This is a genomic window from Gemmata obscuriglobus, from assembly GCF_008065095.1.
GTDB lineage: Bacteria > Planctomycetota > Planctomycetia > Gemmatales > Gemmataceae > Gemmata > Gemmata obscuriglobus.
Genome location: NZ_CP042911.1, coordinates 5861608 through 6784353, shown reverse-complemented (window position 1 = coordinate 6784353; position 922746 = coordinate 5861608). Strand labels below are relative to the sequence as shown.

737 protein-coding genes, 7 tRNA genes, 4 rRNA genes, 1 other RNA gene, 14 pseudogenes and 1 CRISPR repeat array (2 of these 764 cut by a window edge) are annotated in these 922746 nt (G+C 67.1%); of the genes and pseudogenes, 369 read left to right on the top strand and 394 right to left on the bottom strand.

Annotated features, from left to right (window positions below; genetic code table 11):
- From GobsT_RS28230 to GobsT_RS28215, 4 genes are all read left to right on the top strand, one after another.
- Positions 1 to 470, top strand: partial view of a DUF2891 domain-containing protein gene (locus tag GobsT_RS28230; protein ID WP_050790322.1) — the 3' portion only. It extends 607 nt beyond the left edge of the window; 470 of the gene's 1077 nt are visible here — the last part of the coding sequence; its start codon lies off the left edge, out of view; its stop codon occupies positions 468 to 470.
- 157 nt (positions 471 to 627) lie between these two features.
- On the top strand, positions 628 to 5715 hold the full coding sequence (locus tag GobsT_RS28225) for a PAS domain S-box protein (RefSeq protein ID WP_010044463.1): 5088 nt from the start codon (positions 628 to 630) through the stop codon (positions 5713 to 5715).
- Positions 5716 to 5734: 19 nt separating this feature from the next.
- Positions 5735 to 7636: an ATP-binding response regulator gene (locus GobsT_RS28220; protein WP_109570809.1), complete on the top strand. Its 1902-nt coding sequence runs from the start codon at positions 5735 to 5737 to the stop codon at positions 7634 to 7636.
- Between the two features lie 315 nt (positions 7637 to 7951).
- Positions 7952 to 10843 (top strand): serine/threonine-protein kinase, encoded by a 2892-nt coding sequence (locus GobsT_RS28215; RefSeq protein WP_010050701.1) that lies wholly within the window; start codon positions 7952 to 7954, stop codon positions 10841 to 10843.
- Positions 10844 to 10933: 90 nt separating this feature from the next.
- Here GobsT_RS28215 and GobsT_RS28210 read toward each other — a convergent pair whose 3' ends face one another.
- Positions 10934 to 11188, bottom strand: a complete 255-nt coding sequence (locus tag GobsT_RS28210) for a hypothetical protein (protein WP_010048876.1) — start codon at positions 11186 to 11188, stop codon at positions 10934 to 10936.
- 366 nt (positions 11189 to 11554) lie between these two features.
- On the opposite strand from GobsT_RS28210, the gene GobsT_RS28205 reads away from it, so the two are divergent.
- The 4 genes from GobsT_RS28205 to GobsT_RS28190 all read left to right on the top strand — a co-directional run bounded on the left by GobsT_RS28205 (position 11555) and on the right by GobsT_RS28190 (position 16751).
- Positions 11555 to 12490, top strand: a complete 936-nt coding sequence (locus tag GobsT_RS28205; protein ID WP_010048878.1) for a hypothetical protein — start codon at positions 11555 to 11557, stop codon at positions 12488 to 12490.
- A gap of 22 nt (positions 12491 to 12512) precedes the next feature.
- Positions 12513 to 13379 (top strand): hypothetical protein, encoded by an 867-nt coding sequence (locus GobsT_RS28200; protein WP_010048880.1) that lies wholly within the window; start codon positions 12513 to 12515, stop codon positions 13377 to 13379.
- Between the two features lie 436 nt (positions 13380 to 13815).
- A complete protein-coding gene (locus tag GobsT_RS28195; RefSeq protein WP_010048882.1) occupies positions 13816 to 14199 on the top strand; it encodes a response regulator in 384 nt (127 codons plus the stop codon).
- 1109 nt (positions 14200 to 15308) lie between these two features.
- Positions 15309 to 16751, top strand: coding sequence for an IS66-like element ISGob4 family transposase (locus GobsT_RS28190; RefSeq protein ID WP_029600604.1), 1443 nt, complete (start codon positions 15309 to 15311; stop codon positions 16749 to 16751).
- A gap of 12 nt (positions 16752 to 16763) precedes the next feature.
- On the opposite strand, the gene GobsT_RS28185 is transcribed toward GobsT_RS28190, so the two are convergent.
- The 7 genes from GobsT_RS28185 to proC form a co-directional block, all read right to left on the bottom strand.
- Complete coding sequence (locus GobsT_RS28185) at positions 16764 to 17108, bottom strand: hypothetical protein (RefSeq protein ID WP_148087902.1); 345 nt, start codon at positions 17106 to 17108, stop codon at positions 16764 to 16766.
- A gap of 139 nt (positions 17109 to 17247) precedes the next feature.
- Complete coding sequence (locus GobsT_RS28180) at positions 17248 to 17649, bottom strand: hypothetical protein (protein WP_148087901.1); 402 nt, start codon at positions 17647 to 17649, stop codon at positions 17248 to 17250.
- A 377-nt stretch (positions 17650 to 18026) separates the two neighbouring features.
- Positions 18027 to 18467: a hypothetical protein gene (locus tag GobsT_RS28175; protein WP_010048892.1), complete on the bottom strand. Its 441-nt coding sequence runs from the start codon at positions 18465 to 18467 to the stop codon at positions 18027 to 18029.
- A gap of 391 nt (positions 18468 to 18858) precedes the next feature.
- Complete coding sequence (locus GobsT_RS28170; RefSeq protein WP_010048894.1) at positions 18859 to 19272, bottom strand: hypothetical protein; 414 nt, start codon at positions 19270 to 19272, stop codon at positions 18859 to 18861.
- Positions 19273 to 19305: 33 nt separating this feature from the next.
- Positions 19306 to 19548, bottom strand: a complete 243-nt coding sequence (locus tag GobsT_RS28165) for a hypothetical protein (RefSeq protein ID WP_010048896.1) — start codon at positions 19546 to 19548, stop codon at positions 19306 to 19308.
- 227 nt (positions 19549 to 19775) lie between these two features.
- Positions 19776 to 21320 carry a glutamine-hydrolyzing GMP synthase gene (guaA, locus tag GobsT_RS28160; RefSeq protein ID WP_010052924.1) on the bottom strand — a complete coding sequence of 515 codons (1545 nt, stop codon included), beginning with the start codon at positions 21318 to 21320 and terminating at the stop codon, positions 19776 to 19778.
- 113 nt (positions 21321 to 21433) lie between these two features.
- A complete protein-coding gene (gene proC, locus GobsT_RS28155) occupies positions 21434 to 22264 on the bottom strand; it encodes a pyrroline-5-carboxylate reductase (protein WP_010052438.1) in 831 nt (276 codons plus the stop codon).
- Between the two features lie 173 nt (positions 22265 to 22437).
- On the opposite strand from proC, the gene GobsT_RS28150 reads away from it, so the two are divergent.
- Together GobsT_RS28150 and GobsT_RS28145 are read left to right on the top strand one after the other, a co-directional pair.
- Positions 22438 to 23847 (top strand): MFS transporter, encoded by a 1410-nt coding sequence (locus GobsT_RS28150; protein WP_010052435.1) that lies wholly within the window; start codon positions 22438 to 22440, stop codon positions 23845 to 23847.
- 36 nt (positions 23848 to 23883) lie between these two features.
- Positions 23884 to 24138, top strand: coding sequence for a hypothetical protein (locus GobsT_RS28145; RefSeq protein WP_109570810.1), 255 nt, complete (start codon positions 23884 to 23886; stop codon positions 24136 to 24138).
- Positions 24139 to 24242: 104 nt separating this feature from the next.
- Here GobsT_RS28145 and GobsT_RS28140 read toward each other — a convergent pair whose 3' ends face one another.
- The 7 genes from GobsT_RS28140 to GobsT_RS28110 all read right to left on the bottom strand — a co-directional run bounded on the left by GobsT_RS28140 (position 24243) and on the right by GobsT_RS28110 (position 29097).
- Positions 24243 to 25355: a hypothetical protein gene (locus GobsT_RS28140; protein WP_109570811.1), complete on the bottom strand. Its 1113-nt coding sequence runs from the start codon at positions 25353 to 25355 to the stop codon at positions 24243 to 24245.
- A 449-nt stretch (positions 25356 to 25804) separates the two neighbouring features.
- The gene (locus tag GobsT_RS28135) at positions 25805 to 26119 is read right to left on the bottom strand and encodes a P-II family nitrogen regulator (RefSeq protein WP_010052221.1); all 315 of its coding nucleotides are present in this window, start codon (positions 26117 to 26119) and stop codon (positions 25805 to 25807) included.
- Positions 26120 to 26136: 17 nt separating this feature from the next.
- Positions 26137 to 26484 carry a hypothetical protein gene (locus tag GobsT_RS28130; RefSeq protein WP_010052225.1) on the bottom strand — a complete coding sequence of 116 codons (348 nt, stop codon included), beginning with the start codon at positions 26482 to 26484 and terminating at the stop codon, positions 26137 to 26139.
- A 24-nt stretch (positions 26485 to 26508) separates the two neighbouring features.
- Entirely contained in the window at positions 26509 to 27105 is a 597-nt protein-coding gene (locus tag GobsT_RS28125) for a hypothetical protein (protein WP_029601347.1), read from the bottom strand.
- 3 nt (positions 27106 to 27108) lie between these two features.
- On the bottom strand, positions 27109 to 27348 hold the full coding sequence (locus GobsT_RS28120; protein ID WP_010052226.1) for a DUF350 domain-containing protein: 240 nt from the start codon (positions 27346 to 27348) through the stop codon (positions 27109 to 27111).
- Between the two features lie 167 nt (positions 27349 to 27515).
- Positions 27516 to 28601: a DUF1559 domain-containing protein gene (locus tag GobsT_RS28115; RefSeq protein ID WP_010052132.1), complete on the bottom strand. Its 1086-nt coding sequence runs from the start codon at positions 28599 to 28601 to the stop codon at positions 27516 to 27518.
- 46 nt (positions 28602 to 28647) lie between these two features.
- Positions 28648 to 29097, bottom strand: a complete 450-nt coding sequence (locus GobsT_RS28110) for a hypothetical protein (RefSeq protein WP_148087900.1) — start codon at positions 29095 to 29097, stop codon at positions 28648 to 28650.
- Positions 29098 to 29337: 240 nt separating this feature from the next.
- Between GobsT_RS28110 and GobsT_RS28105 the strand changes: the two genes are divergently transcribed.
- The 5 genes from GobsT_RS28105 (at position 29338) to GobsT_RS39025 (ending at position 34687) form a co-directional block, all read left to right on the top strand.
- Positions 29338 to 30282, top strand: a complete 945-nt coding sequence (locus GobsT_RS28105; RefSeq protein WP_010052126.1) for a DUF1559 domain-containing protein — start codon at positions 29338 to 29340, stop codon at positions 30280 to 30282.
- A gap of 41 nt (positions 30283 to 30323) precedes the next feature.
- On the top strand, positions 30324 to 30755 hold the full coding sequence (locus GobsT_RS28100) for a carboxypeptidase regulatory-like domain-containing protein (RefSeq protein WP_109570812.1): 432 nt from the start codon (positions 30324 to 30326) through the stop codon (positions 30753 to 30755).
- Positions 30756 to 31481: 726 nt separating this feature from the next.
- Entirely contained in the window at positions 31482 to 32954 is a 1473-nt protein-coding gene (rho, locus tag GobsT_RS28095; RefSeq protein WP_010051500.1) for a transcription termination factor Rho, read from the top strand.
- 86 nt (positions 32955 to 33040) lie between these two features.
- Positions 33041 to 33721, top strand: a complete 681-nt coding sequence (locus tag GobsT_RS40035) for a hypothetical protein (RefSeq protein ID WP_010051506.1) — start codon at positions 33041 to 33043, stop codon at positions 33719 to 33721.
- 48 nt (positions 33722 to 33769) lie between these two features.
- The gene (locus GobsT_RS39025) at positions 33770 to 34687 is read left to right on the top strand and encodes a hypothetical protein (RefSeq protein ID WP_197905231.1); all 918 of its coding nucleotides are present in this window, start codon (positions 33770 to 33772) and stop codon (positions 34685 to 34687) included.
- Between the two features lie 116 nt (positions 34688 to 34803).
- Here GobsT_RS39025 and GobsT_RS28080 read toward each other — a convergent pair whose 3' ends face one another.
- Positions 34804 to 37020 carry a calcium-binding protein gene (locus tag GobsT_RS28080; RefSeq protein WP_010051599.1) on the bottom strand — a complete coding sequence of 739 codons (2217 nt, stop codon included), beginning with the start codon at positions 37018 to 37020 and terminating at the stop codon, positions 34804 to 34806.
- Between the two features lie 917 nt (positions 37021 to 37937).
- Between GobsT_RS28080 and GobsT_RS28075 the strand changes: the two genes are divergently transcribed.
- The gene (locus tag GobsT_RS28075) at positions 37938 to 38600 is read left to right on the top strand and encodes an NAD(P)H-hydrate epimerase (protein ID WP_109570814.1); all 663 of its coding nucleotides are present in this window, start codon (positions 37938 to 37940) and stop codon (positions 38598 to 38600) included.
- 104 nt (positions 38601 to 38704) lie between these two features.
- Here GobsT_RS28075 and GobsT_RS28070 read toward each other — a convergent pair whose 3' ends face one another.
- The 7 genes from GobsT_RS28070 to GobsT_RS28040 form a co-directional block, all read right to left on the bottom strand.
- The gene (locus GobsT_RS28070) at positions 38705 to 40042 is read right to left on the bottom strand and encodes a reverse transcriptase family protein (RefSeq protein WP_050790335.1); all 1338 of its coding nucleotides are present in this window, start codon (positions 40040 to 40042) and stop codon (positions 38705 to 38707) included.
- Between the two features lie 195 nt (positions 40043 to 40237).
- Positions 40238 to 42097 carry an SWIM zinc finger family protein gene (locus GobsT_RS28065; RefSeq protein ID WP_010045827.1) on the bottom strand — a complete coding sequence of 620 codons (1860 nt, stop codon included), beginning with the start codon at positions 42095 to 42097 and terminating at the stop codon, positions 40238 to 40240.
- A 153-nt stretch (positions 42098 to 42250) separates the two neighbouring features.
- Complete coding sequence (locus GobsT_RS28060) at positions 42251 to 49192, bottom strand: HEAT repeat domain-containing protein (protein WP_010045832.1); 6942 nt, start codon at positions 49190 to 49192, stop codon at positions 42251 to 42253.
- A 63-nt stretch (positions 49193 to 49255) separates the two neighbouring features.
- Positions 49256 to 49918, bottom strand: coding sequence for a hypothetical protein (locus tag GobsT_RS28055; RefSeq protein ID WP_010045833.1), 663 nt, complete (start codon positions 49916 to 49918; stop codon positions 49256 to 49258).
- Positions 49915 to 53211: a BRCT domain-containing protein gene (locus tag GobsT_RS28050; RefSeq protein WP_010045835.1), complete on the bottom strand. Its 3297-nt coding sequence runs from the start codon at positions 53209 to 53211 to the stop codon at positions 49915 to 49917. Before GobsT_RS28050 ends, GobsT_RS28055 begins: the two co-directional genes overlap by 4 nt.
- A gap of 486 nt (positions 53212 to 53697) precedes the next feature.
- The gene (locus GobsT_RS28045) at positions 53698 to 54654 is read right to left on the bottom strand and encodes a 3-methyladenine DNA glycosylase (protein ID WP_148087898.1); all 957 of its coding nucleotides are present in this window, start codon (positions 54652 to 54654) and stop codon (positions 53698 to 53700) included.
- A 244-nt stretch (positions 54655 to 54898) separates the two neighbouring features.
- Complete coding sequence (locus tag GobsT_RS28040; RefSeq protein WP_010045240.1) at positions 54899 to 57211, bottom strand: methyl-accepting chemotaxis protein; 2313 nt, start codon at positions 57209 to 57211, stop codon at positions 54899 to 54901.
- A gap of 753 nt (positions 57212 to 57964) precedes the next feature.
- Between GobsT_RS28040 and GobsT_RS40810 the strand changes: the two genes are divergently transcribed.
- The 7 genes from GobsT_RS40810 (at position 57965) to cheB (ending at position 67459) form a co-directional block, all read left to right on the top strand.
- The gene (locus GobsT_RS40810; protein WP_010045243.1) at positions 57965 to 59125 is read left to right on the top strand and encodes a SpoIIE family protein phosphatase; all 1161 of its coding nucleotides are present in this window, start codon (positions 57965 to 57967) and stop codon (positions 59123 to 59125) included.
- A gap of 130 nt (positions 59126 to 59255) precedes the next feature.
- On the top strand, positions 59256 to 60914 hold the full coding sequence (locus tag GobsT_RS28030) for a methyl-accepting chemotaxis protein (protein ID WP_109570815.1): 1659 nt from the start codon (positions 59256 to 59258) through the stop codon (positions 60912 to 60914).
- Positions 60915 to 60995: 81 nt separating this feature from the next.
- Entirely contained in the window at positions 60996 to 61457 is a 462-nt protein-coding gene (locus GobsT_RS28025) for a chemotaxis protein CheW (RefSeq protein WP_109570816.1), read from the top strand.
- On the top strand, positions 61454 to 62647 hold the full coding sequence (locus GobsT_RS28020) for a CheR family methyltransferase (protein ID WP_010045252.1): 1194 nt from the start codon (positions 61454 to 61456) through the stop codon (positions 62645 to 62647). The genes GobsT_RS28025 and GobsT_RS28020 overlap by 4 nt, the downstream gene beginning before the upstream one ends.
- A complete protein-coding gene (locus tag GobsT_RS28015; protein WP_010045254.1) occupies positions 62644 to 63306 on the top strand; it encodes a chemotaxis protein CheW in 663 nt (220 codons plus the stop codon). The genes GobsT_RS28020 and GobsT_RS28015 overlap by 4 nt, the downstream gene beginning before the upstream one ends.
- Positions 63303 to 66236 (top strand): hybrid sensor histidine kinase/response regulator, encoded by a 2934-nt coding sequence (locus GobsT_RS28010; protein ID WP_010045257.1) that lies wholly within the window; start codon positions 63303 to 63305, stop codon positions 66234 to 66236. Before GobsT_RS28015 ends, GobsT_RS28010 begins: the two co-directional genes overlap by 4 nt.
- A 161-nt stretch (positions 66237 to 66397) precedes the next feature.
- Positions 66398 to 67459: a chemotaxis-specific protein-glutamate methyltransferase CheB gene (cheB, locus tag GobsT_RS28005; protein ID WP_010045262.1), complete on the top strand. Its 1062-nt coding sequence runs from the start codon at positions 66398 to 66400 to the stop codon at positions 67457 to 67459.
- Between the two features lie 325 nt (positions 67460 to 67784).
- Here cheB and metK read toward each other — a convergent pair whose 3' ends face one another.
- A complete protein-coding gene (gene metK / locus GobsT_RS28000) occupies positions 67785 to 69098 on the bottom strand; it encodes a methionine adenosyltransferase (protein ID WP_010045264.1) in 1314 nt (437 codons plus the stop codon).
- 142 nt (positions 69099 to 69240) lie between these two features.
- On the opposite strand from metK, the gene GobsT_RS27995 reads away from it, so the two are divergent.
- A complete protein-coding gene (locus GobsT_RS27995) occupies positions 69241 to 70197 on the top strand; it encodes a DUF1559 domain-containing protein (protein ID WP_109571453.1) in 957 nt (318 codons plus the stop codon).
- 155 nt (positions 70198 to 70352) lie between these two features.
- Here GobsT_RS27995 and GobsT_RS27990 read toward each other — a convergent pair whose 3' ends face one another.
- From GobsT_RS27990 to GobsT_RS27980, 3 genes are all read right to left on the bottom strand, one after another.
- Positions 70353 to 70979 (bottom strand): TIGR03000 domain-containing protein, encoded by a 627-nt coding sequence (locus tag GobsT_RS27990; protein ID WP_029601307.1) that lies wholly within the window; start codon positions 70977 to 70979, stop codon positions 70353 to 70355.
- Between the two features lie 490 nt (positions 70980 to 71469).
- Complete coding sequence (locus tag GobsT_RS27985) at positions 71470 to 72450, bottom strand: ADP-ribosylglycohydrolase family protein (RefSeq protein ID WP_010050593.1); 981 nt, start codon at positions 72448 to 72450, stop codon at positions 71470 to 71472.
- Between the two features lie 164 nt (positions 72451 to 72614).
- Complete coding sequence (locus GobsT_RS27980; protein WP_010050596.1) at positions 72615 to 74099, bottom strand: HEAT repeat domain-containing protein; 1485 nt, start codon at positions 74097 to 74099, stop codon at positions 72615 to 72617.
- Positions 74100 to 74448: 349 nt separating this feature from the next.
- On the opposite strand from GobsT_RS27980, the gene GobsT_RS27975 reads away from it, so the two are divergent.
- Complete coding sequence (locus GobsT_RS27975; RefSeq protein ID WP_010050599.1) at positions 74449 to 75357, top strand: large ribosomal subunit protein uL3; 909 nt, start codon at positions 74449 to 74451, stop codon at positions 75355 to 75357.
- Positions 75358 to 75440: 83 nt separating this feature from the next.
- Here GobsT_RS27975 and GobsT_RS27970 read toward each other — a convergent pair whose 3' ends face one another.
- On the bottom strand, positions 75441 to 75830 hold the full coding sequence (locus GobsT_RS27970; protein ID WP_010051056.1) for a bifunctional nuclease family protein: 390 nt from the start codon (positions 75828 to 75830) through the stop codon (positions 75441 to 75443).
- Positions 75831 to 75947: 117 nt separating this feature from the next.
- Here GobsT_RS27970 and GobsT_RS27965 point away from each other — a divergent pair, with 117 nt between their 5' ends.
- From GobsT_RS27965 to GobsT_RS27935, 7 genes are all read left to right on the top strand, one after another.
- Positions 75948 to 77117, top strand: coding sequence for a PP2C family protein-serine/threonine phosphatase (locus GobsT_RS27965; protein WP_010051057.1), 1170 nt, complete (start codon positions 75948 to 75950; stop codon positions 77115 to 77117).
- Between the two features lie 93 nt (positions 77118 to 77210).
- The gene (locus GobsT_RS27960) at positions 77211 to 77495 is read left to right on the top strand and encodes a type B 50S ribosomal protein L31 (protein WP_010051058.1); all 285 of its coding nucleotides are present in this window, start codon (positions 77211 to 77213) and stop codon (positions 77493 to 77495) included.
- A gap of 162 nt (positions 77496 to 77657) precedes the next feature.
- On the top strand, positions 77658 to 78734 hold the full coding sequence (prfA, locus tag GobsT_RS27955; protein WP_010051059.1) for a peptide chain release factor 1: 1077 nt from the start codon (positions 77658 to 77660) through the stop codon (positions 78732 to 78734).
- Between the two features lie 12 nt (positions 78735 to 78746).
- Positions 78747 to 78938 (top strand): TIGR02996 domain-containing protein, encoded by a 192-nt coding sequence (locus tag GobsT_RS41260; protein ID WP_071529369.1) that lies wholly within the window; start codon positions 78747 to 78749, stop codon positions 78936 to 78938.
- 310 nt (positions 78939 to 79248) lie between these two features.
- Complete coding sequence (locus GobsT_RS27945; RefSeq protein WP_010046629.1) at positions 79249 to 79527, top strand: hypothetical protein; 279 nt, start codon at positions 79249 to 79251, stop codon at positions 79525 to 79527.
- A gap of 96 nt (positions 79528 to 79623) precedes the next feature.
- The gene (locus tag GobsT_RS27940; RefSeq protein ID WP_010046631.1) at positions 79624 to 80343 is read left to right on the top strand and encodes a YHS domain-containing protein; all 720 of its coding nucleotides are present in this window, start codon (positions 79624 to 79626) and stop codon (positions 80341 to 80343) included.
- Positions 80344 to 80498: 155 nt separating this feature from the next.
- On the top strand, positions 80499 to 81965 hold the full coding sequence (locus GobsT_RS27935) for a hypothetical protein (protein ID WP_010046632.1): 1467 nt from the start codon (positions 80499 to 80501) through the stop codon (positions 81963 to 81965).
- 169 nt (positions 81966 to 82134) lie between these two features.
- Here GobsT_RS27935 and GobsT_RS27930 read toward each other — a convergent pair whose 3' ends face one another.
- The 5 genes from GobsT_RS27930 to GobsT_RS27910 form a co-directional block, all read right to left on the bottom strand.
- Entirely contained in the window at positions 82135 to 85191 is a 3057-nt protein-coding gene (locus tag GobsT_RS27930) for a hybrid sensor histidine kinase/response regulator (RefSeq protein WP_010046634.1), read from the bottom strand.
- A gap of 24 nt (positions 85192 to 85215) precedes the next feature.
- Positions 85216 to 85782: a thioredoxin domain-containing protein gene (locus GobsT_RS27925; RefSeq protein WP_033199351.1), complete on the bottom strand. Its 567-nt coding sequence runs from the start codon at positions 85780 to 85782 to the stop codon at positions 85216 to 85218.
- 438 nt (positions 85783 to 86220) lie between these two features.
- Positions 86221 to 87336 carry an FG-GAP repeat domain-containing protein gene (locus tag GobsT_RS27920; RefSeq protein WP_162542127.1) on the bottom strand — a complete coding sequence of 372 codons (1116 nt, stop codon included), beginning with the start codon at positions 87334 to 87336 and terminating at the stop codon, positions 86221 to 86223.
- Positions 87337 to 87823: 487 nt separating this feature from the next.
- Positions 87824 to 89137, bottom strand: coding sequence for a DEAD/DEAH box helicase (locus GobsT_RS27915; RefSeq protein ID WP_010046639.1), 1314 nt, complete (start codon positions 89135 to 89137; stop codon positions 87824 to 87826).
- Between the two features lie 73 nt (positions 89138 to 89210).
- Positions 89211 to 89444, bottom strand: coding sequence for a hypothetical protein (locus GobsT_RS27910; RefSeq protein WP_010046641.1), 234 nt, complete (start codon positions 89442 to 89444; stop codon positions 89211 to 89213).
- Positions 89445 to 89926: 482 nt separating this feature from the next.
- Between GobsT_RS27910 and GobsT_RS38240 the strand changes: the two genes are divergently transcribed.
- Together GobsT_RS38240 and GobsT_RS27900 are read left to right on the top strand one after the other, a co-directional pair.
- A complete protein-coding gene (locus GobsT_RS38240) occupies positions 89927 to 90229 on the top strand; it encodes a TIGR03000 domain-containing protein (protein WP_010046644.1) in 303 nt (100 codons plus the stop codon).
- Positions 90230 to 90409: 180 nt separating this feature from the next.
- On the top strand, positions 90410 to 90733 hold the full coding sequence (locus tag GobsT_RS27900) for a hypothetical protein (RefSeq protein WP_010046648.1): 324 nt from the start codon (positions 90410 to 90412) through the stop codon (positions 90731 to 90733).
- Between the two features lie 6 nt (positions 90734 to 90739).
- On the opposite strand, the gene GobsT_RS27895 is transcribed toward GobsT_RS27900, so the two are convergent.
- Positions 90740 to 91543 (bottom strand): PhzF family phenazine biosynthesis protein, encoded by an 804-nt coding sequence (locus tag GobsT_RS27895; protein WP_109570818.1) that lies wholly within the window; start codon positions 91541 to 91543, stop codon positions 90740 to 90742.
- A 63-nt stretch (positions 91544 to 91606) separates the two neighbouring features.
- On the opposite strand from GobsT_RS27895, the gene GobsT_RS27890 reads away from it, so the two are divergent.
- The 3 genes from GobsT_RS27890 (at position 91607) to GobsT_RS27880 (ending at position 95563) form a co-directional block, all read left to right on the top strand.
- Positions 91607 to 94648, top strand: a complete 3042-nt coding sequence (locus GobsT_RS27890) for a PQQ-dependent sugar dehydrogenase (protein WP_109570819.1) — start codon at positions 91607 to 91609, stop codon at positions 94646 to 94648.
- Positions 94649 to 94795: 147 nt separating this feature from the next.
- Positions 94796 to 95263 (top strand): GNAT family N-acetyltransferase, encoded by a 468-nt coding sequence (locus GobsT_RS27885; protein ID WP_109570820.1) that lies wholly within the window; start codon positions 94796 to 94798, stop codon positions 95261 to 95263.
- 6 nt (positions 95264 to 95269) lie between these two features.
- Positions 95270 to 95563 (top strand): hypothetical protein, encoded by a 294-nt coding sequence (locus tag GobsT_RS27880; RefSeq protein WP_109570821.1) that lies wholly within the window; start codon positions 95270 to 95272, stop codon positions 95561 to 95563.
- Positions 95564 to 95565: 2 nt separating this feature from the next.
- On the opposite strand, the gene GobsT_RS27875 is transcribed toward GobsT_RS27880, so the two are convergent.
- Positions 95566 to 96321, bottom strand: coding sequence for a HisA/HisF-related TIM barrel protein (locus GobsT_RS27875; protein WP_029601379.1), 756 nt, complete (start codon positions 96319 to 96321; stop codon positions 95566 to 95568).
- 216 nt (positions 96322 to 96537) lie between these two features.
- On the opposite strand from GobsT_RS27875, the gene rpsB reads away from it, so the two are divergent.
- From rpsB to GobsT_RS27855, 4 genes are all read left to right on the top strand, one after another.
- Positions 96538 to 97422 carry a 30S ribosomal protein S2 gene (rpsB, locus tag GobsT_RS27870; protein WP_148087896.1) on the top strand — a complete coding sequence of 295 codons (885 nt, stop codon included), beginning with the start codon at positions 96538 to 96540 and terminating at the stop codon, positions 97420 to 97422.
- 130 nt (positions 97423 to 97552) lie between these two features.
- Positions 97553 to 98407: a translation elongation factor Ts gene (gene tsf / locus GobsT_RS27865; protein ID WP_010051069.1), complete on the top strand. Its 855-nt coding sequence runs from the start codon at positions 97553 to 97555 to the stop codon at positions 98405 to 98407.
- Positions 98408 to 98470: 63 nt separating this feature from the next.
- Complete coding sequence (gene rpsT / locus GobsT_RS27860) at positions 98471 to 98752, top strand: 30S ribosomal protein S20 (RefSeq protein WP_010051072.1); 282 nt, start codon at positions 98471 to 98473, stop codon at positions 98750 to 98752.
- 154 nt (positions 98753 to 98906) lie between these two features.
- Positions 98907 to 99167 carry an ADP-ribosylglycohydrolase family protein gene (locus GobsT_RS27855; protein WP_010051075.1) on the top strand — a complete coding sequence of 87 codons (261 nt, stop codon included), beginning with the start codon at positions 98907 to 98909 and terminating at the stop codon, positions 99165 to 99167.
- Positions 99168 to 99258: 91 nt separating this feature from the next.
- Here GobsT_RS27855 and purQ read toward each other — a convergent pair whose 3' ends face one another.
- A complete protein-coding gene (gene purQ / locus GobsT_RS27850) occupies positions 99259 to 100035 on the bottom strand; it encodes a phosphoribosylformylglycinamidine synthase I (protein WP_010051077.1) in 777 nt (258 codons plus the stop codon).
- 564 nt (positions 100036 to 100599) lie between these two features.
- On the opposite strand from purQ, the gene GobsT_RS27845 reads away from it, so the two are divergent.
- From GobsT_RS27845 to GobsT_RS27830, 4 genes are all read left to right on the top strand, one after another.
- Positions 100600 to 102098, top strand: a 16S ribosomal RNA gene (locus GobsT_RS27845).
- 1240 nt (positions 102099 to 103338) lie between these two features.
- Positions 103339 to 106088: ribosomal RNA gene (locus GobsT_RS27840) — 23S ribosomal RNA — on the top strand.
- A gap of 95 nt (positions 106089 to 106183) precedes the next feature.
- Positions 106184 to 106291 (top strand): 5S ribosomal RNA (rrf, locus tag GobsT_RS27835).
- A gap of 315 nt (positions 106292 to 106606) precedes the next feature.
- Positions 106607 to 108105 (top strand): 16S ribosomal RNA (locus GobsT_RS27830).
- The 16S, 23S and 5S rRNA genes sit together here, the layout of an rRNA operon.
- 298 nt (positions 108106 to 108403) lie before the next feature.
- Here the strand turns inward: GobsT_RS27830 and GobsT_RS27825 are convergent.
- The 3 genes from GobsT_RS27825 to GobsT_RS27815 all read right to left on the bottom strand — a co-directional run bounded on the left by GobsT_RS27825 (position 108404) and on the right by GobsT_RS27815 (position 111765).
- Positions 108404 to 109900: a hypothetical protein gene (locus GobsT_RS27825; protein WP_148087895.1), complete on the bottom strand. Its 1497-nt coding sequence runs from the start codon at positions 109898 to 109900 to the stop codon at positions 108404 to 108406.
- An 81-nt stretch (positions 109901 to 109981) separates the two neighbouring features.
- Positions 109982 to 110233 carry a hypothetical protein gene (locus tag GobsT_RS27820; RefSeq protein ID WP_109570825.1) on the bottom strand — a complete coding sequence of 84 codons (252 nt, stop codon included), beginning with the start codon at positions 110231 to 110233 and terminating at the stop codon, positions 109982 to 109984.
- 71 nt (positions 110234 to 110304) lie between these two features.
- A complete protein-coding gene (locus GobsT_RS27815; protein ID WP_109570826.1) occupies positions 110305 to 111765 on the bottom strand; it encodes a hypothetical protein in 1461 nt (486 codons plus the stop codon).
- 331 nt (positions 111766 to 112096) lie between these two features.
- Between GobsT_RS27815 and GobsT_RS27810 the strand changes: the two genes are divergently transcribed.
- Positions 112097 to 113281 carry a M24 family metallopeptidase gene (locus GobsT_RS27810; protein ID WP_010046193.1) on the top strand — a complete coding sequence of 395 codons (1185 nt, stop codon included), beginning with the start codon at positions 112097 to 112099 and terminating at the stop codon, positions 113279 to 113281.
- Here GobsT_RS27810 and rarD read toward each other — a convergent pair.
- The 4 genes from rarD to GobsT_RS27790 form a co-directional block, all read right to left on the bottom strand.
- Positions 113235 to 114218, bottom strand: a complete 984-nt coding sequence (gene rarD / locus GobsT_RS27805; protein WP_010046190.1) for an EamA family transporter RarD — start codon at positions 114216 to 114218, stop codon at positions 113235 to 113237. The genes GobsT_RS27810 and rarD overlap by 47 nt on opposite strands.
- 49 nt (positions 114219 to 114267) lie before the next feature.
- Complete coding sequence (locus tag GobsT_RS27800) at positions 114268 to 115365, bottom strand: aromatic ring-hydroxylating oxygenase subunit alpha (RefSeq protein WP_010046187.1); 1098 nt, start codon at positions 115363 to 115365, stop codon at positions 114268 to 114270.
- Positions 115366 to 115611: 246 nt separating this feature from the next.
- Positions 115612 to 116748, bottom strand: a complete 1137-nt coding sequence (locus GobsT_RS27795) for a C45 family autoproteolytic acyltransferase/hydrolase (protein WP_010046183.1) — start codon at positions 116746 to 116748, stop codon at positions 115612 to 115614.
- Positions 116749 to 116948: 200 nt separating this feature from the next.
- A complete protein-coding gene (locus tag GobsT_RS27790) occupies positions 116949 to 118790 on the bottom strand; it encodes an ABC transporter permease (protein WP_010046180.1) in 1842 nt (613 codons plus the stop codon).
- Between the two features lie 173 nt (positions 118791 to 118963).
- On the opposite strand from GobsT_RS27790, the gene GobsT_RS27785 reads away from it, so the two are divergent.
- Complete coding sequence (locus tag GobsT_RS27785; protein ID WP_010046178.1) at positions 118964 to 120373, top strand: sulfatase-like hydrolase/transferase; 1410 nt, start codon at positions 118964 to 118966, stop codon at positions 120371 to 120373.
- A 164-nt stretch (positions 120374 to 120537) separates the two neighbouring features.
- Here GobsT_RS27785 and GobsT_RS27780 read toward each other — a convergent pair whose 3' ends face one another.
- Positions 120538 to 122406: a DUF4129 domain-containing protein gene (locus GobsT_RS27780; protein ID WP_109570827.1), complete on the bottom strand. Its 1869-nt coding sequence runs from the start codon at positions 122404 to 122406 to the stop codon at positions 120538 to 120540.
- Between the two features lie 253 nt (positions 122407 to 122659).
- Between GobsT_RS27780 and GobsT_RS27775 the strand changes: the two genes are divergently transcribed.
- The 3 genes from GobsT_RS27775 to GobsT_RS27765 all read left to right on the top strand — a co-directional run bounded on the left by GobsT_RS27775 (position 122660) and on the right by GobsT_RS27765 (position 127550).
- Positions 122660 to 125455, top strand: coding sequence for a PSD1 and planctomycete cytochrome C domain-containing protein (locus tag GobsT_RS27775; RefSeq protein WP_109570828.1), 2796 nt, complete (start codon positions 122660 to 122662; stop codon positions 125453 to 125455).
- A gap of 219 nt (positions 125456 to 125674) precedes the next feature.
- A complete protein-coding gene (locus GobsT_RS27770; RefSeq protein WP_010046172.1) occupies positions 125675 to 126517 on the top strand; it encodes a dienelactone hydrolase family protein in 843 nt (280 codons plus the stop codon).
- Positions 126518 to 127067: 550 nt separating this feature from the next.
- Complete coding sequence (locus GobsT_RS27765) at positions 127068 to 127550, top strand: hypothetical protein (RefSeq protein WP_010054011.1); 483 nt, start codon at positions 127068 to 127070, stop codon at positions 127548 to 127550.
- 283 nt (positions 127551 to 127833) lie between these two features.
- On the opposite strand, the gene GobsT_RS27760 is transcribed toward GobsT_RS27765, so the two are convergent.
- A complete protein-coding gene (locus tag GobsT_RS27760) occupies positions 127834 to 129231 on the bottom strand; it encodes an RNA polymerase sigma factor (protein ID WP_010051212.1) in 1398 nt (465 codons plus the stop codon).
- 293 nt (positions 129232 to 129524) lie between these two features.
- Here GobsT_RS27760 and GobsT_RS27755 point away from each other — a divergent pair, with 293 nt between their 5' ends.
- On the top strand, positions 129525 to 130307 hold the full coding sequence (locus GobsT_RS27755) for an ATP-grasp domain-containing protein (RefSeq protein ID WP_029601325.1): 783 nt from the start codon (positions 129525 to 129527) through the stop codon (positions 130305 to 130307).
- Positions 130308 to 130628: 321 nt separating this feature from the next.
- The gene (locus tag GobsT_RS27750) at positions 130629 to 134126 is read left to right on the top strand and encodes a hypothetical protein (RefSeq protein ID WP_109570830.1); all 3498 of its coding nucleotides are present in this window, start codon (positions 130629 to 130631) and stop codon (positions 134124 to 134126) included.
- Between the two features lie 182 nt (positions 134127 to 134308).
- Here GobsT_RS27750 and GobsT_RS27745 read toward each other — a convergent pair whose 3' ends face one another.
- From GobsT_RS27745 to rsfS, 5 genes are all read right to left on the bottom strand, one after another.
- Positions 134309 to 135568, bottom strand: coding sequence for a GTPase (locus tag GobsT_RS27745; protein WP_109570831.1), 1260 nt, complete (start codon positions 135566 to 135568; stop codon positions 134309 to 134311).
- Complete coding sequence (locus GobsT_RS27740; protein ID WP_010053628.1) at positions 135565 to 136326, bottom strand: type III pantothenate kinase; 762 nt, start codon at positions 136324 to 136326, stop codon at positions 135565 to 135567. Before GobsT_RS27740 ends, GobsT_RS27745 begins: the two co-directional genes overlap by 4 nt.
- A complete protein-coding gene (gene obgE, locus GobsT_RS27735; RefSeq protein WP_109570832.1) occupies positions 136323 to 137444 on the bottom strand; it encodes a GTPase ObgE in 1122 nt (373 codons plus the stop codon). Before obgE ends, GobsT_RS27740 begins: the two co-directional genes overlap by 4 nt.
- Positions 137445 to 137907: 463 nt before the next feature.
- The gene (argS, locus tag GobsT_RS27730; protein WP_109570833.1) at positions 137908 to 139731 is read right to left on the bottom strand and encodes an arginine--tRNA ligase; all 1824 of its coding nucleotides are present in this window, start codon (positions 139729 to 139731) and stop codon (positions 137908 to 137910) included.
- A 177-nt stretch (positions 139732 to 139908) separates the two neighbouring features.
- Entirely contained in the window at positions 139909 to 140328 is a 420-nt protein-coding gene (gene rsfS, locus GobsT_RS27725; RefSeq protein ID WP_010050729.1) for a ribosome silencing factor, read from the bottom strand.
- Between the two features lie 435 nt (positions 140329 to 140763).
- On the opposite strand from rsfS, the gene GobsT_RS27720 reads away from it, so the two are divergent.
- The 3 genes from GobsT_RS27720 to GobsT_RS27710 all read left to right on the top strand — a co-directional run bounded on the left by GobsT_RS27720 (position 140764) and on the right by GobsT_RS27710 (position 146442).
- Positions 140764 to 141774, top strand: coding sequence for a phosphoglycerate dehydrogenase (locus GobsT_RS27720; protein WP_029601310.1), 1011 nt, complete (start codon positions 140764 to 140766; stop codon positions 141772 to 141774).
- 74 nt (positions 141775 to 141848) lie between these two features.
- Positions 141849 to 142775: an ABC transporter ATP-binding protein gene (locus GobsT_RS27715; RefSeq protein WP_010050733.1), complete on the top strand. Its 927-nt coding sequence runs from the start codon at positions 141849 to 141851 to the stop codon at positions 142773 to 142775.
- Between the two features lie 817 nt (positions 142776 to 143592).
- A complete protein-coding gene (locus GobsT_RS27710; RefSeq protein ID WP_109570834.1) occupies positions 143593 to 146442 on the top strand; it encodes an ABC transporter permease in 2850 nt (949 codons plus the stop codon).
- 80 nt (positions 146443 to 146522) lie between these two features.
- Here the strand turns inward: GobsT_RS27710 and GobsT_RS27705 are convergent, their stop codons facing one another.
- Positions 146523 to 148154: a hypothetical protein gene (locus GobsT_RS27705; protein WP_010048185.1), complete on the bottom strand. Its 1632-nt coding sequence runs from the start codon at positions 148152 to 148154 to the stop codon at positions 146523 to 146525.
- Positions 148155 to 148232: 78 nt separating this feature from the next.
- Positions 148233 to 149003, bottom strand: a complete 771-nt coding sequence (locus GobsT_RS27700) for a glycosyltransferase family 2 protein (RefSeq protein ID WP_010048186.1) — start codon at positions 149001 to 149003, stop codon at positions 148233 to 148235.
- Positions 149004 to 149156: 153 nt separating this feature from the next.
- Between GobsT_RS27700 and GobsT_RS27695 the strand changes: the two genes are divergently transcribed.
- The 7 genes from GobsT_RS27695 to GobsT_RS40015 all read left to right on the top strand — a co-directional run bounded on the left by GobsT_RS27695 (position 149157) and on the right by GobsT_RS40015 (position 157436).
- Positions 149157 to 150428 carry a sulfotransferase family protein gene (locus GobsT_RS27695; RefSeq protein ID WP_010048187.1) on the top strand — a complete coding sequence of 424 codons (1272 nt, stop codon included), beginning with the start codon at positions 149157 to 149159 and terminating at the stop codon, positions 150426 to 150428.
- A 52-nt stretch (positions 150429 to 150480) separates the two neighbouring features.
- The gene (locus GobsT_RS27690) at positions 150481 to 151422 is read left to right on the top strand and encodes an NAD-dependent epimerase/dehydratase family protein (RefSeq protein WP_010048188.1); all 942 of its coding nucleotides are present in this window, start codon (positions 150481 to 150483) and stop codon (positions 151420 to 151422) included.
- 14 nt (positions 151423 to 151436) lie between these two features.
- The gene (locus GobsT_RS27685; RefSeq protein WP_010048189.1) at positions 151437 to 152408 is read left to right on the top strand and encodes a glycosyltransferase family 2 protein; all 972 of its coding nucleotides are present in this window, start codon (positions 151437 to 151439) and stop codon (positions 152406 to 152408) included.
- A 119-nt stretch (positions 152409 to 152527) separates the two neighbouring features.
- Entirely contained in the window at positions 152528 to 153466 is a 939-nt protein-coding gene (locus tag GobsT_RS27680; protein ID WP_109570835.1) for a glycosyltransferase family 2 protein, read from the top strand.
- A 225-nt stretch (positions 153467 to 153691) separates the two neighbouring features.
- Positions 153692 to 154900 carry a glycosyltransferase gene (locus tag GobsT_RS27675; RefSeq protein WP_148087894.1) on the top strand — a complete coding sequence of 403 codons (1209 nt, stop codon included), beginning with the start codon at positions 153692 to 153694 and terminating at the stop codon, positions 154898 to 154900.
- Positions 154901 to 154908: 8 nt separating this feature from the next.
- On the top strand, positions 154909 to 156054 hold the full coding sequence (gene glf, locus GobsT_RS40020; protein ID WP_010047620.1) for a UDP-galactopyranose mutase: 1146 nt from the start codon (positions 154909 to 154911) through the stop codon (positions 156052 to 156054).
- Between the two features lie 449 nt (positions 156055 to 156503).
- Positions 156504 to 157436: a glycosyltransferase family 2 protein gene (locus GobsT_RS40015; protein ID WP_232068495.1), complete on the top strand. Its 933-nt coding sequence runs from the start codon at positions 156504 to 156506 to the stop codon at positions 157434 to 157436.
- 149 nt (positions 157437 to 157585) lie between these two features.
- Here the strand turns inward: GobsT_RS40015 and GobsT_RS27660 are convergent, their stop codons facing one another.
- The 6 genes from GobsT_RS27660 to GobsT_RS27635 form a co-directional block, all read right to left on the bottom strand.
- The gene (locus GobsT_RS27660) at positions 157586 to 159175 is read right to left on the bottom strand and encodes a B12-binding domain-containing radical SAM protein (RefSeq protein WP_010047624.1); all 1590 of its coding nucleotides are present in this window, start codon (positions 159173 to 159175) and stop codon (positions 157586 to 157588) included.
- 84 nt (positions 159176 to 159259) lie between these two features.
- Positions 159260 to 160459 carry a DegT/DnrJ/EryC1/StrS family aminotransferase gene (locus GobsT_RS27655; protein WP_010047626.1) on the bottom strand — a complete coding sequence of 400 codons (1200 nt, stop codon included), beginning with the start codon at positions 160457 to 160459 and terminating at the stop codon, positions 159260 to 159262.
- Positions 160460 to 160601: 142 nt separating this feature from the next.
- Entirely contained in the window at positions 160602 to 161705 is a 1104-nt protein-coding gene (locus GobsT_RS27650; RefSeq protein WP_050790353.1) for an alpha-ketoacid dehydrogenase subunit beta, read from the bottom strand.
- Positions 161680 to 162645 carry a thiamine pyrophosphate-dependent dehydrogenase E1 component subunit alpha gene (locus GobsT_RS27645; protein WP_109570836.1) on the bottom strand — a complete coding sequence of 322 codons (966 nt, stop codon included), beginning with the start codon at positions 162643 to 162645 and terminating at the stop codon, positions 161680 to 161682. The genes GobsT_RS27650 and GobsT_RS27645 overlap by 26 nt, the downstream gene beginning before the upstream one ends.
- Entirely contained in the window at positions 162626 to 163588 is a 963-nt protein-coding gene (locus GobsT_RS27640; protein WP_109570837.1) for a GDP-L-fucose synthase family protein, read from the bottom strand. Before GobsT_RS27640 ends, GobsT_RS27645 begins: the two co-directional genes overlap by 20 nt.
- A complete protein-coding gene (locus GobsT_RS27635; protein WP_109570838.1) occupies positions 163585 to 164664 on the bottom strand; it encodes a GHMP family kinase ATP-binding protein in 1080 nt (359 codons plus the stop codon). Before GobsT_RS27635 ends, GobsT_RS27640 begins: the two co-directional genes overlap by 4 nt.
- A gap of 242 nt (positions 164665 to 164906) precedes the next feature.
- On the opposite strand from GobsT_RS27635, the gene GobsT_RS27630 reads away from it, so the two are divergent.
- Positions 164907 to 165761: a leucine-rich repeat domain-containing protein gene (locus GobsT_RS27630; RefSeq protein ID WP_162097399.1), complete on the top strand. Its 855-nt coding sequence runs from the start codon at positions 164907 to 164909 to the stop codon at positions 165759 to 165761.
- A gap of 104 nt (positions 165762 to 165865) precedes the next feature.
- Here GobsT_RS27630 and GobsT_RS27625 read toward each other — a convergent pair whose 3' ends face one another.
- From GobsT_RS27625 to GobsT_RS27550, 16 genes are all read right to left on the bottom strand, one after another.
- Positions 165866 to 166261, bottom strand: a complete 396-nt coding sequence (locus GobsT_RS27625; RefSeq protein ID WP_010049548.1) for a peptidase associated/transthyretin-like domain-containing protein — start codon at positions 166259 to 166261, stop codon at positions 165866 to 165868.
- A gap of 13 nt (positions 166262 to 166274) precedes the next feature.
- A complete protein-coding gene (locus GobsT_RS27620) occupies positions 166275 to 167168 on the bottom strand; it encodes a DUF1559 family PulG-like putative transporter (RefSeq protein WP_010049549.1) in 894 nt (297 codons plus the stop codon).
- Positions 167169 to 167307: 139 nt separating this feature from the next.
- Positions 167308 to 169359, bottom strand: coding sequence for a protein kinase domain-containing protein (locus GobsT_RS27615; RefSeq protein WP_109570839.1), 2052 nt, complete (start codon positions 169357 to 169359; stop codon positions 167308 to 167310).
- Positions 169356 to 169937: an RNA polymerase sigma factor gene (locus GobsT_RS27610; protein ID WP_010049557.1), complete on the bottom strand. Its 582-nt coding sequence runs from the start codon at positions 169935 to 169937 to the stop codon at positions 169356 to 169358. Before GobsT_RS27610 ends, GobsT_RS27615 begins: the two co-directional genes overlap by 4 nt.
- 921 nt (positions 169938 to 170858) lie before the next feature.
- Positions 170859 to 171593, bottom strand: coding sequence for an RNA polymerase sigma factor (locus tag GobsT_RS27605; protein WP_010044383.1), 735 nt, complete (start codon positions 171591 to 171593; stop codon positions 170859 to 170861).
- Between the two features lie 141 nt (positions 171594 to 171734).
- Positions 171735 to 176243, bottom strand: coding sequence for a hypothetical protein (locus GobsT_RS27600; protein WP_109570840.1), 4509 nt, complete (start codon positions 176241 to 176243; stop codon positions 171735 to 171737).
- Positions 176240 to 176983: a hypothetical protein gene (locus tag GobsT_RS27595; RefSeq protein WP_010044386.1), complete on the bottom strand. Its 744-nt coding sequence runs from the start codon at positions 176981 to 176983 to the stop codon at positions 176240 to 176242. Before GobsT_RS27595 ends, GobsT_RS27600 begins: the two co-directional genes overlap by 4 nt.
- A 2-nt stretch (positions 176984 to 176985) precedes the next feature.
- A complete protein-coding gene (locus GobsT_RS27590; RefSeq protein WP_010044389.1) occupies positions 176986 to 177825 on the bottom strand; it encodes a vWA domain-containing protein in 840 nt (279 codons plus the stop codon).
- Positions 177826 to 177931: 106 nt separating this feature from the next.
- Complete coding sequence (locus GobsT_RS27585; protein WP_010044391.1) at positions 177932 to 178897, bottom strand: hypothetical protein; 966 nt, start codon at positions 178895 to 178897, stop codon at positions 177932 to 177934.
- A gap of 16 nt (positions 178898 to 178913) precedes the next feature.
- A complete protein-coding gene (locus GobsT_RS27580; protein ID WP_010044393.1) occupies positions 178914 to 181253 on the bottom strand; it encodes a glutamine amidotransferase in 2340 nt (779 codons plus the stop codon).
- Entirely contained in the window at positions 181250 to 185122 is a 3873-nt protein-coding gene (locus GobsT_RS27575; RefSeq protein ID WP_148087892.1) for a DUF4175 family protein, read from the bottom strand. Before GobsT_RS27575 ends, GobsT_RS27580 begins: the two co-directional genes overlap by 4 nt.
- Positions 185119 to 187188, bottom strand: a complete 2070-nt coding sequence (locus GobsT_RS27570) for a BatA domain-containing protein (protein ID WP_010044397.1) — start codon at positions 187186 to 187188, stop codon at positions 185119 to 185121. Before GobsT_RS27570 ends, GobsT_RS27575 begins: the two co-directional genes overlap by 4 nt.
- Positions 187185 to 188162 (bottom strand): DUF58 domain-containing protein, encoded by a 978-nt coding sequence (locus tag GobsT_RS27565; protein ID WP_010044399.1) that lies wholly within the window; start codon positions 188160 to 188162, stop codon positions 187185 to 187187. Before GobsT_RS27565 ends, GobsT_RS27570 begins: the two co-directional genes overlap by 4 nt.
- Positions 188162 to 189124: an AAA family ATPase gene (locus tag GobsT_RS27560; protein WP_417936411.1), complete on the bottom strand. Its 963-nt coding sequence runs from the start codon at positions 189122 to 189124 to the stop codon at positions 188162 to 188164. Before GobsT_RS27560 ends, GobsT_RS27565 begins: the two co-directional genes overlap by 1 nt.
- 215 nt (positions 189125 to 189339) lie before the next feature.
- Complete coding sequence (locus tag GobsT_RS27555) at positions 189340 to 190194, bottom strand: DUF4159 domain-containing protein (RefSeq protein ID WP_010051400.1); 855 nt, start codon at positions 190192 to 190194, stop codon at positions 189340 to 189342.
- A complete protein-coding gene (locus GobsT_RS27550; RefSeq protein WP_010051398.1) occupies positions 190191 to 192782 on the bottom strand; it encodes a tetratricopeptide repeat protein in 2592 nt (863 codons plus the stop codon). Before GobsT_RS27550 ends, GobsT_RS27555 begins: the two co-directional genes overlap by 4 nt.
- 854 nt (positions 192783 to 193636) lie before the next feature.
- Here GobsT_RS27550 and GobsT_RS27545 point away from each other — a divergent pair.
- From GobsT_RS27545 to GobsT_RS27495, 12 genes are all read left to right on the top strand, one after another.
- On the top strand, positions 193637 to 194125 hold the full coding sequence (locus GobsT_RS27545; RefSeq protein WP_148087891.1) for a hypothetical protein: 489 nt from the start codon (positions 193637 to 193639) through the stop codon (positions 194123 to 194125).
- Positions 194126 to 194384: 259 nt separating this feature from the next.
- On the top strand, positions 194385 to 195104 hold the full coding sequence (locus tag GobsT_RS27540) for a dioxygenase family protein (RefSeq protein WP_010050795.1): 720 nt from the start codon (positions 194385 to 194387) through the stop codon (positions 195102 to 195104).
- 115 nt (positions 195105 to 195219) lie between these two features.
- A complete protein-coding gene (locus GobsT_RS27535) occupies positions 195220 to 195960 on the top strand; it encodes a response regulator transcription factor (RefSeq protein ID WP_010050797.1) in 741 nt (246 codons plus the stop codon).
- Positions 195961 to 196023: 63 nt separating this feature from the next.
- Positions 196024 to 198516 (top strand): sensor histidine kinase, encoded by a 2493-nt coding sequence (locus tag GobsT_RS27530; protein WP_109570843.1) that lies wholly within the window; start codon positions 196024 to 196026, stop codon positions 198514 to 198516.
- 297 nt (positions 198517 to 198813) lie between these two features.
- Complete coding sequence (locus tag GobsT_RS27525) at positions 198814 to 199116, top strand: MazG nucleotide pyrophosphohydrolase domain-containing protein (protein ID WP_010051034.1); 303 nt, start codon at positions 198814 to 198816, stop codon at positions 199114 to 199116.
- A gap of 41 nt (positions 199117 to 199157) precedes the next feature.
- On the top strand, positions 199158 to 201512 hold the full coding sequence (locus GobsT_RS27520; protein WP_148087890.1) for a hypothetical protein: 2355 nt from the start codon (positions 199158 to 199160) through the stop codon (positions 201510 to 201512).
- Between the two features lie 47 nt (positions 201513 to 201559).
- Positions 201560 to 201964 (top strand): four helix bundle protein, encoded by a 405-nt coding sequence (locus tag GobsT_RS27515; protein ID WP_010051037.1) that lies wholly within the window; start codon positions 201560 to 201562, stop codon positions 201962 to 201964.
- 54 nt (positions 201965 to 202018) lie between these two features.
- The gene (locus GobsT_RS27510; RefSeq protein ID WP_010051040.1) at positions 202019 to 202960 is read left to right on the top strand and encodes an ABC transporter ATP-binding protein; all 942 of its coding nucleotides are present in this window, start codon (positions 202019 to 202021) and stop codon (positions 202958 to 202960) included.
- A 135-nt stretch (positions 202961 to 203095) separates the two neighbouring features.
- Positions 203096 to 203260 carry a hypothetical protein gene (locus GobsT_RS38235; protein ID WP_162542128.1) on the top strand — a complete coding sequence of 55 codons (165 nt, stop codon included), beginning with the start codon at positions 203096 to 203098 and terminating at the stop codon, positions 203258 to 203260.
- A gap of 197 nt (positions 203261 to 203457) precedes the next feature.
- Positions 203458 to 203700 carry a hypothetical protein gene (locus tag GobsT_RS27505; RefSeq protein WP_010035814.1) on the top strand — a complete coding sequence of 81 codons (243 nt, stop codon included), beginning with the start codon at positions 203458 to 203460 and terminating at the stop codon, positions 203698 to 203700.
- A gap of 46 nt (positions 203701 to 203746) precedes the next feature.
- Complete coding sequence (locus GobsT_RS27500) at positions 203747 to 205849, top strand: G8 domain-containing protein (RefSeq protein WP_010035816.1); 2103 nt, start codon at positions 203747 to 203749, stop codon at positions 205847 to 205849.
- A gap of 82 nt (positions 205850 to 205931) precedes the next feature.
- Complete coding sequence (locus tag GobsT_RS27495) at positions 205932 to 207068, top strand: prenyltransferase/squalene oxidase repeat-containing protein (protein ID WP_010035819.1); 1137 nt, start codon at positions 205932 to 205934, stop codon at positions 207066 to 207068.
- Between the two features lie 188 nt (positions 207069 to 207256).
- On the opposite strand, the pseudogene GobsT_RS41255 reads toward GobsT_RS27495, so the two are convergent.
- A pseudogene (locus GobsT_RS41255) lies at positions 207257 to 208434 on the bottom strand (ISNCY family transposase).
- A gap of 214 nt (positions 208435 to 208648) precedes the next feature.
- Positions 208649 to 208722, bottom strand: a tRNA-Val gene (locus tag GobsT_RS27475).
- A 364-nt stretch (positions 208723 to 209086) separates the two neighbouring features.
- Between GobsT_RS27475 and GobsT_RS27470 the strand changes: the two genes are divergently transcribed.
- On the top strand, positions 209087 to 209293 hold the full coding sequence (locus GobsT_RS27470) for a hypothetical protein (RefSeq protein ID WP_148087889.1): 207 nt from the start codon (positions 209087 to 209089) through the stop codon (positions 209291 to 209293).
- A 1695-nt stretch (positions 209294 to 210988) separates the two neighbouring features.
- On the opposite strand, the gene GobsT_RS27460 is transcribed toward GobsT_RS27470, so the two are convergent.
- The gene (locus tag GobsT_RS27460) at positions 210989 to 211420 is read right to left on the bottom strand and encodes a hypothetical protein (RefSeq protein ID WP_010035844.1); all 432 of its coding nucleotides are present in this window, start codon (positions 211418 to 211420) and stop codon (positions 210989 to 210991) included.
- 955 nt (positions 211421 to 212375) lie between these two features.
- Here GobsT_RS27460 and GobsT_RS27455 point away from each other — a divergent pair.
- The gene (locus GobsT_RS27455) at positions 212376 to 214385 is read left to right on the top strand and encodes an NAD(+) synthase (RefSeq protein WP_109570846.1); all 2010 of its coding nucleotides are present in this window, start codon (positions 212376 to 212378) and stop codon (positions 214383 to 214385) included.
- Positions 214386 to 214468: 83 nt separating this feature from the next.
- On the opposite strand, the gene GobsT_RS27450 is transcribed toward GobsT_RS27455, so the two are convergent.
- Positions 214469 to 214858, bottom strand: coding sequence for a PDZ domain-containing protein (locus GobsT_RS27450; RefSeq protein ID WP_010035850.1), 390 nt, complete (start codon positions 214856 to 214858; stop codon positions 214469 to 214471).
- A gap of 310 nt (positions 214859 to 215168) precedes the next feature.
- On the opposite strand from GobsT_RS27450, the gene GobsT_RS27445 reads away from it, so the two are divergent.
- Positions 215169 to 215615, top strand: coding sequence for an SRPBCC family protein (locus tag GobsT_RS27445; RefSeq protein ID WP_010035852.1), 447 nt, complete (start codon positions 215169 to 215171; stop codon positions 215613 to 215615).
- A 50-nt stretch (positions 215616 to 215665) separates the two neighbouring features.
- On the opposite strand, the gene GobsT_RS27440 is transcribed toward GobsT_RS27445, so the two are convergent.
- Genes GobsT_RS27440 through GobsT_RS27430 form a run of 3 tightly spaced genes read right to left on the bottom strand, consistent with a single transcriptional unit; the run spans position 215666 to position 218406 of the window.
- Complete coding sequence (locus GobsT_RS27440) at positions 215666 to 216268, bottom strand: hypothetical protein (RefSeq protein WP_010035854.1); 603 nt, start codon at positions 216266 to 216268, stop codon at positions 215666 to 215668.
- 12 nt (positions 216269 to 216280) lie between these two features.
- On the bottom strand, positions 216281 to 217456 hold the full coding sequence (locus tag GobsT_RS27435) for an ABC transporter permease (RefSeq protein WP_010035857.1): 1176 nt from the start codon (positions 217454 to 217456) through the stop codon (positions 216281 to 216283).
- A complete protein-coding gene (locus GobsT_RS27430) occupies positions 217453 to 218406 on the bottom strand; it encodes an ABC transporter ATP-binding protein (RefSeq protein WP_148087888.1) in 954 nt (317 codons plus the stop codon). The genes GobsT_RS27435 and GobsT_RS27430 overlap by 4 nt, the downstream gene beginning before the upstream one ends.
- 171 nt (positions 218407 to 218577) lie before the next feature.
- On the opposite strand from GobsT_RS27430, the gene GobsT_RS27425 reads away from it, so the two are divergent.
- Both GobsT_RS27425 and GobsT_RS27420 read left to right on the top strand, forming a co-directional pair.
- On the top strand, positions 218578 to 219300 hold the full coding sequence (locus GobsT_RS27425) for an ISAs1 family transposase (RefSeq protein ID WP_010035860.1): 723 nt from the start codon (positions 218578 to 218580) through the stop codon (positions 219298 to 219300).
- Positions 219281 to 219571: pseudogene (locus GobsT_RS27420) on the top strand (ISAs1 family transposase); the annotation flags it as partial. The gene GobsT_RS27425 and the pseudogene GobsT_RS27420, both read left to right, overlap by 20 nt.
- On the opposite strand, the gene GobsT_RS41250 reads toward GobsT_RS27420, so the two are convergent.
- Positions 219532 to 220056, bottom strand: a complete 525-nt coding sequence (locus tag GobsT_RS41250; RefSeq protein ID WP_238323535.1) for a POTRA domain-containing protein — start codon at positions 220054 to 220056, stop codon at positions 219532 to 219534. The pseudogene GobsT_RS27420 and the gene GobsT_RS41250 overlap by 40 nt on opposite strands.
- Here GobsT_RS41250 and GobsT_RS38230 point away from each other — a divergent pair.
- Positions 219952 to 220377 carry a hypothetical protein gene (locus tag GobsT_RS38230; RefSeq protein ID WP_168217241.1) on the top strand — a complete coding sequence of 142 codons (426 nt, stop codon included), beginning with the start codon at positions 219952 to 219954 and terminating at the stop codon, positions 220375 to 220377. The genes GobsT_RS41250 and GobsT_RS38230 overlap by 105 nt on opposite strands.
- Positions 220378 to 220416: 39 nt before the next feature.
- Here the strand turns inward: GobsT_RS38230 and GobsT_RS27410 are convergent, their stop codons facing one another.
- The 8 genes from GobsT_RS27410 to GobsT_RS27375 form a co-directional block, all read right to left on the bottom strand.
- Complete coding sequence (locus GobsT_RS27410) at positions 220417 to 220806, bottom strand: metallopeptidase family protein (protein WP_197905152.1); 390 nt, start codon at positions 220804 to 220806, stop codon at positions 220417 to 220419.
- A 69-nt stretch (positions 220807 to 220875) separates the two neighbouring features.
- Complete coding sequence (locus GobsT_RS27405) at positions 220876 to 222135, bottom strand: TIGR02996 domain-containing protein (protein ID WP_010035870.1); 1260 nt, start codon at positions 222133 to 222135, stop codon at positions 220876 to 220878.
- Between the two features lie 22 nt (positions 222136 to 222157).
- Entirely contained in the window at positions 222158 to 223426 is a 1269-nt protein-coding gene (locus GobsT_RS27400) for a TIGR02996 domain-containing protein (RefSeq protein ID WP_010035872.1), read from the bottom strand.
- 99 nt (positions 223427 to 223525) lie between these two features.
- Complete coding sequence (locus GobsT_RS27395) at positions 223526 to 224548, bottom strand: S1C family serine protease (protein ID WP_010035874.1); 1023 nt, start codon at positions 224546 to 224548, stop codon at positions 223526 to 223528.
- A gap of 239 nt (positions 224549 to 224787) precedes the next feature.
- Positions 224788 to 225621 (bottom strand): alpha/beta hydrolase family protein, encoded by an 834-nt coding sequence (locus GobsT_RS27390; protein WP_010035876.1) that lies wholly within the window; start codon positions 225619 to 225621, stop codon positions 224788 to 224790.
- Positions 225622 to 225638: 17 nt separating this feature from the next.
- The gene (gene gloA2 / locus GobsT_RS27385; protein ID WP_029600710.1) at positions 225639 to 226028 is read right to left on the bottom strand and encodes an SMU1112c/YaeR family gloxylase I-like metalloprotein; all 390 of its coding nucleotides are present in this window, start codon (positions 226026 to 226028) and stop codon (positions 225639 to 225641) included.
- A 62-nt stretch (positions 226029 to 226090) separates the two neighbouring features.
- Positions 226091 to 227173: a Gfo/Idh/MocA family protein gene (locus GobsT_RS27380; protein ID WP_010035880.1), complete on the bottom strand. Its 1083-nt coding sequence runs from the start codon at positions 227171 to 227173 to the stop codon at positions 226091 to 226093.
- 125 nt (positions 227174 to 227298) lie between these two features.
- On the bottom strand, positions 227299 to 228402 hold the full coding sequence (locus tag GobsT_RS27375) for an alpha/beta hydrolase (RefSeq protein WP_010035881.1): 1104 nt from the start codon (positions 228400 to 228402) through the stop codon (positions 227299 to 227301).
- A gap of 218 nt (positions 228403 to 228620) precedes the next feature.
- On the opposite strand from GobsT_RS27375, the gene GobsT_RS27370 reads away from it, so the two are divergent.
- Positions 228621 to 230087, top strand: coding sequence for a hypothetical protein (locus GobsT_RS27370; RefSeq protein ID WP_010035882.1), 1467 nt, complete (start codon positions 228621 to 228623; stop codon positions 230085 to 230087).
- A gap of 18 nt (positions 230088 to 230105) precedes the next feature.
- Here the strand turns inward: GobsT_RS27370 and GobsT_RS27365 are convergent, their stop codons facing one another.
- Both GobsT_RS27365 and GobsT_RS27360 read right to left on the bottom strand, forming a co-directional pair.
- Entirely contained in the window at positions 230106 to 231350 is a 1245-nt protein-coding gene (locus tag GobsT_RS27365; RefSeq protein ID WP_010035883.1) for a TIGR02996 domain-containing protein, read from the bottom strand.
- Positions 231351 to 231692: 342 nt separating this feature from the next.
- The gene (locus GobsT_RS27360; RefSeq protein ID WP_010035884.1) at positions 231693 to 232961 is read right to left on the bottom strand and encodes a TIGR02996 domain-containing protein; all 1269 of its coding nucleotides are present in this window, start codon (positions 232959 to 232961) and stop codon (positions 231693 to 231695) included.
- Between the two features lie 170 nt (positions 232962 to 233131).
- Here GobsT_RS27360 and GobsT_RS27355 point away from each other — a divergent pair, with 170 nt between their 5' ends.
- On the top strand, positions 233132 to 234370 hold the full coding sequence (locus tag GobsT_RS27355; protein ID WP_010035885.1) for a hemolysin family protein: 1239 nt from the start codon (positions 233132 to 233134) through the stop codon (positions 234368 to 234370).
- A gap of 110 nt (positions 234371 to 234480) precedes the next feature.
- On the opposite strand, the gene GobsT_RS40010 is transcribed toward GobsT_RS27355, so the two are convergent.
- The gene (locus tag GobsT_RS40010; RefSeq protein WP_232068423.1) at positions 234481 to 235230 is read right to left on the bottom strand and encodes a hypothetical protein; all 750 of its coding nucleotides are present in this window, start codon (positions 235228 to 235230) and stop codon (positions 234481 to 234483) included.
- An 803-nt stretch (positions 235231 to 236033) separates the two neighbouring features.
- Between GobsT_RS40010 and GobsT_RS40005 the strand changes: the two genes are divergently transcribed.
- Positions 236034 to 236441, top strand: coding sequence for a hypothetical protein (locus GobsT_RS40005; protein WP_033197879.1), 408 nt, complete (start codon positions 236034 to 236036; stop codon positions 236439 to 236441).
- 70 nt (positions 236442 to 236511) lie between these two features.
- On the opposite strand, the gene GobsT_RS27340 is transcribed toward GobsT_RS40005, so the two are convergent.
- From GobsT_RS27340 to GobsT_RS27330, 3 genes are all read right to left on the bottom strand, one after another.
- A complete protein-coding gene (locus GobsT_RS27340; protein ID WP_010035895.1) occupies positions 236512 to 236946 on the bottom strand; it encodes a GNAT family N-acetyltransferase in 435 nt (144 codons plus the stop codon).
- The gene (locus GobsT_RS27335) at positions 236946 to 238343 is read right to left on the bottom strand and encodes a sulfatase family protein (RefSeq protein ID WP_010035900.1); all 1398 of its coding nucleotides are present in this window, start codon (positions 238341 to 238343) and stop codon (positions 236946 to 236948) included. The genes GobsT_RS27340 and GobsT_RS27335 overlap by 1 nt, the downstream gene beginning before the upstream one ends.
- A 246-nt stretch (positions 238344 to 238589) precedes the next feature.
- Positions 238590 to 239807, bottom strand: a complete 1218-nt coding sequence (locus tag GobsT_RS27330) for a transposase (RefSeq protein ID WP_157506574.1) — start codon at positions 239805 to 239807, stop codon at positions 238590 to 238592.
- 490 nt (positions 239808 to 240297) lie between these two features.
- On the opposite strand from GobsT_RS27330, the gene GobsT_RS27325 reads away from it, so the two are divergent.
- The gene (locus tag GobsT_RS27325; protein WP_010035906.1) at positions 240298 to 241086 is read left to right on the top strand and encodes a fatty acid desaturase CarF family protein; all 789 of its coding nucleotides are present in this window, start codon (positions 240298 to 240300) and stop codon (positions 241084 to 241086) included.
- A 260-nt stretch (positions 241087 to 241346) separates the two neighbouring features.
- Here the strand turns inward: GobsT_RS27325 and GobsT_RS27320 are convergent, their stop codons facing one another.
- The 9 genes from GobsT_RS27320 to GobsT_RS27280 form a co-directional block, all read right to left on the bottom strand.
- Complete coding sequence (locus tag GobsT_RS27320) at positions 241347 to 243068, bottom strand: hypothetical protein (RefSeq protein WP_148087887.1); 1722 nt, start codon at positions 243066 to 243068, stop codon at positions 241347 to 241349.
- A gap of 132 nt (positions 243069 to 243200) precedes the next feature.
- Complete coding sequence (locus GobsT_RS27315; protein ID WP_010035910.1) at positions 243201 to 244757, bottom strand: permease; 1557 nt, start codon at positions 244755 to 244757, stop codon at positions 243201 to 243203.
- A 33-nt stretch (positions 244758 to 244790) separates the two neighbouring features.
- Positions 244791 to 245741, bottom strand: a complete 951-nt coding sequence (locus tag GobsT_RS27310; protein WP_029600711.1) for an AAA family ATPase — start codon at positions 245739 to 245741, stop codon at positions 244791 to 244793.
- Positions 245738 to 248074 (bottom strand): transglutaminase-like domain-containing protein, encoded by a 2337-nt coding sequence (locus GobsT_RS40000; RefSeq protein ID WP_010035913.1) that lies wholly within the window; start codon positions 248072 to 248074, stop codon positions 245738 to 245740. The genes GobsT_RS27310 and GobsT_RS40000 overlap by 4 nt, the downstream gene beginning before the upstream one ends.
- Entirely contained in the window at positions 248064 to 249350 is a 1287-nt protein-coding gene (locus GobsT_RS27300; RefSeq protein ID WP_010035915.1) for a DUF58 domain-containing protein, read from the bottom strand. Before GobsT_RS27300 ends, GobsT_RS40000 begins: the two co-directional genes overlap by 11 nt.
- Positions 249347 to 250597 (bottom strand): zinc metallochaperone GTPase ZigA, encoded by a 1251-nt coding sequence (zigA, locus tag GobsT_RS27295; protein WP_010035917.1) that lies wholly within the window; start codon positions 250595 to 250597, stop codon positions 249347 to 249349. The genes GobsT_RS27300 and zigA overlap by 4 nt, the downstream gene beginning before the upstream one ends.
- Complete coding sequence (locus tag GobsT_RS27290; protein WP_010035920.1) at positions 250594 to 251313, bottom strand: hypothetical protein; 720 nt, start codon at positions 251311 to 251313, stop codon at positions 250594 to 250596. Before GobsT_RS27290 ends, zigA begins: the two co-directional genes overlap by 4 nt.
- Positions 251314 to 251400: 87 nt before the next feature.
- Positions 251401 to 252780 carry a YncE family protein gene (locus GobsT_RS27285; RefSeq protein ID WP_010035922.1) on the bottom strand — a complete coding sequence of 460 codons (1380 nt, stop codon included), beginning with the start codon at positions 252778 to 252780 and terminating at the stop codon, positions 251401 to 251403.
- A gap of 656 nt (positions 252781 to 253436) precedes the next feature.
- Complete coding sequence (locus GobsT_RS27280; protein ID WP_071529244.1) at positions 253437 to 253814, bottom strand: TIGR03066 family protein; 378 nt, start codon at positions 253812 to 253814, stop codon at positions 253437 to 253439.
- 374 nt (positions 253815 to 254188) lie between these two features.
- Here GobsT_RS27280 and GobsT_RS27275 point away from each other — a divergent pair, with 374 nt between their 5' ends.
- On the top strand, positions 254189 to 257062 hold the full coding sequence (locus GobsT_RS27275; protein ID WP_010035926.1) for a S9 family peptidase: 2874 nt from the start codon (positions 254189 to 254191) through the stop codon (positions 257060 to 257062).
- A 173-nt stretch (positions 257063 to 257235) separates the two neighbouring features.
- Here GobsT_RS27275 and GobsT_RS27270 read toward each other — a convergent pair whose 3' ends face one another.
- Positions 257236 to 260478: a S41 family peptidase gene (locus tag GobsT_RS27270; protein WP_010049861.1), complete on the bottom strand. Its 3243-nt coding sequence runs from the start codon at positions 260476 to 260478 to the stop codon at positions 257236 to 257238.
- A gap of 264 nt (positions 260479 to 260742) precedes the next feature.
- Between GobsT_RS27270 and GobsT_RS27265 the strand changes: the two genes are divergently transcribed.
- Together GobsT_RS27265 and GobsT_RS27260 are read left to right on the top strand one after the other, a co-directional pair.
- Positions 260743 to 261537 carry a succinate dehydrogenase cytochrome b subunit gene (locus GobsT_RS27265; protein WP_010049863.1) on the top strand — a complete coding sequence of 265 codons (795 nt, stop codon included), beginning with the start codon at positions 260743 to 260745 and terminating at the stop codon, positions 261535 to 261537.
- An 85-nt stretch (positions 261538 to 261622) separates the two neighbouring features.
- The gene (locus GobsT_RS27260; RefSeq protein ID WP_109570847.1) at positions 261623 to 263539 is read left to right on the top strand and encodes a fumarate reductase/succinate dehydrogenase flavoprotein subunit; all 1917 of its coding nucleotides are present in this window, start codon (positions 261623 to 261625) and stop codon (positions 263537 to 263539) included.
- Between the two features lie 328 nt (positions 263540 to 263867).
- Here the strand turns inward: GobsT_RS27260 and GobsT_RS38225 are convergent, their stop codons facing one another.
- Together GobsT_RS38225 and GobsT_RS27255 are read right to left on the bottom strand one after the other, a co-directional pair.
- On the bottom strand, positions 263868 to 264032 hold the full coding sequence (locus GobsT_RS38225) for a hypothetical protein (RefSeq protein WP_010051270.1): 165 nt from the start codon (positions 264030 to 264032) through the stop codon (positions 263868 to 263870).
- Positions 264033 to 264068: 36 nt separating this feature from the next.
- Positions 264069 to 265049 carry a DUF1559 domain-containing protein gene (locus GobsT_RS27255; protein ID WP_010051268.1) on the bottom strand — a complete coding sequence of 327 codons (981 nt, stop codon included), beginning with the start codon at positions 265047 to 265049 and terminating at the stop codon, positions 264069 to 264071.
- A 603-nt stretch (positions 265050 to 265652) separates the two neighbouring features.
- On the opposite strand from GobsT_RS27255, the gene glgB reads away from it, so the two are divergent.
- The 3 genes from glgB (at position 265653) to GobsT_RS27240 (ending at position 270761) form a co-directional block, all read left to right on the top strand.
- On the top strand, positions 265653 to 267617 hold the full coding sequence (gene glgB, locus GobsT_RS27250) for a 1,4-alpha-glucan branching protein GlgB (RefSeq protein ID WP_109570848.1): 1965 nt from the start codon (positions 265653 to 265655) through the stop codon (positions 267615 to 267617).
- 77 nt (positions 267618 to 267694) lie between these two features.
- Positions 267695 to 268402 (top strand): DUF1559 family PulG-like putative transporter, encoded by a 708-nt coding sequence (locus GobsT_RS27245; protein WP_081471718.1) that lies wholly within the window; start codon positions 267695 to 267697, stop codon positions 268400 to 268402.
- Positions 268403 to 268928: 526 nt separating this feature from the next.
- Complete coding sequence (locus tag GobsT_RS27240; RefSeq protein ID WP_029600998.1) at positions 268929 to 270761, top strand: phosphoenolpyruvate carboxykinase (GTP); 1833 nt, start codon at positions 268929 to 268931, stop codon at positions 270759 to 270761.
- 19 nt (positions 270762 to 270780) lie between these two features.
- Here the strand turns inward: GobsT_RS27240 and GobsT_RS27235 are convergent, their stop codons facing one another.
- Positions 270781 to 271539, bottom strand: coding sequence for a helix-turn-helix domain-containing protein (locus GobsT_RS27235; RefSeq protein ID WP_010042365.1), 759 nt, complete (start codon positions 271537 to 271539; stop codon positions 270781 to 270783).
- Positions 271540 to 271664: 125 nt separating this feature from the next.
- Here GobsT_RS27235 and GobsT_RS27230 point away from each other — a divergent pair, with 125 nt between their 5' ends.
- The 6 genes from GobsT_RS27230 to GobsT_RS27210 all read left to right on the top strand — a co-directional run bounded on the left by GobsT_RS27230 (position 271665) and on the right by GobsT_RS27210 (position 276628).
- Complete coding sequence (locus tag GobsT_RS27230; protein ID WP_010042366.1) at positions 271665 to 272561, top strand: dihydrodipicolinate synthase family protein; 897 nt, start codon at positions 271665 to 271667, stop codon at positions 272559 to 272561.
- A 168-nt stretch (positions 272562 to 272729) separates the two neighbouring features.
- Positions 272730 to 273749, top strand: coding sequence for a DUF1559 domain-containing protein (locus GobsT_RS27225; RefSeq protein WP_157506783.1), 1020 nt, complete (start codon positions 272730 to 272732; stop codon positions 273747 to 273749).
- Between the two features lie 25 nt (positions 273750 to 273774).
- Positions 273775 to 273942, top strand: a complete 168-nt coding sequence (locus GobsT_RS38220) for a hypothetical protein (RefSeq protein WP_010042369.1) — start codon at positions 273775 to 273777, stop codon at positions 273940 to 273942.
- A gap of 159 nt (positions 273943 to 274101) precedes the next feature.
- Positions 274102 to 275037: a DUF1559 family PulG-like putative transporter gene (locus tag GobsT_RS27220; protein WP_010042372.1), complete on the top strand. Its 936-nt coding sequence runs from the start codon at positions 274102 to 274104 to the stop codon at positions 275035 to 275037.
- A gap of 102 nt (positions 275038 to 275139) precedes the next feature.
- Complete coding sequence (locus GobsT_RS27215) at positions 275140 to 275634, top strand: hypothetical protein (RefSeq protein WP_010042374.1); 495 nt, start codon at positions 275140 to 275142, stop codon at positions 275632 to 275634.
- 52 nt (positions 275635 to 275686) lie between these two features.
- Positions 275687 to 276628, top strand: a complete 942-nt coding sequence (locus GobsT_RS27210; RefSeq protein WP_010042375.1) for a proline racemase family protein — start codon at positions 275687 to 275689, stop codon at positions 276626 to 276628.
- Positions 276629 to 276918: 290 nt separating this feature from the next.
- Here GobsT_RS27210 and GobsT_RS27205 read toward each other — a convergent pair whose 3' ends face one another.
- Both GobsT_RS27205 and GobsT_RS27200 read right to left on the bottom strand, forming a co-directional pair.
- On the bottom strand, positions 276919 to 277743 hold the full coding sequence (locus GobsT_RS27205) for a TIGR03000 domain-containing protein (RefSeq protein WP_010042377.1): 825 nt from the start codon (positions 277741 to 277743) through the stop codon (positions 276919 to 276921).
- Positions 277744 to 277854: 111 nt separating this feature from the next.
- Positions 277855 to 279192, bottom strand: a complete 1338-nt coding sequence (locus GobsT_RS27200; protein ID WP_010042379.1) for a threonine synthase — start codon at positions 279190 to 279192, stop codon at positions 277855 to 277857.
- Positions 279193 to 279386: 194 nt separating this feature from the next.
- Between GobsT_RS27200 and GobsT_RS27195 the strand changes: the two genes are divergently transcribed.
- From GobsT_RS27195 to GobsT_RS27170, 6 genes are all read left to right on the top strand, one after another.
- Positions 279387 to 279641, top strand: a complete 255-nt coding sequence (locus tag GobsT_RS27195; protein WP_148087886.1) for a hypothetical protein — start codon at positions 279387 to 279389, stop codon at positions 279639 to 279641.
- A 779-nt stretch (positions 279642 to 280420) separates the two neighbouring features.
- Positions 280421 to 280840, top strand: coding sequence for a hypothetical protein (locus GobsT_RS27190; protein WP_148087885.1), 420 nt, complete (start codon positions 280421 to 280423; stop codon positions 280838 to 280840).
- 274 nt (positions 280841 to 281114) lie between these two features.
- Positions 281115 to 281852 (top strand): TetR/AcrR family transcriptional regulator, encoded by a 738-nt coding sequence (locus GobsT_RS27185; RefSeq protein WP_010042381.1) that lies wholly within the window; start codon positions 281115 to 281117, stop codon positions 281850 to 281852.
- 22 nt (positions 281853 to 281874) lie between these two features.
- Complete coding sequence (locus GobsT_RS27180) at positions 281875 to 283116, top strand: efflux RND transporter periplasmic adaptor subunit (protein WP_029600999.1); 1242 nt, start codon at positions 281875 to 281877, stop codon at positions 283114 to 283116.
- Positions 283113 to 286724, top strand: a complete 3612-nt coding sequence (locus GobsT_RS27175) for an efflux RND transporter permease subunit (protein WP_010042384.1) — start codon at positions 283113 to 283115, stop codon at positions 286722 to 286724. The genes GobsT_RS27180 and GobsT_RS27175 overlap by 4 nt, the downstream gene beginning before the upstream one ends.
- On the top strand, positions 286721 to 287185 hold the full coding sequence (locus GobsT_RS27170; protein WP_010042386.1) for a DoxX family membrane protein: 465 nt from the start codon (positions 286721 to 286723) through the stop codon (positions 287183 to 287185). Before GobsT_RS27175 ends, GobsT_RS27170 begins: the two co-directional genes overlap by 4 nt.
- Positions 287186 to 287424: 239 nt before the next feature.
- On the opposite strand, the gene GobsT_RS27165 is transcribed toward GobsT_RS27170, so the two are convergent.
- From GobsT_RS27165 to GobsT_RS27140, 6 genes are all read right to left on the bottom strand, one after another.
- Positions 287425 to 289953, bottom strand: a complete 2529-nt coding sequence (locus tag GobsT_RS27165; RefSeq protein WP_010042387.1) for an ATP-dependent Clp protease ATP-binding subunit — start codon at positions 289951 to 289953, stop codon at positions 287425 to 287427.
- 519 nt (positions 289954 to 290472) lie between these two features.
- Positions 290473 to 290994, bottom strand: coding sequence for a chemotaxis protein CheX (locus GobsT_RS27160; protein WP_010052959.1), 522 nt, complete (start codon positions 290992 to 290994; stop codon positions 290473 to 290475).
- A 226-nt stretch (positions 290995 to 291220) separates the two neighbouring features.
- Entirely contained in the window at positions 291221 to 291664 is a 444-nt protein-coding gene (locus tag GobsT_RS27155) for a response regulator (RefSeq protein ID WP_010052958.1), read from the bottom strand.
- 139 nt (positions 291665 to 291803) lie between these two features.
- Positions 291804 to 292838 carry a protein-glutamate methylesterase/protein-glutamine glutaminase gene (locus GobsT_RS27150; RefSeq protein ID WP_109571458.1) on the bottom strand — a complete coding sequence of 345 codons (1035 nt, stop codon included), beginning with the start codon at positions 292836 to 292838 and terminating at the stop codon, positions 291804 to 291806.
- A 90-nt stretch (positions 292839 to 292928) separates the two neighbouring features.
- The gene (locus GobsT_RS39020; RefSeq protein ID WP_010046945.1) at positions 292929 to 294467 is read right to left on the bottom strand and encodes a CheR family methyltransferase; all 1539 of its coding nucleotides are present in this window, start codon (positions 294465 to 294467) and stop codon (positions 292929 to 292931) included.
- Between the two features lie 76 nt (positions 294468 to 294543).
- Complete coding sequence (locus GobsT_RS27140; protein ID WP_010046943.1) at positions 294544 to 296541, bottom strand: methyl-accepting chemotaxis protein; 1998 nt, start codon at positions 296539 to 296541, stop codon at positions 294544 to 294546.
- 192 nt (positions 296542 to 296733) lie between these two features.
- On the opposite strand from GobsT_RS27140, the gene GobsT_RS40630 reads away from it, so the two are divergent.
- Complete coding sequence (locus tag GobsT_RS40630) at positions 296734 to 296862, top strand: hypothetical protein (RefSeq protein WP_261340061.1); 129 nt, start codon at positions 296734 to 296736, stop codon at positions 296860 to 296862.
- A 136-nt stretch (positions 296863 to 296998) separates the two neighbouring features.
- Entirely contained in the window at positions 296999 to 298807 is a 1809-nt protein-coding gene (locus tag GobsT_RS27135; RefSeq protein ID WP_010046940.1) for an alginate export family protein, read from the top strand.
- Between the two features lie 114 nt (positions 298808 to 298921).
- Here GobsT_RS27135 and GobsT_RS27130 read toward each other — a convergent pair whose 3' ends face one another.
- The gene (locus tag GobsT_RS27130; RefSeq protein ID WP_010046939.1) at positions 298922 to 301222 is read right to left on the bottom strand and encodes a methyl-accepting chemotaxis protein; all 2301 of its coding nucleotides are present in this window, start codon (positions 301220 to 301222) and stop codon (positions 298922 to 298924) included.
- Positions 301223 to 301279: 57 nt separating this feature from the next.
- On the bottom strand, positions 301280 to 301765 hold the full coding sequence (locus GobsT_RS27125) for a chemotaxis protein CheW (protein ID WP_010046938.1): 486 nt from the start codon (positions 301763 to 301765) through the stop codon (positions 301280 to 301282).
- A 118-nt stretch (positions 301766 to 301883) separates the two neighbouring features.
- Between GobsT_RS27125 and GobsT_RS27120 the strand changes: the two genes are divergently transcribed.
- A complete protein-coding gene (locus GobsT_RS27120; protein ID WP_029601174.1) occupies positions 301884 to 302795 on the top strand; it encodes a transporter in 912 nt (303 codons plus the stop codon).
- 101 nt (positions 302796 to 302896) lie between these two features.
- Here the strand turns inward: GobsT_RS27120 and GobsT_RS27115 are convergent, their stop codons facing one another.
- The 3 genes from GobsT_RS27115 to GobsT_RS27105 are packed head-to-tail and all read right to left on the bottom strand — an operon-like array spanning position 302897 to position 306830.
- The gene (locus GobsT_RS27115) at positions 302897 to 306097 is read right to left on the bottom strand and encodes a chemotaxis protein CheA (RefSeq protein ID WP_109570851.1); all 3201 of its coding nucleotides are present in this window, start codon (positions 306095 to 306097) and stop codon (positions 302897 to 302899) included.
- A gap of 17 nt (positions 306098 to 306114) precedes the next feature.
- Complete coding sequence (locus tag GobsT_RS27110) at positions 306115 to 306480, bottom strand: response regulator (RefSeq protein ID WP_010047413.1); 366 nt, start codon at positions 306478 to 306480, stop codon at positions 306115 to 306117.
- Positions 306481 to 306515: 35 nt separating this feature from the next.
- A complete protein-coding gene (locus GobsT_RS27105; protein WP_010047415.1) occupies positions 306516 to 306830 on the bottom strand; it encodes an STAS domain-containing protein in 315 nt (104 codons plus the stop codon).
- A 253-nt stretch (positions 306831 to 307083) separates the two neighbouring features.
- On the opposite strand from GobsT_RS27105, the gene GobsT_RS27100 reads away from it, so the two are divergent.
- The 4 genes and pseudogenes from GobsT_RS27100 to GobsT_RS40615 all read left to right on the top strand — a co-directional run bounded on the left by GobsT_RS27100 (position 307084) and on the right by GobsT_RS40615 (position 311585).
- The gene (locus GobsT_RS27100) at positions 307084 to 309285 is read left to right on the top strand and encodes a protein kinase domain-containing protein (protein ID WP_010047417.1); all 2202 of its coding nucleotides are present in this window, start codon (positions 307084 to 307086) and stop codon (positions 309283 to 309285) included.
- A 206-nt stretch (positions 309286 to 309491) separates the two neighbouring features.
- The gene (locus GobsT_RS27095) at positions 309492 to 310283 is read left to right on the top strand and encodes a response regulator (protein ID WP_010047420.1); all 792 of its coding nucleotides are present in this window, start codon (positions 309492 to 309494) and stop codon (positions 310281 to 310283) included.
- 129 nt (positions 310284 to 310412) lie between these two features.
- Positions 310413 to 311272: pseudogene (locus tag GobsT_RS40625) on the top strand (ISAzo13-like element transposase-related protein).
- A gap of 26 nt (positions 311273 to 311298) precedes the next feature.
- Positions 311299 to 311585, top strand: a pseudogene (locus tag GobsT_RS40615) (ISAzo13-like element transposase-related protein).
- A 725-nt stretch (positions 311586 to 312310) separates the two neighbouring features.
- Here GobsT_RS40615 and GobsT_RS27080 read toward each other — a convergent pair.
- Both GobsT_RS27080 and GobsT_RS38195 read right to left on the bottom strand, forming a co-directional pair.
- The gene (locus GobsT_RS27080; RefSeq protein WP_109570855.1) at positions 312311 to 313231 is read right to left on the bottom strand and encodes an MBL fold metallo-hydrolase; all 921 of its coding nucleotides are present in this window, start codon (positions 313229 to 313231) and stop codon (positions 312311 to 312313) included.
- A 1434-nt stretch (positions 313232 to 314665) separates the two neighbouring features.
- The gene (locus tag GobsT_RS38195) at positions 314666 to 314839 is read right to left on the bottom strand and encodes a hypothetical protein (RefSeq protein ID WP_157506964.1); all 174 of its coding nucleotides are present in this window, start codon (positions 314837 to 314839) and stop codon (positions 314666 to 314668) included.
- Positions 314840 to 315661: 822 nt separating this feature from the next.
- Here GobsT_RS38195 and GobsT_RS27075 point away from each other — a divergent pair.
- From GobsT_RS27075 to GobsT_RS26990, 18 genes are all read left to right on the top strand, one after another.
- Positions 315662 to 315733 (top strand) — tRNA-Thr (locus GobsT_RS27075).
- A gap of 73 nt (positions 315734 to 315806) precedes the next feature.
- Positions 315807 to 315889: transfer RNA gene (locus GobsT_RS27070), tRNA-Tyr, on the top strand.
- Between the two features lie 80 nt (positions 315890 to 315969).
- Positions 315970 to 316041: transfer RNA gene (locus tag GobsT_RS27065), tRNA-Gly, on the top strand.
- Between the two features lie 137 nt (positions 316042 to 316178).
- A tRNA-Thr gene (locus GobsT_RS27060) sits at positions 316179 to 316251 on the top strand.
- Positions 316252 to 316426: 175 nt separating this feature from the next.
- Entirely contained in the window at positions 316427 to 317731 is a 1305-nt protein-coding gene (tuf, locus tag GobsT_RS27055) for an elongation factor Tu (protein ID WP_010040244.1), read from the top strand.
- A gap of 104 nt (positions 317732 to 317835) precedes the next feature.
- A tRNA-Trp gene (locus tag GobsT_RS27050) sits at positions 317836 to 317907 on the top strand.
- 254 nt (positions 317908 to 318161) lie between these two features.
- A complete protein-coding gene (gene secE / locus GobsT_RS39005; RefSeq protein WP_081471639.1) occupies positions 318162 to 319136 on the top strand; it encodes a preprotein translocase subunit SecE in 975 nt (324 codons plus the stop codon).
- A 38-nt stretch (positions 319137 to 319174) separates the two neighbouring features.
- Positions 319175 to 320068 (top strand): transcription termination/antitermination protein NusG, encoded by an 894-nt coding sequence (nusG, locus tag GobsT_RS27040; RefSeq protein WP_081471640.1) that lies wholly within the window; start codon positions 319175 to 319177, stop codon positions 320066 to 320068.
- A 148-nt stretch (positions 320069 to 320216) separates the two neighbouring features.
- Entirely contained in the window at positions 320217 to 320684 is a 468-nt protein-coding gene (gene rplK, locus GobsT_RS27035) for a 50S ribosomal protein L11 (protein WP_010040250.1), read from the top strand.
- A 183-nt stretch (positions 320685 to 320867) separates the two neighbouring features.
- Positions 320868 to 321737, top strand: coding sequence for a 50S ribosomal protein L1 (gene rplA, locus GobsT_RS27030; protein ID WP_010040252.1), 870 nt, complete (start codon positions 320868 to 320870; stop codon positions 321735 to 321737).
- A 111-nt stretch (positions 321738 to 321848) separates the two neighbouring features.
- Positions 321849 to 322400, top strand: a complete 552-nt coding sequence (gene rplJ, locus GobsT_RS27025) for a 50S ribosomal protein L10 (protein ID WP_010040254.1) — start codon at positions 321849 to 321851, stop codon at positions 322398 to 322400.
- A gap of 121 nt (positions 322401 to 322521) precedes the next feature.
- On the top strand, positions 322522 to 322908 hold the full coding sequence (gene rplL, locus GobsT_RS27020) for a 50S ribosomal protein L7/L12 (RefSeq protein ID WP_010040260.1): 387 nt from the start codon (positions 322522 to 322524) through the stop codon (positions 322906 to 322908).
- 549 nt (positions 322909 to 323457) lie between these two features.
- Positions 323458 to 327222, top strand: coding sequence for a DNA-directed RNA polymerase subunit beta (gene rpoB / locus GobsT_RS27015; protein ID WP_010040263.1), 3765 nt, complete (start codon positions 323458 to 323460; stop codon positions 327220 to 327222).
- A gap of 136 nt (positions 327223 to 327358) precedes the next feature.
- The gene (rpoC, locus tag GobsT_RS27010; RefSeq protein ID WP_010040265.1) at positions 327359 to 331750 is read left to right on the top strand and encodes a DNA-directed RNA polymerase subunit beta'; all 4392 of its coding nucleotides are present in this window, start codon (positions 327359 to 327361) and stop codon (positions 331748 to 331750) included.
- Between the two features lie 156 nt (positions 331751 to 331906).
- Positions 331907 to 332281 (top strand): 30S ribosomal protein S12, encoded by a 375-nt coding sequence (gene rpsL, locus GobsT_RS27005; protein ID WP_010040267.1) that lies wholly within the window; start codon positions 331907 to 331909, stop codon positions 332279 to 332281.
- Between the two features lie 182 nt (positions 332282 to 332463).
- Positions 332464 to 332940 carry a 30S ribosomal protein S7 gene (gene rpsG, locus GobsT_RS27000; RefSeq protein WP_010040269.1) on the top strand — a complete coding sequence of 159 codons (477 nt, stop codon included), beginning with the start codon at positions 332464 to 332466 and terminating at the stop codon, positions 332938 to 332940.
- Positions 332941 to 333109: 169 nt separating this feature from the next.
- A complete protein-coding gene (gene fusA, locus GobsT_RS26995) occupies positions 333110 to 335233 on the top strand; it encodes an elongation factor G (RefSeq protein ID WP_010040270.1) in 2124 nt (707 codons plus the stop codon).
- A gap of 85 nt (positions 335234 to 335318) precedes the next feature.
- Complete coding sequence (locus GobsT_RS26990; RefSeq protein WP_010040271.1) at positions 335319 to 335741, top strand: methylglyoxal synthase; 423 nt, start codon at positions 335319 to 335321, stop codon at positions 335739 to 335741.
- A 33-nt stretch (positions 335742 to 335774) separates the two neighbouring features.
- Here the strand turns inward: GobsT_RS26990 and GobsT_RS26985 are convergent, their stop codons facing one another.
- From GobsT_RS26985 to GobsT_RS26960, 6 genes are all read right to left on the bottom strand, one after another.
- Positions 335775 to 336590: an ABC transporter permease gene (locus GobsT_RS26985; protein WP_010040274.1), complete on the bottom strand. Its 816-nt coding sequence runs from the start codon at positions 336588 to 336590 to the stop codon at positions 335775 to 335777.
- Positions 336587 to 337402: a molybdate ABC transporter substrate-binding protein gene (gene modA / locus GobsT_RS26980; RefSeq protein WP_010040277.1), complete on the bottom strand. Its 816-nt coding sequence runs from the start codon at positions 337400 to 337402 to the stop codon at positions 336587 to 336589. Before modA ends, GobsT_RS26985 begins: the two co-directional genes overlap by 4 nt.
- Positions 337403 to 337499: 97 nt before the next feature.
- On the bottom strand, positions 337500 to 338516 hold the full coding sequence (locus GobsT_RS26975) for a hypothetical protein (RefSeq protein WP_010040278.1): 1017 nt from the start codon (positions 338514 to 338516) through the stop codon (positions 337500 to 337502).
- Positions 338517 to 338532: 16 nt separating this feature from the next.
- Positions 338533 to 338898: a DoxX family protein gene (locus GobsT_RS26970; RefSeq protein ID WP_010040279.1), complete on the bottom strand. Its 366-nt coding sequence runs from the start codon at positions 338896 to 338898 to the stop codon at positions 338533 to 338535.
- A gap of 33 nt (positions 338899 to 338931) precedes the next feature.
- Complete coding sequence (locus GobsT_RS26965; protein ID WP_010040280.1) at positions 338932 to 339765, bottom strand: SPL family radical SAM protein; 834 nt, start codon at positions 339763 to 339765, stop codon at positions 338932 to 338934.
- A gap of 270 nt (positions 339766 to 340035) precedes the next feature.
- A complete protein-coding gene (locus GobsT_RS26960) occupies positions 340036 to 340431 on the bottom strand; it encodes a hypothetical protein (RefSeq protein WP_010040281.1) in 396 nt (131 codons plus the stop codon).
- Positions 340432 to 340870: 439 nt separating this feature from the next.
- Between GobsT_RS26960 and GobsT_RS26955 the strand changes: the two genes are divergently transcribed.
- Together GobsT_RS26955 and ffs are read left to right on the top strand one after the other, a co-directional pair.
- A complete protein-coding gene (locus GobsT_RS26955; RefSeq protein WP_010040283.1) occupies positions 340871 to 342925 on the top strand; it encodes a PrkA family serine protein kinase in 2055 nt (684 codons plus the stop codon).
- Positions 342926 to 343013: 88 nt separating this feature from the next.
- Positions 343014 to 343109: signal recognition particle sRNA small type (gene ffs, locus GobsT_RS26950), an RNA gene on the top strand.
- 1330 nt (positions 343110 to 344439) lie between these two features.
- Here ffs and GobsT_RS26945 read toward each other — a convergent pair.
- Positions 344440 to 344820, bottom strand: a complete 381-nt coding sequence (locus GobsT_RS26945; RefSeq protein WP_010040285.1) for a TIGR03066 family protein — start codon at positions 344818 to 344820, stop codon at positions 344440 to 344442.
- A gap of 400 nt (positions 344821 to 345220) precedes the next feature.
- Between GobsT_RS26945 and GobsT_RS26940 the strand changes: the two genes are divergently transcribed.
- The 7 genes from GobsT_RS26940 to GobsT_RS26910 all read left to right on the top strand — a co-directional run bounded on the left by GobsT_RS26940 (position 345221) and on the right by GobsT_RS26910 (position 354009).
- Positions 345221 to 348559 carry an MFS transporter gene (locus GobsT_RS26940; RefSeq protein ID WP_109570856.1) on the top strand — a complete coding sequence of 1113 codons (3339 nt, stop codon included), beginning with the start codon at positions 345221 to 345223 and terminating at the stop codon, positions 348557 to 348559.
- A 227-nt stretch (positions 348560 to 348786) separates the two neighbouring features.
- Positions 348787 to 349776: an ATP-grasp domain-containing protein gene (locus tag GobsT_RS26935; protein WP_010049334.1), complete on the top strand. Its 990-nt coding sequence runs from the start codon at positions 348787 to 348789 to the stop codon at positions 349774 to 349776.
- Entirely contained in the window at positions 349773 to 350720 is a 948-nt protein-coding gene (gene mch, locus GobsT_RS26930) for a methenyltetrahydromethanopterin cyclohydrolase (protein ID WP_010049337.1), read from the top strand. Before GobsT_RS26935 ends, mch begins: the two co-directional genes overlap by 4 nt.
- The gene (locus GobsT_RS26925; protein WP_010049338.1) at positions 350717 to 351568 is read left to right on the top strand and encodes an ATP-grasp domain-containing protein; all 852 of its coding nucleotides are present in this window, start codon (positions 350717 to 350719) and stop codon (positions 351566 to 351568) included. Before mch ends, GobsT_RS26925 begins: the two co-directional genes overlap by 4 nt.
- Before the next feature lies 1 nt (position 351569).
- A complete protein-coding gene (locus GobsT_RS26920; RefSeq protein WP_010049339.1) occupies positions 351570 to 352445 on the top strand; it encodes a triphosphoribosyl-dephospho-CoA synthase in 876 nt (291 codons plus the stop codon).
- Between the two features lie 2 nt (positions 352446 to 352447).
- Positions 352448 to 352942 (top strand): 6-pyruvoyl trahydropterin synthase family protein, encoded by a 495-nt coding sequence (locus GobsT_RS26915; RefSeq protein ID WP_010049340.1) that lies wholly within the window; start codon positions 352448 to 352450, stop codon positions 352940 to 352942.
- A gap of 179 nt (positions 352943 to 353121) precedes the next feature.
- Positions 353122 to 354009, top strand: coding sequence for a sugar phosphate isomerase/epimerase family protein (locus GobsT_RS26910; protein ID WP_010049341.1), 888 nt, complete (start codon positions 353122 to 353124; stop codon positions 354007 to 354009).
- 138 nt (positions 354010 to 354147) lie between these two features.
- Here GobsT_RS26910 and GobsT_RS26905 read toward each other — a convergent pair whose 3' ends face one another.
- Together GobsT_RS26905 and GobsT_RS26900 are read right to left on the bottom strand one after the other, a co-directional pair.
- On the bottom strand, positions 354148 to 355458 hold the full coding sequence (locus tag GobsT_RS26905; protein WP_010046584.1) for a Gfo/Idh/MocA family protein: 1311 nt from the start codon (positions 355456 to 355458) through the stop codon (positions 354148 to 354150).
- Between the two features lie 122 nt (positions 355459 to 355580).
- A complete protein-coding gene (locus GobsT_RS26900; protein ID WP_010046582.1) occupies positions 355581 to 356711 on the bottom strand; it encodes a formylglycine-generating enzyme family protein in 1131 nt (376 codons plus the stop codon).
- Positions 356712 to 356764: 53 nt separating this feature from the next.
- Here GobsT_RS26900 and GobsT_RS26895 point away from each other — a divergent pair, with 53 nt between their 5' ends.
- Positions 356765 to 357820, top strand: a complete 1056-nt coding sequence (locus GobsT_RS26895) for an FAD:protein FMN transferase (protein WP_010046576.1) — start codon at positions 356765 to 356767, stop codon at positions 357818 to 357820.
- Between the two features lie 492 nt (positions 357821 to 358312).
- Entirely contained in the window at positions 358313 to 359527 is a 1215-nt protein-coding gene (locus GobsT_RS26890; protein ID WP_010046574.1) for a Gfo/Idh/MocA family protein, read from the top strand.
- A 49-nt stretch (positions 359528 to 359576) separates the two neighbouring features.
- Here GobsT_RS26890 and GobsT_RS26885 read toward each other — a convergent pair whose 3' ends face one another.
- Positions 359577 to 360188: an FMN-dependent NADH-azoreductase gene (locus tag GobsT_RS26885; protein WP_010046571.1), complete on the bottom strand. Its 612-nt coding sequence runs from the start codon at positions 360186 to 360188 to the stop codon at positions 359577 to 359579.
- Positions 360189 to 360301: 113 nt separating this feature from the next.
- On the opposite strand from GobsT_RS26885, the gene GobsT_RS26880 reads away from it, so the two are divergent.
- Positions 360302 to 360769, top strand: coding sequence for a winged helix-turn-helix transcriptional regulator (locus GobsT_RS26880; RefSeq protein ID WP_010046570.1), 468 nt, complete (start codon positions 360302 to 360304; stop codon positions 360767 to 360769).
- Positions 360770 to 360814: 45 nt separating this feature from the next.
- Here GobsT_RS26880 and GobsT_RS26875 read toward each other — a convergent pair whose 3' ends face one another.
- On the bottom strand, positions 360815 to 362149 hold the full coding sequence (locus GobsT_RS26875; RefSeq protein WP_010046568.1) for a glutamate--cysteine ligase: 1335 nt from the start codon (positions 362147 to 362149) through the stop codon (positions 360815 to 360817).
- Positions 362150 to 362463: 314 nt separating this feature from the next.
- On the opposite strand from GobsT_RS26875, the pseudogene GobsT_RS26870 reads away from it, so the two are divergent.
- Positions 362464 to 363087: pseudogene (locus tag GobsT_RS26870) on the top strand (DUF1559 family PulG-like putative transporter); the annotation flags it as partial.
- On the opposite strand, the gene GobsT_RS26865 reads toward GobsT_RS26870, so the two are convergent.
- The gene (locus tag GobsT_RS26865) at positions 363084 to 364439 is read right to left on the bottom strand and encodes an enolase C-terminal domain-like protein (RefSeq protein ID WP_010046566.1); all 1356 of its coding nucleotides are present in this window, start codon (positions 364437 to 364439) and stop codon (positions 363084 to 363086) included. The pseudogene GobsT_RS26870 and the gene GobsT_RS26865 sit on opposite strands and share 4 nt — an antisense overlap.
- 103 nt (positions 364440 to 364542) lie before the next feature.
- Here GobsT_RS26865 and GobsT_RS26860 point away from each other — a divergent pair, with 103 nt between their 5' ends.
- On the top strand, positions 364543 to 365292 hold the full coding sequence (locus GobsT_RS26860; protein ID WP_010046565.1) for a class I SAM-dependent methyltransferase: 750 nt from the start codon (positions 364543 to 364545) through the stop codon (positions 365290 to 365292).
- Positions 365293 to 365332: 40 nt separating this feature from the next.
- Here the strand turns inward: GobsT_RS26860 and GobsT_RS26855 are convergent, their stop codons facing one another.
- Positions 365333 to 366100: a PP2C family protein-serine/threonine phosphatase gene (locus tag GobsT_RS26855; protein WP_010046564.1), complete on the bottom strand. Its 768-nt coding sequence runs from the start codon at positions 366098 to 366100 to the stop codon at positions 365333 to 365335.
- Between the two features lie 301 nt (positions 366101 to 366401).
- Between GobsT_RS26855 and GobsT_RS26850 the strand changes: the two genes are divergently transcribed.
- Together GobsT_RS26850 and GobsT_RS26845 are read left to right on the top strand one after the other, a co-directional pair.
- Positions 366402 to 367559 (top strand): glycosyltransferase, encoded by a 1158-nt coding sequence (locus tag GobsT_RS26850; RefSeq protein ID WP_010046563.1) that lies wholly within the window; start codon positions 366402 to 366404, stop codon positions 367557 to 367559.
- A gap of 61 nt (positions 367560 to 367620) precedes the next feature.
- Complete coding sequence (locus GobsT_RS26845) at positions 367621 to 367983, top strand: PilZ domain-containing protein (RefSeq protein WP_148087883.1); 363 nt, start codon at positions 367621 to 367623, stop codon at positions 367981 to 367983.
- Positions 367984 to 368165: 182 nt separating this feature from the next.
- Here GobsT_RS26845 and GobsT_RS26840 read toward each other — a convergent pair whose 3' ends face one another.
- Complete coding sequence (locus tag GobsT_RS26840) at positions 368166 to 369158, bottom strand: C-terminal binding protein (protein ID WP_010052305.1); 993 nt, start codon at positions 369156 to 369158, stop codon at positions 368166 to 368168.
- A 112-nt stretch (positions 369159 to 369270) separates the two neighbouring features.
- On the opposite strand from GobsT_RS26840, the gene nusB reads away from it, so the two are divergent.
- Positions 369271 to 369717, top strand: a complete 447-nt coding sequence (gene nusB, locus GobsT_RS26835) for a transcription antitermination factor NusB (protein ID WP_029601349.1) — start codon at positions 369271 to 369273, stop codon at positions 369715 to 369717.
- 101 nt (positions 369718 to 369818) lie between these two features.
- Here nusB and GobsT_RS26830 read toward each other — a convergent pair whose 3' ends face one another.
- A complete protein-coding gene (locus GobsT_RS26830) occupies positions 369819 to 370148 on the bottom strand; it encodes a YcxB family protein (RefSeq protein WP_010052309.1) in 330 nt (109 codons plus the stop codon).
- Positions 370149 to 370495: 347 nt separating this feature from the next.
- Between GobsT_RS26830 and GobsT_RS26825 the strand changes: the two genes are divergently transcribed.
- The 5 genes from GobsT_RS26825 to GobsT_RS26805 all read left to right on the top strand — a co-directional run bounded on the left by GobsT_RS26825 (position 370496) and on the right by GobsT_RS26805 (position 373959).
- On the top strand, positions 370496 to 371002 hold the full coding sequence (locus GobsT_RS26825; protein ID WP_010052312.1) for a hypothetical protein: 507 nt from the start codon (positions 370496 to 370498) through the stop codon (positions 371000 to 371002).
- 145 nt (positions 371003 to 371147) lie between these two features.
- Positions 371148 to 372032, top strand: a complete 885-nt coding sequence (locus GobsT_RS26820; protein WP_050790388.1) for a PHP domain-containing protein — start codon at positions 371148 to 371150, stop codon at positions 372030 to 372032.
- Between the two features lie 190 nt (positions 372033 to 372222).
- Positions 372223 to 372813, top strand: a complete 591-nt coding sequence (locus tag GobsT_RS26815) for a hypothetical protein (RefSeq protein ID WP_010051176.1) — start codon at positions 372223 to 372225, stop codon at positions 372811 to 372813.
- A gap of 133 nt (positions 372814 to 372946) precedes the next feature.
- Positions 372947 to 373354, top strand: coding sequence for a hypothetical protein (locus GobsT_RS26810; RefSeq protein WP_010051178.1), 408 nt, complete (start codon positions 372947 to 372949; stop codon positions 373352 to 373354).
- 200 nt (positions 373355 to 373554) lie between these two features.
- Positions 373555 to 373959: an FHA domain-containing protein gene (locus GobsT_RS26805; protein WP_010051179.1), complete on the top strand. Its 405-nt coding sequence runs from the start codon at positions 373555 to 373557 to the stop codon at positions 373957 to 373959.
- Positions 373960 to 374039: 80 nt separating this feature from the next.
- Here GobsT_RS26805 and GobsT_RS26800 read toward each other — a convergent pair whose 3' ends face one another.
- A complete protein-coding gene (locus tag GobsT_RS26800; protein ID WP_029601324.1) occupies positions 374040 to 375119 on the bottom strand; it encodes a M24 family metallopeptidase in 1080 nt (359 codons plus the stop codon).
- Positions 375120 to 375215: 96 nt separating this feature from the next.
- A complete protein-coding gene (locus GobsT_RS26795; protein WP_010034791.1) occupies positions 375216 to 375827 on the bottom strand; it encodes a Scramblase family protein in 612 nt (203 codons plus the stop codon).
- 102 nt (positions 375828 to 375929) lie between these two features.
- Between GobsT_RS26795 and ubiE the strand changes: the two genes are divergently transcribed.
- The 5 genes from ubiE (at position 375930) to GobsT_RS26770 (ending at position 381795) form a co-directional block, all read left to right on the top strand.
- Complete coding sequence (ubiE, locus tag GobsT_RS26790; protein ID WP_010034792.1) at positions 375930 to 376673, top strand: bifunctional demethylmenaquinone methyltransferase/2-methoxy-6-polyprenyl-1,4-benzoquinol methylase UbiE; 744 nt, start codon at positions 375930 to 375932, stop codon at positions 376671 to 376673.
- Positions 376674 to 376786: 113 nt separating this feature from the next.
- Positions 376787 to 377812 (top strand): uroporphyrinogen decarboxylase family protein, encoded by a 1026-nt coding sequence (locus GobsT_RS26785; RefSeq protein WP_010034793.1) that lies wholly within the window; start codon positions 376787 to 376789, stop codon positions 377810 to 377812.
- Between the two features lie 97 nt (positions 377813 to 377909).
- On the top strand, positions 377910 to 379469 hold the full coding sequence (locus tag GobsT_RS26780; protein ID WP_109570858.1) for a S1C family serine protease: 1560 nt from the start codon (positions 377910 to 377912) through the stop codon (positions 379467 to 379469).
- Positions 379466 to 380278 carry a sugar phosphate isomerase/epimerase family protein gene (locus GobsT_RS26775; RefSeq protein WP_010034800.1) on the top strand — a complete coding sequence of 271 codons (813 nt, stop codon included), beginning with the start codon at positions 379466 to 379468 and terminating at the stop codon, positions 380276 to 380278. Before GobsT_RS26780 ends, GobsT_RS26775 begins: the two co-directional genes overlap by 4 nt.
- A 122-nt stretch (positions 380279 to 380400) precedes the next feature.
- Positions 380401 to 381795 carry a neutral/alkaline non-lysosomal ceramidase N-terminal domain-containing protein gene (locus GobsT_RS26770; protein ID WP_010034805.1) on the top strand — a complete coding sequence of 465 codons (1395 nt, stop codon included), beginning with the start codon at positions 380401 to 380403 and terminating at the stop codon, positions 381793 to 381795.
- 833 nt (positions 381796 to 382628) lie between these two features.
- On the opposite strand, the gene GobsT_RS26765 is transcribed toward GobsT_RS26770, so the two are convergent.
- The 5 genes from GobsT_RS26765 to GobsT_RS26745 all read right to left on the bottom strand — a co-directional run bounded on the left by GobsT_RS26765 (position 382629) and on the right by GobsT_RS26745 (position 387619).
- Positions 382629 to 382937, bottom strand: coding sequence for a hypothetical protein (locus GobsT_RS26765; protein ID WP_148087882.1), 309 nt, complete (start codon positions 382935 to 382937; stop codon positions 382629 to 382631).
- Between the two features lie 418 nt (positions 382938 to 383355).
- Entirely contained in the window at positions 383356 to 384522 is a 1167-nt protein-coding gene (truD, locus tag GobsT_RS26760) for a tRNA pseudouridine(13) synthase TruD (RefSeq protein ID WP_010034807.1), read from the bottom strand.
- A 41-nt stretch (positions 384523 to 384563) separates the two neighbouring features.
- Positions 384564 to 385391, bottom strand: a complete 828-nt coding sequence (locus tag GobsT_RS26755) for an alpha/beta hydrolase family protein (protein WP_157506535.1) — start codon at positions 385389 to 385391, stop codon at positions 384564 to 384566.
- Positions 385392 to 385551: 160 nt separating this feature from the next.
- Positions 385552 to 386577: a Gfo/Idh/MocA family protein gene (locus GobsT_RS26750; RefSeq protein ID WP_010034810.1), complete on the bottom strand. Its 1026-nt coding sequence runs from the start codon at positions 386575 to 386577 to the stop codon at positions 385552 to 385554.
- 160 nt (positions 386578 to 386737) lie between these two features.
- Positions 386738 to 387619, bottom strand: coding sequence for a LysR family transcriptional regulator (locus tag GobsT_RS26745; protein WP_029600672.1), 882 nt, complete (start codon positions 387617 to 387619; stop codon positions 386738 to 386740).
- Between the two features lie 175 nt (positions 387620 to 387794).
- On the opposite strand from GobsT_RS26745, the gene katG reads away from it, so the two are divergent.
- From katG to GobsT_RS26690, 11 genes are all read left to right on the top strand, one after another.
- On the top strand, positions 387795 to 390185 hold the full coding sequence (gene katG / locus GobsT_RS26740; protein WP_010034814.1) for a catalase/peroxidase HPI: 2391 nt from the start codon (positions 387795 to 387797) through the stop codon (positions 390183 to 390185).
- A 529-nt stretch (positions 390186 to 390714) separates the two neighbouring features.
- A complete protein-coding gene (locus GobsT_RS26735; RefSeq protein ID WP_010034815.1) occupies positions 390715 to 391818 on the top strand; it encodes a DUF444 family protein in 1104 nt (367 codons plus the stop codon).
- A gap of 20 nt (positions 391819 to 391838) precedes the next feature.
- Complete coding sequence (locus tag GobsT_RS26730; protein WP_010034816.1) at positions 391839 to 392186, top strand: hypothetical protein; 348 nt, start codon at positions 391839 to 391841, stop codon at positions 392184 to 392186.
- Between the two features lie 2 nt (positions 392187 to 392188).
- A complete protein-coding gene (locus tag GobsT_RS26725; RefSeq protein WP_010034817.1) occupies positions 392189 to 392482 on the top strand; it encodes a hypothetical protein in 294 nt (97 codons plus the stop codon).
- Between the two features lie 6 nt (positions 392483 to 392488).
- Positions 392489 to 394894 (top strand): transporter substrate-binding protein, encoded by a 2406-nt coding sequence (locus tag GobsT_RS26720; RefSeq protein ID WP_010034818.1) that lies wholly within the window; start codon positions 392489 to 392491, stop codon positions 394892 to 394894.
- A 59-nt stretch (positions 394895 to 394953) separates the two neighbouring features.
- On the top strand, positions 394954 to 396516 hold the full coding sequence (locus tag GobsT_RS26715) for a SpoVR family protein (RefSeq protein WP_010034821.1): 1563 nt from the start codon (positions 394954 to 394956) through the stop codon (positions 396514 to 396516).
- The gene (locus tag GobsT_RS26710; protein WP_010034823.1) at positions 396479 to 396955 is read left to right on the top strand and encodes a hypothetical protein; all 477 of its coding nucleotides are present in this window, start codon (positions 396479 to 396481) and stop codon (positions 396953 to 396955) included. The genes GobsT_RS26715 and GobsT_RS26710 overlap by 38 nt, the downstream gene beginning before the upstream one ends.
- 189 nt (positions 396956 to 397144) lie before the next feature.
- Positions 397145 to 397927 (top strand): dienelactone hydrolase family protein, encoded by a 783-nt coding sequence (locus tag GobsT_RS26705; RefSeq protein WP_010034826.1) that lies wholly within the window; start codon positions 397145 to 397147, stop codon positions 397925 to 397927.
- A gap of 269 nt (positions 397928 to 398196) precedes the next feature.
- A complete protein-coding gene (locus GobsT_RS26700; protein WP_010034829.1) occupies positions 398197 to 401727 on the top strand; it encodes an AsmA family protein in 3531 nt (1176 codons plus the stop codon).
- A 71-nt stretch (positions 401728 to 401798) separates the two neighbouring features.
- Positions 401799 to 403706: a secretin N-terminal domain-containing protein gene (locus GobsT_RS26695; RefSeq protein WP_010034832.1), complete on the top strand. Its 1908-nt coding sequence runs from the start codon at positions 401799 to 401801 to the stop codon at positions 403704 to 403706.
- Between the two features lie 195 nt (positions 403707 to 403901).
- Entirely contained in the window at positions 403902 to 404177 is a 276-nt protein-coding gene (locus tag GobsT_RS26690) for a transposase family protein (protein ID WP_010034836.1), read from the top strand.
- 140 nt (positions 404178 to 404317) lie between these two features.
- On the opposite strand, the gene GobsT_RS26685 is transcribed toward GobsT_RS26690, so the two are convergent.
- On the bottom strand, positions 404318 to 405463 hold the full coding sequence (locus GobsT_RS26685) for an ISAs1-like element ISGob5 family transposase (RefSeq protein WP_010033957.1): 1146 nt from the start codon (positions 405461 to 405463) through the stop codon (positions 404318 to 404320).
- A gap of 134 nt (positions 405464 to 405597) precedes the next feature.
- Here GobsT_RS26685 and GobsT_RS26680 point away from each other — a divergent pair, with 134 nt between their 5' ends.
- The 4 genes from GobsT_RS26680 (at position 405598) to GobsT_RS26670 (ending at position 409947) form a co-directional block, all read left to right on the top strand.
- Complete coding sequence (locus GobsT_RS26680) at positions 405598 to 406368, top strand: ISAs1 family transposase (RefSeq protein WP_081471440.1); 771 nt, start codon at positions 405598 to 405600, stop codon at positions 406366 to 406368.
- A gap of 26 nt (positions 406369 to 406394) precedes the next feature.
- Entirely contained in the window at positions 406395 to 408110 is a 1716-nt protein-coding gene (locus tag GobsT_RS26675) for a WD40 repeat domain-containing protein (RefSeq protein WP_010034845.1), read from the top strand.
- Positions 408011 to 408583, top strand: coding sequence for a hypothetical protein (locus tag GobsT_RS38190; RefSeq protein ID WP_157506538.1), 573 nt, complete (start codon positions 408011 to 408013; stop codon positions 408581 to 408583). Before GobsT_RS26675 ends, GobsT_RS38190 begins: the two co-directional genes overlap by 100 nt.
- A 119-nt stretch (positions 408584 to 408702) precedes the next feature.
- A complete protein-coding gene (locus GobsT_RS26670) occupies positions 408703 to 409947 on the top strand; it encodes a DUF1559 family PulG-like putative transporter (protein WP_330591423.1) in 1245 nt (414 codons plus the stop codon).
- Positions 409948 to 411537: 1590 nt separating this feature from the next.
- Here GobsT_RS26670 and GobsT_RS26665 read toward each other — a convergent pair.
- Together GobsT_RS26665 and GobsT_RS26660 are read right to left on the bottom strand one after the other, a co-directional pair.
- Positions 411538 to 412878, bottom strand: a complete 1341-nt coding sequence (locus tag GobsT_RS26665) for a TIGR03915 family putative DNA repair protein (protein ID WP_109570859.1) — start codon at positions 412876 to 412878, stop codon at positions 411538 to 411540.
- Complete coding sequence (locus GobsT_RS26660) at positions 412875 to 414098, bottom strand: putative DNA modification/repair radical SAM protein (RefSeq protein WP_010034863.1); 1224 nt, start codon at positions 414096 to 414098, stop codon at positions 412875 to 412877. Before GobsT_RS26660 ends, GobsT_RS26665 begins: the two co-directional genes overlap by 4 nt.
- 600 nt (positions 414099 to 414698) lie before the next feature.
- On the opposite strand from GobsT_RS26660, the gene GobsT_RS26655 reads away from it, so the two are divergent.
- Together GobsT_RS26655 and GobsT_RS39000 are read left to right on the top strand one after the other, a co-directional pair.
- Positions 414699 to 415196 (top strand): DUF2924 domain-containing protein, encoded by a 498-nt coding sequence (locus GobsT_RS26655; protein ID WP_010034864.1) that lies wholly within the window; start codon positions 414699 to 414701, stop codon positions 415194 to 415196.
- Positions 415193 to 415660, top strand: a pseudogene (locus GobsT_RS39000) (recombinase family protein); the annotation flags it as partial. The gene GobsT_RS26655 and the pseudogene GobsT_RS39000, both read left to right, overlap by 4 nt.
- On the opposite strand, the gene GobsT_RS38995 reads toward GobsT_RS39000, so the two are convergent.
- Complete coding sequence (locus GobsT_RS38995; RefSeq protein WP_010034866.1) at positions 415552 to 415812, bottom strand: hypothetical protein; 261 nt, start codon at positions 415810 to 415812, stop codon at positions 415552 to 415554. The pseudogene GobsT_RS39000 and the gene GobsT_RS38995 sit on opposite strands and share 109 nt — an antisense overlap.
- Before the next feature lie 129 nt (positions 415813 to 415941).
- Here GobsT_RS38995 and GobsT_RS39980 point away from each other — a divergent pair.
- The 4 genes and pseudogenes from GobsT_RS39980 to GobsT_RS26640 form a co-directional block, all read left to right on the top strand.
- Positions 415942 to 416007, top strand: a pseudogene (locus GobsT_RS39980) (hypothetical protein); the annotation flags it as partial.
- A gap of 153 nt (positions 416008 to 416160) precedes the next feature.
- Complete coding sequence (locus tag GobsT_RS38985) at positions 416161 to 416472, top strand: recombinase zinc ribbon domain-containing protein (RefSeq protein WP_197905150.1); 312 nt, start codon at positions 416161 to 416163, stop codon at positions 416470 to 416472.
- Positions 416473 to 416563: 91 nt separating this feature from the next.
- A complete protein-coding gene (locus tag GobsT_RS26645; RefSeq protein ID WP_010034870.1) occupies positions 416564 to 417172 on the top strand; it encodes a transposase domain-containing protein in 609 nt (202 codons plus the stop codon).
- A gap of 107 nt (positions 417173 to 417279) precedes the next feature.
- Positions 417280 to 418035, top strand: coding sequence for an IS5 family transposase (locus GobsT_RS26640; RefSeq protein ID WP_010034873.1), 756 nt, complete (start codon positions 417280 to 417282; stop codon positions 418033 to 418035).
- A gap of 310 nt (positions 418036 to 418345) precedes the next feature.
- Here GobsT_RS26640 and GobsT_RS26635 read toward each other — a convergent pair whose 3' ends face one another.
- The 9 genes from GobsT_RS26635 to GobsT_RS26595 all read right to left on the bottom strand — a co-directional run bounded on the left by GobsT_RS26635 (position 418346) and on the right by GobsT_RS26595 (position 430052).
- Positions 418346 to 418927, bottom strand: coding sequence for a hypothetical protein (locus GobsT_RS26635; protein WP_010034876.1), 582 nt, complete (start codon positions 418925 to 418927; stop codon positions 418346 to 418348).
- 47 nt (positions 418928 to 418974) lie between these two features.
- Positions 418975 to 419439 (bottom strand): histidine phosphatase family protein, encoded by a 465-nt coding sequence (locus GobsT_RS26630; protein ID WP_010034877.1) that lies wholly within the window; start codon positions 419437 to 419439, stop codon positions 418975 to 418977.
- Positions 419440 to 419465: 26 nt separating this feature from the next.
- Positions 419466 to 419753, bottom strand: coding sequence for a protealysin inhibitor emfourin (locus GobsT_RS26625; protein ID WP_010034879.1), 288 nt, complete (start codon positions 419751 to 419753; stop codon positions 419466 to 419468).
- A 54-nt stretch (positions 419754 to 419807) separates the two neighbouring features.
- Positions 419808 to 421007, bottom strand: coding sequence for a M4 family metallopeptidase (locus GobsT_RS26620; RefSeq protein WP_010034883.1), 1200 nt, complete (start codon positions 421005 to 421007; stop codon positions 419808 to 419810).
- A 50-nt stretch (positions 421008 to 421057) separates the two neighbouring features.
- Positions 421058 to 423202 (bottom strand): ferritin-like domain-containing protein, encoded by a 2145-nt coding sequence (locus GobsT_RS26615; protein ID WP_010034888.1) that lies wholly within the window; start codon positions 423200 to 423202, stop codon positions 421058 to 421060.
- 13 nt (positions 423203 to 423215) lie between these two features.
- Positions 423216 to 423578 (bottom strand): hypothetical protein, encoded by a 363-nt coding sequence (locus GobsT_RS26610; RefSeq protein WP_010034892.1) that lies wholly within the window; start codon positions 423576 to 423578, stop codon positions 423216 to 423218.
- A 112-nt stretch (positions 423579 to 423690) separates the two neighbouring features.
- Entirely contained in the window at positions 423691 to 425370 is a 1680-nt protein-coding gene (locus GobsT_RS26605) for a vanadium-dependent haloperoxidase (protein ID WP_010034893.1), read from the bottom strand.
- Between the two features lie 189 nt (positions 425371 to 425559).
- Entirely contained in the window at positions 425560 to 427437 is a 1878-nt protein-coding gene (locus GobsT_RS26600) for a hypothetical protein (protein WP_010034896.1), read from the bottom strand.
- A 26-nt stretch (positions 427438 to 427463) separates the two neighbouring features.
- Positions 427464 to 430052, bottom strand: coding sequence for a 3-keto-alpha-glucoside-1,2-lyase-like domain-containing protein (locus GobsT_RS26595; RefSeq protein ID WP_010034899.1), 2589 nt, complete (start codon positions 430050 to 430052; stop codon positions 427464 to 427466).
- Positions 430053 to 430320: 268 nt separating this feature from the next.
- Here GobsT_RS26595 and GobsT_RS26590 point away from each other — a divergent pair, with 268 nt between their 5' ends.
- From GobsT_RS26590 to GobsT_RS26565, 6 genes are all read left to right on the top strand, one after another.
- Entirely contained in the window at positions 430321 to 430983 is a 663-nt protein-coding gene (locus tag GobsT_RS26590) for an RNA polymerase sigma factor (RefSeq protein WP_010034901.1), read from the top strand.
- Positions 430984 to 430997: 14 nt separating this feature from the next.
- Entirely contained in the window at positions 430998 to 433109 is a 2112-nt protein-coding gene (locus tag GobsT_RS26585) for a serine/threonine protein kinase (RefSeq protein ID WP_010034902.1), read from the top strand.
- 32 nt (positions 433110 to 433141) lie between these two features.
- A complete protein-coding gene (locus GobsT_RS26580; protein WP_148087881.1) occupies positions 433142 to 433777 on the top strand; it encodes a hypothetical protein in 636 nt (211 codons plus the stop codon).
- A gap of 75 nt (positions 433778 to 433852) precedes the next feature.
- Complete coding sequence (locus GobsT_RS26575; RefSeq protein WP_033197819.1) at positions 433853 to 434857, top strand: DUF1559 domain-containing protein; 1005 nt, start codon at positions 433853 to 433855, stop codon at positions 434855 to 434857.
- Between the two features lie 624 nt (positions 434858 to 435481).
- Positions 435482 to 436816, top strand: a complete 1335-nt coding sequence (locus GobsT_RS26570) for a M10 family metallopeptidase domain-containing protein (protein ID WP_010034904.1) — start codon at positions 435482 to 435484, stop codon at positions 436814 to 436816.
- 1141 nt (positions 436817 to 437957) lie between these two features.
- Positions 437958 to 439838, top strand: coding sequence for a WD40 repeat domain-containing protein (locus GobsT_RS26565; protein WP_157506541.1), 1881 nt, complete (start codon positions 437958 to 437960; stop codon positions 439836 to 439838).
- A gap of 148 nt (positions 439839 to 439986) precedes the next feature.
- On the opposite strand, the gene GobsT_RS26560 is transcribed toward GobsT_RS26565, so the two are convergent.
- Positions 439987 to 441115 (bottom strand): IS3 family transposase gene (locus GobsT_RS26560; RefSeq protein ID WP_417936319.1). Its coding sequence is split into 2 segments (ribosomal slippage): positions 439987 to 440835 and positions 440837 to 441115, totalling 1128 coding nucleotides; the frame shifts between segments, so codons are not numbered across the junction.
- Positions 441116 to 441216: 101 nt separating this feature from the next.
- On the opposite strand from GobsT_RS26560, the gene GobsT_RS26555 reads away from it, so the two are divergent.
- Both GobsT_RS26555 and GobsT_RS26550 read left to right on the top strand, forming a co-directional pair.
- A complete protein-coding gene (locus GobsT_RS26555; protein WP_010034914.1) occupies positions 441217 to 441588 on the top strand; it encodes a hypothetical protein in 372 nt (123 codons plus the stop codon).
- A 318-nt stretch (positions 441589 to 441906) separates the two neighbouring features.
- A pseudogene (locus GobsT_RS26550) lies at positions 441907 to 442782 on the top strand (DUF6444 domain-containing protein); the annotation flags it as partial.
- 119 nt (positions 442783 to 442901) lie between these two features.
- On the opposite strand, the gene GobsT_RS26545 reads toward GobsT_RS26550, so the two are convergent.
- Positions 442902 to 444200 (bottom strand): IS701 family transposase, encoded by a 1299-nt coding sequence (locus GobsT_RS26545; RefSeq protein WP_109570861.1) that lies wholly within the window; start codon positions 444198 to 444200, stop codon positions 442902 to 442904.
- A gap of 60 nt (positions 444201 to 444260) precedes the next feature.
- Here GobsT_RS26545 and GobsT_RS26540 point away from each other — a divergent pair.
- The 4 genes and pseudogenes from GobsT_RS26540 to GobsT_RS40610 form a co-directional block, all read left to right on the top strand.
- A pseudogene (locus tag GobsT_RS26540) lies at positions 444261 to 444797 on the top strand (IS66 family transposase); the annotation flags it as partial.
- 82 nt (positions 444798 to 444879) lie between these two features.
- The gene (locus GobsT_RS26535) at positions 444880 to 445344 is read left to right on the top strand and encodes a lipocalin family protein (protein WP_148087880.1); all 465 of its coding nucleotides are present in this window, start codon (positions 444880 to 444882) and stop codon (positions 445342 to 445344) included.
- 281 nt (positions 445345 to 445625) lie between these two features.
- Entirely contained in the window at positions 445626 to 446102 is a 477-nt protein-coding gene (locus GobsT_RS26530) for a lipocalin-like domain-containing protein (RefSeq protein WP_071529236.1), read from the top strand.
- Positions 446103 to 446870: 768 nt separating this feature from the next.
- A complete protein-coding gene (locus GobsT_RS40610; protein WP_081471447.1) occupies positions 446871 to 447074 on the top strand; it encodes an SdrD B-like domain-containing protein in 204 nt (67 codons plus the stop codon).
- 969 nt (positions 447075 to 448043) lie between these two features.
- On the opposite strand, the gene GobsT_RS26520 is transcribed toward GobsT_RS40610, so the two are convergent.
- The 5 genes from GobsT_RS26520 to GobsT_RS26500 all read right to left on the bottom strand — a co-directional run bounded on the left by GobsT_RS26520 (position 448044) and on the right by GobsT_RS26500 (position 454865).
- A complete protein-coding gene (locus tag GobsT_RS26520) occupies positions 448044 to 448877 on the bottom strand; it encodes a glycosyltransferase family 2 protein (RefSeq protein WP_010051558.1) in 834 nt (277 codons plus the stop codon).
- Positions 448878 to 448966: 89 nt separating this feature from the next.
- Entirely contained in the window at positions 448967 to 449764 is a 798-nt protein-coding gene (locus GobsT_RS26515) for an energy-coupling factor ABC transporter ATP-binding protein (RefSeq protein ID WP_010051560.1), read from the bottom strand.
- Positions 449764 to 450516, bottom strand: coding sequence for a cobalt ECF transporter T component CbiQ (gene cbiQ / locus GobsT_RS26510; RefSeq protein ID WP_010051562.1), 753 nt, complete (start codon positions 450514 to 450516; stop codon positions 449764 to 449766). Before cbiQ ends, GobsT_RS26515 begins: the two co-directional genes overlap by 1 nt.
- Positions 450513 to 450749, bottom strand: coding sequence for a DUF2934 domain-containing protein (locus tag GobsT_RS26505; RefSeq protein ID WP_010051564.1), 237 nt, complete (start codon positions 450747 to 450749; stop codon positions 450513 to 450515). The genes cbiQ and GobsT_RS26505 overlap by 4 nt, the downstream gene beginning before the upstream one ends.
- A 207-nt stretch (positions 450750 to 450956) precedes the next feature.
- A complete protein-coding gene (locus GobsT_RS26500) occupies positions 450957 to 454865 on the bottom strand; it encodes a hypothetical protein (RefSeq protein ID WP_010039057.1) in 3909 nt (1302 codons plus the stop codon).
- Positions 454866 to 454954: 89 nt separating this feature from the next.
- Here GobsT_RS26500 and gluQRS point away from each other — a divergent pair, with 89 nt between their 5' ends.
- On the top strand, positions 454955 to 455902 hold the full coding sequence (gene gluQRS, locus GobsT_RS26495; RefSeq protein WP_029600855.1) for a tRNA glutamyl-Q(34) synthetase GluQRS: 948 nt from the start codon (positions 454955 to 454957) through the stop codon (positions 455900 to 455902).
- Between the two features lie 370 nt (positions 455903 to 456272).
- On the opposite strand, the gene GobsT_RS26490 is transcribed toward gluQRS, so the two are convergent.
- The 3 genes from GobsT_RS26490 to GobsT_RS26480 are packed head-to-tail and all read right to left on the bottom strand — an operon-like array spanning position 456273 to position 459159.
- On the bottom strand, positions 456273 to 457376 hold the full coding sequence (locus GobsT_RS26490) for a type III polyketide synthase (RefSeq protein ID WP_010039061.1): 1104 nt from the start codon (positions 457374 to 457376) through the stop codon (positions 456273 to 456275).
- Positions 457373 to 458464, bottom strand: coding sequence for an NAD(P)/FAD-dependent oxidoreductase (locus GobsT_RS26485; RefSeq protein WP_197905149.1), 1092 nt, complete (start codon positions 458462 to 458464; stop codon positions 457373 to 457375). Before GobsT_RS26485 ends, GobsT_RS26490 begins: the two co-directional genes overlap by 4 nt.
- Positions 458461 to 459159, bottom strand: a complete 699-nt coding sequence (locus GobsT_RS26480; protein WP_010039073.1) for a methyltransferase domain-containing protein — start codon at positions 459157 to 459159, stop codon at positions 458461 to 458463. Before GobsT_RS26480 ends, GobsT_RS26485 begins: the two co-directional genes overlap by 4 nt.
- Before the next feature lie 113 nt (positions 459160 to 459272).
- Between GobsT_RS26480 and maoP the strand changes: the two genes are divergently transcribed.
- Positions 459273 to 459968 carry a DUF413 domain-containing protein gene (gene maoP / locus GobsT_RS26475; RefSeq protein ID WP_033198224.1) on the top strand — a complete coding sequence of 232 codons (696 nt, stop codon included), beginning with the start codon at positions 459273 to 459275 and terminating at the stop codon, positions 459966 to 459968.
- A gap of 585 nt (positions 459969 to 460553) precedes the next feature.
- On the opposite strand, the gene GobsT_RS26470 is transcribed toward maoP, so the two are convergent.
- Together GobsT_RS26470 and glgX are read right to left on the bottom strand one after the other, a co-directional pair.
- The gene (locus GobsT_RS26470; RefSeq protein ID WP_010039078.1) at positions 460554 to 461897 is read right to left on the bottom strand and encodes a trehalase family glycosidase; all 1344 of its coding nucleotides are present in this window, start codon (positions 461895 to 461897) and stop codon (positions 460554 to 460556) included.
- A 9-nt stretch (positions 461898 to 461906) separates the two neighbouring features.
- A complete protein-coding gene (gene glgX, locus GobsT_RS26465; RefSeq protein WP_010039082.1) occupies positions 461907 to 464066 on the bottom strand; it encodes a glycogen debranching protein GlgX in 2160 nt (719 codons plus the stop codon).
- A gap of 180 nt (positions 464067 to 464246) precedes the next feature.
- Between glgX and GobsT_RS26460 the strand changes: the two genes are divergently transcribed.
- The 3 genes from GobsT_RS26460 (at position 464247) to GobsT_RS38185 (ending at position 467153) form a co-directional block, all read left to right on the top strand.
- A complete protein-coding gene (locus tag GobsT_RS26460; RefSeq protein WP_010039086.1) occupies positions 464247 to 464942 on the top strand; it encodes a hypothetical protein in 696 nt (231 codons plus the stop codon).
- Between the two features lie 118 nt (positions 464943 to 465060).
- Positions 465061 to 466578, top strand: coding sequence for an FAD-dependent oxidoreductase (locus GobsT_RS26455; protein ID WP_071529275.1), 1518 nt, complete (start codon positions 465061 to 465063; stop codon positions 466576 to 466578).
- Positions 466579 to 466631: 53 nt separating this feature from the next.
- The gene (locus GobsT_RS38185; RefSeq protein ID WP_157506677.1) at positions 466632 to 467153 is read left to right on the top strand and encodes a hypothetical protein; all 522 of its coding nucleotides are present in this window, start codon (positions 466632 to 466634) and stop codon (positions 467151 to 467153) included.
- A gap of 96 nt (positions 467154 to 467249) precedes the next feature.
- On the opposite strand, the gene GobsT_RS26445 is transcribed toward GobsT_RS38185, so the two are convergent.
- Both GobsT_RS26445 and GobsT_RS26440 read right to left on the bottom strand, forming a co-directional pair.
- Positions 467250 to 468209: a hypothetical protein gene (locus GobsT_RS26445; RefSeq protein ID WP_010039091.1), complete on the bottom strand. Its 960-nt coding sequence runs from the start codon at positions 468207 to 468209 to the stop codon at positions 467250 to 467252.
- 156 nt (positions 468210 to 468365) lie between these two features.
- On the bottom strand, positions 468366 to 470129 hold the full coding sequence (locus tag GobsT_RS26440) for a sigma-70 family RNA polymerase sigma factor (protein ID WP_010039092.1): 1764 nt from the start codon (positions 470127 to 470129) through the stop codon (positions 468366 to 468368).
- A 181-nt stretch (positions 470130 to 470310) separates the two neighbouring features.
- Here GobsT_RS26440 and GobsT_RS26435 point away from each other — a divergent pair, with 181 nt between their 5' ends.
- From GobsT_RS26435 to GobsT_RS26420, 4 genes are read left to right on the top strand one after another with little or no spacing between them, the layout of a single operon-like run.
- Positions 470311 to 473385: a PSD1 and planctomycete cytochrome C domain-containing protein gene (locus tag GobsT_RS26435; protein WP_010039094.1), complete on the top strand. Its 3075-nt coding sequence runs from the start codon at positions 470311 to 470313 to the stop codon at positions 473383 to 473385.
- A gap of 3 nt (positions 473386 to 473388) precedes the next feature.
- Complete coding sequence (locus GobsT_RS26430) at positions 473389 to 473790, top strand: RpnC/YadD family protein (protein WP_050790255.1); 402 nt, start codon at positions 473389 to 473391, stop codon at positions 473788 to 473790.
- A gap of 9 nt (positions 473791 to 473799) precedes the next feature.
- Entirely contained in the window at positions 473800 to 474339 is a 540-nt protein-coding gene (locus GobsT_RS26425) for a hypothetical protein (RefSeq protein WP_050790256.1), read from the top strand.
- Between the two features lie 22 nt (positions 474340 to 474361).
- Positions 474362 to 475810 carry a DUF1501 domain-containing protein gene (locus GobsT_RS26420; protein ID WP_010039095.1) on the top strand — a complete coding sequence of 483 codons (1449 nt, stop codon included), beginning with the start codon at positions 474362 to 474364 and terminating at the stop codon, positions 475808 to 475810.
- A 168-nt stretch (positions 475811 to 475978) separates the two neighbouring features.
- On the opposite strand, the gene GobsT_RS26415 is transcribed toward GobsT_RS26420, so the two are convergent.
- From GobsT_RS26415 to GobsT_RS26390, 7 genes are all read right to left on the bottom strand, one after another.
- Positions 475979 to 477406 carry a hybrid sensor histidine kinase/response regulator gene (locus tag GobsT_RS26415; protein WP_010039100.1) on the bottom strand — a complete coding sequence of 476 codons (1428 nt, stop codon included), beginning with the start codon at positions 477404 to 477406 and terminating at the stop codon, positions 475979 to 475981.
- Positions 477407 to 477509: 103 nt separating this feature from the next.
- On the bottom strand, positions 477510 to 479030 hold the full coding sequence (locus GobsT_RS26410; protein ID WP_010039105.1) for an ATPase domain-containing protein: 1521 nt from the start codon (positions 479028 to 479030) through the stop codon (positions 477510 to 477512).
- Positions 479031 to 479561: 531 nt separating this feature from the next.
- On the bottom strand, positions 479562 to 480353 hold the full coding sequence (locus GobsT_RS26405) for a class I SAM-dependent methyltransferase (protein ID WP_010039107.1): 792 nt from the start codon (positions 480351 to 480353) through the stop codon (positions 479562 to 479564).
- A gap of 60 nt (positions 480354 to 480413) precedes the next feature.
- Positions 480414 to 480629, bottom strand: coding sequence for a hypothetical protein (locus tag GobsT_RS26400; protein ID WP_232068422.1), 216 nt, complete (start codon positions 480627 to 480629; stop codon positions 480414 to 480416).
- A 390-nt stretch (positions 480630 to 481019) separates the two neighbouring features.
- Positions 481020 to 481196 carry a hypothetical protein gene (locus GobsT_RS38180; protein WP_157506680.1) on the bottom strand — a complete coding sequence of 59 codons (177 nt, stop codon included), beginning with the start codon at positions 481194 to 481196 and terminating at the stop codon, positions 481020 to 481022.
- 285 nt (positions 481197 to 481481) lie between these two features.
- Positions 481482 to 481763 carry a hypothetical protein gene (locus GobsT_RS26395; protein WP_010039120.1) on the bottom strand — a complete coding sequence of 94 codons (282 nt, stop codon included), beginning with the start codon at positions 481761 to 481763 and terminating at the stop codon, positions 481482 to 481484.
- Positions 481764 to 481987: 224 nt separating this feature from the next.
- On the bottom strand, positions 481988 to 483334 hold the full coding sequence (locus tag GobsT_RS26390) for an outer membrane beta-barrel protein (protein ID WP_010039122.1): 1347 nt from the start codon (positions 483332 to 483334) through the stop codon (positions 481988 to 481990).
- 490 nt (positions 483335 to 483824) lie between these two features.
- On the opposite strand from GobsT_RS26390, the gene GobsT_RS26380 reads away from it, so the two are divergent.
- Together GobsT_RS26380 and GobsT_RS26375 are read left to right on the top strand one after the other, a co-directional pair.
- Positions 483825 to 486335, top strand: a complete 2511-nt coding sequence (locus GobsT_RS26380; protein WP_109570866.1) for an ammonium transporter — start codon at positions 483825 to 483827, stop codon at positions 486333 to 486335.
- Positions 486336 to 486443: 108 nt separating this feature from the next.
- Positions 486444 to 486797 carry a P-II family nitrogen regulator gene (locus tag GobsT_RS26375; RefSeq protein ID WP_010051757.1) on the top strand — a complete coding sequence of 118 codons (354 nt, stop codon included), beginning with the start codon at positions 486444 to 486446 and terminating at the stop codon, positions 486795 to 486797.
- Between the two features lie 601 nt (positions 486798 to 487398).
- Here the strand turns inward: GobsT_RS26375 and GobsT_RS26370 are convergent.
- The 3 genes from GobsT_RS26370 to GobsT_RS26360 form a co-directional block, all read right to left on the bottom strand.
- Positions 487399 to 488691 (bottom strand): glutamate-5-semialdehyde dehydrogenase, encoded by a 1293-nt coding sequence (locus GobsT_RS26370; RefSeq protein ID WP_010051755.1) that lies wholly within the window; start codon positions 488689 to 488691, stop codon positions 487399 to 487401.
- Between the two features lie 12 nt (positions 488692 to 488703).
- Positions 488704 to 489552 carry a dihydropteroate synthase gene (gene folP, locus GobsT_RS26365; RefSeq protein ID WP_010051753.1) on the bottom strand — a complete coding sequence of 283 codons (849 nt, stop codon included), beginning with the start codon at positions 489550 to 489552 and terminating at the stop codon, positions 488704 to 488706.
- A gap of 117 nt (positions 489553 to 489669) precedes the next feature.
- Positions 489670 to 490245, bottom strand: a complete 576-nt coding sequence (locus GobsT_RS26360) for a glutathione peroxidase (RefSeq protein ID WP_010045174.1) — start codon at positions 490243 to 490245, stop codon at positions 489670 to 489672.
- A gap of 111 nt (positions 490246 to 490356) precedes the next feature.
- On the opposite strand from GobsT_RS26360, the gene GobsT_RS26355 reads away from it, so the two are divergent.
- A complete protein-coding gene (locus GobsT_RS26355) occupies positions 490357 to 490593 on the top strand; it encodes a hypothetical protein (protein WP_010045177.1) in 237 nt (78 codons plus the stop codon).
- A 352-nt stretch (positions 490594 to 490945) separates the two neighbouring features.
- Here the strand turns inward: GobsT_RS26355 and GobsT_RS41245 are convergent, their stop codons facing one another.
- Both GobsT_RS41245 and GobsT_RS26345 read right to left on the bottom strand, forming a co-directional pair.
- Positions 490946 to 491080 (bottom strand): TIGR02996 domain-containing protein, encoded by a 135-nt coding sequence (locus GobsT_RS41245; protein ID WP_157506879.1) that lies wholly within the window; start codon positions 491078 to 491080, stop codon positions 490946 to 490948.
- A gap of 4 nt (positions 491081 to 491084) precedes the next feature.
- The gene (locus GobsT_RS26345; RefSeq protein ID WP_010045179.1) at positions 491085 to 493169 is read right to left on the bottom strand and encodes a transglutaminase domain-containing protein; all 2085 of its coding nucleotides are present in this window, start codon (positions 493167 to 493169) and stop codon (positions 491085 to 491087) included.
- A gap of 487 nt (positions 493170 to 493656) precedes the next feature.
- Here GobsT_RS26345 and GobsT_RS26340 point away from each other — a divergent pair, with 487 nt between their 5' ends.
- On the top strand, positions 493657 to 497274 hold the full coding sequence (locus tag GobsT_RS26340; RefSeq protein ID WP_010045182.1) for an outer membrane protein assembly factor BamB family protein: 3618 nt from the start codon (positions 493657 to 493659) through the stop codon (positions 497272 to 497274).
- Positions 497275 to 497321: 47 nt separating this feature from the next.
- Here GobsT_RS26340 and GobsT_RS26335 read toward each other — a convergent pair whose 3' ends face one another.
- From GobsT_RS26335 to GobsT_RS38980, 15 genes are all read right to left on the bottom strand, one after another.
- A complete protein-coding gene (locus GobsT_RS26335) occupies positions 497322 to 498188 on the bottom strand; it encodes a tetratricopeptide repeat protein (protein WP_010045184.1) in 867 nt (288 codons plus the stop codon).
- A gap of 43 nt (positions 498189 to 498231) precedes the next feature.
- A complete protein-coding gene (locus tag GobsT_RS26330) occupies positions 498232 to 499581 on the bottom strand; it encodes a P-loop NTPase and SpoVK domain-containing protein (RefSeq protein ID WP_010045187.1) in 1350 nt (449 codons plus the stop codon).
- 122 nt (positions 499582 to 499703) lie between these two features.
- The gene (locus tag GobsT_RS26325; protein ID WP_010045188.1) at positions 499704 to 499931 is read right to left on the bottom strand and encodes a hypothetical protein; all 228 of its coding nucleotides are present in this window, start codon (positions 499929 to 499931) and stop codon (positions 499704 to 499706) included.
- 113 nt (positions 499932 to 500044) lie between these two features.
- On the bottom strand, positions 500045 to 500710 hold the full coding sequence (locus GobsT_RS26320; protein WP_010045189.1) for an OmpA family protein: 666 nt from the start codon (positions 500708 to 500710) through the stop codon (positions 500045 to 500047).
- Positions 500711 to 500842: 132 nt separating this feature from the next.
- Positions 500843 to 501802, bottom strand: coding sequence for a type II secretion system F family protein (locus tag GobsT_RS26315; RefSeq protein ID WP_010045190.1), 960 nt, complete (start codon positions 501800 to 501802; stop codon positions 500843 to 500845).
- An 89-nt stretch (positions 501803 to 501891) separates the two neighbouring features.
- Positions 501892 to 502851 carry a type II secretion system F family protein gene (locus GobsT_RS26310; RefSeq protein WP_010045192.1) on the bottom strand — a complete coding sequence of 320 codons (960 nt, stop codon included), beginning with the start codon at positions 502849 to 502851 and terminating at the stop codon, positions 501892 to 501894.
- A gap of 177 nt (positions 502852 to 503028) precedes the next feature.
- Complete coding sequence (locus GobsT_RS26305) at positions 503029 to 504327, bottom strand: TadA family conjugal transfer-associated ATPase (RefSeq protein WP_029601120.1); 1299 nt, start codon at positions 504325 to 504327, stop codon at positions 503029 to 503031.
- Between the two features lie 230 nt (positions 504328 to 504557).
- Positions 504558 to 505778 carry a CpaE/TadZ family protein gene (locus GobsT_RS26300; RefSeq protein ID WP_010045197.1) on the bottom strand — a complete coding sequence of 407 codons (1221 nt, stop codon included), beginning with the start codon at positions 505776 to 505778 and terminating at the stop codon, positions 504558 to 504560.
- A gap of 232 nt (positions 505779 to 506010) precedes the next feature.
- Positions 506011 to 507744: a type II and III secretion system protein family protein gene (locus GobsT_RS26295; protein ID WP_010045842.1), complete on the bottom strand. Its 1734-nt coding sequence runs from the start codon at positions 507742 to 507744 to the stop codon at positions 506011 to 506013.
- A gap of 213 nt (positions 507745 to 507957) precedes the next feature.
- On the bottom strand, positions 507958 to 509286 hold the full coding sequence (gene cpaB, locus GobsT_RS26290) for a Flp pilus assembly protein CpaB (protein WP_010045848.1): 1329 nt from the start codon (positions 509284 to 509286) through the stop codon (positions 507958 to 507960).
- Positions 509287 to 509779: 493 nt separating this feature from the next.
- The gene (locus GobsT_RS26285) at positions 509780 to 510568 is read right to left on the bottom strand and encodes an A24 family peptidase (RefSeq protein ID WP_010045851.1); all 789 of its coding nucleotides are present in this window, start codon (positions 510566 to 510568) and stop codon (positions 509780 to 509782) included.
- Positions 510569 to 510703: 135 nt separating this feature from the next.
- A complete protein-coding gene (locus GobsT_RS26280; RefSeq protein ID WP_010041086.1) occupies positions 510704 to 510904 on the bottom strand; it encodes a Flp family type IVb pilin in 201 nt (66 codons plus the stop codon).
- A gap of 97 nt (positions 510905 to 511001) precedes the next feature.
- Positions 511002 to 511199 (bottom strand): Flp family type IVb pilin, encoded by a 198-nt coding sequence (locus tag GobsT_RS26275; RefSeq protein WP_010045853.1) that lies wholly within the window; start codon positions 511197 to 511199, stop codon positions 511002 to 511004.
- A 335-nt stretch (positions 511200 to 511534) separates the two neighbouring features.
- Entirely contained in the window at positions 511535 to 512512 is a 978-nt protein-coding gene (locus GobsT_RS26270; protein WP_157506907.1) for a phosphotransferase enzyme family protein, read from the bottom strand.
- A 705-nt stretch (positions 512513 to 513217) separates the two neighbouring features.
- On the bottom strand, positions 513218 to 513607 hold the full coding sequence (locus GobsT_RS38980; RefSeq protein ID WP_010045857.1) for a hypothetical protein: 390 nt from the start codon (positions 513605 to 513607) through the stop codon (positions 513218 to 513220).
- Positions 513608 to 513774: 167 nt separating this feature from the next.
- On the opposite strand from GobsT_RS38980, the gene GobsT_RS26255 reads away from it, so the two are divergent.
- Together GobsT_RS26255 and dapA are read left to right on the top strand one after the other, a co-directional pair.
- On the top strand, positions 513775 to 515415 hold the full coding sequence (locus GobsT_RS26255; RefSeq protein ID WP_010045862.1) for a sialate O-acetylesterase: 1641 nt from the start codon (positions 513775 to 513777) through the stop codon (positions 515413 to 515415).
- Between the two features lie 51 nt (positions 515416 to 515466).
- Positions 515467 to 516351 carry a 4-hydroxy-tetrahydrodipicolinate synthase gene (gene dapA, locus GobsT_RS26250; protein ID WP_010045864.1) on the top strand — a complete coding sequence of 295 codons (885 nt, stop codon included), beginning with the start codon at positions 515467 to 515469 and terminating at the stop codon, positions 516349 to 516351.
- Positions 516352 to 516512: 161 nt separating this feature from the next.
- Here the strand turns inward: dapA and hslU are convergent, their stop codons facing one another.
- Together hslU and hslV are read right to left on the bottom strand one after the other, a co-directional pair.
- The gene (gene hslU / locus GobsT_RS26245) at positions 516513 to 517847 is read right to left on the bottom strand and encodes an ATP-dependent protease ATPase subunit HslU (protein WP_010045867.1); all 1335 of its coding nucleotides are present in this window, start codon (positions 517845 to 517847) and stop codon (positions 516513 to 516515) included.
- Positions 517848 to 517880: 33 nt separating this feature from the next.
- Positions 517881 to 518417: an ATP-dependent protease subunit HslV gene (gene hslV / locus GobsT_RS26240; protein ID WP_010045870.1), complete on the bottom strand. Its 537-nt coding sequence runs from the start codon at positions 518415 to 518417 to the stop codon at positions 517881 to 517883.
- Positions 518418 to 518633: 216 nt separating this feature from the next.
- Between hslV and GobsT_RS26235 the strand changes: the two genes are divergently transcribed.
- The 4 genes from GobsT_RS26235 (at position 518634) to hemC (ending at position 521854) form a co-directional block, all read left to right on the top strand.
- The gene (locus GobsT_RS26235) at positions 518634 to 519206 is read left to right on the top strand and encodes a hypothetical protein (RefSeq protein ID WP_010045872.1); all 573 of its coding nucleotides are present in this window, start codon (positions 518634 to 518636) and stop codon (positions 519204 to 519206) included.
- Between the two features lie 57 nt (positions 519207 to 519263).
- Positions 519264 to 520364: a hypothetical protein gene (locus GobsT_RS26230; RefSeq protein WP_148087879.1), complete on the top strand. Its 1101-nt coding sequence runs from the start codon at positions 519264 to 519266 to the stop codon at positions 520362 to 520364.
- A gap of 108 nt (positions 520365 to 520472) precedes the next feature.
- Positions 520473 to 520937, top strand: a complete 465-nt coding sequence (locus tag GobsT_RS26225; RefSeq protein ID WP_010045876.1) for an HIT family protein — start codon at positions 520473 to 520475, stop codon at positions 520935 to 520937.
- Positions 520937 to 521854: a hydroxymethylbilane synthase gene (gene hemC / locus GobsT_RS26220; RefSeq protein WP_109570867.1), complete on the top strand. Its 918-nt coding sequence runs from the start codon at positions 520937 to 520939 to the stop codon at positions 521852 to 521854. Before GobsT_RS26225 ends, hemC begins: the two co-directional genes overlap by 1 nt.
- Before the next feature lie 85 nt (positions 521855 to 521939).
- Here the strand turns inward: hemC and GobsT_RS26215 are convergent, their stop codons facing one another.
- From GobsT_RS26215 to GobsT_RS26205, 3 genes are all read right to left on the bottom strand, one after another.
- Positions 521940 to 523733, bottom strand: a complete 1794-nt coding sequence (locus tag GobsT_RS26215) for a PDZ domain-containing protein (RefSeq protein WP_010037431.1) — start codon at positions 523731 to 523733, stop codon at positions 521940 to 521942.
- Positions 523734 to 523780: 47 nt separating this feature from the next.
- Entirely contained in the window at positions 523781 to 525577 is a 1797-nt protein-coding gene (locus GobsT_RS26210) for a M6 family metalloprotease domain-containing protein (RefSeq protein ID WP_010037435.1), read from the bottom strand.
- Between the two features lie 915 nt (positions 525578 to 526492).
- On the bottom strand, positions 526493 to 528448 hold the full coding sequence (locus GobsT_RS26205; protein WP_010037439.1) for an FG-GAP-like repeat-containing protein: 1956 nt from the start codon (positions 528446 to 528448) through the stop codon (positions 526493 to 526495).
- 331 nt (positions 528449 to 528779) lie between these two features.
- On the opposite strand from GobsT_RS26205, the gene GobsT_RS26200 reads away from it, so the two are divergent.
- Positions 528780 to 529235, top strand: coding sequence for a hypothetical protein (locus tag GobsT_RS26200; protein ID WP_010037441.1), 456 nt, complete (start codon positions 528780 to 528782; stop codon positions 529233 to 529235).
- Positions 529236 to 529259: 24 nt separating this feature from the next.
- Positions 529260 to 530720, top strand: a complete 1461-nt coding sequence (locus GobsT_RS26195) for an ATP-binding cassette domain-containing protein (RefSeq protein ID WP_010037442.1) — start codon at positions 529260 to 529262, stop codon at positions 530718 to 530720.
- A gap of 107 nt (positions 530721 to 530827) precedes the next feature.
- Here GobsT_RS26195 and GobsT_RS26190 read toward each other — a convergent pair whose 3' ends face one another.
- From GobsT_RS26190 to GobsT_RS26170, 5 genes are all read right to left on the bottom strand, one after another.
- Positions 530828 to 531658, bottom strand: coding sequence for a hypothetical protein (locus GobsT_RS26190; protein WP_010037443.1), 831 nt, complete (start codon positions 531656 to 531658; stop codon positions 530828 to 530830).
- 424 nt (positions 531659 to 532082) lie between these two features.
- Positions 532083 to 532661: a hypothetical protein gene (locus tag GobsT_RS26185; protein WP_010037444.1), complete on the bottom strand. Its 579-nt coding sequence runs from the start codon at positions 532659 to 532661 to the stop codon at positions 532083 to 532085.
- Complete coding sequence (locus tag GobsT_RS26180) at positions 532658 to 533071, bottom strand: Minf_1886 family protein (protein ID WP_010037446.1); 414 nt, start codon at positions 533069 to 533071, stop codon at positions 532658 to 532660. The genes GobsT_RS26185 and GobsT_RS26180 overlap by 4 nt, the downstream gene beginning before the upstream one ends.
- A gap of 122 nt (positions 533072 to 533193) precedes the next feature.
- Positions 533194 to 534018, bottom strand: coding sequence for a PSP1 domain-containing protein (locus GobsT_RS26175; protein WP_010037448.1), 825 nt, complete (start codon positions 534016 to 534018; stop codon positions 533194 to 533196).
- Positions 534019 to 534342: 324 nt separating this feature from the next.
- The gene (locus tag GobsT_RS26170; protein ID WP_010037451.1) at positions 534343 to 535338 is read right to left on the bottom strand and encodes a GTPase; all 996 of its coding nucleotides are present in this window, start codon (positions 535336 to 535338) and stop codon (positions 534343 to 534345) included.
- Between the two features lie 109 nt (positions 535339 to 535447).
- On the opposite strand from GobsT_RS26170, the gene GobsT_RS26165 reads away from it, so the two are divergent.
- The 6 genes from GobsT_RS26165 (at position 535448) to GobsT_RS39975 (ending at position 546881) form a co-directional block, all read left to right on the top strand.
- The gene (locus GobsT_RS26165) at positions 535448 to 536269 is read left to right on the top strand and encodes a purine-nucleoside phosphorylase (protein ID WP_010037452.1); all 822 of its coding nucleotides are present in this window, start codon (positions 535448 to 535450) and stop codon (positions 536267 to 536269) included.
- A 111-nt stretch (positions 536270 to 536380) separates the two neighbouring features.
- Positions 536381 to 538876 carry a response regulator gene (locus tag GobsT_RS26160; RefSeq protein ID WP_010037453.1) on the top strand — a complete coding sequence of 832 codons (2496 nt, stop codon included), beginning with the start codon at positions 536381 to 536383 and terminating at the stop codon, positions 538874 to 538876.
- A 92-nt stretch (positions 538877 to 538968) separates the two neighbouring features.
- Positions 538969 to 539754: an ABC transporter permease gene (locus GobsT_RS26155; protein ID WP_010037454.1), complete on the top strand. Its 786-nt coding sequence runs from the start codon at positions 538969 to 538971 to the stop codon at positions 539752 to 539754.
- 194 nt (positions 539755 to 539948) lie between these two features.
- The gene (locus tag GobsT_RS26150; protein ID WP_010037455.1) at positions 539949 to 540827 is read left to right on the top strand and encodes a hypothetical protein; all 879 of its coding nucleotides are present in this window, start codon (positions 539949 to 539951) and stop codon (positions 540825 to 540827) included.
- 174 nt (positions 540828 to 541001) lie between these two features.
- A complete protein-coding gene (locus GobsT_RS26145) occupies positions 541002 to 542870 on the top strand; it encodes a glycosyltransferase family 4 protein (protein WP_010037456.1) in 1869 nt (622 codons plus the stop codon).
- A gap of 156 nt (positions 542871 to 543026) precedes the next feature.
- A complete protein-coding gene (locus GobsT_RS39975; protein WP_010037458.1) occupies positions 543027 to 546881 on the top strand; it encodes a PAS domain-containing protein in 3855 nt (1284 codons plus the stop codon).
- A gap of 198 nt (positions 546882 to 547079) precedes the next feature.
- On the opposite strand, the gene GobsT_RS26125 is transcribed toward GobsT_RS39975, so the two are convergent.
- Both GobsT_RS26125 and GobsT_RS26120 read right to left on the bottom strand, forming a co-directional pair.
- Positions 547080 to 548183, bottom strand: coding sequence for a Gfo/Idh/MocA family protein (locus GobsT_RS26125; protein ID WP_010037460.1), 1104 nt, complete (start codon positions 548181 to 548183; stop codon positions 547080 to 547082).
- A 90-nt stretch (positions 548184 to 548273) separates the two neighbouring features.
- Positions 548274 to 549035: a TraR/DksA family transcriptional regulator gene (locus tag GobsT_RS26120; RefSeq protein WP_010037467.1), complete on the bottom strand. Its 762-nt coding sequence runs from the start codon at positions 549033 to 549035 to the stop codon at positions 548274 to 548276.
- Between the two features lie 334 nt (positions 549036 to 549369).
- On the opposite strand from GobsT_RS26120, the gene GobsT_RS26115 reads away from it, so the two are divergent.
- Positions 549370 to 550434: a DNA topoisomerase IB gene (locus GobsT_RS26115; RefSeq protein ID WP_010037469.1), complete on the top strand. Its 1065-nt coding sequence runs from the start codon at positions 549370 to 549372 to the stop codon at positions 550432 to 550434.
- Positions 550435 to 550479: 45 nt separating this feature from the next.
- Here the strand turns inward: GobsT_RS26115 and GobsT_RS41240 are convergent.
- Together GobsT_RS41240 and GobsT_RS26105 are read right to left on the bottom strand one after the other, a co-directional pair.
- Positions 550480 to 551678, bottom strand: a protein-coding gene (locus tag GobsT_RS41240; RefSeq protein WP_417936410.1) for an ISAzo13 family transposase whose coding sequence is annotated in 2 segments (ribosomal slippage) — positions 550480 to 551219 and positions 551219 to 551678 — 1200 coding nt in all. Because the reading frame shifts where the segments join, the coding sequence is not laid out codon by codon here.
- 152 nt (positions 551679 to 551830) lie between these two features.
- Entirely contained in the window at positions 551831 to 554002 is a 2172-nt protein-coding gene (locus tag GobsT_RS26105) for a S8 family serine peptidase (protein ID WP_010037471.1), read from the bottom strand.
- A 679-nt stretch (positions 554003 to 554681) separates the two neighbouring features.
- Between GobsT_RS26105 and GobsT_RS26100 the strand changes: the two genes are divergently transcribed.
- A complete protein-coding gene (locus GobsT_RS26100; protein ID WP_010037473.1) occupies positions 554682 to 555107 on the top strand; it encodes a hypothetical protein in 426 nt (141 codons plus the stop codon).
- A 600-nt stretch (positions 555108 to 555707) separates the two neighbouring features.
- On the opposite strand, the gene GobsT_RS26095 is transcribed toward GobsT_RS26100, so the two are convergent.
- Together GobsT_RS26095 and GobsT_RS26090 are read right to left on the bottom strand one after the other, a co-directional pair.
- On the bottom strand, positions 555708 to 556157 hold the full coding sequence (locus tag GobsT_RS26095) for a hypothetical protein (RefSeq protein ID WP_010037482.1): 450 nt from the start codon (positions 556155 to 556157) through the stop codon (positions 555708 to 555710).
- A gap of 228 nt (positions 556158 to 556385) precedes the next feature.
- The gene (locus GobsT_RS26090; RefSeq protein ID WP_010037484.1) at positions 556386 to 557660 is read right to left on the bottom strand and encodes a Tm-1-like ATP-binding domain-containing protein; all 1275 of its coding nucleotides are present in this window, start codon (positions 557658 to 557660) and stop codon (positions 556386 to 556388) included.
- A gap of 108 nt (positions 557661 to 557768) precedes the next feature.
- On the opposite strand from GobsT_RS26090, the gene GobsT_RS26085 reads away from it, so the two are divergent.
- From GobsT_RS26085 to GobsT_RS26075, 3 genes are all read left to right on the top strand, one after another.
- Entirely contained in the window at positions 557769 to 558185 is a 417-nt protein-coding gene (locus tag GobsT_RS26085; RefSeq protein WP_010037486.1) for a hypothetical protein, read from the top strand.
- A gap of 60 nt (positions 558186 to 558245) precedes the next feature.
- Entirely contained in the window at positions 558246 to 559073 is an 828-nt protein-coding gene (locus tag GobsT_RS26080; protein WP_033198058.1) for a phosphoenolpyruvate hydrolase family protein, read from the top strand.
- Positions 559074 to 559136: 63 nt separating this feature from the next.
- The gene (locus GobsT_RS26075) at positions 559137 to 559799 is read left to right on the top strand and encodes a hypothetical protein (RefSeq protein ID WP_010037493.1); all 663 of its coding nucleotides are present in this window, start codon (positions 559137 to 559139) and stop codon (positions 559797 to 559799) included.
- 49 nt (positions 559800 to 559848) lie between these two features.
- On the opposite strand, the gene GobsT_RS26070 is transcribed toward GobsT_RS26075, so the two are convergent.
- Together GobsT_RS26070 and GobsT_RS26065 are read right to left on the bottom strand one after the other, a co-directional pair.
- The gene (locus GobsT_RS26070) at positions 559849 to 560595 is read right to left on the bottom strand and encodes a metallophosphoesterase family protein (protein ID WP_010037495.1); all 747 of its coding nucleotides are present in this window, start codon (positions 560593 to 560595) and stop codon (positions 559849 to 559851) included.
- 115 nt (positions 560596 to 560710) lie between these two features.
- Positions 560711 to 561646 (bottom strand): GNAT family N-acetyltransferase, encoded by a 936-nt coding sequence (locus GobsT_RS26065; RefSeq protein WP_148087878.1) that lies wholly within the window; start codon positions 561644 to 561646, stop codon positions 560711 to 560713.
- A gap of 342 nt (positions 561647 to 561988) precedes the next feature.
- Here GobsT_RS26065 and GobsT_RS26060 point away from each other — a divergent pair, with 342 nt between their 5' ends.
- The 3 genes from GobsT_RS26060 to plsY all read left to right on the top strand — a co-directional run bounded on the left by GobsT_RS26060 (position 561989) and on the right by plsY (position 565733).
- A complete protein-coding gene (locus tag GobsT_RS26060; protein WP_148087877.1) occupies positions 561989 to 563470 on the top strand; it encodes a glycosyltransferase family protein in 1482 nt (493 codons plus the stop codon).
- A 124-nt stretch (positions 563471 to 563594) separates the two neighbouring features.
- A complete protein-coding gene (locus GobsT_RS26055) occupies positions 563595 to 564395 on the top strand; it encodes a hypothetical protein (protein WP_109570870.1) in 801 nt (266 codons plus the stop codon).
- A 114-nt stretch (positions 564396 to 564509) separates the two neighbouring features.
- Positions 564510 to 565733 carry a glycerol-3-phosphate 1-O-acyltransferase PlsY gene (plsY, locus tag GobsT_RS26050; protein WP_109570871.1) on the top strand — a complete coding sequence of 408 codons (1224 nt, stop codon included), beginning with the start codon at positions 564510 to 564512 and terminating at the stop codon, positions 565731 to 565733.
- A gap of 8 nt (positions 565734 to 565741) precedes the next feature.
- On the opposite strand, the gene GobsT_RS26045 is transcribed toward plsY, so the two are convergent.
- From GobsT_RS26045 to GobsT_RS26030, 4 genes are all read right to left on the bottom strand, one after another.
- Entirely contained in the window at positions 565742 to 566791 is a 1050-nt protein-coding gene (locus GobsT_RS26045) for an NAD(P)/FAD-dependent oxidoreductase (RefSeq protein WP_010035685.1), read from the bottom strand.
- 5 nt (positions 566792 to 566796) lie between these two features.
- Positions 566797 to 567093, bottom strand: a complete 297-nt coding sequence (locus tag GobsT_RS26040; RefSeq protein ID WP_010035691.1) for an SAM-dependent methyltransferase — start codon at positions 567091 to 567093, stop codon at positions 566797 to 566799.
- A 12-nt stretch (positions 567094 to 567105) separates the two neighbouring features.
- The gene (rnc, locus tag GobsT_RS26035; RefSeq protein WP_050790218.1) at positions 567106 to 567840 is read right to left on the bottom strand and encodes a ribonuclease III; all 735 of its coding nucleotides are present in this window, start codon (positions 567838 to 567840) and stop codon (positions 567106 to 567108) included.
- 638 nt (positions 567841 to 568478) lie between these two features.
- Positions 568479 to 568907: a response regulator gene (locus tag GobsT_RS26030; RefSeq protein WP_010035696.1), complete on the bottom strand. Its 429-nt coding sequence runs from the start codon at positions 568905 to 568907 to the stop codon at positions 568479 to 568481.
- A gap of 213 nt (positions 568908 to 569120) precedes the next feature.
- Between GobsT_RS26030 and GobsT_RS26025 the strand changes: the two genes are divergently transcribed.
- The 4 genes from GobsT_RS26025 to GobsT_RS26010 all read left to right on the top strand — a co-directional run bounded on the left by GobsT_RS26025 (position 569121) and on the right by GobsT_RS26010 (position 575162).
- Positions 569121 to 570179, top strand: coding sequence for an agmatine deiminase family protein (locus GobsT_RS26025; RefSeq protein WP_010035699.1), 1059 nt, complete (start codon positions 569121 to 569123; stop codon positions 570177 to 570179).
- Between the two features lie 165 nt (positions 570180 to 570344).
- Positions 570345 to 573410: a HEAT repeat domain-containing protein gene (locus tag GobsT_RS26020; RefSeq protein WP_010035703.1), complete on the top strand. Its 3066-nt coding sequence runs from the start codon at positions 570345 to 570347 to the stop codon at positions 573408 to 573410.
- A gap of 183 nt (positions 573411 to 573593) precedes the next feature.
- Positions 573594 to 574367, top strand: a complete 774-nt coding sequence (locus GobsT_RS26015) for a lipid-binding SYLF domain-containing protein (RefSeq protein WP_010035704.1) — start codon at positions 573594 to 573596, stop codon at positions 574365 to 574367.
- A 177-nt stretch (positions 574368 to 574544) separates the two neighbouring features.
- Positions 574545 to 575162 carry a lipid-binding SYLF domain-containing protein gene (locus GobsT_RS26010; protein ID WP_010035705.1) on the top strand — a complete coding sequence of 206 codons (618 nt, stop codon included), beginning with the start codon at positions 574545 to 574547 and terminating at the stop codon, positions 575160 to 575162.
- Between the two features lie 42 nt (positions 575163 to 575204).
- Here GobsT_RS26010 and GobsT_RS26005 read toward each other — a convergent pair whose 3' ends face one another.
- Together GobsT_RS26005 and GobsT_RS26000 are read right to left on the bottom strand one after the other, a co-directional pair.
- On the bottom strand, positions 575205 to 576053 hold the full coding sequence (locus tag GobsT_RS26005; protein ID WP_010035708.1) for a hypothetical protein: 849 nt from the start codon (positions 576051 to 576053) through the stop codon (positions 575205 to 575207).
- 170 nt (positions 576054 to 576223) lie between these two features.
- Positions 576224 to 576778, bottom strand: a complete 555-nt coding sequence (locus GobsT_RS26000; RefSeq protein WP_162542129.1) for an RNA polymerase sigma factor — start codon at positions 576776 to 576778, stop codon at positions 576224 to 576226.
- Positions 576779 to 576908: 130 nt separating this feature from the next.
- Here GobsT_RS26000 and GobsT_RS25995 point away from each other — a divergent pair, with 130 nt between their 5' ends.
- Positions 576909 to 577724 (top strand): CE1 family esterase, encoded by an 816-nt coding sequence (locus GobsT_RS25995; protein ID WP_010035712.1) that lies wholly within the window; start codon positions 576909 to 576911, stop codon positions 577722 to 577724.
- Positions 577725 to 578373: 649 nt separating this feature from the next.
- On the opposite strand, the gene GobsT_RS25990 is transcribed toward GobsT_RS25995, so the two are convergent.
- From GobsT_RS25990 to GobsT_RS25975, 4 genes are all read right to left on the bottom strand, one after another.
- On the bottom strand, positions 578374 to 578745 hold the full coding sequence (locus tag GobsT_RS25990) for a DUF2171 domain-containing protein (protein WP_010035717.1): 372 nt from the start codon (positions 578743 to 578745) through the stop codon (positions 578374 to 578376).
- Between the two features lie 98 nt (positions 578746 to 578843).
- Positions 578844 to 580004, bottom strand: a complete 1161-nt coding sequence (locus GobsT_RS25985; protein WP_010035719.1) for a hypothetical protein — start codon at positions 580002 to 580004, stop codon at positions 578844 to 578846.
- Positions 580005 to 580092: 88 nt separating this feature from the next.
- Positions 580093 to 580473, bottom strand: coding sequence for a hypothetical protein (locus tag GobsT_RS25980; protein WP_010035721.1), 381 nt, complete (start codon positions 580471 to 580473; stop codon positions 580093 to 580095).
- A 1105-nt stretch (positions 580474 to 581578) separates the two neighbouring features.
- Positions 581579 to 582673, bottom strand: coding sequence for a WD40 repeat domain-containing protein (locus GobsT_RS25975; RefSeq protein ID WP_010035725.1), 1095 nt, complete (start codon positions 582671 to 582673; stop codon positions 581579 to 581581).
- 574 nt (positions 582674 to 583247) lie between these two features.
- Here GobsT_RS25975 and GobsT_RS25970 point away from each other — a divergent pair.
- From GobsT_RS25970 to GobsT_RS25945, 6 genes are all read left to right on the top strand, one after another.
- The gene (locus tag GobsT_RS25970; RefSeq protein ID WP_010035730.1) at positions 583248 to 583652 is read left to right on the top strand and encodes a hypothetical protein; all 405 of its coding nucleotides are present in this window, start codon (positions 583248 to 583250) and stop codon (positions 583650 to 583652) included.
- Positions 583653 to 583851: 199 nt separating this feature from the next.
- Complete coding sequence (locus GobsT_RS25965) at positions 583852 to 584742, top strand: hypothetical protein (RefSeq protein WP_197905230.1); 891 nt, start codon at positions 583852 to 583854, stop codon at positions 584740 to 584742.
- Between the two features lie 130 nt (positions 584743 to 584872).
- Positions 584873 to 585769 (top strand): type II secretion system protein, encoded by an 897-nt coding sequence (locus tag GobsT_RS25960; protein ID WP_010035740.1) that lies wholly within the window; start codon positions 584873 to 584875, stop codon positions 585767 to 585769.
- 567 nt (positions 585770 to 586336) lie between these two features.
- On the top strand, positions 586337 to 587689 hold the full coding sequence (locus tag GobsT_RS25955) for an HlyD family secretion protein (protein WP_010035742.1): 1353 nt from the start codon (positions 586337 to 586339) through the stop codon (positions 587687 to 587689).
- Positions 587686 to 589269: a DHA2 family efflux MFS transporter permease subunit gene (locus tag GobsT_RS25950; protein WP_010035744.1), complete on the top strand. Its 1584-nt coding sequence runs from the start codon at positions 587686 to 587688 to the stop codon at positions 589267 to 589269. Before GobsT_RS25955 ends, GobsT_RS25950 begins: the two co-directional genes overlap by 4 nt.
- A gap of 61 nt (positions 589270 to 589330) precedes the next feature.
- On the top strand, positions 589331 to 589804 hold the full coding sequence (locus tag GobsT_RS25945) for a hypothetical protein (protein ID WP_010035746.1): 474 nt from the start codon (positions 589331 to 589333) through the stop codon (positions 589802 to 589804).
- 167 nt (positions 589805 to 589971) lie between these two features.
- Here GobsT_RS25945 and GobsT_RS25940 read toward each other — a convergent pair whose 3' ends face one another.
- The 5 genes from GobsT_RS25940 to GobsT_RS25920 all read right to left on the bottom strand — a co-directional run bounded on the left by GobsT_RS25940 (position 589972) and on the right by GobsT_RS25920 (position 596451).
- Entirely contained in the window at positions 589972 to 590238 is a 267-nt protein-coding gene (locus GobsT_RS25940) for a hypothetical protein (protein WP_010035748.1), read from the bottom strand.
- A 222-nt stretch (positions 590239 to 590460) separates the two neighbouring features.
- The gene (locus tag GobsT_RS25935; RefSeq protein ID WP_010035751.1) at positions 590461 to 591120 is read right to left on the bottom strand and encodes a hypothetical protein; all 660 of its coding nucleotides are present in this window, start codon (positions 591118 to 591120) and stop codon (positions 590461 to 590463) included.
- 632 nt (positions 591121 to 591752) lie between these two features.
- Positions 591753 to 592358, bottom strand: a complete 606-nt coding sequence (locus GobsT_RS25930) for a hypothetical protein (protein WP_010035753.1) — start codon at positions 592356 to 592358, stop codon at positions 591753 to 591755.
- 90 nt (positions 592359 to 592448) lie between these two features.
- Positions 592449 to 593912 (bottom strand): IS66-like element ISGob3 family transposase, encoded by a 1464-nt coding sequence (locus GobsT_RS25925; RefSeq protein ID WP_033197688.1) that lies wholly within the window; start codon positions 593910 to 593912, stop codon positions 592449 to 592451.
- A 1504-nt stretch (positions 593913 to 595416) separates the two neighbouring features.
- Complete coding sequence (locus GobsT_RS25920; protein ID WP_010035756.1) at positions 595417 to 596451, bottom strand: zinc-dependent alcohol dehydrogenase; 1035 nt, start codon at positions 596449 to 596451, stop codon at positions 595417 to 595419.
- Between the two features lie 206 nt (positions 596452 to 596657).
- Here GobsT_RS25920 and GobsT_RS25915 point away from each other — a divergent pair, with 206 nt between their 5' ends.
- Together GobsT_RS25915 and GobsT_RS25910 are read left to right on the top strand one after the other, a co-directional pair.
- Positions 596658 to 598409: a CHAD domain-containing protein gene (locus GobsT_RS25915; protein WP_010035757.1), complete on the top strand. Its 1752-nt coding sequence runs from the start codon at positions 596658 to 596660 to the stop codon at positions 598407 to 598409.
- Between the two features lie 75 nt (positions 598410 to 598484).
- Positions 598485 to 599783: a PQQ-binding-like beta-propeller repeat protein gene (locus GobsT_RS25910; protein ID WP_010035759.1), complete on the top strand. Its 1299-nt coding sequence runs from the start codon at positions 598485 to 598487 to the stop codon at positions 599781 to 599783.
- Positions 599784 to 599800: 17 nt separating this feature from the next.
- Here the strand turns inward: GobsT_RS25910 and coaD are convergent, their stop codons facing one another.
- The gene (gene coaD, locus GobsT_RS25905; RefSeq protein ID WP_010035762.1) at positions 599801 to 600304 is read right to left on the bottom strand and encodes a pantetheine-phosphate adenylyltransferase; all 504 of its coding nucleotides are present in this window, start codon (positions 600302 to 600304) and stop codon (positions 599801 to 599803) included.
- A 12-nt stretch (positions 600305 to 600316) separates the two neighbouring features.
- Positions 600317 to 601435, bottom strand: coding sequence for an aminotransferase class V-fold PLP-dependent enzyme (locus GobsT_RS25900; protein WP_010035766.1), 1119 nt, complete (start codon positions 601433 to 601435; stop codon positions 600317 to 600319).
- A gap of 101 nt (positions 601436 to 601536) precedes the next feature.
- On the opposite strand from GobsT_RS25900, the gene GobsT_RS25895 reads away from it, so the two are divergent.
- A complete protein-coding gene (locus tag GobsT_RS25895) occupies positions 601537 to 602310 on the top strand; it encodes a site-2 protease family protein (protein WP_148087876.1) in 774 nt (257 codons plus the stop codon).
- 24 nt (positions 602311 to 602334) lie between these two features.
- Here GobsT_RS25895 and GobsT_RS25890 read toward each other — a convergent pair whose 3' ends face one another.
- The 6 genes from GobsT_RS25890 to GobsT_RS25865 form a co-directional block, all read right to left on the bottom strand.
- Positions 602335 to 603540: a hypothetical protein gene (locus tag GobsT_RS25890; protein ID WP_010035773.1), complete on the bottom strand. Its 1206-nt coding sequence runs from the start codon at positions 603538 to 603540 to the stop codon at positions 602335 to 602337.
- Complete coding sequence (locus GobsT_RS25885; RefSeq protein ID WP_010035775.1) at positions 603494 to 604309, bottom strand: HesA/MoeB/ThiF family protein; 816 nt, start codon at positions 604307 to 604309, stop codon at positions 603494 to 603496. Before GobsT_RS25885 ends, GobsT_RS25890 begins: the two co-directional genes overlap by 47 nt.
- Before the next feature lie 14 nt (positions 604310 to 604323).
- Positions 604324 to 604938, bottom strand: coding sequence for a hypothetical protein (locus tag GobsT_RS25880; RefSeq protein ID WP_010035776.1), 615 nt, complete (start codon positions 604936 to 604938; stop codon positions 604324 to 604326).
- Between the two features lie 72 nt (positions 604939 to 605010).
- A complete protein-coding gene (locus GobsT_RS25875) occupies positions 605011 to 605436 on the bottom strand; it encodes a type II CBASS E2 protein (protein ID WP_010035777.1) in 426 nt (141 codons plus the stop codon).
- A gap of 101 nt (positions 605437 to 605537) precedes the next feature.
- The gene (locus GobsT_RS25870; RefSeq protein WP_010035780.1) at positions 605538 to 605720 is read right to left on the bottom strand and encodes a hypothetical protein; all 183 of its coding nucleotides are present in this window, start codon (positions 605718 to 605720) and stop codon (positions 605538 to 605540) included.
- 252 nt (positions 605721 to 605972) lie between these two features.
- Entirely contained in the window at positions 605973 to 606215 is a 243-nt protein-coding gene (locus GobsT_RS25865; protein ID WP_029600708.1) for a hypothetical protein, read from the bottom strand.
- A 151-nt stretch (positions 606216 to 606366) separates the two neighbouring features.
- Here GobsT_RS25865 and GobsT_RS25860 point away from each other — a divergent pair, with 151 nt between their 5' ends.
- From GobsT_RS25860 to hpnC, 4 genes are read left to right on the top strand one after another with little or no spacing between them, the layout of a single operon-like run.
- Positions 606367 to 607128 (top strand): alpha/beta hydrolase, encoded by a 762-nt coding sequence (locus tag GobsT_RS25860; protein ID WP_010035786.1) that lies wholly within the window; start codon positions 606367 to 606369, stop codon positions 607126 to 607128.
- 5 nt (positions 607129 to 607133) lie between these two features.
- Positions 607134 to 609140 (top strand): WD40 repeat domain-containing protein, encoded by a 2007-nt coding sequence (locus tag GobsT_RS25855; RefSeq protein WP_010035787.1) that lies wholly within the window; start codon positions 607134 to 607136, stop codon positions 609138 to 609140.
- A 28-nt stretch (positions 609141 to 609168) separates the two neighbouring features.
- Entirely contained in the window at positions 609169 to 610488 is a 1320-nt protein-coding gene (locus GobsT_RS25850; protein WP_010035788.1) for a PhoPQ-activated pathogenicity-related family protein, read from the top strand.
- Positions 610488 to 611393 carry a squalene synthase HpnC gene (gene hpnC / locus GobsT_RS25845; RefSeq protein WP_010035789.1) on the top strand — a complete coding sequence of 302 codons (906 nt, stop codon included), beginning with the start codon at positions 610488 to 610490 and terminating at the stop codon, positions 611391 to 611393. The genes GobsT_RS25850 and hpnC overlap by 1 nt, the downstream gene beginning before the upstream one ends.
- A gap of 14 nt (positions 611394 to 611407) precedes the next feature.
- Here hpnC and GobsT_RS25840 read toward each other — a convergent pair whose 3' ends face one another.
- Entirely contained in the window at positions 611408 to 613324 is a 1917-nt protein-coding gene (locus tag GobsT_RS25840; protein ID WP_010035790.1) for an NAD-binding protein, read from the bottom strand.
- 91 nt (positions 613325 to 613415) lie between these two features.
- On the opposite strand from GobsT_RS25840, the gene GobsT_RS25835 reads away from it, so the two are divergent.
- On the top strand, positions 613416 to 613742 hold the full coding sequence (locus GobsT_RS25835) for a (2Fe-2S)-binding protein (RefSeq protein ID WP_010035793.1): 327 nt from the start codon (positions 613416 to 613418) through the stop codon (positions 613740 to 613742).
- A 130-nt stretch (positions 613743 to 613872) separates the two neighbouring features.
- Here GobsT_RS25835 and GobsT_RS25830 read toward each other — a convergent pair whose 3' ends face one another.
- Complete coding sequence (locus GobsT_RS25830) at positions 613873 to 614739, bottom strand: phospholipase C/P1 nuclease family protein (RefSeq protein ID WP_010035795.1); 867 nt, start codon at positions 614737 to 614739, stop codon at positions 613873 to 613875.
- A gap of 285 nt (positions 614740 to 615024) precedes the next feature.
- On the opposite strand from GobsT_RS25830, the gene GobsT_RS25825 reads away from it, so the two are divergent.
- Positions 615025 to 616377, top strand: coding sequence for a hypothetical protein (locus tag GobsT_RS25825; RefSeq protein ID WP_010035798.1), 1353 nt, complete (start codon positions 615025 to 615027; stop codon positions 616375 to 616377).
- A gap of 127 nt (positions 616378 to 616504) precedes the next feature.
- Here the strand turns inward: GobsT_RS25825 and GobsT_RS25820 are convergent, their stop codons facing one another.
- The 4 genes from GobsT_RS25820 to GobsT_RS25805 all read right to left on the bottom strand — a co-directional run bounded on the left by GobsT_RS25820 (position 616505) and on the right by GobsT_RS25805 (position 620329).
- Positions 616505 to 617623: a DUF1573 domain-containing protein gene (locus GobsT_RS25820; RefSeq protein WP_010035804.1), complete on the bottom strand. Its 1119-nt coding sequence runs from the start codon at positions 617621 to 617623 to the stop codon at positions 616505 to 616507.
- Positions 617624 to 617782: 159 nt separating this feature from the next.
- Entirely contained in the window at positions 617783 to 618643 is an 861-nt protein-coding gene (locus GobsT_RS25815; protein ID WP_010035810.1) for a sugar phosphate isomerase/epimerase family protein, read from the bottom strand.
- Positions 618644 to 618887: 244 nt separating this feature from the next.
- Positions 618888 to 619295, bottom strand: a complete 408-nt coding sequence (locus GobsT_RS25810) for a hypothetical protein (RefSeq protein ID WP_010050744.1) — start codon at positions 619293 to 619295, stop codon at positions 618888 to 618890.
- A 32-nt stretch (positions 619296 to 619327) separates the two neighbouring features.
- On the bottom strand, positions 619328 to 620329 hold the full coding sequence (locus GobsT_RS25805; RefSeq protein WP_010050747.1) for a DUF1559 domain-containing protein: 1002 nt from the start codon (positions 620327 to 620329) through the stop codon (positions 619328 to 619330).
- Between the two features lie 198 nt (positions 620330 to 620527).
- Between GobsT_RS25805 and GobsT_RS25800 the strand changes: the two genes are divergently transcribed.
- The 3 genes from GobsT_RS25800 (at position 620528) to GobsT_RS25790 (ending at position 623294) form a co-directional block, all read left to right on the top strand.
- Complete coding sequence (locus GobsT_RS25800) at positions 620528 to 621835, top strand: glycosyltransferase family 4 protein (RefSeq protein WP_010050748.1); 1308 nt, start codon at positions 620528 to 620530, stop codon at positions 621833 to 621835.
- The gene (locus tag GobsT_RS25795; RefSeq protein ID WP_010050750.1) at positions 621832 to 622242 is read left to right on the top strand and encodes an acyl-CoA thioesterase; all 411 of its coding nucleotides are present in this window, start codon (positions 621832 to 621834) and stop codon (positions 622240 to 622242) included. The genes GobsT_RS25800 and GobsT_RS25795 overlap by 4 nt, the downstream gene beginning before the upstream one ends.
- A 101-nt stretch (positions 622243 to 622343) precedes the next feature.
- On the top strand, positions 622344 to 623294 hold the full coding sequence (locus GobsT_RS25790; RefSeq protein WP_010050752.1) for a prenyltransferase/squalene oxidase repeat-containing protein: 951 nt from the start codon (positions 622344 to 622346) through the stop codon (positions 623292 to 623294).
- Positions 623295 to 623344: 50 nt separating this feature from the next.
- Here the strand turns inward: GobsT_RS25790 and GobsT_RS25785 are convergent, their stop codons facing one another.
- From GobsT_RS25785 to GobsT_RS25775, 3 genes are all read right to left on the bottom strand, one after another.
- Positions 623345 to 625750: a phosphoketolase family protein gene (locus tag GobsT_RS25785; protein WP_010048854.1), complete on the bottom strand. Its 2406-nt coding sequence runs from the start codon at positions 625748 to 625750 to the stop codon at positions 623345 to 623347.
- Positions 625720 to 626868 (bottom strand): acetate/propionate family kinase, encoded by a 1149-nt coding sequence (locus tag GobsT_RS25780; protein ID WP_010048855.1) that lies wholly within the window; start codon positions 626866 to 626868, stop codon positions 625720 to 625722. Before GobsT_RS25780 ends, GobsT_RS25785 begins: the two co-directional genes overlap by 31 nt.
- Before the next feature lie 99 nt (positions 626869 to 626967).
- The gene (locus GobsT_RS25775) at positions 626968 to 627645 is read right to left on the bottom strand and encodes a phosphopantothenoylcysteine decarboxylase domain-containing protein (RefSeq protein ID WP_109571469.1); all 678 of its coding nucleotides are present in this window, start codon (positions 627643 to 627645) and stop codon (positions 626968 to 626970) included.
- Between the two features lie 206 nt (positions 627646 to 627851).
- Between GobsT_RS25775 and GobsT_RS25770 the strand changes: the two genes are divergently transcribed.
- The 4 genes from GobsT_RS25770 to GobsT_RS25755 all read left to right on the top strand — a co-directional run bounded on the left by GobsT_RS25770 (position 627852) and on the right by GobsT_RS25755 (position 631987).
- A complete protein-coding gene (locus GobsT_RS25770) occupies positions 627852 to 628517 on the top strand; it encodes a CerR family C-terminal domain-containing protein (protein ID WP_033199780.1) in 666 nt (221 codons plus the stop codon).
- Positions 628518 to 628557: 40 nt separating this feature from the next.
- Positions 628558 to 629715 carry an ABC transporter permease gene (locus GobsT_RS25765; RefSeq protein WP_010048858.1) on the top strand — a complete coding sequence of 386 codons (1158 nt, stop codon included), beginning with the start codon at positions 628558 to 628560 and terminating at the stop codon, positions 629713 to 629715.
- 387 nt (positions 629716 to 630102) lie between these two features.
- Entirely contained in the window at positions 630103 to 630834 is a 732-nt protein-coding gene (locus GobsT_RS25760) for an ABC transporter ATP-binding protein (RefSeq protein ID WP_029601249.1), read from the top strand.
- A 52-nt stretch (positions 630835 to 630886) separates the two neighbouring features.
- Positions 630887 to 631987, top strand: coding sequence for an HlyD family secretion protein (locus GobsT_RS25755; protein ID WP_010048861.1), 1101 nt, complete (start codon positions 630887 to 630889; stop codon positions 631985 to 631987).
- Positions 631988 to 632148: 161 nt separating this feature from the next.
- Here GobsT_RS25755 and GobsT_RS25750 read toward each other — a convergent pair whose 3' ends face one another.
- The 8 genes from GobsT_RS25750 to GobsT_RS25715 form a co-directional block, all read right to left on the bottom strand.
- On the bottom strand, positions 632149 to 635496 hold the full coding sequence (locus GobsT_RS25750; protein ID WP_010041583.1) for a sigma-70 family RNA polymerase sigma factor: 3348 nt from the start codon (positions 635494 to 635496) through the stop codon (positions 632149 to 632151).
- A gap of 90 nt (positions 635497 to 635586) precedes the next feature.
- Entirely contained in the window at positions 635587 to 636033 is a 447-nt protein-coding gene (locus GobsT_RS25745; RefSeq protein ID WP_010041586.1) for a hypothetical protein, read from the bottom strand.
- A gap of 98 nt (positions 636034 to 636131) precedes the next feature.
- Positions 636132 to 637001: a DUF1559 family PulG-like putative transporter gene (locus GobsT_RS25740; protein WP_010041587.1), complete on the bottom strand. Its 870-nt coding sequence runs from the start codon at positions 636999 to 637001 to the stop codon at positions 636132 to 636134.
- A 284-nt stretch (positions 637002 to 637285) separates the two neighbouring features.
- Positions 637286 to 638479 (bottom strand): WD40 repeat domain-containing protein, encoded by a 1194-nt coding sequence (locus GobsT_RS25735; RefSeq protein WP_010041590.1) that lies wholly within the window; start codon positions 638477 to 638479, stop codon positions 637286 to 637288.
- A 13-nt stretch (positions 638480 to 638492) separates the two neighbouring features.
- On the bottom strand, positions 638493 to 639395 hold the full coding sequence (locus GobsT_RS25730) for an FG-GAP repeat domain-containing protein (RefSeq protein ID WP_029600962.1): 903 nt from the start codon (positions 639393 to 639395) through the stop codon (positions 638493 to 638495).
- 24 nt (positions 639396 to 639419) lie between these two features.
- Positions 639420 to 639731, bottom strand: a complete 312-nt coding sequence (locus GobsT_RS25725; RefSeq protein ID WP_010041594.1) for a hypothetical protein — start codon at positions 639729 to 639731, stop codon at positions 639420 to 639422.
- Between the two features lie 11 nt (positions 639732 to 639742).
- Positions 639743 to 642631 carry a sigma-70 family RNA polymerase sigma factor gene (locus tag GobsT_RS25720; RefSeq protein WP_010041595.1) on the bottom strand — a complete coding sequence of 963 codons (2889 nt, stop codon included), beginning with the start codon at positions 642629 to 642631 and terminating at the stop codon, positions 639743 to 639745.
- 235 nt (positions 642632 to 642866) lie between these two features.
- Positions 642867 to 643640, bottom strand: coding sequence for a membrane protein (locus GobsT_RS25715; RefSeq protein WP_010041597.1), 774 nt, complete (start codon positions 643638 to 643640; stop codon positions 642867 to 642869).
- A gap of 380 nt (positions 643641 to 644020) precedes the next feature.
- Here GobsT_RS25715 and GobsT_RS38175 point away from each other — a divergent pair, with 380 nt between their 5' ends.
- From GobsT_RS38175 to GobsT_RS25700, 3 genes are all read left to right on the top strand, one after another.
- Complete coding sequence (locus GobsT_RS38175; protein ID WP_010041602.1) at positions 644021 to 644374, top strand: hypothetical protein; 354 nt, start codon at positions 644021 to 644023, stop codon at positions 644372 to 644374.
- A gap of 118 nt (positions 644375 to 644492) precedes the next feature.
- The gene (locus GobsT_RS25705; protein ID WP_109570873.1) at positions 644493 to 645398 is read left to right on the top strand and encodes a metallophosphoesterase; all 906 of its coding nucleotides are present in this window, start codon (positions 644493 to 644495) and stop codon (positions 645396 to 645398) included.
- 66 nt (positions 645399 to 645464) lie between these two features.
- On the top strand, positions 645465 to 646424 hold the full coding sequence (locus GobsT_RS25700) for an NAD-dependent epimerase/dehydratase family protein (RefSeq protein ID WP_010041605.1): 960 nt from the start codon (positions 645465 to 645467) through the stop codon (positions 646422 to 646424).
- A 65-nt stretch (positions 646425 to 646489) separates the two neighbouring features.
- On the opposite strand, the gene GobsT_RS25695 is transcribed toward GobsT_RS25700, so the two are convergent.
- The 4 genes from GobsT_RS25695 to GobsT_RS25680 form a co-directional block, all read right to left on the bottom strand.
- The gene (locus tag GobsT_RS25695; protein WP_010041606.1) at positions 646490 to 648217 is read right to left on the bottom strand and encodes an EF-hand domain-containing protein; all 1728 of its coding nucleotides are present in this window, start codon (positions 648215 to 648217) and stop codon (positions 646490 to 646492) included.
- 182 nt (positions 648218 to 648399) lie between these two features.
- Entirely contained in the window at positions 648400 to 649719 is a 1320-nt protein-coding gene (locus GobsT_RS25690) for a DUF1501 domain-containing protein (protein ID WP_010041607.1), read from the bottom strand.
- 87 nt (positions 649720 to 649806) lie between these two features.
- Positions 649807 to 651450 (bottom strand): DUF1553 domain-containing protein, encoded by a 1644-nt coding sequence (locus GobsT_RS25685; protein ID WP_010041609.1) that lies wholly within the window; start codon positions 651448 to 651450, stop codon positions 649807 to 649809.
- 219 nt (positions 651451 to 651669) lie between these two features.
- Positions 651670 to 652137 carry a TIGR03067 domain-containing protein gene (locus tag GobsT_RS25680; protein ID WP_010041615.1) on the bottom strand — a complete coding sequence of 156 codons (468 nt, stop codon included), beginning with the start codon at positions 652135 to 652137 and terminating at the stop codon, positions 651670 to 651672.
- A gap of 87 nt (positions 652138 to 652224) precedes the next feature.
- Here GobsT_RS25680 and GobsT_RS25675 point away from each other — a divergent pair.
- Positions 652225 to 653574 (top strand): annotated as a pseudogene (locus GobsT_RS25675) (tetratricopeptide repeat protein); the annotation flags it as partial.
- Between the two features lie 210 nt (positions 653575 to 653784).
- On the opposite strand, the gene GobsT_RS39970 reads toward GobsT_RS25675, so the two are convergent.
- Entirely contained in the window at positions 653785 to 654942 is a 1158-nt protein-coding gene (locus GobsT_RS39970) for a transposase (RefSeq protein ID WP_010033207.1), read from the bottom strand.
- Between the two features lie 143 nt (positions 654943 to 655085).
- On the opposite strand from GobsT_RS39970, the gene GobsT_RS25665 reads away from it, so the two are divergent.
- The 7 genes from GobsT_RS25665 to GobsT_RS25635 all read left to right on the top strand — a co-directional run bounded on the left by GobsT_RS25665 (position 655086) and on the right by GobsT_RS25635 (position 663541).
- Positions 655086 to 656276 (top strand): tetratricopeptide repeat protein, encoded by a 1191-nt coding sequence (locus tag GobsT_RS25665; RefSeq protein WP_148087875.1) that lies wholly within the window; start codon positions 655086 to 655088, stop codon positions 656274 to 656276.
- A 130-nt stretch (positions 656277 to 656406) separates the two neighbouring features.
- Positions 656407 to 657354 carry a sugar phosphate isomerase/epimerase family protein gene (locus GobsT_RS25660; RefSeq protein WP_010041623.1) on the top strand — a complete coding sequence of 316 codons (948 nt, stop codon included), beginning with the start codon at positions 656407 to 656409 and terminating at the stop codon, positions 657352 to 657354.
- Between the two features lie 100 nt (positions 657355 to 657454).
- The gene (locus GobsT_RS25655) at positions 657455 to 657748 is read left to right on the top strand and encodes an FmdB family zinc ribbon protein (RefSeq protein ID WP_010051590.1); all 294 of its coding nucleotides are present in this window, start codon (positions 657455 to 657457) and stop codon (positions 657746 to 657748) included.
- 150 nt (positions 657749 to 657898) lie between these two features.
- On the top strand, positions 657899 to 658318 hold the full coding sequence (gene msrB, locus GobsT_RS25650; protein ID WP_029601336.1) for a peptide-methionine (R)-S-oxide reductase MsrB: 420 nt from the start codon (positions 657899 to 657901) through the stop codon (positions 658316 to 658318).
- Positions 658319 to 658381: 63 nt separating this feature from the next.
- On the top strand, positions 658382 to 660355 hold the full coding sequence (locus tag GobsT_RS25645; protein WP_010051586.1) for a serine/threonine protein kinase: 1974 nt from the start codon (positions 658382 to 658384) through the stop codon (positions 660353 to 660355).
- A gap of 407 nt (positions 660356 to 660762) precedes the next feature.
- Positions 660763 to 662064 carry a glutamate-1-semialdehyde 2,1-aminomutase gene (gene hemL, locus GobsT_RS25640; RefSeq protein WP_010046875.1) on the top strand — a complete coding sequence of 434 codons (1302 nt, stop codon included), beginning with the start codon at positions 660763 to 660765 and terminating at the stop codon, positions 662062 to 662064.
- 103 nt (positions 662065 to 662167) lie between these two features.
- A complete protein-coding gene (locus GobsT_RS25635) occupies positions 662168 to 663541 on the top strand; it encodes an outer membrane protein assembly factor BamB family protein (protein WP_010046878.1) in 1374 nt (457 codons plus the stop codon).
- 270 nt (positions 663542 to 663811) lie between these two features.
- Here the strand turns inward: GobsT_RS25635 and GobsT_RS25630 are convergent, their stop codons facing one another.
- The 4 genes from GobsT_RS25630 to GobsT_RS25615 form a co-directional block, all read right to left on the bottom strand.
- A complete protein-coding gene (locus GobsT_RS25630) occupies positions 663812 to 664621 on the bottom strand; it encodes a 3'(2'),5'-bisphosphate nucleotidase CysQ family protein (protein WP_010046881.1) in 810 nt (269 codons plus the stop codon).
- Positions 664618 to 666846 carry an ABC transporter ATP-binding protein gene (locus tag GobsT_RS25625; protein WP_010046884.1) on the bottom strand — a complete coding sequence of 743 codons (2229 nt, stop codon included), beginning with the start codon at positions 666844 to 666846 and terminating at the stop codon, positions 664618 to 664620. The genes GobsT_RS25630 and GobsT_RS25625 overlap by 4 nt, the downstream gene beginning before the upstream one ends.
- A gap of 237 nt (positions 666847 to 667083) precedes the next feature.
- Positions 667084 to 668364, bottom strand: coding sequence for an ABC transporter permease (locus tag GobsT_RS25620; protein ID WP_010046886.1), 1281 nt, complete (start codon positions 668362 to 668364; stop codon positions 667084 to 667086).
- A gap of 165 nt (positions 668365 to 668529) precedes the next feature.
- Positions 668530 to 669966: a hypothetical protein gene (locus tag GobsT_RS25615; protein ID WP_029601171.1), complete on the bottom strand. Its 1437-nt coding sequence runs from the start codon at positions 669964 to 669966 to the stop codon at positions 668530 to 668532.
- Positions 669967 to 670304: 338 nt separating this feature from the next.
- Between GobsT_RS25615 and GobsT_RS25605 the strand changes: the two genes are divergently transcribed.
- The 4 genes from GobsT_RS25605 (at position 670305) to prmC (ending at position 675647) form a co-directional block, all read left to right on the top strand.
- The gene (locus tag GobsT_RS25605; protein ID WP_029601172.1) at positions 670305 to 671315 is read left to right on the top strand and encodes a hypothetical protein; all 1011 of its coding nucleotides are present in this window, start codon (positions 670305 to 670307) and stop codon (positions 671313 to 671315) included.
- Between the two features lie 295 nt (positions 671316 to 671610).
- Complete coding sequence (thiC, locus tag GobsT_RS25600) at positions 671611 to 672978, top strand: phosphomethylpyrimidine synthase ThiC (protein ID WP_417936345.1); 1368 nt, start codon at positions 671611 to 671613, stop codon at positions 672976 to 672978.
- A gap of 512 nt (positions 672979 to 673490) precedes the next feature.
- A complete protein-coding gene (locus GobsT_RS25595) occupies positions 673491 to 674663 on the top strand; it encodes a hypothetical protein (protein WP_109570876.1) in 1173 nt (390 codons plus the stop codon).
- Positions 674664 to 674771: 108 nt separating this feature from the next.
- Positions 674772 to 675647 carry a peptide chain release factor N(5)-glutamine methyltransferase gene (gene prmC, locus GobsT_RS25590; protein WP_010050436.1) on the top strand — a complete coding sequence of 292 codons (876 nt, stop codon included), beginning with the start codon at positions 674772 to 674774 and terminating at the stop codon, positions 675645 to 675647.
- Positions 675648 to 675699: 52 nt separating this feature from the next.
- Here prmC and hemP read toward each other — a convergent pair whose 3' ends face one another.
- Positions 675700 to 675876: a hemin uptake protein HemP gene (gene hemP / locus GobsT_RS25585; RefSeq protein WP_010050439.1), complete on the bottom strand. Its 177-nt coding sequence runs from the start codon at positions 675874 to 675876 to the stop codon at positions 675700 to 675702.
- A gap of 325 nt (positions 675877 to 676201) precedes the next feature.
- Here hemP and GobsT_RS25580 point away from each other — a divergent pair, with 325 nt between their 5' ends.
- From GobsT_RS25580 to GobsT_RS38965, 5 genes are all read left to right on the top strand, one after another.
- Positions 676202 to 677329 carry a DUF1559 domain-containing protein gene (locus GobsT_RS25580; protein ID WP_010050440.1) on the top strand — a complete coding sequence of 376 codons (1128 nt, stop codon included), beginning with the start codon at positions 676202 to 676204 and terminating at the stop codon, positions 677327 to 677329.
- A gap of 17 nt (positions 677330 to 677346) precedes the next feature.
- Positions 677347 to 678465 (top strand): PepSY domain-containing protein, encoded by a 1119-nt coding sequence (locus GobsT_RS25575; protein WP_010050441.1) that lies wholly within the window; start codon positions 677347 to 677349, stop codon positions 678463 to 678465.
- A gap of 335 nt (positions 678466 to 678800) precedes the next feature.
- A complete protein-coding gene (locus GobsT_RS25570) occupies positions 678801 to 680126 on the top strand; it encodes an outer membrane protein assembly factor BamB family protein (protein ID WP_010052630.1) in 1326 nt (441 codons plus the stop codon).
- Positions 680127 to 680361: 235 nt separating this feature from the next.
- Positions 680362 to 681054 carry a pirin family protein gene (locus GobsT_RS25565; RefSeq protein ID WP_010052632.1) on the top strand — a complete coding sequence of 231 codons (693 nt, stop codon included), beginning with the start codon at positions 680362 to 680364 and terminating at the stop codon, positions 681052 to 681054.
- A gap of 224 nt (positions 681055 to 681278) precedes the next feature.
- Entirely contained in the window at positions 681279 to 682892 is a 1614-nt protein-coding gene (locus GobsT_RS38965) for a TIGR02996 domain-containing protein (RefSeq protein ID WP_010040299.1), read from the top strand.
- Between the two features lie 8 nt (positions 682893 to 682900).
- Here the strand turns inward: GobsT_RS38965 and GobsT_RS25555 are convergent, their stop codons facing one another.
- Entirely contained in the window at positions 682901 to 684193 is a 1293-nt protein-coding gene (locus GobsT_RS25555; protein ID WP_010040302.1) for a beta-ketoacyl-[acyl-carrier-protein] synthase family protein, read from the bottom strand.
- A 429-nt stretch (positions 684194 to 684622) separates the two neighbouring features.
- On the opposite strand from GobsT_RS25555, the gene GobsT_RS25550 reads away from it, so the two are divergent.
- The 5 genes from GobsT_RS25550 (at position 684623) to GobsT_RS39960 (ending at position 690417) form a co-directional block, all read left to right on the top strand.
- A complete protein-coding gene (locus tag GobsT_RS25550; protein ID WP_010040303.1) occupies positions 684623 to 686809 on the top strand; it encodes an NfeD family protein in 2187 nt (728 codons plus the stop codon).
- 121 nt (positions 686810 to 686930) lie between these two features.
- Entirely contained in the window at positions 686931 to 687563 is a 633-nt protein-coding gene (locus GobsT_RS25545) for an NfeD family protein (protein ID WP_010040304.1), read from the top strand.
- 80 nt (positions 687564 to 687643) lie between these two features.
- Complete coding sequence (gene floA, locus GobsT_RS25540; protein WP_010040305.1) at positions 687644 to 688756, top strand: flotillin-like protein FloA; 1113 nt, start codon at positions 687644 to 687646, stop codon at positions 688754 to 688756.
- Between the two features lie 166 nt (positions 688757 to 688922).
- Positions 688923 to 689660 (top strand): hypothetical protein, encoded by a 738-nt coding sequence (locus GobsT_RS25535; protein ID WP_010040307.1) that lies wholly within the window; start codon positions 688923 to 688925, stop codon positions 689658 to 689660.
- 64 nt (positions 689661 to 689724) lie between these two features.
- A complete protein-coding gene (locus GobsT_RS39960; protein WP_010040309.1) occupies positions 689725 to 690417 on the top strand; it encodes a hypothetical protein in 693 nt (230 codons plus the stop codon).
- Between the two features lie 423 nt (positions 690418 to 690840).
- Here the strand turns inward: GobsT_RS39960 and GobsT_RS25525 are convergent, their stop codons facing one another.
- Positions 690841 to 691287, bottom strand: coding sequence for a hypothetical protein (locus GobsT_RS25525; protein ID WP_029600900.1), 447 nt, complete (start codon positions 691285 to 691287; stop codon positions 690841 to 690843).
- Positions 691288 to 691491: 204 nt separating this feature from the next.
- Positions 691492 to 692265, bottom strand: coding sequence for a lipase family alpha/beta hydrolase (locus tag GobsT_RS25520; protein ID WP_010040311.1), 774 nt, complete (start codon positions 692263 to 692265; stop codon positions 691492 to 691494).
- A gap of 226 nt (positions 692266 to 692491) precedes the next feature.
- On the opposite strand from GobsT_RS25520, the gene GobsT_RS25515 reads away from it, so the two are divergent.
- On the top strand, positions 692492 to 693400 hold the full coding sequence (locus GobsT_RS25515) for an NAD(P)-dependent oxidoreductase (protein WP_010040313.1): 909 nt from the start codon (positions 692492 to 692494) through the stop codon (positions 693398 to 693400).
- 63 nt (positions 693401 to 693463) lie between these two features.
- On the top strand, positions 693464 to 694111 hold the full coding sequence (locus GobsT_RS25510) for a hypothetical protein (RefSeq protein ID WP_029600901.1): 648 nt from the start codon (positions 693464 to 693466) through the stop codon (positions 694109 to 694111).
- Positions 694112 to 695395: 1284 nt separating this feature from the next.
- On the opposite strand, the gene GobsT_RS25505 is transcribed toward GobsT_RS25510, so the two are convergent.
- Positions 695396 to 696979: a hypothetical protein gene (locus GobsT_RS25505; protein ID WP_010040320.1), complete on the bottom strand. Its 1584-nt coding sequence runs from the start codon at positions 696977 to 696979 to the stop codon at positions 695396 to 695398.
- Positions 696980 to 697227: 248 nt separating this feature from the next.
- On the opposite strand from GobsT_RS25505, the gene GobsT_RS25500 reads away from it, so the two are divergent.
- From GobsT_RS25500 to GobsT_RS25460, 9 genes are all read left to right on the top strand, one after another.
- Positions 697228 to 697713 carry a hypothetical protein gene (locus GobsT_RS25500; protein ID WP_010040322.1) on the top strand — a complete coding sequence of 162 codons (486 nt, stop codon included), beginning with the start codon at positions 697228 to 697230 and terminating at the stop codon, positions 697711 to 697713.
- A 1188-nt stretch (positions 697714 to 698901) separates the two neighbouring features.
- Complete coding sequence (gene rtcA / locus GobsT_RS38170) at positions 698902 to 699936, top strand: RNA 3'-terminal phosphate cyclase (protein WP_010040324.1); 1035 nt, start codon at positions 698902 to 698904, stop codon at positions 699934 to 699936.
- Between the two features lie 34 nt (positions 699937 to 699970).
- The gene (locus tag GobsT_RS25490) at positions 699971 to 700654 is read left to right on the top strand and encodes a 4Fe-4S single cluster domain-containing protein (protein WP_010040326.1); all 684 of its coding nucleotides are present in this window, start codon (positions 699971 to 699973) and stop codon (positions 700652 to 700654) included.
- The gene (locus GobsT_RS25485; RefSeq protein ID WP_010040327.1) at positions 700651 to 701829 is read left to right on the top strand and encodes a hypothetical protein; all 1179 of its coding nucleotides are present in this window, start codon (positions 700651 to 700653) and stop codon (positions 701827 to 701829) included. Before GobsT_RS25490 ends, GobsT_RS25485 begins: the two co-directional genes overlap by 4 nt.
- 66 nt (positions 701830 to 701895) lie before the next feature.
- A complete protein-coding gene (locus tag GobsT_RS25480; protein WP_010040328.1) occupies positions 701896 to 702468 on the top strand; it encodes a hypothetical protein in 573 nt (190 codons plus the stop codon).
- A gap of 123 nt (positions 702469 to 702591) precedes the next feature.
- Complete coding sequence (locus GobsT_RS25475; protein WP_010040329.1) at positions 702592 to 704838, top strand: AAA family ATPase; 2247 nt, start codon at positions 702592 to 702594, stop codon at positions 704836 to 704838.
- Positions 704839 to 704962: 124 nt separating this feature from the next.
- Positions 704963 to 705220, top strand: coding sequence for a hypothetical protein (locus tag GobsT_RS25470; protein WP_010040331.1), 258 nt, complete (start codon positions 704963 to 704965; stop codon positions 705218 to 705220).
- A 130-nt stretch (positions 705221 to 705350) separates the two neighbouring features.
- Positions 705351 to 708881: a hypothetical protein gene (locus GobsT_RS25465; RefSeq protein ID WP_010040334.1), complete on the top strand. Its 3531-nt coding sequence runs from the start codon at positions 705351 to 705353 to the stop codon at positions 708879 to 708881.
- A gap of 116 nt (positions 708882 to 708997) precedes the next feature.
- Positions 708998 to 712438, top strand: coding sequence for a hypothetical protein (locus tag GobsT_RS25460; RefSeq protein ID WP_109570879.1), 3441 nt, complete (start codon positions 708998 to 709000; stop codon positions 712436 to 712438).
- Between the two features lie 32 nt (positions 712439 to 712470).
- Here the strand turns inward: GobsT_RS25460 and GobsT_RS25455 are convergent, their stop codons facing one another.
- Both GobsT_RS25455 and GobsT_RS25450 read right to left on the bottom strand, forming a co-directional pair.
- Positions 712471 to 713112, bottom strand: a complete 642-nt coding sequence (locus tag GobsT_RS25455) for a hypothetical protein (RefSeq protein WP_148087872.1) — start codon at positions 713110 to 713112, stop codon at positions 712471 to 712473.
- Complete coding sequence (locus GobsT_RS25450; protein ID WP_010045389.1) at positions 713054 to 714007, bottom strand: hypothetical protein; 954 nt, start codon at positions 714005 to 714007, stop codon at positions 713054 to 713056. Before GobsT_RS25450 ends, GobsT_RS25455 begins: the two co-directional genes overlap by 59 nt.
- Before the next feature lie 190 nt (positions 714008 to 714197).
- On the opposite strand from GobsT_RS25450, the gene GobsT_RS25445 reads away from it, so the two are divergent.
- The 9 genes and pseudogenes from GobsT_RS25445 to GobsT_RS25400 all read left to right on the top strand — a co-directional run bounded on the left by GobsT_RS25445 (position 714198) and on the right by GobsT_RS25400 (position 719684).
- Positions 714198 to 714947, top strand: coding sequence for a hypothetical protein (locus tag GobsT_RS25445; protein ID WP_010045392.1), 750 nt, complete (start codon positions 714198 to 714200; stop codon positions 714945 to 714947).
- Positions 714917 to 715120 (top strand): hypothetical protein, encoded by a 204-nt coding sequence (locus tag GobsT_RS25440; RefSeq protein WP_010045394.1) that lies wholly within the window; start codon positions 714917 to 714919, stop codon positions 715118 to 715120. The genes GobsT_RS25445 and GobsT_RS25440 overlap by 31 nt, the downstream gene beginning before the upstream one ends.
- Positions 715121 to 715280: 160 nt before the next feature.
- A complete protein-coding gene (locus GobsT_RS25435; protein WP_010045396.1) occupies positions 715281 to 715676 on the top strand; it encodes an IS5 family transposase in 396 nt (131 codons plus the stop codon).
- Positions 715677 to 715687: 11 nt separating this feature from the next.
- Positions 715688 to 715990, top strand: a complete 303-nt coding sequence (locus GobsT_RS25430; RefSeq protein ID WP_232068419.1) for a transposase — start codon at positions 715688 to 715690, stop codon at positions 715988 to 715990.
- A 54-nt stretch (positions 715991 to 716044) separates the two neighbouring features.
- Positions 716045 to 716149: pseudogene (locus GobsT_RS25425) on the top strand (IS5/IS1182 family transposase); the annotation flags it as partial.
- Positions 716150 to 716515: 366 nt separating this feature from the next.
- Positions 716516 to 717127, top strand: a complete 612-nt coding sequence (locus GobsT_RS25420) for a 3'-5' exonuclease family protein (protein ID WP_010045400.1) — start codon at positions 716516 to 716518, stop codon at positions 717125 to 717127.
- A 69-nt stretch (positions 717128 to 717196) separates the two neighbouring features.
- A complete protein-coding gene (locus GobsT_RS25415; RefSeq protein ID WP_010045402.1) occupies positions 717197 to 717826 on the top strand; it encodes a DNA polymerase in 630 nt (209 codons plus the stop codon).
- Positions 717827 to 718065: 239 nt separating this feature from the next.
- Entirely contained in the window at positions 718066 to 718470 is a 405-nt protein-coding gene (locus GobsT_RS25410; protein WP_010045406.1) for a hypothetical protein, read from the top strand.
- Positions 718471 to 718766: 296 nt separating this feature from the next.
- Positions 718767 to 719684 carry a DEAD/DEAH box helicase gene (locus GobsT_RS25400; protein ID WP_010045411.1) on the top strand — a complete coding sequence of 306 codons (918 nt, stop codon included), beginning with the start codon at positions 718767 to 718769 and terminating at the stop codon, positions 719682 to 719684.
- 48 nt (positions 719685 to 719732) lie between these two features.
- Here the strand turns inward: GobsT_RS25400 and GobsT_RS25395 are convergent, their stop codons facing one another.
- The 3 genes from GobsT_RS25395 to GobsT_RS25385 all read right to left on the bottom strand — a co-directional run bounded on the left by GobsT_RS25395 (position 719733) and on the right by GobsT_RS25385 (position 722482).
- Positions 719733 to 720890: a transposase gene (locus GobsT_RS25395; protein ID WP_010033207.1), complete on the bottom strand. Its 1158-nt coding sequence runs from the start codon at positions 720888 to 720890 to the stop codon at positions 719733 to 719735.
- 85 nt (positions 720891 to 720975) lie between these two features.
- Positions 720976 to 722052, bottom strand: a complete 1077-nt coding sequence (locus GobsT_RS25390) for a hypothetical protein (RefSeq protein WP_010045413.1) — start codon at positions 722050 to 722052, stop codon at positions 720976 to 720978.
- Positions 722053 to 722104: 52 nt separating this feature from the next.
- Positions 722105 to 722482, bottom strand: a complete 378-nt coding sequence (locus tag GobsT_RS25385) for a hypothetical protein (protein ID WP_010045415.1) — start codon at positions 722480 to 722482, stop codon at positions 722105 to 722107.
- Positions 722483 to 722735: 253 nt separating this feature from the next.
- Between GobsT_RS25385 and GobsT_RS25380 the strand changes: the two genes are divergently transcribed.
- The 3 genes from GobsT_RS25380 to GobsT_RS25370 all read left to right on the top strand — a co-directional run bounded on the left by GobsT_RS25380 (position 722736) and on the right by GobsT_RS25370 (position 732291).
- The gene (locus GobsT_RS25380) at positions 722736 to 723293 is read left to right on the top strand and encodes an ECF-type sigma factor (protein WP_029601129.1); all 558 of its coding nucleotides are present in this window, start codon (positions 722736 to 722738) and stop codon (positions 723291 to 723293) included.
- Between the two features lie 99 nt (positions 723294 to 723392).
- Entirely contained in the window at positions 723393 to 726656 is a 3264-nt protein-coding gene (locus tag GobsT_RS25375) for a WD40 repeat domain-containing serine/threonine protein kinase (protein ID WP_010045419.1), read from the top strand.
- Positions 726657 to 726858: 202 nt separating this feature from the next.
- Positions 726859 to 732291: a DUF4214 domain-containing protein gene (locus GobsT_RS25370; protein ID WP_109570880.1), complete on the top strand. Its 5433-nt coding sequence runs from the start codon at positions 726859 to 726861 to the stop codon at positions 732289 to 732291.
- Here the strand turns inward: GobsT_RS25370 and GobsT_RS25365 are convergent.
- Both GobsT_RS25365 and GobsT_RS25360 read right to left on the bottom strand, forming a co-directional pair.
- A complete protein-coding gene (locus tag GobsT_RS25365; protein ID WP_029600602.1) occupies positions 732276 to 732458 on the bottom strand; it encodes a hypothetical protein in 183 nt (60 codons plus the stop codon). The two genes, GobsT_RS25370 and GobsT_RS25365, sit on opposite strands and share 16 nt — an antisense overlap.
- A 141-nt stretch (positions 732459 to 732599) precedes the next feature.
- Positions 732600 to 733316, bottom strand: coding sequence for a transposase (locus tag GobsT_RS25360; protein WP_050790194.1), 717 nt, complete (start codon positions 733314 to 733316; stop codon positions 732600 to 732602).
- 91 nt (positions 733317 to 733407) lie between these two features.
- Here GobsT_RS25360 and GobsT_RS25355 point away from each other — a divergent pair, with 91 nt between their 5' ends.
- Entirely contained in the window at positions 733408 to 734850 is a 1443-nt protein-coding gene (locus tag GobsT_RS25355) for an IS66-like element ISGob4 family transposase (RefSeq protein ID WP_029600604.1), read from the top strand.
- 287 nt (positions 734851 to 735137) lie between these two features.
- Here GobsT_RS25355 and GobsT_RS25350 read toward each other — a convergent pair whose 3' ends face one another.
- Both GobsT_RS25350 and GobsT_RS25345 read right to left on the bottom strand, forming a co-directional pair.
- Positions 735138 to 735320, bottom strand: a complete 183-nt coding sequence (locus GobsT_RS25350) for a hypothetical protein (RefSeq protein ID WP_010033103.1) — start codon at positions 735318 to 735320, stop codon at positions 735138 to 735140.
- A gap of 456 nt (positions 735321 to 735776) precedes the next feature.
- Entirely contained in the window at positions 735777 to 739130 is a 3354-nt protein-coding gene (locus tag GobsT_RS25345) for a caspase family protein (RefSeq protein WP_157506488.1), read from the bottom strand.
- A 363-nt stretch (positions 739131 to 739493) separates the two neighbouring features.
- On the opposite strand from GobsT_RS25345, the gene GobsT_RS38165 reads away from it, so the two are divergent.
- The 10 genes from GobsT_RS38165 to GobsT_RS25300 all read left to right on the top strand — a co-directional run bounded on the left by GobsT_RS38165 (position 739494) and on the right by GobsT_RS25300 (position 749967).
- Positions 739494 to 739703 carry a hypothetical protein gene (locus GobsT_RS38165; RefSeq protein ID WP_010033106.1) on the top strand — a complete coding sequence of 70 codons (210 nt, stop codon included), beginning with the start codon at positions 739494 to 739496 and terminating at the stop codon, positions 739701 to 739703.
- 46 nt (positions 739704 to 739749) lie between these two features.
- A complete protein-coding gene (locus GobsT_RS25335; RefSeq protein ID WP_010033107.1) occupies positions 739750 to 740247 on the top strand; it encodes a DUF2924 domain-containing protein in 498 nt (165 codons plus the stop codon).
- Positions 740244 to 741851 (top strand): recombinase family protein, encoded by a 1608-nt coding sequence (locus GobsT_RS25330; RefSeq protein WP_010033108.1) that lies wholly within the window; start codon positions 740244 to 740246, stop codon positions 741849 to 741851. The genes GobsT_RS25335 and GobsT_RS25330 overlap by 4 nt, the downstream gene beginning before the upstream one ends.
- Positions 741848 to 742267, top strand: coding sequence for a hypothetical protein (locus GobsT_RS25325; RefSeq protein ID WP_010033111.1), 420 nt, complete (start codon positions 741848 to 741850; stop codon positions 742265 to 742267). The genes GobsT_RS25330 and GobsT_RS25325 overlap by 4 nt, the downstream gene beginning before the upstream one ends.
- 366 nt (positions 742268 to 742633) lie before the next feature.
- Positions 742634 to 743800 carry a hypothetical protein gene (locus tag GobsT_RS25320; RefSeq protein WP_010033112.1) on the top strand — a complete coding sequence of 389 codons (1167 nt, stop codon included), beginning with the start codon at positions 742634 to 742636 and terminating at the stop codon, positions 743798 to 743800.
- A 167-nt stretch (positions 743801 to 743967) separates the two neighbouring features.
- The gene (locus GobsT_RS25315) at positions 743968 to 744279 is read left to right on the top strand and encodes a hypothetical protein (RefSeq protein WP_010033113.1); all 312 of its coding nucleotides are present in this window, start codon (positions 743968 to 743970) and stop codon (positions 744277 to 744279) included.
- Between the two features lie 165 nt (positions 744280 to 744444).
- Positions 744445 to 745023 (top strand): hypothetical protein, encoded by a 579-nt coding sequence (locus GobsT_RS25310; protein ID WP_010033116.1) that lies wholly within the window; start codon positions 744445 to 744447, stop codon positions 745021 to 745023.
- Positions 745024 to 745054: 31 nt separating this feature from the next.
- The gene (locus tag GobsT_RS25305) at positions 745055 to 745354 is read left to right on the top strand and encodes a hypothetical protein (protein ID WP_010033119.1); all 300 of its coding nucleotides are present in this window, start codon (positions 745055 to 745057) and stop codon (positions 745352 to 745354) included.
- Positions 745355 to 745435: 81 nt separating this feature from the next.
- Positions 745436 to 745606 carry a hypothetical protein gene (locus tag GobsT_RS38160; protein WP_162542130.1) on the top strand — a complete coding sequence of 57 codons (171 nt, stop codon included), beginning with the start codon at positions 745436 to 745438 and terminating at the stop codon, positions 745604 to 745606.
- Positions 745603 to 749967 carry a DNA polymerase gene (locus GobsT_RS25300; protein ID WP_010033122.1) on the top strand — a complete coding sequence of 1455 codons (4365 nt, stop codon included), beginning with the start codon at positions 745603 to 745605 and terminating at the stop codon, positions 749965 to 749967. The genes GobsT_RS38160 and GobsT_RS25300 overlap by 4 nt, the downstream gene beginning before the upstream one ends.
- A 135-nt stretch (positions 749968 to 750102) precedes the next feature.
- On the opposite strand, the gene GobsT_RS25295 is transcribed toward GobsT_RS25300, so the two are convergent.
- Entirely contained in the window at positions 750103 to 750573 is a 471-nt protein-coding gene (locus GobsT_RS25295) for a winged helix-turn-helix domain-containing protein (RefSeq protein WP_010033124.1), read from the bottom strand.
- Between the two features lie 233 nt (positions 750574 to 750806).
- Here GobsT_RS25295 and GobsT_RS25290 point away from each other — a divergent pair, with 233 nt between their 5' ends.
- The 7 genes from GobsT_RS25290 to GobsT_RS25260 all read left to right on the top strand — a co-directional run bounded on the left by GobsT_RS25290 (position 750807) and on the right by GobsT_RS25260 (position 755155).
- Complete coding sequence (locus tag GobsT_RS25290; protein WP_162097332.1) at positions 750807 to 752840, top strand: DNA methyltransferase; 2034 nt, start codon at positions 750807 to 750809, stop codon at positions 752838 to 752840.
- 42 nt (positions 752841 to 752882) lie between these two features.
- Positions 752883 to 753185, top strand: coding sequence for a hypothetical protein (locus tag GobsT_RS25285; protein WP_010033128.1), 303 nt, complete (start codon positions 752883 to 752885; stop codon positions 753183 to 753185).
- A 248-nt stretch (positions 753186 to 753433) separates the two neighbouring features.
- Positions 753434 to 753826, top strand: a complete 393-nt coding sequence (locus tag GobsT_RS25280; protein WP_010033133.1) for a hypothetical protein — start codon at positions 753434 to 753436, stop codon at positions 753824 to 753826.
- A gap of 9 nt (positions 753827 to 753835) precedes the next feature.
- Complete coding sequence (locus GobsT_RS25275; protein WP_010033135.1) at positions 753836 to 754306, top strand: hypothetical protein; 471 nt, start codon at positions 753836 to 753838, stop codon at positions 754304 to 754306.
- The gene (locus GobsT_RS25270) at positions 754303 to 754629 is read left to right on the top strand and encodes a hypothetical protein (protein WP_010033137.1); all 327 of its coding nucleotides are present in this window, start codon (positions 754303 to 754305) and stop codon (positions 754627 to 754629) included. The genes GobsT_RS25275 and GobsT_RS25270 overlap by 4 nt, the downstream gene beginning before the upstream one ends.
- 20 nt (positions 754630 to 754649) lie before the next feature.
- The gene (locus tag GobsT_RS25265) at positions 754650 to 754844 is read left to right on the top strand and encodes a hypothetical protein (RefSeq protein WP_010033142.1); all 195 of its coding nucleotides are present in this window, start codon (positions 754650 to 754652) and stop codon (positions 754842 to 754844) included.
- Positions 754841 to 755155, top strand: a complete 315-nt coding sequence (locus tag GobsT_RS25260) for a hypothetical protein (protein ID WP_010033147.1) — start codon at positions 754841 to 754843, stop codon at positions 755153 to 755155. The genes GobsT_RS25265 and GobsT_RS25260 overlap by 4 nt, the downstream gene beginning before the upstream one ends.
- Positions 755156 to 755285: 130 nt before the next feature.
- Here GobsT_RS25260 and GobsT_RS25255 read toward each other — a convergent pair whose 3' ends face one another.
- The 9 genes from GobsT_RS25255 to pglW form a co-directional block, all read right to left on the bottom strand.
- The gene (locus GobsT_RS25255; protein ID WP_010033149.1) at positions 755286 to 757388 is read right to left on the bottom strand and encodes a DEAD/DEAH box helicase; all 2103 of its coding nucleotides are present in this window, start codon (positions 757386 to 757388) and stop codon (positions 755286 to 755288) included.
- Positions 757385 to 758698, bottom strand: coding sequence for a BREX system ATP-binding protein BrxD (gene brxD, locus GobsT_RS25250; protein ID WP_010033151.1), 1314 nt, complete (start codon positions 758696 to 758698; stop codon positions 757385 to 757387). The genes GobsT_RS25255 and brxD overlap by 4 nt, the downstream gene beginning before the upstream one ends.
- Positions 758695 to 761379, bottom strand: a complete 2685-nt coding sequence (pglZ, locus tag GobsT_RS25245; RefSeq protein ID WP_010033153.1) for a BREX-2 system phosphatase PglZ — start codon at positions 761377 to 761379, stop codon at positions 758695 to 758697. Before pglZ ends, brxD begins: the two co-directional genes overlap by 4 nt.
- On the bottom strand, positions 761376 to 765077 hold the full coding sequence (locus GobsT_RS25240) for a BREX-2 system ATPase PglY family protein (protein WP_010033155.1): 3702 nt from the start codon (positions 765075 to 765077) through the stop codon (positions 761376 to 761378). The genes pglZ and GobsT_RS25240 overlap by 4 nt, the downstream gene beginning before the upstream one ends.
- A 22-nt stretch (positions 765078 to 765099) precedes the next feature.
- Positions 765100 to 765987, bottom strand: a complete 888-nt coding sequence (locus GobsT_RS25235) for an HNH endonuclease family protein (RefSeq protein WP_010033157.1) — start codon at positions 765985 to 765987, stop codon at positions 765100 to 765102.
- A complete protein-coding gene (locus tag GobsT_RS25230; protein WP_010033165.1) occupies positions 765984 to 767252 on the bottom strand; it encodes an AAA family ATPase in 1269 nt (422 codons plus the stop codon). The genes GobsT_RS25235 and GobsT_RS25230 overlap by 4 nt, the downstream gene beginning before the upstream one ends.
- 26 nt (positions 767253 to 767278) lie before the next feature.
- Positions 767279 to 771082, bottom strand: coding sequence for a BREX-2 system adenine-specific DNA-methyltransferase PglX (gene pglX / locus GobsT_RS25225; protein ID WP_010033166.1), 3804 nt, complete (start codon positions 771080 to 771082; stop codon positions 767279 to 767281).
- A gap of 47 nt (positions 771083 to 771129) precedes the next feature.
- A complete protein-coding gene (locus tag GobsT_RS25220) occupies positions 771130 to 771408 on the bottom strand; it encodes a GxxExxY protein (protein WP_010033168.1) in 279 nt (92 codons plus the stop codon).
- Between the two features lie 142 nt (positions 771409 to 771550).
- Entirely contained in the window at positions 771551 to 775723 is a 4173-nt protein-coding gene (gene pglW / locus GobsT_RS25215) for a BREX system serine/threonine kinase PglW (protein WP_010033169.1), read from the bottom strand.
- A 1245-nt stretch (positions 775724 to 776968) separates the two neighbouring features.
- On the opposite strand from pglW, the gene GobsT_RS25210 reads away from it, so the two are divergent.
- The 5 genes from GobsT_RS25210 to GobsT_RS25190 all read left to right on the top strand — a co-directional run bounded on the left by GobsT_RS25210 (position 776969) and on the right by GobsT_RS25190 (position 785985).
- Positions 776969 to 777643 (top strand): phage tail protein, encoded by a 675-nt coding sequence (locus GobsT_RS25210; protein WP_010033172.1) that lies wholly within the window; start codon positions 776969 to 776971, stop codon positions 777641 to 777643.
- A 45-nt stretch (positions 777644 to 777688) separates the two neighbouring features.
- Positions 777689 to 782314 carry a hypothetical protein gene (locus GobsT_RS25205; RefSeq protein WP_010033173.1) on the top strand — a complete coding sequence of 1542 codons (4626 nt, stop codon included), beginning with the start codon at positions 777689 to 777691 and terminating at the stop codon, positions 782312 to 782314.
- A gap of 115 nt (positions 782315 to 782429) precedes the next feature.
- A complete protein-coding gene (locus GobsT_RS25200; protein ID WP_148087868.1) occupies positions 782430 to 783161 on the top strand; it encodes a phage tail protein in 732 nt (243 codons plus the stop codon).
- Between the two features lie 49 nt (positions 783162 to 783210).
- Positions 783211 to 783894 carry a pesticin C-terminus-like muramidase gene (locus GobsT_RS25195; RefSeq protein WP_010033176.1) on the top strand — a complete coding sequence of 228 codons (684 nt, stop codon included), beginning with the start codon at positions 783211 to 783213 and terminating at the stop codon, positions 783892 to 783894.
- A gap of 189 nt (positions 783895 to 784083) precedes the next feature.
- Positions 784084 to 785985 (top strand): PLAT/LH2 domain-containing protein, encoded by a 1902-nt coding sequence (locus tag GobsT_RS25190; RefSeq protein WP_029600608.1) that lies wholly within the window; start codon positions 784084 to 784086, stop codon positions 785983 to 785985.
- 210 nt (positions 785986 to 786195) lie between these two features.
- On the opposite strand, the gene GobsT_RS25185 is transcribed toward GobsT_RS25190, so the two are convergent.
- The gene (locus GobsT_RS25185; RefSeq protein ID WP_010033185.1) at positions 786196 to 786645 is read right to left on the bottom strand and encodes an integrase core domain-containing protein; all 450 of its coding nucleotides are present in this window, start codon (positions 786643 to 786645) and stop codon (positions 786196 to 786198) included.
- Positions 786646 to 787030: 385 nt separating this feature from the next.
- On the opposite strand from GobsT_RS25185, the gene GobsT_RS25180 reads away from it, so the two are divergent.
- Positions 787031 to 788218, top strand: a complete 1188-nt coding sequence (locus GobsT_RS25180; RefSeq protein WP_010033189.1) for a tyrosine-type recombinase/integrase — start codon at positions 787031 to 787033, stop codon at positions 788216 to 788218.
- Here the strand turns inward: GobsT_RS25180 and GobsT_RS25175 are convergent.
- The 9 genes from GobsT_RS25175 to GobsT_RS38145 all read right to left on the bottom strand — a co-directional run bounded on the left by GobsT_RS25175 (position 788208) and on the right by GobsT_RS38145 (position 791085).
- On the bottom strand, positions 788208 to 788459 hold the full coding sequence (locus GobsT_RS25175) for a MerR family transcriptional regulator (protein WP_010033191.1): 252 nt from the start codon (positions 788457 to 788459) through the stop codon (positions 788208 to 788210). The genes GobsT_RS25180 and GobsT_RS25175 overlap by 11 nt on opposite strands.
- 30 nt (positions 788460 to 788489) lie before the next feature.
- Positions 788490 to 788681: a hypothetical protein gene (locus tag GobsT_RS25170; protein ID WP_010033192.1), complete on the bottom strand. Its 192-nt coding sequence runs from the start codon at positions 788679 to 788681 to the stop codon at positions 788490 to 788492.
- Positions 788682 to 788760: 79 nt separating this feature from the next.
- Complete coding sequence (locus GobsT_RS25165) at positions 788761 to 789090, bottom strand: hypothetical protein (protein ID WP_010033193.1); 330 nt, start codon at positions 789088 to 789090, stop codon at positions 788761 to 788763.
- Positions 789091 to 789235: 145 nt separating this feature from the next.
- Complete coding sequence (locus GobsT_RS25160) at positions 789236 to 789601, bottom strand: hypothetical protein (protein ID WP_010033194.1); 366 nt, start codon at positions 789599 to 789601, stop codon at positions 789236 to 789238.
- Positions 789598 to 789876, bottom strand: a complete 279-nt coding sequence (locus GobsT_RS25155) for a hypothetical protein (RefSeq protein WP_010033195.1) — start codon at positions 789874 to 789876, stop codon at positions 789598 to 789600. Before GobsT_RS25155 ends, GobsT_RS25160 begins: the two co-directional genes overlap by 4 nt.
- Before the next feature lie 148 nt (positions 789877 to 790024).
- On the bottom strand, positions 790025 to 790432 hold the full coding sequence (locus GobsT_RS25150; RefSeq protein WP_010033199.1) for a pentapeptide repeat-containing protein: 408 nt from the start codon (positions 790430 to 790432) through the stop codon (positions 790025 to 790027).
- A gap of 32 nt (positions 790433 to 790464) precedes the next feature.
- On the bottom strand, positions 790465 to 790641 hold the full coding sequence (locus tag GobsT_RS38155; protein ID WP_010033201.1) for a hypothetical protein: 177 nt from the start codon (positions 790639 to 790641) through the stop codon (positions 790465 to 790467).
- A 40-nt stretch (positions 790642 to 790681) separates the two neighbouring features.
- Positions 790682 to 790855 (bottom strand): hypothetical protein, encoded by a 174-nt coding sequence (locus tag GobsT_RS38150; protein WP_010033204.1) that lies wholly within the window; start codon positions 790853 to 790855, stop codon positions 790682 to 790684.
- 53 nt (positions 790856 to 790908) lie between these two features.
- On the bottom strand, positions 790909 to 791085 hold the full coding sequence (locus tag GobsT_RS38145; protein ID WP_010033205.1) for a hypothetical protein: 177 nt from the start codon (positions 791083 to 791085) through the stop codon (positions 790909 to 790911).
- Between the two features lie 99 nt (positions 791086 to 791184).
- Here GobsT_RS38145 and GobsT_RS25145 point away from each other — a divergent pair, with 99 nt between their 5' ends.
- The gene (locus GobsT_RS25145; RefSeq protein WP_010033207.1) at positions 791185 to 792342 is read left to right on the top strand and encodes a transposase; all 1158 of its coding nucleotides are present in this window, start codon (positions 791185 to 791187) and stop codon (positions 792340 to 792342) included.
- Between the two features lie 139 nt (positions 792343 to 792481).
- Here the strand turns inward: GobsT_RS25145 and GobsT_RS25140 are convergent, their stop codons facing one another.
- A complete protein-coding gene (locus GobsT_RS25140; RefSeq protein ID WP_148087867.1) occupies positions 792482 to 792745 on the bottom strand; it encodes a hypothetical protein in 264 nt (87 codons plus the stop codon).
- 14 nt (positions 792746 to 792759) lie between these two features.
- Positions 792760 to 794547 carry a type IV secretory system conjugative DNA transfer family protein gene (locus GobsT_RS25135; RefSeq protein WP_010033213.1) on the bottom strand — a complete coding sequence of 596 codons (1788 nt, stop codon included), beginning with the start codon at positions 794545 to 794547 and terminating at the stop codon, positions 792760 to 792762.
- A 172-nt stretch (positions 794548 to 794719) separates the two neighbouring features.
- On the opposite strand from GobsT_RS25135, the gene GobsT_RS25130 reads away from it, so the two are divergent.
- The gene (locus tag GobsT_RS25130; RefSeq protein WP_029600604.1) at positions 794720 to 796162 is read left to right on the top strand and encodes an IS66-like element ISGob4 family transposase; all 1443 of its coding nucleotides are present in this window, start codon (positions 794720 to 794722) and stop codon (positions 796160 to 796162) included.
- Positions 796163 to 796419: 257 nt separating this feature from the next.
- On the opposite strand, the gene GobsT_RS25125 is transcribed toward GobsT_RS25130, so the two are convergent.
- The 3 genes from GobsT_RS25125 to GobsT_RS25115 all read right to left on the bottom strand — a co-directional run bounded on the left by GobsT_RS25125 (position 796420) and on the right by GobsT_RS25115 (position 798313).
- Complete coding sequence (locus tag GobsT_RS25125; RefSeq protein WP_010033217.1) at positions 796420 to 796608, bottom strand: hypothetical protein; 189 nt, start codon at positions 796606 to 796608, stop codon at positions 796420 to 796422.
- 55 nt (positions 796609 to 796663) lie between these two features.
- Positions 796664 to 797503: a ParB/RepB/Spo0J family partition protein gene (locus tag GobsT_RS25120; RefSeq protein ID WP_157506491.1), complete on the bottom strand. Its 840-nt coding sequence runs from the start codon at positions 797501 to 797503 to the stop codon at positions 796664 to 796666.
- Positions 797504 to 797836: 333 nt separating this feature from the next.
- Complete coding sequence (locus tag GobsT_RS25115) at positions 797837 to 798313, bottom strand: sigma-70 family RNA polymerase sigma factor (RefSeq protein WP_010033223.1); 477 nt, start codon at positions 798311 to 798313, stop codon at positions 797837 to 797839.
- A gap of 519 nt (positions 798314 to 798832) precedes the next feature.
- Between GobsT_RS25115 and GobsT_RS25110 the strand changes: the two genes are divergently transcribed.
- The 4 genes from GobsT_RS25110 (at position 798833) to GobsT_RS25095 (ending at position 805551) form a co-directional block, all read left to right on the top strand.
- Positions 798833 to 799435 (top strand): hypothetical protein, encoded by a 603-nt coding sequence (locus GobsT_RS25110; protein ID WP_148087866.1) that lies wholly within the window; start codon positions 798833 to 798835, stop codon positions 799433 to 799435.
- 87 nt (positions 799436 to 799522) lie between these two features.
- On the top strand, positions 799523 to 800161 hold the full coding sequence (locus GobsT_RS25105) for a class I SAM-dependent methyltransferase (RefSeq protein WP_010033231.1): 639 nt from the start codon (positions 799523 to 799525) through the stop codon (positions 800159 to 800161).
- 63 nt (positions 800162 to 800224) lie between these two features.
- The gene (locus GobsT_RS25100; protein ID WP_010033207.1) at positions 800225 to 801382 is read left to right on the top strand and encodes a transposase; all 1158 of its coding nucleotides are present in this window, start codon (positions 800225 to 800227) and stop codon (positions 801380 to 801382) included.
- On the top strand, positions 801379 to 805551 hold the full coding sequence (locus GobsT_RS25095; protein ID WP_010033234.1) for a DEAD/DEAH box helicase family protein: 4173 nt from the start codon (positions 801379 to 801381) through the stop codon (positions 805549 to 805551). Before GobsT_RS25100 ends, GobsT_RS25095 begins: the two co-directional genes overlap by 4 nt.
- Before the next feature lie 118 nt (positions 805552 to 805669).
- Here the strand turns inward: GobsT_RS25095 and GobsT_RS39955 are convergent.
- Positions 805670 to 806767, bottom strand: a pseudogene (locus GobsT_RS39955) (transposase); the annotation flags it as partial.
- Between the two features lie 117 nt (positions 806768 to 806884).
- Here GobsT_RS39955 and GobsT_RS25085 point away from each other — a divergent pair.
- The 5 genes from GobsT_RS25085 to GobsT_RS25065 all read left to right on the top strand — a co-directional run bounded on the left by GobsT_RS25085 (position 806885) and on the right by GobsT_RS25065 (position 810397).
- Entirely contained in the window at positions 806885 to 807577 is a 693-nt protein-coding gene (locus tag GobsT_RS25085; RefSeq protein ID WP_010033242.1) for a hypothetical protein, read from the top strand.
- Positions 807578 to 807707: 130 nt separating this feature from the next.
- A protein-coding gene (locus GobsT_RS25080) for an IS3 family transposase (protein ID WP_417936319.1) occupies positions 807708 to 808836 on the top strand; the annotation gives its coding sequence in 2 pieces (ribosomal slippage) (positions 807708 to 807986 and positions 807988 to 808836; 1128 coding nt in all).
- 63 nt (positions 808837 to 808899) lie between these two features.
- Positions 808900 to 809115: a hypothetical protein gene (locus GobsT_RS25075; protein WP_197905146.1), complete on the top strand. Its 216-nt coding sequence runs from the start codon at positions 808900 to 808902 to the stop codon at positions 809113 to 809115.
- Positions 809112 to 810101: a DNA polymerase beta superfamily protein gene (locus tag GobsT_RS25070; RefSeq protein ID WP_010033259.1), complete on the top strand. Its 990-nt coding sequence runs from the start codon at positions 809112 to 809114 to the stop codon at positions 810099 to 810101. Before GobsT_RS25075 ends, GobsT_RS25070 begins: the two co-directional genes overlap by 4 nt.
- The gene (locus tag GobsT_RS25065; protein WP_010033261.1) at positions 810098 to 810397 is read left to right on the top strand and encodes a thermonuclease family protein; all 300 of its coding nucleotides are present in this window, start codon (positions 810098 to 810100) and stop codon (positions 810395 to 810397) included. The genes GobsT_RS25070 and GobsT_RS25065 overlap by 4 nt, the downstream gene beginning before the upstream one ends.
- A 1-nt stretch (position 810398) precedes the next feature.
- Here GobsT_RS25065 and GobsT_RS25060 read toward each other — a convergent pair whose 3' ends face one another.
- Positions 810399 to 810593, bottom strand: coding sequence for a hypothetical protein (locus GobsT_RS25060; protein WP_010033270.1), 195 nt, complete (start codon positions 810591 to 810593; stop codon positions 810399 to 810401).
- A gap of 544 nt (positions 810594 to 811137) precedes the next feature.
- Between GobsT_RS25060 and GobsT_RS25055 the strand changes: the two genes are divergently transcribed.
- Positions 811138 to 811210: transfer RNA gene (locus GobsT_RS25055), tRNA-Ile, on the top strand.
- A 74-nt stretch (positions 811211 to 811284) separates the two neighbouring features.
- On the opposite strand, the gene GobsT_RS25050 is transcribed toward GobsT_RS25055, so the two are convergent.
- The 6 genes from GobsT_RS25050 to GobsT_RS25040 all read right to left on the bottom strand — a co-directional run bounded on the left by GobsT_RS25050 (position 811285) and on the right by GobsT_RS25040 (position 814728).
- Positions 811285 to 811674 (bottom strand): hypothetical protein, encoded by a 390-nt coding sequence (locus GobsT_RS25050; RefSeq protein ID WP_010033273.1) that lies wholly within the window; start codon positions 811672 to 811674, stop codon positions 811285 to 811287.
- A gap of 326 nt (positions 811675 to 812000) precedes the next feature.
- Entirely contained in the window at positions 812001 to 812165 is a 165-nt protein-coding gene (locus GobsT_RS38140; protein ID WP_010033275.1) for a hypothetical protein, read from the bottom strand.
- Between the two features lie 300 nt (positions 812166 to 812465).
- Positions 812466 to 812618: a hypothetical protein gene (locus tag GobsT_RS38135; RefSeq protein WP_010033279.1), complete on the bottom strand. Its 153-nt coding sequence runs from the start codon at positions 812616 to 812618 to the stop codon at positions 812466 to 812468.
- Between the two features lie 259 nt (positions 812619 to 812877).
- On the bottom strand, positions 812878 to 813027 hold the full coding sequence (locus GobsT_RS38130) for a hypothetical protein (RefSeq protein WP_010033288.1): 150 nt from the start codon (positions 813025 to 813027) through the stop codon (positions 812878 to 812880).
- Between the two features lie 370 nt (positions 813028 to 813397).
- The gene (locus tag GobsT_RS25045) at positions 813398 to 814444 is read right to left on the bottom strand and encodes a hypothetical protein (protein ID WP_010033289.1); all 1047 of its coding nucleotides are present in this window, start codon (positions 814442 to 814444) and stop codon (positions 813398 to 813400) included.
- Positions 814441 to 814728 carry a hypothetical protein gene (locus tag GobsT_RS25040; RefSeq protein WP_010033290.1) on the bottom strand — a complete coding sequence of 96 codons (288 nt, stop codon included), beginning with the start codon at positions 814726 to 814728 and terminating at the stop codon, positions 814441 to 814443. The genes GobsT_RS25045 and GobsT_RS25040 overlap by 4 nt, the downstream gene beginning before the upstream one ends.
- Positions 814729 to 814865: 137 nt before the next feature.
- Between GobsT_RS25040 and GobsT_RS25035 the strand changes: the two genes are divergently transcribed.
- The gene (locus GobsT_RS25035; RefSeq protein ID WP_010033294.1) at positions 814866 to 815063 is read left to right on the top strand and encodes a carbon storage regulator; all 198 of its coding nucleotides are present in this window, start codon (positions 814866 to 814868) and stop codon (positions 815061 to 815063) included.
- Positions 815064 to 815219: 156 nt separating this feature from the next.
- On the opposite strand, the gene GobsT_RS40605 is transcribed toward GobsT_RS25035, so the two are convergent.
- The 39 genes from GobsT_RS40605 to GobsT_RS24850 all read right to left on the bottom strand — a co-directional run bounded on the left by GobsT_RS40605 (position 815220) and on the right by GobsT_RS24850 (position 844894).
- On the bottom strand, positions 815220 to 815351 hold the full coding sequence (locus GobsT_RS40605) for a hypothetical protein (protein WP_010033297.1): 132 nt from the start codon (positions 815349 to 815351) through the stop codon (positions 815220 to 815222).
- A 4-nt stretch (positions 815352 to 815355) separates the two neighbouring features.
- The gene (locus GobsT_RS25030) at positions 815356 to 815679 is read right to left on the bottom strand and encodes a hypothetical protein (protein WP_010033301.1); all 324 of its coding nucleotides are present in this window, start codon (positions 815677 to 815679) and stop codon (positions 815356 to 815358) included.
- The gene (locus tag GobsT_RS25025; protein ID WP_010033305.1) at positions 815676 to 816173 is read right to left on the bottom strand and encodes a lysozyme; all 498 of its coding nucleotides are present in this window, start codon (positions 816171 to 816173) and stop codon (positions 815676 to 815678) included. The genes GobsT_RS25030 and GobsT_RS25025 overlap by 4 nt, the downstream gene beginning before the upstream one ends.
- Positions 816163 to 816756, bottom strand: coding sequence for a hypothetical protein (locus GobsT_RS25020; protein WP_010033307.1), 594 nt, complete (start codon positions 816754 to 816756; stop codon positions 816163 to 816165). The genes GobsT_RS25025 and GobsT_RS25020 overlap by 11 nt, the downstream gene beginning before the upstream one ends.
- Before the next feature lie 50 nt (positions 816757 to 816806).
- A complete protein-coding gene (locus tag GobsT_RS25015; protein ID WP_010033308.1) occupies positions 816807 to 817910 on the bottom strand; it encodes a hypothetical protein in 1104 nt (367 codons plus the stop codon).
- A 1-nt stretch (position 817911) separates the two neighbouring features.
- A complete protein-coding gene (locus tag GobsT_RS40600; protein ID WP_010033310.1) occupies positions 817912 to 820530 on the bottom strand; it encodes a TipJ family phage tail tip protein in 2619 nt (872 codons plus the stop codon).
- Positions 820530 to 820925 (bottom strand): DUF6950 family protein, encoded by a 396-nt coding sequence (locus GobsT_RS38125; protein WP_010033314.1) that lies wholly within the window; start codon positions 820923 to 820925, stop codon positions 820530 to 820532. The genes GobsT_RS40600 and GobsT_RS38125 overlap by 1 nt, the downstream gene beginning before the upstream one ends.
- Complete coding sequence (locus GobsT_RS25000) at positions 820922 to 821494, bottom strand: hypothetical protein (RefSeq protein WP_010033315.1); 573 nt, start codon at positions 821492 to 821494, stop codon at positions 820922 to 820924. The genes GobsT_RS38125 and GobsT_RS25000 overlap by 4 nt, the downstream gene beginning before the upstream one ends.
- Positions 821494 to 821892, bottom strand: coding sequence for a hypothetical protein (locus tag GobsT_RS24995; RefSeq protein WP_232068417.1), 399 nt, complete (start codon positions 821890 to 821892; stop codon positions 821494 to 821496). Before GobsT_RS24995 ends, GobsT_RS25000 begins: the two co-directional genes overlap by 1 nt.
- 201 nt (positions 821893 to 822093) lie before the next feature.
- Positions 822094 to 823812, bottom strand: a complete 1719-nt coding sequence (locus GobsT_RS24990) for a hypothetical protein (protein ID WP_010033321.1) — start codon at positions 823810 to 823812, stop codon at positions 822094 to 822096.
- Positions 823809 to 823994 (bottom strand): hypothetical protein, encoded by a 186-nt coding sequence (locus GobsT_RS24985; RefSeq protein WP_148087865.1) that lies wholly within the window; start codon positions 823992 to 823994, stop codon positions 823809 to 823811. Before GobsT_RS24985 ends, GobsT_RS24990 begins: the two co-directional genes overlap by 4 nt.
- Entirely contained in the window at positions 823952 to 824425 is a 474-nt protein-coding gene (locus tag GobsT_RS24980) for a hypothetical protein (RefSeq protein WP_010033327.1), read from the bottom strand. The genes GobsT_RS24985 and GobsT_RS24980 overlap by 43 nt, the downstream gene beginning before the upstream one ends.
- On the bottom strand, positions 824422 to 824784 hold the full coding sequence (locus GobsT_RS24975; protein WP_010033329.1) for a hypothetical protein: 363 nt from the start codon (positions 824782 to 824784) through the stop codon (positions 824422 to 824424). Before GobsT_RS24975 ends, GobsT_RS24980 begins: the two co-directional genes overlap by 4 nt.
- Before the next feature lie 14 nt (positions 824785 to 824798).
- The gene (locus tag GobsT_RS24970) at positions 824799 to 825203 is read right to left on the bottom strand and encodes a phage major tail protein, TP901-1 family (protein ID WP_010033331.1); all 405 of its coding nucleotides are present in this window, start codon (positions 825201 to 825203) and stop codon (positions 824799 to 824801) included.
- A gap of 36 nt (positions 825204 to 825239) precedes the next feature.
- Entirely contained in the window at positions 825240 to 825719 is a 480-nt protein-coding gene (locus GobsT_RS24965) for a DUF3168 domain-containing protein (protein WP_010033333.1), read from the bottom strand.
- Entirely contained in the window at positions 825719 to 826177 is a 459-nt protein-coding gene (locus tag GobsT_RS24960) for an HK97-gp10 family putative phage morphogenesis protein (RefSeq protein WP_010033336.1), read from the bottom strand. The genes GobsT_RS24965 and GobsT_RS24960 overlap by 1 nt, the downstream gene beginning before the upstream one ends.
- The gene (locus GobsT_RS38120) at positions 826177 to 826353 is read right to left on the bottom strand and encodes a hypothetical protein (protein WP_010033339.1); all 177 of its coding nucleotides are present in this window, start codon (positions 826351 to 826353) and stop codon (positions 826177 to 826179) included. Before GobsT_RS38120 ends, GobsT_RS24960 begins: the two co-directional genes overlap by 1 nt.
- A gap of 26 nt (positions 826354 to 826379) precedes the next feature.
- On the bottom strand, positions 826380 to 829934 hold the full coding sequence (locus tag GobsT_RS24955; protein ID WP_010033341.1) for a cadherin repeat domain-containing protein: 3555 nt from the start codon (positions 829932 to 829934) through the stop codon (positions 826380 to 826382).
- A 1-nt stretch (position 829935) separates the two neighbouring features.
- Positions 829936 to 830652 carry a hypothetical protein gene (locus GobsT_RS24950; RefSeq protein ID WP_010033343.1) on the bottom strand — a complete coding sequence of 239 codons (717 nt, stop codon included), beginning with the start codon at positions 830650 to 830652 and terminating at the stop codon, positions 829936 to 829938.
- A gap of 13 nt (positions 830653 to 830665) precedes the next feature.
- On the bottom strand, positions 830666 to 832381 hold the full coding sequence (locus GobsT_RS24945) for a hypothetical protein (protein WP_010033345.1): 1716 nt from the start codon (positions 832379 to 832381) through the stop codon (positions 830666 to 830668).
- A gap of 24 nt (positions 832382 to 832405) precedes the next feature.
- Entirely contained in the window at positions 832406 to 834667 is a 2262-nt protein-coding gene (locus GobsT_RS24940; RefSeq protein ID WP_148087864.1) for an SGNH/GDSL hydrolase family protein, read from the bottom strand.
- 36 nt (positions 834668 to 834703) lie between these two features.
- Positions 834704 to 835132 carry a phage tail fiber protein gene (locus GobsT_RS24935; protein WP_010033353.1) on the bottom strand — a complete coding sequence of 143 codons (429 nt, stop codon included), beginning with the start codon at positions 835130 to 835132 and terminating at the stop codon, positions 834704 to 834706.
- 21 nt (positions 835133 to 835153) lie between these two features.
- On the bottom strand, positions 835154 to 835546 hold the full coding sequence (locus GobsT_RS24930; RefSeq protein WP_010033356.1) for a hypothetical protein: 393 nt from the start codon (positions 835544 to 835546) through the stop codon (positions 835154 to 835156).
- Complete coding sequence (locus tag GobsT_RS24925) at positions 835543 to 835893, bottom strand: hypothetical protein (RefSeq protein ID WP_010033359.1); 351 nt, start codon at positions 835891 to 835893, stop codon at positions 835543 to 835545. Before GobsT_RS24925 ends, GobsT_RS24930 begins: the two co-directional genes overlap by 4 nt.
- Positions 835890 to 836222: a phage head closure protein gene (locus tag GobsT_RS24920; RefSeq protein ID WP_010033362.1), complete on the bottom strand. Its 333-nt coding sequence runs from the start codon at positions 836220 to 836222 to the stop codon at positions 835890 to 835892. The genes GobsT_RS24925 and GobsT_RS24920 overlap by 4 nt, the downstream gene beginning before the upstream one ends.
- A complete protein-coding gene (locus GobsT_RS24915) occupies positions 836215 to 836853 on the bottom strand; it encodes a head-tail connector protein (protein ID WP_010033363.1) in 639 nt (212 codons plus the stop codon). The genes GobsT_RS24920 and GobsT_RS24915 overlap by 8 nt, the downstream gene beginning before the upstream one ends.
- 6 nt (positions 836854 to 836859) lie before the next feature.
- Positions 836860 to 837252 (bottom strand): hypothetical protein, encoded by a 393-nt coding sequence (locus GobsT_RS24910; RefSeq protein ID WP_010033366.1) that lies wholly within the window; start codon positions 837250 to 837252, stop codon positions 836860 to 836862.
- Between the two features lie 45 nt (positions 837253 to 837297).
- Entirely contained in the window at positions 837298 to 837747 is a 450-nt protein-coding gene (locus GobsT_RS24905) for a hypothetical protein (protein WP_010033369.1), read from the bottom strand.
- Between the two features lie 62 nt (positions 837748 to 837809).
- Positions 837810 to 839162, bottom strand: coding sequence for a phage major capsid protein (locus GobsT_RS24900; RefSeq protein WP_010033370.1), 1353 nt, complete (start codon positions 839160 to 839162; stop codon positions 837810 to 837812).
- A gap of 10 nt (positions 839163 to 839172) precedes the next feature.
- Complete coding sequence (locus GobsT_RS24895; protein ID WP_010033373.1) at positions 839173 to 839805, bottom strand: HK97 family phage prohead protease; 633 nt, start codon at positions 839803 to 839805, stop codon at positions 839173 to 839175.
- Between the two features lie 16 nt (positions 839806 to 839821).
- Complete coding sequence (locus tag GobsT_RS24890; RefSeq protein ID WP_010033376.1) at positions 839822 to 840037, bottom strand: hypothetical protein; 216 nt, start codon at positions 840035 to 840037, stop codon at positions 839822 to 839824.
- Positions 840034 to 840411: a hypothetical protein gene (locus GobsT_RS24885; protein WP_010033378.1), complete on the bottom strand. Its 378-nt coding sequence runs from the start codon at positions 840409 to 840411 to the stop codon at positions 840034 to 840036. The genes GobsT_RS24890 and GobsT_RS24885 overlap by 4 nt, the downstream gene beginning before the upstream one ends.
- Positions 840408 to 841169: a phage minor head protein gene (locus tag GobsT_RS24880; protein WP_010033381.1), complete on the bottom strand. Its 762-nt coding sequence runs from the start codon at positions 841167 to 841169 to the stop codon at positions 840408 to 840410. Before GobsT_RS24880 ends, GobsT_RS24885 begins: the two co-directional genes overlap by 4 nt.
- Before the next feature lie 29 nt (positions 841170 to 841198).
- Positions 841199 to 842327, bottom strand: a protein-coding gene (locus GobsT_RS24875; protein ID WP_417936319.1) for an IS3 family transposase whose coding sequence is annotated in 2 segments (ribosomal slippage) — positions 841199 to 842047 and positions 842049 to 842327 — 1128 coding nt in all. Because the reading frame shifts where the segments join, the coding sequence is not laid out codon by codon here.
- Between the two features lie 60 nt (positions 842328 to 842387).
- The gene (locus GobsT_RS39945; RefSeq protein ID WP_010033389.1) at positions 842388 to 842618 is read right to left on the bottom strand and encodes a transposase; all 231 of its coding nucleotides are present in this window, start codon (positions 842616 to 842618) and stop codon (positions 842388 to 842390) included.
- Positions 842619 to 842649: 31 nt separating this feature from the next.
- Complete coding sequence (locus tag GobsT_RS24865) at positions 842650 to 843168, bottom strand: reverse transcriptase domain-containing protein (RefSeq protein WP_246862605.1); 519 nt, start codon at positions 843166 to 843168, stop codon at positions 842650 to 842652.
- A 770-nt stretch (positions 843169 to 843938) separates the two neighbouring features.
- Complete coding sequence (locus tag GobsT_RS24860) at positions 843939 to 844322, bottom strand: DUF2171 domain-containing protein (protein WP_010033393.1); 384 nt, start codon at positions 844320 to 844322, stop codon at positions 843939 to 843941.
- 139 nt (positions 844323 to 844461) lie between these two features.
- The gene (locus tag GobsT_RS24855; protein ID WP_010033395.1) at positions 844462 to 844653 is read right to left on the bottom strand and encodes a hypothetical protein; all 192 of its coding nucleotides are present in this window, start codon (positions 844651 to 844653) and stop codon (positions 844462 to 844464) included.
- A gap of 46 nt (positions 844654 to 844699) precedes the next feature.
- A complete protein-coding gene (locus GobsT_RS24850; RefSeq protein WP_010033396.1) occupies positions 844700 to 844894 on the bottom strand; it encodes a hypothetical protein in 195 nt (64 codons plus the stop codon).
- Positions 844895 to 845791: 897 nt separating this feature from the next.
- Here GobsT_RS24850 and GobsT_RS24840 point away from each other — a divergent pair.
- Together GobsT_RS24840 and GobsT_RS24835 are read left to right on the top strand one after the other, a co-directional pair.
- Positions 845792 to 846145: a nuclear transport factor 2 family protein gene (locus GobsT_RS24840; RefSeq protein ID WP_010033397.1), complete on the top strand. Its 354-nt coding sequence runs from the start codon at positions 845792 to 845794 to the stop codon at positions 846143 to 846145.
- Between the two features lie 72 nt (positions 846146 to 846217).
- The gene (locus GobsT_RS24835; protein WP_010033402.1) at positions 846218 to 847009 is read left to right on the top strand and encodes a sterol desaturase family protein; all 792 of its coding nucleotides are present in this window, start codon (positions 846218 to 846220) and stop codon (positions 847007 to 847009) included.
- 133 nt (positions 847010 to 847142) lie between these two features.
- Here the strand turns inward: GobsT_RS24835 and GobsT_RS24830 are convergent, their stop codons facing one another.
- From GobsT_RS24830 to GobsT_RS24810, 5 genes are all read right to left on the bottom strand, one after another.
- Positions 847143 to 848612: a DNA cytosine methyltransferase gene (locus tag GobsT_RS24830; RefSeq protein ID WP_010033406.1), complete on the bottom strand. Its 1470-nt coding sequence runs from the start codon at positions 848610 to 848612 to the stop codon at positions 847143 to 847145.
- Entirely contained in the window at positions 848609 to 848941 is a 333-nt protein-coding gene (locus GobsT_RS24825) for a hypothetical protein (protein WP_010033407.1), read from the bottom strand. The genes GobsT_RS24830 and GobsT_RS24825 overlap by 4 nt, the downstream gene beginning before the upstream one ends.
- Positions 848942 to 849026: 85 nt before the next feature.
- Positions 849027 to 849386: a hypothetical protein gene (locus GobsT_RS24820; RefSeq protein WP_010033408.1), complete on the bottom strand. Its 360-nt coding sequence runs from the start codon at positions 849384 to 849386 to the stop codon at positions 849027 to 849029.
- A gap of 300 nt (positions 849387 to 849686) precedes the next feature.
- Positions 849687 to 850070: a DUF2147 domain-containing protein gene (locus GobsT_RS24815; RefSeq protein ID WP_010033411.1), complete on the bottom strand. Its 384-nt coding sequence runs from the start codon at positions 850068 to 850070 to the stop codon at positions 849687 to 849689.
- A 62-nt stretch (positions 850071 to 850132) separates the two neighbouring features.
- A complete protein-coding gene (locus tag GobsT_RS24810; protein ID WP_010033412.1) occupies positions 850133 to 851209 on the bottom strand; it encodes a sulfite oxidase in 1077 nt (358 codons plus the stop codon).
- A 730-nt stretch (positions 851210 to 851939) separates the two neighbouring features.
- On the opposite strand from GobsT_RS24810, the gene GobsT_RS24805 reads away from it, so the two are divergent.
- From GobsT_RS24805 to GobsT_RS24775, 7 genes and pseudogenes are all read left to right on the top strand, one after another.
- Positions 851940 to 852320: a VOC family protein gene (locus GobsT_RS24805; RefSeq protein WP_010033416.1), complete on the top strand. Its 381-nt coding sequence runs from the start codon at positions 851940 to 851942 to the stop codon at positions 852318 to 852320.
- Positions 852321 to 852323: 3 nt separating this feature from the next.
- A pseudogene (locus GobsT_RS41235) lies at positions 852324 to 852713 on the top strand ((R)-mandelonitrile lyase).
- 187 nt (positions 852714 to 852900) lie between these two features.
- A complete protein-coding gene (locus tag GobsT_RS24795; protein ID WP_010033426.1) occupies positions 852901 to 853578 on the top strand; it encodes an alpha/beta hydrolase family protein in 678 nt (225 codons plus the stop codon).
- 329 nt (positions 853579 to 853907) lie between these two features.
- Positions 853908 to 854429, top strand: a complete 522-nt coding sequence (locus GobsT_RS41230) for an NUMOD4 motif-containing HNH endonuclease (RefSeq protein WP_010033428.1) — start codon at positions 853908 to 853910, stop codon at positions 854427 to 854429.
- A 276-nt stretch (positions 854430 to 854705) separates the two neighbouring features.
- Entirely contained in the window at positions 854706 to 855029 is a 324-nt protein-coding gene (locus tag GobsT_RS24785) for a hypothetical protein (protein ID WP_148087863.1), read from the top strand.
- A 60-nt stretch (positions 855030 to 855089) separates the two neighbouring features.
- A protein-coding gene (locus tag GobsT_RS24780) for an IS3 family transposase (RefSeq protein WP_417936319.1) occupies positions 855090 to 856218 on the top strand; the annotation gives its coding sequence in 2 pieces (ribosomal slippage) (positions 855090 to 855368 and positions 855370 to 856218; 1128 coding nt in all).
- A 172-nt stretch (positions 856219 to 856390) separates the two neighbouring features.
- The gene (locus GobsT_RS24775; protein ID WP_010033437.1) at positions 856391 to 856945 is read left to right on the top strand and encodes a hypothetical protein; all 555 of its coding nucleotides are present in this window, start codon (positions 856391 to 856393) and stop codon (positions 856943 to 856945) included.
- 109 nt (positions 856946 to 857054) lie between these two features.
- Here GobsT_RS24775 and GobsT_RS24770 read toward each other — a convergent pair whose 3' ends face one another.
- A complete protein-coding gene (locus tag GobsT_RS24770; protein WP_148087862.1) occupies positions 857055 to 857816 on the bottom strand; it encodes a hypothetical protein in 762 nt (253 codons plus the stop codon).
- A 396-nt stretch (positions 857817 to 858212) separates the two neighbouring features.
- On the opposite strand from GobsT_RS24770, the gene GobsT_RS24765 reads away from it, so the two are divergent.
- From GobsT_RS24765 to GobsT_RS24740, 6 genes are read left to right on the top strand one after another with little or no spacing between them, the layout of a single operon-like run.
- Positions 858213 to 858476 carry a hypothetical protein gene (locus GobsT_RS24765; RefSeq protein ID WP_197905145.1) on the top strand — a complete coding sequence of 88 codons (264 nt, stop codon included), beginning with the start codon at positions 858213 to 858215 and terminating at the stop codon, positions 858474 to 858476.
- Positions 858473 to 858871: a phage protein gene (locus tag GobsT_RS24760; protein ID WP_010033442.1), complete on the top strand. Its 399-nt coding sequence runs from the start codon at positions 858473 to 858475 to the stop codon at positions 858869 to 858871. Before GobsT_RS24765 ends, GobsT_RS24760 begins: the two co-directional genes overlap by 4 nt.
- Entirely contained in the window at positions 858868 to 859074 is a 207-nt protein-coding gene (locus GobsT_RS24755; protein ID WP_010033444.1) for a hypothetical protein, read from the top strand. Before GobsT_RS24760 ends, GobsT_RS24755 begins: the two co-directional genes overlap by 4 nt.
- Positions 859075 to 859133: 59 nt before the next feature.
- Positions 859134 to 859391, top strand: coding sequence for a hypothetical protein (locus tag GobsT_RS24750; RefSeq protein ID WP_010033446.1), 258 nt, complete (start codon positions 859134 to 859136; stop codon positions 859389 to 859391).
- The gene (locus GobsT_RS24745; RefSeq protein WP_010033448.1) at positions 859384 to 859860 is read left to right on the top strand and encodes a hypothetical protein; all 477 of its coding nucleotides are present in this window, start codon (positions 859384 to 859386) and stop codon (positions 859858 to 859860) included. Before GobsT_RS24750 ends, GobsT_RS24745 begins: the two co-directional genes overlap by 8 nt.
- Before the next feature lie 2 nt (positions 859861 to 859862).
- Positions 859863 to 860333, top strand: coding sequence for a hypothetical protein (locus GobsT_RS24740; RefSeq protein WP_148087861.1), 471 nt, complete (start codon positions 859863 to 859865; stop codon positions 860331 to 860333).
- A gap of 19 nt (positions 860334 to 860352) precedes the next feature.
- On the opposite strand, the gene GobsT_RS24735 is transcribed toward GobsT_RS24740, so the two are convergent.
- Together GobsT_RS24735 and GobsT_RS24730 are read right to left on the bottom strand one after the other, a co-directional pair.
- The gene (locus GobsT_RS24735) at positions 860353 to 861774 is read right to left on the bottom strand and encodes a DNA methyltransferase (protein ID WP_162542131.1); all 1422 of its coding nucleotides are present in this window, start codon (positions 861772 to 861774) and stop codon (positions 860353 to 860355) included.
- 221 nt (positions 861775 to 861995) lie between these two features.
- On the bottom strand, positions 861996 to 862322 hold the full coding sequence (locus GobsT_RS24730) for a hypothetical protein (RefSeq protein WP_010033454.1): 327 nt from the start codon (positions 862320 to 862322) through the stop codon (positions 861996 to 861998).
- Positions 862323 to 862422: 100 nt separating this feature from the next.
- Between GobsT_RS24730 and GobsT_RS24725 the strand changes: the two genes are divergently transcribed.
- Together GobsT_RS24725 and GobsT_RS24720 are read left to right on the top strand one after the other, a co-directional pair.
- Positions 862423 to 864453, top strand: a complete 2031-nt coding sequence (locus GobsT_RS24725; RefSeq protein WP_010033457.1) for a sigma-70 family RNA polymerase sigma factor — start codon at positions 862423 to 862425, stop codon at positions 864451 to 864453.
- A 43-nt stretch (positions 864454 to 864496) separates the two neighbouring features.
- Positions 864497 to 864706: a hypothetical protein gene (locus GobsT_RS24720; RefSeq protein ID WP_010033461.1), complete on the top strand. Its 210-nt coding sequence runs from the start codon at positions 864497 to 864499 to the stop codon at positions 864704 to 864706.
- A 310-nt stretch (positions 864707 to 865016) separates the two neighbouring features.
- Here the strand turns inward: GobsT_RS24720 and GobsT_RS24715 are convergent, their stop codons facing one another.
- Together GobsT_RS24715 and GobsT_RS24710 are read right to left on the bottom strand one after the other, a co-directional pair.
- A complete protein-coding gene (locus GobsT_RS24715) occupies positions 865017 to 865193 on the bottom strand; it encodes a helix-turn-helix domain-containing protein (RefSeq protein ID WP_010033462.1) in 177 nt (58 codons plus the stop codon).
- Positions 865190 to 866341 carry a hypothetical protein gene (locus GobsT_RS24710; protein WP_010033463.1) on the bottom strand — a complete coding sequence of 384 codons (1152 nt, stop codon included), beginning with the start codon at positions 866339 to 866341 and terminating at the stop codon, positions 865190 to 865192. Before GobsT_RS24710 ends, GobsT_RS24715 begins: the two co-directional genes overlap by 4 nt.
- A 258-nt stretch (positions 866342 to 866599) precedes the next feature.
- Here GobsT_RS24710 and GobsT_RS24705 point away from each other — a divergent pair, with 258 nt between their 5' ends.
- Both GobsT_RS24705 and GobsT_RS41225 read left to right on the top strand, forming a co-directional pair.
- Positions 866600 to 867271 carry an NUMOD4 domain-containing protein gene (locus GobsT_RS24705; RefSeq protein WP_010033465.1) on the top strand — a complete coding sequence of 224 codons (672 nt, stop codon included), beginning with the start codon at positions 866600 to 866602 and terminating at the stop codon, positions 867269 to 867271.
- Between the two features lie 353 nt (positions 867272 to 867624).
- Positions 867625 to 867864, top strand: a complete 240-nt coding sequence (locus GobsT_RS41225) for a relaxase domain-containing protein (protein ID WP_071529217.1) — start codon at positions 867625 to 867627, stop codon at positions 867862 to 867864.
- 12 nt (positions 867865 to 867876) lie between these two features.
- Here GobsT_RS41225 and GobsT_RS24695 read toward each other — a convergent pair whose 3' ends face one another.
- The gene (locus GobsT_RS24695; RefSeq protein WP_033197688.1) at positions 867877 to 869340 is read right to left on the bottom strand and encodes an IS66-like element ISGob3 family transposase; all 1464 of its coding nucleotides are present in this window, start codon (positions 869338 to 869340) and stop codon (positions 867877 to 867879) included.
- Between GobsT_RS24695 and mobF the strand changes: the two genes are divergently transcribed.
- Complete coding sequence (gene mobF, locus GobsT_RS24690; RefSeq protein ID WP_081471405.1) at positions 869323 to 872103, top strand: MobF family relaxase; 2781 nt, start codon at positions 869323 to 869325, stop codon at positions 872101 to 872103. The genes GobsT_RS24695 and mobF overlap by 18 nt on opposite strands.
- Positions 872093 to 872509: a hypothetical protein gene (locus GobsT_RS24685; RefSeq protein WP_010033472.1), complete on the top strand. Its 417-nt coding sequence runs from the start codon at positions 872093 to 872095 to the stop codon at positions 872507 to 872509. Before mobF ends, GobsT_RS24685 begins: the two co-directional genes overlap by 11 nt.
- Positions 872510 to 872547: 38 nt before the next feature.
- Here the strand turns inward: GobsT_RS24685 and GobsT_RS24680 are convergent, their stop codons facing one another.
- The 5 genes from GobsT_RS24680 to GobsT_RS24660 form a co-directional block, all read right to left on the bottom strand.
- Complete coding sequence (locus GobsT_RS24680) at positions 872548 to 875457, bottom strand: PAS domain S-box protein (RefSeq protein ID WP_010033474.1); 2910 nt, start codon at positions 875455 to 875457, stop codon at positions 872548 to 872550.
- Positions 875458 to 875913: 456 nt separating this feature from the next.
- Positions 875914 to 876195 (bottom strand): hypothetical protein, encoded by a 282-nt coding sequence (locus GobsT_RS24675; RefSeq protein WP_010033476.1) that lies wholly within the window; start codon positions 876193 to 876195, stop codon positions 875914 to 875916.
- 7 nt (positions 876196 to 876202) lie between these two features.
- Positions 876203 to 877264 carry an RNA ligase (ATP) gene (locus GobsT_RS24670; protein WP_010033477.1) on the bottom strand — a complete coding sequence of 354 codons (1062 nt, stop codon included), beginning with the start codon at positions 877262 to 877264 and terminating at the stop codon, positions 876203 to 876205.
- A 65-nt stretch (positions 877265 to 877329) separates the two neighbouring features.
- A complete protein-coding gene (locus GobsT_RS24665; RefSeq protein WP_148087859.1) occupies positions 877330 to 877551 on the bottom strand; it encodes a hypothetical protein in 222 nt (73 codons plus the stop codon).
- The gene (locus GobsT_RS24660) at positions 877548 to 878078 is read right to left on the bottom strand and encodes a hypothetical protein (RefSeq protein ID WP_148087858.1); all 531 of its coding nucleotides are present in this window, start codon (positions 878076 to 878078) and stop codon (positions 877548 to 877550) included. The genes GobsT_RS24665 and GobsT_RS24660 overlap by 4 nt, the downstream gene beginning before the upstream one ends.
- 66 nt (positions 878079 to 878144) lie before the next feature.
- Here GobsT_RS24660 and GobsT_RS24655 point away from each other — a divergent pair, with 66 nt between their 5' ends.
- Positions 878145 to 878540: a hypothetical protein gene (locus GobsT_RS24655; protein ID WP_010033481.1), complete on the top strand. Its 396-nt coding sequence runs from the start codon at positions 878145 to 878147 to the stop codon at positions 878538 to 878540.
- A gap of 19 nt (positions 878541 to 878559) precedes the next feature.
- On the opposite strand, the gene GobsT_RS24650 is transcribed toward GobsT_RS24655, so the two are convergent.
- The 5 genes from GobsT_RS24650 to GobsT_RS24630 all read right to left on the bottom strand — a co-directional run bounded on the left by GobsT_RS24650 (position 878560) and on the right by GobsT_RS24630 (position 881760).
- Positions 878560 to 878922 (bottom strand): hypothetical protein, encoded by a 363-nt coding sequence (locus GobsT_RS24650; RefSeq protein WP_148087857.1) that lies wholly within the window; start codon positions 878920 to 878922, stop codon positions 878560 to 878562.
- Positions 878919 to 879212 carry a hypothetical protein gene (locus GobsT_RS24645; RefSeq protein ID WP_010033485.1) on the bottom strand — a complete coding sequence of 98 codons (294 nt, stop codon included), beginning with the start codon at positions 879210 to 879212 and terminating at the stop codon, positions 878919 to 878921. Before GobsT_RS24645 ends, GobsT_RS24650 begins: the two co-directional genes overlap by 4 nt.
- Complete coding sequence (locus tag GobsT_RS24640; protein WP_148087856.1) at positions 879209 to 879517, bottom strand: hypothetical protein; 309 nt, start codon at positions 879515 to 879517, stop codon at positions 879209 to 879211. The genes GobsT_RS24645 and GobsT_RS24640 overlap by 4 nt, the downstream gene beginning before the upstream one ends.
- 404 nt (positions 879518 to 879921) lie before the next feature.
- The gene (locus GobsT_RS24635) at positions 879922 to 880353 is read right to left on the bottom strand and encodes a hypothetical protein (RefSeq protein ID WP_010033491.1); all 432 of its coding nucleotides are present in this window, start codon (positions 880351 to 880353) and stop codon (positions 879922 to 879924) included.
- A gap of 249 nt (positions 880354 to 880602) precedes the next feature.
- Positions 880603 to 881760 (bottom strand): transposase, encoded by a 1158-nt coding sequence (locus GobsT_RS24630; RefSeq protein ID WP_010033494.1) that lies wholly within the window; start codon positions 881758 to 881760, stop codon positions 880603 to 880605.
- A gap of 593 nt (positions 881761 to 882353) precedes the next feature.
- On the opposite strand from GobsT_RS24630, the gene GobsT_RS24625 reads away from it, so the two are divergent.
- A protein-coding gene (locus tag GobsT_RS24625; RefSeq protein ID WP_417936319.1) for an IS3 family transposase occupies positions 882354 to 883482 on the top strand; the annotation gives its coding sequence in 2 pieces (ribosomal slippage) (positions 882354 to 882632 and positions 882634 to 883482; 1128 coding nt in all).
- 469 nt (positions 883483 to 883951) lie between these two features.
- Here GobsT_RS24625 and GobsT_RS24615 read toward each other — a convergent pair.
- On the bottom strand, positions 883952 to 884170 hold the full coding sequence (locus tag GobsT_RS24615) for a helix-turn-helix domain-containing protein (RefSeq protein ID WP_010033500.1): 219 nt from the start codon (positions 884168 to 884170) through the stop codon (positions 883952 to 883954).
- A 202-nt stretch (positions 884171 to 884372) separates the two neighbouring features.
- Between GobsT_RS24615 and GobsT_RS24610 the strand changes: the two genes are divergently transcribed.
- Positions 884373 to 884987: a GP88 family protein gene (locus GobsT_RS24610; protein ID WP_010033502.1), complete on the top strand. Its 615-nt coding sequence runs from the start codon at positions 884373 to 884375 to the stop codon at positions 884985 to 884987.
- A gap of 51 nt (positions 884988 to 885038) precedes the next feature.
- Here GobsT_RS24610 and GobsT_RS24605 read toward each other — a convergent pair whose 3' ends face one another.
- The 11 genes from GobsT_RS24605 to GobsT_RS24555 form a co-directional block, all read right to left on the bottom strand.
- Positions 885039 to 885518, bottom strand: a complete 480-nt coding sequence (locus GobsT_RS24605; RefSeq protein WP_010033504.1) for a hypothetical protein — start codon at positions 885516 to 885518, stop codon at positions 885039 to 885041.
- 54 nt (positions 885519 to 885572) lie between these two features.
- Positions 885573 to 886701 (bottom strand): IS3 family transposase gene (locus GobsT_RS24600; RefSeq protein WP_417936319.1). Its coding sequence is split into 2 segments (ribosomal slippage): positions 885573 to 886421 and positions 886423 to 886701, totalling 1128 coding nucleotides; the frame shifts between segments, so codons are not numbered across the junction.
- 60 nt (positions 886702 to 886761) lie between these two features.
- The gene (locus GobsT_RS24595) at positions 886762 to 887487 is read right to left on the bottom strand and encodes a mechanosensitive ion channel family protein (protein WP_010033516.1); all 726 of its coding nucleotides are present in this window, start codon (positions 887485 to 887487) and stop codon (positions 886762 to 886764) included.
- Complete coding sequence (locus GobsT_RS24590) at positions 887484 to 888839, bottom strand: DUF2254 domain-containing protein (protein WP_010033518.1); 1356 nt, start codon at positions 888837 to 888839, stop codon at positions 887484 to 887486. Before GobsT_RS24590 ends, GobsT_RS24595 begins: the two co-directional genes overlap by 4 nt.
- Position 888840: 1 nt before the next feature.
- Positions 888841 to 889785, bottom strand: a complete 945-nt coding sequence (locus tag GobsT_RS24585; RefSeq protein ID WP_010033520.1) for a YihY/virulence factor BrkB family protein — start codon at positions 889783 to 889785, stop codon at positions 888841 to 888843.
- Positions 889786 to 889801: 16 nt separating this feature from the next.
- Positions 889802 to 890440, bottom strand: a complete 639-nt coding sequence (locus tag GobsT_RS24580) for a sll1863 family stress response protein (RefSeq protein ID WP_010033522.1) — start codon at positions 890438 to 890440, stop codon at positions 889802 to 889804.
- A 25-nt stretch (positions 890441 to 890465) separates the two neighbouring features.
- Positions 890466 to 891269: a hypothetical protein gene (locus tag GobsT_RS24575; RefSeq protein WP_010033524.1), complete on the bottom strand. Its 804-nt coding sequence runs from the start codon at positions 891267 to 891269 to the stop codon at positions 890466 to 890468.
- A gap of 63 nt (positions 891270 to 891332) precedes the next feature.
- The gene (locus GobsT_RS24570) at positions 891333 to 891794 is read right to left on the bottom strand and encodes a four-helix bundle copper-binding protein (RefSeq protein WP_010033531.1); all 462 of its coding nucleotides are present in this window, start codon (positions 891792 to 891794) and stop codon (positions 891333 to 891335) included.
- A gap of 79 nt (positions 891795 to 891873) precedes the next feature.
- On the bottom strand, positions 891874 to 892572 hold the full coding sequence (locus GobsT_RS24565; RefSeq protein WP_010033532.1) for a response regulator: 699 nt from the start codon (positions 892570 to 892572) through the stop codon (positions 891874 to 891876).
- A 3-nt stretch (positions 892573 to 892575) separates the two neighbouring features.
- Positions 892576 to 894705, bottom strand: coding sequence for a PAS domain-containing protein (locus tag GobsT_RS24560; RefSeq protein ID WP_010033536.1), 2130 nt, complete (start codon positions 894703 to 894705; stop codon positions 892576 to 892578).
- A 36-nt stretch (positions 894706 to 894741) separates the two neighbouring features.
- Complete coding sequence (locus tag GobsT_RS24555) at positions 894742 to 895161, bottom strand: hypothetical protein (RefSeq protein WP_010033537.1); 420 nt, start codon at positions 895159 to 895161, stop codon at positions 894742 to 894744.
- Between the two features lie 226 nt (positions 895162 to 895387).
- Here GobsT_RS24555 and GobsT_RS24550 point away from each other — a divergent pair, with 226 nt between their 5' ends.
- On the top strand, positions 895388 to 896488 hold the full coding sequence (locus tag GobsT_RS24550) for an AI-2E family transporter (protein ID WP_010033539.1): 1101 nt from the start codon (positions 895388 to 895390) through the stop codon (positions 896486 to 896488).
- A gap of 102 nt (positions 896489 to 896590) precedes the next feature.
- Here the strand turns inward: GobsT_RS24550 and GobsT_RS24545 are convergent, their stop codons facing one another.
- Positions 896591 to 897562 (bottom strand): transposase, encoded by a 972-nt coding sequence (locus tag GobsT_RS24545; protein WP_081471407.1) that lies wholly within the window; start codon positions 897560 to 897562, stop codon positions 896591 to 896593.
- Positions 897563 to 897653: 91 nt separating this feature from the next.
- Positions 897654 to 897956, bottom strand: a pseudogene (locus GobsT_RS41220) (transposase domain-containing protein); the annotation flags it as partial.
- Between the two features lie 168 nt (positions 897957 to 898124).
- Between GobsT_RS41220 and GobsT_RS24535 the strand changes: the two are divergent.
- The gene (locus GobsT_RS24535; RefSeq protein WP_010033545.1) at positions 898125 to 898595 is read left to right on the top strand and encodes a helix-turn-helix domain-containing protein; all 471 of its coding nucleotides are present in this window, start codon (positions 898125 to 898127) and stop codon (positions 898593 to 898595) included.
- Positions 898565 to 899260 carry a transposase gene (locus tag GobsT_RS24530; RefSeq protein ID WP_010033548.1) on the top strand — a complete coding sequence of 232 codons (696 nt, stop codon included), beginning with the start codon at positions 898565 to 898567 and terminating at the stop codon, positions 899258 to 899260. The genes GobsT_RS24535 and GobsT_RS24530 overlap by 31 nt, the downstream gene beginning before the upstream one ends.
- Positions 899261 to 900434: 1174 nt before the next feature.
- Here GobsT_RS24530 and GobsT_RS24525 read toward each other — a convergent pair.
- The 6 genes from GobsT_RS24525 to GobsT_RS38960 form a co-directional block, all read right to left on the bottom strand.
- Positions 900435 to 902228 (bottom strand): DnaB-like helicase C-terminal domain-containing protein, encoded by a 1794-nt coding sequence (locus GobsT_RS24525; RefSeq protein WP_010033550.1) that lies wholly within the window; start codon positions 902226 to 902228, stop codon positions 900435 to 900437.
- A 323-nt stretch (positions 902229 to 902551) separates the two neighbouring features.
- Positions 902552 to 902923, bottom strand: a complete 372-nt coding sequence (locus GobsT_RS24520; RefSeq protein WP_010033553.1) for a helix-turn-helix domain-containing protein — start codon at positions 902921 to 902923, stop codon at positions 902552 to 902554.
- Complete coding sequence (locus tag GobsT_RS24515) at positions 902920 to 903111, bottom strand: hypothetical protein (protein WP_010033555.1); 192 nt, start codon at positions 903109 to 903111, stop codon at positions 902920 to 902922. Before GobsT_RS24515 ends, GobsT_RS24520 begins: the two co-directional genes overlap by 4 nt.
- Before the next feature lie 767 nt (positions 903112 to 903878).
- Positions 903879 to 904175, bottom strand: a complete 297-nt coding sequence (locus tag GobsT_RS39925; protein ID WP_232068416.1) for a tyrosine-type recombinase/integrase — start codon at positions 904173 to 904175, stop codon at positions 903879 to 903881.
- 1612 nt (positions 904176 to 905787) lie between these two features.
- Complete coding sequence (locus tag GobsT_RS24505) at positions 905788 to 906750, bottom strand: ISAzo13 family transposase (protein ID WP_010033557.1); 963 nt, start codon at positions 906748 to 906750, stop codon at positions 905788 to 905790.
- Positions 906747 to 906992 carry a hypothetical protein gene (locus GobsT_RS38960; protein WP_010033559.1) on the bottom strand — a complete coding sequence of 82 codons (246 nt, stop codon included), beginning with the start codon at positions 906990 to 906992 and terminating at the stop codon, positions 906747 to 906749. Before GobsT_RS38960 ends, GobsT_RS24505 begins: the two co-directional genes overlap by 4 nt.
- Before the next feature lie 467 nt (positions 906993 to 907459).
- Here GobsT_RS38960 and cas6 point away from each other — a divergent pair, with 467 nt between their 5' ends.
- The 7 genes from cas6 to cas2 are packed head-to-tail and all read left to right on the top strand — an operon-like array spanning position 907460 to position 915941.
- Positions 907460 to 908227 carry a type I-MYXAN CRISPR-associated protein Cas6/Cmx6 gene (gene cas6, locus GobsT_RS24500; RefSeq protein ID WP_330591410.1) on the top strand — a complete coding sequence of 256 codons (768 nt, stop codon included), beginning with the start codon at positions 907460 to 907462 and terminating at the stop codon, positions 908225 to 908227.
- On the top strand, positions 908224 to 910533 hold the full coding sequence (gene cas3, locus GobsT_RS24495) for a CRISPR-associated helicase Cas3' (RefSeq protein WP_162097333.1): 2310 nt from the start codon (positions 908224 to 908226) through the stop codon (positions 910531 to 910533). Before cas6 ends, cas3 begins: the two co-directional genes overlap by 4 nt.
- A 12-nt stretch (positions 910534 to 910545) precedes the next feature.
- Entirely contained in the window at positions 910546 to 912258 is a 1713-nt protein-coding gene (cmx8, locus tag GobsT_RS24490; protein WP_081471411.1) for a type I-MYXAN CRISPR-associated protein Cmx8, read from the top strand.
- A gap of 21 nt (positions 912259 to 912279) precedes the next feature.
- Positions 912280 to 913194 (top strand): fruiting body developmental protein, encoded by a 915-nt coding sequence (locus tag GobsT_RS24485; RefSeq protein ID WP_010033572.1) that lies wholly within the window; start codon positions 912280 to 912282, stop codon positions 913192 to 913194.
- Positions 913194 to 913955: a type I-MYXAN CRISPR-associated protein Cas5/Cmx5/DevS gene (cas5, locus tag GobsT_RS24480; protein ID WP_071529222.1), complete on the top strand. Its 762-nt coding sequence runs from the start codon at positions 913194 to 913196 to the stop codon at positions 913953 to 913955. The genes GobsT_RS24485 and cas5 overlap by 1 nt, the downstream gene beginning before the upstream one ends.
- A gap of 15 nt (positions 913956 to 913970) precedes the next feature.
- Positions 913971 to 915632 carry a type I-MYXAN CRISPR-associated endonuclease Cas4/Cas1 gene (locus tag GobsT_RS24475; protein WP_010033576.1) on the top strand — a complete coding sequence of 554 codons (1662 nt, stop codon included), beginning with the start codon at positions 913971 to 913973 and terminating at the stop codon, positions 915630 to 915632.
- 9 nt (positions 915633 to 915641) lie between these two features.
- On the top strand, positions 915642 to 915941 hold the full coding sequence (gene cas2 / locus GobsT_RS24470; RefSeq protein ID WP_010033577.1) for a CRISPR-associated endonuclease Cas2: 300 nt from the start codon (positions 915642 to 915644) through the stop codon (positions 915939 to 915941).
- 262 nt (positions 915942 to 916203) lie between these two features.
- A CRISPR array of direct repeats spans positions 916204 to 922746; the repeat unit is 36 nt; unit sequence GTGCAGACTTCAGTGACGCCGTGAGGCGTTGAGCAC; it runs 817 nt beyond the window's last position.

The window sequence follows — 922746 nt, the reverse complement described above, 5'->3', positions numbered from 1 at the left end:
AGAAGCTGCAAGAGCTGATCGAGCGGCGCGCGAAGGATTACTACGCGAAGGACGCCGACGCCCCGGCCCGGTGGGAGCCGGACGGCGCGGACTTCCTCTCGCCCAGCCTGTGCGAGGCGGACCTGATGCGCCGGGTGCTGCGGCCGGCCGAGTTCGCCACGTGGTTCCACGAGTACCTGCCCGGCGCCGCGAAGGGCGAGCCGAAGAACCTGTTCGAGCCGGCGACGGTCACCGACCGCACGGACCCGCAACTGGTCCACCTGGACGGGCTGAACCTGAGCCGCGCGTGGTGCCTGCGCGGGGTGCTGGCCGCGCTGCCGAAGGGCGACCCGGCCCGCGCGGCCCTCGGTGCGAGTGCGGCGAAACACGCGGAGGCAGGGCTGAAGCACATCGCCAGCGGGGACTACGCGGGCGAGCACTGGCTCGCCTCGTTCGCCGTCTGGATGCTATCGTTACCCGTACCCGAATGACGGGTCCGTTTCTGACCCAGTCGTTCCCGGTTCCAGGTCCCAGGTTGGGACCAGCTCGGCGAATCCCCGGCGATTTGCGCCGCCTTGGGTTCCACTCGGGACCTGGAACGTGGAACTTAAAACTACCGGAATCAACCCGGCGCCGGGACCTTTCTGAATGCACACGCGAGCTGCGCGCCGGCCATGGGCCGTTGCGCTGGGGCTGGCGGTCGCCTACGTGGCGACCGCGCGCCTGGGGCTGCTCCTGGCGCTTCCGCCGGACTTCAAGGCCACCGCGGTGTGGCCGCCGTCCGGGCTCGCCCTGGCCGCCGTGCTGCTCACGCGGTTCCGGGCGTGGCCGGGCGTGTGGCTCGGCGCGTTCGCGGCCAACCTGTGGGACGCGTTCTCCCCGAACCGCTCCGGGCCGTTCGCCGCGCACCTCATTTCGTCGGCCGTAATTGCCACCGGCTCCACGCTCCAGGCGCTGGCGGGTGCCGGCCTGATACGCTCCCTCGTCGGCCCGGCGGGCGCGCTGGACCGCGCCCGCGACGCGTTCCGCTTCGTAGCTATTGTCCCCCTCACGTGCCTGATCGGGGCGACCGCCGGCGCGTGCGCCGTCGGCGCGACCGGACCGGGCGGCTGGGCCGTGGCGCCCGCCGTGTGGTGGACGTGGTGGATCGGCGACATTGCCGGCGCGCTGGTCGTGGCCCCGGTGGTGCTCTGCGTCGCGCGGGGCGACCGGCCCCGCCGGCCGTCCGCCGAGGCCGGCGCGCTGTTCGCCCTATTGATCGGCTCGTGCGCCCTGGTGTTCGGCGGGTGGGTGGGGGGCGGGGCGGCGCCGCTGGCGTACCTCAGCCTGCCGCTGCTGGTGTGGGCGGCGGTGCGGTTCGGCCCGCGCGGGGCCACGCTCGCGGTCGTCGTGATCGCCGCGTTCGCGGTGTGGGCCACGGTCCGCGGGACCGGGCCGTTCGTTCACGCCGACTTCCACCAGGCGCTGCTGCTCCTCGACGTGTTCCTGGCCGTCGTGGTCGTCACCTCGCTGGTGCTCAGCGCGGTGCTGCGCGAGCGCGAGGCGGCGGTCGCCGCGCTGCGGGCGAGCGAGGCGAAGTTCCGCCACCTGACCGAAGCGATGCCCCAGATCGTGTGGGCGACGGCGCCCGACGGCGGGACCGCGTACCTGAACCGGCGCTGGACCGAGTACACCGGGCTGACCGGCCTGTCGGACGCGGCGCTGGCCCTCGCGCTGCACCCGGACGACGAGCCGAAAATGCGGGCCGCGTGGGCGACCGCACAGGCGGCCGGCGGCGAGTTCCAGCACGAGTTCCGCCTCCGGGCCGCGACCGGAGCGTACCGGTGGTTTCTGGCGCGGGCGGTCCCCGTCCCCGGGCCGGGCGGGTGGCTCGGCACGTCCACGGACATCGACGATCTGAAGCGGGCGCAGGCCGACCTCGCCCGCCAGCGGGCCGAACTCCAGTTGATCCTCGACACCGTGCCGGCGCTCATCTTCTACAAGGACCGGCGGCACCGGCTGGTGCGGGTCAACAACGAGATGGCCCGCGTGGTGGGGCTGCCGCCGGACGCGCTGCTGGGGCACACCGACTCGGAACTCGGCGCCCCGCACGCGTCCGACTACCGGCGCCAGGAAGAGGAGATCATGCGCGACGGCGGCCCGGCCCGGACCGCGGTCGAGCCGCTGTTCACGTTCACGGGCACCCGGTGGCTCCAGACCACCAAGGTGCCGTACCGGGACGACACCGGGCGGGTGATCGGGCTCCTCGGGCTGTCGGTGGACGTGACCGAGCAAAAACAGGCCGAGGCCGAGGTGCGGCGGCTGAACGAGGAACTGGAACGGCGGGTGGCCGAGCGCACCGCGGTGGCCGAGGCCCGGGCGCGTGAGCTTCAGAGCGCCGTGGACGCCCTGCGCGAGCAGAAGCAACTGCTCGAGACCATTTTGGACAGCTTGGGCGATGCGGTGCTGGTCGCCGACCGGGACGGCCGGGTGCTGCTCCAGAACCGCGCGTTCCAGCGGCTGCACCCGGTCCCGGCGGAACACGTAACGGCCGACGTGGCCCAAAGGTACGGGGTGTACCTGCCCGACGGCGTCACGCCGTGCCCGCTCGACCGGTTGCCCATCGTCCGTGCGGTGCGCGGCGAATCCTGCGACGACGTGGAGCTGGTGATCGTCGACGCGGCCCGCCCGGACGGGGTGCCTGTGAGCGTGACCGGGCGCCCGGTGGTCGGCCCCAACGGGATCGAGGGCGGGGTGATCGTGATCCGGGACGTGAGCGCGGCGCGGCGGTCCGAGGCCGCGCTCCGCGAGAGCGAGGCGCGGTTCCGGGCGATCTTCGACCAGTCGTTCCAGTTCATCGGGCTGATGTCCACCGACGGCACGCTGCTCGAGGCCAACCGGACCGCGCTGGCCGCCGCCGGGCTGTCCGACGCCGACGTGATCGGCAAGCCGTTTTGGGACACCGCGTGGTGGGCGCACGATCCGGAGCAACAGGCCCGGCTCCGGGACGCGGTCGCCCGCGCCGCGGGCGGCGAGACGATCCGGTTCGAGGCCACGCACGCCGCGGCGGACGGCGCCCCGATCCGGGTGGACTTCTCGCTCAAGCCGTTCTGCGACCACACCGGGGCCGTGCGGCTGCTGATCCCCGAGGGGCGCGACATCACCGCGATCCGGCGGGCCGCCGAGGAACTGGCCGCCACCGAGGCGCTGCTCCGCCAGTTCATCAAGCACGCGCCGGCGGCGATCGCCATGCTGGACGCCGGCATGCGGTACGTGCAGGCCAGCGACCGGTGGCTCACCGATTACAAGCTGAGCGACCGGGACATCATCGGGCGGTCCCACTACGACGTGTTCCCGGACGCCCCGGAGCGGTGGAAGGCGGTCCACCGCCGGGTGCTGGCCGGGGCGGTCGAGGCGTGCCCCGAGGAGCCGTTCCCGCGGGCCGACGGGGCCGTAGAGTGGCTCCAGTGGGAGTGCCGCCCGTGGCGCGCCGCCGGCGGCGAGGTCGGCGGCCTTATCATGTTCACTCAGGTCGTCACCGCGCGGGTGCGGGCCGACGAGGCGCTCCGCGAGAGCGAGGCGCGGTTCCGCGGGGCGTTCGACCACGCGCCCATCGGCATCGCGCTGGTGTCCCCCGAGGGCCGGTGGCTCAAGGCGAACCAGGCCCTGTGTCAGATGCTCGGGTACGAACCCGGCGAGTTGCTCGCGACCGACTTCCAGACGATCACCCACCCGGACGACTTGAGCGCCGATGTCGCGCAGGTCGAGCAGGTGCTGAGCGGCGCCCTGGCCGCTTACCAGATGGAGAAGCGGTACATCCACAAGGGCGGGCACACGATCCACGCGCTGCTGGCTGTGTCGCTGGTGCGGGGCGCCCGCGGGGAGCCGCTGTACTTCGTGTCTCAGATCAAAGACATTACCGAGCGGAAGCGGGCCGAGACGGAGCTGCGGGAGCAGGCCGCGTTCATCCAGGGGGTGCTGGACGCGATGCCGGCGCACATCGCGGTACTCGACCGGAGCGGCGAGCTGATCGCCGTGAACCACGCGTGGCGCGCCACCGCCGAGGGCGCGCGGCGGCCGGACGGGCGGGGGCCGCACAGCGGGCTGGGCACCAACTACCTCGACGTGTGCGCGCGCAGCGCCGCGGCCGGCTGCGCCGACGCGGCCGCGGCCGCCGAGCTGATCCGCCAGGTTCTGGACGGGCGGGCCGAGCGGGCCAGTTTCGACTACTCGTGCCACACCCGGGCCGCGCGGCGCTGGTTCCTGATGAACGTCGCCCCGCTGCGGCACGGGCGCGGGGCGGTGGTGGTGTCCCACACCGACGTGACCGACCGGCGGCTCGCCGAGGAGCGGCGCCGGGAGAGCGAGGAGCGGTCCCGCAGCATCCTCGACCACTCGCCCGCGGTCGTGTACCTGAAGGACCTGGACGGGCGGTACCAGTTCGTCAACCGGCGCGGGTGCGAGCTGCTCGGGCTGCCGCCCGAGGCGTGGGTCGGGCGGACCGCCCGCGAGCTGTTCCCCCCGGACCTGGCGGACCGGTTCGAGGCGAGCGACCGGGGCGCCCGCGCGGCGATGCGGGCGCAGGAGGTGGAGGAGCACGCGACCCTCCCGGACGGCCGGGCGGTGACCATGCTAACGATCCAGTTCCCGCTGTTCGGGTCGGACGGGCGGCCGTACGCCATTTGTGGGATCGCCACCGACGTGACCGAGCGGAAGCGGGCCGAGGCCGCCCTGCGCGCCAGCGAGGAGCAGTACCGCACGGTGGTGCAGGCGCTGGCCGAGGGGGTGGTGGTGCAGGACCGCGGCGGCGCGATCGTGGCGTGCAACGACCGCGCCGCCGAGATCCTCGGGCTGACCCGCGAACAGATGGTCGGGCGCACCTCGCGGGACCCGCGGTGGCAAGCGGTCCGCGAGGACGGCTCGCCGTTCCCCGGGGAGGAGCACCCCGCGCTGGCCGTGCTCCGCACCGGGCGGCCGCAGTTCAACACGCTGATGGGCGTTTACACCCCGGCTGGCGCGCCGCGGTGGGTCTCGGTCAACGCGGTCCCGCTGGCCGGCCCGCAGCCGACCGGGGCCGCGGTGGTCACCTCGTTCCACGACGTGACCGCCGTCCGCGAGGCCAACGACCGGCTCCGCGCCTCGGTTCGCGAGAAGGAGGTGATGCTCAAGGAGATCCACCACCGGGTGAAGAACAACCTCCAGATCATCTCCACGCTGCTCGAGCTCCAGTGCGACGGGCTGACCGACCCGGCGGCGGTGGCCGCGTTCCGCGAGAGCCGGGGCCGGGTCCGGTCCATGTCGCTGATCCACGAGCGGCTGTACCGGTCCGAGAACCTCGCGGCCGTCGAGTTCGGGCCGTACCTGCGCGGGCTGGCGGAGGACCTGTTCCGCGCGTACCGGGCCGACGACGAGGCGGTCCGGTTGGAGCTGACCGTGTCCGCGCCGCCGCTCCCGCTGGATCTCGCGATCCCGTGCGGGCTGTTGGTCAACGAACTCGTCTCGAATTGCTTAAAGTACGCGTTCGCGGGGCGGCCGCGTGGTAACATTCAGGTGTCGCTCGTTCGCGCTGGGGCCGGGGCGTTCGTTCTGACAGTCGCCGATGATGGGGTCGGGATGCCCGCCGGGTTCGACATTGAGAACGCGCCCTCGTTCGGGCTCCAGCTCGTGAGCACGCTGGCGGCGCAGCTGCGCGGCGCGGTCGAACTGGGACCCGGCCCCGGAACGCGCGTGACCGTTCAGTTCCCGGCCCGCGGGTAGGCACCGTCAGAGAGCAACCATGTCACCGGCCAGTGTGCTCGTCGTCGAGGACGAGCGGATCATCGCGCTCGGCATCCAGAAGCGGCTCACCAGCATGGGGTACGCGGTGGCCGGGCTGGCCGCGAGCGGCGCCGAAGCGCTGGAGCGGGTGGCGGCGCTGCGCCCCGACCTGGTGCTCATGGACATCCGGCTCGAAGGGGACATGGACGGGATCGAGGCGGCGGCCCGGGTGCGCGGCCAGTTCGACCTGCCGGTGGTGTACCTGACCGCCAACTCGGACCCGGAGACCCTGCGCCGCGCCAAGGTCACCGAGCCGTTCGGGTACGTGCTCAAGCCGTACGAGGACCGGGACCTCCAGACCGCGCTGGAGATGGCCCTGTACAAGCACAAGATGGAGCGCCGGCTGCGCGAGAACGAGCGGTGGCTGGCGGCCACCCTGGGGAGCATCGGGGACGGGGTGATCGCGACCGACGAGGCGGGCCGGGTGCGGTTCATGAACGCGCTCGCCGAGCGGCTCACCGGCTGGCCCGCGGCCGGGGCCGTCGGGCTCCCGGTGGCGGAGGTGTTCCCGGTGGCGGCCGAGCGGACCCGGGAGCCGGTCGCCAACCCGGCGCTGGACGCGCTGAGCACCGGTCGGCCGGCCGCGCTCGCCGAAGGCACGGTCCTGATCCGCCGGGACGGGGCGGCGCTGCCGGTCGACGACAGCGCCGCCCCGATCTGCGGCCCGGACGGTCACGTCTCGGGGGCGGTGTTGGTGTTCCGGGACGCGACCGAGCGCCGCCGGATGGAGGAGCACCTGAGGCAGGCGGCCAAGATGGAGGCCGTGGGCCGGCTCGCGGGCGGGATCGCCCACGACTTCAACAACATCATGACCGTGATCGCGGGGTTCAGCGACCTGATCCTCTCGGACGCCCTGCACCCGGCCGACGCCCGCGCGCACCTGCTGGAGGTGAAGGCCGCGAGCGAGCGGGCCGCGGGCCTGACGCGGCAGATCCTGGCGTTCAGCCGCAAGCAGACCCTGCTCCCGTGCGTCTTGAGCCTGAACACCGTTCTCCGAGACACCGCCGGAATGGTGCGCCGGCTCGTCGGCGCGCACGTCGAGTACGTGACCGAGCCGGACCCGCGCCTGGGGCTGGTCACGGCCGACCCCGCCCAGCTCACGCAGGTGGTGATGAACCTGGCGCTCAACGCCCGTGACGCGATGCCGGCCGGAGGGACGCTTACCGCGCGGACCGCGCCCGTGCGGGTCGGCGGGGCGCCGGGGCCGATTCCGGGGCTACCGCCTGGGGAGTACGCGGTGCTCGAAATGGCGGACACCGGGGAGGGGATGAGCGACGAGGTGCGGGAACGGATCTTTGAGCCGTTTTTCACCACCAAGGGGCCGCAAAGCTCCGGACTCGGCCTTTCGACCGTCTATGGGGTCATCAAGCAGACCGGCGGCGATATTACGGTGGAGAGCGCTCTCGGCCGTGGCACAACGTTTCGCGTGTTCTTGCCGGTGACGGCCCCCACGCCGGAAGCGGCGACTGCGGTCAGCCCGGACCGGGGCACCGAAACGGTGCTGGTCGTCGACGACGATCCCGGCGTGCGCCGGGTGGTCACCCTGTTGCTGTCGCAGAAGGGGTACGCGGTCCTCGACGCCGGGTCCGGTGCCGAAGCGCTCGAACTGCTGGCCGCCGCGAACCGCCCGGTGCATCTGCTCCTCACCGATGTGGTGATGCCCGAGATGAGCGGGGGCGTGCTGGCCGAGCGGGTCCGCGCGCTGCGCCCGGGGGTGCGGGTGCTATTCGTATCGGGGTACTCGGAGGACGCGCTGGTTGAACGGGGCCTGGCACAGGCGACCGCCACTTTACTCGCCAAACCGTTCACGGCTACCGCGCTCACGCGCGCCGTGCGCGAGGCCATTGACCGACCTCTGTAGCCCTGGAACGGCCGCGCGTGTTCGTAATGCGAGGGGTACACTTCTTTCGTGCGAGCTGCGGAATTTTTGCCTCCGGGTGTAGTGCGCAAATACACTCGGGCAATCGACTTTGGATCTGGTAGAAGTTAAGAAGCGCTTTCAACTCTCGTCTGACACCGCGGTACGGAAAACCCCGAAATTTCTTCTTTCTGGAGGCATTTGCGTCCTAGAGCCAGATATCGGTTGAGTTTGTTACAGATTGCACAATCGCTCCAGTCGCCCGGGAGCTGCCGGTTTTTGTGTCGTACACAGAACCGCTACCGTTCAAGGAGCGCCGTGCATCCCACAAGGATCCTTCCGAACGCCGAACCGCGCGGCGAACCCGCGTTCGAGTCCGACGGTACGGATCTGCCGACCGCGCACCTGCCGGCGGCGGCTCCGCCTGTCCTGACGCCCGCCCCGCGCGGTTCGGTGGGGCCGCTCTTCGTTTCGTCGTTCTCGGGTGCGCCGAGCCTGTCCGGGTCCCTGTGGTCCGATTGGGACGATTCGGACCGTGGCGGGTTGTCGGCCGGGGGCCGGCGCCCCCCGCGGGTCGGGGACACGCTGTGCGGGTTCGAGTTGGTCGGCGAACTCGGGCGCGGCGCGTTCGCCCGGGTGTACCTGGCCCGGCAGCAGGCGCTCGCCGGCCGCGAGGTCGCGCTCAAGGTCACCCAGCGCCCGACCCACGAGGCCGAGCGCCTGGCCCGGCTCCAGCACACCAACATCGTGCCCGTGTATTCCGTCCACGCGGATCAGGGCGTTCAGCTCATTTGCATGCCGTTCCTGGGCAAGGTCACTATTGCCGATTTGCTCCGGGCGCACCGTGCGGACCGGTCCTCGCGGGGCGCCGGCCGCAAGACGTCCGGCACCCGGGCCGCGCGAACCACCGTCGGGGACAACCGGGGATCGGGGTCTGACGGGCGGACGGCGGCGCCGCGTTTGCCCGCGTGGACCTGGGCCGCGGACGGCCCGCCGCCCATCGTCGGGGACCCCCGTGCGGTGGTTCATGCCCTCGCACAGCTCGCCGCGGGGCTCAGCCACGCGCACCAGCGGCGCATCCTGCACCTGGACATCAAACCGGCCAACGTGCTGCTCGCGGACACCGGCGAGCCCATGTTGCTCGACTTCAACTTGGCGTTCGACGCCACCCGGCCGGACCGCGATGTGGTCGGCGGGACCATGCCGTATATGGCGCCCGAGCAGCTCCACAACATGCGGACCCGCGGGACCGGTGCGCTCGACGACCGCACCGACCTGTACGGACTGGGCGCGATGGCTTTCGAGATGCTGACGGGCGAGCTGCCGTTCGCGTCGGGCACACGCGGGCCGAAGGTGATCGAGGAGCAGCTCGCCGCGCGGCTCCGGCCGCTGCCCTCGCTCCGCGCGCGCAACCCCGAGGTGAGCCCGGCGGTCGAGGCGATCGTTCACAAGCTGCTCGCGCCCGCCCCGGCGGACCGGTACCAGACCGCCAACGAGCTGTGCGCCGACCTGGACCGGCACCTGAACGACCTGCCGCTCGCCTACGCCCGCGAGTCGTCGGCGGCCGAGCGGTTCGGGAAGTGGCGGCGGCGCAACCCCGGACTGGTGGTGCGCCTGATGGTCGCGTGCCTGATCGGTTTGGCCCTCGGGCTCGGGGGCGCCGTCCACCAGCGGGCCGAAGGCAACGCGCGGGCCGGGGCGGTGGAACAGGCCCGCGCCGCCCGCGCGGCACTCGACGCGGCCCGACTCGACCTCACTTTAGTCGGCGACCCGAGTGCGACCGCCCGGGGGGTAAAACGGACCGAGGAACTGGTCGCGGCTTACGGGTGCGACGTCCCGGAGTGGCAGAGCCGGCCGGGCGTGCGGCGGCTGACGGAGGCCGAACGCGCGACGCTCGCCGGCGACCTCGGCGAGCTGATGTTCCTGCTGGCGCAGGTGAAGTGGTCCGAAACGGACGCCCTGCCGGAATCCGAGCGCCGGCAGCGGGCGGAGGACGCGTGGAAGCTGAACCGTGCCGCCCGCGACTGCTTCGTGCCGGACGAGGTGCCTCCGGCGATCGAGCGGCAGGCCGCGCTGATTGCCCCTCGTGTGGGCGAAGAGGTGCGGACCGCGGATCTGCCCGCGCCGCTGGCGGTGTCCGGCACGCGCGGGGCCTTCCTCGAGGCCGCGTTCGCACTTCGGGTCGGGCGGTACGCGACGGCGGTGCCGTTGCTCGAAGCGCTCGTTGGCGAGCAACCGGCCCACGGGGCGGCCCAGTTCTGTCTTGCGTACAGCCTCCACCAGCAAGGGCACTACGCCCGCGCCCTCGAGCGCTACGACGTGGCCCGGGCGCTGCTCCCCAAGGACCCGCGTCCGCTGTTCGGCCGTGGGCTGATTTACGGGCTGCGGACCAAGCCGGAACTCGCGGAGGCGGAGTTCACCAAAGCGCTGGCGCTCGACCCCGGGCACGCCGAGTCGTACCGGAACCGCGGGCTGGTCCGGTTCCGCCTGGCCAAGCGGGACGAGCCGTTCGCGTCGAAGGCGGCTGCGGTGCGGGCGAAGTTCGAAGAGTCCGTCGCAGATTACACGGCCGCTCTGGACCGCGGCAGTTCGGAGTTCCAGTTGCTCCTGCTGCGCGCCACCTCCCGTCAAGCGTTCGACCCCGCCGGCGCGACAGCCGACCGGACGGCCGCCCAGGCGCTCGAGCCGAAGACGGAGATGGATTACCTCGTCCGCGGCTGGGGGCGGAGAGACGAAGACCCGAAAGGCGCGTTGGCCGATCTGCGCAAGGCCGCGGCGCTGAACCCGCGGTCGGTGGTCGCGCTCCAGAATCAGGCGCACATTCTGGCGGACCGGTTGAAAGACCCGGCGGGCGCGCTGGTGGTGACGAAGCGGGTCGTCGAACTGAGCCCCGATTTCGCACCGGGGCGAGCCGGGCACGCCATCATCCTGGCCCGGCTCGGGCGCCGGACCGACGCTCACAAAGAGATCGAGCAGGCGCGGTTGCTCTCTAATGACGCCGCCGTTCTGTACCAGGCCGCGTGCGTGTACTCCCTGACCTCGGTGGAAGAGCCCGCCGACCGGCTGGAAGCACTCAAACTGTTGCGCCGGGCGATACGGGAGGGGTTCACCGGGCTGAACCAACTCGCCGCCGACCCGGACCTCATCCCGCTCCGCACGCAACCCGAATTCCAGGCCGTTTATTCGGCTGCGGAGAACTTGTTCAGGTAGCGGTTACCTGAACCGAAAGCCCCGCGGCCCGCGACCGGATGCATCCGGTCGCGGGCCGCGGGGCTTTTTTGCGCGCACTGAGCCGGCCACTTACGGCAGGATGTACGGATCGGTCGAGCCCTTGGTGATGCTGTTGACGTCGTCCGGCGGGGTGGTCGGGATCGTGTTGATAATGGTCGTTCCGACCGCGATGCCGATGTCAATGATGGCCGGTGTGGTGGGAGGCGGCGGGGGCGGCGGCTCGGTCGGGGCCGGCCCCGGTAGACCGATCGGGTCGATCGGGGTCGGGCCGCTCGGGTTCTCACGGTTCTCAAGAGCGAACAGGGACAGACGGGCGCGGTTCATGGAAGCCTCGGGTCGGAGGGGGACCAATTCGCGTTTGACGCGATTCGGCTTTCACTGAAAATCAGTCGACACCCGCATTTTGTCGGCCCACCAAACCCTGGTCCAGAGGAATTTGTACTCCTAATCGAGTTTTTAGGATCGCCTTATCCGCTGTGACAGCAAAATTCAGGCCTGAGATAGAATTTGTTTTGTTTTTGCGCGAATAATAAGGTTGGGCCAAGTCACGCCGGTCAAGAATCCGCGCGACCAGACTCAGGCCGGAACGCATTCGACCGAATCTGAAAATGTGACGACCGGTCACGATTTGCTTTCCAGCGGCCGGAAACGATTCTATCCTCTACACCGCTCCGGAACAGGAGGTTCGATGTGCGCGTTCGGAAGGTGATTCTGGCGGCGAGCGCTCTCGCGGTGTCGGCACTCCTGGCCGCCGGCTTGGCGACGCAACTCGGGCAACCGCCGGCCGCGCCGCCAGCGTGGGCCGGCGATTACGACGTGACCGCCGGTCCGCCGGAGATGATTGCCCCGGGCACGGTTGTGGAACAGGGGCCGCCCAAGGGTTGGTCGCACCTCGTCGTCAAGAGCCTTCCGCGGGTCCGCGAAAGCGAGAAGGCCCGCGTGCCCGCGGCGCCGCTCATCGGTCGCGACCTGACCGTGCGCATGGCCGGGTGGATGTTCACCGCGTTCGCCGCGGACGTGACGCGCGAGTCGACCGGCCCGGCCGCTCCGTATCGGCTGCGCGCGATCGGGCTCGGGTTGGGAGCCCAAGGCACGAACGGGGACACCGTGGTCACGTCGGAGACGGCGCTCGGGCACGGGGTCAAGATGGACTGGATCAAACGCCAGGTGCTCGACACCGGGTACAAGATTCAAGGGCAAGCGGTAATCCCGGTCCGCGGCCCGTCCTTTGCTTTGCTCGATACCCCTGTTATCGTTCGGTGCGGCGACCGTAACCGGATGGTTCGATATCGCTACGCGCTGTTGGCGGACACGGGCACGGGGGCACTGGATGTGCTGCTGTGGGTGCTCGGGGCCGAAAGCGGCGAGTGCAGCGATCTAACGCGGGTGGTGCAGCTCGAACCGAACTGCGTTGATCGGGCGGAACTGATACCGGATCCGAAGGAGTTCAGCGGACCGCGCCCCTCGGACCTGTCATTCGCGGTGGACAAGCTGCCGCCGCACCGGTTAGAGATTGTGCTCCCGCCCGAACTGCGCGAGCGGGCGGCCCAGACCCGGTTCGCCCCGGACGAAGCACGCTCGCTCGAAGTTGCTTTGCGGAAGTTGACCGCCGGACATCGCCCCTGAATTCCCAAGGACGATTCACTCCATGCACGCTCTCCTCCTCGCGGCCCTCACCGCGGCGCCCGCCCAACCCCCAACCGACGCGCACGACGGGCAGAACCCGCTGTTCAAGCGGCTGACTGAGACCGGTCTGGACATCGGCGGCGGGGCGACGGCCAAGTTCCCGGCGCCGACGATGGCCGACGGGCTCTCCGGGGCCAAGCAGAAGGAGATCATCAAGGGGCTGATCGGTAACGACTACAGTTACGACGAGTTCGCACGCGACTCGCTGGTGGCGCCGCAACTGCTGCGCATCCGCGACGTCAAGCCGGGGGACCCGAAGGCGCCGGCCCGTGGGGTGGACGTGTGGTTCATCGCCTACGGCGATTTCAAGCGCCTGCAGGACGACAAGTTTTTGGACCGCCTCATGAACGCCGGCAAGAGCAGCGGGGGCGGGAAGGGCGGGCCGCTGAAGCCCGAAGACTTGGCCAAGCGGAAGATCGAGGTCAAGAAGGGCGATGAGAAGCGCGAGGGGTACGGCACGTTCGAGTTCGACTTCTTGGAAAAAGTGCGGCTGACCGGCACCGGGCACGCGGTCTGGAGCCGTAACGCGGACTCGATGGTGGCGGCGGCGGAGATCGACCCGCGGTTCGCGGGCGACAAGGAGTTTCCGAACCAGTGGCGCGCGCTGGGCGGCGACAAGCCGGGGCCGGCGAACCCCTGGGGCGGTGCCGCGATGTACCTGAAGATCACGAAGCTGGCCGAACCGGCCGGGGCCGTGTTCGTTGAGCAGCACGTGATCTTCGCCGAGCCGACTGGGTGGTTCGACGGCGCCAACCTGCTCCGCTCGAAGCTGCCCATCGCGATGCAGCAGAACGTGCGCAACATGCGCCAAGAGTTCAGGAAAAAGTGAGCTTGTGTCGGTCGCGACGGAGGGCCGCAGCCCCGCTCTGAGGCGGGACTGCCCGTGGCGCCTGGCGCTGTTATCAACGGCCAGGGCCCTTTCGACTCGCAACCCCGGCTGGCATTGAGCGGTTGTCGTTTGTCCGGCTGATTATTAACCTGCGTAATCTGCACAATCTGCACGATCGGATTGTGGAGACGAAAAATTGTGTTTTTGAATCTGCTCTGCTCACATCTTTGCCCATGCCGTTGCAATCATTTATTAACGCGGCGACCGAGCGCCAGACCATTTCACTGACTGGGCTGACTTGACGTACCTGTCTTCTGAACGCTGGGGACAGGGCTTCGCTGCGCGGCTGACGCTTGAGACACCCGGCACGTGAGTTGCAATAGGATGCGATCTTCGTCGGAGGATTCCGGCTCAAACTGGCGGCAGGGAGGGGATCATGTTGGCACCGGTGGGCTCGCTCGTGCTCGTCGTGGACGATGACCCCGCGGTGCGTGCGGTCGTTTCACTGATGGTCACGCATTTGGGGCACACGGCTCTCGTGGCCACGTGCGGTGCCGAGGCGGTGGCGCTCGCGGCCGAACGCAACCCGACGGCCGCCTTGCTCGATGTGAGGATGCCCGGGATGGACGGACCGGCGACGTTGGACGCTCTACGGGCGTTCGATCCCGCGATCCAGTGTGCGTTCCTGACCGGTCACCCCGGCGAGTACGCCGAGGGCGAACTGTACGGCCGTGGGGCCGTAGCGGTGCTGGCGAAGCCGGTCACCTTAACCACGCTCGGGGCCGCACTTGATCGGGCACTCTCGCCTGTAACCGTGTGATTCCGTGTGTGGTTGAATGGCGCGGTGACCGGCGCACCGTCCACCGGCGGGCGCAACATCTCAGCCTTGCGGAACGTTAATATTCAACAGGTTCCAGTGATTTTAAGTCCGTGCGGGCTCGGCGCCCGGCCGCGATCCTGGCACACCCGAGTGCTACTCCGCCGGCTGCGCCGGGGGGCCTGTCGAGCCGTGCATGGTCTCAACGTTCGCTTTAGAGTTGTGTATCTGCCGTACCCGAATTCGTACTCAATCAACCCGTTGCGTGATGAACCACCGGCAACGCGCCAACAGTGCCTTCCGCGTCCGTAGCGATGACTTGCTGGACTACACGCGGTCGGCCGGTTGTTCGGATCTCCAAGCCGATTACAGTAGTTTCAAGTTCCAAGTTTCAAGTTGGGAACCGGCTCGGCAAAAGCCCCAGGCTATTCGTGTGCCTTGGCTTTCACGTGGAACGTGGCACCTGGAACTTGAAGCTACTGGATTACGATTCCGAACGTATCGCGGTTGTGTGTAGCCACCCGGGCCGCGCGGCCGGACCCATTTGCGTAAGACAGTGCCGTCAGATCGGGTTCGGTGCGGCCGGTTTCAACATTACGGCGGCGCGAAAGATCGGCCTCGCAACGGGTCAGAACGCAACGAAGGGTGTCACCGCTCCCACGATCATAATCAGTACCCCGACTACGATGGTCGTGTAAGCCGTTCCCTTGGAAGTTTTCCTCTCCTGTCCTGGGGTAGGTTCGCGAAGGCCCTTGGCTCCCTCCCACACTACCGCCCCGCCGGTGAGGAAGATTGCTCCCATCGCGATCCAAGCCATCGAACGCCCTCTGTGCCGAACTTACAACTTACCGGTCACGCACGCCGCACCACGGTCTGAGAACAACCTACGAGCCGCGGTCAGGTGCCGCTGCGGGTTCGGTGTCTGTAGCTTCGGTGTGGGGCCGGAGCAGTCGCATCACGCGGAACACCTCAAGCTCGTCCTGGTCGAGAACCCGGGGGATTCCATCGCGTAAGCGTTCATGGGGGTGCGCCACCCGCTTTTGCCCGTCATTTTAGCCCGTTTGGATACGCGGTTGCCACAAGCGGGCATGTTCCGTAATCGAGCAGACGTCATGACGCCTGTTCCTCAACCGCCGGAACTGCCCGATAACTTACCACCGGCGGTGGTGGCGTATATTCGCGCCTTGGAGGCCACGATCACTGCTCTGGTGGCCGAGGTCGCCGAACTCAAGGCCCGACTCAACCAGAGCTCCACCAACTCGTCGAAGCCGCCCTCGTCCGATCCTCCGCAGGTGAAACTGGCCCCGCCCAAGGCCCCTTCGGGGAAGCGTCGGGGCGGGCAACCGGGGCATCCCAAAGCCGAGCGCACGCTCCTGCCACCCGATGAGATCCGGACCCTCAAGCCGTCCGTGTGCCGGGACTGCTCGCGGTCGCTGGCCGGGGACGATCCGGCTCCGGCCATTCATCAGGTCCACGAGTTGCCCGTTATCAAACCCCACGTGACCGAGTATCGGTGCCACCGGCTCCGGTGCCCCCACTGCGGCACGACCACGGTGCCCGCGGTGCCGTCGGAGGCGCGCACCGGATACGGCCCCCGGGCGCAGGCGGTGGCCGCGCTTCTCACCGGCTCGTGCCGTCTGGGCAAGCGGGGCACGAGCCAACTGTTCGACGATCTGTTCGGCCTGCCCCTGAGCCCGGCCATGGTGTGCAAGCTCCAGCACCGAACCGCCGAGGCGCTGAAGCCGGTGGCCGAACAGGCCCTGGTGTACACCCGCGGGCACCCGGCCAACGTGGACGAGACCGGTTGGAAGCAGGGGCGTCAGCGGGCCTGGCTGTGGGCCGCCGTGACCACGTTCGTGGTGGCGTTCCTGATCCGCCGGACCCGGGGCCGGGCCGCCTTTGATGACCTGCGTGCCGGGTCCACGGCCGTGCATACGACGGACCGGTATCCGGTGTACACGCACCTCGACAAGTACAAGCGTCAACTCTGCTGGGCGCACCTGCGACGCGATTTCCAGGCGATGATCGACCGGGGCGGTTCCGGACAGGCGATCGGCGCGGCTCTGTTGGCGTGTTCGGACGCCCTGTTCGAGAACTGGTATCGGGTCCGGGACGGAACCCTCGCGCGGTCCACATGTCGCTCGACCTACATCCCCGCGTTGCGTCGTCAGGTCGGCACGCACCTGCGGAACGGGGCGGCGTGCGGCTGCGCCAAGACCGCCACGACCTGCGCGGAACTGTTGTCGGTCGAGGCGTCGTTGTGGACGTTCGCGCGTGTCGTCGGCGTGGAACCGACCAACAACGCGGCCGAGCGTGAGGTGCGTCACGCCGTGTGCTGGCGCAAAACCAGCTTCGGGACCGACAGCGAACGCGGGAGCCGGTTCGTGGAACGAATCCTCACGGTGATCGCCTCGTGCCGCCGCCAGAAGCGCAACGTCTTGGCGTTCCTCATCGACGCCGTCACCGCACACCGGACCGGCGCGAAGGCACCGACGCTCGTTCCAGCTGAAGCTCAACAACAGAACGTTGTGAATCCGCTACTCGCCAACTGTTGATACACTGCCGCATCACCCGTGAACGCTTACCCCATCGCTGTCTACGTCGGACGGTGCGTACCCGCCCACGTCCACTCCATACGGCTCGCCCACCGCGGTTGATAACTCGCTCCGGCGGGGGAGAACCTCCTCCAACTGGTGGAGGCCGATGGCGAACATCCGGGTCGACTCGCCGGGACCATCGTGGTTTTTGTCCGAGAACCCCGGCAGCCACGCGACGGCCGTGCGGTACGCTGCCTCCGCGTCGGGGGCCGCGAACAACTGGGCGTCGATACGGTGCCGCCGCTGGGACCGGACCGGCGGGCCGTCCGTGCCGGGGGCGAACCACAGGCCCTCCACCGCCACAACGACTTGCATCACGAACATCCTGTCGCTCACTGGCTGCCCCGAGGTGCCGAACAGTAAGACCACCTGCACCGTCATCACCGGATGGGCGGTGCGTCCCGAATCAGCCGGCGGTGTCAGATGCCGCGCCGGGCACCGCCTCAGCCTCAGACTACCTCTCAGGCGGGGTGAACGACTCCATTAAGTATCGCAGCCCGCCCTCATTGGTCTGTTTGACGCGCCCAACGCCCGGGGCGTACCAGTGCGTATTTGGCCACAGTTTCGCGTCCGAGTCGACGAATTGCATGTGCTCGACGACGGGGAGCGCCTCGAACCGCCCGGCCGCGACCCGGACCAACTCGGGGCGAAGCGCCTTATGCTTGAACCGGATCTCGCTGTCCCCAAACTTCGTCACCGTCTCCCACTGCGCGCCCGGCTTGTGGGGCAACTTGAGCAGGCAGACCGGCGGGTCGAACGTGCTGCCGCCACGTTCCAAGACAAACAGCCCGCGGCTGGACACCAGCATCTTTTCCCCCACACGCCACTGGCCGCCGTCCTCGAACTCGGTCGTCACTACGGTGTCATTGCCTTTCCGTTCAACGTTTCTGACCACCATCTCCCCTGAGTTCCGGGGGCGAACGCCCCTGCAGTCATAAGACCACTTGGTGCCAATTTTTGTTGGATAGTAGGCGGCCGGGCAGTCGGCTTCTTTGGGCACGGGGGTTGCCGAACCTGTTGTAAGCACGAAGGCAAGAGAGAAAACTGCCGTCAGCATCCTTGTCACCACCTATTCTCCTTGCGAGCGCTCATCCGGCTTCTACAGGGCACCGGGTTACAAGTTCACCGGCACCGCCCTCATCGGATGAGCGGTGCGTTCCAAATCAGATGGCGGTGTCGTGTGCGGTCCCGGGTTCGGCTGCCTTTGGTGCTGCGGTTGCGGCCGCACATGGATCACTTGCCAACCACAGCGCGCGGGGCGGGGGCGATCTCAATGCGCTCGAATTCGAGCGTAGTGCCGTCCTCGGTCAGCACCACGCGGCCCGGAGACAAGCGCTCAATCCGCATGGTCAGCACCTTCCCCCGATCTCTGTCCCAAGTAGCCGTGTGGCGGACTTCGGAGTGGAAGACCTCGTATGTCCCTGTGCGCACATCCGGAGAAGCATATGAGAACTCGTTCCGCAGTTCGAGACGGCCGTCGTCACGGAACACATACACCAGGTCGATGCCCACCGGCAAGAAAGACGGCCGAATCGGCGTTTTCGAGAGATCTGGGGAGTAGCCCACCATTTTCCATCGCCCGACCAAGTTGGGGTCGATAGCTGGCCGCGGAACGGGTGCACTCGATAGCGTGGGCGCGAACACTACCATCCAGCCGAGGGCGAAGGTACGCATGTTCCCTCCAGTTCGTCCGAGTCGGGCGAGAGCAAAACCAGCATCGAAGCCCACCACCGCCCGAAGCCCTCGGGTGGCCGAACCAGTGTTTGGTGTGCTAAGGACCGTCCTTGCCGCCTCAAGGCCGGTACAAATCTGCAGATTTGTACCGGCCTTGAGGCAGATCTGCAAGACTACTGTTGTGGCCTCTGCATAGCGTGAAGGTCGCGTGAATGCAGCCAAGCGTTCGTGTGGCCTGATGGGGGGGGCCGTAAGTACGACCGGACCGGAATGGTTTGCCACGCGGGGGGGGCGCGATCTGTTCCGTAAATCTGCGACCGCTGTCTTTCCGAAATGAGCCCGCGGTTGCACACCACGGGCCACTCTTTGATACGTCCCGGCCGGCAGGCGGTTACGCCGCGGGCGCACCGCTCGCCTCCGCGGACTCCCGCGCCTTGCGGGCCTTCCGCGCCTGGATGAACGAGTTCACGCACAATCCGACGAACACCACACACACCAGAATCATCAGTTCGCCGGAGATCGCCGACTTCTTCGTCGGGTCGAACTCGCCGGTTTTGCTGATCTGGCGGACGAGTGGCATGAACCCGCCGAGCGCGCCGAGGAGGCCGATCATCGCCGCGAGGTGCATCACGTGCTTGCGGATCTTGTCGTTGAACGCCAGCGCGCCGCACAGCACGAGCGCGGCACCGAAGAACGCCGGGATCAGCGCCGTTACCGGCGGCGGTTGCACCTCCGAGGTGCCGTAGCCCACGATCCCGACCAGAACCAGCAGCGCGCCGCAAATCATCGTCGGCCAAGCCATCATCGGCGTGTTCCTTGTGGTGAGAGGGGGATAGTTTTAACCGCGTTCCCCGGCGGAGATTAACTGTAGGAGGTCACGTACCAACTGGTCCGGGCCTTCCACGTCCACCAGCCACGCGTCCGCGAACACCGTCACCTCGCCCGCCGGGAACAAGTAGCGGTGCAACCCGATGCCGATGGCTTCGGTGTCCCCCTCCGGTGCGCCGCCCAACTCGTAAATGGCCGCGAGGAGGCGGTCGCGGGTGGCGTAGTCGTCGGACGCGCAGATGTCGGCTCGCACGGCTGGAACGCCTCCACCGTTGTGGCTTTCCAAATACAGGATTCACCGCAGAGAGCACGAGAGGGCGCAGAGAGAAGGCAATAATAGCAAGAGTGAGCTTGAGAAAGCCACGCGCCGCCGAACATCGAAATCGAGTGGGATTGCGATATCGCTTTGCCCCGGTCTTCTCTGCGCCCTCTCGTGCTCTCTGCGGTGAATACGGCCTTACTCCGCGTTCCAAACGCCGATTACTCCCACTCGATCGTGGCGGGCGGCTTGCTGCTGATGTCGTACACCACGCGGTTGATGCCCTTCACCCGGTTGATGATCGCCGTGGCGGTCCGGGCGAGCAGGTCCTCGGGCAGGCGGGACCAGTCCGCGGTCATGAAGTCGTCGGTCTGCACGCACCGCAAGCAGATGGTGCTCTCGTAGGTGCGCCCGTCGCCCATCACGCCGACGCTCTGAACCGGCAGCAGCACCGCGAACGCCTGTGAGGTCTTCCGGTACCAACCGGCCTTGCGCAGCTCTTCCAGGAAGATCGTGTCGGCCTTGCGGATCGTTTGGAGCTTCGGATCGGTCACCTCGCCGAGGCACCGCACCGCGAGCCCCGGCCCGGGGAACGGGTGGCGCCACACCACGTCTTCTGGCAGGCCGAGTTCGGTGCCCAGGTGCCGCACCTCGTCCTTGAACAGGTCGCGCAGCGGCTCGATCAGCTCGAACCCCAGCTCCGCGGGCAGCCCGCCGACGTTGTGGTGCAGCTTGATCGTCGCCGCCGGGCCGTCCGGGGAGCCGCCGCTCTCGATCACGTCGGGGTACAGGGTGCCCTGGGCGAGGAAGTGGGCGTCGGGGATGCTCTTGGCCTCCTCCTTGAACACGTCGATGAACACCTTCCCGATGATCTTGCGCTTCTGCTGCGGGTCGGTGACCCCGGCGAGCGCCGTCAGGAACCGCTCGCCCGCGTCCACCGCGTGCAGGTCGGCCTTGAACCAGTCGCGGAACGTGTGCTTCACCAGCTCCGTTTCGCCCTCTCGCATGAGGCCGTTGTCGACGTAGATGCACGCCACCTGCGGCCCGATGGCCTTCACCAGCAGGGCCGCGCAGACGCTCGAATCGACCCCGCCGGACAGCCCGCAGATGACGCGCTTGTTGCCGACCTTGCGCCGGATCTCGGCGACCGTGTTCTCGATGAACGCGGTCATCTTCCACTGGCCGGAGCAGCCGCACACGTCGCGGAGGAAGTTCGCCAGAATCTGCCCGCCGTGCGGGGTGTGGGCCACCTCCGGGTGGAACTGGAGACCGAAGATGGGGCGCGAGGTGTGCTTCACCGCCGCCAGCGGGCAGGCGTCCGTGGCCGCGAGCGGCACGAAGTCGCCGCTCACGTTCTGCACCTGGTCGCCGTGGCTCATCCACACGATCGACTCGGGCGGGTAGCCTTTGAAGATGGTGTCCGGGTCGGTCACGCTCAGGGTCGCGCGGCCGTACTCGCGGGTGTGGGCCGCGCCGCCCACCTTGCCGCCCAGGAAGTGACACGCGAGCTGCATCCCGTAGCAGATGCCGAGCACCGGGATGCCGAGGTCGAAGACCGCGGGGTCGCAGTGCGGCGCGCCCGGCTCGTACACGCTCGCGGGGCCGCCGGAGAGGATGATCCCTTTCGGGTTCAGCTCCTTCACGCGGGCCGCGGAGATGTCGTGCCGCACCACCTGGCAGAACACGTTCAACTCGCGCACCCGCCGGGCGATCAGTTGCCCGAACTGCGAGCCGAAGTCGAGAATCAGGACCAGTTCGTTTGTCATTTGTGGAACCAGTAACTGCTTCACCGCAGGGGGCACGCGCGGACGCAAGAAAACATGGGCCGTGCTCGGCTTCTGTTTTTTGCCCGCTCACGTGCCCCCTGCGGTGAACTCTTTTATTCCTTCTTCCCCAACTCCCCGGCGCGCCGCGCGGCGGCCTCGACCGCGCCGATGGCCGCGGCGCGGAACGCGGACCGCTCCAACTCGTGGATGCCCGCGATCGTGGTGCCGCCGGGGCTCGCGACGGCGTCCTTGAGCGCGCCCGGGTGCAGGCCGGTTTCGAGCACCATCTTCGCGGCGCCGAGGACCGTTTGGGCCGCGAGCGCCTGGGCCACCGGCCGCGGCAGGCCGGACTTCACGCCGCCGTCGGCCAGGGCCTCGATGAACATGTACACGTAGGCGGGGCCGCTGCCGCTCAGGCCGGTCACGGCGTCGAGCAGGTTTTCGGGCAGGTGGAACGCCTGGCCCACCGCGCCGAACAGCTTCCCGACGAGAGCGGTGTCGGTGTTGTCCGGCTGCGGGTTCCGCGTGGCGTACCCGCTCGCGCTCGCGCCTACCAGGCACGGGGTGTTGGGCATCACGCGGGCCAGCCGCGCGGTGCCGAATTCGGCCGCGAGCGTGTCCAGGGTGACCCCCGCGGCGATCGAGATGACGAAGTGCCGGGGCTCCAGCGCGGGCTTGATCTCGGCCGCGACCGCCGAGACGTTGTGCGGCTTCACGGCCACGACCAGCACGTCGCACTGCGCGGCCACGGCGGCGTTCGACGCGACCGTCTCGATGCCGGTGGCGGCCTGGAACTTCGCGCGCGTCTCGGGGTACGGGTCCGCCGCCCGGCTTCGCGCCGCGTCGAGGAGCCCGGCCTTCGCCCACGCCGCCCCGAGGGCCGTGGCCATCTGGCCGGCGCCGAGGAACCCGATGGACAGCGGGAACAGATCCTCATGCGTCATCGGAACGCGACCCCCGCGGACCCGGCACAAAGGGGAAAAGATTCATCATAGCGACCGCGGCACGTTTGCGGAAATGCTGGCTTCCGGTTCGGCGGCCGTGTAATGTCTCCGGAACTGTCCTCACCACACGCGGGGCGGCCGCCCCCGGCCCGCGCGCCACGTACCGAGCTGCCATGTCCGTTGATTCTTCCGCACCCGCGCCGGTCGCGCCGCGCACCGGCTGGGCCAGCCTCCGGGACCTGACCGGTTACCAGTGGTTCGTGTTCGTCGTGTGCTGCCTCGCGTGGGACCTCGACTGCATGGACCAGCAGCTCTTCGTGCTGGCCCGCGAGCCGGCCCTGTCGGCGCTGATGCACAAGCCGGCGACGTCCCCGGAAGTCGGCTACATAGGGTCGTGGGCCACCGCGGTGTTCCTGATCGGGTGGGGGCTGGGCGGGATCGGGTTCGGGGTGCTCGGTGACCGGCTCGGGCGCGTGAAAACGCTCACCGCGACCATCGGTCTGTACGCCCTCTTCACCGGGCTCAGCGCGCTATCCGTCACCGAATGGGACTTCATGCTCTACCGGCTGCTGACCGGGTTCGGGGTGGGCGGCGCGTTCGCGTCCGCGGTGGTGCTCCTGGCCGAAACCGTGCCGGACAATGCCCGGCCGTACGCGCTGGGGCTGTTCCAGGCGTCGAGCGTGCTCGGGAACTGCACCGCCGCGCTCACCAGCATGTACCTCGGGTCGCTCCAGAAGCAGGGCGCGTTCCCGCCCGACGGGTGGCTCACCCCGTGGCGGGTGATGTTCCTGCTCGGCATCCTGCCGGGCCTTTTGCTCGTCGTGGTGCAGTTCTCGCTGCGGGAGCCGCAGAAGTGGCTCGCCCTGCGGGCCGCGGAAGCGACCGGCGCGCGGCCGTCGCCGTGGCAGCAGTTCACGGGCACGCTCACCGGCATCTTTACCACGGCCCCGTGGAACAAGAGGCTGTTCCTCGCCCTGTTGCTCACCGGGGCCGGGGTGATCGGGCTGTGGGGCATCGGGTTCTTCTCTCCGAAACTCGTCGGGCTCGCGCTGGAGGAAACGCTGAAATCGGAGGGGCTGTCCGGCGACCAGCTCAAGGGCGAAACCGGGCGCTGGCGCGGGATCACGTCGCTGGTGCAGAACGCCGGGTCGTTCCTGGGCATTTTCGCGTTCAGTTGGGTCACGGGCATCTTCGGGCGCCGGCCGACGTTCGCGGTGTTCTTCGTGTTGGCGGCGATTTCAACGGCGGGTACATTCTGGTCTCTGCAAACGCGGTCGGACATCTTCTGGATGATCCCGATCATGGGGTTCTGCCAGCTCGCGCTGTTCGGCGGGTACGCGATCTACCTGCCGGAGCTGTTCCCGACGAAGTTCCGCAGCACCGGCACGAGCTTCTGCTACAACGCGGGCCGGGTGGTGGCGGCCGGCGGGCTGTTCGTGATGGGCGAGCTGCCGAAGATGTTCACCGGCGACACCGCGACCCAGTTCCGGTACGCCTGCGTGACAATGTGCGCGGTGTTCCTCGTCGGGCTGCTGGTGCTGCCGTTCTTGCCCGAGACGAAAGACAAACCGCTGCCGGAGTAGTATGCTTTCGGCGAACCCGAACACGGAGCCAAAGCGATGACCGTACCGGACTGGTTGCAGACGCGCGGCGGGGCGCTGAAGCCCGGGGTGCGAACCGAAACGACGTTCGTGATGCTCGAAGGGAACCCGCAGTACAAGCTCGAGGTGCGGCCCGCCGCGGGCAAGTTCGCGTGCGCGGTGAGCAGCACCGTCAACGGCAAGCGGCTCGACGACGCCGCCGCGACGTACCCCACCGCCGCCGACGCGCTGGCGGGCGGGCTCAATCAGCTCCGCGATAAGCTCGGCTGGTGAGGTTCAAGTCAAAAGGTGAAAGTGAAAAGGCAAAAGGGAAAGGCAAGCGGCCCGATCAGGCTGCCCTTCGCCTTTGCCTTTTCACTTTCACCTTTTGACTTATTTCAGCGTCGGTTCTTCACGAAGAACGAGATCCCGCCCTTCGCCCCGCCGGCGCTGAGGTGGGCCGACTGGTCGAACCCGAAGGCCTTGAGCACGCGGATCACCGTCTCGCCCTCTTGGGCGCTGCCCACCTCGAACAACTGGCGGCCGCTTTCCGTTACCGCCCAGCGGCCGTTGACCTGCTGCGTTTTCAGTGCGCTGGGATCGAGGTTGCGGCCCAGTGCGGCGAGCGCAACGCGCGTCGGGGGCTTACCGTCCACGAGGAAGAACGTGAGCCCCGAGACGCCCCCCAGCTTGCAGAACTCGGTGAACCGCCCGTCCTGGATGGTGCGGACGGCCTCGCGTGCGGCCCACTCCGTCGGCCCGAACCGCCCGAGCACCTCCGGTCCGAACGCCACGACCCACTCGAACCCGTCCTTCCGCGCCTCGACCCGCCGCGGGTCGATCTTGATCATCTCGCCCGTGAACCCCACCCCCGGAACCGGGATGCCGGTGCGCGTCAGGGCTTCGATCTGGCTTTGTACCACCAGCGTGCCGCCCGGAATGGTCTTCACCGGGTCCGCCGAGGCGAACAGGTAGCTCATGGTCGGTTGCGTCGGCGCGCCCACAATGCCGAGCCGGTTGAACCCGTAGTGCTGGATCGCCGCGCCGGCCTGCTCCGCGCCCGCTTTGTCCGTCCCAAAGTTGAGAAGGATGTTGTCGTCGTCGCGGACCACCCACACGCCGCGAACCGGTTCCACGCGGGTCGAACGGAGGTCGATCGGCCGCACGAACTTGGCCGCGCCGGCGCCCGGCCGCGGGGTGCTCGTCCCGCCCGATTGAAGTACTTCTCCCGTGCCGCCCTCCTTGGTTTCCGGCACCACGCCACCGGTGACCGCGGGGCGCCCGTTGGTGAGCCCGTATTCCACCACCGGCTTCACGCCGCCGATGGTGACCCACTCGGTCGGGCGCAGCTCCCGCAGCACGCGGGCGAGATCCTGAGCGTTCGCTTCGCTTTCGCCGGTGTTTCGAAGGACCTTCTGACCGGCCCACACTTCCCACCCGCTTGTCGTGCGTCTCACCGCCACGTCCGTCGCACGGAGGGCGAACTTCTGCTCGGCGTACGGAAGCGGCATCTGCGCCCCGAGTGCCGTCGCCGGACTTGCCGCCGGCTGGTTCCCCTGCCTCTGCGTTGCGCCCGGCTGTGCGCCCGGAAGTGGCGGGAGCCGTCCCGGCATTGGGGAGGCGGTGGGCTGTGCGGGTTGGAGCGACCCCGGTTGCGGTTGTGCGCCTGGCTGAAGCGGGAACCCCTGCGGCGGATACGGGTTCGGGGGCACGTTCGATGCGGGCTGCGATTGCGGGAACGGGTTCGGTATCGGTGTAAGCGGCCGTGTCGGTGACTGTTGTGGGTACGGGTTCGGGATCGGTACGAGTGGTTGCTGCGCCGCAGCAAGGTTCGCGGTCAGGACGGCGCCCAAACCCGTAGCGATCAGCTTCCGCATCGGCCCACTCCGAAAGGCGACGGATTCCGTCTCTTCGGTCTGTATCGGCTGTGCGGGCTGGGGAGGTTGAGTCGAAAATGTGGTCAGAACACGAGCGACTCGGGCCACGCGAGTGGCACGACGAAGACCTTGCCGTCCCCGATGCGGCCGGTCCGCGCGACCTTGGGCACGAGGTCTTTCAGTTGGGCCGCCTGCTCGTCCGTGGCCCAGACGGTGATCTCCACTTTCGGTAAGTACGCGGCGCTGTACTCCGACCCGCGGTACCGGTCGAGGTAGCCCTTCTGGCGCCCGTACCCCTTCGCCTCGCGCACCGCGCACGCCGTCACGCCCAGTTCGGCGATGACCTGGAGCACGGCCTCCGCGCGGAAGGGCTTGACCACAATCGTCAGTTGTTTCATGCGATCACGCAGACGGGTTAGCGCCGGCCCATCGTGAAGTAGATCCACACGCCGAGCAGGACGAACACCGAAACGATGCCGACGAACCCCAGCAGGTTGATGACGATCGCGAGGTTGCGCTTGCGGGTCGGGAGGTGCGCGTGCGGCTTCCGCTCGTCGTACTCGTGCCCGCACTCTTCGCAGATCACCGCCCGGCACACCATCGCCCCGATCGTGCCCAGGTACCACGGCCACGGCCCCGGACGCACGGACCGCGCGCCGCACTCCGGGCAGGGCACGTCCGTGTTGTTGCGCGGCCCGCGGCGGCGCCGGGCCGGGCGGCGCGTTTCGTCGTCGCGGTCGTCGTCATAATCGTCATCGGGCATGGGCACTGTCCTCAACCGGTTCGTTCAACTGCTCGCCGAAGACGCCGACGCGGACCCGGTGCTGCCGAAACCGCCGCGCGTGATCGAGGAACCCGAGGGCGGCTTCGCGCCGGCGACGGAACTCGGTGCCGACGGCGCGGTGTGAACCGGGTGCGATCCGGTGCCACTCGGCGCGCGATACGGTGTCGTTGTACTGGGCGTGCGGTACCCGGAACCGCCGCTCACCCAGGAACTCGAACGAGCCGGGGCGCTGTGGTACACAGTTCCGCCGTGATACACGGGTCCGGTTCGGTACGCCGGGCCGAACACGACGATCGGCGGCACCCACACGCCGTGGTGGTACACCCACAGGTGGCCGTGGCGGTCGCGCGGGATGCCGGGTTCGGGGACGGGCCGCCCTTCGGCATCGAGTACCCGGTTACCCTGCTCGTCCACTTTCCACTGCGGCTGGACCGCGTTACCGCTTTCGTCGTACCAAGTTTCATCGACCGGTTCGTTGGCGTCCGCCGCCGCCTGCTCGTGCGTGTCGTCCTGAGCCCCGCCGCATCCGGAGGCGGTGAGGCACCCGGTGAGCGTCAGCCCGGTGAGCAGCTTCAGGGTGATTGTGCGTGACATTTTCATGGGTTAGCCGCCGATCGCGCGGACCACGATCAGGCTGATCCCGAGCACCACGGCGGCCAGAACCACGCCCACCGCGACGTTCCCCTTCGCCAGTTCTTCCTCGACGTTCAGCTTCGGTGTGATCCACTCGAACACCTTGAACCCGAGTGCCAGCAGCGCGATCCCGAGCAACCCGAACGCGGCTGCGGCTAACAGGGACAGCCCGAAGGTTTCGGGGCTCCAGCTTTCGGCGAGGAGTGTCATCGGGAATCGTGTCGCTCGGGTGCGCGGGGGGGGGGCCGGCCTCACTGTACGCACTGGTTCGCAGGTTTACACGCTCGATTTTTGCGAATCACACGCGATTAACGAAATGCGGCCGGCCCGGGGAACTCATCCCCGGGCCGGCCGCGCTCGTGGCGTGTGGGGCCGCGTTAGTAGTTGCCGATCACTTCGCCGCCGGTGCGGGTGCCGAGCGCGGAGAAGATGCCGGCGTCCAGGCTGTCGCGAAGGAACTTGACGCTCCCGTCGGCGAACAGGAAGTTCGCGCCGCCGCTGTGGCCGCTCCCGGCGCTCAGCTCGTAGGCGGCGAACCCGGCGCTCCCGCCGGCAACGCGGGGGGTGTTGATCTTCACGGCGGTCGAGAACAGGAACTCCGACATGTCGCCCTGGTTGCTGGTGTCCGCGTCGTCGCCGCCGATCGCCCAGTGGTCCTTACGGCCCTGGCCGCTGGCGTTGTTCTCGCGGGTCAGGCCCATGTCCGGGATCGCGAGCCGGTCGGTCAGCACCTCGCCGATGGCGATCGTGTTCGAGGTGCCGTCGGTGATCCCGGTCATGGTCACCCCGCTGGTCATCCCGCCGTAGCTCTGGCCGTCCCGCGTGATCCGCTGGTGGACCTGTTTGGCGATGAAGATCCCGTCGAGGGTGTGGATGTCCTCGGTGCCGCTGTTGGTCGAGCCCCACGGGGTGTTGGCGGTGATGCGGCGGCGGTCGTCGGTGATCACCCCGGACACGCACCCGGAGTAGTTGGCCGGCGCGCGGCGCTGGACGATCCAGTTGTCGCCCGAGATGTCCGGGATGTTGTCGGGCAGGCCCGACGACGGGCAGGTGAACATCTTGAACTTCATCTCGCACGCGCCGATGTTCCGGAGGTCCGGGTTCGAACTGGTGATGTCACCGGGGACCCCGGGCAGCCCTTGCGCCCACTGCCGGTTCGCGAGGCTGTCCTCCTGGAACGTCAGGGCCTTGTAAACGTTGTCCTGCTCCATGTACGGCAGGATGAATGCGGTCCACGCGCTGCCGACGTTGAACTCGATGCCCAGCGGCCACCCCTGCTGGGCGTCGTGGAACGAGTGGCAGGCGAGGCCGAGCTGCTTGAGGTTGTTCTGGCAGCTCATGCGGGCGGCGGCCTCGCGGACCTTCTGGACGGCGGGCAGCAGGAGCCCGATCAGGATCGCGATGATCGCGATCACCACCAACAACTCGATCAGCGTGAACCCGGACCGGCGGCGCGAGGGCATCGGTAACTCCTTAGGAAAATGAGGATGAAACGGGCGATGCGGGCGGTCACTGGGTGGACAGGTCGAAGTTGGCCTCGGCGCCTTCCTTCGAAACCGTGAGCCGTTCGGGCGTGTCGCTCAGCGCCTCGTACTTCGAGGGCAACAGGTTCTTGACACCGCCCGGCACCTCGCTCGGCTTCGTCTCCGGCGGGATCGCTTTACCCTTGCTGTCGACCCACGCGACGAACGTGACCTTGTAGGTGCCGGGGAAGATGCCCTTGGTCCCGTTCGGGTGCTGGATCTCGAACTCGCCCTTGTCGTTCGTCATCCCGAACCCGTACCCGTGCTTGCTCGGGTCGAACCCTTCGACGTCCGGGAACAGACCCACCTTGCAGTGCGGGACCGGCTTCCCGCCCGCCTTGACGACACCTTTGACCGTCACCATCGGCGGCTTCCCGCACCCGGGCACCGCAACAACGGCCGCGGCTACAAGAAATAACGAGACTGCCCAGCGCATGACGCACCTCGCGAAGATGTGGTGTTACGGTACACATCCTACACGAAGATCGCATGAAGCTGCGTTGAAAATGCATTACAGAAAATACCATTGTGATATACAGTTCGCTGCGGTTCTTTGCTCTGCCCGTTTCGCGCGACACCGAAAAAGTTGTGGCGTTCTGGTGACAGTTCTGTTAGGATTTCGGGCGGCTCGGATAATCGTTCCGCATTTCCGACTCGTTTCTCCACGAGGGTCGCCATGTTTTCATTTCGCCAGCGGCGCGGGTTCACGCTGATCGAGTTGTTGGTGGTGATCGCGATCATCGCGATCCTGATCGGGCTCCTGCTGCCCGCCGTCCAGAAGGTGCGCGAGGCCGCCGCGCGGATGTCGTGCTCGAACAACCTGAAGCAACTCGCCCTGGCCGCGCACAGCCACCACGACGCGCTCGGCGGTTTGCCGCCGGGCAGCTTCGGGCCGATGACCGGCGACTACAACTTCCCGTCCGGCTGGGCGGACCCGTCCCTCGGCGCGGCGGTGCCCTGGGGCCACTTCAGTTGGGCCGTGCCGGTGCTGCCGTACGTCGAGGCCGACAACCTGTACAACCGGTTCAACCTGAACGTTCCGGCCTACGCGTCGGCGATCTGGGAGAACGGCGCGAACCGCGGCCCGGCGGGTAACACCGCCAACCAGTTCGCGTGTACCAACGCGCCCAAGGTGTTCCGGTGCCCGTCGGCCCGGCCGGCGGGCAACCCGAACGAGATGAAGGACTACGCGATGAACGCCAGCAGCGGCAGCGACAACTGCTGCGCCGAGCGGATGACCCAGCAGAACGGGATCGGGTGGGTGAACAGCAAGGTGCGGATGACGGAGGTGACCGACGGGACCAGCAACACGTTCCTGTTCTTGGAGAAGGCGGCGTGGGCGAACCAGAGCTGGCTGGACGCCAACCAGGGCGCCAACCACTTCGCCTGGGTCCACCACCCGACGCAGGGGATGGTGACGGCCCGCGAGTACGGCGGCGGCACCCCGTTCCCGCCGAACGCGACCGTTTACAACAACCGGGCGGCCGTCGGCAGCCACACGAACGGGGTGCTGGCCGCGTGGGTGGACGGGCGGGTTGCGCTCGTGAACAACAACATCGATTTCAACGCCTACCAGTGGATGTTCACCCGGGCGGGTGGCGAGGTCCTCCCGAACTACTGATTCGGCGCCGAGTGCCTTACCCTCATAACCGGAGCGGACCCATGGCCACCTTTCTCCGGGCGGCGGCGACCGCCCTTCTGTTCCTTGCGCTCGTCGGTGCCGGCGGCTGTAGCGACGGGCCGAAAATCGTCCCCGTATCGGGAACCGTTACCCGGAACGGGCAACCCGTGCCGCACATGACGGTCAACTTTGAACCGGCGACCGGGCGCCCGAGCTGGGGCGTGTCGGACGAGAGCGGGCGGTTCACGCTGGAGTACGATGCGAGCACCAAGGGGGCCGTCGTTGGTACTCACAAGGTCTGGGTGGCGTGGCGCCCCGCCAGCCCGAAGGAGGAACTTGATGCCGCGAAGGGGCGCGGAAAGAAGCCGGCGGATCTCGTTGCGATTCAGCAGAAGTACGGAGCGGTGGACAAATCACCGCTCCGGGTGGAGGTGACGGAAGCCGTTCAGAACCTGGACATCAAACTGGACTGATACCGAATCCGGTTGAAGAGTGCTTGTGATTGGGAGCGGACTCGGCCGATGGTAGCCGATGCCCGGTGAGGGGGTACTCATCAATCGGATTCGGTACGACCCGCGAGACCCATACAGCCGGTTGCGGCTGCGGGTGATTCGTTTCGGAGCCGTACCGGGCCGGCGCGCTACAAACGCGCCGGCCCGCATCTCCTCACATCCTGCCTTAATGCGACTGGATTTTTTGCGGTACTGAGTCTAGAATCGTATTGACGCGATTCAGGGATGACGTAGACTGCCGGTAAGTTGGAAGCCCGCACTTTCCAGCGTGTCGGGCCGCGATGAGCGGCTCACAACGCATCTTGACTTCCCCACCCATATTTTGGCACTGTGAGTAAAACGCCTGGCACTCGTCCATTTAGCCAAAGAGGCGTACTGCCAAAAAGGTGCGTGGTCGAAGAGGCAAGTGACCGAAAGAGGCGAATCGCTGGGCTTGAACCGCACTCACCGAGTTCCGTGACCTTTCCCGGAGTGCGGCGCCGAACGGCGAGGGAGTTGCTGACAAGTTGTGAAGCGTTTCGCCCCGTGTGGGAAGTCTGTGCGTACCCTCTGACTTGAGTTTCGCCTGAATTCGGGCTCGCCGGGAATTGGTCCCGTGCGGTCCTTTGGTGGCGCTATTGCCACGTCCGACCGGCGGCGGAGAACCGCCCCGAGTCCTGTTCATCCCTTCCGACCGAGGATCGAGCTATGCCCGACGCCAAAGGCGTCGAAGGGTCGCCGCTGCCGCGGCCCTCACTTCGTGCTGCCGCAATCGCCGGCAAGCGCCCCTTCCGGAAACCTGAAGGTCCGCCCCCGGTCGCTTCGGCGCCGCCCGCCGCACCCCCGCCCGCCGAGCGCCCGGAGCGTGAGCGGCCCGAGCGCCCGGAGCGGCCCGAACGTCAGCGCCCCGCGGGCAGCGGGGCGCGCCTCGACGACCTGTACCGGATGCCGATGCCCGAGCTGTTCGCGCTCGCGGAAAAAGAGGGCATCCGCGAACACACCGGGATGAGCCGCGCGCAGCTCATCGTGGGCGTGGTGCGGCGCCAGATCGAGCGTGGCGAGGTGGTCCGCGGGTCCGGCACCCTGGAGGTTCTGCCCGACGGCTACGGGTTCCTCCGCAGCCAGGCGCACAACTACCTCGCCAGCCCCGAAGACATCTACGTCTCCCCCAGCCAGATCCGGCGCATGAGCCTGCGGACCGGGTTGGTGGTCGAAGGGCCGATCCGGCTGCCCATCGAGAACCAGGACAACTTCGCGCTGATGCAGATCGAACTCGTCAACGGGAAGCACCCGGACGAGGGCACCGGCGTCACCAGCTTCGAAGACCTGACCCCGCTGCACCCGAACGAGCGGCTCAAGCTCGAAACGACGCCCGACGACCTGTCGATGCGGATCGTCGACCTCATCACCCCCATCGGCAAGGGCCAGCGCGGGCTGATCGTCGCGCCGCCCCGCACCGGTAAGACCATCCTCCTCTCGAAGATGGCCAACGCCATCCTCAAGAACCACCCCGAGTCGTACGTTTTCGTGCTGCTGGTGGACGAGCGGCCGGAAGAAGTGACCGAGATGCAGCGGCTCGTCCAGAGCCCGAACGCCGAGGTGGTGGCGAGCACGTTCGACGAGCCGCCGGAAGAGCACATCCACGTGTCCGAGATCGTCCTGGAGAAGGCGAAGCGGATGGTGGAAATGCGGCGGGACGTCATCATCCTGCTCGACTCGATCACCCGTCTGGCCCGCGCCCACAACACCGAGGCCCCCGGCGGCGGTAAGCTCCTGTCCGGCGGTCTCGATTCCAACGCGATGCAGAAGCCGAAACGGTTCTTCGGTGCCGCGCGGAACGTCGAGGAGGGCGGCTCGCTGACCATCCTCGCGACCGCCCTCGTGGACACCGGCTCGAAGATGGACGAGGTCATCTTCGAGGAGTTCAAGGGCACAGGTAACAGCGAGCTGCACCTGGACCGCCGGCTCGTCGAGAAGCGCGTGTACCCCGCGATCGACGCGGTGCGCAGCGGGACGCGCAAGGAAGAACTCCTCATGCACCCGGAGGAGTACGAGAAGGTGCGCATCCTGCGCCGCGTGCTGGCCGACATGCACCCGGTGGAAGCGATGGAGATGCTCATCAACAAGTCGAAGAAGACGAAGTCGAACCTGGAGTTCCTGCTCTCGATGAACCTGGGCTGATGGCCGAGGTGAGCGAGTCGCTTCAACGCACCCCCGAGACGCGGTTCGACCGTGACTCGGGGGTGCGCTGCTTTTGAGAACCCGCGATGACCGAAGAAGAATGGTTGGCCTGGCGGCGACCGCTGAGGTTACTCCGTTACCTTCACAAAGCCGCCACACACTCCGATCGGAAGTTTCGCCTGCTCGGTGTGGTGTGCTGTCGTCGGGTCGTGGAGCAGATTTCGGACGTAACGCTCGCGGAGGTGATCGACGGGTGCGAGCAGATTGCCGAAGAGTTGAACGCCGAGGAGTGGGACCCGGTACTGCTTGATCGATTGAGCCTGCTGAGAAAACGATTGCAAGATTCGCACGGCTGTAGAGCCGAAATTGACCGGGAAGAGTATGAATTCACGTTCGCGGTTGAGCAGCTCACGTCATTCCCGATCCATCCCGAGTATTGTCTCGATTCGTGCATGTCGGCTCCGTGCGGTCACGACGATTATGACACCGGCCAAGGCGAGTTGCTCTTTCAGGTTGATTTGCTCCGCGAGATTTTTGGCAACCCGTTTCGGCCGGCCGAGTTCGCGCCTGAGTGGCGTACCTCAACCGCGGTCGCCCTCGCACGCGAGATGTATGACACCCGCGACTTCTCCGCGATGCCGATCCTGGCCGACGCACTTCAGGACGCCGGGTGCGACAACGCCGACATCCTGACCCACTGCCTCGACCCGCAACCGGTTCACGTGCGCGGGTGCTGGGTGGTCGATCTGGTGCTCGGGAAGGGGTAGCGCGTAGCGGCTCAGTTCTGTGGCGAGGACGCAAGGGAAGGTGCTGCAATGCCCGAAGAAGAGAGGTGGCTGACGCGGGCCGGTTTCCACTGGTTCGAGAATGCGCCGCTGTACACCCGCATGTCCGCGCGGCAGATCGCACTCATCACGACCGCGTGGCTCGACCGGTTCGAGCCGTTCTGGGCTGCGCCCATGTCGTTCTCTCCATCAACGCCCGCACTTCTTCGCGACGACCAAGTGCAAGCCGCAATGGACCTCCTCGATCGCTGGGCAGATGGGGTAACCGGACCGCACGATTGGGGTGAGGTGGTGAAGAGCGTCCGCGCGGCCGCGCACTTAGCTCGTATGCGCTACGAGGATTTTGCAGAGTTTAACGAAGTAGTGTTACCTTGGCGTGCCGAGGGCACGACTTCCGCAGCCGAGGCGGTTGAGTTCGTGTGCGAACTGCTGGCGGTGTGTGGAACGCCGGAGCGCAAGCTGGCCGACGCGCTGGCCGCGTTCGGCACCCGCTCCGCGCCGTCGGTCCCGGCGTTTGTGACGACCTACGAGCGCCGTTCACCGTTCATCAGTTCGCCCCAACAGCGGGCGCTGGATCAGTTGGTGTCGGTTCTCCGCGGACTCAGTCAAGTTGCGGCTGACGCCGCCGGCTGGCGGTCGGAGGACCAGAATCACGCGTATGACGCTGAATGCCAAGCCGAATCACATGCCAAGTTGGCACTTATGCACGAGGTGTTTGGCAACCCGTTTCGGCCGGTCGGGTTCGCGCCTGAGTGGCGCATCTCAACCGCAATCGCGCTCGCACGCGAGATGTATGACACCCGCGACTTCTCCGCGATGCCGATCCTGGCCGACGCACTTCAGGACGCGGGCTGCGACAACGCCGACATCCTCGCTCACTGCCGTGACCCGCATCAGGTGCATGTGCGCGGGTGCTGGGTGATCGACTTGGTGTTGGGGTATGAGTAGGCCGGCGGGCGTGGCGCAGGACTTCCGCCCTGCGCCACGCCCGCCGGCCTACTCCAGGGCGGAAAGCCACTGGAGGGTGGGCCTCCACCGGCTTCCAGGTCGGGGCGGGCGGCCGGCTACCGCCGCTCCCCGGTCAGCTCGTTGACGTAGTTCTTGTTCAGTTCGAACCCGAAGTAGGCGGACAGCCCGCCGTCTGAGTAGATCAGGTCCCCGTCGGCCGCCACCGCGACGTCGATGTCGAAGTAGATCTGTCCGAGGGCGTTGAGGATCTGGTAGCCGGGGCTGATGTACTGGCCGCCCCCGTCGAGGATGTCTTTGCCGTCCCCCCCGCCCAGGATGTCCTTGCCGGTTCCGCCGTACAACTCGTCGTCCCCGGCTTCCCCGTACAGGTCGAACCCGTAGGCGTACCCGTCCCCGCTGAGTTGGGCGTAGGCGAGTTGCGTCTCGCCCCCGAGCATGTCGTTGCCGCCCTCGCCGTACAGCTTGTCGTTCCCGTTGCCTCCCTTGATGGTGTCGTCCCCGTCGCCGCCGCGGATCACGTCGTTCCCGTCCTCGCCGATGTCTTCCCAGTAGTAGATCGAGTCGTTGTTGGTGCGGCGGACGTTGACCAGCACGGCCCCCAGGGTGTCGTTGCCGGACCCGCCTTCGATGACATCGTTTCCGGACCCGCCCCGGGCGGTGTCGTTGCCGGACCCGCCCCGCAGAACATCGTCCCCGGGCTCGTCAGCGAACGTGTACTGCCGCCATCCGCCGCTCAGCCCGCCGACGGTGACGACCGCCCCGAGCACGTCGTTCCCGTCACCCCCGTCGAGCACGTCGTTGCCGAACCCGCCGCTGAGGGTGTCATCGTCCCCCTCTCCGAACAGCCGGTCGTTCCCGGCCCCGCCGGTCAGCGTGTCGTTGCCGGCCCCGCCCCGCAGGAGGTCGAACCCTATGCCCCCGCCCAGGGTGTCGTTGCCGGCGTCGCCGAAGAGGGCCGCGTCGCCGGACGTGCCGGCCAGTAGGGTGTCGTTGCCGGCGCCGCCGCGGAACTCGACCGACCCGGTGTAGCCGTTCGCGCTGAACCAGTTGTTCTCGGCCCCGCCGGTCACCGCCACGACCTCCATCTCGGTGATCGGGTCGAACTCCATGAACGCCCCCTGCCAGAAGTACGATCGGACGGCGTCGGCACCGACGTACACGACCGCGTACCGCGCGTTCTCGGCCACTCGGTCGAAGCCGGCCCCGCCGTACAGGCCGTCGTTGCCGGCTCCGCCGGTCAGCGTGTCGTTGCCGGCCCCGCCGTACAGGGCGTCGTTCCCGTCCCCGCCGTCAAGGTTGTCGTTGCCGTCCCCGCCGTACAGGGCGTCGTTGCCGGCCCCACCGTTCAGGATGTCAAAGTTGCCCTCGCCGGAGAGGGTGTCGTTCCCCTCTCCGCCGTTCAGGACATCGCCCCCGCCCGTGCCGCGCAGCCAGTCGGCCCCGGCCCCGCCGTGGAACATGACCGTCCCGGTGTACCCGATCGCGTCAAAGCGGTTGTTCTCGGCCCCGCCCCACAGTTCGACCGTCTCGACGTCGGGGCACCCGACGGTCTCGACGACGCTCCCGAACCCGGTGGCGGTGACCTGCCGGAACACCACCTGGGTGTTCTGCACCTCGGCCCCGGCGGCCCGGGCGGCAATGGACAGCCGGTCCCACCCGGTGCCGCCGGTCAGGGTGTCGGTCCCGGTGCCCGGGTCGAAGGCGTCGTCTCCAGCTCCGCCGGCCAAGAAGTCGTTGCCGGTCCCGCCGATCAACAGGTCGTTGCCGTCCGACCCGGATGCGTAGTCGTTGCCGGCTCCGCAAGTGAGTACATCGTTCCCCTGGCCTCCGTGGATGATGTCGTTGTCCGCCCCACCGTCGATGGCGTCGTTGCCGGCCCCGCCGTTGAGGTAGTCGTCGCCCGCACCGCCCGTCAGGGTGTCGGCCGCCGAACCGCCGCGCAGGTCATCGTTCCCGTTCCCGCCGTCGGCGTAGGCGGGGATGTCCGTCTCGTTGGAGAACGAGTCGTTGCCGTCGAACCCCGCGAACTGGATGTACATCCACGGCACGACCGGCACCGCGGTCGACACCGCCGGGCCGTTACCGGCCCGGGTGGTGACCGTTAGCTGTCCCCCGGACCGGGTGACGGCCACGGCGTCGTCCCCTGCCGTGCCGGTGATGTATAACGCCTCGCCGTAGGGGAAGACGGACACCGACGGCATCACCCGGTCATCCAGGGCTTCGAGCCCCGAACGGAGCGCTGGAACCGGGCGGGGGCGGCCGGTCGATTGGAGCAGACGGGCCGCGAGCTTTTTGAGAGTCCAGGTAGGCATGGGCAACCTCCGAATGGGTGGGCGGCGGGAGGAGTTCGGCGGTCGGGGGCGAGACCTAACACACCGGCCCGCTTTTTCATCGGCTGCTTGGGGGGGGGCGATGATTCGGACCCTGAAGGCCGGGTGCCCCTGGTCAGTGCAACCCGGCACGCGTTGCATACCGCCCTTTGCCGCGGGGACATTCGGCCGGCTCACGAGGCGGGACGTAACTGCTTCCGGCAGTCTGGTGCGGTGGCTCAGGTCGGTCCGTGAGACGGGTCTTACCGCACGACCCGCTACCCCAACAGGCGGCTGCAGGTTCACCCCCGGGTGCTGGGGCCAGAGTGATACGCAAATCCGTTTGAGGGTCTCGTTCCGCGATGGGAGCCCGCGCCCCGCAACCGCTCGTGCCATCTGTATCTGTAGGGGGCGGATGAACGGTGCGCCGGTGGCACGTTGGGTTACGCCATTCGCGTCTTCAGGGCGTCAGGTGTAACGGGCGGTACAGTTCGAGCCCCGAATAGCGGTCGGCGCGACGAGTGGCGGTTCACTCCTCCCGAGTAGCCCTTGAAGCCAATTGGGTACGGCGGGCGGAGCGGTTCCGGTGGCACTCGGGGCGCGGTGTAACGGAGGTTACAGTGGTCGCGACGAGGGCATCGGCTGGACCGTCGCGGGTTGGGAACTGGCGGGGTGCTACCCTTCGAACGCGCCATTCACTTCCCGCGAGCTACCGGTTCGCTACCGTCCCGCTACCCATGAATCACTTGCACAACCCGCAAAGGCGGATAACACGACCGGTCGAAGGGAACCCTGCCGGTGTACGAACGAGAGGTGTAAAATTATTCCAGTCAATTGTTTAGGTGCGAGTAAGGGCGCGGTCACACCCCGTGGTCTCACACTCTGCGAGTTCAACGATTGGTGATATTGAGGTCAATACCATGTTCACACTCTCACGCAGTGAGGTTCGCGAACTCGACCGCCGGGCGATCGAGGAGTTCGGGGTTCCGGGCGTAGTGCTGATGGAGAACGCTGGCCGCGGCGCCGCCGAACTGCTGATGCGCCTGAACCCGGATCGCAAGGCGGTGGTGATCCTGTGCGGACCGGGAAACAACGGCGGCGATGGGTTTGTGATCGCCCGCCACCTCGATAACGCGGGGTGGCCGGTGTGGACGATTGATCACCCCGGAACGACACAACTAACTGGTGATGCGGCCGTGAATCGAAAAATCATCGAGCGCTCGGCTGTACCCATGCTGCCTTGGCTTCCGGAAGTGCTACCCACGCCAGCGGGTTGGCTTATCGATGCCCTTTTCGGTACCGGACTGAACCGCGCACTGGATGAACGCTACACCGACTACTTTCGCATGCTTAATACTTCGGGATATCAGGTCCTCGCGATCGACATTCCCTCCGGGCTCGATTGCGACACCGGCGAACCGCTCGGCCCGGCCGTCCGGGCGACTCACACCGCTACCTTCGTTGCTCCCAAACGCGGGTTCCTCAATCCAAAGTCGAAGGAGTGGACCGGCGAGGTCCACACGATTGACATTGGCGCACCCCGCGCGCTTGTGGATCAGTACAGGAGGAGCAAGCGCGTATGAGGCAAGAGTACGGAATAACCGTCGGTCACTCGGTGTTGTGTCTGAAATCAACGATCTCAGATCGCAGGTTGAATCGGCTGGATTTGGCGTGCGTCGCCCGAACATCACACTACTTGACCTTCCGCCTGGCCCTCGAATCCCTGAATGTCTGCGAGCATCTTGCGACCGAGTTCCGGGTTCGTCATGTGGACGAACGCCGCGTAGCCGGTCAGGCGGGCCAGCGATTCGCCTTCTTGGAGTGGCTTGCCGGTTTTGAGCTTGTGAATCGCCGAGCGGAGCTGGCGCCGCAGCTTGCGGGTCGTGCGCGGCGGGCCGTCGCCGTTCACCACGAGCCCCGTCACGCTTTGCCGCCCGCCCGTTCGGTGAATCCGCGTCTTCTCGGACTTGACCTCGAAACCCTCGGCCTCCACGATTCGTCGGGCGCACCCGAGCATCGAGCCGAGCTTCGGCGGCCCCTTGTGCTCCATCGGGAGGCTAAAGGTCAGGTCGTCGGCGTAGCGGGTGTAGCGCCAGCCGTACCGCTTCGCCAGCCCGGCGAGCCGGCGGTCGAGGCGCAGGCACAGCGCGTTGGTGATCGCCGGGCTGGTGGGGGCGCCTTGCGGCAGGCACCGCGGCCCGAGCGAGACGTAGTAGGTCTTTCCCTCAATGGTCACGATCTCGCGCGGCGCTTCGGTGCAGACCTGGGCCAGCAGCGTGCTGATCCCATTGCGGTAGCCGGCGCGGCGGAACACGCCCCTCACCCGCTTCACGGTGACGGTCGGGAAGAACTCCTTGATGTCCATCTTCAGCAGGATCTTGGGGCTCTCGTGAACCTGCGCGTTGCTGAGGATCGACCGCCCGACCAGGAACCCCTGCGCGGAGCCGTGAACCGGCAACCGTTCGACGATGTGGTGCAAGATCCAGCGCTGCGCGGCCTTCAGGCGCTTCTTCGGCGCCCAGATGGGCCGTTCGGTGCCGTCGCGCTTGGGGATGGTGAACCGGACGTAGTGCAGGGACGTGGCGGCGTCGCGGTGGTACGCCATGCCTTTGAGCTGCGCGACGGTGACGCCGAGCGCCTCGGCGAGCTGCTCGGGTTTGTCGAGCGCGGGGAGTTCGTTCTCGGCCGCCCGCTCCTCGCTGTTGGGCGTGTCCCACTTATCGTCCTTCGGCTCGTCGGTCCAGAACACGCCCTCGCCGAGGTGAACGATGTGATTCGCCTTGTACGCGCCCCACGTCTCCCGCCGGAGCTTGCGGCGCTCCTCCGCCTCCTGCTTGAGCGCCTTCTTGTACGCGTCCTTCTCCCGGTCGGACATCGCGTCGGCGTCGCGCCGGGTGACGAGGAACCCGCGCTCGCGGAGCTGCCCGTCGATGTACGCCTTCATCCCCCCGGCCTGGACGATGAGGCGCCAGAGGGTCTGTGTGTCGGGCGCCGCGGGCGCGGGCACTGGTGTCGGTGTGCTCATGATGACCCAAAAGGCAGTGATTCACCGCAGAGGGCACAGGAAGGCGCAAGAAAGAGTGCTTCACCGCAGAGGGCGCGAGAGGGCGCGGAGAGAAAAGTCGAGAGCGAACGATCGTTCTTCTGCCTTTTATCTCAGTTCTTTCTCTCTGCGCCCTCTCGCGCCCTCTGCGGTGAAACACTCCCGGTTGTGTTCGGCTCATTCCGCGATCGCGTCCAGGTAACCTTTCGCGTCGAGGTCCGCGAGCTTCGCGAAGTACGCCCGCCGGGCGTCCTCTTCCGTGTTGAACCGCATGGTCTGGAGCCGCATGGTCTGGCCGCTCGGCCCCCAGCGGTATTTGATCTTGTCGCGCTCCAGGGAGACCTGGACCACGTTCTCGACCGCGCCGTCGCGCTTGGCGAACGCCCGGGTTTCGAACTTCACCGCGTCGTCGGCCTTCGCCTTCTTCGCTTCCTTCTCGGCGAACGCGAGCCGCAGCGCGATGAGGTGAACGCACGGCCCGCCCTTGATGCCCTGTTTGCGGAACGTCGCGCAGGTGCAGGTCACCTTGCGCACCTGCCCCTCGTCCGCGAGTACCATTTGCGGCCGGTAGTCGCGCTTGTCCTCGACCACGGTGACAGTGCCCGTCAGCTCCAGCCCGATGCCCGCGATGCGGTTCTCGCCGGTGATGCGCACCGCCCGGCCGCGGGCGAGCAGGTCGCGGGCCACCTTCTCGCGCGGGTTGCGGAACTGGAGGCGTTCCAGGTCGAGGGGCTTGGCGGTGAGCGGCCGGTGCCGATACACGCCGCCGGCGATGTCGTACATCAGCTCCCCGTTCTGACACCCCACCTGCACCGCCTCGACCAGCGCCGCGCCTTTCAGACCTGTCGCCTGTGTAAGCTCCTTTGGGGCCGCCTTCCAGTGCGTCGCGAGGTGCGCGACGACCTTCTTCGTCGGTTCGCCGTCCTGGGTTTTGCGCGGCAGCAGCAGGTCGAAGCCGAGCGCGCTCGACCAGTTCGCGGAGGTGAACCCGGTCATGCCGAGGGTGAGCGTGATCTCGCCGCAGCGGAACACCCAGAAGCTCGGCAGCCCGCTCCCGAGCAGGTACACGTCCACGCTCTGGACGAACGGGAGCAACCGCTTGATGGTCATGAGCCGGCGCCGCCCCCACACCCGAACGAGGCGCGCCGCCTTACCGCGGAACACGTCGCCGGTGGTGGTGAACACCGTCTCCCAGGGCTCGGCCACGATGCGCGGCTGCTGGGCGGGGATCAGCTCGAACCGCAGCCCGCGCTTCTTGCCCTTGCGGTCGCCGTTCATCCGCAGGTGGCGCAGGACGTTGTACAGGTCCATCGGCGCGAGCTGCACGTGGTCGAACGGCAGCGTCGCGGCCGACTGCACCTGGAGGAACCCGCGGAGCCACGAGTCCGGCACCTGGATCTTCTTCTCCAGCGTCGCGCCCCGGGTTTCGGGCGCGGGCGCCGCGCCGTCGGGGCCGATCGCGAACTTCGTTTCGCGGTACCCGCGGATCTGCTGGACGCTGGCGTACAGGGCGTCGCTGAAGTCGATGTTGGTGGTGCCGTGGGCGGCCGGGCCGGAGGCGTCGAACGCTTCCGGATTGAACGCGAGGCACGCGTAGGTGCTCTCGTCCTTGCCGAACACCTCGAACGTGATCTGGTCCGGGTGGACGCTCACGACGGGGTCGAGGATCGTCAGGGCCGTTGGGTCGTTCCGCAGCATCCAGGCGAAGTACGCCTGCTGCGCGTGCCACACGCCGAGCGGGGCGGCGTCGCGCTTCAGGCGCAGGTACGCGATGTACTGCGTGCGGTCCTTCGGCGCGTACCGGTAGTCGCTGCCGATGACCCCGTACAGCGCGGAGAGCGCCTCGCGGAACCGCAGCGGGTGCTTGAGCGCGCCTGCGAACCGCACCGGCGGTCGGTCGAGGTTGCCGAACAACTCGACCAGCGCGCCGCTGCCGCTCGTGCTCACGCGACTCGCACCGCCGTAGGTGAGCTGCGCGCCGCTGGAGGGCGGTGGGGCGTCGCTCGGTGCGTCGTCGACCGTCGGTTCGGTGGCCATCACATCACCCACAGGAAGAGTCGTTTGCGGGCCTTTGGGAGCAGTTGGCCGCTCTCGGAAGGCGTCGATGTTCCACTGGCGGGACACGCGGTAACCGCGTTCGTTCCACCACGGTGTGCCGCAGCCTGCGTCGGTTGCCGTTCGTCCCTTTCGCTACCCCCCGCCCTCACCCTTTACGTCGGGCCTTCCGGGCTTCGCCTTCTTCGGCGCCTTCGGCAGCGTGGCGAGCGTGTTGACCGCGCCACGCGCCCGTGCCCGCTTCGACCGCCGCAGCGCCCGCCACGCGGCCTTTCGCAACTCCTTCTCGTCGTCCTTGGCGGTGCCGATCTCGACCAGCACCTGTTCCGCGGGCTCGGTGGCCATTACCCCGAGTCCTTCCACCGCCCCGAAGCGGGCGGCCTCGGGCGCCTTGCGGTCCTTCGCGACCGCCGCGAGCGTGGCCACGTCCTTCTCGGCTACGAACACCGGCAGCGCGACGGGCTGGAGGTGCGCGCTGGCGGCGGCGCTCACCACGTTCGCCCCGTGAACGGCCTTGGCGACAACCAACCGGTTGAAGGCGGGGCGGTCGGAGAGCATCTGCGCGGCGAGCTTCGCCGCACGGCCGGCGTCGAACCGGGCCAGCATCTCCGCGGCGAGCACGCGCACGTCCGCGTCAGGCCCGACCGCCAGTGCGTCGAGCGTGTCGAGCACCGCCGGGGACACCGTGCCGAGCGCGAGGCACCGCACCGCTTCGAGCCGGATGCCGCGGGCGAGCGGGTCGTCGGCACGCGACCGCGCGACGTTGGCGATCGCCTCCGCGGGCACCCCCACGCGCCCCGCTGTGAACAGCAGGCTCTCCACTACTTCGCCGGCGTTGGAAAGCGATCCGCTCTTTGGCTGGTTGCCGGAGCGGCCGTAATTATCGTCATCGTTGTCGTAATAATCGTCGTCGTCATCGCTCGACGACACTGCCGCACCGGGGTTCGCGCGGCGGTCCTGCCACACCTGCCACCACTTCGCGAGGGCGGCGCCGATCGCGTCCTTCGCGTCCGCGTTCGGTGCGCGGCCGAGCAGTCGCGTCGCAAGCCGGACGGTCCCCTCGTCCGCATGGGTCAGCGCGTCGATCGCTTCGCGCACCGGCAGGTCCGGCCGGGTGAGCAGCGCCGATTCCAGTTGCATCTGGATCTGCGGCCCGCAGTTCGGGAACACCGCCATGATGCGGAGCGGGTCGCCCTTTTTGAGCACCGGCTCGAGCGCGCCGCCGTCCTCGCCGGTGTTGATGAAGCTCCCGGCGTTCGGGTTCTGGAGCAGGTTGTAGTTCGGCTCCAGCGAGTCCCGGCCCCACAGCCGGCGCGCCGCCTTGTACGCTTCCGGGGTCAGTTGGTAGTCCGTGACCGTGCGGAGCGTCTTCAGCAGCAGGTCGCGGGTCGCCGGGTCGTCGTTATAGCCCAGTTGCTCCGCCGCCGTGGCGCGGACCCGCGAGAGCCACCACCCGTACCCCTTGGCGTTCACTTTCGCGCGAACGATGTCCCAGCCGCTCGGCGTGTCGAAGTAGCGGAGCCCGACGAGCGCGCGTTGCGCGAGGTCGTTCTGGGCCTTCGCGTGCTTTTCGAGGAGCCGGAACACCGCGTCCGCCTGCGGCGACTTTTTCAGGTGCCCGACGGCCTCGGTCGCGGCCTGCTGGAGCGGGTTCCCGTCCTCGGTGGCGAGCGCGAGCAGCTTGTCGACGCTGCGCGGGTCGCCGAGTTCGCCCAGCGCCTGAACGGCCCGGTTGCGGTGGCCGTGGTCTTCGAGGTACTCGATCCCGGAGAGGAGCACCTGCATCCCCTCGCCGCGCCCGCCCCGGGCGAGCCCCTCGGCGGCCAGGAACTGCGTGACCGGGTTCTTGTGCTTCAGCGCCTTGAGCAGCGGCTCCGGCGCCGCGCCGCGCTTGCGGAACCGCCACCCGTAGGCCTCAACCGCGGCGTCGCGCAGGTCCGCGTTGGGGCTCGCGCACAGCGTCGGGAAGACCGCGTCCACGTCCTTGCCCAGCGACCACCGGACCGGCTCCAGCAGCGTGTTCGTGATGGTGTCGGCGTCGCCGTCGTTGAGCGTCCATTCGAGGAGCCGGGCCAGGATCGCGTCGTGGCGCGGGTGCTGGTCCTTCATCCACGCCGAGCGGTCCTGCGGGTTCTGGTCGTCCGAATCGCCGACCCACTGGTCGTGGCCGCTGACGGTGAGGATCGCGGAGCGAAGGGCGTCGCGCCGGTCCTTACGCTTGTCGAGCATCAGGAACAGCCGGTCCGCGGTGGCCGGCACGCGGAAGCCCGCCGCGGCGCCGATGAGGGCGTCGGCGTCCGCGGTGCCACCCGGGTCGTTCTCGATGCGGTCCAGGAACGCGCCGGCGGCGCGCTTGTCGCCGAGCGTGACCAGCGCGTTGATGATGGCGCGCTGGCGGGCGGCGTCGCTCGCGTCCCTCAAGAACCGCGCGAGGGCGTCGTAAGCCGAAGCGTCCTTCTTGCCGGCCAGCTCGAACGCGGCCGTTTCGCGCGCCTTGCGGTAGCGCGACTCGAGCGCCGCGCGGAGGAACGTCTTCGCGTCCTCCGAATCCTCGTACTGCGCGGAGAGCCATTCGACCGCTTGCAGCCGCATCGGCTCGTGCACCGCGTCGAGCGCCTTCTTCGCGGTGGGGATCTTCCCCTGGCGGTCGCGCAATAGCTTCGCGGCCTCGATCGCGAGGTCGTCGGACCGGGCCAGCATCACCCGCTCAAGAACCGCTTCGCCCTTCTTTGCACTGGTGCCGTCGGTGAGGAGTTCCAGCCCCTTGACGCCCAGATCCGTGTACCCCGCTTCGAGCGCCTCGGCGCCGAGCTGCGCCTTGTCCATCCCGAGGGCCTGGAGGTGCTCGAACGCCTGGGTGCGAACAGGCTGGTTGGGGTCGCCCATCGCCTGGGCCAGAACCGGCTGCGCGGCCCGGCCGTACGCGGCGTCTTTCGACGCGATGGCGAAGATGCGGGCCAGCGCCGTCTGGCGGACTTTCCCGACCGGCTGACCGCCGCCGCTCGCACCCTGCTCGCGGACAAGGCCCACGTACCCGCCGAACGCCAGTTCACGGAGCTGCTCCGGCGTCAGCTTCGACGGCACCGGCACGCCGGCCTTTGTTGCGGCCTCACGCGCGGCCTTGATCTCGGGCGCGAACCGGGCGGCGTGGACGGCCCACGCCGCGTTCCACTCGGCCTGTTCCTTGTTGTCGAACAGCCCGAGCAAGAGGGCCGTTTTCGCCTTCAACTGCGGTTCCGCGAACGCCAGCAGGTTCGCCAGATCGTCCACCACCTCCGGGGCCACCTTCCAGGGGGTGTCCTCGCCGCGGTCGTTCACCTCTGCGATCACGAACGCGCGGAACGCGACCGGGTCGGCGAACACCTCCAGCGCCCGGGCGCCGGTGAGCCGGAACCGGGCGCCCCGTGCCGAGAGGCACTCGACGCACTTTTCGGGCTGCCCGTCGGTGTCCCGGAGTTCGAGCAGGAGCGTGGCGAGCAGCGAGCGGTCGCGGAGCTTCTCGTCCGGGCTGTCGAGGAACACGGTCCCCTGCACCCCGGCCGCCGCGCCCAGCGCCACGGTCGCGGTGAACTGCTCCGCGGGCGTGACCACGCCGCTCCCTTCGGGGGAGCGGATGAGGGGGACGACGGTCGCGTCGCCCAGGTACGCCAGACCGAGCGCCGCCCGGTACTTCACGTGCGGGTCGGTGTGGGACATCGCCGCGCGGAGCGGACCCGCCGTTCCCGCCCGCGAGCACCACGCGAGCGCCGTCGCCGCGGCCTTCCGAATGGGCGGGTGCGGGCTGTCGAGCAGCGCCACCGCGTCCGCCTGAGCGTCCGGGGCGCCGAACTCGGCCAGCCCGCTGAGGGCCAGCACGACCACGATGAGCCAGTCGGGGCCGCGCTCTTTGTGCTCCGGTTCGGCGGCGGTGGCGAGCGCCCGCAGCACGGGCAGGGCCGCCGGGTCGCCGTGCCTCGCGAGGGCCGCCGCGGCGCGCACCCGCACGTCGGCCCGCTCGTTCTGCGTCGCCAGCTTGAGCAGTGCCTTGGCGTCGTCGTCCACAAGCGCGGTTACGGCCGACAGGCGGACGCCCTGGTCGGCGTCGCTGACCGCCTGCAACAGCACCTGCTGCGCCGCCTTCGAGTGCTTCTTGATGAGCCCCTCGACGGCGAGCTTGCGCGCGTCGGAGAAGCGCGACCTGAGCGCCGTTTCGAGGACCGCAATGTCCTTGTTCTTCTTGGTCGCGAACTCGAACGCCTCCTTGCGGAGCGCCGGGTCGGCGTCGTTGAAGAACTCGTGCAGCAGCGGCGCAGCCCACTCTTCCTTGTCCTGCGCCGTCACTTCGGTGAGCGCTTCGCGCCGCACGTCGGGGTGGATCGACTGGAGCGAGAACCGGAGCGTGTCCGCTCCCCCGCCGCCGATCTTGAGGTTCAGGGCCGCCTTGAACGCCTCGCCGCGCACGCCGCGGGCGCTGTCGTTGAGCGCCCGCAACAGCAGGTCCCAGCCCGGCTCGCCGGCCGCCTGCGGCTTCTTCTTCTTGACCGTCTGGATCAGCGTTTCTAGCCCGCGGCGGCGCACGTCTTCGTCGGCGGCCGTCAGCCCCGACTCCGCAACGGAGAGCGGCGCCTGGTCGAAGATCTTCGCCAGTGCGGTGTACGCGGCGTCGCGCACCGACGCCTCGCGGTCGAACAGCAGCGAGCGGAGGCGGTTGACGGCGCGCGGGTCGTCGAGGGCGGCGAGCGCGCGGCACACCTCCACCCGCGCGTTGATGTCCTCTTCGCGGCTCAGTTGAAGGAGCAGCCCGAACGCCCGCGGGTCGCCCAGCACCGCCAGCCCCCGTGCCCCGCGCAGGCACGTGTCGAGCGCACGGCTCGCGGTGGCCTGCAGCAGCGTGTCGTAATCGGCGGGGGTGAGCGTTTCCTTCGCGCCCGGTGGCACCGCGGGCGCCATCTTGTCGCTCTTGTCGCCCTTTTCCTTCTCGGGTTTTTCGATCTCGTTGAGCTGGCGGTGCAACTCGGGGTCGCCGGCGCGTAGCACCGCGGCGAGATCGGGCTTCGACAGCACCGACAGCAGGAACGCCGTCTTGCGGACGCTGCCGTCGTCGTCTTCGAGCCGGCGGCGGACGGCCGACTGGACGGCTGCGTCCTGAAGCAGCCCGCGATCGAACGTCCGCCGCAGCGCGAACTCACGCAGGTCGCCGAACTTCGCCCCGAGCGCGGTGAGGTCCGCGGTGGGGGCCGTCGCGTCGTACACGGTTTCGAGTGCGGCCAGACCGGCCTTCCGCACGTCCCAGGCGGACGCGTCGAGCGTCTCGACGAGGCGCGTCAGCGCCTGATCGTCGGCCTTCGCGAGCGGCTCCAGCGCCTTGACGGCTTCAACGCCGACGTCAACCTGCCCCGTCTTAAGCGCGAGGTCGATCGGGCCGAGGTCTTGCGGCGCGCGCGCGTGCAGGCTCTTGAACGCTTCGAGCCGGACGGCCTTGTCGTTGTGCCCGACCGCGCGCTCCAGGATCTTCACCACGCGCGGGCTGTCGCTCTCGCCGAGCAGTTTGGCGATGTGCTCGCGGACCTTGTGGTCCGGGTCGCGGTTGAGTTGCTCGCCGAGCGCGTCGATGCTGGCCGAGTCCTTCCACTCCGCCAGCACCTTCACGGCCTTCTCGCGGCGCTTGGCGTCGTAGCGGTCGGCCAGTTCGTTCCGCACCCAGTCCGCCGCGCCCGTCACCTTCGCGGTGAGGGCGTCGTCCTCCGGGAACTTGCCGTCTTTATCGAGCTTGATGAGTCGGATGCTGTTGTCGTCGCACGCGACCGCCACGTGCGGCTGGTTGTACACCGTTACCGCCGCGAGCGCCACGACCCGCCCGACGACATCTTTCAGCGTGCTGGGCTTGACCGCGCCGGGGCGCGGCCAGTTCTTGAGGGTTGCGTCGCGGCTGCCGGTTACGAACCGGTCGCCCGGTACGTACACGAGCCCGGTCAGCACGTCCTCGTGCGTGTTCGCGCGGCCCTTGTCTTCCGGTTCCAGGCTGCCACGGGCGAAGGTGGTGAGGAGCTTGTTGTCCGCCCCCGCGGAGAAGAACCGCAGCTCCTCGGGCTCGAACTGAACCACCGTGACCGCGCCGTCGTGGAGCTTCGCGCTTTCGGAGGGCGCGAACTCGTCGCCGCCCTCGCCGTCGAACACCGCGACGACGCCCTTCGTCGTCCCGGCCACTAGCCAGAGCCCCGTCTTATCGACGCTGAGGCACGTCCCGGCGTCGGGCAGTTCGAGCGTCTGCTTCGCGGCCCCGTCCTTGTCGGAGATGATGTCGATCTGCTTGCCGTTCAGCACCGCGATGCGCTTTTTGCCCACGGGGACGATCGCGACGATGTCGTTGGCGAACGGCCCGGCGAGCGGTTTCGGTGCCTTTTTGCCGCCCTCGTACAGCTTGCGATCGGTCCCGCCCACGTAGACGGTGTTCCCGTCAACCGCGAGCGCGGTGCCGCCGCACGGGAGCGGATCGGTCTTCAGGGTGAGGCGGTCCGGGTCTAGCCAGTACAGCGCGGTGGGTAAGCCCTCCGGGTGAACGGTGACGAAGGCCAGCGAATCGCCGACGCCGGACACCGCCCGGATGTCGCCGCGGTACATCTGCGACTTGCCGGGGCTGGACTCCCCCTGTGCGGCCGAGCCGCTCCCGGGCTCGTCGGGGCCGCTGGTGCCTGCGGTGTTGCTGATGCTGCTTTGGTCCGCGTCTTCGTCATCTTCGCTTTCGTCGTCTTCACTCCCTTCGTCTTGTTCGAGCAGCTTCTCAACCGATTCGGTCAGGCGCTCGACCTGTTTGAGGTAATCGGCGAAGACGGTGGCGAAACCGGCGCCCAGCGCGACCGGCGTCACCGGGCCGGTCGCGTCCACCTCACCGGGTTCGGCTTCGCCGACGGCTTCCAGTTCGTCGTTCAGCTCGCTGAAGATCTCGTCGGGGTACTGGTAAACGAGGTCGTCGAGCGCCGAGTGTGCCTCGTCGTAGCGGTCCTCGGTGATCTGCTCTTTCGCTTTCGCGAAGGCGCGGAGCACCGAGAGGAGTGTGCGGAAGCGGTCGCGGAGCGGGTTCCATTTCGCGGACGCCACGTTACTCGCCTCTTCGTGTCGTGGGGTGCTTGAGAGCCAACGGTCCGAGCGCGGGCGCCGGACTCACGCGTCGAAGACGCGGCGCAGTTCGTTCAACATCGGGTTCACTTCGGCCTCCAGCCGGGTGAACACCTCGTCGGCCCCTCCGGGCGGGAGCGGCCCCCCTTCGGCGTCGTCTGCGAACGGGTCGCAGCTTTCGATCTCGTGTGCCAATTCGGGGTCGTAAGCCGTCAGCCGGCTCCCGATCACGAACAGCGATCGCCCGAGCGCGGCGTACCGGTCGTGGTCGAAGTCGTCGTCATCGTCGCCCCACGCGTCCCGGAGCGAAAGCAGCAGCGGGAACAGCGCCCGAACCCGGCCCGCGTACCCGGCCGCCTGCTCCCAGGTGAGCGGTCCCGGAGGCGGCCCCGACTTCTTGGGGCCGGTGAGCTTGCGGAACCGGCGCACGAGCGCGGCGGCTCGTGACTCGAGCAGTTTCAGCTTCGCCCCCGCGGTGCCGGGCTCCAACTTCGGGCTATCCAGGTCGTCTTCCATCACGTTCACCGCGTCGTCGAGTTCGCTGCCGAGCCCGTTGGCGGTGGGCAACTGGCTCGCGACGCGGTACAGCTTGGTGTAACACTTGTCGAGCCGGTTCTCGTCCAGGCCGTCCTCGACGCACAGCGCTCGAATCAGCGGTAGGAGTTCGCGAACGTCCGCGACCAACCGATCAGAGTCTTCGCGGGTCATTCCGAACCTTTCTTGAATTCGGGGTACTTGTGCCGGATGCGGGTCACCGCGACGAGGCACGCGGCGCGCTCGCTCACCCCGCGGGACAGCATGAACTCGTCGAGCAGCGGCAGGATGCCGCCGCCGAACGCCTTGTCTTCCAGCCCCAGGTCGCGCATCACCTCGATCAGGTCGAGCTTCGCGCGCCGCGCCGGCAGCGGCTTCACGCTCACCACCTTGTCGGGCTTCTGCGCGTTCGGGTCGTTAGGGTCCGTGTCCTCTACTGCGTCCCGCGACTTTTCGGGGCGGCCGGGCGGGAGCTCGAACAGGATGCGGCGCAGGAACGCGCTCAGCGTGGGCTTCTCCGCGGGCCACGTTTCGGGCCTGTGGGGGACGCCCTCGCCGCGGTTCGCCGCGGCCTTCTCGGCGTCCTTCTTCGCCTTCGCGCCCACGGTGGGTTTGGGCGGCAGCGGCGGCTTCCAGTCGGGCGTCAGCCCGCGGTCGCGGTACACGGTCCAGAGCGCCCGGATGACGAACGCCCGCACCTTCCGGTCGGGGCTCTCCGACAGGCGGAACAGTTCTTCGGGCACGCGCAGTTTGGGCAAGCGGTTAATCAGCTCCATGCCGAGCGCGCGCGTTTCCTCGTCGTTCGATTCGCAGAACCGGTACACGGCGCTCGGTTCCAGCTTCGCCGGGTCGAGGCGGAAGGGGCGGGTCTGCGGTGTGTCCTCGGCCAGAAGCGACTTCGCGACGAACCGCCGCACGTCCATGAACGGGATGTCGGCCAGCGCGACGAGGTGATCGACGCCCGGGTTCCAGCGCGCGAACTCCCAGCCCGCCAGCTCCAGCGCGAACTCGCGGAGCGGCTTGCGGCTCTCGCTGAACAGCGGGAGCACGCGCTCGAGCGTGAGGAACGACGCCGGAACTTCGGCGCCCGGATCGACGGGCTTGTCGGTGAGCTTCTGCGCGATGTTCGGGTGGTGCTTCCGCAGGTACTCGCGGGCGAACTTCCCGACCGGGGCGTCGGCGGGGCCGGGGGCGACCACCAACTGCCAGAGCCGCTCGCAGCCGCGCGCGACCGCGTCGCCGGACGCCGTCACTTGCTGCCCGCTCAGCATCTGGAGGAACATCGTCTCCGAGATGATGCTGATGTTGGCCCCGTTCGCGTTCAGCTCCTCGGCCTTGATGTACTTTGCGCCCTTCTGACCCTGCCCCAGGAAGGGCGAGCCGGAGTCCCCGACCACCAGGTAATGAAGCTTGGGCGAGACGTTCGCCGCGACGGTACCGTTCGCGCCCTTCACGCGGGCTTCGGCGTCCTTGGCGGTGATGTTCGCGAGGGTGCCCGTGAAGCAGAAACTCGCCTTCCCGAGATCGACCGGGCCGCCCGCGGCGGCCGTCGTTCCGACCGGGGCGGCGCCCGTCGCCGGGGGGGCGTCATGCGGCGCGAACTCTGCGGGCACGAACGTGCGGATCAGCCGGTCGCTGGCGAAGTCGTGATACATCGGCTCGCTGCGGGCCGCCACGCGCAGCAGCCAGTCGAGCCCCAACTCGGGGTTGGCGAACTTGCGCACGTCCGCGAACCAGCGGAGCACGCGCTGCGCCCGTCCTTCGTCGAAGCTCAGCTCTTTCGCCCACTGGCCGTTGGCGGCCTTGAACGCCGCGAGCCACGGCGCCGCGTCCCAGTCGGGAGCGAAGGCGAGGGCCTTGAGGAAGTCGGTCCCGATCGTTTGCGGCTTCAGCTTGCCGCGCTCGAGCCAGTCGTCCACCCCGCCCGACGACGCCGGCAACAGCGCGAGCCAGTGCAACTGGTCCTGCGGCACGGCGTTCAGGTCGAACTTGCCCAGTTGCTCGGTCGCGTACTCCGCGACGCGGTCCGCGATTTCGGAGTTGCCGTCGGGGTCGGCCTTGCGGAGCAGTTGAATGAAGAACGGTGCGCCCAGCACTTTCGGGTCGTGCGTCTTGGGCAGCAGCTTCTTCGCGAACTCGAAGGCGTCGTCGCTGCGCGACAGCAGCCGCCCCTGGAACCACTCGGGGGTGAGCTCGTTCGCGCCGAAGTGCTTGGTGATCGAGTCGGCGGCGAACTTGTGTCCGTGCGGCGTTTCGAGGAGCTGGCCCCAGGCGTCCAGGCCGACGCCCGTGCGCGGGTCCTTCTCGCCGAGGAGGTCCGTCGCGAGTTTGCGCACGTCGTCGTTGTCGTTGTTCGCGAGGCGGATCAGCTCGCCCAGCGGCAGATCGCGGGCGTGGGTGCGGGCGTAGTTCGCCGCGTACTTCCGCGCGTCCGCGGAAGGGGACTCGAACAGCCGCAGCACGGCGTCGTGCAGCCCGAGCGCGCGGAACGCCGACTGCTCGAACTGGGGCACGTTCTGGAGCAGCCACACGATGAAGTCGTGAATCGCGCGGCTCGGCACGGCGACCAGGCGCACCACCCACGCGGGCTCCGTGTCGCGCAGGACCTGCCGGAAGTCCGTCTTTAGGGCGGTGGTGGCGAAGTCGCGCACCGCGTCCGACTTCGCGCGCTCGAGGAGCGAGAACAGCGGCCGGTGCGACCGCTTCCACGTGTCGCCGTAGGCCCGGTGCTTGAGGTTGGTGGGGTCGGCGGTCTTGTCGCGGTAGCCGAACCGGAAGTTCGACCGCCCGTACTTCTTCGAGTCGTGGAACAGGATGTGGTTGAACACCCAGGTGCCGTTGAGCCGGACGTCGTCGGTGTAGTTCACGAGGAACTCGCACGCAACGTCCGGGTAGGTGGCGGGGAGGTGCAGCCCCACGCGGCGCAGGTACCGCCACGCCCGGCGCACGAGGTACGCGACGGTGGCGCCGCTCACCTGCTTGCCGTGAGCGGCGCCGGCGTGGGCCATGTCGAGGCGGGCGGCGACCGCCCCGTACACCTCGGTGTCGTTCTTCGCTTCGGACTCCTTGAAGATTTTCTTCAGCGCCTTCCACGGGCCGTACACGAGCGGCACCCGCGCGACGATCCGCAGCAGGTAGTCGCGCGCCAGCGGGTCGTTCGACTCCCACAACGCCCAGATCACCTCGTGGACCTTGAGCTTGTCCGCGAGGGGCACTTCGGCGTCGGGCGCTTCGAGCGCCTTGAGAGTTTCGACGCGGTAGTGCGCCTGCTCCTCTTTCGATTTCTGCTTGTAGCGCCAGTCGCGGAGGTGTGCGAGGAACTTGTCGAACGTGAGGGCGCCGTCGCGGACCGGGGTTTCGGGCGGCGGAACGGGCTCGTTGCAGAGCTGCTCGATGAGCGTGATGAGCCGCGGGTCGCGCGCGTCCCAGGCCTTGCGCACATCGTCCAGCGTGAGAGTGGCCGCCATACGGAGAGTCCTGCTGAGCGCGGCGGTGTCGGGCGCACCGGTCGTGAGCGAATTTACCCCCGAAGCAGCCCGGCGCGCGTCTACAACCCGACCTGATCCGCGGAGGGCTCACGGCACCGCCGGTAGAGGCCTCCCCAGAAGTGGGGTGGAACCTCGACCGGCGGGGTTGTTCCAGGCCGCCCCACTTCTGGGGAGGCCTCTACCGAAAGCGGTGCTGGAACAGCCTTCCCCGGGACGTGTGACTGGGTAAACGCTCGGGCGACGCAACATCGCCCCGCTCCAGAGGAGCGAGCTAAACGGCGCCGGCCTGCTTCGGAAGTGAGAGAGGTTGTAAACGACTCGTGAGCCGTCCGCAAGCGGGGTAGTTCACATTTTTTCAGCAGCGCGAAGAACGCTACTCCTAGATCACTTCCTGTAGGGGAAGGGAGTCAAAGAGCGTGTGCTGTGCGATTGCAATTTCAGAACGGGCTGAGGTAACACGCGCGTTCACCCCCTCCCTTCAGGGAGGGGGCTGGGGGGGAGGTTGCTTTGGGCCGCCAGCAGCCGCGCGTACACGTCGCGTAATCGCTCACGCACCGGCTGCGCGCGGAGCGAGAGCGCCCGCTGGGCTTCGACGTAGTTCTCGCGGCCGGCGCGGGTCTCGATCGGGACCGGCTCGAAGCCGTAGGCGCGGAGGTCGTAGGGGCTGGCCCGCATGTCGAGTTCGCGCGCCGCCCGCGCCACATCAAATGCGTCGGCGACAACGTCCGACGGGCAGAACGGGATAATCTTGTACGCGAACTTGTACAGGTCCATGTTCGCGTGCAGGCACCCCGGCTGGTCGTGCTCGGTCGTGGTGGCCCGAGACAGCTCCCAGCGGTTGAGTGGGGCCGCCTCCTTTGTGAAGAACCTGAAGGCGTCGTAGTGCGAGCACCGGAGCGGCTGCGCGTCCACGGCGGCGTCGGTTTCGGCACGCGACAGGCGCAGGGGAACATACGGGTGCCGCACGTTCGGGTCGCGGTAGACCATCGCCCACTCGTGCAGCCCGAAGCACGCGAACGATGGCTCGCGCGTCATCACCGCGTTGAGGTATTCTGTGGCCCACTGGAGGTACGAGAGCCGGTGGGCCGGGAACGCTTCCGCGGGCAGCAACAGCCCGCCGTCACGTTCGACGAACTCGTCCCAGGCCACGTCCCCGCGGGTCGCGCCTTCGAGGAACGCGCCGAACCCCGGCGTCCAGCGGAGCAAATGCGCGGGGCGGAACGAGTAATACTCGAAAAGGAAGTCGTAGACCGGGTGCTTTTGCCCGCGGGACATGCGCGCGGTGCGATCTTCGGCCCACGGCGCCACCCGCGCGAGGTAAGCGGTCCGTGCGGCGCGCCAGCCGCTCCCTTCACCCCGCTCCCTGAACGGCAGAGGAGGGGAGGGGTTCTGCTCCGCGCCTGCGGGCCGTACAACTGCCACTGATCCGCTCCGACTCACGACACGCCGAACTGTGCCTTTCTGCTCCCCATCTTACAGGGCAACAAGAAATCTGTTCCGGCAATTGAGGCCGGCGATGCACGATGAAATTTCAACGACGCGCGGGCCAATCACGCTCACGTCGCAACTCCTGGCGAGTGGAGTCGCTTTCCCCCCCCGGCCCCCATCTCAACCGGTCGGCAACGGTCCGAAATGAAGCGCGGCCCGAGCCCGATCGGGTTCGGTATCAGAAGTCCGTGAACCCGTCATTACCCCCGATCGCGTCCAACTCGTGGCCGCCGTTGCCCAGCGCCTTTGCGACCGAAGGCCGCGGCCTGGGGCCGCCGATTTTGCGGGCGGTCCTGGGTGCTGGACGCACCCGTTCGTGCCCGGTGTCGGCGGAGAGCTTGAAGCGGGCGACCAGGTCGCGGAGCTGGGCGGCTTGGTCGGTAAGGGTCTGGGCGGTGGCCGACATCTCCTCGGTCTGGCCCGCGTTTCGCTGGGTGACGCTGTCCATCTGGCTCACCGCCTTGTTCACCTGCTCGATGCCGGTGGCTTGCTCTTTTCCGGCCGCCGCGATCTCGGTCACGATGTCGGTCACCCGCTTGACGCTGGTGACGATCTCGGCCAGCGTGTCGCCCGACTTGTTCACCAACTCGGTGCCTGCGTCCACCTTCTTCACGCTGTCCTGGATCAGGCTCTTGATCTCCTTCGCTGCCGTCGCGGACCGCTGGGCCAAGTTCCGCACCTCGGTGGCGACCACCGCGAACCCGCGCCCCTGCTCGCCAGCGCGAGCGGCCTCGACGGCCGCGTTCAGGGCCAGCAGGTTGGTCTGGAACGCGATCTCGTCGATGGTCGTGATGATGTCCGCGATCCTCTTCGACGACCCGTTGATCTCGGCCATCGCGTTCACCGCGCTCCCGACCACCGCCCCACCTTTCTCCGCGGCTTCTTTGGACCCGCTCGCCAGTTGCCGCGCCTGCTGCGCGCTGTCCGCGTTCTGCTTGACGGTGGCCGTGATCTGCTCCAAGGTGCTGGCCGTTTCCTCGAGGCTGCTGGCCTGCTGCTGGGCGCCCGTGGAGATCTCCTGGCTGGCCGATGACAACTGACCGGCCGCGTCGGCCAGTTGCCCCGACACGTCCCGCACTCCCTCGAGTGCCGTTCGCATCGACACCACGGCCCGGTTCAGCGATTGGGCCATTTTACCAACCGTGTCGGAGCCCAGGTCCGGAACGTCCACCGTGAAGTCGCCCTTGGCCATTGCGTCCGCCGAGGTGACGATCACGTCCACCTTGCGTTGCAACTCGACTGCGTCTTCTTTGACCTTGAGCTCCATTTTTTTGGCGGCGGTGATGTCGTCCGCGAACTTGATTACCTTGTAAGGCTTACCGTTGCGGTCGAGGATCGGGTTGTACGACGCCTGAATCCACACCTCCTTGCCGCCCTTGCCGATTCGTTTAAATTCCCCCGCCACGTACTCGCCGCGGTTCAGCTTGGCCCAGAACTCGCGGTACTCGTGGCTCGCGGCATACGAGGGCTCGGCGAACATGCTGTGGTGCCGCCCCTGGATCTCGGCCATCGCGTACCCGAGGGCGCCAAGGAAGTTCTCGTTGGCCGCAACAATGGTCCCGTCGAGCTTGAACTCGATCACCGCCATCGCCTTACCGACGGCCGCGATCTGACCAACGTAGTCGATGTTTTGCTCCCGCTCCTTGCCGACCGCCTCCCAGTTGACGTGGTCCTGCTTGAGGGCAGCTTGGATTCCGGTCACCGTGTCGTTGAGTGCCACGCCCAGTTGGCCGAACTCGTCCCGTGATGACATCGGAACCGTCTTGGTCAGGTCGCCCGTCGCTACCGACCGGAGGGCGTGCACGGCGGCGCTCAGCGGACCCACGATCAGTCCGCGGAAGAACAGCCCCAGCATCACCGCAGCGATGGCCGCCGCGGCGACGGTAGCGAACACGGTGTTCCGGGCCGACGCGTACTGCTCCTGCGCCGCCTTGTAGTCCTGCTGGGCGACCTCGCTTTGCAGGTCGATCAGGGCGTTCAGCCGTGCGTTCGCCGTCGTCGCGTTCGGGAGAGACGCGATACACAGCTTCTCGGCGCCCTCCAAGTTGCCGGTCCGCAGCGCGGCGAGCACGGCCTCGTGGTCGCGCCGCAACTCATCGAGCCGCAGGCGGAACTCCCCCCAAAGCTGTTTTTCCTTCTCGATCATGGGGCACGACTCGTACTGCTTGGTGCAGCTCACGATCTGCTCCCACGCGTCGCCGGCCGCGCGGATGGCTTGGTGCCGCGCGGCCTCGTCCGTGAGCCGGGCGGCGATGACGGCGTTCCGCTCGTTCCGCTGGACCGCACCCAACGCTCCCCGCATGTTGGTGAGCGCGCGGATCGACGGGATCAGGTTCCCGTTCGCGTTCTCCAGCGCCTTGTTGCTCTGCGACAGGGCCAGGATGCCGCTGTACCCGACGGCCGCGCTCGCGAGTGCGAGAAGCATGAACCCCCCGACGATCCGGGTGCCGATGCTGAGGTTGTTGAACTGGGTCACTAATCGATTGGACATGGGGTCGCCTCCTGAACGTGATGCGGACGCGTGAGATGTGGCGATTGCGCAAGAACGTTCGTGGTGCGTAATGAGATTGTTGCCGGCAGTATGAAGTGAGGCAATAAGAGCAGAACGCGACCGTGAAATAACTCGCTACCAAAAGCATAAAGATTTTATCTGGCAAACGGACTGCTTTATTCGCTTCGCTACCCGAGCCACTTGCCAGTGCGGCTGCCGTTCTTGGCACCGCGAAGCCTGTCCGGAAGTATCCTGACATGCAAATCGATCGAAGGCGCAAGAAGTTTGCCCGGCGGCGCCACTTTTCGTCTTGTTGTAACGCTTGATTCGGGAAGTTAACGAGATATTATTTTCTTTTGATTGATTTGGATTGAATTTGCTTGGGTGATTTGCGGCCTCCCGGCTACCCTGTCGGTGGGAAGAAGTACGAGCCCAGGGAGGTGCAGGACCTCCAACGCGCTTCAAGAAGCCCAACATTCGATCCGGCAAGCCCCGCGCGATTCGAGATGGGATCTTGACCGCACTCGTCTCCAACGACGGCCCACGTGTCGCCGCTCCTCGGCGCGGGTCACACGGTTACCAAACTGGTAAAAACGTCGTGAGGCCTCGCGGAATTGATGTCGGAGATCGACTCGATTACCTCTTTACGTAATGTGGCTCAAGAGCAGCAACCCGTGTTTCGGAATGTCGAAAGCTGGTGTTGAGAAAAACCTTTCGTCGAAAGTTCGGATTCAGCAGGGGTGAAATCGAGCGATGGCCGAACCGCACCCGATCAAAGTGTTGCTCGTGGACGACCAGCCGATGGTCGGCGAGACCGTGCGCCGGATGCTCGCGGACGAGCCGCTCGTCGAGTTCCGGTACTGCCCCGACCCGGCCAACGCCATCGACACCGCCAACGCGTTCAAGCCCACCGTAATCCTGCAAGACCTCGTCATGCCGGACATCGACGGGTTGCAGTTGGTGAAATACTTTCGCGCCAACTCCGGGACCCGCGAGGTTCCGCTGGTGGTCCTGTCGAGCAAGGAAGAGCCCGTCGTGAAGGCGAAGGCGTTCGCGCTGGGTGCCAACGACTACATGGTGAAGCTGCCGGACCGGCTGGAGGTGCTCGCGCGGGTCCGGTACCACTCGCGCGGGTACGTCGCGCTGCTGGAGCGGAACGAAGCTTACCGGGAGCTGGCGGCGACCCAGCGCGAGATGGCCGCGGAGCTGAGCCGCGCCGCCCGGTACGTTCAGTCGCTGCTCCCGCCGCCGCTCTCCTCGGGTCCGGTCCAGATCGCGTGGAAGTTCGTGCCGTCCACGCAACTGGCCGGCGACATGTTCGGCTACCGGTGGATCGACAAGGAGCACCTCGCGCTGTACCTGCTCGACGTGAGCGGGCACGGGGTCGGGTCGGCGCTCCTGGCGGTATCCGCGGGGAACGTACTTTCCGCGAACTCGATTCCGGGCGCCGACCCGCGCGACCCGGGCGCCGTGGTCACCAAACTCAACGACATGTTCCAGATGGACCGCCAGGACGGTAAGTACTTCACCATCTGGTACGGCGTGTACCACGCGGCGAACCGCACGCTCGCATACTGTAACGCCGGGCACCCGCCGGCGCTGCTGCTCTCGGGCGGCACGCTCCACAGCCTCGAAGCCGAGGCGCCTGCGGTCGGGATGATGCCCGAGATGCCTTACGACACCAAGTCCGTGCCGGTCTCGCCGGACGCCCGGCTGCTCGTGTTTAGTGACGGCATCATGGAGATCGAACAGACCGGCGGCGAAATGTGGCCCTGGGCCGACTTCCTGGCACTCATCTCTTCCGAACTCGCTCGCGAGGGGGATCTGATCGGCCGGCACCTCGAGTACGTCCGCGAGCTCGGCGGTCGGGAGGTGCTTGCGGACGATTTCTCGATGATGGATGTGCGTTTCTGACCGGTTATGCCGATCGGGCGCTCGTGGTATAGTGGGCAAAGTCCGTTGATTGGGTGATGCGCCTAGTTCGGTCCCCGTGGCGCAGCTAGGATCGCCCTGCCGGACCCACGCACACCACGGGCTCGCACCCATGATCCGTCTCCGCGACGTCTCGCTGCGCGTGAAGCTCGACGCGCTCCTGTTCGGGTACACCGTGACCGTGTTGCTGGCGCTGGGCCTCACCGGATACCTGCTCCACCGATACCGCGTCGGCGGCGCCGCCTACGAGGAACTGGCGCGGCGCAAGGAACTCATCAACGAGCTGACGCCGCCCCCGCTGCTGATCGGCCGCTGCTTCCTGATGCTCCACGAGATCGAGAACGCGCAGACCGACGAGGAGCGGCGGCGCGCGACGGCCTCGTACCGCGAGTACGAGGCCGAGTACCACAAGCGGCGCGACGAGTGGCTCCGCGAGCCCATCGACCCGGCCGCCCGCAAGGCGCTCGAACCGACCGGGGCCGGGCACAAGTCCGCGGTCGAAGTGTTCCGGCTCGCCAACGAGGAGTATTTCCCCAAGTTGCGCGGCGACGAGAAGGCGCGGAAGGAGGCCGCTGCGGTGCTCATTGGCAAGATCGGGCCGGAGTACCGCCTCCACAGCCAGGCGATGCGCGACGCCGCGACGGCGGTCGACTCTTCGACCCAGGCGGCAGAGGCGGCAATGGCCGGTACGGTCCGCTTCTGGGTGTACATGACGGTCACGCTGAGTACCGCCGCCATACTCACGTTCGGCCTGGTCGGCGGGTACATCGTGCGCAGCGTGGTGGTGTCGGCCCGGGGGCTCAACCAGCGGCTCTGCGAGATGGCGAGCGGGGCCGGGGACCTGACCGCGCGGCTTCCGGTGGACGGCAAGGACGAGATGGCCCAGCTCGCCGGGGGCATCAACGCGGTCATCGAGAAGATCCAGGGCATCGTCGGCAAGGCCCGCGAGTCCAGCTTGCAACTGCTCGCCATCGCCTCGCAGATCGCCTCGACCGCCCGGAACCAGGAGCAGACCGTCAACAACCTGAGTTCCTCGACCACCGAGGTGGCGGCCTCGGTGCGCCAGGTGTCGGCGACGAGCAAGGACCTGGCCGGGACCATGAACGAGGTGAGCCAGACCGCCGCGCACGCGTCTGACCTCGCCACCAAGGGGCGCGACAACACGACCAAGATGGCGACCGAGATGAAGCAGCTCGTGGAGTCCACCCAGTCCGTGTCCACGAAGCTGGGCATGATCCGTGAGAAGGCCGACAGCATCAACGCGGTGGTGACGACTATCACCAAGGTCGCCGACCAGACCAACCTCCTCTCGATCAACGCCGCCATTGAGGCAGAAAAGGCCGGCGAGTACGGGCGCGGGTTCCTTGTGGTGGCGCGCGAGATCCGCCGGCTCGCCGACCAGACGGCCGTCGCGACCCTCGACATCGAGACGATGGTGCGGCACATGCAGGACGCGGTGTCGGCGGGGGTGATGCAGATGGACAAGTTCGCCGACGAGGTGCGGTCCGGCGTGCACCAGGTGACGAAGATCAACCAGATGACGTGGGAGATCATCAACGAGGTGCAGAGTCTCGACCAGCGGTTCCGCTTGGTCAACGAGGGGATGCGGAACCAGACCGCCGGCGCGCAGCAGATCAACGACGCGATGACCCAGATCGCCGAGGCCACACACCGCAGCGCGCAGTCGGTGAAGGAGTTCGAGCGCACCGCCGCGCACCTCCGCAGCTCGGTTGAGACCCTCAACGAAGAGATTGCCCAATTCAAAACGTAGCGGGCGGCCGCGAACCCCAGGGCTCGCGCCGAGCGGTGCGTTTAGACGCGCGTGCACCAACTGCGAGTGAGTACCGAACCCATGCTCGGTCTCGTGTTCCAGGTCGGTCCGGACAAAGTGGCGGTGGACGTGCGCCGCGTGCGCGAGGTGGTGCCGCGCGTTCAGCTCACCGCCGTCCACGGCGCGCCGGCGTGGATCGCGGGCGTGTTCGTGTACCGCGGGCGCGTGGTCCCCGTCGTGGACCTGCACGCCTTGGCGGGTGTGGGCGCGTGCCCGCCGCACCTGAGCAGCCGCATCATCCTGTTCCCGTACCCGCTGGACATCCCCGAGGCGCTGGTGGGGCTGCTCGCCACCCAGGTGGCCGAGATCCGTGAGATCCGGCCCGGGGTCGCGCAACCGATCCCCGGGCCGCCGGGCCGGCCGAGCCTCGGCCCGGCGCTGGCCGACGGGCAAGGTATCCTGCGCCTCCTCGACCCCGATTGGCTGCTCGCGCAGGTGGCGGCCGGGTCCGGTGGGCTGATCGAAGCGGGGTTCGAGCCATGAGCGGTGCCATCGAACGCACGGTCCGCGACCGGCTGGGCATCGACCCTTCGACCCTCGGTACGAGCGCGCTCGACCGCGCCGTTCAGGTGCGAATGACCGCCCGGGGCATCGACGAACTGGCGCTGTATACCGCCCGGCTCCTGACCGAACAGGCCGAGCGGGACGCGCTGGCTGCGGTGCTGAGCGTGTCCGAGACGTGGTTCTTTCGCGGCGGGCGGGCGCTGTTCGACCGGCTCGCGGGGTTCGCGGCGAGCCGCGCGAACCGCTCGGGCGCGAGCGTCCGCGTTCTGAGCGCGCCGTGCAGCACCGGCGAGGAGCCGTACTCGCTCGCCATCGCACTCCTGGAGCAGTTCGGCGGTGCCGACGCATACACCGTCGACGCCATCGACGTGTCCGAACCGAACCTCGCGCGGGCGTCGGCCGGGCGCTACCCGGCGGCGTCGTTCCGCGAGCCCGGGCCGGACGTGCGCCCGCCGTACTTCCGCAAGGTGGGCGACCGGTGGGAGGTGCTGCCGCACATCCGCGCCGCCGTCCGGTTCTTCAGCGCGAACCTCACTGACCCGATCTTCCTCGCCACCGAGCGGCCTTACGACCTGATCGTGTGCCGCAACGTGTTCATCTACTTCACCCCGGAGGCGAAGCAGCGGGCGGTGGCGAACCTGGACCGCCTCCTCGCGCTCAACGGCCGGTTGTGCCTCACGCCCGCGGAAGCGGATCGGCTGCCGGCGGGCCGGTTCAGCCCGGACGGGCCGCCTGAGTTCGGCATCTACCGCCGGGCCGGAAGCCTCAGCGACATCCATGCCACGGTACCGGCCTCTCTGCCTGTGCCGCAACGGCCGCCATCGAAGGCGCCCGCGCCGCCGCTCGCGGTTCCGGCGCCCGGCACGCTCGCCGCGGCCCGGGCGCTGGCCGACGCCGGGCGCCTCGGCGACGCCCGGGCCGTCTGCGAAACGCTCCTTCGCACCGCCCCCGGCGACGCCGACGCGCTCGCGCTGTTGGGCGTGGTGCAACTCGCGACGGGCAACACGGACGCGGCCTACGATGCGTTCGGCAAGGCCCTTTACCTGGACCCCGATCACCGGGAAGCCGTGACCCACATGATCACGCTGTGCGAGCGGCGCGGCCAGACCGCCCGCGCCGACGCCCTCCGCAAGCGGCTAGCGAAGCACCGCCCCGGGGAGGACCAATGACCCCACAGCCCCTCAAGCTGGTCCCGCCGGACGAGCAGTGCTGGAACCGCATCGGGATCCGCGGCGACCGCACCTGTCCCGAACTGCTGAAGGTCACGCACTGCAACAACTGCCCGGTGTTCGCCGTCGCCGGCCGCCGGTTCCTCGACGCCCCCTCGCCGGACGGCTACCTCGCCGAGTGGACCGCGCGGCTCGCGCTCCGCGACGAGGTGCGCGAGGGCGACGAGTCGAGCGTCCTGGTGTTCCGGCTCGGGGACGAGTGGCTCGCGCTGCCGGTGGCCGTACTCGTCGAGGTCACCCGCCCGCGGCCGGTTCACCGCATCCCGCACCGCGGCGGGCTGCTCGCCGGGGTGACGAACATCCGCGGCGAACTGCACCTGTGCGTCCGGATGGACCTCGTCCTCGGCGCCGCCCCGGACGGCGACCCGGACCTGCGGCGGTTCGTGGTGATCCGCCGCGAGTCCGAGACCTGGGTGTTCGCGGCCGACGCGGTGGACCAGGTGCACCGCGTGCTGCTACCGGACCTCACCTCCGCCGCCCCAACGCTGTCCCGGGCGCAGGTGAAACTGACCCGGGGGGTGTTCCCGCACGCGAACCGGTCCGTCGGCATGCTGGACGACGCGCGCCTGTTCCAAACCCTCCGCGAGCGGCTCCGATGAACGGCCTCGACGCGTCCATGTTCGACCTGTTCCGCGACGAGGCGAAGGCGCACGCCGACACACTCGCGACCGGGCTCGTCGCGGTGGAAACGCGCCCGACTGACCCGGTGCTGCTCGACGAGCTGATGCGCGCCGCGCACTCGATCAAAGGCGCGGCCCGGATCGTCGGGATCGACACCGCGGTGCGGCTCGCGCACGTCATGGAGGACGCACTGGTCGCCGCGCAGGGCGGTCGCATCCGGCTCGGCCCGGCCGACATCGACGTCCTCCTCCGCGGGGCCGACGTGCTCGCCGGGCTGGCGGCGCTCGGCCCGAACACCACCGCCGCGTGGGAGGAGGCGAACCGGCCGCTGGTGGACGCACTGGAGCCCGCACTCGTCGCGATTGCACAGGGCGTCCGGCCCGAAACGTTCGCCGAGCCCCCGCGCGAACCCCCGCCCGCCGAACCGGCGAAACCTGTCCCCGCGGCAGCTTCACTGGCGGTGGAGCTTCCCGAGCCGCCGGCCTTTGAGCCGGCCGGCATTCCCGGCGAGCCGTTCGCGCTCCGCACCGACCACTCGATGCTCGACCTGTTCCGGGAAGAGGCCCGTGAACACCTCCGTGTGATTACAAAGGGGCTGCCGCATCTGTCCTCGGACCCGACCGCCACGGAACCGGTGCAGGAAGCGCTCAAGCTGTTGCGCGGGGCCGCCCGGCTGGTCAAATGCGTTCCCGTCGCGGACGCGGCGGCTGCGATGAGTGCGTTCGTCCGGACGGCACGCGAAACGGGGCGCCCGATTCCGGCGCGGGCGATCGAGTGGGCGCAATACACGACGGCGACGCTCGCCGGGGCGCTCGCGACCGACGACGACACCTTCAGCGAGTGGATCGGGTCCGCGGCCCCGGCCCTGGCTACCGCTTCGAACGTATTGACGCGCGCTGCGGAAGCGGACCGGGCGCGAGGGGCCATCGCGGCGTCTGTAGGGCAGGGGCAGAAGAACCCCTCGAAACCGCCAGCCGAACACGGTAGTCAAGCGGCGAGTGAGTCAATCGCTCCGCCGCCGAGTCGAACAAGCGGCATCGGCCCGGGTGGGGAGAGAGCCGACGGCAGTGTGGGTCGAAGCTCTTCGGTCATTGCGGTGCGGGAGCCACGTACCGTTACTTTGTCGCCCCCGCCGCCCCCGCCTGCCCCAGCGCCGCCCGTGGCCGAACCGGTGGTGCGGGTCAGCGCGCAAAGTCTGAACCGGCTGATGGGACTGGCCGGCGAATCGCTCGTGCAGGCGCGGTGGCTCCCGACGTTCTCCACCGCCCTCCTCAAGATGAAGAAGCGCCACGACCTGCTCACCGCGCTGATCGACACGACGTACCACGCCGCGCTCGGCGGGGCGCCCGCGGACCAGGTCGCGGAACTCGTCGCCGATACCCGCCGGCAGTGGCTCACGTGCCGCCAGGAGCTGACCGAGCAGACCGCCTCGTTCGACGACCACGCGGCCCGCGCCGAGGACCTCAACGCGCGGCTGTACCGCGAAGTGATCGTCAGCCGGATGCGCCCGTTCGGCGACGGGCTGCACGGGCTGCCGCGCATGGTCCGCGACATCGCCCGCGCGCTCGGCAAAGAGGCCCGGCTCGTCGTCGTGGGGGAGGGCACCGAGGTCGACCGCGACATCCTGGAGAAGCTCGAGGCGCCGCTCGCCCACCTGATCCGCAACGCCGTCGATCACGGCCTCGAAATGCCGGACCTGCGCCGGGCCGCAGAGAAGCCGGTCGCCGGGACCGTTACCGTCGAGGCCCGGCACCGCGCCGGCATGCTCCTGGTGACCGTGTCCGACAACGGCGCCGGGGTCGACCTGAACCGGCTCCGCGCCAAGATCGTCGAGCGCGGCCTCAACTCCGCCGAGATGGCCGTCAAACTCAGCGACGCCGAGTTGCTCGAGTTTCTGTTCCTGCCCGGGTTCAGCACGGCGGCCGCCGTGACCGAGTTTTCGGGCCGCGGCGTCGGCCTGGACGTTGTACTCGATACGATTCGTAAAGTCGGCGGAAACGTCCGCATCACCACCACACGCGGCAAGGGGACCACTTTCCACCTGCAACTGCCGCTCACGCTGTCGGTGATCCGCGCGGTGGTGGTGGACGTGGCCGGCGAGCCCTACGCGTTCCCGCACACGCGCATCGACCGCCTCATCCGGGTGCGCCGCGACGAAGTCCGCTCGATCGAGCACCGCCAGTTTGTTACAGTGGACGGGCAGAACGTCGGACTGGTGGTGGCGGGGCAACTCCTGGACATGCCCGCGCCGCCGCCCGTCGGGGACGACGTGCCGGTCGTGCTCCTGAGCGACGGCACCGGCACTTACGGGCTGGTCGTGGACGCGTTCCGGGGCGAACAGGATCTGGTGGTGCGCCCGCTCGACCCGCGCCTCGGGAAGGTGCCGAATCTGAGCGCGGCGGCCATCCTCGACGACGGCGCGCCGGTGCTCATCGTAGACGTCGAGGACCTGTTCCGGTCGATGGACCAGTTCATCCAGACCGGGTCGCTGGTGCGGTGCGAGACCCGGCCCGCGGGGGCGGGTCGTAAGAAGCGGGTGCTGGTGGTTGACGACTCCATCACCGTTCGCGAGGTGGAGCGCCAGTTGCTCCTTCACAAGGGGTACGACGTTGCGGTCGCGGTGGACGGCGTGGACGGCTGGAACAAGGTCCGGGCGGAGCGGTGCGACCTCCTGGTGAGTGACATCGACATGCCCCGCATGAACGGGCTACAGTTGGTCCAGGCGGTGCGGGCCGACGACCGGCTGCGCGACCTGCCGGTCATTATCGTTTCGTATAAAGAGCGGGAAGAGGACCGGCTCAAGGGGCTCGAGGTGGGTGCGAACGCGTACCTGACCAAGAGCAGCTTTCACGACAACCGGTTCATTGAGACGGTTGCTGAACTGATCGGCGCGGCGGACGGTCCGTAACCCGCGGGTGTTATTGAACGCCGGAGCCGCGTCCCACTCTGGTGGCCGCACACGCCCGCGGCCGATCCGAATCGCCCGGCTGAGCCCCGTTTGCTGATCGGGCACCTTCTCGCACCCGGAGCGGGTGCGAGGGGAGAGCGGACGAACAAAGGACCAACAGGATGCGCGTTGGGATCGTGAACGACCTGGCCGTGGCCCGCGAGACGCTCCGCCGCGTCGTCACCGCGGTGCCCGGCTACGTCGTCGCGTGGACCGCCGACGACGGTGACGAGGCCGTCTCGAAGACGGCCTGCGACCGCCCCGACGTGGTGCTGATGGATCTGGTAATGCCGCGCCTCAACGGCGTCGAGGCCACGCGCCAGATCATGCAGCGGTCCCCGTGCCCGGTGCTGGTCGTGACGGCCAGCGTGAGTAACCACTTCCCGCTGGTGTTCCAGGCGCTCGGCGCCGGCGCGGTGGACGCGGTGGACACGCCCACCCTCAACCCGAACGGGGCCGTTCAGAACGCTTCCAAACTGGTCGAACGGCTTGCGAAACTGGAAGCCGCCCTCGCCGGGCTGTCCGGGTCGGCGATCATGCCCCTCGCCGGCACCAGTTCGCACCCGGCGGACCTGCCCCCGCTCGTACTGCTCGGGGCCTCGACCGGCGGACCGGAGGCGCTGGCCCACGTGGTCAGCGCGTTCCCGGCGGATTTCGCGGCGGCGGTGCTCATCAGCCAGCACATCGGGGCCGACTTCGCACAAGGGTTGGTTCAGCAGCTCGCCGCGTGGTGTCGGCTCCCGGTTCGGGTTGCTCAGGAGGGCGAACGCGTTCGCGCCGGCACGGTCTATGTGGCGGCCACCGACGATCACCTGGAACTGAGCGCCGACCGGACCCTGCGGTACACACCGAACCCCAAGAGTTCGCCGTACCGGCCGTCGGTGGACGTGCTGTTCACGAGCGCCGTCAACAACGTCTCGCGCCCCGGGGTGGCGGCGCTGCTCACCGGCATGGGGCACGACGGCGCGGCCGGGCTGTTGAAGCTTCGCGCGGCCGGTTGGCACACGGTTGCTCAGGACGAGTCGACGTGCGTGGTGTACGGGATGCCCAAGGCTGCGGCCGAGAAGCGGGCCGCGGTCGAGGTGCTCGCGGTGCAGCACATCGGCGCCACCATCGTCGCCAAGGTGAACGCTCTCAAGCGTCGGTCACATGCCGGCATTTCGGGCACAGATCCGAGCGCGTGACAGGTGCGCCCGGATCGGCGCAGCCTCAACCGAGTTGACTAAGATGCTTGTGACGGCCAAGGCCCAGCCGAACGAGCTAGTGTTTCGACTTACCATTGGGCACGGCAAGTACAAGGTTCTGTAGCTGATGAGTCGATGCGCCGGGCGAGCCGAGCCCGGCGATCTAATACCGAATCCAAGTGAAGAGTATCGGTGATCGGAATCGCACCCGCCGGTGTCAGCCGGCGGGTGTAACCTACCCCCTGGTGAGTGGTTACCCTTCAACCGAATTCGGTATGACACCAGCCGCCGATCGTTCGGTTCGGCTGGTTCCTTTCCCGCGTGGTTACACTCCGGCGGCCTTACGCAGGGCCTCAGCCTTGTCGGTCTTCTCCCACGAGAACTGCGGCAGTTCGCGGCCGAAGTGGCCGTGCCGGGCGCTCTCACGGTAGATCGGCCGGCGCAGATCCAGCGAGCCGATGATGCCCTTCGGCGTCAGCTCGAAGTGCGTGCGGATCAGCTCGATCAGCTTCGTCTCAGGGACCTTCGCGGTGCCGTTGGTGTTGACCCAGATGTTGAGCGGGTCGGGGTACCCGATCGCGTAGGAGAGCTGCACCTCGCACTCGCGCGCCAGCCCGGCCTTCACGATGTTCTTGGCGATGTACCGGCAGATGTACGCGGCGCTGCGGTCCACCTTGGTCGGGTCCTTGCCGCTGAACGCGCCGCCGCCGTGCCGGCCGCGACCGCCGTAGGTGTCCACGATGATCTTGCGGCCGGTCAGCCCGCAGTCGCCGTGCGGGCCGCCCTGGAGGAAGCACCCGGTCGGGTTGATGTGGCAGGCGATGTCGTTCTCACCCAGCGACGGTGCCTTTTGGCCCGGCGGGATCATCACCAACTTGCCCTTGATCAGGTCCTTGCGGTCGGTCTCGAGCGTGGGGCGGATCAACTGGTCGATGATGATCTGCCGGGCGTCGTCGGTGAAGTAGTCCTTGCCGTCCTGGGTGGTCATCACCTCGCGGGTGTGCTGGGTGCTCAGCACCACCGTGTGGATGCGGTGTGGGGTGCCGTCGGTGTTGTACTCGACGGTCACCTGGCTCTTCGCGTCGGGGCGGAGCCACTTCAGCTTCCCGGTCTTGCGCATGTCGGCGTGGTTCGCCACCAGCCGGTGCGCCAGGTCGATGGGCAGCGGCATCAGGGTCGGCGTTTCGTCGCACGCGAACCCGAACATGAGCCCCTGGTCGCCGGCGCCGCCCACGTCCACGCCCTGGCTGATGTGCGGGCTTTGGGCGTGGAGCCGGCAGTCGATCTGGCACGCGTCGGCGGTGAACCCGATCTCCTCGCGCTCGGCCTGATCCTTCGCGACGTACCCGATTTCGGTGATGACGTCGCGCACCAGCGCGTCGACCGCCTGGCGCGTCAGCGGGGCCTTGGTGGTGATCTCGCCCGCGACGACCGCGAGGTCCGTGGTGACGAGCGTTTCGCACGCCACCCGGCTCGCCGGGTCGGTCTTCAAACAGAAGTCGAGGACCGCGTCCGAGATCTGGTCGGCCACCTTATCGGGGTGGCCCATCGACACCGACTCACTCGTGAACAGATAGCGGCTCGTGGACACGGCAATCCTCTCGTGCGGGCGGTCGCGCGGCAGGACGCGCACCGGCATGGACTTCCTATTTGGAAGGATGCGCGTGTTATACGGCAGTTCGAGGGGCGGGGCAATTCGCTTCAACGTGGTGTTCGCTCGCGTCGGGCGCCACTAGAAATCCCGTTTCGCCCGGTCGCATCTGAGTGAGGCTGTTTACGCAATGCATTTCGCGCCTACTCTGCCCCCGACCACCCGCCCCGCGCGCCGAGCGGGGTTCACGCTGATCGAGCTGCTGGTGGTGATCGCGATCATCGCGGTCCTGATCGGGCTTTTGTTGCCGGCCGTCCAAAAGGTGCGCGACGCCGCCGCGCGTATGAGTTGCCAGAACAACCTCAAGCAGATGGCGCTGGCACTGACCAACTACGAGGTGCGGAACGGCAAGTACCCGGGGTCGAACACGTTCGGGCCGTACAACGGGTGGCCGGTGCTGATCCTGCCGGACCTGGAACAGGAGGCCGTGCGCAACACCTACGTGGCGACCGCGAACTGGTACGATGCGGTCAACGAGGTGCCGCGGAACAGCAAGGTAAAAACCTTCCTCTGCCCGAGCGCGAACGGGGCGCGCTCCGGCCGGTCGGCTGCTCCGGGCGGCCCGGCGTCCTACACCGCGGCGGCCTGGGACTACTCGAACGTTGCGGTGGTGGCGCTCGCGCTGCTCACCGACCTCGGCTACCAAGACCCGTCGGCCGTGTGGCGCGGGGTGATGAGTTCACAGGGCTCAACGGTTGCACAGATCACCGACGGGCTGTCGAACACGCTTTTACTCGTGGAAGACGCGAACCGACCCGAATACTGGGTGAAGGGTAAACGGGTGAGCGACCGCGACCCATCGTTTGGCGGCGACGGCACCGCCACCGGCACGCTGGTCGGCGGCACCTGGGCGGACCACGACAAGGGGTTTGGGATCGAAGGCACTTCCGCCGACGGGAACACGTTCGTGGGGCCGTGCGCGATCAACTGCAACAACTCGTTCGAAATTTACGCGTTTCACACCGGCGGGGCGAATGTCGCGATGGCCGACGGAAGTGTCCGGTTCTTGCGCGAAGGGATGGCGATTCGCACGTTGGCCGCCCTCGGCACCCGTGGCGGCGGTGAAGTGGTCCCGGCCGACTTTTGAAGACCAGAAGGGCGATTGGCCACAAAAAGCACAAGAGGCACAAAAGGAAACCAGAGACGAAGACAGAAGCAGTGTTTTGAACGCACTCTTGTGTCTTTGGTCTCTGGTTTCCTTTTGTGCCTCTTGTGCTTTTTTGTGGCCAATCGCCCTTCTGTTTATTTTCCGGCAACAGTGGTGTCGGGCTTCACGGCTGCGACCAACTTCGGGAACGACTCGGTCACGCTCGCGCCGGCCTCCACGATCACCCGCTTCTCTTCCGTAACCGTCTTGCCGTCGACGACAAGTTCGGCCTTCACGTCGTAGAAGAACTTCTGCCCGACCACGAGCGGCGGGGTGTAGAACGTGCGCTCAGTGCCGGTGCCCAGGGCCGGCTGGCCGTCAACGAACAGCTTCGCGTCAGCCGGGAGCACGAACTTCAAATTCGCGCCCATCGTACCGCCGTCGGACGACTTGGGGGCCGCGGGCGGCGGGGCCACCGGGACGGTCATCACCGGCGGGCGGTTCGGGTTGGCGGGGTACGCGCCCCAGACCGCGTTCGGATCGGTGTAGCCGGCCACGACCGGTGCGCCCGGGCCGTAACCCGCGAGGCCGGTGTTATAACCGTGCAGCGTGTACGGCGGCATCCCGATGGGCGGTCCCCACGTCGAGCCGTAGCTGAAGGTGCCCGAGCACCCGGAGCAAGAGCCGTAGCTCGCGACGTACGAGCCGTAGCACGAACCGAAGCAGTTGTAGCCGGAGCACGAGTACCCGCTGCACCCGTGGCACGAGGACCGGAGGCCCAAGAAGGCGCTTCGCGAGACGTGGCCGTGGCAGGAGCCGTGGCACGATGAACGGTAGTAATACGCGCCGGTGCAGGAACCGTGACACCCGACCGGAATTGCACCACAGCAGCCGCTCGCAATCGGAACGGCAACGGCGGGCGCTGGGGGCGGAGTGACGTCGGCTCCCGTCGACATGGCAGTAAGCATCACGATGCTGTACATAAGTTGCAACCTCTACGACCGAAACACGGAGACGCAGAGAGCGCCCCGGATGTTCACGATGGTAGGTTGGTAGCAAAAACTCGTCAAAGGGAAACGGCGCAAACTGGGTGATATAGGCGGATCGGGTCGTCGCTACGATCGGAAGCGTTAAACGCGGGTACCACTTACGTTGTAGACCGAGTACGGCAGCCAGTTTACCTCAGACTCAAACTCGTCTCCACCCGCACATCTTGAAACGTCGTGACCGACCGACGAACATCGTCAAGGGCTCATGCCTGAGACCGGGTGATTAAACCACGAGTTCTTCACGGTCCGCGAGCCAGTCAGTAGGAACGCCGGATTCGCCTACCGCAAGTGCCACAATGCCGCCCACGATCGCACAATTGGTGTCAATGTCGCCACGAGCGCGGATCGTTTGCGCAACGGCCCGCTCGTAGTCGTGCAAGTGCGATGCCGCCACCCACAGGCAAAACGGCACCGTGTCCTGACAGGAGATTTGAGAGCCGTTCCCCAGTGCGCGCACAATAGGCTCCACTGACGTATCAAACGGAACGACCATGAACCCGTGATTCAGGAGCTTCACCACAGGTTCTGTGGAAAAGTCGAACGTGAGGTTGCGCGCCCGCTCGATCCCGGCGCGAACCAGGCTCGGAGGCGTGTGTGCGAGGGCCGTGTCGAACAGTTCGTGGCGGGCGGCCTCGTCTGCGTGGCGGTCCCGGTTCCGCCACGCGACCGCGCCGGCGACGGCCGCGGCGATCGCGCCCGCAACACCTTCCGGATGGAGGTGCGTTACCTCTGCGGACAGCCGCGCCTGCTCCGCGATCACGTCGTAGCCGTCCTCGGCAAAATACCCCGCGAGCGGGCCGATGCGCATCGCGCTCCCGTTGCCGAACGAGCCGCCCGGAAACACGACCTCGGCCGCGGCCCGCCAGGGGAGCCCGTTCCCGATCTGCTGCAAGAGGCGGTGAGCCCCGCCGCCGTACCCGCGCCACGGCTGCGCCTTATACCGCGCCGCGAACCGCTGCGCGAGCCGATCTTGGTCCACCCGGCCGCACTCGTTCAGCACCTCGTAAAGGCTGAGCGCCATGGCGGTGTCGTCGGTGAACGGCCAGGGGCCTCTCGCCGTGGCCCGCGGGTCTTCGAGGACCGCCTCGTAGTTGTGAGCCTGGAAGCACGTCTCACCCAGCGCGTCGCCCACGGAAAGACCCGTGAGGGCCAGCGCGGCGCGTTTCATCCGGTCTGCGTGGTCGGTAGGGAGTTGGTCGCTCATGGTGAGCCCACGGACACACGAAGAGGGGGAGTGGTTCATCTCCGGCGCCGGTCACTGGCGAGCGGAGCCGCGCCGCGCTCGTTGGTCGAAGTGCCGGGTGCGAGCGTGTTGCGGAATCCTTCAGGGCCGGCCGGGCGTCGCGAGCACGGCCGATGCAGGAGGCGCTATGGTAGCGGCACGTTCTCCAGTACGAACGGCACCTCGACGACAACGGGGCGTGGGCCGACCAGCACCAGCTTCGCGGGCGCGCCGACTGCGTTCCGGAACCCCAGGTCGAGGTGCTGAACGAGCACCTGCCCGCCGTCACCCGAATCACTGAAGTCGATGTTGAGGGTTTGATAGGGTGAGACCTTGCCACTCGCGTCGAGCGCCTGCACGGTCATGGACATTCCCGGCCCGCGCGGCGCTTCCGGCCACAACCCGCCCGGGTTCCGCCCCCGGCGCGCGCTCGACGCCCACGGCGACGGGTACTGTATCGCCACCCGCGCGGTGACGACGTTCCCCTTTTCGTTCATCGACAGTACCGTCAGACGCGTCTGCCCCGGTCCATCGAATACACGCCCGACGTGCTTCGTCGGATCGGAGATCGTGATGAGCGGCTGGCTCGGAACGTGAATTTCCCCGACGACGCACCCTTCGAGGCGTTTGATGCTCTTCGCAGTGGGGGTGCCGAGCTTCAGCGGTACCGGCACGACGCGCGGGTTCGGTACCGTGTCCGGTAGGAGCGGCTGACCGGTGCGCGAATCGAACCGGGCGGCCCCGACCGCGGGCATGAAGGCGCCGCCCGCGGCACCGCCCCAGGCCACAACGACTTCGCCACCACCGGACGCCGGTGGCGGGGGCGTCGACCCGCCGGAACCCGGGCGCCCGGCGTCGTCGATGAGCTTATGGACCCGCACCGCGATAACGTCCTGCCAGTTCAAACCGGGTGCGGGGGCGATATCGAAGCACAGCGTCGTTTCTCCGGTCCCGAGCGTCACCCGGTGGCCGGGGAACGTTCGCGGCAGGGCGGTTACGCGCACCGCGGTGTCGCGCCCGCCGGACAATCGCGCGGTCCCGTCCGCAAGGGTGACCGGGACCGCGTCCGCGCTGGGCGGTTGTGGCAGCGACACGTAACCGCGGCGGCCTTGCGGCGGTTTCTGCAACTCGAGTTCGAGCTTGTGTACCTCTTCGAGCCCAGCCGCCGCGCAAAACCGCTCGATCGCTTCCCAAGCCGGCAACTCGTCGGTCTCGCAGGTGACCGTGCGGAGCGGGTTGGCAATGCGACCGGTGTCCAGCACGATTCGGACGCCGGTGCGCGCACTGAGATCGTTGACCGCGGTGCCCAGCGGCGTGGCACGGTACGCCAGGCGCAACTTTTTCGGCGCGAGCATCGCCGTACTTTCGGCGGTCCGCTGGAGCCGGAACAGGACCCCCGCGGCCCGCTGCCGGACCTCCGGGTCGTCGGATTTAAGGGCCTCGCGGAGCAAGGGGATCGCACCCGGGCCGGCTTTGTGAAGTGCAGCCGTGGCGGCCTCGCGCTCGCGAAAGTCGCCGGCCCCGAGCCGCTCGATCAGTTGCGACGCGGTGACGACGGGGGGCGGGTCGGCGGCGGTTGCGATCCCGATGGCCAGCCCGCAGGTCCCGAGCACCGCGAACAACCGCCTCATGTTGTGCCCCTTCGATGATGTGCAAAGGCGATTCAATCGTACCCGCCGGGTCAAGCCGTTCGCAACGGGCTCGTGACCGATTCGTGACGGCGCCGGTGCGCTGCGGCCGTCACCCGACCTTCTCGTCCGTGCCCTCGCGCCCGGAAACATGCCCCACGCACCGCGCCGCGTCCAACGCCCCCCGGCCGCCGCGCCGGCGGCTCACTGGCCGCCGCCGCAGCGACCGCTACAATTTGCACTTCCACGCGCGGGGGTATCCAAACGGCTGATGCGTAACGCACTTGGCGTTGATCGCAGGCCGGCCCCTGGCGAACAGACTGCCCCACGGGGCGGCGAAAGGCGAAGTGCGATGGCTCTCGGACTGATCGGCTACAAGGTGGGCATGACTCAGGTCTTCACCCCCGAAGGGAAGGCCGAGCCGGTGACCGTGCTGCAACTCGGGCCGTGCCCGGTGCTGCAGATCAAGTACCCCAGCGCCGAGGGGGGCGCGGCGAAGGACGGCTACACGGCCATCCAGCTCGGGTTCAAAGACAAGAAGCGGAAGAGCGCGACCCGCCCCGAACAGGGGCACGTCGCCGCGGGGCTGAAGTCGAAGCGGAAAGACGCCCGCCAGAAGGCCGGCGTTGTCCTCCCGCCGAAGGCCGACTGCGAGCCGCAAAAGGTGATCCGCGAGTTCCGGATCGACCTGGGCGGCGCGTTCGTGCAGACCGGCACCATCAAGGCCGGCCCCGCCGAAGCGAGCTTCAAGGTCGAGCGGATCAAGGTGAGCGGTGAGGGCGCGACCCAAAAGCACGAGCTGTACACGGAAGACGTGACTCTCAAGGTCGGTGACAAGCTGACCGTGGATCAGGTCTTCAAGGACGTGCAGGCGGTCGACGTGATCGGCACGACCAAGGGCCGCGGGTACACCGGTGTGATGAAGCGGCACAACTTCGACGGTATGCCAGCCGCGCACGGTGCGAAGAAGGTACACCGCCAGGCCGGTTCGACCGCGTCGCTGGCGAGCAACCGTGGTACCGGCCGCCCGAAGAAGGGCCTGCGGCGCGCGGGCCAGTACGGCAACGAGCGGGTGACGATCCGCAACCTGACGGTCGTGAAAGTCGACGTCGAGAACAACCTGATGTTGATTCGCGGCGGCATCCCGGGCTTCAACGGCGCGGTGGTGATGGTGCGCCCGACGAACAAGGTCGGCCCGGGTTCGCCCAAGGCCAAGACCAAGGCTCGGGTCGCCCCCGCCACGGCCGCCAAGAAGAAGTAACCTCAACCGGGTGAATCCCGGGCTCGAGTTCAGCGGGCGGCGCAGGTGCGCCGCCCGCTACCATTTAACGCTCTGGCACGGAGCTATTCGTCTTCGAGCGCTTCGCCCAGTACATCCTCCGCAACGTAAATCGGCACCCGGTTCGCCACCGCCACCGCGATCGCGTCGCTGGGCCGGCAGTCCACTTTGGTCAACTCGCCGTCCTTGCGGATGCGGAGCTGCGCGTAATACGTGTGCTCCTTCAGGTCGTTGATAACGATATCCTGGATCTCGCCGCCCAGTTGCTCCACCACCGCACTGATCAGGTCGTGCGTCAGCGGGCGCGGGGCCTGAATGCCCTTCACCCGGCGGTCGATGCTGGTCGCCTCGAAAATGCCGATGACGATCGGGAAGTGCCGCTCGCCGTCCACTTCCTTCAGCACGACGATCTGGTGCTCGACCAGCTCACTGATGATGATCCGGCGGAGTTCCATCTGAATAGGCATCGGCGTCCGGGGGCTTCGTGTTGGGTGGCGCGGGCCGCGGGCGGAACGGGACCGACGGAGTTCATACTAAACACCGAACACGAAACACCAAACACCCGAACACCGATGCCGACACCCGCGACCGTCCTCCTGAGCGCCCCCGCCGGCTGGCCCGACGCGATCGAGCTGCGGAAGCTGATCGCCTCCGCGGGGTTCGCGGTCGCCGATCACTCGCTCGGTGCGGCCCCCGCGGTGGACTTCGCCGCCGTGGCGGTCGCGGTGGTCGCGACGGGCGCGCGGGTCGAGGCCGCGGCGGCTCAGACCCGGCGCTGGCGCGCCGAACTCGGCGACATCGTCGTCCCGGTGCTGTGGCTGGCCCCCACGTCGGCGGTCGCCGCCGGCCTTGCCGCCGGAGCCGACGCAGTGCTGACGGACTCGGCCGACGCCGGTACGCTCTTCGCCCAACTCCGGGCGATGGCCCGCACGCAGGCGAACGCGTCGCGCGTCGCGGTCCGCGCCGCGGAGGCGCGGCTGCTCGGGGATCAGTTGAAGAAGGCCCTCACGCAGCTCGATCGCGAACAGGAGATGGCCCGGCGGGTGCAGGCGACCTTCCTGCCGAAATCGTTCCCGCAGGTGTGTGGCGCGCGGTTTCACGTGTGCTACCGGGCGCGGCACCGCACCGGCGGCGACTTCCACGAGGTGCGCCGACTCGACGAGAACCACGTCGGGTTCTTCGTGGGCGAACTGGTCGGCTCCGGCGCCTCGACGGGAGGGCTGTTGGGTGTGTTCGTTCAACAGTCCGCGGTGCTCAAAGAGATCACCGGGCACAGCTACCGTATCGTACCGCCGGAAGAGGTGCTCACGACGGTGAACCGTCAGTTGGTGGGGCTTGGCGCGGACGACGTGCCCCTGGTGGCGATGCTGAGCGGGGTACTGAACGCCAAAACCGGAGCGGTGACGCTGGCGCGAGCGGGATCACCCCCGCCGGTCCACCTTCCGGCGAACGGGTCGGCAACGGTGTGGACCGTGCCGGGGCCGTTCCTAGGTACCGCCGATACGACCTACCAGCCGCTTACTGGGGTGCTGAAACCCGGAGACCGCCTACTAATCGGGACCGACGGGACGCGCCCCGATGGGGCGCCCGGCCCGGGGGCGGCCGACCGGCTGCTGGACGCCGTAACGAGGCACCGCGCCGCGACCGGTTCGGAGTTCGTCGACGCGGTTGCCCGCGAGTTGCTCCAGCACCTTCACCACGCCGACGATTTTACGCTGCTGGGAGTGGAAATGCTGCCGTAATCTCGCGTGACTGAGCGGGCGACGCTGCCTTGTCGCCCCGCCGATGCGTCTCTACGATAACTAGCCTAAACTTGTATTTGTGGAGCAATCGTTATGAAGAAGGGCATTCACCCCAACTACCGGCCGGTCGTGTTCCAGGACGCCGCGGCGGAGTTCGCGTTCCTGTCGCAGTCGTGTGTGCCGACCACCGACACCATCAAGTGGACCGACGGGAACGAGTACCCGCTGTACAAGCTGGAAATCTCCAGCGCCAGCCACCCGTTCTTCACCGGTAAGATGAAGCTGCTCGACACCACCGGGCGGGTCCAGAAGTTCAACGACAAGTACAAGAAGACCGGCTACGGCAAGAAGGACGCGAAGGCCGAAGACAAGAAGTAAGGCACGCCTGCGTCGTTCGGTGTTCGGTTCCAGCGAGGGCGGCTTGTGTCTCACGTTTCGGATCGGCGGGCGGCTTACGACCTCGGACCGCTTTAGCGGCCCCGATACTCGTGCGCCCGTTCCGATCAGACACCCAGCACCCGAACACCAGACACCAAAACGATGTTTCCCACACTCGAACCGCAACTCGCGCGTTACGCCGAACTCGAACAGCAGCTTTACGACCCTGCGATCGCCGGCGACCCCGTCAAAGCCGGCGCCATCGGCAAGGAGCGGGGCGCCCTTGCCAAGATCGTGGAGCCGTACATCGAGTACAAGCGGCTCTGCCGGGCCATCGCAGACGCCGAGGTAATGGCGGCCGACCCCGACCTGAAGGACATGGCCGACGAGGAACTGGCGGACCTGCGCCCGAAGCGAGACGCGCTCCACGCCCGAATCGAAGAGAAGCTCCTGCTCGACCCATCAGAAGACTTTTCCAAACTCATCATTGAAATCCGGGCCGGCACCGGCGGCGACGAAGCCGCACTGTTCGCCGGTAATCTGTACGAAATGTACACCCGGTACGCGCGTGAGAAAGGCTGGAAGATCGAGGAGATCGCCTCCAGCCCCGGTGAAGCCGGTGGGTTCAAGGAAGTCGCGTTCGGCGTCACCGGCGACGACGTGTACCAGCTCCTGCGTTACGAGTCCGGCGGGCACCGCGTCCAGCGCGTGCCGGCCACCGAGACCCAGGGCCGCATTCACACCTCGGCGGCGACGGTCGCGGTGCTCCCCGAGCCCGAAGAGGCGCAGGTCGAGATCAACGAGGCGAACGACATCGAGTGGGAGCGGATGCGGGCCGGCGGGGCCGGCGGGCAGCACGTCAACAAGACCGAGTCGGCGGTGCGCATCTGGTACAAGAAGGGCACCCCCGACGAGATGGAAGTGAAGTGCCAGGACGGCCGCAGCCAGGGCAAGAACTACGAGCAGGCGATGCGTATTCTGCGGTCCCGCCTGTTCGAGCGGCAGCAGGAACGCATCCACCGCGAGCGGGCCAGCATGCGCAAGGAGCAGATCGGCTCCGGCGACCGCAACGCCCGCATCAGAACGTACAACTTCCCGCAGAACCGCTGCACGGACCACCGGATCGAGTTCACCGTCTACAAACTCGACGCGATTATGGCGGGCGCCCTCGACCAGATGATCCAGCCGATGCGCGACCACGTCAAAAAAGAGAAGCTCGCCGCCAACGGAGCGAAGTGACGCGAACCGTTCTTGCGTGAGCGGGCGCTGTCGGACGAAGCGGCGTTCCTGGGCGCGGTCCGCGCTAACCCTGGCGATGATACCGCTTGGTTCGCGTTTGCCGACTGGCTCGACGCTCGCGACGACTCGCAGGGGGGACGTGTGTCTGTGCGCTTTGCAGATCTCGCGCCAATCAGTCTGACACGCAACTGCCGGATGCGCTAGTGCCCGACATCTCGGCGGCCGTCTCTATCCCGCCAGGAGGAAAGCGGCGACACGCTTGCTATTTGCTGTTTGATATCGCACTAAACGGTTCGTTTGTAATTGCCGTCGCCGGCTACTCTGAAGGGCGCGACCTGTTCCGCCCGAAAGCGGCTGCCACCTGTACCGGTTCCGCAGGGGGCGGGCGCCGCACTTTCAAACGCGGCACACAACCTACTGCACCGGGTTGCCGTTCGTGGGCCGAATGAAGTAGCGCCGAACACGCCATGGTGTGTTCGGCGCTACTTCATTCGGCCCACGAACGGTGGTGGTTATGCCCTTCTTCGGTTCTAACAGCGGAACGTACCGGGCCGCGGGCGACGTGAACAGCACCGGGTTCACCGACGGGATCACCGAAACCGTCGTGCGGCGGGAGCGGTTCACAATCGACCCACCGACCCACAGCGGTGGCGGGTTCGCGGACCTGATCGCGGGACCGGTGTTCGCCTCGGTCGTCGAGACCTCCTCCGACGCGTTCGACGAGGCCCCGGACGGCCCCAATGACGCCCTCGCATTCGGGCCTGAAGCCGCGGATGGTATTTTCGTGGGCTAGGGTATCATGGAGTTGTGGAACTGAACCGGCGGCACCGCGTCCAAACTCTGCCCGACCCGCCGCTTACTTCTCCACGAAACCAACAGGAGTTACGCGATGTTCCAGCGGACCGCCGCCCTTGCCGCGCTTGCGGCCGGCATTCTCGCGCTGGCCTCGGCCGCCGGCCTGGCCCAACCGAACAAGAAGGCCAAGCCCGACGACGCGGCGAAGGTCAAAAAGGCGCTGCAAGAGGTTCAGGACTTCGTCGGCACGTGGAACCTCGAAGGCACCCAGAAGGTGGGGGGCAAAACGGACGCCTGGAAGGAAAAGGTGGCCTGGGGGTGGAAGTTCAAGGACGGGGAGGCGTGGATCGCGGTCGAGTTCGCGGAGGGAAAGGGCAAGTACTTCTCCGGCGGCGAACTGCGGTACAACCTGGACAAGAAAAAGTACGTGCTCGCGCTCACCCCGAGCGGCAAGGGAGAGGCCCAGACGTTTGAAGGTGACATCGCCAAGGGCGCGCTGAAAGTGGACCGCAAGGACGCCAAGACCGGCGACGTGTACCGCGTGACGATGAACACTATTGCAGAGGGCGCGCGGTTCGCCATGAAATACGAAAAACAGGACGGCGGAAAAGGGCTTTTCTCGACGGTTCATCAAATGTCAGGGAGCAAGGACGGAGAGTCGTTCGCGGGCGGCGCGAAGAAGCCCGAGTGCATCGTGTCGGGTGGGTCGGCGAACATCCCGGTCACGTACATGGGCAAGACGTACTACGTGTGCTGCTCCGGGTGCCGCGACGAGTTCAACGCCGATCCAGCCAAGTACGTGAAAGGCAAGTAGAGGAGGATCGAGAGTGAGGGGCACGCCCAAATGTCAAACGGCAACTCCTCACTCCTCGCGCAGTCGCGGCCCTTTCCTTCAAGTTCCCCAGCTTCTCTGGTCGATCATGGGGACATGGCGCATCGGATCCCTCCGCGCCACAAGGGAGGTCCACCGTGCGAGCTCGAAACAGCCTCCGCTTCGCCCTCGGTCTGTTGGCCGCGCTCGCGCTGTCTACTGCCGCACGCACCCAGGACGACCCGTTCGGCGGGCTCCGCCCGTACTATTGGCCGCACCGCTCGTTCGGGTTCCCGATCGATCAGGACGCGGTCGCGAAGATGGACCCGAAGCCGACCCACATCCAGCTCTACTACGCGCTCAACCGCGGAACGTTCCAGAAGGGGCCGAAGCTGCCGCTCACCGGGCTCAGCGACATCAACGGCAACAAGAAGGGCATCATCTTCGACGCGCCGCGCGACGGCGACTACGAGTTCGTGGGGCAGTACATCTTCGCGAACGGTGAAGTGAACCCGAAGTTCGACGCCCTTGCCGCCACCATCCGTGTGGTCATCGACACCACGTTCCCGCGGGTCCAACTCGCCCCGCTCGGGAGCGGCGTCGAGTGGCGCGCGACCGACGACAACCTGGACCCGGCCGGTGTCACGCTTGAGTGCAAGTGGCCCACTAGTTCCGAGTGGACCAAAATCGACGCCCCCAACCGGGTGTTCAAGGCGAGCGACAGCTACGCATGGAAGATCCCTCAAGGTAAGTCGCTCGACGTGCGGGTGGTCGCCCGCGACCGGGCCGGACACGAAGGTTCGTCGCCGGTGGTGCGCATCCCGGCCGAGTCCGGCACCATGGTCGGGTTGCCCAAAAGCGGCGGTGGCACGTTCACCGGCACCACACTCCCGCAGCCGCGCATCGACTTCGTCAACCGGCTGGACTTCACCGTCGAGTCCACCGTTCAAAAGATGGGCCGGTCCGGGGTGCAGGCGGCTCACCTGTACGTTCAAAAGGACCAGGGCGACTGGGCGCACGTGGCCCGCTACGAGAAAAAGCTGACGCCGGACAGCAAGGGGCCGCACAAGCTGTCGCTGCCGTACAAGGCCGAGCGTGAGGGCACCTACGGGTTTTACATCATCCCCGAGAGCGGCGCCGGTGCGAAAGCCGATCCGCCCAAGAAGGACGACCCCGCGATGGTGCTGGTGGTCGTGGACACCAAACCGCCCGAGGTTCAGATCACGGCGGTTCAGGTTAAGCCCGGCGGGGTCCGCGGGCCGCTGGTGGAGATCACCTGGACCGTGGTCGACCCGAACCTCATGCCGCAGCCGGTGAGCTTGGAGTGGTCTCTCGATCGTTCCGCGAAGCAGTGGAACGAGATCAAGTACCGGTTGGACAACAACCTCACGGCGACCAGCGGGCGGTACGCGTGGGAGGTGCCGGACGATAAGGTGTGGAAGTTCTACGTCCGCGTGCGCGCCCTGGACAAAGCCGCGAACGAAGGGGAGCGCATCTGGGACAAGGAAGTGGTCGTCGACCTGGAGAAGCCGTCCGCGACGATCGATCGCGTCCGCGGCGGAAGTGAGCCCGAGAAGCCCGCTGCGCCGGAGAAGCTGCCGACAAAATCGGACCAGACGCCGTGATAGTCGGGTCGCAGAGCGGCGGTGCTCCGGCGTCGGGACGACTCGTTCAGTCCATCGCGCGCATCTTGCGGCGATTACGACCTTCCGGCACACTGTAAAGATCCCGTGGCTGAACCGGGCCGACGAGTGCGCGGTGATGGACGTTTCGACACGGTGGCTGGCGCGACCGCTAGCCGGGTGCCAGTTCGGGCGCGGCCGCAAGTGCGGCGGTGAGGCGGCGCACCTCACACGTCAGTCGCTCCAGCGCGACCGGAGCGGTACTCAAATTGCCTGTCGCGCCGATCGCCTCCAGCGCCTGTGCCGTGTCCACCACCGGCTTCGCGCTCAGATACCCAGCCGCCCCCTTGAGACCGTGCGCCGCACGGCGGACCGCCACCGCGTCCCCGCCGCTGACGGCCTCGCGCAACTCCTCAAGGAACCGCTCCGAGTCCGAACGGAAGAGCCCTGCCACCTCGGTGAACAGCTCCTCGTCGCCGGCCAGGCGTTCGACCGCGCCGGCGCGATCGAACGCCGGCTCCGCGGCCCCGGCCGGTATCGCTGGTCCGGGTGTAGCTACGTTTGCAGTCACGGTCGCCGTCGCCGTCGCCCGGTCCAACACCCGGGTCAGCTCGGACCGTTGGACGGGCTTGCTCACGTAATCATCCATGCCCGCGATAAGGCACCGCTCGCGGTCGCCTTTCATGGCGTGCGCGGTCATTGCCACGATGAGCGTGTGGCGCCCGGTTCCCGCCTCGCGCCGGCGGATCACCTGGGTCGCCTCGAATCCGTCCATTTCTGGCATCTGCACGTCCATCAGCACGATGTCGAACGGTTCGCGGCTTAGCGCGTCGACCGCCTGGCGCCCGTCGGCGGTCATGGTGACCGCGTGTCCGAACTTCTCCAGCAGCCGGAGGACGACCCGCTGGTTCACCGGGTTGTCCTCGGCCACCAGCACCCGCAGCCGCGGCCCCTGCGGCGCTGGGCCCCGGCCCGCGGCCTCGCGCGGCGTCCGTGAATCGGCGGGCGAGGCGTTTAGGGCACAGGTGCCGCGGAGCGCCGCCGCGATGGCCCGGCTCAGTTCGGCGCTCTTGACGGGCTTCACCAGGTACGCGGCCACCCCGATCTCGCGGCACCGGGCCGCGTCGCCCTGGCGGTCCGCGGACGTGAGCATGAGCACCGCGGTGCCCGCCAACTCCGAATCGCCCACGATCCGCTCGGCGGTCGAGAACCCGTCCAACCCGGGCATCATCCCGTCGAGCAGCACCAGCGGAAACGGCTTCCCGGTTGCGGCGGCCCAGCGCAGCTCGTCAAGGCCCTCCGGCCCGCTCGCCGAGCACGTCGGCTTCGCGCCCCAGTGGCGCACCGTCTCGGCCAGAACCCGCCGGTTGGTCGCGTTGTCGTCCACAATCAGGATCGGAAAGTCGGTGAGGTCCACGGGCGTTTCGGCCGCGCGGGCGAAGGCCCCTTTGGCCAGTTCCAGGCGCGCGTCGAACGAGAACGTGCTCCCCTTTCCGGACTCGCTCTCGGCCCACAACCGGCCCCCCATGAGCCCCACCAGTCGCTGGCAGATGGTGAGCCCGAGCCCGGTGCCCCCGTACTTGCGGGTGGTGCTCCCGTCCGCCTGGGTGAACGGCTCGAACACCGCCTTCAGCTTTTCACCGGGAATCCCGATCCCCGTGTCCGTGACGCTGAACCGCAGCACCACCGCGTCCCCCGATTCGGGCACCCGCTCGCACCGAACGAGGACCTCGCCGCGGTCGGTGAACTTGATCGCGTTGCCCACCAGGTTGGTCAGAACCTGGCGCAGCCGGTGGGCGTCCCCGAGGAGCACGTCCGGCAAATCGGGGAGCAACTCGCAAGCCAGTTCGAGGCCCTTCGCGTGGGCCCGCCCGGCGAGCGCCTTGAGCGTGTCCCCGACCATGTCCCGGAGCGAGAACGGGAGCGGATCCAGGTCCAGCTTGCCGGCCTCGATCTTGGAGAAGTCGAGGATGTCGTTGATCACCGTCAGCAGCGCGTCGGCGGACGACTTGACCAGCCCTACCGACTCCCGCTGCTCGGGGGTCAGCCGGGTCTCCAGCAGCAGCTCCGTCATCCCCACGATTCCGTTCATGGGGGTGCGAATCTCGTGGCTCATGTTCGCCAGAAACTCGCTCTTCGCGCGGCTCGCCGCCTCCGCCGCCGCGGTCGCCCGCCGGAGCACCTCTTCCCACTCCTTGCGGGCGGTGATGTCGAGGATCTGCGACACCACGTGGTGCGGTCGGCCCGCCGCGTCGCGCACCAGCGACACGTTGACCTGCACCCACACGACCGACCCGGCCTTGTGGACGTACCGCTTCTCGCGCTGGTAGCTGGCGATCTCGCCGGAGATCATCCGGGCCGTAAACGCCGCGTCCGCGGGCCGGTCGTCCGGGTGGGTGACGGCCTCGAACGCGCACTGTAACAGTTGCTCATCGGTGTATCCGACCGTGTCGCACAGGACGCGGTTGACGCGCACGAACCGGCCCTCGGGGGTGAGGATCGCCATCCCGATCGCGGCGCTGTCGAACGCGCTGCGGAACCGCTCTTCCTGCTGCCACAACTCGGCGGTGCGCTCGCGGATCCGCTCCTCGACGGTCGCGTGGGCCGCTTCCAGTTCCGCTTCGCGCTGGGCCGTGCGGGTCAGGTCGCGCTCGCCCCACCAGCACGACGCGCCGAGGAACACGTCCAGGAACACCACCCAGCCGGCGTGTTCGACCCACCGCCAGTCGGCCCCGGCAACGGTTCCGTAGACGGACTCGGGCCACGCGAGCCCGCGCGCGATGTGGTCCAGGGCGGTCACCGCGGACGCCACCAGCAGCACCCGCCAGTCGCGGTACAGGGCCAGGAACGCGAGCGACCCGAACACGTGGAAGTGGGTCTCGATGCGCCCGCCGGTCAGGTGGATCAGGACCCCGGCGGAGAGCATCTGTGCGGCCGCGATCACACACCGGGTGCTGGTCGCTCCCGGGCGCCGCAGCGCCAGAGCTACCGGCAGCGAAACGACCAACCCGCCCAAGGCGACTGCCGCCCAGATGTGTGGGTGCGTGCGGCTGTCGGCCCCGGACCAGGTGCGCGGCGACACCCACACCGCCAGCGCCACCATCGCGAACCATTGGAGCAGCAACAGCACAGCGAACGTGCGGTCCGTGCGCCGGTGGATCGCCCCGCGAGCCAGCGCCGCCAGTTCGACGACGCGCCCGGCCCGGTTCGCTCCTGCTGCGTTCGACATCGCACACCCCACTCAGATCGCGGCTCACGCACCAGGGGTCAAAAGCTCGCACCCGAACACCGGGGCGGTGGAGGCGCCGGTCCCCCCACGCACCCAACTCAGTACCGCCCGTCGGGCCAACCCTTCGCCGGCCCGCCCGCGGCTCGGCGTCAACCCGCCGCTGAACACCACCGCCCCGTTCGGTGCGGTCAGCGTGGCGTGCCCGGACGTTTCGGCGCCGAACAGCCGCGCCTGCACTCCGTCCAGGTCCAGGGCGACACGCGCACCGGGGACACGCGCGGCTTGGTCCCAGAGTTCCCCCCGCGCCCACCCTGAATCGACGCCGTAAGGAACGACGAACAGCATTTGAACGGCGAGGTCCGGTGCGGCACCGGTCACCTGCGTTAGTTCGGCGAGCGTCGCCCGCGAGCACGGGCAGTGCGGGTGAACGAACACGGTCAGTAGCCAGCGGTGCGGTGGAGTATTTTTAGGAGCGGCGGGCGCACCTGCCGCTCCTGGTGTCGTGTCGTACCGCTCCCAAAACCAGAGCCCCGCGCCGATTGCAGACAGCCATACGGCCGTGAGTAGCCACACGCCCTTTTCGCGCGCCATCGCCCGGCTCCTGCGCTCGTGCCCTCGCAAAACGGTAGTTCAGGTGTAGCCGTAGTTCAGCCAAAAACCGCGGCTCGGGGCCGTTCCCGGTGACCGGATGAGGGCCGTTCCAGGCGAAGGATGAAAACACGTGTGTGGCGAGAAGGTGACAACGCTGACAGAACGAAATGGGGTGCCAGTAATTTCAAATTGGCGACAGCCGTGACGAGATCAATTGCACGACTGAACACGCTCCGGTTACCTCCCGCCTGCGTCAGCAGGCGGGGACGCAGAGCCAACAAACTTGAAACGACTGGATTATCGCGTGGCAATCAGGACTGGCGTGATGTACCACTCGGCCGGTGCGCGTATTACCTCAAGTGCTCGCGATTCGATCGGGAGGAAAACCATCCGACCGGGGCGGTCGCCCCGGTCGAACCGTGCCGTCAGAACCCGCGGTTACAGGATTTCTGCTGAGAAATCGCTAAACGGCACCTCGCCCAACGGGGGCGGCTCGCCCGCTACGCCGAACTGCGAGAAGTCGTCCGTGCCGACGAGGCCGTTGTCGGACGGTGCCGCCGTTGCGACGACCGATGCGACGACCGATGCGTAACTGTTGTCGGAAACGACGATCGGCGCAATGTCCGCCGCCGGGTCGCCGGGGAACCCGAGCGCCGCTCCGAAGCTAGTTTCGTCGTTGCCCGCGGACACCCCGTGGAACTGCGGTGCGAGGCTGGAAAAACCGGCCAGGCCGATGAAGTTGCCGCCTTGCCGCGCGACGAAAATGTCGCGCCGGCCGTCCAGGTTCCTGTCCACCACCCGCACCGAAACACCACTCGTTACGGTGGGGGCGTAAGCGACGAAGCTGCCGATCTGTGAGAACCCGGACCCGCTGAACGCTTTGATCGTGCCGCCGGCCGAACCCGGGCCGGTGCCAACGACGATGTCCGCAATGCCGTCGCCGTCCACGTCCCCAGCGTCAACACTGACGGAGCCGTCAAAACCGGGGAACGCGAAGAACCCGGCGTCGTACACGGCTCCGCTCGCGTTGAAGATAGCCGTGCGGCCGTTCACACCCGTCCCGCCGGCGCCGATGAGGATTTCGTCCGTGCCGTCGTTGTTGAAGTCGCCGCCGCTCACGGAGACGTGTCCGAGAAAACCCGGGAACGCGAAGAAACTCGCCAGCACCTGGCCCTGCGCACCGATCGCTTTGACGTGCGCGTTGCTGGCGTCGGCGGATACGAGAACTTCGGCCGCGCCGTCGCCGTTCACGTCGCCGGCGCCGACGCTGACCGCGCCGTTGAAGCCCGGGAACGCCAAATAGCTCTCCAGAGTGGCGCCGGTGGCGCCGTCGAACACCTTCACGTGTCCGTCCGGAATCTGCGCGCCGACGATCACGTCAGACACGCCGTCGCCGTTGACGTCGCCCGTGGCGGCCACGATCGAGCCGCGGTAGCCCGCGAACGGCGTGATCGTCGGCAGTTGGGGTATGGTGGTGGACGCGCTGTAGACGTTGACCGTGGAGTCAGCCGCGCCGTTAAACGTGACGAACGCGAGGCTGTCGGCTGCGGGCACATCCCGCTGTTCCAGATGCTCCAACCTGAGACGCGAACCGGGGCGAGTATTCGATGGCGTGGCGTTCGGCTTGAGACGGAAAATCATCGCACGGGCCCTCCAATGTACAATTGGGAGTGGTGAGGGGGGAGCCTCCGGTGATCGCGTCGCGGTGCAAAAATGGACCGGGCCGCTGGTGCGGGAACAGGGCTCGGCAGGAACACAAAGCGCTCGCGAGCTAGCGCCGTAGGCATTCTGATTGTACGCGATATTTCGGATCGGTTGCGAACAAAAAACTATTCGTGCAGGGGTCGCAATGTGACCCTATATTGTACTGCACAGGAGCTGTAAGTTGTGCGGCGCTCGGCCGATTCGGAACGGTGGCGCGGCCCGCACAACGCTGGCGTGTCGTAGATTCAGCTCAAGTGTGACACCGCCGCGCCCCGAAAGCGACCGCGTGACACGTTCGGGCGAGGTGTGTGGGGACCAATACCCGATCGCCCGGGCGTCACTTTCGCGGACCCGGTCGTGTCGATCCTCCTCCCGACCGTCCCTTCGGCGTGTTACTTCTTTTCGGTTGCGGTTGCCCCTGACCTTGCGGCCGTTTCGGACTTTTCGGCTTGGCACTTTGCGCCGGGCGTGAACCGCCCCCGCCGCGTGGCGGCTTCGCGCCGTTCGGCTGTGGGGGCGGGGCCGCAAGCGTGTAATCGAAGTCCGGGAGGGTGACGCGCGGGAGCCGCTGCCCGACCTGACGTTCGATCCGGGCCAACGAGTCCTCCTCGTCGCGCGAGAACAGGATGAACGCGTCGCCGGTCGCGCCGGCGCGGCCGGTGCGGCCGATCCGGTGGACGTAGTCTTCGGGCACGTCCGGTACGTCCGTGCTGATGACGTGCGTGATGTGGTTCACGTCCAACCCGCGGGCGGCAATGTTGGTCGCCACCATCACCTGGAATTTGCCCTGGCGGAAGCCCTCCATCGCGGCGGTGCGCTGCGACGGGGTACGGTTGCTGTGCAGTTCGGCTACCGTGAAACCGTCCGCGGCCACCTGGCGGGCGATCTTCTTGGCCCCGAACTTGGTCCGCGTGAACACCAGCACCGACGGCATCTCCGTCTCGCGCAGCAGGTGACGGAGCAGGGCGGTTTTGAGGTGCGTGGGAACCGGGTACGCGGCCTGGGTGATGCCCACGGCCGTGGAACTGCGGCGCCCGATCTGAACCACCGCGGGGTTGCGCAGCACCTCGTTGGCGAGCTGGCCGATCACCGGCGGCATCGTTGCGGAGAAGAGCAGCGTGTGCTTCCGCGCCGGCATTCGCGCCATGATCCGTTTCACGTCGGGCAGGAAGCCCATGTCGAACAGGCTGTCGGCCTCGTCGAGGACGAGTGTGGTGGCGCGGTCGAGCTTCGCGACGTTCCGCTGAAGCATGTCGAGCAACCGCCCGGGGGTGGCGACGATGATGTCCACCCCCGCGCGGAAGGCCCGCTCCTGCGGCCCCTCGGGCCGGCCGCCGACCACCAGCGCCGATTGGATCGGCGTGTGCTTCGCGAGGCCCGTACACACGTCCTGAATTTGCTCGGCCAGTTCGCGGGTCGGGGACAGCACCAGGGCGCGCGTTCCGCCGCGCGGCTGGGCGAGCAGCCGGTGCAGGATCGGCAGCAGGAACCCCGCGGTCTTCCCGGTGCCGGTTTGCGCGGTCGCGAGGACGTCGCGGCCTTCAAGGGCCGCCGGGATCGCGCCGGCCTGGACGGGCGTCGGCTCCTGGTACCCGAGGTCCTGGGTGGCGCGGACGATCAGCGGATGAAGACCCAAGGCTTTGAACGGCATCACGGCTCCGAGAACGTCAGGCGGATCGAACGGCCAATATACGCAATGACGGGCGGGGTGAAGCGGGTTTCGATCACTCGGGCCAGTACCACGCCAGCACCAACATGACCAGCACGAGAATTAGAAGGGTCACCGGGAACACCCACAACGGCGGCGGCGGGTGCGGTTTGGCGTCGGCTGTTGCGGCCGGCGGTTCGTCGTCACCGGGGATGCGGTTGCCCAACCCGAACGCGAGCATCACGACCCCGATCAGCCCGAGCGCGACGAACGTCAGGCAGACCGGGAAGCAGGCGAACAGTGGGGACATGGGTGTTTCGGGTGTTGCGCGCGGGACCGGTATCGTGGTACAATATGAACGGCACCCGGCCATGCCGCAGGACGCACCTCCCACCGGGTTCCCGTTGCCGCGTGTGAGGTCTCGTCGTGCTACTCTCTCGTGCCTTTTGGTGCTCCGCTTTGGCCGCTTCGCTCCTCGCGGTTGGACCTGCGTCGGCCGCCCCGCCTCACGGCGGACATCCGGGCGGCGGGCATCCCGGTGGTGCGCCTCACGCGCATGGCGGATACCATACGCATTACGCCGGGCCATACGGATACGGGTATCGTGGCCCTACTGTCGTTCTCGGGTTCGGCTCCGGTTTGGGCTACGGTTACGGCGGTTACGGCGGTTACGGTGGCTACGCATACAACCCCTACGGCTACGGGTTCGGCACGTTTGGCGTACCAGCGATTCCCCGAACATATTCGGTCGGACCGTCGTACCGCGTGCTTCCCGCACCGCCGTTGAATGCTGTGCCCGTTGATCCGGTTCTGGGCGACCCGGCGAACCCTGTGCCGCAACCGCTGCCGGTTCCGGCAACGACGGGCGAAGCGGCGCCCGCGACGATTACGGTCATCGCCTCCGAAGGTGCGACCGTGTCATTTGACGGGATCGACACCAACCAGACCGGGACGCGACACTCGTTTACGACCCGCCCCATTGAGCCGGGGGCTGAAAAGCGGGTCAGCGTTCGTGTCGATGGTCCCGGCGGCCCTGCCACTCTTTCCGTCGGCGTGCGGGCGGGTGAAAAGGCGACCGTGGACATGCGGAAGTGAGTGCGGCACGTTGCGGCAGGTAATCGCCCTCGTCCATCATGAGGGAAGGTACACATGTTCGTTCGGCTTTATTTTCTGTCGCCGCTGACCTTGGCGGCTCTTGTCCCCGTCGTTTCAGCGCAGCCGCCCGGTCACCGCTTCTTCGCCCCGCCGCCGTCGGCTTCGCAGGGATTGGGAAGCATGAGCAACCCGGTTGTACCGCGTCCCCTCGGGTACCACGTCGCGCCTTACGGCGGACTCGGGTACGGGCCGTTCGGCGACCGTACCGGCTACCCCGGGAGCATCTACAACACCTACCGGGGTTCGTATCGGACGCCGACCGTGCTTCCGCCGCTGGTCCTGGAAACTCCGAGCAACGTGCCGTTGCGTGCCGGAAAACTGCCGACCATCGTCGAGTTGTTCCCCGGCACGCCGCAAGTCGTCGCTCCGGTTCCGCGGATGCCGGAACCAGTCCCCCCTGGTCCGGTTGTTCCCGTCGGTGAGGCAAAGGGCGAAGGTAAATGAACCGCGTTACGCCGGCGGGACGAGCAACTCGCCGCGCGTGACCGCGACCGCGCGACCGATCAGTTGCACGCGACCGTTCGTGCGTACCACACGTACCACGCCGCCTCGCTCACTGGCCTGAAAGCCCGTCAAATCTGTCCGATTCAGTTTCCCGCCCCACCACTCTGCCAGGCAGCAATGCGCGGACCCGGTCACCGGGTCTTCGTCGACCCCCACCGCCGGGGCGAAGAACCGCGACACGAAATCGAACGGCGCGTCGTTCGCAGGTGCGGTCACGATCGCCCCACGGCATTCCACTTTTGCGAGCTGCGTGAAGTCGGGGGCCAGCGCCCGCACTTCGGCTGCAGTTGCCAGTTCCACGAGATAGTCGAACTGGTTCCGCGCCACGGCGACCGCTCGCGCACCGAGCGATTCCAGTAACCCCGCGGGCGGGGCGCACGGGGTCGCAGGCTTTGCGGGGAAATCCAGCGCGATTTCCCCGGATGAGAGTCGGCGTGCCTGCAACTCGCCGCTTTTCGTTGTGTGGAACCGTATCACGTCTCGGCCTTCACAGCCTGAGGTCCACAGCACATGGGCGGAGGCCAGCGTCGCGTGCCCGCACAACTCGACTTCGACCTGGGGCGTGAACCACCGTAGCTCGTACTCGGTGCCCTGACGATGCACCAGGAACGCCGTCTCGGACAGGTTCATTTCGCGTGAGACCCGTCGCAGCCATTCGTCCGACGGCCACCCCTTCAGAAGGCACACGGCGGCCGGGTTGCCCGCGAAAGGTGTGTCGGTGAACGCATCGGCTACGGCGAACGGAATCATTGCGAAATCCCTTGTGGGGAAGTGTATACTCGGCCGCGTTGACCAACTCTCCGGAGAGCGACCATGTCTCCCCGCACCTTCGCACGGACGGCGGTTCACGTCACCGGGTTCACTGTCCTCGCCCTGATCGCGCTCGGTTGGCCCACGCGCGCCGCGGACGATAAGGTCGCCCAGCCGAGGGGCGACTCCGCGAAGCGGAAGCCGTGGACCGCGTCGAAGGTTACCGGCAGCCCCGAACCGCCTCCGAAGTTCAGGGCGGTGCGGGCGTTCCCGCAGGTACAAGTCCGCCACCCGGTGTTCTTTGTGCCGTGCCCCGGCACCGACCGCGTCTTCGTCGGCGAGCAAGAAGGCGTCATGTACTCGTTCGCGAACACGCCAGACGCGAAGCGGGAACTGGCCTTCGATTTCGGTAAGGAACTGAAGACGGTCGAGAAGTTGCCCGGTGCCAAGGGTGTGGGTGAATTGTACGGACTGGCGTTCCACCCGGAGTTCGCGAAGAACCGGCACTGCTACGTGTGCTACACGCTGAACCCCAAAACGCCGGCGAAGGACGGGCGGTTCGCGGACGGCTCGCGCGTGTCGCGCTTCAAGGTGACGGACACGAACCCGCCGCGGCTCGACCCCGCGAGCGAGGAAATCGTGCTCACGTTCGTCGGCGGCGGGCACAACGGCGGCGACCTGCACTTCGGTCCGGACGGCTACCTGTACATCTCCACCGGCGACGCCGCGAGCCCGAACCCGCCGGACCCGCTCGGGACCGGCCAGGACTGTTCCGACCTGCTCTCTTCCGTTCTGCGCATCGACATCAACAAGAAGGACGGTGGGAAGAACTACGCGGTTCCCCAAGACAACCCGTTCGTCGGACTGAAGGACGTGCGGCCCGAAATCTGGGCTTTCGGGTTCCGCAACCCGTGGCGCATGAGCTTCGACCGCAAGACCGGTGACCTGTGGGTCGGCGACGTCGGCTGGGAACTGTGGGAGATGGTCCACAAGGTCGAGAAGGGCGGCAACTACGGCTGGAGCATCACGGAGGCGCGCCAGCCGGTGAGGCCCGATCAGAAGATCGGCCCGACGCCGATCCGCGCGCCGGTCATCGAACTTCCGCACACGATCGCGGCGAGCGTGACGGGCGGTTACGTGTACCGCGGGAAGAAGTTCCCCGAACTGGCGGGTGCGTATGTCTTCGGCGACTGGGAGACGCGGCGCGTCTGGGCCGCGCGGTTCGACGGCGGCCGGCTCACGGAAATGCCCGAGATCATGAAGCCGACCGTTCGGCCGTCGGCGTTCGGCCAGGACGCCGACGGAGAGCTTTACATTTGCGACTACGACAGCGGGGCGATTTACACCCTCGAACGCAACACGAGCAACGCCGCCAACACGCAGTTCCCGACCCGGCTGAGTGAAACGGGCGTGTTTGCCGACGTGAAGAAGCTCGAACCCGCCGAAGGGGTGATTCCCTTCTACGTCAACGGTCGCCAGTGGCAGGACGGGGCTACCGCGGACTATCTGCTTGCTCTGCCGGGGCTCTCGACGGTGTCGTTTTTCGAGAAGCCGCGGCCGCTTCCGGGGCAGGTGTTCTGGCACAACTTCGCGATGCGGTTTCCGAAGGACGCCGTGCTCGTGAAGACGCTCACGCTCGACGTGCTGGGCGAAAAGAACCTGGTCGAAACGCGGGCGGAGACGCAACTCCTGCACTTCGACGGGGAGGACTGGCGCGGGTACACCTACGCCTGGCGCGACGACCAGTCCGACGCCGACCTCGTGCCCGCGGAGGGCGGCGAGAAGGTGTTTACGGTCGCGACCGGTGGCAAGACCGAGAAGGGGGCGTGGGCGGCGGTCGGCAAGCGTGAGCAAATGTGGACGTTCCACAGCCGGGCGCAGTGCCTGAGCTGCCACAACGCGTGGTCCGAATACTCGCTGGCGTTCAACATTCGGCAACTCAACCGCGCTCCGCTGTTCGGCGGTGAGAAGGCCACGAACCAACTGGTGCATCTCACTACCGAGGGGTACGCCCACCGCATCGGCGACAACGAGCACGTACTGCCGCCGTTCAGCGCCGCGTCGGTGAAGAAGGAGCCGGCCCTGGTGCCGCTCCAGGCCGACGGCACGCTCGACGCGAAGGCACGCAGCTACCTGCACGTCAACTGCGCGCACTGCCACCGGTTCGGCGGGGGCGGCGGTCAGGTGGTGCTGGAACTGGACGCCGCAAAGCCGCTCCGGGAAACGGGCATCTTCGACGTGCGGCCCCGGCAGGGCGATTTCGGTTTGCCGGACGCGCGCATCGTGGCGCCGGGCGACCCGTACCGCAGCGTGCTGTTTTACCGGATGGCGAAGTTCGGCCGCGGGCGGATGCCGCACCTCGGGTCCGAGTTCCCGCACGCGCACGCGCTCGACCTGGTCGGGAAGTGGATCGCGTCACTTTCGAGCCCGCCGAAGGACTGGACGTTTCCGAACCCGGACCTCACCCGGCCCGAGAAGGCGTATGTGACTTTCGGTGAGGCGTGGCCGTTCGCCCGGGCGCTCGCGCTGGGCAAGATCGATGACAAAATTGCGGACGATCTGCCGCCCCTGGTTGCGAAGCACGGTACGCCGCTCGTGCGCGACCTGTTCGAGGGGCACACGCCCGCGGCTCCCGGCGCGCGAAAGCTGGGGGCGAACCCACGGCCCGCTTCCGTCCTCACGTTGAAAGGCGACCCGCAGAAGGGGGCGGCGCTGTTCGCCAACAAGGAAATGAAGTGCGCGAACTGCCACAAGATCGGGAACACGGGCGGCGCGGTGGGGCCGGATCTGACGACGATCGGTAAGGTTCGCACGCGTTCGGAACTGCTCGACAGCTTGTTGAACCCGTCGGCGAAGGTCGAGCCACAGTTCGCGACGTACAACGTCCGCACGAAGGACGAGAAAACGTACACCGGCGTTCTGGTGAAGCGCGACGAGAAGCAACTGGTTCTTCGCGACGCCGAGAACAAGGAAATCGCGATCGCGGGCGACGAGGTCGAAAGCGTGCGGCCGTCGCGCCTGTCGCTGATGCCCGACGGGCTGCTGAGTGCGCTCACCCCACAGGACGCCGCCGACCTGTTGGAGTACCTTGCGACCCGCAGGTGACGACTTCACTCAGCGGGCTCGCCCTCTTGAACTCGCGCGCGGGCCTCCGCGCCTGTTTCTTCGGGCACGTTGTTCGGTGGACGAACACTCGATATACGCACCGCGGTAGTTCAGTGGGCCGGAGACCCGCGTCCCAGAAAGGTATCCATGATCCGTTCCGCCACTCCCGCCGACTTACCCACGATTGTGAATCTGATCCGTGGGCTCGCCGAGTACGAAAAGCTCGCCCACGCGGTCACACTGAGCGAAGCCGATCTCCACGCGCACCTGTTCGGCCCGCGCCCATACGCCGAGGTGTTACTTGCCGAGGACGCCGGTGCGGTGGTGGGGTTCGCGCTGTTCTTCCACAACTACTCGACGTTCCGCGGCAAACCCGGCATCTACCTGGAAGACCTGTTTGTGGTCCCCGAGGCCCGCGGGCGGGGGCACGGCAAGGCGCTGCTGGTCGCGCTCGCGAAACTGGCCGTCGCGCGCGACTGCGCCCGGGTGGAGTGGTCGGTGCTGAACTGGAACGAGCCGTCGATCCAGTTCTACAAGTCGCTCGGTGCGGTACCGATGCACGAATGGACCGTCTACCGCCTCACCGACGCCGCGCTCACGAAACTGGCGGAGTGAGCACCCATGTCCCCTCCGCCTTTGCTCGACGGCGCACGTGTACTGTGGTGGGCATGGGCCGGGGACGTTCCTTTCGGTCAACTGCCCGGGGCCGAAGGGGATAACCGTTTCGTCTACGGGTTTGCGGTGTGCCGATATGATGGTGGGCGCTGGTACCGGTTCACCTGCAACAAACATTGGGAAGTGGTGCAGGACATGGATCACGACGACGAGGAAGAAGCGAAAGCCGATATCCCGACTCAGTACGATGCCAGCCGCGTTGCGTGGCATCACGTCAGTACTTCCGAAGATGCCCGGTAGAGTTACGCTGTAGGGCTCGGGAGAACCAACGTTCCCTCGTGCAGTGCCGACGCGACCAACACACCCGTCGCGCCGGCTTTGCCCAGACGCTCAACGTCGGACCAGGTACGAACGCCCCCGCCGGCGATCAGATCGAGGTCGGGAAACTCGGCACGAATCACACGGACTAATTCGTCCGTTCCGGCACCGGTTCCCGTGCCGACGCGGGCGAGGTCCAGCACGATGAGCGTGCGCACACCCATATCGACGACGCGGCGGGTCAGGGCCAGGGCGTCGCGGTCACCTGCCAACCCCCACGCGCGCCAGTTTCCGAGTAACTGACCGTTCCGGAGATCGAGCGAAAACGCAACAGGCCGTTGCCGCGGTTCCAGCAGTGCTTCCGCCAGAACTTCGGGCACGCGGCACGTCTCGAAGCCCACCACCGGGCGCAGGTTCTGGTGTGGCGGCCAATCGAGCACGTCCCTCCGTCCCGTGCCGGCGTCCAACCACACGGGGACCGCGCACGCCTCCATCAGGGCTTCGACGGAAGGGGTTACACGGGCAGACCCGGTGATCGCGTCGAGATCCGCAACATACAGCTCGCCTGCTCCCACGCTTCGCAACAGTGCCTGTGCGATGTCCGTCGGGACCGTGCTGGGGGTCAGTGGGGATCGGACGGGGCGATAGTTTTTGCGGTCCCCGCCGACGGCGCGCACGACCACACCGTTCATCACGTCAAGGACGGGAATGAGCCGCGGTCGCTGGGGTGGTTCGGACATCGGTCCCGGGAAAGCGCGGAAGTGGATTGGACGATATTTCTGTGCCAGTTATACTACGAGCTTCCGGGTTGTTCCACGTGGGCTACCGCCACGCGCCCGACCCGAAGCGTACCGCCCCAGAAACCGTGTTGGGGGCGAATCTTTCCTCGGCTTGGGGGATGTGCTCGTCATGCTGAACACTCGCGTGATCGGTGCGAAGTCCTCGAAGGAGTTCCCGTGGCTCTCGTAGACGTGAAAGTGCTGCTCGAAGCGGGCGTCCATTACGGTCACCGGGCCAGCCGGTGGAACCCGAAGATGCGCCCCTACATCTATGGCAAGCGCAACCTGATTCACATCATCGACCTGCGCGAAACCGTGCGCGGGCTGCTCCGCGCCTACCGCTACCTCTCTCAGGTGGTAGGCAAGGGCGGGCTGGTGATGTTCGTCGGCACCAAGCGGCAGGCGAAGGAGATCGTTGAGCGGGAGGCGCAGCGCTGCGGCATGCCTTTCGTCAGCGAGCGCTGGCTGGGCGGCACCCTCACGAACTACCGGACCATCCGCAACCGCCTCAAGCGGCTCCAGGAACTCGAAGCGATGTGGCTCCCGCAAGGGGAGAACCCGAACCGCGTCGACCTGAACTCGCACATCGCCTCCATGATGACGGAAGCGGGCAAGCTCGACCCCGCGCTCGCGCCGGACACGGCCGACATCCTGACGCACTCCAAGAAGATGATCTCGACCTTGAGCCGCGAGCTGCTCAAGATCCGCCGCAACCTGATGGGCATCCGCGACATGATCAAGCCGCCCGACGCGCTGGTCATCGTCGGCCCCAACAAGGAACACATCGCGGTGAAGGAAGCGAAGCGCATGGGGGTCACCACCATCGCGCTGATCGACACCGACTCGGACCCGGACCCCGTCGACCTGCCGATCCCGGGCAACGACGACAGCATCCGCTCGATCGAGGTGGTTCTCGCGAAGCTGGCCGACGCCTGCCTTGAGGGCCGCGCGGCGCTGCCGCCGGAGCAGCAGGGTTTGCCGAAGCGCGCCCCGCAGCCGCCCCGGCAGCAACCCCAACAGCCCCCGACCGACACGAACCCCGCCCCCGCCGGCGCGGTCTGATTCAACCGTTCCGAGTTCCGAGTTGTTCCCCCCGGTTGCGTCCGCCTCGCTGTTTGGGCAGCGGACACTAGCTGGGTTTGTGGATAACTTGGAACTTGGAACACTGACTTTGGAACTTCGGAGATTAGCGATGGCGGCCGTGACCCCGCAGATGGTGAAACAACTCCGCGACCGTACCGACCAGCCGATGGGTCTGTGCAAGCAGGCGCTCGACGAGAGCACCGGCGACATGGAGAAGGCCATCGAGTGGCTGCAAAAGCAGAACTCGAAGATGACCGCCAAGCGGGAAGGCAACGAAACGGCCGAGGGCCGGATCGGCGTGTTCGCGGACAACGCCGCAAAGGTCGCCGCGATCGTCGAGATGCGGTGCGAGAGCGCCCCGTCGGCCAAGAGCGACCAGTTCGTCGCGCTGACCGCCGACCTCGCGAAGGCGGCCGCGGCGACCAAAACCGCCGACGTGGCGTCGCTGCTGGTCGAACCGCTCGGCGGCGGGACCGTGCAGACGCGGATCGAGGCGGTGGTCGGCGTGATCCGCGAGAAGATGGTGTTGCACCGCTTCCAGAAGCTCGACGGCGGCGTGTACGGCGGGTACGTCCACCACGACGGCAGCGTCGGCGTCGTCATCGAGTGCAAGGGCGAGACCGCCAACGACGAACTGCTCCGCGACGTGGCCGCCCACATCGCGGCGCTCAACCCGCCCTACGCCGTCACGAGCGACGTCCCCGCGGACGTGGTCGAGAAGGAAAAGGGGTTGGTCAAGGCCGACATGGACGCCGACCCGAAAAACGCGGGCAAGCCCGCCAACATCCTGGAAAAGATCGCGGAAGGTAAGCTCCGCACCCGGCTGTCGGAAATCGTCCTCAGCGAGCAGCCGATGGCCAACTCCGGCAAGTACCCGAACACCAGCGTGGGCGCCGCGCTGAAGAAGGCCGGTCTGGAACCGGTCCGGTTCGTCCGCTTCAAGGTCGGCGCCGTGGCTCTGTAACCGAGAATCGCCCCGCGCCGGCAACGGCGCGGGGCTTAACCATTCACCAAGGGTTGGGTTTTAATGCCGCACACAGCTAGCGCGTGGAAACGCCTCCGCAAAGCCGAAAAGCGCCGCCGCCAGAACCGGCTCGCCGCGAAGAAGATCAAGACCCAGCGCAAGGAAGTCACCACTGCGCTCGCCGGCACCGACGCCGCAAAAGTCGTGACTGAGGTGAAGAACACCCAGATCATGCTCGATCGCATGGCCGCCAAAGGGTACATTCACAAGAACAAGGCCGCGCGTCTGAAGTCGCGTTTGGTTAAGCGGCAGCGGGCCGCCGCGAGCAAGCCCGCCGCGAAGTAAACGCCCGCGTCACCGCGGTAGCCGTTCAGCCCGCCGTTCGGCGGGCTTTCTGCATTTGCGGTCGCAATGGCTCGCTGCAATCGTTTTTGAGAGCAGTATTCTCATTTCTATCGCGATCCGAGCGAGAACCCGTGCTGATCCGCCGAGACCTGCCATGATCTGGGCCGTCGCGCCACTGCTCGCCGTCGCCTTACTCACAACCGTTGCGGCGATGGCCGGCTCGCTCGTCGGCGCGTTTGCGGGAGCAGGGGCGATTCCGCCGGCCTTACTCGCCAAGCTCGAAAACGGACCGGCGAAGGGAAGGACGCACATCCAGGATTTGGCGGACCGGCTGTACACGCAGTTCGAGCGGATCCGAGGTCGTCTCAACCGCACGTCTGAAGGTGCGGCTGAGAATCAGGAGCCGAGCGACTGACGGCTAATCAGGGTGGGCGGCAGCCAGTCGGCTTTACTACCGCCGGTGCCGCTTGTCGGAAGGGGGGCGATGCGTCGCGACCGTGCTTGGCTCAGTCTTTGAAAAACTCAACCGCGTTACGGAAGATGGCGAGGCCATCACCTTCGGACTTCAGCCCGCGACGCGTCCACTGCGGGTGCTGGGTCGGGAAAAGGTGCCGGTCGGGGTGCGGCATTAGCCCCAAAGCTCGCCCGGTGGTGTCACAAATCCCGGCGATGTCGTCCTGGGCACCGTTCGGGTTGATGGGGTAGCCGCCGCGGATTCCGTGTTGGTCAACGTACCGCAATACCACCTGACCGGATTGCTCTAACCCTTTCGCAATCCATTCTTTCCGACACATAAACCGCCCTTCACCGTGGCCGACGGGTAGGTGAATCTGTTCCACGCCCTTCAGGAAGGGGCACTTCCCCGGTGTGGCCCGGAGGTGAATCCAGCGATCCTCGTAGTGTCCGGAGTCATTATTCGTAAGCGTCGCAATCGGACCTTCTTCCTCGTCCACCGGCATCAGCAGCCCGGCCTTCAGCATCACCTGGAAGCCGTTACAGATACCGAGAATGAGCTTCTCCTGATCGCGGAACTCCCGCATCGCGTCGCTGAGGAAGTGCTGAAGGTACAGAGCTTGAATCTTCCCGGCGCCGACATCGTCGCCGTAAGAGAACCCGCCGGGCAGCACGAGAATCTGGTGGTCGCGAAGGGCCTTCGGGTTCTCGCGGAGGGCGTTCAGATGCAAACGAGTGGAGGGCGCGCCGACCATCTCGAATGCGGTCTGGACCTCGTGATCGCAGTTGGTCCCGGGTGCCCGAAGGATCAGTGCGTGTGGAGTGGCCATGATGAAATGTCCGCGAAGGGGCGCCCTTTATGCTTGACCCGCGCATGTGGCGGGGACAAGATCGTTGTAACGTCTGGGCTCACTTCCATCTAGTGAGCCCGATGGAATGGCCGGTGGCGTGGCAAATCACGCATCGCTGCCGGAAGTGGGGCGGATAGGGCACGACTTCTGAACACGCTAAACCCTTGTCTGCCAAGGGTTCTGGATCACGTTCCCATTTTTTTTGCCCAGCGCGTTGACACCCCCCACCCTGGCTCTTATCATTCCGTTACCACTGCACCGCGGTGGTGAATGAGACGCGAAGACAAGACGAGGCCTGACGGCTGAATTGAGTCTCGCCGATTAGTTTCGATCTTTGACAAGTGGGTGCGTGAGATCTGTTTGAGGTGGGTTAACGCCGTTGAGTGGGTGTTAACTCCATCTCGGATCGAATCACAACGAACGGGCTTCACCGCGAGGTGGGGTGCGTGCGGTGTGGTGCGGTCCAAGACTGAAGTCGACACCGAACAACGGCCGGATTGAACTCGACCAAGTCGCTGCCGGGTGACTGGCAGTGCGAAAATTAACTTGAAGGGTTTGATTCTGGCTCAGAACGAACGTTGGCGGCATGGATTAGGCATGCAAGTCGGGGGAATCCCGCAAGGGGGAACCGGCGTAAGGGGCAGTAAGGCATGGGTACCTACCCGGGGGTTCGGGATAGCCATCAGAGATGGTGGGTAATACCGGATGACCTCGTGAGAGCAAAGATTCATCGCCCCCGGAGGGGCCCATGTGATATTAGCTAGTTGGTGGGGTAACGGCCCACCAAGGCGAAGATGTCTAGCGGGTGTGAGAGCACGACCCGCGCCACTCGCACTGAGACACTGGCGAGACACCTACGGGTGGCTGCAGTCGAGGATCTTCGGCAATGGGGGCAACCCTGACCGAGCGATGCCGCGTGCGCGATGAAGGCCTTCGGGTTGTAAAGCGCTTTAGTGGGGGAGAAAAGCCGAGAGGTGTGATCTATCCCAAAAATAAGCTCGGGCTAAGTTCGTGCCAGCAGCCGCGGTAAGACGAACCGAGCGAACGTTGTTCGGAATCACTGGGCTTAAAGGGCGCGTAGGCGGGCTATCAAGTCTGGGGTGAAATGCCGCGGCTCAACCGCGGAACGGCCTCAGATACTGACGGCCTGGAGGGAGGTAGGGGCATGTGGAACTGTAGGTGGAGCGGTGAAATGCGTTGATATCTACAGGAACTCCGGTGGCGAAAGCGACGTGCTGGACCTCTTCTGACGCTGAGGCGCGAAAGCTAGGGGAGCAAACGGGATTAGATACCCCGGTAGTCCTAGCCCTAAACGATGGGTACTAGATAGTAGACCAGATATGGGTTTACTGTCGAAGTTAAAATGCTAAGTACCCCGCCTGGGGAGTATGGTCGCAAGGCTGAAACTCAAAGAAATTGACGGGGGCTCACACAAGCGGTGGAGCATGTGGCTTAATTCGAGGCTACGCGAAGAACCTTATCCTGGACTTGACATGTGCGAAAGCGCTCGGCAGTAGGACCCGGAAACGGGAACGGACCCCAGCAATGGGGGGACCGAGCACAGGTGCTGCATGGCTGTCGTCAGCTCGTGTCGTGAGATGTCGGGTTAAGTCCCATAACGAGCGAAACCCTTACCTTTAGTTGCGACCCACAAGGGCACTCTAGAGGGACTGCCGGTGTCAAACCGGAGGAAGGCGGGGATGACGTCAAGTCCTCATGGCCTTTATGTCCAGGGCTGCACACGTGCTACAATGGTGTACACAGAGTGAAGCGACTCTGCGAAGAGGAGCCAATCACAGAAATTACACCCCAGTTCAGATCGCAGGCTGCAACTCGCCTGCGTGAAGCCGGAATCGCTAGTAATCGCGGGTCAGCAACACCGCGGTGAATGTGTTCCTGAGCCTTGTACACACCGCCCGTCAAGCCACGAAAGAGAGGGACGTCCGAAGCCACCTTCACCGGTGTCGAAGACGGACTTCTTGATTGGGACTAAGTCGTAACAAGGTAACCGTAGGGGAACCTGCGGTTGGATCACCTCCTTTCTAAGGATACTGACACACAGGTCGTGTGGCTCGAGCACCACCGACCACATATCACCCCGCCTCACACAGAACACACGCACCCACTTGCCAACGATATACCCGCGACCCCGGCGCAGAAATGCACCGGGGTCGCGGCTTTTTGCCGCTTACACTTCTACACTTCCCGCCACTTCCGACGGCTCGCCTGTGGCCTGTGTTTTCTGTGAACCTATGCCTGTCACGCAGCGAGATCGAGGCACCGCTGTGCGAGGCTGCGAATCCGTGCCTGGTTGTGATGCTGGTCCGCAATGGCCTGGATTTCCTCGACTGGTAGCTCCCGCCGCCAGGCCCGGTTCTTGTCCGCGTGGCTCGGGCAGCGGATGGCATTGTCCTCGTGGGTCGATGCTCGATAGGCAACCAAGTCCTTTGCCTCCTGGTTCCAGGTCCATGCTTCGGTCTGAGTCGCGTTCCACTTGCACGGATAGAAACACTGCACGTTCGAGGCGCTTCTCGGGCCTGCTGGTGGTCCGCTCCTGCGACCTGTTTGAGGTCCCAAAAGCACGTTTCCAACGGAAACGGTCGGCTACCAGGGCCGGGATGTCGGCGTGATGCCGGTCCGGTTCCGAGATGGGGCTTGGCGAACGGCTGCCGGGGCCCTATACCTCAATCTTCCCCACGATTGCGGACGCATCGTGCCGCGAAAGTGACGGGCAGACATGCCCGCACGTGTTAGTTATTTGATGTTCGAGACTGGTTCGCGAGTCGGAAAGAAAAGTGATGGGACGGGTTGACGGATGGGGCTCGCGAGCTAAGATGATCGGAGTGACGCAAACGCAACGCGGGTAACGAGTTGCGACGCGAAAAGTTGGTTCGGATCGCTCGACAGGGCGGCCGAATCACTAGGGTTCCGGAAGCGGCTCGCGAGAGCGGCGGACGGGGCTCAACAAGCCGGTAAGACGGCCAGTGGCAGGTGGTGTGACCTCCTGCCGAGACGGTCTTTGACAACGTGGTGAAGCAAGTTAAGTTGCATCTTCGTCGGTGCCGCTTGCGGGTCGTCTGGGTGTGGCGTCGCTCCTTCGGGTGCGGGGTCGGGTCCGGCGGGTTGCGGGTGGCGGCGATCAGTGACAAGACGAGACACGAGCCTTAGAAGTGGTTGAGATAATCGTCACCCGTGGCACATATCGGTGCCACGGGTGACACTAGTGGTGATGCTCGACGAACGGTACCCGCTTGCCGGCGGGTGCGGTGGTCTGGGCAGTGCGGCCAAGCTAGTAAGGGCGTGTGGGGGATGTCTTGGCACCAGGAGGCGAAAGGGCGTGGAAGACTGCGAAAAGTCCGGGGGAGTTGTCAAACGAACTTTGATCCCGGAATACCCGAGCGAACGCAGGGAACTGAAACATCTCAGTACCTGTAGGAGGAGAAAGAAACCTCGATTCCGTCAGTAGCGGCGAGCGAACGCGGAGCAGCCCAAACCGGGGGTAACACCCCGGGGTTGTAGGACCACGTTTAGGATCCATGAGTCCAAGCTGAAGCGTCTGGAATGACGCGCCGCAGGGGGTGAAAGTCCCGTAAGCGACTGGACGAGTGGCCGAGTGGTATCCTGAGTAGGACTCAACACGTGAAAGTGAGTCCGAAGCGGCGGGGTCCATCCCGCAAGGCTAAATACTCCCTGGTGACCGATAGCGTAGAGTAGCGCGAGCGAACGATGGGAAGAACCCCGACAAGGGGAGGACACTGAACCTGAAACCACATGCCTACAAGCGATCGGAGCCCTATGCGTCAGCAGGGTGACGGTGTGCCTTTTGCATAATGATCCGGCGACTTACCGTAACCAGCGAGGTTAAGGGCCTTTGGTCCGGAGCCGAAGCGAAAGCGAGTCTTAAACGGGCGTCAAGTTGGGTGCGGTAGACGCGAAACCACGTGACCTACGCATGGCCAGGATGAAGTGGGGGTACAACCCCATGGAGGACCGAACTCATTTGGGTTGAAAACCGATGGGATGAGCTGTGTGGGGGAGTGAAAGTCTAATCAAACGTGGAGATAGCTCGTTCTCTCCGAAATAACTTTAGGGTTAGCGTTCGGATAGTTGGCCGTGGGGGTAGAGCGACTGATTGCGAACGGGGGCCTACCCGGCTACCCGTCGCAGCCAAACTCCGAATACCGCGGTTCAAGTCCGGGCAGCTAGACGGTGGGGGATAATCTTCATCGTCGAGAGGGGAACAGCCCAGATCGCCCGCTAAGGTCCCAGAGTCGTGCTCAGTGCGAAAGGAAGTTGGGCTCCGGAGACAGCCAGGATGTTGGCTTAGAAGCAGCCACCATTTAAACAACGCGTAATAGCGGACTGGTCGAGGAGCCCTGCGTCGATAATGAACGGGACTCAAGCACGACACCGAAGCGGCGGGTGCAGCGATGCACGGTAGGAGAGCGTTGGGTGTGCGGCGAAGCGGTACGGGCAACGATCCGTGGAGCGCACCCAAGTGATTATGCCGGAATGAGTAGACGATAAAACGGGTGAGAATCCCGTTCGCCGTAAGCCTAAGGGTTCCTGGGGAAGGTAAATCCGCCCAGGGTTAGCCGGTGCCTAAGGCGAGGCCGAAAGGCGTAGCCGATGGGGAGCAGGTTAATACTCCTGCGCTCCTCGCGTAACACGGGACGCCGGTCCGAAGCAGTGTAGGCTAATTAGATTGCCTCAGGGCGCTTATGATCCCGATATCTGCTGAGGGCCGGCCGAGAAAACCGCGCGAGAAACCGTACTAAAACCGACACAGGTAGGCGAGATGAGTATTCTAAGGCGCTCGAGAGAACGCTCGTGAAGGAACTCTGCAAGTTAAACCCGTAACTTCGGGAAAAGGGTTGCCCACGCGAGTGGGCCGCAGTGAAAAGGTTCTGGCGACTGTTTACTAAAAACACAGGTCTGTGCGAAGGCGTAAGCCGCGGTATACAGACTGACGCCTGCCCGGTGCTGGTAAGTTAAGGGAGAGGGTTAGCCGCAAGGCGAAGCTCGCAACCGAAGCTCCAGTAAACGGCGGCCGTAACTATGACGGTCCTAAGGTAGCGAAGTTCCTTGTCGGGTAAGTTCCGACCTGCATGAATGGCGTAACGACCGGAACACTGTCTCCACGAGCGACTCGGTGAAATTGTAGTTGTCGTGAAGATGCGACATACCCGCAGCTAGACGGAAAGACCCCGTGAACCTTAACTGCAGCTTGGTATTGGGTTTAGACCCAGCATGCGTAGCGTAGGTGGGAGGCTATGAGCGGCGCATCTCGGTGCGCCGGGAGCCAACGATGAAACACCACCCTTGCTGTGTTTGAATTCTAACCCGTCGTGTGGAACGACAGGGACCGTGCTAAGTGGGCAGTTTGATTGGGGCGATCTCCTCCTAAACGGTAACGGAGGAGTGCAACGGTACCCTCAGCCCGGTTGGCAATCGGGCATCGAGCGTAAAGGTATAAGGGTGCTTGACTGCGAGCCCGATGGGGCGAGCAGGGACGAAAGTCGGCCTTAGTGATCCGGTGGTCCCGGATGGAAGGGCCATCGCTCAACAGATAAAAGGTACTCCGGGGATAACAGGCTTATCTCCTCTGAGCGTTCATAGCGGCGAGGAGGTTTGGCACCTCGATGTCGGCTCATCACATCCTGGGGGTGGAGAAGCTCCCAAGGGTTCGGCTGTTCGCCGATGAAAGTGGTACGTGAGCTGGGTTTAGACCGTCGTGAGACAGGTCGGTCCCTATCTGCTGTGGGCGGAGGATACTTGCGGGGCTTTCTCCCTAGTACGAGAGGACTGGGAGGGACACACCGCTGATGTTCCAGTTGTGGCGCTAGCCGCACCGCTGGGTAGTCACGTGTGGACGGGATAAACGCTGAAGGCATATAAGCGTGAAACTTCCCCCTAGATCAGGTATCCCGCGCGAGCGAAGGCTCCTCGTAGACCACGAGGTCGATAGGCCGGACGTGTACGCGTGGCAACACGCTCAGCTAACCGGTACTAACAGCCGACCGCTTGGCCGCACTCCCCACTCCACCGCCCGTGTCTCGAACACATGCGACTTGACGCTTCACCACGTTGTACCGATACACCGTCGGGGTAACCCGACACGAACCATGCCGGTGACCATACCCAAACGGAAACACCCGTTCCCATTCCGAACACGGCCGTGAAACGTTTGAGGCCGATGGTAGTGCGTCCAGCGCGAGAGTAGGTATCGCCGGCTACTGTACAATCGATCGACGCCTCTGGACGAGAGGGCCGATCGCCAATACACTCTGATGAGGAGTGGCTTGCTCGACCGGTCAAACGGTTGAGCCGAGTGCTGATCTTTGACAAGTGGGTGCGTGAGATCTGTTTGAGGTGGGTTAACGCCGTTGAGTAGGTGTTAACTCCATCTCGGATCGGATCACAACGAACGAGCTCCGCCGCGAGGTGGGGTGCGTGCGGTGTGATGCGGTCCAAGACTGAAGTCGACACCGAACAACGGCCGGATTGAACTCGACCAAGTCGCTGCCGGGTGACTGGCAGTGCGAAAATTAACTTGAAGGGTTTGATTCTGGCTCAGAACGAACGTTGGCGGCATGGATTAGGCATGCAAGTCGGGGGAATCCCGCAAGGGGGAACCGGCGTAAGGGGCAGTAAGGCATGGGTACCTACCCGGGGGTTCGGGATAGCCATCAGAGATGGTGGGTAATACCGGATGACCTCGTGAGAGCAAAGATTCATCGCCCCCGGAGGGGCCCATGTGATATTAGCTAGTTGGTGGGGTAACGGCCCACCAAGGCGAAGATGTCTAGCGGGTGTGAGAGCACGACCCGCGCCACTCGCACTGAGACACTGGCGAGACACCTACGGGTGGCTGCAGTCGAGGATCTTCGGCAATGGGGGCAACCCTGACCGAGCGATGCCGCGTGCGCGATGAAGGCCTTCGGGTTGTAAAGCGCTTTAGTGGGGGAGAAAAGCCGAGAGGTGTGATCTATCCCAAAAATAAGCTCGGGCTAAGTTCGTGCCAGCAGCCGCGGTAAGACGAACCGAGCGAACGTTGTTCGGAATCACTGGGCTTAAAGGGCGCGTAGGCGGGCTATCAAGTCTGGGGTGAAATGCCGCGGCTCAACCGCGGAACGGCCTCAGATACTGACGGCCTGGAGGGAGGTAGGGGCATGTGGAACTGTAGGTGGAGCGGTGAAATGCGTTGATATCTACAGGAACTCCGGTGGCGAAAGCGACGTGCTGGACCTCTTCTGACGCTGAGGCGCGAAAGCTAGGGGAGCAAACGGGATTAGATACCCCGGTAGTCCTAGCCCTAAACGATGGGTACTAGATAGTAGACCAGATATGGGTTTACTGTCGAAGTTAAAATGCTAAGTACCCCGCCTGGGGAGTATGGTCGCAAGGCTGAAACTCAAAGAAATTGACGGGGGCTCACACAAGCGGTGGAGCATGTGGCTTAATTCGAGGCTACGCGAAGAACCTTATCCTGGACTTGACATGTGCGAAAGCGCTCGGCAGTAGGACCCGGAAACGGGAACGGACCCCAGCAATGGGGGGACCGAGCACAGGTGCTGCATGGCTGTCGTCAGCTCGTGTCGTGAGATGTCGGGTTAAGTCCCATAACGAGCGAAACCCTTACCTTTAGTTGCGACCCACAAGGGCACTCTAGAGGGACTGCCGGTGTCAAACCGGAGGAAGGCGGGGATGACGTCAAGTCCTCATGGCCTTTATGTCCAGGGCTGCACACGTGCTACAATGGTGTACACAGAGTGAAGCGACTCTGCGAAGAGGAGCCAATCACAGAAATTACACCCCAGTTCAGATCGCAGGCTGCAACTCGCCTGCGTGAAGCCGGAATCGCTAGTAATCGCGGGTCAGCAACACCGCGGTGAATGTGTTCCTGAGCCTTGTACACACCGCCCGTCAAGCCACGAAAGAGAGGGACGTCCGAAGCCACCTTCACCGGTGTCGAAGACGGACTTCTTGATTGGGACTAAGTCGTAACAAGGTAACCGTAGGGGAACCTGCGGTTGGATCACCTCCTTTCTAAGGATACTGACACACAGGTCGTGTGGCTCGAGCACCACCGACCACATATCACCCCGCCTCACACAGAACACACGCACCCACTTGCCAACGATATACCCGCGACCCCGGCGCAGAAATGCACCGGGGTCGCGGCTTTTTGCCGCTTACACTTCTACACTTCCCGCCACTTCCGACGGCTCGCCTGTGGCTCAACAGAGCGTGATTTGAAGCCGTTCCGAGTTCTTGCTGTCTAGCCCATAATCTTAAACGATGACACACTCGCATAACGGTCAATGCGGTGAGTGCCAGGATTTCATCAACCGCTCGTAGGTCCGAAATCCACACGTTTGCGGCCCGAACGCCAGCGGAGGAGGCCGGCAACCACTACGGCCGCCAACCCGGCGCCAAACGTTCCCCCCGCCAATCCCCAGCTCAATACATACGTCTGCCTCTTACCCTGCGACACCCACACGAATTGCTCCTCTGGGCCAACCGCAGAGGCGATCGGCTCACGACCCGCATGGAATTCGTCGAAGAGGTGCTCGTCGAAGATCGATGCCCCTTTCGCGATCCGCTTGTTCTCGTACTCCTGGTACGCCCGCTGGTAGCCCTGTCCGTGCGCGAGTTCCGCCTCGAACCGTGTCCGCAGTTGGGCTACCTCGGCGGCCGGTATCGGCGGGGTAACGTTCTGCCACGCCGGGTGGGTGGCGCTTGCAGGTGGGATGTGAATGAGCGTCTGCTCGATATCGGTCTGTCGCTTCCGGCAGTGGGTGAGAAGGAACCCCCGGAGGGACGGATCGGGCCAGTAACGGTCGGCCAGTCGAGACGCCCGTTCATAAGCCGCCCAGGCAATGTGTCGCTGACCCACCCGCAGCATGACTTCGCCGAGAGCGAGCGCGAAGTGCGGGTTGGCTCCGCCGCCCTGTCGCCACATCCCGATGATCCCGAGCACCGGTTCGTCGAAGGGCACGGGCTTGCGGTGTGAGGGTACCGGCACCGTATCCCATCCGTTCTCTGCGCCGACTTTCGTAATGTGTTCGCGAATGCGTCTCAACTCGGTCCACCGGGCGGGATCGGCGTGATCGACACCCGGCTCGAAGAAGCTCTGCATCCCGTACACCGCCTTCCCCTGACTGAACTGCGCGTCGACCGCCCGCCCGTAACCGGTTTGCGTCCAGTTCGCCTCCCGGTTCAGACACTCCTCAATGCTGAGGTCGAGCCGGTTTCCGAGGCAGTCGAACGTGCGCAGCAGTTCGCGGTCGTACATCGCGGCGAGAAGAAATTCGGCAACCGCCATCTGCCACCGCTCGCGCCCGAAGTGGGCTTCCGGGTTGACCTCGACCGATTTGCGGATCAATCCCACCCCCTCGCAAAACTGTTGTCGTGCGGCCGGGACACCGGCCACCGCATCCGCGAAGCTGGCGTGGATCAGGAACGTGCCGAGGTTGGCGTATGACGTGTACAGGTCGCGTCCGGAGAGTCCCCTGGCTTGCTGGCGGGTGAGCTTGTCGCGTGCGACCGCGACCGCTTCGTCCGGTCGCCCGAGTCGTTCCAACCCGACCGCGAGGTCGTCGGCGAGTGGGAACGTGGCCGGGTCGTCCGGGGTCAGTGCAGCGAGACGCTGGCGGGTGTGCCAGTCGCGCGAGCGGTAGTGCTCCCGACCGTGTCGCGGGAACCGCTCGTGAATGACACCGTGGACCATTGCGAACCGCAGCGCCGCCCCGCCGGCGAAGGGGGGAACGTGGTGTGGCAGCGGGGCGCGTTCGGCCAGAGACGCAGGGGGCTTGTAATACGGACCCGCGTGTGAGGCCATTCCGCCCACGCAACCGGCGAACAGCCCGAGGACCGCCGCACCTCCGGTCCAAAGGCTTCGGCGCAAATGACTGACCACGGATCAGCTCCGCGTTCGGGGGTTGGTCAGCACGAGGACGCACGCAGCCACAAGCAAAGCGGCCCCAGTTCCGAACACGAAGCTGGTGCTGGGGCGGTCCGCGGGCTCAGATGAAGGTGTGACGGGTGGCGGGTTGGAACTCCGGTACTGGGACCGGAACTCGCGCTCGTGGGCGGGCAACTCGACATCGTTGAGGCACGCCGACAGTGGCCCGGCGTCGACCGCGAGGGTCAAGCAGGCGAGCAGACGAGACATCAGCGACTCCGGTTGAACGGTATAAGGTCGGGGCGAACCTGATGTCAGTTTCCCGCAGGCGGGAACAGGTGTCAACCGGGCACTCCGTATGCCGTCGCCAGCGCGACTTGGAGGTGCAGGTTGTCCACGTCGTCCAGATGGGAGCACGACACCGACAGCGCGAGATCGGTGGCCGCCCCGAGAGCTGCGATGTGCAGCGCCCACGTTACCGCCGGTGGTTCGGCCAACAGCTTGGTTAACGGGCGGATTTCGTCCGTTGCTTGGAGCGTCGTGAGGTGATCCACCGCCGCCACCCGCAGTTTCTCCGGCCGGTTTCGGTCCGCGGCGATCGACTGTAACCGCTGCACCGCTTCGTTCCGATCCGCATGAGCGACGAACGTGGCGAGTGTTTCAGTCGCGTGGGTACCGACCGTCTGCGGTTGGTGCAGGTGATCCCATGCGAGCGCTGCGATATGTGGGTCCGGTGGTAACCGGCTGAGTTCGTACATCGCTGATTTGCGCACACCAAAATCTGGGTCGCCGGCCAGCGCCAGTAACCCGTCCGTGTCGCCCCACGCGCGGAGCGGCTCTATGCTCCTTTGGCGCACCAGCGGATCGGTATGGTTCAGCATCACCGGGCGCACCTGGCGCCGGGCGTTGGGCGGGTACATCGCCCATGCCTTTCCCCAGAGCACTTCCTCCAACATTTTTGGGGACGTGTCCGGGTCGGCGAGCAATCGGACCAGATCGGACGGAATTGGTGGCTGAGTTTCGCGCGCGAGTTGCGCTGCGAAGGGTTCCGAGGCGAGCGGGGCCAATTCTTCGTCCGTGTATGACAGGAGATCCCAGACGGGTGCGAGCCAACGCCGGACCCGGGCAGACACGCGCGGGCCGTCGTCGCAGACGTACCGCAGACAACCGAGTCGGATCTCGTCCCAGCTCTCACGGGCGGCGTGACGGATCGGCTCGGTGGGGTGGTCGAGCCGGCCGTGTAGACTGCGGATCACATGTCGTGAGGGGTAATACTGCAACGTGAGGAGCGCTTCAACGGCGACACGCTCGACCGGGTCCGCAGCCGCGGTCACCAGTGCCGTTTCGGCCGCGACCGGTTCGTCCCAGAACAGGATTTTCGCCGCGGTCGCACGCACCTCCGGGGCCGAGGCGGCCAGAGCCTCGATTTTCATGTCCACGTCGGCCGGGGCGTCGAAGAAGAAGATCATTCGGTCGAGGGCAGTTGCTCGCAGTGGGTGGGCCGGGTCCCGGGCAACGGCACGCACGATGTCCGGGCAAGCGGCCGCGCCCATCGATCGCAGCGCGTGCCGGTGAAGGACGGCATCGGGAGAGTTCCACCAGCCCCTCAAGGTGTCTTCCGACCAGTCGACGTCGAGATACTCCATGTTCCGCAGGACGTAGCCCGCGGCCTCGCGCACCGTGGCTGTGCGGGCGCGGTCCGTGAGTATTCGTTCCAGGATCGGAACGGCCCGCGGATCAGAAACCGCCACAAGCGCGTTGACCACGTCGGGCCGCTCGTCGTTCGACAGCTCGGGTGCCATTAGCCGGTCAAGGAGCCGGAACGTCTGTCGACGGTCGGCGGACTGTGCGATTGCTGCGAAAGTATCGGTGGGAAGAGTCACGGCGGGCGTTCCTGAACGGTGGGACGGTGGCGCAGTGGCACCGTCGCGATCGGCCACATCTTATCCGAATGCCGCCACGTTCTCGCGGTCAATCGGTGTGCGCGATTTGCAGTCGGATCACACCTCGCCACCTGATGAGAAGACAGCGGCCCCGTTCGAGGCTAAGACAACCCCCCACTCTCTCAGTCCGGAAGGTGCCACCCCGTCGCCGGGGGCGCGAGCCCTCGGCCGTTGCGTGAGGACGTTAATCATGTTCGATTTGTCTGCGGTCCAGGCCGCGATCCGCGAAGCCGGGTTCGATGGCTGGCTGCTGTACGATTTCCGCGGGCTCAACGTGCTCGCCCAGCGAGTCGCCGGTGTCGCGGAGAAGAAGCTCTCGCGGCGGTGGTTCTATTTCGTTCCCGCCACCGGCGAACCGAAGAAGCTGGTTCACGCGATCGAGCCCGCGGCGCTCGATCACCTGCCCGGCGCCGACAAAACGATTTACCGCCGGTGGCAGGAACTTGAAGCCGGCGTCGGCGCGCTCGTAGGCGGGGCGAAGAAGGTGGCGATGGAGTACAGCCCGCGGAACGCGAACCCGTACATCAGCCGTGTCGACGCCGGCACCGTCGAACTCGTGCGCTCGTTCGGCGCTGACGTGCTCGCGTCCGGCGACCTGATCCAGCAGTTCGAGGCGGTGTGGGACGCGGACCAGGAGAAATCGCACTTCGAGGCGGCGAAGCTGTGCCGCGCGGCCTACGACGTTGCGTTCGCGTTCATCGCCGACGAGATCCGCGCGCACGGCAAGGTGATGGAAACGGCCGTTCAGGCCCGGATCATGAAGCACTTCGCCGACAACGGGATGACGACCTACAGCCCGCCGATCGTGGGCGTGGGGCCGCACAGCGGCGACCCGCACTTCGACACCGCGGCGGCCACCGACGCGCCCATCCAGAAGGGTTCGTTCGTGCTGATCGACCTGTGGGCGAAGATGAACCGCCCGCGGGCGGTGTACGCGGACTACACCCGTGTTGTGTACGTGGGGGACACCGTACCCGAGCAGTACGCGAAGGTGTTCGCGGTGGTCGCGGCGGCGCGGGATGCGGGCATTCAAAAGGCGAAGGACGCGTTTGCCGCCGGGACGCCGTTACTGGGCTGGGAGATCGACAACGCGACCCGCGACGTGATCGAGAAGGCCGGGTACGGCGCGAACTACACGCACCGCACCGGTCACAACATTGGGCAGGAGGTCCACGGGAACGGCGCCCACATCGACGGGCTCGAAACCCGCGAGGACCGGCGCATCATCCCCCGCACGTGCTTCAGCATCGAGCCGGGCATTTATTTGCCCGACTTCGGCGTCCGGAGCGAGGTTGACGTGTACATCGACGCCCAGGGGCAGGTCCACGTCACCGGTGGGGAACTGCAGACGGAAGTCCACCGAATCGTGGTGTGAGTGGCCCGACGAGGTCGGAGGCGCCGCGCCGGGCGCGGCGCTTCTGACGCGCCTGCCAGAGCGCGTCGCCGATGAAGATCAGCACCGCCGACCACACACACACGAACGCCGCGACGCGCTCCGGCCCGAGCGTTTCGCCCAGCCAGATCACCGCGATCACCATCTGCACGGTGGGCGACAGGAACTGAATGAAGCTCACCGCCAGCAGCGGCAACCGGCGCAGCGACAGCGTGTAGGTGAGGAGCGGGACAACGGTGACGATGCCGCTGAAGGCGATCAGCGCGTTGAGCCGCCAGTCGGTCGGGGTCATGTGGTTCTGTCCCGTGGCCGACAGGTACAGGAGGAACCCGAGCGACGGCGGGAGCATGAGAATCGTTTCCACCGTCAGCCCGGTCATGCTCTCGACCGCCACCTTCTTGCGCACGAGGCCGTACGCGCCAAAGGTGATCGGCAGGGCCACGGCGATCCAGGTGAAGTTGCCGTTCCAGGCGAACGGAATGGCGACACCGAGCGCCACCAGCACCAGCGCCGGGAACTGCGCCGGCCGCAGCTTTTCTTTCAGGAAGATGGGCGCGAGGGCCGCGTTCACCAGCGGCATCATGTAGTAACCGAGGCTCGCCTCGACGACGCGGTTGGTGACGGTGGCGTAGATGTAGATGAGCCAGTTGAGCGCGAGCAGGCACGCCGAGAGCAGGAGCGTTGAAACGAGCGCCCGGGACCGCAGGACGCGGACCACGTCTTTCCAGCCCGCCAGGGCGAGCGTGAGCAGGGCCATGATGGGAAGCGACCACGCGATGCGGTGGGCCAGGATCTCCCACGCGGGCACGCCGAAGGCGGCCAGCGCGGCGAAGTACAGGGGCACCAGCCCCCACCACAGGTACGCCACCAGCCCGAACATCAGCCCGGACCTAAATTGCGCCCCCGACTCGTCGTTCACGAAAAATGCTCCGTCACTTGAGAACCGCCACGACCCGGCGGGCCGAGCGCTAACCTGCGAACCCCCGGAGCACGCGCCCCAGCTTTGCGTGGAAGTGGTGCCCGCCGTTCTCGCGCTTCACGCTGAACCGGCCGGTCGAGAAGCTGCGGCTATGCAGGTTCCGCTGCACCTCTTCGCACACCCCGATGTCTTCTTGCTGCACCTGCTCGGCGACTTCAACACTTTTGCGCCTGAAGTCATGATCGAGCGAATCGGCGAAATAAAAGTCGAAAACCACCCGGCACCGGTCCGGCCCCAGCGGCAGCACCAGGTTCGTATCCATCACTCCGGCGTAGGCGTTGAGCATGAAGTTCGGGTACAGCCACCAGTACGCCGCGTCGCCGGTGCGGGTCTGCCCCGCGTCGCCTTCCGCCGGCTTGGTCGGGCTGCTTTGTAGTACCGCGTTCCCGTCGCAGGTGGTGCGGTAATTCGTGTAATCGAGCGTCCCCGCGAGGGCCGGGTGGACGGTGTTCACGTGATACCCGCCGTCCAGGTAGTTATCGACGTACACCTTCCAGTTGCACCGAAGGTCGTAGCTCCTGCGGGCGTGCCACTTGAGGTCGCCCAGAGCCGCTCCCGCCGCCCACGAGACCAACGGACCCAGGTACGCGTCGACGGGTTCGCGCGGCGGGGTGAGGTGTACCCACACGAACGGCCCCCACACCGCCACCGCGACCGGCGGCAGGCCGTTGTCCTCGCGGCGGAAGTCCTGAACGCCGTCGAACTCGGGTACCCCCCGAAGCGCCCCGCTGAGGTCGTAGGTCCACCCGTGGTAGCGGCACCGGAGCTTCGTGACGGTGCCGCATTCGTCGGTACACAAACGTGCGGCCCGGTGCCGGCAGACGTTGAAGAACGCCTTCAAATCACCGCTCTCGTTGCGCACCACGAGAACGGGTTCGCCGGCGATGTCGGCCGTCAGGTACTGACCCGGGTTCGCGACTTGATCGGCCCGCCCGACCATCTGCCAGGTGCGGGCGAACACCGCGTCACGCTCCAGCGCGTAAATCTCGGGCGCCGTGTACCACGTGTTCGGAATGGTGCCGGCCCGCTCCAGCGGCCGTTCCGGGTCGAACGCCGTGAGCAGGTCCTGAAGTGTACCGTTCGGCATGGCCCACCTTACGCTCGGAAGTGACCGACCCTCCAACTTCTGTCCGAAGAGACCGAAGCGGATCGAGGGCGCGTGCGGGGCGACCTAACCCCCGCCCCCTTCCCTGAAGGGAAGGGGGTGAACGTGTGAAAAGCCTCCTGCGCAACCGCCTGGCGTAAAGGCACCCGGCGCAAACCCCACGAACCTTGAGGTGGGCCGGGGATTGGTTGCCCCGCACGCGCTCTCCGGTTCCGGTGGAGCTTACCGTTACTTTTCATCGAACAGCTTGCCCAGATCCAGCTTGACCGGCGGAAGCTTACTCGCCGACCCGGGGCCGTAGGCCAGGTGTATCACACGCTCCGACGGCTCGAACACCATGCTCTGGAGCGTGCCTTTACCCTGGTCCACCTTTTGGAGCTGCTCGAATGCGTCCTTCACGCCGAGTTTTGGCGCGTCCTTTTGTTGGAGCAGAGAGAGCTTGTCGTAACGGTCGCATTTGGTCGTCACGCTGAGCTTGTCGGTGCGGAAGTGGTTCGTGCAGCAGCACACCCCGTTCTCGTTCTTGCGCACTTCGAGGTTGTCCGGGGTCAACTCGAACACCGCGCCGCCGTTCTTGTCGCAAATCGTCAGGCAGCAGGAGCTGGTTCGCTTCGAGCCGCGGAGCAGCTTTTCGGCTTCCGCGACAGTCGAGCACTCTTCCAGCACGCGGCGGAAGTTGAGCAGCAGCGGGGTGCCGCTCCAGTTGAACTTCGCGTTGTCCTTGCTGCGGCGCAGGTGGATCTCGTTGATGGTGACGCACAGCCCGGCGTCGTTCATCCCGCTGATGACGCCCGCGATCGGCGTCACCGTGATCGCCGCGAACGCCCGCTTGCCCTCGCCCTTGTAGACCGCCACCAGCGTGTGCTCGGTGATGCCCTTCGTGGGAATCCAGTCGAAGTTCCGGGCGAACAGCGGCGCGCCGGTTGTGCTCCGCTCCTTCTCCACAATGATCGTCGAGCACCCGAGGCCGCTGGTGAGGTCCGCGATCGTGTTGGCGAACAGGAGCAACCCTTCCGGGCGCCCGGAGGCTTTCGCCGCGGCCTCAAGCTCCGTCGCAACGTGCGGAGGGAAGTTCGGCTTGAGCCGCCGCGACATGGCCTCAATGAACCGGTACGTGGCCGTCTGGCCGGAGTCGGCGAGGAACTGCTCGTGGAGCTTGGTGAGGTCCGGTGCGTTGGCGATCGCGAGCTTGCCGAACTGCTCGCCCATCTCGGTAGGTTTGCCCTTCAGAACCAGTACCGGCACTTTGTCAACGTACCGGAGTTCGCCCCCCTTGTGCGTCGCGGCCGGGAACGTCTTGGGTTCGTCGGCCCAGCCCGACGAGCCCAGCGCGAGCACCACCAACACCGGTGCGAACATTTTCATGGCGCTTCGACCTCGAAAGGCAAAGACAGAATGGCCGCAAAGAAGCACAAAAGCTCAAAAAAGAACAGCGGACGCGTAGCCGAATCGAGCGACACCCGTTAGTTCCGTGGTCCGGTCGAACCTTGGTTTCTGCTTGATCGGGGCTGCTTCTCTTTTTTGTGCTTTTTGTGCTTCTTTGCGGCCATTCTGTTTCTGTTGAGTCAGCTCTCGTTGGGCTGGGCGGTGCGGCCCAGCGCCACGTCGAACTCGGTGACCAGGGGGAACAGCATCGCGTACACGGCGAACCCGAACGCGGCTCCCAGCGCCAGGAACGGCACCAGCGGGTCCGCCGATTCTTCCGCACCGGGGCGGCCGCCGATGAGCACGTTGACCACGCAGTAGAACATCGCCAGCGGGCACACGACGCTCGCGAGCGTCAGCGCCGGGGACGGGCGGTCGGCGCTGAGCACGTACAGCAGCCCCCCGATGCCCAGCACCAGGAAGGCGAGGAAGCTGAACCACTGGTTCCCGAAGCTGCCGCCGTTGATAACGATCAGGTAAATGCTGATCAGCGTTCCGGTGGACAGGAAGAACACCGTTCCGAGCGTGTGCCCGATCGCGAGCCGGCTTTGGGTGATGCGCAGCGAGACGTGCAGCCCGAGGGCGGTCGCGAACCCGAACAGCACGATCAGCGCGCCCGCCACCGCCACCAGCGGGCCGAAGTTGGCCGCCAGCACGTCGCCGGGCGGTGTCCCGGCCGGCGTTCGCGCCAGCGCGCCGCGGACCGCGTAGAAGCCCGCGAGGAGCAGCGGCGGGACGATGTACTCTTTGGTGTTGTACAGCACCCCCAGCAGCTTCCCGAACACGAACTCCTTGGGGGACACGTCGGTCACGAGGAGCACGTCGAGCGCGGCGCCGTCGCGCTCGGAGGTGATGGAGGTCACCGCCTGCGCCGCGACGAGGAGCAAGCTCAGCACGGCCACCGGCACCAGCCCGTAGGCGGCGGCGAACGCGGGCCGCCCGCCGGGCCGGTTCAGCTCGTTCACCGCGAAGTACAGGATCAGCGCCAGCACGATCCCGAACGCGAACTTCACCAGCAGCGGCCGGCGCCCGTAAGCCAGGGTGCGGATCTCGCGCCACAGGACCGGGTTGGCCCACACCTGGCGCGCGTCGCCGGGCGCGGCGTGCGCCCGGGCGCGCTTCTCGGCCTCAACGGCCTCGTTCGACTCCGGGTCTTCCGCGGCGCTCGAGCTTTCGCGCTGCATGATCGGCTCGCCGCTCGGGTTCCACTTCCGCAGCCCCCAGATGCCGATGCCGTTGAGGGCGGCACAGAACGCGAGCGTCACCAGCACGAACCCGTAGGCGGGCGCGAGCCCCGCGCCGGTCGTCGGCGGTTCGAGGACGCTGAGCATCGCGACGAACGGGTCGATCCAGGCTTGTATCGTCGGCCAGTCCCAGTCCGCAACGAGCATCGGGCCGACCGTGCCGACGCCCTGCGAAACGCACACGTACAGAACCAGGAAGAGGACCGACAGCGCGAGCGCCTGGTACGTTTTGTCGCGCCACAGCGCCACCAGCCCGCCGAGCGACCCGGCCGCGATCGCCGACGCGAACAGCACCAGCACCGCCTGGAGCACCTGCTCGGGATCGATCCCGCCGAGCAGCAGCAAGAGCGCGAGGACCGGCACGCTCACAAAGAGCAGAATCAGAATGGGCAGCAGCGCGCCGAGCAACTTCCCGAGCACGATTTCGTAGTCCCGCAGGTCCGTGAGGAGCAGGAGCACGAACGTCCGGCGGTCCTTCTCCTGCGAGACCGCGCCGGCGGCCGACAGGGTGGCGAAGAACAGCGTGAGGAACAGTTGGACGAACGCAACGATCTGGAACAGGAGCAGCCCGAAGTTCGCCGTCTCGCCGAGCGTGGCGTCGCGGGCGAACCCGATGGTGGCCTGCCAGGTGGTGACGCCCAGGATGCACAGCAGCCCGACCAGGGCCGCCCGCTGGGGGTAGTGCCCGGACCGCCGCGGCACCGTGACCACTTCGCGCGAAAAGATCGGACCCAGCACGCGGAAACCTCCCACCCCGGTGACACCCTGCTAGCTTATCCTGGCGGGCCGGAGCGAATAGTCCGGTGAACCTTTCCGCCCCTGCTCGGCCTCAAGTCGGAAGTGGAAGCGCCCGGCGCCGCCGGCCGGGCGGCCACCGTTCTGTTCCGACCTGCGTATCTGGGAATCTTCGAATGCGAGTGATCGTTTTCGCGCTCAACGGGCTCCCGGCCGGGTGGCTGGGGGCCTACGGCAACGACTGGGTCGGCACTCCGCACCTGGACCGGTTCGCCGCGGAGGGCGTCACGTTCGACCGGCACATCAGCGATCGCCCCGACCCGGACGCCGCACGCCGGGCGTGGACGGGAAAGCACTTTTCCCCCACCGAAAGCGAGCAAACACGCGGACCGGCGACCGAAACCCCTCTTCTCGTTCTCGGTGAAAGAGCCGGGGAGAGCGGTTCGTCCCCGCGAACCGTTCTCGTGCGCGCGAACCACCCCGACACCGATGCCCCCGACTGGTTCTACGCCGGCTGGCAGGAAGTGTTCGACGCCCGCCCCAAGCCGGACGACGATTCCCCGCTCGAAGAACTGATCCGTTCGCTGCCGGCACTCCTGGAGCGCCTGCGCAACGTTCCCGAGTTCTTGCTCTGGATCGAAACGGACCGCCTGCTCCCCCCGTGGGACGTTCAGCAGGACGTGTTCGAGGCGTACCTGGAGGACATCGAAGAGGAACCCGGACCGAAGTCTCAAACGGCTGATGGCGACGAGCCCGAATCGGACGAGGCGGAAGAGACGGACGAAGTCGAGGAACTCGAATCCGACGAGGCGGACGAGTCTGAAGGGGCTGAAGAGGCCCACGAACCCGAGGAGCCAACCCCGGCCCTTCCGGAGACGGAGGAACCCGAAGAGCCCGTCGAGCCGTTCGCCGACCCGCCGACCGGGCCGTTCGATCGCGCCGACCTCGACCTCTGGGACTGGCTGCACAAGACCTTCGCCGCGGTGGTCACGAAACTCGACGCGGAACTCGGGGCCGTGTTCGAGATCCTGCGCGAGGAGGAGCTGGATCGGTCCGCGGCGTGGCTCATCACGTCCGATTTCGGGCACCCGCTCGGCGAACACGGTCAGGTCGGGTTGTACCGCCCCTGGCTGCACGAGGAACTGGTTCACCTGCCGCTGTTGCTCCGCCTGCCGAACGCCGAACAGGCCGGACGGCGCGTGAGCGGGTTCACGCAGCCGCCGGACCTGTTCCCGACGCTGCTCGAACTTTTCGGTCTCACACCGCCGGCCGGTACACCCGGTCACAGCTTGCTACCGCCGGCGCGAGGGCTGTCGGAGTCGCTGCGCGCGTCCGCAATCACACAGCTCGAACTGGGAGGGGCGGCCGAAATCGCCCTTCGCACGGGTGAATGGTCGCTGATCGTGCCGACGCTCGTGCCGGAGGGCGACCCGCCACGCGAGCCGCAACTGTACGAGAAGCCCGACGACCGTTGGGAGGTGAACGACCTCCGGGTGCGCAACATCGAGCGCGCCGACGAACTTGAAGCGCTGCTGCGGGAGGAGATACAGAAGGCGAAGCAACAACCCCCCGGCGACGCGGGTTGACATTCAGTCGTTTCAAGCTGGTGGCCGTGACGAGATCAACCGCCAGATCGGAACACACCGAGTTACACCCGCCCGCTGACGCAGGCGGGTGGCGCGCAACCAACGAACCGGAAAATCTGGTAGCCGCTACAAGGACGAGCCGCGACCGCCCCGCGGGTCTCGGTTCAAACTTCCACTCCGGCCCCGTGTACCAGACGTTCCCACACGTCTTCCAGTACCGCCAGTGCGTTCTCGGGAATGGGAAGCTCCGAGTAGGCCGTGCGCGTGTACAGGTTCGACAGCTTGGCAAACGCCTCCGCGTGATCGGGAAAGGCTTCTCCGACACGCCGGGCGAACTCCAGCGGCGTTTCCGCCGGGTCGCGGCCGGCGCCGTGATCCCAGGCCCAGGCGTCGAACGCTTCGAACGTGTACGCGATCAGTTCGGCGGCGTCGCGTTCCTCGGACGTGCCGTCGGCGAACGGGTTCGAGTACGCACTGAACGGCGGCGGGCGCTGCGGTCCGAGCGGTTTCGCTTCGCCGACCGCGGCCCCGCCCTCGCGGCGGGCGCGTGCCCCGAACAAACTTTGCCACCACGAGCGGATTCCTTCTAGCCAGCGCCGAGCCCATTCCGTGAACGGAGCGAGGTACTTCAGCACCCCGAAAAACAGTCCGAACACGATCAGAATGGCGACGACCGCAAACACGATCCACTTCACCACGCCCGCAATCTTCGCCAACGTCTCGCCCATCCGCGAATCGGACGGCGAGCCGCTCTTGCGCCCGCCGTCGCTTTTCGCGTCCTCGCCTTCGCGGTCGGGGTCACCGCCCGGCTGGTCGTTCTCGTCGTCCTTACGGCCCTCGTTCTCGCCCCCCTGTCCTTTACCGTTGCCCTTCTGGTCCCCGCCGGACTGATCACCTTTCTTCCCGCTCCCGCCTTTGCCGTCCGAGCCCTTTCCGCCGCTCCCCTTTTCACCTTTTGTTCCGCCCCCGGGCTGTCCGCCCTTCCCGCTCGCGGAGCCGTTTCCGGCCTTGGTCTTGTTGCCGCCGCGTCCGTCGCCTTCGCCGGACGCATCGCCGAGTTGCGCGTTCCGGGACGCGTTCCGCTGCGCCTTGCCGGCACGCTCGATCCCGAACCACGGCACCTCCGAGTGCGGGCGCGGGAGGAACGCGCCGAGCACGAGGAACGCCGCGATCAGGACGCCGCCGAACACGAGCCAGCTCACGGTCATCGGGACCGGCACCGTGGCCTTGCGCTGGCGCAGGTAACGCCGCACCCCGAGCAGGCTGGTCGTGACGAGCAGCCCGAGCGCGCTCCCGATGTAGACCGTCATTTGAAGGAACGTGGCCCGGCGCCGGGCCGCGTCGTCGGGGCCGACGAGCGACTGCCCCAGGGCGAACAGCGGCAGCGCGGCCAGGGCGAAGTACAGCACCCACACGCCGGGTGTGTGCCCCTTCTTGCGCTCGGTTTCGCGGTGCGCCTTGTACCGCTCGATCCAGTCCCACAGCTTCGAGCCGTGTGCCTTTTTCTTTTTGCCCTTCTTTTTGCGGGCGCGAACGGGCTTGGCCGGTTCGGGAGGCCCGTGCGCCCCGTCCGCCGCCGGCGCGGGTTCGTCGGCGTCCAGCCCAGCGGCCGAGAGCAGCCCGCGCCCGCTCGAACTGTCCTTCTCGTCCAGGTGGGTGCAGTCCCGGGTGAGCTTGTGCGCGCTCCACCAGATCAGCACGAGCAGCCCGAGGTTCACGAGCCAGCCCCACGCCCGCAGCCACCCCGCGGGGTACTCGACGTAGGCCAAGAGCGCCAGATACGTCGCGATCGCGAGCCCGGCACCGTACAGCGACGCGCGGGCGGCGTCGTACTGGATGGAGATGCGGGCGACGAGGACCGCGCCGAACACGAAGAAGAACATCGTGTACAGCAGCCGGCCCGAGTACTGCCCGGCGTACAGCACTTCCACGAGGAAGAACACCAGGCTGCCGACCATGAGCATGACCAGCGCCGGGCTCAGCGCGATCACCACGTAATCGACCGCCGACGGTGCCTCGCGTTCGGACGCCATGCGATTCCACCCGCCGTTGAGTCCCGATCCGGAGCCGCGCACCCAGTCGTTTCGAGTTCCAGGTTCCAAGTTCCATGTGAGAACTCACACGAATGGCCTGTGGGCGTTTGTCGAGCCGGTGACCAATTTGGAACCTGAAACGACTGGTGTGCCGCACTGAAGACGCCCCTCGACGGGGGCGGTTTCGCTTGAACCCGCGCGCAGCTTGGCGGACAATGACGTTCCCGCCTCACTCGCCGTCGGATCTTAACTTATGCGAACCGCCGCGCTCGTCGCAGTCGCACTTCTGGCCCCGGTCGCTCGCGCCGCCGAACCGGTCGATAACGAGTTCTTCGAGAAGAAGGTGCGGCCGATCCTGGTCGCGCACTGCACCAGTTGCCACGACGCCAAGAAGCAGAAGGGCGGGTTGCGGCTCGACGCCAAGGCCGAGTTCGCCAAGGGCGGCGACAACGGCGCCGCGGTGAAGCCCGGTGACCCCGCGAAAAGCCTGCTCATTGAGGCGGTCGCTTACGGCGGCGACATCAAGATGCCGCCGAAGGGGAAGCTCTCCGACGCCGACATCGCGACCCTCACGGCGTGGGTGAAGGGCGGCGCGCCATGGCCCGCCGACGGCGGAAGCGCACAGGGAGCGACCGAAAAGTTCGACCCGCACGCCCGCGCCAAAGCTCAGTGGTCCTTCCGTCCGATCCAGCGGCCCCCGGTGCCGACCGTCCAGGGCTCGAAGGCCGAGGTTCGCAACGACATCGACCGGTTCCTGCTCGCGCGGCTCCAAAAGGACGGCCTCTCGTTCGCCCCGCCCGCCGAGAAGCGCGCCCTGCTGCGGCGCGTCACCTTCGACCTGACCGGCCTCCCTCCCACCCCCGAAGAAGTCGACGCGTTCCTGAAGGACGACGGCCCCGGCGCGTTCGAGAAGGTGGTGGACCGGCTGCTCGCGTCGCCGCAATACGGGGTGCGGTGGGCACGCCACTGGCTGGACCTCGTGCGGTACGCCGAGACCCAGGGCCACGAGTTCGACTTCGACATCCCCGACGCGTGGCGGTACCGCGACTACGTGGTCCGGGCGCTCAACGCCGACGTGCCTTACGACACCTTCCTGACGGAACACATCGCAGGAGACCTGCTCCTGCCGCGGTTCTCGAAGGAGGGGCTGAATGACGCGCTCATTGCGACCGGGTTCTGGTGGCTCGGGGAGGCGAAGCACTCGCCGGTCGACTCGCGGGCCGAGTACGCCGACCGCGTCGATAACCAGATCGACGTGTTCGGCAAAACGGTGCTGGGGCTGACCATCGGGTGCGCCCGGTGCCACGACCACAAGTTCGACCCGATCAGCACGAAAGACTATTACGCACTCTTCGGGGTGCTGAGCAGTTCGCGGTACAACCGGACCGACGTGAGCGACCCGGCCCCGACGGTGAAGCTGCTCGACGAACTGAAAGCGGTCCGCGCGAAGCTCGCCCGCGACAACACGCCCCCCGACGGCCCGAACCCGCCGCGGGCGACCGGCTGGCGTGAGAAGAGCCCCGCTTTCGAGGAGTTCGGGGCCGGGTGGCGGGACCGGTGGTTCGCGGACGGGCTCGCGTTCCGCCCGGAGGGCGGCGACGGATTCCCGCACAGCGGTCGCGAGACGCAAAAGCTGACGGGGGCGCTGCGGTCGCCCACGTTCACCATCGACAAGCCGTTCCTCGCGATCCGGGTCGCGGGGCGGAGCGCGCGGGCGCGGGTCATTCTGAACGGCTTGCAGCTCATTCAGAACCCGATTTACGGCGGGCTGGCGCACGGCATCGGTCACGGCGAAGAGCTTCACTGGATGACGTTCGACCTCGGCATGTGGAAGGGGCAACCGGCGTACCTGGAACTGCTCGACGACGGCCCCGGCTTCGTCGCCATTTCGGAAGCCCGCTTCGCCGACACCCCGCCGCCCGTGGAGGGGGGGGCAAAGGTGTATCTGCCCATCGTGCCCGGCGATGGCGGTGACGAAGCGAAGAGGCTCGCGGCCCGCGCGAACGAGATCGAGGCGCAACTGCCCGCCCCCAGACGCGCCCCGACGATGCGCGACGGGAACGGCCTGAACGAGCGCGTGTTCATCCGCGGGAGCCACAAAAGCCCCGGAGCCGAGGCGCCCCGCGGCCCGCTCGAAGCGTTTGCTCTGCCGGCCTTCAAGAGCGCCGGCAGCGGGCGGCTCGAACTGGCCCGCACCCTCACGGACCCGTCGAACCCCCTGGTCACGCGGGTGCTCGTGAACCGGCTGTGGAAGCACCACTTCGGCGAGGGGCTCGTGCGCAGCCCCGACGACTTCGGCGCGCAGGGCCAGCCGCCGACGCACCCCGAACTGCTCGACTGGCTCGCGACCGAACTGGTCGCGCAAAAGTGGAGCCTGAAGGCCGTGCACAAGCTCATGCTGCTCTCCGCGGCGTACCAACAGTCGAGCCGGGCCGTTCCCGAACAGAGCGCGAAGGCCCTCACGGCCGACCCGCAAAACAAGCTGCTGCACCGGCAGAACGTGAAGCGCCTGGAGGCCGAGGCGATCCGCGACGGCATCCTCGCGGTGAGCGGGCGACTGGACCTCCGCACGGACGGCCCGGGCGTGCTGCCGCACCTCACAGAGCACCAAGTGGGGCGCGGGCGGCCGGGGTCCGGGCCGCTCGACGGCGACGGCCGCCGCAGCCTCTACCTCCAGGTGCGCCGGAACTTCCTCAACCCCATGTTCACCGCGTTCGACTACCCCACGCCGTTCACCGCGATCGGCCGGCGCACGGTGTCCAACGTCCCGGCGCAGGCGCTCGTGATGCTGAACAACCCGTTCGTGCTCCAGCAAACGGAGCTGTGGGCCAAACGGGTGCTCGCGCAGCCGAACGCAAAACCCGAGGACCGGGTGCGGGCCATGTACGCCGCCGCGTTCAGCCGCGAGCCGTCGAACGACGAACTCGGCGCCGCGACCGCGTTCGTGGCGGGGCAGTCCAACGAGTACGGGCAGCCGAACCACCCGAAGGCGTGGGCCGACCTCGCGCACGTGCTGTTCAACGCGAAGGAGTTCGTCTTCGTGGAGTGACATCGGCCGCGGCGGGTTTGGTCTCCGAGCCCGGGGCGGCGCGTGTTGATCGCCCGGTCAAGTCCGGACTCGGCCCAGAAACGTAGCGCCCGCGAGATACCGGATCTTCTTCCCCCGGATACGATCCTTCTGAGTGGCCGCTTCAGCAACGCGATTACGAACCGCCGGAGCCCGCTGTCGGGGCGGGGCCGGTTCTCCCAACCGCCAAGGAATCGGAACATGCCGGACGAAATGCCGATCAGCCGCCGCGCGTTCACCGTAACGACGCTCGCCGCCGGGTTCGCCCTTTCAACTCAGCCGGTCGCCGCGGAGACGATCACCACCGACGCCAAGGACCTGACCGCCGGGGAGGTGAAAATCCCGGTCAAAGACGGCACCGTGCCGGCGTACCGGGCCGCACCGAACAAGGGCGGACCGTTCCCGACCGTGCTCGTGGTGCAGGAGATCTTCGGCGTCCACGAGCACATCAAGGACATCTGCCGCCGGTTGGCCAAGCTCGGCTACCTCGCCATCGCTCCCGAACTGTACGCCCGCCAGGGCGACGTGTCGAAGCTGGAGCGGGACGGGATCATGAAGGTGGTCTCGAAGGTGCCCGACAGTCAGGTGATGGGCGACCTCGACGCGACGGTCGCGTGGGCCAAGAAGGACGGCAACGGCGACACGGCCAAGCTGGGCATCACCGGGTTCTGCTGGGGCGGGCGCATCGTGTGGCTCTACGCGGCCCACAGCAAGGAACTCAAGGCCGGGGTCGCGTGGTACGGGCGGCTGACCGCCGCCGGAAAGGCAACCGAACTCCAGCCGAAGTTCCCGATCGATTTGGCGGGCGACCTCGCGGCCCCGGTGCTGGGGCTGTACGGGGAGAAGGACACCGGCATCCCGGTCAAGGACGTGGAGGCGATGCGGGCGGCGCTAAAGAAGGCGAACAAGCCGAGCGAGATCGTGCTGTATCCGGACGCCCCGCACGCGTTCTACGCGGACTACCGCCCGAGCTACAAGAAGGACGCGGCCGAAGACGGGTGGACGCGCCTGCAAGCCTGGTTCAAGAAGAACGGCGTGGCGTGACACCGGCTCCGCACGCGACCGGGTTTTTGTAACGTTTGGGTACGAGCCGTGCCCGCCGGGGAGCGCGCGACGTATCCCGCTCCCTGGCGGTCGCGGCTCGTCGAACTCGCGGCGCAACCACGGCCGCCTGCTTTGGAACTGGTAGCGGAATTGACGGGCTGTTGTGTTGTCGCTCAGTTACGCGTTAGTCTTCGGGTTTATGAAAGCCGATTTTGACAGGATCGACCGGATTCACCGGATAAATGCCGATCCGCCTTTATCCGGTGAATCCGGTCGATCCTGTCAAAAATCTGCTTGGCCTTTCCGTCGCGTGGGGGTGAGACACGCCCTCGTCTCGGGTCCGCAATACCACGCTGTGCGGCTCCCATTCCGATACACATGCTAAGCGAACGGTCGTGGCTTCAAGTTCACGACGTGACGTGCTTTGGAGCTTCTCGGGCACGGACGCCGAGCGGTTGGCCCGTCGAGAAGGGTCCGATGTGGACCTGTTGCGGGCGGCCGGATGAGTACGGACGCGTCGAGTTTCACCTGTTACGAAAGGACCGATGTGATGCGTTACACGAACCTGTTCGGGTTGGGGATTTTGACCGCCGCGCTGGCGCTGACCGGCTGCGAGAACAAGGGCGACCCGACGAAGAGCGGGGACAAAAAGAGCAGCCACGCGGACGACCACGCCCACGGCAAGGGGCCGAACGGCGGGGTGGTGTTCGACCTGGGCAAGTACCACGCCGAGTTCACCGTCGACCACGACAAGAAGCAATGCACCGTGCTGCTACTCGGGGGCGACGAGAAGACCCCGAAGGCCGTCTCCGCGGACGAGTTCATCCTGACCACGAAGGAAACGAAGACCAAGGACGGCAAAGTTGTGCCGCCGATGACCATCAAGCTGGCCCCGCCCGCCGGCGAGGCGAAGGACGGCAAGGCGTCGAAGTTCGTCGGCACCGACCCGGGGCTGGGAAACGTGGCCGACTTCGAGGGGACGGTGGCCGGTGAGATCGCCGGGAAGCCGTCGTCGGGCGAGTTCAAAGAGTAACCGCGCGGAGCCCAACGGCCGCCGGTGTTCCGTCCGGCGGCCGTTGGACGCGTGGCGGAATGAGACCTGAGCTGCGCGGCACGGCGGACCCGAAGCCAAGGCCGATTTTGACAGGATCGACAGGATGAACAGGATAAAGACCAGTCCGCCTTTATCCTGTTCATCCTGTCGATCCTGTCAAAATCGGCCTTCGTGAACACGTAAAACCCGATGCCGTGCCGGCCCACTTCAACTGCTGTCGCACTCCGGCTCTGCGGTTCTTCGTGAGCTTGAAGCGTAGGGGCTACTTCTTCGTGTATTCGGCCTCCAGGTGAGACTTCAACACGTCGGCCGTGTCCTTACCGCTCTTCACATCGCCGAGGGTTGCGGAGCCGCCGTTCACCTTCCACACGAAGGTGAACTCTGTTCCGAGCGGCAGGCGGTCCATGATCTTTTTCTTCGCTTCTTCTATCCCCTCGAACCCGGTCACTTTGGCCTTCACCAGCCCGTCCTTGCCGGGACCGAACTCGCAGACGATCACAACCACCTTGTTTTCGCCGTGCGGAGAGAGGCTCAGAACGCCCTTCTCGGAGAATTCGACCTTTAACTCGCCGTCCTTCTTCACCCACACGCCGGCGGGTGTTTCATCCTTCTTACCTTCACCTGGGGCAGCGGCGATCTGTTCCCCCGGTCCGATCCCGAGCACGTCGTGGACGTGCTCAATGAACCGGTGGAAGTGGTCGAGAAAATCGGCGGGGTTCTTTTGCTCCACTGCCGGTGAACCGTCGGGAGTTTCCGTTGTGCCGGGTGCAGCGGATCGGGCCAGTTTCGTGTGGCGGGCGTGAAGGGCGAACCCGCCGTGCTTCGCCACGCCGCCGACGAGTACAACACCGCACACCAGAACCGCAACGAGTTTGAGCGTTTTCAGCGCCATGACGTTCGACACTCCTTCTGCAAGGGCCGCGACAGCCGGAGGGGCGGTCGCCGGCCCGGTGTTCGATCCGGCTACGAGCTGGACCGTAAACTCGGCCAGCCGCGGCGGCACGGCGCCGGCCGCGGAGGGAGCCGAAATCGCGACCAGCGCCCCGACCGACAGCCCGACGCCGCGCCGCACGAGCCGGTCTGCCAGAAGTGCCCGCCCGCGGGCGAGTCGTGTCCCCAGCGTCTTCGCCGGGCACCCGACTTCGACCGACGCCTGCTGGGCGGTCAGCCCCGTGAGGTCGCACAGCACAACGGCGGTGCGGTACTTGTCCGGCAGCGCGTTCAGTTCGCGGTCGAGCACATCCCGCAGGTCGTCCGGAGCCGTTTCGGGTGCGGCGGTCGGTTGTCGCACGGCCGCCTCGCGCTCCCGGGCCGCGCGGCGCCGGCGGGCGGTTTCGGCGCGGCGCGCGACGTTGTAGGCCACCCCGTACAACCAGCTCCCGACCGCGCCGGCCCGCCGGACGGCGGTGGCGTCGCGGGCGAGCACCAGAAACGTCGCCTGAAAGGCGTCCTCGGCGTCCTGTTCGTGCCGCAGCACGCGCCGGCACACGCCGAGAACGAGCGGCCCGTGCCGGCGCACCAGCGCGGCGAACGCGGACTCGTCGCGCCGCTCCGCGAACCGCCCGATCAGTTCCGCGTCGGGCAGGTCGGCGAGTTTCGCGGCGAGCAGGGCGCGGTTCAACTGCTGGAGCGAGTTGCAGAGCGGTTGCGATACGGCCATGTGGGTCCCCGGGGCTCGGTCTCCACAATGTAGTCCCCGGACACGGGCGCATTCCTTCAACTTTTCGCCCGCCCGCGCGACAACGGCCGGCCTCCCCTCGCCCCGCCAGCGCCAAGGTGTTATGTTCGTCTCGGGCGTTTGTTCGTGCCGGCCGGCCGGGGGGCGTGGCAACGGGCGGATCGAAAGCACTCGTCTTCGCGGCGACAGCCGGCAACGTCGCCGTCGCGGGGACCACGTTCGTGGCGCCACTACCGGCCTCATCGCCGTTCGAATCACCCGCCACCGGTGACCTGATGCACTTCCTGTTTCCCACGGACCCACGCGGCCGGAACGTGCCCGAGGACCTCTTTGAGGAACAGGCGGTCGCGCTCGCGGCGGCCGGGTTCGCGTCCTCGCTCCTCTCGGACGGCGTGCTGCGGAACGGGCGAGGGCTCGAAGGCGTCCCGCCGGCCGCGACCGTGGTCTACCGGGGCTGGATGCTGAACGCCGCGGAGTACGGGCGGCTCGCTGGGGCGATCGAGAGCGCGGGAGGGGTTCCGCTGACCCCACCGAGGGAGTACCTGCTCGCACACCACCTGCCGAACTGGTACCCACTCATCCCCGACCTGACGCCCGAAACCCGGGTGTACCCGGCCGATGCCGACTGGGTGCGCGAGTTGGGCGCGCTCGGGTGGGACGGGTTCTTCGTGAAGGACTATGTCAAGTCGCTCAAGACCTCGGTCGGCTCGCTCGTCCGCGACCCGGCCCGGATCGACCGGGTCGTGGCCGAGATGAAAGCATACCGCGGTGAAATCGAGGGCGGGATTTGCGTGCGCCGCGTCGAGGACTTCGTGGCCGGAACCGAGCGGCGTTACTTCGTGATCAGGGGCCGGCCCTACACGGCCGACCCGTCCGAACCGATCCCGGACGCCGTCCGGACGTGCGCCGAACGTATCCCGAGCCCCTTCTTCTCGGTCGATGTGGTGCAACGGAGCGACGGCGTGAGCCGGGTGGTGGAAGTCGGCGACGGCCAGGTCTCCGATCTCGTTGGTTGGTCGGCGGAGCGGTTCGCGGGGGTGTGGCAGGAGGCCCGCTGAAACCGCGCCAAGCCGTGACCGCGAACGGCGACGTTCAATTCGGCTCGGGCGCCAGTGCCCTTCGACGGTAACCCCGGCCCCTGTTCGCCGGCCCGCGGGGCCGTGGGGCCGCGGGGCCGAACTCGGAAGTCGGGGAACTCGGAGCGGTCGGATTCGACTCGGGCGTGGCCCCGGCGGCCCGGGCGGGTAACATAAGCCTCTCTCCGAACGCCAGGCGCCGGCACCGCCGCCTGGCCCGCGCGGACGTCTCGCACGCGGTCCGGCCAGCCGGTCGTGACCGCACGCGGCGCCCGCGCCCGGAACGTACAGGAGTTCTCGGGGATGAGAGTCGAAGAACTTGGCCGGATCCTCCGCGACATCGACCCGGCCGTCGTCCTCGTCACCGAGCCCGTCCTCGCCCGGGTCGTTCAGAAGGTGACCGGGCGCACCTGGGCGGTCTGGCGGGTGCCCCACAGCCACTGCTTCGTGGTCGACCGGTTCACGCTGTTCAAGCACGTCGAGCCGGACGAGCTCCAACTGCCCTCGGACCACTCGCTGCCCCAGCACGTCATCCTGCTCGAGCGCCCGGCCCCCGAGCTGCTGGCCGGCAGCCGGGACGAGTTGCTCGGCCGGTACTGGCGGCTGCTGTTCCACGCCTGCGTGCACCGGGAGATCGAGCCGCGGCTCGGGGCGCTTACGCCGGACGGGCTCCGCGAGCGGATCGAGGCGATCGGCCCGGCCGCCTTCGAGGAGGTGCGGAACGTTCTGCTGGAGGACCGGCAGCTCGCGCCGGAGGCCGACGACCGGGCGGTGTACTTCGAGTTCGCGGCGTACTTCCTGGAGCTCCGGTTCTTCAACCCCGCTCTGATACCGTCCTCGTTCCCGCGGCTGTCGGCGGCCGAGGCGGCGCAGGTGCTGGACCGCGAGGTGGACGGCGCGGCGCTGTTCCGCCGCACCCGGCCGCCCGGCGCCCCGGACCCGGCCCCGCGGACCGACGACCAGTCGGACGAGTCGCACGACTACTACCACAAGCTCGTCCGGCACGCCCGGCGGGCGGCCGCGACCGGCGACACGGTCGCGGCCGCGGTGCTCCGCACCCGCGCCGCGCGGGTCGCCCCGGCGGTGCTCACGCTCCCGACCCAGGAGGCCGCACGGGCGGACGTTCACGCCCTGGTGGACCGCCTCCGGCGCGCCATCGGGGCGAGCGACGAGGAGGCCGAGAACTGGCGCCGGGTGCTCCCGGCCCTCCTCGATAAGGCCGACCAGGGGGTGCGGCCGGTCGAGGCGTCCATCCTGTACGACCTGCAGCGGGCCTGCCGCGACCACGAGGAGCCGGTGTACGCCCTGGACGCGGCCGAGTGGGTCCTGTCCGTGGGGAAGCGGCCGATCCGCCGGCCGCTCGACAGCGAGCGGTTCGTCCGGGTGCCGGCCCAGTTGCGAACGGCCCTCCACCGGCTCACGGCGGCCCGGCTCAGCGACGCCGACCGGCAGGCCCTCGCGGCCCTGCTGCGCGGGGCCATCGAGCGGGCCGAGCGGCGGCTCCGGGAGCGGTTCCGACCGATCCTGACCGACGCGCTCCACGACGCCGGGCTGCAGCCCGCCAGCCTGCCCGAGCGGGCCGCCCTGGAGAAGGCGGTCGAGGAGCTGCTCGACCGCGTCTCGGCGTCCGGGTTCCTCACCTTCGCCGACGTCCGGGACGCCATCGCCCGCGGCCAGATGAAGCTGCCGGACCTGAGCGGCGGCCCCGAGTACCTGGGCGGCGACCCGCTGCTGCGGCTGGACAAGCGGCTGGCCGCCCTGATGGACGGGGTGTACCGGCGGGGCGAGTCGTACACCCGGCTCCTGGAAGGGCTGACGGCGATCGGGTTCGGCACGCAGGGCGGGCGGTGGGCGGTCACCAACGTCGCGGTCCCGTTCCTGGGCGCCTTCCTGCTGGCCGAGTTCGTCTGGATGCTCGTGTTCGACCGCCGGGCGGCGGTGGCGAAACGGGCGGGGGAGGCCGAGCCGGCGTTCTTCTCGGGCTGGAACGCGGAGTGGTGGTTCCACCTCGCGTGGGTGGCGCTGGGCGGGCTCTTCCTGCTGGCCATCCGGTCGCCGCAGGTCCGGGATACGGTGTCGGCCGTTTTCTGGGCGGGGTACCGGGTCGCGCGGTACGTGTGCTGGGACCTGCCCGCGCGCGTGTGGAGCACCCCGTGGGTGCGGGCGGTCGTGGCCAGCGCGGTGGGGCAGACCGTGCTGAACCTCGGGCTGAAGCCGCTCGCCCTCAGCGGCGTGCTCTGGGCGCTGTTCCGCGAGCAGCTCTGGGACGGCGGCTGGGCGGCCCGGGCGGTCACGCTCGCGGCCACGGTGTTCGTGGTGAACACCCGGCCGGGGCGGGCGGCCGAGCAACTGCTGCTCACGGCCGCCCGCGGCCTCCTGGACGTGCTCGCGTCCGCCCCGGCCGTGCTCGCCTGGATAAACGACCTGTTCCGGGACCTGCTCGACGCGCTCGACTGGGTGCTCACCCGCGCCGAGGACTGGCTCCGGCTCCGCGGCCGCGCCGGCCCGCTCTCGGTCATCGCGCGGGTGATCGCGGGCCTGGTCTGGATGCCGTTCGCGTTCCTGGTGCGGTTCTACGCGGTCGTCCTGATCGAGCCCATGATCAACCCGCTGAAGCTCCCGCTCACGCTGCTGTGCGCGAAGTTCGTGTACCCGCTGCTGCTCCTGTCGCCCCAGATCCTGGTGCGGGACCACAGCTCCCCGCTCGGCTACGGGTCGCCGCTGGTCGCCGCCCTCGCCCCGTACCTGAGCCAGCCGGTGGGGTTCGTGTTCGTGATGGGCACGCTGTGGCTGATGCCGGACGCCCTCACGTACCTGGTCTGGGAGATGCGCGAGAACTGGCGGCTGTTCCGGGCGAACCGGCCGACGACCCTGCGCCCCGTTGCCGTCGGGCCGCACGGGGAGACGGTGAAGGGGCTGCTGCACCGCGGGTTCCACTCCGGCACGCTCCCGCGGCTGTACGCCCGGCTCCGGGCCGGCGAGCGTGAAGCAACTCGGACGGACAACTGGCGGGACGTTCGCGCGCACCGCCAGGCCCTTGAGGAACTGGAGGAGGCGGTCCGCCGGTTCGTCGCCCGGGAACTGGTCGCCGTTCTCAACCCGGGCGCCGGGCGCCACGGGTGGGGCGGCCCGGTGCTCGAAGTCGGGAAGGTCCAACTGGCCACGAACTGCATCCGCGTCGAACTCACCGAGGGGGCGGGGGAGCACGCGTGGCTGGCGTGGGAGGACCGCTCCGGCTGGCTGGTCGCGGGCTGGGACCGGATCGGGTTCCTGGCCGATCTGCCGCCCGGCCCCGCCCGGGAGTTCGAGAACGCACTGGCGTACCTGTACCGCCGCGCCGGCGTCGATTTGGTGCGCGAGCAGGTGCGCGCCGCGCTGCCGCCGGCGGCCCTGTTCGACGTTTCTCCGGTCGGGCTGCTCGTGCAGTACGGGCCGCTCGAGTCAGGGCCGCCGGTGCTCTACGATCTGTTCGAGCCGGGGGACGAGTTGCGGCCGCTCACGCCGGCCGGCCGCCGCCCCGCCGTTGCGCCCGCGCTGGAGGCCCGGCGGGTGATGTTCCGGCGCGTCGAGCTGACGTGGGCGGAGTGGGAGAAGGTGTGGGACGCCCACCCGGATCAACCGGCCGCACCGGGCGCCCCCGTTCGGCCGCCGTTCGGCCCGCGGGACTTCACCCACAACCTCCTGCCGCCGCGCGAAGTCCGCCCTGCCTCCGAGCAAAAGCTGCCGGCGGAGCTGGCGGTGCCGGCTCCGGAGCTCCCGCACGCGGCGTTCGGCCCCGCGAGTGAGCCGCAGGAAACCTGATCTCCGGGTCGGCCGTGATGAGGCGCGTGTCAGCCCGGTGTGTTGTCAGGACGCGGCGATTTTGACAGGATTGACAGGATCAACCGGATGGGGGCGAGATCTGTCAAATTGTTTCAAGTTGGCGACAGCCTTGATGAGATCAATCGCAGGACCGGAACACGTTTGGGTTACACCCGCCTGCGTCAGCAGGCGGGTGGCGCACAACCAACAAACTTGAAACTACTGGATTCGGCTTGCGCGAGGGCTTCGCGCAGCAGCGCCGCCGCCGCGTCCCACGCGCCGCCGGCTGTGCGCTCCGCCGCGGTGCGAACGAGGTCGACGAGTTGCGGCGTGTACGGCACCGCGGCCCCGGCTGCCGGTGGTTGGGGGACGAGCTTCGTGACGAGGTCGTTCGCCAGGTTCTGAACGCCTTCACCGGTTCGCGCCGAGACAAGCGGTAGCGTCCGGGCGATGTCGTTCCGGTTCACCAGTGCGTCGCTCTTGTTGATGACGACGTGGAGGCGGCCGGCCCCGGGCCATTCCAACCGCAACGCGGCCCCGTCCAGCACCCACACGACCAGATCGGCTTCGTCCAAAGCCCGCTTCGCGCGCGCGATGCCCTCGGCTTCTAACCCTTCGGCGTCACGAATGCCGGCGGTGTCGATCAGCTCGACCGGCCAGCCGTCGAACGCGGTCCGCACGCTCACCGTGTCGCGCGTCGTCCCCGCGACATCGGACACCACCGCCCGCTGGTAACCCGCGAGCGCGTTGATGAGCGAACTCTTACCGACGTTGGGCGCCCCGGCGATTACCACCTTCCACGGCTCGATCAAGTGACGCCCGACGGTGTCACCCAGTTCTGCGAGACGGTGTAACGGAAACGCGGCGGCGCGGGGATCGGTTTCGAGCAGCGCCAGAACGCGGCGCACCTCGGCGGCGAACGCGCCGTTGAGCTGATCGAGAATGATGCTCGCGGTACGGAGCGTCGGGGCGAAGGGCAGGGGGGAACCCGTTGGCTGGTCGCAGGAGGGTGGCACAGGGCTTCCGCCCTGTGCTACGCCCGCCGGCCCCTCCGGGGCGGGAAAATCAGGATCGCGGGGCGTTGTCAGTTCAGGATTTTGCACCCCGGAGGGGTCGCCGGACGTTGCACAGGGCGGAAGCCCCGTGCCACCTGCTTCACGCGCCCCGCTCGTAAGAAACTGCTCCACCACCCAGCGCACGACCCGCCGGCCGCCGTGGCAGTGAACCTCGACCGCGTCCGGCGCCGTGATCGCCAGGACCACCTCATCGGCCCCCAGCGTGCCGAACCAGAAGCGGTCAACGTCCGGCGCTTCCGGTAACGGCTTCCCGGCGGGCTTGAAGAGCGCTCGAGCCAGTTCCCACGCGCGCGGGCCGCGCACCTCGACGGTGGCAATGGCCCCGGTGCCGGGAGGGGTCAGAACCGTCACCAACGTGTCGCTCACGTCACCGACTCCGCCGCCAGCCGCACCCCGTCGAGTGTGAGAAGCGGATCGTAAACCGCGCCTTCGAGGTCCGCGGTGAACCCGGCGCCGCGCAGCAGGTCCGCACCGCCGCCGGTGACGAAGAGGACCGGTTTGAGGTCGCTGAGTTGCGACATGTTCCAGACGAGCGTGTCGGCGGCGCCGAAGACCGCGGACTGGATGCCGAGTTCGATCGCCTCGCGGGTGTTGCGCCCCACCGAGCGATCCGGGTCGAAGGGTTGCGGTTCCACCAGGGGGAGCTTGGCGGTGAACTCGTGGAGCGCGTGGGCCATCATCCACGGCCCCGGCAGAATCGCGCCCCCGCGAAACACCCCGGCCGGATCGACGTAATCGACGGTCATCGCCGTACCAACGCCGATCACGATCAGCGGCCACCCGGCGGGGACGCGCACCAGCGCCGCCAGTGCGTTCAGGAGGCGGTCGATGCCCACCCGCTCCCGCTCGGTCACGTCGGTGGGGACGGGAACGTGGGCGTGCGCGATGGCGGCCACGCGATCACCGCGCGACTCGGCCCACCGGGTGAACTGCTGCTGCCACTCGGGCTGAACGCTCGCCACGGCCCAGTTGAGCGATGCGCCCAGTTCCCATTTCGCGATTTGTGCGTGCCACTCGTCGGGCCGGTCGCCGGCGAGCGACATCATCTCCGTCACCTGCCCGCCGGCACACCGGCCCCACTTCAGTCGCGTGTTGCCGATGTCGACGACCACATCCGGCGTCACGGCGTGGCCCCTTCGTCCGCGGGCGGGGTGATGTTGATGACCGCGGTGGTCTGGAAGTCGGTGGTGCGGATGGCGGCTTCGGTCGGGAACTCCAGCGGCTTCTTCCGCGCGGCCTCTTCGGCCTCCGCACGCTTGAGGTCCGCAATCAGCGTCGCCACGCGGCCGACCACCAGTTGCAACCCCTGCCCCGTGACCGCGGAGATCAACATCACCTCGCGCCCCAGGTCGGCGGCGAGCTTGTCCCGCACCTCGTCGGCGCCGGTGAGTTCGGCCTTGCTCACGCACACCACTTCCGGGCGCCCGTCGAGCGGGATCTTGTACTCGCGCAGCTCCTTGCGGATCGCGTGGTAGTTCTGAATCGGGTCCGAGCCGTCAGAAGGGAACGGCTCCACCAGGTGGATCAGCACCCGGTTCCGCTCGACGTGCCGGAGGAACTCGTGCCCCAACCCGACGCCTTGGGCCGCCCCTTCGATCAAGCCCGGCAGGTCGGCGAGTACGAAGCCTGCATCACCGACGGTGACGATCCCGAGGTTGGGCGACTTCGTGGTGAACGGGTACGACGCGATTTCCGGCGTGGCCCGCGTGACGCGCGACAGGAACGTCGATTTGCCCGCGTTCGGGAACCCGACCAGCCCGGCGTCGGCGATGACCTTCAGCTCGAACGACACCCAGCGCTCTTCGCCCTCCTCACCGGGCTCGAACTGCCGGGGGGCGCGGTTGGTGGAGGTCTTGAAGTGGACGTTCCCGCGCCCGCCCCGGCCGCCCTTCGCGACGACGACTTCGTCGCCGGGTTCCACGAGGTCCTTGATCGTGTTGCCGCGCTCGCGGTCGCGCACCAGGGTGCCGGGCGGAACGAGCAGGACGATGTCCTCGGAGTTCTTCCCGGCGCACTTGGAGCCCATGCCGGCTTCGCCGTTCTTGGCCTTCCAGTGCTTTTTCATCGTGAGGCCGGCGAGGTTGTCGGCGTTCGGGTCGGCGCGGACGATCACCGAGCCCCCGTCGCCGCCGTCGCCCCCGTCCGGGCCGCCCATCGGCACGTACTTCTCACGCCGGAACGATGCGGCCCCGCGGCCTCCGTCCCCGCCCTTCACGAACAGTTCCACGCGATCGACGAACATAGCTGTCGGTCCAAAGTCGTATGTCTTGAGTCGTAACGTCGCAAAGTCGAAGGTCGTAAACTCAGCCGAAGTCATTATAGACGTTACGACCTTCGACTTTACGACTTTGGACCCGGTTCACATCTGCTCGACGATACCGCACGGGCCGGTTCGTGTCTTTGTGGCACGCACATTCCTGTGCTTCTGGCGGCTCATACACGTACCCGGTAATACGGCCGCTGGTCTAACGAGCCGCGACCGCCAGGGAGCGGTGCCACGTACCCCGCTCCCTGGCGGTCGCGGCTCGTCAAGAAAAGCGACACCACAGATGGGTTCATGTATCAGCCACCCTGTGAGTCTTGGTTTTGTGGCACAGACATTCTTGTCTGTGCTGGTTCGCGTATCGGAGCAGCACAGACAGGAATGTCTGTGCCACAAAACCAAGGCTCACAGGTGGGACCGCACAATGCCTCACCCGAACGTTCTACATCCGTTCCACGACGCGGATACCGAGCAATTCGAGTGCTTGCTTGATGACCCGGCTCACCAGATCGACCAGCAGTAGCCGACTGGCTTTCAGCTCCGGCGTATCCGCTTTGAGTACCGAGCAGCCTTCGTAGAACACGCTCGTCGCCTTCGCCAAATCCCACAGGTACGCGGTAATCAGGTGCGGCGCATAGTCTGCTGCCGCTGCTTCGACCGCCTCCGGCAAGCGGAGCAAGTGGAGAGCGAGCGCCCGCTCTGCGGCGTGTGGTAACGTCACCGCGGGCGGTGCGGTGCGGAACACGCCCTCGTCAACGCCCCCTTCACGGAAGATGCTACGGCAGCGTGCGTATGCGTACTGCATGTACGCGGCCGTGTTGCCAACCGTCGCAGTCATCTTGTCGAGGTCAAATACGTAGTCCGTCGTGCGGTTCTGGCTCAGGTCGGCGTACTTCACCGCACCGACACCAACGACCTCCGCAATTTCTTGCTTTTCAGAGGCCTCCGCTTCATAGATCTTGTGCCCGAACGAGCGACGCTCCGCGGTATTCGCTTCGTACTTCTGGAGGCTCAGCGCGGCGGCTTCATTAAGCAACTCCATGAGTTCCAACGCGCCACCCTTACGGGTGCCGAATATCTTGCGATCCGCGCCGAGCATGGAACCGAACTGTACGTGCTGGAACTCGATACCATCGACCCCCCAGCGCTTCGCTTGAGCGAACACCGTCTTGAAGTGCAGCGCCTGCGGGGCGCCCACCACGTAAAGCATGGCGTCCGGCTTCCACGTTTCGGCGCGGTACTTGATCGTGGCGAGGTCGGTGGTGGTGTACGTGAAGGCTCCGTCGCGCTTGCGGATGATCGCCGGTGGCTCCTCTTTCTTTTGCTCCTCGGGCGTTTGGGGAACGATGCCTTTCGCGTTCGGGATTACGATCGCGCCTTTACTCTCGACCGCGATGCCTTTTGCGAGCATGTCCGCGACCACACCCGCAAGCATGGGGTTGTAGAAGCTCTCGCCGAGCGCGTGATCGATCTTCACATCAAGGCGCTCGTAGATCGGGCGTAACATCTCCATGCACGCCGGCATGAAGCTCTTCCAGAGCGCGACGTTTTCGGGGTCGTTGGCGTGGAGCTTGGACGTTTCCGCGCGGCACGCCGCCATCACCGGGTTGTCCGCGCCGCCCTCTTCGTCCTCGCCTTCGGCCAGAGCCGCTTGCTTGCGCACGAAGATGTACAGGCGCAGCAGTTCGCGCACCGGGTCGGCGGCGAACGCCGCGTCGTCGCGGTGGTTCTTGTACCCGTACAGCAGGATGCCGAACTGCGTGCCCCAGTCACCGAGGTGGTTGTCCCCGATGACGGTGTGGCCCAGGAACCGCAGGATGCGCACCAGCGCGTCGCCGATGATCGTGCTGCGCAGGTGGCCGACGTGCAGCGGCTTCGCCACGTTCGGGCCGCTCAGGTCGATCACGAACGTCTTCGACTTCGCGGCCGGCGAAACCCCGAGCTTCGGGTCGGTCGCGATTTCCTGTAGGGCTCTGGCGAGGAACTCGGGCTTCAGGCGCAGGTTGATGAACCCCGGCCCCGCGACCGTGGGCGGTTCCAGCAGGTCGTTGGCCGGCAGCGCGGCGACGAGGGCCTTTGCGACCTCCGGCGGCTTCTGGCCCAGTTGCTTGCCCAGCGCCATCGCGCAGTTCGCCTGGTAGTCGCCGTTGTCGGCGTTGGCGGCGGGCTTGATCGCGCCGAGCAGGTCCGGCACCTTCGCGCGGTCCGGCGCGAGTCCCGTGAGGGCCGGCTCGAACAGCGAACGAAGTTGGGTGAGCAGGTTCATGAGGGTGCGTGGTGCCGAACGCGAGACGGTCGGTGGTTTTCGTTTCGCGCTCCGAACCTCGCGTTTCGCGTTCGGAAAAGCGACTGTCGGCCGAACGCCGACGCCCCGATAGAGGCGCGACGCGGCCGACAGGTTCGTTATAGGGACGCTCACAGGAAGTTCCTGCGGGCGGTCACGTTACTCTTCGCGCTCCCAGTCCACCTTCACGGCGTCGGCCCACAGCTCTTCGAGCTTGTAGTAGTCGCGCGTGTCGGTGTCGAACACGTGAACCATCACGTCGCCGTAGTCTTGCACGATCCACTTGCTGGCCTCGTACCCCTCGATCCCGAGCCGGGTGTCGCCCTCGGCCCGCAGCGCGGCGTCGGTCTCTTCGGCCACCGCGTGGATCTGGCGGCGGCTGGTGCCGGTGCTGATGACGAAGTAATCAAAGAGGGGGGTACTGGACCGCATGTCCAGAACGACGATGTCGCGCCCCTTGTTGTCGGCGGCGGTTCGCGCGGCAACACAGGCCCGGTGCAGGGCGCTGCTCAGGGGCTTCGCGGTCGGGGTGGGCACCGTGTCCACCGGGCTCAACGTGCTCAACGTGGCGGTGTTCAAGTGGCCTCCTTCAGGGCATGGTGACGGCCTCCGAAGGGTCGGTTCTCCGCGTGCCAACGGGTGTGAGGTGCACCGTTGTCGTGGCCCTTCCTCCGGGGGATGTTTCGGGTTCGTGCCATGCCGGCTGATATCGGGTGCGGAACTCCCGCACCTCTTGTGTGTAATATTCAGCCGGTTTAAGTCATGGGTCAAGCAAGATGGCCTCGATTCCCCGAATGCGGCGCGTCAGGCGCGCCCCAGCCCGTATTTTCGTTCCCTAACCCGAACGCCCGGAACCCGGTCGCTCGCGCGGCCTGCGAATCCGCCCGCGGCCCGCTTGGCGGTCCTGACACCGGTTCCTAAGGGCGGGTTCGTCATCTTAGATGATTCACGACCGGACACGATTCCGTATTCTGATCGCAAACCTTCTGAGACTTCTCCCGGGTCAGCCCCATCATGAGTCGCCGCGTTCTGGTCGCCCCGGCCCCGCTCCGCGAGATCGAGTTCACCTACGGCCCCATTCTACGCGGAGCGGGCTATGCTATTGAGTATCCCCCTCGCGACCACGTATTCACCGAACAGCAAATGAGCGTGCCGGAGTTGCTGGCGCAACTGCCGGGGTGCGTCGCGTCGCTCGCCGGCAGCGAGCCCTACACCCGCGAGGTCATCGCGAAGGCCGCCGAGGCGGGCCTCAAGGTGATCGCGCGGGCGGGCGTGGGGTACGACGCCGTTGACCTGCAGGCCGCGACGGACCACGGGGTCGCGGTGTGCTACGCGCCGGGCACGAACCAGGAGGCGGTGGCCGAACACGTCTTCCTGCTGATGCTCGCGCTGGCGCGCAAGCTCCGCGAGCAGGACACCGAGATCCGCGCCGGGCTGTGGCCGCGCCGGGCGGTGGGGAACCTGCGTGGCAAGACACTTGGTGTGATCGGGCTGGGGCGCATCGGGAAGGCCGTGGCCCGGCGGGCGATCCCGTTCGACCTGAAGGTGATTGCCACCGAGATCGCCCCCGACCACGCCTTCGCGGCGGCGCACAACGTCACGTTCGTCCCGCTGGAGCAACTGCTGCGCGAGTCGGATGTCGTTACGCTGCACGTGCCCAAGACGCCGCTGACGAAGAACATCATCAACAAGGACACGCTCGCGCTGATGAAGCCGTCGGCGTTCCTGCTGAACACCGCCCGCGGGGGCATCGTTCACGAGAAGGACCTGCACGACGCGCTGGTGGCGAAGACGATCGCCGGGGCGGGGCTCGACGTGTACGAGGTCGAGCCGCCGAAGACGAACCCGCTGTTCGGCCTCGACAGCGTCGTCCTGACCGCCCACACGGCGGGCGTGGACCAGCAGTCGCGCCAGGACATGGCCCGCGTGCCCGCCCAGGCGATCGTGAAGCTGCTCGCCGGGGAGTGGCCCGAGGAGTGGGTTGTCAACGCGCAGGTCAAAGAGAAGTTCTTCGCCCGGTTGTAGTGGCGTGCCGTTGGACGGCGCGGGCGCCGCGCCACGGGACCGGACCCTTCCGCACGACCGGGACAGCGCTGCCAATGTCCGAAGACGTGATTCAGATCGACCGCCTCGTGGTGCGGTATCGGGGGAAGCCCGCCCTTCAGGGGCTGAACCTGCGGGTGCCGCGCGGGTCCGTGTACGCCTTCCTGGGCGACAACGGGGCCGGCAAAACCACCACGATGAAGATCCTCACCGGCCAGGTGCCGCCGGACGCCGGGACGGCCACCATCCTGGGGCTCGACTGCTGGTCGAAGGCGACGGACCTGCGGCACCGGGTCGGGTACATGCCGGAGCGGCCGCGGTTCTACGACTGGATGACGGTCGCGGACATCGGCTGGTTCACCGCCTCGTTCCACCGGCCGGGGTTTCTGGGGCGGTTCCAGACGGCCGCGGAGCGCCTGGGGCTGGACACGTCCAAGCGCCTGAAGGACCTCTCGAAGGGCGGGTACGCGCGGGTCGGGCTGGCGCTGGCGCTGGCGCCCGAGCCCGAGGTGCTGCTGCTCGACGAGCCCACGTCCGGCCTCGACCTGCTGACGCGGCGCGAGTTCCTGGCGAGCCTGGGCGAGCTGGCGGCGGCGGGCCGCACGGTGTTCGTCACCAGCCACTCGATCGCGGAACTGGAGCGGGCCTGCACGCACGTCGGGCTGCTCCGCGACGGCCAGATGATCATGTCCACCACGCTCGAACAGGTGCGCAAGCAGGTGCGCCGGCTGAGCCTGCGGTTCACCGGTTCGCCGCCGGACCCGACCGGCCTCGGGACGCTGCTCGAGCGCTCGGCCACCGGGCGGTTCTGGCAGGTGCTGGTGCGCGACCCCGATCCCGATGCCGTGGCGGCGCTGCGGAACCGGCCGGACGTGACCGACTTCGAGGACCAGCCGGTGGGGCTGGAAGAGCTGTACGCCGCGCTCATGTCGAAGGCCCCGGAGGCCGGCGCGGTGCCGATGGTTCGGAAGGTGGGGGAGTGATGGGTAGAGTGGGGCGAGCATTCGGCCGCTGATACACAACCCTACTGTGGATGTCTGTTCCGACGAGCCGCGACCGCCAGGGAGCGGTTCCACGTATCCCGCTCCCTGGCGGTCGCGGCTCGTCAAACGTGCAGCGCGACTACGACCGCCCGCTTGGTCGGCGTTGATTCCCGTCGCCTGTGTGGTGCCTTGAGTGTGGTCCGCTCGCTCCGCGAGCGGTCGCGAGGCCGCTGTTGAAGCGATCGGTTTTGTTGGCCGCTACGGAACCCGCTCGCGGAGCGAGCGGCCCACACTCAACATCGGAACACGGACCGCTGCCATCTGTTATTAGTGGTGGTTGACTCGCGCGGTGCTGAAAGGGGCTGAAGAGGGCCGAGAGGGCGCCGCCGGAGCCGATGGGGCGCGGACTGGACATTCGCTGCCGTTTGACTGCCGATTCGCTACCCGCTCGCTGGGTGGCAGCTACCCGCGAATCACGTGTTCCAATCACGGGACGCCATCCCGGTAGTTGCCCCGGTCGCGTTCGCCTGACGGGTTGCAAGGTGTTGCGAGAATTAATCTTGTGTCCGATTGGCTCGTGCCGGCAGTACCGCGTGTGGTGACGGAATTTGGCACCGAGGCGTTCCGTTTGGCACTCGCGTGGCGGGCACGGACTTCCGGAAGCTCCGCGCGGGGGAATTAGGGTGGGGAAATACCCGATGTGCCGACGATCCGGCCGACCGCACCTCCGTGAGCGGGGAAGCCCGTTCCCGCTCCGGTCGGATTCCTTGACCCGCACCGGTGCCCGACCGCTGCCGTCCGAAAGCGAGGACGTCCGATGATCCGAGCTGTGATGTGGAAGGAGTTCCGGGAGCAGTGGCTCATCGGGGCCACGCTGGTGGTACTCGGGGGCGGGTTGCTGGCGGCGGCGGCGGTACTCGGCGAGCCGCCCAAGGCCGGCGCCGGACCGCTGGACGTGGTCGGGCTGCTCGGGCTGGGGCGCGTCGCCACCCTCATGCTCGTGGTCACCGCGGGGATGGTGTGCGGGGGCGCGCTGTTCGCCGCCGAGCGCGAGGCCGGGACCATCACCTTTTTGGAAGTGCTCCCGGGCTCCCGGGCGCGGCTGTGGCGCGCCAAGGTGGTCGCCGGGGTCGTACTCGCGCTCGTCCAAACGGTTCTGCTGCTTGCCATCGCGGCGGCCCTCGGGCTGGCGCCGCCGGGGTTCGCCGCGCGGCTCGTGGTGTACGGGCTGCTGGCGTTCGTCTGGGGCACGTTCGGCTCGACGCTCGCGCGCACCACGTTGGGCTCGGTCGGGTTCGCGGTGCCGGCGGCGGTGCTGGCCACGTTCGTCTACCTGATACCGATCAGCCTCGCGTTCGCGCCGCCGGGGGGCGGGCCGCCGCGCCCGGCCGGGTGGCTGGTGTTCGAGGCGCTCATGATCGCGACCCCGCTGGTCCTCTCGGCCCGCTGGTTCACGGCCCCGGACCGGGCGCGGCGGGCCGGAAGCGCGCGCGGGGCGCCCGGGTTCCGCGCGCTGCTGTGGCTCGGCTGGCGCCAGACGCGGCTGCTCGCCGCGGTGCTGTCCGCGTTCGCGCTCGCGTTCGGGTGCGCGCTGCTGGTCCCGGAGGCGCAACCGCTGTTCGTGTGGCCCGGCCTGGCGCTGGCCGCCGGGGCGCTCGCGGGGGTGACCGCGTTCGGCGACGAACAGGTCCACCGGACGGGCGGGTTCTGGGCCGAGGGCCGGCTCCCGGTCGGCCGCGCGTGGGCGGTGAAGGTGGGGCTGCACCTCGCCCTGGTCGCGTGGCTCCTGGCGCTCCTGCTGGCGCCGTCGGTGGTGCGGGCCGTGGCCGAGGGCCAGATGCGGTTCGGGTACGGCCGCGGGCTCGTCGCCGTGGCGCTGCGCGACCGGTTGTTCGACGAACTGGGGCCGCAGTCGTGGAAGTACCTGCTGGTGCCGGCGGTGTACGGGTTCGCGGCGGGGCACGTGTGCGGCCTGGTGTTCCGCAAGCTGGTGGTCGCGTGCGGGGTCGCGGTGGTGGTCGGCGGGTGCCTGGCGGCACTCTGGGGGCCGTCGCTGCTGGCCGGCGGGGTGCGGCACTGGCAGGTGTGGCTCCCGGCGCTCGCGCTGGTCGCGACGGGGCGGCTCGTCGTCCGCCCGTGGACCACGGACCGGCTCCTGGGGCGCGGGCCGCTGGTGCGGCTCGGGGCCGGGACCGGGGCGGCGCTGGCGGCGCTGGTCGCCGGGATCGGGTTCCGGGTGCTGGAGGTGCCGGACCGCCCCGACAGTGAGGACGACCTGGCCTACGTGGCCGCGCTACCGACCTACGACGAGAACGTGGCGGGCCGCGAGTTCCGGTCCGCCGTGGAGCGGTACTCGCGGGCGGTTCAGTACGCCGACACGGGACCCGAGGGGGCTGCCCTGGTGCGCCTGCGGCCCCGCCCCGCGGAGCGGTTAGAAGCGGCGGTGCGGTCGGGCTGGGCCGGGGGCGACCCCGAGTTCACGGCCTGGCTGGACCGGGTGTTCGCGGAGCCCCAACTGCCGGCCGGGGACCGCCCCTGGCACGCGATCGCGGAAGACGCGGCGACGAAGCCGGTCGGGCAGTTCGAGTCGCCCCGGCTGGTGAGCACCACGGCGGCGACCGCCGGGATGCTGGACGGCGCGCGGCGGATGGCGGTGGCGCTGCTGGCGTGGGGGCTGCAGGAACAGGCCGGCGGCACACCGGAGGCGTTCTGGAAGCGGTTCGTCACGGTGGTGGCGCTGGCCCGGAACATGCAAAACGGGGGCGGCGTGCTGCCGCTGACCGCCGGCCAGGACGTCGAGCGGCTGGCACTCGCGGCGGCCGAGCGGTGGCTGGAGCGGTACCCCGGCTGGGCGGACCGGCAAGCGGCGGCGGGCGGCGCGCGGGGGCCGGCCCCGGTACTCCGGGCGGCGATCCTGACCGTCACCGCCGGCGACGCGTCCCCGCTGCTGGACATGCGCCCGCACCACCTCGCCGATCGGTTCGTGCTGCGCGAGCAGATGCGCGCGCCGGTGCAGTGGCTGACGCCCGGACTCACCCCGCCCGGCGGCAACCCGGACCAGGTGGCGGCGGAGGCCGACCTGGTCGGGTTCGCGTGGGCGGTTCCGTGGGAGCGCGAGCGCACCCGGCGGCTCCTCAGCCTCGGGTTCGAGCCCCAGCCGAACGGCCTGTTCGGGGCGAGCCCGGCGCTGCTGGTCGGCCGCCCGGGGGCGCAACTGTTGTTGGTGAGAAACCGGTCGGGCGGGGACCAGACCGAAACGGACCGGGTCCTGCGGGCGACGCGCCGCGCCCTGATCCTGAAGCTCGCGGTCCGCGCGCACATGGATGAGAAGGGACTCGTCCCCGCGGCGCTCGCCGACCTGACGGCCGGGCCAACCCCGTACCTGCGGGCCTTGCCCGACGACCCGTATGCGGACGGGCGGCCGTTCGGGTACCGGGTGTCGAGGGGCGAGGTCTTGCGCGGCCCCCCGCGCAGCACGGGGCCGGGTTCCGGTCCCGGGCCGGGCCGCGGCCCGAGTGAGCAGTCGCTCGAAATCCGGTCCGGCCAAGTGCTGTTGTGGAGCGTCGGCACCGACGGCACCGATCAGGGCGGGACCGTGATCCCGGGCGGGCCGCGGTCCGAGGACATGGTGTTCCTGGTGCCGATGTTCGTTTCCGAGCCGCGGTGACGAGCCGCCACTCGAAGAACTGGCGGCTCGGACGGCAGCGTGCGTGCGCTGACCCCCGGGACGGGGTTTCTCGCGGTTCCCTAACGGGCCGCCTGTGCGGGGGCCGGTTGCGGAACGGCTTTCCCTTCGCGAATGGCGATCCGGTACCGGGGCTGCGGTGCGGACATCCACTCCGCGAACACCAGCCGCGTGATGCGCTCGCCGTGGACCACCGGCACCGGGTCCGACGACGGGTAATCGATCTCGAAGCTGAACCCGGGTTCGTCCTCATGCGCGTCCACGAACTTCTGCACCGCCCGCAGCGCGCGCGTCCACTCGCGCTCTTCCCGGGCCACCATCGTGTTGGCCTGCCAGACCTGTTCGGCCCCCAGAGCGGCCAGCGCCACCAACCCGGCGGCGAGCCCCTTCCGGACGTTGACGGCCCACGCCCCGGTCGCGTGCCACGCGGCCGACGCGGCCAGCAGCGCGAACAGAAGTGCGAAGTACGTGTAGTACGAGTTGCCGCTCAGAATCCACGAGTGCGGCCGCATGTTCATCCGCCCGAGCACGTTCATCGCCGCGTAGACGGCGTACAGCGCCACCGGCAGTGCGCAGATGAGCCGGGCCCGCGACTGCCCCACCCGCCACAGCCCCGCCGCGCCCAGCACCGTACCCGCGAGCAGGGTGGCGTAAGACACCGCGAGCGTCGGCGTGAGAACCCGCAGCCGCGACCCGGTCCACACGGTTTCGAGCACCTGCAACCGCTGCCCGCCGTAGAAGGTCTGGACCAGCGACGGGAAGAACGGCTGCACCGCCGTGAACACACCGTACCGGGCCGAGTGGGTGAGCGTCGCGGGCGTGGCCGCCTCTTTCACGATCGCGGCGTGCAGGTTCTCGGGCTGGTACTGCCCCTGGTGAACGTTCTGGTCGATGTGGTTCGCGAGCTGGTAGCCTATGAGGACGGCCGCGAACGCGGCGAACGTGCCGAACGCCTGGGGCTTCCCGACGCGCGGCGCCGCTTCGGCCGCGAGCACCAGGCCGGCGAGCACCGCGTAGACCTGCCCCAGCTCGTAGGTGAACGCGGACAGCGCGGCCAGCACCCACGCCCCGTACAGCGGCCACTGTACGTCCTTGCCGGCGCGCCCGCGTGCCGCGTAGCGCAGCACGCAACTGATCGAACCGAGCAGGAACAGCAGGAACAGCAGGTAGCCGTGGAGGTGGCCCCAGATGACCAGCTCTTGCACGCACGGGTTGAGCGCGAAGAACGCGACCGTTCCGTACATGAGCCAGTCGGACCCGCTCGTGCCGACTTCTTTCTTCGACTCGGGCGGGCGCACGAGCCCGGCCGTCTGGCGCAGGACCACGAGGAGCAGGACGCAGATGGCGCCGTGGAACCCCACGCCGAGCGCCTGGACGTAGTCGAAGTGGCCGCCCAGCGCCGCCTTTTCGGCCGCGAGCAGTGCGAACAGCACCGGGCGGAACAGGTCGGTGTCGCCCGGGGCCACCAGGCGGGTGCGGTTGTACGAGTAGGTGTGCCGGAACGTGTCGCGGAACGTGTGGTCGTTGACCGTGTCGGCGAGGTAGCACCACTGGTCCGCGCGGGGCGGGTGCCTGAGCGACGGCCCGTAGGCCACCGTCACGAACGCGAACAGCACCGCGAGGAACGCGAGGTCGCGGAACGCCTTCGGTCCGAACGTGTTACACACCCACTCCGCGAACCGCTCCTGGCTCATCTGCCCCGCTCCTTGTTTCGGGCTGTTGGGTCGGGCTGTTCGATCGCTGGCGCTAACGGCGCTGCGCCCGGGGCACCGTCAGCGCCAGCAGAAGACGTCGCGCACGAACTGGAAGTAGTACGCCGCCCCCCACTTCAGGACCTGGAGCTTGCGCTCGCCACCCAAACGCGGCGGCTCGTCGCCCGGGATCTCCGCCACCTTCAGCCCGCGCCGGGCCGCTCGTGCCGAGAGCAGCGGCTCCCAACTGATCCGCGTCCGGAACAGCCACTCGGGGGTGCGGTACCAGCGGTCCTGGTCCAGTTCCAGCTCGCGGACGATTCGCGTCCGGTACGCGCGGTAAATGACCATCGCGTCGGTGTACCGGCCGCCGTGCAGGAGGTTCACGGTGCGCGTGAACAGCCAGTTCCCGAACGCGGTGATGAGGTCGTCGTCGGCGCTTTTCGCGGGCGGTTTGTACCGCGACGCGATGACCATGTCGTACCCCTCGTCGATCTTCGCGATCAGCTCGGGGAGCAGCTCGGGGACGCTGTTGCCGTCCGGGCTGAAGGTGACGATCACGTCCCCGCGCACCTTCGGGAGCACCTCCCGGTAGGCGTGGCGGATGCCGGGCTCGCTCTGGACGTGGACCTCGTAGCCGTTCTCGCGCGCCCACTCGGCCGTGCCGTCGGTCGAGCCGCCGTCCAGGACGATCACCTGATCGACCCACGCCGCCCGGATGCGCGGCATGATCGCCTTCATGCCGACGATCTCGTTGAGCGTCGGCACGACGAGGGTGACCGAGCACGCGCGCCGGACCGCAGGCGCGGTCGGGGCGGCGGTCGGGCGCGGGAGCAGTTCGGTGGTCGCCATCGGTTCGGACCTCGCCCGCATCCGGGGTGCGTTAAGGGCGGCGGTTTATAGGTGCCGCGCGGGGGCGGGTCAACGGCAACCGCCGGGGCGATCTTGTCAGGCGTGCGGGCTGTGGTGTAACGTCCGCGTGCCCGCACCAGGGGACTTACCGGTATGCCGACCGATCCGCACCACCTGTTCCGCTACCGCCGGCCGGATTTCCTGGTGATCTCGCCGCCCAAGACCGGGTCCACGTGGCTTGCGGACAATTTGCGCCGTCACCCCGACCTTTTCGTGCCGGAAGTCAAGGAGGTGAAGTACTTCAGCTCGCTGTACAAGCGCCTCGATTTCGGCTGGTACTGCGACCATTTCGTCCATGCCGGTTCGCGCCGGGCCGGGGAGGCGTCACCGTCCTACGCGGCGCTTCCGCTGGCCCGCATTCGGCAGATCCGGGAACTGCTGCCTCACGTGCGGCTGGTGTTCCTGATGCGGGAGCCGGTGGCCCGGGCGTGGTCCCACGCCAAACACAACCACCGGTACTGCGAGGCCAACTTCGCCGCGAGCGGTCCCGGGTCGGCGACCGACGAGCAGTGGCGGACGAATTTCTCGCACGACTGGCCGCTGGTCGGGGGCGATTACTTGGGGCAGCTCCGACGGTGGTCTGCGGTGTTCCCTCGCGAGCAGATGTTCGTTGGGTTCTACGAGTCGATCGCGTCTCGCCCGGCGGACCTGCTGCGCGCCGTGCTCGCGTTCCTTGGAGCTGACCCGAACGTCGACCTGTCCGGATTTCCTGTCGCCGATCGCATTCTGGAAGGGCCGCCTGGCGTCCTGCCGGACCGGCTCGCGCCCACACTGCGCGGGCTGCTCCGTGCCCGCACGCTCGAACTGGAGGCGCTCCTGCGGGACCGGTTCGAACTGGACGTTCCGCCCGAGTGGCGGGCGGCGCTTACGGCTCCAGCTGACTTGCCGGCCGAGCCGCCCGCCGCGTTCAGCCTCGGCGCGGGAGACGCATACCTCGCCGGCGTGCTCGCCCAGGAGGAAGTGTTCGCGACCGGGTGCCGCTTTGTGCTCACCGATTACCGTGGCCACGACGTGGTGTTCTGCCGCGGCGGGTTGTACGCCGTCGCGCAGCCCGCCGATCCGCGCGCGCTGCTTGATGACGTGGCCCGAGAGAGACTGATCGCCGCCGGCGCGTGCCTCACCGCCCCGACGCTAGCGGAGCTTAAGGAGCGGATCACCGATCGGGTTCTGTCGGATGCGGCCCGACACCGGGGAACGCTGGAGCACGCGTTGGCAGGCGCCCGCGCGGATATAGCCCGCCTCGGCACACAGGTGGCGGAGCTGAACGCGCTCGCGGCGGAACTGGCGGCGGTCGCGCGCCGTCCCTCACTCGCCCGCCGCGTACTGCATCGCGTTCGCCGGGCCGCTCCGGTGAAGTGGGCTTGAATCGCGCGATTTCCTGCGCCTAAACTCTCCCACCCTCCAGGAGAACTCACGGATGAGCGAGCGCGTTTTGGTCACCGGCGGGCTCGGTTACCTCGGCAGCGTGCTGTGCGAGCACCTCCTGAGCGCCGGGTACGCGGTCACCGCACTTGACAACCTCACCTACGGGGCCGGGCAGGGGCTGTTCCACCTGTGCGCGAACCCCGCGTTCGATTTCGTCAAGGGCGACGTGCGCGACGAGGCCACGATGCGGGCCGCGCTGAAGGACGCGGACCACGTCGTTCACCTCGCGGGGATCGTCGGGGCGTCCGCGTGTGACCGCGACCCGGCGCTGACGAAGTCGGTCAACTTCGAGTCGGTGCGGCTCCTGAACAAGCTCCGCAGCCCGAACCAACTGGTGGTGTTCCCGAACACGAACAGCGGCTACGGCGCCACCACCGGCGCGACGCTGTGCACCGAAGACACGCCCCTGGAGCCGATCTCGCTGTACGGCCGCACCAAGTGCGACGCCGAGCGACTGCTGCTCGACAGCCCGAACGCGGTCACGTTCCGGCTCGCCACGGTGTTCGGGATGTCACCCCGGATGCGGCTCGACCTGCTCGTGAACCACTTCGTGTACGCGGCCGTGAAGGACGGGTACATCGTGCTGTTCGAGAAGGACTTCAAGCGGAACTTCGTCCACGTGCGCGACGTCGCCGACGCGTTCATTCACGCGATCCGGAACGGCGCGGCGATGTCGAACCGGCCGTACAACCTGGGCCTGGACTCCGCGAACCTGTCGAAGGAGCAACTCGCGTTCGCGGTGAAGAAGCAGGTGCCGAAGTTCTACATCCACTTCGCCGCGATCGGGGAGGACCCGGACAAGCGGAACTACATCGTCTCCAGTGCCCGGCTCAAGTCCGCGGGGTTCGAGGCGCAGCGCTCGCTCGAGGCCGGCATCGGCGAACTGATCAAAGGCTACCGGATGCTGTCGAAAGGTCCGTTCCAGAACGCCTGAATGGAGCCGCGACAATGAGCGAGCGAACGTCCCGGAAGCGGCGCCGCGGGGGCAACCCCTACGCTGGGCTGATTCACCTGCTGAACCAGCGCTACCACGCCGAGTGGCAGCGCGCGGAGTTGCTCCAGAACGAGCTGACCGGGCGCGAGAACTCGAAGGTCGCGCGGGCGGCGGAGTTCGTCCGGCGGTTCGTGCGCCGGTTCGTACCGCACCCGGCCGTTGTGCCGAAGGTCGTTACCGAACTGGCCGTTCCGTACACGGGGGGGGCACGCGCGGTCCCGGACGCAACGGTCAGCATCATCATCCCGTTCCGCGACCGCCCGGAACTGCTCCGCAACTGCCTGCGGAGCCTGCGGCGCAGCACCTACAAGAAGACCGAGGTGGTGCTGGTCGACAACGGGAGCGAGGACCCGCGTACCGCTCGGTTGCTCGCGGGCATCAGCGCGCAGCGGAACATCAAACTGGTCCGCTGCGACGAGCCGTTCAACTTCTCGCGGCTGTGTAACCTCGGCGTGCGAAAGGCGACCGGCGATCACCTGGTGTTTCTGAACAACGACACTGAAGTCATCACGCGCCGCTGGCTCGAACGGATGCTGGTTCTCGCGGCGGACCCGGCGGTCGGCGCGGTGGGCGCGACACTACTGTACCCGGACCGGACCATTCAGCACGCAGGGCTGTTCCCGCGGAGCGACGGGGCCTGGGTCCATCCGTACCGCGGTGAGCCGGCAGAGGCAGTGGGTGAGAACGGTGAGCTGCGTGTGATGCGGATCGTTCCCGCGGTGACCGCGGCGTGCCTGCTCGTGCGCCGGGACGTGTTCGAGTCGGCGAACGGGTTCGATGAGGACCTGCAAGACTCGCTCAACGACGCCGACCTGTGCCGGCGCCTGGGCGCGGCCGGGCGGGTAACCGTCATCACTCCGCACGCAAAGTTGTTCCACTACGAAGGCCTGAGCCGCGCGTTCAACGTCGACCCGCTGATGGCCTGAGCGAGAAGGGCCGTTGACGAGATAAACGGGATTTATAGGACGCTGAGTTAGGCGATTTTGACGGGATTCTGTCGATCCCGTCAAAATCGCCTGCGGCTGTTTCATCACGAGCACGCGACATGCGACGGTGCCTTTCGTTGATCGTTCCGACGCGCGGACGGCCCGCGAAGTTGCGCCGCATGCTCGACAGCGTGGCGGCGACCGCCTATCACCCCGAGCGGCTCGAAGTCGTTCTTGTGATCGACGCGGACGATCCCGCCAGTGCGGTAACCCACCCGCGGTTGAAGGTGCGGCACGTGGTCGTTCCGCCAGGCCGCACGATGGGCGCGCTCAATAGCGCCGGCTACGAAGCTTCGACCGGCGATTACGTCATGCTGCTGAACGACGACGTGACCGCCCGCACGCCGGGCTGGGACGCTCTCGTTTTTGGCTGCCTGCGGCGGTTCCCGGACCCGTTCGCGCTGGTTCACGTCAACGACACCCTGATGCGCGACAACCTGTGCGTGTTCCCCCTGGTGTCGCGTGCGTTTTGCGAACTGGCCGGGGGCATCTGTCCGCCCTGTTATCACCGCTACCGGATCGACGATCACATTGAGGACGCGTTCAATCTGCTCGCGGTGCTGGGCGAGCGGCGCATCGTGTACCTGCCGGACGTGATCTTCGAGCACGACAACGCGGTGCAGCACCCGGAAGCCGGGGTGGTGTACATGTCCGATCCCGCGGTTCTCGCTCTCGACGCGCCGCTGTTCGACGCACTCCTTCCAGAGCGAAAAGAGCTCGCCCTGCGGCTGCGGGCGGTGATCGAGGGCTGGACAAATTCGACCGCGGAGGGCGAGTGGCGGGCGACGCTCGCCGCGGTCGGGCATTCGTTCGACGTTCGCACGCCGGGGCGGCAAATCGTGATACGCCGACCGTGGTGGCGCCCGGTTCGGGAGAGCCTGGCGGCGCTGACGAGGCTGATCAACTGTGCCCGACGCAAGAACGCGAGCGGGTTCGTGCGGGCCGTCCGGAACCGCCTCGCGCGGCCCGCGTTGACACCCGGTTCGCGGATGGAGTAGGCTCTCACCTCCCCAAGAGTACGGACCCTCAACGTGAGCGCTACCGGTACTGCCGAAATCGCTGGCCCGCGCGGAGAACCGACTGGCGCCGCGGAGCCGTTTCCGGTCGAGTTTCTCGGCTGGCTACCGGTGTTCAAGCGGTTCGGGAATTGTGGCGTACACCCGCAGTTCGCTCATACGCACGCTCCACCCGAAGGGTACGCCTTTCGGAATTCCGCTCCCGGTGTGAATGACGATACGCCACCCGGTCTCTCGGCCCGCATCGGCCGCGCTCTTGTCGCACTCGGGCTATCCATGTGGGTGCTGGCCGAAACCGCCCGCAAGCACGGCTTGCTTCGCACGCTCGCGACCCTCTTCGTGTTCGCGCGCTTCGTGCTGTCGCTGGTCCGCAAAACGGGGCGGGTGCTGCCGTCGGTGCGGTTCGCGCACTCGCGCAACTTCCAGTCGCAGGTGATGACCCCGCGCGCCGCGCTCGCGTTCCTCACGAGTGTGCCGTACACTTACGGTCAGAACCCGTGGGTGATCGAGATCGAAGACCCCTCCACGCTGTTCTTCCCGTTCGTGCAGAACGGCCACACCGCGGCGCTTGATGTGCGGTCGCTCCCGTGCTTTGGCGCGGTGAAGGCGCTCCTCGAAGCCGAGTCCTGCCGCGGCATCGTGACGCACATGCGCTCGACCGCGGAACTGCTCCCGGTCCTGTTCGGCAGCGAGACGATTGCCCGCAAGGTGACCTACGCGTCCCTCGGCGCCGCGCTGCCGGAACGGCCGCAGGCGCACGCCGACGAGGGTGAGGACGCGCCGATCAACCTGCTGTTCACAAACTCGTGGCACCAGTTGAGTGCAGGGTTTTTCTATCGCGGTGGTATCGACGTTCTGGAAGCGTTCGACGTGCTGCGTCGCCGGTACCCGCAACTGCGGCTCACGGTCCGCTCCGCGCTCCCGAAACTCGACGAGCGCCACTACCGCATGGTGGAATCGGGGTGGGTGCGGGTGATCGACCGATTCATGCCCGCGGACGAACTCGCGCGGCTGCAAACCGAGTCGCACATCTTTTTGCTGCCGGCCGCCCGCATTCACATCGTTTCGGTGCTGCAAGCGATGTCATACGGGCAGGCGGTCGTTGTGTCGGACGGCTGGGGCATGTCCGAGTACGTGGAGCACGGGGTGACGGGGCTGGTCGTTCCGGGGCGCGCCGGGAAGGTGTCGTGGGCCGACTCCGAATGTGGCGTGTTGCGCGAGGACTACCGCCCGCTGTTCGCCCCGGACCAGCGGGTGATCGACGGCCTGATCGAATCGGTTTCGCTGCTCGTGGAGCATCGGGCGGTGCGCCGGCGGCTCGGCGCCGCGGCGCGCGAGGCCGTCGCCACGCGGTTCACGCCGGAGCGCTGGAACGCCGGCCTTAAAACGGCCTTTGACAAGGCTCGACGACGTTGAGGTGTGGAATGCTCGACGACGTTGATCTGCTCGTGTGCGGGGCCGGGCCGGTCGGGTGCGTGGTCGCCGAGCGCGCCGCTAGCGTACTCGGGTGGAAGGTGCTCGTCATCGACCGGCGGCCTCACATCGCCGGTAACTGCCACGACTCGCCCGCGACGAACGGCGTTCTGGTCCACAACTACGGCCCGCACTACTTCCGCACCGACGACGAGAACCTGCTGCGGTACCTGTCGCGGTTCGCCGAGTTCGCGCCGGCGAAGTACGAAGTGCGGTCGCTGGTGGGCGACCAACTGTACCCGTTCCCGATCAACCTCGGCACCCTCGAACAGTTTTTCGGCCGGAAGCTCGATGCGGACTCCGCTGAGCAACTCCTCGCGGAGCGCCGTGTGCCGATCGCCGACCCCACGAACTCGGAAGAGTACGTGCTCAGCCGAGTGGGGCGCGAGCTGTACGAAGCGTTTTACCTCCACTACACGCGGAAACAGTGGGGCGTCCACCCGCGCGACCTCGACCCGCAGGTGTGCGGTCGGGTGCCGGTGCGCCTGAACCGGGATGGGCGGTACGTGGGGCACAAGTTCCAGGTGATGCCGGCCGGCGGGTTCACGAAGTTGTTCGCGCGGATGCTGAAGCACCCGAAGATTCGCACGCTTCTGAACTGCGATTTCAGCGAGGTGCGCCATCTGATCCATCCGCGCCGGGCAACGGTCTATTGCGGGCCGGTGGACGCCTACTTCGATAACAGGCTCGGGAAACTGCCGTACCGGTCGTTGAAGTTTGAGTTCGTGCCGCACGCGGTCGCCTGGCGCCAGCCGTGCGTGCAGATCAACTACCCCAACGACTTCACCTACACGCGCTCCGTCGAGATCAAACACGTGACCGGGCAGTGCCACGCCGAGACGGTCGTGAGCTACGAAACGCCGTGCGCCGAAGGAGAGCCGTTCTACCCGGTGCCGCAACGTGCAAGTGCGGAACTGTACGCCCGCTATCGTGCTCTTGCCGAGGCGGAAACGGCGAGCAACCGTGTGTACTTTTGCGGCCGGCTGGCGCAGTACCGATATTTCAACACCGACGAAGTGATTCAGGAGGCGCTCGCGTGCTTTCAGACGATCCGCCGGAGCGCCGGAGCGCCTGCCTCGTTGTCCCCGGCTGCTTGATCCGTCAACACCCCGCTCAGCGCGAACTGACCCGGGCGGGTTGGGACGTGGACGTTTTCGCAGCCGATACGGTGGGGGATCTTCCGCGAGACGCGCAGGTCCGTGAGCATCACGGAAACGGCCCGGCCGAACTCTCGGACCGGGTTCGGTATTGGCTCGAAGCCCGGCACCGTGAGCGGCAGTACGGGCTGATCGCGTTCGTGGGTCAGGGAGGTCTGGGTTTTCGATCGGTGCAGGCGAAGCGGGCCGGACTAGCGTTCGGAGATGTGCCGATCGCCGTGATCCTTGACGGCAACAGCCAGCGGGATCGGGAGGCCGGTCAGCGGTGGCCGTCAGGCTTTGTCGATGTGGAAACGGATTACATTGAACGGTACCAGTTCGAGAACGCCGACGAGCAACATACCCCGGATGCCGAGCTGGTCGAGTTCGTAAAGCGGAATCACTGGGCGATGCGCAATGGTGCGAAGAACACCTCGCCGTTGCCCGCCCCCAATTCAGGAACGTCACAAGAGGCCGCGCCGCTTGTGACGCTCGCCATCGCTCATTACAACTTGGGCGCATATTTCCCCGATACGCTCGCGACGTTGGCCGCTCAGACCTACCCGAACCTCGAGGTCATCGCGATCGACGACGGCTCTACGGATGCCGCATCGATTGAAACGTTTGAGGCGATGCGGACAAAGTACCCGCGGTTTACTTTCCTGCGCCAGCCGAATGCGGGCATCGGTGTGACCCGTAACCGGTGCCTGGAACTCGCCCGGGGCGAGTTCTTTATTCCCGTGGACGCGGACAACCTCGCGACGCCCGAGATGGTGGCGACGTTCGTGCGCGCCATGCAGCGGAACCCCGAACTTGCTGCGATGTCGTCCTACTTCCTGGCGTTCGACGTGCCGGCGCCGGGCTTCGTTCCCGAACAGTTTCTGTACGCCCTTCGACCAACAGGCGGGCCGCACGCGCTCGCCAGCATTCGCAACGTGTACGGCGATGCGAACGCCATTTTCCGCACGCCTGCGCTTCGTGCCGTTGATGGGTACGAGACCGACCGCGGCACCTCATGCGAGGACTGGGAAGCGTTCGTGAAACTGGTCCACGCCGGTCACCGGCTCGGTGTGGTGCCCGCGCACCTGTTCTACTACCGGCACCGGCCGGGAGGCTTCTCGCGCAGCACGAATTGGTTCGCAAACCACCAGCGGGTGCTGCGCCAGTTCGCTCACGCAGGCAATCTGCCGCCGGCGGATGCGCTCGCGGCCTGGACGACACTACTCGGGTTCTATCAAGAACTGGAGCGACGAAAGCAGGCGGTACCGCCGCGACGGCATCGTGCGGCTGATTGGTTGCGCTCGTTGCTGCGGAAGCCGTTCGAGTGGCTGAAGCGGTCGTGAGGAGGACACAGGGCTCCCGCCCTGTGCTACATCCGGCGACCCCTCCGGGGTGCAAAAACAACCGACACGCCGTTGTGCCTGTATTCCGCCCCGGAGGGGCCGGCGGGCTTAGCACAGGGCGGGAGCCCTGTGCTGCGGGGGCGGAACCGTTACCGTTTCGCGAGCTGAAGCAACTCGGCCGGCGTGGTCTGCGCCTCGTCCGGGGGGAGGAGCGTCGGTTCCACGTCCAAGGCGCCCGAGAGCAGGTCGCGTTCGAGCGTGATGGCCGTCATGCGTCGGAGTTCTTCGACCGATTGCGCGCCGAAGCGGCGCTCGACCATCGCGAGGTAGCCCGGGTCGGTGTAGTACTCGGTGAAGGCGGCGTCGCGGAACTTCAGCACCTCGCGCGCCGGCAGGTACCGCGTGGGCAGCGGCAGGCTGTCGCGCGAGTGCTGCGAGTAGCCGGTCCAGCGCCGGGGTAGAGGGATGCCCTTCTGGGTCGCCGTGGCGTACAGCGGCGAGCCCGGGTAGGCCATCGCGGAGTAGAAGTTTGCGAACTCGCACTTCAGGTCGAGCGCCAGATCGAGCGTCGCCCGCATCGTGGCGTGGTCGTCTTCGGGCAACCCGAAGATGTAATTCCCGATCACGCTGATGCCCGCCGACTGGATCTCGCGCACCACCGAATAGACCTGTTCTTGGGAGAACGCTTTGTCCACGTCGGTGCGGACGCGGTCGGCCCCGGCCTCGATCCCGACCGCGAGCCAGTTGAACCCGGCCGCCTTGAGCTTCGGCAGCATCCCGTCCTTGATGGTATCCACCCGGGTGTAGGCCCAGATGTTCAGATCGTAGCCCCGAGCGATGATGCCGTCGCAGATGCCGACGACGTGCCGCTTGTTGAGCACGAACATCTCGTCCGCGATCTTGATGTTCCGCACGCCGTATTTGTTCACCAGCGTGTCGATCTGCCCGAGGACGTGATCGATGCTCCAGAACCGGTAGCTGTTTGGAGGCTGTTTTTGTCCGAGCGGGGCCACCTCACCGTTCTTGAACGGCGCCTGAATGCAGCAGAACGAGCACTGGTAGGGGCAGCCGAGGGTGGTGTAGACGGCGGCGTACGGCTGGCGCTCGTGCCCGCCGAGGCAGTGCCAGTTGTGCGCCCGGTACCGCGGCATCGGGAGCAGGTCCCAGGCGATTCCGGGCAACTCGGTGTCGAGATTCGACAGCAGCGGTGCCGCCGGCCCGCGCCGGACGCGGCCGTTGTCGCGGAAGTACAGCCCGGGCACGGCGCTCACGTCCGGCACCGCCGACTTCAGTGCTTCGACCAGGCCGGCGAGCGTGTGGACCCCTTCGCCCGCGGCGACGAAATCGGCTTCTTCCTCGCGGAGCGTGCGCTCCGGCAGCGCCGCGACGTGTCCGCCGAGCAGCAGAACCGGCTGTTCAGAGCACGCCACCTTTACGGCGGAGCACGCGCGGCTGACCGCGGTCATGATCTGCGTCGAGGCCGATGGCTGGTGCCCGTAGGCCACGACCGCCGTTAGCACCGGGCGCAGGTACGCCACTCGGTCGGCAACTTCGGAGGGCGAAAGGCACTCGGCCTCGGCATCAATGATTTCGACCGACAGCCCCTTCTGGCGACAGAAGTTCGCCATCAGGCCGGCCCACACCGGGTTTTCCACCGCCGCGAGTTCCGTGCCCAGCGACTGGTACACCTGCGTGCGGCTGCTCGGGTTGATCAGAACGAGGTCGAGTCGTGGCGCCATGTTGAGTGTCCGTCGATGGGGCACGGCCGGGCGTAGCACTCACGCCCGGCGCGGTGAACGCCTGCCCCGCCGGGCAGGCGGGGGTTACTTCAGACCGTTCAAGAGGTCGCACAGTTTGAGAATGCTGTCGGCGTCGAGGGTCGGGTAGTTGCCGATGTAGAACCCGTAGAAGTGGACGTGGTCCGCGATCGGGCACTGCTTCCAGGCGTCGTCACCCAGGAGCCGGCGCAGGTACGGCTGGCGCAATTGGTTCCCGCCGCCCGCGGTGCCGCGGCGGAACTCCACATTCGCGCCCCGCAGGGCCGCAACGACGCGCTCGTAAAGACCCTGGTTCGGCTCCTTCAACACGAGAGTGAACGCGTAGTTGCTGCTCCCCTCGGTGTCGAAGTCCGTGCGGTACAGGTCCGGGTCCAGGTTCCGCAGGAACAGCATGAAGTTCGCCGTGCGCTTCTCGTTGTTCGCGTCCAGGCGCGGGAGCTGCGAGCGGCCGATGACGGCGTTCACCTCGGTGCTGCGCACGTTGTACGCCGGGAACGCGAAGATGAAGTCCGGGTTCAGGTCCGGATTCTCTTCGAAGTAGCCGGCCTTGCGGTCGCTGCCGGCGAGCTCGCGCACCATCCCGTGCCCGCGCATCATCCGGACGGCTTCGTACAGGTCCTCGTCGTCCGTACACACCATCCCGCCCTCAATAGTGCTGAGGTGGTGCGCGTAATAGAAGGAGAAGTTCGACGCCCAGCCGAAGCTGCCGAGCTTCTGGTTCCGGAAGGTCGCGCCGTGCGACTCGCACACGTCTTCGATCAGCGGGATGCCCCGGGCCTTCAGTTCTGTGAGGAGCTTATCGGTGAGCCCGTTGTACCCCAGGACGTGCGTGAGGAACACGGCCCGGGTTTGGGGCGTGATCTTCGACAGGATCTGCTCCGTGTCCATGCTGAGCGTGCGCGGGTTGATGTCCGCGAACACCGGCGTGAACCCGCAGTGGAGCACCGCGGAGATGTCCGACACCCAGGTGATCGCGGGGACGATCACCTCGCCGCCGGCGCCGTGCAACTCTTTCAGCGCGGCGATCGTGACGAGGTTCGCGCTCGAGCCCGAGTTCACGAACACGCTGTGCTTCACGCCGAGCCACTGGGACCACTCGGCCTCGAACGCACGGACGTTCTTCGACTGCGTCAGGATCGGGTCTTCCTGTTGCAGCAGCTCGATGACCGCGTTGAGGTCTTCGCGGGCGATGTTGTTCTTCATCAGCGGCCAGTTCAGTTTGGCCGCGGGCTTCGTGCTCGGCATGTGCGTCTTCCGTGGTGTACTGCCGTGTGTGGTCGCGCCGGAGCGCGGGCTTTTGGCCCGCTTCCGCTGTGCGCGGCGATGACGTTGTCCGTGTTACCGGCGCCCGGGCAAAAGCGGGCCGGAGGCCCGCGCTCCGGCAAGATCAGAACGGGCCTTTGAACTCGATGCTCCGCAGGTCCGCGCGCTCGGCCGGGATCCACCCGCACGCGCGACCCTCAACCAGGTCGCGGGCCGCCGCCGCGATCTTCTGGGCGTTCGGGTAGAACGCGTCTTCCAGCACCGGGGTCGTGGGGCACGTGGTCGGCGCGAAGCCCATCCGCTTGAACCGGAACGCGCATTCGCCCTGGAGCTTCTCCGCCACCCGTGACACGATTTCGGCCGCGGCGCCGCAGTTGGTCCACGCGGTATCAACCACCAGAAGCCGGCCCGTCTTCCGCACCGATTCTGCGATGGTGTCGGTGTCCAGCGGGTTGAGCCAGATCGGGTCGATCACTTCGGCCTTCACGCCAACGTCTTCCAGGTACTTCGCGGCCCGGAGCGCCTCGACCTGCATGTACGAGATGCCCACCACGGTCACGTCGTCGCCAGCAACCGCGACGCGCGCCTTGCCCGGTTCGACCGTGTAGGCCTCCGCCGGGACCGGCCCCTTTTGGAAGTGCAGCAACCGGTGTTCGACGTACAGCACGGGGTCGTCGTCGCGGACCGCCGCGGCCAGCGTGCCCTTCGCGTCGTAGGGCGTCGAAGGCGCGACCACCTTGATGCCCGGCACGTGCATGAAGAACGAGTGCAAGCCCTGCGAGTGCTGCGCGCCCTGGCCCCAGCTCTTGCCGATCATCGCCCGCGCGACCATCGGCACATTCACACGCCCGCCGTACATGTAGCGGCTCTTGGCCCCCACGTTCAGCAGTTGGTTCACCGCCAGTAAGAGGAAGTCCATGCGGATGTGGACGTGGATCGGGCGCAGCCCGGCGAGGGCCATGCCGATCGCCGCGCCGGTCATCGCGTCCTCGGACAGCGGCGTGCCGAACACCCGCTCCGCGCCGAACTTTTCCGGCAGCCCGAGCGTGGTGCCCTGGATCGCCTTCGGGTCGTCCACGTCGAGCCCGAACAGCACGACGTTCGGGTCGCGGGCCATTTCCAGTTCGGTGGCCTCGCGCACGGCCTCGACGAAGGACTTCGTTCGCTCGGTCGCGACTTTGGGGGCGACCCGCGGCGCCGTCTTAGCGCCCACAAGCGGCAAACTCATTGCTGTCCTCCGTGAAGATGTCGGTCATGAGTTCGGACGGGTGCGGGAACGGGCTGCTCTCGGCGAACTCGAACGCCGCGGCCACCTCGCGCTCCGCCGCGGCCTCGATCTTCGTTCGCACATCCGCGGGCAATTGGGCCGCGAGCACGCGCACGGGATCGCTCTCGTACCAGCGCTCGCACTCGGCCTGCGACCGGTAACCGAGTTTGAAGTCTTGCCCCGGCCCCACGTGCTCGCGCCAGCGGTACGTGGTGGCTTCGAGGAACTGCGGCCCGGCGCCGGCCCGCAGTTGTGCGACCAGGTCCGCGGCCTTATCGCGGAGGGTAAGGACGTCGTTGCCGTCGAGCCGCTCGGCCGGCATCCCGTAGGCGCGGGCGCGGGCGCAGATGTCCGGCAGCCCCTGACGCTTCGACTGCGCGGTGTGGATCGCGTACCCGTTGTTCTCGCACACGAACAGCACGGGCAGCTTCTTCAGCACCGCGAAGTTGAGCGTTTCGGCGAACACACCCTCTTCCGTGGCGCCATCTCCGAAGAAGCACACCACCACCGCGTCGGAGCGCCGCACTTTCAGCGCGTAAGCGTAGCCGGCGGCGTTGGCGATCGTCGTGCCCACCACCGCGGACGTGCCCATCACCCCGCACTCGGTGTCGATGAGGTGCATCGACCCGCCCTTGCCGCGGGTGCAGCCCGTCACCTTCCCGTACAACTCGGCCACCATCGCGCTCATGTCCCCGCCCTTGGCGAGGTACATGGCGTGCCCGCGGTAGGTGCCGAACACGACATCGTCGGGGCGCAGCACGTCGCACACGCCGACCGACACCGCCTCCTGCCCGATCGACAGGTGGACCGGACTCTTGATCTTGTCGGTCGCGTACACCCGCGCGATCTCTTCCTCGACGCGGCGAATGCGATACAGCGACCTATACAGCCCGGCGTGCATGCGTGCGGCCCTCCGTGGCGCGGTGGTGCAGGAACCAGTGGTACGTCTCGTTCAGTGCGGCCCGGAAGTCCGACTCCGGCCGCCAGCCCATGTCCAGCAGCGGTGCCGAATCGAGCGCCTTCAGCGGGGCGCCGTCCGGCTTGGTCGTGTCGAAAACCAACCGGCCCTTGAAGCCCACAACCTCCGCGACCGCGTGGGCCACGTCGGCAATGCTCAGGTCGGTGCCGCCGCCGAGGTTGATCGGGGCCTCGCCTTCGTAGTTGCGGGCCACGAAGAGGCACGCGCGGGCCAGGTCGCGCGAGTACACGAACTCCCGGCGCGGGGCGCCGGTGCCCCACACCACGAGTTCCGCATCGCCACGCGACTTGGCGTCGTGAGCGCGGCGGAGCAGGGCGGGGATAACGTGCCCGCCCTCGGGCGTGAAGTCGTCGTGCGGGCCGAACGCGTTCGCCGGGAAGCCCGTGACGAATCGGCACCCGTACTCGCGCCGGTACGCGTCGCACAGCTTCCACCCGGCGAACTTCGCGGTCGAGTACGCCTCGCTGGTCGGTTCCATCGGGCCGGTGCCGAGCGACTCGACTTGCAGCGGCTGAGCGGCGTGCTTGGGGTACGCGCACGAACTCGCAAGGTACAGCAGCTTCGCCGTTCCGTGCCGGTGCGCGGACGCCAGCACGTTGAGCGTCGTGAGCAAGTTGTCGCGCATCAGCTCGACCGGCGCGGCGCGGTTCAGCCCGATCCCGCCGGACCGCCCGGCGCACAGGAAGACGCATTCGGGGCGTTCCTGCGCGAAGAACGCGTCGGTCGCCGCTGCGTCGGTCAGGTCCGGTTCGGCTGTGCCCACACCAACAAGGCTCTCAAACCCTTCGGCGCGCAGTAGGGTGGTGAGCGCGTGACCGTACAGTGTGTTCCCGCCGGCCACGAAAACGCGCGTGTGCGGGGTCATGCGGCCTCCGTCGGGTGGAGGGCCGGGCGGGGCAGTTCCTTGAACGTGCGGCGGCGTGACCCGCGGGCGCGGTCGACCGCCTCGTAGTCGGTTCCCGGCTCGTAGAAGATGATCTGGCTGCCGCCGTTCTCGAATTCGAACGGAACGTGAATGCAGCCGTCCAGCGCTTCCAGAACGTCGTTTCGCCGCTCGGGCGGGACGAACAGGAGCAGAAACCCGCCGCCGCCGGCGCCGGTGAGCTTCCCGCCGATCGCGCCGGCTTCAAGGGCGGTGTGGTAGAGTGCGTCCACCTCGGGGTTCGACACCGCGGCGCTCAGGCTCCGCTTCGCGAGCCACGCTTCGTGGAGCAGTTCGCCGAACGCGACGAGGTTCACCCCGCCGGTCAGGATCTCGATCGCCTCGTCCACCATTTCTTTCATGATGCGGAGCTGCCGGCGCCGGGTTTCGAGTCCGGGAACGTAGCTCTGCGCCACGTCCGCCGCGGTCCGCACGATGCCTGTGTACACGAGCATCAGGTGCGACTTTAACTCGGCGATGCGCCCCGCCGGGAGCACCAGCGGTGAGACCTCGATTTCGCCGTCGCTGTGGAACTTGACGTGCTTGAAGCCTCCGTGCGCCGCGACCGTCTGGTCCTGCGAGCCGACCGTTTCGCCCAGAACGTTCTGTTCCAGGTGGATCGCCTCTTTCGCGAGCTGGTGCTTCGTGGGCATCTCGCCCTTGAGCGCGTGCAGGGCGTGGAGCAGGCCCACCGTGAACGCGGAACTCGACCCCATCCCGCTGCGCGCCGGCAGGTCGCCGTCGTGATGGATCTCTACGCCGCGGTCGATGTTCAGGTGCTGGAGCGCCGCCCGGACCACCGGGTGCTCGACCTCGTCGGCCGTCAGACACGTCTCGATCTGCCGGTACACGACCCGGATGCGGTGCTCAAAGAACGGCGGCAGGTACCGGCAGGTGAGGTAACAGTATTTGTCGATGCCGGTGGCGAGGACGGTGCCGCCGTGTTGCCGGTACCACGCGGGGTAGTCGGTGCCGCCGCCGAAGAACGAGATGCGATAAGGGGTCCGGCAGATGATCATTCCGTGATCCTTCGCAGCGCCCCTCGATCCGTGAGGGGCCGTCGTCCCGGTAACCTGCGCCAGTCGTGTCAGTGTTGACGGGGGTAGAGGTTCCCACAACGGCCCTGCCAGTGTCAAGCCCAGCGAGCGGGGGAAAATTGGCTGGGCGCAAATTGTCTCGTAAGTCCAGCTTGGGATAGAATGACGCCGGATGTATCCCTTGAGGAGCGATTATGCCGTGTGTCACGCAGAAGCTGTTGGTCGTGCTGTCGGTTCTCTGTTCGTCTGCACCGGTAGGGGCTGATGGTGCTGAGAGCAAGGCGGTCGCGTTCGTTGAAAAACTTGGAGGTAAAATCACGCGGAATTCGGACGGATCGGTAATAGAACTCTGGTTGGAGGGCACGAAGATTGCCGACGCCGACCTGAAGGAACTGGCCGCTTTTAAGCATCTCGCCGTCCTTTCCCTGTACGACACGCAGGTGTCCGATGCGGGCCTCAAAGAACTAACCTCATCAAAGGGCCTTACAGAGCTTCTCCTAAGCCGCACTAAAGTGACAGACGCTGGACTGAAGGATGTTGCGAAGCTCACACACCTTGAAAAGCTCGCCCTCGACGAGACCGCTGTGACGGACGCGGGCATCGGAGAACTAGTGCCTTTGAAGCGCCTCTCGGAACTATGGTTGATGGGCACAAAAATCACTGACGCCGCATTCAAGAACGTGGCCAAGTTAAAGGGGCTGACGACTCTCCGCTTGGATGGGGCCAAGATCACTGGCGTCGGTTTGAAGCAGGTCGCGGCCATTGACGGCTTTCACAGCCTCTATTTGAGTGGGACAGATATCTCCGAGGCTGGTCTCAAGGAAATTGCAGCGTTCAAGTCGCTGAGGATTCTTCAATTGTCGGAATGCAAAATCACGGACGGCGGTTTAAAAGAGCTCGCCGCGCTTGATAAGCTCACGACGCTTCATCTCGAGAAAACACAGGTGACAGATGCGGGCGTAAAAAGCCTCGCCTCGCTGAAGAAGTTGAAAGTGTTGCATCTGACGTCCACGCAGGTGACGGACGCGGGCGTTAAAACTATTCGCAACGCATTGCCGAAATGCCTTGTGTTCAAGTAGAAATATGGACGAACACGATCTGTAAGTGACCGGACGATACGTAATAACTGCAATATCACGGCTGACCGGTCTAGCACTGGTCAGCCGTGTCCGAGCTCACACCTTTACCGCTTCAACTCCAGGTCGTAGGTCTGGTGGCCGCCGTCGAATGTGAACGCCAGTTCGTTGTCCGGTTTGGCGTACTTCGCGGGTACGGACACCGTTCCCGGTGGCGGCGGCGGAGCTTGAACCCCGGCCGGGGGCGGCGGGACCAGGGCCGTTACCCGGAACCGCAGCGCACCTCGTGGCGGTTTCGTTAGCGCGTACTCCCCGTTCGGACCGGTCAAGGCACTCGCCTCGGTCCGATCGGTTCCGATCGCCACTACCGTTACGTCCTTCGCCGGTTGGCCGCCGATTGTGACCCGACCCGTGAGCTGGTCCACGTCTCCAGTGGACGACCCGCACCCGCCCACCAGTCCGGCACCGATCGCCAGAGCCAGCGCTCGAAAAAGCTGCGTCACGCGCGTTCTCCGGTTAGTTCCAGTCGGCGGGCAGGACCAGGCTGTCGTCCGGCATCACCGCCGTCCAGAAGGTCAGGATGTTGGTGCTGCGGTTCACCCCGCGGACGCTCCCGTCGGCCATGCCGAGCTGCACGGTCGCCGGGTGCGACGAGTTCGCCCCCCACCGCGTGCCCTTGGTCCCGGTCACCCCCGGCTGGATGCTCTGGTCGTTGTACCACCAGTTCGTGGTGGCCCAGTACGACGGGTAGGTGGTCTGGTACATCGCGAACGCGGCCGTGTAGTACTTGTCCTGGCTGTTCCAGCCGTACGGCATGTCGCGACTGCAGGTGTACGGCGTGCCCTCGGTCAGCACCTTCCGCTCGGCGAACGCGACCGTGTTCGACGTGCCGTCCGGGACGTTCCCGATCGAGTAGCGGGGCTGGTCCACGTTGGTGACATCGAACCACGCTTTGGCGGCCAGCAGTTGGGAGTTCACCGCGTACGAGCTGCCCGCCCAGCCGTTCGGCCCGACGCCGGTTCCGGCGGTGTCGTCGGCGGGGCACAGGAACGTCTTGACCACGGCCCCCTTGTTCACGGCCACGTCCCCGGCCGTCGTGTGCGCGCGGTACAGGTTCTCTTGTTCGACATATGGCAGCAGCGCGACCATCGCGCTCGCCTTGTTCGTTCCGCCCGAGGTCAGCGTGATCCGGAGCGGCGGCAACTTGTTGTCGCCGGTACTGCTGGCGTAGTTGTGCAGGGCCAGCGACAGTTGCTTCAGGTTGTTCGAGCAGGTGGTGCGGGCGGCCGCCTCGCGGACCTTCTGAACGGCCGGCAGCAGCAGCCCGATGAGAATGGCGATGATGGCGATGACGACGAGCAGCTCGATCAGCGTGAAGCCGCGCCGCGGCCGTGTGCGTACCCCGACCATGAACACTCCTTTGGGTGGGTGTCGGATGTGGGCGAGTGCGGATGTGGAGAGGAATGAATGGAGGGCCGGTCTGCCCTCGAATGAGAGCTTCGTGTGAAGCCGGCCGGATTGGACACCGCGCGGAACTTTTTCTGCGATTTCACCGAACCGCGGCGTGGCGGCGAAGGAAGTCGGCGGTGGTAAGACGGTTGATCGATTCGAGTTGCGGCATCCGCGCCAGTACGGCCGCGTCACCGCGGGTCGGTCGGAAATCGCAGATCAGTTCCCGCACCTTCGATCCGGCGAGCGGTTCGAGTGTGTCAATCGGACAGCCGTCGCAGCGGAACAGGCGGACCTTGGCAAGTGTCCGCACCGGCGACACGTCTCGCACCCGGCAGTTATTCACCGCCAGAATGCTGATCGGCATCCCTTCCAGCGGCGACAGGTCCGCGACGGCGGTGTCACCGGCTTGCATCACGGTGAGTTGCATCCCGCGGGTCGCTGACAGGTCGGTCAGTGCGGGGTTCTGCCAAATGTTCAAGACGGTGAGCGGGAGGCCGCGAATCGCGGACAGATCCGCCAACCGCCCCAGCCCGGGGGCGCTACCGGTTACTGAGAGGGATTTGAGCCCGGTCAGCGCCCGGAGCGGGCGGATGTCCGACACGTCGTCCGTTTTGATTGCGAACTCTGTCACCATTCCGTTCTCGAACCCGAGCTTGGCCACCTGACCGTCGTACCCCGGGTTGAGTTCACAGAGCTTGTCGATCACCGCGCCCGGCTGGCGGTCGACCGGCAGCGCGGTGACGGCGGCGACCCACTCGTCGTCCGGCGGGCCGGGGCGGGTGAGCGGTCCCGACTCCACCTGCCCGCCGGGCTGACGGAACTTGTTACCCGCCAGACATATGCCCGCGAAGAGCAACACGAAGGCGGCCAGCCCGAAGGCCCATGCGACGCGCCGCAACCGACGGCGTGCGGGGAGGTCACGCCCGGCCGTGCCCCCGCCCTCAGTGGTCAGCGCGAGGAGTTCGGCGGCGACCTGTCGGGCGGTGGCCGGGCGGTCGGCGGGCGCGGGGGACAGGAGCCTGCCGATCAGGTAGGCGAGACCCGGCGGCACGCCCGGGGCGAGGCGCTCGACCGGTTCGGGTGTTGCGTAGCTGCGTTCGTCTGATTCGGTGCGCGGGAACGGCAATCGGCCGGCCACGAGTTCGTACAGCACGACTCCGAGGCTGAACAGGTCGGCCCGGTGATCGACTTCCTGCCCGGCCGCTTGCTCCGGTGGCATGTACGCCGGCGTGCCGAACGCTACCGACGCGCGGTCCCCGATCCCGGCCGGCTGGGCCAGTCCGAAGTCGAGCACTTTGACGCGGGCGACGGCCGGCAGCGGCGCCCGGCCGTCCGGCGGCAGGTCGGCCCACCCGGCCGGCACCTCGAGCCACAGGTTGCCCGGTTTGATGTCGCGGTGAACGACCCCGCGGGCGTGGGCCGCAGCTAACCCCTCGGCGGCTTGGCGACCGAGCCGGGCGGCCCATCCGGCCGGCACCCGCTCGCCGCGCCGCAACCAGTCCGCCAGGCTCTCACCCTCCAGCAGTTCCATGGCCAGGAACGGCACCGGCGTGCCGTCCGGGCCGACCGCCTCGCCGACCTGAAAAACGGTCACCACGTTGTCGTGCTTGAGCGCCGCCACCGCCCGGGCTTCCCGGAGGAACCCGTCCCGGGCGCGGGAGTGGCGGGCGAGCCGCGGGCGGAGGATCTTCACCGCCACCGGCCGGCGCAGCGCCTCGTCCTCGGCCAGATACACCAGTCCCATTCCCCCGCCGCCGAGCAACCGCACCACGCGGTACCCGCTCATCCGCCCCAGGTCCTCTGGGGCGTGCGGCGGATCGAACGGCGGGCACTCGCTCCCGGACCCGGTGGCCGAAGGGTGAAGGTCGAACCCGGCCGGGGTGAACTGGCTGGCCATCTCCTCGATCCGGGCCACCATCGCCCCGACCCGCGGGTCGGTGACGGGGTCCGAAAGGGCACCGGCCAGATCGTCGTCGCCCCGAAGGGCGTCCGTCAGCCGTGTGTCCACGCTCAACCCGTCAATCGTCCGCTGACAGCGGGCGCACCGCTCGACGTGCCGCTCCACGGCGTCGGACCGGGCGTCGTCGAGCCGGCCGCGCAGGAAGGCCTCGAATTCGGCGGCCGGCGGGCACGGGTCGGTCGGGGTCATAACGGGTCGCCGGGTGAATCGGTCATCAGGTCGGCCAGTTCCTTTTGGAGGTGGGCGGTCACCCGCAGCTTGGCTTTGTAGACCGCCGCCACGGTGACCCCCTCCTCGGCCGCCACCTCGGTCACGGGCCGGCCGTCAACAACGTGCTTCCAGAACGACCGCCAGGTGGTCTCATGGAAGTTCCCGCGAAGGGTCGGAACCACGTGCCGGATCAGGTGCGCGCGAAACTCGGCCTCTTCCAGTCCGATGTCAGCGCTGGCCGCCGGCAGTTCGGACGGGTCGCGCCCGGGGTCGATCGGAAGGCTCGCCTTCCGTTTGCGGTCCGCCCACCGCCGGCGGGTGATCGTCCACAGCCAGCCGCGGAACCGCTGCTGCCCGTCGTAGTCGAACCGGGGGATTTGCTGGACCAAAACGGCGAACACGTCCTGCACCAAGTCGACCGCGTCGTCGTGCGCGAGCGCCATCCGCCTGGCCCACCCGTACAGGAGCGGCGAGTACGTCCGGACGAACCGCGCCCACGCGTCTCCGTCTCCGGTCTGGCGGAGACGGGCCAGCAGTGTCACGGACGTGGTGTGCATGACGCTCCCTCAACCCGGTCGCCACATCGGAACGCGACAGACCCGGAGTTACCGGTTGTGTGGACGCGAGTTTCGCGCCTGGGAGGGTTCGGCGGCGCGATCAGATAAATTCCACCCGCTAGGCTAACAGCTCAGGTGAGGCGTGGCTACCCGCCATTGTAGGCCCTCCGGCCGTGGCGGGTGAGAGGGGGCGCCGCACCGTTCGTACCATGAAGTCATTCGATAACACCCCCCGCCGCTTCAATCGAAACCGCTGCTTCATGCCCTGAGCCGAAGCAATCCGCATATTGGGCATGTTCGACCACCTTTTTTCCGCATGCAGTTCGGACGCTTGCATCACGGCACGCGGCCCAACCCCCGTACCGGGGCGTTGCGGCGGGCGATTCGTGGTAGCGACCTGCCAGCGATACGCCAGTCCGACGCCCGCGTGAGCCCCAGCGGATGTCCCGTTGTTGACCCGTCGGTGCCCCCGGTCCGTGGGTTGCAGGGGAGAGGCCGTCGTTTGGCACGTGTTTCGCCTGCGCCTCGCCCCCGGCACCTCCTTGAAGGGAAGGCAACCTACCCCCCGGCCCCCTCCCTGAAGGGAGGGGGGCGCCTGGAGCGCTGGTCCCGGCGCTAAAGGAGCGCGCGACGCTTCGAGTTCGCCCGTGTTTTCCTCCCCTCCCTATGAAAGGGGCTGGAGATGGGGCTTCGCTTCGCGTGTGTGGGCCGCACCGGGACCAGCACTCCAGGCGCCACCCCCTCCCTTCAGGGAGGGGGCCGGGGGGTAGGTTGTCCTCCCTTCAAGACTCCCTGCCCGGTGCGGGTCATTTTGTTGGAGACGACGAGCCACCACATTACAGATGGCACGGGCGGAGTTGCACGCGGTCGCGCCCCGTCTGCGTCTGCGGTTACCGATTCGGCCGGATTGACCATCTGGCGTCAGGCGCTGAAGAAGCGGGTGCGCCAGTCGTCCGGGAGGTGGTCCTCGACGTAGGACCAGAGCCCGAGTTCGTGGAGTTCGGCTTCGACCCCGTCCGCGGTCGGCGGGATCACCCCGCGGGCGGCCTCGGTGAGGATCAACTCGGCCATCAGACACCGCGCGCGGCTCACCTGTTTCCGGAACGCCTCCGCGCCAACCGCGTGCCCGGTGCGCTGGGTCGCGATCGCGGCCAGGCGCGGCGACGGCTCGTGCGGGAACTCGGTGAACACCTTGAGGGCGGTGTAGCAGATGTTCCCGGGGGTGCGTCGCTCGTGCCCCTCCAGCGCCCGCCAAACCCGGTCCAACAGGCAGCTCTGCCACTCGCTCAGCAGCGCGCGGTCCGCCGCGCTGCCGGCGCTGTGCGGGTCGGCGACCTCGCCCAGCTCCGCCGCCGCGGGCTGGCGGCCGGTTCTGCGGAGGTGGGTGATCGCCGCGTTCCGGGCCGCCGCCTTCAGGTAGTCCCGGAACCGACCCTTCCCCGGCCACTTTGCGACGCCCCCGCGCCGCAGCAGCGCGAGCACCAGCTCCTGCATCACCTCGTCGGTCGCCCCCGGGTCTTGCAGGATGGCCCGGAGGTAGCCGCCGACGGCCCGGCCGTACCGGACGAAGAACTTCTCGGCGTCGCCGAGTGTGGCGACGTGCGTTGAGATCTGATCCAGCCGCAACCCGGTGACCTGCTCGTTTGGTTCGGACACGTCGCTTCTCCGTCGGCGGGGCGAATCGGCCGCCGGCACTCACTCCGCTGCGGGGAGGGGCGCGAGTAACAAAACAACATCAGAAAGCCTAAGGCGGATGTGGGCCCCGGTCAACGTGCGCCCGAGCCGTTCACGGGGCCTTCACGGCGGGCCGGGCGAAGCGGCTTTGCCCAAACTGTTGTTCTCGTTGGCCGCCGGCGCGGGCGGCTTGCTTGCGTCCACCTCGAACACGTGGACCGCCCTCGCTTCGGGCACCGTGACCAGCACCGCCCCGTCCCGGCTCAGCGCGAACGGCGCGGCGCTGGTCTGTGCTTGTATCGGCGCGCGCACCAGTACCGCGCCGGTTCGGAGGTCGATCACGTCCACGCTGTCGCGCCTCCGGGCCACGGCCGCGCGGCGGCCGTCGGCCGAGAGCTGAACCGGTGAGGTGAGCCGGTAGTCGGCGCCGAACCGGTGGACGGGCTTGCCGGTGCGCCCGTCCAGCACCACCGGCCCGCGGTTCGGGCCGGACGACCCGCTCCGAACTGTGAACCCGACCAGCGCGCCGTCCGCGGATATGGACGTCACCTGATACCGGGTGCTGTCGGCGTCGGGCGGGCCGGCCCATTCGCCGTCCGCGGCGCCGGACGGGAGCTTGTACCACCGGCACCGTCCGGTCCGTTCGGCCAACAGAACCCGGCGCCCGTCCGCGGTGAAGTGTGCCGTCCCGCCGGCCCAGTCGAGTTGGACCACCGGTTTGCCGGTCGCCAAATCGATCACCCGCATCGGGCCGGGTGCGTTCAGGTTCGCGTGGGTGATGGCGACGTGCGTACCGGTCGGTGACAGCGCCGGCGTGGGCCTCGGCGACCCGCTCTCGGGCGGCAGTGCGGGTACCGGCACCTTCTTGATTTCCCGCCCGGTGGCCGCGTCCAGGATCAACAACTCGCCCATCGTGGTACGCGGCCGGACGCCGACCTGTCCGCCGGTCATGTCGTAGAACTCGGCGACCGCGCGGCCCGTGTCGATTTTGACCGCGGCCCCGGTGCGCAGTTTGAACGCATTCAGGCCGCCGACGGACCCGGCCACGAGCAGCAGGTCCGATTCCGCGTCCGCGTGCAGTCGGACCGCCTGGCCGGTGACCTGTGTGGTGCCGGTCCAGCGCGGCTTCGGTCCCGCGCCGACGGCCGGTGCGGGCGGGTCGTCGGCCGCACCGGCCAGGTCGTACACCACCAGCGGGCCGCGCTTGCTGCCGTCGAAATGGAGCAGCGCCCGGCCGTCCGGCGCCAGTTCGACGTTCGGCGCGCTGTCGGGACCGGTGGCGATCTCGACGCGGCCGACTTCCGACCCGGTGCTCGTGTTCACGACGACCGAGGTGTGCCGCCCCGGCTTGTTCGCCGCCAGCCGCGCCCGCGTGCCGTCCGCGGACAGTTCGCCGATCCCGTAAGCCCCTTCAAACACGGTGCCCAGCGCGCCGGTGGCCGCGTCGAGGGTGAACGCGCCGGGCCGCCCGGCCGCGAACCCGTTGCAGAGCACGGCCCGGCCGTCTTGAGACAGCCGGGCGACGGACACGGCCGCTCCGGCCGGCGCCCCGGCCCCCCCGCCGTACACCCACTCGCTGTCCGGCTCGCCCGACGGCAGCTTGTACCACCGCCCGCGGAGCCGCCGGTCGATCACCAGCACGCGCGACGAGTCCGGGCTGAACGCGAACCCGGTGTGCATCACGTCCCCGTACCACTCGGTCGAGACGACGGTTTTACCGGTCCGCGTGTCGAACACCTGCACCGGCCCCGGGATCTCGTCCGTGCGCTTGGTCTCCGGGTTGAAACGCACCCCGCCCAAACAACCGACCGCGACGAACCGCCCGCCCGGCGAGGGCCGGATCGTGCGGAAGGACGACGCGTACCCGGCGGGGAACTGGGGCAGATTGATCGTGTCCGTTTGGGCGCCGGTTTCCGCGCTGAGGACACGGACGACGTTGGTGCCCTCGTCGAACACGCCGACCCGGCCGCGCGCCAGCGGAACGAAGCTGTACGCGCGAAGGTCGCCGGTGGTCGGGATGATTCGAACCTTGCCGGCCCGCGCGTCGATCAGCGCGAACCACTTGCTCTTGTCCGCGTGAGCCGTTAGCGCCTGCCCGTCCCCGCTGAACCGGGCGAACTGCGGTTGGAAGTTGAGATCGACCTTGAGCCGCTCCCGCCCGGCGGTCGCTTCCGGGGGCAGCGCGCCGGCCGGGGCGAAGTCGTACCGCTGGGCGTACGACCGCCGCTCGCCCGGCACGTGTACCCTCACAACAAAGCCGCGCCCGTCGGGCAGGATGGCGGGGCAGTACGTGGCCCCCGGGCGGGCTTCCAGCTCGGCGACCACCGCCGCCGTGTCGGTGCGCAGCACCGACACGGTCGTTTTCCCCTGGGACGAGCTGGTCACCACCAGCAGCGCGCCGTCGGCGGACAACGACGGGTGCGTGGTGACGTGGGGCTGGGCGATCGACGCGCGGACGCGCCCGGTCCGGCCGTCGAGAATGTGGGCGTCGCCGGTGTGCCCGTGAAGTGACCCGGAGAAGACCAGTACGGACCCGTCGGCGGACACGGCCGACAGCCCGCCCCCTTGCCACTTGTCGGTCGCGATCGGCAGGTCGAACTGTCCGTCGGGCCGGCCGGACGGCAGCTTGAACCACCGGCACGCGCCGGTTCTCTCCACCAGGAGCACCCGGGTTCCGTCCGCGGCGAAGTGCGCCCGGACGGCCGGGCACGGGAGGTCCAAAAGTACCCGCTCGTCGCTGGTGCGCATCAGCTTGAACGAGCCGACGTCGGGCGCCAGGGGCGGCACGCACAGCGCGACGTACTGAGCGCCCGGCGAGACCTGCTCGAAGGTCACGCGTCGCGGCCCGGGGATGTAAGGGAGTTCGGTCGTCTGTCCGGTGCGGGCGTCGACGACCGGGATCGGCGCCAGCGAGTGCTGGGCCGTGACCGCGAACCGCTCGTCGTTGAGCGGCTGGAGCCGATCGAACGAACCGGCCGCGGGGCGCGCCTGGCTCTGCGCGACCCGTTTCCCGGTCGCGGCGTCGAGTACCGCCCCGCGCGAGTCGCCGCCCATCACCCCGGGAAACGCGACCAGCCTGGAATTCAGGGTGCAAACTGGGTACAGCCCGCCCCCGAGATCTTCCGCAGTGGTCCACACCAGCCTGAGCCCGTATCGCCCGCCGGCGGGCGGGTACGGGACGCTGTGCGGTACGGTGAAGGGGATTTCGGGCTCGGGGTCCGTTTGCGGCCCCGCGTGGGGGGCTTTCGGTGCCCCCTGTTCCGCGGCTGTCGGCGGCGCGTCCTTGGGCGGGGTCTGGGCGGTCCCGTCCGGCTTGAACCGGCCCCCGCCGAGTACCACCGCCGCGGCGAGGGCACCGACCAGCACGACCGCCGCAGCACCGATCGCCGCGAACACAATCACTTTTCCGCCGCCGGCCTTTGCCTTCGGATGCGCTTTACTCCCGCGCGTCCTCGGCCGCTCGAAGGTCGAGCGGGTTCTCTTCTGCGGCTCGGGGTCATACTCATGGTCGTGCTCGTCATCGTTCTCGTCATCCTCGTCGTCGTAGTCGTACTCTTCGTCGACGACCGTAAAAGGTGGCTCCTCCGGTACGGGTAGCGGGACGAGTTCGGGTATGGGCTCCGCGCCGGGTTCGGGCGGCAGCGCGACCGGCACCGACAGGGCGATTCCGAGGGCCGCGGCTGCTTCCAGCCGGGTGGGCTCGTCGAGCGGCACCGGCTCCCCCTCGGGGGCGATCCGGTCCAGCCACGGGGTCTGCGGGATCGGCTGGCCGCACGCGATCGCCAGCCGCCCGACCAGCGCCTGAACCGCGGGGTCGTGCAGCCCCCACAGCTCCCGCATTAGCTTCGATTCGGCCGGGTTTTTGTAGTCGTCCTCGGTGAACAGCAGGTTGTCGCCGTTGTCGTACCGCTCCCACAGCGCCGCGCCGCCGACCGCCAGCCCGCGCAGCGCGGCGGCGACCACCAGGTGCGGGAACCGGTCCACGTCCGGCGAGTAGGTGCGGGTGGCGGCCCGGGCCGGGTGCTGGAACGACGGGTGCCCGGACTCGCCGCTCGGGACGTTGGCCAGGGCCGGCACCCACACGCCGTCGTAGTCGATCAGCTTCAGCCCGTAGGCCCCGGCCCGGTTCCCGGGCACCATGAGCACGTTGCCGTGCTGCAGGTCCGCGTGCGCGATCCCGGCCTTGCGCAGCCGCCGGCACAGCTTCGCCCACATCTGGCCCAGCGCGCCGAGCGTCTGCGGCTTCCCGGCCGCCTCGCGGGCCACCTGGTTGAGCAGCAGCCCCTCGACCCACTCCATCATCACGACCGGGCGCCACGCCCCGCCCACCCGGATGCCCTCGGCCAGGAACTTGAACCCGACGTTGAACGGCAGGTTCGCCCGCTCCAGCGCCTCGCTCACCCGGGCGTACCGCTCGGCCAGCCCCGCGACCGGCCGGGTGAAGCACTTCACCGCCCAGTCGCGCCCGCCGGCCCCGCGCACCTGGTACACGTCCGCGAAGTTGCCGGACCGCGGCAGCGGCAGGCCGGCCGCCCCGACCACCGGCTCCCCGTCCCGCAGCTCGGGGTCGGCGAACGCCACCTTCGGGTTCTGGATCGCCTCGTTGAACTCGTGCGACAGGGGCCAGCTCACGCGACCTCCGGGGCTTCGGGCAGTCGGACCGCGATCAGGGACACGTCGTCGTTGTGTGCGTCCTGGATCGCACGGAACCAGCTCAGTACGACATCCGGCGCGCGGGCGGCGAGGGCCGCGCGGGCCGCCGCCAGGCCGACGTCGCGGGCGGCGGGGGCGAGGAGCCGCGCGGCCACCGCGTCGGTGGCGAGGAGGAGCAGGTCCCCGGGCTCGGCGCGGCCGGCGAGCCACTCGGGCTCGGGGCACGCGGGGCCGGTGCTGGGCACCAGCCGGGGCCGGCTCCCGAAGCCGGCCGGCGTGTCGACCGGGAACGCGGCCCGCACCTCGTCGCCGCGGACGTGGAACAGGCAACTGTCGCCCACCGCGACCGCCCGCCACGCCCAGCCGACCGGGTTCTGCGACCGGCGCAGCTCCAGCCCCGCGAGCGTGGCGAACGAGCCCTGCTCCCGCTTCACCGACGCGTACCACGGCACCGGCCCGGCCGGCTCGGGTGCGGCCCAGCTCGCGCGAACCCCGCGCAGCCACTCCGCGAAGTCGGTGGGGCCGGGCGGGCGGGCCAGGAACGCCTCGGCCAGGCGCGCCGCCCACGGGCGCGACTCCCAGCCCTCGCTGGCGCCGTCGGAGACGACGAACCGGAGCCCGTCCGCGGTCCCGCGGGCGGCGTCCTCGTTCTCGTCCTCGCGGTTGCCGCGCTTGGGGGCGGTTACGCAGACCCACTCCGGGGGCCGAATGGCGGGCATGTTCACTTCCCGGAGGGCGTGACGCGGGTGCCGATGTCGAGGAACCGGACGATGGCGGTCGGGTCCGCGTTGAGCACCACCCCCCGCGCGCCCGGCTTCAGGTCGTGGCCCTCGGCCCGCGCCGCCTCCCACAGTTGCGGCGGGAGCACGCTCGACATCCGGAACAGGAGCTTGGAGCACTTGTCGGTGAGGTGCTCTTCCCCGGCCGGGAAGAACTCCGGGGCCACGGGCGTACCGGAAATCAGCAGGTTGAACAGCAGGGCGGTGCCGTCGCTGGTCCCCAGCTTGCGGAGCGCTTTGGCGTGCTCCTGCGGGTTGCCGTCGGAGGGGAGCCCGTCGGTGAGGTTCAGGACGATCGGCGGGTACGCGTCTGGGTACTGCTCGACGAACCCCTTCACCGCCAGCCCGGCCGCGGCCATCGCCTCGCACATCGGGGTTTTGCCCCCCGCCTCGGGGTCGAACCAGACCGGGAACTTGATCTTCTGTTCCAGCACCCCGCCGGCCCCGTCGGGGATGAGCTTGGTGCGCGTCTCGACCCGCAGCGGCTGATCGCCGACCTTGCTGATCGGGGTGAGCACGTTGAAGGGCGCGGTGCCGCCGAGCCCGGCCTTGACGGCGGTGCCGTACCCGATGACGCCGACCCGGAAGTAGTCGCGGACCCCGTCCGCCTTGGCAGAGCGGAGCACCACGTTCTGGAGCAGCCGGTTGACGGCGTCCGCTACGGTTGCCGCTTTGGACGCCCCGCCGGTCCCGACGAACGGGTCGGCCATCGAGCCGGATTGATCGATCAGGAACAGCAGGCAGGCCGGGTTCGTTCGGCTGATCTGGGCGGAGTAGGGCATCGGGCCATCGGTTGTGGGCGCGCGGTTCGATCAGGCCCTCATTTTATAGCCCACCGCCCGGCACTCCAGAGATCACGACTTGAGTTTCCGGCTCGCGCCGTCGCGTTCAGGGCTTCGGCACCGGGACGGGGGACGCCGTGGCGTACAGACGGGCGAGTTCGACCATGAGCTTTTCGACGCGGGCGTAATATTCGTCCTCGCCGATACGACCTTTCTGGTCGCGGAGTCCGGCGAGGGCGAGTTCCAACTCGTCGCGGCGCTTGCGGACCTCCGCCGGGAGCGCCCGCTCGCGCACGCTCGGGATCAGGTGCCACTGGTGGGCGCGGGTGCCGTCAACGGGCGCGCCGTCCTTGGCCCGCTTCACGGCCCGGACGCCCTGGAACCAGTCGGCCGCCGAGCCGAGCTTGTCCCCGTTGTCGTCGAGCAGGGCGTGCTCGGTGGCGAGCCGGCCTTCGCTCCGGTAGAACTCGCGCACCCGGTCGGAGGCGGTCAGGAACGCCTCCAGGAGCGACACCTGGCCGTCCTTGTCGAGGTCCGCGGTCGGGTCCCCGATGGCGTTCGCGATGTGCTCGCCGAACCGGGCGTAGTTCGACTCGCTGCCGCTGCGGGTGGCGGTGACGACGACCCGGTCCGGCCCGGACAGGTGGGTGACGAACGACCCGCTGGCCGATGTGCAGTTCACCACCGCGACCGGCCGCTTCACCGGGCCGAGCCAGTCGGCGAGTTCCCGGGCGGTGACGTCCGGCCCGCGCAGGTTGAACCGCGCCTCGCGGCCGTCGTCGGTGCCGTGGCCGATGAGGACAACCCAGAGCGGGGCCGCGCCGGCGCGCGGGAGCCGGGCCAGGAGCGCCTGAAGCTTGTCCCGGTCCGACTCTTTCGCCTCCGGTTCCCGGCCGATGCACATGAACTCGGAGCCGCCCTTCTGCGCGGCGGCCCCCCACCGGTCGGCCCACTTCTGGAACGCCGCTCCGTACTCCGGCGTTCCCGCCGCCCCGACCACGACCAGCACGTGCGGACGGTCGCCCGGCGCGAGCCCCATTAACACAGCCGTTACAGCGACCAGCACGCTCACGGGTTGCTCCTTCGTATCAGGCCAAGCCGTACCGGCGCCGGAGGCCCCATTCGGCGACCAGACACAGTACGGCGACGAGGAAGTACGCCCCCCGGTGCCACAGCGGGGACACCCAGGCCGCCATGTTCGGCGCCTGGCGGGTCGGCAAACCGGCGACGAACTCTGTTAGTCCGTCGGCGGGGACCGTTTCGCCGCGCGTCCGGCTCGCCACTGTCGCGAGCAGTTCCCGGTTCGGTTCCAGCCGGGCGAACTCGTCCGCCTCGGGCTGCACGCACCAGCCGACCTCGCGGCGGCCGACGGGTGCGCCGTCCGGTCCGGTGACGGTCGCGACCGCCCGGTACGCGCCCGGCTCCCGCGGCACGAACTTCACCCCGTAAACGCCGGCTTCGCGCGCGTCGGACTCGGCGGTCAGCGTGAGTTCTTCCCGGTTCGGTTTCGTCACACGCACCGATACGCCCGCGTTGTCGAGCGGCAGGTACGTGGCGTCCGCTGCCTTGATGGTCAGTTCGACGGCGGGCGACGCCGTGCCGGCCGTCGGCACCGCCCGCACCTCCACCCGACCGGGAACGTCCCCCACCAGCCAGCGCACCGTTTGGCGCCACGAGCGCTCAAAATCGTCCCGCGCCGGGTCGGCCCGCCGCAACCCCCAGCGCCACAGGTCGCCGACCAGCACCGCGGCCGACCGGCCCTTGCCGAACGGTTGCACGACGAGCGCCGGGAGCGTGTTGCCGGACGTGTCGCGGGCGTGGGCCAGTACGGCCGCGCCGGGCTTGGCCGCCCCCGTCGCGTTCAGCGTGTGGAACGGTGGCATGGCGCCGAGCCGGGCGGTTTCCTCGCCCTCCGTGCGCTGCGTCCGCACCCACGGCTGGAGCCACCCCTCGCGGCTCAGCACCAACTGGTGTTCGCCCCCGGTGGGCGGGGCCGCGCCGTCGAGGTAGACCGGGAGGAGGTCGCCGACCGGGGTGCGGTCGTACCGGCCGGACGCGAACGAGTCCGGCCCGCCGAGCATCAGGAACCCGCCCCCGCGCTTGGCGACGAAGTTCCGCAACAGTAACTGTTGATCCGGTGTGAAGAACGCGGCCTCAATGTCGTCGAGGATGACCGCGTGGTAGCGGTACAGGTCCGCGGCGGTTTGCGGGAACCCGCCGCGGAGTTCGACCGCGTCCTGGGTGCCGAGCCGGATCAGCACCGGCTGGTCCCGCCGCTCGGCGGTCTCGGCGTCCGGGTGCTCGAACCCCTGGAACAGCGGGTTGTTCTGCCCGCGGGGCGCGCGGAAGTCGAACTTCGGCTCCCGCCGCGCCACCCGCACCAGGCCGACCAGTTGCACCTCGGGGTCTTCGTCCACCGCGCGCCGCAGGTACTTGAACTCCCAGTTCGGTCGGCCGCACACGTACAGCACCCGGTACGGCCCGCCGCCGCGGTCCACGGTCACGAGCCGGCTGTTGTTCGCCAGCGTCGCCTCGGCGGACGGTGCGCCGGCCGCGAGCGCGGCTTCGGCGGCCAGCCGCGCCTGGATGCGGTAAAACCCGACCCCCGCGCGCTCCGGTCGCAACTGGAACCGGAACGTCAGCGTCTCGTCGGCCCCCGTCGGTGTCGTTTCTTGCCGGGCGACTTCCTTTCCCGCTTCGTCGGTCACGATCGCGACCACGGCCTGCCCGGGGAACCCGTGGGTAGCGATGTCCGCCTGAAGTGCGACCGGCGCGGCCTCGAAGTTGGTTTGGTTGAGCGTCACCCGCCGGACGGCAACGTCCTTCGGGGCGGCGTACTCGGGCGGGAGGACCGGGTACACGGGCGGCAGCGCGGACCAGTCGATGTCCGGGGCGTCGGTGGCGTTGCCGTCGCTGACGAGGATCACGCCGGCGAGGGGGCGGCCCTGGTACCGCTTGGCGACCGCGGCGAGGGCGGTGTGGAGCGAGGTGGCCGTGCCGTCGAACGCGAGGCCGTCGAACCCGTCGGCCGCGCGGAGGTGCGTGTCGAACACGAAGTTCCGCACGTCGAAGTCCTGGCCCAGCCGGTTCCGCCAGCGTGCGTCCGTTTCGAGCAGCGCGCGCACCCGGTCACCCCCGGTGCGCGCGGAGTCGCCGTCCCGGACCCGCAGGCTTTGGCTGTTATCGACGAGCACAACGAACACGTTCGCGCCCGGCTGGGCGCGCGACCCGGTCAGGAGCGGTTCGACCAGGCACAGCGCGAGCGCCGCGACGCCGGCCAACTTGAGGGCCGCCGCCGCAACGGCCACCGACCGGCGGCCGCGCCAGCGGGCGGCGCTCCAAACGATCATGAACGCCCCGACCGCGACCAGAGCCGCGGCCGGGATCAGCCACTGCGGGGACCCGAGTACAACGGACGGTGCCGTCATTTGCCGCTCCCCAGGCGCTCGTAGTACCGCCGCACGCCGTCGGCGAATTCCGGCGGCACCGGGTCGCGGTCGATCGGCACCAGGGCGTTCGGCGACTCGCGGCGGCGCAGCTCCTCGCCCACCCGGTCGCGCAGCTCGTTCAGCGGCTGCGCGACCGTCTTCTGGAACAGGCCCCAGTCGGGCTCCTTGGAGTGCCGCTTGAACTCCTCGCGGGCGGAGCGGACGCGCTCGCGGATCCGCGCCGCCTCGGCGCGCAACTGCGGGTCGTCGATCAGCTCTTCGGTCGCCCGCATCCGGTCGTACCACTCGCGGAAGCCTTCTTCCCGGATCGGCCCGCCGGCCGCCCCGCCCCCCGTTCCGCCGGGTTCGCCCTGCTCACGCCCGCCCAACTGCGGACGGCCGCCGGGCTGGCCGGACGGATCGGTCAGCCGCCGCGGGTTCGGGGTGCCGGGCTGGTTCTGCCCCGGTTGGTTCCCTTGTCCCGGCTGATTCTGTCCCTGTCCCGGTTGCGCCTGCCCCGGCTGTCCTTGGCCGGTTTGGTTCTGCCCCGGTTGGTTCCGACCGGGCGCGTTCCCTTGTCCGGGTTGTCCCTGCTGTCCCTGTCCCGGTTGCCCCTGCCCGGGCTGATTTTGGTCTGGTTGGTTGCCCTGACCGGGCTGGTTGCGCCCCGGCTGCCCCTGCGCGGGTTGCCCCTGTCCGGGCGCGGGTTGGTTCTGCCCCGGTTGGCCCTGGGCCGGTTGCCCCTGTCCGGGCTGATTCTGTCCAGGCTCTTTTCCGGCAGCCGCCGGCTGATTCTGTCCGGGTTGGTTCTGCCCCGGTTGGTTCTGGTTCTGCCCTGGCTGTGGGCGGCCGGTCGCCTGGGCGACTTCGCGGTTCACTTGGTCGGACAAGTCGTTCAGCTCGCGCTGGGCGCGCCGCAGCGCGTCGGTCTGGTCGCCCACGACGGCCTCGGACGCCTTCTCGATCCCCTTGCGGAGCTGTGCGGTGCCCTCGGCCGCTTTGCGCGACGCGTCGGCGGCCTCCGGGAGCCCGCCCGCGGCGAGCCGGCGGGCCAGATCCAGTGAATACCCGACTTTCTGTTCGGCCGCGGTGCGGGCGGTGTTGTACAGCTCCTGCGCCAGTTGCGGCTCCGACTTCTCCGCCTCTTGAACCACCTTCTGCACCCGATCCGTGATCTGGTCGAGCTGCTTCTTCTGCTCCTCCAGCCCCTTTTGCACCTGCTCGCGGTCCGTGCCGGAGTTCAGCCCCGGCTTCGGGCTCTGCTTCAGCTCGTCGAGCTGTTTGGTGAGCTTCTGCTGCTCGTCGTCCAGCTTCCGGGCCTGCTGGCGCAGGTCGCGCATCTCCTCGCCGAACCGGGCGGCCGTTTCGCGGCGGAGTTGCTCGCGCGTGGCGTCGAGCTGCCGCTGCGCCCGCGTGCCCTCGTTGACCGCCTGCCCCAACTGGCCGCGCTCGAGCGCCTCGGACGCCTGCCGGACGGCCTCGCGGCTCTGCTCGACCTGCTCCCGCGCGCCGGCCAGCCGGTCGCGGTTCTGCTCCTGCTCCAACCGCTCCTGAAGCTGGTCGGTGTCGCGGAGCACCTGCTGCTGCTGGTCGCGGAGCTTCTTCAACTGCTGTTGCAGCTCCTCTTTCTGCTTCTGGTCCCGGGCCTGCTCGAGCGCCGATTGCAGCTCCTTCACCCGGTCGGTCAGGTCGGTCTGCCGGCGGGCCAGTTCTTTGAGCCGGTCGGCCAACTCCTGGTTCTCGCGCTGCTCGCGGTCCCGCTGGGCCTGCTGGTTGCGCTGCTCGCGGGCGGCGCTCTGGGTCTCGTACCGCTGCCGCTCGTCGGCCAGGTCGAGTTGCTGGAGCTGCCGCTGGGAGGGGCTGCGGCTGCTGTTCGCCGACGAACCGCTCTGCCGCTGCTGGCGGGAGTTGTTCCGCGTCACGTCGAACTCGCGGGCGCGGAGCTTCAGGAGCGCCTGGTACGCGGCCTGTTCCGACGCCAGCGCGGCGGGCAGCGTCCCGGGGGCGTTCTGGTCCGCCGATTCGCCGAGCCGCTTCTTCGCCTCTTCCATCAACTTGACCGCCCGGCCGAGGTGCTCGGCGGACTCGCCCTGGAGGCGCTCGGACAGCGCGCCGGCCCGATCGATGACCGCCTGCTGCGACTCGCCGAGCAGCTTGACATCCGGGGCGAACTTGTCGGTCGGGGTGATCGAGACCTCGCGGCGGATCAGGCGCCACGTGGCGTTCACGATCTGCTTCTGCATCTCCGCGAGCTGGTCGGCGGCTTCGGCGTTACCGCCTTGTTGACCCTGCTGTTCGCGCTCCTGGCGCTCCCGCTCTTGCTGCTCGGCGGTCTGCTGCTCGCCCTGGCGGAAGATCTCCTCGAAGTGGCGGACCTCCGCGAAGTACATGTCCCCGGAGGTGCGGCGTGGCTTGCCGTCCGGGCCAATGTCCTCGGCCCAGAAGTAGTACGACACCACCTGATCCGGTTGCGCCTTCAGCTTCTCGAAGTCGATCAGGTGTGTGGGCTGCACCCGCTTCGGGGCCGCCTTCCCGGCGCCCTCCCCCAGCACGACCTCTTGGGGAGATTGACCGACCGCCGTGACCGTGAGGCCGTGCCGCACGACCCCGAAATCGTCCCGCAGGTCGGCTTTGAGCGGCAGTTCTTCCAGCGGCGAGACGCGGGCGTCGCGGCCGGGTTGCGGCACCGTCACAACGGGCGGCATGTTTCGGGTCACGTTGATCGTGATGTCGGCCGGCAGCTTGTTGGCGCGGCCGTCGGCGTCCGCGAGTTGCACCTGATACCGCTCGGAAGCGGTCGGGGTCAGGGTGATCTTGTAAACGTGACGCTCGATGTCGTGCGGAATGAGCGGCTGCTCCTGCTTCTGCTTGTCAACGAGTACCGCCCGGGTGACCGCCTTGCTGAGGTGGCAGTACAACGTGATCTCGGTGCCTTCCACCGCGGTGACGTGGCGGACGTCGTCGATCGTCTTCGGCTCCAGGGCGGTATAGTTCGGGAACACCAGACCCGCGTTCACCTTCCGCAGCTCGGGGTGCTCGAACACCTTGACGCGAAAGTCGTCGCTCCGCCCGCCGGTGAACTCGACCCGGTAGGTCAGGTCGGCGGTAACGGAGGGGACGTACGCCGCGAAGGTCGGGTCGTCCAGTTGGCGCTGCATCGCCCGCGGTGCAAGAGCCGGCGTCGCCCCTTCGGTCACGAACGTCACGTCCGCCGGGACCGGCCCGCGGAAACGGGCCGTCACCACCAGCGCCGACCCGCGCTCGATCTCGGTGTGTCCCGGTTCCACTTCGACCTTCGCGCCTGCCCCGAACGTCTCGCCCGCAACCGGTGCTCCGGCGTTGTCACCGGCCGTCGCCGCGGTTCGGAACCCGAGCCACCCCACGACCACCACGAGCCCGGCCAGCGCCAGCCCGTGCGCGACACGCGTGAGCGTTAACCGGCGGGGCGGAACGGCCTCGTCCCAGTCGTGTGCTCGGCTGTGCTCGACGGCCGACTCCAGCACGGTCGCCTGGAGGAAGCTGAACCGCCCGTCCGGTCCCGGGTGCTGGTCGACCGCGGCTAACAGTAGGGCCGACAGGTCCGGGTGCTGCGCCTCGATCCGGCGGGCCACCCAGAGCCGATCGGGCGCCGCCCGGCGCGACGCCGCCCACCACGCCGCCCCGACGACAACGGCCGCGGTCGCGAGTGCGAGCGCCAGAAGCCGGCCCGTTCCCGCGGCGGACCCGTCCGCGGCGAGCCGAGCGCCTGCGGCGAGCCCGAGCAGAGCGAGCACAGCCCAGCACGCGGCGAGCCCGCCGAGCAGTCGGACGCGGCGGAATCGCGCGCCGATGCGGTCCAACACCGCCCAAAGTTCTGTGTTGGCATTCACGGCGTCGCAACCTCCCGCCGGCCCGATCGGGTGCGCCACCCGGCCAGTCCGGTTTCGACGAGTAACACGACAATCGCCACCAGAAGCAGCACCCGCCAGACCGCTTGGTTCCGTTCCAGTTCCGTGTTCTGTTGTTGCCGCTCGGCTTCGGTCCGCCGGCTTTCGGCTTCTCGATTCACCAGCCGACACCCCAACTGTTCCAGTGTTTCCACGGGTACGGTCGCGGTCAAGCTTTCGGTCGGGTCCAGGTTGACGGCAAACGACTGGGGACCGGTCGGGGTGTCGAGGACGTACACGCCGGGCTGGTCGGTGTCCGCGAACGCGTTGGCATCCGCGGACAGGGCGACGGCAGTTCCGTCCGGCTTGTGAACCGTGGTCGCGCCGCTCGCGGCGGACACGGGCACGCGGTCGCCCACCCGGTAGGTAACGCCGGTCGCCGCTCGGCCGCCGCGCAGCTCCAGCAGGGCGGTCATCAACGGGACGAACTTCGACGACCGCGCCAGTTGGCTGTCGGCCGGCTGCCAGCCGCTGGCCAGCACCACGACCCGCCCCTTGCCGTGCGGCTTTTCGAGAACGGCCGGAGCGCCGTCGTCGAAGCGGGCCAGCACACGCGCGCCGGGGAGGTGCTGGTCTGTGAGCCGCCGGTGCTTCCAGAAGTGGACCTTGGTGAAGTCGCTGAACTGCGGGCCGGACAGCGGTGCGAACAGCGGGTGATCGAACGTGATGTCCCGCAGCATCGCGTAGCGGTCCGCCCGCGCCTCCTCGACGGCACTGTCGGACGCTCCTGCCAGTGCCGGTAGTGCGGGCGACGCGGGTGTCAGGACGACCAGCACGACCCCGCCTTCGCGGAGGTAGCGGTCGAGGACCTGAGTGCTTTCGGTGGATGGAGAGCCGGCCAGAACCACGAGCGGCGCGGCACGCACGTCGTCCCACGTCAGCGGGTCGCCGGGCTTGCGGGCGACCACGCGGACGACCCGCTCCGGCGTTTCGCCCCATGCGCGTTCCAGGAAGTACAGCAGACCGGCGGGATCGGAGGCCGCGTCCGCGCCCAGGAACAGCACGGTCAACTCCTGCCGCCGTGCCCCGGCGAAGTACAGCGCGTTGTCGAAGGCGTGCGCGTCGCCGGTGAGTCGGAGCGTCGGCGCCGGGCCGCCCGCGGGCGGGCGCGGGACCTTCACGACCCGGCTTTCGCCCGGCGGAACGTATGCCTCGACGGCAGGCCCGTTCACCCCGTCCCAGACGAGACGGAACTGCTCCTGGTTCGCGCCGGCGGAATTGGTCACGCGCACGCGGAACGGTGCCGCGGTGCCGCCCGGTTCCGGGTCGGGGCGGTCGGTCAGCAGAGCCAGACCGGCGTTACCGCCGTCGCCACTCACCGCGCGCAGGTCCAACGTGACCTCGGCCGGCCATTCGAAACCCGCCAGTTCGATGAGCCGCGCCCCTTGTTGGAGGTCGCTGACCAGCACCACCTTCCCGCGCGCCAGCGCCCCGCCGGCACCGGCTTCGAGGATCGCGCCGGCGCTGTCCACGAGCGCCCGCCCGAGTTCGGTGCCGCCCCAGGTCGGGGTCAGTTGGGTCAACCGGTCCCGGGCGACGGCGACCCGCTGGTGCGGTTCGAGCCGGTCGGCCTCGGCGAACCCCAGAACGGGGCGAACCGTGCGGTCGAACGCGTACACGGCCACGCGGTCGGTCGGCCGGCACTCGGCCAGCGCGGCGTCGGCGCTGGCGACGGCCCGCTTCCACACGTCGCCGCGGCGCATGCTCGCGCTGGTGTCGATCAGCACGACCACGCGGCCCCCCGGCTCGCCGGCGTCGGCCGCGGCGTCCTGGCGGAAGAACGGGCGCATGAACGCCAGCCCGAGCAGGATCAGGGCGGCGGCCCGCAGCAAGAGCAGCAAGAGCTGGTCGAACCGTCGCCGGCTCGCGGGGGGCGGCGGCGACGGGGTCAGGAACATCACCGAGCTGAACGGCACCTCACCCTTCGGCCGCCGGCGGATCAGGTGGAAAATGATTGGGGCGGCGACGGCCAGGAGGCCGAGCGCGTACAGCGGCGCCAGGAAGCTCATCGGCCGCCCCCCCGGTTCTGGGCGCTGCGGGCCGCGGCGCGGCCCCGCCGGGCGCGCGCCCGGAGCAGATCGAACAGCACCAGTTCGAGCGGGCGGTCGGTCGTGAGCTGCTCGAAATCGGCCCCGGCGCTGGTGCATTCTTGCCGCACGTCCGCCGCGTGCGCCGCGAACCGGGCGCGGTACTCGTCGGCCGCCGTTCGCGGGTCGACGAACACCTCACGGCCCGTCTCCGCGTCGCGGAACAGACCCGGCGCGTCGAACCGGAAGTGGACCTCTTGCGGGTCCAGTACGCGGAAGACGATCACGTCGTGCCCGGCGGCGCGCAGGCCGCCGATCGCCGTCCGAACCGCGCTGGCGGGCACGAGCAGGTCGGAGAACAGGACGAACAGCCCGCGCCGGCGGGTGACGGCACCGGCCTCGCCGAGCGGCCCCACCAGGTCGGTGGCGGTGCCGCCGGGGTCGCGGTGGAGCGCCGCGGTGAGGTGCGCGAGCTGGCCCGGGCGGGCGCGGGGCGGGATGTACTCGACGACGCGGTCGGCGAACGTCACCAGCCCGACCGCGTCCCGCTGGCGCGACAGGAAGTAGGCGATCGTGGCGGCCGCGGTGCGGGCGTAGTCCCACTTGGTGACCGTCCCGGACCCGTAGCCCATCGACCGGCTGCCGTCCGCGATCAGGTGGCAGCGGAGGTTCGTTTCGTCCTCGAACTTCTTGATGTAGTAACGGTCCGAGCGGGCGAAGAGGCGCCAGTCGAGGTACCGGGGGTCGTCGCCGGGGGTGTACTGGCGGTACTCGCTGAACTCGGCCGAGAACCCGTGGTACGGGCTGCGGTGCAGCCCCTTCTCGAACCCCTCGACGATCACCCGCGCCCGGAGCTGGAGGCTCTTGATCCGCATCAGGGCCGCGGGGTCGATGAGTGCCGGCCCGCCCGACGGCGGGCGGTTCGCGGCGGTCGGCGTTGGCGCGGGTGCGGGCATCAGCGGGGCGCGTCCTTAACGTGTTCGAGGAGGCGGTCGATCACCGTATCGACGGAGACCCCGTCGGCCGCCGCGCGGTAGCTCAGCAGCACGCGGTGCCGCAGGGTGGGGTGGACCAGCGCGCGGATGTCGGCGGGGGTGGCGTGCGCCCGCCCCTCCAGCAGCGCCCGCGCTTTGGCCCCGAGCACGAGCGACTGGCCCGCCCGCAGCCCGGCCCCCCAGCTCACCCACTGGTTCACGAAGTCCGGCGCGCCGCCCCGGCCGGGCCGCGTGGCGGCGGCCAGCCGCACGGCGTACCGGATCAGGTCGTCCGCCACCGGCACCTTCTTCACCACCTCGTGGAACCGCAGCACGTCGGCCGCGTCGAACAGCGGCTCGATGGGCGCCGGCCGCCGGGAGGTGGTCTGGCGCACCACCGCGACCTCGTCCTCTTCCGGCAGGTAGTCGACCACCACGTTGAAGAGGAACCGGTCGAGCTGGGCCTCGGGCAGCGGGTACGTGCCCTCCATCTCCACCGGGTTCTGCGTGGCGAGCACGAAGAACGGCTCGTCCAGCGGGTAGCGGACCCCGCCGGCCGTCACCTGGTGCTCCTGCATCGCCTCGAGCAGCGCGGCCTGGGTCTTCGGCGGGGTGCGGTTGATCTCGTCGGCCAGGATCACGTTCGCGAAGATCGGCCCCTTCACGAACTGCATCCGCCGGCGCCCGTCGCCGGTGTCCTCCAGGATGTCGGTGCCGGTGATGTCCGCCGGCATCAGGTCCGGGGTGAACTGGATGCGGGCGAACTTCAGTCGGAAGAGCTGCGCGAGCGACCGGACGAGGAGCGTTTTGGCCAGCCCCGGCGCCCCGGTGATCAGGCAGTGCCCGCCCGCGAGCAGCGCGGTGAGCAACTGCTCCGTGGCTTCCTTCTGGCCGATGATCACCTTGCCGAGTTCGCGCTCGATCGCGCCGCGGGCGGCGCGGATCTTCTCGACCGCCTGCTTGTCCTGCTCGAATTCGGTCCCGGCTGCGGTCACGGGCGGTCCTTTCGTTACGCGGTGTGCGAATGGGGGAACCGGTCGGTTGGGTCTGGCCTTGTGGCACAGACATTCCTGCCTGTGCGGGTCCGGCGCTCCAAGCCACACAGACAGGAATGTCTGTGCCACAAAGACAACAGCAATCCACTCCAACCGAGCCGGCATCAGTGGGTCATCGCGTACACGATGACGTTGATGCCGAGCGGGTACGCCTTCTTCTCGGAGAACTCGCGGAAGTACCACGGGTCCTCGCCCTCGCGCTCCCACCCGTCGCCGAGGTCGGTGTTGTGGCCGATGAACGCCATCATCCGCCCCTTGTCGTCGAAGAGCCCCTTGTAGTGGACCGTTTGCGTGTTCCCGCCGTGCCCGCGCTCCCAGGTGATGCCCTCGGCCTTGCCGGCGTAGGCCGCGCCGATGCTCGGGATCTGCGGCTTCTCCTTCAGGTGGTACACGCACCGGAAGATCTCGTGGTCCGCCGGCAGCTCCTGGGGCTCGCGGTCGGGGAACACCCGCTTGATCTCGCGGAGGAAGTTCTCCCACTGGGCGTCGCCCCAGAAGTCGTCGACCATCAGGAAGCCGCCGTTGGTCAGGTACTTCCGCAGCGCGAGGACCTCGTCCTCCGAGAAGACCAGCCCCCCGGGCTCGACGATGTAAATGAACGGGTGGTCGAACAGGCGCGGGTCGGTGAGGCGCAGAACGATCGGGTTCGGGTTCACGCGCAGCGAGGTCAGTTGCTGGAGGCGGAACGACAGGTTGAGTTCGGCGTCGGGCCAGTCGGTCCGCCACCCGCCCCCGCCGCCGCGCCCGAACCCGCGGCGGAGCGAGTCGTACTCGATCCGCACGAACGTGAACACGTCGTTCTTGAAGTTCGGGTCCACTTTCCAGTCGGGCACGCCGGCCCGGTTCGCGGGCAGCTCGCTCTGCGCACGGTACCGGGGCTGGCGCGCCGCGGAAACGAGCCCGCCGGCCACGGACGCGAAGACCACCGCCGCCACAACGAACCGACGCGTTCGGGTCACGGGTTCTTCTCCGGTCGGGGCGGGGCAGGGGACTTCTCGGCGGCAGCGACCAGCTTCAACAGCAGTTCGTGCGCTTCGCGGAACCGCGGGGCCTCTTCGAGCGCCTTCAGCACCTCGCGCCGGGCCGCGTCGCGCTCGCCGCTCTGTTCCAGAAGCACCGCGAGGCGGTATCGCACGCTTGCGGCGTCCGGAACGCCGAACCGGAGCACGGCGCGGTAAGCCGTCGTGGCCTCGTTACGCTCGTTCAGGTGCTCGGCGGCCTGGGCCAGTGCCCGGTGCGGGGTGGGCGTGAGCGGGTTGACGGCCAGCCAGCGGCGGGCGTTTCGGGCGGCGGCCGTCCAGTCGCCCCCGGCGGCACCCAGTTCCGTCAACCGCTGGTGTGCGGCGGTCGCGTCACCGTCCCGTTTGGCCCACTCCTCGAGCGCGGCCCCTTCCTCCTTCGGTCGCGCGGTTTGCCGGTACAGCACGGCGAGCAGCTCGTAAGCGTTGTTCGGTCCGGCGTACTCCGGGTAAAGCGTGCGAAGGGCGTTCAACTCCTTCTCGGCCTCCGCCCATTTCTGCTCCCGCACCAGTCCCCGGCACAGCCGCTGCCGCCCCCAAAAGCTCTGCGGGTGCTTCTGAAGCCAGACCCGCACCGCGGCCGAATCCGCCTCGTCTTTCAGGTCGGGCTCTTCCCAGGTCGCGTCGGGGGCCACTGATTTGGCCCGCGCCCGGGCGAAGTCGGTGAACTCGCTGTCGAGCTTGGCGAGCGGTCGGCCGGTCCGCCGTTCGAGTGCCTCATTTACAGACAGCCCTGCTCCCAGATCGTCCAGCGCCGTCTTGAGGGCATCGAACCCGTACCGGCTCACGAGGAACTCGACGGCCAACGCCGACTCGAAGTAGGCGAACTGAACGTGGAGCGCGCTTTTCGGGCTCAGGAACGCGGAACTCAACCGGCTGAGGGGGATCAGGTCATCGCCCAAGGTCATTTCGCGATACCTCGGGGTCATCCAGCGGCCCCACCCGGGGTTCTCGAGCGACTCCTCGTAAACGGAAATTCCCTCGCTGAGCCAGCGGGGCATCTTGTTGCGGGTCTTGTGGAGAGTAACCGTGTGGCAAAACTCGTGCCACACAATCGCCTCCCAGCTCGACGGAGATTGCCCCTGTGCGGCCGGGCCGTTTACGGTGATGACCGGCCCGAAGCAGACGCCCAGAACGCCCTCCGATCCCGGCATACCGAACGTGCGCACCGCGAAGTCCTGGCCGCGCGGGAAGATCTCGACCGTGATCGTCTTGTCGAGGCGGACGCCGTACTTCTCGCACAACACCTTTTTGGCCCGCTGGAGCACCGCCAGCGCCTGCCGGCCGTACAGGTCGGCTTCTTTCTCCTCCATCCGCAGGACGAACCCGTCGGCGGTGATAGTGCGGAACTTCGAGAGCTGGTCCCGAAGGGCGACAAGGTTGTGTGCGACCACGTTGTAGCCGTCGGCCGCGAACACCTCGGCCGCCAGCTTCCAACCCTCCGTTTCGTCGCCGAGCCGGAGCAGGTCGAGGCACAGTTGCGCCTTGGCCGGCAGGTACTGCTTGTCCTTCTCCAGCGCCTTCCGCTGGTAGGCCGCGCCCTCTTTGAAGCGGTAGTCCTGGGACAGCTTCCGCCCGATGAGGTGCTCCACGTGCGGGTTCCCGGGCCAGCGCGCGAGGGCCTTCTCGCGCGCGGCTTTTTCCCCGGCGGCGTCCTCGCGGAGGTGAGCGACAGCGGCTCGGTACGCCCACGCCCGCGGCTCGCCGGGGTCTGTGGCCAGGACGGCTTTCAGCACGTCCTCCGCGCCGGCGAAATCTTCGGCGTCGATCAGGTGGTCTGCCCGGAAGAGGAGGCTGTCCGCGTGATGGGGGTTGATCGCGAGCGCTTCCGCAATGGCTTTCGTCGCCCGCGCCCGATCGTCCTCGGCGAACGCGCGGGCCAAAAGGTGATGGTACCGGGGATCTTGACCGGCGGCCTCCTTCGGGGCTTTCTGAAGCGTTTCGGCCGCGAGCGCCCGGTCATGTTTCGTCAGCGCCAGTTCGGCCACGGCGAGGTGCGCGTCGAGGTAGGCGGGCGTGTTCTTCACGACCGGGTTGAAGTACCGGTCGAGCACCTCTTTCGCGTCCGCCCCTGTGGACAGGAGGTAACGCCCGAGCGCGACCCGTTCGGCCGGCGTACTCGCGGCGCGGTTATCGATCTGCCGCTGGACGGCAGCCAGGGTCGCGGCGGCTTCTTTCTCCCTTCCGCTTGTGCGGTAGACTTCGTGGGCCAGGAGGTGAAGGACGAGGTCGTCCGGGAACCGCGTCCGAGCGTCTTCAATCGTCTTGCCGGCCGCCGTGTACTCTCCGCGTGCGGTTTCGGCCCGGACTTTGAGCACCCACCACGACGCTGCGTCGGCTCCCTTTGCGATTTCGCCAGCGGCTAGTTTCTGACATTCGGCGTATTTGCCGGTGCGGAACAGCTTCTCCGCTTCACCGAGATCGGCCCCGCGGACGTGCGGGGAACCTACCAACGAAAACGCGACCCCAAAGGCGAACCGAACGAACGGGCCGATGGACCGGCGGCGCGGGTGTGGTGATCCGACCATAGTTGCACCGGCTCTCGCGGACCAGTTGCCAGGCGAGTTCGACGGCCCGAGTCCGCTCGATCTGAAGCCGTTCGGCCGCGCGGGTGCGCAATGAACGGGGATCGCAAGACTGCGGTGGCGACGATCTTACCCGATCGGTTCTGTAAAATCGATGAGTCTGTCGCCGGCTTCACATCTGCGCTAGCGGCGGGGGCACGCACCGCCGATGAACCGGAAACCATAAACGGTCCGGTGGTGCATTCTCGCGAGCTCATGCGCCAAAAATCAGCAGTATGTTAGTGTGTTTTCGTGAGGTCTTGTGCCCTCCCGGTCCCTGACCGACGACGGCGTTCACGCTCCCGTCGGGGCGCATACATGCACGTGCCCGCTGCGGGTGTCGCGTTTTTTGACGAACTGCGAACGCCCGGGAGCGGGGCACGAACGCGCGGCGGGGATGCGAAGACAATTTTTGACAGGATCGACAGGATGAACAGGATTTAAAATCGATCGGTCTTCATCCTGTCGATCCTGTCAAAAATTGTCTTCAGAAGCGTGCGCCCCGCACGTGCTGCAAAAGCCGCCCGTTCTCGCACACGTGACCGGCGGTCGCGGCTCGTCGGAAAGCGACACCCGCGGCGGGCTCATGTATCGGTGGGGCCGTGCTCTCCGCATTTCGGCTGATGGCAGTGGCCCATTTTGTGCGATGGGGCTTGGTGGTGTCCCCAGGTTTGGCTAGTGGCGGTGCCGTGTCAAGTGCTCCGGAACCGCCGTGCGGCTCTGGGTATCACCGCGTGTAAACGATCGCGCGCCCATCGATCTTCTGAGCACGTCCCAACAGCGACCGCTGCCGTCGCTTCCCCCAAGAGAACGTGCGCGTGGCCCCAACCGAACCGAGAGACAGCGGCGCCGTGTTCGCGCTGTCGGACTTTGTCGACCTTCCGGAGTGGTCCGCGGTGGCCGCCGCCGTCCAGCGCCGGCTGTGCGAGCACCCGGGCGCGCGCGTCACCCTGGACTGCGAACGGCTGACCGGTCTCACGCCGGACGTGTTCCTCGCCATCGGCCACTTGCTCCGCTCCGCGCCCGGTCGCGTGCGGCTGCGAAACTGGCCGGCCGCCCTGCGCGATTTGGGCCCCAAACTGGTCACGGCACACGTGCTGGACTGCCTGCTGCTCACGGTTTCGCGGAGCGCCCGCCGGCTCGATCCGGTCGCCCCGGGTGCGGAACTGGAGCGCTCCGTCGGGCACCTGACCGCGAGCGTCGACGCACTCAAGCGGGCGTGGTTCGGTCCGGGCGAGCGGACCGAGGTCGGTGCTCCAGTGCCGGCTCCGGTCGAACCGTCCGTCGGTTCGTTGAGTCGCACGTGAGCCAACGGTCTCAAGCCGTCGCGGTGTCGTACCGCACGCGCCGGGGACAGCGTTTTAACGGGGCGGGCGCGACGGACGACGTTCGTTGCGCCCGCCCTGTCCCATTTCCCGTAACCGGATTTTGGGACTTCCGAGGGGCGGCGAGCGCAGCGCAAGCCGCCGGCGGTCCCCGGGATCAATTCGCCCCGCTTGCGGGAATAGAAGTCGGACGGCACACTGTCGTTTGGTTCGTCCCGCACCCGCCGGAGAGGGCTTCCGAATGTCGATTTCCCGTCGCGAGCTGTTTGTCGGTGGTCTGGCCGCGGCCGGCGCTTCGGCGCTGACCCTACGGGCCGACGCGCTGCCCACGCTGCCGAGCGGCACGCTCAAACACTATCCCGAGTTCCAGGCTCTCGCCGACGCCCCGCTGCCGTTCGTGCCGCCGGCGGCGCTGCCCGGAACCGCGAAGCCCACCGAGGACAACATCCTCGGGCCGTACTTTCGCGAGGGCGCCCCGTACCGTGCAAAAGTGACCCCGCCGCTCGCGAAGGGCGTACCGATGCTGATCCGCGGGCGGGTGTGGGGCTTCGACACCAAGAAGCCGCTGGCGGGCGCGGTGCTCGACATCTGGCAGGCCGACGCCGACGGGCGGTACGACAACGACGACCCGCGGAACCCGCCCGCGAAGGGCGTGTACGTGAACCGGACCCGCGTGCTCACCGACGAAACCGGGTATTACGAGTTCGAGACGGTCCACCCCGGCGCCTACAAAACCGGTCCCGACACCTGGCGCCCGGCGCACATCCACTACCTCGTGCGCAAAACCGGGTACACGAACCTCGTCACCCAACTGTATTTCAAAGGCGACCCGCGCAACGCGGCCGACGAGTTCATCAAGGCGTCGCTGATTATCACCCTCGAGCCGGCGAAAGTGGGCGGCGGCACAATCGAAACGGGCGTGTTCGACGTCGTACTCTCGGCGGCACCGCCGAAGAAGTGAGCCGCCCCGCTGGGCCGAGCCGCCGACCGAAAAGACGAAATCGCGTCAACGAACGGGCGCGATCCTCGTCTCACATTCAGGCCGCGGTTTCTGCCTCTTCCGGGGGACTCGGGTCATGCCCAAAGCGCGCATCGTGGTGGTGGAAGACGAACCGGCCATCCGCCGCGGGGTTTCGGACGCCCTGCGGCTCAGCGGGTACGAGGTCACCGAGGCCGCCGACGGGGCGACGGGGCTCCGCGAGGCCGGCGCCGCGGGCGTTGACCTGGTGCTGCTGGACATCATGCTGCCGAAGCGCGACGGGCTGGAGGTGCTGAGCGAACTCCGCCGCACCAACCCGACGCGCCCGGTGGTCCTGCTCACCGCCCGCGGCAGCGAGGACGATCGCGTTCGCGGGCTCAAAATGGGTGCCGACGATTATGTCGTAAAACCGTTCTCCGCGAAAGAGCTGATCGCCCGCGTGGAGGCGATCCTCCGGCGCACCATGCGGTCCGTCCGCGAGGTGCGCGTCGTGGAACTCGGGAGCGGGATCATTGACCTGCTGCGGCGCGAGGTCCGGTGGGCCGACGGCACCCGGCTCGACCTCTCCGAGACCGAGGCGGCGCTGCTGAAGTACCTGGTGAGCAACCGCGAGCGCGCCGTGTCGCGCGAGGAACTGCTGTCGCGCGTCTGGGGCATCGGCACCGCCGGCCTTGAGACCCGGGCGGTCGACATGCACGTGGCCCGGTTGCGGGCGAAGCTGCGGGACCCCGCCACGGGCGACGACCAGCCCGAGGTGATCGTCACGGTCCGGGCGCACGGGTACATGGCCGGCCCCGCGCTGCTCGTCCCCGCGGACGAGCTACAGGTCGCGAGGTGATGAAGTCGTAACGTCGCGGGCGCGGCAAGGCTCCGCGACGCGACGGCGCTCGGCGGGGTTCCTATGTCACGGCGGTTGCTCGGCCCGGCGGGCGGGCCGATGATGTTCGTCTTGGTCACAGCGCTCGTGTTTGCCGGCCTCGGCTGGCTCACGGTGGTCGCGCTGCGCGTCGAGACCGCCCAGCGCGCGGCCGCCGCCGAAGCCGAGCTCGAGAACAAGCTCCGCGTCGCGCTCTGGCAGCTCGACGGCCGCGTGCTGCTCCAACTCGGCGGCGAGGACGGCCGGCCGTTCCACCATTACAGTTCCGCCGGCCCGACTCCGCTGCTCGGCGCGCAGCTCCCGGACTGGATGAAGTTGCACGTCCAGCTCGACCCCGCGACCGGGTGGGACTCGCCCCAGGTGCTCCCCCCGGACGCCCGCGAGCGGGTCGCTTCGGTCTGGCCCGACCTCCCGCTCCGGAACGACTCCCCCGACCGCGCGCTGGCGCTGAGCGACCTCCGCGCGAAGTACCCCGCCGCCGCGACCTGCGGGCTGCTGGCGGCGCGCGACCGCGCGATTCCGGTCGATTCGCTTCCGTTTGCGGCCCCGCTGTTCACCACCGATTCGTGGCAGCGGTCGGCGGCGTCGGTTGCGACCGGCGCGCCGACGTCCGCCCCGAAGCCGCCCCCGCCACCGGAACGCACCCCGACGACCGCCGCCCCAGACGCCACTGACGCCCGCCGCTTTTTCGGGTGGGAACTGCCGCGGCGCGAGCCGCAGGCCGCGGCCGGCCGCGGCAACAACCTTCCGTCGGCAGCGCCGCGCGAGGGCGCCCCTTCGGCCGCGCAGGCCCCGGCCGGACCTCCGGGCGCAACGGCCGCGGGAGGACCGCAGGCGACAAACACCAGAGGCGCTTCCCGCGTTGCGGACAACGACCGCGGGCGCGACGACTTCTGGAACCGCGCGCAAACCATTCAGCGGGCGACTCAAGAAGCGAAGGGCGCGGGCGCCGACCCGATGTACGGGAAGAACTATCCGGGCGCGCTCCAGAACAACGACGTGCGGAATAGTGACGTTCCCGTTTCGCCGGCTGTGGGCAACGAAAACAGCGAGAAGGGCACTTCGCTCAGTCAGGCGATAGCCGAACTCGACAAGCTCCGCGAGGTACTCGACCAGGCCAAGTTCGCCAAGGACGCCGGCGCGTTGCAGAAGCGACTGGGCGACCGGGCCGGCGGAGGCCCAATTACCGAGCGGCTCGCGGCCCTCCGGATCGAACTGGAGCGGCGCCGGTGCCTGGACGCGGTCGAGGAGCGGTGCCGCGCGGAAGCGGCACGGAACCCGCTGCTCGCGGCGGCGTGGAGCATCGCCGGCGGCGCGAGCTGCGGGCCGCGCGCTTCCGCCCCGGTCGGCGAGGAGCGCCCGGGTCAATCGAACGGTTTCGGCAACGCGCTGACGAACGGTGCGGCCCAAAACTGGCTCGTAGGGCCGCCGGTCGTCAACATTCACCTCGGTTCGATGCGGCCGCAGTGGCTCACCGCGGCGGACGGCACCGAGACGCTCGTGCTGATGCGGGTCGCCAAGCTCGACGGCCGCACCGTCTATCAGGGGGTGGTCCTCGACTGGCCCCGGCTCGGGGCACTTCTCAAGGACGAGGTGAAGGACCAGTTCCCGGGCGCGACGCTCGTGCCGGTGAAGAGCCCGGACGGGGTCCAGCCGGGGCGCGCGATGACCGCGCTCCCGGTTCAACTCGACCCCGGCCCGCAGCCCGAACTTCCGCCCGGGGACTGGACCGCGCTGCGGCTCGGGCTGGCGCTGGCGTGGGCGGCGGCGCTCGTCGCCGTCGCGGCGGTCGGGCTGAGCGGGTGGTCGCTCATCGACCTCGCGGAGCGGCGCATCCGGTTCGTGTCGGCCGTCACGCACGAGCTGCGCACGCCGCTCACGTCGCTGCGACTGTACCTCGACCTGCTCACGAGCGGGATGATTCACGACGAGGCGAAGCGGCAGGAGTACCTCCGCACGCTGGCGGTCGAATCGGAGCGGCTGCACCGCCTGGTCGATAACGTGCTGGACTTCGCGCGGCTCGAAAAGCGCCGGAAGAACGGCGACCTGAAGCCGGTGCGCGCCGCCGAACTGCTCGACCAACTAAAGGAGACCTGGGCCGACCGGGTCGCGGCCGACGGGCGCGAACTCGTGGTGGTCTCCACGCTGCCGCCGGAACTGGAACTCAGCACCGACCCGGTGATGGTGCAGCAGATCGTCGGGAACCTGATCGACAACGCGCGGAAGTACGCGCGGGACGCGGCGGACAAGCGGATCTGGCTGTGGGCGCAGGCGGGCGGGGCGGGCCGTGTCACGTTCGAAGTCGAGGACCGCGGGCCGGGCGTCCCGGCGGGCGAACGGAGGGCGATTTTCAAGCCGTTCCGCCGCGGCGCGGCCGCGGACACGACCGCGGGCGGCGCCGGGCTCGGTCTGGCGCTGGCGAAACAGTGGGCGGAGGTGCTCGGCGGGACCGTTGCGTACCGGCCGGCGGACGGGGCGCCCGGAGCGTGCTTCCGGCTCGAACTGCCTTGTGGGTAGTCCTCAAGCCGTCGGGTCCGAAAGCCAGTCGTTTCAAGTTCCAGGTTCCAAGTCGGAACCCCGCTCGTCACAAGCGCCGGCGATTCGTGTCGCTGGTGACTCCACTTGGAACTTGGAACCTGGAACTTGAAACGACTGGCTTTCGGACCCGACGACTTGAGACTCAGAGCCGCGACATTCGACTCCCCCGCGTAGAACATTCATTTCCCGCCCAGCGTATCACATCTGAGTGCCCGGCTGCCGCATTCTCCGGCCCCCTGTAGAATCTGGTTTGTGACCGACCCAACGCCAACGCCGATGACCCTCGCCGCGGTGCAGGCCCGCATCCGCGACCTGTTCGGCGCGAAGGACGCGCGCCGCGGGATCGAAGGGACGTTCATGTGGTTCATGGAGGAGGTCGGCGAGCTGTCGGCCGCGCTCCGCGACCCCGCCGCCGACCCCGAGAACCTGACGCTCGAGTTCGCCGACGTGCTGGCGTGGCTGGCCACGCTGGCCAACATCGCGGGCGTGGACCTCGACGACGCGGTGCGACGGAAGTACGGGGCCGGGTGCCCGAAGTGCGGTCGGGCGCCGTGCGCGTGCGCCGCCGCCAAGCCGTGAGTCTTGCCCCCGCCGGGGTAAAGAAAGAAGCTGAGACCGACATGCCAACGGCGACTGTGGTGCGTGCCCTCGCGACGCTGCTCGTGTTCCTCCTCGGCGCCGCGACCGCCACCGCCAAAGACGGTGTGAAGATCACCGCCGCCGCGGTCGGGCTCCCCAGCGGCCGCGACGACACGTTTATCGCCAAGTTCGGCGCGTGGGCGCCGGTGTACGTCAATTTCGAGGTGACCGGGGCAGGTTCCGATCCGGCCGAGGTGGTGATCGAGGCGCCCGATCCCGACGAGGTGACCGTGACCTCGGTCGTGCCGGTGGACCTGGCGACCGACCGTGCCGCGATCGGGTACGTCCGCCCCAACGGCCTCGCGAGTGAGGTCACCGTTTGGGTGCGGGCGAAGGGCGGCTCGGCCCTGTCCGAGCCGTTCCGGGTAAAACCGCGGGTGCGCGAATCGCTGCAATACGTGGTGCTCGCGCTGGGAGGCACGGCGCCCAAGTTCGAGCTGCCGCGGCCCGCCGGCGCCACCGATTCGGGACCGCTCCGGGCCGGGCGCGTGGATTTCACGCACATCGCGACCGTCGCCCAACTCCCCGACCGGTGGTACGGGTACGACGGCGCCGACCTGGTGGTGCTCGGTACCGGCGCCGCCGACTTCGTGAAGCAACTCTTCGCGCCGGATGCCACCCCGCAGAACCAGAAGAAGCGCGAGGCGCTCGTCGAATGGGTGCGCCGGGGCGGGCGGGTCGTGACGTCGGTCGGGGCGAACGCGCCGGTCGTGGCGTCGCTCCCGGCGATGGACCCGCTCCTCCCGTTCCGGGTGCGGCCGGAGGCGCCGACCCGCGACGTGTCCGCGGTCGCGCTGGTGTGGCCCGCGGGCGAAAAGAACTCCGCCAGCGGGACGCTCGGCGGGCGCGGCGGCGCGTTCCCGGTCGCGAACCTCGCGGCCCGCCCCGGCAAACCCGCCCGCGTGCTCAGCCCGCCGCCGGTCGCGAACGAAGAGCGGCCCGCGGTCGTCGTGCAGGCGCCGCTCGGGTTGGGCCGCGTGACCCAAGTGGCGTTCGACCTCGACGGCCCGCAGTTCGCGGAGTTCGCCGCCCGGGCCGACTATTGGGACTTCCTGCTGCGGGACGCCGGCGCGAGCCGCGCGTCCAGCGGCGGCGACGGCAAGCCCCGGTCGGCCGGCAGCATGACGGAGGACGAGGACGAGATCGCGGTCGCGGTGCGGGGCCACAACGACGCGTTCGACGGCGTTCCGGTGGTGTCCTTCGGCTGGGTGGCGCTCCTCATTGCGCTGTACATCCTGCTGGTCGGGCCGGTCGAATACTACGTCCTGAAGCGCGTGTTCGGGCGGCTCGAGCTGACCTGGGTCACGTTCCCGATCATCGTGCTGACGGTGAGCGTGCTGGCGTACGTCTCCGCGTCCGCGGTGAAGGGGCGCGACCTGAAGGTGAACAAGCTCGACATCGTGGACGTGGACCCGGCTTCGGACCGCGTGTACGGTTCGACGTGGTTTACGGTGTTCAGCCCCCGCATCGACTCCTACTCGGTCGGGCTGACGCCGGGCGACGGCTGGGCCGCGGAGGAACTCCCCGAGGGAACCGCGGTGGCGGGGTTCGGCGCCCCGCGGGCGGGGCGCGCGAGCCTCACCCGGCGGCGGTACCCCCGGCGCGACGAGGGGCTGGAGGGCGTGCCGATTCAGGTGTGGTCCACGAAGGCGTTCTCCGCGAACTGGTCGGCGAAACTGACCGGCGCGCCCGGGGCGCCCGCGCCGGTGACCTCCAACCTGGTTCACCCGCCCGGGGACCGCTCGCGGGCGATCGGCACGTTCCGCCACGACCTGCCGGTGCCCGAACTGACCGACTGCGTCGCGTTCTACGCGGGGCAGGCGTACCCGCTGCCGGGCGGCGTCATCACGCGCGGCCGCACGGTGCGGCTGGTGATGGTTCAGGGCGAGAGCACGCAGGAGTGGCTCCGCGGTAACGCCAAACTGGAAGAACTGCTCCGGCGGGTGCAGTCGTACGCCGACCGGCCGGGCCAGAAGAACGTGGAGCGACAGTTGCAACAGCAAACGGTGTACACCGGGCCGCTCCCCCTCACCGGGCTGCTGTTCCACGAGGGGGCGCTGCGGAACGACGAGGGCGTGGTGCCGCGGAACGCGTCGCTGCGCCGGCTGGACCAGTCGTGGCGGTTCTCCGAGTACCACGGGCAGCACGTCCGCGACGAGGTCATCGTGGTGGGCCGGGTCGCGACGCCGCCGGGCGCCGCCGAAGAGGTGCTGAGCGGCCCCAACTCGCCGTCGCGGGTGTGGCTGAAGGGGCTGCCGGGGAGCGGCGCCCGCCAGCCGCTGCCGGGCACCGGCCGCCAGGAAACGTGGGTCCGGTTTTACCTGCCTGTTCGGTAGTTCCACGTTCCAGGTTCCACGTTCCAAGTGGAAAGACAGAGGAACCGATGGGCGCAATCACCCGGTTCGAAGATACCGAAGGCTGGAAAAAGGCGCGTGAATTGAACAGGGCCGTTTACCAAGTGACTCGCGGAGAGCCGTTCGCGCGTGACTTCGCCCTTCGAGACCAGATCCGGCGTGCTTCGATCTCGGTCATGTCGAACATTGCCGAGCGCTACGAGCGAGACGGGAACGCTGAATTTCGGCAGTTGTTGTACGTTGCGAAAGGCTCGGCGGGTGAGGTGCGGTCGCAACTTTGTGCCGCGCTCGATGCCGAGTACATCGATGAGATGACGTTCCGGCGAATGACCGCGTTGGCGCGTGACACGACCCGACTGCTGGTGGGTTTGATCCGCTACCTCGAACGTTCAGATCTCGGCGGTCGAAAGTACGCACCGAACGACAGCGAATAGTTCCCCGCGGCCCGCCAACCTGGAACTTGGAACCTGGAACTTGGAACTTTCCCAATGATTGAGTGCCGCGACCTGACCAAGAAGTACGGCGAGCTGTTCGCGGTGGACCGGCTGTCGCTGAAGCTGGAGCCGGGCGACGTGTACGGGTTCATCGGCCCGAACGGGTCCGGCAAGACCACCACCATGCGGATGCTCGCCACGCTGCTCAACCCGAGCTGGGGCGAGGCCACGGTGTGCGGGTACTCGATCTACACCGGGTCCACGGAGATCCGCCGGGCCATCGGGTACATGCCGGACGCGTTCGGCGTGTACGACGACATGAAGGTGACCGAGTACCTGGAGTTCTTCGCGGCCATGTACCGCATCCAGGGCGAGGCGCGCCGGAAGAAGGTGGCGCAGGTTCTGGACTACGTGGACCTGGGGTACAAGCGGGACGCGCTGGTCACGAGCCTCAGCCGCGGGATGACGCAGCGGCTCGGGCTGGCCCGCGTGCTGCTGCACGACCCGCAGGTGCTCCTCCTCGACGAGCCCGCCAGCGGCCTCGACCCGCGGGCGCGGATCGAGATGCGCGAGCTGATCAAGCGGCTCCGGCAGGAGCGCAAGACGATCATGCTGTCGTCGCACATCCTCCCGGAGCTGGCGGAGATCTGTAACACGCTCGGGATCATCGAGCGCGGGAAGCTGATCTTCAACGGCAGCGTGGAGGCGGCCGAGGAGCAGGTCCGCAAGATCCGCGGCGGGCGGGTGTTCCTGGTGTCGGTGGGGGACCGCAACCCCGACGCCGCCAACAAGCTCGGCACCTACAAAGAGGTGTCGTCCGCGGCGGTGGACCCGAAGGCCGGGTTGGTCCGCGTGGCGCTGCGGGCCGGGCTGGACGACGGCAGCTTCATTCCCGAGCGGCTCATCGCCGAGCGGTTCAAGTTGCACAGCTTCCGCGAGGAAGAGATCAACATCGAGCACATCTTCCTGAACATCACGAAGGGCATCACGAGCTGACCCCGTCGGCTCGATACGACGCGGCACGTTCGGGGCCGGCGAACGGGACACGATCCCGTTCGCCGGCCCCGAACGCGTTTATCCGCCTTCGGTGCCGGGGCGCGGCGCGAGGATCGCACCCGCCGAGGCTGGCCGTTGCGCGGCCGGTACGTCGGGGCCGAGAAGGTGATGGTGGTGCGCGGTAACCGCAACGCGCACACGCTCGGGGTGTTCGACGAGGCATTCGATCCGGTCACCACGCCGCCCGGGCGGTGCGGCGGAATGGTCACCGCAAAGCGAACGCGCTGTGACCAGCGGTGATCATTCCGCGCTCGAGCCGGACGCCCACACAGCTCCCCGTATTTTAGTTAATTCAGGCAACGGACTGTCTCAAACAGGTGCGATCGGTTCGGCACACCGCGCGCCTTGTGGCGCGACCGGACGACCTGGCGATCTCCGCCTGCCGTCGGCGCCCGCGGCGCCGACCGCCGGCGCACCGACTGACACCGAGAGCGACCATGAAGCGAACTGGTCCCGCCCGCCGTGGCTTCGTCTCCACCCTGCAGCCCGGCGACGGCCTGCCGCCCGGGGAGTACGCCGTCACCGTCATCTGGCCGACGTATCACCCGGGCGGGGATCAGGAGATCGAAGGCCCGGACCGGCTGAAATGGCGTTACAACGAAGTCCGAAGACCGGCGACGAAGGTCGTCGTCGCAGAGCGGCAGACGGAGCTGCCACCGCTCGAACTGCGGACGCAGTGACGAAACATGTTCCCCGCGGGTGGCCCCTGACCGAGTCGGAGCCCACATGAGTCTGATCGTGCGGTTGCGCTGGACCCGCGTTTCGGCGCCCCTCGCCCTGGTGGCCCTGCTGGCGTCCGCCCTTGTGGGCCGCGCGGCCGACGCGCCGCTGCTCCGGTCGAAACAGTCCGGCCCGTGGTCCGCGAAGGAGACGTGGGACGCCGGGCGGGTCCCCGCGGCCGGTGACCGCGTGGTCGTCCGCGCCGGGCACGCCGTTGCCTACGACGCCGACTCAAAAGACGTGATTCGGCTCGTGCAGGTGGCCGGCACGCTCGAGTTCGCCCGCGACCGTGACACCCGGCTCGAAGTGGGCCTGCTGACCGTTACCTACGGGGAGGAGCCGTCGGAGGAGGGGGGCGACTGCCACGCCGTGCCCGGCCCTCCGAAGCCCGGCGCCCCCCGGCCCGCGCTGCTCGTCGGCACACCCGAGGCCCCGGTCCCGCAGGCGCACACCGCGCTGATCCGCTTGCACCACCTCCCCGGCATGGACAAGGACTCGTGCCCGGCGGTCGTGTGCTGCGGCGGGCGCATGGAGTTTCACGGCGCGCCGCTGTCCCGCACCTGGGTCAAGCTCGCGAAGACCGTTCCGGCCGGCGCGACGTCCGCCGCGCTCGCGGAGCTGCCGGGCGGGTGGCGGGCCGGCGACCGCGTGATCCTGACGGGCACCCGGCAGCCCGGTGGGGCCGGGCGCGGCCCCTTCGAGGACGGGTGCCAGACCGAGGCGCGGGTGCTGACGGGGATCGACGCCCCGGTCGCGGGCGCCGGCGGCCCGAAGGGCACCGCTCGCCTTGATGCCGCGGTGACGTTCGAGCACTACGCGGAAGGGAGCTATTGCGGCGAGATCGCCAACCTGTCGCGCAACGTGGTGGTCGAGTCCGCCGACCCGGCCGGGGCGCGCGGGCACACCATGTACCACCGGCACAGCGCCGGGAGCGTCTCCTACGCCGAGTTCCGGCACCTGGGCAAGAAGGACGTGCTCGGCCGGTACGCGCTGCACTACCACCTGTGCGGCGACACCATGCGGGGCAGCTACGTGCGGGGCGCGTCGGTCTGGGACAGTCACAACCGCTGGGTCACGGTCCACGGCACCCAGTACCTGATCGTCCGCGACGTGGTCGGGTACAAGACGGTCGGGCACGGGTTCTTCCTCGAAGACGGGACCGAGGTTCACAACGTGTTCGACCGGAACCTCGGGGCCGTCGTGTCGCCGGGCCGGCCGCTGCCGCGGCAGGCGCTGCCGTTCGACCAGAACAAGGGGGGCGCGTTCTGGTGGGCCAACTGCCTGAACACGTTCACCAACAACGTGGCCGCCGACTGCGCCGAGTACGGGTTCAAGTTCGAGTGCCGCAAGACGGCGGACTTCGACCCGGTGCTGCCGGTCCGCCAGGCCGACGGGACCGTGAAGAAGCAGGACGTGCGGACCCTGCCGTTCGTGAAGTTCGAGAACAACGAGGCGCACGCGATGCGGTTCTTCGGGCTCAACCTGCGGGGCATCACCCGCCCGGACGGGTTCGGGTCACAGAAGTCCTTCTACGACCTCAACGACCTGCTCAGGGCGGACGCGGCGGGCGCGCACCCGGACGCGCGGCGGCCGTTCTGGGTCAAGAACTTCCGGGTGTGGGAGAGCAACTGGTCGGTCCACGCCGGCACCAGCGGGGTGTTCCTGGACGGGGTGGACGTCTTCCGGGCCGAGTACGGGATCTGGCGGTCGGTGATGGACCGGCACACGTACAAGAACATCTCGTTCAAGGAGATCCGGAACAAGGACCTGCACATGCCGTTCAGCATCGGCGCGCCGGCGGCGGAGGACGAGACGGGCAAGGAGTACTTCCGGGGCATCCCGGGGTTCGTGGACAACATCCCGCCGAGCACGGTCGTCACGTCCGTCGTGCGGAGCGGGGGCAAGGTGCTCGTCCGCGGCGGGACGGCGGACAGCTCGGCGGTGCGGGGGGTGGCGGTCAACGGGAAGGAGGCCCGCGCGACCCGGGACAACTTCGCCGAGTGGGAGGTCGAGCTTGACGCCCCCGCCGGCAAGCTGACCGTGACCGCCGGGGCCACCGACCGGGCCGGGAACGTGGAGAAGACCCCGCACACGGTCACGGTCGATTGAGCCGCGGCCGCGCCGGCTCTCGGCTCCCGAAGCCGGTGCGGCCGACACCGGTCCCATTTCCCCTGACGAGGAGGTCGAACTTATGACGAAGCGTCTGCTCGTGCCCGTGCTCGTGTTCGGCGAGTTCGCCGCCCTGGTCCCGCGCCCGGCGTCCGCCGAACCGGCGGACGACTGGAAGGCGGCGGTGGATAAGGCCACCGCGTACCTGAAGAAGTCGCAGAACGAGGACGGCGGCTGGTCCAAGGGGCCGAACGCGACCGGGGTGACCGGGATCGCGGTGACCGGCCTCCTGCGGTGCGGGGCGTCGCCCGACGACGCGCCGGCCGCCAAGGGCGTGTCGTACATTGAGGGCCTGGTGAACGAGAAGGCCGGGCACATCGCCGGCAAGGGGGACGTCGCGTCCCTGACCAACTACAAGACCAGCATCAACGTCATGGCGCTGACCGCCGCCAACAAGGGCGACAAGTACAAGGCGGTGATCGGGAACGCCACGAAGTACCTGAAAGAGTACCAGTGGGACGAGGCCCGCGGGAAGAAGGGCGACAGCGACTACTACGGCGGCGCCGGGTACGCGGGCGACAAGTCCCGCCCGGACCTGTCCAACACCGCGTTCTTCCTTGAGGCGCTGAGGGCGGCGGGGGTGCCGAAGGACGACCCGGCGTTCAAGAAGGCGCTGGTGTTCGTGAGCCGGTGCCAGAACTTCGACAGCGAGCACAACAAGGCCCCGTGGGCGAAAAAGAACAACGACGGCAGCTTCATCTACACCGGGGCCAACGGCGGCGAGAACCGCCGCGACGACAAGGGCCGGACGACCGACATGGGCGGGTACGGGAGCATGACCTACGCCGGTATCAAGAGCATGATCTACTGCGGGGTGGGCAAGGACGACCCGCGGATGAAGAAGGCGCTGGAGTGGATCGGCGCCAACTACACGCTCGACGCCAACCCGGGCATGCCCGAGGCGAACAGCCAGCGCGGCCTGTACTACTACTACCACACGTTCGCGAAGGCGATGGACGCCCTCGGCGAGGACACGTTCACGGACGCCAAGGGCGTGAAGCACGACTGGCGCGCCGACCTGCTGGCGGCCATCGTCAAGCGGCAGAAGGAGGACGGGAGCTGGGTCAACACCTCCGCCAACTGGATGGAGAGCGACCCGGCGCTCGACACCGGGTACGTGCTCATGGCCCTGAGCTACTGTAAGCCCAAGGCGAAGTGACCGCTCGTTCCGGGGGCAAGCCGGGCCGGCCGCGACACCGTCGGGTGCGGCCGGCCGTACTGTTCGCCGGCGCCGTCGGGTACAGCCGGCCCGGTCTGACCCGCACGTCCCCCGGCCTTACCGTCGGAGCGGTCCTCAATACGGGCACCGCAAGATCAGGGGGCGCCGTTCTCACCGACATCATTTTTCTAGGACGGCAAACCTGACTGGATGAGCTTGTTTTCCAGGGCTTTGAGGTATTCCTCCGGGTTCCGGCGGAACCGCCTTCGTTCGACCCGCCGCCGGCGTCGCCCCCCGATCGGCACGAGCACGCTTCCATTGGTCGCGGTCACCTCCCCCGTCCGCGTCGCCAATGCGGCCACCACCCGCACCGACCCACGAAGCACGGTTCCCGGAGAACCGCCCTTGCGACCACTCGCCCGGCGCTCGTGATACCGGTGCGCGCCGAACAACTGCTCCAGGTCGTTGTTGGTCCCCGGCAGGCCCGCCACGTCGTAGCACACGAACAAGCCCGGCCCGTAACTCCGAGTGACCTTTACGAAGTGAGACACCGCATCTTTCAACGTGCCCGCCGAACGCCGATGCCGCGGCATGGCCCCCAACAAGCCGCCCAGCTTCTTGCGGATCGCCGCACCGGATGTGCCTTCCACACCCAACACGTGGGCCGCCTGATGCAACCACCCGAACGCCACACCGATCGCGGGCCACAACGTGGCGGTCGCTCTCAAGCCCTTCGCGATCGTGCCCTTCAACTGCAGGAGTTCCCTCGGGAGCCCCTTTTTTCCTCGACCCGGTCGAGGCTGTTCCCGATGGCCGACAACCGCGCGTGCAACTTCCGCCCCGACGCCTCCAACGGCGGGCGACCGTCGTCCGTCAACGCGCTCCGCACGGCCGAGCAATACCTCTGGATCACCTCGTCCTCGGCCCCCGTTCGCCCGTCCGCCTGTCGCTCGATCGCCCGGCCCCCGCGCGCCTTCTTCTTGTACTCCTTCTTGGCGTGCCGATGGGCCGCCCGGCCTCGCGCAGGCAGTGGAACTGGCACAAACGGCGGTCATCGGCGGGGGACACGGCGAGCCGTTCGTCGTACCGGTCCAGGAGATTGGTCACGGTCGCTCGGGCACCTGCACGTGGCGCCCCACCAGGTGGGCACGGACCGGTGCTCGGCCTACCGGAACCGCCCGATGAGGGCCACCACGTCGAGCCCGAACTCGTGCCGCGGGAGCGAAAAGGGCCCCTCGGCTTCGGGCCGGTACGGCCGCTTGTGGAACCCGCACTCAACGTGGTGGCACCGGCGGATGGTCCGGTTCAGGCGGGTGATCCCGGCCAGGGTGTGAACGGTCCGCCGGTTGGCGTAGTCGGCAGTCACCGGGTGCCCGCACTCGGGCCACGCCGTCCGGTCGGGCGCCTGGTCGTGGGTGATCGTCGGCTCCGCGGTCTTCGCCTTCTTCATTAGCCGCACTTCAGGCGTTACCCAAAGGCTAACTACGACGACACTTCCGATCCCCTCAGGTTTGCCAGCCGAAAAAAACAAACCGGTCGCAAACCCTTGTTTCGCTTGGGTTTGCGGCCGGTTTGTTGAGTGCGCGTTACTGGACTTGAACCAGTGACCCCCACAATGTCAATGTGGTACTCTAGCCAACTGAGCTAAACGCGCTTTGTTGAAATTAGATAGCATATTGTTGGATAGAAATCCTTTGCTTTGGATTTCCACAAACACAACTAAAAACCATCCGGTCCAAACGCGGCTGGATTCTGAAGAAACTGGCCGCGAACACCGTGGCGTCTGTCGGAGACAATTACCACATTCCTATACTCGATTCTACACCCGTAAGCGAGCCTGACAAGTCTCGGAAACCGAACAAGTCATATCCGAGGGCAAGACGCGGTTTGCAATTGCAAAAGGTATGCGATAGCAAAGAGAATGAAACAGGTCGTTGGTGCGCGTCACAAGTGCAAGGCGGGCCGAGCAATGCCCATCGGTCAAGTTGCCACCTGAGTTTTTGGCGGAGTTGCGAGCGTTGGCGTCGCGCTGGGGAACAATCGCAGCCCAACGAACCGCGGAGGGCGTGGATGCCCAGCAGTTGGACTTCGCGGACATGGAGCGGGTGGCGGCGGCGCTGGTCGAGGGCTTGGCTGTGGTCATGCTCACCGCGCGGGTCCAGTACCGTACCGTCGCCACCGTGCCGCCGTGTCACCAGTGCGGCACGGTGGCGACGGTCGATTAAGAGGATCGACCGCTGACCGTCGACACCGGGCACGTCCTCACCCTCCACGAACCGGTGTGCCACTGCCCCCAATGCCGGCGGGACTTTTCTCCCCCCCGCGTAATGCCCTGCGACTGGACGGCCATAACTATCGCGGTCGCCATGAGGCGGTTGAACTCGGCCGCACAAGCGACCTTCGCGCTTCCGTTGGCCCGGATCAACATCAGGTTGCTCTCAGGTCCAGCGGATCGCCCAGGAGATCGGCAACGAGTTGGCTCGCCAGCGGGATCAGAAGGTGGTCCAACAGCGGCGCCGGGAGTTGCCGGTGCGCGTGGACATGGTACCGGCGGTGGTTGGCCGTCGAGGTTGATGGCGGGCACCTGCGGGGCAGGGACCGGGGGTGTATGAGACCCAGGGCAAAGAACATAAGGTAGCGGCGCTGGTCACTCTCCAGAGCACCCCGTCCCGACAGGATCCGCAACCCGAACCCGGGCCGGCGTTTGACGAACCGCGCCGGGTGCAGCGCCTCAAGCACCAACTCAACGGGTGGGCCGGTGAACCACCGCCAGGCCGAGAAACTTGGGCTGCCGACGCGCGTGCGGCGGAACCACCGCCGCGGCCGGGTCCGGTGCGGTTGGTGCGGACGTGTGTGGCGAGCATGGCCGCGAGCCACCTGTTCGGTCCGATGATGGCAGCCGAAGCTCAGGAGCGGGGCTTCTACCGAGCCCCGCGCAAGGCGTCCGTGAGTGACGGGGCCGCGTGGGCAATGGGCGGCACCGACGCGGACCGTTGGTCGCGGTACCGAACGTGGATGCGGGCCTGCTGGCAGGTGCGGGTGCGCGAGGTGCTGGTGACCCGGGCCTCGTGCCAGGCGCGTGTGGCACCGGTACCCGAGGGTGAGGAGTTGCCCGCGCGGGATCCGCGCCGGGTGGTTGCCGCGGCGCTGAGTTACTTGGGCAACAACCAAGGGCGGATGGACTACCCGCGGTATCGGCGAGCGGGGCTGCCGATCACCAGCCGTCTGGTGGAGTCGCTGGTGGGCGAGTTCAATGCTCGGAGCAACCCGTGGTCGAACGGAAGGCTTCAACCACGGGTTGCGGGCCATCCTGTGGCGTGCCTACGGGATGTTAAACTCCAAGAACTTCCGCCTCTGCGTCCTGGGTCGGTTCGGCGAAAGAAGTGTATAACGTTCATGATAATTGCGGAGAGCCGTTTTTCTTGGACCCGAGGCGGTGCATGTTCGCTTCTCCATGGTGAGGTCCCTGACGTAAGAAATGCGTTGCACGCAACCCCCGATCTGATCAAAGGCGAAGCTTACTGGCACCTCTCCGCCGCGAGTTCGAAGGACGAAGATACGAGCCCGAACATTGTAACCGCCATGCGTCATCCGTCCGGTGGGGCGGTCAGCGCATCGGGCTGACTCTCACGGCTCGGTTGCTTTACTAAGGTGGCCGAGACGCGTTTAACCGGCGCGTAGTGGCTCACATTCGCCCCGGATGGTGCTGACAGGCCGTCGGTCTGCGAATTCGTGGGATGAAATGGTGTGGGGGCGAGTCGTGCGGGTAAGCGGTGGAAGCTGCTGGGAAATGAAACCCGGGCCGCTCTACATCGAGGGGATCATGCAACAATCGCCGGCGCTCGTGGAACGTCGGCAATTGTTGGCAGCGGAATGTTGGGGAGCCACAGAAAGAGTAGCGAACTTAAAACACGGACTCGTTACTTGGACTTCACTGTGAGCTTGAAGTCGCTCGCGACCTCGGGCACATCGGCTTCGCCTTTCGCCTTACCAACCACCTGCACAACGTGATCGACCACTGCCGGCGCGTCCGGCGCGGCCTTGATCGTGACCTTCAGTGAGTTCTTGTCTGCTGGGATCGTCAGATCCTTCGTTTCGACGGTAACGCCCTTCGGTAGGTTCTTCAGCTCGATGGTAACGGGAACACTGAACCCATCCCGGTCCACCGAGACGGTCAGTTCGTCGGCACGATCCTGCGTCACGGTCTGGCTGGACGGCGCCTTCACCGACAGCTTACGAGGCGTGTTCGGCTTGGCAGGGTCCTTCGACGGTGCGGTCGAGGATTCCGTTTTGCCACACCCAACGGCACCCAGCAGCCCGAGGACAACGGCGAGACGTGCGAAGCGGTTCATCAAGGCTCCTTTGGAGAGTGATTGAACCCGCAGGCACACAGCACAGCGGGTCCAGATGTAACGCAATTGTGGTTAGCAACAACCGTTCCAGTTTCCGGCGCTGCGATGGCTTTCTCGCGAAAAGTCAGTTGCCTGAAGCACTGTCGGGTTCAGGTAAAGTGGTTCGTTCCCCCGTAGGTTCGCGCACCGATTGCTGAAACGCTCTTCGTCTTCGGGCTTGATGGAGAGCATTACGAGCAAGGAAACCTCAGCCCCCGGCCTCGTACCTCGTGGCGGCGGAATAATCAGTGGTACGCAGGGGCGGGTTTCCAGCCGCAGGGCCGCCAGAGAGAAATGGCCAACCAAGATGCGGGCTTCCGAGAACAGGATCCGAAGCGGCGCCTCGGCGACTTCACCGGAGTGATTGAGCGCGCCCGCTTGCAACCCCCGCCGAAAAAAGATGGGGGCCGCACGGCGAAAATGCTGACGAACCAAATCCCGAACCCACATCGAGACGTTCGTGGCCGAACGAACCGTAAGCGGTGACGGAAACTGCAAACGCGAAGACGAAGAGATGATGCGGAGTGAGTTAGTTTGGGCGACCGCTGGCGGCGCCAGCACAGCGGTTGTCAACACGAGTAAGGACAAGGGAACTCGACCGGTGAAGACAGAGAACGTTGAACCGGCAAGAGGGGCGGATGCACGCGAATACCTCCCGAAGACGCCGCGAACATTTGTTCGCGTGCTGCATTTGGGCGTGGGCTACGGTGGGCCTGTCGAGTGCTCTGCCCACGCGAAATCTACTGACAGCCTGGGCGTCGATCGCAAGGGTTCTGGGCACAGAGCAAGACAGATGATCCCGAAGATTCAGCGCGGCCGGAGCGCGAGCCCCGGCCGCGTGGCGGACTCGTGCCTACCCCCGGCCGCGGGGTGGTGTGGCACGTCGCGCGGGTGGCGGAGGTGATATAACGTCGCTATGAACACACACGGCTTCCTTCGCGTCGCGGCGGCGTGTCCGGAACTGCGGGTTGCCGACTGCCACTTCAACGCCGACCGCACGCTCGCGCTCATGGCCCGGGCCGAAACGCAGGGCGTGAACCTCCTGGTGTTCCCCGAGTGCGGACTCACCGGTTACACCTGCCACGACCTGTTCCACCTCCAGTCGCTCCAGCGGGCCGCGGAAGAGGCGCTGGCGAAGGTGGTGGAGAAGAGCGGCACCGTGTTCCGCGGGGTCGCGCTCGTGGGGCTCCCGCTGGCCATTGAGGGGCAGCTCTTCAACTGCGCCGCGGTGATCCACGCGGGGAAGGTGCTGGGCATCGTCCCCAAGACGTACCTGCCCAATTACAAGGAGTTCTACGACGCCCGGTACTTCTGCCCGGCCGACAACGCGAACTTCTCGGCGGCCTCGTGCGCCGGCCAGAGCGTCCCGTTCGGCACGAACCTGCTGTTCGACTGCCGCACGATGAACGGGTTCACGCTAGGGGTCGAGATCTGCGAGGACCTGTGGATGCCGGTGGCGCCCAGCTCGCTCCAAGCGGTCATGGGCGCCACCGTGTTCGCCAACCTGTCCGCCAGCAACGAGGTGATCGGCAAGGCGGGGTACCGGCGGCAGCTCGTCAGCGCCCAGTCCGCGAAGTGCATCGGCGGGTACGTGTACGCGTCGTGCGGGGAAGGGGAGTCGACCACCGACACCGTGTTCGGCGGGCACTGCCTGATCGCGGAGAACGGGGCGATCGTCGCGGAGTCCGAGCGGTTCCGTCACGCGCAGCGGCTGCTCGTCGCCGACATCGATGTCGAGCGGCTGCTGCACGACCGGATCCAGACCAACAGCTTCCACGACGCCAACCGGTCCGCGGACCTGAGCCTCGGGAAGTACCGCACGCTGTCGTTCGACCTGGAGCTGAGCGCCCGCGAGCCGACGTTCGTGCGCGCCGTGGACCCGCACCCGTTCGTGCCGTCCGACCCGGCCACCCGCGACGACCGGTGCCGGGAGATCTTCCAGACGCAGGTGGCGGCGCTGGGCCGGCGGCTGTCGCACGTCAACTTCCCGCCGGTGTCCATCGGCGTGTCGGGCGGGCTGGACTCGACGCTGGCGCTCCTGGTCGTGTGCAAGACGATGGACGAGCTCGGGGTGCCCCGCGACCGGGTTCACGCGCTCACGATGCCCGGGTTCGGCACCACGCCCGAGACGCGGGCCAACGCCGACGGGCTCGCCGGGGCGCTCAACATCACCCTGCGCGAGATCGACATCCGCGCGATGTGTCTCGAGCAGATGCGCGCGCTCGGCCACGCGCCGTTCGGCATCAAGTTGGCGGGCGAAACGGTCGAGTCGCTGTCGGACAAGCTGCGCCGGCTCCCGCCGCACAACCGGAGCGACCTGACGTTCGAGAACGTGCAGGCCCGCGTCCGCACGTCGCTGCTGATGAACGCCGGGTTCGTGATCGGCACCGGCGACCTTTCGGAACTGGCGCTCGGGTGGTGCACGTACAACGCCGACCACATGAGCATGTACAACCCGAACGTGAGCATCCCCAAGACGCTCGTGAAGTTCCTGGTGCAGTGGGCGGCGGAGAACGAGTTCGACGGCCCGGCACGGGACACGCTGCTGGCGATCGTGAACACGGCGATACGCCCGGAGCTGCTGCCGTTGGACGAGGGCGGGGCCGCCACGCAACTGACCGAAGCGACGGTCGGGCCGTACGAGCTAGTGGACTTCTTCCTGTACCACTTCCTGCGGTTCGGGGCGGAGCCGCGGAAGATCCTGTTCCTCGCGGGGCACGCGAAGTTCAGCAAGACGTACGAGCCGGACGAGGTGCGTCACTGGCTGAAAGAGTTTCTGCGGCGGTTCTTCGCGAGCCAGTACAAGCGGAGCTGCCTGCCGGACGGCCCGAAGGTGGGGTCGGTGAGCCTGTCGCCGCGGGGCGATTGGCGAATGCCGAGCGACGCCGCGGCCCGCGTGTGGCTCGACGCCGCCGAAGGCAGGTGACCCATCAGGTCGGCCAACGCGACGGTGGTACCTTGTTAATATTGTGACCGCACAACGCAAGTCGGGCGCCACCCAATCGGGTATCAGTTATCGATTTCGATCGGCACCGGTACGCGGTTCTGAATGTCCAGCTCCGGCGGGCGGCACGCGAGCTTTACTTTGCAGACCTTTCGAGTGGTGCCGCGCTGAACCTCGATTTCGACCACCGCCCCCGGGCGGAACGACGTAATGTGCGCGATGACCTGATCGAACGTTTCCGGCTGAAGTGTGCCGACCCGCACGAGTATGTCGCCGCGGCGCAACCCGGCCGCGTCTGCCGGCAGACCGGGTTCGACGCGTTCAACCGTGAGGGTCCCGTTACTGACGGTGATACCCATGTACCCACGAGCCATCGGGTCGGGCCGGAGAGCGGGCGGCACCGGGGCGAGGGTGTGAAACGTTACCATTCCGAGCAGAAACGTGAGCGCGGTCATAGTAGCTCCCTCACGCGTGCGCCACAGCCGCCAAGTGGTGATCGACTACATTCCACTCATGCCCGAAACGGGGGGTGAATGCAAGTGAGAAATTGGGCGCCTCCACGGCCGCAGGCCCGTTCCTCGTTTCACACGGTGTGAGCCGAAGTATTGAACAATAACGACTTATGTTCATTTCGGACGTCAACAGCGCGCCGCGCAAAACAAGGAGACGTCTGGTAAATTGTCGCGGGGCAAAATCGATTGTCCGGTGGTCTCGCATATGATGGTGTAAAGGCCTGAGTTTCTGCCCAACCCTGCGAGCACCGCGATGATTCATTTTGAAGGCGACAAGCGCATCGGGCGGCCGGTCGCGGAGGTCGCAGCCAAACTGTCGGACGCCGGGTTTCTTGCGAACAGCGTACCCGACGCAGAGGTGTCCGAGAACACGCCGGACCGCGCCACAGGTAAGATCAAGCCGAAACTGTCCTTTCTTACCGGCAGCCTGACGCTGCACGCCGAGGTGACCACACGCGTCCCGGGGAAGTCCGTTGCTTACCGCATCGAGACGAAAACGATGGGTGCGAGCAGCACCGTCGAAACGACGCTGGTGTTCGGTGAGGCCGAGGGCGGGACGTTGGTCCACTGGACCGGTGACATTGTGGCCGTGACCGGCTTGCTGAAGATGGTTCCCAAAGGGTTACTTGAAGGCACCGCGAAGAAGGTGATCGAAGACGTGTGGGCAGCGGTCGAAAGCAAGATAACGAGCGGCAGTTAGCGGAGCGGCGGTGGAGACCGCTCTCCACCGCCGCTGGCTACTCCCGCCGTTTACTTCACCGCGTCGTACCGCACCGACTGGATGGTTTGCACGAGCTTGTCCATCGCGTCGAGATCGAGGGTGCCGTTGATCTTCAGCCGCAAGCGGCCCGCGGCGTCGACCACCGCGATATTCGTTTCGCCCGCCGTGACGCCGAACGTGTCCTTCATCTTGTCGGCGAAGTCGAGCCACACCACCGTGTCCGGCGCGCTCTTGACCACACCCTTACGGATCGCCGGACGAACCGCCGTCGGCACCTTTCCGCAGCACGCCACTGGAACCACGATCACGTCCGGCGACGCCACGCCCGGCCGCAACCCGTCGAGCGGCGCCACCGCCGCCGCGCGCGCTTTCGCCGGCGGCTGGCCCTTCGCGTCCGGGTGCCAGCGCACGTGCAGTTGCTCGCCGAGCACGCGGCACGCGTCGTTCCCCTTGCGGTCGCCGAACACGAGAACCACCACGCTGCCGCGCAGGTCCGCGAGATCGGTTTTGCGCTCGAACTGGTCCTCGAGTGCCAACTCGACCTTCGGCGCGGGCGCCGCGGCTGGCGGCTGAGCCCCTAGCGGTAAACCCGCCACCGCCGCGACGAGCGCGGCCCACATCGAGCGCTTCATGCGACCACTCCCTTAAGTTCGGCCCCGACGCAACCCCCGCTCCGCGAGCGTCAACTTCAGCGCCGCGGCCCCGAGCAGCACCAGCGCGAACCCGGCCACCGCGGCCGCGCTTGGGGCCGCCGCCCAGAACCCGCCGCCCTGCCAGGTCACCGCCTCGAACCCCTTCAGTGCCCAGGTGGTCGGCAGCGCCAGCGACAGGTCGCGCGCCCACCCCGGGAGCAAGAACGACGGCACCCACAGCCCGCCCAGCATCGACGCGCCGAGTATCACGAGGATGCTCACGTTCCGCGCGCGGGCCTCGGTTTTGCCGACCGCCGCGACCAACAGGCCGGTGGCCGAGGCCAGGGCGCACGCCGTGAACGCCAGCAGCGCGAACCCGACCGGCGAGCCGATTGTGACCCCGAACGCGAGGTACCCGACCCCGAACGTGCAGAACACCTGGAGCAGCGCGACCAGGGCTGTGGCGAGGGCCTTGCCCGCGATCACGCACGACAGCGGCACAGCGGCCACGCGCACCCGCGTCCACACGCTACGCTGGCGCTCGCGCAGCAGCACGAGCCCGCTTTCCATCCCCCAGAACAGCAAGTACTGAAGAGTCATTCCGCAGAAACTGTGCGCGTAGGAGCTGAACCGTGCCTCCGGGTGCGCCGAAACGCTCCGCGGCTCGACCTTGAACGGCGGTGCGAGCGTGGCGCCTTCCGGTATCACGTCCGCGAACGCCTCGCGCGTGACCCGCTTCATGACCGCTTCGGTGACCACGCCCTCGGCCATCTGCCGCTCGGCGCTCGCGTTCGGGTGGTGGAGCAGGTGCAGTTCGGGGCGCTCGGTCGTCACCCCGGGCTGCCAGTGCTTGAGCTGCTCGAACCCGGCCGGCAGCACCACCGCCACGGCGGCCCGGTCCGTGACGGCCTTTTCGGCCTCTGCGCGTGACACTTCCTTTGCCTCGAGCCGCGGTGAGCTGAGCAGCTCCTGCGCGACCTGGCGGGTAAACGGGCCGGCGTCCTCGACCACCAGCACCACCGGCAGTCTCGCCGGCGCGCCGGTCGCGGGGCGGTTGAAGACGGTGCCGAACGCGGCGGCCAGCACCACCGGCACAACGAAGCACATGAGCGCGGCCCGGCGGTCGGCCCAGAACAGCCGCCAGTCCTTTCGCGCGAGCGCCAGCGTTAGCCCGAACCGAGTTGTCACGCGGCGTCCCCCGCGGCGGTGTGTTCCGGGCGCAGCCTGCGCTCCAGCGCCCCGGCCGGGGTGCGGTACGCTTCCAATTCCAACCCGTCGGCTAAGAGTGTCGCGAGGGCGGCGCCGAGCTGCTCGCCGGTCCCGGCCGAGAGGCGCAGCCGGCGCCCGGTGATTTCGAGTTCGACGCCGGCACCGAGCCGCTGCCGGATCGCCCGCTGAAGGTACTTCGCCGGGCGGGCGCGCAGGTGCCCGTACAGCACCGCCCGCTCCGCGGGGCGCGGACGGAGCAGCTCCGCCGGGGACCCGATCGCAACCAACTTTCCGGCCTCGAGTATCGCCGCCCGGTCGCACCCCGCTTCGGCTTCATCCAGGTGGTGGGTCGTGAGCAGCACGGCGTGGCCGTCGTCGCGGAGCCGGGTCAGATCGGCGAAAAGGGAATCACGGCTGGCCGGGTCGAGCGCGGCGGTCGGTTCGTCGAGCAGCAGCACCGGCGGGTCGTGGAGGAGCGCGGCGGCGAGGTTCAACCGCTGCTTCATCCCGCCCGAGAAGGTCGAAACGCCTTGCCGGGCGCGGTCGGTGAGCTTGACGCGGGCGAGTGCGCGGGCCACGCGGCGCCGCAAGTCGCTCCCGGCGAGCCCGTAGAGCCGGCCGAAGAAAGTCAGGTTCTCGGCGGCCGAGAGTTCTTCGTACAGCGCGGGCTCTTGCGGCACGAGACCCACGCGCCGCGCGAACGCGGCCGGGTCGGCGGTCCGGGCGCGCCCCTCGATACTGACAGCACCGCCCGCGGGGTCGAGAACGCCCGCGGCGACGGCCAGGGTGGTGCTTTTGCCGGACCCGTTCGGCCCGAGCAGCCCGACGATTTCGCCGCGCCGCACGTCGAGCGACACGCCGTCAAGGGCGGTCCGCTCGCCGTAGCGCACGGTCACGTCGGCGAGAGTGAGGGCCACCGGCAGTGGCATCGCGAACCCCGGCACAGGAACTTGGTCGCCGCGGCATAGCCAGGACGCATCCGGGGTGCAAGCCGAACGGCGTCAGCGGCCCGCGGGCGACAGGGCCTTTCCTTATTTCACCTTGCTTACACGAGGGAACGTGGCTATGTGGGGCGCCTTCTCGCAGCCAGGAAGGTACCCATGTCTCCTTGCACCCTGGTCGATGCCCTGGCGGCGGTTCCCGATCCCCGCAGCAAGCACGGCCTTATCCACCCACTCGCCCCCTTCCTCGGACTCGTCGCCCTCGCCATGCTCATGGGGCGCACCAGCCTCAATGGCATCGCTCGCTTCGGGCGACAGCACGGACCCGCCCTCGCCCATGCCCTCGGCTTCCGACGCGGCAAGACCCCGGCCGTTTCCACGCTCTCCCGCACCCTGCGACGCTTCGACGCCGACCAACTGGAGCACGTCCTCTCGTACTGGATCGCCAGCCGCGTCGACCCGGCCGCCTTCACACACATCTCCATCGACGGCAAGACCCTTCGAGGCTCTCGCAACGGCGCGATCCCCGGTCAGCACCTGCTGGCCGCATACGCCCCCACCGTCGGTGCCGTACTCGCCCAGGTCAAGGTCGATGCGAGCACCAACGAGCACAAGGCCGCCTTGACGCTCCTCGGCATTCTGCCGCTGCGAGGGAAGGTCGTGGTCGGCGACGCCATGTTCTGCCAGCGAGACCTGGCCGAGGAGGTGGTCGGGGCCGGCGGCGACTACGTGCTCACGGTGAAGGACAACCAACCCGGATTGGGGATCGACATCCGAGCCGGGTTCGCCTTCGAGACCGCCGCCCGATCGATCGCGGCGGCCACTTCCCCCTGGGGATCGGCCTCCGCCCGCCCCGAGCCGCATCGCCACGACCGTCGATAAGGGTCACGGCCGCATCGAGAAGCGGACGCTGCAAACGACCTCGATTCTGACGTGCTCGCCGACGTGGGCGGGGGTGAAGCAGGGCTTCCAGTTGACGCGTGAGCGGACGGTCCGAGGCCAAACGACGGTCGAAGTGCATTTCGGCATCACGAGCCTGTCGGCCGAGAAGGCGGATGCGGCCACACTCCTGAACCATGTGCGGACGCACTGGCGCATCGAGAACGAACTGCATTACGTGCGTGACGTGACACTGGGCGAGGACGCGTGTCGTGTGCGCATGGGGCACGCACCACAGGTGCTGGCGGCGCTGCGGAACGCCGTGGTGCACCTGTGGCGTGAGGTCAAGGCGGTGAGTTGCCCGGAGGCGATCGAGCGGCTCCAGATGGACCCGGCAATGGCCAAGGGACTTATCGGAGTTACGTAGAGTGAATCAAGGAAAGGCCCTGCCGCGGGCGACGGCCGGGGAAGTTCCGGTCCGGTGAACGGCACCGGCTGCGGCTCACTCACCCGGATGTGAAGGTCCTTCAACTTCGAATCCAGAATACAGGGTTCCACCTCGACCGTAACGTTTTGGAACCCGGCCTTTTGGAGCTTGGCCCGGATCTGTTCCAGTAACCGGTAGTGGAGCACGTCCCCCGGCACGAGTGACAAATGACCCAGGATGACCTTATCGGGCGTGCTGGTGTTTCCTTCGATGAGAATGCGCCCCACGCGGTCCGGCTCGGCGGCTTTCGGAGCGACGCCGAGCTTCTGCATCCGCTCGGTTTGTTGTTGGAGCTTCTTGCGGAGCGCCTCGGTCAGCTCCTTTTCGCGCTTCGCCAGTTCGGTCTGCTGGACGCGGAGCCGTTCGAGTTCGGTGAGCAGGTCGTCAATCGACTTTTCAGTCTGCGGCGGAGGCACGGGCGCTGCCGGCGGCTCAATCTGCGGCGGGGGGGCCGGTCGCGGGGCGACCGGGAACACGATGGTCGGGTACTTCTCCTGAGCAAGTGCGGCTCCGGGTGCGATTGCCAGGGCGATCGATATGAGCAGGATTCGCACGCGCATGGTCCCTCCGTGGAAGCTGGGACCAGAATTTAGTCGTATCGAAGCAAGACGGTCAAGGCCGAACCGGACCGGTCATCCGCCGAACGGGTCGGGGTTGTCGTCGAACCGCTCCAGGTCGCGGTCGGACCAGCCGAAGTGGTGCGCGATCTCGTGGACCACCGTTTTGCGGATCTCGATTTCCAACTCGCGCGGGTCGGGGAAGTCGTCTTCGAGCGGGTTGCGGAAGATGATGATGCGGTTCGGGTTCTCCAGCATCTCGCTGGCGCTGGCCCCTTCCAGCGGCATGAAGTAGCCGTACAGCGAGTCGCCCGCCTCGATCTCCTCGTCGGTGAACCCCGCCTCGCGGAGGAACTCGTCGGACGGATCGTCTTCCACGTCCACGACGACGTTATCGAGGTGCCGCTTGATCTCCTCCGGCAGGGACTCGATCGCGCGGCGCACCACGGCGGCGAACTTCTTCATGCTCATGCCCATACCGTTATGCTCGCGGGCGGGCCGGGCCGCGTCAACGGCGGCTCCGCGTAACGCGGCCTACCAGGGCACCTCGCCGGCCGTGAACACGGCCGCCGCGCCGAACTTCTTCTGAAGTGCCGCCCGGCTCTCGGCCCCTAGGCCGTCGCGGTCGAGGACGAGGGCCGTAAGGTCCGGCGGGACCGGGGCGTTCAGCAAGTGCCTCACCCCGGCGGGTGAGAGCGTGTTGTTCCGCAAATCCGCCTCCACCAACCCGTGCCACCATCGCGCCTGCGTGACGTGCCGCACCCCCTTATCCAGCAGATGGCACGAGTTGAGGTTGATCGCGCGCAAGGCCGGCAGCGCGTGCGACAGCGACAGCAGCCGGCTCGACCGCGGGCTGAGCCGGTTTCCGCTCAGGTCGAGCCGTTTCACGCCCGCCAACCGGTCACTGCGGGCGAACGCTTCCAGCCCCTCACGCGCCCCGAAGCCCGTTAGCGTGAGCTCGCGCACCGCGCCCGGGAGCCGCTCCGCCAGCACTTTCAGCCCGTCCCCGCCGAGCGGCTCGTTGGTGAAGTGCAACCCATCCAGTTCTGACGCGACCGGCCCGGCGAACAACCGCCGCAGGTGCTCCGCGGTGATGCCCATGTTCGAGAACGACAGCCGGGCCAGCGGCCCGCCGGTGTTGAGCGCGTCCACAAGCGCGCTGAGGGACTCGTACCCGGTGTGGAAATGGAGCCCGCGGGCCGTGTGCCCCAGCGGCGAGCGGAACAGGTCTTCGATCACCTCCGGCATCCCGGCCCCGCTCGCCCGGGCGAAGTACAGGTCCGTGATCCCGGCCGCGGCGGGCCGGTCGCGGAGCGCGAACAGGGGCTCGATAGGGCTGGTGGCGAACGCGACCTCGCGGAACCGCGTCACGCATTCCGACGCCGCGATCCGGCGCCAGTCGTCGAGGGTCGTGGGCCAGAACATGAGCCGACCGATCGGCTGCCGGTCGAACAGGGGCTCCACGAGCGTGTCCCAGAGAGCCGGCATGTGTACCCGGACGGACCACCCGAACCCGCGGCGGAACGGCATGTCCCCCCATGCCAGCGCCGACCCTTCGAGCTTCGGGAGGGTGCTGCGGAACGGGGCGCCGCTCACGACGTGCGGGGCGTGCCACCGGCACCGCACCGCGAACGGCTCCCACGGCGGCGTCTGCGCCAGCCGGATCTGATCCCGGATGAACGCCGCGCGGGCCGCCTCGTCGTGCTCTTCGAGGTAATCGGCGAAGACGAGCCGCGGCGTGTCCTCGTCGGGCTGCGCGCAGATCGCGCTCAGGAGTGCGTCGCGGTCAGACATGGCGGCATCTTATGTCCGTGGGTCAGATCCGCACCCGGTCGCCCATCTTCTCTTTGAGCCGTTCCAGCACCTCGGCCGACGCCGGCGAACCGGTCAGGTCCAGCAGCACGAGCGTCCCGAGCAGCGGGGATTCGAGCAGCGCGCGGACGCCCTCGTCGCCGACCATGCAGTACGACAGGTTCAGGTACAGCAGTCCGGCGAAATGCGGCGACCGGAACAGCGCGGCCGAACCGGCGTTGCCGATTGGGTTATACGCGAGGTCCAGCACCCGCAGGTTACTCACCTCGTGGCACGCCGCCAGTTCCGCCGCCAACGCCGAACTCACGTGGTTCCGCCGGTACCCCAGCCGCTCCAGCCGGCTGAGCGTCAGCGAGGTCGAGAGCCACCGGAGCCCTTCCGCGCCGGGCGCCGTCTCGCTCAGGTCCAACTTGCGCAACCGGTCGAGGGGCAGCAGGGCGACGGCCTCGTGCCCCGCCCGCCCGATCGGGTTGACGGCCAGCGCGAGCCGCTCCAGCCCCTCCGCCGCGAACGAGGTGAGCAACCGCTGAAGGTGCGCCCCGGACAGCCCGGACTCGGCGAGCCCCAGCTCGCGGAGCCGCACCGGGTGCGCGACCTGGGCGAAACTGTTGACGAACGCGCCCCCGGCCCACTGCCGGCCGTCCAGGTCGAGGCGCGTGAGCCGCGCCAGGAACTCGGACCGGGTGAGAACCGGGAGCGCCGCGCTCGTTAGCCCGTCGCTCCCGGCGCTGAACCACCCGATCCCGACCGCGTGCGGGGACTCCACCAGCAACTGAAGAGCGGCCGGGCTCAGTTGCGTCTGGCGGATGTGCAGGCCCGCGAGCCGGCCCAGGTGTGGCGAGCGTGCGAGGGCCGCCCAGTGCGCGTCCGGGTTGGCGAACGTGAGCACGCCACCGGGCACCTGCGGCAGCACCCGGTCCGCGTTGGCCAGAAGCTCGCTCGGGCGCAGCCGGACCCACCACGGGAACCCGCGCTTCAGCACCCCGCCGGCGCGCTCCGGGGTCAGCACCTCCGGCGTGTGGGTCACGCGGATCCAAGGCTCCTGCTCGCGCCGCGGCTTCTCGATCAGCTCCCACCGGAGGCGCTCCGGGTCGCACTCGGGGCGCGCGGACATCCCGATGTCGTCGCGAATAAATCGCGCCCGGGCGTGGGCGTCGGCCGGGATCGGGAACGTGCCCGCGTGCTCGTCGAGCCAGTCCGCGAACGCGAGCCGCGGGGTGTCCTCTTCGGGCTGGGCACAGATCGCGCTCAGGAGGGCGGCGCGGTCGGACATCGGGCCTCTCAAAGAGTTTCGGGATCGCCCCGTCGCGGGCCGCAATTGTAGCCGCCCGCGCGGGGCGGCGTCGATCGACGTTTCGTGCCGCCCCGGCGGTTACCCGCGCACCGGGGTGGGGTACTCGCCCGGCACGGCCGTGCGCTCGAGCCGCCGCCCCTCGCGCAGCACCGCCACCTTCGCGGGCATCCCGACCGGCAACTGGGTCAGCGCCCGGTGCAGGTCGTCCACGCTCGCGACGGGCCGGTCGCCGAACCCGATGATGATGTCGTCGATCCACAGCCCCGCGTTCTGGGCCGGGCCGTCCTCTTCGAGCATCAGGATCTCGACGCCGCTCTTCTGCTCCAGGCCGAACTTCGTGCGCAGTTCCGGCGCGACCGGCACCTGCCGGGCGTGCAGCCCGAGGTACCCGCGGATCACCCGCCCGTGCTTCAGCAACTGCGGGAGGATCGTTTTCGCGGTGTTGACCGGCACCGCGAAGCAGATGCCTTGCGCCGGCTGGATCACCGCGGTGTTGATCCCGATCACCCGCCCGTGCGAATCGACGAGCGGCCCGCCGCTGTTGCCGGGGTTCAGCGCCGCGTCGGTTTGGATGACGTTATCGACCAGGTGCCCCGACACGCTCCGGAGCGTGCGGCCGAGCGCGGAAATCACGCCCGCGGTGACGGTGGACTCGAACCCGAGCGGGCTGCCGATCGCCACTGCGAGCTGTCCGACCTTGATCCGGGCCGAATCGCCCAGTTGCGCGAATGGCAGCGCCGTGCCCTCGGCCTGTACCACGGCGAGGTCGGTCCACGGGTCGTTGCCGACCACCCGCCCGGCCATTTCGGTCCCGTCGCTGAGCCGCACCCGCACCTTGTCGTGCCCCTGAACGACGTGGTGGTTGGTGAGGAGGAACCCGTCCGGCGCGAACAGCACGCCGGACCCGCTGCCGCCCCGCTCGCCGCGGCCGACGCGCAGGTTCACCACCGCCGGGCGTAGCTTGTCCGCGACGCCCACAACGGCCCGCGAGAACGCATCGAGCACGTCCTCGGGCTCGGGGGCCGGTTCGCCCTTGGGCCGCTCCGGCGCGCCCGCGTCCTCGCCGCCGTTCGTAACAAAGTGCTGCCAGAACCGAGACATGGTCGTCACCTTTCGTTCGGGTGACCAATTCTACGCTCGCAGGGCAACAGACAGCCGCTCCCCGTTCTCCCTCCCTGAAAGAATGCCGTCGAGAAATGGACCCACGTGGTCACCGTGCGTCGCGCTGTGTCGTTCGGGTACGAGTGCCGCGCACCCTGCGTACCCGAAAGACCGGTCGAACCTCCCGTTCTCGAACATCAGCCTCAGTTCCCGGGCGCGGCCTCAAAACCACGCCCCCGTCACTTCTGAGCGGCCAACGCCTCTGTGAAAAATTTCACGACCGGTGACACGTCTTTCAGCCCGTGCGGGTGGTGGTCCTGGCCCGGTTTCACGACCCGCTCGACCGGCCCGCCGAGCGCCTTGTACCGGTCGTACACCAGTTCCGAGTTCTCGACGTGCGGCACCACGGCGTCCTTGTCTCCGTACACCAGGAGCAGCGGGATTTTGGCCTTCGCCAGCGGGGCCAAGTTGTCCACCGGGTTCAGCTTGTACTTCAGCGCCTCGTCGTCGGTCTTGAAGCCGTAGGCCGCCAGCATCTTTTTCCACTCGGCTTCCGACCCGGGTGACGCTCCGAACCTCTTCAGTTTGCCGCCGGGCCAGCTCTTGAAGTCGCACACCGCGTTGTCCAGGTACACCGCCAGGGTCTTGTCCGGGTGTGTGGCCGCCCAGTTCATGCAGTACAGCCCGCCCCGCGACAGCCCGATGAGCCCGGGCTTCGGGTGCAGTCCGTACTCCTTCACCAGCGCCTCGTGAAACGTTTCCCAGTGCTTAACCGCCTTCGGCGCGCCGAACAGGTCGGGCACCTTCAGGTACGCCAGGTGCCACCCGGCCTTCACGAGCGCCGCGTCGGCGTCGGCGAACGCGCCGAAGAACTCGCCGCGCCACACCCACGGGCGCCCCGGGAGCGGTTTCTCCGGTGTGACCACCGTCGCGTCCAGAGCGCCGACCTTGAAGTCGTGGCGGGCGAACCCCTGCCACTTTGTCGGCGCCCCCGGGAACGGCTTCGGGTCTGCGCCGCGCGCCGGCGCGCCCGTTACGAGAGTGAGAACGAGAACGAACGCAAGGTGGCGCATGAATGACTCCGGGAGAGCTATCGTTCGTACAGTTCGAGCGGAAGCCCGTCGGGATCGGCGAAGAAGGTGAACCGCTTCCCGGTGTACTCGTCCACCCGGATCGGCTCCACGTTCACGCCGTGCGCCCCGAGGTGCGCGACCGCGGCGGCGAGGTCGGCGACGACAAGCGCCAGGTGCCGCAGCCCGCACGCCTCCGGGTAGCTCGGCCGCGGCGGCGGGTTCGGGAAGCTGAACAGCTCAACCTGTGTGCCGTCCGGCAACCGAAGGTCGAGCTTGTACGAGCCGCGCGACGCGCGGAACACCTCCGACACCACCGCCAGCCCGAGCACTTCGGTGTAGAAGTGCTTCGAGCGCGCGTAGTCCGAGCAGATGACCGCGACGTGGTGCGTGCCGAGCAAGATGGCCATGCGGTTCCCGGGTGCGGGGTCGTCTGCGCGCCGGCGGGGCGCGTTGCGGTGCTGGCCGCGCGTCAGCTTTTCGGTGACAGCCCGCACGCCCGGAGGAGCGTCTCCTGCACGGCCAGGTCGTGTTCGGGCGGGAAGTCGTGCGGCTTCTCACCGCGGATCACGCGGGCCATGTCCGCGGCGTCGCCCACGTACCGCGCGTACTTCGGGAACGTCACCTCCTGCGTGCCCTTCTTGTACCCGTCGCGCGCCTGAGACAGCGACACCCGCGCCGCCGGGTTGTCGAGCGGCTGAATGTGGAACGTGCCCTCCGTTCCGCACACGACGAGGTGCCGCCGGTCGCCCCCCTCCACCTCCAGCGCGCTGGACTTCACGCTGGCGATGGCCCGCGGGTAGCTCAGCACCGCTAACATGTTGTCGAGCAGGCCGTCGTCGAGTTTGGCGGCGTGCGTGCGGAACCCGGCGACCTCGTTCGGCCGGCCCAGCACGCCGACGACCAGATCGAGCACGTGACAGCCGAGCTCGAACATCATCCCGCCGGGGTACTCGGCGTGCTCCTTCCGCTGGGCCGGCGGCACCACCTTACTCATCACCGCGTGGACCTCGAACACCTCGCCCAGCCACCCCTTCTTGAGGAACTCGCGGAGCAGCACCACCGCCGGGTTGTAGCGGTACATGTAGCCCATTTGCACCATGAGCTTCTGTTTGGTCGCGGCGTCGAGGGTGCGCTTCAGGTGCGGGAGCGACTCGCCGGCGGGTTTGTCGATGTGGACGTGCATCCCGGCGCGCACGCACGCCTCGGCGTTGTCGAGCAGGTCGCGGATGCGTGTCTCCACCAGCACCGCCTGGAGGCCCGGCGTGGCCAGCAGTTGTTCGCGCGTGAGCCACTTCAACCCGCGGTACGCGGGCGTGTTCTCGGCCCGCTTGCGCAGCGCCTCATCGGGCTCAACGATCCCGACCACCTCGTAGTCCGGTGAGTCGCGGTACACGGACAGCTTGGTGGCGTGCGCGTGGGCGACCCCGATCTGCCCGATCTTGATCGGCTTCGCACCGGCCTTGGGAGCGTCCGCGCGGGCGGCGGCGGTCCCGCCGAGGACGGCCGCGGTGCCGAGGTGCGTCAGTGCGTCGCGTCGGGAGGGTGCTGCCATGATGTTGCTCGCGGGCGCCGGCACGATGCGGCGGGTGGCGTGAAGGCTCGGGCCGGAGCCTGACGGTAGTCGTGGTGCGCGGGGAAGTCAAACTCCTTCCGCACACCACGAGCGGGCGCGCCCGCTCACTTCGACTTGTCCTTCGGAGCGTACCCCTTCCACACCCACTCGATGGCGTGCGGGAGGAACTGCGTCTGGGCATTGCCGACGCTGTGCCCCGCACCGCGACAGAACAGGTACTGGTACTCGTACCCCTTGGCCTTCAGCACCTTGGCCATCCGGTGGTTGGCTTCCACCCAGTCGTGCATATCGTCCCGCATTACGTTCGGGTTGAGCAGGTCCTGGTCGCCGACGGAGATGAACAGCCGGATCGGCTTCTTGGGCTCCTTGGGGATGAGGGTCTCGTGGAACCCCCAGGCCCCGTCCGGGAACTTGGGGTCGAACGGCCACGCCTGGTTCACGAACGTGCCCGAGGTCGTGAGCACGCGGTGGTACAGGTCGGTGCGGAACCAGGCCATGATGAGCGCGGCCGAGCCGCCGGAGCTGTTGCCCATCGCGGCGCGCCCGTCGGGGTCCTTGGTCAGCTTCACCTTGCACCCCTTCTCGACCCGCGGCAGCACTTCGGTCTCGATGTACTCGGCGTAGTCGCCGTTCATGTTGTCGTACTCTTTGCCGCGCTCGTGCCCCTGGGCGTCGCCGCCGCCGTTGGCGACCCAGATGACGACGAGCGGCGGGATCCGCTTCTGGGCGATCAGGTTGTTAAAGGTGTTCAGCAGTTCCGCGCTCGGCTTCCCGCCGGGGCCGTCGTGAATGACCTGGAACGGCATCTCGTCGCCGGCCTTATGTTGTGCGGGGATGTAGACCGTGATCTTGCGCTTGTAGTCGATGGGGTGCGTCTCGACGATCAACGTCTTCGGGTTCTTCGGATCGACCTTCCCGAACTCCTTCCGGGCGATCCCGGGGTTGAACAGCTTGGTCTCCTTGGAATCGATCACGAACTGCTCCACCTTCCCCTCGGGCACGCCCTCGACCCGTTTGCGCTCCGGCGCGGGCACGTACTTCGGCCCGATAACGAAGTTGTCGTAGGCGTCGAGCGGCGGGAGTTCGCCCTCCTTCAACACCTTGAACGGCGGGGCGCCCGGGTCGTCGAACTTGCGCACCGGCGGCGCGGCCGGTGAAGCGGAGCACACGATGACGGTGGCCAACATGGCCATTTGCAGCTTGCGCATGGAGAGTCCTTGTCGTTCGTTCCCTGTTGCAGGCGCGGGATACGCCGTGGCGTCCTATTTACCCGATCTGGTGCGGCGTTGCACCATTTGCCCCTCTAATCTCGAACCACCTGGCAACCACAACCGTCGTCGTTCTTCGCCCCGACCGCCAGCCGCGGTTGCGTCGGCCGCCCCCTCTCGCTATGTTCCCCGGCCGATCACACACGGGGACGGGAAACATGAGCCGGGCGGATCACTGGGCGGCGCCGTGGCTGCTGGGCGCGTGTGCGCTCGCGTTCGCGGCCTTCAGCGCGTGGCCGTTCGCGTCCGGGTGGAACGACGGCAGCCGGCTCGCGTCGGTCGAGTCGCTGATCGAGCGCGGCACGTTCTGCATCGACGACAGCGTGTTCCTGCACCCGCCGGCCGGGCACTTCGACCGCGGCACCCCGCCCTACGACCCCGACAACGCGCTGTTGCGCCGCGGCACCAGCGACAAGCTGCTGATCGACGGCCGGTACTACTCGGACAAGCCCCCGCTGGTGAGCGTTCCGCTCGCGGTCGCTTACCGCGGGCTGATGGCCCTCGGGCTTCCGCACCCGGGCGACCGCCCCGACGTGTTCGCCTGGGTCATCTGCGTGCTCCTGAGCGGGACCGGGTACGCGCTCGCGGTCGGGTGCCTGTGGGTACTCGGAACCCGGGTCGGGCTGTCTCCCGGGTGGCGGCTCGCGTGGCTCGCGGCGTTCGCGTTCGGCACCGTGCTGCCGGCGTACACCCGTTCCGCCAACAACCACATCGCACAACTGGGCGCGGCGGCCGCGGTGTGCGTGCTCCTGTGCCGGATCGCCGACCGCACGGCCGAAGGGCGCAGGGCGTGGCTCGCACTCCTTGGCGCCGGGCTCATCGCCGGGTTCGCGTACAACCTCGACTTCGGCGTCGGCCCGCCGCTGGTCCTCGCGGTTCTGGCGGCGGTCGCGGTGCGCACCCGCCGGGCGCTGCCGGTCGTGGTGTGCGGGCTGGGAGTCGTGCCGTGCGTCGTGGCCGGACACGCCATCAATTTCGCCATCGGCGGCGACTGGCTGAAGCCGCTCAACATGCACCCGGAATACCTCGCGTGGCCCGGCAACCCGTTCGGGACCAACATGACCGGAGTGGTGCACAAGCACTTTTTCGCCCAGTTCCTGTACCTGTTCGACCTGCTGTTCGGCAAAAAGGGCTTCCTGACGCACAACCCGCCGCTGCTGCTGGCGGTCATCGGCGGAGCCCGGGTCTTCCTTCGCCGCGGGGCCGCGATCCCCGATCGCGCGGAACTGCTGGCGCTGTGCGGGTGGTGCGCGGCCGGCTGGCTGGCATACGGCGTCCTCTCGAAGAACCTCGGCGGCGGGTGCGTGTCGATCCGCTGGTTCGTGCCGTTCCTGGTGCCGGGCTTCTGGGCGCTGGCGGTCGTCCTGAAGGCGCGCCCGGAATACCGGCCGGACTTCGCCGCGCTCGCGCTGTGGGGCGCCGGGCTCGCGGTCAGTGCGTGGCTCGTCGGGCCGTGGTGGGTCCGACTGGTTCCCGGTTACTGGGCGGTGTTCGGCGGGTCGTTGCTCACCTGGGCCGTTGTCCGCTGGCGCGCGGCCCGAACCGCACACCCGGATGAGTCCGCCACCGCCGGCGCGGCGAGCGCCCGGCTTTGGGCCGCGGTGCGGGGCCGGTCGCGCGCCTGAGACGCAGCGCGGCCGGCATCAGAGGAACACGCGGTCGCCGAACCGCTTCCGCAGCCGGGCGGTGGCGGTGGCCGTCAGCGTGTTGCCGTACAGGTTCAGGTACAGCAACCCGCCCAGCCGTGCGCTCTGGGTGAGCGCGTCGGCACCGTCATCATCGATTCCCACTTCCGCCAGATCGAGCACCAGCAAGCCGGACAGGTTCTCACCGCCCGCGAGGGCCGCGGCGCCGCGCCCGCCGAGCCGGTTCCCGTCCAGGCCGAGTATTCGCAGGTTCGTGCGGCCGGCCTGGGACAGTCGCTCGGCGGCGGCCGACGGAAGGTTGTTCCCGCCGAGGCCGAGGCTCCGCAACTCGGGAAAGAAGCTCGCCCCGGTCAGCGCATAAACGCCCGCGCCGGTCGGACGGGTGCGGATCAGGTTCAGCGAACGCAGGTTCGGCAGAGTCGCACCCGCGAGCGCCTCCATCCCTTCCGCGCCGAGGTTGTTGTCGCTCAGGTTCAGTTCCTCGACCGTCTCCATCGCGGCTGAGGCCAGTAGCGGGGCCAGCGCCGCATCGGTAACCCGGTTCGAAGACAAATCGAGCTTCTTGAGCCGCGGCGGCTTCGCGAGCCGCGCCAGCGCCCCAACGAGTGACCCGCCGCCCTGCCGGTCCTCGCGCACGCTCAGGGCGGTCAACTGGTCGAACACGCGGCTCCTCACAACCGCCGTTATGGCTGGAGAAGTCGTCAGTTGTGCGCCCAGGTGCAGTTCGGTGAGCCGGTCAAAGTGGTTTGAATCGAGTAACCGTCGCAACGTCGGTCCGCCTGCCCCTTCGACCAGCGACAGTGACCGCAGCCGACCGAGCCACCCGCACGCGGCGAGTTCGGCCATGTCCGCGACCCGCGCCCCCTTTAACTCCAGCGACTCAATGGGGTACTGCGCGAACAGGTCGTCGGCGTGGGCGACGAACGTGGCCCCGTCTCGCGACTGGATGGCCCCGGGTAGTCCGCGGCGGAACGGGTCTCGCGCCCACGACAGCCCCTCGGGCAGCGGCGGCAGTTCTGTGATCCAGCGCCCGCCGTCGGCTTTCTTCTTCTGGTTGTGGTACTTGGCTTGAACCGCTTCCGGTTCGTACTCCGGCACCCGGGCCAGTTCCACGTGCGCGCGGACGAACGCCGCGCGCCGCGAATCGCCCCCCTCCTCGAGCGCGTCCGCGTACACCAACCGCAGCGTGTCGTCGTCGGGGTTCTCGAGAACGGCCCGGTAAAGTGTGTCGCGATCGTTCATTTGCGTTATTTTAGCCGGCGCCGGTCCGCGCGGGGCGTTCGGCGGGAGCAACCCGCCGCACCGCGCGGCTCTGTAATTCCGATGGCAGCGAGCGTGTTACCGGTGCGAATTTCGGCTCGGGGGTGCCGGCCGGTTCGGATGCGCGACCCGGGAACCGGGCCAAAAACGCGCGACACGTGGGTAGCGATTACCCAGCCCGAACCCCCGCTCCGCGGTAGCGAGCGCCCAGCTCCTGTGCCAGCGAACGCCACCACCGACCCAGTCGGCGTCGTCGCAGTGCGTTGGAGATGTGTGCGCCGGTCGACCGCGCCTTTATCGCAGGTGGGGGCGGTTCTGCCGGCGCTACCAGTTGACGCGGTCGCCGAACCGCTCCCGTAGCGCGGCCTGTGCGGCGGCGCCGAAGGGGCGCCCGCTGCGGGTACTGAGGTCCAGCCGCAACAGCCCGCCCAGGTATGGGGATTCGGCCAGCGCCAGCGCCCCGGCGTCGCCGATGTCGGTTTCGCAGAGGTCCAGTTCGAGCAACCCGGCGAGGGCACGCGCCCCGGCCAGATCGGCGGCCCCGGAGTCGCGCACGTGGTTGTTCGATAGGTTCAGTGCCCGCAGCCCGCGGAGCGCAGGGGCGCCCGCGAGCGCCTTCACCGCGTTCGGCCCGAGCGCGTTGTTCGACAGGTCGAGCTGCCGTAGCCCGGCCAGCCCGCCGGCCTCGGTCAGGGCCTTGACCCCGAGCACGCCGGGGCGGGTCCGACTGAGGTTCAGGGTCCGGAGCCCGCGAACGATTCCGCTCGCGGCCAGCGCGGTCAGGCCGTCCGCGGCGAGCGGGTTGTCGCTCAGGTCGAGGTGCTGAAGCTCGCGGACCGCGGGGAGCCCGAAGAGCGCCTCGGCGTCGGCCGCGCCGATCCGGTTGTTCGGCAGCCCGAGCCGCGACAGCGCGCCCGCGCGGCGGGCGCCCCCCAGCGCGTCGACCAGGAGCGCCGCGGGGAACGCGTTGGCGCTCAGTTCGAGGGCGGTGAGCCGGGCGAACAGTGCCGACTCGGCCAGCGCGCCGAGCCCTTCGGGCGCCAGGCTCTCGAACTCGAACCCCAGCTCGGTGATGCCGGCGGCGTGCGGGGACCGCGCGAACTGGGCCACGTCGTCGGCGCCGAACCAGCCGGTGGAGAAGTTGAGCCGGTGCAGCCGGGTCAGGTGCGGCCAGTCCGCCAGGGCGGCGAGGTCGGGGCGGTCGCGCGAGTCGACGCCGAGCGCGCGGATCGGGGCGACCCGGAACAGCGCGTCGCCGGTTTCGAGCAGCGCCGCGAGCGACCGCACCCCCACCTTCCACGGGAACCCGCGGCGGAACTCGAACTGGCGCCACTCGCACCCCGCGGGCAGCCCCTTCGGCAGGGTGTGCGCCATGCACCACCCGGTCAGCGCGTCCGGGTCGCGCTGGCGGGCCGTCACGCACACCGGGTCGTAGGCGGGGAGCCTGGCCAGTTCCACCTGCGTGCGCACGAACGCGGCGCGCCGGTGCTCGCCGTCCTCGTCGAGCAGGTCGGCGAACGCCAGACGGGGGGTGTCCTCGTCCGGGTGCGCGCAGATGGCGCGGTACAGTGCGTCGTGCGAGCTGGTCGTCAAGTGCGGCGGTTCCTCCGGCGGCGCGTTTCGTGAGTAGTTTACGCGGGTCGTGCGGCCCGCGCCTATGCCAGTGGTCGGGGCCGCTCCCGTCCGCGCGCCGGGCTCCGGGTGCTAGAATGAGCGGCGCCCCCCGCTCTGTGCGGGGATTCGCCCGATAAGGAACTGTTCACGTGGCTGCAAGCTCCGCAGAGTCGCTCACACTCCTGGCGACCGACCCCGCCGGGGGCGAACTGAGTACGCCGCTGTTAATTGTCGGACTGGCGGCGATTCCGGTGCTGGTCGCAATCAACGGGTTCTTCGTCGCGGCCGAGTTCGCGCTCGTCGCGGTCCGCAAAACCCGCGTCGAAGAACTTGTGAACCAGGGGAAGGTCGGGGCCGCCGGGCTGCTCGCGGCGGTCAACGACCTGAACCGGAGCGTGGCCGCGTGCCAGCTCGGCATCACGGTGGCCAGCTTGGCCCTCGGGTTCGTCAGCGAGCCGGCGATCCACCGCCTCATCCACCCGCTCATGGCGGACCTGCCCGCCGAGTGGGGCCGGGTGCTCTCGATCGCCCTGACGCTGTCGCTCATCACCTATATGCACGTCGTGTTCGGGGAGCAGATGCCGAAGCTGGCGGCGCTCCAGTCGAGCGAGGCGGTCGGGCTGTGGGTGGCGCGGCCCGTGTACCTGTTCGGCGCGGTCACGGCGCCGCTCATCAAACTGATGAACGGGTCCAGCGCGTGGTTCCTGCGCCGCCTCGGGTACCGGGAGGACGCCGAAGAGGGGGAGGTCCACACGGTCAACGAGCTGCGCCTCCTCGTGGAGGACAGCGAGGAGGCGGGCGAGCTCGACTCCGACGCCGCGGACATGGTGCGGGGCGTGTTCGGGCTGGCCGACAAGGTGGTGCGCGACTGCATGGTGCCGGTCGAGAAGATGGCGGCGCTCGACGTGGCCACCCCGCCCGACAAGGTGCTCGAGATCGTCCGGCTGGGCGCGCACACCCGGCTGCCGGTGTACGAGGGGACGACCGACAAGATCGTCGGCATCGTGAACACCAAGGACCTGTTCTTCCTGTTCAGCACGTCGGGGGTGGTGCTGCTGGAGGACGCGCTGTACCCGGCCACGTTCCTCGACCCCGGCGAGTCGGTCTCGAACGCGTTCCGGCTGTTCCGCAAGTCGCACCGGCCGATGGCGCTGGTGCGCGACGAGGCCGGCAAGGTGCTCGGGCTCATCACGCTCGAAGACGTGCTGGAAGAGATCGTGGGGGACATTGAGGACGAGCACGACGTGCCGGTGCCCAAGCTGAAGCTGGCGCGGCGCCGGGCCGCGGGGCCGGGCGGGAGCGGCCTGGGGCGGTCCGGAATGAACCCGACGCTGAAAGTGCGCCCCGCCGCGCCGCCCGCGACCGGCGAGCGCCCAGCCGGGAGCTAACCGCCGCCCCCTGCCAAGGGCGACCGCGGCGCAGGGGCTGGAGATGCAGCGCGGAGAACGCTGCCGCGGTAACGGGCGCTGATCCGATTCGATCGCCCCGGCGTTCGTTACTACTCCTTGCCCAGCACCAGATCCACCACCCAACACCCGCGCACATGCGTGCACTTCGGATCGCGGCAGTGTTCAAGTACCTCGGGGCTGTCGCACCCGGCGTCCTGAAGGGCATCGGCGAGGATCAGCATCGCGCTGAAATCCCGCGACCCGTACATACCGGAAGCGAGCGCCACGGCACTATCGGAGCGCCAGGAAGGAGAGAAGGAGACAGGGCGGAACGGGTTGCCGAAGATGCACCGCATAAGGTCCGCCTGCCCAGCTCGCTCGTTCAGTCCCGTCACACGCTTGAGATAGTTGCCGATCGCTCCGGCCTGATGATCTGGGAAATCCGAAAGCGAAGCGGCTTCCGCAGCGTGATAAGCCACGAGCTGCGCCCCGCGAACGGCTTCACACGGCCCACCGGTGTAGGTCACCGTGGTGTACGTTGCCGCCTGAGCAGCTTCCCAGTTGCTCTTTCTCATCCCAACGGCCGCGTCGGAGAAACCGGAACCGGGTTCAGACATACCGGCATAAACGCTGTAAGAGGCGTCATTAGCCGCGAGCCGTTGAACATCGTCCCGCTGTCCATCTGCATACCACTCCGCCACGTCAACAGCCATTTGGCACCGCGAGTCCGCAATCAGATACAAAATGCGACGGCAACAACCACAGGCGAACAACCGTAGTTTTCGTGCGCTCGTCGCTTCTGAAAAGGATGCCAGCATCGGTACCGCGTCCATTGCCACCAGCCATTGCTCTTCCGTCATCAACCGCCCTCTGATACGCGAATCGACCGTTGGTGTACGTTTTGGTTGTTGTCTTTGTGGCACAGGCATTCTTCAGTAGTTGCCACGGTGGTTGAGCGGCGCATGAGTTTCCGTGACCATGGGTTGTGCGCCCAACTCATTGAGCGGGGTTTGCCATGCGCCGTTCCCGATGTACCGCCGTCGCGGTGCGGAGCCAACACGCCTGGGCCGGGGGGGGGCCGGCGTGCTGCACCGGACCGACGGTGCGTCGGTGACCCGGGTGCCGGCGGGTCGCGTCGGTTCTGCGGGTGGCCCTCTCGGCGGTCGCCCGGCGGGTCGCGGCCGTGGGCCGGGGATCTGCCGCGGGACCGGGACACACTGTAGCTGCACCTGGCCGCCGGGTTCCGTCGGCACTTCCCGCGGTCGTTCCGGGAGCACCCGATCCCGATCGCCATCGGCACCCACCCGCAGCCGTTCGACGGGGACTACGAGAACACACCCGGAGTGGTCGGGGGCAAGCCCAAGGACGGGGCCAAGTGGTTCTGGGGGTACGCCACGGCGGTGGCCCTGGTGCTCTGTCACCGGCATACCTTGCGGCTCACCGGGATGCGCCCCGGGGACACACCTGACGCCCGGGGAGAGCGGCTCCGGGCCCAGCTCGGGTGGGCCGGGGTGAAGGTCCGGCACGTGCTCCTGGACCGCGGGTTCGACTCGGCCCGGGTGGCCAACGCGTTGGCCCGACGCCCGCTCCGGTTCCTCCTCCCGATGGTGCGGCGCGGGAAGGCGGTGCCGCCGCTGTTCCGGCGCGGCACCCGGGGTGGTTCGTGCACACCATCCGGTGCTGCAAGTGCCGGGCCGATTCGGCCACCGTGCGGGTGGCCGTGGTGCCCGGACCCGACGGCCGGCGGCCACTCGTGTTCGCGTGCTCCGACGGGTTCGACCGGTTGCCCCGGGTGGTGTTAGACTACCGCACCCGGTTCGGGATCGAGACCTCGTATCGGCAGTTGGGCGAGTGCCTGGCCCGTACCACCAGCGACGACCCGGTGTACCGGCTGCTCCTGGTCGGGGTGAGCCTGCTGATCCGCGCGTGGTGGATGACCGAACGTACCGTCACACTCGCCACCACCTGCCGGGACCTCATCATCATCATCTTCACACCCGACACCGCCACCACCACCACCGGACCAATGGCGCAAACCCCAGCAGCGACCGAACTACCGAATACGCCGTAGCCGTGGCAACTACTGAGGAATGTCTGTGCCACAAAAACAGACACGGCCACTCGGACCGTGAATGAGTGGCCTACGCGCTACCGTTTCGCGGCTGTCGCGGGATCGTCCAGCAGGAATCACGCTTCGTCAATCCGACGTGCGGGTAATAGGACTCTGCCTTCGGTGCCGCGAGCAGCACCAGCATCGTGTGCAACCCGGCGGCCTCGTGGGTGTGTCGAATGAGTTCGCGCCCGATCCCGCGCCGCTGGAACGCCTCGTCGACCGCGAGGTCCGACAGGTACGTGCAGTAGGCGAAGTCGGTGATGGCCCGGCTGACGCCAACCAGCAACCCGTTGACCCGGGCGGTCAGGACGAGTTGCGCGTTGGCCAGCATCGCGTGCATCACCTCGCGGTCGTGGACCGGGCGGCGCTCGGCCAGCGAGGAGCGCACCAGAACGTCGATGAACTCATCGACCGACAGACCGGGTTCCGTTTGGTAGCTCACTGCGGTCGGTTCGATGATCATTAGTTTCCTTTCTTGGGCGGCGGGTTCCATTCGGCCCGGAGTGGTTTGGCCACAGTCAACGGCGCCGTGTCGCCGAACCGCTGCTGTTCGGCCCCGAGCCGCGCGAGCAGTTCTTTCATGCGGGCGGCGTGTTCGGGCTTGGCCGACAGGTCGGTCACTTCGTCCGGGTCGGTTTTGAGGTCGAAGAGCTGGGTTCTGTCGACTTGCGGGTAGCGGATCAACTTCCAGCGGTCGTCGCGCACCGCCCGCTGAACATTCTTGTAGCCGAACATGAGGTGCGGTCGTGCGGGGTGGGTCGGATCGGTCAGCACCTGCGAGAACTCGAGCCCCTCGCTGGTTTGCGGGCCGGGCACGCCGCACAACTTCCCGAGGGTGGGCAGCACGTCGAAGAGGTAGCACATCGCGGCCGTTCGCTTGTTCTCGGCGATCCCGGGGCCGGCGAGCACGAGCGGCACGCGCAGCGAGTGTTCGTAACAGTTCTGCTTGCCGATCAGGCCGTGGCTGCCCCGAGCGACGCCCGAATCGGCTGCGAACACGACGATTGTGTTACGGGAGTGGGGGGACCGATCGAGGGCGTCGAGCACGCGGCCTATTTCGGAATCGAGGTACGAAACGTAGCGGTAGTACTCGGCAATCATCTCGCGCACCTTCTCGGGGTCGCGCGGCCACGCGAGCAGGGCCTCGTCCCGGACGCTCATCTCGCCGTTGTTGAACGGGTGCTGAGGTAAGAAGTTGGGCGGCAGTTGGATCTGTTCCACGTCGTACCGAATGGGGAAGTCGTCGGGCACGATGTGCGGGTCGTGGGGCGCGTCGAACGGGACGTAGCAGAAGAACGGCTTCTCGTGCTTGCGGTTCAGGAACTTGATGGCCTCGTCCGCGAACACCGCGCACGCGTGCTTGGGCGCCAGTTTCGGGGCCGCCAGCTTGCTGCCTTCGATGTCCGCGAGCGGCGCCTTCAGCGGGTCCGTCATTCCGCCGGCGAAGATGCCGCGGGCCTCTGGGAAGCAGCGCACAAGCGACTTTTCGCCGTTGTGCCATTTGCCGGTTGCGAACGTGCCGTAACCCGCCTTTGCGAAGGCCTCCGGCCAGGTTTCGTCGCGCAGGAGCTTCTCATCAATGCGGAACAGGCACCGGCCCGATAACAGCATCGCTCGCGACGGCACACACGTCGCCCCGTTCAGCCCGCCCTGCATGTACGCGCGATCGAACGACACACCGCGCTTTACCAACCGGTCGAGATTGGGGGTTCGGATGCGCGTGTTGCCGAGGGCCGAGACCGTGTCCGCACGCTGATCGTCGGCGAACAGGAACAGGACGTTCGGCCCTTTTGTGTCTGCGGCCCGAGCGGTTCCGGTGGCGCAAACGGCGAGCGCGAGCAGCGCGACGGCACAGCGCATGAGCGCATCCGGTGGTCAGGATCGGGTGCGGTGAGAACGCAACTTACCAGCGCGTGTGGGCCTCGTCCAGATGCCGGGTGCCGCTATGATTTCTGAAGTTTCCCGGACATTCCATGTTCCGTGACCGTTACGAACGTCGCGTGTACGCCTGTGATGCCGCCGGCCGGGTTATTTCATCGAAGCGAGTGGGGAAGGGGCGGGCTAAATTGACATCGAAAATGAGACTTCTCGCTGAACGCGACAACTTCATGATGCCGGCTTTCTGGTCTCCACACCCTTCGACTGTGTATCCGGCGTGACCGCGGTTTGTTTTTGGGTCAAGCGTTGTTGGTGCCAGCGATCCAGGGCCAGGACGATGAACCGGACGATGGTCCTTCGCCGACGCCATTTGTACCGCACCTTTTCCAAGTATCGGAGGCGCCGATTGGTGCGCTCCACGTGGTTATTGGTCCGAACCCGTCGAGCGTGGGGGCTGTGCAGGAACGCCATCATCTTGTCGAACTTCTCGGCGCTCAGCAGTTCCAACGCCGAGGACAGGTCGGGATCGGATTGGTACTGTGCGTCTCGGACCAGAGCCGCCCGACGGCACCGCGCTTGATGAGGGCTTTGCTCGGGGTCGAACAGCCGATAGATCCGAAGCGCGAACGCGCGGAGCGCCCGCAGCGCGGGCAGGTAACCGAACATCTGGCTGAGCCAGCGGCGTTGTCGCCCATCCAGATGTTCGGGTCGGGTCACGATCAGGTGCCGATGCTTCCACACGAAGTGCCCTTGCTCCGTCTTGGTCTTCCCGCGGCGTGCCCGGGCCTGTTTCTGGGCCTTGCTCGGCCGGCCCCGACGTCGCTTCCGTCCCCCTTTTCGGGCGAGCGCGCGTCGGAGCCGTCGCAGGGCATCGAAGACATGGGTATTGATGTCCTTGAGGACATGGAACACGCACAGCTGGTGACGGGCGTGGGGCCACAGGTCCGCCAACACGGTGGGGTACAGGTTCGAGCCATCGGTGACGACCACTTGGGGCAAGAACCCGTGGTTCCGCAGGTTGTTCAGGAACCCACGCATATGGGCCTGATCGTTGGCCGAGACCACGGCGAAGGCCACCGGGAAATCGCCGATCGGGTCGGTGGCCAACAGGAGCGTGCGGTGGCCCAAGTGCAGCTCGTCGATGCACAGGGTGCCCGAGAAGTTGTCAAGCGTCCACTGGCGGTACCCGGGCATGTCGGTCTGGCGCACCTTCCAGTCCAGGCAGTCCGAGAGGAACCCGTCGGACAGATCCAGGAGGAAGTCCCGACGCAACGCCTGTTGGAGCCGATGGGCGCTCATGCCGTCCTCGAGGAGTCGGTCGATGACGGCCTCGCGAACGCGGTTGGTGTACTCGGCTCGAGGTTCGATCCCTTCGATCTGAGAGCGGAAGGTCTTGCAACAGGCACAGGTGGCGCGGTATTCTCCAACGGTCAACTCGAGGAACACGATTTCCCCGTAGGCGATGTCCCGAACGCGGCGGGTGTGGGTACCTTTCCGCCGTCCCCGTTCTCCGCACCGGGGGCACGGGAAGGTCTCCGGGGCACAACTCTTCGACACAACGCGCACATGAGCGCGGTCCATGCCGGTGTCCTTGATGGGTTGGTGTGGTAACCCCCAAAAAGGCACCGGCTGGACTCTTTCACAAGATCAATCACCGCAACGCAGTACCCGCTGTCGCGTCCAGCGAGAAGTGTCTCGAAAATCGTTCCGATAAAGTCGTGTCCTGCTGTCCGATCGAACGGCGTTCGTGAAGCGTTCCGTTCGGAATCCCACCGACATAGGCAGGCGGTCAAGAGCGCGGAAGTGGCTAATTTTTCAGGAATATGACGCCACGTCCGGCGGCACGTTGTGGGGAGTACGTACAACGGAGAAGGTGCACACCGGATCGCACTGCCGGTTCGGTGCAGACTCGTGGCACACTGTGAGACAAATTGGAATGAAAATACAGCGAACCCGAGCAGCGGATGTATCGGAGTTCCCGGTACTCCCGAGCGAGGTGTTTTTTGTTCTGGCTGGGATCACGTTGGTGATCGTCAGCTTGGTTCGTTTCGTTAACGCGCCCGGCTTTTGGGACTGGCCGACCCTGGTCCTCATCCCGCTCGGGTTGCTCGGTGCGGACTTCGTTTCCGGCTTCGTACACTGGGCCGGTGACACGTGGGGCACCCCCAAGACACCGGTCGTCGGGTGGCGGTTCGTGCGGCCGTTCCGGTTCCACCACGCCTACCCGCTCGACATGGTCAAGAGTAACTTCTTCACCACGAACGGGGACAACGTGCTCGGCGCTTCGCCGTTCCTGATCGTCCCGCTGTTCTTCCCGACCGAGCCGATCGGCTGGCTGTACGCCGGGGTGTTCGTGTGGGCGATCGGCGCGTTCGCGATGTGGACCAGCCAGTTCCACCTGTGGGCGCACATGAAGCACCCGCCGCGGTTCGCCCGCGTGCTCCAGAGCTGCCGGCTGATCCTCACCAAGGACCACCACCAAAAGCACCACAAGTTGCCGTACCAGGCCAACTACTGCATCACCACCGGCTGGTGCAACCCTTTCCTGACCAACATCTACTTCTTCCCGGCGCTGGAGTGGGTCGTGTCGCGGGTGACCGGCATGACGCCGCGCCCGGACGAGGGCGGCAACGACCCGGCATTTTACGAAAAGCTCAAGGCCGAGGCCGCCGCGAAAGAGGCTGAAGAGGCGGCCTCGGCGAAAACCCAGGACGCGGTATCTTGAGCCGCCACTCAATTTCGTAGGTACCTCCAGCGGCCCGCAGTTGGGGCCGCTGGTTTCCATTTCGGCCCGTATTCGGCGCGATCTTCTTTTCTGACGTGTAGCCGCAACGCCAGCGAGACGCAGCGGACCTATCCGGCACCAACACCCTCCGCCCCAGACTGCCGAGCGGACCCAGGAGGGGGTGCTGTGTTTCGCGGACCCTTTTGTCGGTCGGGCACGCTCCGGAGCGTCTGGCACGTCCGTGAGCGGAAACCGCTGGGTCAGTATGCCGGGCGGGTCACAGGACCCTCGTCGCTCAGTAACGCGTGTAGCGCGGACGAATATAAGACGTGTCGCACGTCGCGCGGCTGGTTATCAACAAGAACCGTGCGTTTCATCAGTCGCACCCCGTGGCTGTAATCCACGTACGTTTCGCCGTGAACGATCGTGAGCAGCTGAATGGCTTTTCCGTCGAGCTTGTGCCACCCGTAAATGGCGACCCGACCGGGCTTCTCGGTCAACCGGTTCGACACCACCACATCTTTCTTGATCCCTGCGGCCAGTTCGCCGAGCTTCCGTCCGCGGCGCTGCTCCTCGATCAACACGTTGTGCTTCAGAAATGTCGACGGCCGTTCGCGATCCTCGGTGAGCGGTTTCGGCTCCAATTTCACTACCGCAGCTCGGTACACTTCGTCGGCGACTTTCCGGGTCGGCACCGCGCACCCGAAAGCGTCTGCAATCCGGGCTGCGGTTTGCGGAGTCATAGGCACACGGACGAAATCGGCGTCGCTGCCTACCGCAAGGTAATCCGGCATGACCTCGAACACCACGGTGTGTTCCTTCCCGCTCGCGTCGCGTGCCTTCGTGGTGATCTTTTGAAACGTGCGTAGAAATTCGGGTACGTTCCCGCGGAGTATTTCTCGCGCGATCACCTCTTCCCGCTCCAGGAGGGGGAGCTTGTCGAGCGATTTAAAGAACGCGGTTCCTCCGGTCGCGTCGGCGGGGCGTTTCGGGATGCCCGGTCCGGGCTGTACCCACGCGGTGAACGTCCGCGGCGCGCCGAACGTGCCCCACTCGGGTTTCACGCCGGGATCGGTCAGGCCGCGCAACAACCCGTTCATTTCGCCCACCAGCGCGGTGTGTAGGATCTTGTTTTTGGGGTTCGCGTGAACCAGTAGCGCGAGCTGACCGCCGAGCGCGGTACAGGTTGTCACGTCTCCGGCTTTGGTCTCTGCGAACGTCACGTCTTTTGCGAACCGCGTGCGCATGCGCTCGGTCGCGCGAAAGGTGCCGCCGTCCGGTCCGATTACCTTCTTCCCATCGAGTTCGATGTTCCGGTCGTCGTATGCGATCACGACGAGCCGACGAGACGTGTCTCCGTTCAGCCACGAGAGCAGTTTTTCGCCGTGCTTATCGGCGTCACTGTAGGAGTAGTTGGCGTCGAGGAATACCATTCGCTCGACCCAATCCGGGATACGATCCGCGTTGTCGAGGAGCCCGAACAGAAAGCTGCCCCCGCCGCTGTGCCCGGCCAGCGACACGCGCGCACTTACGCCGGGAACCCACTGGCGCAGCACATCGACCACTTTGCGAACCCGGTCGGGGCCGTCCTTGTAGCGGCGCTTCCAGGCGGGCCAACTCAGCCCGTCGGCTTCGACGCACACCAGGACGATGTTCTCGCCGGGGCGGACCTCACGGAGCTTCCGCACCTGGGCCGCGACGTGTTGAATATCGAAGTGCCAGTCGAGACCGGGGCCGGTCGCGCAGCCGAACGTTTGCTCAACAGAGTTGCCGTTGGGGGTCGCGTAGATGACCAACTGGGTCGGTTTCTTCGGGTCGAAGTTCGCAGGCGCATTTGCGATCGCGCGAACACCTTCTGTGACCCACTCTTCACGCACCCGTTCTTCAAACCACGCACTCGTGCGAAAGCCCGGTAGCGGGGGCGTGGTTACCGGATCGGCGGCCGGCGCGACGATTGTTGCGGTCAGAAGTACGGGCAGCATCTTGAACCTGCTTTCGTCGCGGGGGCTGCGGTACTTGACCACCTATGTTCTGGGCGGCTCACTGTTCACGGGGTGATCGATCAGTCTACTTGCCAGCGGGCAGAGCGGTAGCCGCCAACTTCGCACCGGCGTTCAATTCGGAGCGAACGCGGTGCGACACGTGCGGTACGCCCGCTCGAGCGCCGGGAGCGCGGATTCGGCTACGGTGGCGTCGTTCGCCAGGAGGGCGTCGCGCACCTCTTCCAGCCGTTCCCGGAGGTCGTCGGCCGATCGCGCCTGCTCGTCGCTCAACCGCAACGTGCGGATGTACACGCCGACCTGCAACTTGCGGGTCAGTAAGTCCCACCGCTCCAGTTGCCGGATCGCCTCGTCCCGTTTGCCGGTCCGGGCCGCGACGACCGCGTCCGCGTGAACGGCCTTCATCTCCTCGAAGCACTGCTCGCGGTCCGGGTAGTACAGGTACGCCCCGACCACACTGAACGCGACTAACCCCAGCAGCGAGACCGCTCCCAGCACCGAGCCGGGCACGTTGGCGTCCCATCGCGTGCGCGCCCGGCTCGGCGGCGGCGCGGTGAGCCACCGCTCCAGTGCCCCCGCCCGGTCGGCGCGTCGCAGCACGACCCCGGCAGCCAGGAGCGCAACGAAGCCGTACACGGCCGGCTGCTCCATCGGCCCGAACTTCTCGGCCAGCTTCGCGCCCGCCTCGGCCGGTCCGCCGGACCCGGAAGGGAAGGGGGCCGAGTAGTCGTCGAACGCGTGCGTGTGGTCCGCCTCCTCTTTCCGGGTGTCGTACAGGACCGGTTCCGTCGCGTATGCGACGGCGAGCACAACGGCTAGGTAGGCGCCGAGCCAGGGGAGCACCCGGCGGCCCCCGAAGTCCGTCAGCAGCCACGTCACGGTCCCGGCGCTGGTTCCGATGCCCAGCGTGAACAGCACGAACGCGGCCCCGATCGAGTTGCCGTGCTCGAACATGAGGCCGATCTTCATCATCCCCGGCAGCGGGGACGAGTACAGCGGTACCGCCAGCGCGGTCATCAGCAGCGGGGACGATTTGTCGGTGTGGTGCATCGTGTGCTGGAGGCTGCCGAACGGGATCGCCGCCGACAGTAGCGCCGAGGCGAGCAGCCCGACCGCGTAGAACACGAGGTCGCGCCCGGCCAGTTCCTTGGCGGCGGTGACCGCCACCGCCGCGACCCGGCGCAGCCCGGCCGCCGGGAGCGGCTCGGCGTCGGCGGTGCGGGCCAGCTCCTCCGCCTCGGTCACGCTCGCGCCGCGGCCGAACACGCGGTCCCACAGGAACCCGGCGCACGTGGCGACGACCAGCGACAGGCCGGCGAACGTGAGGATCACCACCGGCTCGGCGAGGGTCAGTCCGTACAGGAACGAGAGCGGGTTCAGGAGCGGGGCCGCGAGCACGAACGCCAGCACCGTACCGCCCGGCACCCCGGCCCGGCGCATCTCCCGGGCGACCGGGATCACCCCGAGCGCGCACACCGGTAACAGCATCCCGGCGAGCCACCCGCGGAACAGCCCCTTCGCCCCACTGCCGAACAACCGGCGCGTGCCGGCCGGGCCGACCATGCGCCGCAGCACCCCGGCCACAACCACCCCGACCACCAGCGTCAGCGAGGCTTCAACGGCCCCCTGACCCAGGCGCAGGAGGAACCCCCAAAACAGACTCGCGAACATGGCCGGCTCCCTGGTGCGGTAACGTTGAGCGGATCAAACCGGAACGGGGATCGTTTCGACCAACTGCCGGATCACCCGCTCCGTCGCGCCGGTGTCGAGTCCCAGGCGGACCCCCAGCACCGGCCGGGCGACCTCCTGAACGTCGTCCGGGGTAACGAACGGGCGGCCGCGCAGGTACGCCCACGCCTGGGCGACCCGCTGCCAAGTGAGCAGCCCGCGCGGGCTGAGCCCGAGGGAGACGCTCGCGTGCGCGCGGGTGGCCCGGCCCAAATCCACCAGGTACGCTCGCACGTTCGGCTGTACCGCCACCCCGGCCACGCGCGCCTGAAGTGCCGCCAACTCACCGGGTGCGAGTACCCGTTCCGGAGCGGCTTCGTCGGCCGGTGCGCCAATGGCCCCTTCGAGCAGGGCGAGTTCGTCGGCCCGGTCCGGGTACCCGATCGACAGCTTCATTGCGAACCGGTCGAGCTGGGCCTCGGGCAGCGGGTAGGTGCCGTGGTGCTCCACCGGGTTTTGCGTGGCGATCACGAAGAACGTCGGCGACAGCGGGTGGCGCACGTTGTCCACGGTCGCCTGCCGCTCGGCCATCGCCTCCAGCAGCGCGCTCTGGGTGCGGGGCGTGGTCCGGTTGATCTCGTCGGTCAGGAGGACGTCGGCGAACACCGGGCCGGGCTGGAACTCGAACTCGCGGGTCTTCTGGTTGAACACGCTGAACCCGGTGATGTCGCCCGGCAGCAGGTCCGGCGTGCACTGCACCCGGGCGAACGTGCCGCCGACCGCGCCGGCGAGCGCCTTGGCCAGCGTGGTCTTGCCCAGCCCGGGCAGGTCTTCGAGCAGCAGGTGCCCGCGCGCCAGCAGGCCCGCGAGCACGTACTCGGTCACCTCCGGTTTGCCGCGCAACGCGCGGTTCAGAGCGGCCCGTAACCGGTCCACCCGGTCGGGTACGGCTGGAGCGGTCGGGGGTACGTTGCGAAGAGCGGTCACGGTGTTCCTCCGGTCGGCACGGCCCCGGCGGAGCGCCACCGGTAGTAGGTCCAGGTGGCGAGCGCACGGCGACAGGTGGCGAGGGCGTCGGGCGGGGGCGAGCCGTCCGGCGCGTAGGCCGCCTGTTCGGCTAATTGCACGAGGGCCGAAAGTTCGATCCCGGCTCGGCCGCCCCGCGCCCCGCGCAGCCACGCGGCGACCGTTTGCCCGGGGGCACGAGCGGCACCGGCCCACCGGGCGCGGCGCTCCAGCAGGCGGACCGCCCGTGCCACCTGGGCGCGCCACGTCCGCCCCGGGAACAGGAGCCACAGCCGAACTGCGGCGGCGTCGAGGAGCGACCGACGGCGGACCACGACTACCGTGGTAGCGAAGAGGACTGCCGCGACTGCCAAAGCGTTCCGCGCGGCCCATTCGGCGGACGCGGCCAGTGCAGTTCGTACCCGGTCCCACAGCGGTCGGGCCGGCTCCAGCACGGCATAACCGGGCGTCGGTTCGAGCACAAGCCATTGCCCGTCGCGGAGTTGCACCTCGGCCCAGAAGTGCAGGTCGGTTTCGCGCACCGGCGTGTGTGCGGTTTCGGCGTCGTACCCGTCGGGGGCGGCGTAGTACCCGAGGCAGGGGCGGACGGGGTAGTCGAGAGCCCGCAGCAGTAATACTGCTGCGGTAGCGAACAGGTAGTCCGGGCCGTATCGCGCGTCGGTCAGGAACCACAGCACTGGAGCCGGGTGGTCCTTCGGAGCCGCGGCGCCGCGGTCGTGGGTGTAGGCGGTGCGGAGCCGGGTGAGAACTGCTTCGATCTGCGGCCACCCGCGCGGCCGGCCGTCGGTCCACGCGCGGGCGAGTCGCTCGATCTCCGGGCGCAGGGCCAATGGGACCTCGCCGAACCCGGTCGGCACCCCGCCGGTGCCGCTGATTCCGAATGCGGACTCCGGCAGTCGCGCCGGGGCGAGCGTGCGGCTGTCGGTGGCGATCACCACCCCGGGCGGGGTTCGTCGGCGGCCGGCGAGCGCGAGCACGCCCTCGTAATCCCATTCGTAGTAGTCGGGGCGGTCCACCTTGTTGATGCGGAACCGGGTCAGCAGGGCCGGCGTCGGGACGAGGTTGTCCTTCAGGTCGGCGCACTTGAGCCGGTGCCGCTCGTCGGGGCCGTACCAGTCGGCCGAGCCGCGCAGGTGCCCGACCCGCATCCAGTTGTCCGCCTCGGCGTCGATCCGCCGGCCGCTCGGCTGCCGGCCGGTCCGCCACCGGTGCGTCTCCGGGTCGTACTGTTCGAACGCGACCACCCGGATGTGGAGGGGGGTACGGCCCTCGACCTCGAACAGCGCGCGCGCCGACTGACTCTCGGGCGTGCGGTCGCGCGCCGGCCCTTTGCGACCCGTGTCAAAGTCGCGACTGGGGCGCCGGTTGTCGGGCAACTTGCCGTGGAACTGGATCACGTCCATCAGCCCGGCCGCGACCGTTCGCTCTTGCTCCTTCGGGGGCTTGTGGGGCGCGCCGTACATGTCGCTGACGGCGTCGATGAGTGCGTTCTTGTTGTCCTCAATCAGCGTGTCCGTTTCGACCATCCCTGCGGCCCTCGCGTCGGCGCCCGCGACCTCCTCCGGCCCGTCGCCGGTTCCGTACCGCGCGAACGGGTCGGTTTCGCCGGTTCCGCCGGACGTGGGCATCAGTTCGCCGAGCACGGCGGTCGCGCGCTTCGGCCCCGCCGCCAGTGCCGCCGCGCCGCCGGTGACGAGGAGCAGCACTAACAGTCCGGCCCAGGGGAGCCGCGCGCGCTCGGTCACGACCTCGATCGCGACGACCCGCTCCGCGTTCGCCAGCACGCCGCGCAGCCCGGACCAGTACGCCAGTACCAGCCACGCGCTCCCGGCGGCGGCGTACAGCCCCAGGACGGCCAGTACGGCCGGGTGGTTGCTCATCGCCGCGCTGAACAGCATCAGAAACAGGCTCACACCGGTTGCGGCCCGCAAACACAGCAGCCACCCGCCGCACGCGGCCAGCCCGAGGCCGACGTTCCGCAGCCCGCACACCATCTGGAGTTCGAGCGGGTACCCGTCGCCGGTCCACGCGCGTCGCATCGGCTCGACCGCGAACGGCGCGGCGGCCAAAATCAGCACGACCGCGAGTACCCACGGTGGTAGTTTGCGGTGCGGGTCGGCGGGAACGGGGATCGCCCGAGCCAGGGCCGCCGCGAGCGCGACCCAGACCAGCGCCATCCCGATGCTGACGCCGACCGGGCGAACGTCCACCGCCGCCACTTCGACGGCCGCCGCCGCAAGAGCCAGCAGCGCGAACGTGGACCGGCGTAACGGGCGGAGCACTTCAGGAGCCATGTCGCGCCTCCTTCCACCCGCCGCGCAGCCGCGCCGGCGCCTCGTCGGCCGAGTCGATTCGGAGCCACGGTTCCGCCCCGGGGGCGTGGTCGCAGGCGTGCGAGGCGATCGACACCGTGTCGCTGAACCCGCCCGCGGTCAGCACCACCCACCGCTGGCTCTCGGTCACGCACGCCCCGCACGCGGCGTGGGTGTGCGAGCGGTCGGTGGTGACGACCACCTGGAGGCCGTCGCGGAACCCGCGGCACACCGGGCACGCGAGCAGGTCGGCCAGCGGCCCGCCCGCGTCGTTCGGCAGTGCGGCCAGGGCGTCGAGCAGCTTGTGGACCTGGGCGGTCCCGGACGCGGGCGGCAGCTCGAACCCGGTCCAGGTGAGCCCGACCTGTGCGCCGGCTTCGAGCCACCCCTTCGCCAGGCTGGCGGCCACGCGCACGGCCCACTCGCGCGACCCGTTCGTGCCCGCCCCGGCGTGGACCAGTGGGTTCGCGTCCAGAACGATCTGAATCACCGGCCGGGCGTTCGACTGGAGTTCGCACACCACCAACCGGTCGTGCTTGGCCGACTGCCCCCAGTGGATCCGCCGCGGGGAATCGCCCCGGCGGTACGGGCGCACGCCGAGCACGTCCCCCGTGGTGCCGACCCGGACCCGGGACACGTTCCCCTCAACCTGTCGGTCGCCGCTCACCGGTGGCACCGGGCCGACCGGGAACGTCCGGGGCCACACCGCGAGCGGCGCACCGATTTCCAGGCGCCGGGCGTTCTCCCACAGCCCGAACGGGAACCCGGTACACAGCCGGGGTGGTGCGAGCGGGTACACGCCGCGTTGCTCCGGTACGAAGGTCCAGCGGCATGCGGCGGCGCGGCGCCCGGGTGTGCTCGCGACGGCCGCCGCGGGCCGCTCCGCGCCTTCACCGAACCCGTCGCGGACCGTCAGCCCCCACACCGCCCACGGGAGCCGGTTCCGGAGCATCAGCCGCACCCCGATGGTGTCGCCTTCTGCGGCCCGGGGGCGGTCGAAGTCCACTGCGCCGGTCAGCCCGCGCAACGACAGCCACGGCCACAGCACGCCGAGGCCGACCACCGCGACGATCCCGCCGGCCAGTACGAACCCCTGTGCGTGCAGGAAGAGCCCGCACGCGAGCGACACGCCCGCGGCCCCGATCAGCACCCCGAGCGGGTTGTACAGCACCCGCCGCACCTTCGTGCTGAAGCTGGGGAAGAAGTCGTGGCTCGCCAACCTGCGGAGCCGCCCAACGGGGCCGTCAACGGTACTCACGGTGCTACCTCCGTGAACTCCTGCTCTGGAACCGGCCAGGGCGGCAGCGGGTCGGTGATGCGCTCCCACGCGGCCGGTCCGCCCTGCATCTCGGCGTCGGTCATCAGGGCCGCGTCGAGCGCGGCCCGGATCGCGGCTTCGTTGAGCCTGGCCCCGATGAACACCAGCTCCTGCCGGCGGTCCCCGAACTCGCCCTCGAAGTCCGCAAGGACTTCGGCCCGCTCGGCGGGGTCGGTGGGCCACTGGTCGCGGGGCACGTCCGCCCACCACACGCCCTGTGGGGACAGTTCCATCACCCGCCCGGCTTGCGACCACAGAGCGGCCCACTGGGGGCGCGTGACGATCCAGCAGAACCCCTTGGACCGGAGCAACCCGGCCAGCAGCCGCTTGTTGGTCATGAACCGGTACAACCGGTCCGGGTGGAACGGCCGGCGTGCGCGGTACACGAAACTGCTGATGCCGTACTCGGTCGTTTCGGGCAGCTCCTCGCCGCGGGACACCGCCATCCAGCCCGGCGCAGACTCCGCCCGGCCGAAGTCGAACCGCCCGGTGTTCAGTACTTCGGCTAATGGCACCCGACCCCGTACCGACCGGACCAGCTTCGCGGCCGGGTTCAGCGAGCGGAGCGCGGCTTCCAACTCGCCGAGTCGCGCTTCGGGCACCAGGTCGGCTTTGTTCACCACGAGCACATCGGCGAACTCGACTTGATCGACCAGTAACGTCACCACGTCCCGCTCGTCCTCCGGGCCGAGCGCCTGGCCCCGGTCGGACAGGGCGTCTGCGGACCGGTAGTCGTCGAGGAAGTTGGCGGCGTCCACGACGGTGACCATCGTGTCGAGCCGGGCCACGTCCCCGAGCGCGCTGCCGTCCTCGTGCTCGAAGGTGAACGTCTCCGCCACCGGTCGCGGCTCCGAGACGCCGGTGGACTCGATCAGGAGGTAATCGAACCGGCCGTCCCTGGCCAGCCGTGCCACCTCCTTGAGCAGATCCTCGCGGAGCGTGCAGCAGATGCACCCGTTCTGCATTTCGACCAGCTTCTCGTCGGTGCGGGACAGCGCCGCGCCGTCTTTCACGAGTGCCGCGTCGATGTTGATCTCGGACATGTCGTTGACAATGACCGCGACCTTGAGCCCCTCGCGGTTGGTCAGGACGTGGTTGAGTAGCGTCGTCTTGCCGGCGCCGAGAAACCCGGACAGCACGGTGACGGGCAGCCGCTGCACGGCGCGGGGACTGGTGTGAACGCTCATGCGGTCGCGAACCTCGGTGAGGCGCCAGGGGCCGTGCGTACAGCACGCGGGCGGCCGGTGATGCGGAGGGCGGTGAACAACGGTCCCCACGGGCCGCGTGGCGGGGGCGGCGGGTCGGCCAGTCGGATCGATTTCTTGGCCAGGTGCTCCCACTCTCCCGCCATTTGCTTGGCGGGCACCGCGGGGGGCTTGCCGCGTGACGCAAGTGAGGCGTGCCGGTAACCCGAGCCGAAGGTTTCGGCCACCCAGTGCTCGTACCCGGCCGCCCAACCGGTCGCGGCCCGCAACAGCTCACGTGCGGCCGCGCGCTCCCCTCCCGTCACCGGGCGGACGAACGGGCCGAGCCGTTCGGGCGTGTGAACGGGGTGGCGCGGCTCGCCAACGAGCACCGGCTCGAACCCGTACCGCCGGAGGAACACGCCACCCACACCCGGGCGGCAGTACAGCAGCCCGAAGCCCCACAGCCACACCACCCCGTCCCCCGCCACGCGCCCGGTGTACGCGGTCCCGCGCCCGTCGGGCGCGCGGTACCGGCACATGCCCAGCCCGAGGAGGATGTTCCCCTCCGGTCGCGCAACGTCCCGGCCCCAGCACCAGAGTTGCTGGTCGAGGAGGGCCGTCGCCCGGCGGCGCAACTCGGAAGGGGCCGCGATCGCGGGCGCCGCCGGTGGCGGCGGATGTCCGGGCACGCGGCTTCGGCTCGCAACGCGTTCCATCGGCGCTCCTCACCTCAAGGCGTCGGAACTTCGGTTCGGGAATGGCTCGGTGCGTCGTGCGGGAAGGGGCACGGATGAGATCCGTGCTCAGTCGTCGTGGTCCTCGCCGCCGCGGGCGACGACGGCCGTCGGGGTGCCGCCGACGGTGAACGTGGCGGTCACTTCCAGCGTCTTGAGGGACAGGGCCGAAACGGTGCCGTCGCCCGGGTTGGTGAAGAACGCGTACCGGTAATCCGCGTCGAAGGTGATGTCGTGGTGCCCGGAGTGCCCCTCAACGGCGCTCCTGCCGACCTTCAGCACCTTCACCGATCGGGCGTCGGCGCAGTCGCCGTCCCCGTTCGGGTCCAGGGCGATCACCTCTAGCGCGTCGTCCGCGTCGCTGTCCTTCACCCGGTCGTGGAACACCAACGCGTACAGCTTGCCGTCCGCGGCGGTGACGACCTCTGGGGTGACCGCGTGTGTGCCCTTCCGGACCGTGAGGGGGACGAACAGCGGTTTCGGGTCCGTCAGCTTCGCGTTCAGTGCCACAAGGGTCGGGGCATCTTTACCGGTGACGAACAGGACGTGGTCCCCGTGGGTCGCGAACGCGCCGGTGCGACGCGCCTTACCGCCCTCTTTGCCGAGGTCGATCTGCCGCGTCTTCACCTGCTCGGACTTTTGTTTCAGCCCGGGGTCGGCTTCGACCCAGCAGACCCCTTCGGCCGGAGCGAAGAACACCTTACCGGCGCACGCGGTCGCGCCGTGGATGCCGCCGCTGGGCAGGGTGAACGAGTACGCCGGTTCGGATTTCGGCGCGCCGGTAACGGGAGTCACGTCGACGCGGCCCTTGTTCGGCCCGCCGCCGTCGATCCAGCACGAGTACCCGACCTTGTCGTCAACAACCGCCAGCGTGATGTGGTTCCCGCCGCCGACGAGGAACTGCGGTTTGCCCGTGCCGAGCGACCGGGCCTCGTTGGTGGCGTACTGCTCGGGGTCGAGCCGGGTGTACCCGTTGAGCCGGTCGTTGGCGATGAAGAACCGCTCGCCGTACAGGTACACGTGGGCCGGGTTGCCCTGTTTGGCGTCGAGCCGGCTGTCCGCCACTTCGGGTTTCTTCTTGTATTTCCAGTGACCGTGGCCCCCGTGGTCCGCGTACCCCACCCCGGACTGGATCAGCACCCAGCCGCTCTCGAACGCGCCGTCGGCATCGTCCCGCACGCCGACGCACACCAGGCTGCCCGCCTCCCGCATTTGAACCAGCTTTTGCCGCGTGGGGTCGAGCTTCTTGAAGCCGGTGACATCGGCGAGCGCTCCGAGGGCGAGCCTCTGGCCGGGACCGACCGTCACATCCGCCCACTTCAGCGAACACGTCTTCAGGTCCTGAACGAACAGCCGGGTGATCGGCTTCGGGACCGGTTTCTTGTCGTCGCCGGCCGCTCCGGCGGTGCAGAGGATCGCGGCGGTGATGGCTCCGATCGCGTGGCGCACGTGCTGCCCTCTTTTTGGAGCGTGTGAAGCCGAGCCGTCGCCTGCGGGGCGCGGCCGGTCGTTGTGGTTGACGCGGAACGGCGCGAGTGGCCCGGTCTCGCAACAGCGTTCGATGTCGATTGACTTGTATTTACAAAGTATAACTGCGTGCTGCAAGCTGTTTTGCCGCGAATTTGTCACCGCGTGGGCCGGCGGCCCAGGCCGTCCCGCGTTTCACTGTGCGTGTGGATTTGAAGGTGACCCGACCTGCTGATGCGGGCGGTTCGACCGGAGCAACGGTGTGAAGCACCCCGGGGCGCCCGACCCAGTCACGGTTGATGAAGTGCATTGAACCGAACCGGGCGTGCGGCGCGGGGCAGCGTAGCTCCTCGGCGCACGCCCGGTTCGTTCACAAGGTCAACGCGACCCGCGAACACATGCTCCGCGCCAGTGCGTGGTGTAATAGCGATTGGGTCTTCGAGACAGGGTGTTGACCACGAGTGCCACGAGGAGCAGGAGGCCGGACCCGACGAGTACCGGGCACCGGGCGAAGCCGTAACCCGGTTGATGGGCTTTTCGCTCCCGATGGCGCCGAACCGTGCGGTGACTCCGCCGGGTGGGTGAAGGGAACGCGTCGCGTGCGTAACCGCCGGCGCGGTTGTCAGGTCCGATCAGGGTTATTCGTCGTCGTCAACCCGCTCGTATGTGTCCTTCTTGCCTTTCGAGTCCTTGGTCACCAGTTCCTCGTCGTCCAGTGAAACTACGGTCAGCGTCTCCTTCGCTTCCTTGTCGCCGGCCTTGATGGTCAACATCAGCTTGGCTCCTTCCAGCTTGTAGGTGCCGCCGATCTGAATCTCTTTGCCTTTCTTCTCCTTGACCGAGACCTTGAACTTGCCGTCCTTGGTGAACTCCATGACCATCGACGCGCCCGTCTCCTCGTTCTCCATCGTCCACTTGCCGACCAGCAATTTGGCGTCGATCTTCTCGTCCTTGTCGCTGGCCGACAGCCCGAAGGACGCCACCAGAACCACCACAACACCCAAAACGGCTCTCATCACGTCACCTCGGCGTGTTAGTGAACGGCGGACCGGTTCCGCTGAGTGGACCATTGCACGGAAACGGCTTGCGCACAAACGAATGGGTGTGAATCCGAAGGGGGCCTGTGATCGAAGATTGCCCGTCCGCAGTTCTGCGCGTGGAGCGCGCAAGAAGGGTGTTCCGCCGAGCGACCGAATTCCCGGAGCGGCGGACGGGACGTCCGCGGTCCCAGGGAACAACCGCCCGGCCCGGCTTCGACGCGCGACGGGTTGCGGTGTGGGCGGTCTCGTTCGCCCATATTTCCCAGATCCGCAGACTTGCATCGTTGCCGCCGGATCTGAATTGCGGGTAAACTAACGCCCTCCCTCGCTCCACATTCCGGATTCTCAACATGACTAGACGCAACGCGCTCGCTGCGCTGTTTTTGATTGCGCTGGCCCCGCTGGTTGCCGCTCAAGAGCGGGTGACCGGGGCCAACTATCTGCTCGCACAGAAGTTCAGCAAGGAGTTCGTCGCGCAGCACGTGCGCGAGGCGTCGGTCTCGCCGCAGTGGATCGGCAAGACGGACGTGTTCTGGTACTCCGCTCGCACCGCGTCGGGCACCCAGTACTGGAAGGTGGACCCGGGCAAGAAAGAGCGCACCCCGCTGTTCGACCACAGCCGGCTCGCCGCGGCGCTCTCCGAGGCGTCCAAGCAACCGCTCGACGCGGACACCTTCCGCATTGATCGCGTGACCGTCGCGGCGGACGCCAAGAAGCTCAACTTCGTCTTCGGCGAGGGGCGGTACGAGTATGACCTCGAAGCGGGCAAACTCAAGTCGCTCGGGAAGGCGCCGCCTGCGCAGGGCGGCATGTCGCCCGAGGCGATTGAGCGGATGCGCGGCCAGCTCGGCGACGAGCGGGTGAACGAGATGCTCCGCCGGATGCGCGAGGGCGAGACCGACACGGAGAAGAAGGACGACACCAAGAAGGACGATACCAAGAAGGACGATGCGGGCGGGAAGGGGGGCGCGAACCCGGGCGGCCCCGGCTCGTACAAGAACTACTCGCCGGACAAGAAGAAATACGTCTACGCGTACAAGCACAACCTGTACCTGTGCGACGAGGGGCAACCCGAAGACAAGGCCACGCAGCTCAGCACCGACGGCGCCGACGAGTACGGGTTCGGCGGGTTCGGCGGCTTTGGCGGGGGCGGCGGGGGCTTCAACAAGGGCGGTAATGATGGCGCGAAGGGCGCGGCCCCGAGCGACCGCAAGACCCGCGCGAACGTCACCTGGTCAACGGACTCGAAGGCGTTTTACGTCACCCGGACCGACAGCCGCGGGATCAAGGACCTGTACCTCGTGGACTCGATCGCCACCCCCCGCCCGAAGCTCGAACAGTACAAGTACCCGATGCCCGCGGAAGCCGAGATCCGCAAGACCGAGCTGTACTACTGCGACGTCGAGAAGAAGGCGCTCACGAAGGTCAGCCCGAAGTGGCGCGACGAGCGGTACTCCGACATCCGCTGGGGCAAGAGCCCCGGCGAACTGCGGTTCATCCGCCGGGACCGGCTCCGCCGCAACCTGGAGGTGTGCGCGTTCGACGTGTTCAGCGGCCAGTGCAAGTGCATGTTCGGCGAGGGGTTCGAGGCCGCGTACCTCGAAATGCAGTCGCCCCGGTACCTCGAAGAGACCGACGAGTTCATCTGGTGGTCCGAGCGGAGCGGCTGGGGGCACTTCTACCGGTACGGGCGGGACGGCTCGTTCAAGAACGCCATCACCAGCGGCCCGTGGCGCGCCAGCCGCATCGTCGAGGTCGATGCGAAGGCCGGGTTCGTCTACCTGATCGGCAACGCCCGCGAGCCGGGCGAGAACCCGTACTACACGCACCTGTACCGTGTGAAGCTCGACGGCACCGGGCTCACCTGCCTCGACCCGAGCGACCGGATGGGTCAGTCGGTCGAGCGCGGGCTGAACCAGACATCGACGCTGTCGCCGAGCAAGAAGTTTGTCGTCACGAACAGCACCGCGGTGGACCGGGCGCCGTTCGCGGTGGTCCGCGACGACACCGGCAAATCGCTGATGCTGCTGGAAACCACCGACCTGAGCGCGCTCGATAAGGCCGGCTGGAAGATGCCGGAGACCTTCAGCGTGAAGGCCGCGGACGGCACCACGGACCTGTACGGCAACATGTGGAAGCCGTTCGACTTCGACCCGAAGAAGCAGTACCCGGTGATCGCGCACGTGTACCCGGGGCCGCAGACCGAGGGCGTGGTGTACCGGTTCTCGGCGTACAGCACCAACATGCAGCTCGCGCAGCTCGGGTTCGTCGTGATCCAGGTGGGGCACCGCGGCGGCAGCCCGGAGCGGTCGAAGGCGTACCACTCGTTCGGGTACTTCAACCTGCGCGACTACGGGCTGGTGGACAAGAAGGCGGCCATTGAGGCGCTCGCCGCGCGGCACTCCTTCATCGACGTGTCCAAGGTGGGCATTTTCGGGCACTCCGGCGGCGGGTTCATGTCGGCCGCGGCGCTGCTCCAGAAGCCGTACAACGACTTCTTCAAGGTGGCGGTCGCCAGCGCCGGGAACCACGACAACAACATCTACAACGACAACTGGTCGGAGACGTACCACGGCCTCAAAGAGGTGCCCGTGGCCGCCGAGAAGAGTGAAAAGAAGGAGGGCGCGACCGGATCGACCGGCGCCGGCGCCGGGAGCAAGGGCTTCGGCGGGCGCAAGAAGGGGCCGCCCGAAGAGGAGCTGATCGAGGAGGAGCTGATCGAGCTGATGCAGCGGTTCGATCCCGAGGACCAGCGGTCGGTCGAAGAGCTGGAAGCACAGATCACCGCGCTGAAGGCCCGGCTCGCACAACTGCAGCGAGCCGACGCGGCAAAGTCGCAGCTCGCGCTGGCCCCGCCGCCGCGGCTCGCGGGCACCAAGCCGCCGGTGGCGTCGGCCGCCGCGGCGGTCGTGCTGCCGCTCACCAAGTTCGAGATCAAGGTGCCGACGAACGCCGAACTGGCCGACAACCTGAAGGGGCACCTGCTCCTGGTTCACGGCGAGATCGACAACAACGTCCACCCGGCGAACACGATGCGCCTGGTTGATGCGCTGATCAAGGCGAACAAGCGGTTCGACCTGCTCATCATCCCGGGGGCGCGGCACGGGTTCGGTGCGGCCCAGCCGTACTTCAACCAGCGGATGTGGGACTTCTTCGCCGAGCACCTCCTCGGCGACCGCCAGACCGGGGCGGACATCAACATCAAGGACGTGAAGCGAAAGTAGCGGTTCTCACCGCGGAGAGAAGTCAGAAGGGTGTTCACCGCAGAGGGCACGAGAGGGCGCAGAGAAGAGACGAAGGGAGAGAAGACCAACTCTCTTTACTGCCTTCTCTCTGCGCCCTCTCGTGCCCTCTGCGGTGAACACCCTTCTGACTTTACACCCATCGCCAACGACCGTTACCGCTTCGGGTACGCCGGCGGGGCGATCACCTTCGGCGGGTTCTTCTTCAGCTCGGCCAGCAGCACCTCGATCGCCTTGTTCAACTGCTGGTCCTCACCGGCGAACTCTTTGGCCGGGTCGTTATCGACCACGATGTCGGGCGCCACGCCGACGTTCTCCATGACCCACTCCTTACCGCCCAGGTCGTAGCGCGAGAACTCCGGCTTGCTCAGCGACCCGCCGTCGAGGAGCGGCAGCGAGCCGCGGATGCCGACCACCCCGCCCCAGCTCCGCTTCCCGATGAGCGGCCCCAGCTTGTAGTGCCGGAACCGGTACGAGAAGATGTCGCCGTCGGATGCCGAGTACTCGTTCAGCAGGCACGCCAGCGGGCCGACGAAGGTGCCGTTCGGGTCGATGCTCGGCTCGGCGTTGCGGGCGATGCCCACCATCGCGGCCTCGCGCCGCAGGCGCTCGATCAGCATCGGCGACACGTTTCCGCCGCCGTTGCCGCGCACGTCGATCACCAGGGCCTGCTTCTTGAGCTGCGGGTAGTAGTGCTTCGCGAACTCGTTCAGTCCGGTCGCGAGCATGTCCGGGACGTGGAGGTACCCGACCTTGCCGTCGGTCGCGTCGGACACCTTCTTGATGTTCGCCTGCACCCACGCGTAGTAGTACAGGTCGCTCTCGTCGCTCGTCGGGGTGACGACCACCCGGCGCGCGCCCGCGGCGGCCGGCTTCGCCGCGACCGACAGCACCACCGGCTTGCCGGCGGTGTTCACCAGCAGCTCGTTGATGTTCTTCACGCCGTCGGTGGGCTGGCCGTTCACGGCCACGATCCAGTCGCCGACGGCGACGTTCACGCCGACCTCGGTGAGCGGCGAGCGGCGCTTCGAGACCCAGTTCTCGCCCGGAAGCACGCGGGTGATCTGGAAGAACCCGGTCTGCGGGTCGCGCTTGAACTCGGCCCCGAGCAACCCCTGCGGCACCTTCCGCACCTCCGGCAGTTCGCCGCCGCCGATGTAGGCGTGCCCGGCGTTCAGCTCGGCGATCATCTCGCCGATGATGTAGCTCAGGTCGGCCCGGTGGCCGACGTGCTCCACCAGCGGCTCGTACTTCTTGCGCACCGCCGCCCAGTCCACGCCGTGCAGGCCGGGGTCGTAGAAGAAGTCCCGCATCTGCCGCCAGCACTCGGCGTACATCTGCTTCCACTCGGCCTTCTTGTCGAGGAACACCTCCAGCCCGGACAGGTTCAGCGCCTCGCCGATCGCGATCGGGCCTTTCGGCAGGTCGATGACGCCGTACTTCCCGTCCTTCTGGACGAGCATCTTCTTCCCGTCGGCCGAGACCTCGTACCCGCTGACCGGTCCGAGCGCGGTTTCCTTCCGGCTGCCGAGATCGAACACGTACAGCTGGCCCGGGCTGCCGCTGGCGCTGCGCTGGTAGTAGAGCGCGTTCCCGGCGGCGTGCAGGCTGCCGTAGTTGGCCGCCGGACCGGGCAGCGCGACGATGCGCCCGCTCAGGCCGTCCAGATCGACCTTCACCGCGGGGGCGTCCTTCTTCTCATCCTTCTTGTCGTCTTTCTTCGGTTCGGCGGGCTCGTCATCGAGCTTCGGTTTGAGCGGGTTGGGCGTGGCCTTCGCGAGGGCCACGAAGTAGACGCGCTGCATGTCGCGGTACGCGTGGTTCCACTCGGTGCTGCTGTACACCGGGTTGAAGTCGCGCGCGGACACGAAGAACAGGTACTTGCCGTCGGCGCTGAAGGTGGGCGTGTTCGACGCGTACCAGCCGTCGGTCACCGCGGTCGTCTTGGTCGTTTCGAGCGAGTACAGGTACACCTTGGGCATCGTGTCCACCTCCTGGCGGCCGAACGCGACCCACTTCGAGTCCGGCGACCATGTGAAGTCGCGGACCTCCCACGCCTTCGCCTGGTCCACCAGCGTGACCTTCTTTGTTTCCACGTCGACGAACTGGAGCCGGAGCTTCTTGTCGCCCCAGAGGATCTTCTTCGAGTCCGGCGACCACTGGATCTCGTACTTGTAGGTGTCCGCGGCGCTGGTGACCGGCTTGGCGGGCGCGCTGCCGTCGGCCGGGCCGACGTGGATCTCGTCCTCGCCGGTGGCGTCCGAGACGAACGCGACGCTCTTGCCGTCCGGGGACCACTTCGGGTTGCGGTCGTGAGCGCCCGGCGTGCGGGTCAGGTTGCGGGTGACGCCGTCGCCGGCCGGGACGGTGAACACGTCGCCGCGGGCGGCGAAGAGCGCGCGCTTGCCGTCGGGAGAGACCTCGAACGCGGTGACCGACTTGCTCACGTCGGTGAGCGCGCCTCGCGCCCCGGCGCGGTCCTCCAGGATGCGAACGGTGACCTTCTCGGCCTTAGCGGTTTTCGGATCGAATTTGTAAATGTATCCGCCGTTCTCGAAGACAAGCTGGTCCTTGCTGGCCGACGGGAACTTGATGTCGAACTCGGTGAACTCGGTGTGCCGCTCGGTCTTCTTGGTGGCCGGGTCGACGGAGTACAGGTTGTACCGCATGTTCTTGTCGCGGTCCGAGATAAAGTACACCTTGTCCCCGATGAACATGGGGAAGATGTCCTGGCCCGGGTCGTCGGTGAGCTGCTCGGTCTTCTTGGTGGCGAAGTCGTACAGCCACACGTCGTCGGCCATGCCGCCGCGGTACCGCTTCCAGGTGCGGAACTCGCGGAAGATGCGGTTGTACGCGAGCTTCGTGCCATCAGCGGAGTAGCTGGCGAACCCGCCGCGCGGTAGCGGCAACTCTTCCGGCACCCCGCCCTCGACAGGGACCGTGAACAGTTGCCCGACGAAGTCGTTGAACGACCGCATCCGCGACCGGAACAGCACACTCTTCCCGTCCGGGGTCCACCCGATAACGACGTTGTTCGGCCCCATCCGGTCGGACACCTCGTCGCGCCCGAGCGTGGCGGTGTAGGTGAGCCGCTTCGGCTCGCCCCCAACGGCCGGCACCACGAACACCTCGGTGTTGCCGTCGTACTGGCCGGTGAACGCGACCAGCGAGCCGTCCGGGCTGAACCGCGGGAACATCTCGAACCCGGGGTGCGACGTGATCCGCCGCGCGGTGCCGCCGGCCGCGGGCACGGTGTACAGGTCGCCGGCGTAGGTGAAGACGATCTGGTCGCCGTGTACGGCCGGGAAGCGGAGCAGCCGCGCTTCGTCCGGCGCGGCCTGGGCGTGCGCGGCGCCGAGCGCGACCGCCGTTAGTGCTAACAGCAGGAATCGAGGCATAAGGGGTCCCGGTTGAGAGCGAACGTGATGTGCCAATTGTCGTGGCCCGGCGCCGGGCGTCAACACCACCGCCGGCACCGCCCGGTCCGCCGGGCGGGCGGTGCCGCCGCGGGATCCCGGGTCGGTTACGGTTGCGCACGCGGCCGCGCTTGCGGTCAATTTCCCGCCGGCGTTGGGGCGCCAATCGCGCGCTCTTGGGCGATCCGACGCCGGGCACGTAAGATACCTTGAAACGCTCACTCACAACGGCACGCGAGCAGCCAAATGGCCGGTTCGACTTCCACCGTTCGGCACCCCAAGGACAAGAAAGACGGCTCACTCACGGCGGCGAACTCGTTCCTCCGGGCGGTGTTCGACTCCAGCGTCGGCGCCAAGGTGATCGTGGCGCTCAGTGGGCTGGGGCTGACCGGGTTCGCCGTGTTCCACATGATCGGCAACCTGAAGGTGTTCAGCGGGCCGGACGCGATCAACGGCTACGCGTACTTCCTGAAACACGACCTGGGGCTCCTGATCTGGATCGCCCGGGCCGGGCTGCTCGGCATCTTCCTGTTGCACCTCACCCTCGCGATCCGGTTGAGCATGCGGTCGCGGGCCGCGCGGCCGGTGCCGTACCTGTACCCGGGGCGGGTCCAGGCCACCGCGGCCAGCCGCACCATGATCTACAGCGGCGTGGTGGTTGGCCTGTTCATATTGTTCCACCTGGCGCACTACACGTTCGGTGCCGTGTCCGGCGCCGAAGTCGAGCCCGGCAAGGTGGTGAACTACCTCGACCTGAAGGACGCGAAGGGCCGGCACGACGTGTACAGCATGCTGGTGGCGGGGTTCCGCACCCCGTGGCTGAGCGCGCTGTACATCGTGGCCAACCTCGTTCTGTTCGTCCACCTGCTGCACGGCGTCCAGAGCGCGTTCCAGACGCTCGGGCTGAAGAATAATCGGTTCGCCCCCGTGATCTGGTTCGTGGGGTTCGCCGTCGCGGCCCTGATCCTCGCGGGCAACCTGGCGATCGTGATCGGCGTGTGGGAGGGCACCCTCGCCCCGCCTCTGTACAAGGGCGCCTGAGGCGCACCACATTCCGAGCGGCGCCCGTCGTATCCTCACGCACAGCACCCCCGCCGACGCGGTCGGGGCTTGCCGGAGAACCACCATGCAACTCGACGCGAAAGTTCCGGGCGGGCCGACCGCCGAGAAGTGGACCCGGTTCAAGAAGGAACAGCGGCTCATCAACCCGGCCAACAAGGCGAAGTACAACGTCATCGTGGTCGGTACGGGTCTGGCCGGGGCGGCGGCCGCGGCGTCGCTGGCCGAACTCGGCTACAAGGTCCACAGCTTCTGCTTCCAGGACTCGCCCCGCCGGGCGCACTCGATCGCCGCGCAGGGCGGGATCAACGCCGCCAAGAACTACCGCAACGACGGCGACAGCGTGCACCGGCTCTTCTACGACACCGTGAAGGGCGGCGACTTCCGCTCGCGCGAGGCCAACGTCCACCGCCTCGCCGAGGTGTCGGTGAACATCATCGACCAGTGCGTGGCGCAGGGCGTCCCGTTCGCGCGCGAGTACGGCGGGCTGCTCGACACCCGCAGCTTCGGCGGCGCGCAGCTCCAGCGGACGTTCTACTGCCGCGGGCAGACCGGCCAGCAGCTCCTGCTCGGCGCCTACCAGGCGCTGTCGCGGCAGATCGGGCTGGGCGCGGTGAAGATGTACCCGCGGTGCGAGATGCTCGACCTCGTGGTGATCGACGGCCGCGCCCGCGGCATCGTCACCCGGCACCTCGAAACCGGCAAAATCGAATCGTTCTCCGCCGACGCCGTGGTGCTCGCCACCGGCGGCTACGGCAACGTGTTCTACCTGAGCACCAACGCCATCGGCTGCAACGTCACCGCGACGTACCGCGCGTACAAGCGCGGCGCCGCGTTCGCGAACCCGTGCTACACCCAGATCCACCCGACCTGCATCCCGGTGAGCGGCGACCACCAGTCGAAGCTCACGCTGATGAGCGAGTCCCTCCGCAACGACGGCCGCGTGTGGGTGCCGAAGGACCCGGCGGACTGCGGCAAGCACCCGGGCGAGATCCCGGAGGACCGCCGCGACTACTTCCTCGAGCGCAAGTACCCGAGCTACGGGAACCTCGCGCCCCGCGACATCGCGAGCCGGGCCGCCAAGGAGGCGTGCGACGACGGCCGCGGGGTCGGGCCGGGGGCGCGCGGGGTGTACCTCGACTTCGGCGCGGCCATCGCGAAGCAGGGCCGGGACCGGATCCAGGCCAAGTACGGCAACCTGTTCGAGATGTACGAGCGCATCACCGCCGAGAGCGGCTACGAGCGCCCGATGCGCATCTACCCCGCCGTCCACTACACGATGGGCGGGCTGTGGGTGAACTACGAGCTGATGTCCAACGTCCCGGGGCTGTTCGTGGCCGGGGAGGCGAACTTCTCGGACCACGGGGCGAACCGCCTGGGGGCGTCGGCCCTCATGCAGGGTCTCGCGGACGGCTACTTCGTGCTGCCGTACACGCTCACGCACTGGCTCGCGGGCGAGAAGCCCGGCGCCACGCCGCTCGACCACGCCGAGTTCAAGCGGTGCGAGGCGGAAGCGACCGAGCGCATCAAGAAGCTGCTGTCGATCAAGGGGAAGAAGACGCCCAACGAGTTCCACCGCGAGGTGGGCCTCGTGATGTGGGAGAAGGTGGGCATGGCCCGCTCGAAGGCGTCGCTCGAGGCCGCCATCAAGCGGATGCAAGAGCTGCGGTCGGAGTTCTGGGAGAACCTGTCCGTCCCCGGGAGCGAGGCGGACCTGAACACGGCGCTCGAGCGCGCGAACCGCGTGTCGGACTTCCTGGAGTTCGGCGAACTGCTCGCCCGCGACGCCCTGGTGCGCGAGGAGAGCTGCGGCGGTCACTTCCGGGTCGAGCACCAGACCCCGGACGGCGAGGCCAAGCGCGACGACGAGCGGTTCTGCCACGTCGCCGCGTGGGAATACGCCGGGCCGGGCAAGACGCCGATCCGCAACGAAGAGCCGCTCGCGTTCGAGGCCGTCAAACTGGCCGAACGTAGCTACAAGTGAAAATGCGAGCGGCCCGTGGTCGGTGACCACGGGCCGCTCGCGTTTCTCGTCCAGGGCTTTTGCCAACCACTGCAATATTTGGGATCTCGGCCTTCTTTAACACTTCAGCCTCGACACATCCTTTGAGAACCGGATAGGACTCGTCTTCGCGTGTAGCCCCGTGACCGACCCTTGAACTTTTCGATCGCCAGGGCCAACGCGCCTAAATGTGGCCTTTTTTCCAGGACGTTTGCGGCTGAACGCCTTACGTAATCGGTCCGAGATCGGGACCGGAAAGGCGAGAGACGCCGGAAATTGAGCGCGTTGAGACGCGTTGGCCCTGTGCCGATCACTTACCCGGTCCCCCGCGCCCGCCGCGCTCTTTGTCGCCCTGGCCTTTACCCTTGGTCATGATTTCCTTCACCTGCGCGTCGCTCAGCTTCGGCTGTGACGGCTCACTCGCCCCACAGCCGAGAACCAAGACGAGTAAGCCGGCGGTCAGAACCAGTCGCATAAGCTGCCTCTCGTTTTGGGGTGCGTTCGGAACGGATCAGTCCAGCGTGCCGATTTCACTACCCGCGCGGCTGCCGTACGACATCCACGCGTCCTGATCGACCCCGTCCCGCACGAATCGCACGGACCCGTCCGCCATGCACACGTTGGCCCCGCCGGTGTGGTAGCTGCTGGCGGGCACCACAATGGCCCACCAGTCGCCCGGGCGCCAGCACGGCGCGTTCGGGGGCAGCAGGTGGTTGTACCAGGTGCGCCACGGCGACCCCTCGACATACGGGTACCCCTTGTAGCTCCACGCCGGGCTCCAACCGCCGGCGATCGAGGCGGTCTTGTAGTCCCGGGACAGGATTTCGGCGCGGCCCGCCTGGAGCTGAGCCCAGGTGAGCTTCTGGTACGGCTGGGCGGTCGTGGTCTCGAAGCAGTCGCCCCCCTTTTTGCCGCCGCCCCCGCCGGACAGATATCCGGCCGTGACTTCTGCGTAGAGGGCGGTGTTGCTGGTCCCGTCGGTGACGCTCTCGACCGTGCGCCCGGTGTTCATCAGGTCGTCGAACATCCCGTCCTTCCCGCTGCGGTCGTACCAGATGCCGGAGTTGCCGTGGTAGCTGGTGAGCCCCATCGGCTCGGACCCGCCCGGCTTGCCGAGGACCTGCGGGTCCGAGGGGCACATGAGGCACTTGATGCGGTTGCTGGTGGCGGTCACGTTCGCCGCGTCGCCCCACCACGGCTGGTTGTAGTTGTAGATCTTGGCGATGTTGTCCTGCTCGAAGTACGGGAGCAGCCGGCTCAGGTCGTTGTTGCCGTAAGCGATGCCGGTGGCCCAGGCCCCGTCCTGGAACTTGTTGTTGGCGGTTACGAAGTTGTGGGACGCGAGCCCCAACTGCTTCAAGTTGTTGCTGCACGACATCCGGGCCGCCGCATCGCGGACCTTTTGAACGGCGGGCAGCAGGAGCCCGATCAGGATCGCGATGATCGCGATCACGACCAACAGTTCGATCAGTGTAAAGCCGCGACGGCGCATAGTCGCACCTCACCACGAATGAAAGGAACGTGACCCGGAAACCGGGTTGGGGCGAGTGAAGAAGGTGGGCGGAAGGCGGGAGAGAAGGTGGAGAGCGAGACTCCACGAAAGGAGGCTAACCGCTCGGTTCGTTTGCGTCTAGCCCGCAGAAATGAAAATTAATCGATCACCGCACAAACGTGCGGGAGCGACGGTGCTGAAGTTCGGGGCGATTGTGCCGGCTGTACCGAACCCACTTGCGGAATTGATTTAGATGTGTATTCGTTTATTGTTGTGACGCGTGTGAGGTTACTTTACCTTCAACCCGAGATCCGCGCGATCCGATCTGCCGCTGGTCGCGCAGAGCCGTGAAGTGGTTGGCGCTCGCTTCACGAGTCGAATGACCGGCACGCATTCGTTCGCACAGCTCGACTTTGCTGGTTTTGGCGGTTCGTTCGGTCGCCCGCACGGGTGCCGCGGGTGGGGACGAGGGCGTTCCGGCACAATCATTGCTGTGTAACGGACTTCTTTGCGGGGATGCGCGCCCGGTGGGTGGCGAGTCGGCCGCGAATCCGGTACTTCTTCCTTTAATCTCCCGTCACAACACGCGGACCGAGCGAACCTATGAGCCACGCCGACGAGACGCCCAAGTTCCTCCCGTTCGGCTCCGAGCCCGCAACCGCGTCGACGCCGGCCACCGAGTACGAGTGGTTCGGCCCGCAGGACGTGTACCTCTTCAACGAGGGCAGCCACATCCGGCTGTACGAGAAGCTCGGCTCGCACCCCGCCACCGTGAACGGCGTGGCGGGGTATCACTTCGCGGTGTGGGCGCCCAACGCGGACTACGTCAGCGTGATCGGCGACTTCAACGGCTGGAACCGCGGCGCTCACCCGCTCAAGGCGATCGGGTCGTCGGGCGTGTGGGGCGGGTTCGTCGCCGGGGTGAACCGTGGCACCTGCTACAAGTACCACGTCGCCGCGCCGGGGGGCTTCGTGGCCGAGAAGACCGACCCGTTCGCGTTCACCTGCGAGATCCCGCCGAAGGCGGCCGCGGTCACCTGGGACCTGGGCTACCAGTGGAACGACGCGGAGTGGATGGCGAAGCGGAAGGACAAGAGCGGGCACGACAAGCCCGTTAGCATTTACGAGGTGCACCTGGGCTCGTGGATGCGTGAGGCGGACCCGCCGTACCACTCGCTCAACTACCGCGACGTGGCCCCGAAGCTCGCGGAGTACTGCGCGGACATGGGGTTCACGCACGTCGAACTGCTGCCGATCACCGAGCACCCGTTCTTCGCGTCGTGGGGCTATCAGACCACCGGGTACTTCGCGGCCACCAGCCGGTACGGCACCCCGCAGGACCTGATGTTCCTCGTAGACACGCTGCACCGGCACGGCATCGGGGTGATCCTCGACTGGGTGCCGAGCCACTTCGCCACGGACGCGTGGGCGCTGGCGCGGTTCGACGGCACCGCCCTGTACGAGCACGCGGACGCAAAGCAGGGGTTCCACCCGGACTGGGGCAGCTACGTCTTCAACTACAGCCGGCACGAGGTGCGCTCGTTCCTGCTCTCGTCGGCGCTGTTCTGGCTCGACAAGTACCACATCGACGGGCTGCGCGTCGACGCCGTGGCGTCGATGCTGTACCTCGACTACTCGCGCAAGGCGGGCGAGTGGGTGCCCAACCAGTTCGGCGGGCGCGAGAACATCGACGCGGTCAACTTCCTGCGCCGGTTCAACGAGGAGGTGTACCGGCACTTCCCGGACGTGCAGACGTACGCGGAAGAGAGCACCGCGTGGCCGATGGTGTCGCGCCCCACATACGTGGGCGGGCTCGGGTTCGGGTACAAGTGGGACATGGGCTGGATGCACGACACGCTCCGGTACTTTATGCTCGACCCGATCCACCGGCGGCACCACCAGAACGACCTCACGTTCCGGATGCTGTACGCGTACAACGAGAGCTTCGTGATGCCCCTGTCCCACGACGAGGTGGTGCAGGGGAAGGGGCCGCTCTGGGACAAGATGGCCGGCGACGAGTGGCAGAAGTTCGCCGGGATGCGGCTCCTGTTCGCGTACCAGTGGGGCATGACCGGCAAGAAGCTGCTCTTCATGGGCGGCGAGATCGCCCAGCGCCAGGAGTGGCGCCACGACCAGAGCATCGACTGGCACCTGCTCCAGCACGCGCCGCACAAGGGCGTGCAGTCCGTGGTGCGCGACCTGAACAAGCTGTACGCGAGCGAGCCGGCGCTGCACGAACTCGACAACCAGCCGGGCGGGTTCGAGTGGATCGACTGCACCGACTCCGCCAACAGCGTCATCGTCTGCGTGCGGAAGGGACGGGGCGATGACGTGATCGTGCTGGCGTACAACTTCACCCCGGTCCCGCGCCTGGGGTACCGGGTGGGCGTGCCGGGGCCGGGCGCGTGGACCGAGGTGCTGAACACCGACGCCGCGGGGTACGGCGGCAGCAACGTGGGCAACGCCGGCGCGGTGTACGCCGAGTTCTCCCCGATGCACGGGCAGAAGTACTCCGTACTCCTGAACTTGCCGCCCCTGGGCGCAGTATTCTTTAAGGGCAAGCTCTGATCCGGTTGAGGCCCTGACGGCGTGCCGGTGGCACGCCGTCAGGGCCTCGCGCTCCGTTCCCCTCGGAGGTCCTGTCGATGCGCGTGTCACGGCTGCGGGCGCTCGGTCTGGTCGCCCCACTCGGTCTGGTCGCTCTGACGGTCGCGGTTCCCGCGGCGGCCCAGGACGAACCGCCTGCGGTCACGGAAATGGTTCGGTCGCAGAACAACCTCAAACAGATCGCACTGGCCGCTCACAACTTCGAGAGCGCCAACGGCAAGTTGCCGGGTGACATCGTCGACAAGGACGGCAAGCCGTTGTTGAGCTGGCGCGTGGCGATCCTGCCGTACATCGAAGAAGAAGAGGTGTACAAGAAATTCAAGCTGGACGAACCCTGGGACTCGGACACGAACAAGAAGCTGATCGAGAAGCTGCCGAAGGTGTACGCCCCGATCCGGGTCAAGGCGAAGCCCGGCGAGACGTTCTACCAGACGTTCACCGGCAAGGGTGCCCTGCTCGGCGATAAAGGCGGCCTCAAGATTCTGGACATCACTGACGGGACATCGCAGACCGTCATGTTAGTCGAAGCCGGCGACCCGGTGGTCTGGAGCAAACCCGCGGACGTTCCGTTCGACCCCGAGAAGCCGCTCCCCAAGCTCGGCGGGATGTTTGACGGCGCATTTCATGTGGCGCTTTGTGACGGCTCGGTGCGCCGCATTCGGCGGAACTTCGACGCCAACGAGTTCAAGAAGGCGATCACGGTAGCGGGCGGCGAACGCATCGACGACAAGAAACTGTGGAAGTGACCGCGGGCCATGTCGCGGGTTAAATGAGATACCCACCGCCTCTGCCCCTCCGACCGAGTTGTCCCCCGGAACACGCCGGAATTACAACCGCCTGCTGACGCAGGCGGTTGGCGCGCGGTCAAAAGCCCGACCGTCGAAAGTCGTAAAGTCATAATTTCAGTGATAATGTGGTTTGCGACTTTACGACTTGCTGACCGGACGACTTTTGACTCCCAGTCCTTAGACGACCGCACCCAGTAACAGCCCCATCCCGCGCGATGCGCGCAACATCTATCGCCACGTGCTGTTGCGGATCACCCACCTGTTGATGAACGGGGGGCTCGTGGTGCCGCAACCGCGTTTCTCAGACTTGACGGCCCCGCTATTTCCGCTCTGCGCACCTTGACGCCGTAAGCGGCACCTCCGAGATAACCGATTGCGGGTGAGCCCGCGGGGGCCGCGTAAAACGACGCACGGCCGACGCGCGGGCGACACAACGAACGACCGGTGCCGCGCGTCCCGCTGCCGCACCAAGGATACCGAACACATGGCCGGTGGACGTGACCCGTCGGTGGCGCTGAGCACGAACGCGCACCTCCTGCGGTGGGTTGAGAAGATGGCCCGGCTCACCAAGCCGGCCGCGGTCCACTGGGTGGACGGCTCGCAGGAGGAGTACGACGCCCTGTGCGATCGTATGGTTCAGGGCGGCACGTTCATCAAGTTGAACGAGGAACTGTGGCCGGGCTGCTACTACGCCCGGTCCGACCCGGGCGACGTCGCCCGCGTCGAGGACCGCACCTTCATCTGTTCGCTCTCCAAGGAGGCGGCCGGGCCGACCAACAACTGGGAAGACCCGTTCGTGATGAAGCGTCGGCTCAAGCAGTTGTTCGACGGCGCGATGCGGGGGCGGACCATGTACGTGCTGCCGTTCAGCATGGGGCCGGTCGGGTCTCCGCTGTCGCAGATCGGGGTGCAACTCACCGACTCGCCCTACGTGGTGGTGAACACCCGGATCATGGCCCGGATCGGGCTGCCGGTGCTGGCGGAGATCGACAAAGGCGACAAGCGCGTGGTGCCGTGCATGCACACGCTCGGCGCCCCGCTCGCCCCGGGCCAGGCGGACGTGCCCTGGCCCTGTAACCCGGAGAAGTACGTCGTCCACTTCCCCGAGACGCGGCAGATCTGGTCCTTCGGGTCCGGGTACGGCGGCAACGCGCTGCTCGGCAAGAAGTGCTTCGCGCTGCGGATCGCCTCGAACATCGCCCGGGACGAGGGGTGGATGGCCGAGCACATGCTGATCCTCGGCGTCGAAGACCCGAAGGGGGAGAAGACGTACGTCACCGCCGCGTTCCCGTCCGCCTGCGGGAAAACCAACTTCGCCATGCTCATCCCGCCGGTCGGGTTCGAGGGGTGGAAGGTGTGGACCGTGGGCGACGACATCGCGTGGCTCAAGCCGGACGCGGGGGGGCGGCTGCGGGCGATCAACCCCGAGGCCGGGTTCTTCGGGGTGGCCCCGGGCACGTCCGCCAGGACCAACCCGAACGCGATGGCCGCGCTGTCGCGGAACACCATTTTCACCAACGTCGCGCTCACGCCCGAGGGCGGGGTGTGGTGGGAGGGAATGACCGACGAGCCGCCGGCCGAGTGCCTGGACTGGCGCGGGAACCGGTGGACCCCGGCCCTGGCGAAGGAGACGGGCGCGAAGGCCGCCCACCCGAACGCCCGGTTCACCGCCCCGGCGGCCCAGTGCCCGACTATCGACCCGGCGTGGGAGGCCCCCGAGGGGGTGCCGATCAGCGCGATCGTGTTCGGCGGGCGGCGGGCGGCGACGGTCCCGCTCGTGTACCAGGCGTTCAACTGGACCGCCGGGGTGTACATCGGCGCCACCACCGGCTCCGAGACCACCGCCGCGGCCGGCGGCGCGGTGGGGCGGGTGCGCCGCGACCCGATGGCGATGCTGCCGTTCTGCGGGTACCACATGGGGGACTACTTCCGGCACTGGATCCGGATGCAACGGGACCTCTCGGAGACGCCCCGCGTGTTCCACGTCAACTGGTTCCGCAAGGGGGCGGACGGCCGGTTCTTGTGGCCCGGGTTCGGGGACAACATGCGGGTGCTGAAGTGGATCGTGGACCGGGTCCGCGGCCGCGCCATCGGGCGCGAGACCCCGATCGGCTGGAGCCCCCGGTTCGAGGACATCGAGTGGACCGGGCTCAACTTCCCGCGCGAGCAGTTCGACCGGCTCCAAGCGTGCGACCGCACCGCGTGGCGGGCCGAGGTGCTCGGGCACGAGGAGCTGTTCATCGATCTGCACAGCCGGCTGCCGCCGGAAATGGTGTACGAGCGGGAGCTGCTGATCTGCCGGCTCCAGAGCGAGTGAGCTCGCCCCGTCGCGGCGCTCACCCGTCACCGCGCGCCGGGCGGAGCGCCCGGCGGTACTCGCCCGGCGTGAGCCCGGTCGTGCGCCGGAACTGTCGGGTGAACGCACTCTGGTCGGCGTAACCGCACGCCAGACCGACCTCCACCACCGGGCGGTCGGTGTCGCGCAACTGCTCGGCGGCGGTGTCCATGCGCAGCTTGAGCAGGAGCTGACCCGTGGACAGCCGGAACAGCCGGCGCACCCGCTGGTCGAGCTGGTACGCCGAGAGGCCGGCGATCGCCGCCAGCTCCTCGGTCACCAACCGCTGGTCCAGGTGGGTCCGCGCGTGCCGCACGGCCGCGGCCACGCTGCTGTAATCCTCGGCGCTTTCGTCCGGCGGGTGCAGGTCGTGGGACACGCCCACGAGCCCGATGACGGCGTCGCCCGCGCCCCGGAGCGGGAACTTGTCGGTCAGGCACCACCCGGTCACGCCCGTCGGGTACAGGTGCAGCTCGAGCTGGTTGAGCACCGGCTCGCCCGTCGCGAGCAGGTGCGTGTCCTGTTCCCAGAACGAACGCCCGAGCGGAGGCGGGAACGTCTGGGCGGCCGTCTTGCCGATCAGCGTCCGCTTGTCGTGCGTGCCGCACCGCTCGGCCAGCGTGCGGTTCACCACCACGTACTCGGCCCGCTCGTTCTTGACGAAGTACACCACGTCCGCCAAGCAGTCGAACACGTCCTCGGCGGTGAACGGCTCCGCCAACCGCGCGAACAGGCCGGACACGGGACTGGAACTGGTCACCGAAAAACTCCGGAGTTGTGCGCGGAACTCAGTTCTGGGTCGGTACCCGGTCAAGACCGGCACCGGTTCACGGATTATACTTCACCCCATTAACCGTCCCTAAAAATCTGGTTCACGGAAATTTCATGAGCGTTCGCTGGGCCGGCGTATTCCCGGCCGTGACCACCCAGTTCCGCCAGGACCAGTCGCTGGACCTGCGGGCCACCGCCACGCATTTGGAAGCCGTTCTCGCGTCGGGCGTGAGCGGCCTCGTGGTGTGCGGGTCACTCGGGGAGAACCAGGCCCTCGACCCGGACGAAAAGCGGAGCGTGGTGGAGAACGCGGTGCGGGTGGCCGCCGGGCGCGTGCCGGTGATCGCTGGCGTGGCCGAGACCTCGACCGCGGCGGCCGTCCGGTACGCCCGCGATTGTGCGCGGTTCGGCGCGGCCGGGTTCATGGTGATGCCCCCGATGGTGTACAAGCCCGACGCCGACGAGGCGGCCGGCTACTTCCGGGCCGTGGCGGCCGCGACCGACCTGCCGTGGATGCTGTACAACAACCCGCTCGCCTACACGGTAGACGTCACGCCCGAGCGGCTCCTCGGGTACGCGGACATTTCGAACCTGCGGGCGATCAAGGAAAGTTCCGGCGACCCGCGCCGGGTGACCGAGATCCGGCTCGCCCTGGGCGACCGGCTGGCGGTGTTCGCGGGCGTGGACGACCTGATCCTCGAGTCCTCGGTCCTCGGCATCGACGGGTGGGTCGCCGGCTCCGGTATCGCCTTCCCGGCCGAGAACCAGCGGCTGTGGGAGCTGACCCGGGCCGGCCGGTGGGACGAGGCGCGCCAGTTGTACCGGTGGGCCGCGCCCCTCATGAAACTCGACACGCATCCCAAGTTCGTGCAGTACATCAAGCTCATGGTTCAGGAAGCCGGTCTCGGCGCCGAATGGGTCCGCGAGCCCCGGCGCCCGCTGACCGGCGCCGAGCGCGAGCGCGTACTCGGCATCATCCGGAGCGGGCTGAGCAGCCGCCCGGGTGCGTGAGATGACAACCGCTCCCGAGGCCGTGGCCCCGGGAGCGGCCGTTCACACGGTGAACGTTGTTTTCCGGTGGTGCTCGCCCGCCAGCCAAATCGCCTCTCGTTCGCCCGCCTCTCTCGGGAAAATATCTCCGGTGTTGGCGTGTTTATTCCTAGGTTTGGTATGATGCTCATGCGTTCGAGAACTCGCAGTGCTTTCGGGTTTACGCTGATCGAACTGTTGGTGGTGATCGCCATTATTGCCATCCTCATCGGGCTTCTGCTGCCGGCGGTGCAAAAGGTGCGGGAGGCGGCGGCCCGCATGAAGTGTCAGAACAACCTCAAGCAAATGGGCCTGGCCGCCCACAACTACGACAGCACCTACGGCAACCTGCCGCCGGGCACGAACACCGCGAGCGGGATCGGTACGCTGACCTACCTGCTGCCGTTCATCGAGCAGGACAACCTGTACCGCCAGATCCCCGCGGCCCTTCTGATCGTCCCCTCCTCGCTCCCGGCGGACGCCGGTGGCGGCGCGCCGACGATCGCCAGCTTGTGGACCAACGACGCAACGGCCCTGAAGGTCTCGATCAACCGGGTGACGATGTTCGAGTGCCCGTCGGACAACGCATCGGCCAACATGCCGTACTGGATCGCGGCCACTACCGCCATCTGTGTCCCAGGGCCGGGGTACTTCATCAACTACAACTGGACCGGGCTGCCGACGTTCACCGCCGCCGGCGGCAACCCGGGGGTGACCAACTACATGGCCTCGGCCGGCGGGAACGGGCAGTCCGACGGGAACGGCCCGGCGTACGGGTCCACGACCGTTACCTGGCGCTCGATGGCCGGACCGTTCGGGCTCAACACCAAGCAGAAGCTGTCAACCATTGCGGACGGCACGTCTCAAACCATTCTGTTCGGCGAGACGGTCGGGACCGCCGGGAACGAGCGGCTGTCGTGGATGGGCGCGGGCACCTTCACCTTCCTGTTCGGGATCACCGACCCGGGTCCGTCGGGGTGGGAGTCGTTCGGCAGCCGTCACACCGGGGTCGCCCAGTTCGTTTACGGCGACGGGTCGGTCCGCTCGATCCGCAAGATGGGTTCAAGCTGGTACGCCGGCTGGGGCAGCGACGCCTGGAAGAACGCGGTGTACGCCGGCGGCACCTCGGACGGCGTCCCGGTCAACTTCGACGCGATGGGCGGGCAGTAACCCTCTGTCACTCAAGGAGAGTCACATGATCCGCAACGCCGTCAGTCGGCTGGTCTGTCTCGCAACCGTACTCGCGGTGCTGACCGGGTGCGAGCGGGAACCGCTCACGAAGCCGGCTGACCTGAACAACCCGCCCCCGAAACCGGGCGGCCCCGGCGGCCCGCCCCCGAAGCCGGCGGCGGGGGCCAAGTAGTCTGATCGGGCGGCACACCGCCCGACTTCCGACCGGGCGGCACACCGCCCGGTCGGACCGGTTCCGAGTACCGAAAGAACGGCCGAGATTGGTTCCACGTCTCTGACCCAGCGTCTCCAGGGTTGACCCATTTCATTCCTTTCGTCGGAGGAACTTGGTATGGCCGGACCTGTGCGCAAGCCGTCGGGGTTCACGCTGATCGAGTTGCTGGTGGTGATCGCCATTATTGCCATCCTGATCGGGCTACTGCTGCCCGCGGTGCAGAAGGTGCGCGAGGCCGCCGCGCGCCTCCAGTGTACGAACAACCTGAAGCAGATCGGGCTCGGGTGCCACAACCACCACGAGACCGTCGGGGCGCTGCCGAACGGCGGGCTCGGGTACTGGCGGACGGTCAACGGCGCGATCGCCCCGAAGCCGAACGGCAGCGGCGCGGAGTTCGCCCCTGAGGGTAACCCGTACAAGGAGGACCCCACCAACCAGTGGGCCGGGTGGCAGTACCAGGTGCTGCCGTACCTCGAGCAGCAGTCGTTGTGGCAGACCGGCAACCCGACCACCATGTCCCAGACCGCCATCAAGATGTACGGGTGCCCGTCCCGGGGCGGGGCGCGGAAGTTCGTCCGCGGGCTCGACTCGTACTACGTCACCGACTACGTCGGCTCGTATGGCGACGACTCCCAGGCCCACGGAGCGATGGTGGACTACTCGCGCGGCGGGGTGCGGCTCGGCCAAATGACCGACGGCACCTCGAACACCCTGCTGATCGGCGAGAAGTGGGTCCTCTCGACCGCGTACCAAACGGCCCCCTCGGACCCGGACTACTGCTGCGGGCTGGAGTCGCAGGCCACCGGCTTCGGGTGGGCGATTGTGCGGCCCGCCACCCTCAGCCCGTGGAGCGACCGGATGCCCAAGGGGGACGGGTCGTCCGGGTGGGCGTGGTGGTCCGCGGCCCGGTTCGGCTCGGCCCACTCCAGCGGCATCAACGCGGTGCTGTGCGACGGCTCGGTGCGCTCCATCCGGTTCAACGTCGACAGCGCCGTCTTCCTCAACCTCGGGATGCGGGACGACGGGAACGTTCTCGACCTGAACCAGTTGTAAGCGGCGTCCCGTCGCCCCGGACCCACCGGGGCGACGGTGTACCCTGTGTGTCGCCCCGGACCCGCCGGGGCGGCGGTCCGCGTACACTCACCGAGGTCGGTCATGCGTCCCGTGATCCTGTGGTTAGCGTGTTGTGCCCTCGTCGCGGCCGCCGGTTGTGGCTCCGAGCCCCGCCCGGTCGACCCCCGCAACGCGTCGGTCAACGACAAACTGGTGGCGGTGTCCAAGGGCTTCAGCGAGGCGACGGCCGGCCTGGGCCGGCCCCCGAAGACCGACGCCGAACTGCGTCCGTACCTCGAACGCTTCGGCCCGCCCGACGAGGTGCTCCGCTCGCCCAACGACGACCAACCGCTGGTCGTCAACTTCCGGGCGGTCGCGCCGGGCGACGTGGTGGCCTGTGAACGCGCCGGTGCCGGAGGCCGCCGTGCGGCGGTGAACGTCCGCGGCGAGGTGTCGACCATCTCTGAAGCCGATTTCGCCCGGCTGCAGTCCCCCGGCACCGGACCGAAGCCGAAAATGGACCCGCCGACGGAAGGTCACAAGCAGGGCTCGCTGAAGGGTATCATTGATAAAGCCGGCGGCCCCAAACAGCCGTGAGTGCCGCCGCACCGCCGCTGGCGGTCCTTTCCCCCGCGAGCAGGAGCCCACGATGCAGCGCGTTCGTGTGATCGATTCCCACACCGGGGGCGAGCCCACCCGGGTGGTCGTCTCGGGCGGGCCGGACCTGGGCACCGGCCCGCTGGCCGCCCGGTGCGACCTGTTCCGGCGCGAGTTCGACCGGTTCCGGTCCGCGGTGGTGAACGAGCCACGCGGCTCGGACGTGCTGGTCGGCGCGCTGCTGGTCGAACCGCACGAACCCGGGTGCGCGGCCGGGGTCATCTACTTCAACAACGTCGGCCCGCTCGGGATGTGCGGGCATGCCACGATCGGCTTGGCCGTTACACTCGCGCACCTGGGGCGGACGGCGCCCGGGCGGTACCGCGTCGACACGCCCGTCGGCCCGGTCGTCGTTGAGCACCGCGGCGGCCCCACCGTCGGGGTGCTCAACGTCCCCAGCTACCGGCACGCGGCCGGGGTCGTCGTCCCGGTTGAGGGGGTGGGGCCGGTGACCGGTGACGTGGCCTGGGGCGGCAACTGGTTCTTCCTGACGGCGGTTCCGGACGGGCTCCGACTGGACGTCGGTTCGGTCGGCCCGCTCACCGACTACGCGCTGCGGGTCCGCGCCGCCCTCGAACGCGCCGGGGTGACCGGCGCCGGCGGCGCCCCGATCGACCACATCGAACTAATCGGCCCGCCCGCCGACCCGAACAACAACGCGCGCAACTTCGTACTGTGCCCCGGCGGGGCGTACGACCGCTCGCCGTGCGGCACCGGCACGAGCGCCAAGCTCGCGTGCCTCGCGGCGGACGGCAAACTGAAACCCGGGGCCGTGTGGCGCCAGGAGGGCATCCTGGGCGCCGTATTCGAGGGCCGGTACGAACCGGCCGGAAGCGGCATCAGCCCGCACATCACGGGTACAGCGTACTTGACCGCCGAGTCGGACCTGCTGTTCGACCCGGCCGATCCCTTTCGCATGGGGGTACGGGCGTGAGCGGCGGCTCGGCCGTCTTCACACACTCTGGGGGGGGGGGCGTGCCAATGCCTACGACACCACCGGAGGGCCGAGCCATCACCTTTGCTGGTCTAGAGAAAGTGTTTGATTGTAGACGGTCTATAGGGTAATTCGCTCGGGCGGGTGTGGTCTCTACGGTACTCATCGCCGATGTTCAGGAGCGGGTCGGCGGCGGTGACAATCACAGCCGCCGCCAAGGACGGGTTCAAGATCCACACGCGGCAAGTGGCGGAGCGCGTTCGCTTGGTTCGTCCGTCTCGCACTGGCGCCTACTTCTTCTCTTTCACTTCCCAGTAGTGCAGCACGTACTCGTCGCCGTCGGCGCCCCGGACCGTCACCGTCCGGTCCGGCTTCCAGTCGCCGAGTTTGAACCGGTGCGACACAATCCGGGTGCCCGGCTTCAGCAGTTTCTGGAGGACCGGTGCCATTCGTGCGCCCAGGTCGTCGCCGATGTAGATGAGGACCACGCTCGCCTCGGAGGCGATTGCCATGTCCTTTTCGTTGAGGATGTCGCCTTCCTTGATGACGACCTTCTCCGCAACGCCTTCCTCCATTGCCTTCTCTTGGGCCTTCTTGACCATCTTCGGGTCGATGTCGATGCCGATGCCCTTTTTCGCGCCGAGCAGCTTCATGGGGCGGATGAGCATCACGGCGTCGCCACAGCCCGGATCGAAGATGACATCGTTCTTGTTCACCTTCGCCATTTTGGCCATCTCGTCCACGATGTCGTTCGGCGTCGGCACCCACCGCACGACGATCTTGTCGAGCGCCTTGTCTTCCTTCGTCAGATCGAGTGTGGCCGCGTCGCCGGCCTTCACGGTGACTTCTCGGGGGCGGGTGATCTTCGTGTAGTTGTTCGGCTCGATCAGCGCTTCGACCTTGAACTTGTACTCCTTGCCGGACTCGAGCGCCGGGGTGGTGAACGTGAACTTGCCCCCGCTGCCGCTGACCGCGGTGCCGTCCACCTTCAAGATCGTGTCCTTGTACCCCGCGTCCGGGGCCGTGATCGTGATGGTGGCGGTTTTCTTCTCTTGCGCGCACGCCGCGCCGACCGCGACGACCAGCGCGACGAACCCGACGCTTAACCGTTTCATTGGTACGATTCCCCCGACCCAGAAGTGCCGACCTACGCGACACGATAGTGACCGGCGCGGTACAACGCCAGAAAAGAACTCGCGCCACGTGAGGGGCGAGGGGATCGGGCATCAGCCGGCGATCCTGTCCCAGTCGAGCGCGTCCTTGTCGAGGGAGGGGAGGTCGTAGGGCATCGCTTCGAGGTACTTGGGCGCCGCACCGGTGTTGAACACCACCACCCGCTCGTCAGGTTTCACTTCGCCCGCCGCTACCATCCGTTCGAGTGCGTCGAAGCACACCGCCGTTTCGGGGCAGATGCTGATCCCTTCCGCGGAACTGGCGCGCTGCATCCAGCGCGCGATTTCGGACTCGCGACCCAGCACCGCGGTGCCCCCGCTTGCGCGGATGGCATCGAGGATCATGAAGTCGCCGACTGCAACGGGCACCCGCAGCCCGCTGGCTACCGTCCGCGCGTTCGGGAACAGTTCGGCGAACCGTTCGCCCTTCTGGTAGGCCGTCACAATAGGGGCGCATCCCTCCGCCTGGCAGGAGATGAGTCGAGGAAAGCGAATGCCGGATGCGTGTCCGGGAGTCGCTCGCAGCCAGCCGAGTTCCGCGAGTTCGGCGAACGCTTTCCACATCCCGACCAGTCCGGTTCCGCCCCCGGTGGGGTAGAAGATCACGTCCGGTAACTGCCAGCTTCCTGGTGAGGGGGAACCGTTCGCTGGTTCCCTCTGCAACCCCCTCGCTGCCGGTGAGGGGGAACCGCCCGTTGGTTCCCCCTGCAACCCCCTCCCGAACTGCTCAGCCAGCTCCAAACCCATCGTCTTCTTGCCTTCGAGCCGGTACGGCTCCTTAAGCGTTGATAGGTCGAACCAGCCCATACGCTCGGCGCCGTCTTTGACGATCTTGCCGCAATCGTTGATCAACCCGTTCACGCGGAACGCCTTGGCCCCGTAGAGCTGCGCCTCGAACTGGTTCACGGAGGGGGTGTCGTGCGGCATGAACACGAAGCACTCGATCCCCGCACGGGCGGCGTAGGCCGCCGCGGCCCCGCCGGCGTTGCCCGCCGTCGGGAGCGCCACCCGCTTCACGCCCAGCCACTTCGCCATACTGATGGCGGCGGCCATTCCGCGACTTTTGAAGCTGCCGGTCGGCAGTTGCGACTCGTCCTTTACGTACAACTGCGACAGCCCCAACTGCCGACCCAGCCGCGGGCAGTGCAGGAGTGGCGTCATGCCCTCGCCGAGCGTAACGGGCTCGGCGTCCCGCGGCAGCGGGAGCAACTCGCGGTAGCGCCACAGGGAAGGGAGGCGCTTCGCAATCTCGTCCGACGTGACCGCGGCGCGGACCTTGTCGAGGTGGTAACGGACCCAGATCGGCCGGCCGTTGTGCATGTTCGCCAGCGTGCCGAAGGGCAGGGCGGTGCCGTCGATGGCGGCTTCGAGGTGCGAAACGTAATGATTCATGTGTTGAGCGTGGGCCGCGGCGGTTGGCAGACGGACGAAGGGACAAAGCCAGAGCTACGCGGATTGTGGCTTCGTCTCCCGCTCACTTTACGAGCCATTGCGGCGGTGTGAAGAATACTCATCAATTAAGTAGCAATAGCGGCGGCAGAGAGAACGCAGGCTTGGAGGGAATAACCGGGAACGGGCTCGGGCCGGTGGCCGAGTTCCCGCATGACGGGCTGGGGCTCGCTCGCGACGCCGGTCGGCGATTCGTCGCGCATCCTGATGCAGCTCGATCTGAAGAACGTGCTCCGATGGATTTCAGCCAATTTCTACGAGCGGCGATATCGCATAAAGAGGATCGTAATCAGCAAACAATTTCAGCCAGGTCTGCCCCCGTTTGCGTGCAGGATGCGGAAAGCTCCGGAACCCCGCTTGGATTCAGCGACGAACTCGGCTTCGTCCTGTGAGCAGGGGCGCAAATCTCCCGAAGTTTCACCTCCTCAAGTTGAATTAAGACAACCAATTGTGACAACCGTTGGCTGGTGATTGGTCTCCACGCAAACCGCGGCACGGTATCAATTTCACTCCGATACCTACTATCCTATTGACAAAATCATAGCAACGTTGCGACAATTTTGAATGCGACCTTGCTCTGGATACCGTTACTCCAGGCTTCACCGGCACTAAACCTGCGCACTAGTTGACTTGGCTATCGGGGGCGGAAATTTACTTCCGCCCCGATATTTCTTGTCACACCTCTTCAACAGAGCAAACACTATGCTCGCAACCCTGTTCGCGTCCCTCCTTGCCACACTCCCCATTCACGCTGACGGGACTTTGCTGCACAGGTTCGAAAGCCTGCCCGCAGACGCGGAGGTTCACGTGGTCTCGACTTCCGAGCCACGCTTCTGCGGGATCGAAGAGGACGAGATCACCGACTGGCGGGAACTGATCAAGCAGTTGCGTGCCGACAGCGGTCCGGGCGCGTACATCCGCAAGCGATTGCGGAAGGATGCCGATGAGGTGCTAAATGAGGATGCCGAAAAGGGTATGATCGACGGCGTCGATCCCACCGCCGTCCCCAGACGCGTTCGGATGGCACTCTCGAAAGCGCTGGGGCGGGCAATGTGGTTCAAGTCATTTCACGACGAGACGGCGTTCGCCGGCGTCGACTTGCCAAAATCCGTCAAAGAGCTGATCGCACTGGGAGACAGACGCACCATCTACCAAAATGAGCTGCTGAACCGTGAACTACTCGCCGCCGCATTTCCCACCTGCATCGGCCCCCCGGTCGGCCGATTTTCACCGCGTCCGCGTCACAGTCAAAGCGGGCAAACCAGTCGTGCTGATGCTGGCGTCCGCGTACCAGTGCCGCTGGGAGGTAACGGTCGAAAAGGGTGCCGTTCTCGCCGGAGTCGCACTGCTCGGCGGCGGGGCGCAGGAGTTAACCGGCACCGACGCCACGGTCGTGTACGTCGCCGGATACGTACCGAGCGGTGAACAATTGCACAATCGAGCGAGCTACAGTTCCACGCAGAAAGGGAAAAGCTACGAACTGATGGTCGCGGACATGAAGAACATCACCGGTCGCGACTTCACGCGGTTCCAAGGCCATTCTAAGGCCCCCAAGGAACCGATCGTGGTCACTCCGGGCGCCGCCAAATAACAGACGACGCAAGCCGCGCTGCCGGGGATCGTAAAGGCACATCTGAACCGACCCCCGGCGCGCCTGCTTACGGTTGGAGCTGCACTCCTGCTTCTGGTCGCATGTGCACTACATTCTTGTCGGTGGTGGTGCGTTCCCGGCCGATACCGCTCTGCGAGTTGACGGGACTGGACACTATTTCTGGGCCGCCGCTTGAGCGTCGCCAAACCTTCGGGGCACCCCTTGAATCCGTAACAGCTTGACTTTTTGTGACGACTCGTCAATAATTGACTCTATGAAGACGCGAAATCGGCGAGAGCGCGAGTTCCAGCAGCGCGAGGTCGAGTTCCTCGACCTCGCGCGGCGCATGATTGCCGAGGGTGGGTTGGCGAGTTTCAACATGGACCGCTTGGCGGAAGCGACCGAATATTCCAAGGGGACGGTGTACCAGCACTTCAGTTCCAAGGAAGATTTGATCAGTGCGCTCGCGATCCAGAGCCTGGGGCGCCGCGTGGCGTGGTTCGAGCGGGCCGTCCGGTTCGCCGGCACAACGCGCGAGCGCATGCAAGCCATCACCGCGGCGGAGGAGATCTTCGTCACCCTCCAACCCCTGCACTTCCGGTCCGAGTTGCTCATCAAGGTAGACGACTTCTCGCAACGGGCCTCCGAGGAGCGCCGCAACGAAGTTGAGGCTCTCGAGCGCCGCTGTTTCGGCTCGATCCAAACCCTGGTCGAGGAAGCCATACGTCTGGGCGATCTCACGCTTCCGGCGCACCGTTCCGTGGGCGACGTGATCGTAGGGTTTGCGGCCATCCATATCGGCACCTTCACCATCATGAACAGTTTCGCAAGCCTCTACCGTTCTCTCGGGGTGACCGATCCGTTCCGCGCGCTCCGGGATCAGGTCGCCGTTTACCTGGACGGGTTGGGCTGGCGACCACTGTCGAACGAGGCCGATCACGCGACCGCACATCATCGCATCTTCCGGGAAGTGTTCCCGGAAGAATCCCGTCTCGCTGGCCTGGCCGAATAATCGGCTTTTTTTTGGACCAAATATGACGATCCGTCAAAAAATGGCGGCCTGGATAGTGGTCGTCCCTCTGGTGATCGGCGTCGCAGTGTTCGCCCGGAGCACCCTCGTGGCCGTCGCGCAGTCGCGGAAACCGGCCGCCGTGGACCCGCCCCCCATCGCGGTTACAACCGTGCGGCTGAGCCCGGAAACCCTGACCCGGGCGCTCCGGTACAGCGGCACCGTGAAGGAGTGGCAGCGGGTCGAACTGTCGTTCCGGGTCGGTGGCACGGTGGAGGCGTTGCACCGCGTGGAACGTCCCGGCGGCGGTGACCGCGACCTGCACGAGGGCGACCGGTTCCCGGCGGGAACCGTGCTCGCGCGGCTCGACCCGGCCGACTACCAGCGGGACCGGGTGCTCGCCGCCGAGCGGCTCGCGCAGGCGGAGGCGAAGCTGGTGTCCGCGCGGGCCGACGCCGACAGCGCGAGCAAGGAGTTCGACCGCGCGCGCCGGACCCTGGAAGGCGGGGCCGGCTCGCGGGCCGACTTCGATACGGCCAAGTCCAGGGCAGAAACGACCGCGGCGAACGTGAACTCGGCCGCTCGCGAGGTCGATGGCGCGAAGGTGCAACTCGCCCAGGCCGACGCCAACCTCGCCTACTGTGCCCTGCGGATGCCCTACCCCGAGGGCACGATCGCGACCCGGTACGTCGAGGCCAACGAGCGCGTCGCCGCGGGGCAGAAGTCGTTCCAGGTGGTCGACCTGTCGAGCGTGCGGATCGCGTTCGGCGTGTCCGATTCGGTCGTCGGCCGGTTGACGCTCGGCGGCACGGTCGCGGTCACCGCGGACGCGCTGCCGGACGACCGGTTCCGCGGGGTCATCACCAAGATCGCCCCGACCGCGGACGCCCAGACGCGCACGTACCTCGTCGAAGTGCGCGTGGCGGAGCCGCGCGGCCTGCGGCCCGGGATGGTGGCAACCGCGACCATCGGCGAGGACCAAACGGCCACCCTGTTGCCGCTCGTCGCGGTCACGCGCGAGGCGGCCGGTGCGGGGCGGCTGGTGGCTTACAAGGTGGCGCGCGACGGCGACCGGGTCACCGCCCGCGCGTGCCCGGTGGAACTGGACGGCGTGCTCGACGCACGTGCCGCGATCCGCGCCGGCACGCCCGGCGGGTTGCGGCCCGGCGACGAGGTGGTGGTCGCGGGCGCGCCGCGGCTGTTCGAAGGCGCGGTTGTGAAGCCGCTCGGCAACCCGGCCGCGACCGGTTCGGAGGGCACCCGATGACCGCTTCTCAGTTCTTCGTCTACAAGCGCCCGGTCGCGTGGTCCCTGCTCCTCGTCACGATCGCGTGGGGGCTGTACTCGTACAGCCAGATGCCGCAGCGCCAGGACCCCCAAATCCAGATCCGCAGCGGGGTCATTATCACCCCGTACCCGGGCGCGAACCCGACGGACGTCGAGCAACAGGTGACGCGTAAGGTCGAGAAGAAGATGACCGAGAACCCGGCCGTCGAGCGGGTCAACTCGATCAGCCGGCAGGGGCAGTCGGTGGTGTTCGTCACGCTGTTCGACACCACCCGGAACGCGGAGCAGGTGTGGCAGGACCTGGCCGCGAAACTGGACGCGCTGGACGATCTGCCGAGCGTCGGCGGGCCGCCGCTCAGGCCGAAGCTCGATAAGGACTTCGGGGACACGGTCGCGGTGATGCTGACCCTCAGCAGCCCGCCGGTGTCGGACTTCGAGATCGACGAGCGGGCGCGGGTGATCGGCGGGGCGGTGTCCGCCGCCCGGGCGGGCCGCGCCGGCCCGCGCCTCAGCGGCGTGATCGTTCACCCAGCCGGGGTGTCGGCGGAGTTCGTCGAGCGGATGGGGCGGTCGCTGCTGCGGGCGCTGACCGAAGGCGGGGTCGCGACCGACGCCCAGTACGTCGCCGCGCTGGGGGCCGGGGTTCTGGACTTCCAGCTCGCGCCCGGGAGGACGGAGGCGGGCGCCCGCGCGGCCATCGAGGCGTGGGAGCGGGACGCACTCGGGAGCGGGACCGGGCACCCGGACGTGTGGCCCGGGGTGCTCGTCTCCGACCCGGCGCGACTCGGCCCCGCGCTCAAGGAGCGGGTGCGGTCGGTCCCGGGCGGGGTGGCGCGGTACACCTTCAAGCAGATGCGCGAGTACGCCGACCTGATCCAGGACCGGCTGCGGCAGTCGAAGTTCGTGGGCCGCATCGACCAGCTCGGCACCCAGGACGAGGCCGTCTTCCTCTACTACAGCAACCGCCGGCTGACCGAACTGGGGCTCGACCCGTCGGCCATCAACGCGCGGCTCGCGGCGCGGAACATCAACCTGCCCGGCGGCCAGGTCGAGCTGCCGGGCCAGACGCTCGCGGTGAAGCCGTCGGGCGAGTTCAAATCGGAAGCGGACCTCGGCGGCGTGCCGCTCGACGCGCGCCCCGGCTACCCGCTGTACCTGCGCGACGTGGTCGAGGTCGTCCGGGGGTACCAGGACCCGCCCCGGCAGCTCCACTACCGAACCATCAGAGGCGACGAACAACCCGGCCCGCGACGCGCGGTCACGCTCGCGGTGCGGCACATCAAGGGCACGCAGATCGCCGAGTTCGACGCCGACGTGGCGGCGAAACTGGACGCGCTCAAGGCCGAACTGCCCGACGACCTCCGGGTCGAGCGGACCAGCAACGAACCGCTCCAGGTCGAGAAGAAGATCCACCAGTTCGCGGACTGCCTGATCGAAGCCGTTCTGATCGTGGTGGTAGTCGCGCTGGTGTTCATGGAGTGGCGCAGCGCGCTGCTGGTGGCCGCGTCCATCCCCCTCGCGGTCGCGATGACCATCGGCCTGTGCCACCTCGTCGGCATCGACATCCAGCAGATCTCGATCGCCGCGCTGATCATCGCGCTGGGGCTCCTGGTCGACGACCCGGTGGTCGCGAGCGACGCCATCAACCGGGAACTGGCCGAGGGCCGGCCGCGCGACGTGGCCGCGTGGCTCGGGCCGCAGAAGCTGGCCCGCGCCATCCTGTACGCGACCGTCACCAACATCGTCGCGTTCCTACCGCTCCTGCTGATCGGCGGCGGGTCCGGGGAGTTCATCTACTCGCTGCCGGTGGTGGTGACCGCATCGCTCGTCGCCAGCCGCGTCGTGTCGATGACGTTCATGCCGCTGCTGGGCTACTACCTCCTGCGGGGCCAGAAGGGCTTGGCCGGCGCGCACCCGGACGAGCGGGCGGGGTTCGCCGGGCTGTACACCCGGGTCTGCCGGGCGTGCATCGCGCACCGCTGGCTGACGCTGTTCGCGGCCACGGCCGCGCTCGTCACCGGGGTGAGCTTGGTGCCGCTCATCGGGTCGGCGTTCTTCCCGAAGGACCTGCACAACACGTTCACGGTCAACGTGTTCCTGCCCGAGGGCACGTCCATCCGCGACGCCGCGGCCGAGGCCGAGCGGGTGACCCGGCTCGTCGACGCCGAAGCGGGGGACGAGGTGACCGCGTACACGACGTTCGTGGGCCAGGGCGGGCCGCGGTTCTGGCTGTCGGTGGTGCCCGAACAGCCGGCGCCGAACTACGCCCAGATCCTGGTCCACACCCGGGACGCGCACGCGACCGCGGCGCTGGCCGACCGGCTCAAGCTGGTCCTCCCGCCGCACGCGACCGGGCGGCTCACCGTCGAGGTGCTGGAGAGCGGCCCCCCCATCGGCGTGCCGGTTCAGATCCGCGTCTACGGGACGGACATCGCCGAGCTGCGCCGGCTCGGCGCGCAGGTGAAGGGTGTGATGCGGTCGATCCCCGGGACGGACAACATACACGACGACTGGGACCCGGACGCGCTGCAGTTCGGCCTCCGCGTGCGGCCGGACCGCGCCGCGGTGAGCGGGGTGACGAACGAGGACGTGGCGGCCGTCACCCAGGCCGGGCTCTCGGGCACCGCGGCCACGTACCTGCGCGAGCGCGACCGGCTCATCCCGATCGCCCTCCGGCTCCGCCCCGACGAGCGCGCGCGGACCGAAGACCTCGCGAACCTGACCGTGTTCAACAGCCAGAGTGGTTCCAAAGTCCCGCTCGACCAGGTGAGCGAGTTTAAGTTGGAGGCGGTCCCGCCGAAGGTGCTGCGCCGCGACAACGAGCGGTGCATGACCATCAAGTGCGACGCGCTCCCCGGCACGCTCCCCAGCGCGGTCGTGGACGAAGTCGAAAAGAAGTTGAAACCGGTGTCGGCCGAATGGCCCCCGGGCTACCGGTTCGCGGTCGGCGGCGAAAAGGAGGAGCAGGAAAAGGGGTTCAAGTCGATCGCGACGGCCGGGTTGGTGTCCATGCTGGCGATCTACCTGGCGCTGGTGGTGCAGTTCAACAGCCTCACCAAGCCGCTCTTGGTGTACGCGGCGGTGCCGTTCGGGATGGTCGGCGGGCTGATGGGGCTGCTCGCGTTCAACGTGCCGCTCGGGTTCTTCGCGGGGCTGGGCCTGTCCAGTTTGATGGGCGTGATCGTGAGCCACGTCATCGTGCTGTTCGAGTACATCGAGGAGGCGCACGAGAAGGGCGAGCCGGTCCGCGAAGCCGTCGTGGACGCGGGGCTGGCCCGGTTGCGGCCGGTGCTCGTGACGGTTCTGGCCACGGTCGGCGGGCTGATCCCACTGGCACTCAAGGGCGGGCCGCTGTGGGAGCCGCTGTGCTACGTGCAGATCATCGGCCTGCTGGTCGCGACGGGCGTCACCCTGCTGCTCGTCCCGGTGCTGTACGTGGTGTTCGTCGAAGATCTGGGGCTGGTGCGGTGGGACGCCACGGGCACGCACGCGGACGGCCCGCCGCCCCTCGACGAACACGGACTGCCCAAAGAGCCGCCGCACGGCCCTGACCCGGCGACCAACACTCACTCGGAGCAACCGCAATGATGTTCATCGAATCGGCATTTCAGCCCGACCTGCGCTACCGGCGCGGCCCAGTCGCGGTGTGGGGAACGGGGCTGCTCGTCGGCCTGCTGTTCGTGGTCGCGGGGCTGACGAAACTGCTCCCCGGTGTGCGGCCGCAGTTTGACCAGTGGGGGATTCCCGCCTGGGTGCGTCTGCTGGTCGGGGCGGCCGAGTTCGTCGGCGGGGTGCTGTTCTGCCTACCCAGAGCGGGCGCGGCCGGGGCCGGTCTCCTTGGCGTCTTGCTCGCATCCGGTGTTGGCGCGTACTTCGTGCTCCGGCCCGATGAATTGCCCTTTCCGCTCGTTCCGGTCATGCTCTTCGCGCTCGTGGCTCTGGTCACTTGGGGCCGGGCGCGACTCGCGTGGTGGTGCCGGTACGCGGCGGCTCTGGATCGGTTCACGGCCCGCGAGGTTGGTAAGAGCGGCCCGGGGAGGCGGCGATAAGCGCCGATCCCACGCGCCCGACCTTTGGGCCGGTGCTGAACTGTCGCCCGGTCGCCGCGTACCGCGCCTCACGAACCGGGGTAGCTCCGGCAGCACCGGTATTCGTCAGCGTGTACCGGGACCGCCCGCCGAACCGGGACGGGGGCATTGATGCCCCGCTCACGCGACAACCCTTGAAACGAAAAAGGCCCGGCGTCGTGAGACGCCGAGCCTTCACGCTGTCGCTTCCGAGCGGCCGGTCACGGCTGCGCCGCGGCCACCGCCGCGGGGGTGCCGGTCTCGAAGCCCAGCTTCTTCTCGCCGTTCTCCTCAACGATCTTCACCGTCAGCACGTCGGTCCCGTGGAACGTGCCCTTCAGCAGCTCCTCGGCCAGCATGTCTTCGAGGTACTGCTCGATCGCGCGGCGCAGCGGGCGGGCGCCGTACTCGGTGCTGGACCCCTTCTCGATCAGGTAGTCCTTGGCCTCTTCCGTGACGTTCAGCGTGATGCCCTTCTCGGACAGCCGCTTCGCCACCTTCGACAGCTCCATCTCGACGATCTGCTTGAGGTCCTTGTTGGTCAGCTTGCGGAACACGATGATGTCGTCCAGCCGGTTCAGGAACTCCGGCTTGAACTCCTTCTCCATCCGCCCCTTAAGCTTCTTCTGCATCTCCAGGTAGCTCACCTCCGCGTCCCGCTGGAGGTGCTTCGTGAACCCGGACCCCATCACGTTCTGGTCGATGATGACCTCGGCGCCGATGTTCGTGGTCAGGATCAGGATGGTGTTCTTGAAGTCCACCACCCGGCCCACGTTGTCGGTCAGCCGCCCCTCTTCCATGATCTGGAGGAGCATGTTCCACACGTCCGGGTGGGCCTTCTCGATCTCGTCGAGCAGCACCACCGAGTACGGCTTGCGGCGGATCTTCTCGGTGAGCTGGCCGCCCTCCTCGTACCCGATGTAGCCCGGGGGGGCGCCCACGAGCCGGGAAACGTTGTGCTTCTCCATGTACTCGGACATGTCGAGCTGCACGAGGTTGTTCTCGTCGCCGAACATGAACTTCGCGAGCTGCTTCGCGAGCAGCGTCTTGCCGACGCCGGTCGGGCCGGCGAAGATGAAGCTGCCGATCGGGCGCTTCGGGTCCTTCATGCCGGAGCGGCTCTTCCGCACCGCCTTCGCGATGGCGTGGATCGCCTCGTTCTGGCTGATGACGGTGTTGTGCAGCTCGGCCTCCATGTTCAGCAGCCGGCGGGTCTCGTCCTCGCCCACCTTGCGGAGCGGCACGCCGGTCATCTTCGACACGACCTCCGCGATGACTTCCTCGTCGACGACGCCGTCGGTCTCCTTGGCCTTCTCGCGCCACTGCTTGTGCTGCGTCTCTTTTTCCTTGCGCAGCTTCTCGGACTGGTCCCGCAGGCTGGCCGCCCGCTCGAAGTCCTGGTCCATGACCGCGGCTTCTTTTTCCTGGTTCAGCTTCTCGATCTTCTCGTCGAGCTCCTTGAGGTCCGGCGGCCGGGTCATGCCCTTCAGGCGGACCCGCGCGCCGGCCTCGTCGATCACGTCAATGGCCTTGTCCGGCAGGCAGTGGCCGGTAATGTACCGCTCGCTCAGCTCGACGGCGTGCTTGAGCGCGGCGTCGGTGATCTGCACCCGGTGGTGCGCCTCGTACCGGTCGCGGAGCCCTTTGAGGATCTCGATCGTTTCCGCCATCGACGGCGGGTTGACGATGATGGCCTGGAACCGCCGGGCCAGCGCCGCGTCCTTTTCGATGTACTTGCGGTACTCGTCGAGGGTGGTGGCCCCGATGCACTGGATCTCGCCGCGGGCCAGCGCCGGCTTCAGCACGTTGCTGGCGTCGATGGCGCCCTCCGCGCCGCCGGCGCCGACGAGCGTGTGCAGCTCGTCGATGAACAGCATGGTGTTCTTCGCGCGGCGCACCTCGTTCATCACCGCCTTGATGCGCTCCTCGAACTGGCCGCGGTACTTCGTGCCCGCCACCATCATCGCGAGGTCGAGCACCACGATCCGCTTGTCGCGGAGCAGCTCGGGCACGTTCTGGTCGACGACCAGTTGCGCGAGCCCTTCCACAATCGCGGTCTTGCCGACCCCGGCCTCGCCGAGGAGGACGGGGTTGTTCTTCTGGCGGCGGCTCAGGATCTGGATCACGCGCTCGATCTCGGCCTGGCGGCCGATGACGGGATCGAGCTTCCCTTGGCGGGCGAGTTCGGTCAGGTCGCGGCCGAAGCTGTCGAGCGCCGGCGTCTTGGACTTGTTGCGGCCGGCGCGCTCCGACGGGCTACGATCGCCGCCCTCGCGCCCGCTGCTGCCTTCGGATTCGTTCGGCATGTTATGGCCCAACAGGTTCAGAACTTCTTCGCGCACGTCTTCGAGCTTGAGGCCCAGGTTCATCAGAACTTGAGCGGCGACGCCCTCCTGCTCCCTTAAGAGGCCCAGCAGGAGGTGTTCGGTTCCGACGTAGTTGTGGTTCAGGTTCCGGGCTTCTTCGATCGAGTACTCGATGACCTTCTTGGCCCGCGGGGTGTGCGGCAGCCGCCCCATCACCACCTGCTCGCCCCCCGGCCCGTGCTGGACGATCTTCTCGACCTCCAGCCGGATCTTGCGCAGGTCGATGTCCAGGTTCTTGAGCACGTTGGCCGCGACCCCGGAGCCCTCCTTGACGAGACCGAGCAGGATGTGCTCGGTCCCGATGTACTCGTGGTTGAAGCGCTGCGCCTCCTGGTTGGCGAGCTGCATCACTTTCCGGGCACGATCCGTGAATCGTTCGTACATCGACGCCGTCTCCCGCGATTGGGGATGAATCTGTGCTACGGCCGTCCCGCGGCGGCTTCACCCCATCATATGCCGTCCGTGTCGCGGCACCAACCGGGGCAAGGCGTTAGACGTCTGCGGTTCCGGTAGGGGTCGGGCGGGTGGGAGGAGGGCGTCCCGCGTCGGCCGGACGGGTCCGGGGTGAGCCGGACGGATGGGTGACAATCTGCGGAATTCTAGGGCGGCGCGCGCGGCGAATCAAGGCAGGCACGAAAGTGTTACTGCCCGACTACGGCCGCACGCATCGGCTCGCGCGGCCGGCTTCTCCCAGGGTTATCAGGAGCGACAACCGAGTGCGGAAGCCGGCGGCAGTGTGAGGTGCGAAACAGAACCGTGACATTCGCTTCGGGCCGTTCGATTCAGGGCACTGGCGTTCCGACCGGCACGCCATCCGTCCGGCACCTGCGGTTCGGCACCGCTCCGCGATCGTGCTCGGCCGGCGCGCCCGACCGGCCGAGCACGATCGCGGAGCGGCTCAACTCACCCCGGTTGGCGGAAGGTCAGCCCGTCGATTCGGTCGCTCACGAGATCGAACCAGCAGCGCCCGTCTGCCCCATCAAACAGCAGCCGGCTCGGTGCGGTCCCGTGCGGGACCAGGGCGGCCGCGTCCGCACTTCGGATCGACGTGGGGAGCGACATTTGCGCCTTGATCCCCTTGGCGTGGAGGCGCGCGGTGACGTCACCCGCGATCACGTTCACGATCTCGCCCACCAGGTCGCCCATGTCCTGGCTGTCGAACGGGATCTCGAACCCGGCGAACGCCTTGGCGATGGCGACCGCCGACGCCTCGGGCAGCACCACCGCGAACGCCCACGGGGTGTCCCCGAGGAACGAGATGGCGCTCATGATTCCGGCGCCGCCCGACCCTTCATCGCCCGCCGCGTCGGGCACGTGGGTCAGGCCGCACGAAGTCGTGAGGAACGCGGTCGTGGCCTCCCGAACGGCCTGTGTGATGGCCTTCGGGAACGCGTCGGTTGCGGCCGATGATATCACTTCGGGCATGGAGTCGGGTCTCCGGGAGCACCCGGCGGTCCAGGGCCGGGCGGTGGGTAGATGCGGGCAACGCTTCGGCCTTCCGGCGACGGCAAGCAAGAAGGGGCCGCGGCGGTCGCCGGCGCCGGCCGGCAGAAACCCATGCCCGGCGGTTCCAGATCCCCCAAGGCCGCGCCGATGTCCGGTGAGTGTGTTCCGGTGTCGGCGCGTTGCCGCTGCCTTCGGGAGCGGGACACTAGCTCAGCAGGCCCGAAAAGAACCCGCCTTGCTTTTCAGCCGGCGCCCGGCTGCTGAGCACCTTGTTGACGTACTTTTCCAGCTTCACCTTCATGTCTTCCGGGGTGAACGGCTTGCAGATGTACGAGTCGGCGCCGGCCTGGTTCAGCGCCTCTTCGATCTTGGCCATCGTCTGCTCGCTGGTCACCATCACCATCGGGATGTGGAACGCCGTGCCGGTGGCCCGGGCCCGCTTCACGAACTCGACCCCGTTCATGTTCGGCATGTTCCAGTCGACGAAGCACATGTCGATCTTGGTCGGGTCGAACTTGGTCAGCGCGTCGGCCCCGTCCGACGCTTCCGTGAACTCGAACGTCGCCAGCCGCGACATCTTGAGGGCGTTCATCACCATGTTCCGCATGACGCGGGAGTCGTCGACCACCAGGGCACGAATCGTGGACATGTCACCATCCTCCGGGAAGAGCTAACGGGTTCGGTTCCTACACGGGTCGCGAGCGGTGCCGATCGCGGTTAAACCTGACATTCCTGATCGAACGTTGTGGTGCAAATTTGCCCGCCCGCGGGCCGGGCGGGGCCGCGGCTCACGTGATCGCCGCGGCGGTCCGGAGCAGGTGCTCGGGGATGCGGTCGAGCGGGAGCACCTGCGCCGCGCCGCCCAGGGCGATCGCCTCCTTGGGCATCCCGAACACCACGCACGTCGCCTCGTCCTGGGCGATCGTGTGGGCGCCGGCCCGGCGCATGGCGGCCAGCCCGCGCGCCCCGTCGTCGCCCATCCCGGTGAGGATGGCCGCGGCCGCGTTGGTCCCCAGCTCGCGGGCGCACGACTGGAACAGCACGTCCACGGACGGGCGGTGCCGGCTCACGGCCTCGCCGCCGCGCACCCGGGCCACGGTCATCGCCCCGCTCCGGGCGACCTCGAGGTGGAAGTTGCCCGGGGCCAGCAGCACGTGCCCGGGCACCACCCGGTCGCCGTCCCGCGCCTCGGACACGCGGACCGCGCACAGCCGGTCGAGCCGCGCGGCGAACGACTTGGTGAACCCCTCGGGCATGTGGATCACCGCCACGGTGCCCGGGGCGTCGGCCGGGAACGCGCTGAGGACCGACACCAGCGCCTCGCACCCGCCGGTCGAGGCGCCGATCGCGATCACCTTGTGGGTGGTGCGGAACCCGGCGGCGGCCGGGGCGCGGGCCGGCCCCCCGGCCGCCGCCGGCCGGGGGGCGCGGCGCTGCACCCGCGCCCGTGCGGCCGCCTTCACCTTCGAGACCAGCTCCCCGGCCAGGGCCATGGTCCCGCTGGTCATGTCCAGCTTCGGCTTGGTGACGAAGTCCACCGCCCCCAGCTCGAGCGCGCGGAACGTCGTCTCGCACCCCTTCTCGGTGAGCGACGACACCATCACCACCGGCATCGGGCGGTTGCTCATGAGCTTCTCGAGGAACGTCAGCCCGTCCATGCGGGGCATCTCGACGTCGAGCGTGAGGACGTCCGGCTCCACCTGCTTGATCCGGTCCCAGGCCGTGTACGGGTCGGGGGCCGACCCCACCACCTCCATCGTGGGGTCGGTCCGGAGGATGTCGGTCAGCAACTGCCGCATGAGCGCGGAGTCGTCTACGATCATCACTTTCGTGCGTGCCACTTGTGAGCCTCGTGCGTGAGCCTGCGGGGCGGGGGCGCGGCCGCCCCGCGGATACAGGGGTCGGTTCGCGGATCAGAACAGCGTGATGTCGTCGTCCGGCGGCGTCTCGACGCGCTGCTGGATCTGGCGGCCGAAGTCCTTCTCGCGGGCGGTGACGGCGGGCAGCTCGCGGGACGCCAGCGGCTTCGCCTGGGCCTGCCCGGTGTGCGGGTAGAACCGCACCAGCCGCCCGCTGTTGCCGCCCAGCGACTGCCCCACCAGCGGGATCCCCTCGGTCTCGAGGAACTTTAGTACGAACTCGGCGTTCCGCTCGCCGACGTTCATCGTCGGGGCGTCCACGTTGAGCACCTTGCCACCGCCGAACACCTTGGCCCGCAGCCGCGCGCGGTCCCCGCCCTTCTTCATGATTGCGGTGATGAGCAGCTCCATCGCGTACGCGCCGTACCGGGCGTTGGCGCCGTCGTCCGCGCTGCCGCCGGGCAGTGAGAAGTGGTTCATCCCGCCGACCCCGGTTTCGGGGTCCCACAGGCACGCGGCCACGCACGACCCGAGCAGCGTCTTGATGACCGCCGGCCCGCGGGTCGCTTGCACCTCACCCAGGATGATGCTGTGCTCCTCTTCGGGCCGGGCCTTTGCGGCCGCCGGGGCGGGTGCGGCGGGCGCGGCGGGCGCGGCGGGCGCCGGCGGGCGCGGCTCGGCGGGCCGCGCCGCAGCGGGCCGCGGCGCGGCGGCCGAGGTGAGCTTGCGGGCGGGGGCCGAAGGGCCGGCCCCGCCGAACTGGTACACGGTGCCGCCGAGCGGGACGAACGTGTCGCTCAGCCAGTGAATGTTCTCCGAGTGACCCATGAACAAGTATCCGCCCGGCTTCAGCAGCGTGGCGAACCGTTTCAGCAGCCTGTCCTGGGTGTCGCGGTCGAAGTAGATCACCACATTTCGGCAGAAAATGGCGTCGAACGGCCCGCGCACCGGCCAGGTGCCGGCGGTCAGGTTGATTTGGCGGAACGTGAGCACCTCGCGCAGCTCGGGCCGGGCCGCGACCTTGCCGGCGTTGGCCCCGGTGCCGCGCAGGAAGTGCCTGCGGAGCAGCTCCGGGCTGATGCCGGAGGTGCGATCGGAGTCGTACACCCCCCGCTCCGCGTGCGCCAGCACCTGCGTGTCGATGTCGGACGCGAGGATCTTCACGTCCCAGCCCTCTTCCCGCGGGCACGCGTCCCGCGCCGTCATGGCGAGCGTGTACGGCTCCTCGCCGGTGGAACTGGCCGCGCACCAGATCCGCAGCCGCCGCCCGGCCAGCTCCGGGACCACGGTGTCGCGCAGGAAATCGAAGTGGTGCGGCTCGCGGAAGAAGTCGGTTTTGTTCGTGGTCAGGCAGTTGATGAATTGCTGGCGCTCGTCCGACCGATTGCCGTCGCGTACCGCACGCAGGTACTCGCCGTAGGACCGTAACCCCAGCGCGCGGAGCCGCTTGGCGAGCCGCGACGCGACCATGTCGTGCTTCGACGGGCTGAGGCTGATCCCGGTCTCCTGGTACAGGTAGGCGCGGATCCCCTCGAATTCGTCCGAGGTGAGTGGGAAGCCGGCCGCGGTTTGCTTCGGTTCGGGCTGAGGCATGGGCTACTTTCGCTCCGGAGGTACGGAAGAGATGGCGCCGGGCGGTGCTCGCCCGGGGCGGCGGACGGGGTTACCGCTAGAAGTCGGTGAACCCGTCCGAGCGGCCGGACGAGTCGCGTTCGTGGCCGCTGCGGGCGTTGTTTCTCGACTGAGCAACAAGGGCGCGCGGCCGGCTGTTCCTGCCGGCCGGCTGCGATTGAACCGCAGCCGGGTGCCCGTTGTTGCCGAGCTTGAACCGTGCGACGAGGTCGCGGAGCTGGGCCGCCTGGTCGGTCAGGGACTGGGCCGTCGCCGACAGCTCCTCGGTCTGGCCGGCGTTCCGCTGGGTGACGATGTCCATCTGGCTGATGGCCTTGTTCACCTGCTCGATGCCGACCGACTGCTCCTTGCCGGCGGCGGCCATCTCGGTGACGATGTCGGTGACCCGCTTGACGCTGGTCACGATCTCGGCCAGCGTGTCGCCCGACCGGTTCACCAGCTCCGTGCCGGCCCCCACCTTCTTGACGCTGTCCTGGATCAGCCCCTTGATCTCTTTGGCGGCGGTGGCGGACCGCTGGGCCAGGTTGCGGACCTCGGTGGCCACCACCGCGAACCCGCGGCCCTGTTCGCCGGCGCGTGCGGCCTCGACGGCCGCGTTCAGGGCCAGCAGGTTGGTCTGGAACGCGATCTCGTCGATGGTGGTGATGATCTCCGCGATCTTCTTGCTGGACCCGTTGATCTCGCCCATGGCTTCGACGGCCCCGCTCACCACCTGACCGCCGCGCTCGGCGACCTCGCGCGACCCGCCGGCCAGTTGTCGCGCCTGCTGGGCGCTGTCGGCACTGTGCTTGACGTTGGATGTGATCTGTTGCAGGGTGCTGGCGGTCTCCTCCAGGCTGGACGCCTGCTCCTGGGCCCCGATGGAGATTTCGTCGCTGGCGGCCGCCAGTTGGGCCGACGCGTCGGCGAGTTGCTCCGACACCTCCCGCACGCCTTCGAGAGCGGTCCGCACCGACAGCACGGCCTGGTTCAGCGCGTGAGCCATGCGGCCCACATCGTCGGTCCCCAGGTCCGGGGTCGAGGCCGTGAAGTCGCCCGCGGCCAGGGCATCCACCGTCTTGATGATCACGGCCACCTTCTCGCGCAGCAAGGCCGAGGCCGCCATGTCCCGTTCGGCCCGCTGGCGCTCGGCCTCGGCCCGCTCGCGCTCGGCGGCGTTCTCGCGTTCGACGCGCAGCCGCTCGGCCTCGGCCCGCTCGTGGTCGACCCGCAGCCGCTCGGCCTCCGCGTTTTTGGCGGCCACCAGGGCGCCGATGGCCGTGTTCAGCGCCGCCGCCAGGCGCCCGACCTCGTCCCCGGAGCGAACGGTTGCGGTCGAACTGAGGTCGCCGCGCGCGACCGCTTCCAGCACGTGCACGGTGCCCCGCAGCGGGCGCGTGACCGAGACGGACAGGAGCAGCCCGAGCCCGACCGCCGCGACCGTCGCGGTGATCATTACCGCCCACAACTCACGGCGGAGTTCGCCGGCGCGCCGCTCGGACTGGGTCTGGGCCTCCCGCGCCTGTTCTTGTTGTGCCGTGATCATCTCGGTGAGCGTGCCGTTCAGCCGGGAGGCCGAACTCGCCCACTCTTTCATCATCGCGTCTTCGGCGGCGGCGTTTTCTTTCGCCTTGGCGTGGCCGACGATCTTGTCGTGGTCCCTCTGCCAGGCCGCGAGGGCGGTTTCGAACTGCTTGAACAGTTGTTCGTCTTGCGCCGAGCGGGGGAGGGCCGCGTACTCCGTGACCCCGGCGCGGATCGTGGCCCAGCCGTCGATGAACTTCTTGTACGTGTCCTGGCAGCGCTTGTCGTCGTTGCGCAGCAGGGCCAGAATCAGGATGCGCTCGGACCGCTGCACGGCGAGCACCGCCGACCGGATGTTGTCCAGGTGGATGAGCGACGGGATGGTGTCGGTGTTCGCGAGCTTGAGCTGGGCGTTCGTCGTCTCGTTCGCCGTGAGCCCGCGGAGCCCGATGAGGAAGCAGGCCGTCGCAACGAGGAGAAAACCGGCGATCAGCCGCGGGCCGATGTTCACCCGCATGACGAGACCGAGCATGAAAGTTCTCGCTGTATGCGCCGGTGCCCGTGGGCGTGCGTGTCGCCGATGGCATTCGTCCGTGTGAGCCGCCGCGGACGTCAGGTCGAACCGCCGACCCGAGAGCCTCTTACACTCGTATAGCACTCGATTTGGGGCACGAGCTGCACAGAACCCTGTCGGAGCGTGAAAACGGAACTCAAGTCATTTATCGTGAACTTCGAGGAAGAGTTGTTCACCGGACCGCCCCAGCTCGCCGAACTCGCTCAGCCCGCGCCGGCCGCGTTTAACCAAAAAACCGCACAAGTCGAACCTCCCGACCTGACGATTGTACTCCTGTAGCACGTTCTTCGGCTCGCTCCCAAACAGCTCAAAAAAATGCAGGCCAAGGCTTTACATCCTTGGTGAGGGACGATGCACGCGAAGACGCGGTCCGAACACCCGAACCTCAGTTACCCGTCACGTCGGGAGACATGAAATGTTGTGCTCGCCCCAATCACCCGGCCGGTCACGCACGGCGTGGACCGCAGCCGTAGCGCTCGGCAGCGCGCTCGTGCTGCTCAGCCAAGCCGGTGCTCAGCAGCCCACCCGATTCGCCGAGGCGGCGACGCCCCCTCCGCAGCCCACGCGGTCCGCCCGGTTTGCCGAGGCGTCGGCCCGCGCCCAGATGCCACAAGAGCCGCCGGCCGGGGAAGCGGCGGCCGGGACGGAGGCGAGCGCCGCCCTGCAACCGGACGGTACGTCCAAAACGAACCCGTCCGGCACTCCGCCGGCGGCCGGCAAGGCCGGGGACAAGAAGGCCGATGAGAAAAAGGAGGACGACAAGAAGAAGGTGAACTGGGCCAAGGTGCCGCCGATTTTCCCGCGCCACCGCGAGGGCTGGTTCACCATCCGCGAGAAGGGGGGCGGCTACTACACCCTGGTCGACGAGATCCACGGGAACTATTCGGAGAAGGCGCCGCGGTACCAGTTCGGCCCCCGGAGCCTGAACTCGAACCCGTACTACAACTACGACTTCCGCTACCTGGAGGACCCGAAGAACACCGACTACGACTGGTCCGACGCGTACAAGCGCATTCACTTCGGCCCGGACGGGGACTTCCTGTTCTCCACCGGCGGTGAGGTGCGCGACCGGTACATGAACCAGCTCAGCGGCCGCGGCACCGGGACCAACAACTTCTTCAACAACTTCCGGGTCCGCTCGTACGGGGACCTGTGGTACAAGGACCAGTTCCGGGTGTTCGCTGAGTTCATGTACACTGACATCTACGACAACCGGCTCCCGCCGGTTGGCAACGACGGGAGCGGTCCGGAACTGCAGAACGGCTTCGTGGACGCCAAGGTCGGCGACCCCTTCGGCGGCCCGCTCTACGTGCGGGTCGGGCGCCAGGAACTGCTCTACGGCTCGCAGCGGCTGCTCTCCCCGCCCGACTGGGCGAACACGCGCCGCACGTTCCAGGGGGCGAAGGCGTACTGGGCCAACGACCAGTGGAGCCTGGACGCGTTCTGGGTGCAACCCGTCGTCACCAACCTCGACCAGTTCGACTCGGTGAACAACAACCAGAACCTGTTCGGGCTGTGGGGCCAGTACCGCCCGCGGGAGGGCACGTCCTTCGACTTCTACTACTTGGGCCTGGCCCAGGCGAACACGACAACCAATAACGGCGACATCCACACGTTCGGGAGCCGGTACTGTGGTGACGTGGACAAGCACCTGCTCTTCGACTTCGAGGGCGGCGTGCAGTTCGGCGAGCGCGGCACGCGGCACGCGCTGGCCCGGTTCGCCACGGCCGGGCTGGGCTGGCGGTTCGCCGAGGTGCCCTGGGTGCCGCACGTGTGGATCTACTACGACTACGCCTCGGGCGACAAGGACCCTACCGGCCGCTCCGGGAGCAACCGGACCTTCAATCAACTGTTCGGGCAGCGCCACAACTACCTCGGGTATCTCGACCTCGTGGCCCGGCAGAACATCCACGACCTGAACATGCAGATCAGTGCGACCCCAACCAAGTGGCTGAGCGTTATAGCTCAGTACCACGCCTTCTCGCTCGACTCGCGGCGCGACGCCCTGTACATCGCGGACGGCGGGGTGCTGCGGCGGGACGCGACCGGCCGGTCCGGAACCGATGTGGGCGACGAAATCGACTTACTCGCCGACATCAACCTGACGAAGCACACGCAGCTCATGGTGGGGTACTCGAAGTTCTTCGGCGGCACGTTCTGGCGACGCACCGGCAACCCGAATAACGTTCAATTGTTCTACACGCAGTGTAGTTTCAAGTGGTGAACGGACGAGCGATTTGAACGGGGCATGCTCCGGGTTGAGCCCGGAGCGTGCCCTGCTTTGTTGATGGACTCGTGTTGCTGCGTTTGTGTTCGACCTGTCGGCCGGTGATCGAGTTCAAAAATCGGCGAACCCGCTGTCGGCCCCGAGGTCGTCCCGCCCGCGGCCGCTCGCGGCCGGTGCGACGGCGGCACGAGGCTTCGGTCCGGTGTTCTGCTTGGCCGGCTTGCGGGCGGCCGGGCGCGGCGTGGGCGCGTGGCCGTTGTTGCCGAGTTTGAACCGTGCGACGAGGTCGCGGAGCTGGGCCGCCTGGTCGGTCAGGGACTGGGCCGTCGCCGACAGCTCCTCGGTCTGGGAGGCGTTCCGCTGGGTGGCGGTGTCCATCTGGCTGACCGCCTTGTTGACCTGCTCGATGCCGATCGACTGCTCCTTGCCGGCGGCGGCCATCTCGGTGACGATGTCGGTGACCCGCTTGACGCTGGTCACGATCTCGGCCAGGGTGTCGCCCGACTTGTTCACCAGCTCCGTGCCCGTATCCACCTTCTTGACGCTGTCGTTGATCAGGCTTTTGATCTCCTTGGCGGCGGTGGCGGACCGCTGGGCCAGGTTGCGGACCTCGGTGGCCACCACCGCGAACCCGCGCCCCTGTTCGCCCGCCCGGGCCGCCTCGACGGCGGCGTTGAGGGCCAGCAGGTTGGTCTGGAACGCGATCTCGTCGATGGTGGTGATGATCTCCGCGATCTTCTTGCTGGACCCGTTGATCTCGCCCATGGCTTCGACGGCCCCGCTCACCACCTGGCGACCGCGCTCGGCGACCTCGCGCGACCCGCCGGCCAGTTGTCGGGCCTGCTGGGCGTTGTCGGCGTTGCGCTGCACGGTGGCGGTAATTTCTTCAAGACTGCTGGCCGTTTCTTCGAGGCTACTCGCCTGCTCCTGGGCACCGGACGCGATCTCCTCGCTGGCACCGGACAGTTGGGTGGACGCGTCGGCCAGTTGCTCGGACACTTTCCATACGCCCTCCAGAGCGGCCCGCATACTTACGACCGCTTGGTTCAGCGAGTGAGCCATCCGGCCCACGTTGTCGGTGCCCAAGTCCGGGATCGCGACCGTAAAATCGCCCGCCGCCAGGGCGCCCACCCCGATCTGGATCTCCTCCACCTTGCGCTGCAACTCAGTCGCGTCGTCTTTGATTTTCTGTTCCATGAGCTTGGCGGCGGTGATGTCTGCGGCAAACTTGACCACCTTGTACGGCTTCCCGTCGCGCCCGAGGATGGGGTTGTAGGACGCCTGAATCCACACTTCCTTGCCGCCCTTACCAAGCCGCTTGAACTCGCTCGCGATGAACTCGCCGCGGTTCAGTCGCGCCCAGAACTCCCGGTACGCGGAGCTGTTCGCGTCTGCGGGCTCCACGAACATGCTGTGGTGCCGCCCCTGGATCTCCGGCAACCGGTAGCCCAAAGCGCCCAGGAAGTTCTCGTTGGCCGAAACGATGGTGCCGTCGAGTTTGAACTCGATCACCGCCATCGCCTTGCCCACCGCCGCAACTTGGCCCGCGAAGTCGGCGTTCTGCTCTTGCTGTGTCCCTACCGTTTCCCAGCTCACTTTGTCTTGTTTGAGTGCGGTCTGGAGACCGGTAACTGTGGCGTTGAGGGCATTTCCCAGGCGCCCGAACTCGTCCTCCGACGTGACAACCGCCTTGTGGGTGAGGTTACCGCACGCGACCGCCTCCAGCACCCGTACGGTTGCATCGAGTGGCCGCACGATCAGCGCGCGAAAGAAGACGCCGAGTGCCACTGCTACGACGACCGCGATCGCGATGGCAGAGAACATGGCAGTCCGAGAGGACTCGTACTTGGCACGGGCGGCCGTTGCCTCCTGGCCGGCGATCTCGTTCTGCAAGTCGATCAGGGCGTTCAGCGCCGCATTCGCCTGGTTCGTATGTTCCGTGGACGCGAGGCACAACCTCTCGGCTTCGTCGACCCGACCGGCGCTCAGGGCCGCCATCGTGGCCTCGTGGTCCTTGCGGAACTGCTCCAGCCGCGGAAGGAACTCGTTCCAGAGGCGCTTTTCCCGATCCCCCATCGGTAGCGCTTCGTACCGCTTGGTGGCGTTTCGGATAGTGTCCCAGGCGGCCGTCTGGTACGCGCGCGCCCGCTGAATGTTGGCCTCGTTCTTGTTGCGAGTCGCCATGATCAACGTGCGCTCGGTGCGCTGGATCGTAGTGATCCCTTTCCCGCCCATCTCGTTCAGAGCCGTCAGTGAGGGGAGCAGGTTCCCGTTGGTGTTCTCGACGGTGTGGTTCAGGTCGTCAATCGCCCTCAACCCGTAATGCCCGACGCCCGCACTGATAAACGCCAGCAACAGAAACGCCCCCATGAGGCGGGTGCCGATGCCGAGGTTGTTAAAGCTCTTGATCACGAGAGGCTCGCCGTTGGTGGTTCCCGCGCGGGCGGGACGATGAGTGGGACCGTGCGGTCAAGCCGTGAGTGCGGCCCCTCCGGTCGTGGCCCCCACCAGCCGATCGATGTTGAGCAGGGAGACGAGACGCTCGCCGTTGCGGGCGATGCCGGTGAGGAACGTGGTGTCCACTCGGGACCCGAGGTCCGGGGTGGGCACCAGTTCCTTGGCGTCCACGTTGAGCACGTCGGAGACGGCGTCGACGACGAGGCCGACCACTTTGGTGCCGACAGTGACCACGATGATGACGGTGAACCGGGTGTACTCGGCCTGGTCGAGCCCGAACCGGGTGCGCAGGTCGATGATCGGGACGACCGTGCCGCGCAGGTTCATGACCCCCTTGACTTCGGGCGGGGTGTTAGGCAGCGGGGTCACCTTGGAGTACCCCTTAATCTCCTGTACCCGCAGGATCTCGAGCCCGTACTCCTCGTCCGCTAGACAGAACGTCAAGAATTGACCGGTATCGGCCTGTACGGCGGCCGGGTTGTGGTTTTCGTCGCTCACGTGAGGGTCTCCTTTGCTGTTGACGGGGGCCGCGCGGGCACCGTGGGTTCGGGCTACGATGATCTAAATGTTAGGTCACAAAACGCCGATAATCGGTGCGGCCGAACACGAGGTGCCGATGTACCGCGCGTTACTAACTCCCGTCCTGGCGGTGGTTCTGGCGTGCGGGTGCGTCACGCGGAACCACGTCGGCCCGGGTGAGGCACCGCCGAAAGCACTATTCCAGTGGCCCGGTTCCGGGCCGGCGGGTGATTCTGGGTCCGAGGACGATCCCGCACCCGGCGGCCGCTCGGACGCTGAAACCCCGATCACCACCGAGCGCCCGGACTTCACCAACTCCAGCCGCACCGTCGGCCGCGGGCGCGTGCAACTGGAGAGCGGGTACACGTTCACCACCGCCCGTGATCCCGTCACCCGGGTCACCTCTCACTCGTTCCCTGAGGCGCTGCTCCGGGTCGGACTGCTGGCCGATTGGTTCGAGGTCCAGGTCGGCCAAAGCGCCTTGAGTACCCGATCCGCCGGCACCGACGGGGTCGCCCGCGCGACCGGCTTCCAGGACCTCTACCTGGCAACCAAGTTCGCCCTCACGGAGGGCGCCGGCTGGCGCCCGGAAACCGCGGTCACCTTGCAGATGACCGTCCCCACCGGGCGGCGGGAGCTGAGCGGCCGGCACCCGCTGCCGGGGCTACTGTACCTCTACTCGTGGGAGCTGATCCCCGACCTGGTGTCGCTCGGCGGGACCAGCGCCGCGGCCGCCGCCGTGGACGACACCGGGGGCACGTACGCCCAGCTCGCGCAATCGCTGTCGGTGGGGTACACTCTGACCGAGCGGCTCGGGGCGTTCACCGAGTTCTTCGTGCTCGCGCCGGCCGGGGCCGACACCCCGCGGGCCGGTCCCCAGTATTACTTCGACAGCGGGCTCCTGTACCGGGTGACTCCGAATTTCCAGGTCGACGCCCGGTTCGGGTTCGGCCTGAACCGCCGGGCGGGCGACCTCTTCGCCGGTGTCGGGTTCGCGGTGCGGTACTGACCCTCGGACCCGGTGATGGCGTCTCGTCCCGGGCGGGCCGGTCCTTACGGTCGCGGCCCGGTCCGAACGTGACCCCGTCGCGGGTGCGTGTGCGCCGCCGGTCACACCGCGGCCGGGGCCAACATCGGTTCCAGGGCCCCGCCGCCCTGGGCGTGCAACTGGGCCAGCCCGTGGATGTCGAGGATCATCGCCACCCGGCCGTCGCCGAGGATCGTGGCCCCGGCGAGCCCTTCCACCCGGCGGTAGTTGGCGTCCAGGCTCTTCACCACCGCCTGCATCTGGCCCAGCAGCTCGTCCACCAGGATCGCGTGCTTTTTGCCCTGGTCCTCGACCAGCACCACCAGCCCCCGGCCCGGGTCCTCGACCCGCGCGGAGCGGCCGAACAGCTGGTGCAGCCGCAGGAGCGGCACCACCTCGCCGCGGACCGTCACCGCCTCGCCGTGGCCCGCGACCCGGCGCAGGTCCGCGGGGTGCGGGCGGAACGACTCGACCACCGACAGCAGCGGCAGCACGTACACGTCGTCCCCGAGCGCGACCATCAGCCCGTCCATGATGGCCAGCGTGAGCGGCAGCCGGATGGTGAACGTGGTGCCCTTGCCGGCCTGGGTGCGGATCAGGATGTTGCCCTGCAGCGCCTCCACGTTCCGCCGCACCACGTCCATCCCGACCCCGCGGCCGGACACGTCGGTGACGGCCTTGGCGGTCGAGAACCCGGGCTCGAAGATGAGCGCGTAGATCTCGGGGTCCGTGAGCCGCTGGCCTTCGGCAATAATCGCCTTCTCGACCGCTTTCTTCAGGATCCGCTCACGGTCCAGCCCCTTGCCGTCGTCGGTCAGCTCGATGAACACGCTGCCGCCCTGGTGGTACGCGCGGAGCTCGACGTGCCCCTCCCGCGTCTTGCCCACCGTGGTCCGCTCGTCGGGGTCTTCGAGCCCGTGGTCGACGGCGTTGCGGACCATGTGCATGAGCGGGTCGCCGAGCTGGTCCACCACCGTCTTGTCGAGTTCGGTTTCCTCCCCGTGGAGTTCCAGCTCCACCGGCTTGTTCATCTTGCGGGACAGGTCCCGCACCAGCCGGGCCATCTTTTGGAACGTGCCCTGGAGCGGCACCATTCGCAGGGACAGGCTCAGCTCCTGCAGGTCCCGCGAGATCTTCGCCAGTTCGGGCAGGGCCAGCGAGCCCACGCCCGAGCCGTTGGACATCTCGTCGAACTCCTGCTGGGCCATGGACTGCGCGATGACCAGCTCGCCGATGGTGTTGATGAGCTTGTCGAGCCGGTCCTTGTCGACCCGCACCGTTTCCTTCTCGGGGATGCGACGCAGGCCGGCGCCCTCGGCGGCAGGTTCGGCCTTTTCCGCCTTCGGTGCCGGTGCCGGGGCCGGGGCGTGCTCGGCCTTCTCCGCCTTGGGGGCCGGGGCCGGGACGTGCTCGGCCGCCGGTGCCGGCGCGGCCGCAGCAACGGGGGCCGGCGGGGCGACGGACTTGGGTGCGGCCCGGGGCGGGGCTTCGGTCGCGCCACTGGCCGCGACGCGCAGCTCCGCGACCAGCGCCGGGAGGGCCGGGTCCTCTGCGAGCCGCCCGCCTTCGGTGCTCCAGGCGCGGATGAACTGCACCTGGCGCTTCAGCGCGTCGGTGCTGGCGAACACCAGGTCCATCGGCTTGCCCTGGAGCCGCACTTTGCCGTCGCGGGCCAGGTTGAGCAGGTTCTCGGCCTCGTGGGCCACCATCTGCACCGCGGCCAGCCCGAGCATGCTGGACACGCCCTTGATGGTGTGGAACCCGCGGTACACCGCGTTCAGGGCGTTCGCGTTGGTGGGGTCGCCGTCGATGACCAGCAGGTTCCTGTCGGCCGTTTCCAGGTGCTCGGACGCCTCCTGGCAGAAGTCACCGATCATCGGGCCGTTCTCGAGCAGCAGCGACTGCCCGGGGGCGCGGGGCATCTCCACAGGCGGCGGGGGGAGGTCGCAATAGCTGGAGGCGGGGTGCGGCGCGGTCGCCGCCTTGGCGCAGAACTGGAGCGTCTCGGTGCTCAACTGGTCGGGGGTCAGGGCCCCGGTTTCGACCAGGCACTCCCCGATCGGCGGGGCCTGCCGCTCTTGCGCGAGCACGAGCCGCCCCAGGTCGTTCTCGGACAGGTACCCGAGCCGCACCGCGGCGCTCCCGAACCCTTCGTCCGGCCCCATGTGGGCGAGCAGCCCCGTGAGGTTCTCGACGGTCACCAGCCCGGCCTCGACCGCGACGCGCCCGAGGGTCGGGCGCGCCTCGTGCTGTCGGGCGAGCGCGGTGAGCGCTTGCGGTGCGGTAACGGTCCCCCGGTCCACGAGGAAGGTGGCGAACCGGATCGGGTCCGGAATCGGCAGCTTGCGCTCGAACGATGCGACCCAGGTGGCGGCCGGGGTCTTGGGGGCCGCGGGCGGGGCCTTCGGCGGCGGCGGAGCGGGCGGCGCCTGGGGCGGCGCGGCCGAGTCGGCTGGCGACGGGTCGGTGGCACCGACCTGCACGGTCGCCTTTACCAGGGCCGGAGCGAACGCGAACACGTCGCGGATCGCGTCCGCGGGCTGCGCGGTGCTGAGCCGGAGGGTCCACGAGAGGTAGCACCGCTCGGGGTCCAGGTCGGCGAGCGCGGGCAGCCCCTTCGTGTGCACCTCGACCCGCTCGACGGTCCCCAGGGCGCCGACCTCGCGCAGCAGCCCGAGGGGGTCCAGGCCGGACCGCAGCGCCTCGGGGTGCGGGACGACGGTCACCGTGTAGGTGGTCGGTTCGGGGGCCGCGGCCGGCGGCGGAGCGGCCGGCGCCGGAGCGGCCGGTTTGGGGCTCCCGGCCTGCGACCCAGAGGTCGGAGCCGGTTTGGGGGCGCCGGCCTGCGACTGGAGCGCGCCCAGCGCCTGCGGGGCGGCCCACCACGACTTGGAGACCATCGACCCGCCGGCGTCGGTGGTGAGCCGCGCGAGCAGCTCGTCGACGCCCGGGGGGGGCGCCTCGGCGGCGCGGGCGGCCGACACCAGCCGGCCGAGCGTGTCGGTCGCCTCGAGCAACAGGTCCAGCACCCGGCGGGGGATCTTGCCCCCGCCCCGGAACCGCTCCAGGAACCCCTCGAGCCCGTGAGTGAACTTGGCGATGTGCGGGAGCCCGACCGCGTCCGCGCCGCCCTTGACCGAGTGGGCGGCCCGGAACGCGGCGTCCACCGCCGCGGGGTCGTGCGGCCCGGATTCGAGCCGCAGCAGCGCCCCCTCAAGGGCGCTGATGTGCTCGACGGCCTCGTCGAAAAAGGTGCGCAGGTAGCGCTCGGGATCGAGTTGCATGGCGTCCGCCGTTCGTGTCAGGGCATTAACCGCTTAACCACCTGGACCAGCCGCGCCGGGTCGAACGGCTTGGTCACCCAGCCGGTCGCGCCCGCGGCCTTCCCCTGTTCCTTGCGCGACGTTTCGGACTCGGTGGTCAGCACCAGGATCGGGGTGAACCGGAACTCGGGTTTGGCGCGGAGCCGCTCGATCAGCACCAGCCCGCCCATCACCGGCATGTTGAAGTCGGTGATGACCAGGTGCACCGTGCGCCCCGCGACCTTCGCGAGCGCGTCGGACCCGTTGACCCCTTCGAGCACCGCGTACCCGGCGCCGCGAAGCGTGTCGCCCACCATCTGCCGCATGGTGGGGGAGTCGTCCACGATCAGGATGGTCTTGTTCATCGTTCCTCGGTCCCGGATTCTCGGGAAAGGGCCGGTCAGGCGGCGGGCTGTCCGGCCAGTCCGGCCAGCCGTAAGTACTCCGCGATGGGGCCGGGGACGCCGCCGACGACCAACTGCCGGCCCGCCCGACGGACCTCGCGGCTCAGGGACAGTAGCACTTGGATCGCGGCCGTGTCGAGGTGCTCGACCCCCTCGCACCGCACCGCCACGTTGGCGCCGCGGGCGAGTATTTCGCGGGCCGCGGCGTGCAGCGGGTGTGCGTCGGTGACGGTCACCCGGCCGGCGAGCACCAGCCGGGCCCACCCCGGGCGCTCGTCGTCGGTCACGCGAACCGGGGATGCACCGGCCATTCGTCGCTCTCCGCTCGGCAATGCGTCCGGAGGGTTCCAGACGCTCACTCCGCTTATCGAGCGGTTCGGGCCGAATTTGCGGGCTCACCGTATTTCGCGCCCCGGCTGATGATTCCGGCCGCCGCGCGAAATGCTGTGTTCCGGCTGGCGCGGTCGGAGCCGGTTCGGACGCGCACTAGAGTTCAGCGTGCGTCCCGATTTCTCTATAGCACAGCCCCGGCGCACGAAGCGGCGGGGCGCGGAGGTCCGTGGGGTGAACCAGTTGCGCAACGGGACCCGGTCCGGCCCGGCGGACGCGCGCCGGGCGCCGCCGGGGGGACCCCAGCCCACGCCGGTGCTGGATTTGTTGAGCAGCGGCGTTCTGCTCCGCGAGGAGTGGGACGAGTTGCCCGCCGAGGTGCGGGCCGAACTCGCCGCCCAAGCGGACACGAACGCCGCACTGACGGCGCTGATGGGGCGGCACCTGCTGACCCGGTTCCAGGCGGACGCGGTGCGCGCCGGCGACAGCGCCTCGCTGCTGCTGGGGCACTACCGCCTGTTAGAGCCTCTGGGGCGCGGGGGCATGGGGCTGGTGTACCGGGCCGAGCACCGGCACCTGCGGCGCCCGGTGGCGCTCAAAGTGTTGACCGAGCGGCACGCGGGTGACGCCCGGCTCAGCAGCCGCTTCTTCCTGGAGGCCCGGGCCGTGGCCCGGCTGCAGCACCCGAACATCGTGAGCTGCCTGGACGCCGGGCGCGAGGGGCCGCTGCGCCCGGGCGGCCCCGCCCGCGAGTACTACGTGATGGACCTAGTGCCGGGGGCCGACCTGCAGGCCACCGTGGCCGGCGGCGGCCCGCTCCCGGTGCACCGGGCGGCGGACCTGCTCCGCCAGGTCGCCGAGGCGCTGGCCGAGGCGCACCGGCACGGGCTGGTGCACCGGGACATCAAACCGCCCAACATCCTGGTCACCCCGGACTGGAAGGCCAAGGTGCTCGACTTCGGGCTCGCGCGGCACTCGGCCCAGGAGCTGACCGAGCCGGGGGTGCTGATCGGGTCGGTCGGGTACATGGCCCCGGAACAGGTCGAACACCCGAGTCGGGTCGACGGCCGGGCCGACGTGTTCGGGCTGGGCGCCTCGCTGTTCCTGGCCCTCACCGGGCGCGACCCGTTTCCCGCCGGCGGGGACCTCATGGCGATGGTGGCGCGGCGGCTGCACGGGACCGTGCCGCGGGTGCGCGAGCACCGCCCCGAACTGCCGGCCGAGTTGGACGCGCTGGTGGCCAAGCTCATGGACCCGGACCCCGGGCGGCGGTTCCCTTCGGCGGCGGCGGCGGCGGCGGCGCTGCTGCCGTTCGTCAGTTACCGGCCGCCGGCGCGGGCCGGCGCGGCCGGCCCGCCGCGCCCCCGGGTGCTGGTGATCGACGACGACCCCGACGTGCGCGCGTACGTGCGCGCGCTGCTGGGCGACGGGTACGAGTGCGTGGAGGCGGCCGACGGGCGGGACGGGCTGGGGCGGGTCGAAGGTGGGCGGTTCGATCTCCTGGTGGTCGATCAAGAGATGCCGCGGCTGGACGGCTCCAAGTTCATTGCCCGGGTGCAGCAGGTCGCGGCCCCGCCGGTCCCGATGATCCTGTACATGTCGGGCCGGGTGCCCACCGAGTCGCTCGGCGGGTTGCTTCTGGGCGGCGCGGACGACTTCATCCGCAAACCGTTCACCCCGCCCGAGTTCCTCTCTCGCGTGCGGGGGCTGCTGGCCCGCCGCGGCGAACTCGGGCGGCACCACGGCAGCGGCACCGGGAGCCGGCCCCCCGCCGATGTGGCGCCCGATGCGACGGCGTCCACGGCCGTCGCCCTGTTGGCGCAAGGGGCGTGCCGGTTGGCCGAAGAGGTCGGCGCGGTGGACCGCGGGTACCACGCTCGGATCCCTCAGTACGTCCGTGCCCTTGCCGCGGCAGTTCCGCACACGGGCGCGTACGTGCGGCTGTCGCACCCGGTGTTCGTGGACCTGCTGGCCAAGGCCGCACCGGCCCACGACGTTGGCATGCTGTCGGTCCCGCCGGACACGCTGTCCAAACGGGGGCGGCTGGACGAGACCGAGCGGCTGGCGGTGCAAGCGCACCCGACCGTCGGCGGTCACCTGCTTGCCCGGTTGGCCGCGGCGCACCCGGAAGCCGTGGGGGTGGCGGTGGCGGCCGACATTGCGAAGGGGCACCACGAGCGCTGGGACGGTACCGGATATCCGGACGGGCTGCGCGGCGAACAGATCCCACTGGCCGCGCGGCTCGTGGCGTTGGTGTCCGTGTATGACGCGTTGCGGTGCCGCCGGCCGTACCGGCCGGCGCTGAGCCACCCCCGCGCGGTGCGGGTCATCGTAGCCGAGTCCCCGGGGCAGTTCGACCCTGTGCTGGTGTACGCGTTCGGTTCGATCGCCGACCAGTTCGACCGCATCTTTCTGGCTGGCGCAGAGCGCTTGTGAGTGCGCCTGTCACTTCCGGTCCGGAGCGCCCCACGCGGGTCGGCGGACACGGCTTGCGACACCGCGGGAATTGCGCCGCAGGCGCGGGCGGCGATTGGTGGCTCAAAGCCAGATTCACAGCGATCGCTGGGTACGCACGTGGGGCGGCTCACCGGAGCAACTTGTGAGCGGCCTCAGGGGCGCACCGACCCGGCGGTGATCCCACGATGTCCCTGCGCGAGGTCGAGATGAGCGAGTCCCCAGACCCAGCCGGCCTTGCGGAACAGTCGCGCCCCGGTTCGATCCCGCAGGATCCGGCGGAGCGGCTTGCCGGACGGGTACTACTGGCCGCGGACGCGACGGAGACGCAATCAGTGCTGCGGCACATTTTAGAGCGTGCTGGGTTGGAAGTGGAAGCGGTTGAGAACGGCCGCACTGCACTGGAACTGGCGTCCGGTGGTGCGTTCGACGTGATCCTGATGGATATGCAGATGCGCGAGCCGGGCGGGTACGCGGCGGCTCGCGCATTGCGCCGGCGCGGGTACTCAGGGGCGGTCGTGGCACTCGCCGCACACGCGCAGTCGTGTGATGAAGAGAAATGCCTGTCGGCCGGTTGCGACACATATCTGAGCAAGCCAGTAAATCCGGACAAGCTGCTCCAGGTCGTAAGAACTTACCTCTCGCCGGATCGTTGGGGGATGAGTTGCTCCCCGACTTGGTTCGATGTGCCGCCTTCTGTGGGTTATGGGGAGGCCGTTCCGTCGGGTCTGGCCCAGTTGACCGCTGATTACTGCCGGGCGCTGCCTGAGAAGGTACGCGCGATCGGCGAGGCGCTCCGCGAGGGGAACATGCTTCGAGTATCCGAACTTGCCCACCAATTACGTGGGTCGGCCGGCATGTACGGTTTGCCGCACATCTCCGCCGCGGCCGGTTCCGTCGAGGACGCGTGCCGGGCAGGGTGTGGCGCCGCGCAACTGGATGAACTGGTCGGCTACCTGCTGACCGCCGCGCATCGTTGACTCCGGCGGGCCGCGATTAGAAACGGGCACGGAGTAACTTCCCGGAATTGTAGTCTTCGGTTACGCTCCCTCCAGTTCCGGGACCGAGCGGAGTGCGCCACGAGTCCGTACCCAGCCGCCGTGAAGCGAATGATGAAGCGGTTGTACCGCTCTCTCTCCGCGAGAACGACCGACGCCGATACGCGGCGATCGAGGCCACCAAACTCGGGCACGGCGGAACCGAGTACATCGCCACGTTGCTGGGCTGCGATCTCAAGACGATTCGCCAGGGGATTGGTGAACTGGAAGCCGAAGACGAACTCGACACCCCGCGGGTGCGGAAAAGGGGGCGGACGCAAGCAGTTGATCGACCCCAAGCCGGGCGTGTCGGGACCGTTCGCGGAGGTACTCTGGGGCCACACGGTCGATGGCCCCATGAACTCGGACGTGAGGTGGACCAGCCTGTCCCGCAGACAGATCGCGCGGCGGATGAAGGCGCTGGGGGCGTCGGTCAGCCGCCGGACCGTCGGCCCGTTGTTGCGCCGGCACGGGTACCGCCAACGCAAGGCGTTGAAGAGGAAGACGATGGGCCGGCACCTGGACCGCAACGCCCCGTTCGAGACCATCGCCCGGTTGAAGGGCCCGTACCTTGCGGCGGGCCTGCCGGTGTTGAGCATCGACACAAAGAAAAAGGAGTTGCTGGGGGGCTTCTACCGCGATGGTGTGAGCGGCACGCGGAAGACGATCACCACCAACGACCACGAGTTCCCGAGTCAGGGCGGGGGCAAGGTGTCCCGCACGCCTGTACGACGTGGGGGCGCAACGAGGGGTTCGTGCATGTGAACACGAGCCATGACACCAGCGCGTTGGCGTGCGGCGGCCTCGCGGCGTGGTGGGAGCAGCACGGCCGCACTCGGTATCCGGAGGCGAAGAAGGCGTTGGTGTTGTGCAACGGCCGGGGCAGCAATAATGCGCCCCAGTACCTGCTCCAGGAAGACCTTCAGGAGTAGGCGAAGCGACCGGGCTGGAGATTCGGGTGGCCCACGACCCGCCGTACTGCTCGAAGTACAACCCGATCGAACACCGGCTGTTCCCGCACGTGAGCCGGGCCTGTCGCGGGTGGTGTTCCACACCGTGGAGGCGGTTCGCCATTACATGGCGAAGTCCGAGACGACGACCGGGTTGCGGATCTTCGTCGGGCGGTTGAACAAGGCGTACGCGACCGGCCGGAAGTGCGTGACCGGGTTCAAGAAGGCGATGAAGATCGTCTTCGATCCGGTCCTACCCAAGTGGAACTACACCGCACTTCCAGACCCACCATGAAGTCGGGAAGTTATTCCGTGCCCGTTCCGAAGCCGCTGTGGTGGAATGGAAACCTGTGAGGATTTGCCGATGTCCCGCCCCGCCACCCTAACGTTCACGCCCGCCCCTCTCGAAGCTCTCGGCGCGGAGCGTTACGCGCATCCCGATCCACGCGTGCAGCAGCGGATGGAGGTACTGTGGCTCATCAGCCAAGGCGAGACCTAGGCCCGTAGCGGTCAACTGGCGGGCGCCACGAAGGCCACGGTTGCCCGATTCGTCGCCATCTTCCGCCGGCACGGGCTTGCCGGTCTGAAGGTGTTCCATTGGGCCAAGCCCGTCGGCGCGCCGGAGGCGCATTGGGTGGCCTTGGAGGCCGAGTTCCGCGAGCGCCCGCCGCACACCGTTGCCGAGGCGGCCGGGCGCATCAAGACGTGGGCGTGTGGCGGAAGGAGGCGCAGGTGCGCGTGTCCCTCAAAAAAGTCTCTGCCGGGGTGGCGTCGGATGGGGGCCATTGCCATTGCCGTCGCCGGCTCGGCCCGGGTAACGGAGTGCGTTATTCGTGGGAGCCGCGCACTTCGTGCCGTGGTCGTTCTGGTGCGGCGGCTGATGCCTGTGCGGATGTTCGTCGCGCGCAGAATCTACACCGGCCCATAGGAAGTATGCGGGTCGATATCTGTGGTTGGGCGATGTGAGCGAGACGCACGATGGTGTCGGTTTCTGACGAACCTGCTAACCGAGTAAGGTGATCAGTCCCTGCCTGATGTTAGTGCTCCGACCACCGCACCAGCACCGACCGCAAGCAGAACCGCGGCCGGCGGGAATACCGGGGGCGGCACGTAACGCACGCCCCGGATGTCTGCGACTGCCGCGCGCCGCACGTACCGCCCATCGACGGGCACCGCGAGCCGGTCGAAGTCGCGTGCGAGTCGGTCCAACTGCTCACGCAGCTCGCGCCCCCGCATCGGTACGCCGTGCCCGGTCGCAGCAACTTCTGGCTGCAGCGAGGCGAGGGCCCGCACCGACGCCTTAGCGGTTTCCCAGTCGGTGGTGAAGTACGCGGGCGGACCGTGCACGGCTTCTGGCTTGAGTAGGGCGGCGAGAAGTGACTCCTGTTTGGTGGTGACGAACGCGTCGCCGGCAACCAGCGTCCGATCTTCGGCTCGGAACAGCGACACGTGCCCCGGCGTGTGTCCCGGGGTATGGACCCACTGCCAGTCGGGCAGGTGCGGCACCGCCCCGTTGTCAGGTAGGGGGCGGACCCGCGAACTCAGATCGATCCCGCGTCGCGAATACAGTGGTGACACGAACGCCATCGCACCACCGCCCACAGCGGGGTCCGGGGGCGGGTAATCGGACCGGCCGGTGAGGTACGGCAGCTCCAGCGGGTGTGCGTACACTGGCGCGTCCCAGAGCTCTGCGAGGGCTTTGACCGAGCCGACATGGTCGAAGTGTCCATGAGTGAGCACGATTGCCGCCGGCCGAGAGCGCGGGCCGAAGGCCGCCGCCGCCGCCGCGACGATTGCCGCCCGTGAGATCGAGAGGCCGGCGTCGACCAGCACCCACCCGCGGTCGGTAGCGAGCGGAGGGCCGATCAAGTATGCATTCACGATCGACAGCGGCACGCGGAACACGTTTGCCCCGGATTGCATTTCTGAGTGCGTGGCCATTACGCGGACCTGCGGTGTAAGGTGGGACGGGACTCGAGCCGCAAGCATGGTGCCAGACCCAGCACCCAGGCCGCCCGGGCCGGTAACTGCACACATAATGCGGTGCACGTTTCAATTTTCCCACAGAGGGGTTTAGGGCGTGCAAAGAGCTACGGTCCACATCGGCAGCGAAGCCGGCTCGCGGTCGAACCTTGTCAGCGGGCCGTCCAAGAGGGCGGGTCGCTGCAGGGAAAAGAATCATCTGATGCTTCCTCCACAACGTCTTCAATGAGCGTCCCGGCCGGGTGCCGTTCCTCTTTGGCGGCCTGCGCAACGTGGTCGTAAATGCCAGTGCTCACACCGGCTCCGTAGCGCGCCAAGTGAGCCGCTCGCCGTCCTACCCCTGCCGCGTCACGACGGCGGCTGAGGCCGTACCACACCAACGCCGCGCCAGCCACGACGAGTAACGCACCGACGGCAGACGCCAGCGTCCCTTGCTCACGAGCTGTCATGGTTGTTCCTTTCGAACAGCAACGACCCGGTTCAACCAACGGACCTCAGTAGCAACCTCGGAGCCGAAGGTGCGGCCGGCGCACGTCAACGAATCCTTTGGTCGAGTTTTGAGGAAACTCCTGTCACGCGGCCGCAAGGTGTACCGTCACCGGCGTGGGTGTGGTATCAGGTGCGAGACCGTCAAGCCGTTTACGGGTCGCGGCAGGACGAATGTGCTTATGCGAGTGCGTGGGACATGCTGTTCCGATCATCCCCTCTTGTGGGCTGTGACATGCGATCTGGGGAAGACGTGATGTTACACGCGTCAGGCCCCACGATGGCGTCAGAGAAGTCAGCAAACACGGCTCGGGTGGGTAGCCGGGCATTACCCTTGCACTGACAACACGAGGCGTCGATTTGTGTGCCAATCGTATGAGAGCGTTTAAACCATGACAGCCGTAACTCAGCCTTTGCCGGCGCGGACGGTCAAAACACACCTCCCCGCCGGCGCCGCTGGCTCGACGTTTCATCCGCTGGCTACCGCTCTCGGCCTATTCAGCCTGGGGCTCGGACTGGCTGAAGCCTTGGCGCCCGGTACGATGGCCCGAGCGACCGGTGTCCGCTCTCCCGCCTTACTGCGCGCGTACGGGTTGCGCGAAATGATGAGTGGCTTGGGCATCTTGACTAACAAGCGCCCCGCGTTCTGGCTCTGGAGCCGGGTGGGCGGAGACGTAATTGACCTCGCCACTCTCGCCGCTGGATACGTCGAAGCCACATCCGCCGACCGCACAAAGATTCTCGCCTCGACCGCCGCGGTGCTCGGCGTCACAGCGCTCGACGTACTCTGTGCCGTTGAACACTCGTGCATGCACGACCAGCAATAGTTTACTGATGATAGATGTTTGGTTGCGCCTGAATGGGGGCACGGATGTTGCTGGGTGCGGTCCTGGAGCGGTTTATCGCTCACCGACCGATGGCGGTCGCGGCTCGGACGCGTTCGAGTACGCGCTCGACCCGGCGCACCTGGAAGACCTGTTCGTGCGCGTCGCCGGGGGCCGGCACGAGCGCGAACGCCTGTTCTCCCCGTGCGTCGATCGGGTAGCCAACGTGGTGTGCCGAGTGAAGCCCTCGGTCCACGCCGCGCACCCGGCCTCGGTCGGAGCATCTTCATTCGTAGGCCGGTCGAAGCTGGGGCCGAATCGCATTGGAGTGGCGAACCGCTCGGTGCCGAGCGCTCGCTTGAACACGCTGCGGACCTGCTGGATGAAGTTGCGCACGCGGACTGGTCCCCAGTTCCGGGCCAGGTGCTTTCGCAGGTCAGAGAAGTCGTCGGGCCGCAGGTCCGCGATGATACGGCTCTTACCGAATCGCGTGACGATGAGTTCGGCCGTGTCGTGGTAGTGCTCTGTCTACGCTATATTTTCGGGCCGGAAACGCCCCACTTTGCAGGAACTCCCTATGACTGTCACTTCGGCAACCCGAAAATTTAGCTTCGACAGGGCAGTAGTTGCTCCACGTGCGCGGCGAGAGATCGCTGCGGTCGCGTTCGGGTTTCTGGTGGTTCAGGTACGTGCTGCACACGTCCTTGACGGTGACACCCGCTGACAGTTCGCGCGGCTTCCGACCGGAGTGCAGGGCGTGCTTCTGGAGCGCTCCGTCAAGGTCGTCCCATGGGCCGAAATAGTACAGCTTGCCATGGATTTTCTTCGCCCAGCGGCTGATGGTGTGCGGGAAGAGTGGAAATTGCGGGTACGGCTTCTGCGGTTTCTGAGTCTTGCTGGCGAACCCGGGCGCCTTAGAATCGCTCTTAGACATGACGGCCGCCGCGAACGGCAGTTGTGGTAGACCGGCTGAAGAGTGGTAACGATCTGCCCGGCTGTTTCCAAACGACCGAGCGTTAAAAAAACGAAAGTTGCGGACGCGGCCAACCGCCCGTAGTCTCGGAGGTGAGAGGAAAGTGCTCGCGTAGCTCAGTGGTAGAGCAGCGGTTTTGTAAACCGCTGGTCGTGGGTTCAACTCCCTCCGCGAGCTTTCCGTTTAGCGAACGGTTCATACAATCAGGGTGTCGAGGTGTGCTGGAGCTAGGAACGGGGGCAAAATTCACGGGTAGGTGGCAGAGCGGTCAATTGCACCAGACTGTAAATCTGGCCTCTTCGGAGTTCGGGGGTTCGAATCCCTCCCTACCCACTGGTTAGGTGTTGTTGTGACGTGCGCGTGGCGGCGTTGGAGGTTGTGGCGACTCTCGGCGGGCGAATGGGCCGCGATTCGCGGGTGTAGCTCAGCGGTAGAGCTCTTGCCTTCCAAGCAAGATGTCGTGGGTTCAAATCCCATCGCCCGCTCTGGGTTCGAGGTTGTGTTGCCGAAGTGCTGCCGTGTTAGTAAGTTGTCGAGGAAGGAAGAGACTTCAGAAATTGTTGTCTAAGCTGTCTGCCCCCTTCACTTTTTCGCCGAACCTTTTACCCTGTATCTGTGTATCGCTGCTGTAGCTCAGTTGGTAGAGCACCTCCTTGGTAAGGAGGAGGTCATGGGTTCAAGTCCCATCAGCAGCTCTTTCGGACGGCTGCGTCAGCGGCCGCCCACTTTTGTGGGCGGCCGCTGACGCAGAAGGGTTGGTAAAATCGGCAGGGTTGGGGCGGGCGAGTCGCTTCGACGCGGGGCGGCCAGCCGCTGGAGCCGTTTGGGACTCAGGCAAGCACCTACGTTACCGTTGAGGAGTGAGGAGCGATGGCTAAGGGGACATTTGAGCGCACCAAGCCGCACGTCAACGTCGGTACGATCGGTCACATTGACCACGGTAAAACGACGACTACTGCGGCTATCATGGCCCGCAACGCGCACCTCAACAAGCTGAAAGAGTTCAAGACCTACGCGGAAATTGCCAAGGGCGGCATCGTCCGCGACGCCAACAAGACCGTGACGATCGCGGTTTCGCACGTTGAGTACGAGTCGAACGATCGCACGTACAGCGGGCCGGGTGACCTGCCTTACAAGGATCTGCTCGACTACCCGGCGCTCGAGAAGATCGACTTCTCGCAGCCGATCAAGGGGCGTCACTACGCTCACATCGACTGCCCCGGTCATGCTGACTATATCAAGAACATGATCACCGGCGCGGCCCAGATGGACTCCGCCATCCTGGTGGTCGCCGCCGATGACGGTCCGATGCCGCAGACTCGCGAGCACATCCTGCTCGCCAAGCAGGTCGGTGTGCCGAATATCGTCGTTTACCTGAACAAGTGCGACAAGGCGGATCCCGAGCTTATCCCGCTCGTCGTGATGGAGCTTCGCGACCTGCTCAGCAAGTACGACTTCAAGGGTGATGATATCCCCATCATCTTCGGTCGCTCGAAAGAAGCGCTCGAAAACCCGGGCAACGACAGCCTTGACGGGCCGAAGTCGATTGATGCTCTCATGTTTGCGCTCGACACTTACGTGCCGCTCCCGCAGCGTGAAGAGGATAAGCCGTTCCTGATGTCGATCGAAGACGTGTTCTCGATCAAGGGTCGCGGTACCGTGGCGACGGGGCGCGTTGAGCGCGGCACCGCCAAGGTTGGTGATGAAGTCGAGATCATCGGCCTCCGCAAGGACAGTGTCAAGACGGTGCTTACCGGCATCGAAATGTTCCAGAAGACGCTGGATCGGGCTATCGCCGGCGACAACGTTGGGGCGCTCCTTCGTGGTATCGAGCGCGATGGCATCGAGCGCGGTCAGGTGCTCGCGAAGCCCGGTAGCATTACCCCGCACACCAAGTTTGAAGCCAACATTTATGTGCTCTCGAAGGAAGAGGGTGGGCGTCATACCCCGTTCTTCAAGGGGTACAAGCCGCAGTTCTACTTCCGCACCACGGACGTGACCGGCTCGATCACGCTGCCGGCGGATGTTGAAATGTGTATGCCTGGCGACAACGTGAAGATTACCGTCGAGTTGATGGATGGGATGCCGGTCGCGATGGATGAGGGCCTCCGCTTCGCCATCCGCGAAGGCGGCAAGACGGTTGGCTCGGGCGTTGTGACCAAGATTATTGCGTGATTGTTGCCAGGGGTGGGGATCAGAGTCGGTAAGTAGGTGGTGGGCGAGAGTTGTTGAGGTGTGCGTCCACTGACTATTGACGCCTGATTTCCGATCCCTGAGCTACGAGCGTAGCTCAACGGTAGAGCAACGGTTTCCAAAACCGTCGGTTGGGGGTTCAAATCCCTCCGCTCGTGCTGTCGCGGATCGGTTGGCCGTTAGCGGCCGAGTGGGTGCCGTCGCTTGCCAAGCTAGTGCGGCACTGAAGCAGTCGTCGAGTTTCAACCGGCCGCCGAGAAGGGGAAATAAATCCCTTCTCGGCGGCCGGTTGGCTCAATGCGGCAGTTGTGCCGCAACTCGTTTACTTCACGCCGCTTATTGACGCGCCGAAGATGCGCCCCAGGCGCCGGGTCGGCGGTTGCGGTCACGACAGGGATGGAGAGGACGGAGCATGGCGACTGCCGTTGAAACCAGTTCCGCACCCAGCACTCCGGGTCAGTCGTTGAGTCTGCCCGTCGCAAGCTTGCTCGGGGCGATCTATGTCGTCGCCGTGCTGGCTATCGTGCTTTATGTGATCCCACTGTTCTGGTCACAAAGTGTCTCGCCGTCGATCGGCAGTCGGCCGGCAGATTACCTGCTTTGGTTTACTGCCGAGGTGGCGGCGCTGATCGGGCTCAGTTGGGTCGGATTCAAAATTGCCGGCAACCCTCCAAAGGGCACGCACGCCGGCATTTTTCTCGTCATTTCGGCTGTGATTGCCATCTTCTTCGTGGCCCGCGCGTTTGCGATGAATATTGAAGGGCCGCCCGGAATGGCGGTCGCTGGCGTGGTTGCCCTGGCTCTCGCGTTCGGTGCCGTTCGGTTTCTTGCCGGCGTGACCGGAGCGAAGTGGATGGTGATGCTCGAAGAACAGGGGTGGTTCACGACGCACCAGTATAAGCGGTCGCTCGGGGTGAAGGTTCGGCGCCTCACCATACTCGGGGTGCTCATTATCGGCGTGTCCGGTGCGTGGTCGATGTTCACGAACGGACTGGTTGGTGAGCAGCTTGAATTGACCTTGCCGTTCGGTTGGCGTTCGGTGCCGCTGATGCACGGCTTCCTGCTGACGATCGGTGCGAAGGTGGTCGTGCTTGCCCTGCTCGTTGCCGTGACGCTTTGGGTGTCGCTGCGTGCGGTTAATGTGCCGGACTTCGCCGAGTTCCTCATCGCCACCGAGGCGGAGATGAACAAGGTGTCCTGGTCCACTCGCAAGAGGCTCGCGCAGGACACCGTCGTGGTGCTGGTTACGACCTTGCTGATGACCGTGTTTCTGCTCGCGGTCGACCTGTTCTGGGGCTGGCTGTTGAGTCGGCAAACGGTCGGGGTGCTCCCGGCGCGGGCGACGAACGCCGATAAGGGCGCGCAGGTTCAAGAAGCGAAGTGGTGACGCGGGTTCCTGCGAGGCGGCCGGAAGGCCGAAGCAACATGAGTGACAATGTCGCCGCCGATGCTGCTGTAAATGAGTCGCCCGCCGCGGCGTCCAGCCCGGATTTGACTGCCGATGGGTCGGGTGACGCGGAGGTCGCGGCTGCCGAATCTCTGCCCGTGCCGGACGGCTCTCACGTGAGTGAGGAAGCGGCTGAGATCGTAGCCGGCGAGTCTGCAGGGGCTGTAGTCAGCGAAGATCGTGCCGCCGTGTCTGAGGATGTGGAAGGCGAGGTTCCTCCGCATTCGGAAGGGGATGTTGACTCCGCCGAAGAGGTGCCCGAGAACAAAAAGAAGTGGTATGCGATTAAGGTGCAGAGTGGTCGTGAGGACACGATCAAGGCTGCCATTCTGCGCAAGATCGCGATCGAAGGTTTGGAAGACGTGTTCGGCCAGATCATGGTGCCGGTCGAAAAGGTGATCGAGAAGAAAGCGGTCAAGGTCAAAGATAAGAAAACAGGCGAGTATAATACGGTCGAGCGAAAGGTCGAGCGAAAGGTCAAGAAGTTTCAGGGCTACATTTTCGCGGAGCTGGAGTTCAACGACCGGCTCCTGTACCTCATTCGCGAAACCAGCGGGGTCGGCGATTTTCTGAAGCTCCGTCCGCGCCCGAACGATACGCCGGTGCCGGAGCCGATGAGCGATGCTGAAGTGAAGCAGATGCTCGGCGAGAAGGTCGGGCCGGAGAAGGGGCCGACCAAGGTCAAGGTGGACTTTGAGAAGGGTGATCGCGTCCGGATCAAGGAAGGGTCGTTCAAGGACTCCGAAGGTGACGTGAAAGACGTGATCCTGCCGAAGGACCCCACCGACCCGCCCAAGGTTATCGTGACCGTGACGTTCTGGGGCCGGCCTCTTGATGTTGAGTTGGAATACTGGCAGGTGACCAAGGCGTGAGCCTCACGGCGTTTCCCAACACAACTGCCCCTCTTGGTAGCCGTCGTGTTACTGGGAGGGGCAGTTGTGCTGTAAATTCTGTGGCCATGCTGTGGCCTCCGCCTAAGATACACGTTTTGAAAAAGATCAATCCGGCTCAGGTGCAGTAATGGCGAAGCAGGTAACCGCGCAGGTCAAGCTCCAGTGCCCGGGTGGGTCGGCAACGCCCGCCCCGCCGGTCGGTCCCGCGCTCGGTGCGCACGGCGTGAACATCGGCATGTTCGTGAAGCAGTTCAACGACAAGACCAACAAGCCCGAGATGAAGGGCTTGATGTTGCCGGTCGTGATCACGGTCTACTCGGACAAGAGCTTCGAGTTCAAAATCAAGAGCCCGCCCGCGGCCATTCTGCTGAAGCTCGCGGCCAAGATTCCGCACGCGAAGAAGGCCGGCAAGGAAGTGATCCCCGCCGACGCCAAGAAGCAGGGCAAGTACAAGAATCACAGCGTCACCAAGAAGCAAGTGCGGGACATCGCCGCGCAGAAGCAAGCGGACCTGAACGCTCGTGATGTTGATCACGCGATGCGGATCATCGAAGGTACGGCCCGGAGCATGGGGCTGACCGTGGTTGAAGGTTGAGGTTCCGTGCGTTTTTGGTCCGTTAAAAGTGGCTGAAAAACGCGTGCGGGCTTCTTGTCGGCACGCGTTTGGTGTTGTAATTGATATCTTCTCATACCGCCGCAGCTTTTTGGGCACGCGGCGGGAGGGGCTGTAACGGTGGCGATCGCCGCTGTGACCCCCGCTACCGAGAGAAACGAGATTATGGCGAACGAGAACGAACCCGCTGTTGCGGGGGCTGAAGTGGCGCTGGCTGCTCCTGCAACTCCGCCCGCCGACTCGCCGGCGCCCGCCGCGGTCGAAGCGGTTGAGAAGAAGGTTGTTGAGGCCGAGTTGCCGCAGGCCAAGAAGAACAAAAAGCCGGGCGTGGGTCCCCGCCGCGGCAAGAAGCTTCGTAACCACCTGAACAACGTCAAGAAGAAACTCGAAGACGCCGGCTCGATCCCGGTCAAGCAGGCTGTCGCTGAGCTGAAGAAGTTAAAGCGGGCCAAGTTCGACGAAACCGTCGAGTTGCACATCAACCTCGGCATCGACCCGACCCAGTCGGACCAGATGGTTCGTGGCGCAATTCCGCTTCCGCACGGGATCGGTAAGAGTGTTCGCGTCGCGGTGTTCTGCTCGGGTGACGATGTCGCCAAGGCGAAGGCCGCTGGTGCAGATGTCGTTGGCGGGGCGGATCTCGTTGAGAAGGTTCAAAAAGAAAACTTCCTCGAGTTCGACGTGGTGCTCGCGGTGCAGGCCATGATGGGCCAGGTGTCCCGGCTCGGTAAGGTGCTCGGCCCGCGCGGCCTGATGCCCACGCCGAAGGCCGGTACGGTGGTGCCCGCGACCGGCGATCTCGCCCAGGTCGTGCGGGAGTTCAAGGCCGGCAAGGTCGAGTACCGCACCGACAAGACGGGTCAGATCCACGCTGGTGTCGGCAAGTTGAGCTTCGACGAGCAGAAGCTCGTTGAGAACATTACGACCTTCGTTGAGCAGATTCGCTCCGTGAAGCCTTCGGGCGTCAAGGGGAACTTCATCAACGGCGTCGTGCTCTCGGCCACCATGTCGCCGGGCATCCGGTTGTCGATCTAATAATTGGTGTTTCGTGTTTTGTGTCCGGCGCTTTGCTTGCCGCCCTTGTGTGCTGGCGAGCAAGTTCCGGTTGCAAAACACTGAGCACAAGGCGCCAAACACGAGACACCAATGAGCAAGAAGATCAAAGAACTGGAGTTGAACAGCCTCCGCAAGACCTTTCAGGGTGTGCGGGACTTCGTTCTGCTGGAACCGCTGAAGCTGGACTCCGCGGCTGACTATACGCTTCGGAAGAGCCTTCGTGAGAAGAAGGTTCGAGTGAAGATGGTCAAGAACAGCTTCGTGCGGAAGGTGTTCAGCGAGAACGGCATGAAGGTGGAAACGGGCTCCGGCCCGACCCTTCTGTGCTGGGGTGCCGACAGCGCGAAGGCTCTTGGGACCGCAGTGGAGGCTGCTCTCAAGCTGCTCCGTCCGGACTTGAAGGTGCCTGAGAAGGTCAAAGAAAAGACCGGCATCGCTGACGGCGAGATCATGACCCTGGCGCAGCTCGCCAAGGTGCCGACCAAGCAAGAGGCGATTGGCGAGGTTGTCGCCGCCGTCCTTGCGCCGGGGGCCGCTCTGGCCGGTGCTCTCATGGCGCCGGGTGCGGAGCTCGCCGGGATTCTTAAGGCGATCGAAGAGAAGCAGAGCGAAGGGGCTGCGGCCCCTGCTGCTGCTAGCTGAACTCTGTTGGGATTTTAATTGTCTATTTGAGCCCGAGTGTGGCTCGGGCTTTTAACCTGACCAGCTATTACGCACCTAGCCGGATCGCTTCACCCGGCGCATTCACCAAAGGATCGAAGTCATGGCTTCCGTTCAAGAACTCGGCGACGCTCTCGCTGGCCTCACCCTCGTTCAGGCTGTTGAACTCAAGACCTACCTCAAGGATAAGTATCAGATCGAGCCGGCCGCTGGCGCGGTTGCGGTCGCTGCTCCCACGGGTCCCGTTGCTGCGGCCGAAAAGCCGGCTGAAGCGACCGAGTTTAACGTGATCCTGGAGAGCTTCACCGACAAGGTGAAGACGATCAAGGTCGTGCGCGAAATCACCGGCCAGGGCCTCGGCGAAGCCAAGGCGACGGTCGAAGGTGCGCCGAAGTCGATCAAGGAAAGTGTGGACAAGAAGACCGCCGAAGACGTCAAGAAGAAGCTGGAAGAGACCGGTGCGAAGGTCTCCATCAAGCCGGCTGGCTAATTTTGCTCCGAAGATCACCTGGTCGATAGCGACTAGGTGGTCCTGGTGGGATGCAAAAAAAATGCCCAGGTGGGGTGACTTTTCCACCCCGCCTGGGTATTATTGTCGTATGGCGTGTGGTCGCGCCACGCCCTGTTACGGCCGTTACGACCCCTGTTCTCTCTTCACTTGCTATTCGTCGCTTCCGGTGCCGCTCGCGAGCGCGACCGGGGATTGAGATGTGAGTGAGAGGGGCGGTTCCGCGTAGCCAGTGGTGACAATGTACACGACCCACTCGCTCCGATGTGTCGTACCTCTTCGATTCAAAACCATGCCTATGACCGTTGACGTCCCCGCTGCGAACCAGGCGCCTTGTGTGCCGGGTCTGTGTGGGGGAGTCGTGTTCCGCGAGCCGTCCTTCGTCGCGCGCCCTTCGCGTGCGGTTGCGGCGGGAACAGCCTTCTCTACTCTTCAATAACGCTCGTTGCTCACCGACGCAAGCCCCGTTGCCGCATTGGTAACGGCGTGCATGATGCGTCGCGCTCGTGTTTTTCTGGTAAGGAGCGACCGATGCCGATCCCGGCTCAGCGAATCATTGTCCCGACCGTGAACCGCGACTTCGGCCGCTTCGGCGACGCCGTGGAAGTGCCGGACCTCACGGACGTGCAAACCCGGTCCTATGACCGGTTCCTGCAGCTCGACGCGAGCTACGACAAGCGTACACAGACCGGCCTCGAAGGGGTGCTCCAAGAGATCTTCCCGATCGAGAGCTACGACAAGCGGATCAAGCTGGAGTACCTCCGCTACGAGCTGGGCAAGCCGCGCTACGACCCGGACGAGTGCCGCCAGCTCCGCCTCACCTACGGCCGCCCGTTTCGCGTGTGGCTGCGCCTGCGGAAGACCGAGGGCGAGCCCGTCGAGGAAGAGGTCTACCTCGGTGACATGCCGATCATGATCGGCGGCGGCGAATTCATTATTAACGGCGCCGAGCGCGTCGTTGTATCTCAGTTGCACCGGTCGCCGGGGGTGGACTTCGTCGTCACCCGCGAGGCAGACAAGGACCTGCACTCCTGCCGCATCATCCCCGAGCGCGGCTCCTGGATCGAGATCAACGCGACCAAGAAGGACACGCTCGGGGTCCGCATCGACCAGAGCGGCAAGTTCTCCGCCGTCACGCTGCTGCGCGCGATGGACCCGATGTACTCCACCACGGAGAGCATCCTCAAGGAGTTCTTCGGCGAGGTCATCGAGCAGGTGAACGTGTCCGTGGCCGGGTCCCGCCTGAAGCTCGTGGGCGATCCGGAAGCGAATCAGATGCCGTGCATCGCGGTCGAGGACGTGATCGACCCGGAAACGGGCGAGGTCTACCTCGACGCCGGCAAGCCGTTCACGTCGGACAAGTACGACCGCGTCGCGTCGTCAATGATCAAGACCGTTCAGGTGATGGCGTACCCGAAGGACCCGATCATCCTCAACGCGATCCACGAGGACGTGGGGACGGCCGGCGATTCGAAGGACTCGCACGAGGGCGCGCTGCTCAAGATCTACCAGCGCCTCCGCCCCGGCAACCCGCCGCAACTGGAGAAGGCCAAGGAACTCTTCAAGGAGAAGTTCCTGGACCCGAACCGGTACCGGCTGGGCCGCGTCGGGCGGTTCCGCATCAACCGGAAGTTTAATCAGACGGTGGCGGAAACGGAGATGACGCTCCGCAGCGTCGACTTCGTGAACTCGGTGAAGTACCTGCTCGACCTGCGGGCGGGGAAGGGGCACGTCGACGACATCGACCACCTGGGCAACCGGCGCCTGCGCACCATCGACGAACTGGCCGCCGACGAGCTGCGCAAGGGGTTCCTGAAGCTCCGCCGCACCGTGCAGGAGCGGATGGCCATCCGCGACCAGCAGGACATGAACCCGCGCACGCTCATCAACCCGAAGAGCGTGAGCGCGGCGATCGAGTACTTCTTCGGCCGGTCCGAGCTCTCGCAGGTCGTGGACCAGACGAACCCGCTCGCCCAGCTCACGCACGAGCGGCGGCTGTCGGCCCTCGGGCCGGGCGGTCTCAACCGGAAGCGCGCCGGCTTCGAGGTCCGCGACGTCCACATCTCGCACTACGGCCGCATCTGCCCGATCGAGACGCCGGAAGGGACGAACATCGGCCTCATCTCGTCGCTCTCGATCTACTCCGAGATCGACGAGTACGGGTTCCTCATCACCCCGTACAAGAAGGTCTCGAACAAGAACCTGACCGAAGAGGTGGTGCGGCTCCGCGCCGACGAGGAGTCGAACGCGGTGCTGGTGCCGGCGGACACACCGTTCGAAGGTAACAAGATCGCCACCGCGAACGTCAGCGGCCGCCAGAGCGGCGAGCTAATGCTGATCCCGGCGGAGAAGGTCCAGTACATCGACGTGTCGCCGAAACAGATGGTCGGCGTGTCCGCGGGCCTGATCCCGTTCCTCGAGCACGACGACGCGAACCGCGCGCTGATGGGCTCGAACATGCAGCGCCAGGCGGTGCCCCTGCTCATCCCCGAGCCGCCGCTCGTCGGCACCGGGCTCGAGAAGGACGTGGCGAAGCACTCCGGGATGCTGGTCCGCGCCCAGGAAGAGGGCACGGTGGTGTTCGTCGACGCCGAGCGCATTCGGCTCGAAGAGAAGGACAAAATCGTCCGCGAGTACGTGCTCCGCAAGTACCACGGCCTCAACGAGCGCACGTGCCTGAACCAGAAGCCCATCGTGCGGATGGGCCAGAAGGTCAAGAAGGGCGAGATCATCGCGGACGGCGCCGCCACCAAGAACGGCGAACTCGCGCTCGGGCGCAACGTGCTGGTCGCGTTCATGTCCTGGGAGGGGTACAACTTCGAGGACGCGATCATCATCAGCGAGCGGCTGGTGAAGAACGACACGTACACGTCGATCCACATCGAAGAGTTCGACATCGAGATCCGCGAGACGAAGCTCGGCAAGGAGGAGTTCACCCGCGACATCCCGAACGTGTCGCCGAAGGCGCTGGCGAACCTCGACGAGCACGGCGTGGTCCAGATCGGGACGTACGTGCGCCCCGGCGACATCCTCGTGGGGAAAGTGTCGCCCAAGTCGCGGTCGGAGCTGACCCCGGAAGAGAAGCTCCTGCACGCGATCTTCGGGCGGGCCGGCGAGGACGTGAAGAACGACTCGCTCGAGGTGCAGTCGGGCACCGAGGGCATCGTCATCGCGGCGCACCGGTTCAGCCGCCGGGCCCACATGAGCGAGGACGAGAAGAAGCAGATCGACAAGGACCGCAAGGACATCGAGAGCACCTACAACCGGCGCATCGCGGAGCAGTTCCGCGAGTTCGTGAAGGCGCTGGAAGACGTGCTCGACAAGAAGGAGCTGAAGGACCCGAACACCGGCAAGCAGCTCGCCAGCGACAAGGACGACAAGGTCGTCGCCGAGCAGGCGAAGGAGTTCAAGCTCGACAAGCTGGACATCCGCAGCCCGGACAGCCTCAAGAAGGCGCAGAAGATCCACCACCGGCACTGGGAGCGGATCCAGTTCTTCATCGACGAGCAGGAGCGCAAGCTCAACTCGCTTAACCGCGGGGACGAACTGCCGTCGGGCGTGCAGCAGATGGTGAAGGTGTACGTCGCCACCAAGCGCGTCATCTCCGTCGGCGACAAGATGGCCGGCCGGCACGGGAACAAGGGGGTCATCTCGAAGGTGCTGCCCGAGGAGGACATGCCGTTCCTCAAGGACGGCACCCCGGTGGACATCCTGCTGAACCCGCTCGGCGTGCCGTCGCGTATGAACGTGGGCCAGATTCTTGAGACCCACCTCGGGTACGCCGCGGCGAAGCTCGGGTTCAAGGCCGTCACCCCGGTGTTCGACGGGGCGACCGAGGAGGAGATCCGGGACGCCCTCAAGGAGGCCGGCATCCCCGAGACCGGCAAGAGCGTGCTGTACGACGGGCGCACCGGGGACGCATTCGACCAGCCAGTGACGGTCGGGTACATCTACATGCTCAAGCTGCACCACCTCGTCGACGACAAGGTGCACGCCCGCGCCACCGGCCCGTACTCGCTCATCACCCAGCAGCCGCTGGGTGGCAAGGCCCGGTTCGGCGGCCAGCGGTTCGGCGAGATGGAGGTGTGGGCGCTGGAGGCCTACGGCGCCGCGTACATCCTGCAGGAGCTGCTGACGGTGAAGAGCGACGACGTGGAAGGCCGCACCAAGATCTACGAGAGCATGGTCAAGGGCGAGAACACGCTGGAGGCCGGCACCCCCGCCAGCTTCGACGTGCTCACGCACGAGATCCGGGGCCTGGGGCTGAACATGTGCCTCGAGAAGAAGCGGGTGTGAGATTGGTGATTGCTGATTTTTGATCTGAGATTGAAACGCTGTGCCCGCCCCGGCCGCCGGCCGGGGCGCGGCGGCACCGACAATCCGCCGTGAAATCGCCAATCATAAATCGGACCTCTGAAATACAAGGTGAACCATGAGCACCGCCCCTAACAACAAGACTGCCGCCGCCGACGCCTCCGAGGGCACCAGCTACGAGCGGATCAACGACTTCGGGGCGGTGCGCATCTCGCTCGCCAGCCCGCAGGACATCCACTCGTGGTCGCACGGCGAGGTGAAGAAGCCCGAGACCATCAACTACCGCACCTACCGCCCGGAAAAGGACGGGCTGTTCTGCGAGAAGATCTTCGGGCCGGAGAAGGACTGGGAGTGCTCCTGCGGCAAGTACCGCGGGATGAAGTACAAGGGCATGATCTGCGACCGGTGCGGCGTGAAGGTGGCGCACTCGCGCGTCCGCCGCAAGCGCATGGGCCACATCGAGCTGGCCGCGCAGGTGGTCCACATCTGGTTCTTCAAGGCCATGCCGTCCCGCCTGGGCACGCTGCTGGACATGAAGACCACGGCCCTGGAGAAGATCATCTACTTCCAGGACTACGTCGTCATCAACCCGGGCGACCCGGAGGTCACCAAGCTCAAGGAGCGAGAACTCCTCGACGAGGAGAAGTACAAGGAGAAGCGGGCGGAGCTGGGCGACGCGTTCGAAGTGGACATGGGCGCCGAGGCGATCCGCAAACTGCTGGAGAACCTCAACCTCGTGGACCTCTCCAAGGAGCTGCGCGAGCGGCTGAACAAGGAGGTGGCCCGCGGCGAGAAGAAGTCGAAGCAGCGCGAGAAAGAGCTGGTCAAGCGGCTCAAGACGGTCGAGGCGCTGCGCGACAGCAGCAACAAGTGCGAGTGGATGGTGCTGGAGTGCATCCCGGTGATCCCGCCGGACCTGCGCCCGCTCGTGCTGCTCGACAGCGGCAACTTCGCGACCTCCGACCTGAACGACCTGTACCGCCGCATCATCAACCGCAACAACCGGCTCAAGAAGCTGGTCGACCTGAACGCGCCCGAGGTCATCATCCGCAACGAGAAGCGGATGCTCCAGCAGTCCGTCGACGCGCTGTTCGACAACAACCGGTGCAAGCGGCCCGTGCTGGGCAGCAGCAACCGGCCGCTGAAGTCGCTGACGGACATGATCAAGGGCAAGCAGGGGCGGTTCCGCGAGAACCTGCTCGGCAAGCGCGTCGACTACTCGGCGCGGTCCGTGATCGTGGTCGGCCCGGAGCTGAAGCTGCACCAGTGCGGGCTGCCGAAGAAGATCGCGCTGGAGCTGTTCCAGCCGTTCATCATCCGCCGGCTCAAGGAGCTGAACCACGCCGACACGATCAAGTCGGCCAAGAAGATGCTGGAGCGGAAGGACGACGTGGTGTGGGACATCCTCGAGGAGGTGACCCGCAGCCACCCGGTGATGCTGAACCGGGCGCCGACGCTGCACCGGATGGGCATCCAGGCGTTCGAGCCGGTGCTGATCGAGGGCAACGCGATCCGCATCCACCCGCTCGTCTGCAAGGGCTTCAACGCCGACTTCGACGGCGACCAGATGGCCGTCCACCTGCCGCTCTCGATCGAGGCGCAGGTGGAGGCGACGGTGCTGATGATGTCCACCAACAACATCTTCAGCCCCGCGAACGGCAACCCGATCATCACGCCGTCGCAGGACATCGTGATGGGGTGCTACTACCTCACCGCGTCCCGCGGCAACGAGGACGAGGCGGTCGAGGCGGGCGACGGGATGGTGTTCCACAGCCCGGTCGAGCTGTTCCGCGCGCACGCCGAGTCGAAGCTCGGGTACCACGCCAAGATCCGGGTGCGGCTGCCGATCGAGAAGAAGGTGATCTCGGAGATCAAGGACGAGAAGGGCAACCCGCGCGCCGAGGAGCTGCCGCGGAAGGCCAACGGGCTGGTGCGCACCACCGTCGGGCGGGTGATCTTCAACGACATCCTGCACCCGAAGATGGCGTTCTACGACCTGCCGCTGTCCAGCAAGCACCTGAGCCGCATCATCGCGGACTGCTACCAGGTGCTGGGCCGGCGCGAGACCATCGCGCTGCTGGACCGCATGAAAGAGACCGGGTTCCGGCACGCCACCCGCTCGGGCCTGAGCTTCGCCGCCAGCGACCTGCGGACGCCCGAGAACAAGGAGGGCGTGCTCAAGGAGAAGGACAAAGAGGTCGACAAGGTGCGGCGCAACTTCGACCGCGGGATCATCACCGAGACCGAGCGGTACAACAAGGTGATCGACCTGTGGATGGAGGCCCGCGACCTCATCACCAAGCGGATGATGACGGACCTCCGCGACGACCGCCGCAAGGACCAGGTGACCGGGCGGGAGGTGCCGTACCTGAACCCGATCTACCTGATGGCCCACTCGGGCGCCCGCGGCGGCATCGAGCAGATCCGCCAGCTCGCCGGGATGCGCGGGCTGATGGCGAAGCCGAGCGGGGCGATCATCGAGACGCCCATCAAGTCGAACTTCCGCGAGGGGCTGACGGTGCTGGAGTACTTCTCCAGCACCCACGGCGCGCGGAAGGGCCTGGCCGACACCGCGCTCAAGACCGCGGACTCCGGCTACCTCACCCGCAAGCTGGCCGACGTGGCGCAGAACGTGGTCATCACGATGCACGACTGCGGCACCACCCAGGGCATCAGCAAGGGGGTCATGTACAAGGGCGACGAGGTGGACCGCTCGCTGTCGGACGCGATCCGCGGCCGCGTCAGCCGCAGCGAGATCGCCCACCCGACCACCGGCGAGGTGATCCTGGCCGAGAACGAGATGATCACCCCGGGCAAGGCGAAGGAGCTGGAGAAGCTCGGCATCGACAAGATCCTGGTGCGCAGCCCGATGACGTGCCAGGCCCCGCTGGGGGTGTGCCGGCTGTGCTACGGGATGGACCTCGCGACCGGCTCAATCGTCGAGGACGGGATGGCGGTCGGGATCATCGCCGCCCAGTCGATCGGCGAGCCGGGCACCCAGCTCACGATGCGCACGTTCCACATCGGCGGCGCCGCCCAGAGCCGCGGGAACGTGGGCGACAACGAGCACAAGGCCAAGAAGGGCGGGATCGTCCAGCTCGAGCGGATCACGGTGGTCGTCAACGACCAGGGCCAGAGCATCGCGCTGGCGCCGCGCACCGGCGAGGTGCTGATCCTCCGCGGCAAGGACATCGCCGAGCGGTACGGGGTGCCGCACGGGGCCGAACTGCTGGTGGCCGAGGGGCAGGAGGTGCAGCAGGGGACCGGGCTGGTCAAGTGGGACCCGCACTCGGTGCCGCTCATCGCCGAGGACTCCGGCACCGTCCGGTTCAAGGACATCATCGAGGGTAAGACGGTGCGCCGCGAGACCGACCGGGCCACCGGGGTCGAGCGGTTCACCATCATGGAGCACAAGGGCGACCTGCACCCGCAGATCGTGATCGAGACCGGGCGGGGCAAGGACGACCGGGTGTACTACATCCACGAGCGCGCCAACCTCCAGGTCGTCAACGGCCAGAAGGTGTCCGCCGGGGCGCTGCTGGCGAAGACCCCGCGCGAGGTGTCGCAGACCCAGGACATCACCGGCGGCTTGCCGCGCGTGACCGAGCTGTTCGAGGCCCGGCGGCCGCGCAACCCGGCGGTCATGGCCGAGGTGCCGGGCCGGGTCCGCATCGACCCGACCCGGAAGCGCGGCAAGCGGATCATTGAGGTGATCAAGGAGACCGAGGACGGCAAGTCGCTCGGCGAGGCCCGCGAGCACTTGGTGCCGGCCAGCGCCCACATCCGGGTCCACCAGGGCGAGTACGTGACGGAGGGCGACCCGCTGGTCCACGGCCCGCTGGTGCCGCACGATATCCTGAAGATCCGCGGCGAGCAGGAGGTGCAGGAGTACCTGGTCCGCGAGGTGCAGTCGGTGTACCGCTCGCAGCGCGTAGACATCGACGACAAGCACATTGAGATCATCGTCGCGCAGATGCTGCGCAAGGTGAAGGTGACGCTCACCGGCGACACCGGCCTGCTGCCGGGCGTGGTGATGGACAAGTTCGCGTTCCAGGAGGTGAACCGCCGGCTCACCGACGAGTGCGTGCGGGTGGTGAACAAGGGCGACACCGAGCTGGTCGAGGGCAAGGTGTACAGCCGTGAGGCGTTCGAGGAGGAGCGCGCGGCCATCGAGAAGGACAAGAAGAAGAAGCAGCCGACGTTCGTGGTGCCGGAGCCGGCCTCGTGCGAGGTGCAGCTCCTCGGGATCACGAAGGCGGCCGTCCAGTCGGACAGCTTCATCAGCGCCGCGAGCTTCCAGGAGACGACGAAGGTGCTCACCGAGGCGGCCCTCGCCAGTAAGGTGGACTACCTCGTCGGTCTGAAGGAGAACGTGATCCTGGGCCACCTGATCCCGGCCGGGACCGGGTTCAAGACGCACCAGGAGGCCGAGGTGAAGGTCAACGTTCCGGGCGCCGCGGGCCGCGCGGCGCCGGTCGAAGAGGTCGCCCCGGACGTGACCGCCGGCTAATCGAAGTTAGAGGGCTGACGACAGCGGCGTACCCGTGTGCGACCTGTTGTCAGCCCCCGGCTCTCTTTTTCTGAGGGCGCTCTTCCCGGTTCAGGTCGAGCCACTAACATACTATTTCCCGTTCGGCCGGCGCCGACGGTTGAACAGGACTTGCCAATGCCGACGATTAACCAGCTGATCAAAAGCCCCCGGGTCCCGCAGCGCTCCAAGCCCAAGCACCCCGCCATGCAAGGGTGCCCGCAGAAGCGTGGCGTTTGTACCGTCGTGAAGACGATGACCCCGAAGAAGCCGAACTCGGCGCTGCGTAAAGTGGCCCGTGTCCGCTTGTCGAACGGCATCGAGGTGACGGCGTACATCCCGGGCGAAGGCCACAACCTGCAAGAGCACTCGATCGTGCTCGTGCGCGGCGGCCGCGTCCGCGACCTGCCGGGCGTCCGCTACCACATCGTCCGCGGCGTGCTCGACTCCCAGGGGGTCACCGACCGCAAGCAGGCCCGCTCGAAGTACGGGGCGAAGAAGGAAGGCAAGTAAGCCGGTCTCAGGTCTGAAAGTCGTAAGGTCGAAGGTCTTGATGACTAAGGCCTTCCGATTCGACTTCGTGGCTTGCGGCTGACAGAAGACGGCAGGGACACAAACCGGTCGTTGAGTCGACGACAACCTTTCGGTTCACGACTTTACGGCTTTTTGACCTTACGACTTGAGACTGACGAACAATGGGCTCCAAAACTCGCACCGCCAGCTACACGAAGCTCGCTCCGGACACCCGCTACGGGTCCCTCTTCCTGAGCAAGTTCATCAACTGCCTGATGCGCGACGGTAAGAAGTCCGTCGCCACTCGCGTCGTCTACGACGCGCTCGACCAGATCAAGAAGCGCATGCCGGACGCCGACCCGATCCAGGTGTTCACCGAGGCGCTCAACAACATCAAGCCGACGCTGGAAGTGCGGTCCCGGCGCGTCGGTGGTGCGAACTACCAGGTGCCGATGCAGGTGAAGCCGAAGCGGGCCGAGAGCCTCGCGATCCGCTGGATCTTGGCCGCGATCCGCGCCAAGTCCGGCCGGCCGACGTACCTGCGCCTCGCGGAAGAGCTGATGGCGGCCTACCAGCGCCAGGGCGAGGCGATGGCGAAGCGCGAGCAGACCATCAAGATGGCCGAAGCCAACAAGGCGTTCAGCCACTTCGCCTGGTAATTACACGCGATCAACACTCGGTGGTCAGTGACCCGTGCCGAACCCGGCGCCGGTTACTGGCCACTTTCCTTTTGTCCGCCCGTCCGCGCTGGCTCGCCGGCGTTTCGATCCGGAGTGCGGAGCCCGTAAACTGACCCCTGAGACCTGATACCCGACCCCCGGTGCTGCGATGGCCAAAGATAAGGGATTCGACCTGACCCGCGTCCGAAACCTCGGGGTCATCGCGCACATCGACGCGGGCAAAACCACCACCACAGAACACCTGCTGTTCTACGCCGCCGCCAAACACAAACTCGGCGGCGTGGACGAGGGCACGACGGACACCGACTACGACCCCGAAGAGCAGGCCCGCGGGATCACGATTTACTCGGCGTGCGTGCCGTTCGAGTGGGCCGGCCACACGATCAACCTGATCGACACCCCCGGGCACGTGGACTTCACCGCCGAGGTGGAGCGCTCGCTCCGCGTGCTCGACGGCGCGGTGGTGGTGTTCGACGGGCAGAAGGGCGTGGAGGCGCAGTCCGAAACCGTGTGGCGCCAGGCGAACCGGTACGGCGTGCCGCGGCTCGTGTTCGTCAACAAGATGGACGTGGTCGGGGCGAACTTCGCACGCACCCTGGAGTCGGTCAACTCCCGGCTCACCCCGAACCCCGAAGAGCAGGGGCGCCCGGTCCCGATCGTCATTCCCATCGGGAGCGGGGGGCCGGCGGACAGCCGCACGCCGTTCGGCGGGGTGATCGACCTCATCGAGATGAAGGCGAAGTTCTTCGACGCGGGCGATCTGGGCAAAACGGTGCGCGTCGCCGACATTCCCGAAGACAGCCTGCTTGAAGCCCAGGAGTACCGCGAGAAGCTGTTCGACGCGCTCACCGCTCACGACGAGAAGGACCTGATCACCTCGGTCGTGTTGGACGGCAAAGACCCCGATCCCGTGAAGGTGCGGCAACTGGTGCGCGAACAGTGCCTCGCGCGCAAGATTTACCCCGTTCTGGCCGGGAGCGGGCGCGAACACATCGGCATCCAACCGCTGCTCGACGCGGTAACGCTGTACCTGCCGAGCCCGTTCGATCGGCCGCCGGTGACGGGCACCGACCCCAAAGGGAAGAAGGAGCAGAAGCGGAAGCCGGACCCGAAGGAGCCGTTCTGCGGCCTCGTGTTTAAGGCCGCGTGGCACCCGAGCGGCAACCGGTTCTTCGTGCGGGTGTACTCCGGGGTGATGAAGCCCAACATGCGGGCGTTCAATCCTGGCAAGGACGCGAAGGAGAACGTCGCGAAGCTGTTCCACGTGCACGCGGACCCGGCGCGCGGGCTCGAAGAGGTGGAGTCCGGCCCCGCGGGCGACATCGTGTGCGTCGTCGGGCTGAAAGACACCGTGACCGGTGACACGCTCTGCGAGACCTCGCACCCGATCTTGTTGGAAGCGATCACGTTCGCGGAAGCGGTGGTCAGCCAGTCGATCGAGCCCGAGAGCGGCGGGGACAAGGACAAGCTGGCGCTGGCGCTGGAGGTGCTGCAGCTCGAAGACCCGACGTTCAAGGTGCGGGCCGACAAGGACACCGGCCAGACGCTGATGAGCGGGATGGGGACGCTTCATCTGGAGGTGAAGCGGCACCGGCTCGAGCGCGATTTCCGCCTGAAGGTGCGGGCGGGCAAGCCGCGCGTGAGCTACCGCGAGATGCTGAAGGATCCGCGCTCGGTTGACATCAAGGTGGACCGGCTCGGCGACAAGCCCGCGTTCGCGGAGCTGAAGGTGTCGTTCACCAACTTCAAGACCGAGAAGCCGGTGGGCGTGTTCAACGCGGTGCCGGCCGAGAACCCGACGCCGGTCGCGCTCCTGGCGGCCGCCGAGAAGACGCTGGCGGACCTGCTCCAGACCGGCGAAATGGGTTACCCCATGATGAACGCCCAGGCGCGCATCATTGATGCCAAGTTCGACCCGCAGCTCTCGACTGAAGACGCGTTCATTAACGCCGCGGTCCGCGCCTACCGGCAGGCGACCGAGGGGAACGTGCAACTGCTCGAACCGATCATGAAGGTGACGGTGTCGACCCCGCTCTCGTTCGTGGGCAATATCACCGGCGACATGGCGCGGCGGCGGGCACAGATCGAGTCGCAGGACACCGGTTCGGCGGGCGACATGGCGGAAGTGGTCGCGACGGTGCCGCTGTCGGAACTGTTCACGTACGCCAACGAGGTTCGTAGCCTGAGTCAGGGCCGAGCCGCAATGAGTATGGAGCCGCACAGCTACGCGGAGGCGCCGGCGTCGGTGCTGAAGCAACTGTTGGGAGAGTAACGAGCGTTCGACTCCACCGGAGCGAAGCGGCCCCGAGATAAACAATAGCCCCGCGCTCGTCCCGCCCGCTCACGGAGCCAGTCGGATGCCCACGGTAACCGTCCCGGCCCGCAAGCGCATCGCGATCGTTGCGCACGACAACAAGAAGCCCGAACTGCTGACCTGGGTGGCGGCGCGGCGCGACCTGCTCGCCGCGCACGAACTGTTCGGCACCGGCACGACGGGCAAACTCGTGGCCGAGAAACTCGGGCTCCCGGTTCACCGGTTCCTGTCCGGCCCGCTCGGGGGCGACCAGCAAATCGGCGCGTTCATCGCGGAACTGAAGCTCGACGCGCTCATTTTCTTCTGGGACCCGCTGGAAGCGCAGCCGCACGACCCGGACGTGAAGGCGCTCATTCGCGTGGCGGTGGTGTGGAACATTCCCGTTGCGTGCAACGAGGCGACGGCCGACCACTTGCTCACGTCGCCGCTGATGGCGAAAGAGTACGCTCGCACCGTCCCGGTGTGAGGCGGCGGGCGGCCGCTCTGAAGGTCGCTTCTCTCATCCCCCTTGAACACGAAGGCCGAACGCGCGGGTGAGCGCGAGTACGCCGACGGCGACCGCGATCATGAGCAGCGATACCGCAAGGGCGGCTTCCAAGTTCCCCACACTCAGTTCCAGAAACACGCTCGTTGAAAGCACCTCGGTCCGCATCCGGGTGGCCCCGCAGAACACCAGGATGGGGCCGAACTCGCCGAGCGCCCGCGCCCAGGCGAGGGTGAACGCGGTCAGCACCCCGCGCCGGGCTTCGGGGAGCGTAACCCGCCAGAAGGCTTGTGCCCGTCGGCAGCCGAGGGTCAGGGCGATCTGTTCCGCCCGCGGGTCGATCTGATCGAACGTGGTGCGCATCGTGCGCGCCGCGAACGCGGCCGCCACCGCCACCTGTGCCAACACCACCCCCGGCACCGCGTAGGTGACTGCAAAGACGTGCGTTTGGAACCACGCACCCGGCGCGGTCTGGAACAGGATGAGCAGGCTCAGCCCGACGACCAGTGGCGGTAGCAGGATCGGCACATCAAGGAGCAGGTCGACCGCGCCGCGGCCCCAGAACCGGGTGCGCGATAGCAGATAGCCGAGTGGCACCCCGACCCACACCGAAATGATTGCCGCCGCAGAGCAACTCAGGAGGCTCAAGCCCACGGCGCTGCGGATCTGTGGCGACTGGAACGCGCGGCCGATGTCGCCCGTTGAGGTGCGCGCGAGGTCGGCCGCGAGGAGTGCCACAATGATCGCGACGTACGACCCGCCGAGCAACCCGAGCGCGAGGTAGAAGATCCGATCCGAGCGCGGAACCGGATCGGGAAGGGGAGGGCTCACGGGCGAGGCCTCCGCAAACGGGAACTGATTCCGCCCGCCTGTTCTTCGACCTGGAACCCGAACTCGCGGAACCGTACCAGACCGCGATTCGGATCGGTGATGTGGTTCATGAGCGTTCGTGCAACTTCCGGGTCGCGCGACTGCGACAGAAGCGCGACATCGACGCGCCCGGTGGCCGGCGCGAGTTCCGGAAGTGCTAGCACGCGTTGCCCGCGGTAGGCCGGCGCGGCGGCGACCGCGTCCCACACGACCGCGGCGTCGGCGCTTCCGAGGCGGGCGGCGTTGGCGGCCTCTGTGACACTGCCGGTGTCAACCGCACGGGGCGCGAGGGCCGCCCAGCGCCCGGTTTCGGCGAGGTGCTCGCGCGTCAGCTTTCCGACTGCCGCGCCGGGGTTCGGGACTGCGACTTTTACCCCGTCGCGGAGCAGATCGGCCCACTCCGCGAGGTTCTTCGGATTGTCTTTTGTGAGCAGCACGACGGCACGCATGTGCGCGATGCGTGCCGATGCGGTCACAAGCCCGAGTTCGTGCGCCTGGCGAACGTAGCTGTCGTCGGCCGGAATGAAGAGGTCGGCGGGCTTTCCGGGCGCGGGGAGCCGGATTTTTGTGAGGATGTCTTCTGACGGGCCGATGCGCAGTTCGACCCGTCGGCCGGTTTCGCGCTCGTAGTCGGCCGCAATGACTTCGAGCGGCAACCGGCTGGTCGGGGCGGCGTATACGATCAGCGGTTGTGCGGAGGCTTCAGGGATCGGGCGCTCGCGCCACCACAACCCGCCGATCAGCGCAGCGAGGGCGATCAGAGATCCGACCACGATAGAGGTTGTGGAGTTGGTACGCACCGCAGGAACGCTCTACTTCGGTCGCCGGGCCGCGTGACTGTTCCTGGAGGTGTATGAACTTTCGCTGTTTTCAGCGCGCGGCCTGCCGGATGCGGTCGAGCCACGCCGTCACTCGCTCGGGCGGCAGCACTTCAACGACCGTGACTCGCGAGCGCAGCGCGTCGTGAATGTTGGCGAAGAAGTTACTGTCCCACGACCGCGAGCCGAGCACCGGCGGACCGAGAACGATGATCCGTTGGCCGTCGAGTTGTGGGATGTCGCTGGGGCTCCCTTCGATCGGGAGGGCCGCCAGGGCACTGACGGCGTCTCCAGGTGCGAACCACGGGGCGAAATTAAACCGGGCGTGGTCGGTCAGTAATTCCTCGTGCGGGCGCTCGCCGGTGGCGACGGCGACGACTTCGTCGTCGATCGCTTCGCCCGTGAGGTGGCCGCCACCCAGCAGCGCCGCCTGGAGAAGTGTGAACAGGTGCCCGTTGGTGTTCACGGCCTCCAGTACGACCCGAAACCCTTTGCCCTCGTCCGGAACCAGAACGAGCAGTTCGACGCCGTCCACGAAACCGAGGACCTGAGCGACGAAGTCGGCCTCGCGGTGCTCCTTGCGGAGAGACTCCACGCCGGTCACGATGTCCGGGTTCGCCCGTGCGGCCTGTCGGAACGCCGCGCCGCGACACAGCACGGCCATCGTCGCGAGCAGCAGGAACGTCAGCCCGCTCTGGGCTCGGAGGGCGTCCGGATCGGCGTCAAATGTGGCGCTCGCCGCCCGCCGGGCGAGCGCGAGGTGCCGCGGCAGCGCGGCCAGGAGGTGCGGCGCGACGAGCGCCGCGGGAACGCCTTGTTCCACGAGCGAACCGCAGTTCAGCGCGAGCGCGGACACGCGAAACGGGTCACCGCCGCGAAGCAGGGCGGCCATCTCCGGGACGAACGCGTCCCACTCCTCTTTCGTTAGGAGGGATGGAAGGAATCGGACGAGTTGGGGGAAGGGCGGGGCGGAGAAGATTTCTCCGGGCTCCGTTCGGATGTCGTGCGCGGTTGCCGGTCGGTTGACGTATTCGGCAAGCGCGGCGAGTACGGTGGCGCGATCGGGCATTTGGCGACTCCAACAGTTACCGGCGCGTGAACCAGTACGCCCACGCGATAAACAGTGTCTGGAACGGGAGCCGCCCCCACAGCGCCGCCGGGGGAATGTTCGGAAACGCGTCCGGGTTCAGGGCCATGTGGACGTTGGCCGGGAACACCGCGATCAGCAGAGCGATCAGTCCCCACGCCGCGGCGCGTTGAAGGCGGGGGACCAGTAGCCCTGCCCCGCCGAGGATCTCGAACACGCCACTGACCAGCACCAGCTCGTAGTGCCACGGCAGGTACGGCGGCATGATCTTGACGTAAAAGTCTGGGTTGACGAAGTGATTCACCCCGGCCGCGACGAACAGCAGCGCGAGTACCCACTTCGCCACCGGCTTTAGCGCGGGCATCGGACCTCCGTCGCGAGCGGGGCGACACGCAAGTTAATCAAACAACTTTACGGCGGGGACGGCAACCGGTGCCTCGGCCGCGGGCGGCGGGAAAAAGCCGCTTTCGCCCTCGAACACGCGCACGCCGTGCCGGAGGCGGTTCACGAACCGGCGGTAGTCCGCCGGCCCCCAGCCGATTTCCGCGAGCAGCCCGCGCGCGGTCGCGCCAGTGTCCGCACCGAACCGCCCGCCGGCATCGTGGAAGTCCTGGCACACCACCACATCGGGTTTGAAGTCCGCGATGCGCCGCGCGAACGTGTCCACGTTCTCGATGGGCAGGGTCGGGGTCACGCACACGCCGACGCTGACGCCGGCGTCCTTCAGTTGCTGCACCGCGTCCCAGCGGCCCTCCAGTGGCGGCGCCTTCGGCTCGAACTGCTGCCGCACGCGCTCCGAGTCGGTCGGGATCGACACGTTCACGCGGAGCGAGCGGAAGTCCTTCAGCACGTCGATGTCGCGCACGACCAGCGGGCCGCGGGTCTGGATCGTGAGCCGCGGCTGGTGCGGGAGCAGCGCCTCCAGGATGCCGCGCGTCAGCATCAGGCTCCGCTCGGCGGGTTGGTACGGGTCGGTCACGCTCGACAGGTACACCGGTTGTCCGGCCACCTTCGTGGCCTGCTTCTCGGCGAGCGCCGCGGCGTTCTTCTTGGCGGTGATCCACTTCCCCCATTCGTTCGCGGGGCGCCGGTTCTGCGGCAGGAAGGCCGCATAACAGTAAGTACAGCCAAAGGTGCACCCGACATACGGGTTGCAGGTCCACTCGAACCCGCCGCGGCGGATGAACCCGGTCGCGGGCGAAAAAATCGACCTGGACTCGATCAGCTCCATCGCGGGAAACCTCGGTGGTGTTGGGCTCGGAACGCGGCGCGAGCCGCGCCCGGCAAGACGTGTATACCTGTCAACTGAACGGGCGTCAATCAGCGGGGCGGTGGGAATGCGCCGGCGAAGACGTTAGAAACGGTGCGACCGGTAGAGGTTCGCGCCTGGGGACGCAACTGAAGTGGTTCAGGGCGGGTAAAGTGTCGAAGCCCGAGCACACCGCTCGGGCTTCGTGACGCAGACGGGTTGAGCGGACACGATCCGGCTTTCGCGCGATGGTCACATCGGCTTGGGCGGGATCAAGGGGATCGGTCCCTGGTTGCTGGCGGGCGGCAGTGCCGGCGCCGTTCCGGGTACCGCGGGGAGTTCCGGCAGTTTGATGTTCGGCGTTTGGGTCGGGGCGACTACCGGACCCGGGGTGGCGCCGGGAGCCGTTTGCGGCGCGGCGGTCTTCGCGTCCTGCGCGGCTTTATCGACGTGGTTGCCGATCACCGCGCCGACGTTCTTGAAGATCTCCGACGAGTCCGTGCTCACCTTCTTGGTATCAACGTCGGCAGTGATCTGGAGGTTCCCGTCGGTGTTCTTGGAGACGTTCAGCTTGTACCAGCCCATGTACCAGCCGACCCCGCCGAACCCGATCACCACCAACCCGAATAGTGCGAGCAGATTCCGCATGACAGCGCCTCCTTACGTGGACCCGAGAGCCCGGCCATTATTCGCCGGACGTGTCCGGGAGTCTACGTTACCGGATCGATTCGCGCAAGCCGAGTTGCGCGCCGGCCCTTGACTACTTGGATGGGGACACGGCGTCGCGGTAGAATGGGGCGGCAAATTGGGGCCGCCGGCCCGAGTACGGGATTGCGGGGGGGCGGGGGACCGGTTACCCTGGTCTGAGCCGTTCGCCCAGCCTCACGGCTCCGGGCCGCCTTGGTGCGGCCCTTCCCGTTCTCGCCACGGCTCCGCGACCGATCCGGCCGCACCGGGCACAGAAACCGAGCGCGAGCCCCCTTGCTGCGAACCGGGGCGCCGCCGAGCGGTGTCAGCTTTTTGGCGCGGTTCCCGGCGGCGCTTGCGGGCGCCGCCCCCGCCCAGCCCACGGAGGTTAACTTCACCCATGGCCACAGCCACGGCGATTCTGGATACCCTGCGGACCCAGCTCGACACCACCGAGTACAAGAAGTTGCACTGGGAGGGGTCGTTCACCGACTACCTCAACATCGTTCTGGACCACCCGGGCGTTACCCGCACCGCGTACCAGCGGCTGTACGACATGATCCTGTCGCACGGCGCCGAGGACGTGTACGAGAACAAGGACAAGATCCCCCGTTACAAGTTCTTTACCGACTTCGCCAGCCGGCACGGCGACGGCATCTACGGCCTCGACCGCTCGCTCATGCAGCTCGTGAACACGTTCAAGAGCGCCGCACTGGGCTACGGCACCGAGCGCCGGGTGATCCTGCTGCACGGCCCGGTCGGCAGCGCCAAGAGCACCATCGCGCGGCTGCTCAAGCGCGGCCTGGAGGAGTACAGCCGCACCGACGCGGGGCAGCTGTTCAGCTTCTCCTGGAAGAACGCCGACGGCAGCGGGTGGACCAAGGACCCGATGCACGGCGAGCCGCTGCAACTCATCCCCGAGGAGCACCGGGGCCACGTGCTCACGATTCTCAACGACCAGTGCAAGAAACCGCACCAGTACGAGATCAAGATCAAGGGCGACCTCAGCCCGTACTCGCGGTTCGAGTACAAGAACCGGCTCGCCAAGTACGACGGCGACTGGCTCAAGATGCTCGCCAGCGAGATCCGCGTGTACCGGCTGGTGCTCTCGGAGAAGGACCGGATCGGGATCGGCACGTTCCAGCCGAAGGACGAGAAGAACCAGGACAGCACCGAGCTGACCGGGGACATCAACTACCGCAAGATCGCGGAGTACGGCTCGGACTCGGACCCGCGGGCGTTCAACTTCGACGGCGAGCTGAACATCGCCAACCGCGGCATCGTCGAGTTCATTGAGGTGCTGAAGCTGGACGTGGCGTTCCTGTACGACCTGCTCGGGGCGTCCCAGGAGCACAAGATCAAGCCGAAGAAGTTCGCGCAGACCGACATCGACGAGGTGATCCTCGGCCACACCAACGAGCCCGAGTACAAGCGGCTCCAGAACAACGAGTTCATGGAGGCGCTGCGGGACCGGACGGTGAAGATCGACATCCCCTACGTCACCCGCCTGCGGGACGAGGTGAAGATCTACGAGAAGGACTTCAACTCGGACAAGGTGCGCGGCAAACACATCGCCCCGCACACGGTCGAGGTCGCGGCGATGTGGGCGGTGCTGACGCGGCTGAACCCGCCCAAGCACGCCTCGCTGAGTGTGCTCCAGAAGATGAAGCTGTACAACGGCAAGACGCTGCCCGGGTTCACCGAGGACAACGTCATCGAGCTGAAACGGGACGCGCTCCACGAGGGCATGCTCGGCATCAGCCCGCGGTACATTCAGGACAAAATCTCGAACGCGCTGGTGGCGCACCCGACCGAGGACAACATCAACCCCTTCATGGTGATGAAGGAACTGGACGAGGGGCTCCGCAACCACTCGCTCATCAAGGACGAGGACCAGTACCGGCACTACAAGGAACTGCTCTCGGTGGTGCGCGAGGAGTACGAGGACATCGTTAAGAACGAGGTCCAGCGGGCCATCGCGGCGGACGAGGACGCGCTCATCCGCCTGTGCGGCAACTACATGGACAACGTCCGCGCGTACACCCAGCGGGAGAAGGTCCGTAACCGCTACACCGGGAACTACGAGGAGCCGGACGAGCGGCTGATGCGGTCGGTGGAAGAGAAGATCGACATCCCGGAGGGCCGCAAGGACGACTTCCGCCGGGAGATCATGAACTACATCGGCGCCCTGGCCATCGACGGCAAGAAGTTCGACTATAAGACCAACGAGCGGCTGCAAAAGGCCCTCGAACTCAAGCTGTTCGAGGACCAGAAGGACTCGATCAAGCTCAGCTCGCTGGTCTCGAACGTGGTGGACAAGGCGACACAAGAAAAGATCGATGTGGTGAAGTCTCGACTCATTCGCAACTACGGCTATAACGAGTCTAGCGCCACCGACGTGTTGAACTTCGTCGCGAGCATTTTTGCCCGCGGCCAGCCGAAGAATAGAGGCTAAAGTCGAAAGTCGAAGGCAAAGTGTCGGCGAGTTTTGCCTTGGTACTTGTCGCTTTGAGCTTGGAGATACCGCCGCCGGGGTTTGGATGGGTGGGGGCCTGACCGACCTGAAGGTGTGAACCTGGTCAGGGCGGAAGCAGCAGCCATAAGCATTGGAGGGTGCGGCTCAGGGCACCCCCATCCTTCCACTCCCCGGCAGCGCGAATACGCGAGCCCCGGTACCTTCCGCAGAAGGCACCGGGGCTCGTCGCATATCTGAACTCAACTCGGACTTCGCAAACAATCGCGACACACCCGGTTGTTGGCGGATCGAACCGCTTGTGGTACGTCCGGCAGTTGTGTAGCCTGGATCGAGTTGCCGATTGGTGGGGGGGCCAATGTGGTTTGCTGCGCTAATCACGCAGAGCCGGCTATCGGTGGCTCCATCACTCGACCGGATAACGCAGAACTCTGGCGCGGCGAGAGCTGAAACGTGGTGTGGGTTGTCGGCCCGGTTAGCTTGATCTGCGGTGTTACGCCGCGGGTGGTTCGCAGTGCCGATCGCAGGAACGTCAGGCCGTTGCGGACACACAGGTTGTATGCAACGGCCTACGATGCCCTAGGAGGAAAGTAGCCCTACAGCCCACACCGAGGTACACGGGGCGAGCGGTCCGAGTTAGCTTGATCTGCGGTGCTACGCCGCGGGCGGTTTCTGGTTACGACCAGTTCAGCGTGCCGGAGGCACGCCGCCGTCGGGGCATCGATCAGGAATCGACACCCCGGCGCCGGAGGTGACAGGTTGGAAAGTAACCGCCGCTCGCCCTGTGTTGTTTGTGGGAACGGTTCCGCCGTCGCGGAGTTAGCGGTTCCTGCGGCGTTACGCCGCGGACGGTTCTCAGTGCCTGTCAGCGCGATGCCCCTTGTTCCACAGGTGGTCCCCGTCCGGGGTCGCGACGCACGGTGGGAAAGTAGCCCGACGGCGGAACCCGATTAAACTGTCTCGGAGGTTGCGTTCTATTGTTGAAGAGTTAGAGGTTCCTGCGGCGCTACGCCGCGGACGGTTTTCGGTGCCTACCAATTGATGGGGAGAATCTGGCACAGGTTGCCTGTCCGGTTTATCCCCAGGCAAGCCAGAAAGTAGCCCGACGACAGAACGTGCCTCCGCCGGAGATTGCCAAGGGCCATCGGTTCCGCTGCCGGTCCAGTTAGCGAATGCTGCGGCGTTACGCCGCGGACGGTCCGCGATGCCGGTCCGGTGAAGGTTGATTCGGGCACAGGTTGCCGCACGCGTGTAACCTGCACACTATCCGAAAGTAACCCGGCGGCGGAACCGGTTCGCACAGCAGTCTGATTTGAACCGGTTCCGTCACCGCATTTCGCGGTGCTGCGCCGAGTTGTCCCGGCGCCCGCGGCCTTAATGGCACCGGACGGCGGTGGCACGCAAACCCGAGAAATGCGAAGTGACCGGCATCGCAACGGCCGCCGGTCACTCTGAACGTGTTCGCGAGTTGCCAGGGGATCAAGGCGGTATCAGGTTTACTTGTCGTCCTCTTCAACGCGTTTGTAAGTGTCCTTGTTGCCCTTCGGATCCTTGGTCACAAGGTCGTCTTCGTCCAGTTCCAGAACGGTGAGCGTTTCCTTGTGCTCCTTGCCGTCGCCCTCCATTGTCATGGTCAGTTGGTTTCCAGTCAGTTTGTATGTTCCTTTGATCTGGACGTCTTTCTCACCCTTTGCCTTGACCGTTATGGCCAGCTTCCCATCCTTTGCGAAGTTGACGATGAGCTTGGCACCCAGCTCCTTGTTCTCTGTGGTCCACTTGCCGACCAGCTTCTTGGCGTCGATCTTCTCGTCCTTGTCGTCTGCGCGCGTCCACCCGCACAACGCCAGCGCCGCCACGCAACCCAGAACGATTCGCATGAGCCCCTCAGTTAATGTTTTCGAGTCGGCCGACTTGCGACTCTTCCGGAATGACCTTGGCACGTGAACGGGCATGTTGCAACTGCACGGCCGTCAAAAGGCGCCGCCGCCGCTTGGCCCGCCGGCCCGGGTATTAGCGGTAGGCGGCAACGGATGCCTGCACGCCTTGGCGGGGTTATTCCTGTGTGCGCGTCGGGGGAACAAGTCCGGCACCGTTATGCGGGCCAGACCCGGCCCCGATTTCACGGGCCGTGCGCCGGATGTGGCCCGACTTCGGGTTCCGGAACCTCGGCAACTCTCCCGCGTGCTTCTCATGAACACGAAACTACTCGCCCCTTCGCGGGTTCGATACACTTCGAGGAACCTTGCCCGCGCCCCGCCGAACCCGGAGTAGTAACCCGTGCCGCTGCTGTTCGCCGTCACGATGTTCGTGAGCGCGTCACTGCTGTTCATGGTTCAGCCGATGGTCGCCAAGGCGGTGCTGCCCCTGCTGGGCGGCAGCCCGGCGGTGTGGAACGGCTGCATGGTGTTCTTCCAGGCGCTGTTGCTGCTCGGCTACCTCTACGCCGACCGGCTGACACGCCAGAAGGACCACAAGAAGCAGTGGGCCGTTCACTGCGCGGTTCTGGCGCTGCCGGTCGCGGTGTTCGTGCTGGCCGCGCTGTTCAGCGCGAAGCACACGCCCATTGCCGTGGTCGAGGCGCTGGCCCCGTCGGGCGACTCCAGCCCGGTGCTGAGCGTGCTGGCGATCATGACGGTGGCCATCGGGATACCGTTCTTCGTGTGCTCCACCACCGCGACGCTGCTCCAGAAGTGGTTCACGTACACCGGGCACCCGTCGGCCCGTGACCCGTACTTCCTGTACGCCGCGAGCAACTTCGGCAGCCTGATCTCGCTGCTCGGCTACCCGCTCTTCATCGAGCCGAACCTGACCCAGGGCGGGCAGACGTGGGTGTGGGCGGTCGGGTTCGTCGGCCTCGCGGCGCTGATCGTCGCGTGCGGAAAGGCGGCGGTGAACCCGCTCGGGGTGGCCCCGGGCGGAGCGACCGGCGTGAAGGCCGCCCCGGCGCCGATCGAGGCGCCCCCGTCGTGGGGCCGGATGGCGAAGTGGACCGCCCTCGCGTTCGTCCCGAGCAGCCTCATGCTCGGGGTCACCTTCCACATGACCACCGACATCGCCAGCATCCCGCTGCTCTGGGTCGGGCCGCTGGCACTGTACCTGGTCACGTTCATCATCGCGTTCGGCCGGGTGCCGCCGTGGTTCCGGCTGCTGATCGGGAACCTGGCGCCGGTGATGATCCTGCTCCTCGTGTTCTCGATCACGTCGGGCGTGATCGGCAACCGGGTCGGCATCAGCCTTTTGCTGCACCTCGTGACGTTCTTCACGGCGGCGCTCATGTGCCACTACGAACTGGCGCGCGACCGCCCGAGCCCGCAGTACCTGACGACGTACTTCCTCATCATGTCGCTCGGCGGCGTGCTCGGCGGCATCTTCAACTCGCTGGTCGCCCCGCTCGTGTTCGTGCAGGACTACGAGTACAAACTGGTGCTGCTGGTCGCGTGCCTCATGGTGCCGCGGCTGAACTCGTCCGAAGATGGTACTCCGAACCAAAAGCCCATGGACGCCAAAACCGCGCCCGACGTGGGCGCGTCTGCGGCGGCGGCGTCCCCGTTGGCGGCCGCCGGCCGGTGGTTCGTCCGGCTGCTCGACCAGAACCGGCAGGTCGCTCTGGCGCTCGACATCGTGGTGCCGGTGCTGATCGGGCTAGTGTTCTGGCAGATGCTGAAGTTCGGCCAGTTCGAATGGTACAACCGGGCCGTGCGGAGCATCGCGAGCACCCTGTCGCTCGACAGCGCCAGCATGGTCCACAACATCTTCGTGTACGCCGTTCCGGTGATGGTGTGCTTCTTCTTCGTGGACCGGCCGCTCCGGTTCACCCTGTGCGTGGCGGCGATCCTGGGCATCAGCACCTTCCGCGACGAAGCCAGCGACGAGGCGAAGGTGGTTTACACGGAGCGGAGCTTCTTCGGCATCTTGAAGGTGGAGCAGCGCGGGCAGTACACGCGGCTCGTCCACGGGACCACGCTGCACGGGACGCAGATCAACGAGACGTTCCGCCCGCACTGGGCGGACGAGTTCCAGCGGCTCACCGCGCTGAACCCGTGGGACAACGTCGCGGTGTTCGGCACGCAGCTCCGCTTCAACCCGCGCGAAGAGCCGCTGACGTACTACCACCGGAGCGGGCCGGTCGGGGCGATGTTCCAGGAGCTGCGTACCCGCAAGGGCGGCGCCGACGCGAACGCGCCGGTGGCGATGGTCGGGCTCGGCACCGGTAGCGCCTCCTGCTACGTCGGCGCCGGCCAAAAGCTCACGTTCTACGAGATCGACCCGGCGGTGCGGCGGATCGTGGAAACGCCCTGGAAGGTGATGAACGAGAGCGACTTGAAGGAGCGCGGCTCCGCGCCGATCGCCGACCCGGACGTACGCGCCAAGGTGGAAAAACTGGGCGCCCGCATCCTGACCCAGGAGGAGTACGACCGGGCACGCGCGGAACACGAGAAGGGGCTGAAAGCCTGGGAGGCTTACAAAAAGAGCCTGCGGGCCTTCGGAACAGCTCCGCTCGACGACGAGGTGCGCAAGCGACTGGAGCGGCTCGGGCCCATGTACACCCTGCGCACGAAGCAGGACTATGAGACGGCACTGCGGGAGCGCGGCGCCGCCCCGACCGCGGACCCGGACGTGCGAAAGGACGCGGAACGCATGGGCGCCCGCATCTTCACCCCAGAAGAGTACGAAGCGGAGCTGAAAAACCGTCTCCCCGGTAAGGAGCCGATGAAGGACCGCGGGGTCATCGTTTACACCCAGGAGGAGTACGAAGAAGCGGCGCGGACCCGTCCCGCCGGCACCGCCCCCGTCACGCAACACGAGGTGGCGCCCGCGCCGGCGCCCGTCGCGCCGCTGATGGGGCCGTTCACCTACGTGGACGACGCCCGCAAGCGCGGCGCCGACATCGATTTCCGGATGGGCGACGCCCGCCTGAAGCTCAAGGAAGACACCGACCGCAAGTACGCGCTGCTGCTGGTGGACGCGTTCAGCTCGGACTCGATCCCGGTCCACCTGCTGACCAACGAGGCGGTCGCCCTGTACCTCGAACGGCTCACGGACGACGGCATCCTGGCGCTGCACATCTCGAACAAGTTCGTGCAACTGGAGCCGGTGGTCGCGGCCATCGCCGAGCACCACAACCTCGTGGCCCGGGTGTGGAACGATAACGCCGAGGGGCGGCCCGGGAAGACGGCGTCAAGCTGGGTCGCACTGGCCCGCAAACGCGAGCATCTGGGCGACCGAATCGCGTCCGAACTCGGCGACATGATGGGCGAGTACAGTCAGAGCGAGCAACTCATCCGCATCGCTCGGGTGAAGTACCCCGAACTGGGGCCGCTGCTGGACAAGGCGCTCACGAAGCAGCAGGAGACCGTCCTGGACTACCTGGACAAGCGAACCGGCGACGCGCAGGCGCAGCGGTTCGCGGGCCTGATCCGGCGGAACGGGCCGTTCACGACTCTCATGGACGCGCTGCAAGCGGAAACCGGGTACGGGTTCCGGCCGGTCGTGAAGCTGAACGGCGTGGACGCCTGGACCGACGACTACGCGGACGTGATGCGGGTGATGATTATCCCCGAGCTTCAGGCCCTGCGGCGGTTCTTCGGCCTGCCGACCCCGGTGGCGGACCGGTGACCGGTGTTGTTGGCGTTGTCGGTTCGAGCGCGCGGGCGGCGGTTCATTCGCTGGCCCGCGCAGGCGTTTCTACATTCGCCTCGCCGCCTGTCGCCCGCGGAGCCAGGCTTCACAGTCGTTTTATTTGGGCAATTGACCAGTTCGCCGACCGCGACCTGAAGCGGGTCGTTTCCGCGTGCGCCGTCTGCCCGCCGGACGGCTACCCGGACGCGATTCCCGACCTTGCGATGCAATTCCCTCCGGGGCCGGTGCTCTACACCGGAGGTCTGGAGAATTACCCGCACGTTATCGCCCGACTCGCCGAATCGCGCGAGCTGTGGGGGAACCCGCCCGAGGTGTTGGCCCGCGCTCGCGATCCGTTCGAACTGTTCCCGATACTCCAGCGTGCCGGGTTCGAGCCCCCGCGTCTGGTCCCGCGCGGTGAACCGTGCCCGACCGAAGGCCGGTGGCTCCGCAAGCCGTTCGCGTCCGGCGGGGGGATCGGAATCCGCTTCACGGAACCGGGCGAAGCCGCGTCCGACCGGCACTACTTTCAGGAGTGGGTCGAAGGCGTGCCGATGTCCGCGGTGTTCGTGAGCGACCTGAACGAAATGCCGTTTTGGCCGGACGGAACCGAACTGTTCGGCGTCACCCAACAACTCATCGGCGAACCGTGGCTGCACGCCGAGCCGTTCGCGTATTGTGGCAACATTGGCCCGGTCGAACTGCCCCAAAGTGCGGCCCTCTGGATCAACACGCTCGATGCCAACCGGACCATCGGCGTCCGCGGCTGCTGGGGGCTCGACTTCATTCAACGCTCCGATTCCTTGCATCCGGTCGAGGTCAACCCGCGTTATACCGCGGCGATCGAGGTGATCGAATTAGCGACGCGGTCCGCGATCATGCCGACTCACCGCGATTGTTTTTCCTCGAACCCCACCCGCTTTCATTTCGTTGCGCCGCCGCGGGGCTGTGCGCCCGTCGGGAAAGCGATCTACTACGCCCCGCACGCGATCACCTTTCCGAACGCGGGGCCGTGGGACGCGGACCTCGCGGGCGCGTTCGATCCGTGGCGGCTGCCGGGGTTCGCCGACATTCCCGACCCGGGCAGTGCGATCCAACCCGGGTGGCCGGTGCTCACTTTTTTCGCGACGGGAAGCACACCCGCAGACGTGCGCGAGCGGTTAAGATCACGGGCTGCGGAACTCGATCGCCTCTTCGCGGAGCACTCCCTATGACCCTCAACGAGCGCGCGCAACTGCTCGCGGACGAAGTCGAACGCAACGCCGCCCGGCTCCGCGTTCACGTCGCCAAGGTGGCGGGGGCGCGGGTCATCGATTGCGGCGGGGCGGTCAGCGGTAGCCTCGCGGCCGGGCTGCTGATGGCGCGGGTCTGCTTGGGCGACGCGGGCGAAGTCGAGTACGTCCCGTGCCCGATTCCCGAACTCGGCGGGCCGGCGGTCCAGGTCACGACGGACGACCCGGTGCGCGCGTGCCTGGCGTCGCAGTACGCCGGCTGGCAGGTGAAGGTCGGCAAGTTCTACGCGAACGGCTCCGGGCCGATGCGCGCCCTGTCGGCGCGCGAGGAGATCTTCCAGCACATCGCGGGCAAGGAGGAGTCGCCGTTCGCGGTCGGGGTGCTCGAAACCGACCGCCACCCGACCGACGAGGTGGTCGCCAACATCGTCGCGAAACTGCCGCTCGTGGCCGAGCACCTCACGCTGCTGGTGGCCCCGACGCAGAGTCTCGCGGGCACCACGCAGATCGTCGCCCGGTCGGTCGAGACGGCGCTGCACAAGCTCCACGAACTCAAGTTCGACGTGACCCAGGTCGTCAGCGGGTACGGGGTCGCGCCGCTGCCGCCCACCACGCCGGACTTCGTTCAGGCGATGGGCCGCACCAACGACGCGATCCTTTACGGCGCGAAGGTGGTGCTGTGGGTCCGCGCCGACGACGAGGTGCTCGAGCGGATGGGGCCGAAGGTGCCGTCGTCGTCATCGAAGGACCACGGGAAGCCGTTCGCGGATGTGTTTACGCACTACAAAGGCGACTTCTACCAGATCGATCCGCTATTGTTCTCGCCGGCGGAAGTGGAGTTCCGCAACCTGAAGACCGGCCGGTGTCACCAGTTCGGCGGCGTCGAACCCGGCCTTTTGCGGCGGTCCTTCGGGCTGGGCGAATGAACATCGCGATTCTTTCCGGCGGCAGCGGCTGGCACGTGCAGGACCTCGTCCGCGCGGCGGCCGAACTCGGGCACACCGCCGCGCCACTCGACTTCCGCGCGCTCGCGGCAGGCGTGAACGCCGGGTCCGTTCCGCTGTCGGAACACGACGCCCTCCTGGTGCGCACGATGCCCGCCGGGTCGCTGGAACAGGTCGTCTTCCGCATGGACCTGTTGCACGAGTGCGCGGCCCGCGGCATACCGGTACTGAACCCGCCGCGAGCGGTGGAGGTGTGCGTCGATAAGTACCTCACCACCGCGCGGCTCGCGCGGGCGGGGATCGACACGCCTCCGACGGCCGTGTGCCAGCGCAGCGACGACGCGATGACCTACTTCGCGGCGCTCGGCGGTGATGTCGTTCTGAAGCCGCTGTTCGGGTCGGAGGGCCGCGGGATGTGCCGCATTACCGATCCCGAAACCGCGTGGCGCACGTTCCGCGTGCTGGAGCAAACGGGCCAGGTGATTTACCTTCAACAGTTCGTGCGGCACCCGGGGTGGGACCTTCGCGCGTTCGTCTTGGGTGATCGCGTGATCGCGAGTATGCGGCGCACGGCGGGCGCGGACTGGCGCACCAACGTCGCCCAGGGCGGAACCGCCGAGAACGTGACGCTGAGCGAAGCCGAAACCGCTCTCGCGTTGCGGGCCGCCCGGGCGGTCGGTTGCCCGGTCGCGGGCGTGGACCTGCTTCCGGGGCCGAACGGCGAGCTGTTCGTGATCGAAGTGAACGCGGTGCCGGGGTGGAAGGCGCTCGCGTCCGCGTGCGGCGTGGATGTGGCGAAGGAAGTGGTGCGGTTCGTGACCGAGAGGTGACGTGATCGATTTTACAACGGGTGAGTTGGCACAAACGGCTTGCATCTGGGAAGCCTGCGCCCGCAAGGTCGGGAACGTTCATCGGGGCGCCGATTTCGCGAACACGGCCCTTACCGATTTTCTGCTCAGCGGGGCGGTGATCGGGCCAGTTCTTCAACACGCTGGCAACCGGTCCGTCGGAGCTACGGTTTTCGACGCCGTGGAACGCACGCAGGCGGTCGTCGGCCAGAACACGAACCTGGGCATCATCCTCTTGCTCGCTCCGCTCGCCGCGGAATGGAGCGGAATGCGTCCCGGGGTACAGGTTGCCGACATTCTCAAAGGGCTGACGACGGACGATACTCGCCTGGTTTACGAAGCGATCCGGCTTGCGAACCCCGGCGGGCTCGGCGGCGCGCCGGAGCAGGACGTGCGCGAAGAACCTACCGTCACTCTCCTCGAAGCGATGAAACTGGCCGCCGAACGCGACATGATCGCCCGGCAGTACGCCAACGGTTTCGCGGACGTGTTCGATTTCGGCGTACCCACGTTCACGATCGCATTCGCTAAATTTGGTAGCGTTGAAGCGGCGATCGTCGATTCGCAACTGCGCTGGCTCGCGGCCCACCCGGATTCGCTCATCGCGCGGAAGAACGGCGCGGCGGTCACGGAAGACGTTCAGCGCCGGGCGCAGGCGGCGCTCGCGCTCGGCGGCCTCGAAACCTCTGCCGGTCGCGCCGCGGGCGTCGCGCTCGACCGGCACCTGAGGAGCGACGGGAACAGGCTCAACCCCGGCACCACGGCGGACCTCATCACCGCTTGCCTGTTCGTCGCGTTGCGGGAGAATATGGTGACTCCTTCCGCCCCGTTCCGGTGGAACGTCTCCGACTGGTTGTAACCATGCCGACCGAGCGGTTCAAAGTCCGCGTCACGAAAGACCACCTCGTGTTCTGCTGCGGGCACTTTATCAGCTACCGCGGGCACCAGTGCGAGCGGCTCCACGGGCACAACTACCGCTGCGCCGTCGAGGTCGAGGGGCCGCTGCTCCCCGACGACTTCTACGTGTTCGACTTCATCGCGCTCAAGAAGCGGACGAAGGAGATCACCGACGAACTCGACCACCACATGCTGCTGGCGACCAACAACCCGGTCATCAGCGTCGCCCCTACCCCCCAGTGTGTGCAGGTGCGGTACGAGGACCGCGAGTGGCTGTTCCCGCGCGGCGACTGCATCTTACTACCCATCGAAAACACCACGGCGGAACTGATCGCGCGGTACATCGCGGGTCGGTTGTGGGAGTCGCTCAAGACGAACGAGAACTTCACGCCCGAAGTCCTTCGCGTGGAAGTGGAAGAGGCGCCCGGGCAATCCGCAACTGTAGAATGGCGTGCGTGACGGCCAGCACTGGTTCGGGCAGCGGGTCGTTTTTCTCCCAACAGAACTCTTGCGTCCTTTTCGCGCAACCGTAACAATTCGCAGAACCGGCGCGGAGCGCCGGCGCGGCTCCGGAAACTCGCCCGCCGCCGCAACACCGGAACGGACGCCCTCCCTTTTACTCGCCGAGGGCAACTCATATGAACCGTCCGCTCGGGCGCCGCGACTTCCTGCGCACCACCACGGCCGTCGCGGCTGCCGCACTGACCGGCCCGTACCTGTGCGCCACCGAAGTCAAGAAGCCGAAGCTCAAGAAGGCCGTCAAGTACGGGATGGTTCGGCTCGAGGGCGGCACCCACTTGGCGCGTCTGGAACTGGCCAAGCGGTGTGGCTTTCAGGGCGTCGAGATCGACAGCCCCGGCACCAGCGACCTCGACGCCCTGGTGAAGGCGAGCAAGGAAACCGGGGTCGCCATCCACGGCGTGGTCGATTCGGTCCACTGGCGCGACACGCTTTCTCATCCCGACGAGAAGATCCGCGCGAAGGGCCTCGAAGCCCTCCGGGGCGCACTTGAGGACGCCAAAACCGTCGGCGCCGACACGGTGCTCCTCGTCCCCGGTGTGGTGAACAAGGACGTGACTTACCAGCAGTGCTACGAGCGGTCGCAGGCGGAGGTGAAAAAGGTCCTCCCGCTCGCGGAAAAGCTGAAGGTGAAGATCGCGATCGAGGTGGTGTGGAACAACTTCATCACCAAACCCGAGCAACTGATCCAGTACGTTGACGACTTCAAGAGCGAGTACGTCGGCGCGTACTTCGACTGCTCGAACATGATCAAATACGGGGTACCGCCCGCGGACTGGATCCGCAAGCTCGGCAAGCGGATGCTGAAGTTCGACTTCAAGGGGTACAGCAAGTCGAAGGAGTGGGTGGCGATCGGCGAGGGCGACGAGAACTGGCCGGACGTGCTCGCGGCCCTGGGCGAGATCGGCTACGACGGCTGGGCCACGGCCGAGGTGGGCGGCGGGGGCGAAGAGCACCTCAAGAAGATCGCCGCGCAGATGGACAAGGTGCTCGGCCTCGCTCAGTGAGCAAGCAAACAGAAGAGGGTTCACCGCAGAGGGCACGAGAGGGCGCAGAGAAAGCAAAGATCATTTTAACTCTCTTTGTTTTCTCTGCGCCCTCTCGTGCCCTCTGCGGTGAACCCTCTTCTGCCTTCTATCTGCCGCTTAGGCCTTCGGGGGCAGCTTCCACACGCCCGGGACCGGGGCGCGGGTGGCGTCCAGCGGCTTGTCCAGCGCGAGGTCCTTCGGCATCGTGTCTTCCGCCGAGGCCAGGGCGTCGGCCCAGTTCAGTGTGCGGCACGAGTAGGCCGCGTTGCGGCCGAAGATCGCGGTGAACGTCGAGTCGGTCACGTCCTTCAGCTCGTTCAGCGGCCGCCCGGCGCGGATGCTGTTGAGCAGGTCGATGTGCTCTTGCACGTAGGCCGAGATGTCGTCCGAGCCGGACCGCTGCTTGTTGATCTGGTAGACGCCGTCGCGGGTGTAGGTCTGGCCCTTCTCGCCGTACACGGTTTCCGACACGTCGTCGTCGCCCGGGATGTGGCGGCAGTAGCTGGAGAGCCGCAGCCCGCTCTTGTACTCGTACTCCACCGCGAAGTGGTCCCAGATCTGGCCCACGTTCTTCGGGTCGCCCGCCGGCCCGAGAGCGCGGCCGCCGAACCCGACCGCCTTGACCGGGTGGTCGCCGACGATCCAGTTGATCACGTCCAGGTTGTGAACGTGCTGCTCGACGATGTGGTCGCCGCACGCCCACAGGTAGTGGTACCAGTTGCGGAGCTGGTAGGTGCTGTCGGCCATCCCCGCCGGGCGCTCGTGGAACCACGGGCGGCGGCCGTTCCACGAGCAGCGGGCGGCGCGCAGCTCGCCGATCGCCCCGTCCTGGATCTTCTTGACGGTTTCGATGTACCCCTTCTGGTGCCGGCGCTGGGTGCCGGCGACGATCGCGATGTTCTTCTTCTTCGACTCCTCGACCAGCGCGTAGCACTTGCGGGCGCCGGTGGCGTCCACCGCGACCGGCTTCTCGCAGAAGATGTTCTTGCCGGCCCGCACGGCCGCTTCGAGGTGGTAGGGGCGGAACCCCGGCGGGGTCGCCAGGATCACCAGGTTCACGTCGGTCTTGAGGAGCTTCTCGTAGGCGTCGAGGCCGTCGAAGGTGGTGTCCGGGGTGATCTTCACCTGCTTGACGAACCGCCCGTAGTCCTTGCCCTTCTCGTTGGTGAAGGTCTTCACCGCGTTGGTGACCCGGTCCTTGAACGCGTCGGCCACCGCGACGATCTCGAGCTTGGCGGCGTTGCCGTTGATCTTCTCCTCGGCATTAAGGATGTCCTTGACGGCCCCCATGCCGCGCCCGCCGCAGCCGATGAGCCCGACCTTGATCGTGTCGCTCGCGCCGCCGGCGAACGCGCTCGCCAGCCCGCTCACGCTCGCGGCCCCGCCGACAGCGGCGGACGCCTTCAGGAAATCACGACGGTTCGACATGGGACCTCCGGGGAGAGATGTGTTTGGTGCTTAGTGGCTGGTGGTCGGTTGGTACACCAACGGCCCTTGCGAGTGCGGTGCCGAGCACTAAATTCCAAACACGAAACGCGAAACACCGAACGCTACTCCGATTTCTTCACGACCTTGGGCTTCAGCCCCACGAGTTCGGGCTGCTCGCTCTCGGCGAGTACGACGCGGAACCCGATCACGTCCATGCGGGTGAGCCACCAGATGCTCTGCGGCTCCTGCGGGTCCCACTTCATCCAGCTCTTGTCCGACACGCGCCGCGCCGCGCTGCGGCACCGGTCGGCTTTATCGGCCCAGGACCCGCCGCGCACGACGTGCGCCCACTTCTCATCGGTCGGCAGTGTTACCGGACCGAGCGAAAGCGGGTTCTTCGCGAACTTCTCGTAGGCCTTCGGGTCGTGCTGGTCGAGGGTCCACTCCCACACGTTGCCGTACATGTCGTACAGCCCGAACGGGTTCGGCTTCTTGGTCCCGCTTTTGTGGGTCACGCCCGCGGGCTTGTCGTCGGTCGGGGAGGTGTCCTTGAACCAGGCGTAGTCGGCGAGCCCTTTCGGGTCGTTGCCGAAGAAGTACGCGGTGTCGCCCTTACCGCCGCGGGCGGCGTACTCCCATTCCGCCTCGGTGGGCAGTCGGTACGCGCGGCCGGTCTTCTTTTGAAGCCAGTTGCAGTACATCATCGCGGCGTGGTGCGTCATGCACAGCGCGGGGTGCCCGTCGCGCGGGTGCCCGTAGGTCGCGTCCACGAACGCGTTGGTCGGGCGGGTCACCGCGTCCGGCCCGAACTTCTGGGCCTCCAAGTTGTCGGCCTTCAGGAAGTTCTCGTCGTACCAAAAGGTGTCGAACTCGTCCCAGCCGCACTCGAACTTGGCCATCCAGAAGCCGCCGACCTTCACCTTGTGCGCCGGCCCTTCGGTGGCCTCGCGGCCCGCTTCGCCCGCGGGACTGCCCATCGTGAACTCGCCGCCGGGCACCCAGACCATCTCGAACTGCGCCTTCATCTCCTCCTTGTGAGTCTTCGGCGGGTCGGTGTCCGGGTCGTCCACGACCATTTTGAAGCCGCTCGTCTTCTCGACGTAGTTCTTGCCGGCTTCCGGTTTGGCGGCCTTGGGCGTTTCGGCGACTTTATTGGACGGTTTGGGGGCCAGTTTGTCGTCCGCGCTCACCGCGACCGCCAGGAGCGGCAGCGCGGTGCAGAATGCGATGGAGAGGATGTGTCGGGTTGGCATACCTGTTAGATTCCCTACTGGAAGGGCCGCTGTCAACGGGCCGGAGGCGCAAAATGAGCGAGTTCGTCGTCGCGGGCGTGCTGATTCATCTTATGTTCGCGGCTCCGGGTGGCGAAATCAACCCGCCCTCAGGCCCTCGCCTCGTCGCGAACGTGTTGAAGGGCGAGCCGTCGCGCTTCGAGTTCGAGTCGAAGCACATGGGCACGACGTTCCGCATCGTGCTTTACGCCACCGATAAGGCCGTTGCGAAAAAAGCTGCCGACGCGGCCTTTACGCGCGTGGCCCAACTCGACGCGACCATGAGCGACTACAAGAAGGACAGCGAGCTGACGCTCCTGTGTAAGGCATTCGCGACCGACGTGGGCGATCCGGTCGCAGTCGGCGATGACCTCTTTTTCGTGCTCCAGAAGGCCGACGAGTTATCCAAGAAGTCGGACGGGGCGTTCGATGTAACGGTCGGTCCTGTCGTGCAGTTGTGGCGTCTCGCGCGCCGGACCCAACAGTTCCCGGACGCGAAAGAACTGGCCGCTGCCCGCGCGAAGGTGGGATACCAGAAGGTGAAACTGGACACCACAAAGAAGACTGTGCGGCTGACCATCCCGGGAATGCAACTCGACCTCGGGGGCATCGCGAAGGGGTACGCCGCGGACGAGGCGTTGAAGCTGTTGCGCGAGAAATTCGGCATCACGCAAGCACTCGTCGCCGCTTACGGCGACATCACCTGTGGCGATCCCCCGCCCGGGGAGCAGGCGTGGAAGGTGGACATCGCGCCGATCGCGAAGAGCCAGAAGCCGCGCACGCTGAAACTCGCCAACGCCGCGGTCTCGACCTCGGGCGACCTCGAACAGTTCGTGGAGATCGCGGGCGTGCGATACTCGCACGTTCTCGACCCGAAAACCGGGGTCGGGCTTACCGGGCGCCGCAGCGTAACGGTGATCGCTCCCAACGGCATCACGGCCGACAGTATGACGAAGGCCGTTAGCGTGCTGCCACCTGAGCAGGGGCTGAAACTCGTTGACGCAACTCCGGGCGCCGCGACCTCCATCGTGGTCCTCGGTCAGAACAATAAGCCCGTTGTGACCGCGAGCAAACGCTTTCCTGACGAGTAGTCGAAAGTGCTTTTACCAGTTTGGTGTCGCGCTCGCTGTTCCCCATCGAGCGCAAAACACAATTCGGCAACTGAGCTGCACAATTCGCCGGAGGGCAGTGGGGGCTAAAAACGGAATGTAGAGGGTGGCGAGACGGAAATTCCATTACGCCTCATTTTTCTTTCATCTGTATCCCGCGCTTTCATTTTTTGGGGCGAAAATGGAATCAGGTGAAACTATTTGTGTTCCAACCCGTACTAAGTGTGATTAACTCGCTTGCCAGGGAAGTACTGCCGGCCGTTTGCTGGTTGTGGCTATTTGATTCGAACCGTCTTTAGTTGGTTCGCTGCTTCATTCGTGGCCATTGAGCGCATAACCGCAGCGGTTCATTCACCCGTTCAACGGATGGGTCGCCTTCATCCGGCCCCCGCGGCTCGCCCACCGCGGGGGTTTTTCTTTTCCCGCCCGTGATTTCCGTTTATCGTGGCGGCACTTCTCCCTTTGAGGTGCCGTATGTTCATACACCACCGCCGCACATTCCTTTCTTCGTCCGCGCTCGCCACCGGCGCGCTTCTGGTTGAAACGTCCCGGGGCTTTGCAGCCAACGACACGCTCCGGGTCGGTCTGATCGGGGTCGGAGGGCGGTGCAAGCACCTGCTCAAGTCGTTCCCGGCGCTGCCGAATGTCACAATTACCGCAGTATGTGACGTGTTCGCCGACAACCTCGAAGCCGGCAAGAAGCTCGCCGACCCGAAGGCGTTCGCCACCACCAAACACGAGGAACTGCTCGCCCGCAAAGATGTGGACGCGGTGCTGATCGCGGCGCCGGACCACTGGCACGTTCCGCTCACAGTGGACGCGTGCAAGGCCGGGAAAGACGTGTACGTCGAGAAGCCGCTCACGCACGACTTGAGCGAAGGGGCGGCGGTGATCGCGGCCCAGAACGAGCACAAGCGGGTCGTTCAGGTGGGCACCCAGCAGCGGAGCATGACGCACATTCTCGAAGCGTACAAGCTCCTCAAGGCCGGCGTGGTGGGCAAGGTCCACAAGGTTCACTGCACGTGGAACCGCAACGCGAACCGGTTCCAGCGCGGCAAGGAAGCGCTCGACGCGAACAAGGTCGACTGGAAGCGGTTCCTCGGCACCGCGAAGGCCCAAGACTTCGACGCCTACAAGTTCCGCCAGTGGCGCTGGTTCTGGGACTTCGGCGGGGGCATCTTCACCGACCTGATGGTTCACTGGCTCGACGTGGTCCACTGGTTCCTCGACCTCGATCACCCGGCGAGTGCTGCGAGCGTGGGGGACTGGTTTGCCGCGAAAGGCGTGTGGGAAACGCCCGACACGGTTCAGACGCTCCTGCGCTACCCCGACAAGCAGGTGCAGGTCTACTTCGAGGGGACGTTCAGCAACAACCGGAACGGCTCGATGTGCGAGTTCATGGGCACCGAGGGGACGCTGTACCTCGACCGCGGGCGGTACGAGATCATCCCGGACCGCGGTAAGAAACTGCCCGAGGCCAAGTCGCTCGTCCTGGGAACGGGTGAGAAAGGGCTGGACTTCTACGACAAGCCCGACGGCGAGCTGCTGCACCTCACAAACTGGGTCGAGACGATCCGGGACCGGTCGAAGAAAGTGGCGTGCCCGGCGGAAGCCGGTGTCGGTGCCGCCGCCGGTGCGCACCTGGCGAACCAGTCACTGCGCACCGGGCAAGTCGCGGTCTGGAAATAACGCCCCAGCCGTGACCCGTAACGTGTGGGGAGAGCGTACCCGCACGTGGTTACGCGACCTGCAACGCGGCTGCCTCCCGGAGCGCCGTCGGTAGCCCGTGTTCGTCGCCGCCGGATACCTTGGTGCCGTCCGCCCGGACCACTTGCACGTTGGTGAGCCCCAGGAAGGCGAAGAAGGCCCGCAGATGGCTCTCCTGGTGCTCGAACGCCACAGCGGGCGTTCCGGGGCGATAGAAGCCGCCCTGCGAGGAGGCGATGACCAGTCGCTTGCTCCCGAGCAACCCTTCCGGACCGGCGGACGAGTAGCGAAACGTGACCCCGGCAACGGCCAGCGCGTCCAGCCACGTCTTGAGCTGGCTCGGGATGCCGAAGTTGTACATCGGCACCCCCACAACGATGACATCGGCCGCGAGGACTTCGCCCAGCGCCTGGCGCAAAGCGGCCGCCTCGCGGGCGACCTCGGACGGAACCTGATCCGCTGACTTGCCGAGCGTGGCCGCAAGTGAACCGGTGAGTTGCGGGAGCGGGGCGGCGGCCACATCGCGGTAGACCACGTTCGCGTCGCGGTGCGTCTCGCGCAGCCGGGACACGACGGCCGCAGACACCGCCCGGCTGACGGAGTGGGCGCCAAGGATACTGGAATCGACGTGCAGAACGTTCATCGTTCGCTCCAAATGCCGCGACGCCGCCCGACAGGGCGGGGCGTCCGGCTGGTATCACGCAGTGGCCGTGGGCATGATACCGGTGTCGCCGGTCGTCTCAAGAAGGCACAGACATGGAACAGAGTAACACGCGTGTGCCCACCCCCGATCAGGAACTCGCGGAGCTGAAAGGGCACCTGCGGCGGGGCAACCACGCCGAACTGCGTGAGGGGTGCAAAGCGGGAGCCGAGCTGCTGTCGCTGATCGCCGAGAAATGGACCGTGCTGGTTGTTATCGTGCTGTCCGACGGCCCGAAACGCTTCAAAGAACTGCAACGCTCGCTCGCTGGCGTGTCGCAGCGGATGCTGACCCTCACGCTCCGCGGGTTGGAGCGGGACGGGCTCATTTCCCGAACCGTGTTCCCAACCGTGCCGCCGCGCGTGGACTACGCTTTGACCGATCTCGGCGAGTCGCTGCGGGCGCCGATTTTTGCGCTCGGACAGTGGGCACGCGATAACCGCACCCTGATTGAGGCGGCACGTGCGCGGTACGACCGCTCGGCCGAGTCGGCTCCCGCCGGCGATCGGAACGTGAGCGGATGAAGGGAAGGGCGGCGCGTTAAGCGGAGCCGCACCAGAACGTGCGGCTCACGACAGCAGGCCGGTGTACTCGACGGCTCCAAGCAGTTGAGCGACGTCTCCGCCGCGCGGCCACATTTCCCCAGGCGAACGGCCGGCGTCGAGCAGTTCGCGAACGGGTTCGAGGAACGTCACATCCTCGCCCTGGCGCTTGAGGCCGGTGTCCGCGATCGCGGTCACCTCGTGGCACCAGCGGGCGAGCGGGATGCCGCGGTGCTCGGCACGCATCCCCCGGCGCGCAATGGCTTCCGAAAGCGGGCGCAGCTCTTCCGGCGTGAAGTTTCCGGCCAGATCCGTTGCCGCCGCAAGCGCGGCTGCGTCGTACAGCAGCCCCTTCCACACCGCCGGGACGGCGAGGACAAGCGGGGCCGGGGTCGCGTCGGCGCCGCGCACCTCCATGAAGCGCTTCAGCCGCGCCTCGGTGAACACCGTCGAGAGGTGAACGTCCCAGTCGTGCCGCGTCGGGTGCCGGCCGTCGATGCCCTTGTGCAGGAACTCCCGGAACGTGGCGCCCGGCGCGGGCTTCAGGGACTCGCCGTCCGTGAGTAGCAACAGCGGCACGTCGAGAACGAACTGGACCCAGCGGTCGAACGTGATTTCATCCGCGAGCAGGTCCGTGAGCAGCCCGCTGCGGTCGGGGTCCATGTTGTGCCAGATGTGCCCCCGGAACGACACGAACTCCGTCCGCCGCCCCGCGTACAGCGGCGCGTTGGCGAACAGCGCGTTAACCACCGGTCCGAGTTTGAGCGCGACCGCAAGTTTGCGGCCAGCGTCGGCCTCGCTCTTGTAGTCGAAGGTGACCTGCGTGCTCGCGGTCGCCTTCATCATGTGCAGCCCGTGCGGACAGCGGGTCGGCAGGTACTCGGCCATCAGCCGGTGCCGGGGGCGCGGGTTCAGCGGGATGTCCTCCACCGCGCTGAACGGCGTCACCCCCGCCGCGACCCACGCGACCTTCGCCGGGTCGGTCACGGCCCGCAACTCGTGCAGGTGCGTTTCGAACTCGGCCCGCAGTTCGGACAGACGCGCCGTCGGGGCGGTCGAGAGTTCGAGTTGCCCGCCGGGTTCGACGGAAACCGTGGACCGGCCGCGGGTCAGCGTCGTGAGCCGTCCCGCTTCGGTGTGCGGTTCCCAGGCGAAATGCGTGGCGAGGGCGTGGAGCACCCCCTCAATGCCCGCGTCGAAACCAATTTGCTGTCCCGTTCCGCGATCGAGGGCGAACTTCTCGAACTCCGCACCGACGCGCCACGCCGGTGTCGGTTTGGAACCCTCGTGGAAGTACTCAACGAGGTCGCGCTCAGTGACGGGCGTGTCGTCGACGCCGGTCCCTGGCAAATGGGTGCTCATGTTAGGCGTCCGACTCCTGGGGGCCGAGAGGAATGCCCCGCTCGATGGCTTACCAAGTCGATGAACGAACTTCAACCCGCGACGCGCCCTGAACCTTAGCTCCGAATTTGCTTGGAATTTCCACTGACGGGCGCCAGTATGGGGTTCGTTCTCTCCCCATAACTACCGGGGGATCTCCCGTGCTCTCACGGCGCCAGTTCGTCACGCTCTCCGTCGCCGGAACGGTCGGCGCTGGTCTGTGTGCCCTTGGATACGGCATTCAGAGGGTGCGCAACGCCGCGCGAAACATGGCAGACCTTTGAAACCTCAAGCAACTCGGGTTGGCGGTCGCCAACTACGCCGAGACGAACGGGCGCCTGCCGCCGGCCTACGTCGTCGGGCCGGACGGCAAGCCGTGGCACAGTTGGCGCACCCTGATCCTGCCTTACATTGAGCAGGAGCCACTCTTCAAAGCGTATCGGTTTGATGAACCGTGGAACGGTCCGAACAACTGCCTGCTCGCGCCCCGAATGCCGAAGCTTTTCGCGTTTCACGGCACGGAGCCGCTCGGCACAACGACCAACTATCTCGCGGTGGTCGGGCCGGACACGATGTGGCCCGGGGCCAGTGCGCGGAAGTTCGATGAGGTGACCGACGGCGCCAGTTCCACCATCCTGATCGTCGAGAACAACGGCCTGGGCGTTCACTGGATGGAGCCCCGCGATCTCGCGTTCGACACAATGGACTTCCGGCTCGATAGCCCGAACGGCATCAGCAGTTGGTACAAGCACCCGGCGGTCGTGACCGCGGACGACGCGGTTCACCGCCTGTTGAATGACGTGACGCCCGACGCGCTGCGGGCGTCGCTGACCGTCGCCGGCGGTGAGCGTTTGACCGATGCGGAGCGTGGGTGGGAGGTGCTACCCGACGGCCGCGACCGCGAGCGGAAGGAGCCCTAACTCACCGCGCCGAGGCCCACGCCGTTCAGAAGCGCGGTGTTCATGCTGCCGCCGGTGATGGTAAACACGCCCGGGAACTTCGCATCCCAGGCGACGTTCGCTGTGGGGCAGTACTGGCGGCCGTTCGATTCGATCGCGGCCACCCCGGGAATGTGGGCCGCGAGGCCCGCGGAGTGGATCAGCGACGCCCCCACACACGTTAAATCCTGCACGCACCGGAACAGGCCGTACTTTTGCGCCGCAGCGGCGAGCAGCAGCGTTTGCGTTTGACCCTTGCACGCCTTGAACGCGACGCCGGTGTAGCCCATCTCCATCGACAGTTTCAGCGATTCCAGATCGAGCAGCGATTCGTCGATCACCACCGGCTTGAGCTTCGCCGCGGCGTGCATCTTGTTCTCGGGGTGCGCGTTCAGGTCCCGCGCGGTCGGTTGCTCGACGTACTGCACGCGGTCATAGCCGGCCGGGGTGCGCTCCCGGAGCTTCTGAAGGAACTCGATCAGGTATCCGACGTTCTGGCACCGCTCGTTGAAGTCGAGTGAGTACCACCACGTCGTCACGCCCCGCGCGCGTTGCGCGTCTTCGGCGACGGCGTTGATGCGAACGCAGCGCTCCACGTCCCATCCAAGGTCGTCGCCGTTGAGCTTGATCTTGAGGTGCGTGAGGCCGTCCCGCGTGATCCACTCGGCGAGGTGTTCCGGCAACCCGTCGCCGACGGGCTGTGTGACGTCTTCCGGGGTGATCGGGTCGAGCGCGCCGACCAGGTGGTACAGCGGCATTGAAGGCTTCGGCTCGTGCGTGATGAAGTCGTCGAGGTGCAACCCGTTGAACTCCGCGCCGAGGTAGTGGCCCAGGTCGTCGGGCAGGAACTCGCGCGTGTACGTGCGGAAGCAGTTGAGGCCGTGAAGTTTGCCGTAGGCGTCGTGGAGGGCGGCGTCGAACGCCGACGCGACCACTAGAACCGCCAGTTTCGGGACCGGGTCGCTCGGCCGGTGGATGGCGGTGAAGTCGTTACCGGCGAGGAGCAGTTCCGGTTCGAGCTGGTGCGTGATGTCGATCGGGTGTCCGCTCAGCCCGCACAGCCGGTAGCCGTCGGCGATTCGCGACGCGAGGAACCGCATCGCGCCGAGCGTCTGATCGTAGGTGAGCAGGCGCGACGGGTACGCCCACACGTTGCCCAGTGGCATCGACCCGAACCCGGTCGCGGCCTTGCCCGCGGCACTTTCAACGGTCATTCGCACGTTCAGGAGCGTCACGCGGCCGAGCGCCACCCCGCCGAACTTGATCGGCGTGCGGTACCGGAAGTCCTCGTACTCGAAGTACAAGTCGCGGACGCGGATGTCGGTGGTACGCATCGGTGTTCCGTGTTCGGTGGGGCACAGGTGGCGAATGCGGGGTACGAATAATACCACCCCGTGCGTACCACTAACACGAAACACTGCACACGGAATACCGGACATGATTCCCGACTGGCAACTGCCCCCCGGCGTCGATCGCGGGCTGTGGGACTACCTGCACGCCGCCGAGATGGTCGCGACCTACGACGACCAGATGCACACGTCCCCGCTCGCGACCGCGGACGTGGCGTTCTGCGAGCGCGCGTTCCCGGCGCCCGGCCGGCTCCTCGATCTGGGGTGCGGCACCGGGCGGCTGTGCGTTCATTTTGCGCGAAAGGGGTTCGACTGTGTCGGCGTCGATCTGTCGGAGGAGATGCTAGCGAAGGCCCGCGCGAACGCGGCATCGGTGGAGGGGAAGACGGAATGGCTCCGGGCGAACCTCGTGGAGCCGCTCGCGTTCCCGGCTGCTTCGTTCGATTATGCGGCGTGCCTGTTCAGCACCCTTGGAATGGTGCGCGGGACCGAGAACCGGGCGAAGGTTGTCGCTAACGCGTTTCGGGCGCTCAAGCCCGGCGGGGTGTTTGTGCTCCACGCGCACAACCGGTTCTTCCGCGGGCTCGGTTGGAAACGTGTGCTCCGCCAGCGCTGGGGCACGTTGTTCGGAGGCCCGACCGTAGGCGACATCGAGATGTCTCAGGCTTACGGCGGCGCTCCGCTGACGCTGCACCACTTCACCCGAGATGAAGCACAACGGGTGCTGACGGCCGCCGGATTCACCGTGAAGGAAACGGCCTCGTTCGGTATCGACGGCCAACCGGCAGCCGGCGGGAACGTGTACGGTTGGCTGATGCTCGCGGAACGGCCCGTTTGAGGTCCGGTCCGCAAGGAAGCTATTTTACTGCGCTTACGGTTTACGCTTCCGCGACATCGATCACGACGCACGACACGTTGTCGCGGGAGTTCTGATCGAGTGCGAGTTGGCCGAGCCCTTCGGCGCACTGCTGCATGTCGGTCGCGTTGGTGATGTACGCCGCCAGGTCTTCGTCCGACACGACCCCGGTCAGCCCGTCGGTGCAGAGCAAGAGCCGATCGCCGGCTTGCAGTTGCACCACCGCAACGTCCGGCCCCTCGCCCACCTCCTTGCTGCCGAGGTACTTCCAAAGCACGTTGCGGAACCGGTGGTCCTTGGCCTCGGCCGGGCTGATGGTCCGCGCCTCCACCAGCGCCTGCGCCAGCGAGTGGTCGACGGTCAGTTGCGTGATCCGCCGGTTGCGGACCAGGTAGCACCGGCTGTCGCCGACGCCCGCAACGAACAGCTCGTGGTCCTTCCCCTTTTCCTTGCGCCAGACCGCCATCACGACGGTGGTGCCCATGTTCTTCATGTCCTTGTCGAGGGCGCCCATCGCCATGATTTCTTCGTTCGCCTGCACGATGGCGCGGCGGACGGTGCTCTTGACCCCTTCGGGGTTCAGGTGTTGGGTCACGTTCTTGCGCAGCTCGCGGGGGATGATGTCCACCGCCTTGCGGCTCGCGATCTCGCCGGCCGCTTGACCGCCCATCCCGTCCGCGACGATGTTCACGATCAGGTCCGGGAACACCTTCACGTCGACGCAGTCTTCGTTATTTTCGCGGTAGTTGCCCAGCAGGCTGCACTTGCCGATGTTGAGCGTGAACGCCATCTGATTCCCCCGACAAGGCGGCTGAACCGTCTCTGAGAAACGCGCCGGTCGCGTTCGGCCGTGCGAGGCGACCGAACACGCGGCGGGTGTTGCAATTCAGCTTACAACGCAATTTCCCGGCACGCAACGCGGCCGGACCGAATCGAGCAACCGGCTCCGGTACACAACCCGCGAAGTGTGAACCGTTTCCGCCTTTTGCGACACGCCTTCGCGCGGCTCCCGCGGTACGGTAGACTTCCGCCCGCGAGACTCTTTCAAACGCGAACCCGGTCGGCCCGGGACATTTCCGAAGGGAAACGGCATGGACGCCGGGCGACCCGAGCGTGTGGTTCTGGTTCACGACTGGCTCACCGGCACACGGGGCGGTGAGAAGTGCCTCGAACCGCTTTGCCGGCGCTGGCCGGACGCGAGGCTTCTGACCCTGATCCACAAAAAGGGTACGGTGCCGGCCGCGGTGGAAGCCGCGCGCATTCATCCGAGCTTCCTCAACGCCCTGCCGAAGGTGGAGCGGTACTACCGCTACCTGCTCCCACTGATGCCGTTCGCGGCGGGCTGGGGCGTCACCGATGCCGACCTTGTGGTGAGCTTGTCGCACGCGGTGGCGAAGTCGGCAAAGCCTCCCAAGGGCGTCCCGCACGTGTGCTACTGCTTCACCCCGATGCGGTACGCCTGGCACATGAAGGATGCGTACTTCCGCCCGCACGGCTTCATTGGCAAATGGAAGGCCAGAGCCGTGGACACGCTGCTAGGCCGTATCCGCGAGTGGGACCGCCGGACCGCCGACCGGGTAACGCATTTCGTGGCGATCAGCAACACCGTGCGCGACCGCATCCGCGACTGTTACGGCCGCGACGCCGATGTCATCTACCCGCCGGTCGATACGGAGTTTTACACCCCCGCTCCGGTGCCCCGCGAGGACTTCTACCTCGTGGTGTCGGCGCTGGCGCCGTACAAGCGGTTCGATCTGGCGATCGAAGCGTGCGAGAAGCTGGGCAAGAAGCTCGTGGTGATCGGCAGCGGCCAGCACCTCGCGAAGCTCAAAGCGAGCGCCGGGCCGCACGTGCAGTTCCTCGGCTGGCAGCCCGACGAGGTCATCCGCGACCACCTGCGGCGGGCCAAAGCCCTGTTGTTTCCCGGCGAGGAGGACTTCGGGATCGTGCCGCTCGAGGCGCAGGCGTGCGGGTGCCCGGTGATCGGGTTCGCGCGGGGGGGGCTGACAGAAACGGTCCGGCCGCTCGGGGCCGCGGCCGAGCCGACGGGAGTGTTCTTTTCAGAGCAAAACTGCGATTCCGTGTGCGAGGCGGTCGAACGCTTCGATAATTCAAGCGACCATTTCGACCCCCGGGCGGCCCGGCGCCAGGCGGTGCTTTTCCGGAAAGAGCGATTCGAGGCCGAACTGTTCACGTACCTCGACACCGTCCTGTACGGACGGCCTGTGGAACCGCGCAAAGCCGCGTGATCGGCACTGGTCCCCGGCCGGGCGCGGGCGAATAATGTGGGCTACCTCCACGAGACGCACCATGAGCGCCCCAGCACCCGTAGCCGAAGTTCAAACCGCATCCACCGAGCGGCGGGCCGCGCCGCGCCGGCAGCCCGCGATGGGAACGGTGCTGCGGCTCGACGCGCCCGACGGCGGCCCGTCATCGGTCGCCCTCGTGTGGAACATCTCGACGACCGGCATCAGCATGTTGCTCCACGCCCCGCGGCCGGCCGGCAGCGAACTGGCCGGTTACCTGGAACCGATGCTCGACGAGGCGACGCTGCGGGTGCGGATGAAGGTGGTTCACGTGAAACTGCTCGACACCGGCGACTACTTCGTCGGCGCACACTTCGACCGCCCGCTCACGACTGAGGAACTGAAGCCGTTCGTCGCGGACGCGTAGCAGAAGACGAAGACAAAGAGGATTGGCCACAAAAAAGCACAAAGGGCACAAAAGAGAACCAAGAACGAAGACAAGAGAAGTGTTTTTGAACTCACTCTTCTGTCTTCGGTTTTGGTTTCCTTTTGTGCCCTTTGTGCTTTTTTGTGGCCAATCCTCTCGCCGCCTTTTGCGGCCGTTTCTCGCTAGTTCACGATGTTCCGGAGCGGCTCGCCCAGCAGCGCGCGGCGGCACGCCTGTGCGCCCTTCACGCGCATGTCGAGCAGCCCCTCTTCGGAGTAGAAGGCCGAGTGCGGGTTCAGGATCACCCGGTCGTGGCACGGGTCGTTCGGGTCGCGCCAGGCGACCAGCAGCGGGTGGTCCTCGGGAGGCGGCTCGAACGGCAGCACGTCGATCCCGGCGCCGCGGAGCTTCCCGGACCGGATCGCGGCCGGGATCGCGGTCACGTCGACGACCGCGCCGCGGGCGGTGTTCACCAGGTACGCCCCGTCCGGCATCAGGCCGATGGCGCGGGCGTCCACGATGTGCCGCGTCTCGCTCGTCAGCGGGCAGTGGGGACTCAGGACGAAGGACTGCGCGAACAGGTCGTCGAGCTTCTCCACCCGGCGGATGCCGTTGGCCTTGTCGTACCCATCCGGCTTGTACGGGTCGTAGAACGCCACGTCCATACCGAGGGCCTTCGCCCGCAGGGCCGCCGCGGTGCCGATGCACCCGAGCCCGATCACGCCGAACGTGCGCCCGCGCAGCCGGTGCAGCGGGGCCACGTCCATGAACGCCCAGGCGCCGCGCCGCTGCTGCAACCGCACGTTGAAGAAGTTGATGCCGCGGGTGAGGGCGAGCATCAGCCCGATGGCCGAGTCCGCCACCTCCTCGGCGCCGTAGTCCGGCACGTTCCCGACCGGGATGCCCTGCGCCCGCGCCGCCCGGTGGTCCACGTTGTCGAACCCGACCCCGCACCGCACGATCAGCTTGCACTGCTGGAGGCGGGAGATGGTGGCCGCGGTGATGGCGATGTTGTGGTACAGCATCACCGCGTCGGCGCTCTCGATGTGGCCGACGAGGTCGGCCTCGGCGGTCGCGTTGAGCGCGACTACGTCGGCGATATCGCCGAGGATCTCGCGCTCGGGCTGGAGGGCGTCGGCCAGGAAGTCGGCGACCACGACACGAAAGCGGGGCATGATGGACGAGCCTCGAAGAGGGGCCGTAGGGGGAGGATGAATGCGTTCTATATTCGCGCGCGGCGGAAAGCTACTAGCATGTCTGTAGCCCCTAAACTGAGACACCGAGCACATGGCCCGACGTTCCCGCGCCCGAGAAGTGGTTCTGCAACTGCTGTTTCAGTGGGACCAGAACCCGACCAAGGTGCCGCGCAAAGCGATCCAGCAGTTCGCCCGCGACCGACTACTCGGCGACGCGGAAATGAGCACCTACGCGCTGTCGCTCTACGACGGCGTGGCCGGGCGCAAGGACGCGATCGACGAGGCGCTGAAAAGCGCCGCCACGAACTGGCGGCTCACGCGCATGACGCCGGTGGACCGGAACGTGCTGCGGCTCGGCGCCTTCGAACTGCTGTTCGACGCAGCCCCGCAGCCGCTGGAGGTGGTCATCAACGAGGCGATCGAACTGGCGAAGCGGTTCGGCTCCGAGGATTCGCCGGCGTTCGTGAACGGCGTTCTGGACCGTGTCGGCAAGATGCGCGACGAGCGCAAGGCTGGCGCCGGTTCCGGCGCGTCCTGATTTACGACCCGGTTGCGGATGCTTGCTGCTTACTGTTGCGGTCCAAGCTAGAGCCGCTGGGCCACAACGGCCGCCTCTGAATTGAGTTACGCGAGAAGACCTTACAGCCGACAGGTTCCAACCTTCTCAGCTACCAATACTCGGAATTCCTCCCACTGATCGCCGAAGGCGGTCACGGGGAAGAGGTGAAATTGGTTCTGATTGGTGTTCAAGTAAACCTGTCCCGCGAGCTGCCCGACACGGACAACGTGCGACCACGCGCTGAAGGCGGCGCAGGTCTCGCCGGTGGCCTGAATCTCGCCCTCGGTGAACGTGTACTGCCGTTGCTCCCGCAACTCCACCGCGGTGTTCCACCGCCGCACCGCCGCGCGGTACGTACCAACAGCGATAATAACCAGCATGACCGCGATTGTGAACGCGGCGGCAAACACGAAGCCGTACTGGTTTGCGCCGGCCCCCCCGGGGAAACTGCGATGAGCAGTAAACGGTGTACAGGATAACGGCGAGCCAGCTCTCACAGATCAAGAGCACCATGCGGTTAAGGGGAACCGCATGGTGAAACGCACAAATTCGCCTCGGGTTGGCGTGAATGTTACGACGATCGGTGCGTGCGGTTCCGTTTCGGAGGGCATTGCTGATGTCCCAAGATTGTTTGTCACAGCGTTTTTCGATTAAAACTGCGCAACTCGCTTAAAGCACCGGCCACCACAGTGTTCTAGGAACCTAGTCCCGGACTCGGCGCGCCCGCGCCCGCCGGCGAACTGCACGTAGGTGACCTATGGACCCGGCCGCCGGACTCGTTGCTCTGTTGTGTGTGATGGGGGTGATGGTGCCCGTCGCGCTGTGGATCGGGAGCGTGATCCTGCGGGCTGCGATCGGCTTGACCAACAAGGTCGTGGGCGGTTCGACCCCGGACCTCACCTATTACGACGAACCGGAGGGGTATCGGCGGTACCGCCAAGACCCGTCCGAGCTGGCTATCCCGATGCCGTCAACCGGTAAGGCGATGGGGATCTTGCTGGTGGTCGGGTTGGTCGATTTCGTGGTTCGGGCCGCGATCATGATGGCGGCGGCGCTCAACGGCGGGGACGGCAGCATGGCGGCGCTGATCGCTCTCCCGGTCAGTCTGGTGGTTCAAGTCACGATGCTGTCTTCGCTCCTGCCCACCACCCTCGGCCGGGCCGTGGTTGTGCTGGTGTTCCAGTTCGTGATCGTGATGCTGATCGCTGCGGTACTTGGCGCGGCTGTTGTGGCGTTCGCGGTCGGGATGGCCGGGTCGCGGTAGGTACGTTTCGTAGTGTGATTAAGGGTGTAGCGGCCGGGTTCTCGCCGCCGCGTCGGGCGCGCCCGACGCGGCGGCGAGAACCCGGCCGCAGCTTACCGTCCCCTTGTCACCGCCGCTCCTCGCGGCAACAGGCCGATCGAGCACCATGCCGCGCGCGTCCGCTTACACCACTGCCGCGAGCCGGCTCGCGCACCTGGCTGCTCCGGCCCGTGCGGATCTGCATACCCACACGGTCGCAAGTGACGGCGATTACACCCCGTCGCAGGTCGTTGCTCTCGCACGCCAGGCCCGGCTCGCCGCTGTCGCGATCACCGACCACGACACGCTCGCCGGAGTTCCCGAGGCCCAGCACGCGGCCGCCGGAGCGATCGAAGTCGTCCCGGGGGTTGAAATTAGCACGTCGTTCGCCGGCCGGGAACTCCACTTGCTCGGGTACTTCGTGCGCCCCGACCACCCGGAGCTGGGGGCCGCGCTTGCGCGGGTTCGTGAGGGGCGCCGCGAACGCTTTCGCGCCTTGGTCGCTCTGGTCCAGGCGCGCGGGGCGAGCATCCCGGACGACCGCGCCCGGCTCACCGAAACTGCTGCCGACAGCCTCGGCCGGCGCCACGTTGCGGATCTGGTGATCGTAGCGGGAGCGGCGCGGACTCGTAACGAGGCGCTCCAGCGGTTCGTTCATCCCGTCCTCAAACAGGCGCCGCCGAAAGTGCTGCTCCCGATCGAGGAAGCTGTTGCGCTGGTTCACGCGGCCGGCGGGGTTGCATCGCTTGCGCACCCGCCGGAAGGCCTGACCGACGAACAGGTCGTGGCCCTCAAGGGCCACGGGCTCGACGCACTCGAGGCCGTCTACCCGTGGGCGCGCCGCGCTCCCGAAGTGCGGTTCCGCGCGACCGCTGCCGCACACGGTTTGGCGGTGAGCGGTGGGAGCGACTGCCACGGCCCCGACCCTGCGCACCGGCGGGTCGGAGCGTGTGCGATCACGGCCGCCGAGTTCGCCGCGCTGCGCGGCCGTGCGGGATGCGCCGCCCACTGACACAGCGCCCTGTTCCGCAAACCGTTCGGGATGTTCCCGTCGCGCCGCCGCGGGCGCGATTTTCCGCTCCGCGATGGACACTCTTTCGTTGGCGTGGTTCGGGTCCGCGCGGGATGTTTGCTCGTGCCCGCGGCTACGGACGGGGACGGGCCTCGGCCCGCGGCGGGCCGCACCGCAAGGATTCGCGCCGATGAGACGCCTTTCGACCGCCGCCCTGTTGGCGGTGCCGTTGCTGTTCCTGGTTACCCCGCAGACGGGTAGCGCCAACCCGCCCTACAACGGGTTCGGTTGCGGCGACCACTGCCTCGGGATGTTCCGGAAGATCCACCAGCACGGCCCGCTGTTCAACTACGGCCCGTACTACGGCTACTACCCGTTCGCGCCGTACGGTCCCTGGGACCAGTACCTGCGCTACGATCCGAACTTCTACGGCGAGTCGGGAATGTACGGCCGTGGGCCGGGGCCGTTCGGCCGGTACGGACAGCTCCATTTGGGCGGGCACAAGAGCGGGTGCTCGTCGTGCGGGTTTTGGCACGCGTCGTGGTTGCAGGGCGGCTGGTTCAAGGGACACACGTGGCTGTCCGGCAGCCGTCACGGGCACACGGCCCCGGCGTGCTCGTCGTGCGGCGGGGTTGCGAGTGCCGCGCCCGCCCAGCACACCGGTGACGCACTGACCCGCTACTCCGGGTTCGGCTCCGCGGCCCAATCGGCCGTGTTCTACGGCTCGACCCCGACCTTGAACCCGGTGCTCGACCTGATCCCCGTGTCCGGCACGAAGTAACTCCGTACACCTCCGATCGCGTTTGACGCGATCGGTTCACCCCGAGCGCACGGCAAACGTGCGTGAGGGAGGTTAATGTTCGCCCGGTGCTACTCAGGAAGCTGCACGATTCCCCAAGGAAAGGACCTTTGCGATGAAACTGCTCCGTTCGTTCACGATCGCCGCGAGCGTCGCGCTTGCGCTGGCTGCTACCGCGAACCTGGCCCCCGCGGGCGACAAGCCGTGCCACGGCTGCGGCCACACCGGTCTGGCTCGGTTTAGTGGTCTGGGCGGCGGTCTGGGCGGTGTGCCCCCGCGGACGGTGTTCGGCGGTGGCGGCCACAAGAACCTGCCCGTGTTCCAGGCCGCTCCCTGGTACAACTACTGGCCCTACGACGCGCACTTCCTGACCCCGGCCCCGGTTGGTGGCGCGTTCTACGGCCCGCCGGCGACTGGCAACTTCCCGGTGAACCCGTACTTCCCCGCGGCCGGCTACGGCCCGTCGGGCTACGGGTTCGCCCCCGCTGCGCCGGCGCTGCCCCAGGCGATGCCGGGCAAGTAACGCGCTGACCGTTGACCCTCTCACGGCCGCCGCTCGCTCCGGATGTCCGGAGCGAGCGGCGGTTCGTCTTTGTCCAAACGGGAGAACCGCGTGCGGGGACTGGCGTTTGGGCTCGAAGTGATTTAGGATGCATTGGTTCGGGCGCGGTCTTCGCCGTGCATTTGTCCGTATTTCTTAATCATTTCTCAGTGAGACGGGCCATGACGAAGGGCCAGCTCGGTGAACTCGTTCCGGTGGGCGGTGGCGATTCGATTCCGCTCGTCAGTGAGGTCATGACCATCGGTCGGCGCGAATCGTGCGACATCTGCCTGAAATTCCAGAACATTTCCGGCACGCACTGTGAACTGTCCCTCCGCGATGGCGTGTGGTTCCTCCGCGACCTGAACAGCACCAACGGGGTGAAAGTGAACGGGGCTCGCACGCTGCGCGCGCCGCTGCGCCCGGGGACTGAGATCGACATTGCGAAGCACAAGTACGTGATCCAATACGAACTCGGTCCCGACGTGAAACTGGACGACGTGTTCGCGGAAGAGGAGGGGAACGTGTTCGGCCAGTCGCTTCTGGAGAAGGCCGGTCTTCAAAGGCCGAAGAACGATCGGAGGTAGCTCGTTTAGAAGTCGTAAAGTCAAATGGCAGGTGGTTTTGCCTTTCGACTTTACGACTTTCGACCGGGCGACTGTACGACTCAAGAGAGAGCGATCCGGTGGTTGCTGAGTTGTTCGGCGCCTTGTTCCGTCACCAAATAATTGTGCTCGATCCGCAACCCGCCGATTCCGTCGACGTACAGCCCGGGTTCGAGCGTCACTACGTCGCCGGCGATTAGCGTTTCGGTCGAGTGGCGCACGATGAACGGCGGTTCCGGGTGTGAAATGCCCAACCCGTGCCCGCCGTGGGTGGTGAAGAACTCCGCCATCCCCGCCGCCGCGAAAACGGCCCGTATGGCGTCGTACACGTGCTGGCACGTCACGCCGGCCTTCAGTTCCTTTGCTCCGGCCGCGATTGCCGCCAGGCTCAGATCCATCAATCGCTGCTGGTCGGCAGTTGGTTTACAGCCCACGCAGATCGTATTGGTAAAGTCGCTCCGGTACCCCTGGGCGATGACGGAGTAGTCGAGGATGAACAACTCGCCCGCTTCGAGCACGTGCGGGGTGGGCGGGCCGCCGCGCTTCTTGCTTCCGGGCGAGACGGTGAAGTCGCCGTACACGGTCGTGAACTGCCCGAGCGACGCGTATGCCGCTGCGGCAACTCCCGCGTATGCCGCCAGTTCGGTCATGCCGGGTTTAATGTTGGCGAGCCCCCAGGCGTGCCCGGCGTCGGACGCCTTCATGCACGTCTTGAGCAGTTCGACCTCGTCCGGGTCCTTCGCCCGCCGCAGTTCGGAGATGAGCGTAATGACCTGCGGCCCGATTGGGTCGGCGATGCTGTCGTGGATGCGTCCGCCGTTCGCCTCCAGCGCGGGCCGCAGGACCAACCGCCGCGGGGCCAGTTCGGGCTCCTGGCCGGTGTACCACGGGAGCTTTTCGACCGCGTCCGCGTGCGCCTTTGCAACCCCGCCCGGCAGTTTGGCGTCGTGGTAAAGGGTGGCGTGCCCGTCCGGGCGGATCACCAGCAGCCCACCGAAGTCGGCGCTGGAGCTGATCGCGTCCACGTAAAAGTTTGCGAAGTACCGCAGGTGCAGCGGGTCCGCGAGGACGACCGGGTGGGACGGTTTGAGCCGGTCGAGAAATCGCTGCCGTCGCGCCCGGCAACCTTCCGCGGTGAGCATGAGACACCTGTTTTGTAGGGTGGGACAAGGCCCACGGGCCGGGCGAGGACCGCGCGGGGCCTTGTCCCACCCTACAAAACGCGGCCCCGGCCGGCGCTACTCGTCGTCGCTGTCGCCGCCGGCCGCGGCCCCGCCGCCGGTGCTCATGAGCGAGTCGATGGCCACGGCGGCGCCGAGGATCAGCATCTTCGCCTTCGGGTCGTCCTCGAAAGCCGGCTCGATCTGCACCGCGTACGTGTCGGCGGAGGTGAACAGCTCCTTGGCCATCCCGGCCCACTTCTTCGACACCTTGCCCATCTCGGTCTTGCCGTCCGGCTGGAAGAACGTGTACTCGGACTTCAGCATTTTGCCGCGGATATCTGCGACGTGTTTGCCGGCCCCGTCGTACACGTGGAACCCGCCCGCGAGGCTGAACCGCTTGGCCTTGTACAACCCGATCACCGTTCCCTGCGCGTCCAGCACCTCGACCTTCTTGAAAATCGTCCCGCCCCGGCGCACGGTGAACACCAGGGAGTCGTCCGGCTTTTCGCGGAACTCGATCTTCGTGGCGGGCGGCCCGAGTACCATGCCCACGAGCTTCGCCAGCGCCGTGGTCGATTGCTCTGCCGTTCCGACCAGCTTGCCGCTCTCGTCGAGGATCTCGAACGAGGCGCGGGACGAAAGCAGCTTCGCCTTCTGTTTGACGATGAGCGTGTTCAGTTCGAGCACAGGGCGGTCCTCGGGGCGGGAATAGAGTTAACACGCGGGCCGGACACCGGTTGAGGTTATACACCAGCGCACTAGCGGCCACCAGTTATTCGGGACTATTCCGTGCCTTCACAACTGCTCGACAAGCGTGAGGTTCGCATCCGCCGGATGTTCGACCAGATCGCGCACTCCTACGACCTCCTGAACCACCTGCTGAGCCTGAACATTGACCGCGCGTGGCGGAACAAGACGGCGAAGCTCGTTCCGGCCGGGCCGCCGGAGCAGGGGCCGATCCTGGACCTGTGCACGGGCACGGGCGATCTCGCGTTCACCTACGACCGCGTCACGAAGGGCGCCGTGCCGGTGGTCGGCGCGGACTTCTCGCGCGAAATGCTGACGCGGGCGGCGAAAAAGGCCGCCGCGGCGGGCGCCGGCGAGCGGGTGCGGTTCGTGGAGGCGGACGCGCAGGCCTTACCGTTCGCGGACGGCGCCTTTCAGCTCGTGACCAACGCGTTCGGGCTGCGGAACATCACCGACACCGACAAGGGACTGGCGGAAATGGTCCGCGTCACGCGGCCGGGCGGCCGGGTGGCGGTTCTGGAGTTCTCGAAGCCGCGCAACCCGCTCCTGGGTCGGCTTTACAACGCGTACTTCCGGTATTTGCTCCCCTTGCTCGGTCAGTTCATTTCGGGGAGCCGCGAGAACGCGTACCGTTATTTGCCCGCGAGCGTGCTTAAGTTCCCCGACTACGACGCTCTCGCGGAGAAGATGCGGGCCGCCGGGCTCACCGAAGTCCGGTACGAACCGTTCACGTTCGGTGTGGCGACTCTGTATGTTGGTGTGAAGCCGGGTGCGCCCGGCGCCTAGATGCCCTCCCTACCCCTTCTCGCTTTCGGGAGGGGGAAAGACGGAAGACCGCACCTTCCCCATCAACCTTCTTTTTATTGGAAGGGACCGGGCGGGTGGGTCTGTGAGCCACCATGCCCGACGCATTCCACGACAAGCACCTTCTGATCCGTGCGGCCCGCGGCGAGCGGGTCGAGCGCGCCCCCGTGTGGGCCATGCGCCAGGCCGGGCGCTGGGACCCCGAGTTCCGCAAGGTGCGGGCCGGGATGTCGTTCTTCGAGTTCTCCGAGAACGTCGAGGCGTCCACCCGCGCGTCGCTGTGCCCGCGGCGGTTCGGCGTGGACGCGATCATCCTCTTCTACGACATCACCACGCTCCCCGTCGCGATGGGGCTGCCGTTCGAGCTGAAGCCCGGCGCCGGCCCGGTGCCGGACCGCCCGGTCCGCACGCTCGGCGACCTGGACCGGCTCGCGCCGAATCCGGCGCCGGAGACATACGCGCACATTCGCCAGTTGCTGAAGCGCGTCAAGGACGAGTTGCATGGCGACCTGCCGGTGCTGGTGTTCGCGGGCGCGCCGTTCACGGTCGCGACGTACTGCATCGGCACCGGGAAGGACGTCGAAGCAACTCGCGCGTTCGTCGCCGACGCGCCCGCCGTGTGGAACGGGCTCCTGGAGCGCCTCACCGGCGCGACCGTGGGGTTCTTGCGCACGCTGATCGGCGACGGGGCCGACGCGTACCAGCTCTTCGACTCGTGGGCCGGCGCCCTGTCGCCCGCCGAGTACGACGCGTGGGCGCAGCCCCAGCACTCCGAAATCCTGGCGGGCGCGACCGGCGTCCCGCGCATCCTCTTCGTGAAGGAAGGCCCGTACCTGGAGCGCATGTGCGCGACCGGCGCGGATGTCATCAGCCTGGGGAGCGTTCACGACTTGGCCGCGGCGCGGCGCGACCACCCGCACCTCGTGTTCCAGGGCAACGTCGATGAGGAGATCCTTCGCGGCGGCACGCCGGAGCAGGTGGCCGACGCGGTCCGCGCGTGCCGCCGTGCCGGCGGCGGGGCGCGCCACATCCTGAACCTCAACCACGGTGTCGATAAGGACACCCCGGTCGCGAACTTCGAGGCTTACGTGCGCGCGGCGAAGGCACCGGCGGAGGCATGAGTTCCGCACCCGGTGGTGTGCCGATATCCGGGCGCGTCGGGGCTTACGTCGCCTGGCTGCCGCGGGTAAAACAGTGATAACTTTCCGGAGGCGGTTCATGCGATACGCCGCTCTCGCGCTCCCGCTGCTTCTCACCGCGTCGGTCGCGCTGACCGGCCAGGAACCGACGAGCGGCGAACTCCTCCGCGCCGTCGAGCGCCAACTCCAGGCGGCCCACGCCGGCGCCGGGCCGAGCGTCGCGTGTGTGGTGGTGTCGCGCAGCGACCAGTACCCGGCGAAGCCCGGCGGTGACACGCCCGGGCGGCTTGGCGGGTTCGACCCCAAGCAGTACCTGAAAGACAACCCGCAGGCGAAGCCCGCGGTCGCGAACGCGCTCGACCTGTCGGACGTGCGGACCATCTCGGACCACGGGTTCGCGTGCGGGGTGGTCGTCGATGAGAAGGGGCTGATCCTCACCCCCTATCACGTCGTGGACGGCGCCACGAAGGTTTACGTCCACCTGCCCGGGCACGCGGGCTCGTACGCCGACATCCACGCGGCCGACGCCCGCACCGACCTCGCAGTGCTCCGGCTCCTCGACCCGCCCCCGGGGCTGAGGGCCATCAAGTTCGCGGACGTGAAGTTACCCACCGATCGCGCGCGGCCGACGGTCGCGCCCGGCAAACTGGCGGTGCTGATGGCGAACGCCTTCGTGCCGGGCGTCCGGCTCAACCGGCCGAGCGCGGCCCTCGGTAGCGTCACGAACGTCCACTCGTCGCTGAACCTGGCGGGCGGCAAAGAGGTCCAGCGCTCCACCAGCTACTACTACTACGGCCCGCTGCTCGAACACGACGCGAAGCTGAACGCGGGCATCAGCGGGGCGGCGCTGCTCAACCTCGACGGCGAACTGATCGGCTTGACCACCACCGCCCCGGTACTGAGCCAGGGCGAGAAGGCCCCGGACTACGCGCTGCCGATGGACGACCGGCTCCAGCGGATCGTCGCGGTGCTGTGCCGCGGCGAGGAGGTCGAGGCTGGCTACCTCGGCGTCCAGATCCCGAACGGTCCCGACGCCCTACCGAATATGGCCCCGAACGGCGTGGCGATCAGTTGGGTGCTGCCGCTCGGCCCGCTCGCCCTCGCGGGCGTCCGCGACCGCGACACCATCACGCACATCAACGGCGCCCGGATACGCCGGTACGAGGAACTGCTGACCCACATCAGCGGCGCCCTGGCGGGCTCGAAGGTGACGATCACAACCGCCCAGGCCGGGGAGGTGACCGTGACGCTCGGCAAGCTCCAGCACGGGCAGCCGTTCATCGCCTCCGCGCGCCCGGCCGCGGTGTTCGGGCTGCGGGTCGATCACGGGAGTATGTTGGCGCAGCTCGCGCAGAACAACGCCAACCCGCAGATCCTCTCGGAAGGTGTGCCGCCCGGGGTGACGATCCAGGAGGTCGCCGCGGACTCGCCCGCGGCGGCGGCGTTCAAGAAGATCGACGACCAGAAGCTCTCCGACGTTTCGAAGCGGTGGCTCATCACGCACGTGAACGGCGCCGCGGTGGCCACGCCGCGCGAGTTCTACGCCGCCGCGAAGGACCAGAAGTCCGTGAAGCTGACGCTGATCGACCCGACCGAGGCGCGGGCGGCCCGCAAGGCGCGCGAGGTGACCCTCCCATGAAGTACGCGATCTGCAACGAGACGTTCGAGGGCTGGGACCACGCCCGGGTGTGCGCCCGCGTCGCGGAGCTGGGGTACACGGGGCTGGAGGTGGCCCCGTTCACGCTCGCGCCGCTCGTCACCGAGGTGAGCGCCGGCCGCCGCACCGAGTTGCGCAGACACGCGGAAGCCGCCGGTGTCCAGATCATCGGGCTGCACTGGCTGCTCGCTAAAACCGAGGGTTTTCACCTCACCTCATCCGATGCGGCGGTGCGCAAGCGGACCGGCGAGTACCTCGCAGAACTCGCCTACGCCGCAGCCGACCTCGGCGGCGACATCCTCGTACTCGGTTCGCCGTTCCAGCGGAACCTGCCCGACGGGATGAGTCACGCACAAGGCGAGGAGTACGCCCTCGACACGCTCCGGCACTGCCTCCCGGCACTGGAACGCAGCCGGGTGTACCTGTGCCTCGAACCGTTAACGCCGGCAGAAACGAACTTCATGACCAGCGCCGCGCAGGGCGTCGCGCTCGCGAAGCAACTCGCGCACCCGTTCGTGAAGCTGCACCTGGACGTGAAAGCGATGTCGGCCGAGGTGGCGCCGCCGCCGGACGTGATCCGGGCGAACCGCGACTGGATGTACCACTTCCACGCGAACGACCCGAACAAGCGCGGCCCCGGGTTCGGCCCCACCGACTTCAAGCCGATCTTCCAGGCGCTGAAGGACGTAGACTACACCGGTTGGGTGTCGGTGGAGGTGTTCGACTACTCCCCCGATCCCGACACGATCGCGCGGGAGAGCATCCGGTACATGCGCGAGTGCGCCGGCTGAGGCGATTTAAGGATACGGTAGCATCGCGCTGCTATTCGGGGCCTTCCTGCCCAGTCCCGTTGTGCCTTCCGTAGAGGCCCTGTCGCTCCTTGTGCTTGCTCTTCTTCGCACGAGAACTATTCATGCGCTTCGCCTGCACTCTCTCCGCGCTCGCCTTGTTCGTTCTCCCCTGTACCGCCGGTGAGTTCAAAGTTGGGTTCGGCGAGACCGACCTGACGCCGGAAGTCGGTGCGGGGAAGAAGTCCGTGTTCCTCGCCGGCTTCGGACAGAACCGCAAGGCCACGACGGTTCACGACCCGATCATGGCGCGGGCGGTCGTGATGGCCGACGGTGACGAGAAGATCGCGTTCGTTTCGGTCGATGTGGTCGGGCTGTTCCTGCCCAGCGTGGAGCGGGTGCGCGAGAAGCTGACCGGGTTCAAGTACGTGCTGGTGTCCGCCACCCACAACCACGAAGGGCCGGACACGCTCGGCCTCTGGGGCGCGTCGCCGGTTCAGAGCGGCGTCGATCCCGATTACCTCAAGCGGGTCGAAGCCGGGTGCGCGGAGGCCGTCAAGGCCGCGGAGAAAGCGCTCGCCGCCGCAACGGTTAAAATCGGCACGGCCGCCGATCCGGCCCTCATCAACGACAACCGCAAGCCGGTCGTGAAGCACGACGAACTGGTGGTGCTCAAGTTTTTCGAGCCGAAGACGGACAAGCCGCTCGGCGTGCTGGTGCAGTGGAACTGCCACCCCGAAGCGCTCGACTCGCGCAACACCGAGGTCACCGCGGACTTCATCTACTACACGGTGAAGCAACTCCGCGAGACACAGAAGTGCCCCGTGGCGTACTTCACGGGCACCGTCGGCGGGCTGATGACGACGCTCAAGCTGCCGGTGAAAGACGAGAAGGGGAAGGAACTCGCCGACGGCACGTTCGAGAAGTCCGAGCGGTACGGGCGGTTGGTCGGCCAGCTTGCGGAAAAGGCGCTCAAAGAGGCCGTGCCGGTCACGCTCACCCCGTTCGACATTCGCACGCGCGAGTTGCTCGTTCCGGTCGAGAACAACATCTACCGGCTCGCGTGGTCGTTCGGAACGCTGAACCGCACGATGTACGCCTGGGATGGCACGCCGACTCCGAAGAAGTTCGTTCCGACGAAGGAAGTGGGGAAGCCGGTCGCGGTGAAAACGGAAGTCGGTTATCTGAAACTCGGCGAACTGGAGGTCGCGGCGATCCCGGGTGAGATTTATCCCGAGTTAGTGCTGAACAAGGTCGAAAACCCGGCCGACCCCGGTGCGGACTTCCCGAACGCGGCGGTCGAGCCCGCAGTCTACAATCAGTTGAAGGGCAAGCACCGGATGCTGATCGGGCTGGCGAACGACGAACTGGGATACTTCATTCCGAAGCGCCAGTGGGACGAGAACGCCCCGTTCTGCTACGGGTTGAAGAAGGCCCAGTACGGCGAGATGAACAGCGTTGGCCCGGAAGCGGCGCCGGTGATTTGTGGCGCGTTCAAGGAACTCGCGAAGGGGAAGTGACGGAGGGGAAGGGCGGTTTGCTTCCTGCGTCGGAAGGCTCGTGCTTTTGACGAGCCGGAGGCGTGGAACGGAGCGAGTGCGGGCGACAAATACGCACTTTCACGGGTGAACCCGCCCACCGCACCTGCGCACAGAGGCGACTTCTTAACTTCTGTTGACACTCATGGCGTGATCGCTATTTTCTCGTTCCCAAACGAGGTTAGCGAAATGAACTCCCGAAAAGCTCAGATGGGTTTGGCCGCTTTTCTGCTGCTCGCTTGTTCCGGGTGTGCGTCCACGAAAAGGGAGGCGACGGGCAATCGTAGCTGGCTGGGCTACCTTCGATATGGTTCTGAAGACACGCCGGATGAGGCTGCGGCGAATGCGACGATGTGCCGTGAAGTTTGGTTCGGAGAGGGTGCCATGCTCCCTGAATCGCAAGGGCCAGCGAATCTACCCGCTGAGCCGACAACCGCTCCACCCCGCTAACGACGACCATTCGCACATTTATCTCGCCTGAGCACTTCTGATACTCTCGCGGTTTCAGCCGTCGCCATCTTCGTTTTTGCCAACCTCTTCGTACCAGTCTGAGTAATTGCAGTCGTCTGCGTGATCGCAGACATCGCACCGCCCGCATTGCTGACAGGTACTCTCGGCACGCTTGCCGCGCGTAGAGCATTCGGGGCAGTAGCAGCATTCGTTGCAGCAACCGCAGTCGTCGCAAGTAGATGCCTTCTCTTCACAGCGACGGCACACCGCGCCTTCTTCGAGCATGACTAGCCCTCACGTGTCTGCACGTTTATGCTGCTGTGGGTAGACAAGCGATGAGCGAATTTGCCGCGGGGCCTGATCTGTTAGTAGCCTTTATTGAAATGTTTCAATTTGATTGAAAATATTATAGCAATGGCTGGCAGAACTGCACACGACGCAATCGAAAGTAAGATGAAGCAGAACAGTACGCGCACGTCTTCGAAATGCGGAGGCTGTCTCGGCTCCTTTGGACGAGTTCGCATTACCGCAACTATCAGAGGGAGCATTGCGCCGTAGCCCCCCGCCAGTGTTGATAGGTAGATGTTGAGGCCCGTGAAATAGCCAAATGCGGCCCCTAACGCACTGCCCAGCACGGCCATGAGGAATGGCGTCAGCATTTCAAATACGTTCATGCTCACGCACCTCCACGTTTATGTCACTCCGGGGCGTCAAAGTGGCCGCTCAACCCGCAACGACGGCCTCTTCAACACCGTTCACTGCTGTCGGGCGGGCAGACGAAATGCCAACCAGCACACCCACGCTCCTGCTCCTCTGGGCTCAGTACGGTCTCCAAGAGAACCCGGAACGCCTCCCGTTGTTCCAGGCTGAGTTCTTCTAATCGGAAGTCTATTTGTGGATACGGGCTGGCGTGATAGCCGTAGCGAAGGAGGTAATCCCAATCCCCTCGGCTGCGTAGCACCTGCGGAGGCAAGCCAGACGCCGCAAGCAGCTCTGCGTATTGCCCTCGCCACTCATGCCACGCTAGCCGCTCGGTTCGCGAGCGGCGGCCGTCTCGTCGGAATCCCATGACCGACCTCTCGCGTCTGCTCGTCAAGGCGACGTGACCCGCTTCACCAGCATCGTCGCGTAGCTGCCGCGCGGCAGGTCGAAGCTCAGCACGAGCTTCCGCCGGCCCTTGTTCAGTTCGTCGGCGTCGGCGGTGTGGCTCAGGTTCTCCGGTCGCACGCACGCCGGGCGGTCGCCCTTCGAGAAGAACGGCTTCTGCATTCCCTTCACCTTTAACTCCGCGAGCGTGAGGCCCTCGCCCTTTAGCATCTCCTCCACGGTCGGGAGCCACGGCGCGTCCGGTTCGGGCTTCACACGCGCGGATGGGAGTGGCAGCATTAGGGACTCCCATGCGGCGCGGTTCTCGTCGGGTAACCGCACCGGCGCCGGGACGGTGCCGAGCTTCAGTTCCACACTCGTCAGGTTGGCGGGGCCGAGTGTGGTGGTCAGCCACGCGGCCAGCATCTTGTTCCACAGGTAGCTCTGGTACGCCGAGAGGTACAACCCCTGAAGTTCGGGGCGCAGACGTGCGACCGCGCCCTTGAAGTCGGTCGGGTGGGCGGCGAGGTAGCTCACGAGGCTGCGGGCGTGGCCCTTCGGGAGCTTCGCCTGGCACTCAGGCCACTTGCCCCACAGTTCCGTGAGCGTCGCCTTTTCGCGCTTGGCGTCGGCCCGGTCGTGCTCGTAGGGTGCGGCGAGCGCGAGCCACAACGCCCGCTCGAACCGCCCGAACACCATTTCCTTCGCGACGAACTCCTGCTGCTCGCCGACCGAGCCAAATCGCTGGTCGTCGAAGTAGTTCGGCAGCCCGGCGTCGGCGACCTCGCGCAGCGTCGCTTCGGCGCGCGACACTCCGGCGGCGTTCAGCGAGCGGAGGGTGACCGTGAACCGGTTCGCGCGGATTTCCTGCGCGGTGAACGGCTCGACGCACTGCCCGAGGTAGGTGACGGTGACCCGCTCGTGCGTCAGGTTCCGCTTCGGGCCGCGGAAGATGGTGAGGTGCTGCGACGTGACCGCGTGCCGGTCCTTGAGCCCGCCGTAGCTCAGCCGGCGGTGGTCGACCTGCCAGCGGCGCCGGAGCGCGGCCAGCGCGTCGGGGGTGGTCCAGCCGGTCTTGTCGAGCCGGTAAAGGGCGAAGTCGCCGGCCTCGCCGGCGACCACGTCGGTCCGTTCTTCGACCCGGAAGTCCTGGGGTTGCTGCTTGAGCTTCATCCGCTCATTGAAGCACGCGAAGGGGGCTCAGGCGAGGGCATTCAGCGCTTCGTGGCCACCGGAACCGGCGACACCGGGACCGGAGCCGTTGTGGCCACCGCGGGCGGCTTCGCGACCGGGCGTGTGGCCGTCTGGGTGCCGATGGCGCGCGTCGGGCCGGCGCGGTCGGCGAGGAAGTTCCATTCGGGCGGGGTGCCCCGCACGGGCGCCACGGAGTGCGGCTCCGGGGCGTTCGGGTAGCTCCACACGGGCACCTCTTCGATCTCCGGCTCGCAGTGCCGCTCGGCGATGTTCCGCAACAGGTCCGCGACCGCCGCGACGGTCGTCGGGTGCGCCGGGAGGGTGAAGTGCGTGGCGTCCGGGACCATCACCCGGGCCGAGTGCGGGACACGTTCGGTACACATGCCGTTCGTGATGAGGAGCGTGTGAACCCCGCACGGCTCGGGCGCGCAGCCCTTCGGGTCGAGCAGCACGACGGCATCGACCGCCGCGCCCTTTGCGGTTAGGTCGCGGGCGAGCGAGAGCGCGACGCCGGCCCCGTAGTCGTAGCCCAGGAGCACGAACCGCGCGTCGGGGTCGTTCTTGCGGATGCACTCGATCTCGCTCTTCACCCACCACGCGTGATAGAACTCACCGATCCCAACCTTCGCGAACCCGTTCTCGCCGAGTTGCAACCGCAGCGCGTTCAGGCCGGTGTGTGTGGACGGGGTGAGCCCGTGCACCATGAACAGGTGAACGCGGTTCCGGCACGGGGTCGGCAGCTCGCACTGCACCCCGTTTTCGAGCGCCTTCTCATACCCCTTGTGACACGGTAACGTGCAGCCCGCGAGAGCGAGTGCGGTCGCCAGAAGCCCACAGCTGAACCACATTCGCTTGCTCATCGGCGGCCCTCGCGCTTACCAGGCTGGTCCTGCCAACTCAAATCGGCAGAACCCGGCAGACTGCGAGAACCGTTGCAGATTACCAGGTCACATTTCTCGGCAACCAGTAACGGGTGTTCCAGTTGCGAAAGATGGGTGTTATGGGCAGTTAGCTGATGGCTACTGGTTTGCCCGTCTTCACAGATTCGATTTCGCGGTGACACAGCACGAGCGCGTCACGCGCCAGTTGCCCGCTCAGCAGCGCCGGCTCCCGGCCCGACGCGACCCCGCCGACCGCGGTCTGTAGCTCGTCCGTGAACGCCGAGAGCGCGTCGCCCCCGCCGGGGAGCGCGGGGTGCTCGGACTTCCCGTCCGCGGTCAGGAGCGTCAGCGGCACCCCGCCCGAGTCGAACAGCAGCGTCGCCTTCTCCAGGTAGATTTCGTACCCGTGGACGAACGGCCGCCCGGGCATCGACACGGCGCCGCTGGAGCACGTCACCGCGGGGCCGCCGGGGCCGTAGAGGTACGAGGTGGTGAGGTACGAAACCGCGCCGCTTTCGACCGTGCCGGCCGAGAACACGTGCTTCGGGACCCCGCACACCAACCCGATGAAGTGGGTGTCGTGGATGTGCAGATCGACCGCCGGTCCGCCGGTCTTGGCGGCGTCGCCGATGTCCGACGACCAGTCCGGTTTCGCGATCACTCGTTTGAAGTGCGCCGCGACCACCTTTCCGTATTTGCCGTTCGCGATCACATCGGCCGCGTACTTGAACTCGGGGAAGAACGGCAGCACGTGCGCCACCATCAGCAACTTCCCGGCGCTCTTGGCCGCGGCGACCATCGCGTCGGCGTCCTCGGGCGAAAGGGCGATCGCCTTTTCGACCAGCACGTGTTTGCCGGCCTTGAGTGCGGCGAGCGCGAGCGGCGTGTGCTGGTCCGTGACGGTGCAGATGTCGATCAGATCGATTTCGGGGTCCGCGAGGAGTTCGCTCACCTCCGCGTAGGCCTTAACGCCGGTGAGGTCCACCTGGCCGGGTTCGGGGCCGAAATTACCGCGGGTGTTGTGCCAGTCGCCCGCGCGCTTGGCGGCGTCGCGGCTGCAAATCGCGGTCACCTTCGCGCCGGTGAGGCGCTGGCTGGCGAGGAAGTGAATGCGGCCCATGAACCCGATGCCGACAATTCCGATTCGCACCATGTGCGCGTGCCCCCTGGTTTTCTCAGCCCGCGCCTTCGGCCCGCGCTCGCATTGGGAAACGAGCGCGGGCTGCCGCGGCTCCGGGCGTGAGGACGTTCTGGGCCTGTCTTACGAGTTGCTCGCGCTTCCGCCCGGCGCCGGGGGCGCGGGCGGCGCACCTTCAATTCGCCGCTCGTGAGCCGCGGAGGTGCTCGGCGAACTTCCGGACGATCTGGCTGTGGTAGCGGTAGGGGTTCGTAATCATTGCGACGGTTCGCGTGGGCGGCGGTCCGCTGAGCGAGCGGTACACGCGCGCGGGGCTGGTGTCACGCGCCCGGGCCATGTCCGGGATCAGGCTCACGCCGTGCCCCAGAGCGACCAACTCCTGCACCATCGAGAGCTGACTGGTCCGCTCGACCGAAACCGGGTGAAACGAGTGCTGCCGGCAGAACGACACCACGTTGTCCGAAAGGCAGTGCGCCTCGCCCAGCAGCACGAACGGCAGCTCCGCAATGTCCGCCAAGCACACGGCCGGCTTCGCGGCGAGCGGGTGCTCGCGGCCGGTCACCAGTAGCAGTTCCTCTTCAAAGAGCGGTTCGACCTCCACGTACTTCGTGCCGATCGGCAGCGCCCCGATGGCGATGTCGACCTCCCCGTCGGTCACCTTCTTGAGCAGCGCCTCGGTCGTATCCTCGAGTACGATCAACTGGGCCTGCGGGAACAGGCGGTGGAAGGACCGCAGGCACTCCGGCAGAAAATACGGGGCGATCGTCGGGATCGCCGCGACCCGGACCTTGCCGGACCGGCCGTTGTCGGCGATCTCGGCCGTTACATCGTCCAGCATCGTCAGCACGATGCGGGCGCGGTCGAGCAGCAACCGGCCCGCATCGGTGAGCGCCACCTTTCGCGACTGCCGCTCGAAGATGGGCTGGCCGAGTTCCTCTTCCAGACGCGCGACGGATCGGCTCAATGCGGACTGAGACAGCCCGACGAGTTCGGCCGCCCGGGTGAAATTTTCCTGCTCGGCCACTTTCACCAAATGCCGCAGTTGCTCCAGTTCCACGTCGCTCACCCCGCCCGTTAGTCATGCGTTCGACGCATCACATGCATCTGTTCTATGCATTGGAAGCCGCATTTGCCGACCGTTATTATCTCAATCGGGCGGGTGTGCAGCGGTTCGGCGACCGGTTCGGTCCCCCCTGCACGGCCCGCGCCTCTCCCTCAACTGGAGGACCGCGATGACCGACCGCACGCCGTCTCATCTGTACCGCCTGGGAGCGGGACTGGCGGCCCTGGGCTTTTTGGTGTCGGCACCGGCTCAGGCCCAACCCGCTTCCGGGCACGCGCCCGCCGGTCCCGCCGGGGCCAAGTGCCCGGTGACCGGCTTCACCCTGTCCGGGAAACCGCAGCCGGAGGCGAAACCGGAGCCGACCCCGCCGGCCGCCGGGGCCATCCCGTACACGAACCGGGAGTGGTGGCCGAACCAGTTGAACCTCAAGGTCTTGCACCAGAACGCGCCCGCGGGGAACCCGATGGGGCCGGGGTTCAACTACGCCGAGGAGTTCAAGAAGCTCGACCTGGACGCGCTCAAGAAGGACGTGCTCAAGGCGATGCGGACCTCGCAGGACTGGTGGCCGGCCGACTACGGGCACTACGGCCCGTTCTTCATCCGCATGGCGTGGCACAGCGCGGGGACGTACCGCACCGGCGACGGCCGCGGCGGCGCCCGGTACGGCACCCAGCGGTTCGCGCCGCTGAACAGTTGGCCCGACAACGCCAACCTGGACAAGGCGCGCCGGCTGCTGTGGCCGGTGAAGCAGAAGTACGGCAACAAGGTCTCGTGGGCCGACCTGATGGTGTTCGCCGGCACCTGGGCCATTGAGGACATGGGGCTCAAGCCGTTCGGGTTCGCGGGCGGCCGGGAGGACGTGTGGGAGCCGCAGGACGACATCTACTGGGGGCCGGAGGGCAAGTGGCTGGAGGACAAGCGGTACACCGGCGATCGGCAGTTGCAGAAGCCGCTGGCCGCGGTGCAGATGGGCCTGATCTACGTCAACCCCGAAGGCCCGAACGGCAAGCCGGACCCGCTGGCCTCGGCCCGCGACATTCGGGAGACGTTCGGCCGCATGGGCATGAACGACGAAGAGACGGTGGCGCTGATCGCCGGCGGCCACACCTTCGGCAAGGCGCACGGAGCGGCCCCCCCGGATAAGAACGTCGGCCCCGAGCCGGAGGCCGCCCCCCTCGAAGCGCAGGGGCTCGGCTGGCTCAACAAGTACGGCAAGGGCCGCGGCGGCGACACCATCACCAGCGGGCTCGAAGGCGCCTGGACCATGACCCCCACGAAGTGGTCCAACGGCTACTTCGACAACCTGTTCGGGTACGAGTGGGAGCTGACAAAGAGCCCCGCCGGCGCGTTCCAGTGGACCCCCAAGGACCCGGCCGCCAAGGGCCTCGTGCCCGACGCGCACGACAAGACCAAGACGCACGCCCCGATCATGTTCACGACCGACCTGGCGCTCCGGATCGATCCCGCCTACGCGAAGATCTCCAAGCGGTTCCACGAGAACCCGGCCCAGTTCTCCGAGGCGTTCGCGAAGGCGTGGTACAAGCTGACGCACCGCGACATGGGGCCGGTCACCCGCCTGCTCGGGCCGGGCGTGCCGAAGGCGCAGCTCTGGCAGGACCCGGTGCCCGCCGTCGATCACCCGCTGATCGACGAGAAGGACGCGGCCGACCTGAAGTCCAAGATCCTGGCGTCGGGGCTGACCCCGCGCCAGTTGGTGTCCGCCGCGTGGGCGTCGGCCTCCACGTTCCGCGGCACCGACTGCCGCGGCGGCGCGAACGGGGCGCGTGTCCGCCTCGCCCCGCAGAACGGTTGGGCCGTGAACGAGCCGGAGGAGCTGGCCCAGGTGCTCCAGAAGCTCGAACAGGTGCAGAAGGAGTTCAACCAGGCCCTGACGGGCGGCAAAAAGGTGTCGCTGGCGGACGTGATTGTGCTCGGCGGGGGCGCGGGGATCGAGGCCGCGGCGAAGAAGGCCGGCCACGAGGTGCGGGTGCCGTTCAGCCCCGGGCGGACCGACGCGACTCAGGAGACGACCGACGCCGCCGCGTTCGCCGTGCTCGAACCGACCGCGGACGGGTTCCGTAACTACCTCGGCGGCAAGCACGACCGGCCGGCCGAAGAGTTGCTCGTCGATCGGGCGCAGCGGCTCAAGCTGTCCGCCCCAGAGATGACCGTGCTCGTCGGCGGGTTGCGCGTGCTGAACGTCAACACCGGCCGGTCTAAACTGGGCGTGCTGACGAGCCGTCCGGAAGCCCTGTCCAACGACTTCTTCGCCAACCTGCTCGACATGAACACGGAGTGGCGCAAGTCGGCGAAGGACGAGCAGGTGTTCGAAGGGGTGAACCGGAAGACGGGACAGGTCAAGTGGACCGGGAGCCGGGTCGATCTCGTGTTCGGCTCGAACTCGCAGCTCCGGGCCATCGCGGAAGTGTACGCCAGCGACGACGCCCAGAAGAAGTTCGTTGCCGACTTCGTGGCCGCCTGGACCAAGGTGATGAACCTGGACCGCTTCGACCTGGACCCGGCCTACCGCAGCGCCACCAAGCCCGCAGGGGCGCGGTAAAAACGGGTCGTCTTCACACCCGCGAGCACGGTCCCGGCCCGAAGTGGCCGGGACCGGGGATCGCGTCTAAAGTGTCGTTTGAGTAGCGCGTGCGGCCGTGAAGTTAGCGTGAACTGCGGTGTAACGCCGCGGACGGTTCCTGGTGCCGATCAGGTCAAGTCGCCTCCCGGCCGAGTTTCAAAGTTCGAAACTCACGCCGTGAGGCGTGCCGAAGGACGAAAGTAGCTCGGCCGCACGCGCCCTCTCTGGAAGCCAACTGTTTCTGCTTGCCGCGCCTTATCGCATTTCGCACATCGCTTTTGTCAGGTTAGGCTCCGCTCTGGGCGGCGCGGCGTGTGATATCAGCCGTTTTAACCCGTGCGCGGTTCCGGACCGATTGGCCCGGCGGCAGATTTCCTGCCCCGTCGGACACCCTGTTTAGCTTCTCCCCGCCCCGGTTCGTCTGGTACGATTCCTGTACGCGACAGCGCGGAGGCGCAAGCACGCGCCGAAAACCGAGACGCCACCCAACCCCGAGGCACGATTCGCCGTGGGACAGAAAATTGAGCAAGACCTGCAGCGGTTCCGCAAGCTGGTGCGCGGAAAGGTGAAGAGCAACCTGTCCAAGTACATCAGCCGCGGGGAGATGATCGGCAAGAAGGGGAAGGACTTCGTGTCCATCCCGATTCCGTCCATCAACCTGCCGCAGTTCCGCTACGGGCAGAAGAATTCGGGCGGCGTCGGGGTCGGCCCCGGGCAGCCCGGCCAGCCGCTCACGCAGCCGCAGGACGGCGAGGGCGAGCCGCAGGCCGGCGACTCCCCCGGCGGGCACATCCTCGAAGTGGACCTCACGATGGAGGAACTCGCCGAGATCCTGGGGGAGGAGCTGGCGCTGCCGCGCATCGAGCCGCGGGGCAAGGAGAACGTCGTTACCGAGAAGGACAAGTACACCAGCATCCGGAGCGTGGGGCCGGAGTCGCTACGGCACTTCAAGCGGACCTTCAAGCGGGCGCTGCAGCGGCAGATTTCGGCCGGGTCGTACAACCCGCTCGTGCCCACCGTCATCCCGCAGCGCGAGGACAAGCGGTACCGCGCGTGGAAAGAGGTGCCCAAGCCGGACGCCGTCGCGTGCGTGATCTACATGATGGACGTGTCCGGCTCGATGACCGACGAGCAGAAGGAGATCGTCCGCATCGAGTCGTTCTGGATCGACACCTGGATCAAAAAGCACTACCAGGGCGTCGAAACTGTTTACATCATCCACGACGCCGTGGCGCAAGAGGTCGACGAGCACACGTTTTACCACACGCGGGAGAGCGGCGGCACCAAGATCAGCAGCGCCTACGAGCTGTGCAACAAGATCATCGACGCCCGGTTCCCGCCGAGCCAGTGGAACGTGTACGCGTTCCACTTCTCCGACGGCGACAACTGGGGCGACGACGTGCCCAAGTGCAAGGAGCTGCTGGGGAAGACGATGCTGGCGAAGCTGAACCTGTTCGGGTACGGGCAGGTGGAGTCGCCGTACGGGAGCGGCGAGTTCTTCGACCACGTCCACGAGCTGGTCGACGACCACGAGAACGTGGTGACGAGCCGCATCCCGGACCGCGACGCGATCCTGGGCAGCATCAAGGAGTTCCTCAAGACCGGGCGGTAACCCAAGCGGGGGGCGCGGCGATGTTCAAGAGCGTGCAGTACGCTGGGTTCGAAGGCCGTCCGGACCTCAAGGCCGGCGCGGAGCGCGTGGTCGCGGCACTCGGCGCGGTGGTGCGCGACTGGGACAAACAGGTCGCGCTGACTTTTGAAGCGCGCCCGCACCAACCGGCCGGGGTCGAGGTGACGCTGACGCTCGATCTGCCCGCGGCCCGCGGGAGCGGCTCGCTGCTCCTGACGGCCCGTGAGTTTCAAGACCCGGCCACCCTCGAGAGCCGGTGCCGGGCCGTTTGGGCGCGCGCGACGGACGATTACCTCGAGCGCCGCAAGCCGGCGTGGGACGAAATCATCAATCAGCCGGTCGAGGTGTAGCCGTGGCCAAATCGCCCAGCGAACAGATTCGAGATCTGGTTGCGGACCTCAAGGTGCTGGCCGATCGTGACGACAACCGCCGGCGCGAGCTTGAGAAGCTGAGCGCGAAGGTCGAAACGTTGCAGACGGAATTGGCCGCCGAACGGGCGGAGCGGGCCGCGCTCAGGCAGCAGCTTCAGGACCACATCAAGCACGCCGACCTCGTGGACGGGCGCCGCTGGACCCTGATCCTCGCGCTGTTCGGCGCGGCGCTGTCGCTGGCGTCGGGGCTGATCGTCACGCTCGCGAAGAAGTAGAAGCCCATGACCGACCCGGACTCGACCGAGCAGACCTGGCCGCGCGTGCCGTCGAGCGACGTCACCGAGCGCATCCGCTCCCCGTACTCGTTTCTCGGCCCGCCCCAGGCCCCGGACGAGATCGGCCGGTTCGCCGATTACCGCGTGCTCCGGCTGCTCGGGGCCGGCGGGATGGGGCTCGTGTTCGCGGCCGAGGACCTCGGCCTCCGGCGGCCGATCGCGCTCAAGGTGCTCAAGCCCGAGCTGGCCGCCGACCCGGAGAGCCGCGAGCGGTTCCTCCGCGAGGGCCGGGCCGCGGCCGGGATCACCTCCGACTACACCGTCACCGTGCTGCACGTCGGCGAGTCGGCCGGGCTGCCGTTCCTGGTCATGCCGCTGCTGGTGGGCGAGACGCTCCAGGCCCGCATCGAGGGGGCGGACGCCCTCGACCTGCGGACCGCCCTCGTGATCGCCCGCGACACCGCCGCCGGGCTGGCCGCGGCGCACGCGCAGGGGCTCATCCACCGGGACATCAAGCCGGCGAACATCTGGCTCGAACGGACCGACGCGGTCGAGTGCAACCGGGAGACGAAAACCTGCGGGGAGACGTCCGACGCGCTCGGCCGGCCCCCGAAGTGCGCGGTCCGCGCCAAGCTGCTCGACTTCGGGCTGGCCCGCAAGCCCCTGCACGAGACCAGCCTCACCAGCACCGGGTTCATCGTCGGCACGCCCAACTACATGTCCCCCGAGCAGGCCGGCGGGCACGAGGTGGACGCCCGCGGCGACCTGTTCGCGCTCGGGTGCGTGATGTACCTCATGCTCACCGGAGAGCTGCCGTTCAAGGGGCCGTCCGCGATGGCGGTGATGATGGCCCTGGCGAACAAGCACCCGGAGCCGGTGCGGCAGAAGAACCCGGCCGTGCCCCGGGAGGTGTCGGACCTCGTGACCCGGCTGCTCGCCAAGCGCCCCGGGGAGCGGGTGCAGACCGCGACCGAGGTGGTGTGCGACCTCGAAGCGGCGCTCGCCGGGATGTCCGCGTCCGGCCCATCGGTTCCGATGCCGCGGCCGGTGAAGGTGGAGCCCGACACCGCCGTCCCGGGGTCGAGCGAGACGCGGCGGGTCGAACCGGTTCCGCCCGACCGGCGCGGGCGGCGCCAGACGGTCGCGCTGGGGACCGCACTCGCGCTGGCGCTCGCGCTGTCCGCCGTTCTCGGGTGGAAGCTGTTCCGCGCGCCCGCGGCGGGACCCGAGCCGATCGTGATCGGCGTGCTGCACTCGCAGAGCGGCACGATGGCGGTGAGCGAGAACCCGGTCATCGACGCGACCCTGCTCGCCGTGGAAGAGCTGAACGCGGCGGGCGGGGTCAACGGGCGCCCGGTCCGTGCGGTGGTGGTGGACGGCAAATCCGACCCGGACGAGTTCGCGCGCCAGGCCGAGCGGCTGCTGACCGAGGAGAAGTGCGTGGCGGTGTTCGGGTGCTGGACCAGCGCGTCGCGCAAGGCCGTCCGGGCCGTGGTCGAGCGCAACGGCGGGCTGCTGTTCTACCCGGTGCAGTACGAGGGGCTGGAGGAGTCGCCGCGCATCGTGTACCTCGGTCCGGCCCCGAACCAGCAGCTCATCCCCGCGGTCGATTTCGTCATCGACGGGCTCAAGAAGAAGCGGATCGCGCTGGTGGGCTCGGACTACATCTTCCCGCACACCGCGCACCAGATCATCCGCGACCGGATCGGCGAGCGCAACCGAACCGGGGCCGGCGCCGAGGTGGTGGCGGAGGTGTTCCTGCCGCTCGGCTCGACCGACGCCCGAGACGCGCTCGCCCGCGTGCGGCTCGGGAACGCGGACGTGGTCATCAACACCATCAACGGCACCTCGAACGCCGCGTTCTTCCGCGGGCTGCGCGGCCCCGGCCCGCCGGTGCCCACCGTCTCGGTCAGCATCACCGAGAACGAGGTGCGGGGGCTGAACCCCGACGCGCTGGTCGACGACTACCTGGTGGCGAGCTACTTTCAGACGATCGACCGGGCGGAGAGCCGGGCGTTCGTGCGCAAGATCCGCGAGAAGTACGGCCCGGACCGGCCCGCGAGCGACATGATGGCCGCGGCGTACTCCGGCGTTCACCTGTGGGCGCGGGCCGCGGCGGCGGCGAACAGTGTCGAGCCCGCGGAGGTGCTGGCGAAGGTGCGCGGGGCCGAGTTCGACGGCCCCAGGGGGCGCGTGAAGGTCGATCCCGAGAGCCAGCACGCCTGGCTGCCGGTGCGGGTGGGCAAGGTGCGCCCGAACGGGGAGGTGGCGCTCGTCCCCGGCGCCGGGTCGGAGGCGCCGGTGCGCCCGGTGCCGTTCCCGCCCACCCGGACCCGGCACGCGTGGGACCAGTTCCTCCGCCAGCTCGAAATGGACTGGGGCGGCAAGTGGCAGCCGCCGGCCAAACACTGACGCGCCGCGTTCGTGTATGATGGAGCGGGTACGCCGGGCCGGTGTGGGAGGAGTCGGAGATGAACCTGGGCTTTTACAACACGAACCTGCCGTCGCACCTGCGCGTCTTGAAGGACGAGATCGAGGGGTACGCGCGGGGGTTCGGGCTCGACTTCTACGAGACCATCTTCGAGGTCGTGGACGCCGACGACCTGAACGAGATCGCCGCCTACGGCGGGTTCCCGACGCGGTACCCGCACTGGTCGTTCGGGATGCAGTACGAGGAGCTGAAAAAGAGCTACGAGTACGGCCTCTCGAAGATCTACGAGATGGTCATCAACAACGACCCGTGTTACGCCTACCTGATGCGGTGCAACCACACCGTGGATCAGAAGTTGGTGATGGCCCACGTCTACGGCCACTGCGATTTTTTCAAGAACAACGCCTACTTCGCGCACACGTCCCGCAAGATGATGGACGAGGTCGCGAACCACGCCGCCCGCATCCGGCACTTCGTGGAGCGGTTCGGCGAGGACGAGGTCGAGGCGTTCATGGACCGGTGCATGTCCATCGACGATCTGATCGACATCCACTCGGTCGCCATCCGCCGCCGCGACGACCACTCGCGGTACGATTTCACCGCCCCGGCCGACGGGGAGGAGGGGGCCGACCGCGCCGCGCCGCGGTTCAAGGCGAAGCCGTACATGTCGGACTACATCAACCCGCCGGAGGCGCTGCGGACCGACGACGAGGCCAAGAAAACGGCCGCGGCGCAGGCCGCCCGGTTCCCGGAGCGGCCCGAGAAGGACGTGCTTTTGTTCCTCATCGAGCACGCGCCGATGAAGGGCTGGCAGCGCGACCTGCTGAGCATCGTCCGCGACGAGGCTTATTATTTTTATCCTCAAGCTCAAACGAAGATAATTAATGAGGGGTGGGCGAGCTTCTGGCACAGCACCATCATGACGCAGAAGGTGCTGGACCCGTCGGAGGTGATCGATTACGCGGACCACCACTCGGGCACGATGGCGACCAGCTCGCGGCGGCTCAACCCGTACAAGGTCGGCATCGAACTGCTGCGGGACGTCGAGCGGCGCTGGAACATGGGGCAGTTCGGCCCGGAGTGGGAGAACTGCGAGGACATGGACAAGAAGCGCACCTGGGACAAGCAGCTCGGGCTCGGGCGACAGAAGATCTTCGAGGTGCGGAAGATTCACAACGACATCACCTTTATCGACACGTTTCTGACCCCAGAGTTCTGCAAGGAACACAACCTGTTCTCGTTCAACTATCAGGAGCCGACGAAGAACTACGTGATCGAGAGCCGCGAGTTCCAGAAGGTCAAGCAGCGCTTGCTGTTCGGCCTCACGAACTTCGGGAAGCCGTGGATCTACGTGGTGGACGGCAACCACCGCAACCGCGGCGAACTGATGTTGCGGCACGAACATCAGGGTGTAGATTTGAAAGTGGACGAGGCGCGCGACGTGCTGGTCAACATCCAGTACATGTGGTCGCGGCCGGTTCACCTGGAAACGCTCAGCGACGGCCAACCCGTGGTGCTGAGCTTCGACGGTACCGAACACACCTCGCAATTAACCGGAGGATCCGATGACTCTGTCCGAAAAGCTGCTGCCAAAGCTAAGTGAGTGGCGCCCGGCCGGCCCCGGCCGGCACTCGTTCGGCCAGACGTTCGCGGACGAGGGCTGGGGCGTTCAAATGGCCGCCGACAAGACCGACGCGCTGGCCGCCCTGGTGTGGGAACTGGCCCTGGCCCGCACCGGCGATGCGCCCGCGGGGCTGACCCTGCGGGCGTGGGCCGAGCGCACCGCGGCGCGGGCCGTCGGGCTGCTCGAACCGCTCAAGGTGCTGGAAGTGGACGAGGTGCGTGGCGAAGCGGTGCTCCGCAGCGCGGCACCTGCCAAGAAGGGCGAGCAGGTCGCGTATTACGAGGTGAAGCTGTCCGGCACCGCCCGCGCCGAGGTGCGCCGGTTCACCGCCACCCGCACCGCCAGCGGTCGCACGCAGGTGGCCTTCGCCCTCACGCACGAGGTGCTGGCGAAACTTGCCGGCGACATCGCGGGCTGAGCCCCGTTCCGCTGGGGCCGCCGCTGCCCCTCCGCTACCCGTTCGCTGGTCACCGAAAGGGCCTCCGGCTCCCCTGCGGCAGGTGCCAGTGCGACCGGTTCTGCGGCCCGCGCTGGCCGGCAGAGTTCCCTGCCGCGCGGGGCGAGTCGCTACAATACCGGCTCGCCCGACAACTAGGGGGAGCACACGATGCTGCGGAGCGTAACGGCCCTGGCGGCCTTCGTTCTGACCGCGACCGCGTCGCCGGCGGCGGTCGTTACGAAGGTCGTCGAGTACGACTACGAGGGTGTCAAACTCAAGGGGTTCCTCGCTTTCGACGACGCGGTCAAGGAAAAGCGGCCCGGGGTGCTGGTGGTCCACGAGTGGTGGGGGCTGGACGACTACGCGAAGGGGCGCTGCAAGCAACTCGCGGAACTCGGCTACGTCGCGTTCGCGCCCGACATGTACGGCGAGGGCAAGGTGGTGAACCACCCGGACGACTCGGGCAAGATGGCCCGCGCGGTGCGCGCGAACGTGCAGGTGTGGCGCGGCCGCGCGGACGCCGGGCTGAAGCAGCTTCAATCGCAGCCCAACGTGGACGGCGGCAAACTCGCCGCCATCGGGTACTGCTTCGGCGGAAGCACTTGCCTCCAGCTCGCTTACAGCGGGGCCGATCTGAAGGCCGTTGCGACGTTCCACGCCGCGCTCCCGAAGCCGACCGAGGCCGAGGCCAAGGCGATCAAGCCGAAGCTACTGATCTGCCACGGCGAAGCGGACCCCTTGATCTCGCCGCAGGCGATCAAGGACTTCCGCGGCGCGCTCGATGGCGCCGGCACCAAGTACGAGTTCGTGGCCTACAAGGACGTGGTCCACAGCTTCACGGTGCCCGGCGCGGACGCGCACAACATCAAGGGCATGAAGTACGACAAGCATGCCGACGAGGACTCGTGGAAGAAGATGCTCGCACTGTTCAAGGACACGCTCGGTCGTTGATCGCCAGAGCCTGGGATCGAGGTCAGGTGCGCAAGGGGTCGAATCTGTGCCCCCTGTAACCGGATGCGGCCCCGCCGGGCGCCAAGCCTCGATTCGGTTTGGCGCCGGCGGGGCCTGATCTTTGGTCTCGCGACCGTACCGATTGTGCCGCGTGTTCCCGTCTCGCGGTCACGAACGCACTTCTCTAACGCTGGCGCGCCGTGCTAACGTTAGTCGATGGAATGAAACGCGCAGGGTTGCGCCCGCCCAGATTGCAGGAGGCGTATCACATGTCCGCCGGGACCGTTCCCCCACCCGCGCCGCAGCCGGCGGCCAGACGATCGCGCTCCAAGCGGTGGCTGAAGCGGCTGCTCCCGTTGTTCACGCTGCTGATACTGGTGCTGTGGTTCGCGCCGACCATCGTCGCGAAGACGAGCCTTCGTAACACGATCGCGCGGAAGGCGCTCGCCGATGTCAAGGGATCGGTCGAGGTCGGGGGCGCGTCGCTCGGGTGGTTCGCCCCGGTTGAGCTGCGTGACATCAGTATTAGGGATGAGGCCGGGCGCCCGGTCCTGAACGTCGCGAAACTGCGGTCGCAAAAGACCCTCATAAATCTGGCACGCGACCCGAACGCTCCCGGGGCGTTTACGGTCGAGAACCCGACGATCAGTGTGGCGTTCGAAAAGGGGAGCACGAACGTCGAAGGCGCGTTCGCCGAGTACCTGAAAGAGAAGTCGGCTCCTGCCACCGCCCGTATCGCGGTGAATGTGAAAGTGACCGGCGGCACGATCACGCTTCTGGAAGCCGACACGAGCACGAGCGTGGAAGGGATAGAGGGTTCGGTTGACGTGCCCGTGACGGCCGCCGAACCGATCGCGGTGCGATTCACCGCCGCGACCGGTGGGCTAAACGTTGACGCCACGATCGGCGAAACCGGCACCGCGAAGGTGGTGAGTAAAGACCTCAAACTGGATACGTTCGCCCCGCTGCTGAAGCGCGCCGACCCGGCGCTGAAGCTTTCCGGCACGCTGGGAACGGACCTGAAGCTCTCGTGGAAGACGGACGCTCGGGGGCGCCTCGCCCTGGCTGTCGCCGGCACTGCGAACGGGAAGCAGCTCTCGCTCTCCGCGCCGTGGCTCAAGGGAGATGAGCTTCGCTTCGATTCGGTCGAACTGCCGCTCGACGTGGAACTCGTCGGGCGCAATTTACAGGTGCGGTCGCTCGACCTGAAATGCGACACCGGCACGGTTTCCGTGAAAGGTGCGTTCGATCCCGAGCAGGCAGCGGAGAACCTTTTTAACCAGCCCGGCGTGTCGATCGAGGCGGACGTGAACGCCGCCCAACTTCTCGCGAAGCTGCCGAAGCTGTTCAAGCTCAAAGGCGGCATTGAATTGCACGAGGGGCGCCTCGGCGTCAAAATCGCGAGCAAGACTGATCCGGCGGACGGCGGCACCGTTTGGGACGGAAAGGTGAGTACGTCGGCGCTGAAAGCCGCGGCGCCGGGGCCGGACGGAAAGGCGCGGCCGGTGGTGTGGGACGAGCCGCTGAAGGTCGAGTTCGTCGGGCGGTACGCGAGCGGGCGGTTCCCGACGTTCGAGAAGTTCGTGTGCTTCTCGGAGTTCATGTCCGTTAACGCGGCCAGCGACTCCGAAAAGCTCTTGCTGTCCGCCAACGTGTTGCTCGGCCGGCTCGGCACCCGGCTCAAGGATTTCATGGACCTCGACGGCTGGACGATCGACGGGCGGGCGTTCGCGTCGCTCGCGGTGCGCCGGAGCGACGGGGATGCGTTCAGCGCGGAGGTGATCGTTGAACTCACCGACCTCGCGGTCGTCGATCAGAACCGAAAGGGGTGGCGCGAGCCGGCGCTGAAGGCGCAGTTGAACGCCAAGGGTACTCGGCTCGCCGCCGGTCCGGTCGCGCTCGCCGGCGCGTCGGTGAAACTCACCGCCGGCGGTGACCGACTCGAGGTCGATCTCACCGAACCGGTCGCGGATCTCGCCAAGCTGTCGAGCGGGAGCGCGGGTGTGCGTCTTCAGGGGCAGGTGGCGAGCTGGAAGGATCGCGTCGACGTGTTGGTCGGTATGCCGGTGTTTGAGTTCACTGGAACCGTCGATGCGCAGGGTAAGGCCCGTTTTTCGGCTGATCGTGTGACAATGGACCGGCTCCAGGTCACCCTCACCAACCCGAAACTGGAGCGATGGATTGCGCTCGACGAGCCGCGTATGAGTGCGGTTGGAGATCTGGTGTTCACCCGCGCCGACCGCGTCGCGACCATTTCGAACGTGTCGGTCACATCGGATACGCTCCAGGTCACCAAGGGCACGCTCGCCTTTGAGTTACCGACGACAGGCGATCCGGTCATCAGCGGGAACGGACAGAGCACCGTTAACCTGAACCGGCTCGGGCGCACGGTGAAGCTGTACACCGATCCGAACGGGCCGGAGGCGCTCCACGGCACCGGCACCGGGCCGCTCAAGTTCCGCACGGCGGGGAACGTCACGGAGTTCGGCGGCTCTCTCGGGGTAACGGGCTTCGGGTACGGCCCGAAGAACCAGCTCGTCTGGCAAGAGCCGACGCTCCAACTCGAGGCCGAGGGCAAGTACGACAACGGCACGGAGACGCTCGTGCTTGCCGTGGCGAAGGCCGAACGCCCGGGTTTCATACTTAGCACGAATGGGACGTTGGCCAAGGTTACCACTACCGGTGAGGTGAAACTGACCGGCACCCTGCGGTACGATTGGGACAAGTTGAACCCGCTGGTGCGCAAGTTCGTCGGCGACACCTTTACCGCGACCGGCACCGGCTCGCGCGGGTTCGCGCTGTCGGGCCAACTCGAACCGCCCGGCGCGGCGGCCGCCACGCCCCCAGCGCCGAAAGGCCGCCCCGCACCGAAAGGCGGCCCGGCCCCAAAGGCCTCTGTTCCGGGGGCGCTCGCGGGGCTGTCCGGCCAGGGTTCGGCCGGGTGGCACACGCTCAACGCGCTCGGGTTCGATGTCGGTACGGTGGAAGTTGACGCGAAGATGACCAGCGGCGTGGTGAAGATCGAACGCATTCACACCACCCTTGCGGGCGGTAAAGCGTCCCTCGAGCCGACGATCTACCTCGGAACCACGCCCGGCACGGTCACGTTTACGAAAGGCGCGGTCGTCGACCGAGCGAAGATCACGACGGGCTCGCTGGGGCAGGGCGGGGCGCTGAGGTTCGCGCTGCCGGCGTTCTCCGGGGCGGTGCAGGCGGATGGGGAGTTCTCGGCGGCAATCGAGGACAACCTCGTTTCGCTCGCCGACCCGAATCAGACGGCCGCGAAAGGGGTGCTGCTGATCCACCGGGCTACCGTGGGGCTCACACCGGTTGCGGCCCAGGTAGCGAACCTGCTCGGCGCGAAGGACACCGCGATGACCCTCGCCAACGAGACCGCCGTGACGGTGCAGGTCGCCAACGGGCGGGTCCACCACCAGAACTTCACGATGCGGATCTCGGGCACCACGTTCCACACCAGCGGGTCCGTCGGGTTCGACCAGTCGCTCGATCTCGTCGTCGATGTGCCGATGCCCAAGGAGTTCGTGCTGTTGAAAAACAACCCGGTGCTGCAAAAGGCGATCGCCGGGAAGGTGCTGAAGGTGCCGCTGAAGGGCACTTTGACCAAACCCGAACTGGACCCGAAGGCGCTGAACGCGGCGATCGCCGCGCTCGCCCGTGAGGGCGCGAAGGACGCCGGCAAAGATCTGATCGAGAACGAGATCAAGAAACTGTTCCCCGGCGCGGCCGTGCCGTCCCCGAAGGGGGGCGGGTTCCCGTTCCCGTTCGGCAAGAAGCCGTAGAAAGTTCGCCTTGTCGCTTTAACGCGGTGTGCTATCTGCTCCGGGCGGTTCCTGCACCCCCGGAGGTTGGCATGCGGTTTCGGACACTGATTGCAACGATCGCCGTTCTATTCGCGTTGCCCGTGCTGGCGGAAGACCTTCGTCCGCTGGTGCCGCCCCCGGCACCGGTTACGGTCCCTGCAACGCCGGCCGCGGTTGCTGTCAAGCCACAAGTTACGAAGGTTTTTACCGTTGCGGAACTGGTCGGGCCGTCCCTGTCGCCTGAGGGCGAGAAGGCCGCTGTCGCACACCGGTCAAACGCGCAAAAGCTTGTGAAGCTGGTGACGGACATGGTCCGACCGTACTCGTGGGCCGGCGCCGGTGGCACGGGAAAGGTCGAATACTTCGATGTCGGCGCCGCGCTGGTCGTGACGAACACCGCGGACGTGATCACGGAGGTGGGCGACCTGCTCGAGGCCCTGCGGCGGATTAGTGCCATGACCCTGGTGTACGAAGTCCGGTTGGTCCGCGCGCCGGCAAACGTGTTTGAGCGGGCCGGGGTGAAAGCCGCGCGCGACACCGCCCTTACCGACGCGCAACTCCAGGCGGTGCTCGACGCCAGTCAGGCCGACCGCGACGCCAGTGTGACCCCGTTCCCGCGAATCACAGCTGCGGCCAGCGAAACGGCCACCTCGAAGTGCGGCAACACGCAGACGTTCGTGACCGGCCTGGATGTCACGAAGGTGAATGGGGCGTCCGTCTTGGTGCCCCGGCAGACGGCCGTACACCTTGGCGAATCCGTCACGGTGAAAGGCGTTTTGTCGGCCGACCGCAACTACGTTCACGTCGAAGCGGGTGTGTCACGCACGCGACTCGTCGGAAGTGTTGAACTGATTCCGGTAACGACGCAAATCACCCCGGTGTTCGAGGGCGGGGCACAGGGTAAGCCGGTACCGTTCACGCAGTTCGTCCAGGCGCCGGACGTTCGCAAAGAGAGCGTTGAGCGGTCCGCCGTCGTTCCTAAGGGCGGGACGCTTGTGATCGGATCGTGGAAGCAGGCGGCCGAGGGGCGCGGGAAGGACAAGCCGGGACCGGAACTCGAAGTCCTCGCGCTCGCGACCGTTCGCACGTTGTGCGACATCGACGCGTTCCAGAAGCGCCTCACCGCGCCGGGCACGCCGCTGAAGAACAGCGTTCACAAGTTGAGGAGCGTCGCTGCCGCCGATGCGGCGCTGGTGCTCGGTGCGCGGTTCCAGCGGGCTGGGGCCAAGCTGGTCGCTGAACCGGTTTCGAACAGCCTCCTGGTAAGCGGGGACAAAGACACCGTCGAGCAGGTCGGCAAACTGATCGCCGAACTGGATAAGCCGCTGCCGCATACGGTCGTGCAAGCGATGATCGTGGACGTGCCGGACGGGTTCCTGGCCAAGTGCGGTTTGACGACAGAACGCGGCACGTCGGGGTGCGTGCTCACCCCGCGCGAAGCCGAGAGGCTGAACGACTTCCTGCGGGCCGCGAAAGAAAAGGGCGAGTGCGAAGTGTTGTCCCGGCCGCTGGTTCAGGTCGCCGACAATCAGACCGGGTACGTTCAGATCGGGCAAAACTACCCGGTAGCGCTCGCGGGCGGGAAGGTCGAGTCTAAATTTGCCGGCACTGCACTTCGTGTCACCCCGTGCCTCGCATCCGATGGCCAAACCGTGAAACTGACCACGGAAGTGCAGAACGGGAAGGTCATACCAGGTACGGTGATGACCGCGTTCGTTCCCGGAACCACCTTCCCCGTCACCACGCTCATGCCGGCGACGGTGTGCGTACAAGAGGTGCGGGCCAATGTGGCGGTTCCCGCCGGGCACACGGCCGTGGTCGCCGTTCCTGTTGCCGAGCCGGCGGCGGGGGGAGGGGCTCGGAGCGGCTCGCGAACGCAGACGATCGTGGTGCTCACTCCGACCCCCGTCGTTCATGATGTCGGGTCGAATCCAGCCGGTGTAACCGTTCACAGGTGATGCGACTGCCTATCAATAAATAGGCCTCATTCACGATAGGGTTTGGGTGCTCGGCGCACGGCCAACGGGCATAGCTGGGGAAGCTGCGGGAACTTGCGCATCACGGGTCACCGTTCTACACCTTCGGCTGCAGTTCTCGCCATGCTCCCGGAGCGTACATCGGGCGGTGCTGGACTACCCAATGCCCGGTGACACATGGCCGCCAAGCACGTCGCGGTAGAATCGATCGGGTCGTACTTCGGGTGCATGACCGATCCCCGGTATACGCGGAACCGCAAGCACCGGTTTGTGGACATCGTGGTGATTGCGGTGTGCGGGGTGGTGTGCGGGTGCGACGGCCCGACCGCGATCCGCCGGTGGGCCATGGTCCGGGCCGAGTGGCTCCAGGGGTTCCTGGAACTGCCCAACGGGCTCCCGTCCCGGGACTGCATCCGCAACTGGCTCATGGCCCTCCAACCGGACGCGTTCTAGAAGTGCTTCCAGGAGTGGATCGGGGCGGCCCTGGTGACCGAGGGCGGTGGCCCGAACCGGTTGGTGGCCATCGATGGCAAGACGCTCCGCTGGTGCCACGACGCGGCCCAGGGGCTCGGCCCGCTCCAGGGCAAACGCACTCAATCCTCGGGATTTTTCAGTAGTACCTGTTCGAGGTAGGTATTATCCCATCCGGCCTTGAGTCGCCGGTTCTTGATCCCACATTTGGCGTTTGCCTTCTTCAACATCGCCAAGGCGATCTTGCGCACGAGGGCCATATTCTGCGGGCCGTGCCCTTCACGGAGTCGGTGGTCGTCTTCTCGGAACGCGACATCCAGCACCCAATGGCATGAATTCTCGATGCACCAATGAGCCCGGATCCACGTTTGGAACCGCTTGGCCGATGCCTTCCGCGAGCTGATGTAATACCGCACCTCGTCGCTCGTCCTACCGGCGACCGTGCGGCTGCTGACGAGCACCACGACGGACCGCAACCGGGGCCACACATTCCGGTCCCGGATCGACTCCAGGTCGTCGATCACGAAGCAGAACCGCATCTCCTCGCGCCCGTGGCCCGTTCCTTCGTTGAGGTCGGTCGAGCGGCCCGCGTAGCTCGCCTCTAGGGCCCCCTCGGCCAACCGCTGGATGTCCTCGAGCAGCCGCGGCTGGTTGTCCTTGACCGCCAGCAGGTAGTCCCCCTTGGCGGCCACGATCTGCTGGGCGATGTCCTTCTGGGTGCCCATCGCGTCGATGCTCACCAGGGCCCCCGCGAGGTCCAGCCGCTCCAGCAGTTCCGGGATCGCGGTGATCTCGTTGGACTTCTCGTCGGTCTTCACCTGGGCCAACGTGAGGCCCAACTGCTGAGCCCATGCGCTGACGATGTGTGTGGCCTTGCGAGCCCCCGTGCCGGTGACCCGCTTGGACCCCCGCATGGTCTTCCCGTCGATCGGGATGTGGGGCACCCGGAGGCCCTCGGCGGCGTCCGCGACCCACGCCCGGAAGCACCGCCCGAACGCCTCCGGGCGGACCAGCGCGAACACCCGGTTGAGGGTGTCGTGGGACGGAATCCCGTTGCGCAGCGTCAGCCCCAGCCGGTCCCGGAACCAGGACTCCTTGGCCCGCGCGAACTCGGCGATCGACACGAAGTCATCGGCCCCGACGATCGTCCCACAGGTCACGATCATGAGTACATCAATCAAGTCGTGGAAGCACTTCAACTCGACCCGCGGATCCGGGATCTGGGACAGGTACTCGATTAACGGGCGTGGGCCGGGGGCGGCACTCATCGGCAGACTCCGAGGCGGTGAGGGCGCGCCAGAATCATATGGAGGCGGGGCCGCACATGCGCAGGAGGCGAGCGATGGCCGCTCGATCACACGCCTCAAAATTAGCTAGAATCCAGCGATTCCTAGGGGATTGAGTGCGTTTGCCCTGCGGCCCGCTCCACATCGCGAGAGCGTGGGCCACGGAGCACGGGGTCGCGTTGGGCCAAGTGGCGACCGAGGACAAGTCCAACGAGATCACCGCCATTCCCGTGCTGCTCGGGCAGTTGGAGCGGAAGAAGGCCGTGGTGACGATCGACGCGATGGGGTGCCAGAAGGACATTGCCCGGGACATCGTGGCCGGGGGCGGGGATTTCGTCATCGCGGTCAAGGATAACCAGCCCAAGCTGGCCGCCGCAATCGCATCGGTCGTCGAGAAGCATCTGGAGGGCGAACTCCAGGCGCGGCGGCACCGGAACTATCAGACCGATACCCACGGGCACGGGCGCCGGGACGAGCGGTTCCACTGGGTGGCCCAAGTGCCCCCGGGCTTCGCGGCCAAAGGCGAGTGGCCGTGGATTAAAGCGATCGGCACGGCGGTACGAATCACCACACACGCCGACGGAACCCAGAGTGACGAGGTCCGGTACTACATGCTGAGCCGGTTCCTCAGCGGCAAGCGGTTCGGTGAGGTGGTGCGCGGGCACTGGGGCATCGAGTCCATGCACTGGGTGTTGGACGTCACGTTCGGCGAGGACCGGACCCGCACTCGGCAGCGGGTCCTGGCCAACAACTTAAGTTGGGTCCGGCGGTTCGCCATCACGCTGCTGAAGCGCCACCCCGAGAAGGATAGCATCCGGGGAAAGATGATCCGGTGCCTCATGGATACATCGTTCCTCAACGAAGTCCTTACTTTACAAGGCAATTAATACGCGCTGGCCGTGCGGCCGGCGGGATGTTCGAGCTGTGGGCCTGGGAGATCGGGCCGGACGGCCCACAACTCCGGTGGAAGCAAAAGCCGAGGGGGATCGCCTACCGGTCGCTGGCGTTCGCCCCGGACGGGCGGACCGTGGCGTGCGGCGGGGACGACGAGCACGCCATTCACCTGCTCGCGGCGGCCACCGGAGAAACGACCGGCACGCTCGACGGGCGCGGGCACAAGCTGATCTACTCGCACGACGGCCGGAGTCTCGCCTCGTGGGACCGCGCCCGCACGAGCGAAGTGTGCGTGTGGGACGTGGCCGCGGCGGAGAAGCGGCGCGTCTTCTCCTGCGGCCGCGACAGGGCCGCTTGGGTGACCAGCTTCGCGTTCTCGGCCGACGACCGGACCGTCGTCACCGCCGGGCGGGATCGGACCATCCGCCTCTGGGGCCTCGCCACCGGCCGGCCGCGCGTGCTCACGGACGCCGCCAGCAACAACCCGTTCGTCGCGTTCGAGGCGGACGGGGGCGTGCTGATCGAGGCCGGCGACCGCCGGGTCCGGTTCTGGGACCCGGCGACGGGCACGGCGGCCCGGCCGACGGTCGAGGCCCCCGACATGACGCTGAACCTCATCTTCGACGCCTGCCGGGTGTCGGCCGACGGGCGCCGGATCGCGTCGGCCACGCCCACGACGATCGGCGTGTGGGACCTGCGCACGGGCCGGGCGATCGGCCCCACCGGGGCGCCGCCCGGGTACGTGGCCTCGGTCGCGTTCGCCCCGGATGCGCAGACCCTCGGGCTGACCGCGTCGGCCGGCGAGTTCCTGTTCGTGACCCAGTTGTACGACGCCCGAACCGGCCGGCACCGGGGCGAGTTCCAAACGAGCCGGGAAGGCCAAGGCGTCGTCGGGATGTCCGCGCCGATTGCGGTTGCCGCGAAGGGGGAAATCGTGGCGGCGGGGGCGCGTGCCCGCCTCGCACGCGAGTTCGCGATCACCGGGCTCTGCTTCTCGTGGAGGCCGGGAGAACAGGCGCCGGCGGTCGAAACCGTGGTGGCCGGAACGGGCGTCGGCGGCAGCACCGGCCTTTTGCCGAGCCCGGCCCTGTCGCGGGACGGCCGCCTGCTCGCGACGAACCGGGCGGGCGGCGTCGTTGTGGTGGACCGGACGTCCGGGAGCACGGTTGCGACGATCAAAATCGGACCGGTCACGCAGCTCGTCTTCTCGCCCGACGGCGGGTCGATGGCGTGCTGGGAGCCCGGTGCCGAGAGTACGACCGTTTCCGTCTGGGACACACGAACGGGGACGCGGCGCGGCCGTTGGACGGTCGATGCCGGGCGCCACGCACCGGTCGCCCCGCTGGCACTTTCTCCGGGCGGAACGCGGCTGGCGATCGGCTCTCCCGTCTTCAGCCCCGGGAACGACACCGGGTCGGTCAGGGTGTGGAGCGTGGCGACCGGGGAGCGGGTGTGGGAGGCGTCGCTGCCGACCAACCCCGCCTGCGCGGTGGAGTTCTCGGGCGACGGACGGGCCGTGGCCACCGGCGGGGCTGACGGCGTGGTGCGGGTGTGGGAGGCGCAGAGCGGACTGGAGCGGTTCCACCGCGCCGGGGGCCGGTGCTGGTGCTCGCGTTCTCCCCGGACGGCCAGCGGATGGCGTCCGGGGGTGCCGACGCCACGGCCCTCGTTTGGGACGTACGGCCTGACCGGGCGCCGCCGGACGCCACGCCCGGGGCGTATTGGGACGCTCTGACCGGCCGGGACGGTCCCGCCGCCTACGGGGCGGTCCGGGCGCTGGCCAACGACCCGGTGGTCGCCGTTCCGCTGCTCAAAGAGCGCCTCACGGCCCCACCACCGCCGCCCGAGCAGATCAAACGCTGGATCGCGGAACTGGGGGACGAGCGGTTCGCGGTCCGGGAAGCCGCCACACGGACCCTGGCCCACCAGGGCGCGGCGATCGAGCCGTCGCTGCGTGCGGCGCTGCGGGCCGCCCCTCCGGCGGAAGCGGCGACCCGGTTGACGGACCTGCTCCGGGAGCTGGGGCCGCGCTCGGCGCACAACCTGGGGGCCGTTCGGGGCGTCGAGGTGTTGGAGCTGATGGGCACCCCGGCCGCCCTCACGCTCTTGCGAGAGCTCGCCGAAGCGCCGGCCGACACGCTCCTCGGCCAGGAGGCCCGGGCCGCGTGCCGGCGGCTCGCCGAGGTGGGACGAACACCGTTCCCGTGACGCCCCGGACCCGCCTCCGTTCCGGTGCGGCACCATACCGGACGCACGCCGCGGATGGGGTAAAAGGCTCACGCGCTCCGCCGACGAAATAGGCGGGCAAGCAGGCAACGTGTCGGTTGGTGATCGGTTCGACTCGCACTCCCTCTCCCTTTCGATCCGGACGCTCTCCAGAGCGGTGGGCTTCGGCCCGTATTTATTTCCTTCGGGAGGTTGGACCATGTCGATCACTCCGTATCTCACCCCGCCTAACGAGACGGGCCGGGGCGCGCGTTCTCACCGCCCCTCGGCCCCCCGGTGCGATCCTGATCGGCCTGCTCCTCCCCGCCGTCCAAAAGGTGCGTGCGGCCGCGGCCCGCATGAGGTGCGCCAACAGCCTCAAGCAGGTGGCCCTCGGGCTGCACGGCTTCGAGAGCGCCCGGGGCCGGTTCCCGCCGGCGGCGGCCCCTGCCTCCGGTGACAGCTTCCAGACGCCGCAGGGCCGGTACCGCGGCTCGCCGAAGTACGTCAGCAACAACCGGATGGGCCGGTACAACTGGGTGATGGTGACGCTGCCGTACGTCGAGGCGGACGCCTACTACCAGCAGGCCGTGGAGGCCGAGGGCGCGGGCCTCAACAACCCGGTATCGCCGTACTACGCCGGCGGGCGGAGCGGGCTCGCCGCGAGCCTGCCGAAGTTGTTCCTCTGCCCGGCCGAATCGATCGCGGACCCGGTGTACGCGAGGGCCGCACCGTTCGACCCGTCCGGCGCGACCACCTACACCAGCCTGTGCAGCTACGTCATCAACAGCGGCACGTACCTGCACAGCGGCAACCCGGGCGACGACGAGCAGTTCGACGTGCCGGACGACGGCGTGGGGTACTGGAGCTCGACCACCCGGATCACACACATCACCGACGGCACCAGCAACACGCTGCTGCTCGGCGAGCGGGCGTTCACCGACCCGGGCTACGAGATCGTGGCCAAAGCGGTCATCAACGAGCAGCTCGCCGCGATGGGCTACCCGGCCGCGTATTACGACCTACTGTGTGGGCTCTTCGGCGACCGCCTCGAGGCGCTCGGCGCGTGGGACGGTGTCACCCCGAACGACTTCGTGTCGCCGCGCGGGTACGCGGTGTCGGGCACCCCGATCAACTACCGCATCCAGCTCACGCCGGCCCAGCTCGCCAACCCGTCTGGCTCGGACCCGGCCTTCCTCTTGGCGTACGCCCAGCGCCGCCGGGCCTACGGCAGCGGTCACCCGAGCGGCGCGAACTTCGCGTTCGTTGACGGCTCGGTGCGGTTCCTGAACAGCGCCACGCCATTCCAGCTCGTGCGCAACGTGAGCAGCATCGCGGGCGGCGAGGTGATCCCCGGGGACTTCTGACCGCACCCGCACCGCCACCCGCCCGGCCCGCGGCGGCGCCGCACCGGTACACATTCATACATACTTGGTGAACCCATGCTCCGGGTCGACAAGCGGATCGTACTGTTCTGGTTGGCGGCTGCGGCCGTGGGGCTCGCGCCCGGGTGCGGCAGGACCCAAGACGTGGGCCTTGTCGAAGGGCGCGTGACACAGGGCGGGCGCGGGGCGCCCGGCATCGCGGTCATGTTTATCCCGGTCGCACAGGGGGCGCAGCCGGCCGCCCGCTCGACCGGCATTACGGACGAAGACGGCCGCTACACGCTGGCGTCTGACGACGGGCGGGCCGGGGTTGCGGCGGGCACCTACCGCGTGTGCCTGGTCGACACGCGGGCGCTGTCCCGCCCCACGGTCGCGCTCCCGGCCGCGGTCATCAAGCACCTCGGCCCGCCCAAGATGGACCCGTCTAAGACCCAGGCGACCTCGTCGCGTGGCACTCGCGTACAACGACCCGGAGCGGACACCGATCCCGCCGGTCGAAGCCAAGCCGGCTCCTCAAGTGTTCGATTTCGACGTGCCCGTCCCGGCGAAGCCGGCACAGCTGAAGTGATCCGACAACGTGGCTCCCGTTGGATCCGGCCCACACCTCCTGTTACTCGGACACCGCCGCGATTCGGCGGCCGAGTAACAGGAACCACAATGATTAAGGTGGCTGTGCCGCCGCGTGACGAACTTACTACGGCGGCGCGCAAGATACGCATTGAGGCTTACGGCCCGGCCGTCATTGCCCGTGAGTCCTGGTATTCGGCCTGCTTATCTTTCGCGCCGCCGAAATAATGATTGCCTACAGGTGCCAGGATTTGTGGCGCGAGCCGCGGTTGGTCCGCCCCCGCTGCTCGACCTGAATGATAGTTCGACTGTCGGCGGCCAGAACCACACAATAGCAAGCGCGGGTTGCGCGGCCGCCTCTCGCGAGTATGGCCTACAGCCCGTGCCGGCCACACCGCAAACTCTTCCCATACCAATTTTCAGGTACGTCAGGGGCGCTTGTAGTCGCGCGCGTGTTAACTCGCGGGCTATCAGTTTTTCTGACACGATAACCCAACCTGCCAGTTAACAGCCGAGAGCCCGCGAGAGGTTCGAAGAGTGTTCGCCTCGGACACCGAACCGGATCCGAACGAGCGACCGCTCGACCACACACGTCTGCGGCCACTTCTCACGAAATGCTATAATTTCCAGTGTTTCGAAGGGGGCAGGCCCAAAAAGTCTCGCGCGTGGAGAGGCGTGGGAGTTCGAAGAGTGTTGTGCTCGGGGAGTTGAGTCAGCGGGTGCGGAATAACGCACCCCACGAGTTAACGTGCACAGCCGGGAGAGCTCTCTCCCGGTTGATGCTATTTCTGCCACGTTTTTCAGGCACTTTGTCGCCCCTCATCCCCATCGCAAAAGTCTCGGGTTCGACGGAGATAGCTCGGGGTCCGAGCTGAACCCTACCGTTCCAACTCGCACCCCGAACTTCTCGCCCCAAAAGTCTCAAAGACTCTCCCAGAGACGGCCCGACGAGTTAACACTGGGTTCGTCTCGCACCCCGAACGAGATCCGAACCGGTGGGGACGGCTACTCGGGCCCGCGCGCCGCGAGCCGGCGGGCCAGGGCCAAGTGCCGAACCAGCTCCGCCCCCATCTCGGAACCCGTTCCCGCCGGGTCGCGGAGCACGGCCGACGGGTGGTGGGTCGCAATTGCGCGCGCCACCGGTCCCGCAGCCACCGGCTCGCCGCGGCGCTCGGCGAACCGGAACAGCGGGCCGAGCACCGCCCGCGCCGCGTGCGGGCCGAGGCACACGACCACGGCCGGGGCGAGCGCCGCCAGTTCGGCGGTCAGCCACGGCCGGCACGCGCCGGCCCCCCGGTGCGGCTCGCGCGGGGCGGCCGGCGACGGACGCGGCGCCCGCTTGACCGCGTGGGTCCGGTACACCGCGGCCGGGTCGAACCCCGCCTCGGCCAGCGCCCCGGCGAGCAGGTCGTCGGCCGCTCCGCTCGCGCGCGGGTGGTCGCCGACCAGTACCACCCGCGCGCCGCCCGGGCCGACGCCGAACGCCGGCGGCGCGCCCGGCCCGCACCGCCCGCACGCGGTGCAGCTACGCGCCGCGGCGCGCAGGCTGTCGAGGTCGCGGGCCGCGGGCATGAAGGCCGCCGCCGAGCCGGCCCCCTCGGCGTGCGCCACCATCGCCGCGACGCGGTCACCGGCTTCGGACAAGAGGTCGGGGATGATGGCGGCTTCCGGCAGCGTCGCCCAGTGCCGCACCGGCAGCTCCTTCTTCATCGCCGTCAGCTTGATCCGGGCCGGGTTGAACGTGGCCCGGTAGTACGTCTTCCACATGTCTTCGAGCACGTCCGGCGGGGGCGCGGCGCCCGCCGGCACGCCGGGGCCGAAGTGCAACCCCACGCCGTCCCACGTCACCGACTCGTCGGGGGTCAAGATCGACCAGCGCATCTCGGGGAACCGGCGGCGGAAGAACGGGGCGGCCCGCCGCACGATCCGGTGATCCGGCCGGTGCCACGCGACGAAGTGCCCGCCCACCGCGCGGAACCGGACGAACGCGTGCATCTTGTGGACGTCGCGGCGCACCGACTTCTCCGCCCGCAGCAGCCAGCTCACCTCGTCGTCGGTGGCCAGGGCGAGCAGGTGCGGCTCGCCGCGGGTCAGCCGCCACAGCACCCGGTAGAGCCGGTCCCACCGCTGCGCCTCGCGGTGACAGGCGACCGCCTCCGCGAGCGCGACGAACGCCCGCGGCACCTCGGGCGCGGCAGCGGTGGGCGCGGGCGGCAGTTCGCCCGCGGCGAACAGGCCCGGCGCGGTGCCGTCGTCGAAGAGGACGTCGGCCGGGGGCACGGCGGCGACGAGCAGCGCGCGGGCGGCGGCACGCCACGCGGCGAAGTCGGGGGCGGCGACGATCATGCGTCGCCGCCCAGGTCGTCGAACAGGGTCGGCTGCACCGACCGCTTCAGGCCCACGGTGTCGAGCCGCCGCACGGCCGGGTTGTGGTCGCCGGTGAGCACGAACGGGGCCGCGGTCTTCCAGTTCACCCGCAGCTTGCGCAAGTCGGCGGCGGTCAGGGCGTGGTGCCGGCGGATCGCCAGGATGCGGTCCACGTTCCGCACCCCGACGCCGGGCACCCGCAGCAGCAGCTCGCGCGGGGCGGCGTTCACGTCCACCGGGAACCGGTCGCGGTTGGCCAGCGCCCACGCCAGCTTCGGGTCCACGTCGAGCGCCAGGTTCGCGCCGGGGGCCACCACCTCCCTCACCTCGAACCCGTAGAACCGGAGCAGCCAGTCGGCCTGGTACAGGCGGTGCTCGCGCAGCAGCGGCGGGCGCAGGGCGGGCAAGCGGGCGTCGGCGTGCGGGGTCGGGCTGTACGCCGAGTAGTACACCCGCCGCAGCTTCTGCACGCGGTACAGCGCGTCGGCCGTGGCGAGGATCACTCCGTCGGTGGTGGGCGTCGCCCCGACCACCATCTGGGTGCTCTGCCCGGCCGGGGCGAACGCCGGCGCCGTCAGCCCGGCCCGCGCGTCGGCCGCGCGCTCGGCGATGCCGTCGGCCACCACCGCCATGGTGCCGGTGACCTCGGCGTGCGTCTTCTCGGGGGCCAGTTGCCGCAGGTCCTGCTCGGTGGGCAGCTCGATGTTGGCGCTCAGCCGGTCGGCCCAGCGCCCGGCCTCGGCGACCAGTTCGGGCGACGCGCCCGGGATCAGCTTCAGGTGGATATACCCGCCGAACCCGTGGTCCTCCCGCAACCCGCGGGCCACCGCGATCAGTTGCTCCATCGTCCCGTCCACGCTGCCGACGATGCCGCTGCTGAGGAACAGCCCCTCGATGTAGTTGCGGCGGTAGAAGTCGAGCGTCAGGCGGATGACCTCCGCGACGGTAAACCGGGCCCGTGGGGTGTCGCTCGACACCCGGTTGACGCAGAACTTGCAGTCGTACACGCAGTAGTTGGTGAGCAGCAGCTTGAGCAGCGACACGCACCGCCCGTCGGGCGTATAGCTGTGACAGATGCCCATGCCCTCGGTCGAGCCGAGCCGGCGGTCGCGGCGCGTCGTGCTGCTCCCGCTACTGGCGCACGAGGCGTCGTACTTGGCCGCGTCGGCCAGCACCTCGAGCTTGCGGCGGATGTCCATGGGGTACCGTTATGATCGGGCGATCACGAGTGAACACCCTAACAGAACCGCGACACCGGGTCAAACGCAACCGCCGGCAGCCGCTCCCCGTGTCCCGCGTCCCCGCTTCCGGCACGGCGGCCCGCACAACCCCTCCAGTCGCACCCGCACGACCTGACGCTCGGAGCCGGCCCGCGGAGCCACGTCCGAAACGGCCGCTCCGTTGCGCGCTGAGCTGAACACGTCGAACGCGTTCGGTGTACTTAACAGGTAGAGACGTTTCCGCCATCCCGCCATCCCGCCATCCCGCCAGCACACCGGTCGCACCGCGAAGGCCGCTGGGGATTCACCCCCGAGGTGCCCCGATGCCTTCCACCCGCAACCCCGTCACACTCACCCCCGACGAACGCGCCCGCGAGCTGGCTCGGCTCCTGGCCACCGGCCTGGTGCGCCTCGGCTCGGCACTTCTCGTGTCCCAACCGGTGCTCACCGCCGGCACGGCAAGGTCATCAAATTCCGAGACGAATGAGTTTGCGATTTCACCCGAGAAGAGCGTCACTGGGACCGGCGGTTCACGCCGCCGAGAGCCGAGATCGCCAGCTTTTCCGTGGAGGACCCGAGGTGCCGATCGATGTCGCGAAGGAACTGGCCGGGCTGCGGCGGCTGACCCCGAAAGAGTTGCGGGCGCGGTACGCGGAGGTGTTCGGCGAGCCGACCGCGTCGGGCAATCGCACGTGGCTCGTGCGGCGCATCGCGTGGCGGCTCCAGGCCCTGGCCGAGGGCGGGCTCAGCGCCCGCGCGCAAGCCCGGGCGGCCGAGCTGGCCCGGGACGCGGACCTGCGGGTGATCCCGCCCAAGGGGCACGCCGACGAGCCCGCGCCCGGCCCGGTCCGCACCGGCACCGTGCCGACGCACGCGAGTGACCCGCGACCGCCCCCGCCCGGCACGATCCTCACCCGCACGTACAAGGGCACCGACGTTCAGGTCAAGGTCCTGGCCGCCGGGTTCGCGTACGACGGCCGGACGTTCGGCTCGCTCAGCGCGGTCGCCGCGGCGGTCACCGGGAGCCACCTCAAGGGGTTCCACTTCTTCAAGCTCAACAAGCCGGAGGGCACATGAAACGGAACGGCACAGCGACCGCCCCGAAGCTCGCGCCGCGGGCCGCGGTCCAGCTGGTGCGGTGTGCGATCTACACCCGCAAGTCCACCGAGGAGGGGCTCGAGCAGGAGTTCAACTCGCTCGACGCCCAGCGAGAGGCCGGGGAGGCGTTCGTCCGGTCCCAGGCCGGCGAGGGCTGGGCCCTGGTGCGCGAGCGGTACGACGACGGCGGGTACACGGGCGGCAACACGGACCGCCCCGGGCTCCAGAAGCTCATGGCCCACATCGAGGAGGGCCGGGTCGACTGCGTGGTCGTGTACAAGGTCGACCGGCTCAGCCGCTCGCTCCTCGACTTCGCCCAGCTGATGCGCGCATTCTAGCAGCAGCAGGTGGCGTTCGTGTCCGTCACCCAGCAGTTCAACACCGCCACCTCCATGGGCCGGCTGGTGCTTAACATGCTCCTGTCGTTCGCGCAGTTCGAGCGGGAGATCATTTCCGAGCGGACCCGGGACAAGATCGCCGCCACCCGCCGCACGGGCAAGTGGGCCGGCGGGCACCCGGTGCTGGGGTATGACATCGACCCCAACGGGTACAAGCTGGTGGTGAACGTCGCCGAGGTCGAGCGGGTGCGGGCCATCTTTGCCCTGTACCTCGAACACGGCTCCTTGCTCCCGGTGGTCGAGGGCTCGCCGCACGGGGTTGGACCACGAAGCGGTGGGGCACCAAGAAGGGCCCCGAGCGGGGCGGCAAGCCGTTCGACCGCACGAACCAGTACAACCTGCTCACCAACCCGCTGTACACCGGCAAGGTCAAGTACAAGGACGAGGTGCACGACGGGGAGCACCCGGCGGTCGTCGACCCGGGCGTGTTCCACCGGGTGCAGGAGGCGCTGTGGCGCAACGGCCGCACCGGCGGGGCACACGTCCGGAACCAGTTCGGGGCCGTGCTCAAGGGGCTGTTGCGGTGCGCCCCGTGCGGGGCCGCCATGACCCCCACGCACAGCACCAACGGGGCCAAGCGGTACCGGTACTACGCGTGCGTCGCCGGCCAGAAGCGCGGGGTCCGCACGTGCCCGTCCCGGAGCGTGCCGGCCGAGCCCGCCGAGGCGTTCGTGGTGGACAAGATCCGGGCGGTGGGCCGGGACCCGGAGCTGCTCCGCCAGGTGCTGGACCGGGCGCGGGACGCGGGCGCCGCCCGGGCCGCCGAGCTGGAGGCCGAGCGGGCCGGGCTGGAGAAGGACCTGCGGGGCTGGCACGCCGAAGTGCGGAACCTGTCGGTGCAGCTGCGCCCGGGCTAGGGCCAATACCGTTCAACGGGGGGTGTACGAAAGTGGGGCTTTCAAGCAAGCTGGTGTTTACCACAACGCCAGACTTACAAGGAGGCCCCAGATGGAACGTATCTATACCGAACTGAACCAGTTCTCACAATGGCCCTCGTCCCAACGAACGGCGGCACTGAAGCAGTTGCTACCCCGAGAACTGATGGCAGAGGTGGTGACCGAATCGTCGCTCCCGTCGAACTTCTGTTGTCGGCTCCTGAACTGGTTCATGCTCTGGTTCGTAGTCGGAATCGGACTGTTCAGCCGCGACAGCTACCGGCAGGTGTTCAAGTGGCTCAACCCGTTCCGCCCGAAGGGTACACCGGAGCGCTCGACCCTGTGCATGGCACGGGTGCGGCTCGGGGTTGCGCCCGTGCGTCGGCTCCAGGAACGCGTCACCGCGCTGCTGGCAACACGGGCCACGCCGGGCGCGTTCCATCACCAGTACCGACTCATGGGGCTCGACGGGTTCGCGGCCGATCTGGCCGATTCGGCGGCCAACACGCGGGCGTTCGGCCATCCGGGATCGGGACGAGCAACGGGCGCGTTCCCGCAGGCTCGGGTGCTGAGCCTGTGCGAGTTGGGTACCCATGTGCTGTGGCGCAGTCTGATCAAGCCGTGCCGCCGGGGCGAGGTCACGATGGCTCCGGCCCTGTTGCGGCACCTGACTTCTGAGTGACCTGTCCCATGTGTGGCGGTTGGGTGGGTAGAATGGTCCATGCGAACCCAATCCTACCCGAGCGACGTGACCGACGAGCAGTGGGGGCTCATCGAGCCACACATCCCGTGTACCCCGGCGGCCGTCCCCGTACCACCGCCCTGCGGGACGTCACCGACGCGGCCTTCTACGTGCTGCGGACCGGTTGCCAGTGGCGGTACCGGCCCAAGGACTTCCCGCCCAAGTCCACGGTCGGGCGGTACTTCGACGAGTGGCGACACAACGGCACCCGCGACACGATCCATGACCTTCTCCGCAAAAAGGTCCGCACCGCCGAGAGGCCGTACTCGCCCCGGACGACCGCGAGCGTGGATAGCCAGTCGGTGGACACGACCTCCGGCGGCGAGGAGCGGGGCCGGGACAACGCCAAGAACGTGGACGGGCGGAAGCGGCACATCCTCGTGGATTCCATGGGGTTGCTGTTGGCCGTGCTGGTGACGGCCGCGGGCGTCGATGATGCCAAGGCGGCGGCCGAACTGTTCGGCCGGCTGGACGAGCAACCGATGGGGAAGGTGCGCCGGGTGTTCGCCGACCGCAAGTACCACAACTACGCCCTGTACGAGTGGGTCGAGACGAACGCCCGGTGGGAGCTGGTCATCGTCCGCCGCCCGGACGGGGCCAAGGGGTGGGTGAAGTTACCGCGGCGGTGGACGGTGGAGCGGACGTTCGCCTGGCTGGGGACGTGCCGGCGGTTGTCCAAGAACCGGGAGAAGGCGGTGCGGTCGTCGGAGGCGGTCGTCAAGTTGGCCATGATCCACCTGATGCTCAACCGGCTTGAGCCGAAAGGGGTCGACGCCGAGTTTCAATACCACACGGTGGCATAACTCTCACATATGGGACAGTCACTGAGGCCACCACACCGACCCACGACCGGAATTGGGCGGCTCCTCGACCGCGCGGTCCGTGACCCCCGGAACCCGGTGGACGGAAACTGGCGCGGGAGGGACCCGTTCGCGCCGCGAGTGCGATCGATTCGCTCGCGGCCCCGGGTGCCGGCGGCCGGTCCAACCGCCGCGCCCTCCGTTACCAGTAGACGGGGCACCCAGTCACGTTTCTCATTAAGATGTTGATAGATATTAATATTGTTAAGAAAATTATTTAGTATATTGTATCGTGATTTTTGTGTTGTAATCATCAGGCGTCCGTCTCCATTTCAACCTGAACCAACGCGCCCCCGACCAGATACGGGGTGACGTTGATGTTCGACCGGGTAAGGAGGAAGTCGATCAAGCCGCCGGCGTCTTGAAGCGGATCGCCGTCGGCCACCACCGCGCACGACGCGAGGTCGATCGTCACCGCCTGGCCGCGGCTGGGAAACAGACCCAGGTGGGGGCGGCCGATGATGCACTTAAAAGAGGAGAGGCCGAACGTCTTTTGCTTGCCCTCCGCGCCGCGCCGGGGCGGCGGGGTGACGGGCGAATTGGGCCGCACCGTGAAATCGGCCACGGTTAACTTGTCCAGCGGGGTGCCGACCCCGTCGATGACCCCGTCGTAGATCGCTTCGACACCGGCCTTCTTGGCCTGCAGGAGCTGCGCGAACAGCTCGTTGTGGTCTGCCAGCGGGTGTTCGTTGAGCCGCAACTTGTCGGACGTCGGGTCGACGCGCCACTCGTCGGTCGGCCTCAACGGGTCCGGGCTGAGAATCATCCTCATGTAATTTTTAACGCCCACACTGCCGTAAAACGCCAGAATATTGTCTTTAATTACGATGCTCATCTTTTGCTCACTGGATGTTCTGTTGGAACTCGCGGCCCCGCGCCCTCTCAAGGCGACGGAACCGCACCCGGGCGCGGGGCCTGCGCCGCCCCGTACTTGAGGCGCAAGACGCTGGCCCCGGCCCCGATGGTCACAACGAACAGGTCGTCGTGGCCCTCGACGAGCGCCACGGGCGAGGCGGCGCCGAGGCCGGCGATCAGCGCGGGCACGGTGTTGCTGTGGCCGGCGACGAGAATCACGGAGCCGCTGCCGGCGGCCGCGACCTCCGCTGCGAACGCGGCCGGACCGGGGGTGACCGCCGGCGCCACCCCCAGCTCGGCCGCGAGCGGCGCGACGGTCTCCTGGGTGCGGGCCGCGGGGCTGACGTAAATGACCGAAACGCCCGCCGCCCCGACCGCGCGGGCGAGCGCCTGTGCCCGGGCGCGGCCCGCGGCGTTCAGCGGCTGCGCGTCGGGGGCCGGGCCGGCGTGCGCGTCGACGTCCGCGTGCCGCAACAGGATGACGGTCTTCATTGAGCTCTCGACCGGCCGAGGCCGGGTTAGTGTTGCTCCAGCCACGCGAGCAGGGCCGCGAACGCCGGGGTCATGGCGGTATCCGACTGGGTCAGGGCGGTTCGGCCGTCCCCCTCCACGGTGAGCGTGTAGCTCATCGCGTCCCGGGCGCGCCCGGGGCGCTCCCCCGGCGGCGTGCCGGCCGCTACGGCGGCCGCCACCAACCGGGCCAGCTCCTCCGCCAGCGGGGCCGGCAGGGCGTCGGTGTCCACGACCTGCGGCGGGCGGCGGATGCCGGCCGCCAGGCCACCGTGCTTCGCCAACGTCACTTTCATTGCTCGTCCTCCCGGGCGACCGTCGGGCATTGTACCCGCGCCGCGGGGCGCCCGTTACCTCTTCGTCTTGAGCGCCCCGACGTCCTTCACCAGTGCCTTGACCTGGCCGGCCAGGGCGGCGACCTGCTTCGTGAGGTCGGCCAGGGTGTCGCCGGACGCGGCCCCGCCACGCCCGCGCGACCCGCCGGACGCGGCCCCGCTGATCCGGATGCCGACCTCCCGCCACGCGGCGGACACGGCCCGTTGTTCGGCGCTGTCGGTCCCGTACAGCTCGCCCGCCTTGGCGTACGTCGTGTCGGCGAACTCCTGGAACTGGGTGTCCGCGCCGGACGCCCGGAGCGCCTCGTACCAGATGTGCCCGGGGGCCTCCCAGGCGTTGCCGCCGATCCCCACCGCAGTCAGGTAGAACGCCTTGTTCGGGATGCCCGAGTTGATGTGGACCCCGCCCCAGTCTCCGGCCTCGGTGTCGGGCCGCACCTCGAACTTGCTCATGTGGTCGGGCTGGGGGTCCCGGCCAAGGAGGCTGTTGTCGTACGCCGTCCCCGGCGCCTTCAACGACCGCAGCGCGTCGGCGCCGATGCCCGGGGTGAACACCTCGGCCCCGATCAGCCAGTCGGCCGCGTCCGCGGACTGCCCGAGGGACCACTGCTTGACCAGCGACCCGAACACGTCCGAGATCGACTCGTTCAGGGCGCCCGACTGGAAGTGGTACTCCAAACCGGCGGTGAACTCGGTCACCCCGTGCGTCAGCTCGTGCGCGATCACGTCGAGGGAGCTGGTGAAGTCGGTGAACACCACGCCGTCCCCGTCGCCGAACACCATCTCGCGCCCGTCCCAGAACGCGTTATTGTACTGCACGCCGCGGTGGACGTACCCGTCGAGGCGCATCCCGTGCCCGTCGATGGAGTCCCGCTCGAGCACCTCCCTGTAGAAGTCGCGCGTGGTACCTAACCCGTCGAACGCCCGGTTGACGGACTCGTCGGCCGCCGGCGCGCCGTCCTCGGTGCGGGCCAGAACGGCGTTCGGAAGGAAGCTGCCGTTCCGGCAGTCGAAAATGGTTCGCCGGCCGCCGCCCGGGCCGGCGGCGGCGAACGCGACCGCGCCGCGGATCGCGCGCTCGCCGCGCAACCGGGCCGTGGTCAGCAGGGTGCTCAGCGCCGCCTGGCGAATGTCCTTGTCCTTGCTCTCCAAGAGCTTCTCAAGGATGTGCGGCGGGGTGATGCAGTTCAGGCAGCGACGGCACTCACAGAACATGGGGCACCTCGGTGTCAGGGGGCTTTGCGAACTCGCTCACTTCGGACCGTTCAAAGGCTGTTGATCCAACGTTCGACGACCGCGACCTCATCGGCGGTGAACCGGCCGGTCATAACGCCCGCGGTGATCTGGATGAAGAGGCCGCTGCCGCCCGGGTTCTTCGGCGCGACCAGCGGCGTGCCCTCCGCGGGCGGGAGCCCCGCGGCGCCCGTCTGTAGGAACTGGAGAATGTCCGCGTACCGCTCCTGTTCGAACAGGGTGCTCAAGACCTCGCCGCCGGCGGGCACGCCGCCGTGGCGGCCGGGCGACCGCGCCAGCGGGCGCTTCGCCTTGAGCAGCTCGATCATCTGCTCGCGCGGCGTCGGGGCGGTGGGGGCGGCCGCCCCGGGGCAGCCCGCGTCGATCCACTTCTCGATGCGCGCGATCCGGTCGCCCGGAACCGGAGGGGAGCCGACGGGCATACGCGGGAACTCGCTCCCGTCAAACGGCGGCTCGCCCTTCAGCGCCTTCACGAGGGCCGAGCCGGCCCCGTTGCCGACGGCGACGAGGCTGTGGCCGAGAACCTTGTGGGCCACGAACTGGTCGCGCGTCAGCCCGCGCCAGAACGCCCGGTGCGGCGGCCCGACCGCGCCGGCCGGGCCGCCGACCGCCTGGTCGAGGATCTCGACCACCTGGGCGAAACCGATCGTCGCGCTGTCGCCCGCCCCGAACGGGTCGGGGGCCGCGAGCACCGCGCGGATCGTCCGGTTCGCTGCCCGGAGGCGGGCGATCGCTCGGTCGCTCCCGGCGGGACCGGTCAGGTCGGCCAGCTCCCCCTCCGCGGCGTCCAACACGTCGCGGTGGAGCTGCCAGCGGTCGGCGTCCCGGTCCGGGAGGTTCAGTGTGTAGGGCAGCTCGAACGGCGCCCCGGCGACCGGCGGACGGCCCGGCGGGAATGGGGCGCCGCCGCGGCGGGGGAGGCGGGCGAGGACGTTCGACACCTCGCGCAGGGTGGTCTGCATTTCGGTGAACGCCCATCCCAACAGTGCGGCGCGCCGGCGCGCCGCCCGCGGCCGGCCGTCCGGGTCAACGACCGAGCCGTCCGTCAGCAGGTGGTGGAGCAAGAAGTGGAGCAGCATCCGGTAGCGCGTGTTGAACACCTTGGCCCACCGGACCGCCACGCCGTGCGTGACGCGCCCGGCCTCGAGGTCCGGGTCCGGGAACGGCGCGGGGCTCGTGCTCGGGTGGCGCGGGACCGGCACCGCGGGGTGCCAAAGCACCGCCCCGTGGTCCGCGTCCGTTTCCGGAAAGTCCTTGTACATCTGGTAGAACAGGTCGAAGTGCGAGCCTGTCGGATCGCTCCCCGGCCCTTCGCCCTGCTCCGCGATCAGGGAGAGTACGGCACGAACCTTGTTTTTGGTCTCGGACGGCGTGCCCCCGAACCGCGCCAGAATGCGGGCGCGCTTGTTGGCCGGTAGGGCCGTGGCGTCGCTCCCGCCCCATTCCGCCGGGTCCGCCTGGTACCCGTTTGCGGTCTCCGGTCGGAACGCATCCGACGGGACGCGCCCGAGGAGCTCGAGGATGCGGGCGTAAAGCGCGCCGACCCGGTTGATCTCCCCCTGGTGGTTGGCGACCCGCGCGCGGGCCAAAATCTCTGGAAGGAGTGGGTACGCAGCCGGGTCGGGCCGGGCGGGCATTTCGGCGGCCACGTACCGGGCCAGGGACGCCTTGGTCACCGGCTCCAGGGTAAAGGGGAACGGGTAGAACTCGCTGCGGAACGGCATGTCCTCGCGTTCCAGGTTGAGCGGGCCGCCGATCGCCCGGAGCACGTTCTGGACGGTCATCAGGTGGAACATTTCCTCCACCGCGATGTCGAGGAGCGTCCGGTCCCACCCGCCGGGGCCGAACACTTTGGCGTGCGGTTCCGGCTCGAGGTCGCCCCCGTTCGCGCGCAGGCGGGCCGCCGGCTCGCCGAACGAGAACGCGGCGTAGAGGTACTGAACGAGCAGCGCGTGCTCGATCTCGGCCGCGGTGTGAAGGAGGAAGACGGCCTCGTCCCGAGCCGCCAGCGGTTGAGCGGCTTCCGGCCGGGGCTCCGGCGGGGCCGGGCACAACTGCGGCCCCGCCGCTCCCGCCAGGGCGAACGCCGGCGGGGCGGCGACGCGCGCGTTACCCGCGTGCCCGGCCGGTCGCCAGGTGATGAATCCGTGTGGCACCAGAGCGTCCTCTTTATTGGTGTTCCAGTCGGCCGGAGGCGAACTGGTCCTCCGGACAGCCGGCGTCGATCCACCGCTGAATGAACGCGATGTCCGGATCGGGGACGGGGTCGAGTCCCGCGGGCATTCGGCTGAACCGGGCCCCAGGCGGCGGGTTCGGGAGGTCGGCACCGAAAGGCGCCTCCCCCCGCAACGCCTTCACAAGGTTCGACTCCGCCCCGTCCCCCACCGCCACGAGGTCAAGACCTCGGAACCGGAACGTGACGAACTGGTCGCGCGTCCGGTTGCGCCAGAACGCCCCGTGGACCCCGATGTCGACGCCCGGGCCTCCGACGGACTGGTCGAGGATCTGCTGGACGCGCTCGTAACGGGTCATTGTGCCTCCCCCTTGGTTCGTTCGGCTCGGGCCGGCTGGTCGGGAACCGTGATGCGTGACCGCGGGACGGCGTGAGCGCCGCCGTCCCGCGGTCGAACCCGGCGCCGCCGGGTCAGTGCGCGCAGCCCGGCAGCGCGTAGGGCTTGCCGTCCGCGGTCTTCACCCCGCTCTTGTCAACGACCACCCGCGTTCCGTCGTACAGCGTGACGGTGAACGAGTAGTCCTCGTGGTAATCGCGGGCCTGCCGGTGGAGGACGCACAGCGCCACGGTCTGGCCCAGCAGAACCGACTCCCGGTAGTCGCTCCGCCAGTGAACCCCGGCCATGTTCCGCCCGATCGCGATGTTGGCCGCGACCTTGTCCAGCTCCCCGCCGACGGTCAGCCGGTGGGCGTCCGGACCCGTGTACGGGACCAAGGCCGTTCCGTCGTCGTTCGGCACCACCGGGTGGGGGATCGGGTAATCCTCGTCGAAGAAGGCCTTCAGGATGGTGACGCACGCCCCGGCCACCGTCGCGTGCCCGGCCCCGTACGCCGGGTGCGTCGGGCTTCCCTCGGGAAATTGCATGGGGAGCAGGTACGTCCCGTGCCGTGCGAACACCTCGTCGAGCGCGGGCGAGTTGAGGACGTCGTCGTGGACCGGGAAGTCCTGGCGCGCGCCGGTCTTCCGGAAGTGGACCAGCCCCCCGTACGCTTCGGGGCGGAGGCGCCGGTGGACGAACCACTTCTGGAACCAGACGGCCTTCAGCGCGCGGGTGGCCACTTCGCAGACCAAACTGAGGATGTGCGGCCCCCCGAACGTCCCGAACCCGATCTGCGTTTTCGACTGGTTGCCGCTCGGCAGGCAGCTCGGTTGCCCGTAGGGGGCGTTCGCGTAGTACGGGTTCCCCTTGTCCACCGGGGCGTTCATCCCGAGCAGGATCAGGCAGGCGTTTAAGTACGCCTCGTACAGCGCGTCGACGTGGACGTACTGGCCCAGGTCCCGCATGTTCCGGATGTACCGCGGGGTCGGGTCGAACAGATCCGGCGGGGCGGCCGGGCTCCCGTCCTGGACCGCGAGCCAGGTGACCGGGTCCGTTAGGTACTCGTGACCGCCGACAACCGTTCGCTGCCGATGGCTGATCGTGAGCGACCCGTAGGGGACATCGAGGAGGAGGAACTGGGACACGAGCGGGCCGCGGTTCGACCCGGCGGCGCACCCGCGGAACAGCGTCTCGGGGGTCACCTTGCCGCCCACCTTCGGGCCGGTGAACGCGGCGAGCCGGGAGAGATCTGTGAGCGCGGTCGCGATCAGCGGGTGCGTGTCGGTGTCGCCGAACTGGGAGAACGGGACGTCGCGGAGCAGGGACATCCAGTACAGTTCGACGGCCTCGGCGGCGGCCTCGGGGCTGTTGACCTTCGGGGCGGACCGGATGGCCAGTGTCTTCGGGTCCGGACCTTCCAGGTCCGTGGCCAACCCGGCTTGGGGGTTGGTCAGCTTCCGTTTGAGGGCGAGGGGGATGTTGGTAAACGCGTCCGGGGCCGGAGTGGTGGTGCCGACGGCGGCGAGAAAGTAATTATCATAGACTTCCTTGACCACTACCCCGTACTGATCATGTTCCAACCCCTTGTGGTAGTTGCCGAGGTAGGTCGGAAAGTCCTGCTCGTCCCCGTTCGGGCCGGTCGCCGTAACCTGCGACGGGGTGCAGACGGGCGCCTCAGCCTTGACGACCGTATGAGCCGCGCGAGGTTTCGCCGGCTGGACCTGTTGGACTGTCGCCGGACGGGGGTGCTGGTCGACTTGTTCGGGTGGCATGAGAACCCTTTAGCGAGTGACTGAGGGGGCTGGGGAGGGGCGGGTGAGGGCCGCGCCGCATGTCCATCTAGTGCCCGTCGGCCCGGCGGGCACGGCGGGCTACTTGTCTCGGTAAGGACCGGGTGGTCGGCGCCCGGAAGCCGACGCGCGGCGGGCCGTGGGCGCCCGGCCCCGCCGGCGCCGGTCGTGTCAGTGGACGTTCTGGATCGGGACGCGGTTGAGCTGGTAGTAGAGGAAGTACCGCACGAAGTCGCGCAGGAAGTACGCCCGCCGCTCCAGGTCGGCGAACTTCCGCTCGATCACCTTCCCGTCCGGCCCCTTCGCGCCGGCCGGGTCCGGCAAGGCGAACTCCTTCCCGTCGGCCCCCTTGCCGCTCAGGAACGGGGACACTTCGGCCGCCCGGCCCTCGACCCGGGTGAGGGGGAACAGGTGCGTGAACGTCGCGCCGGGCTTATTCACCCGGGGGAACGCCTCGCCCGCGTGGCACCCGCTGCACGTCGCAAGTGACAGCAAGTGCCGGGCCTTGGGGTCTTTGATCCCCGGCGCATCCCAGAAGAAGTCCAACGGGGTGATCGAGGCCCCGTCCACGAACGGCCGACCCGCGGGGAACTGCACGGGCAGCCGGTGGCGCTCGTTCAGGATGGCGTCCAGGTTCGCCGGGACGTTCACGTACTCGGCGAGCCGCTGCCCACCGGTCGGGTTCGCCGCCCCGCCCCGGAGGGCGAGCCGGGGCGTTTGCTTGACCGTGACCTGGTATAGGAACCCGTCGTCGTGGGTGTTGACGACGAACTCGCGGAGCTCCCACAGCGGCCGGGGGAGCCCGTCGATCCGGTCGAGTTCCACCCCCAACTCACTCGCCACGAGGTCCAGTGCGATTTCATTCGTCCGCAGCTGAGCCAGTGCGCTGCGGTTCGGCGGGCACTCCGGGTCTGCCCCGGCCCGAACGAATTCCTCGGTGAGCCGCTCCAGGCGTGCCTTGTACGCGTCCGTCTTCGGGTCGTGGAGCCGCAGCTCGTACCAGCTTTCCGCCCAGTCCTTGACACCCTGCAAGCTTTTCCGCTTGATCCCGTACTCGAAGATGACGGTGAACAGCGCTGGCGGTGCCTTGTCGAGGTCTTTCTCTTTTCGCGTGTCGAGGGCGCAGAACATGAGGCGTGCCTCACCGGCCCCGCCGTCCCCGATCCGGTCGACCCCGAGAACCGCGTTACTGCTCAGGTCGAGGCGGTTGATGATGGCCATCAGCCGGAACGGGGCCTTGGCCAGGTCCAGCGGCTTGCCCGGGCCGCCGCTGGCCTCCTGCCACGGGTCGATGACGAGCGCCCGGATGCCGTCCCGGCGGTTGTCGATCCGGCACCCGTTGACGTTCTGATCCCGCTCCCAGTGCTCAAGCCAGCGGAGCACGAAATCGGACGGCTTGATGCCGGTCGCCTTCTCGTTGGCCATCTCGGTCATCAGGTGACCGAAGGACCAGGCACCGGTGCCCTTGGCCCGCCGGTCGTCAACGACGGCCGGGTCCCGGATCATCAGGCACCGCTCGCTGAGCGTCTGGATGTCCTCCTCGCACAGGACCGGGGAGCCGAGATACGGCGGCAGTTGCGTCTCCCGACCGACCGGCGTTTTGACCGCCCGCCACTGTTTGGCGTCCTTGGGGGCGAGTTTGTGCCGGCTGCGGTCCGAGAAGTCGACGAACTCGCCCACCTTCAGGAGGTCCTCTTCGTAGCGCTTCTGGTCCTGGTACAATTCGTCCGGGCCGATCGACACTCGCTGCGTCGGTTCGCCCGCGGGGACGCCTCTCTCGGGAATTTTGATGTCCTGCGTTACCGACCCTCGGACCAGGCGCTTTTCGGCGCCCGGGAGCCGCACTTCCATCACCGGGCCGCCGGTCGGGCTGCGCTCCTTCAGGGGCGTCACCGCGACCCGCCGGACCGCCGACGGCGCGGCGGCGCCCGGGCTCACGGGCTTGTCGTCCTTCTTCTCGTCTTGACCGTCGATGGCGCCGCCGGCAACCAGGGATGCCGCGACAAAGGATGCAACGGCGGCCCACTGGGCCCGGGATCGGGTCTGCATGCTGGGTCTCCTCGCGGGGACGGACGTTACAGGGTTTTCACCCGGATGTTGCGGAACTGAACGACTTCGGTGTGGCACTGGAGGCCGAGGAACCCGTCCGACCGCTTGCGGGCCGGGTCGGTGTTCGGGGCGTTCGCGGCCCCGGCCGGCAGCGGGTTCTGGAGCGTCCCGCCCGACACGATCTGGCCGTTCAGCCGCACTTCGACGTTCGGCCCCCGAAGGGTGATCTCGAACAGGTTCCAGTACGCGTCCCGACCCGGGACCCGGGAGTTCACCCGCTTGGCCGCCCACGACCGGGCGGGGAACAGTCCGTACACGGCGCCCGTTCGGTGGAGCGGACTTCCGTAAAAGCTGTTCCCCGGATTGGTCGCATCGAAGGCGAACCCGCGCTCGTCGATCTGCACCTCGACCGCCGAGTTGTAGAAGTGGTCCGCGTCGAGTTGGGCCGGCTCGGGCGCCCGTAGAAGCACCCCGGCGTTGGCGGCCCCGTCGAACGTCCGCCACTCCAGCCGAAGGACGAAATCCCGGAACGTTCGCTTCGAGAACCAGAGGACCCCGAGCACGCTGTCAAAGAACGGGCTGCCGACCCCGGCCCCGAGGACCGGCCCGCCGACCTGGACGTCGAAGAACGGCACCTGGCCGTCGAACCGCGGCCCGGCGTACTTCCACCCGTCCGCCGCGAAGTCGCCCTTGTAGAGGGGCTCGAACCCCGCTTCGCCCCCGGCCGGCGGGGGGGCCGGCCGGTGCCGGTCGATGATGGCCCGGGCGGCCTTCCGGGCGAGGGCCAAGCCGGTGGGCACCGGGTTGGCGGACCCGACCGTCGGGAAGATGGCCTGGTCCACGCACGCGGCGTTGGCGACGTGGTGGAACCGGCCGTTGACGTCGGTCACCGACGCGGCCGGGTCGGCACCGAGCCAGAGGGTGCCGGAGTCGTGGAACGTGGTCCCGATCCGGTCCTTGTTCTCGGCGATGAGCTCGACCGGTGCGGCCGGGTCGCGGCTCCCGGCCGCACCGGTCGGCAGCCCGGTCAGCCGCTCGATGAGCGCGAACGCGGCCCCGTCCTGGGCGTCCCGGACCTGCCGGTCGGCCGCCGTCTCGACCAGGTTGGCGAACGCCTTCGGGACGCGCACCTCCCGCCCGCCCTCGACGTACACGTCGTCCCCGGCGCCGCCGAACGGACTGACGTTCATCCAGCTCACCGCGTTGCTCGTGTCGACCGGAGTGGTTTTGTCCCCAAACGTTTCCCCGCACGTGCGGATGCCGACTACGATGCGGGTGCCCAGCCCCTCCTGGGCCTTGAGCATCCGCTCGTACTCCTCGACGCTCGGGACCATTCGATAGAGGAACTCCTCCGGGTTGTTCGAAGCGCCCGGGAATGCGTTGGTGTCCATGTTCGGGGCGGCGTAGAACTGGAAGTGGAACCGCCCGCGGCCCTTCGCGGTGTTCGCCGCGCCCTGGACGTGGAGCGCCGCCGTCTGGAGGTTGGTGCCCAGCACGGTGTCGCCGATCAGCTTCTTCCGGTCGACCTTCCAGATGAAGTTGCTCCGGACGTGGGCCATCAGGTTGCGGCCCATCAGCTCCCCGGTCGGCGACATCTGCCGCGGTCGGGGGAACGAGTTGAGGGCCAGCCGGGTGGAGTTCACGGTGTTCCCGGCCAGAACCACGACCGCGCCGGGCTGCACGTCCAACCGGACCACTCGCGCCCGGCTCCGGTTCTCCGGCTCGGCGAAGTCGCGCAGCGCGGCGACCACCTGCCGGACCGCCCCGCTCTGCGTTTCCAGCCGCAGCACCTCGGCGTTTGGTACCAGGAACAGCCGCCGGGCCGCGTCCCCGCCCTTGTTCTTCGCCCGGCCGATGTCGTCCCGGACCGCCGAGAGCAGCAGGGCCAGGCTGCTGAACTTGTCCATGCTGAACAGGCCGGACCCCGGCGACTGGCCGAGCACGGCGATGGGGGCGTCATCCACGAAGGCCAGGCGCGGGTCGCCGGGGAGCGACTCCCTCACGCGCGCGAGCAGGGCGTCGAGCAGCTTGCCGCTCATGAAGTCGGCCGTCGGCCGCGCCCCGATTTCCCGCTCGACGTACTCGTACCCGTCGGGCCGGCCGGCCTGGAGCAGGTACTCCCGGACCTCGGCCGGCCACTGCGCCAGGTCCTCCTCGGTCAGCCGCGGGGCCCAGCCGCCCCAGAACGGGGACTTGCCGCCGACGCACCGGTGGTGCCGGACGAACAGCCGGCCGGGGTCGATCTTGTCCCCACGCCCCTGCGTCGCCTCGTCGATCAGGTCGCGGGCGGGCAGGTCAAACGCGTCCCCCATCCCGGTCAGGTTCTGGATGTGTTCGGCGAGCAGGAACGGGCCGGACTCCAGCACCAGCACCCGGGGGCGGTCGGCCTCGGGCAGGTCCCCGCCGAACTCGTACAGCTTGGCCGCCAGGTACCCGCCGTACATGCCCGAGCCGACGATCACGACATCGAACGGACGGCCCTGCTGCGCGCTGACGGCCTCGTCCCACGTGTTGCAGAAGAACCGCCCCGGCGCATCGACCGCGAAGGTCGTGCGCTGGATGTCCGGCTCGTTCACGAACGGCTGCCCTGAATCGACGAGCTTGGACACGGCCATGGGGATCACCTGTGAGAAGGGGCACCGCCCGCCAGGGTGCGGCCGCGCGGTAGCCGCGTGGACCTGCGGCGGGGCTGGCCGGTAGGGTGCTCACTTCCCTGAACACGAGGTCTATCACCCGGCCTCCGAATTCCGAACCGTGAAACGGTCCGAGTGGCCTGTGCCCATACGATTCTGCGGTTGCGCAAATTTTTCACTTGCGTTCAAAGCCGCGCGGAGGAAATAATTCAGCCATTCATCCGTCTGATATCCGATTTCAGAGGCAGCCGTGATAGACAGGCGCGTTCGCGTCAGTGGGCAGACGACCTCGTCCACGCTGCTCGCCGGGGTGCGCGCGCGGACCCCCGGCGCGTGGGAGCGGTTCGAGGCGCTGTACCGGCCCCTGGTCCTGTACTGGTGCCAGCAGGACGGCCTGCGGCCTCACGACGCACAGGACGTGTCCCAGGATGTGTTCCTGGCCGCTGACCGGGCGATGGACCGGTTCCGTCACGACCAACCGGGAGACACGCTGCGTGGCTGGCTGCGGATGATCACCCGGAACAAGGCCCATGACCATCGGCGGCGCAACGCCCGCCAGATCCCGGCCGTCGGCGGGAGCGACGCGCAGCGAGAGCTCCTCTCCGTTCCCGAGCGGCCCGAGCGAGGCGGGGGCGCGGATGCTGACGCGGTCGAAGAGCGGATCGTGCTGCGTCAGGCGGTCGAGCTGACCCTGGCCGGGTTCAAGGACCGCACCCGGCAGGCGTTCTGGCGGTACATGATCGACAGGCAGCGGGCGGAAGATGTGGCACAGGAATTGGGTATCCGGGTGCATTCAGTGTACCTCGCGAAGTCCCGAGTGCTCCACCGCCTTCTGGAGGAGTTCGGCGAACTGGTGGACCTGCCCGAGGACGGAGCCCCGCGCCCTGCCACGGGATCAGACGCCGCGGGTTGACTCGGAGGCGCGCGATGTTTTTAGTCGCCACACCCGCTGACCCCGACCGATGCCCCGATCGGGAAACGTTGGCCGCGTTCAGCAGCGGCCGGTTGGCGGAGCCGGACCTGGAGGCGGTCGACCACCACCTCTCGACTTGTGAGGCCTGCCTCGCCGCGCTAGCCGAGATTGAAGGCGCGGCGAAGAACGGGTTCGACGCCTGGTTGCGCGAGAGGCTCGAATCGACGGGCGGCTCGGAGCTGCTCGCTGCGGGCGGGATGATCGCGGGCGGTTCCGACCCGCTGAACGCGGAACCGAAAGATCGGGAGGCGGGCCGGTCATCCGGGGAGATTCGGGTTGGAACGACGTTCGGGCGCTACACACTGCTGGAGGAAATCGGGAGTGGCGGGATGGGAGTGGTGTACCGCGCGGAACGGCGACCGCTGAAACAAGTCGTCGCTTTGAAGACAATCCGGGACATACTCGCCGTGGGGCCGGATGGGCTCACGCGGTTCTGCAACGAGGGTAAAGTCCTGGCGCGGCTGCAGCATCCGAACGTGGTTCAGTTCCACCACTTCGATGACCACAACGGCCGGCCCTATTTCACGATGGAACTGGTGGAGGGGGGGAGCCTGGCGGACAAGCTGAAAGCGGGCGGCTCGCTCGCGCCACTGGATGCGGCCGAGAAGGTCCAAACCCTGGCGGGGGCCGTTGCGTACGCCCACGAGCAAAAAGTTGTGCACCGCGATCTCAAGCCGGCGAACGTACTGATTGGGTCCGACGGCATCATGAAGATTGCTGACTTCGGTCTGGTGAAACTGCTCGACGAGAGCGGGGCCCAACTGACCGAAACCGGCGCGGTGATGGGTACGGCGAGCTACATGGCCCCGGAGCAGGCGGCGGGGCGCACGAGCGAGATTGGCGAGCGGACGGACGTGTACGCGCTCGGTGCGATCTTGTACGAGACGCTCACCGGGGTGCCGCCGTTCATGGCCGACTCGAAAGACGCAATCCTCGCCCTGGTCCGAGAGGGGAACGTGATTCCGCCGTCCCGGCTCCGCAGGCAGATCTCGCCCGACCTGGAGGCCGTTTGTCTGAAGTGCTTGGAGGCGCCCCCCAGTTGGCGGTACCAGTCGGCTCAGGCGCTGGCCGACGACCTCGGCCGGCTGCTCCGGGGCGAATCAACCGAGGCCCGCCCGCTGACGCGCGCCCGGCGCGCAATGCGGTGGGTACGACGGAACGCGCGTCGCGGGTCGGTCGCGGCGGGCGCGGTGGTTCTTACCTTTGGCGGTGCGGTCGGGGGCGCGCTTTACCTGGGCTCGCCCACGGGTGAGCAGCCGCAAGAGGAAGGAACCGACGAGACTCGCAAAGAAATCGAGGCCGAAGTGGCGCGGGCGGCGCCGGGACAGGCGGTCACCCTGATTGGCGAAACAGGCAAGCCGAGGTGGTTCCGGTGGAAAATGGGGCAGACCGCAAGCAGAACGAACACCAAACTGGACGGGTACTTTGAGGTCGAAACGAAATCGGTCGCCCTGCTCGAACTCCTGTCCGATCCGCAAATGAGTCAGTATCGAGTCGCGGCCCGCGTGAAACACACCCGTGATCTTGGCGGCGCGCCCTCGGTGGGGCTTTACGTCGGGCGGTGTGCCCACCCCGGTGGAGGTAGCGACATCCACGTGCTGACCCGGGTCTCCTTCGACGACGTGTCCGCGCCACCCAAAGTGGAGGTCGTCCGACCGAACGGATCGCATCGGACCCTGGTGCCGACGAAACAGGTGACGATGAACCCGGTGTTGCTTTCCGAGCCGGACGTCCCGCCGGCGCTGGACGTGAAAGGGCTCGGGCCGGTGGGGTCGAAATTGGAAGACGAGACACGAGGCGAATGGCACAACATTGAGGTCACCGTCGGCCCCGATGAACTCATCACGGAATGGGACGGCCAGAAGTTCTCGATTGCCGTTCGTGATTGGGATCTGAACTTATCCACCGCCACAGACCTCATCCGAAGGGCCGAACGGCACCGTGACAACCCGTTCGTGCGCGACCTGAGGCCCAACTTCGTGCCCCGCGGTGGATTGGGCCTGTATGTGGTGAGGGCGTCCGCATTCTTCGACCGGGTCACGGTGACGCCGCTTGGCAAGAAGTAGTGAGTAGTTCCAAGTAGTAAGGAGAACCGAGAATGCCGATCGAAGTTAAACATCCGACCGTATGCAACCGAGATGATCGGCCCAACGGAGGGCGTGACAGGCGTGTGCCGGGTTTGTTCATATCGGCCGTACGGATTCGAGACGAACCGGACATCGTCGGCATCGTCGCGACGCTCGATGCGCCGCCCAGGGAGCAGAAGGCAATCCCGGGTACTGCAGCCTGGATGTACACAGATGGCGACGGGAATCGGTACTATTTTACACTGTTTGGTGATGATGAGAGGAGGATTTCAAGCGGTGTCCACACTTTGTACTTGAGTAAAGTCAATGCTCAGAACGGTATTGAGTTGGTTAAGCAGGTCCAGTTTGAGTCCAACGGTCTATGGGGCGAAAAGTTCATTGAATTCGAGTATCCCGCTCCAAATGCCGACATATCGGATGAAAGGGATTACTTCGTGGCCTATGGTCCGCTCTCACACGATGCTGTGTCTGTCTGGCTGGCGGAGGGGGGTAGGACAATTCTTGCTGAATCATTGTTCAGTAGCCTGTCTAATAGCTTCTGGATCGCGGTGTTTCCTTCGCTCGACAGTGGAAGTCATAATTACGTGCTGAATGCATTGGATTCTAATGTAGATACGGCTACGCCGCGAAACATATCGACAATGTGACAATAAATAAATTATTGGGCGCCGAGATGCGTTGAGGGTTGGAGCGATGCTTTTGGTTGCCAAAGGTGCTTGACTATGAGATCCCGTGGCGCGTTCACGCTCATTGAATTACTGGTGGTGATCGCGATCATTGCGGTCCTCATCGGGCTGCTCCTTCCCGCCGTCCAGAAGGTGCGAGGGGCAGCTGCCCGGATCCAGTGTGCCAGCAACTTGGCTCAAATGGGCAAGGCTGCGCACAACTTTACAGCAGCGGTCGGTACGTTCCCAGCCGGGGCCACGGGTCCACCTGCCTACGCCTCCGTTCAACTCCAACTCCTCCAGTACGTCGAACAGGACGCGCGGTTTCAACGGTTTGATTTGCTGCGGAACGTTTTCTCACATCCGGATAATTACACTGGCCGCGTTGGCGATGTGCCGATTTACCTTTGCCCGGCCGATCCATCAAATGGAATGTACGTTGATCAAAACTCACCGTTCGGTGTTACGGCAGGACAGTCCGGACGGAGCAACTACTTTGGCAATGCGGGCGCGCATGGGTGGTGGCAGGACAGTCGCGGAACTGTGATCAAGCCCCCATCGCTCGCGGGGGTGTTCGGGAATGCCTTTCGGATCTCTTTGGCCGGAATCACGGACGGGACGAGCAACACGGTTCTATTCGCCGAAGTTGTACGGGGCGCGAGCCCGGATCACAACCGATTCGACGTGACTCTTGTTCCCCTTCCCGTGTGGGGAGTGGGGAACCCGGCAACGAACCCCAATAACAGAACCCCTTCCGCTTCGCTCGTTTCGTTCTGTAACACGGCCGTGAAAACCGAGAACATCACCGGGTTACAGTTCTATCGCGGCGCCCCGCAGACCGCCCTGTACACGCACACTTTTTTGCCAAACTATACTGGTCGAGATTGCATGATCGAGAGCGCGGACCAATTCCACCTCGCCGCGCGCAGCTACCACAGCGGCGGTGTGAACGTGTGCTTCGCCGACGGCTCCGTGCGGTTCGTCCGGGACTCGATCGCGTTCGAGACTTGGCGTGCGCTTGGCACCCGAAGCGGGGGCGAGGTGGTCGCGAGTGAAGAGTAAGCCTCTCCCCCCCATCTTGTGCCTGACGGAGAACGGGATCGTGCTCGTCCGGCGACGGGTGCGTGGTCGGATCGGTGACGGCTGTAGCCGGCAAATCGCAACCCCAGCCCATGGAAGGGGCTGGGGTTCTGCAGCGAAGGATACGTTACCAACTCGGCCTGAGCCTGAACTCGCGGTCGCTCACCCAGCACCTTTCACGGCTTGCGTCACTGCCCACGAGACCTTCCTTCCTGGGCAGTCGCCTGATTGTCGGCAGGTCATTTCAGCAGGTAAAATGTCTGGCCTTTGAGAGCAGACGAGTCTGTCCAGCACGTAGTCGAGCCCCGCAGGGAAAGCAACTCGTCAACCGTCACCACATTAACCGCCATTTCGGACTTCACACTCGTCCTCGGTGGAAGCCGGGAGGCGAACAAACGGTGATAGACCCCATTGTTAGGTTCAGTGAGGCGAACGCAGACCGTAAATGCGTCAGCGGCTGAGCCGTCGGCGTCTGCGGAATGGCAACTGCGATTTGGCTGATTGCCTAAGCCACCATGTCTGGACGCGGCGTTGCGTCCCTCAATACAGCCTGCCCCATGCGGGGTCGGAGGACCGTGCCTCTCCCATTTCGTAAGGAGTGCCGTGATGAGATGCCAGTATCGTGCCGGGGTCGCGTTCGCCCTGATGGCCTGCGGGGCCGTCGCCGTCGGCGGGGCCGGGGGCGTAACCAAGGACGGTGCAGAAGCGGCCAAAGCCGTCAAGGTCAAGGTGTTCCGCCACAAGTCGGTCTCGCTCACGAACGCCGAGGCCGATGCGGCCCTGGCCAGCATGGGCAACGTCCTCCAGACGAAGGACACGAGCAAGGACGTCACCACGCCCGTCACGTTCGTCCGTGACGGGAGCGTCCAACTGCTCCCGGCAAACGTCGCCGCCGTCATCCAAACGCAGGCCCAGTTGAACGCCCTGTTCAACGCCCCAAGCGGGGTTAAGATCGTCCGCGCCATCAACTTCTGCGGCGGGCCGGGCGGATCGATTATCGGGTGCGCCCCGGTGGGCAGTCCGGTCGTGAACATCGGGGCCGTCCGGTTCACCCCGGCCCTCGAAGGCATCCTGTGGGTCCACGAGTACGGGCACAACTGCGGCCTGAGTCACCGCACGGACGACCCAAATGCGGTCATGTTCCCGAGCATCGGCTCGACCCACCGGGTGGTGAGCTTGCCCGAGTCCAACCGGTACCGCAACGGCCCGGCCGCACTCACCGCCGGGGCTGCTGTGGCCGCAGAGCAACCACTCCCCGATCCGAAGGATGTTAAGGAGTTCGTCCGCAGGCACTACCCCGAGGGCGTCCCGTTCGAGATCGCCGTCAAGCTCCGAGACCAGGACAAGTACAAGGGTGCCGTCGAGACGCTGCTGAAGATGCTCGACGACCCGGCCGAGAAGGAGCACCTTCCGGAGATCGTCACGACCCTGTGCTTCATCGCCGACGAGAAGGCCGTCGAGCCGCTCATTAAGTTCGTCAAGAGCGAGCGGTCTGGGGCGGATGAGTTTCGGGCGAAGAACGCCGTCCTGATCCACCTCGGCGACCTCATTCACAAGTCGAAGAATAAGGTCGCACTGGAGTACCTGCAGGAAATGGCGAGCAAACCGTCCATGGTGAAGAAGGTGGCCGCGCCGCGGGCCGCCGCGGTCATGGCCGCGAACCCCAAGGCGGTGGGGGACGCCGCGGTGATCCCCCCAACGGAGGAGGAACTGACGGCCGAACTGTCGGTGTCCGCGGCACAGGGGCTCGCTCTCGCGGGTTTACAGGAATCCGAAGCGGCCCTCAGTGCACTCAAGGAAAGCGCGACGGCGCTGGCCTCGGTCAAGGAGATCGCGGACGATGCGAAGAAGACGTCTGAGAAGGTCCGCACATTCGGGCAACTGAAGTATTACGCCGATCGGAAGAAGCACGAGCACAACCACGAAGAGAAGAAGCCCTGAACTGCAGACCGCCGGAGCTATCCAATCAGGTCGGGAGCCTCCGGCGGTGCCGGCTCCATCCCAAGCGGACGCACCGCCTTGGACAGGCCGGCGCCTGTCCACCGGCGAACTCTTGGCCGATCGCGGACACGAAATCGTGCAAAGTGTGGGTAGCCAAGAATTGTGTTTTCGGGGTTTCGATAGTGGCTTCTTCAACGGCCTGCTCGGGTAACCCGGCGGCTGAGTGCCGATTCGCGTCGATCCCGTTCATGCTGCCGTATCGGATGGGTTACTGCCGGCCCGGGCCGCGATCCGCTCACGGTGGTCGGCGCGTCCGAGGGGCTGTTCGGCACCACGGCCGCGAACCCGGATGGCACCATCACCTACACGCCTTCTGGTGGCCCCATGAGCCGTAGCGGGATCGAATGCGATAGCATTAAAATTATAAGTATTTTATCATTAATAGTGTCATATTTTCTTTATTATTCCGTGCATGAGCGATGCGGCGTCGCTTGTATTGCCTGCTAAATGACTGCAACTCCCGTGAAGTGAAAACGCTAATTTCACCCAGGTCCTGCAGCTCAATAGACTGGCGTTTTTAAATATCTTGTTGAATGACTCTGCAGGAGAGATTACCATCGTCACGAAAAGCTACGAGGCAATTTAGACGCGGTCGCGCGATATCGATCGTGCATGGTCTCGTGATTGTGCGGCTTTTTGCATTAGGCGGTTGCTCCCCTTAATAGACTCGCGTCAAGGCGCCTTGCGTCTAGTCACGCCGAGATGGTGTGGCCGGACCAAGAAGCCGGTGGGTTTCGGCGGTTCGGCCGCGAGCTACGTCGATTCCGATGCACAACTGCGATTGTTGAACAATAGGCCTCGCGCTGGTGCAATCATGAGCGACCGAGATGGGAACTCGCGTTTCTACGGCCCCTCCGTTGCGGGCCTGTTCTTAACGATTTTCGCTGTTCCTGTATCCGCGAGGGCGGGCGAGCCGCCGCCTAAGGGCGTGCCAGAGCCGCTTCCCAATGGGGCCGTGGCCCGTTTGGGAACGGCTCGGTTTCGCACCGCGCCCTTCTTCGCTCCCGATAGCTTTGCGCCCAATGGCCGGGCGCTGCTGACCAGCCGCGACGCAGCCGGGCTACTGAACCTCGACTCTGGTGTGATCGAGAGGTCGTTCTACTTCGCACGCGAGCCGGTCTACATGTCACCACCGGTGGTGCGTGGCAACCGATTGTTCGTGGTGGACGGTAAAACGCTGCGGGTATTCGACACCAACTCGGGGCGTGAGGTGACGAGTTGGGACGGGTTGCCCGTCATCGATAACGGCGTCCGCATCAGCCCCTTGTCGGTGTCGGCGGACGGGGCCACCGTCGCGTTCGGCTGCGAGAGACCTCAGATGAATGGGGCAAGCGGCCGGGCAATGGTGCTCCGACTCGGTGAGAAGGTGGTGGCTCAGGAATTCGAGGTGGTCCAGCGGGCGTGGGTGTGGGCCGTCATTTCTCCCAACGGAAAGACGCTGGTCACCGGCGGGGCCGAAGGGGTGCGAGACCCGAACTCGGACGCGCCGGCGGCGGTGTGCGGGCAGATTCAGGTCTGGGATGTGGCTACCGGGCGTGAGCGGTACTTGCTCGACACCGGAGAGACGTACGCCGGCACTGTTGTGTTCTTCTCAGATTCGACCCGAGTCGTAGCGGTCGACGGCGACGGCCACGGCGTCATCTGGGATCTGGGCACCAAGAAGAAGGTGTGCTCGCTCGAAACGGTCGTGGGCGCCGCGCGGCCGGTTTCTTGGACCTTCTCCCGGGACGGCAAGTGGGTCGCCAACCTGGAATCCTCTGGCCGAGTGCTGGTGTGGGACGCCGCCACCGGGAAGCACCGGGCGGCGCACGCCCCACCCGAGTTGCCGCCCGCCATCGTCCCTCGCGGTAAACTCTTGGGGGATGCTATCGAATACACGCCCGACGGGCGGTTGACCGGACTCGGAAGGTGGGGCGAAGCGGTGGCCACCTGGGATGCCGAGCAGGGTCGCTTCTTAACACCGGTCTCAGGTTATCCGTCCCTGCCACTGACAATGCGGTTCGCGCCCGATGGAAAATCCCTGTATTTGGCCATGGCCGGCATCGCAAGCCCGCTCAACTGGACGCTGTCCGGTGGCGAGCCGACGGTTGTGTCCATTCGCCCGCGAGACCTGCCTAGCGAGTTTGTAGACGACGGGTTCGTTGAAGCCATTTCCCCGGACTGCCGCACGTTTGTTCTTGGACGAGCGGGCCGTTGGGGCGGTAGTGCCCTGATCTGCGACCTCAAAACGGGACGGGTGCTTCAGAAAACCGAGCCGGTTAACCTGGAGAGGTCCGACGAACGAACCGTTTATTCGCCGACGGGCGAGTTCTTGGTTCGAGGCGGTAGCTATCGTTGGGAGAAGGGGGCACCTCCTACCTATCTTCCTCTTTTCGACGTGAAAACCGGTAAGCAGGTGAAGAGCCCAGAGGTCGAAGTCCCGGAAAGAGCCGTCTGTGGCTTTTCGCCCGACGGCTCCCGGCTAATAGTCATTCAGCCGAACGGTCGAGCACGGCCGCGAGCAGCTAACCCGCTCAAGATCACCACCTGGGATCTGCGAACAAAGGAGAAGCTATCTGAGAATACGGTAGATGGGCTCCAGCCGTGGCCATATGACGGGCTGCACGTGCTGGGGAACGGGTGGACGATTCTTCTATTCCACAATGCGTCGGATGGTGGATACACAGTGAGTGAGTTTGAGGCTGATACTGGTGACCGGGCGGTTAGGGGGGCGATTACTGGCGGGGCCAGTTCGCCAAGCCCGCTCCTGCTTAGCCCTGATCGGCGGAGGATGGCGGTCGGCGGGATGGAGAAGAACGTGCCGGTGATTCGTCTGTATGCGATACCGTCGTATAAGCTCGTTACCACCTTGAGGGGGCACGGGGCGCGAGTTCTTGAAATGGCGTTCAGTGCTGACTCCTCTCTGTTGGCGACGGCTTCAGAGGACACAACCGTCCTTGTCTGGAAAGTTCAGAAGAATTGACGAATCTATGTAGTGTTTCGAATGATTTTACTCTAGCCACTTGGTATCCCCCATGATCCGTTTGGTCAAATTTTCCGGTCTTGAGCAGCTCGAAGATTAAGCTGTACAGTGGACCCCATTGTCTAGACCAAAAAGTTGCTATCCTTCGCTACTGTTTCGTCGGGGCCTTCGTGGCTCCGACGCCATACACCTGAGCCGGGGTGCGGTAGTCCAGGGACTGGTGTAACCGCTCGGTGTTGTAGAACCCGAAGTACGCCCGGAGCCCACTCTCCAGGGCCGGCACCGACTCGTAACCCTTGAGGTACACGTCCTCGTACTTGACGCTCCGCCACAGGCGCTCCACGAACACGTTGTCCAGGCACCGGCCCCGCCCGTCCATGCTCACCGCGACCCCGGCCCGCTCCAATCGCCCGACCCACGCGGCGGCCGTGAACTGGACTCCCTGGTCCGTGTTGAACACCTCCGGCTTGCCCCGGCCCAAGGCCTCCTCCAGCATGTCCTGGCAGAATGACCCGTCCAACGTGTTGGACAGTCGCCAGGCCACCACGTACCGGCTGAACCAGTCCATCGTTGCGGCCAGGTACATGAACCCGGTGGGCATCGGGATGTACGTGATGTCCGTGCTCCACACCTGATGGACCCGGTCGATGGCCACGCCCCGCAACAGGTACGGGTACACCTTGTGCCCGGACCCGACCGACAGCTTGGGCTTGGGGTACAGGGCCTCCAACCCCATGATCCGCAACAGCCGCTGCACCCGCTTGCGGTTCACCTCGTGGCCCTGGGTGCCCAGCCACGCGGCCAGGCGCCGGCTCCCGTAGAACGGGCACGTCGTGTACTGCTCGTCGATCAACCGCATCAGCGTCAGGTTCTCCGCGCTCTCCGGGGTCGGCTCGTAGTACACCGTCGAGCGGTTCAATCCGATCAGCTCGCACTGGCGCCGGACGCTCAGCTCCGGGTGCTCGGCCTCGATCCGGGCACGCTTGGCCTCAGCCGAGGGCGGCCGATTTTTTTTTCACCCAGTCGAGTTCCACCTTGAGGCGGCCGATCTGCTCGTACAACTCGGTCGTCTTGTCTTCCGGGGGGCCGGTGCCCTTCGCCCCCGAGGCGAACACGGCCTCGGCCCCGGTGAGCAACTGCTTCTTCCACCCATGAATCAGGGTCGGGTGGACGCCGTGCTGACTCGCCAGTTCGTTGATGGTCTTGTCGCCCTTGAGGGCCGCCAGCGCGACCTGGGCCTTGAACGCCGCCGAGTGACTCTTCCGCTTGCCCGCCATGGGTTCCCCTTTCCTGGGCCTCCGGTATAGCTTAACCGGCGGTCCAGTTTTCGGGGTCCACTATACTGTTCCGGCGGCGATCGTTGTGAATAGTGACGCCGATGGTCCGTTTCGCGATGATGGAAAGGGAAGGGCTGAAGCTGGGAGGCACGTCCACGGCCCGCGTCGCGCTGACGCACACGCTGACCGTAACGACCACCTTCGACCAGTGGGGAGGCACCCTGGCGGACGGGGCGCGGGTGCTGGGTACCGGCGCCAAGGGCAGTTGGCGGTGCGGCACGATCGCCGCCGCCAGCCTCACGATCGCGCCCGACGCGCAGCTCGAAGTCTGGAACACGGGCCGGCGCATCCTGAGCAGCAGCACGCTGAAGGTCCAGGGCACGCTCTGGTGGAACGGTGGCGATGTCCAAACGGTCGGGGCCTCGGAAGTCCGGGTCCAGGGCGCGGGCCGCTTCAAGATCACCGCAAAGTGACGCTCGCGTGGTGACAGAATTGTCTCCGTGGCCTTGCTCACGCTTTGCTTGCGATCGACAATTGTGAACGGGCGGTTGATTTTTAATTGACTATACGCGGCAAATTGTTTAACGTTGGCGGTGTCGGCCCTTGCTCAATCGTTCAATGAATCAATGTGATGACACTGGACCTACCCTTGGGGAGCTGCCATGAGCGCGCGACGACTGGCTCTGCCGTAACCGTTCACAGGAGACTGGCCCTGCGTTTTTCAGGGCTTTTTGCATGAGGTCCGTGAGTGGTTGCCTCAAGTACCCGTCTTCCGTAATTGAACGGACGCGATGACGCCTGTCCCTCAACCGCCGGAACTCCCGAGCGACCTGCCCCCACAGGTCGTGGCGTATATCCGCATTCTGGAGGCCACGATTGCCGAGCTCACCGCCCAGGTGACCGGGCTCACCACCCGCGTCGCGGAACTCGAGGCCCGTCTCAACCAGAACTCCACCAACTCGTCCAAGCCCCCTTCGTCCGACGCCCCGCACGTGAAACCGGCCCCGCCCAAGCCGCCCTCGGGCAAGCGTCGCGGGGGCCAACCGGGGCACCCCAAGGCGGAACGCACCCTGCTGCCGGCCGATGAGATCCGGGCCCTCCAGCCGACCACGTGCCGGGGCTGTGCGCACCCGTTGACCGGGGACGACCCGCAACCGGCCGTTCATCGGGTCCACGAGATCCCGGTCATCACGCCTCACGTCACCGAGTATCGGTGCCACCGGCTCCGGTGCCCGCACTGCGGCACGACGACCGTGGCGGCGGTGCCGGCCGAGGCGGCGACCGGATATGGGCCCCGGGCTCAGGCGGTGGCCGCGATGCTCACCGGCTCGTGCCGCCTGGGCAAGCGCGGCACGAGCCAATTGTTCGCCGACCTGTTCGCCCTGCCCCTGAGCCCGGCGATGGTGTGCAAGCTCCAGCACCGCACCGCGGAGGCGTTGAAGCCGGTGGCCGCGGGCGCCCTGATCTACGCCCGCGGGCAACCGGCCAACGTGGACGAGACCGGCTGGACCCAAGGGAGCCAGCGGGCCTGGTTGTGGGTGGCCGTGACCACGTTCGTGGTGGCCTTCCTGATCCGCAACACCCGGGGCCGAAGCGCCTTCGAGGACCTGCGAGCGGGCTCGGCGGCCGTCCACACGACCGACCGGTATCCGGTGTACGCGCACCTTTCTAATACTACTCCGTTAGATTTGAATCGGATGTAAGTGCTGTGCCCGGCAGTGGACACAGTCCGGCTGGGCCCACGGGCGGAGCAGGTGTTGCAACGCGCGGCGGACGCCGGGCAAGGTCAGGGGCGGTTCGGCGCCCCCTTTTTTACCCGCTCCGGGCGGGTGCGGTTGGCCCGATCCCGTTCGGCCCCGAGCCGGTCTCTCTCGAGCAACAGGAACCCGTACGCCAACAGGGTCATGGCCGCGTGGTGGTGGAACCCGCGCCACGACCGGCCCTCGAAGTGGTCCAACCCCAACTCCTCCTTCAATTGCTGGTACCCCTGTTCCACCGGCCACCGGCTCTTCCACAGCCGCACCGCCGCGATCCGACTCGTGCCCGCCGGTCGGTTCGAGAATGCGAACTTCAACGGACCATCCTCGCCTTGCTTCTCGACCAACACCCACAACGGCTTCTCGTCCGCACACTCGCCCGTCTTCCACCCGTGGGCCGGCCACACCCGGACCCACGCGAAGTGCTCGGACAACGTCCCCTTCGTGCCCTCGCGCCAGCCCACCCGGTGCCGCCGCGTGCGCGCGGCCAGTTCACTCAAGGTCACGGGTCGGGGACTGTTCGGGGCCAACTGGGGTCGCGTCCGGGGCCGGCCCGGCCCGGATGGGCCGGCCGTGGGCCGATCCCACGTCGGTTGTTCCGTGAACACCACGAAGTCCCCGTTCACGCCGACGATGTACGTCAGCCCACGTTGCTCCAACCCGGCGCGAAACGGACCCGAAACACCGTACCCGGCATCGGCCACGACGAAGCGACCGGGCAAGCCCTCGGCCCGAACCCGGTCCAGCAATTCCAGAGCGATCTCCGGTTTGGTCACGGACCGCCGCTGGTCCTTGGGAATGCCCACCTTGTTGAGTCGCTTGCCGTCCTTGAGCCACGCGTCCGGCAGGTACAGGCGGACGTCCAGAGGGTAGTGACCTTTGGGGCCGACATAGTGGGCGCTGACGGCGACCTGGCAGTTGGCCTTCTTGCCCAACGCCCCGCAGTACTGCCGCTGGACCCCGACGGAGTGCGTCCCCTGTTTGGGGAAGGACACGTCGTCGAAGAGGAAAATGCCTTCGGGGCTGGCGAACGTCGGGGCGAGGTGCGCGCGGTAGCGCCGGAGCACGGCCTTGTCATCCCAAGGGCTTTGGTTGACGAACTGTTGGAGCGCCTGCTCGGGATCCTTCGAGGTGAGCCCCTCGGGCAGCCGCACCCGGTGGGAGAGCGGTTCGATCGATTTGCGCTCCCCATCCAACAGCAACCCTTGGAGGTAGACGCCCGCCCACGCAGCGGGCTTGGCCTGGGGGAACTCATCCGCGAACAGGGCCGCGTACTCACGGAGCCGGTCGAGGACCGCAGGATCGAGAGTAGGAGTATAGGTCTTCATGCAACGTTAGAGGCACGAATCGCTTGAGACGATTCGTGCCTCTAACGGAGTAGTACTAAGCACAAGCGCCAGCTGTGCTGGGCGCACCTGCGTCGCGATTTCCAGGCGATGATCGACCGCGGCGGTTCCGGGATGGCGATCGGTGCGGCTCTGTTGGCGAGTTCGAACGCCCTGTTCGAGCACTGGTATCGGGTTCGGGGCGGAACCCTCGCGCGGTCCACATTCCGATCCAGCTACGTCCCCGAATTGCGTCACCAGGTCGGCGAGCACCTGCGGACCGGGGCCGCGTGCAGCTGCGCCAAGACCGCCGCCACCTGCGGCGACCTGTTGGCCGTCGAGGCGTCGTTGTGGACGTTCGCGCGGGTCGTCGGTGTGGAACCGACCAACAACGCGGCCGAGCGCGAAGTGCGCCACGCGGTGTGCTGGCGCAAGACCAGCTTCGGGACCGACAGCGAACGCGGGAGCCGATTCGTGGAACGCATCTTGACGGTCCTCGCCTCGTGCCGCCGGCAGAACCGCAACGCCTTGGCATTCCTCACCGACGCCATCCGCTCACACCGCAATGGCGAGCCGGCACCGACACTGCTCCCGGCCTAATCCGAATTCCCGCACGGCGTCGGCATATCAATTCGCTGATATGCCGATGTCTCACCTGTGAACGGCTACGGCTCTGCCAGTCGTGGCTGTGACCTTATTTGCATTTAGCTGCTCAGCTCCCCTTGAGGTGCCGCCGAGCGAGGTCGGCGCGCTCGCGGAGAAGGAGACTGCGAGCGGGCTGCCCACCGCGCCGCCGCCGCGAATGAAGAAGACCGTGGCGGAGATGATAATTGGGAAATGGCGAGTGGTTGAGGAAAATGGCCGAAAGATACAAGATGACTGGAATGTATATTTCAAATTTCATGAGAATGTCCTGATTGATATTCATGTTGATTGCAAAAACGGCAGGGTGGCAGATGTCAGTGGATTGTATCTGATCAGCGATACGGTTCTATCAATAACTTCGCCGGTTGATGACGACGGCAACCCGATACGAACTCGCTACATGAATATTGAAGAAATAAACGACAAGGAGATTTTAACTACACTCGGCGTGCGGCGAATTCACAGCCCAAAGAGATGGCGACGTGTCCTGGAAGGGGAGTGAGACAATCGCGAACGTTGTCTTTTTGGAGGAGTAATTGATTTTCCCTTGCTCGCCTGGGCAGTCTTGGCGCCGAGTGCTTCGAGGGGTGAGCTCACGACGCGTTGCCGGCCGGTGCGTAGCGAGTGCCTGCAAATGCAGGCTGCGATGTTCGCGCAAGCCGCCAGCAATCCTGTTGATCGGCAAATTCGTAGAATTTGTTTGCAAGCCGAGATAAAGATAGTTACCATTCACACCTCTCAAGGCAATAGGTGCGCTTGTTTGATTTTCAGGAGTATCTAGTTGTGAAAACGCGACTTCCTGCCCGGCTTGCATCGCTCACATTCTCTCTTATCGTTTTTGTGGCCGATGCTGTTCCGATGATGAGTAGCTGGGGGGCGGTTGTCGCTCAGGATCAGAAACGAGTGGGCGACGGGCGCCCGCTGGCGCCTCCGCCGCGCGAGAAGCCATCGACGCATGAACTGCTTGTTGGTGAGTGGCAGGCTGTCAAAACAAGCAATCCAGCGGTGCCAAAACTTGTAACTGTTACTGTAAGATTCAACAAAAATGGAACATTTGAATTTGAAACAAATGACGCAAAATATGGCATCAGGCAGCAGCAGGGTACATACGAGGTGAGTGGCAAGGTGGTTTCGCTAAAATATACAAATGACAATAAATTTTACAGCTTGCTGGCGGAAGAGATCACTAAAGAGAAGTTGGTTACCGCATCTCGTGTTGACGGGGGTCGCTCAAGGTATGAGTACATCCGAAAGAAATGAGCCTTCCCTCAAGATGCGGTGTGACACACCTCGCGGCCATGTGAGTCACCGGTCAACCCCGCGTCGGGAGTTCGGGCGAACGTCTACAGGGGCTTCATCGCAGGCCGCAAGTCATGAGGTCAAGCAATCGACGTGTACTTTCTGTCGTCAGTCTAGCTGGTGCATATTAGGATGTGCGTACCTTTACCGCATTCATTTTCTACATCTGCCCATCACGGAAACAGTATGGGCACTCGACTTCGACTGCTTGCGTTAGTCGCGACTTGTACTTTCTTGTGCGCTGGGACGTGGTACTTTTTTGGTCAGCGAGAACGCGATAAGGACAAGGACTTTTCACCGCCAGCAGCGAGAGCGACACAGGACTTGCTCGTTGGAACGTGGAAGGCAGTTGCAATCAATAACGTAGACTGCCAGGAGCATACCGACATATCTATCGAGTTTTCGTTGCCCGACAAGCTAATCATTCGCAGCAATACGCTGGGGCGGACGCACGTCATCGTTGGAACCTACAAAGTGTCAGATGCCACCTTGCGACTAACCAGCGGCGGTATCGAAGAGGGCGATGTCGCCAGCACACGAGAGGTTACCATCGAAGCCATCTCCGAGACTGAGCTCGTGACCGTTTTGTGGGGGGGGCGATGGGGCAGAACGAGAGCGAATGGCATTTAAAAAGGCAGCAGACAGATAGCTGTTCAATTTTAGACGCAACAATAGTATCGCTACGTCAACCACTTACAAGAGGCAGCCAAGCCCGGCCTTAGCCCACGCATCACCGCTCGCACCTTCCACCCGTCTGGCGGGTACACGTTCAGCCCCAAGGACCAGGGCGGTAACGACGCCCTCGACAGCGACGCCGACACCACCACCGGGCGCAGCGCCGTGTTCAGCCTTTCGGCCAACCAGCAGTACCTGGACCTGGACGCGGGCATGTGGTGGGCCGGCTCCGGCGGGTCCGGCAGTTCGGGCATTTAACCCGCATTCCAGCGATCTTCGTTCCGTTCGGTATGGCGGGCCGCGCCGGGGCACGTGCTCGGGCGCGGCCCGCCATACCGAACGCCGCGCACATCATCGTCGCTCGTTTCATCCGGGGGCGGCGACCGCACCGGCGGTACGCGCCCACAGGTCGCTCCGTGCCATCTGGCTATTGTGGGAGTTCTCGTGCGCGGATCGGCGGACGCGCGGACCCGGTAGCACGTCCGCCTTCCTGACGAGCCGTGACCGCGCTCCCGGGCGGTCGCGGCTCGTCAACAGAAGCGACGCTGCAGGTGGTTTGCTGTATTCCTGCCGCCGGAACAAGAACACCGCGTGAAGCCGGGAGTAACGGACAGGGGCAGCAACGGGACATCCGCTACCGGCCCGCTGGCAATTCGCTGCCAAACCGCTGGAGCGTTCGCTACCCACGAATCGCGCCCGATTCCACGATCGCGGCGCCCCGAGCGAGTGGGGTCGACCCCATGACAGCCCGGGTTGATTGCCGCAACCGGTTTCCTTTCCAATACTTGTGCCCGATTTTCTCGATGCAGGTATAAGGCGGCAGAGGCCGTTCGGAGTGGTTGCGAGCGGAATGAAAGGTGGAAAAATGCCCGCGATGCCAGTTGCTCCCGATACCGACCCGTGCGAAGAGGCCCGCGGCCCCGAACACGCTCCCGCGTCCGGAACGGTTCACCGAGGCACCCACCGCAGAGGAGGTCGAGGGATGGGTGTTCGCGATCGAACGTCTGTGGGACGACCCGGCATTTTGCGCCGGGCACCGGGCGGCGGCCCTGGACCGCGCCCGAGCCTGGGAGCCGGACCGGGTGTGGAGACGTTCTTCCGAGAAGCCGCCAACGGCACCCCGGATTTGCGCGCGCGGTGAGTGCCGGCGCGGGCGCCGTACCGGTGCGTTACCGTCGTTCGCGCCGGGCCCAAGCACGGCACGAATCAAGGGCCGCGCACGGGGCACTATTTCGGCCGGAACAGGTCGCTCTTCCAGCCGAACTTGTTGAGCCAGAAGCGGCCCACGGCGGTGAGCGTCTGGAGGCCGTACTTCGTGCTGCGACGGAAGTTGATCTGGCTCGCCTCGTCGAAGTAGCGGACGGGAACGGGGATGTCGCCGAGGCGGAACCCGAAGTGGACCGCCTGAACCAGGAACTGCGTGTCGAACACGAAGTCGTTACTGTTCCGCTCGAACGGGATCGTTTCCAACACGTTGCGGCGGTACACCCGGAAGCCCGAATGGAACTCACCCAGGTTCTGCCCTAGGAAGAGGTTCTCGAACGCGGTCAGCCCGCGGTTGCTGACGTACTTCCACCACGGCATCCCGCACTTCAGCGCCTCGGCCCGGCTGCGGACGCGGTTCCCGAGGATCACGTCGCAGATGCCGAGTTCGATCATCCCGACGGCGTGCGGGATCACCCGGGCGTCGTACTGGTAGTCCGGGTGGATCATCACCACCACGTCGGCGCCGTTGTCCAGGCAGTACTTGTAGCACGTTTTCTGGTTGCCGCCGTAGCCCGTGTTCTTCTCGTGGACGATGACCGTCAGCCCCATCTCGCGGGCGATGGCGACGGTGTTGTCCTTGCTCCCGTCGTCCACGAGCAGGATTTCGTCGACGCACCCCGCCGGGAAATCGGCGATCGTGGCCGCGAGCGTCTGTTCCGCGTTGTAGGCGGGCAGCACCGCAATGATCTTGTGCTTGCGCTGCGGCCCGGTTTCGCTCGGCCGCAGGACGCGATCGACGTGAAAGACCTCGTGAACGGGGTTCAGCGGCGGTTCGGCGAGCAGGGTGGAAGGCATGGTGTGGCGCACGGGGTGAATGGCGGAACCGACGGTCCGTTCAATATATGATGCAGAACCGGTCGCCAGATTCCCGAAATCCGGGCCGCTCAGCGGAGCCGGTGGGGCACCTCCAGCCCGTGCCGCTCCATCAGCTCCGGGTCCGCCAGGAGCTTTTCGGCGGGGCCGTCGGCCGCGATCCGGCCGGCGTCCAGCACCAGCACCCGCGGGCAGGTGTCCAGAACGAGGTCGAGGTCGTGGGTGGCGATGAGCTTCGTGCCCGGCAGATCGCGTACCAGCCCGATCAGCTCGCGCCGGCTGCGCGGGTCGAGGAACATGCTCGGCTCGTCGAGCAGCAGCACCGCTGGGCGCATCGCGAGCACACCGGCGAGCGCGGCCCGGCGCTTCTCCCCGCCGGAAAGCTGGAACGGCACCCGCTCACCGGCCCCGGACAGTCCGACCGCGCCGAGCGCGTCCGCCACCCGCGCCCGCACCTCCCCGGGCGGGTGGCCCATGTTTAGCGGGCCGAACGCCACGTCCTCGGCGACTGTGGGGCTGAAAAGCTGGTCGTCGGGGTTCTGGAACACCACCCCGACCACCTCCGGCAGCTTCTTCCGGTGTTCCGGGACCGCGGGGTCGAGCCCGCCGACGGACGCCTGTCCCGGTTTGCCGTTCAGCACGCCGCACAGCCGCAGGAACAGCGTCGTCTTGCCGGCGCCGTTCGGCCCGACGATGGCCACGCACGCCCCGGGCTCCAGATCGAACGAGACGCCTTCGAGTGCCGGGCGGCCGTCCGCGTATCGGTGTGACAGTGCGGACGCGCGGAGCGCGGGGGGCAGAGCGCGGGGAGCCGAGCCGGCGGGGCGTTCGATCGTTTCGGTACGGGTAGCGAGTTCCGCGTTCCGCATTAAGCGCGGTCCCACAGCACAAGGGCGACGGCCGCGGCGACGAGGGCCGCAAAGGAGATGATATCGCTGGCGGTAGTACGAAATCCTAAAAGTGTGTGAAATGTGCCGTCGAACCCGCGGCACCGCATCGCGGCGGCCACGTGGTCGGCGCGATCGGCCCCGCGCACGAGCAGCGCCCCGGTCGCGTGCCCGAGTGTGCGGTAGCCGTGGCGGTCGGCGCTCACGCGGAACCCGCGGGTGCGCATCGCCACCCGCAGCCGGCGCAACTCGTCCGCCAGCAAGAAGGTGTAGCGGTACGCCAGGACCGTGAGCTGAACCAGTAGCCCCGGCATTTTGAGTTTGTGCGCGGCGGCGAGTGTGTGGTGGAGCGGCGCGGTGCCCACCAGGAGAAGTGCGAGGCTGCCGATCGCGAGCCCTCGGCACAGCACCGCGAGCCCGACGAGCAGCCCGCGCTCGGAGACGTGGACCGGGCCGACATCCCAGCCGGCGCCGTCCAGGGTGAACGGCAGAACGAGGAGGAAGGGAAGGGCAGAGGCTGCGAAAACGAGTAACCGGGGGCGGACCCAGGAGCCCGGGAGCCGGGCCAGTGCGAGCAAACCCAACCCCAGCCCCAACGCCGCAGCAGCGGGAGCCAATCGATCGAGCGCGGCGATTGCGGCCACGGTGAGCAGGACGGCGGCGAGCTTCCACCGGCCGTCCCACCGGCTCAGCGGGGATGGGGGGGCCGGGCGGTGGCGGAACGCGAGCGTCATCGGGGCTTTCGCGGCAACGGTTCGGGGGTTGGATGGGCGGCGAACTCGGCCCGCAGTTCGGCCTCGGCCTCCATCCAGTTCTGTACGTCCTGACCGTGCGGGCGTCCCTTTCGGTCCCAGATTTCCGCCGCACGGGCCGCGATCTTGTCGTGGAGGATGTCCATCGGCGCCGGATCGGTCAAGACGGCGGACGCAGCGGACTTGGCGAGCCGTCGCCTGATCCAGTTCAGCATGGGGCCGTCCTCCGGAAGGTGAAAGTCAGTTTAATATGCGTGCGATTCGGCCGGAATTGCAGTGCGGTAGCAGCCTCTCACGGAATCTTCATTTGTCGTCTACCATGCTCAGCAGCCGGGCCGGTACGCGTGCGGGGGCGGTGAGGGGACTTGTTGCCCCTCACCGCCCCCGCACGCGTACCGACAAGATCATGCGCCGAAAACCGATCAGTAGATGCCGCCGTGAATTCGTTCCGGCGTCGGCTCGCTCGGCCGGTCGTCGAACCAGAACCGGCGCCACTCGTTCTGGATCTGGTGGAGGTCACCACTTTCCGACCGGAACAACAGCCCGCTAATATTCGGGTTAAACGTCCCCTTTGTTCTCGATTCTTCCCCCTCGATCACCGGCCGCACCGGCCCGGGTTTGGCTGGCTGGGCCATCGGCGGCACCCACGAATCCTCACCGCCCGACGGCACGACCCGCGCGGGCGGGGCCGACGGGATCTGCTGCGGTGGGAGCAGGTCGCTGTTCGACGACGGGAGCGGTGGGGGGTACGTTGGTCCGATGGCCGGGGGCGCATTTCCTGGCGGCGGTAAGAACCCTCCGGGGGCGCCGAGCGGTTGCCCGAGCGAGGAACCCGGGTTGCCCCCGACCGGCAACCCCGGCGGCGGGCCGTTCGGCACGAACGCTCTCGGCTCCGCCGGCATCTTGGTCGGCTTCGGTTTCGGCAGCTTGTCCCCGGCGGCCTTATACCGTCCGGCCATGTACCCGGCCGGCTGCGCGTCGAGCCGGTCCGACGCCGACGGCATCCGCACGTTCCCGATCACCAGCGAGTCGCCGTAGGTGCGGAACGTCAGCGCCAGCGGCTTGTCTTCGAGCGACTTTTGCAGGTCGCCGAGCATCTCGAAGAACGGCTTCGAGTCGTCGGCCGGGAAGTCGCCCTCGAAGTTCACGTCCACGCTCGTGATGAGCCCCAGCGCGGTGATCCCGTCGCGGGTGAGGTGGTAATCGGCCGTGATGACGAGGCTGGCGGTCGAAACCTTGCCGTCCACCTCTTGCGCGTCGTGGACGGTGAGGGTGAGGTGATCCGGGGTCACCTTCACCACGCACTGCTTACCGGCAATGTCGCGGTACCACGTCCCGACCGGCGCGCCCTTTGGTGCCGCTAGCGGGGCGACCGTGCCCTGTGTGGCGATGCGGTACCACGTCCCGACCTTCGGTGCCGCCAGCGGGGCTAACGTGGCCTGTGTGGCAACGTAGTCGAAGGGAACGGCGTTCTGCGGGCAAGGTTCACACCGTCCGGAGGGCACCGTCACCCCGCGCGCGCCCGTGACTATCTCACCGTTCGGGCCTTCTACGTAAGGGATCGTCGTCGGGCCTTCTATATAACGGTACGATTGGTCGATGGCACCCCCCCCAACTTCACCGGCAACCACCTCGATACCAGGGCGCACGTGACGAGTCGGCCCACTCGGGGGAGTCGTGGAACCAACTGCGGCCTCGGGTACGAACCCGCTCATTTTGGGTTCGGTGGGCTGAGGAATGTTGGCACCATTGGCCTTCTTGAATTGGCCATTGAACACGTCCCCTACAACATCGGCCTCTTTCTTCCCCGCGCTAAGCCCGCACTTCGCGCCCTCCACCGTTAGCCCGATTGAGGTGACGTTTGCGCGGAACGCGAACGGTGCGCCCAGCAGAGTTTGTGTCATCACCTGCAGTTCGCCGCGCAGGTGTGAGACGGTTTTTTCAGCCTTACCGCCCTTCATCTCCACATCAACGCCGGTGACGACGCCGAACACCTGCCCATCCGGCGTGAACGTATAGCGTGCGGTCGTGGCGACCGTGAGGACGTTCCCTTCGACGCTGAGGGTCAGGCGCGTTTGCAACTCGTCGCGCGTGAACGTCATGGCGATCACGGCCCCGTGTGCCGGCACCTCGTGGTACCACGTGCTGAGGATCGAATTCGGAGTACCGAACTGGGCTAAAGTAGCCTGCTTGGCAACGGAGTTGAAACGCTCGACGGCGCACGGATCGATCGCCGTCGCGGGCCGCACCGCGCCTTCGTTCGCCAACTCGCGCGGCAGCGGGGGGACCGGGTCCGGCGGAAAGTACTGAGGGTAAGGTTCATACCGTCCGGAAGGCAGCGTCATCCCGCTTGTGGCCGGGCGCACCACGCCGCTTTGTTGGAGCAGTTGGCCGAACGCCTCCAGCGCCATCTGCTTGGTGCTGTCTTCCGAGACCCCCGGCTGGCGCGCCGGCGCGGGAGGCGGAACAGCCGGAACCGCTTGCGGGCTGTACGGGTCCAGGCCCTTAATCTTCGTCAGGAACGGCGGCCCGAACGACTCGGTGCCGGCGCTTGGCGTAACGGGAGCGGGCCGCGACGTAGCACCACCGGTGGACTCGATCGGCTGAGCTTTCGGTTTGAGATCCGCGTAGTCGTTCGGATTAAAGCCGCAGTCACACTTGCCGGCGGCCTTGGTCTTGATGGCGACCGGCTGCGGCGGAGCCTGCCCGTCCTTCGCGCACTTGAACAGCCCGCCGAACGCCATCTGAAGTTGTTCGTTCTCGTCCGCTTCCAGCTTCAGACCGAACTTGACGCCGCTCACCATCAGTCCGGCGGAAGTGGCTTTGGTCCGACAGGAAAAGGGGGCGTCCACGACCATTTGGGAGATCAACGCCGCTTTGGCCAACTCACCGGCCGGTGACTCCGCTTTCGGGTCGGCTTTGATGCCCACGTCCGCGCCGGTCACGGCCCCGTAGACGAGCCCGTCTGGCGTGAGGGTGTAGTGCGCGGTGACGTTGACCGTCAGGACGTGCCCGTTGAACTGGTGGGCCACGCTCATTTTCAGTTCGTCGTGCGCGAAGGTCAGGGCGGTCACGACCCCGAGCGTCGGCGCTTCGTGGTACCACGTCCCGAGCAGCGGATTCGGTGTGACCTTCGGCAGCGGGCACGGGGGGCACGTCGGCGGCGTCATCACCGCGTCTTCGACGGCCTCAACGGTGCGAATCACGCCGGGCGGCGCCGGTGGAAGCGGCCGGAACGTGGGCACCACTTCGGCCGGAACGGAGGCCGTGGCCGTCTTGTCAGACGTTCTTTCTGACGGAGTTGCGTCCCGCGGGCTGCCGAATAGCCCGGTGACGAAGTTGAACACTTGCCGGGGCTCGGAAGTGGGGCTCGGTGGCGGATGATCGGCGACGGCCTGCGAGAACACCAGTGCGTTTCCGGTCGCTTGCCGGGTCGCCACACGCACGTCGTCGGCCGCTATAAAGTGCGTTCCCGGAGCGGCCTCGCGAACTACACGCACGTACGGGCTCTCCGGTACGTAGGCCCGCGGCAGCAACGGCGCGCAGTACGAGCCGAAGCCGCCCTTCGTGGCCTGACGCAGAGTCTCGTTGGTTGCGCCTGACCACAGCAAGGAGAGCGAGTCGGAATCGGTATTGACTGACCCGCTGAAAATAATCGCCCCGGAGCTCAGGGAGACGTCTCGATCAAGTTGGGGGAGCAGGCACGCGCAGTACGAGCCGAAACCGCCGGTCGTGATTTGCGCGAGGCTTGGAACGACCGGTTGGGTCACCTGCGCGATGTCGTCCAGGGGCGCTGCGGCGGAGAAAACGGTTGTCCCACCCCAGCCGATCGAAAGCCGGGCGCCCCATTTCTGAGCCGCGTCTTCGTGCGGCACCCATTGCTCCCGCTCCGCAATGGCGCCAGCGACCAGACCGCCCACGTGCCGGAACTTGGGCTGGGCGCGTTCGGAGGTTGCGCCGGGCACCGACCCGAACTGCAAACCCCTGGTGGCGCGTGCGTTCGGAACGTTCCCCGGGGCTGGCGTCACTGCCCCCGACAGTCCGTCCTCATGTTTCACCTGAAACTGGCTCGCGCAGTACGAGCCGAAGCCGCCCTTCGTGACCCGCGACAGATCCTTGCAAGCCGGAGTGATTGCCCGTGCTTGAATGAAGAAGCCGTAATTACCGCTCTGGTAAACGCCACTGTCCCCGGCGCGCACGACCGTGCCTTCGCCGTTCGTGGTCCCGCTGTTAAGGGGCGTTTGAAACGGCTCCTGGGCCGCCGCGCCGCCGGCCGCTCCGACGAGCAGCGCGACCGCGAGTGTGAGCGTGGACGTTCTTCGACCCGACATGGACGCCTCCTGGGGGAAGTGGCGAACCGCGCCGGATCATGCCGTTGCGGGACCGAACGCACAACCCCAACGGCGGCTATGATGAGCGCATGTCAACCGCACTCACCGGCCGACTGGCCCCCTCGCCGACCGGCGCGCAGCACGTCGGGAACGCCCGCACGTACCTGGTCGCGTGGCTCGCGGCGCGGGCCGGCGGCGGAACCGTTCGGGTCCGCATCGAGGACATCGACTCGCCGCGGATCAAGCCCGGCGCGGCGGAGCAGGCGCTCGACGACCTCCGCTGGCTCGGGCTCGACTGGGACGGTGAAGTTGTCACCCAGACGACGCGACTCCCGCTCTACGAAGCCGCCCTCGAAACCCTGAAGCAGGCCGAACAGATTTACCCGTGTACCTGCACGCGCAGCGACATCGCGTCGGCGGCCAGCGCCCCACATGCCGGGGAAGAAGTCACCTACCCCGGCACGTGCGCGCACCGTTCTGCGGCGGACGCGGTCGTACTCCAGCGTGACGGCAAACCGTTCGCATGGCGGTTTCGCGTCGCCGACAGCCCGGCGTTCACCGACCTGTTTGCGGGCGAGCAGCAGATCGATTTGAAGCACGCGGGCGGCGATTTCGTGGTGTGGAAAAGCGCCGGCACGCCGGCTTATCAGCTCGCGGTCGTGGTGGACGACGCCGCGATGGGCGTGACGGAAGTGGTGCGCGGCGACGACCTCATCCCGTCCACGCCGCGGCAACTCCTGCTGTATCGCGCGCTGGGGCTGGCCCCGCCGGCGTTCGCGCACGTCCCGCTGGTGGTGGGTGCGGACGGCCGACGGCTCGCCAAGCGCCACGGCGACACGCGGCTCGCGGCGCTGCGTTCCGCCGGCGTTAAACCGGAGGCTCTGCTCGGGTTGCTGGGGTGGTCGTGCGGCTGGCTCGACCGGCCGGAGCCGGTGCGTGCGCGTGATTTAATTGCGCGGTTCCGGCTGGAAACGATCCCGAAGCGCACGTTCGTGTTGACCGCCGATTTGCTGAGCGCGATCGGGTACGCGGGCTGATGCCGAGACCCGTCAGCGTTTTTCAGGCGGATCGTAACGACGTGGTATGCGCGCCTCAAATCTGAAGGCAGTTTTTGACAGGATCGACAGGATAAACAGGATGAAGACAGATCAGTTTTAAATCCTGTTTATCCGCTTAGTGCGTTCCGCCCCAGTGCAGAACATAGGGGGGATGAAGACAGATCAGTTTTAAATCCTGTTTATCCTGTCGATCCTGTCAAAAACGGCCTTCGCCCATCGCGATTAAGCGCCGCATGGCCCTCGCCCTGGGCGGACAACGCCCCCGAGAGGGCTTCATTCCGCGGCGCGGTCTGGAGATTTCAGACGCCGGTAGTGCGTTCTTTCATCCGGTCGATCCGGTCAAACACTGCTACACGAACAGTGCTGCTTCGGCTACCAGCCCGGGGCCGAACCCGAGCGCGACGCAGGGCCGCGGGGCGCCGGCCGCGCGCAGCTTTTCGAGGATGAACAGCACGGTCGGGCTGGACATGTTGCCGTTCGACGCGAACACGCCGAGCGACGGCGCGAGCGCCTCGGCCGACAGCCCCAGGCACTCGCCGACGGCGCTGACGATCTTCGGCCCGCCCGGGTGGACCGCCCAACTCCTGACGTCCGCGAGCGCGAGCCCGTTGTCGGCCAGCCACGCTTCGAGCCACGGCCGCAGGTGCGCCGCAATCTGCCCCGGGACGCGCCGCGACAGGGACATCTCGAACCCGTGATCGCCAACCGTCCAGCCCATGTCGGCGGCCGAGTCCGGGATCAGGCAAGAACCGGACGCGACGAGCGTCAGTGGGAAAGAGCTTCCCCCCACGCTCGCTCCGACCACCGCCGCCGCACCGTCCGCGAAGATCGCGTTCGCAATCAGCTTGTCCGCGGCGCTGCCGTAGTAGTAATGCAGGCTACTCAATTCCACCGCGCACACGAGCACGCGGGCGGCCGGGTCGGCGGTCGCGAACGCGTTCGCCACGCGCAGCCCGTTCAGAGCCCCGTGGCACCCCATGAACCCGACGTGCGTTCGCGCCACCGTCGGCTTCAGCCCCAGCCCGGTCATGAGCGCGAAATCGACGCCCGGCGCGGCGAAGCCAGTACACGACACCGTCAACAGGTGCGTGATCGATTCCGGCGCGAAGCCCGACTCTGCCAGCGCGCGTTGTGACGCCCGCAGCGCGAGCGGGCCGGCCTCGCGGGCGTAGATCGCCATCCGCTGACCCGTGGTCGGTCCGACCCCGTCGTTAGCGGTAGTGGGGAGAAAAGGCGAGTTCGTGTGAGTGGTGCCGTTCAGCACGTCGCGCACCACCGGTCCGCCGATCACCTGGAACCGCTGCGTCACTCCGGAGTTCGCGTAGATCGGGTTGAGCCAGGTGGAGGTGCGCACGTCCGACCCCGCGAGGGCGCGCGCGAGCCCGAGCCCCTGGGCCGCGGTCATCGGGTCGGGCGGGTGCGCGGTGCCGAGGCCGTGAATCGCAAAGCTCATGCGGGTGTACCGTGGGGGCACGGGGCAGGGCGGTTCAGACCGCGAACGACTGGGCGCGACAGAAACGGGAACGCGCACAGCGCACGAACCGCGGTCGCCGTCAGCGCCGGCGACCGCAGCACCCGCGATACGATCCGGCACACGTGCTGTCGGCGACCGACGGCACGCCGGTGCGTGGCTTCCCATTCGCGGACCAGGGAAGGGGACCAATGCAGCACGCCGCGTGCCGCGATGGGAGCGACCGCCGCCGCGGACGCGACCGCCCAGGCCATGCCTTCACCGGTGAACGGCTCCACGTAGCCGGCGGCGTCGCCGATGGCGAACCACCGCTCGCCCGCCAATCGCTCCGGGTGGCGGGTGAGCGCCGGTGTGCCCTTCCACGGGAGTTCCGCTAGCCCGGGCGGGACCGGCCACCCGACCGCGCCCAGCACCGCCTCGGCGGCGGGGCCGAGCCCGCCCTGCGACTTCACGAACGACACATCGAACGCCGCGGCCACGTCCAACCGCCCGTCCTCGACGCGCACCAGCCCGACGTACCCGCCGCTCCCGGTGGCCATGAAAATGGTGCCGGGGGCGAAGAAGCTGGGCGCTGCGTTCGCGGGCACCACCACCCCGGCGCCGATCCGCGCCCCCGGCTCGGGGTGAGCGTCGCTGCCCGTCAGCCCCGAGGCAACGATCGTGACCTTTGTGCCGACGCTCTCGGCCCCGAGATACACTTCGCCCAAGGGGCCGGGTTTCGCGGTAACGCCTTCGCGTAGCCGTGCCCCCGCCTTCTCGGCCTCGCGAATCAGGGCGACATCAAAGGACTCTCGCGACAGCGCCGCCCCGCCGGGCAGTTTCACGACCGCGGCGCGCCGGCCGGCGCCGATGCGCACGTTTCGGAGCGGCACCCCGCGGTCCAGAACGTGCCCCAGTCCGAGCCGCCGGAGCGTGCCGACCGCGGACCCGTTGAGACAGCACCCGCACACTTTCGGCCGCGGGAACTGTGCCTTGTCGACGAGCAGCACGGAGCAGCCCCGCCGGGCCAGCTCGCGCGCCGCGACCGCCCCGGCGGGACCGGCCCCGATGACAACGGCGTCGTGCGTCACCGGCGACTCCATGACAGAAGGAACCGGGCGGGGAACCGGCCCCGCACGGTTGCGCCGCTCAGCCCGGCGCGGCGGGCCAGAGCGAGCGCCTCGGCGGGCGTGAACGCCGACCGCACCGACGCCGGGCCGTCGAACCGCACCACCCGCGACCGGGTCAGCAGGTGGCACGCGAGCCACACACCGCAGTAGTTAAACCGCGAGCGGGCGAGATCGTTCACCAGCACCAGGTGTTCGGCGGCGTTTTCCATGTTCGCCAGTAAGGCGATCGCCTCGTCCCCGCTCAGGTGGTGGAGGAACAGCGAGCACGTCACCACGTCGAAGCCCGTCGGCAGCCGGGCGTGTAACGCATCGTGCTGGAAGAACCGGACGCCGGGTGCCTGTCGGGCGGCTTCGTCGAGTGCCGTGGGGCTGATGTCGCACCCGGCCATTTCGAGCCCCACGCCCGCTCGCTCCGCACGCCGGAGCAGCCCGCGGGGCACGTCGCCGCTCCCGGTCGCCACGTCCAGCACCTTCACCGGTCGCCCGAGCCGGGCGGACAGTTCCGCGATAGCGGGCCACAGCACGCCGGCGCTGTCGCTGGCCCGGTTCAGCCGGCGCAACCCCTCCAGCGCGTGCCGGTGTTCGGCGGGGTCGATGGCGGGATCGTCCATCAGCTCCGGGATGCGGGCGCGGGCGCGGAGGCTGCTCAAAATCACGTGCGGCTCCGTGGGGCAGACGGGGCTTATTGTAGCGCCCGCGGTCGTTGTGGTCGCAAACCCGATGTGCTACGGTGCCCGGCGGAATCGCCGACGTTCACGGGACCGGAACCATGCTGCACCCGGAAGACCACGCCGCGTACCTCGCCCGGCACGACTTCTTCGTCCCGCCGGGGGAGTCGTTCACACCCGCCGAGCGCGAACTGCTCACCAAGTACGGCCGGTGGATGGAGGCACTTGTTTCGGGTGCGATTCGGCCCACCACGACGAGCCAGGAGCAGTTCGTCCTGGTCGCCCGGGGCGAGGGTGAGCCGGCCAGCGACTTCGAGCGGGCGTGGGCCAAGGTGGCGCGGGAGCGGGACGTTGCCGCCCTCGTGTCGGACCGGCTGCACGCGCTCCAGACGGCCCGCGCGAAGTCGCTGTTGCTCGACGCCGAATACCGCGACGCCCGGACCGCCGTGCTGGCCACCATCCGCGACCAACTCGACGAGGTGGACGCCGCGTTCGCGGAGCAAATACAGGCCGCCAGTGCCGAGGCCGCGCAGGCGGAGCAGGAGCTGCGGGAACTGGTGCTCTCGCTCGGCCGGAGCGTCGGCGCGGGAGCGATCAAAGTGACGTACCGCTCCCCGCCAGTGACCTGGGACAGCGACAAGCTCGCGGCTTACGCGGAGGAGCACCCCGAAATACTCGCGTTCCGCAAGACGGGCAAACCGTCGGTCGCCCTGCGCTACAGTGACGGTCTGCCCGCTCGGGGGACCGCGGCGAGCGAACTGAGCCCGCCAGAACCACCCGTGCCATCAGCCGAGTAGCCGGCAAGACTTCGGACCGAGTTTAGGGCGGTTCCGGTCTTCCGTGGGTCTGCTCGCTCCGCGGGCGGTCACGAAACCGTGTGGCAAAGCGAGTTGTGGTGTCCGGAGCGCCGCCCGCTGACTCCGCGGGCTACAAGGATAACCGGAACTGCCCGACAACCGACGGTACGCCGACTGGACATCGAGAGGCGGTTCGCTGCCCGTTCGCTACCGAATCGCTGGGTGATCGCTACCACCGAATCCCGGGTCCCAAGACCCGGGCGCGGTTTCCGGTGCCAACCAAGACCCGTTGCGAGACGCACAAGTAGGGTGCGGTAAGTCATTTGGCGGAAATTACTTGTGATTCGGTCGGCCTGTGCGATCGCGATTTGCGTTTCGGTTGACTACCCGGTTTCAGCGGCTTCGCATGGGTCAACGGAAGCGGCCTTTGGACTGCGAGAACTACCAAACGGCGGAAATGGGGCAGGGGAATACCTGATGTGCCAATTGCTCAACCATCGGCGCGACGCTGAACGGGAACGGGTCATTCCGTTTTGGCAAAAGGTCGGGCGGCGCCGAACGCGCCGCGCAACCCCGCGAACCGGCTCAGGCACTGGCGAGCGAGCGGGCGAAGTCCACGAACACGCCGTTGGTCCACCCGAACCCCTGCACCAGTCCGTACAACCCGTGTTCGGGTTCGGCGTGCGGGTCTGCCACGTTGTACTTCTCTGCCAGCGTGCCGGCTTTCGTGAAAGCGTAGGTGCAGGTGTCGCACCACCGCCGCCGCACCTCGTTCGCCTCGGCCTTGAAGCCGTACCGGTCGAGGCCGGTCGCCGCGAGCCACTGGAGCGGCGCCCATCCGTTCGGGTACGCCCACTGCCGCCCGGGGTGGGAGTCGAGCGCGGTCACCAGACCGCCCGGGAGGAGGAACTGCGGCAGCCACCGCTCGACGATCACCTCCGCCTGGCGCTGCGTCGCGAACCCGGCCCACAGCGGGTAGAACCCGGCCAGGGACGCGCACGGGGACCGGCGCTCGGCCTTCCAGTCGAAGTCGAAGAAGAACCCTTGGCCCTCGTCCCACATCAACTCGTTCATGGTCGCGGCGCGCTCTTCCGCGGCCCGCTGCCAGTAGTCCGCCTCGGTGGCCGCGCCGAGCCGCGCGAACGCCCACGCGAAGTCCACCTCGCGGGCGTACAGGATGCTGTTCAGGCACACCGGCAGGAAGTCCATCCAGCGGCCGGCCTCGGCCCCCGGTTCCGTGCCGTCGCACCGCGTGGAGTGGTCCCACCCGCTCTCGCACGACGCCAGGAAGTGACTGTAGTTGATGTCGTGGTACCGCGACAGGCCGCGGTACTTGCGGCGCTCGTGCGGGTGCTTCTCGCCCAGCCAGCACGTCTCGTGCTCGCGCACCCCGAGCCGGGTCATGTGGCGCAGGTACTCGTCGGCGTCGGCGTCGCCGCGGGCCGCCTTCAGCTCGTGCGCGAGCCGGTACATCTTGGTGAAGAACGGCGGCTGGCTCCGGGAAGTGAAGTAGTACCGCGTCCCGTTCGGGATGAACCCGAACCGCTCCACCAGGGCCGCCATGTTCTCCGCGAGGTCGAACACCAGCCACTCGTGCAGGGTGCCGAGCAACCCCAGCGCGCTGAAGTAGCTGTCCCAGTAGTACATCTCCTGGAACAGCGGGCGCACCGGGTCCACCGACGGCACCACGTACGCCCGCGGCAGCCCGATCAGGGTGCCCTCGTCGTGCGGGTGGAACCGGAACAGCCGGTCCCAGAAGGCCGTGACGTACTGGAGCACCGGCTCGTAGGGGGACGGATGGGCCGCGGCCGTCGGTCCCTCGGACGCGCCCCGGTGCGGCGCGGGCGGTTCGGGCGGTTCGGGCGGGGCGGCCGCCTGCCACGTTGCGGTGATCTGTGTGGGCATGGCCATCAGGTTACCGACTCCCATCGCGGCTCCTTACACCACGCGCCGGGCGGCCCGCAGCAGCGCGGCCACCTCCGCGGTCGGGGGCGCCTGGGGCCGCGTGCGGAGCACCGCCAGCGTGTGGTCCTTTAACTCGTACCGTTCCCCGCCCGCGAGCGTTACAGCCGGGGCACAGTCGTCGGCCGTGTCGAACATCAGTTCCCACACGTGCTCGGGGTTCGTTGCCGGAAGCACGAACCGGACCGTTTTTTGGCTCGCGTTCATGATCACCAGCAGCGTATCGCCGCGGATGGGTTCGCCCCGCTCGTCGACCTCGCGGATGCAATCGCCCGCCAGGCGCATCCCGACGCACTTGTGCGGCTCCTCCCACTCCGCGTCGGTCAGCTCGTGCCCGCTGGGGCGGAACCACGACACGTCCGCGACGCCCGCGCCGCGGATCGCGCGGCCCTGGAAGAACGTCCGCCGCTTGAGAACGGGCTGGTCCCGCCAGATTTGCGCAACCGCCCGCGCGAACCGGAGGAATTCCCGGTCGGCCGCCGCCCAGTCGAGCCAGGTCAGCTCGTTGTCCTGGCAGTACGTGTTGTTGTTGCCCTGCTGCGTGTGGCCCAGCTCGTCGCCCGCCAGCACCATCGGCACGCCCTGGCTGAGCATCAGCGTGGCGAACATGTTGCGGCGCTGCCGGGCGCGCCGGGCGAGCACCTTGGTATCGTCGGTCGGCCCCTCGTGCCCGCAGTTCCAGTTGTGGTTGTCGTTACTACCGTCCCGGTTGTCTTCCCCGTTCGCCCAGTTGCGCTTTTGCTCGTAGCTCACCAGGTCACACAGAGTGAACCCGTCATGACAGGTCACGAAGTTGATGCTCGCGTACGGGCGGCGGCCGGTGCGCTCGTACAGGTCGCCCGAGCCGGTGAGCCGGTGGGCGAGAGTCTTGGTGGGCACGTCCCGGCCGGCCCAGAACGCGCGGGCCGCGTCCCGGTACTCGCCGTTCCACTCGGTCCACCCGACCGGGAAGTTGCCGACCATATACCCGCCCGGGCCGATGTCCCACGGCTCGGCGATCAGCTTCACCCGCGACAGCACCGGGTCCTGGTGGATGATGTCGAAGAACGATCCGAGCTTGTCCACCTCGGCCAGCTCCCGCGCCAGGGTGGGGGCGAGGTCGAACCGGAACCCGTCGACCCGCATCTCCTCGACCCAGTACCGCAGGCTGTCCATGATGAGTTGCAGCACGCGCGGGTGCTGCATGTTCGGACTGTTCCCGCAGGCGGTGAAGTCCATGTAGTAGCGCCGGTCCTCCGGCGAGAGGAAGTAGTAGCTGGAGTTGTCCAGCCCGCGGAACGAGAGCGTCGGCCCCATCTGGTTGCCCTCGGCGGTGTGGTTGTACACCACGTCGAGGATCACCTCGATGCCGGCCGCGTGGAGCGACCGCACCATGCTCTTGAACTCGCGCACCGCGGCGCCCGGGTCGCCCGGGTCGGTGCTGAACCGCGGGTCCGGGGCGAAGAACCCCAGCGTGTTGTACCCCCAGTAGTTCGTGAGCCCCTTTTCCATGAGGTGCCGGTCGTCCACGCGGTAGTGGACCGGCAGCAGTTCGACCGCGGTGACGTTGAGCTGCCGCAGGTGATCGAGCGCGGCCTCGGACGCGATGCCTGCGTAGGTGCCGCGCATGCGGTCCGGCACGCCCGGCATGCGCTGCGTGAACCCCTTGACGTGAAGCTCGTAGATCAGCGTCTCGTGCCAGGGCCGGCCGGGCCGGCGGTCACTGTCCCAGGTGAACGCGCCGTCGACCACCGCGGCCAGCGGCGCGAACGCGGAGCTGTCACGGGCGTCGAGGGTGGTGTCGTCGCGGCCGATGGTGTAGCCGAACAGCGCGTCGTGCCACGTCAGCCCGCGGCCCACGGCCTTTGCGTACGGATCAAAGAGCAGCTTGTGGGGGTTGAACCGCAGCCCTTTTTCGGGCTCGAACGGCCCCGCCGCCCGGAACCCGTAGAGCTGCCCCGGGAGGGCGTCCGGGAGGTAGCAGTGCCACACCTGGTCGGTCCGCTCGCGCAACGGGACGCGGGTCTCAACCAGTCCGGGGCCATCAAACAGACACAAATCGATTTCGGTGGCGTGCTCACTAAACACGGCGAAGTTCACACCCACCCCGTCCCACGTCGCCCCCAGCGGATACGGGCGCCCCGGCCACACACGCATGAACGTCTCCTGGATGTCATGGCGCGGACTCCGCGCCAGCGGCGCCCACCGATAGCGAATTCCGTACCGGGGCGCGAGATTCCGAACTCCGATCCGGCGGCACGCCTCGTGCAAATGAAGAGAGCGGCGCGAATGTCGCGCGACTCACCGTTCCCCACCTTACACGCAGCGAGCAAGCATATGGCAATCGAGCAATTGAAAATGGAAGACGTGACCGGTGTCCGAAGCCGCCTCTCGTGGCCCGCAATTCTGGCCGGGGCCATCTGTGCCGTCGCCACGAACCTGGTGCTCACCCTGTTCTTCGGGGCCATCGGGCTGACCATCGCGGAGGCTGGAGTGCGGGCCAACGCGATCGGCGTCGGGGCGCTCGTCGCGGCCCTCCTGAGCATCATCGTCGCCCTGTTCGTGGGCGGCTGGGTGAGCACCCAACTCACCGCCGGCGAGAACGAGCGCGAGGCGGTGCTGTACGGCATCCTCACCTGGGCGCTGGTGGTCGGCTTCTCGCTCGCGCTGGTGGGAATGGGCGCCCGCGCGGGGTACTTCGCGCTCGTGGGCGGATCGATGGTCGCGGCGCAGAGCCCCGCGGCGCAGAACTGGGAACAGTCGGCCCGCGACGCCGGCGTCTCGCAAGAGCGGATCGACGCGTGGAAGGCCAACATGGACCCGAACAAGGCCCGGGAAGCGGCCGCCGACCCCGCGACGCGCGAGCGGGCCGAGCGCGCTGCCATCGGAGCATCATGGGCCGCACTTGTGGGCGTGATGTTATCGATGGCGGCGGCGATCGGCGGCGCGATGGCCGGGCGCGGGGTGGCGTTCCGGTTGCTGTCGACCGGGCGGGCGATCGCAATCGAACGCCGGGAAGTGGCCGTGTCGTGATTGGGAAGCGTGCGCGTCAGCGGGCGCGGCTGACCCGGCGGTTCCGCTCGTTGGCGTGAGCGGCACATCGGTTGCGTTGTTTTTGCCGCTGTCGCCGCTCACCCTCTCTGCACGAGCCATGACGAACGCTACCAGCTCCGTTTGGTCCCTTGATGACCCCGCCCGCTCGGCCGCACCGCCGGGCGGGAGCCCCCGCTACGATGTGTGCGTCATTGGGGGCGGGATTGCCGGCCTCACAACCGCCTACTTGCTCGCGTCGGCAGGCAAGTCAGTAGCCGTTCTTGAGAGCAAACCTGTTGTCGCTGGGGGTGAGACCGAGTTCACCACCGCCCACCTCGCGTGGGTGATCGACGACCGGTTCACCCGGCTCGCGTCGGTCCGCGGGGACGCCGCCGCACAACTCGCAGCGAAGAGCCATCAGGGCGCGATTACCCTGATCGAGCAGATCGCCCAGCGCGAGAACATTGCGTGCGATTTTCAGCGACTCGACGGGTACTTGTTCCCCGGAGCCGACGGCCCTCAAAAAGTGCGCGAGGAGATGCTCACGCTGACCCGGCTCGGGTTGGCGTTCGAGCGGGTGGACCGCGTGCCGCTCCCCGCCCACGACACCGGGCCGGGGCTTCGGTGTCCCGATAACGGTCAGTTTCACCCGTTGAAGTACCTGAGCGGCCTGGCCCGCGCGATCCGACGCCACGGCGGTACGATTCATACCGACGCCTCGGTGGTTAAGGTTGAAAGCGGCAAGACCTGTGTGGCCCATATGAGGGGCGGGCAGCAGGTGGCGGCCGACGCGATTGTGGTGGCGACGAACACGCCGTTCGATTCGGGCCTGTCGCTGCACTTCAAACTTGCGGCTTACACCACATACGCGGTCGCTCTGGAGGCCCCCGCCGGGACCGTCCCCGCGGCCCTCTTTTGGGACACGGAAGACCCGTACCACTACGTCCGCGGGGCGCGGGGCGCTGACGGAACCGACCTCCTGATCGTGGGCGGTGAGGATCACAAGACCGGGCAGGCCCAAGACCAGCAGCAGCGGTGGGAGCGGCTCGAAGCCTGGACCCGCGCGCGGTTCCCGCAGGCCGGCGCGGTGAAGCACCATTGGTCCGGACAGGTGTTCGAAACGCCCGACGGGTTGGGGCTGATCGGCCGCGCCCCGGGGCTCCGGGACAACCTTTACGTCATCACCGGCGATTCGGGAATGGGGATGACGCACGGCACGTTGGGCGCGCGGCTGGTCGCCGACCTCATCCTGGGGCGAACGAACGAGTTCGCCAGCCTGTACTCGCCGTCGCGGTGGATGCCCGCGGCGCTGAAGACGCTGCTCGAAGAGAACGTGAACCTCGCGGCCCAGTACGCGGACTGGCTCACCGGGGGCGAGGTCGCGTCGGTCGCAAGCGTTCCGCCCGGGCACGGCGCCGTCGTGCGGAAGGGGCTGAGCAAGCACGCGGTCTACAAGGACGAGAAGGGACAGGTGCATGAACTGTCGGCGGTGTGCCCGCACCTCGGCGGCGTCGTGCAATGGAACCCGGGCGAGAAGACGTGGGACTGCCCGTGCCACGGGTCGCGGTTCACCTGCACCGGCGAGGTGCAGCACGGGCCGGCGGTCGAAGGGCTGAAGGTGATCGAGAAGAAATAGCCCCGGCCGTGCGGAAGCGGGCCGGGATTTGGACCCTCAACAAGGAGCACGAGATGAGCAAGAAATCCGACGGCAAGGACCCGGAGAAGTCACTCGACCTACCGCCGTACGGCGCGCGGAACCCGGACCCGCTGACCGATCAGCCCGGGTCGCACCCGATCGAGGCCGGGGTCGGCGCCGCGCTCGGCGGGGCCGCCAGCGGCGCGGCGGTCGGGATGGTGCTCGGTCCCCCCGGGGTGATCGCGGGTGCCGTCGTGGGGGCGGTCGCCGGCGGGCTGGCCGGCAAGGGCGTCGGCGAGTTGATCGACCCGACCACCCAGGACAACTGGATCCGCGAGTGGCTGGACCGGCGCGAGTACGAGAAGCAGGCGAGCGACGAGCACGCCGCGCTGGCGTACCGCTTCGGGCTGCAGTCCGAGTTCGAGCACCCGAACCGGACCTTTGACGAAGTCGAGCCCGCGCTGCGGACCAAGTGGCACGACCGGTACGGCGCGGACGGCCCCGACTGGGACGACGTGAGCGGCTCGGCCCGCGCCGGGTACGAACGGATGCACACGTTCCGCACGCGGGCGTGAGCGAACCGCCGGTATGAACTGGCGACCGAGCCGGTGCTGTGCGCATGGTGCCAGTCAATGGCAGTGTCGTGCAGCTCTGGCTGCGCTCGGTCATAGTCAGGGCAGTTTCTTCGACGGGGCGGTTGCGTAAACGGTAAAGAACTGCAACATTTCATAAGGGGTATTGTCGGAACGCACCTCTGTTAGAGAAGCTCCGCCGATCGAAATGGGAGACTGCCAAGGTATCCCTCGGTGAACGGCTTTTACGACGAGTGTGCCGCCGTCTGGAATAGGCGACGTGACATTGAGCCCTGCTTCGTTGAATACTGCCACACGCTTTCCGCCAACAACGGTCGGTATGTCTATAGAGTAGCAGGTCAATTTGATGTCGAGATGCACGTCGCCCGTGAACATGATTTGGGGAGCGAACTTGAACTTGAGTCCCACGTTTGCGGATACGGTTCTTGCTGTGTAGATCTGGGCGCCTTCCTCAGTCGTTGATTCGACATCGGTTACCACGTTCAGATTTTGAAGCGTCTCTGCAGCGCCTATCGCCCTATCAGTTACGACGAGCTGGCGCCGGTGAACAATGGAGCGGCTTTGCTCCGCACCCAAAAGTCCTTTGAGCATTCGCGTTTCCCGCTGACTCAGTTGCCACTGATCGATAATTGCTCCCGCCACGGGCGGCGTGGTGGGTGTCATCCCGGCCCGTTTGCAGAACCCGTCGGGCACATGGACGCACACGGACTGGATCACCACCGACGGCACCGCCTTCGGGTCACGCTTCAGCGCCTCGACCGCGCGCTTGGCCAGCTCTTCATCCTTCGCCCAATCGAGCCCGGTCACCTCGTCCGCGTTGGCCGTCGGCTTGTCTACCGGCTCCTTCGCCAACTCTTTGACCGGCGCCACCGGGGGCGTGGGCGCCGCCACCGGCGGGCCGTTATTCGCCGCCACCGCCCCCAAACCCACTGCTACCAGTGCCATTGACGTCCACGTCAACTTCCGTGCGTGCATGGTCGTCGCAACTCCCTTCGCGAGGACGACCGGCAAAGAACCGCCGGTCACGAAATCGAACACAACACCCGAAGCGCCGAAGGTCAGTGCCGTTGCCAGACGATCTTGTGAGCCACCGATTGCGGCAAAGGTGCGCGACTTCCGAACGCCTCTCCACGATGAACTACAGCACGGACACAGCGGTGCCGATCAACCGCACAAGGTCACCGTCGCCAAACGTTACGGGTTCGTGGACGGCCCGAGCCCCGCTGGGTCGGATGGCATTTTCGGCGGTGAAGCGGGCAGGGCATTCGGATGAGGTCGCGTGATTTTGTCTTGCGGTCCAACTACATCGGCCGTCAGCAGCAGTAACACTTCATATGCCGAGCCGTTATGCTCTGGCAATTCGGTCAATGGGATGCCGCCGATGTTGACAGTGGTCTGTGAAAGGCTACCTTTGTGGCGAGTCCTCACAACAACCGCTCCCCCGTCAATCATCTCCACCAGGAGGTTTCTCCCGTGCAAACTCCTCCGCATCCATGAGGTGTCGTGGAAATTAGCAGGATCTGACAAAATCTCAAGATAGCCTTGGAAATGTTCCACCCCTGGTCCGACAACCACAGTATTGGTTAACTTGACATCCAGAGATGCGGAGCCGTTGGGTAAAAACTTCGGAGCGAACCGGAGCTTGAGCCCCACCTCTACAGGCCGTGTCTTGGTGGTGTAAACCTTGGCCCCACCTTCGGTCGTCGTTTGCACGCTGGTGACCACGTCCAACTTCCGGAGAGATTCCGCGGAAGCCATCTTACCGTCTGCCACGACGAGCTGGTGGCGGTGAACGACGGAACTGTTCCGTTCCGTGGCGAGCAGGCTCTTGAGCATTCGCGCTTCACGCTGGTTTAACTGCCAGCAATCGCCTCCAGGACCCACCAGTGAGTTTTCGGTCAGCCCGGCGCGTTTGCAGAACCCGTCGGGCACATGGACGCACACGGACTGGATCACCACCGACGGCACCGCCTTCGGGTCACGCTTCAGCGCCTCGACCGCGCGCTTGGCCAGCTCTTCATCCTTCGCCCAATCGAGCCCGGTCACCTCGTCCGCGTTGGCCGTCGGCTTGTCCACCGGCTCCTTCGCCAACTCTTTGATCGGCGCCGCCGGAGGCGTGAGCGCCGCCCCCGGCGGGCCGTTGTTCGCTGTCACCACACCCAGCCCCATTGCCCCGAGCGCCACCACCGCCATCGTCCACACCAGTTTCCGCGCGTGCATGGCCGTCGCAACTCCTTTCGCGAGCGTGACCGGGGGCGACGAGGGCGACACGCCACCGGCCAAGAAATCGCACACCAGACAGACCGCTCGGGTGTTCAGATCCGGAGGCACTGCCGTGACCGCCCCGCCACCACCGGACACCAGCGCCGCTGCCACCGCGGGCACCACGCCCCGACGTTCCAGCCGCGCCCGCAGCACCCCCTTGGCCCGGTCCAGGCGCCGGCGCAGGGTGCGCGGGTCGCGCCCCAACTCGGCCGCGGCCTGCTCCTGCGTGTACCCCTGAAGCAGGCACAACACCACCGGTCCGCGCAACTCTTCCGGCAGGCGCGTCAGCTCCTCGTCGAGCGCCCGGATCTGATCTTCCAGGTCGGCCGCTCGGTCCTCCCACGCGACGGGCCGTTCCTCTCCGGATGCTTGTTCGTGCCGCAACCGGCGCGCGGCCATGCGCCGCATCTGTCGCGCGACCCGCCCGGCAACGCCGGCCAGCCACCCGCCCAGCGCGCCGGACGCCCGGGCCGCTCGTAGACGAGTCGCGAGCACCAAGAAGGTGGACTGGAACGCGTCGTCCGCGTCGGCCGGTCCGACCAGCCGCCGGCAGATCCGGTACACCACAGGGCCGTGCCGCCGGACCAGTTCGGCGAACGCCGCTTCGTCGCGCGTTCGACCGAAGCGGTCGAGTAGTTCGGCGTCGGTGACGGGTGCGCCCGAGCGGCGGAGGAGTGTGAGGAGTGTGGCCATCCGTGCCCCTTCATCGGTGGGTGGTGGTCTCTGGTGAGATGTAATGTCCGGCCGCCGTACCGGGCGGACAAGTTTTTTCCGCGTGGCCCCCTGAACTGTCCGGTCGGGAGCTTGGTTGTGGCTTCCATCGCCGGGCGCGAACTGGTAACCTCGTTCGTACCCGCCTGACGAGGTTCTTGTTATGCGCTTCTCCTACCTCGCGCCCGTTCTGCTCGTCGCGACACACGCCCCCGCGTTTGGACAGTCGCAGAAAGAGGCGGTCGATTCTGATCACGCCGCGAAAATGGTGAAGGGCACCGAACTGTTCAAGGCGAGCGTTCGCAATGTGCTCCAGGCCAAATGTGTGAAGTGCCACAGCGGCGAGCGAGTCGAGGGTGAACTCGATATCAACACCCGCGAGTCCCTCCTAAAAGGGGGAGCACGCGGCCCAGGGATCGTCAGCGGTGATCACAAGAAGAGCCTGCTTTACCAACTCTCGGCTCACCTCAAAGAGCCACACATGCCGGAGAACGGGCGCAAGCTCCCGGACGCCGATCTCCAAAAGATTGCCGAGTGGATCGACCTCGGCGCGCCATACGACAAGCCGTTCGTCGCGGTGGACGAGACTGCGTGGACGAGGAAAACCGTCGCGGCCACGGACAAGAAGCATTGGGCGTATCAGCCACTCGCACGGGACGTCCGCAATCCGAAGCCGGAGACCCAAAACCCAATTGACGGGTTTCTGCTCGACAAACTGGAGAAAGCCGGGTTGAAGCCCAACCCCGCCGCGGACCGGCGCACCCTGATCCGCCGCGCGTACTTGGGGCTCATCGGGCTACCGCCTACGCCCGAACAGGTCGATGCCTTCCTGAAAGACACTTCGCCACAGACTTACGAGAAGGTTGTCGACTCGCTGCTCGCGTCCCCGCACTTCGGCGAGAAGCAGGCGCGACACTGGCTGGACCTCGTGCGGTTCGCCGAGAGCCACGGGTTCGAGCACGATTACGACCGCCCCACCGCCTACCACTACCGCGACTTCGTCATCAAGGCGCTCAACTCCGACCTCCCGTTCGACACCTTTACGAAGTGGCAGCTCGCGGGCGACGAGTTCGCGCCGAACGATCCACTCGCGCTGATGGCCACGGGCTACCTCGCTGCGGGCGTCCACAGCACGCAGATCACCAAGAACGAGGCCGAGAAGCACCGGTACGACGAACTCGACGACATCCTCGGCAACATCGGGACGACGTTCCTGGGGCTCACCACCGGGTGCGCGCGGTGCCACGACCACAAGTACGATGCGATCCCGGCGCGCGACTACTACCGGATGCTGTCCGCGTTCACCACCGTCGTCCGAACCGAGGTAGAACTGGACCTCGAGCCCGAGAAGTACGCGAGCCAGAAGAAGGCGTTCGACGCCGCACACAAGCGGTTCACGGACGCTCTGGAGCAGTTCGAACGGGAACAACTGCCGACCCGCTTCGCGACGTGGGAAAAAGAGCAGAGCGGGAAGGCGCTTTCCGGGGCGAACTGGCTGCTGCCACGCATCGGGGCCAGTAAGTCGGCGGGTGGTGCCACTGTCACCGCTCAGCCCGACGGGAGCGTGCTGCTGTCGGGGAAGAACCCGACCACCGAAACGCTCACCTTCGAGCTTTTCACCGACCTGAAAGGCATCAAAGCCTTGCGATTAGAGGCGCTGACGCACGCCGGATTGGTGAAGAGCGGACCGGGCCGGGCCGCCAACGGCAACTTTGCGCTGTCCGACCTGCGGGTGTTTGCGGAACCCATTGCGCAAAAAGAGGCGCAACCGCCGGTTCGGGTGAAGCTGATCGACCCGCGGGCCACGTTCGAGCAAAAGGGGCTCCCGGTGGCCGCCGCGGTTGACGACAACGCAACCAGCGCGTGGGCTGTGGACCCGCAATTCGGGAAGGACCACGCGGCGGCCTTCACGTTCGAGAAGCCGGTGGGCTTCACGGGCGGCACCAGGCTTACCGTGACGCTGTCGTTCAACAACAATACCGGGCACGGGATCGGTCGGCCGCGGTTTGCGGTGAGTGCGAGTGAGAAACCGGACCTGACCGCCCCCGCAACAAGCGAACTCGTTCAAACCGCTTTGGCTCGCCCCGCGGGCGGGCGCACCCCGGAGCAAACGGCCGCGCTCTTGAAGTGGTACGCCCCACAAGATGCCGAGTACCGAAAGCTTCAGAAGGCCGAGCGGGATCACCTTGCGACCGCTCCGAAGCCGAACAAGGTGAAGGCGCTGGTTGCGAGCGAGGGGCTACCGGCGGTCAAGCTGCACACGCAAGCCGAAGCCGAGTTTCTGAACGAAACGCACTTCCTCCGCCGCGGCGACCCGGCTCAGAAAAACGGCGTTGCGCAGGTGTCTTTCCTGCAAACCTTGATGCCCGACGCCGAAGCGCAAACCAAGTGGGTGAAGCCGGCACCGGCGGGAGCACGCCTCAGCTACCGGCGGACGGCGTTCGCCAACTGGCTCACCGATACCGAGAGCGGCGCCGGGAACCTGGTCGCGCGGGTCGTCGTGAATCGGCTGTGGGCGCAGCACTTCGGGCGCGGGCTGGTGGCAACGGTGAGCGACTTCGGGGTGCGCGGGGACGCCCCTTCTCATCCCGAACTGCTCGATTACTTGGCAGCCGAGTTGGTCCGCGGCGGTTGGAAGTTGAAGCCGATTCACAAGCTCATCGTGACCAGCGCCGCGTACCAGCAGAGTTCGGTTCGCGATGAGGCGAAGGTGAAGCTCGACCCCGAGAACAAGCTGGTGTGGCGGCAGCCGGTGCGGCGGCTCCAGGCGGAGGTGATCCGCGACAGCATTCTGGCGGCGGGCGGGCGGCTCAACACCACCATGTACGGCCCGGGCACACTGAGCGAGGAGAGCACTCGGCGCAGCGTTTACTTCACGATGAAGCGGAGCAAGCTGATCCCGGCGTTGGTGGTGTTCGACGCCCCGGACGGCACCGTCGGCGTCGGCGACCGCCCGAACACGACCGTCGCGCCGCAGTCGCTCCACCTGATGAACAACCCGCACGTCCGCGCCGCGGCCTACGGGCTCGCGGCGCGTGCCTCCAACGGCGGCAAGGCAAGTGACCCGGATAGCATCGCCAATGCCTATCAGATCGCGCTGTGCCGCGCCCCCACCAAAGACGAACTGACGGACGGTATCGCGTTCTTGAAGGGCGCGACCGGCGCCGACCGCGAAGCGAAACTCGCCGACCTGTGCCAGGTGTTGTTCTGCCTGAACGAGTTCCTCTACGCGGAGTGACGGTTGAGCGACCCGGCAGCCGAATTCGACGGCCCTTGGAAAGAGGCCCTGGAACAGTACTTCCAGCCGTTCGCCGAACTGCTGTTCCCGGAGGTGGCCCGTGAGATCGACTGGGCGCGGCCGGTCGAGTTCCTTGACAAGGAACTTCAGCAACTCGCTCCCAACGCCGCAACCGGGCGCGGGACTGTGGACAAGCTCGCCCGGGTGTTCACTGCGCAGGGGCGCGAGGAGTGGGTGCTCGTTCATGTTGAAGTGCAGAGCCAGCAGGACGCGGACCTGTCGCAGCGCATGTATCGCTACAACCACCGGTTAGAGGACAAGTACGGTAAAATGCCGGTGAGCGTCGCCGTACTCGGCGACGCCAGTCGCTCGTGGTGCCCGATGGAATTCACCGCCGGACGCTAGGGCTGCGAGGTGCGGTTCACGTTCCCGGTCGCGAAGGTCATGGACTGGCGGGGCCGCGAGGAAGAGCTGGAGCAATCCCCGAACCCGTTCGCCCCGTTTGCGTTGGCGCATCTGAAAACGATCGAAACGAACAACAGCCCGGCGGACCGGCTAGCATGGAAGCTGCGGGTCGTGAAAGGGCTGTACGACCGCGGAACCGGTCCCGCGGAGATCGTTCGCCTGTTCCGGCTCGTCGACTGGATGATGTCGCTGCCCGCACCACAGGTCGCTCAATTCGATGCCGACCTCGACCGGTTCGAGAAGGAGAAACAGATGCCGGTGATCACGCCCCGCGAACAACGGCTGTTGGACGCGGGCGCCGCCAGGGGGCTGCGCAACGGGATCGAGGCCGTTCTCGACCTGCGATTCCGCGCGGACGGCACCTCGCTGATGCCGCGCGTCCAACAGATTACCGACGCTGCGACCCTGGAGCAACTCCTCCAGGCGGCCAAGACCGCCCCCGACCTCGACGCGCTCCGCGCCCTGCTCCCGCCCGAACCACAGGCCTGACCCCGTCACCCGAGAGCCCGCCATGCACACGCTCCCTCGTCTGTTCGCCTCGCCCGATGCTGCCTACCGCACCCGGCGCGAGTTCCTCACCCGAGCCGGGTGCGGGTTCGGGATGCTCGCTTTGGCCGACCTCCTCCGCGCCGAGGAGAAGCGGGCCGAAGACCCGCTCGTGCCCCGGAAGCCGCACTTCGAGGGGAAGACGAAGGCCGTCATCTGGCTGTTCATGAACGGCGGCCCGAGTCACGTTGACACGTGGGACTACAAGCCCGAACTCGAAAAGCGCGACGGGCAGGAGCTGAAGGGCTTCGACCCCAACACCGGGTTCTTCAATGGTCAAGTCGGGCCGCTGATGAAGTCGCCGTTCAAGTTCGCCAAACACGGGCAGTGCGGGAAAATGGTCAGCGACCTGTTCCCACATATGGCGAAGCACGTCGACAAGATGGCGTTCATCCACTCGCTGTGGAGCGACTCGAACAACCACTCGCCGGCGCTGTTCAAGATGAACACCGGGATGGCCCGGATGGGGCACCCGTGCGTCGGGTCGTGGGTCACCTACGGACTGGGGAGCGAAAGCCGCAGCCTTCCGGCGTTCTGCGTGATGTACGACACACTGGGGCGCGGCATCCCGAAGGGGCACGCGCTGAACTGGGGCGCGGGCTTCTTGCCCACTGTGTTCCAGGGCACCGCGTTCAAGCCGCAGGGCGAGCCGATCGACAACCTCAGCCGCCCCAAAGACGTGACCGAGGAGCGGCAACGGAATCAGCTCGACCTGCTCGCCCGGCTGAACCAGAAGGGCGCCGAGAAGCACCCCGGCGAGCCCGACTGGGCCGCGCGCGTCGAGTCCTACGAGCTCGCGTACCGGATGCAAATGGCCGCGCCCGAGGTGCTCGACCTCTCGAAGGAGACCGCCGAAACGAAGCGGCTGTACGGCCTGGACAACCCGAAAGCAACGCACTTCGCCAAGCAATGCCTCACGGCCCGGCGCCTAGTGGAAAAGGGGGTGCGGTTCGTGCAGATCTACTCCGGCGGGATGGAGAACGACCTGTCGTGGGACGGGCACAACAACATCGCGAAGAATCACGGCGGGTTCGCGCAAGAGACCGACCAGCCTATCGCCGCGCTGCTCGAAGACCTCCAGCGCCGGGGACTGCTGGAGAGCACGCTCGTCATCTGGGGCGGCGAGTTCGGGCGCCTGCCGATCGTGCAAAAGGGGAACGCGGGCCGCGACCACAACCCGCACGCGATCACCTTCTGGCTCGCGGGCGGCGGGGCGAAGGGCGGCGTCAGCTACGGAGCGTCGGACGAGATCGGCTTCAAGGCTGCCGAGAACCGTGTGAGTATCAACGACTTCCACGCCACCGTCCTGCACATGCTGGGGCTCGACCACAAGAAGCTGACGTACCGGCACAACGGTCGCGACTTCCGGTTGACCGACGTGGCCGGAACGGTGGTGAAAGACATTTTGGTGTGAAATAAAGAGAGCTTGTGACGCGGAAAATGGTACACGAATTCGCGCGGCGACTCGGCTTCGCCGCCATTGAGCGTGGTCGCACCGTGGTCGGTTCTGCCCCGAAGTGCGGACCGTAGACACGAAACACCGGGCGGCCCAGGCGCGGCTGGATGCCTTTGGGAGTAGCAATCATTCCGTCCGGGGCGAGCGGACCGCCGAGGTGATCAACCGCCCGATGGCGGTCAGGTCGATCGGCTTGACCAGGTGGTGATCGAACCCCACCGAGCGGCCCCGGACCCGGTCCTCATCCCGCCCGTACCCGGTGACCGCGATGATCGTAACGCCCTCACCGCCGGGCGACGTGCGGATCTTCTCGGCCACCTCGAAGCCGTTGAGCTTGGGCAGACCGATGTCGAGGAGCACGGCCTCTGGCCGAAACCCGCTGAACACCTCAAGAGCCTCAACGCCGTCGTAGGCGGTTTTGGTCTCGCACCCGGTCAGTGAAAGAAAGTCCGCCAGCGAGTCGGCCCCGTCGTGGTTGTCATCCACAACGAGGACCCGCAGGCGCCCGCCCGCTTCGACCTCGTTGTCCGTCTCGATTTGGGACGGCGGCGGCTCGGCCAACGGGAGGTGCAACACGGCCGTGGTGCCGGCGCCGAGTCCGTCACTAGTCACCGCAATCCGTCCGCCGTGCAGTTCGACCAGCCCCTTTACGATTGTGAGCCCGACGCCCAGGCCGCCCACGGTTCTGTCGAGTGACCGGTCCGCCTGAACGAACAGATCGAAGACGTGCGGCAGGTCTTCGGGCGCGATCCCCGCACCGGTGTCGGAAACCGTCACCTTTGCTTCGCCCCGATCCGCTTCGGCCCGAACGCGAACCTTGCCCCCTGGCGGCGTGAACTTGAGTGCGTTATCGAGCACGTTCGCGATCGCCTGTTCCAGGCGAACGGCGTCGCCGGAGACGGGTAGCCGCGCGCTTTGCACCTCGATGTCGAGGGCCACGTGCTTCTCTGCGAACCGCGCTCCCATCGCCTCGGTCGCGAGTCGCACCACGTCCGCCGCGTCCATGTGCTCGCACCGCAGCCCGACTTTGCCGAGCGTCACTCGTGACACGTCCAGCAGGTCGTCAATGAGGCGGGCGAGGTGCTTGACGGACCGCTCGGCGACCCCGACGGCGGTCTGCGTGTCGCGATCCCCGGGGTGCCGCAGCTTGAGCACGTGGAGCGTGGTTCGAACCGGGGCGAGCGGGTTTCGCAACTCGTGAGCGAGCATCGCCAGGAACTCGTCTTTTCGCCGCGCCGCCGAATCGCGCTCTGCCAGCAAGTTTCGCACCTCGTACTGCCGCCGGCGGGCGCGAAGTGCCGTCCCGATCGCGGTCGTTAGCGCCCCCAGGTTCATCGGTCGGGTGAATAGCGAAACGTTTCCAAGGGGAGAGAACTCTTGAAGGCGCGTTCCGGCACCGCTCTCGCGTACCACAAGGATGATGGGGAAGTCCGACCACGCCGGTTGCTCCTTGAGCAGGGCGGCGATCTGCGGCGCGGACTCCTGATCGAGGGCCTCCTCGGCGATGATGGCAGCTCCGGCACCGCGGGCGAACTCTTCGTTGAACGCCGGCACCGATGCGACGGCTCGGCACCCGATCCCGGCCTCTCCAAGGATGCGGCAAGTCAGAGCTCCGTCTCGCCCGGGCGCGAGAACAAGCACACGCTCATCGACGGGCTCAGCCATTAGCGAGCCCCTTCTCTGCATCAGCCTGCAGGCGTCCCGAAGGGCGCCCGGTAAAATGGGCCTGTCCCGTCAACACACCGCGGAACTCGGTCAGCACGCGGCCGATCTGCACGCCCTTGTCGGTAATAGTCATCTCGCGGATGTGGACCTCGTGGGGGCCGCAGCGGCGCTTCATCACCGACGCGGCCCGCCGAACGACGCCCTCGGATTCGAAGTAGCGGAGCATGAGGGCGGCGTCCGTCAGGTAGGACACGTCGACCGGGGCGGCGACCGAATCGCCCATAAAGCCGTCCTGGTTCATCGTCAGCACAGTCACGACGTTCTGGTAGCTCAGGTAGGTCAGCAGTTCGTGGAGGTGCATCGAGAGGTGCCGCTCGTCGGGCATGCCGCTGAGATACCCGTTGAGGCTGTCGATCACCACGAGGCGAACGCCACTCGTCTCGACGTCGCGCCGCACCGTGTGGGCCAGCTCGCCGGGCGTGAACTCGGCCGGGTCGATCTGCCTAACCCTCAGGCGCCCGCCCCGGATCAGCTCGCTGACACCCATGCCCAGACCCTCGCCCCGGGCCACGTACGCGCGCGCGGTTTCGTCGAACAGGAACACGGCGACGGGCTCGCCGCGCGCCACCGCCGAGACCGAGAGCTGGCTCGCAATCGTGCTTTTACCGACCCCCGCCGGTCCCAGGATGAGCAGGCTCGCCCCGCGGTCGACGCCGCCACCGAGCATGGCGTCGAGCGGCGGCAGGCCCGTGGACACCTCCTCATCCTGCGGGGCCTCGGTGTGGTCGGCGGCGACCAGCCGCGGGTAAACGTGTATGCCGCCGGTCAGGATGCTGACATCGTGGAACCCTTCCCGGAACGCCACCCCGCGCAACTTATGCACCCGCAGCCGGCGCCGCTGGCGGCCGAAGTCCGGCGACGCCTGGTAGAGTGCGAGAACGCCCTGAACTACGCCTTCGGCAGATGGGTCGCGGGACGAATTATCCGATGTTCTCTCTTGAACGAGTAAGACCGTGCATTTCCGCCCCACGAAGTACTCCCGAAGTTCGAGCACCTGGCGCCGGTAGCGGAGCGGATCGCGGGCCAGCAGCTTGATGTCCGAAAACGGGTCGAACACCACGCGGTCCGGTGCGACCGCGTCGACCACCCTCTTGACGGCCTTGGTAATCTCGTTCAGCTCGATGTCGGCGGGCGAGAAGAAGGAGTACTGTTCGTCGGGAGCGCCACTTCCCGTTTGGGTGAGATTTCGAATCTCGACACCCGACAGGTCCCAGCGGTGCGATGCTGCCGTGGCGCGAAGCTGGGACTCGGTTTCAGACAAGCTGATCCAAAGCGTTTTTTCACCGCGTCGTTTGCCCTCGAGCAGGAACTGGAGGCCGAGCGTCGTCTTGCCCGCACCGGCGTCGCCCTCGACGAGGTAAAGGTGCCCCTTGGGTAGCCCTCCGCAGAGAACGTCATCGAGCCCAGGAACGCCGGTCGAAACGAGAGGGAGGGAATCGTCTTGATTGTTCATACTTCGTTCCGAATGTGCGTTCCTCTCCGTCCGAGGAGCACTGTCAGCGGTTGGGTCCAAAATCCTGGGAACGGGGCCGCAACGGGGCGATGACTATAGCACCTTCTGTGCCACAGATCGGCCAGCGTTCAACACGGTCCGCTCTCGGCGATGTGTGAGCCGTTCGGGGAGACGAGGGGGGGCATCCTAACTGCGGAACTCGACCGACACGACAACTCGAATTGGCGGGTCGCAAATCAAGCGGCGGCGGAGTGATTGAAAGATGATAAGGCATTAATCAAGGGGATGGCGCACTGCGTCAGCCGCTCTCCCCTCAGGACCGGCGCACTCGCCGTCGGGGCACACGCGCGGTAAGCGACACGGCCAACCCCACCGCCGCCCCTCCGAGAGTGGTGCGTGCCAACAGCCCGAACCCGAGTCGCGCATTTTAAACGAAGGGACCAATCTCCCACATCACGTTAGCGACAGGCTCGGCCCGAACGGTACGAACCGGTCCCGCACGCTGTGAAGAGCGTCGAAGGGCTGCGCGTCTCACTTCTGTGGCGCGGGTGAGGCCAGATACACGGCGTTGATGCACACCAGTTCGACATCCGCCCGGTACAGCGAATCGTCGCTCTCGGGATCGGTCGCCCGGTCGAACGCTTTTTGCAGGTCGCGCGGCAGGTGCGGGCGCACGAAAGCGCGCAGGTGCTCGAAATGGTAACCCAGGAACGCGGTCGCGGGTGGGTCGAACGGGGCGGCCCGGTCGAACGGGTACGTCACCCGGCGCACGGAGCGGAACCCGGCCTCTTTGAGCACGCCGCGGAGCCGCCGGGCCGGGGAAGTCTTCGCCCCGTCGCCGTACTCCTGTTCGGACGCCGCGCGGACCGCCAGCGGTAGCGCCGCTTCCAGTTCGACGGGCCACGGCAGCAGCACCCGGTGGAACTCATCCACCTCCAGGATGGCAACCACACCGTCAGGCTTGACCGCGCGAGCCATTTCCCGAAGGGCGCGGCCCGGGTCCAGGCTGATGAGGCTTTGGGCGCACCACACCAGGTCGAACGTGGCGTCCCCGAACGGGAGCCGATAGGCGTCCGCCTTGACGACCTCGGCCCCGGCGCCGACGGCGTCGCGGGTGCATCGCAGGTACTCGTCGTTGGAATCGATCGCGGTCAGCCGCCCCCGGAAACGCTCGACGAGCCGGCGCGAGTAGAACCCGTTGCCACAGGGCGCGTCGAGCGCGCGGCCGCCGGCGGGCATCGCGTCCACGATGCCGTACAGTTCGGCTCGGAACGCTTCATGAAAGGACGACTGGTAGGCGTCGTAATCGGGGGTGTTCGACATCGTACAGTGCGGGTATGGGGAGAGCCCGGCCCGTGCCGGGGCGGGCCGGGTGTCGGGCGATCAGGAGGCATGGACGCGGTCGGAACCCGCGACCTTGACGATCTTGTTGGAGACGCCGAGGAGCATGAACGGGGCCACCCACAGGCCCACGAACTGCGGGGGCTCCTTGCGGCTGATCGCGCGCAGGGTGGGGGACCCGACTATGGACGCCCCGGCGGCCCACAGGAACCAGTCGGACGGCGCTTGCGCGGTGTAGTTCTCGATGTTGCGAGCCACGCGACCCTCAGAGTGCCGTTCGGCGTTTTCGGTGCGCTCACCGGCGCGCATCTGGGTTGTGTTGCTCGTCATGCTGCTCCCCTTTGAAATACCGCTCGTACCTCGCGGTGGGGAGCGACGTGACGCAGGCAGGAGATTCCGTCGTATTTATGTAATTGATTTTGAAAAGATTTATGATCATTATTCATTTTGCAATCGGTGCTATTGTTGTAAAGTGACTTTGAAATCAAATTTGATTGAAATAAATGCCGGCGCATCGTTGCAGGAAGGTATAGAGGCGGGCCGGGGAACCCGAGTCCGAGTTGCTTCCGGCGCCACTCACCGCTGCACGCCGCGTGCCGTTTTTACCCGTGTAGGCATCATGTTCGTTGGAAGGAATCGTGTTATTCTTTACACGGCGAGGAATGAGCCGCTGTTGAACGTCTGGAACTTCAGCGTCATGAGCGAGGCGAGAGACTCGCGGTGGTCCGTGGGGATGCGATCGAGGCACTCGTCGATGGCCGCCCGTAAGGTCGCGACGCCGGCGTCGTGTAGGCCCGCAGGGCCGTACCCTTGGTGAACCGCCACAGCCACTCAATCACGTTCAGGTTCGGCGAACACGAGGGCCGGAACAGCAACACGAGCCTCAATCGCTTGGCTTCGGTCCCCACCGCTACTCCGCTGATGGCGCGCGGTATTCAGAACCAACGTCGCCGTTCCGGTGACCGGTGCGGGAACCGGACCATCGTATCCGAAGGCATGCGGATACGATGGTCACGCGGATTAGCTCCCGAGTCACGCCGTTTCACGCCCCCCAAGGATGTAGTACCTTCGCCACCCCGGGGCCGCGCCCACGAACATCCGCACCGGTCACTAGACGCCGCACAGGAACGACCCCGGCGCGAAGTGAGGGGCGCCCACGAAGAACCCCGCTCCGTTGCCCGGCACGCGCCGGCGCCGGCACCGGACCCAGCCGACGCCACCTCCGGCCACGACTTTATTGAGGGGCACACGCGCCTGGGTGTCGTTTCGCCGCACGCCCGTCAACGTCTTGATGCGCCCGGTCGCCTCGGCGACGGTATGCGGCGGGCGCTCGCGGAACTCGGACCCAAGGGCGCCCGATGTGTCTCCCGCACCCCGGCCGGCAGGGCCCACCGGAACGCCCTCAAACCGACTACCACGTGCCGGGCCGCCTGGCGTCGGCACGCCGAACACATGTTGTCCAGCGGTTCGGGCGAGAGAAGTGATACCGGTCGTTTTTACTGCGGGTCTGCCGGGCCGAGGCGGCCCGAGCGTTGTGACCGACGAAGGGGCGTGAAGGCACACTAACGAAAACGGCCGGGAAGGCCCCCGGCCGTCGCGGCTCGTCAACCGGCCGCTCAATAACGGATGATCACGTCCATCGTCGCGGTGAACAGGTCCGCTTTCCCCTCGAACGGGCGGCTCGTGTTGTTGTGGTCGTACCGCACGCCCGGCCGCATGATCAGCGACCGCACCGGCGAGTACGCCAGGTTGTACGCCACGTCGGTGTACAACCCCTTGAACCCGGTGCGCACGCCCTTAGTGTCCTCGAACAGTTCCACCCGCAGGTTGCTGGTGAGGTTGTCGCAGTGCTTGTAGATCAGGTACTGCGCCGCCCCGTACCACGTCGCGGACCCGGTCCCGCCCGCCGGCAGCGGGGTGTTGTCCATGTGCGAGAACGTCGCGTCGGCTACGTAGGTCAGCTTGTCGGTCAGGTTGTGGGTGATGACGGCGTTGTACACGTTATACAGCGGGAACGCCTGGTTCGTTTGGTAGTTGTTGTCGTTCAGGACCACGTTGAACGCCGCGGTGGTCTTCCCGTCCTTCGGGGCCCACTTCAACTGGCCCAGGTAGGTGAACCGGTTGGTCGGGTCACCGAAGAAGTTGTCCGTGCCCACCGAGAACCCGTTCGACACGGTCCAGGTGTCGTTCAGCGGGGTGATGGCCCACACGCCGGAGTGGGTGAACGGATTGTACTGGAACATGTACGACCGGCTCAGGAACGGGGTCTCGGCCCCCTGCACCAGTTCGTACCCGACGTGCGTGGCGAACCGGCCGACGCGGACCGTCGAGCCCTTCGGCCCGAGGTTCGGCATGAAGGCCTCGGTGTACACCTGGAACAGGTCGATCGGGTAGTAGTTCGGGAGCGCGCCGTTGCGCCCGGCCGGTTTGAGTTGGTCGTCCCACAGCCCGCGGCCAATCGAGAACCGGGCGTCGGTGCCCGGCAGGATCCAGTCGGTCCGGAAGCCGAGTTGGAATTCGTCCTTGCTCGCGTCCACCTCTTTCGCGACGCGGAAGTAGTTCTGGTTGAACTGCCAGAAATCCCCGCGGTCGTTAAAAGTGATCGGCAGGTTGTTCCGGTTCGCGGTGCTGGCGGTGTAGTTGCCCTGAACCCAGCCGTCGACCTTGATCCCCTTATCGTCGAGCCACGACCCGAACCGGGTGGTCGAGAGCAACCGCTGGAGGGCGTACGGCTCCGGCGCCGGCGGCTCGTCTTTCTTCTCTTCTTCCTTCGCTTCGCCGTTGCCGTTGCCGTTGCCGTTGCCGTTGCCGTTGCCGTTGCCGTTGCCGTTGCCGTTGCCGTTCGTCGCCGGCGGCATCCCCGTCATGGGTTGCGTCATCGGCATGGGCGCGGGTTGCGTGGCGGGCAGCGTCATGGGCGGCTGACCGACCGACGTCGCGGTGAGCAAGAGTAGCGCGTTCATGTGATCCTTCCTTGGGCTGGATTGGAGGTCGCGTCGGGCGCTCCCGGTTGTTCCTTGCGTCGGCCCTTCCTGAGCCGTCGTTCGGGTTGACTCGCGAACTTCCAGCGAGATTTCGGATCGACCAACAACGTGCGGAACAGGCAGCGGAAGCGATCGACTGCGAAGAAATTACTTTGCCCACGTACCGGTTGTACCGGCTGTTCCGGTGAGGATTAGCATTAGCCTCATTTATGGGCTAAAGCCTGAAGTTGAAATAGCAGGCACCAATGCGCAGTAAATAGGCGAATGCCCAGTGGTGTAGCAATAAGTCGAAGAGTGCCAATTTGCTGTAAGTATCTATCAATTAGTATCTTGCAACCAATTTTCTTCTTTTCTCGCACGTGGCACCTCGTCTGCCTTCCAGCACCCCTGTTCCCTCCCGTTTACCAGTTAGCATCAGTGCTGAGAAACTGGTGCTTTCCCGCCGCGGTGTGCGTAACCAAGGTGCGTAATGCAAGTTCGCCGTCTCCTGTTCGCCTCCCTCCTCTTCGCGGGCTGCTGTTGGCTGCCCAGCGTGTGGGCACCCGCCTCGGGCAGAGCGTTCGCGCAAGAAGAGAATAAAAAGGCCACCAAGGCAAATCCGGATGACACTGAGACAGCCATCGCTGAGTTGAAGAAGGCACTCAAAGCGACAGAAAAGGAACTCGATGCGACCAAGAAAGCGCTCAATGAACTGAAAACGGGCACGGCAGACGTTAAGGCCACCGCGACAAAGGTTGCCACGCTCGAAAAGGAACTCGCGGCTGCGACCAAGACCTCTACCGGACTGAAGGCCGACCTCGCTAAACTCACCGCCGATGTAAACGCGGTCAAGGCCGTGAGCGGCGACGGCAAGGCCACTGCCGAGAAACTCGTCGCCCTTGAAAAAGGCGCAGAAGACAGCAAGAAGGCCGCCGAAGGTCTGAAAAAGGACGCCGAAGACCTCAAAAAGACGGCCGAGAAGGGCGCGGCTGACGCGGGCAGCGCAGCGACCGTGGGTAAAGAGCGCGGCGACACCGCCTGGATGCTCGTGTCCAGCGCGTTCGTGCTACTCATGGTGCCCGGACTGGCGCTGTTCTACGGCGGCATGGTGCGCCGCAAAAACGTGCTGGCCACGATGATGCACAGCATGGCGGCCCTGGCGGTGGTGGGCGTGTTCTGGGTCACGATCGGGTACGCGCTGGCGTTCGGGCCGTCGGTCTTCAAGATCAGCGCGCTGGGCGCAACGGACGGCGGGCTGATCGGTTGGAGCTGGGATCTGGTGTTCCTGAAGGGTATCGAACCGGGCGCGAAGCTCCCGGGGTACGACATCCCGGTGTATTTGCACGTCATGTTCCAGGGGATGTTCGCCATCATCACCCCCGCGCTCATCAGTGGGGCCGTCGCCGAGCGCATCCGGTTCTGGCCGTTCTGCCTGTTCATGCTGCTGTGGGTCACGTTCGTGTACTGCCCGCTGGCGCACATGGTGTGGGCGTGGGACTGGTTCGACACCGCGCTGCCCGCGGCGAAGCGCGGCGGGCAAGCGATCGGGCTGTTGGGCAAGATGGGCGCGCTGGACTTCGCCGGCGGTACGGTCGTTCACATCGCCGCGGGCGTGGCGGGCCTCGCGTGCTGTCTCGTTCTCGGCAAGCGGGCGGGGTACCCGAAGCAGATCGCCCACCCGAACAGCATGGTGCTCACGCTCCTCGGTGCGGGGCTGCTGTGGTTCGGCTGGTTCGGGTTCAACGGCGGCAGTTCGGTGAACAGCACCGGGCTTTCGGTGTCCGCGTTCGCCGCCACGCAGGTGGCCGCAGCGGCCGCCGGGTTCGCCTGGATGCTGGTCGAGTGGGTCCACAAGGGCAAGCCGACCGCGCTGGGCCTGGCGTCGGGCATCGTCGCCGGGCTGGTGGCGGTCACCCCGGCGAGCGGGTACGTGTACATGTGGGGCGCGGCGCTGATCGGCGTGGCCGCGGCGGTGATCTGTTACATCGCGGTGGCGCTCAAGAACGTGCTCGGGTACGACGACTCCCTCGACGCCTTCGGCGTCCACGGGGTCGGCGGGTTCGTCGGTGCGGTGCTGACCGGTGTGTTCTGCTCGCAACTGATCCAGCCCGGCAGCGCCGACGGGTTGCTCGCGTACCCGGTCCACCGCGCCCGGCTCGAGGCCGTCACGAAGGACGAAGGGAAGCTGATCAAGGACGCGACCGCGGCGAAGGACGCGGCCGAGAAGGCCGCGAAGGACAAGGAAGAGGCGACGGCGGCCGAGATCAAGGCCCTGACCGACGCCAAGGACGCCGCGGAGAAGGCGTTCAACGACGCCCCGGTCGGCAAGCGCGACGACCAAGCCAAGGCGCTCACCGAGGCGAAGGACAAGCTGAAGGAAAAGACCGACGACCTCGCGAAGGTGCAGGACGAGGCCGGGCTCAAGGCGGACGCGCTGAAGAAGCTTGAGGACGACAAGGCGCTGCTGCAGCCGATCATCGACAAGCAGGACCTGGACGGCAAGTCGGCGATGTCCCAGCTCATCATCCAGACCAAGGCCGCGGTGGTCTCGGCGGTGTTCGCGTTCGTGCTGAGTCTGGTGCTGGTGGTGGTCACGCAGGCCGTCACGCTGGGCAACTTCAAGACCAGCGAGAGGAGCGAGGCGGAGGGCCTGGACCGCACCGAGCACGGCGAGGTCGGGTTCGACTTCTCGGGCGCGACGGAGTCGGTCACGGTGGCCTCGACCGAGCCCCGCGCGGCGTCCGCGCCGCGGGGCAACGGCCGGTTCGAGGTGCTCGTGGCCGGGGTCGACGCGAAAGAACTGATGGAGGTGTGGTCGCGGCTGTGCCAACCGACCGACGGCACGCCGGACAAAGACTTCGTCGCGGTGTACCCGCACGTGACCACCATCCGCGGCACCACCTTCCGGTGTCGCGACGGGAACCCGGACGCGGTCGCCAAGCGGCTCGCCTCGCTGTTCACCCGACTCACCAAGAAGCCGGTTACGGCGACCAAAGCGTGACCGCGGGTGCGCGCGTGAGTAAAAGGCGACCGGTCCGCGCCCCCGCCGGTCGGCCTTTTACTCACGCTCCCCACTCACCGTTGCTTTCACCCACACAGACACAAATACATGAAACTTATTGTTGCGATCATCCGCCCCGAAAAGCTCGAAGACGTGCAAAAGGCGCTCGCGGAGCGCGACGTGTACCTGATGACCGTCAGCGACGTCCGCGGGTGCGGTCGCCAGCGCGGGTACACCGAGGTGTACCGCGCGACCGAGGTGCAGATCCGCCTGATCCCCAAGCTGAAGCTCGAGATCGCGATCAACGAGGCGTTCGTCGAGGCGACCGTTGAGGCGATCGTCCACGCGGCCCGCACCGGCGACACGGGCACCATTGGCGACGGCAAGATCTTCGTGCTGCCGCTCGAGGACTGTGTCCGCATCCGCACGGGCGAACGCGGCTCCGAAGCCATCGGGCCGTGAGTGCCCGCACGGCGCCGACCGAGATCAGGTCCTTTGCTAATACTACAGCGCAGGGTTGGCGCAAGTGGTGATTCTTCAGGGCCTGTGCCCACGAAGAATCAGGACTTACGACCGCAACTGCGGCCATGAAATAAGGACTTACGGCGATCCTACGTTGTAGTACTAAGGGTGCCCCTGTAGGTTTTGGCACTCGGACTTTGGCATAATACAGCGCCTCTGGTTGTCCCCGACTCCGCCGCTCGACATCGGCTGCGCTCAACGCGGCCTGGCGGCGCGGCCGGCACGCCCATGTACGCATCTCCCAACGAGCATGAGGCTCGTCTTGTATCACGGCACGCCACGGGCATAAAAGGGCAACTGCCGAGGCGCTGTAGTATTAGAGTCCCTGCGCAATTACTCGCATTCTTGCCGTAACTGTTGCTGCGTCTGACTTTACGACCGAAAGTCTACGAGGTGGCTAAAGCTACCACAACTCCACCAACAAACTGCACTTGTGGCAAGCCTGTAGCTATTGTGCAGCGACTCTATTGACGGGACGGTGCAAGACACGCCCGATACGCCCGTGATCAGGACGAACGCGCCGTACATCATCGGCCGTTACTCACTCGCGGACGTGCCCGTCGCCGGTGACGACGAACTTGTAGGTCGTCAGCTCGCGCAGCCCACACGGGCCGCGCGCGTGAAACTTGTTCGTGCTGATACCGATTTCTGCGCCTAACCCCAACTCGAACCCGTCATTGAAGCGCGTGCTGGCGTTCACCATGACCGCGGCCGAATCGACCCGACGGGTGAACGCCCGGGCCGCGCCGATGTCCCGCGTCACGATCGCGTCCGTGTGGTGCGAGCCGTAAGTCGCAATGTGTTCCACCGCTTCGTCGAAACCGGCGACCACCTTGACCGAGAGGACGAGGTCCAGGTACTCGGTCCGGTAATCGTCCTCGGTCGCGGCCCGCGCGCCCGGGACCCGTCGGCACGTTTCCGGGCACCCGCGCAGCTCGACGCCCTTTGCCTGAAGCGCGGCCCCGGCGCGGGGGAGGAACTCGTCGGCCACCCCGGCGTGAACCAACAGGCACTCGGCCGCGTTGCACGTCCCGGGGCGCTGGCACTTGGCGTTCACAATGATGCGCTCGGCGACCGCGAGGTCGGCCGCGGCATCGACGTACACGTGGCACACGCCGTCGAAGTGCTTGATGACCGGCATGCGGGCTTCGGCCGCGACACGCTGTATCAGCGACTTCCCGCCGCGGGGAATGGCCAGATCAATCAAGTCGTTCATCGCGAGCAGGTGGCCGACCGCTTGGCGGTCCGTGGTCGGTACGAGTTGCACCGCGTTCGCAGGAAGCCCCGCGCGCACCAGTTCGATGCTCAGAAGGTGGTGCAGGGCGGTGTTCGAGTGCAGGGCCTCTTTGCCGCCGCGGAGGATGACTGCGTTGCCACTCTTCACGCACAGCGCCGCCGCGTCGGTGGTGACGTTCGGGCGCGATTCGTAAATGAAGAACACCACGCCGAGCGGCACGCCGACCTTGAGCACCTGCAGCCCGTTCGGTCGCTCGGTCGCTTCGCGCACTTCCCCGACAGGATCGGGGAGCGCCGCGACCTGGCGCAGTCCCTCTGCGGCAGCGGCGATGCGCTTCGGGTTGAGTGTGAGGCGGTCGATCGCTGCGGCGTTCAGCCCGAACCCGGGCGCGGCGGCGACGTCTTTCGCATTCTCCGCGATCAACTCGTCCTGATGCGCGAGCAGTGCGTCAGCGGCCAACAGCAGCCACCGGTTCTTCGCGGCGGTCGGGACGGTGGTGAGTACGCGGGACGCGGCCTTTGCCCGCTGGGCGAGACCGAGGCAGAGGGCGGACAGATCGTCGGGCGCGAGCGTGCTCGCGGGGAGAGCGGCGGACACGGTGAAATCGCCTCAGTGCTTGTGTTGGTCGATGGCGTCGAGCAGAACAGCGGCGTCGCGGGCGCCCCTCACGTCGTGAACGCGAAGGATGTGGGCCGCACCGCGGGCCGCCGCGAAACACCCGACGGCCAACGAACCGGGGTCGCGTTCGGTCAACTCGCGCCCGCAGAGCTTCCCAATGAAACCTTTGCGGGACACGCCCAGACACACCGGTCGATGGAGGTCCGCGACCGTGTTCAGGTTCGCAAGCAGGGTGAGGTTGTGCTCCAGCGTCTTCCCGAACCCGATACCGGGGTCGAGGCACACCCTTTCTGGAGGGATACCGGATTCGCCCAGAACCCGCAACCTCTCTTGCAGGTAGCCGGTGACCTCCGCAACTACGTCGCTGTACTGCGGGTTGTGCTGCATTGTGGCCGGTTCGCCCCGCATGTGCATCACGACCGCACCGGCGCGGAACTCGCGTGCGACTGCGACCATCGCCGGATCGCGAAACCCGGCCACGTCGTTAATGACCGCTGCTCCGGCTGCAAGGCTCGCGCGTGCGACCTCGGCTTTCATCGTGTCTACGGAGAGCGGCACGTCCGTCCGCTGCGCCAGCTCCGCGACGACGGGCACCACCCGCTGTAACTCGTCCGCGAGAGAAACGGGCGCCGCCCCCGGACGTGTGGATTCGCCGCCGATGTCGAGGATGTCGGCGCCATCACGGATCAGTTGTAGGGCGTGCGCAACAGCCGCAGAGGGGTCGAAGAACCGCCCGCCGTCGGAGAAGCTGTCGGGGGTGACGTTGACGATTCCCATCACCAGCGGGCGCCGCCCGAAGTGAATGACGCGATTCCGGAGGTGCCACACGAGTGGAGACATTACAGAAGAACTTATCCGCAGGCGGCCGCAGTGGGGGCGGATTTTGAAGGAGACGCGGAGTTGCCCCGTGTCTTTCAAAGTCCACCCCCACTGCGGCCGCCGAGGAACCGATCGTGCTTACTTGACCTTCTTGGCGAGTTCGGTTTCGATCGCCTTCGTGATCTCGGGTGCGTCCGGCTTGGTCTGCGGCTTGAAGCGCGCCACCACTGTGCCGTCACGGCCGACCAGGAACTTCTCGAAGTTCCAACTCACCGGTTCGATTTTCCCCTCTTTATTCGGGGTGGCTTCGACCAACGTCTTGTACAGCGGCACCTGCTTGTCGCCCTTCACGGCCACCTTCGCCAGCATCGGGAACGTGACCTTGTACTCGGTGCTGCAGAACTTCTTGATCTCTGTGTCGGTGCCGGGCTCCTGGGCGCCGAACTCGTTGGCCGGGACGCCGATCAGCACGAGCCCTTCCTTCTCGTATTTCTCGTGGAGCGCCTGGAGGGCGTTGTACTGGGGGGTGAGGCCGCACTTGCTGGCCACGTTCACGAACAGGACCACCTTACCCTTGTACTTCGACAGCTCGACGTCTTTTCCGTCGATGTCTTTCATCTTGTAGTCGAGCGGGCTCACCTTCTTGTCCTCCGCGTGACCGACGAGCGCGAACCCGGCGACGGCGGCGACGGCCGCGACTAACAGCGCCTTCATGCGAAACCTCGGGTGTGGGGCGAAGCGGGCGGTGCCTAGTGTAGACGGCGCGACCGCCGGGTGCTATTCACGGTCGCGGAATCCGTCCGGGTACACGCTGAGGGGCGCGAGATGAACCATCGGTTGAAGCAGGGCACACTGGCGGCCGCGGCGGCGCTAGTCGTATACACGACCGGTTGCAGCAACGCTCCGGTGGCAGGGTTCCTCGACAACTGCTTCCCGAGCAAGGTACGGGCAGATGGAGCGCCGAACCCCGGCCCGTCGGTGCAACCGGGCGGAGACGGGGGACTGCCGAAAAATAAGGACGACGACAAGCTCCCGCCACCGGATTTCGGCCCGAAACCGTAGCCGAATCTCATTTTGTGCGGTCACCTGGGCACGCCAATCGCCTTTCGGCAAGCGTAACGTCCGAACCCTTGTCCTCGCAACAGCAATCGAAGACTCAGGAACGGACCGCGCAAGTAATGCGCCCGATCAGCCGGCCCCATTTTGGACCCGACCGACGAAGCCGCGGTTCTGACGCGGATGTGATCTCGCTTGTTCCGGGACCAGAGCGGGCACGCAATGATCGGGGTATTTGCGGCGAGTCTACGTAGTGCCTGGAGGCAGAAGGACGTATCGCGGATCGCGGCCGACAGCCATGCGCCCCCCGAACCAAGTTCGGCTGTAATCTGCTATTCGAGTGCGCAACCGGAGCGACTCAGGAGTTCTGCTTTCCGTACAGCCTCTTACACGGCTGGTTATTTTCATCAAGCCAGTCAGTGTACACCAACCGCGGGGTTTTATCGGTTGGTGTTGCAACAACGGAACGCAGACACGCGGACTCGCCACTCATCACTTCATTTCTTCTCAGGCAGTTCCACTTCCACCTCGGCATCGAACACCAGCCCCGGGTCGCCGCGGCCAGCGAGGGTTTTCACCAACGTGCCGACCGTGCGGGGCGCGATTCCGGCGAACAGTGTCTTGCCCCCTTGCTTCACCTCCACGGGCTTGTCGAGGTCGGCGGTCCGGTCGTCGAACCGGACGATGAGCTTCGACACCTTTTCCGCGGTTGCGATCTCGACCGTCTGGCCGGCGCGGGTCGCGACCACGAGCGAATCACCCTTCGCCTCGCTCTTCGGGACCGCGAGCCAGTACGACCGATCGTGCGGCGCCCCGGTCTGCTTCCACACCACCTTCTCGGGCACCGGGTTGCGGGTGAACTTCGCCATCCACGGCAGCGCCACCTTGTCTTCGAGTCCCATCCAGTGGGGCTTGCCCTTGTGGATCTTCACGAAGTGCTCGTACCCCTTCGGGTCGTCCTTCTGGAGCTTGTCGAGCTGTTCGCCGTACTCCTTGCCAACCTTGTTGCGGTTGTACGCCGAGTCGTTTCCGCCCACCTGGAGCGCGAACGGCACGTTCCGCAGCGACAGCAGCGGCACGCCGTTCGGGTGCCCGGCCATCATCGCCGCGCCGGCCCAGTGGTCCGCCATCCGCGGGGCGAGCTGGTACACCCCGTCGCCGCCGGCCGAGTACCCCAGCACGTACACGCGGTTCGGGTTCACGTCCTCGAGCACGATCAGGTCCTCGATGAGCCGGGCGAACATGCGGTCGATGTGCGCTTCGTGCCAGAGGTTCCAGGTGTTCGTCGGCGCGCGCGGGGCGAGGTAAATGCCCTCTTCCACCGTGTACAGCTTCTTCTGGTTCTCCCACTGGCCGTCGTTCACCTGCTTCGGGGCGTTGCCGCCGCCGTGCATCGAGATCCACAGGCTCCGCCCGTCCTTCGGCTTGGCCCCGAACGTCTTGTACGAGAACGGCATCTCGAGCTTGTCTTCTTTGATGACCCGGTCCTTGATCTCGGCCGCGCGGTCCGTCTTGATGGTCGCGGCGTGCGCGTCCCACAGCAGTTGGCGGGCGGTCGCGGCGTCGGCCTTCGTCAGCGGGATTTTCGCGAAGGGCTTGTTGGCGAGGTCCGCGAGCGCCGCCGGCTTGGCTTCGAGCGCCGCCCGGAGCTCCTTCAGAGCCGATTCCGATTTGGCGGTCTCGGCCTTCGCGTCCGGCGCGGCCTTCCGCGCGTAGTGGTCGGTCACGTTCTCGCCCGGCACGCCGTGGTTCCGCGGCGCCCACACCAGCGGGAAGTGCTGCGACGACTTCTTGAAGCTCGCGGCGTAAATCGCGTGCTGGGGCTCATCTTTCTTGGCCTGCGCCGCGGCGCCGACGAACCACCCGCGGTCCAGCCCGGCCGGGTCCGGTTCGCAGGCGCCGGTGAAGTGCCAGCCCCGGTCCCAGATCTCGACCCAGGTGTGGTTCCCGCGCTTGTCCACCCACAGCGGCGTGCCGACCAGCCGGGCCGGGATGCCCACGGACCGGCACGCGTCGCTCAGCACGATCGACAGCCCCGTGCAGGACGCCTTCCCCTGCTCGATGGACTCCTTCGGGCTCTGGTTCGGCGCCCGCCGCTGCGTCGAGTACCCGAGCTTCAGCTTTTTGAACAGTTCCGCGTTGAGCGCCTGCACCGCCTCGGTGGGCGTCTTGCAGTCCTTCACCATCGGCATGCACAGCTCGTAGAACTCTTTGCGCCACGCGTCGCGCTTCTCGTCCACGTTCGCGTAGGGGAGCACGTCGTTGAGGAACAGCTCCTCGGGAACGTCCTTGCCCCACCGCGTTTCGTTGCGGGCCTTGTACGCCAGGTCCACGTTCGTGAGCAGGAACTCGGCCTTCAGCGCGGCGCGGTCGGCGTCCGGCATGTTGGCGATGAGGAACGCCATCCCCTTGCGCTGCTCGGGGGGGACGGCGCGCAGCGCCTGCTCCAGTTCCTTGCGGTTGTCCTTCGCGCCCGTGAGCGCGGACTCCACCTCGGCGTCCCACCACGGGGCGGGGTCGGCGGCGCGCAGGGCGCTCGCGGCGAATAGTACGACGGCAACGACGACGACACGGCTCGGCACGACGGGTTCTCCCTCAAAAAAGTGGCGTAGGCGACTCTCGCGGTGGGGCCATTCTAAACGGAACGCCGATCCGAACAAACACGTTCGGCAGACCAGCGGGTGCGCACCGCCCCACAGCGCCTCCTACCAAATCCAGTCGTTTCACGCTCCAGGTTCCAAGTTCCACGCAAAGCCAAACGGTACACGAATGGTCCGGAGCGTGTACCGAGTCCAGTCGTTTCCCGTTCGCGCGGTCTTGGCGATCGGGCGGGAGAGCCGAACACGCCGAGGTTACACGCGCCGGGCCGACAAACAACCAACAAACTTGAAACGACTGGACTGAACGCGGCCCGACACGCGCGGATTACTTCAGCCATACGGCACAGGACGCCCCGCGCCGTCCGTTACCCGCTACGGGGCGAAAAAGGCGGTTCACCCGGGGAGCGGTTCGGACTTAGAATAGGCCCATCGCCGCTCGTCCCACTTGCTCCGCCCCACGAGGCACACTGTGTCGATCGTTGCTCAGTGCCCACACTGCGAAACGCGCTTCACCCTCCAGTCGGAGATGAGCGGGAAGTCGATGCGGTGCCCGAACCTGGAGTGCCGCCAGGTGTTCACGGTGCGGCCGATGGTCGCCACCGCCCCGCCGGCGGCGGCACCCGAACCGCCGCCCGAGCCGAAAGCCCCGCCCAAGCCCGTCCCGAAACCGGAGCCCAAGCCCGCACCGAAGAGGCCGCCCAAACCGGCCGAGCCCGACATCGTCGAGGCCGCGATCGTGACGGCGGCGGTCGTCAAGCCGCCCAGGGTGAAAGAGGTCGTGTGGTCCGAAGGGACCGACGTGCCGCCCCCGAAGAAAGACAAGAAGCCGCTTAAGCCCGTACCCGCAGACGAACCGGACGACGAGATCGTTGTCCGGAAGAAGAAGAAGAGCAACCGCGCCCCGCTGCTCCTCGCGGGTATGGGAATCTTCATCGTCGCGGCGCTCGGGTTCGCGATCGTTTACATCCTGCAGACCGAGGGGAAGAAGGAAGATCAGCTCGCGGACAGCGCCCAAACGGAGTACCAGAAGGCCGAATACGCCGCCGCCGGCAAGCTGTACGAAAAGCTCGCGCAGGATTATCCGCGCAGCAACCGGATCAACAAGTACAAGTTCTTTGCCGACCTGTCCTCCACGCAGACGACCGTTCGCGCGGTGACCAACCGTCAGGACTACGAGCCGGCCCTGAAGCGGTTGACGGCGTTCCTCGAATCGCACAAAAGTTCCGACCTGATGAAGCCCACGGAGTACGGGCGCGACGTGCTCGAAGCCGGCAAAAAGCTCTGCGAAGACATCGCCGAGTACGCCGGTGACCGGGTGACCGCGTACCAAGCGGACCGCGCCAAGTCCGAAGAACTTTCGCACGCCGACGCGGCCGTCGCGAAGGGGCGTGAGCTCGTCGCGGCACTCGACCCGCTACGCGGCCCCGACGACCAGCCCCTGGACAAGTTGAAGGGGCGCTTCGACCAGGCGGAGAAAAGCGTCAAGCGGGAGCGGGACCGCTCGGCCGCCTTCGCGCGGGCCAAGGCGCAGCTCGAAAGCCCCACCGACGCACTGATCCAGAGCGCGGAAGCCGAACTCAGGGCCGCGGGCTTCATCGACGACCCCGAGGTGCGGGCGCTCATCGCGACCGCGAAGGGGAACCTCCGCAAGCTGGTCCGCTACACGGACGACCCGGCCCCCCCGGAGCCGGTCCCGCCGACCACGGCCACGTCGCTGCTGTTCGTCACCCCCGTCGGCAAAACCAAGCTGCACGAACCCGGCGTGGGTGCCGCGCCTTCGACCGTGTTCCTGTGCGTGGCCCGCGGCATCTTGTACGCGCTCGACGAGGACACCGGGACCCTCCTCTGGGCGACGCGGGTCGGGGCCGACATCACCGACCCGCCCGTTGTGACCCGCGTGACGCTGGCCGGCGGGCCGACCGACGTCGCCGTCGTTGCGTCCAACGTGGGCGGGTCCGCGGCGGTGTCGGGGCACGTTCTGAAAACGGGCGCGCCGCTCTGGTACCAGCCCCTTCCGGCCGCCGCCGGGCCGGCGGTGGTCGTGGGCGGGCGCGCGTTCGTGCCGCTCCGCGACCCCGAGGGGACGGTGTACGAGTTCGACCTCACGACCGGGCAACGGATCGGACACCTTCGCCTGGGGCAACCCCTGGCGGAGAGCGGGGCCGTCCTCCGCCCCGGAACGAACCTGCTTTACATCGCGGCCGAGGCGCGACGGCTGTACGTCATCGACGCGGGCGGCAAGGACGACGCCGGCAACCGCATCAACCCGCGGTGCGTACAAGTCATCGCCACCGGGCACCTCGCCGGCACCCTGCGCGTGCCCCCGCTGTTCGTCGGCCCCGAGGGCACCGAACCGGCCGACCGGTGGCTCGTGCTTTCGCAGGCTCACGGCCCCGCCGTCACCAACCTGCGCGCATTCCCGGTCGGCACCGTCGAGCCCCCGGCCGACGGCGCGACGGTGCCGGAAACGCCCGCGGCCCCGGCCGCCGAGGTGCCGGTCCCGGGGTGGGTGTGGTACCCGCCGGTGTGCGACGGCGAGCGCCTCGCCGTCGCGTCCGACACCGGCCAGTTCCGCGTGTTCGGCGTGAACCAGGCCGGGAACCTGGACAAGCCCCTGTTTCCGATGGCGGCGCCGGCCCTCCCGAACCCGCCGGACGACCGGCCCGTGCGCGGGCTGGTGATCCCGGTCGGGGAGTCGGAGTACTGGCTGCTGGCCGGGGGGCACTTGCAGCAGGCGCGGCTCGTGCTCGTGCCGAACAAAGGCCAGGACGTCGTACTGGCCGGGACGCGGGCCAGCGTCGGCGAGCCGGTTCACGGCCCGCAAATCAGCGCGCGAAAGGACGCGGCGTGCGTGGTCGTGCGGTCGGCGAACTCGTCCGGGTGCCGCGCGGTGGCGTTCGACCTGCGCACCGGCGAAGTGCGGTGGCAGCGGCAACTCGGGCTGGTGCCCGCCAAGCAGTCGTCGGCCGAACGGTGTGCCGGTCCCGTGCGTCAGGGCGACGCGTTCGTGCTGGTGGACGAAGACGGGGGCATCGTGGTCGTGCCCGCGGGGGGCGAGGTCGCCGCGAGTCAGTCGCTCGCCGCGAAACCGGAGTGGTTGGTCGCGTCGGCACCCGCGGGCGCCAGCGGGCCGACCGTGGTGGCGGCCACGGCGGACGGACAAACGGTGTTCGCGGTCACCCCCGTTACAACCAAGGACGGCCCCAAGTTCGTGGTCCGGCGGGTCGCGGGCGGGAAACTGCTGGGCGAGGACGAAATCGGCGCGCCCGGCGAGTTGGCCGGTCAGCCCGCGGTGGTCGGCGGGGCGCTGCACATCCCGACGGCGGACGGGTTCGTGCACCGGTTCATTCCGGGCGCCGGGGTGACCGTGCCGGCCGTGCTGGTTGCGGGACCGAAGTGGCGCGGCGACCGCCCCGCCGCGGCCGCAGCCGGTGGCATCACCCCGCTGTCCGATACGACGTTCGTGACCTCCGACGGGGGCAAGAAGCTGACCCGTTGGGAGTGGCTCCCGGGGGCCAACACGACCCGCAAGGAGCTTGGCGAGTGGGTCCTCCGTGAGGCGGTCGCGGGGCCGGGCGCCGCGGTGCCGGGCGACGCCGACGGGCCACCACGGCTGATCGTCGGCGACGTGAGCGGTAGCGTGTGGATGTTCGCGCCCGACAAGCCCGGCGCGCCGCTCCGGCGGTGGAAGGCGGGCGGCGCGCGGCTCCCCACCGGGAAGCTGAGTTCCGCGTTCGCGGTTCAGTCCGGGGAGGGCAACAAAACCGTGGTCGCTTACGTTGTGGACGGGAAAGCGGTCGCGGCACTCGACCCAGACCGCGACGAGGTGCTCTGGGCGGTGCCGCTGAGCGAAGACGCGAACGGCACGCCGGTCGGAGCCCCGCAACCGGCGGGCGCGAACCGGTGGGTCGTCACCGATTTGGCCGGGCGCGTACTGTTGCTCGACGGCGCGACCGGGGCGGCACTCGACACCAAGAGCGTGGGACTACCCGGAGCCGTTCCCGCGGCCGCGAGCGGGGTCGCCGGCGGGACGGCATTGGTCCCGCTGTCGGACGGCTCCGCGGTGCTGATTGAACTGAAGAAGTAACGGGGTGACGCGTTCGGCCCGCGCGCGGCGGGCCGAACGCGTTCTGACTACGGCGCGGGCTGCTCGCCGGACGCCTGCCGAACCGGCTCGGGGTCGGCCGCGCCGCGCGGCAGGGTGAGTTCGGTGAAGAAATCACGGGCCTGGGCGTAATTCGGGTCCGCCTGCATGGCGAGCTGAAGTTGCTGCTTGCTGTGCTCCGGATACCCCATGTGGTCGAGCAGCCCGGCGAGGTTGTGACGGGCCTGCGCCTCGGGCATGATCTGGCTCAGGGTCGCGAGCGCCTCGTCCCACTTGCCGATCCGGGCTTGGCAGAACCCGAGGAACTTCTTCACGTCGCGGTTCTCGGGGTCGATGTGGGTGAGCGCGAACTGGCACCACGCCACCGCCCCGGGCCAATCCTTCCAGCGGGCGTGCACGATCGCCACCTCGTGCGCCACCTTGACGTCTTTCGGGTGCGCCGTCAGGTACTTCTTGTACGCCTCGAGCGCCTTCTCCTTCTCCCCGACCTTGGCGTAGAAGCGTGCGATCCCGAGCATGGCGCTCGGGTTCTTCGGATCTTGTTTGAGCGCCTTCTGGTACCCCTCGCGAGCCATGTCGAGCAGCGGCTCCCGGCTCCCCGGTGCGGTCTTCTCATCGAACGCGGCGTCCATGCGCACGTCGGCGAGGGCCACGAGCGTTTCCGCCTTGGGGGGTTCCGTCGACGGCGGCGGGGTCAGCTCCACCGGTCCCGACGGCGTGGCCGCGTTCGCCCCCCCGCCCCACATCGATTTGGCCGTCGCAGTAGGGGCGGGTGTACCGGTCGTGTTCGGCATCTGCCCGAACGGTGAGGGTTGCACCGCGTTGCGGTTGCACCCGAGCGCGGCAGCGACGGCGCACCCGAACGCGAGCCACCGGAAACAAACTCGGCCGTCCATGGCCCACCTCGAATATGTGTTCGCGCTCCGACGCGCGACCGGGTCACGTGAACTCGGCGATGAAACTGGCCGAAGCTTCGACCATCAGGTCGCGCGTAAGATGCACGGGTTGCCGTCTGTATCGGCAGATGGACTGGACCGTTTCCAGCAAATCGCGACAGTCCGACGCCCGCGGCACGCGGCCCCTGGTGTAGTACCGCTCGTACAAGTAATCCACCGCACCCAGGTCGAAGTTCATTCCCAGTCGCTTACAGTTGGACGCGAAGATCTTCTCGTACACGTCCCGCTGCGGGGCCTGGATGCCCACTTTGTGGCGGATGCGGCGCAGGAAGGCGTCGTCCACCAGCGCCTTCGGGTCCAGGTTGGTGCTGAAGATGATGAGCTGCTCGAACGGCACCTGGAACTTCTTACCGCTCGCGACCGTGAGGAAGTCGTGCCGGTCTTCGAGCGGCAAGATCCACCGGTTCAGCAGGTCCTTGGGGCTCACGAGCTGGCGGCCGAAGTCGTCGATCAGGAACACCCCGCCGTTCGCCTTGAAGTGGATCGGCGCCTGGTAGAACTTCGACTCGGCGCTGTACTTCAGGTCGAGCATCGGCAGGTTCAGTTCGCCGCCGGTGACGATGACGGGCCGCCGGATGCGCACCCACCGCTGGTCCACGGAGCCGGTCGAGAGCAGCCGGCGGACGGCCGCGTCGGCCTCGTCCCCGTACTCGGCCGCGGTGTCGTCGATGACGTGCAGCGACGGGTCGAACACCGTGATGATGTTGTTGTCCGCGACGAACGCGTAGGGGATGTAAATGGACCCGCCGGCGGTGTTCATGAAGTCGCCGATGGCGCGGGCCATCGCGGTCTTCCCGTTGCCCGGCGGCCCGTAAATGAACACGCTCCGGCCGCTGATGATGGCCGGGCCGATGTTGTTGAACATCTCCTCCTTCAGCACCAGGTGGCCGAAGGGGGCTTTCAGCGCCTCGGGGTAGCACGTGAGGCCGGTTACGGTCTGCCGGTAGCACTGCTCGACGTAGTCCTCGAGCGGCACCGGCGCCGGCCCGACGTACGCGCACTGCTCCATCGCGGCCCGGGCGCGGTCGCGCCCCAAATCCGTCAGACTGAACCGGTAGCTCACCTCGCCCACCAGGTCGCCGCCGTCCACCTGGATCAGCTTCTCGTCCTTCAAGAACCGGAGCGGCTCGCGGATCACTTTGAAGGGCAGGCACAGGAACTGCCCCAGGTCGCGCCCGAGCATCACCCCGCGGGTGTAAACCGTGCGGAGCAGCATGTCGCAGATGAAGCCCTGCGTCAGCCCCGACTCCTTGAGCGACTCGGGCGACGCCGGCGCCTCGGGCGCCGGGTTCCCGTCCCAGTCCGCGACGACCGCGCTGCGGCTCAGACCCATATTGCACCAATTCGGAGTGCGGAATTCGGAACGCGGATTGAAAGCACGAAGAACGCAGAATCGGGCGCGCGGAATTGGGAACGCCGTTTATTCCGGGTTCCGAACTCCGCACTCCGCAACTCTCACTTCCGCCACTTCCCGCGGGTGATGATGAACAGGCACACGGCGCCGAAGCCGAGCGCGGCCATCACCACGCCGTTCTGCTGCTTCAGCAGCCCGGTCCAGTACTCGTAAAACTCGGTCCCGTACCCGGCGACGAGCGCGCCGGGTTCAGCCGCGGTCACCGGCAGTGCGGCGGCCAGCGCCGGGCCGACGGCCAGCGCGAAAGGCAGGATCGATCGGGTGGACATCGTGTGAACCCCGGGTGTGGCGGGCGCGTTAAGCTTAGGACACGAAATCGGGGCCGGGCGCCAACGATTGGCGCCCGGCCCCGGGCGGGTTATCTGATTGTCCGATTTACGAATTACCGCGGGGTGCCGGCGGGCGGCGTGGTCAGGCTGGTGCCGCCGCCCCCGGTGCCGATCGCGGCGCCGTTGGCGCTGCCGCTACCGCGGGCCCCGGAGTAGTTCTGTGCCGAGGTGCGGTAGGCGCCGGTCGCGAACTCGGCGTTGACGCCCGGGGTGGCCGGGTTGTGGACCGCGATCTCGTACTGGACCGGGACGTACGTGGGCACCGTCGCCAGGTACTTCTGAACCGCCGCGGCGCGCTTGGCGTCGAGCTCGGCCCGCAGCTCGACGATCTTGTCCGCGTTCGCGTCGGTCAGCAGGATGTCGTCGGTCGCGGCCTGGATGTACAGCTTCGGGTCCGGCGCCGGACGGGTGCGGGCAATCGAGTCCAGTTTGGCCATGCCGGCCGGCGTGAGCTTGTCGGTGCCCTGCTCGAAGTTGTAGGTGAAAATGGTCTGGTTCAGCACGTGCCCGTTGTGCACCTGTTGCGCGAACGGAGCAATCGTCGCCTGCCGGGCGGCGTGGTTGTACCGCTCCGGGTAACACGGGTCCACGTAGTTGCGGTACCGGTCGCCGAGGGTGGCCTCGCCGCCCCGGTGGGAGCCGGTGCCCACGCACCCGACGGACCCGAGCCCGGCGGTCAGAATCGCGGCCGCGGCGGCCGCACGCATCGACTTGGTCATCGCACTCTCCTCCTTGAGAACGAAATCGGGCGTCCTGCCCGAGTACCTTCACTCTGTCACAATGGCGTCCGTCAGTTCCGCCCCGTTGAGCCGCGGCCCCGCCCCCCGCGGCCGTCCCACCCCTGGCAGCCGCTAGCCCGGCTTCAGCAGGTTCTTGTGAATCTGGATGGCTGCGGGGCCGACCAGGACCACGAAGATCGACGGGAAGATGAACAGCACCAGCGGGAAGATCAGTTGCACCGCGGTCTTGGCGGCCTTCTCCTCGGCGATCTGCCGCCGGCGCACCCGCATCGAGTCGGACTGCACCCGCAGCGCCTGGGCGATGCTGGACCCGAACCGGTCCGCCTGGATCAGGATCGCGGCCAGCGACCGCACGTCGTCCACCCCGGTCCGCACGCCCAGGTCGTGGAGCACCTCGCGGCGCGGGCGGCCCATCTGGAGCTGGAGGTTCGCCAGCGAGAACTCCTCGCAGATGGTCTTCGCGTGGCCCTTCATCTCGTCCGTCACCTTCCGCAGCGCGGCGTCGAGGCCGAGGCCGGACTCGACGCACACCACCAGCAGGTCCAGCGCGTCGGGCAGGGTCAGGAAGATCTCCTTCTGCCGCGTGCTGCGCAGGTGGTACAGCCCCATTTGCGGGAGGTAGAACCCCATCCCGCCGAGGGCCACCGTCCATTCAATCGACTTCAGGGTGAACCCGTCTTTGAGCAAGAAGAAGAAAAGCGCGGGAAGGAGGAACACGACCAGGCAAACTACGCGGATGCCCTGGTACACGCCCGCCGCGTTCTCGCTCCGGAACCCGGCGTTGGCGAGCTGGATGCGGATCGAGTTCTTCTCCAGTTCGGTGCGCGGCTCCATCACCCCGCCCAGGTTGGAGAACGCGTCCTTGATCCCCTTGAACCGGTTCCCGCTCTCGCCCTGCGACATCTCGATCTCGACCAGCGACTTGGGCCGGCCGATCCGCTCCAGCCGCTCCTCGGCCTGGCTGTTGCGGCTGGAGATCAGCGACAGCAGCCAGAACGTGCCCGCCATGATGGCGACGAACACGAGGATCGGTGCGAGTTCGGCGGCGGACAACAGCGCGAGCAGTTCCACAGGTGGCTCCGGGTGCGTGTCTGGCGTATCGGCTGTCGGTGCGGCGGTTCCGTGGGCGGGGCGCGGGACGAAACGCCGAGCGGCGACAGTTAAACCTTAATGTCCACAATCTTCTTGATGGCGTAGGAGCCGATGAGCATCAGCACGATGGCCCCGATCGACATCTTGATCCCGAGGTCGTCCTTCCACAGCATCTCGACGTAGTCCGGCTTCGTCCACAGCATCATGACGAACAGGCCGATCGGCAGGGCGATCAGCACCACGCCCGAGAGCCGGCCCTCGGCGGTCAGCGCCTTCACCTGCCCGAGGATCTTGAACCGCTCGCGGATGATGTGCCCGATCCGGTCGAGGATCTCGGCCAGGTCGCCGCCGGTCTGGCGCTGGATCGCCACCGAGGTGACGAAGAACTTCAGGTCCAGGTTCGGCACCCGGTCGCACATGCCCTTGAGCGCCTCCTCCAGCGGGATGCCGAGGTTCTGCTCCTCGTACACCCGGCCGAACTCCTTACAAATGGGGGCCGGCATCTCCTCCGCCACCACGTGCATCCCCGCGGCCAGCGAGTGGCCCGCGCGGAGCGCCCGGGCCACCAGCTCCATCGCGTCGGGGAGCTGGGCCGCGAACGCCTTGAGCCGCGACGACCGCTTCATGTGCAGCCAGACCCACGGCAGCGCGAAGCACGTCAGCGCCCCGATCGGGAGCACGTACAGGTTCACCAGCCAGATGCTCATCGCCGCGCCGAGCACGCTCAGCCCCAGCGAGATGCCGAACAGGGCGCTGGGCTTGATGTTGCAGTCGGCCTGCTCGAAGGTCTTCGTGAGGTTGAAGAACTCCGGCATCAGCTTGTCCATCAGCGTCTTCTTGTCCACCTCCTGCAGCGCCTGCTTGAGCAGCATGTCGGCGGACGAGTCCTTCCGCGAGCTGCGGCCGACCAGCTGGTCGAGGCGGTCGGCCGCGGCCCCGTCCGGGTTGGCGCGCAGCGCGAGGTACAGCAGGGCGACCATCGCGATCACCAGGCCGCCGATCAGGACCGGAAGGAGGAGCGTGCTCATCGGGGTCAACCTTGGGAGTTCGGAACGCGGAGCGCGGAATGCGGAACGGAGACACGTGTCTCCCGCCGCACCCGCCCCGACCTGTCTTCCGGCCGTCGTCTCGTGTTTGCTGCCTGTCGGTCGCTCCGGATCCCGAACTCCGCGTTCCGAATCCGGTGGGGTCCGCGTCCGGTCCGGTCAGTCGCGCATCAGGATGCGCTCGGCGAACATGTTGCTCGGCAGCTTCACGCCCTTCGACTCGAGCCGGTTGATGAACGTCGGCCGCACCCCGGTGGCCTCGAACTGGCCGTACGCGCGGCCGTTCTGGTCGATCCCGAGCTGCTTGTACCGGAACACTTCCTGCATGATGATGATGTCCTGCTCCATGTTCATCACCTCCGTGATGTGGGTGATCTTGCGGGGCCCGCCCTGGAGCCGGTTGGCCTGGATGATGAGGTCGATGGCGGAGCTGATCTGCTGCCGCATCGCCTTCACCGGCAGCTCGAACCCGCCCATCATGATCATCGTCTCGAGGCGGGTGAGCGCCTCGCGCGGGGTGTTCGCGTGGAGCGTCGCCAGCGACCCGCCGTGGCCGGTGTTCATGGCCTGGAGCATGTCCAGCGCCTCGGACCCGCGGACCTCGCCGATGATGATCCGCTCGGGCCGCATGCGCAGCGCGTTCCGCACGCAGTCGCGGGTGCTCACCGCCCCCTTGCCTTCGATGTTGGGCGGCCGCGTCTCGAGCCGCACCACGTGGTCCTGCTGGAGCTGGAGCTCGGCCGCGTCCTCGATGGTGACCACCCGCTCGTCGCCCGGGATGAAGCTCGACAGCGTGTTCAGCAGGGTGGTCTTACCGCACCCGGTGCCCCCGGAGATCAGCACGTTGAGGCGGGCCTTGATGCACGCCTCCATCAGCATCGCCATCTCGGGCGTGAACGCCTTGTAGTTCAGCAGGTCCTCGAGCTTCAGCGGGTTCGCCCCGAACCGGCGGATCGAGAGGCTCGGGCCGTCCAGGGCGATGGGCGGGATCACGGCGTTGACGCGCGACCCGTCCGGGAGCCGCGCGTCCACCATGGGGCTGGTCTCGTCCACCCGCCGGCCGATCTTCGACACGATGCGGTCGATGATCTGCATCAGGTGGTCGTTGTCGCGGAACTTGACGTCCGTCTTCTCGAGCTTGCCGCGCCGCTCCACGTAGCACTTGTGCGGGCCGTTCACCAGGATGTCCGAGATCGTCGGGTCCTTGAGCAGCACCTCCAGCGGCCCGAACCCGAGGGTCTCGTCGAGCACCTCCTCGATCAGCTTCTCCCGCTCGATGCGGTTGAGCAGCGGGTTCTCGGTGTCGCACAGGTGCTCGATGACGCGGCGGATGTCGCGCCGCATCGCGTCCGAGGACAGGTCCTTGACGCGGGTGAAGTCGAGCCGCTCGACCAGCTTGGAGTGGATCTGGCGCTTCAGCTCGTCGAAGTTCTTGCCCCCGCCCCCCGGGCCGGCCATGCTCGGGCTGGACAGCCGCGAGATGCCGCTCGGGCCGCCGCCGGCGTTCAGGCTGTTGAGCTTCGAAATGCCCTGTTGGAGTCGGCTCATGGTGCGTCGTCGTTGGTGTTTGGTGTTCCGTGTTCAGTCTTTGGCGTTGTGTGTTTAGTGGTTGGTGGCTCGCGCCGGCCCCGGTTCGCCCCCGCGGTCCAAAAACGCTGAACACCAAACGCCGAGCGTCAAACACGAACCTAGCGCTTCCCGAAGAAGCCCCAGCCGCCCTTGCTGCCCTTCGCGTCGGTGCCGCCGCCGACGGGCTTGCCGTACAGGGCCTGTGTGAGCCCGTAGATGCTCTGCTGCACCCGGCTCTTGGGCGCGTGCTTCACCAGCGGGTGCCCGGCCACGCGGGCGCCGATGACCGCCTTCGTGTCGTTGGGCACCTGCCAGAAGATCGGCTTGCCGATCACCTCCTCGGCCTTCTTCAGGCTGATCCCCTCCTCGACCGAGTCGGCCCCCTGCCGGTTGATCACCACGCGGATCTTGTCGGCCAGGTTCTCCTCGCCGCCGAGGCAGTGGATCAGCCGGACCACGTTCCGCAGGCTGCTCAGCTCGAGCTGGGCCACGAGGATGATCATGTCCGCCATGCGCAGCGCCATCAGGTCGGTCGGCAGCAGGCACTTGCTGAGGTCGAGGACCAGGTGCGTGTAGCTGATCTTCAGCAGGTTCAGCACCCGCTCCACGTGCTGCTCGTGGATCAGCCCCACCTCGGCGATCTCCAGCGGGTGGCGCAGGATCGCGAGCCCGGTGGGCTCGTGCTTGGCCATCGCCCGCTTGAGGAAGTTCATGTCCAGCCGCTCGATGTTCCGGGCCAGGTCCGAGATGCTGATGTTCTCGAACCCGTTCACCTCCAGCGCGATGTCGGCGTCGCCCAGCGCGAGGTCGAGGTCGATGAGCGCCGCCGCGTTGGTCGGGTCCGAGGCGAGGGTGGCGGCCATGTTGACCGCCAGGGTGGTGGTGCCGACCCCGCCGCGGGAGCCGAGCACCGCGATCATCGACGACGCGCCGGTCTGGCGGGCCGAGGCGGTCCCCCCGGCCGACGGCGCTTCGCCGCCCGCCTCGCCCAGCGCCCGGCGCAGCGCGGCCAGCATGTCCTCGAGCCCGACCGGGTGCGTCAGAAAGTACTTCGCGCCCTTCTGGAGGGACTGGAGCAGGGCCTGGTGGTCGTGGCTGATGGTCAGGATGGGGAGCTTCGGGTGCTCGACGGAGAGCTGCCCGATCATCTGCAGGGCTTTGTTCTTGTCGGCGTCGAGCGTGACGATCACGAGGTCCGGTGTCGAGGCCTGGATCACCTCAAAGAAGTACTCGTAGCGGGCGCACTCGGCCTCGAGCCACACGAAATCCACGCCCAGCAGCAGGGTGCGGAGCGACTCGCGGGTGGATTCCGTGGGGTCGACGATCGCGACGCGTTGCATGGCCGGCACCGGGTGTGTTGTGTCGCGGGGGACCGTTCCTGTCCGTCACCCCTGGCCCCGGCGCCGAGCCGGTGTCAGGGGAAGGCTAGCACACCATTTGGCCCCGCGCTAGCTTTCGACGCGGCCGCGGGTGTGTTGCGTTCCGAACGGCCGGGGTGAGCGGCGACAGAAGCTCGCCGCCGCTCACCCCCGGCCCGTTTCGGCACCTGACAGACCTCTTCTGCTCAGGACTTTAGGGCACCGGGGAGCCGCCGACCGGGGGCAGCGGCGGCAGTTGCACCGGGGCCGGCTCGGCCGGCGTCGCCCCGGCCACCGGGGGCAGCGTCATCGGAACAGGGGCCGGGGTCTCGGGCGCGGGGGCCGCCGGTGCGCCGCCCGTCCGAACCGGGGCCGTCGGGGCGACCGCCGGTTGGCCCGGTCCCGTCATGGGGAGCGAGTGCGAGCCGTACTGCGGGGCGATCAGGGCACCGGCCGTCCCGGGCAGGGGGCCGGCACAGGCCCCGCCGATGCACGGGTACTTGCTCGCGGTCGGGTCGGCCTTGTACGGGGCGTTGTAGCACTTGCCGTTCCACACCTTGCGCTGCCCGCGGGGCACTTCGAGCACGTTTTCCAGGAACAGCTCGTAGTCGTCCGGGCTGCGGGTCTCCTGGCCCGGCAGCCGCTTCGGCCCCTGGCACTGGTCCATCGGGTGGACCAGCCGCGGGGTCACCAGGATCACCAGCTCGCTCTCGCGGACCGTGTGCTCCACGCGGCTGAAGTAGGTGCCCGCGAATGGCAGGTCGCCGAGCACCGGCACCTTCGAGGCGGACGCGTTCACGCTGTTCTGGATCAGCCCGCCGATGGCGAACGTCTGGCCCGACTCCAGCAGCACCGTGGACTGCACGCTCTGCTCCGTGAAGCCCGGGCTGCTGGACCCGCCGACGGTGATCCCGAGCCCCTGGCTCACCGCGGTGATCCGCGGGTTGATGTCCAACCAGATCATCCCGTTGCCGTACACGATCGGCACCACCGTGAGTTCGGTCCCGAACGGCTGCAGGGTCACGCCGGGGCCGGTGATCCCGGACGACCCGCTGATGATCGCCTGCTGGCCGCCGGCCCGGAAGAACGCCGGGCGCCCGGTCTGGGTGACGACCCGCGGCTCCGCGAGGAACTTCGCCACGCCCTCGGTGCGGAGCGCCCGCAGCGCCCCGAAGAACCGGTTGGGCACCACCGCGAACTGGAAGTTGGAGTCGGGGCTGAAGGTCGCGGTGGTGACGCCGCCGGCCGACTGCACGCCGAGGAGCCCGCTCACCAGGCTGCTGAACGAGAAGCTCCCGCGGCCCGGCAGGGCGAAGTCGAACCCGCGGCTGCGGAGCTGGTTGCGGTCCACCGACGCCACCACGACGTCGATCTGCACCTGCTGCACGCCGCCGATCTGGACGGCGTTGATCACGTTCGCGTTGGCCCCGCCCACGGCGCTGTTCGCGAGCCGCTGGACGATGTCCGCGTCGCTGGGGCTGGTCACGTACCCGCTTAGCACGATCACGTTCCCGAGGCCCGGCTCGACGGTCACGCTGGCGGTGGGCACCGTGTCGCGGATCAGCTTGCGGAGCTGGGCCAGGTCGGGCTTCACCACCACGTCGAACTTGAGCGGCGGCGCGTCCTTCTGGACGATGGTCAGCTGGCTCAGGCCGGCCGTTTTACCGGTCAGCAGCAGTTTGGTCGGGTCGTTCGGGTCCGGGCGCGCGCCCAGCACGTCCTCGCGGCTGTTCAGAATGTCGGTCGGCGGGACGCCGCCTTTGAGCTTCGGGTCGAAGGACCGGAGCCCGCCGAGCGGCACCACCACGGCGCCGCTCTTGTCAAGGTCTGCCGGAGCGGCGCCCTTGGGATCGGGCGGCTGGCCGGCGCCCGTCGTTACGGCCGCCAAGCCGAGTGTAACAACGAGCGCCCACGGCAAGAATCGCCGGCTGGTACGGTTACGGTGCATCCTGTCACCTCTCCTCGTAGTGAGTGCGGATCGCTCCGCCCTCGCTGCACTGTTGCCGGTGCGGGTGCGGCCCCGACCGGGTTCCAATCTCGTGGCGGCTCCGCCCCGCCTGGGCGCCCGCCGGCCTCACAGGTCTTCCTGACCGGTGCGCGGCCGTCGGGTTGTGTCCCCCGGATGCGGTCTCGCCACCACAGCCGGGGAACGGGTGCTTCGTCAGTCGACCTTGCGGTCGCCCTTCGGGGGCTCGGGCGCCTCTGAGGCTTCACCCTGGTTGGCCCGCTCGGGGGTCAGTTCGGCGACCTTCTTCCATTTGCCCGACGCCAATTCCTCGTACCGGTGAACGACGGTGCCGTTGGCCGTGTGGAGCGTCACGTCGAGCGTCTTGCGCTTGGCCACCGGGGCCGCGGGCTTCGGCTGTTCGGCCGGCTTCGGCGGCTCGGCCGGCTTCGGCGGCTCGATGGCCGGCTTCGGCTCCGCGGGCGGCGGCGACGACTTCGGGCTCTGGATGCCGACCATGCCCGGCGTCACCCACTGGCCCTTGGCCACGCCGGTGCGGAGGAACTGGCCCAGCGCCTCGTTCAGGTCGCCCAGCGCCCCGCCGGCGAACTGCTTGGGCAGGGTCGCCTCCTCGAACTCCTCGCGGATCAGGTCCGCGGTGATCTCGGTGTTCGGCTTGATGTCGCTCTTGGCCACCAGCACTTTGACCATCGGGATCGGGGGCGGTTCCGGCTTCTGCTGCGGCGCCGGCGGCGTCTCCTTCGCGGGCGGTTCGGCCTTCGGGGCCGGCTCGGCCGGCTCGCCGGACTTGCCCTTAGGCGTGCTCTCGCCCGCGCCGGTCACCTGGGCCGGGTTCTTTTCGTCGGACAGCTTCTTGATCACCTCGTCAATATTGAAAGCCTTGTCGCTCTCGATCGACTCTCCCGGGTGCCGGAGCATCAGCTCGATGTTGCAACCGCGGCTCTTGGCCAGCGACAGCAGCAGGGCCTGCTTTTCCTGCACCGCGAACGACACCATGTTCAGGTTCGGGAACGTCCCCTCCTTGCTGTACGCCGTCTCGGTCCCGACCGCGACCACGAGCATGTCGACCAGCAGCGGGAACGCCTCGATCTTGTTCCCCAGCCGCATGGTGGCGTGGACGTTCACCCGGCTCCCCGGCCCGACGAACCCGGCCGCGGCCTGGCCCGCCCCCAACTGGAGCGACACCATGTGGTACCCCTCGGGCAGCGTAATCACCCCGCCCTTACTGAGGTCCTGCGAGTTGATCACCTCTTCGGCCCGGATCGGGCGCGAGAGGCGCTTGTCCACCAGCTCCTCCGGGTTCAGCACCACCGTCGGCGGCAGCCCCTCTTTCGGCCGCTTGACGATCTTGACCGCGGCCTTCAGGTCTTCCTTCCCGAGCATGGTGCCGACCGGCAGGTCCTTGGCCGCGACCACGACCTCCATCTGTTCGATGGGCTTGGCGCTCATCTGTGCGGTCAGGAACGCGGCCACCAGGCCGCACCCGACCGCCACCACCATCAGAATCACGTTCTTCTGCTTCATGGGTGCAAAAACCTCGGGGATTGTTGGTTCAACGGCCCTGCGGCCGCGCCCGATCGGGCGCTTCGGCGGCGCGCGCCGCCGATCCCACCCGGGAGGGCACGCGAAGCCCGCTGCTGGTCGAGACCCGAGGCGCCATCGGTCCGATCCGGTGGTCGAGATCCGGGCGCTCGAAGCGGGAGCGCCGATTCGTCGAATCCTACCGAGTTTGCCGAACTGATGTGTTGTGACGCCATTCTCCCCGCCCTCTGGATCGACCGGGCGGGTCGGGTTCCTTCAATATTTCGGAGTTTCTGGTCTGCGCCAAAAACTCGCAGCTTGCCAGTTCTATAGATCACCGCAACTCGCACCGCGGGAGTGAAACGAGCGATTCTTCCGATTACGCGTAACAGTTTGAGACCGGCCCCGAATTGCGAACGTGGAGTGCTGCCGCGCCGTAATGCGGCCCGGCGGTTCGGAACGCGGATGAGGCGCCGCGTCCCGGTTCAACAGGCCGTCACCCCACAAGCAACAGCTTGTAGCCGAGGTAAAGCAGGAACCCGACGCACAGCGGGATCCCGTAGGGCAGTTTGGTCCAGCGGCTGCGGCGGTCGTGCGCCCGCTTGCTGGCGGCGCTCACCTGGCCGGTACCGAACATGTGGAGGTCGCTCATGATCTCCCGCACGATGCCGGCGTTCTGTTTGAACTGGCGGCGGATGAGGATGATGATAAGCCCGAACGCGCCGCCCACGACCGCACCGAAGCAGAACGCGCCGAACACAACGCTCATGCCGTGCAGCGGGGTGCCCGTCACGGCGGTCGTCCCCCCGGTTCCGAAGAACGCCCCGACCCACGCCCCGAACCCCATTTGCATCTTCACGTCGCCCGCGCCCACCCCGCCAATCGCCAGCATCGGCAGCAGCAGCGCGAACCCGAACACGGTGCCCAGCACCGCGAGCGCGAGCCCGCCGGTTCCGGCGTCCACCGGGACCCCGAGGTCGTGCAGCCCGCCCAGCATCCAGCCGCTCAGGACCAGCGGCATCGTGAGCCAGTTGGGCACCTTCAGCGCCCACCCGTCGATGACCGCGGCCAGGACCATGCCCACGCAGATGACCACCAGCGGGCCGCCGTTGAGCCCCTCGGGCCAGACCGCGGCCCAGAGGAAGTGGGCCGCGACCGCGGCGGCCAGCCACGCGAGCGCGAGGAGCGGCATCTTGGCCATCTGGAGGACGAACGCGCGGTCGATCCCGAGCGAGTCGTCCGCGGCGGTTACCGGAGTCGGCAGGACGGGTGCGGCGTTACTCATTACAGGTTCTCTTGTCACGGGGTTGGGGTTACGGGCAGGGGGCGCTCGCACCGGTGTGTTCGGCGCGCGGCACGGGCCGGGGCCGCCGTAGCGTCCCGGCCCGTGTCGCGCCTGCGCGGTGGTCCCGCAGGCCACTTAGCTGGCGGCGGCGCCACCGGTCGGCGGCTTGATGGACGAGCCGACGAAGCTGAACGTGCTGTTCGCGTTGGAGCCCAGGGTGGTGATGGCGGCGATGCACACCACCACGATCAGGGCCAGCATCACCGCGTACTCCACGGCGGTCGGCCCGTCTTCGGCCTTCAGGAAGTTCACCAGGCTCTTGGTCAGACTGCGCATGATCCGATCTCCCGTAAAAAGTTGGTAACCACCGAACCGACGCCGCACCGGGTTCCCCGCCCCGCACGGCGCCACGAACCGAAACCCACCCACCAGGTCAGGACCCCGAGCCGCCGGGTTTCACCCCTTGAAGGCTCAAATCGTTGTACATCGCACTCGTCGTACCGCCGATGTTGCTGATCGCCGCGACGAGCACGACGATGATCAGCGCCAGCATGACGGCGTACTCGACGGCGGTCGGACCGTCTTCCCCTTTCAGAAACTCGACGACCCGCCGTGTGAACCGGCCGAGCATGACATCTCTCCGTGTGCTTCGCGAGCCGGCCGGTCGCCGGAACTCGGTCACGCGGGCGTCGCTACCGGTCAACTTTTCGTGTCCCGGCGCCGCTGCGACGGACCGGCGACCGAAAATTACCGGGCCGTCGTCTCGAAACCGAACCGGCGTTGCCAGACGACCCGTTCACACCCGAACCGTAGAGCGCGCGCCGGGGGTGTCAAATCCGCGCAGCCGTCATTTTCAGCGACTTTGACTGTTATTCCGACTGTGTCGGATATTCCGGGAGCGCGGCCCCGCGCACCCCGGCCGGTGGCCCCCGCAGCCGCGCTGAGACCGGCCCGGACGGAGACGCTCTAGAAATGGACCAGGTGTGATACTCGATCGATCAACTGCGTGAGGCGGCGGGCCAGTGTGACGGGGTCGGCGATCGGTTCCGCGCGCACGAAGAGCCGGAACAGCCACCCGAGCAACGAGCACAGCGTGCCCGTGGTCGCGAGCAGCCGAACGAACTCGTCGGGCACGTCGAGCGGTCCGCCGGCGCGTCGGTACGCGTTCAGGCCGTCCTCAAAGAGCGCGGGATCGGCTTCGGCGAAGTCACCGAGGAGCCGGGCGAGGTCGCCGGCGGGGGTGTCGACCGCCATCGCGCCATAATCGATGATGCCGGTCACGACCGGCCCCTGGAAAAGCACGTGTTCGCGCCGGAGGTCACGCACGCACGGCCCCGCCCCGACCGGCCACGCGGCCCATGGCCGCAGCGCTTCAACCGCCGCACCGGCACGCCGACCGACTTCCGTGGCGGCACAAGCCAAGATCGCATCGAGTTGCGGCGCGCGGGCCGGAAGGATCGTACCGACCGCATAGAGTGCTTGGTGATCGACCAACAATCGGAGCCGCGCGTCGACCGCGGGACACGGGCGCTTCACCGGGCCGGCCGGCCACGCGAGGTGCAGTCGAGCGGCCGCTTCGCACGCCGCCCGCACCTCCGCCCCGGTCGGTGAAGCGGCTGGTGCTCCCGGGAGCCACCGGCACGCGTCCCAGACGCGCCCGTCCGCGGAAACCACCGTGCCCCCGGACGCACTTCGGAGCACGGTCGGTACGAATGGGAGCGCGGACGCCTGCGCCAGCCAAGAATGAACCTCTTGAACGCGTTCGAGTGTGGTGTTGAGCGGCCACCCCTTCAGGGCCACTTGCGGCACACCTGATGAATCATCACCGCGCCAGACGACCGCCCCGCTGAACCCGGCCGGCGCGGGCTGCCACACCAATCCTGCGGTCGCGGGGCCGAAGCGAGCGATGGGGCTGGACGGCGGCGGAGTGAATGAGGCGTTCACAGACGAGTGCGGTGTCAAGTCCAGGAATTAGGATGTTACTGAGCCCGGCTTGTGGGACGCTGTGCCCCCGGGCTCCGTCACGCAAAAGAAGTATATCGTTCGGCCCACCGCTAATGAGCGGGCGACGGTGGCGGACGTGGTCAAGAAGCTCAATGGCTGGTCGCCGATGGTGCGTCGCGCGCACGTCCTGCCGAAGGCCGACGCAGGCGGCCCAGGGACAGACGCGAAGATCGCCGAGGCCGTGGGGTGCCGGGCCGGAACTGTCGAAAACGTCCGCGGACGGTTCGTCACGTCGAGGTTCGAAGTAGTCCCCCACGGCCGACCCCGTGACCACGCGTCACGGCCCGAGGTGCTCGACGGCAAGAGGCTCAGGTCATTGGGATGCCGGCAGTTTCAAGGATCGAAAAGTTGCGCAAGGAGGCGGTCGCGTGGCACGAGTATGTCAACGGCCAGCAACGCGGTGTCGAGTGGCAATTCCGCCTCGAAGACGCGAGGGCCGAACTGAACTCGCTCACTCGCTCGACCCCAAATTAAAACTTGACGCTGCATCAGTGGCGCGATCTGAATGGACTGCCGCTCGGGTGCAGAATTCGGGAGCGAGACGCTTCACCAATCGCTCCAAGACTGTAACTATTCAGCCGAGTTTGAAGCGCGGCGTTGCTCACTTATGGGCAACGCGCGGCACGCTCGCACCTGGCACGCGAGTTACTCACCCGGCTGGCGATCGCCCTTACCCCCCTTATCGCCGCCCTTGCCACCGCCTTTGCCGCCCTTGTCGCCGCCTTGCCCACCCGGGAAGCCGCCGCCCGGACGGGCGTTCTCGAGCGACTTCTTCTGCTCGTCGGTGAGGAGCTTGTCGAGCTTCGTTTTCACGTCCTTTTCGAGATCCGCCAGTTGGGTCTTCTGCTCGTCGGTCAGCTTCAGCTCTTCGACCATGAACGGGGGGAGAATGGTGCCCAATTTGAACCCGGCGCGCATGCCACCCTTGCCCGCTCCCTTACCGCCCTTGCCGTCGGGTGGCTGGGACACCGCCGACGAAGTCATCAGCGCCACCCCTGCCACAAATGCGGCCAGCCCGAACAACGCACGCTTCATCGCGCTCTCCTGGTGTGTTTAAAAGCAGCGAGTCGAAGTGAACCCATCACTCGAAACGGGTTCCGCACGTGCCGGAGACAGCCGTCAGACGAATTCTTGCGTACCGACCCGGCGGCGCGGTAAAACGGTCGGCATCCCGCCCCGGTCACCTCACGAGTTCCGTCCTCATGCGCGCAACCCGCCTCGCATGTCTGCTGATCCTCTTTGCTTGCCCACCCAACATCTGGGCCGGGGACGCAACCAAACCGGTGAAGGTGTTCGTGCTTGCCGGCCAGTCGAACATGGAGGGGCACTCGGTAACGGACCTCAGCGGCAAGGACTACAACGACGGCAAGGGGACGCTCAAGACCCTCCTTGATGACCCCGACCGGGCGAAGCTGGTGAGGCACCTGCGGAACGACCGGGGCGACTGGGGCACGCGTGACGACGTGTGGGTGCGGTACCAGCGCGAGAGGGGACCGCTCTTGGCCGGGCCGCTCGGAATGGGGTTCAGTGTGTACGGCGACAAGCACCACTTCGGTCCGGAACTACAGTTCGGGCACGTGCTGGGCGATCACTTCGAGAACCAAGTGCTCCTGATCAAGACCGCGTGGGGCGGGAAGAGCCTGTACAAGGACTTCCGGCCGCCGAGTTCGGGCGGAGAGGTGGGGCCGTATTACACGAAGATGATCGCGGACGTGCGGGCGGCGCTGGCGAATCTGAAGGCCGAGTTCCCCAAATACGCTGACCAGGGGTACGAACTCGCGGGCTTCGTCTGGTATCAGGGCTGGAACGACGGAGTCGATGCGAAGAAGGCGGTTCCCGAGTACGAGCAGAACCTCGTCAACCTCATCAAGGACGTGCGCACGGAACTGAAGGCGCCGAAGCTGCCGGTCGTGATCGGCGAGCTGACCGGGCCGTGGGTGGACGCGCCGGGCGCCTGGAGCGACCTCCGGAAGGCGCAGGCCGCCGCGGCGGAGCGGCCGGAGTTTAAGGGTAATGTGACGTTCGTTTCGACGCGCGCGTTCGTGCGCCCCGCGAAGGAGTCGCCGAACCCGGGGCACGGGCACCACGAGTTCGGGAACGCCGAAACCGGCGTGCTGGTCGGCGGCGCTCTCGGGCAGGGCATGGTGAGGCTGCTCGCCCCGCAACCGGAGCCGAAGGATAAGAAAGAGCCGTCGAAGCCGACTTCGCGCACGATGAAAACGGTGGAAGGCTGGACCGTGCGAGTCGACGACCGGCTCCTGACGGCGCCGAACGACGACCTGGGTGCGAAGGCGCTCCGGTTCCTCGAAAACAAGCTCGCGGACATCAAGATCGTGATCCCGGCCGACAAAGTGAAGAAGCTGCAAGAGGTGGCCATCGTGCTCGACCTCACGCACGGGAACCTGGGGCCGATGCAGTACCACCCGAGCGCCGGGTGGCTAAAAGCGAACGGGTACTCGGCCGACCTCGCGCGGTGCGTCCACCTGCCGCGCGCCGCCGACATCGTGACCCGCCGCAACGTTCGGGAGCAACCGTGGGTGATCCTGCACGAACTGGCGCACGCCTACCACGACCAGGTTCTGGGCTTCGATCACCCGCGCGTGAAAGAGGCGTATGAGAAGTTCAAGAAGAGCGGGCGCGGGGAGAAGACGCTGTTGCACAACGGCGAGCGGGTGCGGCACTACGCGCTGACCAACCCGATGGAGTTCTTCGCAGAGATGACGGAGAGCTACTTCGGCGCGAACGACTTCTTCCCCTTCAACCGGGCCGAATTGAAGGAAAGCGAGCCGGAGATTTACGAGCTGATGCAAACCATCTGGGACGCGCCGCCCAAGAAGAAGTGAACCCCGTGCCGGACCGCGTACACTGCCCGCACCTACTTTCGGAGCCCCCCCATGCGCCTTCGCGGCATCATTCCGCCCGTCGTTACGCCGCTCACCGCCGATCAGGAACTCGACCTTCCCGGCCTTCGTACCCATATCGATTACGTACTCGCGAAGGGCGTGGACGGGGTCTTCGTGCTGGGCACCACCGGCGAGTTCTATGCCCTCGACGAAACCGAAAAGCAAACGGTGGTCGCGGAGGCGATCCGGCACGTGGGCGGGCGGTCGCCGGTGTACGCCGGGACCGGTGCGGAAACCACGCGCGAGGTGGTTCGGCTCACGAGGATGGCTCAAAAGGAAGGGGCCGCAGGCGTGTCGGTGATTACGCCGTATTTCATCAAACCGAACCAGAACGAACTGTTCGACCACTTCCGCCGTATCGCCGAGAGCACGTCGCTGCCAGTCGTGCTGTACAACAACCCGGCGACCTGCGGCGGGCTGAGCATCGAGCCCGAAACCGTCGCTCGGCTCGCGGAGGTGCCCAACATCGTCGGCATCAAGGACTCGTCCGGCGACCTGCAAAACACGATCGAGATCATCCGCCAAACGCCGCGGGGCAAGTTCAGCGTGTTGAACGGCCGCGACACCCTCATTCTCGCCGCGCTTCAAGCCGGTGCCGATGGGGCCATTCCGGCGTCGTGCAACATCGCGCCGGAGCTGTGCGTCGGGATCTACAGGTCGTTTGTGGGAGGCGACATCGAAAGCGCGATGGCGTTCCAGTCGCGGCTCCACGGTGTGCGGATGGCGATGAGCCTCGGTACGGGGAACAGCGCAGTGAAGGAGGCGATGACGCTCCTGGGCCGCAGCGCCGGGCCGATGCGGTCACCGGTCCTGCCGTTCGGCGACGCCCAGAAAGCCAAACTGAAGGCGATTCTCGAAAAGGCTGGGCTGATTTGAGACAGAAGAAGATTGGCCACAAAAAAGCACAAAGGGCACAAAAGGAAGCAGAAAAACAAAGACAGCAGATTGTTTCAAAAACACTGTTCTTGTCTTGGTTTTCTTTTGTGCTCTTTGTGCTTTTTTGTGGCCAATCTTTGCCTCTTGCTTCTTTTTGCGGCCTACAGGATGTACTTACTCAGGTCTTCGCGCTGGATGACCGGGCCGAGCTTGCTACGCACGAACGGGCCGTCGATCACCACCCGCTTGTTATCCAGGTCCGGGCCTTCAAAGCTGACCTCCTCCACCACCTTCTCGATCACCGTGTGCAGCCGGCGGGCGCCGATGTTCTGGTTCGCGCGGTTCACATCGAACGCGATGTCGGCCAGCGCCTCCAGCCCGTCCGTTGTGAACTCCAGTTCGACGCCCTCGGTCCGGAGCAGTTCCGCGTACTGCTTCGGGAGCGCGTGCTTGGGCTCCGTGAGCACCCGTAAGAAGTCCGGCTTGGTCAGGTCGGTGAGTTCGACGCGGATCGGGAACCGGCCCTGAAGTTCGGGCATCAGGTCGGCGGGCTTGGACACGTGGAACGCGCCGGCGGCGATGAACAAGATGTGGTCGGTCTTTACCGGGCCGTGCTTGGTGTTGACCGTGGTGCCCTCGACCACCGGCAGCAGGTCGCGCTGAACGCCCTGGCGCGAGACGTCCGGCCCTTGCCCGTTCGACGGCCCGCACACCTTGTCGATCTCGTCCAGGAACACGATCCCGTGGTTCTCCACGCGCTCGATCGCCTGCTCCACCACCGCGGCGCGGTCGATCAGCGACTCGGTTTCCTGTTCCAGCAGCACCTTGCGCGCGTCCCTGACCGGGAGTTGCCGCGGCTGCGCGTTCTTGGGCATCATCTTGTCGAACATGCCTTGCAGATCCACGTCCATGTTCTCCATGCCCAGGTTGGAGAAAATCTGCACCGGAGTGGCCTTTTGCTCAACAGTCAGTTCTACAACGTGGTCTTCGAGTTCGCCCGCTTCCAGCTTCGCCCGGAACTTCTCGCGGGTGCGCCGCCGGCGCTCCTCGTCTTCTTTTTCCTGTTCCGGCTCCCAGGCGGTCCGCTTCGGCAACGGAACGACGAGATCCAGCAGCCGCTCCGTGACCTTCTCTTGTGCCTTCTCGCGCACCTTGACGCGCATCTCCTGCTTCACGAGCCCGATTCCGGCCTCGGTCAAATCGCGGATGATGCTCTCCACGTCGCGCCCGACGTAGCCCACCTCGGTGAACTTGGTGGCCTCGACCTTGATGAACGGCGCCCCGACCAGCGAAGCGAGCCGGCGGGCGATTTCCGTTTTGCCGACGCCGGTCGGTCCGATCAGAATGATGTTCTTGGGCGTCACGTCCTGCCGCAACTCCGCGGAGAGTTGCTGCCGCCGCCAGCGGTTGCGGATCGCGACCGCGACGGCCTTTTTCGCCGCCGCTTGGCCCACGATGTACTTGTCGAGTTCGGCGACGATCTGCCGGGGTGTCATCGAGTCTGCCACGTCTGTTCCTTCCACCTTCGCTTAACTGAGTTCTTGAACGTCGATGTTGCGGTTCGTGTAGATGCACAGGTCGCCCGCGATCTCCAACCCGGCGCGAACGATCTCGGCAGGTTTCAGTTGCGTGTGCTGCATGAGCGCGCGTGCGGCGGACAGCGCGTAGGGGCCGCCCGAGCCGATAGCCAGGACGTTGTCGGTCGGGCTGATAACATCGCCCGTTCCGCTCACGAGTAACAGGTTGTCGCGGTCGAGGACCACGAGCATCGCTTCCAAACGCCGCAGGATGCGGTCCGTGCGCCACTCCTTCGCCAGCTCGGTTGCGGCTTTCGGCACCGACCCCTGGAAGTCGCGCAGCTTCTGCTCGAACCGGTCGAGCAGGCTGAACGCGTCCGCGGCGGCGCCGGCGAAGCCGGCCAGCACCTTACCGTCGTACAGTTTGCGCACCTTGCGGGCGTCGGCCTTCATCACGATGTTGCCGAGCGTGACCTGACCGTCGCCCCCGATCGCGGCGCCGTTCGAAGTCCTGACGGCAAGAATAGTTGTGGCGCGAATACGTGACACGTTAAGATTGCTCCCGGGGCCGCGAATACCTATCAGGCTCGCTGCCACGACCGGACGGCAACGGGCCTCTCCCTCGCAAAGGCACTCAGGTATGATACGCCTCCGTGCCACACAACCCTGAGAGCGGAGCGAGGGACGATTTGCGGCGGTATCTGGTTCCGCGTGAGATAGAATGCCGAGAGCGGCGGTCCGGTCGGCGAACCCGAGGTCACCCCAATGATTCGGTCGATTGTCGGACTCGGCTCGGTCCTTGCTGTGCTGACCGCAGGGCTGATTGTCGCGCCCCGCGTGGACGCGGCGCCACAGAAGAAGAAGCCCGGCGTGCTGCACGTGTACGACGGCGCCGCACTGTTCACCGAAACGGCCATTGATCGCGGCAAAGTGGCGTTGGGAAAGACGGTGTTCGATCACGAGACGGTGCTGACCGTCGACACGCACGCCGCGGTGCCGAAGGACCGGAAGTTGCCCGCCGAACCCGGCGAGCGCCCCAAGTTCTTCGAGAGCTGGGCGAAGTCCGCCGCGAGCGGCGATCGAGCCAAGGGCGTATACGTGCTCGTGTGCCGCAGCCCGGGCTACGTTCAGGTGCTCGCGGACAAAGCCACCCGCGACCGCGGGTTCACCGTGGAGAACGAGCAACGGCTCCGTGACATGTTTACGACCGCGTTCAAGTACGCGGCGGCGGCCAAAAAGGACGGCAAGTCCGACGAAGAGTTGTTTAAGATTCGGGACAAGAGCCTGTCGAACGCGGTCGAGTACGTTTCGGGCGTCCTGAAGGGAACCATCAAGTAGAATAGATACGCTCGTGTGGCGGTTGCCATGCCCCGCCCGCTACCACAGGGAGAAACAATGAACCGCTTGGCAAGTTTGACGACAGCCGCCGTCCTGATGGCCGGCGGCGTGCTCGCGGTGCCAACACCAGCGTGGGCCGGCAAAGCCGGCTCGCCCGGCGTGTTACGCGTTTACGACGACGGTGCGCTGTTCACCAACGATGGGGTCGATCGCGCCAAGACCGCGATGAGCAACACGACGTTCGATCACGGGCTGACGATGGTGGTCGAAACGCGATCGGGCGTTCCGGCCGACAAAAAGCTCCCTGAAGATAAGGCGGAACGCGCCCGGTTCTTCGAGAGCTGGGCCAAAGAGATCGCGGCCGGGGATAAGGCGAAGGGCGTGTTCGTGCTGGTGTGCCGCAGCCCAGGCTACGTTCAGGTGCTTGCTGACAAAACCACCCGGGACCGCGGGTTCACCGCGGACAACGAGCAACGGCTCCGCGACCTCTTCTTGAGCGCGTTTAAAGACGCAGCGGCGGCGAAGAAGGACGGCAAGTCCGATAACGAACAGTTTACGATCCGCGATAAAGCTCTGAACACGGCCGTCGAATACGTCGTTAGTGACCTGAAGGGAACCGTTGTCGCGAGCAGCACGACCGGCAGCCCGGCGAAGACGGCGACCACAACCACCACTAACACGAAGCGAACCATGGGCATCGGGGGCTGGATCTGCTTGGGGCTGTGCGTGCTCCTCGCCATCTGGGTTACGGTTGCACTGATCCGGGCGCTGACCGCTCCGGCGTACTACGGCGGCCCGGCGTACGGCGGCGGGGGCGGCGGGTTCGGTACCGCGTTCTTCGGCGGGATGTTCGGCGTGATGGCCGGCATGTGGCTCTACGACAGCATGTGGGGCACGCACCACTACGACACCGTTTCCGCGGCCGACTACAACCCGTCCGACTACAGTGGCAGCGATGCCACGGCCGGCGATGGCGACTTCAGTGGTGACGCGGGAGCCGGTGGCAGCTACGACGACGGCGATTACGGTGGCTCCGGCGGCGATTACAGCAGTGGTGGTGATTACGGCGGTGGCGGTGACTACGGTGGCGGTGGCGACTACGGTGGGGGCGGTGATTACGGCGGCGGTGGCGGTGGTGACTTCGGCGGCGACTTCTGATCCCGTGCCCCGGTTCAGAACACTGAAAGCTCCGGGTATCCGCCCGGGGCTTTCTTCTTTTCCGCCCCAGATTACCATAACCGAATGGGAACAGAATCCGCTTGCCCGATGTGCGCGACGGTCGCGGATCTCAGCGCGCACGACCGCTCGGCGCTGGTGTGGCACTTCCCGCATTCGGTCGCGTTCGTCGGTCCGTGGCAGTTCTACACCGGCTACTGCCTGCTCGCGTCTCGCGCACACGCATCCGAGTTGAGCCACCTCGGAACGGACCGGGCTGCGTTTCTGGGCGAAATGGCGATTCTCGCAGAGGCGATTGAATCGTGCTTCGCGCCACACAAGCTCAATTACGAGTTGCTCGGGAACGTGGTGCCGCACCTCCACTGGCACATTTTCCCGCGGTCGGCCGACGATCCCGAGCGCCTTCAGCCCGTGTGGCTGGCGCTCGAGCGCGCGAAGACCGACGCTGCGGAGAAGCGCCGCCTCGAAACGGGCACCGCGCCACCCGATGAAGTGCGCGAGCGGCTCCGCGCGTGGCTCACCGCGAACAACGCGCCCCGGCGAAAGGAATCGTAATGGTTGCCCCGCTGAAGCTCGGCACCCGCGGCAGCCCGCTCGCGCTGTGGCAGGCGAATTACATTGCGGAACTGCTGCGGCCGGTTGTCGCTCCGCGCCCCGTTGAGCTGGTGCTGATCGAGACACACGGGGACCGCGACCAGGCGTCCGCGCTGTCCGCGATGGGCGGGTTCGGCGTGTTCACCAAGGCTATTCAGAACGCGCTGCTCGACGGCCGCGCGGACGTGGCCGTTCACAGCCTCAAAGACCTCCCGACCATCCCCGAGCCACGACTGGAACTGGCCGCGGTGCCGCCCCGCGGGCCGACCGGGGACGCGTTCGTCTCGCGGAAGCACAAGCGGTTCGACGATTTGCACCCGGGGGCGACGGTCGGCACCAGCAGCTTGCGCCGCCGCGCCCAGGTACTGAACCGGCGCCCCGATCTGAAGTTGCTGGACCTGCGCGGGAACGTGGACACCCGGCTGAGGAAGCTCGACGACCTCGGCCTGGACGCCATCGTGCTAGCGGAGGCCGGGCTGGCGCGGCTGGGGCTCGCCGACCGCATCACCGAAATTCTAGACCCGAGCTGGATGCTGCCCGCGGTGGGACAGGGGGCCATCGGCCTGGAGTGCCGCAGCGACGACGGCGAGACGAAGCTGGTTCTCGCGCAGGTGCGGTGCGAATCGACGTTCGCGCGGGTGCAAGCGGAACGTGCGATGCTGTACGCGTTGGGCGGCGGGTGCTTGGTGCCCATTGGCGCCACATCGAAGGTACTCGACGGGGTGCTGACGGTTCGAGGTGCGGTGCTTTCTCCCGACGGTCGCCGGCGCATCGTCGGAACGCACGAGGGGTTAATGCGCGCCCCGCTCTCGGTTGGTCAGGAACTGGCGGGAATTCTTTTAGCCGAAGGCGCAGACGAAGTGTTGGGCGCGAAGTAACGTCTTCGCGCCCAACACTTCGTCTGCTTTGGCGACGCAACTGAGGGTGTGCCGCCAATGCCTGCTTGAAGGCGCCCGCCAAAGGTTAGCGGAACTCGTACCCGATCTGGAACGCGACGCGACCGTCGGTCAGGCGTCGAATGTTCGTTATGTGGACCGGTAGCCCGCCGCCCTGCGGCGACCGGCTGGACGGAGTCGTCAGCGGGGTGAATGCGGTGTTGGCCGGGCTGGGGTACGGCACCGCCGACAAGCTGGACGTCGGCCCGCTCGGCCCTTCCACTCCGTGCGCTTCCTCGAGCAGCGGTCGGCCGTCAACCACCCGCCAGATCAGCAGCCCCTCGGCCGGCAGGTCTGTGTCGAACCCCTTCTTCGTGCGGCATTCCAGCAAAAGGTACTCGCTCCCGTCCGGGCGCACCAGCACCTTCAGGCACTCCCGCGGTGAGAGCACAAGCTTTTGCTTGACCGTCGGGTCCACGACCACCGGTTTGAGCCACCCGAGCCGCTCCTTGCACCACGCCGACAGGTGCTGCGGTCGGGCCGTTTCAAAGGTGTTCGACATCGCGCACCACGGCCCCAGTCCCTCAGACCCGATGTTCTCGGTCCGGGCGGCCAGGTCGGGCACGCCGAGCAGTTCGCACAGCGGCTTCACGAACGTACCGATCGGGGCCAGCGCCGTGCCGCCTTCTTCGCCGATCAGGTAGCGGTGGGCCTTCCCCTTGAACGACACCGTCCCGGAGTGCGGGTAGTACACCGCACCGCGGTTCGTGCGGTAGCGGCTGCCGGCGTAGACGAACGCGACGGCATCGAACCCGTCGAGGGCGCGGTCACCGTCGCGGGTGGTCAGGAGCGCGAGCGCGTCCGCCAGCAGGGCCGTTTTGTTGCTCGTCCCGGACCCCTGAATGTAGTCGCCCCGTTTCTTCGCGACGGCGACCCAATCGAACACCTTGCCCTCAAGGCGGAACGCGCCGGCCGACTGCTCGCGGAAGTAATCCCCCAAGCTCCCGTGGACGTCCTTCCCGGTCACATCTTTCCCGGTGTGGCCGTCCTGACTGAAGAACGCCCGGTCGAGTTCGCGGGGCGTGATCTTCGCGTTGTGCGCGGTGTCTGCGAACTCGACGCAGACAACCGCTAACCGCAGAGACGGCCCGGTCCAAACGGCGGTCACGCCCGCACCCGAGCGGGACCGTTCGGCGGCGAGGGTCACTTTCACTTCAGCCGGCTTGCCGTCGCGCGTCACGGCGAACGTGATCACGTCCCCGGCCCGGCGCTCGGCGATCAGCTCACCCAGGCGCGACGGCCGCGACATCTCCGCCCCGTCGAGTGACAGAACGAGGTCGCCGGCCTTGAGCCCGCTGCTCGCGGCCGGCGAGTCCTTCTGGACCGTTTCCACAAAGATGCCCTTGCCAGATTTGTCCTCGACGAGCGTTACCCCGATCGGGGCCGCGCCGCCGCCGCGCGTCATCGGCCGGCTGACGGCCGCGAGCGTTGCCGTCAGGTCCGTCGTCTTGCCGTCACGTGACACGCCAAGCGTAACGACATCGCCGGCGCGGTAGCTCTGGAGCCACTCGCGGAACGCCTGTGGCGTCTTGACCGCGTTCTCGCCGACCCGGACCACGACATCGCCGGTCTTCAGCCCGGCTTTCGCGGCAGGCGAGCCCGGTTGTACGTCCTCGACGACCGCGCGACCGTCGGCCGCTGCGGCCACCGCCGCGCCGAGGTACGGGACGCGCCCGGGGCCGCCCTTCGGGGCGACAACTTTTGCGGTTGTCGCTTCCGCCAGCGTCCGGTAGCCCGTCACGTCGTCGGCAGGCTTGGGCTGCGGACGGGCGGTAGAGGTCATCAGACCGAAGGCGAGGAGCGCGAAGCAGATCCGGGTCACAATGGGGCTCCGTCGGTGGTGCGGTTCCGGGTGGGTGGCGGTTAGGGTCACTGGTACTCGTACCCGATCTGAAGCGTGATGCGGCCGTCGTCGAGGCGGCGGATGTTGGTGACGTACACCGGTAGCCCGCCGCCCAGTTGCGACCGGCTCGACGGCGTTGTGAACGGGGTGAACGCGTCGTTTGCTGTGCTCGGGTACGGAACGGACGAGAGGAAGGACCCCGGCCCGGCCGGCCCGGCTACCCCGTGCGACTCTTGCAGCACGGGGCGCCCGCCGATCACGCGCCAGATCAAAAGTCCCTCCGCCGGCAGGCTCGTATCGAACCCGGTTTTCTTGCGGTTCTCCAGCAGGTAGTACTCGCTCCCGTCCGCCCGAACCGGGATTTTGAGACACTCCTTCGAGTCCTCGATCGGCGCCAGGATCAGCTTCTGTTTCACCGACGGGTCGACCACCGTCGGCTTGATCCACCCGAGCCGCTCTTTGCACCACGCGCTGAAGTGCTGCGGGCGCCCGGCGCCGGCCTGGTTGGCCATCGCGCACCAGATGCCGGCCCCTTCCATCCCGGGGTTCTCCGGCCGGGCGTACAGGTCCGGCATCCCGAGCATGTGCCCGAACTCGTGGCAGAACACGCTGATGTTACCCATCCGCGCGCCGCCCTCGGGGCAGATGAAGTACGGCCAGTTCTTGCCGCCGTGCCGGATGCTGGCGCGGTGCGGCCAGTACAGGCTGCCGCGGGCGGCGGGGAAGCGCTCCCCGGCGTAGATGAAGAACACGCCGTCGAAGTCCTTGAGCGCGTCTTTGCCCTCGCGGGCGAGCAGTTTGTCCATCGCCTCGGTCAGCAGGGCCATCCGCGGGCCGCTGTCGTAATCGGCCCGCTTCTTGCTAACCTCGACGTAGTCGAACGCCTTACCCACCACCGACAGCTTGCCGTACGACTGCTCGTCGTAGTACTCCTTCATGCTGCCGTAGGCGGTCTGGCCGGTCACCGATTTGGTGTACTTGGTGCCGAACATCGACTCTTCCCAGGCCTTGGGCGTGATGACCGCGTTGTGCTTCACGTCCGGGTACTCGACCCCGATGATCGCAACCGTGTACTTTTCTTTCGTCCAGTACCCGCCGGGCCGCGCGTCCCACCCGCCGCCGCGCCGCTCCTCGGGCGCTTCCGCGCCGAGCGTCACTTGCAGTTCGACGCGCTTATCGGCCAGGAGCAGCGTGAGGACGACGGGATCGCCCGGACGTTTGGCGGCGAGCGCCTCGCGCAACTTCTCCGGGGCGGTCAGTTCCGTCTGATCGACCGCCAGCACCACCTCACCCGTTTTCAGTTTGGCACGGGCGGCCGGCGATCCGGCGGCGACCTGCTCGATCGTCACCCCGCCCCCCTTCGCGGCCGACACCTGAATGCCGAGGGAGGCTTTGGCGTTCGAGGTCGGGCGGCTGACCGGGACGAGCGTCGCGGTGGCCTCGACCGCCTTCCCGTCGCGCAGCAGCGCGAGCCGGGCGCGGTCACCGGGCGCCTTGCCGGCGAGCCACGCGCGGAACGCGTCCTGGCTGGCGAAGGTCGCACTATCGGCCCCCGACAGCACGTCCCCGGACTTCACGCCGGCGCGGGCGGCGGGCGAGTTGTCGGCCGTGTACTCAACGGTCAACCGCCCCTTCGCGTCGGCCGCGAGCGACAGGCCGAGGAAAGCGGGATCGGCTCCGGCCTCCGCGGCCTTGAACCGACCCGGCGGGGCTACGACCGCTTTTTCGAGCGTCCGATAGCCGGTCAGGTCCGGGTCGGCGGCAAGGATCGGTGCAGCAAGGAGTGCGGCCAAGCCGAGCGCCGCAAAGCGAAGCGCGAGCATACGTGTGACTCGGGAATAGCTCGTCGGTTGCCCCGGAGAGGTGGGCAATGTGGTGAATGAGAGCGTACTGAGATCGGACACCTCATACTCCGGAAAAAAGTATGAGAATTCGTACAGCCCCGGCTGTTGCGGCATGCCGCGATACCACGGTCGCTTTGATGCCGATCTGCACCGCTCAGTGGCCACATGCCGGCGGAAGCCACTGGCAAGATGGACGTTTGTCACCTCGGCAGGCGTGTGTAAAGAAAGGTTTACACGAAGAGTCAGGGTTAGACGTAAAACTACTTTCTGGCAATTGACACGATACCACTAGCGTTTACCATCACACTACTTGCCACGCGCGTCTTCGCCCGGATGCCACTCTCCTTTCCGGGCCGAACCGCCCCCCCTTGTGGAGAGTTTATGCCCTGGACTTGCCAGCCCGAAACCGAAGGTCCGCTCTGGTGGCCGCTGTCTCGTGCCGACCACTGGTACTGTTCGGAAACCGAGCCCGAACGCCTTGCGGCCGACTTCCTTGACACCCACCCGGAGCACCGGGATCGCCCACTGATCCTGAAATGGTGGGAAAGTTGGGGCGCAGCGGAGGTTCAGTTGCGAATCGAACCGGGTCAGCTTCGCGGGCTCGAAATGGCCCCGGCCTCGTGAAGACAATCGGATACGCGAGTGTGATTAAAGCACGCGCGGCCCGCGTTCGCTTCCGATTGAGGCGAATGTGGGGCATCAGAATCCAGCCGTTTCCATTTGGTCGCGTGTATGCGTCCCTCACCTGATCGCCAAAGCCGCGCGAACTGGAAACGACCGGAACCTGCTTGTTGCGGCCGGCCGGGTCAACCAACGGATCACTATCGGCATCGCCGCGGGCCGCTTCAGCCGGCTGAAGCGACCCGCGACGCTACACTTCAAGTTCACCTAACCTCACACGGGAATCGTTTCAACGAGTGCCTCGGCGCCAGTCGCGGTTGCGATCAGTTGCGCCAGTGCGGTACACGCGTGGCACGTACATTTCTTGCGTTCCACCGGTGCCACCGTGACCGTTTCCGTCGCGTCGTCAGTGGTATGGAGTCCGGCGTACACACCGTCGTAGGTCACCAGTGTGTTGAAGGGTGTCGCGGGCGTCGCCCCTTGACCGCCCGCAATCGCCATTTCGTAGGTGTAAGTCGCGGCAATGGAGTTCTGCGGATTCCCGCTCGCCACGAACAGTTCCGACCGGCCGTCCCCGTTCGTGTCGCGGAGCGCGAGCCGACCGCCAGAATGGTCGCTGGAGGGCAGGCCGTAGAAGCTCGCGATTACCGGTAAGGCACTGGCCTGGGTGCCCGAGTTCCGGGCAAGAGTGTACCCGGACCAGATCAGCACGTGCGCGGGAGCGCCGCGGTCCGGGCTGATTGCCAGTTCTGCGTACCCGTCACCGTTCATGTCGCCCACGGCGACGTTCAGCCCGGCCCACAGCCCTTTGAACGGGATGAAGTCCGGCACCAGTCGGGCCGCCGCTCCGTTCCGCAGGCTCGCGCCGCTGTAAACCGCGACACGCCCTTCGGCCAACCCGCCGGTCGTCACCACCACGTCCGCGTACCCGTCGTTGTTGATGTCGCCCGCGGCCACTCGAGCGCCGCCCCGGTATGCCGGATTGTCGAACGCGAAAAAGCTGGACTGCACGACCAGATCACCGCCCACCACCCGGAACGTCTGGATGTGCGGGCCAGCCCCGGCGTCCGCAGAGATCACGAGGTCATCGGCCCCGTCGCGGTCGATGTCCGCCGCCGCCAGGAACAGCCCGCCCCGGAACCCCGGGAACACGACCCGTTGCCCCACGAGGAGCGAGCCGTCGCGACCGTTCACGATCTGAACAACGGCTTGCGGCCCGGCGCCTGTTGTGAACGCGTAGTCGGTGACCCCGTCGCCGTTAAAGTCCCCGCTCGCGACCCGCACCGCACCGGCGTACCCCGCAAATGGGGTGAGCCGCGTGCCGGTGTCGACCAGTACGCCGTTGGACGCCGTGAAGAGTGAGACGGTGCCGTTCGTGCCGCCGGTGAAGGCGACCGATTTCTGGTTACCGAGCGGCACTGTGGTGATCGGCGTCGTGGGGCCGGAGTCGACGGTGAACCAGCCGAGGTCGCGGAGCGCCGCGGTGTCCAGGGTGCTCCAAGAGACGCGGGTCCCGCGGGGCATGATCGGGTCCAGCGCCACGGCCTGGCCGCCGATCGTAACGCCGTCGGCCCAGTGCGTGGCGTCGCCGGTCAGCGGCACCGGACCGCCGTACAGCGACTGCGCGGCCGTACCGGTGAAGGTGCCGTTGCGCACCAGACTGTTCCACTGCGGGGCGGTGCCGATCCCGAGCAGGTGCCCCAGTTCGTGCAGCGCCACGGAATAGAAGTCGATCTTGTTCGTTCCGATCCCGTTGGCGCTGGACGTGAAGGACCAGTCCGCGCCGCTGTCGAACGACAAACTGCCGCCCCACGGGGCGAACCCGGCGTGGTTCCGGCTCTGCACCGTGCTGATCCACGCGCTGCTGCCGGACACCGAGTACCCGCCCGGTCCGCCGACCCCCTGCTCGTTGTTGCTCATCGCCTTGGCGCCGACGAACACCTTGAGCGTGTTGGCGCCGACTGACAGGTTCGGAAGCGACAGCTCACCCGACCCGCTCGGGTTGAACATCGTGGCGGTCCACGTGTTCCCGAGCGTCGGGGTGATCGCCCCGAGGGTCGCGGTTAACGCGCTGCCGAGTTCGTTCGCCGCCCGCTCGACCGCGGCGCGGGCGTCGGGCCGGTTCGCAAAGAACCCGGTGTCGTAGGTGTAATCGATCTGAATCGTGATGGCGGGTACGTCACGCTGCTCCAGGGTCTCGAGTCGAAGAACCGGGCCACGGGGCATCATGCCCGTGCGCTGCGCACGAGGGTCCAAGGTCCGCATTAGGGATCCCGTAGCGAGGTTGTGGCGCTTGCGGCGAGGTTGCCGGTTTCCAAGAGTATGTAATTTTTTCCGGCAGTGCGACAAGATCAGGTCGAAAGGGTTGTGCGCGCTGAAGCCAGTGTTTCAGTTGTAGCAATTATGTCGATTGCGTAGCTTTTGCTGGATTTGGTAAACTACTTGTGCTGTAAAGGGTTAGGAAAAGGATACAAAGTTAGCGACAATTCATGCGACAGCATAAATGTTGTGGACCCGGCGGAGAAAAAGGTGTCTAAGAAAAATTGCCGGGAGTTCACTGATGGACGCGATCGACTTTCCACACGAATCGACCGGGCACGTACTGTACGATCCGGGACTTGGCACTCGTGCCTTCGACCCGTGGTGGCTGATACTGCTGTGCGACCGTGGCATCGTCGATTACTACGCGTGGCTGCTGTTGCGGTACGGGATCGCGCTTCACAAAGGCTCGACGTTCGGACCGCATGTGAGTGTGGTGAAGGGAATCGAACCGCCGGTGCGTGAATCGTGGGGGTACGACCCGGGGCCGGTGACGTTCCACTACTCGAACGTCGTTCGGTGGGATAACGGACGGCACGCTTGGCTCGACGTGTGGTCGCCGGAACTGGCCGAGCTGCGCGCCCGGCTGGGGTTCGACGGGGCGCCGAAAATGTCGTTCCACCTGACGCTCGGTCGGCTCGTCTTCTCACAAGCGAGCACGAAGGCCGCCGACCCGGAGGGGCGGCTGGTACTGTGAACCGCGCGGTTCTATACCGGAAGGATGAGTCCGAGCATTTTTGAACTCAAGGGCGCGACCGTCGTTCGCGGCGGTGAGGCCGTCCTGCGTGACTTCGACTGGGTGGTGCGTGAGGGCGAAGCGTGGGCCGTGGTCGGCCCGACCGGGAGCGGCAAAACCACGCTCGCGGAGGCCCTTTTGGGGCGGCACCCGCTGAACGGCGGCGCGCTCACCTGGCCCCTGTTCGACCGGCTCCGCGCCGCCGGCCGGCGGGTCGACTACCCGTCGCAGGTCGTGGCGCACGTCACGTTCCGGGAGAACTCCCGGCTGTTTTCCTACGCCGGTCACTATTACCAGCAGCGGTTCGAGTTCGCCGACAGTGACGAACCGTTGTCGCTCGAACGGTTCTTGCGCACCGGGACCGGCGCCAGCGACTCCGACCTCGCGGCGGTGTGCGCGCGGTTCGGCATCGGCGACCGGCGCGCGCAGTCGTTCATGACGCTCTCGAACGGCCAGACCCGTCGGGCGCGGTTGGCCCGGGCGATGCTCGCGCGTCCGGAAGTTCTCGTTCTCGATGACCCGTTCATCGGGTTGGACGCGCAAGCCCGCATCGACCTCGCCGCGCTGCTGCACGAACTCGTCGATGACGGCAAACGGCTCGTGCTGATTTGTCGCGCCGACGCGGTTCCCGAGTGGGTGACGAACGTACTCGAACTTCCCCGGCTCGCCGGTGGGAGTCGCACGGGTGCCGAGGACGCACCAAGGAGCAGCGGGTTACAAAGCGAGGCACCCGCGGCACACCGGGATGCTCACGCGTCCCGCCCGCCCGGCGGGGGCGACGAACCGATCATCGAGCTGCGCGACGTGACCGTTTCGCACTCCGGAAACGCGATCCTCGATCGCGTTTCCTGGACCGTTCGACGGGGCGAGCGGTGGGCGCTGTTGGGGCCGAACGGCAGCGGCAAAACGACGCTCTTGAGTCTCCTCTGCGGCGACCACCCGCAGGCTTACTCGAACGACATCAAACTGTTCGGCCGGCGCCGCGGGACCGGTGAAACGATCTGGGACGTGAAGCGGAACGTGGGGCTGCTGTCCCCGGAGTTCCACCTGTATTTCACCGAGCCGCTGACCGCCCTGCGTGCCGCCGCGACCGGCTTCTTCGACGGCGTCACCGATCATGACACCACCCCGGAGCAGGACGGGCGAGTTCGCGAACTGTTCGCGGCGCTCGGAATCAGCCACCTCGCTGCCCGCGCGTTCAAAGCGCTCTCGACGGGCGAACAGCGCCTGGTGCTGCTCGCCCGGGCGCTGGTGAAGCGCCCGCCGCTCGTGATCCTGGACGAACCGTTTCAGGGGTTGTCCCCGGAGTCAACGGAACGCTGCCGCACTTGGCTGGAAACGGAAATCGGGCCGGATCAGACGCTACTGTTTGTTACGCATGAGCTGTCCGAACTCCCCGGCACGGTGTCCCAGACGCTCCGGTTGTCGAAGGGTCGTGTAGTGTAGTGCTCGGCTCCGCCGAACCCGTGGCCCGGCGAAACACGCGGTCGGATCGACCACCCCAAAGGCCAGGACCCGAACCGGACCTCTGGCTCACACTTCAGCGAACGTGGTCACGCCGCCCGTACAACCGGGAACACGTCGGGCATCCGGCTCCCCGCAACCGGGCGCCCGGCCAGCCGTGACAGCGCGTCCGTCACCTGAAACGGGTTCAGCACGTGTACCATGTCGGCCACGGCACGCAGCCCCGAGAACCGGGGCTCGGCCGCCACGGGCGCGAGTACGGCTGGCCCGACCAGAACGATGCGTTCACCGCCGGCGCGCGGCACCACCGAGAGGGGTTGGTTGGGCCAGAGCCAGTGGCCGCACCCGGTCAACCCGCCGGGCAGTGTGCAATCGGCGCGCAGTGCGTTCGGGGCGAAAAGCTGGAACCCGTCGTGTTGGGTCGGGGCGAGCAACTCGTGGAACTGCCCGACGGTTGCGGCTCCGCGGACGTGCAACCGCACTCCCGTGCGCGCGGCCGGCGCGAGCGCAAGAAACACCTCGTCGTCTGGAACCGCCAAAAGGTCGGCCAAGTCCCCCGCGGCCGGACAGTGCAGAGCCAGGTCGCGCGAAGCCTGGTGAAGCCCGTCGATCGTGCGGGCCACCCGGCGCACTTCAACGGACTCGATCAGCTCCGTCAGCTCGGCGCAAATGTGGGCGGTCAGAGCGCCGAAGCGGTCCGGCGCGGGTCCGCGTGCCAACTCGAGTTCGGCCTGTCGCTGCGGGTCGAAGAAAAACACCGCCGGCTCGTTCCACCGGGCCGGTGTGAGCTGCGAAGCGGTCCGGGCGAGGGCGTCGCGCAAGCACACGAGGCGCGCCCGGGCCGCGAACGCCGGTTCCGTCGCAACCGGCGTGATGACGGGCTGCAAACTGCCAAGGCGGTCGATGAGTTCGGCTGGCACGGCGCGTCCTCCCTGACGCTGAACAATCCTCGCCGGCATTAGACGCGACCGACAGGGGCGGTTTCAAGTCGAACCGCGGATAATGCACAGGGCCGTTTAGGCCAGTGCAACCGTTCGTGGACGAGGTACGCCGCGAGCAGCGGGCTTCCCACCGCGGCCGTCACTATACCCTGGCCGTACAAGCGGTTAAACGCCCAGACGGCACCGTCGGTGATGAGCAGCACTCGGACCGGTGTGCGCGGTTCTCGTAATGGCAGACCCCGTTCTCGGTCTTTTTCGTGCTGACGATCGGCGACAACATTTCGACGGGCTCGTCCGCCGCGGCAAAACCGCTGTCGGCGAGCGAAGGGCAGAGTCACTGACACAGAAGTGGCAAAACGAGATGCACGCCACCGGCGGGACAGCTCCCGCCGGCGCGACAGGTTTACCGGAACAGCACTTCAACCTGTTTCCGCAAATCCGCGGAGGTCTGCTCGGTCCAGGGGTAAATGCGGAGCGCCGCGGCTTCCGGCGGGTCACTCCCCGGCGACCGCTGTGCCCCGGCCACGGTGTACGCGGGCAGGTTCTCAACGACCGCGTCCGGAACCGGGCTGAGCAGCAGGAGGTACGTTCCCGGCCCGGTGTAACCCGAACAAGCCGAGAGGTTCGTGACACCGATCGATGCGCCCTTCTCCGGCCCGCCCTTCCAGGACTCCACAACGGATACCTTGACAGCGGGCCGGTCGGCCGCCTCCTTGAGGTCCGCCGCGTCGGCGACGCGGCCGGGGCGTGTCAGCACGACGATCCGGCCGTCCGCGCCTGCGGTCAGTTCCGCAACGACCGCCACGCTCGCGCCCGCGGCCTGCGCGCGCGAAATGTAAGGCGAGTGGCTCCGGGTCAGCGCCGTGTAGCCGAGCCAGCACAGCCAGCCGACGAACAGCACGGCCGTGACCGCCACGAGCGCCCGGCCGCCCTTCGGGCGCGGCGCCGAACGTGCGCCCGGAGCCAGTTGAACGTCGCTCATCGGTCCCCCTTCCTGGCGGTGTCGCGGAGCGTCAGTTCGAACCCGTTCCGCAGCGCCTCGTGCAGGTCGAACAGGTCACTGAAGTCGACCGGGTCGTCGCGGTCGGACTTGCTCAGCAGCTTCACCTTGATGAGTTTGAAGACGATCTCACCGACGTGGTCCGTCGTCTTCAGGCCCCACTGTTTGAACACGACCGGGGCCATCATGCCGAACTCGCGGACCGCGAGTTCGCACGCCCCGTTGAGCAGCTCCGCCCCGCTCACGTGCCGGTCGTCGCCGTCGTCCCCGCGGTCCGCGGGGGTGCGGCCCAGCCGCCCCTGGGTGAACGTCACCGCCTCCGACACGAACTCGTACGCCTCGTAGGCGAACCGTGAGTCTTCGCGGCACAGCTCCAGTATCCGTGGGTCCACGGCGTCTCCTGCTGACAACTCTCAACTACCCTTGAAATCGTACCCGAACCGCCCCGCCCGGTGCGCGACACCGGTCTGATCCCGAGGCCCGCAATTTGTTCCCGCGGCGCTCGCGCCGGGCGTCACAGCCGGGTGAGCACCTCGGCGAGCGCGACCGGCAGCCGGCGCCCGTCCTCGAACTCGACGAGCAGCCGGCGGGCGAGCACCTCGTGCGCGAGCACCTTGCCCTGACCCTTCTCGGTCACCACCCGCGAGCCGACCGGCGGCAGCTCCTGCTGGAACTCCTCGTACACGTCCTGCTCGAACCGGAGGCAGCACTTCAGCCGCCCGCACCGGCCCGAGATCTTGGTCGGGTCGAGGGTCGACTTCTGGAGCTTCGCCATCCGCATGCTGACCGGCGGCATCACCACCATGTGCGAGTTGCAGCACACCGGCTTGCCGCAGTCGCCGTAGTCCGCGAGCAGCTTGGCCTCGTCGCGGACGCCGATCTGGCGCAACTCGATCCGGGTGTGGAACTCGCGGGCCATGCTTTTGACCAGCTCGCGAAAGTCCACCCGCCCCTCGGCGAGGAAGTAAAACACCAGCCGCTCGCCGCCGAAGAGGAACTCCACGTCCACGATCTGCATCGCGAGCCGGTGCTGCGCGACCAGCTTCGTGCCGGTCGCGTACTGCTGCTTGTGCTTGACCGCCAGGTCCGCGATCTTCGCCCGGTCCGCCGCGGTGGCGACGCGCGCGAGTTCTCCGCGGGTCGGCTCGGGGATGGCGGCGACGGTTTGGGGCGTGGCCGGGCACAGCACCTCGCCGTACTCCAACCCGCGTTCGGTGCGGATGATCGCCACGTCCCCGCGCGTGACGGCGATGTTCGGCGGCGCGGCGAACGCGCCGATGAACCGCATCGAACCGTGGCGGACCAGGAACGAGTTCGGGGCTATCGGGGCCGTGCTCATACCACCATCTTCGCGAAGAGCGGCCGAAGTTACAACGCGATCATTCGGCGCCCCGCGCCTTTCGCTCGCGCCACACACTAACGCACAACGTCACCCCGCCGAGGAAGCCGAACAGATAGCTCGCGGAGTGTGCCCACATCGCGCTCAAAAATGCGACGTGTCTCTCTCGCGGGACCTCTGCCGCGAGGGGGCCGACGAGAACGACCACGCCCGCGCTCGCCAACAGCCAAGCGCGCCCGCAACGGCCGCTGATCGTGCGCGATCCCGTAAAGAACCGCCGCAGCCACGCCGAGCGCCACGGTGGACAGAGCGTGCATCCGCGCCTCACGTGTGCAACTCGACCACGTCCTTGTCGTTCAGAACGTGGTCGCGGCCGACGGTCTGGCCGTCGTGGACCCCGCTGCCCCACACCCGCGCCGACTTCACCGCGTCTTCCAGGTCACGGTGCACCTTGCCCGCCAACTCCGCCACGGTGCTACCGACGGGCGGCGTGAACGGGGCGGTCATGTCCGCCGGCTTGCCGGGCTGCTTCGTGTAGATCCGCATCACCCCCAACGCGTCGTAAATCGCCTTCCGCAGCGCGTCGAGGTTGTCGCCGCGTTCCGCGGAGATCACCAGGATCGGGAGCCGCGCGTCCAGCTCCTCGCGGGCGATTTCGAGGCGCACGTCGGCGGCCTCGTCGTCGCCCTTGTTCGCCACCAGCACGGTCGGAATGGCGTAGGTGGTGGGGTCGTCGGTCGGGGGCGTGCCCGGGGGCACCAGCTCGCGCCGGGCGCGCTGCAGGCGCTCGACAACGGCCTTCGTCGCGGCCGGGCCGTCGTCGTCGGCCAAGTCGAGAAACAGGACGGCGGCGTCGGCGGCCCGGGTCACGTCGGTCACGAACGGTTCGTAGTGGTCCGCGGTAATGGGCGGGAGGTCCACCAGTTGCACGCGCGCGTCCTCGTAGTCCATCATCCCGAGGATCGGCTCGCGGGTGGTGAACGGGTACGGCGCGACCGCCGGGGTCGCCTTCGTGAGCTTCGTCATGAGCAGCGACTTGCCGCAGTTGGGCGGTCCCGCGAACACCACCAGCCCGGCCCCCTGGCGCTGGAACTTGAACGTCCCGGGCGCGGCCTTCTTCGGGCCGCTCTTGGCCTGCTCGATCTGGTCGGTCAGCTCCGAGATCTTGGTCTTGAGGTCCGCCTGGACCTTTTCGCTCGCCTTATGTTTGGGCAGCAGCACCCACATCTCTTTGAGCGCGGCGAGCTTGTCCTCCGGGGTCTGCGCCTTCTTGTACCGGGCTTCGGCGTCGTGGTAGTGCGGGGGAAGGTTGACTGCCATACGGGCTCCTGTGTTCGGCGCGCCCCGTCGGTCGCCCCCGACGCGTTCGCGCGCCGCGCCAAGCGTGGGGAGATTCTACAACAAGCGCATCCCCCAATCAGGAGCACGCATGTCCGCGCTGTACGACCAGATTCAGGAAGCCGCCGCGTTCGTCCGGGCGCGGTGGGCGCACGCCCCCGCGGCCGGCATCATCCTCGGCACCGGGCTCGGCAAACTGGCCGAGGACGTGGCGGCGGACGCGGTCATCCCCTACGCGGACATCCCGCACTTCCCGCGCTCGACGGCGCCGTCGCACAAGGGGCAGCTCGTGTGCGGCACCCTCGGCGGGAAGAAGGTGCTCGTCATGGAAGGGCGGATGCACTTCTACGAGGGGTACACGCTCCAGCAGGTCACGTTCCCGGTGCGGGTGATGAAGGCGCTGGGCGCCGAAGTGCTGATCGTGAGCAACGCGTGCGGCGGGATGAACCCGCAGTGGGGTCGCGGCGACATCATGCTCATTGAGGACCACATCAACCTGCTCGGGGACAACCCGCTGATCGGCCCGAACGACGACCGGCTCGGCGACCGGTTCCCGGACATGTGTTTCCCCTACGATCGCGCGCTGCTCGCGCTCGGGCGCAAAATCGCCCTTGAGGAGCGGATCGTGTGCCACCAGGGCGTGTTCGTCGCGGTCAGCGGGCCGAACCTCGAAACGCGGGCCGAGTACCGGTTCCTGCGGGCGATCGGGGCCGATGTCGTGGGGATGTCGACGGTGCCGGAAGTGATCGTGGCGGTTCATGGGAAGATGCGGGTGCTCGGCATATCCGTCATAACCGATCAATGCCTCCCGGACGCCCTCGAACCAGTTCACCTGCCGGACATCATCAAGACCGCGAACGAGGCTGAAAGTAAGCTGCGCGCGCTGGTAAGTCGGGTGGTAGCCGAATTTTAAGAACCGGCACGAACGGTGGAGGGAAGGCAAATGGCGAACTACATTTAGGGCGTAACCGGGCGCCCCGCACAACAACAACCCTGCGCCGTGACCCGAACAACTAAACTACCGATGCCGGGTCCTTACGCCACGCCGATCGCCCGGTTCGTCGCGGGGACGCTGGCTCTCGCACTCGGCTACTACCTCACGGCCCAGGTCGGCCTGGTGCTGGCCCGCGCCAGCTGCGACATCGCGCTCGTCTGGCCCCCCGCCGGGCTTGCGGTCGCGGTGCTGTTCCGGGCGGGGCCGCGGTACTGGCCCGGCGTGTTCCTCGGCGCGCTGGCGTGCCAGGTGGCGCAGTTCGATTGGTGGGTGGCGCTCGGCGTGTCGGCGGGCCACGCGGCGGCCGCCGTGGTGACGGTCCGCGGGTTGCGCGGGTTCGGGTTCAACCCCGCGACGGCCGGGCGACGTGACCTCTACGCGTTCCTGTTCGCGGGCCTCGGGGGCACAACGGTCGGGGCCACCAACGGCGTCCTCTGGCGCGCCGCCGGGGGGCTGCCCGCCTCCGACCTGTTGACCGCCTGGCTTATCTGGTGGCTCGGGGCCACCACCGGGCTGCTCATCGTCGGCCCCCCTCTGCTCACGCTCGAGCGGCCGCAGTTCCGCCGGTCCTCTCTGCGCCCGGCCTTGGGACTGCTGCTCACCACGGTGCTGACCTGTCTGGCGTTCACCAACATCGTGGACCCGCGGTTCCGGTCGCTGATGGTGTTCCCGCCGTTCATGCTGCTGCTGTGGGTGGGGATGAACGAGCGGCTCCGGATCGGGTCGCTGCACGTCCTGATACTCGCGTCGTTCGCGATCGGCGGCACCTCCGCCGGGCTCGGGGCGTTCGCCCACCTGGCCCCGCTCACCAAGCTCCTGATGGTGTGGGCGCTCACGACGACCAGCGCGCTCGTCATCCTGGCGATGACGACCACGATGGCCGAGCGCGAGCGGGCCGAGGCCGCGCTGGCGGTGGCCGCGCAGGAGTACCAGAACCTCGTCGACCGGACCCCGGCCGCGATCGTCCGGTACACGCCCGAGGGCGTGCTGACGTTCGTGAACGAGACCCTGTGCAAGCTGCTCGGTCAGCCCCGCGAGCGGCTGCTCGGGCAGTCGGTGCTCACCTTCATCCCCAAAATGCCGCGGCGCGAGGAAGTGGCGGACCTCCCGGTCGCGCCGCTCACCGGCCCCCCCAACGGGGTGTCCGGGATGATCCGCCGGTCGGACGGGGCGTGCCTGTGGTACCGGTGGACCGCCCGGCTCATCAAGACCGTCGCCGGGCGCGACGAGTTCCAGGCCGTCGGCATCGACCTGACCGAGCGCCGGCAGGCCGAAGAGGAGCGGGTCGCGATCCAGCGCAAGATGGAGGACGCACAACGGCTCGAGGCGCTGGGCGTGCTGGCGGGCGGGGTGGCGCACGACTTCAACAACCTGCTCGCCGGGGTCCTGGGGCACGCGGAACTGGCGGTCGGGTCGCTCCCGGAAGGGCACCCGGCCCGGCGCCACCTGGCGACCGTCCTGAGCGGGGTGGCGCAGGCCAGCGGGCTCACGCGGCAGCTGCTCGCGTACTCCGGCAAGGGGCGGTTTATGCTCAAAACGATCAGCCTGAACGACCTGATCCGCCAGACCACGGAGCTGTTGCGCCTCACGCTGCCCAAAAAGGTGAACCTGACGCTCGACCTGGCCCCGGGGCTGCCGACGGTCACCGGCGACGACGGGCAGTTGCGCCAGGTGCTGATGAACCTGCTCATCAACGCCGGCGAGGCGATCGGGGACCGTGCCGGGACGGTCACGGTGACGACGGCGGTTCACGACCTCGCGCTGGAAGCGGTCAGCGGCGGGGTGTACAGCCCGGCGGCGCCGGGGCAGTTCGTCGAGCTGATCGTGTCCGACACCGGGTGCGGGATGGACGACGCCACGAAGGCGCGGCTGTTCGACCCGTTCTTCACCACCAAGTTCACCGGCCGCGGGCTGGGCATGTCGGCGGTGCTTGGCATCGTCCGCGGGCACCAGGGCGGGATCCGCGTCGACAGCCGCGTCGGGATCGGCACCCGCTTCACGGTGCTACTGCCGGTGGCCCCCGAGTGCCCGCCGGCGGTACTTCACACGCCCCCGGAGAGCGTCACACCCACGCCGGGCGCCGAACCGCGGCGCCCACGCCGGGCGCCGGTTCCCGGGGCCGACGTGGCGACACCGGGGCCGACGGTCACGCCCCCGCCGGCGGGCCGCGGGCTGGCGCTGGTCGCGGACGACGAGCCGACCGTTCGCCAGGTCGCGGAACTGCTGCTCGTGCAGATGGGCTACGCCGTCATTACCGCGACCAACGGCGCGGAGGCGGTGGCCCTGTTCGTCGAGCACGCGGACCAGATCCGGGTCGTGCTGCTCGACCTAATGATGCCGGTAATGGACGGGGCCGAGGCGCTGTCGGCGATCCGGGACCGCTCGACGGTCCCGGTGATCCTGTGCAGCGGGTACACATCGGAGGCGGTGCCCGAGGAGCTGGCCGCCGACTCCGCAACCGGCTTCCTCCAAAAGCCTTACGCCCGCGGCGACCTCCAGGTCGCGCTCACCGCGATCGGCGTGTGACGCGCCGGCCGTGTTGGGGTTGTGGAACCGCGGGGCGCTCTGTAGAAGCCGCCCCCGTTCCGCCCGACAGGGGACCCGCGGCCGAGGTAGGGATGCTCAACCAAGTCACCGGCATCTGGAAGTTCCGGAACTTCCTGCTCGCGCTCGTGCGGCTCGACTTCCGCATGCGGTACAAGCGGTCCGCGCTGGGCACCGGGTGGGCCTTGCTGATCCCGATCGCGATGGCCGGGACCTACGTGATCGTGTTCAGCGGGGTGCTCGGGCTCTCGCCCGCGGAGTACGCCACCTCGCTGCTGGTCGCGCTCGCGGTGTGGGGGTTCGTGCGCGAGTGCGCCGTCAGCGGGTGCCTGGCGCTGATCTCGCACGAGAACTACATCCGCCAGAGCCCGCTCCCGTTCGGCCTGTACTCGCTCCGGTTCGTGATCGGGTACGCGATCCAGGGGCTGCTCGCGTTCGGGGTCGCGCTCGCGGCGCTCGTCATCAAGGACGGGCACGCGGAGAAGCTGCTGATGCTCTGGGCGGTGGCGCCGGCGCTGCTCATGATCTTCGTCGCGGGCTGGGCGGTGGCGACCGTCTGCGCGTTCGCGCAGGTGCACTTTCACGACACCAAGCACCTGCTGGAGATCTTCGCGCAGATCCTGTTCTTCCTGACCCCCATCGTGTATCCGGCGGAACTGCTGACGGGCAAGGGGCTCGGGTGGGTGGCCCGGTTCAACCCGCTGAACGCGTACATGGAACTGGTGCGCCGCCCGCTGATTGCCGGCGAACTGCCCGACGTGAAGGTGTACGCGTACGCCGCCTTCTGCACCGCGGCGCTGTACCTGTTCGCGCTCGCCACCACCTGGCGCTGCCAGAAGAAGGTTGTGTACCAGCTCTGACCGAGTTGACGAAACCGGGCAGATGTCTCGGGCGCCCAGAACGGCCGGCACATGCGGCTCGCCCCCCACGCGGGGCGAGCCGCCGGCCAATCCGCCTTGACCCACTTTTCGCGCCGGATGTAGATTGCCGTCCTCGCGGCCGGTCGCTCGGGCCCCCGAACCCCGCCGCGCTCCCTCGCCAGGACGGTGATACCATGATCAGCGTGCTGTTCTGCTCGCGCGCCAAAGGCAACCCGGACTCCGGGCTCACCCGCCTCCTCGAGTCGATGGCGGACTGCACCACCCCGGAAGAGAAGAAGCACGTCGAGTTCCTCATCAAGTTCGATTCCGACGACGACGACCGGCCGACGGACGCCGCGCTGGCGAAGTACCCGTTCCCGGTGCGCCCGTTCGTGTGGTCCCGGGGCGAGGGGCGCCACGGCCTGCACCACGCGCAGGAGTACCTCTTCGCCCAGCGCGACCCGCGCTCGAAGTGGTGCCTGATGACCGCCGACGACTTCTACTTCAACCGGCCCGGGTTCGTGTCCGAGATCCTGGCGACGAAGGAAGAGTTCTGCATCATGGGGCACCGGCGCCCGATGATCGAGACCTACGCCGGCCGGTACGAGCAAGAGGAAGTGATCCGCGAGTGGGTGGTGTCGTTCGGCCCGTGGTCGCCGGTCGTCAGCTCGCGGGTCATTGAGGTGTGCCAGAACTTCGGGTGGCAGGCCAACGTCGACAGCTGGCTCATGGGGCTGTCGGTGGCGCTGTACGACCTGTACGGGGTGGTGATCTGGAAGCAGCACCACCCGTTCTACGCGCGCGGCGGCGCGGACGACCGGCCCGCCAGTTGCGGGCTGGCCCCGACGTACAACAACATGGAAATCACCAACAACGTCGGCCCCAACAACCGCTACTGGTTCGAGCTGGTGCGCCGCCAGGCCCGCAACCTCTACCTGAACATGGTCCACGGCACCGAACACCGCCGCGGGTGGTCGGAGACGTGGTACAAGATGCGCCAGCAGCCGGCGCACCGGCTCCCGGCGCGGGCGCTCCGCAAGCTCCGCACCCGAATCGGCTCCTTCTTCGCATAAGTCGCCGGCTCCGTCCGGCCCCGACCATTCGCGACGCCTCTCTCGGCCCGTGCGGCGCGACGCCCGCGCCCGAACGCTCCTTGTGATTTCAACGGAATACTGGTGCCGGCCCGGGTGATTTCCCGGAACGGCGCCGGCCCCGCGCACCCGAATCGCCCCCTCGGACAACTTGCCATGCAGCTCGGCCGCCGCGACAAGATCCCGTTCCCGGAGTCGTACAACGGGTTCCGACTGATCCGCATCCACGGGCGCGTCCACGCGATCCCGCTCACCGCACAGGTCGAGCGCATCCTCCGCACGCCGGGGCTGCTCGACCGGCACCCCGCGGTTCTCGCGGCCCCGACGCTCGACGAGGTGAAGCGCTTGGTCGACGCCTGCGACCCGCGTGCGCACCTCCCGGAAGCGGTCGCGAAGGTCGCGGGGTACGACATCGCGCGGCACCGCGGCGTGTTCTACGCGGTGCCCGAAAACGCCGGCGCGATCGACCTGGACGTTCCTGCGGACCGGCAGCGGGCGGGGGTGATTCCCGGGGTCAGCGCCGAAGACCTGGAGCGCCGGGTGCAGCAGATCGCCGCGGGCGCGCCGGTCGAGTTCGCCGGGTGGCTGCCGATCTTTTCCGTATCGGGCAACTGCGGGCAGCACCCGCAGTTCAAGCACACCGGGAACCCGCCCGACGGCTACCGGTTCACCCGGTCCGCGCCGCCGGTGACGGCCCCGCAAGCCGCACCGCCCGGCGCCGGCGGGATCGTAGCCCGGACCCGACGGCTGTGCGGCAAGGCGGGTGTCGCGCTCCAGAAGCTCTGGTACGCGGGGCGCAGCGCGCTGAGCTTCGTGTTCCCGCCGAAGGGGGTGAGCCTGGCGACCCGGGTCGCGGTGCTGGTCGCCTTCGTCCGGTTGGCCGCCCTGCTCATCCGGAAGGGCTGCAAGCCCGGCGCGGTGTTGAGCTTCCTTCAAACCCGGCACCTGCAATCGCAGTTGCTCCTCGGCCGGCAGGAGTTGGTGTTCCTCACGAGCATGCCGTACACCTTCGGGCAGAACCCGTGGGTGATCGAGATCGAGGACGTGACCACGCTGTTCTACCCGCACGTCCAGAACGGGCACACCTGTGGCATGGCGCTCGCGGAGTCGCCGTACTTCCCGATCGTGCGGGCGCTGCTCGAGGCCGACCACTGCAAGGCCGTCCTCACGCACATGCGGTCGACCGCCGAGCTGATCCCGGCGCTGTTCAAGAGCGAGATCATCAGCAAGAAGGTGGTGTACGCCCCGCTCGGCGTGCGCCTGCCGGAGCGCTGGCAGCGGCACGACCCGCGGCCCGGTGACGAGCCCGTCAACCTGCTGTTCATCAACTCGTGGTGCCAGGTGCCGGAGAACTTCTACGTCCGCGGCGGGCTGGACGTGCTCGAAGCGTTCTCCGTGCTGCGCAAGCGGTACCCGCACCTGCGGCTCACGATCCGGACGGCCCTGCCCGCCCTGGACGACCACTACCTGCGGATCATTGAGGGCGGGTGGGTGCGGGTCGTGAACCGGTTCCTGACCGACGAGGAGATGGCCGAGTTGCACGCCGGGAGCGACATCTTCCTGCTCCCCGCGGCCCGGGTTCACATCGTGTCGCTCCTCCAGGCGATGTCCTACGGCCTCGCCGTCGTCGGCTCGGACGGTTGGGGCATGGAGGAGTACCTTGAGGACGGCCACAACGGCCTGGTGGTCCGCGGCCGGCACGGGAAGGCGTCCTGGGCGGACCCCGAAGCCGGGATGCTGCGCGAGGACTACGAGTTCACGTACACGCCCGACCCCGAAGTGGTCGCGGGAATCGTCGAGGCGGTGTCGCGGCTGGTCGAGGACCACGCCCTGCGCCGGCGGCTCGGGCGGACGGCCCGGGCCGACGTGCGCGACCGGTACAACCTGGACGCCTGGAACCGCGGGCTGAAGGCGGCTCTCGACCGCGCCCGCGGGGTGACGCCTGCAGCTCCGGAACGGACCGCCGCGCCGGCACCCACGGTGCGGGAACCCGGTCGTGCGGTGGTAACGAGCGGCGGGAGTTGAATCGCGCCCCCACGGTCTTTCCACCTGCGCCGCCGGCAAGCGAGGCGCAGAGCCGACGCACCGGCCCGACACCAGCCGGGGCGTGCCCGACCGCAGTGCGCCCGTAAGATATTGCCCCGGCGGGCCGACGGGCCGCACCGCGAACAAGGGGCGGGCATGGGTAGGGAGTTCGATCGCAGCGTCCTCACCGGCACGGTGCTGCTCGCGGTCCTCGTGGCCGCCAGCGCCGCCTCCTCGATCTGGCACACGCACGCGGTTCACGTCGGCGAAGCCCGGGTAGCTCACACCCAGGAAGTGCTCACGGCCCTTGGCGCCGTGCGTGCCCACATCCGCGACCTGGAAGCCGCCCATCGCACGTTCGTTCTGGCGGGTGAGGAGCCGCCCCAGGCGCTACGTGCCGGCGAAGAACGTGCCCTCGCGGCGCTCGGCGAACTCACGCAGCTCACACGCGACGACCGCGCCCAGCAAGACCGCATCGCCGAGATTACCGACCTCTTCTCCGCCGCCTCGCGGCAACTCCGCGTGGCGGCTGCGGCGCGAAGGGAGCGCGGACCCGAGGCCGGCCGCAGCGCCGCCGAAGCGGGGTGGGCGGACCGGCTCGCCGCACTTGCACGCGGGGCGGACGAGTTCGAGGGCGCCGAGCGTGACCTGCTCCGAACGCGGCGAAACGAGTCCGAACGGGCGCACTCCAGCGCGCTGCTCTCGGAACTGGCCGCGGCGGCCATCGGGTTGGTCGCGCTCGGGCTGTTCGTGTGGCTGCTGCGCCGCGGTTCCCGTTCGCGTGCCCGCGCCGCCGCCGAACTGATCGAACAGCGCGAGTGGCTCCGCACCGCCCTCACCAGCATCGGCGACGGCGTCATCGCGACCGACCCGGCCGGGCGCGTCACGCTGATGAACCCGGTCGCCGAGCAGCTCACCGGGTGGCCCGCCGCCGCCGCCGCCGGGCGCCCGCTCACCGAGGTGTTCCGCATCGTCAACGAGTCCACCCGCGTCGAGGTCGAGAACCCGGCCCTGCGGGCGCTGGCGAAGGGCGTCATCGTCGGGCTGGCGAACCACACCATCCTCATCGCCCGGGGCGGCGCCGAGCACCCGATCGACGACTCCGCGGCCCCGATCCGTGGCCCCGACGGCCGGATCAACGGGGCCATCCTGGTGTTCCGCGACATCACCCCGCGCAAGCTCCAGGAGGACGCGCGCAACCGGCTGGCGGAGGCGCTCCGGCTGGCCGTGGACGCCGCCGACCTGGGCACGTGGGTGTGGGACCCGGTCACGGACCAGCTCACCATGTCCGACCGGGCCGCCCAAATCTACGGCGTGGAGCCGGGTTGCACGCACGGGCGCGAGTCGATGCGCGGGCTCATCCACCCCGAGTACCGCGACCGGAGCCGGGACGAGTCCCGCCGTGCGGCCGCGACCCGGACCGATTACGACATGGAGTACCCGCTACTGGGAGACTGCCCGGTCTGGGTGTCGGCCCGCGGGCGCGGGGTGTACGCCGAGGACGGCTCGCTCGTTCAAATGCTGGGGGTCGTGCAGGACATCACCGCCCGGAAGACGGCCGAGGCGGCGCTGCGGGCGAGCGAGCGGCGCCAGCGGTTCCTGGCCGACCTCGCCGCCGCCACGCAACCGCTGGCCGCCCCGGGCGCGGTGATGGGCGTGAGCGCGAAGCTCCTGGCCGAACACCTGCGCGCCGACCGCTGCGCGTACGCCGAGGTCGAGGACGAGTCGGTGTTCGTCATCACCGGGGACCACCCCGTCGGGGTGCCGAGCATCGTCGGGCGGTGGCCGGTCGCGGCGTTCGGGGCCGAGTGCGTGCGGCTCATGCGTGCGAACGAGCCCTACGTGGTCGCCGACGTCGCGACCGACCCGCGGATCGGGCCGGACGACCGGTCCGCCTACGCCGCAACCAACATCGGGGCCGTGATCTGCGTGCCGCTCCACAAACATGGGCGGTTCACCGCGGCGATGGCCGTTCACCAGCGCGGGCCGCGGGCCTGGGCGCCGGCCGAGATCGAACTCGTGTCCACCGTGGCGGGCCGGTGCTGGGAGGCCCTGGAGCGGGCGCGGGCGGTGGAGGCGGAGCGCCGGCTCCACACCGAAGTGGCGGCCGAGCGGAGCCGGTTGGAAGAAGTGTTTCGGCTCGCCCCGGCGTTCATGGCCGTGCTGCGCGGCCCGGAGCACGTGTTCGAGCTGGCGAACGACCGGTACTCCGAACTGGTCGGCGGGCGCGCGCTGGTCGGCAAGACGGTCCGCGCGGCCCTCCCCGAGATCGAGGGGCAGGGCTTCTTCGAGATCCTCGACCGGGTGTACCGCACCGGCGAGCCGTATCTGGGCAGTGACGTCCGGGCCCAGGTCCGAACCGCCGACGGGGCGCTCACCGAGCGCATCCTGGATTTCGTGTACCAGCCCATCCGGGACGCCGCCGGGGCCGTGTCCGGCATCCTGGTCCAGGGCATCGACCTGACCGAACGGCACCGGGCGGAGATCGAGCTGATCCGGGTCACGGCCGAGTCCGAGCGGCAGCGGCGGCTGTACGAGACGGTTCTGTCTAACACGCCGGACTTGGTGTACGTGTTCGACCTGAACCACCGGTTCACCTACGCCAACGAGGCGCTGCTGGCGATGTGGGGCCGCACCCGCGCCGACGCGATTGGCAAAAGCTGTTTGGAAATCGGGTACGAGCCGTGGCACGCCGCGATGCACGACCGCGAAATCGACCAGGTGGCGGCCACCCGGAAGGCGGTCCGCGGCGAGGTGCCGTTCACCGGCACCAACGGGCGCCGCATCTACGACTACATCTTCGTGCCGGTGCTGGGCGCCAACGGCGAAGTGGAGGCGGTCGCCGGCACCACCCGCGACGTGACCGACCGCCAGGCGATGGAACAGGAGCTGCGCGACGTGGACCGCCGGAAGGACGAGTTCATCGCGCTGCTCGCGCACGAGCTGCGCAACCCGCTCGCGCCGATCCGCAACGAGCTCCAGGTGATCCGCCTCGCCGGCACCGATTCCGCCGCCCGGGACCGCGCCCGGGCGATCATGGACCGCCAGTTGGCGCACATGGTGCGCATAGTGGACGACCTGCTCGACGTGTCGCGCATCAACCGCAACAAAATGGAGCTGCGCCGCGCCCGGGTGCCCCTGGCCGAGGTGATCGCCAGCGCGGTCGAGACGGCCCGCCCGCAGATCGACGAGGCCGGGCACGCGCTCGAAGTCGAGTTGCCGCCCGAGCCGGTGTTCCTGAACGCGGACCTGACCCGGCTCGCGCAGGTGTTCTCGAACCTGCTGACCAACAGCGCCAAGTACACCCCGCGGGGCGGGCGCGTTCGGATCTCGGCCGCCGTCGTCGGGGACGAACTGGTGGCCGCGGTGCGCGACAACGGGATCGGCGTTCCGGCCGCCGCGCTGACGACCATTTTCGACATGTTCTCCCAAGTGAACCGCACAACCGAGCGCAGCACCGGCGGGCTGGGCATCGGGCTGGCGCTCGTTAAAGGGTTGACCGAGATGCACGGCGGAACGGTGACGGCCGCGAGTGCCGGTGAGGGGACCGGGACCACGTTCACCGTGCGACTGCCGGTGGCCGGTGCCGCGGACGAGCGGCCGGCCCCCGACCCCGCGCCCGGCTCCGATGGCCCAGCGCGACCGTGCCGGATACTGGTCGTGGACGACAACCGCGACGGGGCCGAATCAATGGCCGAGATGCTCGGGCTGCTCGGCAACGACGTGCGCACCGCGCACGACGGGTTGGAGGCGGTTGCGGCGGCCGAGGCGTTCCGGCCCGAAGCGATCCTGATGGACGTCGGGATGCCGAACCTTGACGGGCTCGGCGCCACCCGGCGCATCCGCGAGCAGCCGTGGGGCGCGGGGGTCGTCATCATCGCGTTAACCGGCTGGGGGCAGGACGCGGACCGCGCGAAGACCCGCGACGCCGGGTGCGACGGCCACCTGGTGAAGCCGGTCGCGCTCGACGACCTGCAAAAACTCCTTCAGGACCTTCGCGCAGGACGGTGACGCGGGTGCGTCGATTGATCCGCGTCGCCCGGTCGTTTCAAACACAAGCCAGTTCGTTAATCGAACTGGTTCACAGTCCGGTTGATTTTGTTCGTTTTACTTTTGCATTTACGGCACAGGCAGGAACGTCTGTGACACAAAGCAGTACAACCAGCCGGAGCGGATCTGAGCAAGCCACAGGCTCAACCACGCACATCGTTACCCGCCCGGGGACGCGGCGTTGACCAGTCCGGGGGCCGAGACTTTCGGCATCTTGTACTCTTGCCTGAGCGACGGCCGCGGTTTCTGCGCGAACGGCGGCAACTTCACCGCGCGGCCCGTCGCGCACGCCTCGTTAATCGCGTCGATGATGATCAGATCCGCGAGCCCTTCTAGCCCGTTCGGCTCGGGCTCGCGGTTCCGGAGCACGCATTCGGAGAAGTACTCGATCTCCGGTCCGACCTGGTCGCGCTCCCCGAACTCGGTCGTTCGCGTTTCGCCTTTTTCGTCGGTCAGGTGCATCTGGATCGCGCCGCGGAACGTGTACCCCGTTTGCATCCGCAGGTCGCCGGCGGTTCCGACCACGCGGTACTCGGACACCCGGGCCTCACCGAACCCGCACGTGAAGCTCGCCAGGCGGTCTTTTGGGAACCGCAGCACCGCGGTCACCATCTCGGGCACCTCGCGGAACTTCGTCTCCCCGCTGCTCGCGGCGAACCCGGTCACTTCGATCGGATCGTCCTGGAACAGGTAGCGGGCGGCGTTGATGCAGTAGATGCCGATGTCCATCAGGGGGCTGCCGGCGAGGTCGGCGTCGAGGCGCGTGTTCCCTTCTTGAATCTCTTGTGTGAACACCGAACTGAACAGCCGCGGCTCCCCGATCTTGCCGCTCTTGATGTGATCGATGGCGGTCAGGTTTCCGGACTCGAAGTGTAGCCGGTACGCGACCATCAGTTTGACGCCGGCGTCGCTGCACGCGGCGACCATCTCGCGGCACTCGGCCGCGTTCGCGGCCATCGGTTTCTCGGTGAGCACGTGGATCTTGTGCTTCGCGGCGCGGAGCGTGTACTCCTTGTGCATTGCGTTGGGCAGTGCAATGTACACCGCGTCGATGCTCCCGCTTTCGAGCAGGTCGCCGTACTGCTCGTACCCGTAGGCCGGTACGCCGTACCGCTCGCCCACCTCTTTCTGCTTCACCGGATCACCGGAGACGATTGCCGCGAGTTTGGAATGCTCGGTCGCATTCTGGAACGCCGGGAGGATCGCCTCCTGAGCGAACCAGCCCGTGCCGACCACCGCGTAGCGCACGTTCTTCTGACCCATGATGCACCTCGGAGTTGGGCAGCTCCTGTGGTGCACCCCACATGCCAGAAGGAGCCGACGGGCCAACAAACGACCCGCAGGGGCCGGCGGTTATTCCTTCGACTTCTTCGCCCGCGCCTTCGGCTGCGCCGCCCGGCTCTTGCGAGCGGCGCCCCCGGCCCGCTTGTTCGCAGGCGTGCCGCCGACCGCACCGCCCGACGAACCCGCCTCTGCGGGCAGTTCGTCCTCGTCGGTGTCGTCGTCGAGGGGGCCGCTGCCCATCGCGTCCTGGAGGTTCGCGCCGTCGGGGGAGCCGTCCCCCACTGTTGTTCCGGCCAACCCGCCGACGGCGGCGCCGCCTCCGGGCGTCCCGGCCGCGTGAACGTCCGTCGGGTCCGCCCCGAGGTCGCGGCCGACCGCTCGCTGCGGCTTTTCGGTCTTGGCCTCGTGGCCCGGTGCGCCCAGCCACGCGGCCGGGCGCCCCTCGTTCACGTTGACCGGCAGCCCGGATTGTTCGGCCTGCGCGCACGCCACGCACTGCCGCACGTACGGCAGCGCGTCGAGGCGCTCCTCGCCAACGTCCCCGCCGCACGAGGTGCAGCGGCCGAACGTGCCGTCGTCGATCCGGCCGAGCGCGGCCACGGCCTCGTCACGCAGGTAGGTCTCGTTCTCAAGGAGCGTGGTATCAAGCTCCTGCGAAAAGGCGTGCGTGCCGAGATCGCCGAGGTGCAACGGCGCGTTGGACATGCCGCCCGCGGACTCACCCCCGAGCGGCATCCGAACCTCTTCTTCCAGCGCCGCGGCGGTCCGGCCGACCCGGTCCGCAATCTTTTCGAGTTGCCGCTTGTATTGATTGGTTTTCCGGCTGTTCATCAGAGTCTCCCTGCGCCGCCGATGTGCGGCGGGTGGTGATCTGAAGCACCGGGCGTGCCGTGTCGCCTCACGAGTCGTCCGGACCGGGCGCGATCACAGCGGCGAACTCGATCTGCGCCGCGGGCCGCACGTCCGCCTTCAGCACCGGCGCGGCAGTTCCTCAGCCTCTCACCGGCACCACACGAGCCGGGCGGCTCAAACGGTTTTCGCTCGCGCCCACGCACAACCACATTCCCGGCACCAAGCACCTCTTGTAGCAAAGTCGGTGCCGGCACTGCGGCGCCAGTAGTCGATACGGCACGCGGCGTGCTATGCCACCGCCGGAGGACGTTCCATGACTCGGGCCGCCGTAACGATTCGTGTGAAGCGCACCGTCACGACACGCGTGACGGTCGAAACCGTGTTCAAGTTCGCGGCCCGGGTGTCGCACTCGTCCGACGATCGGCCCGGTATCCGCCGCGAGCGCGTCCGTGGCGGGTTCCGTTACCGCGCACCGAGCGGGGAACTCATTTGTGACACCGCGACGCTCGCACGCATCCGGTCGCTCGCGATCCCCCCGGCGTGGGAGCAGGTGTGGATTTGCGCCAGTCCGCGCGGGCACGTCCAGGCCACAGGGCGCGACGCCCGCGGGCGCAAGCAGTACCGCTACCACCCCGCGTTCCGGTCCTCGCGCGAGGGGGACAAGTTCGGCCGGGTCGCGGCGTTCGGGGCGACGCTGCCCAAGATCCGAAAACGAATTGAAGCCGACCTGCGGCGGCCCGGGCTCCCAAAACAAAAGGTGCTTGCGGCGGTTGTGAAGTTGCTGGACCACACGCACCTGCGGGTCGGCAACGCCGAGTACGTAAAGGCGAACAAATCGTTCGGGCTGAGCACGTTGTGCGACCGGCACGTTTCATTCACGAGCGGTTCGGTGCGCGTGCAGTTCCGCGGCAAGAGCGGCGTGCGGCACGAGCGCAAGGTGAGCGACAAGCGGCTGGCCCGGGTGGTCCGCTCGTGCCGCGACTTACCCGGCCAACACCTCTTTCAGTACCGCACCCCGGACAACGAGGTGCGCAAGATCGGCTCCGCGGACGTGAACGCGTACATCCGCGCCGCGGCCGGGGGCGCGTTCACCGCAAAGGACTTCCGCACCTGGGCGGGCACGGTCGTCGCGCTCCAACTGGCAAGGGATCTGCCGGCGCCGGAATCGCGAACCGCCGCCGAAAAGGCGTTCGTGGGCGTTATCGAAGGCGTGGCCGCGGTGCTGGGTAACACGCCCGCGGTGTGCCGTAAGAGTTACGTCCACCCGCGCGTACTGGAGGAGTTTGCCGCCGGCGCGCTCCTGCACTCGCGGCAGCGGTCCGGGCTGTCGCCCGCGGAGAGCGGGCTGCTCCACTTGTTGACCAGCGATCGGAGCTGACCGCAGCCGTTTCGACTTTCCGGTTAGGGACTCGGCAAAAAATAACTATCCCAACGGAGGCAGTTCGTGGCCAGGGATGTCCACGAACCAATCGTTGAGATCCGGCAGCCGATGAACCTCGTCTTCGACCTGCGCCATTTCCTTTTTCGTCAAGCGGACGCCCTTCGGGTAGGCATCGGTCAGTACCTCAACGGTGGGATGCTTGCCGCCCCAGGTCATCGACCGGGCGAACCCGAGGACCGCTTCGCGGGTGTCTAACAGATCTCCGCCCCAGTGGTTCTCGAGTACCCCCCAGCAGTGCTCGATCGGGTTGTACTTGCTGTGGTAGGGCGGGTAATACGCCAGCCGCACGAGCCGCCTCCGCTGACGCGCCAAGGCCACCATCCTCTTGAGGAACTGGGTTCGCCGGCTTTTGTTCTCCGGCCCGTTGTCTTGGTTGATGACCAGTGTCCGGACCCGCGGGAAGCGCGGCTGGTGCTGTACCCACCAGCGGTCCAGGATGTCCACGATGAAATCGCTCGTCACCCGCGACGTCGTGAAGTACAGCCACAGGTCGCTGTCACGCGGCAGCAACAGCCCGTAGGGTGTCAGGACCTCTTCGGCCCGGAAGTCGTGGTCCGCGGCCTTCGTTCGTACTCGGTTCTTGCCCTTGCGCGAGTACGCCCCCACCTGAACACCGGCTTTCGCGTCCAGCGACAGCCGCAGCGTGTCGGCACTAGCGTCGGCCTGCGGGTTGATCTCCTTCAGCCGTGCGAAGATGGCATCGGTCTGGGGGATCTTTTTTTGGGCACGCACTTGAGAACCTTGGTCGGGTGGAACCCGAGGTCGTTGAGCTTGGTGCGGAGGGTTCGCGCCTGGGGCAACTGGTCCGCGCGGTACCCCTTCGTGGCGACCAGCTGACGCCGCACTTCTTCGGCCGTCAGCCGGGTATACAGGCGCAGGGTGCGGAACCGCGGGTCCGCCTGGCTCTGGCTGGTGACGAGGTCCCGGATGTCGGGCAATCGGTCCTCGGCACGGTGCCGGCCTCGCGCCGAGAACGCGTCGCGGGCCACGACGCCCGAGTTCAGTTCCCGCATGCCCTTGCGGATGGTGACCCGGTTCCACCCGAACGCCTCTTCGGCTCGGCGTTGACCGCCGGGACCCAACGCACGCACCACCCGGGCCATGAACAACCGTCGTTGCGCCCCGCGCAGATCGTTCGCCGCCTCGATCAACGCGGGCGTGAGTGTCTCGCCGAACGGAATCACAGCGACCTCCTGCGGGTACCACCGAGAAGGTCATCCTACGATACGAGACTTGGGATAGTTATTTTTTGCCGAGTCCCTTATGTGAGTGAACGCCCCCCGACGCGGTCACGCGGCGGCTCTGCTACCAGGAACTAGACCGCACTCAACGATCAGCGGGTGCCGGCGAAGAATGAATCCAGCGCGGCGAAGTTCGTTCCGCGGAACACGCTCACCAGGGCGCGTGCCCCGACCTCGCGGACGGCAACCACGTCGGCGCGGTCCGGGGAGTCGTACCGCCCGGCTTGCACGGTCACCCGGTCCGTGGTGCCCGGCTCGAACGCGAAGAAGTCGGCCCGTGCGGCCTTGGTTCGCGCGTCCAGCACCCGCACCCGCGCCCCTTGCGACACCAGCAGTTCCGCGATCCCGTCCCCGTCGATGTCGCCGGCCGAAACGCTGAACCCGGTGCCCGTTCCCGGGGCGGTGGCCAGGAACGAGTCGCGCACCACCATCGTGCCGGCGGTGAACGCCTTCACGTGGACCCCGGCCCCGCCGTCCGCGGCGGTCACCAGTTCGTTGCGCCCGTCCCCGTCCAAATCGGCCGCCGACACCGCGATCGACCCGAAGTAGCCGTTGTACACCAGCACGCTGAAGGTCAGTTCCCCGGTCTTGCCGTCGAACACCTTGACGTGCCCGTTCAGGTTGGCCGCGACGATGAGGTCGCCGACGCCGTCCCCGTTCAGATCCCCGACCGCGAGGCTGATCGGCCCCTGGTACCCGGCGAACCCGTAGAAGCTGCGGATCTCGGCCCCCGTTACGCCGTCGAACGCCTTGACGTGCCCGCCGTAAGTCGCGGCGGTGACCACATCGGCGACCCCGTCACCGGTCACGTCCCCGGCGGCGGCGGCGACCCCCCCGACGAACCCCGGGTGCGGGTCGAGTACGAGTTTCGTGACGCCACCTTCGCCGAGCACGCGGACCAGTTCCGTGCCGACCGGAGCGCCGACCACCACGGGCGGCGCGACCGTCGGCTGAGGCGTCGGGGTCGTGCCCCCCGGGGCCGGGGGGGCGAGCCCGAACATCTTCGCGACGTTCAGCCGGCCCGCGGTTGCGACCTTTCCGCTCAGGCCCGCGACCGGGTCGACGGCGCTCTTCAACTGGCTGATGACCTGCTGGTACGTCAGCCCCGGGTTCGCGCTCCAGTACAGCGCGATGGCCCCGGTGACGTGCGGGGTCGCCATTGAGGTCCCGCTGAAGCTGCTGTACGTGTTGTTCGGGGTGGTGCTGTAGATGCCGACCCCCGGGGCCGCCAGGGTGACCGACCCGGCCCCGTAGTTCGAGAAGTTGGCGAGCCGGTCGCTGCTGTCGGTGGCCGCGACCGTAACCACGTTGTCGTAGCTCCGGATGTAACTGGCCGGGTAGCTGGGGTTCGTGTCGATGTTCTTGGCTTCGTTCCCGGCGGCGGCGACGAAGATGTGTCCGGCGCCCCGCGCCCGGCCGATCGCGGCGGCCATCGCGGCGGTGTACGCGCCCCCGCCCCAACTGTTGTTCGACACCTTCACCCCCATTCGCACGGCGTAATCCAGTGCGCGGATCGCGTTGCTGGTGTAGCCGCCCCCGGAGGCCCCGAGGAACTTGAGCGGCATGATCTGCACCGCCCAGTTCACGCCGGCGACGCCGATCCCGTTGTTCCCACTCGCGCCGATGGTGCCGGCCACGTGGGTGCCGTGGTTGTTGTCGTCCATCGGGTCGTTGTCGTTGTTCGCGAAGTCCCACCCGTGCACGTCGTCCACGTACCCGTTGCCGTCGTCGTCGACCCCGTTGCCCGGGATCTCCCCCGCGTTGGTCCAGATGTTCGCGGCCAGGTCCGGGTGGGTGTAGTCCACGCCGCTGTCGATCACCGCCACCACGAAGCTGCGGTTGCCCGTGGTCACGTCCCATGCGGCCGGGGCGCTGATCTTCGTCATCCCGTACAGGGAGCCGTAAGTCGGGTCGTTCGGCACCCCGTCCACCCGGACGAGCTCGTCCGGCGCGGCCACGGTCACGCCGGCGGTCGCACCGTAGTAGGCCAGCGCGCCGCCCAGGTCGGTGCCCGGGGTGAGGGTGACGCTGTAGATCCCGAACCCGAGCGATTCGACCCCGCGGGCGAACGGCGCCCGTGCGAGCGCGGCCGCGCTCGTGCCCTGGTCGAGCACCACCGTGACCCGGTCCGCGGCGACGGCGCCGGTCGCCACCAGTCGGGGCAGGTCCAGGGTCGGGCTCGTGGCGGCCGGTGTGAGCCGGTCTTCCAGGTGCTCAATACTGAGGCGTGCGCGAGCGACGGTCGAGCGGTGCGATAAGCCCATGTCGGTTCCCTGTTGAACCGGTCCGCCCACCGGCCGGACCATTTTCAACAGGTGTGTACGGCGCGTTCGGAACGCGCGCCGTGCGGAGTGACGAAAAGGACTAACAATCGTGCATCACACGAAAACCGCGCGCCCGGGGTGAACGCCGCGCTGCGCCCGGTGGTGACTTTTGCCGGCCCGGTGTGAACCGCCCGCGCCGGGCCATTCAGGCGCGCCGGGCGGCACGCGCCGCGCCGGCGAAAGCACTTGTTTTCGTAGGGTTTCAGCGCGTTAACACGCGTTTCGTGCGGCTAGCGCCCGGGTTCGCGTGTGGCGCACGATTTGGGGCCTGCGCGCAACGCGTCAGGTCTCGGGGCGCGCCGCCGCTCACCGGCCCCGGGCGGAGAGAGGGCATACAAATTTCAAGACATTATCAAATTAGATATAATACGAATGTAATATTGATATAATGATTCCCATTTCGCAGATTGCTCTGTTGAGAGCGGCGGGGAGTGGGGCCGGCGGCCCGGCATTAGCGACTCCTCCCACGCCCGACTTTGGGGAAAGCGGCACCATTCGAACCCCCAGTACGGACATCCGGCCGGCGCGAACCGAGCCGCCGATGTCGGCCCGAAAAGTGCGTCTCCGTTACCGGAGTGGGCGCACCCGCGCCCAGATCCGTAACCGGGGAGTTCCGAACATGAACCGCTTGATTACGACCGTTGCACTGGCGGCGCTCGGCGTTGGGTGTGCCTCGCTATCGCGTGCCACCGCCGAAGAGCCCAAAACGACCGAGACCGTGAACCTGTCCAGTTCCATCGCCGACCTCGATCAGCAGAAGGCGGTGATGGGCACGAGTGTGATTCTGTCGCAACGGGAGTGGGAGCGGTTGGCCGCCGCGTGGGGCATCAAGGACCCGCCGAAGGTCGATTTCTCGAAAGAGATCCTCCTCGTCGGCACCTGGCGCGGCGCCGGGTTCAAGTTCCTCAACGACGTGAAGGACGGCAACCTCACGACCGAACTCGTCGGCGATAAGGAAGAACGCCCGGGGTTCCGCTACCGGGCCGTAACGCTCCGTCGTGACGGGATCACGAGCTTCCACGGCAAAAAGTTGCCCGCCGAGTGACCGTCTGATTTTGGAATCGCGGCGCAGGTTTTAAACGGCGGCTTTGAACACGTCGCCTTGTCGCTCAATAACTTGTTCGCTCGCGTGGCGGAGGCACGGTTGGAAGTGGAAAAGCACGGATGACACGTGCGCAACGGGCCGCCGTCGCAATCACGTCGTCGCCGGTCCGCGCGTCGAGCGACCCGAGCTTGTGCGGACGAGGGGCAATCGTCTCCCCGACCTCAAACACAGTGTTTGCCGTGAACGCGAATGACCTCCCGGTGGCCGGGTCGGAAATAAGGGCCCGTACCGGTTCGTCCGTCCGGACCCGCTCCAGTGGGCTTCCCTCCTTCGCACCGACTGGGATTGAGAACATTCGCCCCGATTCCGTAATGACGAATCGCCGCTGTCCGTCGGCGACAACATGGAACGGCTCCGACCAGTCTACCCGCAGGGCCGGGTGAAGGGTCGCCACCGCTCCGTGATGATCGCTCGCCTTCTCCCACGTGTACGGCCGTAGCCACCCACCAGGGAACAGGACGTACGCCTCAATGACCAAATCCGAGAGAGGCAGGAAGTCGAACGGGTAGAACGGTTGCCACCCCGGCATGATCCGCTTGACTAAGAACCCCGGCCGGGGGGGGCCGGCAGCCGCTTCGGCGGTGCGTTCAGAAAGTGTTGCAGTTTTCCTGGCACTATCTCTTCGCACCGGTCGAACGTCTTGTACGATTCCCAAAATGGTGCGACGGCGTGGGCCGCCGCCTTCTCTTGTGAGTAGGTGGTGTGCGGGGGCGGCCACAGCGCCCCCGTCAAGAGATCGAACGAACAGATCGACGGTCGGACCATGATGTCCCAGCCGAACGGCTTGCCCTGGTCAACGACAAGCGCGTTGATGCTGAGAACGTGACACCGCTGCCCCCGCACGTGCCAGCGGAGCGGCGGGTTGCGCACCCACGGCCGCACTCTTGCGTACCACTGATGCGGAACCCACGGCTCGTCCGCAGGGCCGCCGAACAGGCCGATGGGGATCGGGAGTTGGTGCGCGACCGCATCTGCGGCGGAGCGCCTCAAACAAAACGAGTTTGCCTCCTCCGAAAGGGGAGACGCCCGGCGCGCATTGGGTCCACGTACCGCAAGCGAACACGCAATCCCCGAGGATCACCCCGCGCACCAGCGGGGGGTACGGAGCATTCGGAACGAACAGGCTCAGCCACGGGCTCAGAATCGTAGCAAAGAGAGCCATTACGCCACCTCCTGTGGTCTATCTTCCGTATGACCGGGCCACGGTGCTGCGTGCGATCAATCCGGCACTTTGCGGCCCTTCAGCATGTCTAACAGCTTCTGGGCGCAGGCTTCGGCGAAAGCCGGGTCGTTGATGTGCAGGTCCAGTTCCGTCAATTCAACGTATGGTGCGATCCAGTTCCGCAAGCTCTGGAACAGCGCTTCGTCGGCTTCGGGCCACCAGAACGGCATTCCCTCCGCGTCGATCGCGGACACGCCCCGGAGCGGCACCATCACGCACGTCGGGCTGTTGGACGCGCTCGTCCGTTCGGCGACCACTTTGCCGAGCTGGTCCATCTCCTCGGGCGTGGTGCGCATGAGCGTGATGGTGGGGTTGTGCCGGTGCAGCCGGCGCTGCTGATACCGTTCGGGCACGGTGTCGTATGGGCCGAAATTCACCATGTCGAGGGCGCCGAGCGACACCACCTGCGGCACCCCGGCGATGGCCGCGGCGGTGAGCCGTTCCGGGCCGGCGGAGAGGACGCCGCCGGCGAGTTCGTCCGCCAGCTCGGTCGTCGTGATGTCGAGCACTCCGGCGACCAGGCCGTCGCGAATGAGCCCTTCCATCGTGCGCCCGCCGGTGCCGGTGGCGTGGAACACGATCACCTCGTACCCGGCCGCTTCGAGCACCGTTCGCGCGGCCTCCACGCACGGCGTCGTGACGCCGAACATCGTTGCGGCGATAACGGGGCGATCCGCGGAGGAGTTGGCTCCTCCGTCCTCCTTGCCTGACTCCCCCTTACCTTCAGGGAGGGGGGCCGGGGGGGTAGGTCGCTTCGCCATCCCGATCATCGCGTTGGCGGCGTTGTCGAGTACAGCCCGGCTGATGCGGTTCAAGCCGGCGATGTCCACCACGGAGTGCATCATCATAACATCGCGGGTGCCGACGTAGTGTTTCACCTGTCCGCTCGCCAGCGTGCTGACCATCAGTTTCGGGACGCCGACGGGCAGCGCCCGCATGGCGGCGGTGCCGATCGTCGTTCCCGCCGACCCGCCCATTCCGAACACCCCGGACAGCCGCCCCTGTTTGTGCAGTTGCGCCGCGAGCTTGGCCGCTCCCGCCGCCGCAAGTTCGATCGCCTTTCCGCGGTCCGCAGCCGCCTTCACGGACTCGTAACTCGCACCGGCGGCGCGGAACACGTCTTCTCGGGAGACGTCGGCCGTGAACGCCGGAGGAGCGATTACGCCAGCGTCGGCGACGATAACCGGTACCCCGGCGGCGCGGAGTCGGTCGCGGACGTAAGCGAACTCGGCCCCTTTGGTGTCCAGGGTGCCGACCAGCAGAACGGACATGAGCGCTTCCCGGTGAACCCGCGGCGAGGCGATGCAACAGCGAATCGCGTGATATGTTACCTGCGTCGCCCCCGCATTCCAGTGTCGCGAACAGAGTTGAGGACCGGCATGCACCCGGTGTTGCGGCGTGTTCTGTTGCACGGCGGTCTGACGGCACTCATTTTGGCCGTCATGGGTGCGATGCTGGCCGAGCTGGCGACCCTCTGGCTGAGCGGCCACGCCACCCGCTCGGCCGACCCGGTCGCCGAGCAGCAGGTCGGCACGGCCCTTCGCACGCGCGTGCCGCTGATGCTCGCGGCGTGGGGGTTCGCGTTCGTGCTGGTCGGTGAACTCGTGATCTGGCGGATTCGCGGGAGCCGCCCGGCCGCGCCCAAGCCGTCCGAGAATCCTCAAAACGACGCCGAGAAACTGCTCAACGAGCTCTTGGCCCAGGCGGAATCGCGGATGGCCGCGGAAGCGGGTGGGCCGGAGGCCGGGGGCGAGAAGCCGGGGGAAGAGCGGCCGCCCGCCCCGCCGTCGCCTTGAGTCGTTCGTATTGTACCTTTCGCCGTTCGCTCTTCTTTCTGACCCGCTACCCGCACCCCCATGCACTCACGCGCTGATATCCTCGCCCGGTTCCGATCCCAGGTGGCGGCCGGCGTGCCGATCGTTGGCGGCGGGGCCGGCACCGGGCTGTCGGCGAAATGCGCCGAGGCGGGCGGCATCGACCTCATCATCATTTACAACTCGGGCCGGTTCCGGATGGCCGGGCGCGGGTCGCTCGCCGGCCTGCTCCCCTACGGCGACGCGAACCAGATCGTGATGGACATGGCCCGCGAGGTGCTGCCGGTGGTGCAGCGCACGCCGGTACTCGCCGGGGTGTGCGGCACCGACCCGTTCCGGGTGATGAAGCGGTTCCTGCTCGATGTGAAGGACGCCGGGTTCAGCGGGGTGCAGAACTTCCCGACGGTGGGGCTGTTCGACGGCACGTTCCGCGTCGGGCTGGAAGAGACCGGGATGGGGTACGGGCTCGAAGTGGACATGATCCGCGTCGCCCGCGACCTCGACCTGCTCACCTGCCCCTACGTGTTCACGCCCGACGAAGCGATCGCAATGACAAAGGCGGGCGCGGACGTTCTGATTCCGCACATGGGCCTGACCACGAAGGGCGCCATTGGCGCAAAGACGGCATTTTCTCTGGAGGAGAGCGCGAAGCGGGTTCAGGAACTGGCCGACGCCGCGAAGAGCATCAACCCCGACGTGCTGGTGCTGTGCCACGGCGGCCCGATTTCCGAACCCGAGGACGTGCGCTACATCCTCGACCAAACGAAGGGGATCGCGGGCTTCTTCGGGGCGTCCAGCATCGAACGGCTGCCCACGGAGGTGGCCATCACCGGTTGCGTGAAGCAGTTCAAGGCACTGAAGCTCGACTGAAGGCCACCAAAACACTTTGGTCGGCTTGAAGAGTATGGCAGTTGATGGGAGTGAGGCGCGCGAATGCCGGATGCCATTGAATCCTTGTTCGCTGCAGTTTCAAACATCGTGCGCTCTGCGGGGGCCTGGCCGGACGGCTTGCAACGAGCGGTGTCGTTTGCGCGGGATAACCCGACTTTACTCGCTCGTCGAACATTTTGGGACACCGTTGCCAGCCACGATTTCAATGACGCATTCGCGACGGCTGCGGGCTGGGCTCGCCACAGCCTCAGCGGGATCGATCTGAGTGGAGGGTGGGAGTTTGTGACTCTGACCGTTGGTGACGCCCCAGAGAAGTTCCAACTGTGCCACTCGGGACCGCAGGCGCTCGCCGCAGAGAAGCCGTTCCGGGAATGCATGTTTGGGGAAACACTGATCGGGGTTGAGGACCTGGACCGGTGCTCCGAATCGGGCTGGTGGTGGAGGCCAGATTACACCGTTACTGAACTGTTCGACGGCGTGCTGAGTTATTCTCGCTCAGCGGCTCCGCCGTTCCACGGGAGTGACGGATACTTCCTGTGGCATCTGTTTGCGTCGCTCGCGCTGGTCGCGCCACTGTCCGAACCAAGTTTTCGGGAACTGGTGCTGCAAGGGTGTGAGCGGGTGTACCTGCTATCTGGATCAGGTTCACTATTCGTATACTTGGCCACAGTGACCAAAGAAGGTATGCAGTACGAGCGCCCGTGAGTGCGTAACTTCCGATCCGTCCTTCCGGTGCGGTTGGTGAGATATTCCCTCACCGCCCCTCGCGGAGGCGGTCGGCGAGGAAGTTGCTCAATTCCGGGATCGAGTAGATCTTCTTCACCGTGGCGTCCACGTCGTACCCCACCCGGTGGAACGTGAGGTCGAGCCCGTCGAGCGTGACGTAGCAGGCGCGCCAGTTGGCGTCGCGCGGCTGTCCCACCGAGCCCACGTTGACGATCGTCTTCCGCTCGTCGAGCCGCCACGTGTGGTCGATCTCCTCGGGCGACAGGAACTGCCACTGCGCGCCGGGCTCGGGCTCGATGAACACCCCGGGGACGTGCGTGTGGCCCGCGAAGCAGTACCGGTCGATCTGCTCGCCGATCCGGGCCATCTTCGAGAGGTTGAAAACGTCCTCCGGGAACACATACTCGTTCGTCTGGTTCCGCGCCGAGCCGTGAACGAACAGGAAGTCGCCGTCGCGGAACTGGCGCGGCCGCTCCGACAGGAACGTCCACAGCTCCTCCCGCCGGGCGCACTCGACGACCACCCGGGTCCACAGCGCGGCCCGCTCCGCGTTCGGGCTGAACCCGGTCGGGTCGAACAGCACCGCGTGGTCGTGGTTGCCCAGGACGTTCAGGTCCCACGCCGCCGCCCGGTCCAGGCACTCGATCGGGTTCGGGCCGTACCCGATAATGTCGCCCAGGCTGTAAATCGACGTGACGGCCCGGCCGCCGATGTCCGCCAGGACCGCGTCCAGCGCCTCGATGTTGCCGTGAACGTCGCTCAGAATCGCCCGCATGAGACACCAGGGCAGTGGGCAAGCGGTTGTGGGTGGGCCGCAGGCGGTAGGCAGACAGCATAGGGCGCGGCCGCGCGCGCGACCCATCGTTGCGAAGCGCGCGCGCCGCTCCCGCTTACAACTGCTTCTCAAGGACCGGGAACCGGCCGTGCTCCTTGAAGTAGCGGGCGTAGAACGCGAGCAGGTGCGGGGCGTCCGACGGGCACTGCGCCGCCAGCGCCGTTACCGTCCCCTCGGTCATCTCCAGTGACGCCTCGGACAGCAGCGCTAGGCCCGCCGTTAGTGCGTTCGCCGGGTTCGCCACCAGGAAGCTGAACAGCCCGTTCACCCGCTTGACGTTTAGCCCCTCCGACCCGAACGCACCCAGCCGGAAGCACGGGGCCAACGGGTCGAGCTTCTTCACGTCCGCGTACGTCGCGCTCTCCAGCCCGATCCCCACCGCCGCGGGCGTGCCGTCGGGCGCGCGCAGCACCAGGAGCGCTTCTGCCGGGAAGTACGGGTTGGCGAACAAATAACTTTCAAGTTCCGCCGCGGGCACCCGCACGATCCCTTGCCCCATCGCACTCACGGTCGGCACGTCCTCGCGCCGGAGCCGGTCGATCGGCAGCTTGCTGCGGTTCACCAGGGTGGGCAGGTCTACCGGGTCCGCCCAGTAGTTGACCACCTCGCGCCGCACCGAAAATCCGCGGTCCGTCAGGAACCGTAGCACCGATTCCCAGTCGCGGCGGTAGGCGGCGAACACGGTTTTGAGGCCGCGCTCCCGGGCCGCGTTCATGACCGCCCCGAACAGCGGCTCCGCCGCGGCCTCGTGCCCCTTCTTGCACCACGGCACGCTGACCCGCCGTTGCGCCAGGTCGAGAGAGCAGTACCCGACCACCTGACCGCCCTCTTCGGCGTAGAACCGCGTACCGGGGTCGAACGCGCGGCCCCGGGTCCGCTTCTGCACGTCCGCGGCGCTGGCCGGTTTGAACCCCGGCAGTGAGAACGCGGCGACGTTGTACAGCGCCGCCTGGGTGGTCTCGTCACCGCTCTTAAATGTGCGAATGTTCACAAGTTGAACCGTGCTGCGTGCGGGTGACGATACCCGGTCGGTGGGCCCGGTGCCCGGCGTCGGCGCAAGTGCCGGCGCCGCAACGATCGAACCGAACACACCCTTCGAGTGCGGGCCGTGTGGCGTGCCAATGCGGTCCGGACGCAGCAGCGCGCCCGCAACCACCCAGTGCCGGGATCGCAGCGTTTGCGACCAGCGGCCGGCGCCGTTGGGGTTGCGAACGGCGCGCCGCGGGTGCTACCGTGTGTCGCCCGCACCCCGAGGTCGAACCGCGTGGACACTACGAAGTTAGCACCGCCGGCAAACCGTTTCCAGCCGACACCCAAAACCGTTACCGTACTCGTGAGCGATCCGGTACAACAACCGGCCCGGCGGACGGCGCTCCTGCTCGCCCTGGTTTGCGTCGGGGTGGGGCTGCGCCTGACCGCACTTTTGTCGGACCGGTGCCTGTGGATCGACGAGGCGATGCTCGCGCTGAACCTGGTGGACCGCACCCCGGCACAGCTCCTCGGTAAGCTCGATTACAACCAGGGGGCGCCGGTCGGGTTCCTTCTGGCCGCGAAGGCCGGGATCAGCGCGTTCGGGCCGGGCGCGTGGGCCATGCGGCTCGTGCCGTTCCTGGCGTCGGTCGCGGGGCTGGTGGGGTTCGCGTTCGTTGCCCGCCGGCTGCTGCCCGCCGGGGCGTCGCTCCTGGCGGTCGGTCTGTTCGCGGTGTCGCCGCACCTCGTCACCTACGCGGCCGAGTGCAAGCAGTACGCGAGCGACGCCGCGATCGCGGTCGGGTTGTTCGCTGCCGCCCTCGGGCTGCTCGAAGGGAAGGGGGGCTGGCGCTGGGCCGGGCTGGCCGCGGCCGGGGCCGCAGCGGTGTGGTTCTCGCACCCGTCGGTGTTCGTACTCGGCGGCATCGGAACCGGGCTGCTCGTGAGCGCGCTGGTCGAACGCGACCGGCCACGGTTCTTCGCGGCGGGCGGCACGGTTGCGACTTGGCTCGTGAGCTTCGCGGCGTGCTACTTCCTGTGCCTGAAGCAGCTCGGCGGCAACAAGTACCTGACCGATTACTGGGCCGGGCACTTCATGTCGCTCCCGCCGAAGGGGCTGGGCGACCTCGCGTGGCTCGTGGACCACTGGATCGCGTTCTTCACCACCCCGGGCGGGTTCGGCGGGGCGCTGGTGCCGCTCGGCGGGTTCGCGGCCGTGCTCTCGCTCGTCGGGCTGCGGGAGTTCGCACGCACGCGCTGGGCCGTGGCCGTCGCGCTGGTCACGCCCGCGGTCCTGGTGCTGCTCGCGTCCGGGCTGCAGAAGTACCCGATCGGCGGGCGGCTCATGCTGTTCATGACCCCACTGGCGGTGCTCCTGGTTGCCCGGGGCGCGTGGGCGGTCTTTGACGGCCTTTCGGAACGGAACGCCTTCGCCGCCCGGGCGCTGCTGGCGCTGCTGGTGCTGTCCCCGGTGTGGGCCTCGTTCGAGTTCCTGAAGCAGCCGCCGCGGTCGGAGCAGCTCGCGCCGGTGCTGGAGCGGGTGCGGTCGGAGTTCCGCCCCGGGGACCGCGTGTTCGTCTACTACGGAGCGGTCCCGGCGTTCACCTTCTACACGCGCGAGCGGCCGTTCCCGGCGGAGGCGGTCACGCTCGGCGCGGAGCACCGCGACGACCCGGCGGCGTACCGGGGCGAACTGGCCGGGTTGCGCGGGCGGGTGTGGTACGTGGTGAGCCACCGGCACGGCACCGAAGAGGCAGAAGCGCTCGCCGTGCTCGACGCCCGCGCCCGCCCCGCGCGCGAGGTGAAGCAGACCGGGGCGGCCGCGTACCTGTACGAACTCGAATAAGTCCGGCTGTGCGGCGCGGGCGCCTCCCGAACCTCCGGAACCGGTGCCGGGCGCGGTTGATCCGCCCCGGTTCAGCGGTTATCGTCAAGAATGGCACCGCACAGCCACTCGGGGGGGCGACACAATGGCGATTGACCGGCGGGGGTTTCTGGGCACGGTCGCGGCATCGGTCCTGACCGGTCCGTTCGCCCTTGCGCAGACCAACCTGAGCGAGAAGAAGGTCGTTCCCCTGGACCTGCCGCTCGACAACGCGGACGTGTGGACCCTCCACTTTCGCTACAAGCCGCTCCGCATCGTCCAGGTGAACGGGTTCGATAAGGGCGGGCGCCGTGCGAAGCAGACGGTTTGGTACATGTGGTACCAGGTGTACAACCTGCCGCGAGAGGGGCGGCCCGGCGAGCCGGTCACGTTCCTGCCCCAGTTCGAGCTGGTCACCAAGGACCTGAACACGACGCACCTGGACGAGCCCCAGCCGTTCATCTTCGAGCAGATCCGCAAGATCGAAGACACGAACGTGACTCCGGACAAGCCGGAGGGGGTGCTACAACTGCAGAACTCGATCACCATCTCGAAGCGGCCGATCCCGGTGAGCAAGCCGGACGCGACCCCGCGGGTGGTGTCCGGTCTGGCGATCTGGACCGATATGGCCGAGGTGGCGCCGAAGACGAACAAGTTCAGCGTGTACATCGCCGGGCTGTCGAACGGCCTTGCGAAGGAAGAGCTGCGCACGGGCGAGCTGCTCATCAAGCGCAAGACGTTGCAGATCAACTTCGTGCGCCCGACCGACGACAACAACCCGCTCATCACGGACATTCGTCCGGACGATGCGAGCGGGCCGGCCGAGCAGTGGGTGTACCGCACGTCGTCGGTGACGAAGGCGGTCGGACGCACGGCGCCGAAAACGCCGCCGCCCCCGCCGATGTGAGTTTTGTTGGCGCCCGCATCCGGCGCGCGGGCCGCGGGCACGGGACTGTTATCCCGTGCCCGCGGCCCGCGCGCCGGATGCGTTCATGAGTCGCTGGCCTCAAGACGCGAAACTATGTCCCCTCTCGCTGCCGCTCTCGCCCCTCTTACCGTCGCGTATCTCGTCGGGGCGCTTCCGTTCGGCTACCTTGTGGGCCGGTTCCGGGGCGTGAACCTGTTCCAGGCCGGGAGCGGTAACATCGGCGCCACCAACGCCGGCCGCGTCCTCGGGCGCAAGTACGGCGCGATCGTGTTCGTGCTGGACCTCTTGAAAGGCGCGGCACCGGTAGCGGTGGCGGTCCGGCTCGCCGAGGCGCTCGCGCCGGGGGCGTCGGACGCGATCGGCGGGCCGGACGTGGTCCGGGTGGGCGCCGCGGCGCTGGCGTTCCTCGGGCACCTGTTCCCGGTGTACCTCGGGTTCCGCGGCGGAAAGGGCGTCGCGACCGGCGCCGGCACGGTGTTCGTGTTGGTGCCGCTGGCGGCCACGCTCGCGATAACAACCTGGGTCGTGGTGCTGTTTGCGTCGCGGTTCGTGTCGCTGGCGTCGCTGACGGCGGGCACCGTGCTGGTACTCGCTCACCTCGTGGCGTCGCGGGCACCGTTTGCGGAACCCGTGCTCCCGGTGACGCTGTACCTGATCGCGGGAACGGCGATGGTGTTCGTGAAGCACCGGGCGAACGCGAAGCGGCTCCTGGCCGGGTCCGAGAACGCGATTGGAGATTTCCCGATGCGGCAACCGGTTCTGCGGGGACTACACGTCCTGGCGCTGGGGTTGTGGTTCGGCGGGGCGGCGTTCTTCAACTTCGGCGCCGCGACGGCCATTTTCGATTCGTTCAAAGAGGTGGTGAACGCCGGTCCTTCGGACCGCACCGCCTATCGGACGATCATCCCGGCGGACGCCGAGCAAAAGGAGAAGGACGCGCTCGCCAGCGCACTGGCGGGGTCGGCGGTCGGACCGGTGTTCCCGCGGTATTTCGCGATGCAAACGGTGTGCGCCGCGATCGCTCTGCTGACGGCACTGAGTTGGTTCCGACTCGGAGGGGCTCACCGGTTCCGGGTGTTCGTGATCGCCTTCGCGACGGCGACCGTGATCGCCGGGTGGCCGATCTCGAACGAGGTGACCCGGCTCCGGCTCGAACGATTTAACCCGGACGCCACCATCGCCGCAGCCGCGAAGGCCGCGTTCGTGTCGTGGCACTTCGTGAGTCTCGGGTTGAGCATCGTGACGGTCGGCACCGCGGGCGTGGCGCTCGCGCTCGCCGGGCGCCTCCCCAGCGACCGAGAAGGTCGAGGAGTTTGATTCGTCGATCACTCCGGATTGTGAAGGCCGGAGACGCGGTTCAAGAACGTTCGCACATCAACTTCGGGATCGATTTTGCCGCCGTCGCACAGGTGCGCGGCGAGTTGGTTCGCGAAGAACGGCGACAGCAGCGAACCCTTCGACCCGAGCCCGTTGAAGAACGCGACCCGCGGGGAGTCCGGGTGCCGACCCAGAACGGGCACGCTCCCGCCGATGATCGGCCGTACCGCGGCGCGGTGTTCGATCACCTCAAACGGCAGCCTGAGTAACTCGCGGAGTCGCCCTTCGAGTTCGGTTCGGCCTGCCGCGGTGGGAACACCATCGAGTTGGTGCCAGGAGTACGTCGCTCCGACCCGAAACACCTCATCGCCGAGCGGTGCGAGCCATACGCCCCGGTGCGTCACACGCTGCTCGGCCAGTCCGGGCACCCAAACGGTCAGGAACTCGCCCTTCGCGGCGCGGAACGGGATCGCGCCGAACCACGGATCGCCGTCGGGGGCGAACCCGCGGCAAAACGCCAGCGTTTGAGCTTCGACGCCCAGTTGAGTGACGCGAACGGTGGCGGTGGTGGGCTCGATCTGTTTCGGGTCGAGGTCTGCGGTGCAGAACGCACCAATGGCGCGGAAGTACTCACGCGACGCTTCGAGGTAACGGGGCACGTCGAGCCGGGCGGCCTCGGGCATCACGAACCCGCCGAACGCGGCGTTGAACCAGTCACCACGAGCGCCCACATCACCGTCGGGACCGGAATAACGCGCCCGTTCGTTTGCGGTGGCGAAGAGCCTGATCGCTTCACGCGGGTGGAAGAAGGTGGCGCCCGTGCGGGTCTCGATTTCGCGGTAGAACGTTTCTGCCGCCGGACGTAACTCGTCCCACCGCCAGCTTTTCGCGACACGCTTTCCGGTGATCGGGGTGATGAGCCCCGCCGCGAGCCGAGAGCAGCCCCCGCTCCCGCGGTCCACGACGAGAACCTTCCGGCCGCGGCGAAGGAGCTGCCACGCGAGTGCGGTTCCGGCCAACCCCTGGCCGACGATGACGAATTCGGGGTGCGCCGACATGAGTGCTATTGGACGCCGGGCGGCGGTTCGAGGTCCGGGCGGCGCGCGAGTACGCGGTCCCGTTCACCCCGGGTGAGGTCGTAAACGCCGGGAAGTTCAAGTGTTTCGCCGACCGCGAGCCGGCACGCGGTGCGTTTCTCGCGCGCGCGGTCGAGGAGCTTCGGCACGCACGCGGCACAGGCGAGGCCGTACGTCTTGAGTTCGGCGGTGGTGCCGTCGCTCCACTTCGCCGCGATTTTGTACAGCGCCGGCGAGTGACACCCCGGTGCGTAACACAGCACAGGGTACGGTGACATCGGCATGGGTAGGGGGACTCAGTCGCACGCGTAAGGGAGCGGCTCACCGTGGATATGGGCGAGGGCGTTCATCGCGGCCTTCAGCTCGGCTTCCTTCTTGGTGTGGCCCCATGCGGCCGGGAACCGCTCGTCGTGGACCTGGGCCGCGACCTTGAAGCACTTGTTGTTGTCCGGCCCCTGCTCGTCCAGGAGGAAGTAACGCGGCGTGTCGCCGTACTCCCGCTGGGTCACGGTCTGGAGCTGGGATTTCGCGTTGGCGGAGATGGCGTCGCGGGCGACGCGATCGACTTCAGGGTCGATGAAGTCCAGCACGAAGTCGCGGGCCGCGTCCCAGCCGCCGTCGAGGAAGACCGCCGCCACCAGCGATTCGAACGCGTTAGCGAGGATGTTGAGCGGCATCTCGCCGTTCGAGTTCACCCCGCGCCCCAGGAACAGGAAGTCGCCGAGCCGGATTTCCTGGCTGAACCGGGCGCAGGTCTTGCGACTTACAACGGCGGACTTCACCTTCGTGAGGTCGCCTTCCTGGTACTCCGGGAACCGCCGGTACAGTTGCTCGCACGTGACCAGGCCGAGGACGCTGTCACCCAAAAACTCGAGCCGCTCGTTGGATGCGGCTCGGGTGTTCGCGCTGGACGTGTGCGTGAGCGCCGAGCGGAGGAGTTCCACTCGCTCAAAGCGGTAGCCGATTGCGTCCTGGCACTCGTCGAGAATTTCACGTTCCCGGTTTCCGCCGGGCGGGTCCGAAGGAGGCATGACTAGTGGTACATAAAACGCGGACGGGCAATAATAAAGGTTGAGTGCCAACGTACCACCCCGGGGGGGCGCTGTCAACGCGCAACGCGGCCCCTTTGTCGTAGGCCGATCGACAAGCGAGCGACAGGTCGATTTTGCACTCGTGCCGTTCGAGGAACGAACGCGGATCGGAGGTGCGCGGGCGTCCGGAACTGTAACGCGGGGGTTACACTTGATCCCGAGCCGCATTCGACGGGTGAGCGAGTGGACATCTGCGGGCGATAAACGGGTGCTTCACTACCGTTCCACTGGTCCCCGGACTGGCAATTCGCTGGGTGTTTACTACCCACGAATCACGCGTTCCACCCCGATAGTCGGCGCCCAAAGTCAGCAGAGCCCAGATCAGCAACGAGCCGAAACGACCGTCGCAAGATGTTGCTGATAAGCTGTTTGCGGCAAATATGATTCAAAACGATGGTGGCGTTTCTGATACGCGATCCCCAAAACAGGTATTCGGAGTGCGGTCGGCTCGTTCCGCGAACGGTTGCGAAATGGTCGGTACTGCGATCCGAAGCACCGATCGGATGCACGAAACACCGCTCGCGAAGCGAGCGGGCGACACTCCGAACACCGTAGAAGTTTTCCGTCCGGGTGGTCCGTCAGGCACCGATCTTGACCCGGCGGCGCGTCTCGAACGGCTCTTGCGACTTGATCGGTGCCGGACAAAGGGCTTCCACGGCGTCGATCAGTGCGACTTCCGAAAACGGTTTCGCGAGGAACGCCTCTGCTCCGGATGCGGCCGCGTAATCACGATGGTGCGAGGAGGTGTAACCCGACATCACGAGCACACGAACGTTATCACCGAACCGCTCGCGGAGGGCGTGGGAGACCTGAAACCCGCTCTGGCCGGGTAGTAACAGGTCAACAACCGCGAGTGTGGGTTGATGCTCAACCGCCAGTTCGACCGCCCGCAGCCCGCAGCCGGTGCTGACCACCTTATAGCCGCGGCGGCGCAGCGTGAACTCGAACGCGGCACGCAGGTCGGCATCGTCTTCGACGAGTAGAATGAGCCCCGGGTGTGAGGTCACGCAGGTTGCCTCCGTGCAACTCCCGGCAGTCGGTCCGGGTGTCCGTTTGGGCGGTGTCGGGAATGTAGCGACCACTGTTGGTTTCCCGCAACGGTGTTTTACGAAATTCTCTCGTGGGATTGGGCGAGTCCAATGAAGATTCGCGTGAGGTTAAAAGCGCCTCTGCGATATTCGCCCCTCGCCTGAAATGGTAGCTCAGAACGGCTAACAAAAATGACGAAATCGCAGGAAATCGCGCCGTACCGCATGCCGGCGGAGTGGGAGCCGCACGCGTCCACGTGGCTCGCGTGGCCGCACCGCGGCTCCGACTGGCCGGGGAAAATGGAACCCATCCCCTGGGTGTACGCGGAGATCGTTCGCGCGCTGACGCGGCACGAGACCGTTAATCTGATCGTTCCCGATGACATTCGCCACGCCGCCGCGACCGACGCGCTCACGCGCGCCGGTGCTGACATCAGCCGTGTGAAGTTGTGGGAGAAGCCGACGGACCGCTCGTGGGTCCGCGACTCCGGCCCGATCTTTGTGCGGGATTCGGCGGGCGGTCGAGTGGCGCTCGACTGGCACTTTAACGCTTGGGCGAAGTACCCGGACTGGCTCCAGGATGACAGCCTGCCGGCGTTCGTGGCCGAGTCGCTGGGCGTGAAGTCCGTGCAGCCGGTTCGTGACGGCCACCGCATCGTTTTGGAGGGCGGGAGCATTGACGTGAACGGTGCGGGCCTGCTGCTCACGACCGAAGAGTGCCTCCTGAGTAAGACGCAGGAACGCAACCCGCCGTTCAGCCGGGCGGACTACGAGGCGGTGTTCGCGGAGTACCTGGGCGTTCAGAAGGTGCTCTGGCTGGACCGCGGGATCGTGGGCGACGACACGCACGGCCACGTTGACGATCTGGCGCGGTTCGTAAACTCGCGCACCGTCGTGACGGTGGTGGAAAACGACCCGAGCGATGAGAACTACCAGCCGCTTCAGGAGAATTTGGAGCGGCTCGGCGGCATGACCGACGTTCACGGCACGAAACTGGAGGTGATCCCGCTGCCAATGCCGCGCCCGCTGATCTTCGAGGGCACCCGGCTGCCCGCGAGCTACGCGAACTTCTACATCGCGAACGGGACGGTGATCGTGCCCACCTTCAACGACCCGGCGGACCGCCTCGCGCTCGGCATCTTGGCCGATGTGTTCGCCGATCGTGAGGTGGTCGGGATCAGTTGTGTGGACCTGGTGTGGGGGTTCGGAACGCTCCACTGCATGACGCAACAGGAGATTGCAACCCGGTGATCTTCTGAATCGCTTGGCGGCAGCACACGACGAGGGTCGCTCTTTGGCCTGTGGTTTGCTTGCTGCCGCTCCGGTTATCGCGGTTGGTGTGTTCTGACCCGCGCGGACTGCGCTGCCGTTCGCGGACCCGTCCGGCGCCGACGCGTCGCCCGAACCGGAGCACTCATGGACCCGCATTGGCTCGTGAAACTCGATCAGACGGTCTCTTCGTACTCGATACTCGCCACGCTGCTCGTTCTCGCTCTCGTCGCCGGCGGGTTGTTCCAGATCGGCCTCATCGGCTGGGTTCTCGACCGGTTCGGGCGCGTCACGCGGTGGGCCGTGGCCCGCGGGTTCCGCGTGTGGGAGCGGTGGCTCTCGTGGGCGTCCTGGGGCGTGTACCTCGTCGTCACGCTGGGGCTTATTGTTGGCGGAGGCGTTACCGCCACGACGGCTCCGGTCGTGACGCTGTTGTGCGCCGGCGCGCTTCTCACGATGGGCGTAGCGACGTGCCTCGCGTACATGTTCATCGACGTGGAGCGGTACGAGATCGAGCGCGGGCGTAAGGCCGTTCACAACCCGACCAAGGGGCAGGAGCTTGCGTCCAACGTGGCCCGATACGGGCACCGGGTCGGCGTGCCGCTGATGGGCGTCGCGGCGGCCGGGGTGATCGGCGGGTTCGTGCTACTGAACCAGGGGACATACGAGACCGTCGGCCGGAACTGGTACGTCATCGAAGGGGACACGCACCCCGGCTTCGTGGACTTTTTCACCTACGCAATCATCAACCTCGTCCGGCTGGTGGACGTACTCAACCTGGCCGACTCGAAGCAGCTCGTCCACACCGCGTTCGTGCGGAGCGCCGCGCCGCCGACCGCGCTGCTGCTCGCCGCGTTCAAGTCGTTTTTCACGCTGATCTTGTTGCAACAGGTGTTCGCCTCGGTGCGGCAGGGGCGGCTCATGTCCGAAACCATCGCCGATTTCTGGAGCCCGCACGAGCCGATCCACGACCGCGCCCGGAACGCGCTCCCGCAGTTCGGTGCCGCGGCGATCGGGCCGGTGCTGGTGTCCCTGCGCGGACTGACGGCGTTAACGAAGGAGCAGCGCGACCAGTTGCCGCTCGTGCTGGCCGCGATCGGCCCTTCGACCGTTCCGATGCTCGTGCGGCACCTGTCCGACGCGCACGAGCACGTCCGTGTGGTGGCGGCGGCGGCGCTCGGTCACCTGCGCGCGCGCGACGCCGTTGCCGATGTCGCCGCGCTACTCGGCGACCCGAGCGGGATGGCGCGGCTGAGTGCGGCCGAGGCGCTGGGTTCGATCGCTGAAGGGGGGGTGAAGGCGGAGCGCGTGCGCCGGGTGCGGCGCCCCCGGCGCGCGAACACCCGTTGGCCGTTCTTGAACCGCGCTCAGGAGACCGGCCAGGAACTCGACCCGACCGGGTTCGCGGTCGAGAACCTGCGCCGCGCCCTCGGCGACGAACTGGCGGCCGTTCGCGGCGCGGTCGCGGCGTCGCTCGGACGTGCCGGGGCGCCCGCGGTGCATGCGGCGAAAGAACTGGCCGCGCTCCTGACAGACACAGACGAGACGGTTCGATGCCGCGCCGCGGAGGCACTCGGGGCGGTAGGGGCCGCTCCAGAACTACTCGCGCCGGCACTCGATGACCCGGCCGGTCCGGTACGCGCGGCGGCCGCGCTGGGTCTGAAGGCGCTCGGGCGGCGGGCCGCTCCGGTCGTGCCGCGGCTGATCGAACTGCTTCAGGACCGCGAGGATTCCGTTCGCGAGGCGGCGGCGGAAGCGGTAAGGGCGGTTGGTCCGCTGGACGACGGCGCAACCACCCAACTCGCAACCGGGCTCTCCAGTCCGGACACAACCATCCGCGCGCAGGCGGCGGAAGCGCTGGGGGCTGTCGACGCGTCGGCCGAACATGCGGCGCCGCCGCTGATCGAGGCCCTTGCGGACGGTAACGACATGGTCCGCGCGAAGGCGGCGGAGGCTCTCGGCAAGCTCGGTGCGGAAGCGGCCGAGGTCGCGGTTCCTCATCTGGTGAAGGCGCTCCGCGACCGCGACAGTTGGGTCAGCGCGCTGGCCGCCGAGGCGCTGGGCGAGATGGGCGTCGGGCAGGGCGTGGTTCCGGGCCTAATTCGCGCGCTGGGGCACGTCAACCCGCAAGTGCGAGCGAACGCGGCGGAGGCGCTGGGCAAACTCGGATCGTCCGCGGGGATGGCGCGGGCGGCGCTGGAAAAAGCGGCCGCTGATGAGGACGGTGCGGTTCGCGCCCGGGCCGTGCGCGGGCTGGGCACGTTGGGCTCGCCGACAATTGGTACAGCGCGACTCGTGCGCGAGGCGTTCAAGGACACCGACCCGCTGGTGCGGACCGGGGCCGCGGCGGCCGCGGCGGCGTGGGACCAGCCGCCGGAAGACCTGCTGGCCGACTTACTGCCCCTATTGCGCGACCCGAACGATCAGGTTAAGGTGCAGGTGTGCGAAACGCTCTCGAAGTGGGTTCAGGGGACTGATGCGGTCGTTAACGGGCTGTGCGAGGCGCTGACCGCAGACGACAGCGACTGGGTACAAGCCGCCGCGTCGCAGGCACTCGCGCGGCTCGGGCCGGCGGCCGTAAAGGCCGGCGCGGCTTTGCTCCGCGCCGCGCGCACCGGCGAGGCCGGGGTGCGCGAGCAGGCGATGCGTGCGCTCGCCATGATTCAACCTCCCGAAGCCGTCGAAGCGTTTACGTCCGGCATGTCCGACCCGGAGGTGCCGGTGCGGTTGGTTGCTTCTGCGGGGTGGATACGGGTGTCAGAAGTTCCCGAGTCGGCCGCTTCGGCGCTGGTCGAGGCGCTTCACGACCCTGAAACCCAGGTTCGTGCGAACGCGGCGCACGCGCTCGCGCGACTGGCCGAACTCCCGTCCGGTGCGGTTCTGCCGCTCCGCGAATGCCTGACCGACCCCAACGACGGGCTGCGATTGAACGCGGCGCTTGCACTCCGGCTCGCCCCGGCGGCCGAACGGTCGGACCTGATGCTAGACCTTCTGGACGACCCGAACGTACGGGTGCGGATGGTGGCAGCCGGCGCCGTTCTCGAGGCCGATTCTGCGAACGCGCGGGCGGCCGCAGTGGTTCACGCGGCGGCAGACGATCCGTCGCCGCGCGTGCGGCAGGCGGTAGAAGAATTACTTCCGCTTATTCACACAGAGTCCACCAGCCCCGAACCGGCAGCGGATCAACCGCACGGCTTGATCCCGGTGCTGTAAGCCATTCGAAGTGCCGGACCGTCGATTGCTGCCGGCCTACCTTGTGTGACCGACGCATTTCCTACATTCGGCGCATGTTTCGACTGCGAAGTGTAATCCGGGAAACAAATTGCGCCTCGCGGCGCCGTGATTGCATCACAGTTTCGCAGTCGGAAGTTTGGATCCGGTGAAGGAGATGAAACAATGATGCGGTTCTTACTTGCGGCCGGTGCGGTCGCTGTGTGTGTCGCTCCTGTCGCGGCTCTACCGCCGAGCAACGCCAAGACCCTCGAACACGCCGAGGAGGTGCTCGCCGACCTGAACAGCATCCCTCTCAAAGGCATTCCGGCAAAGTTGCTGGCTGACGCGCACGGTGTGGTGATCGTGCCCCGTGTGATCAAGGCCGGATTCGTGGTCGGTGGTCGCGGCGGGCACGGCGTTGTGCTCGTCAAAGAGAAAGACGGGAACTGGTCCGATCCCGTGTTCGTTGACCTTGGTGGTGCGAGCGTTGGGTTCCAGGCCGGCGTCGAGTCCACCGACGTTGTGCTGGTGTTCCGCAACCGCAAGACTCTCGACCGGTTGCTTGAAGGCAAGGGGAAGCTGACCCTTGGCGCTGACGCGTCCGTGGCGGCCGGTCCCGTGGGGCGGATGGCGGCAGCGGCCACCGATGCCAAACTCGAAGCAGAGATCGTGTCGTACTCACGGAGCCGCGGGCTGTTCGCCGGCGTGTCGCTGGACGGTACCACCATTCACGCCAACCGCCGGAACAACATGCAGTTCCGGCAACCCGGGCGCGAAGCGGAGCTGAAACTGGCTGATAGCTTGAAGGCGAAGTTGGTCGAGATGAGCACCGAAAAGCCGGTGCCTGCGGCCCAGCCGGGCGCGCCGGTTCTGATGCCGCCCGTTCCGACGCCGCCGTCCTCGGCCCCGACTCCAATCCCGACCCCGGCGGCGCCTCCTGTGCCGCCGCGCCCTTAATCGTAACAGCATAACGTGACCGGGCCGGTGGAAGTCTCCGCCGGTCCGGTCACGTTGTTTTTGTAGCTGTTAACCCTTGCCCAAACTCCCTCGCGCGGCGTCAAGACCGCACGAACTGGCACAGCTTTCGGCCCGACAAGTGCAACTCTCAGAGCGACCCACGACACGGAGGTTGTCATGGTCCGCTACTCACTGTGCGTTGTTGTCACCGCCCTGTCACTCACGCCCGCGTCCGCAGAAACCATTCTCGGCGCTGCGGACATCCTCGACTCGATCCCGCCGTCGGTGCCATTAGCCGATGCGCGGGCGATTGCTCTCGTGCCGGCCGCGCACGGCGCGACCCCTCGGGGCTTACTGTTCGTGAAGGGTGAAAGTGGGTGGGGAGAACCCGAGTTTGTTGTGCTGCGAGACGCTCCGCCGACCGGCACGCGCGAGACACCGGACTACGTTTTGATCTTCCGCACCCGCCGGGGCGTCGAACGCGTTGCGAACGGCGATGGTCGGCTCGACCCTGAAGTCACCGCGTATGCCGGCCGCGGAAGTGCATTCGCACCGGTTTCGCTCGGCGGCGCGGTGCTTCGCAAAGGTGGCCCTTTTGCCGGCACGCCGGACCGTAAGCGGACGGTGGAGCTGAAAGCGAAGTTGACCGAACTGGCGACGCCAAAGGCTGTCCCAGAAGTGAAAGTGCCGATCGAGATCGACTGGGTGCGAATCGTCGAGCAGCGCGAGGTGTTTATGGGCGGGTTCGCGGCGCTCGGCGCGTGGCTCGCGATGATGAAGCGGCGCAAGCGGTAATGGCGGCCTCGGGTGCGTGACATGGTTCGTAGTCCCAACAACTCACCCCCCAAGCAGGGCATCGCCGAGGTGTTGGCGCAAGAGCCGGTGGCGGAGGAGCGGTTTACTCCGACCGTAAACCGGAGCACCGCGCCGGATGTGACCCTCCGGAGTGAACGCCGCGTCGTCCCTCTCAACGGCTCCGGTCAGTGCGAACGTGAGCGTCGCGTATCCGTTCGTGAGGCCGCGACGTTTCAGTTCGAGCGACCGCACGGTCTTGTTGATTTTGTCGATCACGAGTCGAGCCGACGCGAGTTGCAGTGGAGGTGCTTCACCGCGACGGGTGGCCTCGACGGAGTAGGTTTGGGTGCTGGCAGTGGGCGGTTCGGACCAGTCCATCTCGAACGATGCGAGTACCTCATCGAGGAGCGTGTCGGGCTCGAGCTCATGAATTTTCACGACGTTCCGGAGCCCCTGTGGCAGTTCAACCTCGGTGAACGCCGCCGCGCCGTCGAGGGTCGGTGCGACCCACACGCGGCCGGCCCCGTCGCTCCCCCAGGCGCCCTTTCCGCCGAACCCGGGCTCGACCACGAACCGGTCCCCGCGGGTGCAGAGCGTGCGCTCCGCCTCCTGCGCGAGCAGCGGAAAAACTTCCCGGCCTCGGGCGTCAATCGTCACCCGGTAGCAGCGGGTAGCGTTTCGCGTGTAGGCGACCCGGGCGTCCCGAATCGCTGCCTCTGGCGTGGGAGCCGCCGCAACCTCGCGCGGTCCGGACAGGGCGAACACTGCGACCACGACCGCCGCGGCCATCGCCCCGATCGCGATCAGCCCCGCAGCCGATTTCCAACCCGGCCGACGGCGCTGGCGCGGTTCGGCGCCGGCGTCGAGTCGGGCGAGAACGCTTTCAGCCATGATCCGACCATCGGAACGAGCTGCTTCGGCGTCGAGTTGCGCGCGCACGCTGGCGTCGATTCCGGGTTCGGGTTCAGGAAACGAGCCGGGAGGGGGCATAACCGCGTCTCGGTAAGTTGTCCGCTCCGTCAGCGGCGGTTGAGTGTAACAACCCACTCTACTAGGGTGAGTTACACGTTTTCCTGCGGAACCTCACCTCTGAGGTGCGGCTCGAGCGCGCGGGCCAACAACTGGCGCCCGCGGTACACGAGCACACCGGCGTTGGTCGCGGACACGCCCAGCGCGTCGGCGATCTCGTCCTTCGACATCCCCAGCGCCCGCAACTCGACGGCGGCCCGCTGGAGCGGCGGAAGCGTCTGGAGCCCGTCCCGAACGGCGTCCTGAAGCTCGCGGTGCTGGGCGATCCGTTCGGGGCTGAGTGCCGCCGGGTCGGAGAGGGTGACCGGTCCGTCGTCCGGGTCGGTTGAGGAATCCAGACTCAGCAAAGCCTTTTCGCGCGTCGCTTGGTTGATGCACAGGTTGGATATCGCTTTGAGTAACAACTTGATGCCGTCGCGCTCAAGGTCGTATTCGTTCGCCCGGCGCAGGAGGCGGTAGAAGCACTCTTGAACCACGTCCTCCGCGCGCGACGGGTCGCGAACGAGCGACCGCGCGTACGCGACCGCGCGGGGGCCGACTGCGGTTACCCACGCTCCGATCCGCTCGCGCTGGTCGTTGGTCAGCATCCGCCGTTCCTGATCGTTGCCGTGCATCCTACTGGCGCGGCCGAGTGAAACCGTTTGCCCCATGTAACCGACGCCGAGTCCGTGGGTTCTTCGGGTGCCGTCGGTTGCCATTACCTCTGAGGTGTCGCGCATGTTTCTGCGCTCGGCTGTGATGACGTTCACCCTCGTCGGGTTGGTTACAGGTTCGTTTGCGGCCCAACCGGAGGGCAAAGCGGACAACGGCCGGCTCAAATCGCGAACGTGGAAGGTGGGCGACGTGACGCGCGAGGCGCTGGTGTACGCACCGGCGGTCACCGGCACGAAGCGGCCGTTGGTGTTCGTGTTCCACGGGCACGGCGGTAAGTCCGAACTTTCGGCCCGGTCGTTCGCCATTCACAAACACTGGCCCGAGGCGGTGTGTGTCTACCCGCAGGGGCTACCCACCGCTGTACCGGTACTCGATCCGATGGGCCGGTTGCCGGGCTGGCAGAAGTTCGTCGGTGATCAAAAGGACCGCGACCTGGAGTTCTTCGATGCCATGCTGAAGTCACTGGTGGCGGAGGAGAGCATCGACGAGAAGCGAGTGTACTCGACGGGGCACTCGAACGGCGGCTTTTTCACATACGTGCTGTGTGCGGCGCGGCACGACAAGTTGGCCGCCGCCGCGCCGGTTGCGGGTGCGATCAACCCGAGGGACGCGATGAACATGAAGCCGCTACCGGTACTGCACGTCGCGGGCGAGAAGGACAAGATCGTGCCGTTCGCGACGCAGGAAAAGACGATGGACCAACTCCGAAAGCTCAACAAGTGCGACGAGAAGGGCAAGGAGGCCGGTAGATACTGCACGCAGTACACCTCGACGAACGGGCCGCCGGTGGTGACGTTCATTCACCCCGGCGCGCACAACGTCCCCGCGGGCGCGCCCGAGCGGATCGTGGAGTTCCTGAAACTTCAAACGAGGAAGTGATCCGGGTTTCACCAGATGTGGCGCCCGGATTGGTGCCTGATGTTGACGATTGGGCTGCCATCAGGGCGATTCCGCTCGTTTGAGCTCAAGGAGCGAGCCGGCGGTCTGACGGCGGCCGAGCTGCGCCGCATCGCTCCCGGCCAGCGCTTCCTCAACCCCGGCTTTGAACTCGAGCGTTCGTAGCGACCGCGGTGCGGACACCCGGTACGAGATGCGGAGGGTGTCGTACGCTAACTCATACACTCCGTAACCGTTTGCATTTCCCGGCTAAAGTGTTGTCCACATCTGGCGCGTGGGCAAGGCCCAGCCGGTAAACGCCCCAAACCAGCGGACCGTGCCGGCGTAACAGCGCCTCAAACGCCGGAAGCACGGTGTAGCGCACGAATCGGTCGAGCAACTCGGCGTCGGAGCGTGTGTCCCACTCGCTCGCCGGGAGGAGGGCGCGAAGCCAGCCGACGGCCGGCGCGCGGGTCGTTCGGGGGGAAGAAATCGGAATGCGGTTCATGCTCGCTCCATACCGGGTTCGGTAAGTACTCCGGTACGGTGGGCGGCGGGTCCGCATTTTTCTCGGTCGCGGAAGCAACCGTAAAACCGCAACGCCCCCGGCGATGCGGTCGCCGGGGGCGTTGCGGTTATGAGTCGGAGGGTACTATCCTACGAGCCCGCAGGTCGAGGCGTCCGTGGAACACCACTGCGCGGCCTCTTCCGAATTCTTGTTCAGGTGGACGTGCCGGTCCACGTGGTCGACCATCGACGTGGGAACGTAATGGTGCTGGTCATCGCCGAAGCTGTCTTTCGTGAGCTTGATCACGTTGCCATCAAGGTGATCGACGACGCCGATCTTCTTACCGCACGATGCGATCACGTCCATGTGCGCGCGGATGCCCGCGACCCCGGCGTCGGAACCTTCGGCGCGGCCCGGACCGACGCCCGTCTTTTCCTTGACCCAGTCGGCCGCGTGGGCGACGTTGTCCGCGATGCGCTGGCCGGCGTCTTTCAGCTTATCGGTGGTATGGGACATGGTGCCATTCCTCGTCGGTTGAAGGCAGCGTACCTGCCTGGGCGCGGCGGGCGCCGCGACGTGGCACACAAAAGCAACCAACGTGCCGAGAACCGAGGTCACGCCACGGTTTGTGCTGTGGCACCCTCTGATTTGTGGCAGAGTGTATCTCGTTTGCGGAACGAGGAGCCCGGCCGTTCGGCGAAGAACCGTGGGAGCCGGTCGTCTTGGCTCAGCACGGCGGCCCGCAGTTGCAGGATCGATTCGGCACCGTCGGGCCGGGTCCAATGCTTCTGTGTGCTCTTCACCCGGGCGTTGATCTCGCCCACCAGTGACTCGACCAAGCTACTCGTCGTCGGTAGCCCGTTGCGCCGGTATCGCGGGTACGCCATGCGATCCCGATTGTTCCCCAAGTAGGTCCGCGCGTGCGCCACCACCCGGCGCGGGTCCCGGCGCTCCTCGGCCGTCGCCGCCTCACCCGGTGGGGGCTCACCCAGCCGCGCCTGCCACTGATCCAGTTCGGTGAGCACTTCTCCAACGCGACCCTGCCAGCACGCGCGCATCCAGGCCACGTATTGGGACCAACCCGACGCCTCATCGGGGCTCACGGCCGCGGCCGACGAGAACACGTAACACACCGCGTGCAGGAAATCCACGATCGGCTCGAACGCACCAAAGTACCCGCGCCAGATGGTCCAGTTGTACGCCTGACCGTCGGCTACGAACGCCCGACGCGGGGCCTCATAGAAGCGCCGCTCCTGGGCCTCGGCGGCCATCATCGGGCCGAACGCGGTACTCCCCTCCAGGCTCGCCACGCACGTCCGCACCAACCGCGTCGGGGACCACCGCTCGGCCCCTTCGGGTTCCCCGGCCGGCACCGGGGGCGTCGATTCGTCCACGGTTTCCGGGGGCGCGACCTCGCCCGCCGGGCCCTTCATCTGCTGCACCAGGCGCCGCACCCGGCGCGGGCAGCGGAACGACTCGGGCGGCTCGGGGCACGGGTCCGTGGCGAACGTGGGGCCACTCAGGGTGGCCAGGCACGCCACCTTGTCCTCCTTGTTCTGGGCCTCGTGAACACCCGGGCCGGCGCCCGCGGCGCGGGTGCGGATGCGCCCCCCATCGACCTCGACCACCACGGCCACGGGCACCACCGCGGTCCGCGGCTCTAACTGGCGGCGCCGGTGCTCGACCGCCTTCCGATCGCGCCGCGCGATCAACTCGTGCCCGACCTCGTGAGCCAGTCGGCGCACCTGGTTGTCGCTGATCGTGACCCCGGTCATCCGCACCGCCTCGGCGGCATCCCGGAACGAGGAGAACCGGGCGGCGGCCGTGACGATGCGTTGAACGACCGAGGAACTGTACCCGTGCTCATCCAGCCCGAGGGCCAGCCGCAGGGGGGAAAAAGTCCCGCCGGCAGGCGGGACAATGGGCGATCCGTTCGGCCTGTTGAACCGTGGCCCCTTGGGCCGCCAGGGTGCGGGTGTGTGGTCGGGTCGGGCACGGCTCGCCACACACCGGACACGGAACCTGTTCGGGCACCTTCCGGGCCTGCTGGTGGAGCATCTGCTGGAGGGCACCTTCGGTGAGCCCTTGTGCCGCCGCGGTGGCGATCTGCTCCATCGTCCGGAAGTCCACGTCCAATCCCGGCCCGTCGTCCCCGAACGCCCGCTTGGAAACGATTTTGCCCCACTCCGCCGCCAGTGCTCGAAGGCGGTCGAGTTCCTCGGCCGTGAAACGCGGTGTGCTCATGACTCGCCCCGCACGAGAGTTGCGGCGAAATCGCCCCGCGCTTTTCCTATCCCGTGCCCCGAGGACCGCAAGGCCTACTGCAAACCGTGGCGTGACCTCCCGAGAACCTGAAGAGTTGGGTGGTGGCCTACGTTCGTTGCACGGCGGGATAGACTGTACTGCTCTGAAAATTACCCCGGTTGCGTGGCGTGTCCGGTTGCGTGGCGTGTTCTGGTCTGGAGTCGGTCGGGTTTCCAGTGCCACCTTGTGCCCGAGTTGCCCCAGTCGCTGAACCAGGTTGCGGGTTCGCCTTTCGGGTTGGAGTCGGTCGTAGTAGTCGGGTCCGAGTTCCCGATAGGGCATACGCTGGCGCAGCACCTGGTACACGATCACCAGTGCAGAGTTGCCCGACCAAGTGCTGCTCATACTCTGCGAGGGTCCTAGTACCACTCCGTTACTTCGCCGCAACTAATTAAATTGTCGCGATTTATGGCGATCTATACCTACAGGTCCGTGACCTCGCAATGGGTTCAAATCCCAGCGATTCTGGTGAGTCCGTTCACGAGAGCAGCAAACATTCCGCTGGGGCAGTGAGCATTTCATCCGACTCAAGTCCATATTCTAAAAAATGTCTCATCGAGATGTGCTCTGGGGCGTGTGCGTAAAGCGTTGTAAAATAAGAATTTGTGGCGAGGTGACGGAGTAGTATTAACCCCAATACCGTTCGTCGAAGGGGGCGGCGAGGCCCGTTTTCGTGACGTAACTCGTTACACGATCGCCATCGCCCCCCTGGAGCGAGGCTTCGACGAACGGTATTGGGGTTAAATCCAAACCGACGCGCACGGTGAGAGCCGGAGCAGGGGCGACCGCTTCAAGAGTCCGATTCAATTGCCGCAACCTCGCACGCCGATACATGAAGAGGTACCAGCGCGGGGTTCTTGAATGCGATCAGCCGTGCGCTTCGCCGCGCTCTGCGCCGGGCTCGTGACCACCGGGTGTGGGTTCGCCACGAAACCCTACGCGAACGACCCACTCCTGCGCGGGAGCCGTGCCGTGTGGTTCGCACGCGAACCGCTCCCGCAACCCGTTCCGACCGCGCCCCGCGCGGTCGAACCGCCGCCACCGCCTATTTCCCGGTGGGAGTAAACGCAACGGTTCCGTTGTCGTGGCCGGTGAACACTCCCGTTCCGTCTGCGGTAAACGCGATGCAGTACCCGGGCGACTTGATCGCCTTCGTCAGAGTCGGCTTGTCCGAATTGAGTCCCCACAGCGTAATCTGTCCCGAGTAGCCGCACACCGCCAGCGTCTTCGTCTTCTCCGACCATGCAATGGCGTAGGGGTCGTCTGCGGTCGGCCCGAACTTCTTCAGCTCTTTCGGGTCCTTGTACTCCTTCACTTCTTTCGGCTCCTTGGCGTCCTTCGGCTCCTTGGTATCTTTCTTGTCCTTTCCGTCTTTCTTCAGCTCCTTGGTGTCTTTCTTGGGTTCAGGCACATCCTTCTTCGGTTCCGCAACGTCTTTCGTGCTCCAGGTCCGGATGGTGCGGTCCATCGACGCGGTGACGATCACGTCGTTACCTGCGAACGTGACCGCGGTGACCGGTTGCTCGTGCCCCTTTAGTTGCGTGAACTCCTTCTGCCCTTTGACGTCCCACACCTTTACGAGGTTATCTTTCCCGGCCCCGGCAGACGCGAGCAGCTTTCCATCCGGGCTGAACGCGAGGCTGTACACCGAGCCGTCGTGGGCGCCGAGGTTCTTGAGTTCCTTGCCGTCGGTCGGGTTCCACAGCCGGACGGTCTTGTCCGCACCGGCCGTGGCGAGGGTCTTGCCGTCCGGGCTGAACGCGACAGCGTCCACGATGTCGGTGTGCCCCTTTAACTCGACCTTGGACTTTCCGTCGGTGAGGTCCCAGATCTTGGCGGTCTTGTCCTGGCTGGCGGTTGCAACGAGTTTGGTGTCGGTGGGGTGAAAAGCGACGGCGTACACTGGCCCGACGTGCCCGGTGAGCGCAACCTTGCGTTCCGTCAGCGTGCCGTCGGGGCCAACGCCCCAGAGCTTGACGACGTTGTCGAACCCGGCGGTGGCGAGCGTCTTGCCATCGGGCGACACCGTGACGGCGTGGACGAGTGCGGTGTGTGCTCTCACAGGCGCCGGCTGTGCCGCGACGGGCGGCAGAACGCTGATGAGTCCGAAAAGAAATAGTGCGACGCGAACGCGGAGCATAAAGCAGCGCCTCGAAAGGGGTCAGGTGGGGCTGCCATTGTGTGCGACTTAACGGACCGAGGCAACCGCCAAATATCCCCGGGTGCCCCTGTGCCCCCGCAGGTTTTGGCACTCGGACTTTGGCACGCGAATTAGGCGGTGCCCCGGAGGGCGTTCCGATCCGGCGTCTCAATCAACGCGGCGAGTTCCACCAAGGGGCCGACGCGTCGCACCTTCCACCGCGCACCGGTCTGCTTCAGCCGCCGGTTGACGAATTGCTTGATCGACCCCTCGACCAACCTGCTGCCGATGCCCCGACCCGCCTCCCGCCGGGCCGCGTAAGCGCCCCCACAGCAACGGTTCCACGGGCAACGTGAACCTCGTGTATGGGAGTTGTAAACCCGTGTTGGTCGCACCGAGCGGCAGCGGGTTCGACCGGCGTCAGCTCCCGGTTGCGAACCGATTAACAAAGCGAAACCGCACAAGATGTCCGGGGTGTTTGTCGTTCGCAAGGGCGAACGAATTAATTGGGCCTTGGCGAGCGGGTTTTGATCGGTCATGCTGATTGCGAGTCCTTGTCGAAGCGGAGACGGGCATGAACCCGAGCGACCTGACAAGTTGGGGCGCGAGACTGCTTTACGTTCGGGGCCTGTGCGGTGGGGTGTTCCTGAGCGCTGTCGTCGCCCCATCGCCGAACCCGTGGCTGATGCTGGCCGCGTTGCTCGTGGTTGGTTTGAGTGGCGTGGCCACTCCGATTCTGCGCGGGCTGGGCTGGCGCAGGTTGGCTGAGCGCGTCCAAGACGTGCCGACCGGTCCGTTTCGTGATGAAGTCAAGATCGCCTTGCGTACTGCGCTCGGCAGCGGAATGGACCTTCAAGAAGCTGTGAAGTTCCTGCGGGGTGCTACCGGGTGGGATGTCCTCCAACTCTACCCCGTTGTGGCCGAGGTCGCGGGCATTCCCGAGAAGGAAGCCATCCGGCTGGTTGTCTCGACGGTGTGACCCGCCACCGCGGAACCCAGGCGACACATTTCAGGACTCGGCAGGGCCGCACGCCATTGGGAGCCGCGACAAGCTGGGAGCAAGGAAGGGAAGTGAAGGCGGCGTTGAGTGGGGTAACGGCTTTGCTGGGAGCGGGAGTTGGCGCGGGCCAATCGTGCCGACGGCGAGAGGAGGGCGGGGCGTGGGCGGGGCTACTCTGATGGCGCTGATGTTTGTCGGTCTGGTCGTCGCCTGCACTGTGTACTCAGCCGGGTGGTGGTTGTGGTGTCTGGTTCGCCCCTTTGCCGTGCGCTACCGACTCTTGACGCCGACACGGGACGATGTGATCACCCGTGCGTGGGGTGCCGAGCGAGCCGGGCAGTGGGACGACGCACTCGTAGCCTACGAGGCCGTGTTACGCGATCGGCCGGGGGACGAGGACGCCGAGGCCCGACGTGCGGCACTTGTGCAGCGGCGACCGGAATTGCTCCCGCAGGCGGAACAAGCCCAACGGGAGCGGCTGGCCGGCCTTGACCCACTGGACGTGCTCGACTGCGTTCAGCCCAATCATACTAACCGGAAACTGTTACTCTTCACCGTCGCTTGCTGCCGCTGTGCCTGTTGCACGCCGGGCGACGACTCGGACACGCTGCTCGTCGAGACCGAGGCCCGCGCTGAGCAACCGCACGCTTCACTGGGTCCGGTGGCCAAGTCAGCGATTGACGCGCACGGCGTGCATCAGTTCGCCTCGTCCCAGGCGGAGGCTCGGGTTGCCTTGATAATGGCGTCGGTGTTTCCCTGGGCGGGAGCCCACGCCGCGCTCCGGCTGGCGCAGGCGGTACGGTCCCGCGAAGAATGCGCCCGGCTTGTCGAATGCGTTTTCGGCCTGCGTGGCCGCACGGCGGCTCTGGCCCCGCAGTGGCTTACCGGCACCGTCGTTGCGATCGCCGCAGACATGTACGAGTCCCGCGACTTCTCCGCGATGCCGATTCTGGCGGACGCGCTCCAGGACGCCGGGTGCGACCGCGCGGACATCCTGAACCACTGCCGCGGGCCGGGGCCGCACGTGCGCGGGTGCTGGGTCGTGGACCTGGTGCTGAACAAGGGGTAGGCACTGCGGACATCTGGGCGCGCCGAGCCGGCTTTCTGCTGCTGGCCCTTCCGCCGCTTGTTTTCGTGCTCAATTACGGCGCGGTACTCGCTTCGGATGACTGGTCTGAGATGCCAAGGAGGCAGATGCAATGAAGCGTAACGGATTCACGCTGATTGAGCTGATAATTGCGGTGCTGATTATCGCGACATTGATCGGCCTCTTGCTGCCTGCGGTGCAAAAGGTGCGGCAGGCCGCGGGGCGAATCCGCGAGGGGAACAAATTTCGCCAGTTCGCCTTGGCTTGCCAGTCGTTCGCCGACGCGCACGGCGGGCAACTCCCAAACACCCTCGGGGTCGCGCCGTCCCAGGGTGAGTCACTGTTTCAGTCACTCATTCCTTATCTCGAGATGGGGAACTTCGGCGAACCGCCTGCGACGCTCGACGGGAAGCCGTGGCGGCCCGTTCAGATCCAGAGCGAGTTCGACCCGAGTTTCTCAAACTCTCGGGGCACGCCGTTCACGCCCATCCGCTGGGTCGGTGATAACCAAGAGCAGTCGGGGGATTCGAGTTATGCCTTCAATCACATGGTTTTTAACCGCGGCGCGACACTGACCGCGTCCGTACCGGATGGCACGTCGCAAACGCTTGCCATGACCACGCATTACGCGCGCTGCGGTTCAACGCCGTTCACGTGGGGGCCGAACCCGATCTGCCACACGTTCGTGCTCCCCAGCGGCAGCAAGGTCATACCTTGCTGGACGGCGCCAGACATCTCTCTGCACACGAGTTCCTTCGCCGATGATCCGATGGGGGATGCGATGCCCCCTGGCGTTTCGAAACGAGGTGACTTGGGCGTCAAAACGTTTCAAGTGCTGCCGCTGATGATCGATTGCGATTACCGCGTTCCGCAGGCGCTGCTGCCGGAAGGGCTGATGGTCGCACGGCTCGACGGCAGCGTGAACCTGCTTCGCGTCAGTATCGACGCCGCTACCTTCTGGGGTCTGGTGTCCCCTGCCGGTGGCGAGGTTCTGAGAAACGATTGGTGACGTTTTCGGTTGTTGCTTTGCCAGGATCAAGTTGTCGGCGTTCAGCAGACATGGTAGCGACTCCAGGTGATGAACCCGGGGCCGCTTCGTTTTCTCCATAAGCCCGCGCCGCAGGGTGCTTGTGTCGTCCGGCAAGTGCCACTTTGGCACGAAGCGACCCACCGCCGGAAGCCCATCAGTTCACGTTTAAGCCTCGGTTCGCTGTCGTTCAAGCTGTTTTTCGGGTATGGCGCGCGGCTTGCTAATGGATCGTCTCGTTACCACGTGATGCATCGGCTGTAGGTCGTTTCACACAATGCGGTTGCGATTGCGTGTGGTGCTTCTGCCGGTACCACGTGTGGTTCACAAACGGTCGCTCCGGACCTACAACGGGCTGGGAACGCCGTCGGTGAACGCGCACGTGACATCCGGTCGGGCGGTTGGCGTGGTGTCCGATCCCATGAGGCAGTCATGAGTGCAAGTGCCGGATCTCCGGAGAGCGGATCAAACGGTTCCCCGATCGCGGCGGCCGGAGGGGCCGCCTCGGGGCCGGGCGGACCCGGGGCTCGGAGGGGCTGGAAACGGGTCGTGCTCGGCGTCGTGGTTCTCGCGGCTCTGGTGGCCGCGGTCGTGTTCGCCGTTCCGGCCGTTCGCGCGGCGATGGACACGGTTTCCACCGACGACGCCTACGTGAACGGGCACGTGACGTTCGTCGCCCCGCGCGTGCCCGGGCAGGTACTCCGGGTTCTGGTGGACGACAACGCCCGGGTCAAAGCCGGGGACGTTCTCGTTGAACTGGACCCGGAACCGTATCAGGTCCAGGTCAACATCAAGCAGGCCGCGCTCGCGGCGGCCGAGGCCGATAAACGGGCGACCGAGTCCGAGGTGCGGGGCCAACTGGCCCAGCTCCGGAGTCAGCGGTGGAAACTCCAGACGGCGATCGAACAGGTTGACAACCAAATCGCCCTGCTGAACGCCCGAGTGGCCGCGCTCCGCAGCAAAGATGCGACCCTCGCACGCGCGAAATCGGACCTCGCCCGGTTCAAGGAGACGCTCGCCCGCGGGGCGGAGAGCAAGCAGGTGTACGACGCCGCGGTCGAGGCCGTCGGGGTGGCGGAGGCGCAGGTCAAGCAGGCGACGCAGGAGGTGTACGAGGTCCGGGTCGGTCTCGGGCTCCCCCCGCTGCCCCCGAACGGCGGGGCGCTGACCGACGTTCCGGCCGGTCTGAACCAGACGTTCTCGACCGTCCGGCAGGCGGTGGCCGACATGACCCACATCGCCGCGCAGGTGGGGCTCCCGCTCTCGAAGTCCGAGGCGACGCCGACGCAAGTGATCGAGGAGTTCCGCGCGCGGGACGCGAAGGGGGACGTGGACCGGATCTTCGCCGCGCTGGTTCCCGAGGCGCCGGCGGTGAAGCAAGCCGAAGCGAAGGTGCTCCAGGCCCGGCGTGACCTCGATCAGGCCGAACTCAACCGGCGGTACTGCCGGGTGCTGGCTGAAATCGATGGCGTGGTGACCCGGCGGAACGTGAACCCGGGGAACAACGTGCAGGCCGGTCAGCAGTTGATGGCGGTGCGGTCGCTCACCGAAATCTGGATCGACGCCAACTTCAAAGAGACCCAGCTCGCGGAACTCCGGATCGGCCAGCGGGTGGAGGTGTTCGCCGACGCCTACGGGAGCCGGCGTGTGTTCCGGGGGCGGGTCACCGGGTTCACCTACGGGACCGGCTCGACGCTCGCCCTGCTGCCGGCGCAGAACGCGACCGGCAACTTCGTCAAGGTCGTGCAGCGGCTCCCGGTCCGGGTCGAGCTGGAAGACTACGACCCGGAAGGCGACACGCTGTACGCCGGGCTGTCGGTCACGCCCCACGTGTACGTCAAGGAAGCGCCGACGGGGCCGAACGCGGGCAAGCGGCTGCAAGCGGCGGGGGCACGGCCATGAGTGCGCCGCGGAAGGTGAACCACTGGTTCGTGGCGGTGGCGGTCGTGATCCCGACGTTCATGGAGGTGCTTGACACCACCATCGCCAACGTCGCGTTGCGGTACATGGCCGGCGGGCTGTCCGCGGCCGAGGTGGACAGCGAGTGGGTGATTACCAGCTACCTGGCGGCGAACGCGATCGTCCTGCCGATGTCGGGGTGGCTGATGGCCCGGTTCGGCCGGCGCAACTACTTCCTCACTTCGGTGGCCGGGTTCACCCTCAGCTCGCTGCTGTGCGGGCTGGCGACGAGCCTCGATCAACTGGTGCTGTGCCGGATCTTACAGGGGCTGTTCGGCGGCGGGTTGCAGCCGGGCACGCAGGGCATCCTGCTCGATGCGTTCCCGAAAGAGAAGCAGGGGCAGGGGCTGACCGTCTTCGCGATCGCCGCCCTGGTGGCCCCGGTGATCGGCCCGACGCTCGGCGGGTACATCACCGACAACTATTCGTGGCGCTGGATCTTCTTCATCAACGTTCCCGTCGGGCTCCTCGCGCTGGCCGCGTGTGCCGCATTGGTTGAAGACCCGCCGTACCTGATCGAGCAGCGCGCGGAGGGGCGGAAACATCGGTCGGGGTTCGACGGGATCGGCCTGGGCCTGCTGGTGGTCGTGATGGCGAGCTGGGAGGTCGTGCTCAGTAAGGGGCAGGAGTGGGACTGGTTCGGCGACCCGTTCTACCGGGTCCAGGTGCTAAGCGCCCTGTTCCTCGCGGGGCTGGCGGGGCTGGTGGTGTGGGAGCTGCGCCGTCCGCACCCGCTCGTCGATTTCCGCCCGCTGGCGGACCGCAACTTCGCGGTCGGGGCGGTCGCCATCGGGTGCGCGTACGCCGTCCTGTACGGCCAAACGAACTCGCTGCCCGCGCTGCTCCAGACCCTGTTCGGGTACGACGCCACGCACTCGGGGCTGGTCCTGTCGCCGGCGGGCGTGGCGGCCATCGCCCTGTTGCCGATCGTGGCGTTCCTCCTCGGCCGCGGGACCGACGCGCGGTTGCTGGTGGTGACCGGCCTCACGCTCATGGCGGCCGGGAACTACTGGCTGAGCCGGATGAACCTGGACATCGGGCCGTGGGACGTGGTGTGGCCGCGGGTCATTACGATCGCCGGGCTGGCGCTGCTGGTCACCCCGCTGAACGTGGCCGTGTACCAGAACATCCCACTGCACCTGCGCGGGGCGGCGGTCGGGCTGTTCAGCTTGGTTCGGAACGAGGGCGGGAGCGTGGGCACGTCGCTGGCCCAGACGATCCGGGAGCGGCGGGTGCAGTTCCACCTGGAGCACCTGAACGACTACCTGGACCCGCTGAACCCGAACCTCCGGGACTTCCTGACGGGGCTGCGGTCGAGCCTCCAACCGCTCACGGGCGATTCGGCCGGCGCGGACGCCGTGAGCTACCAGCTCGTCGAGAACCTCCGCCAACAGCAGGCGCTGTCGCTGGCGTACTTCGACGTGTTCTGGGTGTTCGCGGTGGTCGCCGTCGCGCTGATCGGGCTCGCACTGCTGATGCGCCGCTCCGTTGCCGAGAAGGGCGCGCACCTTGCGGCCGAGTGAGCCCACATCCGGTTCCGACGTTCCACAGCCGTGATTCTGTTCAGCCAAGGGAGGATGCACGGTGGGGAAGTTCGCCGACTTCTACGTAGTGCCCCCAGCGGAAGCTGGCGCCGCTGCGCGCTCGATGGGCGGGTCGGAGCGGTGGCCGCACTACCACATCAATAGGGTCGACGTGTTCCAGGTCGCGACCTTGTACGACCTACTACGGGGTGTGGCAGGTGAAAGCACTTGGCAGCAGTTCGAGCAGCAGGTCGAGGCCGACTCGGCCGATGAGGAGTCGGCCGAATTGGTCGATGACGAAGACGGTGGGTTGCTGTTCCTCGTCTCCACCTTCCCGCCAGACTTCGTCGAGCGGTTGGCTGAAATGAGCGTGGCGGACCGCAGCTCGATAGCCGCGCAGTGGCAGGCCCACCCGGAGTTCTTCTGGTCCCGGAATGCAGAGGTCGCTGCCGAAGTGGTGGGCGAGTTGTGCCGCCTCGCGGTTCTTGCGCGTCAGCGGCAAGAGGTCGTCATCCTGGCCGAGTCGGGAGAGTAGAACTGGTCGAGTTGCGAGAACAAGGCAAGCCGAACCGGGCGCTGCACCTGGCACCGCCGGCTGGTACATTTTCAGGTAATACGTAGCGGATTGTGGAGCGTTCAACGCCCAGTTTCCAAAACACTGATGGCCACAGGGCCGCGACGTATTACCTGAAATAGCTCTATTTACTCTCCGATCGCCTCAACTCGCAGTGTGCGAACGGCCTCCCGGAGTTCAGCCGCCGTGTCGCCCGTCTCGGGTCGCACGAACTGGCCGACGAGAAGGAAGCGGGCACCTGGCGCCCGCAATTCGTGCGGTATCAGTTCTGTGGGTATGTCCCACTCGCCGCCGCCCGCCATGCCATTCCCTTCGAATCGCTCCAGCACGACACGGGAGACGCCGCTGAGATGAAACAGCAGTCGGGCCGGCTCCTGGAACGGCATCGTTCGCATCACTGCTCCTCGGACTGGCCCCTACCGATGCGGGGCGGCAGGGGCGTGGGCCTCGCTTGGCGAATGGTATCCGGGCCGATGCCTCCGGAATAGAACGGCGGAAGGGGGCGCGTGCGCGCTGCCAAGTGGCGTGATGGCTCCGGCGCTCGGCGGCTTCATCAGCTTTATCCGACACCGGCCCCAACCTCAAGTTTCCAAAGAGGGCCGGTCATTCTCGGGTGGTTATTTCGAGGGTGGAAAGAGTGGCTGCCCCGGTAAACGAGGCGGAACGAGGCTACGCACCTGGGGGCGTGTGATTGGCGTATCCTTTGGTAGGTCGCCCAACTCGACCCGGTAAGACTTCGCCGCGTCGGCCAGTGCGAAGCTCCAAACCTTAAATCCCGCGTCGAGGCTATACCGCTCCGTACTCATGGAGTCGGTGCGTGCCTGTTCGAGCAAATCCGGCCACTTCCGCTCCTGGCACACGGCGTAACACGTTGCCCGGGCCTCCGGACCTTTATCCCTCACGACCTCCTTTAAGTACGCTGACACCGCCGCGTCCGGGTTCTTCGGAACGTGGAGAGCCCCGAGGTGCCACGCGCGACTCCCCTCCGTGAGGGTTTTGAGGAACATGACGGCGTCGGCACCGGACGATACGGAGACGATCTCTCGGGCGAGCTCGGCCTGGAACTTGTTGCACCGCCCCCTGGCGAAGACTACTTGGATCGAGTCCCACTTCTTGTCTCGTGCAAGTTGGCGTGCGATCTCGCAGTAGTCCGGCCCGCCCGCTTCGAAGTTACTCAAGTGCCACGCACAGGCCGCCTCCAACTTCTTAACGTCGGGGTCAGCCTGGAATGCGGTCCCGGTTACGATAAGGCTCGCCACAACGATCTCATTGACCACAGCCATCCTCCGTGGGATTAGGCGCTGCCCACGCATGGGTACGGGGTAACGCAGATGAATTCGTGATATCTAGAGCGTGTGATTTAATAATATTGCTAATATGTAATTATTTGCGAATGCAGCGGGTTGCGATTTGTATAACCGCGATGTGGCCGCCGATCAATGGCCGATCCTGGAGCCGAAGTTCCCGCCGAACACGTTGCGCGGGCGCGGCCAGACGACTCTCAGTAAACACATCATTGATGTCACCTTCGACATGAACGCCAACCGCCCGGTTGGGTTTGGGTATTGTGTGGCGTGTGGGCAAGGGCTTTCGTACCCGCTGGTGGGGTTTGACCCTGTGCCTGGTAGCTATCCCTTTGGGGCACCTCACCACGACGGCGATCGCCTAGTTCGACCGGCTGGGCCGAAGCGGCTGTGACCGCTGCCATCAGCTCTGGTAGGGGGCGGGCGCGGTAAGTGGCACCTGTCGAACGCGCGACCGGTGCCGGTCCGATCCCACCAACTGGAAACGGACCGGCCCGGCTAACGCGACAGCGGCTCGTGCCGGCAACCTTGTTGTGCGCCACCAGCTAGACGACAACGTACTGATGGAGGTCACGTGCGCTGATCCCGCGCGGTTGCCCCGCTTCTCACTTTGAAGTGTTTGCCTTCCACATCACTCTCAACTGCGCTCCTTTAAGTTCGGAACTTGGGTCATCCTTGCGAACGGGAAATAAATCTACAACTTCGTTCGATTGACTCGTCATCCAGCCGCTGTTCGCGAGCCCTTCACCGGCATCAACGACCAGCTTGTATTCCCCTTGCACCATGTAGATCGTCAGCGAGCCGCCGACCAACTTGTTAGTGGTGGCTTTCAGCCCACCGAGCCGCCTCATGACTTCATCTTGCTTCGCCGGATCATTCATCGCGTCCAAGAGATCCTGCGTCAGCTTTACGCCGGTGTAGCCTTGGACGCCGACCTTGTTCTGTACGACTGTATTGAGCGACCACGGCACCATGATCTTGAATCCGTCTTTTTTACCGCTCTTGCCGCCTCCTGCGATCTTCTCGGCCTGGAGGGAAGATGCCGTCGGGATCGAAAGGAACCGCTCCTCTTTGGAGTTGAGTTCGAGAGCGGGCAGGGCGGCACCGACTGGCACTGTGCCGTTACCGACGCGGTTCAAGATCTCGCTGACAAACGTCGCACCGAGCGCGGTGTCGCAGATCGAGATGAATTGCCCGCCCTTATAGTCCAACTTAACAAACTCCAAAGCGCCGTTAGCATCGCACTGGCCCGAAACTGTAAACGAAAAACCGTAAGCGTTCACAGTTGATGCGGGTGTATCTCAACAGCCAGCGAAAGTTGGGTTCATCATCGGTGGTTGTTGAGCCGGGACCGGGATCAGTGTTGGTGGCTTTGCCCCGGTACGGTGTGCGGTGACGGCGTCGGTGAGGAATGCGAGCACGTTGCGGCCCTGCCGGCGACACGAGGCCAGGACCGTGAGGATCCGCTCCACGAACCGGCTACCGCGTTCGGAGTCGGTGCCGTAGCTGGTCTTGCGCCAGCACACGGCGTGACGCAGGGCCCGCTCGGCCGCGTTGTTGGTCGGTTCCACCCCGCCCACGCGTGCGAACGTCCACAGGGCCGGCTCCACCGCCAACAGCTCGCGGCACACGGCCCCGGTCTTGGGGCACCCGCACCGGCCCCCGTGCCCCAGGTGCGTGCGGAACCGGGCCCGCACGGCGCGGGCGTACACGCGAGCGAACGTGGACCGGGCTAACGTCCCGTCCCGCACCCGGAACCAGTGCCCGAACAGTTCGTCGGAACAGGCCAACAGGGCGGCCCCGATCGGGGATCCGTCGTTGCCCCGATCGATCATCGCCTGGAAGTCCCGCCGCAGGTGCGCCCAGCACACCTGGCGCCGATGCACCGGCAGATGCGTGTACACCGGATACCGATCGGTCGTGTGGACCTGGGCGGACCCGTCCCGCAGGTCGTCGAACGCGCTCCGGCCCCGGGTGGCGCGGATCAGGAATGCGACCACCGAGGTGCTCACCGCGACCCACAACCAGGCCCGCTGGCGCCCTTGCGTCCAGCCCGTTTCGTCCACGTTCGCCGGGTGCCCGCGGGTGTACGCGAGAGCCGCTTCGGCCACCGGGGCCAGAGCCGCCGCGGTCGTGTGCTGGAGTTTGCACACCGTGGCCGGACGGATGGGCAACCCGAACAGGTCGTCGAACAGTTGGCTCACCACCCGCTTGCCCAGGCGGCACGAACCGGTGAGCATGGCGGCCACCGCCTGGACCCGGGGACCGTACCCGGGAGCCGCGTCGGCGGGCACCGGTGCGGTCGTCACGGCGCCGCAGTGCGGGCACCGGAGCCGATGGCACCGATACTCGGTCACCTGCGGCCGGACGACCGGGATCTCATGCACCTGGTGAATCGACGGGTTCGGGTCGTCCCCGGTGAGTGGGCACGCACACCCGCGGCAGGTGTCCGGTTTGAGGGTGTGGACCGTGTCGGGCGGCAGCACGGTGCGCTCGGCCTTGGGGTGCCCCGATTGACCGCCGCGCCGCTTCCCCGAGGGACTCTTGGGCGGGGCCGGCTTCACCTGCGGACCATCCGACGAGGGCGGTTTCGACGAGTTGCTGGAATTCTGGTTGAGCCGGGTCTGAAGGTCGGCCACCGTGACCTGGAGAGCCGCGACCGTGGCCTGCAACTGCGCAACCGTCGCTTCCAGCGCACGAATGTACGCCACCACCGCTGGCGGCAGGTCACTCGGTAGCTCCGGCGGTTGAGGAACAGATGTCATCGCGTCCGTTCGATTACGGAACACCGGCTCTTGAGGCAACCCCGCGCAGAATCGAGTCACAAAGGCCTGGAAAATGCACGGCCCGCACCCCGTGAACGGTTACGAAAAACCAAACCCTCGTGCGCCCTCGATGCCGTTTCGGTCAAGAAAGACATCGGCAGACTGGCGTGGTGGCTGATCACTCACGTCCGCCTTGCCATTATCTTGGGTGATGACGCTCGTTGCGGCAGCCGGCAGGCAGGTTAACGCAATAGTAATAAGTAATATATGTTTTTTAATTGAATGCATATTGGGTTGTGTTCGGGGTGAAATTTATGTGGTAGCTGCAATGCGATTGAAAGCGAAAACCACCGCGTCTCTGTAAGGCCCGGCTTTAGAGAACGGCCCAGGCTAATTCTCGGCTCTGTTCGCTCGCCAGTGTCAGAGAATAATCGTAACGGTTCACGGGGTCAACGCCTCGTTTTTCAAGGAGCCGGTGATGACGATTGGGGCCAAGAATGCTCCACAATCTCGCAAAAACGCTGGCTTCCGGTGGTTAACCCCGTGAACGATCACGCTGCTTGGCTTGGTGTCGCCGCGTGCAAGCAAGGGCAGACGGGAAGGCCCTCCGACGGCATTTCAGTAATGCTGTGCGAGTTTTCGGCACGCCACGCGTTCCGCGGAAATCGCATTCCGGCGCGCACGCTCACTCGCCCCGCAGTTTTCAGCGGGAAGAAGTAAAGTCGGCGGCCGAACGAGTGCCCCGCTGCGACGCTCGATACGGCTGAAACGTCCTCTTGTCGCTGGCGGTGGTATTTCACTCGGCTTGCGTTACCGGCTGCGGTCGGTGCCATCAGTTTGGTAGGGGGTTGCGTGCGCGCCGCCGGGGGGAGCCAGCGCTCCGTTGCTCCGAGCCGGGCGCATGCTCCGGTGTCACGGTTTCGCTGTTCAGGTGGTCGTGTCTGTTTCTTGTGGCACAGACATTCTTGTCTGTGTGGCGCGAGAAGGCTGCACAGACAGGAATGTCTGTGCCACAAAGGCATCAGCCCAAAACGGACGCCCGCAATCGGACCGTGAATGAGGGGCGGTGAGGTGTAACGGGGGTTACAGTGCCCGCGGCCGGACGCCAGCGGGGCTCTCAAGTGGCGGAAAGGTGCCAGTTCGCTACCAAGTCGCTCCTCATTCGCTACCCGACTGCTACCCACGAAAAGCCCGCGCAACCCGCAAAACCGGACCGTGTGAGAGACCCGCTGTGATCCCGATCGCACCTGGATTATCGGCGTAAAGTGATACGAGGTGACGGTTTATGCGAGATGATTGGCGCCGACCGTGCCAGCTACGGCCCACGAAGAACGTCAGGCGGGCGGCGGGCGGGAAGCGAGTGAATCGCGGAGATGCCGATGATTCCCTTGGCCGTCCGCTGAAGTTCCATTCGGGTGCAGCGCCGAGCCACAAAGTTGCCCGGCCCCATCGAGCGAGGCTGTGCGACTTTGCGGCTTCGACGGCCGGGGCGCTTTACCCCGGGTCACACCCACTTCATCAGGACGCCGAGGTAGTTGTCCTTGTCCTTCAGCAGCCCTTCATAGGCGTCGCCGAGTTGCTCGGGCGTGATCGTGTGCGTGACCAGCCCCGCGAGGCTCAGGCGCCCGGCCGCGAGCTGCCGGATCAGCCAGTACTGCGCCTTGTTGATGTCCCACGCTCCGGCCAGTCGCGTGTGCGCGGGCTCGAACAGCATGTTCCCGTGGGCGCCGGTCACCTCGATGTAGCGGCGGTGCAGGTCGTCGTAGAAGTTGACCTCTTTGGCGCGGCCGCGCGGGCTGCCGACTACGACCACCTGCCCTGCGTCGCACGCGAGGCTCATCGCGTGCGGGATGGCGTCCGGAACGCCGGTGGCGTCGCCGACGATCTCGGCGCCCTTCGTGCCCAGGAACGCGTTCAACTGCTGCTTGATGTCGCCGGCGGTCGGGTCGATCACGTGATCGGCCCCGGCGGCGAGTGCGGCGTCGCGGCGCATCTTCACCGCGTCGATGCCGACCACCGGGCCGGCGCCCGCCGCGAGCAGGCACCGCAGCGAGAACTGCCCGATGATGCCCAGCCCCAGAACGGCGGCGCTGCGGCCCACCGTCAGGCCGGCGCGAACGGACACGCCCATCCCGTACCGCGAGATGCACGCGATCGCGGCCTTATCGAAGGTCAGGTTGTCCGGAATCTTCCACACGCGGCACCGTTCGTGCCCCACGGTCAGCAGTTCCGCGGAGGCGTGGTTGCCGGGATAACTGACGCGGTCGCCCTCCTGGAACCCCCCGGGGAACTCCTTGCCCACCTTCAGCACGCGGCCCGCGGCCGAGTACCCGCTGCGGAACGGGAACTTCCAGTCCGGCATCGCGGGGTCTTTGAGCCACTGGTGCGTGCCCGTGTAGACCGCCAGTTCGGTCCCGGCGCTGATCGCGCTGTACTCGGCGCCGATGAGGATTTGATTCGGCGCCGGATCGGGGATTTCGACCTCGCGAACCGTCGTCTTGAACGGCTCGGTGATGACCGCCTGGCGGGCCTGGACCATTGCTCGGAACCTCGGGAGGGCAGTGCGATGGGCTGAATTGTAGACGCCTGCGCGAAGAAACCCACCCCCGCACTCCCCTCGGGGTGAAGACGCCGGGCGGGTTTCCGGCGCAAGCGCGACCGGCTGTTGAGTTCGGGTAACGATACAATCGTGAACGCGAGCGCGGACACGCTCCGCTCGTTCGCGGCACGGATGAGGGCGCAGCAATGACGCGATTCGGCTTCGGGTTCGCACTCGTGTTGGCACTCGCGGCGGGCGCCGCGGCCCAGCCGCCCGGCGGCAAGGCGCCGCCGGTGGTGCAGTTCAAGCAGTTCGGGACGACGCCGGAACAGTTCTGGCAGTCGTCCGTCGCCCGCTGGACCGGGCAGATCGCGCTCGACCTCGAAACCGTCAAGGGCGAGGTGGCGGCGGCGAAGATCACCCCGCTGGGCCGGGCCGCGATCAACGCCCAGATCGAGAACTCGCTGCGCCAGGTGTACGAACTCGATCAGTCGGTTCGGAAGGGCGCGCCCAAGGATAAGGTGTTTGCGGAGTTCGGCGAGGTGGAGCGGGCGCTCGGCGGGCTGCTGAGCGCCATCGAGCAGAGCCCCGCGGCCCGGCAAGCGGCCGGGCCGACGCTGGCGCGGATCGACACCGCGAACCAGCAACTCGCGGCGGCGGTGGGGGCCGGGGACAACAGCCCGGAGCGGACCAAGCGGCGGCTCCTGCGCCTTGCGGAAGCGGTCGACGACAGTACCGAAGAGTTGCGCACCCGGGCCGTGGACGAGTTCCCCACGGAGCGCGGGCTCGACCGCGCCCTGGCCACGTCCGCCCGCGAGGCCCGGCTGCTGGCCCGGCGCCTGCGCGACGACGCGAGCCCGGAACTGCTGCGTCAGACGGCCACGGTCATGATCGAGCGCTGGGCGGAGGCGGTCGCGATCCTGTCGCGCCTGCGCAACCTGCCGCCGGCGGTCACCGCGCAGGTGACCAAGGTGGACGGGCTCCAGCGCCGGTTGGCCGGGGCGCTCGGCGGGGCGGTCCCCGCGCCGCCCCCGCTGCCCGAGGTGCGCCGGTTCGCGTTCGCGGTCGGGGCCGACGTTGGGGCGCAGCCGCGGGTCACCGTGTTCGCCGACGAGAAGGGGACGGTGGCGTACAACTTCTTCGCCTACGATTTGGCGTTCGACGGCGGCGTGCGCGTGGACATGGCCGACCTCAACGGCGACCGGATTCCGGACCTGATCGTGGCGCCGGGGCCGTCGAAGAACCCGGTCACGCTGCCGGTGCGCGTGTACGACGGCCGCGACCTGAACCTGCTGGTCGAGTTCGTCCCGTTCGCGGGGTGGAAGGGCGGGCTGTACGCGGTCGGCACAGACCTCGCCAAGGACGGCCGCGCGCTCATCGCCATCAACGCGGAGGGCACGCAGCACGTCAAGGTGTTCAACCTCGCCACGGGCAAAGAAACCGACAGCTTCTTCGCCCACAACCAGAACGTGACCGGCGGGGTGCGGATCGCGTGGGGCGACGCGAACGGCGACGGCGTCGCGGACCTGTTCACGGTGAACGGGCCGGGGAACGCGGTCACCACGGTGAAGATCTTCAGCGGGAAGGACCGCGCGGTCCTTGCCGAGTTCCCCGCGGTGGACAACCGGTACACGGGCGGCGCGTTCATCGCGGCCGGCGATCTCACCGGAAACGGGCGCGCCGACGCGATCGTGGGGATGGACGCGGGCACCATCCCGCTGGTGAGGGTGCTGGACCAGCGGGGCAAATCGCTGGTGGAGTGGCTCGCCTACGACGAGCGGTACCGCGGCGGTGTGCGGGTCGCCCTGGGCGTCCGCAACCGCGTGGTCACCGCGTCCGGGGGCGGAATCAAGAACAGCCCGGTGCGGGTGTTCAACACCGCGAACGCGAAAGCCCCCGTCGCCGAGATCGTCCCGTTCCTCGGGTTCGACGGCGGGCTGAACGTGGGCGGCCGGTGACGGCGGGCGGCGGTGACGGTTGCGGTTTTTGACGCGCCGGGGTACGCTCAACGGCCCCGCACCCGGAGCGAACTCATGCCCCGCGCTGTCGTACCCTTCCTGCTCACGCTCGCACTTGCACCCGAGCTCCGGGCCGCGGACTGGCCCACGTTCCTCGGGCCGATGCGCGACGGCGTTTCGGCGGAGAAGGGGATCATCGCCCCGTGGCCCGCGAAGGGCTTGAAGGTGGTGTGGGAGTGCGAACTCGGGGTCGGGTTCGCCCCGCCGGTCACCGCCGGCGGGAAGCTGTTCCACGCCGACCGGTTCGGCGACAACATCCGCCTCACCGCCCGCGACGCCGCAACGGGCAAGTTCCTCTGGAAGTACGAGTACCCCACCGAGTACGAGGACCGGTACGGCTACGACCCCGGTCCGCGGGCCTGTCCGGTGGTTGATGGCGACCGCGTGTACCTCTACGGCCCCGAGGGCGTGCTGGTGTGCCTCAACACCGCCACCGGCAAAGAGGTGTGGAAGGTCGAGACCCGCGAGAAGTACTTCTTCCACCAGAACTTCTTCGGGTGCGGGAGCGTGCCCGTTGTTGAGGGCGATCTGCTCATTCTGCCGGTGGGCGGCAGCGTGAAGAACATTCGCCCGGCCGACTTCCGGCAGGTGAAACCGAACGGCACGGCGCTGGTCGCGTTCGACAAGAAGACGGGCGAGGTGAAGTACGCCGCTGGCGACGAACTCGCGAGCTACGCCAGCCCCACCGTCGCCACCATCAACGGCAAGAAGACGGGGCTCTACTTCGCTCGCGGCGGGCTTCTGGGATTCGACCCGCAGACCGGCAAGACCCTGTTCCACCACCCGTGGCGGGCGAAGATCATGGAGAGCGTGAACGCGAGCAACCCGGTCGTGGTCGGCGACAAGGTGTTGCTCACCGAGTGCTACGGGGCCGGCAGCGTGTTGCTGGATCTCAAGGGCGGCAAGCCGAAAGAGGTGTGGAGCGACAGCGACAAGGACGCGGGCGATCAGTCGCTCATGTGCCACTGGAACACGCCGATCCATGTCGCCGGGTACGTGTACGGGAGCAGCGGGCGCCACACCGAGGACTCGGACATCCGGTGCATCGACCTCACGACCGGTGACGTGAAGTGGCGCCAGAAGCGCACCAAGCGGTGCAGCCTGACGCTCGCCGACGGGCACTTCATCAGCCTGTCGGAGTACGGTGAACTGGCGCTTCTGAAAGTGAACCCCGCCAAATACGACGAGGTGTCGAAGTACGACACCGGGCTCGAATACCCGTGCTGGGCGGCCCCGGTCCTGAGTAACGGGCTGCTTTACATACGCGGTAAAGGCAAGCTCCAGGCGCTGGAACTGACCCCGGCCAAGAAGTAGGCGCCCGGGCGCGGCGGCTATGGCCGGCGCGCTCGTTCCTTCAATGCGTCCAGAACGGGTTGCGGTAGGAACTTCGTCAGGTTGCCGTCGAGGGCGGCGATCTGACGGAGCAGCGACGAACTCACGTGCGAGAACTCTTCCTTGGCCATCAGGAATAGCGTTTCGATCGCCGGGTCCTGCGCCAGGTTCATCAGCGACATGGTGAACTCGTACTCCATGTCCGACAGGGTGCGCAGCCCGCGGAGCATGATGCGGGCGCCGCTGTCGCGGACGAACCGCACCGCCAGCCCCTCGAACGACTGCACCTCGACGTTGGGCCACCCGGCGGCGACCGTTTCGATGAGCCGCACCCGCTCTTCGATTGTGAACAGCGTTTTCTTGTCCGGGTTGATGCCCACGCCCACGATGAGCTTGTCGAACAGCTTGCTGCCGCGCTCGATCACGTCGAGGTGCCCGTAATGGACCGGGTCGAACGTCCCCGTGTACACCGCGATCCGTGGGCTGAGGTTGCTGTCTGGCATACGGCCCCTTGGTCAGAGTGCGGCGAGGAAGCGGTCGAGTTCGTCGGTCGTGTTGTACGCGTGCGGGCTGACGCGCACCCGCCCGGCCCGGCTGTTAACGACCACCCGCGCGTGCTTGGCACGGGCCACCACCTCGTCGGGCGGGAGCGTCGGGTGGAGCAGAGAAACGATGCCGGACTTCTCGCCGTCGGCCCGGGAACTGAACACCGTCCAGCCGCGCGCCGCCCGGTCGCACAGGTGGTCGGTCAGTTCGGTCACGCGCTGCTGTACGTTGGCGATCCCGGCGCCCAGGAGCAGTTCGAGGCTCGCGCCGAGGGCGGTGATGCCGGGCACGTTGTACGCGCCGCCCTCCCAGCGGCCCGCGTGCGGCTTCAGTGTGAAATCGATGGTGCTGAACGCCAGCGGGTTCGCGACGCTGTTCGCGCCAACGCCGATGGGGTGCAACCGCTCGACCCACTCGCGCCGGATGTAGCCGAACCCGGCTCCCTCCGGTCCCAGCATCCACTTGTGCCCGTCCGCGGCCAGGGCATCGATTGGGGTACGCTGTACGTCCACCGGGAACGCGCCGATCGCCTGAATCGCGTCCACGAAGAAGAACACCCCGCGCGCCAGGCACAGTTCGCCGAGGGCGTCGAGGTCGTTGCGGAACCCGCTGGCGAACTCCACGGCCGACACCGTGAGCACCCGGGTGCGGTCTGTCATCGCGGCGCGCACGTCGTCGATCGAAACGCGGTTCCCGCGGCTCGGGACTGTACGCACTTCGACACCCCGGTGGGCGAGGTTCATCCACGGGTACTGGTTCGACGGGTACTCTTCCGCCGCGAGGACGACGTTGTCACCGGCCGCCCACGGGAACCCTTCGGCCACGACACCGATGCCGTGGGTCGTGTTTGGCACGAAGTAAACGTCGGTCGGGTCCGGGGCGTTGATCAGTTGGGCCGCCAGCGCACGAACGTGATTGACCCGCTGGAACCACTCGCGGACCGCGGCGATCCCGTTCGCGGCCATGCTCTGGGCGTACTCGTGCAGCGCTTGCACGGACGGGCGCGGCAGCGGGGATACCGCGGCGTGGTCGAGGAACGCCCAGTGCTCCGTGACCGGGAACTGCTCGCGGAACGCGGTCCAATCCATGCGTCACCTCGGCTGTGCGCGGAGATTGTGGCTCACGCGCCACACACATACAATCGAAAACTGAAGCCGCGCACATCAGACCTTCATCACAGGTGCCCAACGTGCTGGTCGAACCGGAACGAACGCCCTACGACCTACGGTTCCGCGCCCTCGGGTTCCCGGTGCGGGTCCACCCGTGGTTCTGGATCGGCTCCGCCCTCATGGGCTCGCAGCTCCTCCAGGCGGGGCCCGAGTTCCTGCTCGCGTGGGTGGCCGTAGTGTTCGTGTCGCTGCTGGTCCACGAACTGGGGCACGCCGTTGCCTTCCGCCGGTTCGGGTCGCACGCCGACATCGTGCTGTATGCGTTCTACGGGCTGGCGATTCCGACGCACGAAGTGTCCGGGCGCGGGCGGAAAATCATCATCTCACTGGCCGGTCCGTTTGCCGGCTTTGCGCTCTGCGGGCTGGTGTACGGGTCCCAGGAACTCATCGGCTGGGCCGACCCGCGGCGCTCGGTGCTGGTGTGGTACGTGTACTTCTCGCTCGTTCGGGTGAATCTGGTTTGGGGCGTGTTGAACCTGTTGCCGGTCTTTCCGCTGGACGGCGGGCAGGTGTGTCGCGAGCTGTGCGGGCAGTTCTCGGGGCCGCGGGGTAAGCGCATCTCGCTGAAGATCTCGTTCGGGTGCGCAATATTGGTAGTGGCCTACTCAATTTTCTGCGTGATGGACACGCGGGGCGCCGGTGCTGGTTTCACGAATCAACTTCCGTCATGGGCGCTGGGCACCGTGTTCACCGCGATCCTGTTCGGCTTCCTCGCCTACCAGAGCTATCAACTCCTTGGTCGCAGCGCGTGGGAAGATCACCACTGGGACGACCGGGTGCCGTGGGAACGCTGACCCTTGGGCGGTCGGCGCCGTCCGCTACTGAAGGCGGCGCAGCCGGTCCGCGAGTTCGTCGTCGGCCGCCTGCGACCAGGTGAAGTCCGGGGGCGGCACGAACCCGCCCTCGCCGTTGACCCGCGCCGCGGGCACCGGCCGCAGCGACGCCACGCCCAAGACGCGCCCGCCCAACCGCAACTCGAACCCGCTCACGCGCGCGAGCGCGGACACGTCGAACAGCACCGGGGCGAACACCATCGGTCCGTCCGTGATGACCGCTTCGGCCGTGTGTTGGATGTTCGGGTCCGGGCCGGCGCTTGCGAACGCCACGATCTCGAACCGGCACACGCCGACCGCCCCGGGCTCGCCCCCGGCGAGCACGAAGCACGGTCCGATCTTGCCCGCGTCGCTCAGCACGGGCGGCTGCTTTGCGGTGTGAACGGTGCCGCTCGCGTCGAGTAGCGCGAAGCGGATTTCGAGCACCCGCACACCCAGTTCGAACTTCTCTTCGGGCACCACCTGGAGCCGCTGCGCCGCGAGGGTGCGGTCGCCGGCGTGCCACACCACCCACCACGGACCGGCCGGCTGCGGGTGTTCCGGACATACGGCCGTCACCAGCGCTTCCGACCGTGCGAGCTGCGCCGCCCCCAGCGCGACCGTTGCGGGGTACTCGGTGCCCGAGCGGGAGTCGTGGAACACCACCCGCACCCCCAGTTCCGCGAGCGGTGCCAGCCCGGTCGGGCTGCGGAGCAGGGCGGCGGCGAGGAGCCCGTCGTACTGGTGCTGACAGACCGCGGACGCCGGCGCGGTGGTCCCACCGAACCGCACCGCGACGGTCGCGTCGGCGAGCGTCAGGCCGGTGAGGAACTGGGTCGGGGCCAACACGGGCACAAGGAGCGTCTCGACCACGCGGCCGCGCCACAGTAGGTCGGCGGACACTGAGTCCGGCGGCACCGGGAACCGGAACGTGACGTGGAACCGGTCGTCGCCACCGGGGCGAATCGTATCGGCGGGGAACGTGGCGCTCGGCGTGCGGAGCGCAAACTCCGACTTGGGGCGCGCGCGCCCCGGGCCGCGGAACCCGACGTCCAGCGCCACCGCGTCGGCGGTCCACGGCACCGGCGACTCCCAGCGCGTGGCGCCGGCGCGCTCGAACCCGACGGTCACGCCCGTCAGGAGCGGGCGCCCACCGCGGAGCAGCTTAGTTCGCGCCCAGACGGCCCAGCGCGTCAGCCAGTGCGGCGTCAAGTGCGTCTCCGGCGGGGAGCGGTTTGGCGTTGCCGCAGGTGAGGCAGGTGGGCGAGCGCGGGACCTTCATTCGGTGCGCGCGGAACGGCGCGTCAAATACTCCAGTGACCGTCTGGAGCGAGAACAACATGCTGGTGAAGTCGATCGCCGGGCGCGAGGCGATTTCCCCCAGCGTTACGAGGGCGTGTAGACCGGCGACGGTCGCGATGCTCGCTTTGCCGGCGGGGATCGTCGTTTCCGGTTGTGTGCCGTTCGGGTTGCTGTAGTCGGGCGGCGGGCCGGCCGGTTGCTCGGTCACCTCGCGCTTTAAATGGCTTGCGACGCACCCGTAACACGCCCCGCTGGGCACGAACCGGTGGACCCACCCGCCGATGCCCCCGCTCAGCACCTCGCCGAGGGTCCACGGCTTTCCCGTGGTCCGCATCAGCGCGTCGAACGCGAACTTTGCGGCCTCGTTGTCGGCCGCGCACACGCCCACGTCGCACTCGGCGGCAAGAGCGGCGAACTCGGCTTGGCGCGTCGGATCGGTGATATCGGAAGCGAGCGCCGTGACCTGGAGGTCGGGGCGTAGCGCCCGCAGCCACTCGGTTGCCAGATCGGCCTTCAGCCGGCCGACTGCGGCGGGGGGGAAGAGGTGCCGGTGGACGTTGTGCGCGGCGTACACGTCCGGTTCGATGAGCGTGACCCGGGTGACCGCGGGATCGCGCGCGATCAGGTCGAGCACCGCCATCCCGCCGCTGCCGGCGCCCAACTGAAAAACGTGACTCATGCTTCCCTTCGGCCTCAACGAATCAAGGCGCGACCCTCGGTTGTGACCTTCTCGAGTTCCGCGGCCGTGCCCTTGACCTGCTGGCTCAGGCCCCGCACCTCGGCGAGCTTGGCCTCTGCCCGTCCGCGCATCACAGCGAGCCGGAACGTCTTGTGAAAGTCCCTGGCGGCGCGGACCTGCTCGTCCATCTTCTTGAAATTGGTGTGGGCCTCGGCGACGGTCGTGAGCCACCGACGCTGGAGTTCCGCGTTCTCGCTCAGCTCCTCGGCCCGCACCTGCGGCGAGTCGATCGTGCGCGCCACGCGCTGCATGCGCGCGAACTGCCGGTCGAACGACCGGCTGAGTCGCGTGAGTTGCTTCTTCAGCTTTTTCACCTCGCGCTCGATGTCGTCCCATTCCTCCTTCCACTCCGCCGCGAACTGCTCCTGGGCGGTCCGGTCGTCGGGCACATCCCAGGCCGCGAGACGGGCGTCGACCGCCTCCATCCGGTACTGAACGGAGGCGCGGTTGGCCTCGAACTCGTCGACGGCGGCCGGCAGATCGACGACCGGCGCAGGATCGCACCCGCCGGTGCCGACCACCGCGCACGCGGCGAGCGCCAGTAAGGGGTTCACGTTCGGGCGGCGCATGGCGGCTCCTTACAGTTGCGGGTACTCACCAGTGAGTACGACGCGCGGAGCGCCGGATTTAACGAAACGCGCTCATTTCGCTTCGGGCAGAGGCCACTCGCCGGTTTCGTGCCACAGCTCGTAGCACAGCAGCCACCGCCACGCCGCGACCACCGCGAACACGCACGTGAACTGGCTCGCGTCCCAGCGGCTGGTCGCCCGCGTGGACCCCTGGCGCCACAGACAAACCGTCTGCCCTTCGAGCAGGTGCGGGCAGTGCTTCAGCGGCGTCAGCACCCGGGTTTCGGGCGCCATAATCGGGTAGCTGGACAGGAGCCGCGTTTCGAGCGCGTACGGGTTGTGGCACGGCTTGAGACAGTACGACAGCGTCAGCCCGCCGCCGACCTTCGTGACCGCGATGCGGTACTCGGTGGCGCGGCCCGCGTTGTAGCGCTCGATGGCCGGCAGTTCAACGGCCAGCAACCGCCGCTTGCCCGGTTCGGAGTCGAGAAGTCCCATGGTTCGGGAATGCGAAGTTCGGAACGCGGAACTCGGAATGAAAACACAGAACTAATGACGAAGTCTTTGATCCCGCGTTGCGCGTTCCGAACCCGCACGTTTCAGTAGTGCACGGGGACCGACTTCACGGCGGTGATCACCTGCTCGTCCGGCACGTCGTCGGCGGTGCCCGCGAAGCTGGTGTCCTCGGGGTCGATCAGCAGCGCGGTGCCGCGATCGGCGTGCCCGCGGAGCGCGGTGAGGAGCTGGCGGCGCTCCGCTTCGGCGAGGGGTCGGAAGTCCATGACAGGTCCCTGAAAAGGTGAAAAGGTCGACGGTTCGCGGGCCGTCGGTCGGGCCGGGCGCGGCGATGCGCCCGAAGGTGCGTCGGAGCAGTGTCGCGTGGCCAGTCGGCCCGCGCGGCGCGGTTGTCACTGCGGCCGTCGTCGTGAGAGGCGGCGGTCGTGGGCCGCGCGGCGAGTGCCGAGCGCGGCGGCGGTCAGAAAAGGTCGGTCCGTGCGTCGAAATCGGTCGTCGGCTGCACCGACCTGCCACCATCATACCCGCGCCCCGGCGCCGCACAAGGGACGCTCCAAAATGGCACCGCCTTGCCGCGCTTCTGCCGCGCCGCAGTTACTTTCCGGCCTGCCTTTGCTGACGATGTCGAAGTTCGCTTTGTCCGTCCCGACCTGCGGCACGTCGAACTCGTGCTTGCTAATCGCGTTCCACTCCGGCGGGACCGGATCCAACTTGCCCAGTGGGCTGGTCTTGAAGGGAATAGAACGAACCGTGCGCGTCACGGTCGAACGCCGCGGCTCGGCCACATGAACCCTGAGAAGGGGTCCCAGCGGTCGAGCGAGTCGTGTCTTCACTTGTGACGCACAATGAGCGGACTGTCGAGGGGACCGATGGTCCGAATGGACGAGTTTGCGCCAACGTGAGAGGAGCATTGTGCCCACGTCAATCGTATCGGTTCCGCTTCCGGCTGGTGCGCTGGCCGGCAGTTATCAGCCCGGGGCGCGGGCCGATTTCGCGGTGCTGTGGGTCCACGGGTTCGGGAGCCACCGGGGGGGCGAGAAGGCCGAGGCGGTCCGCGCCGAGTGCGAGCGCCGGGGGTGGGCGTTCGCGGCGTTCGACTTCCGTGGGCACGGCGCGTCGCCGGGGCGAATCGTAGACCTGACGTGCTCCGGGTTGCTCGACGACCTCGCACTCGTTCGCGAGTGGCTCGCCGGCCGCGGGCACACGAAACTGGGGCTGATCGGGTCGAGCATGGGCGGGTTCGCGGCGGCGTGGTTCGCGAAGCAAAATCCGGTGTCTGTTGTGGGCTGCGTGTTCCTGGCCCCGGCGTTTCTATTCTTGGAGCGTCGGTGGAGCCGCCTGACGCCCGAGGAGCAGATCGCCTGGGCCCGCACCGGCCGGTTGGCCGTGAAGAACCAGTGGCTGGAGACGGAAATCGGCATCGGGCTGATGGACGAACGCGCCCGCTTCCGCCCCGAAGATCTGGTGAAAGACTGGGCAACGCCGGCGCTCCTGTTCCACGGGATGGCGGACGACGTGGTCCCCGATTCGGACAGCCTGTTCTTCGCGCGCAACGTCGGGTACCCTCGTGTGGAACTGCGGCTCATCAAGGACGGCGATCACCGGCTCACCGCCCACAAGGACGACATCGCCGGCGCCGCGGGCGCGTTCTTCGCGCGGCTCCTTTCGGGGTGACCAGTATGCGGGTATTCGGTGTGTTCATCGGCGTTGCCGTGCTGTGCGGTGCTGTACCGGCGGCCGATCCGCCGGGGAAGAAGGACCGGTACGGTGACCCGCTGCCGGACGGGGCGCGGATGCGGTTCGGCACGGTCCGGGGTCGGGCGCCGATCTCGGGATTCGGGATCGAGAAGGACGGCACTGTCGTTACCGCCGGAATGCTGGCCGAGGTGCGGCGCTGGCGTGCGACCCGGGAATCCAGCGAGGAGCCGCTGTTCCTGCCGCTTCCCGAACCCGTTGCGATCGCCAGCTACCCACAGGTGTCGCCCGACGGTCGGCTGGTCGCGGTCTGTTCTCAAGACAAACTGTCCGTCTGGGAGGCACCGGTCGATGGTGAGTCGAAGCCGAAGTGCCTGGCCGAGTTCGCGGCCGGTCGCCCGCGGCTGTTCCGCTTCTCCCCGGACGGCTCGAAGCTGATCCTCACCACCGCAAGTTCGGGCGTCTCCTCCGTACTTCTGTGTGACATCCAGTCCGGGCAGGCGACGGCGCTGGGCGGCGGGGATGGGTACTTCGAAGCCGTCAACTTCTCCGGTGACGGGAAGCGGGCGGCCGGCGTCGTCGGCAGAAAGGTTGTCCTTTGGGACACGGCCTCAGGGCGAACGCTTGCGGATCACCAACTGAGCGACTGGCTTGCGGGCACATTCGCACTCGATTCGGCGGGGCAGGTACTCGTCGCACGCGTTTATCTGGACGGTGGCAAAAGCGAGTGGCGCGCGATCGATCCGCTCACGGGCAAGTTGCGGGACGGCTTCAAAGGGCCACCTGGTGGGCGGTGGGCCGCCTATGCGCCGGACGGCAAAACGCTGCTCGTGGGCGATTTAAAGGGGATCACTTGGTGGGACCCGGCTGCGGGTCAAGCGGTGCGCGCGTTCGACGTCGTTGCGTCCGGCGGCGGTCTTCAAGACGTTCCGGCCCGGCTCACTCCTGATGGCAAGGTACTGGTCGCGCACAACGGGCACATGCTCATGAGGTGGGACGCGGCGACGGGGAAACCGCTTTTCCGCACGCAGGACGATGGTCATAACGGTTACGTGAACGGTCTCGGCGTATCGCCCGACGGCAAGTTGATCGCGACTCGCGGCCTCGATAGCCGGGTGTGCGTCTGGGATACTGCGACCGGGAAAGAGGTGTGGCGCACGGCCGCGCAATGGTCGAGCGCTCCGTATCTGGTGTTTGCGCCCAACGGGAAGCATCTGTACCTGCCGGGGCCAGGGCCGGGAGAGGTCACGCGATATGACGCGCTGGCCGGCAAGATCGCGGGTCGGTTCGTTGTCGATCTGAAGGAGGGCGGACAAGGGGGCGTGGTGTCAATTCGGCTGTCTGCCGATGGGAAAACGCTTCACGGCCTGAGCCGCGGGGCAACCGCGGATGATTCGGGCCTCTTGACGACGTGGGACACCGCGACCGCGGCGCGCGTGAACGTGGCCCGCCTGACCGACCCGCGGCAAAGCGACTGGGGAGAACTCTCTCCTGGAGCGCAATTTATTGCCGAAGTGGGGTACGGACGGGGCGGCGTGGTGGCCCTCGGCTCCCCGGACAAGAACCTCCTCGCCGACGCCAAAGTGCCCGGGCATTCTCTCCTGCTGTCGGGGCACTTCTCGGACGACGGCAAGTGGTTCACGCTGGTGACGCACCGCATGGAGGACGGTGTGGCGAAGTACGCGGCGGTCGTGGTATCGACGCCGATCTGGCGCGTGACCGCCACGGTGCCCATCGCTCAGTACGGCGCAGCGGCCCTGTCGCCGGACGGGCGGACGCTGGCGGTTGCCGCCGCCGATCAACTCGAGTTCTACGACGCGGCGACCGCCGAGTGGTTCGGCGGGTACCGGCTGCCGGTGACCGGTTGGGAGCGACCAGGGAACCGGTTCACGCACGTTCTGCGGTTCACCCCGGACGGCACCAGGCTGATTTCCGGGCACCTGGATACAACGGCATTGGTGTGGGCGGTTCCCGCCCGGCCCAAGAAGTGACCGGACCACACTCTCACGGAGACCTCACTTGCGACTGCTCACGCTGTTCGGTCTGCTCGTCACCCCGGCCCTCGGCGCCGCGGCCCCGGACGTGCCGGCCCCGCCCACCGAACTGGTCGATTACGTGACCAAGAAGGACGACTCGTTTTCCTGGAAGCTCGCGGACAAGAAGGACACGGACACCGGCACCGTGTACGAACTCGACCTCGTGTCGCAGACGTGGCAGAGCATCAAGTGGGAGCACAAGCTACAGGTGTTCGTGCCGAAGGGGGCGAAGCCGCAGGCCACGATGGTGCTATGGAACCAGGGCGGCCGGCCCAACGCCGGGTCCGGCGTCCTGGGGCTCCAGATCGCGACGGGGGTTAAAGCCCCGGTCGCGTTCCTGTACGGGGTGCCGAAACAGCCGCTGTTCGAGGGCAAAGTCGAGGACACGCTGATCGCCGAGACGTTCGTGCGGTACCTCGACACGAAGGACGGCTCCTGGCCGCTGCTGTTCCCGATGGTCAAGAGCGTCGTCCGGGCGATGGACGCGCTACAGGCGTTCGCGAAGGAGGAGTGGAAGACGGAGGTGAAGTCGTTCGTGGTGACCGGCGCGTCCAAGCGCGGGTGGACCTCGTGGCTGACGGCCGCCACCGGCGACCCGCGCGTGAAGGCCATCGCGCCCATCGTCATCGACACCCTGAACATGCCGGTGCAGATGAAGAACCAGGTCACGGCGTTCGGCAAGCCGAGCGAGATGATCAAGGACTACACCGAGCGCAAGCTGGTGCCGATCCCGGACACGCCGGAGGCGAAGAAGTTGTGGCAGATGGTGGACCCGTGGGTGTACCGCGAGAAGCTCACGCTGCCGAAGATGATCATCAACGGGGCGAACGACCCGTACTGGCCGCTGGACGCGCTTAACTCCTACTGGGGCGACCTGAAGGGCGACAAGTGGGTGCTGTACGTGCCCAACGCCGGCCACGACCTGCGCGAGGTCGACGCCGACGGGAAGAAGGAGCTGCTCCCGATGCGGGCGGTGGCCACGCTGGCCGCGTTCGGCCGCTGCCAGGTGTTCGACCAGAAGATGCCAGAGCTGTCGTGGGTGTGTGACGAGAAGGCCGGCGTGTGCCGGCTCGAAGTGACCTCCGCCGCCAAGCCCGTCGCGATGCGGGTCTGGGTGGCGGAGGCCGAAACGCGCGACTTCCGCAAGGCCCGCTGGGCCGAGGATAAGGCCGCGAAGTTCCCGGCCACGGTGACCGCGCCCGAAAAGGGGTTCCGGGCGTTCTATGCCGAAACTGAGTACGACCTCGACGGGCTGAAGTTCGGGCTCTGTACGCAGATCCGCATTTTGGAAGCGAAGAAGTAATGACCTGGGATTTTGCACGCGAGCTGGCGCGGTGGGGGCCGGGCGCCCCCGCCGCGCTACGCCTCAGCGACGCCCGCGCGTACTGCGCGGGCGTCGCCCGGTCGCACTACGAGAACTTCACCGTCGTGTCGCTGCTGCTGCCGCGGCGCCTCGTCAAACACTTCCACGCGGTGTACGCCTACTGCCGCTGGTCCGACGACCTCGCCGACGAGACCGCCGGCGGGCAAACCGCTCTCGACCTCATCGCGTGGTGGCGCCGGGAGCTGATGTCTTGTTACGAGGGCGAGCCGCGCCATCCCGTGATGCTCGCCCTCCGCGAGACCGTTCGGCGCTTCGACATCCCACCGGACCCGTTCCTCGCGCTGCTCGTGGCGTTCGAGCAGGACCAGCGGGTGAAGCGGTACGACACGTTCGAGCAACTGGCGGGTTACTGCGCGAACTCCGCGAACCCGGTGGGGCACCTCGTGCTGCGGCTGTTCGAGTGCTTCGACGCCGAGCGGGCCGCGCTGTCGGACGAGGTCTGCACCGGGCTCCAGTTGGCGAACTTCTGGCAGGACGTGGCGCGCGACCTCGACATCGGCCGAGTGTACCTCCCGGCGGAGGACCGCGCGCGGTTCGGCTACTCCGACGAAGACCTCGACGCGCGGCGGTGTACGCCACAGTTCCTTGAACTGATGCGGTTCGAGGTGTCTCGCGCCCGCGGCTACTTCGCGCGGGGGGCCGCACTGCTTCCGCTGCTGCCGCGCGCGGCCCGCGTGGACGTGGATTTGTTCATCCGCGGCGGCGAAGCGATCCTGGACGCGATCGAGCGGCAGGGGTACGACGTGTGGGCGCGCCGGCCCGAGGTGAGCAAGGTCGCGAAGGCGAAGCTGTTGCTCGGCGCGGCGGTGCGCGCCCTCGTGTAAGGACGCGCCCGCCGTTACACGAGCCGCGCCTTGGCTTTCTCTCGCTCCAGCAACTCGATCAGCTCGCGGGCCGCGCCGAACGTGAGCCCGTCCGCCACGGTGAACGCGCCGCCGTGCAGCAGCGCCGTCGCCTCCTCGCGCGAACACTGCCGGCTCACGCACACCAGCGGCACCAGCGCGTCCCGCGCCGTCGCCGGCCACGACTCCGCCACCACGCGGTGGTTCGTCGGCGGCTGCTGGAACCGCAGCAGCCGCTCGTAGTCGGGCAGCTCGGCCACCACCGTCAGCTTGTCCCCGACCTTCAGCCGGTACCCGCGGGCGTCGGCGAGGTCGCGCCCCGAGAGCGCGATCGGGAGCAGGTCGTGGTCGAGCACGAACGCGCGGAGCGACGCGCCGTTCAGGTGGTCGTCGGCGTCGTTGACGACCAGATCGACGACCACCAGCGTCCGCCCGGCCACGGGCACCAGTGCCTGAACGCTGTCGCCGTAGAGGGCCGACACGAACGCCGGGGCTGCCAGCGCCGGGGCCGAGATCGCGTTCCGGATGTCGGCGGCCTCGCGCACCGCGTCCGCGAACTCCGGTTCCGTGAGCCGCACCACCACCCGCTGTTTCGCGTTCATCTCGCGCACCAGCAGCGCGACCTCGATGTTGCCCAGCTCGCTGTCGGTGGCCGCAATCACGGCCTTCGCGGCGCCGGCGCGGGTCTGCGCGAGCACCTCCGGCACGGTCGCGTCGCCCACGAACACCGGCACCCCCATCCGTCGCACCGTGTCGTGGAACTGCCCGTCGGCGACCTTGTCGATCGCGACGACGCGCTCGTTCATCGCGATCAGCTCCTGCACCAGCCGGTAACCCACGTTCCCCAGCCCGCAGACGACGATGTGGCCCCCGTCCGGGACGTGGCGCACCTCCAGGGCGCCCTTCAGCCGCGCCCGGATGAGGTAGTTCGTCAGGATGGCCGTGAACCCGGCGATGAGGGCGGCGCCGGCCAGCTTCAGCACGCTGATGAACACCTTCGCCCACTCGGGCCGGTTCTCGCCGTGCAGGTCGCCCCCGGTCGCGATGATGCTGACCGTCTGGTACAGCCCGTCGCCCCACGCGGTGTCGAGCCCGTAGCGGAACACGAGCGTACTGGCGAACAGCGTACCGAACAGCACCGGGGTGATGATCTTGACCGCCAGGTCCACTTCCAGAAGGGTGCGCCGGGCGGTGCGGAGCCACCGGCGCAGTGCGCCGGCCCACTGAACACCCGCGAACCGGTCGCCGCGGAGCCGCTGAACCAGGCGCTGGATGTCGGCCGGTCGGCCGGTGACGGTGAGCCGGTCCCCGGGCGACAGCACACGCTGGCCGCTGACGGCGTGGAGGAAAACGGGGCTGCCGGCGGCGGGGGTGAGCACCAGCGGCGCGAACCCGTGCTGGAGTGCGAGGTCCGCGACCGGCCGCCCCGCGAGTTCCGAATCGTCCGTGACAAGCAGTTCCGAGATCTGCCGGGGGCCGTCCCCCAGCCGGAACGCGCCGAGCGCGTCGCCGGTGACCGCGGTCAGCGCCATGACCGGGGCGATTAGCGCGGAGACGCTCAGTGCGACGGTGTTCTTCACCGCCCCGCCGAACCGGGTGATGAGGTTCTGGTTGAACATCCGGACGACGACCCGGGCGGTCGGGTTCAGCTTGCGGGCCAGCAGCGCCGTCGAGATGTTCACCAGGTCGTCGGACGTCACGATGACGATCCCGCGGGCCTCTTTGACCCCGGCCCGTTCGAGCAACTCGTGCCGGCGGCAGTCGCCCTTGAGCACCGTCGCGCCGCAGAGGCGCGGGTCGTCGGGTTCGGTCTTGAGGTCGATCACGACGACCGGCAGCCCGGCGGCGCGGAGCGATTCGAGGACGCGCCACCCGACCCGCCCGAGCCCGCACAGCAGCACCGGCCGTTCCATACGATCACGCTTTCCGTTGCGGCCCGCGGCCCGCACCGCGGATAATAAGAGCGTACCGGGGCGATCCTACCGGGCTATTCGGGCGGCACTAATGAATCTCGACGACAAAGTCTGTTACTGTTTCCACGTCTCGCGCCGGAAGCTCGTGAACTGGGTGAAACATAACGCGCCGAAGGTGCCGAGTCAGCTCTCGATGTGCGGGGGCGCCGGGACCGGGTGCGGGTGGTGCATTCCGTTCTTGAAGCAGATCTTCCGGCAACACGCCCCGCCCGCGGGCGGGTGCGCGTCGTGCGTCGAGGTGCCCGAAGACACACTCGACGCACTCACCCCCGAGGAGTACGCCGCGTTGCGAGCGGATTACGTGAAGGCCGGGCACGGAACGCCCCCGCCCGGCGCCGCGCCGCTGCCGGAAGGGTAAGGGGGCGAAGCCGATAGTCGAAGTTAACGGCCTTTCCGTGCGCAAATCACTGTCGGGTCCCGAGTAACTGGTCGCCCGCGCTCCGAAGCGGACACAATTCTCGAAGCCCCTTCGTGTCCGAACCGCACGCTCACCAGTGGTTGGGGAGTTTCTCGCTGCGGAGCCACGCGGTGTACCACAGGTCGAGGGTCAGTTGGGCGCCCGCCCGCACCCGCCCCAGGATGAACTCGCGGCTCTCGTCGGTCGGCTTGTCGAGCGCGCCGGCGGCGTCGAACTCGTAGCACTTGGCGATGTGGGTGTGCGACTCCGCGATGAACGTGTTCACGTGCTCCCAGACGTTGTCGATCTTCTTCGCTTCCAACCCGCGGCACACCTCCTCGGGGGTGATCTTGTTCTTCTCGGGGAAGCCGTCGACCTTGGCGTGGATGCCCTTCTGCTTGACGGTGCCGTCCGGCTGGTTGCGCCCGTCGAAGTCGCGGGTGGTGTGGAGCGGCATCGCGGCGTCGCCGGTGTAGTGCGCCAGCGTGCCCCCGTACACCAGGCACTTCATCGGCACCGACGTGTCCTTGGGCGCCTTGCGGTGGTCGTAGAAGCCCACCGTCAGTTTCTCGTAGTACTCCACGATCGCGTAAGGTAGCGTCCCGACCTTGTTCGGCTCCTTCTTCAGTTCGCCGTAGACCATCTTCAGCCCGTCGTAGCGGTGCGTGGCGGGGTACTTCTTGCCGTCCAGGTCTTCGAGGTCGAGGAAGTGGTTGCCCTCCTCGGCGCGCCGGAGGAACGTCATCTCGCGGTTCTTCCAGCGGTCGGGATCGCCGGAGAAGTGGGCGAGGTGCTTGCCCCCGTTCCGGAAGAACTCCGGCACCCCGTCCGGCAGTCGCGCCGCCGCGGCCGCCGCCACGGTCTCGTGCCCGCCGGACCACCAGCCCGACGCGAAGCCCCCGAGCAGTCCCGCGGCCACGACCGCCGCGAGCAACAGAACCGCCGTGCGCCGCTTCATTGATTTCCCCTCAAAATCTGGTCCAGAGCGCCGCACCGGCGCGTCCGTAACCGGTTTATATTCGCGACTTTGCCGAGTTGGTCGTTATTTCCTGGTGAAGGCATTCAACCGGATCGACCGATTCGGCCGATTGTAAGAGGTGCCCGATCTCCATCGGGCGGGCCAGAAGTCGGTGAGGAGCGGACAGGTGAGGAGTTGGGGCCAAGGGCGCTTCGAACCTCGCAAGGTCAAGGTTGTTGGTTTCCTTATTCCTCACTCCTCACTGACTGAGACGGGAGGTCGGACATGCCCCGTGCGGTGTGGGTCGCGCTGACGTTGGTGGCGGTCGGGACCGCGAGCCCGGCCGGCGCGCAGCCACTCGGCCCACTCGAGCCGCTGCCGCCGCCCGAGGCTCTCGGCTCGACGCCGATTCGGTCCGCGCACAGCGCCGCGCGGCCGGCTCCGGTACTCGGCGCGCCGGTGGCGGTGGTTGGCGTCGCGCCGGAGGCGAGCCTTACGCCCACCGGGTTCGTGGACGCTCCCGTTAACCCCCAGCCCCGTCGCGGGGCCGCGTTCGGCGCCCCGGTCGTGGCCGCGACGTTCGGCACCCCCGCGCCCGACGAATCTGCGGTGGCCGTCCCCGCTGCGCTCGTTGATAAGGCGCTCGCGCGGACCGCGTACACCACGCCGACGGCCGACACGGTGAACGAGTTCCTCACGAAGCGCTCGGATCTGAAGGACAAGGGTAAGGACGAGAAGCTGCCGGCGCCGAAGCGGTCGTCGTGGAAGTTCGGGGACGCGCTGGAGGGCGTGTTCGGGAGCCGCAACGGCGGGTGGTTCCGCGGCGACCACATGTTCGACGGGTTCATCTCGCCGGTCAGTAACCCGTTCCTCGCGGAGGACCCCCGGTCGATAACCGAGCTTCGCCCGCTGTTCATTTACCAGAAGGTGCCGACCGACCAGCGGGACTTCCGCGGCGGGCACATCACGTTCTTCGGCGCGCAGGGGCGGGTGGCGTTCACGGACCGCTGGTCGCTGGTGTTCCACAAGTTCGGCGGCATCACGGTGAACCCCGACGGCAACTCCCGGTTCGGCGACGAAACCGGGTTCGCGGAACTTTGGCTCGGGCCGAAGTACACCTTCTACCGCGGCGAGGAGAACGGCGCGCTGGTGGCCGGCGGGTTGCAGTTCCAGTTGCCGGTCGGCTCGTCGGGCGCGTTCCAGGACACCGGGTCGCTGTCGCTCGTGCCGTACGTGACCTACGGCCAGAACTTCCTCCGCGACATGCGGCTCGGGAGCTTCAACAGCATCATCACCACCGGCTACTCGTTCGCCACGAACAGCGAGCGGAGCGATTATTACTGGCTGTCCGCGCACCTGGACTTCGACATCCTGAACAAGCACCATTTCTACCCGCTGGCCGAGCTGAACTGGTTCCTGACCACGACCCGCGGCACCACGACGACCATCGGGAGCGAGGGGCGGGACCTGATCAACTTCGGCGGGCAGGCCAAGCACGGGCTGCTGACGGGTGCCCTCGGCGGGCGCGTGAAGCTGAACGAGCACGCGCAGTTCGGTGGCGCGTTCGAGATCCCGTTCGCGGGGCCGAAGGACCTCTTCCGCTACCGGTTCACGATCGATTTCATCCTGCGGTACTGACGCGGTCCGAGAAACGCACGAGCGGCGGCTGCGAGGGGGCGTAATGGCGAGAGGGGCGGGCAGAAGAGCCGGTGTGATCCGCTTCGTCTGCCCGCCGCCGTGAAGCACTGGACAATATTCCGCAGCTTTACTTGGAGCCTTCTTCCTTCTCGGGGCTGGTGCCCGTGGCTTCGACCGACAGCAGCGCGGACGATTCGCCCGGCTGGTCGGTGCTGATGCGGAGCTGGCGTGCCACCGTGCCGGGCTTCTTCGGCTCGAATTTCACCACAATCACCTGCACCGGCAGCGCCGCGGGCGTTGCGGGCAGCTCGACCGTGATCCCGTCGCCGGCGCCGTCCACCGCCGCCACCTTGAACGGTTTAGCGGCCCGCACCAGCACCCGCTGCGTTGCGGACTCGCCGGGCTTCACCTCGAACCGCACCTTCCCGGGGTTCAGCTCCAGCGGCGCGATCACGGTTCCCGTCACCGCGAGCTGGATCAGGGGGTTCGAGGTGTCGTTCGTCCTGAGCGTGATCTGCTCGGAGAGCGGCCCCGCGGGCGCGTTCGCGCTCAGCGTCACGTCCACCTGGAACTCGGCCCCGCCGCGGAGCGGGCCGCCCCGCGAAGTCTCGGTCACCCGCACGTCGAACGGGTGGTTCCCCGCGACCGCCTCGGTGATCTTCCAGTCGCGGGCGCGGCCCGCGTACTTCACCTGGACCGACTGGCTCAACCGCGTCCCCTTCGGCACCGTCCCGAAGCTGACCGCGCCCGGCGACACGCTCACGTCGGTGCGGCTGGTCGCGGACACACGCAGCACCGCAGTAGACACGAACTTCGGCCCGAACGTGACGTAGAAGTTCTGGGAGTTCGACCCCACGAACTTCCCGGTGTTCATCGTGACCGTGAACTCGGCCGTCTCGTTGGGCTCGAGCGTCTTGGTCATCGGGATGTAGTCCAGGCACGTGCAGCCCTTGCGCACGTCCGTGACCCGCATGGGCACGTTGTAGATGTTCGTGATCGTGAACTTGTGGACGCACAGCGTGCCGTGCGGCACCTCGCCGAAGTTGTGGGTGATGACCGCGGGCGCCGCCTGGTCGCGGTCGGTCGCGGCGTTCGGGAGGAAGAACTTGTTGGCCCACGGCACCGCCGACTGGGCCGCGGGCTGCTCCACCGGGGCGGCGGTGGTGGGGGCCGGCGGAGCGGCCGTCGCAACCGTTAGAGTCAGCCCGCTCGCCGCAACCGCCGCGTATCGTAATGCCCGTCGCATTTTGCACCTCCAGGCCGCCCCGACCGCTGCGGGCGGGCGTCGCATCCTACATCGGCGGGCAAGGGGGTGATCCGGCAACGAACGGCGCCCGCGCGAGGCGTCACGCGGGCTCGCGGGGCGGGGCATCCGATGGGTTCGCTACGGCCCGCACACGCGGACTCACCCGACGCGCGTGCTCTTTCCGCCCAACTGCTCCCGGATGAATTTGATCCCCTTCGTGTACACGTCTTCAGGTGTCGGGAACAGATCCCGCCACACCTTCGTGGCGGCGGCCAGGTCCGGCAGCGCCCGGCCGAACGCCTCGATCGTCATCCAGCCGTCGTAGCCGACTTCGCCCAGCGTGGTGAACGTGTCGTCCCAGTTCACCTGCCCGGACCCGGGCGTGCCGCGGTCGTTCTCGCTGATGTGGACGTGCGCCAGCACCGGCGCGACGGTCCGGATCGCCGCCGCCGGGTCCTTCTCCTCAATGTGCGCGTGGAAGCTGTCGTACATCGTCCGCAGGTTCGGGTGGTCGACGGCCTTCACCAACTCGACCGCCTGCGCCGCGGTGGTGATGAGGTAGCACTCGAACCGGTTCAGGTACTCGACCGCCATCGTGAGGTTCGCCGACTTGGCGAACTCCGCGACCTCACGGAGCACGTCCGCGGACCGCTTCTTCTCGTCGGCGGTGGGGCCGGCGCCCGAGAACTCGCCGAGTGCGGAGTGGAACGGCCCGCACACGGTTTCGGCGCCCAAAACGTGGTTGATCTCGACCACCGTTTTCAGCCACTCGACGGCCCTCTGCCGGGTCGCGGGGGCGGGGCTGATCGCGTTGGTTTCCCTCGTTAAGACGGTGACGGTGGTGCATTTCAGCCCGAGCCGGTCGAGTTCGGCGCGGATCGGCTTGTACTCCGCAGGGGCGCCGCCAAACACCGGCAACTCGACTCCATCGAAGCCCGCCGCCTTGAGTCTGGCTAAGAGGGGAAAATGCTCGCTGGTGACCTCGCCGGTCCAGAGGAGCAGGTTCATCCCGAGCTTCATGTTGCGTCTCCCGTGGGGAAGTGTGCGGCATTGTCCCCGACGCCGGAGCCCGCGGCAACGGTGCGAGTGAAAATCCTGGCCCGCGATGTACTGACGACGATCAACGATCTGGAGGCACCGCGGGCGTGAACTGCATCGACCGCCGGCCGAATCGCGTATCAGGCGACGAACGAGGCGGCGTGAGTGCCGGGCATCGTTGCCCGGCACTCACGCCGCCTCGTTCGCACGTCTCCGGCCGTGTGCGTTACTTCGTCAGCACGAAGTCCGCCTTATCGGTGCCGCTCGTGGGCACGTCGAAGGTCAAATCGCTCTTGGTGTTGTACTTGGCCGGGATCAGGTTCTTCTCGGCCCCCTCTGGGTTCTTCGGGTCAGGCTTCGACAGACTGATGGTCACCTTGTGCTTCCCCGGCGCCGCACCGCCGCGATCCCCGATAACCGTCTTGAGCGCGTACTTGCCCTGGGCGTCGGTTTTGCCGTAGGAGCCGCCCACCCCGCCGCCGTCACCGGCGTCGGGGGTGAAGGACACGCTCGCGCCTTCCACGGGCTGGCCGTCGAGTGTGACCACCCCGGACACCGACACCGGGCCGCCGCCCCCGCACCCGACGGCGCCGAGCACCGCGGCCGCGCACAGGCCGAACACCAACTGACGCATCGTTGCCTCCTCTGGCGAGTGTGGTGGTTGCGTCAGTTGAGCTGAACGATTTCGCCGCCCGCGATCGTGCACAGGCCGGGGAACACGGTGTTCGTGTCGACCGACGTGTTCACGCCGCGAACCGAGCCGTCGCACTGGAGGAAGTTGATGACCCCGGTGTGCGGGCTGCCGAACGCCCGCTTGCACGGGTTCTCGCCGCCGGTGCCGCCGATCGCGAGGCACCGTTCGTAATCGTCGATCAGGCACCGCGGCTGGCCGGGCACCGCCGACCCCATGCTGTACGACGTGTACGCCCGCGCCCAGAACGTGGCCCGGCGCTCGCGGGTGCGGGTGGTGTACTCGCCCACCATGAGCGTGTTCGACGTGCCGTCGGTGATCCCGGTGATCGTTTCCCCCTTGAGGCCGAGGGCACGACTCTGGACGTGGAGCGGCCCCTTCAGGTTGGAGGCCGGCAGGCCCGGGTTCGGGCAATCCCAGTAGTAGTTCGCGGCCGGGTCACCGACCCCGGCCACGCCGCGGTACGACCCGGTCATGAACTTCCGCCCGGCCGGGTCGTTGCCCGCCTTGGACTCCGGCTCCAGCACCTTATTTGCGTTCGGGTCGCTCGGGCACACGTACAGCGGCAGGTACTGCTGAACGAACGCCTGGGCGGCGTTCGCGTCGTTGTAATCGTCCCGGGGCATGCCCGCCCCGTTGTCCCGCTGAACGGCGGCGATCAGTTGGCCGAGTGCCCCCTGTTCCACGTACGGGAGGATCGCGATCGCCCAGTTCGAGTGCTGCCGGTGGGTGATGGTGGGCGACGCCTGGGTGAGGTCGAGGATCGAGCCGTGCGGTAACGCACTCTGGACGTCGTGGTAGCCGTGGCAGGCCAGGCCGATCTGCTTGAGGTTGTTCTGGCACTTCATCCGGGCGGCGGCCTCGCGGACCTTCTGAACGGCCGGCAGCAGCAGGCCGATCAGGATCGCGATGATCGCAATGACGACGAGCAGCTCAATGAGCGTGAAGCCACGCCGCGAGCGGGAGAGAGAAGTCATAACAGGCTCGAACGAACAAATGGGATGGGAGAGTATCACCGGGGCTTGCGTACAAGTTTGAATGGCACGCCCCGGCGTCAGCACACTAACACGTCCGCGCGCGCGCTTCAAGGCCCGAGTTACAAGTCGAAAGCCGTTCGCCGCGGGCCGGTATGTGGTGTAAGACAACCGGGTCGGAACCAGGGCGGGCGATTCACCATGCGCATCGCGTTCATCACCGCCGGCGCCGCGGGCATGTACTGCGGCAGTTGCATGCGCGACAACGCACTCGTCACCGCCCTGCGCAAGCTCGGGCACGACGCGCTGCTGATCCCCACCTACACCCCCATCAAAGTTGACGAGGCCGACGCCTCGCAGCAGAAGGTGTTCTTCGGCGGCGTGAACGTCTACCTGGAACAGAAGTTCTGGCTGTTCCGCCACACCCCGCGGGTCCTCGACCGGCTGTTCAACTTCCGCTGGCTGCTCAAGTTCGTCTCCCGGTTCGCGGTGCGCACGAAGTACAGTGAACTCGGCGACATTACCATTTCCATGTTGCAGGGCGCGCACGGGCACCAGGCCAAGGAGGTCGCCAAGCTCGTCGAGTTCCTCCGCGACGAGAAGCCCGACGTGGTGCTGTTCACCAACGCGCTGCTGTCGGGCGTCATCCCCGAGGTGAAGCGCCAACTGGGGGTGCCGGTACTGGTCACCCTCCAGGGGGACGACATCTTCCTCGACGAACTGCCCGAACGCGACCGCAAGCGGTGCTTCGAGCTGATCCGCGAGAACGGCCGGTCGGTGGACGGCTACATCAGCACGAGCCACTACTACGCCGACCACATGGCGGCGTACATCGGGCTGCCGCGGGAGCGCATGCACGTGGCGCACCCCGGGATCAACCTCGCGGGGCACGGCGGCGCCCCGGACCCGCGCGGCGCCCGCCCGCTCACGATCGGCTACTTCGCGCGGATCTGCCCCGAGAAAGGGTTCCACCGCGCCGTGGAAGCGTTCATCACGCTGCGCCAGCGCCCCGGCGCGCCGGAGGTGAAGCTGAAAGCGAGCGGCTGGCTCGGTGCGAACAACCGGGCCTACTTCGACGATCAGCTCAAGCGCCTCGACGCCGCGGGGCTGCGGGGCGACTTCGAGCACGTCGAGAGCCCGGGGCACGACGACAAGGTCCGCTTCATGCGTTCCATTGATGTGCTGTGCGTGCCCACCGTGTACCGCGAGCCGAAGGGGCTGTACGTCCTCGAGGCGTGGGCGAACGGGGTGCCGGTGGTGCTGCCCGCGCACGGGACGTTCCCCGAACTGATCGAGGCGACCGGCGGCGGGCTGCTCGTCGACCCCGGCTCCGTGGGCGCGCTCGCCGACGGCCTGTCGCGGGTGCTGAGCGACCACGAGTTCCGCGCCCGCTGCGGGGCCGCCGGGCTCGCCGCGCTCCGCGAGCGGTTCACCGCCGAGGCGATGGCCGCCCACACCGTCACGCTCCTGAACCAGTTCGTCCGCACCTCTGCTCCGATCACGGCATGACCACATTCACCACCACGCGCCGGGTCGAGTTCGGTGACACCGACATGGCCGGCATCATGCACTTCTCGAACTTCTTCCGCTTCATGGAGGTTGCCGAAACCGACTTCCTCAACGCCCGGGGGCTCTCGGTGAGCTGGCTGGAGGGCGGCGTGAAGTGGGGGTTCCCGCGGGTGTCCGCGAGCTGCGACTACGCCAAACCCGCGAAGTTCGCCGACGTGCTCACGATCGCGGTGGCGCTGGAGAAACTCGGCAAGAAGTCCGTGGCGTACCGGTTCGACTTCACGAACCAGCGCGGCGAGCCGATCGCCGTGGGGCGGATGACCGCGGTGTTCTGCCGCGCGGCCGGCCCCGACCAGATCGAGTCGCTGGAGATCCCGCCGGACGTGCGGGCGAAAATGGAAGCGTAACGCGGAACCAGATCTCAAGTCGTGAGGCCGCAAGTTGTAACGTCCATCGAACAGGGCCGGCGACTTTACGACTTGTGACCCCACGACTTGAGACGCCACTAATGCCCGACGAACCCGAACCGTACCTCACCCGACTCACGACGCGACTGCTCGATGGCATCGAGCGGTTGCCCGAGGAGCAGCGCGCGCGGAACGTTCAATACCTGCTCGACGCGCAAAACCCGGACGGCGGGTTTTCCGGGCGCGAGGGCGGGTCCGACCTGTACTACACCGGTTTCGCGCTGCGCTCGCTGGCGGTTCTTCAGGCCCTCAACCCGCAGGTGTGCGGCAGCACCGCCAACTTCCTGCGCACCAAGATGACCGGCACCGCGGGGGTGGTCGATTTCTTCTCGCTCGTGGTGAGCTGCTACCTGGTGCCGCTCGGCGGCGGGCCGGACGTGCTGGCCGACGCCCCGCCCGACTGGCGCGACCGCGTGGCCGCGACGCTGGAAACGTTCCGCAGCCCGGACGGCGGGTACGGGAAGACGCCGGCGGCGCTGTACGGGAGCACCTACACGAGCTTCCTGGTGACGCTGTGCCTGCAACTGCTCGGGCGCCCGTGCCCCGAGCCGGAGAGGCTGGCGGCGTTCGTACAGTCGCGGCGCCGGTCCGACGGCGGGTATGTGGAAATCTCCGCGATGAAGCGGAGCGGCACCAACCCGACCGCCGCGGGCGTCGGGGTGCTTCAGATCTTGGGCGAACTGGACGACAGCGCGAAGGCCGAGACCGCGACCTTCCTGTCTGCGCTGCCGTCGCCGTTCGAGGGCGGGTTGCGGGCGAACGACCGCATCCCGGCGGCGGACCTGCTCTCGACCTTCACCGGCGGGTGGACGCTGGACCAACTGGGGCACGCGGACAAGCTGGACTGGGAGGCCGTGCAGCGGTACGCGGAGGAGTGCGAGCGGCCGATCGGCGGGTTCCGCGGCGGACTGTGGGACGAGCACACCGACGTGGAGTACACCTTCTACGGCCTCGGCACGCTCGCCCTCGCGGCATTTTACGCCGGAAATTAGCCGACAACGGGTAGCGGCCGGCATCTCGCGATGCCGGCCGCACCCGCGGCTCAGGCGTTGTCCGCGGCGGTATCGCTCGAACCGCGGGGCACCTTCCCGCGCTGACCCCACTCCCAACCGCTCACCTCGGGCATGTCGATCCCGTGCTCGGTGACGTACGCGCGGTGCGCCTTGTGTTTGGCGTCCATCAGCTCCTTCACGTGCCCCGCACGCGCCGCGAGACCGGGGGTGCGCTCGATCACGTCGATCACCAGCTTGAACCGGTCGATCTCGTTGAGCACGCACATGTCGAACGGCGTGGTGGTCGTGCCCTCTTCCTTGTACCCGCGGACGTGGATGTTGTTGTGGTTCGTCCGGCGGTACGTCAGCCGGTGGATCAGCCACGGGTAGCCGTGGAAGTTGAAGATGACCGGCTTGTCTTTCGTGAACAGGCGGTCGAACGCGGCGTCGCTGAGCCCGTGCGGGTGCTCCTTCGGGGGCTGGAGCTTCATCAGGTCCACCACGTTCACCACGCGCACCTTGAGGTCCGGCAGGTGCCGGCGCAGCAGGTCCGCGGCCGCGACCACCTCGAGCGTCGGCACGTCGCCGCAGCACGCGAGGACCACGTCCGGCTCGGCGGCCCCCGCGCTCGACGCCCACTCCCAGACCCCCAGCCCCTCGGCGCAGTGCTGCACGGCGGAGGTCATGTCGAGCCACTGCGGCCCGGGCTGCTTCCCGGCGATCACCACGTTTACGTAGTCGCGGCTCCGCAAACAGTGGTCGGTGACGCTCAGCAGGCAGTTCGCGTCGGGCGGCAGGTAGACGCGAATCACCTCGGCCTTCTTGTTCATCACGTGGTCGATGAACCCGGGGTCCTGGTGGCTGAACCCGTTGTGGTCCTGGCGCCACACGTGCGAGCTGAGGAGGTAGTTGAGGCTCGCGACCGGCCTCCGCCACTCGATGTGGTTGCACACCTTCAGCCACTTGGCGTGCTGGTTGAACATCGAGTCCACGATGTGGATGAACGCCTCGTAGCAGCTAAAGAACCCGTGCCGCCCGGTGAGCAGGTAGCCCTCCAGCCAGCCCTGGCACTGGTGCTCGCTCAGCACCTCCAGCACGCGCCCGTCCGGCGAGAGGTGGTCGTCGCCCGGGACGATCTCCGCCGTGTAGCACCGGTCGGTGACTTCGAGCACGTCCTGCCAGCGGTTGGACGCGAGTTCGTCGGGCGAGAAGAGCCGGAAGTTCTGCGCCTCCAGGTTGAGCTTCATCACGTCGCGCAGGTACTTGCCCTGCACGCGGGTCGATTCGGCGGTTTCGGCGCCGGGGTGCGCCACCTTCACCGCGTAGTCGCGGAAGTCGGGGAGCTTGAGGTCGACCAGGAGCCGGCCGCCGTTGGCGTGCGGGTTGGCGCCCATCCGCTTCGTGCCCCGCGGGGCCAGCTCGGCCAGTTCGGGCTTGAACGTCCCGGCGGCGTCGAACAGCTCCTCGGGGCGGTACGATTTCATCCACCCTTCGAGCACGCGGAGGTGGCTCTCGGTGCCGGCCTCGCTCATCGGCACCTGGTGGCTCCGCCACGACCCCTCGCACCGCTTCCCGTCGATCTCCTTGGGGCACGTCCACCCCTTCGGGGTGCGCAGAACGATCATCGGCCACTGCGGCCGCGTGCGGAACCCGTTCGCCCGCGCGTCGGCCTGAATCCGTTTGATCTCGGCCACGCACGCGTCAACCGCCGCGGCCATCTGCCGGTGGGTGGGGAGCGGGTCCTCGCCGGACACAAAATGGGGCGCGTACCCGTACCCCTCGAACAGCTTGCGGAGTTCGTCCTCGGGCATGCGGGCCATGAAGCACGGGTTGGCGATCTTGTACCCGTTCAGGTGCAGGATCGGCAGCACCGCGCCGTCGCGCACCGGGTTCAGGAACTTGTTCGAGTGCCACCCGGTCGCGAGCGGGCCGGTTTCGGCCTCGCCGTCGCCCACCACGCACGCGGCGATCAGGTCCGGGTTGTCGAACACCGCGCCGTAGGCGTGCGACAGGGCGTAGCCGAGTTCGCCGCCCTCGTGGATGCTGCCCGGCGTTTCCGGGGCGACGTGGCTCGGGATGCCGCCCGGGAAGCTGAACTGCTTGAACAGCTTCTTCAGGCCCGCGGCGTCCGGCCCGATGTGCGGGTACACCTCGGTGTACGTGCCCTCGAGGTACACGTTCGCCACGATCCCCGGGCCGCCGTGCCCCGGCCCGCACACGTACAGCACGTTCAGGTCGTGCTGCCGGATGGCCCGGTTCAGGTGGACGTAAATGAAGTTCAGCCCCGGGGTGGTGCCCCAGTGCCCCAGGAGGCGCGGCTTGACGTGCTCCTTGCGGAGCGGCTCCCGGAGCAGCGGGTTGTCGAGCAGATAGATCTGGCCGACCGACAGGTAGTTCGCGGCGCGCCAGTAGGCGTCCATCCGGTTCAGCAGGGCGTCCGGGATCGGTTCGGCCATTCGCGGGTTCCTTCGTCGGGCGGGGTTGCGTTCGACAGGCGCTGCACCGTGCGGGCGATCATCACCTCTTCGTCCGTCGGGATCACCCGAACGACGACCGGGGCGATGTCGGAGGAGATGATCGGCGCGCCGGCGGCGTTGGCTTCCGTAGCAAGCTGCACGCCGAAGAAGCTCAGCCCCGCGCAGATGCGCGCCCGGACATCGGGCGAGTTCTCGCCGATCCCCCCGGAGAAGACCAGTGTATCCAGCCCGCCCAGCGCCGCCGCCATCGCCCCGATCCACTTCCGCACCTGGTAGCAGTACACCGCTACCGCCTCCGCCGCGCGGGGGTCGGCGGCCTCGTTCGTCAGCAGTTCGCGGAGGTCCGAACTCGTCCCCGACAGCCCGCGGAGCCCGGACTCGCGGTTCACCAGGGTGTCGAGTCGCTCCGCGTTCAGGCCCTCGGACCGCAGGAGGTGAACCAGCACGCCGGGGTCGAGGTCCCCGGTGCGGGTGCCCATCACCAGACCGCCGGCCGGGGTGAAGCCCATCGTCGTGTCCACGCATGTGCCGTTTCGCACCGCCGCCAGGCTCGAACCCGACCCGAGGTGTGCGAAAATGACACGCCCGTGTGCCACTTCCGCACCCGCGACACGCACGAGTTCCGCAAGGAGGTACTCGTAGGAAATGCCGTGGAAGCCGTACCGCCGCACCCCCTGGTCCAGGTACCGCCGCGGAATGGGCAGGGTGCGCGCGACGGCCGGCAGGTCGCGGTGGAACGCGGTGTCGAAGCACGCGACCTGCGGCACCCCCGGCCACCGCTTCGCGACCGCATCGATTAGTCCCAGTTCGGCGGGGAGGTGCGTCGGGTCGAGCGCCTTTAACTCCTCCAAGTCGCGCACCAGTTCCGGCGTGACGAGGGCCGGGGCCGTGTGCCGCGGGCCGCCGTGGACCAGCCGGTGCCCCACGCCCACGAGGTCGCCCAGCGCCCCCCGCTCTTCCAGTTGTTCCAGAACTGCGGCCGCGGAGTCGGCGCCTTCGACCTTTCCGCGGGCGACCTCCTGGAGCGCCGCGCCCGCACGGAACACCGCAAACTTGACGTTCGAGGAACCGGCGTTCACAACGAGGACGTGGGGCATTTGGTCTTCCGAAGTGACAACCATAATAGCAACGGGGATTGACGGGCGCCGAGGGATTAAGCCCACTTTAGCAACTGCGATCCCGTTCCGCGAGCAATCCTATTTCTTTTCCATTCGCTCCAAAATGCGTGCGGATAGTTCTGCACGGGGCACCTTGCTGTAGCCCCCCGTGCCGGCGCCGACGAAGGCCCAGTCGTGCATGCCGTCCAGCGTGTTGGCCGTCATCAGGTCGGCACCCGATTGCACGCGCGATCGCTCGGCAATGTCTAGCAATTCGGACTCCGAAACTCCAACCTCCAGCTTGAATTTCATTAATAGTCCGCCGAACCTCCACTCACCGCGCACCTTATCGACCAGTTTCGGAGCCGGCACCAGCTTGAGCCACAACTCCGGGTGCGAACTCTTCACCTTCCCGGCCGACACGTCCTCGAACTGGCCCTCTCGATAGCTGAACACGCCCGCAACGTGGAAGTCGCTCACGGCGGCAGCGTGAACCACCGCCTCGTAGCGCCCGGAGGTGATTTCCGCGGCCATCAGCCGTTCCAAGTCGTCAAAGGTGCGGTAACTCCGGACGGACCAATCGGGCGCGACTCGTGGGCGCGCCCCGCCGATCGTTTCGAGCACCTCCGGGTGCGATGTGAGCAGCGTGACGACGTGTCCGCGGTCGAAGGCCGTCGCAGCGATCTGTGCGCCGGTACGGCCCGAAAAGATGTTGGTGATGCAGCGCACCCGATCGACGGGGGTTTGCGTGTTCCCGGCGGTGACCAGAACGTTCATCTCTTCCTCCCGGTTCGGCGGCATTATCTCTGTGAAATTGATGTAGCTGTGGGCAACCCGGTTACGAGCGCGGTCCGGATGAGGGCACCGGGTTGAAGTCCCAACTCGGTGCGCGCGGCCTTTTTTCGGACCCAATTGTTGACTTGAAACAAACGTTTGTTATCTTTGAAGCAGTCGATTGAAACAAGCGTTTGTTTTGTGCCGCCATGAGTGATGCCTCCTTACCGCCGGCAGACGAGTCCGGAGCCTACGAGCGGGTGCTGGCCGCGGCGCAAGAGGTGTTCGCCGAGCGCGGGTTCAAAGCCGCGACCGTGCGCGAGATTTGCCAGGCCGCAGGGGCGAACATTGCGGCGATCAACTACTATTTCGGTGGCAAGGAACAACTGTACATCGAGGCGGTCAAACGCGCGCACGCCTGCGCCGGGCGGATGGACGACGTTCCGATCACACCGGACATGCCTCCGGTCGAAAAGCTCCGGGTGTTTGTGGGCGCCATGGTCACGATGATGCGCGCCCCGGTCAGCCCGTCGGCGATGAAGCTGATGATGCGCGAGATGTCCGACCCCGGGCAGGCGGCGCACGTGGTGGTCAGTGAGTTCATCCAGCCGGCCGCGTTCGCCCTGCTCGCGATCCTCCGCGAACTGCTCCCCCATCTCGACGAACGTCGGCTCCTGATGACGGGGTTCAGCGTGATCGGGCAGTGCCTCTTCTACCGCCAGAACATCCGGGTCGCGGAACTCATTTTCGGCAAGGAACCGGTGGCGGCGCTGGACGCGACCGCCGTGGCGGAGCACGTGGTGGCGTTTACGCTGGCGGCGCTGGGGCACGCCCCGCCGGTCGGCGCCGCCGGTCCGCAAGTCGAGAAACTGTAACCCCGGTTCCGGCACCGGCCGGGCGTGTTCGGAGGACGCTATGAACTGGGTCGCGCTGAAGATGCTGCTGGGCGACCGGGTCAAGTACCTCGGGATCGTGTTCGGGGTGGCGTTCGCCGCGCTCCTGATGGCTCAGCAGAGCGCCATCTTCTGCGGGCTGATGCGGAACACGACGAGCCAGATCCGCGACATCCAGGGCGCGGACGTCTGGGTGATGGACAAGAACGTGCAGTTCGTGGACGACACCAAGCCGCTCTCGGAGAACGCGCTGTACCGGGTGCGCGGGGTGGAAGGGGTCCGCTGGGCGGTGCGGCTGTACAAGGGGCTGGGCCGCGCCCGGCTCGCGGACGGGAACTTCCAGCAGGTGATCCTGATCGGCGTGGACGACGCGACGCTGACCGGCGCGCCCGCGGTGGAGCAGGGGAAGCTCCTGGTCGGGAAACTCGAGGACCTGCGCCAGCCGGACGCGGTGTTCATGGACGAGTTCGGCTGGCGGTATCTGTTCGGCAGCGAGCCGTTCGTGCCGGGCAAGACGCTGGAGATGAACGACAAGCGGGCAGTGATCGTGGGGCTGGTGAAGTGCAGCCCCACGTTCCAGACGTTCCCGATCCTGTACTGCACGTACTCGCAGGCGGTGAAGTACGTCCCCCAGGAGCGCAAGACGCTCACCTTCGTGCTCGCGAAGGCCGACGACGGGGTGAGCCCCGAAGAGCTGTGTGCCCGGATCGAGGGCCAGACCGGCGACCTGCGGGCGCAGACCAACGACCAGTTCTTCTGGAGCACCATCGGCTACTACCTGAAGCGGACCGGCATCCCGATCAATTTCGGGATCACGGTGGCGCTGGGGTTCATCGTCGGGTGCGCGATCGCTGGGCAGACCTTCTACCTGTTCACGGTCGAGAACCTGAAACAGTTCGGCTCGCTGAAGGCGATGGGCGTGAGCAACATGCGGATCGTGCGCATGGTGATGCTTCAGGCGCTGGTGGTGGGGCTGATCGGCTACGGGTTGGGTGTGGGCGGAGCGGCGCTGTTCGGGTTCGTGTTCGAGCGGGCGGTGAAGAACGCCCCGCCGGCGTTCCACTTCCCCTGGCAGGTGCTGGTCATCACCGCCGGTGCGGTTCTGGTCATCATCAGTGCCTCCGCGGCGATGAGCCTCAAGCGGGTGCTGTTCCTCGAACCGGCCGTGGTGTTCCGGTGAGTCCCCGGGATGCCCGTTCGCGTCACCCCACCACTCGCCGAACGCGAGCGGCTGACATCAGGTCATTAGGTGAAGTGTCCGCGCGCTCGAAGTGGGGCCGCCGGGCTTGATGAGGGCCGACCGCTCGCGGCATTGTAACGGGGGTTACACCGCGGCACACGGATGAGCGGTGAGAGGGCGCGGACGAGACCTTCGCTGGGGCCAGGACTGCTGATTCGCTGCCCGGTCGCTGGCTGGTCGCTACCACCGAATCACGCCCTCAAAACCCGCACAACGCTCCAAATTGTGCGGAACGCGGCTCAGGTGTATGGCGGCGATTGTGCCGCAAAGTGTTAGCAAGAAACGGTTTGTGATTGATGTGTGGAGCATGAGACTACTGGGGGCGCTATGACGGATGTTGCGGTTCGGAATGCCGCCGTAGCACTTTCGGGGGTGGCGAAGGAGTTCGGCACCGGCGACACGAAAACGCTCGCGCTCGCCGACATCGACCTGGAACTGCCGTATGGCGAACTCGTCCTACTCGTCGGTCCCTCCGGGTGCGGGAAGACCACGCTCATCTCGGTGGTGGCGGGGCTGCTCGACGCGACCCGGGGACAAACCGAGGTGCTGGGCCAGAACCTCACCCGGATGGGCGGTGCCCGGAAGGTGCGGTTCCGCGGGGACAACATCGGGTTCGTGTTCCAGCAGTACAACCTGCTCCCGGCGCTGACCGCGGCCGAGAACGCGTGCGTGCCGCTGCTGATCGCCGGCTGGAGCCGCGCGAAGGCGGTGGCGAAGGCCCGGGAACTGCTCACCGCGGTGGGGCTGGGCAACCGGCTCGACTCCTACCCGAACCAGCTCTCCGGCGGCCAACAGCAGCGGGTCGCGATCGCCCGCGCGCTGGTCCACGAGCCGCGGCTGCTGGTGTGCGACGAGCCGACGGCGGCCCTCGACGCCGCCAGCGGGCGCACGGTGATGGAACTGATCCGGAAGGTGGCCGTTCAGCCCGATCGGGCGGTGATCGTCGTGACCCACGACAGCCGCGTGTACGACTTCGGCGACCGTATCGTGTCGATGGCCGACGGGCGCATCGAGCGGATCGAAACCAAGAACAGTCCGGGTGTGAGGGCGGAGCACTAACGGCGAGTTCGTTACTGTTTCCGCACTTCCGCCCGGCTCCCGAGGGTTGCCCATGCTCATACGGTATCTACTCCCCGCGGTCGCGCTGCTGGCGTTCTCGTTCGCGATCCTGTCGATGACCAAGGCGCAGCAGGTGCCGGCGCCGGTCAGCCCGCCGGTCGATCCGGGGCGGTCGCCGTTCGGGCGCCAGGTGGCCGGCGCCGGCATCGTCGAGCCCGAGACCGAGAACATTGCGGTCGGCACGCACGTGCCGGGGGTGGTAAAGGCGGTCCACGTCCGGCCCGGTGACCGGCTGCTTGCGGGGGCGCCGCTGTTCGACCTCGACGACCGCCAGATGACCGCCGAACTCGCGGTGCGCCGGGCCGCGCGCGACAGTGCGGAGGCGCAGCTCGCGAAGCTCGAGGCGATGCCCCGAAAGGAAGAACTGCCGCCGCTCGAAGCGAAGGTGGTGGAGTCCAAAGCCAACCTCGACGACAAGACGAAATTGTTCGAGCGGGCGCGGCGCGAGCTGAACAGCGGCGTCGGGTCGAACGAGAGCTACGAGACGCGCCAGATGGCGGTGGACGTGGCGCGGGCGCAGTTGCGCCGCACCGAGGCCGAACTCGAACTGAGCCGCGCCGGGGCGTGGGCGTTCGACGCCGCCGTCAGCCGCGCCGCGGTCGCGCAGGCTCAGGCCCAGATGGAGCAGACCCGCACCGAACTGGACCGTCTCAAGGTGCTGGCCCCGCGGGTCCGCAAGCCGGGCGCCGACCGCACGCTCGACCCGATCCCGTCGGGCGATCTGGTGGAGTTCAAGGTGTTGCAGGTGAACGTGCGGCCGGGCGAGTACGTCGGCACCACGGCGGGGCAGGCGAGCATCGTGCTGGGCACCGTCGGGCGGTTGAACGTGCGGGTGGACGTGGACGAGAACGACATCGGCCGGTTCAAACCGGGAATGAAAGGCACCGCCGCGCCGCGCGGCGAGCCCGGGACACGGTTCCCGCTCACGTTCGTGCGCGTCGAGCCCTACGTGGTGCCGAAGAAGTCGCTGACGGGCGGGAACACCGAGCGGGTGGACACGCGTGTGTTGCAGGTGATTTACGTCATCGACCGGGCGGACGTGCCGCTCTACGTCGGCCAGCAGCTCGACGTGTCACTCGACGCCAACCAGTAGCGCTTGGTTGAGGGCGTTTCTGGTTTGGAGTGTGGTCCGCTTGCTCCGCGAGCGGTCGCGGGGCCGGACGTGGCGGGCGACCCGTGTCGCATGCTCCGGGCCGCAAAACCCGCTCGCGGAGCGAGCGGACCACACTCCAAACCGCCTGCCTGTAACCGGCCTCACCGCTCGGTAATCCGCGCCAGTGCCTCTTGAGCCAAAACGGTCCGCAGACACCCGGGCGTTCCCCGGCTCAGCGTCTCCAAGTGTGCTTTCGCTTCCGGTGTGTCGAGGTGTTCGAGGGCGTCCATCGCCCGGCGAACGCGCAGGTCGGCTGGCGAGAGTCGCTCCGTTCGCCCCAGCAGCGCGGCGAGGCGTTGACGGCCTTCTGCGTCCGTGGTGGCGCCGTTCGCCTGGCGAAGCATCGGGGCGATCGATTCGCCGTACTTCCCGAGGTCGGTTGTGGCTCGCTCCCGGTCCGCGAACTGCTCCGAAGAGAGGCCCTTAATCAGCGCGTCGATCGCTTTCCCATCGAGTGATTCCGGGGGCAATTTCTCCTTTAACAGGACGACGGCTTCTTTGGGGGCGGCGCACAGTTCCCGCACCGCCCGGAAGGCCGCTGCGGGTGAGGCGTCCGCCAGATTGGACCAAATTCGCTCGGCGTTGAAGGCGGGTGGGTCTTTTAGCCCGTATACATCCCAAATCAGTACGGGGGCATCGTAGCTCGCTCCGACGATCAGTCGCCCGTCCGGTGAAAAGTGAGCACTGGTCGGGCCGTGGTGCCCGGAGAACGTGCGGATCAACTGCCCGCTCACGCACTCCCACAACCGGATCGTTCCCGTGCCATCGACGGTGAGCAGTTTCCCACTGTCCGGCGAAAACGCACAGGATATCCTCGGGCGGTCGTTGCGCGCCTCCTTGGCCGCATGGCCGCCGAGGGTCTGGACCTTCCGGCCGTCCGACACCCGCCAGAGCGTGACCGCATCGTTCCCACCCGCGATGTACGCTCCGTCCGGGGAGAAGGCGATACCTGCGGCCAGCAGCGCGTTCGGAACTTCCACCCGCGACACGCGCGTGGGACGGCGCAGTTCCCACACGTCGATGACAGTTGCGTTTTGGCCCCTCCAGGCGATCGCCATCCGGCGGTTTGCGGCGTCGGAATGGGGCTCGCCCATTCCGCTGTAACCGAAGGCTCGAGCGGGGTACTTCTCTGACCAGAGTGACTTCTTGGCCCCGACATCCCAAACCGTTAGCACATCGTCTTGGGTGGCCGTCACGAGCAGGCGGTTCCCGTCTGCGAACACCATTCGCCGCGGGAAATCGGTCAGACCCTCCAGCCGCGCCGCCGTCCGGTCCGTAGCCGACTCCTTCACCAAAATCGCCCGCGACTGTTGCGGTTTGCCCTTTGGAAACTCGATCTCGGCGCGCAGCTTACCATCCCCGGACTTGGCGGTGCCGGGTTGGTAGCTCGGTTCGGGTCCCCGCGACCGTTCTTGCACCACCTTTCCGCTCCGCCAATCGACCATATGTGTTCGGCCGAACGGGTTCAGCACCACGTGACCACGGGCGTCGAAGTGTGCCCATATGTCAAAATCGTCTGCTGATTGCGGGTGGAGGCCGTTCTTTCCGAGATCCCACACGGTCACTTTTCCTTCGTAGTGGCACGTGCCGGCGAGCAACCGGGAGTCGGGGGAGAACGTCACCAGGGCGGGCGTGAGGGTGAGCGGAACGGACTGCACTTCCTTGCCGCTCGCCAAGTCCAGAACCCGTATCTGGCTCGGCCCGCTCGATTGCGTGCCGACCGCCACGAGCTTGCCGTTCGGACTCACGCTCAGCACACGGGGCATCTCTGGCAGTGGGATGGTTCGCACCACTTTACCGGTCGCAACGTCCCCGACCGCGATCGCGTAAGGTGCGGCAACTCGCTCCCCCTCCGCCCGTGCGAGGGTGTCGGCAACGAACGTGCGCCCGTCTGCCGCGAACGCGGCGCTGTAGATTGTGTTGCTTTGGGAGACGAGTTCCTTTGCCAGCGAGTGCTTGGATTCTCCGGTTTGCGTGTCGAAGATCGGAACCGCGGCATTCAGGATCGGAACGCAAACCCCGGTCCCGTTCGGGGTGAACAGAACGTTCACATGGGCGTACCCCATGTTCTCGGGGATGGTCATCGCTTTCGCGATCGTGCGTGTCACTTCGCCCGTGGCGGTGTTGCCCAGCACCATTTCCCCGCTACCCCGGACAACGGCGTATACCTTTGCGTCCGGGGAAAAGCCGGCCCCGATGGTCTCTTCGCGTGGAGGAAATAGGTTCGGCTCCGTTCGCCTGCGCAGAACGTTCGTCCGTTCCGGCTTGCCGGTGCCGACGTCGAACGACCGGAACCCGTCCGCGTCCAGGACCAGTAGCCGCTTGTCGTCGGCCGAGAACGCCACAGATACGGCCCGGGCACGCTCTGCGCTTTCGTCCAGGTTCACAGCGATCGGGATGCGGTACTTCTCCTTGCCGTCGGTCATGTCCCACACACGGACCGACTTGTCCCGATTCGCGGGGGAGGCCGTGGCGAACAGCCGGCCATCGCGGCTGAAGGCCATTGCGGTGACCTCGCCTGCGTGCCGCAGGCGCGGCGAGCCGATCCGCGCGACCGCCCCTTCGGGCAACCCGTCCCGGGTGACCAACCCGTCGGTTCTGGCTTCCACTTTGGGTTCCGGTTCCGCCGCCTTCGGCGCCACCGGCGGTGGGTCGCCGGCTCGTGGGGACATGAGTGCGGCGGACGCGGCGACGCCAGCGATCAGGACACCGAACGCCACCACCGACGCAACGGAAAAGCCCGCTAGCAACCGCGTGACGGCAGACGCGGGGCGGTGCGCCGCCAGCGCCACCCGGACGAGTGCGTCGTGCACCGGGCCTGCGGTTGCTGGCTGGGTACCGAGAGCCAGTAGGGGTAGCGCCGCCGAAAGCTCCACGCCGCGCCGGCTCAGCCGGTGCCGCAGTGCCTCCCGGCCGCGCTGGAGCCACCCGCGGACCGCGCCGGTGGTCGTCCCCAGGCGCCGGGCTGTGTCCTCGACTGTGTTCCCCTCGACGAGGCACAGCAAAACGGCCGACCGATAGGTCGCGGGCAACCGGGCGAGTTCGTCATCCAGGATGCTCAGGACCTCGCGGGCCGAGAGCTGATCCAGCGGCGAGGGGGTCGGATCGATCGGCTCGGCGCCGGCGGGGGCCGCGCCGGCGGTTCGGGCCGTGACGGACCGGGCCACGCGGTGCAGCCACGAGGGCAGGGCGGGCGCGTGGCGGATCGCGTGGGCTTTGCGGGCCAGGGTCAGGAACGTGTTCTGGACCGCGTCATCGACCGCGTGACCGTCTCGCGTCATGCGCCGGCTCGCGCCGCGGACGAGCGCCTCGTACCGCCGCAGAATCTCGCGGAACGCGGACTCGTCCCGATTTTGGCAGAAGCGCTGGAGGAGTTCGGCGTCACTGGCTTCGGCCAGCGGCGCGTGTGCCGCGGTGCGGACGAGGCGAAGGGCGGCGGTCCGTTTCATGAGAGCTCTCCGGGGCCTGTTATCAGGTAAGAGGCCCGAGAGAGCAAACCGGCGCGCGGATTTGGTGAACGGCGCATGTCCCGCAGACGGTCAGGATTGGAGAGCGATTTCCAGGTTGCCCGTGGACGAGGTGATCGTGTAGTTCAGGTTGCTGGTGCTCACGTCCTTGTACTTCGGCGGGATGGCGACGCGCTTCGGTTGCTCCGGCGCGCTCAGCCCCTGGCTCTTCGCCGCGTTCGGGGTCGCACGTGCTCCCCCCGCGGCGATCAGTGACTCCGTGATCGCGACCTTCACCTCCCCGGGCATCACGTCGGTTGCGACGAACGTGCCGTCCGGCTGAATGTTGGCGGTCGCCATCCGGTCCCCCGGGCCGTGGAACCGGATCACGCCGGACGTGAGCGGTTTACCGTTGAGCGTGACGACGCCGGAGACGTTTTGGGTCTTCTGACCGGAACAGCCCGGTGCGGCGGTGAGCACGAGCGCCGCGCCGGCGACTGTGAGGAGCCAGCGGTGTGTGAGAGCGGTTGTCGAGAGCATGTGAGGTCCGGGGCCAAGAGCCCAGGGGCCGCCGCTCCTAACGCCGGAACGGCGGCCCCTAGGTGTGACGTTAGGTGTGACTTTTGACGGTGCCGTGGTTACCAGTCGTTTCCAACCACCAACCCGTCCTTCGGCCAGATGACCGCGAACCACGTGGTGCCGCTGATGGACGTTGAGACGGTGCGCACGCTCCCGTCGAACATGCCGACCAGGCAGCCCCCGGCGTCCATCGCCTGGACGTTCGACGGGTTGCAGTTGGCGACCGTGGGCACGGCCTGGGGCGGGGCGGCGGGCGGGGTCCAGTTGACCGGCGCCCCGCCGCTGATGTCGGGCGGAATGAAGTTCGGGGTCCAGGACTGGTTGACGATCGCGGGGTACCCCCACACCCGGTGGTTGCCGTTGCACAGCGCGTACTGCTCGCCGAACGCCACCGTGTTGGAGGTGCCGTCGGAAATCCGTTGCAGCGTCAGCCGCGGGTTCCAGGCGACGTACGGGTCGGTGAACACGGCCTCGTTGTAACCGTAGTTGCAGTGCGCCCAGTCGTTCCCGTTTTCGTTGAGGAAGTCCCCGGGGTTGGAGGGGTCGCGGGGCGACAAGTACGTTTTGATCTTCTTGCTCGACGCGGAGTTCGGGGCCGGTCCCCACAGGCCGTTCTGCTCGGCCAGCGTCAGCACCGAGCCCTGCTCGATGTACGGCAGAAGGAAGGTGTGGACGGAGGTGATGGTGCGCCCGCTGGTCCCGCCGATGTTGCCGTCCACGTCGGGCAGGTGGTTCACGGTGTCCTGGTAGCTGTGCAGCGCCAGCGAGATCTGCTTGAGGTTGTTCGCGCTCTGGATTCGGGCGGCGGCGGCACGCACCTTCTGGACGGCCGGGAGGAGGAGGCCGATGAGGATCGCGATGATGGCGATCACCACCAGCAGCTCGATCAGCGTGAACCCACGCCGGGAACGGAAAAACGGCTGAGGCATGTCAACTCCGGGACACAGGGAAGAGCGGAGTGCAACTGGGCAGATCGCGACGTGTGGGCGCTTATCGGTGTTTGAATCATACGTCCGGGCTGGTTGGAAAACAATGAGAAGTCGCCTGTTTCGACAGGTACAATCAGGTGTTTATGTGTGTTTGATTGTTTGCTAGGAGGTGACGGGTTGGTTTGGCACCGTTTCCGGGGGGCGTGCGGCACCGGTCGTTCCGCCGGTCGGCTAGCCGGCCCCGGCAAAGCCGCTCGCGGCCAACCGCCGCCCGGTGCGGTCGCTCACTGTTGGACGCCGGGATCGGGGGCCGTCAGCCGGGCCAGTTCCTTCCCGGTACTCGGGTCCCAGAGCCGCACGGTCCCGTCTTCGGCTCCGGTGGCTAGCACTTTGCCGTTCGGGGAGAAGCACATCGGCCGCACACGGGCCGTGTGCCCCTTGAGGGTGCGGAGCGGTTCCTCCAGGATGGCTTTACGGGTCACGCGGGCGCGCATCCGCACCTCGGCGCTGGGGCCGTCGGTCATCGCCTTGCGGAGTGCCGGTTCGGCCACCGAGCTGACCTGTCGCATGGCTTTCGATGCGGCGACCCGCACCGGGTACGAGTCGTCGTCGAACTCCTTCAGCAGGCTCTCAATACGTGCCTGTTCGGCCGCAGTGGGGGCGCGGAAGGCGAGGTCCATGATGTGAACGTTCGTGCCGTCCCAGTGGAACGCCGCGACGCCGAGAGCCGGTGAGTAGGCGATACCGCCCCCGAAGCCCTCGTAACGCAGCAACTCCCGGCCCGAGGGCAGCTCGAGCAGATACTGGGTGGCGGAGTTGTCTGCGAACAGAACCCGGTCTGGGCCGACAAAGGTCGGCCCGTACCAGGCGATCCCGCGTTCCTGCTTGAACCCGTTCTTGAGCTCCGCCCCGGTGGCCACGTCCCAGCCCCGGGTGCCGTCCGGCCCTCCGGAAATGAGCCACTTCCCGTTGGGCGAGACTGTCAAGCTGTTGATCTCGGCCGGGTGGCCGCCCTTCAGTTCCTTGACCACTTTGCCGGTCGCCAGGTCCCAAAAACGGACGGTTCCGTCGCTGCCCGTGGCCAGGTGCCCCGTGCCTGGTACGTAGACGCAGGCCCGCACGGGCTTCGGGTGCGGGCCGACCTCACCCATCTCCTGACCGGTCAGCGCGGCGAGCCGCAGCACGGTCGCCGCGCCGTGCGTCACCGCGATCGACTTGCCGTCCGGCGCGAACGAGACGGACCCGAACCCTTTGGGGCCGCTACGCGCCCAGAGCTGTTTCCGGGTGGCCGCGTCCCATGCCACCACGCCGCCCGCTCCCCCCGTCCCGCCGCCCGTCGCCGCGACGAGAACGGTTCCGTCCGGCGCGTAGGCGAGCGACCGCACCTGGACCGGTTGCGGCGGCGGGGGCGCGGCGCCGGTGAAGGCCGCGGGGCCGGTGAGCAGCGCGAGCATCGCGCCGAGGCGTGCCGTGTTCATAAGCGTTTCCTCCTCATTTTGCCGGCTCGACCCGCTTGAACAGCCACACGTACCCGTGGCGCATGTATCCCGCCCCGTAACGGTCGCGCACGTCCTGCAGTTGGGTGATCTCGTCTTTCAGCCGTGTCACCTTGGTCCGCAGCCGGGCCACCTGAACCCGGTGAGCGGCCCGCTTTTGTGCGTCGGTCGGCTCGGGGGCGTCCGACAGCGCCGCGAACTCCTTGTACGCAGCCGCCCACTCCTTTCGGAGGGCGGGGAGACGGTCCGCGGCGCCCTTGTGCTCGGCGGCCTCGTCCGCCGTCGCCTGCGGCTTCCCCTCGTAGCCGCCGCACACGTCACCGACGAGCAGGTCGAGCTTGCCGTCGCCGTCCCAGTCCACCACCGCCGGGCGGGCGCGCATCCCCCACTCGCCGGGCCGGCGGGATTTGTCGTCGTGCCGGGGCGACGGGCTGGGCGGCACCAGCGTTTGCGCCGCCGCGAGCTTCGGCTCCCGGCGGGTCCCCGCGTTGCGGAACCAGACCACGCTCCCGTCCTCGGCACCGACGACGAGGTCCGGCCGGCCGTCGCCGTCCCAGTCGGCCACCACGGGGGCGGCGCACCCGCTCGGAGCCGTGAGCTTCTGGCCGCCGGCCGTGAGCGGCTTCGCCCGGTCGAACACGGGCCGGTCGCGGGTGCCGACGTTGGGCGCGAGCATCACCTCGCCGCCGGCGGTGCCGATGACGAGGTCCGGCAAGCCGTCGCCGTCCCAGTCGAACGCGAAGGCGTGCGACCCGTTCGCCGGGTTCACCGGCGTGCCGTCCTTGTGCTTGAGCGTTTCGCCGCCCGCGAACGTTTCGCCGGTGCGGCGGAACCAAGTGATCGGCCCCGGCCAGGAGCCGGAGATGATGTCGCCCTTTCCGTCGCCGTCGAGGTCCACCAACTGTGGACAGAACCCGATGTCTCACCCGGGCTCGATGGTGCCCAGCGCGTCACTGGCCTTGAACCACTCGAACGCGCCGAACTTCGGCTCGGTCCTGGTGCCGACGTTGCGGTACACCCGGAGCTTCCCGCCGTCGAACTGCCCGACCAGCAGGGCCGGCTTGCCGTCGCCGTAGAAGTCGCCGACGAACGGCGCGGCGTGCCCGACGCGCTCCACGTCCAGGGGGCGGCCGTCGGCCGTGACGTGGACCGGTGGGGCCAGGTCCGGCGCCAATCCCGCCGGCCGTGCGGGTGCCGGCAGCGTCGCGAGCCACGCGAGCAGGATCTCGACCATGACGTTCTCCCTCACTTGGGTTCAACGGGCTTGAGCGCGGTGTCCAGGTCGTACACGGTCGCCGTGGTGTCCCAGTTGGCGACGGCCAACCGCCGCCCGGTGCGGTCGAACGTGACCTGATTGCCGCGCCCCGGGAGCGCGATCCGGCCGAGTTCCTTTCCGGACCCCACCTCCCACACACGGACGGCATAGCCCTTTTCCTCCCCCGTCACCTCGGCGAGAAGCTTGCCGTCGGGAGAAAACGTGAGCCCGCCGCTCCACGATCCGGGCGAGGTCGCCCCCCACAAGACCTTTTGGGTGGCGACGTCCCGGAGCACCGTTCGGTGATCGTCGGCCGCGGTCGAACGTGTGCGCCCGTCGGGTGACCGCGTCTCGGTCACCGTGCCGCGCCCGGCGGTCGCGAGCACCTGACCGTCCGGCGACAGCGCGAGCGCGGTGACCCCGTTGGGGTCGGGCTCGAACGCGCCTCGCTGTTTGCCGGTGGTTGCGTCGAAGACCTGAACGGCCTTGGAGTTGCAGAACGCGAAGGTCGAGCCGTCGGCGCTGATGTCCGCGGCCGCGAAGCCCAGCAGCAGGTATTTGTGCTGCCACGGGTCATCGAGCTGGGCTTCGGTTATCCCCGCGGGTACGGTTCGGTGCTCGGAGAGGAGCTTGCCGTTGCGCGTGTCCCACACCCGCAGGTACATGTCATCGCCCCAGGCGGCGAGGCGGCGGCCGTCCGGAGTGAACCGCGCCCGGCGCTGTCCGCCCGATTCACCGTTGCCGAGCAGCCGGAACCGCTCGGCGCCGGTCTTCGCGTCCCAGATCCTCAGATCGTTGCGGAGCGCTGAGCCCGCCACGAGCGCGCCGTCGGGCGAAACGGCGACGCCCCGCACCCAACTGTCGTGGATCAGCTCCAGACCTTGAGCCCCGGTGTCCGGGGACCACGATCGGACGGTGTGGTCGTCGCCAGCGGTGAAGAGCCGACCGTCCGGTCCGAACGCGAACCCGGAGACTTGGCCCTCGTGGCCGATCGAGGACGGTCCGATCGGCTTCCCCGTCTTCACGTCCCATACCCACAGCCGGTAGTTGGTCACCGCCGCCAGACGGGTTCCGTCGGCCGACCAGCTCACATGTTTCGCCTCGGTCTGGCCGACCGGGAACCGGCCGATCTCTTTGGCGCTAAGCGGGTCCCACAGAACCACTGCGCCGCTGCTCTTGGATCGTAAATGACTCACATACGTGACGGCGATCGTTCGGCCGTCCGGACTAAAGGACCATTTCCACGGCGTCCCGTCGAGATCGAGCGTTCCGGTGCGCCGTCCGGTGGCTACGTCGAGCCACGCCACTTTGCCGCCGTCCGCCACAGCGTAGAGCGACTTGCCGTTGGGTGCGAACGCCGCGGTCTCGACCCCGGTTACACTTCGGCTCGCGAGCTTGCGGGGCTCCTCACCGGACTCCCACTCCCATAAGTACAGGTCGTGCCGGCCGAACGCGATCCGCTTGCCGTCGCGTGACACGGCGAGGGTGCCGGCGTTGATGCGGCCCTTGTGCCGCATCAGTTCCTCACCGGACTTGGTGTCGATCACCTGAACGTCGCCCTCTTGCTCGACAACCGCGCGCCGTCCATCGGCGCTGAGGGCGACTTTCTGGCTGTTGCCTCCCAGCCGCGGGGGCAACGCGACGGTGTGTCGGACGGTGCGACGCGGCGTGTCGATCAACCACAACACGGGCTCGCTGTCTTGATCCTTCCCCTTCGGCCAGTGGATGCCGGCAACGGCCAGCAGGTCGCCGCTGGGAGTGGCCGCGGCGTCGTTGTAGAGACCCTTTAGTTGAATCTCGTGGGTCGTTTTCCCTTGCTCGATGTCCCAGAACCGGACGATCGCGCCTTCGCCCGCGGTGAGCAGCGTTTTCCCGCCGTTGGCGAAGAACACCCGGGAGTGCCATCCCACTTGCCGGAACTCGGTGGTGCCGATCCGCACGCCCGCCGCCGGGATCTTCTGAGGCGGTTCAGGGGCCGGTGGGGCGGACACGGGCGCAGCGGCGGTGGCGTTCCCGGTGGGGGATACGGGTGGGCGGCCGGACAACATGCCGGCGGCCATCAACCCGGCGGCGGTGGCGCAGAGTGCGACAAGACGGATCATCTTCACGGCAGAGACCTCCGTTCGGGCGAGGGCGACGACCGACGGCGACAATCGCAGCCCCGTGCGGGCGCCTCGCGTCATGTCGGTGGCGAATGAGGCCAGCGCGGTGCGAAGGTGCGGTGGAACGGTGGCCCCCGCGTCCGCGGTGAGGAGCGGGACCGCGAGGGCGGCTGCCAGTTCGATGCCGCGGCGGGTGAGCCGGGCGCGAAGCAGTCCGCGTGCGCGGGCGACACGCGCCTTGACGGTGCGGGCGGTCCAGCCGAGTTGGGCCGCGGTTTCGTCCTGCGTGAGCCCCTGGAAGTAGCACAGCAGCACGACCGCGCGGAGGTCGTCGGGGAGCTGCGCGAGTTCCTCGTCGAGGGCGGTCCGGACTTCGCTCCAGCTCAACCCGGCGTCCGGCGGAGGGGCAGGGGAGGGCGACATAAGCCGCGCGGGATCGGGGGCGCGATCGGCCCGCGCCCGTGCTTTCCGCCCGATCCGGGAGGCGACTCCGTACAGCCAGCTCCCGACGGACGCGGCTTTCCGCACCCGGGCGGCCCGGCGCGCCAGCACCAGGAACGTGGCCTGGAACGCGTCCTCGGCATCGGCTTCGGTGCGGGTGGCGCGCCGGCACACGGCCCAAACGGTCGGCCCGTGTCGCGCGAGCAACTCGGTGAACGCGCCCGGGTCGTGGTCCCGGGCGAACCGCTCCAGGAGCGCCCGGTCGGTGGCCGCCGCGCCGGGGCCGGCTCGGGATGCGGCGCGGTACAGCGCGGTTCCGGTCCGCGGGTCCAGCATGTCGGTCTCCTTGCCACGGCGGCACACACAATTAGTGCCCGGTCCGCCCGCAAGGGACACCGTTTTTTTCAGCGACGGTTCGAGCCGGGATGAGCAAGGATATGGTGATGGGCAAACGGGCGACGATGTGTTGGGCGGCTCTGACGGGTCTCATTGGCGCGCGCACGGCACATCGCAAGCGGCCGGCGCGCTCGCGCTTCACAGCGTGCGTGTCGTCCTCTGTGAAGGGCGAATGTCAGGATTGGGTCGCCCCGCCGCTGGCCGGTGCTTCGCCCTCCACCTTGTAAAAGAACTGCACCATCGCCGCGGTCGTGACGGCGCCGAACGTGTGCCACAGCCAGTGGCTGCCCATCGGAAACGTGCCCGCGCTCTGCTGGTCGTACAGCCGGAAGAACCACGCGAGCGCGAAGCTCGTCAGCCCCGCGACCACCCACCCGCCGTGCCGGAACCGGGTGCGCCACAGAACTAACCCTACCGGGACCAGCACCACCACCGCCAGCGACGCGTACGACAGGTTGATGCTCAACTGCCGGTTCATCGGCCCGATCACCGCGAAGAAGAGCCGGTTGCACACGGCGTAAAAGATCAGGATCAGCACCAGCACCCAGGCGCGCCGCCGCCCGACGAACCGGTAGGCCATGTACGCGGAGCCGGCCAGCCCCAGGAGCGAGATCGGCACCACGTCCAGCAGGAAGAACAAGGGGGACGCCCGCGTTCCGTGAAAGAGCGTTCCCCCGATGCCGCCCGCCAGCAAAATCGGCATGCAGCACACCAGGAACGGGAACTCCCGATACCTCCCGCGGACCCGCCACAGCCACGCCGCCGCGATCCAGATAAAGAAGCTCGCGGTGACCGTGTTCCACGGCTCCGCGACGGGCGGCGCGTCCGGCCCGTACACGTTCGCGGGGGTCTCGACGTACAACGGCCCCCAGTCGGGCAGCCGGCCGTTCGTGAGCAGCGCCCAGTCGGGCTGGGTGACCTGTTCGTCGTCTACGCCGGGCTGGGCCATAGCGTGCCTTTGTGGGGAACGAACGTGTGGGCTGAGCCGATTGTACGGGGCGCCCGGAGCCGTGTCGCAAGGCCGCGTTTTGCAGGCTTTTGCGGAACTTCGGAAAGTTCGAAAGGAGTTCTTGACACGCTCCGAACCCGTTCCTAAGAAGCGCCTACCTTTGACCGCACCATGGTGGTTGTAGGTTACGGTCCGCGAGCCACACACGGGGCGAACCTGTGCGCACCTTGACCGCTCTAGCGACGAGACCGCTTACTCCGACGCGGGGCCTCGCGCCCGCCCGCGAACGGGTTTGAGAATTGGATTCCGCGCCGGCGGACGCCGATAGCAGTGGGGCTATCCGGTCCAACGGCCATCACCCGTACACGAGGATCGACCGCATGGCCGCCAGTCTCCTTCTTTCCGCCGGGTTCGCCCCGACGGAAGACCTGTCGTGGCTCGACGAACTGCTCACCCCCGTTCTCGCCGCCGACGACGAAGACGAAGATTTCGAGGACGATGACGACGATGATGACGAGGACGACGACGACGACCTCGACGACCTCGAGGACGACGACCTCGACGACCTCGACGATGACCTCGACGACCTCGACGACGATGACTTCGACGACGACGAGGATTTTGACGACGACGATCTGGATGACGACGAGGACGACGAGGACGACGAGGACGACGAGGACCTTGACGGGGACGAAGACGAGAAGCCGCAGCCGAAGAAGGGACCCAAGAAGTAAGGAGCGTACCAACCTTATTTCAGCCCGATTGTGCTGAATCTTCTGCTCAGTTACCGCCCTCTGTTTTTGCGCGCCCTAAAATTATGCGGGGCGCCAAAGACTAGAGGGCAGTTTGCTTATGCTGACGACAGGCGATTGCCCGTCCGTTTTTGCCGGGGCGACTCCCGGAGACTCGATCGGCGGGTTGGCCCGCCGTGCCGCACGGGCGGTCGGGCGTAGCTGGGCACGGCTCGGGTACGCGTACCATGTCGAACCGACCTGGCTGGCGGTCAACCGGGTCGACCTACCGATCAAGGACCTTCCTGCTGCCCTGGCTGGCCTTCGGATTGCACACCTCAGCGACTTTCACTGCGGCAGCCACATCCCAACCGGCTACCTGGAAGGCGTCATCGAACGTGCCGCTCAGGAAGCCCCGGATCTGATCGCGCTGACCGGCGATTTCATCGACCGTGGTCCCGAGCACGCCGCTGGCGCGGCCCGATTGTTCCGCTCTCTCGAAGCACCACTCGGCGTTTTTGCGGTACTCGGCAACCACGACTTCTCCGTTCACGTCCCACGGGGCAAGCGGAAGCACCACGGCCTCGACCACGTCGTCGCCAACGCGCTCGGGGCGGAAGGGGTGACGGTGCTTCGGAACCGGTCCGTCGCGGTCAGTCACGGGGGCGAAAGCCTTGTCGTGGCCGGCATCGACGATCTGTGGAGCGGCGAATCGGACGTGCCGGCCGCACTCGGCGGTGCTTGCGAACGGTCCCCGCGGGTGTTGCTCGCACACAACCCCGAGTCGGCGGCGCACCTCGGTTCGCACCGTGCCGACCTGGTTCTGAGTGGCCACACGCATGGCGGGCAGATTAACTGGCCGGGGCTCGGGCGGCTGTTCTTGCACCGGAGCGCGCGCCGCTGGGCGGCCGGGCTGTACCCGGTCCCACACGGGCACCTGTACGTTAACACCGGTGTCGGCTTCGGTTGGCGGTTTCGGTTCGGAGTACGCCCGGAACTGGCGATTTTAACACTTCGGTCGGCGTAGACACCCGGCCGGCGGGGCTGTTACACTCCGCTCCTTCTCGTCTCAACACCGCGGAGCAACACGCTCATGGAAGAGCTGTCCCTCGTCACCGGCGGCGCCGGGTTCATCGGGTCGCACCTCGTCGAAGACCTCGTCCGCCGGGGCCGCCCCGTGCGCGTGCTGGACGACTTCAGCACCGGGCTCCGCGACAACCTGGCTCGACTGAGCGGCGTTGAGGTGGTCGAAGGCAGCCTGACGGACGCGGCGGCGGTCGCGCGGGCGGTGAAGGGGGCCGGGGTGGTGTACCACCTCGGGGCGCTGGCGTCGGTGGCGCGGAGCGTGGAGGCCCCGGCGGTGACGCACGCGGCGTGCGCCACCGGGACCCTGAACCTGCTCGACGCCGCCCGCAAAAACGGGGTGCGCCGGGTGGTGTACGCCGCCAGCTCGAGCGCGTACGGCGGGCACTCGGCGCCGGGCGGGCAGACCGAAGACCTGCCGCTGGTGGCAAAGTCGCCCTACGCGGCGGCGAAGCTCGCGGGCGAACTGTACATGCAGGCGTTCGCGCACACCTACGGCATCGAGACGGTGCGGCTGCGGTTCTTCAACATCTTCGGCCCGCGGCAGCGCGCCGACAGCCCGTACAGCGGGGTCATCGCGCTCTTCGCCGCCGCCATGATCGCGGGCCGCGCCCCCAGCATCCAGGGGGACGGGACACAGTCGCGCGACTTCACGTTCGTGGCCAACGCGGTGCACGCGCTGACGCGCGCCGCCGACGCACCGGACGCGTCCGGGAACGTGTACAACGTGGGCACCGGGCGCAGTGTGACGCTGCTGGAACTGGTCGCGGCGCTGAACCGTATCCTCGGCACCGACCTGCGACCGACCTTCGGGCCGTCGCGGGCCGGGGACGTGAAGTACTCGCTCGCGGACATCCGGCGGACGCGCGCGGACCTCGGCTACGCGCCGGCGGTTTCGTTCGAGGACGGGCTGCGCCGCACGGTGGAATCGCACCTCGCCCCCGCACCGGACGCGGTGGTTGCGCGGTAGCAAAACCGCTCGAATTCGTGCGCGGCAGTCGGCTTCAGAGTCCCAGGGGGCCGGAGCCGGCACGACTACTTCTCACCTTTCACCCGCGCCTGCTTGTCGAACGCTTCCGCCTCGTCGAGGCTGATGAGGTCGTCGCGGTCGGTGTCGATCGCGTCGAACTCGGCCCGCGTTCCGACGAACTCCCCGCGCGACACGTCGCCGTCGCCGTTGCGGTCCATTTTCCGGAACCATAGCGGCCCCTTCGTCGGCACGGCCATCTGCCCGGTGCTGATAAGCGTTCCTGGCTGCACGCCGACGACGTACCGGTCGAACGAGCGCGTCAGGCGCAGTGACAGTGCGGGCTGGATGATGCTCCGCGTGAGGACCGTCGCGCCCGGCTCCTCCAGCACGACGAGCCGGTCCCACGCGGTTCGCAGTTCCCGCACGCTGAGCCGGCCGTCGCGGTTCTCGTCGAGCAGTTGGAACAGCGTCGGGGTTTGCACCGCGGGGGCCAAGTTGAGGCAGATGTCGCGGAAGCTGTCCTGAAGGTCGAAGTACGCGTCGAACTCGTCCCGGGTGAGTTTGCCGTCCTCGTTCCGGTCGGCCGCGTCGAACACCACCCGGATGAACTGGAACTGGACCGCGTTCGGGCCGCCCACGTCCTTCTCGTCGATGTGCTCCTTGCCGTTGGCGGCCTGAGCGAACAGATAGGCGTACTGGCTCTTCAGCGCGCTCGCGGCGGACGGGACCGCCGGGCTAAACGCCCACAGGTCGATCGACTGCCGGCCGACGTGGAGCACCAGCCGCGAGTTCTCCACCTGCTTGATTTTGAAGCCCCGTCGCGCGGCCTCCTTCTCGTCCGCCAGTTTCGCGGAGCAGCCGGCGGCCCTGGGGGCCAGCGACAGGGCGAGTTCGAGGTCCGGAGGGCCGGTGCGCCACACGTCCAGCTCTTCGCCGTCGAGCGCCCCGCTCCGGTCCGCGTCGAGCGCCGCGAAGGTGCGGTCGTCGAACCCGATCTCGGCCCGCGTCAGCTCGAAGTCGCCGTCCCGGTCGTGCTTCAGAATGAGCTGCTGGGTGACGGTCCCGGGGATCTTGCCGGGCGGGTACAAGACGACCGCTTGTGCGGTCGCGGGCTGCGGGTAGGGGCCGGTCGCCCGGGCCGTGGTCTGAGGCAGCGGTTGAAGCCCCGAGCGGGGAGTCACGTTCGGCGTCAACTCTTGCGCGCTCAGGCACTCGTCCTCGTCGGCGTCGTGGGTGGCGAGGAACTTCTCGACCCGCCGCACTTCGTCTTGGGTAAGCTGGCCGTTGCCGTCGGCGTCCAGCAGCGTGAACACGGCTTCGGTGACGGCGATGTTCTGGGCGCTGTCCGACTGGACGGGGAGCACGCGGATCAGCCGAGCGGCGGACCGCGGGTAGGACGCGATGAACTCCTCGAACGACACCTCGGCGTCGCCGTCCCGGTCGAGCGCGTCGAGGGTCGGTGCGTTCCCGGCAGTGGGCTGGTACAGCCCGTTCTGAAGCAACTGGAGGAGCCCCTGGTCGGAGAACGCGAAGGTCACCTCTTTCGCGCCGAGCGAGCCGTTGCCGTCGCGGTCGCAGAAGTTGAACGCCTTCCGGAGGCGGTCGCGCCACAACTCGCCCAGCGACGCGCTCTCGTGGCGCACCGTCACCCGGATGCGGACCGGGCGCTTGTTCGCGAAGACCAACATTTCGTGCGTGTCGTCGAACGCCGGCGCGACGAACTTCGGCTTCGCGGGCCGCGGCGCCGGCGCTACCGTCGGGACGGCTGGGGGGGTATCGGGGGCGGCGGCCACAGCGCCGGTCAGCGCGACAAGTACCGCGAGGGCCAGAAGACCTACCCCCCCGGCCCCCCTCCCTGAAGGGAAGGGGGAGTCAGGCAAGGAGCCACCGGAACCGGCCGCGGCGCGCGAATGCTCTTTCTCCCCCCCCTTCCCTTCAAGGAGGGGGGCCGGGGGGGTAGGTTGCTGCTTGGCGGTCACGCGAGCACCTCCGTGACCGGCTTGGCGCCCTTGTCGACGATGCGGATCGGCCGGCCCACGTTCGACATGTTCTGCTTCTCGAAGTCGATCCCGACGGCCGAGCACACGGTCGCGAGGAGGTCCACGGTCGAGGTGACGCGCTCCTCCACGGTTGTTCCGTCCTTGCTGGTTTTACCGACCGCCTGACCGCCCTTGATGCCGCCGCCGGCCAGGACCGTGCTCCAGGCGTTCGGGTAGTGGTCACGGCCCTTCCCGGGGTTGATGCGCGGGGTGCGCCCGAACTCGCCCATCCAGACGATCGTGGTCGTCTCAAGCAGGCCGCGGTCCTTCAGGTCGTCCATGAGCTCGGCCCACGCGGCGTCGAGGGTGCCGCACAGCCCCTTCACGAGGTCGAAGGTGTTCTGGTGGGTGTCCCAGTTGCCCAGCGACACCTCGACGAACGGCACGCCCTTTTCGACCAACCGGCGGGCCAGGAGGCACCCCTGGCCGAACAGGTTGCGCCCGTACCTGTCGCGGGTGGCGTCCTTTTCGTTGGACAGGTCGAACACCTTGCCGCCTTCGGACCGCATCAGCCGCACCGCGCGGTCGTAGGCGGCCGAATGGCTCGTGACCATCGCGCCGGGCCGCTGGCCGGCGAACTCCTCCTGCATTTGGTGCAGGAGGTCCAGCCGGGCGCCCGCGGTGCCCTCTTCGACCTCCTTCGGGCGGTCGAGGTTGGCCACCTTCAGGGCGGCGTCGAGGCCGGCCCCCTGCACGTTGTTGTTGAACTGGTTGTCGCCGACGATCAGGGGGGCGTGGACCGGCCCCAGGAACCCCGGGCCGAACGCCTCTTGGGCGAAGAACCGCTGCGGCGCGATGGCCACGAAGTTCGGCAGCTCCGCTTTCGGGTCGCCGAGCTCCTTCGACAGGAGCGACCCGATGCTCGGGTACTGGATGGCCGCGGACCCCGGGAGCTGGCCGGTGCGCATCAGGTACGTGCCGCGGGAGTGGTCGCCCTCCTTCGTGGACATCCCCCGCAGCACCGCGAGGCTCTTGCCGTGCTTGGCCAGCTTCGGCAGGTGTTCCCCGATCCGCAGCCCCGGCGCGGCCTCGATCTCCTTGTACGGCCCGCCGTTCTCGTGGCCCGGCTTCAGGTCCCACAGGTCGATGGTCGCGGGGCCGCCGTTCATCCACAGCAGGATGCACGAGCGCTTGGGCTTGGCCTTCGTCTCCTCGGCGGCGCGGGCCAGTCGGCCCATCCAGCCCGACACCGATACCGCGGTGCTCACCGCGCCGGCGCGCAGCAAATGCCGGCGGTCCAGGTTCGTCAGGGACATGCGAGGTACCTCCGAGCGTGTGTTCGGTGTTGTGAATCGCGATCCAGGAACGTTGCGCCTGAGGCGCTCGCGCCGGGCCAAGACTTGTCAATGATTGAACAGGAACTCCGGACTGTTCAGCAGCACCCAGAACACGTCGGCGAGGGCCTGCTGCTTGTCGTTCTTCGCGCCGCCCCGTTCGACGTAGCTCGTGAACCGCTCGAGCTCGGCCGGCGTCGGGGGGCGGCTGAACGCGGTGAGGAACAGGTTGCTCACCCGCTGCTCGGTGCTCCAGCCGGGCCGGTCCGCGATCGCGGCGAGCAACTCGCTCTTGGCGAGGTCGGTCTGGTCGCCGATGAACTTGCCGTTCATCAGCATGAGGGATTGGAGGATGGTGGTGTTGGTCTCGGTGGCGCGCTCGGAGCTGGCGAACTGGGCGAGGAACTCGCTGCGCGGGTTGTTGGGTTGTACGAACCCGTTGTTCTGCTGGGCGCGCATGAAGGCCGGCTCGCGGAACCCGGTGGCCGCCACCAGCGTGTCGAACAGTTGGGCCGGCGACAGGCCCTTCATGTTCATCCGCGCGAACCGGCGCGGGTCCGCCTGGCCCGGGTGCGACATCTTGCTCGTCAACTGGTACGCCTTCGAGCGGACGAGGCCGCGGATCAGCACGCGGGTGTCGAAGCCGCAGCCGGCGAACGCCCGCCCCAGCTCCTTCAGCAGCTCGGGGTGACTCGGCGGGTTGTTCTCGCCGGGCTCGTCCACGGGGTCGGTGAGGCCGATCCCGAAGAAGTGTGCCCACATCCGGTTCGCCATGTTCTTCGCGAAGTACGGGTTCTTCGCGGTCGCGAGCCAGTCGGCCAGCTCCTGGCGCGGGGTCTTGTCCGCCGACCACTCGGGGGCGGAGCCGTCGACGAACGCGGCGGTCACCGTGCGCTCCGTGCCCATGACGCCGATCGTGTTGCGGTCCCCTTGCGGCGGCAGCGGGCCGACGAACCCGGGGCGCGGGCCGCCGAGCGGGTTCAGCTCGCCGAAGAACGCCGCGAACTGCCAGAACTGGTCCCGGGTGTACGGCGCGAACGGGTGGTCGTGGCACTGGGCGCACTCCAGCTTCATGCCCAGGAACAGGCGGCTCACGGCCGCCCCCAGGGCCTCGGGTTTGCCCTCGTTAGCCGAGTAGAACCCGACGATCATGGCCGCCTCGGCGTTGCCGCTGACCGGCTGCACGAACCGGAACCGCGGGTTCTGGTTGTTGACCGCGATCCCGACCGTGAGCAGCCGCCGCACCGTCTCGTCGGCCGGGGTGTTCTCGCGGTAGCGGTCGCGGAGCCAGACCTCGAACTGGTTGCCGAACTGCGCGAGCTGGAAGTTGGTCGCCGCCTGCGGGAGCCACTGCGCCCGCGTGACCGCGGCGAAGTGGTTCGCGTGCCCGGGCGCCGTGAGCAGGTGCTCGACGAGCCGCGCGCGCTTGTCGGGCGCCGGGCTGTCCAGGAACTCCCGCGCCTCGGCGGCCTTCGGCGCGCGGCCGATGAGGTCCAGGTAGACGCGGCGGACGAACTCCCCGTCGTCGGCGCGGTCGGCCGGGACGATGCCGCGGGCCTCCCAGTCCTTCGCGAGTTGGGCGTCGATCAGCGCGGCGATCGCGTCGGCGGGGTCGCGGGCGGGCCGGGGGGCCGGCGCCGGCTCGGCGGCGGAACCGGCTCGCGGGAAGCAAAGCGCGGCGACGAACACGGCGGCGCGAAGGTGCGCGGGCATGGCTGCTCCTCAGTTCCGCGGACGAAACGCGGTGACGTTCTGGAGAGGAAGACGGACTTTCGATCTTGAACTAACCGATCGGGCGAACGTCGTGTGGCTGTTCGTGACACGCGGCCGGGGCCGAGACTGGTTAGGATCAATCTCGTTCGGCCGTTCATGCGGCGCCGAGTGTACCGCGCGGGTCCGCCGGCCACAACCGCCCGGTCCGCGCCACCGGTGTCACTTTTTCGGGTCGGCCGGGACGCGCTTCAGCACGACCAGGATCGTGTCCTTGTCCTTGGGGATGTCGAACGAGGAGGGGCGGCTTTTGCCCGACCCCTGGTACAGGCAGACGATGAGGGCGTCGCCGTCGAGCCTGAAAATGGCCTCGTCAACGACGTTGTCGCCGCGGGCCTTTTCTTGGCTCTTGAGGTCCAGGCACTTCGGATCGGTGGACGGATCGAGGGCGACGATTTCGGCCTTCTCGACCCCGTTAAGCACCCATGTTCGCCCCTTGAATTCGACGACCAGTTCCGGGTCGCCTTCGGTGTGCTCGTACTCTTTGCCGGCGCGGGCGCCTTTGATCAGCTTCCACTTGCCCTGGAGCTTCTCCACTTCCTTCTTTGCCGCCGGGGATAACTCTTTTGCCTCGGCTTTTGGCGGCTCGGCGGGGGCGAGCAGTACGACGGCGGCGACGGTGACGAACATGGCGCGACCTCGACGTGCGCGGGGCGGACTTCCCCGTTCTGACGCCGGCCGCTTGCGGCCGTTTCACCGCATCGGTACGGTGGAGGCATGATGGTTCCAATCCTTGCCGTACTCGTCGGGTTCAGCGGGCCTACCACCTCCTCCGGCGCCGCCCTACTGAAGGGAAGGGGAGCGCGCTCAGGCTCCGCCCCCCGTGCGCCGGAAACGTGGACGGCGCGACCCGGTTCTTTCTCTCGCTTCAGTGGTGCGGGGCCGGCGGGTGAGTTCTTCGCTTCGCAACCCAAAGCGGACTATCCCGCGCTGCGGCAACGACTCTTGCGCGGCAACTACGCGGAAGCGCTGGCCGGTTACGATGACCTCGCCAGGAGCGAAAAGCTCCCGCTCGCGTTCCTGGGCCAGTCGGCGTGTCTCCGCGCTCAGGGCGAGTACGCGAAGGCCCGCGACGCGCTCGACGCAGGGTTGAAGGCGCACCCCGGTCACCCCGACCTCCTCGCCGCCCGCGCCGATCTGCTTTTCGCGCAAGGCAAGTGGGACGACGCCACCCACGATGCCAACGACGTGCTCAAGAAGGACGGCGACCATTTCCTCGCACGCTGGGTCCGCGCCCGCGTTCTGCGCGACGGGGGCGACCTGTCCGGCGCCGACACCGAGATGCGATGGTTCGTAAAGGCGTACACCGACGCGGCCGCGGCGGGGAAGGAGATCACCGACCCCGACAAGTTGCTCATCGTCGCGCAAGCCGGGATCGAGAACGCCACCACCCACGCGAAGCACGAGCAGTTCAAGTTCATCCTCCAAGAGCTGCTGCGCGACGCCCTCAAGCCGGACGCCGACTTCTGGCCCGCGGAGCACCTGAGCGGCCAGTTGCTGCTCAGCAAGCACAACCGGGCCGAGGCCGCGAACGCGTTCGACGCCGCCCTCAAGATCAACCCCAAGGCGGTCGAGGCGTTGGTGGGAAAGGGGGCGATCGCGCTGGAGCGGATGGAGTACGCCGAGGCCGAGCGTCGCGCCGATCTGGCGCTGAAGGTGAACCCCAATCACCCCGCCGCGCTGCGGCTCAAGGCGGACGTCCGCCTCGCCGAGGCCGATCCTGCCGGCGCCGAACAGTTGCTCCGGACCGCGCGCGCGATCAACCCGCGCGACGCCGCCACGCTCGCCCGGTTCGCCGCGCTCAAGCACCTGGCGGGCGACCGGCCGGCGGCCGCAGCGTTCGAGAAGGAGGTGGCCGCGTTTGATGCGAAGCCGGCGACGTTCTACCTGGAACTCGGCACCATCCTGAGCGACGCGCGCCAGTTCCAAACCGCCACCGAGTGCTTCGAGACGGCCAGCGCCCTGCGGCCAGCGCTTCCCGGTCCGAAGGCCGGTTTGGGACTGCTCCTGTACATGCAGGGGCGCGAGCCGGAGGCGATGGCGGCGCTCAAGGCCTCGATGAAAGCCGACCCGTTCAACGTGCGGGTTGATAACGCGCTCAAAGTGCTCGAAGAACTCGCCGGGTACGCGACGACGGAAACGGCACACTTCGTGATCCGGTTCGACAAGAAGAACGACCACGTGCTCGCGGCGTTTCTGGCGGACGTGCTGGAAGAGACCCATGCGGAACTCGCGAAACAGTACGGGTTCGAACCGCCCGGGAAGATTCCAGTAGTTTCAAGTTGGCGGCTTGGTTTTGTTGGCCGATCGTGCAGTAGTAATGGACTTATTTTCGCCATCTGTAGGTGCCAGCCCATCGGCCAACAGTATCAGGCATACCGCCGCCAGTGTCCACCCGAGGCCGCGGGCTGAGCGGGACCACAACCAGGCGTTACGCAGGATCAGCCCGACGGCCACCCACAGGAGTCGCACGACCCCATCGGTGGTCGAGGTCCGGGGCCGAACCTGCCCCAACTGGCGGTAGCTGCTCTCGATCCCGAATCGGGTCCGGTACAGGTCCCGAATCGCCACCGGGCTCCCGCTCACCCGCCACGCCGCGTACAGTAACTTCTTGCTCCGCCGGCCCCCGGTCCGCCGGTACCGGTAGCTCTTGTGAGCGATCACCACGTGCACCCGCACCGAGGTGCCCCGATCCGCGTGGGTGTACGCATATCGACCCGCGCCCCGCCGCCGCACGGCCCGCAACCCGACCCCCTTCACCCCGGGCCGGGGCTTGCGGCCCCGGACCACGGCCGGGATCACGAACGGCACACCCCGCGCCTGGAGCAACCGCATCACCGCGATCGAGAAGAACGCCTTGTCCAGCAGCGCGACCCGGACCGTAACCCGTGCCGCCGTCACCTGATCCAACAGCCGGGTGAGCACCGCGGTCATCGGCTCCTTCTCGCCCACGGCCGTCAACCCGAGCGTGTACCGGTCCGGTCCCCCGACGAGGCACGCGGTGGCGTACGTGTGGAACGTGTGGGTGCCGCCGGCCCCCTTGGACCGGGTGGTGTCCCGGTTCGGCGTCCCGAAGTACCCGATCCGGTGGTAGTCGATCGCGACCCGAGCCGCCCGCTTCCGCTTGCCGAGCGGGGCGTGGAGGGCCGGCCGCAACCGCCGCTCGAGGGTGCGGCGCCGCTTGGGCAGCGTGAGGTACAAGCAATCCCAGATGGCCTGCCCGGACGGGGCGTCGGCGATCGCGGCACAGGCCGCGGCCACCGAGCGGGCGAACGCCGCGGCGAACAGCACCACCCGCCACACCACCTCGGGTGTACAGGTGCGGCGACGCTTGGGCAGTTGGACCGCACGGCCGAGCCAGTCGGTCAGGACCGGACGGAGGTGCCGGGTGGCGTGGGCCGGGGTGGCTCGGATAGACTGACGTTTGGGTCGCATGGGGGCTCCGACAGTGGAGGCGTGGTAACCACCATTGACCGGTAAACCCATGCGGCCCGCTACTCATAAATCGCCCAACTTGAAACTACTGGATTCTGGTGGAGGTGTTCGCCCGGCGGCAAATCTTCAGCGGGCGGATCGCGATGCTACCCGGCCTGCCCGGGGCGGTGCAGGGGGCGTGTACCGGCCCGCTCATCGCGCTCCCGTCCCCGCGGGCCGACGGTGGGGCGCGGGCCTACAACTGGGCCGTCGTCGTCCGGCACGAACTGACCCACGCCTTCAACCTCCTTCAAACCGAGCACCGCGCGCCGGTGTGGCTCACGGAGGGGCTGGCCGTTCGCGCCGAGAACACCAAACGGTTCGGCCAGGTGGCGCCGCTGCTGCGCGACCGGTTGGCCGCGGGCACCGTCTTCGATCTCGACACCATTTCCCGCGCGTACAAGCGGTTCAACCAGCCCGCGGACGTGATGCTCGCGTACTACCAGGGGCTGCTGTACGTCGAGTGGATCGCGAAGTCGCACGGCGAACGTGGCGTCGCGAAACTGCTCGACGCTTTCAAGACCGGGGCGGGCACCGACGCCGCGCTCAAGACCGCGCTGGGCGTCGAGCGGCCCGTGTTCGAGGCCGGCTACCGCAAGTTCCTGGGCGAGGTTGTGCGCGAGACCGCCCCGCGGCGCACGGACCCCCCGATGACGTTCGCCGAACTCGAGGCGGCGCACAAGAAGGCGCCCGGAGACCCCGATCTCGCGGCTCGGCTGGCCGGCGAGTACCTGCGCCGCGACCGCGCCAACGATGCGAAAGCGCTCGTCGAGGCCGTCCGGGCGAAAGAGAAGGGGCACCCCGGCGCGGCCGTTGTGCTGGCACGCATTCTGAAACGTGGGAAGGACGATGCCGGCGCGCGGGCGGTGCTTGAAGACGCGGCCGGAACGCACCCGGGCGACTCGCGTGTGCTGCTCGAACTCGGGAAGCTGCACTTCGAGCAGAAGGACTACGACCGCGCCGCGGCCCGCTACGAACAGGGGCGCACGGCCGCGCCGGGTGAGGCGGACTGGCTCGACCAGCTCGCGCGCGTCTACGACGTTGCCAAAAAGCCCGACCAACTCGCCGCGGTGTTGGCGGAGCAGACGGTGGTGAACCCGGACGACATCCAGTTGTGCTTACGCCTCGCGAAGCTCCACGCCAACGCCAACCGCCCGGTCGATGCGGAGCGGTTCGCCCTTCGGGCGCTGCACATTGATGTACTCAGCGCCGACGCGAAGCAACTGCTGTTCGCCGCGCTCGAATCGCAAAAGAAGATTCAAGAACTGGACGCGCTGCGGAAGCGGTATCAGTAAAGAGCTCGGTTTTTCGGGAATGTGCGGGTTGCGCCAGTCGGCCCAAACGGATTTCGGAGACGCCGGGCGGACACGGCGCCGCGGCGCATACAATCCCCTCGTCTCGCACCCTCTCTTCGGAGCGCTTCCCATGCGTTCGTTCTCGCGTCGCGACTTCCTCGCCGCGTCCGCCGCCGCCACCGGCGCCGCACTCCTGCCCCGGCTCGCCGCCGCCGCCGAGCCCGCCGACCTGTTCAAGATCTCGCTCGCGCAGTGGTCGCTGCACCGCGCGTTCCGCGCGAAGGGCGGCGACAAGCTCGACCCGCTCAAGTTCGCCGAGATCAGCGCGAAGCAGTACGGCATCACCGCGATCGAGTACGTCAACCAGTTCTACGCGGACAAGAAGAAGGACGGCGCGTACCTCACCGACCTCAAGAAGGTCGCGGACGACAACAAGGTGACCAGCGTCCTCATCATGTGCGACGGCGAGGGCAACCTGGGCAACCCGGACGAGAAGGGCCGGCTCCAGGCGGTCGAGAACCACAAGCGGTGGGCCGAGTGGGCCAAGTTCCTCGGGTGCCACAGCATCCGCGTGAACGCCGCCAGCGACTGGAAGAAGGGGTTCGCCGAGACCCAGAAGCTCGCCGCCGACGGGCTGCGGAAGCTGGCCGAGTTCACCGACACGCTGGGCATCAACACCATCGTGGAGAACCACGGCGGGTTGTCCAGCCACGGCGGGTGGCTGGCCGGGGTGATGAAGCTGGTGGACCACAAGCGGTGCGGCACCCTGCCCGACTTCGGCAACTTCAACATCGGCAAGATCGAAGGCGTGAAGGAGACCGCCTACGACCGGTACAAGGGCGTGGACGAACTGATGCCGTTCGCGAAGGGCGTGTCGGCCAAGTCGCACGACTTCGACGACAAGGGCAACGAGACCCACACCGACTACCGCAAAATGCTCGAGATCGTGCTGAAGAAGCACAAGTACAGCGGCTTCGTCGGGATCGAGTACGAGGGCGGCAAGCTGAGCGAGGCCGACGGCATCAAGGCCACCAAGAAGCTGCTCGAAACCGTTCGCGCCGAGCTAGCGAAGGGGTAGAATAGTTGTCACAGGTCGGCAGGTCCCAAGTCCCCAGTCAAGAAGGCCACGCCGTTCGGCTTGGGACTTGGGACCTGCCGACCTGTGACTCGGAGGACGTATGCCGCTGTACGTGTACGAGGTGGTGCTCGCCGACGGGACCGGCGGCGAGCGGTTCGAGGTGCTTCAGAAGATGGCCGACGCGGCCCTCACCGCGCACCCCGAAACCGGTGCGGCCGTGCGCCGGGTGTTCGCCGAGGCCAACACCCCCCGCGCCTGGACGGACGCCCACGGCAAGGCCGCCATGTCCGACAGCAACCTCGCCGCCAAGGGCTTCACCAAGTACGTGAAGACCGACAACGGCACCTACGAGCGGACGACGGGCACCGGGCCGAAAAAGATCCAGCGCAAGTAACCGACGGGGCGCCCGCCGCATCCAACCGCTATGAAACCGCGGCTCAAATTGTTCGTGGGGCTGGGCGCTGTCGCCCTGATCGTTTATGCCGCTCTGGCGTTCCGGCCCGGGGTCGCCCCCGCGCCGGTTCCGGAGCGTGAGGGGGTTCCGATGGGCGGCGAAAAGGTGGTGAAGACGGAAGCGGAGTGGCGGGCGCAACTCACCCCCGAACAGTACCGGGTGACGCGCGAACACGGCACCGAACGCGCCTGCACGGGTGCGTACTGGAACACCAAGGACAACGGCGTCTACGTGTGCGTGTGCTGCGACCAACCGCTGTTCGACTCGCTCAGCAAGTTCGACTCGGGCACCGGCTGGCCCAGCTTCGCGGAACCGGTCGCCGACGAACACGTCAGCACCCGGACGGACCGCAGCCACTTCATGGTGCGCACGGAGATCCTGTGCAGCCGGTGCGACGCGCACCTCGGGCACGTGTTCCCGGACGGGCCGCCCCCGCACGGGCTCCGATATTGCTTAAACTCGGTGGCCCTCAAACTGGTCCCGCGGTCCGAACCGGGACAGAAGAAGTAACGCCGCTCGCCCGACTTTGGTACAATACGCCTCTCCACGCGCGGGCGCCTGAGGGGTACTGTCATGCTGGTCGGTCAGCAGATCGGGCCGTTCGAGGTCGAGAAAGAACTCGGCAGCGGTGCGATGGGAACCGTCTACAAGGCGAAGTTCCACCGCAGCGAGGAGAAGATCGTCCCGGTGGCGCTCAAGGTGGTCGCCCTCGGCCTCCTCGGCAACGAGGGCGCGATGGCCCGCTTCGAGCGCGAGGCCAACATCCTCAAACAGCTCAAACACCCCCACATCGTCCGCCTCATCGCGCACGGGAAGATCAACAAGTCGAACCCGTACATCGCGATGGAGTTCATCGACGGGGAGGCCCTCGACCGCATCCTGTCGCGCCGCGGCAAGCTCGGGTGGGAAGAGGTCGTGGCGTACGGCAAGCAGCTCAGCGAGGCCCTCCAGTACGCCCACGACAAGGGCATCATCCACCGCGACCTGAAGCCGTCCAACCTGATGATCACGCGGGACGGCACGCTGAAGCTCACCGACTTCGGGATCGCCAAGGACACCGACGTGACCGCCCTCACCGGCGCGAACAGCACGATCGGCACCGCCGCGTACATGTCCCCGGAGCAGTGCCGGGGGGACCGCAACCTCAGCAACAAGTCGGACCTGTACTCGCTCGGCATCGTGTTCTTCGAGCTGCTCACCGGGCGCAAGCCGTTCGTAGCAGAAACCACGGTCGAGATGTTCCTGAAGCACGTCAACGAGAAGTCGCCGCGGATCGGGAAGCTGGTGAACGAACTGCCGCCGAAGTTCGAGTCGCTCATTCTGCAACTGCTGGAGAAAGATAAGGAGAGCCGCCCGGTGGACGCGGCGTGGGTGGCGCGGATGCTGACGGAGATCGAAGAGGACGCGTTCGCGCGCAAGAGCGCCGGGCTGTCGGTGGCGCAGGCACGCACCGCCGTGCCGGTGAACCAGTCCGGGGACCGGATGGACGCGACCGATAAGGCCGCCGCCCGCGCGCTCCGTGGTAAGCGCAAGAAGAAAAAGAAGGCCGTCCCGCTGCCTGAGCAGAAATGGGTGCACGCGGTCGGCCTGGGGCTGGTGCTGCTCGTCCTCGGGCTCGGGGCGTACGCGGCCCTGCGGCCGGCGTCGCCGGAGAAGCTGTTCGCGGCGATCGAGAAGACGAGCGAGCCGGCGGAGCGGGCCGAGGCGGCCTCGCGGTTCCTCGACGCGCACGGCGCACAGGGCGGCGAACTGGCGGACCGGGCCGCGGCGATCTTCCGCAGCGCTACCGTCCGCGACCGCGAGCGCCAACTGACGAACCGGAACGAGTCGCGTGCCCTCCGGAAACCGGCCGACGGTGACGACCCAGAGGCGTTCGAGCACGCCATGCTCGCCATCGACGCCGAGAAGGACGGTGACCTCCCGCGCGCCGAAGGGCTGTGGGGCAAGGTGAAGGCGCGGTTCCCGGAAGAGGCGAAGCTGCCGTACACGGCCGACAAACAGGTGCTGGCCAAGGCCCGCTGGGGCTGGGTCGCGGACAAGCGGGTCGCGGACATCCGGGCCGCCGAGGGGGAGTTGCGCAAGCTGCACGAGAAGCTCAAGAACAGCCAGCTCTACGACCAGCCGATGAAGTTCGACCCGGCCAGCCCGGAGTCGCTCGCGCTGCGGGCGCTGCGGCTCCAGCGCATCCCGGACCCGGAGAAGGCGGCGCGGACCACCGACGCCTTGGTCACCATGACCGAGAAGGAAGCCGAGAGCCGGGCCTGGTACCTCATCGGGTGCCAGTTGCGGCTCGGCCGACCGGCGCCGCCTCCGGATCCGGTCAAGGTGCGGGTCGACAACATCAACGCGTGGCTGGACGCGACCGAACGCACCGTTCGGCAGATCGCGTCCGATCCAGACAGCGCCGACCGCGCGGTACACGAGCGCGTCGTGCGCACCCGGTGCCGCGAGATCACTGAGCTGTACGACGACGACTCGCAGCAGCCGGTCAAGGACGCCGTTCGGCGCGCCACACAAGTTCTGGAATCGATACCGAAACGGTCCTGACTGCTCATTCCCTCGCGCTCGTTGGCCCGATACACGTACCCGGTAATACTGCCGCTTTCTTGACGAGCCGCGACCGCCAGGGAGCGGGATACGTGGCACCGCTCCCTGGCGGTCGCGGCTCGTCAACAAAAGCGACACGACCATCGGGCACGTGTATGATTTGCGCTTCGGTTGTCAGTGCCTGCTTTGGCTTTTGGTCTTGTGTCACAGACATTCCTGTCTCTGCCACAAGTACAGGCACAACCAGCCGGACCGTGAATGAGGCGTGCTTGGTTGGTCATCGTGCCCGGATCTGTTGACTTCGCCTCGGTGTGCCCGGCACGATCACCGACCGCATCTGTGGTTTCGTGTTGCCGTCCGGTGCGGCGGTAACATCGCACCTGTGAACCTGAGAACAAATAGAGACAATGCTCGACCTCTCGACCGTCCGCCCCGCGAGCGCCGCGGCCTTCGAACGCGCCAAAGCCGTGATCCCCGGTGGCGTCAACAGTCCGGCCCGTGCGTTCGGCGGCGTGGGCGGCAGCCCGCTTTTCATTTCCCGTGCCGACGGGCCGTTCCTCTACGACCTCGACGGCAACCGCTACCTCGACTTCATCGGCTCGTGGGGGCCGATGATCCTCGGCCACTGTCACCCGAAAGTCGTTGACGCGACCATCGCCGCGCTGAAGAACGGGTCGAGCTACGGCGCACCGTGCGAACTCGAAACGCAGCTCGCGGAACTCGTGATCGAAGCGATCCCGTCGGTCGAAATGGTGCGCTTCGTGTCCAGCGGCACCGAGGCGACGATGAGCGCCATCCGGTTGGCCCGCGGGTTCACCGGGCGCGACCGGATCGTCAAGTTCGCCGGGTGCTACCACGGGCACGTCGATTCGCTGCTCGTGTCGGCCGGTTCCAGCGCGCTGACCCTCGGGGTGCCGAACAGTCCCGGTGTGCCTGCGGGCTGCACCCAGGATACGAGCGTGCTGCGCTACAACGACGTGGCCGCGCTGGCGGAACTGTTCGCCGCGCAGGGGGACCGGATCGCGGGCGTGATTTTGGAACCGGTGGTGGGGAACATGGGGCTCGTGCCGCCCACGGCGGAGTTCCGCGCGGAACTCCGCCGGCTCACCCGGCAGCACGGCGCACTGCTCATCTACGACGAGGTGATGACCGGCTTCCGGCTCGGCTACGGCGGCGCGCAGGCACTGCTCGGCGACGCCCCGGACCTGACGTGCTTCGGGAAGATCATCGGCGGCGGTTACCCCGTCGGTGCGTACGGCGGGCGCGCGGACGTGATGCGGAAGGTGATGCCCGCGGGGCCGGTGTTCCAGGCGGGCACGCTTTCGGGCAACCCGGTCGCGATGGCGGCCGGCATCGCGACCCTGACCGAGTTGAAGACGAACCCGCCGTACGCGCGGCTCGAAGCCCAAAGTGCCCGGATCGGCGTCGGGCTCCTCGAAGCGGCCAAGCACGCGCGGGTGCCGGTTCAGTTCAACCGCGTCGGGAGCATGTGGACGCTGTTCTTCACCGACACACCGGTGACCGACCTCGACACGGCCAAGACCTCGGACGTGAAGCGGTTCGGGCGCTTCTTCTGGGAGATGATGGACCGCGGCGTGTACCTGCCGTGCAGCCAGTTCGAGGCCGCGTTCACCTGCGGCGCCATGACCGACGAACACATCGAGCAGACGATCGCGGCGGCCGGCGAGAGCCTGAAGGCGCTGAAGTAGTGCGGATGTGCCTCGCCTCAAAAGACGTGCTCTCGGACGAAACGCGTACTATGGTTTGACGCGTTACGCGCTCCACATCGTTGCGCCCAATTGAGGCACTATCATGAAGGCACGGGCGATCCTTCTCGTCGCGGGCGTGGCCGCAGTCATCGCCGTCGGCGTGTTTGTCGCCGCTCGGAGCCCCTGGGTGCAATCGTTGTTCGCGCGGAACAGTGAAGACCCGGCCGAGATTGAACGTGCCACGAACGCCGCCCTGACGAACCACAAGCCCGCCGACACCGCGACCGGCTATCCGCAGTGGCGCGGGGCCGGGCACGCGGGCGTTGCGCCGGCCGGATCGTTTCGTACCGACTGGGACAAGAGCCCTCCGAAACAACTGTGGCGCACGCCAATCGGCGGCGGGTACGGGTCGTGTGCGGTGGTCGGGGGACGGTTGTACGTTCAGGACCGCCAGGGCGAGAACGAGCGCGTCGTGTGCCTGGACGCCGAAACCGGGCGGCTCGTGTGGGAACACACGTACCCATCGGGGCAGGCCGGTAAGGACCGCACCTATGCGATCGGCCCGCGCGCCACGCCGACGGTCGCGGGGAGCTGGGTATTTACGGTTGGTGGCGCGGGCAAATTGCTCGCACTTGAGATCGAGGGGGATCGGCCCCAGGTGCGCTGGGAACACGATCTCATCACCGAATTCAACGCGGACCTGCCGCAGTGGGGTGTTGCGTGTTCCCCGCTGCTTCTGGGCGAGATGGTGGTTGTGCAACCGGGCGGCAATGGGGCCGCGGTCGTCGCGTTTGATAGAGCGAGTGGCGCGGTGAAGTGGCGGGCGGGTTCTAACCCGCCGGGATACAGTTCGCCGGTCGCGGCCAGCATTGGCGGCCTTGAAGTGATCTTCGCGTTTTTGGGTGACGCTCTCCTCGCAGTGCGTGCTGCCGACGGAAAGGTGATGAGCGAGTTCAAGTGGGCCACACGGTTCAGCGGGAACATCGCGACGCCCCTGGTGGTGGACAGCGAGTACGTGTTCATCTCGTCCGCGTACGAAATGGGCTGCGCGCTTCTACGGGCCGAACGCCGGGGTGACGAGGTTACCTTGGTAAAGGTGTACGAGCAGCGTCGCAACGGATTCGCGAACCACCACGCGACGAGCGTGTACAAGGACAAGCACCTCTTCGGCATCGACGGCACCCAGGGCAGCGGCGGGCTGAAGTGCGTCACGCTCATGACCGGGAAATCGGTACCGGACTGGGAGGCGCGCGAGATCGGGCAGGCGAGCCTGATTCTGGCGGGTGAACACCTCATCCTGCAGACCGCGCGGGGCGACCTGTGCTTGGTGGAGGCAAATCCCAAGGAATACACACTGGTGTCGAAGCTGCCGAAGGTGCTGACCGGGAACAACAACTGGGCCACGCCGACCCTGGTGAACGGTCTGCTGTACGTTCGCGATGAGGAAAAGGTACTCTGCTTCGATGTGCGGCCATAAGGCCGAATTGCGGCGGATGATTCGGTGCGGCGAGCACTAACGGGATGGCGGCCGGAATACGAGCTGACCGTACTGTTCGTCAATGGCCGTGATCGGCTCGCTGGCATACCGGACTTTGAACTCCCGCGAGGACTTTCGACCTGCGCTCGTTGGGGCTGGTGCGGTCGGTGCGAAAGTCGGCGTTGAGGAGCACCCCACGACCAAGAACCCCGCGCGCAGGACCAAGGGCCACGAGGAGAGTGCCCCGCGGCGAAGCTCTACCGTTACAACTCACGATTCACGGCTCAAAGCCGCGACCGCTTGCGCGTGGACGAGCCCGTTTGTGGCGAGCAGCCCGTTCGTTTGTTTGAACTCCGGTGCCTGATAGGTTACAGGCGCGCCGTTCAGGAACGTGACCGTGCCGCCGGCCTCGGTCACGAGCAGGTGGCCGGCGCAAATGTCCCAGTCCGCGAACGTGCCGTAGGTATTCGCGTACACGTCGGCATCGCCACGCGCCACACACGCCAGCTTCACCCCGCCGGAATACGTCTCGATCACCGTTTTGGGTGCCAGCGCACGCACCGGCTTCGGCGACATGCCCGTTTTCGCCCAGCTCTGCACGAGCACGAGTTCGTCGAACGCGCGGGCCGAAACCTGGCAGCGCGTCGGCTCCTCGTTACCGAATTGGAGCCAGCAGCCGCCGCCGATCCGTGCGAACGTGATCCGCTGCTGCACCGGTTCGGCCACGACCCCCACCACGGGGAGCCCGTCAACCAGAAGGCCGATCATGACCGAGAACTGGCCGACCTTTTTCGCGAACCCGCGGGTGCCGTCGATGGGGTCCACGACCCACGTCCGCTTTCCCGATTTCGCCACGCCGTCGAACTGTGGCGTCGACTCCTCGGCGCACAGCGCGTCCCCGGGAAATTGCTCGTGCAAGAGGCCGAGGATCAATTCCTGCGACGCACGGTCCGCGTGCGTGCTGATCGAAACCGGGGCGTCGGGGATCGGGGTGAACGCCTCGTACTCGCGGCGAAGGAAGTCACTGGCGCGAGCGGCGGCGTGACGTGCCGCCGCCAGCTCGGTGCTGTAATCCGTCATTCGGTGTCCTTCAGCGCGGGGTACTCGGTCGCGGTCGCGTCGGCGGTCAGTTGCAACCCGCGGTAGGTGTCGCTGTCCTTCCAGAGTTCGTCGTGGGTGCCCGACGCCTCGATGCGCCCGCCCTTCAGCACGAACACGCGGTTCACGTTCCGCAGCGTCGACAGCCGCTGGGCGAGGAACAGGATCGTGCGCCCGGCGGAGATCCGGGCCAGCGTGTCGTCGAGCAGCGCGAGCGTGTCCTCGTCCACCGGCCCGGTCGGCTCCTCGATCACCAGCACGGACGGGTCGCGGAGCAGGGCGCGGGCGAGCGCGACGCGGAACCGCTGGCCGAGTGTCAGCGTGTGGCCGGTCGGCCCGATCAGCGTTTCGTAGCCGAAGGGCAGCTTCTCGATGAACTGGTGCGCGTGCGCCAGTTTCGCGGCCTCAATGATTTGCGGCAGGCTGTGCTCCGGGTTCCCGACCCCAATGTTGTTCGCGACCGTGTCGGTGAATGTGAGGTCGTCGAGCATCACCACCGCGACCTGCGCGCGGAGGGATTCGTGCGTGACCCACCGGATGTTCTTGTCCTCGATCCGGATCTCACCCGAGGTCGGGTCGAGGAACCGCGGCACGAGGTACATGAGCGCGTGCTTCTCGGCCGGGTCGGGGCCGACGATGGCGGCGCTCGCGTGAACCGGCACCGCGAACGTGACGCTCTCCAGCAGCCGCTTGCCGGTGGCGGGGTCGTCGAGGGTGACTTGGCGGAACTCGATGCGGGTGGTGAGCGCCGGGAGGAACTCCGCGTCGGCGGCCTCGGCGGCCTCGCCGCGGCGGTCGAGGAACTCGAAGATCGCGTCCGCGGCCTCGCGCCCGCGCTTCTGTTTGGCGGCGTAGTCGAACAGGCCCGCGACCGGCGCGCCGAGCGCCACCAGCGCGACGGCGAGCACCGCGAGGCCCGCGACCGTGAACCCGCCCGCCAATACGCCCCGCGCCGCGAGGTACAGCAGGGCGACGCCCGCCACCAGCACGACCGAGCCGAGGAGCGGACTCGCGAGCGTGCTGCCGCGCATCTTGCGCCAGTTCGCCCGGGCCGATTCGTTCAACTGGCGCTCGACGCGGGCCTGGTTGAACCGCTCCATCTGGAAGCACTTCACCAGCCGGAACAGGGCCATGCTTTCCTTAAGGAGCGCGAGCGCCGCGGCGGCCTGCCGTTCGCCGAACCGGCCCTCGCGCCGGAAGTGCGCCGCGACCTGGCCGCCGACCAGCCACACCAGCGACGCGAGCGCCAGGAAGCTGAGCGCGAGCCAGAAGTTCACGAGCAGGATGACCACCAGCAGGAGCGCCGCGGTGAGCGGATACCGGACCGCGCCGGTGAGCCGCGCGTGCAGCGCGTCGCCCACCTCCTCGACCCGCTCCGTGAGCAGCCGCGCGGCCTCGGCGGTGCCGACCGCCTGCATCGTGAGCGTGCCCAACCGGTAGGTGTGGAAGTACACGGCGCGCCGCACCTTGGTGACCGCTTCGAGGGTGACCGCGGCCGACAGGTACGTGAGGGCGTTCACCAGAACTCCGCGGACGGCCGCGAGCCCCAAGGCGAGCACGAACAGCCCGGTCAGGTACGTGACGTTCGCGGACCCAGTCGCCCCCGGCTTCCACGTCCACCCGGCCCAGGCGGCGACCCGGCCCAGGAGCGGCGCCGTCCACCGGTTCCGCTCGCGCACCACGAGGCTGAGCAACCCGAACTGCGGTTTCGCGTCGGGGTCGCTGCCTTCGGCCTTATCGGCACGCTCCGAGCCCGAGGGCGGGAGGTACGCGTCGGCGGCGGCCTGATGCACGCGTTCGCGGAGCGTGAGGTACACCCCCGCGTGCCACCGCGCGTCCCACTCGTCGGCGAAGAGGTGCTCTTCGGCCTGTGAGCGTGCCAGCGGCTTGAGTTCCTCGTCACTTTTGGCGGTGAGCCGCTTCACGCGTAACGGGTCCGCCCAGTTGAGCCGGGCGACCGCAGCGTTTCGGTCGGCGTCGGAATGCTCCGCCCACTCGGTGGCGAATTCCTTCTTTTGCGCCGCCGTGAGCTCCCCATAGTGCGGGATCTCGCCGCGCCACACGAGCAGGTCCACGAACAAATACAGGAGCAAAACGAGGAAGGCGCACGTTACGGCGGCGCCGATGGAACTCAGGATCGCGCCTCGTCGAGCCGCGGGGGATTTGACGAAGTCGGTGCGGAGCCGGGTGAGTGCGTCGCCGTCCACGTGAGCCCTCGACACGGTGATAAAGGTGTACTCGGGCGGGCGCCACAGCCAGCGCCCTTTAAGTCAGCCTATCACGGTCAGCGCGGGTGTGTGAGTGGGGGAACGTCAGAAATGGCGGGCGGGCGGCGTCTGCCCCCCGCGGAACCGTACACCGTGCGACTTGCAGTTCGTGCGGCGTGTGCCGATTGTGCGTGCGGGGGAGCGTCGTTCGCGACCCACGCCCCCGCACGCCTCCGATCACGCGAGGTCGCGGTCTTCGAACAGCAGCAGGCCGCCGAGGAGCGCGATGACGGTGTAGATCAGCGAGTACGCTGTGACCGTGAGGACGTACACGCCGAACTGCCACAAGTCGAGCGGGCTCTCGCGGATGATTGCCCGGCCCATGTTGAACGACTCGAGAGACGGGAGCAGGGCGTCGAAGAGCTGCCCGAGGAAGCCGATCAGCCGCACCCCCACCCCGCCGCCTTGGGCCTGCTGAGTCACCTGCACCACGACCGGCGCGAGGTGCCCGAGGAAGTACAGGACCAGACACAGCACGAGGTTCACGACGAACGCGACCCGCGTTGCCAGGGCGGACGCCACCGCGACCAGGATCATGACCTGTCCGAACCCGAGCGCGACCCCGAACGAGTGCGCGAGCGCGTCCGAGAACCGCAGCCCCGCGCCGGTCGCGACCGCTTTACCGAGCGCGCTCGGCACGGCCGCCCGGAACGGCGGTACAACGGTCCTCTGGGCCTGGAACGTGAGCGGGTCCACCACCTTTTCGGCGGTGCCGAGCGGGTCGGACGGGTCCGCCGTGTTGTTGATCGGGTCGAACTCGCGCATCGCCCGCAGCGCGTCGGTGAGCGTCCAGCTCAGGAGCAGCGACATCACCAGACAGGCCATCAGGATGCCGAGGAACTTGCCCAGCAGGAACTGGCGGCGGTTCACCGGCTTGCTCATCAGCGTGACCGCGGTGCGGCCCTCGATCTCCTCGCTGATCGACATGCTGGCGGCCAGGATGCCGAACAGGGTCGCGGAGAGCATCACGATGTCGAAGCCGATCTGCTTCATCATCTTGTAGTCGTCGCCGAACGTGAAGTACGGGATCGTGATGGAGATCCAGACGGCGATGGCGGCGGCGCCGGTGATGAGCCAGAACATCGGCTGGCGGCAGCTCTCGCGGAACGCAGCGTACGCGACCACGCCCCCCTTGGGCCACACCATGATGAGCGCCTGCGGCAGCAGGAGGAACACGGCGATGATGAGCTGGAGGTGCAGGACCGCGCCGTAGATGTACCGCCCGTTCCAGGCGAGGACCGTGGCGTCCCCCTTGTACCCGAGGAAGGTGGCGACGCCGACCCCGGCCCCGAGGAGGCCGAGCAGGACGTACAGGAACGCCACCGGGCTGCTGGACGCGGCCTTAAACCCTTTCGGGTCGATGGCCCAGAGCCACGGCAGCGCGGCGACGAACTGCACGGCTGCCAGCACCACACCGGCCAGCAGAACGGTGGGATCGTTGATCCAGGTCGAAAACATCGCGAGGCCCGCGGTGGGTCGGAACGAGTCGGTGCGTTACCCGCCATACGCCGCACGCGGTCCGGCGGTTCGCTGTCTGTGTAGGAGTTCCCCGTTCCAAGTTCCAGGTTCCCGCGGAATGCGGGCGGCCGGGCGCGCCGGAGCATCCGGAACCGGGAGCCCGGTTCACACCCACAACTCCAGCGCCCGCAGCACGACGCTCTGCCACAAATCGAACGCGTCCTCGCCGTCGAGGTGGTCGGAAAGCACGCTGCCGGTCTTGATCACCGGGTGCGACCCTTTCACCATCAGTTTCGTCACCACCACCGTTTCTAGGTCCAGCGTGACCGGTTCGGCCGCGACCGCGAGACAGTGGACCTGCGCGCTGCGCGACAGCGTGCCCAGGTGCTTCTCAATTGCCTCCTGGTTGGGCAGCTCGAGCACCTCGCCGTCGCCGCGCTCGATCGGCTCGCGCAGCAGCAACTTCAGCAGCGCTGCCTCTTCGGTCAGCGGGTTCTTCCCGCCCTCTTGCACGAACAGCACCTCGAAGCGGATGGCGTCCGTGCTCAGCCACTCGGTCAACCGCCGCACGAGCGCCAGGATCGTGGCCTGGACCAGAACGATCCGCTGGTAGGGAAGGTCGGCGTCCTTGAAACGGGCGGTGACCAGGTCCGGGTACAGCACGAACACGAACGCGCGGCGGCGCCGGAGGAACTGGTTCTCGTCGCGCGAGTAGTAGAACAGCTCGTCCCGCACGAACTTCATGTCGAACAGGTCGGGGCTCTCCGGCTCCATGTACGCCAGTTGCGAGTGCAGCAGGCTTTCGATCGAGCCCTTCGTGGAGATCGACGTGTACCCGCCGACCGGGTACTGGTCCTCGTCCATCACGCGGGTCGGAACCTCTTTGCGGCCCACGAGCGGCTTCACCGGCCGGCCCGGGAGCTTCGCTTCGAGCCGGGCCGTCGTTTGTACGATCTGCCGGTGCGCGACGTAGTGCGCCTTGTCGGCGATCGCGGTGCCCTGTTCGATCGCGAGGATGTCTTCGAGGGCCAACACCTCGGCGGTGCGCCGCCCGGCCGCCACGAGCGCCTCGTAGAGCTGCACGAGCAGCGGGAGCGGGCCGTCGCGGACCAGTTCGTCGTAGGACGACTTGATGATCTCGTCGGGGTTGGTGGTCTGGAGCGACCGGATCACGGCCGGCGGGAGCAGCACCCCGGCGAACCCGGCCCGGTCACAAATCTGGCGCACCAGGTAGGCCAGCCCGCGGACGCGGTCACGGTCCTTGTACTTCCGCAGCGCGTCGCCGGCGCGCTCGAAGGTCCAGTCGGCGTAGAGCTTGCCGAGGACGTGGTCCTCGTAGCTGCGCCCCAACGCCGGCGGCCACCCGGGCACCGGGTGGGCTTCTCGCGCCCGCTGGTCGGTGTCCACGCCGAGCGCGACGTGCCCGACGTCGGCCACGAACCCGATCGGCGGGAGCGGGTCGCCTTCGGACGCGATTTCCATCGCCCACTCGAGGGCGCGCCGGACGGTGTTGGCGGTGGGCTTGACCGCGCGCTGGAGCAGCAACCCGTCCAGAATGTACCGGCGGGCCGCGTCCAGATCGCGGAGTTCGGTCGGGTCCATGAAACCTTCCCAGGTGCGCAGCTTGTGCTGAACCACTTATAGCAGGTCCGGCCGACAGCACCAAACCCCGATGCCCTCCCGAGCTTCTGCCTTCGTTGCAAGGGACCGGATCCGCGGCCCGCTCGTTCGAGGCGGGAACGTGTCGTGGCACTGTGGGTGAGTGACGTTGGTGGCACAAGCCGGGATGGCCGCGTAGACCATCTGTTCGATACATTCGTGCTAATCGTTCGAGCCGCTAAAGTTTGCCCGGGCGCCAGCCGATAGAAGTTGTGACGTGGGTCGGGATCGAGCTGTCTGCGGTCGCCACCTTCGTGTTCGCAATGGCTTGCGAGGGGCGAATGACTAGCACGCGCTTCCTGCTGACTGGGTTCGTGGTGGCGCTCGGCACCGGACCGGTCGTCGCGCAGCCCCGAACGGCCGGGTTCGGGGACTATTCTTCACTGGTGCCGTCGGTGCGGCCGGTTGCGGCCGCCGAACCGGAGGTCCCGCCTCCGGCCCCGCCCGTCCGCACGCCGGCGGGCGTGACGAGCCTGCAGCAGATGCAGGCGCCACCGGGGGCCGGGCCGGCGGGGTGGTTGGACGGCGAACCGGCGGCGACCCAGCCCGCGTACCCGCCCGGCAGTTACCCCAGCCCGTATTACGTCGACGGCCCGGGGTGCTGCGGCCCGCTCGGCCGCGACGGCCGGATCGGGTACGAGCTGTACAGCTTCACCGGGCTGAACTTCACCATCGGCAACGGCCTCCCGGACCGGCTGAACGCGGTCGGCTGGACGGTCGGCGGCGGGGTCCGCACGCTGTTCTTCGACGCCACCCACACCGCCGCGTGGACGATCGACCTCGGCGGGAGCTACACCTACAACCGCGGCCAGGGGGCGCAGTCGCCGACCAACCTGTTCCTCCGCACCCCGGCGGCCGACCCGAGTCCGAACGACGGGGTCACGGAACTTCAGCCCCAACCGGACCGGCTCGTGCTGAGCGGCATCCGGGGGATCCGCCGGTCCAGCTTCAACTACGCGATCGGTCGCGACGTGTGGCTCCTGGGGAACGGCAGCACCGGCGGGCAGAACGGGACCAACTGGCGGGTCGGCGGGTGGATCGGGGGCCGGTACGGCACCTCCTCCGTGGACGTGAACCCGCTGACCGAGGTCGACGGCTACGCCCGGCGGCAGAACGTGTTCCACGGCATCTTCACCGGCGTCCACACCACCTTCGACATCCCGGTGGGGGCGTGGATCTGGACCAACGGGGTGCGGGTCGAGTACGGCCACGACTGGACCAACCTGGTGCCGCCGATCCAGGGGAACATCCACAACATCAACATCCAGTTCACGACCGGCATCCGCTACTAACGGCCGGCCGGTCAGAGTCGGGGTGTATGGGGGACGCCCCGACGCGACCCCGCGATGCAACGCATCGCGGGGTCGTTCTCATTGAACGGCCGGGGCAAACCGGCTACAACGAACGGCATCGCCGGGGGTGCCCGCGCCGGTTGCGCGGGCTGAGAGCAAACCCTTCGAACTTGGGCGGGTTATGCCGTCCAAGAAGGCGATACTGGGACCGCGGACCGCGGAATCCGGAGCGCAGCATTCGGAGCGAGAGCCCTTCGGGCGTTCCGCTCCGCATCGACGTTACGGCTTCTGTCGTTTGTTCCGCGTTCCGAATTCCGCACCCCGCATGTCTTCCATGACTCAACTGGAATCGGCCCGCAAGGGCATCGTTACGCCCGAGATGGAGTTCGTCGCGAAGCGCGAGGACCTCCACCCGGAACTGGTCCGCTCCGAAGTGGCCCGCGGGCGCATGGTGATCCCGGCGAACGTGGTGCACCTGTCGAAGAAGCTGCAGCCGATGTGCATCGGAGTCGCGGCCAAGTGCAAGATCAACGCGAACATCGGCAACTCGGCCGTCACCGGCAAGGCCGCGGACGAACTGGAGAAGCTCCGCACTGCCGTCGAGCTCGGCTCGGACACCGTGATGGACCTGTCGACCGGCGGGAACATCGACGGCATCCGGCAGGCGATCATCGACGAGAGCCCGGTGCCGATCGGCACCGTCCCGGCGTACCAGATCATTCAACAGGTGAAGGACCCGCGCGACATCACCCCGCGCATGCTCCTGGACATGGTCGAGCACCAGGCCAAGCAGGGCGTCGACTACATGACGATCCACGCCGGGGTGCTGCTGGAGTACGTGGCCCTCACCAGCGACCGGGTGACCGGGATCGTGAGCCGCGGCGGGTCCCTCATGGCGGGGTGGATGGTGGCGCACCACCAGCAGAACCCGTGGTTCACGCACTTCGGCGAGCTGTGCGAGATCATGCGGCGGTACGACGTGACGTTCTCGCTGGGCGACGGGATGCGCCCCGGGTGCCTCGCGGACGCCAACGACAAGGCGCAGTTCGCGGAGCTGAAGACGCTCGGCGACCTGACGCTGAAGGCGTGGGAGATGGGCTGCCAGGTGATGATCGAGGGGCCGGGCCACATCCCGATGCACCTGGTGAAGATGAACATCGAGAAGGAGCGGGAGCTGTGCCACGACGCCCCGTTCTACGTGCTCGGGCCGCTGGTGACCGACATCGCGCCGGGGTACGACCACATCACGAGCGCGATCGGGGCGGCCCTCGCGGCCGAGGCCGGCGCGTCGATGCTGTGCTACGTCACCCCGAAGGAGCACCTCGGGCTGCCGAACAAGGACGACGTGCGCCAGGGCGTGATCGCGTACAAGATCGCGGCGCACGCGGGCGACATCGCCCGCGGCCGGAAGGACGTGCGGCAGCGCGACGACGCGCTCTCGAAGGCCCGGTTCGAGTTCGACTGGAACCGGCAGTTCGAGCTGTCGCTGGACCCGGAGACCGCGCGCCGGATGCACGACGAGACGCTCCCCCAGGACGTGTTCAAGAGCGCCAAGTTCTGCTCGATGTGCGGCCCGAAGTTCTGCTCGATGCGGATCACGCAGGACGTGCGCAAGCTCGCCGCCGACGCGAAGAAGCTGAGCCTCGAACTGGCCATGGTGTGAGAGGCGAGGGCCGCGGGCCGTAGACCGATTCCAGTCGTTTCAGGTTCCAGGTTCCAAGTTCCAAGTCGGAACCCAACTCGTCACAGGCGCCGGCGATTCGTGTCGCTCGTGACTCCACTTGGAACTTGGACCCTGGAACCTGAAACGACTGAAGTCGGCCCGGGCCACGCTCACCCGGTCGAATCGGAGCGCCTACAACTCTGATGTCGCAACGCCGGGTTGCGCTCCGCTCACCCGCGCGGGCGGCGCGGGGCGATCGGTCCGCGGTGGTTGCTCCGCCGCGGGCTTCTCTGTGTGCCGTTTGCCCGGTCGCGCTTCTTGGCACCAAAGAAATTGCTTTGCGTGGCGCCGCCCCGTCGCGCTCTGCGGCACGGCGGCCGTGAAGGCGAAGCCGCTTTCGTTCGCGCCACGCGCTGCCTGTTGAGGCCGCGGAGTGCGGCACTGAAACGACGCGCACGGGCCGGCGTCCGTATGCTGTCTGCGGCCCTCGCGCGCCGTTTCGGGGTGTACAGATGGTGGGTCTTGAGGCTCTGATATTTGTGCCCGCGCTGGTCGGCAGCACACTGTTCGGGTTCTTGTTCTTGCTTTGCGCGGCGAACTACTACCTGTCAGTGCTGGAAGGCACCGCGGCGGGCGCGAAGGAGATCCCCTGGCAGGGCGAGGCGCTCACCGACAACTTCCTCAAAGTGTTCTACCTCGCGTGGCTGATCGGACTCTGGGCCGGACCGGCCTACCTGATCAGCCGGGCGGTCGGGCCGAGCGAACCCTGGCTGAAGTTCGTGGTCCCGCTGCTGGTGATGTGGGCTCTGTACCCGGTGAGCCAGCTCGCTTCGCTGAGCGCATCGACCGCGTGGGTGCCCCTTAACGCGGACGTGTTCGCCCGGTTGGCGCAGAAGCCGGCGGTAACGGCGGGCTTCTTCGTGTTGACGGTGCCCGTGTACGCGGTGTTCGGGGTGGCATTCAAGTGGGCGTTTCTGACCAAAGGTGAGTACCCGCTGCTCTTTGTCGGAATGCCGCTGCTGGCGGTTACGATGCTCCTCTATGCCCGCTTGTTGGGGCGGCTGGCGTTCGCGCTGCTGTTCACAAAAGACCTGCTCCGGCGCCGGAAGAAGAAACCCAAACCGGGGCCGGCGAAACGCGCCCGCGTCAAGGAATCTGAAGAGTCAGTCGCGCTCGCGACTCAGCCGAGTGACCTCCAGCCGATTAACACTCCGGACGGCGAACTGGTGGGGTACAACGTGCTGATCGCGGACGACGATCCGCCGAAGCCGCCGCGCAAGCGTGTGAAAGCGCAAGTGGCCGACGACGACCCTCCGAAACCGCTTGCCCCGCCGCTCCCGCGCGAGCGCGACCCGGCCGATTCCCCGCGCTCGCTTGACCGTGGGGAAAGCCGGACCGATGAGGATGAGGACGCTTTGCCTTACGAGATGAAAGCCGCCGAGGGAAAAGGGCCGGAAAAGGCAACACTGCCGTCAGAGGTCTTAAAGCCGCGCGCGGATGAAGTGGCGCTGCTCGACCGGCGCGATGCGCCGACCGCGCCGAAGCGGGTATGGTCCGGCGAACTGTTCGTGTTTCTGGGGCAACCGGGTACGGTCTCTGCAATTCTCGTGCTGACCGCGATGGGGTTCATGGCCGGAGTGATGGTCCGGGTGGCTCGTGCATTCGATCCGACTGCCGGTGAGTGAATCCGTCGCAGCACAGAACGCGACGGCCGTTCACCAAACCGGTCTGTCACGGCGGCGCGGCATTCGCAATAATGCCCCAACGCCCTCAATCTTGCCGAGAACGGACTCATGCCCCCGCCAACGCCGACCGTTTGGACCGTCCGCGCGCTGCTCGTGTGGACCACGGACTTTCTCAAAACGAAGGGCGTTGAAGCGGCCAAACTCGAAGCGGAACTGCTCCTCGCACACGTCCTGCAAACGGACCGCACCTACCTCACCATGCGGTTCGACGAGGAACCGACCGACGCCGAACGGGCGAAGTACAAGGAACTCATCACGCGACGGTTGGCCGGGTGGCCGGTTGCGTACCTCGTCGGCTCGCGCGGGTTCTATCTCCTCAACTTCGATGTGGACCCGGCCGTCCTGATCCCGCGTTCCGATACCGAAACCCTCGTGGGCGAGGCGCTCAAGCGGCTCAAACCGCTCACGGCTCCTGCCGTCCTCGATATCGGCACCGGTTCGGGGTGCATCGCGGTGAGCCTGGCGCACCAAAAGAAAGATTCACACGTTACCGCGACCGACGTCTCGCCCGACGCCCTTGCGGTGGCCAAGCGCAACGCCATAAAGAACAACGTGGCGGATCGGATGACGTTCCTTCAGGGCGACCTCTTTGCGCCGCTGCCCGCCGGGGTAACGTTCGACCTCGTCGTGAGCAACCCGCCGTACATCGCACAGTCGGAGTTCGCGGAACTGGCACCCGACGTTCGTGACCACGAGCCGCGGGTCGCCCTCGACGGCGGACCGGACGGGCTCGCGTTCTACCGGCGGATCGCTGCGGCCGTCGGCCCGTTCCTCAAACCGGGCGGGTCGCTTCTGCTCGAAATCGGCTGGAAACAGGACGCCGCCGTGCGGGCGCTCATCGCCGAACAGCCGGAACTCGAACTCGGCCCGACGATCAAAGACATGGGGAAGAACCCCCGCGTCGTGACCGCGAAGAAGAAGTGAGAATGACGTTGTCAGCGGTCCGGAAACGCCCCTCTCGCGGACAAGGTCATTCTCACTTCTGCAAAATCAGCTTGCCGCGGCGTGTGATCCGTAACCGGTAGCGCACGCCTTCCAGCTCGATCCACACCTCACGTTTGCCCGCGAACAATTCGTCCGCCTGGATGGTCCGCTCGGACCCGCCCGTCGCAGCAGGTTCGTCGCGGTCATCCTCTGGGTCTTTATCGCTCATCGGTAGCTTCTCACCACTTGGAACTGAGACGCAATTTCACGCGCCACCCCGCACCCACGCCCCGGTCCACCGAACCCGGAGCGTTTCAGTGCGATATTTCCTGCTCGAATGTTGACAGTATCCAATCCGCAGATAATGTAAAGCTGTCCTATTGAGAATTTGTCTCAACAAGGTCGACGCGCCCCAGCCGTCATTATGCGGTTGGGTCGTGTCCGTGAGCTTGCTCAGGCACCGCTCCAGGGACGCGACCGGCCCCCACCAGCCGCACGCTCACCAACCCGCAGTGACGCAGCTCCGCTCTCACTCCCCAAAAGGAGAGGCGCCCATGCGCGCGAAGAAGGGCTTCACGCTGATCGAACTGCTGGTTGTGATCGCGATCATCGCGGTCCTGATCGGCCTGCTGCTCCCGGCGGTGCAAAAGGTCCGCGAAGCGGCGGCCCGGATGAAGTGCGCCAACAACCTCAAGCAACTCGGCCTGGCGGTCCACAACTATCACGATTCGGTGCAGAAGCTGCCGGTGTTCAGCTTCGCCCCGAACGGGCACTCCGAGGGCGGCTCGTACGCGCCGTCGGTTCTGCCGGACGGGATCACCTCGAAGCACTTCAGCGGGTTCCTCCTGATCCTGCCGTACATCGAGCAGGACGCCTACGCCAGCAAGTACGACCGCACCAAGAGCTACAGCGACGCGACCGTCGGCGCCGACGGGGTGACCTCGAACCGGACCCTCACCAGCAACCCGATCCCGACCTACCTCTGCCCCTCGATGCCGGTGCCGCAGAACGCCGGGTACAACTCGTACAGCAGCTACGTCGCGTCCCGGGGGAACTTCAGCTACATGACCGACGGCTCGGGCGCGGTCATCCAGACCGGGACCGGCACGAAGCAGCGCTGGACCGAGGACGACGGGATGTTCGTCTCCGCGTTCGTGCCCCCGCCGGCGACCAACACAACGGCCGCGGGCAGTTTGCGCTACCTCACGTTCGCCAGCGTCACCGACGGGCTGTCGAACACGTTCCTTGCGGGCGAGAAGCACTACACCATTCAGGGCAGCACCTGGGTGAGCGGCACGAACATCCACACCGGCGCGGCGCTGACCGGGCCGTTCACCGGCAACACGAACTACGTGTTCCCGCACCCGGGGGCGGACGCGAACGAGGGCGCCACGCACACGCCGATGAACTTCAAGACGCTGGTCGGCCCCGCGGCCACGTTGAACATGAAAGCCGGCACCGTGACCTGCACGGCCGCGGCCCCCTCGGCGCTCAACACGAACGCGGACAGCGCCTGGTACAAGAACACCGCCCTCGGCGGGTTCCGCAGCAGCCACACCGGCGGCTGCAACTTCGTGTTCGGGGACGGGTCGGTGAAGTTCGTTCGCGAGAGCGTGTCAATGGCCACCTACCGGGCCTTGGGCAGCCGCAACGGCGGCGAAGTGATCGGCAACGACTACTAACTTTCGGAGCGCAAACGATGAGTGTTGCCGAACCGCCCGCGCCCGACGCGGGCGCCGGGTACGACCGCCCGGCCCCGCAGGTCAAGCGCCGCCCGCTGGGCAAGCGGGTGATGCACGTCGTCCGCCGGGCGCACCTGTACCTCGGGCTGTTCCTGCTGCCCTGGGCCGTGCTGTACGGCTTCACCGGGTTCCTGTTCAACCACCCGACCGCGTTCAGCGACGCGCCGTCGGTCTCGTTCGGCGCGACCGAGCTGGCGGGCACGCCGATGGAAGCGCCGCCCAAGCCCGCGGAACTGGCGGCCCAGGTGGTCGCGGCCCTCAACGAGCGCGCGAAAGGCGAGCACGCCTACACCCTCGTTGAACCGGAGAAGGCGAAGTACACACGCGACCTCGCGTTCGCCACGGCGAAGGCCGAGGGGCAGGACGTGAACATCGCCATCGACGTGAACAGCGCCGGCGGCACGGTGCGATCGAGGAACGCGGTAGCGGCGCAGCCCAAGAGCGAAGAGAAGGCCCCGTTCGCCGTCAGCGGCACGAAGGGCGGGCGCGGAGAAAAAGGCGGGGGCGGGCGAGGGGAGAAGGGTGGCGGGCGCGGGGAACGCGGGGAAAAAGGCGGCGGGGGCTCGAAAGGTGAGCCGGCCCCGTCGGCCGCTCCGCCTCAGACCGGTCTTCAGCTCCCGGAACCGCTCCACGAGCGGGTGAAATCGGCAGCGCGCACCGTCCTCGAACGCACCGGGTTCCCGACGGACGAACTCACCGTGACCAGCGTCCCGGATCTGACGTTCCGGATGTCCGAGGGCGAGAAGGTGTGGACCGTCACTTACAACGCCCAGAGCGGCACCGTTAACGGGGCGTCGGCGGGCGCGCCGGCGCCGCCGGAGGAGCTTTCGACCCGCCGGTTCCTCACCCGCCTGCACACGGCACACGGGTTCCCGGGCAGCACGAACGCGCGGTGGTTCTGGGCCGTGATCGTGGACGTGATGGCGTTCGTGATGGTCTTCTGGGGCGTTTCGGGTGTGTTCATGTGGTGGCAACTGAAGGCCACGCGCAAGCTCGGGTTTGCCCTGGTGTTGTTTGGCGCGTGTGTCGCACTCGCGCTCGGGTTCGGAATGCACGACCTGATGACCGCGCGGTGACCTCATTCACTCACAATCCGGTTGGTGCTGTCTGTTTTGGTTTTTGTCTTTGTGGCACAGACATTCCTGTCTGTGCGGCCTTATCGCCCTGCACAGACAGGAATGTCTGTGCCACAAGAAACAGATACCACCAGCCGGGTCGTGAATCAGATCGTGCGGGCTGCTTTTGCGCGTGGCGCGGGGCGATCAGTTTGAGCACCGCGCCTCCGGCATCCACATTTCCGCCTCAGCACTATGCATATGCGTTTAATTTAGTATAACTAAGTTATTCGAGTAGCTTGCACCCTACTGCCGCGCTGCGCAGACCGCAGCGAACCGTTACCCGGAGGGCGCTCATGCGCGCCGCACTCGTACTCACGCTCTCACTCTCGACCGCACTGTCCGCCCCGGCGGCCGACGCTTGGCCCGGCTTCCGTGGCACCGGCGAGTCCGTTGCTAAAGGCGCGTACCCCACCGCGTGGGGTCCCAAAGACGGGCTCGCGTGGACCGCGGACCTGCCCGGCTACGGCCAGTCCTCTCCGGTGGTGTGGGACGGCACCGTCTACCTGACCGCCGTGGAAGGGGACAACCGCGAAAAGGGGTACGTGGTCGCGCTCGACGCCAAGACCGGCAAGGAGAAGTGGCGGCACACCTTCGAGCCCACTCAGAAGGCAAAGTGGAGCTACACCATCAGCCGCGCCGCCCCCACCCCGTGCGTCGACGCGGACGGGGTGTACTGCTTCTTCGAGGGCGGGAACCTGATCGCGCTGACCCACGCCGGCAAGGTGCGCTGGGCGCGCGACCTCGTGAAGGAGTACGGCGAGTTCCAGGGCGGTCACGGGATCGGCAGCTCGCTGGCACAGACCGAAGACGCCGTGTTCGTTCTCATCGACCACCGCGGGCCGTCGTACCTGCTGGCGGTCAAAAAGGTGGACGGCGAAAACAAATGGAAGGTGGGGCGCGAGCAGAAGGGCGGCTGGGCGTCTCCCGTCGTCGCCACCCGGAACGGGAGCCCCGAGGTGATCGCTAGCAGCGCGGGTACGGTGATCGGCTACGCCGCCGACACCGGCAAGGAACTGTGGAAGCTCGACAACGTGGTCGGGAACACGATCCCGTCGGCGTCGGTGATTGGCGACCGGGTGCTGTTCGGCGGCGGCACGAGCCGGTCGAAGGAGGAATCGCCCGCCGGGGCCAAGAGCAACGGGTGCCTGAAATTGGTCTCGAAGGACGGCAAGCCGACGTTTGAACCCGCGTGGGCCGCAAGGGCGGGCGTCTCGAACTACGCCACCCCGCTGGGGTACGAAGGCGTCGCGTACTTCGTGAACCAGGTGGGCGTGGTGTACGCGCACGACCTCGCGACCGGCAAGGAGCTGTTCGCCGAGCGCACCGACGGCGCGTGCTGGGCCTCGCCGGTCGGCGCCGGCGGGCACGTGTACTTCTTCGGCAAGGACGGCACCACCAGCGTGCTGAAGGCCGGCAAGGAGTTCGATCAGATCGCATCGAACAAGCTCTGGGAAACGAAGGCAAAACCGACGCCGGCCGGTGGCAAGAAAGACGCGCCCGGTGACAAGAAGGATGCGCCCGGCGGTGAGTACGGCGACCCGATCGTGTACGGGGTTGCCGCGGCCGACGGCGCGTTCTACATCCGTACCGGCGCGCAACTGTTCAAGGTCACGAAGTAGCCGCCACCGGGCACGTTGTAACTTGCCCGCCGCGCCCGGTGACATCTCCGGTTCGGCACGACGACTGTCGCTATAAACGTCGTGTTGCGCAGGCCGAAGACGGCACCGGGAGTACGGCCCCCCACCCGGGGGGCGCATTGTGCGTGAGTGGCCCGGCACCGGTCTGAAAGTCGCACCTCTGCCCGCGGTATCCCCTGGTGCCCCACCTGACCTCGGGGCGCCACTGGATTCACCAATGCTCACGATTCGTAAAGGGACCGACCGCGGGGTCACACGCTACGGCGGCTGGCTCGACAGCCGGCACACGTTCTCGTTCGGCGAGTACCAGGACCCCAAGCACCACCAGTTCCGCGCGCTGCGGGTCATTAACGACGACCGGGTCGCGCCGGGCGGCGGGTTCCCCACGCACCCGCACCGCGACATGGAGATCCTGACCTGTGTGCTGTCGGGGGCGCTCGAGCACGCCGACAGCATGGGCAACGGCGAAGTGATCCGGGCCAACGAGTGGCAGGCGATGACCGCCGGCACCGGGTTAACGCACAGCGAGTTCAACCCGTCCGACGAGGAGCCCGTCCACCTGCTCCAGATCTGGCTGTTGCCGGACCGCCGCGGGCACAAGCCCGGGTACCAGCAGAAGGTGTTCACCGACACCGACAAGAGCGGGAAATGGGCGCTGGTGGCGTCCCCGGACGGGGCGAACGGCTCGCTGACGATTCACCAGGACGCTCGCGTGTACCAGACCAAGCTGCGCGGGGAGGGCGTCCGTCACGAGTTGGCTGCTGGCCGCGCCGCGTTCGTCCACGTCGCCACCGGGACGGCGACCGTCAACGGCAAGGAACTCGTCGCGGGTGACGCGGTCGCGGTTGAACACGAGCGCGAGGTAACCGTATCGGGTAACGGTGAAGTGCTCCTGTTCGATCTGGCGTAGCGCGTGCCCGGATCCGGTTGCGGTCACACATTGTTTCGACGAGCCCGCGGCGTGAAGGGGCACACGGTGCCCCTTCACGCCGCGGGCTCGTTGAGGTCCGGCCCCACTTCGTAGCCGGCAACTGCAACACGGGACCGGAACGGGTGCGCGGGGCGTCATCGCGTGACAGCGGTGCTCACGGGTGCGAGAATACCCGCGGGCATCACTGAAGTGGGAAGGCACGCATGGCACACCCCGAGGAGGTCGCGCTGTACCGAGCGATCCTGGCGGACCCGCACGAGGACACCGCGCGGCTCGTGTACGCCGATTGGCTCCAAGAGAACGCCGAGCCCGCGCACGCGGACCTCATCCGCACCCAGTGCCGGCTCGCGCGCACGCCCCCGTGGGGCGACGGGTACGCCGCCGACCGCGTTCGGAGCGGCCGGTTGCTCCGCGAACTCGGTACGAGGTGGTGCCGGGCGCCCGGCGCGCCGGGAACGGCCGAAGGGTTCCCGACCGGGTTCTTCGTCCCGAGCCGCGGGCTCGCGGGCGGGGCCACCGCCTTTCTGGACCCGGTGCCCGAAGCGCGCGCCCGGGACTGGTTCGCGCACCGACCGATCGCGTCGGCCCGGTTCTACTTCGACCCGAGCGCGGGGGACCGGCGCTGGCTGCTGACGACCGACGCGCTGCCGGCCCTGCGGACTTTGTGGCTGGAACTCGGCCGGTTCTGCCCCGCGGAACTGCGCCCGGCGATCTACCGCACGCTGGCCGAGACGGCGGCCCGCGCCGACCTCACCCGGTTGGAACTGAACGGGCCGGTCCCGTCCGGCGGGTTGGAGCGCCTGGTCCGGTCCGCGCACCTGCCGCGTCTCGAGGTGCTGTCGCTGACCGGTTCCGATTTCAGTGACGAGCAGGCCTTCGTCCTCGCTCGGAAAACGAACCTGCCCGCGCTGCGCGAGCTTACGCTTTCGGGAGAGAACCTGACGGCGCCGGAGCTGACGCCCGCCGGGGCGGCGGCCCTGGGGCGCGCGGACTGGGTGTCGCGGCTCACCGCCATCCGGCTCGGGGGGCACGCGGCGCTAGGGGGCGACGGGCTGAAGGCGCTCCTCGGCGGCACGCGCCCGGATCTTCGCACGCTCGAGGTGCGAAACTGCCACGGCGCGCACCCGGCGGTGGCCGAACTGGTTGCCGGTCCGGGGGTGCCGGGGCTCCGCGAACTCGCCGTGTCGGGCCAGTGGGCCGCCGCGCACTGGAAGTCCCTGACCGGCGGGCCGCAGGAGCTGCTTTCACTCACGGTGTGGGGGCACCTATCAACCGGGCGACCGGCCAAGGCGTTCTTCGACCGTCCGGCGCTCCGCGACCTGCGGCGGCTGGAGCTGTTTGATGCGGAGCTGGAACCCCCGGCGCTGGGCCGCCTCGTCCAGTCGCCGCTGACGGAATCGCTGCGGTGGCTGACGTTCAAAGCGGGGGATAAGGCTGACGCGATTGGCGTGCTGCTGAGCGGGCGCCCGTGGCCGCACCTGGAGTACCTGCAAATCGACAACACGCTGTCGGCGGAATCGCTACTCGCGCTGATCGCGAGTGACAGGTTCCCACGACTCGTTGGAATCAAGGCGTGGATCGGTGTCGGTGCCGACGGGTTCGTCGAAAGGCTGTCGAAGCTCCCGGCCGCGGCGCGGCTCCGCGAACTGGACCTCGGCCGCGGGCTGGCGCTGACCCCGCGCACGGCGACCGCGCTGGCCGACTCGCCACACCTGGGCGACATCGACCGGTTGTACGTGAGCAGCAGCGGAGCGGCGGCCGGGGCCTACCACCAGCGGCTCGTCGAGCGCTACGGCGCTCGTGTCGAGCTGGTGTAACGCCGCGCTCAGACCGCGGCCATCACCAGCGCGCCGTTCTGGCCGCCGAACCCGAAGCTGGTGGAGAGCCCGTACCGCACCCGCGCCTCGCGCGCCGTGTTCGGGATGTAGTCCAGGTCGCACCCCGGGTCCGGGTTCTTCAGGTTGATCGTCGGCGGGTACACCTGCGTCTTCAGGCTCATCGCGAGCGCCGCCGCTTCGATGGCGCCGCTCGCGCCGATCGAGTGCCCGATCATCGACTTGATCGACGACAACTGTACTTCGCGGGCGTGGTCCCCGAACACCCGCTTCACGGCCGCCGTTTCCATCAGGTCGTTCAGCTTCGTGCTGGTGCCGTGCGCGTTGATGTACCCGACGTCGCGGAAGTCGACTTCCGCTTCCGTCAGCGCGGCCTGGATCGCGCGCGCGCCCCCGCGCCCTTCCGGGTCGGGCTTCGTGACGGAGTAGGCGTCGAAGGTGCTGCCCCAGCCCTTGACCTCGGCGTAGATCGGGGCGTTGCGGGCCTTCGCCCGCTCGTAGTCTTCGAGCACGAGAACCGCGGCGCCCTCGCTGATCACGAACCCGTCGCGGAGCCGGTCGAACGGCCGCGACCGCTCCTCCGGGGCGCGCCCGTTCGACTTGCTCAGCGTCCCCAGCGACGTGTACGCCAGCAGCATCAGCGGGTCGATGCGGCTGTCGGCGCCGCCGCACAGCATCACGTCCGCGTCGCCGCGGGCGATCAGCCGGAACCCCTCCCCAACGGCCTGGGTGCCCGCGACGCACGCGGTCACGACCGTGTTGTTCGGCCCCTGGCAGTTGAACGCCATCGAGATGTGCGCCGCCGCCATGTTCGGCAGGTACTTCAGCAGCCACAGCGGGAACAGCGGCGAGTCCGGCCGGTTCGGGTCCGGGAGCTTCGTCGCGTCGAACTCGCCGTCCTCCTGGCACGCGCGGGCCAGCAGCGGCGCGAGCTCGCCCAGGTCCATGGGCACCAGCCCGGTGCCCATCACCACCCCGAGCCGCTCCGGGTTGATGGCCGCGAGGTCGAGGCCGCTGTCGGCGACGGCCAGGCCCGCGGCGCCGATCCCGAACCGCGCCGCCCGGCCCATCACCTTGACGGACTTGCGGAACTTGTCGGGGATGAACGGCTCGGGATCGAAGTCCAATACCTCACCGGCCACCCCGATCGGGTGGTTGGAGGCGTCGAACGAGCGGATCGGCCCGATCCCGCTGTGCCCGTCCACGCAAGCTTGCCAAAACGCGTCTTTGCCGACCCCGTTCGGAGCCACGACGCCCAAGCCCGAGATTACCACCCTGCGCATGACGCCACCCCAATCGGCCGTTCCCGCCCCCGTCCGTGAGGAGAAACGACACGTCACGCCACCCCGGGTCAGCTCCGAACACGCACCGCCGATCCCGTCCGCACAACCTAACAGCCCATCTTCGCCATCTTCCATAAACCTAATACCACTGTTCTGTTCCCGCAATCCCCGCGCAGACGCGGAATCAAACTATTCATCTCAGACTGCGCATATTAACTCGCTAAACTCGGCACAATCGGTCCGGCGCGGCGGAGAAACGGGCTCTCTGGGCGAATCAGGTAATGTCGGCGTGCGGTTGTGCGAAGGGCGCGCCGCGGTCCCGCGGTTGCGCGGAATGGCGCGAGAACGTTCTTTGGCGTGCTACCGTAGGGGCGTTATAATCTGCCTGGGTGGCGCGCCTTTTACGCGCACCAAAAGGAACGACGAACGATGCGCGCATCTCTGTACCGCTTCACGGGGCTCCGGGCCCTGGCCCTCGTCGGGTTGCTCCTGACCGCCCCCGCGGCGGTCGCCCAGGAGGCGGTTCGTGACGCGATGTTCGTGACGGTCCAGACCCCGATCACCAGCGACACGGTCGCCCGCATCGAGAACCAGGTGGCGGCCCGGGTCAACGAGAAGAACGAGGAGCGCCGGATCTCCACCCTGGTGCTCGACTTCAACCCCGACGGGAAGCCCGCACTCACCCCCAACTTCGGCCCCTGCGCCGACCTGGCCAAGTTCCTCAGCGCCCCGCGGCTGGCCGGCGTGCGGACCGTGGCGTTCGTCCGCGGGACCGTCAGCGGGCACACCGTCCTCCCGGTCATCGCCTGCAAAGAGGTGCTGATGGCGAAGGGCGCGGCCGTCGGGCCGGTGGCCGCGGAAGGGGTGCCGCCGCTCGACGCGTCCGAACAGGTCGCGTACAAGACCCGGTTCAACCGCGACGACCGCTGGCCGGTGGTGCAGAAGATGTTCGACCCGAAGGTGTCGCTGGTGCGCGGCAAGGACGCGAAGACCGGCGCCACCCGCTACGCCGACCGCAACGACGAGGCGTCACTCAAACAGGTGGTCGGGGTCGAGCAAGTAACGAAGGTTCAGGACGGCCAGCTGGCGACCTACCCGACCGACGCCGCGAAGTCCGTGGGGCTGGCCGACGGCACCGCGGAGTCGCGCGCGGAGGTGGCCGAGCTGTACAACCTGCCGCCCGCGGTCATCAACGGCGACCCGCTCGCCGGGCGCGTCCCCGACCCGTACCAGTGGACCCTGACGGGCGACGTGGACGGGGCGATGCGGGAGTCGGTCAACCGGGTCATCCGCGACGTCCGCAAGAAGAAGGGGAACTTCTTGGTGCTGGTGCTGCGGTGCGGCGGCACCGACCTTGATGCCGCCCGCGGGCTGGCGGAGGATCTGGCCGCGGCCCAGACCGGCGAGGACGCGCTCCAGATCGTCGCGTTCGTCCCCGAGGCGGCGCCGGACGCCGCGGCGGTGGTCGCGCTGGGGTGCTCCGAGATCGTGATGACCAAGCCGACGGACGCCGAGGCGCAGGAGGCCGAGTTCGGCAACTTTGAGCAGTACCTGCGGACCGTCAAGCCGTCGACCCGCGCCGCGCAGGCGGAGAGCCTGATGGCCCTGGCCGCCCAGCGCGGCTACTCGCCGGTGCTGATCCAGGGGCTGCTCGACCGCGAGACCGAGGTCGTGCGGGCCAAGGGCAAGGGCAACGACCGCAACAAGACCCGCCTGTTCACGCGGGAGCAGTTCGAGACCGAGAAGAAGGCCGGCGCGTGGGACGAGGACAAGGTCGTCAAGCCGCGGACCGTGCCGCTGAAGCTGACCGCGACGCTCGCGGCCGAGCTGGGGGTGGCCCGGTTCCTGGTGCCGACCACTAACGTGAAGGACGTGTGCGCGCTGTACGGCGTCGGAGAGGCGAAGAGCCCGGACCCGGGCATCCTGGACCGGCTGGCCGAGTTCCTGCGCATCCCGGCGGTGACCATCATCCTGGTGATGATCGGCTTCATCGGGCTCATTCTGGAACTGAAAGTGCCGGGCCTGACGGTCCCCGGGATCGTCGCCGCGCTGTGCTTCATCCTGGTGTTCTGGTCGCAGTCCCGGTTCAGCGGGGAGATGTTCGTCCTGGCGCTGCTGCTGTTCCTGCTCGGGCTGGTGCTGGTCGGGCTGGAGATCTTCGTGCTGCCGGGGTTCGGGGTGTGCGGGATCAGCGGCATCCTCTTCATGCTCGCCGGGCTGGGCGTTGTCACCATCGACCGGGTGCCCCAGAACAGCGCGGAGTGGGTGAACCTGGGCGTGCGGATCTCGACCTACCTCTTCGCGATGATGGGCGCGATGGTGGCGGCGCTGCTGATCGGCCGGTTCCTGCCCCAGGTGCCGTACGCCAACCGGATGATGCTGAGCCCGCCGAGCGATCTGCCCGAGGCCGCCGAAGCGCAACTGCCCGGGGCCAGCGAGGCCGCCGAGCTGATGGGCGCGATCGGGACCACGAGCACCGCCCTGCGCCCGGCCGGGGTGGTGCGGTTCGGGGAGAAGTTCGTCGACGTGGTGTCCGACGGCGGGTTCGTCCCCGGCGGCGCCCGCGTTCAGGTGATCGCCGTCGAGGGCACCCGGATCGTGGTCAAGGAAGTCTGAGAATTCGGAGTGCGGAACTCGGAACGCGGAATAAAACCCAGAACGGGAGTGATTCCGCTCTTACGCATTCCGCGGCTGTTACGGTTTCGCGTTCCGCACTCCGAATTCCGCACTCGAAGCCATGGATTACCTGACCATCGCACTCGTCCTGATGGCCCTCGGCGCGGGGCTGCTGCTCGCCGAGATCCTGATCCCGACCGGCGGCGTCTTGGTGGTCGGGGCGCTCGTTTTCTTCGCGCTCGCGGTCGGCGTCATCCTGTACTATGGCACCACCATTGAGGCGCTCGTCGCCCTCGGGGGCCTGTCGGTCGGGTTGCCGGCCGCGGGGTTCGTGGCGGTTTCGGCGTGGCGCCGGATGTCGCTCGACAACGCCCTCGACGGCTCTCGCACGGAGGCCGCGGCGGCCGCAGAACCGGTACTGAAGGGCCGGACCGGCAGAACCGTTTCCCCCATGCGCCCCTCGGGGTCGGTCGAGTTCGACGGGAAGCGCGTGGACGCGATGACCGAGGGCATGATGCTCGGCGCCGGCGTGTGGGTGCGGTGCGTGGAGGTGAAGGGCGGCAAGGTCATCGTCCGCGAGTTGGAGTCGGTGCCGGACGTGTCGGACCTGGAAGCGGCCGCCCCCGCCGCTCCCATCAATAAACCGGTAGCGCCGGCGAGCGAACAGCCCCGGGCGGCGGAGCCCAGAAAAGAAGAGCCGACGCGCCCGCGGGACGACTTCGACGACTTCGACATCGGCCTCGATAAGATTTGAACCGCGGCGCGCCCGCGACCGTACACAGGCCCAGGTGAGCCGGTCCGGGACCGGCCCGACAACCGAAAGGACCAGCACCCGTGACGCTTTCGACGACGCTCGCGCCCGCCCTCGCCCTGTTCGCCCAGTTCGGCAAGGACGCGGGCAAGGACGGCGGGCCGAACAACATCAGCACCGCCAGCATCATCATCATCGTGGTGGCGCTGGTCGCGGCCCTCATCTTCGTGGTGTTCCTGTTCCTGTTCTTCAGCTTCATCCGGCTCTGGATCCAGGCGCTGCTCACGAAGGCCGACATCGGCATCGGGAGCCTCGTCGGGATGAAGCTGCGGAACGTCGACTACGCGATGATCGTGCGCCAGAAGATCGCGCTGGTGCAGGCCGGCGTGCGGGTCACCACCGGCGAACTCGAGTCGCACTTTTTGGCCCGCGGCAACGTGCCCAAGACCGCCACGGCGGTGATCGCGGCGCACAAGGCCGGCCTCGACCTGCCGTGGCGCACGGCCGCGGCCATCGACCTCGCCGGCCGCGACGTGCTGGAAGCGGTCCGCACGAGCGTGAACCCGAAGGTGATCGACTGCCCGGACCCCGCGAAGGGCAAGCAGTTCCTCGACGCCGTGTGCCGCAACGGCATTCAGCTCCTGGCGAAGGCCCGCGTGACCGTGCGGACGAAGCTGGAGCGGCTGGTCGGCGGGGCGACGGAAGAGACCATCATCGCCCGCGTCGGCGAGGGCATCGTGAAGGCGATCGGTTCCGCCCACGACCACAAGGAGGTGCTGGCGAACCCCGGCATGATTTCGCAGACCGTGCTGCACAACGCGCTCGACGCCCAGACCGCGTTCGAGATCGTCTCGATCGACATCGCGCACATCGAAGTCGGCGAGAACATCGGCGCGAAGCTCCAGGCCGACCAGGCCGCCGCCGACCTCCGGGTCGCGCAGGCCGAAGCCGAGAAGCGCCGCGCCGCCGCCGTCGCCCGCGAGCAGGAGATGCGCGCCCTCGTCGAGGAGAACCGCGCGAAGGTCGTGGAGGCCGAGGCACAGGTGCCGCAGGCCATCGCGGACGCGTTCCAGAAGGGGAACCTGGGCGTGATGGACTTCTACAACATGAAGAACGTGCAGTCCGACACGCTGATGCGGAACAACATCGCCACCATGACCGGCGGCGCCGAGGGGCAGAGCGGGTCGGGCCGTTAAGTGCAGAAGGGAAAACCGGAGCGAACCACAGCGACGCTGAGGCATAGAAAGGCCAGAGAGGGAGCGTTGAACGGCATTCTCCCCATCACGCCTTTCTGCGCGCCTCGGCACCTCTGTGGTTCGCTCCGGCCCCGCCCCCCTTCTTACTCTGCTCCGGGGTTTCGCAATGGGTAACGGCTTCTGGCTCATCATCACGCTGGTCATCATCTCGACCGTCGTGGGCGCGGTGGCGAAGTTCCTGAACAACTTGCAGGAAACCGCCAACCAGCGCCGGCTGGAGCGGGAGCGGTACGAACGGGCCGAGCGCGACCGGCGCCGCCGGTCCGAGCGCGACGACGAGCGCGCCGAGCGCCCCACCGCCCGCCCGGTCCGCGCGACCCCGACCACCGAGACGAGCAGCAGCACCTCGGTGAAGCCGGCCGCGTCGGACATGGACCGGTTCCTGGCGGAGATCGATCGGCTGCGCCGCAAGGCCGCGATGAGCCCGGACCCGGCGCCGGCCGCGCCCGGCTCGTCCCCGCCGGTCACCCCCGTGGTTCAGCCGATCAGACCGGCGGCCGAGAAGCCGCGCACGCGGGTGATCGCGGAACTCGCCGACCCGATGCCGGCGGGCGGCGGGTTCAGTGCGTCCCCGCAAGCTCCGACGCGTGCCGCCCCGGTCGCCGCGCAGATCGAAGAGCTGCCGGTCGCGCAGGTGCTGAAGACGAGTTCGGCCACCGGCGCGCCCGCGACGAAGGTGACGCGGTTCGCGAACCGCCCGCGGCCGCTCGCGAAAACCAACTTCGGCAAGAACCTGACCGTGCTACTCGGAAGCGGCCAGGGGGTGGCGATGGCGGTGGTGCTGCAGGAGATCCTCGGCCCGCCGAAGGCGAAGAAGAACGCCGCGGCCCGCCCACAAGGCTGACCGGGGGCCGAAGCACCGACGAACGGCCGGGGCAACCCGGCCGCGGTCGTTCCGGGGAGAGGCGATGAGCGAGGCCGAATGGTTGGCCGGTACTCCGGTTCAGTTGTTGAGATATCTGAACCGCCCTCCCGGTGACCGGAAATTGTGGCTATACGGCGTAGCGTGCTGCCGGGGGCATGGGCCACTTCTGACACAGCGGGCGATCCGCGACGCGCTCGATTGGATCGAGCGGTACGCCGACGGCCAGGCGCAGCGCGACGAAGGGTACGAGCGGTTGGAGTACGCGAGCGAAGGCGCTGCGTTTCGCCTGGAAGCGGCCGAGGGGCAGCGACGAACGGCGGATTGGATCGACGACTCCACTTCCCTCCGCAACTTGCGAGGGCAACGCCCCGACTCGCGACGCACATCGGAAACCGCCGCCGCCTACTTTGCCAACGCCCTGATGACTTTGGACAGGCACGAGCCATACGACCCGGCCTTGTCCGCCTATCGCGCGTTGCTGCTCGAAGAGCCGCTTCGTGACATCTTCGGTAACCCTTTCCGCCCCATCATTTTCGTCCCCGAGTGGCGCACCGACACCGCCGTTGCCCTCGCCCACCAGATGTATGAGTCGCGCGATTTCAGTGCGATGCCCATCCTGGCGGACGCGCTTCAGGACGCCGGTTGCACCTCCGACGACATCCTCAACCACTGTCGCGAGCCGGGCGAACACGTCCGCGGGTGCTGGGCGGTCGATCTCGTGCTCGGGAAGGGGTGACGCTGCGGTAGGTGTAAATCGAGGTCCCGTGATGCCATGCAGAACTGGCAAGGTGATTGTCTGGTGATTGGTGGTGAGTGGGTGTCGTTCAGGCGTAAAGTGAATCAGTCCGCAAGCCGTCAAGTTGAAGACCTTCGCTCCATGCGAGTTGATCTTCGACTTGACGGCTTGCGGACTGAAACCAGAGAGCCGGAACCCAGTAGTTTCAAGTGGGCGTGGAGTACCCGTGCCGTGGTTCTGAGTGTGGTCCGCTCACTCCGTGAGCGGTCGCTTCAAATATCGAATTCGCGTTGCGCACAACGATGGGGCCAGCAAGCTCGCGGAGCTAATCTGGTGCGCGGCGCGGCCGCTCACGGAGTGAGCGGACCACACTCAAAGGCCAGAACCCCTGCCCGGCGCGAACTTGAAACTACTGGAACCGAATTAGTGGTTCGCGTGGCTGTCGTAGGCGCGGGGGCAGCCGTACCCGGTGCCCCAGGGCTGGTTCATCGGGCCGGTCGGGCACTTGTGGCCGAAGCCACCCCAGGTCGGGCCGCACGGCGAGAAGAAGTTCTTGCACGAGCCGAACTGGAACGCGAGGTCGCTCTTGATGCTGCCGCACCCGCTGTTGCACGGGGCGCCGAGCTGGCACCCGGGGGCCGACACCCCGGACATCACGAACCCGCGAACGGGGCCGGTGGTGGTGCCGCAGTTGCTGCACCCGGCGCCGCCGCTGATGACGGTGGTGCCGGAGGCCGGTTGGAGCGGCGTCGCAGCAGCCGCGGCCGGCGACGGGGCCGGGTAGCGGGCCGGTTGGTACTGGGGCTGCTGTGCGGCGGCGGTACCTGACACGGCGAACGCGCCGATGGCCGCGAGGAGCAGTGAACGCATGGTGGAAACCCTTCCGAGGAAACGCCGCTTCCGTGGCGGCAGGTTCGTAATCGGAGGGGATTCACCGCCGACCGCTGTGAAAGAGATCGGTGTGCGAAAGGAATCGCGGGCGGCGCTCGTGCTGGCGCGGTCGTGGCGCGCCGGACAGTTCGGGCGAGTCCGCCGGCAGAAGAGGGTATAGCGGTCGTCGGGGAGGGGCGGTTCCTACTCAACCGTAGCGATGCGCCGGATGATGCGGCCGTAGTCCGGGGCGAGCGAGTCCCACACCCCGCGCTTCCGCGCCTCACGGTTGGGCCAGTTTACCAGATTGAGATGGTCGCCGTCCCACACGTCGGTGTGTTCGCCCCAGGTCGCCGATGCGACCGATACGACCCCGTCGTTCGCCCCTTCCGCCCGGCGGACGATCTCGTGGGGCAGCCGCCACCCGGAGCCGAGCAGCGGGCCGTCGCACACGCCGGCCACGGAAAAGTACCGCACACCCGGCACGTCGCGCACCGTGGCGTTAAACCGGGCGCACACAGCGGAGGTGAGGTCGAAAAACGCTTGCGTGGACAGCCCGAGGAGCTGGAAGAACGGGGCGAGGAGCCCGCCGAACCGTTTCAAACCCCAGTCCGCGAACGGGCTGCCGCGGTGCGGGGTGCCGACGGTGGTGAGCGTCCGCACCCGGTCGGCCATTCCGAGGTGGCTGATCATGTACCGGGCGTCCAGCCCGCCCATGCTGTGACCGATCAGGTGGACCGGCCCGCTCGGGACGTTTGCGAGCAGATACCGTTTCAGCTCGCCCGCCCGTTCAGCGACGCCGCGGGTGCAGCTCAGACGCGGCATCAGAACGCGGTTGCCGCTGGCTTCGAGCTGCGGGCGGATGCCGGGGAAGTAGTCCTTCAACGGGCGGCCGAACGCCGTCACGCGGTCGTAGCCGCACAGCCCGTGGACGAGCACGATCGGCGCACCGAGTTGCGGAATGTCGTTTGCGGTCACGGCGCGCGGTCCTTGTACCGAATGCAATGATCACCCAATCACCTCATCAAAGAGGAGAAAGGGTAGGGCGTGTTCCGTTCGCGTGCGGTTGTGTCAGCAGAGCAATGGGTTCACTAACATGAACGCCAGTCGCCGGCATCGTGCCTGGGGGTGAGACGGACCCTGGCAATTCGACCATCGCGAAAGTTGTAGCAGATATACATACTTCCTTCACGGGACTTACGCAATGCAAATTCCAGTCGCGCAACCCGGAAAAACCCGCATCGGCTGGATCGGCACCGGCGTGATGGGCCGGTGGATGTGCCAGCACGCCATGACGAGCGGCTATTCGGCCACGGTGTACAACCGCTCGGCGGACAAGGCGCAGCCGCTCGTAGACGCCGGCGCGAAGCTGGCTGATAGCCCGAAGGCGGTGGCGGAGCAAGCGGACATCGTGTTCGCGATCGTCGGGTTCCCGAAGGACGTGCGGGAGGTGTTCCTGGGTGCCGACGGCGCACTCGCGGGTGCGAAGCCGGGCACGGTGCTGGTGGACATGACCACCTCGGAGCCGTCGCTGGCGAAGGAGATTTACGAGGCGGCGAAGGCGAAGGGCGTGGCGGCGCTGGACGCCCCGGTGAGCGGCGGCGACGTGGGCGCGAAGAACGCGGCCCTGTCGATCATGATCGGCGGGGACAAGGAGGTGGTGGACGCCGTTCAGCCGGTGTTCGCGTGCATGGGGAAGACGATCGTTCACCAGGGCGCGCCGGGTGCCGGCCAGCACACCAAGATGGTGAACCAGATCCTGATCTCGTCGAACATGATCGCGGTGTGCGAGGGGCTGCTGTACGGCTACAAGGCGGGCCTGGACCTGGAGACGGTGTTCAAGAGCGTGAGCGTGGGCGCGGCCGGGAGCAAGGCGCTGGAGGTGCTGGGGCCGCGGATGCTGGCCCGCAACTTCGAGCCGGGCTTCTACGTCGAGCACTTCATCAAGGACATGGGCATCGCCCTGGCGGAAGCCGAGAAGATGAACCTGTCCCTGCCGGGGCTGGGGCTGGCGAAGCAGCTCTACGAAGCCGTTCGCGCGCAGGGCTACGGCCGCAAGGGCACCCACGCATTGCTGATGGCGCTAGAGACGCTCAACGGGATCAAACGTTAGTACTTGGAAGGCTCCCGGCACGGTTGCTCGACAGCCCGCCCCATCTCGACGACCGGAGGATCGATGTTTAAGCGGCTCTGGGCAGTAGCCCATATCGGACTCACCGTCGCCTCCCTGGGGTGCTGTCTGTACCTCCTGTGGAAGGAGCGGGGGAAAGAGCAAGAGACTACACGGCCGTTTGCGGGTGGAGATCCGGTCCTTCGGCAATTCCTCAAAGCACGCTGGCTGGGTGGGGATTACGTGTTGCCGCCTGGACGTGACCACTGCGGAATTGCGATCCTGACGTTCGAGAACGGACGATTCACCGGGCGGCGGCGGCCGTGGACCTGGTCCGTCCCACAAGGCGGTTCCCGAGCGATCCCGTATCTCGTCATGTGGGGTCAAGCGCCAACGGGTTCCAGAGTGATGACAGCCTCCGGCGGGATGTGCTCATTGGAAGAGAAGGACGAATTCTTTGCCAAACTGGATGGGCCGCTGATGCGGTGCTACGGCTCCACGAACGATGGTGAGATCAGGGGCTACAGGGTGATCGGGTACGCCGCGTCGAATGAAGAACGTGTGGATAAGGACCGAAAATCCGACGCGAGCGAGGCCATCAACTCGATATTTCGGACCCAGCGGCACGTGGCGGTACTGGGCGTGAAAACATTCGACACTGAAGCGGAAGCGCAGGCGTGGGCGTATGAGACGATCGAGAGGGGCGATCCGTGATGACTTCACTGGGAACCAAAAGGGAACAGTACGCAACGTTGGTAGCCGAGCGGAAGCACTGCCACCGTTGTCCAGGACTTCGCAACCCTGGCGACCCTGATCTACTGGCATTCGATTCAAACGAAATCGGCCCGTGGAGCCGGCTCCACGGGGATCTCGATGCGACGCTCATCATCATCGGTCAGGATTGGGGCGATGTGCACGTTGTTGGTCCGTCTGCTTGTGGTGTTTGAGATGGCGTTCTGTGTGGTGCGTTCGTAGCTGACTACAGGGAGCGGCCGATGATCACGGCGATCTGTGCGAACTGTGGTCACGCGGTCGAATTCGATCCGGCGTTAGCTGGGTCTCGGGTCAAATGTAAACACTGCCCCGCGTGGGTCCAGTTAACCGTTGGTGATACCAGAGAAGACTTGGTGTGTGTGACGTGCGGTTCCCGAATTGGTGTACCGGGAACCGGATGCCCACAGTGCGGCACACAACCGGCGTGTCAGTCCACAGCCTCAGCAGAACCGGTGCTACAACCAACGGTTCGGATCAATTCAGTTCGCCCAAACCCCTATCGCATTCCCTCCGAAGCGACTCGCCCCGATTGGGAGTTCCGGCTGTTCGACGGCACGGTCCGTGTCCCCTGGAACGCACCCTGCCCTTTCTGCGGAGGCCCCAGCCCCAGCGAGTCGATTCAGGTTCATTACAAGACTCGAAATTGTGTAGATTATCAAGAATTGTATTATATTGATAATTTTCCGTGTTGCCGAGCGTGTAAGTCGTGGGCGATGCGGCTGAGCTACTTTTCGTGGCCACTCGCTTTTCTCGTCGCTGGACTCTTGGCGCTGGTTATGTGGAAGCGGCTCGGTGCCTCAGTGGAGGCGGTTGTGTTGGTCTCGTTGGTGCCGATCGTTGTCGTTGCGAATGTGAGGCAGTACTGCATCGAGGAGCGGGTCCAAGAGTGGCTCGATCACTATCGCCATAAATCGAATTTGTCTTAGGGATTTGATGTTCATACTGATATAGGGGCCGCGATCGTTACTCGATTCACACCTTCAATCAGGCTACAGCCCCGATCCGTTCTGTGGCCCTGACTGCTGTGGATCAAGCGCAGGGGTGAACGAAGGGCTGTTGAAGTTGTGGTCGCGGCAAGTGTAATTGTTTAGCCCCTCGTTTGGCCTAGTCTCTTTGCCTGCCAACTCCTTGTTCGACGGATGAAGGTGAGCGGAGTTCGATCCGCACAGTGGCGCGAGACCCGCTGCCATGAGAAGGGGCTTGCCTACCGCTCCCGGCAGCGGCTTATTTCTTCCGCTTCAATTGTTCTCGCATCACTGCAATCTGTTTGTCGAGGTCCGCGTGTTGGCCACGGAGCGTGAACTTCAGTTCGGGGTGGTTGTGGCTCAGGGTGTCCGCGGCCGCGTCGCAAATCCGTATCGGCAAGCGTGGTTCATTCTCCGAGGGATCGACGGGGTAGGATCCCCAGTCGGTGTCCCGGTTATCGTCGAGAAGAGGGGCGAGTATCTCCGTGCCCCACGGCACCTTGACCTTTTCAAAGATCAGACAGACCGTCAGGCGGCGCTGCACGCCCGCGCCGCGGAGGTAGCCCTGTACGACCGCCTTGGTCGTGTCCGGCGTGCGCTCGCAAAGCTCGACCAACAGGTGATACCCGTCCCCGTATGGTCCGCTCTCCTTGGCCGGGAGGTTCTTCACGAATGACTCGAGACGGCCCCGGATCAGTTCCTTGTCTTCGACCCCGGGCAGCGCCGCGCGCAGGACGGGCACCCCTTCGGCTCGTTTGAACACATCGGTGACGGCGGACCGGATGGCCGGTTCTTTTGACCAGGATACGGCTTTGATGAAATCCTCCGCTCGCACGCCGTTAGCGACGCATTGACGCATATAGTCACTCAGTACTGGGGTACCGGCCACATCCAACTTCCCCAGCCGTCGCGCAATGAGCGGCACGCTTTCTTTCGGGAAGTAGTAGAGCAGCCGAAGGGCCGCACCGCACTGGAAATGATTTCCCACCCCCCATCCGTCCAGAGACGTTCCGTTGAAGATCCCTTCGGTCGCGTAATCGGCCAGGAGGGAATCCACCAGCTTCTTTGCAGGATCCTTGCTCTTCCAGATGGCCCGCACGTTGGCACAGAGTTCGGCGTCGTGGGTCGGGCTGTTGATGACGATGTTCGAGGTCGGTTGGTAACGGACCGCGGAATACCCCCGGCCGACGATCTGACCGATCGCGACGAGGCACACGTCGCCGACCGTGACCGTGTAGGACTTCAGAGTGCCGCCTTCGATTCCGCGTTTGGCGCCGCTTTCCTTCTTGCGCGGTTCCGTCAGTGCCTTGTAGACCGCGGCCTCCACGGGGTTGACCGGATTCACACCCATTTCGCCACCGTACCACATCGTGCCGAACGGAGTGTCGTGCTTGATGGTGATCTTGGTAAGCGTCTTGTCGTCGAGCGCGTCCAGGAGGTAGGGCAGCGCGTCCGGGCCGAGGGCGACCAGATCGCGGAGGGCTTCGGATTGGTTCACCCGGTGATCGGTGAGCAGGAACGAGCCGAAGCGTGACTGGCCGGGGACAGGCGCGAAGTCATCGCCGCCCAAAGTAGCTGACAGGCCGATGTCGGCGCTCTCCAACTTGGCCAGGTCCGCGATCAACCCCTTGATGCGCTCGACCCGCTCTTTCTCAACTGCCGGCCGGGCCGCGGGCTGCACCTCGGAAATCTTCCCCAGTTTCACCGGGCGTTCGGGAGGCTTCGCCTTCGGCTCGTCGGCGGCCGCTGGTGGCGCGGCCTCACCACTCGGGCTGAGGCGGGCCGCCCACCCGATGCCCGAAAGCAGGAGAGCCGTTGCGGCGATTGCCACGAACTGTTTCATCGCAGTGCGACCTCCAACAGGAGAAACGTGACACGTATGGAAAAGCTGCCCCCCGGATAGCAAAACCTGATTCACGAAGTGGTCACAGCTTCCGCGATGGCGGGCGTAATTCTAGCCGCGATCTAACCGCTGATCGATGCCCATGTCACTACGATGACGGCATGGACGAGCTCGCGTGTCCCGGCTGCCGGTAACTCTCCAAACAGGTTGCTGAACTCACGGCCCAGGTCGCTGAACTGACCCGGAAGTTGGACGAGGCGATCCGCTCCGGCAAGCGTCAAGCCGCCCCGTTCCGCAAATGTCCCCCCTCCCCCAAGCCCGACCCGAAGAGGCCCGGCCGCAAGTCGGGCGATACCCACGGCACCCACGAGCACCGCCCGCCACCATCTCCCGAACAGATCGCCGAGTGCCACGCCGCTCACCTGCCCGCCGCCTGCCCGCACTGCCGGGGCCGCCTCGTCGAGACCGGCGCGGCCGACCAGTTCCAGACCGAGAGCCCGCGACAGCCGCTGGTCCGCAAGTTCCGCGTCCACATCGGCCACTGCGAGGCGTGCGGCAAGCGGACTCAGGGCCGGCACCCGTTGCAAACCTCAGACGCGCTGGGCGCGGCCGCCAGCCAGATCGGCCCCGACGCCCAGGCCGCCGCCACACTCCTGCACACGCAGATCCGCCCGGCCGGGGCGAACGGCAAGGCATGGGGCAGGAACCGCACGGCCATAGGCGCGAAGGCTTAGGGCGTGCTGATGCCCGTGTTCGAGATGTGACGACGCCAGACTCCCTCGGTCGTGGATTGCGTCACCCAACGTTACGTTGGTTCGGTAACTGACTCCGGCTTCAACCTGTGCCGCTGCAGGGGCGCTAATCAAGTCAGTTCTCCGCACCTCGCCTCCTGCCATCAGCCGCAATTGAGGAGCAGCGCGTTGTCGCGCCGGCCGCGCGTGGGTGTCGAATGACGCCAGCGCGCGATCCGCACAGCCCCGGTTGGGTTTCCCAGCGGGAAACCCGGTGATGAGCCTCGTGGGCGATGCGGGAACGGCGGCGGGAGGCACGCGGGTGCGAGCAGGCGATTCGCTGCCGTTCGCTACCCGCGCACTGCCACCGAACTTCCACTGGAGTAGTCCGCCGGATCGAAAAGTTGGCCGGTCGTTACCTCCGGACTCCCTCCAAACTTCCCGACCGCTGCTCGCGCCGGGCCGGGCAGGATTGGGGGGGGCACGAGGTGTAACGTGGGTTACAGCGACCCGATGACGAATCGGCATGACGAACGCCCTCGCCGGTCGGTTTTCGGGATCACGGGAGGGAGCGGGATGGAATCGGAAGCGATGGGGTATCGACGGGCCAATTGCGGGCGGAACGGTAGCGGTTCGCTACCCGAGAACTACCCGCCCGCTACCGCTCGACGCGGTCGCACAATCCGCACATGCGGAACGCACGACACCCAGCGCGCGGAATACTCTTACGGGTTTGAATGGCGCAAGTTTATTTGCGGTAATTTCTTGTGGCGAATGTGGCGTCACCGTCGGTTGCAATCGCTGCCTGCGACGAGAGTACGGGATGGCGAAATGGGATCAGCCGATGAAACAAAATGGGAGCGAACGGCAGCAGAGCAACGGTTCCGGCTGCGGAAAGAGCGGCCGTTTTCAGTGGCCGCCGGCACAGAAGACGGGCATACAGATCAGCACACGGCGGTCGGTTCCAGTGGCCGTGGGCCGGGCGACTGGAAGCGGTCGAGCACGGTACTTGCACACGATGAGGTCGTCCCAGGTCTCGGACTGAGAGCGATTCCGGGTACGTCGGGCGTGAGAGGTCGTTTACCACGCTGGCGCCGGTCAGTTGAGTGCTCAGAATCGGCACCAGTTGCGGTCGGCGCACGTGCCGAACCACCATTGTCACTGCGGTGTCCGTGCTCCATGAGCGATGGCATGATCGAAATCGACGGCTCGGAGGGCGAAGGCGGGGGGCAAATCCTCCGCTCGTCGCTGGCGCTGTCCGTACTCACGGGGCGGCCGTTCAAGCTGACCAACATCCGCGCGAACCGGAGCAAGCCGGGGCTCCAGCCGCAACACGTTATGTGCGTGAAGGCCGCGGGCGCCGTTTCGGGCGCGCAGTATAAGGGCGCGGCGAACGGCTCGTCGGTACTGTACTTCGAACCCGGAGCCGTAAAGGCCGGCCGTTACACCTTCACCATCGGCACCGCCGGCGCCACGGCCCTCGTGCTGCACACGGTTTACCTGCCGCTCGCGCTGCGGGGCGATAAGCCGTCCGAGGTCACCGTCACCGGCGGCACGCACAACGCGCACGCCCCGTGCTACCACTTCCTCGAAACCACCTGGGCCGCGTACCTCGCGCGGCTGGGCATCAAGGTCGAGTTGGAGCTGGTGCGCCCCGGCTTCTACCCGCGCGGCGGGGGCGAAATTCGCGCCGTCATTCACCCGTGCTCGCGCGTCAACGGGCTGTCGCTGCTGACGTGTCCGGAACTGACCACGGCCGGCGGGTTCAGCGCGTACGCCGATCTTCCCGAATCGGTCGGTAAGAAACAGGCGCGGCGGTTAAGTGTGAGGCTCAAATCGGAGGGGGTGGAGTCGCACCTTCCCGTTGAGCAGTGGGAAGCGGCCTCGCCCGGCAGCGTCGCGGCGGTCATCTTCCGGCAGGCACCGGTTCCGCCGCTGTTCTTCGGACTGGGGGAGCGCGGCAAGCCGGCGGAAAGCGTCGCCGACGATGCCGCGGACGAGGCCATCGCGTTCCGCGACGCGAAGTGCCCGGTCGACCCGCACTCGGCCGACCAACTGCTCCTCCCGCTGGCGCTCAGCGGCGACGCCAGCGAGTACCGCACGTCCGAAGTGACCCGGCACCTCACAACCAACGTGGAAACCGTGCGGAAGTTCGTGGATCGTACCATCACAATTGAGCACGGTGACGCCAAATCGGGGATCGTCCGCATCGCCGCGCGGGTATAATGCGGGGCACCCATCAGGAACTTACGGGCACGCGATGGACGCTCCGACGGCCACCGAACTGACCATGCAGATCGCGCAGATCGTGCCCAGCACCGAGGCCGAAGGCCCCGGGAAGCGGTTCGCGCTGTGGTTCCAGGGTTGCCCGCTCCGGTGCCCCGGCTGCTGCAATCCCGAATACCTGCCCTTCAAAGGCGGCGCGACCCGCACGTTCGGCGAAGTGGTTGCGGAGTTACGCCGCGCCCGGGACGAAGAGGGGGTGGAGGGGATCACGCTCATGGGCGGCGAGCCCACGGCACACGCGCCGGCCGCGGCGGCGCTGGCCCGGGCCGCCCGTGACCTCGGCCTCACCGTGATGACCTTCACTGGGTTCACGGTCGAGGAACTCCGGGCGAAGGCCGACCCGGCGGTGCTGGAACTGATCGCGCTGACGGACATCCTGGTGGACGGGCCGTACGTCCGCGAGCAGCCGGACACCGAGCGCCGCTGGATCGGGTCCACCAACCAGCGCATCCACTTCCTGACCGCTCGCTACTCCCACGACGAGCAGTGGCGGAAGAGGAACACGCTGGAGATCCGCGTCGTCGGGCGCGAGATCACGGTGAATGGCTTTCCAGCGGCCAATGCTGTAGGCTTGTGGAAGGGCTGGAGGCGCAAAAAGCCGCTCCCGGTGGCCCAGCCCGAGACGAGTGCGAACGCGCAAGGGACCGACACGAAATGACGCGCACCGCCGCCCCGCCAACGCAGCCGCCCGAACCGGAAGGACCGCGGCAGGTCACCAAGTTCGAGTTCAACCTGCTCCGCATCCTGCGGTTCCTCGTCCGACACTTCCCGGCGGACCAGGGGCTGCAGCTGGTCCGCACCGCGACCACCAAGCCCGAGTGCATCAGCGCCGGGGCGGTCGAACTGGTGAAGGACACGCTGAAGAAGGCGTTCGTGCTGTTCCTGACCCGCGCCGGCGGGTGGCGCAACGACAAGTACCTGCGCGACGGGCAGCCCGTCGGCGGGCGCGTCTGGGACCGCATCCCGCTCGACGAGCGGGCGCTCGAGTTCTCGCGCCCGGTGCTCGACTTCCTGTTCTGGCTCACGGCCGAGAAGGTCCACGAGTCGAAGGTGGCGTGGGACACGGCCCCGAAGGCGCTCACCCCGGCGGACGAACTGTTCTTCGCGCTGAGCTTCGACGCGATGCGCACGGACCCCGACGTGCTCGCGGTGATGCGCCGCAAGGACGTGGTGGCGCGGAACCCGTTCTGCTGGCTGCTCGCCCCCCAGGACGCCGCCGACCCCGACGCGGCCAAGCCGGCGGTCCCGGACTTCACGCCGGTGTGCCAGGGGCAGCGCGCGGTGCTGCTGGAGTGCCTCCAGCGGGAGCTGACGAACCGCTGGGTGAAGACCGAGCGCGACAAGGGCCAGCTCACGGACTGGAAGAAGATGCGGGTGCAGGGCAACGCCGAGTTCGCCACCCTGCGCGGCTTCCTCCAGGTTGCCGAGGCCGCGCGGCGCACGGACCTCGCCCGGTTCGTGCTGCGCACCAACGCACAGGTGCTGCAGTCCGACCTGACGCCGGTGTTCTGGACGGGCGGGCTCCAGGGCAGCGGCCCGCAACGCCTCGCCGACCGCCTGGAGACCCAGCGGGCCGCCCTCGCGGTGCCGCGGCAGATGGAGATCCTGGAGACCTGGCAGGAGCGCGCCCGGTACGTCGGGTACTTCGACGACGACTACCAGGCCAGTCAGATGTGGAAGGCCGACTGGGAGGCGGCGAGCGGCGACCGCGTCGCGGCGCGCGCCCGGGCGGCGGTGGAGATGCTCGAGCCGCTCCGCGGCCCGGTGCCCGGAGCGGCCCCCGCGGACGGCGCGCCCCCGGCGGGCGGAAACCCCGAGGGCAGTCCCGGGTGATCCCTGTTGTGCGCCCCCGGCGTCTGTTACTCTGAGTCCTGACCCGTACCCCGGAGCCACGCGAACATGAGCCGCGCATACCGCATCACCGTGAAGGAGTCCGAGACCCGCAACCTCAAGGCCGGGGACGAGATCTGCACGGAGCTCGAGATCCTCGAAATCCTGCCGCCCGAGGACATGGCCACGCTGCTCCGCGAGGAACTCAAGAAGCGGGGCTTCGAGGAGCAGGACGACGGCACCCTGTGCCGCAAGGACGGCGAGCTGACCGTCAAAGTCGACCCGTGCCGCGGCGAGGTCTCCGTCAAGGCCGAGACCCAGCAGACCGTTAACCAGGAAGTGAAGCGCGAGGCCACCGGGTTCAACGACGTCGGCCCGAACGAGAAGAGCCTGCGCGAGAAGGTGAAAGAGCAGCTCAAACAAGACCTGGATAAGAAGTTCGACCAGGAGCAGTCCAAACTGCAAGACAAGGCGACCCAGGCGCTCGAAAAGCACTTGCAGGACCTGCAGCCAGAAATCTCCGAGGTCGTGAACCAGGTGACCCGCGACGCGCTCAAGCAGAAGGCCCAGCAGATGGGCACCGTTAAGGAAATAAGTGAGGACGCCGAGAGCGGCTCGCTGACGATCAAGGTCGAGGTTTAGTGCTCCGAATTCGGTTTTTGGTGTTTGGTCAGCCGGCCGGGCGACGCCCCGGCCTGTTTTTCACTGAACGCTGAAGGCGCAACGAACGGGCTAAACACTCAACACCGAAAACCAACCACCACTATGAGCATCACCGTCACGGAAAAGGACCTGCCCGCCGACCTCTCGCCGCCGCAGGCGGTGGAGGCGGCGTACAGCCAGGAAATGGCCGAGGTGGCCAGCAAACTCGTCCGCGGGCTGCCCACGCTCATCGAGTGCGACAAGGAACTCGCGCCGTACCTGTTCATGAACGTGCGCGACCGGCTGCGGCAGGCCAAGCTCCAGTGCATCTACTTGGACGGCCGGCAGCGCGACCCGCAACAGGGCGCGATGCCGATGGGCCTCATCGGCACCATGATCGGGCAGCTCCGCGACGCCGTCCGCGGCGCCACCGAGCGGCGCGTCGTCGTGCTCCCGCACCTCGACCTCCTCACCACCAGCCAGGGCGGGCTCACCAGCGAGGCGCGGGAGGTGATCCCGCTGCTGTACGAGAACCCCGAACTGGTGTGGCTCGGGTTCAAGGACCCGTCGTTCTCGCTGCCCAAGGTGATCGAGAACCTGTTCCCGCACTGGCTCAGCATCCTGGGCATCGCGCGGAACCGGCTGCGGCACCTCATCACGCAGAAGGAGAGCCGGAAGTTCGGCAAGGACTTCTCGCCCTGGCAGCTCTACAAGTACGTGTCCGGGGTGAACGCCGTGCGCCTCCGGCGCCTGCTCTCCACCCTCGAAGGCGAGGACTACCCGGCCGACCCGAAGCGGGCCTACGCGCAGGTGCGGCAGTCCACGCTCAGCGGGAACATGGAGATCCCGTCCGTCGACCTGGACAAGGACATCGGCGGGTACAAGAAGGTCAAGGCGAAGCTCAAGAGCGAGATCCTCGACACGCTGTCGAAGCGCGACCGCGCGACCGACGCCGAGGAGATCGCGCGGCTCGAAGAGCTGATCCCGCGCGGGATGATCTTCTGGGGGCCGCCCGGTACCGGCAAGACCTACTTCGCCAAGGCGATCGCCGCCAGCATCGGGGCCGCCATCACCATCGTCAGCGGCCCCGAGCTGAAATCGAAGTGGGTCGGCGAGTCGGAAGAGAACCTGCGGCAGATCTTCCACCGGGCGCGCCAGAGCGCGCCGTCGATCATCGTGTTCGACGAAATCGACTCGTTCGCCACGGCCCGCGGCACGTACACCGGCAGCGGCGTCGAGCACTCGATGGTGAACCAGTTGCTCACCGAGATGGACGGGTTCCACAAGGACGAACTCGTCTTCGTGGTCGGCACGACCAACTTCGTGGAGTCGCTCGACCCCGCCCTCTTGCGCCCGGGCCGGTTCGAGTTCCACATCCACATCCCGTACCCGGACGACGACGACCGCCGGGCGATCTTCGAGATCTACAACAAGAAGATGCGCCTCAACTTCAACGACGAGGCGCTCGAGTACGCGATCACCCGGACCGGCAACCGGTACATGACCCCCACCGGCACGGCGTTCAGCGGCGACCACCTGAACGCGCTGTGCCGCTCCGTCGCCCGCTTGCGGCTCCGCGAGGGGATCACGGGCGAGACGACGCCGAAGCTGATCGAGAAGGCGATCACCGAGTTCGACGAGAAGGTGGAGGTTCACGAGAAGGACCTGCCGGTCGTGGCGACGCACGAGGCGGGCCACTTCCTCGTGTCCATCTTCTGCCCGCACCACCAGCCGCCGGAGAAGGTGACGATCCAGAGCGACATGCCGTGGGCGCCGTTCTTCACCCAGTTCAAGCAGGAGAAGAACCGTATCGGCATGAGCCGCAACGAGATGCTCGACCAGCTCGCGGTGCTCTACGGCGGGATCGAGGCCGAGCGGCTGCTGATCGGCGACGTCTCCACCGGGGCCAGCGGGATGGGCGCGCCGGGGTCGGACCTGTCGCGGGCGTCGCTCATCGCCGAGTACATGGTGCAGGTCTGCGGGATGTCGAACCTCGCGGCCCCGCTCCGCTCGTTCCGCGACGAGAAGGGCGACCGGGCGGTGCTGTCCGGGTCGATGGCCGAGGCGATCGACCGGCAGGTCAACACGATCATCGTGGAGGCCCAGGCGAAGGCCGCCGCGATCCTCACGAAGCACAAGGCCGACCTCATCAAGCTCCGCGACGAGCTGACGGAGAAGAAGACGATCGAGGGCGACCGCACGAAGGCGATTATTGAGGAGCTGCGCACGAAGTACCCGAAGGACGTGGGCGCGCCGGGGCCGGAGGTGAAGCTCGCCGGCGGCGCGGGCACCGCCACCGCCACCGAAAGCGCGAACGGGAACGGCACCGCAGCCGAGAAGAAGCCCGCGAAGAAGAAGGACGGCGAGTAGTGGTAGTGCGGATCTGGTGTTCGGCCCCTCGGCGCGTGACGCTGTACCGGCCGCTACCAGAACACTCCACATTAAACGCCGAACACTCAATACCAAATACAAAACACAAATCGCAGGTTTTAGAATGGCCGAAATGATCATTATGCTCCGCCGGGACCCGAACACCGGCAAGCAGAACATCATCATCAAGCTCGACTCCGACCCGGACGCGCTGCCCATCGAACACGAGCAGATGCACAAAGCCCTTGCCGAGAAGGTGCTCGGCCGCAAGCTCAAGGACGACGACCAGATCATCGTCGAGCGCGAGTCGGAGCAGCACCCCACTGGGCCGGTCCAACAGCCCAACGAGCCCGAGCGCCAGAAGCAGACCAACAAGGGGTAGCGGCGCGAACCGCGCCCGCCCCCGAGTCGAGCGGCCGGCGCCGTCCGTCGTGTGACCGCGACTCTTCAGCCCGGGGCCACCGCTTCGGGTTTTTCGCCCCGATGATTACAGCCCCGAACACCCGGCACACATGATCCTGCTCTTCCCCGACCTCGACACGGTCCGGCTCGCGCTGACCACCGGTATCGTCCCGGCCGAGGTGACGCTCGCGCCGGCCGCGGTCAGCTTCGACGACCAGGGCAAGATCTACGTCGAGCCGACCGCCAACCTCACCCGCACGGTCACCAAGAACCTGGACCGGATCGGCGTCAAGGGCTCGAAGCGGCACGCCTCCGACGACCCGCAAGAGGTGACCTGCTGGCCGCAACTGCTGCCGGTCACCCGCGACCCGATCGCGCCCACCATCTCCAACCAGCAGCCGGTGCTGTTCGAGCTGGAGAACGCCGAGGACCTGCCCGCGCTCGTCACCGAGATGCTGCGGCTGGGCAACGACCGGCAGGGGTTCCGCTGGTTCACAACGGGTGAAACGGACGGCAAGCGGGTGCTGCTGCGGGTCATCGGCCCGCCATATTACACGCTGCTCCGCGCGCTCGACAGGGGGCGCGCCGACGGGACCAAAAGTGTCCGCGCGTACCTCGAACGCGCCCCCCGCGTGTGGGTGGAGGTGGGGCACACGCTCCCACTCGCGCCGCAGTTGCGCGTCGCGGACAAGCAGCTCGTGCTGATCCGCGCGCCGCGCGAGTGGGTGTACCTGGACGAGGCCCCGTTCCAGGACGTGTACGACAACCTCCAGTTCAAACTGCCGGCGGCGCCGGTCGGCTGGAGCGAGACCAAAGCGCCCAAGAAGATGCAGGTGCCGCTGCGGCTCGCGCCGGGCACCGCCAGCGAGACCGCCGAGCTGTGGGTGCTCCGCGAGAACGCCATCGAGCAGCTCGACACGCTCGTGCGCGACTCCGACGACCGCCTGCTCCAGCGCCTCATGTTCGCCGTCGCGACCGACGCCAGCGGGGGCCGGACGGTGGTGCTGCGGGTCCGCCCGTCGAAGCTCACGCCCCCGGTGCTGGCGCTCGACAACGCGCTGGCGTTCAAGCCGTACTGGAAGCTCCCGAACCTGTTCCTGCCGGTCGGCAAGCGGCTCCACCCAACGCTGCGCCGGGACGCGGTTCGCAAGCTCCTGGCCGACGACGCCGACCAGGTCGTGTGGCTGTATCCGGACGAGCCGGGCACGGACGCGCCCGGCTCGAAGGGCGGCTTCACCCCCGAGTTCGTGCCCGACGCGGCGTTCCGCTCGCTCGAGGACTGGGTGGACTACGTCATTGAGGCCGAGCAGAAGGCGCTCTCCGCCTGGATCGAGGCCACCCGGTTCGATTTCGACGCGTTCCAGTGCCGCGAGATCGACCGGCCGAAGAACAAGCCGGACAAGGGCGACAAGGACCCGAAGGAAAAAGACGACGACGTTAAAGGCTCCAAGGCCGCCGCTCCGGCCGCAAAAGGGCCGGCCAAGAGTAAGGCGGCGCCGGGCAAGCCGGGCGCGACCGCAGAGTTCCTGCCGCCGGTCGAGGAGGTGCGCAAGCCGAACGAGTGGGAGGTGCGGGCGAAGGAACTCGAGCAGGAGTTCCTCGCGCTCGAAGGTCCGCTCGACGCCCCGGAGCGGGTCGGCATGTGGCCCGAACTCGCCGCCGCCTACACCGGCAGCGGCAAGCACCAGATGGACGCCGCGATCTGTTGGCTGGACGCGCTGTGGGACTCCGACCCGCTGCCCCCCGAGTGGCTCGGGCGCTGGGTCCGCAGTGAGGTGCCCGCCGCGGGCGCCACCATCACCGCGCCCGAGTTCGACAAGCTCCTGAACCACACCGGCAGCGGGCTCGAGGACTCGCGCCGGGTCGTGGCCGCGTTCTTATGGCTGGCGGCGCAGAACCCGGTGCCGCCGTGGCTCATGGCCCGGCTGCCGGCGCTCCAGAACTATCTGGAGACCAATGACGGCTCGCTGCCCGTGCGGGCGGTCTGGCTGGCCGGCTTCCGGCTCGCGCAACTCGCCGGCGCGGATGTCCTCGGGCTGGCCCGGGTCCGCGACCGGTTGCTCAAGCGGCTGCTCGAACAGGGGCTCCAGGCGGAGCGCGACCTGCCGTACTTCCTCCGCGTCGCCGGGGTCAAGGACTCCGAGCGCATGCGGGTGGTGCGGGACAAGGCGATGGAGCTGCACGGCACCATCCGCAAGTGGCTCGACGACTCCGCCGCGGCCCAGAAGAACGAACACCTGAAAGCGAACCACCCGCTCGTGGACCTACTGTTCGCGTTCGCGGTCGGCAAGTTGGGCGAGGCGAGCCAGGCCAAGAAGCTGCTGGAGGACGCCCGCAAGGTGCTGGAGAAGCCGGTTCCTTCGTCGTGGCAGGACCTCAAGCTGTTCGAGCAGGTGGTGTCCGCGGTCTCCAGCAACTTCGTCTACAAAGCGTTTAAGTACCGCATCGAGCAGGTGCTCGCGGGCAAACCGCCGACCGGGCAACTGTCCGCCGAGATCATGCAGGAACTGGAGGACCTGAGCAGTAAGGCCCGCAGCGGCGGCACGAACAACCCGTTCCTCCGCGGGGAGTACGTGATCGGCCGGCTCCGCGAGCAGTCGCGCATCCTGTCGCCGCAGGAGCGCCTCGACCCGTACAGCTACTGGACCAAGAACCAGGACCCGCTGAAGAAAGAACTCGCGGACCTGCACACCATCAAGGACCCGAACAAACTCGCGGACCGCATCCGCAAACTGTACAAGGAGGGGGTCAGCGGGAAGACGCAGAAGGAGGTGCAGTTCCACGTGCTGCACGAGGGCCTGCCGCTGGCCTCGCTGCACGTGAACGAAACGTTCACGGTGGAACTGCTCAACCTGGTGCCCGCGGCGCTCCAAGGCGCGGGCGGGGCCAACGAGGCGGCGGACCTGCCGAAGAAGCAGGGCGAACTGCTTGAGAGGGCGATGTTCCACGCCGGCCACTTCAACCGCGACGACCTCGTGAAGAAGCTGGTGGACGACTTCACGGCGCTCGTCCACGCGAAGCCGCCGGAGATGAAGTTCAAGCTCATCAACGTCGTCGCCAACGAGTGCATGCGGAACCTGCGGCGGCTCGGGCTGTCGAACGAGATCGACCGGTTCCTGACGAAGCTGCACAGCGAGATCTTGGGCGGGGCGACGCCGACGGAGCTGAAGAAGAAGTACCAGGCTAAGCCCGAGATGTGGGCCGCCGTGCTGCAAACGCAGTTGAACCTCGCGGGCGGGTGGCTGCACTTCGGTCGGCAGGACCGGGCCAACCCGATCCTCGAGCTGGCGCGTGAGGAGCTACTCGGGGCGACCGCCGTCTCGCTGCAACCGAAGGACTATACAGAACTGGCGCGGGCCTACGTCACCGCGCTGGGCCAGGGCCCGGCCGAGGTCGCCGTGGTGCGGATGATCGAGCTGTTCAAGAAGATGTCCCCGGCGAAGATCACGAACACGTGGACCACCGCACAGTACTACTCGCGGTTCCACCTGAACCTCGTAGAGGACGTGATCCGCTCCGTCGTCAACGACGACGCGGCGCTGGGGCCGTCCGGCCGCCGCTGGCTCGACGACGACGAGTACCTCGTCCGCCGCCGCATCCACGCGGACATGAAGAAGAACCTGGAGAAGAACAACCTCTAACCGTTCCGCCACGCCGGTTCGGGAGCAGAAGCGCGAAATCCGCACGGAGCCACCCTGGCGGGCGCTTCGTGCGGATTTCGTACCCCTCTTTACTCCCCGAGACTACACTTCAGGTCATGCCCGCGCTCTTTTTCCCGAATCCGGACGCTCTTCGACTCGCGCTGGCCAGCGGGCTGGTGCCGAGCTGCGTTACGGGTGTACCGGGGCGCGCGGGCCGGGACGACACCGGGCGCATCTGGGTCGAACTGGACCAACTACCACCGCGCGATGTGCTCGCGGCGATCGGACGGTTCGGTGTGGTGGCGGTCGGCTCACCAGGCGCGCCGGCCGAACCGATCCGCTGTTGGGCCGAACTGCTTCCACTCAGGAAGAGTGCCCCCGCGCCGGGGCCGGTGCTGTTCAGCATTCCGGACAAGCAACTGGCCGCGTTCGTTGCGCGGCTGCGGCGCTTGCGGGCCGGGCCGCTCGGAATCCGACTGCTGTCCGAGCCCCACGCCGGCCGCGCCTGGGTGACCGCGCCCACCCCGCCCGCAGCCGTCCTCCTTTGGACCGAAGAACCGGACACGGCGGTGCGCGCGTTCCGCCAACAGGCGCCGGGCGTGTGGACCGCGCGGGGTTGGGAGCACCCGCTCGCCGGGCACCTGCCCCTCCCTCCGTCGTGCGTCCTCCTCTGCGAACCGGCCGGTATTGTCCTGTACCGCGAGCCGGTGCCCACCGCTGCGGACGACGAGTATCCGTTGCACCGTCGCCCGAACGCCGCAGTAGAAGCGCCCGCGCCAGCGGCGATCGAGGTGCAACTCCGGTTGCGGGGCACGGAGCCGGCCGGTGCCGAATCACTCTGGGTGCTCAGCCCCCCCGAACTGGGTGCGTTCGGCGACTTCTGCCGCAGTGCCGACGAGCGGTTGCTGCGACGGTTCCAGATCGCAACGCTCGAAGCCGGCGGGCGCGAGCGAATCGTGATCCGACACACGCCAAGCGATGACAGCCCCGGACTGCCCCTGGCAGTGCCGGGGTATCAGTGCGACCCGCGCCTGCCGGGGCTGTTCGTGCCGGTCGGGCGGGCGCTCCGACCGATCACCCGTGCGAGCGAGGTCGGGCGCGAACTCGGGCTGCGAGCGGACCGTCTCACCTGGCTCGAGCCCTCTCGTGAAGGTGCTTTCACGATCAATTCGGCCGCGCTCGAACTGTTTCGCCCGCTGTGCGATCAGTTGGAATACGTGCCCCCTGCTGCTACTATACTCGTGGCTGACCGGATCAACGCGGATGTCTTCGCGCTCGACCGATTCGCGCTGCGGGTCGAACCCGTTACCGAACCAGAACCCGACGTGTTGGAACGGGTGATCGAAGAGCCGTCCGTTCCGACCGACGCGCCACCGGGCTGGGTCGCGAAGTCCGTCGGCCGGATCGTGCGGTGGGTCAGCGGGCGCGCCGCACGCAGCACCGGACCAACGGAGCCTGGGGCCAGGCCGGAACTTGCCGCGGGACAGAAGCGGACACTGACCGCCGCTCCAACCGTTACTCGGGTCGAGCAGAAACTCAGCTCGGCGGACGCGCTGCTGCACGGGCACGACCGTGCGGCCCACCGGCACCGACTGGAAAGCCGTTTGCTATCAGACTTCTCCACGCTCGAGCCGGACCAGCGCGCCGCACGGTGGGCGGAACTGGCCAACGTGTACGGCGCGACCGGACGGGCGCTCGACGCCGCAGTGTGCTGGGTGAACGCGATCTGGGAGTGCCCGGTTCCACCGCCAGAATGGCTTGAGGAGTGGGCCGCGGCGGAGCGGGCCGCGGCAAAGCCGGGCGACCGCGCCGCAGAACTGGAGCGCTGGCTGGCGGAACCCGGGCGCCCCGGCACCGGGCGCGTCGTGGCGTCGCTGGCCGCGTGTGCGGGGTGGGCCGCGGTCCCGCCCGCGGGGTTCGCGAGCGACCTCCCGCGGGTCCTCGCAGTCCTGGACCAGCACTTCGAGGACATCCCGGTAAGGGGGGCTTGGCTCGCCCGGCTTGCAGTGGCTCGTGCCACGAACGGCGACGTGCTGGGGCTGGCGCGGTGGCGCGACCGGATCATCCACCGGTTGCACCACCGCGGTCCCGGGCTGGACCTCGACGAGCCGTCGTTCCTGCGGTTCCGCGGCGCCGCCACCGCAGAGCGGTTCAAGACCGCGCGCGAATGGCTGACCCACCAAAAGGAGCCGATCCTCAAATGGGTGCAGCGGCACGCGGGCGGAGCGCGGCTCGAATGGACCGGGCTTGAGGCCGAGACCGAGGCGACGGCGGTGTACGCGCAATTCATGCTGGCGTGGGGCCTGGGGGCGCTGGGGGAGCGGGCGCCGGCGCGGGACTGGGCCGCCCGCGCGCGGAAGGCCCTGTCCCGCGCCGGCGGCCCACGTGCCGACCCGGCCGCTCACGCGCTGCTCGGCGACCTGTTCCTGCACCGAATCAAGGACGCTCACGAGGGCGCGGCGCCGAAGGCCGCGCTCCCGGCAGAGTTCCAGGAGCGGCTCGACCGGTTGCACGAGTTCGCGCGGTATTCCGTGGACCGGTTGCGCGAGCACAGCCGCATCCTGCAACCGCTCGGGCAGGTGAGCGCGTACCACGGCCGCGACCTGAAAGAATTCTGGGGGCCGGACCGGCTCGGTGAGCGGCTCGCGCTACTGGGCTCTCAAACTGATCCGGCGTACGTGAACGAGGAGGCGCGCGCGCTGATCGCGCTGATCGCCTCCCAGCCGACCACCGCCACCGTGCCGCGGGTGGTGTTCGCGCTGCTCGAAGCCGGCGCGACACTGGAGCACCCGCAGTTGAGCGCGCTGATCGAGCGCGTACCGGCGGCGCTCGACTGGCTCGAAGCCTGGGTCCGGGGCGGGCGCTGGACCGACGCCGAGCGGCCGCAGCGCGTGTCCCGGTATCAGGCGCGGATCATCGGATCGGCGTTGGCACTGGCGCCGGTCGGGCCGTTGGCCAGCGTGGTCCTGCAACACGTCACACGCGGGGCGGCCGCCGGGCCGCTCCTGCCAGCGGCGACCGCGGCTGCGCCGCGGGTGTTCCGGGCCGCGCGCAAGTTCGGGCTGGCGGCCGAGGCCGAAGCCCTGATGAGCGTGCTCGACCCGGCGCGGGCCGGGTGGCTCGACCAGACGCCGACCGTTGAGAAGGTCGGGCTGGCGGTCGGATGGTTCGCGGCGGGTGACGAGGAGGCCGGAATCCGCATCCTCGACGCCGCCCGTAAGTACCTCTTCGAGTTAGCCTCCCCCGACCCGGCCGCGCGAACTGCTGTCGCGCTGGCTTACGCCGAGGCGTTGGGTTTCGCGCCGGCAGGGATCGCCCTGGGGCGGCTCGAAGAACTGTTCCAGCGGCTCGACCGGGTGACGGTAAGCGGGTCCACGAACTGCTACTTCACGCTCCAACCGTTGCGCCTGATCGACGCCGTAGTACGCTCGGTCGTGACCGACGAGTTCACGCTCGGAACGGCGGTGCGGGCGTGGCTCGACGAGGACGAGTTCTTGATCCGCCGCCGGGTGCACCGCGACATGACCACCCACCTCCGCGAAAGCGGACATGTGTAGGCGCCAAGGGTGTGGTCCCACTGTTGCGCCGATCACGCGGCCATTTGCATGGGAATTTCGTGCTGCGGTTCGGGAGTCCGTAACTCGTTCTCGGCATACGTTGTGAGTACATGCCTGTAGCCCTCACACCATACCCCGCTGAGCAACATCACGCGCAGGTCCAAGATCACCTGCGCCCCCGCCTTGGTCCACCGCATCCCGGACAGCTTCAGCCGCTGGGTGAAGATCGTTTTGCACGCGGCCTCCGTGATCCCGCTCTCCAGCGGCAGGTGCCGTCTCTTGTACTCGTGATACGGCATCCACGGCGTCCGCTCCCGGATGTACCGATACGCCGTCTCGTACTCCTTCTTCGCCGCCGGGCTCAGCACCCGCCGGGACCGTATTGCGGCCGCTGCGTGCAGCACCCGGAACGGGCCGTTGGGCTTCTTCAACAGCCCACCCATACGCCGCGCCCAGCCCCGCGCCGCGGGCGTACCTTCGCCGAACAACGCCCCGGCCATCGTCCACACCCGCTCCATCGTGTGATAGAAATCGACCACCCGCTGCCACGCCAGGGGCTCACCGGTCCGCGGGTGCGTCATAGTCCGCAGCACCCAGTTGTAATACCCGGTCTCGTTATCCCCCGCGTCGGTCACGTACGCCAGGCGCGGCACCGGCCCGGTCCAGCGGCGCAACACGGCCTCGATCCGCGCGGTCAGGTGGGCACTCATCCGCCCCCGGACCGTGTTCCGGCACGCACCCCAGGTAGACGGTCCCGAGCCGCTTCCCGGCCCGGTCGATCACCGTCACCGTGGCGCACGCGGCGACCTCGTACAACCGGTGTCGGTACTCCCGCAGCGTGATCCCGTCCCGCCCCACGCTCAGCGCCGCCTTGCGGCTCCCGCCCCCGCGGTTGGCGCGGTCCAGCAGGTCCAACCGCTTGGCGACCTGAAGCGGCTGACGGGCCTCGGCCATCTCCCCGGACAGATGGGCGGCCAGGGTGCGCAGGCGCGCCGTCCCCATCGACACATGGTGCTGAGCCCGCAACCGCGCGTGCACCACGTGTTGCGTGGCCCCGGCTTCGGCCAGGTATCGGCCGGCCCGCTCGGCCAGTGCCGGGGTGGCGTTCGCGACCACTCCGAGGGTCCGGGCCAGCGGGGCAACCGCCCGCTCCGCCGAGTCCCGATGGACCGGGCGATACAGGTGCCGCCACAGGTCGATCGGGCCGAACAGCGTGTCCACGTGCCGACGCGTCTTCGCCTTATGGAGGCGGAGCTCGTCACCTCCGGACGGGAGGTGGGAAGGCAACGCGTCCGGGTCGCCCCCTTCGAGCCCGTTGCACACGCACGCCATCGCTTCCCGGCCCAGTTCCTTGAGTCGAGCTTCGATGCGGTGCTCGAGTTCGAACACGGTCGTCGGGCTGATCGGTTGCGCGCAGAAGGTGACGACCTCTCGCACGAGGGCGCGGAAGTGCTCCGCGAGCCGGTTCTCGAGTTGCGGGCGGATCTCCTGGGGGAGCAAGGTCGCGGGGGCGTCGGGCGCAACAGCCCCGGTGGACAGGAGCGTGGCCAAGTGGGTACTGTAAGTCATCGTCGCGTCCGTGCGGGGCGTGTGGTTGTAGAGGTACCTCCATTCCGCCCGCCGGACGCGGCGTTGCCCACCCCAATCCGGCACTCAACGAACAACCTCAATCGAACTCCCGGCATCGCAACGCCGACGCGCACTCGAAAACGGCTCGAAAGCGCGCACCAGCCAGATCACACCCCATTGCCCGCACTGCATGACCCGCCGGCACGCCAACGGGGCCGTGTCCTACTACCACCAGATGCTCGGGGCCGCGGTCGTTCACCCGGACTCCTCCGAGGTCCTGGCCCTGGCCCCCGAGCCGATCCAGCGGGCTGACGGGGGGACCAAGAACGACTGCGAGCGGAACGCGGCCCGGCGGTGGTTGAGCCGGTTCCGCGAGGACCACCCGGACCTGCCGGTGCTGGTGGTCGAGGACGCGTTGAGCAGCAACGCCCCGTGCGCCCGGGACCTCTACCAGGCGAAGTGCCATTTCCTCCTGGGCGTCAAGCCCACGGACCACGCGCACCTGTTCGGGCACGTGTGCCAACGTCAGGACCAGAACGCGTTCGAGATGGCCGAGGACGTAGACACGAAAACCGGGGCCCGTCGCAGCTACCTGTGGATCACCGACGTGCCCCTGAACGCGTCGAACGCGGCCGTGAAGGTCACGTTCCTGCACCTGATGGACGCGCGCCCGGATGGGACACACGGGGAGTGGACCTGGGTGACGGACCGGGCGGTGCACGCGGGGAACGTGGGGCAACTGGCCGGGGCCGGGCGGGCCCGGTGGCGGATCGAGAACGAGACGTTCAACACGCTCAAGAACCAGGGGTACCACTTCGAGCACAACTTCGGTCACGGGGACAACCACCTGTCGGTGGTGCTGGCGCACCTGATGCTCGTGGCGTTCCTGATCGACCAGGTGCAGCAGATGTGCCCTCCCTGTTCCAGGCGGCGGTCGTGAAGAAGGGCGCGCTGGTCGCGGTGTGGGACGGGGTGCGGCACCTGTTCGCGTCGTTCGAGGTGTCGTTCATGCGGGACGTGTACCAGGCCCTGGCCGTCGGGTTCCGGCGGCCACGCCTGGACGAGTTGATTGAGCCCCCGTCGGGACCGGGCCACGCGGATGACACGTCGTAGTCACGACCGATATCATACCCGCCGAAAACACATCCCCATGCAACCGGTCGAAGCTGCGCGTCGGCGCGGCCCAGGTGACTGCGCGACTCGATAACCTAGGGCGTGTGGACAGAAACGCGAATATGACTATTTTAGCTCCCCTCGATTTGGAGAGCTATTGATGCGGTCCCGCCACACCATTTCGGACGCCGACTGGGCTCGCATTGAGCCGCTGCTGCCCAAGTATGGTCCGGCGGGAACCAAGCGGCGGTTCATCGATGCGGTTCTGTTCGTGGGCAAGACCGGGATCCCGTGGCGTGACCTGCCGGACCGGTTCGGGGACTGGAACGGGGTGTGGAAGCGGTTCGACCGTTGGTCCCGAGCGGGGCTCTGGCAGAAGCTGTTCGATGCGCTCCAGGATCCGGACCTGGAGTGGTTGATCCTCGATTCGACGGTGATCCGGGCGCACCCGTGCGCCGCTGGTGCGAAAAACAGTCCGACGGAACCGGAGGCCAAGAGGAGCAGGCGTTGGGCCGAAGCCGGGGCGGGTTCGGAACTAAGATCCACGTCCGAGTGAACGGGCTCGGGTTGCCCACCCGGTTGCTGCTGAGCCCGGGCCAAGACGCGGACATCACGCACGCTGAGGAGTTGCTGGCCGGGGCTCCACCGGCGGTGACCATCGGCGACAAGGGATATGACAAACAGGAACTCGTGGATGGCATTGAGGCCCGGGGTGGCGAGGCGGTGATTCCGAGCCGCAAGAACCGGGCCGAGCAGCGGCACATCGATACCGACCGGTACAAGGACCGCAATCTGGTCGAGCGGTTCTGGGCTAAGGCCAATACCGTTCGTCGAAGCCTCGCTCCAGGGGGGGCGATGGCGATCGTGTAACGAGTTACGTCACGAAAACGGGCCTCGCCGCCCCCTTCGACGAACGGTATTGGGGCTAAGGCCAAACAATACCGACGGGTTGCGACACGGTACGACAAAACCGCGCGCAACTCCCTCGCATTCGTTCACATTGCATCCATTATGATCTTACTACGGTAACTGTCCACACGCCCTAGTACTACTCCGTTACTTCGCCACAACTAATTAAATTGTCGCGATTTATGGCGAGCTACACCTACAGGTCCGTGCCCCGCAATGGGTTCAAATCCCAGCGATTCTGGCTAGTCCGTTCACGAGAGCAGCAAACATTCCGCCTTGGTAGTGAGCATTCCATTTGACTCAAGTCCAGATCCTACAAGATGTTCCGTCAAGGTGCATTCCGGAGGCGTGTGCATAACACGTTGTAAAATAAGCAGTTGTGGCGAGGTAACGGAGTAGTACTAGAAGCTCACTTTTTTCAGCAGCGCGAGCGCGCCCCTGCACGTCGCGCCGGCGGTTGCGTCGGAAGTGTCGGACGTCGGAAGCGTGGCGGCCCGCGCTGCGGACGACCCGACCCCGCGACCGGAGAATGTTGAACCGGCGCCGGTTGTGTCGGAACGTCCGGCTCCGTTCCCGACGGCCGACGCGGCCGGGGTCCGGGAAATCGCGGACGCGCTCCAGGGTTGGGCCGGGCCGGTCGCGGTGGACACCGAGACCACCGGACTGGACCCGGCCCGGGACCGGGTGCGGTTGATTCAGGTGGCGGCTGGCCAGGACGTGGCGCTGATCGACGTGTTCGCGTTCGCCGACCCGGTCGCGGATCTGCGGCCGCTGTTCGCGGCGCTGGCGGACAAGGAGCAGGTCGGACACAACCTGCAGTTCGACTTGCGGTTTCTGGCCCCGTTCGAGTTCGTGCCGGGAAAGGTGTTCGACACCATCCTGGCGTCCCGCGTGCGGCACGCCGGTGACCGCGCGGAGAGCAACGGCCGCTTCCGCCACGGGCTTGGTGACGCGGCCGCGCGCGAACTGGGGCGGTCGCTCGACAAGAGTGAGCAGACCCCGACTGGTCCGGGCCGCTCTCCCCCGCACAACTCGGGTACGCCGCGGCCGACACCGAGGTGCTGCTACCGCTCGCAAGCGCGCTCCGGGAAAAGTTAGAGGCGGTCGGTCTGACCGGAACGCCGATCTCGAAATGCGGGCGCTGCCGGGGGGGCCTGGGCCGCGCCTGTGGCCGTCGATACCCGCGCTTGGGTCGCGCTCGCCGAGAGCGCAGGTGCAGACCACGCGCGGCTCGCGGACGCCATGGACGCGGCGGCCCCGAACCCGCGCGCCCTGCCCGGCAGGGAGACCCGGAACTGGGACAGCCCGTCACAGGTCAAGGCCGCGTTCGCGCAGCTCGGGTTCGCGCTAGCGGCCACCGACGACGACGACACCCTGGCGGGCATCGCCCACCCGCTCGGCGCTCTGGTACGCGAGTACCGTGCGGCCGCCAAACGGCTCAGTACCTACGGCCGTGTGTGGGTCGAGAAGCACGTCCAGGATGGTGCCGTGCTACCATCCTGGAACCAGCTCGGGGCCGAGTCCGGGCGCATGAGCTGTTCCGATCCGAACCTGCAGCAGGTGCCCCGCGGGTCCGCGCACCGGCGGTGCTTCACGGCCCGGCCCGAGCACCCCCTGGTGAAGGCCGATTACTCACAGACCGAGCTGCGGATCGCCGCCAAGGTGGCGCGCGAGAAGGTTATGATGGCGGCGTACGCGGACGGCCGCGACCTGCACGCGCTCACCGCCGCGCGGGTGCTGAATAAGGACGAAGACGCGGTCACCAAGGATGACCGCCAGCTCGCCAAGCCCAACTGAACCTCGCCGCAAACCAGACCGTGGTGAACGGGCCGGCTGCGACCGGGTGAACACGCGCTGCTACCTCGACGGATGGATAGCTCATCGCGTGGTCCGTGGCGGCGTGCCAACATCGGTTAAGAACCCGCCCCTGACCGGAACTTGTTGTCTCGAATGCACTTGGTGCGTGATGCGGCGAGCTAATGTGCTGGCCCGGTGCAATTGATTTCGGAGAATCCAGCTTCTGTGCGGAGGAGCGTATGGGCGGTACGTTCAACAAGAGGCGCGGCTCGAAAAAGCGCGTGGTCGAGTCGTGCGACGCGATCGACGCGGCCGACCTCAAGCGCTGGGAGTTGTTGGTTCCGGGGACCGAGCGCACCGGGCGCCTGGAGTGGCGCCGCGGAGAAAAGGAACCGTACTCCGCCATCGGTTACACGCTCGCGGTCGGGCGAACGGCCGGAACGCTGCGTCTGCGGTACCGGTTCGGGTCGCCGGTCGAGTCGCTCGAGTACTCGGTTCAGTTGGTGACGACCGGGTGCCACCTGGGTGGGTTCCGCTGGTGGTTGGTCTGCCCGCTCACCACGGACGGCGCCCGGTGCGGCGCCGCGTGCGGAAGGTGTTCCGGTGCGGGAAGTTTTTCGGGTGCCGAACCTGCCTCAACCTGACCTACACCAGCCGACAAGCCAGCGACAGCCGGGTGTACAAACTGGCTCGCACCGGCCTCGAAGGGCTCACTGACGTGCGAGGCATGTCGGTTTCGCAGATGGGGCTCGTGCTGAAAGCGCTGAACGTGCAGAAGAAGCGCCGGGAGCGTTTACTGAGGTGACCGACGCGCTTTTGCTCTTCGGAGCTACCGGCCTGATCACCGGCGCGGTACCGTCTGCCTATAACGATCACGCGCCCTTCGTGACCGCTTCACGGCCGGAGCGCCCCCGAGCGGACCGAGCCGGCCAGGACCGACGTGCAACCCGGACTGATCCTCACCGGCCCGCTGTTCCACGAGCCGGTGCGCGTCGAGACCGTCGCGCCCGCCTCAGGCGGCGGGTTCACCCTCGGCGTGGTCGGGCTGACCACCGAGCGGTTCCGCAAGGTCAACCTCGACCCGGCGCAACTCGCGCAACTCCAGGTCGTGAAGGCCACGTCGGACTTCGCGGGCGACGGGGCGCTAATCCGGCTCGGCATCCAGGCCGACGCGCTCGGCATCGCCTACGAGTTCGACCCGTACTTCGCGCTCTCCATTTCCCGCGTCGATCCGCTCCCGCACCAGCTCGAAGCCGTCTACGATTACCTCCTCAAGCTCGCCCGCGTGCGTTTCCTGCTCGCCGACGACGCCGGGGCGGGCAAAACGGTCATGTCCGGGCTGCTGATCCGCGAGCTCAAGCTCCGCGGGCTGGCCGAGCGCGTCCTGGTCGTGTGCCCGGCGAACCTCGCGTTCCAGTGGCAGCGCGAGCTGCGCGAGAAGTTCGACGAGAAGTTCGTGGTCATGAAGGGGTCCGACATCCGGGACCAGTTCGGGGTGAACCGGTGGGCCGACGAGCCCCGGGTCATCACATCACTCGACCTCGCCAAGCGGGACGACATCCTTCCGGGCCTGAAGCAGACCCGGTGGGACCTCGTGATCGTGGACGAGGCGCACCGCATGTCATGGTCCCCGCCGGCCAAGAAGACCGCCCGGTACGCGCTCGGCGAGCTGCTCCGCGACTCCACCGATCACCTGCTCCTGCTCACCGCCACCCCGCACAAAGGCGACCCGGCCAACTTCAGCCTGTTCCTCCAACTGCTCGACCCGGACGTGTACGCGGGCACCGCGTCCATCAAGGAGGCCATGAACCAGGGGGTGCAGGACCGGGTTTGTAATGAGGCAGCGGTTCGCCGGTAGAAGGGCGAACCGGGTCGAGCGGCGAGGTGCTTGGCGAGTCCAGTAGTTTCAAGTTGGCGGCTTGGTTTTGTTGGCCGATCGTGCAGTAGTAATGGACTTATTTTCGCCATCTGTAGGTGCCAGCCCATCGGCCAACAGTATCAGGCATACCGCCGCCAGTGTCCACCCGAGGCCGCGGGCTGAGCGGGACCACAACCAGGCGTTACGCAGGATCAGCCCGACGGCCACCCACAGGAGTCGCACGACCCCATCGGTGGTCGAGGTCCGGGGCCGAACCTGCCCCAACTGGCGGTAGCTGCTCTCGATCCCGAATCGGGTCCGGTACAGGTCCCGAATCGCCACCGGGCTCCCGCTCACCCGCCACGCCGCGTACAGTAACTTCTTGCTCCGCCGGCCCCCGGTCCGCCGGTACCGGTAGCTCTTGTGAGCGATCACCACGTGCACCCGCACCGAGGTGCCCCGATCCGCGTGGGTGTACGCATATCGACCCGCGCCCCGCCGCCGCACGGCCCGCAACCCGACCCCCTTCACCCCGGGCCGGGGCTTGCGGCCCCGGACCACGGCCGGGATCACGAACGGCACACCCCGCGCCTGGAGCAACCGCATCACCGCGATCGAGAAGAACGCCTTGTCCAGCAGCGCGACCCGGACCGTAACCCGTGCCGCCGTCACCTGATCCAACAGCCGGGTGAGCACCGCGGTCATCGGCTCCTTCTCGCCCACGGCCGTCAACCCGAGCGTGTACCGGTCCGGTCCCCCGACGAGGCACGCGGTGGCGTACGTGTGGAACGTGTGGGTGCCGCCGGCCCCCTTGGACCGGGTGGTGTCCCGGTTCGGCGTCCCGAAGTACCCGATCCGGTGGTAGTCGATCGCGACCCGAGCCGCCCGCTTCCGCTTGCCGAGCGGGGCGTGGAGGGCCGGCCGCAACCGCCGCTCGAGGGTGCGGCGCCGCTTGGGCAGCGTGAGGTACAAGCAATCCCAGATGGCCTGCCCGGACGGGGCGTCGGCGATCGCGGCACAGGCCGCGGCCACCGAGCGGGCGAACGCCGCGGCGAACAGCACCACCCGCCACACCACCTCGGGTGTACAGGTGCGGCGACGCTTGGGCAGTTGGACCGCACGGCCGAGCCAGTCGGTCAGGACCGGACGGAGGTGCCGGGTGGCGTGGGCCGGGGTGGCTCGGATAGACTGACGTTTGGGTCGCATGGGGGCTCCGACAGTGGAGGCGTGGTAACCACCATTGACCGGTAAACCCATGCGGCCCGCTACTCATAAATCGCCCAACTTGAAACTACTGGAGTCGTTCGTCGTCACTCAGGACGGCCGCTCTCACCGCCAGCACGCTCTCGGCACCGTCCTCATTCCAGAACTTCTCGGTTCCCTTCACCCGGTAGTTGACCTCCTTGATCAACGACTCCACCCACGAACTGGTTACCGGCAGCCCCGCCTTCCGATACCCCGGGTACTTCATCCGAGCCACGTTGTTCTTCAAGTACCCACACGCCCGCTCGAGTACCACACGCACGTCCGTGTCCTCCGCGTCCTCCGGTGGCTCACCGATCCGTTCTTGCTCGCGGTCCATTTCCGCGAGTACCTCGGACACACGGCCCTGCCAGCAGCCACGCATCCCGCGCACGTATCGGTTCCACTGCTCGGCGTCGCTGCCGCCGCTCGCACGCGCCGCTTGCCACACGTACCCCAACACGTGGATGACGTCCACCACCGCCACGTACTCCGCGAACCAACGCTTCTGGATCGCCCAGTTGTACGCCGGACCGTCACCCACGAACGCACGACGGCCCGCGGCCTCGAAGTTCCTCGCCTTCGCCTCCGCACCCACCAGACGGCCGAACGCTTCGCTGTCGCGTGTCGTCGCCACGCACGTCCGCACCACACGTTCGGGTTGCCAGTCGATCCTCTCCGGGGACGACACGACCGGAGGATCGGCCGCTCCGCCTGCGATGCCGGGCTCTCTCGCGACGGAGCATTGCGTCATGTTCCCGACGTGCTTGCGGTCGAGGAAGCACGCGGGCGGTTCCGGTTGCGGGTCGGTGTCGTGCGCCGTGCTGGTGAGTGTGACCAGGCACGCGACCTTGTCCTCACGCCACTGCGGGGATCGCGCCCCGCACCCTTGCCCCTCGGCGCGGCACGGGTAGCGGCCGCCGTCGACCTCGACGGCCACCACGTCCGGCGTGTTGGGAACCCGGGCGTCGAGTTTGCGGCGGCGGTGGGCTTCGGCCTGCTCGTCGCGTGTGGCGACCAACTCGGCACCGACCGCCTCGGTCAGTCGCCCGACGTGCCGACCGCTGATCGACACGTCGGCCAGGAGCCGGAGGGTTCGGGCGGCCAACTCGAACGACGGGAGCACCGCCCCGGCGTGGACGACCTTGGCGAGTACGGAAGGGCTGTACCCGTGGGCGTCAAGTTTGAGGTGGGGTCGGTGGGGGGAAAAAGTCCCGGCGACAGGCGGGGCAGTGGGCGACGGGTTCTTGCAGGGTGATGGTGGCCCCGCGTGCGACGACCTGGCGGGGCCGTGTGCTCAAACGGCCGGGCTTCTGGCAGGCGGGACAGGGCGACTCGTCGGGGAGTCGCTGGGCTTGTCGCTCGGCGAGGTGTTCGAGTGTGCCGGCGGCCAGCCCGGCGGTGGCCGCGGCGGCGATCGGCTCCATCTGGTCGAAGTCCACATCGAGCCCCGGCCCACTGTCGCCGTAGGCGCTCCTGGCGACGATTTTACCCCACTGCTTGGCGAGATCTGTGATGGCCCCGAGCTGCTCTGGCGTCAGTTTGTTTTTCGCCATCGGTAGCCCTGCCTTGCACTTGGGCCAAACTGCGGAAGGGGATTTGCCACGGACCAAGATAGTCCAATACCCACCAGACGCAAACCCTGTCATACACCCAGGTCGAGGGGCTCGGTCTGGCATGCGGCCGTCGTCCCCACTGCCCCAGTCAGATCCAGGGGGGCGCAGGTCTCGGCGCGACCTTGACCGAGCAAGGCGCTCGGCGCATGATGAGAAAATTAAACCAATTATCGCATCCTGGTAACCGTGCGGCATGTCCGAAGTTACACAGTTGCTCAGCGCCGCGGCTGCCGGCGACCGGCAGGCCACTGCGGAACTGCTGCCGCTCGTCTACGAGGAACTGCGCCAACTCGCCGCCGCCCGCCTCGCGCGCGAGGCGCCCGGACAAACGCTCCAGCCGACGGCACTAGTCCATGAAGCGTTCTTGCGCCTCGTCGGCGGAGAGGGCCTCGGGTGGGAGGGGCGCGGCCACTTCTTCGCCGCTGCCGGCGAGGCCATGCGCCGCATCCTCGTCGAGGCGGCCCGGCGCAAGGAGAGCCTCAAGCGGGGCGGCGACCACACCCGCCGTGACCTCGACCCGGACGCGGTCACGGTGCCCGAGCTGAAGGAAGACCTCCTTGCGCTCAATGAGGCGCTGGACCGCTTCGCCGGGATCGACCCCGAGGCCGCAAAGCTCGTTCACCTCCGGTACTTCGCGGGGCTGTCTCTGGCCGAGTGCGCGGCGGCGATGGGCGTCTCGCCGCGGACCGCGGACCGGCTGTGGGCGTACGCCCGCGCTTGGCTCCGGGACGCTGTCGGGCCCGAGGCGTGACGCCTGCGACAAAAAAGTTGGCGGACACGCGCACCGGATTTCGCATGTTAAGGACGCCCCGCACTGCCGCGGGGCTAACGGCCATTCCACGGTACCGACGTGCGCGAGCGCGACATTTTCCTCGAGGCCCTGAACCGGCCCGCGCCGGCCGACCGGGGCGCGTACCTGGACGCCGCGTGCGGCGGCGACCAGGCCCTCCGCGGCCGGATCGACGCACTGCTCCGGGCCAGCACCTCGGACACCTTCCTGAACGTGCCCGTGGCCGAGCAACTCGCGGGCGACTTGATGACCCCGCAGGGGTCGACCGACGAACACACGCTCTCCGTCCTCGGCCCCCCGGCGCGAGCGGACGCACTCGGGCGACTCGGCCACTATGAGGTGCTCGAGGTGGTGGGCCGCGGCGGCGCCGGGGTGGTGTTCCGCGCGTTCGACGAGAAGTTGCAGCGGGTCGTGGCCATCAAGGTGCTCAGCCCGGCGCTGGCCGGGAGCGGGTCGGCGCGGCAGCGGTTCGTCCGCGAAGCCCAAATCGCGGCGGCCGTCGTCCACGAGAACGTGATCGACATCCACGCCGTCGAGCCTGCCGGGCCGGTGCCGTACCTGGTCATGTCGTTCGTCGACGGGCCGACGCTCCAGGCCAAGGTCGTTCGCGATGGCCCGCTGCCGGTGCGAGACGTGCTCCGCATCGGACTCCAGATCGCCAGCGGCCTCGCCGCGGCGCACGAGCAGGGGCTGATCCACCGGGACGTAAAACCGGCCAACATCCTGCTAGAGCGAGCCCCCGACCGCGTTAAGATCACCGACTTCGGACTGGCCCGGGCCGCCGACGACGCCAGCCTGACACAGTCGGGGCTGATCGCCGGGACCCCCGCGTTCATGTCTCCCGAGCAGGCCGACGGCTCGCCGCTCGACCACCGCACCGACCTGTTCAGCCTTGGAAGTGTGCTGTACACGCTGTGCGCCGGGCGCCCCCCGTTCCACGCGGCGAGCGCGATGGCCGTGCTCAGGCGCGTGTGCGAAGCCCACCCCACCCCGCTCCCCGAGGTGAACCCCGGTGTCCCGCGCTGGCTGGCCGCGGTCGTCGCCAAGTTGCACGCCAAGGCGCCGGCCGATCGCTACCAATCGGCCGCCGAGGTCGCCGCGGTTCTCGCGCGTCACCTGGACCGGCTCCAAAAAGGCGAGGGCGAACCGGCGCGCGCGCCCCGCGCCCGGCGCCCGTGGTTCCGCAGTTCGGTCGTGCTGGGGTTGGTCGCTTGCGCGACCGCGACGCTGCTCGCGTTCGCCCCGGGCCGCGACCGCGGCGCGGTCCCGGAGGGAATTTCGATCGCGGAACCGCCTGCGCCGCCGGGGCCGGCCCAAGCCGCGCCGACCCTGCACCCGCCGGGGCCGGCGCGGCCGCACCCCCTGGAGGCACTCGCGGCCGCCGGTTCGGGCACCGGGTTGCCGCCCTGGGTCGTGATCGCCCTCTCGAATCCGCTCCCGTTTCGAGTCCCGGAGACCCCAGAAGCGGCGAGTTGGCCGGTCCGCAGCGCCGACGGCGAGCGGCTCGCCGTCCTGTGCGGGGAGCGTGTCCTGATCCTGGACGCCCGGTCCGGGGTGACGGTCCAGACTCTGACCGGCAACGTCCGAGAACCAGGGCCGCGGGAGCCGGTTCATCGCGGCACCCGCGCGGCGTTCAGCCCCGACGGCAAGTGGTTCGTGTCCGGGGGCGGCGACAGTGCAGTGCGACTCTGGAACGTCGCCACCGGGAAACTGGAACGGATGCTGGAGGAGCACAAGGGCCGTGTGTTCGCCGCCGCGTTCAGCCCCGACGGCAAGTGGCTCGCGACCGCGGGCGACGCGCCGCTCACCGCCGGCGAGCCGTCCCCCGCGGTCATCGTCTGGACGGTCGATGACCGCTCCCCACAACCGCCGGAGGTAAAACTGCACCGCGTCCTGAGCCGCTTGCCGCAGCGTCTGACGCACCTCGCCTTCCGGCCCGACGGCAAGCGGCTCGCGGTCACCTCCTTCTTCGACGGGTGCGACGTGTACGTCCCAGACGCGGGCGGGCGGGTCGCCACGTTGAGGGGGCTGAAGCGGTACGAGGCCGTCGCCTGGAGCGCGGACGGCTCGCGGCTCGCGGTCGCGGACGACGAGGGCACGCTCGTTCACGAGGCCGCCCCCGGGACGGAGGACTCTTTCAAAGTGCTCCACGCGCTCCCGGCGCCGGGTAAGGGGTTGCTCGCGTTTGCCCCGGACGGGCACGGGTTGCTCACCGCGGGCGGCTTCTACTTCAACAACTCCGGGCAGCGGTTCACGCGCTGGAACCTGGCCACCGGGAAGCCGGTCGCGACCCACCCGGTTCGGGTGACCGGCAGCAACCTCTTCTTCGAGGTGAGTGCGGACGGGCGGACGGTGTTCGTCGTGGCCGCTCACCCGCGCTGGGATCGGGTGAGGGTGTTCGACGCCCCGAGCGGCACGGAGGTGTACCCGCCGGGCGACGACGACACCGCGGTCGCGGCCGTCGCGCTCAGCCCGGACGCACGCGCCGTCGCAACCGCCGGCGCGGACGGCACCCTCCGGGTGTGGGACTTCGAGCGCCTCGCGGCCGGCGGGTCCGCGGGCCCGCGGTTCCTGGGGAAGCGCGCGCTGCCGGCCCGCGCACTGGCCTTCAGCCCGGACGGGAAGCTACTGGCAACGTTCGGCCCGCGCGACGGCACGGTCGCGCTGTGGGACGCGGCCACCGGGCGCCACCTGCGCGAGTTGCCCGGCAATTCCGGGGACGGCGCCGGCCTCGCGTTCGACCCGTCGGGAGCGGTGCTGGCGGTCGGCGGCTCGGAGGCCGGAGCGGTCAACCTGTACGACCCGCGCACCGGCGCCCGCGCCGGGGAACTGCGGTTCGGCCTGGGGCGAATTCAGGAACTGGCGTTCAGCGGCGCCGGCCGCGCGCTGGCCGCGCGGGACGGCCAGGTGGTGCAGGTGATCGACCCGAAGACCGGTGCCGCGGGCGGGGCGATCAGCACCTCGTGGCAGCGGTGCCTCGCGGTGTCCCCCGGCGGCAACCAGGTCGCCGTTGCGAACGTCGCAACCAACTTCGACGTGGTCCGGCGGTGGGACGCCGCAACCGGGGACTCGCGGGAGGCGCTGCGCGGGCACAAGGGCAGCATCCTGGCGCTCGCCTTCCACACGCTCGGGGACCGGCTCGTCACCGCGAGCGCGGACGGCACCGTGCGCACCTGGGACGCGGACGCAGCCGGGCGGTGCCGCAACACGACCGAACTGCACGCGCTCGGGGCGCCGACCTGCGCGGCCGTCGCCGGCCACAGCCGATACGCGGCCGTCGGGCTGCGCGACGGCCGGGTCGCGATCATCCGACTGCCCGAATAACCCGTTCGGTCAGAAGCCGTCGGTTGCGGGCGCGGCGCTCCCACGCGCCTGGAACACGTTCACCTCTCACCGCATTTCTCTTTTCGGTGGCGAAGCGCGCAGCCGGTTTTCGCATTGGTAGTGTCCGGGCAGGCCGTCCGCATCCCGACCGGCCCCCTCAAGCCGATACTGCCGCCCACCGGGCACCACGCGAGAACCCGCAATGAACCCGATCCGTCAATTGCTCCCCGACCTGACCGCACCCGAGCGCGAGCCCCGCGCTCCGCGCCCGGGACTCGCGCTCGAAGCGCTCGAAGCCCGCGAGGTGCCCGCCGCCCTGGTGGCCCCCGGCATCGAGGCGACGGTGGTGGGCAACTTCTACACCGAGATCCTGGGCCGCGACGCGACCCCGGGCGAGGTGAACCCGTGGGTGGTCAAGCTCCAGTCCGGCCTCAGCCCGGACGCCGTCGCCCGGGGCTTTCTGGTGTCCGCGGAGCATCGCGCCCGGCAGGTGAACGACCTGTACCAGGCGGCCCTCGGGCGCCCCGCCGACGCCGCCTCGCAGGGGCTGGTGGCGCTGCTCCAGAGCGGGGGCTCGGAGCGGCAGGCGCTGACCGCGCTGCTCGGCTCGGCCGAGTTCGGGGTCCGCAACGCCGACAACGCCGACTTCGTGAAGGCCCTGTATCAGGCGGTCCTGGGCCGGGCGCCCGGGGCCGACGAGACCGCGCACTACACCGGCCTGCTCGCCACCGGGCGCCCCCGCGCGGAACTGATCGGCGCGTTCGTGAGCAGTCCCGAGCGGTCCCGGGTCGAGGTGAACGGCCTGTTCCAGCGGTACCTCGGCCGCCCGGCCGACGCCGGGTCGCTCCAGAACATGGCGAGCGCCTTGAGCGCCGGCGCGCAGACCCTCACCGACCTCGCGGCCCTGATCGCATCGTCCGCGGAGAACCAGTTTCAGGCGCTGGCCCGGGCCGCGGCCCCGGTGCCGGTATCGGACCCGGCGCCGAACCCGGTCGGGGCGGGTCCGATACCGGCACCGGCGCCCGCCGTGGACACCGACGGGGACGGCCTCACCGACGACCAGGAGCGGACCGGGTGGGCGGTCACCGTCACCCTGGCGGACGGCACCACCGCGACCCGCCCGGTGACCAGCGACCCGACCAAGAAGGACACCGACGGTGACGGCATTGAGGACGCCCAGGAGCGGCTCCTGGGCAGCGACCCGACCGCGGCCGACACCGACGGCGACATGATCGCCGACCCGGCCGAGGCGATCGCCCGGACCGTGAGCTTCACCGCGGCCAACGGCATCACCGCCACCCGCCAGGTGACAAGTAACCCTCTGAAGGCCGACACCGACGGCGACGGGCTGGACGACTCCCGCGAGAAGGCGCTCGGCACCGACCCGAGTGCGACCGACACCGACGTGGACGGCGCCGCGGACGCTCGCGAGCTGGAGGTCGGCAGCGACCCGCTCAAGGCCGACACCGACGGCGACGACCTGACCGACGGCGAGGAGCTGGCCGGCTGGACGGTGACCGTCACGAAGCTCAACGGGGCGCAGGTCAGCCGCCCCGTGACCAGCAGCCCGCTGCGCCCCGACACCGACGGCGACGGCCTCGACGACCGCCGCGAGAAGGGGCTGGGCACCGACCCGCGGCAGGCCGATAGCGACGCCGACACCCTGACCGACATCCGGGAGGTGATCGAGCTGCGGAGCAACCCGCTGTCCCAGGACACCGACGGGGACAACGTGGGCGACGCGGCCGAGGTGGCCGCGGGCACGCCGGTCAACGACGTCGGCCCGGACACCGCCCCGCCGCGGGTGGTCGGCGCCACCTCGCTGGGCAACACGAAGGTGCTGGTGTCGTTCAGCGAGGCGATGGCCGATTCGGCCCTGAACCCGGCGTTCTACCGGATCGCCCAGACAACGACCGGGCCGGAAGCCGGCGGCGCGCGGGTGCTCGGTGACCGGCCCGGGGAGGCCGCCCTGGCGCCGCGGTTCTTCAACGGCGACCGCCGCGTCGTCGAGCTGAACACCAGCTCCCAGAACGAGCTGAGCTACACGGTTACCGCGTTCGGGCTGACCGACCTGGCCGGTAACCCGTTCGGGCCGCCGACCGTCACCTCCGGCGGCCGGGTGGACCCGTCCCAGGCCACGTTCCGCGGCACGCCCCCGGGCGGCGCGCTCCTGGTAGACACCGACGGGGACGGCTTGACCGACAACGACGAGCTGCGCGGCTGGCTGGTCACCGTCACCCCGGCCAGCGGGGTGACGCAGAGCCGCTGGGTGACCAGTGACCCGTTCCTCGCGGACACCGACGGGGACGGGTTCACCGACAACGTCGAAGCCCAACTCCGGCTGGACCCGCGGGACCAGGACTCGGACGACGACCTGCTCACCGACTGGCAGGAGTACACCGAGATCTTCAGCGACCACCTGAAGGGCGACAGCGACGGCGACGGGGTGGATGACGGCACCGAGTTCCTGGGCGTCAAGAGCTCGCCGGTGTTCGCCGACACCGACGGCGACCAGATCCCCGACGGGGTCGAGATTCCGCTCGGCGGGCCGCGCAACATCCTCGTCGCCGACCTGCCCCGGCCGGACATCTCAATCGGCGGGGTGAGCCTGTCGCTCGACGTGCGGTTCACCGAGACCAACAACCGCGAGACCCGCGACCTGGGGGTCGAAACGGTCCGCAGCAACTTGACCAACGCCACCACCAACACCGCAACCGTGCAACACACGGCCAACGTCGAGGCCGGCCTCAATTTCACGATCGGCGGCGAGGGCGTCGAGACCGAGATCGGCCTCACCGCCGGCTACACCTACAACAACACAAAGGAGTCGGCCGAGGAGAACCGCAAGGAGTACGAGAAGTCGCTGCAGACCGAGCGGGAGGTGACGAACGGGTTCGTTGCCGAGCGCACCGTCGTCGGGGCCAGTATGCAGGCGGCCGTCAGCCTCCGCAACCTCAGCGACCTGGCTTTCAGCATCAAGAACTTGCAGGTCACGGCGCTCATCCTCGACCCGCAGGACCACACGCGGCTGACCCCGGTCGCCACCCTGGTGCCGGAGTTCGAGCCGTCCTCCGGCTTCGCCCTGGGGCCGCTGGTGCCCAACCGCGGCCCGATCATCTTCAAGAACACGACCGTCATCCCGAGCCTGGTCGAGAGCCTGATGGCGAACTCCACCGGCCTCATCTTCCGGCTGTCGAACTACGACGTGGTGACCGAGGGGCGGGGCGGCGAGCCGGGCCGCAACTTCGCCTTCGTCTCGCAGGACGTGGTCGAGCGGACGGCCGCCGTGCTGATCGACTTCGGCGGGGCCAACCAGCTGCTCGCCCAGATCAACGGCGAGCCGTTCGACGCGGCCCGCGTCCCGCAGGTGGAGTCGTACCGCGTCGCCACCGCCACCGGGCGGGCGGTCGCCGACACCAACGGCGACGGCAAGGTCGATTTCACCCCGCGGGAGCTGTTCGACGCCCGGGGCAACGCGCTGGGCATCGACGCCACCGGCGACGGGCGGGTGACCGCCGCCGACGCCACGTTCGTGCCCGACCGCCGCGTCACGTTCGACACCAAGGGCAACCTGGTGGGCATCACCTTCCACCAGGCGATGTCGTCCATCGGCCTGACCCGGTACGACGAGGCCGCCACCCCGACCGCCAACCTGACGCCGGAGCAGGTGCGGAACAGCTACTCGACCCAGGTGGTGAACGGGCTGGAGCGGATCGTCCGCGTCCGCGGGATCGCCAACGACGCCGCCACTGGCCGCTACTGGCAGTTAATCGGCCCGAAGGGCATCGTGCGGGACGCCGACCTGGAGCGCACGGTCCTGACCAGCCGGAACGGGGTGAGCCTGAACTACGTGCAGGACGTCGACGACGACGGGCTGCCGGCGGACGTGGAGTACCTCCTGCGCACCTCGGATCTGAAGAAGGACACCGACGGCGACGGCCTGGACGACCGCTTCGAGGCGCTGATCGGCTGGCAGGTGACCACGCCCCAGCGCACCTACCAGGTGTACTCGTCGCCCAACCGGGCCGACTCGAACTTCGACGCGCCCGTGCCCGGCGTGGACTCCGACGGCGACGGCGTCGTGGACCGGCTGGAGTACACCGGGTCCGACGCCGACGCCGCCCCGGGCGGTTGGAACGACGCCAACAACAACGGCCTGCGGGACGAAGGGGAGGTGTTCAAACTGAACGCCGCCGACTACGCCCTCGACCCGATCCTGAAGGACACCGACGGCGACGGCATCGACGACGCGACGGAGATCATCGGGTTCACCGTCACCCGCCTGATCGACGGTACGACGCTCAGAAACGTCCAGACCAACCCCACCACCCCGTTCACCGACGCCGACCCGTTCTCCGACGGGTTCGAGCGACGGGTCGGGCTGGACCCCAGAGACAGCAACGACACCGACAACGACGGCGACGGCCTGCCGGACCCGGTCGAGCGCGCCGGGTGGCGGGTGACCACGGACGGGGTCAGCACGACGCCCCTCCAGAACGGGGCATCGACGACGGTGACCCGCACGTCCCGGACCGACGCGGTGGACAGCGACGGCGACGGGCTGACCGACTACGAGGAGTTCTTCCTCAAGACCGACCCGCTGTCGAACGACACGGACGGGGACGGCATCCCCGACCGGGTCGAGTATCAGGGCTACACGCTGGGCCACGAGGTCGGCGGCCGGAACCTCGGGATCATCAAGACCAACCCGCTCGACGCCGACACCGACAACGACTTGCGCTCCGACGGGGCCGAGGCCGAGCTGACGGACGTCGAGGCGAACCGCTGGGTGGTGCGGCCCGTCGGTCGCACGCCGTACCGGGTGTACAGCAGCCCGATCGAGGCCGATGCCGACTTCGACGGGGTAGTGGACGGCCAGGAGTTCAACTTCAACGGCGGCGCGTTCCGCTCCGACCCGAACGACGGGAACACCGACGACGACGCCCGTGACGACGGCGTCGAGTTCAGCCTGGGGTCGAACCCGCTGGTCGAGGACTTCCTGGTCACGGTCGTCTACAACGAGCTGACCCTGACCGAGGACGGGGACACGACCGGGAACGGCGAGGTCGGCTTCGACCTGGGCGTCCGGCGACCGGACAGGTTGAAGCCGAGCGGGCTGAGCGACGACTTCACGTCGGCCATCCGAGCGGGCGTTCGGATCACGGCCCCGCTGCGCTCCGACCTCACCAACGAGTTCAGTTTCACCGAGAGACTGCTCCCCGACCCGGGTCCGGGCGGATTTTTCAACGGCGGCGCCTTCGGGATCGGGTTCGCGGCGGGACCGAACGCGTTCCGGTTCGCCAGCTACATCCCCCAGAGCCTTCGGTCGGTTACATTCAGCATGACCAAGGACGACATTTTCGCGATCGAAGGCGCGCTGGCGGAGTCGGACTTCGGCGAGAACAACGGGAACCAGTCCACCGACATCGATGTTTACCTGGGTGGGATGGACGGTGTTCGGGCCACCTACAGCGGAACCCTAATCCGGCCGGTGTTCCGGGGAACCGACCTGCTCGCGTCGCCGAACCTGTTCCAGGACTTGGTTTTCACGTTCAATGCGTCGGACAACGTCGGCCCGACGCTGACTGGTGCGCTAGTCGGGAACGTGAAGGCGTCGTTCTACATCACCCGCTGACCGCGGCGGGTGGACGGCGTTTCGCTCACCCCGGACGCGGACAGCGACCTGCTCCCGTTCGGGGCGAGAAGTGCAAGGTGGTGCAGGACGCAAGCGGCAAGCGTGTACTCGCGGAACGTGGTCGGCGAGTTAGTCTGCCAGAGCGTTAACTCGGCGAAGTTCAACATCGCCGGCGACCCCAAAGAGGAGACGCTCGCAACCCCAATCCGGTGCTCCTGGGTGAACGCATCTCGAAGTGACTAACCAAGGGACAGTTACATCCGGGGGGCACTTCTTCCCGAACTGCAGGTCTACAACCTAGTGCAGCGTCAGGTTTTAATTTTAGGGTAGAGCGAGTTCAGTTTGGTTCTCGCGTCGTCGGTGCGAAATTGCCACTCGACGCCGCGCGGCTTGTCGTTGACGTACTCGTGCCACGCGACCGTCTCCGCGCGCAACGCCTCGATCGTCGCGAACCGGCGGCCGTGCACGCATTGCCGGGTCCTCGCGCTCAGCTCGTTCTCGGCGATGTTGAGCCCGCTGCCGTGCTTGGGCGTGTGGCGGAACTCGAGCCGACGCACCAGGGCCCGGGCCGTGACCGGATCGAATGCCTCGTAGAACGCCCCGATGGTGTGCGTGTTCCGGTTGTCGCACACCCGGATCACCTTCTCGGCGGCCGCGTACCGGCCCCGCAACAGCGCCCCCATCTCCACCGCCCAGTCGACCTTGGCCCGGTGCTCCCGGCCCCGCCCCTGGCGCCACCCGGCCAGGGGCTCACCGAACATGAAGATGCTCGCCGTCCCGGCCCGCTCGTACTCGTAATCGACCCGCCGCGGGTGATTCGTCGTGGCCGGGATCGGGACCCGCGTCTCCTTCAGCAACGGGATTGGCTGCTCGTCCCTGTTCAGCACCGGGTACCGGCAATCGTAGGGCGTGGTGTACGTGTCCAGGACCACCTCCATGTGGGCCACGAACTCCCCATCGGCCTTCGGTGGGATCACCCCGTACTCGATCTTGCGACTCGTCAGTCCACTTTTGTAAGCGTTCATGGGGGTGCGCCACCCGCTTTTGCCCGTCATTTTAGCCCGTTTGGATACGCGGTTGCCACAAGCGGGCATGTTCCGTAATCGAGCAGACGTCATGACGCCTGTTCCTCAACCGCCGGAACTGCCCGATAACTTACCACCGGCGGTGGTGGCGTATATTCGCGCCTTGGAGGCCACGATCACTGCTCTGGTGGCCGAGGTCGCCGAACTCAAGGCCCGACTCAACCAGAGCTCCACCAACTCGTCGAAGCCGCCCTCGTCCGATCCTCCGCAGGTGAAACTGGCCCCGCCCAAGGCCCCTTCGGGGAAGCGTCGGGGCGGGCAACCGGGGCATCCCAAAGCCGAGCGCACGCTCCTGCCACCCGATGAGATCCGGACCCTCAAGCCGTCCGTGTGCCGGGACTGCTCGCGGTCGCTGGCCGGGGACGATCCGGCTCCGGCCATTCATCAGGTCCACGAGTTGCCCGTTATCAAACCCCACGTGACCGAGTATCGGTGCCACCGGCTCCGGTGCCCCCACTGCGGCACGACCACGGTGCCCGCGGTGCCGTCGGAGGCGCGCACCGGATACGGCCCCCGGGCGCAGGCGGTGGCCGCGCTTCTCACCGGCTCGTGCCGTCTGGGCAAGCGGGGCACGAGCCAACTGTTCGACGATCTGTTCGGCCTGCCCCTGAGCCCGGCCATGGTGTGCAAGCTCCAGCACCGAACCGCCGAGGCGCTGAAGCCGGTGGCCGAACAGGCCCTGGTGTACACCCGCGGGCACCCGGCCAACGTGGACGAGACCGGTTGGAAGCAGGGGCGTCAGCGGGCCTGGCTGTGGGCCGCCGTGACCACGTTCGTGGTGGCGTTCCTGATCCGCCGGACCCGGGGCCGGGCCGCCTTTGATGACCTGCGTGCCGGGTCCACGGCCGTGCATACGACGGACCGGTATCCGGTGTACACGCACCTCGACAAGTACAAGCGTCAACTCTGCTGGGCGCACCTGCGACGCGATTTCCAGGCGATGATCGACCGGGGCGGTTCCGGACAGGCGATCGGCGCGGCTCTGTTGGCGTGTTCGGACGCCCTGTTCGAGAACTGGTATCGGGTGCGGGACGGAACCCTCGCGCGGTCCACATGTCGCTCGACCTACATCCCCGCGTTGCGTCGTCAGGTCGGCACGCACCTGCGGAACGGGGCGGCGTGCGGCTGCGCCAAGACCGCCACGACCTGCGCGGAACTGTTGTCGGTCGAGGCGTCGTTGTGGACGTTCGCGCGTGTCGTCGGCGTGGAACCGACCAACAACGCGGCCGAGCGTGAGGTGCGTCACGCCGTGTGCTGGCGCAAAACCAGCTTCGGGACCGACAGCGAACGCGGGAGCCGGTTCGTGGAACGAATCCTCACGGTGATCGCCTCGTGCCGCCGCCAGAAGCGCAACGTCTTGGCGTTCCTCATCGACGCCGTCACCGCACACCGGACCGGCGCGAAGGCACCGACGCTCGTTCCAGCTGAAGCTCAACAACAGAACGTTGTGAATCCGCTACTCGCCAACTGTTGATACACTGCCGCATCACCCGTGAACGCTTACCCACTTTTTTTAGGGTCCGGCGGATCGTCTCGTGGCTGATCGCGGGCACGATCTCCAGGGCCACGACGTTCTCGGCCAGGAGCCGCAAGGTCCAGTTGGCGAACCCCTTGGGGGGGCGGCCCCAACCGCATCGCGATGACCTGGGCTTCTTGCTGGCCGTCGAGCACCTTGGGCCGGGGCGCGTGGCCCCGGGGCCGACCGTTGAGGGCCACTTCGAACCCCGACGTGACGAGCCGCTCGCGCACGTTCTCCACGGTCTACGTCCGGCACCTCACGGCCTCGGCGATCTTCGCGTCGGTCCACCCCGGGCCGTCCGCGTCGGCCTTCAGCAGGATCTGCGCGCGGCGCACCTTCTGCGACGACCCCTTGAGCTTCTGGACCACGTCCGCCAGCGTCGCGCGCTCATCCGCCGTGAGCCGGACGATATACTTCTTCTGCATGACAGAGCCCCGGAGGATGCCACCAGTGCCCCACAAACCGGGCTCAGTAACATCCTAATTCCTTGGCTTGACGATGTACTAGGTTCTTGGTTCGAATCCAAGTCGGGGAGCTGAGTCAGCGGGTACGGAATAACGCACCCCACGAGTTAACGCGCACAGCCGGGAGCATGGCCTCCCGGCTGCTGCCATTTCTACCATGTTTTCCGGGCACTTTGTCGCCTCACGCACACCCAGCAAAAGTCTCTGGTTCGACAGAGACAACTCGGGGCGCGAGCCGAACCCCACCGTTCCAACTCGGACCCCGAACTCCTCTCCCGAAAAGTCTCGCGCTCTCGCCGAGAGACCACCCCGCGAGTTAACACCGGGTTCGCCTCGTACTCCGAGCGAGATCCGAACTCTCCTCCCACGCCGGCGACCGGGCCGGATCCGGCCTCGTGCGTGGGTTGAACGAGCGGTTCACGGCTTGGAAAGCGGGAAGGATCGAATCGACGGCGGCTTGGCAGTGACCGGATTCTGCGAACCATCGCTCAACACCCGTACGCGCTGAGCCGCGTACGTGGCCAATTCGTTCAGGTACACGAACCCGTCGCCGTTCGTGTCGGCTTTGCCCGAAAGCCCATCGATGAGCCCGGCGGTAAAAAAGCCCTGCCCCACAACCGCGCTCTCGAGCGAGTACTCCCAACCCTGGGACGAGCTCATGACCACGATCCCGTAATCCTCGGAGACGAGGTCGCGGACCAGGTCGTCCGTGGCGGACGGGTGCGTGGGCCGGTCTGCCGCGGCACCCGAGTGACACGCGTCGAGGATTGCGATCACGCGCCCCGGCGTGCCACCCAGCTTCCGCTTCACCGCGTCCCCCGGGAGACAGGTGCCGGCGATGTTTTTGGGGTCCACGTCCGCCGTGATCAAAAACAGGTTGCCCTTCTCGTCGCGCCCGCCGTGTCCGGAGAAGAACACCACACCGACGTCCCGGTGGGTCATCTTCCCGGACAGCCAGCCGAGCCCCTGCTCGATCGCACCGCGGGTCGCCTCCTTGTTCCGGATCAGTTTCACCTCCACCGCGCGGAACGCCCCCTTGCCGTGCGCCTTGAACGCACGAGCCAGGGCGTCTGCGTCCGCGGCCGCGTAGTTGAGCTTCATCGGACCGGGGTAGTCGCTGATCCCCACCGCCAGCAGGTACAGCGTCGGGCGCTCGTCACCGGTCGGCCCGCCGACCTGCACCCCGACCGGTGGCGAAACGGCCCGGCTCACGGCACTCTCGGCCACGACCGCCAGGTTGTACAACCCGGGCGGCAGCTCCACCGACCAGTCGGCCCGCACCTCGCCGAGCCGCGGCGCGGCGACCGTGTGAACGCCGGACGCGCCCCCATACGGGCGCCCGTTGACCAGCAGACGGAGCGCGGTAACCGGGTGCGTCCCGACGCTCTGGGCCGACGCCTTCACGGCGAACTTCGGTCCGGCGACCGGGCTCACGCCGAGCCCGGACGGGCTGGTGAGTGCCACCGCTGGGGGGAGCAACCGGGCGACCTGCAGCCCGTCGGCCCCGGCGACACCGGCCCGCTCCAGCGCCGCCGCCGCGCCCCCGTCGCGGAGCACCCGACCGATCACGTCGGGGCGGTACAGCGACTTGCGGAACTGGGCGGCCGAGTACGCGGTACCGAGCCCGGTGGCACCACCGGTGTTCACCTGCCAGCCCATCAGCCGCTCCCCGTTCGGGGACGCGGCGTACAACCCTTCCTGGGTCCATGCCACCCAGTCCGAACCCGCGCAGAACAGCGACAGCACCGGGGTCCGCTGGTCCACCCGCCACACCCGAATGATCATGTCACCGGATGTCGTGGCGAAGTACCGTGCGTCCGGGGAGAGCGCGATGGCGGTGGTAGCGTCCGTGGAGCCCGCGTAACTGCGGACGATCTGGTTGGTGTCCGGGTCGAACAGCTGGAGGCCGAACTGAGAGCCGACCACGATCCGCCCGTCCGGGAGCCACGTGAAACAGAATACCGAGTTGCTGGTGCTCAGTTCGGTGTCCCGGTACAGCAGCTCGGTTCGGGAGCCGTTCTTGATCGCCATCTCCCGGTTCGGAGTCAGTTCCAGGGTCCGGCCCCCGCGGGTCAGTACCGCCCCCGAGTACGAGCCGTTCGGCGGTCCCGCGAACCGCAACTCGCTCAACTCGAACGCGCGTTCGAGCGCCGTCGCGCCCCGCGCGTTCGAGTTACCCCAGGCGACCGAGCGCCCGTCCGGGCTCCAGCCGACCGTCCACCCGGCGCGCCCCCGGCCGGCGAGTGTTTGGACCGGGGACCCGTCGCTCACCCGCCACACGTGCACCTCGTGGTCGTTTCCCCCGGCCGTAACCGCGAGCGCCCCGTCGGCCGACAGGCACGCGGCCGAGACCAAATTCGTGTGCCCCTCGAACCGGGAGCGTTCCTCGCCGGTCGCGGCGTCAATGATCGTGCAGGCGAAGCGGTCGCGGTTGAGCGCTCCCGGTGCGACCCCACACTGGAGGAGGGAGTGACTGTCCGGGGTGAACGCCAGGTTCAGGATGTCGTTGCGCAGCCCGGTCAGCGTCTTACGCAGCGTCCCGTCCGGGTTCCACAGCGAGATGGTGCCGTCGTGGTTGCCGACGGCGACCGTGCGACCGTCCGGGCTCCAGGCCACGCTGCGGGCCTGGTGATCGCCGTCCCGCAGCTCGACGAACGGCTTCTGGGTTCGGTCCCCGGACCACAGCAGCGCGGTGCGGTTGGCGGCGACACTCACGCTCCGGAGGCCGTTGGGCGAAAAAGACAGCCCCGTGATCGGAGCCGAGTGCCCGCGCAACAGCCCCACCGGCTTCCAGAGCCGCGCGTCCCAGACGGAGATGTCGTGGTCGCCCGAGCCCGCACCCAAGAACCGCCCGTCCGGAGAATAAGCCAGCGCGGTCACCGTGTTCCGGTGCCCCTTGGGGGTGGCCACCACCCGCCCGGTCTCCATGTCGGTGACGAGCGCGGGGCGCCCGGCCTGACCGAGATCGAGCGGGAACGGCGCAGCGGCACAGAGCCGACCGTCCGGTGACAGCGCCAGGGCCTGCACCATCCCCTCGTTCCCGGGACCGGTCGGGTACCGGAAGGTGCGCAACGTCTCGCCGGTCGTTACGTCCCAAACGCGCACGGTACGGTCCCGGGAGGCGGTCACCACGCGGCGCCCGTCGGGGGTCATTGCCACGCCTTGGACCTGAGCCGTGTGACCGTTCGCGTCGAGGACGAGGTAGGGGTGAAGCGGGTCCAACGGGTTCGGTGGGGTCTTGGGCCGGCTCGCCGGTCCACGGACCGGAGCGGCCGTCGGCTCGACCGACGGTAGCTCGGGAGCGGGCGGCAAGCTCGGGGCCACCGGTGGCTTAACCGGCGGTGGCTCGGGAGCGGGCGGGTTCGGGGCCGTCGGTGGCTCGACCGTCGGTGACTCGGGAACGGGTGGCGGGTTCGGGGCCGCGAGCGGGTCCGCGCCGCCGGCTACGGCCGGCGGCCTCGGTCTGAGCGGCGCGATCGCCACCAGCACCGCGGCGCACGCGCACACCAGCGCCAGCACGCCGGCGCCGGCCAGTATCGCGTAGGTTGCACGCCTCCCCGGCAGGCGCCGGGCGCGCGGGCGGTCATCGCTCTCGTCTGCCATGCCCGGCGCCTCGGTCCGGACCCGTTTGCCCGGCGCTTTCCGGGCGACCGCTTCTTCCGAGCCTCCGGGGGCGGTTACGAGCGCACCGCACTCCGGGCACCTGACGCGCCGGCGCTCGACCGGAACGGTGACCCGCATCCCGCAAGACGAGCACTCGACGCGTGGCATGATGGCTTCCTCGGGGCCGCTCAGCCAGTACCGGCCGGGCGAGAAAACATGAGAAATTAGACATCGTTCGGCATGTGGAAACAATTAAATTTGGAACGCCCCGGTAACCAGTCGGCTCGTCTGCGTGCTCACGACGGAGTCGGTTTTCCGCCTCGAGCACGCAGACGAGTCGGCGCCGAACGCCCCGCTACCGGCGCCGGGCGGCACTCACACAACCAGTGCTCGGATCCACGCCTAGCGCCCTTCTCTGAACACTTCGAACCGGTTCGGTGTAATTAACAGGTAGAGACTTCTCTCGCTCATTTCCGCCAGCACGCCGGTCGCACCGCGAAGGCCGCTGGGGTCCACCCCCGAGGTGCCCCGATGCCTTCCACCCGCAACCCCGTTACCCTCACCCCCGACGAGCGCGCCCGCGAGCTGGCGCGCCTCCTCGCCACCGGGCTCGTGCGCATCGGCTCGGCCCTGCTCGTACACGAATCACCGCCCTCCACCGGCACCGCCGGAACCTCAGATTTTGGCACGAATGAGCTTGCGGACGCGCGCGAAAAGAGCGTCACTGGGACCGGCGGTTAACGCCGCCGAGAGCCGAGATCGCCAGCTTTTCCGTGGAGGTCACGAGGTGCCGATCGACGTCGCGAAGGAACTGGCCGGGCTGCGCCGGCTGACCCCGAAAGAGCTGCGGGCGCGGTACGCGGAGGTGTTCGGCGAGCCCACCGCGTCGGGCAACCGCACGTGGCTCGTCCGAAGGATCGCGTGGCGGCTCCAGGCCCTGGCCGAGGGCGGGCTCAGCGCCCGCGCGCAAGCCCGGGCCGCCGAGCTGGCCCGAGACGCGGACCTGCGCTTGATCCCGCCCAAGGGCCACGCCGACGAACCCGCGCCCGGGCCGGTCCGCACCGGCACCGTGCCGACGCACGCGAGTGACCCGCGACTGCCCCCGCCCGGCACCGTGATCACCCGCACGTACAAGGGCGCCGACGTTCAGGTCCTGGTGCTGGCCAGCGGGTTCGAGTACGACGGCCGGACGTTCGCCTCCCTCAGCGCGGTCGCCGCGGCGGTCACCGGGACCCACCTCAACGGGTTCCACTTCTTCAAGCTCAACAAGCCGGAGGGCACATGAAACGGAACGGCACAGCGACCGCCCCGAAGCCCGCGCCGCGGGCCGCGGTCAAGTTGGTGCGGTGCGCGATCTACACCCGCAAGTCCACCGAGGAGGGGCTCGAGCAGGAGTTCAACTCGCTCGACGCCCAGCGCGAGGCCGGCGAGGCGTTCGTCCGGTCGCAGGCGGGTGAGGGCTGGGTGCTGATGCCCGAGCGGTACGACGACGGCGGGTACACGGGCGGCAACACGGACCGCCCCGGGCTCCAGAAGCTCATGGCCCACATCGACGAGGGCCGGGTTGACTGTGTGGTCGTTTATAAGGTGGATCGGCTCAGCCGCTCGCTCCTCGACTTCGCCCAGCTGATGCGCACGTTCGAGCAGCAGCAGGTGGCGTTCGTGTCGGTCACCCAGCAGTTCAACACGGCCACCTCGATGGGCCGGCTGGTGCTCAACGTGCTCCTGTCGTTCGCGCAGTTCGAGCGGGAGATCATTTCCGAGCGGACCCGGGACAAGATCGCCGCCACCCGCCGCAAGGGCAAGTGGGCCGGCGGGCACCCGGTCCTGGGATACGACATCGACCCGGCCGGGTACAAGCTGGTCGTCAACCCCGCCGAGGCCGAGCGGGTGCGCGCCATCTTCGCCCTGTACCTCGAGCACAGGTCCCTGCTCCCGGTGGCCGACGAGCTCGCAACCCGGGGCTGGACCACCAAGCAATGGACCACCCGCAAGGGGCCGGAGCGGGGCGGCAAGCGGTTCGACCGCACCAACCTGTACAACCTGCTCACCAACCCGCTGTACATCGGCAAGGTGCGGTACAAGGACGAGGTGCATGATGGGGAGCACCCCGCGGTCGTCGACCCGGGCGTGTTCCATCAGGTGCAGGAGGCGCTGCGGCGCAACGGCCGCACCGGCGGGGCACACGTCCGGAACCAGTTCGGGGCCGTGCTCAAGGGGCTGTTGCGGTGCGCCCCGTGTGGTGCCGCCATGACGCCCACCCACAGCACCAAGGGGGCCAAGCGGTATCGGTACTACGCGTGCGTCGCCGGGCAGAAGCGCGGGGCCCGTACGTGCCCGTCCCGGAGCGTGCCCGCCGAGCCCGTCGAGACCTTCGTGGTGGACAAGATCCGGGCGGTGGGCCGGGACCCGGAGCTGCTCCGCCAGGTGCTGGACCGGGCGCGGGACGCGGGCGCCGCACGGGCCGCCGAGCTGGAGGCCGAGCGGGCCGGGCTGGACAAGGACCTGCGGGGCTGGCACGCCGAGGTGCGGAACCTGTCGGTGCCGCTGCGCCCGGGCGAGGACAACGGCCCACTGGTGGCCCGGCTGGCCGACCTGCACGAGCGCATCGGCACCGTGGAGGGGCGGGTCACCAAGGTGCGCGACCAGATCAAGGCGGTGGCCGCGCAACTGGTGCCCGAGGAGCAGGCGGCCCGGGCCCTGGCGGCGTTCGACCCGGTGTGGGACGCCCTCACCCCGCTCGAGCGCGCCCGCGTCATCGCGCTGCTGGTCCAGACGGTCGAGTACGACGGGCGCGACGGCCGGGTCACCGTGTCGTTCCATCCCACCGGCATCAAAGCGCTGGCCGACGAACTGGCCGACCGAGTCGAGCACAAGGAGCGCGCATGAGCACCGCCACCACGGCCCCGCTGACGGTGGCGGGCACGATCCACTTCGCCCGCAAGGGCCGCACCAAGGAGCTGCGCGAGGGCCCCGCGCCGGCCCCGCCCGAGCCCGGGCGGGTGCCCCGGGTCGCCCGTCTCATGGCCCTGGCCCTGCGGTTCGACGAACTGATCCGCACCGGCTCCGTCACCGACCAGGCCGAGCTGGCGCGGCTGGGGCACGTGACCCGGGCCCGCGTTAGTCAGATCATGGCCCTCATCCACCTGGCCCCCGATCTCATCGAAACGGTCTTGTTCTTGCCCCCGGTGGTGCGCGGACGGGATCCGCTGGTGCTCCGCGACCTGCGGCCAATCGCCGCCACCTCCGACTGGGCGCGGCAGCGCGCGATGTGGCGTGCACGGCTCGACCGGGTGAGCGGGTGAGCAACACGTGCCGTGCGGATGTAGGACCGGTTTCGCGCGCGCGGGCGAAGACGGACGGCGAGTTTCCAAGGGGTTTTCGACATTGGCATGAGTAGCGCCTTGCGGAGTTTTCACCGAAACGCACGGGTGCGTACTGCGAACTCGTGATCGGATCAGCCCCTCAGCTCACGAGTTGCGCCAAACAGCTCGCACTGCTTTCCAACGCTCTGCAAAGCCGGTCCTGCACCCGTGCCGTGCCATTTGGGGCGAATCAGATTGAACGATATCGGGCCGCGCGGTCTACTTAACATGGTGTACATCCGTGAATAGGATACGCACGGATCTCGTCCCGCGCATTATGCCCGTCACCACGACACCGCACCTCCGATGGTCACCCGCAACACCGCCACAGCCCCGAACGAGTCGGACCACCCCGGACCGTGGCCCCCGGGCGCCCCGGAGCCGACCGCCCTGACCCGGTTCTGGGACGCGGCCGACGCGCTCCCGGAGCTCGCCACCGCCCTGACCGATTGGGGGCGCCGGCTCGGACCCGAGTTCGACCTCGTCCGCCCGTTCCTGCGGCTCGCGCCGTCGGGCGCGAGCCGCGCGGATCCGGACGAGCGGGAGCACGAGGTCGACGCGCCGGCGCTGGCGGGGGCGGTGGCCGACGCCCTCGGGCTGCGCCGCGAGCCGGCCCGCGACCCGGCCCCGCGGGCCGCCCACGTCGGACCGCTCACCGGCGCGGCCGGAGCCCGGTACACGTGCTTCCTGGTGCTCACCGGGACGGTGGCCGCGGCGCGCGCGCTCGCCCCCCACCTGGGCACCGGGGGCGACGGCCCGCCGCTCCTGCTGTGCACGAGCCGGGTGGTGGCCGCCGATCCGGCCCTCCGACGGGACGGGCGCGGGGCGGTCCCGCTCGCGGCCGCCGTTGCGGCGGCCGGCCCGGGCCGCTTGCGCCCCGTCTCGCCGCTCGAGGCGGCGCTCGCCTGGGCCGCCCAGGTGGCGCGCCCGCGGGCGGGCGACTGGCAACCGCGGAACGCGCTCTGGCACGGCGGCGGGGCGTGGTCGGTGACGTTCGCCGGGAAGACGGCGCTGCTCGGCGACCGGATCGGGCTGTGGTACGTCGCGCGGCTGATCCAGGCCAAGCGGCGGCACATCCGCGCGGCGGAGCTGCGGGACGTGGTGCGCGGCCGCGCGAGCCCGGCGCCGTACCGCGGCGACACGGCGGCGGACGACGAGCGCGTGTCGCGCGAGCTGGCCGACGAAATCGCCCGGGCGCGAGGCGACCACGACTGGGCGCGGGTCGAGCGCCTGCAGGACCAGTTCCACGCGATCGTCGGGCGCGCCCACGCGCACCGGGGCCCCGGCCGGCGGGGGCGGCGGCTGGGCGACGAATCGACCAGCCTCCGCACGTCCGTCAAGAACGCCATCGACCACGTCATCGGGGCGCTCGAGCGGCCGCTCCCCGAGCTCGCCCGCCACCTGCACGCGTCCATCGAGACCGGTGCGGAGCTCCGGTACGCGCCGGTCCCGGACGTGGAGTGGGAGGTGTGACACCCGCCCGTTGGCGCGGGGGCCGCGCGCCAACGGCCCCGCGCGATTTGTTACGCCCGGCGTAACGATGTTACGGGCGTTGTAACAGGTTACTGTTGGCGGCCCGCATCGGGCCGCACCGCCACGAGGGCGGACGAGCCCGTGCCGCACGGCACCGGAGGGACACGATGTCCACCACCACGTCTTCACTCAGCCCCCCCCGCCAGCAACTGGTCGCCCTGCTCCAGCGGCTCAACTTCGGCCGCGTCGAGGGCCTCCTCGTGCGTGCCGGCGAGCCCGTCCTCGATCCCATGCCGGTGGTGACCCGCGAGCACAAGTTCGGCGGCGACAACGGCCCGCGCCCCGAGGCCGGGCGCGGCGGCGCCTTGAAGGCGCAGCAGCTCGACCTGATGGCCCTGCTCGACGCCCTCGGGGACGGCACCATCGCGGTGCTGAGCGTCAAGCACGGGCTCCCGTTCCACGCCGAGCTGCCCGCGTAACCGGGCACCGTCGCCCCAACCCCCTGCACCCGACCATCAGCCGGCCGCACCGCGGAGGCGATCGTGGGCACCACCCGGTGTTCGCATCGCCCCGCGCCGCGCGGGCCGGCGCCACGGGATCCGTGCCCGCGCCCTCCGCTCGTCCCGGCCGGGAGGAGCGCCTCCTTGGACCCGAACCCGAACGCGCCCGGCAACCCGATCGACGGGGCCGTGGCCCGCGTGATCCGGCTCAAGGCCCGGGCCCTCGTGGGGCACGCCGGGCTGACCCGACAGGACGGCCCCGACCTCGAACAGGAACTCGTCGCGCGGCTGCTCGAACCGCTCCGCCGGTTCGTCCCCGACCCGGACAAGGGGGACCGGCTGAGCTACGTCCAGACCCTCGTGGAGCGGGCGGCGGCGAACATCCTGCGGGACCTCGGCGCGGCCAAGCGGAACCCGGGAACGCTCGAGCCGCTGCCCGACGAGGTGCCGGCCCGCGACGCGGAACGTGACCGCGACGCGGTTGACGCGGCGGACGCGGTCGCTGCGGTGCTGGCCGCGCTGCCGCCCGACCTGCGGGCCGTCGCCCAGGCGCTCTCGGCGCACACCACCATCACCGCCGCGGCCGAGGCGCTCGGGGTGGCGCGGGGCACCGTGTACGCCCGGGTGCGCGAGCTCAACGCCCGCACCGAGGTGCGGGCCCTCGCCGACATTCTGTCCCCGTGTTTGAACACTTCGGCGCCGGACCGTGAAGAAGGTAGTTAGGGCCGCCCGCCCGCGCCCGGAGGAGCCGAGGATGAGTTCGACGTACCGCTACCGGTTCACCGACCGGGTGCCCGCCGAGGAGGTGGAGGTGACCCTGCTGCTGGCCCTCATCGGGGCCGAGGCGCTGCACGGCGCGGCCCAGGCCCGGCTCGACGCGGCCCACGCGTTCGACGGGAACGCCCGCACCGTCACCATCGACGCCGGCAGCGCCGTGGGGATCGACTTGAACAAGTTGTTCGCCGGGTACCTCGCTCGTGAGTTCGGCGACGACGCGTTCCGGATCGAACGGCTGAACCAGCAGCCACAACCGCGCGAACCCGTGACCGCTTAACCAACCGTTCAACCCGACGCGCCCGAAACGACCCGCCGCACGACGGGACCGTGGAAGGTGCGCGCCGAGAAGGAGGTTCTCGTGCCCGACGACTACCTGAGCGAAGATGACCTGTGGGCCCTGGAGATCGATCCCAACGAGCTCCCGCGACTGGCCCCACACGCCACCGAGTGTCGGGCCCTCGACGGCGCCCGGTGCTGGGCCGCGAGCGACCTGGTGCACCTGCTCGGCCCGAGCGGAGGCGACCGATGAGCACCGTCGCCGAAGCCGTCGCGCGGTACCGGGCCCGTGGCTGGTGCACGGTCCCGGTGCACCGCCCCGACCTCGACCGGGGCGCCTGCTCGTGCGGGCGCCCCGACTGTCCCAAGCCGGGCAAGCACCCGGACGCCCGGTTCTGGCCCGGCGGCACCGCCGCCCCCGAACATTTCGCCGGCCGCAACGTCGGGGTCAAGCTGGGCCCCAACTCCGCCGGCCTGGCCGACGTCGACCTGGACTGCGGCGAGGCCGCGGTCGCCGGCCCCCATCTGCTCCCCGCCACGAACAGCGCGTTCGGGCGCGGCGGCGAGACCACCCACCGGCTGTACGCCGTCACCGACCGCACCGCCGCGTTCGCCAAGTTACTCGACCCGGTGCGGTCCGGGGACCGGGCCACCATCGTCGAGCTGCGGTGGCCCGAGTGGGACGAGGCCGAGGGGCGGTTCAAGCACCTCCAGACCGTGTTCCCGCCGTCGCTCCACGCCAGCGGCGAGGGGCTCGAGTGGGCCCGCGCGGGCGAGCCTGCGGCGGTCGCCGGCGCCGAACTTGCCGCCGCGGTGCGGCACGTCGGGGCGGCGGTGCTGCTGGCCCGGTACGCCCGGCCCCAGGAGCGGCACGCGCTGGTGCTGCTGGTCGCCAACCTGCTGGCCCGCGCCGGCTGGGAGGACGACGCCCGGGCGGTGGCGTTCGTCACCGCCGTGTTCGCCGCGAAGAACGACCCCGACAAGGTGGCCAAGATCGCCGCCGGCGAAGGGGCCGGGGCGGTGGCCGACGCCCGCAAGCGGCTCCGGGCCGGCAAGCCGATGACGGGGTTGCCGGCGCTCAAGGAGATGCTCGACCCGTCCCTCGACAACGCCACCGCCGCCGCCGTGGTGGCCCGGGTCCAGGAGTGGCTCGGCGTCCCCGACCCGCCCGCGGCTCGCGCGACCGTGGGGGCCGGACCAACGGGCGGAAAACCCGGAGCCGCCCCGCGGCCGCCGGCGCCCGAGATCCCGCCCTACATCCCGTTCCCCACGCACCTGCTCCCGCCCGTGGTCCGCGCCTACGTCGAGGCCACCGCCGCCGCTATGAACTGCGACCGGGCCTACAGCGCGCTGCCCGCGCTCGCCGCCCTCGGGGCCGCCATCGGCAGCTCCCACGTCGCGTCCCCCAAGAAGCGGTGGAAGGAGCCGCCGTACATCTGGGCCCTGCCCGTCGGCAAGTCCGGCGCCATCAAGAGCCCGCCGTACCGCGACGTCGAGGACCTGGCCGAGGACATCAACGACCGGCTCGAGGCCGAGTACCGAACGGCGCTGGCCGCGTACGAGGTCGAACTCGAACAGTGGGAGGACGCCAAGCAAGACGGCGCGGACCCCGGGGCCCGCCCCGTCAAACCGGTCAAGCGCGCGTTCATCAAGGGCGACGTCACCATCGAGGCCCTGGTCGGCGCGCTCCAGGAGAACCCGCGCGGGCTGGTCATCGGCCAGGACGAGCTGAGCGCCTGGATCGGGAGCTTCGTCAAGTACGCCGGCAAGACCGGGGCCAGCGACCTGCCCCGGTGGCTCCAGCTGCACCACGCCGGCACCATCAACTACACCCGCAAGACCGGGGACCCGGACAAGCGCGAGGTCCGGGTCCGCGGGGTCGGGGTGTCCGTCACCGGCACCATCCAGCCCAAGGTGCTCTCGCGGGTCCTCACCGAGGAGTTCCGGGCCTCGGGGTTCCTGGCCCGGTTGCTTCTGGCGCTGCCCCCGTGGCGCAAGCGCCAGTGGACCGAGGCCGAGATCGACGAGCCCACCCGCGGCGCGTTCGCCGCGCTCCTGGGCGACCTGCACCGGCTCCCCGCCGGCACCTGGCCCAACGGCAAGCCGGCCCCGCACCTGGTCCCCCTGGGCGCCGACGCCAAGGCCCGGTTCGTGGCGTTCTACAACGCCAACGGCGAGGCCCTGGAGACCGCCGACGAGGACATGAGCGCGGTCATGAGCAAGCTCGAGGGGTACGCCCTGCGGTTCGCCCTCATCTTCCACTGCTGCCGGCTGCAGGCGCGGGCCCACGAGCACCCGATCGCGGCGGACGACATGGGCGCCGCGGTCGAGCTGACCACCTGGTTCCGCGACGAGGCCGAGCGCGCGTACCTGGCCCTGGCCGAGCCGCCCGAGGTGCAGGGCGCCCGGCACCTGCTGGAGGCGGTGCGCAAGCTTGCCGCCCGGTGCGGCGGTGCGGTGCGGGCCCGGGATCTCCACCGGTCCAACCAGAAGCGGTACACCGCGGCCGCCGCCGAGGCCGCGCTCGACGGGCTAGTGCGGCTCGGGTTCGGGCGCTGGGAGCCGGTCGCGGGCGGGTCCAACGGCGGCCCCCCGACGCGGGCCTTCGTGCCCGGTGTGACAGATGACAGAACCTCCGAGGCCGATGCGCCGGCCGGCGCGGAGGGGGCCGGCGCCGGCGGGTCGCGGTGTGACACAACCGCCGGGTGTGACAGGAGCCCCGCGGCCCCGGCGGGCGGGTCTGGCGGCGCAACCGCCACGCCACCAAGTAGTTCCGTCGTCGGGCCGGAACCGGGCGCGGGCGCGGTCAAGGTCGTGTCATCTGTCACACCCGGCCGCGAGCGTTCGGACCCGGCGCCCGAATCGGGGTCCGACGCCGGCGACGGGTCGTGTCACACCGAGGGGGTTGTGTCACACCGGGGTCGGATGTGGGTGCGCGAGGCGGGTGCCCTCGCCGAGGTCGTACGTGCGGTCACCGGGGCCGCGGCCCTGGTCGGTCTGGACCTCGAAACCACGGGCCTGTCCCACGCCCGCGACCGGGTCCGGCTGCTCTCGCTCGCGACCCCGAGCGGCACGTTCCTCGTCGACCTGTTCGCGCTCCCCGACCCCGCCGCGGCCCTGGCACCACTGCTCGAGGCGCTGACGGCGGTCGAGGTGGTGGGCCAGAACCTGGGGTTCGACCTGCCGTTCCTGATGCGCCTCGGGTTCGTGCCCGGGCGGGTGCGGGACACCATGCTCGCGAGTCAGGTGCTGCACGCCGGGAACCGCACCACCGGCCACTCACTGAAGGACCTGGCCCACCGGCACCTGGGACTCGAGCTCGACAAGGGGCTGCAGACCGCCGACTGGTCGGGGCCGCTCACCGACGCGCACCTGGGGTACGCCGCCCGCGACGCCGAGTTACCCCTCGCGCTGTGGGAGCGGCTCGCGCCCGAGCTGGCGGCCGCGCACCTGACCGGCACCGCCGAGGCCGAGATGGCGGCGCTGCCGGCGGTCGCGTGGGCCGCGCGGCACGGGGTCGGGTTCGACCGGCCCGCGTGGGATGCCGTGGCCGCCGACACCGAGGCGTGTGCCGCCCGGGCCCGGGAGCACCTGGACGAACTGCTGCCCAACGCGGGCAACCTGTTCGGGGTGACCAACTGGAACTCGGTCGACGAGGTGACGGCCGCGTTCGCCGCCGCCGGGGTGGCCCTGACCTCGACCGGCGACGACGCGCTGGCCGCGGTGGCCCACCCGGCCGCGGCTCTGCTGCGCGAGCACCGGGCCGCGTCCAAGTTGTCGGGCACGTACGGGCGCGGGTGGCTCCGGCACGTGGCCGATGACGGCCGCGTGTACGCCGCGTGGAAGCAGGTCGGGGCCGGGGCCTCCGGGCGCATGAGCTGCAAGGACCCGAACCTGCAGCAGCTGCCCCGGGACCCGCGGTTCCGCCGGTGCTTCGTAACGCCGCCCGGCCGCGTCCTCGTGAAGGCCGACTACTCCCAGATCGAGCTCCGCATCGCGGCCAAGATCACCGGCGACAAGCGGATGCTCGACGCGTACCAGAAGGGCGAGGACCTGCACACCACCACGGCCCGCGCGGTGCTCGGGAAAACAGACGTCACCAAGGCCGACCGTCAGTTGAGCAAAAGTTTGAATTTCGGGCTTCTTTACGGCATGGGGGCGAAGGCCCTGGCCGCGTACGCCGCGTCGAACTTCGGGGTGGCGCTGACCGAGGGCGAGGCGGCGGATCACCGGGACGCGTTTTTCCGCACCTACCCGGGCCTCCGTGCGTGGCACCGGAAGGTGCCCGACGGCATCATCCAAACGCGCACCCTGGCGGGGCGCCGGCGGGTCGGGGTGGGCGCGTTCACCGAGAAGTTGAACACTCCCGTGCAAGGGACCGGGGCCGACGGGCTGAAGCGGGCGCTGGCCCTGCTGTGGGCGCGCCGCAACTCCTGCCCGGACGCGTTCCCCGTGCTGTTGGTGCACGACGAGATCGTGGTCGAGTGCTCCGAGGAGCGTCGGGACGAAGCCATCGCCTGGGTGCGGGACGCGATGCGGGACGGGATGGCCCCGCTCATCGACCCGGTGCCGGTCGAGGTCGAGGTGAGCGCCGGCCGCACCTGGGGCGGGTGAGAGCTTCCATTCGCGCGACGTTGCCGCGTGGCGCGCTCGGAGCGGCGGGTCGGCCAGACGGGCCGGAACGCGAAACGGCCCCGCGACGGGCCGTTGTTGCGAAGCCCCGGCACGTTCAGATGCGGAACCGTGCGCTCAGGCTTTCGGGCCGGGCGTCCCGTCCGGGATCGTCGCGCCCGCCTCGGGTTCGGCCGGGCGCGTGGGCGCCTTCTTCGGCTTCACTTTTGCGCCCTTCGTCTTCGGGGCCGTTGTCGCGTCCGTGGCGCCCGCGGTGGTTGCCGCGAACCGCCCGGGCGCGGTCTTGCGGAACCGGCTCGCGGTCCCCTGGGTGGCGATCTCGCGCTGCAGCGCCGCGGACAGGGTGGCGTCCGGGGTCTTCCCGTTCGGGCTCGACCACAGCCCCTGTGCCGCCAGCCGCCCGATCAGCTCCTTCGCCGTCATCGACTCGCCGCTCGCGGCCAGCACCCGTGCCGCCGCGTCCAACGCGCTCAGCTTCTTCGCGGGTGCCGACTCGGCGGTGTCCTTCGCCCTGTGCTTCGGCTTCGCGCCCTTCACGTTAGATCTGCTCGTGGCCTTCTTGGCCGCCTTGGTCTTCGTCGCGGGCATCGTATCCTCCGGTTCGTGGGGCGGGCGATTTGAGGTGACACACAGTTACCTCCCGTTCCCACACCCATCCAGTCCATTCGCCCACTTTTCCAGTATTTCGTGCGCACGACGGAGCGGCGAAAAAGACGTGCCGGAAATCCGCCCACTTTGCTGCACAGGTCGCGCGCGGGCCGTGAAGTAGGAGGGTAGGGACATGCTGCGCACCAGCGCCGAGGTGGATGATGGACGTGGTGATGCGACCGATCGGTTCGATCAAACCGTACGAGAACAACCCCCGCGCCAACGACGCCGCGGTCGATGCGGTCGCCGCGTCCATCCGGGCGTTCGGGTTCCGACAGCCGCTCGTGGTGGACGAGGGCGACGTGCTGATCGTGGGCCACACCCGGTACAAGGCGGCGCTGAAGCTGGGCCTGATCGAGGTGCCGGTGCACGTGGCCCGCGGGCTCACACCCGACCAGGCCCGGGCGTACCGACTGGCCGACAACCAGACCGCCACACTCGCCACCTGGGACGACGAGCGCCTGGCACTCGAACTGGCCGCGCTCCAGACCGCCGACTTCGACCTGTCGCTCACCGCGTTCCCCGAGGACGAGGTCCTCCGGCTCCTGACCGCACCCGAGCCCCCGCCCGCCGGCGATCCCGACGAGGTGCCCGAGCCGCCGGCCGAGCCGCTCACCCGGCCCGGGGACCTGTGGCGCCTGGGCCGGCACCGACTCCTGTGCGGCGACGCCACCAAGCCCGCCGACCTCGCGCGCCTGCTGCCCGACGGGCCCGCCGACCTCCTCCTCACCGACCCGCCGTACAACGTCGCCTATTCGGGCAAGACCGCGGACGCCCTGACGATTGCCAACGACGACATGAGCCCCGAACAGTACCGCGCGTTCCTCACCGCCGCCCTGACCGCCGCCAAGGCCCACCTGAAGCCGGGCGGGGCGTTCTACGTGTGGCACGCGGACACCGCCGGGCTCGACGTCCGCACCGCCTGCGCGGCCGCCGGGCTCCAGGTGCGGCAGTGCCTGGTGTGGGTCAAGTCGGCCCTCGTACTGGGGCGACAAGATTACCATTGGAAGCACGAACCGTGTCAGCCCGCCGGTACCCAGGTGGCGAAGGTGATCAAGGAGGGGCGGTGGCGCGAGGATTCGGTGATCGAACAGGTGCCCATCGAGTCGCTGCAGCCCGGCGACCGCGTGGTCAGCTTCGGGAACGCCAAGATCTACCGGCGCGGGCGGGCCGTCACGGGCATCACGAGCCGGCGCCACACCGGCAACCTGCACCGCGTCGAGGTGGGGGAGTTCCGCACCCGCGCCACCCCCGAGCACCGGTTCACCGTGCGGTTCGACCCGGCGCGCCCGAAGGCCGGGCTGCTGTACCTCATGCGGCGCGGCGACCGCTGGCGCGTGGGCGTGTGCGGGATGTTCAACAGCCGCGGGTTCGGGGTGTCGGTGCGCCTGTCGCAGGAGCGCGGCGACGCGGCGTGGGTGCTGGGCGCGTTCGCCACGCTGACCGAGGCGCGGATCGCCGAGCAGGTGGTGTCGTGCCGGTACGGGATACCGACCACGGTCTGGGAGACCGGGCGGAACCCGGGTGCGAGCTGGGCGCAGCGGGACCAGGCGGGCATCGACGCGATCTACCAGCGGCTCGGTGTGGACCGCATCCGGGCGGGCGTCGATCGGCTCCTGCGGGACCACGGGCTGTCCGCCGGCCTCCCCCTGCTGGCGGCGAACGAGCCGGGCAACTTCTCGTGCCGACAGTCGCGTCAGGTGGCCGCGTGCAACCTGGTCCCGGGCGTGATGCAGGTGCCGGTGCCCACCGCCGGCGAGCGGTTCGAGTGGCGCGACCTGACGGCCACCAGCTTCGAGCGGGTGCACGACCTCGAGGTGTGGTCGATGGACGTCGAGCGGGACAAGCATTACGTGGCGGACGGCATCGTCGTGCACAACTGTCTCTACGGTTGGATCGACGGGGCCGCCCACACCTGGCTCGGCGACCGGTCCCAGACCACCGTGCTCGAGTTCGACAAGCCCGCCAAGAACCCGGACCACCCGACACCCAAGCCGGCCGAACTGTTCGCGTACCTGCTGAACAACTCGTGCCCGCCCGGCGGCCTCGTCCTCGACCCGTTCGCCGGCTCCGGCACCGCCCTGGCCGCCGCCGAGCAGACCGGGCGGAACGCGGCCCTGCTCGAGCTGGACCCGCGGTATTGCGACGTCATCGTCCAGCGGTTCGAGTCGTTGACCGGCCAGAAGGCCGAGCGGGCCGCGGCGTAAACCCTGACGGCGCTCCGAACTTACCTGACGCAGGAGCACCCGATGCGGCTCACCGGGCGGGTCGACAAGGTCGCGAAGTGGGTTGCCGGGCGCCCCCGGCCGGGCGTGTTCCACGTCGTCGAGGCGGTTCCCGTGCATCGGGCCGAGGGGCGGGCGCCGGGGCTGTACCGGGACGGCCCGCCGGGCTCGCTCGCCGGCACCCTGGTGTACGACCCGGCCGCCGGCGAGCCGGTGGTGCCCGACGGCGCGCTGGCCCCGTTCGGGCTGCTGATCGTACTCGGGCTCGACCAACTCGACCCGCCGGCCCCGGACCCGCTCGAAGCCCGGGAGCCGGGGAACGGCTGACACGGATCAGCCCGGGAGAACGAAGTGGGCGTTCGGCGGACGAATCTCGGCGCGGGTCGTGGCCCTGGCCGCGCGGGCCGCACGGCACGGGGCGCGTGTCCGTCCCGCGGTCCGCATGTATCTACCGATCACGGACGGCGAGGACCGAGCCCCGGGCGCCGCGGTGTGGCCCGGCCGGGCGACCGTGGTGTGGGACCACGCCGAGCCCCAACCGGGGCACCGCGAACCGACCTGAGCGGAGGAGCGACATGGGCGACCGGGTGAAGAAGAACGACGACAAGCTGCTGCTGGCGCTGGCGTGCGGGGCCACCGTCGAGGCCGCGGCCAAGCAGTGCGAGCTGACCGACCGCACCGTGTACCGGCGGCTCAACGACCCGGCGTTCAAGAGCCGGCTCGCGGAGCTCCGCGGCGACATGGTGCGGCGGTGCGCCGGGATGCTCACCGCGGCCGCCGGCGAGGCCGTCCGCACGCTGCTGTCACTCCAGGGCAGTTCGACACCGCCGGCCACGAGGCTCGGGGCCGCGCGGGCCATACTCGAGCTCGGCCTCAAGGTGCGCGAGGTGGCCGAGTTGGAGGTGCGGATGAGTGAACTGGAGGCGCTGGTCAAGGGCAACGAGCAGCAATCCCTTCCCAACTGGTGAGGGTGTGCCATGCGGTTGAGCGGTCGAATCGAGGCGCTGACTGCGCGTGTCGCGTGCCGTCCCGCGGCCGGTCCGGCGCCCCCGAAGCCGGACTGGACCCGCGACCGGGCCGCGTTCCTGGCCTTGGTGACCGAGGCGCTGCGCGAGCGGATGGCGGCCCGGCTGGACGAGCCGTACGGCCAGGACTCCGAGGCCCTGTCGTCCTGGGTCGGGGCCCCGTTCGCCCGCTGGGTACCGGCGCCGGCGCCCGGGTACCGGCTGCCCGAGGCGCTGGTGCGGTGGGTGCTCGAACCGCCCCGCCCGTTCTGGTTCGGGCACCACTGCGGATCCTGTGGGCTCGCGGTCCCGCTGGTCCTCGTCCCCGCCAGCGACCCGCGCCCGCTCGCCGACCTCCGCGCGTTCCCGACCTGCCCGGCGTGCGGCGGGCGCACGAGTCACGCGGCCAATGACCGCCCCGACGCACCGGAGAGCCGCCAATGAGCCTCGCCCGCCGAGTTCGCGCCCTCGCCGACCGGATCCCGCCGGCCCGCCCGGGCACGGATCTGCCGACCGATCCGGTGGCGTTCGGCCGCGGGCTGTTGCGGGGCGACTTCGGCCCCGCGGACCTGGACCCGACGCACCCGGACCACACTGGCTGGGCGGTTCAGGCGCTCGCGTTCCTGGGCACCCTCCGGCCCGAGCACCAGGCGTGGCTCCGGGACCAGCGCGAGCGGTTCCCGGGCGCGTATCCCGACGCGCTCCTGCTGCCGGCCACCGACGAGCAGATCGTCGCCGCGCTGGATCAGGTCATGCGGCGCGGGTGAGCACCAACGGAGGCCGAACGATGTCCCTGCGTACACGATTCCAGAGGCTCAAAGCGACGCGCCCGCGGTGTGACGGCCGCACGCTCCGGCTCGCGCCCGAGGGGCACGTGCCGAGCGACGCCGACCGGTGCCGGCGGTGTGGAGGGTGCCACGTGCTGGTCATCGTCGAGGAGATCGTCGAGGCACCGGTCGAACCTCAAGAGGTGCGCGCATGAAGACGAGCCGGGTCACCAAACTCGAACGGCAGGTGCGGAGCCGCCCGTGCCCCGGATGTGGCCGCGCCTTCGACCCACCCACAGATCGCAACGACGAAATCGACTTCGAGCGACTCACCAGCATCGAGCAGGCCGAGTTGGCGGCTCTGATCCAGGCGTTCATCACTCCGTCTTGCAACCGGTGCGGGCGTTCGGGGCACGACCTCGCAGGGCTATCCGACGAGAAACTCAGCCGTGCGCTGGAACTCCTGCGCACGGCTCTCGGACGCGATCTCCCAATATCGGGCCGCGCACCCGAATCGTGGGCGTGAATTTTTCGCATCACCGCTTCACAGTTGCCAATCTAGTCAAGCTTGGTGCGGCCGGTGAGGCGGTGGCATGCATCCCGATGCTACTCGCCCGCGACTTGCTATGGCGGAGAACCATCCATGCGGCGGGCGGTCAGCCACCAACGACCACCCGCATCCGCTGGGCCAGTACCGCCCGGGCAGCCGCGGTGTCGCGGAGCCGTGCCGCGAGGGCGGCGAGGGCGAGATCCTTTGGGAGGCAGGCCGAAAACTTGAGGCCGTCGAGGGCTTCCTCCTCGACCGCGGGGCTCAGGTCTTCTACCGGGGGCAACTCACGCACCGCCTGCTCGACGGCGGTCAGCCCCCCGGCCCCTTCGAACACCATGCGGAGGCCATCGTGGTCGATCCGTCCCCCGCACCTTCCGCTTAGTGCGCCCGCCAGGGTGGCGTTGGCCCGCGTCCCCGCGAAGGTCCACCACTCCACCGCCCCGCCCGCGAGGCCCAGCAGCGTTGGCCCGTCGGCACTCACCCAGGACGCCTCCTCGCGCAACTCTGCGACCTTGTCCTGGGCCCGTCGCGACCACAGCGGAGACTGGTCTTCCCCCGCCAGCACGGAGCGAATTGACTGGGCGAGTCGGAAGCCGACGAACGGCCCGGTGCCCCGCCACCGTGACCGCCCGGCCTCCTCGGACGGCTCGACGTGGGCCACCCGCCGGGGCCAGTCGAGGTGCGTGACGCGCCACGCCCGCCCGCCGAGCAGCAAGACCCGCGGCCCCTCACGCCGGGCGGTAAAGCTGGCCTCGTCCACGAACCCCAAGTCCTGGCGGCCGTAGCGCACCGCGAACAGCGGCGGGGAGGTGAACACCGAGAAGAGGTCCATGAAGTTCTTATGCCCGAACTCCTCCTCGCCCCGGCGGCCCAGCCACAGCAGCCCGCCGTCCTCCCACAGGAGCCCCTGGGACAGCATCCAGTCGATGACCTCGTGGGGCCGCGCGTCCGGCATAGCCGCAAAGCCCGGCACCCCGTCGACCCACGCCGCCCAGTCACGCCGGCCGATCCCCCGCTCTTGAAGGCAGAGGGCCATCACCTGCTGGGCCAGAACGTGGTACGGTTCCGGCGGCGGGGTGACCGGCTCGACGTACCCGCCGGCCCACAGCCCGATCAGCCCGGCGGCCCGCAACAGCGAGTCGTCGTCCGTGGCCAGGAACAGGCAGTTCCGCGACGCGCCCGGTCGCCGCCCGGTGCGACCCATCCGCTGGAGGAAGCTCGAAACCGTCGTCGGGGCGTCGATCTGGATGACCCGGTGGAGGTCGCCCACGTCGACCCCAAGCTCCAGCACGCTCGTCGCCACGATGACGCAATCGTCCCGGCCGGCGAACGCCTCCTCCGCCCGGCGACGCTCGTCCGCACTCAGCGAGCTGTGGGTGACGAACGCCGTCACCTCCAGGGCCCGCAGCTCCCGCCCCAGTTGCTCGGCCCGCGACCGGCTGTCCACAAACACCAGCCGTTTCTCCCCCCGGTGCAGCCGGGAGATGACCGTCGCGGCGTTGCGGAGCGACCCGACGTGGTCGAGCTTCACGTCCGCTTCCGCCGCGGCCGTGCCGCCCGGCGGGTGGCAGACCCGCCGCGGCCCGTCACACCCGCCGGTCAGCCACGCCAACAACCCGTCCGGGTTCCCCACCGTCGCGGACAGGCCCAGCCGCTGGAACTCCCGCCCGCACAGCCGCCGGAGGCGGGCGAGGACGGACAGCAGGTGCCACCCCCGGTCGTCCCCGGCGAAGGCGTGGACCTCATCGACCACGACCGCCCGCAACGCCGCGAACAGGGCGCGCTCGTCCACCGAGCCGGAGACGAGCATCACCTCCAGGGACTCCGGCGTCGTCAGCAGGAGGTCGGGCGGGTCGCGGAGGATCGCCTTCTTCTGCCCGGTCGGGACGTCCCCGTGCCAGAGGGCGGACCGCCGGCCCAGCAGGGTGCAGTACCGGGACAGCCGGGCGTCGAGGTTGTTCAGCAGGGCCTTGATGGGGCAGACGTACAGAACGCCGAGTCCCCGCCAGTCCTCGGTCAGCATCCGGGACAGGACCGGGAACGCCGCCGCCTCGGTCTTCCCGCCGGCAGTGGGGGCCAGGATGAGGAGGTGCTCACCGGCCAACGCCGGTTCGATCACCGCCTCCTGGAACGGACGAAGTTCCGTCCAGCCGAGGCTGTTAACGACGTGGTGCCGTAGGGCCGGGTGGAGGTGGTCGAAAGGGGTCACGGGTCCAACTCGATGTCGTCCACGTCGGTCGCCTGCGCGGCGGCCCGCTCGGCCGCCGTCAGCTCGCCCTCGGTCACCGTCGGGGCGTAGTCCCGCCGCGGGTCGAAGTCGGCGAACTGGTCGACGCGGTCCAGCACGTCGGCCACCAGCTTCTTCAGGAACACCCGCGGGGCGATCCCCACCCGCCCGCCGAGTTTCCCGGCGACCGCTGCGGCCAGATCCCGGACGTAGGCGTCGTCACACAGGCGGGCGATCCGGTCGGCCGCCGGGCAGTGCTGCCGGTAGATCTCGCGGACCCGGCACCCGACCGCCGCCAGCCGGTCCAGGTCGAACGCGGCCAGCCGCACCTGCACCGCCCGCGGGTTGTCGAACCGGGCGTCCGTCTTGAAGTCGACGTGCAGCCGCTGGGCCAGTGGCTCCAGCCGCGGCACCCCCTGCGGGCCGTCGAAGAAGGCCGGTGTCCCGGTGACGAGCAGGTACAGGCCGGGGAACCGGCCCCCGTCCACCTCGTCGATCAGTTGCCGGAGCGCGTTCAGCCCCTTGTCCCGCACGTCGCTGCGGACCCGCTGGAGGGTCTCCACCTCGTCGAGTACGACCAGCAGGCCGGCACCGCCGGAGTCCCGGACGACCGTCAGCAGGCCCTGGAGGAAGGTTAACGCTCCGAAGTGGTCGATCTCCCCCTTCACCCCGGCCGCCCGCTTCGCCGCCGCGGCCACGTTCGGCTGCCCGGCCAGCCAGGCCAGGATCGCGTCGGCGGTCGCCGCGTCCCCCGCCACCTGCGCCCGGCGGTAGCCCCGCAGGGCCGTGCCGAAGGTGGGTGCCGCCGCCGTGACTCTCGCCAGCCGCTGCTCCATCAGGCGGTCCGTCCGGGCCAGCAGCTCGCCCTCGTCCCCCGTCCCGCCCTCGGCCAGTGCGTCCTGCTCCAGGGCGTAGATCCACCCGTCGATCAGGTTCCGCAAGGCTCCTTGCGACGCATCGGCCGTGGCCAGCCGCTCGCACAGCCGGCGGTAGACCGTCTCCAGCCGGTGCAGCGGCGTCTCGGTCTCCGACACCTGGACCTCGGCCGTGGCGAACCCCAGCCGGCGGGCCCGGTCTGCCAGCCACCGGGCCAGGAACGTCTTCCCGCACCCGTAGTCCCCGCGGCACGCCTTGAACGCGGCCCCGCCCGCCTTGACGGCGAGCAGCTCCTCCTGGAACACGGGTTCGAGCCGCTCCAGCCCGACGGCGAAGGCGTCCAGGCTGCTGTGCGGGACCGTGCCGCGGCGCAGGGCGTCGACGATCTCCTGGCGGCGGCGGGGGCTGACCGTCACGGGCGGTCCTCCGCGATGAGGTCGAACTGCCGCAACAGCAGTGACCGGTTCAGTTCAACGGTGTCGGACGGGTCGTCCCGGCCCAGGACCGCGAAGCCGTCGACGTTCAGGACCCGCTGACAGACCGCCAGCAGCCCCCGAAGGCGGAACGGTGGCAAGCTCATCCGCCGGGCGAGGGCGGCCGAGGTCAACTTGCCGCCGGCCTCGTCGAGGGCGGCCAGCAGCCCGGCGAAGGTGGCGTCGTCCGGCACGGCCCGCCCGCCCAGCTTCTTCTGCTCGGTGAAAACCGGCGACGCCAGCAGGGCGGCCACCCAAATTGGGGACGATGCGACCGCAGGGGCAACGGGAGGTACTGCCGGGGTCTCTTCTTCGTCGTCGAACAGGCTCGTCGGGACCTTCGGGGCCGAGGGTTTCGGCGGCAACACGACTGCCGGCAGAGCAGCGAGGGGCGGAGCCGGCTCCCACCAGTCTGGGGCCGGGTCGGGGGCGTCCACCCACCCGTCCGGGCGGAGGTCGCCGGCCGCCAGCACGGTGATCGGGATCAACATCTCCTGGGGGGTCAACCCGCCGTGGTAGCCATTCTTCCGGCCCACATAACGGAGCCGTTCGGTCCACGGGGCGATCAGCCGGTGGCCGTCGCCGAGCAGAACCCGCGGCCCGCGGAGGGCCAGTTCGCCCTCGCCCGGACGCCCGTCGTCCGAACGCCACCGCTCCCCGCCGTCCCCGTCCGCGGCTCGCGTCTGGTCGTCGAGCAGGTGCCCGTGGTCGCTCAGGAGCACGACCACCCGCCGGGCCGACCGGGCCTCGTACAGGAGCGGCAGCAGGACCTTGATCTCGTCCCGCGTCCACCGCAGGTCGAGCTGCTCGCCCTTGAGGAGGTGGTCGTCGACCGCGTTCACCACGACCCCGACGACCCGCTTCTGCGCCGAGGCGACCGCCTCCCGGACGTTGGCCGCCAGGGCGGCGTCGCCGGGTCCGGTGAGAGCGATCTTGTGGAACAGGACCGGCGGCTGACCGGCGCGGCAGTGTAGCTTGAGGGCGGCGTGCGCGGCGAACCCGGCCGCCTCGTCCGCGACGGACCCGGTGGCGAGCCGGCCGCAGAACAGGCTGGTCCGCGACGCCTCGGTGACGCACGGGATCGCCGCCAGGCCGGGCGGCAGTGCGCGCCCGCCGGGGCCGAGCGACGCCCAGTCCAGCCGGGTCAGGTCGGCCGTCAGCTCCCGCGACACGGCCGGGCTCATCCCGTCCAGGAGGACGACCAGCACCGGGGCCAGGGCCGCGAGCGGGGCGACCAGTTGGTCGAGGACGGCCTCGACGGGGGTGACGTCGGCGGGCCGGGCCGCCGCGGCGGTCTGGTCCCGCAGGAGTTCGGCGAAGCGGCGGTTCTGGGCCTCCCGCCGGGCGGCGACCCGGGCCAGCAGCCGGGCGTACCCCTCCGACAGCTCCCGAACCGGGTCGCCCGCCCGGAGGGCCGAGCGGGCCCAGTCCACGAAGCTGCCCTGTGCCACGTACTCGGCCGCCGCCGCGCCCAGCGACCGCGGGGCGACTTCGGGGCCGGCGGCAGCCAGCCACCGTGCCAGCCGCAGGGCCATGTCGACCCGCTCCACCCGCCGCGGCTCCCGTCGGGCCTGGTCGTGCCGGCGGACCGCGTCGCGGGCGGCGGTCAGTTCGGCGACCGCCGGCGGCTCGTCGGCCGTCACCGCGAGCAGCCCGCCGAGCCGGGCCAGTCGCTGCTCGAACCCCCGCGGGAGCACGTCGGTCAGGTGCGCGAACTCGTCCGCCTGGACCTCCCGGAGCACCTCCTCCGCACGGTGCAGCAGCCCGTTCCTCGCCCGCGTGTCGGCGTCCAGCAGTCGCACCGCCTCGGTGGCGGCGGCGTGCCAGCGGTCGGTGACCGCGGGTTCGGGGGTGGGGCCGCCCAGGAACCGTTCCAGCCGCCCCGCGGCCCGGTCCAGCTGCCCGGCGGCCGCCGGGTGGTGGACGACGCCGAGGGCCAGGCCGACGGGCAGGGCGTCGGGTTGGTCGGTAGCACCGGCGCACCGGAGAACGGCTGCCGCGGTCGGCCCCAGCGAGGCGGACAGCCACCCCTCGATCGCCCGCCGGGGCTCGTCCGGCAGTCGGCGGAAGCGTCCGACGTTCTCGGGGACGGCCGACCAGCGAAGCAGGAGGGGAAGGTCGGGCCGGTCCCCCTCCAGGCCGAGCAGCCGCTGGAGGAGCATGGGCCAGACGATTTCCGCGTCCAGGTAGCCCCCCGCGGCGGCCGGCACCCCCGCGGCGGTGGCGAGTTCCAGCAGCCGGTCGGCGATCCACCCCTGGCCGCGCAGCCGGGGATCGACGGCGTGCGCCTGGAACAGTTCCTTGACGATCTGCCACGGGTCCAGCGGGTAGAGCCTGCGGCCCGCGAGCCGGACCAGCACGTCGTCGCCCAGATCCTGGTCGGCGAGGCCGGTGACCAGCACGGTGACCGTCGCCGCCGGCTCGTCGCCGAGCAGGGCGATGCGGGCCGCGAGCGGTGAGTCGCACTGCTCGATCCGGTAGGTGTCCGCACCCTCCCGGCGGACGCGGTCGCCCGCGTACCGGCCTGGCGCGTGGATGCCCACCGCACTGGCGTCCGGGATCTTGCGGCGGACGGCCTGGACCTTGGCCCGGATCTGGCCGAACGTAGGTGCCGGCTGCGTCACGTTCCGGGTCCTCCTGACTCGACCTTCCAGGCCATGCTGACGGTCACCGTCTGCCCGGCGGACAACTCCTCCTTCAGTCGGTCGAGTTGGGTCTGGGCCTCCTCCAGGGTGAGCCCGGCCTTCTCCCCCCGCAGCACCGTCTTCGGGGTGACTGGCACGGGAGTCACGACGACCGGCGGGTCGGATGGTGGGGGAACGGCCGGCGGGGGAACAGCGGGCGGGGCGGGTGGCCGGGCGGTGAGCAGGCGCACGGCCTTCGACTGCGCCTCCTTCAGCGTCGGGGCGAGCGCGACCGCGTGCTCGTCGGCCGCGAGGGCCTCCCGGACCGTTCGGACGACCTCGTCGGCCGCGGCTCGCTGGCTGCCGTCGAGCTTCGAGACCGCGTCGAGGATCTCCCAGCTGAACGAGTCGAGGGCCACGGCCAGTTCGGCGGCCCGGCCCAGACAGGTGCTCATCGCGGCCTCGGAGGTCGCCACCTCGGCGGTCGCCAGCACCCCCACCAGCCCGTCCCCGTCGCCCGCCGCCAGTCGCTCCGCGAGCGTGGCCGTCGCCTGGGCGGTCTTCAGACGCGGCGAGTCCGCGAGTCTCATCGGCGTGAGCCGCTCCCGCAGTCGGCGGGCGTAGAGCTGCAAGCCGGGCCGGCACTCCGTCGCCTTCGCCTTCACCTGATTCGCCAGGCTGCTGACGTTGTTCGACTTGAGGAGCGGGGAGACTGCCACCCCCATGATGCTCCCGCCCCGCCGCACGGCCGCATCCCAAACGGCCTCCGACGGCCCCTTCCACTCCCGCAGCTCCAGTGCGTCGGAGAGGTTGGAGAGGGTGGCATCGGTGGCACCGCCGTGCAGGAAAAACGTCCGGTTCGTCTGCTCGGCGAACACGAGGATGACGAGGTTCGCGGCCTCCTTGGGCAGCCCCATCGGCTTCGGGTCGTCGGTCCACTTCCGCAACTGGCCCACCGTCAGGGCCGCACCGCCGGCCTGCGAGATCTTGCGCGTGAAGTGGTTCTTCCAGTGCTGGCCGAGGACGAAGTGGGTGGCGTCCGGCCCCATCTCGCCCAGCAGGAGCGGGTTGGCGATCTGACGCAGGAGCGGCCGGAGCGTCTTCTCCACCTCGACCCGCCCGTCCTCCCGTCGGGCGGCCTGACTGGCCACGTCGTACACCTTCCGCAGGTTCCCCGCCCGCACCTCGGCCTCGAACCGCGGGTGCGCCGGGTAGTCGTCGGCCAACGCCTGGTCGAGCAGTTGCTCCATCGCCGCCCGGAGTGTGGCCGCAGCCGGGGGCTGCGGGTCGAACCCGCTCTTCAGGGACTGGAACTGCTCGTGCGGCTCCAGTTCCTGGGTGGCGTCCAGCGAGCCCGGCAGCAGGGCGTCCAGCCCGTAGGCCGCCTCCAGGTGGTGCCGCACCCGCTGCCGCAGTTCGCTGCTCTGGTTCTCCAGCAGGTTGCGGGCGGCCAGCTTGTCCTGCGGGTTCAGGTGCGAGGCGTACCCGGAGAACCGCTCCCCGGCGAGGATGTGCTCCAGCACTACCAGGAGCCCCAGGTCGCGGAGGGCGTCCTGGCTGAAGTAGTTCGGTATCCAGACCAGCGTGCGCGTCCCGTTCGGGTGGGCGTGGCGGAACTGCTGGAGCCGGCCGATGCCGTCGCGGGGGCCGTGGCCGGGCTCCCCGAACGGCACGTCGATCACCAGCCGCCACCCGTCCTCCGACTCCAGCGACGTGTCGGGCAGGTCGCGGACGTGCTTGTCGGCGAAGATCAGCTCGCAGGCCCGTTCGGTGTTCCGCCACCGGAACCCGTAGGTGAAGAACAACTTATCCGGGTCCTCAATGGCGAGCTGCTCGAACAGCATCTGGCGGACGCGGCGGCGGCGGTTGCCGGCACTGTCCTCGCCGCGGGCCTTGGCCAGGATGGCCTCGGTATCGACTCCGGTGAGCTGCACCGTGATCGTCGGGTTCTGGCCCTCGCCGACGCGGATCTCGCCGACGCCCGCGGCCCACGTCTTGACCCGGCGCAGCACCTCTTGAGCTTCCCGACCGGGGATCGGGGTCTTGATCGTCCCGTGGTTGAGGGCGGCCAGCCGCTCGGCGGTGAGCCCGCGGAGCGTCTCCACGCCCGGCACCAGTGCGGCCAGCAGGAGCGTCTTCACCAGCCGGTCGTCGTTGCGGAACGCGACCCGCTTCGGGTTCTCCCAGGGCAGTTGCTCCAGCTCCTCCGCCCGCCCGTGCTGCTTCTCCAGCACCGGGAGCAGCTTCTGGTGGTACAGCCGCTTGGCGTTCTCGAAGTGGATCGCCATCTCCGCCGAAAACGCCTCGTCCCCGTGGGCCACGGTGTCGAACAGGTCGCCGACGGGCACGAGGTCGCCGACCTGGAGCGAATCTCGCTGGTCGACCAGGAGCTGTCGCATGACCTTGAGGGCGGTGCGCTCCCGCTGGAGGACGCTCGACACGGCGATGAGCGTCTGCACCAGGGCCGGGCTGAACGGGTACACCTGGCGGAACATCCGCTTGTCACCCTCGTTCGCCAGGAGCGTGTTCCACACCACGTCGCGGACCTTCGCGGTCTTCTCGAAGGCGGCGTCCAGCTCGCCCTTCGCGGCCTCGCTGACAGGCTTCAAGACGCGCTTCTCGGCGATCGCCGGGAGGTTCCGGTCCTCCAGCGTGATGGTGCTGAACCGCCCCTCCTGCCAGTCGAGCGAGTCGCTGAAGTTCAGCCGCTCGGCCCCGGCAACGTGGTCCCCGATCAGCTTGCGCAGATCCCGCTGGCGGGCGACGAAGCTGACCACGGGGATCGGCCGGTCGGGCGTCTGCGCCTCGACCAGGGTGGTGAGCTTGGCCGCCTCCCGCTTGACGAAGTCGAGGTCCACCGACCGCGTGGCCAGCCACAGGATCAGTTCGTCGAGGAACAGCAGGAGGGCGTCGAACCCCAGGTCGCGGGCGTGCTGGCTGAGCACGCACAGCCCCTTGTCCAGCGACAGGTACGCCTCCCGGCCCCCGTGCGCCACCGACGCGTAGGACTGGAAGAACGTCCCCACGAGGTCGCTCACCAGCCGGGTCCGCTCCTCGGAACCGGGGTCGGCGTCGATCGCCGCCTCGAACCGGGCCGCGTCCCAACTGCTTTCGAGGTCGCCCCAGCCCGACGCCTGCTCGTTGCCCCGGCCGGCGTTCAGCTCGGCGAAGAACTTCTCGTCGCCGTCCCGCCGCCGCTGCCGCTGGGCGTCCTCGAACAGCCCCTTGGCGAGGAACACGCCGGGCACGGGAGCGTCCGGTCGGGTGCGGCGGATGAAGTCGGCGTACCCGCCGAGGATGCCGCTCTCCATGCTGTTGTGCGCCCCACTGATCATGTGGTAGGGCACCAGCAGGAACCTCTTCCCGGCCAGCCAGTCGTTGTGCTTGGCGATCACCGGTGCGAGTTCGGGGATGCCGCGGGCCTGCGCGTTGCCCTGGAGGATCAGGTGCAGCACGGCCATGAAGTGCGACTTGCCGGACCCGAACGACCCGTGCAGGTAGGTCGCTTTGCTCGTCCGGCCGGTGACCGCGGCCCGGATGAAGTCGAGGGCCTGGTCGAAGCACCGGACCAGTTCGGGGGTGACGACGTACTCCCCCAACGTCCCGGCCGGGTCGACCACACCCTCGGACAGGCGGAGGACGAAGTCGCCCTTGCGGACGTGTTCGGGGATGTCGATCAGCTCGCGCAGCAATGTCATGATCTTGTCCGACGGGAGCGGGTCAACTGGAGACCGTTTTCAGGTAGGTAACCGCGTCCTGATATAGTTGCTCGGCTTGCTCCGGATGCCGGGTAAACAGGGCAACGAAATGTTTGATACAGTTCGTATGCCGCCTCCGGCTGGTCTGGTAAGCCGTCACCACCTGGTCGGCCCTGTTGCGGTCGGCCGCTGTGGCAAATTCCGTCCGCCCCTTCAGTGCAAGGTAGACTTTTTCTAGCGTCTCGAATCGGTCGATGAGCAGATCCTTCCGCTCGGATACGTTGTCCAGGCCGAAGAATTCGATCGTCACGCGTGCGCGGAGTCGTTCAAAGACCGTCAAGCCGGCTTTGGGACGAGGCGTAATGCCGATGAACTCGATCAAGTGCTCCGGGTCCGCGTCGAGGTCCGAGAGTGGGTAAATCAAATAGGCTTGCTCGCCCGCGAGGTCAGCGATCGCGCGTCCGCCGAGCCTACGGCGGCCCGCGATCGGGAAGTAGTTCTTCTTTCTAATCGAGTTGCACGTTTTGCACGCCGTCAGGTAGTTGAGCGGATGGTACGCGAGGTACTTGTATCCCTTCGACCCTCTGGGTGGCTGAACAACCCGGAACCCGGCTTTCCGAACCTCATCGGCCAAGTCACCGGGCACCGGCCAAGCGACCACGGCCCCCTTTGGCCGGAAGTGCTCCACGTCCTGTTCGATCTTGCCCTCCAGGGGCTTTTCGCAGAACGCGCACTTCGAGTGCTGGAATTCGATGTACGCCTCTTTGATGTCGCTCCACTCGTTCTGGAATTCGGGATCGTCGTTGCCCCTGAGGGCCGTGACGAGCGCCTTCATCCGCCCCTCCCAGCCGGCCTTGAGTTCCTCAATTCTGGCCCGTAGGGCGGCTTCGGTGACGACGATGCGGATCAAGGCGACTCCTCCAACCCACGACTGAGTTCTCGGACGATTTGGAGGGCCGCGGCGTCATCGCCCTCTCGGGCTTGAGCCGTCAGCTTGTGAAGCTGGGTCGTCTTGGCTTCGGCCCGCGTACTGGTCAGCCCAAAAAGGTCGCTCAGCAGGATCTGATCCGCGTCGAGCCCGTGAATGCTCCTCTGGAGACGTCCAACTTTGGTGCGGTTGGTCTTGTTGTTCGTCTTCAGCGTGATGATGTTCATCCATTCGAGGCTGCCGGCCACGAGGGGGCTGTGCGACGTGAACACGAACTGCATCCGGGGCAGTGCCTTCGCGATCGTCGGGATGACCTTCATCTGCCACCGCGGGTGCAGGTGCAGGTCGATCTCGTCCACCAGTACGATCCCCGACCCCTCGTCCAGTTTCTTCCCGGACGGGGCGCCGTAGCACACGTGGTATAACAGGTCCCCGACCCACCCGATGAAGGCCCGGTAACCGTCGGAAAGTGCCCGGAACGGGATCTTCATACCGCCTCGCTCGAAGAGGTAGTCGCCCCGCTCTAGCTCTTCGGTGAACGTGTAGTGGCCGGGTCCGATCAGCCGTTTGAGGAGGTGGACGACCTGGGTATATCGCCCTTTGTTGGACTTCTGCAAGTCGGGCAACCAGTAGGTCAGCGGGATGAGCGAGAACCCGTCCTCGTAGAGGCTGGCGATGCGCTGTCCGCGGATGAACCGGGTCTTGGTCCGCGACCCCATGTCAAACCGATCGGCTTGCTCCACGCGACGAGTGGCCCCGTAACCGACCACGAGGAACGCGTCGTTCTTCTCCTCGAAGACCGGCTCCCACACGTGTTCGTCCGGATCGAGGAACCTGAACTCCTCGGTGTCGCCCCGCTTCCCGACCTCAAGTTCCCCCCGTGCGACCGCCCCTTCTGGGGCCCGGTCTTGGGGGTGTAACCCGAACGCACTCACGAGGCGTGCCTTCGCATTCTTCGGCAGGTCCGCGCCCCGCCGAACCAGCCCCGGGTCCCGGATTCCAGCCGAAGGGCTGGTCACGCTCGGGCCGAGGGCGGACATCGCGATGGCCCGCAGAAGCGTCGTCTTGCCCGAACCGTTGTCGCCGAGCAGCAGGTTCACGTTCGGCAGTCGCGGACGGGGAAGTCGCTTTTTCAGCTTGTCTAGCGGCGTCTTCGCCGGTGCGTACTCCAGGTCCGGGTGGACGAAGTCCAGGTTCGCCTTCGCGAACGTGCGGACGTTCTCCAGCTCCAGCGTCGTGATGAACATGATCGCCCTGTCTGATTGGAGGTCGCCTACTTTGCTCTCCGGCCGCGGCCGCTCCGGCCGTTCCCGCCGGCAGGAGGCTGCCAAGTGCAGACCTCGTCCACCGTCTTGCCCATCCCGCGGGCCTCCTCCGAGACGAACCCCTCGTAGTAGTCGCCCATCCGGGAGCCGAACTCCTCGTCCATCTCGTTGTGCCACTGCTTCAGCCACGGGAGCAGTTGGCAGATCGCCGCCAGCAGCGGCACCAGCCGCGGGTCGTCGCGGCCGCCCTCCTGCTCCTGCACGTGGACGTAGTGGGTCGCGATCGCCTTAGCCAGTTGCAGGTGATCGTACCCGGCCCAGGCGACCAGTGGCAGCCCGTCGGCCCCGCCGCAGTGCGGGAATAGTACCCACCGCTCCTTCGGCACGTCGAGGCCGCCGCGGAGACGCCAGTAGTCGCCCTTCTGGAAGTCTGCCGACTTGTACTTCGGCGGCACCGGGATCGACTGCGGGGTGTTCGGGTCGACGACGTACTGCTTGAGCAGGCTCGCCTGCGCCGGGTTCAGCGGCGACTTGCCGTCGTCTTTCTGGTGCGTCCAGCCGCCGGCACCGACATCGACCGACTTGCCGGCGACGCGGGCGTCGATGGCGTCCTCGCGGCGTTGCAGATCCCAGGTTCGCTCCCAGGCTAGCCGCTTATCCAACCCCGTCGGTTTGTACCGCAGCACTGGCAGGAGCGGGACGCTCTCGGCCTCGACCAGTTCGGTGACCAGCTTCGTTACGTCGAAGTCGATCCGCCCCTCGCGGTAGAGTCGGCCCACTTCGCGGAACTCGGCGTCCTTCGACGCCACGTCGGCGATTCGAGTGAGCGGATAAAGACGAATCTCCCGCAAAGCCGCAGAGTCGCCAAGAGAAGAACCTTCCGTCTTTGCGCCTTTGCGACTTTGCGGGAGATTCTCATCTTCTCGCATCCTCCCATCAATGTCGAAGTACGACTCCAGCCGGGCGAGGAGCCAGTCGTGCAGGGCGGCGGTGACCTTCTCGGCCCACGGGGTGTCGTTCCACCGCCGCTTGTACTCCGGCTGCTCGATCAGGGCGATCTGCGGGTTGGCCGCGATGGCCTCAATGCGGCGTTCGACCAGCTTCCGGTAGTCCGGCGGCCAGTGCGCGGGTAGCTCGGTGATCGGGGTCGAGCCGTGCCGGGCGAACCACGTCGTTTCCAAGCCCTCATCGCGCATCTTGCGGGCGAGGACGATCTCGAACGCCCGCTCACCGAGCTTGACCGGCAAGTCGCGGGTCTCCCATTGTGAGTCGGTGAGGCCGTCAGCGGACAGCCCATAGAGGCGGTAGCACTCCCAGTCGAGGTCTTCTTGCAGCCGTATCATTGTCCCTCGGCAACGGCGGCACGTGGCTTCAGAACTGTCGAGTAAAGACGAGAGCGATAAACCATCGACCCATCTAGCAATGACACTGGCAGGCTGATTGTCCGCGATGTTGCGCGCGAAAGCGTCGAGCCGAAATGCAAGCCCTCGTGGGCGTGCGTCAGGGAGCGGAAATCGATTAGTATTTGTCCCATTGAATGCAAAGAAACGATCCCAGGCTTCCACTTTTATGCCGCCAGTGATCCCGCTGCTGCCTTTATCGTGGCAGACTTGTCGGAGCCAAAAGCCTGCGACCGAGCTGTTCAGCAAACCAAGAAGGGCGAAATGCCCGTCTTCCGTGACAGAACTGGAAAGCAGGATGATAGGAGCAGTACGATTGAAGACTCTGCTCCCGCGGTCGAAAGCGAAGTGGTTGTGCGTGGCTACTTCGCTGTAAACAAGGGCGATACGATTCCGCAAGCGATCGGCGATGAACTGGCCATACTCAAACCACCTTAATCCAGTTTGCACCTTCGTCTTGTCACCAAACATCAAAGTTGAAGCCAGCACTGCTTTAGCAGGCCACAGGTAGCGGAGCACAGTTGCTGACAAGTCATCGGGTATCGGAAGTAGGTTTGTGTCGTACGGGAACAACACTGCAAGATCGGCTTTAGCCTGCCAATCCCTGACATCTTCGCCACGCACAAGTGGACGGTAGTGGCCCGTAACGATGCCACTCCGACGTGCTTGCGCCGTGGGCACAACGAAGACGTCATCTCCCTGGGTCGATACCGTCCTCCCAAGCGATTCAACTATTGATGCGAGGCAAGTGTTAGAAACCTGATCGATGGTTTCTTTTGCGTCGGCGACCCCACCACCTCCGATGCTCCAAGGATGTTTCAGAAAAACGGCCCGTTCTGCATCAGAAACGCTAACGAACTTCCCCTGAGACCCTGGCTGATCGACCTGCTGCTCAATCGAAGACCATACTGGACCTGTCGCTGGGTTAGCTGGCACGCACGGTTCGCCTCGAATCCCCATGACGGCACGAAGGGTTGTGGCAACCGGGGGGCGGTTACGACCGAAAAGTATCACCGTCGGAATACCGTGACCTGGAATGTGGGCCCCACTGCTATCGATGATGTGGGTCAGGTCTATCAGGGGGAAAAATGCCTCGACAATCTTCTTGCCAAATTCCCGCTTCATGAATGAATTGGCCGTGATCTGGCCAATAAAACCATTTGCGCATGCTAGTTCAAAAAGACGCTGCATGAACGGTACGGATAACGAATACTGACGGTGGCAGGCGGAATACCGATCACGGTACTGGTCGCAAAGCCCGCGATCTTTCGGGGTGATGTATGGCGGGTTGGCGACCACCGCGTGGTAGGTGCCGGGGCGCAGCAATCGCTCCAGTTCGACCGGGTCTTCGGGCTGGTAAGTGTGCCCGAATACCTCCTCGTCGAGTGTCTTCTGCACCGACCGGCCGCCGTGCAACAGCGAGTCGCCGCAGGCCAGGTTCAGCTTGAAGTCCGGGGCGTTCTTCAGGCTCGTCACCCCGGCCGCCTGCCACGCCGCCAGCAGCAACCGGAACCGAGCGATGGCCACCGCGTAGGGGTTCAGGTCCACGCCGTGGATCGCGTCGAGTGCTCGCTGCACCAACTCCCGCGGCGGCGTGCCCGGCTCCTTTTTCACCCACAGTTCCAGCAGCTTGTTGAACCCACCGAGCAGGAAGTGGCCACTGCCGCAGGCCGGGTCGATCATCTTCACCGTGGCGAGGCCGAACGTCTCGATCGCCGGTAGCAGGGTGCGGTCGAGGATGAACTCCTCCACGAACACCGGCGTCTGGAGCAGGGCGTACTTCTTGCGGGCCGCCTCCGAGAGGTCCTGGTACAGGTCGCCGAGGAAGCGGGTGTCGAATGACGGGTCGGTGAAGTCGTGGACGAGTAGGCCGGACCCGGCGTCGATCTTCTGGAAGAACGGCAGCAGGATGTCCTTCGCGGCGTCCGGCGACAGCCAGTTCGGGATCGCCCGGATCGGGTTGTGCGGGCCGTACAGGTCCTTCGTGCCCGGCCGCTTCGCCAGCTCGTCGAACACGGACAGCAGGTACTCGCGGTCGGTGAACTCGCTCCCCCGGCGTGCGCCGGTGAAGAACAGTTCGTGCTCGTCGCGGGCACGGGCCAGCCGGTTCTCACCCTTCTCGCCCTCCGGCGGGACCGGCCCGCTGATCTTCGGCGGGTCGATGAGCCGGTTGTCCTCCAGGAACCGCACGAACACGCACGACAGCACCCAGGCGACGGCCTGCTGGGTGATGGCGTCGGCCCGCCACTCTTCGAGCGTCTGCCCGGTGCGGCCGGCGTCTTTCGCGGTGCGGTACTCGGACCCGACGGCCCGCCCGACTTCGGGCATGTCGTCGCACCGGGCGCGCAGGTCCTTCTCCAGCCGGGCGACGATCTTCTGCGCGTCGGCCAGGAACGCGGTGCGGTCGATCATAAGAGAAGGGTCTCCCGCAAAGTCGCAAAGACGCAAAGGAATCAAGATCAGAGACCGTTCACCACGCGGGTGATGCCGTCCTTGATCAGGTTTACGTTGAAGTTGACCAGAAGCCCAAGTTTGCAGCCGGTGAGCCGGAGGTAGGTACGGAGTTGCTTCGGATGGACCGGGGCCACCGCCTCCACCGACTTCAACTCGATGACGCCCCGACCGTCCACGATGATGTCGGCCCGGAACCCGGCCTCCAGGCGCAAACCCTCCCAGATCACCGGGACCGGAACCTCGTGTGCGACCGACAGGCCGCGTCGCGCGAGTTCGTGAACCATGACCGCCTGGTAAACGCTTTCGAGCAGGCCGGGCCGAGTTTGGTGTGGATCTGGAACGCAGCATCGACGACAGCTGTTGCAATTTCGTTCTCGGTCATTTCTGTTTCTCTCTGCGTCTTTGCGACTTTGCGGGAGCTTCCTCCTAGGCCCGGTGACGGTTCTCGACCCAGCTCTCCGGGACGTGGACCCGCTGGGCGGGGCTGAGCAGCGGCACGGCCTTCCCGTCGATCATCGGCTGCTGGTTCGGCAAGAGCAGCCACAGACCCGCGGGGCCGCCGGGCCGCCCGACGCGGTCCCGGAGCTTTTCGAGCAGGTCTAGTTTGTCGTACCGGGCCAGCAGGCCGGGGTTCAGGAGCAGGATCGTGGAGTCGGACCCGGCGAGTCGTTCCTCGACCCGCGGCATCGCCCGGCCGACCAGCATCATCAACTTCGCCCAGTCGCCGTTGCCGGTGTGGGAGTCGGCCCGCAGGACGAGGGGCCAATCGACGCGGGCCTTGCCCGCCGTCTCGCGGAGGGAGTCGATGATCAGCCGGTCGGCGTCGATGGTCTTCAGCGAGAAGCGCTCGCTTTGCAGCTCACCGAGGGCTTGCTGATACGATCGCTGAGCGACCAGCAAAGTGAGGAACGCCCCTTCCTTGAGGGACCGCCGCAACTTCTCCTCGAACAGGCGGGCGTCGGCCTCCTCCGGCGAGAACGTCTCGCGAGGCGCGTGGCCGGACGCGGTCGGTTGCCGTTGTGGCGGCGTGCTGGCCGTGGTAACCGACACCGTCTCCTGGAAGCGGGAGACGTACCCGCCGCGGCCGTCGGCGGCGTCCGGGTTCCACCGCAAGCCGACGTCGGCCGCCTCCAGCAACTCGTCCAACTGTGGCCGCTCCGGCAGCGGCTGGGCGTCCGGGTAGCGTCCGGCCACCCGGTCGCGGACCTGCTCGACGGTGAGCACCTTCACGTTGCCGAGGGCTCCCTGCGCCAGCCGCAGAGCCCGGAGGGCGTCCATCCCGCGGGGGTAGATCTCCTGACGGCTCGACACCGCGGCCTCGACCGACGCCGCGGCGGCCAGCCGCAGGAGCCGGGAGTCGGCCAGCGGCTCGAACCCGGCCGGGGCCGGCACCTCGCGGAGAACCTGCAACGCCCGCGTCGGAGAAGCCAACGGGTCCTCGCGGGCCAGTTCGTCGGCCCGGTCGCCGAGCCGGGCGGCGTGGTCAGCCAGGGCCGGGTGCAGGGCGACGAGCGTCCGCGTGTCGTCGCGGCGGACGAGGAACCGCGGCTCGGACATCGTCCTCTCGACCTCGACCGCGGCGCGTGCGATGGCCCGGCCGAGCAGCGACCGCTGGGGCTCCTCCGCCACCGACCCGCGGGCGGCCAGGATTGCGTCGCCGAGTTCCCCGGCGGTCATCACCCCACCGGCCGTCACCAGCAGCCCGGCAAGGTCGCCGCGGAGGGCGGTCAGGGCCTTGTCACGGCCCCAGCGGTCGATCACCTTGCTGATGACCGCCCCGACCCTGGCCCGCGTCACGCCGATGAACCGTGATACGTCCGCCTGGCTGGGCCAGGGGTTCGGGAGCGACTCCTCAAGTCCGAGCAGGGCGATGACCGACTGCTTGGCCGTGCCCCCCTCGCGCGGGCTGGAGCGGGTGAGCCGCTGAACCAGCAGATCGACGCTCAATCGACCGGGGGCACCCGTCGGCGGCTCTTCGGGCTCTTCTACGGCCACCGTCGCGTCGGCCTGCGGGGTGCCCAGTCGGGCCCGCAGGATCTTGACGGCGGACGCGATCTCCCGCCGCGTCTTGTTGCCGACGCCGCGCAACCGCAGCAGCCGCCGCATGGACACGCTGAGCATGTCCTCGACGGTCAGCATGTTGGCCCGGTCCAGAGCGTTGGTCGCCCGCGTCCCCAGCCCCAGTTCGTGGACCGACGAGTCGAACGTCGCCCCCTCCAGCCTCGCCCGGAGTTCTTCTTCGTTCAGTTCCCCGGCGTCCGGCGGCCCGATGGCCGCGAAACAGTCTCGCCACGCCCGGAGCATCTCGTCGGCGTTGTCGTGCCGCTCGCGGGCCTCCCGGCGGAGGGCCTTGCGGAAGAACAGGACGAAGGCGTCCCGCAGGGTCGGGTCGAACAGCTCCTCGTCGACCGTCGCCTCGCAGTCGAGCTGCGACGGCTCGCTCCGGCCGTCGCCCCACCGCGGGAGCGTGCCGGTGGCCATCTCGAACAGGGTGACGGCGGCCGCGTACCGCTCGGCGGCCAGGTCCCACCGCTTGCGCCGCGGGAGGGCCGGGTCGAGGTACGCCTTGGTGCCGGCCTCAACGTTCTCCGGCGGCGTGCGGGACAGGGAGAAGTCGAACAGGACAACGTGGAGCATGTCCCCGCGTCCGACCGGGCCGACGCCAATGTTGTCGGGCTTGATGTCCCGGTGCGGTATGCCCTGTTCCTCCAGGTACTTCACCACCTCCAGCAGATCCTCCCCGAACCGCTGGAGCAGGTCCAGGTGCAGCCGCCCCTCCTTCCGCAGCCGCTGGCCGAGCGTCTCCGGCCCGGCCGACCGCAGCAACAGGTACGGGAGGCCAGACAGCTTCTGTGGCTGAACGTACTCGATGACGTGGGGGTGCCGCAATTTGGCGAGCACCTCGCCCTCGGCCCGCAACCGCGGCTCGTCGTCCGCGGTGTTTGGAACCTTGAGGACGTACTCTTCACCTTCCCGCTCGACCAGCAGCGCAACCGACGTGCCCCCCTGGCCGAGCCGGCGGACGACGGTGAACCCGCCGGGAAGCGCGTCCCCCTTCTGAGCCCGCACCGGGTCGACCAGCGCATCCGTCGTCGGGGCGGTCAACTCCTCCTCGACGAGGTCGAGCCCGGCCAGGAAGTCGGCGGCCGAGTCGACGCGGCTCGTCACGTCCGGGTGGGTGCTGTACTGCACCAACTCCTGGAGGCTGGGTGCCGCCCCGTTCAGGGCGTCGCTCACGAGCAGCCCGCGGGTCTGCCGTAACTTCTCGGCCAGCTCCAGCCGGTTGCCGGCCGGCGGCGTGCCGGTGAAGACGTGGTAGGCGACGGCCCCCAGTGAGAAGATGTCGAGGTGCTCGCCGGCGGTGTCGGCGGGCAGGACCGCCTCCGGAGCCATGTACGCCGTTCCCGCGTCCTCCACCAGCAGATCAACGTGTGAGGTGGCGGTGATGTCCCGCGTCCCGCCCGACGACGACCCGCCGACCCGGTAGCCGACCTGCCAGTTGTGCACCTTCACCCGCGGCCGCGGCCCGTCCGGGTCGTGGACGAGGATGCTCCGCGGGCAGAGGCCCCGGTGGACGACCTTCTTCTCGTGGGCGAACCGGACGACCTCCGCGATCTGTCGGAGCAGATCGAGCCGCACGTCGGCCCCCAGCCGGTCGCCCCGCTGAGCGAGATAGTGGTCGAGCCGGAGTGCGTTCGGGTCGTGCTCGAAGACGACCGCCGGGCCGATCTCGTGCTCGGTGTAGCCGAGGGTCCGGAGAACGCCGGGGTGCTGGAGGGCCTCGGTCAGTTGGTAGTCCCGCCGGGCGGCCCGCTCGACCATCTGCCGGTCGTCGGCCGTGGCCTCGTTCCACACGAGGTAGAGGCGGACGCGCCGCTTGCCGCCGACGTTCTGGACGTGGGACGCCTCCCAGTCCTGGTAGCCGGGCCCCTCGTCGAGGAGTCGACCGAGCACGTAGTCGCTCACCCGCCGCTGGCGGTGCTGGTTCGGGATTCCCGCCTGCTGGATGGCCTGACTGACGATCTTCGCGAGTGGGCGGTCGATGAACGGGCCGTGCTTCGGCTTCAGGCCGGGGCACTCGCGCCTCTTGACCGCAGCGAGTATTCCGGCCCGCTCCGGCCGGCCGCCCTCGGCGTCCGCGTCACGCAGGCAGACGCCGTAAACCGCCGTGTCGCGCAGATCGCACTGAAGCCCCGGCGCGGAAAGGAAAACGAGCGGCTCCACAAACGGCAGACCGCCCTTGACCTTAACCGCCTTTTGGCGCTCGAGCAGCGCGCGGAGCTTCTTGGCCTTCAGGTTGGCAGCGAGGAGCGGGTTCCCGACGGTGACGAGTCGGCCCTCGGTGTCCCACGTCCAGGTGCCCGCATCGCCGGACACCCGCCCCGGCCGGCTTTTGATCTCGACGAGGAAGAAGCCCATCGGGGTGAGCAGCAGCAGGTCAACCTCGTTGATGCTGCCGTCGAGCGCAATGAACTCGAAGTTCGACCACGCACGGTACGGCTCGTGGTCGGGCCAGCGGTCGCGGACGAAATCGAGGGCGTCGCGCTCCCACTGGTAGCGCGAATCCGTGACGGTGACCCAGTTCGTTTTTGGGCTCATGAGCATCCCCGCCACGCGACACGCGGCACCGGAGAGTTGCTCGACCGGCCCCCGGCCCCGGCAGCCAGTCGCTCCGCCGCCCGACCGCGCGCCGTCGTAGCGCGCACCCGTGCGAGCCGCGGACCGCCCCTCGGTTGGAGCGAGTGGTCTTCGCTGGCGATGCGGTCGGGCGCCCCGAACCGGCCGATGCGATTTCGGGCAACGCTGCGGCGAGAAAAGCGGTACGGGGGCATTCGTCGAAGAACAGCCAAATGTAATTGTTTCTGCGCGGCGCTGTTCCCGCGAAGGGCGTTAGTTTAACATCGGTGGACGACGCCGGACACGTTCCGTGCAAAAACCTTGTCCGCGGCCGAACGGCGGCTGCGGCAGTGGTTGACCGCAGTTCGCGCGGCGAGCCGATGTCTCAACAATTTTGCACGCCCGACAACCAGCGCGACGGCGCTGGAACGAGCAGTCGGCGCGTGCGGGCATCACATCGCCGGGCCGCGGTAATGTGTTTGTGTCGCGGGTGAGGGACGATTCCGAGGGGCTCAGGCGGTTGCTCTCGGTAGTAGTGCTTGAGGAGCTCACCAAGCCGCTCCTTGTACTTCACCACGTCGGTCGGGAACGTCAGGATTTTCGGCTTCGGGGAGCGGCACGTTATCCTTCGCTTGGTGCGGGCGCTCCTTGTTGTAATGGGCCACGAGCTCCCGCATCACGTGCCGCAAGTGCCACTCGCCGAGTAACCCGGGCACAGTGGGAATCCGCATTGAAGGGTGGATAGCGAGTAGGAAAACGAGCTAGTTCGATAGCGACGATCGAACCTCAATTAGCCGCGGCTGTGTGCGCGGGGAACTGGAACAGCGCGTCTGTCGGCGACCCTCATCCGGTAATGGGCGAAATAAATCCGGTGGGTGAAATTGTGGTGGCGCCGGCGAGTTGGCGCATTGACGGATTCACGCAGCCGTTCTCCGTGACCAAAACCTATTTTAAGATTTTTCTTGCTCGACCGTCGAGCAAGCAGTGAACTTAAACTCGGTGGACTTGGGGCGGATATTACCAACTGGAAGTCCGTAAGGTTCCACTTGAAGTACGTCACAGTTGGGAATGCCGTATGGGACCTCAAGACGTCTCACCTGAACCACCCGGTCGTAACGCAAGAACGCGTCCTTGCGGACTGCGTGCTTGACTTACGCGTTGGCTCAAAAGGTTTTGATAGCGTTCGGCGATGAAAAGATCGCCTGCCCCCCATAACGAGGCGAGCACGTGGACCCGACCCGCCGCGAGTTGTTCGCCGCCCCGCTGGCGGGCGTAGCCCCCGACCCCTTAGCGAAACAGGTCGAGGAACTCACGCGGCTGGCCGGCGCTCTGGAACTCAAGCTGACGGAAGCCAACGAGCAACTTTCGGAGTTGTCGAAAACGCGCCCGCCAATCGGTACGGTCGTCATGTGGTGGGGCGACCGAGCAAGTGTCCCGCCCGGATGGGAGGTGTGCGACGGTAAGCCGGTGGAGACGAACGGGGCGATCCTGACCGGGACAAAGCCGAACCTCGTCGACCGGTTCCCGAAAGGAGCGACCGCCGGACGGAATACCGTCGCCGACTTGGCCAAGGCTGCCGGTGGAAGCAACAACCTGCCGGCGCTGAAGCTCGCCAACATTTCCGGACTCGCGGTCGGGAGAAATGGCGAACACGAGCACCGCATTCCAACGTTCGACGGCAGTACCAGCACTGACCGGAACAGCTACGTCGAAATCCCGAACTACCGGGGCCGGACCTACGACTACCTCAACGGCCCGCCGACCGAGAAAGGCGGGGCACACGAGCACCCGCTCACCGGGTTCGTTGGGGACAAGAACGGTAAGGACGCGGACGGCGGCGACACTTCAGGCGCCAATCAGCCCGCATACCAGGAGCTCTTTTTCCTGATCCGCGTCAAGTAGTCACGAAGCGACCTTCCGAACGGCCAGACTCCCCGAGGCGCACGTATGAACCGGCTCACCCAGTTCGGTGCGATCGCATCCATCATTGCCCTGACGGCGGCCCTGCCGTTCGTCGGAGCCGACCAGCGTCCGAAGCCGGCGGCGGTCGACGTGACCCGTCCGGCATCCGCGGCGGCCCGGCTGAACCAGGCGCTGAAAGCCCTGTACGAGTCGGTCGACCGGAAGCAGCCCCGGCCCGAGGAGGTCGGCGAACTCGCTCGTACGTTGAACGAGAACCTGAAACAGGTCGACGCACTCGGCGCCGAGATCTCCAAACTGGGGCCGGGCGTCGCCGACCACGAACTAAAAGAGCGTGCGCTCCGCTACCGGGCCCTGGCGTGGCTACACGGGTGGGCCACTTTCGCCCGGCTCGCGGAAACCGCCGCCAAGGCGGAACAGCCGGCCGGTCGGCACACCGAAGCGCTAATTGCCATCGGGAATAAGGAGCGGTCGGCCCTCGAACTCCTCCTCGGCATCTACCTGCGGATCGCTGTGGCCGAGAGGCAGCCCGACCCGCTCCGCCGCCGGCTTGCCGACTCCACCGGGTTCGTCGTCGATCTCGGATTCCGCAAGCCTTGGGGAACGGACAAGCGGCCCGATTACATGGCCGCCGAACACGCCGACTTCATCCCGGCCACGGCCGACATCCTCGGCCGCCCCGGCGACGCACCGGAGCCGGACGCCCGCGGGCTGCTCTCGGTGTGGCGGCTGGTCAACCTTCAGCTCGACACATGGCGGGGGAACGGTCCGGCCGGCGCCGGGCCGGACTTGGCGCCTGTGGCGGAGTGGCTCTCCCGGCTGTCGTTCAAGATCAGCTTCGATTTCGATCCCGACAAGCCGGGGCCACGCCCAGCTGAGGGACCGCAGTGGCTGCCGGTCAGCCGATCCCTCGAGCGGCTCAGTCTCTTCGCCAAAGTGCGAACCGCACTCCGCGACCCGAAGGTACTCGAGAAGGTGACCGAAGCCTTCCGGTCCGCGCGGGCTGACGGAAAGGGGTACCAGGAGCGCCTTCCGGCAGGCAAGGCCGAAAAAGAGGCAATCGAGGTGATCGACTGGCTGAAGGAAGCGGTCGGGCCACCCGATGCCGGCAAAGACGACGAAACCCTGCCAGCGGCCGCCATCTGGCTGCGCTACGTGTTCTTGTACAGCTACCGCGGCGAGGGCGCGCTCGTACTCACCGACGACGCCGCCCCGAACGGCCTGGCGAAATATTGGGAGACGTGCAAACTGCCAGGATGTTTCGCCGACGACCCGACCGCCGGCAAAACTGCCTCGGCCGCCCCGGTCCGGTGGAATCACGCCCCCGCGGCCGGGCACTTCGACCGGGCCGTCCTGGACGCCGTTCGCGGGGCCAACGGCTACCTCCGGTGGGAGGCCAAACTGCCCAAACTCGAACAGCAGCGGTTCAAAGTGCTCGCCGGGGACGACCCGAAGGGGTTCGTGGCCGATCTCACCACGCACCTCAAAGAGATCGACGCCCTCGACCGGGGCCACCTCGCCGCCCACGTCCCGCCGCGTACGGCCTTCTGGGTCGCTTCCCGGGAGAGCGCTCCACTGCTCGGCGACCTGCCGATCCGGCTGGACTGGGGCCGGCAGGCGTCGGCCGCTGAGCGGAAGCGGCTCGGGGACGACCTCGCGGCCGTCGCCGGCCAGGTCCGGGGGATGGCCGATCTTCAGCGCGCCATCCGGGACGCCTACCAGGCGGGTCCGGTCGACGGCCCGCCGGCCCTGCGCGGGTTGGCCACGCACCTCGGGGGTGCCGAGTGGGACCTGACGGCGATGCCGGAGAAATCGTTTGCCGCGTACAAGAAAGACGTGACGGACGCCCTCGGCGACCTGCGCAAAGCTCTGGCAGACGCCCAACACGAGGACGACCTGAGGGACCGATACGCGGTCCGCCGGGACAAGGCCGACGTGCGCGAACTGGAGCACGCCTCCGCCCGGCTCGGGGTAGAGATTGCCGCCAAGGGGCGGGAGATGGCGGCCCTCCTCGCGCGGGCCGCCGAGTTGGAGGTTGAGGTCGCCCGCCTCGCCGTCGAGGCGAACGACCTGCTGAAAAAGGCTCAAGGTGGCGACGCAGCGGCGGCCGGCAAGCGGTTGGAGCTGGCCCGGCGGACCTGCGACCTGGCTGCGGCCCAGGTCGACGCCCTGCTCGCGGCCCAGACCAAGGCGACCGAGATCGTTGAGCAGGCGGTCAAGGACCTCGACGCACTCCGACCGAAGCTGGAGCACATTGCCCAGAAGATCGAGGACAGCAAGAAGACCTCGTTCCTGTCCATCTTGAAGGCGATCGTCAAGGTGGTGACCGTCGTTCTGGCACCGTTCACCGGCGGGGCCAGCCTGGCCATCGGGACGGCCGTCGACCAAGCCCTGACCATCGCTGAGAAGCTGGGCCAGATCAACTGGGACAACCCGCTTCAGGCCCTGGGGCAACTCGGGGAGGTGGTCGATGACGTCGCCAGACTCGGTGACCTGACCATCGGCAAGTGGGGCAGCGCCGACATGAAGAAGGGGTGGGGGGACGTCAAGGGGTGGGTCGCCGACCGCCGAGCGGACGTGACGAAGCTCGGGGAAGACGGAAAGAAATTCCTTGACCAGCTCAAGACGCTCGCCCCGGCCGAGTTCCGAAAGGTCGTTGCCCCACTAGTTGCGGCCGTCCACCTGGACCTGCCGGTCGAGTTCGACCCAGTTCGGGGGACGATCAAGGTCGACCTTGGAAAGGCCGGGATCAAGCTCAAGAACGACGCCCTTGCGGCGGCGCTGAAGGACGTGCTGGAGAGCGGCGGAACGGTGGTCGCGGACATCAAGGCCCGGGTCGAAAAGTGGGGCCGGCTGAGTGGGTTCGACGACGCCACGCTCAAGACCGAACTGCCAAAGGCGATCGACGAGCTGGTTGCGGTGCTCCCGGCGGACCTTCAGAAGGATGCGGCCCGGGCCAAGGCCGCCGTCGACACCGCGAAGGCGAAGCTAAAGGACGCGGCCGGGGCAGCCGGTGCGGCGGGCGAGGGAGCCCGCCGGTTGCTCGCACAGGTGCTCACCGGCAACCTGGTTGTCGTTCTCGACGCCAACGGAGCGGTCACGGCCGTTGAACGGGCGACGGCCAAGGAGATCGCCCGGACGAGGGCCCGGATCGAAGCGTACAAGGCGAAGGTCGAGGAGCTGGCGATCGGCGCGATGGTAGACTCGATCAAGAAGAAGAGCGCCGCGCTCTTGGCCGCGATCAACGCCGCCCAGGATGCGAAGGACGAGAACCAGTTGCGGGACATCGCCCGCGGCCCGAACGGGGTGACAGCCACAGTGGCGTCTGTCCGCGACACGTTGGTCGAGTTTGAAGGGAAAATCAAGGACGCCAAGGGAGAACTCCAGGACGCCGAAACCAAACTGGATATCGACACGCTCCTGAAAGATTCGGCCGATGTCCGGGTCAAGTGGGCCGAGAAGTTGGGGGAGAAGGACGCGCTCCATAAGGAGGTGGCCGAGTTGCGGAAGCGGGCGGCCGACCTCGCGCGCGAGATCGCCGACCTCACCGCCGAGGCAAAGGCCCTCGACTTGGAGGCCGCAACGATGCGACGCGACGCGAGCCGGGCGGCCGTCCAGCGCACCTACTCGGACTGCCTCCGGTGGGGGGTCAACCCGCAGGTCGAGAAGGGCGAGAAGTTCGAGCCGAGTCCCCTGTCGGGGGTGTCGGGCGTGCTCGGGGTCCGCACCGCCGCGGCCCGGCCCGGTGAACAGTCACCGAACCCCGACGCCCTTCGGCGGGCGGCGACCGGGGTGGTCGGGATGCTCCGGTGGGTTCGGTTGGTCGGGCAAGCCGGGGTCGGGAACGGGCGCGTAAACGACAAAGTCACGACACACTACACAACCGCCGTCAGCCTCCTGACCGGAACCGACGCGGCCCCCAAGGTCGAGGAAAAGTTATTAGCCGTCGTCGTCGCATTGGACGAAATCGTCGCCAAGGCCGGCACGACTCTTCCAGACCCGTATTGGGTCCGCGGTCACTACCCGGCGGCAGGCGCCAAGCCGCCCGGGCCACAGGTCGAGTGGCTGACTACCCCCATGCGAAACGGAGACCGGGAACTGGCGCTGGCAGACGTCCCGCCCGAGTACCGGGCCCGCGTCCTAGGCCGGATGCGGCTGCTGGCCGCACCGACCCCGCCTCCCGGCGCAGCCGGCTACGGCGGTTACGAGCTGACTGCTGATCCAACCAAGTCGTACTACGTCTTCCCGGCCCACGCCCAGGTGATCTGCCCGAAGGACCGGTTCGAGGTAATCAGCCAGCTCGGTGACTACTGGTTGTTGATCGTCCCGCCCGACCTCGGCCGGCTGTACGGGAAGATGGGTGACCGGTTCGCGCCGGCGACCAAACGGCCGGATCCGAAGAAAATCGCGGCGAGCGTCCCGGAGGCCATACTGCTCAACGACCTGAAGAAGGACCTGCCCGGGCTCTGGGATGGGAGAGTAAAAATGTGGCCGGCCGCGGGCGAGTGGCGCGTGTATGTGCTCGGCCCCGTACTGGCCGCCCAACCGAACGACCCCGAAAGCTGGCGGGCGGGCGAGGCGAAGAAATGGGAGCGGGAGGGCGCGGAGTTCCGGGTCCTCATCCCGTTCGCGGCTTTTACGAGCCCGAAGTAGCGGACTTGGACCGCCGATCGAACCGTTTCATCCGGGAGCAGCTATGACCAGGCGATCGGGGCTCACCGCGGCAGGGTGCGGAGCGGCCGTGGTAGCGGCCGTGGCGGTGTTCGGAATGAAGCCAGCCGAGTCCGACGATGTGGCCAAACTGCGCCAGGAGGTTGCTGAATTGAAGGCCGCCCTCTTAGCCGACCGCCTGACGACGACCAAGACGGCCGAAGACGTTTCCCACCTGTCGCGGACCAGCCCGCCGGTCGGGACGGTTACGGCGTTCGCTGGGACATGGCCGCCGAAGAGGAGCGACGGCGGTGTTTGGACCGAGGCGGAAATCGGTTGGCTCCTGTGCGACGGCCGGAAGTGGGAGGACAAGTCCCTCGACGGGGTTCGCGCCGATCTGTGGGAACTGAGAGCTGTTTTGGACGGTCCAAATTATATCCCACAGAGGTCGGCACCACACGCTCTCCACTTACCCGACTACCGGGGGTACTTCCTCCGCGGTCTCGACACGTCCCCCTTCATGGGCCCAGCTGGTCGAGACAAAGGCGAGCCACGAACAGTTGGTCTGAGCCAGGGATACGCGACGGCGCGCCCCGCCGGCAAGGACGCGTTCACAACTGATAAAAAGGGTGCTCACAGCCACCCTCTCAAGATGGAACTCAAAGCATCCCGAAAAGCGGGTGGCGCCGCGGAAAATGCCCACACAGTAACCAGTATTAACGATGAAAACAAAAAGAGCCAACTGCCACTTGAAAAAGACGGTGACCACGTCCACGAGATCACCGGTGGTGGCGATGCTGAGACACGTCCGGTGAACGTGGTCGTTTATTGGGTAATCAAGTTTAAGTGACCGGGCCGACCTGATCGCAACGTTGCTGTACCCGAACCCGAGGTCCGAAATGATCCGGCTCCCGTTCGCCGCCTGTCTACTCGCCATCGTCGTTACAACCTCTACTGCCGCAAACGACGATCTCAAAGTTCCGCGCGGCCAGCTCACGTTCGACGCCGAGGGGAACGATGACCCCAAATCAGTGCACTTCAGCCGGCGCCCGCACGTCCCGTCGGCGTCGTCCGGTGTGACGATCGGCCGCGGGTACGACCTGAAGGAGCGGTCGATCGCGCAGGCCGAGAAAGACTTGACGGCAGCGGGGGTGCCAGGACCGACCGCTAAGTCTCTGGCCGACGGGGCTGGTAAGAAGGGCGACGACGCCAAAGCCTACGTCAAAGCCAACCTCGCCGAAGTGGAAATCACCCGAGCCCAGCAGAAGGCTCTGTTCGCCATCAGCTACGACGAGGCGGCTGCTGACGTGAAGCGGATCTGCGAAAAGAATGATGTAGTTGAGACCTACGGCAAAGTGGACTGGGACAAGCTCGATCCGAAGGTGCGAGATGTGCTTGTCGACCTCCGTTTCCGGGGCGACTACACACCGGCGTCGCGAAAACTAGTGCAGCCCTTGGCAGTCAAGAACGACTCGGTCGGGTTAGCCAAAGTGATGGCCGATCCAGCCAACTGGCCGGGGGTACCGAAGGACCGGATCGAACGGCGGAAGGCGTACTTGGTACAAGCGACGGGCAGGCGTTAAGTGGAGCTCGATCGGTACACGGATTTGTGTTTGTTTCTAAAAACAATTATCGTTTTTGCGATTATTACGGTCAGTTAGGGAGCCGGCGCCGCATTCATGCCCAACACAGATTGTTGCTGTTCACCTTGCCGCCTTTCCCGACCCCGAGGAGCCCGCGTGTTCCGTCACGTTTATCTCTCCGCAGTCGCAGTGTGCATACTGCCTTTCGCCTCGCAGCCGGCGCTCGCGTGGAAGCCCAAAACGCACGTCTACCTCGCTGAGGAAGCGATGAAGGATGCGAACGACGATGGTCTAGTCACCTTCTACGAGGTGGACCCAACCACGAATCAGCTTAGGAAGGGCGTGGACGGTAAGCCGGTCAAAATCGGCGACTACATGGTAGACCCGCGCATCCTGGAGGCACTCAGGAGATACCCGGACCAGTTCCGGGCCGGGGTGCTGGGGCCGGATGCGTTCCCGGACATCCTGACCGGGCAGCAGATCATTCACCCTGCGGGCAAGTTAACCACCGGCGAGACCGGCGTGGACGTGAACAAGAACGGTCCCGGGCCCGACCCGTGGCTGCGACACCTGTGGGTGGCGGCCTACACTGGGAAAGGGCCGGACGCCACGCCGGCCACGCGCGCGTTCGTGGCCGGCTTCCTGGCGCACGCGGCCGGCGACCTGTACGGGCACACCTGCGTGAACTACTACACCGGCGATGCGTTCAACTTCCAGACCGAACCGAAGAACGCAATCCGCCACATTGTCGTCGAAGGGTACTTCGACAAGTACGTGCCGGCCCCAACGTACAAGACCAGCATCGGCGACGGGGTGGACGGGTTCATTCACCGACAGATGATAGCCGGCCGTCCGGGCACGCCCCTCGCCCAACTGCTCACCGGCGACAACGTGAAACTCACGCTTGCGGCTCAGTTCACCGCGTTGCGCAACACGCTCTACGCCGACGTGCGGGCGACCGCCATCCCGACCCCGCTCACGTGGTACCAGAAGGCATGGATCGCGGACATCGATGCCGGCTTGGAGAAGCTGCCGAAGGTGAGCCACGAACTTGCGCTCGCGCTGATGTTCAACCCAACCGGGAAGGCCGACCTGGCGAAGGCGCGGGAGATCCTCGACGCCTTCAAGCCGGCGCTGATGTCGATGGCAGGCCTGCCGGACGCGGTCGGGAAGACGGTCGTGGCGTTCGAGACGGTGGCCAAGGCGCTCGGGCTCGTGGCCCTGCAGGATTTCATCAAGCAGGTGAAACTCAGTGTCCTCAACCACGTTACCAAGTCCGCCACCGGGTTGACCGCAGAGGAGTTGGCGAAGGCATTGCTCGCCGACGCGACCGAGTTCGACAAGTGGATGGACCAGCCCCCGCTTGATTATGGCAAGCGGATCACTCGGAAAGAGTTCGACGAGAAGGAACTCAAACTGGACCCGAAGGGCGGGTGGATCGACTACCGCCGCGTTCCACCCGCTTACAACACGGTCGCCATGATCAAGCTCAGCTTCCTTGCGAAGGACGAGGTGAACCGGCTAATGGCCAAGCTCGGCGCGCCCGCGGGCGTGTTACTGACTGAGGACAACGCAATGCTCGGGTTCGCGGAAACGCTTGATGGCAGTAATCAGTGGCGGGTCAACGACAAGCAGATGGTCATTGCCCGGTACCCGGCCGGGTACGGTCGGGTGTTCATGAAGCAGAACGGCGAGGACCGCCCGACCAACCCGAAGGTCTTGCCCGGTGCCCTTAACGTCGATTACGTGCTCACGATCAAAACGAGCGACAAGAGCCTCGCCGGCACAGACGCGGGCGTGTTCGTCACCATCGTCGGTAAGGACGGCTCGACCGGGGAGCACAAGTTGAACGACTTGGTTACAGGCAACGCGTTCGAGCGGAACCAGACCGACACTTGCACCCTGAAGAACGTGAAGGACGTGGGCGAACTGAGCGGCCTAACGGTGCGCAGCGACGGGAAGAACCCGGCTGCGGGGTGGCACTTGGAGTACATTACGGTGGCACGGAAAGGGCGGCCAACGGTGCGATTCGACTGCAACCAATGGCTAGAGGACGACAAGCTGTCAAAGACGCTCAAGCCAAAGCCTTGAACGTCCTTTGCAAAATCTTGACCGTGGTGGGGTGGCGGTCCCGAAAGGGGGGCGCCCCTGTCAGGGCGGCGAGTCGATGTCTCAAGATCTGGCATGGCCCGCCCAGAACCCAGCACAGTGACACCGAAGCGACTCGACGGTGCGTGCGGGCACCGCCCACCGCAGGGCGGCGGCAACGGCATCTCAGCGGCTGAGAGCGCACGAGATGTGTCAGGCTGCGGCCCGGTAGTAGTGCTTCAGCAGCCCACCGAACCGCTCCTTGCACTCCACCCGGCCGGTCGGGAACGTCAGGATCCGCGGCTCCGGCTCGTCGGCCACGGGGAGCGGCATGTTGTCCTTAGCCTGGTGCGGCCGCTCCGCGTTGTAATGGGCCACGAAATCCTTTACCAGGTGGCCCAGGTGCCCCGCGCCCAGTACGAGGAAGTGGTGCAGACACTCCTGACGCAGGGTCTGCACCCAACGCTCGGCGTACGCATTCATGTTCGGGGCACGCGGCCCCACCCGCTTCACCTCGACCTCTTGCGCCTCGAACACGGTGTCAAAGTTCGCCGCGTGTTTGGTGTCGTGGTCGATCAGCAAGTGGGTCACCGGCTCGACGGAGGCACCGCGAACGGCTGCGATGCCGGTGCGCGGGATCTTGACGGACCAAAAGTCGCGCACCCGTTAACCGGAGGCGGTGTCAGTTTTGCTGACACGACAGCCGAACCCGCGAGTTAATAGCAGAGAGACATCGAGAGGTTCGAGGAGTGTTTTCCTCGGACACCGAACGCGATCTGAACGGCCGATCGGTGAACAGCGTACGCCTAGGCTCCTTTCCCACGAAACGCTGTGATTTCCAGTGCTTCGACGCGATACGGTGCCGAAAAGTCTCGCGCGTGGAGACCTGTTGGAGTTCGAAGAGTGTTGTGCTCGAGGAGCTTGAAATACCAAGGGTTTGTGGCGAGAACGGTTTCGCGACGGGACACTTGGTACAGAATCGCGGTACGGAATAATACCCCTGACGGGTGCTGTGGCTTTTGTCACGCACTTTTCAGGGGTGTTTCCTATGGCCCGCACACCGAAGCCCTGGTTCCGCGAAGACCGTAACGCCTATTTCGTCACCATCGACGGCACCCGGCACAACCTCGGCCCCGACAAGAAGGAGGCCGACCGCCGGTTCCACGAACTGATGGCCCGGCCCGAGAAGCCGACCCCTTCCCCCGCCAACAGATCCGACCGCACCGCCGCCGACGTGTTCGAAAAATTTCTCGACTGGTGCCAGAAGCACCGCAGCCCCCGCACCTACGAGCTGGCCCGCAAGCACGTCCAGTCGTTCTGCGACCACCTCCGCACCGCCCGCACCCTCCCGGCCGCCGACCTCAAGCCGTTCCACGTGGCCGAGTGGGCGGACTCCAAACCGGCCTGGGGGCCGAACCAGCGGCGGAACGCCATCGGCGACGTCACCCGCGCGTACGCGTGGGCGGAGAAGCTCGGGTACGTGGCCGCCAACCCCCTGCGCGGGGTGGAGAAGCCGGGGCGGACCAAGCGCGACACCACCATGACGGCGGCCGACTTCGCGACGCTGCTGGGGCACGTGGCCGAGAGCGACCCGTTCCGCGACCTGCTCACCTTCGCGTACGAGGCCGGGTGCCGCCCGCAGGAGGCGCGGCGGATCGAGGCCCGGCACCTGCGGCCGGAGTTCCGCCGGGTCGAACTGCCGCCGCCGGAGGCGAAGGGGAAGAAGCGGTGGCGGGTGATCTACCTGTCCGCGGCCGCCCACGCGACGCTGGCCCGCCTGGCCGCCCTCCGGCCCACCGGGCCGCTGTTCCTCAACCGGGACGGCAACCCGTGGACCGCCCAGGCGCTGGTGTGCCGGCTCCAGCGGCTGTTGGTGAAGATGTCGGGGGCGGAGGCCGCCGTGCCAAAGCTGCCGCGGTTCCAGGGCTACAAGATCGCCGACCCGGCCGAGCGGGCGAAGGCGAAGGCGGCGCACGTGGCAGCACTGGCGGAGCGGCGGCGGGAGCGGGCGACGAAGGCCCGGGAGGGGGAGAAGCGGTTCGCCATGTACGACCTGCGGCACCTGTTCGCGACCCGCAAGCTGAAGGAGGGGCACGACCCGATCACGGTGGCGACGCTGCTCGGGCACCGGGACACCGGGATGCTGGCCCGGCACTACCAGGAGCTGTCGAAGGACTGCGAGCACCTGCTGGACGCGGCGAACGGCCCGCGAGGTGAGGCGGGCGTCAGAACTTAAGGTGCTTGAACGTCGAACGCGGCCGATTCACCGGGGCCGGGGCGGGCTCCGGCTCCTTCGCCCCCAACTTGAATCCCGCCATCACGCCGTCGAGGTCTTCCACCTGAATCAGTATCTTCCCCTGCCCCGGCTTGCCCGACGCGCTCATGCGGAAGTGCGGCAGCAGCCCCCTTTTGACCCACGCCCGGGTGATAGACTCGCACACGCAGGCGTGCGCGGCGGCCTGCTTCACGGTCAACACGGCGCTCCTCCTGTTGCGAGTTCGTGGTGCTTAATTCGCGCTCGGCTCGGGTACCCACCCCGCAAGCCCGTCGCGGTAGGCCATGAACGCCGCTTCAAAGTACGCGACGATGCGATCCAGCCGTTCGGCCGGGGTCAGGTCAACCAGCTCCGGCCATCCATCGCAGAGGCAAAACGCCGATGCGTACATCACGTCCTCGGCGAGTCTCGAATCGAAGCTCATCGGAGTCTCCATTTGGGCGCGCGGTGTCCCGAGCACGCGGCACGGTGCCTCTGCTCGCGGGGTTCAGGTTGTCGGGCGGTTACGCGATCTTCAGTTTTCGACTGGCTTCAACGCAAGCTTCGAGGAGCGCGTGGCAGGGATCGGCATCCCAGGTGTCAACGCCCTCACACAGCACACCGAAGCCGTTCTGATCGGGCGAGTAGTGCATCTCAATTCGGCATCCCGTCCGGTCGCACCATTCGCGGACAGCACTCATCACAGCGCTCAGGTCGCCAAAGCGCAGGAAGCGAATTCCGCCCGGGGCGTTGAACCACATCAATTCCGTGTGGGACGTTCCTGAGAACTCCGCCTTCCGCCACTTGAGGCACTCTCGCGCGAAGTCGAGGGCGGTCTGCGCGAGCGGGGTCACGACTTCTTCCGCCTTCTGGTCCCGGGGCCGATCACCGACGGGCCGTGCTGAACGCTCACACCAGCTCCGCCGCAACATGGGCAGTGCCAGTATTCCCGGAGCTTGAGGAACAGCAGGTAACTGGCTCCTTCGCAAACACGGCAGATCATGCTGCCTCCTGCTCGGGCCACATGAAAGGGATGCCGTTTCGTTCGGCAATTCGATGCAGCGCCCAAGTGTTATGAACGGGCAGATCGTAAACGTCGCAGATGCGCTGCACTTCGTAGAACCCCTCTCGCACCGTCCAAATGACGTCATTCAAGATGGGCTCCAACAGAAACAAGCTGTCGTGATGCACGAAGAGCTTCGTGTACTTTCCAGACACGCCTTCTGGGTTATTTCGCGTCGTGCTGATCAGACTGTCGATGACCCACCGGTCGATGATCTCCCCGGTTGCTGTGCAGAAGACCATTTCGTAACGAGAGGCCATCCAAGCAGCAGCAAGCGGGTCAGAGTAAAAGAAGTGGCTCATGGCTTCGCGCCGTCTTGAAGTTCGACGATTCCGGACCTCTTATACTTTTCGATCTTCTGCCAGTGCGTGGAGTCGATCTTCACAAGGCAATCGAGTTCCTTGTCGTACCGACTCTCCAGGTGAAGCTTCGCGGCCTTTGCGGCGCACATCTCCGCCTTCTCCGCATCAGGCAGACGGCTGTACCAGATCGCGTACCCGACCAAGCAGACCACGATCAGCAGCCCTATCTGCCACGGTAACAACACGCCAATTCCAAAGTCGTCGTCATCGAACATTAGGTCTCACTCTCTACCGGCTTTCCGCAGCAGACGCGACGGGTTGCAAGCGACAACGTCTGCTGCGGAAAAACGGTATGGATGGGAAATGAAGGCCGCTTGCACTCCCCGACCATGACACAGTCGGATTGCTCGCGCAACCAGTTTCTCACCGCTCGATCTCGCGAGCCTTCGTGTACTCGGGTGCTGATGGCTCCTTCACCTCGTTCCCACGCACCGCCTCCTGAAACAGCAGCTTGGCGATGTCCGGCCCCGACATCATCGCCCCGTCTAGATACGCGCCCGCGAGGTTCGCCTGCCGCAGGTCAGTACCCCGGAAGTCAGTCATCTGGGCTTCAACCCCTTGCATCTTCGCGCCGTAGAGGTTGGCGTTCTGGAAGTTCGCCTGCTGGATGCTCGCACCACGCAGGTCCGCATAGCGGAGGTTCACGCGGCTCATGTTGACTCCGCGGAGGTCGGCGCCTCGGAGGTCCGCGCTCTCCAGGTTGACGCCCTGAAGATTCACACCGCGAAGGTCGGTGCCGCGCCAGTCGAGTCGAGGGTTCTGTGGTTCCATGATGGCCTCAGATGCAGGGTGGCTGACACTGTTTACTTCTTGCGGCTGACCGCACGGTGGACCGCGTCGGATGCCGCCCCGGCTGCTTTGTCGATGGCGCCCTGCATCGTGTCGTGCGCCTTCCGGAACGCCTCGGGATTAGCGAAGCGGAGCCAGATCCAGAACCCGAACCAGCCGATCAGGAAAATCACAAACAAGACTTCGTTCATGGGTGCGTCCCTTGCTTGAGTGAAACTGCAGCGTTTCTGTTTACTTCAGATGCTTCTTGAGCCACCCTCCGAGCGTTCTGCCCGCTTTGACCTGTAGCCGCTTTGCGTCCGTGGGGTGTTGCTCGGCGTACTTCTTCATCACCATCATGGCGAAGGCCATTGCGAGGCAGGCGAGGATGAAAAGCCGACCGAACGCGACGCTGATGAACTCCATGGATCGCTCCGAATGGGTTGAAAGAAGCGGGGGTGGGCGTCCCCCGACGTTGGTTAGCGCCGCCGGTAGACCTTCCAACCGAAGCCCGCGATCTTGCCCGCCGTCTTCATGCCGCCACCGAAATTGCCGAGAGTGGTCTTGGTGGCCTCGCCGGCCGACTGGCCCATGGCCATGCGTCCCAGGACCCCGATAACCAGACACGCGACGACGAACAGTAAGATCCCTTCCATTGCGAATCCAGTAGTTTCAAGTTGGGCGATTTATGAGTAGCGGGCCGCATGGGTTTACCGGTCAATGGTGGTTACCACGCCTCCACTGTCGGAGCCCCCATGCGACCCAAACGTCAGTCTATCCGAGCCACCCCGGCCCACGCCACCCGGCACCTCCGTCCGGTCCTGACCGACTGGCTCGGCCGTGCGGTCCAACTGCCCAAGCGTCGCCGCACCTGTACACCCGAGGTGGTGTGGCGGGTGGTGCTGTTCGCCGCGGCGTTCGCCCGCTCGGTGGCCGCGGCCTGTGCCGCGATCGCCGACGCCCCGTCCGGGCAGGCCATCTGGGATTGCTTGTACCTCACGCTGCCCAAGCGGCGCCGCACCCTCGAGCGGCGGTTGCGGCCGGCCCTCCACGCCCCGCTCGGCAAGCGGAAGCGGGCGGCTCGGGTCGCGATCGACTACCACCGGATCGGGTACTTCGGGACGCCGAACCGGGACACCACCCGGTCCAAGGGGGCCGGCGGCACCCACACGTTCCACACGTACGCCACCGCGTGCCTCGTCGGGGGACCGGACCGGTACACGCTCGGGTTGACGGCCGTGGGCGAGAAGGAGCCGATGACCGCGGTGCTCACCCGGCTGTTGGATCAGGTGACGGCGGCACGGGTTACGGTCCGGGTCGCGCTGCTGGACAAGGCGTTCTTCTCGATCGCGGTGATGCGGTTGCTCCAGGCGCGGGGTGTGCCGTTCGTGATCCCGGCCGTGGTCCGGGGCCGCAAGCCCCGGCCCGGGGTGAAGGGGGTCGGGTTGCGGGCCGTGCGGCGGCGGGGCGCGGGTCGATATGCGTACACCCACGCGGATCGGGGCACCTCGGTGCGGGTGCACGTGGTGATCGCTCACAAGAGCTACCGGTACCGGCGGACCGGGGGCCGGCGGAGCAAGAAGTTACTGTACGCGGCGTGGCGGGTGAGCGGGAGCCCGGTGGCGATTCGGGACCTGTACCGGACCCGATTCGGGATCGAGAGCAGCTACCGCCAGTTGGGGCAGGTTCGGCCCCGGACCTCGACCACCGATGGGGTCGTGCGACTCCTGTGGGTGGCCGTCGGGCTGATCCTGCGTAACGCCTGGTTGTGGTCCCGCTCAGCCCGCGGCCTCGGGTGGACACTGGCGGCGGTATGCCTGATACTGTTGGCCGATGGGCTGGCACCTACAGATGGCGAAAATAAGTCCATTACTACTGCACGATCGGCCAACAAAACCAAGCCGCCAACTTGAAACTACTGGAATCTCCCTTGTGTTGGAACACGAAACGCGCTATCGATCTTCTGTCAGCTCCCTGCCCACGGGCATGTAGAGCCTCGGGTGCCGGGGTGCCGCCGGAAAGTCCAGCGGAGCGCACACCCCGGCCGCCTGACTACTCCCGACCGCCCCGTTCCATCTCCTGCTGAACCTCGGGGGCCTTCATGGCCTCGACCGGTAGGCCGTGCTGCGGTTCGGTCTGAGCCTGCTGAGGCGCTTCAACGGCGAGCTGGCCTTCACCGTAAGGGACGAAGGCAGATCCGGTGAACAGCGCGCTGGCCATCTCTGCTTGCCCTTGAACCGCTAGACGCCCGACTTCCGCCCCAACGTCAACGCGGATGTCGCTGACGATTTCCCGAAACAGTTCTTTAGCTGACATCGACTGATCCTCCATTACTTGGCCGCCCGTCGGAGCGGCGGATGTTGGGGGTGAAACATGGCCCGTGTCATCTGTGCCCCCAGCACGGAAAACACAACCAGCAGCAGGATGGAGGCGAGCCACACTTCCACCCTGATTCGCAGCCGCCGCCAACGGCCCGCCCCGTTTCCTAGCGGTTCCTCGTAGTAGCGGACTAAAGTCGTCGCGATGGGTTTCACTCCGGGCGTCAGGGTGATGGCGGTACGTTCATCCAGGGCGACCACCTCCTCTGGCTTTAACAGCTTCCGGGCCTGCTGTTGGAGCCCCGTGTTTCGCCCCCGTGAGACGCTGAAGCTTCCACCCGGATCGTTGCGGTTGACCGAGGTGGAATCGCCGGAATTGCTCCCGCTCGATTCCACCCAGATGGTCTCTTCACCGAGCATGGCCGACACATACTCTGCCGTGTCCTTGTCCCGAACCCCGAAGAAGATTTGCGTGGTGTTGGAGAGCACCACCTGATCGCCACCATCAACGCCCCAGCACTTCTTCAGTTGCCCGGTCGACTGGTAATAAAGTTGAATTCGTATCCCGTAGCCGCGTCCGATGTTGAGCGCCTGTTCTAGCGCATCCATCTCCCCCAGTGAGGCAGCCTCATCCAGGACGAAATGAACCTTGTGCTGCTCTTGCAGGCCACCGGCGACACAGGCTCGCAACAAAGAGCCCATCACGAGCCTGAGGTATCCCGCCTGGGCCTTCATCTGATCGACCGGAAGGACAACGAAGACTGCCAGCGGCTTCTTGGTCAGGTCCAGCGGATCGAAGGTCGATTCCCGCGTCGAGTTCGCAATTGCTGGCGTGTCGAGCCACCGCATGTGCCGATTCGTCGTGCTCAGGACGCTTGCAAGCTCTTTGTCCTTGAGCGTGGCGAGCTGATGCCCCATGCGAGCAATCATCCCCGACATTGCTGTGTCTCCGACCATCACCTTGATTGCGGCCTGCATCCGTTCCGGGTCGGTGAGCAGGCTCCGCACGGCCTGGAGGCTTCGGTTAGCCCCGTCGCCGTACAGGCAGGTGAGCGCGATCATGGCCGCGATGAAGGCTTCGGCGGAGTCGTTCCAGTGCGGATCGGGCTCGTTACCAGTTCTCACAACCATCTCGGCTGCCATGGCTCTGGCGTGATCGATGACCAGCGGCGAGTCCTTGTCGATCATCGCCAGCGGATTGAACCCGTCCGGTGTCTTGGTGGCGACCTGGTATGGGTCGAGCACCACCACCTGATAACCTCGGTCGCGAAAGCTCTGAGCGGTAAGATTGCACGCCTCCCCTTTTGGGTCGTAGATCACCACCGAGTCACGAATTAAACCAAGCAGGAAGGGCAAAATCAGAGACGTGCCCTTGCCAACCCCGGTGGGTGCGAACGCTGCTAAGTGAACGACCTTGTTTAACCTCACTTTCACCGGTTCGGGTGTAGGCCGGTTGAACTGCCGCACCGCCATGACTAGCTGCTCGCAGGCGATTGCGGCCGGGACGCTGCGGCGGAACAAGTTAACCACGGATGCCCAAAGGGTCGGACGTTGCCCGGTTACCAGTCCGATGCACAGTCCCTCTCCCGCTTCGAGCATGCCCTTCCTTTTCAGTGCCCCGTAACTAGCCCACTCCGCAGTCCCGAAGGCATCCAGCCGTCCCTTCCGCCTGCTGCGGTAGATCAGGAACAGCGCCACTGCGAGGAATGTCATGAACTTTGGGGCCGCAATGATGAGGAGCAGCAACTCAATCGCAGCCAGGGTGATGGCGAGAATCAGGACGATCCTGCAGTACCTCATTGGTGTGCCTCTGGTGCATTTCCAGCAAGCCTCATAGGAGAAGGCGGAAGCGAACCGGATTCTTCCTTTGTAAGCGTTCATGGGGGTGCGCCACCCGCTTTTGCCCGTCATTTTAGCCCGTTTGGATACGCGGTTGCCACAAGCGGGCATGTTCCGTAATCGAGCAGACGTCATGACGCCTGTTCCTCAACCGCCGGAACTGCCCGATAACTTACCACCGGCGGTGGTGGCGTATATTCGCGCCTTGGAGGCCACGATCACTGCTCTGGTGGCCGAGGTCGCCGAACTCAAGGCCCGACTCAACCAGAGCTCCACCAACTCGTCGAAGCCGCCCTCGTCCGATCCTCCGCAGGTGAAACTGGCCCCGCCCAAGGCCCCTTCGGGGAAGCGTCGGGGCGGGCAACCGGGGCATCCCAAAGCCGAGCGCACGCTCCTGCCACCCGATGAGATCCGGACCCTCAAGCCGTCCGTGTGCCGGGACTGCTCGCGGTCGCTGGCCGGGGACGATCCGGCTCCGGCCATTCATCAGGTCCACGAGTTGCCCGTTATCAAACCCCACGTGACCGAGTATCGGTGCCACCGGCTCCGGTGCCCCCACTGCGGCACGACCACGGTGCCCGCGGTGCCGTCGGAGGCGCGCACCGGATACGGCCCCCGGGCGCAGGCGGTGGCCGCGCTTCTCACCGGCTCGTGCCGTCTGGGCAAGCGGGGCACGAGCCAACTGTTCGACGATCTGTTCGGCCTGCCCCTGAGCCCGGCCATGGTGTGCAAGCTCCAGCACCGAACCGCCGAGGCGCTGAAGCCGGTGGCCGAACAGGCCCTGGTGTACACCCGCGGGCACCCGGCCAACGTGGACGAGACCGGTTGGAAGCAGGGGCGTCAGCGGGCCTGGCTGTGGGCCGCCGTGACCACGTTCGTGGTGGCGTTCCTGATCCGCCGGACCCGGGGCCGGGCCGCCTTTGATGACCTGCGTGCCGGGTCCACGGCCGTGCATACGACGGACCGGTATCCGGTGTACACGCACCTCGACAAGTACAAGCGTCAACTCTGCTGGGCGCACCTGCGACGCGATTTCCAGGCGATGATCGACCGGGGCGGTTCCGGACAGGCGATCGGCGCGGCTCTGTTGGCGTGTTCGGACGCCCTGTTCGAGAACTGGTATCGGGTCCGGGACGGAACCCTCGCGCGGTCCACATGTCGCTCGACCTACATCCCCGCGTTGCGTCGTCAGGTCGGCACGCACCTGCGGAACGGGGCGGCGTGCGGCTGCGCCAAGACCGCCACGACCTGCGCGGAACTGTTGTCGGTCGAGGCGTCGTTGTGGACGTTCGCGCGTGTCGTCGGCGTGGAACCGACCAACAACGCGGCCGAGCGTGAGGTGCGTCACGCCGTGTGCTGGCGCAAAACCAGCTTCGGGACCGACAGCGAACGCGGGAGCCGGTTCGTGGAACGAATCCTCACGGTGATCGCCTCGTGCCGCCGCCAGAAGCGCAACGTCTTGGCGTTCCTCATCGACGCCGTCACCGCACACCGGACCGGCGCGAAGGCACCGACGCTCGTTCCAGCTGAAGCTCAACAACAGAACGTTGTGAATCCGCTACTCGCCAACTGTTGATACACTGCCGCATCACCCGTGAACGCTTACCTTCCTTTTCTTGCTGAATCAATACGTCGGTTACCAGGCGCTTCTCCAGTTGCAATCTCTCGAGTCGAATCTTCTCCAGATCGACCTCAGCCCTGATTTGCTTTGCCTGCGCTGTCGCCAACATAACAGGCCATTCCAGTCTAGTCGCGCACCCAATGAACCCAAGTATCCGCGCGAAGAGAATTGCATCAATAACAATTGCCCACTGCAGCAAACCATCCGGCGGCTTAATCATTCGCAACCTCCTTAATCGCCTCTAAGTCACGCATTGCGCACTCCATCTCCTCATGCGCCCCAAGTATCTCGTCCTCCATCATTTTGATCTCCTCCTTTTCATCACGAACGTAACCCAACCCAATCGGAACGAGCACAAATGGAGACAGGACTACCAGCCACTGGAGAACACACTCGATCATGTTTTCACCTCAGCAAGTGGAAGGTCGCCCGGGCTGCGCCGAGCGACCTTTCTCATTACGCGGTCTTCTTGGCTGACCGATCCTTCCAGACGCGCTCGGCGGTTTTCGCGTTCAAGCCTTGCGTCTTGGCCTTCTCGGCCTCCTTGCTGGCCTTATCGAGCATCTCAGCTACGAGTCCGAGCGTCAGGTCCGCGCCCTTGACCGTGATGACGACCTCTCCAAGGGCGATCCGCAGGCTGCTCGTCTTGACTGTCTCCTCGGTCTTCGGAGCCCTGGTTTTCCGTCCTGCTTGCTCCAGTACATTGCGGTTGGCCGCGCCGCTCAGTTTGAGCGCCAGCAAACTGGCCTGTGCCGACTCCTCAACCTTCGAGATGGCGTAAACGTCGGACTGGCTCAGTGCGCCCGTCTTGAACGACTCGATCACGGCTGAGACGCACTTTGAAGCCGACATGATCCTGGTGATGCTCGATGCGTCCAGTGAGATAGCCTTTGCTAAATCCTTCTGCGACCAGCCAGCATTGGCATCCATCAAACGCACGCAGCCCTGCCACAAATCGAAAGGAGAGAGAGACTCACGGGCGGTGTTTTCGACGACTTGAAGGGCGAGGAAGTCCGACTCGCTCATGTCCCTGTCGAGAATCACGCAGGGCACTTCCGAAAGGCCCGCCGCGATGGCGCATCGGAGTCGGCGGTGACCCCAAACCACCTCCCCTTTATCCTCCTTACCTTCCTTATCTCCTTTCGGCCTCGCACCGATCGGTTGCAGTACGCCGTGGCGTCGAATGCTTTCGGTGAGGTGGACATCCGCCTCGTCCGTTGCCTGCTGGCGGATCTGCTCCAGAAGGATGAGCCATGTCACCGCCTTGGTGACCACCTCGTAGCTCAGCTTGGTCATGAAGCCCCCTTTGTGGGGCATCGCCCGTCCGGTTCATCGAACACCTCCGCCCCGTAATGGGTGGGAATGAGGCCGGGGCAACGTGCCTTCGGCCGGGATTGCTGAACTAATCGTCGGGCAAGCTTCGCCCGCCTTCGCTTAGCCACTGGGCGATTGCGAGCAGTATGTCTGGGTCTTGGTCCATGGACGTACCCTCGCGGACGCACAGTGTGCGGTAGGTTCGCTGGGCGAGTGATCAGGGGGCTGGGAACGATCTGGGCGAGGTGTGGCGCGTAGCTGCGAGGCTTCACTGATAGCGTGCCGCGGGCGGCAGAGGAATTGCGTTGCAGTTCGTTAGCTCGGCCCCAACCCTCGCGCGATCATAGTGCTGCGGAGCATTTCGAGGGCTTGCTGGAGGCGTCGACAGACGGTGCTTGGCTGCACCCTACACGCACAGGCGGCTTCAATTCCAGTCTTCTCTTCGAGGTAGCAGATGACCACTACCACACGGAGATCTTCCGGGAGGGCTGCAACGGCTTCCCTTACGGCCCGGGCACAGTCTCGCTGCTCCACCTCTCTGGCCGAGTTGGTTTCGGCCATCTCGGCCCCGCTGAGATCGCACGTATCGCACGCACGCTTCTTTCGAGCGATTTTGAAAGCCCTCCGGCGAGCGGCGGTGACCTTCCATGCGAGCGTGTTGTCCAACGGTTCTCCCTCGTACATCAGGAACGCGACCTCAGCATCCTGAGCAGCGTCTTCCTTGTCGTGGAACGGAAGGGCAATTCGTCCCATTGAACGCAGGAGTTCAGGGAGCGAGTTAGACTCTTCCATCGGAAAACTCCGTAAGGGTATGTAGGCGCCTAATGGCACGGGCATTGCCTCAAACTTTGCCCCCGCAGCCCCTACGGAATGAAATCCCAGTTGGCCACTGCAAATCCAGTTAATTCTGCAAGTGTCTCGACGCTATTCCGACACGAGGAAAGACTCATCCTGGACGCAGTCTCAGACTGATTCCGCTCGTATGTAACCGGGAGGCGGGCTTTGCGCGCCTCGGAGAGATTCGTTATGCCACGGAGCAAGCGTGCCGCTTCGCATCCGCGATTACCCCGCTCGCACCTCATCCGTATCGAAGACGCCGCGGCAGTGTGTAGTGCGATTGCCGGCAATAGAGTGCAGCAGGGATCATGAAGTGATTGCTTCGAATCAAATATGACTTATCAAACAAGGTATCATTATCTTATATTACCAGGCAATCTCTTGACAGATGCCGTTGGGCGTGCCATTCCTCTCAGGCCTGCTCTCGCCCTCTCGGTCGTGGGCAGGCGTTTAACCGAGAGAGAGGATTCGCCCATGGCACGTCGCAAAAGAGCACAAGAACCCACCGCAACTGAAGCACCAGCAGAGCAAACGTCCACCACCGAAGCGGCACCCGTTGAGCCGCCTCGCGTGCAGATCCAGCCCGAGGGCATCGTTCACGCTCCTGTCGCCGAACTGCCCGCCATCGAACAACCCCGTCCAATGACGGAAGAACGCCAGGCTGCGCACGAGACCGGCCACCAGCCGCACGGGCATGCCGAGCGGCACCACAAGCCGCGTGAGCATGACCATGAACACGGCCGTTCCCACGCCGAGTTGGTTGGCAAGCGAGCGTTTAAACCCTCCCCCGACCCGTTCGGGATCGCAGGTGACTACGTCGCCGGGGTCCGCCTGTTCGAGTCGCGCGAGTACCGGGAAATGGCCCTGAAGTTCGAGGAAAAGCCCAGCCAGGAGGTGATCGACAAGCTGAAGGACGCCGGCTACCGCTACCAAGCTCAGAACAAAGCGTGGACGCACCGGCTGACGCCGGAGAACGCCATGAGCGTTCGGATCGACGCGGAGAAGCTGTTCAACGAGGTGGCCGGGATGATCCGCTCGGAAAAAGGCATCAACCACGGCTACGGCGGGCGCGTCTAGGACGTCCGCGAGCGCGGCCTTTCTCTTGCGCCTGCCGCCGATCCGCTTTACAACTGTGGCTACATCAACCGCCCGTCCCGTCCCGAGATGCCCCCGAAGCCCACCAAGAAGCCCGGCCCGAGCCTATTCGATTACCTGGACGAAGAACCGCCAGCCACGTTTGCCGATCGCGTCGGAGAGAAGCCACCGGCCTCGACGTTTGCCGAACGTGTGCGTCCCCCAGCAGCACCGGTCACCCCGCCCGTCGATCCCGTCCCCGAGGCAGTCCGCGGACCTCCGCTCTCCAACGGGGAAAAGGGCAAGGCACGCGACATCATTGCCGCGATCAAGACGCTCCACCAGGTCGAGAAGCGCGGCACACCCGCTACCCCAGAGGAACGCGACACGCTCGCCAAATACCCCGGCATGGGTCCGGTGGCCCTCTCCATCTTCCCGAACCCCGCTAATGGCCAGTACAAGGACGACTCGTGGAAGGCGCTCGGCGAGGAACTGAAAGCCCTGCTCACGCACGAGGAGTACGCATCCGCCCGGCGCACCACGTTCAACGCCTTCTACACCTCACCCACCGTCGTCGATGCGATGCACTCGGCCCTGACCCGGCTCGGGGTGCCGGATGACGCGCTGGTGCTGGAGCCGGGATGCGGGCCCGGCACATTCCTCCGTCCCGGTAAGCGGTATATAGGGGTCGAACTGGATTCCAGTAGTTTCAAGTTGGGCGATTTATGAGTAGCGGGCCGCATGGGTTTACCGGTCAATGGTGGTTACCACGCCTCCACTGTCGGAGCCCCCATGCGACCCAAACGTCAGTCTATCCGAGCCACCCCGGCCCACGCCACCCGGCACCTCCGTCCGGTCCTGACCGACTGGCTCGGCCGTGCGGTCCAACTGCCCAAGCGTCGCCGCACCTGTACACCCGAGGTGGTGTGGCGGGTGGTGCTGTTCGCCGCGGCGTTCGCCCGCTCGGTGGCCGCGGCCTGTGCCGCGATCGCCGACGCCCCGTCCGGGCAGGCCATCTGGGATTGCTTGTACCTCACGCTGCCCAAGCGGCGCCGCACCCTCGAGCGGCGGTTGCGGCCGGCCCTCCACGCCCCGCTCGGCAAGCGGAAGCGGGCGGCTCGGGTCGCGATCGACTACCACCGGATCGGGTACTTCGGGACGCCGAACCGGGACACCACCCGGTCCAAGGGGGCCGGCGGCACCCACACGTTCCACACGTACGCCACCGCGTGCCTCGTCGGGGGACCGGACCGGTACACGCTCGGGTTGACGGCCGTGGGCGAGAAGGAGCCGATGACCGCGGTGCTCACCCGGCTGTTGGATCAGGTGACGGCGGCACGGGTTACGGTCCGGGTCGCGCTGCTGGACAAGGCGTTCTTCTCGATCGCGGTGATGCGGTTGCTCCAGGCGCGGGGTGTGCCGTTCGTGATCCCGGCCGTGGTCCGGGGCCGCAAGCCCCGGCCCGGGGTGAAGGGGGTCGGGTTGCGGGCCGTGCGGCGGCGGGGCGCGGGTCGATATGCGTACACCCACGCGGATCGGGGCACCTCGGTGCGGGTGCACGTGGTGATCGCTCACAAGAGCTACCGGTACCGGCGGACCGGGGGCCGGCGGAGCAAGAAGTTACTGTACGCGGCGTGGCGGGTGAGCGGGAGCCCGGTGGCGATTCGGGACCTGTACCGGACCCGATTCGGGATCGAGAGCAGCTACCGCCAGTTGGGGCAGGTTCGGCCCCGGACCTCGACCACCGATGGGGTCGTGCGACTCCTGTGGGTCGCCGTCGGGCTGATCCTGCGTAACGCCTGGTTGTGGTCCCGCTCAGCCCGCGGCCTCGGGTGGACACTGGCGGCGGTATGCCTGATACTGTTGGCCGATGGGCTGGCACCTACAGATGGCGAAAATAAGTCCATTACTACTGCACGATCGGCCAACAAAACCAAGCCGCCAACTTGAAACTACTGGATTCCGTCTCCGCCCAGATCGCGAAGGCGCTACACCCCGGCCAGGACATCCGCAACGAAGACTTCCAGCGGACGAAGCTGCCCGAACTCGACGCCGTCATCGGCAACGTCCCGTTCGCTGACCTGAAGCTCGACCACCACGGGCAGAAGTTCGCCCTGCACGATTACTTCTTCGCGAAGGCCACGGACGCCCTGAAGCCCGGCGGGGTGCTGGCACTCGTGACCAGCCACTACACCCTCGACAAGAACAACGCCGCGATCCGTGAGTACCTCGGTGACAAGGCCGACTTCCTCGGGGCCATCCGGCTGCCGTCGGACGCCTTTAAACGGGAAGGTACAGCCGTCGTTACCGACATCGTGTTCCTGCGGAAGCGCGGGCCCGGCGAACCGGCACACCACGCCGACCCCGACTGGCTGAAGGCCGAACCCACCGAGATCGACGGTCGGTCGCTGCCGATCAACCACTACTTCAAAACGCACCCTGAGATGGTGCTGGGCACGTACTCGGGCAAGGATAGCCTGTATGGCGAGGGTTACAGCGTCCTCTCGAATGGCGATCTCGCAGAGCAGTTGAAGCAGGCGGTGGAGCGGCTGCCGGAACTGACCCGGAAACCTCAAGTATCAGACCAAACTCATCAAGTAAGCGGCTCAACTCATCAAGTAGCACCTACCTTCGTCCCGCCCCCGCCCGAGCGCCACGTCACCGAGGGCAGCTTCTTCGTCCACGAGGGACGCATCCACCAGATGGTCGATGGTGCCGCCTCGCCTGTCGTTTATGGTGGCGGTGAACTCTGGGCCAACGGCGCGCTGGTCGGACGTCGGATGGGCGCGCTGATCGAACTCCGCGATAAGGCCCGGTATGTACTCCGGTCGCAGAATGAGGGCTGGCCCGCTCACGCGCGCGAGGACGCCCGCCGGAAACTGAATGCCGCTTACGACATCTTCAAGTCGGCCTACGGAGCGATCAACAAGACCACCATCTCGGATACCGCTGACGGCACCTCGATCCGCCGCATGCCGAACCTGGTGAAGTTCCGCGAAGACCCGGACGCCATGCTGGTTATGGCGCTGGAGGAGTACGACGAGCAGACGGGCGAGGCGAAGAAAGCCCCGATTCTGCTTAAGGACGTGGTGGGCAAAACGCCGCCGGTCACGCACGCCGCGACCGCAGAAGAAGGGCTGCTCGTCTCGCTCGACCGCACGGGCGGGGTCGATCTGCCCCTGATTGCGAAGCTCTACGGTCAACCCGAGGCCAATGTCGTCAGCGAACTCGGTGGTCTGATTTACCTCGACCCCGAATCAAAGCGGTGGGAGACGGCCGACGCGTATCTGTCCGGAAACGTCCGCGCGAAGCTTGCGGCCGCTGAGAGAGCCGGAGCCGCTCGGAACATCGACGCCCTGAAGGCGGTTCAGCCCGAGGACGTGTTGCCAGGCGACATCGACGCCAACCTCGGCGCGCCGTGGGTTCCGGTTTCCGACGTGCAGAAGTTCGCCGCCGAACTGTTCCACGTCGCACCGTCTTCGATCAGCATCTCCCACATGGCCAAGGACGCGGTGTGGAGCGTGGAAGGGGATTACTCAGCCCAGCGGTCGGTGGCCGTCACCTCCGATTACGGCACGGCACGCGCCAGCGGATTGTGGCTTTTTGAGCTTGCGCTCAACATGAAGTCCCCTGTCATCTACGATCCCGTGCCGGGCGACCCCGAAAAGCGGATGGTGAACCAGGAGGAGACGCTCCGGGCGAAGGAGAAGCAGAAACAGATCAAGGAGCAGTTCCGCTCGTGGGTATTCGCCGAGCCCGACCGCACGGAGCGGCTGGTGCGGACTTACAACGACGCGTTCAACAATCTCCGGCCGCGCCAGTTCGATGGCTCGCACCTCGAATTTCCGGGGATGAGCGAGGCCATAGCACTTCGCCCGCACCAGAAGGACGCCATCTGGCGGAGCATGTCCGGCGGAAACACGCTGCTGGCCCACACGGTCGGGGCCGGCAAGAGCTACGTCATGGCTGCGTCGGCAATGAAGATGAAGCAGGCCGGACTCATCAAGAAGCCGATGTGCGTTATACCCAATCACATGCTCGAGCAGTTCGGCCGCGAGTTCCTCCAACTTTACCCCAACGCCAAGCTCTTGATCGCCTCGAAGGAAGACCTGACCAAGGAGCGCCGCAAGTTCCTCACCGCGAAGATCGCCTCCGGGGATTGGGACGCGATCATCGTCACGCATTCCAGCTTCGAGCGCATTGGAATGTCGCGTGAGTACCAGGAGAAGTTCCTGCGGGAGCAGATCGCCGAGTACGACGAGCTGCTGGCGGATCGTGCGGCGGAGAAGTTCTCGAAGTCCAATCGGAACATGCTGAAGGTGATCGAGAAGCAGAAAGCCGCTCGCGAAGCGAAGCTGAAAGACCTGCTCGCCAGCGACAAGAAGGACTGCGGCCTCGTTTTCGATGAGCTGGGTGTCGATCACCTGTTTATTGATGAAGTACAGGCGCATAAGAACCTCGAAACGCCCAGCAAGATGGACCGTGTCGCCGGCATCCAGACTGGCGGTTCGGAACGCGCGTTCGACCTGTTCATGAAGGCCCGCTTCCTCCACGAGCGGCACCCCGGCCATGGCCTCGTCGGTGCGAGCGGCACACCCATCAGCAACTCGCTGGTTGAACTCTACACCCTTCAGCGGTTCTTCGATCCGCAGGGCCTACGCGATCGCGGCATCGAGCACTTCGACGCCTGGGCCGCCACTTTCGGCGAGGTCGTTGAGGCGATGGAGATCTCCCCGGATGGCAAATCGCTCAAGCCACGCGCCCGGTTCTCGAAGTTCGTGAACCTGCCTGAGCTGCAGCAGATGTTCCGCGCGTTCGCCGACGTGCAGACCGTCGAGATGCTGAACCTGCCCCGGCCGAAGCTGGAAGGCGGGAAGCCCCATGTCGTCGCCTGCCCCATGTCCGACGAGCAGGAGGCGCTCCAGCAGAAGCTGGTCGAGCGGTACGAGCGGATCAGGAACGGCGGGGTCGATCCGCGCGAGGACAACGCGCTCGCCATCACGACCGACGGGCGGAAACTGGCACTCGACGCGCGCATGCTCACCGCCGGTGCCAGGGAGTTCGAGGGGTCGAAGGTCAACCGGATGGTGGAGAACGTCGCTGGCATCTGGCAGAACACCGCCCCGACCAAGGGCACACAGATGATCTTCTGCGACATGGGCGTGAACCCCACCTCCTGGGGCTACTGCCCTTACGACGAAATCGTGGCGAAGCTCACCGCCCACGGCATCCCTCGCGACCAGATCGCCGTGATGGGCGACGCAGACTCCGACGCCAAGAAGCAGGCGCTGTTCGAGAAGGTCAGGAACGGCGCGGTGCGTGTGCTGATCGGCTCGACCTCGAAGATGGGTACCGGGACCAACGTGCAGAAGCGTCTCGTGGCGATGCACCACCTCGATGCACCGTGGAAGCCCGCCGAAGTGGAACAGCGTGACGGCCGCATCCTCCGCCAGGGGAACCAGAACGAGGAAGTCGCGATCTACCGCTACGTCACGGAAGGGAGCTTCGACGCTTACATGTGGCAGGCGCTGGAGACGAAGGCGAAGTTCATCGGGCAGATCATGACGGGTGAATCCGGCCTCCGGAAGGCCGAGGACGTCGGTGGCCAGGAGATGAGCTACGCCGAGGTGAAGGCCATCGCGTCCGGGAACCCAGCCGTGCTCACGCTCGCGGAAGCGGATGCGGAGTTGCAGCGGCTCGGGGTGCTGAAGCGGAACCACGCCGACGAGCAGTATCTGGCGCGGAAGAACCTCCGCGAACTGCCGCAGACGATCGAGCGGACGGAGAAGCGGCTCGTGGCACTTGAGGCCGACGCGAAGACGCTCTCCGGTGGCGATTCCCTCGTGATCGGCGGCCGTAACATCACTCCAGTGCTGTGCACAACTGAGTTCAGGGATCCTCGTTGGGCTTGTGGGCTTGTCGACGCCGTTGGACGGAGGTGTGTGCCCCCTTCTGTTTCGCGGCGTGCGGGTGGGCACGGGGCGCCTTGTTGCGTGTCTTGTCCCAGCCCGGCTTCCACATCGTGCCCAATAACTGATCCAACAACGTTCCCACACTCTCTGCCGTCTGATCCGTCGGGATCAGGGACACGATCATCGACACCTCGACCAACTCCTTGAGCGCGGCCAACTGACGATGCCAGTCCGTGCAGAACTGCGCCGTCGAGAGGTCGTCGATGGTCACCTTCCGCTTCGCAACCACATAGCCCTGGAGGACCTGCACCACGTTCGCGAGGACGAAACACATCGACGCCTGAAACACGGTCGCCTCCGGTGTCGAACCGATGAACCGACCCAGGGCGAAGATCGCCGTCACCTTTTGGAACGTGCCTTCGATGGTCCACCGGATGCGGTACAGGTCCAACAGATCGGTCGCCGGGTATGGGGCCGAATCGAGCAGGTCCGTGAGGATTGTAATCGCTTCGCCCACCGGGCGCGCGACGGTGATCCGCCGGACGTACCGGCGGAGCTTGTCCTTGGGCTTCCCGGCCCACCCCCATTCTTCGACCACGGCTCGTTGGGATGGGTCCGCGGTCGTGACCGCGGGGCGCTTCGGGTCGGGTTCGAACGACAGGGTCCGCGCGTACCGCACCACGAAATGACCATTGTCCTTGGTGAACTCGGCGAAGTGCTTCGACGCACAGAACAACCGATCCCCGACCACCAGTTTCGCCGGACCGCCTCGGGCGTGCACTCGGGGCATCAAATCGGGGATCAGTTTGGCCTCGTTGGTTTCGCCATCGAGATCGGCCGCCATGTCGAGCACCAACCCGTCACGGGGCCGGTACGCCACGAGCAGTTTTCCGCCCAAGAGCTTGCCCGGTGTGCCCCGCGTGTCGACGAGTCGCTTGGCCACCTTCTTGAGACTCTTGCCGTCGAGGATCAGAACCTCCAGGCGGTCGAAGGAGGTCGGAAGGCGGTGCGCGACGACCTCGGGGAACAGGGCGGTGAACCGGTCGGTGACGTCCCGCAGGAACGCTTCGCTCAGGCCCCGGGGGATGCGCCGGAGCTTGCCGTAGAACGCTTCGTGGCACCCGTCGTCGGGTTGCCGGTGGCGTCGCAGGTGGGCCTGCCGCCCCGAGCCCTGGTGTTCGATGAGCGCATCGAAGATCCAGGTGACCAGTTGGGCGAAGGTCACGACGTCCTCATAGCCGCGTCCCCGATGTCGCTCGTAGAGGTCCGCGAGGACCGGGTCGGGAACGCCATAGGCGAAGAGTGCGAGCGACGCGTGGGCCAGTGGCAGGCCCTCCAGGACCTGGCGCGCGAAGTCCGTGGGCGCGTGCGGTTGGGAGCGTGGGACGCGCTGATGAGGTGGCAGAATCACGGTGACCTCCATGTCCCGGGTCGCGGACCCCGCACCACCCCGCGTCCCACGACCACTCGGTTAACCCCAATTTCGTCGCAGTGAAAACCCTAAATCAGCAATCCGCAATCAGTTATACAAATCCAAGATGTGCATAGCACTGACATCACTCCCCAGGACACCGCGCTGGCGAACGCCCTGGACCGCATCCCCGAGACGGTGAGCTACACCCGCCGGTTTCCCCTCGGGAAGTACCGCGGCTTGGCTTTCGGCATCGAGCGTCATCCCGTCGGGGGAGCGGACGTTTACCTCGAAGGGCAAGCCTCGCGTACCGGGTTGCTTTCGTCACATGGGCCGCGCGCCGTGCTGAACGCGCTCGGGAGGCTTGCGGACTCCTACGGCGAGCTGATCGACCGGGCGAAGCAGGACCGCGAACTCGCACAGCGGCAGCTCGCGGATTACGAGGCCCGGATCGGGCGGGTGTTCCAGCACACAGCGTACATGGAAGAGCTCACGGGCCTGCGGGACCGGCTGAAGACATCCCTCTCGGGCACCCCAGCGGAGGGCGAACCCACGGCGGGCGAACTCGCGGAGCAGATCAAGGCGCTGAAGGCAGGCCACCAGGTGGAAGCGGCACCGGCGCGGGTCCGTGAGAAACCGAAAGCGGAACGGCGGCGGAGTGAGCGAGTGGTTATGGCGGAAGAGGCGAAACCGGTCGAGGAGCCGAAGCCGGAAGAAACGAAGCCTGCGGACGATAAGCCCGATGATGGGCCAGGAGCGCAAGGGGCCGTTCCGGCGTTCGCGGTGCGGGTGAAGAGGCTACAGCAGCGGTCGCTGTTTTAGCAACGCTGATTGAACGTTCGTGCCACTCTCGATACCGTGGCTGATGGTGATAGCAGCAAACCAGGTATAGTGGACCCCGAAAACTGGACCGCCGGTTAAGCTATACCGGAGGCCCAGGAAAGGGGAACCCATGGCGGGCAAGCGGAAGAGTCACTCGGCGGCGTTCAAGGCCCAGGTCGCGCTGGCGGCCCTCAAGGGCGACAAGACCATCAACGAACTGGCGAGTCAGCACGGCGTCCACCCGACCCTGATTCATGGGTGGAAGAAGCAGTTGCTCACCGGGGCCGAGGCCGTGTTCGCCTCGGGGGCGAAGGGCACCGGCCCCCCGGAAGACAAGACGACCGAGTTGTACGAGCAGATCGGCCGCCTCAAGGTGGAACTCGACTGGGTGAAAAAAAAATCGGCCGCCCTCGGCTGAGGCCAAGCGTGCCCGGATCGAGGCCGAGCACCCGGAGCTGAGCGTCCGGCGCCAGTGCGAGCTGATCGGATTGAACCGCTCGACGGTGTACTACGAGCCGACCCCGGAGAGCGCGGAGAACCTGACGCTGATGCGGTTGATCGACGAGCAGTACACGACGTGCCCGTTCTACGGGAGCCGGCGCCTGGCCGCGTGGCTGGGCACCCAGGGCCACGAGGTGAACCGCAAGCGGGTGCAGCGGCTGTTGCGGATCATGGGGTTGGAGGCCCTGTACCCCAAGCCCAAGCTGTCGGTCGGGTCCGGGCACAAGGTGTACCCGTACCTGTTGCGGGGCGTGGCCATCGACCGGGTCCATCAGGTGTGGAGCACGGACATCACGTACATCCCGATGCCCACCGGGTTCATGTACCTGGCCGCAACGATGGACTGGTTCAGCCGGTACGTGGTGGCCTGGCGACTGTCCAACACGTTGGACGGGTCATTCTGCCAGGACATGCTGGAGGAGGCCTTGGGCCGGGGCAAGCCGGAGGTGTTCAACACGGACCAGGGAGTCCAGTTCACGGCCGCCGCGTGGGTCGGGCGATTGGAGCGGGCCGGGGTCGCGGTGAGCATGGACGGGCGGGGCCGGTGCCTGGACAACGTGTTCGTGGAGCGCCTGTGGCGGAGCGTCAAGTACGAGGACGTGTACCTCAAGGGTTACGAGTCGGTGCCGGCCCTGGAGAGTGGGCTCCGGGCGTACTTCGGGTTCTACAACACCGAGCGGTTACACCAGTCCCTGGACTACCGCACCCCGGCTCAGGTGTATGGCGTCGGAGCCACGAAGGCCCCGACGAAACAGTAGCGAAGGATAGCAACTTTTTGGTCTAGACAATGGGGTCCACTGTAGCGTGTGGTGGCGGATACGGTGGCCCACCTGAGCGATAAGGACGTCGGGCTGAAGTTGGACACGTTCCCGGCCGAGGTGCGACGGTTCATCTTCCCGTACCGGAAAGCCGCGGGCGACCTGATGTGCGGGCGCACGCGTGACTTGATCTTCCGCTCGATCCGGCCCGACGGCAATCGGCTGGCGGGTTACACGCCATCGACCGCAATGAATCGCGTGATGGACGAGGCCGCATGACCGCGCTCGTCCGCATGCAGTTCGGCTCCCACGTCTACGGCACGAACGTCCCCACCAGCGATCACGACTACAAGGCGGTTCACTTCCCCGACGGTCGCGAGATCCTGCTCCAGCGGGTCCAGAACGCGATCAACGTGAAGACGAAGCAAGACGGCACCCAGAAGAACGGGCCGGACGACATCGACTTCGAGTCGTTCTCGCTCCAGAAGTACATGAAGCTGTTGCTGGACGGGCAGACGGTCGCCATCACGATGCTGTTCACGCCGGAACGGTGGATCATTGAGTCGTTGCCCCTGTGGGACGAGATTCGGGCCAATAAGCACCTGTGGCTTCACCGTGGGGTTGCCGCGTTCGCCGGGTATTGCCGCCAGCAGGCCAATAAATACGGGATCAAGGGCTCGCGCGTCGCAGTGACACGTGCGATGGTCGGCTTCCTGCAGAACCGCATCGAGGCCAGCTACCCGGCCTGCAAGCTGTCCCAGCACTGGGACGAGCTGATAGCGATTATGAGCGGGCAGGAGCACGTCGAGTTCCTCACGGACTCGTTGCGCGGTCGGCCCGAGTGCGTGGTGCGGATGGTGTCGGTCTGCAACCGGAAGGCGCAGGAGCACGTCACGCTCAAGGAGGCGCTCAAGATCTACCAGCACCTGCTCGACGAGTACGGCCACCGGGCGCGGCTGGCGGAGACCAACGAGGGTGTGGACTGGAAGGCGCTCATGCATGCCGTGCGGGTGTGCCGGGAGGCGGAAGAGTTGCTGACGCACCACACGGTGAGCTACCCGCGGCCCGAGGCCGAACTACTGCTCCAGATCCGTAAAGGCCAATTGCCGTACCGGCAGGTGGCGGAGTTGATCGAGGACGGGATGGTGCGCCTGGAAGAGTGCCAGCGGCTTTCAGCGCTGCCCGAGAAACCGGACTACGATGCGGCTGATGACCTGGTGGCTTCGGCTTACCGAAATCGGGTCACACTCGTGGAGGGACGGTGATCCCGCTCCTCTACGTCTTCGCGCTCTGCACCGCCATCGACGGTGATACTCTCCGGTGCGGCGACGAGCGCGTGCGGCTCGCCCGGATCGATTCTGTGGAACGCGGGCAGCCCGGCTTCCAGGAAGCTAAGGACGCCATGCGGTTGATGATCGAGGGGAAAGAGGTCCGCTGCTATGTGCGAAAGCGCGAGAAGTATGGGCGGCTCCTCGGCGAGTGCGGGACGGCAGAGACGCCGTCGCTGAGTGACGCGATGCTGGACCGTGGCCTGGCGGAACCGTACCGCGGTAAGCCCTGAGTTACGCCTCCAGCACGCGCTCCCAGGTCCGGGCGATGATCGCCTTCTCGGGGGCCTTTTCGGCGGACATCTCCGCCTTCACGCGGCGGGTGAGCTTCAGGACATACGCCATGTCGCAGAGCATCTTCTCGGCGGCGGCGACTTCCATCGCGGCGGCAACCGGGGTGACTTCGGTGGTGCTGGTAATCGGGGTCATGGTCGGCTTCCTTACCGTTGAGTTTCCTTCGTTGGAAAGCATCAAAGCACCGGCCATGCCGGATCGTGAATGATTTGGTCGAAATCGCTCCACAACCTAGGATTTCAAGCGTTTGGTGGCATTCGAGTCTGTAATCGCCGCGGACGTGGTTGCAACGCGACCGGTGTAACCGTTGCGACTTTACGGAAAGAGTACATTCCGTGACTGGAGGAGCTACAACTCGCGCGTGGGGGCAGAAAACACTTATCTTGGTGCCGAATAAAGCCGAGGTGACCGGCGATTCTGGTTTGCTTGTAAGCCCCACGCGCAACGGGAGTAAAGCTGGGTGATGGCACAGTCAACGACGTGCCGCGGGTGTCATGACGAGTTGGTTGTTTGCACCGGGTCCGGTCGACGAAAAGGGGCTGTGGCCCCGCCAATACACCATTCCGAATCCCGCCGACGCGCGATGCCCGTCACCACCGACACGGGCGGACAAAGAGTTGAACCGATCGACGCGCGTGGGCCTCTAACTCTTGTTGCCTGACGCCCGAGCCGGCCGATTGCGGGGGTGGAGTAGTTAGTTAACTCGTCGGGCTAATCCCCCGAAGCCGTGGGTGCGAACCCCACCCTCCGCACTTCTGACCCTTTAAAACGACAACGGCCCCGGCACACTCGCGAGAAGTGCCGGGGCCGCTTCGTTGTCTGACCGTTACTTGGTGAACAGCTTGGCGATGGTGATTACCTGGTCCGCGCCGAGTTTGTCACACAGGGCCTTGATCGCTTCGACCTGGCCCGCCACCCCGATGGTGCCGTTCGCCGGGGAGGTAGTGCGGGCCGCAGCCGGAACCGCGACGGGGGCCTTCGCCGTGGACTTAGCTTTCTTCCCCGCCGTGGTGATCTTCGACTTTATGGTCGAGAACGCCTGGTTGCTGAGGGTGATGCCGAACTTCTCCTTAACGTAGGGCACGCCGTCCACAGGGAGTTCGTTGCCCTCGTCGAGTGCCTTCTGCACGGCGACCCGCTGGGTGATCTTCTCGGCGGGGGCGGTCTCCTCGGCCGGGGTCTCAACGGTCGGCTCGGCGGCTTTCTTCTTGGCCATGATGGTGCGACTCGGTGGTGGGGTGCGGGCTATACATATCCTGTAACCCGCAGCCCCGTCCCAGTCCAGCAACCGTTACCGAATTACCCGACCCTGGCTTTCTCCGTGCGCGGTACAACCGAATCTGAAAATGCCATCTCAGTAGTGGAGTGAAGCTTTTTGCTCCAGTTCGGGAGCGGATCGGAAAGAAGGTGCTGGCCGGTGTAGATGCTGCCGATGCAAGTCTTGCAGCCCAGCTTTACAAAGCGAAATGAGAGGCCAGAAACGACGAATCGCTGCCGTGCCGGGTTCAGCAGGCAGCGATCACGGATGATTCGTGCAGCGAGTTAGATGGAGCGACCCGAGACCTGGCGTGGGGCTGGCGTCTCGCGCACCCCGACGACCTTGGTGGCGTGCATGAGGTACGCGAGTTCCAGCAGCATGGCGGGAACGGGGCGTGCGGTGCTGGCCTTCTTGCTGTTCTTGCGGTTGGTTGGTTGGGTGGCGGTCATCGGGGACATCCTGTACGGGTGGGGGCGTCCGTTCGGCTGCCGGAATTCTGCACGCTGCGTGCCACCGGGCACAAAATGGAGCGGGGTGCCTTCTGCCTCTGGAAATGCCCTCCCTTGCCTTTCACGCCGTCAGCCGTCGGGGTGTAGCTTTCGCGGGGTATATCGTCGAATAGACGACCCCGCGGAAGCGGAACCCCAGAGGCGAAAGGCGGGATCGGGATGGCTTTCTAAATCACGCTTGATGCCTGAGGAGGCAGCGGAGCGGGGGGCCTTTGATGCCTTCCCCCGTGTTGGCTGCCTTTATCTGCTGTGCCCGCGCTCGTCCTTGCCCTTGAACAGCTTGAACACCTCGTGAACGGCCTGAAAGGCGCACGGCAGGGCCATGATAAAGATGGCGCCCACCGAGACTTTCTGAAGCAGCATCGCGTCCCGCTCGCTGGCCGTCTTGGCCATGTGCTGTGCCTCGCGCGCGACATGTAGCGGATTGTGTGCGAATCCGCTCACCGGTCGGCCCGAGGAAAGAGGGCCGGGCAGTACCCGTAGTCGAGGCACGAGCACCCGGTGAGCGTGAGAAGGATGAGTAGGGAGAGGGTCGGTCGGGTCATGGGCTCTCTGTGTTGTTGGCTCCTTATAGCGCGCCCCGTGTGCGATGCCAACAACAAAAGGGGCGAGGGTATGATCCCCCGCCCCTCTCGGTATCAGGTGCCGCCGGTTAGCGGTCCTTGGGCTTCTGCACGTTGGTGCTTTCGGTCGTGGTGTCGCCGGTGGACGGTTCCACCTTTTCAACCTGGCCGGGGGCCTTCGGGTTGTGAACGGTGGTTTCGTTGCCGGTGTACTCGTGAGGGGTGCGGGTGTTGGTCATGTGCGTGCCTTTCTGCTGGTGGTTCGCTCGGCGAGCGGTACCCCGACAGTAGGCCTTTGCGTGTAAAGATTCGATGCGTTTTTGTTGCCGGCGCGCGGCGGGACGGCTGACGGATCGGGTTGCCAGAACGGGCAGATGGTACCCAACTTACCAGAGCGTGGGAAGCCGAATTCCCTGTCGGCCAAGCGGCATCGAAACTTGGGGCCAATTCGCGGATGGCTCCACCCGTTAGGGTTCGTGTTCTACGGTGAATCACGGGCGAACGGGCTGTCGGCTCGTCGCCCGAAAAACTTTAGCGGTTCCGGTCCGGCGGTTGCAAGGTTGCAAGGGGGTGTAGCAACGTTTCCTGGTGCCGCCCCAGTTTGCCGAGTCAGTTCGATTCCCAGTACGCGTCCCAAGTTCCGCTGTAGAGGGCGCAGCAGACGCCCGCGATGCGATTCACGTTCTCCGGCACCCACCGCGCGTTGTTCGCTTTCAGACGCCGGCCGATGAGGTTCTTCGCGGCCCCCTCGATCAGACCGCTCCCGATCGTCTGGCCACGCCGCAATCGCAACGCATACGTCAGCCGGTCCTGGTGACCGGCCAAATAGTTCAACATCCCACCCAACGACGCCCCATCGCCCCCGCGCGGGTGCAACCCCAACTCACCGACCCAATCCACCACACCCGTGTAACCGTCGCCCAGTAACAACTCTCGGCCTCGTGCCGTCGCCTCGTCCACCGCCTCGGGGGCATTGACCAAGTACCCCCTCGCCGCATGCGACACGTATTCCAGGGCGTGAAAGATGTCCAACACCCCTCGCGCGTTGGGGAACGCTTCGGCGGTCCGATTCCAGATCCACTCGGCCCCATCGGCCAACACGCTCAACCGCGACTGCGGATCGATCCCCAGGTGCTCGGCCCGCGGCACCCACTGCGACGCGAACGCGTCGCTCTCCGCAACCTCCGCGAACGCGAACCGGGCCGTCGGGGCGGGCAACGTGCGCGTGTCCCACTCGGCAACCGTCGCCCCGGGGCCCGGAACTCGCTTCACGAAGATCCCGATCTTCGCGTCCCGCCACCCGCTCACGGTGTTCACCTTGGTCGCATCGGTCTCGAATTCGATGTCCCCCGAAGCGGTCCGAAAAGGGACTGCGGCTTCGGGCGCCGAGGCTCCAAACGCCGCCAGCTTCGGGCCTTCTCGTAACGTGCGCGGACGGATCAACTCATCGGATACTTCGACCCCACAGAACCGCGTCAGGTTGGTGCGTGCCGCGTCGAACGACCAACTCCCGCCGGCCAGCACGATCAGCTGCAGCGCCTCGGGTGAGACGGAATCCGTCAGCCCGATGCGGTCATCCAGCGGGCACCCCGAGTCCCGGCACCCGGGGCACACGAAGTAGGTGCGGCGGAGTTCGATGGTGCCGACGGCGGTCACCAGTTGGTGGTCGGATCGGCCCTTGTTGGCGCGTCGCGTGCCGCACCCGCAGGTGCGGCTCGGGGCCCCTTTTTTTCGCCCCCCTCGGCCTGGGCTTGTAACACGATCGCCAGTGACCGACGCAACAGCTCCCGGCCCTGCTCCAGGACGCACGCCTCGGCCAACCGGAGCACCTGCCCATCGGGGGCGTCCGTCGCCGTGCGGGCGAGTTGCCGGGCGTAAGCCAAGGCCTGTTCCAAGATCAACGCTTCCGTTGCATTCTCGGCGGTGAACGTCGTTGACATCGGGGGCGTCCTTTCCCGGTTCGGGGGCAGATCTCCTCATTTACCAACGGGTTCCAAAAAACACCAGGAAACGTTGCTACACCCGTTGCAAGGACTGGGACAGAATCACACGCCACCCCCTCACGGACGAGGCCACCATGCTCGTACTCACCCGCAAGACCGGCCAAGAGATCGTCATCGACGGCGACATCCGCATCACCGTGACGTCCTGCGGGGACGGCCGCGTGAAGCTCGGGATCAAGGCCCCGCCGCACATCAAAGTGGACCGCTCCGAGGTGGCCGCCCGCATCGCTGCGGAAGATGCCGAGTGCGTCGTGGAACTGGCCTGCCGTTGACAGCCCCGGCCTGCGTGCTTATCCTCCCGCCCACTCGGACACGAGCCAGGACGGCGAACGGTGTCGCGCGGGCATGGATGCCTTCGCCTGAGTGGAACCCCCGCCGCTTGCTCTGACCGGGTGGGCGGCGGGGTTGTCTTTTAAGGTGTGCCGCGCTTACAGGGCGTTGACGAGGGCATTGTGCCGGGTCGCACACTCGCGGTACAGGCCGAGCAGGTCGAGGTGGTCCGTCACGAGGTCGTCCGCGGTCGTGCCCTCGAACGGGGCGGGCGGGGGGCACTCCGTCATCAGGTTAGCGGGCGGCGGGGTGAGCAGCGCTGGCGTCTTTGAGCACGCGGACAGCGTCAGCATCAAGCTGGCAAACAGCACGGTCTTTCTGGGCACGGATGGCGGTCCACTTCTTGTTGAGGGTTGCAAGGGCCAGCCGATCCGCCTGCATCTCGGCTTCGGCCTTCTTCGCCAGGGCGTTTTGGCGGTCGATCCTCTCGGCAGTGGCCGCGATCTGCTGGCGCAAGATGTCGGCCTGTCCGGCTTCGTCGTAGATGCCCTTCATCCACCCGCCGAAGAGTAGCAGCGCGAGGACGCCGAGGGCGATGAGGTACGGCTTGGCGATCATTTCAACCCCGCCAGGCACAAGGCGATCTCGTCGTTGCGACGGTTGATGAGGCCATAGCAATTGTTGCTCCTGACGCGGCAGTCCTTGCCGCCGGCGGTGTACCAATTCGCCATGGCGCGGCACCCGGCGGCGATGTTTCCGGCGTTGGTCAGGCGGAGCGTGGTGGAGCGGGCATACGCGGCGATGCCGATGTTGTACGCCATGCTGGTGTGAGCCGCGAGCGTGGCCGGTGACAGCTCGACCTTGTGGAGCGCATGCACCTGGGCCATGAACTGCCCGACGCGGGACTTGGTGAGTGCGTCGCAGGCTTCCTTGGTGGCGACCTGCTCCGCCTTCACGCCGGAGGTTTCTCCGTGGCAGATGGTGTAGACCCCGCCGACGTCCTGGTACGCCTTCAGGCTCTCGCCCTCGTGGTCGGTGATGAACGGGATCGCGAGCAGCATGGCCGCGGCGATCAGCCCGCCCCCTTTGACGACCTGGCTTTTACTCGCCACCGATCGGGCCTTTCCCGCCGTACATGCCACTTAAAATCCACACGGTGACCGCCGTGACGGCCATCCAAAAAGGTGTCGAAACGAAGGACCATACGCCCTTCGCGGTTCCGGTGAAGGCGGCTACTTTACCGTCCTTGTTGCTGTTCACCAGCTCCAACTTGTTGACCCGCTCGTTCAGGCCCATGATTCCGGCCCCGTCCATCTTGTCGCGCCACGACTCCAGGCCCTCGATCTTCGCGCCTTGCGCGGCGATGGTGCTGGTGGCCTCGTTCAGCTTCTCGTTGACGATGCTGATGCCGGTGATGGCGTTGAGGGCGTTGTTCAGGTCGTGGCGGATGGTGCGGATGTCGCCCTTCTGCTCGGCCATGGTTTCGCGCATGCTCGCGATGTCCTTCTCCATGCCGACCGTGGCCCCGATGCGCTCGTTCAGGCGGCTGATCCCCTGCACGGCTTCCTTCATCACGTCCATGTCGCTGTCGTGGCGCTTTTCCGAGTTCTCGACGATGGTGGCGAGGCGGGTGACGTTGACCGTCAGCTCGTGAATGTCCTTCGAGTTCTTCCGCACGTCTTCTTCAACGGTCATTGGGCCTCCTGCCGGTTGATCATGTCACACTTGTTTCGTTCGCGCAACGGTCACGAGACGAGCACCGCGTTTAAGGTCGAGGTGAACGCCTCGGCGGTGCCCGCGTTGTCGCGGTTCAGGTAGGTGGTGATGCTCGTGCCGGTGGAGACCGAGATCTGGGCCTTGTAGGTGACGGCCGAGGTGGTCGCGGGCGCGTCGGTGAAGGACACGGGGATGGAGACGGCGAACGCGGCGTTGTAGATGTACTGCGACGCGGAGTACACGACGGTGGCGTCGCGGAGGATCTGGACGCGGACGTACACGTTGCTCGCGCTGCCGACGTGGAGCGCCCCGGTGACGAGAACCTTTTGCGCGACGTCCACCGGGGAGAGGGCCACGCCGGTCAGGCCGGTAACGTCGCTAAACGAGCCCGCGGTGAGCGAGAAGGTCACGGGCGATGGCTGCGTGGCCGACGCGGAGGCGGGGCTGGCGGACGCGTTGAGGGTGGTGCCACTCATCGAGAGCCCGGTGCCCAGGGAGATCGCCGCCTTGCCCCCGATCGAGCCGACGCCGAGCAGTTTGCTCGCCGACAGGGCGGGCTCGTAGGACAGCATGCGCCAGTTGCCCGAGCCGAGGTACAGCCAGGTGGCGGTGGCACCGGCCGCGGTGGTGATGTTGGCCCCGCCGATGAGGATCAGGCTGGTGGCGTTGTGGGTGAGCGTGAGCGCGCCGGTGAACCGGGTGAAGTACAGCGGGCTTGCCACATTCGCGCCGCTGCCGAGCGAGGTGATGGTGGTGGTGCCGGTGATGGCCACCAGGTATGACCCGGCGCCCCCGAGGTTGGTGGTGGCGGTGGCCGGGAGCGTGGCCTCGGCGCCCGGGTACACGTAGGCGGTCAGGAAGCTCGCCAGCGACACACCGTTGATGAACGGCATGAAGTTGTTCGTGGTGGTGTTGAACTCCCCGACCTTGATGTCGTCGCTCCCGTCGAACAGGTACAGGGACCAGACTGAGCTGCTCGGGGTGTTGTCGTCGAGCCAGGTCTGGCCCGCGTAGGCGGTGGCGGGCCGGGCGTTGCCCTTGCTGTTGCTGCCGAGCGCCTGGAGGGCGCCGTTGAGGTCGGCCCGGACGGAGGCGCCGGGGGCGTTGTCGATGACGAGGTCGTGCTGGGACATATTACTGGGCTGCTTTCACGTTCAGTTCGCTGATTTCGATGGTGTAGGCGGGGTCGTAAGAGGTGAGTTCGAGCTTGAACTGGAACCCGCGGGCGACGAACTCGCCCGAGTGGAGCCGGTTCCACGCGGTCCAGGTGGGGCTCCCGGCCGGGTCGGTCTGGGTGGTGCGGACGAACGCCACGGCGTCGGCCGCGGCCGCGTCGGTGCCGTCGAAGTCCTCCCAGTCGTCGATGTCGGCGGTGCGCGAGTCGATCAGGTCGGACGGGTTGATGACGGTGGCCAAAAGGTGCGCGGTGAGCCGCACCCGCTGCACGCTGCCGAGGTCCATGGGGGCGTGGAACAGGTACGTGCCCGGGAGCGTCGGGTCGGTCAGGGTCAGTTTCCCGCTGGACGCCGCGCAGTTGGTCTTGGTGCCGGTGAACCCGGGGTCTTCCGTGACGGTGGCGACGATCGACAGCGCGTAGATGGTGTCCTGGGTGACGATCACGCTCGCGGCGGCGGCGGACTGGATGCCGCTGGAGTCCTCGGCCTTCACGAGGTAGATCCCGGGCATGAGCGGCAGCACCACCGAGGAGGCGTTGCCCGACACCGCGTTGCCGATGGAGGTGCTGCTGCCCCAGCCGCCGGAGGTGTCCGGGGAGTAGCGGAACACGTACTTGCCGCCGATCCGCACGTCGAGGTCGGGGGACGGGCTCCAGTTCAGGTACGCGAGCCCGCCGATGGCGCTCCAGTACAGCTCCTGCGGCTCGGTGGGCGGGGCTGCTAATCCCGAGATCTGCTTGGTGGTCTGCTCGTACACCGACGCGGCGTTGAGGGTGTTGATGGCCTTGACCCGGAAGTTGTAAGTTCCGGGGGCGATGTCCGCGACCTCGATGGTCGTCGCCGAGGTGCGCGGGAGGAGGGTCCATTCGGTGCCGGTGTCGAGCTTGTACTCGGCCTGGTACAGGTAGATGAACGCGTCGGGCGAGGCGACCCAACTCAGGACCGCTTTGGCCTTCACCCCGTCGCCGTTGCGGGTGACGTACAGCTCCTCGGTGACGGTGAGCGACACGGGCGGGGAAACGAAGAACGGGCTGGGCAGGTCGGTGTCGGGGGCGGGGTCGTAGGTCGCGGCCTGGCCGGCGCTCCACTCGTAGGACGCGCTGCTCTCCTCCTGCAGCGACAGGGTCACGGGGCCGGTGCCCTCGTGGCGCATGGACTTGATGCGGAACACCTTGTTCGCCCAGCCCACCGGGCCGTTGGTGAACCGGACCGTGTCCCACACGGCGAGGGACAGCGCGAGGTGCTTGAGTTTGAGTTCGACCTGGACGCCCTGGCGGCCCTGTTCGAGCAGCACCTTGGCGATCCGCTGAGCGGCCTCCGGGTGGTTGGTGAGGGTGAGCACCACGTCGCGGGCGATCTCCTCCCCGCCGTCCTGGGCCACGTACAGGGCGTTGCCCACGGGCGGGAAGTCGGTCGGCTGCCAGTTGCGGTCCGGGTCCACGTAGGTCCCTTTGACCCGGTTGAACAGTTCTTTGCGCGGCGGGCGGGCGCTGATCTTGATCGGCCCGGCGAGGTCGTTGAGGTCCAGGTCGGTGGCGGGCGCGTCGAACGCCCCGGCGTGCCCGCGGAACCGGCCCTGCACGTAGGTGACGGCCCCGGCCATGGCGGCCACGAGCCCGTTCAGGTTGTCGGTGCGGGCGGCGGCGGTGTCGACCACCCCGTTGATCGTGTACCGGGGCCGGGTGCCCCCGGTGGTCAGGGCCACGGCCTCGTCGCACACGTTGGCGGCGGCGCCCCAGTGGTCGTCGTTGAGCTCGTCGGCGGCGCAGTTGAACCCGTAGTCGCCGGCCATGTAGTCGTGGGCGCACAGCGCGGCGTTGTCGGTCCAGGCGGTGAGCCCGGAGCGCGGGTCGTACACCCTCTTGCCCTTCACCACGGCGCTGACGTTGGGGATGCCTTGCGGGAAGATGTCGGCGCTGAACTGCATGCGCACGTAGATGTACGCGACGCCGCGGAGGCGGTGGGCGGCGGTCCAGCCCGGGTACTCGGCGACGAGGTCCGGGTCGGCGGCCTGGGCGGCGGTGCCGAGGTGCTTCTTGACCCGGACGTAGGACTTGCCGTCCTTGAGGTACGGCGCGGTCTGCACGAACCCGCTGCCGTCGACGGTCACCGGGATCTCGTTCAGGTAGATGGTGCCGATCTCCTCGACCTCGTGCCCGGCGAGGGCCACGACCATGTGGACGAAGAGGTTGTCGCCGGTGGCGGTGGCACCGGTGGAGTCGGGACCGCTGGAGGTGGTGGTGATGAGGGCCACGGGTCCTGAGACGCGGGACCGGCCGTAGACGATCTTGTGGCTCTCGACGGAGCTGCGGACCATGATCGAGCGGCCCCGGGCCTCCTGCGGGGAGCCGCCCCCGCCGTACCCGGACGGCTTGGCGGAGAACGCGCGGCTGCCGACCACGTTGATGGAGGTGGCGACGAGGAACCCGGCGGCGGCCCCGACCAGGGCGGAGGTGACGCCGAGCCCGGCCAGCCCGGTGGCGGCGCTGCCGAACAGGACGCCCAGGGGGATGGCGCTGATCGCCGAACTGGTGGCGATCCCGGCGGCGATGCCGACGAGGGGGATGACGGGGGCCATCAGCGCACCTGCCAGGCGGCGGTGCAGTCCCGCGTCCGCGCGCGGGTGACGCCGCGCTCCGTGAGGAAATGGCTGTGGGTGCCGTTGCAGATGCCGAGGCCGTTCTGCCAGAGGACCACGTCGCCCCGCTGGGCGAAGGCCACGGCCACCCGGGGGAGCGCCAGATCGGCGATGTCCGCCGGACCGGTCAGGTCCATGGCAACGAGCAATGCGTTCAGCTCGACTTCGGACTCGTACCGCCCGCGCCAGGGCTCGGCGAAGTCCTCCCCGGTGGCGATTGTGACCCATTCGGCGCACCACAACGCGCAGTCGGTGGTGCCCCACTGGAACACGAGGTCGCGCGCCCGCTCGATGTGGTCGTTGAGGAGCTGCTCCCAGCCTTCGGTGCGCGTCACTGGAGCTTCCCGCCCCAGACGACCTGCTTCTCGGCCGACTGCTCGGCGAACTCCAGGCCCTTGTCGCCGGGGTACCGGGCCTGCTGGTCGGCGTTGTTGTAGCGCCGCACGACGGGCTTGTCCCAGGCCGCGAACCGGCTCTCGATGCCGACGGTGACGGTGAACGTGTCGCCCTGCTCGATGTCCATGGTGTCCATGCGGCCCCGGTACAGGATGGCGGGGGCGCCCGCGAGCTGCTGGGTGTCGGGGTCGATGTACCCGAGGTACAGGGTGGCGGTGCGGCCCTGGTAGTGGTCGCCGAGGGCGACGGCGCCCATGTCGCCGGGGATGTTGGACAGGGTCAGGTTGAGGGTGGTGCGGGCCAGGTCGCTGGACTCCTCGGCGGCGGTCACCCCGCCGAACTGGCCGACGCCAATGTAGGTGTCGCCGTCGAACGCGAGTTCCCCGAGGCGGGAGTGGGCGAGCACGGCGCCGCCGTCGAACTCCAGCTTGGCCATGAGGACCGGGTGGATGACGTCCTGCTCGGCGGCGGTGAGGGTGGCGGAATCGACGTCGCGGGTGCCGGTCATTAGCTGAACACCTCGGTCGCGGTAAACGTCTTGGGCTGGTAGACGCCGCGCACGTCGCACTCCCAGATGCCCTGCTGGTCGTCGGTCAGTGCCATCACGCACTTAGGGGCGTCGACCACGATCACCGCGTTGTCCACGGGGCTCGCGCGCAGCGCGGGCTTGAACCGGAGCGTTGTTTCTCCCGACCCGTCGGCCACGGCGTCCGCGATCAGCCGCTTGTACTCGCCGTTCACGGAGAAGTAGTCGCCGGTGCGGAGGAACACGGCGTCGGCCGCACAACCGTCTATGCCGAGGGCGCTGCCGGTCTGGTTCGCGCCCTTCACGAGCGGGGTGCCGCGGGCGGGGGCCGCGCGGGACGACGCAATCGGGGTCGTAGCCGTAGAACGTGTTGGCCGCACCCTCCAGTTGGTCGGTGAAGGCTTTCCATTGGGCCGCCTTGTCCCGCGTCATGGCGGGCAGGGAGAACGTCCACATCCACCGGGCGCCGCCGAGGGCGACGCGCTGCGTGGACTTGGTGAACGGGCTGGTCATGGACTGCGTGTTCCACTCCAGCCCGAAGCGGGAGGTGACGATTCCGGTGGCGGGCAGGTGAATGGGCATCAGTTCCTCAGCCCGGTGATGCGCGCCCCGGCCCCGCCCTTCTGCATCTCGCTGAACACGGCGGCCTGGGCCTGGGCGGCGATGACGGGGGCGGCCTCGCGGATGCGGGCGTTGATGAGTTCGGGGACGCCGGGGTTCACCTGGATGGTCTGCTGGACGATGACGGTGGTGCCGCCGAGGTTGTGGTTCGGGACGATGGTGCCCGCGGTCCTGGGCACGAAGATTTCGGGGCCGCGCTCGCCGACGACCGACGGGAGCCCGACCGGGGGCGAGCCGCCGTCCGCGAAGAACCCGCCGAACAGGCTGCCCGCGCCGCTGATGGCGTCGTCGAGGAACCCCTTGCTGCCGCCGGTGCCGATCAGCGCGTCCGCCAGCGGCCCGGCGATCCGCTTCTCGAACGCGGCTCGGGCGATGGATTCGGCGAACCCGAGCATGGCCTCGGTGGCGGACCCGGCCTTGAACGCGATGTCGGTGAGGGTGGACGAGAGCTTGTCGTGCAGCTCCTGCTGGAACCGGGTGGCTTCCTGGATCGCCTTGTTCACCTCGTCCTGGGCCGCCTTCAGGTCATAATTCTGGGCCGCCAGTTCGGCGCTGGCGTCGATCTGCTGTTGGGTCAGGGTGATGTTCCCCTTGCGGGCGATCTCCTCGACCCGGAACCGGGCCTCTTGTGCCGCCGCGTCGCGGTCGGACAGGCCGAGCAGCGCGCCCTCCTCGCGGAGCGAGCGGTTGTAGTCGTCGAGGGCGGCCGTCGCGTCCCGGATCTGTTTGGCCCGGGCCTTGGCCGCGTCGGCGGCGTCCTTCGCCCCGAGCAGGGATTTGTTGTCGCCCTTGGCGCCGGTCCCCGTGCGGACCACTTCCTCCAGCGGGTACTGGGTGTGGGGGCCGCTCGCCGGCGTGACGCCGAACTTCGTGTTCCCGGTGGTGGGCGCGGCGGAATCGGTCCCGTACCGCGAGGCGGTCTGGTCCGCCAGCGCGTCGACCGCGGGGATCTCGTCGATCACCTTGAGGATGGCGGCGAAGGCCCGCAGGAACGCGTTCTCGATCTTGATCCCGGCCGCGGACAGGGCGTCCCCGAACGCGTCGATCCGCTGGAGCGTGTCGTCGTCCAGGGCGTCGCCCAGCTCCTTCTGCGCGCCCACCGCCTTGCGCATGTCGCCCTCGTACTCTTTGAGGAGGGGGAGCATGGCGGCGAACCCGCGGCCGAAGACGTTCATCCCGGCCTCGGTCTGGGTGCTCTGGTCCTTGATCTGCCCGACCGCCTGGGCGATCTCGTAGAACTGCTCCTCGGGCGACAGGGTGCGGAGTTTGGCCACCGACAGGCCGAGGGCGTCGAACGCCTTCACGGCCTCCTCGTTGCCCTTGGCGGCCTCGCCGATCAGGTTGTTCATCTTGTTGACCGCGGCGCTGAACTCGTCGAGGTTCGAGCCGCTGGCGGCGAGCGGGATCTGGAGGGCCGACAGGGTGCTCGCGGTGAACCCGATGCGGTCGGCGAGGTCGACCATGTGCCCGGCGGCGTCCACGGCGTGCTTGCCGAACTGGACGAACCCGACGGTGGACAGGGCGGACGCGAGCGACACCAGGTGCGCCTTGAACCCGCCGAACGACGCCCCCATGCCGCCGGCGCTCTGCCGCACCACGGCGTTGGCCCGCTGCATCTCGCGCTCGAGCTGGGCCGCGTCGGCGCGGATGCGGACCGTGACCTCCCCGACGTCCGTCACGCGTTACCCGCCCTCTGTGCCATCTTCTGCTCCTCTTCTTCCATCCATTGTTGCAGGTCGTCGATCTCGTCTCTCGTGAGCGTGGTGTCGCCCGCGAGCTTGATGCCCTGGCTCTGGGCGTACCCCTCGTAAGCGTCCATCACGGTCCAGGTGTCGGTACCCCAGAACTCGGAGGGCTGCATGCGGAGGGCGCCGAGGCAGATGCGTCGGTAGTTTTGCCACGGGAAGCGCCCGTCAGCTTCCCGATGAGCTCCCCCATCTGGTGGGCCTTCTTCTCCCGGGCACTCGGGGGCGCGAGGCAGATGCTCAGGAAGGCGTACAGGTGGAACCGCAGGACCTGGTTGTCCTCGCCCTCCAGCCCGACCACGTCCATCAGCGACGCGCCCGCCTCATCGGCACTCACTTTGTGGCCGCACGCCGTCAGGACGGCGGAAATGACCTTGGCCAGTTCGTTCACCGGCATCCCGTTGACGATCTGAACCGCCGCCACCCCGATGTGGGCCTTGGTGGCGTACTCGACGGCCTCGATCATGCCGAACGTGCCGAGCAGCTCGTAATCCTTCCCCGCGAACGGGAGCGTGTAGCGCGGCCGGGCGGCTACGAACGCGCTCACAGGTAGCTCGCCAGCTTGACGGCGGCGACGGTCATGCCGGTGGCGACGTCGAGCGTGTAGCTCACCCGGCCGGTGGTGATGTCGTTGAACCGCTCCGTGGGGAACGGGCCGACCACCGCCAGACCGCCGTTCGTGGCGGAACCCGGCAGGGTCACCACGGTTGCGGGCGTGGCGATGGACCCGAACCCGGGGCGGCTGGTGGCGTTGGCCGCGATGGTCAGGGTGCGGGCCGAGGCGTTGGCGTTGGTGAACAGCAGGAACGTGCGGCCGTCGTTGGCGAAGTTGTCGGCGGTCGACGCGGCGGCGCTCGTGTGGTTGAGCCCGGCGAAGGTGCTGGTCTGGACGGTTAAAGTGGCCATGTGGGGTTACTCCTTTATGCGGCGGTGAAAACGGGGATGCCGGACGACTCGAGGGTCATGGAGTACGTCTCCACCCCTTCGACCGCGCCGGCGCGCTGGTAGTTGGTGACCTGGAACGTGCCCTCGATGGTGTCCCCGTTGGGGAAGACGAAGGTGAACGTGTTCAGGGTGTTGGCGAACACGTACCCGCGGATCGTCTCGTCGGTGGTGGAGTCCTTGAATATCCCGTCGCACGCGATGGAGAAGAACTTGAGGCTCCCGTCCTCGAGCAGCTCGCGCCACCCGAGGGTGTCCTTGGTGCTCACGTCGATGACCGAGTTGTTCATGGTGAGGGTGGTGCTCTTGAGCCCGCCGAGCAGCGTGCCGGCCGCGGCCGTGCCGATCTTGAGGAGCATGAGTCGTCCGCGTTGTGCCGCCATAGAGGTGTCCTTCCTTGGGTGTGATGTGTGAAGTGGTTAGAGGAGCGCCACGGGGAACGGGGCGCCCGTTCCGACCGTTGCGCCCGGCTCGACGAGCGCCCGGTACCGGGTGACGCCGTGGTAGTAGTGGTCGTTCTCGCCTTCGATTCCCGCCTCCTGGAACGTGGCCTGGAACCCGTCCCAGCGGAGCTCGGCGAGCAGGAACCCGGTCACGGCGAGGGCCGATTCCTGGCGGTGGAGCGCGTCGTAGACGTGGCCGAGCAGGGTCTTGACCGACTTGCGGCCCGCCTTTTGGTAGTCCCAGACGTGGATCGTAAGGGTGCCGTCCCAGCCGGGGTCGGTTTTTGTGTCCCAGTCGGTCAGCGTGTCCTCGCCGATCACCACGTAGGGGGCGGTGACCGTCGCGGGCGGGACGAAGTCGAACACGTTGGGGCGGCCGAGGGCGGTGGTGAGCGGCGCGTAGGTGGTGAGCCGCCGGTACAGCGCGGCCTGGAGGGCGTTGTCGGGCGAGGCCATTATTTGCCGATGGACTTGGCGGCGGCTTTGCGCACGGCGGCGGCGAGGCGCTCCGTGATCCAGGCCTTGTTCTGTTCGAGCGCCGGGAACATAAAGGGCCGGGCGGCGACGTGGCGGGTGCCGAACTCCAGCATGGCGGCGTACTTCACGGCGCCCTCGCCGGCGGTGACGGTGGATTCCAGTTCGGACGCGTTGAGGGCGGAGTTGATCGAGTTGACCAGCCGCCCGGTGTCGGACGCGGGGGCCTCGCCGGGGGCGGACGCCTGGTGGGTGACCGAGCGGCGCGTGTAGACGCGGCCCGTCTTCCCCCCGGCGGTGATGCTCTTCTTGGCGTCGCCCTCCACCTTTTTGGCGGACGCGAACAGGGCCTTGTTGACCTCGGCGGCGACGGCCTTCTGCATCTCGCTCGTGGCGTTCTGGATCTTGTCCAGCCCCTCGATCGTCACGGAGAAGTCCATCACACCGGCTCCTCCCGGCAGAAGGCCCGGATCGTGCCGGGCAGCGTGCCGGGCGGCAGCGCGTAGATGTGCTCGCGGTACAGTTGGCGGGCGGACGAGATGGGGCCGGGGTCGGTGCCACCGCTCATATAGCCGTTGCGGTTGTACCGCGCGAGGAGTTTCTTGGCCCAGGCCATGCCGTTCCTTTCTGTTGGTTGTCGGGTTAGAGCGCGCCCGCCGCGTAGTTGTCGATGACGGTGCCGGCCGGGCCGACGGTGCCGACGACGATCCCGGCCCGGGTGGTGGCGGGCGGACCGGATGTGACGTTCACGGTGCCCAGCGTGACGCCGTTACGCGTCACGGTGGCGACCCCGGCGGCGTACTCGAGCCGGACGGTGCTGTTGCCGACCCCGGCCCACGAGCCGAGGGTCGTTTCGACCCCGGCGGCGCGCTGTCTCAGGACCACGTTACCCCCGGAGCGCCCGGCGGCGACGAAGTTCTGCTCGTCGGTGAGGCTCACCGCGATCAGGGCCAGGTCGCCGTACAGAGCGGCCTGGACGTAGTGGTCGGTGCTGCCGGTGTCGGGGCTGAAGTAGGCCGAGAACGCGCCCGCGGTCGCGATGGTGAGGGCGTTGCCCGCGACCGCGAGTCGGCCCGCGTCCCCGCCCGCGCGGAGCCAGTTGGGGCTCTGCTCCAGGTCCTCGGCGGCGCGGTTGAAGGTGTCGGTGAACGGCGTGACGACGCCCTCTTCCTTGTCCCGCACGGTGACGCTGATGGTTTTGGTGGAGGCGAACCCGAGCGGGTTGGTGGCCCGGACGGTGACCGCGTACACGTTGTCGGCGTCGGCATCGGCGGGCGCTTCGTGGTCCCGGGTGGCGTTGCCGGCCCAGCGGAGCGACGACACCCCGTTCACCTTGGTGATCTCGAACCGGGCGGCGTCGGCGCCCCCGGCGATGGCCCATTTGACCTGCCCGTCGTCGGCCCTGAGTGCGACGGAAAGCACCGCGTTCTCCGCGACCGAGGCGGTGTCGGCGGTGACGACGGTCGGCGGCGTGGTGCTGATGACCAGTGGCGGTGCGGTGGCGCCGATCTCCTCGGGGGCGAGCGGCAGCGCGGGCGCGACGGGCGTCCCCGCGTTGTCGAGCAGGAACTGGCCGTCGAACCCGGTGAGGGTGACGTCCACGGGGGCGATCAGGTATTCGCCGGTGAGCCGGTCGTGGTCCACGATGTGGAGGCGCGTCTTCCACCCGCCGTCCGCCTGGAAGCAGCCGTTGCGGAGCACCAGCTCGGTGCCGGTGGCGCCGCCGGTGTTGGTGCGGGTGAGTCGCCCGTAGTTGACGGTGGCCGGGGAGAAGCTCTCGGAGCTGAACGCCTCGGGGTAGGCGCGGACGCCGACGGAATCGACGACCGCGCCGTAAAAGGTGACCGTGGTGGTCGGGGTGAGCGACAGGTCGCTGGCCGGGTCGATCCACAGGTACGGTTTGGGGGTGCCGGGCGCGGGCTCGGTGCCGCCGAACCCGCGCGGCAGGGCCGGGTACGGGCGCGGCAGGTCGGTGGCGCTGTTGAGGATCTCCCCTTTGCGGAGCACGCCCTTCCACCGGACGCCGGGCACGCTCACCGGGTCGGTGACCCACGGGCCTTCGAGCCCGGCGAACGCGCTCTGGGTGGCGAAGTCCTTGCCCGGGTTGGCGGCCTGCCACGCGGTGGTGTCGAAGTCGGCGGCGAAGTCCGAGGCGGGGGTGGTGACGTTGGTGGTCGAGATGTCGACGTACACGCCGTTGAGGTTGAACCCGATCCCGTTGCTCAGGATCCCGGTGGGGAAGTCGCGGATCACGCCGTTGACGAAGCTGAACGCCCAGGCCACGTTGCCGAGGGCCGCGGCGGCGGTGGCGCCCGCGGCGCCCCGGTACACGAAGTCGTAGAAGCTGTAGTTGAAGCTGTAGTTGATCAGGTTGATCGCCCGGCGGCAGTTGACCGCGTGGCACCGCTTGGAAATCATCGGGGTGTTGTCGGTGCGGTCGGTGAACTGGCGGTGGCTGACGGTGAACAGGTTGCCGCACCCGTAGGCGACGTTGTCGTCGAAGTCCGGGATCTGGGGCTGCTCCACCCCGTAGGTGCCGCGGGTCAGCGGGGAGATGCCGCCGAACAGCCCGTACCCCTGGGTCAACGGGTCGTGCAAGCGCAGCGAGTACAGGTCGGCGATGCGGGCCAGGTGGTTGGTGTCCTGCTGCATGAAGAACCACGCGGAGTGGCACGACGTGGCGACGTTGTCCCGCTGGAGCACCTGGCGGGCCTGGGACTCGAACCCGATCCCGGCGTGGCCGTTGTGGTTCTGCCACAGCTCGGCGCGGCTGCCCCAGGAGGCGGGGAACCCGTCCCCGCGCGCCCACATGACGGTGCAGCCGATCCACTGGCCGATCTCGTTGCCCAGTTCGGACACGATCCCGGCGCCGCGCACGTTGTAGACGTTGCACCCCTCGACCGCGGCCCGGCTGTTGTGGTGGGTGATGGCCCAGCCGGGGGTCGGCGGCGCGTCTTTGGGCGCCCACACGGTACAGCCCTTCAGGACGGTCTGCTTGCGGGCGAAGTACGGGCCGGTGCCGTGGACGTGCAGCGGGTAGCGCCCGCGGACGTTGTTCACGTTGGTGACCAGTGCCCCGCCGTCGGTAGCGTAGGCGAGCGTGCCGTCGGGCCGCGCCAGTGACGGGTCGGTGTCGGTGCGACCCATGTTCAGGCACTCGACGTTGCGCACGTCCACGTCGTCGCTGAACATGAACATGGCGTGCGCGCGGGTCTGCAACGTGGACGGGTCTTCCGAGCGGAACCGGACCGAGCGGGACAGGTTGATGACGGGCACCTTGTGGGTGACGGTCTGACCGTGCGGGAGCGTGTCGGCGTAAACCGGGTGGTCGTATCCTGTTGCCGCATCCCAGTACAGGACGTCGCCGACGATGGCGGTGATGGTGACGGGCTCGTCGCGGCTCAGCTGGTACCCGCTGGTGCGGGTGCGGACCGCGTCGGTGCCGTTGAACGGGCCGAAGAACTGGGTCGGGCCGGCGTACTGTGAGTCGGTTGAGCTGACCCCGGCATCGGTGGTGGCGCCGATGACGATGGTGTCGCCGACCCGCCATTTCGCGCGGGAGAGCCCGGGGACCGTGGCCGAGGTGGCGCCCGCCGCGATGGTCACCGGGCACCACAAGCGGGGCGTCTTGTCGGCGCCCGCGATGCGGCACGGTCCCATGGTGTTGATGCCCAGACGGGTGGTGGCGCCGGGCGCTTCCGACTGCCAAAAGACGACCTCGCACCGGGGCTTGCCGGGCGTGGCGCTCTCGGGAATGAAGCCGACGCCGTCGGGGAGCGACTGGATCCCGTGGTTCATGAGCGTGTCGACCCAGAGCCGGGTGTCCTTGTGGGCGACGAACCGGAACCGGGCGGCCCCGCCGACATGGATGTCCTTGATTTTGACGTCCGATTCGAGGTCGTAGCTCACGTCGTGGGCGACGTTGCAGACGGCGTTCGCGCCGGGCACGGTGCCGGTGTCCCAGAGGGTGGGGTCGGACCAGTTGCCGTTCTTCACCGTGTTGTGCGTGAACGGCCCCATGTGCGGGTGGGTGTTGGCGTCGGCGGCGTCGACCGCCACGGCGTCGTGGTAGGACTGCGGGGCGGGAACGGTTTTGCCCGTGTACCAGGCGGTGATCATCGGGACGCGGAACGCGCCCGGCGCGTCGGGGGCGACCGCGGCGGCGGTTCGGTTGAGGATGACGCTGCGGCGGCGCATCTCAGTCCCGGAGGATGCCGAGGGAGACGGTGACCGCGTCGGTCGAGGCGTAGGTCTCGGCGCCGCGGACCACGGCCACGACGTAGAGTGTGGTCCCGGCGCACCGGAACTGGAGCGCCTGCTGCAGGGCCTGCTGCACCTGCGGGGTGCCGCCGTCGACCAGGTCGGTGCAGCGGATCGTACCCACCAGCTTGCCCAGATCGGCGGACCAGTCGGGGAGCGGCGCGTGGTCGGTGAACGCGGTGACGGGGTCGGTGTGGAACACGAGCAGGTCGAACGGCGCGGTGAGGGCGGTCTTCTTGCCCACGAGGGCCTGCTGGACCAGCCCGCTGCCCCCGGCGGAGCGGGCCGCGTTGGGGACGGTGATCTTGCCCCCCACCACCATGCCGGCGGAGTACGCCCCGGCGGTGACGGTCGGGAAGGCGGTGAAGGTGAGGCTGCCCAGGAGGGTGTTGGTGGCAATGGCCGCGAGGGCGTCGTTGCCGGTGTCCTGTTTCGCGGCGGTGGCACCCGCAGACGTCGCGGTTGCGATGGTGCCCAGCGCGGCGTTGGCCGCGTCCTGGTTCTCCGCCGTGGCCGGGTTGATGATGGCCCCGGCGGCGTTGAGCTGCGGGTGGGCCGGGTTCCTGGACCCGTCGGCGCTGTCGTTGAGCGTCTTGAGCTTCTGCTCGGCGCCGATGAAGTCGGGGACCGAGAGCGTTCCGGTACTGATGGCCATAAGCGGTCCTTGGTTAGGTGATGACGATGAGCGGGTCGACGTAGAGCGTGGTGCTCGCCCGGGCGACGGAGACGCGGGCCTTGACCGGCCCCTTCATCTGCGGGGTGAAGGCGGCGGACAGCTTGTACTTGTAAGTCTTGGCGGTGCCGCCCCACATCGCCGAACTCGTGGTGAGCGCGGCCGGTGTGGCGAGGGGCGCGGCCCGGGTGGTGACGACGGACGCGAGCGGGTGCCCCGAGTTCCCCGCGTACTCGATCTCCAGCCAGCAGTCGGCGTTCGTCAGCGCGGTGTCGGTGGTGAGCTCCACGGTCGCGGTCTTGCTGTTGCCGGTGGTGTCCTGCCACTGAACGAGTTCCGAGGTGACGAGCGGCTGGTAGTAGCTGGTGTTGGCCCCGGAGGTGACGAGCCAGCTCATCGGCGTGGTGCCGTTGCTCGCGCCGCCGGTGCGGACGACGGAGGTCTCGGTCTGTACGATCCCGGCGGCGGCGTTCTCGTACTCGCTGGTGTTGGTGGCGCTGCTGTCGCAGTTGTGCAGGTACAGGCGCAGGTTGATCGGGGAGTTGCTCCCGCTCGGCTGCTTGGTGACCCCGGACCCGAGGCGGCAGCTCTCCAGGTACACGTCCGTCGGCGTCGTGCCGAGGGCGGCCAGGGTGCCGGTGACGCCCGACAGGTCGACGCCCCGGAACCGGTACGTGCCGGAGCCGCCGTTGACGAGCAGGGTCGTGGGGACCGTCCCGGTGGCGGCGATCGACCCGCCCGAGAACCGCCCGCGGCCGACGTTCAGGCTCAACTGGTCGCCCGCGTTGCCGAACGTGAACGCGCAGTCGCGGAACTCGTTGTCCCCGCTCGTGCCCCCGCCCACGGTGACGTTGGCGGCGGTCGTGGCGACCCGGTTGAACGTGCACCGCTCGAACACGTTGCCCGAGCTGGCGCCGAGGGCGATGGCCGCGGCGTTGGCCCCGGTGCCGGCGTTCACGGTCAGGCCGTAGACGTAGTAGTACATGCCCAGGGACACGGCGCTCGCGCCGGTGGTGGTGACGGACCCCCCGGTGGCCAGGGCGTCCGCGTCGTCGACGCACAGGAACGCCGTCTTCTTGGTGCCGTTCCCGGAACTGGTGGCGGCGTAGGCGAGTGCGGAGGCCTGGGTTTCCGCGTGGGCGCTGTTGAACCGGATCACGTCCCCGACGGCGTGAAAGAAGCCCGTCGCCATGTAGACGCCGAGCCGGGCGGCGGGCGCGCCCCAGGCGGAGAAGGTGCCGACCGCGCCGAGGCTCGTCCAGGTGGCGGCGTTGTCCGCGGTGGTGGCGCCCGCGGCGGTGTTCCACGCGGGCTCGGACCCGGTCCCGGCGTTGCCCGCGGTGGTGCAAATGAAGTAGTGCGTGCCGGCCACGTTCTTGATGACCACCCCGAGGCTCACGGCGGTGCTCTTGGCCGCGGTCCAGTCGCTCGTCAGGGCGGCCTTGCCGTTCACGGCCGCCTTCCCGGTGACGTCCTGCCACGTGACGGTGTTGTCGGTGGTCTTGGCCCCGTGGGTGGTAACCCAGCTCGGCTCGGACCCGCCCGATGTGCCGCCAACGACACACACGAACACGCGCTCGCTGTTGACCGCCGGGGTGGCGAGCTGGCGCACGAGCTGGCCCGCGGTGTAGACCGTGGCCGCCGCCCACGCCGTCACGGCCGACCACTTGGTCGAGTCGACGTACCACGTCTGTCCGGTCAGAAACGCCATAGGTGAGTGTCCTTCGTTGGTGGGTTAGGTGCGGAAGTACGCGGTCGAGGCTTCCACCGCGTCGAAGTAGTGGCCGTTGCCGACCGCGTTCGGGTGGACGAGGTCGAGGAAGTTGGTGCCGTTGCAGTTCGCCGGGTCGCCGAGGACCGGGTGCGTGCCCGGGCTCGACGCCCCGGCGAAGTCGACCCCGACGCCGGCGGCGATCTTGGCCATCAGGAGCTGGCGCTGGGTCTCGAAGCTGGCGGCGTCAGCCCCGCCCGAGAAGATGGCTTTGCGCGGGATCTCGTCGATCACGTGGACGCGGACGAACCCCTGCGCGTACCAGATGTTGGCCCACTGGACGATCTTGGCGTAGGTGGCGTCGGCGGTCGCGCCCGCGGCAAGGTCGTTGGACCCGCCCGCGAGGATGGCGGTGTTCTCGCCGAGCGGGTCGTAGCACGCGGCGGCGACGGCGGGTGCGACGGCCAGGAGCTGGGTGACGGTGTACCCGCCGTGGCCGCAGTTGTACCAGGTGAAGGGCCGGGTGGTGGCGCTCATGAGGCGGCTGAACCAGAGGGTCTCGTAGCTCAGGTTGGCGGTGCGCGAGTTGCCCGCCAGGATGCTGTCGCCGTGTGCCGCGATCACGTCATGCGCCGCGCGGGGGATGGCCTCCCGGACCGCGGCGAAGCCGGTGTCCTGCAGCGCGATCTGGTCCGGGGCGGAGAAGACGGAGTCGTAGCCGACGAGGCACAGGAGGTCGACGTTGCCCGGGGAGGCGTAGCCGATGGCGTTGCTGAGGGTCAGCCCGGTGGCGGCGCTGCTGGCGAGCGCGGGGGCGGAAACGACCCGGTGGTTCTGCCGCAGCACCCGGTTCGCGGCCCCGTTGCCGGCGGCGACGAGCACCTGCGGGCTGGTGACCGCGTACTGGGCCTGGATGCCGCTCCAGTTGATGCCCGCGTCCTGGACCCCGGCGAGGGACATCTTGCGGGTCGGGTTGCCGACCTCGAAGATGCCCTGGTTGGCGGTCTTGATGACCGCCATGAAGGTGGTGTTGCGGACGTCGGTCCAGGGGACGGACAGGTTGGCCAGGGCCTGGGTGGTGCCGGGGCCGTTGAAGGTGAGCGAGCGGAGCCCGCAGATCGTGTTGCCGAAGTCCTTGGGGGCCTGCACGCCCGCGGGGACCGTCTGGTGGAACCCGTTGCCCGACAGGTCGTACTGGGTGTGGCGCCGCCACCCGAGGGGCGCGAACGCGTCGGCGGCCTCGTAGTCGGCCAACCCGTTGGCCTTGAACCCGACCTCGAACGGCAGGCCGTCGGACTCGCGGGTGATGCGGAACGTGTTGCCCGAGTACCCGGCGGGGCGGATGTCGGAGTAGATGACCTTGGGCGTGCCGACGATCTGCAAGACGTAGGGCGCTTCGGAGGTGCCGTACCCGGTGGCCGTGCTGGTGCCCGCGGCGGTGCCGGTGCCGCTGACGATGGAGCCGCTGGTCTCGCCGGTGGCGGTCGACGTGCCGGCGGCGGTGCCCGTGCCGGCGACGCCCGCGCTCCCGACCCCGGTCACGGTGCTGGTGCCGGCGGCGGTTCCGCTGCCCACGGCCTTGTCGGCCCGGCGGTCGAGGCAGATGTAGCTGAAGTAGTCGCCCGGGGTGACGCACACGACGGGCCGGGAGATGATCGACGTGCCCTCGCCGGACGCGGCGGAGGTGCCCGCGGCGGTGCCGGTGCCGCTGGCCAAGGTTGTCGCGACGGCCGCCGCCGAAGAGGTGCCGGTCGCGAGTGCGGTGCTACTCCGGAGCGCGCCCCCGACGCCCGTGGCGGTGCTGGTGCCCGCCGCGGTGCCGCTGTACCCGGTGACCTGGGTCTCGTTTATGAAGGGGCCGCCCGGGATGCGGTACTGGCGGTGGGTGGTCTCGTTGAGCGTTCCGTGTCCGGGGACGCGGTACGAGTTGACGTCGGAGTGGGCGGCGGCGGCGAGGGACGTGGCGTCGGCCGAGGAGGCGCCCGCGGCGGCGCCGGCCGAGGTCGCTGTTGATGCCCCCGTGCCCGAAACGGTGCTGGTGCCGGATGCGGTGCCCGCGGACGCGGTGCTGGGGGCGGCACCCGTGGCGGTGGAGGTGCCCCCCGCGGCGCCGGTGCCGACGGACGCGGTGACCCCGACCGCCGCAGCCGTCGAGGTGCCGGACGCGGTGCCTACGGAGCCGGTGGCGTCGGTCTCGTTGACGAACGCCCCGCCGGGGACGCGGTACTGGCCCGTGAGCGTCTCGTTGAGGAACCCCTGACCGGGGACGCGGTACTGTCTGGGCACACCGGGCTACCGCTGCAACCGACCGACGGGTAACAACTAGTCCTCGGTGACGGCGGTCGCGGTCGTGAGCTGGGGCGTGATGCCCGAGCCGCACACGATGGGGCTGGTGATCGCGCCGGAGTACAGCAGCACGCCCGACCCGCTGGACGCGGTGCCGATGCCGAAGTAGCTGGCCGTGCCGGAGCCGCCCGTGCCCGCCGGGAAGGCGATGGTACTGTTCGGCGACACGGAGTTGCCGGTGACGGTGAAGCCGCTGCCGCTGCGGGCGACGGCCACGCGGGTGTAGCTCGTGTACGCGATCTCGCTGGTGGACTGGTTGCCCGCCTCGCCGGGGTCGGCGGTGTGCAGCGAGACGTACAGGCTGGTCAGCGGGGCCGAGGCGGCGTTGTCGGCCAGGTTGGCGATGGCGGTGGCGTTGAAGATGAGGCGCAGCAGGGCCGTTTCAAAGGCGTCGGATTTGGACATGGGCGGGGACTCCTGGGTGGGTTAATAGACGGTGAACTCGAGCCGGCTGGCCTCGCTCACGGCGGCGATGACGAGGGTCACGCGGTCGCCCTCGACGACCGCGTTGGCGGCGGTGGCGACGGGGTCCTGGGGCGTCGTCGTCACGAGCAGGTCGGACAGGCCGGTGACGGGGACGTTGTTGATGCGGACCGACAGGGTGAGGCTCCCGCTCTCCACGCGCAGCCCGCGGATGCCGCGGATCGTGAACGCGTCGGCCGAGGAGGCGCAGACGGGGATCGTTTCCGCTTCGGGGGTCTTGATGAAGACGCCGCTCTTGCCCGCGGGGCTGGGTCCGACGGCGCCGGGCGGTCCGGCGGGGCCCTGCTTGGAGGCGGTGACGACGCGGATGGTGGGTGAGGGAACGACTTCGGTCATCGGGTTACCGCGGGGCTGATGGTGACGTTGCCCTCGATCAACCGCGTGGGGTTGCCGAGGCCGTCGGTGAGCTTGAGGTCGTACACGGCGGTCCCGGACGCGAGGGTGGCGGTGACGGACGAGTCGATGGTGACGAGCAGCGTGCCGGCGGGCCCGTTGATGACGATACCGTTGCCGGGGGAGGAAAGGCTCACCAGCGGGGCCGCGTCGTCCTGGGCGCGGCGGATCATGAGTGCGGCGGCGCAGCCGGTCAGGTCGATCGGGGCTCCGTCGGCGTCGGTGTAGGCGATGGGCAGGACGAAGTCGGTGCCCTGCTCGATGGTGAAGTGGAATATCCCGGCGGTCATACTTCGACGGCCCGGAGGTCGAGGAAGCGGCCCTCCTCGTTGCGGTTGATGGCCTCTTTGACGTGGAAAATGCGGTCCTGGTACACGAGGCGGCTGGTCGGGGTGACGGCGCGGGTGTAGCGCATGACGATCTTGTGGGTGACCGGGGCCTGCAGTTGGGCGGCCTGGTACCGCTCCCACGCCTTGACGGGCTCGACGGAGCACCACACGGTGGCGGCGTCGTCCCAGGTCTCGGTGAACCCGCCCTGGCCGTCGGCGGTGCGGGTGACGTTCTGGACGGTGACCCGCTTCTTGAGCGTGACGGCGGTGGCGGCGCAGCACTCAGCCACGGGTGCCCCCGACGACGCGGTAGGTGCCGTAGAGCTGCTTCGACCCGGGCGGCAGGTCCATGGCGTCGGCGCACTGGCCGCGCTGCTCGTACAGGCTGGCGGCGTGGATCAGGATGCCCGTTTTGATGGGCTGCGGGACGGCGGACGAGCTGCCGAACCCGGCGGTGTAGACGATCTCGCACCCGGCCGCCGGGCGGACGTTGTCGGGCCAGTACGCGTTCGGGTTGAGGAGCAGCCGCGCGCCGCTCGGGTCCAGGCGGTAGTTGGCCGGGGCGAACACGGCGGAAATGTTGGAGGTGTCGTAGGTGGTGACGGAGGTCACGGCGGTGACCGGTCCGCGCGGGAGCTCGACGTCCCGGGGCAGCGCGCCGTCGAAGTAGGTGACCGGCAGCTCGTAGGTGCCCTCGAACCATTCGCCGCGGGTGCCGCACGCGTCGAGGGTGAGTCTCCACGTCTGGGTGACGAGCGAGCGGCGCAGGTACTCCTCGGCGGCGGTGCGGGCGGCGATGAGCAGCCCGGTGAGGACCGAATCGTCCTCGCACCCGTCGACCCGCGCCCACGCCTTCGCCTCGGCCAGCGACACCGGCTCGGAGGCCGGCGGGGTGACGAGGGTCAGGGCGGAGCGGGACACGAGCGGTTACTTCCGCTTCTTGGTTTTCTTGGCGGTGGCGTCGTCTTCGGCAGATTCGGCCTGCTCGATGAGCGCGCGGAGGGCGGCCTCGCCCATGGTGGTGTCGACGTCGAGGCCGTAGGTGTCGCGGGCGAGCGCCACCAGTTCTTCGACGTTCTGGGTGGACAGGTCGACGCCGGCCTCACCGGCCTTGGTTTCGGTCGGTCCGGTGACCTTCTTCTCGCGCGCGTCGGCGGGGCTGCCGGTCACCTCTTCGATGGCCGCCTCGTGGTAGAACTGCTCGGCGAGTTCGGGGTTGAGGGAGTAGGTTTCGCCTTTAGTGAAGGTCTCCACCTTGATGCCGTTGCGTGAGCCCGGAAGGGTCTTCAGCATGCGGTACCGCTTCTGCGTGGTGTCCATGTATCCTCCTTGAGAAAAATGGGGCGGCGAACCGCCCCGAGTTGGTTAGCTGCTGACGTTCACGGGCTGGGTGTGGTTGCCGCCGCGCAGGCCGATGACGCCGATCGTGGTGCCGGTCGAGTGCGTGCCGGAGACGTTGACCACGCCGCGGATGTAGCGCTTGTAGCCCTTGTACCCGACGATCACAGCCAGCGAGTCTTCGCTGGGGGCGTCGATCAGCGCGGCCGTGCCGGTGTTGGTGGCGGCCACGTAGTTGGTCAGGTCGGCGTTGGCGACGTCGGTCCAGGTCGAGTTGTCGTCGGACTCCTCGACTTCCAGCTCGATCTTGTTGGTACCAGACAGCGTGTCGGGCGAGTCGCCGACGACGAACAGCAGCGCGGCGCTCTCGGCGTCGCGCAGGTCCATCCCGGTGGAGTTGGCGTCCGCGGTCCGGGCGACGGGCAGCAGGAGGCTTACGGCGGAGAGCGCCGAGTAGAGGGAAGAGCGATTAGGCATAGTGAGATCCTTTCAGAGAAGTGGGGGGCGGGGTTGATCCGCCCCCGATTGGAAGTGTGTGGCTACGAGGCAGCGATCTTCGCGATTTTGATTGCTTCCCCGTTGACCAAGGCTCCGCCGACCCGTTTGGTCGTGTAGAACTTCACGAACGGCTTGTCGGTGAACGGGTCGCGGAGGATGCGGATGCCGGTGCGGTCCACGATCTGGTAGGCCCGCTTGAAGTCGCCGTAGATCGCCGCCAGGGCGTTGGTGGCGACCGTCGGCATGTCGGTGGCGAAGTACAGCGGCGCGCCGAGGATGGAGCGCTGCAGGCCGATCCGCATGTCGTACTGCATGTTGAAGATCGGGGTGCCGTTCAGGTCCTTGAGCAGCAGCAGCAGGTTGCCGAAGCCGAGGCGGTTGACCAGCCAGGACGCGTTGCCCTGGTACTCTTCCTTGAGCGCGGACTGCAGGTTCACCAGGCCGTCGTAGGCGAACGCCGAGGCCGCACCGGTGATGACCTGCTCGACCGTCAGGCCGGAGGTGCCGTTCGGGTAGGTCAGGATGCCGCGGGGCTGCATGACGCCGTCGCCGGACATGAAGGCCGTGTTCTCCATGCGGGCGAACTTCTGGGCCACCTTCTCGGCCAGCCACGCCTCAATGTCCACCACCGCGTCGTCGATGAGCTTCTGCGTCGCCTTCGGTTGCGCGTAGATCTCGTTGACGGGGATGACCAGCTTGCTGAAGCGGGGCGTGGTCGTTTCCGGGCGGGGCTGTGTTTCGCCCACCCAGCCGGCACCGGCCTCGTCGTTGTCGAGCATGTACTCGAGCGAGTCGGAGCCGATCGTCTGCACGCTGGCGAGCTGGCGCATCGGGGAGGTTTCACGCACCAGCGTGGTGATGGTGCCGCCGAGGGTCGGGATGACCAGGTAGCCGCCGTCGGGGTCGCTGTTGACGGACATCGTCTTCAGGGCCAGCGTGCGGGCCTCGTCGTCGGCCTTCTCGGTGCGGCGCAGGTAGTCGGTGTAGTCCTCACCCTTTACCGCACCCTTGCGGGCGAACTCGTTGAACAGCTCGGTGCTTTTGGCGAGCATGTCGTCACCTTTGGACTTTGCGTCCTCGGTGGTGACGGAAATCGGGCGGGACAGGGCCGTTTCGATCAGGGCCTGCTTTTCTTCGAGCAGCTTGTTCTTCTCCTTGATCTCCGCGAGGGCGGTTTCCTGGGCCTTCTTCGCCTCGTCGAGGGCCTTCACGGAGCCTTCGACCTTCTGGGCCACGTCGATGCCCTTGGCGATGTCCTCGGCCATCTTGGCGAACTTCGCCTGGTCGAAGCCGTCGACGTTCTTCATCTTGCCCTTGATGTCGGTGAAATCGGTCTTCAGTGCTTCGAACGCGAGCAGTGCGCCCTCCACGGATTTCTGCAGTTCTACTTCCATATGTGTGATCCTAATACTTGAACTTGTTGAACAATGTGCTGAGAGTGTTGTGCTCCTCCGCCCCAGCGTCTCGCTGCTTCGGGATCGCACGGTAGCCCTCGGAGACGATGATTTTTGCCTCCTTGCGGCTGAAGCCTGCGTCTCGCAGGAATTCCTCGAAGGCGCGCTCGTCGATGAGCGTGCCGTCGTCTGATTTGACACGTGTAATCTGGGCCTTCTCGTTGGCCGGGAACGTGACCATGGAGATCTCGTACAGCTCGACCTCGGTCAGTTTGCGGATGCCCTTCTCGGAATCCGTCTCCCACTTCTTGGCCGAGTACCCGATCGACAGACCGGAAATGGCGCCCGCCTTCACGAGCTTGTAGGCGTCGCCGCCGAGGGCGGTGTCGAGGATGCGGCCCTTGACGTACAGTCCCTTCTTCTGCTCCTCCATCACATCCCACACGCCGATCGGCTGGTCGCTGTTATGCTGCCACAGCATCACGGGCTTGCGCTTGGCGATGGATTTGGTGAACGCGCCGGGCATGACGATGTCGCTGTAGCTGTCGAGGTTGTTGAACACCGAGCCGAAGCCCTCAATGGTGCGCGTGTCGTCTTCGGCCTTCACCTCGGTGAGGGCGAAGGAAAGGCGTTTCAGTTCCATGTGTGTTACCGCGTGGTTAAAGTTGAACGATGTGGCCGGTGGCGAGGTCGCCGAGGAGGTGCGTGCAGGACGCCGGTCGGTCACCGACCTGCACCGTAGCGCGGATGAGCGTGACGTGGCCGTCGCAGTAGAGCGTTTCGCTGGTCATCCGGACAGAAATGTCGGCCAAGCGTCGCGGGCGGAAATCGGCGGCGATGACGTTGCCGTGCTGGGAGAGGATGCGGGAGGTCATTCAGACGGAACCAGATACCAAACCCAATCAACCTTCGCGATTCCGCTGTCGCTGTAGTGTGGATCGTGAATCATCACACCCTTGCTGTAGATGACCGCGTGCTGGACCCCGCGCTGAGAAAGCCCGCTGGCGATATAGAACTCTGGAAACTCTTCAGGCTCATCGCCTTCGTCCCACCGCACCAACTGCGAGTTGAACAGTCGCTTTAGCCATTCATCGACTCTGGGTCGCCAATCACCACGCCCGAACATGTCATCGAATGGAGGCACCATCCACAAGGGAATTTCGAGAAGGGAAGCCAGGCAAGCCGCGAAGCAGTTTCCATTATGGATGCCGTCCTTCATATACAGCTTGCTCTGCTTCACTGGAATCATTCAGTCTTCTCCTCGTAAATAATTGCGCACCTGCACGCCACAACATTGCCCGCACTCGCCCCCGTATCCCCCGGCCGGTCCATCGCTTCCCCGCCGACGATAAACTTCTCGTCCATCGCGACCTGCTGGCCGTCGGCCGCGAGGTGCTCCGGGCGCGTGCGGTCGTCCTTCGTGGCGAGCCACTCCTTGTTCATCTTGACGTCGAGCGTGCGCTCCGCTTCCCGTACCGACTCGATGCTGCCGTAGGTCGCTGCGGCGTGGGTCTCGGTGCGGGCGACGGTGGCGGCGCGGTAGGCAGTCAGTTGACTCACCTTGCGGATGTTCCTTGCGATTTCCTCGGTGCCGAGCCCGTCCCTGATTCCGTTCTGGATGGCTGCGATCACGTCGTCGCGGTCGGTGTCGGCGATCATCGTGGCCTTGCGGAGAGACTCCCGTTCGATCCACCGTGCGATGAGCCACTCGTTCAGCGTCTGCGTGGCCTTCCGCTCGATCCGGCGGGACTTGATCTGCTTCAGGGCCATGCCGGCGAACACCGGGATGGTGCGGCGGTAGTGGTCCTCGATGACGCCCTTCACGCGGGTGCGGTGGGCGACGAAGACGTGAGCCGGCGGGTGGCCGACCCGGGTGTATTCAGTTGCGGCCTTACGGATCATCGCGTTGCGAGCGCGCGCCTGGTCGACCAGCAGTTGCCGCTCCAGCACGGACATGGCGTGGAGCCACGCGCGGAGGGCGAGGCGGCGGTCTACAGTGGACCCCATTGTCTAGACCAAAAAGTTGCTATCCTTCGCTACTGTTTCGTCGGGGCCTTCGTGGCTCCGACGCCATACACCTGAGCCGGGGTGCGGTAGTCCAGGGACTGGTGTAACCGCTCGGTGTTGTAGAACCCGAAGTACGCCCGGAGCCCACTCTCCAGGGCCGGCACCGACTCGTAACCCTTGAGGTACACGTCCTCGTACTTGACGCTCCGCCACAGGCGCTCCACGAACACGTTGTCCAGGCACCGGCCCCGCCCGTCCATGCTCACCGCGACCCCGGCCCGCTCCAATCGCCCGACCCACGCGGCGGCCGTGAACTGGACTCCCTGGTCCGTGTTGAACACCTCCGGCTTGCCCCGGCCCAAGGCCTCCTCCAGCATGTCCTGGCAGAATGACCCGTCCAACGTGTTGGACAGTCGCCAGGCCACCACGTACCGGCTGAACCAGTCCATCGTTGCGGCCAGGTACATGAACCCGGTGGGCATCGGGATGTACGTGATGTCCGTGCTCCACACCTGATGGACCCGGTCGATGGCCACGCCCCGCAACAGGTACGGGTACACCTTGTGCCCGGACCCGACCGACAGCTTGGGCTTGGGGTACAGGGCCTCCAACCCCATGATCCGCAACAGCCGCTGCACCCGCTTGCGGTTCACCTCGTGGCCCTGGGTGCCCAGCCACGCGGCCAGGCGCCGGCTCCCGTAGAACGGGCACGTCGTGTACTGCTCGTCGATCAACCGCATCAGCGTCAGGTTCTCCGCGCTCTCCGGGGTCGGCTCGTAGTACACCGTCGAGCGGTTCAATCCGATCAGCTCGCACTGGCGCCGGACGCTCAGCTCCGGGTGCTCGGCCTCGATCCGGGCACGCTTGGCCTCAGCCGAGGGCGGCCGATTTTTTTTTCACCCAGTCGAGTTCCACCTTGAGGCGGCCGATCTGCTCGTACAACTCGGTCGTCTTGTCTTCCGGGGGGCCGGTGCCCTTCGCCCCCGAGGCGAACACGGCCTCGGCCCCGGTGAGCAACTGCTTCTTCCACCCATGAATCAGGGTCGGGTGGACGCCGTGCTGACTCGCCAGTTCGTTGATGGTCTTGTCGCCCTTGAGGGCCGCCAGCGCGACCTGGGCCTTGAACGCCGCCGAGTGACTCTTCCGCTTGCCCGCCATGGGTTCCCCTTTCCTGGGCCTCCGGTATAGCTTAACCGGCGGTCCAGTTTTCGGGGTCCACTATAGCTCGTACAACTCGGTCGTCTTGTCTTCCGGGGGGCCGGTGCCCTTCGCCCCCGAGGCGAACACGGCCTCGGCCCCGGTGAGCAACTGCTTCTTCCACCCATGAATCAGGGTCGGGTGGACGCCGTGCTGACTCGCCAGTTCGTTGATGGTCTTGTCGCCCTTGAGGGCCGCCAGCGCGACCTGGGCCTTGAACGCCGCCGAGTGACTCTTCCGCTTGCCCGCCATGGGTTCCCCTTTCCTGGGCCTCCGGTATAGCTTAACCGGCGGTCCAGTTTTCGGGGTCCACTATACCCCCTTGCGGCGTCCCCTCGTGACGTGCGACACACACACCGTCTTGCATCAGCCCCGCTTCCAGGAAGCGACGCACGATCCGCAACAAGCGCGTGTCCGACACACGACGCGCCAGCCGGGCCATCAGGATGTCGTGGTTCACCCGGTCGAAAAACTTCTCCAGGTCCACGTCCACCACAATCGCTCGACCATCCGCCACGTACTCCTTCGCCTTCAACAGCGCCTGGTGAGCGCTCTTGCCGGGACGGAAGCCGTAGCTGGATTCCGAAAAGGTCGGGTCCAACAAACGCGTCAGCACTTGCAGAATCGCCTGCTGAACCAGACGATCCACCACCGTCGGAATCCCTAACTGCCGCTCGCCTCCGCCCGGCTTCGGGATCAAAACCCCACGCACCGGACTCGGACGATACGACCCGTCGAGCAGACTCGACAGCAGTTCCTGCTTGTGCTCGGCGATCCAGCGGAGCGAGTCCTCGACGGTCATCCCGTCGATTCCCGGTGCCCCTTTGTTCGCCTTCACCCGAGAGTAAGCTTGGTTGAGATTGCCTCGCTGGCACACCTCCTCCATCAGACGATCCGTCAAGGCGCGTGACGGCTCCAACGCCGCAGACGCTTGTGACTCCTCGACCACACCCGCTCCGGTTCCGCCTTCGCCGGTTGTGTCGTGGCGCCGGTCGGCCTCCGAGCCCTCGAAGAGGGTCCGTTGGTCCGGCCGGCCTTGCGGTCGCTTCACGCCCATCGAGTCGGCTCCGGCTGCTCCTTGGCACATTAAGTTCGGCCCTTCGTTCGTCCTTACGAGGTGTGGGTGCCTCCCCCGTGGATCGCTCCACCGGACGGACGAGTTACTACGGCCTCGGCTGACTTCTCCCGAACCATCCCCCCACCGTTACCGGTCGCGGTGCGAAGATCGCCTTCGCGGATCGGGAGATCTCCCAGGGTAAGTTGCGTTGCTTCGTCGAGCGACCGCCGGATTTACCCGCGTGTGCGTCCGAGTGAGATTGGGCTTCGCGGTCCGTTGCCCGCTGACCCCGCCACGCCGGCCTGATATCCGGTTCCTGTTCGTCGGCTCCCGACTGGGGGCTTCGGCTTCCTTCAGATTCCGCCTCGCGACGGGCACCCTTGCCTCGCCTTGCGGTTCCGCTCACCACGGCCCGCGGAGGACTTCCACCTCCTCATACGCAACATGCCTGGCACACAACGAAAGAAGCCCGCTCAGATTGAGCAGGCTTCGGGGACTCTCGGGAGCTACGCAGATCAACAACCACAATCGGCCGCGTTGGTCTTGCTCTGCTCGGCGAACTCCTTCGAGTTCATCTTCAGGTGGACGTGCTCGTCGACCTTGGCGACACACTTCAGGGGCACGAAGTGGTGCTCTCCGTCCTTGCTGTCCTTGCGGGTCAGCTTCAGGGCCTGCCCCTCGACGTGATCGACCACGCCGACCTTGGAGCCGCACGACGCGATCACGTCCATCCGCTCCTGAATCCCCGTGACGCCCTTGTCCGGGCTCGCGAGACCGACCTTCTCTTTCACGAACTCTGCCGCCTGGTTTACGCCGGTGGCGACTGCTTGGACGGCGTCCCCCGCTTTGTCCGCAACGGTGTGGCCGGCCTTGATCACGTTATCTTTGATGTTCGACATGGTAGTTCTCCTGATCGCGGGCGAAATCAGATTACCACTACGCAAGTGACGTGCCGGGTACTGCCGCACTCACGACTGTTACGGAAACGAATAAAGCCGCGACACTGGTTCGCAGCTTCTTCGTGGGTGCTCGGGTGCGTCAGCTCTTCTTGTTGGCACCGCGCTGGTTATCGTCGGCGGGCGGAACGCTCTTATCCTTGGTCGTAGTGCCGCCTTGCGTGCCTCCTCCGGCTGCAGCCTTCGCTTTCCCGACTTCTGCTGGCTCACCCGTCGTTATCTCCTCGTCTTCCTTTTTGCGGTCTTCGTCACCGCGCTTCGTGCGTTCGGCCATGTTCGTCTCCTCGGTGCGTCGTCGTGTGGGGCGGAATCGTGAGCGGTTACATTGGGCGGTCTTCGCCGTGCTTCTTCCCGTTGGCCGCGTCGGGCTTTGCCGTCTTGGTCTTCTGCTGCGGCCCCTGTGGGCTCTGCGGGGCAGCGGTTTTGCCGGACTCATCCTGGCCCGGTTCCTCGAAAGTCGTATCCGTATCCGGCTTCTTCCCGGCAGGCACCGGGTCGGGGGTCTTCTTGCTCATGATGGTTCTCGGTTGAAGTGGAGAGCGAAGGGCACCCGGTATGCCGCATTGCATGTGCCAAGGGACGCGCCCTCCGGGTATTCAGCGAAAAGAATATAAACAGGGCCGAGCGACCAAAGCGGCTCTGCGATTGCACCTCTGAGCGGCAAGAGTTGATGCTCTTCGGGCGGCCACCCGGTTGCCCGTGCTCTACCGTAAAGGACTTGCAATGCGGATTCTGACCACTCTTGTGTTGGCCATTTTCGGTGTCGCCTCGTTTGCTGGTGACGCCTCGGCGTTCGGCAAGCGGAAGAAGAAGGCGGCAGCGTCGTCTTGCTACTCCGAGCCCGCGCCCTCGTGTTGCGGCGGCGCAAGTCCTTACGGCCAGCCGTATGGCCAAGGAGGTTATGGCCAACCGGTCTACGGCCAATCCGGGTACGGGCAACCCGGGTACGCTCAGCCGGTCTACGGGCGGCCGGGAATGTACGGCCCCCCGCAAAGCTACGGTCGGCCTTATACGGGGCCGGGCGGCATGCCAGTTCAGATGCCGAATCGGTAAGCCGCGTGAGCCACTGAATTTCTCGAGCCGAGGTTTTTGCCTCGGCTTTTTGCTTTTGTGACAGGCGGTTCACCTGCAGTTTGGCCAACACCCCAGGCGCGGCGGCAAGGGAAGTAGCTTCCGGCACATGCTTTGCGGAGCGTGGATCGGGCAATCAGAAAGCTGACTAACTGAGGAGACGCATCATGCCTGCCACCAAACCGAAGCCAAAGGCTGGGAAGAAGACGTCACGGTGCTGGCCCGGTTACGAGCCGACGCCGGGAAAGAAGCCCTTCACCAAGGGAAGCTGTAAACCAAAAGCGAAGAAGAGTTGAGCACAAGGCCGGGTGTAGCCCGGCTTTTCTCTTTTGGAGAGCGAGATGTCGAACAACAAAACCGTGCTCGAACAGGCGAACGCAGCCGTCACGAAAGGCGACAACGAGGGCTTCCTGTCGTTCTGCACGGACGACACGCTGTGGACGTTCGTCGGCGACCGGGTTCTTCGGGGGAAAGAGGCCGTGCGCCAGTGGATGGCGGAGTCGTACAGTCAGGGGCCGCCCGAACTGACGGTCGATCACCTGATCGCAGAGGGCGAGTTCGTCACGGCGGTCGGCGTGGTGTCGACGAGGGATAAAGGCGGGAAGACGACCCGGTACGCGTACTGCGATGTGTGGCGGGTTCAGGACGGCAAGCTGGCCGAGCTGCGGGCGTTCGTCATTGAGGAGAAGGGCTGAGACTCATCGAGAGCAACGAGAGCCACTCCGCTAGAATGCTCGAATGAGCAGGGCAACCGGAGAGGTGCAGGCATGGATTTGGAGCGGCGGCTTGATCGGGCGGTAGCGGGAACGGTTGGCGAGGTGGTGACGACAACCACCCTGTACGTCCTTGCGGCCGGGATTCTGTGGATCGCCTTTTACGTCCTGCTCCGCCGCCGGGTAGAGCATCGCAAGATCGGCCCGAAGCACCCGGACTGGCCACAGGTCCGCCGGGAAACTCTTCACTCGCTCCGCAGCATCCTGGTGTTCGGTTCGGTCACGTTCGTGGTGTTGATCGCCGCAGGGTACGGGCTAACCCAACTCTACGGTAAGGTCGAGAAATACGGCTGGTGGTGGCTGCCGGTCAGCTTCGCTCTCGCGGTTCTGTTGCACGACATGTACTTCTACTGGACCCACCGGCTGATGCACCACCCGCGGTTGTTCCGCCGACTGCACCGCACCCATCACCTGTCGATCAGCCCGACCCCGTGGGCGGCGTACGCGTTCGGCGTCGGCGAAGCGGTCGTGCAGGCCGGTATCGGGCCACTGGTGGTGTGCCTGATCCCGATGCACGGGCTGGTGTTCCTGGCGTTCATGACGTGGCAGATCGTGTGGAACGTGTTCGGTCACCTGGGGTACGAGATCTACCCCCGGTGGTTCCTGCGGACGTGGGTTGGGAAGCTGGTGAACACTCCGACGCACCACGGACTCCACCACGAGCGGTTCCGGGGGAACTACGGGCTGTACTTTAACGTGTGGGACCGGCTGATGGGGACGAACCTGCCCGAGTATCCGGCCCGGTTCGAGAAGGCGGCCGGAGGCTCGAAGACGTTGGCCGCCTGATGGCCCGCGGGATGAATCGTTGAAGAGGGTGGATGGACCTTTTGGTTAAGCGAGCGGAGCGAGCGCGGCGGCCGCCCCACCCCTGAGTTAGCCAGTCAACTGAGGGGCGGGCTCCTGAACCCGCCCCGTTTCGTTATTCCGCTTCTTCCGGCCGAAGCCGCTCAACCATCTGGATACGTTCGCCAATCCAGCGCATTACGGGGACAGCCATCGAATTGCCGAGAGCCTTATAACGTGGGCCGTCTGCCGCTGGCTTGCCCCTGTACGGCACGAGCGTGTAGTCATCGGGAAATCCCTGAAGTCGCTCGCATTCGCGGGGAGTGAGGCGACGGACAGACATGCCCTGCATCAAGGTTGGGGTGCGGTTGCTGCCGCTATCGGCGCTCGGTAGTGTGGGTGCCAAATGCTCAGAATAACCGACGCTTCGAGCCTGCGAACCTTGGCCGCCCTTGAAGCATGCGACGGCATGCTGATCGTTTGCCCCGAGCGTTGGGGCCGGATCACCCGGTTCGCCGACCCCATAACCGTTGGGCGACTTCTTGCCGTTCTTCGCGGCGGCCTGCATGTTGATCGGAATGGCTACGTGATGCGTGTTCCCGCTGTGCAGTGTGTGGCATGGGTCACCCTGCTGGGGGTTACTTCGGTTGGACTTGCTGGTGAGTTGAGCGGTGTCGAAGGCGACTGGAGCCAGAGGTGTTCCTCGCCCAGTCCCGTCCTCGCTCGCGTCGAAGCCTTCGCCTCGCAAGGAATGGGCAATCAGGGTGTCGGTGCAGTCGCTGTCTACGCCTCGGCTCTGATTCCGTCTTCGCAACGCGCTAGCAATCGCGTCTCCGTGTTGCGGATGGACAACCCCCATGCCAAGCTGGTTGCGGATTGGGCCGTCCTTGCACCGGGTATCGAGCGTTGGGGCAAGGTCACTGAAACCACCACCCTGCGGCCCGGTCTCGAAGCCAACAGGAGGTGCGATCATGGCGTGATCGGTTCCCGCTCCGCGACTTCTTCCAGCGCTCGCGCTAAGGGTTCCGGTAGGGCTTTTCCCCGCTTCCCTGCGCGGCGTAATATCCCTGAGCAAGCCTTCGCGCTCAAAAAGTACCGTTGCGGCAGGTCGCCAGTCTCCAAGATATCCGACAACGAACACACGCCTGCGTCGCTGAGGCACTCCGAAATGTTGAGCGTCAAGAACCCGGTAGGCGAACCCATACCCGAGTTCCGCCAGCCCTCCGAGGAAGGAGCCAAACGCCCGTCCTCGGTCTTGTGACAGGACACCGGGAACATTTTCCCAAACCAGCCAGCGGGGCTGAAGCCTCTGAGCCAGCCGAACAAACTCAAGTGTGAGGTTGCCTCGCTCGTCAGCAAGTCCTTTGCGAAGGCCTGCGACTGAGAAGGATTGACAGGGGGTTCCGCCGACAAGAAGGTCAATTGGGTCATAGGTGTCCTTTCCGATAGTGGTGAAGTCGCCGTGGCATGGCGTGTGGGGGTAATGGTGTGCCAGAACGGCACGAGGAAAGTTGTCGATTTCGCTGAAGAAGATGGGCTGCCAGCCGAGAGGATGCCAAGCCGCAGTTGCTGCTTCTATTCCAGAGCAGACTGAACCGTACCTCACGCAGGCCTCGCCGAGGATTCGTTTGCGACTTCTTCGATAGCGGCGAAGGCCTCATTGAGAGCCTCTCTGAAATGATCGCTGCGATATTCCGCCGGACAATCTTCATCAGCCTGTTCGGCTAGGATTTCGAGCGCCGCCAGCAATCTCGCTCGGCCAGCGTCCAGCCCTTGCTGAGCAGCGATGAGAATCGCGTCTCGCGTCTTCGCCATGCTGTAGAAGTGCAGCCCACTCCCGGCGGCACGCAAGATCGCATCGGCCAAGGCTTCGGCTTCCGCTGTAGGTTTGATCGCTTGCTTTTTGGTCGCAGTTGTGTCTTTGATGTCGGTCATATCGCTGGTTTCCTTCCATGTAGTCAGCGGTTGTAAAGGGGCGGCGTCCTCATAACGTCGCCCCGCATTCGTAGCACGGTGCGAGTTACTTCGCAATCACTTCGTTGAACTGCGGAGCCGGCTCGACCCGATCCAGAATCACCGCCGCCCACGGCTCTTGCTCAAGACCCGCTGCCTTCCTGACCACTCCGCGGAGTGCGTCCATTGCTTCGGGGTTCACGAAAGCGTTCGGAGTGTGTCCGAGAAGCTCGAGAACCGACCCGATGCCGTAAAGCTGCTGTTCAAGTCCGACGAGTTCCATTTGATCGAACTCGCTGTCTTCGCCGTTCGGGCCTTCCAGAAGCGGGTCGGCTTCGAGTGCTTCGTGCAGCCTCCGGATGCGGAGTGCGAGGCGGTTGGCTTCGGTAATGAGCTGGCAGTAGGTGAGTGGCGGGGAAATGGTCATGATGTGCTCCTTTGTGGTTCTGAAGGTGTCGCAGCGAAGCGGCGATACCTTCTGCCACGTGGCGAACGCAGGGGTGGGAGCGGAACACCCCCGGAGCGGAGGGAATCTTGTTTCGCGAGGAGGCCGCAGGCCGGGGAAGATTCCAGGAGCGGAGCCGAAGGGCCGAAGGCGGGGTTGAAGCGGAGAGGGGACGGCGTCCCCTGTACTTGCGATAGGGATTGGAATGGTGCCGGAGGCAGCCGCGGAGCGGCCGAAGCGAACGCGGAGCTGTGGAAAGCCCGGCCCCGCAGGGGATCGCCCTTACTTCTTCTCCCGCTTCCCTTCGATGTCGAACTCACGCTTCTCACCACCGAACTCGGTCGCAGCCTTCCCCTTGATCTTGTCCCCTTCAACCTTCAGCTTGTAGTCGATGGCGATCTCGTTATCCATGAACTTCCGTACCGCAGAGAACGAGAGCTCCCCGTCCTTGAACTTCAGATCCTTGACCTTCACGTCCTTCTGATCCGGCCAGTTCATCACCCCGGCTAACTTGTCCCCGTCCTTCGTGACCACCAGCTCGGCCGTCCGCTTCTGATCCCCAATGGAATACTCGCACTTCCACGTCCCCACCGGGTTCGCTTTGTCCTCCGCCCGAGCGAAACTGCCCAACCCGAGAACCAGCACTGCAGAGATGATCGCCTTCATGGTCGCCTCCGAGAAGTGGCCGTCCGGCGTGGACCGCCAGGGGCGATTGTAGTGCCCTCCGATCACACCACCTCGACCTCAACAGCGAAAGCAAAGTTGATCATGTAGGTCCGTCGGTCCGAGTCGTGCTTCACTGGCTGTGTGTGACCCTTCGTGTCGGTGGCCCGGGCCATCACCCTGTACTGCCCGGTGGCTTCGGGAACGTTCCACTGGAACGCCCACAGCCGCCACGCAAACGGCACCGATTCACCCAGCAGCGTGGCCTCCGACCACGTCTTCCCGTCCGTGCTGACCTCCACCCTGACCACGTCCGACTCACCGCTCCACGCTGCCCCGAACACCCGGTACGGCTTCCCTCCAGGAACGGCTTCAGACAGCGCCGGGCGGGCGATCTGAGCTTTTACCTGAACCTCGGTGACGGCGGTCAGCGTGGGCCGCTCACGCTCACGCTTCCAGTAAGCGTACTCCAGTGACTGCCAGAACCCCTCGAACGGTGCCGCTGTAACGGTCACGTGCGTCAGCCACTTCACCGAGGCCATCCCGTACCACCCGCCGACGATGGCGCGTACCGGAAAACCGTGGTCCGGCGTCAGATCCTTCCCGTTCATCTTGTAAGCCAGGAACACCTCGGGCCGCATCGCCTTCGCCAGTGGCAGGCTCCGCTCGAAGTGAACCACTCCCGGAGACTTTGGATCGTCGACCTCCCCTTTGTCCGCTCCCTGGAGGATGACGTCGACGGCACCCTTCTTCACCCCGGCCTTTTCCAGCACGGCCGAGAGGGGCACCCCGGTCCATTCCGCGGTGCCAACGGCTCCGGTGTCCCACAACAGCCCCTTGGCCTTCGGAACGAGCTGCGCCCGGCCGTTGCCCGCGCATTCCAGCAGAACGGGAGCGGTTACCGAGGGCAAACGGAGCAGGTCGTCATACGTCAGGACCAGCTCCTGCTCGACCTCCCCGTCGACGGTCAGCGTCCAGTCCTTCGCAGAGATCGCCGGAATGGGAAAGTGCGTGCGGACGAAGAACTCGTTGGTTGGGGTGACGGGGGTGAGCGAAGCGAACGGGAACTCCAGATTCGCCGGTTCCTTCTCACGGATGATCAGCCCAGACCGCGAGGCACTGATCGAGACAGCTTCGCTCATACGCCACCGGTAAGGTTTTCCACGTTTACAACGACAATGTACTTCGTACCCACCGAAAAGAACAAATTGCACCCCGCCCACCTTCACGGAACGCCCCAGCCTGCCGAAGCGGTATCCCCATTCAGAAGAAGCGCGAAAGAAACCACCGATTGCGCCCCAAAACCCACTCAAGAAAACTCGAAAAAGATCCGGACCCTGACATGGCACACTCGCTGCTTTACCACTCGCATCCAAAACACACTGAGGGCTCAAGGATGCAAGCTCCCATCACGGTGGATCACGACGACCTGACCCGCCTGACCGATGACGGCTGCCCTCACTGTGACGACAACGTCTGATCACGACCCTCTCTCCCAAGCCCTGCTTTTTGAAGGGTTTTCTCTCCCCCAGAATCTAACTTCGCAGTTGCGTTCCGACGCGACATCTGCGTAGAATCCGTATGTCGGGCGACACTTCGGACCTACCGCCCGAGACCCAGGAGGCCATGCGATGCACACGCAGCTCCTTAGCTACTCTGTCCCACCGCACATTGTGCCCAGAGAGGCCCTCCCGCACGCCCCGGATAGTTGACGGGAGCCGGTCGTTTCACAACCCAAAACCTAACCTGCGAACAGGGCTGCGGGAATGTATCCGCGGCCCGTTCCTGCGCGCATCGGGAAGTCAACCAACTCAGCTCGCACATCGACCGCATTTCTGCGATAGGGAACCTCACCCGAACCATGAGGTTTCCATGCCCTTCAAACCCGACGGCTACACCACGGTCTCCCCGTACCTGATCGTGAGCGGTGCAAGCACAACCATCGAGTTCCTCACCCGCGTCTTCGACGCAACCGAGATCCGCCGCTTCCCGGGCGAAGATGGCCGGATCATGCACTCCGAGGTACAAATCGGCGACACGGTAGTGATGATCGCGGACGGTGCGGAAGGCTGGCCTCCGATCCCCGCCCACGTCCACGTGTATGTTGAAGACGTCGACGCCACGTTCAAGCTCGCTCTGGAAGCGGGAGCCACAGCCGTTCAGGAGCCCACAAAGAAGGACGACCCGGACAAGCGCGGCGGGGTCAAGGACGCGGGCGGCACGACGTGGTGGATCGCAACGAAGGTGGAGTGAACCATGGACATCAAGCGAAACCGTACCTCGAACCCCGGCCCGGAGAATTACTTCACCGGAACCGTGCATATCGAGCCGCTGATCGAAGCCCCGGAACCTGCCCGTGCCGTGAGCGCCAGCGTGACGTTCGAGCCTGGGGCACGGACAGCCTAGCACACCCACCCCCTCGGTCAGACCCTAATTGTGACGGCTGGAACCGGCTGGGCACAACGCTGGGGTGGCCCGAAAGAAGAACTCCGAACCGGCGACGTGATCTGGTTCCCACCGGGTGAAAAGCACTGGCACGGAGCAACGGAAACGTCCGCGATGACGCACATCGCCATCCAGGAGAAGCTCGACGGGAAGACGGCAGAGTGGCTGGAGCAGGTCAGCGACGAGCAGTATCGGGTGTGAGGTGCTGCGGGGAGGGCTCACACCTACACGCTTGCCTCGCCATCTTCGCTCTGTAGCCGCAGGGTTACGCGTCCTTCTGGCGTCATCGAAGCAGGGTTGGCAATGCCCCTTACAGGGGTGCCGCAGCAACCCCGACCGTAGCGCACCCGCCGCCTTCGTGCAACAAGCAAAAGTCCCAAGAGCAGCCATGAACGAAAAGGAACAGCGATTCCTCGCCACACCGGAAAAGGGCGAAGTCTCCGCTCTGCTGATCCACCCCAATGACGCGACGCACCTGCTTGTCCTCGGCCACGGGGCCAGCACGAACATGCGGCACGCCACGCTGCGGTCGATCGCCGAGCGACTGGCCGAGGTGGGCATCGCGACGTTCCGGTACAATTTCCCCTACTCGGAGCACGGCAAGGGCCGGGACGGACAAGCCGTCTGCACGCAAACGATTCGCTCGGCCATAGAAGCAGCGCACAAAACTGCTCCCAACCTTCCCCTCCTGGCGGGCGGCCATTCGTTTAGCGGGCGGATGACGTCCACGGCGGCTTCTGAATCACCGCTGGAAGGCGTGGCAGGCCTCGTCTTCTTTTCCTTCCCGCTCCACCTGGCGGGCAAGCCCGAAACGAAGCGTGCGGATCACCTCGCACAGGTCTCCGTCCCGATGCTCTTCCTGAGCGGTACGCGGGATGAACTCGCGGAGATGAGCCTGCTGAAACCGGTAGTGCAGAAACTCGGAAGCCGCGCAACGCTGCACGAACTCGACACGGCAGACCACGGTTACAAGGTTCTCAAGAAGACCCGAGCCAGTAACGAGGATGTATTCGTCGAGATGGCCCGCGTCGTCCGCGATTGGGCGGCCAGTTTTGAAAGGACTTGAGAGTGCTGCGGACCGGGCGCAACTCCGGCTAGGTAAGGGGTTTTCCAGCCAATGTTACGCATTTCTACGCGAGGACGGCCCTAATCGCCTCGTTTCATTGGACACTCGCTTCTGCTTTCAGCGTCGCCGCAGCGCCCCGACAGTGCCACACCTGCACTGCTCGTGCAACAGCCGCGATAGGTTGACCGGAGCGTGTCGCAGGCAGTCGCTCGCGACCGATCGCCAGCGAGCGTGGAGGGGAACCGACGGCGCAGCCGGATCGCAAAAGAAAACCCTTGCGCGTTTTCACACAAGGGTTATTCTCTCCATTGCTTTACGATGGAGGTGAAATGATACAGAAGGATGCGAAATTCGCAACAGAAGAATGGAGATCACTACCAGGCCTTGAGTCAACACATCAGGTGTCAAACCTAGGGAGAATCCGGAGGATCAAAGCCGCCGGTGGGTGCCCAGCAGGAAGGGTGCTAAAACCTGCCACAAACCACAAGGGCTATTTGTGTTTCAGGCTGACCTGCGAAGGCGAGGTGTACAACCTTACTGCGCACGGCGCCGTCTGCGCTGCATTTATTGGCCCACGCCCCAACGGGGCTACAATCAACCACAAAGACGGCGATAAAACAAATAACGCGCCGAATAATCTTGAGTACGCGACTCACTACGAGAATTTTCTCCACGCCGTGGCGAACGGCCTTCGTTCTAATGGCATCCCGAAGTTGACGCATCAGCAAGTTCGGGAACTGCGTTCCCTGAAAGGCACAGCGACCTCAGATCAGCTTGCTACGCGATTTGGCGTCTCCGGAGGCACTGTTCGGAGTCTTTGGCTCGGTCTGACTTGGAAACACGTTCTCTGAATCCATTCCCGAAGGCGTCCGCAGGACCGCAGCGTAAGCGCAGTCGCGGAAGAGCCCGGTCCGCAGGACTCGCCCCTTGCTTCCCTCCCATCTCGCGGTCATGCTGTACCCATGTCCCTCCATCTCCTACCGGATGCGTCTCCCCGCAAGCTCCGCCTTCTGGCGTGTGCGTGCATCCGTTCCATGTGGTGCCTTGTCCCCCATGAGGTCCGTGCTGCTGTAATCGAAGAAGAAGACCTTCCACCAACAACCATCGCCCTGACAACTGAATATGCATTGCCCGAAGTTATCACACTGGAAGACGGCTCAACCGTAACGCTGGTTGCCGAGAACCAAGGAATGCAGGAGTGGAAGCTACCGCCTCCGTCATCACCGCTCGACGACACGCCCGACGGCCCGGAATACCTCGACGTCGTTGCTGAGATCCTCACCCCGTGCGAGTTCCTCCCCGAGTGGCGGACCGATACCGTCCTTGCACTCGCGCAAGCGATGTACGACTGCAAGGACTTCTCCGCGATGCCGATCCTGGCTGACGCCCTCCAGGATGCGGGATGCGCGGACGAAGCGATTCTGACGCACTGCCGGGGAGAAGGACTATAGTGGACCCCGAAAACTGGACCGCCGGTTAAGCTATACCGGAGGCCCAGGAAAGGGGAACCCATGGCGGGCAAGCGGAAGAGTCACTCGGCGGCGTTCAAGGCCCAGGTCGCGCTGGCGGCCCTCAAGGGCGACAAGACCATCAACGAACTGGCGAGTCAGCACGGCGTCCACCCGACCCTGATTCATGGGTGGAAGAAGCAGTTGCTCACCGGGGCCGAGGCCGTGTTCGCCTCGGGGGCGAAGGGCACCGGCCCCCCGGAAGACAAGACGACCGAGTTGTACGAGCAGATCGGCCGCCTCAAGGTGGAACTCGACTGGGTGAAAAAAAAATCGGCCGCCCTCGGCTGAGGCCAAGCGTGCCCGGATCGAGGCCGAGCACCCGGAGCTGAGCGTCCGGCGCCAGTGCGAGCTGATCGGATTGAACCGCTCGACGGTGTACTACGAGCCGACCCCGGAGAGCGCGGAGAACCTGACGCTGATGCGGTTGATCGACGAGCAGTACACGACGTGCCCGTTCTACGGGAGCCGGCGCCTGGCCGCGTGGCTGGGCACCCAGGGCCACGAGGTGAACCGCAAGCGGGTGCAGCGGCTGTTGCGGATCATGGGGTTGGAGGCCCTGTACCCCAAGCCCAAGCTGTCGGTCGGGTCCGGGCACAAGGTGTACCCGTACCTGTTGCGGGGCGTGGCCATCGACCGGGTCCATCAGGTGTGGAGCACGGACATCACGTACATCCCGATGCCCACCGGGTTCATGTACCTGGCCGCAACGATGGACTGGTTCAGCCGGTACGTGGTGGCCTGGCGACTGTCCAACACGTTGGACGGGTCATTCTGCCAGGACATGCTGGAGGAGGCCTTGGGCCGGGGCAAGCCGGAGGTGTTCAACACGGACCAGGGAGTCCAGTTCACGGCCGCCGCGTGGGTCGGGCGATTGGAGCGGGCCGGGGTCGCGGTGAGCATGGACGGGCGGGGCCGGTGCCTGGACAACGTGTTCGTGGAGCGCCTGTGGCGGAGCGTCAAGTACGAGGACGTGTACCTCAAGGGTTACGAGTCGGTGCCGGCCCTGGAGAGTGGGCTCCGGGCGTACTTCGGGTTCTACAACACCGAGCGGTTACACCAGTCCCTGGACTACCGCACCCCGGCTCAGGTGTATGGCGTCGGAGCCACGAAGGCCCCGACGAAACAGTAGCGAAGGATAGCAACTTTTTGGTCTAGACAATGGGGTCCACTGTAGACCGCACGTGAGAGGGTGCTGGGTGGTGGACGCGTGCCTCGATAAGGCGTGAGGCACGTTGCGGCGAAACGAAGGGGCGAGTAGCTTGAGCTTTCGGAGCCGAAGTTGCCACCGTGAGGACGATCAGATGGATGCGGTCTTGGAAGTCAACCAACCTGTAAACATCCCGCATCTCTTGGCGCTCGATCAGCCGGATCGGTGTCTGCTTTGCAAGCCTGCGGAAGTAGCTACAGGTGGCCAGCAACTCGACGACCTTGCCCAATGGTGGCTCTCGGAAGAGCAGCGCACGGCGTGGGGCGTCGAGACGTTCATTGAAGGCAGGCAGGAATCAGAGCTAAAGGGGATGGATGCGATCTTCAAAATCCGCCACCCCGACCGATCGAAACCGATCTTCGTCTTCTACGTTCTCGTTCAGCACTGGGACAAGAAGAAGCTCCCGCACTACCAGTTGCAGATCTCCTTCAGCGCCAGGTCGATGGGTCTCAGCGGGGAGAACGCGGAACTGGTCGAGGATGTCGAGGAGCTTTTCGATCAGGCGCGGGAGCAGACCACGGCCTTTCGGCACGAGGGGCTCATCTCGATCTCCCTGCACGATCAGCTTCCCGCTCACGCAATCACCGCGATCCGCGAAGCCATCTCGGAATTGGTGATCGGGCTTGTGGCGCTGGACTGGACGGTGTGAAGTTCGTCAGCGAAGCGAGCACACGCCGGCCATCGCCCAAAGAAGCCCCGCACGACGCCACCAAACTGGTCGGCACTTGGAAGCGGGGCAAAGCCAACGGTAAAGAGCATCAGAGGGTGAGGCACGTCAAGGCGGCTGCGGCGATAACCGCGAGATCGCTGGGAAGCCGCTTGATAGCTTCAGTTAGCTTCCACTCGTTGACCTTGCGCGGAGAGAGTGAGCCGTGTGCGATTGGGTTTCGCAATGCTTTCGCTAGTGATATACAGCCTGGCCAGGTGGTGACCGCAATGCCATCGCGAAGCCAAGATTGAAGTGCGTTTTTGTCTCCACCATCGACGCCGAGAAAATCAAGGTAGTCGTCAGGCGCCGCCATTCCATCAAACCAGTCATCCCACTGCTGCTGCGTCAAAGCCGGCACAGTTATCTGGTTGAACGCTGGCAATACACAAGCCCCGACAAGATCGGTAAAATCGTTAGGCCCCAGCCCTTGCTTGGTACGGTTCAAGACCGCCTTGGCTAACAATTCGAATCCTCCGTAGGCCATCACGAGCTTCCATTGGAGGCCTCGACGCCCAGAGGTGATTTTTTTGGCATCAGTGTCGCTCGCCCCAGCAGAAGGCGGATCCCATAGCAATGCCGCTTCAAGAAGATTCTCGCCACGTACGATCTTCCGCAAGCTGCGGCGGAGGGGAAGTTCTGTGTCTATATGGGCTGGGCGATCTGGAGGGGCGCTTGGGAAGCGGTTCAGGCGGTCTCGCATATCGACGAGATGCGCGGCTTGGGTGCCAGCGGCCGGCGGCTTCAAGATCGAATCCACGGCGGCGAGCTTGTAGAATGCGGCTGTCGCTGGATTAAGAACGGCGAACGACATCGCGCCCTCTTTTCTAGCTTGGGAATTTGCCGGATTCCTTGAGTCCCTGCCCGAACGGATCACTGCTAAAGGTTCGCCGCCATGTCGATGGGGCAACAGGGTGGCGGCACACCGAAAATTGGGTGCTGGCAGGACCGGCATCGGGCAAACCACCAGCACACGTTATGCTGACACGGGCACCAACTAAACTGTAGGGATACGGGGACGATGTTTCCAGCAGCCGCCTGCACGCCTTGCGACCCGTGTCCGAAGAAACCGCTTGCGCGAACCGCCGAGCTGTGGCACGGTCACTTCTGCGACGTACAACCTTTCCCTTCCGCTTCTCCGTGTAGCTGCCGCCGGGTACGTCGCTGTAATCATGCGGCTGCTACACCGAGGAGCGGGTAGAGAGGTGACGTGAGCGGTAAGCTAGAGAACCCCCAAGCATTTCCAATTCCGGGCATGTCCGGCTTGCCCAATGACCAGTTCTGTTGGCCTGAACACGGCATGACGCTCCGCGATTACTTTGCGGCGGCGGCACTAGCGCCGATTATGCAGCGCAATACCACAAACTTTATCAAGTCAACCGCCAATGAACTGGGCGTGTCGGTATCAGAAGCTTTTGCTTCGGCAGCATACGACTTGGCCGACGCCATGCTGGCCGAAAGGGCGAAGGCATGAAGGCCGCGTTTGAAGATACCGTCAGAATGGTGGCAGATGCCCTCGATTCAATCCTTGCGTTTGAGGAGGTCTGCGACCGTGGCTCGGATAGCGGTGGGTGGCAGTCGGAAGAACTCGAAGCCGCGTTCAAGAAGGTGGTGGCCGCTCGTGCGTCTCTCCCTGCACTTACGCAGCAGTGGCTGCCAATCGAAAGCGCGCCGAGGGATGGCACGGAGATTCTCCTGTTCGTGCCCTCGCTCCTTCAGTGCCCTGTTGTAACTGGCTCAGTGAACAAGCATGGTACGGTTTGGATTATCTACGACGATGGAATGGATGGCCACGGTTCCGCCACAACGCAATCAGCAACCCACTGGATGCCTCTCCCCGCAGCCCGGAAGCAGGAGGGCACGGAATGAGCAAGAGTGATTTTGCAGCGGGAGCCGTTGCGGGATTCGTACTGCTTACCGGATTAGCATCGGCGGCTTATGGCCTGACTCGTCCCAACATCAGCGACACAGAGTTCTACCGCTTCTGCCTGACCCACAACATCGGCCTGGCGGATTGCGTGATTCCGGAATCGATGTCGGACAAGACCAACCGCACGAAGGCGGCTCCATGAGTCCGGCCACGCACTTCTCGCGGCTTGTGCCTCCAACCGCAAACTGAAAGGAATCAGTCATGCATAAAGCCCCGAGCGCACATGTAGCCATTACCCGTATCTACCTCATCCTTCTCGTGCTCCCGTGGGGGCTGTTCTCGGGTATCCCCTTCCTCCCCGGAATCGGCGGCGTTATCGCGGGTTGCTATCTGCTCGAAGGCGAACTTCTTAAAGCTGCCGCATGGTTCTTCCTGCCGCCCGTACCGATGGCGTGGCTGATCTACCGCAGCGAGCAGAAGGCCTCCACCAAACCACTGAAAGGAATCAGCCATGACTGAACATACCGAATCGCTTTTGGAAGCTGCCGGATGGAAATTCCATCGGAATGCTCTCGGGGCAGAATACTGGCACCACAAGGACTCTGGGCGTATCGCACTCACTGAAGCACAAGCTCTCGCTCTCCTGAACCAGCCTGCTACGGGTGCCACGGATGAGATGGTGGAGCGGGTGGCGGTAGCGATTCGTGCCGCCTTCTGCAAGCAGGAAAGCTCAGACCCAGACGACTACGACTTGATCCAGTTCCACGCTGAAGCCAAAGCGGCCCTGGACATCCTGCCCATCCTATCTCAGCCGCCGGGGTTTCGCCTGGTGCCGGAGGAAATCACGCTGGAGATGCAGAAGGCGTACTTCGACGTGATTGACCGAAACATGGAGCGCGTTAGCACTGATCTCCGATTTGGACGCTTTGAAAGCCAGAAAGAGGCTTATCGAGCGATGCTTGCGGCAGCACCAAAGCAGGAGGGCTGAGCATGGATCGCACGGAAGCATACGAGCAAGTGAAGAAGGTGTTGGAGTTCTACGCTGGGGCCACCGCGATTACGGTTTCACGCACCGAGATTTCTGGCAACGTTGGAAGCACTTTGTCCACCACACGAGACGGAACTCAGGCAGCCAAAGCTCTTGCACTCCTCCCCGCCCTCAAGCCCCCAGCACCAAATGAGGGGCTGCCAAATTCTTACGAGGAAGCCAAAGCACTTGGCTGGAATTGCAGCCCTTTAACGTGGGAGGCGGTGCGTGAATCCGTGAGGAAAGCACAGCAGTCAGCACATGGGGCGAAGGTGGAGCGAGTCGCCCGAGCACTTGCAGCCGAAGACTACCGGCAGAGGCAGCGAGGCGATTACAACGACGCCGAGACCTACGCCTCTCGACACTGGGGTGAGTACCAACCGGAGGCTCGCATTGCCATTGCCGCCTTCCAATATGCCGCGACAGGGGAATGAGTAGTCGCTCTGCCATTCATCACAACGGCCACCGTATCCGGCTATACTCTATCGCTTCCTTCAGCGGCAGGTCCACAGTTTGGTTGCCGCGGCGGATTGGGAGCTTGTCTAAATTGCAAGCCGGCCGATTGCCCCCTGCAACCCGAATGATGCACACGTCCTGCCCACGAACTTCGTCAAAAGCGATCTTCACGAACGGATCGAACTCCTTGCCGAGCCTGTCACGCAGGGTCTGCCGCATCCAAAGCTCGTAGCTGTCACGCCCCGGTCGCTGGGAATTAGTTGCCTTGTAATCGTCGATTAAGCCGGGAAGCGTGCCGTCGTTGGCGACCCCGATCAGGATCGTGCCGCCGTCCTGGCTGTTCAGGAACGCGGCGACAGAGCGGATGAGCTTCTCTTTGTTCTTCTCGTCCTTCTGGCTGTTGAAGGCGTTCCAGTAAGCAGAGACCTTCCACTCGACGAATTCGCTCTCGCCTTCAGCGATAAGCACCTCGGCCGCGTTTAGATCCTCGACCATCGTCACGACACGGCGGAGGAAGATCGGCTTCGCCTCAATGGCCATCAGGTCGGGAGCCGAGCGGTCGTGCCACCCTTCTGCAATCCCTGCCGTGGACAGCCGCGCCCTCGTCAACTCGATCGCTTCCGGCGACGAGTCGCACCCGATCCAGCAGCGGTCCTGGCGGTGCGCCGCGACCAGCGAGGTGCCCGAGCCGCAGTACGGATCGATAACCAGATCGTCCGGGTTCGAGGTGCGCAGTATGACCCGCTCGATCAGAGCAACTGGCTGCTGAGATGGAAAGCCGACCCTCTCCGCAGACCCACCGCGAAGAGGTTGGAGGTCGTCCCAGATGGTGCCGACCGGGACGCTCCGCCGTTCGGATTGGTACGCCTTCAGCCTTGGGGGGCTACCTCCAGCCGAGAAGTGAATTCTGCCCTCGTCAGCCAGACGTTCCAGTTCGCTGAGTTGGTATCGCCATGATCGGCCGATGGGCGGCTGATGCCCTCGCCACTCGAACTGGAGCATCGGGCGATCCATCCGCGTAGTCAGATCAACAGCCCGCCACGCGCCCCTCGGGTCGTCATCCGGGTTCCGTACATGTTCGCTTTCCTCGACCGGTCGGCAGACGTCGTTCAGTAATGTGTTTTGGCTCTTGCCGTAGTGCAGGAGTGCAGCGTGCCTGACTCCCTGATTCATCCCGAATTGGGGAAGGATGTAGTCGTCGACATGGTTGTCGCGGAAGATCTGCTCAAGGAGCAAAGCGAATTTCTGTCCGAGGGACGGCTCGGCGTGGACGATGATGCTCCCGTCATCCGCAAGGATGCGATGGCACTGTTGGAGTACGCGGGCAAAGTTATCGAGGTAGTCGCGCAACCCGTTCGCGACACGGGAGCCGGAACCCCGCGTCCCGATGGAGGGCTGGCTGAACCACGGTGGGTCCAAGTAGATGGTTCGGGCTACACCCCCGTCGATCCGCTCCAGGAGCGTCAGGCTATCTGCGTGGTATAGCGAGTTCGGTCGGATCAAGCGCAGCCCTCCCAACCGGCCGGCGCAACGTCACATGCACCACGCACGGAGTCACCCCGTCGATTCTAACAGTAAGGAAGACGTGCAACCCGGTGTCAGGGTTCGGGTTGCTCCAGGCCGAATGCCCCCCTCCGAGTTCACGCCTCGCTCAGCTTCTTCCTCCACACCCCGTGAATCCCGACATCGAGCTCTGTGTCCAGGCTGAACGCCTTCATGATCGCATGGTGCAGGTCCTGTCCGGTCATTTCCCCATGTAAAACGGCCTCCCGCCCCGGTGTGCGGCACATCTCCTCGTCGTCACCGAGCTCCAGTTCCTCTGCCGTGGGGTACCCCTCCTTGTAGTGCTGCACCGTCGAGCGGTAGATGATGACACGCATCCGTGGCCACAAAGCCGCAAGCAGCGCCTTCGCCTCGCCGTGCTTCATCCCGCTGGTGAGAACGACTCTGTTCGGCAAATCGCTCATCGCGCCCCTCCGGAAGCACATCGCAGCAGGCCACTCAACCGTCGGAAAATTGTGTATCAAAACGGCGGGGTCCGGCAGCATCTATGTGTGGAGGGCGGGCATGCCGGTGAGCACAGCACGGGTCCTGCGTGTCATCGCGGACGAGGAACAGACCGACGCGGAACTGTTGGGGCGGTTCGTCGACCGCCGTGACGAGGATGCGTTCGCGCTCCTGGTCCGTCGGCACGGGGCGATGGTGTACGGGATCTGCCGGCGAATACTCCCCGAGCAAGACGCCGAGGACGCGTTCCAGGCGACGTTCCTCGTGCTGGCACAGAAGGCACGGACGGCCGCCCCGCGGGAGGTGGCGAACTGGCTCTACGGGGTGGCGCGGAGGGCCGCGCTGCTGGCCCACCGGTCCATCGTCCGGCGGAAGGAGAGGACCGGAGACATGCCCGACCGCCCGGCTGAATCCGACCCGCTGGTCGAACTGCGGGCCGCACTCGACGAGGAGCTGAGCCGCCTGCCCGAGGCGTACCGCACCGTGATCGTGTTGTGTGACCTGGAGAGTCGGACCCGCAAAGAAGCCGCTCTGATCCTCGGTTGGCCCGAGGGTACGGTTGCGGGACGCCTGTCCCGGGCGAGAGAAATGCTTGCCAAGCGGCTCGCAAGACACGCCCCGGCGGTTTCGGTGGCCGCAGTCCTCGCGGGAACGCCGGCCCTTCCGGCCTCTGCGCCTTCAGCCATTCGTGTTGCGGCTCTTGCTTCCTCAGGGCGTCCGACCGGTCCAGTCGCAGCCCTCACGCAAGGAGTCTTAAACGCCATGCTGGTGAGCAAACTTAAGTCGGCTATCGCCATCGTCATGGTGCTGGGCCTTCTGGCGGTCGGGGCCGCGGGCCTCGTCGACCGACGGGCATCGGCTCAGGTCGATAAGCCCCCTGTTGAGGAGCGAACCGCTCCGCCACCAAAGAAGGCCCCGGACTTCGGTGACCTGCAAGGCCGATGGGTGGTGGTGGCGATGGAGGGAGACGGCGAGAAGGTGCCTGCGGACGTGTTGGAAGGGATGAGGTGGGCCATCAAGGGCGACCAGATCACCGCCAGTCAACCGAGGTCGACGGGCAAGATGGCGTTCAAACTGAACCCCGATAAGACGCCGAAAGAGATCGACCTGACCTCGCTCGACGGCACGCTGAAGGGGACGACGTCGCCGGGCATTTACGAACTCGATGGGCCGAAGCTGCGTGTCTGTTTCGGGGAGAAGGTCCGCCCGACGACATTCGCAACCGCTCAGGGGGACGGGCGCACGATGATCGCGCTTGAGAAAGAGCCCTTCACGGCGTGGGGCAAGGAAGTCGGCGGCCTGCAGGCGGGGCTCGGGATCAAGGAAGAGCGTGCGTACCGCATCGGCGAGACGGTCACTCTGCTCGTCCGGGTGCGCAACGTCGGGAAGGAGACGGTGAAGTTCGAGTACATCCGGCAGTACCTGGACGAGAACCCGCCCGGCGTAACGGGGGCGGACGGGAAAGCGATCCCACAGGCAACGGTAGCGGTCATGGGAGTGCTCCACGCTCCGATCAAAGTGAGCCTGGAACCGGGCAAGGAGGCCGTACTCGAAACCCGTATTCACGGGGCGTCGGGAGTGCCTTACGAGCTCCGATCGGACGGTGGAACGCCCATGACCAAGAACCACCCCCTCAAAGTCGGAACCGGGAAGGTCGTCCTTCAGTACGAGCGGGTGCTCGGCAGCTCCTCCATCGGGGCGCTCAAAGTCGACCCGATGATTGCGAGGCTCTCCACAGGGAAACTGGAACTCGAAGTGAGTGACCAGAAGGACTCGATTAGCCTCCCGACCCACGACGGGATGCGGCAGCTCAAGGGGAAGGACGCGGAGGCGTACCAGACGACGAACGCCTGGCTGGCCGAGCGGCTCAAGGAGGCCGACTCAATCAAGGTCGGGAGCACCTACGCGGACGTGACCAAGCACTTCCGCACCGACGGCGGTCTCGCCCAGGTCGGGAAGAACCGGTTCGTCATGATCCTCTGCCCGTACATCAAGATCGACGTCGAGTTTGAAAAGGGCGGCGCCCTGGCCCCAACGGCAAAGGTGACCAAGGTGTCGCGGCCGTACTTAGAGCCCGAGTACGCGGACTAAACGGATACGATAGCGGTGAGTGCTTCGCGGCTACGAGGGCGTCATGAGCGAGAAGTTCCGCAAGGACGCCAGCCGTGTCTTCGGGATCGTCGTGGTGGCGCTGTTCGTCATCGCCATCGTCCTGGCCGTTATCGGCTGGCTGATTGGCCACTGGTGGGGCCTCGCCATCGGCCTCGTCCTCGGGCTGCTCCTCCTGGCCGTTGGGCTCACCGTCGCGGTCATGCTCTACGCCATGACGCAGGACGGAGCCTGAATGGATGACGCCCGGCGTGATCGCAATGCGTTCAACTGCGCGGACCGTGCATCCCGAGCGGCCAACCCGCGACTCCTCACGTCAAATGCTCGAACCCCATTCAAAGACGAGAGTTGCGCACAACTACGCGATTCATAGGAACGACGGCACACTGCGTGCCTTACCCCGGTCGGCATGGCAACCCCGATGGTGTCAGCGGGACACCGTCGGAGGCTTGGGCGGATGAGCCGTCAGGGGCGGTCCCTGGCGGCTCATTCTTTTTCCACCCGTTAGTTGCGCTCTGCCGGAAGTGACCTGATTCGACGGGCGATCAGTAGCGCTTCCGCTTCTTCCGCAGCCATTCCTCGACCACGTTCGGTACAGGGCTTTCACCCGACTTCCAGCGGCGGATGGTGCGGTCGTCTCGGCCGAGGGCGCGGGCCAGCTTTGCTTGCCGGCCCGCACCGTAGAGCGATTCGCCTACTTCGCAGAACTCGACGGGAGTCATGCGGCCAAGTCCAACAGCTTCGAGAATCGATCCGCGTTTCGGTTCGCCGCCGATGTGAGCCAGTCACGCACGACGGGCAATTCGTGCCGCTGGATGTTCTTAATCTCGACGCCGCGGGAGCAGCCCTTTCTGGGGTGGAGTACCCACAGAACCAAGCTCAGGTGAGGTTGGTCAGAAGTAAACACGGTGCCATCCCCGTCACACTGCGGACAGTATTCAGGGAGCCCCAATCGCTTTAATCTGGCCCGGATTAAAATACTGCGATTGATGCCATCGTGGCTATCAAGACCACGCCCTTGTCGTGCATTGACCATCTCTGGCGTGATGGCTGGAAGAGGCTCTTTCTTCTGCCACCCACTTCCTGCACTCCAATCGCTCGTTAGGTCGTGAAGTCGGCCTGCTTCAATCAGGGCATCCACCTCGTCCTGAGTGATTCGGTCATGCCAACAGTAATTTAGACGCATTTCCTCGCAGAATGCACGGAAGCCCATCCCGTACCTCGACTGCGTAGCCTCGTCTGGGAAGATTCCGTAGCTGTGGATTGGCCTCATCTCGTCTCCTCCAAAGCGGGCCATGATGGCCTTGCCCTGGAGGTCTCGCTCCGTCTGGCGCTTGAATGGGCTGGAGTGCGAGTAGAACGACTCGCTCACCCACTGACTGTCCGGGTGATAGAACCGGCCCACACACGTGGGGCATTCCTTGCTGTCCCGACCGATGGCAAAGTAGAAGTTGACCACCTCGTTCATGTGATCAAGTTCCCAAGGACCAAAGTCGTCCCAAGACTCTTTCAGTACCCGCGAATCCCAGCCGTCCCCTTCCTTCCACATGTAGTCCTCGTGCGGCCCCCACGAACAGTAAGCCGGGTTTGCATTCAAGACGTTTAGCATCCAGTCCGCCGCGCCGAGCTTCTTAGCCTCCTGCTGGTCGTATTCGTCTTCGGGGTAGCATCTCATCTTATCCTCAATCAGTTCGCCGGGCTTCATTGCCCGAACCAAGCGACCGTAGCGCAGGGCAATCGCCCTGTCAACGATTTTGTGCGATAGCGGGTGTAACCGATAGGCGGAGACGTTTTTCGGCTCCGTGAGCGAAGCGAGTAGCAAGCGGGCTGAAGGCATCGCCCACAATTCCTTGCGCGACACGTCCAACATGCATACAATCCCGCATCACTTCAGGGAGGCACTTCTATTCTCAGGACGAATTGGATGCGCAGCGCTGCCGCCGCCATCAAATACTTCGAGCAAACTGACCTCCTTGCCTCCAGCCCTGGTGAGTGGCTAGGTAAGGGTGCAGAGATGCTCGGCCTTGACGGCTCGAAGAACAGATATGGGTGGCGACAAAAGAAAACCCCGCTTGCGCCGAAGCACGAAGCGGGATAATCTCCTCAGTGTCTAAGTGAGGAGGTGAATATGACACTTTTAATTGAACAATGGAAGCCCGTAGTTGGCTATGAAGGCCTATACGAGATCTCGAACACAGGCAGGATTCGCGGTCTTGTCGCCGGAATCATGATACAGCAACTTCTTCGCCGCAGGGGGTACTTGACTGTCAGCCTCTCGAAAAACGACAACCGATCCCACTGCAACGTGCATGTGCTCGTGGCCGAAGCCTTCGTGGCAGGCCCCCCGGGCCTGACTCAAGTAATCCACGAGGACGGCTGGCGGACAAACAACCGGCCCAGCAACCTGGTTCGTCTGACAGAACAGGAGGCTCGCGACAGGCAGAAAACTGAGCGCAGGGAGTATTCCAGGTTGTACTACCACGCCAATCGCGAGCGGATCATATCCCTGGCTGTCCCACGCGTGGAGAAGCGGAAGGCCGGTCAGAGACGCTACTACCAACAGAACAAAGAGGCCGTGCAAGCTGCGGTCAAAATTTATCGCCAAGAGAACAAAGAAAAGTTCAACGCGAATGCCCGGCGGAAACGTGCAGAATCTCCGGATTTCTCAGAGAAAGAACGGGGTTGGAGTAAAAGCGATATTCAACAAACCCTCATCATCGTCTGCGGCGGCTCGTTGGCAGCGCCAAGTACCGCTCCAAGGTTATTGGGGTCGAGGTGCATGCCGATTATCTTGACGTGATCCCTGACTCCGTGCCCTGTTCATGTGCGTGCTGCGGCAATGAGTTGGATTTCAAGGGCTGCCGCACTCCTCGCTCGCCGTCGATAGACCGTATTCACAACGACTTTGGGTACATCACAGGAAACGTAGCAGTCATTTGCTTCCGGTGTAACATGCTGAAGCGAAACGGCACCATCGCAGAGTTCGAGCAAATTGTCGCCTACATGAAGAAAACGCACCCACTGGGTGAGCACCACTCGGAAACCGCCTCACCATCGTCCGCACCACCGAAGGCTTTCTGGAAAGTCGAACCCATCGAGTAAATCGCGTGTCTCGCTTGCGCGCTAGCGATTCTCCTGCTACCTACGTGGCCTATGATCCGCACCCATTGGATGACTTCAGCCGCGGCGGCAAAGGCCTATTACCGCACCTCCGATTACTTTGCGACCACCCCTGGGCAGTGGTTCGGCAAAGGCGCAGAACTTCTTGGCCTTTCAGGTCCCGCCAGACCGGAGGACTTCGACCGTCTCGCGGATAATCTGCACCCGCAAACGGGCGAGTCACTCACAACTTACACTCGCGACGGTCGACGTGTCGTAAGCGTTCACAGTTGATGCGGGTGTATCTCAACAGCCAGCGAAAGTTGGGTTCATCATCGGTGGTTGTTGAGCCGGGACCGGGATCAGTGTTGGTGGCTTTGCCCCGGTACGGTGTGCGGTGACGGCGTCGGTGAGGAATGCGAGCACGTTGCGGCCCTGCCGGCGACACGAGGCCAGGACCGTGAGGATCCGCTCCACGAACCGGCTACCGCGTTCGGAGTCGGTGCCGTAGCTGGTCTTGCGCCAGCACACGGCGTGACGCAGGGCCCGCTCGGCCGCGTTGTTGGTCGGTTCCACCCCGCCCACGCGTGCGAACGTCCACAGGGCCGGCTCCACCGCCAACAGCTCGCGGCACACGGCCCCGGTCTTGGGGCACCCGCACCGGCCCCCGTGCCCCAGGTGCGTGCGGAACCGGGCCCGCACGGCGCGGGCGTACACGCGAGCGAACGTGGACCGGGCTAACGTCCCGTCCCGCACCCGGAACCAGTGCCCGAACAGTTCGTCGGAACAGGCCAACAGGGCGGCCCCGATCGGGGATCCGTCGTTGCCCCGATCGATCATCGCCTGGAAGTCCCGCCGCAGGTGCGCCCAGCACACCTGGCGCCGATGCACCGGCAGATGCGTGTACACCGGATACCGATCGGTCGTGTGGACCTGGGCGGACCCGTCCCGCAGGTCGTCGAACGCGCTCCGGCCCCGGGTGGCGCGGATCAGGAATGCGACCACCGAGGTGCTCACCGCGACCCACAACCAGGCCCGCTGGCGCCCTTGCGTCCAGCCCGTTTCGTCCACGTTCGCCGGGTGCCCGCGGGTGTACGCGAGAGCCGCTTCGGCCACCGGGGCCAGAGCCGCCGCGGTCGTGTGCTGGAGTTTGCACACCGTGGCCGGACGGATGGGCAACCCGAACAGGTCGTCGAACAGTTGGCTCACCACCCGCTTGCCCAGGCGGCACGAACCGGTGAGCATGGCGGCCACCGCCTGGACCCGGGGACCGTACCCGGGAGCCGCGTCGGCGGGCACCGGTGCGGTCGTCACGGCGCCGCAGTGCGGGCACCGGAGCCGATGGCACCGATACTCGGTCACCTGCGGCCGGACGACCGGGATCTCATGCACCTGGTGAATCGACGGGTTCGGGTCGTCCCCGGTGAGTGGGCACGCACACCCGCGGCAGGTGTCCGGTTTGAGGGTGTGGACCGTGTCGGGCGGCAGCACGGTGCGCTCGGCCTTGGGGTGCCCCGATTGACCGCCGCGCCGCTTCCCCGAGGGACTCTTGGGCGGGGCCGGCTTCACCTGCGGACCATCCGACGAGGGCGGTTTCGACGAGTTGCTGGAATTCTGGTTGAGCCGGGTCTGAAGGTCGGCCACCGTGACCTGGAGAGCCGCGACCGTGGCCTGCAACTGCGCAACCGTCGCTTCCAGCGCACGAATGTACGCCACCACCGCTGGCGGCAGGTCACTCGGTAGCTCCGGCGGTTGAGGAACAGATGTCATCGCGTCCGTTCGATTACGGAACACCGGCTCTTGAGGCAACCCCGCGCAGAATCGAGTCACAAAGGCCTGGAAAATGCACGGCCCGCACCCCGTGAACGGTTACGACGTGTCGGCATCGACATGACTTTCAACGCGATGAAATCAGTCAGCATCGCCCGAGAGCTTGCTGGACCTGGCAATGGCGGCGACCCTCGGATTGAAGCAGCTCACGATGAAGCCGTTGCTTTTACCCTGGGTTACATCGAACGTGAAATGCAGGCGAGAGTGCGTGTTGGTGGCGCGAACGAGAACCGTGTAACGGGCAACATGGTCGCCTACGCCGTAACTCACCGAGATACACGCATCAATGCCGATGACAGCATGCCGGACATGAATTTGCATAAGCACTGCTTTGTATTCAATGCGACCTACGATGCGGATGAAGGAAAGTGGAAGGCCGCCGAGGTCGGCCAGCTCAAGAAAGACGCCCCGTACTACGAGGCCATCTATGCCAACCGACTCGCCGCAAACGTAAAAGACCTGGGCTACGGCATTGAACGAAGAGGTAAGTCCTTTGAGATCACCGGCATCTCCCAGGAACTCAGGGACAAGTTCTCCCGCAGAAAACAGTACATCGACATGGTGGCCAAGAAGCTCGGCATCACCAACCCCGAGTCACGCGCCAAACTCGGTGCGACCACCCGCCTTCAGAAGTCCAAGGAACTCGCTGACGATCTGCAGCCCTACTACTCCAGCCGCCTCGCACCCCAGGAAAAGCAGCAGCTCGCATCCCTCGAAGGGAAATTGAGCCGTGCAACCACCACAGAAGCCGCCGTCGCTTTCGCCATCGGCCACATGTTTGAACGCCAAAGCGTAGTAAACGAGAAACGCCTCTACGAAACCGCCATCCGCCACGGCATCGGCTGGGTAACTCCTGAAGAGGTGCAACAAGAAGCAAAGCGTCAGGGCTTGCTGGTCAGAAACGGAGAAGCCACGACAAGGGGCGTGCTCGCAGAAGAGTCCCGAGTAATCGCATTCGCACGGGATGGGAAGGGAACGTGTCGCCCAATGGGGGCAGCGACCCGCCTTGACGAATCCCCGAACAACACCCGCATCATGGTGGGTATGCAAGGACCGGGGCGTGGTGACCCCGGTCATACTGGAGCTGATGTTGCCATACCTGCAGTGCTCGATCAACAACAAAAAGGCCGCCCCGACGAATCGAAGCGGCCGATGCCTGCGCTCCGGCAGGGCTTCATTTCCGACACTGCCACACTCTCCCCCGAACAGCAAGCGGGATTTGACAAGGACATTCATGTCTCCAGCAAACTCTCCCCTGAGCAGGCATCCATCGCCCGCCATGTCTGGAACTCTCCCGACCGTGTCATCCTGATCCGTGGTGCTGCTGGCACCGGTAAGACCCACACGATGAAAACCACCTTCGCGGGCATCGACCGTCCTGTGGTTGTTCTCGCTCCTTCTGCCGATGCCTCTCGTGGCGTTCTCCGCAAGGAGGGCTTCACCAATGCCGACACCGTAGCGCGCTTCCTGATCGACCAGGAGTTCCAGCACAAAGCCAAGAACGGCGTGATCTGGGTGGACGAGGCCGGGCTTCTCGGCATGCGCCAGACACGCCAGGTGTTCGACCTGGCTGAAAAGCTCAACGCCCGCGTGGTACTCCAGGGCGACAAGCAACAGCACGGCAGTATCGAGCGCGGCACCACTCTGCGCGTCCTGGAACAGTTCGCAGGCCTTCCCGTGGCGCAGCTAACAGACATTCGCCGCCAGAAGGGCCGGTACAAGGAAGCCGTTACGGCTCTCTCCAAAGGCAAGATGCTCGCTGGTTACGACACGCTCAACGACCTCGGCTGGGTGAAGAGTACAACCGGCAATACCCCTCTCGTCGACGAGTACATGGAGGCCATCGATACCAAACGCGCCGACCAGGACATCACCGACCGGGTCCTGGCCATCGCCCCGACCCACGCCGAGGCCGCCGAGGTCACGGACGCGATCCGCCTTCGCCTTCAGGAACGCGGCATCGTCGCCAAGGAAGAACACGAGATCCAAACCCTGGTGCCCCTGCACTGGACGGAAGCCGAGCGAGGAGACCTGAGCCGCTACGAGGGCACCGAGGTTGTTCAGTACCACCGCAACGGCGGCACACAGAAGGCCGGCCAGCGCGTCGCCATCGCCGACTTCAAGCCCGGCATGCGCCTCGGCCCCGCGAGCACCTTCTCCGTCTACGGCAAGAACACGATCAAGCTCGCAGCCGGCGACCGCATCCGCATCACAGCCCCTGGCAAATCAGCAGACACGAAGCACAAGCTCGACAATGGTACCCTGTACGAGGTGAAGGGTTTTGACGAGAAGGGTGGGATCGTCCTCAACAACGACTGGACCCTGGCCCCCGACTTCGCGCACCTAACCCACGGTTACGTGACCACCAGCCATGCGAGCCAGGGGAAGACCGTGGACAAGGTGCTCATCGCCATGGGGCAAGAATCCCTTCCCGCCATCAGCGCTGAGCAGTTCTACGTGTCGGTAAGCAGAGGCCGGGACAAGGCCACAATCTTCACCGATGTCCCCACACCTGAGTTGCGCGAGGCGATCCAAAAGGCCGACACGCGAAAATCAGCGACCGAGCTCTTCAACCCACTACCCCGCAACCGCATGTACGCCATCCTGAAACGCGCCCGAGAAGCGTTCCAGGCCTTGCGCACGCGCCACGTCACTGCTACACACGAGCGCGACAAACAACGGGAGCTAGGAAATGGCCGGTAACAAGTTTCAGCACCTCTTCTCACCCAATAAGGCCGAGGCGGAAGCCCCACCGCCGGAGCCGGCCGAGCTCGACGACGACCTCGGCCCTTGCGCGGCCCTGGCGAAGAACAAGTGGATCACCGCGCTCACGATCCGCCACGCGGCGAAGCCGTGGGAGTCGTTCCAGTTCTCGTACCTCGGGGTCCGCAGCGTGTTCGAGCCGACCCGCTTCGAAGTGGATTTCGTCAGCCACGACGAGCGCTTCAAGGTAGTTGTCACGGGCCGGAACCTTAGCCGGCTCTACAACCTCGTCATCCAGGCGCGGCTCGAATGGATCAAGGCTGCGGAGCGTGACTTCGCCCCCGATGGCGAGGCCATCATCACGAAGATCGAGGTGGTGAAGGTCGAGGAGAAGAAGCGGGGCTGAATCGAGCCTCTGCAGCCATGTGAGCCACCGGGCCGAAATCAGCGGGCGGCGTCCAGCACCTCACGGACCTTTTGAGCCAGCGCGTCGGGCGAGAACGGCTTCTGAAGGAACGCCACCTCGGCCTCCAGCACCCCATGCCGCACGACCGTATCGTCGGTGTACCCCGACAGGAACAGCACCTTCATCTCCGGTCGCATGGCCCGCAGCCGCTCGGCCGCCTGCCGGCCGCCCATGTTCGGCATCACCACGTCGGTCGCTAGAAGGTGAATCGGCCCTTCGTGTTGCTCGCAAATGCGCAGTGCCTCGCCGCCGTGATGGGCCTCCAGCACCGTGTATCCGGCCCGCTGCAGGACCATCTTGGCCAGCCGCCGCACCCCGTCCTCGTCCTCCGCCAGCAGGACCGTCTCGCTCCCGCGCGTGGGTGGCGCCCGGAGTGCGCCCGCGGAATCGGCGGGCGAGGGGTCGGACCGGTCGCGCGGCAGGTACACCTTGAACGTGGTCCCGACGCCGAGCTCGCTGTACACCTCGACGTGCCCGCCGGACTGCTTGACGATGCCGAACACGGTGGCCAGCCCCAGCCCCGTACCGTTCTCGCCCTTGGTGGTGAAGAACGGCTCGAAGATGCGGGCCTTCGTGACCACATCCATGCCACACCCGGTGTCGGTCACGGCCAGCCGCACGTATTCCCCTGGCCGGGCCTCGGGGTGGGCGGCCGTGTACCCGGTATCGAGGGTCACGTTCCCGGTCTCGATGGTGAGCCGCCCGCCGGTCGGCATGGCGTCCCGCGCGTTGACCGCGAGGTTCATGACCACTTGCTCGACCTGGCCGGCGTCCGCCCGGACCGGCCACGGCTCGGGGGCCCCGCGTACGGTGAGGTCCACGTCCGCCCCGATCAGCTGCGCGAGCATCCGGCTCATGCCGTCGAGCAGGTCGTTCAGGTTCAGGGTGGTGGGCTGGAGCACCTGCTTCCGGCTGAATGCCAGGAGCTGCCGCGTCAGCACCGCGGCCCGCTTCCCGGCGTCCCGGACCATCCCGACCGACTCGCGGTGCGGGTCACCGTCCGGCATCTCGTCGAGCACAATTTTACTGTACCCGTTGATGACGGTGAGCAGGTTGTTGAAGTCGTGCGCGATGCCCCCGGCGAGCCGCCCCACGGCCTCCATCTTCTGTGCGTGGCGGTACTGGTCCTCGAGCTGCCGCCGCTCCGAGATGTCCCGCACCACCCCAGTGAAGTACCGGTGGTCGTCGAGCCAGAACGCGCTCACCGCCAGGTCCGCCGGGAACGTCTCCCCGTTCTTCCGCCGGGCCACCACCTCGCGCCCGGCCCCGATCACCTTCGCGCTCCCGGTCGTCAAGTAGTTGGCCAGGTACCCGTCGTGCCGGGACCGGTCCGGTTCCGGCATCAGCGTGTTCACGTTGCGCCCGAGCACCTCGGCCGCGGTGAACCCGAAGATGCGCTCGGCCGCGCGGTTGAACGACCGAACCGTTCCGCCCTCGTCGATCCCGATGACCGCGTCGAGGACGTTGTCGAGCACCGACGTCAGCAGCGTCTCGGCTGCAACCCGCTCCGTCACATCCAGGCACGCGACCACGCCCCCGAGCCGCTCCCCGGCGTCCCCGATCACGGGCGCGGCGGACAGCTCCAGCCGGCGTCGCGTTCGGTCCCCGGCCCGCTCGATGGTCACCCCGACGGCGGTCGCCGTAAGCCCGTTCAGGACCGCGCGGGACATCGGCCACTCGTGCGGCTCGATGCGCCGCCCGGTGTCGGGCCAGTACCCGACGTACTCGCGATAGCCGTCGACGCTGTCGGCCGTCGGGGCTCGCCCCCAGATGCGCTCGCTCGCGGGGTTGGTCCGGACGATCCGGCCGACCGGATCGGCGATGATCACCGACACCGGGAGCGCGTCCATGACCGCCGAGAGCAGTGCCGCCCCCTTACGAGACCGCTCTTCGCTCGCGCGGAGCTCGGCCTCGGACCGGCGCCGCTCGGTCACGTCGGTCACCAGGGCCATCAGGCACTTGGTTCGGCCCTCGGCGTCGCGTAGCGCGGTGACCCACTTATGGACCCAGCGCGGCTCACCGGACGCGTGCAGGAACCGGTTCTCGATCTCGTATCCGGGGATCTCACCCGCCGAGAGCTGGCGCAAGAGGGCCATGTTTTCGGCCCGGTCGTCGGGGTGGATCAGTTGGGCCAGGTCGGCCTCCCGTAGCTCCGCCTCGGTGAGTCCGAGGGTGGCACAGTACGCCGGATTGCACTGCAGGAACCGGCCGTCCGGATCGGTGATCCCGATCCCGGTGGCGGCGTGCTCGAACACGCTGCGGAACCGCCACACGCTGTCCCGCAGGGACTCCTCGTCCCGTTTGTGGTCGGTAACGTCGCGCGAGATCCCGATGACCCCAGCAACGGCCCCAGTCTCATCGCGGTACGGGGCCTTGGTGGCCAGGTACGTGCGGGTGACGCCGGCGGACGTGAGCACCTCTTCGCTGGTGAGCGGGCGCCCGCTTTCCATGATGCAGCGGTCGAGGGCCATCACCCGGCGGGCGCCGTCGGGGTCGAACAGCGCCGTGTCGTCTCGTCCGAGGACCTCGGCTACGGTCTTGCCGACGAGCCGGGCGGCGGCCGCGTTGAAGAGCAGGTACCGGCCGTCGCGGTCCTTGACGAACATGGCGTCGGTGGTGCCGTCGGCGACGGCCCGGAGGAGGTGAGCGGCGTGGGCGGCGACGCGGAACTCGCGGCGGGCGAGGCCGAAGATCAGGGCCGCTGACAGCAGCACGAAGGCAGTGCCTTTGCCCGCCGCGGCGAGGAACCAGTCCCGGCCGTCGAGTCCGAACCCGGCCAAGAACCCATCAGTGAACCAGATCCAGAGGAGTCCAAAGGCAAGGTAGGTGAGTGTGATCCGGGCCGGACGGGGCGGCGCCTCCGGGCCGGGCGGGCGTTCAAGGGTCATGAGCGACTCGGTGGAGATTGGGCCGGATCGTCGCGGCACAGCGGTGCGAGAGACCGTGGCGGTGGCGTTCTCGGCGCAAGATGTTGAGGGTAACATGCCTGTGCCGCACGATCCAGTACGTGGAAAGAGAGTTCGCGCGCGTCGTCACCACCATTTTTTCGCGCGGGACAAAAAGAGGAAGCCGGCACCCGAAGGTACCGGCTTTCGTGGATAGGTTGGGGGACAGGTGTTGTGGTATGTGAAGCGGGCCGGGGGACCTGGCCCGAGCTGGTGTTCGACGGGATGGAGTAAAGCAGACACTGTGCCAAAGTGCGGCCTTGTCGCCCGGAGGCCTCTGAACAGCACTGATTTACAGGTGTCCGCAGCAAAATCGCCGCATCTGCCCGCTTAACGGTTGTAACAGTTGCCGGTCAGGCGCGAACCGAATTGCCGAACCGCATGCACCTCCCGCTTCCGTCAACGCGCAACGCCCTTCCTCCGCTCCGCCAGCGTCTGCCACAACTCCCCGCTGATCGCCTCGGCCTGCTTCACCCACGACACGGCGCAGGGATTGTCCGCATCAAAGAACGCGACGAGGCCCCGAGAACGCGTCTCGACGTCCTCGACGGTCAGAAGCGTCACGGCATCGGGCTTCTTGAAGAGCGAGCAGAGCTGGTGGCGGAACTGCCGGACCTGATCGATGGCCTGCTTGCCGGAAAGCGTGGAGCTGCCGAGGGAAACGCGGAACGTCCGCGTCATACCCCGCTCACTCGTCGTACTTTAGCAGGAACTTCGGGTTGATCGCCTTGAAGCTCAGGCGGCCCCCGATGTCCTCGTCGTATTCCTCGACCAGCGGGCGCAACACCACGCCTTCGCGCTGCACCTGCGGGTTGAGCACGCTCGTCCCCTCCGCGAACGCGACCAATTCGTCGACGGTGTGGTTCAGCACGAGCGTTCCGAGCTGCGGGACGGGTTCCAGCCCCATCTCGGCCAACGTCACCAACTTCACCGCGTGATCCACGAGGCGGTATGCGTCCACGTTGAAAACGTTGAACACCCGCAGCGAGACCTCCTTCAGCGCGTACTTGTTCTTCTGGATGCCCGGCCCGATGACCTCGGCCTGAATCGCCACGTCGTGTCCAAGCTTCTCGCGGGCCGTGCGCAGCTTCTCATCAATCCTCAGCCCCTTCGCGACCCGGGCAAGGACGTTCGATTCGTCGGCCTCATCCATCCACAGGTTGCGGCTGCAGATGCCGAACTCGCCCTGTCGGAGGAAGGCGGTGAACGACGTGCCATCGAGCTTCTCGGTGACGTAGAACGTCTTGCCCTTGTGGCGCTGCAGTGCGCCTTCCAGCACCTGGACGCGGGTCTCGTCGGTTTTCGGCAGGAAGCCGGGGAACCCGCCTTTTACCTTTCCGCCCATGCCCACGGGTGCGGGAGGCTCCCACTTCCGAATGCCGAGCAGATCGGTGACGTCCGCGCCTTCTTCATCTGGCGCGCCGGGCGGGAGGATCGAGAGCGGGAAGCAGATGCCCTGCGACACCTGGCCGCGAAGCTTGACCGTTTTAATGCGGAACCCGGCCGGGATCGTCGCCCCACTGACCGGGTCGGTCTGCGCGGGCTTAAAGCTGCTCGACCGGAGGAACTCGAACTCGGGCCGCTCGGGGAGCAGGGAATCGATTTCACAGTACAAAACGCGGTCTCCGGGCTTGTGCTCGCCCTTCTTGGAGACGATCCACCACCCGAGGACACGGATTTTCTCGATCGCATCGGCATTCGAGATCGGCTCCACGGCGTTCACGGTCTGGATGCTGGCAAGTTTTCGCATCGTCTTCTCCGGTCGGGTTAGGTGATCTTCTCGACACGGTAGCGTGGTGAGTGGTTCGGTAATCGTCATGTGCCCTCCTTGGCTGGTTGTTGAGCGTTTCGTTCGACCCGGCGGATGCAGGCGCGAGTGTTCTGCTGCCATCGAGGGCCACGGGGCGAGGCCGCGAGGATGACGAACCCGCCGTTCGGGTGCATGGCCTTGTAATGACCGCTTCCGGTTGGCGTTACGGTCCAGCCGTCGCGACGCAGCTCGCGGATCAGGCGTTGAGTGTCGGAGGTGGCGTTCATGGGGTGTGCCCGCGACGCGGAGGCGTGGGGCATTGATCGATCCAGGACATGAACCGACCCACTCGCCCACGCTGCTCGGCCATTTCCTTCGCGACGGCTCCGTGATCAACGGGACGCGACCGGTGCTCGGCGAGCAGCTTCTCGAACTCGCGTTGGAAGGCTTCCTGCTGCTCCGGGGCCAGTTCAGGTTCTGGCGGGTGTTGGTCACGCAGAAACGCCTTCGCTTCCGCTGCCGGTGCGATGTAAGCCCGATTACGCTCGCGGTCCAAGAGCAAAACTGAAGGCGCGGGATGGTCCGAGCCTCCAAGGTCGAAGGGATCGAGCAGCGGCGCGACGGCGCGGTGGCGGGCGTAAGAGCCGAAGACCCAGCCGTTGGCCGTCCCAGAAGATTGGCCGTCATCGGCGATGAGTTCCCCATACGACCAGCGGAAGGAGACGAAGCGGGCGTCGTGTCGATAGCCAAACGTTTCTGCGGTGTCGGGAGGGAGGGGAATGTCCACAAGTTGGCCGGGAGGCGATGCGGTCATCGGTCGCGCCTCACGCACGTAGAATGCCTGCCGTGTGGAACGATGCGGCGCCCGAGGACGTGACCAATGCCAGAGCCGGGGAATTCGGTCGAGTCGGACGAGGAACCCCGGTCATTCGCGCAGCGGGTCGCCGACCCGCTGAACTCGGTCACGTGGTTCACCATGGACGCGCTGTGGATGGGCAAGCTGGCGTGGCCGGCGTACACCTTCGCCGCACTGACTGTGGCCACCGGGCTGTGGCTGCTGGTGCTCGGGTGGCGGAAGAAGCGGGGCGTGTTGCTCGCCGACTTGGGACTGAACTGCTGGATCGCGATGAACACCATCTGGCTCGTCGCGGACCTGAGCGGCCGCGCGACGCCGTTCGGGGTCACCGTGCCCCTGGCGGTGATAGGGGCGGGGTTCATCGCCCTCGCCACCTGGCGCTCGCAGGACGTTCGGCGGTTGAGGCTCGGTGGTCGGTGAGCGGGTGAGACAAGGGCGGTCATGGATCGAGCCTCAGCGTCGAGAGTACCTTCCCGTCCTTGTTGCGGAACTCACAGCATCCCGGTGGCAAACTCTCGTCCACGAAAAGCGGAAAGCCGAACACAGACCGGGACCCACCGGCAGATGGGGCCACACTTCCCGATTTCAACGCCTCCCAGAATTGGGTTCCGACCTTCGCATGATGCACCACCTGTTCAATAGGCGGCAGGTTTTTCATCGCTTTGAGCGCGTTCTCCAGCCAGGACTCATCCAGCCGGGTGGGTTGTGCCGTGGTATTCGTCGTGACATCTCGCTGGAAATCGTGTTTTCCGATTTTTGAGGTAAGCGGGAGACCAAAGCAATCGAGGGGGCTATCCTTCATGACCGGCCCTCCAGCTTGGCCAGCAGGGCGCGGTTGCGTTCGAGGAGTTGCTTCACGAGTTCGTCATCGTGCCAGCGGGCATCGCGCTGGCGAATGTCCCGGATGACGGAATCGTTCACCCTTAACGCGGCGGTCAATTCCTCCGCGTGGCACGCATCGAGTGCGGCCTGAGCCACCTCCTCAGCGTTCCGCAGCCCGTTCTCACCACTACGCCGTGTGGAAGAGATGGAGAGCGGCACCTTGCGGATGGCTGCGGCGACGCGCTGGAGCAGCGGGGTGGGGGTGGTCATGACTCGACACCCTTCGTCACTTCAACCATGTACCCCTCCGGCACGTCGCCGAGGCCGGCCCGCAGGTTGACCGTGTCGATCCAGGCTTTGACCGTGGGCGCCTGGAAACCGAAAGGAACCTGCTCGAACTCGCTCGACCAGAAGACCAGGTGATGCTGGTTTGACCGGAAGTCGAAGTCCGCATGAAAGAGGAGTGCGTCGCTCGGTAGTGCGGTCACAATCTGCAAAAGAGCCCACTTCGGAATTTCCACGCCGCGACTGAACGCCACTGACTTGAATCTCCGATCATTTTCAAAGTCGATCATCACACCTCTCTTTCTGGGCCGCAGCCCTGTTGTTGTTTTCTTGCATCAGCGGGTGGAAGTGGGCCGAAGGCGTCCGCAGGACCGTAGCGAAAGAGGAGCCCGAGAACACGCGGCGGCGAAGCCGAGATGCCCAAAATCACCGTTCCATCCCCTCACACATCTCTTTCCTCCTCGCACAATCCCTCCAGGAGCGTGAGACGGCAAACGTACTCCCCACCCCTATCAGCGCTCCTGCTGCGAATACCAGCGCAGCAGCCACAGGATTCTCCGTTGCTGGGGTGTCACACAGCTCGGTGAGATCATCCATCATTCCTCACCTCCGCATTTTGGGCATGCAAACCTGACCTGCACGAACCGGAGGGCCTTCAGCGGACTCCATCCGCACCAGTAGCACTTGAAATAGTTCATTTCCTCTCCTTTTCCTTGGCTACTTTGGCGAGAACTTTCGCAGAGGCAGAGAGGTAGGGGTCGGTTTCGCTACCCACGAGCCTTGCTGCCTTCTCAATGCGGACCAGAAGTGCTACCGCCTCAAGCGTGCGCTGGTGCATCTCGTAAGCCAGTGGAAAACTCAATGCACCTGCGTGCTTGTTGGACTCCGCCATTTTCAACAAATGATCCTTCAGCGGCTGCAAAACCGATTCCCGCTTCGCTGCTAATGTGACTTGCAATTGGCGAATTTCATTAAACAAACGCCGGATTCGCTTTGTGCATAAGCTGCCAACCTGATAATTGGCCTCGTTTGCCTCGATGACTTCAAGCGGTTCGTCGCTGGCGTCAGTGTACGGCTGCACTATCCCTGGTAACTCATCCGCCGGTGCAGCCTTCCCCCACAACACCCATACCCCTCGTTCTCAGGGCATGAGGCAGGATCACTACTGCATTCTGGCCATGCAGGCTGCTCCGAAGGTGTCGAAATCGACGGGTTTGGATGTTGTTCTGCTGCCGGCTTTAAAACAGGAAGAAGGGTGAGTGCGTTCCGAATACGGGCAACGTCCTGTTTACTTGACCCCGGAGTAAGCAGCAGCGCCTCGAACACTAACCGATAGGCCTCATCCGCTGATGTGCTTTGTGCGACTCCAGTAGTTTCAAGTTGGCGGCTTGGTTTTGTTGGCCGATCGTGCAGTAGTAATGGACTTATTTTCGCCATCTGTAGGTGCCAGCCCATCGGCCAACAGTATCAGGCATACCGCCGCCAGTGTCCACCCGAGGCCGCGGGCTGAGCGGGACCACAACCAGGCGTTACGCAGGATCAGCCCGACGGCCACCCACAGGAGTCGCACGACCCCATCGGTGGTCGAGGTCCGGGGCCGAACCTGCCCCAACTGGCGGTAGCTGCTCTCGATCCCGAATCGGGTCCGGTACAGGTCCCGAATCGCCACCGGGCTCCCGCTCACCCGCCACACCGCGTACAGTAACTTCTTGCTCCGCCGGCCCCCGGTCCGCCGGTACCGGTAGCTCTTGTGAGCGATCACCACGTGCACCCGCACCGAGGTGCCCCGATCCGCGTGGGTGTACGCATATCGACCCGCGCCCCGCCGCCGCACGGCCCGCAACCCGACCCCCTTCACCCCGGGCCGGGGCTTGCGGCCCCGGACCACGGCCGGGATCACGAACGGCACACCCCGCGCCTGGAGCAACCGCATCACCGCGATCGAGAAGAACGCCTTGTCCAGCAGCGCGACCCGGACCGTAACCCGTGCCGCCGTCACCTGATCCAACAGCCGGGTGAGCACCGCGGTCATCGGCTCCTTCTCGCCCACGGCCGTCAACCCGAGCGTGTACCGGTCCGGTCCCCCGACGAGGCACGCGGTGGCGTACGTGTGGAACGTGTGGGTGCCGCCGGCCCCCTTGGACCGGGTGGTGTCCCGGTTCGGCGTCCCGAAGTACCCGATCCGGTGGTAGTCGATCGCGACCCGAGCCGCCCGCTTCCGCTTGCCGAGCGGGGCGTGGAGGGCCGGCCGCAACCGCCGCTCGAGGGTGCGGCGCCGCTTGGGCAGCGTGAGGTACAAGCAATCCCAGATGGCCTGCCCGGACGGGGCGTCGGCGATCGCGGCACAGGCCGCGGCCACCGAGCGGGCGAACGCCGCGGCGAACAGCACCACCCGCCACACCACCTCGGGTGTACAGGTGCGGCGACGCTTGGGCAGTTGGACCGCACGGCCGAGCCAGTCGGTCAGGACCGGACGGAGGTGCCGGGTGGCGTGGGCCGGGGTGGCTCGGATAGACTGACGTTTGGGTCGCATGGGGGCTCCGACAGTGGAGGCGTGGTAACCACCATTGACCGGTAAACCCATGCGGCCCGCTACTCATAAATCGCCCAACTTGAAACTACTGGACTCCGTCTGCTGCGCGCATTACGCTCGTGTTCCGCGACAGGTATTCGTCCCACAGCGATTCCGTAGCCGCCTCGTAGTAGTACGGGTTCCCTGGCTTCCGAAAGATGCTGTACCCCTTACTCAGTGCCCACTCCTCGAACTCCAGACGAATGGATGCCTCTGTGCCTGGCTCGGCTGTTGGCGTGACTTCGAGTTTTTCAGTCACGGGCCACCTGCTGCTCAAAAACATCTACATCTTCACTCATCCAGATGCTGACTGCCGCGGCAATCCAAGCGATGCCGAGTAGCGTAAATGATGTACCCCATACCCACCCCGCAGCATCAAACCGATCGAGCAACAGCTATATCGCAAGCGTAAATGTTATCGGCAGTCTCCGTGGCAAGTTCTTTGCCGCAATCACTTTCGTCTTAGTCATCGTTCTTCCTTCCTTAGTTTATAGTGGACCCCGAAAACTGGACCGCCGGTTAAGCTATACCGGAGGCCCAGGAAAGGGGAACCCATGGCGGGCAAGCGGAAGAGTCACTCGGCGGCGTTCAAGGCCCAGGTCGCGCTGGCGGCCCTCAAGGGCGACAAGACCATCAACGAACTGGCGAGTCAGCACGGCGTCCACCCGACCCTGATTCATGGGTGGAAGAAGCAGTTGCTCACCGGGGCCGAGGCCGTGTTCGCCTCGGGGGCGAAGGGCACCGGCCCCCCGGAAGACAAGACGACCGAGTTGTACGAGCAGATCGGCCGCCTCAAGGTGGAACTCGACTGGGTGAAAAAAAAATCGGCCGCCCTCGGCTGAGGCCAAGCGTGCCCGGATCGAGGCCGAGCACCCGGAGCTGAGCGTCCGGCGCCAGTGCGAGCTGATCGGATTGAACCGCTCGACGGTGTACTACGAGCCGACCCCGGAGAGCGCGGAGAACCTGACGCTGATGCGGTTGATCGACGAGCAGTACACGACGTGCCCGTTCTACGGGAGCCGGCGCCTGGCCGCGTGGCTGGGCACCCAGGGCCACGAGGTGAACCGCAAGCGGGTGCAGCGGCTGTTGCGGATCATGGGGTTGGAGGCCCTGTACCCCAAGCCCAAGCTGTCGGTCGGGTCCGGGCACAAGGTGTACCCGTACCTGTTGCGGGGCGTGGCCATCGACCGGGTCCATCAGGTGTGGAGCACGGACATCACGTACATCCCGATGCCCACCGGGTTCATGTACCTGGCCGCAACGATGGACTGGTTCAGCCGGTACGTGGTGGCCTGGCGACTGTCCAACACGTTGGACGGGTCATTCTGCCAGGACATGCTGGAGGAGGCCTTGGGCCGGGGCAAGCCGGAGGTGTTCAACACGGACCAGGGAGTCCAGTTCACGGCCGCCGCGTGGGTCGGGCGATTGGAGCGGGCCGGGGTCGCGGTGAGCATGGACGGGCGGGGCCGGTGCCTGGACAACGTGTTCGTGGAGCGCCTGTGGCGGAGCGTCAAGTACGAGGACGTGTACCTCAAGGGTTACGAGTCGGTGCCGGCCCTGGAGAGTGGGCTCCGGGCGTACTTCGGGTTCTACAACACCGAGCGGTTACACCAGTCCCTGGACTACCGCACCCCGGCTCAGGTGTATGGCGTCGGAGCCACGAAGGCCCCGACGAAACAGTAGCGAAGGATAGCAACTTTTTGGTCTAGACAATGGGGTCCACTGTAGTTACTTCGTGATCTTCTTCGCCCACCGTCCTTCCGGTTCGGCGATTTGTTCTTGCCTGTGTAGCGCTGCACGGTAGGCAGTAGCGCATTCCCAGAGCTCTCGCACGGCCCCGTTGGGTTGCCCCTGAGCGCGTACCCAGCCAAGCCGTTCCATGGCCAAATCCGCGTCCTCCACGGTGTTGATGCGGGGGCGACGAGTCACGGTAGCTTTCCAAGGACTTTGACGCATTTCGCTTTTTTCGGCTCTCCTTCTCGGGTCAAGCCCTCCGCATGAAACCTAGCCACTTGCTCAGAGGCTTCTATCGTCCGCCGTGTGTTTACCCCGAAACACTCCAACCAAAACGGAGACCACCAAGGCTTGTATTGTGCCTCGTAGCCGCAATAGCGGTCGGTGACGATTCGGTATTTGTGCTTCATTTTGCCTCCTAGCTCTTCAGGATGAATCGTTTGAAATCCATTCCGCACCATTGCAGTAGCCTCGCCAGCGTGTCCACATCCGGCGATTTACCCTGCTGAATGCGACACAGCGTAGACTTTGACACACCCGTTTCTTCGGAGACCTGTTTCCAGCTCTGGTGCTTGGCCCATCGCGCCGCATCAATCGCCAGCGAAAAGGACTTAGTATCGAAATGAATCTGTTTCATGGGTGGCATTCATTGCACGGATGAGATGAATTGTCCATCACTTCTTTCACTTGCGCGAATCCTAAATCTGTGGGCGAACTCGCCGGGTTTCGACTTGGTGCCTTTGGGGATGTTCCTCAACGCTGCCCAGTCCTACCCGTGCGGAACCACAAACGTGGAAACCAAACGAGGTCTGTTGGTAGCTGGTAACGAAAAACTGGGGATGTCGGTGTTTCACTTCGACACCCCGCCTGTGACCACCTGCCCCGGACGGAGCAAGCGGTGCGAGTCGCTCTGCTACTGTCGCCGGGGCCGGTTCGTATTCCCCCAGGTGATCGAACGCCTGGAGTGGTGCTACGAACAAAGCAAGCGCGATGACTTCGCCAGTCGCATGACGGCGGAGATCCATCGCAAGGGCTGTCTGGCTGTGCGTCCCCACGTGAGTGGTGACCTGTACAGCCCCGGATACGCGCGGAAGTGGCTGGAAATCGTTACCAACTGCCCGCGCACGAAGTTCTGGCTTTACACCCGGAGCTGGAGGATTCCCGGCATTCTGGAGGTCCTGGCAGAACTGGCCAAGCTCCCGAACCTCGCCGTGTGGTTCTCAGCGGACGAGGAGACGGGTTACCCGCCGACCGTTCCTGAAGGTGTGCGTGTTGCGTGGCTGATGGATTCCGACGAGGAACCCGAGGCCGCGGACCTGATCTTCCTGAACCACCCGTTACGGTATCAGGACGATAAGCGGATCAAGCTCGACTTGATTTGCCCGACCGAAACCGAGTCCGGTCGGAAGAAGGGTACGTCTTGTTCAACTTGCCAGTTCTGCTGGCCTGATTGACCTCGGCCGGTCCTGTTCTTCCCGTAAGGGAAAGAGCAGGATCGGTCACTTTTATATAGTCGCCTCAGCTTCGAGATAGACCCAATCGCATGTTCGGGCCTGAAACACCTGAGCCGTCAGGCTACTGCTGATTCGAGTGCAAATTTTGTGGATACCCTCGTAGGCCGATGCAATCTCTTCCATGCCGCGTTCCGGCTCAGGAAACTGGTCGGCACGCTTAGTGTGGTTGACGAAGAGGAGGCCGAGGTAGTCCGCATCGTCCTGATCGAGTATCGTCATGAAGGAAGCAAGGAACCCAAACATCTCGCCGACTTGGTAGTGGAATGTGAGCGGTGTCATCCCTGGCCGGTCATCCTTTTGGATGGCAATCATGCTTGCGAACCCAGCGACGGAGTGGGACGCCGCGCTGAACTTCGTGATGATCAGGCTCGCCGGGTTACCATTTTCGCTGTATGTGGTGAATGCGAGGTCGACGTAACGCGTCGCCTTTTCTCGCGGACCCCATCCGATTGTGAACTTTCGCGGGCGCATGAGCTCTCCTTACAGTGGACCCCATTGTCTAGACCAAAAAGTTGCTATCCTTCGCTACTGTTTCGTCGGGGCCTTCGTGGCTCCGACGCCATACACCTGAGCCGGGGTGCGGTAGTCCAGGGACTGGTGTAACCGCTCGGTGTTGTAGAACCCGAAGTACGCCCGGAGCCCACTCTCCAGGGCCGGCACCGACTCGTAACCCTTGAGGTACACGTCCTCGTACTTGACGCTCCGCCACAGGCGCTCCACGAACACGTTGTCCAGGCACCGGCCCCGCCCGTCCATGCTCACCGCGACCCCGGCCCGCTCCAATCGCCCGACCCACGCGGCGGCCGTGAACTGGACTCCCTGGTCCGTGTTGAACACCTCCGGCTTGCCCCGGCCCAAGGCCTCCTCCAGCATGTCCTGGCAGAATGACCCGTCCAACGTGTTGGACAGTCGCCAGGCCACCACGTACCGGCTGAACCAGTCCATCGTTGCGGCCAGGTACATGAACCCGGTGGGCATCGGGATGTACGTGATGTCCGTGCTCCACACCTGATGGACCCGGTCGATGGCCACGCCCCGCAACAGGTACGGGTACACCTTGTGCCCGGACCCGACCGACAGCTTGGGCTTGGGGTACAGGGCCTCCAACCCCATGATCCGCAACAGCCGCTGCACCCGCTTGCGGTTCACCTCGTGGCCCTGGGTGCCCAGCCACGCGGCCAGGCGCCGGCTCCCGTAGAACGGGCACGTCGTGTACTGCTCGTCGATCAACCGCATCAGCGTCAGGTTCTCCGCGCTCTCCGGGGTCGGCTCGTAGTACACCGTCGAGCGGTTCAATCCGATCAGCTCGCACTGGCGCCGGACGCTCAGCTCCGGGTGCTCGGCCTCGATCCGGGCACGCTTGGCCTCAGCCGAGGGCGGCCGATTTTTTTTTCACCCAGTCGAGTTCCACCTTGAGGCGGCCGATCTGCTCGTACAACTCGGTCGTCTTGTCTTCCGGGGGGCCGGTGCCCTTCGCCCCCGAGGCGAACACGGCCTCGGCCCCGGTGAGCAACTGCTTCTTCCACCCATGAATCAGGGTCGGGTGGACGCCGTGCTGACTCGCCAGTTCGTTGATGGTCTTGTCGCCCTTGAGGGCCGCCAGCGCGACCTGGGCCTTGAACGCCGCCGAGTGACTCTTCCGCTTGCCCGCCATGGGTTCCCCTTTCCTGGGCCTCCGGTATAGCTTAACCGGCGGTCCAGTTTTCGGGGTCCACTATACCAGCTCGTCCGACCGCACCGCGTGCCGCCCCGCCACCTCCAACAGGATCCGCTCGACCTTCTCGCGGTCGGCTGCGTACGGGATGGGGAGGGCCAGCTCCTCCCATAGGTACGGGAACTCATGCGTGTAGTTGTACACCGGCTCGTCGAAGATCTTGGCGTTCGACACGGTGACGACTCGCCCGGTGTACTGGCGGCTCTGCACCCACATGGCCGGGTCCGCGCCCTGCACCGCGGGCGGTTGCCCCATCTCCATGATCGTGGTCTGGGTGAACCCGAGCGCGATCACGTCCCCGCGCACCCCGCCCATCGCGATCCGGTCCCCGACGTTGAACGTCTTGCCGCGCAAGATCACGACGTACCCGGCGAACGCGGTCACCACCTTCTGAAGCGCGAACGCGAGCCCGGCCGAGATCAGCCCCAGCGCGGTCGTGAGAGTGGTCGGGTCGTCGAACCAGATGGCTGCGGTCCCGAACAGGACGAGCACGGCCACGGCCAGCCGCACCCCCTGGCGCGCCCAGAACGCGGCCCGCTCGTTCGCGGTGCCGCGCAGGACCGCCCGGGTGAGCGCCCGCATGACCCAGCCGAGCAGGAGCGCGAAGGCGAGAAGGGTCAGGGTGAACAGCAGCTTCTTGCCGTTGTCCGCGTTCACCCCGACGAGCCGGGTGTCGAACAGGTACACCGCCCGCTCCGGCCCCTGCAACCGAATCCAGTCGCTCATTCCCAACCCCCTTCGCTCGCGCGCCCGGCCGCGGCGGCGCGGACGCGGTCCAAGGCGTCGCCCAGCTTCTTGCGGTCGTACTCGGTAGCGCCCTCGGCCGCCTGCGCGTGGGCCAGCACCGCGTGCCCCAGGACGACCGCCGCGTCGGCCGCGCCCGCGCGGCCCGCGACCCCGGCCAGCGCACCGAGCAGGTGGGCCATGATGCCCGGCTGCCCGCGCCCGTTCAAGCGGATCGGGTCGAGCGCGGGGCCGAGCGCCGCGGTCAGATCGATCGGCGGCGCGACCACCCGGAGCCGCCCGTCGGCGTCCGCGCGGTACGCGGACGGCACCCGCCGCCCGGCGAGTTGCCCGAGCCCCTCGCCCAGCCGGTCGATGCACATGGTCGCCGTCGCCAGGTCGTTCACCCCGGGCGACAGCGCCAACGCCGCCACCTCGACGAGCTGCTCGATCGGGAACGTGACGTCCTGCACGGGCGTCCGCTGGCCCCCCACCGCCACCGCGGATCGGAGCCGCTCGATCACCTCCCGGCCGGCGCGGTCCGCGGGCCACACGAGCAGCAGCGCGTCGCCCGCGGCGACGAACGCGCCGGGGCGCCGCTCGACCCGGACCACGACGTCCGCGTCCCGGGCCGCGGCGAGCAGCGCGCCGGCCTCGATCCGCCGCACGTACCCGCCGGCCCCGGCCCGCACCGGCACCGCCTCCGCGTCGAACCGCTCCGGCACCTGCGCGGGGAGCGCCGCGTCGCCGTCGCCCGGTCCGTCCCGGCCGATCGGCTCCGGGTACAGTTCCTCGATCGCGGCGCGCAGGTCGCCCGCTACCGCGGCCAGCACGTTCGGGGTCTGAATTGAGGCCGCGACGTGGTGAATGAAGTAAATCAGCACTCCCAGCCCGCACACCGCCAGGACCACCGCGAGGAGCATGCTCACCTGCGGCACGAACCCGCCAACGCCGCCGTCAGACCCGTGCACCTGTCGGAGCACCAGCAGGCAGTACAGGAACGTGCCGGTGAACGTGCCGAGCACCACCTGGGTGCCGGTGTCGCGCATGAAGTTGCGGAAGATCCGCGGCCCGAACTGTTTGGCCGCGAGGGTGAGTGTGACTGTGGTGATGGAGAACACGACGCCGGCCAGTCCGATCATCGAGGTCGCGATGGTGGTCAGCACCGATCGCGCGCCCTCGGCGCTCCCGCTGTACAACCAGCCGACGTCCCCGAGCCGTCCGATGAGGTAGGTGTCGAGTTCGAGCGCCCCGAAGCTGAGGGCCACGGATCCGACCGCCATCACAAGCGGCAGGAACCAGTAGCCGTTGCGCACCTGGTCCCACCGGTTGAGAAGCGCCCCGCGCACCGACATGTTAATCCTCCGGCCCGGGGTCGTGCGCCCCGCGGCGCCGGGCCTCGGCCGACGGGGCGATCTGCCGCCCCTGCCGCCGGAGCCGGACCTGGATCAGTTCGGCGCCGTAGAAGAGGATCCAGCACGAGTAGTACACCCACAGCAGCACCACCACGAACGACCCGGCGGCCCCGTACACCGAGGCCGTCGAGCCGTAAGTGAAGTACAGCGCCAGCAGGTACTGCCCGACCTTGAACAGGGCCGCGGTCACGGCGGCCCCGAACAGCGTGTCGCGCCACCGCAGCTCGACGTCCGGGAGCAGCCGGAAGATCAGCCCGAACAGGATCGCCACGACGAGCGTCGAGACGAACAAGTCGGTTGCGGAGGCGACCCGCCCGGCCCCGCCTGCTACGAACTCGCTCATAACCGCAAGCGCGGTCGTGACCGCCTGCGAGACCAACAACAAGAACCCAACTGCGAACACCATGCCGATCGACTGGAACCGGTCGCGAACGGCCGCCCACCACCCGCGCCCGGGCCGCGGGGCGACGCCCCACAGCGCGTTCAGCGAGTCCCGTAGCTCGGCGAACACGCCCGACGCAGTGAACAGCAGCACGCCGACGCTCGCCGCGGTCGCGAGCAGCCCGGCCCCGGGGCGCACGGTCTCCGTCACCATTCCCTCGACCGCGCGTGCCCCGGTCGGGCCGAGGAACTGCTCGACCTGGCGCCGCACCTGCCCGCTCGCGGCCTCCTCACCGAACACCAGCGCCAGCACCTTGATGGTGATGACCAGCAGCGGCGACAGCGACAGGATGGTGTACATCGCGACCGCGGCCGACAGCCGCATGGCGTCGTCGTCGAGCCACGCGCGGGCGGCGGCGTACAGGGTGGCCCCGGCCTCACGGGCGGCGCCCCAGAGGGTGGGCCGAGGGCAGTCGTTGCCCGCGGTCGTCGGTTCAGCGCTCACGGTGCGACCCCGGTGGTCAGTTCTTCCCCAGCTCGTTCAGCGCTTTTTCCAGGTCGGACAGCGCGGCCCCGGCCCCGGCCTTGACATCCTCCCACGCGTCGCCCGTGGCCGACTGCACCTTCGACAGCCGGTCGGTGATGACCCCGCGCCGCTTCCGCAGGTCGGCGATCCGGGCCTGAACCTTGGCCTTCGCCTCGGCCCCTGCGTCCTTCGCCTCGGCCTCCAGTTGGTCGATGCGATCGTCCACGTCGTCGGCCGCGTCCCGCAGCTCGGCCGCGTACTTGTCCTTCTGTGCGAACGTGTACGACTTCGCGGCCGCCAGCGCCTGCCGGATCTCGCGCCCGAGTTGCTCGTCAGTCGCGACCGCGGGCCGGAGCGCGACGACCTCGTTCCGCCCGTCACGCGGGACGTAGGTGGCGCGGACCCGCTGCCCCTTTTTGAGTTGGTCGAGCCCGGCCGGCTTGCCGCCGACCTCGACCCGCGCGCCGGTGCCGACCGCGAGGGTCACGGCCGCCCCGGTCGCCGGCCGCACAGTCACCGTCCGGGCCGCCGCATCGACCGCGGTGAGTGGGCCGCGGACGACGGACTCGTCCGCTTGAGTCGCCGGGCACAGGGCGACCAGCGCGGGCACAGCCAGCAAAATTCGAAAAGTCATTGGAACAGCTCCGTGGTGGAATGGCTCACTCGATCGCGGCGTGCCCGAACTTGCCGGGCTCGATCGCGATCATTTGCTGGATGGCCCCGATCTTGGACCCAATGAACAGCACGTTGGGGACGAAGATCTCCTGGGACCGCCCGCCGTAGGTGTGAATTCGCAGGTCGCCGCTGCCCAGGCCGAGCAGCCAGTGCCGAAACAGGTCGTCCCGGCGCTTCTCCAGCACCATGTTCTCGGTGTCGTAGCTCTTGGCCCCGGTGCCGAAGGCGGTGACGTAGGTGATCTGCCCCGGAGCGATGCGCCAGTAGTTGAACCGGTCGACCACGAACACGGTAACGGCCCATACCACGAACAGGAGCGTGGCGAACCAGAAGTACGCCCCCTGGTTCAGGTACACGTTCAGGTCGCCGAGCCAGCCCAGCACCGGCCCCCACGCCCCGAAGTATGCCATCAGCACCGACACCAGAACGGCGGCCATCACGACGGTCAGCGAGGCGTACCCGCGGACGCTGACGTTGGAGATGACGATTACCAGGAACAGGGTGAGAAAGAACAGCACCCCGGTGCTGCTATCCGGGTGGAACCGGAGCACCTCTGAGCCGATCTGATGCGGCTGCCCGGCCCACCAGGTGAGCGCCGCGAACACGTACCCGACGACCCACACCGGCCACCAGTACACCAGGGGCGAGTGGCTCACCAGGATCAGCTCGCGGGGGGCCGAGTCGGCCGGCACGTCGTGCGGGGCTGGGACCGGCACCACGGTCACGGGCGGCGGGGCGGGCGGCTGCGGGCCGTACTGCGGCGCGGTGCCCGGTGTGGTCGGGTTCATGGGTTCGTCTCTTGGGATTCGGGCGCGGGTTCGACGGGCGACAAGCGGCTCCCGCTCTCGGTGTCATTTGCCCTTCGCGCCGGTGCGGGCGGGCATGTCACGGCACACCTTCTCGCACCGGCGGCACTCGTCGGCGCACTGCTTCATCATCGGGTCGTCTTTGAACTGATCGCACGCGTCGCCGCACCGCTTGCACGCGTCCGCGCACGCGGTGCAGATCAGGTCCGCGAACGGCCCCTTGGCGGCCACGATCCGGGCCGCGGCCGCGCAGGTGGTGGCACAATCCCGGCAAGTGGCGAGCGTCTTTTGGTGGTCCTTCTGGCCCTGTGCCAGAAGGTCGGCACAGTGGGTCGCGCAGGACGTGCAAACCTGCTCGCAGTCGTTGCACGCCTTCGCGCACGACTCGAACGCGGCGTCGTGTCTGGTACCTTTAGGCTGGCCCACGGGGGGCTGGGCGGACGTGCCAGAAGCTCCGGCCGCCATGACGGCGGCTACGACCAGCACACAAGCGAAGAAGACGCGCATGTTGATACTCCGAATGGCGGGAGCGGGCCGACGGGCCGCGCCCCTTCGCACTGTACGGCTCTGCGGATGCGTGCCGGTATCAGGAAAAAGCTGATGGCACGTCGGCCATTTGCTGACCGGTGCCGGGCGCTTCCCGATCGGCGGCCCGGAGCCAGCCCCGTTCGAACGCGTAGCGCACCAACTCGACCCGGCTGCGCAGGTTCAGCTTCTCCATGCCACGGGTCTTGTACGTCTCCACCGTCTTCACACTGATCCGCAGCCGGGCGCCGATCTCTTTGTTCGCGTACCCGAGTGCCAAGAGCCGGAGCACCTCGTGCTCGCGCTGGCTAAGGGCCTCCGCCGAGTCGGGGGGGGCCGCGGCCGGCCCCTCGGCGAGTTGGGCGGCGAGTCTCGGCTCCAGGTACACCCCGCCGGCCGCGACCGCCCGGAGCGCCTGCACCAGCTCCTCGGCCGCGGACCGCTTCAGCACGTACCCGCGGGCCCCGGCCTGGAGCGCCTGGGACACGAACCCGTGATCCTCATACGCGGACACCACCAGCACCTTGGTTTCGGGCGCCGCTGCCCGGAGCCGGCCGGCGGCCCCGGCCCCGGTGAGCCCCGGCATCGAGAAGTCCATGACAGCAACGTCCGGGCGCAGCTCCAGGGTGCGACGGACCGCCTCGGCACCGTCGGCCGTGTCCCCGACCACCTCAATGTCGGGGTGACCGTCGAACAGGGTGCGCAGGCCGGTGCGCACCACCTCGTGGTCGTCGGCCAGAAGAACTCGGATCGGGGTCATGGCTCATTCCTCCTTCGCCCGCGGCCAGGGCACACGCACGAACACCGTGGTCCCGTGCCCCGGGCGCGACTCGATCTCGACCGTCCCGCCCAGCAGCGCGGCCCGCTCCCGCATCCCGCGGATCCCGAGCCGGCCGTCGGCCCGGCCCTCCGGGGCGAACCCGCGGCCGTCGTCCTCGACGACCACCGCCAGCCCGTCGCCCGGGCACCCGTCCAGCACGACGCTGGCCCGGGTCGCGGCCGCGTGCCGGAGCACGTTCGCCAGCGCCTCGTTGGTCACCCGGTACAGGTGCGTCTCGAGGTCCGGCGGGAGCCGCTCCGGCCCCAGCGTGCTGTAGAACTCGGCCCGCACCCCTGACCGGCGCGCCCAGAGCGCGACCGCGTCGCGCAGCGCCGGCACGAGCCCGAGCTGGTCCAGTGCGGCCGGGCGCAGGTCGTTCGCGACCCGGTGCAGCGCCTCCCCGATCTGCTCCGCCTGGGCCTGGAGCCCACGCAGCGCCTCGGCCACCGGGGCCGGGACCCGGTCCCGCGCGGACCGCAGCCCGAGGATGAGCCCGGTGAGCTGCTGGCTGGTCTCGTCGTGCAACTCGCGGGACAGCCGCCGGCGCTCCTCTTCGGCGATCGTCGCCAGTCGCGACAGCAGTACGTCGTGCGACCGCCGGAGGGTCTGCTGGGCGGTCCGCTCGCCGGTCACGTCGTCGAACACCGTGACCGCGCCGGTGACCGCCCCGTGCCGGTCGCGGATCGGGGCGGCACTGACCCGCAGCCACACGACCCGGCCGCCGGGGTGCTCGGCGGAATAATCCTCCGCGCGGACGCACTCCCCGCGCAACGCGCGGGCCACCGGGGGAACCCAATCGCCGGCCGAACCGTCGGGGCGCCGCAGCGGGAGCGCGGCGGCGTCTGCGTGCGTCCCGGCCGGGAGCAATTCCGTCACGCGCGGGTTTGTGATCGCGACGCGCCCGTCTGGCGCCGTCGCCACCATAACGCCCGCGGGCATCTGCTCGAGAACGGCCCGGAGCCGGTCCTGTTCGGCCTCAAGTTGGGCGACGAGCCGGGCGCGCTCCTCTTCGGCGCGGACCCGCTCGGTCACGTCCCGGAAGTACACCGCCAGCCCTTCGGCGGACGGGTACGCGCCCACCTCGACCCAGCCGTCGGTAAGCACCGACCGTGCCTCGAACCGCATCGGTCCGCCAGCCGCCGCCGCCCGGAGCTGCACCTCAATCGGCGACCCGGGCAGAGCCGGGAAGGCGGACCAGAGAGAGAGGCCGAGCAGGTCCGCACCGGCGCGGCCCAGGTACTCCTGCGCGCGGCGGTTCACATAGGTGAAGCGCCACTCACGGTCGAGTGCGTAGAACGCGTCGCTGATGCTCTCGAGGATGGCCGCCGTTCGGCGGTACACCTCAACCCGGGCCGCCTCGGCGCAGCGCTGCTCGGTGGTGTCGCGCAGGACCATTACCGCGCCCATGAGTCCACCGTCGAGGCCGCGGACCGGGGCGCACGCGGCCTCGACCGGCCGGGCCGAGCCGTCCCGCGCGACGAGCAGCAGGTGGTGCCGCTCGGCCCGGCCGGCGCCTTGGATCACGCCGGCGCACGGGCAGCCGGCGCCCCGGCCGGTGCTCTCGTCCACGAACCGCAGCACCACCCCGGTGGGGCGCCCAATGGCGTCGGCCGCGGGGCACCCGGCGAGCCGCTCTGCGACCGGGTTCAGGAACGTGACCCGGCCGTCCGCGTCGGCGGTCACGACACCGTCGCCGATACTGGCCAGGGTGACGCGCAGTTCCTCCGCCCGGCGGTGCGCCTCCGCACTGGACTGCCGCCGCAGCCCGCTGAGCACGCTGATGAACCCGCCCTCGGCGAGGAACTGCACCAGCCGCAGGTCCGGGCCGGTGGCCCCGGGGTCCGGGGGCGTGAGGAACAGGTGGACCGCGCCGAAGGCCGCGAGCACGGTGGCCGCCAGACCGGGGCCGACCCCGCCGGACCACGCGCTGAACATGACTGCTCCGAGGAGCAGCAGGAACGGCGTTTCGACGGCCCATTCGCGGGCCAGTGCGGTCTTGACAGCCAGGGCCGCCCCGACGGCCAGAGCCGCGGACGCGTACCGGATCACCGGGTCCCAGCGGGTGCTCAGCATGGTGACCTCGTGAGTTCGGGCCGGCGGCGCAGGCGCTCACAACGGCGGCGCCTCGTGCCCGCCGTGCCGGAGCAGGATCGCGTGCGCCTCCGCGTACCGGCCCGGCGCCCGGACCGTGACGACCACCCGCCCGGCCCGCGCCTGATCCGCGTACCACCGCGCGGCCCCTTCGGAGACGCCCAGGTCCACGAGGGTGCCGAGCAGCAGGCCGACCAACGCCCCGCCGAGGAGACCGGCTGGGCCGGCTGCCAGACCGCCCAGTGCCGCACCGCTCATGCTTCCGAGCGCGGCCCCGGACTCCCAGGTCGGCTCACCCCTGTCAGCGGGCACGGCCCCTGACCCGATCCCCAACTCCGCGCCCTCGAACCCGGCCACGCGCAGCGCCGCGAGCGCCCGGTCTGCCTGGGTGCGGTCACCGAAAACGCCGACCGCGGTGTCCGGTGCATCAGTCGTCATGCCCAATCTCCTTACGTGAACAGGGCTGCGTACTGCCCAACGGTTGAGCAACTCCCGGGCCTTAAATTCGATGCAAATTTGACCATTATTTGTACAGCTCTGGCCAGATTCTGGTCGCCTCGCGACGTTTCCGGCTCCATCCGACCCGCGTCATCATTCGCCTCAAAGGCCCGCCGCGCGCCGAGCCGGTCCGATCGTTGCTGTAACACGTACGGAGGGCCACACTGTGAACGAACGGCGTACCAACGAAGTCGCCTCACCGGGCGCACCAACCGAAATGGGTTCCGGCACGTTCCGCCGGCGCGTGCTGACCGTTGCCGGGGTCGCGGCGCTCGTCGCAACTGTCGCAGCGGCCTTCGTGGTCGCGTCCGATGTCTTCTTCCTGATCTTTCTGGCGGTCCTGCTGGCGGTCCTGCTCCGCGGCGCGACTGACGCGCTGGCCCGCTGCACCGGGCTAGGTGCGGGCTGGGCACTGGGGCTGGTGGTGATTGCGGCTGTGGCGGCGTTGACGACCGGGTTGTACGCCCTCGGCGTGAGCGTGGCCGGGCAGTTCGGCCAGCTTCCGGAGGAAGTGCCGCGCGCGATCGATCGCTCTCGCACCTACCTTGAGCGGCACGAATGGGGCCGTTGGGTGCTCGACCAAGTCACGCCTCTGGGCCAACTCCCTTCCGGAGGGTCGCGTCTGGCCGGGCGACTGGCCTCGTTCTTCTCGACCACCTTCGGCGCGCTCGGCAACTTGGTGCTGCTGACGTTCCTGGCGCTGTACCTGGCGGCCGACCCGCACACGTACCTCGGCGGGGCGGTTGCGCTCATTCCCCCGCGACACCGACGGCGGGCCGAGCAGGTGCTGCGGGCGATCGGGTTCCACCTGCGGCGGTGGCTCCTGGGGCGGTTGGTGGCGATGACGACCGTCGGTGTCATCGTGAGTGCCGGGCTGTGGGGCGTTGGCGTTCCGCAGTTCGTCGTACTCGGCCTTCTGGCGGCGGTGCTGACGGCGGTGCCGTTCATCGGGCCGATCGCGGCGGCCGTCCCGGGGGTCGCACTGGCACTGGCGCACGGGCCGCCGGCAGGGCTGGGGGCGGTCGGCGTGTACGTGCTCGCGCAGGCCGTCGAGAACTACGTGGTCACGCCGCTGGTGCAGAAGCGGGCCGCGCAACTGCCGCCCGCGCTGGCCTTGGCCGCCGTTGCGTTGGCCGGCGTGCTGTTCGGGGTGCTCGGGCTGATCGCCGCGAGCCCGCTTTTGGTAGCGGTGCTGGTGGCGGTCAAGATGCTGTACGTCGAGGACGTGCTGGGCGACCGGCTCGACGTGCCCGGCGCGGCCACCTGATCGCCCGGACCGGAGGTGACATGTTTTTCGATAACTGGCACGGGATCGTGCGGGCCGTAGTGGTCGGGGCGTTCGCGTACGCCGGGCTAGTGGCAATACCGTTCAATTCAGCATGACGATGGATTGTCGGAAGTTCTTGGTGGGCTGACGCCCGCGACGATGCTCGGACCTCTTTTTATTCCAGTTGGTCATATTGCGTTTGATGACGCGAGGGTTGATTCGGTTCCGGCGCTCGGGCAAAACCTCCTCGGCGATCTCCGCTATCAAGTCGGCATACCAGGCGTGTTGCCTTTTGGGGCTCTTGGGACACTCCGGGAGCCGACAACGCAGGATCTTCAACGCGCCGGTGAACGACATCCGCCGAGGTGATCGCTTGTTCTGCTTGGCGGCTTCGCACATCAACACACGCACCACGTAGTGAGCCAGCACCAGGCCCTGGATTTCCTGAACGACGCCACCGGGCGTTTCGCTTCGCAACACCGGACGTTCCCGTTGGTGTGTCTTCAACTCATCAATCGTCAGCTCTTCTTCCCAGCGTTCATGGTACTGCACGATTACTTGCGGGGCCGGATGACGGCGGGCATCCACTAACGTGTTCAGGAGTCTATGCTTCTGGCCCGACCCAACTCGGCCAGGATCGTTGAGCGCGTACTCGATGATCCGAACCATTACACCACCCTCGTCGCGGTGACGGTGTCGGGGCGAAGGGTAGAGTTTGGCCCGGTACGAACCGTCGGGCAGTCGATGCAGCGGCCGGAACACCAGGTTGCTCTTGATTCGTGCTAACAGGTGGGCGCAGCGTTGGCGGACCTGCTGCACCAGGTCGTAACTCAAGAATCCGCGATCCCACAACAGCAGCATGTCATTCTGGAGGCATCGCAGCAGGTAGGGGGCCATCGTCACCTCGCTGCGGTGGCAGGGCTTGGTGAGCGTCCGCCACAGCACATGCGTACCCAGCTCGCACAAGCCCAAAACCCGAACTTGGGGAAAGGCGGCCGGACTGCGGTGCGAGCCCGGTCGCCCGAAGACGCGGGCGTTGTTGGGGGGGGGCGGCCACGTCAAGCACGAAGCCATCCAGAGCCATCAACCGCATACCGTGATAGAAGGCTCCCGGTGTTTGGCGAGTGCCTCGGAGTTCGACGACCTCTTGGATCAAGAGGTTAAGGGGTGCCACGCCCAGGCGTTGGCGGGCTTCGCAAAAGGTCGAGCGGCCGGGTGTGGGCTTGCGGCGGAAGGGTTGGAGCCACTTGAAGACTTGTCGGTAGCAATCGCGGCAGAACAAACCCAACGCAACCACGAACCAGACCATGAACCAAGCGGGCAGCCGGAGGTACCGGCGTGAGGCATGTCCGGTGCGTCGCAGGACGGCTTGGACCTTGGCGTGAGGAAGGATGCGTTTGAGGGCTCGCACTCGTTCGGCGGTCGGCCACTGCGCCAGCGTGCGAGATTCAGTGTATAACGAAGTCATCGGAGTCTCCTGGCCAGTCAGGAACTTACGTCAATTCCATCCTGGCGGGAGACTCCGATTTTTACTGCGCGAGTTGAACGGTATTGGGGCTAGTGCTGTGTCAGGCTAACGAATTAGGATGCCACGGGGTCCATTGGTATGATGGCAGCCCCCCCGTGAGGTGCCGCCATGATGAAGAAGTATATCGTTCGTCTTTCGGATGCGGAACGGGCCACGTTGTCGGAGGTGGTCAAGAAACTCAAGGGATCCTCGCAGAAGGTTCGTCGGGCCCAGATTCTTCTGAAGGCCGATGCCGATGGCTCGGGCTGGACGGATGCGAAGATTGCCGAGGCCGTCGGATGTCGCACCAAGACCGTGGAGAATATCCGGGAGCGCGTGGTGACGAGCGGGTTCGAGGTGGCACTCCACGGACAACCCCGGGCCGAGCCCCCGCGAGCCAAGTTGCTCGACGGCCAACAGGAAGCCCCAGTCATCGCGATGCGATTGGGTCCGCCGCCCAAGGGCTTCGCCAACTGGAGCCTGCGGTTACTGGCCGAGCAGGTCGTCGCGTTGGAGGTTGTGGACGCCATCAGCCACGAGACCATTCGTCAGACGCTCAAAAAAACGCGATGGCGCCGCGGAAGTTGGAGTACGGGGTGATCCCGCCAGACGCCGACGCGGCGTTCGTGGCGCACATGGCGTTGGTCCTGGACACCTATGCCTTGCCTTACGATTGCCTCTACCCGGTACTCAACATGGACGAGCAACCGATCCCGTTGCTCAAGGAGACGCGGGCGCCGATTCCCGCGACGAAGGATCATCCGCGCCGGGTGGACTACGAGTACGAGCGGGCGGGCACGGCGAGCATCTTCATGTTCTGTGAGGCGCTGGTGGGGTGGCGCCAGGTGAGCGTACGGGAGCGGCGGACGAAGGTGGATTGGGCGTTGGAGGTGGCCGAGTTACTACGGACTCGCTACCGGGATGCCGTGAAGGTGATCGTGGTGTGCGACAACCGGAACACGCACACGATCGGTGCGTTCTACGAGGCGTTCGACCCGGAAACGGCGCGGGCGCTGGTGAGGCGATCGGAGTTCCGCCACACGCCCAAGCACGGGAGTTGGTTGCACGTCGCGGAATGTGAGCTGAGCGCGATGACGCGGCAATGCGTGCAGGGTAGGCGGTTCGCAACGATAGAGGAGTTGAGGGTAGAGACGGCCGCCTGGCAGGACTACACCAACGACAAGCAGCGTAGCGTCGATCGGCAGTTCCGCACCGACGATGCTCGCAACAGGCTCAAATCCCTCTACCCTAAAATCAAAACCTGACACAGCACTAGGGCGCTTTCTCGTGAGTTCGTTCATGATCCCCTGGAAGACTCCGATCTCGCCGTCGGTCAGGCCGGACCACTTCGAGGGGCCGAAGACGACGGCCGGGATGTTCACCACAATCCGCTCCGCCGGGGAGCAAACTGACTCGCCCCCGTCAGCGGCGTCAGCGTCTGGAAGCGGTCGAAAGAAGTCGTACACCCGCACGGGTCCTTCCGTCCTGGTACAGAACCGTTCGAGTACACCGAGAAACCCCTGCCCGATCCCCACCCGGAAGTGCCGGTGCCTCACGCCCCGCTTCCAGCACAGGCACTGAACACCGCACCGATGGTCCGCTTCGGCGTCCGTGACCCACAACTTCTCGACGTGGTCCACGATTGCGGAGGAAGACCCGAACGTGGGACGCCAGCCCTGGGCTTTTATTCGGAGAACCTCAGCCCGGAGGTCCATCAGCGACAGGAGGGTGCAATAGACCTCCTGGCGCCAGTCGTCCGGCCACACCTTCGCACCCCAGATCGCGTCCCGCAGCAGTACATCCGGGAGGAGTACGGTTGACCGCTGCTGGCGGTGGACTGCCGCGAAGATCATCCAGTAGAGTTGCTCGGCACGCCGGATCAGCCGCAGGCCGCTGGCCCGATCCGCCAGCGCCCTCCGTCCCGCCTCAATCGGTGCCCGCGCGCGTGCTCCTGTCGGGCCGCGCCCGCGAACCGGGGCGGGCGCGGCGCCGCCCTCGTGGCATGTCAGCGACAACCCGAGTAAGGCGTCACCGCTCGCCCCCGTCCGGGGGATGAACCGGACCGCTCGCAGAACCTTGTTGTCGTCGCGCCACAGCATCCCCGCGGAAGTGCTAACCACCTCCCGCACGACCTCGGTGGTCAGCTCGGACGCCAGGTCACAGGTCAACTGACCGGCGGGGTCGCGGACCCCGCCGGCAGCCGCCCACGCGTCCCGGCCAATGTTCTCGAACACCATCCGGGACTTCTCCTCCAGCAGGTCGTCCATGAACGGCCAAGTGCTCAGGCCCGAGAAGAGGCCGCGGGTTTGCCCCACGGATCGGAACAGGTCCGCCCGTGCCTTGTCGACCATGATCATGTCGTGGACCTCCGAGAACGGCAGGCGGACCTGCCGGGAACGCGCCACTCCTGGGCCCCGGAACCCGACATCGTGTCGGTGCTCACGCTGCACCCGCCTTTCCGCCCTTGCCGGGCATGCCTGCCTTCGTGGTGCTCTTCCCCTGCTGCTTCCCGTTCCCGATCGCCGACTTCTTCTTGCCGTTGCCGCCTGCTCCGCCCTTCTTCAGGGTGGCGAATGGTGCGGCATTTTCGGCCGGCGGGAGCTTCGTGTCAGTACCCGCCGGGCCGTTGCCCGGCCCCGGATCTCCGGTCCCGGCCGGGATCGACTTGACTGCCTTCGCACCCGGGTCCTTCTCGAGGAAGACCGACCGGCGGTAGTCGAACTCCGCGGTCCAGTACCCCCGCCGCATCCCGTCCCGGCCTTTCTCCAGGTTGAGTACGAGCGGCACGACGCCCTTGTCCACGAGCGCCTTCCGCTTCGCCGGCACGTCATCCTTGCTCAGGCCGTAGTGCTCCATCACCTGCTTGTCCGACATCTCGTGGTAGAGCAGCACGGCGTCGGCGGCGTAGGCGAGGCGGGCCGACCCCATCAACTCGGACAGGCTGCTGCCCCACTTCTCCTTGGCGTTTGGCGGCTTCCTGGCCTCACTGATGACCAGGGCCGCGTCCCCGGCCGGGTTGTCCGCCGTCCGGCTCCCCTCGATCACCTGCTGGACGAGCCGGACCCGCGCCTTGTCGGCCGCGAGGTCGCTCCCAGCTTCTTCCTCCGGCACCGGGACGAGCTGGAGGTAGTCGACGACGAGCACGGCCCGCTTCGCCCCGGTCTTCTTCTTGGCCTCCTTGACCACGGCCGCGAGGCGGGCCGCGGTGATGTTGTCGCCGAGGTCGGTCCGGTCCAGGATCATCAGCCGGGCGCCGACCTGTTCGTCCTTGAGACGCTGCTCGGCCACCGCGAGTTGCTCGGCCGCAGCCTTACTGAACATCTTGCCCGGCTCTCGGTCTTCCTCCTTCGACCCGAATTTCAGCACCTGCCAATCGACGCCCCCCAGGTTACAGTGGATGCGGTCCATCAGGTCGTGGGCGTCCATGTCGAGGCTGACGACGATCACCACCGCGTCGTTCTCTGCGTGGTGGCGGCAGACGCCGATGCAGATCTGCAGGGTAAAGGTCGTTTTCCCCGCTCCCGGGCGGGCGGCGATGAAGAACAGCCCCCGCACCCCGAGGGTGTTTCGGTCGAACACCTGGAGGCCAGTTTTCAGCCCGATCATCTTCTTGCCGCGGTACTTCTTAAGCCGGGCGTTGTGCTCCGCCCACCGCTCGCCGATCGCGCGCACGGGCTGGTCGCCCAGACCCTCGGTCTGCCGGACCCGCTTGCCCAGTTCTTCCAGCAGGGCGGGGGCGCTTTCCGGCATGCACCCCTCAGACAGAATCCGGTTTAGGTACTCGTGCAATGGTAAAATTGCATGGTAGTACTCAATGTAACGCTTCATCAGCAAGTTAATGTATGAACTGCCGAACTCATAATTGTATGTATCAAATGATTGTGAGATTAATCCGTCTGGCCCGGCCAATTCCTCGGCTGCGTCGGCCAGCGGGCCGTCGAGGCCCTCGCTCTTTGCCATCGAGCGGACTTGCGACTTCAGCCTCTTCTGATAGCCCTTGTCGAATGGGGAAACGCCGTCGCTCTTCCACAGCGAGCGGCTGGCCGCGAACAGGAGCCGAAACTTCTCCTCCTCGGCCTCCAGCTCGGACGTGGTGAGCCGGGCGAGCATGTTGTCGAGTACTCCCTCGCAGCGGAGGGCCGCCGAGTACAGGTTGGCCTTCTCGTGCTCGGACAACTGCATAGCTGGGGGCAGTTGAACCCCCGGCTTCGGCTTCTTCTTACTCTTGGCCATCTGGTGTTCCTTAAGTGTCGAAGGTGTTGGTGGAGAACTCCGGGCCCCGTCAGCCAAGCCCCTCGGCGTCCTGCTCCCGTTCGTCCTCGGCAATCGACTCGGCTCGCCGATGCGAAAGTGCCTCTTGGCGCACGGGCCCTGTTGCGCCCGTCGGATGAACTCGACGATCCGCTACTGGCAGGGATGGCACCCCGGTCGCGTGTCGAGCGCGTCCGTATCGCGTTCAGTTTTTCCGGGAACGGCGCCCTAAGGAACGTCGGCTGCCACCCTGGCCGCCACCCTTGTTGCGCTCGGGACTCGGGTTTGACTTCTCTCGGTGTCGTTTACGCCCCGCGGCGCGCCAGTTCCTGCACGGCCTTGTCGGCGAGAACCGCGGAGGGCTTACTCGACGCCGATTTCGGTTGCGGCGCCGGCGGCCCAACAGTGTCGGCCAGCGCTCCGAAGAAGGCCGCAAGGTCGTCCGGGGCGATCAGCCAGCGGGACCCGCAGCGGGTCGCCTTCAGCCTCACCCGTTGCCCGTTCCGGGACGGACAACCTTTGACAATCCAGCGGGTCATAGTGCTCGGGGCGAGGGTGTCGTTGCCCCGGTTGCCGGGGTACATGCGACACGCCTGCGAAACGGTCAACAACCCGGCGGTGAGTTTCGCCGCGTCGAGCGTTCTGATCGTGGCGGGGTTGGAGGTGCTTTCGCTCACGCCGGCCCCCCGGTGTTCGAACGCGTTGGCGCGGTGGCGAGGTCGGGCGAAATCGGGTCGGGCTTCGTGGCCCGCAGAGCAGCCCGGACGAGCACGAGCAGCGCGGCGCGCTCCCGGTCGAGCTCTTCGAGACGTGCCCGCAGGGCGGGCACATCGAGTTCACGGATCAAGCGGGACGGGTCGGTCATACGGTCACCTCCTCAAGTGGGATGAACACAGCATGACCGATGCGTTAAGAAGTTGAATTCCAGGCGACTACGTGTTGGGTACGTATTCGGACTCAGTCGAGAGACGCCGATTTGGGCAGGACGTGGGCGTAATATCCACCGCGACCTTTTACTCCTGGGCGACGGACGGCTGCCGTGAAGCCGGGGTATTTATTCACCAACCGCGTCAGGATCCTCGGCGCGTTACTCACGCTGGCTTCGATCTCGAGTTCTCCCTTCGACATGGCAGTCTGCTTGCGCGCGAACGCACGCAGCACCTTATCTTCCTCATCAGTGACGACCACGGGGTCGGCGCCGACAGAATAATTGCATCCGCCGTGGTGCCGGATCGTTTGTACATCCGACGTGTTCTCGTTGTTCGGGGGGGATTTTTAGGCTCAAGGAGCAAGCGAGTGAGGGTGACAATGTCGCGGCGGAGGTCGCCGACCGGATCGTCGCTCGGTGCCACGACGACGTTCTGAGCATTCGAGGGTAACGCAGGGCTTAACCCTTTTTTGGCACGCGCGGCGGCACGACGGCGCGATACGACTCGTCGGCGGTCGTTCAACTGATTGGGAGTGATCTCGGGGTCGGTCGGGCCCGCAGGGGAGCCCGGCCCGCGGTCGGCGGGGGGCATGAGGTGATCTCCGTGGTGCGCCGGGATACCGGGTGTGCGAGCGTCGCACGGAGACACGACTCGCGCACACCCGGCCCGCGGGTAGCTACTCCCGCGTCCGGTCGATTTCAGTTTATCCGACAGTAGCCGCGATTGACGCAGCCAGTTGCTCGTTCCGCTCGGCGTACACTTGCGTTACGTCGGCCCTCGCGTGCCCGAGCATCACCTGTGCGGCTTCCAAGCCGTGCTGTTTGCGGACCCGCGTGGCAAACGAATGGCGGAGCTGGTTCGGGTGCCAGCGGTGTTGTTGCTTCCAAATAGTCAGCTGCGCCTTCTCGTTTGCGTTCAACCGTCCAGCCCACTCGGCCTTCGTTTCGTTAGCCCGCTGTGCGAGCGGCGCCGGTGGGGGGGAAGGCCTCCTCGCAGGCACGGGCAACAGCCCGCGAATACGAACGGTGATCGTATTTCTCCGCCGGTGTGCGCCGCGGGTTCGCTTTCCGTTTCCCGACGTTCCGTTTCATGTGGCTTGCATACCGCGGTGTCTTTCGGTTCGTGGCGCGTTCGGCACGGTGCTCTTCCATCGAACGCTCGGGACTAAACAAATAGTCGCTCGGCTCGGGCGTGAAGAACGTTCGGAGTACCTGCTGGCCTCTCGGGCCGATCGCAATAACTCGGCTCTTTCCCTTCCACGAAGTCTTGTGTGTGACCGGCCGGTACAGCCACACCGACCCATCCGTGTCGATGTCGCACCGGCGCACGTTGCAAGCTTCCCCGGGTCGGCACCCCGTGAGACGCTGGAATTCGACCAGACCGCGGACAAATCGGTTCAGGATCGGCAGGGTGGCATCGACCACGGCGTCATCAACCGGCCCGACCGGCTCGGTCTCGCGGGCCGCTGATCGACCTTGTTGGAGGCCGGCGACGGTTGCGAGCGCTTGATGAGTCGCTGCGGGTACCAGTTCCTCCGACGCGGCCCATTTGAACATGCGACGTACGAGGTTCGCCCGACGGTTGCACTCGGACCTTGCGAGTTTCGCTGCTACCCACCCTTGCCGAACCGCTTTGAGCCGGAGAGGACCGAACTCGGCCGCTGGGGCTTCGGCGTACAGTCCGCGGAGCGCTTTGATGACCAACTTGATCTCGTGCAACTCGCTCGTCGGCTTCCCATCCCGTCCCCGGTAATGGCGCTCAGCGTGGTCCAGGTACGCGACTATCAGTTCCGCGAGAGTAAGTCCTTGACGCTCGGGGGCTACGGGCGCGAGTGTGACTTCAAGCTCCAGTTGAAGCCTTGCGAACGCGGTCCGCGATTCGGCCGAATTGAAGCCCCCCGGGAGAAGTTTTTGCTGTCGAACGCCGGCCGAATCGTACCAAACGGCACGGCCACGCCCGGATTGTTTGTGGAGAACGTACGAGGGGGTGAATTTACGGGATGGAGGCACGGTTACGGTTCCTCGGTGCGTTTTGTGGAATGATTCCACAAAACGTCTCGTTCGGAAGCCGCTCTCGGTGCCACACCGAGGTAAGCAGAAACTGCTTCGGCAGAAAGGGCTTGCGATCACTTCGAGCCAGTAGCGGGGGTGGGAATTGAACCCACGACTCCTCGCTTATGAACCGCGTGAAATCTCACCCCTTCAAGACGCCAAACGACTTGTTTTCTAGAGAAATCATACCACACTTCTCCTCTTGCGTGAAGTGGATTCCATTGCGTGAAAACGCTTGGATTTGTGCAGCTGACGGGTTGAAGTGTGAAATGCTGTGAAACGGATCCTGTGTGTGAATTCCTGTTGGCGAGCCGTCTTTTGGGCCGGTTCGACATGCTCAAAGTGCTCGACATGCTCGGGTAGTGGGAACCGTATGTAGGGACGCTCACGTGCAGCCCGGCCGCTATGAGTTCCGCGCCTCAATCATCACGCTATGCCGGATCCTGGGCGAGTGGCGATTGAGGCGCGGTGAAGGCGCTCGTGGTCCACCACAACGCGGATCGATCGCACCGAGCTTGGGGCGTACTTGTTTAGGAACGGGCACGGAATAACTTCCCGAGTTCATGGTGGGTCTGGACGTGCGGTGTAGTTCCACTTGGGTAGAACCGGATCGAAGACGATCTGCATCGCCTTCTTGAACCCGGCCACGCACTTCCGGCCGGTCGCGTACACCTTCCCCAACAGCCCGACGACGACCCGTAACCCGGTCGTCGTCTCGGCCCTCGCCATGTCGTGGCGAACCGTCTCCACGGTGTGGAACACCACCCCGCGACATGCCCGGCTCACGTGCGGGAACATCCGGTGCTCGATCGGGTTTTGCTTCGAGCCGTACGGCGGGTCGTGGGCCACCCGAATCTCCAGCCCCAGTCGCTTCGCCAACGTCTGAAGGTCTTCCTTGAACAGGTACTGGGTCGCACTATTGCGGCCCCCGCCGTCGCACAACACCAACAGCTTCTTCGCCTTCGGATACCGCGCCCGGCCGTGCTGCTCCCACCACGCCGCGAGGCGGTCGCACGCCAACGCGCTGGTGTCGTGGCTCGTGTTCAGGTGCACGAACCCCTCGTTGCGGCCCACGTCGTACAGGCCGTGCGGGATCACCTTGCCGCCGCCCCGGCTCGGGAAGTCGTGGTCGTTGGTGGTGATCGTCTCCCACGTGTCGATCACCCCATCCCGGTAGAAGTCCCCCAGCAACTCCTTCTTCTTCGTGTCGATGCTCAACACCGGCCGGCCCGCCGCAAGGTACTGGCCCTTCAACCGGGCGATGGTCTCGAACGGGGCGTTGCGGTCCGGGTGCGGGTCCATCGTCTTCTTCTTCAACGCCTTCCGTCGGCGGTACCCGTGCCGGCGCAACAACGGGCCGACGGTCCGGCGGCTGACCGACGTCCCCAGCGCCTTCATCCGCCGCGCGATCTGTCGGCGGGACAGGTTGGTCCACCTCACGTCCGAGTTCATGGGAACCCCGGCCGTGTGGTCCCGGAGTACCTCCGCGAACGGTTCCGACACGCCCGGGTTGGCGTCGATCACCCGCTTGCGTTCGCCCTCTTTTTCCGCACCCGCTGGGTGTCGAGTTCGTCTTCGGCTTCCAGTTCACCACTCCCCTGGCGGATCGTCTTGGGATCGCAGCCCAGCAACGTGGCGATGTACTTGGTTCCGCCGTGCCCGAGTTCGGTGGCCTCGATCGCCGCGTATCGGCGCCGGTCGTTCTCGCGGAGGGAGCGGTACAACCGCTTCATCATTCGCTCCACGGCGGCGGGGTACGGACTCATGGCGCACTCCGCTCGGTTGCGGAACTGGAGGGAGCGTAACCGAAGACTACAATTCCGGGAAGTTACTCCGTGCCCGTTCCTTAGCGCCCCTCCCGACCTCGGTGCGGTCGAACGCCGGCTGATCTGGTAGCATCGCAGCATGGACGTGCCCGCGTGTCCCGGCTGCCGGGATCTCCTCCAGCGTGTCGCCGAACTCGAAGCCCGGGTCGCCGACCTGACCCGGAAGAATCTGCCGTTCTTGCGACGTTTCTGTCAGAATTGCCCGAAGCCGATGCCCAGCTCATCCGGACGCTGTCCCGTGGTTCTGTGGCGCACTCGCTTGACGAACTCGCTCGCCAGAGCGTGACATCCGTTCGCACCCTCCAGCACCAGCGGGACCAGTTGGTGGCCCGCTTTCGCGCGGGCACGGCGCGCTGACCATTTTTGCCGTTCTGTCGAACTGAGCCCGCGCGATCGGAACAACGATCGTGGGCGACCGAATTCGGTTCGATCGAACGACTACGAACATTGACGCCGGCTGCCCCAGCCGCTTAACTCCGTATCTCGAAATTGGTCCGACGTTTTTTCTCGCCGCTGAACATCTTTTCAGAGATGCGATCAGATGGAGGGCACCGGTGGTTGATCTTGTCTTTCCGGTTCGGGGCGGGTCGGTGCCGACCGATCACGCGTACCCGCTGTACGGTGCGCTCTCGGGTGCCGTGCCCGCGTTTCACGACGCGCAGCAGTCCCTCCGGTTCGCCCCGCTGACCGGGGTGCGGGACGAGGCCGGCCGGTTGCGGCTCGCGCCGTGGTCGCGGCTCCGCGTGCGGCTCCCGGCCGAGGCGATTCCGAACGTGTTGCCGCTGGCCAGTCGCGCGCTCGACGTGGCCGGCGCCCGGGTGGCGCTCGGGGCGCCGTCGGTGGAGGCGCTGGTGCCGGCCCCGGCGCTGGAGAGCTGGCTGGTGACGTTCAAGCACGGCGAAGAGCCCGCCGCGTTCCTGGCCACGACCCGCGCCCGGCTGACCGAACTCGGTGTCGCGGGGGAGCCGGCGGTGCGGGCGTTCGAGTCCGGCCCGCGTGCGGGGGAGGTGCGGCGGCGGGTGGTCCGGGTGAGCGGCGCGGCGATCGTGGGGTACGCGCTGCTGGTGTCCGGGCTGACGGCCGAGGAGTCGATCCGCCTTCAGGAGCGCGGGCTGGGCGGCCGCACCAAGATCGGCTGCGGGTTCTTCCTGCCTCACACCCCGAGGGCGTCGTGACACAACTACTGGCCAAGAGCGCGCCTCCTGGCGGGCGGGCGAGGACGCTCGTCGAACACACTCTCGATGTGGTCGAAGCGGCGGAGGCGCTATTCGGTTTTGCGGACCGTTCGACGCGGCTTGGGCGCGAGTGGGTCCGATTCTTCCGCCTCGATCAGACGCAATGGTCTCGATTTCACGCGAACCTGCTCGCGGCGTGTTTGTTCCACGACTGGGGAAAAGCGAACCAAGGGATGCAGGATGTCCTCGCGGGGCGCTCGGGCGGGCAGTTATTCCGACACGAGCACCTCAGCGTGCTCTTACTTGGCCACGATGGTGTCGAACGTTGGGTATGCCAGCGAAGCGATATCGATTGGGATGTTGTGCTCGGCGCCGTCGGCTCACACCACCTTAAGTTCGGGGATCAATCGTTCGCACCGGACGACGGGACCGGTGCGGCGGTCCGTGTGCTGTTCGATCACGACGACTTCCGGCGCGACCTCGTTTCGCTCACCGCGGCTCGGCTACAGCTTTCGGGTGCGCCCGCCATCCCCGCACCGCGGTATTGGGGGTTCGGCGGAGGAACAACGACGTTCGATCCGACTGAACTGCGCGAGGGTCTGCGCGACGGGCGGTTGCGGCGGCTCTCGCGTGCGCCAGACCAGCGCATGCTGAACGCGGTGCGGGCGGCGCTGATCGCGGCCGACGCTGCGGGTTCCGGGTTACCGCGAACCGGTCGGCGCATCGATTGGATCGGTGGCCAATTTCCCGAAACGCCGGGGTGTGATTCGGTCACGGTCGCGGGCGTAATTGACCGGCGCATTGCGGACCTCACGAGCCGAAACAAGTGGGTACACTGGAACGAGTTCCAAAATCAGTGTGAAACGCTCTCGGCTCGCGCGCTGTTGCTCGCGCCGTGTGGGGCGGGGAAGACGTTGGCGGCGTGGCGCTGGATTGCTGGCCGGGTGAAGCAACGTCCCGTGAACCGGGTGTTGTTTCTGTACCCGACGCGGGCGACCGCCACAGAGGGCTTCAAGGATTACGTCTCGTGGGCGCCGGAGGCTGATGCGGCGCTGATGCACGGCACCGCCGGTTACGACCTGAACGGGATGTTCGCGGTCGAAGACCCGCGTGCGAAGAAGGCGTTCACCACCACCGACCCGCGGCTGTTCGCACTCCAGCACTGGCCGAAGCGAATCGTTTCTGCCACCGTGGATCAGTTTTTCGGGTTCATGGCCTACGGCTATGGGCCAATGTGTCTGCTCCCCGTTCTCGCAGACAGTGTGATCGTGGTGGACGAAGTTCACAGCTTCGACCGGAGCATGTTCTCGGCCCTACTCGGATTCCTGAGTGCGTTCGACGTGCCGGTACTGTGCATGACCGCGACCTTGCCAGAGCCACGGCAGAAACAACTGGTTGCCGCCGGGTTGACGCTATCCAATCCGCGCCCCGATGATCTGAAGACGATTGCCGACACGCCGCGGTATCGTGTGGCGCGGGTGAACGAAAGAGAGGTCGAGGACCGGATTCGGGCCGCCGTCGGCTCTGGTAAACGACGGGTCTTGTGGGTGGTGAATCAGGTGAGCCGCGCGCAGGCTATAGCCGCCCGCTTGACCGATTTGAGCCTTTCTCCGATTTGCTACCACAGCCGGTTCAAGCTCGATGACCGCGTTAAACGGCACCAGGAAACGGTGAAAGCGATTCGGGCTGGCGAACCAGCAGCGGTGGCCGTCACAACCCAAGTTTGCGAGATGAGCCTCGACATCGATGCAGACCTGCTCGTGACGGAAGCGTGTCCGATCACGTCGCTGATCCAGCGCATGGGTCGCTGTCGGCGAGGGCGCGACGAGGTCACTTCAAAAGGGCCGGGTGAGGTGCTTATCTACGCGCCGGCGAAAGAGCGGGTGTACTCATCGGACGACCTTGCGGGGTTAGATGGATTTATTTCGTTTCTCATTGGGCTGCCGTCACCTGCGAGTCAAGCCGATCTCGAAATCGGATTGGACCGGTTCGGCCCGAAAGGCGCCGACGCTCCGAAGTTGAACTCGTTCCTGGCCAGTGGGGCTTACGCCGAAGCGAGTGAGGACTCGTTCCGCGACATTGAGGCGTTCAATGTATCCGCGGTGCTGGCGTCCGAAGTTGGTGCGTATGTGACTGCCGCCGAGTCGAAGGATTGTATGACTCGGGCGAAGGCTCCAGGGTTCGTTGTTCCGGTGCCCAGAAAGTTGAGGCCGGTGCAAGATCCCCGGCTGCCGCATTACCTGTTTGCCGCGGACGACCGGCATTACGACCCGCAGACCGGGTACTGGGACTACCCCATTTGCTAAAGGGCATCAATCATGGCGAAGACGAAACAACCGCCCACGCCAAAGTCAAAGTCAGGCGACCCATCTGAGGTCGAGGTGCGCTACGACCTGTCGGTGCTGCCGACTGCGTTTCATAAGGCTGGGCTAGCGGGGTTGGTTTTGCTCATTGAGTCTTTGAAGCAGCGGCGGGCTCTTACGGCCGAAGAAACGAAATGTACCGTAGCTGCGACCGAGGTGACTGTTACCTTCACCGAGCCTCTGCTCCAGAAGTTGATGGACGACCTGTACGACGCCCGTGAAGTCGAGGTCGCCGTGAAGTCTAAGTGGCAAGGCGCCGAGGTCAAACGCGAAGAGACGGTTGAGGAAGAAGTCGACGGTAAGAAGACACGGACGAAGCGCTTTATATACGACCAGGTTCAGCCGAAGGGCGCGTTTTTTGACAACGTGTTTGACGGCGACAAGGAGATTTGGCGGAAGCTGTGGCGGGATATGCTCTGGAACATCCCCCGGGGGCGGCCCACGACGCGTGAGCCGTTTAACCAACGCGCGTCGGGCAAGCCGTGTAAGGAGGGGCCGAACGCTTGGTCGGAGCTATTGAAGGTTCACAAAGCGCGAACGAAAAAGGAATTCCACACGGCTGCGCTGTCGAGCGCGTTGTTCCCCGGCGCGCAGGCGGTGAACGCTGAGGCGGTGCCGTTCGAGGGTCGTGCAGAAGAGAACCTGCTCCTCCACTTCTGGCCGCTGACGGCCTTGCTGTACGTCCCACAGGAAATCGAGCGCGATGGATCCACGAATCTTCCTGCATCCAGTTACACCGTCGCTGTGCCCGACGTATCGGACCTTTGCGAGTTCGTGACCGAGTACCCGAAGCTGCTTACAGGGCTGAGCGCGGAGGTGCGTGGGTATCGTCCGGCACAGGCTGTAATAGACCTTCCCGCGGAAGGGGCGTTGGCGTTCCTCGAAGACCTCGCCGTTCTAACGCGGCTTGAGATCGAGGCCGGAAAGTTACGCTTTTCAATCGGCGCAGTCGAGTACCTTCACCTTGTCAAAGCGGGAAACAACGTCAAACTGATGGCCGCAGGGCGGGTTGCCCCTGACCAGCGGTTGCTCGTCGGATATCGGGCGATCGTGCGCCCTACGGGCACGGCGCCTCACTATCGCAACTCCCTGTTCCGCCGCGGCCTATTACTCGCTCTGCTCGACGGCGAGTCATGGTACCAGCCGTTCGGCCGTTCCTTCGTAACCTTCGACGCCGGCGTCTTTATCCGGCAACCGCGTAAGGACGACGAGAAGGGGCCGCCCCAATTCGCGAGCGATGCGTCTAAGAAATTCCGACACCTGACAACCCTCTTTACCCAGACACTGGAGATGGCCGTGGGCGATAGTGTCCAACCCCCGAAACCTCTCGAACTGCTTGTTGAACAGGTCATTAAGAGCTACTTGCTGGGGAAGGCAAAAGCGAAATGCAACATCGACAAGAAGACTAAGTTGAGCGCGCTCGGCAAGGACGAGCAGAAGAAGGTTTATGACAAAAAACGGGATATCGCAGCCGAGGCGTTTCTCGCCGCGCGCTCCCGGCGTGACCAGGATTTCGTGAAGTATTTCTCCGAAGTGATTTGCTCAGCAGGCACGTACTTCGACAAGAAAACCAGCGATTTCCAGGTTTTCGCTACGGCGCTGAACGACCCGAACAAAACAGATTCGATCAAAGCCCTTACACTCCTCGCCTTGTCTGCAAACTCTTAACCGCATTACTGGAGACGCCCGATGAACTTGTTCGCTACCGTGCTGACGTACCCGGCCCCGAGCGCCAACTACCGCGGCGAGTCGGAACTGAACCGCACCGTCATCCAGAAGATCACTGACGGTCGGTTCGACTATCCGATCATTTCCCCGGAGGCGATGCGCAACGCCCTCCGTGAGATTCTGGCCGGGAGCTACAAGCTCCCCTGCAACCGTGAGCGCCTTAACGATGAGGACCAACTCGCGGTGCGCTTCAAAGAGTACCCGAATCCGGACAGGTACGCCGACGATTTTCTGTTTGGGTATCTGGTCGCGGCAAGCGGGAAGGACCGCGAGAGGATCCGCAAAGAGGTGAATCGTGAAGACTTCACTTTCAAACGCGACTCGGTGTTGCGGATGAACCTCGCGAAGGCTTTGGAGCCGTACCGCTTCAACGCAGTATTTACGCAGTCGCCGCTGTCCGTCAAAGACAGTGCGTACAAGAACGCCGAGACGTCGGCGCTGCTGCACCGTGAGACGGCGCACACCGCGTTCCAATACCCGTTCGCACTCAGCGGTGAGGATTGTAAGGCCAAACCGGATTGGGTTCGGGCGCTGCTGAAGGCCATCGGTGAGTTGTCGGATGTGGCGGGGAATCACGCGCGCAGTTACTACGAGATGGCCCCGGCCAGCATCGTTGTGCGTCTCAGCCCTCAACTCGTCGCCGGGTATCAGACCTACGGGTTCACCGCGGACGGCAAGTTCCCCGAAGTGATCGGTGGGATTCTCCACGATCCGTCCCCGGATTACCCCGGTGAGGAGTTCTTCGTCGGCGGCAAGATTGTGAAAGAGATGACAGACGGTGACGCGCAGAAGCTCGCTGAACGCGGCGTGACGCTCGACCGCGACCCACGGCACCTACTCGCGACGGTGGCTGATCGGTTCTTGGGAGGCAAGTAATGCTCTTGCTGTACGTTGAGGCTCCGTTCGCGGTCTGCCGCACGTTTACCGCCGGTTGGTACCGTCCGACTGCGACGTTTCTCACTCCGTCGGCGGCCTACGGGTTGCTTCTGAACCTCGCGGGAATCGAGATGCGGTTGCGTGAAGAAGAAGCGAGCTACCCGACCAAAGCGGGCGTACCGGCGACCGTTACGCGGTCGGGACTGCCGGCGGCGAAACTCGCGCTCGGGGCATCTGCGGTCAAGCTCCGGCGCGGTCGGCCGGTTTCGCTCGACGAAGGGGAGGAACCGTACCCCCGAGTGCAAACAATCTACCAGCAGTTACACAACTACCCGGTTGGCTCGTCCGGTGGTGAGCGGGCTGAGGCGACGTTCGGGAACAAGTACAACATTTCACCGGTCCGACGTGAGGTGCTGGTGGGCCTCCGCGCGGTGATCGCTCTGGACAGCTCGCCGGAACTGGAACAGCGGGTCCGACATGGTGTGGAGGGAGCCTCGGTTTCGGGCCGTTACGGTCTTCCGTTTCTTGGTGACAATTCTTTCCTGCCCGATCGCATCGACTTGCTCGACGCGCCCCCAGCTACCCATTGGTACGAGCGATTGGCTTCTGTTGGAGAGAGCGTGCGCCCCCGCGCATCTCGTCTAACAGTTTGGATCGACCGAACTGACACATCGCTTACCCGTTCGGACCTTTACGCCCCGACGAATTCCGCTTCATCTGACATCCCGCCGAACGCCTGGACAGAAATCAATCCACCCTGATCCGGAGTGACGCCCATGATTCCGCTGCCCGTTCTGGACTCGCACGCGCCGCCGGTGCGGGTCATGGCCCTGCACGCGCTGGCGTACTGCCGCCGGCTGTTCTACCTCGAAGAGGTCGAGGAGATCCGCGTTGCCGACCACCGCGTGTTCGCCGGGCGGCACCTGCACGCCGCCCTGGAGGCCGACGAGGACGGCGCGGCGGTGTCGGTCGAGCTGGCCAGCGAGCGGCTCGGGCTGTTCGGCAAGGTCGACTGCCTGCGCCGGCGCGACGGGTCGCACCTGCCCTACGAGCACAAGCGCGGCCGGCCCGCCCGCGGCGCCGACGGCGCGGCCGAGGCGTGGCCGTCGGACCGGCTCCAGGTCGTCGCCTACGCGGCGCTGATCGAGGACGCCTTCGGCCAGCCCGTGCCCGAGGGCCGCATCCGCTACCACGCGGCCAACGTGACCGTGCGGGTGCCCGTTGACGACCGGGCGCGGGCCGACCTGTCCGCCGCGCTGGCCGACGCCCGGGCGCTGCGCGAGTCGGTGGAGCGCCCGGCGATCACCGAGAACGCGCGTCTGTGCGAGAAGTGCTCGCTAGCGCCGGTCTGCCTACCCGAGGAGGTGCGCCAGGACCGCGAGCCCGAGCGCGAGCCGCGGCGGCTGTTCCCGCAGGACCGGGACGGCGCCACGCTGCACGTCGTGAGCCAGGGGACGGCGGTGGGGGTGAGCGGCGACTCGATCGTCGTCAAGCCGCGCGAGGGGCCGGAGGCCAAGCACGCGATCCGCGGCGTCGAGACGGTGCTGCTCCACGGGTTCACGCAGATCTCCACGCAGGCGATCCGCAAGTGCGTCGAACACGGGGTCGGGGTCCACTGGCTGTCGGTCTCCGGGCACCACACGGCCAGCACGGTGCCGACCGCCGGTCAGGTGCAGCGGCGGGTGCGCCAGTACAAGGCGCTGACCGACCCGGCGACGTGCTTGCGGCTCATCAAGCACCTCGCGTCGGCCAAGGTCGAAGGGCAGTACCGGTACTTGCTCCGCGCCACGCGCGGCGACCCGGCGCTGCGGGAGCAGGCGCAACCGCACCTGAACGCCATCCAGCCGCTGCTGGGCCGGATCCCGGGGGCCGCCGAGGCGGAGACGGTCCGCGGTCTGGAGGGCGCGGCGGCGGTGGAGTACTTCGCGGCGCTGCGGTCGGTGCTGGGGCCGCAGGTGCCGGAGGAGCTGCGGGCGGCGTCGCGCTCCCGTCGGCCGCCGGTGGACCGGTTCAACGCGCTACTGAGCTACGGGTACGGGCTGCTCCACACGGCGGTCATGCGCGCGGTCCTGGCGAGCGGGCTGGAGCCGGCGCTCGGCTTCTTCCACACCCCGCGGAGCGCGGCCTACCCGCTGGTGCTGGACCTGTTGGATTTGTTCCGGGTCACGGTGTGGGACATGCCGCTGGTGGGGTCGCTCAACCGCGGTCAGTGGGACGCGGCGGCGGACTTCGAGGTGACGCGGGCCAAGGTGTGGCTGTCGGAGCCGGGGCGCAAGAAGGCGATCGGGCTGTTCGAGGACCGGATGCAAGAGACGTGGAAGCACCCGGTGCTGAACTACTCGCTGAGCTACGCGCGGACGATCGAGCTGGAGGCCCGGCTGCTGGAGAAGGAGTGGACCGGCGAGCCGGGGCTGTTCGCCCGCTCCCGGCTCCGCTGAGGCGCGCCGATGGCCGATACTAAATGGTGGCTGGTGTGTTACGATGTGCGCGACCCGAAGCGGCTGCGGAAGTGCGCCCGGCACATGGAGGGGTACGGGGAGCGGGTCCAGTACTCGGTGTTCCGCTGCTGGATGAGCCAGACGCAGGTGGAGCGGCTCCGCTGGGAGCTGACGCAGTTGCTCGCGTCCGAGGACGAGGTGATGCTGATCCCGCTGCCGCAGGCCAGCGTGGACGGGATCGTGGGCATCCACGGGTCGGACCGCCCGCCGGAGTGGACCGCGGAGCCGCCGCGGCACCGGATCGTGTGAGCGCGAGGCCAATAGAACCGAATCACGCACCCGCGTGTGTGTGCCGGGTTCCATCATGGGACCGATCCAAACCTGAGTTGCGGTCTGGGTTTAACGCTCTTTGACAACTCGCCGGGGTGCTTGACGGCCGTCTGGGCCTTAAAATCCGTGTGAAGCGTGCCGCGCGTGGTTGGTGTCGGTCGTGCGGTCACGATCGGAGCGGTGTGGTGCGTGAAAACGGTTGCCCGGCGCGGCCGATTTTGAGCATTTCGGTAAGTGAGCGGTGCAGACTTCAGTGACGCCGTGAGGCGTTGAGCACAAGACGCTCCCGACTGCGGCCCTGTCGCTTCACCCCGTGCAGACTTCAGTGACGCCGTGAGGCGTTGAGCACACTTGGAAACAGCGCAGGTCGTCATCGACCTGCGCGTGCAGACTTCAGTGACGCCGTGAGGCGTTGAGCACGCCGTCTTCACGATCGCGGGCACGTCGGCCGTGGTGTGCAGACTTCAGTGACGCCGTGAGGCGTTGAGCACCACACCGCCGCGACCACACTCACCGTGCCGGGGATGTGCAGACTTCAGTGACGCCGTGAGGCGTTGAGCACTTGGTGCCGGCCTCGAACTGCGTCACGAACCCGAGCGTGCAGACTTCAGTGACGCCGTGAGGCGTTGAGCACGCCGAGTTGTTCGGCCGCTTCGACTTGGCTGACCTGTGCAGACTTCAGTGACGCCGTGAGGCGTTGAGCACCCCTCCACGGCGGTGGCGTCAGCCCCGCTGGTCGTGTGTGCAGACTTCAGTGACGCCGTGAGGCGTTGAGCACTCGAGCGGGGTCGGAAGTGCGCCGCCGATCAGAACGTGCAGACTTCAGTGACGCCGTGAGGCGTTGAGCACTGCGGCGCGCCGACGCTGTGTGCGCCCAGAACACAAGGTGCAGACTTCAGTGACGCCGTGAGGCGTTGAGCACTCCGGGTCCGTGCCCGGAACGCCCAACTCGCATACGTGCAGACTTCAGTGACGCCGTGAGGCGTTGAGCACACCTGTACAGCGTGCGGCATCGGCCCCGCAGAGCCGTGTGCAGACTTCAGTGACGCCGTGAGGCGTTGAGCACAACGTGAAGGGCAAGCTACTCACGTGCGTAACGTGTGCAGACTTCAGTGACGCCGTGAGGCGTTGAGCACAGCCGGCCCTTGTACCCGGACCCGCTGTCGGACCCGTGCAGACTTCAGTGACGCCGTGAGGCGTTGAGCACGGCCGCGACCGGCGCCACGTCGCCCAGTGACGCACGTGCAGACTTCAGTGACGCCGTGAGGCGTTGAGCACTTCCCGATCACGTCCGCCAAGCTCGCCACCCGGTTGTGCAGACTTCAGTGACGCCGTGAGGCGTTGAGCACAGTAACTGGGTATCAATCGTCACCACCGAAGGCCCCGCGTGCAGACTTCAGTGACGCCGTGAGGCGTTGAGCACTTCCGGGGCTTGCGGGCACGGGGCTCAAAGTCGAAGGTGTGCAGACTTCAGTGACGCCGTGAGGCGTTGAGCACCTGCGTTCAAGCAGCACATTACCCGTGTGATGGGCGCGTGCAGACTTCAGTGACGCCGTGAGGCGTTGAGCACCTCCTCTGCGGTGTCCTCGTGCATCGCGTGTGCCTGTGCAGACTTCAGTGACGCCGTGAGGCGTTGAGCACACCACGACCACGCAAGACATCTGGGCGGACGGCGCGGTGCAGACTTCAGTGACGCCGTGAGGCGTTGAGCACTTGTATGGCCGCGCAGAACAGGGGATGTCGTACCGGTGCAGACTTCAGTGACGCCGTGAGGCGTTGAGCACTTCGGGTAGGACGGCGCCCCGTCCTCGTCCTCGACGGTGTGCAGACTTCAGTGACGCCGTGAGGCGTTGAGCACTCGGCACCGACCGGAACCGCGCGCAGGGGCTCCGCGGTGCAGACTTCAGTGACGCCGTGAGGCGTTGAGCACACGGGCCGGCTCTCGTACTTGGCGAAGTCGCGCTGTGCAGACTTCAGTGACGCCGTGAGGCGTTGAGCACATGCACCAAATCGCTTTGGCCCGACCGCTATCCGGGTGCAGACTTCAGTGACGCCGTGAGGCGTTGAGCACCCACTTCGCCACGGCCAGCGCCCACGCGGTCGGCCGGTGCAGACTTCAGTGACGCCGTGAGGCGTTGAGCACGTAATAGTCCCAGCACTCCGAGCAGCCAAGATATTGTGCAGACTTCAGTGACGCCGTGAGGCGTTGAGCACAACAACATCCGCAAGCCCCTGCCCATCCCGGTCGTGTGCAGACTTCAGTGACGCCGTGAGGCGTTGAGCACCAAGCCCGGCTCGGACGACCCATCACCCTGAACGATCGTGCAGACTTCAGTGACGCCGTGAGGCGTTGAGCACTTATCCACGCCTGGAACTGGGTCGTGTCCTTGCCGTGCAGACTTCAGTGACGCCGTGAGGCGTTGAGCACATATCTGACTGGTTGCCGAAAATGAAGATTAGGGTGTGCAGACTTCAGTGACGCCGTGAGGCGTTGAGCACTCCACTTGTTCTTGGTTGCAACTTCGAAGATTTGATGTGCAGACTTCAGTGACGCCGTGAGGCGTTGAGCACGTGACCCCGTAGGTGGAATCTTGGGTGCTGTGGACCGTGCAGACTTCAGTGACGCCGTGAGGCGTTGAGCACGCGTCGAACATCCGGGTCTGGAACACGGTCGAGATCGTGCAGACTTCAGTGACGCCGTGAGGCGTTGAGCACAACTGGTCGAGCGGCGCCGGCACCGCGAACGCGCGTGCAGACTTCAGTGACGCCGTGAGGCGTTGAGCACGGCCTGAGTTGGCTAAACGGTGGAGTGGGGCGTGGGGTGTGCAGACTTCAGTGACGCCGTGAGGCGTTGAGCACCCGTCCCGGAACAGGATGCGGGGCACGCCCTCGTCGGTGCAGACTTCAGTGACGCCGTGAGGCGTTGAGCACTGGGGCCTGCTGTTGTGGCTCTCGCACCGCGGCGGTGCAGACTTCAGTGACGCCGTGAGGCGTTGAGCACTGTGCGCGGCGGAAGCGCGTACAAATTGTGTGCTCGTGCAGACTTCAGTGACGCCGTGAGGCGTTGAGCACGCGCGGTACTCCAGTCTAACCCTGAAGCGGGTGCGGGTGCAGACTTCAGTGACGCCGTGAGGCGTTGAGCACTGATTGTGGACCTGAGCAGCGTGGCGTCCGCAGGTGTGCAGACTTCAGTGACGCCGTGAGGCGTTGAGCACCTCTGCCCCGCCCGGGGAACGCGGCCGGTCGCCCAGTGCAGACTTCAGTGACGCCGTGAGGCGTTGAGCACGGCCCAAAGACTAGAAGCACGTCACAGCCCGGCCCGGGCGAAACCAGGTGCAGACTTCAGTGACGCCGTGAGGCGTTGAGCACACCCGTTCTGGAGCACGCTGCGGCCCAAACACGACGTGCAGACTTCAGTGACGCCGTGAGGCGTTGAGCACACCAGCGCCAACGGACGGTGCGTGAGCCGGTGCAGTGCAGACTTCAGTGACGCCGTGAGGCGTTGAGCACTACAGCGCCGCCAGCGTCACCCCGCTCTGGGCGAGGCCGTGCAGACTTCAGTGACGCCGTGAGGCGTTGAGCACCCGGGGTTCTTCGCGGAGAAGATCGCGCGGCACCGCAGTGCAGACTTCAGTGACGCCGTGAGGCGTTGAGCACCGGTAGGCCGGCTGCTCGTCCGCCAGTGTGCCCCGGTGCAGACTTCAGTGACGCCGTGAGGCGTTGAGCACAGCGCCACCGAGCGGGAGAACGTGTGGGAGTGGTGGACGTGCAGACTTCAGTGACGCCGTGAGGCGTTGAGCACAAAATGCTTTCCTTGCTACGCCGAATATGTCGGGTGCAGACTTCAGTGACGCCGTGAGGCGTTGAGCACGACGAGGCCGTGGCTCGGTACTATCGGGAACGCAACGTGCAGACTTCAGTGACGCCGTGAGGCGTTGAGCACCAAGCGGGCGCGAGACTGACGCGGGCGCGGGCGCGGGTGCAGACTTCAGTGACGCCGTGAGGCGTTGAGCACGCCTGACGGGTCGAGCGGCGGTCGGACGCGAATGTGCAGACTTCAGTGACGCCGTGAGGCGTTGAGCACACCCACGAGACGCGGACGCAACGCCGCTACCCTGGTGTGCAGACTTCAGTGACGCCGTGAGGCGTTGAGCACGTGTCGCCGAGCTGGAATCGATCCTGGCCGCGGTGGTGCAGACTTCAGTGACGCCGTGAGGCGTTGAGCACGTGGCCCGCGCAAACGGGTCCGGGGGCGACTGCGCGCGTGCAGACTTCAGTGACGCCGTGAGGCGTTGAGCACGCGAGAGCGGAGGGCGGCGGAACCGTTGGCACCGTGTGCAGACTTCAGTGACGCCGTGAGGCGTTGAGCACATAGCCTGAGCCCACTTAGGTAGATTGTTGATGTGTGCAGACTTCAGTGACGCCGTGAGGCGTTGAGCACTGCTCCCGATCCACCTGACAACGAGGCTCTCTGGTGTGCAGACTTCAGTGACGCCGTGAGGCGTTGAGCACCGGGACTACAATCGGTGGGCTTGGGTGGCGGTTGGTGTGCAGACTTCAGTGACGCCGTGAGGCGTTGAGCACATAGCCAAGTGGACCGAGGATAAGAGGGCTCCCCTGTGCAGACTTCAGTGACGCCGTGAGGCGTTGAGCACATACCCGTTCGATTTCACACTAACCTCGACCTGATGTGCAGACTTCAGTGACGCCGTGAGGCGTTGAGCACCTGTGCCTGAACGGCAACAACGGCATACCGTCCGGAGTGCAGACTTCAGTGACGCCGTGAGGCGTTGAGCACCCCAAATGCCGCATCGCCAGGGCGAGCGCGGAGACGTGCAGACTTCAGTGACGCCGTGAGGCGTTGAGCACAGCGCACCGCAGTGGTACGTGTTCCGCTGGGGCAGTGCAGACTTCAGTGACGCCGTGAGGCGTTGAGCACACCGTAATATCAGACCGCGAGGGCAAGCCCGCGGCGTGCAGACTTCAGTGACGCCGTGAGGCGTTGAGCACGCAGTGATGGCGGACCGGTACGAGCGGGGGCAGGGTGCAGACTTCAGTGACGCCGTGAGGCGTTGAGCACGCTCGCCCGGCCAAACCTCACACCACCGCGGCAGTCCTGTGCAGACTTCAGTGACGCCGTGAGGCGTTGAGCACGAGCGGCTCGCGAAACTCGACTTCGCCGCGGTGGTGTGCAGACTTCAGTGACGCCGTGAGGCGTTGAGCACTGCCACGTTGCGGACGTTGCGGGAGGCATGCCCCGATGTGCAGACTTCAGTGACGCCGTGAGGCGTTGAGCACCTTCGTATTCAAGGACGAGCGAAAGTACCACTGCGTGCAGACTTCAGTGACGCCGTGAGGCGTTGAGCACGCGGGGGCCGGTTTGTACTCGCGCGACGACGAGTGTGCAGACTTCAGTGACGCCGTGAGGCGTTGAGCACTCCGTCCCCCCGGCCGGGTATCCGGGGGCACCTGTGGTGCAGACTTCAGTGACGCCGTGAGGCGTTGAGCACACGGTGCTGTGGGTCGACGGGTTCCGGGTCGGCACGTGCAGACTTCAGTGACGCCGTGAGGCGTTGAGCACCGGGCCATGTTCCCGATGGAGCCCGGTACGAAGTGTGCAGACTTCAGTGACGCCGTGAGGCGTTGAGCACGCGTCATGTCGCGGTCGAGCGGGTCGTTGTACGGGGTGCAGACTTCAGTGACGCCGTGAGGCGTTGAGCACAACTGGAGGTCGTAGGTGCCCTGGTACGGGTCGGTCGCGTGCAGACTTCAGTGACGCCGTGAGGCGTTGAGCACGGCATGATCGCCCGCATCGTGGCCCCGCTCATCGCCGTGCAGACTTCAGTGACGCCGTGAGGCGTTGAGCACGACGCGGGCTACCACCCGGTCATCGCCCTGCCCCTGTGCAGACTTCAGTGACGCCGTGAGGCGTTGAGCACCTTCGCTCGGCGAAGCAGATCCGCGCGCTGGCGCCGTGTGCAGACTTCAGTGACGCCGTGAGGCGTTGAGCACCAGCGGGTGGTGAACGAGTACTACGGCATGTTCGTGTGCAGACTTCAGTGACGCCGTGAGGCGTTGAGCACGACTGGCAGGTGGGGCACTGCGAGGTGAAGCCCGACGTGCAGACTTCAGTGACGCCGTGAGGCGTTGAGCACGCCCGCGACCGCGAATCGCTCACCCGGGGCGAGCGGGTGCAGACTTCAGTGACGCCGTGAGGCGTTGAGCACACAGCCGAAGCGGCCCGCGTACGCGCGGCCCTGGAGTGCAGACTTCAGTGACGCCGTGAGGCGTTGAGCACGGCACACCGGACCCCATCGACAGCAGCCGATCCGGTGCAGACTTCAGTGACGCCGTGAGGCGTTGAGCACTCGTCTTCTTCGGGCTCTCGCGGCTCTTCCTCCTCGTCGTGCAGACTTCAGTGACGCCGTGAGGCGTTGAGCACCTTCCACTTGACGATAACTGCCGTCCGGCTGACGTTGTGCAGACTTCAGTGACGCCGTGAGGCGTTGAGCACTGGTGGCGAAGGCCCGGCAGGCGCGGGCCGAGGGGGTGCAGACTTCAGTGACGCCGTGAGGCGTTGAGCACTAGATCAGACGTGAAATGGGAAGTGCGAATTGAGGTGTGCAGACTTCAGTGACGCCGTGAGGCGTTGAGCACATTCCGAGTTCGACCGCAACGACCCGCCGCACGCCGTGCAGACTTCAGTGACGCCGTGAGGCGTTGAGCACATGGCGTCGTAGTGCGACTTGGCCTTCAGCACGGCGGTGCTGACGCCCTGTGCAGA

Coding starts and splice junctions, on each gene's coding strand:
- GobsT_RS27720 (WP_029601310.1), top strand. CDS start 140,764: ATGAGTCGCCGCGTTCTGGTCGCCCCGGCCCCGCTCCGCGAGATCGAG.
- GobsT_RS27915 (WP_010046639.1), bottom strand. CDS start 89,137: ATGCCGTTCAAAGCCTTGGGTCTTCATCCGCTGATCGTCCGCGCCACC.
- GobsT_RS40035 (WP_010051506.1), top strand. CDS start 33,041: ATGACCGAAGAAGAATGGTTGGCCTGGCGGCGACCGCTGAGGTTACTC.
- GobsT_RS25475 (WP_010040329.1), top strand. CDS start 702,592: ATGAGCATCACCGTCACGGAAAAGGACCTGCCCGCCGACCTCTCGCCG.
- GobsT_RS26885 (WP_010046571.1), bottom strand. CDS start 360,188: ATGAACGTTCTGCACGTCGATTCCAGTATCCTTGGCGCCCACTCCGTC.
- GobsT_RS24665 (WP_148087859.1), bottom strand. CDS start 877,551: ATGAACGCCACCTCCGACACTCAACGCCTGATCCGCGAGCTGCGTCGC.
- GobsT_RS40000 (WP_010035913.1), bottom strand. CDS start 248,074: ATGGCTCCTGAAGTGCTCCGCCCGTTACGCCGGTCCACGTTCGCGCTG.
- GobsT_RS26970 (WP_010040279.1), bottom strand. CDS start 338,898: ATGCCCGCGCTAAAGCCGGTGGCGAAGTGGGTACTCGCGCTGCTGTTC.
- rpsL (WP_010040267.1), top strand. CDS start 331,907: ATGCCGACGATTAACCAGCTGATCAAAAGCCCCCGGGTCCCGCAGCGC.
- GobsT_RS25200 (WP_148087868.1), top strand. CDS start 782,430: ATGAAGCCAGCCGAGTCCGACGATGTGGCCAAACTGCGCCAGGAGGTT.
- GobsT_RS26675 (WP_010034845.1), top strand. CDS start 406,395: ATGTTCGAGCTGTGGGCCTGGGAGATCGGGCCGGACGGCCCACAACTC.
- GobsT_RS26925 (WP_010049338.1), top strand. CDS start 350,717: ATGAACATCGCGATTCTTTCCGGCGGCAGCGGCTGGCACGTGCAGGAC.
- GobsT_RS27750 (WP_109570830.1), top strand. CDS start 130,629: ATGAGAGTCGAAGAACTTGGCCGGATCCTCCGCGACATCGACCCGGCC.
- GobsT_RS25820 (WP_010035804.1), bottom strand. CDS start 617,623: ATGCGACGGGCATTACGATACGCGGCGGTTGCGGCGAGCGGGCTGACT.
- GobsT_RS38220 (WP_010042369.1), top strand. CDS start 273,775: ATGATCCGCAACGCCGTCAGTCGGCTGGTCTGTCTCGCAACCGTACTC.
- GobsT_RS25035 (WP_010033294.1), top strand. CDS start 814,866: ATGCTCGTACTCACCCGCAAGACCGGCCAAGAGATCGTCATCGACGGC.
- GobsT_RS27700 (WP_010048186.1), bottom strand. CDS start 149,003: ATGGCGACCACCGAACTGCTCCCGCGCCCGACCGCCGCCCCGACCGCG.
- GobsT_RS24615 (WP_010033500.1), bottom strand. CDS start 884,170: ATGAAACAGATTCATTTCGATACTAAGTCCTTTTCGCTGGCGATTGAT.
- GobsT_RS27240 (WP_029600998.1), top strand. CDS start 268,929: ATGGCCGGTGGACGTGACCCGTCGGTGGCGCTGAGCACGAACGCGCAC.
- GobsT_RS27930 (WP_010046634.1), bottom strand. CDS start 85,191: ATGTCGAACGCAGCAGGAGCGAACCGGGCCGGGCGCGTCGTCGAACTG.
- GobsT_RS27105 (WP_010047415.1), bottom strand. CDS start 306,830: ATGGCCGGTGCATCCCCGGTTCGCGTGACCGACGACGAGCGCCCGGGG.
- GobsT_RS26770 (WP_010034805.1), top strand. CDS start 380,401: ATGCGCTTCGCCTGCACTCTCTCCGCGCTCGCCTTGTTCGTTCTCCCC.
- GobsT_RS25260 (WP_010033147.1), top strand. CDS start 754,841: ATGAAGACGAGCCGGGTCACCAAACTCGAACGGCAGGTGCGGAGCCGC.
- GobsT_RS25605 (WP_029601172.1), top strand. CDS start 670,305: ATGACTAGCACGCGCTTCCTGCTGACTGGGTTCGTGGTGGCGCTCGGC.
- GobsT_RS25490 (WP_010040326.1), top strand. CDS start 699,971: ATGGACGCTCCGACGGCCACCGAACTGACCATGCAGATCGCGCAGATC.
- GobsT_RS27220 (WP_010042372.1), top strand. CDS start 274,102: ATGGCCGGACCTGTGCGCAAGCCGTCGGGGTTCACGCTGATCGAGTTG.
- GobsT_RS27400 (WP_010035872.1), bottom strand. CDS start 223,426: ATGTCCGACCGCGCCGCCCTCCTGAGCGCGATCTGTGCCCAGCCCGAA.
- GobsT_RS25885 (WP_010035775.1), bottom strand. CDS start 604,309: ATGAGTCACGTTTTTCAGTTGGGCGCCGGCAGCGGCGGGATGGCGGTG.
- GobsT_RS38130 (WP_010033288.1), bottom strand. CDS start 813,027: ATGACCAACACCCGCACCCCTCACGAGTACACCGGCAACGAAACCACC.
- GobsT_RS26570 (WP_010034904.1), top strand. CDS start 435,482: ATGAGATGCCAGTATCGTGCCGGGGTCGCGTTCGCCCTGATGGCCTGC.
- GobsT_RS26090 (WP_010037484.1), bottom strand. CDS start 557,660: ATGTCCGTTCTGCTGGTCGGCACCCTGGACACCAAAGGGGCCGAGTTC.
- GobsT_RS25975 (WP_010035725.1), bottom strand. CDS start 582,673: ATGCTCCGCGTTCGCGTCGCACTATTTCTTTTCGGACTCATCAGCGTT.
- GobsT_RS38985 (WP_197905150.1), top strand. CDS start 416,161: ATGACCCCCACGCACAGCACCAACGGGGCCAAGCGGTACCGGTACTAC.
- GobsT_RS26155 (WP_010037454.1), top strand. CDS start 538,969: ATGCTCAACCAAGTCACCGGCATCTGGAAGTTCCGGAACTTCCTGCTC.
- GobsT_RS27245 (WP_081471718.1), top strand. CDS start 267,695: ATGCGCGTGTCACGGCTGCGGGCGCTCGGTCTGGTCGCCCCACTCGGT.
- GobsT_RS40810 (WP_010045243.1), top strand. CDS start 57,965: ATGGCCGAACCGCACCCGATCAAAGTGTTGCTCGTGGACGACCAGCCG.
- GobsT_RS24795 (WP_010033426.1), top strand. CDS start 852,901: ATGAACGAAAAGGAACAGCGATTCCTCGCCACACCGGAAAAGGGCGAA.
- GobsT_RS27770 (WP_010046172.1), top strand. CDS start 125,675: ATGCCGGACGAAATGCCGATCAGCCGCCGCGCGTTCACCGTAACGACG.
- GobsT_RS27785 (WP_010046178.1), top strand. CDS start 118,964: ATGCGAGTGATCGTTTTCGCGCTCAACGGGCTCCCGGCCGGGTGGCTG.
- GobsT_RS24965 (WP_010033333.1), bottom strand. CDS start 825,719: ATGGCCTCGCCCGACAACGCCCTCCAGGCCGCGCTGTACCGGCGGCTC.
- GobsT_RS28195 (WP_010048882.1), top strand. CDS start 13,816: ATGTTGGCACCGGTGGGCTCGCTCGTGCTCGTCGTGGACGATGACCCC.
- GobsT_RS25345 (WP_157506488.1), bottom strand. CDS start 739,130: ATGCCACGCGTCGAGTGCTCGTCTTGCGGGATGCGGGTCACCGTTCCG.
- GobsT_RS25155 (WP_010033195.1), bottom strand. CDS start 789,876: ATGTTCGATGACGACGACTTTGGAATTGGCGTGTTGTTACCGTGGCAG.
- GobsT_RS25285 (WP_010033128.1), top strand. CDS start 752,883: ATGCGGCTCACCGGGCGGGTCGACAAGGTCGCGAAGTGGGTTGCCGGG.
- GobsT_RS27825 (WP_148087895.1), bottom strand. CDS start 109,900: ATGGCCTCACACGCGGGTCCGTATTACAAGCCCCCTGCGTCTCTGGCC.
- GobsT_RS24545 (WP_081471407.1), bottom strand. CDS start 897,562: ATGGCTTCGTGCTTGACGTGGCCGCCCCCCCCCAACAACGCCCGCGTC.
- GobsT_RS26915 (WP_010049340.1), top strand. CDS start 352,448: ATGCCGACCGAGCGGTTCAAAGTCCGCGTCACGAAAGACCACCTCGTG.
- GobsT_RS25940 (WP_010035748.1), bottom strand. CDS start 590,238: ATGCGAACGATGCCGTTCCAGGAGCCGGCCCGACTGCTGTTTCATCTC.
- rtcA (WP_010040324.1), top strand. CDS start 698,902: ATGATCGAAATCGACGGCTCGGAGGGCGAAGGCGGGGGGCAAATCCTC.
- GobsT_RS25240 (WP_010033155.1), bottom strand. CDS start 765,077: ATGACATTGCTGCGCGAGCTGATCGACATCCCCGAACACGTCCGCAAG.
- pglX (WP_010033166.1), bottom strand. CDS start 771,082: ATGATCGACCGCACCGCGTTCCTGGCCGACGCGCAGAAGATCGTCGCC.
- GobsT_RS28025 (WP_109570816.1), top strand. CDS start 60,996: ATGCTCGGTCTCGTGTTCCAGGTCGGTCCGGACAAAGTGGCGGTGGAC.
- GobsT_RS26255 (WP_010045862.1), top strand. CDS start 513,775: ATGCGCGCAACCCGCCTCGCATGTCTGCTGATCCTCTTTGCTTGCCCA.
- GobsT_RS25480 (WP_010040328.1), top strand. CDS start 701,896: ATGAGCCGCGCATACCGCATCACCGTGAAGGAGTCCGAGACCCGCAAC.
- GobsT_RS28190 (WP_029600604.1), top strand. CDS start 15,309: ATGACGCCTGTTCCTCAACCGCCGGAACTGCCCGATAACTTACCACCG.
- GobsT_RS26505 (WP_010051564.1), bottom strand. CDS start 450,749: ATGCTGAACTGGATCAGGCGACGGCTCGCCAAGTCCGCTGCGTCCGCC.
- GobsT_RS27380 (WP_010035880.1), bottom strand. CDS start 227,173: ATGGCAGCACCCTCCCGACGCGACGCACTGACGCACCTCGGCACCGCG.
- GobsT_RS24855 (WP_010033395.1), bottom strand. CDS start 844,653: ATGGCCGAACGCACGAAGCGCGGTGACGAAGACCGCAAAAAGGAAGAC.
- GobsT_RS25100 (WP_010033207.1), top strand. CDS start 800,225: ATGCGACCCAAACGTCAGTCTATCCGAGCCACCCCGGCCCACGCCACC.
- GobsT_RS25180 (WP_010033189.1), top strand. CDS start 787,031: ATGGCCCGCACACCGAAGCCCTGGTTCCGCGAAGACCGTAACGCCTAT.
- GobsT_RS26225 (WP_010045876.1), top strand. CDS start 520,473: ATGTGCGCGACGGTCGCGGATCTCAGCGCGCACGACCGCTCGGCGCTG.
- GobsT_RS27775 (WP_109570828.1), top strand. CDS start 122,660: ATGCGAACCGCCGCGCTCGTCGCAGTCGCACTTCTGGCCCCGGTCGCT.
- GobsT_RS25550 (WP_010040303.1), top strand. CDS start 684,623: ATGCGCGCATCTCTGTACCGCTTCACGGGGCTCCGGGCCCTGGCCCTC.
- GobsT_RS24820 (WP_010033408.1), bottom strand. CDS start 849,386: ATGACCATTTCCCCGCCACTCACCTACTGCCAGCTCATTACCGAAGCC.
- GobsT_RS25450 (WP_010045389.1), bottom strand. CDS start 714,007: ATGACTTACAGTACCCACTTGGCCACGCTCCTGTCCACCGGGGCTGTT.
- GobsT_RS26070 (WP_010037495.1), bottom strand. CDS start 560,595: ATGCGGGCGATTCTGAGCGACGTTCACGGCAACATCGAGGCGCTGGAC.
- GobsT_RS28110 (WP_148087900.1), bottom strand. CDS start 29,097: ATGCGCTGGGCAGTCTCGTTATTTCTTGTAGCCGCGGCCGTTGTTGCG.
- GobsT_RS24775 (WP_010033437.1), top strand. CDS start 856,391: ATGGATGCGGTCTTGGAAGTCAACCAACCTGTAAACATCCCGCATCTC.
- GobsT_RS38175 (WP_010041602.1), top strand. CDS start 644,021: ATGGCCGCCAGTCTCCTTCTTTCCGCCGGGTTCGCCCCGACGGAAGAC.
- GobsT_RS24905 (WP_010033369.1), bottom strand. CDS start 837,747: ATGCCTAATCGCTCTTCCCTCTACTCGGCGCTCTCCGCCGTAAGCCTC.
- GobsT_RS27500 (WP_010035816.1), top strand. CDS start 203,747: ATGAGTCTGATCGTGCGGTTGCGCTGGACCCGCGTTTCGGCGCCCCTC.
- GobsT_RS27165 (WP_010042387.1), bottom strand. CDS start 289,953: ATGTACGAACGATTCACGGATCGTGCCCGGAAAGTGATGCAGCTCGCC.
- GobsT_RS26185 (WP_010037444.1), bottom strand. CDS start 532,661: ATGAGCGACGTTCAACTGGCTCCGGGCGCACGTTCGGCGCCGCGCCCG.
- GobsT_RS38120 (WP_010033339.1), bottom strand. CDS start 826,353: ATGGCCTGGGCCAAGAAACTCCTCGCGCGGTACAACCGCAACGGCTAT.
- GobsT_RS27780 (WP_109570827.1), bottom strand. CDS start 122,406: ATGGCGTCCGAACGCGAGGCACCGTCGGCGGTCGATTACGTGGTGATC.
- GobsT_RS26955 (WP_010040283.1), top strand. CDS start 340,871: ATGGCCACAGCCACGGCGATTCTGGATACCCTGCGGACCCAGCTCGAC.
- GobsT_RS25630 (WP_010046881.1), bottom strand. CDS start 664,621: ATGACGGATTACAGCACCGAGCTGGCGGCGGCACGTCACGCCGCCGCT.
- hemC (WP_109570867.1), top strand. CDS start 520,937: ATGGTTGCCCCGCTGAAGCTCGGCACCCGCGGCAGCCCGCTCGCGCTG.
- GobsT_RS25000 (WP_010033315.1), bottom strand. CDS start 821,494: ATGACCGGCACCCGCGACGTCGATTCCGCCACCCTCACCGCCGCCGAG.
- mch (WP_010049337.1), top strand. CDS start 349,773: ATGACCCTCAACGAGCGCGCGCAACTGCTCGCGGACGAAGTCGAACGC.
- cheB (WP_010045262.1), top strand. CDS start 66,398: ATGCGCGTTGGGATCGTGAACGACCTGGCCGTGGCCCGCGAGACGCTC.
- rplL (WP_010040260.1), top strand. CDS start 322,522: ATGGCTTCCGTTCAAGAACTCGGCGACGCTCTCGCTGGCCTCACCCTC.
- GobsT_RS27635 (WP_109570838.1), bottom strand. CDS start 164,664: ATGATCATCTGCCGGACCCCTTATCGCATCTCGTTCTTCGGCGGCGGC.
- hemL (WP_010046875.1), top strand. CDS start 660,763: ATGCTCGACCTCTCGACCGTCCGCCCCGCGAGCGCCGCGGCCTTCGAA.
- GobsT_RS38145 (WP_010033205.1), bottom strand. CDS start 791,085: ATGGAAGGGATCTTACTGTTCGTCGTCGCGTGTCTGGTTATCGGGGTC.
- GobsT_RS38995 (WP_010034866.1), bottom strand. CDS start 415,812: ATGGCCCGCACCCGCTCGACCTCGGCGACGTTCACCACCAGCTTGTAC.
- GobsT_RS28145 (WP_109570810.1), top strand. CDS start 23,884: ATGACCGTACCGGACTGGTTGCAGACGCGCGGCGGGGCGCTGAAGCCC.
- GobsT_RS26620 (WP_010034883.1), bottom strand. CDS start 421,007: ATGTTCTGTGAGTGCCGTCGCTGCCTGAACTGCATCACCCCGCCGCAC.
- GobsT_RS25220 (WP_010033168.1), bottom strand. CDS start 771,408: ATGGTTCACGAACTCGCGCGACGCGGCCTGTCGGTCGCACACGAGGTT.
- GobsT_RS26275 (WP_010045853.1), bottom strand. CDS start 511,199: ATGCTCGGCCGGTTCACACGGCGGGTCGTCGAGTTTCTGAAAGGGGAA.
- GobsT_RS26390 (WP_010039122.1), bottom strand. CDS start 483,334: ATGAACGCGCTACTCTTGCTCACCGCGACGTCGGTCGGTCAGCCGCCC.
- GobsT_RS26850 (WP_010046563.1), top strand. CDS start 366,402: ATGGACGCCGGGCGACCCGAGCGTGTGGTTCTGGTTCACGACTGGCTC.
- GobsT_RS26040 (WP_010035691.1), bottom strand. CDS start 567,093: ATGCCGATGTCACCGTACCCTGTGCTGTGTTACGCACCGGGGTGTCAC.
- GobsT_RS27170 (WP_010042386.1), top strand. CDS start 286,721: ATGATGTTCATCGAATCGGCATTTCAGCCCGACCTGCGCTACCGGCGC.
- GobsT_RS25270 (WP_010033137.1), top strand. CDS start 754,303: ATGAGCCTCGCCCGCCGAGTTCGCGCCCTCGCCGACCGGATCCCGCCG.
- GobsT_RS26105 (WP_010037471.1), bottom strand. CDS start 554,002: ATGGGCTTATCGCACCGCTCGACCGTCGCTCGCGCACGCCTCAGTATT.
- GobsT_RS26520 (WP_010051558.1), bottom strand. CDS start 448,877: ATGCCTTCCACCCTGCTCGCCGAACCGCCGCTGAACCCCGTTCACGAG.
- GobsT_RS27375 (WP_010035881.1), bottom strand. CDS start 228,402: ATGCGCAAGCTGCAAATGGCCATGTTGGCCACCGTCATCGTGTGCTCC.
- GobsT_RS25875 (WP_010035777.1), bottom strand. CDS start 605,436: ATGGGACTTCTCGACTCCGAACCGGGCAAGCGGCGGTTGCTGGCCGTT.
- GobsT_RS27520 (WP_148087890.1), top strand. CDS start 199,158: ATGCCAACGGCGACTGTGGTGCGTGCCCTCGCGACGCTGCTCGTGTTC.
- GobsT_RS24610 (WP_010033502.1), top strand. CDS start 884,373: ATGTCGGTGTTTCACTTCGACACCCCGCCTGTGACCACCTGCCCCGGA.
- GobsT_RS25735 (WP_010041590.1), bottom strand. CDS start 638,479: ATGAACACGGCACGCCTCGGCGCGATGCTCGCGCTGCTCACCGGCCCC.
- GobsT_RS25685 (WP_010041609.1), bottom strand. CDS start 651,450: ATGCCCGCGCACCTTCGCGCCGCCGTGTTCGTCGCCGCGCTTTGCTTC.
- GobsT_RS27275 (WP_010035926.1), top strand. CDS start 254,189: ATGACTAGACGCAACGCGCTCGCTGCGCTGTTTTTGATTGCGCTGGCC.
- GobsT_RS27795 (WP_010046183.1), bottom strand. CDS start 116,748: ATGAAAATGTTCGCACCGGTGTTGGTGGTGCTCGCGCTGGGCTCGTCG.
- tuf (WP_010040244.1), top strand. CDS start 316,427: ATGGCTAAGGGGACATTTGAGCGCACCAAGCCGCACGTCAACGTCGGT.
- GobsT_RS24530 (WP_010033548.1), top strand. CDS start 898,565: ATGGCGCCGCGGAAGTTGGAGTACGGGGTGATCCCGCCAGACGCCGAC.
- GobsT_RS26820 (WP_050790388.1), top strand. CDS start 371,148: ATGCCGCGCGCGTCCGCTTACACCACTGCCGCGAGCCGGCTCGCGCAC.
- GobsT_RS27335 (WP_010035900.1), bottom strand. CDS start 238,343: ATGCGCTGTGCCGTCGCGCTGCTCGCGCTCGCCGTTTGCGCCACCGGA.
- GobsT_RS27205 (WP_010042377.1), bottom strand. CDS start 277,743: ATGAAACGGTTAAGCGTCGGGTTCGTCGCGCTGGTCGTCGCGGTCGGC.
- GobsT_RS24485 (WP_010033572.1), top strand. CDS start 912,280: ATGAACTTGTTCGCTACCGTGCTGACGTACCCGGCCCCGAGCGCCAAC.
- GobsT_RS27180 (WP_029600999.1), top strand. CDS start 281,875: ATGACGATCCGTCAAAAAATGGCGGCCTGGATAGTGGTCGTCCCTCTG.
- GobsT_RS26320 (WP_010045189.1), bottom strand. CDS start 500,710: ATGACCAAGTCGATGCGTGCGGCCGCCGCGGCCGCGATTCTGACCGCC.
- GobsT_RS26765 (WP_148087882.1), bottom strand. CDS start 382,937: ATGAACGTATTTGAAATGCTGACGCCATTCCTCATGGCCGTGCTGGGC.
- GobsT_RS25665 (WP_148087875.1), top strand. CDS start 655,086: ATGCTACCCGGCCTGCCCGGGGCGGTGCAGGGGGCGTGTACCGGCCCG.
- GobsT_RS27230 (WP_010042366.1), top strand. CDS start 271,665: ATGAGCGTTCGCTGGGCCGGCGTATTCCCGGCCGTGACCACCCAGTTC.
- cas2 (WP_010033577.1), top strand. CDS start 915,642: ATGGCCGATACTAAATGGTGGCTGGTGTGTTACGATGTGCGCGACCCG.
- GobsT_RS24740 (WP_148087861.1), top strand. CDS start 859,863: ATGGATCGCACGGAAGCATACGAGCAAGTGAAGAAGGTGTTGGAGTTC.
- GobsT_RS28105 (WP_010052126.1), top strand. CDS start 29,338: ATGTTTTCATTTCGCCAGCGGCGCGGGTTCACGCTGATCGAGTTGTTG.
- purQ (WP_010051077.1), bottom strand. CDS start 100,035: ATGGCCACTCCACACGCACTGATCCTTCGGGCACCCGGGACCAACTGC.
- GobsT_RS27680 (WP_109570835.1), top strand. CDS start 152,528: ATGCGACGGTGCCTTTCGTTGATCGTTCCGACGCGCGGACGGCCCGCG.
- GobsT_RS26855 (WP_010046564.1), bottom strand. CDS start 366,100: ATGGCGTTCACGCTCAACATCGGCAAGTGCAGCCTGCTGGGCAACTAC.
- GobsT_RS24885 (WP_010033378.1), bottom strand. CDS start 840,411: ATGATTCCAGTGAAGCAGAGCAAGCTGTATATGAAGGACGGCATCCAT.
- GobsT_RS26975 (WP_010040278.1), bottom strand. CDS start 338,516: ATGCCCGATCGCGCCACCGTACTCGCCGCGCTTGCCGAATACGTCAAC.
- GobsT_RS25295 (WP_010033124.1), bottom strand. CDS start 750,573: ATGCCCGCGACGAAGACCAAGGCGGCCAAGAAGGCCACGAGCAGATCT.
- GobsT_RS26295 (WP_010045842.1), bottom strand. CDS start 507,744: ATGCACCGTAACCGTACCAGCCGGCGATTCTTGCCGTGGGCGCTCGTT.
- GobsT_RS38165 (WP_010033106.1), top strand. CDS start 739,494: ATGCCTTCCACCCGCAACCCCGTTACCCTCACCCCCGACGAGCGCGCC.
- GobsT_RS27640 (WP_109570837.1), bottom strand. CDS start 163,588: ATGACCCCGCACACGCGCGTTTTCGTGGCCGGCGGGAACACACTGTAC.
- GobsT_RS26115 (WP_010037469.1), top strand. CDS start 549,370: ATGACTCGGGCCGCCGTAACGATTCGTGTGAAGCGCACCGTCACGACA.
- GobsT_RS24725 (WP_010033457.1), top strand. CDS start 862,423: ATGCCGGTGAGCACAGCACGGGTCCTGCGTGTCATCGCGGACGAGGAA.
- GobsT_RS24715 (WP_010033462.1), bottom strand. CDS start 865,193: ATGACTCCCGTCGAGTTCTGCGAAGTAGGCGAATCGCTCTACGGTGCG.
- GobsT_RS25015 (WP_010033308.1), bottom strand. CDS start 817,910: ATGTCCCAGCACGACCTCGTCATCGACAACGCCCCCGGCGCCTCCGTC.
- GobsT_RS25320 (WP_010033112.1), top strand. CDS start 742,634: ATGGTCACCCGCAACACCGCCACAGCCCCGAACGAGTCGGACCACCCC.
- GobsT_RS25645 (WP_010051586.1), top strand. CDS start 658,382: ATGCTGGTCGGTCAGCAGATCGGGCCGTTCGAGGTCGAGAAAGAACTC.
- GobsT_RS38140 (WP_010033275.1), bottom strand. CDS start 812,165: ATGACCGCCACCCAACCAACCAACCGCAAGAACAGCAAGAAGGCCAGC.
- GobsT_RS27975 (WP_010050599.1), top strand. CDS start 74,449: ATGGCTCTCGGACTGATCGGCTACAAGGTGGGCATGACTCAGGTCTTC.
- GobsT_RS25740 (WP_010041587.1), bottom strand. CDS start 637,001: ATGCCTCAGCCGTTTTTCCGTTCCCGGCGTGGGTTCACGCTGATCGAG.
- GobsT_RS25960 (WP_010035740.1), top strand. CDS start 584,873: ATGAAGCGTAACGGATTCACGCTGATTGAGCTGATAATTGCGGTGCTG.
- GobsT_RS26610 (WP_010034892.1), bottom strand. CDS start 423,578: ATGACCCGTTACGAGCGCGTCCAGCAGATCCTCGACCAGTCCGTCGGA.
- glgB (WP_109570848.1), top strand. CDS start 265,653: ATGAGCCACGCCGACGAGACGCCCAAGTTCCTCCCGTTCGGCTCCGAG.
- GobsT_RS25805 (WP_010050747.1), bottom strand. CDS start 620,329: ATGACTTCTCTCTCCCGCTCGCGGCGTGGCTTCACGCTCATTGAGCTG.
- GobsT_RS38190 (WP_157506538.1), top strand. CDS start 408,011: ATGGCGTCCGGGGGTGCCGACGCCACGGCCCTCGTTTGGGACGTACGG.
- GobsT_RS26575 (WP_033197819.1), top strand. CDS start 433,853: ATGAGATCCCGTGGCGCGTTCACGCTCATTGAATTACTGGTGGTGATC.
- GobsT_RS25690 (WP_010041607.1), bottom strand. CDS start 649,719: ATGTCCCTGACGAACCTGGACCGCCGGCATTTGCTGCGCGCCGGCGCG.
- GobsT_RS25435 (WP_010045396.1), top strand. CDS start 715,281: ATGCGGTCCCGCCACACCATTTCGGACGCCGACTGGGCTCGCATTGAG.
- GobsT_RS28075 (WP_109570814.1), top strand. CDS start 37,938: ATGTTCACACTCTCACGCAGTGAGGTTCGCGAACTCGACCGCCGGGCG.
- GobsT_RS24605 (WP_010033504.1), bottom strand. CDS start 885,518: ATGCGCCCGCGAAAGTTCACAATCGGATGGGGTCCGCGAGAAAAGGCG.
- GobsT_RS27460 (WP_010035844.1), bottom strand. CDS start 211,420: ATGAACCGCTTCGCACGTCTCGCCGTTGTCCTCGGGCTGCTGGGTGCC.
- GobsT_RS26045 (WP_010035685.1), bottom strand. CDS start 566,791: ATGTCGGCGCACCCCGAATTCGTCATCGTCGGCCAGGGGTTGGCCGGA.
- GobsT_RS27410 (WP_197905152.1), bottom strand. CDS start 220,806: ATGAAGAAGTTCGCCGCCGTGGTGCGCCGCGCGATCGAGTCCCTGCCG.
- GobsT_RS26730 (WP_010034816.1), top strand. CDS start 391,839: ATGTTCAAGAGCGTGCAGTACGCTGGGTTCGAAGGCCGTCCGGACCTC.
- GobsT_RS24655 (WP_010033481.1), top strand. CDS start 878,145: ATGCCAGAGCCGGGGAATTCGGTCGAGTCGGACGAGGAACCCCGGTCA.
- GobsT_RS27370 (WP_010035882.1), top strand. CDS start 228,621: ATGAGCCGGGCGGATCACTGGGCGGCGCCGTGGCTGCTGGGCGCGTGT.
- GobsT_RS25135 (WP_010033213.1), bottom strand. CDS start 794,547: ATGAGGTACTGCAGGATCGTCCTGATTCTCGCCATCACCCTGGCTGCG.
- GobsT_RS25145 (WP_010033207.1), top strand. CDS start 791,185: ATGCGACCCAAACGTCAGTCTATCCGAGCCACCCCGGCCCACGCCACC.
- GobsT_RS27570 (WP_010044397.1), bottom strand. CDS start 187,188: ATGAGCTTCCTGGCGCCGCTGTACGCGCTCGGCCTCCTGGCCGTCGCC.
- GobsT_RS38225 (WP_010051270.1), bottom strand. CDS start 264,032: ATGCGACTGGTTCTGACCGCCGGCTTACTCGTCTTGGTTCTCGGCTGT.
- GobsT_RS26380 (WP_109570866.1), top strand. CDS start 483,825: ATGCAAGTTCGCCGTCTCCTGTTCGCCTCCCTCCTCTTCGCGGGCTGC.
- GobsT_RS26845 (WP_148087883.1), top strand. CDS start 367,621: ATGAGCGCCCCAGCACCCGTAGCCGAAGTTCAAACCGCATCCACCGAG.
- GobsT_RS24705 (WP_010033465.1), top strand. CDS start 866,600: ATGACACTTTTAATTGAACAATGGAAGCCCGTAGTTGGCTATGAAGGC.
- GobsT_RS26435 (WP_010039094.1), top strand. CDS start 470,311: ATGCGCTTCTCCTACCTCGCGCCCGTTCTGCTCGTCGCGACACACGCC.
- GobsT_RS38980 (WP_010045857.1), bottom strand. CDS start 513,607: ATGAAGCGTGCGTTGTTCGGGCTGGCCGCATTTGTGGCAGGGGTGGCG.
- GobsT_RS26165 (WP_010037452.1), top strand. CDS start 535,448: ATGTCCGCGCTGTACGACCAGATTCAGGAAGCCGCCGCGTTCGTCCGG.
- GobsT_RS27925 (WP_033199351.1), bottom strand. CDS start 85,782: ATGGCGCGCGAAAAGGGCGTGTGGCTACTCACGGCCGTATGGCTGTCT.
- GobsT_RS39970 (WP_010033207.1), bottom strand. CDS start 654,942: ATGCGACCCAAACGTCAGTCTATCCGAGCCACCCCGGCCCACGCCACC.
- msrB (WP_029601336.1), top strand. CDS start 657,899: ATGGGCGGCGAAAAGGTGGTGAAGACGGAAGCGGAGTGGCGGGCGCAA.
- GobsT_RS25470 (WP_010040331.1), top strand. CDS start 704,963: ATGGCCGAAATGATCATTATGCTCCGCCGGGACCCGAACACCGGCAAG.
- GobsT_RS28100 (WP_109570812.1), top strand. CDS start 30,324: ATGGCCACCTTTCTCCGGGCGGCGGCGACCGCCCTTCTGTTCCTTGCG.
- GobsT_RS25950 (WP_010035744.1), top strand. CDS start 587,686: ATGAGTGCGCCGCGGAAGGTGAACCACTGGTTCGTGGCGGTGGCGGTC.
- GobsT_RS27610 (WP_010049557.1), bottom strand. CDS start 169,937: ATGCACACCACGTCCGTGACACTGCTGGCCCGTCTCCGCCAGACCGGA.
- GobsT_RS26545 (WP_109570861.1), bottom strand. CDS start 444,200: ATGAAGACCTATACTCCTACTCTCGATCCTGCGGTCCTCGACCGGCTC.
- GobsT_RS25060 (WP_010033270.1), bottom strand. CDS start 810,593: ATGACCCCGATTACCAGCACCACCGAAGTCACCCCGGTTGCCGCCGCG.
- GobsT_RS26895 (WP_010046576.1), top strand. CDS start 356,765: ATGAGCGAGTTCGTCGTCGCGGGCGTGCTGATTCATCTTATGTTCGCG.
- cpaB (WP_010045848.1), bottom strand. CDS start 509,286: ATGAAGCAGAAGAACGTGATTCTGATGGTGGTGGCGGTCGGGTGCGGC.
- GobsT_RS26005 (WP_010035708.1), bottom strand. CDS start 576,053: ATGGCTGAAAGCGTTCTCGCCCGACTCGACGCCGGCGCCGAACCGCGC.
- GobsT_RS25465 (WP_010040334.1), top strand. CDS start 705,351: ATGATCCTGCTCTTCCCCGACCTCGACACGGTCCGGCTCGCGCTGACC.
- GobsT_RS26635 (WP_010034876.1), bottom strand. CDS start 418,927: ATGAGCATCGTAATTAAAGACAATATTCTGGCGTTTTACGGCAGTGTG.
- GobsT_RS26815 (WP_010051176.1), top strand. CDS start 372,223: ATGAGACGCCTTTCGACCGCCGCCCTGTTGGCGGTGCCGTTGCTGTTC.
- GobsT_RS27120 (WP_029601174.1), top strand. CDS start 301,884: ATGTACCGCGCGTTACTAACTCCCGTCCTGGCGGTGGTTCTGGCGTGC.
- GobsT_RS25290 (WP_162097332.1), top strand. CDS start 750,807: ATGCGACCGATCGGTTCGATCAAACCGTACGAGAACAACCCCCGCGCC.
- GobsT_RS25855 (WP_010035787.1), top strand. CDS start 607,134: ATGCGGGTATTCGGTGTGTTCATCGGCGTTGCCGTGCTGTGCGGTGCT.
- GobsT_RS25705 (WP_109570873.1), top strand. CDS start 644,493: ATGCTGACGACAGGCGATTGCCCGTCCGTTTTTGCCGGGGCGACTCCC.
- gloA2 (WP_029600710.1), bottom strand. CDS start 226,028: ATGGCCATCTTGCTCGGCACGCACCACGTCGCGGTCATCTGCTCGGAC.
- GobsT_RS26330 (WP_010045187.1), bottom strand. CDS start 499,581: ATGGGTCTGAGCCGCAGCGCGGTCGTCGCGGACTGGGACGGGAACCCG.
- GobsT_RS26285 (WP_010045851.1), bottom strand. CDS start 510,568: ATGAGTAACGCCGCACCCGTCCTGCCGACTCCGGTAACCGCCGCGGAC.
- GobsT_RS27760 (WP_010051212.1), bottom strand. CDS start 129,231: ATGGCCGTATCGCAACCGCTCTGCAACTCGCTCCAGCAGTTGAACCGC.
- GobsT_RS27185 (WP_010042381.1), top strand. CDS start 281,115: ATGAAGACGCGAAATCGGCGAGAGCGCGAGTTCCAGCAGCGCGAGGTC.
- GobsT_RS28040 (WP_010045240.1), bottom strand. CDS start 57,211: ATGTCCAATCGATTAGTGACCCAGTTCAACAACCTCAGCATCGGCACC.
- plsY (WP_109570871.1), top strand. CDS start 564,510: ATGTCCCCTCTCGCTGCCGCTCTCGCCCCTCTTACCGTCGCGTATCTC.
- GobsT_RS25620 (WP_010046886.1), bottom strand. CDS start 668,364: ATGTTTTCGACCTGGATCAACGATCCCACCGTTCTGCTGGCCGGTGTG.
- GobsT_RS25170 (WP_010033192.1), bottom strand. CDS start 788,681: ATGAGCTTCGATTCGAGACTCGCCGAGGACGTGATGTACGCATCGGCG.
- GobsT_RS26125 (WP_010037460.1), bottom strand. CDS start 548,183: ATGGGTCAGAAGAACGTGCGCTACGCGGTGGTCGGCACGGGCTGGTTC.
- GobsT_RS39025 (WP_197905231.1), top strand. CDS start 33,770: ATGCCCGAAGAAGAGAGGTGGCTGACGCGGGCCGGTTTCCACTGGTTC.
- GobsT_RS26710 (WP_010034823.1), top strand. CDS start 396,479: ATGACTCTGTCCGAAAAGCTGCTGCCAAAGCTAAGTGAGTGGCGCCCG.
- GobsT_RS27535 (WP_010050797.1), top strand. CDS start 195,220: ATGCCCAAAGCGCGCATCGTGGTGGTGGAAGACGAACCGGCCATCCGC.
- GobsT_RS28020 (WP_010045252.1), top strand. CDS start 61,454: ATGAGCGGTGCCATCGAACGCACGGTCCGCGACCGGCTGGGCATCGAC.
- GobsT_RS27595 (WP_010044386.1), bottom strand. CDS start 176,983: ATGCCCGCCATTCGGCCCCCGGAGTGGGTCTGCGTAACCGCCCCCAAG.
- GobsT_RS24860 (WP_010033393.1), bottom strand. CDS start 844,322: ATGTCGAACATCAAAGATAACGTGATCAAGGCCGGCCACACCGTTGCG.
- GobsT_RS27140 (WP_010046943.1), bottom strand. CDS start 296,541: ATGCTCGGTCTCGTCATGCGGGTGAACATCGGCCCGCGGCTGATCGCC.
- GobsT_RS24850 (WP_010033396.1), bottom strand. CDS start 844,894: ATGAGCAAGAAGACCCCCGACCCGGTGCCTGCCGGGAAGAAGCCGGAT.
- GobsT_RS27365 (WP_010035883.1), bottom strand. CDS start 231,350: ATGAACGATCGCGACACACTTTACCGGGCCGTTCTCGAGAACCCCGAC.
- folP (WP_010051753.1), bottom strand. CDS start 489,552: ATGTCTCCACTCGTGTGGCACCTCCGGAATCGCGTCATTCACTTCGGG.
- GobsT_RS24675 (WP_010033476.1), bottom strand. CDS start 876,195: ATGACGCGGACGTTCCGCGTTTCCCTCGGCAGCTCCACGCTTTCCGGC.
- GobsT_RS26025 (WP_010035699.1), top strand. CDS start 569,121: ATGACGAAATCGCAGGAAATCGCGCCGTACCGCATGCCGGCGGAGTGG.
- GobsT_RS27660 (WP_010047624.1), bottom strand. CDS start 159,175: ATGGCGCCACGACTCGACCTCGTTCTGATCAACCCGAGCAGCCGCACG.
- GobsT_RS24630 (WP_010033494.1), bottom strand. CDS start 881,760: ATGCGACCCAAACGTCAGTCTATCCGAGCCACCCCGGCCCACGCCACC.
- GobsT_RS27900 (WP_010046648.1), top strand. CDS start 90,410: ATGAGCAACCCGGTTGTACCGCGTCCCCTCGGGTACCACGTCGCGCCT.
- GobsT_RS41225 (WP_071529217.1), top strand. CDS start 867,625: ATGATCCGCACCCATTGGATGACTTCAGCCGCGGCGGCAAAGGCCTAT.
- GobsT_RS26410 (WP_010039105.1), bottom strand. CDS start 479,030: ATGAACAATCAAGACGATTCCCTCCCTCTCGTTTCGACCGGCGTTCCT.
- GobsT_RS24910 (WP_010033366.1), bottom strand. CDS start 837,252: ATGGACACCACGCAGAAGCGGTACCGCATGCTGAAGACCCTTCCGGGC.
- GobsT_RS24745 (WP_010033448.1), top strand. CDS start 859,384: ATGACTGAACATACCGAATCGCTTTTGGAAGCTGCCGGATGGAAATTC.
- hslU (WP_010045867.1), bottom strand. CDS start 517,847: ATGACACCCCGGCAGATCGTCGCCGAACTCGACAAGTACATCGTGGGC.
- GobsT_RS26420 (WP_010039095.1), top strand. CDS start 474,362: ATGCACACGCTCCCTCGTCTGTTCGCCTCGCCCGATGCTGCCTACCGC.
- GobsT_RS24515 (WP_010033555.1), bottom strand. CDS start 903,111: ATGACCGACCCGTCCCGCTTGATCCGTGAACTCGATGTGCCCGCCCTG.
- GobsT_RS24815 (WP_010033411.1), bottom strand. CDS start 850,070: ATGAAGGCGATCATCTCTGCAGTGCTGGTTCTCGGGTTGGGCAGTTTC.
- GobsT_RS26210 (WP_010037435.1), bottom strand. CDS start 525,577: ATGCTCGCGCTTCGCTTTGCGGCGCTCGGCTTGGCCGCACTCCTTGCT.
- rpsG (WP_010040269.1), top strand. CDS start 332,464: ATGGGCTCCAAAACTCGCACCGCCAGCTACACGAAGCTCGCTCCGGAC.
- GobsT_RS26715 (WP_010034821.1), top strand. CDS start 394,954: ATGAACCTGGGCTTTTACAACACGAACCTGCCGTCGCACCTGCGCGTC.
- GobsT_RS26780 (WP_109570858.1), top strand. CDS start 377,910: ATGCGATACGCCGCTCTCGCGCTCCCGCTGCTTCTCACCGCGTCGGTC.
- GobsT_RS26195 (WP_010037442.1), top strand. CDS start 529,260: ATGAGTCCGAGCATTTTTGAACTCAAGGGCGCGACCGTCGTTCGCGGC.
- GobsT_RS27445 (WP_010035852.1), top strand. CDS start 215,169: ATGATTCATTTTGAAGGCGACAAGCGCATCGGGCGGCCGGTCGCGGAG.
- glf (WP_010047620.1), top strand. CDS start 154,909: ATGCTCGACGACGTTGATCTGCTCGTGTGCGGGGCCGGGCCGGTCGGG.
- GobsT_RS27175 (WP_010042384.1), top strand. CDS start 283,113: ATGACCGCTTCTCAGTTCTTCGTCTACAAGCGCCCGGTCGCGTGGTCC.
- GobsT_RS24935 (WP_010033353.1), bottom strand. CDS start 835,132: ATGTCCAAATCCGACGCCTTTGAAACGGCCCTGCTGCGCCTCATCTTC.
- GobsT_RS39020 (WP_010046945.1), bottom strand. CDS start 294,467: ATGCCTCAGCCCGAACCGAAGCAAACCGCGGCCGGCTTCCCACTCACC.
- rpoC (WP_010040265.1), top strand. CDS start 327,359: ATGAGCACCGCCCCTAACAACAAGACTGCCGCCGCCGACGCCTCCGAG.
- GobsT_RS26860 (WP_010046565.1), top strand. CDS start 364,543: ATGATTCCCGACTGGCAACTGCCCCCCGGCGTCGATCGCGGGCTGTGG.
- GobsT_RS26120 (WP_010037467.1), bottom strand. CDS start 549,035: ATGAACAGCCGGAAAACCAATCAATACAAGCGGCAACTCGAAAAGATT.
- GobsT_RS27615 (WP_109570839.1), bottom strand. CDS start 169,359: ATGACCCCGACCGACCCGTGCCCGCCGGCCGCCGAATTCGAGGCCTTC.
- GobsT_RS25160 (WP_010033194.1), bottom strand. CDS start 789,601: ATGAGCCACTTCTTTTACTCTGACCCGCTTGCTGCTGCTTGGATGGCC.
- GobsT_RS26865 (WP_010046566.1), bottom strand. CDS start 364,439: ATGCGTACCACCGACATCCGCGTCCGCGACTTGTACTTCGAGTACGAG.
- GobsT_RS28115 (WP_010052132.1), bottom strand. CDS start 28,601: ATGCCCTCGCGCCGCCGGTCCGGGTTCACGCTGATCGAGTTGTTGGTG.
- GobsT_RS25050 (WP_010033273.1), bottom strand. CDS start 811,674: ATGGCCAAGAAGAAAGCCGCCGAGCCGACCGTTGAGACCCCGGCCGAG.
- GobsT_RS25810 (WP_010050744.1), bottom strand. CDS start 619,295: ATGCGTCAGTTGGTGTTCGGCCTGTGCGCGGCCGCGGTGCTCGGCGCC.
- GobsT_RS27755 (WP_029601325.1), top strand. CDS start 129,525: ATGCACTTCCTGTTTCCCACGGACCCACGCGGCCGGAACGTGCCCGAG.
- cmx8 (WP_081471411.1), top strand. CDS start 910,546: ATGGCGAAGACGAAACAACCGCCCACGCCAAAGTCAAAGTCAGGCGAC.
- GobsT_RS24685 (WP_010033472.1), top strand. CDS start 872,093: ATGGCCGGTAACAAGTTTCAGCACCTCTTCTCACCCAATAAGGCCGAG.
- GobsT_RS41230 (WP_010033428.1), top strand. CDS start 853,908: ATGATACAGAAGGATGCGAAATTCGCAACAGAAGAATGGAGATCACTA.
- GobsT_RS26660 (WP_010034863.1), bottom strand. CDS start 414,098: ATGGACATCCGCCGCAAGCTCGAGGTGCTGGCCGACGCGGCCAAGTAC.
- GobsT_RS24835 (WP_010033402.1), top strand. CDS start 846,218: ATGGATTTGGAGCGGCGGCTTGATCGGGCGGTAGCGGGAACGGTTGGC.
- GobsT_RS26335 (WP_010045184.1), bottom strand. CDS start 498,188: ATGGACGGCCGAGTTTGTTTCCGGTGGCTCGCGTTCGGGTGCGCCGTC.
- GobsT_RS25575 (WP_010050441.1), top strand. CDS start 677,347: ATGAGTGTTGCCGAACCGCCCGCGCCCGACGCGGGCGCCGGGTACGAC.
- rpoB (WP_010040263.1), top strand. CDS start 323,458: ATGCCGATCCCGGCTCAGCGAATCATTGTCCCGACCGTGAACCGCGAC.
- GobsT_RS25715 (WP_010041597.1), bottom strand. CDS start 643,640: ATGGCCCAGCCCGGCGTAGACGACGAACAGGTCACCCAGCCCGACTGG.
- GobsT_RS27705 (WP_010048185.1), bottom strand. CDS start 148,154: ATGAGCCAGGAGCGGTTCGCGGAGTGGGTGTGTAACACGTTCGGACCG.
- GobsT_RS26960 (WP_010040281.1), bottom strand. CDS start 340,431: ATGCGGAATCTGCTCGCACTATTCGGGTTGGTGGTGATCGGGTTCGGC.
- GobsT_RS41245 (WP_157506879.1), bottom strand. CDS start 491,080: ATGAGTGGCGAGTCCGCGTGTCTGCGTTCCGTTGTTGCAACACCAACC.
- GobsT_RS25305 (WP_010033119.1), top strand. CDS start 745,055: ATGAGTTCGACGTACCGCTACCGGTTCACCGACCGGGTGCCCGCCGAG.
- GobsT_RS25655 (WP_010051590.1), top strand. CDS start 657,455: ATGCCGCTGTACGTGTACGAGGTGGTGCTCGCCGACGGGACCGGCGGC.
- GobsT_RS27565 (WP_010044399.1), bottom strand. CDS start 188,162: ATGCCCGCACCCGCGCCAACGCCGACCGCCGCGAACCGCCCGCCGTCG.
- GobsT_RS28150 (WP_010052435.1), top strand. CDS start 22,438: ATGTCCGTTGATTCTTCCGCACCCGCGCCGGTCGCGCCGCGCACCGGC.
- GobsT_RS25910 (WP_010035759.1), top strand. CDS start 598,485: ATGCCCCGCGCTGTCGTACCCTTCCTGCTCACGCTCGCACTTGCACCC.
- GobsT_RS26355 (WP_010045177.1), top strand. CDS start 490,357: ATGAACCATCGGTTGAAGCAGGGCACACTGGCGGCCGCGGCGGCGCTA.
- GobsT_RS26305 (WP_029601120.1), bottom strand. CDS start 504,327: ATGGCCGGCCCGGGGGGCGGGGGCAAGAACTTCGACGAGCTGAAGCGC.
- GobsT_RS39975 (WP_010037458.1), top strand. CDS start 543,027: ATGGGTAGGGAGTTCGATCGCAGCGTCCTCACCGGCACGGTGCTGCTC.
- GobsT_RS27255 (WP_010051268.1), bottom strand. CDS start 265,049: ATGCGCCGTCGCGGCTTTACACTGATCGAACTGTTGGTCGTGATCGCG.
- GobsT_RS40600 (WP_010033310.1), bottom strand. CDS start 820,530: ATGGCCCCCGTCATCCCCCTCGTCGGCATCGCCGCCGGGATCGCCACC.
- GobsT_RS25995 (WP_010035712.1), top strand. CDS start 576,909: ATGTTTCTGCGCTCGGCTGTGATGACGTTCACCCTCGTCGGGTTGGTT.
- GobsT_RS27150 (WP_109571458.1), bottom strand. CDS start 292,838: ATGATCGTAGACGACTCCGCGCTCATGCGGCAGTTGCTGACCGACATC.
- GobsT_RS26965 (WP_010040280.1), bottom strand. CDS start 339,765: ATGGAGCTGATCGAGTCCAGGTCGATTTTTTCGCCCGCGACCGGGTTC.
- GobsT_RS27260 (WP_109570847.1), top strand. CDS start 261,623: ATGCAACTCGACGCGAAAGTTCCGGGCGGGCCGACCGCCGAGAAGTGG.
- GobsT_RS26000 (WP_162542129.1), bottom strand. CDS start 576,778: ATGCTGACCAACGACCAGCGCGAGCGGATCGGAGCGTGGGTAACCGCA.
- GobsT_RS25350 (WP_010033103.1), bottom strand. CDS start 735,320: ATGCAGAAGAAGTATATCGTCCGGCTCACGGCGGATGAGCGCGCGACG.
- GobsT_RS26160 (WP_010037453.1), top strand. CDS start 536,381: ATGCCGGGTCCTTACGCCACGCCGATCGCCCGGTTCGTCGCGGGGACG.
- GobsT_RS26170 (WP_010037451.1), bottom strand. CDS start 535,338: ATGGCAGTCAACCTTCCCCCGCACTACCACGACGCCGAAGCCCGGTAC.
- GobsT_RS27965 (WP_010051057.1), top strand. CDS start 75,948: ATGCCGACACCCGCGACCGTCCTCCTGAGCGCCCCCGCCGGCTGGCCC.
- GobsT_RS28200 (WP_010048880.1), top strand. CDS start 12,513: ATGCACGCTCTCCTCCTCGCGGCCCTCACCGCGGCGCCCGCCCAACCC.
- GobsT_RS26235 (WP_010045872.1), top strand. CDS start 518,634: ATGATTCGGTCGATTGTCGGACTCGGCTCGGTCCTTGCTGTGCTGACC.
- GobsT_RS27685 (WP_010048189.1), top strand. CDS start 151,437: ATGAGCGAGCGAACGTCCCGGAAGCGGCGCCGCGGGGGCAACCCCTAC.
- GobsT_RS26300 (WP_010045197.1), bottom strand. CDS start 505,778: ATGCAACGCGTCGCGATCGTCGACCCCACGGAATCCACCCGCGAGTCG.
- GobsT_RS24975 (WP_010033329.1), bottom strand. CDS start 824,784: ATGGCCACTTTAACCGTCCAGACCAGCACCTTCGCCGGGCTCAACCAC.
- hpnC (WP_010035789.1), top strand. CDS start 610,488: ATGACCTGGGATTTTGCACGCGAGCTGGCGCGGTGGGGGCCGGGCGCC.
- GobsT_RS24560 (WP_010033536.1), bottom strand. CDS start 894,705: ATGCTGAGCACCCGCTGGGACCCGGTGATCCGGTACGCGTCCGCGGCT.
- GobsT_RS28170 (WP_010048894.1), bottom strand. CDS start 19,272: ATGATGGCTTGGCCGACGATGATTTGCGGCGCGCTGCTGGTTCTGGTC.
- hemP (WP_010050439.1), bottom strand. CDS start 675,876: ATGAGCGATAAAGACCCAGAGGATGACCGCGACGAACCTGCTGCGACG.
- GobsT_RS24930 (WP_010033356.1), bottom strand. CDS start 835,546: ATGACCGAAGTCGTTCCCTCACCCACCATCCGCGTCGTCACCGCCTCC.
- GobsT_RS24945 (WP_010033345.1), bottom strand. CDS start 832,381: ATGGCGTTTCTGACCGGACAGACGTGGTACGTCGACTCGACCAAGTGG.
- GobsT_RS25115 (WP_010033223.1), bottom strand. CDS start 798,313: ATGGAAGAGTCTAACTCGCTCCCTGAACTCCTGCGTTCAATGGGACGA.
- GobsT_RS28125 (WP_029601347.1), bottom strand. CDS start 27,105: ATGAAAATGTCACGCACAATCACCCTGAAGCTGCTCACCGGGCTGACG.
- GobsT_RS26100 (WP_010037473.1), top strand. CDS start 554,682: ATGAACCGCTTGATTACGACCGTTGCACTGGCGGCGCTCGGCGTTGGG.
- GobsT_RS25120 (WP_157506491.1), bottom strand. CDS start 797,503: ATGACCAAGCTGAGCTACGAGGTGGTCACCAAGGCGGTGACATGGCTC.
- GobsT_RS25125 (WP_010033217.1), bottom strand. CDS start 796,608: ATGATCGAGTGTGTTCTCCAGTGGCTGGTAGTCCTGTCTCCATTTGTG.
- GobsT_RS24805 (WP_010033416.1), top strand. CDS start 851,940: ATGCCCTTCAAACCCGACGGCTACACCACGGTCTCCCCGTACCTGATC.
- GobsT_RS25680 (WP_010041615.1), bottom strand. CDS start 652,137: ATGTTCGTCACCGTCGCCGCCGTCGTACTGCTCGCCCCCGCCGAGCCG.
- GobsT_RS25985 (WP_010035719.1), bottom strand. CDS start 580,004: ATGACCGGGGTCACGATCAGCGACAACCAGGTGCGCCGACTGGCTCAC.
- GobsT_RS25785 (WP_010048854.1), bottom strand. CDS start 625,750: ATGGCCGAACCGATCCCGGACGCCCTGCTGAACCGGATGGACGCCTAC.
- GobsT_RS40015 (WP_232068495.1), top strand. CDS start 156,504: ATGCGCAATGGTGCGAAGAACACCTCGCCGTTGCCCGCCCCCAATTCA.
- GobsT_RS25925 (WP_033197688.1), bottom strand. CDS start 593,912: ATGACATCTGTTCCTCAACCGCCGGAGCTACCGAGTGACCTGCCGCCA.
- GobsT_RS26500 (WP_010039057.1), bottom strand. CDS start 454,865: ATGTCGGGTCGAAGAACGTCCACGCTCACACTCGCGGTCGCGCTGCTC.
- GobsT_RS25720 (WP_010041595.1), bottom strand. CDS start 642,631: ATGCTGGACCCGCGGACCGGAACCGCGCTGTACCGCGCCGCATCCCGA.
- GobsT_RS25515 (WP_010040313.1), top strand. CDS start 692,492: ATGCAAATTCCAGTCGCGCAACCCGGAAAAACCCGCATCGGCTGGATC.
- coaD (WP_010035762.1), bottom strand. CDS start 600,304: ATGCCAGACAGCAACCTCAGCCCACGGATCGCGGTGTACACGGGGACG.
- GobsT_RS25445 (WP_010045392.1), top strand. CDS start 714,198: ATGACCCGCCGGCACGCCAACGGGGCCGTGTCCTACTACCACCAGATG.
- GobsT_RS25565 (WP_010052632.1), top strand. CDS start 680,362: ATGCTCACGATTCGTAAAGGGACCGACCGCGGGGTCACACGCTACGGC.
- GobsT_RS27540 (WP_010050795.1), top strand. CDS start 194,385: ATGTCGATTTCCCGTCGCGAGCTGTTTGTCGGTGGTCTGGCCGCGGCC.
- GobsT_RS24840 (WP_010033397.1), top strand. CDS start 845,792: ATGTCGAACAACAAAACCGTGCTCGAACAGGCGAACGCAGCCGTCACG.
- GobsT_RS24670 (WP_010033477.1), bottom strand. CDS start 877,264: ATGCGAAAACTTGCCAGCATCCAGACCGTGAACGCCGTGGAGCCGATC.
- GobsT_RS26785 (WP_010034793.1), top strand. CDS start 376,787: ATGCCCGACGCATTCCACGACAAGCACCTTCTGATCCGTGCGGCCCGC.
- GobsT_RS25205 (WP_010033173.1), top strand. CDS start 777,689: ATGAACCGGCTCACCCAGTTCGGTGCGATCGCATCCATCATTGCCCTG.
- GobsT_RS27160 (WP_010052959.1), bottom strand. CDS start 290,994: ATGCCCGAAGTGATATCATCGGCCGCAACCGACGCGTTCCCGAAGGCC.
- argS (WP_109570833.1), bottom strand. CDS start 139,731: ATGAACCTGCTCACCCAACTTCGTTCGCTGTTCGAGCCGGCCCTCACG.
- GobsT_RS26515 (WP_010051560.1), bottom strand. CDS start 449,764: ATGCGGAACGCGGAACTCGCTACCCGTACCGAAACGATCGAACGCCCC.
- GobsT_RS24730 (WP_010033454.1), bottom strand. CDS start 862,322: ATGAGCGATTTGCCGAACAGAGTCGTTCTCACCAGCGGGATGAAGCAC.
- GobsT_RS26010 (WP_010035705.1), top strand. CDS start 574,545: ATGGTCCGCTACTCACTGTGCGTTGTTGTCACCGCCCTGTCACTCACG.
- GobsT_RS24570 (WP_010033531.1), bottom strand. CDS start 891,794: ATGCGCGTCTTCTTCGCTTGTGTGCTGGTCGTAGCCGCCGTCATGGCG.
- GobsT_RS25920 (WP_010035756.1), bottom strand. CDS start 596,451: ATGGTCCAGGCCCGCCAGGCGGTCATCACCGAGCCGTTCAAGACGACG.
- GobsT_RS26755 (WP_157506535.1), bottom strand. CDS start 385,391: ATGTGGTTCAGCTGTGGGCTTCTGGCGACCGCACTCGCTCTCGCGGGC.
- GobsT_RS26145 (WP_010037456.1), top strand. CDS start 541,002: ATGCAGCTCGGCCGCCGCGACAAGATCCCGTTCCCGGAGTCGTACAAC.
- GobsT_RS38965 (WP_010040299.1), top strand. CDS start 681,279: ATGGCACACCCCGAGGAGGTCGCGCTGTACCGAGCGATCCTGGCGGAC.
- GobsT_RS25030 (WP_010033301.1), bottom strand. CDS start 815,679: ATGATCGCCAAGCCGTACCTCATCGCCCTCGGCGTCCTCGCGCTGCTA.
- GobsT_RS27880 (WP_109570821.1), top strand. CDS start 95,270: ATGTCCCCTCCGCCTTTGCTCGACGGCGCACGTGTACTGTGGTGGGCA.
- GobsT_RS25760 (WP_029601249.1), top strand. CDS start 630,103: ATGACGGATGTTGCGGTTCGGAATGCCGCCGTAGCACTTTCGGGGGTG.
- GobsT_RS27855 (WP_010051075.1), top strand. CDS start 98,907: ATGATCTGGGCCGTCGCGCCACTGCTCGCCGTCGCCTTACTCACAACC.
- GobsT_RS26840 (WP_010052305.1), bottom strand. CDS start 369,158: ATGCCCCGCTTTCGTGTCGTGGTCGCCGACTTCCTGGCCGACGCCCTC.
- GobsT_RS27430 (WP_148087888.1), bottom strand. CDS start 218,406: ATGCCACTGCCGGTGGCCCTCACTCTCGCCGACGTGACCGTGCGCTAC.
- GobsT_RS25535 (WP_010040307.1), top strand. CDS start 688,923: ATGGGTAACGGCTTCTGGCTCATCATCACGCTGGTCATCATCTCGACC.
- GobsT_RS27325 (WP_010035906.1), top strand. CDS start 240,298: ATGAAAATACAGCGAACCCGAGCAGCGGATGTATCGGAGTTCCCGGTA.
- GobsT_RS25900 (WP_010035766.1), bottom strand. CDS start 601,435: ATGGATTGGACCGCGTTCCGCGAGCAGTTCCCGGTCACGGAGCACTGG.
- GobsT_RS26625 (WP_010034879.1), bottom strand. CDS start 419,753: ATGAAAGTGACGTTGGCGAAGCACGGTGGCCTGGCGGCCGGCATCCGC.
- GobsT_RS26490 (WP_010039061.1), bottom strand. CDS start 457,376: ATGAGCTTTGCGATTCACGGCCTCGGCACCGCGCACCCGCCCGACCCG.
- GobsT_RS25105 (WP_010033231.1), top strand. CDS start 799,523: ATGCCCCCGAAGCCCACCAAGAAGCCCGGCCCGAGCCTATTCGATTAC.
- GobsT_RS27495 (WP_010035819.1), top strand. CDS start 205,932: ATGACGAAGCGTCTGCTCGTGCCCGTGCTCGTGTTCGGCGAGTTCGCC.
- GobsT_RS25825 (WP_010035798.1), top strand. CDS start 615,025: ATGCCCCGTGCGGTGTGGGTCGCGCTGACGTTGGTGGCGGTCGGGACC.
- GobsT_RS25970 (WP_010035730.1), top strand. CDS start 583,248: ATGAACCCGAGCGACCTGACAAGTTGGGGCGCGAGACTGCTTTACGTT.
- GobsT_RS25040 (WP_010033290.1), bottom strand. CDS start 814,728: ATGTCAACGACGTTCACCGCCGAGAATGCAACGGAAGCGTTGATCTTG.
- GobsT_RS25725 (WP_010041594.1), bottom strand. CDS start 639,731: ATGGTCGAGATCCTGCTCGCGTGGCTCGCGACGCTGCCGGCACCCGCA.
- GobsT_RS25700 (WP_010041605.1), top strand. CDS start 645,465: ATGGAAGAGCTGTCCCTCGTCACCGGCGGCGCCGGGTTCATCGGGTCG.
- rnc (WP_050790218.1), bottom strand. CDS start 567,840: ATGCCTCCTTCGGACCCGCCCGGCGGAAACCGGGAACGTGAAATTCTC.
- GobsT_RS26750 (WP_010034810.1), bottom strand. CDS start 386,577: ATGGTGCGAATCGGAATTGTCGGCATCGGGTTCATGGGCCGCATTCAC.
- prfA (WP_010051059.1), top strand. CDS start 77,658: ATGTTTCCCACACTCGAACCGCAACTCGCGCGTTACGCCGAACTCGAA.
- GobsT_RS26945 (WP_010040285.1), bottom strand. CDS start 344,820: ATGCGAATCGTTCTGGGTTGCGTGGCGGCGCTGGCGTTGTGCGGGTGG.
- GobsT_RS27315 (WP_010035910.1), bottom strand. CDS start 244,757: ATGTTCGCGAGTCTGTTTTGGGGGTTCCTCCTGCGCCTGGGTCAGGGG.
- GobsT_RS27095 (WP_010047420.1), top strand. CDS start 309,492: ATGTCCCTGCGCGAGGTCGAGATGAGCGAGTCCCCAGACCCAGCCGGC.
- GobsT_RS25615 (WP_029601171.1), bottom strand. CDS start 669,966: ATGGACCCGACCGAACTCCGCGATCTGGACGCGGCCCGCCGGTACATT.
- GobsT_RS25380 (WP_029601129.1), top strand. CDS start 722,736: ATGTCCGAAGTTACACAGTTGCTCAGCGCCGCGGCTGCCGGCGACCGG.
- GobsT_RS26890 (WP_010046574.1), top strand. CDS start 358,313: ATGTTCATACACCACCGCCGCACATTCCTTTCTTCGTCCGCGCTCGCC.
- metK (WP_010045264.1), bottom strand. CDS start 69,098: ATGCCGGTGCGCGTCCTGCCGCGCGACCGCCCGCACGAGAGGATTGCC.
- GobsT_RS24710 (WP_010033463.1), bottom strand. CDS start 866,341: ATGTTGGACGTGTCGCGCAAGGAATTGTGGGCGATGCCTTCAGCCCGC.
- GobsT_RS25595 (WP_109570876.1), top strand. CDS start 673,491: ATGGTGGGTCTTGAGGCTCTGATATTTGTGCCCGCGCTGGTCGGCAGC.
- GobsT_RS27590 (WP_010044389.1), bottom strand. CDS start 177,825: ATGCCCTACTCCGCCCAGATCAGCCGAACGAACCCGGCCTGCCTGCTG.
- GobsT_RS27340 (WP_010035895.1), bottom strand. CDS start 236,946: ATGATCATCGAACCGACCGCAGTGAGCTACCAAACGGAACCCGGTCTG.
- GobsT_RS26800 (WP_029601324.1), bottom strand. CDS start 375,119: ATGCTCACCGCGGAAGGTTGCCGGGCGCGACGGCAGCGATTTCTCGAC.
- GobsT_RS40010 (WP_232068423.1), bottom strand. CDS start 235,230: ATGACGGAAGAGCAATGGCTGGTGGCAATGGACGCGGTACCGATGCTG.
- rpsT (WP_010051072.1), top strand. CDS start 98,471: ATGCCGCACACAGCTAGCGCGTGGAAACGCCTCCGCAAAGCCGAAAAG.
- GobsT_RS25840 (WP_010035790.1), bottom strand. CDS start 613,324: ATGGAACGGCCGGTGCTGCTGTGCGGGCTCGGGCGGGTCGGGTGGCGC.
- GobsT_RS26055 (WP_109570870.1), top strand. CDS start 563,595: ATGGCGATTGACCGGCGGGGGTTTCTGGGCACGGTCGCGGCATCGGTC.
- rplA (WP_010040252.1), top strand. CDS start 320,868: ATGGCGAACGAGAACGAACCCGCTGTTGCGGGGGCTGAAGTGGCGCTG.
- proC (WP_010052438.1), bottom strand. CDS start 22,264: ATGACGCATGAGGATCTGTTCCCGCTGTCCATCGGGTTCCTCGGCGCC.
- GobsT_RS26175 (WP_010037448.1), bottom strand. CDS start 534,018: ATGAGCACGGCCCCGATAGCCCCGAACTCGTTCCTGGTCCGCCACGGT.
- GobsT_RS25275 (WP_010033135.1), top strand. CDS start 753,836: ATGCGGTTGAGCGGTCGAATCGAGGCGCTGACTGCGCGTGTCGCGTGC.
- GobsT_RS27875 (WP_029601379.1), bottom strand. CDS start 96,321: ATGTCCGAACCACCCCAGCGACCGCGGCTCATTCCCGTCCTTGACGTG.
- GobsT_RS28015 (WP_010045254.1), top strand. CDS start 62,644: ATGACCCCACAGCCCCTCAAGCTGGTCCCGCCGGACGAGCAGTGCTGG.
- rplK (WP_010040250.1), top strand. CDS start 320,217: ATGGCGAAGCAGGTAACCGCGCAGGTCAAGCTCCAGTGCCCGGGTGGG.
- GobsT_RS25195 (WP_010033176.1), top strand. CDS start 783,211: ATGATCCGGCTCCCGTTCGCCGCCTGTCTACTCGCCATCGTCGTTACA.
- GobsT_RS25280 (WP_010033133.1), top strand. CDS start 753,434: ATGGGCGACCGGGTGAAGAAGAACGACGACAAGCTGCTGCTGGCGCTG.
- GobsT_RS28010 (WP_010045257.1), top strand. CDS start 63,303: ATGAACGGCCTCGACGCGTCCATGTTCGACCTGTTCCGCGACGAGGCG.
- GobsT_RS27395 (WP_010035874.1), bottom strand. CDS start 224,548: ATGTCTCGGTTCTGGCAGCACTTTGTTACGAACGGCGGCGAGGACGCG.
- GobsT_RS25130 (WP_029600604.1), top strand. CDS start 794,720: ATGACGCCTGTTCCTCAACCGCCGGAACTGCCCGATAACTTACCACCG.
- GobsT_RS27655 (WP_010047626.1), bottom strand. CDS start 160,459: ATGCCGAGCACGAAGCCCGCGGCCAAACTGAACTGGCCGCTGATGAAG.
- GobsT_RS26825 (WP_010052312.1), top strand. CDS start 370,496: ATGGACCCGGCCGCCGGACTCGTTGCTCTGTTGTGTGTGATGGGGGTG.
- GobsT_RS24720 (WP_010033461.1), top strand. CDS start 864,497: ATGAGCGAGAAGTTCCGCAAGGACGCCAGCCGTGTCTTCGGGATCGTC.
- GobsT_RS26705 (WP_010034826.1), top strand. CDS start 397,145: ATGCTGCGGAGCGTAACGGCCCTGGCGGCCTTCGTTCTGACCGCGACC.
- GobsT_RS26910 (WP_010049341.1), top strand. CDS start 353,122: ATGAACCGTCCGCTCGGGCGCCGCGACTTCCTGCGCACCACCACGGCC.
- GobsT_RS26690 (WP_010034836.1), top strand. CDS start 403,902: ATGGCCGCCAAGCACGTCGCGGTAGAATCGATCGGGTCGTACTTCGGG.
- GobsT_RS24985 (WP_148087865.1), bottom strand. CDS start 823,994: ATGCAGCCCTCCGAGTTCTGGGGTACCGACACCTGGACCGTGATGGAC.
- GobsT_RS26805 (WP_010051179.1), top strand. CDS start 373,555: ATGACGAAGGGCCAGCTCGGTGAACTCGTTCCGGTGGGCGGTGGCGAT.
- GobsT_RS27450 (WP_010035850.1), bottom strand. CDS start 214,858: ATGACCGCGCTCACGTTTCTGCTCGGAATGGTAACGTTTCACACCCTC.
- GobsT_RS25570 (WP_010052630.1), top strand. CDS start 678,801: ATGCGCGCCGCACTCGTACTCACGCTCTCACTCTCGACCGCACTGTCC.
- GobsT_RS25140 (WP_148087867.1), bottom strand. CDS start 792,745: ATGTCAGCTAAAGAACTGTTTCGGGAAATCGTCAGCGACATCCGCGTT.
- GobsT_RS27895 (WP_109570818.1), bottom strand. CDS start 91,543: ATGATTCCGTTCGCCGTAGCCGATGCGTTCACCGACACACCTTTCGCG.
- GobsT_RS25745 (WP_010041586.1), bottom strand. CDS start 636,033: ATGCTCTCGACAACCGCTCTCACACACCGCTGGCTCCTCACAGTCGCC.
- GobsT_RS26935 (WP_010049334.1), top strand. CDS start 348,787: ATGCAATTCCCTCCGGGGCCGGTGCTCTACACCGGAGGTCTGGAGAAT.
- GobsT_RS25790 (WP_010050752.1), top strand. CDS start 622,344: ATGCCCGACGAACCCGAACCGTACCTCACCCGACTCACGACGCGACTG.
- GobsT_RS27960 (WP_010051058.1), top strand. CDS start 77,211: ATGAAGAAGGGCATTCACCCCAACTACCGGCCGGTCGTGTTCCAGGAC.
- nusG (WP_081471640.1), top strand. CDS start 319,175: ATGAGTGACAATGTCGCCGCCGATGCTGCTGTAAATGAGTCGCCCGCC.
- GobsT_RS24960 (WP_010033336.1), bottom strand. CDS start 826,177: ATGGACTTCTCCGTGACGATCGAGGGGCTGGACAAGATCCAGAACGCC.
- GobsT_RS25750 (WP_010041583.1), bottom strand. CDS start 635,496: ATGAAACGGACCGCCGCCCTTCGCCTCGTCCGCACCGCGGCACACGCG.
- GobsT_RS25780 (WP_010048855.1), bottom strand. CDS start 626,868: ATGCCCCACGTCCTCGTTGTGAACGCCGGTTCCTCGAACGTCAAGTTT.
- GobsT_RS25355 (WP_029600604.1), top strand. CDS start 733,408: ATGACGCCTGTTCCTCAACCGCCGGAACTGCCCGATAACTTACCACCG.
- GobsT_RS27620 (WP_010049549.1), bottom strand. CDS start 167,168: ATGGTCGGGGTACGCACACGGCCGCGGCGCGGCTTCACGCTGATCGAG.
- GobsT_RS26455 (WP_071529275.1), top strand. CDS start 465,061: ATGACGAACGCTACCAGCTCCGTTTGGTCCCTTGATGACCCCGCCCGC.
- GobsT_RS26605 (WP_010034893.1), bottom strand. CDS start 425,370: ATGCCACCCGAACAAGTCGACCAGCACCCCCGTCCGGCGACAGTCCAA.
- GobsT_RS26280 (WP_010041086.1), bottom strand. CDS start 510,904: ATGCGCAGTCTGACCAAGAGCCTGGTGAACTTCCTGAAGGCCGAAGAC.
- GobsT_RS28130 (WP_010052225.1), bottom strand. CDS start 26,484: ATGCCCGATGACGATTATGACGACGACCGCGACGACGAAACGCGCCGC.
- tsf (WP_010051069.1), top strand. CDS start 97,553: ATGGCGGCCGTGACCCCGCAGATGGTGAAACAACTCCGCGACCGTACC.
- GobsT_RS25020 (WP_010033307.1), bottom strand. CDS start 816,756: ATGACCGTTGAAGAAGACGTGCGGAAGAACTCGAAGGACATTCACGAG.
- GobsT_RS25915 (WP_010035757.1), top strand. CDS start 596,658: ATGACGCGATTCGGCTTCGGGTTCGCACTCGTGTTGGCACTCGCGGCG.
- GobsT_RS24755 (WP_010033444.1), top strand. CDS start 858,868: ATGAGCAAGAGTGATTTTGCAGCGGGAGCCGTTGCGGGATTCGTACTG.
- GobsT_RS27800 (WP_010046187.1), bottom strand. CDS start 115,365: ATGCCGAACGGTACACTTCAGGACCTGCTCACGGCGTTCGACCCGGAA.
- GobsT_RS24770 (WP_148087862.1), bottom strand. CDS start 857,816: ATGTCGTTCGCCGTTCTTAATCCAGCGACAGCCGCATTCTACAAGCTC.
- GobsT_RS27155 (WP_010052958.1), bottom strand. CDS start 291,664: ATGTCCACGATTCGTGCCCTGGTGGTCGACGACTCCCGCGTCATGCGG.
- GobsT_RS27530 (WP_109570843.1), top strand. CDS start 196,024: ATGTCACGGCGGTTGCTCGGCCCGGCGGGCGGGCCGATGATGTTCGTC.
- GobsT_RS27200 (WP_010042379.1), bottom strand. CDS start 279,192: ATGAATCATTACGTTTCGCACCTCGAAGCCGCCATCGACGGCACCGCC.
- GobsT_RS27910 (WP_010046641.1), bottom strand. CDS start 89,444: ATGTCCCCACTGTTCGCCTGCTTCCCGGTCTGCCTGACGTTCGTCGCG.
- GobsT_RS25800 (WP_010050748.1), top strand. CDS start 620,528: ATGCGCATCGCGTTCATCACCGCCGGCGCCGCGGGCATGTACTGCGGC.
- GobsT_RS24645 (WP_010033485.1), bottom strand. CDS start 879,212: ATGACCACCCCCACCCCGCTGCTCCAGCGCGTCGCCGCAGCCATCCGC.
- GobsT_RS28220 (WP_109570809.1), top strand. CDS start 5,735: ATGTCACCGGCCAGTGTGCTCGTCGTCGAGGACGAGCGGATCATCGCG.
- GobsT_RS27550 (WP_010051398.1), bottom strand. CDS start 192,782: ATGGTCGGATCACCACACCCGCGCCGCCGGTCCATCGGCCCGTTCGTT.
- GobsT_RS27715 (WP_010050733.1), top strand. CDS start 141,849: ATGTCCGAAGACGTGATTCAGATCGACCGCCTCGTGGTGCGGTATCGG.
- GobsT_RS27695 (WP_010048187.1), top strand. CDS start 149,157: ATGCCGACCGATCCGCACCACCTGTTCCGCTACCGCCGGCCGGATTTC.
- GobsT_RS27710 (WP_109570834.1), top strand. CDS start 143,593: ATGATCCGAGCTGTGATGTGGAAGGAGTTCCGGGAGCAGTGGCTCATC.
- GobsT_RS28140 (WP_109570811.1), bottom strand. CDS start 25,355: ATGCCGCTTCCGTACGCCGAGCAGAAGTTCGCCCTCCGTGCGACGGAC.
- GobsT_RS25795 (WP_010050750.1), top strand. CDS start 621,832: ATGACCACATTCACCACCACGCGCCGGGTCGAGTTCGGTGACACCGAC.
- GobsT_RS25770 (WP_033199780.1), top strand. CDS start 627,852: ATGAGTGATGCCTCCTTACCGCCGGCAGACGAGTCCGGAGCCTACGAG.
- GobsT_RS24890 (WP_010033376.1), bottom strand. CDS start 840,037: ATGACCTCCCGCATCCTCTCCCAGCACGGCAACGTCATCGCCGCCGAT.
- GobsT_RS24810 (WP_010033412.1), bottom strand. CDS start 851,209: ATGAGCGAAGCTGTCTCGATCAGTGCCTCGCGGTCTGGGCTGATCATC.
- GobsT_RS25110 (WP_148087866.1), top strand. CDS start 798,833: ATGGCACGTCGCAAAAGAGCACAAGAACCCACCGCAACTGAAGCACCA.
- GobsT_RS25965 (WP_197905230.1), top strand. CDS start 583,852: ATGGCGCTGATGTTTGTCGGTCTGGTCGTCGCCTGCACTGTGTACTCA.
- GobsT_RS25510 (WP_029600901.1), top strand. CDS start 693,464: ATGTTTAAGCGGCTCTGGGCAGTAGCCCATATCGGACTCACCGTCGCC.
- prmC (WP_010050436.1), top strand. CDS start 674,772: ATGCCCCCGCCAACGCCGACCGTTTGGACCGTCCGCGCGCTGCTCGTG.
- GobsT_RS25325 (WP_010033111.1), top strand. CDS start 741,848: ATGAGCACCGCCACCACGGCCCCGCTGACGGTGGCGGGCACGATCCAC.
- GobsT_RS26440 (WP_010039092.1), bottom strand. CDS start 470,129: ATGGCCACACTCCTCACACTCCTCCGCCGCTCGGGCGCACCCGTCACC.
- GobsT_RS27115 (WP_109570851.1), bottom strand. CDS start 306,097: ATGCAACTCGATCCCGAGCGCTACCTGCGCACCTTTTTCGACGAGGCC.
- GobsT_RS26460 (WP_010039086.1), top strand. CDS start 464,247: ATGGCAATCGAGCAATTGAAAATGGAAGACGTGACCGGTGTCCGAAGC.
- fusA (WP_010040270.1), top strand. CDS start 333,110: ATGGCCAAAGATAAGGGATTCGACCTGACCCGCGTCCGAAACCTCGGG.
- GobsT_RS26810 (WP_010051178.1), top strand. CDS start 372,947: ATGAAACTGCTCCGTTCGTTCACGATCGCCGCGAGCGTCGCGCTTGCG.
- GobsT_RS26310 (WP_010045192.1), bottom strand. CDS start 502,851: ATGAGCACGCTCCTCCTTCCGGTCCTGATCGGCGGCCTGGTGATCGCG.
- GobsT_RS26695 (WP_010034832.1), top strand. CDS start 401,799: ATGCGGTTTCGGACACTGATTGCAACGATCGCCGTTCTATTCGCGTTG.
- GobsT_RS25360 (WP_050790194.1), bottom strand. CDS start 733,316: ATGAACGCTTACAAAAGTGGACTGACGAGTCGCAAGATCGAGTACGGG.
- GobsT_RS24575 (WP_010033524.1), bottom strand. CDS start 891,269: ATGAACCCGACCACACCGGGCACCGCGCCGCAGTACGGCCCGCAGCCG.
- rplJ (WP_010040254.1), top strand. CDS start 321,849: ATGAGCAAGAAGATCAAAGAACTGGAGTTGAACAGCCTCCGCAAGACC.
- GobsT_RS27820 (WP_109570825.1), bottom strand. CDS start 110,233: ATGTCTCGTCTGCTCGCCTGCTTGACCCTCGCGGTCGACGCCGGGCCA.
- GobsT_RS26555 (WP_010034914.1), top strand. CDS start 441,217: ATGGTCCGTTTCGCGATGATGGAAAGGGAAGGGCTGAAGCTGGGAGGC.
- GobsT_RS25300 (WP_010033122.1), top strand. CDS start 745,603: ATGAGCACCGTCGCCGAAGCCGTCGCGCGGTACCGGGCCCGTGGCTGG.
- GobsT_RS24880 (WP_010033381.1), bottom strand. CDS start 841,169: ATGGGGTCCACTGTAGACCGCCGCCTCGCCCTCCGCGCGTGGCTCCAC.
- GobsT_RS24650 (WP_148087857.1), bottom strand. CDS start 878,922: ATGAAGGATAGCCCCCTCGATTGCTTTGGTCTCCCGCTTACCTCAAAA.
- GobsT_RS25070 (WP_010033259.1), top strand. CDS start 809,112: ATGACCGCGCTCGTCCGCATGCAGTTCGGCTCCCACGTCTACGGCACG.
- GobsT_RS26085 (WP_010037486.1), top strand. CDS start 557,769: ATGCACCCGGTGTTGCGGCGTGTTCTGTTGCACGGCGGTCTGACGGCA.
- cbiQ (WP_010051562.1), bottom strand. CDS start 450,516: ATGACGCTCGCGTTCCGCCACCGCCCGGCCCCCCCATCCCCGCTGAGC.
- GobsT_RS24970 (WP_010033331.1), bottom strand. CDS start 825,203: ATGGCGGCACAACGCGGACGACTCATGCTCCTCAAGATCGGCACGGCC.
- GobsT_RS26900 (WP_010046582.1), bottom strand. CDS start 356,711: ATGCCAACCCGACACATCCTCTCCATCGCATTCTGCACCGCGCTGCCG.
- GobsT_RS27515 (WP_010051037.1), top strand. CDS start 201,560: ATGGGCGCAATCACCCGGTTCGAAGATACCGAAGGCTGGAAAAAGGCG.
- GobsT_RS26990 (WP_010040271.1), top strand. CDS start 335,319: ATGCCCACGGTAACCGTCCCGGCCCGCAAGCGCATCGCGATCGTTGCG.
- GobsT_RS26230 (WP_148087879.1), top strand. CDS start 519,264: ATGAACCGCTTGGCAAGTTTGACGACAGCCGCCGTCCTGATGGCCGGC.
- pglW (WP_010033169.1), bottom strand. CDS start 775,723: ATGAGCCCAAAAACGAACTGGGTCACCGTCACGGATTCGCGCTACCAG.
- GobsT_RS38960 (WP_010033559.1), bottom strand. CDS start 906,992: ATGAGTCCGTACCCCGCCGCCGTGGAGCGAATGATGAAGCGGTTGTAC.
- GobsT_RS40605 (WP_010033297.1), bottom strand. CDS start 815,351: ATGACGGAGTGCCCCCCGCCCGCCCCGTTCGAGGGCACGACCGCGGAC.
- GobsT_RS25230 (WP_010033165.1), bottom strand. CDS start 767,252: ATGTTCATCACGACGCTGGAGCTGGAGAACGTCCGCACGTTCGCGAAG.
- GobsT_RS27265 (WP_010049863.1), top strand. CDS start 260,743: ATGGCCGGTTCGACTTCCACCGTTCGGCACCCCAAGGACAAGAAAGAC.
- GobsT_RS27505 (WP_010035814.1), top strand. CDS start 203,458: ATGAAGCGAACTGGTCCCGCCCGCCGTGGCTTCGTCTCCACCCTGCAG.
- GobsT_RS24640 (WP_148087856.1), bottom strand. CDS start 879,517: ATGATCGACTTTGAAAATGATCGGAGATTCAAGTCAGTGGCGTTCAGT.
- GobsT_RS38150 (WP_010033204.1), bottom strand. CDS start 790,855: ATGGAGTTCATCAGCGTCGCGTTCGGTCGGCTTTTCATCCTCGCCTGC.
- GobsT_RS26200 (WP_010037441.1), top strand. CDS start 528,780: ATGGACGCGATCGACTTTCCACACGAATCGACCGGGCACGTACTGTAC.
- GobsT_RS25315 (WP_010033113.1), top strand. CDS start 743,968: ATGTCCACCACCACGTCTTCACTCAGCCCCCCCCGCCAGCAACTGGTC.
- GobsT_RS25505 (WP_010040320.1), bottom strand. CDS start 696,979: ATGAAACAGTTCGTGGCAATCGCCGCAACGGCTCTCCTGCTTTCGGGC.
- GobsT_RS27985 (WP_010050593.1), bottom strand. CDS start 72,450: ATGAGCGACCAACTCCCTACCGACCACGCAGACCGGATGAAACGCGCC.
- GobsT_RS25460 (WP_109570879.1), top strand. CDS start 708,998: ATGCCCGCGCTCTTTTTCCCGAATCCGGACGCTCTTCGACTCGCGCTG.
- GobsT_RS39960 (WP_010040309.1), top strand. CDS start 689,725: ATGAGCGAGGCCGAATGGTTGGCCGGTACTCCGGTTCAGTTGTTGAGA.
- GobsT_RS27455 (WP_109570846.1), top strand. CDS start 212,376: ATGAACACACACGGCTTCCTTCGCGTCGCGGCGGCGTGTCCGGAACTG.
- GobsT_RS26880 (WP_010046570.1), top strand. CDS start 360,302: ATGGAACAGAGTAACACGCGTGTGCCCACCCCCGATCAGGAACTCGCG.
- GobsT_RS27815 (WP_109570826.1), bottom strand. CDS start 111,765: ATGGCACCCGAGCTGTCGAACGACGAGCGGCCCGACGTGGTCAACGCG.
- nusB (WP_029601349.1), top strand. CDS start 369,271: ATGGCCCGACGTTCCCGCGCCCGAGAAGTGGTTCTGCAACTGCTGTTT.
- GobsT_RS26875 (WP_010046568.1), bottom strand. CDS start 362,149: ATGAGCACCCATTTGCCAGGGACCGGCGTCGACGACACGCCCGTCACT.
- GobsT_RS25410 (WP_010045406.1), top strand. CDS start 718,066: ATGGGCGGTACGTTCAACAAGAGGCGCGGCTCGAAAAAGCGCGTGGTC.
- GobsT_RS24565 (WP_010033532.1), bottom strand. CDS start 892,572: ATGACCCCGATCCGAGTTCTTCTGGCCGACGACCACGAGGTGGTGCGC.
- GobsT_RS27525 (WP_010051034.1), top strand. CDS start 198,814: ATGACCCTCGCCGCGGTGCAGGCCCGCATCCGCGACCTGTTCGGCGCG.
- GobsT_RS28070 (WP_050790335.1), bottom strand. CDS start 40,042: ATGAGCACACCGACACCAGTGCCCGCGCCCGCGGCGCCCGACACACAG.
- GobsT_RS28065 (WP_010045827.1), bottom strand. CDS start 42,097: ATGGCCACCGAACCGACGGTCGACGACGCACCGAGCGACGCCCCACCG.
- GobsT_RS26075 (WP_010037493.1), top strand. CDS start 559,137: ATGCCGGATGCCATTGAATCCTTGTTCGCTGCAGTTTCAAACATCGTG.
- GobsT_RS24750 (WP_010033446.1), top strand. CDS start 859,134: ATGCATAAAGCCCCGAGCGCACATGTAGCCATTACCCGTATCTACCTC.
- GobsT_RS24555 (WP_010033537.1), bottom strand. CDS start 895,161: ATGACGACTGATGCACCGGACACCGCGGTCGGCGTTTTCGGTGACCGC.
- truD (WP_010034807.1), bottom strand. CDS start 384,522: ATGAAGCTCAAGCAGCAACCCCAGGACTTCCGGGTCGAAGAACGGACC.
- GobsT_RS26020 (WP_010035703.1), top strand. CDS start 570,345: ATGGACCCGCATTGGCTCGTGAAACTCGATCAGACGGTCTCTTCGTAC.
- GobsT_RS27510 (WP_010051040.1), top strand. CDS start 202,019: ATGATTGAGTGCCGCGACCTGACCAAGAAGTACGGCGAGCTGTTCGCG.
- GobsT_RS27580 (WP_010044393.1), bottom strand. CDS start 181,253: ATGACGGCACCGTCCGTTGTACTCGGGTCCCCGCAGTGGCTGATCCCG.
- GobsT_RS27885 (WP_109570820.1), top strand. CDS start 94,796: ATGATCCGTTCCGCCACTCCCGCCGACTTACCCACGATTGTGAATCTG.
- GobsT_RS24580 (WP_010033522.1), bottom strand. CDS start 890,440: ATGACTTTTCGAATTTTGCTGGCTGTGCCCGCGCTGGTCGCCCTGTGC.
- GobsT_RS25880 (WP_010035776.1), bottom strand. CDS start 604,938: ATGCGCCGCCCGAACGTGAACCCCTTACTGGCGCTCGCCGCGTGCGCG.
- GobsT_RS26700 (WP_010034829.1), top strand. CDS start 398,197: ATGTCCGCCGGGACCGTTCCCCCACCCGCGCCGCAGCCGGCGGCCAGA.
- GobsT_RS26685 (WP_010033957.1), bottom strand. CDS start 405,463: ATGAGTGCCGCCCCCGGCCCACGCCCGTTAATCGAGTACCTGTCCCAG.
- GobsT_RS26665 (WP_109570859.1), bottom strand. CDS start 412,878: ATGATCGTCGCCGCCCCCGACTTCGCCGCGTGGCGTGCCGCCGCCCGC.
- GobsT_RS38230 (WP_168217241.1), top strand. CDS start 219,952: ATGACCCAGGATGACCTTATCGGGCGTGCTGGTGTTTCCTTCGATGAG.
- GobsT_RS24695 (WP_033197688.1), bottom strand. CDS start 869,340: ATGACATCTGTTCCTCAACCGCCGGAGCTACCGAGTGACCTGCCGCCA.
- GobsT_RS26905 (WP_010046584.1), bottom strand. CDS start 355,458: ATGTCGAACCGTCGTGATTTCCTGAAGGCGTCCGCCGCTGTCGGCGGG.
- GobsT_RS26205 (WP_010037439.1), bottom strand. CDS start 528,448: ATGATGCCCCGTGGCCCGGTTCTTCGACTCGAGACCCTGGAGCAGCGT.
- GobsT_RS25835 (WP_010035793.1), top strand. CDS start 613,416: ATGAATCTCGACGACAAAGTCTGTTACTGTTTCCACGTCTCGCGCCGG.
- GobsT_RS27290 (WP_010035920.1), bottom strand. CDS start 251,313: ATGGAACGCGTTGCGAGCCGAAGCCGCGTGCCCGGACATCCGCCGCCA.
- GobsT_RS38155 (WP_010033201.1), bottom strand. CDS start 790,641: ATGAACGAAGTCTTGTTTGTGATTTTCCTGATCGGCTGGTTCGGGTTC.
- GobsT_RS25545 (WP_010040304.1), top strand. CDS start 686,931: ATGGATTACCTGACCATCGCACTCGTCCTGATGGCCCTCGGCGCGGGG.
- GobsT_RS24865 (WP_246862605.1), bottom strand. CDS start 843,168: ATGACCGTCGAGGACTCGCTCCGCTGGATCGCCGAGCACAAGCAGGAA.
- GobsT_RS27135 (WP_010046940.1), top strand. CDS start 296,999: ATGTTGTGCTCGCCCCAATCACCCGGCCGGTCACGCACGGCGTGGACC.
- GobsT_RS25580 (WP_010050440.1), top strand. CDS start 676,202: ATGCGCGCGAAGAAGGGCTTCACGCTGATCGAACTGCTGGTTGTGATC.
- GobsT_RS25755 (WP_010048861.1), top strand. CDS start 630,887: ATGCTCATACGGTATCTACTCCCCGCGGTCGCGCTGCTGGCGTTCTCG.
- cas5 (WP_071529222.1), top strand. CDS start 913,194: ATGCTCTTGCTGTACGTTGAGGCTCCGTTCGCGGTCTGCCGCACGTTT.
- GobsT_RS25990 (WP_010035717.1), bottom strand. CDS start 578,745: ATGTCCCATACCACCGATAAGCTGAAAGACGCCGGCCAGCGCATCGCG.
- GobsT_RS24475 (WP_010033576.1), top strand. CDS start 913,971: ATGATTCCGCTGCCCGTTCTGGACTCGCACGCGCCGCCGGTGCGGGTC.
- rho (WP_010051500.1), top strand. CDS start 31,482: ATGCCCGACGCCAAAGGCGTCGAAGGGTCGCCGCTGCCGCGGCCCTCA.
- GobsT_RS25330 (WP_010033108.1), top strand. CDS start 740,244: ATGAAACGGAACGGCACAGCGACCGCCCCGAAGCCCGCGCCGCGGGCC.
- GobsT_RS25830 (WP_010035795.1), bottom strand. CDS start 614,739: ATGAAGCGGCGCACGGCGGTTCTGTTGCTCGCGGCGGTCGTGGCCGCG.
- katG (WP_010034814.1), top strand. CDS start 387,795: ATGACCGACCGCACGCCGTCTCATCTGTACCGCCTGGGAGCGGGACTG.
- GobsT_RS26645 (WP_010034870.1), top strand. CDS start 416,564: ATGGAACGTATCTATACCGAACTGAACCAGTTCTCACAATGGCCCTCG.
- GobsT_RS24925 (WP_010033359.1), bottom strand. CDS start 835,893: ATGACCGCCGGGATATTCCACTTCACCATCGAGCAGGGCACCGACTTC.
- zigA (WP_010035917.1), bottom strand. CDS start 250,597: ATGAGCGTTCACACCAGTCCCCGCGCCGTGCAGCGGCTGCCCGTCACC.
- GobsT_RS24760 (WP_010033442.1), top strand. CDS start 858,473: ATGAAGGCCGCGTTTGAAGATACCGTCAGAATGGTGGCAGATGCCCTC.
- GobsT_RS27650 (WP_050790353.1), bottom strand. CDS start 161,705: ATGAGTTTGCCGCTTGTGGGCGCTAAGACGGCGCCGCGGGTCGCCCCC.
- GobsT_RS27690 (WP_010048188.1), top strand. CDS start 150,481: ATGAGCGAGCGCGTTTTGGTCACCGGCGGGCTCGGTTACCTCGGCAGC.
- glgX (WP_010039082.1), bottom strand. CDS start 464,066: ATGCGTGTGTGGCCGGGGCGCCCGTATCCGCTGGGGGCGACGTGGGAC.
- GobsT_RS25775 (WP_109571469.1), bottom strand. CDS start 627,645: ATGAACGTTCTGGTCACCGCCGGGAACACGCAAACCCCCGTCGATCGG.
- maoP (WP_033198224.1), top strand. CDS start 459,273: ATGCTGCACCCGGAAGACCACGCCGCGTACCTCGCCCGGCACGACTTC.
- GobsT_RS25370 (WP_109570880.1), top strand. CDS start 726,859: ATGAACCCGATCCGTCAATTGCTCCCCGACCTGACCGCACCCGAGCGC.
- GobsT_RS25555 (WP_010040302.1), bottom strand. CDS start 684,193: ATGCGCAGGGTGGTAATCTCGGGCTTGGGCGTCGTGGCTCCGAACGGG.
- GobsT_RS28080 (WP_010051599.1), bottom strand. CDS start 37,020: ATGCCTACCTGGACTCTCAAAAAGCTCGCGGCCCGTCTGCTCCAATCG.
- GobsT_RS25980 (WP_010035721.1), bottom strand. CDS start 580,473: ATGAGCACACCGCGTTTCACGGCCGAGGAACTCGACCGCCTTCGAGCA.
- GobsT_RS24825 (WP_010033407.1), bottom strand. CDS start 848,941: ATGACCGACATCAAAGACACAACTGCGACCAAAAAGCAAGCGATCAAA.
- dapA (WP_010045864.1), top strand. CDS start 515,467: ATGCGCCTTCGCGGCATCATTCCGCCCGTCGTTACGCCGCTCACCGCC.
- GobsT_RS27980 (WP_010050596.1), bottom strand. CDS start 74,099: ATGAGGCGGTTGTTCGCGGTGCTCGGGACCTGCGGGCTGGCCATCGGG.
- GobsT_RS28185 (WP_148087902.1), bottom strand. CDS start 17,108: ATGCAAGTCGTTGTGGCGGTGGAGGGCCTGTGGTTCGCCCCCGGCACG.
- GobsT_RS26470 (WP_010039078.1), bottom strand. CDS start 461,897: ATGGGAGTCGGTAACCTGATGGCCATGCCCACACAGATCACCGCAACG.
- GobsT_RS28050 (WP_010045835.1), bottom strand. CDS start 53,211: ATGGCGGCCACTCTCACGCTGGACGATGTGCGCAAGGCCTGGGACGCG.
- obgE (WP_109570832.1), bottom strand. CDS start 137,444: ATGTTCGTCGATCGCGTGGAACTGTTCGTGAAGGGCGGGGACGGAGGC.
- GobsT_RS25765 (WP_010048858.1), top strand. CDS start 628,558: ATGAACTGGGTCGCGCTGAAGATGCTGCTGGGCGACCGGGTCAAGTAC.
- GobsT_RS24680 (WP_010033474.1), bottom strand. CDS start 875,457: ATGACCCTTGAACGCCCGCCCGGCCCGGAGGCGCCGCCCCGTCCGGCC.
- GobsT_RS26720 (WP_010034818.1), top strand. CDS start 392,489: ATGACCGACCCGGACTCGACCGAGCAGACCTGGCCGCGCGTGCCGTCG.
- GobsT_RS26630 (WP_010034877.1), bottom strand. CDS start 419,439: ATGAAGACCGTCATCCTGTTGCGGCACGCGGACGTCGACGCGCACGCC.
- GobsT_RS26600 (WP_010034896.1), bottom strand. CDS start 427,437: ATGCAGACCCGATCCCGGGCCCAGTGGGCCGCCGTTGCATCCTTTGTC.
- guaA (WP_010052924.1), bottom strand. CDS start 21,320: ATGACAAACGAACTGGTCCTGATTCTCGACTTCGGCTCGCAGTTCGGG.
- GobsT_RS27945 (WP_010046629.1), top strand. CDS start 79,249: ATGCCCTTCTTCGGTTCTAACAGCGGAACGTACCGGGCCGCGGGCGAC.
- GobsT_RS28055 (WP_010045833.1), bottom strand. CDS start 49,918: ATGACCCGCGAAGACTCTGATCGGTTGGTCGCGGACGTTCGCGAACTC.
- GobsT_RS24955 (WP_010033341.1), bottom strand. CDS start 829,934: ATGCGCCGCCGCAGCGTCATCCTCAACCGAACCGCCGCCGCGGTCGCC.
- GobsT_RS28225 (WP_010044463.1), top strand. CDS start 628: ATGCACACGCGAGCTGCGCGCCGGCCATGGGCCGTTGCGCTGGGGCTG.
- GobsT_RS26150 (WP_010037455.1), top strand. CDS start 539,949: ATGATCAGCGTGCTGTTCTGCTCGCGCGCCAAAGGCAACCCGGACTCC.
- GobsT_RS27810 (WP_010046193.1), top strand. CDS start 112,097: ATGTTCGATTTGTCTGCGGTCCAGGCCGCGATCCGCGAAGCCGGGTTC.
- GobsT_RS26015 (WP_010035704.1), top strand. CDS start 573,594: ATGATGCGGTTCTTACTTGCGGCCGGTGCGGTCGCTGTGTGTGTCGCT.
- GobsT_RS27320 (WP_148087887.1), bottom strand. CDS start 243,068: ATGCTGCCCGTACTTCTGACCGCAACAATCGTCGCGCCGGCCGCCGAT.
- GobsT_RS24595 (WP_010033516.1), bottom strand. CDS start 887,487: ATGAGCGACTGGATTCGGTTGCAGGGGCCGGAGCGGGCGGTGTACCTG.
- GobsT_RS27215 (WP_010042374.1), top strand. CDS start 275,140: ATGCGTCCCGTGATCCTGTGGTTAGCGTGTTGTGCCCTCGTCGCGGCC.
- GobsT_RS27940 (WP_010046631.1), top strand. CDS start 79,624: ATGTTCCAGCGGACCGCCGCCCTTGCCGCGCTTGCGGCCGGCATTCTC.
- GobsT_RS26595 (WP_010034899.1), bottom strand. CDS start 430,052: ATGGCCGTGTCCAAGCTCGTCGATTCAGGGCAGCCGTTCGTGAACGAG.
- GobsT_RS25525 (WP_029600900.1), bottom strand. CDS start 691,287: ATGCGTTCACTGCTCCTCGCGGCCATCGGCGCGTTCGCCGTGTCAGGT.
- GobsT_RS26580 (WP_148087881.1), top strand. CDS start 433,142: ATGCCGATCGAAGTTAAACATCCGACCGTATGCAACCGAGATGATCGG.
- GobsT_RS25150 (WP_010033199.1), bottom strand. CDS start 790,432: ATGGAACCACAGAACCCTCGACTCGACTGGCGCGGCACCGACCTTCGC.
- secE (WP_081471639.1), top strand. CDS start 318,162: ATGGCGACTGCCGTTGAAACCAGTTCCGCACCCAGCACTCCGGGTCAG.
- GobsT_RS41250 (WP_238323535.1), bottom strand. CDS start 220,056: ATGCAGAAGCTCGGCGTCGCTCCGAAAGCCGCCGAGCCGGACCGCGTG.
- GobsT_RS24900 (WP_010033370.1), bottom strand. CDS start 839,162: ATGGAAGTAGAACTGCAGAAATCCGTGGAGGGCGCACTGCTCGCGTTC.
- GobsT_RS27210 (WP_010042375.1), top strand. CDS start 275,687: ATGCAGCGCGTTCGTGTGATCGATTCCCACACCGGGGGCGAGCCCACC.
- GobsT_RS27390 (WP_010035876.1), bottom strand. CDS start 225,621: ATGCGCCACCTTGCGTTCGTTCTCGTTCTCACTCTCGTAACGGGCGCG.
- GobsT_RS28210 (WP_010048876.1), bottom strand. CDS start 11,188: ATGAACCGCGCCCGTCTGTCCCTGTTCGCTCTTGAGAACCGTGAGAAC.
- GobsT_RS25815 (WP_010035810.1), bottom strand. CDS start 618,643: ATGAAGCTCGGGATGAACCTGCTCCTCTGGACCGGCGAGGTCACCAGC.
- GobsT_RS26325 (WP_010045188.1), bottom strand. CDS start 499,931: ATGTCCACCCGATCGATCCTGCCTTTCGCGCTGGCCGTCGGCCCGGCG.
- gluQRS (WP_029600855.1), top strand. CDS start 454,955: ATGTCAACCGCACTCACCGGCCGACTGGCCCCCTCGCCGACCGGCGCG.
- GobsT_RS27645 (WP_109570836.1), bottom strand. CDS start 162,645: ATGCACGCCGGGCTGTATAGGTCGCTGTATCGCATTCGCCGCGTCGAG.
- GobsT_RS27970 (WP_010051056.1), bottom strand. CDS start 75,830: ATGGAACTCCGCCGGATCATCATCAGTGAGCTGGTCGAGCACCAGATC.
- GobsT_RS26080 (WP_033198058.1), top strand. CDS start 558,246: ATGCACTCACGCGCTGATATCCTCGCCCGGTTCCGATCCCAGGTGGCG.
- GobsT_RS25385 (WP_010045415.1), bottom strand. CDS start 722,482: ATGGCGAAAAACAAACTGACGCCAGAGCAGCTCGGGGCCATCACAGAT.
- GobsT_RS25265 (WP_010033142.1), top strand. CDS start 754,650: ATGTCCCTGCGTACACGATTCCAGAGGCTCAAAGCGACGCGCCCGCGG.
- GobsT_RS27280 (WP_071529244.1), bottom strand. CDS start 253,814: ATGAGAGCCGTTTTGGGTGTTGTGGTGGTTCTGGTGGCGTCCTTCGGG.
- GobsT_RS27110 (WP_010047413.1), bottom strand. CDS start 306,480: ATGAACAAGACCATCCTGATCGTGGACGACTCCCCCACCATGCGGCAG.
- GobsT_RS24950 (WP_010033343.1), bottom strand. CDS start 830,652: ATGGCCATCAGTACCGGAACGCTCTCGGTCCCCGACTTCATCGGCGCC.
- GobsT_RS24895 (WP_010033373.1), bottom strand. CDS start 839,805: ATGGAACTGAAACGCCTTTCCTTCGCCCTCACCGAGGTGAAGGCCGAA.
- GobsT_RS27425 (WP_010035860.1), top strand. CDS start 218,578: ATGTCTCCTTGCACCCTGGTCGATGCCCTGGCGGCGGTTCCCGATCCC.
- GobsT_RS26775 (WP_010034800.1), top strand. CDS start 379,466: ATGAAGTACGCGATCTGCAACGAGACGTTCGAGGGCTGGGACCACGCC.
- GobsT_RS25660 (WP_010041623.1), top strand. CDS start 656,407: ATGCGTTCGTTCTCGCGTCGCGACTTCCTCGCCGCGTCCGCCGCCGCC.
- GobsT_RS25365 (WP_029600602.1), bottom strand. CDS start 732,458: ATGTTGAACTTCGCCGAGTTAACGCTCTGGCAGACTAACTCGCCGACC.
- GobsT_RS27440 (WP_010035854.1), bottom strand. CDS start 216,268: ATGAAGCGCTCGATGTGGGCCGCGCTCGTCGCGGCGGTGGCGGGTTTA.
- GobsT_RS28135 (WP_010052221.1), bottom strand. CDS start 26,119: ATGAAACAACTGACGATTGTGGTCAAGCCCTTCCGCGCGGAGGCCGTG.
- GobsT_RS28175 (WP_010048892.1), bottom strand. CDS start 18,467: ATGCGTACCTTCGCCCTCGGCTGGATGGTAGTGTTCGCGCCCACGCTA.
- GobsT_RS26360 (WP_010045174.1), bottom strand. CDS start 490,245: ATGAAGGCGCTGTTAGTCGCGGCCGTCGCCGCCGTCGCCGGGTTCGCG.
- GobsT_RS24535 (WP_010033545.1), top strand. CDS start 898,125: ATGATGAAGAAGTATATCGTTCGTCTTTCGGATGCGGAACGGGCCACG.
- GobsT_RS27270 (WP_010049861.1), bottom strand. CDS start 260,478: ATGCCTCGATTCCTGCTGTTAGCACTAACGGCGGTCGCGCTCGGCGCC.
- GobsT_RS25395 (WP_010033207.1), bottom strand. CDS start 720,890: ATGCGACCCAAACGTCAGTCTATCCGAGCCACCCCGGCCCACGCCACC.
- GobsT_RS24590 (WP_010033518.1), bottom strand. CDS start 888,839: ATGTCGGTGCGCGGGGCGCTTCTCAACCGGTGGGACCAGGTGCGCAAC.
- GobsT_RS24525 (WP_010033550.1), bottom strand. CDS start 902,228: ATGGCCAAGAGTAAGAAGAAGCCGAAGCCGGGGGTTCAACTGCCCCCA.
- GobsT_RS27890 (WP_109570819.1), top strand. CDS start 91,607: ATGTCTCCCCGCACCTTCGCACGGACGGCGGTTCACGTCACCGGGTTC.
- GobsT_RS28030 (WP_109570815.1), top strand. CDS start 59,256: ATGATCCGTCTCCGCGACGTCTCGCTGCGCGTGAAGCTCGACGCGCTC.
- GobsT_RS25870 (WP_010035780.1), bottom strand. CDS start 605,720: ATGGACTTCCGACCCCTCGCCGAAGCGGAGCGCCGCCAGCTCCTCACC.
- GobsT_RS24660 (WP_148087858.1), bottom strand. CDS start 878,078: ATGACCGCATCGCCTCCCGGCCAACTTGTGGACATTCCCCTCCCTCCC.
- GobsT_RS38135 (WP_010033279.1), bottom strand. CDS start 812,618: ATGGCCAAGACGGCCAGCGAGCGGGACGCGATGCTGCTTCAGAAAGTC.
- GobsT_RS25485 (WP_010040327.1), top strand. CDS start 700,651: ATGACGCGCACCGCCGCCCCGCCAACGCAGCCGCCCGAACCGGAAGGA.
- GobsT_RS39945 (WP_010033389.1), bottom strand. CDS start 842,618: ATGGCGGGCAAGCGGAAGAGTCACTCGGCGGCGTTCAAGGCCCAGGTC.
- GobsT_RS27080 (WP_109570855.1), bottom strand. CDS start 313,231: ATGGCCACGCACTCAGAAATGCAATCCGGGGCAAACGTGTTCCGCGTG.
- GobsT_RS27405 (WP_010035870.1), bottom strand. CDS start 222,135: ATGTCTGACCGCGACGCACTCCTGAGCGCGATCTGCGCGCAGCCCGAC.
- GobsT_RS25635 (WP_010046878.1), top strand. CDS start 662,168: ATGAAGGCACGGGCGATCCTTCTCGTCGCGGGCGTGGCCGCAGTCATC.
- GobsT_RS38185 (WP_157506677.1), top strand. CDS start 466,632: ATGAGCAAGAAATCCGACGGCAAGGACCCGGAGAAGTCACTCGACCTA.
- GobsT_RS27995 (WP_109571453.1), top strand. CDS start 69,241: ATGCATTTCGCGCCTACTCTGCCCCCGACCACCCGCCCCGCGCGCCGA.
- GobsT_RS26375 (WP_010051757.1), top strand. CDS start 486,444: ATGAAACTTATTGTTGCGATCATCCGCCCCGAAAAGCTCGAAGACGTG.
- GobsT_RS28120 (WP_010052226.1), bottom strand. CDS start 27,348: ATGACACTCCTCGCCGAAAGCTGGAGCCCCGAAACCTTCGGGCTGTCC.
- GobsT_RS26405 (WP_010039107.1), bottom strand. CDS start 480,353: ATGTCGAACACCCCCGATTACGACGCCTACCAGTCGTCCTTTCATGAA.
- GobsT_RS26585 (WP_010034902.1), top strand. CDS start 430,998: ATGTTTTTAGTCGCCACACCCGCTGACCCCGACCGATGCCCCGATCGG.
- GobsT_RS27765 (WP_010054011.1), top strand. CDS start 127,068: ATGCGTTACACGAACCTGTTCGGGTTGGGGATTTTGACCGCCGCGCTG.
- GobsT_RS27225 (WP_157506783.1), top strand. CDS start 272,730: ATGCGTTCGAGAACTCGCAGTGCTTTCGGGTTTACGCTGATCGAACTG.